Genomic DNA, 903,599 nt, shown 5'->3' with positions numbered 1-903,599 from the left:
CGTCGACGATCAGCACGCCGGTGGTGGTCGTCGCGGTGTCGGTCATCGGGTCCCCTCGAACGGCAGCCGTACCTGGATCCGCCAGCGGTCGCCGTCGGGCCCGACGGTCAGCCGGCCGCCGAGCAGCAGCACCCGCTCCCGCATCCCGTCCAGGCCCCGGCCGCCCCGGCCCGGGTCGGCGCGGCGCCGGCGGCCCACCGCGTTGTCCAGCTCCAGCTCCAGCGCGTCGGCGTGGACGCCCAGGCGCAGCGTGACCGGCCCCCGACCGTACCGGGCGGCGTTGGTCAACCCTTCCTGGACTATCCGGTAGCCCTCCCGGGAGACGGCCGCGGGCAGGTCGGCGAGGTCGCCGGCGCACCGCGTGTCGACGGGCAGGCCGGCCGTGCGGGTGTCGGCCACCAGCCGGTCCAGGTCGGCGAGCGTACGCTGCGGGGCGGGCGCGGCCCGCCCGCCCGCGGGCTCGCGCAGCAGCCCGAGCACGTGGTCCAGGTCGTCCATGGCGGTGCGCCCGGCCTCCTCGATCGCGGTCAGCGCGCGCCGGGCGAACTCCGGGTCCCGGTCGAGCAGCTCGCGGGCCGCCCCCGCCTGGAGGGTGGCGACGGTCAGGGCGTGCCCCACCGAGTCGTGCAGCTCCCGGGCCAGCCGGTTGCGTTCGGCGAGCCGGGCGGCGCGGGCCTCCAGGGCCGCGATCCGTTCCGCCTGGGCCGGGCCGAGCAGCACCGGGGCCATCGACACGGCCAGCGCGCCCAGCCCGGCGACGGTGTAGCCGAGCGCCACCAGCACCACGATGCCCGTGAGGGTCAGCCAGCCGGTGTCCCGCCCGTCGAACGGCCCGAACCGGTCTCCGCCGGTCATCCCGGTGTCGAGGCCGAACTGCTGGCCGATGAAGGCCAGCGCCATCGGCACCGCGCTGAACAGGGCGGCCACCACCAGCCCGCCGCTGACCAGGTGCAGCCCGATCCAGAGCGCCGAACGCAGCCGGGTCTCGCGGTCGGCGGCGTGCCCGGGCGCCGGGTCGGGCAGGTCGACGCCGAGCAGGGCCCGCGCGGCTGCGATCTCCAGCGCCCGGGGGCCGTCGAGGAAAACCGGGACCGCCGCGATGGTCGCCGCGACGACGAGCAGCCCCAGCACCAGCGGCCGGGGCACGTCGGGCTGCGTCAGCAGCTGCGCGAAGGCCACCGCCAGCAGCACGTACGGCAGCACGAGCACCCCGCCGAGCAGCAGGAACACTCCGCGCCGCCAGGTGCTGCCGGCCACCAGCGGGGCGAGGACGGTGCGGGGCTTCACCCGCCCATTCTGTCCCGGGGCCGCCCCGCGCCGACTCCCCCGCGTCGGGGAGATCGGTGGCCCGGCCGCCGGTCGGACGAGGGGCGCGTCAGCGGTGCTCGTCGACGTAGCGCTGCGGGTCCTTGTCGGTGAAGGGCAGGTCGCGGCCGTTCTTGTGCTCGCCGTAGAAGGTCAGCCAGCGGCGGCCCAGCTCGGCGCGCAGCTCGGCGCTCGCGTGCCGGCGGAAGTCGGGCAGCGCCTCGTCCTCCTCCTCGGCGAGGTGCTCGCTGTTCTCCCGGCGGGCGGTACCCACTGCCGCCCACCACTGGTCGGAGCCCACCGGGTGCAGCTTGGACTCGGCGACCGCGTCGCGGATCTTGTTGTGGTCGCCGATGGCGTCGACGGTTTCGGCCTCGCCGTCGTCGCCGTGGCGCACCAGGTGCGGGTAGAGGATCGTCTCCTCCGCCTCGGCGTGGATGTCGAGGTGCAGGGCGAGCGCGTCCCAGATCGCCAGCAGCTCGTGCTCGTCGCGGGCGTCGTCGAGGCGGGCGAAGCCCCGCCGGAAGGCGGCGTGGTCGTCGAGGATCAGCGCGGTGATGTCGTCCATCGGGCTCACTTTCCGGTTCGGTGCAGCAGGCGGGGCATCGCCCGGGACCCGAACTGCCAGGTGCCGAGGCCGATCTTGGACAGGGGCTTCGGGGTGTCGAGCTGGACGAAGCGCATGGCACCGAACCTACCCGGACAAGAGGGACGGTACGCCCGTTCGGGCTCGCGCAGAGAGCGGCAGCGCCAGGTGCCGCTCGCCGCACCTCCGGCACAATGGTCGGGTGCGATTCCTCATCCGGCCCGCCCGGCCCGACGAGGCGACCGAGTTGACCGAGCTGGCGCTGCGCTCCAAGGGCCACTGGGGATACGACACCGAGTTCCTGGCCCGCTGCCGGACGGAGCTGACGCTGACGCCGGCGGACGTGACTGCCCGACACGTGGCGGTGGCCGAGCGGGACGGCCGGGTGGTGGGCCTGGTGGTGCTCGCCGGCGCGCCGCCCGACCTGGAGCTGGACATGCTCTTCGTGGACCCGCCGGCGATCGGCACCGGCGCCGGCCGGGTGCTGTTCGACCACGCCGTGGCCACCTCCCGCACCGCTGGCGCCCGTACGCTGTGGATCGAGGCGGACCCGGGCGCCGAGGCCTTCTACCGGCACGTCGGCGCGGTACCCGCCGGCACCCGCGTCTCCCCCTCCACCGGCCGCACCCTGCCCCGCCTCCGCTACGACCTCTGACCTCCGCGTCGGATCGGGCGGGGGTCTAGGGTCGGGGCGTGACGTACCTGGCAGCGGACGACCGCTACGAGACGATGGCCTACCGGCGCAGCGGGCGCAGCGGGTTGCGGCTGCCCGCGATCTCGCTCGGGCTGTGGCACAACTTCGGCCCGGACCGCCCGTACGAGCGGCAGCGGGACATCGTCCGCCGTGCCTTCGACCTCGGCGTGACCCACTTCGACCTGGCCAACAACTACGGCCCGCCGCCGGTGACCTATTTCCGTCTCGCGCGTGTCGCCCGTTGCGTGTGTCGAGCTGCTACCTTACGCGTGTGACTAACTCACGCATCCGTAACCGCTGGGTACTCTACCTCCGCCTCTCCGAGCAGGACGACGCATCGACCGGCATCGCCCGGCAGGAGGCCGACCTTCGCGACCGCGCCGCTCGCGAAGGCGCTGAGGTCGTTGCGATCCTTGTCGACGACGGACTCTCCGGCCGGCGACGCAGAGCAAAGGGCGACGAGGCCCTCGCGATGCTCGTCCGAGGCGAGGCCGACACCCTCGCCGTCTGGAAATTCGACCGATGGAGCCGGCAGGGCCTCTCCGCGCTCGCCGACCTGCTCGAGGTGCTCGACGACCGGCGCGACGCCCGCTTCATCGCCGACCGTGACGGCCTCTCCTCCGATCAGCCCGCGTGGCGCATCATCGCCGCAGTGCTGGCCGAGGTCGCCCGGATGGAGTCGGAGAACACGAGTGCCCGAGTCCGGTCGTCGATCGCCGCTCTCCGAGCTGCTCGCCGCTTCAGCGGAGGCGCGGTGCCCTACGGCTACGTACCGGCGCAGCGCCCCGACGGCCCCGGTCGCGTCCTCGTCGTCGACCGGGCTGAGGCCGCCATCATTCGCGAGCTCGCCGAGCGCGTGCTCGACGGCGAAAGCGTGTGGCGTCTCGCGCGTGAGCTGAACGAGCGAAAGGTACCGACCGCCCGCTCGGAGCGCCGACGCCGCGCCCGTCAGGGCCAGAAGGGCGGCAACCTCGGCAACTGGAACATGACGAGCCTCCGCAAGCTGCTTACCGGCGACGCAGTGCTTGGCTACTACCGGCATGGCGGCGACCTGCTGCGCAACGATGACGGTCTGCCGATGCGTGCGTTCGCGCCGATCCTCGACGACGCCCAGGTCGCCCGGATGCGCGACCTCTTCGCGCCCGAAGCTGACGGCACCCCGAAGCCGCAGCGTCGCCGGGCCGCTCGCCTGCTCTCCGGCCTCGTTTACTGCGCCGAGTGTGGGCACAAGATGTACGTACGCGACGACAAGCTGAGCAAGGGCGGCGCGCAGTATCGCTGCCCGGCGAAGGGCCGCGGACTGCTCTGTCCTGAGGTGCGCATTGCCGCCGGCAGCCTCGAGGAGCACGTCGTAGCTAACCGCCTCCGGTACGTCGGTCACTGGCCGGTGACGCGCGAGGAGGTGCAGGTTAATTCGGCCGGCGAGGCGTCGCTCGCAGAGATCGAGCAGGCGATCAGGGACACGACCGCCGCTCTCGGCCGCGACGACGCAGACGTGCCGGCACTCCTCGGGCGCCTTGAGGCATTGAAGGTGCGACGCGCCGAGGTGCGCGACGCAGGGCCGTCAAGGCAGGTCGTCATCGTCGAGACCGGGCAAACCTACGCCGAGGCCCTCGCCGACGCGCAGCAGGCCGGCGATGTCGAGCAGCAACGCGCCCTAGTCGTAAATCTGCTCGAGCGTGTAACCGTGCGGCGTGCAACCGTGCAGAGCGGGCGCTTCGACCCGAGCCGCGTCGACATCGTCGAGCCCATGGGCGACCCGGCGCACACGCAAGACTGACCGTCTACACGCCTACGACTCGAGCTCCGGCTCGCCCAGGTGGGGCCGGTGCTCCCGTATCCATGCCTCGACGTCGGCTATCTGCCACACGGCGCCCATGCCGAGCACGTCATACGGCGCAGGGAAGTCGGGGCGGTCGATGATCTCGGCCGCCCTCTGCCTGCTAACGCCGAGCCGACGGGCGATTTCGCCCCTCCCATAGAGATACCTCGGCACCTGCGCAGGCTAGTCACGTCGATCCCCTGTCAAACAGCAGGCCCGGCACACCGCACCCTGCACCTTGACAAGGGCTGGCCCTCGGATGAGCATCGAGTAATGCGCATCTCACGCAAGGCGACACCCGTACCCTTCGCTCCCTGGCACCGACGCACCCTCCGACGCGTCGGTCTCCTCCGATGGGCGCTCGCGTGCTCCTGCGGCGCTCCGTCGTGGCGTCGATGCTTCGACCGGCGTTACCCGACCCCGCCCGGCCCGCTCACGCGCCCCGACCCGCCCGCGTGGCTGGCCCGGACCAACGCCCTGCCCATCCTCGACCCGCCGACCGTCTCGACACCCGCCCAGATCGTCAGGGCGAACGGAGGTCACTGGTCGTGATCGCCCTCGTGCCCGGACAGACCATCCGCGTACCTACGCAGCACTACGCCTTCGGCGAGGGCGAGCTTCACATGAGGGTGACCGAGCACCTCGGCGAGTACACCCTCGGCGGCGAACGATGGGCCGAGCTGAAGGGGTACAACATCCGCCCCGACGGCACGCTCGCAAAGCAGGAGCGCTACGCGAGCGTGCGCATCAAGCATGTGCGCGTCGTCGCCGAGCCGGACGCGAGGCGCGGAGCGAGCGCCGGAGGAGGTTCGAGCGTGACGAAGTGACGGTTCTTACGTCACTTCATATTCTGCTTCTATGTCTTCTCCTCCTCCTTAAAGCATCTATATAGAGTGACGCTCTTTCCGTCACTTCGTCACTTCCGACCCGCACGCGCCGCCCGCCCACACAGCTCGGGGCCTTCTCGCGACCGCCGGCACCCCGCCGCCGGCACCGCCGAGGAGGCCCCGTCTCGCGTCTGCGACTCGCTCCGAAACCGCCGTGCACACCTCGCGCACCTCTGGCGCATGAGTCCTTCGACCGAGCACCACCGCCGCTCACGAAGGAGCCCGCGCAGTGACGCACATCTTCGACCACACCGACCGCGACGGCGACCGGCTCGTTGCCCGCACCTTCGGCGACAGCATCATGGTCGACAACTTCAACCGGGGTGGGCTCGGCGCGACCGTCCGCCTCGGCTCGAAGCAGGTCGCCGACCTCCGCGCCGCCCTCGAGCCGCACGACCCGACGGCGAAGAAGCCCGAGCCGACGCCGCCGGTCATCGTGCCGGGTCTCGAGTACCGGCTCCTGCCCGACGCTCGGATCTCCGAGATCACCGGCGATGCCCGGTCGGAGGCCGTCGACGACGAGGTGACCCGCGTCCGCGTCGAGGAGCTCAACCCGTACGACTCGACCGGCACCGCCCGCGTGACGGGCCTCGACGGTCGCAACGCGCACGCTAAGGGCCGATACATCGTCGGACGGCGCTTCCTCGCCCGTCTCGAGGCCCCGGCCGCCGAGCCCGCCCCGCTGAAGGTCGGCGACGTCGTCGCCCTGAAGCCGGGCGCGAAGACCTCCTTCGGGGGCGGTGTCTACTTCGCCGATGACGTGACCCGCGTCCAGGTCGTCAGCACCGACGGCGACGAGGTCTACGTCGAGAACGTCAACGGCTCCGGCGTCGACGGTCACAGCCCCGGGCGGCAGTTCGTCGGCCGCGCCCACCTCGGCGACCCGGAGCAGGCTCCGGCGTTGAAGGTCGGCGACCGGGCGCGCGTGACCGGCGACTCGGCAGAGTGGCTCCACGAGTTCGAGCCGGGCACCGCCGTGACGCTGCTCGAGGAGAGCGACAACTACAGCGGCGGGCGGGGCGGTCGCGGCGGGTGGGCCTGCAAGGGTGACGACGATGTCATGTGGAACGTCGCGACCGCCGACCTCGTTCCGCTCGGCTCGTCCCTGGCGAGCGACGAGGCCCTCGAGACGCTGCGGCAGAAGCTCGCGACGATGACCGGCGCCCCGGCGCTGACCCCGCGCAAGGGCGCGACGCCGACCTACTCGATCGTCGACGAGACGCACGTCTTCCGCGACGCCGCGGAGCCTGAGCAGCTCGACGACCTCCGCGTGCGGGCAGTCGAGAAGACGCTCGAGCTGTTCGGCGCGAGCGACTTCGAGGAGGTCGCAGCAAGCGAGATCATCGCCGTCGCCGCGTACATCGCGGGCGAGATCGACGCCGACGACGAGGCCGCCGCCTGATGAAGCGCCTCGCCCCGTACGCCCTCGGCGGTGCCCTGATCGGCACCGTCGGGGGCGTCGCCCTCGCCCTCGGCCTCTGGTGGCTCGTCTGGGCAGCCTGGGCGCTCTACTTCGCCGTCGCGGAGGGGATCGCCCTGAAGCGCTCGCGCTCCGGCGACACGCTCTCCGAGCACGTTTGGGCGCTGTTCGCCATCAACCTGCCCGGTCGCCCGCCCCACGAGGTGACCGGCTCCGTCCGACTGCGCCGCTTCCTTCTGCTCGCGGGCCTCGCGTGGCTCGTCGCGCACTTCCTGACCGGAGGTCTCTTCTGATGGACGAAAGCACTCCGCTCATGCTCGCGCACTTCGAGGTGAGCGACCGTTTCGACGGCGACGACGAGCTGCACTTCTACGTCGTCGGCTCCGGTCCGAGGTACCTCGGCCGTTCGGATGTCGAGCGCCTGCGCGACCACCTGACCGCGCTCCTCGGCGACGGCGCGGAGCCGTCCGGACCGACGGCCGCGGCGCCGGTCGAGGTCGGCAAGGAGTACCGGCTTCTGCCGGACTCGCGCTACGTCACGGGCGCGTCGAGCGTCTTCGTGGACGACCGCACCACCTGTGTTCGCGTCGTGCGGGGGCGGGACGGCGACGGAGACGTGCTCGTGAGCGCCATGGACGGCGACGACCCAGGCTTCACGGCACACGTCGACCCAAAGTACCTCGCCCCGCTCGACGATCCGATCGGCGACGTCGCCGACGTGATCGCCGGCAAGGCGTCGGTCGCCGACATCGCCCAGGCGGCGCGCGAGGTCGCCTCGCGGCTGGGATGCGCTGGTCTGCCCGTAAGCGACGACATCGCGAACGCCTTCACGCACTTCGCCGACCTGCTCTCGAAGGAGCCCTCGTGACCAACCGTGTAAACGCCCTCTCCCTCGCGATGGAGGTCGTCGACGACGCGACTCGGGGCCTGCCCTTCTGGCGCCGCGGGTCAGCCGTCGACCGGGCCGGTGCCGCCCTCGAGGTCGCTCGCTTCCTCGTCGGCGAGGAGGAGCTCGACGAGGGCTACGACGAAGAGGAGCCGGAGCAGGGCGAGACGTCGATCGACGGCCCGCTCGACCTGGCGGAGGCGACGCCCGTCGGTCCCGCTCGTCGCGTCGAGTGCATCGCCTCTCCCGGCGACTACGCCTACGTGCGCCCCGGCAAGGTGAGCGGGAAGCCGTTCGTGCACATCGAGGTGCACGCGGACGGCGAGACCGAGTCGGTCTTCCTCGCCATCTCTGAAGCGCGCCGCTTCGCCGCGGGCATCCTCGACGCCGCCGACGAGGCTGAGGGCGGGTCGCCGCTGCTGCACTTCGTGAAGACGGATGCGTGATGGCTGAATTCCTGCTGAAGCTCGCCGCCTCTGGGATCGTCGCGATCCTGATCAAGGCGATCTCCGTGGCGGTCGGCTTCGCTCTCGCATGGTGGCTCGCCGCCCTGATCGCCCTCGCGATCGTCTTCGGCGGCGTGCTGATTCTGACTGACGGCGACTTCTAGCCCGTCCAGACCCTCTGTAAGGCGCCACACGCGTTAGGGGTATACCGACCTACCTCGGACGCCTGAAAGCCCGCGAGAGAGCCTCTCGCACACCCTGCACGGCTACGCCTCGTCGAGGGGGCGGGGCGTAGCCGTGCCTGCGGAAGGAGTTAAGAAGTGAAGCACCGAGTAACCCTGACGAGCACCGGCCGTATCAGCTCGGCTCGTCTTGTCGGCACCGCCGACGCTCTGACCGGCCTCGCCCGGCAGGCGGAGGTGTGGCACCGCTTCCGCCGTCAGCACGGCCGGCTCGGCTCGGCCTTCCTGCTGTGCGTCGCCCTGCGGCGCGGCGTGTCCCTGTCCGGCCCCGTCGTGGGGTGCAGCCGATGATCCGACGCATCCGTCGCCGGCTGCGCGCGGTGTGTACCTCGGTCGTGCTCGTCTTCGCCGGCCTGGGCCTCGCCGCGTGCGCCGTCACCTCCGGCACCGTCACCGGGAAGCAGCACGAGCCGGCCCGCGAGTGGGCGACCTACGAGACCGACTACGACACGCGCTGCACCGGCACCGGCTCGTCGCGGCGCTGCACGCAGGTTCCCGACGGCGTCGACGCGGTCGAGCACGCGACGCCCGAGTGCTACCGGCTCGACCTGAAGCACGAGGACGCGACCGGCTCGGTCTGCGTCGACCGGGAGACCTTCGAGCGCGTGCAGGTCGGCGACCACTACGAGGAGGGCTGAGGCATGGCGCGGTACATGGGAAAGGACGACGCCGAGGTCTTCCGCGCCGTCATCGTCACGACCTACCCTGCCGAGCCGGAGTCGGACTACCCGCCGCACCGCGTCGAGCGCAAGAGCACGACGCACGCGGGGCCGTACCGAACGAAGGGCGCAGCGAGAGCCGCGGTCGAGCGCGAGTCGAGGCCCGCTCGCTTCTGGGCCGAGCAGGGCGTGACGTCCGAGGGCTACGTCGAGAAGGCGTCGATCACCTGGGAGCGCGTCGAATGACCGATGAGCTCGAGGAGACCGAGGAGCAGATCGACCCCGACGAGCTCATCGCCCAGGCTGCCCGCGACGCTGCTCCACGCTACGGCCTCGACCCGGACGACTTCGCACGGCGCGTACTGGCGCAGCGCGACCGCCGGAAGGAGCGAGCGTCTCGGCCGGCGAAGGAGTGCTCCGACTGCCGCGAGCACCTGCCCGCGCGCATGTTCGCAGAGGACGCCGCGCGACCGGATGGGTTGCAGCGCTACTGCAAGAGGTGTGCCTCCGACCGTGTAAACCGATCTAGGCGCATGAGTTAGGTAGCGGGGCCGTACGCGTATCGGCCCTGCCCCGCGACGCGTCCTGCCGTGTGCGATCCGTGAGCCCTTTGGGACGGACCGACGGCAGGGCCGCGCCTGCGAGGGGCGGGTAGGTCTCGACGTCGACGAAAGCCGCACGCGGAACGTCGGCGGACTCGGGTTCGACTCCCGACCGCTCCACGAACGCCCCTCCGGTCCGATGCGCCCTCTCGGCGTATGACGTTGCTCGAGCTCGACTCGAGGCGCTGACGAGCGCGGGCTACGCCGTCGCAGGGAAGATGACAGACCCGAGGGAAGGCTCGGGCTTACACGAAAGCGCCGTGCGAGTCGGCCAACCTGCGCACTAACCACCACCCCGCACGCCCCGGCTGTGCGCTCCCCTGCTGCTGACTAAGCGCGGGTCGAGCGCCGCCGGGGCGTCTTCGTATCCGAGGTCGCTCATGCCTACGCCGCCCGCACTGCTGCGCCTGCGCGTGATCCGCTCCTCGGGCTACCGCTGCCAGGTACGCCGAGGCGGTCGCCCGTGCGGCGCGCCTGCCTGCCGTACCGCCCCCGACCCTGCCCACCCCGACGACCTCCTCGCCGCATGTCTCGTCCACGCAGGCTGAGGCCCTGCTCTCGCCCAGGCTGCCCGACGCTCGTCGACGCCGCACTGACGGACCGACGGTGCGACGAGTGCAAGCGTGAGGCAGAGCGCGCACGAGGTACCGCGGCCGAGCGTGGCTACGGCGCAGCGTGGCAGGTGCGACGCGATGACTTCCTCGGTTCGCATCTCTTCTGCGTGCTGTGTGCTGCGCCCTCCCGTGTGGCAGACCACTACCCACACAGCAGGCGTGAGCTCGAAGCCATGGGCGTGCCTGACCCTGACGCAGACGAGCACCTGCGCGCTCTGTGCGTCTCGTGTCACTCGAGCGAGACCGCACGGCTTCAGCCTGGCGGTTGGCACGCTGCGTGACTGCTTACCCTGCGTGACGCTTGCCCTCCCTACCCCCGGGGGGTACCTCCCATCGAGGCAGGTCACAGGACCGCTGGGGAGGCGTCTCGGAGGTCCGTCAGGTTCAAAGACTCTGCGTGACCCGCCAAACACCCCGTTTCCGCTACGCAACGTAGCGGCCGATCAGTCTGCGCAACGCAGCCCGAGAGGACGACCCAATGCTGCGCGACTACCTCTTCCCTGCTTTTCGCCTCGGCCGATACGAGGTCCGGGCCTATTTCGAGCCTCGATCTTTCGGCGTCCTGATCCGCTGGGGCCGCCTCTCGAGCGGCGTGTGCGTGATCGCGCATCTCGGCCCGTTCGGCGCCTACGCCGAGCCCTACGACGACTGACTGACGCCGCGCAACGCAGCTCGAGAGGATGATCGACGATGCCGAAGGGCGGCGCACGCGCCCGCTCCGGCCCTGCGCCCGACCCCGACGCCCTTCGCCGCGACCGGGACGCGGGCGAATGGACGGTGCTTCCCGCTGAAGGCCGAGACGGCGACCCGCCGGCCTTCCCTCTGATCGACCCCTCCGGCCGCGAGGTCGAGCTCTGGCGCGGCGAATGGCTACGCCCGCAGGCCCTCGCCTGGGAGCGCCTCGGCCTCGAGCACGAGGTCGCCCTCTACGTCCGTAACCTCGCCCTCGCCGAGCAGCCCGGCGCGCCCGTCACGCTCTCGACGCTCGTGAAGCAGCTCCGCGACTCGCTCGGCCTGAGCGTCGCTGGCCTGCGCGCGAACCGTTGGCGTATCGCTCGCGACGAAGTCGCCGAGAAGCGCGAAGGCACCGGCCGACCGGCTGCTTCCCGCAGCTCCTCGGCCCGCGCTCGCCTCGAGGTGATCGACGGTGGCGCCTAACCCCGAGTACCGCGTCGACTTCCCTACCCTCTGGGTCGCCGCCGATTGGATCGAGTCGCACTGCGTCGTGCCGGACGGCTTCCGCAAGGGCGACCCGTTCACCATGTACGACTGGCAGCTCTGGGCGACGGTCAACTTCTACCGCGTCAAGAAGGCCGCTCGTGCCGGTCAGCTCGCGACCGCTTTCCACTACCGCCGCGGGCAGGTCGTCGCCCCGCAGAAGACCGGCAAGGGACCATGGACGGCCGCTCTCTGCGCCTGCGAGGGCGTGGGGCCGACGGTTTTCGCCGGCTTCGCCGAGGGCGGCGAGCTCTACGACTGCCGCGACTTCGGCTGTGGCTGCGGCTGGGCCTACGAGTACGCGCCCGGCGAACCGATGGCGATCCCTCGGCCGACGCCCCTTATTCAGATCACGGCCTTCTCCGAGGAGCAGACCGACAACGTCTACCGGCCGTTGCAGAACATGATCCGCTACGGCCCGCTCGGCGAGACGATGCGCGTTGGTGAGGCGTTCATCCGCCTGCCGAACGACGGCCGGATCGACGTCGTGACGAGCTCGGCTCAGAGCCGCCTCGGTAACCCGGTGACGTTCGTCCTTCAGGACGAGACCGGCATCTGGACGGTCGCGAACAAGATGGACAAGGTCGCCACCACGCAGCGCCGAGGCGCGGCCGGCATGGGCGGTCGCACCTTCGAGACCACGAACGCATGGGATCCGAGCGAAGACTCCGTCGCGCAGCGCACCGCCGAGTCGCGCGTGACCGACATCTTCCGCCTTCACCGCGTGCCGCCTGCACACCTGAGCTACCGCAACAAGGTCGACCGCCGGAAGATTCACCGCTACGTCTACGCAGGCTCGACTCACGTCGACCTCGACGGCATCGAGGCCGAGGCCGCCGAGCTGCTCGAGAAGGACCCGGCGCAGGCCGAGCGCTTCTTCGGTAACCGCATCGTCTACGGCGCCGACGCCTTCATCGAGGGCGACGCCTGGGACGGTCGGAAGCAGCCGCGCGAGGTGCTCGCGGGCACGGCGGTCGTGCTCGGCTTCGACGGCTCCGACGTCGATGACTGGACGGTCATCCGCGCCGAGACCGAGGACGGCTATCAGTTCACGCCGACCTACGGGCCGGACAGGCGGCCTACCGTTTGGAACCCCGCCGAGTGGAGCGGGCAGGTGCCGCGCCTCGAGGTCGAGTCGGCGGTCGACGAGCTGTTTACACGCTTCCGCGTCGTGCGTTGGTACGGCGACCCGCCCGGCTGGGAAACCGAACACGATCAATGGGCCGCGCGGTACGGCGAGAAGCGAGTCTTGCGCTTCGAGACCTACCGGCCGGTGCAGATGCACGCCGCGTGCGAGCGGCTCCGTACCGACGTCCTGAAGGCCGACTCGTCCTTCACGCATGACGGCTGCTCGACGACCGCGACGCACGTCCGCAACGCCCGCAAGCTCGCCCGGCCGAACCAACGGTACGTGCTCGGCAAGCCGGCGCAGCACCAAAAGATCGACGCCTGCGTGACCTCGATCGTCTGCCACGAAGCGGCCGGCGACGTGACCGCCGCGCGCCTCTGGCCGTCGACGACTTCCTACGTCTATAGCGCCTGACCTCACCGAGGAGGTCCTACCGCCCGAGGAGCACGTATGCCGCCCCGCACCCGCTCGCGTAGCGCCTCCGACCTCGACCCGACTGTCGCCGCACAGGTCGACGCGCTTCACGCGGTCATCGCCGCGCGCCGCGCCGAGGTGAAGCGGGCCGAGGACTACTTCCGCGGGAAGCAGCGCCTACGGTTCGCCTCCGACAAGTGGCGCGAGTACAACGCCGATCGGTACGCCGACTTCGCTGACAACTGGTGCGCCCCGGTCGGCAACTCGCCGAACGAACGCCTCCGCGTCGACGGCTTCCGCCTCGACGACGACCCCGGTACGACCGGGGCCGAGAAGGAGCTTTGGAAGCACTGGCAGGCGAACGACCTCGAGGCGCAGAGTTCGCAAGGCTTCTTGCACGGCATCATCTCGAAGCGCTCCTACGTGCTCGTCTGGGGCGACGAGGACGATCGGCCGGTCGTCACCTGGGAGCGGGCCGATCAGGTCGCCGTCGGCTACGACCCGGAGCGCCCTCGGCGTCGCGTCGCCGCCCTGAAGACCTGGGAGCACGACGAGCGCGAGCTCGCGACCCTCTACCGGGCCGATCTTGTATGGAAGCTCGAGCGCTCGAAGTCGGGTGGTCCGTGGCGGCTCCGCGAAGGCGTCAGCCCGAACCCGATGCGTAACCCGCTCGGCGAGGTGCCGGTCGTCGAGGTGCCTAACCGCCCGATGCTGGGCGGCGAGCCGATCTCCGACATCGCCGGCACCATGGCGATGCAAGACGCGATCAATCTCCTCTGGGCCTACCTCTTCAACGCCGCCGACTTCGCCTCGATGCCGGCCCGCGTCGTCATGGGGCAGGAGCCGCCGAAGATTCCGATCCTCGACGAGAACGGGCAGAAGATCGGCGAGCAGCCGGTCGACCTGAAGAAGCTCGCTCAGGACCGAATCCTCTGGCTGACCGGCGACAACTCCAAGATCGGGCAATGGGACGCGGCGAAGCTCGAAGTCTTCACCGGCACCATCGAGGTAGCGGTGACGCACATCGCCGCTCAGACCCGGACGCCTCCGCACTACCTTGTCCTCGGCAAGGGCATGGTCAACGTCAACGCCGACGGCATGAAGGCAGCAGAGGCCGGCCTCGTCAAGAAGGTCGAGGAGATGCATCTCTTCCTCGGGCCGGCCGTCCGCGAGGTGCTCCGACTGATCGCCCTCGTGCTCAACCGTAAGGAGCTCGCCGAGAAGGTGCGCTTCGGCGTCGTGCAGTGGCGCGACGCGGAGAATCACTCGGAGGCGCAGCTCGTCGACGCCCTGACGAAGTTGCAGACGATCGGCTTCCCGTTCGCGTGGCTCGCCGAGCGCTACGGCCTCTCGCCGGCCGAGCTCGGCCGCGTCCTGAAGATGAAGGAGCGCGAGGCCGAGCTCGACCCGGTCGGCGCGCTCTCGCGCCTCGAGGGTCAGCGCCTCGCCCAGGGCGACGCCGAGACCGCGCAGCCCGAGGCCGAGTGATGGGAGCCGCCGAGGTTGCCTTCGCGCACTACCGGCGGCAGAAGACGATCGCCGGCCGAGCGGCGCAGGGCCTCGCCCGGCTCTGGGCGCAGGTCGACCGGACGAACATCGCGCGATCCTGGGCCGAGCTGCTTCCTCGCGCTACCGCGACCGTGGCCGGGGCGCAGCTTCTCGCAGCGCAGTCGAGCGACGACTACGTCGCCCGCGTGCTCGGCGAGCAGGACGTCGACGGCGACGCCGCGGGCGAGCTCCTCGCCGAAGCCTTCGCCGGCACTGCCTCAGACGGACGGCCGCTCTCGACACTCCTCTTCGTCCCTGCCCTGACGAGTCTCTCGGCCGTCAGGCAGGGCGAGAGGGCGCCGCGGGCGATGGCTGCCGGGCGCCTGCACCTCGACCTACTCGCCCGGACGCAGGTCGCCGACGCCGGCCGCGTGGCCGACGGCGTCGCGATCGTCGCCCGGCCGAAGGTGACCGGCTACGTCCGGCTCCTCTCGCCGCCGAGCTGCTCGCGCTGCGTCGTGCTCGCCGGCCGGCGCTACCGCTGGAACGCAGGTTTCCTGCGCCATCCGCGCTGCGACTGCCGGCACATCCCCGCGGCCGAGGACACTGCCGACGACCTGCGCACCGATCCGGCGGCGTACTTCGAGAGCCTCTCGCCCGAGGAGCAGGACCGAGCGTTTACACGCGCAGGGGCCGAGGCGATCCGCGACGGTGCCGACGTCGCCCAGGTCGTGAACGCCCGGCGAGGCGCACACGGCCTCGCCCCTGCCGGTGCACGGCTGACGGCCGAGGAGCTTCGCACGCTACGCGGAGGCCGCACCCGGGGCCGGCTCGAGACGACGAACGTCTTCGGCCGCGACGTGTTCCTGACGACGGAAAACGCCCGCCGCTACCGGGCGGGCCGACTCATGCCCGAGTCGATCTATCAGATCGCCGACGGCGACCGCGACGAGGCGATACGCCTCCTCCGGCGCTACGGCTACATCCGCTGACCTCCTCGCGCGCAAGGCGTGAGGCCGACTCCGCAACGGAGGCGACATGTCCACCGAGGACACCAGCAAGACTGAGGCCTACGACGTCGACACCGATCGGGTCGACGACGAGACCGCGGAGAGCGACAAGCCGGAGGGTGCCGATCAGCTCGGCGACGCCGGTAAGAAGGCGCTCGACTCCATGAAGACCAATTGGAAGACCGAGCGCGACAAGCGAAAGGCCCTCGAGAAGGAGCTCGCCGAGCTCAAGAGCAAGAGCACCGAGAAGCCTGACGAGACCCCCGACGCCGACACCATCCGCGCTCAGGCGAAGGCCGAGGCACAGGCCGAGGCGATCCGCGAGCGCGCCCTCGACAAGATCGAGGCGAAGGCGGCGAAGCTGTTCGCCGACCCCGAGGACGCTCGCGCGCTCCTCGCCGGCAACGTCGACGACTTCGTCGACAACGGGAAGGTCGACGTCGAGGCGATCACCGAGGCGCTCGACGAGCTGCTCGCGAAGAAGCCGCACCTCGCCGCGACGCCGCCGAGGCGCTTCGAGGGCGGGGCCGACGGAGGCGCCCGCAAGAGCGGCGGCGAGAAGCTGACCCGCTCCGACGTCGAGCAACTCGCCCGCGAGGGCAAGCACGCCGAGATCGCGAAGGCGAACCGGGAAGGCCGGATCGACTTCACCAAGTAGGCGCAGACGCGTGAGACGCACCCTGCGCGCATCGACTCACGAGAGGCACAACCGTGGCCGTTGACACCTTCATCCCCGAGGTCTGGAACGCCGAGCTCCTGACCGACCTCGAGACCCGCTACGTCTTCGCGCAGGGCGGCGTCATCAACCGCGACTACGAGGGCGACATCGCCGAGGCCGGCGACACCGTGCACATCAACTCCCTCGGCGACGTCACGATCTCGAACTACGTCAAGAACGTGACGAAGATCGACCCGCAGACCCTCACCACGACCGATCAGACGATGGTCATCGATCAGTCGAAGTACTTCGCCTTCGAGGTCGACGACGTCGACGCCCGGCAGGTGAAGGACTCCGGTCAGCTCATGACCAAGTCGGCGCGGAACGCCGCGCGGGGCCTCGCCCGGACTGCCGACGGCTTCCTGTCGGCCCTGATGGTCGCGAGCGCGGGCACTGTGCTGACCCCCGCGGCTGTCTCGACCCCGGACGCCGCGTACCTGCTCGTGCGGAAGATGTGGGTCGCGCTCGAGAAGAACGACGTGCCCGACGACGGTCGCTTCCTGATCGTCTCGCCCGACTTCTACGCGCTGATCCTGGGCGACGACCGCTTCATCGACGCGTCGAAGTACGGCTCGACCGAGCCGATCCGCAACGGCGAGGTCGGCCGCGTCCTCAACTTCACCGTCATGCGGTCGAACACGATCCCCGCGGGCACCTCGGCCACCTCTCCGGCCGTCTCCAACTTCGTGATCGCCGGTCACGAGATGGCGACCACCTTCGCCGAGCAGATCGCGAAGACCGAGGCGTACCGCCCGCAGGATTCCTTCTCGGACGCGATCAAGGGCCTGCACCTCTACGGCGGCAAGGTCGTCCGGCCCGAGGCGCTCGTCGTGCAGGACACCGACGTCACCGTCGGCTGATCGACCGGGGTCGGAGAGGGCGACTTCTCCGACCCCGTCTCTCTTCCCTGATACCTACTTCGTAGAGGAGCCGCACCCGTGGCAAGCGTGACTGTGACCGTGAAGAACAACTCCGGGCAGACCGTCTCCCTGTCGATGGACGAGAACGACGAGCGGATCGCTCACTTCCGCAAGCTCGTCCGGCGCGAGGAGCTCGCGGCCGTCGACGTCAAGCCGGCGAAGACCCCGGCGAAGACCCCGGCCGCGAAGTAAGGGAGCGGCGAGGTCATGGCCGACAAGCTCGCGACCCCGCAAGACCTCGCCGCCCTGCTTCAGCTCGACTACGCGAGCCTCTCCGACGCCCAGAAGGCGGCGATGACGCTCCTCGTCGAGATGGCAACGGCGAGGGTGCAGAGCGCCGCAGGCGGTCAGCGCATCGTCGAGGCGACCTCGACGGCGCTCGTCGACGTCGCGCCCGGCAACTACTCGCGGCACCTCGTGCTGCCGCAGCAGCCCGCCCGATCCGTAGAGGCGGTGAAGGTCGACGGCGTGCCGGTGACCGACTACAAGCTGACCGCTGGCTGCCTCTTCAGGCGCTCCGGCTGGGGCCGGCCGGCAGACCCGGTGCAGGTCGCCGTCACCTTCACGCACGGCTACCCGCCGGGCGCCCAGGCGCTCGAGCTCGCCCGCGACTGTGTGCTCTCGCTCGCCCGGCTCGGCTACGGCAATCCGCAGGGTGCGAAGTCGGAGGCGATCGACGACTACCGGATCGACTACGCCGAGGCCGATGCGCGGATGGAGCTGACCGAGCACATGCGGCGCGCCATCGCCGCCGCGTACGGCTCCGGCGCCTACGTGACCGGATCGAGGTGATCCGGTGAGCGTCGAAGCACTGCTCGCCCGAGGGCGAGCCGCGTCCGAGCGCCTGATGGTCGACGCCTGCGTAATCCGGCGCAAGACCGGCGAGACGACCGACGAACAGACGGGCGTCATCACGCCTGTGTACGCGACCCTCTACACCGGGAAGTGCCGCGTGCAGCAGGCCGGAGGGGCGACCCCCGCCGAGGCCGGCGAGGCGTACCGCCTGATGCTCCGGCTCGAGGTGCAGGTACCGATGTCGATCGTCGGCCTCGAGGTCGGCGACGAGGTCGAGCTCACCTCCTCGCCCCTCGACCCCGACCTCGTCGGCCGGACGTTCTTCGTCCGCGACCTCGCTCACAAGACGCACGCGACGGCGCGCCGCGTCGGCGTTGAGGAGGCGACCTCATGATCGAGCACCGCGAGATCGACGCCTGGGCCGAGCAGCTCGGCGAGGCCGGCGATGACGCTTACGACGAGGCGAAGAAGGTCGTCGCGAAGGGCGCGCTCAACATCAAGAAGGGCGCGCGTGACCGAGTCGACGGCATCGCCTACGCCCCGCACTACCCGGCGGCGATCACCTACGACCCGCTCGACGAGGCCGACGGCCCCGCGGCCGAGATCGGCCCGGACAAGGAGCTCCGGCAAGGAGCGCTCGGCAACATCTTCGAGTACGGCGCCCCGGCGCAGAACACGCCGCCCCGCCCGCACATCGCGCCCGCGGCCGATGAGGAGATGCCCCGCTTCGAGAAGGAGCTCGGCGACCTGGGCGTGAGCCTCTTGGAGGAGGGCCGATGATCATCGCGCACGCGAAGGCGATCCTCGCCCTCGCCGACGCCGACAACGATCCGCCCGCGCTCGTCGTGCTCGACGGCAAGGTGCCCGACGGCGTCGTGCCTCCGTACGTCCTCTTCTACTTCGCCGACTCCGACCCGTCGCAGGCCGACGGGAGCTCGCTCGCGAACGAGTCCGCCCGCTACGTCGTCCGGGCGATCGCGCACTGCGTCGGAGGCAACGCGACGGCCGCGCGAGCGGTCGCGCAGCGCGTACGGGCGCGGCTGCTCGATGCCGTGCCGACGGTCGCCGGCCGGCAGTGCTTTCCGATCCGGCGCGAGGAGGGGCGCGAGGCCGAGCGCGACGAGGCGCCCGGCTCTCTCGTCGTCGACAAGGTCGACGTCTACCGGCTCGAGACCCTCCCGGCCTGAGCCGCCCTCTCCCACCTGACAGGAGCACCGCATGACCGACGTCATCTCCGATGGCCGGACGAAGGTCGCCTTCGTCGACACCATCGCCAACCTCGCCGCGCCGACCGTGGCCGAGCTCGACGCGGGCCTCGAGCTTCAGCACGTCATCACGCCCGACGGCCTGATCGGCTTCGAGGCGACGACCGCGGAGGTCGCGAACGACTCGCTCGCGTCGACCTTCGACACGAAGACCATCGGCCGCGACTCCTTCTCCGGTACGGCGCTCCGGCTGAAGAAGCAGAGCGGCGCGTCTGACGAGGCGTACACGAAGCTCGTCAAGGGCGCCTCCGGCTACGTCGTGATCCGGCGCGACGAGCCCGAGGGCGACGCCTGGGCGGCGTCCGACGCGGTCGAGGTCTACCCGGTCACCTGCGGTCAGACCCGGTTCCTACCGCCGGAGGCGAACACCGTCCGGCGCTACGAGGTGCCGACGATGATCACCGACGCGCCCGAGCTGCGTGCGGTCGTCGCCGCCGGAGCCTGATCCTGACGCGTGAGGCGCCCCCCTCGTAAGACGTCATACGGGGGCGAGGTCTTCAGCCCGCCTCGCCCCCGTTTACACACCTGCTCGGGCTGACCTGACATGAAGGGCTGACCCATGGCAAAGGACGTGAAGGCGCTCATCCGCGGCGCGAAGCTCCCCGAGACGACCGTCTCCGTCTGCCTCGCGGCCGACCTCGTCGCGCAGTTCGAGCAGCGCGAGCGCGAGCTCGTCAACGCCCGTCGCGCGGCCGGCTCCTCGCTCGCCGGAAGTAGCAAGGCCCGCGAGCTCGCCGAGCAGATCGAGGCCCTCCGGCAGGAGATGGCCGAGTCGACGGTCGACTTCCGCCTGCGCGCGATGCCGCGCCCCGAGTGGCGGGCGTTCGTCGCGGCGCACCCTCCGCGCAAGGTCGAGGGCGGCAAGGTGCACGAGGACGACGCGCACCTCGGAGTCAACGCCGAGACCTTCTTCGACGCGCTCGTGCAGAAGTCGACCGTCTCGCCCGAGCTCGACGCCGAAGACTGGCGCCTGCTCCTCGACGAGAAGCTGACCGACCGGCAGTTCGACGAGCTGAGTAACGCCGCCTGGGCGCTCAACCGTCGGGAGGTTGACGTCCCTTTCTCGCACGCCGCCTCGCGGATTCTCCGGAGCTCCGGCACCGAGTAGAGGCGGCCGAACGCCTGGGCATCTCGCCGCGGAGGCTCGACGGCTGGGAGCCGACCGAGCGCACGCGGCATTTCCGCGACAAGCAGGGCCGGATCGTCCGCAGCGTGACGACTCGCGACCCCGAATGGTCCGAGGAAGACGTCGCATGGCTGCTCGCCCTCGCCGCGTACCGCGACGCCCGGTGCCCGGCCTGCGGAGGTGACGTCGAGGAGTGCACCTCGCCCGCCTCCGACGGTGCCTTCGAGGTGCCGGCTCCGACCCGCTGCCACGCGAAGACCGCGCTCGAGATCGCTCAGAAGACCTACGCCGAAACGCCGCAGGCCGGCGCGCTGCTCTGGCGCGTGAAGCACAGGAGGTAACCCGTGTCCCTACGCACCGTCGGCGTACGCCTGAAGGCGCAGGTCGCCGAGTACAAGTCGGCGATGCGCGACGCGAAGACGTCGACTAAGAGCTTCTCCGACGAGCTCGTCGACGCCGCGAAGAAGGGCGACGCGAGCGCGGCGGCGATCTCGAAGGGCGCTGCGAAGGCGGCCGACGCTCTCGACGACCTCGGCGACGCGGCCGACGAAGCCGGCGACGAGCTCGACGAGCTGCGTCGGCACGCCTCGAAGCTCGACGGTCAGATCGCCGAAACCGCGACGTCGATCCGCGCCCTCGCCCGCGAGATCGTCGCGACCTCCGACAAGGCGGGCAGGGCGAAGCTCCTCGGCGACCTGACCGCTCAGCGCCGCGAGCTGCGCGAGCTCGTCGACCTGCGGAAGACGATGGACGTCGACACGGGCGGCTCTGGCGCGAAGATCGGCGAGCAACTCGCGGCCGGCGCCTCGGTCTCCTTCGTGCAGCGTCTCGGCCCGATGATCGCCCGCGCCCCGGTGGGTGCGATGAACCCCGCGGTAGCAGCCATCGGCGCGCCGCTCGTCGCCGGCCTCGTGACCCTCGTCGGTACGGCCGTCGGCGGCGCAATCATCGGCGCCGTCGGCACAGGCGGCGTGGTCGGCGGTATCGCCCTCGCCGGCCGGAGCCCGCTCGTCAAGGCGAAGGCGACTGAGCTCGGCGAAGACCTGGGCCTAATGTTTGGTAGCTCGGCCTCGGCCTTCGTACCGGAGACCCTCGACGCCCTCGACACCGTCCGCGACCGCGTGCTCGCGATGGAGCCGTCTTTCCGTCGCGTCTTCACCTCCGCGTCTCGCTACGTCGATCCGCTCGTCGACGGCCTGCTCGACGCGGCCGAGAACGCGATGCCGGGCATCATCGACGCGGTCGACGAGGCAGGGCCGGTTATCGAAGCGGTCGCAGAGGGCCTGCGCGACATGGGCGACGCCCTCGGCGACGGCCTCTCGGACCTCGCCCCGTACGCAGACGAAGGTGCGCGTGCGCTGAGCGTCCTCTTCCTCGTAGTCGAGTCGGGCACTCGCGGCGTCTTTCTCTTCGTCGAAGGTCTGTCGCGGCTCTACAAGGTCGCCGAGCTCGTCGGCGCTCTGGCATCGGGCGACGTTGCCCGCTTCTACACCCTCGCGTCGACCTGGGATGAGACGTCAAACTCCGCGACCGGCTTGACGGATGCGCTTCCTCCGCTCAGTCGAGGCATTACCGACGTCGCGGCTGCGGCCGAGGCTACCGCCGTAAAGGTCGTCGATATGAAGGCTGCCTTCGACGACCTCTACAACGCGCAGATGACCTACGACGAAGCAAACCTCGCCTATAAGCAGGGCCTCGCCGATCTGCGCAAGGAGCTCGGCGACGGCGCACGCACGCTCGACGAGAACACGCAGGCCGGCCGCGACAACCGCGACGCGGTGCTCGAGCAGATCGGGAAGATTAAGGAGCTCCGCGACGCGCGCATCGCCCACAATGGCAAGGTCGACGAGGCGAACGCGAAGTACTCCGCGGAGATCGCCGCCCTCAAGGCGACGATGCGGCAAATGGGCTTCACGCAGACTGAAATTGACGAGCTCGTCGCCGCCTACGAGGAGATTCCCGGCCGCGTCTCCACTGAGGTGTGGGTCGAGACCGCGACGGGTGAGCGTCAGCTCGCTGGCTTCATGAAGAAGGTTCAGAGGGCCGACGGAACGACGATCACCGTCCGTACGCGGATCACGAGCGCAGGCGAGTACATCCCAGGGGTCGGCACGCTCACCCGCCGATGGGGCGGTGTCACCGAATACGCCCAGGCCGGAAAGCTCCGCGACGCCCAGATCGCCTCGCCGATGGGCCCTGCCCGCTACGGATGGGCCGAGCAGGCGACCGGCGGCGAACTGTTCGCGCCGAAGTACGGCGACATGAACCGCACGCGGGCGCTCGTAAGCTACGCCGTCGAGAACTGGTGGGGCGGCTGGCAGAACTTCGCCCCGCCGCAGGTCGTACCAGTGCCGACCGGCGGTTCGTCGGCCCCGCCTGAGGTGCGCGTCTACCTCGGCGACCGCGAGCTGACCGACATCGTCCGCGTCGAGGTGTCCGAACACTCGCGCGACCTGAAGCGTCGCGCCTCTGCTGGCATGAGGTGACCCCTTGGCAACCATGACCGCCGCCTACGACGAGCGGCTCTCCCGCGTGCAGCTCTACGGCTTCGGGCTTCCGGCGACGGCCACGAGCGCCACGATCGAGCGTTCGACAAACGGCGTGCGATGGACAACGGTACGGGGCGCGAGCCGCCTCGTACCGTCGCCGGAGCTGCTCGTGACGGTCGACGACTTCGAGTTCTCGGCCGACGTGCTCAACCTCTACCGAGTCCGGGCATTCAACGGCTCCGGTACGCAGGTCGCGACGGCCTCCGTAGAGATCACCCCGACGATCGGCGGCGTCTGGCTGAAGTCAATCGCGCGCCCCTTCCTCAACCGCCGGGTCGACGTGCGGGACTTCTCCGACGTGCAGCGTCCGTCGCGGTCGGGCGTCTTCGACGTCATCGGCCGGAGCTTCCCGGTCGCGGTGACGGACGTCCGCGCGTCGAAGAGATGGACGCTTGACGTCTACGTGCGTACCGCCGAGGAGACCTCAGACCTCGCCCTGCTGCTCGCCTCCGGCGACATCCTCTTCGTGCAGGTGCCGGCGACCGGCCGGCTCTCCGTCGTGCCGTCCGGCTACGTCGCAGCAGGTGACACGGTCGAGCGGCTCCTACCGACGCACGACCTCTCCCTGCGCGTCGTCTCGATGCCGTTGACTGAGGTCGCCGCGCCCGCCGCGGACGTCGTCGGCGCTACGTCCAATTGGCAGACGGTGCTCAACTCCTACTCGACGTGGGAGGAGCTCCTCTCGGCTCACTTCTCATGGGAGAACCTCCTCGAGCTCGTCGGCGACCCAACGGACGTGATCGTCCCATGAGGCCCGTATCCGACGACTTCCTGCGTACGGTTCGAGGCTCGCACCGCGTGACGGTCGAGGCTCGGGCCGTTGCGCCCGGCCTCACCGGGACTAACCCGCCAGGCACGCCGCTGACCGTCCTCGGCGGAAACGTGATGGTCGACGGAGGGGCCGACGTCCGTTCGACCCTCGACCTCACTGTCAGCGGCGTCGGCGTGTGGCCGGAGAAGACAACCGACGCGCTCGCGCCATACGGGCAGGAGGTCTTCGTCCGGCGGGGCGTCGCCTTCGGCAACGGAACGGTCGAATGGGTCAGCCTCGGCTACTTCCGCATCATCTCGCCGGAGCAGAGCGACGCACCCGACGGTCCCATCCGCATCGCCGGCCGAGACCGCATGTCCGGCCTGATCGAGGCCCGACTGACCGCGCCGCAGTCCTTTTCTAGCGCTGCGACGTTCGGCTCCGTCGTCTCGACCCTCGTGCAGGAGGTTTACCCCGGCGCGGTGATCACCTGGGACGACGGAAGCGCAAGCCTCGCAATCGGCCGTCAGGTCGTCTGCGAGGAAGACCGCTTCCGCTTCCTAAACGAGCTGCTCGCCTCACTCGGGAAGGTCTGGTACTGGAACCACCGAGGAGAGCTCGCGATCCGCACGCCCCCGTCGCCGACCGACCCTGTCTTCGACGTCAACTACGGAGAGGGCGGCGTGCTCGTCCGGCTCGGTCGCCGACTGACCCGCGAGGGCGTCTACAACGCCGTTGTCGTTACCGGCGATTCGACCGGCATGTCAGCGCCTCCACGGGCGGTCGCCATCGACAACGACCCTGCCTCGCCTACCTACTGGCACGGAAGCTTCGGCAAGGTACCGCGCTTCTTCTCCTCGCCCCTGATCACCTCGACGCCGCGAGCCGAAGCCGCCGCCGCGACGATGCTCCGGCGAGAGCTCGGCGTACCCGCGGCGGTCGATTTCTCGGCGGTACCAAACCCTGCCCTCGAGCCCTACGACCCGGTTCGGATCGTCTACGGCTCGGCTAACCGTCCGGGCGTCGCACGGTCCGAGGTGCACATCCTCGACCGCCTCACGATCCCTCTCATCGCGCGAGACGCGATGTCCGCGTCGACGCGCGTGCAGGCCGACGGTCAGATCGACTTCATCTAGGAGTACCCCTTGTCGACCTACGCAGGCGATGACCTGACCCCGATTCTCACCCCGCGACCGCCCTCCGGCATCGGCTACCGGCAGGGCGTCGTCGTCACATGGGACAACGTCACCGGAGCGAACGTGATCGACATCGGCGGCACGCAGCACACCAACGTGCCGTACCTCAACACCTCGGAGGTCGGCCTGATCTCGGCCGGCGACGTCGTCGGCATCCTCACCGCGTCGCCTTCGTGGTTCGTCCTCGGTCGCATCATTACGCCCGGTAGCTAGGAGCTGCTCACATGGCAACTACGTCCGTCTACGCCCTGCCGTATCAGACGATGGCCGACCCGCCGCACGGTCCCGACCTGGGCCGGCTGCTCGCGGAGAAGGTCGAGACCGAGCTCGTCCGCATCGACGCCGACGTCGACCGTCTCGAGGCTCCCGTGATCGCTCGTCTCCGGCAGACGACGCCGCAGACCTTGACGACCGGCACCTTCGCTCCGATCAACTTTCAGACGGAAGACCTCGACTCCGCTGATGGTCACTCGACGACGACCAACATCAGCAGGTACACGGCGAAGGTAGCCGGTAAGTATGAGCTCTCGGGCGCGATCGCCTTCGCCGCGAACGGCACAGGGCAGCGCTACGCGAAGTGGCAGAAGAACGGCGTCGACGTACCGGCAAGCGGCACCAACATGCAAGCGCTCACGTCCGGTCAGAGTCTCCTCGGCGCGGCGACCGTCTTCGTAACGCTTGCGGTCAACGACTACGTGCAGCTCCTCGGCAACCAACTGTCCGGCGCCAACCTCGACACCTACACGGGCGTCGACTACGCGCAGTCGGCAATGAACGTTCGCTACCTCGGCAAGTGATCGCGTGAGGCGCCACCCGCGCAAGGAAGGAGCTCTCCCGTGACCATCGCCCCGTCCAACCTCCTCGCCGTGCGGGCGCTGCTGCTCGAGCACCTCAAGCCGTACGGTCTGAGCTCGGCCGAGGTCGGCATCGTCGGCGACTCCGCGCACCGGGGCGGGTATCACTGCGGCCGGAGCCGTGTCGACCTCGCCGACTACTCCGTCGACGAGTCGAAGCGCGATCGCGACGGCCTGAGCGACTACGCCTCGGGTCTCGACATCGGCACCTTCAGCTACCGCGACGCCGCAGGTCGAACGCACAACCTGCGCACCTTCAGCGTGTGGCTCGTCGCGCAGTGCAAGGCCGGCACCGCCGACACTCGCGACATCCGCGAGGTCATCTATTCGCCCGACGGCAAGACCGTCCGGCGCTGGGACGACCTCGGCGTGCGCAGCTCCGGCGACGACTCGCACCTCTGGCACACGCACATCAGCTTCTACCGCGACGCGACGAAGGCCGGCCGCAGCCTGACCGCCGTCTTCCGCAGGTACCTCGAAGAGATTGGATTGATCGACATGCCGATGACCGCTGCTGACCGCGTCGCCTTCTGGACGCACGACCTGCGCGACGGCGACGGCTCCGACCCGGCCTACAAGGTGCTCAACCGCGCCGCCACGATGGCAGCGCAGGCTGCCGCCGACGCCTCCGTCGCGAAGGCGGGCGTCGCCCGGCTCGAGGCGAAGGTCGCCGCCCCGGCGCCGGTCACCGTCGACGCCTCGGCCGTCGCCAACGCCCTCGCCGGTAACGCCGCCTTCGTCGAGGCCCTCGCGAAGGCAGTCGCCGACGAGCAGGCCCGGAGGATGGCAGAGTGACCGTGCCCGGACCGCTGGGGCCGGACACCCCGCCCCCGGCGGTCGATGGGACGGCGTCGCTCCTGATCATGATGGCGCGACTCGAGGGCAAGGTCGACGCCGCCCTCGCTCAGCAAGGGGCGAAGGTCGACGAGCATGGGCGTCGCCTCGACGCCCTCGAGGGCGATCACGACGCCATCGACGAACGCCTTCGGGCGGTCGAGCAGAGGGCGACCGTAACGCCTCGGGCGATGCTCGCCGCCCTCGCCGCCCTCGCCGCCATCCTCGCCGCCCTGACGCCATTCCTCGACCGCCTCTACACCTGAGAGGTCACCGCCCATGACGCCACGCGCCGCCATCACACGCGCCACCATCGCCGCAGCCGTCGCCCTGCTCGTCGCCATGCTGAAGGCGTTTGGCATCGACGTTCCCGACGCCATCGCCGACAACCTTGTCGAGGTCGGGGCCTTCGCCCTGCCGCTCGCCCTGGGCGTCTGGTACACCCGGCGGGCGAGGCAGGCTGCCAACGCCCGCCCTACCGAGGGCGACGCCCCGGACGCCATCGCCACGAGCGAGGCGACGCCCTCCGACCCGGTCGCCATCGCCGAGGGCGACGCCGCCCTTGCCTCGCCCGGCACCGCCCGACCGTCGCCCTTGACGCCATCGGATGAGTAGGGCGACGCCATCGCCTGACGCCACACCGCCCATCGCCCCGCCATCGGTCGCCGTGCCGAGGGCGGGGCGTTTTGGCGTTTCCGGGGCGGTCAGTCGAAGCCGACCGGGCGCCCGTGGCGACGGACATCCCATCGCCCCTCGGCGTCGCCCTGGGCGTACACCTTCGCCATTGCCGCGCGGGCGTCGTCCTCGGCGTCGAGGTGCGCCGCCTGCCGCAGCTCGTCGTGGCCGAGCGGGTCAACGAGGACGACATCCCATCCGCCCGCCTCGCGCCGCTCCCATAGACGCAGGAGGGCACTCGGGTCGGCGTCGTTGCCGCGGTATAGCCACGCCGCTTCGCGAAGCAGAGGGAAGCCCTTCACCCCTCGAAAGTACGCCGCACACCTCGGCCGGCTCTGGCGCATGAGACCTGCGACCGATCACCGACCCGAGGAGGCACAGTGCCGCCCCGTTCCCCGTATGACGTCCTGACCAGCTTCGGCACCGCCCGCGCAGTCACCCCACGCTTCCGCCCCGGTCAGAAGGTAAAGCTCCCGGCCGAGCTGGGCGGCAAGGTCGGCGAGATCGTCGCCCACCACGGCGCACCGTACGCGCTCGCATGGCTGGTGAAGGTTGACGGGGTGCACCTCATCATCGACGAGCCGCACCTCACGAAGGCGGCGCCGCAGTGGCGACCGGGCGACGTCGTGATCGTGCGTTGGCACGGCGCAACGTCGACGCCCTACACCTACGTCCGCGGCATGTACTCATGGCCGGGCGAGCGGTCGCCGAAGACCGACGCGCAGATCGACGAGCTCTACCTCGCCGGCAAGGCGAAGCCTGTCTTGCAGTCGGGCGGCGAGCCCTTCGACGAGGGGCGGCTCTGATGCTGACCGTCCGCGAGCACTTCACCGTCGACGCCCAGGGCACGGCCGAGGAGGTGCGCACGACCTTCTACCCGCGCCCGCTCGTCGGCATCATCGGCCGCAAGCGCGCCGGTAAGGACACCTTCGCCGGCCGGCTCGTCGAGGCGTACGGCTACCGTCGTTTCGCCTTCGCCGATGCACTGAAGGAGGCGGCGCTCGAGCTCGACCCGATCGTGACGCCGCTCGACACCGTACAGAGCTCGCACCGACTCTCCGAGGTCGTCGAGCTCATCGGCTGGGAAGGCGCGAAGGAGTACGCCGAGGTACGCCGCACGTTGCAGCGCTACGGCGCCGCAATCCGCCGGATCGACCCTGACTTCTGGCTTCGGCGCGTCCTCGCCCAGGCCGAGGCCAACCCGGCTCCGGTCGTCATCACCGATGTTCGCTACCCGAACGAGGCGAAGGCGATCCGCGACCGCGGCGGGTACCTCGTCCGCGTCTTCCGCCCTGGGCAGGACGACTCCGACATGCACGAGAGCGAGACTGCGCTCGACGGCTACCCGGCCGACCGGCTCGTGCTCAACAACGGGACGGTCGACGAGCTGCTCGCGAAGGCCGACGCCGTCGCAAGTCGCCTCCGCGGATAGCTACCCCTGACACCTGACAAGGCCCCGGTGCCGTATGACTCGGTCATGCGACATCGGGGCCTTGCTGTGTTTTACAGGAAAGGCAACCCTAAGTAAGATTTAAGACAGGCCCCGCGCGAAAGACGACTCACGCTTCGTATGATGGCTCGGCACCGCCCACCGACGGATGAGAGGCCCCGAAAGATGGAGCGAACCCGCTCACGTCAGGACTTAGCGCGTGACCTCGTCAAGGCGCTGCGCAAGCTGAAGACTCTCTCCCCCGGTGACGCAGCTCGGACCGAGGCGCTTCGCGAGGTCGCCCGCCTCTCCGTCGACCTCCGCGAGCATTTCCTCACGCCGAGCGGCGAGCCGGATTGGGCGGCGCGCACCTGGGAGTACAGGCATTTCATCGTCGACCGCTACTCCGACGCGGACTACTCGCAGGAGGAGTCACGCGCCACGCAGGCAGCAGTGCGCTATCACGTCTCGAAGTACGTCCGCGAGCGACTGTCGCCGCAGGAGGTTGCAGACCTGGGCCTACGTAGCGAGTCATCCGTCGACCGATCACGCGAGCAGCGCGACGCGCGCCGCGCCCTGCTCAACGCCGCAAGGCATCAGGTCGCGCCCGGCTCCGAGGGCGGACCGGGTAGCGCCGACGTACTCCGCGCCATCGCAGGCGCGCTGCTCGTGTTGCAACACATCGACCCGGCGGCGCTCGCCGAGATGACCGAGACGGACCGCGTACAGGCACAAGCAGTGCTAAGCCGGCTCGTGTCGCGGGCCGAGCAGCTCGGCGACGCGGCGGCGGTCGCAGGGGCGGACGCGGGCGAGTGACGAAGTGACGAAACTAGCGTCACTCTATATAGATGCTTTAAGGAGGAGGAGAAGAAGACATAGAGAGAGAATATGAAGTGACGTAAGAACCGTCACTTCGTCACTCGGGAGCCGCCTCCGGCCGCCCCGCGCAGCGCCCCGCCTACCCGGCGAGGGCGCTTTTCGCATTTCTGCACACCTTGACCCCGATTGGCGCATGAGACAGACGTCCCCTTCACTACCTTCCGCGAGGAGGTCTGGACGTCTTGACGACGCCGAAGATCAGCACTATCAAGCGGGGCGGCTCCCGCTTCTACGTGCACCCTGAGAAGAAGACCAAAGTGCCGGGCGTGACGAGCATCCTCGACATGCTCCCGAAGCCCTTCCTCAAGCCCTGGGCCTCGCGCGTCGTTGCCGAGTACGCGATCGGCAACCTCGGCGAGATGGTCGGCCTCGCCCTCAACGGCGACAAGCAGGGCGCGATCGACTACCTCAAGCGCGCCCCCGACCGTGACACCCGGCGCGCTGCCGACGTCGGCACCGAGGCGCACGACTACTTCGAGACGATGGCGAAGGGCGAGAGCGTCGGCCGCGTCCACCCCGAGATGAAGCCCTTCGTCGAGCACTTCGCCGACTTCCTTGACAAGGTGCAGCCGCGCTTCGTCTTCATGGAGGAGACCGTCTGGTCGGAGAAGCACGACTACGCCGGTAGCTTCGACGCCCTCGCCGAGATCGAGGGCGAGCTCGCGTGGCTCGACTGGAAAACGACCCGGAGCGGTGTGCACGAGGAGGTCGCCCTTCAGCTCAAGGCGTACGGGAAGGCCGACTACATCGTGCGCCCCGACGGCTCCCGCGTGCCGCTGCCGCAGGCCCAGGCCGCGGGCGTCCTGCACGTCCGGCCGGAGGGTTGGGCGCTCTACCCGGTGCGACACGACGACGTCGTCTTCGAGCACTTCTTACACCTGCGCGAGACGTTCAGGTGGGAGCGCGAGCTGAAGGAGACCGTCTTCGGCGAAGCGATGGCCGGCTCGTCGGTCATGCCTCCGTCGCGGCACACGACCTACGCCGGTCAGGTGACGCGATGAACGCCGAGACCGTCGCCGAGATCATCCGCGACTTCATCGACGGCGAGTACGCCGACTTTCACGAGGCGAACATCAGCGCCCGCGCCGAGGGCGACTCCGTCGTGATCTCCGTCGGCGTCGTCGAGCAGCCGACCCGGCGCTTCCGCGCAGTGCTCGTCGAGACGGACGAGAACGGCGACCCGATCGCCAACGAGCACCTCGGGGCAGCCTTCTACGCCGGTCGTGCCGACATGCTGCGCCGCGTGCTCGACGAGGCCGAGACCTTCCGAGGCCTGATGAAGCGGCGGCGCTACTTCAACAACGCGAACGGCGTCCGCCGCTTCGTCGACTACCTGCGGAAGCAGCTCGGAGAGGAGGCGCCGTGACCGACGTTCGCTTCAGAAGCGACATGACCGTCGAGCTCGTCGACGCGATGGCCTCCGACGCCTCCGTCGTCCGCGCCGCGCGCGTCTCGACGAAGGGCGCCGAGTCCCGCGACGCCCAGGCCGACGCGGGCCTGATCCGGTACCTGATGAAGAACCGGCACGGCTCGCCCTTCGAGCACGCCGTCTTCACCTTCTACGTCGAGGCGCCGATCTTCGTCTTCCGCGAGTTGATGCGGCACCGCATCGCCTCGTACAACGAGGAGAGCGCTCGCTACCGCGAGCTCGAGCCGGTCTTTTACGTGCCGGCCGGCGACCGGCCGCTCGTGCAGGTCGGCAAGGCGGGCGAGTACCGCTTCGAGCCGGGCACGCGGGCGCAGCACTTCGACACTGTCGAGACCCTCAAGATGACGAGCCGAGCTGCGTACAACCTCTATCAGGTCATGCTCGCCGACGGCATCGCCCGCGAGGTCGCCCGCATGTCGCTGCCGGTCTCGATCTATTCCTCGGCGTACGTCACGATCAACGCCCGCTCGCTGATGAACCTGCTCAGCCTGCGGACGAAGCGCGAGGGGAGCTCCTTCCCGAGCTACCCGCAGCGCGAGATCGAGCTCGTCGCCGAGGGCTTCGAGCGGCACTTTGCCCGGCTCATGCTGGCGACGTACGCCGCCTTCGACGAGGCTGGGAGGGTGGCGCCGTGACGCCGGAGGAGCGCCGAGAGGCGGACGAATTGGCGGCGCGCGTGGCGCGTCCGTACGCACTGACTGTGCTCGGAGGCGCCCTCGTGTTGCTGCTGCTCATGTGCGTCGCGGCGGTGTTCGCATGATCGACGAAGCCTCCCCGCTTGACGTCGCATGGCTCGCCGGCCTGCTCGAGGGCGAAGCCGCCTTCGACCTGCACCGGCAGCGCTACCCGCGGGTCCGCCTCGCCATGACGGACCGCGACACCGTCGAGCACGCCGCACGGCTGATGGGGGCCTCGGTCCGCTGCTCGCTCAACGCCGCACCGGCCTCGGCAACCTGGCACGCGGAGATCAGCGGGCCGAAGGCCGAGCAGGTCATGCGGGCGATCCTGCCGCACATGCACGCCCGGCGGTCGCAGCGCATCGCGAGTGTGCTCGGCCACGCCCCGGCGACCGACAAGTCGGCTCCGAAGGTCGCGTGCACACCTGCGCCCTGATTGGCGCATGAGCCCTACGACCCGGTCATAGCGCGGTCGCCCGCGCACACCTTGCAAGGAGAATCGCTTTGGGACTCCGCATCTTCGAGACCGACCCGGAGGCAGCGCCGCAGGATCGGCAGCGCTTCTCGGAGGACATCGTCGGGCGCTTCCGCTCCGGCTATCAGATCAACGGTCGCCCCTCCTCGCTCGAGAAGTGGCGCGTCACCTCGGGCGACCCGGAGGTCGCCGACCGGATCGTCGAGCTGTTCGGCAGCGAGAACGATCAGGCGCCGCAGTCGTGGGAGACGAAGGGCGAGGACAACCTCGAGGTCTTCACGACCTCCGAGGCGGTGAAGGTCATCCTCGACGGCCCCGACGCCCTGAAGCAGGAGATGATCCTCTGGGGCCGGAACAACAACGCGATCCGGCGCTGCGACGGCATCGAGCAGAAGGGCGTCGACAAGGACGACCCGGCGAAGGGCAAGGGCTGCGAATGCCCGCAGCTCCTCGCCGACCGCAAGGACGCGGCGAAGAAGGGCACCGGCTGCCAGCCCTCGATCACGGCGTACTTCCGGCTCGCCGACGACCCGGAGCTCGGCCGCTTCCGGTTCACCTCCGGTTCGTGGTCGCTCGTGAAGGACATCGTCGACTTCGAGAAGAAGCTCGCGAAGGTCAACGGTCCGGCGCTCGTGTCGCTCGGCCTCGAGGTCGTCGAGTACGGCGAGGGCCGCGACAAGAAGCGCTTCATCAAGCCGGTCTTCGAGCTGCTCGGCGCCTACAAGCCGAAGGCGCGCCCCGGCGACGAGGAGCCTCCGTACTGAGCGCTCATCGCGTGAGTCGCCTTACCCGCTAGAAGCAGGCCCCGGGGCCGGTGCTGACATCCGTCCGCCGGCCTCGGGGCCTTTCGCCGTTTCAGGAGGAATCCGTGAGCACCGAAGCTCCGCGCGACTGGCGCGGTACGCCCATCACGCCCGGCGCGCTCGTCGTGTACGCCTACACGTCGGGGTCGTCGGCCCTGACCGCCGAGGCGACCGTCGCCCCGGCACCGTTCGTAACGCCGTCCGGGGCGATCCGCCTCGACCTCGTCCGGCGGTCGTCCGGTCACGGGAGCTACCGCGACCGCGTCGCCGTAAGCCCGGCCGGCCTGACCGTTGTCGAAACGCTGCCGCCGACCGATCTGCCTACGGCCGCGGAGGTGCGCGAGCAGCTCGAGAAGGGTCGCCTCGAGCGCGAGGCAATCAAGGCAACGCACGACCTGCCCTCGGGCTACTGGACAGGGCGCGAGAAGTGCGCTCGCTGCGGAATGGACTGGCGCGAAACGCTCTCGAGGCGGTGCGGCGAATGAGCAACCCGAACGGCGCGAAGGGCAGCCGATGGGAGCGAGCCCTCCGCGTCTTCTTCCGCGCTGCCTCGATCAAGGCGTTCAAGCCGTACGCCGAGGGCCGGCACGACGTCGGCGACCTGCACGGTCTCTCACCCTTCATCGGTCAGGCAAAGGACTGGCGCTCCTGGGAAGACGCCATGCGCGAGGGCCTCGACGGCGCCGAGAAGCAGCGCGTGCACGCGGGCGAGCACTACGGCGTCGCCTTCGTCAAGCGCGCTCGCCGCTCGACCGGCGACGGCTACGCGGTGATGCGGGTTGTGACGTTCGCTCGGCTGCTGCGCCGCCTACGGAGGGCCGAGGAGCTCCTCGCCGAGCTCACCGGCCCCTCCGATCGGTACGCCGAGCACCTCGCCCAGGTCGAGGCCGATCTCGAGACCGACTTCGACGCCCTTGCTCGGGAGGCGAAGTGACCCCGTACACCGTCGGCGATTGGGTCGAGATCCTCCCCGACCCGGACTCGCCGTATAGCCCGTTCAACGGAGCGGCGGTCGGTCAGGTCGTGTCAGTGCACGAGTACCCGCCCGAGGTCGGCCCGACCTTGTTTGAAGTCAAGCCGCTAGGCCGAGCCTCGCACCCCTTCAGCGCTGACCGCCTGCGGCCGGCGAACACCTCGCCGGACTCCGGCGCATGAGACCCGCGACCGATCACCCGACGGAAGGGATAGTCAGTGACCCTCGATGAATTCCTCGGCCGCTTCGCCGAGGTCGTCGACGAGCGCGACGGCTACGTCGTCCCGTGCCCGGCGCACGAGGACTCGCGCCCGTCGCTCCGCGTCGCCGTCGGCGAGGCCGGCTCGCTCCTGCTGAAGTGCCGGGCGGGGTGCAAGACCGAGCAGGTGCTCGAGGCGCTCTCGATGTCCTTCGACGACCTCCGGCGCGTCGAGGCCGGCGAGGTGAAGACCCGCGCCCGGTCGACCGACAAGCCGGCCGGCCCCGCGGAGGTCGCGAAGCTCGCGGCGCAGCTCGACCGCTGGGCGATTGACCTTCAGGCCGGGGCCTGCGAAGACGCTGACGCGTACTTGCGCGACCGCTTCGGTATCACCGCTCAGGATGCCGACCGCCTCGGCCTGGGCGTCGCCGACGATCTCGGTGGGGGCCGCCGCGTCGTCGTCCCGTTCCGTGACCGCGACGGCGTTCCCCGCGGCTTCCAAGCCCGCGCGCTCGACCCGAAGGCGCGCGTCCGTTGGCTCGGGCCGAAGTCGCCCGACGGCGCCTCCTGGGCGAAGGTCGGCTACCTGCCGGGCGAGTCCGGCTGGGCAGAGCTTATTGTGACCGAAGGCCCCGGCGACGGCCTGACCTCCGTCGCGACCGGCTATGACGTCGCCTTCGTCCGCGGTGCTGGCCTCGCCGCCTCGGTCGCCGACGAGGTCGCCGCCATCGCCGACGGTCGCCCGGTCGTGATCTGCGGCGATGCCGACCCGGCCGGCGATGCCTTCTCGCGCACGCTCGGCGCCGAGCTCGCGAAGAAGGGACTTTCCGTCCGAAAGGTTCGCCCGCCGGTCGACGGCGACGACCTGACCGACTGGCGCAAGCGCGACGCCGACGGCTTCGCGACCGCCTTCATCCGCGCTGTCACCTCGGCGCAGGACCCCGGCGGGCTGCGTACCCGCATGGCGGCATGGACCGACGCCGACCTGACCGACGTCGCCGCCGCTCGCAGGCTGAAGGCGCACCTCGAGCAGGCCGGCTCGGGTGTGCGCTTCAGCCCGGAGGCCGGCTTCTTCCTGCTGCGTGACGGCGTGTGGCGCCCCGACAAGCTCGACGAGGTGCGCACGCACGCGCAGGAAGTCGCCCGGATGCTCTGGGACGAAGCCGCCGCGATCGGCACGGCGATCGACGCCCACGAGAAGGCCGGCGACGACGACGAGGCGACGGAGCTTCGTAAGAAGTACGGGCGCCTGAAGCAGTTCGCGAAGCACGCGAACAGCACGAAGGGCATCGACTCGATGACGAAGGAGCTCCGTGCCCTTCAGGGCGTCGCGGCCGACGTGAACGACTTCGACCGGCATCATCACCTGCTCGCGTGCCGTAACGGCGTCGTCGACCTGCGCACGGGCGAGCTCCTCGAGCACGATCCGGGCCTGCTCCTAACCCGCCGCGTCGAGCTCGACTACGACCCGGAGGCGTCGGCCCCGCGGTGGGAGCAGTTCCTTCGCGAGGTCTTCCCTCACCCGGCAAAGCACGCGGGCCTGCCTGACTTCATGCAGCGCCTCGTCGGCTACGGCATCACCGGGCACACCGACGAGCAGTGCTTCGCTGTGCTCTGGGGCAAGGGCGCGAACGGCAAGAGCATCTTCACCGACACGCTTACGGAGGTCTTCCGTGAGCTCTCGGTCACGACGCCCTTCTCGACCTTCGAGGAGCGCCCATCAGGCGGCATCCCCAACGACCTCGCAAGCCTGAAGGCCGCCCGGCTCGTCTTCGCCGCCGAGGGCGAGCAGGGCCGGCCGATGGCTGAAGCGGTGCTGAAGCGGGTCACCGGCCGCGACCTGATCTCGGCCCGGTTCATGCGGCGCGAGTTCTTCGAGTTCCGCCCCAACTTCCTCCTGATGCTGGCGACCAACTTCCGCCCGCAGTTCAGAGGCCAAGACGAAGGATTGTGGAGAAGGGTCAAGCTGATCCCCTTCGAGCGCTACTTCGCCCCGCACGAACGTGATCACAGGCTCGGCGAGAAGCTCAAGGCCGAGGCTCAGGGCATCCTCGCGTGGGCCGTCCGCGGGGCGGTCGAGTGGTTCCGCGACGGCCTCGGCGACCCGAAGCCGATCGTTGACGCGACCCGCGAATACCGGCAGACGAGCGACGCCCTCGCCGGCCTGCTGCCGGGCGTGCTCGTCTACGACGACGAGGGCCGGATCACCGGGAAGCTCGCCTACGACGCCTATCTCGCCTGGGCGGACGAGGAGAACCTTCCGATGAAGGAGCGCTGGACGAGGCGCACCTTCTTCGCCGCCCTCGAGGAGCGCGGGGCCTCGAAGCGGAAGTCGAATTCGGGCGTCTACTTCTCCGGCGTCCGGCGGGCGAAGCAGGCCGACGCCCAGGGCGACGACGCCGTCGAGCCGGTCGAAGAGGAGCGCACACCTCCGTCACCTCTGGCGCATGAGAAGACCGAGACCCCGACGAGCGGCCCGTCGCTCGGAAGCATCTTCGAGGAGGCCCCATGAGGAAGCCCTACCGCGTCACCCTGCACGGCTTCGAGGACGACACGAGCGTTTGCGAGGTCGCGCTGACCGAGGCCGACTCCTTCCGCTTCGTCGCCGAGCAGCTCAACGAAGGCGCGGGCGCGACGACCCCGACGATGTCCATTGAGGAGGCGTGATGAAGACCCGTACCGACTTCGTATGGAACCGCGCGTGACCGCCCCGGCTGACGACTGCGGCGTCTCCGGAGGCTGCGGCGCCTGCCCGCTCGCCGGCCTCTGCGGCGACCCGGTACCGGGCGGCGAGCAGCTCACGATCGAGCAGGCGCTCGCCGACATGCCCGACGTCGACCCGGACGAGCCGCGCCCTGGGGGCGTCGGCTGCTGCGGCGGTGGGTGCGGTGGCTGACCGTCGGCTCTGCGGCTGCCCGCTCGAGACCGGGCGGTCGGCGCTGCACTACTGGCGTCCCGGCTGCCTGCCCGGCTTCGAGCCCCGCTAACCCGCCCGACCCGCTGAAGGGCCGGCTCTCCCACGCGGAGGGTCGGCCCTTCGTCTGCACGAAGGAGCTCCTACGTGAAGACCCGATTCTTCTACTTCAGCGCCGAGTGGTGCCAGCCCTGCAAGCGCTTCGGCCCTCTCCTGACGACGGAGCTCGCCGACCGCGGCCTCGAGCTCGTGAAGTGCGACATCGACACCGACGGCGGGGCGGTCGCCGCCCGGACCTTCGGCGTCATGTCCGTGCCGAAGGTGCTCGCCGTCCGCGCCGGGCAGGTCGTCGACGACTTCGGCTACATGCCCGCGACCGCCCTTCGCGAGCGCCTCGACGCCCTGACCGCCTGACCTGAGAGAGGAGCGCCTCGAGGTGCTTACCCTGACTCACGCCGTCGCCGGCACGCCCTGCTCAATTCACTACCTCGAGCGCCGCGAGGAGCTCGCGCACTTCGAGGCGTTCCTCGCCCAGGGCGACAAGGTGCTCGCCTTCGACACCGAGACGACCGGCCTCGACGTTTACACGCCTGGGCACCGGCTGCGCCTTGCGCAGTTCGGCAACGCTTCGGAAGCCTGGGTACTGCGTACCGATCTCTTCGGCGACGCGGTCACTCGCGCTCTCCGGCAGCCGCGGGCCTTCGTCGTGCACAACGCCGCCTACGACCTGCTCGTCGTCGACCGGCACCTCGGCGTGAAGGTCGAGGAGCTCGGCTCGCGCACCTTCGACACGCGGATCTTGGCTCACCTGCTCGACCCGCGGGCCGAGAGCGAGGGCGGCATCGGGCTCGGGCTGAAGCCGCTCTCCGCGGTCTACGTCGACCCGGACGCGCCCGACACTCAGGCTGGCTTGACGTCGGTCTTCCGCTCGCTCGGCTTCACCAAAGAGACCGGCTGGGCCGGCATCCCCATCGACAACGAGACTTACCTCCGCTATGCCGGCCTCGACGTGCTCCTGACACGGCGCCTCTTCGATGAGATCGGCGCGATCGTGCACGAGGTCGGCCTCGACCGGCTGAGCAAATTCGAGCACCACTTGCAGGTCTTGCTCTGCCTGCTTCAGCGCAAGGGCATGCTGCTCGATGTCCCCTACGTCGAGAAGCTCCGCGACGAGCTGCTCGCCGACGCGGAGCGCTTCGCCCAGGTCGCCGCCCGGTACGGCGTGGCGAACACGAATTCGACGGCGCAGATCGCCGAGGCGCTGCTCGCGATGGGCGAGGAGCTTCACGAACGCACGCCGAGCGGGAAGTACAAGGTCGATAAGAACGTGCTCCTTCCGCTCGCCGACCTCAACCTTCAGTGGGAGCGGATCGAAGCTCGCCGGCCGAATCCCCTCGCCGACGCGATCATGCGAGGTAACCGGGCGGCGAAGTGGTCGACGGCCTACGCGCAAGCCTTCCTCGATCTGAAGGACTCGAGCGACCGCCTGCATCCGTTCATCGGAGGTCTTCAGGCCCGAACGGCGCGTATGTCGGTCTCGCGCCCGCCGCTTCAGCAGCTCCCCTCGTCGGACTGGACGATTCGCCGGTCGTTCGTCGCCGACCCTGGGCAGGTCATCATCGCCGCCGACTATCAGGCGGTCGAGATGCGCGTGCTCGCGGCGCTCTCCGGCGACGAGACGATGAAGAAGGCGATCACCGACGGCGTCGACCTGCACTCCTTTACGGCCGAGCGGGTCTTCGGCGAGGGCTTCACGAAGCAGCACCGGAAGATCGCGAAGGCGGTCGGCTTCGGCAAGGTCTACGGGGGTGGCGCCGCCACGATCACCCGGCAGACCGGCGCCGACCTCGAGAGCGTGAAGCGAGCGCTCGCGGCCTACGACGCGACCTTCCCGGGTATCAAGCGCTACTCGCGCCGCCTCATGAACCGGGCCGAGTACGGCAAGAAGGAGGTCATTACCGCCTCGGGCCGGCACCTGCCGCTCGACCGCGACCGGCTCTACGCCGCGACCAACTACATCGTGCAGAGCACCTCGCGCGATCTGCTAGCTCAAGCGATTGTCGATATCTTCGATGCAGGTCTCGGCGATCACCTGCTGCTGCCGGTGCACGACGAGCTCATCGGGCAGGCCCCTGCCGAGGATGCCGAGGAGGTGATCCGAGAGATCGGCCGGCTGATGGAGAGCACCTTCTACGGCGTGCGCATCGAGAGCGACCCCGAGGTGTACGGGTCGAGCTGGGGACATGGCTACGGAGCCGCCGCATGACCTGCCGATACCCGCTATCATCGAACACTTGTACGAAGGAGGCACAGTGACCCCGGCCGACCTCGACGCCGACGCCGACGAGCTCCGACTCGCCGATTTAGTCGCCCAGGTGCGCCGCGAGGCCGACGAGCTCGCGACGCTCCTCCCCGTAGCCGTCGGCGCACAGTGGACGGCCGCGCCGGTCGCTCGCCCGCGGGAGGACACGGCCGAACGGTCGAAGCACGAGCGATCCGATCCGACATCAGATGTGGCTCTTGATACCGATCGGTTGCAGTTGCGTAACCATCTGCTCCACACTGAGCGCGTGATCAGGGCCGTCGCCGCAGCCCTTCAAGACGCGCGGCAGGAGCTCAAACGGGGACTTGCGGCATGGACGGGAGCTGATAGGTGAAGGACGAAGCCCTACGCGAGGCGCGCCGGGCGCGTATCTACCTCGTGACTCCGTCGTCTCAGAGCGATGACACTGAGCGCCGAGCCGAGGCGTACGCCTGCTCCTACGACGCGCTCCGGGCGCTCGGCTACGACGTCGTCGTGCCGGGCGTTGCGCACATGCCGTCCCGGTGCCCTAACGAGCTCCTCGCTCAGGTCGACTATGACCTGATGGCGCTCGAGCACTGCGACTACGTTGTCGTGACGCCCGGATGCGAGACGTTCTTCGAGCCCCTCCTCGCCCCGGCGCTGGGTAAGCCCGTGATCGCCCTCGCCGACCTCGTCGACCTGCTGCTGCCCGTCGCCTAGATCGACCCTCCTCGCTACGGCCCTCGGATCACTCCGGGGGCCGTATGCGTCTGTCGGGTGTCCGACCGGATGACCCTAGTTGACCTTACGGTCGCGATCTCGCGCGAACGGTCCATCCAAGTTGCGTGAGGCGTCTTACGCGTAGATAGTTGATCGCACGCAGGTCGTCTGACCTGCGATTTGAAACACCCGTTCGACGGGTCGGTCGCTCCGGCCGGACTCCTCTATGCCCTAGGAGGCATCGCTATGTCCGCTTTTGACACTATGTGGTCCGTTTCGCAGCAGCACATCGCCTCGCCGGCCGAGGAGGTCGAGCTCATCGCTCAGGCGAAGCAGGGCGTCGAGGCTGCGACGATGCGCCTCTTCGAGTCCTACGTGACCAACCTCCGCGGCGCCGTGCGGAAGTACGCCGTCGCCCTCTCGGTCGAGGACGCGCAGCAGGTCGCCTTCGTCGGCTTCCTCAAGGCGATTCATGACTTCGACCCGGCGAAGTCGAACCGGCTCCTGTCCAACCTGCACCACGTCTCCTCGGCACTGTCGCGTGAGGCGTCTCTCGCGACGGGCGGCTTCTCCATCGCGCCCCGCATGGTCGACCGCTTCTACTCGATCCTCCGTGAGGCCGAGGGCGACCCGGAGACGGCGGCGAAGCTCGCGCCGACCCGCGAGCGCGACTCGATGCCGGAGGCAACCTTCTGGACGATCTACGAGGCCCTCGCCGCCGCGGGCCGCTCGCTCGAGGTCGTCATCGAGGTGCACGGCGAGGAGGCCCTGAGCGACGTCGCCGCGCCCCGCGAGATGACCGACGCCGAAGACCGCATCCTCGTCGAGGTCGCCTTCGGCGCCGTGAGCGACGTCGAGGCGACGGTCTGCCGCATGGCGTACGGCTTCACCGACTACGACCCGGTGCCGGACGCCGAGATCGGTCACCGTCTCGGCTTCTCCCGTACGAAGACCCTCCGCACGCGTCAGGGCGCGCTCGGCAAGATGCGTGAGGCGATCGGCGCGATCGACGCCTGACGCGACCGGATCCGGGGCCGGTGCACAGGCCGGCCCCGCCCGGCGCATGAGACCGGCGAGACCAACCAACCCCGACGCCCACAACCGAGGAGACACCGACCGTGAGCACCTACGACGCCGACCTGATCTCACGCGACGACTACGACTTCGTCGACTTCGACGAGCGCGACGCCCGCGACGACGCCCGCGACGAGTGCGTGCGTGAGCTCGTCTTCGACCTGCCGGCCCGACCGGGTACCCGGCGGTGAGCGCGACCATGACGAAAACCATCAACGAGCAGCTCGCCGCCATGCGCCCCTGGTGCGCCCGCAAGGCCGAGGCGATGCTTCCGCAGGCCGAGGTACCCGACGCCGTACAAGAGGCGCTCATCGCCATATGGAAGGCGTCGCCCCGCGTGCGCCCCGGCCGCGACCCGTGGCCGCTCCTGACCGTCGTAGCTCGGCAGGAGATCGCCCGCCACGCCCGCCGCTTCTACGACGCAAACGTGCTCGACCGGATCGACGAGAAGAAGGATGCCGACCTCCCGACGGCCGAGCTCATGCCGGCGAGCGGTGACGGCGAGCTGAGCTTCTCGCCTCGCATCGCTGCGGCGCTCGCGACCCTGCCGGAGCGGCAGCGCGAGATCCTGCTCGAGACCGTCGCCGAGGGCCGGACCAACCTCGCGGCGGCGTCGCTCCTGGGCGTCTCCGAGGCCCGCGTACGGGCGAGCGTCGCTCGGTCGCTCGAGCTGCTACGCGCCGCTCTCGCCGAGGAGGTGCCCGCGTGACGACCTACGGACCCGAGCAGCCCTGCGCCCGCACGGACTGCGTCGACGAGCCCCCGCACAAGGGCGGCGAGCACATCGATCCGCGCTCGCCCCGGTATGACGGTCCCGGCGCCACCTTCGGCGCTCTGCCTCACAACTGCCGGCGAGCGGCGTACGCCCTGAAGGCTTCCGGCGCCCCGGTGCCGGAGGTCGTCGAGATGGCGCGCGAGATCCTGCGCCTCCGCGATCAGGTCGCCGCCGTGCAGGTCGACCGCGACCGGCAGGTGCTCGCCGCGTCGAAGCGGGCGCTCTCCTGCGAGGCACACGGCGAGCAGATCGCCGAGCTCGAGAAGCAGGTCGACCACTTCGATCGGCTCGCCGCGCGGAACGACCGCGGGCGAATCGCCCTGCTCGCCCTGCCACGCTCCATCGAGGAGCTACGAGCCGACGAGAAGCCGCCCACCATCGCAGCGCTCAAGAAGGCAGCACGGAAGGTGCTCGACGCGCACGGCCGAGCTTGGAAGTGATGAAGGCCCCGTCACCTGGGATGACTCAGGGGCGGGGCCTTCGTCGTGAGTCGCTTACGTGACATCACAAGGTAGCCCGCCTCCGCTATCGTGAGGCGCTCTGCTCGTGTGTCGACCCTCGCAGGAGACCTACCGTGGCTCACCCCTACCCCCCGCCCGCTCATCCGCCCTACGGCCCTCCTACGGCCCCTAAACGGCAGTCCTTCTGGGCGTCGCCCGGCGGCATCTTCCTTATCATCTTCGGCTCGCTCGCCCTCGTCGGCCTCATCTGCGGCGGCGTGCTCGCCCTCGGCAAGCTGAGCTCCGACCGGGCCTCGGGCAATCTCGACGCCCAGGTGACCTCGTGCAACGCGTCGAGCTCGGTCGCGGAGGTCGGCGTGAGCGTGAAGAACAACGGGCGCGAGACCGTCGACGCGAGGGTGCGTTTCGAGTACCGCGACGCGACCGGCGCCCGGCTCGACACCGACTCGACGACTATCCGCAACATCACCCCCGGCGACACGGCGCGAGCGAACGAGTCGACCTTCCTCGACGCGCCGCCCGGCTCGACGATCGAGTGCCGCATCGTCGGCGTCTCGGCCTCCTGACCCGCACGAACAGGCCCCGCCCTCCGAGCTCGACTCGCCGGTCGGGGCCTCTTCGTTACTGACTTGCGTGAGGCGCCTCACGCGTGGTCTACTTGACGTGTTCAGCCCCGACGACGAAGGAGCCGAGATGATCCGCATGACCCGCACCTCGAAGAACGGTCAGGTTGTCGAGACGCAGGACTTTCCGACCACCGAGAAGGCCCGCGCCGAGCTCTACGTGACCGACGGCATCTCGGCGGGCGCGTGGACGCGCGGCCGAGACGGTGAGCTGTTCCACTGCATCGGCGGCGAGCGTTACGAGCTGACCGAGATCGCCGAGGTGGCCCCGGCCGAGGCCGTCGAGGACGCCGCCCGGGCGCTCGCCGCCGATGCCCGCCCCTTCGCGATCCGCGACCGCGTCGCACACGTCGTGGGCGGCGCGACCGGGACGGTTGTCGGCCTCGGCACGGGGCGCCCTGACGGCATCCTTGACGTTCGGTGGGACAAGCCGAAGTACGGCGAGATCGAGGTTTCGGGCGATTGGCGCCGCAACTTTCGTCACGTCTGACCATCCCGACCGGGGCCGGTCTCTCGCCAACCGGCCCCGTGAGTCGCCTCTCGCGTAAGGAGACACGCCCGATGACCCCGACCTCGCCCCGCCTGATCGCTGCCTACGTCGGCCCGATCGCCGGCCTCGCCGCGTACCTCCGCGCGCTCCTCGGCGGTGCCCGGTGACCGCCCGCGAGCTCGCCGCCCTGATCCGTCACGCCGTCGCCCGGCTCGAGCGCCGCGACCCGCCGCGCGCCGACCGAGTCACCGCCGAGCACGCCCTGAGCCTGTACCTCGCTGAGGCCCTGACGCGGGGCCTCGTGCGCGAGCTCTCCGTCGCCGGTCGCGCCGCCCTCGACTTCACCTACCGCGAGCTCGAGCGCGAGCTCGCCGACGCCGCCCTCTTCGCCCGACTGACCGAGCTCGAGAAGGAAACCCCGAAGTGAAGACGCCTGAGAGCCTCTACGTCTACCCTCCGAACGCCCTAGCCCGCCTCACCGCCTACGTCTCGACCGGGCGCTTCTGGGCGTACGTCGGCCTCGTGCTCGGCGCCGTCGGCTCGCTCGCCGCGAACGTCCGGCACACCTACCTTCCGCCGGAGGGCGCGCCTGTCGACTGGACGCCCGGCGCCGACGCCCTCGCGGCTGCTGTCTTCTGGCCGATCGCCCTCTTCGTCGGCCTCGAGGTCATGGCGCGGAGCAACTTTGCCGCCGGGTGGCGTGGCGTTGCCCTGCGCGCGCTCGGCGTCGGTCCGGTAACCCTCGTTGCTGGCATCGCGAGCTACCTGCACCTCTCCGGCCTGCTGCGGCACCTGGGCGAGGTCGACGCGATCGTCTACCTCGGCCCGCTCGGCGTCGACGGCCTGATGCTCATGTGCTCGGCCATGCTGACCGCGACGGCGAAGCGTCAGGCCGTAGCCCGGGTCGCAGCGGGCCGCCTGGGCGCTCATCGGCCGTATACCTGGGCGGTGCCGGCCGGTGCCCGGATGCTGCCGATCGTGCCGAACGTCGCTCCGGCTCCGGCTCCGGTCGCCCGCCCGCGTGTCGCCGCCTGGGTCACGGCTCCGCGTAGTGCTCGCCGGCTCCCGATCATCGCAAAGACGGCCCCGACACCCGCCCCGGTGCGCCCCGTCGGATGGCTCGCCGCTCCGCGCGGTGCCCGGCGCCTGCCGATCATCGCGAAGGCGGCTCCGGTTCCGGCCCCGGTTCGCGTCTCCGGCTTCGTCACCGTGCCGGCGACCGCTCGCCCGCTCCCGGTCGTACCGCGGGTACCGGCCCCTGTGCTGGCTCCCGCTCCGGCCCCGCGTCCGTCCGGCTGGGTCCGGCCCGCGGTTGGCGCGAAGGTGCTCGCGATCGTGCCGAAGTCGGCTCCGGCGCCGACCCGGCCGCACGACCGCAAGCCGGCGAACGGGAAGCGCCCGCTCGCGGAGACGAAGCGCCTCGCCGAGGAGATCATGCGCGAGGCGCGCGAGAAGGGCGAGAAGATCACTCAGCAGGAGCTCGCCGCGAAGCTCAGCATCTCCCGGTGGACGCTGCGCGACGCGCTCGCGCTCACGCCTGCCGCCTGACCTGCTCGTCCGGCTACGGCCCCGCTTCCAACCTGGGAGCGGGGCCTTTTCGTAATTAGGTCTACTACGGCCCGCCGCCGGGCGCCGCCGAGGAGAACTTCGGCCGGATGCTCGCCACGGACCTCAGGGCGTACCGGGACGAGCTGGTGGTCTCCAGCAAGGCCGGCTACCTGATGTGGCCGGGCCCGTACGGCGAATGGGGTTCCCGCAAGTACCTGGTCTCCTCGTTGGACCAGTCGCTGCGCCGCCTCGGGCTGGACTACGTCGACATCTTCTACTCGCACCGCTTCGACCCGGACACGCCGCTGGAGGAGACGATGGGCGCGCTCGACGCCGTCGTCCGCTCCGGCAAGGCGCTCTATGTCGGCATCTCCAACTACGACTCGGAGCAGACCGAGCGGGCCGCCACGATCCTGCGCGAGCTGGGCACGCCGCTGCTGATCAACCAGCCGTCCTACTCGATGCTCAACCGCTGGACGGAGGACGACGGCCTGCTCGACACGCTGGAGCGGGTCGGTGCGGGCTGCGTCGCCTACAGCCCGCTCGCCCAGGGCCTGCTCACCGACCGCTACCTCGGTGGGATCCCCGCGGGCTCCCGGGTACGCACCAGCGTCTTCCTCAGCGAGCGCGACCTCGGCGAGGAGAAGATGGCCACCGTCCGGGCGCTCGGCGCGATCGCCGAGCGGCGCGGCCAGTCCCTGGCGCAGCTCGCGCTCGCCTGGGCGCTGCGCGATCCGCGGATGACGAGCCTGATTATCGGGGCGAGCAGCGTGCCCCAGCTGGAGGCGAACATCGCCGCGCTGGGCAACCTCGACTTCACCGCCGAGGAGCTGACCGAGATCGACCGCCACCTCGGCTGAGCCGCGCCGGTTCCCGGGAAGTCCGGAAATGGTGTCGACGTGATTGCCGGACGGGCCGGTGGAATCGCACCACCGGCCCGTCCACACACTTGGCAGTTCATTTACTGCGGGTGCGAGACGTCCCCGCAGGTGACGATTCCACCGATGGCCGGGTTGGCCCGAGCGTGGTACCAGACGGTGCCGGACGAGTCCGCCATCGAGCCGCTCCAGAGAACGCAGCCACCCAGGCCCACGTACGTCTTGGCCGGGCCGGCGTAGTAGAACTTCAGCCCCTCGTCCTGGACCGGCGACGCGTAGTCCGTGTCGGCGTAGACCCCGGTGCGGGTCGCCACCCCGACGTACGCCGACTTGAGCGTCACCACGCACGCGTAGCCGGTCAGGTTGTTGCGCAGCAGGTGGAGCGTACCCAGCAGCTCGCCGGTGTCCTTGCGGATCGGGTCCTGGTCGATCCGCGTGTAGCCGACACCGCACACCGCCTCCGGCGTGTACGGGTTGACTGCCGCCTGCGCCGGGGCACCCGCCACGCCGACCAGCGCCGCCACCGCCGTCACCGCGACCGCAATTCTCCGCATCATTCGGAACACCCGTTCTCCCCCTTCACCGAGCGATCTGGTTGCCGGGACAGCGTGGCAATTCCGGCACGCAACGATGTATGTCCGGGCCCGACACCACGACGGAACCGATGTGTGCCCGAGGGCCACCCCGACCATTTCACCAGCGACGGCACGGCGCCTCCATTGACGTTCTTAGATTATGACCAATCCCACGATCAATTTCCGCCGCCGTCACGAGATCACTCGTGCGGGGGAGGCGGCGGTCCGAGCGGGCTTGTGATGCTGCGAGTCGAGAACACAATCCGCTCACCCGAGGAGAAGGCATGACCAGAGCAGGCTTGCGTACGTTGGTGGCCCTCAGCGTGGCGACGGTGACCGCGTCCGCCATCCCGGCCGCCACGCCGGGGGTGGCCTCCATCCGGACGCAGTCGACCGCGAGCGTGACCGGGTCCGCACGGGTCTTCTACCCCCAGGCGCCCGACGACGACGTCCGTTTCACTTTCGACGCCCGCGCCGTCTCCCCCGCCGCGGGCCAGGTCCCTTACCCGGCCGATGCCGAGGGAACGGTCCGCGTCTACCACCGGGTGGCCGCCCTGGATCTCACCCTCTGGGCCGAAGGGGAGGTGAACTGCGTGATGACCAGCGGCCGGGCCTCGACACTGACCGCGATCGTCACAAAGACCTCGCCCGAGCTGAATCAGAGCTGGCTGGGCAAGCACCTCGGCTTCACCGTCTTCGACGGTGGTGACGACGACTCCGGGCGCAGCCTCGACCAGATGGGGTCGACAGGACCACTGGAGAACCTGGCAAAGTGCATGGCCGGGAGCCCGAACGCACCCGTCATGGCGCCCGCGCCGTTCTTCACGGTGCGAAGCGGCGGCTACCAGGTCACATCCGCCTGAAGCGCCACACCGCTGCCAGCCGACACCTGCCGGCGCCAACCGGCTGGGGCACGTAGCGGGCCAAGCGCAGCAGGAACGCCAAACGCCCTGGTGGAGGATGTCCCTCACCAGGGCGTTTCGCAAAGGTGGAGCCGAGGGGACTCGAACCCCTGACCCCCACACTGCCAGTGTGGTGCGCTACCAGCTGCGCCACGGCCCCTTGCGGTTGTCCCGGTCTCCCGGGCACGAGAGAACTATACACACGCCCCGCCGCATGGTCATCTCGCGGGGTCCCCACCCGCCGGCGGCTCAGTTGAGCGCCACGTCCGGCGGGAAGTGGGCCACCGCCGCCATCATGCCGCCCTGCCGGCGCAGCACCATCGGCCACAGGTCGTCGGGCCGGTCGACGAAGGCGTCGCCGGGAAGCGCGTCCAGCACGAACCAGGAGCCGTCCTCGATCTCCTGCTCCAACTGGCCCGAGCCCCAGCCCGAGTAGCCGGCGAAGACACGGATGCCGCCGATGCCCTCCCGCAGCCGCTCCGGGTCGACCGACAGGTCGAGCGTGCCGACCGCGCCGGAGATCGGGTGGAAGCCCTTGAGCCGCTGCACCGGGTGGCGCATCCGGGCCAGGCAGATCGCCGAGTCGGGCTGCACGGGGCCGCCCTCGAAGAGCACCGCCGGATCGCGGGCCAGGTCGCTCCAGTCGCCCAGCACGTCGGCGACCGGCACCTCGGTCGCCCGGTTGAGCACCACGCCGAGGGCGCCGCCGGGCTCGTGGGCGACCAGCAGCACGACGGTACGGTCGAAGTTCGGGTCCTTCAGCGCCGGCGTCGCGACCAGCAGCCGCCCGGCCATCGACCCCGTAGCCCGCCCGCCGATCGCCTGCCCCTCTCCCTGCATGCCGGACCCCCGTCAGACCGACCGCACCGGGACGCCCGGGGGCACCGGTGCCGTCCGCGCCGTCAACGCCATGCCTGGCACCATAGCCTGCCCCCGGGGCGGTGGTTAAGGTCTGACGGTCGGGTGATCGACAGACCTGAGGGAGGACCGATGGGCGTCACGGCGGAACTCGCGGTGATCGGGGGCTCTGGGCTCTACGCGCTGCTCGACGGCGCGACCGAGCACAAGGTGGACACGCCGTACGGGCCGCCGTCCGACGCCGTCACCATCGCCGACGTGGGCGGCCGGCGGGTGGCCTTCCTGCCCCGCCACGGCCGGGACCACCGCCACCCGCCGCACCTGATCCCGTACCGGGCCAACCTCTGGGCGCTGCGCTCCCTCGGGGTACGCCAGGTGCTCGCCCCGTGCGCGGTGGGCGGGCTGCGGCCGGAACTGGGGCCGGGCACGTTCGTGGTGCCGGACCAGCTCATCGACCGCACCAGTGGGCGCGCGCAGAGCTACTACGACCAGAGCGCGGTGCACGTCTCCTTCGCCGACCCGTACTGCCCGGCCGGCCGTCGCACGCTGCTCGCCGCGGCGGCACGGCGGGACGTCCCGGCGGTGGACGGCGGCACGGTGGTGGTGGTCGAGGGCCCCCGCTTCTCCACCCGCGCCGAGTCGCGCTGGTTCGCCTCGATGGGCGGCGCGGTGGTCAACATGACCGGGCACCCGGAGGCGGTCCTCGCCCGCGAGCTGGCCCTCTGCTACTCCTCGATCGCCCTGGTCACCGATCACGACGCGGGCGTGGAGGGTGGCGGCGCGGTGACCCAGGAGGAGGTGTTCCGGGTCTTCGGCGAGAACACCGACCGGCTGCGGGGCCTGCTGTTGGACGCGGTCGCCGCGCTGCCCGCCGAACGGGACTGCGACTGCAGGCGGGCGCTGGACGGCATCACCCTTCCCATCACGCTCCCCTGACGGGCGGGGGAGGCGGCGAAAAGCCCGAGCTGCCCGGGGCGCCCCGATAGATTGGGGGGCGATGGCAACGGTCCGCGACACCACGTACGACCTGCTCCGTGCCCTCGGCCTGACCACCGTCTTCGGCAACCCGGGCTCCACCGAGGAACCGTTCCTGCGGGACTTCCCGGACGACTTCCACTACGTGCTCGCCCTGCACGAGGCGTCGGCGGTCGGTATGGCGGACGGCTACGCGCAGGCCACCGGCCGGCCGGCGCACGTCAACCTGCACACCGCGCCCGGCACGGGCAACGGCATGGGCAACCTCGTCACGGCCTGGCACAACCGGACCCCGCTGATCGTCACCGCCGGCCAGCAGACCCGGGAGATGCTGCTGCTCGAGCCCCGGCTGACCAGCAGGCGGGCCACCGAGCTGCCCCAGCCGTACGTGAAGTGGAGCCACGAGCCGGTCCGTGCGCAGGACGTTCCGGCGGCGCTGATGCGGGCGTACGCGACCGCGGTGCAGCCGCCCGCCGGGCCGGTCTTCCTCTCCCTGCCCCTCGACGACTGGGCGCAGCCCGCCGACCCGCCCCCGCAGGTGCGGACGGTGGCCACCCGGTTCGCGCCCGACCCGCAGCGGCTGCGGGAGTTCGCCGCCGTGCTGGCCGGCAGCCGCGCGCCCGCGCTGGTGCTCGGCGCGGCCGTGGACCGGGCCGGCGGGTGGCCGGCCGCGGTGGCGCTGGCGGAGCGGCTCACCGCGCCCGTCTGGTCGGCCCCCGCGCCGGAGCGGGCCGCGTTCCCGGAGGACCACCCGCACTTCCGCGGGGTGCTGCCCTTCGCGACGGGGCCGCTGGCGGAGGCGCTGGACGGGCGCGACATTGTGCTGGTCGTCGGCGCGCCGGTGTTCCGCTACTACCCGCACGTGCCGGGCGACCATCTGCCCGACGGCGCCCGCCTGCTGCACGTCACCGACGACCCCGAGGAGGCGGCCCGCGCCCCGGTGGGCGACAGCCTGCTCGGCGACGCGGGGCTGGCCCTGGCCGCCCTCGTCGACCTGCTGCCGGCGGCCGACCGGCCGGCGCCGCCGCCGCGCCCCGACCCGCCCCCGCCGCCGGACGGGCTGCCGCCGGCACCGGACGCGCTCTTCGCGGCCCTGGCCCGGCACTGGCCCGCCGACGGGATCCTGGTGCAGGAGTCGCCGTCCAACCTGCCGGCGCTGCGCCGCCGGCTGCGCAGCACCCGACCCGGGTCGTACTTCACCATGGCCAGCGGCGGCCTCGGGTACGGCCTGCCGGCGGCCGTCGGCATCGCGCTGGCGCAACGCGACACCGGCCGGGGCCGGCCGGTGGTCGCGGTCATCGGGGACGGCTCGTTCCACTACTCCGTGCAGGCCCTCTGGACCGCGGCGCGGCTGCGCCTGCCGCTGGTCGTCGTCGTGCCGGTCAACCAGCAGTACGCCATCCTGAAGTCGTTCGCCGACTTCAAGGACACCCCGGGGGTGCCCGGGCTGGACCTGCCGGGGCTGGACATCACCGCCATCGCCCGCGGCTACGGCTGCACGGCCACCGTGGTGACACACCCGGACCAGCTCGGCGACGCCCTGGCCGCCGGACTGCGGGCGGACGGCCCGACGGTGCTGCCGGTGCCGGTCAGCACCGAGGTGCCCCGGCTCCTGTGACCCGCCACCCGGGCACAGCGACGACCTGGGCCGTGCGTCGCCACCCTGGCAGCACCGGCCCGCCTCCCGCGAGCCGGCGCCCCGTCAGCTCGTGGTGAGTCGCAGCGGCGCGCCGGTGAGCACGTCGAGCACCGGCCGGTCGCCGAGCGGCGCCTTCAGCGTGGCGGTGACCGGCTCGAGCTTCAGCATCATGGTGCACTGGCCGGTGGCGGTGGTGACGCCGCCGCCGACCACCACCACGTCGTCGCGCTCCTGCACCAGCGGGGTGATCCCGGTGTCGCAGCTGCCCACGCCGAGCCGCCAGGTCAGCGTGGCGCCGTCGACGGACCGCAGGTCCTGGGCGCCGACCACGCCCTGCGGGGCCGGGCTCGCCGGCGCGACCGGCTCGGGCAGGGCGGTGACGGCCGAAGGTGCCACGGCGACCCGGGCCACCGGCACGGAGAGCTCCTCCACGGTGAACAGCCACGCCGGCACCTGCGCCTCGCCGCGGCTGGTGCGCATGGGCGCCGTGCCCAGCTTCACGGCGGTGACCGTCAGCGGGACGCAGGCGGTGTGCGGGGTGCTGCTGACCGGCCCGTCGGGGCCCGGCTCGATGGTAGGGCCACCGGGGCCGGGCCGGCCGGGGCCGTTCGGCCCGGCAGGGCCCTTCGGCCGGCCCCCGCACGGCGGCGGGTCGCCCTGGTCGAGCTGCCCGTAGGCGGTGGCCGCGCTGATCAGCGGCACGGTGAGCGTGCCGTCCGGGAACCGGATGGTGCCGTCGGCGGGCCGGTCGGCGGGCAGGTCAATCTGGTCGCGGTACCAGCCGCTCTGGAAGGCCGTCCTGGTCGCCTCGGTGAAGCCCGGATCGCCGAGCAGCACCGTCGGGTCCTGCACCGGCACGTATCCGGTCGTCCACGCCGGGGCCGGTCGCCACGCCTCGGCCACCTCGGTGGCCCGTTGGGTGAACGCGTCCCGGCGGGAGTCGGAGTCGGCGGGAGCGACCGGCTCGGAGCCGGCCGGGGCGCACCCGGCGACGATCATCAACAGTGGCAGGCCCAGCAGGGCGGCGGTACGGCGCATGTCGGTTGGACGCCGGGGCACCGCCGCCGGTTCCCGCGCTCAGGTCTCCCCACCGAGATCCGTCTCGTACGCCTGCCAGATGAGGTCCGCGCCGCGCTGCCGGTGCCGGGCGAGGGCGCGCGCCAGGTGCCCGGCCCGGCCGAGGAGGTCGTCGGCCGATGCGTCCGGCAGTTCCGCCGCCCGGTGCAGGGCGGCCAGCGCGGCGGCGATGGCGGCGTGCTCCCGGGCCAGCAGCCGCACCCCGTGTTCCAGCCGGGGCGCCTGGCCGAGCAGCTCGGCGTAGAGTCCGGCGGGCCCCTCGGTGACCCGGACGTGCTCCGCGAAGCCCTGCCGCACGGGCCCCAGCCGGAGCAGGACCCGCTCCCGCCAGCGCGGCTCGGCCGGCGGGGCCGCCAGGGCCCGGGTGAGCGCGTGCAGGTCCCCGAGCAGGGTGGCGGGGGGCCGGCGGGCGGCGGGCGGCCGGAGCGCCCCGGAAACGGTGGACGGCTGCTGGATCGGACCGGTGACCATGGGCACCTCCCGCGTCGCGTCTGACCGCGTACTGCGATGGTGGACCCGGCGCGTTTGCCCTGTCCAGAGGCGGGGGCACCTCATCCGCCCCGTCGGCCGCAGCAGCCCCTCGCGCCCCACCGGTCCCACGTCCGGGCCCTCCCGTCCCCGCGTCCGGGGCCGGAGACGACGATGCGCCCCGGTCCGGTGGACCGGGGCGCATCGACTGGTGGTGGAGGTGCCGGGAATCGAACCCGGGTCCTTCGCCGGTTTGTCAGGGCTTCTCCGAGCGCAGCTCGCTGTGCCTCTACTCGGCCCCACCGCTCACGCGAGCAAGTTGGTGTGACGGGCCCAGTCGCTGATTGATCTCGCCGCACGGACCCCGCGACCGGGTCCGGTTGGCCAGCCTTCTAGCTGATGCCGGCTAACTGGGTCGAAGGCGCTCCCAGGCCGACAGACTTGCTACTCGCCTCAGGCGGCGAGAGCGAAGTCAGCGCGATTGTTCTTGGCGCTTATTGGTTTCCGACGACCGATTCTCGAGACGACGTCGGCTTCCTCGGCTCGCTTCCCCTGTCGCTGCGTACGAAGTCGAAACCAGTCACCCCCTCGACAGGCCGCCGGTTGTGGCGGCACTGACAAGCGTAACGCCTGCCGCAACGGGTTTCATCCCGAGCCCCGGCTCGGCGCGCCGACCCGGACAGAGGCGGACAGATCAGTCATCCATTCCCTTGCCGCGCCGGCCGGCGACCCGGGCGATCTCCCGGTCCGCGTCCCGCTTGGCGAGGTCCTGCCGCTTGTCGTACGACTTCTTGCCCTTGGCCAGGGCGATCTCGACCTTGGCCCAGCCGTCGGAGAAGTAGACCTGCAACGGCACCATGGTCAGGCCGCCCTCGCGGGTCTTGCCGATCAGCCGGTCGATCTCCAGCCGCTTGAGCAGCAGCTTGCGGGTCCGCCTCGGCTCGTGGTTGGTCCAGGTGCCCTGCGTGTACTCCGGGATGTGCATCCCGTGCAGGTAGAGCTCGCCGTTGCGCTCCTGGGCGAACGCGTCGACCAGCGACGCGCGCCCGGCCCGCAGCGACTTGACCTCGGTGCCGGTCAGCGCCATGCCCGCCTCGTACGTGTCGAGGATCGAGTAGTCGTGCCGGGCCTTCTTGTTGGAGGCGACGACCTTGCGCCCCTTTTCCCGTGGCATCGGCGCCACCCCCTTTCCGTGTGACCGCGCCCGGAGTGACCGGCCGCGGGGCGGAGATCATGCTACCCGAACGACAAGGACCCTCCCGCGCCGTTTATTCCTGGCGCGGAAGGGCCCGTCGAGCCGTGCGGAGGCTAGACCCGCAGGTAGAAGCGGAGGGTGACCCAGGCGGTGACCGCGCTGACCAGGCCGCCGACGCCGGCCATCAGCGGGAACATCACCAGGATGTCGCCCCAGCCCACCGGGGAGAGCAGGCCCTGTAGCGCCTGCAGCGATCCGTCGAAGAGGAGGTACTTCGCCGCGATCAGCGCCACCAGGCCGAGCAGCGAGCCGATCAGGCCCGCGACCACGGCCTCCAGCACGAACGGCGCCTGGATGAACCAGTTCGACGCGCCGACCAGCTTCATGACCGCGACCTCACGCCGCTTGCTGTACGCCGCGACCTGGATCGTGTTGGCGACCAGGAGCAGCGCGGCGATGGCCATCACGATCGCGGCGGCCAGGGCGATGTTCTGGATCGAGGTGAGGATGTCGAAGATCTTGTCCAGCAACCGGCTCTGGTCGACGATCTCGTCGACGCCCTCGGCGTCCTTGTACTGGTCGTAGATGCTCTTGTACTGCTCCGGGTTGTTCAGCGTGAGCCGGAACGACTCGGGCAGGCTGTCCGCCTTGACGGCGCTGAGCAGGTCCGGAGCGTCCTGGAACATCTCCTGGAAGCGCTTGTACGCCTCGTCCTTGTTGACGTAGATGACCTCCTTGACCAGCGGGTCACCCTTCAGCTGGCCGTCCAGGGCGTCACGCTGCTCGGGGGTCACCTCCTGGTCCAGGAAGATCGAGACCTGGATGTTCTTGTAGTAGAGGTCCTTCATGTCGTCGACCTGGCGGTACATGAGACCGCTGGCGCCGAGCATGGTCAGCGAGACAGCCATCGTGATGATCATCGCGATGGTCATGGTCACGTTGCGCCACAGTCCGACCAGTACCTCGGACAGGACGTATTTCACGCGCATCGGGATTTCCTCCGGGTCTCCGGCATGAGGTGTTCGTCGTCAGGCTGCGCAGGGGTTGGCGTCGGCTCAGCCGTAGACGCCGCGGGCCTGGTCGCGCACGATGCGGCCGCTCTCGATCTCGATGACCCGGCGGCGCATCTGGTTCACGATGTTGGAGTCGTGCGTGACCATCACGACGGTCGTGCCGGTGCGGTTGATCCGGTCCAGCAGGCGCATGATCTCGATCGAGGTGTCCGGGTCGAGGTTTCCGGTCGGCTCGTCCGCGAGCAGGATCAGCGGGCGGTTCACGAACGCCCGGGCGACGGCCACCCGCTGCTGCTCGCCACCGGAGAGCTCGTGCGGGTAGCGGTGCTCCTTGCCACCGAGCCCGACCAGCTCCAGCACCTCCGGCACGACCCGGCGGGCGACCGCCTTGGTCTTGCCGATCACCTCGAGGGCGAACGCCACGTTCTCGTACGCGGTGCGGTTCGGCAGCAGCCGGAAGTCCTGGAAGACGCAGCCGATCGAGCGCCGGAAGTGGGGTCGCTTCCACGAACGCATCGAGGTGACGTCCTTGCTGTTGACGATGACCCGGCCCTTGTTGGGCGAGACCTCGTGCAGCAGCAGCTTGATGATGGTGGACTTGCCGGAGCCGGATGGACCGATGAAGAAGACGAACTCGCCCTTCTCGATCGAGACGGACACGTTGTCGAGCGAAGGCCGGGACGCCTTCGGGTACGTCTTCGTCACTTGCTCAAGCTGAATCACGGGTGGTGAGTCTACGCGGTGTAACCGTGGAGCCAAGCCCCACGCCCCGCCGTTGCGAGTCGCGTCATCTATTTGTGGGGTTACGCGGAGATCGAAGACGCGCTCCGCCCGCAGATGATCACGCAGCGTCGCCGGCCATCTCCTGCTGCTTGCGCCACCGGATCCCGGCCTCGATGAAGCTGTCCAGATCACCGTCGAAGACCGAGGACGGGTTGCCGGTTTCCTGCTCCGTCCGCAGATCCTTCACCATCTGATAGGGGTGCAGGACGTACGAGCGCATCTGGTCGCCCCACGCGCCGGTGGTCTCCTTCTTCAGGCCCTGGAGCTTGGCCTGCTCCTCCTGGCGCTTGACCTCCAGCAGCCGCGCCTGGAGCACCCGCAGCGCGGACGCCTTGTTCTGCAGCTGGGACTTCTCGTTCTGGCAGGTGACCACGATCCCGGTCGGGATGTGCGTGATCCGGACGGCGGAGTCGGTGGTGTTGACGCTCTGCCCGCCCGGGCCGGAGGAGCGGTAGACGTCGATCCGCATCTCGTTCTCGGGAATGTCGATGTGGTCGGTCTGCTCCACCACCGGCAGCACCTCGACCCCGGCGAAGCTCGTCTGCCGGCGGCCCTGGTTGTCGAACGGGCTGATCCGCACCAGCCGGTGGGTGCCCGACTCGACGCTGAGCGTGCCGTAGGCGTAGGGCACCTTCACGGTGAAGGTGGCCGACTTGAGGCCCGCCTCCTCGGCGTAGGAGGTCTCGTAGACCTCCGTCGGGTAGCCGTGCCGCTCGGCCCAGCGCAGGTACATCCGCAGCAGCATCTCGGCGAAGTCCGCCGCGTCCACGCCGCCGGCGCCGGCCCGGATGGCGACCAGCGCCTCCCGGGAGTCGTACTCGCCGGAGAGCAGGGTGCGGACCTCCATCTCCTGGATGGCCTTGGTCAGCCCGGCGATCTCCGACTCGACCTCGGTGAGCACCCCGGGGTCGGACTCGGCCTCGGCCAGCTCCAGCAGCACCCCGGCGTCGTCGAGGCGGGAACGGAGGCTGGAGAGCTTGTTGATCTCGCCGTTGACGTACGACAGCTGGGAGGTCACCTGCTGCGCCTTGGCCTGGTCGTCCCACAGGTCGGGCGCGGAGGCCTCCTGCTCCAGGCGCGCCTTGTCCTCCTGCAGGCGGTCGACGTCGAGCACCGACTCGATGTTGCGCAGGGTGGCGTCGAGGTCCTTGAGCTGTTCGGCGTAATCGGCAGCGGTCACGACAGACAAGGGTACTGCTCGTGCGAGGAGTGAGCTTGCGAGCCCCGCAGTCACGAGCAAAAAGATGACCCAGCTCGTGCGAGGAGTGAGCTTGCGAGCCCCGCAGTCACGAGCAAAAAGATGACCCAGCTCGTGCGAGGAGTGAGCTTGCGAGCCCGATCAGCCGACCGGGGCGCTCTTCAGCCAGGACAGGGCCGCCTTGTGGTAGGCGACGGCGAACTCCAGCGCGCTGGCGTCGTACGTCTCGCCTTCCTTCTTGGCGTTCTTGACCTGCTCGCGGACCTTGGCGAGCGCCTCGGTGTGGTATTCGTTGGCCGCGGCCTGGAGGTTCTTGAGCTGGCTGGCGGAGTGCAGGTCGCCGAAGGCGATCCGCAGGGCGATCGGGTTGCGGATCGTGTCCCGCCCCGGATCCTCCGTCAACCAGCGGGAGAATGTCCGTTTCCCGGCTGCGGTGATCGCGTACGGCTGGCTGGAGCGCGGCCCGGGCTTGCCCATCCGGACGAGACCCCGCTCGGCCAGCACCGGCAGCTCCCGGTAGACCTGACTACGGGTCATCGACCAGTACGGCGCCAGCCGGCGCTCGGCGGCGGCCATCAACTGGCCACCTGTCATGGGGCCCTCGTGGAGCAGCCCGAGCAGGGCCGCCGCCGTGGGGTTGACTCCGGAATCCGCCATGCCCATTACGCTGCCACTTTGCTGACGTGGCGTCCAGGATTTCACGGTTTCGCCACCCGGTAGGGCTTCCTATGTGCACTGTCGGCGCGAGACAGTCCGCGCCGGAGCGCCGATGTCTCAGAGCCGGCTGCGCAGCTCCCACAGCTCGGGGTAGAACCGGCTCTCGACCCGGGAGCGCAGGTACGCTCCGCCGGCCGAGCCCCCGGTGCCCGGTTTGGTGCCGATCTGCCGCTCGGCCATGAGCACGTGCCGGGCCCGCCACAGCGAGAACGCCTGGTCGTGCGCGACCAGCGCCTCCGCGAGGTCCCACAGCGGCCCGAACCGCTCCCGGTCGGCGGCGATCGTCGCGTACGCCGCGAAGCGCGCCTCCGCCTCGGAGACGTCGAAGCCGGCCCGGCCGAGCACGGCCAGGAAGCCGTCCCAGAGGCTCGGCTCGGCCAGCCGCCGCTCCAGCCGTTCCCGCTCGACGGCGGGCAGCCCCCGGAACCGGCGCAGGTAGTCCGGGTCCTTCAGGCCGGAGAGGAACTCGATCTCCCGGAACTGGGCGGACTGGAAACCCGACGCCGGGGCCAGCTTGGTGCGGAAGGCCAGGAAGTCCTGCGGGGTCATCGTGTCGATGACGTCGACCTGGCCGATCAGCACCCGCTCCACCGCGTGGCAGCGCTCCAGCCGCACCCGGGGCAGGTAGGTCTCGCCGGCCAGCATCCGGTCCCGGGCGTCGGTCAGCTCCGCGAGCAGCAGCTTGAACCACAGCTCGTAGACCTGGTGGATGGTGATGAAGAGCAGTTCGTCGTGGGAGGCCGGGTCGGACTCCGGCACCTGTGCCGCGAGCAGGTCGGCCAACCGCAGGTAGTCGCTGTAGGTGAGCAGGCCACCCTGCTCGCCGAAGCGGGGGTCGTGCGCGGGGGTGGGGTGGGTCACAGCGGCCACGGTACCGCCGCCCGGCCGCCCCCGCCTCTCCCGCTACGGGTGTAAGGAAGGGGCCCTTCCTATCCAAAAAACGATAGGAAGGGCCCCTTCCTTACACCTCAGCCCATGTGCGGGTACGTGTGGTCGGTCGGCGCGACGAAGGTCTCCTTGATCGTCCGGGGCGACATCCACCGGACGAGGTTGTGCCAGGAGCCGGCCTTGTCGTTGGTGCCGCTGGCCCGGGCGCCGCCGAAGGGCTGCTGCCCGACCACCGCGCCGGTCGGCTTGTCGTTGATGTAGAAGTTGCCGGCGGCGTACCGCATCTTCTCGGCCACCGCGTCGACCACCCGGCGGTCGGTCGCGAAGATCGACCCGGTCAGCGCGTACGGCGCGATCGACTCGGCCTGGGCGACCACGTCGTCGAAGCGGGCGTCGTCGAAGACGTGCACGCCGAGGATCGGCCCGAAGTACTCGGTGGTGAACGTCTCGTGTGCCGCGTCGGTGCACTCGAACAGCGTCGGCCGGACGAAGTATCCGACGGAGTCGTCGGCGGTGCCGCCGGCGAGCACGCGGCAGGCGTCGTCGTCGGAGATCAGCTCCAGCGCGGCGGTGTGCCGGTCGAACGCCTTGGCGTCGATCACCGCGCCGCCGAAGTTGCCGAAGTCGGTGACGTCGCCGTAGGTGAGGGACTCCGTGGTGGCGGCCAGCCGGTCGCGCAGCCCGCCCTCCCAGAGCGACCGCGGGACGTACGCCCGGGAGGCCGCCGAGCACTTCTGGCCCTGGTACTCGAAGGCGCCCCGAATCAGCGCGGTGTGCAGGGCGTCGACGTCCGCGCTGGTGTGCGCGACGACGAAGTCCTTGCCGCCGGTCTCGCCGACCAGGCGCGGGTAGCCCCGGTAGCGGGAGATGTTCTCCCCGACGGTCTTCCACAGGTGCTGGAAGACCTTGGTGGAGCCGGTGAAGTGGATGCCGGCCAGGTCCGGGTCGGCGAGCACGACGTCGGAGACCTCCTCGCCACGCCCGGTGACCATGTTGATCACACCGGGAGGCAGGCCGGCCGCCTCGAACAGCCGCATGGTGAAGTGCGCGGCGAACTGCTGGGTCGGGCCCGGCTTCCAGACCACCGTGTTGCCCAGCAGGGCCGGCGCCGAGGGCAGGTTGCCGGCGATCGCGGTGAAGTTGAACGGGGTGATCGCGTAGACGAAGCCCTCCAGCGGGCGGTGGTCGAAGCGGTTCCACACCCCGGGCGACGACATCGGCTGCTCCTCCAGCAGCTTCCGGGCGAAGTGCACGTTGAACCGGAGGAAGTCGACGAACTCGCAGGCCGAGTCGATCTCGGCCTGGATGGCGGTCTTCGACTGGCCGAGCATGGTGGCCGCGTTCAGGGTGTCCCGCCAAGGGCCGGCGAGCAGCTCGGCGGCGCGCAGGAAGATCGCGGCGCGCTCCTCGAACGGCAGGGCCCGCCACATCGGGGCGGCGTCCTTGGCGGCCTTGACCGCCGCGCGGGCGTCTTCGTGGTCGGCGTGCCCGGTGACGCCCAGCACGTGCGCGTGCTTGTGCGGCTGCACCACGTCGATCGACTCGCCGCCGGCCATCCGCTGCTCACCGGCGATGGTCATCGGCAGGTCGATCCGCTCGGCGGCCAGCTCGGCCAGCCGCTGCTGGAGCCGTTCCCGGTCGACACTGCCCGGCTCGTAGTTGCGCACCGGCTCGTTGCGCGGCTCGGGTACGGAGAACACGGCGTCCATCAGGGCTCCTGGCGATCTCGACAGCGGTGGCGAAATCGGACCCGCTGGCACCGGCCGGACGACCGGCGCCGGGCGCCGCGGGGGGTGGACCGGTCGCGGCGGCGGGACCTCGCCCGATTGTTTCACGGCGCGGCCCTCGCCCCACCCCCACCACCGACCGACCAGGGCAGGCCCGGCGGGCGCGTACGCTGGGTGGCCGGTGAACTGCCGGCCCCGCCGAGGGCCGGGCGCCCGTCGGAGGGGAAGAGGATGACCAAGCAGCCCGGCAGCTCCGCCGCCGCGGAGTCGGACCAGCCGATTCCGGCCGCCGACGCCACCGCTGCCGAACCGGAGCGGGAGCCGGGCCCGGCCGACGCCGACGAGTCGGACCTGCCGGCCGCCGATGGTGACAGGTTCGCTCCGGCGCTCGCGCCCGGCACACCGGTGCTCGCGCTCCTGGCGCTCGGCTGGCTGACCGCGATGCTCTGGTCGACCCGCGAGGCGATCAACTCGGCGGCCGCCGGGATCACCGCGATCAGCCTCTCCGCCTTCGCCCTGCCGGGGGTGATCTCGGCCGCGCTGGTCGCCGGCGCCGCCTTCGCCCTCTTCGGCGTCGACCTGCTCGCCCGCCGGGGCAGCGACCGGGTGACCCTGCGCTTCGTGGCCGCGATCGGCACCGGCCTGCTGGTGGCGCTGGCCGCCGCGTTCGCGATCAACCTGACGTACGCCGACAACGCGACCACCAACGTGATCGCCGGCACCACCGCCGCCGCGGCGACGATCGGCGGGGCCATCGCCGGCGCCCGCAGCGCGCCCGTGGTCGGGGCCGTGGTCGCCGCCGCCCTCGGCACGCTCGTCTTCGTGGTGGCCTTCAGCCGGGCCCGCGATCCCCTGTTCGACCTCTTCGGCGCCGGCGACACCCAGGAGTCGCTGCTCACCGCCGCCAAGTGGGTGTCGCGCACTGAGTCGCTGCTCGCCGGCCTGTTGGCGGGGCTGCTCGCCTTCGGCTACCTGACCTGGGCCCGGCGCCGGGCCGCCCGGCGGGAGGCGGCGACGCCCGCGCCGCGCTGGCCGGCGTACCTGCTGGCCGGGGCCGGCCCGGGCCTGCTCCTGCTCCTCGCCGAAGTGATCATCCGGGTCGGCGGGCGCTCCCTGCTCGACCTGGCCGGCGCCCTGAGCGAGGCGGACGCGGTGGCGCAGACCTCGCTGGGCACCTCCCGGGTCGACAACGGCATCTGGGTGCTCTTCGTCGGCGCCCTGACCGCCATGATCGCCTTCGGCCGCACCCTGGGCCCGGCCCACGCCGACGACGACGAGCCGGCCGAGGCCGCCCCCACCCGCTGACGCCCGGCACCGCCGGCGACGGCGGGGTCAGGAGGCGGCGCGGAGCAGCAGGTCCAGCTCGGAGACGTCGTACCACTCCAGCTCGTGGTCCTCGGCCCCGTCGACCGTGAACTGGGCGTCCGGGTCGCCGGCGAGGGCCTCGACGACCACCTCCGCCGCGGCGGCCACGGCCTCGGCCGCGTCGGCGCCGTCCACGTGGATCGCGGCGACGGCGGCGACGGGCACGGGCGCGCTCAGCTCGACCGCGCTGGAGCCCAGCTCCCCGTCGCCCCGGCCCACTGCCGAGGCGGGCAGGTCCACCGAGACGACCACCCGGCGGCGGGGCGCGTCGGGATCGGCCCGGAGCAGTTGCAGCGCGTCCTGGGCGGCGCGGGTGAAGGCGACGTACTCCAACTCCTCCTCGTCGCCCTCGGCGTACCACTCGCGCAGGGCGGGGGTCACCGCGTGCGCGGCGGCCACGGGCAGCCCAGGCCCGCACAGGAGGGTCAGCATCGGGACGGTCGCCGGCACGTACACCCGGACAAGCTCCTCGGTCACCGGTCGTCTCCCCCGCTCAGGTCCTCCGCCGGCCTCCGCCGGTCCGGCGCCGATCATGCCGTACGCCGTGACCGTCATACACCTCGGACCTGCGCGACGGAAGCTCCCGGCCGGTGTGTCCCGCCGGACGCGTCGCCGCAGGTCCCGTCCGCCGGCTGGGCGACGTCGGCGGTCGGTGGCAAACTGAGCCAAACGACGCCGACCCCGGGAGTTTCCGTGGAACCGAGGTTCCTGCTGCTCTCCGACGTGGCCACCGAGCTGAACGTGTCGGACTCGCAGGTCTACCACATGGTGCGCAGCGGTGAACTGCCGGCGATCAAGATCGGCGGGCGTGGCCAGTGGCGCGTGGAGCGCGCCCGGCTGGAGGAGTACATCGAGCGCAAGTACGCCGAGACCGCCGAGTGGGTGCGGAGCAACCCGCTGGCCGAACGCGACCCGGAGTAACCACCCGAACGCCCACAGGCATTGACCGCCGGCTCTGCCGTGTCCGAGAATGGGGTCAGTCGAAGGCAAACGAAAGCAAACGCAAGATCATGGGAGGTCCGGATGACCGACTCGCGCCGCCCCGGCCCGCCGCGCCCTCCCGTCCGGCTGCGCCCCGCGCCCTCGTTCGAGCCGCCGTTCGCCGACGACGACGCCGCGCACTGGCCCGCCCCGGCGCACGCCCAACTCGTCCTCGACCTGTTCGAGCCGGCCCGCCGCGACGCCGACCGGCCGCCCGCCCGCCGGGCGCGGGTGTCGCCCGCCCCGGCGGGACCCGGCCGCGGGCCCGCCGCGCCGCTGCCCCCGGGCGCGCTGGTGACCGCCACCCCCGAGGCCACCCGGGCCGCCCACCGCTTCGTCAGCACCTGCCTGGAGGTGCTCAACGGCTACCGCCCGCCCGGGCAGCTCCGCCCGCTGCTCGACCCGGCCAGGGCGGCCGGGCTGCTGCCCGAGCTCGCCCGCGCCACCGCCCGGTCCGGCCCGGCGCGTCGCCGGTCCACCCGGCCCGTCGTGCGGCTGCGTCGGCTGCGGGTCTGCGAGCCGCGCGCCGCGGCCGTGGAGGCGGCCGCGGTGCTCGCCGGCGCGGGCGGACGCACCTGGGCGATGGCGCTGCGCCTGGAGCACCGCCGCGGCACCTGGCTCTGCACCGCCCTCCAGGTGCTGTGAAACGCGCATCGAGCCGCGGTCGGCGAGGACCGCGGCTCGATGCGCTTCGGCGGGGCGCAGCCCCGCTCACCTGCCGGTCAGGCGCCGCCGTTGGGGGCGCCGTGGCAGCGCTTGTACTTGCGGCCGGAACCGCACGGGCACGGCGCGTTGCGGGACGGGCCGTTGCCGGCCTCCGCCTGCCCCGGCGCCGGGCGCCGGGCGGCGCTCGCCGCGACGGCCGGGCCGCGCAGGCCCGTCGCCGGGCGCTGCGGCGCGGCCGGGGCCGTCGTCCCCGGTGCGGCCGGGGCGGCCGGTTCCGGCCGGCCGACGCCGAGCGCCGGCGCCTGCTCGTCGGCGCGCTCGACGGCCACCGCACCCGCGCCGGCCTCGCCGTCGATGGTCGGCGCCGAGTACTGGAGGCCCTGCTGCTGCGGCGACCGGCCCAGGCCCTTGGCCCGGATCTCGACCGGCTTGTCGAGCAGCTGCACCTCCTCGGCCGCGGGCTCCGGCTCGTTGACCTGGACCTCGACGTTGTAGAGGAAGCCGACCGTCTCCTCCTTGATGCCGTCCATCATGGTGGCGAACATGTCGAAGCCCTCGCGCTGGTATTCCACCACCGGGTCGCGCTGGGCGTACGCCCGCAGGCTGATGCCCTCCTGGAGGTAGTCCATCTCGTAGAGGTGCTCGCGCCACTTGCGGTCGATCACCTGGAGCAGGACCATCCGCTCCAGCTCGCGGGTGCCCTCCGCCCCGAGCTGCTCCTCGCGCCGGTCGTACGCGGCGTGCGCGTCCTCCTTGAGGCGGGCGAGCAGGAAGTCCCCGTCGATGCCCGCCCGGGACCCGCCGGCCTCCTCCTCCAGCTCCTCGATCGTCACGCCGACCGGGTAGAGCTGCTTGAGGCTGGACCAGAGCTGCTCCAGGTCCCAGTCCTCGCCGTAGCCCTCGGAGGTGGCCCCCCGCACGTACGCCTCGACGACGTCGTCGATCATGTTGCGGACCTGGTCGGAAAGGTCCTCGCCGTTGAGCACCCGCAGGCGCTCGGCGTAGATCACCTGGCGCTGCTTGTTGAGCACCTCGTCGTACTTGAGGACGTTCTTGCGGATCTCGGCGTTCTGGCCCTCGATCTGGGCCTGCGCGCTCTTGATCTGGCGGGTGACCATCTTCGACTCGATGGGCACGTCCTCCGGGATGTTGAAGCGCTCCATGACCGCCTCGACCGCCCCGGAGCGGAAGCGCTTCATCAGCTCGTCCTGGAGCGACAGGTAGAACCGGGACTCGCCCGGGTCACCCTGCCGGCCGGACCGACCGCGCAGCTGGTTGTCGATCCGGCGGGACTCGTGCCGCTCGGTGCCCAGCACGTAGAGGCCGCCGGCGTCGGCGACCTCCTCCGCCTCGGCGTCGCAGGCCTGCTTCCACTTGGGCAGGACCTCCTCCATCGCCTTGGCGTACTCCTCCTCGTGCTCGATCGGGTCGAGGCCACGCTGGCGGAGCTCGTTGGCGGCGAGGAACTCGGCGTTGCCGCCGAGCAGGATGTCGGTGCCGCGACCGGCCATGTTGGTCGCGACGGTGACGGCGCCCTTGCGGCCGGCCTGGGCGACGATCTCGGCCTCACGCGCGTGGAACTTGGCGTTCAGCACGGAGTGCGGGATGCCGCGGCGGCGCAGGAGCTGGGAGAGGATCTCGGAATTCTCCACCGAGACGGTGCCGACGAGCACCGGCTGGCCGATCGCGTGCCGCTCGGCGATGTCCTCCACCACGGCGTTGAACTTGGCCTTCTCGGTCTTGTAGATCACGTCCGGCCGGTCCTGCCGGACCATCGGCCGGTGGGTCGGGATGGTCACGACACCGACCTTGTAGACCTTGTTGAACTCGCCCGCCTCGGTCTGCGCCGTACCGGTCATGCCGGAGAGCTTCTCGTAGAGGCGGAAGTAGTTCTGGAGGGTGATGGTGGCCAGGGTCTGGTTCTCCTGCTTGATCTCCACCCCCTCCTTGGCCTCGATCGCCTGGTGCATGCCCTCGTTGTAGCGGCGCCCGTGCAGGATGCGGCCGGTGAACTCGTCGACGATCAGGACCTCGCCGTCGCTGACGATGTAGTCCTTGTCGCGCTTGAAGAGCTCCTTGGCCTTGATGGCGTTGTTGAGGTAGCCGACCAGCGGGGTGTTCACCGACTCGTAGAGGTTGTCGATGCCCAGCCGGTCCTCGACCTTGGCCACGCCGCGCTCGGTGACGGCGATGGTCCGCTTGGCGTGGTCGACCTCGTAGTCGCCCTCGCCGTCCTTGCCGGCCTGGAGCCGGGCCACCACGCCCGCGAACTCCGTGTACCAGCGGGCGGAGTGCTCGGCCGGGCCGGAGATGATCAGCGGGGTACGGGCCTCGTCGATCAGGATCGAGTCGACCTCGTCGACCACCGCGAAGTTGTGGCCGCGCTGGACCAGCTCGTCCCGCGACCAGGCCATGTTGTCGCGCAGGTAGTCGAAGCCGAACTCGTTGTTCGTGCCGTAGGTGACGTCGCACTCGTACGCGGCGCGGTGCTCGGCGGCCGGCCGGTTGGGCAGGACCACGCCGACGGTGAGGCCGAGGAACTCGTGCACCCGGCCCATCCAGGCGGCGTCGCGCTGGGCCAGGTAGTCGTTGACCGTGATGACGTGCACGCCCTTGCCGGAGAGCGCGTTGAGGTAGACCGGCATGACCGAGGTCAGCGTCTTGCCCTCACCGGTCTTCATCTCGGCGATGTTGCCGAAGTGCAGCGCCGCGCCGCCCATCACCTGGACGTCGTACGGGCGCTGGCCGAGCACCCGGGCAGCCGCCTCCCGGCACACCGCGAAGGCCTCCGGCAGCAGGTCGTCGAGGGTCTCGCCGTCCGCGAGCCGTTCCTTGAACTGGTCGGTCATGCCGCGCAGCTCGTCGTCGCTGAGGTTGACGTAGTCGTCCTCGATCGAGTTGACGGCGGCGGCGATGGCCTTCAGCCGGCGCACCATACGGCCCTCGCCCGCGCGGAGGACCCTTTCCAGAATCGACACGGATCAACGCTCCCCTAGACAGTCTCGAACCATCGTAGGCGCTCCATCGGCGCGATGGTCACTGGTGGCGGCCCTCCGACCCGGCGAAACCGACATAACTCGCTCGACGCGCGCCGCCTCCGCCGTAATCCGGTTACGCCGTCCGCGAACGATCCGGCACGATGGCTCGGGTGGAACCCGTGGAGATCACCGAGGACGGCCTGCTGCTGCGACCCTGGCGGGCGACCGACGCCGACGCGGTGCACCGGGCGTGCCAGGACCCGGACATCCAGCGCTGGACCACCGTACCTCGCCCGTACCTGCCCGAACACGCGCACAGGTTCGTCACCGAGGTGGCCCCGGGGGACTGGGCGGCCGGCACCGGGGCGCCGTTCGCGGTCTGCGACGCCGCCACCGGCGAGGTGCTCGGCTCCTGCGGGCTGGTCTCGATCGACCCCGGCCACGGCACGGGCGAGATCGGGTACTGGACCGCGCCCTGGGCCCGGGGCCGGGGCGTCACCGTACGGGCCGCCCGGGCCGTCGCGCGCTGGGCCCTCGACACGCGGAAACTGCGCCGACTGATCTGGCAGGCCGAGGTCGGCAACCACGCCTCCCGCCTGGTCGCGCTCCGGACGGGCTTCCGCGTCGAGGGGCAACTGCGGCTGGCCGACCCCGCGCCGGAGGGCGGGCCGGACGGTTGGATCGGCTCGCTGTTCCCCGGCGAGGTGCCCGCCCCCGGCGAGACCGGGCCCGCCGGGCCCGGCACCCTGGAGGCCCGGCGGGCCGCCGTCTTCGGCCGCCCCCAGCCCGTCCTCTTCGCCACCGCCGGCGGCGATGAGCTGCGGCTGCGCCCGATGGAGGAGCGCGACCTCGACGCGGTCGTCGAGACCTGCCGGGACCCGGGGACCATCCGGTGGACCACCGTGCCCGACCCGTACGACCCCGCCGAGGCCGAGTCCTACCTCGTCTACTCGCGCGGCACCTGGGCGGCCGGCACCTGCGCCTGCTTCGTGGTCGCCGGCGCCGACGACCGGTACGCCGGCTCGATTGACCTGCGGCTCTCCCCCGCCGACCCGCTGCTGGCCGACGTCGGCTTCATGACCGCGCCGGCGAGCCGGGGCCGGGGCTTCATGCCGGCCGCGCTGACCGCCCTCGCCACCTGGGGCTTCACCACGCTGGGCCTGGCCCGGATCGAGTGGCGGGCCAACGTCGGCAACACCGCCTCGCGCCGGGTCGCCGAGAAGGCCGGCTTCACGGTCGAGGGCACCGCCCGGGGCGGGCTCACGCACCGGGGCGAACGGGTGGACGCCTGGGTCGGCGCGCTGCTCGCCGGGGACCTGACGTGACGCCCGAGGTGATCGACGCCCACGGGGTGCGGCTGCGGCCGTTCCGCCCCGGGGACGCCGCCGACCTGGCCGCCGGCTGCGCCGACCCGGTCAACCTGCGGTTCAACCCGGGCCTGCCGGAGCCGTACACCGATGCCGACGCCCGCTGGTGGATCACCGAGGGCGCCCCGGCGGCCTGGACCGCCGGCGGGGCCGCGTACGCCATCGCCGACCGCGCCACCGACCGGCTGGTCGGCGGGGCGGGCCTCGGCCAGGTCGTGACGCAGCGCCGGCAGGCCGAGGTGGGCTACTGGGTCGCGCCCTGGGCGCGGCGTCGCGGCGTCGCGACCGCCGCGACGCGGGCCCTGGCCGACTCGGCGTTCCGGTGCGGGTTCGACCGGCTGGAGCTGCTGACCCACGCGGAGAACCCGGCCAGCCAGCGGGTGGCGCTCGCCGCCGGCTTCCGCCACGAGGGGGTACGCCGGGCGGCCGGCCAGCTCCGCGGCGGCGGCCGGTCGGACCTGATGGCCTGGGTACGCCTCGCCGACGACCCGCCCGGGCCCACCCCCCGGCTGCTGCCCGACCTGCCCGACGGCCGGCTCACCGACGGCGTGGTGACCCTGCGCCCGCTCGGCCCGGACGACGTCGACCTGATGTACCACCTGCACACACTGCCGGACGTGGTGGCGAACCAGGCCCCGCCGGTGCCGCCCACCCGGGCGGCGATCGCGCGACGCTGCCGGCTGTCGGAGAGCGGGTGGCTGACCGGCAGCATCGCCCGGCTGCTGATCCTCGACGCGACCACCGGCGAACCGGTCGGCAGCTGCGGGATGTCCTACCTCGACGCCGCCGCCGGGGAGGCGAGCATCGGCTACGCGCTGCTGCCCACCGCGCGGGGGCGCGGGCTGGCCACCCGGGCGGTGCGGCTCCTCGCCGGCTGGGCGTTCGGGCCGGTGGGGGCCGCCCGGCTGACGGCCGCCACCCTGCCCGGCAACGTCGCGTCGCAGCGGGTGCTGGAGAAGGTCGGCTTCCGCCGGGAGGGGCTGCTGCGCGGCCGGCTGCCGGGGCTGGCGGGCACCCGGATCGACGACCTGGTCTTCGGGCTGCTCCCCGACGAACTCCGCTGACCCGCGCCTGGTCGCACCTCAGGCGTGCGGTGGGCCGGAGGCCCGACGTCCGGTCGGCCGTGGCGGCGGCGCGGGCCGCCACCACGGCGCCGGAGGATCAGAGGGCGAGGGAGATGATGCCGTAGTCGTAGGCGTGCCGCCGGTAGACGACGCTCGGCCGGCCGGACTCCTTGTCCTGGAACAGGTAGAAGTCATGGCCGACGAGTTCCATCTGGAACAGGGCGTCGTCGACGGTCATCGGCTCGGCGGGGTGCACCTTCTCCCGCGCGATGTGCCAGGGCTGGTCGTCGTGCTCCTCCTCGACCCGTTCCGCCACGGCCGTGGCCGTGCCGGCGCGGGCGCCGTCGACGGACGCCCCCAGGGGCGCGTCGAGGTCGGCGACCGGCAGGCCGGCGGTGGCGGCGGCGACGGAGAGCGGGGCGTGCCGACCCCGGTGGACGCGGCGGCGGTCGGCCGCCCGACGCAACCGGGTGTCGAGCTTGGCGATGGCCGCGTCGAGCGCGCTGTAGAAGTCGTTCGTGCACGCCTCCGCCCGGATCACCGGGCCCCGGGAGACGCAGGTGATCTCGACGCGCTGGCAGTGGTCCGCCTGGCGGGGATTCCGCTCGTGAAAAAGCTCGACATCGACACGAATAAGTTTGTGGTCGTAGCGTTCGATCTTTGCGAGTTTCTCCGCTACGTGCACCCGGTAATGGTCCGGCACTTCGACGTTACGGCCCTTGACCACGATGTCCACGTGACCTCCCTAGTTCGGACGGTCGTTCGATCCGGCATCCGGTCGCGCGCATCTGGGGGAGGTCCCACTCGGCGTCGACCGGTCAGTGCGGCTACGCCTCCTTTCACCGCCGGGAGCGGGTGGGAAGACCTCCTACCCCCGACAGGAAAACGCTAACGCGTGTTCGCCCGGCAGTCACCCCCGGTCGCGGAGACGGCCAGAGATTTTTCACACCTCATACACCAACGGGTGAAACGGAAACACTATCGGTTACGACCGGTGCCGTTTCTCGGTCGCGGCGAGCACGGCGGCGACCGTCGGCGACAGCCCGCTCACGGTCAGCGCGCGTGCCACCGCGGCGAGGGTCGACCCGGTGGTGAGGATGTCGTCGAGCACCACGACCGCGGCCCCGTCCGGGGCGGGCGCGACCCGGGGGCGGACCCGGAAGGCGGACTCGGCCGCCGCCGCCCGCCCGGCGCTGTCCAGCGTCACCGAGTCGGGGCGGGGCAGGGCGCGCAGGGGCCGCCGCACCCGCACCGGCCAGCCCGCCCGGCGCAGCCGGTCCGCGCAGTGCCGGGTCAGCCGGCCGAGGTGGTCGCCGTACCGGGCGCGGGCCGCCGCCGCGGTGTCCGGCACCGGCACCAGCGTCACCGGCCGTGCCTCGCCGACCGCCGCCGCCACGACCTCGGCGAGCAGCGCGCCCAGCGGCCGGGCCAGCCCGTGCCGGCCGTGGTCCTTGTACGCGAGCAGCGTCTCCCGCAGCGGGCCCGCGTACGGGCCGAGGGCGAGGCAGGGCGGCAGGTCGGGCGGGGCCGGGGTGGGGCGTACCGCCCGGGGCCGCAGCGCGTCCAGCGCCGCCGCACACTCCGGGCAGACGCCGTGCCGCAGCCCCTGCCGGCGTTCCCGGCAACCGGCGCACTCCACGGGCAGCACCAGGTCGGTGAGGTCCGACCAGAGCCCGCCGAGGCCCGGCATCAGTAGAGGAAGAAGGGGGCGGTCGGGTTGCCGGCGCGCGTCCCGGTCGAGGGCGGCGACACCTGCACCTGCTCGGGCTGGATCCGCTCGAACGGAGCGCTCCCGTACGCCACCTCGTTCGCCTCGTACATCGCCGCGCCGCGTGGCACCTCCGTGTTGGCCGGGTACGCGGCGAGGTGGGTCACCCTGGCGCCGATCTTGTCCTCCACCCGGCTGTCCCGGGTGCCGTCCACGCTGACCTCGTAGACCGCGGGGCGGCCGACCTCCCCCGCGAGGAGCAGCTTGTCCTCGCCGTACCAGTCGACGGCCGACAGGCCGGTCAGCCGGGTGGGCAGCCGACGGGCCGGGCCGAGGGTGACCCCGCCCTCGGTGGGGGTCAGGGCGGCGACGTAGAGCGCGCCGCCGGCGATGACGGCGATCCGGTGCCCGTCCAGCGAGGCGGCCACCGCGGTCACCGTGCCGGGGACGCCCAGCGACACGGGGGTGAGCTGCGCCTGGGCGTCGAACCGGTAGAGAGCGCCGTCGGCGACCACCAACCCGGCCGGCTCGCCCCGGTCCGTCGAGCGCAGCCAGACCGGCCGGCCGATCGCGCCGTAGCCCCTGGCGCTGCGGTGGAAGACGGCGACGGGGTCGAGCCCGGCGCCGACGGACAGCCACTGGCGGCCGGCTTCCGTGACCACCAGCGCCGCCCGGATCTGGTCCTCCGCGCGGCTGAGCCCCGCCGACACGACGTTCCTGTTCGCCTCGGCCGCCACCGGCACCGTGGCGACCGTTCCGGCGGCGTCGGACAGCGGGTGGACGGCGCCCTCGTAGACGCAGAACCGCTGGTAGCCGTCGCCGACCCGGTACACCGGGTTCGCCTGCCGGTGCGCCTCCAGGTCGGGGATGTCCTTCCGGGGCTGGGTACGGATCTTGATCTCGAGCTGCCCGTCGACGTCGTGCAGCGACCAGGCGAGCTGCGTGGCGAGTTGCTCCAGGCGGACCTTCTCGTCCGGCATCTCCAGGTCGACCTCCCAGCGGCCCTCCGTCCGGGTGGCGTTGTTGATCAGGCGGGTGCCGTCCGGCAGCCCGGTGACCCCGGAGCGCAACCAGAGGGAGGGGCCGGCGGTCAGCCACTTCACCACCTCGCTGACCAGCCGCTCGTCGGGCACGGCGAGGGGCAGGTAGCGCTGGTCGGGCACCAGCCGGGTACGGCTGGAGTTCCAGAAGTAGATGGTCCGGCTCTGGTAGTACGCCTCGAGCGCGTCGACGCTGAGCAGCAGCACGTTCGGCGGGTTGGCCACGAACAGGCCCGGCTCCCCCTTGCCCTCCTGCCGGGGCGGGTTGCGCAGCTCGAACGTGTACGACGTGGTGCTCGTCTCCGGCGGGGCCAGCGTGCCGTCGGCGCGCAGCTGGCCGACCTGCTGCACCTTGAGGGTGACCTCGATCTTGCTCGGGGCGGTGACGATCACCGGCTCCTCCGTGAGCCGGACGACGGTCAGCGCGACCTCGCTGCCCTCCTTCACCTGGAGGCGGTCCTGGTCCTCCGGGGTGATGAAGTTCCGGACCCGCTGGTAGGCGCGGTCCGGCTCGCCCGCCGCGGCGGAGAGGAAGTTCTTGACGAACTGCCCCGGGACGCTGCCGCTCGCGCTGCGGTTCGGGGGCTCGCCCCGGATGCCGCTGGTGGAGCCGGCCTCGGCCGCCGGCCCGGCGCCCTCCACCCGGACCTCGGTGTTGGCCGGGATGCCGCAGCCGGCCGTGCCGCCCAGCAGCAGCGTGCCGCCGAGCACAGTGGCGAGCAGGCGCCGCCTCACGATCCCACCTCCGCGCGCCCCCCGGTCCCCTGCCGCCCCGGCCCGGCGGCCACCACGCCGTCGGCCGGGCCGATCGCGAGCACGCCGCCGCTGCCCGGGCCGATGGCCAGCAGGCCGCCCTCGCGGGGGCCGCCGAAGGGCAGGGCGGCGTCGGCCGGGACCAGCCGCAGCGGCGAGGTGGTCAACCGGTCGCCGGCCCGGGCCGGCAGGGTGAGCCGGAACTGGGCGCCCTGCCCGGGCGCACCCCACGCCTCCAGCCAGCCGCCGTGCAGCCGGGCGTCCTCCAGGCTGATCGACAGCCCCAGCCCGGTGCCGCCGGTCTGCCGGGCCCGGGAGGGGTCGGCCCGCCAGAAGCGGTTGAACACCAACTTCTCCTCGCCCGGCTTGAGGCCCACCCCGTGGTCGCGGACGGTGATCGCGACGGCCGTGTCGTCCATCCCCAGGGTGATGCGCACCGGCTTGCCCTCGCCGTGCTCCACGGCGTTGCCGACCAGGTTGCGCAGCACCCGCTCGACCCGCCGCGGGTCGACCTCGGCGATCACCGGCGTGGTGGGCACGTCCAGCTCGATGGGCACCCCGACCCGCTCGGCCAGGCCGGCCAGCCGGTCGGCCACCCGGTGCACGACCGGCACCAGATCGGTCGGCTCGGCGTCCAGCATCGCGAAGCCGGCGTCGAAGCGGCTGATCTCCAGCAGGTCCGTGAGCAGTTCCTCGAAGCGGTCCAGCTCGGCCTGGAGCAGCTCGGCGCTGCGCGCCACCGCCGGGTCGAACTCGTCCCGCTCGGCGAAGATCAGGTCGGCGGCCATCCGGACCGTGGTGAGCGGAGTGCGCAACTCGTGCGACACGTCGGAGGTGAAGCGGCGTTGCAGCCGGGACATCTCCTCCAGCCGCAGGATCTGCCGCTGGAGGTTGGTCGCCATCTGGTTGAACGACGCGGCGAGCAGGGCGAGATCGTCCTCGCCGTTGACCGCCATCCGCTGGTCGAGCAGGCCGGCGGAGAGCCGCTGGGCCGTCCGGGCGGCCACCCGCACCGGGGTCACCACCAGCCGGGTGACCAGGCCGGCGAGCAGGCCGAGCAGGATCACCAGGGCCGCGCCGGTGGCGACCACCGTCGCGCGGGCGTCGCCGGCCGTGTCGTCCTGCCGCGTCAGTGGCACGAGGTAGTAGAGCTCCACCTGGCCGAACTTGGTGGGCACGGGCGAGCCGTAGACCAGGTATTTCGTGCGCTCCCCGCCCAGCCGGCCGGTGCGGATCTGGCTGGCGACCTTGCCTCCGGCGACAGTGGCGCGCAACTCACGGCTGATCAGCGGCCGGACGTTGACCGCGGGCGAGGAACGCGGCTGGATGAGGCCGGCGTGGTTGTCGGCGGTGAGCGCCACGATCACGCCGGTGGTCTGCTGCGGGTCACCGCCGGCGAGGTAGTTGACCGTGCCGTCGACGGTCTCCTGGAACTGCGCGTCCTGGGGCTGGTTGTAGAGGCCGAACTGCCGCACCGCGTACGTCGCGCCGCTCTCCAGCCGCACCCGCACGTCGGTCTCGGCGTTCTCCACCAGGATGTTGGTGATCTTGTCGGCGATCAGGTAGGCGAAACCGCCCACCAGCAGGCTGGACGCGACCAGGGTGATGGTCACCACCCGCAGCTGCAGCGACCGTCGCCAGGTCTGGTGCAACCCGGCCAGCAGGCGCGCGGACCGGCCGCTCACGCCGCGCCACAGCTTCCGCGCGGCGGCGACACGCCGGTGGGGAGCTGTCGGCTGGGGGTCCGGGATCGGGGAGGTGGCCACAGTGTGACCAGGCTATCCGGTGCCCGCCTTGTAGCCCACGCCCCGCACGGTGAGGATGATTTCCGGTCGCTCCGGATCCGGCTCGATCTTGGCGCGCAGCCGCTGCACGTGCACGTTGACCAACCGGGTGTCCGCGGCGTGCCGGTAGCCCCAGACCTGCTCCAGCAGCACCTCGCGGGTGAACACCTGGCGCGGCTTGCGGGCGAGCGCGACCAGCAGGTCGAACTCCAGCGGCGTCAGCTTCACCTCCTCGCCGTTGCGGCTGACGGTGTGCGCCGGCACGTCGATGGTGATCTGGTTGCCGGGCGGCCCGATGGTCAGCATCTCGGGGGCCACGTCCTCGCCGCGCCGCAGCCGCGCCCGCATCCGGGCGACCAGTTCCTTGGGCTTGAACGGCTTGACCACGTAGTCGTCGGCCCCGGACTCCAGGCCGAGGACCACGTCGACGGTGTCGCTCTTGGCGGTCAGCATAACGATCGGCACGCCCGACTCGGCCCGGATCGACCGCGCCACGTCGATGCCGCTCATGCCGGGGAGCATGAGGTCGAGCAGGACGATGTCCGGCCGGTTCTCGCGGAACGCGGCCAGGGCCCGCTCCCCGTCGGCGACGAAGGAGGGCAGGAACCCCTCGCTGCGCAGGACGATGCCGAGCATCTCGGCGAGCGCGGGGTCGTCGTCGACCACCAGTACCCGGGCTCTCATGGGGTTAATGTTTCCATCCCGTTCAGTTTCGGTGGGATCCGCGTCACCCGGCACGGTACTGCCGTGGGACGCCGCCGCCCAGCAACCGACGCCGGCGTCGCCGCCCCGGCGTGCGGGTCCACCCGATCGGACCGCGCGTGTCACCATGATCCCCGCGTGCGCCGTCACGCGCCACCGCCGCCCGTCCCCAGGAGTACGCGTGCCCGACGCCGGCCCGACCGCCGTGCTCCCGCGCCGCCCGCTCACGGTCGGCGAGCTGCTCGACTCCGCGGTCCTGCTGCTGCGCGGCCAGGCCCGGGTGCTGGTCCCACTCGCCCTCGCCCTGGCCGTCGGCGAGCAACTCCTGCTCTACCCGCTGCGGCTCGCCGCCGACGTCGAGCCCCCCGTCTGGTTCGTGGAGTTCGATCACTTCGGCATGTACTGGCTGCTGCTGGCCGTCGGCGCGGCGACCGAGGCGATGATCATCACGCTGCTGGGCAACCCGGCCGCCCGGTCCGCCGGCGGCGCGCTGTTCGGCCGTACGGTCGGGCCGCGCGAGGTGCTCCGTCCCGCCGGCGCCCGCTGGGGCGCCACGGTGCTGCTCACCGCTTTGGTCGGGCTGGTGATGTGGGTGGCCGCGCTGTTCGGGCCGGCCTGGTTCATCGGTTTCGCCCTGCTCGGCGCCGTGGCGCCGGCGCTGGTCGTCGACCGGGTGCACCCGCTGCGGGCCCCGCTGCGCGCCGCCACCCTGGCCGTACGCGGCGGCGGCCGGGCCGGCGGAATCCGGCTGCTCGGCTACCTGTCCTGGTGGATCGTCCGCCTCGGCCTCGGCATCGGCGTCTACTACGGGCTGAACGCGCTCGACCTGGTCGACCGGGCCTGGGCCCCCTGGCTGTCGCTGGCCGTGTGGGCGGGCGTCAACAGCGTCGCGTACCCGGCGCTGGCCTGCCTCGACGCGGTGCTGCACCTGGAGACCCGGATGCGCACCGAGGGGCTGGACATCCGGCTCTCCCGGGCCCGGACGGGCACGCCGGAAACCGTTCTGCTGGCGGCCGACCGATGAGCTTCAGCCGGTGGTGGACCGAGACCACGGCCGCGCTCGGCGACCGGGTGCCGCTGCCCCTGGCCGCGCTGCTGCTGGTGCTCGCCGCGGTGCTGGTGGCGGTCGGCTGGTACACGTACCCCGCCTGGGTGCCCCGCCGGCTGCCCCGACTGCCCCGGCTGCGTCGACGCCGCCGGCAGCCCGGGCCGGTGGACGTCCCCGCGCCGGTCGTACCCGCGCCGCGCGAGCCGGAGCCGGAGTTGCCGGCCGCCGCGTACGTCTCCCTCGCCGACCGGCTGGCCGCCGAGGGCCGGTACGCCGAGGCCGTCCGGGAACGGCTGCGCGCGATGATCCGCGAGCTGGTCGCCCGGGGGGTGCTCCAGCCGCAGCCCGGCATGACCGTCGTCGAGGTGGTGCGGGCCGCGACGGCCAGCCGTCCGCAGGTCGGCCCGCCGCTGGGCGCCGCCGGGGCGATCTTCTCCGAACTCTGGTACGGCCAGCGCCCCGCCTCGGCCGAGCACGACCGGCGGATGCGGGAGCACGCCGCCGACCTGGACCGGCTGCTGACCGGCCGACCCGAGGACGGGCCACGACCATGAGCGCACAGGTCACCGCCGCCCAGCCGGCCCCGAAGGCCGGCGACGCCTCCCGGCGACGTCGCCGCCGGCACCGGCTGCTGATCCCGTTGGGCCTGGCCGCGCTGCTGCTGACCACCACCCTGGTCACCCACGCGCTCGACCAGCCCGATCCCACCGACCGGGGGTTCCTCTCCCCCGTCGCGACCGGGGACGACGGCGGCAGCCGGCTCGCCGCCGCGCTGCGCGAGCGGGGCGTCACGGTGCAGCGCGAGACGGACACGCTGCGCGCGCTGCTGGCCGCCCGCAGCGGGCCGGCCACGCTCTTCGTGCCCGCGCCGGCGCTGCTGCACCCGGACACGGTCGGTGCGCTGAGTTCGCTTCCCTCGGCCACCCGGCTGGTGCTGGTGGATCCGCCACGGCGGGTGCTGGACGCCGTCCCGCTGCCGGTGGAGCCGACCGGCCGGCGGTGGGCCGCGCAGGCGGTGGAGCCCGACGCGCGGGGCCTGCCCTGCCCGATGCCCGAGCTGCGCCAGCTCGGGCGGTCGGCGGTCGGGCTGCAACGCTACGCGGTCACCCCGGGCCGGTCGGCGCCCGTGCAGTTCTGCTTCGACGGCGGGCTCGCCCGGCTGCTCCGGGTCCCCGAGAGCGTGGTGGTGGTCGGCGCCAGCGACCCGTTCCGCAACGACCGGATCGACGAGTGGGACAACCGGGCGTTCGCCACCGCCCTGCTCGGCGGGACCGGCCGGGTGGTGTGGCTCGACCTGGACGGCCAGGCGCCCCCGCCGACCTTCGGCTCCGGCAGCAGCGGCAGCCCGGCCTGGTCGCCCACCCCGGGCGGCTCCACCGAGTACGGCGGGCCGGGCGGCGGTCGCCCCGGCGGCCCGGGCGACGGCGACGGGCGGCCCGGCGGCCCGGGCGGCGGCTCCGACAACGACGGTGACGACTCCCGCGCCGACGGCTCCGACCCGCCGAACCCGCTCTGGTCCGCCTTCCCCGGCTGGTTCTGGGCGCTGTTGGTGCAGCTCGCCGTCGCCGCCCTGCTGGCCGCGCTCTGGCGGGCCCGCCGCCTCGGCCCGCCGACGCCGGAGCCGCTGCCGGTGACGGTCCGCTCGGCGGAGACGGTGCTCGGCCGGGCCCGGCTCTACGAGAAGGCCGGCGCCCGGGACGCGGCCGCGCGGACGCTGCGCACCGCCGCCCGGGACCGCCTGCTGCCCCGGCTGAACCTGCCGCCGACCGCCCCGCCCGCCGAGGTGGCCGCCGCGGTCGCCGCCCGCACCGGCGACGGCCCCGGGCGGACCGAGAAACTGCTCTACGGCGGCGCGCCCGACACCGACCAGGACCTGTTGGAGCTGGCCCGCGCGCTGGACCGGCTGACCCGCACGGTCGCCCCGCACCCGGCCGACGGGCCGCCGACCGAGGCGCACGCCACGCCGCACCCCGCGCGCCCGACCGAGGCGCACACCGCGCACCAGGCCGACGCGCACGCCGTGTCCTACCCCGCCGACGGGCCGCCCCCGGCAGCCGCACCGCACCCGCACCGACCCGAAGGAGATCCTCGGTGACCCGACCCGCCGGAACCGCCGATCCGCTGACCGCCGGCCCCGCCGATCCCCGGGCCGCCCTGCACCGGCTGCGCGCCGAGGTCGCCAAGGCGGTCGTGGGGCAGGACGCGGTCGTCACCGGCCTGGTGATCGCCCTCCTCTGCCGTGGACACGTGCTGCTGGAGGGCGTGCCGGGCGTGGCCAAGACCCTGCTGATCCGCACCGTGGCCACCGCGCTCGACCTGCGGTCCAAGCGGGTGCAGTTCACCCCGGACCTGATGCCGGGAGACGTGACCGGCTCGCTGATCTTCGACCCGCGCACCGCCGCCTTCACCTTCCGCGAGGGGCCGGTGTTCACCAACCTGCTGCTCGCCGACGAGATCAACCGGACGCCCCCGAAGACCCAGTCGGCGCTGCTGGAGGTCATGGAGGAGCGGCAGGTCTCGGTCGAGGGCGACCGGCGTCCGCTGCCCGACCCGTTCATCGTCGCCGCCACCCAGAACCCCATCGAGTACGAGGGCACCTACCCGCTGCCGGAGGCGCAGCTCGACCGGTTCCTGCTCAAGCTCACCGTGCCGCTGCCCAGCCGGGAGGAGGAGCTGGGGGTGCTCCGCGCGCACCACGCCGGCTTCGACCCGCGCGACCTGACGGCCGCCGGCGTACGGCCGGTGGCCAGCGCGGCCGACCTGGCTGCCGCCCGGGCGGCGGTCGGCCGGGTGCACATGGCCGAGCCGCTGTTCGCCTACATCGTCGACCTGTGCCGGGCCACCCGCAGCACGCCGGCGCTGGAGCTGGGCGCCTCGCCCCGGGGCGCGACCGCGCTGCTCACCACCGCCAAGGCGTGGGCCTGGCTGGCCGGCCGCGACCACGTCGTCCCGGACGACGTGAAGGCGGTCGCCCGGCCGACGCTGCGGCACCGGCTGCGGCTGCGCCCCGAGGTCGAGCTGGAGGGCGTCGGCGTGGACGCGGTGCTGGACACGGTGCTGGCCACCGTGCCGACGCCGCGATGACCTGGCGGGCGGCGCTCCTGCTGGCGGCGGGCGCGCTGACCCTGCCGGCCTGGCCGGCGCCGTTCGTCGGCCTGCTGGTGATGACCGGCGCGGTGCTGCTGCTCGTGCTGGTCGACCGGGCACTGGCCGCGTCGCCGGGGGCGCTCGCGGCGACCCGGGAGGGCGACCGCGCGGTGCGGCTCGGCGGCACCGCCACCGTCGCGCTGCTGCTGCACAACCCCACCGGCCGTACGCTGCGTGCCCGGGTTCGCGACGCCTGGGTGCCCTCGGCCGGCGCCCGCCCCGACGTGCCCCCGGCGCAGCTCGTGCGCGTCGGGCCGGGCGGGACGGTGGCGCTGCCCAGCCGGCTCACCCCGCTCCGGCGGGGCGACCGGCCGGCGGTGGCGCTGACCGTGCGCTCGTTCGGGCCGATGGGGCTGGGCTTCCGCCAGCGCTCCGGCCGCCCGGCCACCCCGCCCTGGACGCTGCGCGTGCTGCCCCGCTTCGACTCCCGCCGGCACCTGCCGGAGAAGCTGGCCCGGCTGCGCGTGATCGACGGCACCCAGGTCAGCCGGGGGCGCGGCCAGGGCACCGAGTTCGACACCCTCCGCGAGTACGTGGTGGGCGACGACGTGCGGTCGATCGACTGGCGGGCGAGCGCGCGCCGGGCCGACGTGCTGGTGCGGACGTGGCGGCCGGAGCGGGACCGCCGGCTGGTGTGCGTGCTGGACACGGGCCGCACGTCGGCGGTGCGCGTCGGCGACGAGCCCCGGCTGGACACCGCGATCGACGCCGCGCTGCTGCTCGCCGCCCTCGCCGCCCGCGCCGGTGACCGGGTCGACCTGCTCGCCGCCGACACGGCGGTCCGGGCCACGGTGACGGGCACCGGCCGGCCGGCCCTGCTCTCCCGGCTGGTGCACGCCCTCGCCCCGCTCCAACCGGCGCTGGCGGAGACGGACTTCGACCTGATCGCCGGTGAGCTGCTGCGCCGGCAGCGCCAGCGCAGCCTGGTGGTGCTCTTCACCGCGCTGGAGGCGGGCGCCCTCGGCGAGGGGCTGCTGCCGGTGCTGCCCCGGCTCGCCGCCCGGCACAAGGTGGTGATCGCCGCGACGCACGACCCGGTGCTGACCGCGCTCACCACGGCCGTCCCGCAGCGCCCCGGCGACGCCTACGCGGCTGCGGCGGCCTGGCGGGCGCTGGCCGAACGCGACCGGGTCCGCGCCGCGCTGGGCCGGCACGGGGTGACGGTCGTCGACGCCGCGGCGGGCCGTCTGGCCCCCACCCTGGCCGACACCTACCTGCGCCTCAAGTCCCTCGGCCAGCTCTGATCCCCGGGCCGGTCTGGGCCGGTCCGGGCGAGGCGGTCAGCGGCGGGCGTGCGGGTCGAGGACGTCGTCGCCCTCGGGCGCGGCGGTCGCCCGGCGGCCGAGCAGCACGACGTACGCCAGGAAGGCGAGCCAGACGGCGGCGCCCGCGAGGACGCGGAGCGGGACCGGCACGGGCGCGGGCGTCACGAACGCCTCGATGACGGCGGAGACCGCGAAGAGCCCCACCAGGCCGACGGCGACCAGGACGCCCTCGCGGCCCGCCCGGGCGACCGCCTGCCCCCGGGTGAGCTGGGCGGGCGGCGCGATCCACGCCCACCCGACGCGCAGGCCCACCCCGGCGGCCACGAAGACGCCGGTCAGCTCCAGCAGCCCGTGCGGGGTGATCAGTCCGAAGAAGACGTCCGCCCGGCCGTAGGCGACCATCACCCCGCCGACCACGCCGATGTTGAGCGCGTTCTGCCAGAGCAGGTAGAGCACGGGGACGATGAGCACCCCGGCGGCGAGGCACTGGGCGGCGAGCCAGGCGTTGTGCGTCCACAGGTGGAAGGCGAAGGTCGGCGCGGCGAACTCGGTGTAGTAGCCGGCGAAGCCGGACTCGACGAGGTCGGCGGCCGCCTCCTCGCCGATGAACGCGCCCGCCGTCTCCGGGTTGCCCGCCACGTACCAGATGAGGAAGAAGCTGAGCAGGGTGAAGCCGGTCGCCACCCCGCACCACCAGGGCCAGGCGCGGTAGACCGCGCCGGGGAAGCCGACCAGCAGGAACCTGCCGACCGCCGCCCAGGACGGCCGCGGGCGGCCGGTGAGCCGGGCCCGGGCCCGCAGCACCACCTGGGAGAGCTGGCTGACCAGCGCCGGGTCGGGTGAGCGGCTGCGCAGCACCGAGAGCTGGGTGGTCGCCCGCTGGTAGAGGGCGACGAGTTCGTCGACCTCGGCGGCGTCGAGCCGGCCGCGCCGGGAGAGTTCCTCCAGCCGCCGCCACTCCCCGCCGTGTTCCGCGACGTACGCGTCGAGATCCACCGTCACCCCCGTCCGGCGATCATAGTGTTCACTGTCGGGGTGAGAGCGCAACCACGACCGCCGGCCCGACCCGCCCCGTGGGGCGACGCCGGGCTGGTCAGCGGGGAGGCCGTGGAGCTGGACGTCCGGGCCGCCCGGATCGGCTCCCGGGTGCTCGCGCTGATGCTCGACATCCTGGCCCAGATGGTCCTCGTGCTGGTGCTGTCGATCGCCGCCGGCATGGTGCTCGCCAACCTGCCGACCGGGCTGGTCGACGAGGCGCTGACCGGTGCCCTCGCGACGGTGGGGCTGGTCCTGGTGCTGGTCGGCTACCCGGTGCTCTGCGAGCGGTTCAACCACGGCCGGACGCTGGGCAAGCTGGCGGTCGGGCTGCGGGTGGTCAGCGCCGACGGCGCCCCGGTGGGGCTGCGGCAGTCGCTGACCCGGGCGCTGGTGGGCGTGGCGGTGGAGTGGCCGGGCCTGGTGCTGCCGCTGCTGAGCTGGGTCGCCGGCGTGACCGTGATGCTGACCGACCGGCGGGGGCGCCGGCTGGGCGACCTGGTGGCGGGCACCCTCGTCGTGCACACCCGGGCGGCGACCGCCTGGCGACCGGTCCCGACGGCGGTGCCCGTGCTGGTCGGCTGGGCGTACACGCTGGACCTGAGCCGGCTGGACGACGGCCTGGCGCTGGCCGCCCGGCAGTACCTGGCCCGGGTGCGCCACCTGGCGGAGCCGGCCCGCGGGCGGCTGGGCCGCGGCCTGTGGGCCGAGATCTCGGCGGTGATCACGCCGCCCCCGCCGCCGGGCATGCCGGAGTCGGTCTACCTGGCCGCGGTCCTCGGCGAGCGGCACCGGCGGGCCTGGCACCGGCTGGGCCGCGGTCGCGCGGTCGCCGCGACGCTCTGGCCGGAGCTGATGCCCGGCCCGCCCGCGCCGCCCCGCGCGGTCCCGGCCGCCGCCCCGCCCGAGGTCGCCGCGCCACCCGGCACGATCCGTCCGGCGGCGCCCGGCGGCGCGCCGGTCGCCGTGCCGGCGCAGCCCCTCGCGGCGGTACGACCGGCGGTCGCCCCGTCGGCGCCGGCGGGTGCCATGTCCACGCCCGACGCCGGCACCTGACCGACGGGCGCGGGCACCCAAGCGGCGGGCGCGGGAGCGCCGGCCGTCGCCCGGCTGTGGCAGGATCCGGCTCGCTCGCCCCTACCGAGACGGGAACACCGTGGCCGACGACCTGTTCACCCCCACCATCGCGCCGGCGGCGTACGAGGCGCGTCGCCCGCCGTGGCGACCGCAGTCGCTGCTCTTCCCCGCCGTGTTCGGCGGCCCGACGGCGGCCACCGTGCTGGCCCTGGTCAACGGGCACCGGCTGGGCCTGCCCCGCCGGACGCACCTGGCGGTGCTCGGCGTCGGGCTGGCCGGGCTGGTGGCCCGGCTGGTGGTCACGCTCGTGGTCTTCGACGACGGGGCCGACCGGCCCGTCCGGCTGATCGGGGCGCTGGCCGGCGCGCTGGTCTGGCTTGCTGCCTCCGCCACGCAGAAGCGCCGGTTCCGGGCGTACGAGCTGCGCGGCGGCGAGCCGGCGTCGCTGTGGCTGCCCGGCGTCGGGGCGGTGCTCCTGTTCGGCTTCGCCGAGGCCGCGCTGATCATGCTGGTGGCCGCCGCGTGACCGCCCCGGAGACCCAGCTCGCCCGGGTGGCCCAACTCCTGGAGCTGAACCGGCTGGAACAGGCCCTGGACGAGGTGAACCGGCTCCCCGCCGCGCTGGCCGCCAGCCCCGCCGCGTTCCGGCTGCGGGCGGCGACACTGACCGGGCTGGACCGCTGGGACGAGGTGGTCGCCGTCGCCCGTCAGGGCCTGGCCGAGACCGGCCCGGACGCGGAGCTGCTCGGCCGGCTGGGTCTCGCGCTGCGCCACCGCCGCGAGTTCGCCCCCGCCGAGCGGGCGCTGCTCGACGCGCTGGCCATCGAGCCCGAGAACCCGTGGCTGCTCTGCCAGTACGCCGACCTCTGCTCGTCCGTGGGCCAGACCGACAAGGCGGAACGCCTGGTCGCCCGCGCCGCCGCGATCGTCCCGGACGCGCCGGCCGTCTTCGCCTCCCGCTTCCAGCTCGCGTACGCCCGGGGCGACGACCGGGCCGCCGAGCGCATCTCCCGCGAGTTCCTCGGGGCGTGGCCGGCCAACCCCGCGGCGCTCGCCCTGCACGGCGTCGCCGCGGCCCGGCGCGGCCGGGTGGGCACCGCGCACCGCGCCTTCGGTCAGGCGGTGGCGCACGACCCGACCGACGCCGACTACGCCGAGGCCGCCTGGGAGACCCGGGTGTACGCCCACCCGCTGCTGCTGCCGCTGCGGCCGCTCTACCGGCTGGGGATCCTCCGCACCTGGCTGCTCGCGATCGGCGTGGTGGTGCTGCTCAACCTCGCCGGGCTGGACCTGCTCGCGGGCCTGTTCGGCCTGGCGTGGGCGCTCTTCTGCGTCTGGTCGTGGATCGCCCCGCCGCTGGTCCGCCGCATGGTCCTCGGCCGGTGGCGGTCGTGAGGGCGTTCGGGCCGTGGCTGGCCGTCCTGGCGGTGGTGCTGCTGCTCAGCGCGCTGCGCCTGCGCGCCCTGGCCGCGGTGGTCTCGCTGGCCTGGCTCGCCTGGTGCGTGTGGACCTGGGTCCGCCCCGCCCGCCGCCGCTCCCGCCCGGACTGACCCCGCTCCCGCCCCGGCTGGCCCCGGCCCCGAGGGCTCCCCGGCCCCGACTGACCCGCGCCGACTGATCCGCCCCGACTGGCCCGCGCCCGCCGCGGCACGCCGACGGGGGCCGGCGGCCCGCGGTCGCCGGAGACGCCGACGGGCCGGCCCGCTGGCGCGGGCCGGCCCGGTCGGTGCGGGGCGGCTCAGTACCGGTAGTGCTCCGGCTTGAACGGGCCCTCGACGGAGACGCCGAGGTAGGCGGCCTGCTCCTTGGTCAGGGTGCTCAGCTTGGCGCCGAGCGCCTCCAGGTGCAGCCGGGCGACCTTCTCGTCCAGGTGCTTCGGCAGCACGTAGACGCCGACCGGGTATTCCTCGGTCTTCGTGAACAGCTCGATCTGGGCGATCGTCTGGTTGGCGAACGAGTTCGACATCACGAAGCTCGGGTGGCCGGTGGCGTTGCCCAGGTTCAGCAGGCGGCCCTCCGACAGCACGATGATCGCGTGCCCGTCGGCGAACTTCCAGAGGTCGACCTGCGGCTTGATGTTGACCCGCTCCACGTCGGACCGCTTCGCCAGACCGGCCATGTCGATCTCGTTGTCGAAGTGGCCGATGTTGCCGACGATGGCCTGGTGCTTCATCCGGGCCATGTGCTCGTTGGTGATGACGTCGAAGCAGCCGGTGGCGGTGATGAAGATGTCCGCCTGCTCGACCACGTCGTCCAGGGTGGCGACCTGGTAGCCGTCCATCGCCGCCTGGAGGGCGCAGATCGGGTCGACCTCGGTGACCACGACCCGGGCACCCTGGCCGCGCAGCGACTCGGCGCAGCCCTTGCCGACGTCGCCGTAGCCGAGCACGACCGCCATCTTGCCGCCGATCAGCACGTCGGTGGCGCGGTTGATGCCGTCGATGAGCGAGTGGCGGCAGCCGTACTTGTTGTCGAACTTGCTCTTCGTCACCGAGTCGTTGACGTTGATGGCGGGGAAGAGCAGGGTGCCGGCGCGGTGCATCTCGTAGAGCCGGTGCACGCCGGTGGTGGTCTCCTCGGTCACGCCCTTGATGCCGGCGGCGATCCGGGTCCACCGCTGGCCGTCCTCGGCGAGCGAGCGGTGCAGCACGCCGAGGATGACCGCGTACTCCTCGGAGTCGGCGGACTCGACCGGCGGGACGGCCCCGGCCTTCTCGAACTCGACGCCCTTGTGCACCAGCAGGGTGGCGTCGCCGCCGTCGTCGAGGATCATGTTCGGGCCCTGCCCGTCGGGCCAGGCGAGCACCTGCTCGGTGCACCACCAGTACTCCTCGAGGCTCTCGCCCTTCCAGGCGTAGACCGGGACGCCGGCCGGGGCCTCCGGGGTGCCCTCCGGACCGACCACCATCGCGGCGGCGGCGTGGTCCTGGGTGGAGAAGATGTTGCAGGACGCCCAGCGGACCTGCGCGCCGAGCGCGACCAGGGTCTCGATCAGGACGGCGGTCTGGATGGTCATGTGCAGCGACCCGGTGATCCGGGCGCCAGCGAGCGGCTGGGCGTCGGCGAACTCACGACGGATCGCCATCAGGCCGGGCATCTCGTGCTCGGCGAGCTGGATCTCCTTGCGCCCGAACTCGGCGAGCGACAGATCCGCCACCTTGTAGTCGCCCTCGGCGAGGGTGCTCGGCCGGGCCTCGGACGGCGTTCCACTTGCGGACGCCGGGAGGGTGCTGGTCATGGAAGCTCCTGTCGGACGATGTGCTGCGCGACCCTCCACCTTACGCGCGCGGGCCGCCGCGGAAGGGACCGGCCGGTGAAGAGAGCAGGAAGACAGAAGCGGGCAGCGCACGGGGCGGTCGGTCGTGGACGGACTCTCCGTCCACCAGCCGCCCGCCCCGTGCATCCCCCCGGTTTGGATCCCTCGCGCGCGTTCTCGGACCGTCGTCGCGATAACGCTGCGTACCCATAGAGTCACACTGCGCAGTGGTCGCGTCAAGCTATTCCGGGAAAGTCGGACTTGCCCTGCCCGACGACCGCTGGGCGGACGACGGCTCAGCGCAGGCCGCAGCTCGCCACGTACGCCTCGCCCGCGCCCGCCACGCGCAGCGGCCCGGCGGCGGCCGTACCGACCGCGGCCTGTCCCCGTCCGAGCGTCACCGCGCCCGTCCCGTCGTCGACCGAGAGCTCCCCCGCGCCGCAGAGCACCACGCGCGGCCCGGGCACCGACAGCGTCACCGCCGGCAGCGCCGCGCCCACCGTCACCCGGTGCAGCGCGAAGTCGTCCACCGGCACCGGCCAGGTGACCACCCCCGGGTCGACCTCCAGCGGCGGCACCACCGGGTCCCGGAGCACCTCGAAGCGCAGCACCCGGAGCAGCTCGTCGACGTCCACCCGCTTCGGCGTCAGACCGCCGCGCAGCACGTTGTCGCTGGCCGCCATGATCTCCACGCCGGTGCCCCGCAGGTAGGCGTGCAGGTTGCCGGCCGGCATCCAGATCGCCTCCCCGGGCGCCAGCCGCACCCGGTTGAGCAGCATCGCCACGAGCACCCCCGGGTCGCCCGGGTAGGCGGCGGCCAGCTCCCGGGCCAGCTCCGCGTCGGGCCCCGCGACCGCCGCCGACGACGCGGCCCGCACCAGCGCGTCGCGCTCGTCGGCGGGCCAGGTCAGCAGCAGCCGTACGGCGTCGCGCAGCCCCGACGGGCCGGTGCGCAGCGCCGCCAGCACGGGCTCCAGCGCGGGTACGCCGAACCCGGCGAGCGCCTCCGCCGAGGCGACCGGGTCACGGAACCCGCAGAGCGCCTCCATCGGCGAGAGCGCGACCAGCAACTCCGGCTTGTGGTACGGGTCGACGTAGTTGCGCTGCCCGTCGGGGCGGCCGGCGTCGGCGGCGTGCCCGGCACGGGCCTGCTCCGCGTCCGGGTGCGCCTGCAGACTCAGCGGGGCGTCCGCGGCGAGCACCTTGAGCAGGAACGGCAGCCGGGTGCCGAACCGGCCGACGACCCGCTCGCCGAGCCAGTGGTCCGGCTCGGCGAGCAGCAGGTCGGTCAGGTCGACCCGGCCGCCGTCGCGGTCGACCGTGGCCGGGCCGCCCGGGTGGGCGCCCAGCCACAGCTCGGCCTCCGGGCCGTCGCTCGGCACCGGCCTGCCCTGCAACTGGGCGATCGCCGAGCGGGACCCCCACGCGTAGTCCCTGATCGGTCCGTACAGCAGTTCCACCGGTCAGCTCCCGGGCCGCCCGGTGGCCTCACCCGGCTCGGATCCCGGCACGGCGGTGTGCGCCGCGCTTCCGCTGCCCGCCCGCTCGGCGGCGGCGCTGTAGATGTCCGGCTCCAGGTAGATCACCCGGGCGGCCGGCACGGCGGCCCGGATCCGGGCCTCGACGACGTTGATGCCACGGGCCAGCTCCTCGGCGTTGTCACAGGCCGGCACGCCGATCTTCGCGGCGACCAGCAGCTCCTCGGGGCCCAGGTAGAGCGTCTTCATGTGGATGATCCGCTCCACCTCCGGGCCGTCCGTGACCGCCTTCTCGATGGCGGCGACGTCGTGCGCCTCGGCGCCCTCACCGAGCAGCAGGCTCTTGGTCTCGACGGCCAGGATGATGGCGATGGCCACCAGCAGCACGCCGATCGCCGCCGTACCTGCGGCGTCCCACTCGCCGTTGCCGGTGGCCAGAGTCATGCCGACGCCAAGGAGCGCGAGGACCAGACCGACCAGGGCGCCCAGGTCCTCCAGCAGCACCACCGGCAGCTCCGGGGCCTTGGCCCGGCGCACGAACTTCACCCAGGACTGGTTGCCCCGGACGAGGTTGGACTCCTTGATGGCGGTGCGGAAGGAGAACGACTCCATGACGATCGCGACGACCAGCACGGTGACCGGCACCCACTGCCACTTGTCGATCGGGTGCGGGTCGGACCACTTGTGGTACGCCTCGTACAGGGCGAACAGACCACCGACGCTGAACAGCACGATGGACACGATGAACGCGTAGATGTAGCGCTCGCGGCCGTAGCCGAAGGGGTGCTGCGGGGTGGCCGCCCGCTTGGCCCGCCGGCCACCGAGCAGCAGCAGCCCCTGGTTGCCGGAGTCGGCGACCGAGTGGATCGACTCGGCCAACATCGACGACGACCCGGTCAGCACGAACGCGACGAACTTGGTGACGGCGATGCCGACGTTGGCCAGCAGCGCGGCGACGATCGCCTTCGTCCCACCGTTGGCGCTCACGCCACCGCCCCGTTCCGTCGCGCGGCGCCGCCGGGCACCGGCGCGCCACGCCGCTCGACCCGCACCCTGCTATCACTCACTGGTTCGCCAGCTCCTTCATCTCGGTGATGGCCGGAACGGCCATCGGATCCAGTCCGTGTGCCAGGGCGAGGTAGACCGAGGCGAAGTCCGGCACGGCGACCAGCGAGGCGAGCCGCTCCAGCGCGGAGCCGCCCTCGGCGGTCACCACGTCACAGCGCACACCGCGCCGCTCGGCGAGGGTCTGCACCGCGTCCGCGCGGCGCTCCTCGACGTCGAGCGGCTCGTCGGCGTCGTCCTCGGGGTTCAGCCCGCCGTCGCGCAGCAGCACCAGCCGCAGCCGGGTGCCGGCCGGCGCCTCGTCGTCGGGGTCGGCGAAGATGTCCCGCTCCCCCTCCGCCAGGCCGCCGAAGACGCCGTCGAGCAGCCCGACCCGCCCCCGCCCGGCCTCGCCGAGCGCCCCGCTGACCACCGGGTAGCGGGCGTTGGCGGACAGGGTGTCGCCGAACCGGCGGGCCGCCACGGTGGCGAGCGGCGACGAGCCCCAGACGATCGGCACCGAGCCGGCCAGGCCCAGGGCGAGCGACTTCGCCGGGTTGACGAAGGACTCGGCCGTCGGGCGGCACCGGTCGGCGTCCGCGTCGAGCCGGGCCGCGGTCTCCGCCAGGTCCGCCTCGTTGACCTTCACCAGGCCGAGCGTACGGGCGGCGAGCAGGACCGGCACGGTGAGCGCCCAGAGGCTGGCCCGGGCCGGGGCGCGCCGGGGCACCGGGATGAACGGCGCCCGGGCCCGCTCGGCCACCGACTGCAACTGCGAGTCGGGCGCGCCGACGGCGACCAGCCGGGCGCCCCGCCGGTGCGCGGCCTCGGCGGCGCCCAGCGCCTCGGGGCTGCGGCCGGAGGCGCTCACGGCGATGACCACGTCGGCGGCCCCCACCCAGCCGGGCACGCCGGCGCTGCGGTGCGGGATGACCGGCACCGGGCAGCGCGGCCCGGCGACGGTGGCCAGTACGTCACCCGTACGGCCGGCGGTGCCGATGCCGGCGATGACGACCGCGCGGGGCCGACCCTCGTCGGCGAGCACCTGGAGGTTCGCCTCGGCGGCCAGGGCAGCCGACTCGCGGACCTGCGCCCCTGCGGAGGCGGTGTGCCGCAGCATGCCGCCCGGGTCGTGCTCGGCGAGCGCGTCCTGGTCGTCGAGCAGGGCCTCGTCGGGATCGCGGCGGCCGCTGACCCCGGCCGTACCCTCGATCACGACCGCTCCGCGGGGCCGCCGCGCGCCTCGTCCAGCAGCAGCACGGGCACGTCGTCGCGGACCTCGAAGATCCGACCGCACTCGGTGCAGGTCAGCGTCTGCGCCTCCGCGTCGTAGTCGAGCGGGGCGTGATGCGTGTCCGGACAGGCGAGGATTTCCAGCAACTGCGGGTCCAGGGCCACGGCGCGGCTCCTTCCACGTATGCGGTTTCACCGATCGGCGGTGCCGACCGGCGCAGGCGATCTTATCGGCGAACCCGGTCGAGCACCTCGTCGCGGAGCGAGGTCATCCGCTCCCGGCTCGGGGCCTCGACGTTGAGCCGCAGCAACGGCTCGGTGTTGGAGGCGCGGAGGTTGAACCACGCGCCGTCCGGGAAGCGCAGCGTGAGCCCGTCCAGCTCGTCGGCCTCGGCCTGCGGGTACGCGGCCCGCACCTCGGCCACCTTGGCGGCCTGGTCGGCCACGGTCGAGTTGATCTCGCCGGAGGCGACGTACCGCTCGTACTCGCCGGCCAGCACGGACATCGGCAGCGACTGCTCGCCCAGGGCGGCCAGGGTGTGCAACGCGGCGAGCATGCCGGTGTCGGCGAACCAGAAGTCCCGGAAGTAGTAGTGGGCGGAGTGCTCGCCGCCGAAGATCGCGTTGGTGCGGGCCATCTCCGCCTTGATGAAGGAGTGCCCGACCCGGGCGACGACCGGCTCGCCGCCGTGCTCGCGGATGATCTCCGGCACGGCGCTGGAGGTGATCAGGTTGTGGATCACCGTCGAGCCGGGGTGCTTGGCCAGCTCCCGGGCCGCCACCAGGGCGGTGATCGCCGACGGGGAGACCGGCTCGCCGCGCTCGTCGACCACGAAGCAGCGGTCGGCGTCGCCGTCGAACGCCAGGCCGATCTCGGCGCCGTGCTCGAGCACCGCGCGCTGGAGGTCGACCAGGTTGGCCGGGTCCAGCGGATTGGCCTCGTGGTTGGGGAACGTGCCGTCCAGCTCGAAGTAGAGCGGCACGATCTCCAGCGGCAGCGCCGGCAGGACGGCGTCGCCGAGCACGGCCGGGACGGTGTAGCCGCCCATGCCGTTGCCGGCGTCGACGACGACCTTCAGCGGGCGGATGGTGGAGAGGTCCACCAGCTCGCGCAGGTACGCCGCGTAGCCGGCCAGCAGGTCGCGGCGCTCGGCCGGCGCGGTCGGCTCGCCGGCCGGGCGGGGCTCGTCCTTGTCCAGCAGGGCCTGCGCCCGCTGGCGGATCTCGGCCAGCCCGCTGTCCTGCCCGATCGGCCGGGCGCCGGAGCGGCACATCTTGATGCCGTTGTACTGCGCCGGGTTGTGGCTGGCGGTGAACATCGCGCCGGGCAGCCCCAACGCGCCGGAGGCGTAGTAGAGCATGTCCGTCGAGCCGAGCCCCAGCTCGATCACCGAGCGCCCCTCGGCACGCACCCCGGCGGCGAAGGCGGCGGCCAGACCGGGGCCGGTGGCACGCATGTCGTGCGCGATGAGCACCGCGTCGCCGCCCTCGCCGTAGGCGTCCAGCACCTGCGCGAAGGCCGCGCCGAGGGCCTCGGCGGCCCGCTCGTCCCACTGGTCCGGCACCGTCCCACGGACGTCGTAGGCCTTCACGATCTGGGACAGATCAGACACCGGTATCGCTCCTCGCGCCGCAGGTCGTCAACGGCCTGAGCGTATCGGAGGGGCGCGGGGCGCCCCGGCTCAGCCAGGGAGCCGGGGCATGAACCTGGTGTGGTCGCCACCGTCGGCCTCCGGGGGCGGGTCACCGGGTCGCCCGGTGACGGGCGGAGCCGACGTCGGCCGGCCGTACTGCCCCGGGGCGGGCGGCGTCGACGGCGGGTTCCCGGGTGGGGCGGACACCGGCGGCGGGGTGGACCCGCCGGGCACCACCTGGGTGGCCTCCGGGGCCGGGCGGCTGCCGTACACGCCGCCGGCCGGACGCGGAGCGGGGGTGCCCCCGTACACGCCGGGGACGGGCGGCTGCTGGCCGTACACCTGGCCGGGCGGCACGGGGGCGGCGGCCGGGCCCTGCGCGGAGCGGTAGGTGGTGCCGCCGGGGTTGCTGCGGGGCAGCGGGACGGGCGGCAGGTCGTCGGCGGGCTCCTTGTCCGCCCGGGAGCGGCGGAAGATCAGGAGAATGAGCAGGACCCCGACGGCCACCATGGCGATGCCGAAGAACATGACCACCGAGCCGCCGCCGGACTCCTCCTCGGCGGCGTTGACGGTGGCGCCGGCGCCCTGCCCGGCGACGGCCGCCAGGGCCGGCGACTCCTCGGCGGTCGCCGCCTGCGAGGCGACCGCGCTCGGGGTGGGCGACGGCTTCTTCGAGGGCGTCGGCGACGCGGAGGCCCGGCCACCGACCACCCGGGACGCCTCGGCGCCCCGGCCCAGCAGCTGCCCGAGCGCGTTGCTGGCCGCGCCGGTGACCGTCAGCCGGCCGCCCGGCGCACCCTGGACGAACGCCACCCGGTAGCGCACCGTGATGCTCTTGCCCTTGCACAGCCGCGGGTTCGCCGGCGAGGTGGCCGGCGTGGCCACGCTGCCCCCGCCCCCGGAGAGCGACACCGGGAACCAGTGGCCGCCCACGTTGACCTGCGCCCTGACCTGGTCGGCGCGCAGGCCGCCCAAGCGCAGCCCCAAAGTGGTACGCAGCAGCACGCAGCCGTCGCTGCGCTTGCGCACCTCGATCGAGACGCCCTCGGCGGAACCGCCGGCCGTGAAGCTGCCGGCCGACCGCACCCGGACCGAGTCGCCGTCGGCGAGCGCCGGCGTCGCGCCGAGCGCCACCAGGCCACCCAGCAACGCACAGACCGTCGCAAGCCGCGCCGCGTGCCGACGTACCGCCATGATCACCTCGCCGTTCCTCCCCCGACGGGGGTCCGCCGGTAGGCTACTACCGCCGCCGGGTGGGGCCGGGTCATAGAGCGCGCCGGATGTGCGCCGTATTACCCCGGTGGTCGCGTCGCTGCACCTGCCATCCGGTCCCTGCACCTGACCTCCATCAGCGGGGCGGGCCGGCCTCTCGGCGTCGACACTCCCGGTGGCGCCCTCCGCGCGTTGTCCTGGCGGGCCGGGCGACTGGGGGTCTCGGGCGGGGTGCCTGCGGACGTCCCCGGGCCGGCGGGTGCCTGTGGACGTCTCGGGCGGGTGCTTGCGGGCGTCTCGGGCGGGCGGGTGCGGGCGTCAGCCCGCTTCGGCCGCCGCCAGCGCGTCGCGACAGAGCCGGTCGGCGGTGCGGGTGGTTTCGGGCAGCCGGTAGCGCGGCGTCAACGCGAGCACCCGGGCCGTCGCGTTGTCGAGGCTCATCCGGTGGCCGACGCTGACGAAGACCGGCTTCACGCCGTCCCGGGTACGCAGCACCCGGCCCACGACCTCGTCCCCGTCGCGCAGCGGCGCCCACGCGCCGCGCTCGCCGGCCGGCGGGGCCCACTCGCCGAGCAGCGGCGTCTTTCCCACCCCGATCGCCGGCAGGCCGGTCACCACGCCCAGGTGGCAGGCCAGCCCGAACCGGCGCGGGTGGGCCAGCCCGTGCCCGTCGCAGACCAGCACCTCCGGCCGCACGGTCAGCCGGTCGAGCGCGTCGAGCAACGCGGGCAGCTCGCGGAACGCGAACAGCCCCGGGACGTAGTCGAAGGCGGGCCGGCCCACGCTGACCGCCGAGTCGACCACCGCGAGCGTCCGGGCGTCCAGCACCGTCACGGCCGCCGCGAGACGGTCGCCGCTCTCCGCGTACGCGACGTCCAGGCCGGCAACCGTCGCCGGCTCGACCGGCCCCGGCCCGACCAGGTCCACCAGCGGCCGCAACCGCTCCTGCACGGCCAACGCCTCCGCCACGCTGCCCGGCACCACAATGGGCGCACCGGACACCTCAGACATGCCGACCTGCGCGATTCCCGATCCGTCCGTCGTCACGACGACCGGCCGGTGGCCTGCTCGCCGGCGCTCTGCTGCCCAGCGGACCGCTGGTCGGTGTCTGATTCAGCCATTTCGCCATGCTATTCCGGCCGTCACAAGCCACCCCGTCCACGGTGAACGGCGACGCTCCTACTGGCCGACGCGGCCGTCGATCAGCTCGCGGAGCAGGTCGGCGTGGCCGTTGTGCCGGGCGTACTCCTCGATCATGTGCACCAGCAGCTCCCGCAGCGAAACCTCCCCGCCGCCGTGCCCGCCCGTGACCCCCAGGTCGTCGGACTCGGCGACGAAGCGCTCGGCGAACTCCACCTCCGCCCGCCAGGTGCGCCACGCCTCGGCCACCACCTCCGGGTCGCCGACCGCGCCGTCGAAGTCGCCGTCCGGGTCGGCCTCCGAGCAGTAGAGCTTCGGCGCCTCCTGACCGGCCATCGTCCGCCGGAACCAGCCCCGCTCCACCTCGGCCAGGTGGCGGACCAGGCCGAGCAGCGACAACTTCGATGGCGGTACGGCCCGCCGGGCCAGCGCCTCGGCGTCCAGGTCGGCGCACTTGAGTTCCAGGGTGAGCCGCTGGTCGCGCAGGTACTCGACGAGGATCGTCCGCTCCTCGTAGTGGTTGCCGTCGGAGCGGGGGTCGTCGTCCGGGTGGACGAACATGTTCGACCAGGCGAAGTTCTGCGTGGGGCGGTCGGCGGCGGGGGCAGCGAGGTCAGCAGGGGATTCAGCCATACGAGTGAAACTGACCGACACCGGGCAGGGCCGCAAGCGACTTCGGCTGCCACTGGAGGGTCCACATCGTGCACAAGAGACGGGCTCCCGCGATAAAACAACCTCACCCGAGTCCACTGGATCCTTGGGCCCTTAGCCCTTCGTCAAACATCAACGCGATCGTGGCCTCGTCGGGCAGGACGCGTCCTCCCGTGATCGCCCCCGCTACGCCTTCGACTGCCGCTCTCTCAACGTTCTCATATCGGTCGAGGTTCCTGTAGTCGTCCAAGAACCGCACGACCAGGCCCGGATCATAAGTCCATTCGCTCAGGCGATGGTCCCAGAGGATGGCAGACCCGGTGGCTGTGTCCATACAAAGATTCCCCTCGCATCCACTCGGCTCTCATCCCGATACACGAGGTAGTACGTGAGGTTCGACATGAGTCTCTACTGCTGCTCTTCGGATCCAATGCTGGGGTCTGCGGCCGGATCACCCGACCGTTGGAGCTGCTCCTCGAACATGACGAAGGTCCTGCGTTGGATGCCGGCAATCAGGGCTGTTTCCGTCGGCGTCGGATATCGCCTCTCGCTAGCCAGCACATCTTGGATGGCCCGCACCGTCTCGTATAGCGCAAAGACAGCGCCTTCGCCACGAAGGTAGTACCCGCGGTCATGCTCAGTCAGTTGAACGAACTCCTCGCGCGTCAATTCCTCGATCTCATCGCCACCAACAAGGAGGATCTTCCGTATGAGGTGGTCCGCCGGGACCCAGCCCCCATTATCTTTCGACAACCGCCAGGCAGCAACACCACCATCGGGCGTTCGCACGAATTTGACAGGTGATTCGTAATAGCTGTAGAAGGAAGGGAGCATAAGACCCGCGGGTATGTCCATCATGGTGATGCCTCGTTCCTGTCATCGCTGAGCGCCCGCCAATAGGCTGCCTGTCCCCTGCGGCTCAGCTCGTGATGCATGGCCTGCTCCATAGGGGTGAACGGTCGGCCCTGCGCTTGGGCGAGCGTCTCGAGATTTCGTCGCACCTCGTACAGAGGATGTTCCCATTCGGCAACCTCATCGATCGAGGCGAGGTGGAGACGCAGTTCGGCGACGTGTCCGCTAGACAAACGGAGGTTCACAAGGATGTCCCGGTATCCACTCCGCATGGGCTTCAGGAAGCGGTCCTTGATGCCGACTATTACCACATCAGGATTTCGATCCAGAGCGTCCAACGCGTTGTAGACGTCGTCGCGCCGCCGGAATTCGACCTTCGCCGCTGCCAGGTCCTTCAACTGGGAGGCGTCGTTGTCGTACTCGACAAGCTTGTCATCCACTCGTTCCCGACCTTTCGGCTTTGTACGCCAGCCTGGCTGACCGTGGCCGCTGGCAAGGTCGATGGCGATTCGGTTCAACTCCCGTTGAGCATCCATCGACTCAACGAGCAGCCGCTGCACGAAAGCCTCTCGGTACTCGTCGTCGTGACGCCTGGATGCATCGAAGCCCGGCTGCACGGGCGACTGTCCCCGACGTGCCACACGCGCGCTCACTAACCGCTGTTCACTGGTGAGGTCTGCGGGTCTTGGTGACGGCACACTGCCATCCCCGATGACCGCTTCCACCCCGCGCTGGTCGATCTCTGTCAAAACATCACCGAGGACATCGACAGCCTGCTGCTGGCTAGTCAGATTAAGCAATGTCAGCGGCCGAGCTACCAGCAAATTCAGTAGGTCGGGCGTGCCGAGGATCATCCGTGCCAGGTCAGGCCGTTCCGCCAACTGCCGGACAAGGGTCTCGGCGAACATCGGCTCGTCCTTCGGCGGCGTCCGCCACGTGTCGTCCAGCATTCGCTGCACGCGTGGCTCCACGAACAGCCGCGCCACGTCCCGCGCCGCCGGCTCGTCCAGGTGCGGTACGAGTCGCCGGAGGTTCGGCGCATCGAGCCCGGCGGCCACCTCGACCGGGGTCACACCGGCGGCGAACGCCCGCTCCAGGTCCGGCTCGTCGGCCAGGACGGCGCTCACGGGTTTGCCGTTCACCACCCGTTCCGCCTGTGCGCGTTCCCGTCCGGCCCGCAGCTCTTCCGGCGGGGCGTCGCCTCGATCGAGTGCCGGTCCCGGCTGTTCGGGCCGGGCTGATGGCAGCCCATCAGACGGGGCGGCCGACCCGGGGTCGTCGAGCAGGTGCATGCGGTTGAGGTACGGCTCGCCGTACCCCTGGTCGGTCTCGGCGGGCGGGTGGTCCGGCAGGTCCGGACGCTCGCTGAACCGTCCGCGCCGCAGCCCGCCGAGCGGCATCGGTCGGGCGTCCGGGCCCAGCACCAGCACCTCGGTGTCGACAGCGTTGTACGGGTGCGGGGTGCCCTGGTGCCGGTACAGCGGCGCGTCCGACACGGCTCCGGTCTGCGGGTCGAGGTAGAGCACCGTGCCGTGCTGGTTGAGGGCGACCCAGATGTGGGAGCCGCCCTGCTCCCAGCTGTTGACGACGAAGGCGAAGCTGCCGTGGCCGCCGATGCGGAGCTGGTAATGGAGGTTGTCGTAGCCGGTGTCGACGGCCCTCCGCCGCTCGGCACCCTGAACGTCCTCCGTCGGCTGGCAGAGGCGCTGGAAACGCCCCCCGGTCACGTCCTCGATCCGCCCCATGCCGCCCAATTCACCGTCGATGGGGCGCGTGACGTCACCGGCCAGGTAGGCGTCGAAGGTGCGGGGCGCGGCCACCCGGGGCCGGCCGTGCATCCAGGTTTCGAACAGCGAGAGTGTGCAGTCGATGCAGTTGATGGCGCGGGTCGGGTCGGCTCGCGGCCCGCCGTCGTTCACCAAGCCGAACCAGCCGCCGTGTCGGGGATCGGCGGTCCGCTTGACGCTCCCGTCGGGCTCGCGGGGCACCTGCCGCTCGATGTCGGTCTGGTGCAGCGCCAGCGGCGGACGCAGACCGCCGGGCTGGCCGTAGTTCCGCGACCGGTCGATCGGCGGCGGGTGGTCGTCCCTCGTCAGCGCCGAGCGGTCCGTGGTCTCCACGGCACCGAGTGCCAGGTCGCCGACATCGTCGTTGATCCCGCGGAAGTCCGTGTCGGTGACGGCGACGACGACCGGGGCGACCGTCCCGGCGAGGACCGCTTCGGCCAGATCCCGCTGCTGGTGACACCAGCGCTCCCGTTCCCGGCTCTCCTGGAAGAAGCGCTCGGAGGTGGCACGGTGCCCGGCCTGCGCCAGCCGACGGCCCTCGCTGACGAGCCACCGGGCTTCGTCATAGCTGCGGTCCGCGGCCTGACGTAGCCGGGCCGCGCTGTCCCGGCGGCGATTCTCCTCGTGGTTCGTCCGCTGGAACTGGAAGTGCCCCCGGTAGCGGCGTCGTTCGAAAGCATCCCGATCCGCGGCCCACCTGGCGGCGTACCACTCGGCGGTACGTGGACGCGGGGCTTGTTCTGCGGCTCCTGGCGGATGCGCCACCCCGTCATGCGCCCGGGTCGCAGGTCCGTCCTCTGGGGCCTGGGGCGGCGACGGCGGGACAAGGATGGGCGCGGTCTGCGCTGCCTGACCGCTCCTAGCCGTGACCTCACCGACCGCCGTCTGCGTGGTGGCAGCGACCGGGTAGCTCTGCGCCGGGATGCCGCCAAGAGGGGAGGCGACCCCGGGATTGTTCGGCGTGGTCCCTCCGACCACCGACGGAGCGGTTGTCGTGGCACTCGGATGCTGCGCGGTCACCCCGGCGCCCGCTGCCTGTTCGGCGACGTTGCCGGGTCCCGCCGACAGCGGCACCGCGGGCGCCGGCGGTGCTTCGGGCATGACCGAGGAGAGCGTCAGATCGAGTGGGGCAGCCGACGCGTCGACACGTGACGTCGGGGACAGCGCGGGCCCGGTGGCCTCGGTCCCCGGCGTGAGCTGGGGACCGTTCCGCGCTTCCGCGAGCGTCGCCTCGGCTGCCGGCGCGACCACGGGAGTGGCGGAAACGGTCTCCGCAGGCGCAGCCGGCAGCCCGGAGGAAGCCGCGCCCTGCTCGGGAAGCCGCACTCCGGGCTCGAACGAACCCGGCCCGGGTGTCGCGCGCGTTTCGGGTGCCGACGTGAGTTCCGCGGCCGGCGGGGCGACGTCGACGGGTGGGCCGGGTCGGGTTGCCGCCGCCTCCGGCGTCGCCAGCGGGTGCCGGGGCACATCCAGGTTTGCCGCCGGGCCTGCCGTGGCGCTTGAGGTCTGTGCCGCAGTCCCGCTGTCCATCGCGGTCAGCGACATGCCGGCCAGGGCGCTCATCTGGCCGTCGAGCCGGGCCTGCAGCGCGGCGTCGGCCTGGGCGGTGGCGGAGCCACGGGCACCGGACACGGCCGCCCGGGCCGCATCCTCCACGGAAGTAAGTCCCTGGCCGGTGGCGAGGCTCGCGGCCTGCTCGGCCATCACCTCGCCGGTCATCTCGCGGCCCAGGTGCTCCCCGATGCGGGCGCCCCGCCCGGTGGCGTGGCGGCCGAGGCCGGCCAGGGGCGCCACCGTTCCGCCGGCCAGGCCGCCGACCGCCGTCGTGCCCAGCTCCGTCATGTCCAGCCCGTGCCGTCGGCCGGTCGAGTTCTGGTACGCCTGCGTGGCGAGGTTGATGCCGCTCTCCTCGGCCGCCTCGGACACCCCACCCAGCGCCGCACGCCGAGCGAGGCCCCGCACGCCGCCCTTGGTGACCTCCTTCGCCGCCCGCTCGCCGGCTTCCTTGAGCCCCTGCTTGAGGGACTTGCGGGCCAGTTGCGCCATCAGCCGCTTGAAGATCTGCTGCACGATCAGCCGGGTGGCGGTGATCGCCGCCCCGGCGGCGGGCGAGGCCGCGCCGGCGGTGAGCACGGTGGCGACCGCCAGCGACAGCAGCTCGATCACCAGGATGCCCAGCTCGATCCAGACCTCGAGCTTGGCGCCCTCGATGTCGCAGCCGCACTCCTCCACCAGCCGGCCCAGCTCGGTGCTGACGGCGAGCAGCACGGGCAGCGGTGCCTCGTCGCCCTCGGCGACCCGGCGCCAGGCGGTGTCGAAGGCGGCGGCGACCGCCCCGACGCCGCCGTACCCGCCGCGCACCTCAGCGGCGGCCGCGACGGCGTCGGCGTGCGGCCCGGCCAGCGCCGCGGCCACCGCGTACCACTGGTCGGCCAGCTCCCAGACCGCCCGCTCGTTCCCCTCCGGCCACTCGACGCCGATCACCCAGTCGAGAGCCTCGTAGACCCAGCCCGGCAGGTCCCAGGGCGAGTAGTCGAGCGGGTGCGGGATGGGGCTCGGCAACAGACTCATCCGGGTCTCCTCCGCGGATCAGCGCTGCTGGTGCCGGTCGCTGGCGCGGTCGAGCCGGCCGGCGCTCGACGCGTCCGTGCGGAGGTTGGCGTCGACGGACCGGACCACGTCGGCGCCGAGGCCCTCCAGGTGCCGCCCCACGCCCTCCCACACGCGCAGCACCAGCTCTTCGAAGCCCCGGTACTTCTGCTCGAAGGCCGCGCCGATGTCGTCCCTGCCCCACGGCCGGGATGCGCTCGCCGCCGCGACGGCCCCGCCGACCTCGCGGCGCCGTGCGCCGACGGCCTCGCCGGCGAGCGAGAGGTCCGTGCCGCCGCGCCGGGCACGCTGCGGGTCGAGCCAGAGCTGCCCGTCCATCACTCGCCCCGGCGCAGGGCCGAGTCCGCCCGGCCCAGCAACGACCCGAAGTCACCCGTACGCAGGAAGTCGACCGCTCCGGAGCTGGCGGGCAGGTAGCCGGCCACCAGTTCCTGGGTGGCGGAGGCGGCGGTCGTGCCGGCCCGGTGGATCGTGGTGGTGATCTTCCGGCTCAACGCCTTCGCGTCCCGGTCGTTGTATACGGAGGGGTGCAGCTCCACCGAGATCAGGTCGCCCCGGGCCCCGACGGTGGCGGTCACCTGCCCGTCGTCGGAGCGCTCCGTCACCCGCAGCCCGGCGAGCCGGGCCTGCAGCTCGTCCAAACCGGACCGAAGTCGCCGGTAGTCCCCGTACACCTCGTCGAACCGCGCCCGCAGCGCGCGATTGGCGTCCCGGTCCACGCTCTCGCCCAACGCCACCCTCCCCGGTCACCGTCGGTAGGGCGAACCATACCGGCCGCCACGATTCCGTGGGGTCCGGTAGTTTCGAGCCCGTGATCGATCGCCAGCAGGCCGAGCAACTCGCCGCCGTGTGGGCCCGCCGCGAGTCGCAGCGCCTGGGACACGAGTGCCGCCCGACAGTCGACGAGTTCGACCTCGGTTACGTGATCACGTCCACTGTGTCCATCGACGCGAGGACGGTGCCGGGCGAGCTGCCGACCACCGTGGTGGACAAGCAGACCGGCGAGGTGACCACCTGGCCGCGCGTGCCGGTGGAGATCGTCGAGCAGATGTACCGCACCAGCCGGGCGGAGGGCCCGGGCGCGCCGCGCACGGTCGATCCGGCGAGCCAACTGCTCCGCGAGATCCGCCGGCTACCCACCCCCGGCGCGGCGGCGCACCTGACCGTGGAGGGCCGGCTGTTCCGCGCGCAGGGGGCCAAGGGCGATGTCGAGCTGCGCCACCACCCGCTGGTCCGGGCCTACCTGGACGAGCTGCCCGCCGGCCACCTGGCGCGCGGCGGCGACCGGCACGCCGAGCTGATCGTCGTCTCGGACGCCCTGCACGACTACGACCACCGCCGCGCCGCCGAGGGCATCGCCCCACTGGGCATGGCCGACGCGGAGACGCTGCTGGGCGGCGCCCGCTTCGAGGTCTTCCGGGTGCGCGAGCCGGGCGACCCGTACGGCGGCAGGGCCGAGCGCGCCTGCGACTCGTGTCTCAACTTCCTGGTGCACTTCAACGTGTTGCCCTGGTCCGAGCTGGCCTTCACCGCCGAATGGCATCCGGAGCCACAGCGCCCGCATCATCCGGACCGCTTTCCATCCGCGGTCGCGGACGCGCTGATGGAGGCCGGCTGGGAGGACAGCGAGTTCAATCCGGCCCTGGCCGCCGGGGCTATCCGCGAGACGTGCGAGGTCACCGGCCAGCGACACCGCCACGAGCCGTTCCCGGCGGCGGAGCGGGCGCTGACCTCCTTCCCCGCCGTCGTGAGCAGTCGCCGGGGCCCCGGCGAGGCGGTGTGGATCAGTCGGTTCACGACCAATCCACTCCGGAGCGCGCACTCGGCCGACACGCTGGCCGATTTCGCCGCTATCCTCGGGGTGCGACTCTTCCCCATGGGGTCCGAGCACGGTGACAGCATCCTCGCTGTCGACGAGCGGGGTCGGGTGTTCGCGTTGGACCAGGCCGGCGAGTGGTTCCTCGGCGCGGATGTCGACGCCGCGCTGACCACCCTGCTGCTCGGCCGCGCCCCGGCCCGCGTCCGCGACGACGGCACCTGGGACGACGGCACCTGGTGAGCTACAACGCCATCCCGGTCAGCACCATGACGCGCGGGTCGGTGTAGTCCTCCATCGCGCTGCGCAGTCCCTCGCGCCCGACGCCGCTGCCCTTGACCCCGCCGTACGGCATCTGGTCGGCCCGGTACGACGGCACGTCGCCGACGATGACCCCGCCGACCTCCAGGGCGCGATGCGCGGCGAAGGCGACATCCAGGCGATGGGTGAAGACGCCCGCCTGCAACCCGTACGCCGAGTCGTTGACGGCGGCGAACGCAGCCTGGTCGTGCTCGACGGGGGCGACCACCAGCACCGGCCCGAAGACCTCCTCGGCGCAGACCTTGGCGTCCGCTGGCACCCCGGTGAGCACGGTCGGCGGGTAGGTGGCGCCCTCGCGCCGGCCGCCCACCTCGATGGTGGCGCCGGCTGTGGCCGCCTCGTCCACCCACGCCTCGACGCGGCGGGCGGCCTCCTCGGACACCAGCGGGCCCACGTCGGTCAGTTCGTCGGACGGGTCGCCGGTGCGCAGCTCCTGCACGGCCGCGACCAGCCGGGGCAGGAACGCGTCGTAGAGCCATTCGTGCACGTAGACCCGCTGCACGGCGATGCACGACTGCCCGGCCTGGTAGTTGGAGAACGTCGCTATGCGGTGCGCGGCGAAGGTCAGGTCCTCGTCGGTGTTCCAGTCCTCGCAGATCACGGCGGCGGCGTTGCCGCCCAGCTCCAGGGTGACGTGCTTGTCGGGCACGGACTGGCGGATCGCCGCGCCGACCGGCCCGGAGCCGGTGAACGACACCACCGGCAGCCGGGGGTCGGCGACCAGCTCGGCGGCGCGTTCGTTGGGCAACGGCAGCACCGAGAACATGCCCTCCGGCAGGTCGGTCTCGGCGAGCAGCTCGCCCAGCAGCAGCGCGGACAGCGGGGTGGCGGGGGCGGGCTTGACGACGATCGGGGCACCGACCGCGATGGCCGGGGCGACCTTGTGCGCGACGAGGTTGAGCGGGAAGTTGAACGGCGCGATGCCGAGCACCGGCCCCTTCGGCACCCGCCGGACCAGGGCGATCCGCCCGGTGGCGGCGGGGTCGGTGTCGAGGCGTTGCAGCTCGCCGGAGAACCGTCGGGCCTCTTCGGCCGCCCAGCGGAAGGTGGAGACGGCCCGGCCCACCTCGGCCCGCGCCCACTTGAGCGGCTTGCCGTTCTCGGCGGTGATGAGCCGCGCGATCTCGTCGGCCCGCTCGGCGAGCCGCCGGGACACGTGGTCCAGGGCCGCCGCGCGGGCGTGCGCGGGCAGGGCCGCGGCCGTCGCGGCCACCCCGGCGGCTGCCGCGACGGCCGCTTCGACCTGGGCGGCGGTGGCGAGGGTGGTACGACCGACGGCGCGCCCGTCGTAAGGGTGGTGGACGGTCAGCTCGCCCTCGCCGTGGGCGGGGCGGGAGGCGACATAGAAGGCTGCGGACTCCACGTGGAGCAGCGTAGACGACCAACCCTTCCACGGAAACAGTCGCGTCAACCCTTGTCTGCCGCGAATTCAGTGGCCAAGATGGCAGTCAGATTGCGATAACCGCCGCAGACCGCCCCCCTCTGGGAGTGAGCCCGTCATGAGTGACCAGCAGCAGCTGCGCAACTTCGTCAACGGCGACTACGTCGAGCCGACCGACGGCGGCTACGCCGACCTGGTCGACCCGTGCACCGGAGAGGTCTTCGCGCAGGCCCCGGTGTCCGGGCCCGGCGACGTGAACGCGGCGATGCGGGCCGCCGCCGACGCCTTCGAGACCTGGCGGGACACGACCCCGGCCGAGCGGCAGAGGGCGCTGCTCCGGCTCGCCGACGCGGTCGAGGCCCGCGCCGCCGAACTGGTCGACGCCGAGGTACGCAACACCGGCAAGCCGCGTCAGCTCACCGCCGAGGAGGAGCTGCCGCCGGCGGTCGACCAGTTCCGCTTCTTCGCCGGGGCGGCCCGGATGCTGGAGGGGCGCTCGGCCGGCGAGTACATGGCGGGGCACACGTCGTACGTGCGGCGCGAGCCGATCGGCGTCTGCGCGCAGGTCACCCCGTGGAACTACCCGCTGATGATGGCGGTCTGGAAGATCGCCCCGGCCCTGGCCGCCGGCAACACGGTGGTGCTCAAGCCGTCGGACACCACGCCGGTGTCGACGCTGCTGCTGGCCGAGATCGCGTCGGAGTTCTTCCCGCCGGGGGTGTTCAACGTGGTCTGCGGCGACCGGGACACCGGTCGTACGCTCGTGTCGCACCCGACCCCGCAGCTCGTGTCGATCACCGGCTCGACCCGCGCGGGCATGGAGGTCGCCTCCGCCGCGGCCCCCGACCTCAAGCGGACCCACCTGGAGCTGGGCGGCAAGGCCCCGGTGGTGGTCTTCGACGACGCGGACGTGGCGGCGGCGGCCGAGGCGATCGCGGTCGGCGGCTACTTCAACGCCGGGCAGGACTGCACGGCGGCGACGCGGGTGCTCGCCGGCCCCGGCGTCCACGACGACTTCGTGGCGGCGCTGGCCGAGCAGGCCCGCAACACGAAGACCGGCGCGCCGGACGACGCGGACGTGCTCTACGGCCCGCTCAACAACGCCAACCAGCTCTCCCGGGTCAGCGGCTTCGTCGACCGGCTCCCCGACCACGCCGACCTCCGGACCGGCGGCTCGCGCCTCGGCGAGCGCGGCTACTTCTACGCGCCGACCGTCGTCAGCGGGCTGCGCCAGTCCGACGAGATCATCCAGGACGAGGTGTTCGGGCCGGTCATCACGGTGCAGCGGTTCTCCGACGAGGACGAGGCGGTGCGCTGGGCCAACGGCGTCGACTACGGCCTGTCGGCCTCGGTCTGGACGAAGGACCACGGCCGGGCGATGCGGATGACCCGCCGGCTCGACTTCGGCTGCGTCTGGGTGAACACGCACATCCCGTTCGTCTCGGAGATGCCGCACGGCGGCTTCAAGCACTCCGGCCACGGCAAGGACCTCTCGGTCTACAGCCTGGAGGACTACACCCGGATCAAGCACGTCATGCACAACATCGAGGGCTGAGCGCGATGGCCTCCTCGGACGAGTTGCACAAGCGGCGCGGCGCGGCCGTGGCCCGCGGTGTCGGCAGCACCGTCGCGTCCTACGTGGACCACGCGTCGGGCGGCACCATCGTCGACGTCGACGGCCGGGAGTGGATCGACTTCGCGGCCGGCATCGCCGTCACCAACGTCGGCAACTCCGCGCCGCGCGTGGTCGAGGCGGTACGGGCGCAGGTCGAGCGCTTCACGCACACCTGCTTCATGGTCGCCCCCTACGAGTCGTACGTGGCGGTCTGCGAGCAGCTCAACGCGCTCACCCCGGGCACGTTCGACAAGCGGTCCGCGCTGTTCAACTCGGGCGCCGAGGCGGTGGAGAACGCCGTGAAGATCGCCCGGCACGCCACCGGGCGGCCGGCGGTGGTGGTGTTCGACCACGCGTACCACGGCCGGACCAACCTGACCATGGCGCTGACCGCGAAGAACATGCCGTACAAGCACCGGTTCGGGCCGTTCGCCGGGGAGGTCTACCGGGTGCCGATGTCGTACCCGCTGCGCGACGGCGGGCTGGACGGGTCGACCGCCGCGGCCCGCGCGATCGAGACGGTCGAGAAGCAGGTCGGCGCGGAGAACGTCGCCGCGCTGCTGATCGAGCCGATCCAGGGCGAGGGCGGGTTCGTCGTACCGGCGCCGGGATTCCTGCCGGCGCTGCGGGAGTGGGCGACGGCGGCCGGGGTGGTGTTCGTGGCCGACGAGATCCAGACCGGGTTCTGCCGCACCGGCGACTGGTTCGCCTGCCAGCACGAGGGCGTGGAGCCGGACCTGGTCACCCTCGCCAAGGGCATCGCCGGCGGCCTGCCGCTGGCCGCGGTCACCGGCCGGGCCGACCTGATGGACGCGGTGCACGTCGGCGGGCTCGGCGGCACGTACGGCGGGAATCCGATCGCCTGCGCGGCGGCGCTCGCGGCGATCGCGACCATGCACGAGCTGGACCTGGCGGGAGCGGCCCGCCGGATCGGCGCGGCGATGACGGCGCGCCTGCGCGCCGTGGCGGACCGTGATCCCCGCGTCGCCGAGGTACGTGGCCGGGGCGCGATGCTCGCCGTGGAGATCGTCCGGCCCGGCACCCTGACGCCCGACCCGGTCGCCACGGCGGCGGTCTCGGCGGCCTGTCACGCCGCCGGCCTGCTCACCCTGACCTGCGGCACGTACGGCAACGTGCTGCGCTTCCTGCCACCGCTGGTGATCTCCGACACCGAGCTGCGTCGAGGGCTGGACATCCTGGACGAGGCTTTCGGCGCGTAGCGGCGCGGGCGCGGGGCGGCACCGCACCCACCCCTATCTTTGTTTCCCCCGAGTAACCAAACATCGATCGATCTACACATCGCGCCGCGGACGTTCTACGCTCTTGCTCAATTTGATCAATTGCGATCGATGGCGGGACCCGCCGTCGTGGAGCGAGAGGAACACCCGAGGGATGACACCTCCCCACCTTGCCGCGCGCCGCTGGCGTCTCGGCGTGCTGACCACCGCCGTCGCCACCGCCGTGGCGTTCGGCGCACCCGCGACGGCAGCCCCCGTCGAGGGGCAGATCCTCCTGGCAGGCGGCCCCACCGCCGTCGACGGGTCGTACATCGTCGTCTTCAAGGACGCGACCGTGGGGCGGGCCGACGTCACGAAGCGGGCGCGCGACCTCGCCGGCCGGCACGGCGGCGCGGTCAACCGGACGTACCAGAACGCGCTGCGCGGGTTCGAGGCCCGGATGTCCGAGGCCGAGGCCAAGCGGCTCGCCGCCGACCCGTCGATCAGCTACGTCCAGCAGAACCACACCGTACGGATCAGCGGTACGCAGAGCCCCACGCCGTCCTGGGGCCTGGACCGGCTCGACCAGCGCGCGCTGCCGCTGAACAACTCGTTCACCTACCCGAACACCGGCTCGGGCGTGAAGGCGTACATCATCGACACCGGCATCCGGTTCGGCCACGGCGACTTCGGCGGCCGGGCCGTCACCGGGTTCGACTCGATCGACGGCGGCAGCGCCGACGACTGCAACGGGCACGGGACCCACGTCGCCGGCACGGTCGGCGGCAGCGCCCACGGCGTGGCCAAGGGCGTCACCCTCGTCGGCGTCCGGGTGCTCGACTGCCAGGGCAGCGGCACCGACGCCGGCGTCATCCAGGGCGTCGACTGGGTGACCGGCGACCACGCCGCCGGCCAGCTCGCGGTGGCCAACATGAGCCTCGGCGGCGGCTTCAGCCAGGCCCTCAACGACGCGGTGGCCCGCTCCATCGCCGACGGCGTCAGCTACGGCCTCGCGGCCGGGAACGACTACGGGGCCGACGCCTGTGACAGCTCGCCGGCCAGCACCCCCGCCGGGATCACCGTCGGCTCGACCACCAACACCGACGCCCGCTCGTCGTTCTCCAACATCGGCACCTGCCTGGACATCTTCGCCCCCGGCAGCTCGATCACCTCGGCCTGGCACACCAGCAACACCGCCACGAACACCATCAGCGGCACCTCGATGGCGACCCCGCACGTGGTCGGCGCCGCCGCGCTCGTGCTCGCCGCCAACCCGTCGTTCACGCCGCAGCAGGTGCGCGACAAGCTCGTCGCCGACGCCACCAGCAACGTGGTGACCAGCCCCGGCACCGGCTCGCCCAACAAGCTGCTCAACCTCGGCGACGGCGGCACCACGCCCCCGCCGACCACCGGCTGCACCCAGACCAACGGCACCGACGTGACGATCCGGGACAACGTCACGGTGGAGAGCACCATCACCATCGCGGGCTGCACGGGCAACGCCAGCGCCACCAGCACGGTCGCGGTGAACCTGGTGCACACCTACATCGGGGACCTCGTCGTCAGCCTCGTCGCCCCGGACGGCAGCGCCTACACCCTGCACAACCGCAGCGGCGGTTCCACCGACAACATCAACCAGACCTACCCGGTCAACCTGTCGTCGGAGGTCGCCAACGGCACCTGGAAGCTGCGCGTCCAGGACGCCGGCGCCGGCGACACCGGCTACCTGAACAGCTGGACGCTCAACCTGGGCGGCTCAGGCACGCAGGAGTGCACCGGCACCAACGGCACCAACGTGACCGTCGGTGACAACGCGACGGTCACCAGCACCGTCGCGATCAGCGGCTGCACCGGCACCGCCTCGTCCAGCAGCAAGGTCGCGGTGCAGATCGTGCACACCTACATCGGGGACCTGGTCGTCAGCCTCGTCGCCCCCGACGGCAGCGCCTACACCCTGCACAACCGCAGCGGCAGCTCCGCCGACAACATCAACCAGACCTACACGGTCAACCTCTCCGCGGAGACCCGTAACGGCAACTGGACCCTGCGCGTCCAGGACGCCGCGTCCGGCGACACCGGCTACATCGACACCTGGACCCTGACCCTGTAGGTCTCCGGAACGGACGGCCCCGACGGGCCGCCACCGTCGCAGGGCCCCTCGCCGTCGCGGCGAGGGGCCGTGCACCGGACGACCACCTGGGCCCACAACCAGGCCGCCGCCATCCGCTGACCCTCCCGCCCCAGGTCGACCCACAGCACCAGGGCCCCGCCCGCCTCGCCTACCCGGGTCGGATCGGGAGACGGGCGGTCAGGCGATCTGCCGCAGGTCGTTGCCGTAGTCGAAGATGATGCGTAGCCGAGCGCCCAGGGCTGCGGCGTAGCGGCTCAACGTGGTGACCTCGTTGACATCGAGGTCACCGTTCTCGATCTGACTGACCCGTCCCGGGGTGACGCCCATCAGTTCGGCCACCTGGCGCTGGGTCAGCCCCAGCCGCTTACGCTCCTCGGCCAGGTGGAACGCGCTCACCCACGCTTCGGTACGCGCCCGCTCCCTCTCGTGCTCCGTCTCGTCGTCACGAAGCTCGTCACGGACGTCTTCCCAGTCGTAAAACTCGGTCACGACTCCCCCCTTCGCCTGCTCTCATGGTCGAGCCAAGCCTTGTAAGCGACCTCCGCCAGTGGAATGTTGTCGTGGTACCAGCGCGTCCAGTTGTGCGCCTTGTTGCCTGCCACGAGCAGGACGGCCTGGGACCAGGGATCGAAGACGAACAGCACCCGAACCGCGACGTCCCGCCCTGACCTGGGACGCAACTCCTTGAGATTACTGATGGCGCTGCCCCGCAGCGTGCCGACCAGCGGACGCCCCAGCCCGGGCCCGACCTCCGCGAGCATGTCGACGGCCACGCTCACGCTCCGGTACGTGTCCGGATCGGTATGCCGCAGCTCCCGGAGCCACTGCCGGACCTCGCCGGTGACCCGCACGGACCAACGTCCCCCGGTCGCACCGCTCATGACGCAACTATAGCTCGAACTAAACAGTCTCCCTGGCGCCCGAGCGAGGTGATCTCCGATCAGCGGGAGTCGAGGAGGGGTTGGGTCGGGGTCCAGGGCGGGTGGCCGGCGGCGTCGCGGCGGCGGCGGGCGATGGCCGACAGCGCCTCGAGCACCACGCGGTTACCCAGGTACGCGGTGATGTCGGCGTGGTCGTACGGCGGGGCGACCTCGACCACGTCGACGCCGACGACCGGCAGCTCGTAGCAGCAGCGCCGCACCGCGTCGAGCAGTTGCCGGGAGGTCAGCCCGCCGGGCTCCGGGGTGCCCGTGCCGGGTGCCATGCCCGGGTCGACCACGTCCACGTCGACGGAGAGGAAGACCCCCTCGCACTCGTCGGTGGCGATGGTGAACGCCTCGGTCAGGCAGTCGTCCAGGCCCCGGGCGACCAGCTCGGTCATCTCGTACGACCGCATCCGCTGCTCCGCCATCCAGGACAGCACGGCAGGGCCGGGCCAGTAGCCGCGCAGGCCGATCTGGAGGAACCGGTCGCCGCGTACGGCGCCGGACTCGATGAGCCGGCGCATCGGCTGGCCGTGCCCGTGCAGGCTGCCGAACTCGATGTCCCCGGTGTCGGCGTGCGCGTCGAAGTGCACCAGCGACACCCGGCCCAGCCCGTGGTGGCGGGCGACGCCGGTCGCGTCGGGCAGCGCGATGGAGTGGTCGCCGCCGAGCACGACGGGGATCGCGCCGGCCGAGGCGACCGCGTGCACGGCGGACTCCAGGGCGGCCAGGGACCGCTCGATGTCGCCGGAGAACATCTCGACGTCGCCGGCGTCGTACACCCGCAGGTCGCGCAGCGCGTCGACGCGCAGCGCAAGGGACGGGCGGGAGCCGTCGTGCGGCAGGTAGCAGGCCTGCCGGATGGCGGACGGGCCGAACCGGGTGCCCGGCCGGTGCGAGGTGCCGCCGTCGAAGGGCGCGCCGACGATCACGACGTCGGCGTCGGCGAAGGACGACGGGTCGTCGAGGGCGCAGCGGTCGACGCCGAGGAAGGTGACGTCGGGGCCGAACATCGGGCCGTAGCGGGTCATCGCTCCTGCATCCCCCAGGGTGAGCCGTAGCCGGTGAGCAGATCGAGGAAGGGGCGCGGGGGCAGCGCCTCCGGGCCGATCACCCCCGACCCGGACCACGCGCCGGTGGCGAGCAGTTCCAGGGCGACGACGGGGTTCACGGCGGTCTGCCAGACGACGGCCTGGTGGCCGTACTCCGTCATGGACCACTCGTTGTCGACCACGTGGTAGAGGTAGACCTCGCGCGGCCGGCCGCCGCGCGCCGTGCCCCGCACCCAGGTGCCGGCGCAGGTCTTGCCGCGCATCCGGTCGCCCAGGGTCGCCGGGTCGGGCAGGCAGGCCGCCACGACGTCGCGGGGCGCGACGGTCACGCCGCTCACCCGCACCGGGGACGCCGCGTCGAGGCCGAGCTTGTGCAGGGTCCTGAGGACCTCGATGAACTCGTTGCCGAGGCCGTACTTGAAGGTAACCCGCTTCGCCGCGACCCAGCGCGGGATCAGCAGCACCTCCTCGTGCTCGACGTTGACGCACTCGACCGGGCCGATGCCCTCGGGGAAGTCGAACACCTCCGGCTCCGAGAACGGTGGGGTGGTGTACCAGCCGCGGCCGGCCTCCCAGATCACCGGCGGGTTGAGGCACTCCTCGATGGTGGTCCAGATGGAGAACGACGGCGCGAAGTCGTAGCCGTCGACGGTGAGGTTGCCGCCGTCGCGTACCCCGATCTCGTCGATCTCGGCGAACAGCTCGTCGGCGGCGTAGCGGGCGAAGACGTCCGACAGGCCCGGCTCGACGCCGATGCCGCACAGCGCCAGCCGGCCGGCGGCCGACCATCGCTCGGCGGCGGCGAACTGGTCGTCGCCGAGCTTGACCCCGGTCTCGGCGTACGGCCGGTCGGGATGCGGCCGGGACAGCGACATGGCCATGTCGAGGTAGTCCGCGCCGGCCGCGAACGCCCCGTCGAAGATCGGCAGGACGAAGCGCGGGTCGACCGCGTTGAGCACGTGGGTGATCCGGTGCTCGCGGCACAGCGCGGCGACCGCGTCCGCCGAGGAGGCGTCGACGGTGGCGGGGACGAACCGGTCGCCGTGGCCGGCCACGGCCCGCGCCGCGCGGGCGGGGTCGCGGTCGGCGACGATCATGGTCTCGAAGAAGGAGCGGCGGGCAGCGATGGCGACGGCGGCGGAGCCGACCCCACCGGCGCCGACGAGCAGGATCCGCATCAGGAATCAAACCCCAAACCAAGACGATCGAGCGTACGGAGCCAGAGGTTGCGCCGTCCCGCTCGCGCGTCGGCCCGGGCCAGGGACCAGCGGGTGAGGTGGATGCCGGTGGCCCGCAACGGCTCCGGCGGGAACGGCAGCGGCTTGCTGCGCACCAGGTCGAGCCGGGTCAGCGGGGTCTGCCCGCCGCCCAGCAGGTCGAGCACCACGCGGGCGCCGAACCGGGTGGCGCCGACGCCGAGGCCGGTGTAGCCGGCCGCGTACGCCAACCGGCCGTCGTACGCGGTGCCGAAGAACGGGCAGAACCGGGTGCAGGTGTCGATGACGCCGCCCCAGCGGTGACTGAAGCGCACGTCGGCGAGCTGCGGGAACGTGGCGAAGAAGTGCTGGGCGAGGGCGGTGAAGGTGGCCGGCCGTTGGGCCAGTTCGGGGGCCATCCGGTTGCCGTAGTGGTAGACGGCGTCGTAGCCGCCGAAGAGGATCCGCCCGTCGCCGGTGATCCGGTAGTAGTGGAACTGGTTGCCGGTGTCGGCGAGCCCCTGCCGGTTGCGCCAGCCGATCGATTCGCGTTGCGCGGCGGTCAACGGCTCGGTCGTGAGCGCGTAGTCGTAGACCGGCACCAGCCAGGCCCGCAGCCGGCGCAGCAGCGGCGGGAACGCGTTGGTGGCGAGGACGACCCGCCGCGCGCGCACCGAGCCGGGGGCGCCGTGGCCGCCCGGTCCCGGGTCGTCGGCCCCGGGCGCGTCGGACGGTCCACCGCGGGTGGTGGCGCGCAGCGCGGCCCCGTCGCGGCGCAGCCCGGTGACCCGGGTGTGCTCGTGGATCCGCACGCCGAGGTCGAGGCAGGCGCGGCGCAGGCCCCAGGCCAGCTTCGCCGGGTCGAGCATCGCCACCCGGTCGCGGTCCCACAGCCCGCCGAGGTACGTCGGCGAGTCCACCTCGGCGCGTACCTCGTCGCGGTCGAGCAGCCGCACGTCGTGGCCGAACCGGCGGGCCAGGTCGACGTCGGCGGCCAGCCCGTCGAGCTGGTGGGGCTCGACCGCCACGGACAGCTCGCCGGTGCGCTCGAACTCGCAGTCGATGCCGTACGCGGCCACGGTGTCGGCGATGGCGTCCAGGTTGTCCCGGCCGAGCCGGTCCAGCACGTCGATCTCGTCGGGGAAGCGTTCGACGCCGTTGCCCAGGCCGTGGGTCAGCGAGGCGGCGCAGAACCCGCCGTTGCGCCCGGACGCCGCCCAGCCGCAGGTGCCCGCCTCCACCAGCAGCACGTCCCGGCCGGGGTCGTCCTGCTTGGCGAGCAGCGCCGCCCAGAGGCCGCTGTAGCCGCCGCCGACGACCAGCAGGTCGGTGTCGGTGCCGCCGTGCAGCGGCGGCAGCGGGTCGGGGCGTTCCGGGCGGTCCAGCCAGTACGGCACGGGCGCCGCGTCGGCGAGCGCCCGGCCGGTGGGCGGGGGCGTCATGGCAGCCGCTTCGCCCGCCGGCCGCGCAGGGTGCTGGCGAGCACCAGCAGCAGCGCGACCACGAACATCGCCGTGCCGATGACGTTGACCTGCGGCGGGATGCCCCGCTGGGCGGCGCCCCAGACGTACATCGGGAACGTGACGGTGGTGCCGGCGTTGAAGTTCGTGACGATGAAGTCGTCGAACGACAGCGAGAACGCCAGCAGCGCGGCGGCCACGATGCCGGGCAGCACCAGCGGCAGGGTGATCCGCCGGAAGGTCTGCCACTCGCTGGCGTAGAGGTCCATCGCGGCCTCCTCCAGTCGGGAGTCCATCCCGGCCAGCCGCGCCTTGACGGTGACCACCACGAACGACACGCAGAACATGACGTGCGCGATGACGATGGTCCAGAAGCCCTGGGGCACCCCGGCGGAGACGAAGAGGGCGAGCAGCGAGGTGCCCATCACCAGTTCGGGGGTGGCCATCGGCAGGAAGATCAGCACGTTGATCCCGGACCGGCCGCGGAACCGGTGTCGCACCAGCGCGAACGCCATCAGGGTGCCGAGCACCGTGGCGACCACGGTGGCGATGAAGCCGATCTGGACGCTGCGCACCACCGCGTCGCACATGTCCGAGGTGGCACACGGGTTGCGCCAGTTGTCGAGGGTGAACTCGTGGAAGTCGTACGACAGGCGGCTGGACGGGCGGTTGAAGGACAGGGCGGCGACCACGGCGATCGGCAGGAAGAGGTAGCCGAGCACCAGCAGCGCCACGCCCATCACCCAGCGCTCGGCGAGCCAGCGACCGATGCGGTGTCCCACGGTCAGAGCACCTCCTCGGTGCCGGCTCGGCGCAGGTAGACGAAGACGACCGCGAGGATCGCCGCCATCAGCAGGAAGGACAGCGCCGCGCCCTGCGGGTAGTCCAGCCGGACCAGGAACGCCGAGTCGATGACGTTGCCGATCATGTACTCGTTGGGGGTGCCGAGCAGCTCGGCGTTGATGTAGTCGCCGCTGGCCGGGATGAAGAACAGCAGCGTGCCGGCGACCAGGCCCGGCATGGACAGCGGCAGCGTGACCCGGCGGAACACCCGCAGCGGGCTGGCGTAGAGGTCGCTCGCCGCCTCCAGCAGCCGGTGGTCCAGCCGCTCCAGGCTCGCGTACAGCGGCAGCACCAGGAAGGGCAGGAAGTTGTACGTGAGGCCGAGCACCACCGCGACCGGGGTGGCCAGCAGCCGACCGTCGGGGGCGAGCAGGTGCACGTCGCGCAGCAGCCCGACGACCCAGCCGTTGTCGGACAGGATGGTCTTCCAGGCCAGCGTGCGCACCAGGAAGCTGGTGAACATCGGCGCGACCACGCAGACCAGCAGCAGGTTCTTCCACCGGCCGGCCTTCTGCGCGATCGCGTATGCCAGCGGGTAACCCATCAGCAGCGCCAGCACCAGCGCGATGCCGGCGTAGACGAAGGACCGGGTGAACTGCGGCCAGTACGCCGCGAGCGCGTCCGGGTAGTTGCCGACCGCCCAGGTCAGCGCGTACCCGGTGGCAAGCGAGCCGGCGGGGTCGTAGAGGCTGGCGGCGGCGAGCTGGAACAGCGGCACGGCGAAGAAGAGGAACAGCCACGCCGCGCCGGGCAGCAGGAGGAGGTACGGCAGGAACCGGTGCCGACCGGACCGGCGGGTCGGCGGGGGCCCCGTCGACCGCCCCGAACCGGGCATGTGCGCGAGGGCTGTCACGAGGACGCACCCACCGGCTCGTCCAGGACCGGCGTGGTCCGGTCGTGCTCGCCGGGCGCCCGGGGCAGCAGGAAGGCGTGCCGCGGGTCCCAGTGCGCCACCGCCTCGCTGCCCACCGCCAGCGGGCCGGTCACGCCGCTGTTGGCCACGAAGACCGACAACTCACTGCCCCAGCCGGTGCGCAGCAGGTACTGGGTGCTGACCCCGACGTAGGAGGCGTCGGTGACCACCCCGGTGACGTGCTGGTGCCCGGCGGGGACCTGGTCGACTCCGTCGACCAGGTGCAGCTTCTCCGGGCGTACGCCCAGGTGGACCGGCCCCCGGTCGACCCGGGCCCGGCCGGCGGGCACCGAGAAGCGGTTGCCGTGCGCCGAGACCGCCACCTCGCCGCCGCCCGGGCCGGCGGCCTCGCCGGCGAGCAGGTTGGACTGGCCGAGGAAGTTCGCCACGAACGCGGTGGCCGGGAACTCGTAGATGTCGGCGGGTGAGCCGAGCTGCTCGATCCTCCCGGCGTTCATCACCGCGACCGTGTCGGCCATCGTCATGGCCTCCTCCTGGTCGTGGGTGACGTGCACGAACGTGATGCCGACCTCGGTCTGGATCCGCTTCAGCTCGATCTGCATCTGCCGGCGCAACTTCAGGTCGAGCGCGCCCAGCGGCTCGTCCAGCAGCAGCACCTGCGGGCGGTTGACCAGGGCGCGGGCCAGGGCGACCCGCTGCTGCTGCCCGCCGGAGAGCTGGGCGGGACGACGGTGGCCGTAGTCGTCGAGCTGCACCAGCGCGAGCATGCCCATGACCTGGTCGTCGACCGAGCGGATGCCGCGCCGGCGCAGCCCGAAGGCCACGTTCTCGAAGACGTTCAGGTGCGGGAAGAGCGCGTAGCTCTGGAAGACGGTGTTCACCGGCCGCTTGTACGGGCGCAGCCGGGCGATGTCCCGGTCGCCGAGCAGCACCTGCCCGCTGGTCGGCTCCTCCAGCCCGGCGATCATCCGCAGGGTGGTGGTCTTGCCGCAGCCGGACGCCCCGAGCAGGGCGAAGAACGAGCCCTGCGGGATGGTGAGGCTGAGGTCGTCCACGGCGGTGAAGATGCCGAACCGCTTGGTGAGGCTGGCCAGCCGCAGGTCGCCGGCCGGTGTCTCGCGCCCCACAGTCGCCCCGCCCATGCCGCCCATGCCGCTCACGCCCCGATGACCTGCTGGAACTTGCTCTCGTACTCGCGTTCCTGCTTCTCGTCCAGCGCCATGAAGACCTTGGACTTCGACAGCATGGTGTCGTCGGGGAAGATCAGCGGGTTGGCGGCCAGCTCGGGGTCGATCTTCTCCATCTCGGCCTTGGCGCCCTGGACCGGGCAGATGTAGTTCACGAACGCGGCGAGCTTCGCGGCGACCGCCGGGTCGTAGTAGTAGTTGATGATCTGCTCGGCGTTGCCCTTGTGGGTGGCCTTGTTCGGCACGACGGCGTTGTCCGACCAGAGCATCACGCCCGACTCGGGCACCACGAACTTGACCTTGTCGTCCTCGAAGCCGAGCTGGATGACGTCGCCGGACCAGCCGATGCACGCGGCGATGTCGCCCTTGGCGAGGTCCGGCGCGTAGTCGTTGCCGGTGAACCGGCGGATCTGGCCGGAGTCGACGGCCTTCTTGAGCTTGTTGAGCGCGTCGTCGAACTGCGGGCCGGTGAAGTTCGCCGGGTCGTGGCCGTTCGACTGGAGCAGCAGGCCCATGGTGTCGCGCATCTCGGACAGCGCCGTCACCTTGCCCTTGAGGTCGGGGCGGGTGAGCAGCTCGTCGACCGTCCGGATCTCCTTGGTCACCTTGCCGTTGTAGGCCAGCCCGGCCAGGCCGGACTGCCACGGGATGGCGAGCTGGTTCTCGGTGTCGAAGGACCGGTTGCGCAGCGACGGCAGCAGGTTGGCCTCGACGTTGGGCAGCTTCGACTTGTCGAGCTTCTGGATCCAGCCGAGGCGGATCATCCGCGCCGCCATCCAGTCGGTGAGGACCATGACGTCCCGGCCGGTGCCCTGGCAGCCCGCGAGCTGGTTCTGCACCTTGCCGAAGAACTCGTTGTTGTCGTTGACGTCCTCGGTGTAGGCGACCTGGATGCCGCTCTGGGCGACGAACGCGTCGAGGGTCGGCCGCTTGGACTCGTCCTTCTCGTCCACGTCCATGTACTGCGGCCAGTTGGAGAAGGCCAGTTTCTTCTCGGTGACGGACAGGTCCTCGCTGACGCAGCCGGCCTCCGTCTGGGTGGCGGCCTTGGTGCCGCAGCCGGCCAGCGAGCCGCCGGCGGCGAGCAGCGCGGCCGAGCCGAGGGTGCCGGTCAGGAGTCCACGCCGGGTGAGGGGCCGAAAGGGAGTACGCATGTGACGACTCCTAGGGGTCGTCGTCGGCGGCGGGACGGGGGCGGCGCGCCGACGGGAGGGTCAGGTGCGGTGGACGACTGATCCTGACATGAGGTGACCTTCCTTACAAGGGATTCCGTTGCCGGAATAGCTCTGCACGACGAAATACGCCAGACTGCCCGGGGGCACTAGGCTCAGCCCGGGTACGGACATGGGGAGCGGTCGATGACGAACCGGCAGCACGACAACGGCAACGGCGGACGCAGGGTCACCGTCCGCGAGGGTGCCAGCCACGCACTGCTCGACGACGTGGCGAAGCAGATCATCGAGCAGCTCCAGGAGGACGGTCGCCGGCCGTACGCGACCATCGGCAAGGCGGTCGGGCTGTCGGAGGCGGCGGTGCGCCAGCGGGTGCAGCGGCTGCTCGACGCCGGGGTGATGCAGATCGTCGCGGTGACCGACCCGCTCCAGCTCGGCTTCCCCCGCCAGGCCATGATCGGCCTGCGTACGAACGGCGACCTGGAGGCCGTGGCCGACCGCCTCGCCGAGCTGGACGAGGTCGACTACGTGGTGATCACGGCGGGCTCGTTCGACCTGCTGACCGAGGTGGTCTGCCGCAACGACGACCACCTGCTGGAGATCCTCCAGCGGCTGCGGGCGGTCGAGGGCGTGCTCGCCACCGAGGCGTTCGTCTATCTCAAGCTGCGCAAGCAGACGTACACCTGGGGCACCGCCTGATCAAGCCGCTCGCCGCCGACCAGCTTCAGGCGCCGGTCGGCCTCAGCCGACACCCCCGCCGCGCCCGACCGAGGCGACGAACGCCCGCCAGGCGTCGGGCGCGAAGCTGAGGGTGCCGCCGACGCGGTCCTTGCTGTCCCGCACCAGCACCCGGCCAGGCAGGTTGTCGGCCACCTCGACACAGTTGCCGCCGTTGTTGCTGCTGCGGGTGGCGGTGCGCCAGCGGGCGTCGGCCATCTCAGCCCTGCCGCAGCCGATTGACAAAGGTGCGCCACGCCCCGGGCGAGAAGGCAAGGACGCCACCCGCACGGTCCTTGCTGTCCCGCACCAGCACCCGGCCCGGAAGGTTGTCGGCCACCTCGACACAGTCGCCGCCGTTGTTGCTGCTGCGGGTGGCGGTGCGCCAGCGGGCTTCCGTCAGATCCATGTCTGCGCCACCTCTCGGATCAGTGCGATCGACCGGCGGCAGGGAAGCGCCTCACCGGTGACGCTCTCCCACCTCCGACCCAGGCTAGCAACATCGATGCCGTCGGTCACCATCTGACCACGGAGCTGATTGTCCAGATAGGCCACTTCGACCCCGTCCCGGAGTCGGGCCAGCACGAACGGACCGGCCAACCCCGTGTGCCACGGGCCCTCGGCCTGGATCACCCGGATCTGCACGTGCTCCCGCTGCGCCATCGCAGCGAGATGGGCCAGTTGCTCGGCCATCACCGCCCGGCCCGCGACCGGCCGGCGAAGCACCACCTCGTCGATCACGACGACGAGCTGCGGAGGTTCCTCACGACAGAGGATTTCTTGGCGCTCCAACCGGCCGGCCACGATCTGGTCCACCTCGGCCGCCGACAGCAGGCCGCCGGTCGCCAGCACCGCGCGGGCGTACCCCTCGGTCTGAAGCAGGCCCGGCACCAGCAGCGGCTGGTAGGACCGGATCGAGATGGCGTCCTGTTCCAGCTCGGCCCAGGGGCGGAACCAGGGCAGGTCACGGCGGCGGAACGGCTCGGGCCACAGCTCGGCGGCGTCGCGGTCGAGCACCTCGGCCACCGCCAGCCGGGTCCTGGGGTGCGGGATCCGACCCGACGTGAGCCACCGGCCCGCCGTCTTCGGGTCGACGCGCACCTTCTCCGCCAGCGACTCGACGGTCTCCCCCTTGGCGGCCATCGCCACCCGCAGCGCCTCGTTGGCCATCGGATCCTCCCTCCACGCGGGTTCACGCTCCGGCGCACGATAGCCACGCTCGGTGCCGGCGTCCGCCGCCTACCGGCGTGTCGCGGTGGGATGTGTTTCGCGCACCTCAGGTGCGCCGCGAGCGCAACCGAAGTGCCCCGAAGGTGTCCCGAACGCGACGCCTCGACGCGGTCTCACCGCATCCCCCTCGACGCGGTCTCACCGCGACCCGCCCCGACGCGGTCTCACCGCGGCCCGCCCCGACGCGGTCTCACCGACGGGGCAGCTCGACAGCGCCCGTCCGACGCGATCCCACCCACCGTTCACCTCACGACCTCGCAATACGGATTCCGTCGTTCATGCTATGGCTACTCGCTGATTCCGTTGCCATACCGACCACACGCCACCGATACCACTTGCTTTCGGCCGCCGGGCTGTGGGATAACCGTGGGCAGAGCGGCCGGTGTCACCCCTGACCGGCCCGAGACCCGATGGGGCTGACATGGCCGACGCCACCGACCACCTCTGGATGCACTTCACCCGGATGGCGAGCTACTCCGCCGGCGAGGTGCCGACCATCGTGCGCGGCGAGGGCGCGTACGTCTGGGATGCCCAGGGCCGCCGCTACCTGGACGGCCTCGCGGGGCTCTTCGTCGTCAACGCCGGCCACGGGCGCACCGAGCTGGCCGAGGCCGCCGCCAAGCAGGCCGGCGAGCTGGCCTACTTCCCACTCTGGTCGTACGCCCACCCGAAGGCCGTCGAGCTGGCCGAGCGGATCGCCACGCTCACCCCCGGAGACCTGAACCGGGTCTTCTTCACCACCGGCGGCTCCGAGGCGGTCGAGGCGGCGTGGAAGCTCGCCCGCGCCTACTTCAAGCGCACCGGCAGGCCGAACAAGCACAAGGTGGTCAGCCGCTACATCGCCTACCACGGCACCTCGATGGGCGCGCTGTCGATCACCGGCCTGCCCGGCATCAAGAGCGACTTCGAGCCGCTGGTCCCCGGCGGCATCAAGGTGCCGAACACCAACTTCTACCGCGCCCCCGAGCACGGCGACTCCCCCGAGGCGTTCGGCCGCTGGGCCGCCGAGGAGATCGGCCGGGCCATCGAGCGGGAGGGGCCGGACACGGTCGCCGCCGTGTTCCTGGAGCCGGTGCAGAACTCCGGCGGCTGCTTCCCGCCGCCGCCCGGCTACTTCGAGCGGGTCCGGGAGATCTGCGACGCGTACGACGTGCTGCTCGTCTCCGACGAGGTGATCTGCTCCTGGGGCCGGCTCGGCGAATACTTCGGCGCCGTCCGGTACGGCTACCAGCCCGACATCATCACCACCGCCAAGGGCATCACGTCCGGCTACGCCCCGCTCGGCGCGATGATCGCCAGTGACCGGCTGATGGAGCCGTTCCTGACCGAGACCGGCATGTTCGCCCACGGCGTGACCTTCGGCGGCCACCCCGTCTCCTGCGCGGTGGCCCTGGCCAACCTGGAGGTCTTCGCCCGCGAGGACCTGGTCGGGCACGTCCGGGCCAACGAGGCGGCCTTCCGCGCCACCCTGGAAAAGCTGTACGACCTGCCGATCGTCGGCGACGTACGCGGCGACGGCTACTTCTACGGCATCGAGCTGGTCAAGGACAAGACCACCCGGGCGACCTTCGACGAGGCCGAGTCCGAGCGGCTGCTGCGCGGCTTCCTCTCCACCGCGCTCTTCTCCGCCGGGCTCTACTGTCGCGCCGACGACCGGGGCGACCCCGTCGTACAGCTCGCGCCGCCGCTGATCGCCGAGCAGCAGCAGTTCGACGAGATCGAGCAGATCCTGCGCGCCGTGCTCACCGAGGCGTGGGCGCGCCTGTAACCCTCGTCCACCCGGCCGGGCCGGCCGCGCGCCCCGCGGCGTGTGGCCGACCCGGCCGTTTCCGCACCCGGAGCGGCCGATGCGCTACCAGGACCTGTCGTACTGGCTGTCCACCGTGGACGAGCCGCTGACCCCGCGCCCGCCGCTGACCGGCGACGCCGACGCGGACGTGGTGATCGTCGGGGCCGGCTACACCGGGCTCTGGACGGCGTACTACCTCGCGGTCGCCGACCCGACGCTGCGGATCACCGTGCTGGAGGCACAGGTCGCCGGCTACGGCGCATCCGGCCGCAACGGGGGCTGGTGCTCGGCACTGTTCCCCACCTCGCTGCCCGCGCTGGCCCGCCGGCACGGGCGGGACGCCGCGATCGCCATGCAGCGCGCCCTGCACGCCACCGTCGCCGAGGTCGGCCGGGTCGTCGCGGCCGAGGGCATCGACTGCGACTGGGCGTACGGCGGGACGGTGATGCTCGCCCGCACCGCCCCCCAGCTCGACCGGGCGCGCGCAGCTGTCGCGGAGGCACGGGCGTACGGGCTCGGGCCGGAGGACCTGGCGCTGCTCGACGCCGACGAGGCCACCGCCCGCTGCGCCGCCGAGGGGGTACGCGGCGGCACGTACACCCCGCACTGCGCGGCGGTGCACCCGGCCCGGCTGGTGCGGGGCCTGGCCCTGGCGGTGGAGCGCCGAGGGGTGACGATCCACGAGGGCACGCGGGTGACCCGGATCCGGCCCGGTGCGGCGGTGACCCCGGCCGGCACGGTGCGCGCGCCGGTGGTGGTGCGGGCCACCGAGGGCTACACGCCCGGCCTGCCGGGGCAGCGCCGCGCCGTCGCGCCGGTCTACTCGCTGATGGTCGCGACCGCGCCGCTGCCCGCCGCGACCTGGGCGCGGATCGGCCTCGCCGAGCGGGAGACCTTCTCCGACCACCGGCACGTCATCGTCTACGGCCAGCGCACCGCCGACGGCCGACTCGCCTTCGGCGGCCGGGGCGCGCCCTACCACTTCGGTTCCCGGGTCTCCCCCGCCCACGACCGGGAGCCGGCGGTCTTCGCGGCACTGCGCCGTACGCTCGGCGAGCTGTTCCCGGTGCTCGGCCCGGACGTGCCGGTGACCCACACCTGGGGCGGCCCGCTCGGGGTGGCCCGGGACTGGGCGGCCTCGGTCGGTTTCGACCGGGCCGACGGGCTGGCCTGGGCCGGCGGCTACGTCGGCGACGGCGTGGGCACCAGCAACCTCGCCGGTCGGACCCTGGCCGACCTGATCCGGGGCGAGCGGACGGACCTGACCGCCCTGCCCTGGGTGAACCACCGCTCCCCGAAATGGGAGCCGGAGCCACTGCGCTGGCTGGCCGTGAACGCGGGCCTACGGCTGATGTTCTCCGCCGACGCGGCGGAGAACCGCACGAACCGCCCCTCCCGCCGCGCCACCCTCTTCACCCGCCTCCTAACCCACTAACCCACCACCCCACTCGCCCCCACCCCCCCCACCCACCCACGAGCCCGTTGATCATGAAGTTGTTGCGGCGACACGCCGAAGCGCATGCCAACAACTTCATGATCAACGCGCGGAGGCGGGGGCGCGCGGAGGCGGGGTGGGTGGGGTTAGTGGGTGGGGGGGATTACGCGGAGGTGGCCTCGGCGGCCCGTCTGGGGGGCCGTGTTGAGGCTGTCGTCGTCCTCTGGTGGGCGGGGGGCCACCGGGCGGGCGGCCTCGCGGACGGCCTCGGCGAGCGCGACCAGGTCGTCGGTGGTGGGCGGCGGGGGCTCGAACTCGCCCTCGTGCCGGACCACGTCCCAACCGCGGGGCGCGGTCAGGCTGCGGGCGTGCGGCTCGCAGAGGTCGTAGGTGTGCGGCTCGGCGAAGGCGGCCAGCGGCCCCACCACGGCTGTCGACTCGTTGTAGACATAGGTCAGCGTGGCGACCGCTTGCCGGGGGCAGCCGTTACGGGAGCAGCGCCGTGGTGACCTCACGGCGGCAGGGTATCTCCATTACCGGGTCCGGCGCACCGCTTCGCGTTGCGACACGCCCGTCACGGTGATCACAATTCGGCCCGGCGCGACCCGCGCCGCGCCACACCCGCCGCGCTGCCGCAGGCCAGGTCGGTGCGGGAGCTAACCTGTCCCTCATGACAAGCCCGGAACACCGCCGCCCCGGCCCCGGCCGGCGCGCCCACCGTGACCGGCACGGGCGCGGCCTGCGCGGGCGGCTGGTGCCGGCGACGGTGCCGCTGGCGCGGACGAAGGCGGAGATCTTCGACGACCTCGTGCTGGACACCGTCGAGACCCTGGAACGGCGGTTCGCCAAGGAGTTGGCCGGGGTCGAGTTCGCGGTGGAGGACGTCCCGCCGGACCTGAACGTCTACGACTCCGACGTGCTGGAGGACGGCGAGGTGCCGCTCGCCCGGCTGCTGCCCGGCCGGCCCGGCCGGCAGGAGGTGCCCCCACGGATCGTGCTCTACCGCCGGCCGCTGGAGTTCCGCGCCATGGACCGCGAGGATCTCGCCGATCTCGTGCACGACGTGATCATCGAGCAGGTGGCCAACCTGCTCGGGGTCGACCCGGACGAGTTGGCCTGAGCCGCCCCGCCGGATGCCGCCACGAACGGCGAGGGGTTCGACTGCGCCTGAGCCGCCCCGCGGGATGCCGCCACGAACGGCGACCGGTTCGACTGCGCCTGAGCCGGGCGGCCCCCACCGCCCCGGCCCGGCAACGCTCAGGCGGCCCGCCGCTTGAGCTTGCGCCGCTCCCGCTCCGAGAGCCCACCCCAGATCCCGAACCGCTCGTCGTGCCCGAGAGCGTATTCGAGGCATTCCGTCTTGACCTCGCAGCGCGAGCAGATCCGCTTCGCCTCGCGGGTCGAGCCGCCCTTCTCGGGGAAGAACGCCTCCGGATCGGTCTGCGAGCAGAGCGCCCGCTCCTGCCACTCCGGCGCGTTTCCGAGCAGGTCGGCCACCTCAAGCTGGCCGTCCATCAAAGCCTCCTTGTCGCGCACCGGCGTCATCGCCGCTGCAACCCCCCACGCGAAAGGCGCGCGTGTCCGTCCGGTCCCGATTTGTTGCGTACCGTGCGAACAACCCCATTCAAATTACACGCGTGTAATGCGTGCGCCGTCAAGCCGAACTTGATAATGGAGTCGCCCTCCCGACAACACTCCGGACGACCACCCGGCCGCCCGGCCTCGCAACCTGCCCTATCGATTCAGACCCCGGCCGAGTAACGCCCTCTCCGGCGAGTTGCCCGAGTTTTCTCCCGTGGCGCTTCCCCGCCGGCCCGACCGGACAGGCCGATGGAGACCCCCGAGAGACCACCCACCACATCGTTGATCTTGGTGGGGGACAAGGTTAACCCGAGTTCGCGTCGACCGCCCGCCGAGCCGGAAACGACCGACCGCATCTCGTCCACAATGTGGACGGGGCGCTGCTGCGGGCGGCGCCGGCCGGCTCAGTCGGAGGCCGGAGGCACGCTGGTCGGCCATGTGAAATCGGCGACCAGGCCGACAGTGCCGCCGACCCGGCCGGCTGGCGGCCGATCGTCCCACCAGACGGTATGGACGCCGGCGGGCAGCTCCGGGTGGACGGTGGAACGCCCCGCCCGGACCCTTCGGGTGCGTACGCGGCTCGTCGTCCCGACCGACCTCGATCTCCCGGCCGTGCGGGCTCCGTCCCGGGTAGATGATCAGGGTGCCGATGCCGCCGCCGGGACCGAGGAGGACGCCGGCGGGTTGGTGAACCCGTACCCAGCTACGGGAAGTCGGGGAGGAACGGTGCCGTCACGTCGGCGGCGCTCAGCCCCGGCGACAGAGAAAGCCGTTCGGATTCGTGATCCCGGTGGTGAATTCGAACCGGTAGGTGACGTCGCCCGCCCGTCGCCGTCGTTGTCGATATGGATCTCGTATCGCACGTCGTCGCCGAACCCGAAGAAGCCACCGTGCGAAATGGATCGAGGCTCGGCCGGGCACCCGGCCGGCAACAGGGAAAGACCCTACGGCCGGGGGCGGCCGTACGCGGTCGTGCGCTTGCGGGCCGGGCGTCCGGCAGCCGCCGCGATGGCGATCAACTGCTCCTCGGTACGCGCCGAACCGTTGCCGGAACCGGCCATCCGGGAGATCGTCTCCTCCATCAGCGTGCCGCCGAGGTCGTTGCAGCCGCCCCGCAGCATTGCCGCCGTGCCCTCGTCGCCGAGCTTCACCCAGGAGCACTGGATGTTGTCGATCCGGCCGTGCAGCAACAGCCGGGCCATCGCGTGCACCACCCGGTTCTCCCGCCAGGTCGGCCCGGGACGGGCGATGCCGGCCAGATAGATCGGGGCGTTGGTGTGCACGAACGGCAGCGCCACGAACTCGGTGAAGCCGCCGGTGCGGTCCTGCAACCCGGCCAGCACCCGGAAGTGCGCGAGCCACTGCGCGGGGTGGTCCACGTGGCCGTACATCATCGTGGAGCTGGACCGGATGCCCAGCTCGTGGGCCGTGCCGACCACCTCGACCCAGGCGGCGGCCGGCAGCTTGCCCTTCGTGAGCACCCAGCGCACGTCGTCGTCGAGGATCTCCGCGGCGGTGCCCGGGATGGTGTCCAGCCCGGCGTCGCGCAGCCCGGTCAGCCACTCCCGCACGGACACGCCGGCCTTCGCGGCGGCGGTGACGATCTCCATCGGGGAGAACGCGTGCACGTGCATCCCCGGCACCCGCGCCTTGATCGCCCGGACCAGGTCGGCGTAGACGGTCACCGGCAGCTTCGGGTCGATGCCGCCCTGGAGGCAGACCTCGCTGGCGCCGGCCGCCCACGCCTCCTCGGCCCGGTCGGCGACCTGCTCCACCGAGAGCCGGTACGCGTCGGCGTCCCGCTCCCGCTGGGCGAAGGCGCAGAACCGGCAGCCCACGTAGCAGACGTTGCTGAAGTTGATGTTGCGGTTGACCACGTACGTCACGTCGTCGCCGACCGCCGCCCGGCGGGCGGCGTCGGCGAGCCGGCACAGCTCGTCGAGCGCCGGCCCGTCGGCGGCGAACAGCGCCAGCGCGGCGTCGGCGTGCCGCGGGTCGAGCAGCGCCGCCGGGTCGTCGGCGGCCAGCCGCAGCCCGGCCCGCAGGTCGCGGTCGGTTCCGCCCCCGCCCCCGGCGGTGACCTTGCCGGCCACCTCCGACCAGTCGCCGTAGACGTGGTCGAAGTCGCCGCGCCGGTCGCCGGTGCGCCCGGTGGTGTCGATGGTGGCGTGCAGGTCGGTCCGGCCGCCGTACGTCTCGTCGGGCTCCTGCCAGGGGCGGCCCACCGGCCGCGCCGCCTCGACGGCCAGTCCGGTCGCCGGGTCGGCCAGCGCGCCGACGTGCGGCAGCAGGCGCGGGTCGAGCCACGGGTCGCCGGCCCGCACGTACTCGGGGTAGATCGTCAGCCGCTCGCGCAGGGTGAACCCGGACTTCTCCGTCTGCCGGGCCAGCTCGTCCAGCTGGGGCCAGGGGCGCTCGGGGTTGACGTGGTCCGGGGTCAGCGGGGAGACCCCGCCCCAGTCGTCGATGCCGGCGCGCAGCAGCAGGTCGTACTCGCCCTCGATGAGGTTCGGCGGGGCCTGGATGCGGGCCTTCGGCCCGAGCAGCACCCGGGCCACCGCCACCGTGGCGGCCAGGTCGTGCAGCTCCGCGTCGGGCATCCCGCGCATCGCCGTGTCCGGCTTGGCGCGGAAGTTCTGCACGATCACCTCCTGGAGGTGGCCGTACTCCCGGTGGGCACGCCGGATGGCAAAGATCGCGTCGACCCGCTCGGCGGGGGTCTCGCCGATGCCGATCAGGATGCCGGTGGTGAACGGCACCCCGACCCGGCCCGCGTCGTCGAGCACCCGGAGCCGGACCGCCGGCTCCTTGTCCGGCGAGCCGAAGTGCGGGCCGCCCGGCTCCGACCAGAGCCGCGTCGCCGTGGTCTCCAGCATCATCCCCATGCTGGGCGCGACGGGCTTCAGCCGCTGCAACTCCGACCAGGACAGCACGCCCGGGTTCAGGTGCGGCAGCAGCCCGGTCTCCTCCAGCACCGCCACCGCGCAGGCGCGCAGGTAGTCCAGGGTGGAGTCGTAGCCGCGCTCGTCCAGCCACTGCCGGGCCGCCGGCCAGCGCTCCTCCGGCCGGTCGCCGAGCGTGAACAGGGCCTCCTTGCAGCCCTGGGCCGCGCCCGCCCGCGCGATGGCGAGAACCTCGTCGCGGTCGAGGAACGCCGCCGGCAACCGGTGCGGCACGGTGGCGAACGTGCAGTAGTGGCAGCGGTCCCGGCACAGCCGGGTAAGGGGGATGAAGACCTTCTTCGAGTACGTCACCACGCCCGGCCGCCCGGCCTCGCGCAGCCCGGCGTCGCGGACGGCGCCGGCGACGTCGAGCAGCTCGTCCAGCGCGTCGCCCCGGGCGCTCAGCAGCGCGGTGGCCTCGTCGACGTCGAGCGCCCGCCCGGTCGCCGCCCGACGCAGCGCCCGCCGCACGCTCGCGTCACTCGGGCCGGGCTCGGTGCGATCAACCATCCGCCCAGCCTAAGCGCTCGCCGGCCGCACCCCGCCCGCCCGGCCCACACCGTGAACAAGGGCACGCACCCTCGCCCCACCGCCGGACCGGCCGCCCAGCGGGACGCCGGACACGACCGCCCGGCCGGGTGTCGGGCACCGGACGCCGGGTGCCGAGTGCCGGACGCCGGGTGCCGAGTGCCGGACGCCGGGTGCCGGGGGCCGGGCGTCGGGAAACGCGAGCGCCCCGCACGTGGTCGTGCGGGGCGCTCGGGTGGTGCCGTCCGGTCAGCGCGGGGCGTCGGGAGTGTCGCCCGGGTTGATGCGCTGGGTGAGGTCCGGCTCCCCGTCGGTGGGGCGCGGAATCGACTGGGTGGGCTCGACGGACTGGCGCGGGATCGCCTGGGTCGGTTCGGCCGAGGGCGGCGGCCCGAACGGCGGGGCGGTCGGCGACGGCCCGAACGGGGGCGCCGATTGCGGCGCGGTGGCGGCCGGCGGGCCCGGCTGCGGCGCCGGGTGGAACGGCTGGGTCGCCTGCGGGCCGCCGAACGGCGCCGGCTGCTGGCCGTACGGGGCGCCGTACGGGCCGGGGGCCGGCCAGGCGCCCGGCTGACCGGGGATCGGCTGGCCAGGCTGACCCGGCTGACCGGGGACCGGCTGGCCCGGGGCCGGGTAGCCGCCCTGCTGCTGCGGCCAACCGGGCTGCGGCTGGCCGTACACGCCGGGCTGGGCCTTCGGCTTCGGGACGTAGTACAGGGTGCGCCAGATCTTGAAGACGACGAACGCGGCGAGCGCGAGAAGCCCCAGCCAGGCCACCCGGGAGAGCAGGCCGAGGAAGGCGTCGAGGACCTGGCCCTCGGAGAGCAGGTCGAGCGTCCAGACCAGGAAGGTCAGCACGCCGAACAGCGCGCTGACCGCGTACTCGCCGAGGGCGACCTGGGTGATCAGTTTCGCCTTCGGCGCCGGAGGGCGCACGTGCGTGGCGAGCAGCACGGCCAGCAGCGGCAGGGCCACCGTCTCGATGCCGACGAAGGCGGGGAAGGCGTTGCCCGCCCGGCCCGCGAAGGGTACGTACTCGGCCGGCGTCAGCAACCGGATCAGGCCGACGAAGAGGAACACGGCGTTCGCACCGAGGAGCACGAACGCGGCGAGTTCCCGCAGCGGCTTGGTCAGTTGGCTGGCCTGCGTCGCGTCGGTGGACGCGGGCTCGGCGGGGCTGGTCACGGGATCCCCCTTGGGGCGAAAGCGGACAGTTGCCGACGTGAGCCTAGTCTCCCGGGCCAGCGGCGGATCCGAGGCGGCTCGTGCGCGAGGATGTTCGGCATGCGCATCGTGGTTCTGACGGGCGGCATCGGGGGCGCCCGCTTCCTGCTCGGCGTCCGGGCGTACGCCCGCGAGGTCGGCGCCGAGGTGACCGCCGTGGTCAACGTCGGCGACGACCTGTTCCTGCACGGGCTCAAGGTCTGCCCCGACCTGGACAGCGTCATGTACACGCTGGGTGGCGGCGCCGACCCCGAGCGGGGCTGGGGCCGCGTCGACGAGAGCTGGACGGTCAAGCAGGAACTGGCCGCGTACGGCGCCGAGCCGACCTGGTTCGGGCTCGGCGACCGGGACGTCGCCACCCACCTGGTGCGCACGACCATGCTCAACGCCGGCTACCCGCTCCACGCGGTCACCGAGGCGCTCGCCACCCGCTGGCAGCCGGGCGTACGCCTGCTGCCGGCGACCGACGACCGTCTGGAGACGCACGTGGTGGTGAGCGGGCCGGCGGTCGCGGGCGAGTCCGGCGCGGACGGGCCCGACGGCGGCCAACGGGCGATCCACTTCCAGGAGTGGTGGGTGCGCCACCGCGGGAACGTCCCCACCCACCGGTTCGTCTTCGTCGGCGCGGAGACGGCGAAGCCGGCGCCCGGCGTCGTGGCGGCGATCGCCGGGGCCGACGTGGTGCTGATCGCGCCGAGCAACCCCGTGGTGAGCATCGCCCCGATCCTGGCCGTGCCCGGGCTGCGCGAGGCGGTCGCCGACGGCCCCGCCCCGGTCGTCGGCGTCTCGCCGATCATCGGCGGCGCGCCGGTGCGCGGCATGGCGGACCGCTGCCTGGAGGTGCTCGGGGTCGAGTGCAGCGCGGCCGGGGTGGGCCGGCTCTACGGCGGCCGGGCGGCCGGCGGGCTGCTCGACGGCTGGCTGGTCGCCGAGGAGGACGCCGACGTCGTGGTGCCGGAGGTGACGGTGCGCGCGGTGCCGCTGCTGATGACCGACGAGACGGCGACGGCGGCCATGGTCCGCGCCGCACTGGAGCTGACATGAGGCTGGAGATCCTGCCGGTGCCGGGCATCGGTCACGTGTCCGAGGGCGACGACCTGGCCGCCCTGATCGCGAACGCCGCGCCGTGGCTGCGCGACGGCGACGTGCTGGTGGTGACCAGCAAGATCGTCTCGAAGTCGGAGGGGCGGCTGGTGGACGTTCCGGCGGACGGGCCGGAGCGGCTCGCCGCGCGGGACGAGGTGCTGGCCGCCGAGACGGCGCGGGTGGTGGCGACCCGGGGCGCGACCCGGATCGTGCAGACCCACCACGGCTTCGTGATGGCCTCGGCCGGGATCGACGCCTCGAACGTCGACAAGACCCGGCTGGTGCTGCTCCCGGCGGACCCGGACGCCTCGGCCCGGGCGCTGCGCGCCGCCCTGCGCGACCGCTACCACGTCGACGTCGCGGTGATCATCACCGACACGATGGGCCGGCCCTGGCGCAACGGGCTCACCGACGTGGCGCTCGGCGTCGCCGGCATGGAAGCGATCCGCGACCACCGGGGCGAGGTCGACCCGTACGGCAACGAACTCCAGCTCACCCAGATGGCGGTCGTGGACGAGCTGGCCGGCGCGGGCGAGCTGATCAAGGGCAAGTGCGACCAGGTCCCGGTCGCCGTGGTGCGCGGCTACCTCACCGCGCCCCGGCCGGACGACGGCGCCGGTGCGGCGACGCTGGTCCGGGACGCCACGATGGACCTCTTCTCGCTGGGCACCGCCGAGGCGAGGGCGGCCGGGCTGGCCGCCGCCGCCACCCTGCCGGACGCCCCCAACCCGACTCCGCCCGACCGGGACGCGGTGCGGCGGGCGATCGCCGCGGTCGCCGGCGTGGTCGCGCCCGGCACGGAGTTCACCCTGGTCACCGACGAGGCCGTACGCGCCGGGATGGTCACCGCCGTGCCCGGCTGGCCGGCGGAGGCGACGGCGCTGGTGCTCGGCTCCCCGGCCGCCCCGGCCGGCCCGGCCGAGCTGGTCCGCTTCGGCGCCGACCTGCACCGCCTGCGCTCCGCCCTGGCGGCGGAGGGCGTCGCCTCGCTCCCGCTCCCCCCGCCCGCCGGCGCCCCCGCCGCCGCCTGCCTGGCCCTCTGACGGGCCTCCCGCCCCCGGTTCCCCGCCCCGCCTGTGCGGCGCGGGTGCAAGGTGGACGGCGCGGGGCGCGGAAGTGGGCTCGGCGCTCAGGAGTTGAGCATCGCCCGCCCCAGCGGGGTGAGGGTGTGCAGGACGCTGTTGCGGTCGCGGTGGCTGACCAGCAGGCCGGCATTGCGCAGCACGGTGGTGTGCTGGCTGGCGGCGGCCGGTGAGATGTTCAGCCGGCGGGCCACCTCCCCGGTGGTGCAGCCGTCGTCGCTGACCGCCAGCACGGCGGCCCGGGTGCGGCCGAGCAGCGCGGCCAGCGCCTCCCGTCCGGTGTCCGGCGTGCCCGGGCCGGCGCCCTCGGCGGGTGCCGGCAGCAGCCCGCCCAGCCGGTCCACCGGGTAGACCAGGACCGGGGGCAGCGCCGGGTCGAGCAGGGCCACCGGGGTGGGCGCGCAGAAGAACGAGGGCACCAGCAGCAGGCCGCGCCCGTCCAGGTGCAGCTCGCGACTGTGCGGGTAGCCGCGGACCTGGAGCACCCCGGACTCCCAGTGCATGGCGGGCCGCAGGCTGGCCAGCAGCCCCTCCACCCCGCCGTCGAGCAGCGCCCGGGCCCGCCGGGACCGGTCGGCCTCCACGGCCGCCTGGATCCGGGCCCAGTACGGGTCGATCGCCAGGTCGCGGTACTGCGCCATCGCGCCCGTCAGGTCGCGCAGCATGTCCGGCTCGCCCCGGGCCACCGCGGCGGCGCCGGCCGGCAGGGTGTGGCCGGTGGCGAGCAGCGACAGGTCGCGTTGCAGTAGCGACACGGGAGTGCTCCGGACCGCCTCCATGCCGGCCTCGAACCCGGACACGCTCTGGTAGGGGGTGAGGAAGTCGGGGAAGTAGCCGCGGGGCGGATTGAGCGACAGGAGGAGCCTCAGGCCGGGGGACCCGATGCCCTGGCGCAGTGCCCGGGTCACGCTGCGTCGCCAGCCCGCCAGCAGTGGGTCCCGGCCGCGACCCGGCAGCAGGTGCAGACTGAGGATCAGTTCCCACACCGGGTCCGCCGCCGGAGCCACCCGGGTCCGGAGGATGTCCTCGGCGGAGAAATAGATCTTCAGCATGGAGTGCTCCCGTGTCGCCCGGCCGAGGGGATGCCGGGTGACCGTTGCAGCCTACCCGGGCGGCACTTATCTCCGTCTTTAAGCCTGAGCTGAAAAACCTCGACGTCCATGGTGGGGGTTGGGCATGCTTCCACTGCCCGCACACGGGGACGAGCGCGTCGGCGACGCGTTCGCGGACCGGGGCGCCCTGGGGGACGGGGAGGACCGGGGGCCGGGCGGCACCACGAGGGTCTGCGGGCCTGCTCCGCAGAGGTGCTGTCCGGCCGCCGGCCCGCCGTGGCTCCCCGCGTCGGCCGGCGCCCGCCCGTTCACCCCACCCAGAGCGCCACGCGGTGGTCCTCGTCGGTGACGTAGAAGCTGCTCCCGTCCAGCTCGGCCAGCCCCTCCACGTGGTGGAACGGCGCCAGGTCGGCCACCAGCTCACCGGGGACCAGATGCCCGTCGCCGGGCGGCGGGAACCGGACGTGCCGGGAGGTGACGTCCCCGCCGGTCGGGTGGTCGTCGAGCAGCACCGAGCCCTTGCCGAGCGCGTCGATGGACCCGACGACCGCCGCGTAGCCGCCGTCGTCGGTGGGGGCGATCGCCCGGAAGCCGGCGAGCGCGCCGGGCGGGGTCACCCCGGTCAACACGTACGCGCCCACCGCCTCCGGCCAGGTCGGCACGGGGTCGAACATGCCCGGCACACCGGTCAGCTCGACCAGGATCGGGTCGCCGTCAGCCGTGACCGGGAAGCGGAGTCCGATCAGGACGCTGCCGGCCGGCGTGAAGGCGGCAGCCTCGACGTTCAGCGGCAGGTCGTCGGGGACGAGACGGCTGACCCAGCCCTTCGACCGGGCGGTGCCGCGCGCGACGGTCTCCCCGATGAACCGGGCCCGCACCCGCGCGCCCGGCGGCAGCGGGGTGAACGGCGCCTTGAGCAGCGCGTCGTTGACCGCCCGGTGCAGCCGGAACCGGTTGCGCACCACCTGCACCGGCAGCGCGCCACCCGCCGCGTCGTCCTCCCGGAACCGGGCCACGAAGGCGCGTCGCGGGCGCAGCGGGCCGCCCTTCGAGCCGAAGTGCGAGCCGAAGACGTAGACCCAGCCGTCGTGGTGGGCCAGGGCCTCGCCGTCCTCCGTCCGGCCGTTCTCGGCCCCGGCGTCGGCGGTCACGTGCCGGGCGACCCACTCGCCGTCGTCGCGCTCCAGCAGCAGGGCCAGGCAGCGCTCCACCGGCCCCTCGTCGAGCACCGTCCAGAAGCCGCGCCGGGCGCCGTGTGCGCGCAGCAACGCCACGGAGCGCACCGGCAGCAGGTCGCTGGCCTCGTTGCCGGCCACGACGAATTCCAGCAGTCGCAGGGTCACCCGGCCAGGGTACGAAGCGCCGGCTCGTACAGTGTCGGCATGCCCGAATCCCCCGCCGCCGCCACCGACCCCCGGACGTCGCCGCTGACGGACGCCGAGGTGTACGCGACGCTGCACGCCGACGCCGTCGCCACGCTGGAGCGCTGGGCCCCGACCGGCCCGGCCGCCGCCGAGGCCCGGGACCGCACCGTGCGGCTACTGGCCGCCGGGCCGGTGGCGATGAGCCGGGCGCACCGGGCCGGTCACGTCACGGCGAGCGCGCTGGTGCTCGACGCCACCGGCTCGCGGGTGCTGCTCTGCCTGCACGGCAAGTTCCGGAAGTGGGTGCAGCTCGGCGGGCACTGCGAGCCGGCCGACCGGACCCTCGCCGGCGCCGCCCTGCGCGAGGCCGGCGAGGAGTCCGGGATCGCGGGCCTGCGGATCGACCCGGTCCCGATCGACGTGGACATCCACCCGGTGAACTGCCAGGGCGGCTCCCTGCACTACGACGTCCGGTTCGCCGTCCTCGCCCCGCCCGCCGCGACGGAACGGGTCAGCGACGAGTCCGAGGCGCTGGCCTGGTTCCCGCCGGACCACCTGCCGGAGCCGCTGGCCGGGGGGACGGCGAAGCTGGTCGCCCCGGCCCTGGCGACGCTCAGACGAGCCCCTCTTCGCCCCGCTCCTTGAGCTCGTCGACGATCTTCTTGACGTCCTGCGCCCGGTCGCGCGGGCAGACCAGCAGCGCGTCCGGGGTGTCGACGACGATCAGGTCGTGCACTCCGACGGTGGCCACCAGCCGCCCGGAGTGCGGCACCACCACCAGCCCGGAGCTGTCCCGCAGCAGCACCCCCGGCTTGGCGTCGCCGCCGAGCACCACGTTGCCGTCCGGGTCGGCCGGCAGCACCTCGCCCAGCGTGTGGAAGTCGCCGACGTCGTTCCAGCCGAAGTCGCCCGGCACCGTGGCCACCCGCCCGGCGGTCGCCGCGCCCTCCATCACCGCGTAGTCGACGGAGATCTTCGGCAGCGTCGGCCAGACCGTGCCGAGCACGTCGTCCTGCCCCTCGGTGCCCCACGCCTCGGCGATCGCGACGATCCCGGCGTGCAGGGCGGGCTGCTGGCGGGCCAGCTCGGCGAGGAACACGTCGACCCGCCAGACGAACATGCTGGCGTTCCAGAGGTGCCGCCCGGAGCGCAGGTACGCCTCCGCCACCTCGGCGCTCGGCTTCTCCTTGAACTCGGCGACCGGGCGCAGCGGGCCGCCGTCGACCGGGTCGCCGGTCTGGAGGTAGCCGTAGCCGGTCTCGGCCCGCGTCGGGGTGATGCCCACCGTCATCAGCAGGCCCTGCTCGGCGCCGCGTACCGCCTCCCGGACGACCTCCCGCCACCGCTCCGGGTCGCCGATCAGGTGGTCGGCCGCGAAGGAGCCCATCACCGCCTCCGGGTCGCGCCGCGCGATGACGGCGGCGGCCAGGGCGATCGCCGCGCAGGAGTCCCGGGGCGACGGCTCGACCAGGATGTTCTCCTCCGGCAGCCCGGCCAGCTGGCGCGCCACCGCCGCGACGTGCGCGGTCCCGGTGACCACCAGGGTGCGCTCGGCGGTGGTCAGCGGGCCCAGCCGCTCGACCGTGGCCTGGAGCAGCGAGGCGGCGGAACCGGTCAGCGGGTGGAGGAACTTGGGGTGGCCGGCGCGGGACAGCGGCCACAACCTCGTGCCGCTGCCACCCGCCGGGATGACGGCGTAGAGCATCAGCACATCATGCCCGAACCGGGCCCGCCCGGACGCCGGGTTGCCACCCCGCCGCTCCGGGATCAGGCGCGCGCCCGGCTCCAGGCGGCGATGTGCACCTCGGCGCTGGACTCCCAGGTGAACTCCTTGGCCCGGTCGAAACCGGCCTTGGCCAGGGACAACCGCCGCTGCTCGTCGTCGAGCAACGCGGCCAGGTCGGCGGCGATCTGGTCGGGGGCCTCGCTGGTGTACGCCACCGCGTCGCCGCCCACCTCCGGCAGCGACAGCCGGGGCGTGGTGAGCACCGGCGCGGCGCACGCCATCGCCTCCAGGATCGGCAGGCCGAAACCCTCCCCGTAGGACGGGTAGGCGGCCACCAGCGCCCCGCCGAGGAAGCCGGGCAGGTCCGCGTAGCGGAGGTAGCCCGGGCGCAGCAGCCGCAGGTGCGACGGCACCTCCGCCACCGCGCGGTCGATGTCGTCGTCGTGCCCCTGGCCGCCGGCGACCACCAGGGCCGGCGGGTCCTCCCGGTCGGCCACCGCCCGGGCCCAGCCGCGGATCAGGTTGGGCACGTTCTTGCGCGGCTCCTTGGCCCCGAGGAAGGCGACGTAGCTGCTGCCGCCGAGCCCCAGCCGGGCGCGGACCCGGGCCTTCTCCTCCTCGCTGGGCGCGTGGAAGGCGGCGTGGTCGACCCCGTGGTAGGCGACGTCGATCCGGGTCGGGTCGGCGTCGAGCAGCCGGATCAGCTCGTCGCGGGTGGCCTTGCTCGGCACGATCACCCGGTCGGCGCGGCGCAGGGAGGTCTTGATGGCGCTGCGGAAGAACGTGCGCCGGGACTTGTCGTAGTGCTCCGGCTCGGTGAAGAACGTCGCGTCGTGCACGGTCACCGTGACCGGGCAGCCGGCGCGCAGCGGGCAGGTGTAGAAGGGCGAGTGCAGCACCTGCGCGCCCACCTGCTGGGCGAGCAGCGGCAGGCCGGTCTGCTCCCAGGCGAGCCGGGCGGGGCGGTGCGCGACGGCGGCCGGGGCGGGGATGATCTCCGCGCCGGGCAGCATCCGGGTGTAGCGCTCAAGGTCGGTGCGGAGGCTGACCACGGCCAGCTCCACCCCCGACCCGCACACCTTGCCGAGGGCGCCGAGCAGGCCGTCGACGTATCGACCGACACCGCCACGGTCGGCGGGGACACTCGTGGCGTCGATGAGCACACGGGGCGGGCGACCGGCGGTCACGGGGCGACTCCTTGCACTGCGATCTGTGGGAAACAACACTCCGGGCAAGCCTACGCCGGAGCCCGGGTCGGACGCTGACTGCGACCCGACGGTACGCCGACTTGTCGTTGTCTTCGAGTACGGCCGACGGGGGCGTATCGTTCGCGCCGATGGCCGACAACATTGCCCGGGTATTCGCCGACGCGATCGCGCCCGACCCGACCCGACCGCTGCTGACCTGGTACGACGACGCCACCGGCGAGCGGACCGAACTCTCCGGCGCGACGCTGGCGAACTGGGTGGCCAAGACGGCCAACCTGCTCGTGGACGAGGTGGCCGTGGGCCCCGGCGACACGGCCGGGGTGCTGCTCCCGCCGCACTGGCAGACCGCGGCGGTGCTGCTCGGATGCTGGTCGGCCGGGCTACGGGTGGCCGACACGCCGGGCGACGTGGAGGTGCTCTTCGCCGCCGTCACGCGGCTCGCCGAGGCGGACGCCTGGTCGGCCGGCGAGCGGTACGTCCTCGCCCTCGACCCGTTCGCCCTGCCGATGCGGCAGGTGCCGCCCGGCTTCGCCGACTACGTCTCGGAGGTGCGCGCGCACGGGGACCACTTCACCCCGTACGCCGCCGGCGGCGAGGAGCTGGTGGAGTGCGCGCGGCGGCGCGCGGGCGAGCTGGGCATCGCCCGCGACGACCGCGTCCTGGTCGACACGGGGGCGCACCCCGACCCGGTCGACTGGCTGCTCGCCCCGCTGGCGGCCGGCGCCAGCTCGGTCCTCTGCGCCAACCTCGACCGCTCCCGCGCCGCCTCCCGCGCCGCAACGGAAAAGGTCACCCAGACCCTGACCTGACCCCCGCCCCCGCACCGCGCCCGCGCCCGCGCCGCCCCCGCGCCCGCACCGCCCCTGCCCCCGCGCCCGCGCCCGCGCCCGCGCCCGCGCCCGCGCCCGCGCCCGCGCCCGCGCCCGCGCCGATCTTGCAGTTGCTGCCCTCGATATGGGCGATTCACCCCATGGGTCGGGGCAGAAAGTGCAAGATCGGCGCGCGAAGGAGGGCGGGGTGGGTCAGGCGGGGGTGGTCTCCGGGTGGGTGGTGGCGCGGCGCTGGGCGAGGGTGGCGAACGCCGACAGGGACTCCGGGTTGGCCAGGGCGCCCTTGGCCGCCGCCGAGTCGACCGGGGTGCCGGTGAGGATCTTCTTCACCGGGACCTCCAGCTTCTTCGCCGAGAGGGTGCGCGGCACGGCGCGAACCTGGTGGATCTCGTCCGGGACGTGCCGCGGCGACAGGGCGGTACGCAGCTCCCGGCAGATCTTCTTCCGCAGCGCGTCGTCCAGCTCCAGGCCCTCGGCGAGCACCACGAACAGCAGCAGCTCGCCGGCGCCGCCCTCGTCGTCCTCCAGGTGCACCACCACCGAGTCGACGACCTCGTCCAGCCCCTCGACGACCGAGTAGAACTCGGCGGTGCCCAGCCGCACGCCGCCCCGGTTGAGGGTGGCGTCGGAGCGGCCCGTGATCACGCAGCCGCCCCGGTCGTTGATCGTGATCCAGTCGCCGTGCCGCCAGACGCCCGGGTACAGGTCGAAGTACGCCTCCCGGTAGCGGGCGCCGTCCGGGTCGTTCCAGAAGCCCACCGGCATGCTCGGCATCGGCTCGGTGATCACCAGCTCGCCCAGCTCGCCGATCACCGGGGTGCCGTCGGCCGAGCGGGCCTCCACCTTGGCGCCCAGCGCCCGACAGGTGATCTCCCCGGCGTGCACCGCCAGCAGCGGCACCCCACCCACGAAGCCGGTGCAGACGTCCGTGCCGCCGGAGAGCGACTGGAGCTGGAGGTCGTCGCCGACCGTCTCGTACACCCAGGTGAAGCCCTCGGCGGGCAGCGGCGCGCCGGTCGAGCCGACCCCGCGCAGCGCGGTCAGGTCGGCGATCTCCCTCGGCACCAGCCCCGCCTTGCGACAGGCCAGCAGGAACGGCGCGGACGTGCCGAAGTACGTGGTGCCAGTCTCCTCCGCCAGCCGCCACAGCGCGCCCAGGTCGGGGTGGCCCGGGTTGCCGTCGAACAGCACGATCGCCGCGCCCACCGCCGGCCCGGAGACCAGGAAGTTCCACATCATCCAGCCGGTGGTGGTAAACCAGAAGAACCGGTCCGCCGGGCCCAGGTCGTGGTGCAGGGCCAGCATCTTCAGGTGCTCCAGCAGGATGCCGCCGTGGCCGTGCACGATCGGCTTGGGCAGCCCCGTCGTGCCGGAGGAGTAGAGCACGTAGAGCGGGTGGTCGAAGGCGACCGGGGTGAAGGTCAGCGGCTCGTCGGTCTCGGCGGCCAGGTCGGACCAGGCGAGCGCGCCCTCGGGCGGCGGGCCGGCCGGGTCGAGGTAGGCGATGCCGACGGTGTGCGCCAGCGACGGCAGGGCGGCCCGGATCGCGGCCACCTCGCCGCGCCGGTCCACCGGCTTCTCGCCGTACCGGTAGCCGTCCACGGCGACGAGGACCTTCGGCTCGATCTGCTGCCAGCGGTCGGTGACACTGCGGGTGCCGAACTCGGGCGCGCAGGAGGAGAAGATCGCGCCCAGGCTGCTGGTGGCCAGCAGCAGCACGTACGTCTCGGGGATGTTCGGCGCGTACGCGGCCACCCGGTCGCCGGCGGTGACGCCGAGTCGGCGCAGCCCGGCCGCCACCCGGCGGACCTGCTCGCGCAGCCCGGCGGCGGTGAGGGTGACCGGCGCCCGGGTCTGGCCGTGCGCGATCACCACCGGGTCGTCGTCGGCCCGGCCGGGCATCCGCAGCACGTTCTCGGCGTAGTTGAGGGTGGCGCCGGGGAACCAGCGGGCGCCGGGCATCCCCCGGTCGGTCAGCGTGGCGGTCGGCGGGGTGTGGGCGACCACCTCGAAGTGGTCCCAGACCGACTGCCAGAACGCCTCCAGGTCGGTGACCGACCAGCGCCACAGCTCGTCGTAGTCGGCGAAGTCCACGCCCCGGTGCTCCCGCAGCCAGCGCAGGTAGTTCCCGATCTGGGACCGCTCGCGTACGTCCGCCGGCGGCGTCCACAGCACGTCACCCACTGCTCCACCCTCCCCTGGCCCCGCACGACACTGTGAAATGGGCCGTGGCGCCATCTTGCCCTACCTCGAAGCGCCATTCTCCGCACCCGGCCCCCGTCGGCGCACGTGCCGAACCCACATGCCCCACCACCACCCTGTGTGGGCCGGGTGTAAGGAAGGGCACCTTCCTAACGTCTGCGGTAGAGGAAGGGACCCTTCCTTACACCTCAGCCTTCGTGATGGGTCAGCCGGCGCGGTGGGCCTGGATGGCGCGGCGGCGGGCGAGGCGGTGGGCCCGGCGGATCTCCGCCTCCCGGAACCGCCGCTCGTCCTCCGTGGTCTCCGGCAGCACCGGCCGGACCGCCCGTGGCGCGCCGCCGACGTCGACGCCCACGAAGACGAGGTACGCGGTGGCCACCCCGACCGGCTCGTCCTCGGCCGAGTCCCACCGCTCGGCCACCACCCGGACGCCCACCTCCATCGAGGTCTGCCCGGTCCAGTTCACCTGGGCGTGCGCGTGCACCAGGTCGCCGACCCGGACCGCCTCGGCGAAGACGATCTCGTCGATGGCCGCGGTGACCGCCGTGCCGCCGCTGTGCCGGGCGGCCGCCGCCCCCGCCACGTCGTCGATGAACTTCATCAGCACCCCGCCGTGCACGGTGCCGTAGAGGTTGACGTCGACAGCGGTCATGATCCGGCTCAGGGTGACCCGGGAGTACGAGGTCGGCTTGCCGGCCGGCGCGGTGGAGGGGTGCTCGGTCATGTCGGAAACGGTACGGTGCGCGGATGCGACATCTCTGGAGCTTCCTCGCCGGGTTGGTGGTGGCACCCGTCACGTGGGTGCTGGTCACGCTCGGGCAGGACGGGTCGGCGGGCACCGTCGACCGTTGGGTCGAGATCGGCACGTCCAACTCGGCCAATCTCATCGAGCCTGCCGTCTACCTCGCCGTCGGCGGGATCCTGCTCGGCCTGCTCGGCACGCTGCGCATCTCACCGCTCGGCCCGCTGGTGGCCGGGCTGCTGCTCGCCGCCCCGTACGTGGGGACGTTCGCCGCGCCGTTCGAGGTGCGGGACCGCATTCCGGACGGCTGGAAGGTCTTCGGTGACCCCCTGCCGCTGCACGTGCCGGTGGAGAACGGCACCCTCTTCCTGATCGGGCTGCTGCTGATCATGGCGACGTTCAGCGGGCAGCGCTGGCGCCGGTGGCCGCGCCCGGCCGCCGAGGTGGCGCCGGAGCCCGCGACCGGCCCGGAACGGGACGACTTCACCCTGACCGACTGGCCCCCGGCCGGCTCGACCGACCGGGACACCGCCCCGCTGACCCTGGGCTACCCGGACGACTCGACGCCGACCGAGCCGCTGCCCCGCCGCACCGGCGGCGAGTCGCCGTGGTCGGCGCCGCCGCGCACCGGCAACCAGCCGGAGGACACGACCGAGATCCGGTGACAGATCGGGCGGGCCGGGAGACCGGCCCGCCCGACGACCGGTCAGCCCTTGAGGAGCTGGCGGGCCATCACGATGCGCTGCACCTGGTTGGTGCCCTCGTAGATCTGGGTGATCTTGGCGTCGCGCATCATCCGCTCGACTGGGTAGTCCCGGGTGTAGCCGTAGCCGCCGAGCAGCTGCACCGCGTCGGTGGTGATCTCCATCGCCGCGTCCGAGGCGAAGCACTTGGCCGCCGCGCCGAAGTAGGTCAGGTCGGCGTCGCCGCGCTCCGACTTGCCGGCGGCGGCGTACGTCAACTGCCGGGCCGCCTCCAGCTTCATGCCCATGTCGGCGAGCATGAACTGGACGCCCTGGAACTCGGCGACCGCCTTGCCGAACTGCTTGCGCTCCTGCACGTACCCCTTGGCGTAGTCGAGCGCGCCCTGGGCGATGCCGAGGGCCTGCGCGGCGATGGTGACCCGGGTGTGATCCAGGGTCCTCATCGCGGTGGCGAAGCCGGTGCCCTCGGCGCCGATCATGCGGTCCGCCGGGATCCGGACGTTGTCCAGGTAGACCTCGCGGGTCGGCGAGCCCTTGATGCCGAGCTTCTTCTCCGGGGCGCCGAAGCTGATCCCGGCGTCGGACTTCTCCACCACGAACGCGGAGATGCCCCGGGACCGGGCCGTCGGGTCGGTCACCGCGAAGACCGTGTAGAACTCCGAGACCCCGGCGTTGGTGATCCAGCGCTTGACGCCGTTGAGCACCCAGTGATCGCCGTCACGTACGGCGCGGGTGGTCATCGAGGCCGCGTCGCTGCCCGCCTCCGGCTCGGAGAGGCAGTACGAGAACATCGCGTCGCCCGACGCGACACGGCTCAGGTAGCGGCGCTTGAGCTCCTCCGAGCCCGCCAGCAGCAGCGGCATGGTGCCCAGCTTGTTGACCGCGGGGATCAGCGAGGAGGACGCGCAGGCCCGCGCCACCTCCTCGATCACGATGGCCGTGGCCAGGGCGTCCGCGCCCGCGCCGCCGTACTCGACGGGGATGTGCGGTGCGTGGAAGTCCGCGGCGCGCAGCGCGTCGTAGGACGCCTTCGGGAACTCACCGGTCTCGTCCGCCTCGGCCGCGTGCGGGGCCACCTTGGCCGCACAGACCTCACGGACCGCCTCCCGGATCGCCTCGTGCTCCTCCGGCAACCGGTAGACGTCGAACGACTGCTCTGCGGCCATGTCGGCCCCTCCCCTTCACCGCTATCATGCGCAGTCTGTAGCGTCTCCTGACCGTCGACGGCGCAGACTGAAGGATAGCGACCAACCTCAGGCGATGTTACCGCCGCGTAGGCTATGGCACGACGAGCGTCGACGCCGCCCGGCGATGATGGAAGTGACAGGCATAGAGTCCCTCCGGTGCCCGCCCAGGCGCCGCAGCAGAACGCGACGCGACGACGCGACGCCAGCGCGAGCGGAGAAGACAGGCGTGACGATCCCGTACCCGAACAGCCAGCCGATGCCCGCCATCGCCGCGGTGACGCCCCCCTCGGGCGCGCAGCGGCCGCGGGTGACCTTCCTGGGCACCGGCTACCTCGGTGCGACGTACGCCATCTGCTACGCGGAGCTGGGCTACGAGGTCCTCGGCTTCGACGTCGACGCCGACAAGATCGCCATGCTGAACGCCGGCGAAGTGCCGATCCACGAGCCGGGCCTGGACGAGCTGCTCAAGCGCAACCTGGCGGCCGGGCGGCTGCGATTCAGCACGGACATCGCCGAGGTCGCCGAGTTCGGCGACGTGCACTTCATCTGCGTCGGCACGCCGCAGATCGCCGACGGCATGGGCGCCGACCTGTCGTACGTCGAGGCGTCGGTGACCAGCCTGGCCCAGCACCTGACCCGCAAGGCGCTGATCGTCGGCAAGTCCACCGTGCCGGTCGGCACCGCCGAGTGGGTCGAGCAACTGGTGAGCAAGCACACCCCCGCCGACCTCGGCGTCGAGGTGGCGTGGAGCCCCGAGTTCCTCCAGGAGGGCTTCGCCGTCGACGACGTGCTGCGGCCCAACCGGATCGTGGTCGGCGTCAAGAGCGAGTGGGCCAACGGCATGCTCTACGCCGCCCACAAGGGCGTCTTCGACCTGGCCGCCACGGAGGACCGCGAGGTGCCCCTGGTGGTCACCGACTTCGCGACCGCAGAGCTGGTCAAGGTCGCCGCGAACGCCTTCCTCGCCACCAAGATCTCCTTCATCAACGCAATGGCCGAGGTCTGCGAGGCCGCTGGCGGCGACGTCACCCACCTCGCCCGGGCCATCGGCTTCGACCCCCGCATCGGCAACCGCTTCCTCCAGGCCGGGCTCGGCTTCGGCGGCGCCTGCCTGCCCAAGGACATCCGGGCCTTCCAGGCCCGCGCCCAGGAGCTCGGCGCCGGGGAGGCGCTGCGCTTCCTGCACGAGGTCGACCTGATCAACATGCGCCGCCGGACCCGGGTCGTCCAGCTCGCCGCCGAGCTGCTCGGCCGCCGGTCCGGGCCGGCCGGGCCGGACCTGTCCGGCACCCGGATCGCCGTGCTCGGCGCGACCTTCAAGCCCAACACCGACGACGTACGCGACGCCCCGGCGCTCGCCGTCGCGTCGCTGCTGCGCAAGGCTGGCGCCGACGTGCACGTCTACGACCCGCAGGGCATGGAGCGGGCCCGCGCGGTGGCCCCCGAGCTGGTCTACGAGCCCGGCATCAACGAGGCCGTGACCGGCGCCGACCTCGTCTGCGTGCTCACCGAGTGGGCCGACTTCCGCAACGCCGACCCCGTCGCCCTCGGCGAGCTGGCCGCCGGCCGCCGGGTGGTCGACGGGCGCAACTGCCTGGACTCGGCACTGTGGACGCAGGCCGGCTGGGAGTACCGCGGCATGGGCCGCCCCTGACCATCGACCGCTGAACCGGCCGGCCGTGGAGCACGCTCCGCGACCGGCCGTTTGCCGTCCGCGTGGACGATCTTTGCCCCGGACCCGCCGACAACTGTCGAAATCCGCGCCCGCATTCGGCATGCTGCCAAGGTGGGAGTCCACAGTGCGGGTGGAGGGGTGTCGTGGCGAGCTTTCAGTGCTCCTCGTGCGGCCGGGAGATCAAACCGGCCGTCAGCTGCCCGCACTGCGGCGCGCACCAGCCACAGTGGGTCGAGCACCTGGCGGAGATCGAGCGGTCCATCGCGGAGATGAAGGCCCGCGAGGCCGCCATCGCCAGCGAGCAGCGACAGATCGCCGCCAAGATGCAGGCCGCGCTCTTCCAGCGGGACATCCTCGCGCACGCCGGTGAGGAACGTCTCAAGCAGGCCACCCGCCCCCGCCGGGTGCTGCGCCGCCGGCCCGGCCGCCGCCCGCCCACCGCCGCCACCGGCGCACCGCCCCGGGTGCCCCGGCAGGGCACCCCGGCCGGCCCGGAGGACCCGCCCCCGCCGCCGAGCGCCACCTGGCTCGACGCCGACGACCCGGAGCACCCGCCGGAGGCGTCCTCCCGCGAGGTGCAGAACATCCCCCTCGGGCTCGGCGCGCTGCTGCTCGGCGTCGCCGCGGTGGTCTTCGCCGCGGTGGCCACCAGCTCGATGGACGCGCTGGCCCGGCTGGGCATCCTGCTGCTCGCGACCGTGCTGATGCTGCTCGCCCCGCCCGTGCTGGCACGGCGCGGGCTCACCTCGACCGCCGAGACAATCTCCGCCGTCGGCCTGCTGCTGGTGCCGCTCGCCGGCTACGCGCTGTGGGCGGTGGACCGGATCGGCAACGGCGGCGCCTCGGGTGCGGTCTTCGCCGGGGTGATCTTCGCCGTCACCGCCGGCGTCTCCTTCGGCTACGCGGGCTGGACGGGGCTGCGCGCGCCCCGGTTCGCCACCGTGCTGGCCGCCCAGCCGGTGCTGCCGCTGTTCGCGTACGACCGGGTCACCGGCCCCGGCGGCTGGGCGCTGGTGCTGACCGCGGTGGCCGTGCTCGACCTCTGGCTGGCCCGGTCACCGGTCACCGTGGAGCGGCCGGTCCGCCGGGACCTGCCCGAGCCGCCGGCCGCCCCCGCCGCGTCGGCGGCACCGGCCACGCCCCGGCAGCGTCGCGCCGAGGGCCGGCCGGAGGGGGCCCCGGAGGAGGCCGGCGAGGTGCTCGACGGTGTCCCGCCGGAGCAGGCGACGCCGGCCCCGGCCGCCCGGGCGGTGCCGTGGCTGCGCGAGCTGACCTGGACGCTGCACGGGGTGGCGGTCGCCGTCGCCCTCGCGTACGCCGTCTCCGCCCTGCTGCGCGCGACGACCGTGCCGGCCGCGACCGGAGCGGGGCTGGCGCTGTTGCTGGCCGCCGCCGTGGGCCTGGCCGGAACGCTGGTGCTGCGCCGGCCGCCGTTGCCCGACCTCGGCGCCGGGATCTTCACCCTGGCCGTGATCGGCGCGCTGAGCCGGATCGCCTCGGTGGCGCTACCCGGCCGGGCGCTGCTGCTGATCGCGGTGGTCATCACCGTCACCGGGCTCGCCGTGCGGGCGGTGCCGGAAGCCGCCCGGCGCGGCCCGCAGCTCGCCTCGGCGGTGGCGCTCACGGTCAGCGGGGTGGTCGTCGCCGGCGGGGCCCTGCGCGCCGGGGTCGCCCCCGTCCGAGCCGCGCTGCCGGCCTGGGCGGCCGACCTCGACCGCCACCCGGCCGAGCTGGCCGCCGCGGTCGGCCCGGCCGCCTGGCAGCTCGCCGCGAGCGCCTTCCTGCTGACCGTGGCCGCGGTGCTGGCCCTGCCGCCGGAGATCCGCCGGGAGTTCGCGGTGGTCGGCGCGGCGCTGACCGCGCTCGCCGTACCGGCGTCGTTCGGTCTCGGGTGGGCGGTGGCGCCCTGGCCGATGGTCCTGACCGCGATCGGCATCGGGGTCGTCGGGCTCTCCGCCCGGACCGGACGGGCGGCCGTGGCGCACGCGGTCGCCGCGGCCGGCGTCGGGCTGTTCGGGGCGGGCGCCGCCCTGGCCCGGCCGGCGCTGACGACCGCGGCCCTGCTCGCGCTCTTCGCCGCCGGGGTGCTGGTCGCCGTGGCACCCCGGATGCGGCTCGCCCCGGCCGCGGCCGACACCGTCTCGGCCTGGGCCGCCGGCGGCGCGGCGTTCGCGCTGCCGGGCGCGGTGGCCGCCTTCGTCGCCGCCACCGTGCCGACCGACCCGACGCCCACCCCGGCGAGCCTGCGCGAGGCCACCGTCCCGGTGCTGGCGGCCAGCTTCCTGGCGGTCTGTGTCACCCTCGGCTACGCCGCCATCGTGCAGGTGTCCCAGCGACACGTCCCGGCGCCGCTGGCGGTGGGCACCGCCCTGGGCACGGTCGTGGTCACCGCCGCCGCGTTCGGGGCCCCCGGCGCCACCGCCGCCGACGCCTGGGTCGGCGGGCTGCTGCTCGTCGCCGCCGCGATGGTGGTGTTCGCCGGCCCCATCGACGCGGGCCGACGCTCCGATCTCGCCCTGGACGGCTCCGACCTCGCCGCCGCGGCGGTGACCGCCGCCCTGATCGCCACCCTCGCCCGGATCGCGGCGGTGCTCGCCCCCGGCGGCCAGCTCGCCGTCGCCGCCGGGCTGGTGCTGGTGGTCGCGGTGGCCGCCCGCGCGATGCCCGAGGAGTGGCGGCGCGGGCCCATCCTCGGCCTTACCGTCGGCGGCGTGCTCATCGGCGTGCTGGCCGGCTGGAGCGCGCTGCGCGGCGGGCTGGGGGTGCTCGCCACCCCCGGCCCGATCTGGGCCGGCGACCTGACCGGCTGGCCGGCCACGTCGACCGGCGGGTCGGCGTGGCAGGCGCCGGTCGCGCTGGCCCTGCTCGGCGTCGCCGCCGCGGTCCTGCTGCCGCCGCCCTGGAAGTACGACGTGTCGGGGGCGGCGGCAGTGCTCGCCACGATCGGCGCGCCGGCCGCGTTCGACCTGCCGTGGTGGTCGCCGGTCCTGGTCGGTGCCATGGTCGCCACGGTCTTCGGGATGGCCGCCGTGGCGGCGACCGACCCGCGCGCCGGGCTGTCCCGGGCGGTCGTGGCGGGCGTGGTGGCCCTGCACGCCGCCGGGGCCGGCCTGGTCCGGCCGTGGACCACCGCGCTGGCGCTGGGCAGCATCGCGCTGATCGGCGTGGTGGTGGCGGCGCTGGCCCGGACGCTGGCCGTGCCGCTGGTCGACGACATCGAGGCCGAGGGGATGCCGCCGCACCTGACGCAGATCGGGGGCGCCGCCGCCGGCGCCGCGCTGCTCGCGTCCCCGGGCGCGGTCGCGGCGCTGGCGGCCGAGTTCGGCCGCTCGCCGGAGGTGGTGCTCACCGCCGCGCTGGCCGCGTCCAGCCTGGGCCTGGCGGCGGTGGCCGCCGCCCGGCGGCGGGTTCCGCAGTACCTGCCCTGGGCGAGCGCGGCGGTGGCCGGCGGCGCCACCGTGACCGCGCTGGCCGCCGTCCCCGCCGGGCTGCCCGTCGGGGTCTACGCCGCCGCCGCGGCCCTGCTCGGGGTGCTCGCCGAGCTGGTCCGCGGCGCGACCGAACCGCCGGCCGGCTCGGCCCAGCCGGTACGGCGCTGGTCGGTGCTGCTCGACGGGGCGCTGCGGCGGCTGCCGGACGACGGCACGCGGCGCTGGCGGGTCAGCCCGGCCGCCGGCGCGCTCACCGTCGCCGCGCTGCCCACCGTCCTGGCGCTGGTGTCGATCGCGCCGTCCCTGGTCGTCGCCCTGGTGGAGCCGCACCGCAGCCTCGCCCGGATCTGGCAGGGGCCACCGCCGGAGCTGCTCACCCCGCCGCCCGGCGCGGTCGACGCCACCCACGTGCTGACCGCGCTGCTGCTCACCGCGACCGCCGCGCTGGCCGCCACCGGGTTCAGCGGCGGCCGGCGCTCCCGGGCGGTGCCCGTGGTGCTGCCCGGCGCGGCCGTGACCCTGCTGATCACTCCGGTGGCGCTGGGCAACGGCTGGCCGGCGAGCACCCTCGCGGCGCTGGCCGTGTTCACCATCTCGATGCTGGGCCTGGCGCTGACCCCGCCCCCGCCGCTGGTCGAGCCGGCCCGTTCCCTGCGGCTGACCCGGGTGCTGGTCTTCGCCATCGGGCTGGCCGCCGGGGGCGCGGGGCTGGCCGGCAGCCTCGCCACCCGGGAGCTGACGCTCTTCACGCTCGGCGGCGCGGTCGGCGTCGGCACGGTGGCGGCGCTGTTCGGCACCACCCAGCGGGCACGCATCCTCGGCTGGCTCTTCGCCTCGCTGATGGCGCAGCTGTTCGTGCTCACCGTCGGCCTGGTGGCCGGGCTCGCGGCCGTCTGGTCCGCCTTCGGCGTGCTGGCGGTCGGCGCGGCCCTACAGGTGTTCGCCGCGACCCTGCCCCGGCTCCGCCGTCCCGAGGCCCAGCGCGAGGCGGCCACCGTGGAGTGGAGCGGGCACGCCGCCGCCCTGATCGCCCTGGCCCTGGCCTTCGACTCGCCCCGGCACATCGCGGCGCTGCTGGCCGCCTGGGGCGCGGTCCTCGGCGTCGCGGCCACCCGGCCGGGCCGCCGGCCGGTGGAGCGGCGCATCCTGTTCTGGGCGGTGGTGGTCTGCGAGATCACCGCCTGGTGGATCCTGATGCGGGTGGCCGACGTGGCGCTGCCGGAGGCGTACACGCTGCCCTTCGCGGCGCTCGCCCTGCTCGTCGGGGTGCTGGAGCTGCGGCACCGGCCCGACCTGAGCAGCTGGGTCGCGTACGGGCCGGCGCTGGTCACCGCGTTCGTGCCGACCCTGGCGATCGTGCTGGCCACCGACTCCAGCACGCTGCGCCAGGTGCTGCTGCTGCTCGGCGCGGTCGCCGTGCTCATCTTCGGCTCGACGAGCCAGCAGCAGGCGCCGGTGATCGTCGGCGCCGCCGTCACCGCGATCGCGGCGGTGCACGCGCTGTTCAGCCTCGGGCCGTGGCTGGCGCTGATCCCGGTCGGGCTCCTGCTGCTGGTGCTCGGCGCGAGCAACGAGCGCCGCCGCCGCGCCCAGGAACGCCTCCAGACGGCCCTACGCGGCATGCGGTGAGCCGCAGGGCCCGACGGGCGGCGCCGGGGTCGGACGGGACGCCGAGGCCGGGCCGAACGCACCAGAAGCCGGGCGGGCGGCGCCTGGACGGGCCGGCACGCCGAGGTCGGGCTGAACCCCGGGCGCGCGCTCGGGCAGCGGCGCGACGACCCGCCGGCGCTCGGCGTCGAGATGGCGCGGGACATCGTCCGGAGGAGCCGGACCTCGCCGGCTGACAGAGCGCCGCCGACGAGCGGCCCTGCTGCTCGTCGGCGGCGTCCGTGCGAGTCGGGGGCCCACGACGGGACCATCGCCCCTGCCCCGGCCCCCGGATGGTCGCGGTCGGCTACTGGAACCGGGCGACGTAGCGGCGCTGCCAGGGGGTCTCGATGGCCTGGGGCGAGTAGTGCTGCCGGACGTAGGCGACCGCCCGGTCGTTCGGCATCCCGTCGATCACCGCGAGGCAGGCGAGGGCGGTGCCGGTGCGTCCCTTGCCGCCGCCGCAGGCGACCTCGACGCGGCCGTCCTCGGCGCGGGCCCACGCCTCGCGTAACGCGGCGGCGGCCGCGACGCGGTCGGACGGAGCCAGAAGTCGGGCCAGCGCACCCAGCGGTGCTCCCAGGCCACCGGAGCCGGCGGCTTACCGAGGAGATAGAGCGCGAAGGTGGGTTCCGCTCCCTCCGGGAGCGGGCGTCGAAGTCCCCGGCCGCGGACGAGTCGGCCGGACGGCAGCCGGAGCACGCCCGGCGCGGTGGGGTCCCATGAAGTGGTCATCTGTCGTCAGGGCCGCCGTGCCCTCGCGGGCCGGTGTGCCCGTCCTCCTTCCGGTTCGGTGTGTGTGTCGGGCAAGGATCATCGGGGTCGGCGGCCCGTCACGCGCGGCGCGCCGTCCCGCCGACCCGGCTACCGGTCGACGGCCGCCACGAGGACCTGCGTGTCGGCGTCACGGTCGGCGTCCGCGACCGCGGTCCGACGGCGGCCGGCGAGGAATCGCGGCGCCCACCAGTTGGCCTCGCCGAGCAGTCGCATGAGCGACGGCAGGACGACCGCGCGGATGACGGTGGCGTCGATCAGGATCGCGGCGGCCAGCCCCACGCCGAGTTGCTTGAACTCGACGACCGACAGGGTGGCGAAGATGCAGAACACGGCGACCATGATGATCGCGGCGCTGCTCACCGTGGACGCCGACGAGACGATGCCCCGCTCGATCGCCTCCCGGGTCGGTACGCCCCGCAGGACCGCCTCGCGGATGCGGCTCACGACGAACACGTGGTAGTCCATCGAGAGCCCGAAGAGGATGACGAACAGCATCAGCGGCAGCCAGGACACGATCGCGCCGTTGGAGGTGAACCCGAGCAGGTCTTCCGCCCAGGTGTGCTGGAAGACCAGCACCAGCAGCCCGTACGAGGCGGCCACGGAGATCGCGTTGAGCAGGATCGAGGTCATCGCCACCACGACCGAGCGGAACGTGACGAGCATGACCAGGAAGGTCATGGCGAGCACGAACGCGACGACCGCCGGCAGCGCGTCGGCCATGCGGTCGCGGAAGTCGGCGTCGTTGGCGGTACGGCCGGCCACCGCCCACTCCGTGCCCGGGACCGTGCCGACCGTCTGCGGCAACAACTCGGCGCGCAGCCGGTGCAGCGACTCGGCCGCCGCGCGGCTGTCGGTGGTGCCCGCGACCCGGACGGTCGCCAGGAAGACGGTGCCGTCGGCGGACCTGCGTACGGTCGGGGTGCGGTCCTGTGCGAACCGGCCGTCCCCCTTGATGAGCGCGGCGAGATCGGTGATCTCGCGCTCCACCGCCGGCCCGCCCGTGCCGCCGGTGCGGATCGCGACGAGGTGGCTGGTGCCGAGGTCGTTGCCGGGGAACGCCTGGGCCAGGCGGTCGTAGGTGTGCAGGATCGGGATCGAGCGGGGCAGGTCGGTGAGGGTGGGCCGCTTGAGGTTCATCCCCAGCGCCGGGACGGCCACGACGACCAGCACTCCGACGGAGATCACGAACGTCGCCAGCGGCGCGCGCAGCGCCGGCCGCAGGACCGCCGCCCAGAAGCGGCTGCGCTCCGCCCGCTGGATCCGCCGGCCGAGGAAGGGCACCCGGGGCCGGTCCACCCAGCGTCCGAGCACGACCAGGATCGCGGGCAGGACGGTGAGGGATCCGATCATGGCCACCCCGACGACCAGGATGGAGCCGGTCGCCATCGAGCTGAACGTGTTGTCGCCGACCAGGAACAGGCTGGCCATGGCGACCATGACGGCCACGCCGGAGACCAGCACGGCGTGCCCCGAGGTGCGGGCCGCGATCTCGACCGCGCTGCGGTGGTCGCGCCCGCGGGCCCGTTCCTCGCGCTCGCGGCGCAGGTAGAACAGCGAGTAGTCGACGCCGACCGCCATGCCGATCAGCAGGATGATGCTGTTGACCATCTCCCCCGCCGGGAAGATGTGCGAGGCGAACTGGGCCAGGCCCATCGCGCCGGCCACGGCCGACAACGCCAGCACGACGGGCACGCCGGCGGCGATCAGGGCGCCGAAGCTGAACAGCAGGATCACCAGCGCCACGGGCACGCTGATCAGTTCCGCCTTGACGAAGTCGGCCGCCAGCGTCTCGGTCAGCGCCTTCGACAGCGAACCCGATCCCACCTGTTCCACCCGGAGGTCGGGATGCCGCTGCTGCGCCTGCGACGTGACGTCCAGCAGCGGCGCGACCCGCGCGTCGGCGTCGTCCGCCGAACCGGCCATCTCCACCTCGACCAGCAGCGCCTGACGGCTGGGGGAGGTGACCGGGTCCGCCACCTTCGCCACGTCGGGCAGGGCGCGCATGCGCGTCGACAGGTCGGTGGCCACGGCCCGCGCCCAGTCGAGATCGAGTTCGCCGGCCCGCGCCGTGATCAGGACGCTCTCCGCCGCCGGGGCCTTGGGGAAGGCCCCGGCCTGCTCGATGCGGTCCGCACGGGCCAGTTCCCCGTGCAGGCTGTCCTGCGTGGTCGCCTCGACCGTGCCGGCGAGGCTGCCGCCGACCACGCTGGCCAGCACGAAGCACAGCCAGGCCGTGATGGCGAGCCAGGGATGGTTGGCGCTCCACCGGCCAATCCGCGTGGTGAAGGGTTCCGGGGCCGACAGGCCGGCGTGCTTCGGCGCACGCGACAAACGGATCATGCCGACGACGCTACGAATCCGGCGTGGCCCGGACCATGAGGTCGACCGCCGACTCCGCGGGGCCGCCCCCAGCCGTCGGGGTGCGGAAAACCGCACCCGGGCTCGGTCCTCGCACCCTGTCGCCGGGACCCGACCCGGGCGACGGAGGCGCGGAGGGCGGGGGCCGTCAGGCGACGGAGGCGCGGAGGGCGGGGGCCGTCAGGCGAGGGAGGCGCGGAGGGCGGCGTCCTTCTCGGCGACCAACTGCTCCAGGTCCGCCTGGTAGGCCGCCATCCGGTCGAGCAGGGCGGGGTCGCCGGCCGCCAGGATCCGGACGGCGAGCAGCCCGGCGTTGCGGGCGTTGCCGATGGACACCGTGGCCACCGGCACGCCGGCCGGCATCTGCACGATGGAGAGGAGCGAGTCCATCCCGTCGAGGTGCTTCAGCGGCACCGGCACGCCGATCACCGGCAACGGCGTCACCGAGGCGACCATGCCGGGCAGGTGCGCGGCGCCACCGGCCCCGGCGATGATGACCTTGAGGCCCCGGTCGACGGCGGCGCGGCCGTACTCGATCATCTTGGTCGGCGTGCGGTGCGCGGAGACCACGCCGACCTCGTACGACACCTCGAACTCGGCCAGCACCTCGGCGGCGGCCTTCATGGTCGGCCAGTCCGAGTCGCTGCCCATGATCAGCCCGATGGTGCCCACAGCGGCATCCGCACGTTCACCGGTCACGCTCACTGGTGCCCCTCCCGCAGCCAGCGGGCGGCCCGCGCGGCCCGCGTCCGTACGTCGTCCAGGTCGTCGCCGAGCACCGTGACGTGCCCGATCTTGCGGCCGGGTCGCACCTGCTTGCCGTAGAGGTGCACCTTGGCGCCCGGCTCCGCCGCGAAGAGGTGGTGCAGCCGCTCGTCGATCGACATCCCGCCCGGCTCGCCGCCGAGCACGTTCGCCATCACCACGACGGGCGCGGTCAGCGAGGTGTCTCCCATCGGGTAGTCGAGCACCGCCCGCAGGTGCTGCTCGAACTGCGACGTGCGCGCGCCCTCGATGGTCCAGTGCCCGGAGTTGTGCGGTCGCATCGCCAGCTCGTTCACCACGATCCGGCTGCCGGCGGGCGCGGTCGGGTCGGCGACCTCGAACAGCTCCACCGCGAGCAGGCCGACCACGCCGAGCGCGGTGGCCAGGTCGATGGCGAGCTGCTGGGCGGCGACCGCCAGCTCCTCCGGCAGACCCGGCGCGGGGGCGAGCACCTCGACGCAGATGCCGTCCCGCTGCACCGTCTCGACCACCGGGTACGCGGCGACCTGCCCGAACGGCGAGCGGGCCACCTGCACGGCGAGTTCCCGGCGCAGCGGCACCCGCTCCTCGACGATCAGCCGGGTGCCGCCGGCGAGCAGCGTCGCGGCCAGCTCGGTGGCCTGCGCCGCGTCGCCGACCAGCCAGACGCCCCGGCCGTCGTAGCCGCCGCGGGCCGCCTTGAGCACGACCGGCCAGCCGGTCTCGTCGCCGAAGGCCACCAGGTCGGCCGGTTCGGCGACCGGTCGCCACGCCGGGTTCGGCGCGCCCAGCTCGCCGAGCCGCTCCCGCATCACCCGCTTGTCCTGGGCGTGCAGCAGCGCGTCGGCCGGCGGGAAGAGCTTCACGCCCTCGGCGGCCAGCGCCCGGATGTGCTCGGTGGGGACGTGCTCGTGGTCGAAGGTGACCACGTCACAGCCCTTGGCGAAGGTGCGCAGCGCGGCGAGGTCGGTGTGGTCGCCGTACTGGACGTCGGCGGCGACCAGCGCGGCGCCGTCGTCGGGGGCCAGCGCGAGCACACGCAGCGACTGGCCGAGGGCGATCGCGGCCTGGTGGGTCATCCGGGCCAGCTGGCCACCACCCACCATGCCGACAACGGGCAGACCGGTACGGGAATCCATAGCGGCGCCAGCCTATCCGGGCGACCCGTCCGCCGCCCCGCCGGATGGCCGATCGCACACCGCCGCGGCCGTGGGCCTCAGCGCCGGCCGAGCTGGCCGACCAGGTCCTCCACCATCGTCACCGGGCGCTCGCAGACGAAACCCCGACAGGCGTACGCGGTGGGCCGCCCGTCGACCATCGGCCGGTCGGCGAGCAGCGGCACCCCGGCCTGTCCCGGGCGGCCCGCCACGATCACCGCGCCGGGCGGGGCGTGCCGGTGCGCCGCCGCCACCAGGGGGTCGCCGGTCGGCTCGTCGGTGACCACCGCGATCTCGTACGGCCCGGAGAGCAGCGCCTCGCCGACGGTGGCCGCGTAGCCGGTGAACCGGGCGTGCCGGCCGACGATCGGCGCCACGGTCGACAGCGCGGCCTCGGCGGCCTCCCGGTAGCGGGTCTCACCGGTCAGGGCCGCGTACGCGACCAGCGCCGCGACGATCGCCGAGCGCCCGGACGGTGTGGCGTTGTCGGTGGGGTCGGCGGGGCGGGTGACCAGCCGCTCGGCGTCGTCGGCGGTGTCGTAGAACCCGCCGCCGGGGGCGGCGAACCGCTCCAGCGCGACGTCGAGCAGCCGGCCGGCCAGCGTCAGCCAGCGCCCCTCCCCGGTGAGCTGGTGCAGCGCGCAGAACGCCTCGGCCACGCAGCCGTGGTCCTCCAGCACGCCGGCGGGCTCGCCGACCACGCCGGCCCGGGAGACCCGGCGCAGCCGCCCGTCCACGATGTGCCGCTCGGCGAGCACCTCGCCGATGCGGACCGCGGCGGCGGCGGTGACCGGGTCGCCGGTGAGCGCGCTGTGCTCGACCAGCGCGGTGACCGCGAGCCCGTTCCAGGAGGCGACCACCTTGTCGTCCCGGGCCGGCTGGGGCCGGGTGTCGCGGACCTCGCGCAGCCGGGCCCGGATCCGCTCCCACCGGGCGGCCACCTCCGGGGCGGCGGCGTCCACGTCCCGGGCCAGCCGCAGCACGCTCGTGCCGTGCTCGAACGAGCCTTCCTCGGTGACCGCGAACAGGTCGGCGGCGAAGCGGCCGTCGTCCTCCCCCAGCGCCTCCACGAGCTGGGCCGGGGTCCAGGAGTAGGTGAGCCCCTCGACGCCCTCGGTGTCCGCGTCCAGCGCGGAGGCCAGGCCGCCCTCGGGCGTGCCCAGGTCATCGATCATGAAGGCGGCGGTCTCGGCCGCGACCCGGGCGGCAAGCGGGTCGCCGGTCAGCCGCCAGAGCTGGGTGTACGTCCGCAGCAGCAGCGCGTTGTCGTAGAGCATCTTCTCGAAGTGCGGCACGGTCCAGTGCGCGTCGACCGAGTAGCGGGCGAAGCCGCCGGCGAGCTGGTCGTAGATGCCGCCGCGGGCCATCGCCTCGCAGGTGTGCCGGGCTACCTCCAGGCTCCGCGCCGAGCCGGTGCGCTGGTGGTGCCGGAGCAGGAAGAGCAGGTTCATGTGCGGCGGGAACTTCGGCGCGCCGCCGAAGCCGCCGTTCACCTCGTCGTACTCGCCGCCGAGCTGGTCGGCCGCGGCGTCGAGCAGCGCGGCGTCCAGGGGCGCGGTGGGGCCGCCGACGGCCTGGGCTCCGCCGATGGCCTCGACCACGGCGGCGCCCTGCGTGATCACGGCGTCCCGCTGGTCCCGCCAGGCGGCGGCGACCGACTGGAGCAGCCGGACGAAGTTCGGCCGGGGGAAGTAGGTGCCGCAGAAGAACGGGGTGCCGTCCGGGGTGGCGAAGACGGTCATCGGCCAGCCGCCCTGCCCGGTCATCGCCTGGGTGGCGGTCATGTAGACGGCGTCGACGTCGGGTCGCTCCTCGCGGTCCACCTTGATCGCGACGAAGTCGTCGTTCATCAGGGCGCCGACCTGCTCGTTCTCGAACGACTCGTGGGCCATCACGTGGCACCAGTGGCAGGCGGCGTAGCCAACCGAGATGATCACCGGCACGTCCCGGCGCTTCGCCTCGGCGAACGCCTCGTCGCACCACGGCCACCAGTCGACCGGGTTGTCGGCGTGCTGGAGGAGGTACGGGCTCGTGGCGTCAGCGAGTCGGTTCACCCGACGACCATAACCAGCCGGTGCCCCGCCCGCCCGCGCTCCGCGTGGGCGCCCGCCCGAGCGGTGCGGTGCGGTGCGGCCGGGTCAGGAGGCGCCGTCGGCGCGCAGCGGGAAGACGTTCGGCCGGGCCTCGTCGAGCAGGGTGCCCAGCACCGCGCCGATCTTGTCGGCCGGCATCGGCTTGAAGAAGTGGTAACCCTGCGCGGCCGTGCAGCCCAGCTCGGCCAGGGCGGACCGTTGCTCGGCCGTCTCCACGCCCTCGGCGACCACCCGCAGCCCCAGCTCGTGGGCCAGGCCGACGGTCGTCCGTACGATCGCCGCCGCCTCCGGCGAGTCGGCCATCCGGATCACGAAGGAACGGTCCACCTTGAGCTCGTCCACGGCGATCCGGGTGAGGAACGTCAGCGAGGAGAAGCCGGTGCCGAAGTCGTCCACCGCGAGCTGCACGCCCATCGACCGCAGCGTGGTGAGCACCTCGTCGATGACCTCCAGCTCGCTCATCACCACCGTCTCGGTGATCTCCAGGACCAGCCGGTCCGGCGGCACCTCGTGCCGCCGCAGCGCCTCGGCGATCTCGGCGGGCAGGCGGGGGTCGAGCAGGCTGCGCGCCGACAGGTTGACCGAGATCGGCACGTCGACCCCGTCCCGGGCCCAGCCGGCGGCGACGGCGAGCGCCTTGTCCAGCACGTAGCGGGTGAAGCTGCCGAGCTGCTCGCTGTTCTCCACCGGCCGGATGAAGTCGTGCGGGCCGAGCCAGCCCCGGCGCGGGTGCCGCCAGCGGATCAGCGCCTCCACCCCGGTCGGCGCGCCGGTGGCCAGGTCGACCGCGGGCTGCAACGCCAGCACCAGCTGGTCGTCGGCCTTCAGCGCCTCGCGCAGCTCGGCCAGCAGGGCCAGCTGGTCGGTGCTGGCGGCGTCCCTGGTGGAGTCGTACGCGGCGACGCTGCCGCCGCCCTCCTTGGCCTGGTACATCGCGATGTCGGCCCGGCGCAGCAGCTCGGTCAGGTCGGCGGTGCCGGCGTCGGCGACCACCACCCCGACGGAGACCTCGACGGACATCCGGACCCCCGCCACCTCGGTCGGCGCGGCGAGCCGCTCGGCGATCTCGCGGGCCTGCCGCAGCGCGTACGCCATCGCGGCGGCCCGGTCGCCGACCACCGGGACCGACGTCAGCAGCAGGGCGAACTCGTCGCCGCCGAGCCGCGCGAGCAGGTCCCCGGGGCGGGCGAGGGTGCCCAGCCGGTTGGCGGTCAAGCGCAGCAACTGGTCGCCGGCGGCGTGCCCGAGGGTGTCGTTGACCTCCTTGAACTGGTTGATGTCGAGCAGCAGCAGCGCCACCGGATGGTCGTGGGCGAGCTGCCGCAGCGCCTGGTCGCCCTTGCTGAGCATGGCCGACCGGTTCACCAGCCCGGTGAGCTGGTCGTGCACCGCCTCGTACGACGAGCGGGCGGTCACCAGCCGCAGCTCCCGGTGGGTGGCGGCGTCGTGCAGGGCGGCGGCGAGGGCGTCGCCGAACGCGGCCACGGCGTCGCGCTCCCGGGCACTGGGCGGGGCCGAGCGCGGGAAGCGGACCCGCAGCTCGCCCACCTGGGCGGCGCCCACGGTGAGGGTGCGGACCAGCTCGTGCTCCGCCGGGTCGGTCCGGCCCGGCGGCGCGACCTCCCGGTCGACCAGGTGACCACCCGGGTCGCCCCGGTAGCGCCGCCACCGGCCGTCGCCCCGGGCGACGTCGACGTCGACGAGTTCGGCGTTGAACAGCGCCAGCGCCCCGGTCACCGCGGCGGTGGCGACCCCCCGCTCGTCGAGCTGGTTGAGCGCGGCGGTGGCCTCGGCGAAGGCGCGCCAGGTGCGGCGCTCCTGGTCGGCGCGGAGCCGGTGCCGGTAGGTCTGCTGGAGCAGCCAGAGCGGCGGCGGGAGCAGCAGCAGCCAGCGCGCGTCGAGTTCCAGCAGCGCCACCACGACCAGCCCGACGGCGACGTTGCCGACGAACATCAGCAGCTTGCCGCGGAGCGCGGCGAGCAGCGGCGGGGCGACGGGGATGCCGTGCCGGAGCGCCAGGGTGGCCCCGCCCAGCCAGGCGGTCGCGAGCAGGTAGGTGACCGACCCGGCGACCACGGCCAGGGCGAGCCCCGGCGTCGGCGCGGCCAGCAGCGGCCGGCCGAGCGCGGTGGTGACCGAGACGGCCAGCGCGGTGGCGGCGGTCAGCGAGGCCGTGATCCGGACGACCTCAAGCACCGGCCGGCGGTCGCCGAGCAGCGACATCGCCGACCAGGCGAGCCCGGCGCCGAGGAGCGTGGCGGAGGGCAGCCAGCCGGCGGGCGCGAGGTAGAGGCAGATGATCAGCGCGGCCTCGCCCCAGGTGATGCTGACCATTCCGGCGGCGGTGCGGAACCGCAGCCGGGCCAGTTGGGCGACGGCGAACACGACGACGGCAATGCCGAACCGGGCCGGCCCGCCGAGCGCGGCGTCGGCGGGGATGCGCGTCGGCAGGGTCCACCCCACCGCGGCGGCGACCAGGGCGGTCAGCGCGACGGCGGCGGTGAGCAGGAGCAGCCGCGGCGGGGTGCCGCGGTCTTCGAGCCGGTTGGGCGGCTCGCCGGCCATGCCGGAGGTCACCGATCCCCTCCGCCCACGGGCCGATCGCCGGTACGCCGGGCGGCCGCTGCTGTGGTGGTCATCGGCGCCCCCTTCCGCGCACGGCTCGGGAACTCTTGGTCCCCCGGCGGAAGGCTAAGGCAAACCCGGTGGCCGCAACAGGGGGCGACGACCCGGTTCGACGTGAATCATGCGTGGATTACCCGTTGCGGCGCTGCTGACGCCCCTTGGGGGCGTCCGAGGATGAATCCTGCGCCGGCGTCCCGTCTGTCGGATCGACGACCGCCGCGTCCGCCCGGTGCGCGTCGACGGATGGCCCCTGCTGGGGGAACCGGTCGGGCAGCCGGCGCAGCCGGGCGTTCATGTTGCGGATCAGCAGGATGGTCGCCGTCGCCAGGACCAGGATGAGGAAGAGGCCCATCGGCCCCGCCAGGCCACCCGAACGGGTGTCCCCGAAGTTGTTCTGGGCGAGCACCTGTGCAGCGGTCAGCATGGCGTTCCTCCGGTGTGCGGTTGGTGACCAGCGTAGCCGCCCACCGGATCAGCGGGCATGGACCGTCTCGCGCACCCCGGCGAAGAGGTCGGACTCGGGCAGCGGGCTGTCGACCAGCGAGCGGACCAGCTCGAAGTCCTCCGTCGGCCAGGCGCGCCGCTGCACCTCCATCGGCACGTGGAACCAGAAGCCGTCCGGGTCGATCTGGGTGGCGTGGGCCCGCAGCGCGTCGTCGCGGACCGGGAAGTAGTCGGCGCACTCCACGCGGGTGGTGATCCGGGGGCCCTTGTCGGGCCGGTCCTCCCAGCGGGTGAGCCACTCCTCGTAGGGCGACTCCCGGCCGGTGGCGAGGATCGCCTCGTGCAGGGCCATGATCTTGCCCTTCGAGAAGCCGATGTCGTAGTAGAGCTTGAGCGGCTGCCACGGCTCGCCCAGCTCCGGGTAGCGCTCCGGATCACCGGCGGCGTCGAAGGCCGCCACGCTGATCTTGTGCGTCATGATGTGGTCGGGGTGCGGGTAGCCGCCCTCCTCGTCGTACGTGGTGACGACGTGTGGGCGGAACTGGCGCATCAGCCGCACCAGCGGGCCGGCCGCCACCTCGACGTCCTGGAGGGCGAAGCAGCCCTCCGGCAGCGGCGGCAGCGGGTCGCCCTCGGGCAGACCGGAGTCGACGAAGCCGAGCCACGCCTGCTCGACGCCGAGGATGGCCCGCGCGGCGTCCATCTCGCTCCGGCGGATCTCGGCGATGTTGGCCCAGACGTCGGGCCGGTCCATCTTCGGGTTGAGCACGCTGCCGCGCTCGCCGCCGGTGCACGTGACAACCAGGACGTCGACCCCCTCGGCCACGTACTTCGCGGTGGTCGCGGCGCCCTTGCTCGACTCGTCGTCAGGGTGTGCGTGGACGGCCATCAGTCGCAGTCGCTCTGCCAACGTCGGCGCTCCTCGTCTCTGGCGGCCGGCGGACCCCCCGCGGGACCGCCCGGCTGATCTGCCGGCATCCTCCCCCCGCACCGGGACCTGACGGTGCCGACGTGTCATTCTTGACGACGGGACGGGCTGGGAAGATGGAACTCTGCCATTCTTGCCGATGCCGCCGACAACAACGCCAGGAGATACCCGCCGGTGACCGAGACGCACGCCACACTTCCGCCGGGCGCGCCGGCCTTCCCGCCCGGCCGGTACGGCCGCCGCCGGGAACCCGGCCGCCGCCGGCCGCTGTTGGCGGCGCTGCTCGTAATCGCCCTCGTCGCGGTCCTGAGCCTGGTCACGGTCCGGCTCTACCGGCAGTACGGCGACCCGAACTACGACGCCCAGGTGATCACCTACACCGGCATCACCGACAGCCAGGTGCTGGTCGACTTCCGGGTCACCGTGCCCGAGGGCGGATCGGCGGTGTGCCTGCTGCGCGCCCGGGACCGTGCCGGCGCCGAGGTGGCCAAGGAAAAGGTCACGGTGACCGCCCGGCCGGGCCAGCGGCAGGTGACGACGCAGCACCGGCTGGTCACCAGTGCCCGCCCCTTCATCGGCGAGGTGGTGCGCTGCCGGCCCCCGGCCTGAGCAGCAACGACGCGGGCCGGACGCGCCGGCACAGGCGACACGGCGGCGCCGGACGGGGTGCCGCCGGTGATCGTCGACACCCCCGTGTCGTACCGCACTGGTAACTTGGAGGTTCACCTGTCAGCCAGCACGCACATCTGAGGAGACCGCCTGTGTCCACTGGCAACGAGGCGCCCGCCACCTGGCTGTCCCAGGACGCATACGACCGGCTCCAGGCCGAGCTCGACGAGCTGATCGCCAACCGGCCGGTCATCGCTGCCGAGATCAACGCCCGGCGCGAGGAGGGCGACCTGCGGGAGAACGGCGGCTACCACGCGGCCCGCGAGGAGCAGGGCAAGGCCGAGGGGCGCATCCTCTACCTGAAGGAGCTGCTCCGCACCGCGCAGGTCGGCGAGGCGCCGACCGCCGACGTGGTGTCCCCCGGCATGGTCGTCACGATCTACTTCGACGACGACAAGGACGACACCGAGACGTTCCTGCTCGGCTCCCGGGAGATCGCGTCGACCACCGACCTGACGGTCTACAGCCCGGAGTCGGCGCTGGGCAAGGCGATCCTCGGCGGCCGGGCCGGTCAGACCTGCACCTACACGGCCCCCAGCGGCGCCGACATCAAGGTGACCGTGGTCGGTTTCGAGCCGTTCTCCGGCTGATCCGCACCGCCCGGCACTCGCACGCCGCCACACACGGCGGTGAGCGCCAGGCGACGCTCCGCACACCCCGCTGAGGCGTGGCACCGACCGGTGTCACGCCTCAGCCGCGAAGACCACCTGGTAGCCGCTGGCCCGCAACGCGCTGATCAGCGTGTCGGAGTGCTCGACGCCCCGGGTCTCCACCGACAGCGCCACCTCCACCTCGCCCAGGCGCAGGTGCGGGTTGGCCCGCTGGTGCTCCACGTCCACCACGTTCGCCCGGTGCTCGGCGATCTCGCTGAGCAGCGAGGCGAGCTGCCCCGGGCGGTCCGTGCAGCGCACGGTCACCCGCAGGTAGCGGCCGGCCGCGGCGAGGCCGTGCTCGATCACCCGGAGCATCAGCAGCGGGTCGATGTTGCCGCCGGAGAGCACCGCCACGACCGGCGGCTCCACCTCGACCGCGCCCGCCAGCAACGCCGCCACGCCCACCGCGCCGGCCGGCTCCACCACCTGCTTGCCGCGCTCCAGCAGCATCAGCAGCGCCCGGGAGATGTCCTCCTCGGAGACCGTGACGATCTCGTCGACCAGCCTGCGGACGTGGGTGAAGGTGATCTCCCCCGGCCGCCCGACGGCGATGCCGTCCGCGATCGTGCTGAACGACGGAAGGCGTACCGGCTCGCCGGCCACCAGGGAGGGCGGGAAGGCTGCCGCGCTGGCCGCCTGCACGCCGATGACGCGCACGTCGGGCCGCAACGCCTTGGCGGCCACCGCCATGCCGGAGACCAGCCCACCGCCGCCCACCCCGGTGACGATCGTCCTGACCTCGGGGCACTGTTCGAGGATCTCCAGGGCCACCGTGCCCTGGCCGGCGATCACGTCCCGGTGGTCGAACGGGTGGATGAGCGTCGCCCCGGTCCGCTCGGCGAAGGTCTGCGCCGCGACCAGGGACTCGTCGACGGTGTTGCCGACGAGTTCGACCTGGGCGCCGTAACCCTTGGTGGCGGCGACCTTCGGCAGCGGCGCGTTCACCGGCATGAAGACCGTGGCGTGGGTGCCGACGAGGCCGGCGGCGAGCGCCACCCCCTGGGCGTGGTTGCCGGCACTCGCCGCGACCACGCCGTTGGCCCGCTCCGCCTCGGACAGTCGGGAGATCCGCACGTACGCGCCGCGCACCTTGTACGAGCCGGCGCGCTGCAGGTTCTCGCACTTGAGCCACGTCGGCCCGCCCAGCGCCGCGCTGAGCGGCCGGGAGGGCTCCAGCGGGGTCGTCCGGGTGACGCCCGCGAGCAGTTCCCGCGCGGCGCGTACGTCGGCGAGACCGACCAGTTCCGTCATGCCCTGATCGTGCCACCCGCCGCCCCCGCCGCCTGCACCGACGCCCGCACCGGAACCATCCGCGATCTTGCACCTTGGGCCCGCGAAGCGCGCCGTTCATCCCCATTTGCCGGGGCGGAAACCGCAAGATCGCGGAGACCGGGCGGGGTGGGGGTGGGGTGAGGGTGGGGTTAGACGGTGGCGGGGGTGCGGGGGTAGGTGGGGGCGTGGCGGGACCAGGGGGCCTGCATCTCGAACTGGCCGGCGACGCCGAGCAGCAGCAACTCGGAGCCGGGCGGGCCGATCAGCTGCACGCCGACCGGCAGCCCGTCGGGACGGCGGCCGACCGGCACCACGAGGGCGGGCAGGCCGGCGATGTTCCACGGCGCGGCGAACGGGGCGTACCGGATGTTGGCCAGCATGTTGGCCCGCCAGGAGCGGCCGGACCAGCCGGCGGCCTCCGGCGGCACGGTGGCCAGGGCCGGGGTGAGCAGCAGGTCGATCGAGTGGTCGGCGAAGAAGCCGATCGAGCGCTCGCGCCAGGCGGCCCGGTCGGCCTCCCGGACGTACCCCCGCCGCTGCGCCCACTCGCCGAGGGCGACGTGCCGGCGGCTGCGCCGCTGGAGGCCGCGCCGGTCCAGCCCGGCGGCGCGCACGTCGGCGGCCGCCGCGGCGAACCAGGTCGCGATCCCCTGCAGGCCCAGCGCGGTCGGGTAGACCGGATCGGCCGGCACCGTGTCGTGACCGGCGGCGGCGAGCAGCCGGCCGGCGGCGGCGACCGCGTCCCGGTTGGGCTGGTCGGGGTGCACGCCCCGCACCGGCGAACGGAGCGAGACGCCCACCCGCAGCCGCTGCGGCGGGACCAGCGTCTCCGGGCGGCGGCCGGCCAGCACGGAGAAGCCGACGGCCGCGTCGGCGACCGTGCTGGTGAGCATGCCGTGCTCCGTGAGGCCGAACCAGTCCTCCGCGCCGAGCTGGCACGGGACCACGCCCCGCCCCGGCTTGAGCCCGACCAGGCCGCAGCAGGCCGCCGGGATGCGGATCGAGCCGAGGCCGTCGTTGCCGTGGGCGATCGGCACCAGCCCGGCGGCGACCGCGGCGGCCGCGCCGCCCGAGGAGCCGCCGGGGGTACGCCCGGCGTCCCAGGGGTTGCGGGTGACCGCGGTCTCGTCGTCGGTGATCCCCCAGAGGCCCAGCTCCGGCATCCGGGTCACCCCGAGGATCACCGCTCCGGCGCCGCGCAGCCGACGGACCACCTCGTGGTCGGCCTCGGCGACGGGCGTACGGACCGCGGCCGACCCGTTCCAGGTGGGCAGGCCGGCGACCGGGGTGTTCTCCTTGACCGCCACCGGCACCCCGGCCAGCGGCAGGTTGGCCAGGTCCTCCTGCTCGTCGACCTTCTCCGCCTCGGTGATCGCCTCCCCGCCGCGTACCGTGCGGAACGCGGCGAGGTCGGCGTCGACCCGGGCGATGTGGTCGAGGTGGTCCGCGACGACCTGGGTGGCCGTGACGTCGCCCCGGCGTACGCCCCGGGCGATCTGCTTGGCGGTCGCCCCCACCCAGGTCGGCATGATGTCCTGCACGGCCACCCTCCCAGCCAGCGGTCAGCCCAGCGCCTGCTCCAGATCGGCGAGCAGGTCGTCGACCGTCTCGATGCCGACAGACAGTCGCACGAGATCGCCGGGAACTTCAAGCGGCGAGCCGGCAGCACTTGCGTGTGTCATCCGGCCCGGGTGCTCGATCAGGGATTCCACGCCGCCCAGCGACTCGGCGAGCACGAACAGCTTCGCCCGGTTGCAGATCTCCACGGCGTGCTCCTCGCCGCCGGCGGCCCGGAACGAGATCATGCCGCCGAACCGGCGCATCTGCTTGGCGGCGACCTCGTGGCCGGGGTGCGAGGGCAGTCCCGGGTAGATGACCTGACCGACCTTGGCGTGCCCGTCCAGGTAGGCCGCGATCCGCTCGGCGTTGTCACAGTGCCGGTCCATGCGTACGCCGAGCGTCTTGATGCCGCGCAGGGTGAGCCACGCGTCGAAGGGGCCGTTGATCGCGCCCATCGCGTTCTGGTGGTAGCGCAGTTCCTCGCCGAGCCCGGCGTCGGCCGCGACCAGCGCGCCACCGACCACGTCGGAGTGACCGCCGACGTACTTGGTGGTGGAGTGCACCACCACGTCCGCGCCGTGCGCGATCGGCTGCTGGAGGTACGGCGAGGCGAAGGTGTTGTCGACCACCAGCAGGGCGCCCGCGTCGTGCGCGACCCCGGCCAGCGCGGCGATGTCGGCGATGCCGAGCAGCGGGTTGGTGGGCGTCTCCACCCAGACGATCCTCGTCCGGCCCGGCTCGACGGCGGCCCGGATCGCGTCCGGGTCGGAGACCCGCGCCGGGGTGTAGTCCAGCCCCCAGCGCTCGGCGACCCGGGCGAAGAGCCGGTACGTGCCGCCGTACGCGTCGTCGGGGATCACCACGTGGTCGCCCGGCTTGCAGACGGTGCGCAGCAGGGTGTCCTCGGCGGCCAGTCCGCTGGCGAAGGCGAGGCCGACCGACCCGCCCTCCAGCGCGGCGAGGCACTCCTGGAGCGCGTCGCGGGTCGGGTTGCCGGAGCGGCTGTACTCGTAGCCCAGCCGGGGCGCGCCGACGGCGTCCTGGGCGTACGTGCTGGTCTGGTAGATCGGAGGGATCACCGCGCCGGTGCGGGCTTCCGGGTCCTGACCGGCGTGGATGGCGAGCGTCTCGAAGCCGTGACTCATTCCCGTGAGGCTAGTCGCCGGGGCCGCGGGAGGCGTCACAACCCGCACCCGATGGATCACCCGGCTCTGCCACCGCACGGCCGCCCTTCCCGGCGGCGGTTACCCTGCCCGGGTGAGCGGGTGCGTGTTCTGCGGGATCGTGGCGGGCGAGGTGCCGGCGTTCCGGGTCGCCGACGAGCCGGACGGGGTGGCGTTCCTGGACACCCGGCCGGTCTTCAAGGGGCACGTGCTGGTGGTGCCGCGCACCCACCTGGTCACCCTGGCCGACCTGCCCGCCGAGGGGCTGGCCGGCTACTTCGGCCTGGTCCGGCGGCTCGCGTTGGCGGTGGAGACCGGTCTGGGGGCCGGCGGCACGTTCGTGGCGATGAACAACAAGGTGTCCCAGTCGGTCCCGCACCTGCACACCCACGTGGTGCCCCGGACGAAGGGCGACGGGCTGCGCGGCTTCTTCTGGCCCCGCACCCGCTACGCCGACGACGCCGAGGCCCAGGCGTACGCCACCCGGATCTCCGCCGCCCGCTGAGGCTGGCGACTGAGGACAACGTGGGCAGGGCCCACCGCCCCTACTGAGGGACCCGGGGCGCCTTTTGTTCGTTCGGATTTCTCCGGCCAGGGCGAACAAAGTCAGGTCAATCTGTTCGGTAGAATAATTTTTCCTCAGCCGAACAACCGTGGAGCGGCGAGCATGGCGGGACCCGGTCGACCATCTCGGGCAACGGTGCACCGGCGTTTGGAAGAGGCGGTCCTCGAGTTGCGAGAGCGCCTGGGTGGCCTGCCGTCGCCGGACGAGGCGGAAGACATCTGGTCGGACATCTGGCATCAGGAAGCCCACAACAGCACGGCCATCGAAGGCAACACGCTCGTGCTGCAGGAGGTCGAGAAGCTCCTCGACGAGGGCCGCGCGGTCGGCGCCAAGCCACTTCGGGACTACATGGAGGTCCGGGGCTACGCCGACGCCGCGAGGTGGGTCTACGGTCAGGCACTGGCACCGGGCGATTGGCAGGACGGCCAACTCCTGTCCGTACAGGAGGTCCGGCACGTCCATTACCTTGCGATGACACCGGTCTGGACGGTAGCGCCACACCCGCATGCGCTCGACTCAGAGGCTCCGGGCAACTTCCGGCGGCACGAGATCGCTCGCTTCCCCGGCGGCATGAAGCCCCCGCCGTGGCCGGAGGTGGATTCGCGGATGCGCACGTGGACCGACGATGTCAACAGGTTGCGCGAGGACAGCGACACGCCCCTCGCGGAACGCCTCGCCGTCCTCCACAACACCTTCGAGGTGGTTCACCCCTTCCTGGACGGGAATGGGCGTGCGGGACGGCTCCTGCTCAGCCTCCTGCTGGGCAGGCTCGGCTATCCGCCGGCGATCATCTACAAACGCGACCGGGACAGCTATCTCAGGGCAATGCGCAAGGCCGACGCCGGGGAACCGGGGCCTCTCGGCGAACTCATCGCGCGCAGCGTCACGACCAATCTGTACCGCTTCGTCATGCCCGCCGTCGCCGGCCCCGTGAAGCTGCTGCCGCTGCCAGCGCTCGCCACCGCGGACCTCACGCAGGACGCCCTGCGGGTCGCCGCCGCCCGCGGGCGCCTCAGGGCGGTGAAGGGAGACGACGGCGTCTGGCGGAGCAGCCGGAAGTGGGTCACCGAATACGCCAGGACGAGGTACCGCCGGGCCTGAGTGGCGGCGGGGCGGGTAAGGAAGGCGGGTCCGGCGGTGTTGCACGCTGGGAGAGGTACGAGAGGAGTCCCACCGTGTTCCTGCGCCGTATGAAGGCCGAGCTGCCCACCCCCGACCAGGCCCTGCCGGGTCGTCTGATCGCGATGCCCGTCGCGGACCGGCACGAGGTGCTGGGCACCCCCCTCAAGGGTCCGTTCCCGGAGGGCTCGCAGGTGGCCGTGTTCGGCATGGGCTGTTTCTGGGGCGCCGAGCGGCTGTTCTGGACCCTGCCCGGCGTGCTCACCACGTCGGCCGGCTACGCGGGCGGCATCACGCCGAACCCGACGTACGAGGAGGTGTGCTCGGGCATGACAGGGCACGCCGAGGTGGTCCAGGTGGTCTACGACCCCAGCACGATCAGCTACGAGGACCTGCTCAAGGTCTTCTGGGAGAACCACGACCCGACCCAGGGCATGCGCCAGGGCAACGACGTGGGCACCCAGTACCGGTCGACGATCTACGCCACCACCGACGAGCAGCTCGCCACCGCGCAGGCGTCGCGGGACGCGTTCGCGCCGATCGTGGCGCGCGCCGGCAAGGGCGAGATCACCACGGAGATCGACCGGCTCGGCGCCTACTACCTCGCCGAGGATCATCACCAGCAGTACCTCGCACCCACGAAGAACCCGAACGGGTACTGCAACCACGGCCCGAACGGGCTGAGCTGCCCGGTGGGCATCGCCCGCACCGCCGGCTGAGCCCGCGCGACGCCCGCGAACGGGTCTGCGGTGTTTGTCACACCGCAGGCCCGTTTCCAATCAGGCACCGGGCGATGCCGGGCGGGAAAACTCCGGCCGGCCCGGGGGCTTGACACGCGAAGGCGCGCATCCTAGCAACCGCCCACTCCCCCGACATCAGCTCAACGGGCGAACCGCACCGGCCTCTGGCAGCATTGCCTCGCATGTGCGGACTTGCGGGAGAGTTCCGCCGTGACGGCTCGCGCGCCGACGTGTCGGCGGTGGAGCGCATGGCGGCCACGATGAGCGACCGGGGGCCCGACGACAGCGGCGTCTGGGCCCAGGGCCCGACGGCCCTCGGACACCGACGACTGAAGATCATCGACCTCTCCGCCGCGAGCGGGCAGCCGCTGGTCGACCCGGACGCGGGGCTGACCGGAGTCTTCAACGGGTGCGTCTACAACTACCGCGAGCTGCGCGAGGAACTCCAGGCCAAGGGCCACCGCTTCTTCTCCTCGGGTGACAGCGAGGTCGTGCTCAAGGCGTACGCGGAGTGGGGGCTCGACTTCGTCGACCACCTGGTCGGCATGTTCGCCGTGGCGATCAGCGAGCGGGACACCGGCCGGCTGGTGCTGGCCCGGGACCGGCTCGGCATCAAGCCGCTCTACGTGGCCGAGACACCGGGCGTGGTGCGCTTCGCCAGCACCCTGCCCGCGCTGCTGGCCGGCGGCGGGATCGACACGACCATCGACCCGGTCGCGCTCGCGCACTACCTGAGCTTCCACAGCATCGTGCCGCCGCCACGCACCATCCTGCGCGGCGTCGCCAAGCTGCCCCCGGCGACCGTACGGGTCTACGAGGCCGACGGCCGCACCTCCGAGCGGGTCTACTGGGATCCGGCCTTCACCCGCGCCCCCGAGCGGGCCGGCTGGTCCGAGAAGGACTGGCAGGACGCCCTGCTCGAGTCGCTGACCACCGCCGTGCGCCGGCGGATGGTCGCCGACGTGCCGGTCGGCGTGCTGCTCTCCGGTGGCCTGGACTCCAGCCTGGTGGTCGCCCTGCTCGCCGGCGAGGGCCAGCGCGGGCTCTCCACCTTCTCCATCGGCTTCGACTCCGTCGGCGGCCGGGAGGGCGACGAGTTCCGCTACTCGGACCTCGTCGCGAAGACGTTCGACACCGACCACCACCAGATCCGGGTGGCCGCCGCCGACCTGGTGCCGCCGCTGGAGGCGGCCGTCGCCGCGATGTCCGAGCCGATGGTCAGCCACGACTGCGTGGCGTTCTACCTGCTCAGCGAGGTGGTGTCGCAGCACGTCAAGGTGGTCCAGTCCGGCCAGGGCGCGGACGAGATCCTCGGCGGCTACCACTGGTATCCGCCGCTCGCCCGCGTCGGCCGGGACCAGGCGCTCGACACGTACGCCCGGGCGTTCTTCGACCGGGACGCGGCCGGGCTGGCCCAGGTGCTGAACCCGGCCTGGCTGGCCGACGGCGACCCGGCCCGGGAGTTCGTGGCCGCGCACCTCGGCCGGGCCGGCGCCCAGACCGCGGTCGACGCCGGGCTGCGGATCGACACCCAGGTCATGCTGACCGACGACCCGGTCAAGCGGGTGGACAACATGACCATGGCGCACGGACTGGAGGCCCGGGTGCCGTTCCTCGACCACGAGTTCGTCGAACTGGCCGCGAGCTGCCCGCCGGAACTCAAGCTGGCGCAGGGCGGCAAGGGGGTGCTCAAGGAGATCGGCCGCCGGGTGCTGCCGCACGAGGTCATCGACCGGCCGAAGGGCTACTTCCCGGTCCCCGGCCTCACCCACCTGGAGGGCAAGCTCCTCGACCGGGTACGCGACGCGCTCTCCGCGCCCGAGGCCCGCCGCCGCGACCTGTTCCGCGCCGACTACGTCGACGCGCTGCTCGCCGACCCGAACGCCGAACTGACCCCGCTGAACGGAAACAAGCTGTGGCAACTCGGACTCCTGGAAATGTGGCTCCAGAGCCACGGAATCGACTGACCGTGACCGACACCCTGGCGACCGGCACGGCCCGGTCCGACCGGTTCCGTGGCGGCCGGCGACGGGAGCGGGTCGGGCCCGGCGGCGACCCGATGGCCCCGGGCACACCGGAGACGCCCGCCCGCGAGGGCGACACCGACGTGGTGCTGGACTGCGGCTGGGGCCGGCTCGTCTTCGGGCAGACCTTCGCCGACCAGGCCGCCGTCGCCGCCGTGCTGCGTTCCGAGGCCGCCGGCTCCCGGGACATCTGCATCTACCTGCGCGACCCGCACGTGCTGGTGTCCCGGCTGCCCGACGAGCTGTTCATCGACCCGTCGCTGACCTACCGGCTGCCGCTGGACGGCGACCGGCCGGCCGACGACGACGTCCCGGGGCTGGCGATCCGCCCGCTGGCCGACGCCGCCGACGCGGACGCGGTGAACCGGATCTACGCCCGCAACGGCATGGTCACCGCCCCGGTCGACGTGCTCGTCGCCAACGCCCGCACCGACCGCTTCCTGCACCTGGTCGCCGAGGACGCCACCGGCGAGGTCGTCGGCACCATCACCGGCGTCGACCACGTCGCGGTCTTCGACGACCCGGACAACGGGGCCAGCCTGTGGTGCCTCACCGTCGACTTCAACACGGCGCCGCCCGGCACCGGCCAGGCCCTGATCACCGCGCTGGCCGCCCGGCTGGTCGCGCGCGGCCGGGCGTACGTGGACCTGTCCGTGCTCGCGGAGAACGCCGGGGCGATCCGGCTCTACGAGCGACTCGGCTTCTACCGGACGTCGACGCTCTGCGTGAAGCGGAAGAACCCGATCAACGAGCGGCTCTTCCTGCCCGCCACGCCCGAGGGGTACGACCAGCTCAACCCGTACGCGACGATCGTCGCCGACGAGGCGATGCGCCGCGGCATCCGGGTGGAGGTGACCGACCCGGCCTGGGGCGAGCTGCGGCTGACCAGCGGCGGGCGCACCGTCCGGACCCGCGAGTCGCTGTCGGAGCTGACCTCGGCGGTGGCGATGAGCCGCTGCGACGACAAGCGGGTGACCCGCCGGATCCTCGCCGAGGCGGGCCTGTCGGTGCCGCGCGGGCGGACCGCCACGGGCGACGACGGCGACGCGGCCTTCCTCGCCGAGGCCGGCCGGGTGGTGGTCAAGCCGGCGCGGGGCGAGCAGGGCAACGGCATCACGGTGGGCGTACGCACCCCCGAGGCGCTGGCCGCCGCCGTCGAACTGGCCGCCCGGTTCTGCCCGGACGTGCTGATCGAGGAGATGCGTGCCGGCGAGGACCTGCGGGTGGTCGTCATCGACCACGAGGTGGTGGCCGCCGCGGTCCGTCGGCCCGCCTCGATCACCGGTGACGGGGTGCACGACATCGCCGAGCTGATCGAGCGACAGAGCCGCCGCCGGGCCGCCGCCACGGGCGGCGAGTCCACGATCCCGATCGACGACATGACCCGGGACGTGCTGGCCGAGGCCGGCCACGAGCTGCACGACGTGCTGCCCGAGGGGCAGGTGCTGGCCGTACGCAAGACCGCCAACCTGCACACCGGCGGCACCATCCACGACGTCACCGCCGAGCTGCACCCGGCGATCGCCGAGGCGTGCGTGACGGCCAGCCGCGCGCTGGACATCCCGGTCACCGGGCTGGACCTGCTGGTCCCCGCGCCGGACGGGCCCGAGCACGTCTTCATCGAGGCCAACGAGCGGCCCGGCCTGGCCAACCACGAGCCGCAGCCGACCGCCGAGCGCTTCGTCGACCTGCTCTTCCCGGGCACCCGCGCGCCGCAGCGGCTCTGGTCCCCGGTCGGCCCGGGAGGCGCCGCGTGAGCCCGAGACCTCTGGAGATCGACCTGGACTACCTGCGCCAGGTGCTGGTGGAGCTGCTGGAGATCCCGAGCCCGTCCGGGCGTACGGACCACGTGCAGCAGTACGTGGGCGAGCGGCTCTCCGCGCTCGGCATCGGCTCCACGCTGACCCGGCGCGGCGCGCTGAGCGCCTTCCTGCCCGGCCCCCGCTCCACCGGCGCCGACCGGGCGATCGTGGTGCACACCGACACCATCGGCGGCATGGTCAAGCGGCTGAAGGAGAACGGCCGGCTGGAGCTGAAGCCGATCGGCACGCACAGCGCCCGGTTCGCCGAGGGCGCGCACGTGCGGATCTTCACCGACGACCTGGACCGGGTGATCACCGGGCAGGTGCTCCCCCTGAAGGCCAGCGGGCACCGCTACAACGAGGCCGTCGACTCCCAGGGCATCGGCTGGGAGCAGGTCGAGGTGCGGGTCGACGAGCCGGTCGCCGACATCGCCGGCCTGCGCGCGCTGGGCATCGACGCCGGGGACTTCGTCGCGTTCCTGCCGAACCCGACGGTCACCCCCTCCGGGTACGTCAAGTCCCGACACCTGGACGACAAGGCGGGCGTGGCGGCGGTACTGACCGCGTTCAAGGCGATGGTCGACGCCGGCGTACGCCCGGCGGTCACCGCGCACCTGCTGGTCACCGTGACGGAGGAGATCGGGCACGGGGCCAGCCACGGGCTGGACCCGGACGTCGCGGAGATCGTCTCCGTGGACGCGGCGGTGGTCGCCCCCGGCCAGCAGTCCCGGGAGGACGCGGCCACCCTGGCGATGGGCGACGGCGTCGGGCCGTTCGACTACCACCTGACCCGCAACCTGGCCTCGATCGCCGCCGAGCACGGGGTGCGCCTGGTCCGGGACGTCTTCGACTACTACCGCTCGGACGTGGCGGCGGCGGTGGAGGCCGGGGCGCACGCCCGGGTGGCCCTGCTCGGCTTCGGCGTGGACGCCACCCACGGGCACGAGCGCACCCACCTCGACGGGCTGCGCCAGCTCACCCAGCTGCTCTGCCTCTACCTCCAGAGCGACCTGGTCTTCCCCGAGTGGGACGCCGAGCCGGAGGGCGACCTGGCCGACTTCCCGTCGCTGGCCGTGCAGCCGGCCAGCGAGGAGGGCCCCCGCGAGGGACCCATCGGCATCACGGAAACCCCCTGAACGTATTCCCCGGGGGCCTGTGATCGAAATCCGTTGCCGCCGGCCCGGCCGCTGGATAGCGTGGCCGTACACGGGAAAGGAGGTGGTCCAGACTTGTATAGCAATCGGACTCGTGAGGTGGCTGTCCGCTAGCCGCTGTCCTCGACAGTAAACTCGTCCGCCGCGAGGCGGGCACAGGCACCATCGTCGAGACCGTGTGGCAGCGGTGCGGCGAATCCACGACAGCCACCCGACCCCCGGGGTGCCGGCCCAGTCCAGCCGGCCCGCGCGCGAGCGCGGAAGCCCCGGGGGTCGACCCTTTTCCGGGCCGGGTGGTCGACGCAGCCGGAGGTCAACCGTGTCGATGCGCGAGCTGGTGGTGCTCGGAACGGCCAGCCAGGCCCCGACCCGGCAGCGCAACCACAACGGGTACGTGCTGCGCTGGGACGACGAGGTGATCCTCTTCGACCCGGGCGAGGGCAGCCAGCGGCAGCTCCTGCACTCCACGGTCACCGCCACCGACCTGACCCGGATCTGCGTCACCCACTTCCACGGCGACCACTGCCTCGGCCTGCCCGGCACCATCCAGCGGCTCTCGCTGGACCGGGTGCCGCACCCGGTGGCGGTGCACTTCCCGGCCGGCGGCGCGGAATACTTCGCCCGGCTGCGGCACGCCAGCTCCTTCCACGAGACCGCCGAGCTGCGCGTCGAGCCGATCGAGGCCGACGGGCAGCGGATCACCCTGGGCGTCGGCACGCTGGAGGCCCGCCGGCTGCGGCACCCGATCGAGACGTACGGCTACCGGCTCGTCGAGCCGGACGGCTGCCGGATGCTGCCGGAGAAGCTGGCCGCGTACGGCATCGCCGGGCCGGCCGTCGGCGAGCTGAACCGGGTCGGCCACCTCGACCTCGACGGGCGCCGCGTCACCCGGGAGGAGGTGAGCGTGCCCCGGCCCGGGCAGCGGTTCGCGTTCGTGATGGACACCGGGCTCTGCGACGGGGTCTACGCCCTCGCCGAGCACGCCGACCTGCTGGTCATCGAGTCGACCTTCCTCGACTCGGAGGCCGCGCTCGCCGCCGAGGTCGGCCACCTCACGGCGGGCCAGGCCGCGCGGGTGGCGGCCGAGTCGGGCGTACGCCGGCTCGTGCTCACCCACTTCTCCCAGCGGTACGCGGACGCGACCCGCTTCGCCGACGAGGCCCGCGCGCACTTCGACGGCGACCTGGTGATCGCCGAGGACCTGACCACCGTGCAGGTCCCGCCCCGGCGGGTAGCCTCGGCCGGGTGACGGTCACCCTCCGCCCCGCCACCGACGCCGACCTGATGCCGGTCGGCGCCCTGCACCAGCGGTCCCGGGTCGCGGCGTACGCGTCGTTCGTCCCGCCCGAGGCGCTGGCCGAGCCGGGGCCGGAGGCGATGGGGCGGTACTGGGCCGAGCGGTGGGGGTGGGAGCGCGACGACCACCGGATGACCGTCGCCGAACGCGACGGCCGGCTGGTCGGCTTCAGCTACCTCGGCCCCGACGACGAGGGCGACCCGGCGACGGGCCTGCTCAACGCCCTCCACCTCGACCCGGCCGAGCGCGGCCGGGGCACCGGGCGGGCCCTCATGGTCGACGCGCTGGACGCCATGCGCTCACGTGGCTGGTCGCGGGCGGTGCTGTGGGTGCTGGCGCCGAACGCGCACGCCCGGCGCTTCTACGAGCGCGGCGGCTGGGTCCGCACCGGCACCGCACGGGACGAGCACCTCGGCCCGGTGGTCGTGCCCCAGCTCCGGTACGACCGACCGCTCTGACCGCCGTCTGCGTGTAAGGAAGGGCCCCTTGTTAACGCATAGCGTTAACAAGGGGCCCTTCCTTACACCGTCAGCGGGCGCCGAGGTGGGCGAGCAGGTCCTGCCGGGTGAGGACACCCTTCGGCTTGCCGTCGACCAGCACCAGGGCGGCGTCGGACTTCTCCAGCAGGCCGACCGCCTCGCTCACCGGCTGCCCGCCGCCGATCATCGGCAGCGGCTCGGCCATGTGCCGCTCGATCGTGTCGTGCAGGTGCGCCTGGCCGGTGAACAGCGCGTCGAGCAGGTCCTTCTCGGCGATCGAGCCGGCCACCTCGCCGGTCACCACCGGGGGCTCGGCCTTGAGCACCGGTAGCTGCGAGACGCCGTACTCGCGCATGTAGTCGATCGCGTCGCGGACCGTCTCGGTCGGGTGCACGTGCACCAGCTCGGGCAGGCCGCCCGGCTTGTTGGCCAGCGCGTCGGCGACCGTCGGCTCCGTGCCGGAGTTGTCCAGGAAGCCGTACCGGGCCATCCAGGTGTCGTTGAAGATCTTCGACAGGTAGCCCTTGCCGCTGTCCGGCAGCAGCACCACGACCACGTCGTCCGGGCCGGCCTTGCGGGCCACCTCCAGGGCGGCCACCACGGCCATGCCGCAGGAGCCGCCGACCAGCAGGCCCTCCTCGCGGGCCAGCCGCCGGGTCATCTCGAACGACGCCTTGTCGGAGACCTCGATGATCTCGTCGGCGAGGCCCCGGTCGTACGTCTCCGGCCAGAAGTCCTCGCCGACGCCCTCGACCAGGTACGGCCGGCCGGTGCCGCCCGAGTAGACCGAGCCCTCCGGGTCGGCGCCGATGACCTTGACCCGGCCCTCCGACGCCTCCTTCAGGTAGCGGCCGATGCCGGAGATGGTGCCGCCGGTGCCGACGCCCGCCACGAAGTGGGTGAGCCCGCCCCCGGTCTGCTCCCACAGCTCCGGGCCGGTGGTCTCGTAGTGCGAGCGCGGGTTGGCCGGGTTGCTGTACTGGTTGGGCTTCCAGGCGCCGGGGATCTCCCGAGCCAGCCGGTCGGAGACGTTGTAGTAGGAGCGCGGGTCCTCCGGCGCCACGGCGGTCGGGCAGACCACCACCTCCGCGCCGTACGCCCGCAGCACGTCCTGCTTGTCCTGGCTGACCTTGTCGGGGCAGACGAAGACGCACTTGTAGCCCTTGAGCTGGGCCACCAGGGCCAGGCCGACGCCCGTGTTGCCGCTGGTCGGCTCGACGATCGTGCCGCCGGGCTGGAGGATGCCCGCCTTCTCCGCGTCCTCCACCATCCGCAGCGCGATCCGGTCCTTCACCGACCCGCCCGGGTTGAGGTACTCCACCTTCGCCAGCACGGTGGCCTGGATGCCGGCCGTGACGTTGCGCAGCCGTACCAGCGGGGTGTTGCCGATCAGCTCGACGACGTTGTCGTAGTACCGCACCTCGTTGTTGCCCTTCTCCTCCGGCGCCGCCGGCGGCGGCCGGGCAGACGTTTTCTCGACGCCTCAGGGTACGTCGGCTCAGGACACCACGTGCCCGGGGATCACGGAGCTGCGGCGGGCCTCCCACTCCAGGAACCGCTCGGTCTCGGCGAGCACGCTGCCGGCCAGCCAGGTCACCATGACCGCGTCGTCGGCCAGCCCGAAGATCGCCAGCGGGATCTCCGGCAGCAGGTCGATCGGCGAGACGATGTACGCCGTCGCGGCGGTCATCAGGGCCAGCCGCAGGCCACCGTCGTACTCCCCCCGGGTGGTCGCCCGGATCATCCGGGGCAGCGCCGCGAGCCGCCCCCCGAGTGACGGCCCGCCCCGCGACCCCGCCGCGAGCGCCCTCGCCAGCGCGCTGAACGCGGCGCTCCGCTTCAATGTCTTCCCCATGTTCGGCCCCTCTCCGCGTGCCAGGGTGACGTGCCGGCGCAACTGTCGCCCGGTCACCGGAACAGGTACCCAGGACGGTCGTCTTCCAGCCATCCGCGAGCCGACACGACGACGGCGGCGTGTCGTTCCGGCGCGATAATGTCGCTGCATGGGGGTCGTTGGTTCCGCTGTCCCGGTTGGTTCGCGCTGGCAACGCGCTCGGCAGATCGCCCGCCTGGCGGCGATCGGCACGGGTGCCACGGCAGCCGCCGCGGTGGCGACCGGCGGCGTGCTCCTCGGGCAGGCCCGGCAGGCCCGCCGCACGATCCCGATGGCCGAGGCGCCGCCGCCCCGCTGCGACGGGGTCTACGGCGCGAAGCTGCCCGGCCCACCGGTCACCATGGTCGTGCTGGGCGACTCGTCGGCCGCCGGCTACGGCGTGCACCGCCGCCGGGAGACGCCGGGCGCCCTGCTCGCCACCGGCCTGTCCCGCCGCCTCCAGCGGCCCGTCCGGCTGCACCGGTTCGCGGTGGTCGGCGCCATCTCGGCCGTGCTGAAGCACCAGGTGGAGGCGGCGCTGGAGTGCCGGCCCGACGTCGCCGTGATCCTGATCGGCGGCAACGACGTGACCAACCGCACGCCGCCCGGCCTGGCGGTGCGCTATCTGGTCGAGGCCGTCCGCACGCTGCGCGCCGCCGGCTGCGAGGTGGTCGTCGGCACCTGCCCCGACCTGGGCGCGATCCGCCCGATCCAGCCGCCGCTGCGCTGGCTGGCCCGGCGCTGGAGCCGGCAGCTCGCCGCCGCCCAGACGGTGGCCGTGGTCGAGGCCGGCGGCTGGACGGTCTCCCTCGGTGACCTGCTCGGCCCCCGGTTCACCGCCGAGCCGACCCGGATGTTCGCCTGGGACCGGTTCCACCCCTCGGCGGAGGGCTACGCCGTGGCCGCCGCCGCGCTGTTGCCGACCGTGCTGTCCGCGCTGGGCGCCGGGCAGGAGCGGCGCACCACCCCGGCCCGGGGCGAGGGCGTACGCTCGCTCCCCGCGGCCGCCCAGGAGGCCGCTCGACACGCGGGCACCGAGGTCAGCGGCACCCAGGTGCGGGGGCGCGACCGCGGCCCCGCCGGTCGGTGGGCGCAGCTGCGCCGACGGGCCTTCTTCGGTGTCGGCGCGGTGCCGCAACCCGGCCCCGCCGCCGACTCACCCACTCTGGAGGGACTGGCATGAGCGAACGCTTCATCCCCTCGGGGCTCGCCGGTCGACTGGGTCGGGCCGCGGCACTCTCCCTGGTCGCCGGCACGGTCGGCGGCGCCGCCGTCCTCGCCGGTCAGGCCTTCGTCGCCCGGCACCGCCACTACGCCCAGCCGGAGCTCGGGCTGGCGCTGCGCGCCACGGTCGGGCGGGCCAGCGCCCCGCCGGTGCGGCTGGTGCTGCTCGGCGACTCGTCCGCCCTCGGCGTCGGGGTCGAACGCCTCGACGACACCATCGGCGGCCAGCTGGCCAACCTGCTCGCCGAGGGCCCGAACGGCCGGCAGGTGCACCTGTCCAGCGTCGGCGTCTCCGGCTCCCGCTCGACCGACCTCGCCACCCAGGTGGCCCGGGCGCTGCTCGGCGAGCGCCCCGACGTGGCGGTGATCCTGATCGGTGCCAACGACGCCACCACCCTGCGTCGGCCGGCGGAGGCCGCCGCCTACCTCGCGGCGGCCGTGCACCGGCTCCGCGAGGCCCGGGTGGAGGTGGTCGTCGGCACCTGCCCCGACCTCGGCGCCGTACGCGCGATCGCGCCGCCGCTGCGGCACCTGGTCGGCTGGTCCGGGCGGCGGGTCGCCCGCGCGCAGACGGCGGCGGTGCTCGACGCCGGGGGCACGGTGGTCGACCTGGCCACCGAGACGGGTCCGGTGTTCCGTGCCGACGCGGGCACCCTGTGCCACGACGGCTACCACCCCTCCGCCGACGGCTACCGGGTCTGGGCGCACGCCCTGCTGCCCGCCGTCGCGGCGGCCGCCGCGGTCGCGTCCCGCCGCTGACCCGCCGGCCGCCGCGGTCGCGTCCCGCCGCTGGCCCGCCGGGCGTCGCGCCCCCGCCGGACGTGACATTTCCCGGTCGGCCGCCAGCTTCCGCGCGAAGTTACCGACGGGTTAACGTTGGCTCCATGCCGACTGAGTCGTCCCGCGACGCCGTCATCGTCGCCACCGCCCGCTCCCCCATCGGCCGGGCGCACAAGGGGTCCCTGCGCGACGTCCGCCCGGACGACCTCGCCGCGACCATCGTGCGGGCCGCCCTGGACAAGGTCCCCCAGCTCGACCCGACCGAGATCGACGACCTCTACCTGGGCTGCGGCCTGCCCGGCGGCGAGCAGGGCTTCAACATGGCCCGGGTCGTCGCCACCCTGATGGGCCTGGACACCCTGCCCGGCGCGACCCTCACCCGCTACTGCGCGTCCTCGCTGCAGACCACCCGGATGGCGATGCACGCGATCCGGGCCGGCGAGGGCGACGTCTTCATCTCCGCCGGCGTGGAGACCGTCTCCCGGTACGCCCGCGGCAACTCCGACGGCCTCCCGCCCGAGGCGCAGGCGCTGGTCGGCGGCGGCTGGGAGAACCCGCGCTTCGCGGCGGCGGCCGAGCGCTCGAAGGCCCGCGCCCAGGGCGGCGCGCCGGTCTGGACCGACCCGCGCGAGGCGGGCGAGCTGCCGGACATCTACCTGACCATGGGGCAGACCGCCGAGAACCTGGCCCAGGTCCACAACGTGACCCGCGCCGACATGGACGAGTTCGGCGTACGCAGCCAGAACCTCGCCGAGAAGGCCATCGCCGACGGCTTCTGGGCCCGGGAGATCACCCCGGTCACCACGCCGGACGGCACGGTGGTCGGCACCGACGACGGCCCCCGGCCCGGGGTCACCCTGGAGGCGGTCTCCGGCCTGAAGCCGGTGTTCCGCCCGGACGGCCGGATCACCGCCGGCAACTGCTGCCCGCTCAACGACGGCGCGGCCGCCGTGGTGGTCATGAGCGCCCAGAAGGCGAAGGACCTCGGGATCACCCCGCTGGCCCGGATCGTCTCCACCGGCGTGACCGCCCTGTCGCCGGAGATCATGGGCCTCGGCCCGGTCGAGGCCACCCGGCAGGCACTCGAGCGGGCCGGCATGACCATCGACGACGTCGACCTGGTGGAGATCAACGAGGCGTTCGCCGCCCAGGTGATCCCCTCGTACCGCCAGCTCGACATCCCGCTGGAGAAGCTGAACGTGATGGGCGGCGCCATCGCCGTCGGTCACCCGTTCGGCATGACCGGCGCGCGGATCACCGGCACCCTGCTCAACGCCCTGGACTGGCACGACAGGACCATCGGCCTGGAGACCATGTGCGTCGGCGGCGGCCAGGGCATGGCCATGGTGATCGAGCGCCTGAGCTGACCCCGGAGCCCGGCCCGTCCCGGCGGGGCCGGGACCGGGAGGAGAGCGCCTAGAGCGCTTCGCGGGTCGCCGTCACCTCGGCGGCGGCCCGCGCCAGCGCCTCGGGCGGCGGGGCCGCGGCGACCAGGTCGGCGGCCACCACCCGGAGCTGGTCGGGCAGCGCGAGGTCGTTGTCGAGCCGGGGCACCACCCGCCGGGGCTCGCCCGCGGCGTCGGCGGCCAGGTTGGCGACCTCCTGCACCAGCCGGTGCACCAGGTCGGCACGCGACACGTTGCCGCCGGCGGCCGTGGCCGACCAGCGCGGCTGCTGCCAGTGCCCGACCTGACGGACCAGCAGGTCCACCGCCCGGCTCAGCTCCCCTGCGCTCACCGCCCGAGTCTACGGACCCACCCCGCCGGGCGCGGGCGGGCGGGCGGGTGGAGGCCGGGTCAGCGGCGCAGGTAGCCGAGCAGGCGCAGGAACTGCCAGTAGAGGAAGACCAGGCCGGTCAGCAGGCCGAACGCGCAGAGCCAGGCGTAGCGGCGGGGCAGGCCGTCGCGTACCGAGCGCTCGACCAGGTCGAAGTCGAGGACGAAGCTGAACGCGCCGGCGACGATCGCCACCACCGAGAAGGCGTACGGCAACCAGCCGACCTCGCCGGTCAGTCCGTAGACCGCCAGCCCCTGCCGGCCGGAGACCAGGTACGCCAGCAGGTTGACCACGCTGAGCACGACGATCCCGAACAGCGTGCCGACGACCAGCCGGGCCAGCCGAGGCGTGGCCCGGACGAGGCGGGCCCGGTAGAGCAGCGCCATGCCGAGGAAGACCCCGAAGGTGCCCGTGACCGCCTGGACGACGACGCCCGGGTGGACCAACTCGAAGGCCCGGCTGGCCACCCCGAGCAGCAGCCCCTGGAGCAGGGCGTAGCCGACCATCGGCACCGGGTTGGTGATGCCGCGCCAGGAGATGACCACGACCAGCGCGATCCCGGCCAGCGCGGTGCCGGCCAGCGCGGCGGGGAGCCACGCCGCCGGCGGCACGAGCACCCAGGCCGCGGCGCCGGTGGCCCCGGTGAGCAGCAGCAGCCCGACCGTACGGGCCACCACGTCGTCGACGGTCATCGCCTCCGGGTCGCCGGTGCCCAGCACCCGGCTCTGCACCCGGACGGTCTCGTCGAACCGGGTGAGCACCGGGTTGCTGCTGCGCACGTCGCCTCCCTGCTCGGCGTACCCCCACGCAGTCACTCTGCCCCCGGCGGCCGGGCGGCGGCGCGAAACGCCGGGACCGGCGCGGATGCGGAAACGACGGCGCCCGCCCCCGCGGCAGCGGGGACGGGCTCCGGTCGGTCGCGGACGACGGTCAGTCGTCGCCCTGGAAGTAGCTCAGCAGGCGCAGGATCTCGATGTAGAGCCAGACCAGGCTCACCAGGATGCCGAAGGCGGCGACCCAGGAGTAGCGCTGCGGCAGGCCCATCCGGACGCCGTCCTCGATCTCCTTGAAGCTGAGCACGAAGCTCAGCGAGGCGACCACGATGCAGACCAGGCTGAAGCCGATCGCCAGCGGGCTGCCGTCACGCAGGCCGGTGTTGATGTCGAAGAGCGCGAGCACGAGGTTGATCATCATGACGGCGAAGAGGCCCGCCATCACGGCGATCATGCCCTTGACGAACTTCGGGGTCGCCCGGATGACCTTCGCCTTGTAGAGCATCGCCATCACGAAGAAGACGCCGAAGGTGGCGGTCACCGCCTGGAGCACGATGCCGTCGTAGAGCGAGTCGAAGAACTTGCTCACCATGCCGACGAAGACGCCCTCGACGACGGCGTACGCGACCACCAGCGCCGGGTTCGCCATCCGGGAGAACGAGATGATCAGGCCGAGCACCAGGCCGACCACCGCCGCGCCGATCCAGGCGGCACCGAGCAGGGCGTCCGGCACCAGCACCCAGGCGGCCGCGGCGGAGACGCCGAGGATGCCGAGGAGGGTGACGGTCTTGACCACCACGTCGTCGACCGACATGGTGTTGACGGCCGGCGGAGCCGCCGGGTAGCCGGCCTCCGTCGGGTACTGCTGGGGGTAGCCGGGCTGTCCATAGGGCCCGGTCGGGGCGTACCCGGCGGAACGCTCCCGCTCGGCCGCCTGGCCGAGCCGGGCGAGCACCGGGTTCGAAGTCTTCACTGTCAGGCCTCCCTCAGGGGGTCGTTGCACGTGAACGTGCCCCTCAAGAGTAAACGCCCAGGGCAGCCGCGTGGTGATCGCCAAGCTGAGCGGATGCTGAGAGTGGTGGGGTGCCCGGGGCGGGGGTCGAACCCGCACGCCTTGCGGCAGCCGCTTTTAAGGCGGCCGTGTCTGCCGTTCCACCACCCGGGCGGGTGACACCGGGCGCGTCGACACGCCTAGTGCAGTGTCACGGTAGCCGGTCGGCGGCGACCCGGCGTACCCCGACGCCCGGGTCGCACTAGGGTCGAGGCCGTGAGCAGCGCAGCCCCCACGGCCCCCGACGCCGCCCCTGACCAGGCCGTCCTCGCCGCCGACCGGCTGCCGCGCCGGCTCTCGCCGGCCCGCCTGCTGACCACGGTCTTCCGGCACCGGGCGGGCGTCACGGTCGGGCTCCTCTTCGTCGCGCTGGCCGGCTGGCTCACCCACGGGCTCTGGCCCGACCCGACGACCCGGGTCCTCGCGCTGAACCCGGCGGACCAGGCCCTCTACGAGTGGTTCCTCGCCGTCGACGCGCGGGCGCTGCTCGGCGACTTCGACCTGCTCACCGACCGGCTCAACGCGCCGGACGGGGTGAACCTGATGACCAACACCACGGTCATCGCGCTGGGGATCCTCCTCGCCCCGGTCACCCTGCTGCTCGGGGCACCGGTCACCTTCGCGCTGCTGGCGCTGGCGAACCTGGCCGGCACCGCCGTCGCCTGGTATCTGCTCTTCACCCGGACGCTGGGCGCCCACCGGGTCGCCGCCGCGCTGGGCGCCGCCCTCTGCGGCTTCGGCCCGGGCATGGTCTCGCAGACCAACAGCCACCTGCACATGACCGCCCAGTGGCTGGTCCCGGTGATCGTCTGGCTGGTGGTCCGGCTGCTGCGCGCCGCCGACCCCGCCGGCCGGGTCACCACCGACGGGCCGGACCGCCGGCGGGTCGTCAGCTCGGCCGTCGGCCTGGCGGCGGCGGTCACGGCGCAGGTCTTCATCGGCGAGGAGGTGCTCTTCCTCTGCGCGCTGACGCTGCTGGTGATGGCGGTCACGTACGCCGTGACGGACCGTGGCCTGGCCCGCCGCGCCCTGCCCGGCTTCGCCGGCGGGATGATGCTCGCCGCCGGGCTGGCCCTGCTCGTGCTGGCCTGGCCGCTGTGGTTCCAGTTCGCCGGGCCGCAGGGCGTCGCGGACGGCATGTTCAGCCCGCACTACTTCTCGGCTGACCTGCGCAGCTGGTGGACGGTGTCGCCGCTGTCGGTGGTCGGCAGCGACGGAGCCGCCCGGCTGACCACCGGCCCGGCCGAGTACAACACCTTCCTCGGGTGGCCCCTGCTGCTGGTCACCACCGCCTGCGCGGTCTGGCTGGGTCGTCGCCCGCTGGCCGTCGCGTGCGTGGTCGGGGCGCTGGCGATGGGGGCGCTGTCGCTCGGCCCCCGGGTGGTGCTCGACGGTGAGCGCACCGCCGTGCCGGGGCCGTACACACTGCTCTCCGGGCTGCCCGTGGTGGACGGCGCGCTGCCGATGCGGTTCGCCCTCGCGACGCTCCCGCTGATCGCCACGCTGCTGGTGCTCGCGGCCGACCGGGCGCTGCGCGGCGCGGGCCGGGCCCGGCGGCTGGTCCCGGCGGCGGTCGGCGTGGCGCTGCTGCCGCTGCTGCCCGCCCCGCTGCCCACCGCCGAGCGCCCGCCGGTGCCGGAGTTCGTCACGGCCGGCCACTGGCGGCAGTGCGTCGAGCCGGGCGGGGTGCTGGTGCCGGTGCCGCTCGCCACGCCGCAGGAGCCGTGGCCGATGCGCTGGGCCACCGCCGCCGACGCCGCGTTCGGCATGCCGGAGGGCTTCTTCATCGGCCCGTACGGCCGGGGCGGCACGGCGGCGATGGGCACCTACAAGCTGCCCACGTCGGCCCTGCTGACGGAGGTCGCCAGACGCGGCGGGCAGCCGGTGATCGGGGACCAGCAGCGGCGGCAGGCCGCGAAGGACGCCGACTTCTGGGGTGCCTCCTGCGTCGCGCTGGCCGTCGACACCCCGCACGCCGACAGCCTGCGCGGCACGCTGGAGCAGCTCTACGGGCCGTCGACCCGGATCGCCGACGCCTGGATCTGGCGGGTCTGACCGGCGCCCGCCCGCCCGCCGCGGCGGCGTGAACCCGCCACGCAGACAGCAGGCCCCTCCGCGCGAGCGGAGGGGCCTGCTGTCCTGCTCGGTCAGGCCCGGCCGGCGCCGGCGGGCTGGGACGCCTCGGCGAACTCCTCGCGCGGGTCGTGCAGCTGGCCCAGGGCGACCACCTCGCGCTTGAGGAAGAACGCCAGGGACCAGTCGACCACCACCCGGACCTTCCGGTTGAACGACGGGATCCGGCTCATGTGGTACGTCCGGTGCATGAACCAGGCCGGCCAGCCGGTCATCTTGATCCCGTACACCTGGGCGACGCCCTTGTGCAGGCCGAGGCTGGCCACGCTGCCGGCGTGCTTGTGCTTGTACTCCACCGGCTCCCGGCCGCGCACCACGTTGGCGATGTTGTCGGCCATCCGGGCGGCCTGGCGGACCGCGTGCTGGGCGCTCGGCGAGCAGTAGTTGCCCGGCTCCTTGGTCAGGTCCGGCACCGCCGCGCAGTCACCGGCGCTCCAGGCGCCCTCGACCGCCCGGTCGCCGTCGACGATCTGGAGGGTCGGCAGGCAGGTGACCCGGCGCCGCTCGTCGCGGGGGAAGTCCGTCGCGTCCAGCATCGGCGACGGCTTGACGCCGGCCGTCCAGACGATGGTGTCGGAGCGGAAGCTGTCGCCGTCGGAGAGCTTCACCACCCCGTCGACGCAGGACTCCAGGCGGGTGTCCAGCCGGATGTCCATGTTCCGCTTGAGCAGCTGCTGGACCGTGTAGGCGCCCATGTCCCGGTCGACCTCCGGCAGCACCCGCTGGGTCGCCTCGACCAGCACCCAGCGCATGTCCTCCGGCTTGAGCTCCGGGTAGTACCTCAGCGCGTCCCGGGCCATGTCCTCCATCTCGGCGAGCGCCTCGATGCCGGCATAGCCGCCGCCGACGAAGGTGAAGGTCAGCGCGGACCGGCGGACCTCCGGGTCCGGCGTGACGGCGGCCACGTCGAGCCGGTCCAGCACGTGGTTGCGCAGGTAGATGGCCTCACCGATGGTCTTGAAGCCGATGCCGTGCTCGTGCAGGCCGGGGATCGGCAGCGTCCGCGAGACCGAGCCGGGGGCGACGACGACGTGGTCGTACGGAATCTCCCGGGTCGGGCCGCTGATCGGCTGCACGACGGCGGTCTTGCGGTCGTGGTCGATCCGCGTCACGGCGCCCGCCACCACCTTGCACCGCCGCAACTCGCGTCGCAGCGGCACCACGGAGTGCCGGGGCGAGATGTTGCCGGCCGCGGCCTCGGGCAGGAAGGGCTGGTAGGTCATGTGGGGCTGAGGGTCCACCACGATGACCTCAGCCTCACGGGAGCTGAGCTTCTTCGACAGGCGCAGGGCCGCGTAGAGACCGACGTGCCCGGCACCCACCACAAGGATCCGCTTCGGATTCACGTCATCTATCTTTCCCGGCGCGGCCCGGCTAATCCCGATCGCGCCCCTCTTCTGTGACGGAGCACAACCCCTGTGACCTGCGCAACTGCTGTTACCGGCAGGTTAACGGCGGCGCAGCAGCCACCCCAGCAACGCTGTCAACGCTATCGCCGTCAGTAGTCCGGCCGCGGTCGCGAGTTGGGATCCGGCGCCGTCGCCGAGGCCGCCGATCTCCACGAGGAGCACGCCGAGCACGAAGGTGCCCAGCAGCACCGCGCCGGCCCGCGCGAGCCAACGCACGATCACGTCCGGGTCGACCACCGCGTCGTACGGCAGGACGGCGGCCAGCGCGCAGAGGGTGTGCGTGAGGTAGAGCACGGCCGCCACGGCGAGCAGCCGCCAGAGCGCGATGGGCCGGCCGTACCCGTCGGTGGCGACCAGCCAGCCGCCGACCGTGACCAGCGCGGCGAAGGTCGGCCAGACCCGGCGCGGCCCGAGCGCCGGCAGCAGCGCCACCACGACCAGGGCGAGCAGCGGCCGGCCGAGGAGCACCTGCGACGGGTACGCCACCACCAGCCCGACCAGCGTGGTGAGGAAGATGCCGGCGCGGACCAGCAGCGGCGTCAGGCTGACCCGGGCGGCGGCGTACCGCACCGCCCGGACGCGCTCGACCGGATTCATCGGGCCCCCACCCTCGGGGCGGTGGCCAGCCGCGCCACGTCCCGCAGCACCTGGTCGAGGCTGCCCGCGCCGGCCCAGCGCACCACCGGCACGCCGTGCTCCCGCAACTGCCCGATCATGGTGTCCCGGTCCAGCCGCCACAGCCGGTACGCCACCTCGGCCCAGCCCCGGTCCTTGGGCGGGGCGAGGTCGGCCGGCAGGGTGTCCACCGCGACGACGAACCGCCCCGAGCGGGCCAGCCGGGCCAGCATCTGCGCCGACCGCTCGTCCAGCAGCGGGGTGAGGACCACCACCAGCGCGTCCGCGGAGAGCAACTGCGGCCCGAAGACCTGGTCGTACGGCTCGTGCGGGGAGGACTCGGCGCGCACGTCGAGCAGCCACTCCAGGACGGTCAGGTACTGCCGGCGGCCGGTGGCCGGGCGCAGCCGGCGGGCGGCCGGGCCGTACTCCAGCATCGACACCCGGTCGCCGCGGTGCAGGTAGTGCTCGGCGATCGCGGCGGCGGCCCGGACCGTGGTGTCCAGCACGGAGGCGGCGCCGGACACGCCGCCGGAGCGGCCCGCCTCGGCGAGCACGTCGAGCAGCACCACCACCTCGGCGTCCCGGTCGGAGAGGGTGGCCGCGACGTGCAGTTGCCGGGCGCGAAGCGACACGCGCCAGTCGATCCGGCGCAGCCGGTCGCCCGGGGCGAAGACCCGCACGCCGGCCAGTTCCCCGCCCTCGCCGGGCCGGCGCGAGTGGTGCGCCCCGACCAGGCCGGCGGCCCGGGGCATCGCCTCGACCGCGTCGAACGGCTCGGTCCTCGGGTAGACCCGGACCCGGGCCGGCTCGGTGACCACCGCGCGGGAGACCAGCAGGCCCTGCGCGGCGGCGACCCGGGCGCCGGCCGGGCCGACCGGGTGCCGGCCCCAGCGCAGCGCCGTGCCGGCCAGCTCCAGGTCGACGGCCGCGTCGGTCGGGACGGCGGTCACGAAGGGCCGGTCGGCGACGGACGGGACGACGGCCGAGGGGGCGCCGGGCGCGGCCACCGCCCCGGCGATCGTGGCCCGCTCCACCCGCAGCCACGGCGAGACCCGGCTGCGGACCACCGCCACGTCGTAGTCGAGCACGTCCGGGTTGCCGACACTGACCGTGCCGGTCAGCTCGCCGCCCTCGACCAGGTGCCCCTCGTCGGCGGAGATCCAGACCTGCGGCAGGGCGGCCGGCCGGCGGCGCAGCGCGTACGCGGTGCCGATCGCGAACGGGGCGGCCAGCACGATCAGGTCGACCCGGCCGAGCAGCACCCCCGCGATCAGCAGCAGGCCGGTGAGCAGCACCGCCCGGCCGAGCGCCCAGGTGGGCACCCAGCCGGTCGCGGGCTGCGGCCCCTGCTCCGGCGACTCGGTGCGGGGCGGCACGGCGGGCGCGACCATCAGTGCCCGGGCCGGCCGGCGGCGTAGCTGGGCAGCGCCCCACTGGCCGGCGCCGGGGTCGCCTCCAGCACCTCACCGACCACGAAGGACGGGTCGACGCGGCGCAGCCACATCTCCGGACGCAGCGTGATCCGGTGCGCCAGCGCGGGCGCCGCGACCTCCTTGACGTCCTCCGGCACCACGTAGTCGCGGCCGGCCATCACGGCCCGCACCCGGGCCAGCAGCAGCAGCGCCAGCGAGCCGCGCGGCGAGGCGCCCACCAGCACCGACGGGTGCTCCCGGGTGGCGGCGGTCAGCGCGACGATGTAGCGACCGACGGAGTCCTCGACCACCACGTCCTCCAGCGCGGCCTGCATGGCGCGCAGGGTGGCGGCGTCGACCACGGGCTTGATGTCCGCCTCCTCGCGGCGGCGGGCCATCCGCCGGCGCAGCACCTCCCACTCCTCCTCGTGCTCGGGGTAGCCGAAGGAGACCCGGAGGAGGAACCGGTCGAGCTGCGCCTCGGGCAGCGGGTAGGTGCCCTCGTACTCGATGGGGTTGGCGGTGGCCAGCACGTGGAACGGCTCGTCCAGCCGGTAGGTGACGCCCTCGACCGAGACCTGCTTCTCCTGCATCGCCTCCAGCAGGGCCGACTGGGTCTTCGGCGGGGTCCGGTTGATCTCGTCGGCGAGGAGCAGGTTGGTGAAGACCGGGCCGGCCCGGAACGCGAAGTCGCCGCTGCGCTGGTCGTAGAGGAACGAGCCGGTGACGTCGGCCGGCAGCAGGTCGGGGGTGAACTGGAGCCGGCGGAAGTCCAGCCCGAGCGCCTGCGCGAAGGAGCGCGCCGTCAGCGTCTTGCCCAGGCCCGGCAGGTCCTCCAGCAGCACGTGCCCGCCGGCCAGGATGCCGGCGAGGACCAGCTCCAGCGCGTCCCGCTTGCCGACCACGACCTGACCGACCGCATCCAGCACCGACCGGGCGAGGTGGCCGACCTCCGCGGCGGGCATGCTGCGGTCCACGTCGTTCATATCTTCTCCAGTTCGGCGACGATCGCCGCGAGGTCGCGCGGCGACGGGGGGCGGCGGGAGGGCGTGCTGAGGAAGGTCCAGAGCCGGTCGCCCAGCAGGGCGCGGGCGCGGGCCGGGTCCGACTCGCGGGTCAGGCCGTGACGCTGGCGCAGCCGCTCGTCGGCCAGTTCGCCGAGCCGCGGCAGGACCCGCTCGGCGAACCGTTCCCGGCTGCTCCCGCACCAGTCCAGCGGACGCTCCCAGCCGTTGATCGCGGTGCGCAGCGCGTCCCGGGCGCCCCAGTTCCACGTGCCGTCGTCGTCGCCGGCCGGGACCTGGGCACCGGCCCGGGACGGGGGCGGGGGCGCGAGGGCGGCGACGACCCGGCGCACCACGAACAGCGCGACCACCCCGGCGACCAGGACCAGCAGGGAGACCCGGAGCCCCACCACGCGCAGGCCGGCGACCAGCACCACCACGACCGCCGCGATGCCGGCCAGGGCGCGGAACACCCGGCCGACCCGCCCGCCCCGGGACCGGCCGGCAGGCCCCGGCCGCTCCTCCTCGAAGCTCAGCAGGTCGTCGATGCTGGTGCTGCTCACCGCGCCACCTCATCACGCCGGGCGCGCGCCCGCCACGCCCCGGTCACGTCGGCACCCCGGGGTCGCCGGCGACCACGGCGGTCAGCTCGGCGCGGAGCCGGCGCAGCGCCGCACGGGCCTGGTCGCGGGTGCGCTCGTCGACGGGCCGGGTGGCGTACCGCGCCTCGCGGTAGACGTGCGCGAACTCGGCCAGCACGTCGGCGCTGACGATCGCCGGCACCCCCGCCGACGGGTCGCCCCGCAGCAGGCGGGTGACCAGGTCGGTGGGGGTGTCCCCGGCCAGCCGGGGCACACCGGCGCCGGCCGCGGCCTCTTCGAGGCGTACCCAGCAGGCGATGACCGCGGCGCGCGGGTCGGCGTCCGCGTCGTCCAGCTCCACCAGGCCGGCGTCGAGGGCGGCGGCCACCTCGCGGGCGGTGCCCTCGGCCGTACGCCGGTTCCGCTGCCGCGGCAGCGCCCGGGTGGTGCGGCGCATCGCGCCCCGGACCAGCGTCCAGGCGAGGTAGCCGAACGCGGCGAGCAGGGCCGACCCCAGCAGCACGAGGGCGACCGTGCCGAGCCACGGCGGGATGCTCGCCTGGGTGTCCTCGCCGGCACCCCGGGGATCGACGGGGATCGACGCGGCCGGCTCGGCGGTCGGGTATTCCGGCACGTAGGGGAGGTTGTCGGCGGCGGGCGGGATCCGGCTGGCGCCGATCGACGAGTGGGCGGACGCCAACGCGGCGACGGCGAGCAGGACGCCGACCGCGGCGACCGGCCACCACCTGCGCAGCACGCTCAGATCCATCCGGGGTTACCTCCGGGCCGCCGGGGGGTGCGTCGCGGGCCGACGCGTTCCGTCCGTCATCGCCACCGCCCCCGCGTGCCTCAGTCCACCCCGGCCAACTGCTTCGCCCGGGCGAACACGTCGTCCAGCATCCCTGGTGTCAGCCGTCCGGTGAAGGTGTTCTGCTGGCTGACGTGGTAGCAGCCCAGCAGCTCCGGTGCGGCCGTGCCGGACCAGTGTGCCCCATGACCGAACGCCGGTCGCGGGGCGGGCGGGCGCTGGCCGTACACCTGACGCAGCACCGGCCACCACGCGGACCAGGCGAAGGCGCCCAGCGCGACCACGACGCGCAGGGTGGGCCGGATCAGCGCGACCTCGCGGTGCAGCCACGGTGCGCAGGTGTCCCGCTCGCCCGGGGTGGGCTTGTTGTCCGGCGGCGCGCAGCGCACGGCGGCGAAGATGCGGGTGTCCCGCAGGGACAAACCGTCGTCGGCGGCGACGCTCGTCGGCTGGTTGGCCAGCCCGGCGCGGTGCAGCGCGGCGAAGAGCACGTCGCCGGAGCGGTCGCCGGTGAAGATCCGGCCGGTGCGGTTCCCGCCGTGCGCGGCGGGCGCCAGGCCGAGGATGGCGATGCGCGCGTCGGGGGCGCCGAAGCCGGGCACCGGCCGGCCCCAGTACTCCTGGTCGCGGAAGGCCGCCCGCCGCGTGCGGGCCACCTCCTCGCGCCACTCGACCAGGCGGGGGCAGGCGAAGCAGTCGCTGACGGCGGCGTCGAGGTCGGCGAGGTCGGTCGCCCGCGCGGCGCGGGCGACCACCTCGTCGGGCGTACGCGGCTCAGCCAAGCTTGGCCCGGAAGAGTTCGAGGGTGCGCGCCCAGGCGGTGGCGGCGGCGCGCTGGTCGAAGTTCTCCGGCCGGTCCTCGTTGAAGAAGGCGTGCGCGGTGCCGGGGTAGTCGTAGGTCTGGCACGTGCCGCCGGCGGTCTCGACGGCGCGGCGGACGGTCTGCACGCCGTCGGCGGTGGAGGTGCCGTCGGCTTCGGAGCAGTGGATGAGGGCGGCCTTGCCCGCGTAGTCGGCCCACTCGGAGCGCATCCCGTCCCAGGGCAGCCGGGGGTAGAAGGCGGCGGTGGCGACGATCCGCTCGGTGCGGCTGGCCGCCCACAGGGCCAGGCTCGCGCCGGCGCAGAAGCCCGCGCAGCCGACCTTGCCGGTGACCTCGGAACGCCCGGCGAGGTAGTCCGCCGCGGCGGCGATGTCCGCCGCCGCCTCGTCCATCTGCGGGCTGTTCAGCATCTGGCGCGGCTCGTCGGGCTTGCTGGCCGGGCCGCCGTGGCGGAAGTCCGGGGCGAGGGCGACGAACCCGGCCTCGGCGAACCGGTCCGCGACGGAGGTGATGTGGGGCACGAGCCCCCACCAGTCCTGGATGACGATGACCGCTGGGCTGGCCGCACCGCCGGACGGTATCGCGAGATACCCCTCGCGCGTACCCCCGTTGCTGGTGAAGCTCACCATTTCACCCATCGGCCCGTCCTCCTAGCGGTCAGTCATCGTTGGCTGGTCGCCCAGTGGTCCTACGTGCCGGTAGCCTGCCACGCCGTGCGCGCCCCGGGGAAGACGCCGGAACAGTGGCATTCACCTCCCGTTCGCCGGCCGTACGCGGAGACGCCGACGGCGGCGCGGACCGTCGTCCGCGCCGCCGTCGGCGGTGCCGTGGTGCCGTGGGGCCGGTCAGGCCTTCTTGGTCAGGCAGAGCAGGTAGCCCGTCTTGCCCGGCTCGATGCTGTAGAAGACGTAACCGTCCTGGTCTTCCTTGATGTACTGCTCGCACGCCTCGCCGGAGCGGGCCTGCGCCTCGGTCTGCCCGTCGACCCGACCGACCACGTTGTACACGGCGTCGGTGGAGGTGCACTCGACGACCTTCGCGCCGTCGACCTCCTCCTCCTTGGTGCCGGTCACCTCGGGCAGCTCGGCGATGCAGTCGCCGACCTTGGCGTCGGCGGTCTCGTCCTTGTTGAGGAAGTTGCCGATCGCCGAGCCGACGCCGAACTTGAGCCCCGCGACGACCAGGAACGCGACGATCGCGCCCACGATGCCGAGCACCTTCTTGGAGCCGGACTTCTTCGTCTCCGGCCCTGCCGGTGGCGGCGCCTGGACGGCCGACGGGGGCTGCGCGGCGTCCGGCGCGGGGGGCGGTGCGACCTGCTCTGACACGGGTTGTCCTTCCGAGGGGTGGATGAGCAGACGACACCGTAGCGATCGGGTACGACGGCCGCCGCCCCGTCGACCTCATCCGTTCAGCTATTTCCCAGCTTTCCCGGACGCGATCCGGCTCACGTCCGGCTCGGCGCCGGGGTGGCCGGGGCCGCCTCCGTCGCGGGCGGGGCCTCCGTCGCGGTCGGGACCGCGGTAGGTCCGGCCGTCGGGCTGCCCGTAGGGACCGGGCCGGACGGGTCGGCCGACGCGGTGGGCGCCAACGGGGGCAGGCCGGGCGCGGGCCGGGTGGCCGCCGGTGGGCGCGGCGCGAACGGCGCCTCGTCGGGGCAGTACGGGTACGGGCGCAGCAGCGGGTTGCCGACCCCGTTCGGGTCCCGCCCGTCCGGGCAGTGCGGGTAGCCGAGGCGGATCGGGTCGCCGTTCTGGTCGAAGAGCCGGGCGTTCTCCACCAGCCGGCCCTCGCTGTCGTAGACGTAGACGTCCCGGACGTGGGAGTACCGGTCGTCGACCGAGATGTGCTCGTAGCCGAAGTCCCCGGAGCCGACGCGGCCGTTCACGTCGGTCAGGCCGATCAGCCCGAAGACCACCAGCACCGCCGTGCCGGCGTGCAGCAGCCGCCGCTTGGGCCGGGTCAGGCTCGGCGTGTGGTGGCCGAGCCAGATCGAGGCGAGCACGCTGCCGGCGAGCAGCACCAGGCCGGCCAGCGCGCTGCCGTTCAGCTCGGGCAGCACGCCGAACGAGTCACCGGTGGTGGCCACCGTGACGAGCATGGCGGCCAGGTAGCCGCGCAGCACCCACCAGGCCGGCCGGAGCAGCCGGAGGAACTCGCTCGCCGAGGCGTACCCCAGGGGCGGTCCGAGTTGGACGTCCCAGCGCTGCGCCCGCGCGCGGAGCCGGTCCACGGCGGCACCCAGGCGGCGGTCGAGGCGACGGCCGCGGGCGACGGCGCCGACCCCGGCGGCGGCGCGCAGCTCGGCCGCGTACGCCTCGGGCGCGCCGAGCCGCTCGACCAGCGTGCCGTCGGCCTCGACGGCGACCTCGGCGAGGTGTTCCGGCAGGTCCTCGGTCAACTCGTCGCGGTGCGCCGGCGGCAGGTCGGCCAGTGCGGCCCGCACCCGTGCGACGTAGTCCGCGATCTCCTGCTCCGTGACGGTCATGCCGCCATCCCCCGATCGTCGAGCAGTGCGTCCATGGTGGTGGCGAACGAGCGCCAGAGCTTGCCGTAGCGGGTGAGCTGGTCCCGGCCGGCGGCGTTGAGGGAGTAGTACTTGCGGTGCGGGCCGGACTCGCTCGGCACGACGTAGGTGGTCAGCAGGCCGGCGGCGTAGAGCCGGCGCAGCGTGCCGTAGACCGAGGCGTCGCCGACCTCCTCCAGCCCGGCCTCGCGGAGCCTGCGCAGGATGTCGTAACCGTAGCCGTCCTCCTCGCGCAGGACGGCGAGAACCGCGAGGTCCAGCACGCCCTTCAGGAGCTGTGTGGTGTCCACGCTTTGCACACTACTGCGCATTGCGAAATAGTGTCAAAGGAACGCGCCGCGCGGCGGGTCAGGCCGCGCGGCGCGCCGCCTCGTCCGCGATCCGCAGCAGATCCCGGAGTACGTGCACCAGCGCGCGAGCCTGCGCCAGGTCGATCGGCCAGCGCTCCGGATCGTCGCCGGCCGACAACTCCAGCAGGACGCCGGCCGGAGCCAGCCGCCCGACGTCCATCTGCCAGAGCGCGGCACGCACCTGGATCACCTCGTCGCCGCGCGGCGCGGCCGGCCGCAGGCGGGACAGGTGCAGCGCGCTGGTCCCGCAGCCGCTCTCGGGCACGCACCACGTCGGGTGGAGGCGTCGGATCGTCACGTCATCGCCCCTCGTCGGGTTGTGAGGGCACTGTGGGCCCCGGGTCGCCCCCATCATCGTGACCATCCGACTACGGTCGGAAGTCACGCGGCGGGCACCGGCCGGCGGTGGCCCGCCCGGCCCGACGTGTGAAGCCCGGTGAGCGAGGTGTGATGACCAGACCCCAACTGTCGACGCTGGATCTCCTGGCCGGCGAGCTGCGGCGGCTGCGCACCGAGCGCGGGCTGAGCCAGGAGGAACTGGCCCGGCGGATCAACTACTCCGGCTCGCTCGTCGGGATGGTGGAGATCGGCCGGCGTACGCCCTCGCTCGACTTCGTCCGGCGCGCGGACGAGGCGCTGGACAGCGGCGGCCTGCTCGGACGGATCCTGCCGCTGGTCAGCGTGGAGACCGCGCCGGCCTGGTTCCGGCCGTGAGTGGCCGTCGAGCAGGAGGCGGCCACGCTCTGGTGGTTCGAGATCTCCGTCCTGCCCGGCCTCCTCCAGACCGAGAGCTACGCCCGCGCGGTCCTGGCCGGCGGCGGGCTTCACTGCCCGGAGCAGATCGAGCAGCGGGTGACCGCCCGACTCCAGCGGCAGCAGATCCTCGACCGGGCCCAGCCACCGCAACTGGTCGCGGTCATCGACGAGGGCATCCTGCGCCGGCCGGTGGTCGACCAGTTCGGGGTGATGCGCGAACAGCTTGAGCATCTGATCACGTTGGCGGCGCGTCCGCACGTCCACCTGCATGTGGTTCCGACCGAGGTGGGCGTCTACCCGGGCCTTGCCGGGCCGTTCATCCTGGCCGGGTACGCCGACGGTGGTTGGGTGGCGCATCTCGACAGTCCGCTGCGCGCCCAGGTGCTGGACCGCGCCGAGGAGATTGCCAGCCTGCACCGCAGGTGGGAAAGTGTCCGCTCAGAGGCGCTGTCCCGGCGGCAGTCGCTGGCCCTGATGCAGGAAGTGGCGAAGACATGGAGCTGACCGGCGCCCGGTGGCGCAAGTCCACGCGCAGCGACAACGGCGGTGCCTCGTGCGTGGAGGTCGCCGACAACCTGCCCGGCGTGGTGCTGGTCCGCGACAGCAAGGACCGCTCGGGCCCCGTGCTCTCCTTCGGGCCGACCGCCTGGTCCCGCTTCGTCACCGGCGTCGTGGACGGCACGGGTCTCCGGAGCTGACGGCACCGTTTCGCCGAAGGGCCCCGCTAGCCCGTCAGCAGGTTGACCACGACACCGGCCGGGATGGACGCCGCGACCCCGGCGAGAAAGAACCACCACTGGGCCCGCTGCCCGCGCTCGTTCGTCGTGCGCACCAGGGTCTCCAGGTCCACCAGCCTCTGAGGCACGTCGGGCGCTGGCCCGGGCGGAGCGGGAGGCGGGGGCACCGGGTTCGGCGCCGAGGTGAGGAAGGTGTTCGGCCGCGTCTTGGGCCAGCGGCGTACCCGACTGGTGGAAGACGCGATCTCCCTAACCGTGGAACTGAGCCACCGCAGTCGCCGCCTGGGCCGGGGCGTGGCCGGAGCCATGGGTGGCGAATCCGACTGGGGCGGGGCATACGATTCGGCACGCGGTACCCAGCGCCGCCAGGGCATTCCCGCGTGTCCGCCGGGATGCCCTTGCTGCGGGTATCCCTGGAACTCGGGCGGTTCGATCCGATGGCGGAGCAACACCTCCCGACTGCGACCCGCCCGGAGCCAGAGCCCGCCGGCTAGCCCGACCAGCAGCAGGTCCGCCACGGCCGCCACCAGCGACCACGGCTGCGGAAGCCCGTACGCCACGACGCCCGTCACGCCGGCCGCCGCGATCAGCACCCTGGGCAGTCTGCTCATGCCGCTATTCAAGTCCTTCATTCCCGGGTTGTCGTGACGCAAAGGCGACACCGGGCACGCATCGGTTTCCGACCTCGCGTAGCCGGCGTCGCTGCCCGGCCGGCTACGCGAGGCTCCAGGCGATGCCGTCGAGGATGTCGTGCTCGGAGGCGACCACCGAGGCCATCCCGGCCCGCTCCATGATCACGCGCAGCACCAGGGCGCCGGCGCCGATCACGTCCGCCCGGCCCGGGTGCATCACCGGGATCGCGAGCCGCTGCTCCCGGCTCTTGCCGAGCAGGTCGGCCGTCACGTCGGCCACCGCCTCGTACGACACCCGGGCGTGGTGGATGCGGCCCGGGTCGTACTCCTGGAGGCCCTGGGCGATGGCGACCACGGTGGTGACCGACCCGGCGAGCCCGACCAGGGTGGCGGCCTGCCGGCCCGGCACGGCCGCCAGCGCCCGGTCGACCGCGACGGCGATGTCGGCCTGCGCGGCGGCGACCTCGGCCATGCCCGGTGGGTCGCCGTGCAGGTGCCGCTCGGTCATCCGGACGCAGCCGATGTCCATCGAGATGGCCGCCTCGACGCCGCCGGCGCGGCTGCCCACGACGAACTCGGTCGAGCCGCCGCCGATGTCGATGACCAGGAACGGCTCCTCGGTGCCGGCGGGCAGCCCGCGCACCGCGCCGGTGAAGGAGAGCCGCGCCTCCTCGTCGCCCGTCACCACCTCGGGCGCGACCCCGAGGGTCCGCTCGACCATCTCCCGGAAGTCGGCGGCGTTGGAGGCGTCCCGGGACGCCGACGTGGCGCACATCCGGACCCGCTCCGCGCCGAGCTTCTCGATCTCGGCCGCGTAGGAGGCCAGCGCGACGCGGGTGCGCTCGATGGCCTCCGGGGCCAGCCGGCCCGTCTTGTCGACGCCCTGGCCGAGGCGGACGATCTCCATCCGCCGGCTCAGGTCGACCAGCGGCGCGTCCGGGCCCGCCGAGGGATCGGGCAGGTCGGCGACCAGCAGTCGGATCGAGTTGGTCCCGCAGTCGATGGCGGCCACGCGCGTCGTCACGGCAGCAACCCTACGGCAGGATCCGGGGCTTGTTCGCCGCCCACCCGCACCGGGCTGGGGCCACGGGCGGATGCTCCCATGGAGGTCAAGGGGTGAGGGCGGCGAAGTCGGCGCGTAGGGTGTCGGCGGCCGGACCTCGCCTACCGGCCGGTGGCTACCCCCAGTTCCGGGCAGCGAGGGCGTAGGGGCCGAACCTGCCCCAGGCGACCAACACCGCCAACGCGAGCACCACCAGGTTGCCGATGCTGTGGGGGTATTCTCCCCGGCCGATGTGCACGATCCCGCCGCCGAGCATGACAACGGCGAGACCGGTGGCGGCGATCGGAGTGAGCACAGGCGCGATCAAGGTGAGGGCGGGAAGGACCAGCCCGGCCGCGCCGAGCACCTCCAGGACGCCGATCACCTTCACCATTCCGGAAGAGAAGTCGACCACCCACGGCATCAACGGGACGAGCGAGTCCTTGGCCATGACGACCTTCATGCCGCCCGCCCCGGCGAACAGGACGGCGAGGAGGCCCTGGGCGACCCAGAGAACGATCTTCAACGTAACTCTCCATAAAACGAAGGGAACCCTGCGGTTAATCGGTGCGCCAACCGTACCAGAAACGCAGGGCACCCTTCACTTCGTAGGATTGGGTCATGAGATCTGGTAAGGGGCTGCGGAGGGACGCCGAACTCAACCGGGTACGCGTCGTGGCGGCAGCCCGTGCGGTGTTCGGCGAGCGCGGGCTGGAGGCACCACTCGAGGACGTGGCCCGGCGGGCCGAGGTCAACATCGCCACCCTCTACCGGCACTTCCCGAAGCGGGAGTCACTGATCGAGGCGGTACTGACCGATCGGCTGAACGAGCTGGCCGACCTCGCCGAGCAGGCCGTTCGGGCACCCGACCCCGGGGCCGCCTTCCGCGACTTCGTCGAGCGGGTGTGTGCGATGCAGGCCGCCGACCGAGCGGTGACCGAAGGCTTCACCGCCTGTTTCCCCAACTCGCCCGGCATGGAGGAACCCCGGTCCCGGGCGCTGGGCGCACTGGATGCCCTGATCCGGCGCGCCCAACAGGAGGGCCAGCTGCGCTCCGACGTGACGGGCGCCGACGTCATGCTGTTCCTGATGGCCAACGCCGGCGTGCTGCGCTCCACCCGGCAGGCGGCGCCGGGGGCGTGGCGGCGCCTGGTGGCGCTACTGCTCGACGCCTGCCATCCGGAGGGCTTCGCATCCGCACTGCCCCCCGTCCCCACTTCCGAGGAGCTGCACGACGCCATGGTCGCCACCCGCCCCGGCCGCTGACCAGCGAACGGTCGGTCAGAGGCGCAGCAGCATCCGGGTGTTGCCGAGGGTGTTCGGCTTGACCCGTTCCAGGTCCAGGAACTCGGCGACACCCTCGTCGTAGGAGCGCAGCAACTGCTCGTAGACGGGCTGCGGCACCGGCGCGCCGTCGATCTCGGTGAACCCGAACGACCCGAAGAACCGGGTCTCGAAGGTGAGCACGAAGATCCGGGCCACGCCCAGCTCGCGGGCGGCGTCGATCAGCTCCGCGACGATCCGGTGGCCGAGCTTCCGGCCCCGGCAGGACGGGTCGACCGCCACCGTCCGGATCTCGGCCAGGTCCTCCCACATCACGTGCAGCGCGCCGCAGCCGACCACCGCGCCGTCGTCCGCCCGGACCGCGACCCGGAACTCCTGCACGTCCTCGTAGAGGGTCACGGTGGCCTTGCTCAGCAGGCGGCGGTCGTCGGTGTAGGTGTCGACCAGCCGCCGGATGCCGCGCACGTCGGAGGTGCGCGCCCGCCGCACCACGATCTCGTCGGCCCCCGCCACGCCCCCGCCCCCGTTCGCCATGGTCAGTCGGCCGCCGGCACGTCCACGCAGGGGCCGGCGGCCCACCACTTCTCCACCAGCGCCAGCGTCTCGTCGCCGAACGGGTTGACCCCCGGCCCGGCACCCAGCGCGTGCCCGAGGTGCACGTGCAGGCACTTCACCCGGCCGGGCATGCCGCCGGCGGAGATGCCGGCGATCTCCGGGACCTCGCCGATCGCCTCCCGGCGGGCCAGGTAGTCCTCGTGCGCGGCGCGGTAGCGCGCGGCCAGCTCCGGGTCGGTGGCCAGCCGGTCGGCCATCTCCTTCATCAGCCCGGCCGACTCCAGCCGGCTGCACGCCGCCGTGGCGCGGGGGCAGGTCAGGTAGAACAACGTCGGGAAGGGCGTGCCGTCGGCCAGGCGCGGCGTGGTCTCCACCACGTCGGGCAGGCCGCAGGGGCAGCGGTGGGCGACCGCCCGGGTGCCCCGGGGCGGGCGGCCGAGCTGCGCGGCCACCGCGGCCAGGTCGGCCTCCGTGGCCGGCTCGCGCTTCGGCGGGGGTACGGAGTCCGCCGCCGGCTCCTGCGGTGGTACGACTGTCACGGTGCCCATCTCTCGTTCGGTGCTCGGGTGCTGCTCACTTGTCGGGCTGGTCGCCGTTGGCGGCCCGCACGCTGGACCAGAGGGTGTCATACCAGGGGTCGGGCGTGGCCGGCTTCGCCGACTGGGCGGCCCCGCCGGCGGCGTCCCGCGCGGCGCCCTCGGGGTCGGAGAGCACGACCAGCAGCGTCTCGTCGGGGCGGACCATGAAGAACCGCTCCCGGGCCTTCGTCTCGATGTACGCCGGGTCCTGCCACTTGGCCGCCTCGGCGGAGAGGTCCTCGATCACCTTGCGCTGGGCCGCCTGGGCGGCCTCCATCCGCTCGATGTCGGCCTGCTGGTCGAGGTAGACCCGCACCGGGTAGGTGTAGGCCAGGGCGAGCGCGATCAGCACCGCGAACAGCACGGTGGCCCGCCCGGTGAGGCCCCGGGAGCGGGGTGCGGTGAGCCGCTTGACCGTGCCGCCGGCCGCCGTACGACGGGCCCCGGCGGGCCGGTTCGCGGAGCGTACGCCCTCGGCGCCCCGGGCCGTCCCCGGTGCGCGACCGGCGGTGGCACGCGGCTCGGCGCGGACGCCGCCGTCGCGGACCGAGGCCCGGGCGCCCCGGGCCCCGCCCGGCCGGCCGGAGTGACCCGGCCGGCGGGCGGGACGCTGACCACCCGGTGTGCGGCGCTGCTGCATCGTCACACCCCTCCCCCGAGGCTTCGCGGTCTCAGGCCGAACGGTAGCGCGGGAACGCGCCCGCCCCGGCGTACCGCGCCGCGTCGGCCAGCTCCTCCTCGATCCGCAGGAGCTGGTTGTACTTCGCGACCCGGTCCGAGCGGGCCGGGGCACCAGTCTTGATCTGGCCGCAGCCGGTGGCCACCGCCAGGTCGGCGATGGTGGTGTCCTCGGTCTCGCCGGAGCGGTGGCTCATCATGCACTTGAAGCCGGCCCGGTGGGCGAGGTCCACCGCGTCCAGGGTCTCGGTCAGCGAACCGATCTGGTTGACCTTGACCAGGACCGCGTTGGCGGCGTTCTCGGCGATGCCGCGGGCGATCCGCTGCGGGTTGGTGACGAACAGGTCGTCGCCCACGATCTGGATGCGGTCGCCGACGGAGGCGGTGAGGGTCTGCCACCCGGTCCAGTCGTCCTCGGACAGCGGGTCCTCGATCGACACGATCGGGTAGTCGCCGATGAGCTTGGTGTAGTAGTTGCTCATCTCCTCGGCGGTCTTCGCGGCGCCCTCGAAGGTGTAGGTGCCGTTGTCGAAGAACTCGGTGGCGGCCACGTCGAGCGCGAAGACGATGTCGGTGCCGAGCCGGTAGCCGGCCTTCTCGACCGCCTCGGCGATCAGATCCAGCGCGGCGGAGTTGGTGGGCAGGTTCGGCGCGAAGCCGCCCTCGTCGCCGAGGCCGGTGGAGAGGTCCTTCTTCTTCAGCACCGACTTCAGCGCGTGGTAGACCTCCGCGCCGGAGCGCAGCGCCTCGCGGAAGCTGGGCGCGCCGATCGGCGCGATCATGAACTCCTGGATGTCGACGTTGGAGTCCGCGTGCGCGCCGCCGTTGAGGATGTTCATCATCGGCACCGGCAGCAGGTGCGCGTTCGGGCCGCCCAGGTAGCGGAAGAGGCTCAGCTCCGCGCTGCCGGCCGCCGCCTTGGCCACGGCCAGGGAGACGCCGAGGATGGCGTTCGCGCCCAGCTCGGACTTGCTGTCGGTGCCGTCGATGTCGAGCATCTTCTGGTCGATCAGCCGCTGCTCGCTGGCCTCGTAGCCGATGAGCTCGTCGACGATCTTGTCCTCGATGTTCGAGACCGCCTTCTCGACACCCTTGCCCTGGTAGCGGTCGGCGTCACCGTCGCGCAGCTCGATCGCTTCGAAGGCGCCGGTGGAGGCGCCGGAGGGCACCGCCGCACGGGCGATCGTGCCGTCGTCGAGCCCGACCTCGACCTCGACGGTCGGGTTGCCCCGCGAGTCCAGAATCTCCCGCGCGACGATTCCCTCGATGGTTGCCACTGAGTCGCTCCTCGTTTGTGTGGTTCCGGTCCGGTTCGGGCCGCGACGGTGCGGCTGAGGCAGGTGTTGAACGCAGCGTATCGGGCGGCCGTCGGACGCGGGCGGTCCGGGCGCACGGGGACCGGATCCGGAACCCGCCCTCCGGCGGCGCTTTACACAGACATTCCCGAATTCTCGGGCCTCAACCGGCAACGGGTTTGCGCGCGGTTGACCCGATCGGCCACGCTGTTCGCCATGCCCGCCGCCTCGACCACCCTCCGCATGCTCGCCGTGTCGGTCATCGCGTCGCTCACGGTGACCGGCTGTCAGACCCTGGACGACGCCGGCCGGGCGATCGGGCGGGCCGACCTGGTCAACGACGTGGCCGCCCGGCTGGACGGGGCGCTGGAGCTGACGTACTCGGCCGACTACCAACTTCCCGGCGGGCAGACCGCCACCATCGTCCAGGCCCAGGAGCCGGCCCGCTCCGCCTACACCTGGCCGGGCGGCAAGCTCACCGTCACCCCGGAGGCGACCACCCGCTGCGAGACCGCCGCCGGCCGGGCGACCTGCACCCTGGAGGCCCCGCCCGCACCCAACGCGAAGCCCTCGGTGGCCCTGTTCACCGAGGCCAAGCAGCAGGGCCTGGTCACGCCGCCGATCGTGGTGGGGCTGCTGACCGCCGCCGCGCTCGATCCGGACGCGGTGATCACGCAGAGCGACACCACCCTCGCCGGTCGCCATGCCACCTGCGTCGACGTGGAGCGGTCGAGCGGCGACTTCATCGCCTGCGTGACCACCGAGGGGGCGCTGGGCAGCTTCACCGGCCAGGTCGACGGCAAGCCGGTCGAGCTGGCCCTGCACCGCTACCGCGAGACGGTCGACGCCACCGCGTTCGCCCTGCCGTCCGGCGCCGGCGTGGTGGACCGCCGGACGACCACCTCGTGACCGGCCCGGCCGCCGCCCCGAACCCGGCCGGCACGGCCGCCACCCCGTCCGGTGCGGCTGGTGGGCACGCGGCGTCGGGTCGCGGACGACCGGGCGGGTTCGTCCCCGGGGCCGACCGCGCCGTCGCGCCCGCGCCGACCGACCTGGCCCTGCCGGTGGCCGGTCGCAAGCTGCTGACCGCCGCCGACGGCGCCGTCCTGCGGGTCGCCGACCTGCCGGCCGACACCGCGTGGGTGCCGCTGGGCACGCTGGACGGCGTCCCCGCGTGGGCGGCCGAGGCGACCGGGCAGGAGGAGCTATCCGGGGCGACGGGGCTGCCGGCCCGCTGGCGCGGCTGGGCGTCGCTGGCCGCCGAGGTACCCGAGCCACTCGCCACGCTGGCCGGCCGGGCGCTGACGGTGGTCGACTGGCGGCGTACGCACCGGTGGTGCGGGGCCTGCCGGGCCGAACTGGCCGACGTGCCCGGGGAGTCGGCCCGGCGCTGCCCCGACTGCGACCTGTACGTGCCGATGCGGCTCTCCGCCGCCGTGCTGGTGGCGATCACCCGCCCCGGGCCGGCCGGCCGCCCCGACGAGCTGCTGCTGGTGCGGCACGCGTACGGGCCGACCGCGCTGTGGGCGCTGGTCGCCGGGTTCGTCGAGGCCGGCGAGACGCTGGAGGCGGCCGCCCACCGCGAGGTCGGCGAGGAGGTCGGGCTGACGCTGGCCGGGCTGGCCTACTTCGGCAGCCAGCCGTGGGCGCTCTCCGGCCCGAACGTGCTGCTCACCGGCTTCACCGCCACCGCCGCCGACCCGGGCGCCGAGCCGGTCGTGGACGGGCGGGAGCTGACCGAGGCACGCTGGTTCCCGCTCGACCGGCTGCCGGCGGAACTGCCGCCCGCGTACTCCATCTCGCGCTGGCTGATCGACGCGACGGCGACCGCCGCGCGGCGGTGAGCGTGCCCTGCGCGTGCTCTACCGCGCGGGCGCTGCGCGTGCTCTACCGCGCGGGGCGCTGCGCGTGCGCTGTTAGGAGGGGGCCCTTCCTCTACCGAAAACGTTAACTAGTTGCCCTTCCTTACACGCCGAGCAGGGTGCGCAGGTGGCGCGGGGGCGGGCAGTCGTGGGCGAGCATCGCGTCGTGCCAGTCGCGCACCGACACGCCGGCCGGGCGGGCCGCGGCGATCTCGGCCACCTCGCTGTAGCCGACGAAGTACGTCGAGAGCTGCGTCGAGGTGAGCAGGGCGCGCCGCCACTTGCCGGCCGCCTCGCCCTCCTCCTGGAAGCCCCGCCCGGTCAGCAGGGCCATCGCCTCGGCCTCCGGCAGCCCCTCGCAGTGCACGAGCTGGTCCAGCAGCGCGTTGATGGTCATCCGGAGCTGCATCTTGAGCTGTTGCAACCGGACCGGCAGGCCGCCGAAGCCGAGGCCGACCATCAGCTCCTCCGCGTAGACCGCCCAGCCCTCGATGAACGGCCCCGACTCGGTCAGCGCCCGGACCCGGGTGGGGCCGACGTGCCGGCGGGCGTGGGCAAGCTGGAGGAAGTGCCCCGGCATCGCCTCGTGCACGGTCAGGTTGCGGATCATGTGGTCGTTGTATTCCCGGTAGAACGACTCGACCCGCTGCGCGGGCCAGTCCGCCGGGGTGGGCGCGATGCAGTAGAAGGTCGGCACGGCCGCCGTCTCCAGCGGGCCCGGCGAGTCGCAGTAGGCGACCGCGACGCCCCGGGCGAACTCGGGCATCTCCTGGATCACGCAGGGGTCGTCGACCAGCGTGACCAGGTCGTGGGCGCGGACGAAGTCGGTCGCCTCGTCCAGGGTCACCGAGGCGAGCGCCACGATGGTGTGGTCGTCGGGGTGCTCGGCGGCCAGCAGGTCCAGCGCACGACGCACGGTCTCGTCGTCGGCCGGGCCGCCGACCAGCTCGACGGCCGCCGCGCGGATCTCCTCGGTGACCCGGTCCAGGTTGGCCCAGGCCCGGCGCTGGATCTCGGCGGCGCCCAGCTCAGTGTCGAGGGTGTGCCAGAGCCGCGCCTCCCAGCGGCGGCGGCCCAGGCGCGGGTCACGCCCGGGGCCGGCGTCGGCCGCCAGGCCCACGCGCAGCCACGCGACGAACTCCTCCAGCGCGGCGATCGCCGCGATGGCGGCCGGCTCGACCCGGTCGTGCAGGGCAGGCGCCTGCGCGAGCAGGGCCGGCACCTCGTCGCGGATCAGCGCCGCCGTGCCGGTGAACTGCCCGACCGCCGTCTCGGCGTGGATGCGCGGCATGTCGCGCAGCGTGGCGCGGGCGGTCGCCAGCGCGTCCGGCACCGCCGCGAGCCGGCCGGCCAGGCTGGTCAGCCGCTCCTCGACCGGGGCGTACGGGCGGGCGGCCAGCGCGTGCAGCAGCGGCCCCGGATTGTGTACCAGCGGGTCCCACTCGTGCGCGCGGATCTCGGCCCACTCGAACAGCGCCTGGTCCACGAACGAGGTGAGCAGGGCGTGGTCGACCCGCTCCTCGACCTCCAGCGCGTCCGGGTCCAGCTCGGAGAGCGCGTCGGCGGCCTCCCTCAGCATCGCCTGATCGGCCGCGGCGGCGGTCGCGGAGAGATCCGGCAACCGGTCGTCGTACCGGTGGTCCCCGGTGGAGGTCGCGAGCCCCGGCCGGCTCTCCAGCAACGCGTCGACGATCCGCTCGGCGAGCGGCACAAAGGATTCCACCCACCGACCCTACCGGCCGGCCCCGACTTCCCTCGCCCCTCGCGTCGGGTCCCCGGGCCGGCGGTCCCCGGGCCGATCATGGTGGGTTGGTGGGTGGGATTCCGGGGCGGTTGGCGCGCCCGGGGGGTCAGGGGCGTTCGGCGGCGCGGATCGCGTCCGCGTAGGCGAGGGCGGCCCGGCGCAGGGCCGCCTCCGCGTCCAGGCCGGCCTCGCGGGCCGCTGCCACCGTGGCGAGCAGGCCCGCGCCGAGCCGCGCCTCCGGGTCCACCTGGAACTCCGCCAGCGGGGGCGGCACGGCGAGCCCGACCCGGCCGGCGCGGTCGAGGATCTTGGCGGCCAGGGCGAGCGCGGGCTGGCTCAGCGCGATGCCGTCCAGCACCGAGTCACGCGCCTTCTCGGCCCGCTTGATCCGCTCCCAACTCGCCTCGATCTCCTCCAGCGTGCCCGCCTCGCCCTCCGCGAAGACGTGCGGGTTGCGCCGGACCATCTTGTCGACCAGGCCCCCGGCCACGTCGTCGACGGTCCACCGCCGCCCCTCGGGCAGCTCCTCGGCGAGCCGGGCGTGCAGCACCACCTGGAGCAGCACGTCGCCCAACTCCTCGCGCAGCGCGTCGGTGTCCTCGGCGCTGATCGCGTCGTACGCCTCGTAGCACTCCTCCAGCAGGAAGCCCGCGAGGCTGCGGTGGGTCTGCGCCCGCTTCCACGGGTCGCCGCCCGGCGAGGCCAGCCGGTCCATCACCGCCACCGCGTCGAGCAGCCGGGCGCCCGGCGGGTCCCACGAGCCGTACATCAGCTCCAGCTCGGCCAGCCCCGGCTCGCGGGCCAGCCGCAGGCCCAGCTCCCGGGCCAGCGACTCGTCGCCGGCCGGGCCGGCCAGCCACACCACGGTCCCGTGCGCCGCCGCCGCGTCCAGCAGCGCCTGCGTCGCCGGGCCGTCGACCACGGTCACCTCGGCGCCCGCCGCGCGGACCGCCGTGGTCAGCTCGCTCTCCGCCCCCACCAGCACCGGATGCCGGCGTACGACGTCCCAGGCGGCGGCGGTCAGCAGCCCGGCCGGCAGCCGGGGCGAGGTGACGAGCAGGACGATCCGCGCCGGCATGCTCAGCTGTCGGCCGGGCCGGCCGCCTCCGCCCCGGCGGGCGGCAGCGGATCCGGGGTGGAGACGTCGGTGACCGCGTCCGAGCCGGGCTCGCCCAGCGGCACGCTCACCGCCGGGGCGTTGCCGGCGAAGCTCAGCACCGGGAACTCCAGCGGGCGGTAGCGGGGGTTGACCGTCACGTCGTGCGCGGCGACCGCCTCGGCCAGCGCCTTCCGGGTGGCCAGCGCGGTGCGGAACTGCTCGCCGTCGAGCTGGCCGGCGGCCGCCTCGTCGGTCACGTCGGCCGGGATGGCGCCCGCCTCGCGGCCCGCCGCCACCACGTCCCGCAGCTCCTGCTCGGTCGGCGCGGCCGGCGCCCCGGTCGGCACGCCGGACAGGCAGGTGTAGAGGTCGGCCACCCGCCGCACGTAGTCGGTGTCGGGCGACAGGCCGAACTGCTGGGCGAGCTGCGCCGCCGGCACCGCCCCCCGGGGCTGGTAGTTCTTCTCCGCCGAGACCTGTGCGCAGACCTCGCTCAGCACCAGCACACTGACGACCTCGCCGCGCCCGGGCAGCTGCGGCGCGGGCGCCGAGGGCCGGGCGTCGGGGGCGGCGGACTCCCCGCCCGGGGTCGGGTTCTTCGTCCGCAGGTCAGTCATGACCCCGGCGACGGCATCCTCGGTGATGCGCTGGTCGCCCACGTAGGCGGCGACACCGGGCTCGGCACGGCAACCGGAGAGGGCGACGAGGCCGATCGCCACGCTGGCGACGGCGACAAGACGGCGAGCACGCATGACGGCCACTCTCTCATGCCGCCCGCGGCCCGTGTGACGCCGCCCACCCGTCGCCCCGCTCACCGGGCCGGCACCCCGACCGCCGCCGGCTCGCCCAGCACGTCGGAGAGGAGCTGGGCGCACCACTCCAGGAGGGCCTGGTCGCGCAGCGGCTCGCCGCCGATCCGCCGGGTGCTCGGCCGGGGCACGCTGACCTGGTCGAGCGCCGACTTGTAGACCGAGTCGGGGTGGTAGCGCTTGAGCCGCAGCTGCTTCGAGTCGGGCAGCGGCAACGGGCCGAACCGGATGTGCTTGCCCTGCATGGAGACGTCGGTGAGGCCGTAGCGGCGGGCCAGCAGCCGGAACCGCGCCACCGCGACCAGGTTCTGCACCGGGGCGGGCGGCTCGCCGTACCGGTCGGTCATCTCGGCGACCACCTCGCGCAGCCGCTCCTCGTCGCGCGCCTCGGCGAGCTTGCGGTACATCTCCAGGCGCAGCCGCTCCACGCCGACGTAGTCGTGCGGCAGGTGCGCGTCGACCGGCAGGTCGACCTTGACCTCGGTCTCCTCCTCCGGGCGCTCCCCCTTGAACGCCTGCACCGCCTCGCCGACCATCCGCACGTACAGGTCGAAGCCGACGCCCTCGATGTGCCCGGACTGCTCGCCGCCGAGCAGGTTGCCGGCGCCCCGGATCTCCAGGTCCTTCATCGCCACGTACATGCCGGCGCCCAGCTCGGTGTGCTGGGCGATGGTGGCCAGCCGCTCGTGGGCGTGCTCGGTCAGCGGCTTCTCCGGCGGGTAGAGGAAGTACGCGTACGCCCGCTCCCGGCCCCGGCCGACCCGGCCCCGGATCTGGTGCAGCTGGGCCAGGCCGAGCAGGTCGGCGCGCTCCACGATCAGGGTGTTGGCGTTGGGGATGTCGATGCCGGACTCCACGATCGTGGTGCAGACCAGGACGTCGAACTCCTTCTCCCAGAAGCCGACCATCACCTTCTCGAGCGCCTCCTCGCCCATCTGGCCGTGCGCCACCGCCACCCGGGCCTCGGGCACCAGCTCGCGGAGCTTCCGGGCCGCCTTCTCGATCGACTCGACCCGGTTGTGCAGGTAGAAGACCTGCCCGTCGCGGAGCAGCTCGCGGTGGATGGAGGCGGCCACCTGCCGCTCGTCGTACGCCCCGACGAAGGTCAGCACCGGGTGCCGCTCCTCGGGCGGGGTAGCGATGGTGGACATCTCCCGGATGCCGGTGATCGCCATCTCCAGGGTGCGCGGGATCGGGGTGGCCGACATGCTCAACACGTCGACCGAGGCGCGCATCGTCTTCAGGTGCTCCTTGTGCTCGACGCCGAAGCGCTGCTCCTCGTCAACGATGACCAGGCCGAGCGACTTGAACCGGGTGGCCGCCTGGAGCAGCCGGTGGGTGCCGATGACGATGTCGGCGGTGCCCTCGGCGGCCATCGCCAGGGCCTGCTCGGCCTCCTTGGGCGTCTGGAAGCGGGAGAGCTGTCTGATCGTCACCGGGAACTGGCTCATCCGCTCGGCGAACGTGTTGTAGTGCTGCTGCACGAGCAGGGTGGTGGGCACCAGCACCGCCACCTGCTTGCCGTCCTGCACCGCCTTGAACGCCGCCCGGACGGCGATCTCCGTCTTGCCGTAGCCGACGTCGCCGCAGATCAGCCGGTCCATCGGGACGGTCTGCTCCATGTCCCGCTTGACCTCTTCGATCGCCGCGAGCTGGTCCGGCGTCTCCTGCCACGGGAAGGCGTCCTCCAGCTCCCGCTGCCACGGCGTGTCGGGGCCGAAGTTGTGCCCCTTGGACGCCTTCCGGGCGGCGTAGAGCTGGATGAGCTGCGCGGCGATCTCCTTGACCGCCTTGCGGGCCCGGGCCTTGGACTTCTGCCAGTCCGAGCCGCCCATCTTGTGCAGGGTCGGCTGCTCGCCGCCCACGTAGCGGGAGAGCTGGTCGAGCTGGTCGGTGGGGACGAAGAGCCGGTCGCCGGGCTGGCCGCGCTTGCTCGGGGCGTACTCGATGACCAGGTATTCCCGGGACGCGCCGTTGACGGTGCGCTGCACCAGCTCGACGTAGCGGCCGATGCCGTGCTGCTCGTGCACGACGTGGTCGCCGGCCTTCAGCTCCAGCGGGTCGATGGTGTTGCGCCGCCGGCTCGGCATCCTGCGCATGTCTCGCGTGGAGGTGCCCCGCCCGCCGGTGACGTCGTTGCCGGTGAGCAGCACGAACCGGGACGCCTCGTCGACGAAGCCGCTGGCCAGGTTGCCGCAGCTGACCAGCAGCTCGCCGGGGGCGGGGGCGGCCGGGATCTCCTCGGTCAGCCGCGCGCCGAGACCGGCGTCGCGGAGCACCTCGACCGCCCGCTGGGCGGGGCCGTGCCCCTCGAAGACCAGCGCGATCGACCAGCCCTCGCCGGCCCAGCGCTTCAGGTCGTCGACGACCCGGGCGGTCTCGCCGTGGTAGAGCGGGGCCGGCTGCGCGGCCAGGGTCACCGCGATCGCGTCGTCGGGGGTGACGTCCACCTCGCCCGGCTCGTCCTCCCAGGGCTCCCGCGCCGGGGCGCCCTCCGCCTCGGCCAGGCCGAACGGCGACAGCGTCCACCAGGGCCGGCGCAGCCGCGCGGCGGCGGCGCGGACGTCCGCCAGGGTCCGGAAGGCGGCGGCGCCGAGGTCGACCGGGGCCTGCCCGCCGACGGCGGCCGCCGCCCAGCTCGCCTGGAGGAACTCCTCGGAGGTACGCACCAGGTCGTGCGCCCGGGTGCGGATCCGCTCCGGGTCGCACAGCAGCACGTGGGTGCCGGCCGGCATGCAGTCCAGCAGCAACTCCATCGAGTCGGCGCCGATCAGCGCCGGGGCGAGGGACTCCATCCCCTCGACGGGGATGCCCTCGGCCAGCTTGTCGAGGATCTCGGCCAGCTCCGGGTGCTCCTCGGCGAGAGCGGCGGCCCGCTTCCGCACCGACGGCGTGAGCAGCAGCTCCCGGCAGGGCGGCGCCCACAGCTGCGGCACCTGCTCGATGGTCCGCTGGTCGGCGACGGCGAAGGTGCGGATCTCCTCCACCTCGTCGCCCCAGAACTCGACCCGGGACGGGTGCTCGTCGGTGGGCGGGAAGATGTCGAGGATGCCACCGCGTACGGCGAACTCGCCCCGCTTGGTGACCAGGTCGACCCGCGCGTACGCCATGTCGGTCAGCCGGCGGGCGACCTCCTCCAGGTCGGCCTCCTGGCCGGCGGCGAGCTGCACGGGTTCCAGGTCGCCGAGCCCCTTGAGCTGCGGCTGGAGCAGCGACCGGACGGGCGCCACGACCACCCGCAGCGGACCGGTGCGGCCGTGCGCGTCGGCCGCCCCCGGGTGCGCGAGCCGGCGCAGCACGGCCAGCCGCCGGCCGACCGTGTCGGATCGGGGTGACAGGCGCTCGTGCGGCAGCGTCTCCCAGGACGGGAAGACCGCCACCTGCTCGGGCGGGAGCAGGGCGCCCAGCGCCGAGGCCAGGTCGTCGGCCTCCCGCGTGGTCGCGGTCACGGCGAGCACGGGGCGGCCCGCGCCGCCACCCGACCCTTCGCCTCGGGCACCGCCAGCCGCCCCGCCGCCTCGGGCACCGCCGCCGACCGGGTCCGCCGCGACCGCGGCGACCGCGAACGGGCGCAGCGCGGGCGGCGCGGTGATGTCGAGGCCGTCGACCTGCGCGGCACCGGAGCGCGCCAGGTCACGTGCCCGGGCCAGCCCGGGGTCGGCCAGGGCGGCGGAGAACAGACCGGTGAGCATGTCAATCACTTCCCGTGGGATCGCCGGCTCGGCACGCGGCAGGGCCGCAGCACGACAGAAGCCCCGCGTCCGTCGGGACGGGGGGTGCACGCCCGCCAGCCTATCTCGCGGCGGGGACAATCTCGCCCAGAGCCGACGGCGGCGCCTGGCGTGGAACCCGGATCCCGACCCGGGCCGGCCCCGGGCAGGACCGGATCTTGACCAGGGCAGCGCCGATCGGGACCGGATCTTGACCAGGGCAGCGCCGATCGGGAGCGGATCTTGACCGGGGCGGCGCCGGCGTGGTCGGCTTCGATCATGAGCAGTCAGTGGCGGGCACAGTTCGACGCGGAGGTCACCTTCGCCAACGGCGGCGGGCTGCGGACCGACGGGTTCCGGCTCGACATCCCCGGCCGGGAGATCGGCGACGACGAGCTGGCGGCGCTGTTCGTCCGGCACCTCGGGCTGCTGATGGTGGCCGAGGTGCGGATCAGCGACAAGACGATCATCGAGGAGCCGCACAAGGGCGGCCGGGGCCTGACCGGCCCGGACGGCGCGGCCGATCCGGACAGTGCGGCCGGCCCGGGCGGCGCGGACGGGCGGCGGCTGGTCGAGCTGAGCCACGTGGTCACCGACGGGATGACCACCCTGCCGGGCTGGCCGGCCCCGCGGATCAGCGAGTGGCTGACCCGCGACGCGTCCCGGGCGAACTACGCCCCGGGCACCGAGTTCCAGGTGGGGCGGATCGACATGATCGCCAACACCGGCACGTACCTGGACACCCCCGCGCACCGCTACGCCGAGGGCGCCGACCTCGCCGGCACGCCGCTGGACCGCCTCGCCGACCTGCCCGGCACCGTGGTCCGGGTGCCGGCCGGCACCCGCGCGATCGACCGGCTGATGCTGGCCCCGTACGACGTCGCCGGGCGGGCGGTGCTGCTGCACACCGGCTGGGACGCGCACTTCGGCACCGACCGGTACAGCGCGCCGGAGGCGCCCCACCTCACCGGGGAGGGCGCCCGGGCCCTGGTCGAGGCGGGCGCCGCCCTGGTCGGCATCGACTCGATCAACATCGACGACATGAGCCCGGCCGCCGCCGGCGAACGCCCGGCGCACAGCACGCTGCTGGCGGCCGGTGTCCCGATCGTGGAGCACCTGACCGGCCTCGACGCCCTGCCCCCGAGCGGTTTCCGGTTCACCGCCGCTCCGCCGATGGTCGCCGGGATGGGCACCTTCCCCGTCCGCGCCTTCGCCGTCGTCCCGGCCTGACCTCGCCCGGCCCGGCCCGGCCCGCACACGGGCGGGCGGGCTGCTTCGGTGGAACGCCATGGGTGTCAGGACGGTTCGTTGACACCCGTGACGTTCCACCGAGCGAGCGCCGACAGCGGCGGGTGGTCAGTAGCGCACCGAGATCCGGCGCTCGACCGCGTCCACCCGGATCTCGCCGCCGTACGGGACGATCAGCTGCGGGTCGGTGTGGCCGAGGTCGACGTCGAACACCACCACCGCGTCCGGGTGGTAGGCGGCGAGCGCCCGGGCGACCGCCTCCCGCTGGGCGTCGGCCCACGCCCGCCGCTCGTCGACGGTGTGCGGCCGCTCGAAGTCCCACGCCTTCGCCCGCCCGACCAGCACCGCCGGGAACGCGGCGAGCAGGCCCCGCTCGCCCATGTCGCGCAGGATCCGGAACACCTCGGTCGCCGAGGGCATCTCCTCCGACGTCTCGACGATCAACACCGACCCGGCCAGTTCGCCGGCCGGCGGCACCCGGTCGGTCGCCATCAGCGAGTGCAGGATCTCCAGGTTGCCGCCCCAGGTGCGCCCCTCGACGACCCTCGACGGCCCCTGCCAGCGCCAGCCCTCCCCCGGCAGCATCTCCGGCTCGTGGGCCAGCGACGCCGGGTCCCGCCAGTCGTTCGGCCGGTCGCCCCACTCCGGCGCGGGCGTCAGGTCGTACCAGCCGGAGGTGAAGAGGGCGGCGCGCAGCGAGTCGAACGTCAGCGGGTGCGGCCTGCCGGCTCGGCCGAGGTGCACCAGCACCGACCCGCCGTGGTAGGCCACGATCCCCAGCCGGTGCAGGTGGTTGAGCACGTTCGTGTTGTCGGAGTACCCGAAGTACGGCTTCGGGTTGGCCCGCAGCACCGCGTCGTCCAGGTGCGGGGTGACCGTGATCAGGTCGTCCCCGCCGATCGTGGCGAGCACGGCGGTGATCGTCGGGTCGGCGAAGGCGGCGGTCAGGTCCCGCGCCCGGTCGCGCGGGTCGGCGTCCATCACCCGGGTCGTCGGGTACTCCACCGGCTCCAGGCCGAACTCCTCGCGCAGCCGGCGCAGCCCCAGCTCGTACACGTGGGGGAAGATCGCGGGCAGGCCGGCGGAGGGCGAGACGACCGCGACCCGGTCGCCGGGGCGGGGTTTCGGGGGATAGTTCGGCGACGTCATGATCGGACGCTATCGGGTCAGTCGAACGGTTTCCGCCCGGATAACCGCGACGAAAGCCCCGAAAGCCGCCCTAGGCTGGCGGCGTGGACGAGGGGGCGCGCAACCGGCTGCGGACCGTGGGGCTGCTGCTCGGCACCCTCGCGCTCGCCACCGCGTTCATCGCCGCCTACGTCGGCGCGCTGCACCAGCCGACCCCGCGCGACGTGCCCGTCGGGGTGGTGCGCGGCGACCAGAAGGCGCAGGCCCTCCTCGACGCCGTACGCAACCAGACCGACAAGATCAAACCCGTCGAGTACGACGACCCGGGCGCCGCCGACGACGGCCTGACCACCCGCGAGGTGTACGGCGTGCTCGCCGCCACGGCCGAGGGCGGGCTGGCCCTGACCACCGCCAGCGCCGCCTCGCCCGCCGCGGCCGACGTCGTCGCGCAGGTGCTCTCCACCGCCGCGCGGCAGGCCGAACTCCCGCTGCGGGTGACCGACGAGGTGCCGGTGGCCGGGACCGACCCCCGCGGGCTGGTCCCGTTCTACCTGGCCGTCGGGTACGTCCTCGGCGGCTACCTCGCCTCCACCGTCCTCGGCCTCGGCAACGGCACCGCGCCGCGCGGACCACGCCGCGCCGGGCTGCGGATCGCCGCGCTGGCGGCGTACAGCCTGGTGCTCGGGGCCCTCGGCGCGGTCGTGGTCGGCCCGGTCCTCGGCGTCTGGGACCACGACCTGGTGGGCGTCGCCGCCACCGGGACGCTGGCGGTGTTCGCGGCGGCGATGGTCGCCTCCGCCGTGCAGGGCTGGCTGGGGCTGCTCGGCACCGGGCTGGTGATCCTGCTGCTGGTGGTGCTCGGCAACCCGGGCTCCGGCGGCATCTACGCCCCCGAGTTCCTCCCCACCTGGCTGCGCGGAATGCACCGGTGGAACGTGCCGGGGCTGGCCACCGACCTGCTGAAGTCCGTCGTCTACTTCGACCGCCGGTCGACCGGCTGGGCCGTGACCGGGCTGGCCCTGTGGTGCGTCCTCGGCGCGGCCGGGCTGCTCACCGCCAGCCTGGTCCGGGGCCGGCGGGCGGCGCCCCGCCATGCCGGGCGCCCCGCGTCTCCAACGGACTGAGGAATGGGACGAAATCGGGACCCCCTCCTGACGGCGGGGTCGTCGTGGATACGATCCAGGGGATCGGACAGCGCTGTCCTTCGTACTCACGTAAGGAGCGCCCCGTGAGCGACCAGCACGACCACGACGGCCCCGACGCCGCGTTGCGAGCCGACATCCGCCGCCTCGGCACCCTGCTCGGGCAGACCCTCGCCCGCCAGGAGGGTCGACCGCTGCTCGACCTGGTCGAGGAGATCCGCGCGCTGGTCCGCTCCGACGCCCCGAGCGCCGCCCAGCGTCTCGCCGGCCTCGACGTCACCACCGGCACCAAGCTGGCCCGCGCCTTCTCCACCTACTTCCACCTGGCCAACATCACCGAGCAGGTGCACCGGGCCCGGGACCTGCGCCGCCGCCGGGCCGTCCAGGGCGGCTGGCTGGACCAGGCGGCCAAGATGATCGCCGAGCGCGGGGTGCCGGCCGAGGAGATCGCCGCGGCGGCGCGGCGGCTGGCGGTACGCCCGGTCTTCACCGCCCACCCGACCGAGGCGGCCCGCCGGTCGATCCTGTCCAAGCTGCGCGCGATCGCCGACGAACTGGACACCGAGACCGCCAACGCGATCCTCTACGGCGCCAGCGACGAGGGCCCGGCCAACCGCCGCCTCGCCGAGCTGCTCGACCTGATGTGGCAGACCGACGAGCTGCGGCTGGACCGGCCCGACCCGACCGACGAGGCCCGCAACGCCATCTACTACCTGCGCGACCTCTACGCCGAGGCGGCGCCGCAGGTGCTCGACGACCTCGCCGACACGCTGCGCACCCTCGGCGTGGAGACCTCCCCGACCGCCCGGCCGCTGACCTTCGGCACCTGGATCGGCGGCGACCGCGACGGCAATCCGTTCGTCACCCCGACCGTGACCCGCGAGGTGCTGACCATCCAGCACGAGCACGGCATCGAGGCCACCGAGAAGGCGATGGACCACCTGATCAACGAGGTGTCGGTGTCCCGGCGGCTGCGCGGGGTGTCGCTGGACCTCTCCGCCAGCCTCGCCGCCGACCTGGACGCGCTGCCCGAGGTGGCGCCCCGGTTCCGCCGGGTCAACGCCGAGGAGCCCTACCGGCTCAAGGCCCGCTGCGTGAAGGCGAAGCTGGCCAACACCCGGCAGCGGCTGCGGCAGGGCACCGCGCACGTGCCCGGCCGGGACTACCGCGGCTCGGCCGAGCTGATCGCCGACCTGGAGCTGCTGCGCGCCTCGCTGGCCCGCAACTCCGGCCAGCTCACCGCCGTGGGCCGGCTCGCCTCCACCATCCGCACGGTCTCCGCGTTCGGGCTGCACCTGGCGACCATGGACGTGCGGGAGCACGCCGAGGCCCACCACGCGGTGCTGGCCCAGCTCTACGCGGCCGTCGGCGAGGTCTCCGACTACCCCTCGCTGAGCCGCCTCGAGCGGACCAAGCTGCTCGCCGACGAGCTGGCCGGCCGCCGACCCCTGTCCACGCTGGACACGCCGCTGACCGAGGCGACACGCAAGACGTTCGACGTCTTCGGCACCATCCGTGAGGCGCAGGACCGGTTCGGCGCGGAGGTCATCGAGTCGTACATCATCTCGATGACCCTCGGGGTGGACGACGTGCTCGCCGCAGTGGTGCTGGCCCGCGAGGCCGGCCTGGTCGACGTGCACAGCGGCCGGTCCCGGATCGGGTTCGTGCCGCTGCTGGAGACCCCGAGCGAGCTGAACTCGGGCGGCGAGCTGCTCGACGAACTGCTGTCCCTGCCGGCCTACCGGGCGCTGGTCGCCGCGCGGGGCGACGTGCAGGAGGTGATGCTGGGCTACTCCGACTCCAACAAGGAGGCCGGCATCACCACCAGCCAGTGGTCCATCCACCGGGCCCAGCGCGCGCTGCGCGACGTGGCCGCCCGGCACGGCGTGCACCTGCGCCTCTTCCACGGCCGCGGCGGCACGGTCGGGCGCGGCGGCGGGCCGACGCACGAGGCGATCCTGGCCCAGCCGTACGGCACGCTGGACGGCGCGATCAAGGTGACCGAGCAGGGCGAGGTCATCTCCGACAAGTACTCGCTGCCGTCGCTGGCCCGGGAGAACCTGGAGCTGACCCTGGCCGCGGTGCTCCAGGCCACGCTGCTGCACACCGCACCCCGGCAGCCCGCCGAGATGCTGGAACGCTGGGACGCGACGATGGAGTTGGTCTCCGACTCGGCCTTCCGGTCGTACCGGTCACTGGTCGAGGACCCGGACCTGCCCGCGTACTTCTGGGCGTCCACGCCGACCGAGCTGCTCGGGGCGCTGAACATCGGCTCCCGTCCGGCGAAGCGACCCAACACCGGGGCCGGGCTCGGCGGCCTGCGCGCCATCCCGTGGGTGTTCGGCTGGACCCAGACCCGGCAGATCGTGCCCGGCTGGTTCGGGGTCGGCTCCGGGCTGGCCGCGGCGCGGGCGGCGGGGCTGGAGGACGTGCTGGCCGAGATGCACCGCAACTGGCACTTCTTCCGCACGTTCCTGTCCAACGTGGAGATGATGCTCACCAAGACCGACCTGAGCATCGCCCGCCGGTACGTCGAGACGCTGGTGCCAAAGAAGCTGCACCCGATCTTCCACAAGATCGAGCAGGAGTACGAGCTGACCAAGCAGGAGGTGCTGGCGGTGACCGCCTCGCCCGCCCTGCTGGAGGGCTCCCCGGTGCTCCAGCGCACCCTGGCCGTCCGCGACACCTACCTGGAGCCGCTGCACCACCTCCAGGTCGCCCTGCTGCGCCAGTACCGGGAGTCCGGGGCGGCGGGCCGGGCGTTGGCGACCGCGCCGGGCGGCCGACGGGCCCCGAGCGACGGCACCGCGCTGGAGCGTGCCCTGCTGACCACGGTCAACGGCATCGCCGCCGGCATGCGCAACACCGGCTGAGGTGTAAGGAAGGGCACCTTGTTAACGGATTTTGTATAGCAAGGTGCCCTTCCTAACACGGCGACCGGCGGGAGCTCACTAGTCGCCGCCGCCGAAATCGCCGCCGCCGAAATCGCCGCCACCGAAGTCCCCGCCACCGAAATCGCCGGGCTGGTCGCCGTAGTCGGCGCCGTCACCGAAGCCCTCCTCGTAGCCGGCCGCGTAGCCGTAGCCCGGGTCGGCGAAGGCCGGCGAGAAGAGCGCGTCGGCGATCAACAGGCCGCCGACCACGCCCGCCCCCGCGCCCAGCGCGGTCTTCCACCACGGCGTGGAGTACCAGCCCGCCGGCACCGGCCGGCCCTGGTAGCGCCCGCCCGGGTAGTAGTAGGGCGTGTCCCGGCCCGGCTGCGGGCCCGCCTTGAACGTCTGCCCCCGCACGTCGACCTGCCGCTCCCGGGTCAGCTCGCCGGCGCCCTGCGCGGCGGCCAGCGGGGGCAGCTCGGGGCCGGGGTCGATGCCGAGCGCCACCCGGGCGGCGCGGGCGTACGTCAGCCCCTCCAGCGCGGTCTCCCGGGCCAGGCGGTACTGCTGGACGGTCCGGGCCTGTTCGAGCTGGCCGCCGGCCGCGTTGTAGCGCTCGCCCGCGTCGACCAGCGCCTGGCGGACCGCCGGGTGGTCGCCGTGCAGGTTCATCACCTGTCCGCCCAGGCGCTCGTACCAACGCTGGGCGTCGGCCCGCACGTCGGCCAGGCTCCGCGCCTCCCGGGCGGCACGCTCCCGCCGCCACCAGACGAACGCGGCCACCAGCAGCGCCGCCAGGATCACCACCAGCAGAATTTCCATGGCACGAACGTACCCGGGCCGGTCCGGCCGTACGCGTCTGGCAAGCTCCGGTGGTGGACTTCTCGACGCTGGCCGTGGTGGTCGTCTGCCTCGCCGCCGGAGGCGCGGTGGGCTGGTACGCCGCCCGGGCCCGCTCGGCCACCGACATCGCCCGGCTGGACGCCACGCTGCGGGCCACCCGGGAGGGCGAGGGCCGGCTGGAGCAGTCCATGCGGGCGCTCAGCTACGAGGCGACCGCGCAGTCCCAGGAGGCCGTCGCCCGAGCGGTGGCCCCGCTGCACGAGACGCTGCGCCGATACGAGCAACGGGTGGCCGAGCTGGAGCGGGACCGGGTCGACGCCTACGCCGAGCTGCGCGAACAGGTCCGCACGATGAGCACCGTCTCCGGCGAGCTGCGCACCGAGACCAAGCAGTTGGTGGCGGCGCTGCGGGCGCCGCAGGTGCGGGGCCGCTGGGGCGAGCACCAGCTGCGCCGGATCGTGGAGGCGGCCGGCATGCTGGAGCACTGCGACTTCTCCGAGCAGGTCACCGCCGCCACCGACCACCAGGGGGTCCGCCCCGACCTGGTGGTCCGGCTGCACGGGGGCCGGTCGGTGGTGGTAGACGCCAAGGCGCCCTTCGACGCCTACCTGACCGCGATGGAGGCCCGCGACGAGCGGGGGCGTGACACCCACCTCGACGCGCACGCGCGGCACCTGCGGGCACACGTCGACGCGCTGGCCGCCAAGTCCTACTGGGCCGCGTTCGACAGTACGCCGGAGTTCGTGGTGCTCTTCGTACCGGCCGACCCGTTCCTCGACGTCGCGTTGCAGCGCGACCCGACGCTGCTGGAGCACGCGTTCGCCCGCAACGTGGTGCTGGCGACGCCGGCCACCCTGGTGGCGCTGCTGCGCACCGTCGCCTACTCGTGGCGGCAGGAGGCGCTGGCCCGCAACGCGGTGGCGGTGCACTCGCTGGCCCGCGAGCTGTACGGCCGGCTGTCCACACTGGGCGACCACGTCGGCAAGCTGGGCGCGTCGCTGGGCGGGGCGGTGACCGCGTACAACCGGGCGGTGGGGTCGCTGGAGGCCCGGGTGCTGGTCAGCGCCCGCAAGCTCGCCGAGCTGGGGGTCTCCGACGAGGAGCTGGCCGCCCCGACGCAGGTCGAGCTGGCCCCCCGCCAGCCGCAGGCACCGGAGCTGCTGGGCACGGCCGACGCGCCGACCGGCGGGTCGACACTGGACTGACGGCCGATTCGTACCACCTCCGATGTGACAATGCGCATTTACGCACGTCACGAAGTGGTCACAACGAACTCGCCGGTAGTGACACCACCTGCGCCACCACGAAGGATTTGGTCACGTGTGCCCTGCATCTGAGGGCCCTGTTCTCTGGAGGAAAGAGAACGTGAGCAAACCCCGAAACCTGAGCCGGCGTACCTCCGCCGCGCTCTTTGCGTCGGTCGTGGCGGCCAGCGCCGTGACCGGCGCGGGCGGAGCCGCGAACGCGAGCACCGCATCCACCGCCGCCCCCGACACCTCGCAGGTCACCCCCGTCGAGGCCCTGGGCTCGCACGACGCCAAGCTGCTCGCCGAGGCGGAAGCGAAGAAGGCCCCGACCGTCACGCTGATCGTCGCCACCGAAAAGGGCGAGGCGAAGGACGTCGCCGCCGACCTCAAGGCGCTCGGCGCCGCGGTCACCGAGCGGTACGACAGCATCGGCTACATCCTGGCCAAGGTCCCCACCTCGAAGGTGGTGAAGGCGGCCACGCTGCCCGGCGTCTCCGCCGTGGACCTGGACGAGACCATCCAGCTCCCCGACCCGGCGCCCGAGGTGGCCCCCGCCGGCAAGAAGGCGGCGAAGCAGGCTGCGACCCTGCCCGGCCCCGGCGCCGACACCCCGGCCGCCAACCCGTACATGCCGACGCACGAGACCGGCGCCGTCTCGTTCGTGAAGCAGCACCCGGAGTGGGACGGCCGCGGCGTCACGATCGGCATCATGGACTCCGGTGTGGACCTCGGTCACCCGGCGCTGCAGCAGACCACCACCGGCGAGCGGAAGATCGTCGACTGGGTCACCGCGACGGACCCGTTCGAGGACGCCACCTGGCGCGCCATGATCACCGAGGTGACCGGCCCGTCGTTCACCGCGGCCGGCGCGACCTGGAAGGCCCCGGCGGGCACCTACCGGTTCAACCGGTTCGCCGAGTCGGTGACCACGAACAGCGACCCGGCCGGTGACGTCAACCGCGACGGGGACCGGACCGACGCCTTCGGCATCCTCTACGACCCGGCCACCCACAACATCTGGGTCGACACCAACCAGAACAACGACTTCACCGACGACGCCCTGATGCGGCCGTACAAGGAGAAGTTCGACGTCGGCCACTTCGGCACCGACAACCCGGCGACCCCCGTCGCCGAGCGGATGCCGTTCGTCGTGGAGTACCGCGAGGACGTGGACACCGCTCCCGTCGGCGGCCCCGGCCTGGTCGACTACGTCAACATCGGCATCGTCGAGAGCACCCACGGCACCCACGTCGCCGGCATCACCGCCGCCAACGACATGCTCGGCAACGGCGCCTTCGACGGTGCCGCGCCCGGTGCCAAGCTCGTCTCCGCCCGCGCCTGCTCGTGGGGCGGCGGCTGCACGTACGCCGCCCTCACCACCGGCATGGCCGACCTGGTGATCAATCGCAAGGTCGACGTGATCAACATGTCGATCGGCGGCCTGCCGGCGCTGAACGACGGCAACAACGCCCGCGCCGAGCTCTACAACAACCTGATCACCACCTACGGCGTGCAGATGTTCATCTCGGCCGGCAACTCCGGCCCGGGCCTGAACACCATCGGCGACCCGTCGGTGGCCGCCAACGTGGTCAGCGTCGCCGCGAGCATCAGCAAGGACACCTGGCTGGCCAACTACGGCTCGGTGGTGGAGCAGAAGAACGCGCTGTTCAACTTCTCCTCCCGTGGCCCGCGCGAGGACGGCGGCGTCAAGCCGAGCATCACCGCGCCCGGCTCCGCCATCTCCACCGCGCCGACCTGGCAGCTCGGCAACCCGGTCCCCGAGGCCGGCTACCCGCTGCCCCCGGGCTACGCGATGCTGAACGGCACCTCGATGGCCTCCCCGCAGGCCGCCGGCGCCGCCGCCCTGCTGCTGTCGGCCGCCAAGGCGACCGACAAGGGCGTCACCCCGGCCGCGCTGCGCCGGGCCGTCTACTCGTCGGCGAAGCCGATCAAGAACGTCCCGACGTACGGCCAGGGCTACGGCATGTTCGACGTGGCGGGCGCGTGGAAGCTGCTGCGCAAGGGCGTGGAGACCCGCTCCTACACCTCCGACGCCCCGGTCTGCACCGTGCTCTCCGGGCAGCTCGGCACCCCGAACCGGGGCACCGGCGTCTACAACCGTTGCGGCTCGGCTGACGGCGGGCACCGGGTCGGCCAGGCGAAGACCTACCAGGTCGGAATCACCCGTACCAGCGGGCCGGCCGGCACCGTGAAGCACGTGGTGGGCCTGCGCGGCAACGACGGCACCTTCAAGGCACCGAAGACCGTCTCGCTCCCGCTGAACAAGACCGTCACCGTCACGGTCACCGCCAAGCCCGCCACCTCCGGCGCGCACGGCGCGATCATGACGATCGACGACCCGCACACCTCCGTCATCGACTTCGAGGTCTCCGCCGTCGTCGTGGCCTCGAACGACGTGCAGAAGCCTGACTATTCCTTCTCGGCCGAGGGCTCGGTCGACCGGAACGGCTTCACCTCGTACTTCGTGACGGTGCCGCCGGGCACCGGTGCCCTCCAGGTGAACCTGTCCGGCATCGCCACCGGCTCGCAGACGCGGTTCATCGCGTTCAACCCGTACGGCGTCCCGGTGGAGAGCACCTCCAGCCTCGCCTGCTACACCAACTTCTCCGACGCCAACGCCTGCAAGCCGCAGGAGCGCGACTACCAGAACCCGATCGCCGGGGTCTGGGAGATCGAGGTGGAGTCCCGCCGGACCTCGCCGTCGCTGAACAACCCGTACCAGCTCACGGCGCGGGTGCAGGGTGTCGCGGTCGAGCCGGCCGTGATCGAGCTGCCGTCGGTTGCCGCCGGTGCGGCGACCCCGGTGACCTGGTCGCTGGCCAACACCTTCGGCCCGGTCGCGGTGGCCGGCCAGGGCGGCCCGCTCTCCAGCGTCCACGCCGAGCGGCCGACCATCGCCGAGGGCACGACGCAGGAGTTCATCGTGGAGGTGCCGGCGGGGGCGACCCGCTTCACCGCCCGGATCGGCAACCCGGCCAGCGCCGCCGCCGACCTCGACCTCTTCGTCTTCCGTGGCGCCACGGAGGTCGGTCGGGCCGCCGACGGTGACTCGGAGGAGGCCGTGACCATCAACAACCCCGTGGCGGGCACCTACCGGGTGGTCGTCGACGGCTACGCGGTCGACGGGGCCGGTGGCAGCACCGCCTACGACTACCGTGACTCGTTCTCCGCCGCGGCGCTGGGCAACCTCTCGGCGCCAGCCACCCCGCTCACCCTCGCCAACGGCGCCACCGCCACCCTGACCGGTACGGTGACCGCCCAGGCGACCCCGGCCGCCGGCCGGGCGCTCTTCGGTGAGCTGTCCGTGGTGACCACCGAGGGCGCGGTCGTCGGCCGCGGCGCCGTCTCCATCGGCACCGTGAGCTGACCCGTCCCGCACCGGAACACCGGAGCCCGCCCCCACCCGGGGGGCGGGCTCCGCCCGTTCGTGCCTCCGACCACGGCCAATCGGCCTCGGGCCTCGGGCCTCGGGCCTCGGGCCTCGGGCCTCGGGCCTCGGGCCTCGGGCCTCGGGCCTCGGGCCTCGGGGCATTGTCCACGCCACGCTGTCGAGCTGCCCCGTCCATGAGACCGGTTCGAGGCGGCGGCCCGGCGGGCCGGACACCGCCGGCCCTGCCCCTATCCGTGGGGCAGCTCGACAGGGCACACGGCGGGACGGGTCTGCGCAGTTGGCCGACCACCGGCGCCCCGCGCCGAACCCGCCGACCACCGGCGCCCCGCGCCGAACCCGCCGGCAACCGGCCCACGCCGAACCCGCCGGCAACCGGCCCACGCCGAACCCGCCGGCAACCGGCCCACGCCGAACCCGCCGGCAACCGGCCCGCGCCGAGCCCGCCGGCGACCGGCCCGCGCTGAAGTCCCGCCGGCAACCCCGGCGGCACCGCTGCCCGCCCGCAACGACGCCCGCCGCGATGAGGACCCGGCGCGATGAGGACCCGGCGCGCCGCCTGCGCGCGGATGGTGGCTCAGCCGCGGCGGGCGGTGTCGACCTGGAAGGGCGTGCCCTGCTGGCAGGTGGTGAGCAGGTCGGGCTGCACCCGACCGGTGACGGTCACCTTCGCGCCGGGCTTCAACACGTCGCGCGGGCCGCCGATCAGCAGGTAGTTGCCGAGCAGCAGGCAGTTGGGCTCGACCCCGGGGGTGACCGTCCCGGTCAGCGTGGTGCCGCCCGCCGGCGGCGGCGACGAGGTCGGCCGGCCCGGGCGCTTCGTGGGTGGGGGCAGGACGGGACCGCTCGCGTCGTCGCTGGTCGGCGGCGCGCCGGGGGTGGTCGGATCCGGGCTGGGCGGCGTGGTCACTGGGGCTCCCGTCGGGCTGGGGGTGTGGATGCCGCCGGCACCGTCCTGACCGCCGCAGGCGCTCAGCGCCACGCAGACGGCCAGCGCGGAGGCGGCGAGCCGAAAGGTCCTCATACCCGTATCGGACGCAGCGAAGCCCGGCGCCGTTCCCTGCCGGGTCAGCCGCGGGCCGCGGCGGCCTTCATGTCCCGCTTGAGCTCCTGCGGCAGCGAGAAGGTCAGCCGCTCGTTGGCCGTCACCACCTCGTCCACGTCGGTGAACCCGTGCGCGGCGAGGTGGGCGAGCACCTCCTGCACCAGCTCGTCCGGGACGCTGGCGCCCGAGGTCAGCCCGACCGTGCGCGCCCCCTCCAGCCAGGCGTCGTCGATCTCGTGTGCGAAGTCGACGAGGTGACCGGCCCGCGCCCCGGCGTCCAGGGCGACCTCGACGAGGCGTACGGAGTTGGAGGAGTTGCGCGAGCCGACGACGATCACCACGTCGCACTCGGGCGCGATCTCCTTGACCACGTGCTGCCGGTTGGAGGTGGCGTAGCAGATGTCGTCGCTGGGGGGCGACTGGAGCATCGGCAGCCGCTTCTTGAGCCGGGCCACCGTCTCCAGCGTCTCGTCGACCGAGAGGGTGGTCTGGGAGAGCCAGACGACCTTGTTCGGGTCGCGGACGGTGATCTTGTCGGCATCCTCGGGGCCGTCCACGAGCTGGATGTGCTCCGGGGCCTCGCCGGAGGTGCCGATGACCTCCTCGTGCCCCTCGTGGCCGATGAGCAGGATGTCGTAGTCCTCGGCGGCGAACCGCTTCGCCTCCTGGTGCACCTTGGTGACCAGCGGGCAGGTCGCGTCGATCGCCTTGAGCGAGCGCGTGCGGGCCTGCTCGTAGACCTCCGGCGCCACCCCGTGCGCGGAGAAGATGACGGTGGCGCCCTCCGGCACCTCCTCGTTCTCCTCCACGAAGATCGCGCCCTTGGCCTCCAGGGTCTGCACGACGTGCTTGTTGTGCACGATCTGCTTGCGTACGTAGATCGGGGCGCCGTAGAGCTTGAGCGCCTCCTCCACGGTCTGCACCGCGCGGTCCACGCCCGCGCAGTAGCCGCGGGGCTTGGCCAGGAGCACGCGCTTGCCGGTCCGGGACGTCGCTTCAGCCTGAGTCACCCGCCCATCGTACGTGCCGCCCGGACGGCAACCCCGACTGCGACCGCCACCCCGCACCCCACCCCCGACCCCCGACCCACCTCGTTGATCATGAGGTTGTCGCCCGCGACACGCCGTCAGCAGGGCAACAACCTCATGATCAACGGGGCCCGGACGGCGGGCCGTAGGGTGGGCGGGTGAGCACAGGCGAGGTGGGGCGGAGCACGTCCGAGGAGCCGTGGCCGGTCCGGGTGGTCAGCCAGAAGGTCGGCGCCTGGATCGCCCGGCTGGGCTGGGTATGGGTCGACGGGCAGGTGGCGCAGATCAGCCGCCGGCCGGGCGCCACCACCGTCTTCCTCACCCTGCGGGACCCGTCGGCCGACCTGAGCCTGACCGTCACCACCAACCGGGACGTCCTCGACGCCGGCGCGCCGGAGCTGCGCGAGGGTGCCCGGGTGGTGCTGCACGCCAAGCCGGAGTTCTACGCGGCCCGGGGCACGCTCAGCCTGCGCGCCGACGAGATCCGGCAGGTCGGCCTCGGCGAGCTGCTGGCCCGGCTGGAGAAGCTCAAGAAGCTGCTCGCCACCGAGGGGCTCTTCGACCGGGCCCGCAAGCGCCGGCCGCCGTTCCTGCCCAACCGGATCGGGCTGATCACCGGCCGCGCGTCGGCCGCCGAGCGGGACGTGCTGACCAACGCCCGCCGGCGCTGGCCGGCCGTGGAGTTCCGCACGGTCAACGTGGCCGTCCAGGGGCCGAGCGCGGTCCCGCAGATCGTCGACGCACTCAAGGTGCTGGACGCCGACCCGACCATCGACGTGATCATCATCGCCCGGGGCGGGGGCGGCATCGAGGATCTGCTCCCCTTCTCCGACGAGGCGCTCTGCCGGGCGGTGTTCGCCTGCCGCACGCCGGTGGTCAGCGCGATCGGCCACGAGACGGACGCGCCACTGGTCGACTACGTCGCCGACCTGCGCGCCTCCACGCCGACCGACGCGGCCAAGCGGGTGGTCCCCGACCTCACCGAGGAGGTACGCCTCATCCGGCAGGCCCGGCACCGCCTGGAACGCGCGGTGCGCAACCTCGTCGACCGCGAGTCGCACCGGCTCGACGGGCTGCGCTCCCGGCCCGTGCTGGCCCGCCCGCAGGTGATGGTCGACCAGCGGGCCGCCGACCTGACCGGGCTCCGCCAACGGGCCGGGCGCTGCCTGGAGCACCGGCTCGCGGCCGCCGACGACGACCTGCGGCACACCCTGGCCCGGCTGCGTGCCCTCTCGCCGGCGGCCACCCTCGACCGGGGTTACGCAATCGTCCAGCGGGCCGACGGGCACGTCGTTCGGGCCGCGTCCGAGGTGGGCAAGGGCGACGCGCTGCGGGTCCGGCTCGCCGACGGCGAACTGGCCGCCACGGTCGACGGCTGAACGGGTAGGGCAGGCACGATGTGGTGGGATGGCAGCGATGACTGACGAGAAGAAGGACGAGCGCCTCAGCTACGAGCAGGCCCGCGCCGAGCTGGCGTCGGTGGTCGAGCGGCTGGAGGCCGGCGGCACGACGCTGGAGGAGTCGCTGGCGCTCTGGGAGCGCGGCGAGAAGCTGGCCGAGGTCTGCCAGCGCTGGCTCGACGGCGCCCGCGCCCGGATCGACGCCGCCCGGCAGGAGCCCGCCTCCTGACGTCCCCGCGCGTCGATCATGGGTGTGGTGGGGACAAACGTCACCCACCACGAACCCCCATGATCGACGCGGCGCGCGTCAGTTGAACAGGTTGTAGAGCTCCGCCGGTGCCTCGACCACCTGGTCCGCCGGCGGCTTCCGCGCCGCGGCGGCGTTGCCGTAGTCCGAGTAGGTGATCCGGATGTCCTGCGCCTTCGTCTGGCCGGCGGCCGGAATCTGGATGACCATCTCGCTGAGTCGCCCCTGCGGGTCGAGCTTCGCGGTGAACGGCACCGACTTCGCCTGCGCCCCGAGGGCCGTGACCACCGCCGGGTCCACCGAACCCGCCTGCGCCGCCTTCGACACGTCGATGGTGCCGGCGTACGCGCCCTCGCCCGTCTGCCGCACCTCGGTGATGCCCTGGGTCAGCACCTCGCTGCCCGCCGGGTCGACCTTGTCGAAGTCGAAGCCGAGGTTCCGGTTGCCCTTGATCCGGGTCTGGTCGAGGTGCTGGTACTTGCCGAGGTTCAGCTTCTGCACGCCCGGCAGGCTGCCCGCGGTCGTGCCGCCGAGTTCCAGCTTCACCCAGCTGTCCGGCTTGGCGTGGACGAGGTCGAGCTTCATGAACAGGTCGTCAGTCGGCTGGCCGATCGTCACCCGCATCTCGGCGCTCTGGCTGGGCTCGTGCACCTGCCCCTCGGCGGTGGAGCCGGCGCCGGACATGGTGAACCGGAAGTTGCCGTTGCTGATCTCGCGGGTGGAGGCCAGCAGCGCCTGCTTGGCGTCGCCGGGGACCGGGGTCGCGGCGCCGGAGGCCGCCACCGTGCCGGACGCCGACACGGACGGGGAGGCGGACGAGCCCGCCTCCGGTGTCCCGCTGGCATTGCAGGCGGCCAGACCGGGAGTGAACAGCGCGGCGGCCACCAGGCCGGCGCTCAGGCGTCGAAGAGTCATGCGTGTCTCCCACGTGGGTCACCCGACGCACCTGACGGCGCCGGAAACCGGGCGACGCACCGCGTCGGCTACGTCGCGCGAGCCCGGGGGCGGCTGCCGGAGCGGCCGGGCGGGCCCGCTCCCCTGTTGTTCCCTGCCACCGCGTCGCACAATCACCGGTCTGTCCGGTTGTCCCCGGTCGGGTGACCGTCGAAACGCGGAAACGGGCGGCCGGGGCCGCCCGTTTCCGTCGTGCCGGTGTTAACTGAACATCTCGTACGTCGAGGCCGGGGCCTCGACGACCTTGTCCGCCGCCGGCTTCTGCGGCGTGGTGGCGTTGCCGTAGTCGGCGTAGGTGACCGTCATGTCGTGGGCCTTGGTTTCACCGGCCGCCGGGACCGAGATGACCAGCTCGGTGAGCCGACCCTGGTCGTCCAGCTTGGCGGTGAAGGACAGCGACTTGGCCTGCGCGCCGAGCGCCTTGACCATGTCGGAGTCCAGGGCGGCCGAGCCGTCGCCCACGGCGGACGCGTCGAGCTTGCCGGCGTAGCTTCCCTCGCCGGTCTTCTGCACCTCCGTGATGCCCTTGGCGAGCACGGCAGCGCCGGCCGGGTCCACGTCCTTCATGTTGAGGCCGAGCTCGCCGGCGTCCTTGACCTTGGACTGGTCGAGGTGCTGGTACTTGTCCTTCACCTTGTCGGCGCCGGGGATCATCGCCCCCAGCTCGCCGAGGTCGATCTTCACCCAGCTCTCCGGCTCGATGTAGATCATCTCCATGCCGAAGGTGGTGCCGGAGCCGTCGTCGGCCTTCATCGTGAACTGGGCGCTGTTGCTGGGCTTGTGCACCGAGCCCTTGCCGCTGATGCCGTCACCGGCGATCGTGAAGTTGAAGTTCCCCTTCTCGATCTCCTTGGTGGAGGCGAGCAGCGCCTCCTTCGGGTCGGCGGGGACGGCCGGGGCCGACGACGCGGACGAGCCGGCGGCGCCGGGCTCGGCGGCGTCCGACTTGCAGGCGGCCAGACCGGGAACGAGCAGGGTGGCGGCGAGCACGCCGACGCTCCACCGTCGAATGTTCACTGTTGTCTCTCTTCGCAGAACGGTAAGCACCCGGCCGACCGCGGTCGCCGGGGGTGAGCCGGGGCAGCGTAGCCGATGGGACCGACGTCCGGGGGCCCTCGACAGCCGGCCGCTACCGGATCGTCCCGGCCAGGTGTCGCAGCTCGTTGTCCCGGGCGTCGCCGACCACGATCACCGTCCGGTTCGGTTCGAGCAGCACCAGCGCCTGCTCGTTGGCCCGGGCGGTGTACCGCTGCCAGGTGCGCCCGCCCAGGTCGGTCTGCCCCTGGGGTTGCCCCTCGGCGGTCAGCTCGGCCGGCAGCAGCTGCTCCGGCGGCACGTTGCTCTGCACCAGCTGGGCGCCCCGCCCCTCGGGGGTGAGGTAGCCGAGGCGCAGGCTCGCCCCGCCCTCGACGTTCTGGAAGGTCGCGTTGACCGTCCGCCACCCGTCTCCCAGCTCCACCGGCTCGCTGACCGGGAACGCGTTGGCGGCCCGGGCCGACTCGACGGCGGGCGCGGGGTCGACCGTGACCGGCTGGTCGCCGCCGAGGAACCCCCGGTAGAAGGCGAGCAGCAGGGCGATCGGGATCAGCAGCACGAGCAGCGAGAGCGCCATGTCCTTCGGCGACCGCTCCGACTTGCGGGCGTCGACCGAGGGCGGCGGCGCGGGCAGCTCGCCCGTCTCCGCCGCGCCGGCCGGCGCGGCGCCCGGCGCGGCGGGAGGCTCCACCAGCGCCGGCTCGCCCTCCGGCACGGCGGCGGCCGGGGTCGGGGCGACCGGCGGCTGACCGTCCGGCGGCGTCTGGTCGGCGGGTACGCGATCGGCAGGCTGTGCGGGTTCCACCCCGCCATCTTCCCGCACCGCCCGACCGGCCGTATCCGGGCCATCACCGCCCCGGCACGGCGCCCGGTCCGCCATCGTGTGAGGATCAGCGACACAGCCGGCAGCGGCGACGCCGCACCCTGCCGCCCCGCAACGTCGCGAGGAGGAGCCGTCATGACCAACACCACCAGGACGCGGATCCCACAGGATCTCGACCGCAACCTCGCCCTCGACCTGGTCCGGGTCACCGAGGCCGCGGCGATGGCCGCCGGCCGCTGGGTCGGCCGGGGCGACAAGGAGGGCGGCGACGGGGCCGCCGTCGACGCGATGCGCAAGCTGATCAACTCGATCCCCATGCGGGGCGTCGTGGTGATCGGCGAGGGCGAGAAGGACAACGCGCCGATGCTCTTCAACGGCGAGGAGGTCGGCGACGGCACGGGGCCGGAGGTGGACGTCGCGGTCGACCCGATCGACGGCACCACGCTGATGAGCAAGGGCATGCCGAACGCCCTGGCCGTGCTCGCGGTCGCCGAGCGCGGGGCCATGTTCGACCCGAGCGCCGTGTTCTACATGGAGAAGCTCGCGGTCGGCCCGGTCTACGCCGACGTCGTGGACATCAACGCCGGGGTGGCCGACAACCTGCGCCGGATCGCCAAGGTCAAGGGCGCCGACATCTCCGAGGTGACGGTCTGCGTCCTGGACCGGCCCCGACACGACGACCTGGTGGCGCAGATCCGGCGCGCCGGGGCGGGCATCCGCTTCATCTCCGACGGCGACATCGCGGGCGCCATCGCCGCCGCCCGCGGCGAGTCGGACGTCGACGTGCTGATGGGCATCGGCGGCACCCCGGAGGGGATCACCGCGGCCTGCGCCCTCAAGTGCATGGGCGGGGTGATGCAGGCCAAGCTCTGGCCGCGCGACGCCGAGGAGCGGGAGAAGGCGCTCGCCGCCGGGCACGACCTGGACCGGGTGCTCACCACCGACGACCTCGTCACCGGCGACAACTGCTTCTTCGTGGCGACCGGGGTCACCTCCGGCGACCTGCTGCGCGGGGTCCGCTACCGGGCCGGTGGGGCGTACACCCAGTCGATCGTGATGCGCTCGAAGAGCGGCACGATCCGGGTGATCGACTCGTACCACCGGCTGGAGAAGCTGGCCCTCTACTCGGCGGTGGACTTCGACGGTCGCCCCCTGGCCGAGCAGGAGTGACAGCCACCGGGACGATGGCCCCGCCGGCCCCCTCGGCGACCCGCCGGATCGCCGGCGTGGGCCTCGCGACCGCCTCCGGGGTCGCCGTGGCCGTACAGTCCCGGATCAACGGTGAGTTGGGCGTACGGCTGTCCGACGGGATCGCCGCCGCGGTGGTCTCGTTCGGCGTGGGCCTGCTGGTGCTGTTGGTGCTGGTTCCCGCCACCCCCGGTGGGCGGCGGGGACTGGTGGCCCTGCGTGGCGCGCTCGCCGACGGCACGCTGCGGCCGTGGCAGTGCCTCGGCGGGGTGTGCGGCGCCCTGCTGGTGGCCGCGCAGGGGCTGACCATCGGCGCCCTGGGCGTGGCCGTGTTCAGCGTGGCGGTGGTCGCCGGCCAGTCCGGCAGCAGCCTGGCCGTCGACCGGGCGGGGGTCGGCCCGAACGGGCGCCAGCCTGTCACCGCCCAGCGGCTGGCCGGCGCGGCGCTGACCGTGGTCGCCGTCCTGCTGGCCGTCGGCGACCGGCTCGGCGACCCGGGCACCCTCGGGCTGGCGCTGCTGCCGCTGCTCGCGGGAGTGGCCATCGCCTGGCAGCAGGCGGTCAACGGCCGGGTGCGGATGGCCTCCGGCAGCGCCCTGACGGCCACGCTGGTCAACTTCACCGCCGGTACGACGGCCCTGCTGGCGACCTTCGCCGTCGACGTCGCGGTCCGGGGCTGGCCCGCGGGCGACCTGCCCACCGAGCCCTGGTTCTACCTGGGTGGGCCGATCGGGATCGTGTTCATCGCGATCGCCGCCGCGATCGTCCGGTTCACCGGCGTGCTGCTGCTCGGCCTGGCCACCATCGCCGGTCAGATCGTCGGCGCCGTGCTGCTGGACGTGCTGCGGCCCACGACGGCCTCCCACCCGAGCCTCACCACCCTGCTCGGCGCGGCGCTGACCATGGTCGCGGTCCTCGTCACCGCGCTCGCCCCGGCTGCGCCCCGCCGGCCGGACGGCCCGGCCCGCTGACGTCGTCAGGGCAGCGGAACGGACCTGGCGGGTGTGCCGGCCCGCGCGGAACAACGGACCGCCGGTGCTCAGGAGGCGCGCGCCGGAGCCGGCTGGGCGCGGAGGGCGGCGACGGTGTCGGCGAGGGCGTCGTCGAGCGGGGTCGGGTCGATGCCGAAGGTCGCGACGGCCGCGGTGGAGTCCAGCACAAACGGCCGGTCGAACTGGTAGGCGATCTCCCGCATCTCCTTCGCGGTCGCGTCGAACAACCCGCCCAGCCACAGCATCTGCCCGGGCATCCGGGTGAGCTTCGGCGCGGGCGCCCCGGCGAGCGTGGCCGCGCGGGCGGCCAGGCCACGGATCGAGACCGCCGGCGCGGTCGGCACGTGCCAGACCCGGCCCCAGCCCCGCTCGTCGGTGGCCGCGGCCACCAGGGTGCGGGCCACGTCCGGCACGTACGTCCAGCTGTGCGGCGCGTCGAGATCCGCCGGCACCAGCGCGCGCCGGCCGGCCAGGACCTGCGGCAGCACCAGCATGCTCGGCAGTGACTGGGCGCCGGCGCCCAGGTAGTCCGAGCCCCGCACCTCGGTGGCCCGGACCCGGCCCGCCTCGTGGGCGGCGAGCGCGTCGGCCCACATCTGCGCCCGGACCCGCCCCTTCACGCTGCTCGGCCGCAGCGGCGTCGCCTCGGTCATCGGGGCGTCGACGGGGCCGTAGCCGTAGAGGTTGCCGACGGTGGCGAGCACCGCCCCGCTCCGCTCGGCAGCGGTGAGCAGTGCGGCGGCCAGTGGCGGCCAGTCGGTGGCCCACCGGTGGTAGGCCGGGTTGGCGCAGTTGTAGAGCGCCGCCGCGCCGGTGGCCGCCGCGGTGAGGCGGTCGGCGTCGGTGGCGTCCGCGGCGATCCGCTCGACCGCCGGGTGCTCCGGCCCGCCGCCCCGGCGGGTCACCAGCCGCACCCGCTCGCCCCGGTCGGCGAGGAGACGGGCGGTGGCGGTGCCGACGGGGCCGGCGCCGACGATCACGTGCAGTGCCATCAGGGGTCACCTTTCAGAACGGCAATTCTCTCCGAGAGCGGCGCTCTCGTTCGACGCCAAGCATGACCCACGACCGCGCCTCACGTCAAGAGCGCTGCTCTCGGTTTTGATCTGCGCTCTCAATCGTGGCAGGGTGGAGGCATGACTGCACCCTCCATCCGCGCCCGGGTCCGCGCCGAGATGATCGACGAGATCAAGGCCGTGGCCCGGCGACACCTCGCCAGCGACGGCGCCAACCTGTCACTCCGTGCGGTCGCCCGGGACATGGGCATGGTCTCGTCGGCGATCTACCGCTACTTCCCCAGCCGCGACGAGCTGCTGACCGCGCTGATCATCGAGGCGTACGACGCGCTCGGCGAGGCCGTGGAGGCGGCCGACGCCGGATGCGACCGCCTCGACCTGCGCGGACGCTGGCACGCCGCCTGCCGGGCGGCCCGCGGCTGGGCACTCGCCCACCCCGCCGAGTACGCCCTGCTCTACGGCAGCCCCGTGCCCGGCTACGCCGCCCCGGACGACACCATCGGCCCCGCCCAGCGACCGCCGCTGACCCTGATCGGCATCCTCCGCGACGGATTCGGCGCCGGTCGGCTCGACCCGCCACCGGCCGCCGAGGTGGCCGGTCCGCTCCGCGCCGACCTGGCGGACCTGGCCGGGATGCTGGGCGGCGAGCTGCCCGAGGCACTGCTCGCCCGGGGCATGGCCGGCTGGACCCAGCTCTTCGGGCTGATCAGCTTCGAGCTGTTCGGCCGGATCAACCGCACGCTGCCGCACCGGGACGCGTACTTCGACCACCAGACGGCACTGATGGCCGACCTGATCGGTCTCCCCCGAACGGACTGAACCCGTCCCGCACGACGGTCAGCGGGGCGGAACGGCGGAACGCGGCGTCGGCCACGGCGGATCGACCGGCTCGGCGGAGCCGAGCCGCTCCCAGGTCCCGTCCGGCCGGCGGAGGGCGAAGCCGGCGTGCCGTCGCGGTGCGGAGCCGGGACGCTCATCCGCCCACCGTCGCAGCCATTGATCTCGATCCGGACACGGCCGGGGCGGCATCCGGTACCGGTGCGTCAGGTGCCGTCGGAGGAGTGCCCGGGGAAGAGGTGCGCGCTCGGGTCGATGGCGACGGCCGCGTTGTTCACCGCCGTGGCGGCCTCGCCGAAGCCGGTGGCGATCAGCCGCACCTTGCCCGGGTACTCGGTGATGTCGCCGGCCGCGAAGACCCGGGGCAGGTTCGTCGCCATCGCGCTGTCGACCACGATGTGCCGGCGGTCGAGCCGCAGCCCCCACTCGGCCAGCGGGCCGAGGTCGGCGGTGAAGCCGAGGGCGGCAACCACCGTGTCCACCGGCAGCAGCTCGGCGGCGGCGCCGCCGCGTACGGTGATCTCGGCGCCGGTCACCGCCCCGTCGCCGTGCAACCCGGTCACCTCCGCGTTGACGATCACGCGCACCGGCAGCTCCAGCACCCGGGCGACGGTGGCGGCGTGGGCGCGGAACTTCTCCCGCCGGTGCGCCAGCGTCACCGAGCGGGCCAGCGGCTGGAGCGTCAGCGCCCAGTCGAAGGCGGAGTCGCCGCCGCCGACGATCAGCACGTCCCGGCCGGCCAGCTCGGTCGGCTGCGGTACGAAGTAGACGATCCCCGTACCGGCGAAGTGCTCCGCCACCGGCAGCGGGCGGGGCGTGAAGCTGCCCAGCCCGCCGGTCACGATCACCGCTCCGCAGCCGAGCTGCTCGCCCCCGGCGAGGCCGAGCACCGGCCGCCCGTCGGCGTACGAGAGCTTCTCGGCGCGGGTGCCGAGCAGGTAGCGCGGGTCGAAGGGCGCCGCCTGGGCGACGAGGTTGGCGATCAGGTCCCGCCCCTTGACCGCCGGGAAGCCGGCCACGTCGTGGATCAGCTTCTCCGGGTACATGGCGGTGATCTGGCCGCCGGGCTCGGGCAGCGCGTCGACGACCGCGACGGAGAGCCCGCGGAAGCCGGCGTAGTACGCCGCGAACAAGCCGGCCGGACCGGCCCCGATCACCGCGACATCGACCTCGCGCATGGGCGTACCGTCGCTTTCCGCTCACGGATCAACGCGTGCTGATCCCGACGGTAGGGCCGGCGGTGTGCCCGGGCAAGCATGTCCCACCGGCCGCACGGCACCGGCGCGTCGGCGCTCAGGGCAGGGTGAGCGTGGACTCCGAGCGGTACGGGCCACCGAGGTCGTCCCGGCGGCGCCGGAAGATGATCGCGGCGACCGCCCCGCCGAGCAGCCCGAACAGGTGCCCCTGCCAGGAGATCCGCTCGTCGGTGGGGAGGATGCCGACCAGCTGCCAGCCGTAGAGCAGGCCGACCAGCAGGAAGACCGCGAAGTTCCACCAGCTCCGCTCGACGATCCCCCGCATGAGCAGGATGCCCAGGTAGCCGAAGATGACGCCGCTCGCGCCGACCACGACGGAGTTGGACGAGCCGGTGAACCACACCCCCAGCCCGCTGACCAGGACGATGACGAGCGTCGACCAGAGGAACCGGCGGGCGCCGGCGGCGAGCACGAAGGTGCCGAGCAGGATCAGCGGAATGCTGTTGCTGTAGAGGTGGTCGAAGCCGTGGTGCAGGAACGGCGAGAAGAACACCCCGTCGAGCCCGTCGATGCGCTTGGGGATGATCCCGGCGGTGGTGTCGAAGCCGGCCGCCAGCCCCTGGTCGAGGGCCTCGATGAGAAAGAGGAACGGCACCACCGCGCACATGGCGACGAAGGCCCGGCCGAGCGCGGCGTAGAACGCCTCGGTGCCGAACCGGTGCGGATCGCCGCTTCGCGGGTGCAGGGTCACCCGTCAAGAGCTATCAGGTGACGGCCCGTGCCGCCACTCCTGCGGCGATCCGTGCGCCCCGACGACGGAGGCGGGGTGTGTGGACGCCCACACACCCCGCCTCCGGTCGGTCCGTCAGTACCAGCCCACGTCCTGGGAGTGCGCCCAGGCCTTGCAGGGCGAGCCGTAGCGGCCCTCGATGTAGCCGAGGCCCCACTTGATCTGGGTCGCCGGGTTGGTCTGCCAGTCGTCGGCGACCGAGCCCATCTTGCTGCCCGGCAGCGCCTGCGGGATGCCGTACGCCCCGGACGAGGAGTTGCGGGCCTTGTGGTTCCAGCCGCTCTCCTTGGTCCAGAGCTTGTCCAGACAGGGGAACTGGTCCATCCCGAAGCCGGCCTTCACCATGAGCGCGCAGCCGACCTCGCGGTTGCCGCTGAACTCCGCGCAGGACGCCGGGATCGGCCCGTCGTACGGCTTGCTCTCGGCGGCCTTCTCGGCCGCGGCCTTGGCGGCGGCCTCCCGCGCCTTCTTCCGGGACGCCGCGGCGGCCTCGGCCTCGCGGGCCCGCTTGGCGGCCTCCTTGGCCGCCGCGGCGGCGCGCAGCTTCGCCTGGTATTCGGCGGCCCGCTGCTTCGCCGACTGCACCTGGTGGGCGGCCTGGCGTTCGCGCTGGTAGTCGAGCTCGGCCTCCTCCACGGCGGCGCCGACCTGCGCGGTGAGGCCTTGTTGCTGGGTCTGACGGTCTTCGCCCAGGTAGACACCGCCGGCAACGCCCACGGAGAGCAGTGCGACAGCGGCCGTGCGGGCGCCGAACCGGCTCCACAGCCGACTCACGAAGTGGTCCCTTCGTCGGGGGCAAGGACACGGCGCGGGCACCCTTCATGGGGCGGGTCCGCGCCGCGAGCGCCCCGACCCTGTGCCGGTCGCAGCCGACGCACCGGGGGTGGAAGATGTCGGTGTGACGAACGATCACCAACGATCTTGTCGGTACGTGGGCGCTCGTTGGACACCATCGCGCACGGTGAGGCCGATGGGAAACCAAGAGGCTTAATTGTGACTTGCGTCACTCAAATTATAGGCACAAACAGCCATATAACGGTCATCAGTGCGGGATGTCCTCCAGCAGGTCCGTCACCATCGCGGCGATCGGCGAACGCTCCGAACGGCTGAGGGTGACGTGGGCGAAGAGCGGATGGCCCTTGAGCGCCTCGATCACCGCGGTCACCCCGTCGTGCCGACCGACGCGGAGATTGTCCCGCTGGGCCACGTCGTGGGTGAGCACCACCCGCGAGCCCTGGCCGATCCGGGAGAGCACGGTCAACAGCACCCCGCGCTCCAGCGACTGCGCCTCGTCCACGATCACGAAGGCGTCGTGCAGGCTCCGGCCCCGGATGTGGGTCAGCGGCAGCACCTCCAGCAGGCCGCGCGACGTGACCTCCTCCAGCACGTTCTCGTGCATTACCGCGCCGAGGGTGTCGAAGACCGCCTGCGCCCAGGGCGACATCTTCTCCGACTCCGAACCGGGGAGGTAGCCCAGCTCCTGCCCGCCGACGGCGTAGAGCGGGCGGAAGACCACCACCTTCCTGTGCCGCCGGCGCTCCATCACCGCTTCCAGCCCGGCACAGAGGGCCAGCGCGGACTTGCCCGTCCCGGCCCGCCCGCCCAGCGAGACGATGCCGACCGACTCGTCGAGCAGCAGGTCGAGGGCGATCCGCTGCTCGGCCGAGCGGCCGTGCAGCCCGAACGCCTCCCGGTCGCCGCGGACCAGCCGCACCGTCTTGTCGGGCAGCACCCGGCCGAGCGCCGAGCCGCGGGCGGAGTGCAGCACCAGGCCGGTGTGGCAGGGCAGCCCGGCGGCCGCGTCCAGGTCGAGCGTCTCGCCGGCGTAGAGCCGGCCGATCTGCTCCTCGGCCAGCTCCAGCTCGGACATCCCCGTCCAGGTGGGGTCGCTGGCCTGGCCGTGCCGGTATTCGTCGGCCCGCAGGCCCACCGAGGCCGCCTTGACGCGCAGCGGCATGTCCTTGCTGACCAGGGTCACCTCCCGCCCCTCGGCGGCGAGGTTCAACGCGACGGAGAGGATCCGCGCGTCGTTGGAGTCGGTGCGGAAGCCCGGCGGCAGGACGCCGTCGTCGGCGTGGTTGAGCTCCACCCGCAGCGTGCCGCCGGAGTCGTTGGCCGGCACCGGGCGGTCGAGCCGCCCGTGCCTGACCCGCAGCTCGTCCAGCATGCGCAGGGACTGCCGGGCGAACCAGCCCAGCTCCGGGTGGTGCCGCTTGCCCTCCAGCTCGGAGATGACCACGAGGGGCAGGACCACCTCGTGCTCGGCGAAGCGGTGGAAGGCCGCCGGGTCGGAGAGGAGCACCGAGGTGTCCAGGACGAACGCCTGGCCGGCTGGTCGGGGCTCCTCGGCGTCGGCCGGAGCGGCGGAAACCCCGCGGCGGCTCCGGGTGGTGCGGCGGGTCGTGGCAGTCGCGGCCGTGGTCCGGTCGGCCCCGGCGGTCGTACGGCGAGTCGTCACAGGCCTGCTCCGACGGATGGGCATCCGCCACCCGCGTTCCGCCTCCTCCGGTGCCCGGGGACACGGGGTCGGATGCGGAACCCCGTGCGCGAGGTCGCAGATCCGGGCGGACCGGCTGGCTCGGGAGAACCCCGTGCCATGCCTAGACGCTAGCGGCGTCGGACCCTCCGGGCTAGAGGGCGATCGTGGATCTCCGGGGACCGGCACGTTAACAGGCGTCGGCGGCGGAACCGGCCGGGATGCATGCCCCCTGCGCGCATCCCGGCCGGTGGGACCACCGTCACCGGTCTGACGTGGTCCCGACGGTGCGTGTCCGCCGCGGACGACGCACCGTGCCCTGGGTACCGGTCGACGGGGCCTCGGGATCCCCGTCGACCGGGCTCAACCGGTCCGCCGCACGAGGGTGCCGGTCGGGTGCCGCCCGGTGACCGGGGCGGCCGGCGCCGCGAACGACGAGCCGGTGTACGTGGTGCCCGGCCGGACCACCGTGCCGGTGACGCGGGTGGTGGTGGGCGACGGGCCGGCCAGCGCCGACGCGATGGCCGCCTGGGCGTCGCGGCGGCGTCGGTTCCAGGCGCCCCGGTCGCCGTCGAAATAGCCCTGGCGGTAGCCGAACCGGTAGCCGATCCGGTAGCTGAGCTGCCCGTGCAGCCGACCGGCGGCGTAGCTGGTGGCACCGAGGACGAGGACGAGGAAGACCGCGAGGAAGGGGCTCATCCGGCGGCTCCGGTGCGCCGCGGGTGCCCGGTCATCGCTCCTCCGGCTCGACCGAGGTGGGATCGGCGACCAGGAGCCGGTCCAGGTCGTCCGTGCTGACCTCCTCGACCAGCTCGACGCTGATCCGGCAGCCGTCCAGGACGACCTCGGCCACCGAGGACCGGCGGATCTCGCCGCCGGCGTCGTACACCCGGACGCTGAGCTCCGGACAGCCGAGGTGGGTACGCCAGGTGTCCCACTCGGTGCGGTCGCCGACGCTGAGCGAGAGGTAGCGGCAGCCCCGGGCGACGTAGAGGCGCCAGGGGGCGCTCAGGCCGGCGGCCACTCCCTCCGCGATCAGGCCGAAGGCCTGGGCTCGGGTGGCGAGTTCGGTCACCACACCCCCCTCGCGCCGGGGGCGTGACGCATGTGAGCACTGATCGTCTCATGCACGTGACACACCGTAGGTTGTCTCATGGGCGTGACAGTATCAGCTTTTCGTCTGTTTACTCCGCCTCTACGGGCACCTACTCTGCCCAGGTGACACCCCTCAGAAGCGGCGCCGGATCGTTTACCGGCAGGCCGACATTCGCGTCTCGTCCGCGTGACACCAGCGTGCCGGGGCGGGCACGGCTGGCCGGCGGGTCGTACCGTCACGACGTGACCGAGACGGCCAACGCACGGAAGATCGCCTTCGCCACCTTCGTCCGTCGGGCGCTCGACGAGGCCCGGGCCACCCGGGCCTGGAGCGGCACCGAGGTCTCCCGTCGCACCGGGGTTTCCCGGCAGACCATCAACCGCTGGGTCCGGGGCGACTGGGCCAGCGACCCGGAGGCCGAGCGCGTGGTGGCGTTCTGCGAGGGCCTGGGGCTCAACCCGGCGACCGCCTTCGCCGCGCTGGGCTGGGACCGCACGGCGACGCCCCGCAGCACCTCCACCCCACCACCGATGGACCCCGACGTCGAGGCGCTGCTGCGCCGCCTCGTCGACCCCGACGTCTCAGACGCGGAGAAGTTCCACATCCGGGAGACCATCCGTTACCTCGCTTATCGCCCGACTCTGCCGGCCGATGTCCGAAAACGAGGTAAACAGGCCGGCTAGTTCCTCAGATGGCGAAAGAACGGCAGGTCAGACCCATTCGTTTCGCTCCGGGGCCGGAACGGGCACGCTAGCGTCCCTATTCGTACTGCTTGGGCTCGTCGTCGGCGGGGGGACGGGACAAGGCCGAACCCAGCCCTGCGGGACAGAAGGAGGGGTCTGTCCATGACCCTGAAGTGGATGGCAGTCGTCATCGCCACCGTGTCGATGACACTGGGCGTGACCGGAAACGTGGTGACGCTGGCGGTCAACGGCGGGCAGCTTCCCCTGCTCGTCAACCTCCTCGCGCTCGCCACCGCCGGCACCGCGGTCGTCCTGGCCGTGGTCGCCGAGCTGCACGACCGGCTGAACGACCGGATCAGCGCGCTCACCGACTTCCTGGTGAGCCGGCTCAAGGAGATCGAGGAACGCAGCGGCGACCGGAACACCGGGTTCGTGGAGGGCTACCTGCTCAGCCACGGCCAGGAGGCGGCCGTCGTGCCGTTCGGTCGACGGGGACGGGGAGCCGCCGAACGCTGACCCGCCAGGCCCGCCTTCATGCCGACCGCGCCTCCGGACGCCGGCCGGACCGCATCGTTCGACCGGGATTGAGCCGACCCGGCCGGGGTACGCTGACGCGCGTGCCGCCGTTGAACCTGGGCAACCAGCAGCCGAAGACCCCGTTGGACGCCGACCGTGCCTGGCGGACGACCGCCGGGCGGGCCGACGCGACGGTGCTCTTCTTCGACTTCGACGGCACCCTGGCACCGGTCGACGACGACCCCACCGCGGTGCGGCCCGCGCCGAACGTGCTCGCCGCGATCGAGGCGCTCGCCCCCGTCGTACGGCGGGTCGCGATCGTCTCCGCGCGACCGGTCGAGTTCCTCCGCGACCACCTCGGCGGGCTGGCCGGGATCGACCTGTACGGCCTCTACGGCCTGGAGCACAGCCACTCGGGCGGCGAGACCGTGACCGAGCCGGCGGCCCTGCCGTGGGTGCCCACCATGGCCGAGCTGGCCGAGCTGGCCCGGGCCGAGCTGCCCGAGGGCGCGCTGGTGGAGTACAAGCGGCTCTCCGTGGCGCTGCACTGGCGCACGGTGCCGCAGCTCGGCGACACCGTGGAGCGGTGGGGCCGGGCCCAGGCCGAACGGCTGGGGCTCAAGGTCCAGGCCGGTCGGATGGTGCTGGAGCTCAAGCCGCCGGTCGACCGGGACAAGGGCATGGTGATCGACGAGGTGGTCCGGGACGCCCAGGGCGCCTGGTACTTCGGCGACGACGTCTCCGACATCAAGGCGTTCGCCGCGCTGCGGGCCCGGGCCGCCGCCGATCCGCACTTCTTCGGCGTCTGCGTCGCCGTCGCCAACCCCGAGACCGGCCACGAGGTCGCGGCGGCCGCCGACCTGACCCTCGACTCCCCCGCCGCGCTCGGCGACTTCCTCGCCGCCGCCGCCCACCGCCTCACCTGACGCGCCGCGGCGGCCGGGGCCGGGAGGTCAGGCGCCGTAGCGGCGCTGCCGGTTGGCGTAGGAGCGCAGGGCGCGGAGGAAGTCGATGTGGCGGAAGTCCGGCCAGTTGAGTTCACAGAAGTAGAACTCCGAGTGCGCGGACTGCCAGAGCATGAAGCCGGACAGCCGCTGCTCGCCGCTGGTGCGGATGACCAGGTCCGGGTCGGGCTGGCCCCGCGTGTAGAGGTGCTCGGCGATGTGCTCGACGTCCAGCACCTCGGCCAGCTCCTCGATGGTGCCGCCGGAGGCGGCGTGCTCCAGCAGCAGCGAGCGCACCGCGTCGGTTATCTCCCGCCGGCCGCCGTAGCCGACCGCGATGTTGACCTCGGCCCCGCCGCTGCGCTCGCGGGTGCGCTCCTCGGCGGCCTTCAGCGCCGCGGCGGTCGACGCCGGGAGCAGGTCGAGCGCGCCGACCATGCGCAGCCGCCAGGGGTTGCCCTCCTCGGCCAGCTCGACCACGAGGTCCTCGATGATCTGCAGCAGCGGGTCCAGCTCGCTGGCCGGCCGGCGCAGGTTGTCGGTGGCCAGGAGGTAGAGCGTGACGTGCGCGATGCCGGCCTGGTCGCACCAGCCCAGCACGTGTTTGATCTTCGCTGCGCCGACCCGGTGCCCGTCGTTCGGGTCGACGTAGCCCATCTCCCGGGCCCACCTGCGGTTGCCGTCGCACATCACGCCGACGTGCCGGGGCACCGGCTTGCCCGCGAGCTTGGCCGTGAGGCGACGCTCGTACACCGAATAGATCAGGTCCCGCAGAGTCATCACCTTGCAGCGTAGCGACCTGTCCCGCCGATCACCCCCTCGGATGGCGTTCCCACGCCGGCAGACCGATGCCGATCATGCCCAGCGTGCGGGCGTCGAGCCGCCCGTCGCCCAGCCCCAACTCGACCACCGTCCGGTAGACCCGGTCGTCCCGGCGGGCCGCCCGGACCGCCGCGTCGACGACCCGCCGGTGCCGGGCCAGCCACGCCGCGAACGAGCTGTGCCGCAGGTGGGCGCCGAGCCGGCGGCGCAGCGCCGCCGCGTACCGCCGGGCAGCCTGCTCGGGCGAGCCGGTGGCCGCCGCGCCGGCGAGCGCGCCGGAGAGCAGGGCGTAGAAGATCCCTTCGCCCGTGAACGGATTGATCAGCGAGAGCGCGTCGCCGGCGAGCAGCACCCGGCCGCGCCCGGGCGACGGGCGGTGCGTCGACAGCGGCAGGTGGTGCGCCCGCAGGTCGGTCACCGTGGCCAGGTCCGTGCCGGGCAGCAGCGCGCCGAGCCGGTCGACCAGGTGCGCCCGGCTCAGCGCCTCCCCCCGCAGCACCTCCCCGTACCCGACGTTCGCCCGGCCGTCGCCGATCGGGAACGACCAGGCGTACGCCGGCCAGCGCGGCGCCGAGGTGACGATGAGCTGTTCGGGCGGGCCGGGCAGCTCCGGGGCGTACCCTCGGATGGCGAGCGCCAGGTGGCGGTCGGGGTTCACCGGGTGCCCGAGCGCCCGCCGGACCACCGACCCGGCGCCGTCCGCGCCGACCACCGCCCGCGCGGCCAGCTCCCCGTCGAGCACCACCCGGTCGGCGCGGACCTCCACCCGCCGCACCGCGTGCCGGCGCAACCGCGCGCCGGCCGCGACCGCCGCCGCCACCAGCCGGGCGTCGAAGACCGTCCGGGGCACCGTGTACGCCGGCCGGGGCAGCGCCCGGGCCACCGTGCCGCCACCCGGCCCGACCAGGCGCAACGCCGGCAGCGGCGCGTGCCCGGCCACCGCATCGGGCACACCCAGCTCGGCGAGCACGTCCAGCGCGTGCGCCGCGATGCCGTCCCCGCACGCCTTGTCCCGGGGAAAGTCGGAGCGGTCCAGCAGCAGGACGCTGGCCCCCGCCCGCCGGGCCGCAAGCGCGGCGGCCGACCCGGCCGGACCGGCCCCGACCACCACCACGTCGAACTCATCGCTCACCGCATCGCCTCCCTCCGGCCTGACCTTCCGGCCTTTCGGCCATCCTGCCGTCGCACACGCGCGGCGCGCCGATGCCGCACCGGCATGTCCGTCAGCACGTCGTCGACCCGGCACCGACCAACGGCTCGAGCCCTGTCGAGCTGCCCGCACAGACGGGGCACCATCCGGGCGGCCGGCCTCGTCATTCCGGCGGTCCCATGGACGGGGCAGCTCGACAGCGCTCGACAGGGGCCCGTGATCTGTCCCGGACTCGTCGCTCCGTCAGGCCGGTGCGGCGCGCTCGGTTGACCCGGCCCGGCTCGGTTCGCCCGGTGCGCTCGGGTTCACCTGGCACGCTCGGAAAGCCCGGCGCGCCCGATTCGCTCGGCGCGGGTCGCGCGCCACAGGCCGTAGAGCGTCAGGGCGGCGGCCAGCAGCGGGCCGCCGTCGCGGACCAGCCCGTCCAGCCCGAGCAGCCACCAGCACAGCGGCAGGTCGACGGCGAGCACGACGACGGTCACCGCCACCAGCAGGACGCGCGCCCAGGCCTTGCCGCGCATCAGGAAGGCGGTGCAGAACAGTACCGCGTAGCTGGTCACGATGCCGGCGGCGAACCAGAACAGCACCGCCGGCACGGCGGTCAGCCGGTCGTCCAGCACGGCGCCGCCGGCGACCAGGGCCGGGACCAGCATCAGCGGGCTGTAGGTGAACGCGGCAACCCGGCTGGTGAGCAGCCAGCCGTTGACCTCGGGCCGGCGGGGTGGGGTCTCCCGCCAGGAGATGCCACTACGGTCGATGACCAGCCGGGGCCGGTGGCGGACCAGGTGCCCGGACACCGCGGGCGAGCGGTAGAGCAGCCAGACCACGGCCGCGCAGAGGGCGGTGAGCAGGGCGAACCCGAGCAGCCCGGGCAACGGCGGCACGCCCTGCCGGGGCACGATCAGCCGCCCGACGGCGAACACCGTGGTCACCGCGAGGATCAGCCCGAACGGCCGGGCCACCGTCCGGCCGCGACGGACGTGCCCGATCAGCAGCAGGAAGCCGAGCGAGCGGAGCATGGCCCAGCCGGTGCGTACGGCCAGCCCGAAGCCCTGCTCCGGGGCGTACCACCAGTTGAGCAGCTCGACCGCGACGGTGGCCGCCGCGGTCAGTGCGAGCAGCGTGGTCAGCGCCCGGACGGCGGACGGCCGCCGGACCTCGGTCTCGGCGGCCGTCCTCATGGGAACCGATGATGCCCGGTACGGGCGTCGATCACACCTGTCGTCAGCGCTGCGGCTCCGCGTCGAGCCGGGCGCGCAGCGCGTCCAGCTCGGCCCAGAGCACGCCCGGCAGCTTGTCGCCGAACTTCTCGAACCACTCGGTGACCAGCGGAAGCTCGTTGCGCCACTCCTCCGGGTCGACCTTCAGCGCGATCCGGACGTCCTCCGGGGTCATGTCCAGGCCCTCGATGTCGAGCGCGTCCTGGGCCGGGACCATGCCGATCGGGGTCTCCACCGCCTCGGCGCGCCCCTCGATCCGCTCGACGATCCACTTCAGGACGCGGGAGTTCTCGCCGAAACCGGGCCAGAGGAAGCTGCCCTCCGGGTCCTTGCGGAACCAGTTGACGTAGTAGATCTTCGGCAGCTTGGACTCGTCGCCGTCGGCGCCCTTGCCCATCTCGATCCAGTGCCGGAAGTAGTCGCCGGCGTGGTAGCCGATGAACGGCAGCATCGCCATCGGGTCGCGCCGGACGACGCCGACCGCGCCGGAGGCGGCGGCGGTGGTCTCCGAGGAGAGCGTCGCGCCCATGTAGACGCCGTGCACCCAGTCGCGGGCCTCGGTCACCAGCGGGATGGTGTCCCGGCGACGGCCACCGAAGAGAATCGCGTCGATCGGCACGCCGTTCGGGTCGTAGTAGTCCTCGGCCAGGATCGGGCACTGGGTGATCGGGGTGCAGAACCGGCTGTTCGCGTGCGAGGAGAGGTTGTCGCTCTCCGGCGTCCAGTCGTTGCCCTTCCAGTCGATCAGGTGCGCCGGCGGCTCACCCATGCCCTCCCACCAGATGTCCCCGTCGTCGGTCAGGGCCACGTTGGTGAAGATGGAGTTGCCGCGGTCCAGCGTCCGCATCGCGTTGGCGTTGGTCTTCCAGTCCGTGCCAGGCGCGACGCCGAAGAGGCCGTACTCGGGGTTGACGGCGTAGAGGCGGCCGTCGGGGCCGAAGCGCATCCAGGCGATGTCGTCGCCGATGGTCTCGACCTTCCACCCGGGGACGGTCGGCTCCAGCATGGCGAGGTTGGTCTTGCCGCAGGCGGACGGGAACGCGCCGGCGATGTGGTAGACCTTGCCCTCCGGCGAGGTGATCTTGAGGATGAGCATGTGCTCGGCGAGCCAGCCCTCGTCGCGGCCCATCACGCTGGCGATCCGCAGCGAGTAGCACTTCTTGCCCAGCAGCGAGTTGCCGCCGTACCCGGAGCCGAAGGACCAGATCTCCCGGGTCTCCGGGAAGTGCGAGATGTACTTCGTCTCGTTGCACGGCCACGCCACGTCCTGCTGGCCGGGGGCGAGCGGGGCGCCGATCGAGTGCAGCGCGTGGACGAAGTCCACGTCGTCGCCCATGGCCTCGAGGACCTTGGCGCCCATCCGGGTCATGATGCGCATGGAGGCGACCACGTACGGGCTGTCGGTGATCTCGACGCCGAACATGGGGCTCTCGGCCTCGACCGGGCCCATGCAGAACGGGATGACGTACATGGTGCGCCCGCGCATGCAACCGCGGTAGAGCTCCGTCATCGTCCGCTTCATCTCGGCCGGCGCCATCCAGTTGTTGGTGGGGCCGGCGTCCGCCTCGTCGACGGAGCAGATGAAGGTGCGCTCCTCGACCCGGGCGACGTCCGTCGGGTCCGTCCGCGCGTAGAAGGAGTTGGGCTTCTTCTCCGGGTTGAGGCGGATCAGGGTGCCCGCCTCGACGAGCTCATCGGTGAGGCGCCGCCACTCCTCGTCGGACCCGTCCACCCAGACGACACGGTCGGGGGTGGTCAGTTCAGCGACCTCACGGACCCAGGCGAGCAGTTTGGGGTGGGACGTCGGGGCCTGATCGATACCCCGAACGGTAGCCGGAGCAACCATGACACATCTCCTTGGTGGTCGACGCTGACCGGTCTATGGGATGCACGAGTCTTGACGGCGCTGCGCGTCCTTACGGCGCGGTGCGTCGCCCTTCGTGGAAACCTGGGATTGGCCTCAGCGTAAACCGGGTGACGTCGCCAGTCAGTGGGACTGGTTGTGAAGAACTGCACAAGGTGCGGTCACGCTGCGGCATCACGAGCTAATACCCGCTTTCGCGCGCAGTTTCACGCAAATCCTCTGGGAAACCCCCGGCGGCCGACCTGCCGCGTCCCGGCGACGGACTCGCGAACCGCCCCGCTCGACCATCCCGACTCGTTACGCTCTGTCCACAGGCGCACACCCGTGCGGGCCGCTCGTCGTTGCTACCCGTGTGGGATGCAACCAGCCGGTAGGCTCGGCGTCGTGGCCGCGACGATGACCGGGGAGCCAGGCTCCCGGCAGACCCGCCCGGGTCTGGCCCACGCACTGGTCGAGCGTTTCGGCCACCTCGTCCGCGAGATGAGCAAGTTCGCCACCGTGGGCGGGATCGCCTTTCTGATCGACTTCGCGCTCTTCAACTACCTCACCAGCGTGCGGGGCGTCGAGCAGGTGACCGCGAAGACCGTCTCGACGGTGATCGCGGCGACCGTCGCGTTCGTCGGCAACCGGTTCTGGACGTGGCGGCACCGCAAGCGCTCCAACCCGGCCCGCGAGTACGCGCTGTTCTTCTTCTTCAACGGTGTCGGCCTGGGGATCGCGGTGGCCTGCCTGGCCATCAGCCGCTACGGCCTGGGCAGCATCTGGCCGGAGGTCTTCCAGACCCCGTTGGCCGACAACATCGCCAGCTTCATCGTCGGCACCGGGCTCGGGACGCTGTTCCGATTCTGGTCCTACCGACGGTTCGTCTTCGTGGAAGCGGGAACCCCAGCCGTTCCGGAAGTGAAGCACGACCGAGACCACCGGGCGTGACCTGCCGCCCACCTCGTCCCGGCCGGAGCCTCCCGGCCCCGCCCACTGCCCTAAGGTGTTCCGCATGCGTCTTGTCCGTCTGCTGCCCGAGCGCTGGCAGAAGTTCATCCACGAGGCGCTCAAATTCGGCATCGTCGGCGGCGTCAACACCGTCATCAATTACGCGGTGTTCAACGCCCTGGCACTCACCGTTTTTGTCGACGGCCAGTTGAAGGCGACGGTCATCGCCACCATCGTGGCGACCATCACGTCGTACCTGATGAATCGTCACTGGACGTACCGTGACCGCCCGAAGTCGGCAATGCGGCGCGAATACGCCCTGTTCTTCCTCTTCAACGGAGCCGGCCTGCTCATCGAGCTGGGCGTCCTCGCCGCCGCCAAGTACGGCCTGGGCGTGACCAGCCTGCTGGCCCTGAACGTGGCGAAGACCGGCGGCGTGCTGCTCGCGACGCTGTTCCGGTTCTGGTCCTACCGGACGTTCGTCTTCCAACCGGCACCGGCCCACGCCGCGGAGACGTGGCACAGCATCCCGCGCGACGAGTGGGACACGATGGCCGAAATGGACCCGGTGGCGGAGCTGGCCGAATCCATCTCCGAGCTGGAGGAGGCGCAGCCACCACCGGGCGCCGGACGGCGCGGCCCGGCCCCCGTGCCGGCGACCGGCCAGAGCGCCCCGATCCAGGGCCGCCCCGTGCCGCTCGACGCCGGCATCGGCGGCTCCCTCGACCGGGAACTGGAAGCCGAGCTGGCCGCCGAACTCCAGGCCAGCACCCGCCGCACCCCGCGCCGCTGACCCGCCGCACCACCCCGCGCCCGCCGCGCCGTTACCGTTCGGCGGGCGGGCGGGCGTGGGGCCGGGCTCAGGCGGTGGGGTCGCGCAGCGGCTTCCCCTCGTTCATGTCCGCCAGGATGTCGCGCATCTCGGCGTCGCCGAGGGAGTGCTTGTCGTGGTGGGCCTCGACCAGCTCGTAGAGCTTGGTCTGGACCTGGCCGACCCCAGGCACGTCGTGCAGGACGGACTGCCCGCGCTCGCCGGCGGACTCGATGGTCAGGGTGCCGCAACCGAGCAGACGCTCGACGAACCGCTGGTTCATCGCGTGGTCGTTGACCCGGGTGAGCGGGATGTCCCGCCGGTCGCGGGAGAGCACGCCGTGTTGGAGCAGCACCCGCTCGTTCGTGAAGAGGTAGTGGGTGGTCCGCCAGACCAGGAACGGCCAGAGCGCCAGCCAGAGCACCGCCGCCAGGGCCAGCACCCCGATCACGGCGAGCGCGATCGAGCCGCCCCCGCCGGACGGCAGCAGGACCATGCCGGCCACCACCGCCGCGACGGCGAGCACGAGCACCGCGACCGGCCGGATCAGCGCCTTCCAGTGCGGGTGCAGGTGCAGCACGACATGCTCGTCCTCGGTGAGCACGTCATCGGGGAACGCCACGGGAACCTCCTCGCAGAAACGGACGCGCTGACCGTAACCGCTCACCCTCCCGCCGCGACATCAGCCGCGCGGCGATCCCGCCCCCGCGATCTTGCAGTTTCGGCCCCCGTCTCGCGGCTTCGCCCCGTTCGCCAGGGCAAAAGTGCAAGATCGCGGGGAAGGGAGGGCGGGGGTCAGGTCAGCGGAGGTGGAGGACGTCGCCGGCGGCCAGGGCGCGCACGCCCGTGGGGGTGGTGACCAGCAGTCGGCCGTCGGCGTCCACGCCGGTCGCGGCGCCGGTGAGCTCCTCGCCGCCGGGCAGCAGCACGCGTACCTGGCGGCCGATCGTCGCGCAGGCGGCCAGGTAGGCGTCGCGCAGCCCGCTGGCGACCGCGTCCCCGCCGGCCGAACGCCAGCGGCCGTACCAGTCGGCGACCGAGCGAAGCAGGGCCCGCAGCAGCGGATCGCGGTCGGTGGCCGCCGCGCCGGCCAGTTGCAGCGAGGTGGCCGGCAGGCCGGTCGGGTTCTCCGGCAGCTCGTCGGCGCGGAGCGTGACGTTCAGGCCGATGCCGAGCACGATCGCGGGCGGCTGCGCCGGCGAGTCCCCCGGCACCGCCTCGGCGAGGATCCCGGCGCACTTCGCGTCGCCGATCAGCAGGTCGTTGGGCCACTTCAGGCCGGCGTCCAGCTCGGCCAGCCGGGCCACCGCCTCGACCAGGGCCACGCCGGCGAGCAGCGGCAGCCAGCCGTACCCCGCCTGGGGCACCGGCGGCCAGCCACGGTCGGCGACGGCCTCCCCCGGCCGGAGCAGCACGCTGGTGGCGATGCCCGCCCGCGCCGGTGACTGCCACGCCCGGTCGCGCCGTCCGCGCCCGGCGGTCTGCCGCTCCGCGACCACCACCAGCCCCTCCGGCTCCCCGGCCCGGGCCGCCTCGGCGACGTCCGCGTTGGTCGAGCCGGTCTCGACGCGCAGCTCCAGCCGCGCCCACGGCCCGTGCGGGGCGACCAGCGCCCGCCGCAACCGGGCCGCCGACAGCGGCGGACGGTCCAGATCGGTGTACGGCGAGCCCGGCATCCCGTCAGCCTACGGCCCCGCCCGAGAGCCACCCGCCGGCCGCCGGGCGGGCGTCGGGCGGGCGTCCGTGGGCGTCGTCGGCGAGCGGTCGCCGGGCTGAGGCGAACTGCACAGGGGCGACGACCTGAACCATCGTTATATTCCCAGGGTGACTACCGAGACCGGGATCAACATCCACAGCACCGCGGGCAAGCTGGCTGACCTGGAGCGACGGGTCGACGAGGCGGTGCACGCCGGGTCGGCGCGCGCGGTCGAGAAGCAGCACGCGAGGGGCAAGAAGACCGCCCGCGAGCGGATCGAGATGCTGCTCGACGAGGGCTCCTTCGTCGAGTTGGACGAGCTGGCCCGGCACCGGTCCACCAACTTCGGGCTGGAGAAGACCCGCCCGTACGGCGACGGCGTGATCACCGGCTACGGCACCATCGACGGCCGCCAGGTCTGCGTGTTCGCCCAGGACTTCACGGTCTTCGGCGGCTCCCTCGGCGAGGTCTTCGGCGAGAAGATCGTCAAGGTGATGGACCTGGCCATGAAGATCGGCTGCCCGGTCGTCGGCATCAACGACTCCGGCGGCGCCCGCATCCAGGAGGGCGTGGCCTCGCTCGGGCTCTACGGCGAGATCTTCTTCCGCAACGTCCGGGCCAGCGGCGTCATCCCGCAGATCTCCCTGATCATGGGCCCGTGCGCGGGGGGCGCCGTCTACTCCCCGGCGGTCACCGACTTCACCGTGATGGTCGACCAGACCTCGCACATGTTCATCACCGGCCCCGACGTCATCAAGACCGTCACCGGCGAGGACGTGGCGATGGAGGAGCTGGGCGGGGCCCGTACGCACAACTCCCGCAGCGGCAACGCGCACTACCTCGCCAGCGACGAGGAGGACGCGATCGAGTACGTGAAGGCGCTGCTGTCGTACCTGCCGTCGAACAACCTGGACGAGCCGGTGGTCTACGAGGCCCCCGCGGACCTCTCCGTGAGCGACGAGGACCGGGAACTGGACACGCTGATCCCCGACTCGGCGAACCAGCCGTACGACATGCACCGGGTCATCGAGCACGTCCTGGACGACGGCGAGTTCCTGGAGGTCCAGCCGCTCTACGCGCAGAACCTGATCATCGGCTACGGCCGGGTCGAGGGGCGCCCGGTCGGCGTGGTCGCCAACCAGCCGATGCACTTCGCCGGCACCCTGGACATCGCCGCGTCGGAGAAGGCCGCCCGGTTCGTGCGCACCTGCGACGCCTTCAACATCCCGGTGCTGACCTTCGTGGACGTTCCCGGCTTCCTGCCCGGCACCGGCCAGGAGTGGGACGGCATCATCCGCCGCGGCGCGAAGCTCATCTACGCGTACGCCGAGGCCACCGTCCCGAAGGTCACCGTCATCACCCGCAAGGCCTACGGCGGGGCGTACGACGTGATGGGCTCCAAGCACCTCGGCGCGGACCTGAACTTCGCCTGGCCGACCGCGCAGATCGCGGTGATGGGCGCGCAGGGCGCGGTGAACATCCTCTACCGGCAGGAACTGGCCGCCGCCGAGGACCCGGCCGCCGTGCGGGCCGAGAAGATCACCGAGTACGAGGACACTCTCGCCAACCCGTACATCGCGGCCGAGCGCGGCTACGTCGACAGCGTCATCCCGCCGCACGAGACCCGCACGCAGATCGTCCGCGCCCTGCGGGTGCTGCGCACCAAGCGCGAGACCCTGCCCCCGAAGAAGCACGGCAACATCCCGCTCTGACCCCGCCCCGCCCCGCGTCGCGTGCGGGCGTGGCGGGTCAGCAGGGCGGGTTGGCGGCGCCGCACATGCGGGTGGCGGCGACAGCGGCGAGCCGACGAAGTTCGGCCTCGCTGCTGTCGCGCGAGATGCTGACCACCGTGACCAGGTCGCCGACCCGGACGAACGCGGTGCTGAGCGGCTTCGGAGCGTCGCCAACCACTGTCGACGTCTTCGCCTGCCGGGGCTCGGACATGACCTGCCGCAGCAACGCCGACTCGTCGCCGGCGAACCCCCGGGCCACCACCTGCCAGCGGTGTGTCGTGACGATCTCGACGTCCCGCCCGTCGCGCCACACGACGCCGTCGGTCTCCCATTCCGGGCAGGAGTTCACCTGCCGGTCGATGTCAGGAATGATCTTGCCGGCCTCCTCGGTACGGACCCGGTAGAGATCCTGTCGCAGCAGGGGCTCACCCAGCCGTACCCCCATCACCGTCTGACTGCGCGAGTAGCGGGAGGGTTCAGCGGCGGCCGGAAGTCCCCGGTTCCGCAGGCACTTCGTCAACTCACCGTCGATCCGGATCGGCTCGTGGATGCCCGTCACGGTGAGTCGCGGGGTCTCCTTCTCCGGCAGGTCCTCCGGCTGGAGCAGCGCCTCCATCGGAATCGCGGCCCGTACGGGCGCATCCGGCCCGGCCGCCCCGGCCACGGTCACCCCGGCCGCGGTCGCCCCTTCCGCGGTCGCCAGCGGCCGGTTACCGCCGATGTGGTCGACCACCCCGAAGGCGGCCACGGTAAGCACGGTGACCGTCGTGACGGCCGCCGCCCCCAGCGCCGTACGCCGGCTGCGCCGGCGGGCCCGGGCGCGGATCTCGGCGGGCTCCGGCCAGCGGACGTCGCGCAGGTCCCTGTGCAACTGGTCGACGAACGTCGTCTCGTCACGCATCGGCGGCCTCCTTCAGCTCAGAGACGGCGAGCAGCCCGGCCAACGCGGCGCGCCCCCGGGAGAGTCGGGCCTTGACCGTGCCCACGGGGGCGTCGGTCTGCCGGGCCACCTCGGCCACCGGCATGCCGACCAGGTAGTACAGGGCGATCGCGGTGCGCTGCTCCTCGGGCAGCCGGCGCAGCGCGGCGACCACGTCGACGGTGTCGGGATCCGGGCCGGGCACCGTCTCCGTGGCACCGTGCCGCAGGTAGGCGCGGGCCCGGCTGCGCAGGCTGCGCCAGCGGCTGACCGCGATCCGGCTGGCCACCACCCGCACCCACGCCTCCGGCTCCTCGTACGCGCTCACAGTCGACCAGCGCTGCCAGGCGCGCACGTACGCCTCCTGCACGGCGTCCTGCGCCTCGGCGAGGTCACCGGTGAGCACGTAGACGAAGCCCAGCAACCGTTGCCGGCTGCCCCGGTAGAACTCGTCGAAGCCGTCGACGTCCGGCACCCTGCTACCTCCCCCGTGACGGTCGCAGGGGACACGCGCCAGCCGGGGCCGTCGGTTGCCCGGTCCACCGATCATTTTCGCCAGCTCCGCCGGCCGAAACCCGCCGGCCGGAACCCCGCTCAGATGATCACGTATCGCACGGGACCATTCTGCCCGCCCACGCTTCCGCGCCCTCCCCGGCGACGGCGGACGGCCGGTCGGGCGTGGTGTCTCCCCGGTACTTCCCGTGTCGGGTCGGCGCCGCTCAGAGCGTGATGCCGGCGTCGGCGAGGATCGGGCCGGCGAGCAGCAGCGCGCCTACGCCGAGGACGACCAGGTTGACCAGGGCGAACACGGTGACCCAGAAGAACGCGGGCAGCGGGGTGATCCCGGCGAGCTGGTCGGCGTCGGACGCCGGCATCCGGCCCCGGGAACGCAGGCGTTGCAGCTCCACCACCGGCCGTACGCCGCCGAGCAGCAGGAACCACACCCCGGTGTACGCGAACGCCGCCTGCACCTGCGGCGTGGCGTACCAGGAGACGGCGAGCACCACCCCGCCGGTGACCAGCAGCGAGAGCACGCCGAAGACGTTGCGGATCATGACCAGCATGGCGAGCAGCAGCGCCACGGCGACCCAGAGCAGCAGGGTGATCCGGTTGCCGCCGAGCAGCCACGCGCCGGCCAGCCCGACCAGCGGCGGGGCGACGTAGCCCGCGAGCAGGGTGAGGATCATCCCGGGGCCGGTGGGCCTGCCGGCGGACAGGGTCAGCCCCGAGGTGTCCGAGTGCAGCCGGATGCCGTGCAGCCGGCGGCCGGTGAGCAGCGCGACGAGGGCGTGCCCGCCCTCGTGGGCGATGGTGACGGCGTTTCTGGCGACCCGCCAGGGCAGGCGGGTGGACACGACCAGCAGCGCGACGGCGGCGGTCAGCAACACCAGCAGGGGCGGTGGGTCCGGCTGCGCCGCGAACAGCTTGTCCCAGAGACCGCCGAGCCCGTCGATCGACACCATGGGGCGCGAGCCTACCGGCCCCGACCTGTGTCGTTACGCCCTCGTGGGTCCGTATCGTGTGAAGCTGACCGGGTGGCGATCGGAGCGGGAGGTGGACGCCGGTGAGCGCGGCACCCCTGGAACCCCACATCGGCCTGTGGACAGAGGCCGAGTACCTCGCCATGGGCGAGACTTCGAACCGGGTCGAACTGCTCGACGGGAGCCTGATCGTGAGCCCTGCCCCGAGCAAGCGACACCAGCGGGTGTCGAGACTGCTGGCCAACAGCCTCGACGGCGCGGCCGGCGCCCTCGCGGTATTCGAGGCGGTGAACGTCCGGCTCGGGGTCGACCGGATCGTCATCCCGGACGTTGTCGTCGCCGACACCGACGACGAGGGCACGGTGGTCGAGGCGGGCGAGGTCGTCCTCGTCTGCGAGATCGTCTCTCCGGGGAACGCGGCGGCCGACCGACTGGTCAAGATGCAGCTCTACGCCATCGCCCGGATTCCCTGGTATCTGCTGGTCGAGCAGGACGGCCAGACCCACTCGTTGCGGCTGTTCCGGCTGGACGGTGCGCACTACGTCGAGGACCAGGTCGCCAAGGCGGGCGAGCGCCTCAACCTGACCGAGCCGTTCCGCTGGCGTGTCGACCCGGCTTCGCTCCGCTGAACCCAACGTCAGTCGTCAATGTAAATTTGTTTAGCGCCCCTTGTGATCGAGGACGCTTACCTCCAAAGATGGTCGTCAATTCCATCGGCGTCCTTGGAGGCATCCATGACCCGTACCAGACCATCGCTGCGCAGAATGCTCGCCACCGGCCTCACCGTGCTCGCCACCGTGGCGGCGGGGCTCGTCGCCACCAGCACCCCGGCGGCCGCGGCCACCACGCCCGGCATCGACGTCTCGCGCTACCAGGGCAGCATCAACTGGACGAGCGTGCGCAACGCCGGGATCCAGTTCGCCTTCATCAAGGCAACCGAGGGCACGAGCTACAAGGACCCGAACTTCAACAGCAACTACACCAACTCGTACTACGCGGGGGTGATCCGGGGGGCGTACCACTTCGCCCGGCCGAACATCTCCTCCGGGGCGATCCAGGCGAACTACCTGGCCTCCAACGGCGGCGCCTGGTCGGCCGACAGCCGCACCCTCCCGGCGGCGCTGGACCTGGAGGCCAACCCGTACAGCGGAGGGTACTGCTACGGCCTGAGCACGTCCGGGATGCGCAGCTGGGTCCAGGACTTCCTCAACACCTACCGCTCGCGCACCGGCCGCTACGCGGTCATCTACACGACCACCAGTTGGTGGAACCAGTGCACCGGCAGTTGGACCGGCCCCTGGGCGAACCACCCGCTCTGGATCGCCCGCTGGTCCACCTCCCCCGGCACCCTGCCGGCCGGCGCGCCGTTCTGGAGCTTCTGGCAGTACACCGACAGCGGTAGCGTCGCCGGGATCAGCGGCCCCGTCGACCGCAACTACTGGAACGGTGACCGTACCCGGCTGATCGCGCTGGCCAACAACACCGCCTGAGCCTGACTCGCCTGGGGAGGCAGTTGGCGGCAGCGGGATCGGCTGTCACCGTACGGTCGACAACTGGTCCGGCTGCCGCCACGCCACCGGCGCGCGTCAGGCCCGCCGTCGGGCCTGCGGGTGTCAGGCCCGCCATCGGGCCTGCGGGTGTCAGGCCCGCCATCGGGCCTGCGGGTGTCAGGCCCGCCATCGGGCCTGCGGGTGTCAGGTCCTCCTTCGGGCCGCCACCGGAACGGTCACCGCGTTGTCACGGGCGAGCCCGCCACGCCGCGTGATCCGCCAGGCCACCACTGCGGCAAGGGTGACGGTGACGACGCTGAGCAGCGCGAACAGTGCCGGCAGGCCGGCGCCGACGAGCAGCAGGACGACGTCGCCGAGGGCCACGAGCATCCACAGTGCCACCCGGGGCCGGGCGTCCTTCCGTCGGTAACCCATGTCGTGCCTCCCTTCCGTCGTGCGGGTCAGATACCCCGTACGACGGAAGGTCATGCGAACGAACCTCGCGGCGGCACGAATCCCGCGGATCAGTCCTTGCGGTCGGGCACGAACCCGCTCGCGATCCGGTCGAAGTTGGGCAGGTTGGCCTGCCAGTCCTTCTCGGCGACCTCCCACCGGAGGGCGTAACCGCGATTCTTGGCCGTCACGAAGCCCCGGTTGCGGACGTGGATCCGCGTGCCGTCGCGGGTCTCCAACCACTCCCAGTCCGCGCAGGTCTTCCAGTAGTCACAGCTCTCGATGCTCAGGTACTTGTAGTTGTTGACGATGCCCTTGCGGTCCCGCTCGATCCGCCTCCATTCGGCGGCCGCGTCCGACTTCGGCGTGCTCGTCCACTGGACGAGCAGCTCACCCACCCCGTTGGACTGGTCAAAGACGACCGTGCTGCCGTCCACCTGCCGGCGCACCCAGCCCTCCGGCAGCGGCAACTCGAACCCGGCCGGGTCCTTGTGCAGCTTCCAGCCGGCCGGCAGTTCCGCCGCCGAGGGGGTGACGGACGGCGTCGGGCTGGGGGCGGCGCTGGTCGGTGGCGGCGCGGCGGGCCCCGACGTCTGCGGCGCCTGCGAGGCGGCAGTGGTCGGGTCGGCCTGCGGGGTGTCGCCGTCGCCGTCGCCGCTGGTCAGCATCGGCACGACCAGCACCAGGCCGACCAGCAGCAGCGCCACCAGCACCCCGATCAGCACGTTACGCCGGGTGTTGTTGAGCTTCGTACCGCCGGACGGCACCACCGTGGCGCGGCCGGACGGCGGGCTCACCGGCGCGGGCATCACCGACGTGGGGTTCACCGGCCTGTGCGGCGCGGGGCTCACCGGCTCGGCCGGCGAGGCGCCGGCCGCCGGCTTCGGTGCCTCGACCTTCGCCGTCGGCGCGGTGTCGGACGTGGACGACTCGACCTTGGCGGTAGGCGCGGCATCCGAGGCGGCGGACGCACTCTCGGCCGCCACGGTGACACCGGCGGGGGCGACCGCCTCCTGCGGCGCGCGGGGCGTCGGCGGGCTGACCGGCCTGGCCGCCGGGTCCTCGGCCGGTCGCGGCGCCGGCACCAGCGGCGGGCGCGGCTCGCGCGGGCCGTTCGGCCCCGGCCGACGTACGCCGTCGAGCAGCGGGATGGCGCGGGTGCGCTTGCCGCCGGCACGGCGCAGCAGCTTCTCCGCCACCTCGGCGGTGATCCGCTCGTTCGGGTCCTTGCGCAGCAGGCCGTTGAGCACCGGCTTGAGCGGGCCGGCGTTCTTCGGCGGCGGGGGTGCCTCGGTGGCGAGCGCCGCCAGGGTGGCGATCGCCGACGGCCGGGCGTACGGCGACTTGCCCTCGACCGCGGCGTAGAGGGTGGCGCCCAGCGACCAGAGGTCGGCCTCCGGCCCGGCGGTGCCGTCGCGGGCCCGCTCCGGCGCAATGTACGCGGGCGAACCGAGCACCATGCCCGTGCGGGTCACATTCGGGTCGCCGGGGATCGTGGCGAGACCGAAATCGGTCAGCACCACCCGGCCGTCGTTGCCGAGCAGCACGTTGCCCGGCTTGACGTCGCGGTGCATCACGCCGGCCTTGTGCGCCGCCTTCAGCGCGCCCAGCACGCCGAGCCCGATCTCGACCGCGCGCGCCGGCGGCACCGGGCCGTCCTCGGCGAGCGTGTCCTGCAACGACTTCGACGCCACGTACTCCATGACGATCCACGGGTCGCCGTCGGTGCGCAGCACGTCGAAGATGCGGACCACGTTGATGTGGTTGAGCCGGGCGATGGCCCGGGCCTCGCGCAGCGACCGCTCCCGCATCTCGCGGCGCTCGTCGTCGGTGAGGCTGGGCGGCGGGACGAGCTCCTTGATCGCCACGTCCCGGTGCAGCACCTCGTCGCGCGCCTTCCACACCCGACCCATGCCGCCCTGACCGAGCGGCGAGAGGAGCCGGTATCGGTCAGCGACGAGTTGGGGCAGCGCGTTAGACATCGCCCAGACGGTACCCGGCGGGCACGACGCTCACACCGCCGGCACGCCACTGTGCGGTTCAGGTCAAGCTTGCCGCCGCGTACGCTGACGCCATGTCTGCCGAAGAGCCGCTCTTGCGGGTCGTCCGCGGGGTCCCCACCGCCGAGGAGCTGGCCGCGTTGGTGGGCGCGATCGTCGTCCGGTCCCGTCCGGCCGCCGTACCCTCGCCGGCCACCGCGTCCGCCTGGGCGCGCAGCGGGCGACCGGCCACCACGACGCCCGTCGCCGGTCCCGGCGGGTGGCGCGCCTCCGGCCTGCCCCGCTGACCTTTTCCCGTACGGATCACCCCAGCTCGGTGCCCCTGCCCACCTGCCGAACGGCTCGGGTGTGCGGGGTTGGGGCTGCCGACATCGCCGGACACCCATTAACCTCACTCAGGGAAACGGCGCAGTGACGGGTAGGGAGGGCCGATGATCCCCGAGGAGGACCGTCCAGCGTCCTGGCTCCGCGGTTACGGCGGCATCGAGGCCGACATCCGCCGGTTGCGCGAGTTCGCCGACAAGCTCCAGGCCGAGGTGGAACGCAACTACGCCCCCCACCTGTCGTACATCGCCGAGGACATGAAGGCGCCGGTGCCCAACCCGGCCGACGCCTTCATCGAGCTGGTCAACTTCCTGCGCGCCCACCACGAGACCCAGCAGGCCACTGCCGACATGGTCTGGGGCGTCCGCGACACCACCGGCCACCTGGCCGTCGCCGCCGGCACGGTCGCCAACAGCTACACCCAGTCCGACGCCTTCTCCTCCGCCCGGGTGGCCGACGTCGAGCGGGCGCTCGCCAACCCGGCCGCCGCCACGACGCGCGGCCCGACGCCGGTGTTGCGCGACCCCACCGGTCCGGAGACGGGACCGGGGCCGGTGGTGCTGCCGTGATCGAGCGGGGCAGCGGCCGCACGTCCGGCCTGACCGACTGGCGACTGATGGACGTGGCCAGCATGTGGGCCTGCCTGCAGGACCACGACACCACCAACCACTGGAAGCAGGTCGCCGGCTGGCGCAAGGTCTGCGACCTCGCCCGGACCCACCTGAGCCGGCTCCAGGAATACCGGCGCGGGCTGGCGGAGGCATGGCCCCCGGAGACCAACGAGGCAGCCCGGGCGTACGTCCGCGAGCTCGACGAGCTGATCGACAAGGTGCAGCGCACCCACGACGCGGCCAGCGCCAACTACACCGCGCTCTCCGCCGCGACACAGGCCATCGGGAGCACCCGCGCCGAGCTCAAGAAGATCTACGACGAGTACGCCGTCAAGCTCCAGGAGAAGCGGACGTACGAGGCGACGCTCGCGGACCCGAAGGCGGCCATGGGCAGTCGGGTCCCCGACCGCCCGGTGACGGACGCCGACCTGGAACGGCTCAACGTCCAGGCACGGGGCATCATGTACGGCCTCAGCGGCGAACTCCAACACGCCCAAGTAATGCTCCAAAAGCCACCCCCAGCAGTACGCCCGCCACGGCCTGGCATCGATCCTGGGACTTCAGACATTTACGGAGGCGGGGTAGCGCCGGTTATCCCGCCGATCACGCCGGTCCCAGTCCCGGCACCAACTGGCGCTTTATCGGTCAACCGACCGTCGCTTCCCGTCCGGCCCGTCCAAACCCCCACCGCACCGAACGCTGGTCCCGTGCTGGGCGGCGCTGGCCCCGGATTGGCACCGTCACCAGCCAATCCAGGCCCGCCGATCGCTACGCCGCCCGCACCACCCAATCCGCACCAGAGTGTGGGAGGGTTACCGCCGTTGTCGACAGGAACGAGCCGACCCATCGCTAGCGGGCCGCTGCGCGGCTCCTTGGGCAGGCCCGTCGCAGGAGGTACCGGCAACCAAGCCAACCCAACAACACCCTCTCCAGGTCGACCGATGCCTCCTAGCGGGCTGATAGGAGGAACTCCCGGGATGGGGCTTGGCCAGCCCAGCGCGACCAACAACCAGCCACGGCGAGTGAATCCGATCGGCGGTGTAATCGGCGGCGGTGGTGCGGGCACCGCGCCGACGGGCGGCGCCGGATCCCGCCCGGGTGGCGGTCGTGGCATCGGGCCGGCGCACGGAATGTCACCAATCGGGGGCGCTCCGTTCGGCAGCACGTCGGGGCGACCCGGACGGCGGGAGACCGAGGAGACGCGCCGTTGGGACCCGGACCATCCGTGGGAGACAGACAAGGGAGTGCCTCCAGTCGTCCGCCCACCCAATGAGGAGGGACCAATCGACCCGGGGCCAGCTATCGGCTTCAACAGGTGATGCTCCGCGCAATCCTCAGCACGCTCGCAATAAGTGCGTCTTTGTTGACGGTGCCTGTCACACAAGTTGCCGCCTCAGAGCGCGCAGCGCAGCCACGCGGCGTCGACCGGATTCGAAGTGACCAGTGGCATCTGCGCTACCTGAAGGTAGACCAAGCGCACCGAATTTCCCGCGGGGATGGCGTCACTGTCGCGGTGCCAGACACTGGCGTGGAGCCCCATCCCGACCTCCGCAACAACTTGCTCTCGGGAACCGACACCATCTCTGGAGGAAGCGGCAATGGCTGGCAGGACCGCAACGGGCACGGAACCGGGATGGCCGGACTGATCGCTGCGCACGGCCAGTCCCGACAATTGGGCGCGCTGGGCATCGCCCCTGACGCCAAGATCCTCCCGATCGTCTCGTCCTCGGCTAGCAACCTCGGGGACGCGGACGATCTGGCACTAGGAATAGAGTTCGCCGTTTCTAACGGCGCCGATGTAATCAGCGTCTCTAGCGGAGGCGGTGCCAGCCCTCGCCTCATACAGGCGGTCCGAACGGCGCTCGCATCAGACGTAGTAATAGTTGCGGGTTCCGGCAATATCCCGTTCGACAGAACGGTTGCTTACCCAGCCAGGGAGTCCGGCGTCCTCGCCGTTGGCGGGATAGATCAGGCCGGTCGACATGCAGCAATATCGGCCACAGGCCCCGAAATTGACGTGGTTGCTCCAGCTGTTGATATCTACAGCACGAGCATTGACGGCAAATACCGCAAGGGCACCGGCACGTCGGGAGCTACAGCGATCGTCGCCGGGGCTGCTGCACTGATTCGGTCGAAGTACCCGTACCTCCCGGCCTCCGAGGTAGTGCATCGGCTCACGGCCACCGCCGTCGACAAGGGACCACCGGGGCGTGACGACGAGTACGGCTACGGGGTCATCGACCTCGTAGCGGCGCTGACGGCAGACGTACCCCCGTTGGGCTTCGGGTCGGCGACGGCGAGCGACCCGGCGCCCACCGCCTCGACCACGACGGCGGTCGCGGAGCCCGCCGACGACGGAGACGGCGGAGCGACCGCCCGTGGCCTGGTCACCCTCGGTGTGATCGTGGCTGCCGGTGGCGTGTGGGTCCTGGTTGCGCGTCGCCAGCGCCACGGCGACGACCCACCTCCCCGGATCAGCCGGTAACGTCGGCGACGTGCCAGAAACGATGCCGCTCCGCCTCGTGCTCGCCTCGGCGAGCCCCGCCCGCCGCAAGATTCTCCAGGCCGCCGGGATCGAACCGGACGTGCTGGTCAGCGGCGTCGACGAGTCCCTGGTGGTCACCGAGCAGGCCGAGGATCTCTGCCTGGAACTGGCCCGGTTGAAGGCGGAGGCGGTGCTGACCCGGCTCCGGCCGGCCGACGACCAGCGGACGCTGGTGATCGGGTGCGATTCGGTGCTGGCCTTTGACGGGGAGATTCTCGGCAAGCCGGCCGACGCGGCGGACGCCACCCGGCGCTGGCAGCGCATGCGCGGGCGCAGCGGCGTGCTGCACAGTGGGCACTGCCTCATCGACATCGTGACGGGGCGTCGGGCCGAGGCGGTCGCCTCCACCGTCGTGCACTTCGCCGACGTCAGCGACGACGAGATCGCCACGTACGTGGGCACCGGCGAGCCGCTCGCGGTGGCTGGTGCCTTCACGATCGACGGGCTGGGCGGGCCGTTCGTGGAGCGGATCGAGGGCGACCCGAGCACCGTCATCGGGCTCTCGCTGCCGATGCTGCGCCGCCTCCTGGCCGAGCTGGATCTGCGAATCACCGATCTGTGGACAAAGGTCGCGCCCGGCAACCAGTCGGTCGAACCGCTCGGATAGCGTCCGTTCATGACCACGAAGTCGATCCCGCTCACGTCGGAACTGCACGCGTACCTGGTGACGCACGGGTCGCCGCCGGACGAGATCATGCGGGACCTGGCCGAGGAGACCCGCGCCGCCCTGCCGGACGACGCACAGATGCAGGTAGCGCCGGAGCAGGCCGCGTTCCTGACCTTCCTCACCCGGCTGCTCGGCGTGCGGCAGGCCGTGGAGGTGGGCACCTTCACCGGCCTCTCCTCGCTGGCGATCGCCCGGGGGCTGCCCGAGGGCGGGCGGCTGACCTGCTTCGACATCTCCGAGGAGTTCACGGGCATCGCCCGGCGGTACTGGGCCCGCGCCGGCGTGGAGGATCGCATCGAGCTGCGCATCGGCCCGGCCGGCGACACGCTGCGCGAGCTGCCCCACGAACGTCATCTTGACTTCGCGTTCATCGACGCGGACAAGACCGGGTATCCGGTCTACTGGGCGGAGCTGGTGCCTCGGATGCGTCCCGGCGGGGTGATCGCGGTCGACAACGTGCTGCGCGGCGGCCGGGTGATCGCCCCGCAGAACGCCGACGACCGGGCCATCGCCGCGTTCAACGACGAGGTGCTCGCCGACGTCCGGGTGGACGCGGTGATGCTCCCGGTCGCCGACGGCCTGACGCTGGCCCGGGTGCACTGACCGCCACAGTGTGGGCCCCGCCCTGCGCGATCTTGGTGCGAAACGGCCCCTCCAGGGGCCCTTCCGCACCAAGATCCGACGGAGCCGCCGCCCGGCTTGGCGTCAGACGGGGGTCGGGGTCCGGATTTCGGCGGGGGCCGGGCGTAGGGCACGGCCCAGGCGGGCGGCGAGCAGCGCGGCCGCCGCGATGAAGCCCGGCAGCAGCAGGAACGCCAGGTGCGGGCCCACTCCGTCGGCCACCCAGCCGAGCGCGACCGGCGCGATCCCGAAGCCGACCCCCATCGAGTACGACGCCCAGCCGGCCGCCCGGTCCGCGGCCGGCCCGGCGACGGCGAGCGCGATCGAGATGGCCAGCGGGTAGTGCAGCGCGTTGCCGACGCCGAGCACGACGAGGCCGGCGACCGCCAGCCAGCCGACCGGTGCGACCCAGAACAGCGCGAACCCGGCCAGCGACACGCCCAGCGCGGCCAGCAGCAGCGGCACCGGCCGGTACCGCAGCGCGAACCGGCCGCCGACGAGCCGGCCGACGAACATGCCGCAGACGATCGCGGCGACAGCGGCCGAGGCGGCGCCGGCCGCCATTCCGGCGTGCGAGCGGAGCACGTCGGCGGTCCAGAGGGACAGGCAGACCTCGATCGAGCCGGTGACCGCCATCAGCACCCAGGCGATCCAGTACGTCGGGGGCAGCCGCCGCGCGGCGCCGGCGACGGGAGCAGCCCGACGCGCGCCGGCGGGCGGGTCGGTGTCGGCCGGGGGATCCCCGGCAGCCGCAGCGGGGGCGGCGTCCGGCAGGCGTACGCGGAAGGTCACGGCGGCGAGCGCGACCAGCGCGATCAGGCCGGCCTCGACGGCCATCACGGGCCGCCAGCCCCAGCCGGCGTCGACGCTGACGCCGATGACCAGCGGGGCGAGGATGCCCATGCCGGCGCAGGCGGCGTTGGCCTCGGTCAGCGCGGCCGGCGCGCCGGTGCCGTGACGGTCGGTGAGCACCACCGACACGCCGCTGATCACCAGCATGCCGAAGGTGGCGATCACCGCGACGGCGGTGATCGTGGCAGGCAGTGCCCGCAGGGTGCCGAGTGCGGTGACGCCGAGCGCCACCCCGGCCAGCCCGGTCCAGATGGCGCGGCCACGGCCGACCCGGCGGGCCAGCGGCGCGAAGAGCGCCCCGCCGGCCAGCGCGCCGACGGCGATGCCGGTGCTGTGCAGGCCGGCGACGGCGGCCGAGGTGCCCTGCTCGTCGCGGAGCAGCGGCACGACCGGCCCGAATCCGTAGAGGAAGAAGCCCCACAGCCCCAGCTGGGCGTAGGTCAGCCAGGTGGTCCGGTCACGGGTGAGGCGGGGCACCGGCCTTACGGTACAAGCGTCCGGCCGGTGCCCCGCCCCGGTGAGAGGCAGCTCTCCCCGGCGTTAGGAGGGGGCCCTTCCTCTACCGTAGGCGTTAATAAGGTGCCCTTCCTTTCACCGGACGGTGCGGGCGAACTGCCGGGCCGCCCAGACGACGCCGGCTGCGGCGAGCACCGCGATGATGCCGAGCCCCTGCCAGACCTTGTCGTCGCCGAGGTCGCCGTTGAAGAGGGCACGGGTGCCGTCGACGGCCCAGGAGAACGGGTTCCACTCGGCGATGCCCTGGAGCCAGCCGGGGGCGAACGTGAGCGGCAGCAGGATGCCGGAGAGCAGCAGCACCGGCTGCGCCACGGTGTTCATCAGCGGGGCCAGCGCGTCCTCGCTCTTGACCTTGAGCGCGACGCCGTAGGAGACGGCCGAGGTCATCAGCGCGATCAGGGCGAGCATGAGGTACGCCAGGAGCAGGTCGACGATGAAGACGCGCAGGTCGAACAGGAGCGCGAGCAGGGTGATGATGACCGCCTGCACGATCAGGGACACCACGTCGCGCAGCGAGCGGCCGAGCAGCAGGGCGAGCCGGCTGACCGGGGTGACCCGGGAGCGTTCGATGACGCCGGCGCGCAGCTCGGCGATCAGGCCGAAGCCCTGGAACAGGCCGCCGAAGATGGCCAGCAGCACCAGCAGGCCGGGCACGAAGATCTTGTAGGCCTCCGCCTGGGTGGGGGCGTTCAGGGCCGGCTTGAGCAGCGGGGCGAAGAGCAGCAGGTACATCACCGGCTGGAAGATGCCGACGAAGACCCAGACGGGGTTGCGCAGCAGCAGCTGGAGCTGGCGCTGGAAGATCAGCCAGGTGTCACGGGCGAGTTTCATGTGATCTCTCCGGTCTGGGTTCAGGACTCGCGCAGCGAGCGGCCGGTCTTGGTGAGGAAGACGTCGTCGAGGCTGGGCCGGTGCAGCTCGATGGAGTCGAGCGTGAGGCCCGCCGTGTCGACGCGGCGCAGGATCTGCGGGATGGCGGTCGCGCCCTCGTCGACGTAGAGCCGCAGGCCGCCCTCCTCGACGGTCTCCAGCTTGTTGACGTAGGGCTCGCCGTCGAGCAGCTTCGCGGCCTGCGGGGTGGCCGCCGCGTCCAGCCCGACCAGCACCACGTCACCGGAGATCTCGCGCTTGAGGCCCGCCGGGGTGCCCTCCGCGACCACCTCGCCGTGATCCATGATCGCGATCCGGTCGCAGAGCGCGTCGGCCTCGTCGAGGTAGTGCGTGGTGATGAAGACGGTCATGCCGTCGGCGCGCAGGCGGCGGATCTCGTCCCACATGTGGGCGCGGCTCTGCGGGTCGAGGCCGCTGGTCGGCTCGTCCAGGAAGACGATCTTCGGCTCGTGGATGATGCCGAGCGCGATCTCCACCCGTCGCCGCTGGCCGCCCGAGTAGGTCTTGCACTTGCGGTCCGCGTACTCGGTGAGCTGGAAGGCGTCGAGGGCGCGGACGGCGCGCCGCTGCGCCTCGGCTTTGCCGATGCCGTACATCCGGGCCTGGAGGACCAGCTCCTCGCGGGCGGTCGACTCGTCCCAGGTGCTGCCGCCCTGGGCGACGTAGCCGATGCGGCGGCGCACCTCGGCCGGGTCTTTCCGCAGGTCGGCCCCGGCGATGGTGGCCTCGCCGCCGTCCGGCTCGATCAGCGTCGCCAGCATCCGCAGGGTGGTGGTCTTGCCGGCGCCGTTGGGGCCGAGGAAGCCGAAGATCTCCCCCGCGGCGACCTCCAGGTCGACCCCGCGCACCGCGTCGACGGTCCTCGTCTGGCGACCCTCTCGGGAGCGGAACGACTTCCGCAGCCCTCTGGTCTCGATCATCTCTGCTCCTGGTCGTCCGGGCCGGTGCGACCGGCCACCTGGTCTGTCCCTCGGGGACGACGCCGGACGGCGTGCTCCCCCCGTCGCGCCGCGAGCAGGCTAACGCGATATAGCTCCAGTGGTCAATCTTGATTATTCGTTTGTGTCGTGAGGTGTGGTTCCGCCGTCGGACCACCCGTTCCAACCCTCCGCCCCGACCAGCCCATCAGGCAGGTACGACACACCGGAGTCGATGCGTTCGGCGATCCGTTCGCACCAGCCGACCTCGGCCTCCGCCCGTGCGGCCCAGAGTTCGAACATCCACCCGACGTGCACCGGCTTGGAGTTGCGCATCCAGTCCGAGGCCAGCGCCGCGCGCATCGACTCGACGCCGGCGCGCAGCAGGTTCGCCCGGTTGCGCAGGGCCGCCGACGCCTCCTCGCGGGGCAGCGCGGGCAGGAACGAGAACGCCGCCGCGAACGGGTCCGGCGGCTCGTGCAACTGCCACCAGTGCCCGCGCAGCAGCGACTCGAACTCGTCCTCGCCCTTGGCGGTGACCTCGTACGTGGTGCGCGCCGGCCGGGCGCCCACCTGCTCGGTGGCCACCTCGCGCAGCAGGCCCTCCGCGGTCAGCTTGCGCAGGGCGTGGTAGATCGAGCCGGGCTGCACGTTGGCCCACCTGTCAGCGTTCCAACTGAGCAGTTCCCGGCGCACGTCGTAGCCGTGCACGGGCTGCATCCACCGCACCAGCCCGAGGATCATCATTCGCGTGGCAGACATCGGACAAGCGTAATAAGCAAGTTTGACTAGGGCGCGACGCGGCAGTGCGGCATCCCACACTGAGCGATCGTTAGGGCCCTCTCAGGGTGGCCGATACACTCCCGGTCAGTAACCTCCCGGGAGGAGACCCCAAGGTGCGCAAGGTACTCATCGCCAACCGCGGCGAGATCGCCGTCCGCGTCATCCGCGCCTGCCGCGACGCCGGTCTGGGCAGCGTCGCCGTCTACGCCGACTCCGACCGGGACGCCCTGCACGCCACCCTCGCCGACGAGGCGTACGCGCTCGGCGGGGACTCCGCGACCGAGACGTACCTGCGCATCGACAAGCTGCTGGAGGTCGCCGCCAAGGCCGACGCCGACGCCGTCCACCCCGGCTACGGATTCCTCGCCGAGAACGCCGACTTCGCCCAGGCCGTCATCGACGCCGGGCTGACCTGGATCGGCCCCACCCCGCAGGCGATCCGCGACCTCGGCGACAAGGTGACCGCCCGGCACATCGCCCAGCGCGCCGGCGCCCCCCTGGTGCCCGGCACCCCCGACCCGGTGGCCAACCCGGACGAGGTGATGGCGTTCGCCGTCGACCACGGCCTGCCGGTCGCCATCAAGGCCGCCTTCGGCGGCGGCGGGCGCGGGCTCAAGGTGGCCCGCACGATGGAGGAGATCCCGCACCTGTTCGAGTCGGCCACCCGCGAGGCGGTCGCCGCGTTCGGCCGGGGCGAGTGCTTTGTCGAGCGCTACCTCGACAAGCCCCGCCACGTCGAGGCGCAGGTGCTGGCCGACCAGCACGGCAACGTGATCGTGGTCGGCACCCGCGACTGCTCGCTCCAGCGCCGGCACCAGAAGCTCGTCGAGGAGGCCCCGGCGCCGTTCCTCACCGACGCGCAGCGCGCCCAGATCCACGACAGCGCCAAGGCGATCTGCCGGGAGGCCGGCTACCACGGCGCCGGCACGGTGGAATACCTGGTCGGCGCCGACGGCACCATCTCCTTCCTGGAGGTCAACACCCGTCTCCAGGTCGAGCACCCGGTCACCGAGGAGACCGCCGGCATCGACCTGGTCCGCGAGCAGTTCCGGATCGCCGACGGCGAGAAGCTGCGGTTCACCGAGGACCCGACGCCGCGCGGGCACTCCATCGAGTTCCGGATCAACGGCGAGGACCCGGGCCGCAACTTCCTGCCCGCCCCCGGCACGGTCACCGCGCTGCGGCTGCCCACCGGCCCCGGCGTCCGGGTCGACACCGGCATCTCGGCCGGCGACGTGATCGGCGGCAACTTCGACTCGCTGCTGGCCAAGGTGATCATCACCGGCGAGACGCGCACCGAGGCGCTGGAGCGGGCCCGCCGGGCGCTGGACGAGATGGTCGTCGAGGGCATGGCCACCGCGCTGCCGTTCCACCGGCTGGTCATCCGCGACGAGGCGTTCACCGCCGAGCCGTTCACCGTGCACACCCGGTGGATCGAGACCGAGTTCGACAACACCGTCCCGCCGTTCACCGCCGCCGCCGGCACCGCCGAGGGGCCGGCCGAGCGCGAGACCGTCGTGGTCGAGGTCGGCGGCAAGCGGCTGGAGGTCACCCTCCCCGCCGGCCTCGGCGGGGGTACGGCCGCCGCCGCGCCCGCCGCCCGCAAGCCGGCCCGCCGGGGCGGCGCGGCCAAGGCCGGCACCACCGTCAGCGGCGACGCGCTCACCTCGCCCATGCAGGGCACCATCGTCAAGATCGCGGTCGCCGACGGGGACACCGTCGCCGAGGGCGACCTGGTCGTGGTGCTGGAGGCGATGAAGATGGAGCAGCCGCTGCACGCGCACAAGGCGGGCACGGTCAGCGGCCTCGCCGCCGAGGTCGGCGCCGTCATCTCCGCCGGCGCGGCGATCTGCACGATCGCCTGAGGTGTAAGGAAGGGCACCTTCCTAACGTCTTCGGTAGAGGAAGGGCCCCTTCCTAACGCAACGCTGGGCGGCACCGGCCAGCCTGACAGTCAGCGCAGCTCGGTGCCGGCGACCGCCCGGACGGCGGCGGTCAGCGCGTCCAGCGTGGTGGATTCCACCCGCCAGTGCTGCCAGTACAGCGGGCGGTCCAGGTGCCGCCCGGCACCGATGTCGACGCAGCGCCCGGCCGCGATGTCGGCACGGGCGATCCGCTCCGGCACCATCCCCCACCCCAGGCCCAGCCGCACCGCCTCGTTGAAGCCGTCGAAGGACGGGACGTAGTGGACCGGCGGGGCGATCCGACGCCGGGTCACGGTGCGGGCGAACCGGTGCTGGAGCTGGTCCTTGCGATCGAACGCCATCATCGGCGCCGTCGCGAGGGCGGCCTCGGTGGGGCCGTCGGGGAAGTGGCGGGCCGCGAACCCGGTCCGGGCCAGCGCGACGTACCGCATCGCGCCCAGCCGCTCCACCCGGCAGCCCTGCACGGCCTCGCGCTGCGCGGTCACCGCGGCCATCGCCGTACCGTCGCGGATCAGCTCCGCCGTGTGGTCCTCGTCGTCCCGGCGGACGTCGAACAGGAGCGCCAGCTCGGCGGGCAGCCGCGCCAGGGCGCCGACGAACCAGGTGCCGAGCGAGTCGCCGTTCGCCACGATGGTTACCCGGCTGGGGGCGGGCCCGCCGACCGTCGGCGGGCGGGCGGCGTCCAACGCCTCCCGTTCCAGCAGGGCCACCTGGCCGGCGAGCCGCAGCAGCGGCCGGCCCGCGTCGGTGGCCTGGCACGGCTTCGTGCGGCGGACCAGCACCTGCCCGACGGTCTGCTCCAACGCCTTCATCCGCTGGCTGACGGCCGACGGGGTGACGTGCAGCGCGTGCGCGGCCGCCTCGAAGCTGCCCTCGCGGACCACCGCGGCGAACGTCCGGAGCTGCGTGGAGTCAAGCATGATGAAGCTGAGCTTATCTGCCGTGAGAATCTTTAGCTGGGCTGCATCGGCTGCGGCTCGTAGCCTCGGCTCGTGCCCGACATCCTCAGCAACTCCGTGACAGGTTCCGCCGCCGCCGGCTTCTCCCTCTCGATCGCGCTCATCGCCGCCATCGGCGCGCAGAACGCCTTCGTCCTACGGCAGGGCCTGCGCCGGGAGCACGTCCTGCCCGTGGTCGCCGTGTGCGCCGCCTCCGACGCGCTGCTGATCTCGGTCGGCATCGCCGGGATGGGCACCGCCACGGCGGAGCACCCCGACGTGCTGACCGCCGTCCGCTGGCTGGGGGCCGCGTTCCTGCTCGGGTACGCCGTGCTGGCCGCCCGCCGCGCGCTGCGCCCCGGCGCGCTCTCCCCCGCCGACCGGCCGCCGGCCACGCTCGGGGCGACGCTGCTGGCCTGCCTCGCCTTCACCTACCTCAACCCGCACGTGTACCTCGACACCGTCCTCCTGCTCGGCGGGGTGGCCCGCCAGCACCCGCACCACTGGGTCTTCGGCGCGGGCGCAGCGCTCGCCAGCGTGGTCTGGTTCACCACCATCGGCGCCGCCGCCCACCGGCTCGCGCCCGTGCTGGCCCGCCCGACGGCCTGGCGGGTCGTCGACGGTGCGATCGCCCTCGTGATGACCGCGCTCGCGGCCGGGCTGCTGCTCGGCTGACCGGCGACGCCGGGCCGCGCTACCTCTTCCTGGCCGCGCTGGTGGCCTTCGGCGACGCCCGACCGGGGGTGTTTTCGGCGACCACCGGGGGCACGGGCGGCGGCCGGCGGGAATGATGGCGGGGTGCGGTTCCTACACGGCGCGGTTCCCGCGCACGACCTGACCTACAACGACGTCTTCATGGCGCCGGCCCGCTCCGAGGTGGGCTCGCGGCTCGACGTCGACCTGGCCGCCAGCGACGGCACGGGCACCACCATCCCGCTGGTCGTGTCGAACATGACCGCGGTGTCCGGCCGCCGGATGGCCGAGACGGTCGCCCGGCGCGGCGCGATCGCGGTCATCCCACAGGACATCCCGATCGAGGTGGTGGCGAACGTCGTCGCCTGGGTCAAGCGGCGGCACCTGGTGCACGACACCGCGATCACGCTCGGCCCGACCGACACCGTCGGGGACGCGATCCACCTGCTGCCGAAGCGGTCGCACGGCGCCGTGGTGGTGATCGACGACGAGGGCCGGCCGCTGGGCGTGGTGACCGATGCGGACACCGTGGGCGTGGACCGTTTCGCCCAGCTCCGGCACGTGATGTCCACCGAGCTGCACACCGTGCCGGCGGACGCGGACCCGCGTACGGGCTTCGACCGGCTCTCGGCCGGCCGGCGCCGGCTCGCCCCGGTGGTCGACGCCGAGGGCCGCCTCGTCGGGGTGCTGACCCGGCAGGGCGCGCTGCGGGCGACGCTCTACAAGCCGGCGGTGGACGACCGGGGCCGGCTGCGCATCGCCGCCGCCGTCGGCATCAACGGCGACGTGACCGGCAAGGCGGCGGCGCTGCTGGAGGCCGGGGTGGACACGCTGGTCGTGGACACCGCGCACGGCCACCAGGAGCGGATGATCTCCGCGCTGCGGGCCGTCCGCGCGCTGGACCCGGCGGTCCCGGTCGCCGCCGGCAACGTGGTGACCGCCGAGGGCGTACGCGACCTGGTGGAGGCGGGCGCCGACATCGTCAAGGTGGGCGTCGGCCCGGGTGCGATGTGCACCACCCGGATGATGACCGGGGTGGGCCGGCCGCAGTTCTCCGCCGTGCTCGACTGCGCCGCGGCGGCCCGCCAGCTCGGCCGGCACGTCTGGGCCGACGGCGGCGTACGGCACCCGCGGGACGTGGCGCTGGCCCTGGCCGCCGGCGCGTCGAACGTGATGATCGGCTCCTGGTTTGCCGGCACCTACGAGTCCCCCGGCGACCTCTACACCGACGCCGACGGCCGGCGCTACAAGGAGAGCTTCGGGATGGCGTCGGCGCGGGCGGTCAGCGCGCGGACGGCCGACGACAGCGCGTACGACCGGGCCCGCAAGGCGGTCTTCGAGGAGGGCATCTCCTCGGCCCGGATGTACCTGGACCCGGCCCGCCCCGGCGTGGAGGACCTGATCGACGAGATCATCGCCGGGGTACGCAGCGCCTTCACCTACGCCGGCGCCCGGGACCTGGCGGAGTTCCACGAGCGGGCCCTCGTCGGCGTGCAGAGCGCGGCCGGCTACACCGAGGGGATGCCGCTACCCACGAGTTGGTGAGACGGCGCCCGCCGGCCATCACTCCGTCGGGAAGAGGCGTCGGATGACGTCGCGGGCGGCGGCCCGGGGGTCGTCACCGACCCGCTCCGGCAGCACGCCGGCGAGCCAGAGCGTGGCGAAGCCGTGCACGATCGACCAGGCGGCGAGCGCGTCGCCCTGCGGGTCCTCCGCCGTCGGGCGCCCCTGGGGCAGCCCGGCGACCCCGGCGTACAGCGCGTCGCCGGCGCGCCGGCGGGCCGCCGCCACCTCGTCGGCGTCGGCCCGGTAGAGGTCCGGGTGGAACATCACCTCGAAGTGCGCGCGGTGCCGGACGGCGAAGTCGACGTACGCGACGCCGCTCTCCAGCAGGTCCGCCGCGCCGCCCAACGCCTCGGCGAGCAGGTCGAAGCCCTCGGCGGCGAGGGCGGTGAGCAGGCCGGCCTTGTCGCCGAAGTGGTGCGCCGGTGCGGCGTGCGAGACGCCGGCCCGGCGGGCCAGGTCGCGCAGGCTCAGCGTCCCGGGGCCGGACTCCTCGATCACCCGCACCGCCGCGGCGAGCAGGGCGCGACGCAAGTCGCCGTGGTGGTAGCCGCGTGTTCCGGTCATGCCGCGATCCTATCTTGCCATTGACAAGATGCCACCTCGGGGCGCAATCTTGTCGCCGACAAGTTCGCCTTCCTGGGAGGTATCGATGGCTCCACTGATCGCGCTCGTGGCCGGCACCGCGCTCGCCCGGCTGGCCGGCCTGGCCGGCGTGGCCGCGCTCGACGGCTGGCACCCCGCGCTGCGGGTGGGGCTGGCGCTGATGTTCGTGGTGACCGGCCTCGCGCACTTCGCCGCCACCTACCGGTCGGACATGATCGCGATGGTGCCGCCCGCTCTCCCCCGACCCGACGTCCTGGTCACGGTCACCGGGGTGCTGGAACTGGTGGGCGCGGCCGGGCTGCTCGTGCCGGCGACCGCCCGCTGGGCCGCGGCCGGGCTGGCCCTGTTGATGCTGGCCATGTTCCCGGCGAACGTCTCGGCGGTGCGGCGCGGGCTGACCCTCGGGGGCCGGCCGGCGACCCCCCTGGGACCACGGACGGCGGAACAGGTCCTCTTCGTCGGCGCGGCCGTCGCTATTTCGTTTGGGGCCTGACGTTCAGGAGGCTAATCTGGCCACCATGAAACTGATCGAGCTGCGGGACGTGCCCCTCGGGCGACTGCTCGTGGTCGCCGGGCACGTCACCGGGCAGCGGTGGAACCGCTACCTCGCCGAGGAACACGGGCTCACCCAGGCCGGGATGGCCACCCTGATGACCCTCGCCGAACACGGCGAGCTGCCGCACCGCACGGTGGCCGAGCACTGCTTCGTCCGGCCGGCCACCCTCACCGGCATCGTCGACACGCTGGAACGCGACGGCCTGGTCGAGCGGCAGCGCGACGAGGCCGACCGGCGCAGCATCCGGATCGCGATCACCCGGGCCGGGCAGGCCCGGATCGACGCGCTGACCGCCGTGATCCGGTCCGGCGCTCCGCTCACCTCGGTCGACGCCGACCCGGCGAAGGCGGCGGTGATCCGCCAGTTCCTCCTGGAGGTCATCGGCAGCGGCGACGCCGGCACGCCGGAAGGGGCACCGACATGTTGATCCGGCTGCTGCGCACACACCTGCGCCCCTACCACCGGGCACTGGCGGCGGTGCTGCTGCTCCAGTTCGTCGGCACGATGGCCTCGCTCTACCTGCCCAGTCTCAACGCCGACATCATCGACCTCGGCGTGGCGCGGGGCGACACCGACTACATCATGCGCACCGGCGGGTGGATGCTCGCGGTCAGCCTGGTGCAGATTGTCTGCTCCGTCGCCGCCGTCTACCTCGGCGCGCGCACCGCGATGGGCTTCGGCCGGGACGTGCGGTCGGCGGTGTTCGGGCACGTGAACCGCTTCTCCGCCCGCGAGGTGGCCCGGTTCGGCGCGCCCTCGCTGATCACCCGCAACACCAACGACGTGCAGCAGGTGCAGATGCTCGTGCTGATGAGCTGCACCATGCTGGTCGCCGCGCCGATCATGAGCGTCGGCGGCGTGGTGATGGCGCTGCGCGAGGATCTCGGGCTCTCCTGGCTGATGCTGGTCAGCGTGCCCGTGCTGGCCGTCGCCCTGGGGCTGATCATCCGGCGGATGGTGCCGGGCTTCCGGCTCATGCAGACCCGGATCGACACGGTCAACCGGGTGCTGCGGGAGCAGATCACCGGCATCCGGGTGGTCCGGGCGTTCGTCCGGGAGCCGTACGAGACGCGGCGCTTCGCCACCGCGAACGCCGACCTCACCGCGACCGCCCTGCGCACCGGCCGCCTGATGGCGTTGATCTTCCCCGTGGTGATGCTGGTGCTCAACGTCTCCAGCGTCGCGGTGCTCTGGTTCGGCGCCCAGCGCGTCGACGCCGGGGCGATCCAGGTCGGCGCCCTCACCGCCTTCCTGCAATACCTGATGCAGATCCTGATGGCCGTCATGATGGCCACCTTCATGCTGATGATGGTGCCCCGCGCGGCGGTCTGCGCGGAGCGGATCGTCGAGGTGCTGGACACCGACTCCTCGGTGGTGCCGGCGCCCCGCCCGGTCACCGAGGTGTCCACGCGCGGCGAGCTGGAGCTGCGCGACGTGTCGTTCCGGTATCCGGGGGCGGCCGCACCGGTGCTGCGGGACGTGTCCTTCCGGGTGACGCCGGGGACCACCACGGCGGTGATCGGCAGCACCGGCGCGGGCAAGACCACGCTGCTGTCGCTCGTCCCCCGGCTGGTCGACGTGACCGCCGGCACCGTGCTGGTCGACGGCGTCGACGTCCGCGACCTGGCGCCGGACGAGCTGTGGCGCCGGATCGGGCTGGTGCCGCAGAAGCCCTACCTGTTCACCGGGACGGTGGCGAGCAACCTGCGCTACGGCAACCCGGACGCGACCGACGCGGAACTCTGGGACGCGCTGGAGATCGCCCAGGCACGGGACTTCGTCGAGGCGATGCCCGAGGGGCTGGCGTCGCCGATCGCGCAGGGCGGCACGAACGTCTCCGGCGGGCAGCGGCAGCGGCTCGCGATCGCCCGGGCCCTGGTGCGCCGGCCGGAGATCTACCTCTTCGACGACTCCTTCTCCGCGCTCGACCTCGGCACCGACGCGCGGCTGCGGGCGGCGCTGCGGCCGGTCACCGCGGACGCCGCCGTGGTGATCGTGGCGCAGCGGGTCTCCACGATCGTCGGGGCCGACCAGATCATCGTGTTGGAGGACGGGGGCGTGGTCGGGATGGGCCGACACGACGAGTTGCTGGAAACCTGCCCGACGTACGCCGAGATCGTGGCGTCGCAGAACACGACGGGGGTGGCGGCGTGAGCGAGCGAACCGCCGTACCGCAGCAGAAGCCGGCCGCCGACGCGCAGACGCCGAAGCGGCTGCCGGGCGGCGGGCAGCGTGGCGGCCCGCCGTGGGCGGGGGCCGGGATGCCCGCCGAGCGGTCGATGAACTTCGGGCCGTCGGCCCGGCGGCTGCTGCGCCGGCTGCGCCCGGACCGCCTCGCGCTCGTCGCGGTGATCGCGCTGGCGGTGGTCAGCGTCGGGCTGAGCGTGGTCGGGCCGAAGGTGCTCGGGCACGCCACCGACCTGATCTTCACCGGGGTGATCGGCCGGCAACTGCCGGCGGGCACCACCGCCGACCAGGCGGTGGCCGCGGCCCGGGCGGCCGGCAACGACAGCTTCGCCGACATGCTCGCGCGGATGGACGTGGTGCCCGGCGTGGGCATCGACTTCGCCGCGCTGGCGCGGGTGCTGCTGCTGGCGCTCGGCCTCTACCTGGCGGCCAGCGCGCTGATGTGGTGGCAGGGCTGGCTGCTCAACGGCGTGGTGCAGCGGACCGTGCTGCGGCTGCGCGCCGACGTGGAGGACAAGCTCAACCGGCTGCCGCTGCCCTACTTCGACCGACAGCCCCGCGGCGAGCTGCTCAGCCGGGTCACCAACGACATCGACAACATCTCGACCAGCCTCCAGCAGACGCTGAGCCAGTTGCTCACCTCGCTGCTCACCGTGGTCGGCGTGCTGGCCATGATGTTCTGGATCTCGCCGTTGCTGGCCCTGGTGGCGCTGGTCGCGGTGCCGGTGTCGGTCGTCGTCACCGGCGCGATCGCCAAGCGGTCGCAGGCGCAGTTCATCGCCCAGTGGACGCACACCGGCGAGCTGAACGGCCAGATCGAGGAGGCGTTCACCGGCCACGAGCTGGTCAAGGTCTTCGGCCGGCAGCGCGAGGTGGAGGCCGCCTTCACCGCCAAGAACGAGGAGCTGTTCCGGGCCAGCTTCGGCGCCCAGTTCATCTCCGGGATCATCATGCCGGCGATGATGTTCGTCGGGAACCTCAGCTACGTGGCGATCGCCGTGGTCGGCGGACTGCGGGTGGCGTCGGGGTCGATGAGCCTCGGCGACGTGCAGGCGTTCATCCAGTACTCCCGGCAGTTCACCCAGCCGCTCACCCAGGTCGCCTCGATGGCGAACCTGCTCCAGTCCGGGGTGGCCTCCGCCGAGCGGGTCTTCGCGGTGCTCGACGCCGAGGAGCAGAGCCCCGACCCGGCCGAGCCGGCCCGGGTGCGCGACCCGCACGGCCGGGTCGAGTTCGCGCACGTCTCCTTCCGGTACGCCCCGGACAAGCCGCTGATCGAGGACCTGTCGCTGGTGGCCGAGCCCGGGCACACCGTCGCCATCGTCGGGCCGACCGGGGCCGGCAAGACCACCCTGGTCAACCTGGTCATGCGCTTCTACGAGCTGGACGCCGGCCGGATCACCCTGGACGGCGTGGACATCACCACGATGCGCCGCGACGACCTGCGCGGCCGGATCGGGATGGTGCTCCAGGACACCTGGCTCTTCGGCGGCACCATCCGCGACAACATCGCCTACGGCCGGCCGGGCGCATCCGAGGAGGAGATCCTGGCCGCGGCCCGGGCGACGTTCGTGGACCGGTTCGTGCGCAGCCTCCCCGACGGCTACGACACGGTCATCGACGAGGAGGGCAGCAACGTCAGCGCGGGCGAGAAGCAGCTCATCACGATCGCCCGGGCGTTCCTCGCCGAGCCGTCGCTGCTGATCCTGGACGAGGCGACCAGCTCCGTGGACACCCGCACCGAGGTGCTGCTCCAGCGGGCGATGGCCGCCCTGCGCTCGGACCGCACCAGCTTCGTCATCGCGCACCGGCTTTCCACCATCCGCGACGCCGACCTGATCCTGATGATGGAGGACGGCCGGATCGTGGAGCAGGGCACGCACGACGAGTTGCTGGCCGCGCGGGGCGCGTACCACCGGCTGTACCGGTCGCAGTTCACCGCCGCCGCCCGGCCCGACCCCGAGCCCGCGTCGCTGTGACGGTGGTCGCCGTGACGACAGACCGCCCGGCCGCGACGGGCGGCCGGGCGGCGGGGCCGGGGCCGGGCGGAGGCTCAGTGCGCCGGAAGGAGGGCCGCGCCGCGCCCGGCCACCACCGCGCCGATCAGCCGGAGGGCGTCGGCGGCGGGCATCGGGTCCAGGGCGCGGCCGCCGCGCAGGCGCAGCGAGACGTCGCCCTCGGCCGCCTCGCGGGGGCCGATCACGGCGGCGTACGGGACCCGGGCGCGGGCGGCGTCGCGGATGCGGGCACCCAGCGAGCCGGCCGACTCCACCTCGACCCGCAGCCCCGCCGCGAGCGCGTCCCGGGCGAGCCGGGCCGCCGCCCCGGCCTGGTCGTCCCCGACCGGCAGCACGACCAGCTGCACCGGGGCGTACCAGGCGGGGAAGGCGCCCTCGTGCACCTCGATCAGGTACGCGAACAGCCGCTCCATGCTGCCGACGAGGCTGCGGTGCACCATCACCGGTCGACGCCGCCCCCCGGTCGGGTCGGTGTACGACAGGTCGAACCGCTCCGGCTTGTCGAAGTCGAGCTGGACGGTGGAGAGGGTGGACTCCCGCCCGGCGGCGTCCAGCACCTGGATGTCGATCTTCGGCCCGTAGAACGCCGCCTCCCCCGGGGCCTCGGTGAACTCCACCCCGTCGAGCGCGGCGCGGAGCAGCTCCTCGGCCCGCGCCCACTGGTCGTCGTCCCCGACGTACTTCTCCCCCGGCCCGCGCAGCGACAGCCGGAACCCCGCCGGCCGTACGCCGAGCGCGGCGTGCGCCTCGCGGATCAGCCGGAGGATCTCCGCCACCTCCTCGCCCACCTGCTCCAGGGCGCAGAAGTTGTGCGCGTCGTTGAGCGAGATGGCCCGCACCCGGGACAGCCCCCCGAGCACCCCCGAGCGCTCGGCCCGGTACATGCCGCCCAGCTCGGCGATCCGCAGCGGCAGTTCCCGGTAGGAGCGGCCCCGGGCCCGGTAGACGAGGGCGTGGTGCGGGCAGAGCGCCGGGCGCAACACGAACTCGTCGTCGGCGGAGAGCTTCATCGGGGGGAACATGTCGTCGGCGAAGTAGCCGAGGTGGCCGGAGAGCTCGAACAGCTCCCGCTTGCCCAGCGGCGGGGTGTGCACGTGCCGGTAGCCGGCCCGGCGCTCCAGGTCGCGGACGTACTCCTCGACGGCGTGCCGGGCAGCGGCGCCGGCCGGCAGCCAGAGCGGCAGCCCGGCGCCGGCCAGCGGGTCGGAGACGAACAGGTCCAGCTCCCGGCCGAGCCTGCGGTGGTCGATCATGTCGCGCTCCTTGATCGGGTACGACCCGGAGGCGACCCGGTCACCGGACGCCACGAGGCCCCGGGGCGGATCGCCCCGGGGCCTCGTCGACGGTCAGGTCAGTGCGGCGCGCCGGGGTCTCCCGGCGTCGTCGTCAGCACCGCACTGCTCATGCGGCGACGGTACGCCCGCCCGCACGGGGGCCGCAGCCGGTTTTACGCGGGCGGCGCGGCACCTCACGCCCTGCCCGGGGTCGCGGGAGCGGACGGCCCACGGAACGGGGGCGGGCCGCCGGCACGGGACCTGCCGGCGGCCCGCGGCGGCCCCGTCGTCGAGAACGGGGGACCCGACGGCGGTGGGGCCGCGCGCCGACAACGGTACGCCGACCGACGCCGATCCGCCGACCCCCGGCGGCGGTACGCCGTCGCGTCACCTTCGCCGACACCCGCTCGTTGGTCCCGGGTAGCCCTGCCGTGTCGGCGGTCACCACGCGCCAGGGCTGTGCCCGGTGACGCCGGACACGCCGTCAGGCTCGGTACCCCGATCGGCCCCATCCGGCGAGGTGGCAGTGGTGCCCGAACTACTCACTGAGGTCGCGTCGCCGACCTGGGCGTACCTCGCGCTGCTCGCGCTGCTGGTCGCCGACGCCTTCGTCCCGGTGATCCCCACCCAGGTCGTCATGATCACCAGCGGCGCCCTGACCGTGTACGGCGGGCTGAACCTGCCGGTGACCATCGCCGTCGGCGCGCTCGGCGTCTTCGCCGGGGACCTCGCCTGCTACCTGATCGGGCGGGGCGCACCCGACCGCCGGTCGCCGCGCGGCGTCGCGCCGGGCCGGGCCCGACGGGTCGCCAGCCGGGTCACCCAGGGGCTGCGCCGGCCCGGCCCGCTCGTCATCCTGCTCTGCCGCTTCGTGCCGGGCGGCCGGATGGCGGCCTGCTTCTCCGCCGGCCGCAGCCGGTACCCGTACCGGCTGTTCCTGCTCTACGAGGGCCTGGCGGCGCTGGGCTGGGCGACGTACGGCGGGCTGGTCGGGCACCTGGGCGGGACGGCGCTGACCGAGTCGGCGTGGCGGCTGGCGGTGATCGCGGCGGTGGCGGCGGCCGGGTTCGCGGCGGCGGGCTGGGCCATGACCGTCGTCGGCGCCCGGCGGGCAACCGGGCCGGATCCGGCGGTGCCGGTCGTCGTCGGGGCGCGGGCGGACGTTCCCGGGGCGGACTGACCCACCCCGGCCGCCTAGGGGTGGTCCCCGGGACCGATCTCGGTGGCCCGCCCGGATCCGTCTGGGGTCCCCCGCGGGACAGGCTGAGACATGCCTGGTACCCGGAACAGTGGACTGCTGGCCCTCGGCGGGATCGCCGTGGCGGCGCTGCTCGCCGTGATCGGCCACGTCGAGGTGAACGACGACCTGAACCCCTGGGCACTGACCGTCAGCGACTTCGCGGTCTCCGACCGCGGCGGCGTGATCGACGCGGCCATGGTCGTGCTCGCCGCGGCCACCGCCGTCCTCCTGCCCGCCCTGCGGCGCGCGCACCGCTTCCCCGCCGCCCGCCCGGGGCGGACCGCCGAGCTGCTCCTGGCCGCCTGGATCGGCGGGCTGCTGCTGGCCGCGGTCGTGCCGACGAACGAGCCCGGCCTGCCCATGGACACCGCCGCCTACGTCCACCGGTACGCCTCGGTGGTCGCCTTCCTGGCGCTGCCGCTCGCCGGCTGGCTGCTCGCGGCCCGGCTGCCGGCCGTCGCCCGCGCGGTCCGCGGGCTCACCCTGGTCAGCCTGGCCCTCGCCGCGACGATGGTCTGGTCGGCCTACCCGGGCGACCGGCTGCTGCTCGGGCTCGTCGAGCGGCTGCTCATCCTCGCCGAGGTCGCCGTGCTCGCCGTCGTCGCGGTCACCCTGCTCCGCCGGTCGCCCACGGCCGACCTCCCGGGCGGCCGGGTCACTCCAGCTCGTGGAGCATGAGCTGGCGGGCGGCCTCGGTGACGGAGCCGGACAGGCTCGGGTAGATCGTGATGGTCTGGGCCAGCTCGTTGACGGTGAGGTTGTTCTCCACCGCCATGGTGATCGGCAGGATCAGCTCGCTCGCCTTCGGCGCCACCACCACGCCGCCGATCACCTGGCCGCTCGCCGGCCGACAGAAGAGCTTGACGAAGCCGTCGGCGAGGCCGTCCATCTTCGCGCGGGCGTTGCCGTCCAGCGGCAGCATGACCTGCCGGGCCGGCACCTTGCCCGCGTCGACCTCGTCCTGCGAGACGCCGACGGTGGCCAGCTCCGGGTCGGTGAACACGTTCGCCGCGACGGTACGCAGCCGCAGCGGCCGGACGGCCTCGCCGAGCGCGTGCCACATCGCGATCCGGCCCTGCATGGCGGCGACGCTGGCCAGCGGCAGCACCCCGGTGCAGTCGCCGGCGGCGTAGATGCCGGGCACGTTGGTGCGGGAGACCCGGTCGACGGTGACGTACCCGCCCCGGGCCAGCTCGACGCCGTACTCGGCCAGGCCAAGGTCGGCGGTGTTGGGGATCGAGCCGACCGCGATCAGCGCGTGCGATCCGGACACCTTCCGGCCGTCGGAGAGCTCGACCTCCACCCCGTCGGCGGTGCGGCGCACGGCGTCGGCCCGGGAGTTGTTCAGGATGCTCATGCCCCGGTTGCGGAAGACCCGCTCGATGGCCATCGCCGCGTCGGCGTCCTCGTGCGGCATCACCCGGTCGCGGCTGGAGACCAGGGTCACCTGCACGCCCATCGCGAGGTAGGCGCTGGCGAACTCGGCGCCCGTGACGCCGGAACCGACCACGACCAGGTGCTCGGGCAGCTCCGGCAGGTCGTACACCTGACGCCAGGTCAGGATGCGCTCGCCGTCCGGTACGGCGGTGGGCAGTTGGCGCGGGGTGGCGCCGGTGGCGATCAGCACGGTCGACGCGTCGATCGTGTGCTCCTCGCCGCCGTCGGCCGGGGTGACGACCACGCGGTGGGTGTGGCCGAGCATGTCCTCGCCGAGCCGGGCGGTGCCCGCGACGAAGGTCACCCCCGCCTTGACCAGCTTGGCGTGGATGTCGGCGGACTGGGCCAGCGCGAGGCGCTTGACCCGCTCGTGCACCGCCCGGGCGTCGACGGTGACGGCCTCCAGCCCGTCGGAGTGCACCCCGAACTCCTCGGTGTCCCGGTAGCCGGTCACCACCTCCGAGCTGGCGATGAAGGTCTTCGACGGGACGCAGTCGGAGAGCACGCAGGCACCGCCGGCACCTTCGGCCTCCACGACGGTGACGTCGGCGTCAAGCTGCGCGGCGACCAGGGCGGCCTCGTAGCCCGCCGGTCCGCCGCCGATGATCACGATCCGGCTCACAGCGCTCGCCCTTCGTCAGTGCTCACAGTGACTTTCTTCTCCCGAACGCGTCCGACACGCACCGTCGTATTCTCCCCCACCCGGCGGGCGGGCTATCGTCATCGCCGTGCGTCATTACGCCGCCTACGGCTCAAACCTCGACCCCGCCCGCATGCGCGCCTACTGCCCACACTCGCCGATGGTGGGCACCGGCTGGCTGGAAGGCTGGCGGCTCACCTTCGCGGGCGAGGACGTGATCGGCTGGGAGGGCGCGGTCAGCACCATCGTCGAGTCCCCCGGCGACCGGGTGTTCGTGGCGCTCTACGACATCCACCCCTACGACGCCGCCCAACTCGACGAGATCGAGGGGGTGACCGCCGGCACGTACCGCAAGCTGCACGTGCGTGTCTCCACCCTCGACGGGGACGTGACCGCGTGGGTCTACGTCTTCGACGGCTACGAGGGCGGCCTGCCCACCTCGTGGTACCTGTCGGAGATCGCGAACGCCGCCGAGAAGGCGGGCGCGCCGGACGACTACGTCACCGAGCTGCGGTCCCGCCCCACCGGCACCGCGTCGGCCTGACGCGGCTCGTCGGCCCAGCGCGTTTCCCACGGCCCCAGTCTGCTACCGGGCGGGCCGCCGCCTCGATCCGGCCCCGGCCGGGGTCGTCAATCACACACCCGTGGCCGGGACGACCAACTCGTACATGTCGGTCCAGCGCACCTCGCGCAGCCCCACGGACCGGTAGAGCGTGACCGGGGCGGTCGGGTTGGTCAGGTCGACGCCCAGCCCGGCGGCCTCCCGGCCCTTGGCGGCATAGACGGTGAAGGCCCGCCACAGCAGCGCCGCCCCCACCCCCCGCCGCCGGTACGCCGGCAGCACCGACAGGCTGCGTACGAAGCCCTCGTTCTGCTCCAGCGCCTGGTCGGAGGACTGGAGCGCCCCGGCCGGCACCCCGTCGACCTCGGCGACGAACCACTCGTCCCAGGTGGTGCCGAACGGGATGATCCGCTCCCGCCACCGGTCGAAGCCGACGGGCTCGTAGTCCGGGGTGTCGCGAAACGCGATGTCGTAGATGCGGTGGAACTCGCGCAGGTCGGTCTCGTCGTCGCCGCGCAGCGGGCGGACGGTCACCCCGGGCGGGGGCGGCGGCTCGGCGGGCAGCCCGGCCAGCGGTCGGCGCATCCGCACGTACCGCTTGGCCCGGCTGAACCCGGCCTCGGCCAGCTCCGCCGCCCAACGCGTCTCGGGGGCGAAGACGGCCGTACGCACGGTCAGCTCCGGCAGGCCCCGCTCGGCGGCGCGTTCGGCGACGCGGTCGAGTTGCCGGGCGAGCAGCGGCGCGCGCACGTCGGCGCCGCGCTCCGGGTCCACGTACACCTCGACGAACTCGCGCCCCACGCCGGTCGGATTGTCCAGCGTCGCCCAGGCCACGACCACGCCCTCCGGGTCGGTGACCAGCCACGAGTCGCGCGCCGGGTCGAAGAACGGCGCGGTCAGCGCGGCCGTGACGTCCTCGGCGTCGAAGTCGGGGTGACCGACGGCGAAGGTGTCGGCGACGTGCACCACGGCCAGGATCGCCGGCACGTCGTCGAGGGTGGGGCGGCGGGCGTGCCAGCCGGCGGGGAGAGTCACGGGGGCGATCCTGACAGGCGGGCCGGCGGAATGCCGCCGAATTTTCCGCGGCCCCCACGTCACGCCGGTCCCGGCGCCGGGGCGTCGGGCCGTACCGGCCCGGGATGCCGGCACGGGTGCCGACGGAAGCGCGCTCAGCCCCGGCCCGCCAGGCGGGCCCGGGTCGCGAGGAGCAGATCCACCAGCTCGGCGCCGTCCGCCGGGCCGAGCGCCGCGAACGCCGGCGAGGTCAGCCGGTCGGTCACCGCCTCGGCCCAGAGCCGCCGCCGGACCAGCGGCCCGACCGGCGGGTACGGCGGCGGCCAGCCGCAGGCCACCGCGCCCGCCTCCCCCTCCGGCCCGGCGAGCACGGCCTCCAGCGGGGTCATCCCGCCGGCCCGGACAGCGAGCAGGTACGCCCCGGCGAAGTGCTCCCGGAGCAGGCGCAGGCCGACGGCGGCCCGGGCGCCGGCGGTGCGCTCCGGCACCGGCATCGCCCGCCACGCGGCGAAGAGCGGCATGCCGCTGGCGTCCGCCGCCTCGACGGCCCGGCCGAGCAGCGCCGCGAGCCGACCCGCCCCGGGGAGGGCGTCGAGGTGCTCGTCACCCCAGCGGCAGCACTCGGCGAGGGTGGCGGCGGCCACCTCGACCGGCCGGACGGTGCGCAGGGCAGCGTCCCAACCGTCGGCGACCGCGTCGGGGGCGAGGAAGCCGAGGGCGGCGGCGACCGTCTCGGCGCGGACGTCGCCGAGGGCGCCGGCCCGGCCGGTGACGTAGAACGCCCAGCCGGAGATCCCGAGCAGCCGCGCCCGGCGCAGGGTGGTCGGGCAGCGGGTGAAGGCGTCACCGAGCTCGAGCACGACGGGCTTGCTGGCCGCGGCGACCTGTTCCGGCGTCATCCGCCCGCTCCCGGGTCGACCCGTCCGTCCACAGGGGTCAGTCTGCCGCGTCGTCGCCCGGCTCGGCATCCCCCTCTTCGGCGTCGAGGGCCTCCACCGCCGCCTCGACCTCGCCGGCGCGACGGCGGGCGGCGGTGGCGGTCCGTTCCGCCCCGCGGCGGGCGAGCTTCGCCCGGCTCAGGTCCTGCTCGGCGACGGCCCGTCGCCGCTCCAGCTCGGCCAGCTCCGCCTCGATCGCGTCCAGGGCGGCGGCGCCGTCGCGCTCGGCCGCCGTCGCGTCGGCCAGCTCCGCCTCGGCCCGTTCCTGGTCGGTACGCGCCTTCGCCAGCTCCTTCTCCAGCGCCCGCCGCCGCCGGGCCCGTTCCGCCCGGGCCGCTCGTTCCGCCTGCTCGGCGCGGAGGGCGGCCCGGTCGGCACCCGCCCGCCGCTTTCCGGCCGGCTCGGGCCGGGGCTCCGGTTCCGGCTCCTCGCCGCCGGTCACCAGGCGCAGCTGCGGGCGGGGCACCTCCCCGAACCCGGCGTAGTTGGCGGCCCGCAGCAGCCGGCCGGAGCGGACCTGCTCGGCGACCTCGGTGTCGGAGAGCGCGGCGTTGAGGGTGCCCTCCACCTCGGCCAGCGGCAGCTTCCCGGCCGACGGCGCCCCCTCGGCCTCGGCCGCCAGCTTGCGCACCTCGGCGACGAGCGCGCCGACCACCGCCCGCCGCTGGGCGGACAGCTCCCGGAGCCGGGGCCCGCGCAGTTCGCGTTGGGCGGACCGCAGCGCCTCGGCGAGCTGGGCCAGGTCGGCGACCAGCTCGGGGCGGCGGATGGCGAGCAGGTTGACGAGCCAGGCGGCCACGGTGGGGCGACGCAGCCGGGCGATCTCCCGGGCGGTCTTCGGGTCGCCGGCCCGGCGCGCCTCGGCGGCGGCCTCGTCGCGGATCGTGACGAACCGCTCCGGCGGGGTGGTGTAGAGCCGGTGCACCAGCTCTCGGGGCGGGCCGGGCATCGCCGTCAGGCGTCGATTCGCGTGCCCGGTTCGAGCCGGCGGTAGTCGACCTCGGAGAGCCGGGTGAAGTTGCTGTTCAGGACGCCGAGCCCGTGGTCGTTGAGCAGCCCGTCGTGCAGCGCGTACGCCCGGCGCGGGGCGACGGCGCGGAGGAAGTCCAACGACTCGGAGAACTTCGTCCACGGGGCGTGGATCGGCAGGAAGAGCGTGTCGACCTGCACGTCCTCCGGGACGACCAGGGAGTCCCCGGGGTGGTAGACCACGTCGCCGATCAGGTAGGCCAGGTTGTCCACCACCGGGATGTCGGGGTGGATCACGGCGTGCCGGCCGCCGTAGGCGCGCACCGGCACCCCGGCGGCCGTGAACGACTGTCCGGGCTGGACCGGGTCGAGCGCCTCGGCCGCGTCGCCCAGGGTGCCGGCGAGGGTGGCCGGGCCGTGGATGCGGAACGGACGCCGGTCGAGCTGCCGGGTGACCGCCTCGACGTGCACGTGGTCGGGATGCTCGTGGGTGATCAGCACCGCGTCCGCCCCGTCGAGTGCCGCGGGCTCGCTGAACATGCCCGGGTCGACGACGAGCACTCCCCCGTCGTGCTCCACGCGGAGGCAGGAGTGGGCGTACTTGGTGACGTGCATCGTGACTCCAAGATTATCGAATCGTGATGTCCTGAGCGCAGTCTGCCGGAACCGGCGTGTTGGCGCGCCACGTCTGACGTATCGCCCCACACGGGGGCGAGGACGAGGGGAACCGGGATGGACGGACGGGAACGACGGCGTCGGGGCGCAGGGCTGACGGCCGCCGCGCTGGTCGCGCTGCTGGGGTTGGTGGCCTGTGGCAGCGGCGACTCCGGCGGGAGCAGGGACTCGGCCGTCAGCGCGCCGGAGGCCGCGCCGGCGGACAAGAACCGGGCCGGCAGCGGGGCGGAGCGGGGTGGCGGGCAGGCCGAGCAGGGCGGTGCCGGCGCGCCGGACCTGCGGGTGGACCAGCGGTCCATCATCTACACCGGCACGATGCGGGTGCAGGTGGACGATGTGGATGCCGCCGCGCGGAGCGCGGTCGCCACCGTGACGGCGGTCGGCGGCTTCGTCGGCGGCGACCAGCGGCGCAGCGCCGACGCCGACGCGACGGCGCAGCTGGAGCTGCGGGTGCCGGCGGCGAAGTTCCACGAGGTCGTCGACGAGCTGGCGAAGCTGGGCCGGCAGCAGCGCCGGGAGATCCACACCGAGGACGTCACCGAACAGGTGGTCGACCTGGACGCCCGGATCACCACCCAGCGCGCCCGGGTGGAGAGCGCCCGCCGGCTGCTGGCCCGGGCCACCACGATCACCGACCTGGTGTCGCTGGAGAACGAGCTGTCCCGCCGGGAGGCCGACCTCGCCTCGTTGGAGGCGAAGAAGAAGCGGCTGGCGGACCTGACCAGCCTGTCCACGATCACCGTGTCGCTGGTCGGGCCGGACGTCAGCACCGCCGACGAGGAGACCGAGATCGGCTTCCTGGTCGGGCTCGAGGGCGGCTGGCAGGTCTTCCTCACCTCGATGACGGTCCTGCTGACCGTGCTGGGCGCGGTGCTGCCCTGGCTGCTGGTGTTCGGCGTACCGCTGGCGGTGCTGCTGGTGGTGCTGCGCCGGCGGCGGCGCAGGGGCCCGCCGCCGGTGACGCCGGCCGGCCCGGCGGAGCCGCTGCCTACCGCGCCGCCGACAGTGCCCGCAGCGCGGTCTGGACCATGAGCCGCACGCCGACCGGGATGGCCCGCTCGTCGACGTCGAACGAGGCGCGGTGCAGATCCACGTTCGGGCCGGAGCGGCCCACGCCGAGCCGGGCGAGCGCGCCGGGGACGTACTCCAGGTACCAGGAGAAGTCCTCGCCGCCCATGCTCTGCGGGGTCTCGGCGATGCCCTCCGGCCCGAGCGCGGCGGCGGTGGCGGCGGTCAGGATCTGGATGGCCCGCGAGTCGTTGCTGACCGGGGGGCGACCGCGCAGGTATTCCAGGTCTACGGTGGCCCCGGTCGGCGCGATGACGTCGCGGACGACCTGACCCACGATCTTGGGGGCCAGCTCCCAGGTGTCGCGGTCCATCACCCGCAGGGTGCCGGAGGCGCACGCCTCGGAGGGGATGACGTTGTAACGGGTGCCGGCCGAGGCGTGGCCGAACACCAGCAGCAGCCCGCTGTTGGCCGGCACCCGGCGGCTGACCAGGGCCGGCACCTCGGTGATCAGGCGGCCCAGCGCGTCGACCAGGTCGACGGTCAGGTGCGGTCGGGCGGTGTGCCCGCCGGGGCCGGTGAGCCGGACGGTGACGTTGTCGGCGGCGGCGGTGATCGGGCCGACCCGCAGGCCGACCTTGCCGACCGGCTGGTTCGGGTCGCAGTGCAGCGCGAAGATCTGCACCACGTCGTCGAGGCCGCCGGCCTCGATGACCTCCAGCGAGCCGCAGGGCAGGATCTCCTCGGCCGGCTGGAAGATCAGCCGGACCCGGCCGGGCAGCTCGCCGAGGTCGGCGAGCTGCGCCAGCAGCATGCCGACGCCGAGCATGACGGTGGTGTGCACGTCGTGGCCGCAGGCGTGGCAGACGCCGTCCACGGTGGAGCGGTACGGCACGTCCTTCGAGTCGGTCAGCGGCAGCGCGTCGATGTCGGCGCGCAGCGCGACCACCGGGCCGTCGGGCCGGCCGTCGATGTCGCAGATGACCCCGTTGCCCTTGGGGAGCAGTCGCGGGCTCAGCCCCGCCAGGGAGAGCTCCCGGGCGATCAGGGCGGCCGTCTCGAACTCCTCGCCGGAGAGCTCCGGATGCGAGTGGAGGTGACGACGGGTGGCGATCAGCCCGGGCACCCGGAGGGCGAGCAGGTGGTCCAGCTCGAACGGCAGGGGCTGGGACCCGGACGGCGTCTCCGGCCAGGACGACGCCAGCTGGTTGCCGGTCGGCAGCGTCAACGCACTCGTCACGTCGAATTCTCGTTCGCTAGAGATGGATGGATCATCAGGAACAGCAGACAGCCTAGACCTCCGGCGGTGACGCTGCGCAACCTCGTTCCGGTGATGATCAGAGCGCACAGCGTCACGAATGCCCTGCTGGGAGCGTTCGTAGATCTGCGGGACAGCAGGTAGATCGCGATCGAACGCCGTCATCTGCCCCACACCTCCTACACCGCGTAACCGACCCGGCCGTCACCAAATCGACGCCGATCTCGGGGCCGTCGTTCCGAATTGTCGCATTAGTCGGTCCGGTGAACTGACACTCCGACAATTACGCGACCGCTGTCGGCGACGAGGCTCCGAAGACGGTCACACGACCGAGCACGGAACGACCGCACACCGTGTGCGTCCGGGCCCACCCCGTCGGATACCCCCGAACCCCTCCGGCAACCGCCACGACCGGTGGGCCGCGCCGCCCCGCCGCACGCGGAAGCCCTCCGGCGGCGTCGCCGGGCCCGCTCCCGCGGTCTGCGTCGCCGATCGGCGACGGGAACTGACTCCGACTGTAGCGCTCGCCCGGCATGCGGCGCGACCTGCGCAAACGTCCCGACCGACCGGCCTGCGGGGTCCACCGGAACGGCCGACGGGCCGGTCAGGTCGGGGCGGTCAGAAGCGGTCGGCCGGGCGGTGCAGCCCCCATACCTGGCGCAGGGTGCCGCAGACCTCGCCGACGGTGGCGCGGGCCCGCAGCGCCTCCTTCATCGGGTAGAGCACGTTCTCCGTGCCCTCGGCGGCGGCGCGCAACTCCGCCAGCGCCCGCTCGACCGCGCCCGCGTCCCGCTCGGCGCGCAGCCGGGCCAGCCGCTCGGCCTGCGCCGCCTCGATCGCCGGGTCGACCCGCAGCGGCTCGTACGGCTCCTCCTCCTCGATGGCGAACCGGTTGAGGCCCACCACCACCCGCTCGCCGGAGTCGATCTCCTGCGCGATCCGGTACGCGGACTGCTCGATCTCCCGCTTCTGGAAGCCCGCCTCGATGGCGTCGACCGCCGAACCGTGGTCGAAGACCCGGTCCATCAGCTCGGTCGCCGCCACCTCGATCTCGGCGGTCATCGCCTCCACCACGTACGAGCCGGCGAACGGGTCGACGGTGGCGGTCAGGTCGGTCTCGTACGCCAGCACCTGCTGGGTGCGCAGCGCCAGCCGGGCCGCCTTCTCGGTGGGCAGCGCGATGGCCTCGTCGAAGCTGTTGGTGTGCAGCGACTGCGTGCCGCCGAGCACCGCGCCGAGCCCCTGCACCGCCACCCGGACCAGGTTCACCTCGGGCTGCTGGGCGGTGAGCTGCACGCCCGCCGTCTGGGTGTGGAAGCGCAGCATCATCGACTTCGGGTCCTTGGCGCCGAAGTCGTCGCGCATCAGCCGGGCCCAGATCCGCCGGGCGGCCCGGAACTTCGCCACCTCCTCCAGCAGCGTCGTACGGGCGACGAAGAAGAACGACAACCGGGGCGCGAAGTCGTCCACGGCCAGCCCCGCCGCGAGCGCGGCCCGGACGTACTCGACGCCGTTGGCCAGGGTGAACGCGATCTCCTGCGCGGGCGTCGCGCCGGCCTCGGCCATGTGGTAGCCGGAGATGGAAATGGTGTTCCACTTCGGCACCTCCTTGCGGCAGTAGCCGAAGGTGTCGGCGACCAGCCGCAGCGACGGCTTCGGCGGGAAGATGTACGTCCCCCGGGCGATGTACTCCTTGAGGATGTCGTTCTGGATCGTGCCGTTCAGCGCCGTGCCGGGGACGCCGTTCTCCTCGGCCACGAGCTGGTAGAGCAGGAGCAGCACCGAGCCGGGCGCGTTGATGGTCATCGAGGTGGAGACCTTGTCCAGCGGGATGCCGTCGAAGAGCAGCCGCATGTCCTCGATCGAGTCGATGGCCACCCCGACCTTGCCCACCTCGCCGTGCGCGATCGGGTCGTCGGAGTCGTAGCCCATCTGCGTCGGCAGGTCGAAGGCGACCGAGAGGCCCATCGTGCCGGCCCGCAACAACTGGTGGTACCGCGCGTTGGACTCGGTGGCGGTGCCGAAGCCGGCGTACTGGCGCATCGTCCAGGGACGGGAGGTGTACATGGTGGGGTAGACGCCCCGCGTGTACGGGAACTCGCCCGGGCCGCCCAGCCGGGAGTCCAGGTCCTCCGGAAGGTCGGCGGCCGTGTAGACGCCCTTGATCGGGAAACCGGACTCGCTTGACCGCCGTTCGCTCATTAGCGGATGGTAGGACGCGCGACGGCGACGGCGGGTGAGGGATAGCGCACACCCGACCCGTGGACATCGACGAGAGGTGAACGTCAGGGCACGTATGGTCCAGTTCGGTAAACGTCCGTCGCGTCGGGTTTCGCATCGGGCGTCGGAACCAGCAAGATAGGGGGGTTGTGTCCCAGCCCCCCTCGATTTCCCCCGGTGGCTTTTCTGTGACTCAGATCCCGACGTGGAGCGGCGGACCAGTCAGTCCCCCCAACGGACGCGCGACCCCCGGCACGACCATCGGTGGTCGTTACTCGCTGCGTTCCGCGGTGGGCAACGGCGGCATGGGCACGGTCTGGCGTGCCACAGACACGCTCCTGCGGCGGGACGTCGCCGTCAAGGAGGTCGTCCTGCCCCCGGGTCTGGCCCCCAGCGATCGCGACGCCATGTACGAGCGCACCCTGCGCGAGGCCCGCGCGGCGGCCGCGATCCAGCACCCGGCCGTCGTGCAGGTCTACGACGTGGTCACCGAGGGCGGCCGGCCCTGGATCGTGATGGAGCTGCTGGACGCCCGCAGCCTCGCCGACATGGTGATCGAGGACGGGCCGGTCGCGCAGCGGGTGGTCGCCAAGATCGGCATAGCGCTGCTCGGCGCGCTGGAGGTGGCGCACGCGATCGGCGTGCTGCACCGCGACGTCAAGCCGGCCAACGTGCTGATCTGCGCCGACGGCCGCTGCGTGCTGACCGACTTCGGCGTGGCCCGGATGCCCACCGACGTGCAGCTCACCACCCCCGGGATGGTGCTCGGCTCGCCGCACTTCATCTCCCCGGAGCGGGCGATGGGCCAGGAGTTCGGGCCGCCGAGCGACCTGTTCTCGCTGGGCGTCACGCTCTACACGGCGGTGGAGGGGCGGCCCCCGTTCGACAAGGGCGACCCGATCGAGACCATGCACGCGGTGGTCGAGGACCCGCCCGCCCCGCCGCAGCGCAGCGGGCCGCTGACCCGGGTGCTGATGGGCCTGCTGGAGAAGGACCCGGCCCGCCGCCTCGACGTGCACACCGCCCGGGCGATGCTGCGCGAGCTGCTCGCCGGCCCGCTGACCAGCAACGCCGCCGCGGTGAACTCGATGACCGACCCGTACTCGGTCGTGCCGGTGCAGCAGCGGCCGCTGCCCGCCCCGCCGGCCGCCCAGCCCGAGCAGCCGAAGCCGACCGGGCAGATCGGCGGGCGGGCGATGCTCAACCCCGGCGAGTCGCTCACCGACCGGCTGGCCGCGCTGCGCCGGGGCGAGCGCCCCGCGCAGGCCGCCCTCCCCGCCAGCCCCGCCGCGATGGAGGACACCAGCGCCGACGCGCTGGCCGGGCCGCTGCACACCCCCACCGGCGCGATGCCGGCCCCGGGCGCCCCCGCGCCGGCCGGCCGCCCCTACGGCGGCCCCGAGGCCACGCCGCAGGTCGCCGGCTCCGACGCCACCCAGCAGCTGCGCACCAACGCGGCCGGCCTCGTCGGGTTCGGCGGCCAGCCGGACGCCACCCAGCGGATGGGGGCCGGCGCGCCCGCCTTCGGGCAGCCGGACGCCACCCAGCGGGTGGGCGGGGGCGCGCCCGCCTTCGGGCAGCCGGACGCCACCCAGCGGATGGGCGCGGGCGCCCCCGTCTTCGGCGGCCAGCCGGAGGCCACCCAGCACCTCGGCGGCACGTACGGCGGCGGCCAGTGGTCGGTGCCGGGCACCGGGCAGCCCTGGGCGACCCCCGCCACCGCGCCGGCCGCCGCCGGCGGCGGGCTCGGCGGTCGGGTGGGCGCGATCGGCAACCAGGTCGTCGGCACCGTCAAGGGCTGGCCCCGCAAGGTGCAGCTCGCCGCCGCCGGCGGCCTGGCCGTGGTGCTGCTGATCGGGGTGGTCGTCCTGTTCACCGGCGGCGACGACGCGCCGACCATCCCGCAGGCCGCCCCGACCTCGGCGGCCCCGGCCGGCGCGCCCGAGATGAAGGAGCACTCCGGCAAGGGCGTGCGGGTCATGGTGCCGCAGGGCTGGGAGCGCAAGAGCGCCGGCAACTGGGTCGACTACGTCGACCCGCAGGACGAGGGCCGCAAGGTGCGGATCCTCGTGGAGGACTTCCGCACCACCTCGATCCGCTGGGCCGAGGTCGCCGAGGACGGCCTGAAGACCCGCTCCAAGTCCTGCGTCAAGCCGTACGCCCAGCTCGCCATGAACGAGATGGAGTGGGTCGGCAAGCAGGCGGCCGAGTTCGAGTACACCTGCGGCGAGGGCGAGACCAAGCGGCACGGCGTGTGGCGCGGCGTGGTCCACGACGGCAAGGCGTACTCGTTCTACCTCACCTCCACCGACGCCAAGTTCGCCGAGAGCAAGCCGATCTTCGACGAGATGGTGAAGACGTTCCAGCTCACCGACGCCGGCTGAGCGCAGGGGAAGAGAAGCGGTGATCCGCCGGCGTGCTATCAAGAGGCATGCCGGCGGAAACCACTGACATCGACGACATTCGCGAGCAAGCACGGCGCTGGCTCGACGACGACCCCGACCCGGCCAGCCGGGACGAGCTGCGGGCGGTGCTCGACCGCCTGCCGGCGAGCGCCCCGGAGCTGGCCGACCGGTTCGCCGGCCCGTTGACCTTCGGCACCGCCGGGCTGCGCGGCCCGCTGCGCGCCGGTCCGAACGGGATGAACCTCGCGGTGGTCACCCAGGCCGCCGCCGGGCTGGTCGCCTGGCTCGCGGCCCAGGGCGGCACCGGCCCGCTGGTGATCGGGTACGACGCGCGGCACGGCTCCCGGCAGTTCGCCGAGCGGACGGCCCAGGTCGCCACCGGCGCGGGACGCCCGGCGCTGCTGCTCCCCCGCCCGCTGCCCACCCCGGTGCTCGCGTACGCGGTGCGGCACCTCGGGGCGGTCGCCGGGGTGATGGTGACCGCCAGCCACAACCCGCCGCAGGACAACGGCTACAAGGTCTACCTCGGCGCGGAGCTGGGCGGGGCGCTCGGGGCGGGCGCGCAGATCGTGCCGCCGGCCGACGCCGGCATCGAGGCCGCGATCCGGTCGATCGGCCCGCTGGCCGAGGTGCCACTCGGCCCGGCCGGGCAGGTGCTCGGCGACGACCTGGTGGCCTCCTACGTGGAGCGGGCCACCGGAGTGATCGACCCGGACGGGCCGCGCGACCTGGCCGTGGCGTACACGCCGCTGCACGGGGTGGGGGCAGCGGTGCTCACCGCGGCCTTCGCCCGGGCCGGCTTCCCGGTGCCCGGGGTGGTACCCGAGCAGGCGGAGCCGGACCCGGCGTTCCCGACCGTCTCCTTCCCCAACCCGGAGGAGCCGGGGGCGGTGGACCGGCTGGTCGCCCTCGCCGAGTCGACCGGCGCGGACATCGCCATCGCCAACGACCCGGACGCGGACCGCTGCGCGGTGGTCGTCCGGGACACCGGCCCGGCGGCGAGCGCCCGCGGGGAGGTCGCCGGTCCCCCGGCGCCGGACGCCGACCGGCCCGGCTGGCGGATGTTGCGCGGTGACGAGGTGGGCGTGCTGCTGGCCGACCACCTGATGCGGCGCGGCGTCACCGGCCTGTACGCCACCACGATCGTGTCGTCTTCCCTGCTGCGGGCCATGTGCGCCGCCCGGGGCCTGCCCTACGACGAGACGCTGACCGGGTTCAAGTGGATCGTGCGGGCCGGCGGCGGGGCCGAGCCGCTGGTCTACGGCTACGAGGAGGCGCTCGGCTACTGCGTCGCCCCGGAGCACGTCCGCGACAAGGACGGCATCACCGCCGCGCTGACGGTGGCCGAGCTGGCCGCCGGGCTGAAGACGCAGGGGCGCTCCCTGACCGACCGGCTGGACGAGCTGGCCGCCGAGTTCGGCGTGCACCACACCGACCAGCTCTCGGTGCGGGTGGACGACCTGCGGGTGATCGCCGACGCCATGGCCCGGATCCGCGCCGCGACACCGGCCGCGCTGCTCGGCCACCCGGTCACGGAGGCGCAGGACCTGCTCCCCGAGGCGGACGTGGTGATCCTGCGCACCGGGGCCGCGCGGGTGGTGATCCGGCCGTCCGGCACCGAGCCGAAGCTGAAGGCGTACCTGGAGGTGGTGGAGCCGGTGGCGGACGGCGACGTCGCCGCGGCCCGCGCCCGGGCCGCGGAGGCCGTCGCGGCCCTGCGCGCGGAGATCGCGGCCGCTCTCGGTCTCTGACCGGGCTTCCGGGCACCCGCCCCCCTGCGCCCTTTGCTCTGCTTCACCCGACGCAACGGAAACGCCGTGTCGCGTGGGTTGGAGCAGAGCAAAGGGCCGGGGGTGGGTGTCGGTTCGGGGCGTGCGCGTGGCGTCAGCGGCGCGGGGCAGCGCCGGATCGCTGGCGTGCGCGTCGGGTCAGCGGCGCGGGCCGAGGGCGGCGTCCACCGCGCTGCCCAGGGCGGCCACGACCAGGCCCACCGAGGGGCGGACGACCGAGTCGTCGAGGCTGACGTTGCCGGAGAAGCCGGCGCCGCCGGCGATCTCCTCCAGGCGGCGGCGGGCGTCCCGGGCCGCGTCGCCGGTCAGACCCAGGGCCGGCTCCATCCGCAGCACCGCGACCAGGGTGGCCAGGGCGGCCGTCCGCTCGTCGGGGAGCTGCCCGTCGGCCAGCGCCTCGGCGAGCCGGCGCCGGGTGTCCGCCTCCACGGCGGGATCCACCGTCGGGTAGCGGTGCACGTGGATGAAGCCCAGCTCGGTCTCGTCGACGTCACGCACCACGCCCTGGGTGCACAGGGCGTCGAGGATCTTGTCGCGCAGGCCGTGCCGCAGCCGCTGCACCCAGGACGACGGGCTGTGCGGGGTGTCGGCGGCAATGCGGGCGAGGACCCCGTCGACGAGCGGCTCGCCGGTGGGCGTCGGGTCGGCCACCGCCAGGGCCCCCTCGGAGTAGACGATCCGCCCGGCCAGGGCCAGTTCGATCAGTACCGCGGCGGCCATCCCCAGGTCGAGGCTGATCCGCGGCATGGTCGCCTTGCCGGTCTCGTCGTCGTACGCGAGGAGAAGCAGCTCTTCGGCGAGAGCAACACCAGTCATGGCCGGAGACGCTAGCGGGTGCGCGCATTCCGCGCACCCACTCGACGTCGATGGCGCGCCGCCGCTCCCGTACGCCTCGCCGTCGCCGCAGGCCGGGGCGGTCGGGGCGCGCCCCGACCGCCCCGGCGGGCCGGACGGTCAGTTCACCGTGTCGGTGCGACGGGCCTTCAGCAGGAGCGCGTAGTGCAGCACGCGGCGCTTCGGGGCCGTCTCCAGGTACTCGTGGGCGAGCAGTTCGCCGGTCGACGGGTCGAAGACCAGCAACATCTGCGCGCGCTCCACAATCAATCCCTGGCCCGCCGGCGGGACGAGGTCGGCGGTGACGGCCACGCCTTGGCGGCCCGCCCGGTCGACGACCCGGCCGCGCCACACGAATCCGGGATTCTCGGCCAGGATGGTGAGGAGGTCGGCCCGGGTCCGCCGCGGCACCAGGTAGCTGCTGTAGAGGTGGTACGTGCGCATGGCCACGTCGCCCGCCGACTGGTCGATCCGGAGCCAGCGCGCGAGTTCCGCCCGGTCGGCCGGCAGCCGCCGGGCCACCGGGTCGGGCGGAATCTCGGCGATCCCTGGCGGCCGCCTGGTGGCCGAGGGGTTGGCACTGGGCGACTGTGGCCGCGTGGACCAGTATTCCCGGGACGCCGCGTCGGGGAACTCGACGCCCAGGGACTTGGTGTCCTGCCAGCGGCGGCCGTCGTCCGCCACCCATTCACGACGTTCCTGCACGTAGCTCATCCTGTGGCCCTCGGGCGAAAACACGGTCGGGCTGCCCCAGGACTTGGTGTGGTGGTAGGAGTAGGGGCCGGCGGCGCCTTCGTGTGGTGCGTCCACGATGCGCGCGGCGAGCGCCCGCAGGTGCCGCCCGGCCGGTTCGGTGGCGGTGACCTCGTAGGACACCGGTTGGAGCACGACCCCGTCGACCGGCTGCGGCGACGTCGGTAGGGCGGGCACCGGCCCGTCCCGCAGCGCCTGCGCCAACCCGGCGGAGCCGAGCGCGGCCACCGCGGCGGCTGCGCCGACCAGCACGGTGCGCCGCGGTGCGGCCCGCCGCACCGGCCCGGCCGGGGTCGCGGTCGCGTCCTCCGCGCGGAGGATCAGGTCGTGGGCGGTGAGGGGTGACGGGGGCACGACGGCGTCACGCGCCGGGTCGGCCGGGTGAAGAAGCTCCCGGACCTGCTGCTTGGTGTGCATGCTGCTGCTCCTCTCAGACGTGGGCGGACGCCGGCCGGGCGGCGCGGGCGGGAGTGGAGGTGGCCAGGGCGGAGCGCAGTCGGCGCCGGGCCCGGTAGAGCCGCACGGCGGCGGCGGAGCGGGTGCAGCCCAGGACGACGGCGGCATCCGCGACGCTCAGGTCCTCCCAGCCGACAAGCCGGAGGATCTCCTGGTCGGCTTCGGACAGCGTGCGCAGCGCCCGGTGCAGGTCGAGCACCGGCGCCACGGCGTCGGGCTCGACGATTCGTGCCGGTACGTGGTCGGCCTCGGCGAGCGGGAGCAGGCTCGGACCGTCGCGCCGGGAACGCCACCGGTTCGCCACGACGTGGCGCGCGACGGCGTAGAGCCACGGGAGGGCGCGTTCGGGCACCTCGCCGCGCCGCCGCCAGACGACGACGAACACGTCCTGGGCGAGTTCGGCTGCCGCGTCGGCATCGGGAAGCCGGCGCAGGCCGTACCTGACGATGTCCGGGTAGTGCGTGGCGTAGAGGCCGGTGAACCAGTCCTCGCCCCGCTCACCCACGGGTTTCACTATCGATCTCCCGACCGCAGTTCCTGACAGGGACACCACGTATGTGTCGCGGGCGGGGTGGATCGTTACCGGCGGCCGGGGTAGAAAGTCACCGGCCGGGGCGGGACGGCCTGTCGGCCGGGGGCACCCGCCCCGACGGCGCCGGGGCGGGTGGCGTGGCGTGGGGCTCCGCCTAGAAGCGGGGCATGCCGCCGAACTGGCGGTCGCCGGCGTCGCCGAGACCCGGCACGATGAACATCCGGTCGTTGAGGCCCTCGTCGATCGAGGCGGTGACCAGGCGCAGCGGCAGGCCGGTGCGCTCCAGCCGCTCGATGCCGACGGGCGCGGCGAGCACGCAGAGCACCGTGATGTCGGTGCAGCCCCGGTCGGCCAGCAGCCGGCAGCAGTGCTCCAGCGAGCCGCCGGTGGCGAGCATCGGGTCGAGCACCAGCACCGGCAGGCCGCTCAGGTCCCGGGGCAGCGACTCCATGTAGGCGCGCGGCTCGTACGTCTCCTCGTCGCGGGCCAGGCCGACGAAGCCCATCGACGACTCCGGCAGCAGGCCGAGCGCGGCGTCGGCCATCCCCAGGCCGGCCCGCAGCACCGGCACCAGCAGCGGCGGATTGGCCAGCCGGGTGCCCTCGGTGCCGGTGACGGGGGTCTGCACCGGGTACTTCTCGATCGGGAAGGAGCGCGCGGCCTCGTACACCAGCATGGTGGTGAGTTCGTGCAGCGCCGCCCGGAACGAGGAGGAGTCGGTGCGCGCGTCCCGCATGGCGGTCAGCCGCGACTGGGCGAGCGGATGGTCAATGACGTGTACGTCCACGATCGCTCAACCTACCGGTCCGCCCGCGTCCGCACTGCGGGTGCGGGCGGAGCAGCGACGTCGCTCACCACCCGGATCGACCGACGGCACCGTGACCAAGATCACGCATCGGTCGGATGCGTAGACTTCGGAGCATGACGGCGACAGCGACGTCGGCCCGGTCGGAACTCTCCGAGCTGGGACGATCCGAGACCGCTCTGCGGACCTTCCTGCACGGCCTGCCCGGCGTGGACCAGGTCGGCGCGGAGCAGCGAGCGGCACAGCTCGGCACCCGCTCCATCAAGACCACCGCCAAGGCGCAGGCCATCGACCTGGCGATCCGGATGGTCGACCTGACCACCCTGGAAGGGGCGGACACCCCCGGCAAGGTGCGGGCCCTCGCGGCCAAGGCGCTGCGCCCCGATCCGGCCGACCCGTCCTGCCCGCACGTCGGCGCGGTCTGCGTCTATCCCTCGATGGTCCCGCACGTCGCCGAGGTGCTGCGCGGCAGTGGGGTGCACCTGGCCAGCGTGGCGACCGCCTTCCCGTCGGGTCAGGCGCCGCTGGAGGTCAAGCTCGCCGACACCCGGGCCGCCGTCGCGGCCGGCGCCGACGAGATCGACATGGTGATCAACCGGGGCGCGTTCCTGGCCGGCCGCTACAAGGAGGTCTACGACGAGATCGTGGCCACCAAGGAGGCCTGCCGGGACGCCCACCTCAAGGTGATCCTGGAGACCGGCGAGCTGGCCACGTACGACAACGTGCGCCGCGCCTCCTGGCTGGCGATGCTGGCCGGCGGCGACTTCATCAAGACCTCCACCGGCAAGGTCCCGGTGGCCGCCACCCCGCCGGTGACCCTGGTGATGCTGGAGGCGGTCCGCGACTTCCGCGCCGCCACCGGCCGGCAGGTCGGCGTGAAGCCGGCCGGCGGCATCAAGACCACCAAGGACGCGATCAAGTACCTGGTGATGGTCAACGAGACCGTCGGCGCGGACTGGCTGGACCCGGACTGGTTCCGGTTCGGCGCCTCCAGCCTGCTCAACGACCTGCTCATGCAGCGCACCAAGCTGACGACCGGCACCTACTCCGGTCCCGACTACTTCACCCTGGACTGAGAGCCGATGTTCGAATACGCACCCGCCCCCGAGTCCCGCTCGGTGGTGGACATCAAGCCCTCGTACGGGCTCTTCGTCGACGGGACGTTCGTCGACCCGACCGACGGCGGCAGCTTCAAGTCGATCAACCCGGCCTCGGAGGAGGTGCTCGCCGAGGTCGCCGAGGCCGGCGCGCAGGACGTGGACCGTGCCGTCCGCGCCGCCCGGCAGGCGTACGAGAAGGTCTGGGGTCCGATGCCGGGCCGGGACCGGGCCAAGTACCTGTTCCGGATCGCCCGGATCATTCAGGAGCGCTCCCGCGAGCTGGCGGTGCTGGAGTCGCTGGACAACGGCAAGCCGATCAAGGAGTCCCGCGACGTCGACCTGCCCCTGGTCGCCGCGCACTTCTTCTACTACGCCGGCTGGGCCGACAAGCTCCCGTACGCCGGCTTCGGCGCGAACCCGCAGCCGCTCGGCGTGGCCGCGCAGGTCATCCCGTGGAACTTCCCGCTGCTGATGCTGGCCTGGAAGATCGCCCCGGCCCTCGCCGCCGGCAACACGGTCGTGCTGAAGCCGGCCGAGACCACCCCGCTGACCGCCCTGCTCTTCGCCGAGATCTGCCAGCAGGCCGACCTGCCCGCCGGCGTGGTCAACATCGTCACGGGCGCCGGCGACACCGGCCGAGCCCTGGTCGAGCACCCGGGCGTGGACAAGGTCGCCTTCACCGGCTCGACGGAGGTGGGCCGGGCCATCGCCCGCGCGGTGGCCGGCACCCGCAAGAAGCTCACCCTGGAACTGGGCGGCAAGGCGGCCAACATCGTCTTCGACGACGCCCCGGTCGACCAGGCGGTCGAGGGGATCGTCAACGGCATCTTCTTCAACCAGGGGCACGTCTGCTGCGCCGGCTCCCGACTGCTGGTCCAGGAGTCGGTCGCCGACCGGGTGCTGGAGTCGCTGAAGCGGCGGATGGCCCAGCTCCGCGTCGGCGACCCGCTGGACAAGAACACCGACATCGGCGCGATCAACTCCGCCGCCCAGCTCGCGCGGATCCGGGAGCTGTCCGAGGCCGGGTCCGCCGAGGGCGCCGAGCGCTGGTCGCCGCCGTGCGAGCTGCCCGAGCGCGGCTTCTGGTTCGCGCCGACGATCTTCACCGGGGTCACCCAGGCGCACCGGATCGCCCGGGAGGAGATCTTCGGCCCGGTGCTGTCCGTGCTGACGTTCCGCACCCCGGCCGAGGCCGTCGAGAAGGCCAACAACACGCCGTACGGGCTGTCGGCCGGGATCTGGACCGACAAGGGCTCCCGGATCCTGTGGATGGCCGACCGGCTGCGCGCCGGCGTGGTCTGGGCCAACACGTTCAACAAGTTCGACCCCACCTCGCCGTTCGGGGGCTACAAGGAGTCGGGCTACGGTCGCGAGGGCGGCCGGCACGGGCTGGAGGGCTACCTCAATGTCTGAGCGGGTCGCGGTACGCAAGACGTACAAGCTCTTCATCGGCGGGAAGTTCCCGCGCAGCGAGTCGGGACGGTCGTATCTCGTGCAGGACTCGAATGTCTCCCTGGCCTCCCGCAAGGACGCGCGGGACGCCGTCGTCGCCGCCCGCGCCGCCGTGAAGGGCTGGGCCGGGGCGACCGCGTACAACCGGGGTCAGATCCTCTACCGGGTGGCCGAGATGCTGGAGGGCCGGCGCGAGCAGTTCGTCGCCCTCGGCGTGCCCGGCGACGAGGTGGACGCGGCGGTCGACCGCTGGGTCTGGTACGCGGGCTGGTCCGACAAGCTCCCCCAGGTGTACGGCGGCGCCAACCCGGTCGCCGGGCCGTACTTCAACCTCTCCTCGCCGGAGCCCACCGGCGTGGTGGCGGTGGCCGCCCCGGAGCAGCCGGCGCTGCTCGGCCTGGTCAGCGTGATCGCCCCGGCGATCGTCACCGGCAACACCGTCGTGGTGGCGGCCTCGCCGGCGGCGCCACTGGCCGCGGTGACCCTGGCCGAGGTGCTGGCCACCTCCGATCTGCCGGGCGGGGTGGTCAACATCCTGACCGGCCGCCTGTCGGAGACCGTGCCGACGCTGGCGAGCCACATGGACGTCAACGCGATCGACCTGACCGGGGTGACCGACGCCGAGCTGGCGGCGGAGCTGGAGGTCAAGGCGGCGGAGAACCTGAAGCGGGTGCTCCGGCCGGCCCCGGCCGACCACGACTGGTTCGCCGACCCGGGCATCACCCGGATGACCAGCCTCCTGGAGACGAAGACGGTCTGGCACCCCAAGGGGGTGTGAGGTCGCGGTCTGCCCGCGTGGGGTTTCGGGGGGAGCCCACCCGCTCCGGGCGGTCAGGCTTGATCCCTCCGCGGGCGGGCTCCCCCCGAAACCCTCTTCGGCCAGGTCCGCGGAAGGGGGTCGGACTCAGGTGTACCGCCCGGGGAGGGTCGGGCTCAGGTGTGCTGCCCCGGGGAGGGGCGGCTCGGGTGTGCTGGCCTGAGACGGGTCTACTACCAGGGGTAGGATTGCGGCGTGACTCGGCTTGGTGATCTCGAACGTGCGGTGATGGACGTGCTGTGGGACTCGGTCCCCGCCACGTCGGACGGGATCACCGTGCGCGAGGTGGCCGACGCGCTGGACGGCCGCGAGCTGGCGTACACCACGGTGATGACCGTGCTGGACCGGCTGGCCGGCAAGGGCATGGTGCAGCGTGAGCGGGAGGGGCGGGCCTGGCGCTACCGGGCCGCCGCCAGCCGCGAGGCGCACATCGCCCAGCTCATGCTCGACGCCCTCGACCTCGGCGGCAGCCGGGACGCCGCGCTGGTGCGCTTCGCCCACTCGGTGACCGGCACCGAGGCCGAGGTGCTGCGCGCCGCGCTGGCCGCCGAGGCCGCCGGCGGCATGCCGGCTGCTCCGGGTGAGCTGACCGACCGGGTCGAGGCGCCGACCGACCGGGTCGTCCGCCCGCCCGTCGCCGACGAGGTCACGGACCGGTAGGGCGACGGCCGTGGCGTACGCTCTGCACTTCGCCGCGTCGATGCTGGCCTGCCTGCTGACCGCGCAGGTGCTGGCCCGCTCCACCTGGCCGTGGCGCAGCCCCCGGGTCGCGATCCTCTGCTGGCAGGCGATCGGGCTGGCGCTCGGCCTCTCCGAGGTGGGCCTGCCGATCGCGGTGGGTCTGGCTCCGTACGAGCGGCCGACCGGGAGCGCGTTGCTGGCCCTGGCCGGCGATCTGGCGCACGGCACCCTGCCGCCCGGGCTCGGGCCCGTCCAGCTGAGCCTGGTCGCCTTCGGCTTCGGCATCGGCGCCGTGCTGCTGACCGCGACCGTACGCACCCTGCTCCACACGGTGCGCGCCCAGCGCCGGCACCGGGACCTGCTCGCCCTGGTGGCCCGGAACGATCCGGCGGCACCCGGCGCGCTCGTGCTCGACCACCCGAGCGCGGCGGCGTACTGCCTGCCGGGGGTGAAGCCGCAGGTGGTGGTCAGCGCCGGGACGCTCAGCCTGCTGGACCGCGCCGAGCTGGCGGCGGTGCTCAGCCACGAGCGGGCCCACGCCCAGGAACGGCACGATCTGGTGCTGCTCCCGTTCACCGCGCTCTGCCGGGCGCTGCCCTGGTTCGGCTGGGTGCGCGGGATCCACGAGCGGGTCGCGCTGCTGGTCGAGATGCGCGCCGACGACAAGGCCCGGGAGGCGCACCCCGAGGCGCTGGGCCGCGCGCTGCGCCGGTTCGCCGCAGCCGGAAGTCGGATCACTCCGGCCGGCGCCCTCGGTCTCGGCGACCGTGACCTGGACGTCCGGGTGCAGCGCCTGCTGGTCGCCGACCGGCCGCCCCGGGTGCTCGGCGCCGTCGCCCTGTCGGTGGCGACCACGCTGGCCGTCCTGCCGATCTCGCTCTTCCTCAGCTGACCGGCGCGTCGGATGCGCCCCCAAACCACTACGCCTCGCCGCACCCAGTTCTACTACGACACGTAGTAATGATACGTAGGGAATCTACGTGTAGGCTCACTACGACAAGTGAGCCGACAGTACGGAGAGCCGGCCATGGACACCCTGCTCCTCGCCCGCCTGCAGTTCGCCACGACCACCTCGATCCACTTCCTGTTCGTGGTGGTCACCCTCGGCCTGGTCACCCTGCTCGTGGGGTTGCAGACCACCGCCGTGCTGACCGGCAAGCCGGTCTACGAGCGGCTGACCCGCTTCTGGGGCCAGCTCTACGTGATCAACTACGTGCTCGGTATCGCCACCGGCATCGTGATGGAGTTCCAGTTCGGGCTGAACTGGAGCGGCCTGTCGCGCTACGTCGGCAACGTCTTCGGGGCGCCGCTGGCCATCGAGACGCTGGTCGCGTTCTTCCTGGAGTCGACGTTCCTCGGCATGTGGATCTTCGGCTGGCACCGGCTGCGCAAGGGCGTCCACCTCGCCCTGCTCTGGGGCGTCGCGCTCACCGCGTACGCCTCGGCATTCTGGATCATGGTGGCCAACTCCTGGCTCCAGAACCCGGTCGGCTACGAGGTGCGCGACGGCGTCGCCCACCTCACCGACTTCACCGCGCTGCTGACCAACCCCAGCCTCGGCATGGCCTTCGGCCACGTGGTCTTCGCCGCGCTGCTGGTCGGCGGGATGCTGATGGCCGCGGTCAGCGCCTGGCACCTGATCCGGCGCACCCCGGACTACGCGCTGTTCCGCACCTCGCTGCGGATCGGCCTGGTCACCGCGGCGCTGTCGATCACCATGGTGCAGGGCTTCGGCTTCGCCCAGTTCGGCCCGGTCGGGCAGGTGCAGCCCACCAAGTTCGGCGGAAGCCCCGCGGCGGACGCGCTGGTCGCCGACTGGACCGCGCGGTTCGGCCCCGGCGACTACACCCCGCCCGTGCTGGCCAGCGTCGGCCTCGGCTTCATGATCCTGATCGGCTTCGGTCTCGGCCTGCTCTGGCTGCTGCTCCCCCTGCTCTGGCGGGACTGGGCCGTGCGGCTGCGCTTCCCGCTCTGGATCATCCTGCTCGCCCTGCCGCTGCCGTTCGGCGCGGTGATCCTCGGCTGGATCGCCCGCGAGGTCGGCCGCCAGCCCTGGGTCGCGTACGGGCTGCTGCCGGTGGACCGGGCGGTGTCGCCGGTCGACCCGTGGCTGATGCTCGCCTCGCTGATCGGATTCAGCCTGCTGCTCGGCACGCTCGCCGTCACCAACTGGGTCCTGCTGGCCCGGCACGCCGCCCGGGGCGCGCACGACCCCGCCCTGGGCCGCCCGCCGCAGCAGCCGCCCGCCGACCCCCGCCCCGAGCCCGCCTTCGCCTGAGGAGACGACGTGGAACTCGCCTGGTACGCCCTGCTCGGCCTCTTCTTCGCCACCTATCTGGTGCTCGGCGGCTACGACTACGGCGTGGGCCTGCTGCTCGCCCGGGGCGCCGACCCCACCCGCCGCCGCGCCGCCCTGAACGCCGTCGGCCCGTTCTTCCTCGGCAACGAGGTCTGGCTGGTGGCCGCCGTCGGCATCCTGTTCGGCGCGTTCCCCGTGCTGGAAGGGGAACTGCTCTCCGGCTTCTACCCGGCCGTGGTGGGCGCGCTGGTCGGGGTGATCCTGGTTACCGTCGGCGTGCAACTGCGCAGCCGCCCGGCCGGCCCACGGGCCCGCGCCGGCTGGGACCGGATCGTGGTCGTCGGCAGCCTGCTCGCCGCGCTCGGCTGGGGCGCCCTGCTGGCCGGGCTGCTCCAGGGCGTGCCGCTGCACGCCGACGGGCACGTCGCCGGCGTGACCCACCTGTTCACCCCGTTCGTGGCCGCCACCGGCCTCGCCGTCGTCGCGCTGGTCGCCCTGCACGGTGCGACCTTCCTCACCCTCCGGCTGCCGGCCGCCGAGGCCGCGCCGGTCGGGCGGCTGGCCCGCCGGCTCGTCCCGGTGGCGCTCGTCGCCGTCGGCGCGGCCACCGCGCTCGGCCTGCTCTCCGCCGACGTACGCGCCGCCGCGCGGCAGCCCGCGGTGGGCGTACTGCTGCCGTTGCTGCTGGTGGCGGCGGTGCTGGCGGCCCGGGTGGCGCTCGGCCGGCGGCGGCCCGGGCTCGCCTTCGCCGCCACCGGGGCGGCCCTGGCGTTGCCCGTGGCGCTGGTCGGCGCGACCCTCTGGCCCTACGCGCTGGTCTCCACGGTCGACCCCGGCGCGTCCCTGACGGTGGCCGACGCGGCCGCGAGCGCGCCCACGCTGCGGCTGCTGGGCTGGCTGACGGTGCCGCTCCTGCCGGCCCTACTAGGCTTTCAGGCGATGTGCTGGTGGGTTTTCCGGGGACGGACCGACGGCAGGGCACCGGTGTACTGGTGAACCGCCGCCCGTTCGACCCGCGTCTGCTGCGCCGGGTCCCCGCGGCCCGGCGCGACCTTGCCGTGCTCGCGCTGCTCGGCGTGCTGGCCGCGGGGCTGGTCGTCGCGCAGGCCACCGCGCTGGCCGCGCTGCTGGCGACCGGGTTCGACGGGCGGCTGGACCGGCCCGCCCTGGCCGGCTTCGTCGCCGCGGTGGCCGCCCGCTCGCTGCTGGTCTGGGCGCAGGGCATGGTGTCGGCGCGGGTCGCGGCGACGGTCAAGGCGGCACTGCGCGAGGAACTGCTGGGGGCGGTCGGGCGGCAGGGCCCCGGCTGGGTCGCCGGCCAGCGCGCCGGGCAGCTCGCCACGCTGGCCGGGCGCGGGCTGGACGCGCTGGACGCCTACTTCACCGGCTACCTGCCGCAGCTCGTGCTGAGCGTCACCGTGCCGGTCGCCGTGCTGGCGCGGGTCTTCGTCGCCGACTGGAGTTCGGCGCTGATCATCGCGGCCACCCTGCCGCTGATCCCGATCTTCGGCGCGCTGCTCGGCTGGCAGGCGCAGGCCGCCACCGAGCGGCAGTGGCGGCGGCTCTCCCTGCTCGGCGGGCACTTCCTCGACATGGTCGCCGGGCTGCCCACGCTGCGCGCGTTCGGCCGGGCCCGGGCCCAGACCGACGCCGTCCGCCGGATGGCCGACGGGCACCGGGTGGCGACCATGAAGACGCTGCGGATCGCGTTCCTCTCCGCCCTGGTGCTGGAACTGGTCGCCACCCTCTCGGTGGCACTGGTCGCCGTGCCGGTGGGCGTACGGCTGCTCGGTGGCGGCCTGACCCTCCAGACCGCGCTGCTGGTGCTGCTGCTCACGCCGGAGGCGTACCTGCCGCTGCGGGCGGCCGGCAGCCGGTTCCACGCCAGCATGGAGGGCCTGACCGCGCTGGACGAGGCACTGACCCTCTCGGCCGCCGCCCCCGCGCCGGTCGCACCCGGCGGGGGCGCGGCGACGCCGGACGGCCGGGGCGAGATCCGGTTCGAGTCGGTGACCGTCGCGTACGAGCGGACCACCGCGCTGCGCGACGTCACGCTCACCATCCGGCCGGGCGAACGCGTCGCGGTCGTCGGCCCGAGCGGCGCCGGCAAGAGCACGCTGCTCGGCCTGTTGCTCGGCTTCGTGGCCCCGACCGCCGGCCGGGTCACCGTCGGCGGGATGGACCTGGCCGGCACGGACCCGGACGCCTGGCGCCGCCAGGTCGCCTGGGTGCCGCAGCGGGCCCACCTCTTCGCCGCCTCGCTGGCCGACAACATCCGGCTCGGCGCCCCCGACACCCCGGACGCGGCCCTCGCCACCGCCGTCCGCGACGCCGCCCTGGACGACGTGGTCGCCGGCCTGCCCGACGGGCTCGCCACCGTGCTCGGCGAGCGCGGCCACGGCCTGTCCAGCGGGCAGCGGCAGCGGGTCGCGCTGGCCCGCGCGTTCCTGCGGGACGCCCCGGTGGTGCTGCTCGACGAGCCGACCGCCCGGCTGGACACCGCGAGCGAGGCCGTCGTCCTCGACGCCACCCGTCGGCTGGTGGCCGGGCGGACGGCCCTGCTGGTGGCGCACCGGCCGGCGCTGCTCGCCGACGCGGACCGGATCCTGCGGATCGAAGACGGCCGGGTCACGGAGCTGACCCCGGCGGCGGCCGGGGAGGCGACCCGATGACCGACGAGCCGACGCCGACCGGCGACTCCGCCGAGACCCGCGCCCGCTCCCCCGAGCGGACCGTGCTGCGACTGGCCCGGCCGTACCTGAACCGGCTGCTCGGCGCGGGGCTGCTCGCCGCCGCCACCGAGTTCGCCGGCCTCGCCCTGATGGCCACCGCGACCTGGCTGCTGATGAGCGCCGCCGGCCGGCCCCCGCTGGACCGCCTCACCGTGGCGATCGTCGCGGTCCGGGCGCTGGCGGTCGGCCGGGGGGTGCTCCGCTACACCGAGCGGCTCGCCGGGCACGACGCCGTGCTGCGGCTGATCACCGACGTCCGCGCTCGGGTGTTCGCCAGCCTCGCCGCCCGGCCGACGCCCCGGCAGCGCTCGGGCGACGCCCTGAGCCGGCTCGTCTCGGACGTGGAGGCGGTTCAGGACCTGCTGCTGCGGGTGCTGGTGCCGGCCTCGGCGGCGGCCCTGGTCAGCCTGGTCGCGGTCGGCGGGGCGGCGCTGGTCTCGCCGGCCGCCGCCGGGGCGCTCGCCGTCGGGCTGCTGGTCGCCGGGGTCGCGCTGCCCGCCCTGGCCACCGCGCTGACCCGGCGCGCCGCCGCCGAACTGGCGCCGCTGCGCGGCGCGCTCGCCACCGACGCGGTCGACCTCACCCACGGCGCCGCCGACCTGGCCGCGTTCGGCGCCACCGGGCACGCGCTGGGCGCGGCCGGGGAACGCGCGCGGCGCCTGGCCCGGCTGGAGCGGCGGCTCGCCGCCACCGGGTTCGCCGTCGACGCGGCCGGGGTGCTGGTGGCCGGGCTGACCGCCGGCGCGGTGGTGCTCGCCGCCCTGGCGGCGGACGTGGACGGGGTGCTGGTCGGCGTACTGGCGGTCGGCACGCTCGCCGCCGTCGAGATCGCGCTGGCGCTGGTCGGGGCCGCCCGGCAGTGGACCCAGCTCCGCACCGGCCTGACCCGGGTGGCCGCCCTGTTGGAGAAGGCGGACGAGGTTCCCGCGTCCGGCGGGGCGCCGGTCGGCCCCGGGCCGTACGACGTGCGGTTCGAGGAGCTGACCGTGCGCTACCGGGAGGGCGCCGCGCCCGCCCTGGACGGGCTCGACCTGGAGCTGCCGCCCGGCCGCCGGGTGGCCGTGGTCGGGCCGAGCGGCGCCGGCAAGAGCACCCTCGCCGCCGTCCTCACCGGCTCCGTACGCCCCGAACGCGGGCGGGTCACCCTGGACGGGCGGGACCTGTCGACGTACCGGGCCGGGGAGCTGCCCCGCGCGGTCGGCGGGCTGCTCGCCGAGGCGTACGTCTTCCACGCCACCGTGCGGGAGAATCTGCTGCTCGGGCGGCCCGACGCCGACGAGGATGAGCTGGCGGCGGCGACCGCGGCGGCCGGGCTGCTGGACTGGGTCCGCGCGCAGCCGGACGGCTGGGACACCGTGGTCGGCGAGGAGGGCGGTCAGCTCTCCGGCGGCCAGCGGCAGCGGCTCGCGCTGGCCCGGGCGCTGCTCGCCGCGCCGGGCGTGCTGGTGCTCGACGAGCCGACCGAGGGGCTCGACCCCGCCGCCGCCGACGCGGTGCTCGCCTCCACGCTGGCGGCCACCCCGGCCGGGCACTCCGTGCTGCTGATCAGCCACCGGCTCAGCGGGCTGGCCGACCTCGACGAGATCGTGGTGCTGGACGCCGGCCGGGTGGCCCAGCGCGGCCGGCACGCCGACCTCGTCGCGGCCCCCGGCTGGTACCGGGACCAGTGGCTGCTCCAGGAGGCCGCCGAACGCGGGTACCTGGCGCTGCGCCCCTGAGCCCGACCCGTTCCTCCCCGGCCCCCACCTCCGGGTCGGGCCAGGGTTGCCCCGGAGGCCGCCCGGCGGCCATCCGTGACAGGGTGGTGCCATGCGGTGCGACGACGCGACCATGGTGGAGGAGCGGCTGCGGGAGCTGGACGGGTGCCTGCGCGGGCCACGCCGGTTGAAGTCCGACCTGCTGACCGAGGCGCGGCACGGCCTGCTGGACGCCGTCGACGCGTACCGGGAGGACGGGCTGCCGGCGGCGGAGGCCCAGCGCCGGGCGGTGGCCGAGTTCGGCTCCGCGGCGCTGCTGGCCCCGGCCTACCAGGCGGAGCTGGCGGTGGGCGCGCTGCGCGGGCTGTCGCTGCGGGTGCTCGGGCTGGCCGCGGTCGCGTTCGTCGCCGGCGACCTCACCTGGCGGGGGGCGAGCTGGAGCGACGGGCCCCGCCCACCGGCCGGCTACCAGATCCTGTCGGCCTCGGTGAACTGGATCTGGGTCGCCGCGTTCGTGCTGGCGGCGGTCGGGCTGCTGCTGGCCGGGGCCGGCCGGTGGGCGTTGCGCGGCAACGGCGCGGTCGGCCGGGCGGTGGGCGCGGCGCTGACCGGGGTCCTCGCCCTCGGCGTGCTGGCCGGCGCGGCCCTCTTCGCGTGGTCGATCGGGCTGTGGGAGGGCGCGCTCACCTGGCCGCCGATGCTCGTCGGGGCCGTGGCGGCCGCCGCCGGCTACGTGTGGCTCGGCCGGGCCGCCCGCACCTGGCTGCTCGCCACCCGCTGACCCCGCGGGCCGACCGCCCCGCCGAGCTACCCGCGATCGCGGTGCCGGCCGTCGGCGGGCCGGGCCGGGCGTCGTCAGGCGGGCGCGGTGGGTGGGGCGTCGGTGTCGAGGAACCGACCGACGGTGCTGCTGAACTCGCGCCACCCGGACCGCTCCCCGGCCAGCGCCCGCCGCCCCGCGTCGGTGAGCTGGTAGGTCCGCCGCTCGCGCCCGTTGACGGTGCTCCAGGTGCTGGCGACGTGGCCGGCCCGCTCCAGACGGCGCAGCGCCGGGTAGATGGTGCCGGTGGGCAGGTCGAGCTGGCCGTCGCTGCGGTTCCGCAGCGCCTCGATGATCGCGTAGCCGTGCATCGAGCCCTGCTCCAGCACGGCGAGCAGCAGCGCGTCGAGGTGTCCGTGCAGCGCCTGGGCCTTCATACGTAGAGAGGCTACTTGTTGGCGGGCCGCTCCGCCACCGGGGTGCGGCCACGGTCACCCGGAGTCGCCCACTAGGGTATGTGCCCAGAGTCACTCGTCGGCGGCGCACGCCGGCGGGTGGGCAACCCGAAGCACACGGAGGTCAGCGTGGCCCGCCAGTCGCCCCAACGGCCCGACGCCGACGAGCCCGAGCTCGACGACGTGGACGACACGGCCGAGTCCGACACCGCAACCGTCTCGGCCGAGGCCGCCCGCGCCCTCTGGGACGAGCTGCGGATCGACCCGGTGGAGATCGCGCTGCCCGCCGGCACCGGCTACACGCTCCGGGCGTACCGGCCGGCTCGGGAGCTGACCCCCACCGACGTCGCCGAGCGCGACCAGGACGACCCGTTCCTCGCCCGCCGCCAGGTCGTCGAGGAGCACGAGGACGACGAGACGGTCGTCATCCTCGACGAGGAGGTCGCCCAGGAGTTCGCCGAGAGCGACGAGGAGGACGGCAAGGCCCGCCGAGGCAAGGCCGACGACGAGGACGCCGAGGCGTCCGCCGAGGCCGAGGACGAGACGGGCGACGAGGAGGTCCCGGTCTTCCTCAGCCATCGCGGCAAGCTGCTGCTGTTCAAGACGCCCGAGTCGCTGGTCAGTTTCATCCGTTCCGGCGCGCCCAACGACCTGTCCCAACTGGACAGTTGGAGCGAGCTGTCCGAACGGGTGGAGCCGGCCGACATCGCGCCGCTGGACGAGGACATCTACGAGCTCGACCTGGTGGTGGAGAACCTCCGCGGCGGGCACGACACCTGGGACCCGACGCTGCTCATCGAGGCCGGCGAGGTGGCCCGTGACCTGGCGTACGCGCTGCGCCTGCCCGCGGTGCTGGACATGCTCTCCGCCGGCTCCAGCCTGGACGACCTGGACGAGGCGCTGCGCGCCACGGTCGACGGCGGCGTCGGTGGGTTCTTCGGCCGTCGGCGGCTGAAGAAAATCGGGGCACAAACCGCAAGTCTGGGTTGGCGCACCATTGTCGGCAAGATCTCTGCGGTCGTGGACTGGCGCGACTGACCCTTTACGGGGAGCATCAGTCTCTGGCAGAGAAAGCCTTGTGTCCCGGGAGGAGGACGACGCCGTGGCGCTCGTGCGCGTGTACTGCGGTCTGGCCTCGGCGGATCCGGCCGACCGACCGGCTTCGGCCGGTTCGACGCTGACGTCCGCTGTGGTCGACGACGCAGGCCGTCTGCTGCATGTCTGCGAGATCGGCGACGACCCGGCTGGCTACGCCCAGCTGGTCGCGCTGCTCGTGGAGCGGTCGGGCGGGCCGAGCGGTGCGGCGATCGCCGCCGACAGCGACGACCACACGGTCACCTCGCTGCTCAGCGCCGCGGGTCGCCCCCTGGCGATCGCCGACGACGACTCCGTCGACGACTTCGCCGAGCGGTTCGCCGACGACGACTCCCTGGAGGAGATGCAGTCGCCCCCGGCCGAGCGGCGCGCCGTCGGCCTGGCCCGCGCCCTGCAGGCCGGCGCGCTCTCCGCCGTCACCCTCCCGGCCCCCCGGGACCTCGCCGGATACAAGCAGGTGCTCGCCGCGCACGCCGCGCTGGCCAGCGGGCGACACTCCGCCGCCGTCGCGCTGCGCGAGGTGCTCCGCGAGCTCTACCCGGCCGCGTTACGCGCGTACCCGGACCCGGCCGAGCCGGTCTCGCTGGCCGTCCTGGACGCGCTGCCCGAGCCGGGCATGCTGAGCGGCCGCGAGGTCCCGGTCGCCGCCGACGCGATCGCGGCGCAGCTCGCGGCCGACGGAGTCGCGGGCGCCGAGGAGCTCACCGACGCCGTGACGGCCCTGCGGGTCGCCATCAGCGAGACGCCGCGGCGCGCCACGGTCAACCGCGTCCTCACCTCCGCCGTGGCGGAGACCGTGCGGCAGGCCGTCGCCTCCGTCCGGGCGTGCGACGCCGGCTGCGAGGCCCTGGTCGGCGCGCTCAACGCCCGCGCCGGCACGCCCGCCGCGGCGGCCCCCGGACGCCGGGCCGCGGCCCGACGCGGCGAGCCGGTCGGCGACCTGCCCGGCCTCGCCCCCACCGGAGCGGGCGTGCGTCCCGTCCGGGCCACGGAGTCCGAGCCGGCCCCGTCCGGCGGTCGCAGGAGCCGGCCGGAACCCGTCTCCGGCGCGACGCCGCCCCCGGCGCCCCGGCCACTCGGCCCGCCACCGGTCGCCCCGGCGCCCGTCGCGCCGCCGCCGGTCGCCCCGGCGCCGGTGACCCCGGCCGCGGTGGCCGGTCCGCCCGTCTCCGCGCCGCCCTCGCGGCCGGCCTCGGCGCCGAGCCGGATCGACGGCCCGACCAACCGCCCGGTCTCCGCGCCGCCGCCCCCGCCGCCCGGCATCACCCCGATCGCCCCGGCACAGCGTGGCACCGTGCCCCCGGCCGAGGCCGGGGAGCCGTTCCGGCCCACGCTGACCACCGCGGCGATCCAGAGCGCCCGCGCCGAGCGGCAGCGCACAGTGATCCCACCCCGGCCCAAGACCACCGGCGAGCCCCCCGCGCCCACGGGTGGCTTCAGCGCCACCGACCACAGCGTGCCCGTGCCCACGCCGCGGCCCGACCAGGAGTCCGCTCCCCCCGGGTCCCGGGCCAACTGGCCACTGGTCAACAACCCGGAGGACCCGTCCGACAGCCCGGCCAAGAACCCGGTCGCCGGCTCCTACGGCGACCGGGGCGGGAGCGGCATCGACGCGCCGACCGACCCGGGCGCCGAGCGTCGGGTCACCCCGCCCTGGCTCGCCGACGACCTGCCCCAGGAACCGCCGATGCTGCGCCTGGTCGAGCCGCCGCCGCTGGCCGACCGCGCGCTGCGCGGCGGGCCGGCCCAGGCCGCGGACCCGGAGACGCCGCCGCTGCGGCTGGTCGACCGCGAGGAGCCCGGACGCAACGGCCGGCCGGCCCCCCGCGCCGAGCGCCCGGTGGCCGAGCACCGACCGGCGCCGCCGGTGGAGCGGCGGCCCCCGCCGGTCTCCGACGAGGGCGACGGCGACCTGCTGATCTTCGCCCAGGCGAAGTCCGCCTGGTTCGTCGGGCACGCCGAGGAGTCCGACCTGGACTGGTCCACCACGGCCGACACCGGCTGGCAGGCCGCCGAGCAGGCCGCCCGCCCGGCGGTCGGCGCGGAGACCCCGGCCGGGCTGCCCAAGCGGGTACCGCAGGCCAACCTCGTCCCCGGGTCGCCGTTGCGGGACGAGCGTCCGCTACGGATCGTCCGGGATGCGGCGAGCCTCGCCGAGAACACCACCGGCTACTTCCGCGGCTGGCGCCGCGGGCAGGAGATCGGCGGGTTCGCAGTCGGCGGCCGACCCGGCCGGGAGGCCGCCGGGGGCTGGGACTTCAGCCGCGACAACGGCGACCGCGACGACGACCGGGAATACGAGTACCGCTCCGCCGGCTACCGCTCCTGACCGGGAAACCGCCTTCCACCTGCGTGTTCCTGCCCACACCCGGGTAATTTGACGCCGGGTCGCGGCGGCCGGGAGCATACCCGGCGGAACAGCCGGCGGCAGGGGTCGCCGGGGCGGGAAGGCGACTCGTGGCGACATCGGCAACCAACCCCTCCGTGCTCACCCGTCGCGGCCTGCTGGCCGCGACGGCGGGCAGTCTGCTGCTCAGCGCCTGCGGGCGCGGCGATGCGGCCGAGGGGGATCCCGTCAGGACGGCCGCGCCGGGCGGTCAGGAGCTGCTGATCGGGGCCAGCCTGGAGCTGACCGGGCCCGGTGCCGCGCTCGGCGTACTCCAGCAGCGGGCGCTGGACATCACCGTCGAGGCGCTCAACGACAAGGGTGTGCCGGTCGGCAACCTGCGCCGCACCGTACGGCTGGAGGTGCGGGACAACGCCGGCGATCCCCGGCTGGCGGCCCGGCAGGCCACCGAGCTGGCCCGCGAAACCGGCGTGCACGCCCTGCTCGGCGGCACCATGGCCGAGACCTCGATCGCCCTCGCCGAGGTGGCGCAGCAGCAGCGGGTGCCGTTCCTCTCGCTCGGCTTCGGCGACGGCATCGTGCTGCCGCTGCCGCAGCGGACGTACGTCTACAAGCTGACCCCGGACGCCGGTGACATGGCCCGGCGGCTGGCCCGGCTGATCGCCTCGCAGCGGCTGCGCCGGGTGGCGGTGCTGGCCGCGCACGGGCTGCACGGCGACTCCGGCGTACGGGCCATGACAGGGGCCCTGCGGACTGCCGGGGTGGAACCGGCGGCCAGCATCCGGCTGCCCCGCACCGGCGAGGAATTCCGTCGCGCCGCCCGCTCGACGGCCGCCGCCCGCCCGGACGGCGTGGTGGTCTGGGCGACCGCCCCGGACTCCGCCGCCGCCGTCGGGGCGCTGCGCAGGGCCGGTTACGACGGGCCGGTGTTCCTCGACGCGGGCGCGGTCGCCGAGGAGACCCTGGAGGGCACGAACGCCTCCCTGATGGAGGGTGCGTACGCGGTCCACCCCGTCTCGCTGGGCGGGGCCATGCTCGCCAACACCACCATGTCGGCGCTGCAGCGCAAGGACTTCGTCTACCGCTACGTGCAGCTGCACGGCGGGTTCAGCGGCTTCGCCCCGTACGCGTCCGACGCCGTGCAGCTGATCGCCGACGCGGCCCGGCTGTCCACCAGTGTCGACCGTGGACGGCTGCGGGCGTTCCTGCAGAACCAGGTCACCGAGGGGATGGTGGGGATGTACTCCTTCACCCCCATCCGGCACGGCGGCATGGACCAGGGGTCGCTGGGCCTCTACACCGTCAGCTCGGGCGCCTGGACGCGGGTGTCCTGACACCCGCGTCCAGGACGGCGGCATAGCGCAGGACGACATCCGGCGCCCGCATCCCGAAGAGCTGCAGCCGGTCACAGACCTCGACCAAACTGAGCTCCAGTTCCTGCGACAACTCCATGACGTGCCGCAGCGGAACGGCCTTCTCGATCGTCCATCCGTCCCGACCGAAGTCGAGGGCCAGGATGCGGGCGTCGATCGAGGAGATCCGTTCCGGCAGGGCCGAGGCGTCGTCCGGGCGGAGCCCGAAACGGTCGATGTGCTCCACCACCGTGGGTACCGGAAGACCACAGCGGTCCGCGGCGACGGCGATCGCGGTCACCGAGGTGGGCGGGCAGTACTGGCGTATGCCGTCGAGCGCCACGACGATGGCGACGTCGTCACGATCCGGCACGTGTGCCGAGAACTCGTCCCCAGGAAGGGTGAAGCCGAAGAGCCTCAGGCGCCGGGCGACCTCGTCCAGTCCCAGGTTCGCGCGCTGTGCGGCGCGGAAGATCCGCAGCAGCGGGGGGCGTCGCGCGACGACCGGCCTCGTCCTCGCGGTCGACCCGCCGATCCGTTGGCGGACCGTGACCGGCTGGGCGGCCGAGACCTCAAGCGCGCTCTCCACGATCGCCCTGTCCTCCGCGGAGAGCGCCTCGGGGATGGACGCCTCCGCGGCGGTGAGGCCCAGCGCTTCCAACGCCGACCGGACGTACGCGAGGTCGACGTTCAGCTCCGTCATGGCCGCGAGCTGCCGTGCCGCGGTCACCTCCCGGTCCACGCGGAGCCACGTCGTGCCGCCCGGCCGCAGGACCTCGACCAGTTCCCGCTCCGTGAAGCGGGCCAGGCCGTCGACGTCGGACACGCGGAAACCGAGGCCGACCAGCTCGGCAGCCACCCGCCGCAACGACATGCCCAGGGTGTACGCCGCGCGCACGACGCAGGCGGAGGGAATCGGACGGGCCGGGTCGACCTGATCGGCGTAGTCGGCCCCGCCCAGCAGCGTGATCGTGGACTCGCTCCCGATCGCGTGCAGGGACGACAGGTCGGGCGTGTGGAACCCGAGGAGGCGGAACCGCTCCGCCACGTGGGCCAGACCTGTCCCGGTGACGGCACTCGTGCGAATCAGGTGGGTGAGGGGGATGAAACTCCCTTCCTCGAGCCAGGGCCCCACTCCGTCGCGGTCCTTGCTGAGGATCACGAGACCGTCGTCCTCGAAGCCGACGGGAAGCCCCCGCAGGTGGTCGACCGAGAAACCGTACCGTTCGAGCCGGTCCACCACCTGGTCGATCGGCAGACCCAGCTTTCGCCTGAGGAGCAACACGTGCCGGTAGGGCACCGGCTGGGTGAGTTGCAACCACCCCGTCCGGTCCGACTCGTGGAGGCCCAGGATCCCCAGGTCCTGCTCCCCGACCTCCTCGGGCCAGCGGCTGACGTCGGGCACCGTGAACCCGTACGCGGCGAGCATCGCTGCCACCTCGGCGACGGGTATCTCGTTCGTCACGGCATGCCGCACGATGTGGCCGGGAGGCACCATCTCACCGTGACGGAGCCAGCCGGAGCGGCCCCTGGCCGCCAGCAGCGCGACGTCGGTCGGCGTCGGCAGCTCGGGCAGCGCCGCGGCGTCAGGCACCTCGTAGCCGAGCACGGTCAGCCGGCTCGCCAACTCCCGGGGGCTCCGGCCGGTGAGCGACGAGACCAGCGCGAGGTGACCGAGCGGAACGGCGGTGGCGTCGCTGAGCCAGTCCCGCGAAGGATTGTCGATGTAGTCGTCGTCGACGCCGAACTCGTCCTCCTCGCCCATCAGATGCTCCGGACGCGACACGGAGGGGTTCGTCGACAGCAGGTGCACGTCGCTCGGCAGAGCCAGCGGCACCTCCTCCTCGGCCGGCACGTGGACACCCGCGACGTTGCCACATTTCGCCCACGCCGCGAGGCGCCATGCGAGCAGGGGCTCCGGCAACGCGGGCAGCGCCGGCCGGTACGAAAGGCCGTCGACGCTCGCGGCTTCCTGATCGGTGAAGAAGACCCGACGGTCGACGGGGAAACAGCCGACGATCCGGATGTCGTTCGGCATCCCCCCGATGCTCCAGGCCTCGACGGGGGTCGCCAGTGCCTTGGCGAAGGCCAGATCCGCCAGGCGGGGGTTGGTCAGGGCGAGTACGTTCAACCACTCGTACGAGAAGACGGACGGGTAGGAGGAGACGAGCGCCTCCAATTCCTGTTCGAGGAGTCGACCGACCTCTTCCGTGTCGTACGAGAGCATCCGTTTACGGTCGATGGTGAGCTGTGGAGCAGCCGGGCCGGTCAGATTGACGACGGCGCCGTAGATGGGCTCGTCGACCCACAGCCCGTCCGCGACCACGCCGCCCATGCCGTCGCACCACCAGACGGACGCTGTCGACGTCTCCGCGACATCGATGTCGTTTTCGCGCTCCCTGGCGTTCGATTCGATCGCATCGCCCGAAAGCTGGCCCGCCGTCCAGGCGAGGGCAGCGTGCGGCTCCGTGACGGTGACATCGAAGTCGGAGATCCAGAGGTTGCGCCGAAGGAGTTCGACGGGGGACGGCTTGGCCGCGCCGGGGCGCAGGTAGAGCCGTACCGTGGTCCCGGTTTCGTACCCACGGCCCAGGTCGGTCACCCGGAACAGCGATCCCGGCCCGGCGATCTGCACCTCCAGCCGGTCACCGGGTATCCCGGAGCGACGCAACCGACAGGTCGAGATGCTGATGTCGTCGGCCAGCATGAAGTAGCTGAGTACACCGATCCCGAACCTGCTGTTCGGGTGCAGCTCGATGCCGTGCCGCTTCCACTCCGCCTGTTCCTCGATGTACTCCGGCAGGTCGGCGAACCTGACTCCGGCGTGGGAGAACACGTCCCGGAGTTCCCGGACACCCATCCCGATGCCGTTGTCGGCGCATTCGAGGTACGCCCGGCCGTCCGCGTCCTCTCCCAGCCGGATCGAGATCCTGCCCTGCCACTGCGGGACAGCTCGGCCTTCTCGACGGAGGAACTCCAGCCGTGCGGTCTTGTAGCGGCAGGCGTCGAGTGCGTTCTGATACAGCTCGCGAATGGCCAGCGCGGGGTCGCCGTAGAGCTGCTCGCCCATGAGCAGTTCCTGGATGCGGTCGTCCGCGAGATGGAAGCGCAGCCCCGTCGAGTCGTAGAGTCGGCGACCGTCGGGGCCGCTGACCGCCCTGACCCGATCGCTGGCGGCGTGTGTGGGCATGTCCATGAGCGGAGCGAGCAGCGTCGCACCGTCCGTCTGGGTGTCGATGGCCGCCAGCAGCTCATCCACCGCGCCGACATGCTCTCTGAGGGCGACATCGACTGCCGGGTGGGTGCACTCCGCAGCGAGGGTGCGGGTGCGTCCCCGCGCCTCCCAGGTTGCCGCACGGAGGGTGGCGATCACGTCCTGCGGCGTCACGCCCTGCGTGACACCCAGGTGGTCGGCTATCACCTCGGGTAGGGAGGTCGCCTCCACGGCGAACCGGTGCGCCGCGACGAGCAGGTAGCCCAGCAACTGCTCTCGGACCGGTTGCTCACACTCCGTCGCGCTGGCCACGTAACGGCACGCCGGCAGGTCCTTCTCCTCGTCGGGAGAGCTGATCGACCACACGTTGGACCGGAGCGCCCGGAGCATCCGTACCAGGCTGGCCGAGGAGAGGACCTCCTCGAGCACCGCGCCCTCGGGCTTGCCCGTGGGGACAGCCACCCCGGCGAGCGCCGTGACCAGCTGCGCGTCGTAGCAGTGGGGCTGCCGGGTCAGCCACCGGTGGAAGACCCACCACCTGATGCCACGAGCGGCCTCGACGTCCCCTGACGCGGCCAACCGGGCGGCTCTTCGGACCAGTCGTCCATGCGTGTGGAAGAAACGCCGGAAACGCTCGCGCACGGGATCGTCGTCAGGCACGTCGAGCTGGCCGGGAACGGTGGTGGCCGCAAGCACCGCCGCGTTCCGTGTCCAGAAGGCCTCCTGGAGGAAGGGGAAGGCGACGAGATAGGCGGCCTCGGCCGCCGAGAGCGCCAGCTTGTCCGCGTTGAGCACCGTAGCCAGAAGCCAACGCACCCGTGCCGTCATGCGAAGGCTGAAGTCCGGATCGATCCAGGGGTCGTCAGCCAGCGCCGAGACGTCGGGGGCGTGCACCTCGGCCAGGTGGCGGATCAGCTGCGTGGTGGCCTCCCGCAGATCGACGGTGTCGTACCGTTCGGCCACCCTGTCCCACGCGATGTGTTCGCGAACGGCCACGACCCAGGGATGCTCCCCGCCCGGCCCCTTCTCGACCCGAGCCGGCCGCAGTGCGATGCGTATGTCGTCGGCAGGCTCGCCGATCACCCTGATCCGCTGCCGTGGGCACTCGAAGTCGGCGGTGAGCTTGTCCAGCGCCTCCTGGATCGCTCCCACGATGCCGTCGAGCGTCGCCGGCGCCTGCGGGTCTCCGAGCACATGGCTGAAGGCCCGCGAAAAGAGACTGAAGGCGGTCGGGCCGTCGCTGACGTACCGAGCACGCTCACCGGGCGAGCACGCGTACAGGTAGGAGATGCGGCGCTCCGCCGCCATGAGCGTCTTCCGGCGCGACCACTGCGCGGCGCTCGCAACCCCCTTCTCGCGTACATGGATGCCCTCACGGCAGGCGTCGACCACGACGACGACGTCGCCGGCCCGGCTGCGCTCGACGTACCGATCGAAGTTGATCGGCACGCAGCGTTCGGCGAAGTTGTACGAGCGGGTCGGCGCGCCGGACGGAACGAGGAAATCCATTCCGTCGTTGTGGACACCGTGGCCGCTCAGAAAGATCAGGATCGTGGCTCCAGGCGCGGCGTCGGCGAGGAAGAGTTCCACCGCCGAGTCGATGCTCTGCGCGTCCGTCGCGGAGCTGTCGTGCAGCTCCGTCTGGTAACCCGCGTCCTCGAGCGCCCGGCGCACCTCGATCAGGTCGTCCTCGACGAACGGAAGGTCGACGATGTTCTCATCGCGGTAGCGTGACACCCCGATGAGGAGCGCCTGACGCTCGGGCACCACGGTCACCTGCCGAAGGTGAGGGTGATGGCACCTTTCCCGCCCGATTGCAGAGAGGTGCCGAGCAGGGCGAACTTCCCGGCGGCGGTAACCTCGAAGCCGACCTGCACCTCCTTGAGCGAAATTCCGTCGGTGTGGGCGGCAAGCTCCTGGAACAGCTCGCGCAGGTTCCCAACCGTCTCCTGAAGCTGCGCCTTGAGTGCCGCCACCGGGATCTGGCAGAGGGCCGGCTCGTCGCCTCGGCCGAAGATCGCCTTGTCGCCGACGGTGGTCGCCGTGTCATCGAGACTCACCAGAAAGGTCAGGGTGGGCGCGGTCGCGCCTGCCTCTGCGTGCATCAGGACTCCGATCAGGACAGTGGGCCGTGCCACCTCGTCGCGGGAGTCCTAAGCCTAGTCAGACCCAACAGGTTTGGGGCGCTCCAATGAGGACAGCCGTCCCCCGTCGCACCCGACGACCACGACGCCGCCAAGTCGTCTACCGACAGGCGGGCAGCGACGAGCGCCCGGCGACGGCCGAAGCCGACGCCGGGCGCTCGTCGAGCCGATCAGGCCGGGGCAACGGCGCGCGAGCGCCGCATGGTGAGCACGTACTCGACCAGCGAGATCAGCACGTGCTTCGTCGACTCCCGGTTCCGGGCGTCACAGGCCACCACCGGCACGTCGCTCGAGATCGCGAGCGCGTCCCGGACGTCCTGCGGGTCGTGGTACTGCATCCCGTCGAAGCAGTTGATGGCCACCAGGTACGGCAGCCGCCGGTGCTCGAAGAAGTCGATCGCCGCGAAGCAGTCGGCCAGTCGGCGGGTGTCCACCAGCACGACCGCGCCGATCGCGCCGCGCACCAGCTCGTCCCACATGAACCAGAACCGGGTCTGACCCGGCGTACCGAACAGGTACAGGATCAAATCGCGGTCGATCGAGATACGGCCGAAGTCCATCGCCACCGTGGTCGTCGTCTTGCCCGGCACCTGCCGGGTGTCGTCGACGCCCACGCCGGCGGAGGTCATGATCGCCTCGGTCGTCAGCGGCGTGATCTCCGAGACCGAGCCGACCAGCGTCGTCTTGCCGACGCCGAATCCACCGGCGATAACGATCTTCGCCGACGTCACGCGCCCGCTCGGGGCCGGCGGCCGGTGCGACATGTCAGAGCCTGCGAAGTCCACTCAGCACCCTCTCCAGCAGTTCAGTGCCCACCGCGTCGTCCGAGTCGTCCAGAATGGTCGGCTCGTGGACCGCGACCAGGCCGTCCGTCGCCATGTCGGCGATGAGCACCCGGGCCACACCGAGCGGGAGCTGCATCCGCGCCGCGATCTCGGCGAGCGACTGCACACGTCCGTCACACAGCGCGGCGATGTACTGGTGCTCGCGGCCCTGGCCGCCGTTGCCATTGGCAGCGGCCCGGCCGCGCACCGTCGTCTCGACGAGCGCCTCCAGCGCGATGTCGAGACGGGGGCGGGTACGACCGCGGGTCACGGCGTATGGACGGACCAACGCTCCGGTCGGTTCGTCACGATCGGCCATGTCGCCGCTCACCTCCTTCGTACCCGGCACCGGCTCCGGATGGAGCCCGTCGTTGTCGTTGCCGCCCCGCCGACCTCACCGGTCAGCAGGTCGTCAACCCAGCATGCCCGCGGCCGCACGCGGCTGCGGGGTCAACGCGTCGCCCACCCGGTCGACCAGCAGGGCCATCTCGTAGCCGACCTGCCCGACGTCGCAGCTACGGGCGGCGAGCACCGCGAACGACGAGCCGTCCGAGATGGACATCAGGAACAGGAAGCCGTTGTCCATCTCGACCACCGTCTGCAGCACCGCGCCTCCCTCGAAGCAGCGGGCCGCGCCCTGGGTGAGGCTGACCAGGCCGGACGCGATCGCGGCCAACTGGTCGGCCCGGTCACGCGGGAGGTCCCGAGACGACGCGAGGAGCAGGCCGTCCGCGGAGACGGCGACCGCGTGCGCGACACCGGGCACCCGGTCCGCGAAGTTGGCCAGCAGCCAACCGAGATCCTGCGTAGTTGTCATCCTTCTTGCTCCTTCTGCCTGCTCCCGGCCACCGGGCCTGAGCCAGACTGCGAGGATTGCTGCCCTCCCGGAGTCGCCTCCGGGTTGGTCGGGTTGCTGTCCGACGGGGACGTACGCCCCCGCTGCACGCCCCGGTGGTATGCCGAGAGCAGGCCACGGACACCCTCCGGCGTGCGCCGCTGCACGGAGGTGGTGGGCTTCTCCACCGCGCCCGGCACCAACTGTGCCATGGGGGTGCGCTTGGGCAGCCCCGTCGAGGTGGTCGCCGCCACGGGTACCTCGGTCGCCGCCGAAGCCGCGCGCCACCCGTCGTCGGCGGCGGTCTGCCAACCAATGCCCTGCTGCGGCGAGGGCCGGCGATGACCGAAGCTGTCGGCGACACCGGGGCGGGCAGCCCCGTTGACCGTCGATCCGTTCTCGCTCGGCGCTCCTCCGGCCGTCGGCTTCTCTGCCATCGGTGCGTTACCTGTCCCGGGTGGTGTCTGCTGCGGGCCCCGGCCGCCGGCGTCGACCCGGGCGAACTGCTGGGTCGCGGCGCCGTTGGCCGCCGTCTTCGCGGCGGGCGCTGCCGCCTCCTCCGGGCCCGGCCGACGGGTCCGGAACCAGGCCGACTCGAGCTCCCGGAAGATCGGCAGCTCCATCGTCTCGTCCGCGTACCGCTGCCGGTTCTGGGCCTGCTGCGGGGCGGCCGGCCGGGCCGGCGCGGCGGCCGGCTCCGGCTCCGGCGCCGGGGCGGCCGGGTGCTCCGCGCCGGGGCGAGGCACCCGCGGCAGCTCGGTGGTCATGTCCAGCGCGGCGGCGAGGCGCTCGGGCACCGGCGGGGTCACGGCGTCACGCTCCGCCCCGGCGACCGGCGGCCAGGCCGGCGGTGCCGGCGTGGCCGGGCCCTGCGCGCCGGGGACCGGGCGCTGCGGCAGCGGGCCGCTCGGCGGTGCCGAGACCGGCGGGCCGGAGAACGGCGCGGCCGAAACCGGGTGGCCGGAGAACGGCGGGCCGGAGAACGGCGCGGCCGAGACCGGGTGGCCGGAGACCGGCGACGCCGAGACCGGCATGCCGGAGACCGGCGGGCTGGACACCGGGGGCGCGGAGTAGGGAATCGGCGGGGTCGACACCGGCGGGCCCGCGTAGGGCGCCGGCGGCGCGGAGATCGGCGGGACCGGCGGGGCCGAGTACGGCCGGGCCTCGGGGCTGCTGGGCAGCTGCCGCGGGACGGCGGACTGCTGGCCGGTCGCGTCCGGGTCGTCGCTGGACCGCCGCTGCGGCAGCGGGTCGATCGGCTGGCCGTTGGAGGTGCGCGGCCGGAATGCCTCGCCGTTGGTGGTGCCGCTGGCGCCGGTCAGGTCGGACCAGGCCGGCATGGACCGCGTCCCACCCGTCGAGGCCGACGTGCCGGCCCCGTTGCGCGGCGCCGGGTCGAACGGCCGGCCGCCCAGGGTGACCTGGTTGCCGGACTCGCCGGGGCGCTGGGCCGGCGTCGGGTTGGCCGGGCGGCTGCCGAGCGCCGGCAGCGCCCCGAAGGCCGGGGCGGGGCCGGACGACGGCCCGCCGAACGCCGACGCGGGGCCGGACGACGGCCCGCCGAACGCCGACGACGGGGCGCCGGAGACGGGCAGGGCGGGCGACGACTGCGCGCGGCCGGAGAGGGCCCGGGGTACGAGCACCGACGTGGGCATGACCACCTCGGCGACGGTGCCCCGGTCGGTGCCGGGACGCAGCTCGACCTTGACGCCGTGGCGGGATGCCAGCCGGGCGACCACGACCAGGCCCATCATCCGCGAGACCGCCACGTCCACCTGCGGCGGCGTCGCGAGACGCTCGTTGAGCTCGTTGAGCTGCTCGGAGCTGATGCCGATGCCCCGGTCCTCGACGTAGAGCGACGCGCGGTCGCCGACCCGGCGGGCCTCGACCATGACGTGCGAGTCCGGCGGCGAGAACGCGGTGGCGTTGTCGAACAGCTCGGCGACCAGGTGCACCAGGTCGTTGACGGCGTGCGCGGCCACCTCGATGTCCCGGTCGATCACCCCGAACTCGATCCGGGTGTAGTGCTCGACCTCGGACTGGGCGGCCCGGAGCACGTCGATCAGCGCGGCCGGCTCGCGCTGCACGCGGGTGGAGTCGGCGCCGGCCAGCACCAGCAGGTTCTCGTCGTTGCGGCGCATCCGGGTGGCCAGGTGGTCGAGCTGGAACAGCTCGGCCAGCCGGTCCGGGTCCTCCTCGCCGCGCTCCAGCCGGTCCAGGTGACCGATCAGGCGGTCGACCAGGATCTGCGACCGGCGGGCCAGGTTGACGAACATCGTGGCGACGGACGCGCGCAGCGCGGCCTGCTCGGCGGCGGTGCGGACCGCCTCCAGGTGCACCGCGTTGAACGCCTCCGTCACCTGGCCGAACTCGTCCTTGCTGCGCACCGGCAGCGGCTCGGCGATCTGGTTGGCGAGCTGCACCGGGGAGAGCTGGCCGGTGACCTGGGGATCACGCAGCCGGGCCACCGCCTGGGGCAGGCCGTACTGGGCGATCGAGAGGGCGCCCTGCCGCAGGTCGCGCAGCGAGCGGGCCATCGAGCGGGCGACCAGGTAGGCGAAGAGGATGGCCAGCAGCAGCATGCTGAGCAGCAGGCCGGTCTCCAGGAACACCTGGCGCTGCACGTCCGAGCGCAGGTCGTCGGCGACCGCCACGACATCGCCGTCGATCTTCGACTCGACCGTGCGGATGAGCTTGGCGTTGGCCACCATGGCCGCGTCCCACTCGTCCGCGTCGAACGGCGCGCCGGTCAGGGTGTCGGCGGTGGTGATGCCGTTGAGCCAGCTGTTGTAGGTGTTCGCCTCGCGCAGGTCGGGGCCGGCGACCACCTGCGCGTAGTACTCCTGCTCGGACTGGGAGGCCACCACCCGGAAGCTCTGCAGCCACTGGCTGGAGCCGGTGCTGGCGGCGATGTACTCGTTGCGCAGGTTCGGCGTGAGCCGCTGCTGGATGAACGCGCGGTGCACCACGTCCCGGCGGCGGGACAGGAACTCCTTGTTCCGGGCGGTGGCGGTCGCGGCACGCATCTGGTCGCTCAGCTCGTTGTCGCCGGCGAGTTGGGTGGCCGAGTCGCGGACGCTCAGCAGGTTGTCGATCAGGCCGTCGTACGCCTGCATCGCCGGGACGAGCCCGAGCTTGCCGTTGAAGACCTGGCTGCGGGTGCCGGGAAGGTCGGTCAGGGTCTGGTCGATCTCGCCCAGCAGGGTCTCGAGGTTGGCCGGGAGGTCCTCGACCTTGCCCCGCTGCTGGGAGTACGGCCCCCATGCCTTGTCGACCCGGCCGTTGGCCTCCTCGTACGCCTTCTTGAAGCGGGCCGCGTCCTGGCCCTTCGGCACGCCCAGCAGGCGCAGCGCGTTGGTCCGCTCGTCCTGGAGCGTGTCGACCAGGTCACCCGAGTAGCCGACGAGATTGGCCAGGTCACCGGCCCGGTTGGCATTGTTGAGGGTCTCCAGGTGGTCCACCAGACCGCTGGTGCCCACGACGACCGTGGCGATGGTCGGCACGATCATGATGAGACCGAGCTTGGACCAGATCGGCATGTCACGGAGCCGGCCGGCCGGCCGGCGCAGCCGCGACAGGAAGGAGCCCGCCGCCTTTGGCCGTTTGCTCACGTCACCGCCCTCGCGATTAAGCATCCGCGTCGCCCTCGGGCAACGCCCAGCGGCCGACCCGGCGGGTCGGACCATCCGAGATTCCATCACGCTACCCCTGAAAGAGAAAGCCCAGGTTGGCCGTCACTCGAGGTGTGATGAGATGTTGATGCAATTTGATCGCAGTCCGTCTGGCCGGAGTCACTGAAGGTAATGGATCACCCCCACCGCGTTGTCCTGCTCGCCGGCCCCTCCGGCTCGGGAAAGTCGTACATAGCGCAGCGAACCGGCCTCCCCGTGCTCTGCCTGGACGACTTCTACAAGGACGGCGACGACCCTACGTTGCCGCGACGCGACGGCCTGGTCGACTGGGAATCACCCCGGTCCTGGGACGCCGAAGCGGCCGTGGAAACGATTGCCCGCCTGGCCAGGGAAGGCAAGGCCGATGTGCCGGTCTATGCGATCGGTGAGGACCGCCGCGTGTCCACCCGGCCATTCGACATCGCTGGTTCGCCACTTTTCGTTGCCGAAGGGATCTTCGCTGCCGACATCGTCGAGGAGTGCCGCCGGCGGGGGCTGCTCGCCGGGGCGTACGCCCTGCGCCGGCCGCGCGGCGCGACCTTCGTCCGCCGGCTGGCCCGCGACCTCGCCGAGCAGCGCAAGGCGCCCCGGGTGCTGGTGCGCCGGGGGCTGACGCTGCTGCGCAGCGAGCCGGCCGTGCTGCGCCGGCAGACCGGCCTCGGCGCGGAGGCCGCCCGGGCGGGCGAGGTGTTGCGCCGGGTGGCCGGCCTGCTCGCCGGCCACCCGCACCGCCCCTGACGCCGGCCGCGCGGCCCGCGCTCAGCCCAGCAGCTTGGCGTACGCCGGCTTGATCACCTCGTCGATGATCTTCAGCCGCTCGTCGAACGGGATGAAGGCGCTCTTCATCGCGTTGATGGTGAACCACTGGAACTCCTTCCAGCCGTAGCCGAAGGCGTCCGCCAGCAGGGCCATCTCCCGCGACATCGAGGTGCCGCTCATCAGCCGGTTGTCGGTGTTCACCGTCACCCGGAAGCGCAGGTCCCGCAGCAGCCCGATCGGGTGGTCGGCGATCGAGGCGGCGGCACCGGTCTGCACGTTCGACGACGGGCACAGCTCCAGCGGGATGCGCTTGTCCCGCACGTACGCGGCCAGCCGGCCGAGCACCGGCTCCGGGCCGGGTGTGATGTCGTCGACGATCCGCACCCCGTGGCCGAGCCGGTCCGCCCCGCACCACTGGATCGCCTGCCAGATCGACGGCAGGCCGAACGCCTCGCCGGCGTGGATGGTGAAGTGGAAGTTCTCCCGCTGGAGGTACTCGAAGGCGTCCAGGTGCCGGGTGGGCGGGAAGCCGGCCTCGGCGCCGGCGATGTCGAAGCCGACCACCCCGGCGTCCCGGTGCCGGACGGCCAGCTCGGCGATCTCCTGCGACCGGGCGGCGTGCCGCATGGCGGTGAGCAGGGTACCGACCCGGATGGGGGTGCCCGCCTCGGCGGCCAGCGCGCTGCCCTCGACGAAGCCGGCCAGCACCGCCTCCACCACCTCGTCCAGGGTCAGGTCCCGCTCCAGGTGCTGCTCGGGGGCGAACCGCACCTCGGCGTAGACCACCCCGTCGGCGGCCAGGTCCTGCGCGCACTCCCGGGCCACCCGGCGCAGCGCCGGCGCGGTCTGCATGACGGCGACGGTATGCGCGAACGTCTCCAGGTAGCGCTCCAGGGAGCCGGAGTTGGCCGCCTCGACGAACCACCGGCCGAGCGCCTCGGGGTCGGTGGTGGGCAGCTCGTGGCCCGCCTCGGCGGCCAGCTCGACGATTGTCGCCGGCCGCAGGCCGCCGTCGAGGTGATCGTGCAGCAGCGCCTTCGGGACCTTGACGATGTCCTCGTAACGGATTGTCGCGACCATGCCCAGACCCTAGTCGGCCCCGCCCTCCCGGCCCACGCTGCCGTACTCGCAGAGCCAGACCGAGAGGCCCCAGACCGCGCCGGCGACCGGCGGGGGCCGGGGTCACGCGTCCCGGGAGGGCGCCCGTGCCACGCCGGCCCGACCGGGCGACGCCGCGTCGGTCAGGGGCGCCAGCCGTAGAGCCGGTCGACGGTGAGCCGGAGCACCAGCCGGCCGTCGGCGACCATCGCCGCCCGGTAGTCGGCCCAGTCGGGGTGCTCGCCGCGGATCCGCCGGTAGACCTCGACCAGTTCCTCGACCGTGGCGTCGTCGGGTGCCGCCGCCGGCGGGGTGAGCGCGGCCGTCCCCTCCGCCACGGCGTACGCCCCGCCGTCGGCCGTGGTGACGTGGAAGCTGACCCGGGGGTCGCGGCGCAGGTTGCGCACCTTGGCCCGGCCGGCGGTGGTGGAGCACCGGATCAGGCCGGGCTCGGCCAGGTAGTCGACGTTGGAGAGTTGCGGTCGGCCGTCTCGGCGCAGGGTGACCAGCACGCCCCGGCCGCGTTCGCCGAACAGCTCCCACAGCCAGGCGGTCACGCCGACACCCCCAGCGGGGCGCGGGCGGCGGTGAGCCGGGCGGCCTCGTCGAGGGGCAGCCCGGTCCGCTCGGCGGGCCCCTGGTGCAGCACGTCCCGGGACGCGAGGCCCAGGTCGGCGCGGACCATGAGGGCCACGCTGACGCCGGACAGCACGAGGCCGGTCAGCAGCCGGACCAGCCGGCCGGGCAATCTGGTTGACATGTCACGCACACTAGGAGCGGTTTGATGACATGTCAACCAGATGGCTACGATGACCGGCATGGAGCAACCACGCTGGCTCGACGACCGGGAGCAGCGCGCCTGGCGGGGCTACCGGCGGATGCGCCGCCTGCTCGACCTGGAGCTGGCCCGCGAGCTCGCGCGGGACGCAGGCCTGTCCGAGCCGGACTACGACGTCCTGTCCGACCTCTCGGAGACCCCCGACCAGCGGCTGCGGCTCAGCGAGCTGGCCGACCGGATGCTCTGGTCCCGCAGCCGGCTCTCCCACCACCTCACCCGGATGCAGCAGCGCGGCCTGGTCACCCGCGAGGAGTGCGCGACGGACGGCCGGGGCGCGGTCGTCGCGCTCACCCCCGAGGGCCGGCGCGCGATCGAGGCCGCCGCCCCGGGCCACGTGGCGGCCGTCCGCCGGCACCTCATCGACCTGCTGACCCCCGACGAGGTCGCCGCGCTGGACGCGCTGACCCACCGCGTGGTCGACCACCTGACCGGGATGGACCGGGCCCGACGGTGAACCGATGGTGGTGCAGGCACCACCATCCGACCGGCGTGCGCGCACCATCGAAGTGACCCGTCCGGCTGCCTAGCGTCAGCGGCATCACCAGAAGCCGACGTGGGGAGAGTTGCACGTGTTCACAACATTGGCCACGGCGGTGGTCCGGCGTCCGGGGCGGGTGATCGCCGGCTGGCTGCTCGCCATCGCCGCGCTGACCGCCGCCACCTTCGTCGTCTACGGGCCGGAGGGACCTCGGCCCGCCGACAGCCAGGCCGAGTTCCTGCCCGACCGGTACGAGTCCGCGCGGGCCGCCGGGATCGGATCCCGGATCTTCCCCGAACCACCGGGCAGCAGCGCCGTGCTGGTCGTCCGACGGGCCGACGGGGCGGCGCTGACCGCCGACGACAGCGCCCGGATCGACCGGCTGCCGCAGCAACTGCGAGTCGTCGGCGTCACCGGGGTGACCGCCGGCGCGACCGCCCCGGACGGGCGGCTACGCCTGGCCGAGGCGCGCCTGCCCGACGCCGCGCACGCGGAGCCGACCGTCCAGACGGTCAAGCGGCTGCGGACGGCCACCGACGACGCGCTGGCGGGAACCGGCCTGGTCGGCGGCTGGACCGGGGAGGCCGCCGGCGCGGCCGACAGCTTCCTGCTCGACCTGATCGTCCACGGCGCCATGATGCTGGTGATCCTGGTCCTGCTGCTGGTCGTCTTCCGCAGCCCGGCGATCGCGCTGCTCAACCTGTTCCTCGTGCTGCTGGTCGCGCAGGCCGCCACCGGCCTGCTCGCCCTGGGCGGGAAGGTCTTCGGATACGCCCTGGACGCCTCCACCACGGGCCTGCTTCCGGTCGTGCTGCTCGGCATCGGCACCGACTACGCCGTCTTCCTGCTCTTCCGCTACCGGGAACGTCTCCGGGCCGGCGACGACCGCCGTACCGCGATGGTCCACGCGGCCAGCCGGATCGGCGGGGTGGTCACCGTGTCCGCGCTGGTCGTGGCGGTGGCGTTCGGCGCGCTGGTGCTCTCCCAGCTCGCCTCCTTCCAGGTGCTCGGCCCGGCGCTGGCCGTCGCCGTCCTGCTCATGGTGGCCGCCGCGCTGACCCTGTTCCCCGCGGTCTACTCACTGCTCGGCCGCCGGGGCTGGTGGCCGGCGAAGCTGGTCACGCCGGGTGGCGGGTCGACGCCCGGCCACGACGGCGACGAGCCGACCGGGCGGTCGGCCCGGACCGCCCGCCTGGTCGCCCGCCGGCCGGCCCGGGTCGCGCTGGCCACGGTCGCCGCCCTCCTGCTGCTCGGTCTCGGCGCGCTGGCGCACAAGCCCAGCTACGAACTCGACACGCTGCCGTCCGGCTCCGAGTCGGCCCGGGCCCTGGAGTGGCTCCGCTCGGGCCTGCCCGCCGGGACGCTCTCCCCGACGGTCGTGTACCTCACCGGCGCCGGGGTGGACGCGGCCACCGCCGAACGGTTCGCCGCACGGCTCGCCGAGGTGCCGATCGTGGCGGCCCCGGGCGGGGTCGAGATCGAGGGGGACGTGGCCCAGGTGCGGCTGCTGCTCACCGAGCCGCCGTACTCGCAGCGGGCGATGGACGCGGTGGAGGACCAACTACGCCCGGCCGCGCACGCCGCCGCACCGGCCGGCACCCGGGCGTACGTCGGTGGGGAGACCGCCACCTTCGCCGACATCCGGACCGTGCTCGACGAGGACCTACGGCTGATCTTCCCGGTGGCCGCCGGGCTGATCGGGCTGCTCCTGCTGCTGATGCTGCGCGGCCTGCTCGCCTCGCTGGGCCTGCTCGCGGCGGTCGCGCTCGGCTTCGCCGCCACCCTCGGCACCAGCGTGCTGGTGTTCCAGGTCATCGGCGGCCAGTCGGGGCTCAACTTCCAACTGCCGCTGGTCGTGTTCCTCTTCGTCACCGCGATCGGGACCGACTACAACATCCTGATGATCGCCCGGTTCCGGGAGGAACTGCGTGCGGGACGGCCGCCCCGTCAGGCCGCCGCGGAGGCGGTACGCCGGGCCGGCCCGGCGGTCGCCGCCGCCGGGGTCATCCTGGCCGGCAGCTTCGGGGTGCTCGTGGCGTCGCCGATGCTGGCCCAGATCGGGCTCGCCGTCGCGGTCGGCGTGCTGATCACGACGTTCGGGCTCTCCTGGCTCCTGGTGCCGGCGCTGGCCGCGCTCACCGGTCGGGCCGCCTTCTGGCCGGCCCGTACCCGCCCCGGGCCCGGCCCCGCCTCCCTGCCGGGTGTCACGCCGGAGGCCCGACCGGTCCCCGCGCCGACGGGGGATGCGGTGCGAGCTGGGACAATGGCCCGATGAGCGGGGTGCGGCGGGCATGGCGGGAGATACACCAGTTGGCCGTCGCGGCGGGGCTGGCCGGGGCGGGCATCGGGTTCGCGCTGGCCACGCTCCTCACCGCCGGGCTCAGTCTGCTCGGCGTCGGCCTGCCCCTGCTCGACCGCACCCTCGCCGGCACCCGGACGCTGCTGGACCGGCAGCGCCGCCGGGTGCCGGGCCCACCGGTCCGGTCCCCGTACCGGCCGGTGACCGGCGGGCTGGCGGCCCGGTTGCGGACGGCGGCCGGGGATCCGGCCACCTATCGGGACCTGGCGTTCCTCTTCGCCCACTTCGCGTACGCCCCGGCGGCCGCGTGCCTCGCCGCGGGGCTCTGGCTCGGCGCCGCGCAGGGCCTGGTCATGCCGCTGATCCACGCGGTGTGGCCGGGCGCCGTCGACAACTACCTCGGCATCCCGGTCGACTCCCCCCGCAACGCCGGGCTGGCCGTCGTGGCCGGGCTGCTGGTGGGGGTCGGGGCGTACTGGCTGCCCCGGGGGCTGCTCCACCTGGAGCACCGGCTGACCCGGGCACTGCTCGCGCCGACCGCCCGGGCGGCCCTCGCCGAGCGGGTGGAGGAGCTGGCCGACACCCGCGCCCAGACCGTCGACGCCCAGGCGGCCGAGCTGCGCCGGATCGAGCGCGACCTGCACGACGGCGCGCAGGCGCGGCTGGTCGCGATGGCGATGAACCTCGGCCTCGCCGAGGAACTGCTGGCCCGGGACCCGGAGGCGGCCCGTGGGCTGGTCACCGAGGCCCGCTCCGCCGCCGGCACCGCCCTGTCCGAGCTGCGCGACGTCGTACGCGGCATCCACCCGCCGGTGCTGGCGGACCGGGGGCTCGCCGGCGGCGTCGCCGCCCTCGCCCTCGGCGCGCCCCTCCCGGTCGACCTGGACGTCGACCTGCCCGAGCGGCTGGCGCCCCCGCTGGAGTCGGCGCTCTACTTCACCGTCGCCGAGCTGATCACCAACGCCGCCCGGCACAGCGGCGCGGCCCGGGTGGCGGTGCGGCTGCACCGGGTCGACGGCACGGTCCGGCTGACCGTCTCCGACGACGGTCGGGGCGGCGCCGACCCGGCGCGGGGCACGGGCCTGGCCGGCATCCGGCGGCGGCTCGCGGTCTTCGACGGGCGGGTGCGGATCAGCTCCCCGGACGGTGGGCCTACCGTGGTCGACGTGGAGCTGCCGTGCGCATCGTGATCGCCGAGGACCTGGTGCTGCTGCGCGACGGGCTGATCCGGCTCTTCACCGCGTACGGCGACGAGGTGGTGGCCGCCGTGGAGACCGGCGACGACCTGCTCGCCGCCCTGCTGGAGCACCGCCCCGACGTAGCCGTGGTGGACGTCCGGCTGCCGCCCGGGCACACCGACGAGGGGCTGCGGGCGGCGCTGGCCGCCCGCGCCCGGGTGCCCGGCCTGCCGGTGCTGGTCCTCTCCCAGTACGTCGAGCAGCTCTACGCCCGGGAGCTGCTCTCCGACGGCGCGGGCGCGGTGGGCTACCTGCTCAAGGACCGGGTGGCCGACGTGGCGCAGTTCGTCGCCGCGGTGCACCGGGTGGCCGGGGGCGGCATGGCGATGGACCCGGAGGTGGTCTCGCAGCTGCTCGCCCGGCCGGCCCACGCCGCGCCGCTGGGCCGGCTCACCCCGCGCGAGCACGAGGTGCTGGCGCTGATGGCCGAGGGCCGCTCCAACGGCGCGATCGCGCAGCGCCTGGTGGTCACCGAGAAGGCGGTCAGCAAACACATCAACTCGATCTTCACGAAGCTCGACCTGCGCGACTGCGACGACGACCACCGGCGGGTCCGCGCGGTGCTGACCTACCTGGACGCCTGACGTGGACACCCGCATCGTCGACCGGCTCCGCTGCCCGGTCTGCGGCGAGCCGCTGGCGGAGGCCGCCGCCGGCACCGCCACCGCGCTGCGCTGCCCGCGCCGGCACAGCTTCGACGTCGCCCGGCAGGGCTACGTCAACCTCCTCGCCGGCCGCGCCCCGCACGCCGGGGACACCGCCGAGATGGTGGCCGCCCGCGCCGACTTCCTGGCCGCCGGCCACTACGACCTGATCTCGACCGCCCTCGCCACCGCCGCGACGGAGGCCGCGGACCGGGTCCGCGCGGCGCGGCCCGAGGCGTACCCCCTGGTGGTGGACGCCGGTGCGGGGACCGGCCGGCACCTCGCGGCGGCGCTGGCGGCGCTGCCGGACGCGGTGGGCCTGGCCCTGGACGTGTCGAAGCCGGCACTGCGCCGGGCGGCGCGGGCGCATCCCCGCGCGGCGGCGGCGCTGGCCGACACCTGGCAGCGGCTGCCGCTGGCCGACGCCGGCACCGCCGTGCTGCTGAACGTCTTCGCCCCGCGCAACGGCGCGGAGTTCCACCGGGTCCTCGACCCGGCCGGGTCCCTGCTGGTGGTGACGCCGGCCGCCGACCACCTCGCCGAGCTGGTCGGCGCGCTCGGCCTGCTCCGGGTGGACCCGGCCAAGGCGGACCGGGTCGCCGAGAGCCTGGGCGGGCGCTTCGCGCAGGTGGCGTCGACCCGGCACCAGCGGGAGTTGGCGCTGACCGGGCCGGAGGTCGCGACGCTGGTCGGGATGGGCCCGAGCGCGTGGCACACCGACCCGGCCGGGCTCGCCGCCCGGGTCGCCGCGCTGCCCGAGCCGGTCCGGGTGACCGTCGCGGTGGACCTCACCGTCTGGCGCCCGGCCCCGCGCTGAGGTGTAAGGAAGGGACCCTTCCTCTACCTCAGGCGTTAGTAAGGTGCCCTTCCTTACACCTCAGTCCGCCGGGTCAGGTGGAGAGGTCGACCTCTTCCCAGCCCGGGGGCTCGTCGTGGTAGGGCCCCCGCAGGATCACCGCCCACTCCAGCGCCCACCGGCGCTGACCGATGGCGTTGGCGTCGACCACACCGGGCGGCCTGCGGCCGGCCCGTTCCGTCTCCAGGTACGCCCAGTCGAGGCAGTAGTGCAGGTCGAGCAGCGCGGCCGCGTCGGCGGGGTGCTGCGGGGCCGCGAGGATCCGGGCACGCCACTGGCCGAAGGTCTCCCCGCCGGGAATGTGCGGCATCCGCTCCACCAGCCGCTCGTCCACCGGCAGGGTCGGGTCGAGCTGCTTGGTCAGGCCGAGCACCCAGGCCAGCGCGAAGAGCGCGTCGTGGTGCAGCACGAACGACCGGTGGTCGCCCTTGCCGCCGGTGACGAACTGGAACTCCGGCGGCGTGACCATCTCGACCAGGTGCGAGGCGAGCAGCCAGCTCATCGCGGCCTGCGGCGGCATCCCGAAGCAGCGCGCGAGGATCAGGTGCAGCACGGCGATCCGGGCCTCGATCTCCGCGGTGGGTCGCAGTTCGATCTGGTCGCCGGGCTCCCACACGAGCGGGAACTGGGGTGGCGGCAGCGGAAGACGCAGCCGGGACAATTCGTCCAGGCTCGCCTCACGCACCTCCCGTGGATCGGGGGCAGGTACGGTCACGGCGGAAATGTCCTGTCTGCTCGCGACGACTCGGCGCCGGTTGTCCCCCTGGCCAGGGAGGATAGCGCTCCGAGCCGGCCGACACCATGCCGCCCCGGCGACCGCCCCGCTCAGCCGATGCGCTCGATGACCAACGGCGTCGCGGCGGGCGCGGTCGGCGAGATCCGCACCGCCCGCGCGGCGTCGTCCCGCGCCGCCGGGATCCGGGCGGCGTGCTCCGCGCGCAGCTCGTAGAGGGGGTCGCCGGCCCGCACCGGGTCGCCGGGCCGCTTGTGCAGCACCACCCCCGCCGGCACGCTGACCGGGTCCTCCTTGCGCGCCCGTCCGGCGCCGAGCCGCCAGGCGGCCACCCCCATGGCGTACGCGTCGACCGAGGCGACGAAGCCGTCCGCGTCCGCGCGGACCACCTCGACCTCGTTCGCGGTCGGCATCGGGGCGTCCGGGTCGCCACCCTGGGCGCGGATCATCGCGCGCCAGGAGTCCATGGCCCGGCCGTCGCGCAGCGCGGCCTCCGGGTCGGCGTCCGGCAGCCCGGCCGCGTCGAGCATCTCGCGGGCCAGCGCCAGGGTCAGCTCGACCACGTCGGCGGGGCCGCCCCCGGCCAGCACCTCGACCGACTCGGTCACCTCGACGGCGTTGCCGATGGTCAGGCCGAGCGGGGTCGACATGTCGGTGAGCAGGGCGACGGTCCGCACGCCGTGCGCGCCGCCCAGCTCCACCATCGTCCGGGCCAGCTCGCGGGCCTGCTCGACGGACTTCATGAACGCGCCGGAGCCGACCTTCACGTCGAGCACCAGCGCCCCGGTGCCCTCGGCGATCTTCTTGCTCATGATCGAGCTGGCGATCAGCGGGATGGCCTCGACGGTGCCGGTCACGTCGCGCAGCGCGTACAGCTTGCGGTCGGCCGGGGCGAGCCCCGCGCCGGCCGCGCAGATCACCGCGCCCACGTCCCGGAGCTGGGCGATGAACTCGTCGTTGCGCAGCGCCGCCCGCCAGCCGGGGATCGACTCCAGCTTGTCGAGCGTGCCGCCCGTGTGGCCGAGGCCACGGCCGCTGAGCTGCGGCACGGCCGCGCCACACGCCGCCACCAACGGGGTCAGCGGGAGGGTGATCTTGTCGCCGACGCCGCCGGTGGAGTGCTTGTCGACGGTCGGCCGGTCGACGGCGGAGAGGTCGAGCCGCTCCCCGCTGGCGATCATCGCGGCGGTCCACCGGGCGATCTCCGGCGCGGTCATGCCACGGAGCAGAATCGCCATGGCCAACGCCGACATCTGCTCGTCGGCGACCAGCCCCCGGGTGTACGCGTCCACCACCCAGTCGATCTGCGCGTCGGAGAGCACACCCCCGTCCCGCTTGACCCGGATGACGTCAACCGCCGCAAAACCACTCATCACAAAAGATCTTCCCTAGTCGTGTGCAGATACCGATCCGCGAACCGTGACCACCGACGGCTGGGGCCTGCCGTGCCCGGCGGAGGGACCAAGCCTGACCGCCCGGAGCCGGGCACGGCAGGCCCCAGCCGGCTCTGAGCTCAACCACCCCAGCGGATAGGGATCTCCATCGGCGGCTCGCCCTCGCCCGCCCAGAAGATCGTGCCCGAGGCGTCCACGACCACGACCCGGGGCGTGCGGGCGTGCCCCCAGGCGATCGCCTCCGCCGGGTCGTCCCAGCTCGGGCCCTCCTCCAGCACGCCGGTCTCGGCGCCCTCGCTGTCCCCCGCGGACCGCTCCCAGTAGGCCGTCCAGACCTGCTGGCCGGCGGAGAGGTCGGGGTGCACGAAGACCGTGCCCCGGCCGCGCCAGGCCGCCAGCCGCTCCGGCACCACCGGCACCGGCGCCTCCCCGGTGACCGCCTCGAGGTCGGCCACGTCGAAGGCGTGCGGCAGCAGCTCGGCCATCCGCAGCGGGCCGCCCTTGGCCTCGATCAGGCACTCCGGGCCGCCCTGCTCCCACAGCAGCTGGCGGCACCGGCCGCACGGCATCAGCGGCTCGCCGGTGGCGTCGACGCAGGACAGGGCGACGATCCGGCCACCGCCGGTGGCGTGCAGCGAGGAGACCACGCCGCACTCGGCGCAGAGCACCACGCCGTACGCGGCGTTCTCCACGTTGCAGCCGACCACCACGCGGCCGTCGTCGACCAGGGCGGCCGCCCCGACGGGGAACTTCGAGTACGGCACGTACGCGTGCCGCATCACGTCCGTGGCGGCGGCCCGCAGCCGCTCCCAGTCGATCTCCATGTCGTGCTCCCCCGTCAGCCCTTGATGTACGGCTTGCCGTCGGCGGCCGGCGCCCGGACCCGGCCGACCAGACCAGCCACCGCCAGGATCGTCGCCAGGTAGGGCAGCATGGCCAGGAACTGGCTCGGGATGGCGCTGTTGATCGCGCCCAGGTAGGTGGCGAGCTGGTCGGCGAAGCCGAAGAAGAGCGCCGCGAGCAGCGCCCCCGTCGGGCTCCACCGCCCGAAGATCAGTGCGGCCAGGGCGATGAAGCCCTTGCCGCCGATCATGTTCTTGGTGAACGAGTAGAGCGCGAGCGTGTACGAGGCGCCGCCGATGCCGGCGACCACCCCGGCGAGCAGCACGTTGCGGTAGCGCAGCCCGAGCACCCGGACGCCCAGCGTGTCGGCGGCAGTCGGGTGCTCGCCGACCGAGCGGGTCCGCAGGCCCCACCGGGTGCGGAACAGTGCGATGTGGATGACCAGCACCAGCAGCAGGCCGAGGTAGAGGAAGATGTTGCCCCGGAACAGCGCCGGCCCGATCAGCGGGATGTCCGACAACAGCGGGATCTCCCAGTTGCTGAACCGGGGCGCGCTGTTGTACTCCTGCGCGTTGGGCTGCATCAGCCGCTCGTAGAGGAAGCCGGTGACGCCGACCGCCAGCAGGTTGAGCACGATGCCCATGACCACCTGGTCGACCAGGTAGCGGATCGAGAAGACGGCCAGCAGCAGCGAGATGAACGCGCCGCCGAGCGCCGCCGCGACCAGGCCCACCCAGACGTTGCCGGAGAGGCTGCCGAAGAGCGCGCCGCTGAAGGCGCCCATCAGCAACTGCCCCTCGATGGCCACGTTGACCACGCCGGAGCGTTCGCAGAGCACGCCGGCCAGCGCGCCGAAGATCAGCGGCAGGGCCAGGATGAACGTGCCCCGGACGATGTTGACCAGCGGCATGAAGTTCTGCCCGTTCGGCGCGGCCGAGACCTGCCAGCAGAGGAACGACAGCACGAAGCCGACCAGGCCGACGCCGAGCACGAGGGTGAACCAGCGCTTCGGCAGCCCGGCGAGCATCGCGACGCCGGCGGCCACGGTGACGACTCCGAAGAGAATCGCGCCGAGCGTGCCGTCGATCTTCAGGGCGGCGCCGGCGGCGTCCTCGCTGAGGGTGAACCGGGCCTGCTCGCCGGTGGCGAGCGCCCCGAACAGCACCGTCGCCAGCAGGCCGAGCCCGAGCAGCACGGCGCCGACCTTGCGGGTGCGGGTCCAGAAACCCAGGTCGACGGGGGCGACGGCGACGTCTTCGACAGCCATGGTGGACATGAGTTACCAGCCCTTCGCCAGGCTCGTCTGCAACCGGGCGGCGCGGGCGGCCCGGAGCTGGAAGATCGCCTTCACCAGGGCCGGCGCGGCGATGAAGATGACGATCAGCGCCTGGAGCACGGTGACCAGCTCCAGCGAGATCCCCGAGTACGACTGCATCCGGTTGCCGCCGGCCTGGAGCGCGCCGAAGAGCAGCGCGGCCAGCGCCACGCCCCACGGCTTCACCCGGCCGAGCAGCGCCACCAGGATGCCGTCGAAGCCGATCTGCGCGACCACCAGCGGGGTCAGCGCGCTGGCGGTGGTGCCGAGCACCATGTTCGAGCCGCCGAGACCGGCCAGGATTCCGGCGAAGACCATGATCAGGACGTACGTCCGGGTGACGCTGATGCCGGCGGTCCGCGCGGCGTCCGGGTTGGCGCCCACCGCGCGCAGCTCGAAGCCGAGCGTGGAGCGGTTCAGCAGCCACCAGACGGCCCAGGTGGCCAGCACCGCCAGGATGATGCCGGCGTGCACCCGCAGGTTGTCGCCGAGCAGCCGGGGCAGCTGGGCCGACGGGTCGACCGGCTTGCTGATCGCGTCCGTGCGGTTCGGGTCCTGGATGCCGTTCTGCACGATGATCCAGGTCAGGAAGTACGTGGCGATGTAGTTGAGCATGATCGTGTTGATCACCTCGTGGGCGCCGGCGCGCGCCTTGAGGATGCCCGGGATAAAGCCCCAGATCGCCCCGCCGAGCGCGCCGGCGAGCACCGCGACGAGCAGGTGCAGGCCGGGCGGCAGCGGCAGCAGGAAGCCGGCCAGCGCGGCCAGGATCACGCCCATCGTGGCCTGGCCCTGGGCGCCGATGTTGAACAGGCCGCCCCGGAACGCCAGCGCCACCGACAGGCCGGTGAAGACCAGCGGCGCGGTGTAGGTGAGCGTCTCGGAGATCGGGCTCAGCACGGCCTGGAAGCCGACCGCCTCGGGGTCGAAGACGGCGCCCTTGAACAGGTTGCCGTACGCCTCGCTGACCAGCGTCCAGCTCGCGTTGAGCGCGTCGGACGGCCGGGCGGTGATGTAGCTGTAGGTGGCCAGCACGTCGGGGTCGGAGACGATCATCAGCACGGCGCCGACGACCATCGCCAGGAGCAGCGACAGCAGGGTCACCGTGAAGGTGTTGGCGGCCCAGAGGTTGTCCAGGAACAGCCGCCCCAGCGAGGGCTTCGCCTCCGGGGCCGGCTGCTTCGGGGAGGTGGCCGCCTCGGCGCGCCCGGTGTTGCCGAGCGCGGTCTGCGCGGCCTGCGCCTCGGTCGCCGGCTCCTTGTCCGGAGAGCCCGACGGGGGGTTCGGGTTGCTCATGCCGGCACTCCGCTTCGCTCCGTGCCGCCATGAGGCACCACCGCGCAGAGCCTGATGATTCGCTCGCTTCGCTCGCTCATGCCTCGTCCTCGCTACCAGGGCCCTCGGCGGTCGGGGTCGCCGCGCCGCCGTCGGCCGTCGGCGCGGCCGGGGTCGTACCGGACGCGGCGGCGGGAGCCGTGTCGGGGGTGATGCCGGCCATCAGCAGGCCGATCTCCTCGCGCGGGGTGTCCGGGCCGACGATGCCGATGATCCGGCCGCGGTACATCACGGCGATCCGGTCGGCCAGGCCGATCACCTCGTCGAGTTCGCTGGAGACCACCATGACGGCGGTGCCGACGTCCCGCTCGCGGATGACCCGGCTGTGGATGAACTCGATGGACCCGACGTCGACGCCCCGGGTCGGCTGGGCGGCGATGAAGAGCTTCAGCGGCCGGGACAGCTCCCGGGCCACGATCACCTTCTGCTGGTTGCCGCCGGAGAGGGTGCCGACCGGCGCGTCGGCCGAGGAGGTGCGGACGTCGAACTGCGCGATCCGCTCCTTCGCCGACTTCGCGATGGCGTCCGGCTTGAGCGCCAGGCCCTTGCCGAAGGGCGGCCGGTCGTAGATGTCGAGCACCAGGTTCTCCGCGACGGAGAACTCCTTGACCACGCCGTCGACGCTGCGGTCCTCCGGCACGTAGCCGACGCCGGCGCGGAGCACCTTCTTGGTCGACCAGCCGTTGACCTGCTGCCCGTCGAGCGTGATCGTGCCGGCGAGCGTCGGGCGCAGCCCCATGATCGCCTCGATCAGCTCGGTCTGGCCGTTGCCCTGCACGCCCGCCACGCCGAGCACCTCGCCCGCGCGTACGGTCAGGTCGATCCCGTCGACCGCCCGGATCTGCCGGTCGTCGTCGACGACCAGGCCGGCGACCTCCAGGATCGGCTTGCCGGGGGTGGCCGGCTCCTTCTCCACGGTGAGCCGGACGCTGCGGCCGACCATGAGCGCGGCCAGCTCGTCCCGGCTGGCCTCGGGCGAGGCGGTGCCGACGGTCTTCCCGCGCCGGATGACGGTGATCCGGTCGGCGATCGCCTTGACCTCGCCCAGCTTGTGCGTGATGAAGACGATCGACTTGCCGGCGGCCTTGAGCGACCGCATGACGGTGAGCAGTTCCTCGGTCTCCTGAGGGGTGAGCACCGCCGTCGGCTCGTCGAGGATGAGCAGGTTGACGTCGCGGGTGAGCGCCTTGACGATCTCCACCCGCTGCTGGATGCCGACCGGCAGGTCCTCGATCACCGCGTCCGGGTCGACCCGCAGGTTGTAGCGCTCGGAGACCTCGGCGACCTCGCGCCGGGCCCGCCGCCGGTCCAGGAATCCGGCGATGCTGCCCCGGACCTGCTCGGCGCCGAGCATGATGTTCTCGGCGACGGTGAAGACCGGCACCAGCATGAAGTGCTGGTGGACCATGCCGATCCCGGCCGCGATCGCGTCGGACGGCCCCCGCAGCTTCAACGGCTCGCCGTCGACCAGGATCTCGCCCTCGTCGGGCTGGTAGAGCCCGTAGAGCACGTTCATCAGGGTCGACTTGCCCGCGCCGTTCTCGCCGAGCAGGGCGTGGATCTCTCCAGGCTCCACCGTCAGGTCGATGTGGTCGTTGGCGACCAGATCACCGAACCGCTTGGTGATGCCGCGCAGTTCGAGTCTCAGCGCAACCTCCTGGAGTGCGAAGCGATGGTGCAGCGTAGCTGCCGGGGGACCGCTCGCGGCGCGGGGCCGTCGTCGGGGGTGGAGCGGATCGGCCGCCCCTGCGTCGTGGGGGTTCCCCGCGACGCCGGGACGGCCGGAACGTCGTGCTGTACCGCTCGCCGGCCCTACCCCCGTGATCGTCTCACCGGGGTGGGCCGGCGGCGCCTCACTTCGGCTGGGCTGCGGAGGTGACGGTGACGGTGCCGGCGGCGATGTCCGCCTTCAGCTTGTCGATCTCCGCCTTCAGCTCGGCCGGGACCTTGCTGTCGAACTCGTGGTAGGCGGCGAGCCCGACGCCGTTGTTGGCGAGGTTGCCCAGGTAGCCCGGGTCGTGCGAGAGCTTCTCGCCGTTGGCGGCCTTGACGACGGCCTCCTTGACGGCGTCCGGAATGTTCTTCTCGACCGTGGTGATGATGGCCGCGCAGTCCGGGGTGCTCTCGCAGCCGTCGACGTCCACCCAGATGGTGTTGTACTTGCCGCCCGACGCCTTGGCCGCGCCGGTGGTGCCGAGGCCCGAGCCGCCGGCGACCGGCATGATGATGTCGGCCTGCTGGGCGACCAGCGCGTCGCTGACCTTCTTGCCCTCGTCCTGCTTGACGAAGTCGTTGGTGAAGGAGCCGTTCTGGGTGGCCTTGTCCCAGCCGATGACCTTGACGGTCTTGCTCTTCGTCTTGTTGTAGTGGGCGACGCCGTCGACGTAGCCATCCATGAAGATAGTGACCGGCGGGATCTTCATGCCGCCGTAGGTGCCCACCGTGCCGGTCTTGGTCATGCCGGCGGCCAGGTAACCGGCGAGGAAGCCGGCCTGGGCGGTGTCGAACTGCATCGGGTAGACGTTGCTCTCCGGCAGCTTCGCGTCGACGATGCCGAACTGCTGGTTCGGGTTCGCCTTGGCGATCTTGGAGGTGGCGTCACCCATCAGGCCGCCGACGGCCAGGATGAAGTCGCACTTCTGGTTGACGTACTGGGTCAGGTTGACCTCGTAGTCCGCCTCGGCCTTCGACGCGACGTACTTGATGTCGATGTTGTCGTTGGCCTTCTTGGCCTCCTGCAGGCCCTGCCAGGCCGAGGTGTTGAACGACTTGTCGTCGATGCCGCCGACGTCGGTCACCATGCAGGCGCTGTACTTCTTGTCGCCGCTGCCGGCGTTGTTGCTGTCCTCGGGAGCCTCACCGCAAGCGGCGGCGCTCAGCACGAGCCCACCCACCGCGAAGACCGAGGCAATCCGCATCCCACGCACCGAGCGCAAGACGTCTCCTTCCCCATTGCACACCGCGTCCTGCACGGTGGCAGCCCTATGAGCCGGCTGCGCTGCGCCGCCGGCGTCCCACGTTACGGACGGGAGCGTACGCCCGCGCCCACCCACCGGCCGACAATCGTGCACGAACGTTGAGCGCTTGTTACCCCTACGTAACCCTTAGGTGGGGCAGATCACTCTGGGTGCTGGTAGGTGGGCGCCGGGACGTCGCGGAAACGCCCGTTTTTCCCGGGCGGCCCTTGCCGGAGACGTTACCGCCAGAAGACCGCCACCGCCGCGTTGACCAGGGTCAACCCGACGATCGCAAGGAAGTGGCCGCGGCTGACCACGTCGCGCTTCCGGGAAAAGAAGACCATGACGAAGATCAGCAGGGCGAGCACCAACTTGGTAACAAGTTTGGCCGGGTCCGGCTCGTTGCCGTCACGCAGTGGCGCGGAGAGACCGATGCCGGTCAGCAGCATGATCACGGACCCCCAGAGCATGGCCGGGTTGATCCGCAACTTCCCGCTGATGTACTGGACGATCGCGCCGCCGAGCAGCAGGGCGAAACCGATCAGATGGACGTAGCGCAGTATCAGTCTGAGAGCTTCCACGCGCACATCCTCCCCCACCAACGACGGATCGTAGTAGCGGGGCGGTTCAGGGCGTGTCAGCCACCGCCCGGGGGCCGACCGGGCGCGGCGACCCGGCGGCGGCGGCGCCGGAGGGCCGGCGACCCACCAGGACCAGCACCAGCCCGACCAGCGCGTACCCGGCGAGGACGGTGAGCGACCGGGCGGACCCGGCGCCGTCGAAGAAGGTCACCGAGCGCAGCAGGGTGCCGCCGGCGCCCACCGGCAGGAACTGACCGACCGCGCCCCACGGCTGCGGCAGCAGCTCGGGTGCCGCGCTGACCGCCGAGAGCGGGTTGCCGACCAGGAAGACCAGCAGTGCGCCCAGGCCGAGGCCCGGCCGGCCGAGCAGCGCCCCGAGACCCGCCACCGTGGCCGCGGCGGCCAGCGCGAAGAGCCCGACCGCCGCCGCCTCGGCGAGCGGGTCGCCGTCGAGCACGCCGAGCCAGCCGTGCAGCACGGCCACGCCGGCGCCCCCGGCGAGGACGCCGAAGACCACCAGGCCGAGCAGTCGGGCACCCCGGCCGGCGACCAGGAGGGTCAGCAGCGCGCCGGCCAGCATGCTCGCCATCGCGAACGGCAGGAAACCGGCGGCGAACCCGGCGCCCCGGGGGTCGTCCGGGGCGGCGGGGACCACCTCGACCACCGGCACCGGGCGGCCGGCGGCGAACTGGGCGGCCGCCTCGGTGAGCAGCGCGGCGACCGTCGGGCTGGCGGCCGGCGCGGTGTGCAGGGCGACGCCCTCGGGGCCGGCGACGAACGCCGCGTACACCTGTCGGTCGCGCAGGGCCCGGTCGGCTGCCGCAGCGTCCGGGAGGGTGGTCACGTCGAAGGCTCCCGGCCGCGCGGCGGCGAGCCGGGCGGCGAGGTCGCCGGTGGCGGGCGCCGGGCCCGCGACTGCCACGGGCAGGTCGCGCGGCGCCAGGTTGGTGGCCGGAGCCGCGAAGAGGGGTACGAGCAGCGCCAGCAGGACCGCCGCCAAGGCGGCGACACCGAGGGCGGCCGGCAGGGGCGGCGGGGTGCGGGTCGACATGGAGCCTCCTAAAACGAACGCTCATTCTTTTATGACTCCAGGCTGCCCCCGTGGTGCGCGACTGTCAAGAACGAACGTTCGATTTACGATGTGTCCCGTGCCCCGCGTCTCCCCGGAACACCTCGCCGCCCGCCGCCGCCAGATCGTCGACGCGGCCCGCCGGTGCTTCCTGCGGGAGGGCTTCCACCGCACGACAATGCAGGACGTGATCGCCGAGGCCGGTCTCAGCGTGGGCGCCGTCTACCGCTACTTCCCGAGCAAGGCGGATCTGATCAACGCGATCGCCGAGGAGGCGGTCGGCGGCGCCGAAGTCGTCCTCGACGACCTGCTCCAGCGGGAGCCACCGCTCCCCCTGGTCGAGGCGCTCGACCGCACGCTGGCGTACGTGGAGACGCAGACCGGCGACGACGGCACCCTGCGGATCGCGATCCAGGTCTGGGGCGAGGCACAGCGGGACCCGGTGCTGGCCGAGTTCGTGGCCGACAAGTACGACGGCATCCGCCGCCACTTCGAGGCGCTCGTCCGGCGCGCCCAGGGCACCGGCGAGGTGGCCGCCGACGCCGACCCGAAGGCGGTCGCCGCCGGCCTCTTCGCCCTGGTCATCGGCTGGTTCCTCCAGCGGCTCCTCACCGGCCGCCCGGACCGCGCCACCTACCTCGCCGGCGTCCGCGCCCTCCTCGCCCCCTGACCGACCCCTACCCCACCCCACCCCGCCCCGGCGGCGCGCACGGGGCAGGGCGGCGCGGGCGGCCCCGGGTCAGGGGAGACGCCAGGCCTGGAAGGTGGGGCCGTCGGCGGGCAGGGTGACCGTGCCGTCCGGGTCGGGGCGGAGGGCGGGGGCGCCGCCGTAGACGTTCTCCGCCGCCCGCAGCCCGCCCAGCCGGACCGGAGCGCCGGCGGCCCGGCGGGCCAGCACCAGCACGGTGCCGGTCGCCGCCTCCCGCAGGAAGACCAGGGTGTCCGCGTCGTGGTGCAGCCAGCGCAGGCCGCCGTGGCGCAGCGCGGGCTCGGCGCGGCGCAACGCGACCAGCGCCCGATAGCCGGCGAACGTCGACTCGTCCCAGGTCTCGGGCCGGTGCCACGGCATCGGGGTCCGGGAGCCCTCCCCGTTGGTGCCGGTCAGGCCCAGCTCGTCGCCGGCGAAGATCACCGGGGTGCCCGGCATCGTGGCGAGCAGACCGGCGGCGACCTCCTGCCGCGCGGCGTCGCCGACCACGGTGCGGATCCGGGCCGAGTCGTGCGAGCCGAGCAGCTGCCACGAGTGCGCGTACGACCGCCACGAGACCAGCGACCGGTAGGCGTTCATGGTGGCCAGCACGGCCTCGGCGTCCCGCCGCAGCACGCCGCCCGGGGTGCCGAGGAAGTTCGGCAGCGGGTCGTCGCCGTGCCGCAGCCAGGACCAGACGGGGTCGGTGAAGCCGACGTAGTTCATCGTCCCGTGCCAGCCGTCACGGTCCAGGTCGCCGGTGTGGTCGTGGCCGTGCTCGGCCAGCAGCAGGCCGTCGGCGCGGGTCTCGGCGACCACCCGGCGCAGCAGCGCCGCCACCTCGTGGGTGTACGCGTCGGCGCCCCGCCGCCCGGTCATGTTCGCCACGTCCACCCGCCAGCCGTCCAGCCCGTACGGCGGGCGCAGCCAGCGGCGCAGCAGCGAGTCCTCGGCGGTCGCGAAGCGCCGGCGCAGCTCGGCGCTGCCCCAGTTCAGCTTCGGCAGCGACTTGACCCCGTTCCAGGACTCGTAGTCTCCGGTGACCTCGTCGAAGTAGTACAGCTCCCGCTCCGGCGCGGACACGTCCGAGGCAGCCCGGGTGAACCACTCGTGCGCGTCGCCGGTGTGGTTGCTGGTGATGTCGCCGAGCAGCCGCCAGCCGCGGGCGCGTACGGCGTCGGCGAGCCGGGCCAGCGCGGCGTTCCCGCCGAGCAGCGGATCGACGGTGTCGAAGCTGGACGCGTCGTAGCGGTGGTTGGAGCGGGCCGGGAAGATCGGCGTCAGGTAGACGGTGTTCACGCCGAGCCGGTCCAGGTGGTCCAGCCGCCCGGTGACGCCGTCCAGGTCGCCGCCGTAGAACTGGTAGGGGGTCTCCGGGCCGCGCCCGATCACCGGGGTGTCCCAGTCGCACGGGATCGCCCAGTCCGGCAGGTCGCGCCCGTCGGCGGCGGCGGAGCGGGCGAACCGGTCCGGGAAGATCTGGTAGATCACCGCGTCCCGGGCCCAGGCCGGCGGCGGGGCGTGGGTGACCAGCTTGAAGTCACCGTTGTCCGGCACGTCGTGGTGCGCCACGCCGGCGGCGTTCAGCCAGCGGTAGCCGCGGCGGCCGGTGAGCATGAACCGGTAGTTGCTGACCGGGTTGCGGGCCTCGACCGGGACCCGCCACCAGACGTCGTCGCCGTCGGTGCGGTCGACGACCGCCTCGGTGAACCGGGGTTCACCGTCGCCGGTGGTGCGCACGTGCACCTGACGGACGTCGGCGCCGGCCGGCACCCGGACGAAGACGTCGACGGTGTCGCCGAGCGAGGGCTCCTGCTCGGGGACGTACAGGGCGGATCCGTCGTGGTGCGGCAACAGGGACATGGGGGTGCCTTTCGCGTCGATCGGACGGGGAGAGAAAGGGGCCACCCGCCGCGGCCGGTTTCCCGACCGCGGCGGTCGACCCGCGACTGCTCCGGTGTACGTCGGACGCCGACGCCCTTGCCGCAGCGGTGAGCCGAGGAGGCTCAGCCTTTGACAGCTCCGGCGGTGAGGCCGGAGACGATGTAGCGCTGGACCAGTTGGAAGACCAGCACCGTGGGAATGGCGGTGAGCAGGGTGCCCGCCGCGAAGATGCCGAAGTTGTTGTTCCGCTCCCCGGCCACCAGACCGAACATGCCGACCGCGAGGGTCTTGGACTCGCTGTTGGTCAGGAAGACGTTCGCCATCAGGAACTCGTTGATGGTGCCGATGAAGGCGAGCAGGCCGGTCACCGCCAGGATCGGCGCCACCAGCGGCAGCATGATCCGGAAGAAGACCTGGGCGTGCGTGGCGCCGTCCATCGTGGCCGACTCGTCCAGTTCCCGGGGGAGCGTGTCGAAGAAGCCCTTCATCAGCCAGGTGTTCACGCCGAGCGCGCCGCCCAGGTAGAGCAGCAGCAGCCCCCACGGCGTGTTGAAGCCGATCGCCGGCCACAGGTCGGTGATCGTGGTGAAGATCAGGAAGATCGCCACGATCGCCAGGAACTGCGGGAACATCTGGATCAGCAGGAGCGACAGCAGCCCGACGCGCCGCCCGGAGAACCGCATCCGCGAGAAGGCGTACGCCGCCAGCGCCGACAGGAAGACCGACGCGAACGAGGCCACCCCGGCGATCAGCAGCGAGTTGAGGAACCACCACCCGAACGCCGTGCGGTCGAACAGGTCCACGAAGTTGTCGAAGGACGCGCCGGTCGGCACCAGTTCGGTCGAGGAGAGCGTGCCGAGCGGGTTGAGCGCGGCCGAGAGCACGAACAGGATCGGGAAGAGGCTGAACGCGACCGCCAGCACGCCGACGAGATGGCGCCAGCCGACCCGGGCGAACCACCGGTTGCGGCCCCGGCCCGCGTTGCGGTTGGCGGCCGGGGCGGCGCCGGTGCCGCCGCCCGCGACCGAAGTGCCGTGCAGCGAGGTCACGAGTACACCTCCTCCTGCTTGCGGGTGCGCCGGAAGCTCACCGCCGAGACCACCGCGACGATGGTGAAGATGAAGATCGACACCGCGGCCGCCAGGCCGAACTGGGCTCCCTGGGCGCCGAAGGCCAGCCGGTAGGTGTACGTGATGAGCAGGTCGGTCGCCCCCGCGGTCGGGTTGTCCGCCGGGAAGGGGCCACCCTCGGTGGTCAGGTAGATCGCGTTGAAGTTGTTGAAGTTGTACGCGAACGACGCGATCAGCAGCGGGGAGAGCGCGACCAGCAGCAGCGGCAGGGTGACCGACCGGAACGACTGCCAGGGCGACGCGCCGTCGACCGACGTCGCCTCGGTCAGCTCCTTCGGAATGGCCTGCAACGCGCCCGTGGCGACCAGGAACATGTACGGGTAGCCCAGCCAGAGCTGCACCAGGATCACCGCGATCCGGGCCGACCACTCCTGGCCGAACCAGTCCACCCCGATCCCGAACAGGTTGTTGATCAGGCCGAAGTCCGTGTTGAACATGTCCCGCCAGACCAGCAGCATCGCGAAGGACGGCATGGCGTACGGCAGGATCAGCAGGACCCGGTAGAGGTTGGTGCCCCGCATCCGGGGCGAGTGCAGCGCCAGGGCGATGAACATGCCCAGCAGGAACGTGCCGCCGGTCGAGGCGATGGCGAAGGCGAAGTTCCACAGCAGGGTGCCGAAGAACGGCCCGGAGATGGCCGGGTCGGTGAGCACCCGGGAGAAGTTCTCCAGCCCGACGGTGACCTTCCAGCCCTGGGCCAGCCGCTCGCCGTCGGCGGCGACGAAGGCGCCGGTCTCCTCGTCCGCCGTCCAGGTCCGGCCGGTCTCGGTGTCCCGGATGCAGTCGCAGCCGGCGTCGTACGCCCGGACCGCCTTGCCCTCGTAGGCGCGGGACAGGCCGGCGGAGCGCACCGCGCCCCCGGCGGTCGGCACCACCAGGTCGGTGATCTCCTGGCTGCGCGCGCTGGCCTGACCGAAGTTGAGCACGGTGTAGCCCTCGGCGGCGGTGACCTTGCCGCCGGGCGCGACGGTGACCTGGCCGGCGTCGAGCTGGCGCAGCCCCCCGCTGTCGCCGGCCGAGACCACGCCGGTGGCCGGGTCGGAGACCAGGAAGACGAGCGGCCCGGTCGCCGGGTCGCCCTTGGTGGCGATCGACAGGGCGTACTCGGTGGAGCCGGGCACCTGCTTGACCGAGGCGGTCTGGATGGCGACGACGGCCTCGTCCTTGGTGCCGCGGTGACCGTCGCCGAAGTTCGTGAAGGCGGTGCTCGCCGTGTAGAGCACCGGGACCACCTGGAACGCGATCAGGAAGAGCGTGCCGGGGACCAGGTACTTCGCCGGGATGTGCCGCCGGGTCAGGTAGAGGTAGAACAGCCCGGCGGTGGTGGCGGCCAGGACTGCCAGCCCGATCCACTTCTCCGCCTCGACGAGCGGGAAGGCCGCCCAGATCGCGATCCCGGCGGTCAGGCCGAGCAGGATCACCTTGACGAGCAGACCGGTCGCGGTGATCGGCGCGTGGTGCCGCGCGGTGCGAGACGGGCGCGGGAGCCCGGAGCCGACGGGCTCCCGGCCCGGGTCCTGTGTGGCAGGTCCCGGGCCGGACAGCGACGTGCTCATTACTTGATCTGGCCGGAGATGGTCTTGCCGGCCGCGGTGATCGTCTTGGTCGGGTCGGCGCCGCCGATGATGGCGGCCTCGGCCTTACCGAACGGGTCCCAGATGGTGGCCATGGCGGGGATCGCCGGGAGCACCTGACCGTTCTTGCCGGCCTCCTGGAACTTGGCCAGGTCCGGGTCGGTGCCCTTGACCTGGTCCAGCGCGGCGGTCAGCGCCGGCGGACGGGGCTCGGCGTTGTAGAGCGCCACGGCCAGGTCGGGGGTGGTGACGTGGTTGGCCACGAACTCCTGGGCCAGGGCCTTGTTCTTGCCCTTCGACGCCACGTAGAACGCCTGGACGCCCACGAACGGCTGAGCCTCCTTGCCACCGGCGAAGCCGGGGACCGGGGAGATGTCGTACTTGATGTTGGCCTTCTTGGCGTCCGCGACGGCCCACGGGCCGGAGACCAGGAAGGCGCACTTCTTGCCGGTGAAGGTGGCGATCGAGTTCTCGGGGGTGATGGAACGCTTGAGCGCGCCCTCGCCCTTCTCACCGAGCGCGGCGATCTTCTTGAACGCCTCGATCGACTCCGGCTTGCCGACGCCCAGGTCCTTCGGGTCGTAGTCGCCGTTGGCGGCGGTGCCGAAGAGGTACCCGCCACCGGAGGTGTAGAGCGGGTAGATGTGGTACGCGTCGCCGTTCTGGCCGGACTGGAGGCAGAGGATCTCGCTGGCCTTCTTCTCGGCCTTGAGCTTCTTGCCGGCGGCGACCAGGTCCTCGATCGTCTTCGGCGCCTCGGGGGCCAGCTCGGTGTTGCGGATCAGCGCCAGGTTCTCCATGGCGTAGGGCACGCCGTAGAGCTGGCCGTTGAAGGTCACGGCCTTGACGGCGGTCTCGTTGAAGCCGCTCTTCTGCTCGGCGGCGAGCTGCACCGGGTCGATGGCGCCGTTCTGGACGAGGTTGCCGATCCAGTCGTGCGCGCCGACCACGACGTCCGGGCCGCTGCCCTGCTGCGAGGCGGTGACGAAGTTGGTCTGGAGGTCCTTGGAGACGGCCTGGACCTCGACCGTGACGCCGTTCTCCTGGCCGAACTTCTCGGCGAACGGCTTGAGGGCGGCGGTGCGCTTGTCGTCGGCCCAGATCACCAGCTTGCCGCCGGCGGCGGCCTTGGTGGATTCCTTCGCGGCCGGCTCGTCGCTGCTGTCGCTGCCGCAGCCGGAGGCGGCGAGCGCCAGGCCGAGGACGGCGACCACACCCGCGGTACGGATGCGCATCGGTACTCCTGTCGTCATGGCGGCCCGCCGGGGGAAGGGCGACCCGCCTGGAAACCTCTGTAAATTTCTTGCCAAACCGGCGCCCGATGTGCTGCGCCGCTGCTCTCGCGTGTTGCGGGGACGTTAGCAAGGGGTTTCAGAGAATGGAAGGGCTTGCAGGAGTGTACGCAAGATCTTGCTCGTGAGCTAAAGTGCGGGCCATGCGCGCTCGACTGTCCGACATCGCCCAGCAGGCCGAAGTCAGCGAGGCCACGGTGTCGCGGGTGCTCAACGACCGCCCGGGCGTGGCCCCCGAGACCCGGCAGGCCGTCCTGACCGCCCTCGACGTGCTCGGCTACGAGCGCCCCGCCCGGCTGCGCAAGCGCAGCGCCGGCCTGGTGGGCCTGGTGGTGCCCGAACTGGACAACCCGATCTTCCCCGCCTTCGCCCAGGTGATCGAGTCGACGCTGGCGCAGAGCGGGTTCACCCCGGTGCTGTGCACGCAGACGCCGGGCGGAGTCACCGAGGACGAGTACGTCGAGATGCTGCTGGACCGGCAGGTCTCCGGGATCGTCTTCGTCTCCGGCCTGCACGCCGACACCGCCGCCAACCACGACAGGTACCGCGCCCTGATCGCCCGTCCGCTGCCCATCGTCATGATCAACGGGTACGCGCCGGGCATCCCCGCCCCCTTCGTCTCCTGCGACGACGGCGAGGCCACCGAACTGGCCGTGGCCCACCTGGTGGCGTTCGGGCACCGCCGCATCGGCCTGATCACCGGCCCGGACCGGTTCGTGCCGGTGCAGCGGCGGGTGGCCGGCTTCCGGGCCGCGATGGGCCGGCTGGCCGGCGCGGCCGAGGCGGACCTCGGCGAGCTGGCCGAGCTCTCCCTGTTCGGTGTGGAGGGTGGCGAGGCGGCCGCCGCACGACTGCTGGACCGGGGCGTCACCGGCATCGTCTGCGGCTCGGACCTGATGGCGCTCGGCGCGATCCGGGCCGCCCGGCAGCGCGGCCTGTCCGTGCCGACCGACCTCTCGGTGGTCGGCTACGACGACTCCCCGCTGATGGCCTTCACGGACCCGCCGCTGACCACCATGCGCCAGCCGGTGGCCGCGATGGCGGTCGCCGCCGTCCGGGCCCTGGTCGACGAGATCAACGGGCACGCCGCCCCGCACTCGGAGTACGTGTTCCGGCCCGAGCTGGTGGTGCGCGGCTCCACCGCGGTCGCCCCGGCCGGCGGCACCCGTCCGGCCAGCGGCGGCGCCCCGGGCCGCCAGCGCCCCGCACCGCCCGCGCTCGCCGTCCCCGCCTGACCGCCCGCCGCGGCTGCCGCCCCGCCCGGGGCCCGGCGGACCGGCCGTGGGCGCTCGCGCGGGGCGTGACCGGGGCCATCCCTTGCGCAAGAAATGCTTGACTCTTGCAGCACCCGGGCGGCATCCTGCTCAGACCGCGCCTTCCACCCGCACCGCGCCGGGTGTGCTGTCCCGCGCGTCACAGAACGGGGAAACCGCCTCCGATGACCGTCAGCAACCCCACGCCGCTGACCGCCGACGACGACTGGTGGCGTTCCGCGGTCGTCTACCAGGTCTACGTCCGCAGCTTCGCCGACTCCAACGGCGACGGGATCGGCGACCTGCAGGGCATCCGCGAGCGCCTGCCGTACCTGCGCGAACTCGGCGTGGACGCGCTCTGGCTGACCCCCTTCTACACCTCCCCGATGGTCGACGGCGGCTACGACGTCGCCGACTACCGCGACGTCGACCCGATGTTCGGCACCCTCGCCGACTTCGACGCGATGATCACCGACGCGCACGCGCTCGGCCTGCGAATCATCGTCGACCTGGTGCCCAACCACACCTCCGACCGGCACCCGTGGTTCCAGGCCGCCCTGGCCTCCGGCCCGGGCTCCGCCGAGCGCGAACGCTACCTCTTCGCCGACGGCGGGGGCGCGGACGGCGAGCTGCCCCCGAACGACTGGGAGAGCATCTTCGGCGGCCCCGCCTGGACGCGGGTGGACGACGGCCAGTGGTACCTGCACCTGTTCGACCCGGCCCAGCCGGACCTGAACTGGCGCCACCCCGAGGTCCGCGCCGAGTTCGAGGACATCCTGCGCTTCTGGCTGGACCGGGGCGTGGACGGCTTCCGGATCGACGTGGCGCACGGCATGATCAAGGCCGAGGGCCTGCCCGACGTCGGCTTCAGCACGATGACCACGGGGCAGCGCCAGGTGGAGCTGCTCGGCAAGGGCCGGCTCCCCTACTTCGACCAGGACGAGGTGCACGAGATCTACCGCGCCTGGCGGCCGATCCTGGACAGCTACCCCGGCGGCCGGATGGCCGTCGCCGAGGCGTGGGCCGAGACCCCGCAGCGGCTGGCCCGCTACATCGGCCCGGACGAGCTGCACCAGGCGTTCAGCTTCGACTTCCTCGACGCGACGTGGTCGGCCGAATCGTTCCGCAAGGTGATCGACACCGCGCTCGCCGAGTCGGCCATCGTCGGCGCGCCGACGACCTGGGTGCTCTCGAACCACGACAAGCAGCGGCACGTCACCCGCTACGGCGACGGCGCCGAGGGGCTGCGCCGGGCGCGGGCCGCCACCCTGCTGATGCTCGCCCTGCCCGGCTGTGCCTACGTCTACCAGGGCGAGGAGCTGGGCCTGCCGGAGGTGCTCGACCTGCCGGACGAGCTGCGCCAGGACCCGGCGTTCCTGCGCACCGGCGAGAGCCGGGACGGCTGCCGGGTGCCGATCCCGTGGAGCGGCGAGCTGGCCCCGTACGGCTTCGGGCCGGAGGGCAGCGAGCTGAGCTGGCTGCCGGCCCCGGCGACCTGGCGCGCCCTCTCGGTCGCCGCCCAGGCCGGCGTGCCCGGCTCGACGCTGGAGCTCTACCGCACCGCCCTGCGGATCCGTCACGCGCACCCGGCGCTGGCCGCCGACGCGGGCGGGGTCACCTGGCTGGAGACCGGGCCGGGCGTGCTCGCCTTCAGCCGCGCCGCCGGCGACACCGTGCTGACCTGCGTGGTCAACATCAGCGGTGCCCCGGCCCTGATCGACGGGTACGGCGAGCCGATCGCCGCCAGCGAGGCGCTCACCGGCCAGGGCACGGGTCACCTGCTCCCGGTCGACGCGGCCGCCTGGTTCGAACGGCGCTGAGCGGGTAACCCGTCATCGACCTGGTCGTCCGTTGTGCCCCGCGCCGACGGGCGGCTGGGCCACCGACCCCTTGTGGTGGGGGGTGAGGTGGCGCCGGCGCCTCGTGGAGTCCGCTCCCCGGGGCGCCGGCGTCCATCCCGGACAGGTGTCGCCCCCGGCCCGCCCGGGTCCCTGCCGATCGGCTCAGGCGGCGCCGCCGGTGAGCTTCGCGGCGATACGGCTGAAGCCGGCCCGCAGCTCGGCCTCGCTGGGCGGGGCGAGCGGCTCGGTGCGGTGCTCCTCCGCAGCCGTCGCCTCGAGTTCCTCGTCGATGGTGTCCTCGAAGTCGCCGTAGAGGTCGGCCTCCTCGATCCGGGCCGACTCGTCCTCGGCGGCGACCTGCGCGGCGGCGATCTCGCCCCGTATCTCCTCCGCCGACACCGCCGGCAGCAGCGGCTCGACCACCGCCATCAGCTGCTCCTCGGCGACCACCGCCTCGGCCAGCGCGAGGGCGTGCGGTCGCTCGTAGGGGCCGCAGACCACCGGCTCCCACTCGTCGGCGTCGCCGAGCGGGCCGAAGGTGATGATCCACGGCAGGCCGAGCATCGGGGAGTCTTCCGGCAGGTCCAGTGTCACGAGTGCGCCCACGCGCCCATCATCGTCCGTCCCACCGGAAACGCGGGTGGCATTCGGCTCAATCGCCGTCACCGTGACGGTCCGATCCTCGTCCGCGCGGCCACCCGCCCCCGCCGTCGCGCCGTCAGCCCGGCCGCGCCGCGTCCAGGGCCGCGCGGACCAGGGCGAGCGCCGCCGGCGGCGGCACCCCCAACCGGGCGGCCTCGGCGGCGTAGTCGGCCGCCACCCGCTGCAACCGGTCCAGCGCGTCATCGCGGCCGGGTGCGACGAAGGTGCCGTGCCGGCCCCGGGTCTCCAGCAGGCCGGCCGCCTCCAGCTCCCGGTAGGCCCGGGCCACCGTGTTGACCGCCAGCCCGAGGTCCGCCGCGAACTGCCGCACCGTCGGCAGCCGGGTGCCGACCGCCAGCCGGCCCGTCCCGATCAGCTCCGCGAGCTGCCCGCGCACCTGCTCGTACGGCGGCACCGCCGAGCCCGCGTCGACCGAGATCCGCACGCCCGCTCCCCCGTTCATCCGGCCCCGCCGGGGGCGCCGGGATCCATGTCCGCGTCGAGGTCGGCCGGCGGTGGGCCCTCCGCCAGGTCCACCACCCGGCCGCGCCGGCTCGTCGCGGCGAGCGCCGCGCCGAAGAGCACCAGTTGGTTGAGCAGGTAGAGGTAGAGCAGCAGCCCCACCGCGCCCGCCACCACCGTGTACGCCGGATTGCGCTCGGTGCGCACGACGTAGTAGCGCCCGACGGTGTTCAGCAGCGTGATGCCGACCGCGACGAGCAGCACCACCGGGCGCAGCCGGACCCGGCTCATCCGCAGCCTCGGCACCGCCACCAGCAGCAGGGTGGCCAGCACCGCGTTGACCAGCACGCTGAGCACCGCGCTGACCGTGGTCAGGCCGACCGAGCCGGTGCTGCGCAGCAGGAAGCGCAGCAGCGACTCCAGCGCGTCCACCGCCGCCACCGAGACGCCGAGCAGCACGAAGACGACGAGCAGCACGCCCAGGTCGACCAGGCGGCGCACCACCAGGTTGCCGGGCTGCTGGTTGAGCCCGTACATCAGCCGCTGCGAGGAGCGGATGGCCTCCACCCAGCCGATGCCGGTCAGGACGAGGATGACCAGGCCGACCACCCCGACCGTGCCGCTGCTGTCGGCGATCTGCACCGGGTCGAGGAACGGCAGGTTCTCCCGCAGGAATTCGGCGGCGGCGGCGCTGACCTCGTCGTTGTCCTCGAGGATGGCCCCGAAGATCGAGTACGCGACCAGCGCGAGCGCGAACACCGCGAAGAAGCCGTAGTAGGCGATCGCCGCGGCCAGCCGCCCGCCCAGCACCTCGGCGTAGAGCACGCCGGCCCGCCACAGGTGGTCGACGGCACCGGACCGGCGGCGCGCGGCGCTGATCCGGCGGTCCACGCCCGCCTCGATGCGGCCCCACACGTTCACGCCGTCATCCTCGCCGATCCATCGCCGTCACGGGGGCAACCTGCCGCCGGCCCTCGCCGGCCCGGCGCGTCGCCCGGTCGGCGTCGTCGCCCCGGCCGCCCGACGCGCCGGCCGGACGGGGTCAGCCGCCCAGCCGGAAGTCCCGGCGCGGCTGCCACCGGGTCTGCCCGCTGTGCGAGAAGAGGGTGAACGCCTCCACCTCGAACATCGCGGAGAAGTCGGCCAGGTCCTCGTACGCCTTGTCCAGCGCCTCCGGCGCGACGTCCTGCGCCACGGTGACGTGCGGGTGGTACGGGAAGCGCGCCTCGCGGCGCAGCTCCGGGGCGGCGCTGATCGCGGCGGCGAGCAGCTCGCACTCGCTGATCCCGGCGGCCACCGCCACGAAGACCACCTGGGTCACCGGCCGGAACGTGCCGGTGCCCCGCAGGTGCAGCGTGAACGGCAGGTGGGCGGCGGCGACCGCGGTGAGGTGCCGCTCCACCGCCGGCAGCGCCGCCACCGGGATCTCGGTCGGCCCGAGCAGGGTCACGTGCGCGGGCACGACCTGGGGGTCGCCGGCCTCGACCCGGCGTCGGGTGAGTGTGCCGCCCCACGGCTCCGGGATGTCCACCGCGATGCCGATCTGGATGGTGTCACCGGCGTCCGGCGCCCCGTCCCTGCGATCCACGCTCCGCGCCATCCCTCCGGCCACCGACCTGTCCACCCTCACCCGTCGCGCCGCGGCGCTACTCGCCGCGCACCGGCGGGAAGAAACCCACCCGCTCGTACGCGGCCCGCAGCGTCGCCGCGGCGACCACGCGGGCCTTCTCCGCGCCGGCGGCGAGCAGCTTGTCCAGCTGCGCCGGGTCGTCGAGGTAGGTCCGGGTGCGCTCCTGGATCGGCGTGACGAACTCCCGCACCACCTCGGCGAGGTCCTTCTTCAGGTCGCCGTAGCCCTTGCCGGCGTACGCGGCCACCAGGTCGTCGATGCTCCGCCCGGTCAGGGCGGAGTAGATGGTGAGCAGGTTGGAGACGCCCGGCTTGGTCTCGGCGTCGAAGACGATCTCCCGGCCGGTGTCGGTGACCGCCGAGCGGATCTTCTTGGCCGAGCGGGCCGGGTCCTCCAGCAGGTCGATGATGCCGGCGGGCGAGGACGACGACTTCGACATCTTCGCCGTCGGGTCCTGCAGGTCGGTGATCTTCGCGGTGTCCTTGACGATGTGCGGCGCGGGCACGGTGAAGGTCTGCCCGAACAGCGAGTTGAACCGCTGGGCCAGGTCGCGGGAGAGCTCCAGGTGCTGGCGCTGGTCCTCGCCCACCGGCACGGCGTGGGCCTGGTAGAGCAGGATGTCGGCGGCCTGGAGGATCGGGTAGGTGAACAGGCCGACGCTGGCCCGCTCGCCGCCCTGCTTCTGCGACTTGTCCTTGAACTGGGTCATCCGGCTCGCCTCGCCGAACCCGGTGATGCAGCCCAGGACCCAGGCGAGCATCGGGTGCTCGGGCACCTGCGACTGCACGAACAGCGTGCTGCGCTCCGGGTCGAGGCCCACGGCGAACAACTGCGCGGCGGCCAGCCGGGAACGCTGCGTGAGCACCTTCGGGTCGTGGCCGGCGGTGATCGCGTGCAGGTCGACCACGCAGTAGTAGGCGTCGTGGGTGTCCTGCAGGGCCACCCAGTGCCGCACCGCGCCCAGGTAGTTGCCGAGGTGGAACGAGTCGGCCGTCGGCTGGATGCCGGAGAAGACGCGGGGGCGGGCGGGAACGTCGGACATGCCGGCAATTCTGTCAGCAACGCCTGGCGTACGTCATGACGGGCCGGCGGGTCGGCTCGGACCCACCGGCGCCGGAGCGGTGACCTCGCGCCGGGGTTCCGGCACGCGCACGGCGGAGACGGTGAGCCGGGCCACGCGGCGACCCTCCAGCGTGTGTACCCGCAGCAGCCAGCCGCCGGGCGGGTCGTCGGCTGCCGGGCCGCCGGCGCCGGCCGGGCCGCCGGCCACCGGCACCTCGTCGCCGGCGACCGGGAGCCGGCCGAGCGCCGCCATCACGAAGCCGCCCACCGTCTCGTACGGCCCCGGGGGCAGGGTCACCCCGGTGCGCTCGGCGAAGTCGGCGAGGTTGAGCCGGCCGTCCACCACGGCGGGCAGGCCGGCGTGCACCGGGTCGGGGGCGGTGTCGTACTCGTCGTGGATCTCCCCGATCAGCTCCTCGATCAGGTCCTCGAGGGTGACGATGCCGGCGGTGCCGCCGTACTCGTCGACCACCACGGCGAGGTGGTGGCGCTCCCGGCGCATCTCGCTGAGCGCGGCGAGCACCCGCTTGCTGCCGGGCAGCCGCTTCACCTCCCGGGTCAGCTCGCCGACGGTGGTGCAGGGGTCGAGGTCGGGGCGCAGCAGCACGTCGCGCAGGTGCACGAAGCCGACCACGTCGTCGTGGGTGCCGTCGACGACCGGGTAGCGGGTGTGCGTCTCGGCCCGGACCAGCCGCTCCGCCTCGGCGATGGTCAGCCGGGCGGAGAGGAAGACCACCTCGGTGCGGGGCATCATCACCTCGCGGACCAGGCTCGCGCCGGCGACCAGCACCTCGTCGATGATCCGGCGCTCGACCGGGTCGAGCAGGGTGTTGGCGGCGACCAGGTCACGCAGTTCCGCCTCGCTGATCCGCTCCCGACCGGCCGCGGGGCTGGCGCCGAGCAGGGCCGTCACCGCGCGGGTGGCGCCGTCGGCGGCGCGGACCACGATCCGGGCGACGGCCCGGGCCAGCGGGCCCGGCTCGCGGCGCGGTCGCGTCCGGGCGCGTCGACGCGGCCCGGGACCATCCGCTTCCCGCATGACAGTGATGGTAGACAGCGGTGGGCCGCCGGGGGCTTCATGTTCACCTCTGTTCGAACATGGGAGGTTGTGGTGGAATGGCGGGGCGTCGACGGAGCGCGGAAGCACGGCGACCGGCCGTAGGGTGATCACGACATGGCCGCGACGCGGACGGCCGGGCGGGAGGAGACCGACGTGAAACTGCTCGTCACCGGCGGCGCCGGCTTCATCGGCAGCGTGGTGACCCGGATGCTGCTCGACGCCGGCCACCAGGTGGTCGTCCTCGACGACCTGCGCACCGGCCACCGGGAGGCGCTCGCCCCCGACGCCACCCACGTCGACGCCGGCCTCCACGACGCCGCCCGGGTGCTCACCCCGGAGGCGGGCTTCGACGGGGTGCTGCACTTCGCCGCCCTCATCGCCGCCGGCGAGTCGATGGTGAAGCCGGAGCTCTACTGGCACACCAACACCGTCGGCTCGCTCGCTTTGATCGACGCCGTCCGGGCCGCACGCGTGCCCCGGCTGGTCTTCTCCTCCACCGCCGCCGTCTATGGCAACCCCACCGAGCTGCCGATCCCGGAGAGCGCGGTCAAGGCACCCACCAACACCTACGGAGCCACCAAGCTCGCCGTCGACATGGCGCTCACCTCCGAGGCGGTCGCGCACGGCCTGGCCGCCGTGTCGCTGCGCTACTTCAACGTGGCCGGGGCGCACCTCGACGGCGACGTAGCGCTCGGCGAGCGGCACGACCCGGAGACCCACCTGATCCCGATCGCGCTGGAGGTGGCCGCCGGGCGCCGGGAGAAGCTCCAGCTCTTCGGCGACGACTACCCCACCGTCGACGGCACCTGCGTGCGCGACTACATCCACGTCGCCGACCTGGCCCGCGCCCACCTGCTCGCGCTCGACGCGGCGACCGCCGGCCAGCACCGGATCTACAACCTGGGCAACGGCAACGGCTTCACCAACCGCCAAGTCGTCGACGTGGTCCGCGAGGTCACCGGGCACCCGGTGCCCGTCGAGGTGGCCCCGCGCCGCGAGGGCGACCCCGCCGAGCTGGTCGCCTCGTCCGCGCTGGCCCGCGAGGAGCTGGGTTGGGTGCCGCAGAAGCCGACCCTGCACGACATGGTGGGCGACGCCTGGGCCTTCTACCGCACCCACCTCGTGGCGCCGCGGTGACCGACGACGTCGCGGCGCGCGCCGCCGCCGGCTTCCGTTCGGCGTACGCCGAGCCGCCCGCCGGCCGCTGGGCGGCGCCCGGCCGGGCCAACCTGATCGGCGAGCACACCGACTACAACGACGGCTTCGTGCTGCCCTTCGCCCTGCCGCTGCGCACGGTCGTCGCCGCTGCGCCGCAGCCCGGCGAGTGCTGGACGGTCTGGTCCGAGCTGTCCGGCGAGACGATCGCCTTCGACGCCGACGAGGTCGCCGGGCCGGGCCGGGTCACCGGCTGGGGCGCGTACGTGGCCGGGGTGGTCTGGGCGCTGCGGGAGGCGGGGCACGCCGTGCCCGGCGCCCGGCTGGCGATCGCCTCCGACGTGCCGCTGGGCTCGGGGCTCTCCTCCTCGGCGGCGCTGGAGGCCGCCGTGCTGGCCGCCCTGGTCGACCTGGGCGGGCTGGACCTGCCCGCCGACCGGCAGCCCCGGCTGGCCCAGCGCGCCGAGAACGGCTACGTCGGCGCGCCGACCGGGATCATGGACCAGTCGGCGGTGATCCGCTGCCGCGCCGGGCACGCGCTCTTCCTGGACTGCCGCGACGAGTCCGTCGAGCACATCCCGTTCGACCTGGACGCGGCCGGCCTAGCCGTGCTGGTGGTCGACAGCCGGGCCCCGCACCGGCACGCCGACGGCGAGTACGCCGCCCGCCGCAGGTCCTGCGAGGCGGCGGCCGGGCTGCTCGGCGTCGCGGCGCTGCGGGACGTACCCACCGACGGGCTGGCCGACGCGCTGGCCCGGCTCGACGACGCCGAGACCCGCCGCCGGGTGCGGCACGTGGTGACCGAGGACCAGCGGGTGCTCGACACCGTCGCCCTGCTGCGCGCCGGCAAGGTACGCGAGATCGGCCCGCTGCTGACCGCCTCGCACGCCTCGATGCGCGACGACTTCGAGATCACGGTGCCGGAGGTCGACACGGCGGTCGAGGCGGCCCTGTCGGCCGGTGCCCTGGGGGCACGGATGACCGGCGGCGGCTTCGGCGGCTGCGTCCTCGCCCTGGTCGACGCGGAGCGCGCCGACGCGGTCGCCGCCGCCGTCACGGCCGCGTACGCCGAACGCGGCTTCGCCGCGCCCGGCCACGTCACCGTCCTGCCCGGGGCGGGAGCGACCCGGCTGGACTGACTGCGCGGCTCGACCATCCGGTCAGGACGGTCGGTAGGGTGTGGCGTCGACCGGATCGTGCCGGAGCGGGAGGCGACGTGAGCGATGCCGGAACGGTCGCGCAGGAGCGCGCCCAGGCGCTGAGCCGCGTCGGACGGCACGCCGAGGCGGCTCAGGTGCTGCGCGGCGCGCTGGCCGAGCAACCCCAGCACGCCGGGTTGCTGCTCCACCTGGCCCGCTGTCACCGGTCGACGGGCCAGCTGGCGGAGGCCATGCGCCTGGTGGACCAGGCCCTCGGCGTCGCCCGCGCCCAGGAGCACCTGCTCGCGGAGAAGGCCCGGATCCTGCTGGCGGCCGGGCACCCCGGCCACGCGGCGGCCGTCGCCCGACGCGCCCTGGAGTTGGCGCCGCGGTCCTGGGAGGCCCACGCGCTGTTCGCGGAGGCACTGCTGACCCTCGGCAACCCCACCCGCGTCGTGGTCGCCCGCCGGCACGCCGACACCGCGCGGGAGATCCGCCACGACATCCCCGACATCCACCTGCTGGACGCCCGGATCCACCTGCGGATGGGCCGGCTCCGGGCGGCCCGGGAGGCCTGCCGGCAGGCCCTCGTCCTGGACCCGGCGTACGAGCCGGCCCTGGCCCTGCTGGCGCGGATGGACGCGTCGCGGGACCGGGTCGGCCGGGCCGCCCGGGGGTTCACCGACGCCCTGGCCGCCAACCCGCACGCGCGGGGGGCCGCCGCGGCGCACGAGGCCGTCGCGGTGGCCCTGTGCTGGCGCCTGTTCGACGCGGCGGCGCTGGCCGGCATCGGCCACTGGGCGCTCTTCGCGCTGGTCGACGGCGGGCGGGCCGGGCGGCTCGCCGCCGCCCTGGCGCTCCTGGCGGTCGTCGCCGGGTCGGCCCTGCCGGTGTGGCGGCGGCAGCCGCCGGCGCTCCGCCTCCAACTGCGCCGCCAGCTCGGCTCGACGTCCGTCCTGCTCTGCCTGGCGCTCACCGCGACGGCACTCGGCGGGCTGGTGGTCAGCGGCCTCGCCCCGGCGAGGGACACCCCTGCCGGCGGGCTGGCCGCGCTGCTGATGATGCCGGCCGGCGCTGTCTTCGCCTTCCGCGCCTGGCGGCAGCTCACGCGCCGGGCCGTCCCGGTGGTCCGCTGGATCGGCTATCGGATCTGGACGCGCCTCGTGGCCCGCGCGGGCCACGGTCGCCGGCACGGCCAGCCCGACGGGGGGCACGGCCGACCCGGCGGCCGGCGTGGTCAGCGCGGCGGACGACGGGCGGGCGTCGGCGCCCGCCCGCCGATGAGGCTCACTGCGCCTCGACGATCATCCCCGCGCCGACCGTACGGTTGGTGGTCTCGTCGATGATGACGAACCCGCCGGTGGTGCGGTTGCGCCGGTACTCGTCCGCGAGCAGCGGCACGGTGGTGCGCAGCCGCACCCGGCCGATCTCGTTGAGCCTCAGCTCGCCGGCCGAGTCGTCCCGGTGCAGCGAGTTGATGTCCAGCCGGTAGTGCAGGCCGCGCACGATGGCCCGCGCCGAGCGGGTCGTGTGCTTGACGGCGTACCTGCCGCCGACCTGGAGCGGGCGGGTCTCGTCCAGCCAGCAGACCATCGCCTCGATGTCCTGGGCCACCGCCGGGGCGTTGTTCGGCCGGCAGATCATGTCGCCCCGCGAGATGTCGATCTCGTCCTCGAGGCGTACGGTCACCGACATCGGCGGGAACGCCTCCGCGACCGGCCCGTCGGCGGTCTCCACGGCGGAGATCCGGCTGGTGAAGCCGGACGGCAGCACCATCACCTCGTCACCCGGCTTGAGCACGCCGGAGGCGACCTGACCGGCGTAGCCCCGGTAGTCGGTGACGGTGGTGGACTGCGGCCGGATCACGTACTGCACGGGGAACCGGACGTCGACCAGGTTGCGGTCGCTGGCGATGTGCACCCGCTCCAGGTGGTGCAGCAGCGACGGCCCCTCGTACCAGGGCATGTTCTCCGACCGGCTGACGATGTTGTCGCCCTTGAGCGCGGAGATCGGTACCACGGTCAGGTCGGGGGCGTCGAGCTTCGCGGCGAACGCCGTGAACTCGTCCGCGATCCGCTCGAAGACCTCCTGCGAGTAGTCGACCAGGTCCATCTTGTTGACGCAGAGGACCAGGTGCGGCACCCGCAGCAGCGAGCAGAGGAACGCGTGCCGGCGGGACTGCTCGACCAGGCCCTTGCGGGCGTCCACCAGGATCAGCGCCAGGTCGGCCGTCGACGCCCCGGTGACCATGTTGCGGGTGTACTGGATGTGCCCGGGGGTGTCGGCGATGATGAACTTCCGCCGCGGCGTGGCGAAGTAGCGGTACGCCACGTCGATGGTGATGCCCTGCTCCCGCTCGGCCCGCAGTCCGTCGGTGAGCAGCGCCAGGTTGGTGTACTCGTCGCCCCGCGCCGCGCTGACCGCCTCCACGGCGGCGAGCTGGTCGGTGAAGAGCGACTTGGTGTCGTACAGCAGCCGCCCGATCAGGGTCGACTTGCCGTCGTCCACGCTGCCGGCGGTCGCGAAGCGCAGCAGGTCCATGGGGCGACCGGCCGTCTCGGTGGTCGCCTGCGCGACGGTCTCGGTGGTCATCAGAAGTAGCCCTCCCGCTTGCGGTCCTCCATGGCGGCCTCGCTGACCCGGTCGTCGCCGCGGGTCGCGCCACGCTCGGTGATCCGGGTGGCGGCGACCTCCTCGATGACCTTCTCCACGGTGTCGGCGTCGGAGCGGACGGCCGCGGTGCAGGACGCGTCGCCCACCGTCCGGTAGCGCACCCGCGCCTTGAACCGCTCCTCGCCCGCCCGGGGGCGGAAGAACTCGTTGACCGCGTAGAGCATCCCGTCCCGCTCGATCACCTCGCGCTCGTGCGCGTAGTAGATCGACGGCAGGGCGATCCGCTCGCGGGCGATGTAGTGCCACACGTCCAGCTCGGTCCAGTTGGACAGCGGGAAGACCCGGATCGACTCGCCCGGGTGGTGGCGGCCGTTGTAGAGCGCCCACAGCTCGGGACGCTGGTTCTTCGGGTCCCACTGGCCGAACTCGTCGCGGAAGCTGAACACCCGCTCCTTGGCGCGGGCCTTCTCCTCGTCGCGGCGGGCGCCGCCGAAGAGCGCGTCGAAGCGGTGCTTCTCCACCGCCTCCAGCAGCACCGGGGTCTGGATCCGGTTGCGCATCCCGTCGGCCGACTCGCGGACCAGGCCGCTGGCCAGGGCCTCCGGCACGCTCGCCACCACCAGTTGCAGCCCCAGCTCCGCGACCCGCTGGTCCCGGTATTCGAGGACCTCCGGGAAGTTGTGGCCTGTGTCCACGTGCATCACCGGGAACGGGATGTTGGCCGGGGCGAACGCCTTCTGGGCCAGCCGGAGCATGACGATCGAGTCCTTGCCGCCGGAGAAGAGCAGCACCGGCCGCTCCATCTCGGCGACCACCTCGCGCATCACGAAGATGCTCTCGGCCTCCAGCGCGTCGAGGTGGGACACCTGGTAGGCGGCGGGGGCGGTCATGACACGGGCTCGCTTCGGTCGAATCCGCTCATCTGATTCCAGACCTTTCCGGTCGGGTATGCCAAGAAGTGCCGCTCAGGCTACCCGGAATGACGCTGCAGCGCTGCAAGCAACCGACTGGCGAGATCCTTGCGACAGACCAGCAGGTCCGGCAGACGCGGATCCGCCTCGTTGTATTTCAGCGCAGAACCGTCGATCCGGGAAGCGTGCAGTCCGGTGGCCGTCGCCACAGCCACCGGCGCCGCCGAATCCCACTCGTACTGCCCGCCCGCGTGGATGTAGGCGTCCACCTCACCGGTCACCACCGCGGCGATCTTCGCCCCGGCCGAGCCCATCGGCACCAGGTGCGCCCCGACGTCCTCCGCCAGGTCGGTCAGGAACACCGGCGGCCGGCTCCGGCTCGCCGCCAGGCGGATCGTCCGCCCGCCGGGCGCGGTCGCCGCCTCCACCATCATCGGCGGGTACGCCGGCGGATAGTCGGTGCCCAGCAACCGCTGCTGCGCCGGCAGCGCGACCGCGCCCGCGACCAGGCCGTGCGGCGTCGGCGCGGCCCGCGACCAGAGCGCCACATGCACCGCCCAGTCCGAACGCCCCTCCTCGGCGAACTCCCGGGTGCCGTCCAGCGGGTCGACGATCCACACCCGGTCGGCGGTCAGCCGGGACACCGCCCCGGCGTTCACCTCCGCCGCCCAGGCCAGCCGCGACCCCTCGTCCTCCTCGGAGAGGACCGCGTCGCCCGGCCGCCACTTCGCCAACTCGGTGCGGATCAGGTCGTGCGAGACCTTGTCGCCCGCGGCCTTCAACGCCCCCGCGTCGGCGAAACCCATCTCGGACCGCAGGCGGACCAGCGCCACACTGGCCCGCGCCGCCAGCCACCGGGCGAACGCGCCGTCGATCATCGGAGGACTGCCCATGATTCCCGCTCCCGTCGCCTCGCCACGCTCCGCGCCGGCACGCCGAGCCGCGTCGCCGGTGCGCCACGCCGAAAGGCGAAGACTACCGGCTCACCGCGGGCGATCCGGCGCTCACACCCCGTGGTAGAGATTCTGCGTCGGCTCCACGCCCCTGGTGATCACCGACTCCACCACGTCCGCCGCCCGGTCCACCAGGAACTCCAGTTCCTTACGCTCGGCCGCACTGAAATCCGACAGTACGTAGTCCGCCGGATCCTGCCGTCCCGGCGGCCGGCCGATGCCGAACCGCACCCGGACGTACTCCTTCGTGCCCAGCGACTTCGACATCGACCGCAGGCCGTTGTGCCCGCCCTCGCCGCCGCCGCACTTCACCCGCACCTGGCCGTAGCCGATGTCCAGCTCGTCGTGCACGGCGATCACCTGGCCAGGCGGCACCTTGTGGAACTGGGCCAGGCCGGCCACCGGCCCGCCGGAGAGGTTCATGTAGGTCAGCGGCTTGACCAGCACCAGCTTCGGCCCACCGAGCCCGAGCCGCCCCTCGGCGACCTCCGCCACCGCCCGCTTGTGCCGGCCGAACCTCGCGCCGAGCCGACCCGCCAGCAGGTCGGCCACCATGAAGCCGACGTTGTGCCGGTTGCCGGCGTACTCCCGACCGGGGTTGCCCAGGCCGACCACCAGCCACGGCCCCGCCTCGTCCGTCACGCCCCGCCCCTCCCGCTGCTCACCCTCACCCACCTGCCCGGGCACCGATACGCCGACAGGCGCCCCCGACCGCGCGGGGACGCCTGTGGCAACGATGCGGACCGATCAGGCCTCGGTCTTCGCCTCGGCGGTCTCCTCGCCCTCGGCGGCCGGAGCCTCGGCGCCCTCGGCGGTCTCCTCGCCGACCTCGGCCTCGGCCTCCTCGGCGGCCTCCTCGACCTCGGGGAGGGTGGCCTCGAGCTGCTCGGCGGTCGGCGCGGCGGTCACCGCGGCGACCGGCAGCTCCGGGTCGGCGACCAGCTCGACGCCGGCCGGCAGCTCCACGTCGCCGGCGGTGACCTGGGTGCCCGCCTCCAAGCCCTCGATCGACGCCTCCAGGTGGTCCGGCACCTTGGTGGCGTCGGCGGTCACCGAGAGGGTGTCGTGGTCGTGCACGATCAGCGTGTCCTTCGCGGCCTCACCGGTCAGCTGGACCGGGACCTCGACGGTGACCTTCTCGCCCCGGCGGACCAGCAGCAGGTCCACGTGCTCGAAGGTGTCCTTGATCGGGTCACGCTGGATCGCCTTCGGCAGCGCCAGCACCTGGGTGCCGTCGCTGACCTCGATCGCGAAGAGCTGGTTGGCGCCGCCCTTGCGGATCGCGGCCGCGAACTCACGGGCCGGCAGCGCGATGTGCTTGGGCTTCTCGCCGTGGCCGTACAGCACGGCGGGCACCTTGCCGGCCCGGCGGGTACGACGGGCACCACCCTTGCCGAACTCGGTACGGGGCTCGGCGCTGATCTTTACCTCGGACACGGGGAAACTCCTGATGCTTCGCTGCGGCGGCTTGTCGACTGGCGGTGCTGGGGCGAGGGGCTCGCTGGGGCTCATGCGTCGAGAACGACTGCCCGGAGCACCGCGTCGATGACGGTGCCTCCGTGCGGCGCTTGTCAGCGGCCCGCCGGGCACCCTCGCCGTGGCAACCGCACCAGTCTACCCGAGCTGATTCCGCGCTTTCCGGCAGTCCCCATATCACCGTTCCCGCCGGCCCGCAGGGCGACGCGGACGCCGGGCCGGGGCACCGCCCCCGCCCGGCTCACGCGCGTCGGGTGGTCAGCTCAGGCCACCGAAGAGGGTGGTCACCGAGCCGTCGTCGAACACCTCGCGGATCGCCCGCGCCAGCAGCGGCGCGATCGACAGCACCGTGAGCTTGTCGAGCTGCTTCTCCGGCGGCAGCGGCAGCGTGTTGGTCACCACGACCTCGCTGATCGGGCTGTTCTTCAGCCGCTCGGTCGCCGGGTCGGAGAGCAGGGCGTGGGTGGAGGCGACGATCACGTCGGCGGCGCCGGACTCCCGGAGGATGTCCGCCGCCTTGCAGATCGTGCCGCCCGTGTCGATCATGTCGTCGACGATCAGGCAGACCCGCCCCTCGACCTCGCCGACCACGCGGTTCGCCACCACCTGGTTCGGCTTCAACGGGTCCCGGGTCTTGTGGATGAAGGCCAGCGGGCAGCCGCCCAACCGGTCGGTCCACCGCTCCGCCACCCGCACCCGGCCCGAGTCCGGCGCGACCACCGTCATCGGGCGGCCCGCGTACTTGTGCTGGACGTACTCGGCCAGGATGTCCATCGCGAACAGGTGGTCGACCGGGCCGTCGAAGAAGCCCTGGATCTGCGCGGTGTGCAGGTCGACGGTGAGGATGCGGTTGGCCCCGGCCGTCTTCAACAGGTCGGCGATCAGGCGCGCCGAGATCGGCTCCCGGCCGCGGTGCTTCTTGTCCTGCCGGGCGTACGGGTAGAACGGCAGGACCACGGTGATCCGCTTGGCCGAACCGCGCTTCAGCGCGTCGATCATGATCAGGGTCTCCATGACCCAGGTGTTGACCCCGTGCGTCACGGACTGCACCACGAAGGCGTCCGAACCACGCACCGAGTCCTTGAACCGTACGAAGATCTCGCCGTTGGCGAACTCGTACGCGTCGGCCGGCGTCGGCGCGACGCCGAGCACCTCGCCGATCTCCTTGGCCAACTCCGGAAAGCCACGTCCGGAAAAAAGCATCAGGCTCTTGCGGTTTTCGGCGACGATGCTGCCCATGGGCCCGTCTGCTCCCGTTGGTCGGTGGTACCCGGCACGGTGGTGGTGGGCCGGGGACTATTCGGTTGCAGTATCCCCCGCGCCGGACGCCGGGCTGACCGCCTCGGCATCCCCGTGGATTGCCTCACCTTCACTTGCCCCGAAAGCGCGCGCCGACGCATCCTCGTCGGCCCGACCAGCACCGCCGGCCCGCTGTGCCGCCTCGGCGGAGACCGTGCCGGCCCGCTTGCGGGCCACCCAACCGTCGATGCTGCGCTGCGGCGCCCGGGTCACCCCGAGCGCGCCGGGCGGCACGTCCTGGGTGATCGCGCTGCCCGCCGCCACGTACGCCCCCGCGCCCACCTCGACCGGCGCGATCAGGCTGGTGTCGCAGCCGATGAAGGCGGCCTCGCCGACCGTCGTGCGGTGCTTGTTCACCCCGTCGTAGTTCACGAAGATCGTCGCCGCGCCGATGTTGGCCTTCGCGCCGATCGTCGCGTCCCCCACGTACGACAGGTGCGGCACCTTCGCGCCCGCGCCCACCTCGGAGTTCTTCACCTCGACGAACGTGCCCACCTTGGCCTTCTCCGCCAGCCGGGCGTCCGGCCGCAGGTACGCGTACGGCCCGACGGTGGCGCCCGGACCGACCTCGGCGCCCACCGCGTGGCTGCGCAGCACGGTGGCGCCCGGGCCGACCACGGTGTCGATCAGCGTCACGTCCGGCCCCACGACCGCGCCGGTGCCGACCACCGTGCCGCCGCGCAGCTGGGTGTTCTGGTCGACCACCGCGTCTCGGTCCAGGGCGACCGTCACGTCGATCCACGTGGTGTCCGGGTCGAGCAGGCTGACCCCGGTCCGCATCCAGGCCTCGTTGACCCGGTCGCGCAGCAGGCGGCGCAGCGCGGCCAACTCGACCCGGTCGTTGCAGCCCAGCGTCTCGACATGGTCGGCAGCGACGTGCACCGCCACCGGCTCGCCGGCCGAGACCAGCAGGCCGAAGACGTCCGTCAGGTACTCCTCGCCCTGGTCGTTGTCGGTCGACAGCTTGCCGAGCGCGTCGCGCAGCCGGGCCGCGTCGAACGCGTAGATGCCGGCGTTGATCTCCCGGATCGCGCGCTGCGCCGGGGTGGCGTCCCGCTCCTCGACGATCTGCTCCAGCCGCCCGTCGGCGTCGCGCACGATCCGGCCCAGGCCGGTCGGGTCGGGCACCTCCGCGGCGAGCACGGTCGCCGCCGCGCCCACACCCTCGTGCGCCTCGACGAGCGCGGCCACCGTCTCCGGGCGGAGCAGCGGCACGTCGCCGTTGATCACGACCACGGTGCCCGTCGCGTCCGGCGCGGCGTCCAGGGCGATCCGGACGGCGTGCCCGGTGCCGAGCTGCTCGGCCTGGAGCACCGGCGTGGCCTGGGGGGCGATCTCCGCCAGGTGCGCGCGGACCTGGTCGGCGCCGTGACCCACCACGACCACCGTGCGGTCGGCGGCCAGTGGCGCGGCCGCGGCGAGCACGTGGCCGACGAGGGTACGACCGAGCAGCGGGTGCAGCACCTTGGGCAGCGCCGACTTCATCCGCTTGCCCTCCCCGGCGGCGAGCACGACAACGGTGCGGAGGTGGGGCTGGGACACGACGCGGGCTCCCGTCGGGACGGCGGACACTCTCGCGGCCATGCTAACCAGACAGTGGGCCGGCGTCTGGCACGGCCGCACGAATGCCGGTAGATGCGGTTTGAGCTGGGGTGCCTGGATTCGAACCAGGAGCTCAAGGCTCCAAAGGCCTGCGGGTTGCCGTTACCCCACACCCCATTGAATGTCAAGCTGCACGAGCCGTCAATTTCTGTTGCTACCGCCCGCGATCCGGAACAGCTCGGCGATCATACCTTCGATCCGCCAGTAGAGCTCGCGACTGCGCGGCACCGTGATCACCAGACAGCCACGATAGTCATCACCGACGTTGCGGCGCACCGTCGCCGCCTTGTGTTTCTTGAGACTGGCGGGCTGGAAGCGCTCGACCGGCAGATCGAGTTCCCGCGCCCACCAGGTCACGGCAGCCTCGGCGTCGGCCGTCTCGTGGATGCTGACGCGATAGCCGGGGGCGTCTCGGCCGACCCCGCACACCTCAAGGAAGCGCAGGAAGAGCACGAGCAGGCCCGGATCGCTGTTGACGAACTGAAGGCGGTCGTCCCGCCGCCACGGCTTCGACTTGGTCCCCTCGCACCAGTAGATCGCCGCGCCGAGGAGGAGGAGATCCCGTTCGCCGAGGGACCCCACCACGCCCGCCGCCCGCCCCCGCTCCGCGGCCTGGGCGGCGTCCCGGGCCTCGCGGTGCGCCGCCCATCGCGCCTCGGTCATCAGCGCCGAATGCGCCCGCCGCCGCTCGGCGACCGCCTCGTCCGCGTCCAGCGGCAGGTGCCTGACCCACTGGTACGCGGTGGACTTGGCCACGCCGAGCTGCCGGGCGATGTCATTGACCGACCGCCCCTCGGCGCGCAGCTCCGCGGCCACGGACCTGAGGTCGTCCTTGGCGCGCGGCCGGCGTGTCCGCTCCGGCGGCGGGACGCCCCGAAGCAACTCGTGCACCCGGTTGCGGCCAAGGCCGGTGCGCGCCCGGATCTCGCGGACGGAGAGCTGCTCGACGGTGCGCAGCCGACGCACCTCGGCGGCGAGCGAATCTGTCACGAGCAGCACGTTAGAACGTGCGTACGACACTGCTGGGCATTCATGCACGACGCTGTCCGCTGCGCTCCCCGGGAACCTAAGTTACGGTGACGTAGGCGTAACTTCGTGATCTCCCGTCCCTCTGCGAGGTGCCATGTCCACCACCCTCCTCGATCCCGCCGCCGGCGGCGGCCCCAAACCCCTCACCCAGGGCAGCCAGTCCCGAGGCATCCTCGTTGCCCTCTGGGCGTTCGTGGTGGTCCCCTTCCTGGCCCTCGTCGCCGCCGTACCGGTCGCCTGGGGCGGCTGGCTGAGCTGGACCGACGTGGCCGTGGCCGCGGTCTGGTACGTGATCTCGGGGCTGGGCATCACCGTCGGCTACCACCGGTACTTCACGCACGGCTCGTTCAAGGCGAGGCGGTGGCTGCGGGTGGCGCTGGCGGTCTCGGGCTCGCTGGCGGTGCAGGGCGAGATCATCCAGTGGGTGGCCGACCACCGGCGCCATCACGCCTTCTCCGACCTCGACGGCGACCCGCACTCGCCGTGGCGGTTCGGGGAGAGCGTCCGTGGCCTGGTCAAGGGCCTGTTCCACGCGCACGTCGGCTGGCTCTTCGGCCGGGAGTTGTCCAACCGGAAGCGGTTCGCCCCGGACCTGCTCGCCGACCGCGACATCAACCGGGTGGACCGGCTCTTCCCGCTGCTGGTGACCGTCTCGGTGCTGGGGCCCGCGCTGATGGGCGGCCTGCTCACCTGGTCGTGGCAGGGCGCGCTGACCGCCCTCTTCTGGGGCGGCCTCGTCCGCATCGCGTTGCTGCACCACGTGACCTGGTCGATCAACTCGGTGTGCCACGTCTACGGGGAGCGGCCGTTCGCGATGCGCCAGGGCGACCGGGCGTCGAACTTCTGGCCGCTGGCGATCCTGTCGCTCGGCGAGAGCTGGCACAACCTGCACCACGCCGACCCGACCAGCGCCCGACACGGCGTGCTGCGGGGTCAGGTGGACATCTCGGCGCGGGTGATCTGGTTGTTCGAGAAGGTCGGCGCGGCCTGGGACGTGCGGTGGCCGAAGCCCGAACGCATCGCGGCGAAGCTCGTCAAGCCGGTCACCGAGCGGTAAACCGGGCGGTGCCGACGAAGGCTACCTGGCAGTATGGCCGGGTGACCGAGCACAGCGGGGGCAACGACGGACGGCCCGGCACCATGGGAGCCGGGCCCGGCGGGGATACGGTCGGACGACGCAGCGCCACCCGACCGGCCGCCGGTGGGGCGACCAGATGAGCCAGCACACCGGCGGCACCATCCCACGACAGGGCGTCACCGAGCGCCAGCGGAGTGACGACATGGCGGATGCCCCTGGCAGCGACGGCAGCACCGGCCGGCGGCGAGCGGGTCCCGCCGGCAAGCCCTCCTCACGGGTACGCATGTCGGCCGCCCAGCGCCGCGAGCAGTTGATCTCGATCGCCCGGCAGATCTTCGCCGAGCGCGGTTTCGACGCCACCTCGATAGAAGAGGTGGCGGCCCGCGCGAAGGTCTCCAAGCCGGTGGTCTACGAGCACTTCGGCGGCAAGGAGGGGCTCTACGCGGTGGTGGTGGACCGGGAGGTCCGGGCCCTGCTGGACCGGATCACCACGGCCCTGACCGCCGGCCACCCGCGGGAGCTGCTGGAGCAGGCGGCGATGGCCCTGCTGACGTACATCGAGGAGGAGACCAGCGGCTTCCGGGTGCTGGTGCGCGAGTCGCCGGTGCTGTCGGCGACGGGCAACTTCAGCAGCGTGATGAACGACGTGGCGCACCAGGTGGAGCACATCCTGGGCGCGGAGTTCTCCGGCCGCGGGTACGACCCGAAGCTGGCCGAGCTCTACTCGCAGGCGCTGGTGGGCATGGTGGCGCTGACGGGCCGCTGGTGGCTGGAGGTGCGCAAGCCGCGGAAGGAGACGGTGGCGGCGCACCTGGTCAACCTGGCCTGGAACGGGCTGTCGCACCTGGAGGCCAAGCCGGGCCTGATCACGGTGCGGGGGCGCTGAGTCCGCCGCGGTCAGCGGGTGTGCGCCTCGGAGACGGGGTGGTGGCGGTGACGCCGCTCCTCCGCGGCGTGCTCGTCGGTGCCGACCTTGTCGTACAGGCCGGTGCCGAGCAGGAGGAGGCCGAAGAACATCGACACGATGACGGTGGACATCGAGAAGTTGAGGAAGTTGGCCTCGGTCTGGAGCACGGCCATCATGAGGATGCTGGTCACCAGGAAGACGACTCCGGCGGTCAGGTTCATGTAGTGGCCGAGGTTGCCGCGCCGTGAGGCGCCGATGATCAGCACGATTCCGAAGATCACCGAGACCAGCGAGAACGCCAGGTTGGTGCGGAGCCCGAGGACCCAGGTGTCGCCCCGGTCGAAGAGTGGTTCGCCCAGCGTCTGGACGGTGCCCCAGACCCCGAAGACCAGGATGTAGAGCCCGACCAGCCCGGCGAGGACCCGGTAGATCGGCCGCGCCGGGTGGTTTACCGGAAAGTGGACCATGACCCCTCCGCCCGAGTAGTGACAATCACCCGATTGTCACCCGGACAGAAGGCCGATGTCCGTCAAAACGCCCGAAGGCCTCGCCCGGCGGAGGCAAAACCAAAAGGTCCCACCCCACCGGGCCGCAGGGCCGGGCTGGAGCGGGACCCTGACAGGTTTCGCCGGAGCCCGACCCGCGGAGGGATCAGGCCTGACCGCCCGGAGCGGGTCGGGCTCCGGCGACAACCCGGAGAGCAACCAGCGACGACTCAGAGCACGAGGCGGGCCTTCTGCCAGGCCTCCTGCTCCTCGTCGGTGCCGACCTTGCCGTACATGCCGGCCGTCAGCAGGACCAGGCTGACCACCATCAGCACGATGACGGTGATGATGCTGAAGTTGAAGATGTTGGCCTCGGTCTGGATGAAGGCGAGACCGGCGAGGCTGATCACCATGATGGTGTACGCCAGCCACTGGTTGATCATGACGTCGATGTTGCGACCGATCACGGTGCCGGCCAGCACCGCCGCCCCGAGCAGGGCGGTGAGCAGCGAGAAGCCGAGGTTCGTGCCCTGGGCGAGGACCTGGGTGTCATCCTGGGCGAGGACCTCGTTGCCGGCGCTCGCGATGATGCCGAGCACGCCGAAGGCCACCAGGTACAGACCGGTCAGCCCGCCGATCGCCCGGTAGACCGGCCGCGCGGGGTGGTTGACGGGGGTGTGGGCCATGTCTGTGTCTCCAACGCCGTTCGGGTGAGGGGTCGCGGACGATTGTCCCGCACGTGGCGGTGTGACGCCGCACACGGGGGGCCTCCCGCGTGCGGCGCCACGCCGAGGGCCGCTCAGATCGCCGGGATCTCGTCCGCCAGGGCCAGCCAGGTCTCCTCGGTCCGCTCCCGCTCGGCCCGCAGCTCCTTGAGTTGCGCGTCGAGTTCCGCGACCTTGGCGTAGTCGGTGGCGTGCGCGGCGAGCTGGTCGAGCAGGGTGGCCTCCTTCTGCTCCAGCTTGGCGATCTGCCGTTCCAGCCGGGCCAGTTCCTTGCGGGCCTGGCGTGCCTCGGCGGCGGACATGCCGACCTCGGCCGGCGCGTCGGTGCTGACCGCGGCGGCCGGCTCGGTCGGGGCCGGTCCGGGTCGGCCGGCGGCCCGGGCGAGGTACTCGTCGACGCCACCGGGCAGGTGCACCAGCCGCCCGTCGCCGAACATCCCGTACGCGACGTCCGTGACCCGCTCGATGAGGTAGCGGTCGTGGCTGGCCACGACGATGGTGCCGGGCCAGGAGTCGAGCAGGTCCTCCAGCGCGGCGAGGGTGTCGGTGTCGAGGTCGTTGGTGGGCTCGTCGAACAGGAGCACGTTGGGCTCCCCGGCGAGCAGCCGGAGCATCTGCAACCGGCGGCGCTCGCCGCCGGAGAGGTCGCTGACCGGGGTCCAGAGCCGCCGGTCGTCGAAGCCGAACACCTCGGCGAGCTGGGCGGCGGAGACCTCCCGGTCGCCGAGCTGCACCCGGCGGGCGACCTCCTCGACGGCTTCGAGGACCCGCAGGTGACCGGGCAGCTCGGCCAGCTCCTGGGAGAGGAAGGCCGGCCGGACGGTCGAGCCCGTGGCGAGGCGCCCGCCGTCGGGGCGGGTGACACCGGCCAGCATCCGCAGCAGGGTGGTCTTGCCGGCGCCGTTGCGGCCGAGGATCGCGATGCGGTCGCCGGGCCCGACCTGCCAGGTGACGTCGCGCAGGATCTCCTTCGGGCCGGCGTGCAGGGTCACCTGCTCCAGGTCGTACACCTGCTTGCCGAGCCGGGCGGTGGCGAGCCGTTGCAGCGACATGGTGTCGCGCGGCGGCGGGACGTCGGCGATGAGCGCGTTGGCCGCGTCGATGCGGAACCGCGGCTTGGAGGTGCGGGCGGGCGGGCCGCGGCGCAGCCAGGCGATCTCCTTGCGGAGCAGGTTCTGCCGGCGGGCCTCGGTGGCCGCGGCGACCCGCTCGCGCTCCGCGCGGGCGAGGGTCCAGGCGGCGAAGCCGCCCTCGTACGCCCGGACGGTCTGGTCGGCGACCTCCCAGGTGGTGGTGCAGACGGCGTCGAGGAACCACCGGTCGTGGGTGACCACGACGAGCGCGCCCTTGCGGCCGACGAGGTGGCGGGCCAGCCAGTCGACGCCGCCGACGTCGAGGTGGTTGGTGGGCTCGTCGAGGATGAGCAGGTCGGACTCGCGGACCAGCAGCGCGGCCAGCGCCACGCGCCGCCGCTCGCCGCCGGACATCGGGCCGACCGGCTGGTCGAGCCCGAGATGGGGCATGCCGAGGCCGTCGAGGATGGCGCGGACGCCGGCGTCGCCGGCCCACTCGTGCTCGGCGCCCATGCTCTCGCCGAGCCAGGCCGTGCCGAGCACCACGTCCCGGACGGTGGCGTCGGGGGCGAGCGTCAGGCTCTGCGGCAGCCAGGCGACCCGCAGGTCACGGCGGTGGGTGACCCGCCCGTCGTCCGGTTCCTCCTGCTTGGTGAGCAGCCGCAGCAGGGTGGACTTGCCGGCGCCGTTGAGGCCGACCACGCCGATCCGGTCGGCGTCGTCGAGGCCGAGCGAGACGTCGGTGAGCAGTGGCCCGGCGGCGCCGTAGCCCTTGGACACCCGGTCCAGGTTGACGATGTTGGCCACGACCTCACCTCCCATGATCAAGGCGTCCCCGTGCCGGTCGGCACCTGGGACGCCTGAGCCTCCCAGCGTACGCGGGCGCCGGGGCCCGCCCCGGCCGGAGCCGGGCCCGCCGCGGGTCAACCAACGGGGCGGCCGGCTTGTTCCTGGTCAGCGGGCGCCGGAGCGCCGGCGGTCAGACGATGCGGGCGCCGGCGACCGGGCCGTGGGCGGTCCGTGCCTCGCGGCACACCCCGGCCGACGCCAGCTCGGCGGCGATCCGCTCGGCGTCGGCGGCGTCCAGCGCGAGGAAGACGCAGGTCGGCCCCGAGCCGGAGACGATGCCGGCGAGCGCGCCGGCCGCCTCGCCGGCCTTCAGCGTCGCCGCCAGCGACGGGCGCATGGCCAGGGCGGCGTCCTGGAGGTCGTTGCCGAGGGTCGCGGCGAGCACCCGCGGGTCCCGCTGGCGCAGCGCCGCGAGCAGCCCGTCGGTGCTGCCCAGCGGCGCCCCGGCGGTGCCGGCGTCGCGGAGCCGGTCCAGTTCGCGGTAGGCGGCCGGGGTGGAGAGACCGCCGTCGGCGACGGCGACCACCCAGTGCCAGGACGTGGGGCGGGCCAGCACGGGGCTGACCGCCTCTCCCCGGCCGGTGCCGAGCGCCGTGCCGCCGTGGATCAGGAACGGCACGTCGGAGCCCAGGTCGGCGGCGATCCCGGCCAGCTCGTCGCGGGACAGCCCGGTGCCCCAGAGCGCGTCGCAGGCGACCAGTGCGGCGGCGGCGTCGGCGCTGCCCCCGGCCAGCCCGCCGGCCAGCGGGATCTGCTTGCGCAGGTGCAGCCGGGCGTGCGGCGTCACCCCGGCGTACCCGGCGAGGGCGTGGGCCGCCCGGATGACCAGGTTGGAGTCGTCCAGGGCCAGCTCGCCGGCGCCCTCGCCCTCCATGGTGAGGGTGAGCGTGTCGCCCCGGCGGGCGGTCAGCTCGTCGTGGATGGAGATGGCGTGGTAGACGGTGTTCAGCTCGTGGTAGCCGTCGCGGCGCAGCGGCCCCACCCCGAGGTGCAGGTTGACCTTGGCGGGTACCCGGACCCGCACCGGTCCGCTGGCGCCGCGCCGCCGCTGCTCGTCCTCGTCGTCCGGTCCCCAGGCCTCGGTCACGGGGCGGTGTCCCGCGGGCGCAGGCGGATGTCGAACGGCTTCTCCACGATCAGCTCCTCGGCGGCGTCGGCGGCCGGCACGCACCGGCCGTCGACCAGGTCGTACGCGTACACGTGCGGATGGCCCGGGGCGGGCACGGCGTCAGCCTACTGTGCGGCGGACGGGGCGGCCGGGGCCGACGCGGCGATGGCGGCGAACTGCTCGACGGAGAGTGACTCGCCGCGCGCGCCGGGGTCGACGCCGGCGGCGGTGAGCGCGGCGGCGGCCCGGTCCGCGCCGCCGGCCCAGCCGGCCAGCGCGGCGCGCAGGGTCTTGCGGCGCTGCGCGAACGCCGCGTCCACCACGGCGAAGACCCGTTCCCGGGGTACGTCGTCGCGGGGCGGCTCGCGGCGGGTGAAGGCGACCAGTCCGGAGTCGACGTTCGGCACCGGCCAGAACACGTTCGGCGGGACCTTCCCGGCGGCGCGGGCGCGGGAGTACCAGGCGAGCTTGACCGACGGGACGCCGTACACCTTGGAGCCGGGACCGGCGACGAGCCGGTCGGCGACCTCCTTCTGCACCATCACCAGGCCGTGCCGGAGGCTGGGCAGCTCGGCGAGCAGGTGCAGCACCACCGGCACGGCCACGTTGTAGGGCAGGTTCGCCACCAGCGCGGTCGGCGCCGGGTCGGCCAGGTCGGCGGCGCGTACGCGCAGCGCGTCGGCGTGGTGCACGGTGAGCCGGGCGGCGTCCGGGCCGGCGTGCCGGGCGGCGGTCTCCGGCAGCGCGCCGGCCAGCGTCGAATCGATCTCCACGGCGTGCACGTGGGCGGCGGCGGGGAGCAGGGCCAGGGTGAGCGAGCCGAGCCCGGGGCCGACCTCCAGTGCCACGTCGTCCGGGGTCAGCCCGGCGGCGGTGACGATGCGCCGCACCGTGTTGGGGTCGTGCACGAAGTTCTGGCCGAGCCTCTTGGTGGGGGCGACGCCCAGCCGGGCGGCCAGTTCCCGGATCTCCGCCGGGCCGAGGAGACCGGTCACGCCCCGTAGCCTATGCGGGCCGGCACGGGCGTGCGGAGGGGGCCCGTGGCGGGGGACCTGCCGGTCACCACGGGCCGAAGACGCGGTCGCCGGTGGCGGAGATGGCGGCGCAGAGATCGTCCAGGTCCGCGCCGGTCGTCTCGGCCAGCGCCCGGACGGTCAGCGGGATCAGGTACGACGCGTTGGGCCGGCCGCGGTGCGGCATCGGGGTCAGGTACGGCGCGTCGGTCTCCACCAGGATCTGGTCGAGCGGGGTCAGCGCGGCGGCCTCGCGCAGCGCCCCGGCGCTGCCGAAGGTGACGGTGCCGGCGAAGCTGAGCAGGTAGCCGCGGCGGACGCACTCGGCGGCGAAGTCGGCGTCGCCGGAGAAGCAGTGCAGCACCACGGTGTCGGGCGCACCCTCGTCGTCGAGGATCCGCAGCACGTCGGCGTGCGCGTCCCGGTCGTGGATGACCAGCGCCTTGCCGTACCGCTTGGCGATGGCGATGTGCGCGCGGAAGCTCTCCTCCTGCACGGCCCGCCCCTCCTCGCCGGTGCGGAAGAAGTCCATCCCGGTCTCGCCGATGCCGCGTACCCGGTCGCGGGCGGCGAGCGCCTCGATCTCGCGCAGCGCCTCGTCGAGGTCGGCCAGGCGGGGCGCCTCGTTCGGGTGCAGCGCCACGGTGGCCAGCACGGCCGGATGGGCGTCGGCGACGTCGGCGCCCCAACGGGACGACGCCACGTCCACCCCGACCTGCACCAGCCGGTCGACGCCCACGGAGGCGGCGACGGCGACGACCGCGGCGACGGGGTCCGCGGCGGGGCCGCCGCTCGAGTCGGCAGCTGCCCGCGCCCCCGGCTCGCCCGTCGCGCCGTGCGGGGGCACACCGGCCTCGCTGACGGTGATGTCGAGGTGGGTGTGGCTGTCCAGCACGGGGCGGGGCAGCGGCTCGGGGGCGGGCGGGAACTCCCCGGCCCGGCGGGCGGCGCGCTGCTTGCGGGTTTCGGTGGGCTCGCTCATCGCAGGCCAGCATCACACACCGTCGGCGGCCCGCGTCGCGGGGACGCCACCGGCCGTTCACCGACTCGGCACATGTCGGGCCTAGCGTCAGCGGGGTGACCGTCACCCCTCAGACCAGCGGAAACGGCCTTTTCGTCACGTACGGGGGCGCGGTGTACCCGGCGGAGGAGATCGCCCGGGGCGCGGCGTACGAGTTGTCCAGCGCGGCCGAGGCGCCCGGCTTCGAGTGGTCCCGTCCCGGCACGACCCGGCCGTGGCGCAGGTTCGTGCACGCCACCGAGGTCAGCGACGTGCATCCGGCGACGGAGCCGGTCGAGGAGCCGGAGGCGCCGCTGCTGGTGCCGCTGCACCGGGAGCGGGGCTGGTCGTACGTGCAGCAGCTCAGCCAGCAGCCGACGGCGGCCGGCGACCCGACGCTGGCGGCGGTGCGCGCCTCGGCGGTGGTCCGGCGCGGCACCCGGATGGTGAAGGTGCTCTCCGCCCGGCAGCTCGCCGGTTACGTGCGCGGGTGGCTGCCGCACGGCTTCTGCTACCGGGAGCACGACGTGGCGCACCTGCGTACCCCGGCGGCGACGACGGTGCTGCGCACCGACGGCGCGGACGCCCGGGACGGCGCGGACGTGACGTACGCGCTGCGCTGGCGGGCCGCCGACCCGGGCGACTACGACGTGCCGGTCGGCGCGGCGCACCGCGGCCTGACGGCGCTGGCGCCCCGCGACCGGCTCGGCGCGGCGGTCCTCGGCACGGGGTTCGTGCCGAGCAACGGTCAGCTCGTCCCGGAGTTCGTCACGCGGGACTTCGCGGACCTGCCGATGCCGGCGAACGCCACCCTGCTCGCCTACCCGGCCGACGGCGTGGAGGTGGTGCTCTACAGCTACCAGGCCGAGCAGCGCGGCTGGCTGCGGATGGTCGGCCCGCAGTGGCGGCACCTGCTCGCGGCGGTGCCGGGGCTCTCCCCCGACCAGGAGTACGTGCCGACGGGCGAGGCGCCCCACTCCACCCGGCTGGTCGGCGGCTACGCCGGCGGTGACTACGAGGCGGTGGCCGACCTGCCCGGCGGGTTCCGGGTGCTGGCGATGACCCGCGCCGCCCGGTACCCGGTCGAGTGGGCGGCCCGCCGGCTGCGGCTGGCCGACTGGCGGGGCGTGCCCTGCCTGGTGCTGCGGGAGGAAACCGGCTGGCTCCGCCTGCGGCTGCGCCGACCGGATCCGGACGCGGTGGCGGAGACCGGGGCGCAGTGCCAGGAGCGGGGCGTCTACGAGGCGTGGGCGCCGGCCGCCGAGGTCACCGAGGACCGGGTGGTGGACCTGCCGTACCGGCTCTGACCCGACGCGTGCCGGATCTCGCCGGCATAACCGGGGACGGGGCGGGAACCCGCACGCGTCCAGCCGTCATGTGACCAGGAGACGCGCATGCCTTTCATCACCGTGGGGACGGAGAACTCGGCCCCCATCGACCTGTACTACGAGGACCACGGCTCCGGTCAGCCGATCGTGCTGATCCACGGCTTCCCGTTCAACGGGGCGACCTGGGAGAAGCAGACCGGGCCGCTGCTGGCCGCCGGATACCGGACGATCACGTACGACCGGCGGGGTTTCGGCGCTTCCGCCCAACCGGCGTTCGGGTACGACTACGACACGTTCGCCGCCGACCTGGACGTGCTGATGACCGAGCTGGACCTGCGCGACGCGATCCTGGTCGGCCACTCGATGGGCACCGGCGAGGTGACCCGCTACCTGGGCGTGTACGGCTCGCAGCGGGTCGACCGGGCGGTGCTGCTGGCCCCGCTCGCGCCGTTCCTGCTGAAGACCTCGGACAACCCGGAGGGGGTCGAGAAGAGCCTCTTCCAGGGCTTCCAGCAGGCCATCCTCGACGACCGTTTCGCGTACCTCACCACCTTCTGCGAGGCGTTCTTCAACTATCAGGAGAACAGGGGCAGGCTGGTCAGCGAGGAGGCGTTCCGGGCGCACTGGGAGATCGGCGCCCGGGCCTCGGCGAAGGGCACCCACGACAGCGTGGACGCCTGGCAGACCGACTTCCGGGGCGACGTGTCCCGCATCGACGTGCCGGTACTGATCGTGCAGGGTGACTCCGACGCGGTGCTGCCGTACCCGAAGACCGGTCAGCGGCTGCAACCGATGCTGGCCGGCAGCCAGTTGGTCACCCTGAAGGGCGCGCCGCACGGCATCCCCTGGACGAACGCGCCCGAGGTGAACCGCAGCATCATGGACTTCATCGGCGCGCCGGCGATGGCGCGGGCCTGACCGCCCCGCCCGGGAAGCACAGCCGCACGGCCTGGCACGGACGACGACGGGCGCGACCCCCTCGGGTCGCGCCCGTCGGCACGCTCGGGGATCAGCCGGCCAGGCGGGCCAGCTCCTCGTCGACGATCGACGGGTCGAGCTTGCGGAAGACCGGCTTCGGTGCGGCCAACGCCCGGCCCACCTCCAGCGGCACGGGCTCCCAGCGCGCGCCGACCGAGTAGTCACCGGTCAGCACCGGGTACGCGGGCCCGCCGTCGAGGTCGTCGACCTCCTCGATGACCGGCATCGGGGCGTGCACGCCGGAGCCGCCGAGCAGCTCGTGCACCTTCTGCGCGGAGTGCGGCAGGAACGGGGTGAGCAGCGTGTTGGCGTCGCTGACCACCTGGAGGGCGACGTGCAGGATGGTGCCCATCCGGGGCTTGTCGGCCTCGCCCTTGAGCTTCCACGGGGCCTGCTCGGAGAGGTACTTGTTGGCCTCGGCGACCACCCGCATCGCCTCGCCGATGGCCTGCTTCTGCCGGTGCCGGGCGATCAGGTCGCCGACCGTCGCGAAGCCGGCCCGGGCGACCGCGAGCAGCGCCTCGTCGGCCTCGGTGAGCCCGGCCGGGTCGACGGGCGGGATCGCGCCGAAGTTCTTCGCCGCCATCGAGATGGAGCGGTTGACCAGGTTGCCCCAGCCGGCGACCAGCTCGTCGTTGTTGCGGCGGAGGAATTCGGCCCAGGTGAAGTCGGTGTCGTTGCTCTCCGGGCCGGCGGCGGCGATGAAGTAGCGCAGCGCGTCGGCGTCGTACCGCTCCAGGAAGTCCCGGACGTAGATGACGACCCGCCGGGAGGAGGAGAACTTGCGCCCCTCCATGGTCAGGTACTCGCTGGAGACCACCTCGGTGGGCAGGTTGAGCCGGCCCAGCTCGCCCGGCTGGCCGTCGCGGTCACCCTCGCCGGAGTAGCCGGAGAGCAGCGCCGGCCAGATCACCGAGTGGAAGACGATGTTGTCCTTGCCCATGAAGTAGTAGGCGCGGGCGTCCTTGCCTTCGGCGTCGGCGGACCACCACCTGCGCCACGCCTCGGGGTCGCCGGAGCGGCGGGCCCACTCGATCGAGGCGGAGAGGTAGCCAATCACCGCGTCGAACCAGACGTAGATGCGCTTGTCGGGGCGGTCCCGCCAGCCGTCGAGCGGGATCGGCACGCCCCACTCCAGGTCCCGGGTGATGGCCCGGGGCTGGAGGTCGTCGAGCAGGTTCCGCGAGAAGCGCAGCACGTTGGGCCGCCAGCCCTCGCGGGTGTCCAGCCACCGCCGCAGCACGTCGGCCAGGGCGGGCAGGTCCAGGAAGAAGTGCTCGGTCTCGACGAACTTCGGGGTCTCCCCGTTGATCCGCGACTTCGGGTCGATCAGGTCGATCGGGTCGAGCTGGTTGCCGCAGTTGTCACACTGGTCGCCGCGGGCGCTGTCGTAGCCGCAGATCGGGCAGGTGCCCTCGATGTAGCGGTCGGGCAGGGTCCGGCCGGTGGACGGGGAGATCGCGCCCATGGTGGTCTTCGGGACGATGTACCCGTTGCGGTACATCCCCTCGAACAGCTCCTGCACCACCGCGTAGTGGTTGCGGGTGGTGGTGCGGGTGAACAGGTCGTAGGAGAGCCCGAGGCCGTGCAGGTCCTCGACGATCACCCGGTTGTAGCGGTCGGCCAGCTCGCGCGGGGTGACGCCGTCGGCGTCCGCCTGCACCTGGATGGGGGTGCCGTGCTCGTCGGTGCCCGACACCATGAGCACGTCGTGGCCGGCCATCCGCATGTACCGGCTGAAGACGTCGGAGGGAACGCCGAAACCGGAGACGTGGCCGATGTGGCGCGGGCCGTTGGCATACGGCCAGGCAACCGCCGCGAGAACGTGACTCATGGCCAGCAAGCCTAGTGACCCGCTTCGGGTGATCGCGAATCAATAGGGCTCGCGGGTCGGCGGACCGGCCGGATCGGGTCCGCTATTTGTCCGATTTGTCGCCGACACGCGGCCTGAGCTGCCCGTTCGCGTGCGGGTTGCGGGGTGCAATGAACGCCGTGACTAGCAGACGAGCGGCCCGGGATCGTGACGACCGTCCCTCCGGCCCGGCGGACGGCGGCGGGACAAGGGCGGCGCGCGGCACCCTCGCGCCGCACCCGCGGGTGGTTCCGGCCGCCGCGCCGCCGGAGCCGCCGCCGGAGCCGCCGCCGCAACCGCCCGCCGGCGCGGTCGCGGCCTCGCCGCCTCCCGCGCCCGCCGTCGAGGTGGAGCCCACGACCGGGGCGCCGGTTGACGCCCTGCCCCGCCGGGCCCCGGTCCGGCAGCCGAACCGCTGGCCCCGCCGGGGCCGATCCCTGGCCGACGGTACGCCTGACCGGGACGACGGCGGGCGTACGCCGGACGGCGAGGGCGGGGCCGGGGAAGGGACCGACGGCGGCGACGCGGCGTACTGGCCGCCGATCGAGTTGGTGCACTGGGACGGCACGCCGATCCGGGAGGAGTCGCCGCACGAGCGGCAGCGGTCCACCCGGGAGGATGCCGCGCGGCGACGGTTCCGGCGCACCCCGCGTCCGCCCGATCCGCTGCCGGGGTTGGCCGCGCTGCTGGCGTTGAGCCTGGTGGCGGCGTTCTTCGCCTGGGTCAGCGCCGGCCCGTTCTGGCTGGCGGTGGGGCACGCCACCCGGGGCACGGTGGTGATCGCCGACTGCACCGGCGGTGGGCTCACGCAGCGCTGCCGGGGCAACTTCGTCTCCGCCGACGAGACGTGGACCGCGCACGGCGTGCGGGTGAGCGGGGTGACCGCGGAGCGCACCGCGACCGGCACGACGCTGCCGGCCCGGATGACGGGCCCGCAGGGCGGCACCGCGTACGCGGACACCGGCCGGGCCGCGCACCTGCGCTGGCTGCTCGGCCTGCTGGTGGTGCTGGGCTGCGCCGCCGGGATCGCCCGGTGGACGGGTTCGACCCGGTTCGCCGATCCTCGCGCCCGCCGCTGGGCGGTGGCCGGCGCGCTGGCCGGCCCGCTGGTGATCACCGCCGGTTTCCTCGTCGCCGCCTGGTGAACCCCGATGGTGCCCCGAGCGCCCCGGGACGGCCCGGCGAGGCCCACGGTGCGCCGAGCAGCCAAGCGCCGGGCCGGAGTGCACAGCCGGGGCGGGCCGAGCGCCGGGCCCGAGGACACACCCGAGCAGCCGGCGTGGTGCCGGCCGGGGCTCAGGCGTGCACGACGCCGTAGACGTCGCGCCGGCGCAGGCCGTACTCCGTGGCGACCTCGGTGATCGCGTCCCGCCGGGACAGGCCAGCGGCCTCCCGGGCGGCGACGGCGGCCCGCAGGGTGTCGTCGTCGGGGCGTTCCGGGGCCGTCTCGGGCGCGCCCGCCACCACGAGGGTGATCTCGCCGCGGGGCTCCCCCGCGGCGGCCCAGTCGGCCAGCTCGCCGAGCGGGCGGCGGACGATCTCCTCGTACGTCTTGGTCAGCTCGCGGCACAGCGCGGCGGGCCGGTCGGCGCCGAACGCGGCGGCCAGGTCGGCGAGCGCGCCCGCGATCCGGTGCGGCGCCTCGAAGAAGACCAACGTCCGTTCCTCGGCGGCGAGCGCCCGCAGCCGGGACCGGCGGGCGCCGGGGGTGCGCGGCAGGAAGCCCTCGAAGCAGAACCGGTCGCAGGGCAGCCCGGACAGCGCCAGCGCGGTGGTGACGGCGCTCGGGCCGGGCGCGGCGGTGACCGGCACGCCGGCGTCCAGGGCGGCCCGCACCAGCCGGTAGCCGGGGTCGGAGACGCTCGGCATGCCGCCGTCGGTGACCAGGGCGACCACGTAGCCGGCGGTCAACACCTCGGCCAGCTCGGGGGTGCGCCGCTCCTCGTTGCCCTCGAAGTAGGAGACGATCCGCCCCGCCACGGTGACGTCCAGGTCGCGGGCCAGGCGGGTGAGCCGGCGGGTGTCCTCGGCGGCCACCACGTCGGCGGCGGCGAGCACCTCACGGAAGCGGGCCGAGGCGTCGGCCGGGTTGCCGAGCGGCGCGCCGAGGAGGATCAGGCGCCCGGTGTCGGACATTTCACCCACGGGAACGGCTCCTTCATCGACAGGGGTGCCGGTATCGGAGACGACGGGCGCCACCGGGCACCTTGGCAGCCTACGATCGCCGGGTGACGAGTGCGTCGACAGCACAGAGCGCGGACCAGGCGGGACCCGATCCCACGACGGGATCGCCACCGGAAGGATCGTCCCCGGCTCCCGGCGGCGGCGTTCCCGGCATCGTCCGGCGCCGGCTGGCGACCGTGGAGGCCCGGCTGGACGGGCGCTCCTGGCTGGCCACCGGCGTGATCGTCGCGATCGCGGCGATCCTGCGGTTCGTCGGCCTGAGCCATCCGCCCGGGAAGATCTTCGACGAGATCTACTACGCCCGCGAGGGCTGGGCCCTGGTCGACAAGGGCGTCGAGTGGAACTACCAGGACAACGGCCCCTCGTACGTGGTCCACCCGCCGCTCGGCAAGTGGCTGATCGGGCTCGGCGAGTGGGCCTTCGGCTACTCGGACGCCGAGCACGGCATCTCCGTGCCGGGGCACCTGATGACCACCGCCCCGGAGTTCGGCTGGCGGTTCTCGGCGGCGGTCGTCGGCACCCTGTCGGTGCTGATGTTGGTCCGCATCGGCCGGCGGATGTTCCGCTCGACCGCGCTCGGCTGCGCGGCCGGCCTGCTGCTCGCGCTGGACGGCTTCCATCTGGTGCTGTCCCGCACGGCGCTGCTCGACATCTTCCTGCTGTTCTTCGTGCTGGCCACGTTCGGCGCCCTGGTGCTGGACCGGGACGCCCGGCGCCGCCGGTGGGCCCGGGCGCTGGAGGCGGGCCTCGACCCGGGCCGGCCGGGGCGGGCCGGGCGGCCGGCGGGCGGCTGGCGGAACTGGCCGTGGTGGCGGCTGGCCGCCGGGGTGCTGTTCGGCGGTGCCTGCGCGGTGAAGTGGAGCGCGCTCTACTTCCTGCCCGTGTTCGCGCTGCTGGTGATCCTCTGGGAGGTCGGGGTCCGCCGCTCCGCGGGTGCCCGTCGGCCGTGGCGGGACACCCTCCTCGACGAGCTGCCCTGGCTGGTGCTGGCCGGGGTACTGATGGTGGTCACCTACCTCGCCACCTGGTCCGGCTGGCTGCTCGGCGACGACGGCTACTACCGGCTCGCGGAGCGGTACCCGAACGCGCCGCTGAGCGACACCCCGGTCATCGGCGCGCTGCACAACCTCGTCGAGTACCACAAGGCGGCGTACGGCTTCCACCGGACTCTGGACGAGGGGCACAAGTACCAGTCGTGGCCGTGGCAGTGGCTGCTGCTGGGCCGACCGGTCGCCTTCTACTGGTCGGGCAACGGGGCCTGCGGCGCGCCGAGCTGCGCCTCGGAGGTCCTGCTGCTCGGCACGCCCCTGCTCTGGTGGTCGTTCCTGCCCGCCCTGGTGGCGCTGGCGTGGCTGGGCCTGGCCCGGCGGGACTGGCGGGCCGGCGCGATCCTGCTCGTCGTGGCGGCCGGCCTGCTGCCCTGGTTCTGGTTCGCGCTGGACGGCCGGACGATGTTCTCCTTCTACACCGCGCCGGTGCTGCCGTTCCTGGTGCTGGCGGTGGTCTACGTGCTCGGTGCGATCGTCACACCCGCCGGCCCGCCCGGAGGCGGCACCGTCGCGCCGCTCGACGCCGGCCAGGACCGCCGGCTCGTGGGCGGGGTGATCGCCGGGGCGTACGTGCTGCTGGTCGCGCTCTGCTTCGCGTACTTCCATCCGATCTTCGTCGGCAAGCTGCTCCCGTACGCCGAGTGGTCGGCGCGGATGTGGCTGGACGGCCGCTGGATCTGACCGAAGACGCGCGTCCCGCCGCGGCTCCGGGGCCCCCGGGGGCGCGGCGGGCGCGCGAGAACGGGCCCGCACGCGTGGCGTGCGGGCCCGTCGACGTAGAAGCGCGCCCCGATCGCCTGCCACGGGGGAAGCGGGCGATTGGGGCGCGCATGAAGAGCTTAACCACCCCACACCACTGGCACAACGGGTCGACTTCGGTCAGATTTCCGACCTACGCGACACCGAACGGATGGTTTACATCCGACATCTTACGGTCCGTCATCCTGCGCAAACGGTGCGGATCGACCGCCGCCGCGAACCGGCGGCCGGCCGAACTTCCCGGTCGGCCACCCCCTAACCGGCGCGCGGTTCATGCCTCGTCATTCCATATTCGACGGCCTGCGCCGATCGTCATCGGCGTCGCCGGACAGCCCGTTCATCCGGATGTTCACCTTCTGGAGACCGCGAGTCACGCAACACCGCATAACCCGACATAAAGCTCTAATTGCCTCCCTACTCTCGTCCGAGTGGTCGTTTACATTCACGACGGTGGGTCACCCGCCGTCCTCAAGGGACTTTCCGGCGCCGCCCGCTCCGGCGCCGACCCGGACCTCGTCGACGCCACCCGGCGGCGACATCGACCGGCCCGGCGCAGCGGCGTCCGCGCCACGGCAGGCCCCCTGACGCACCTCTCGGTCGTCGCGACCACTGTCCGGTCGGGACCGGCGCTCCCGACCCGCGGCCCTCGGTGTGTCGACGCCCAGCCACACCTGCACGCGACCGATCAGCCCCGGCCGGTAGCAGGCGCAAACGCCGACTGATCCCGGCGGCGGTCGGCGGTTCAGCCGACACCCGTCACGACGATTTGGCACTTCCGTGACGCCTCGCGGGCTTCACGGCGATATCGCTGTCCATCGCACCTGCCCTGCGGAGGGGCTTCTGTCGGACATCCCTGCCACCGGTCCGGTGATGACGGGGGTCCGCACAGGCGTCCACCGCACGGCACCGGTTGCTTGCTCGTAATCGACGCAGGAGGTTCGCGGTTCCGTGGAACAGGTAGGTCTCACCGGTACGCCCACGTCTCCCCCGGCGCCGGAGCGTCTTCCGGACGCGGAGGCGCGCGTCGCGATCGGCTCGCTGGTCGTCGATGCCGTGCGGAAGCCGTGGGACGAGGGCGGCGTCAGGCGTACGCGGCGCCTGCACCACGTGTTCGAGTCCGCGTGCGACCGGAACCCGTCGGCCATCGCGCTCGAGTGCGGCGATGCGCGGTTGACCTACCGCGAGCTGGACGAGCGCGCCAACCGGCTGGCCCACCACCTGCGCGCGCTCGGTGTCGGCGACGGCTCGCGGGTGGCCATCCTGCTGCGGCGCTCCGTCGAGACGTACGTGGCGTTGCTGGGCGTGGGGAAGGCCGGCGCGGCGTTCGTGCCGATCGACCCCGAGTCCCCGGCCGACCGGGTCGCCTACATCGCCGAGGATTCCGCCGTCGACCTGGTGTTGACGTCCACGGCGCTCGCCGACCGGGTGGGCGACCGGCCGGCCCTCGTCGTCGACGAGTGCGCTGCCGAACTCGCCGCCGCGCCCGGCGACCGGCCGGAAATCGGCGGCGACGGGAGCCAGGACCCGGGCGCCTACGTGATCTACACCTCCGGGTCGAGCGGTCGGCCCAAGGGCGTCGACGTCGCGCAGTCGAGCATCTGCAACTTCCTCGACGTGGTGCCCGGCGTGTACGACGTGCGCCCGACGGACCGGGTCTACCAGGGCATGACGATCGCGTTCGACTTCGCGATCGAGGAGATCTGGCCGACGTGGTCGGTCGGCGCCACCCTGGTGGCCGGTCCGAACGACTCACGCCGCCTCGGCGCGGAGCTGGCGGACTTCCTGGACGAGGCACGCGTCACCGTCCTCTACTGCGTGCCCACCCTGCTGGCCACCGTTCCGCGCGACCTGCCCCGGATCCGCAACCTGCTCGTCGGCGGGGAGGCCTGCCCGGGGCAGCTGGTCGAGCGGTGGAGCCGGCCCGGCCGGCGAATCCTCAACACCTACGGGCCGACCGAGGCCACGGTCACCGCGACCTGGGGCGAGCTGCTCCCCGGGCGACCGGTCACCATCGGGCGGCCCCTGCCGACCTACTCCGTGGTGCTGCTGGACGAGCAGCGGCAGCCGGTCGCCGACGGCGAGGTGGGTGAGATCTGCATCGGCGGCCCGGGGGTGGCGCGCGGGTACGTGGGGCGGCCGGACCTGACCGCCGACCGGTTCATCGCGCACGCCCTGGCGCCGCCCGGCGGTCGGCTGTACCGCACCGGGGACCTCGGGCGGATCACCGAGGACGGCGAGATCGAATACCTGGGCCGGGCGGACTCCGAGGTCAAGATCCGTGGCCATCGGGTGGACCTCGGTGAGATCGAGAGCGTGCTGCTGGAGGACCCGGGGGTGGCCGAGGCCGTGGCGGCGCTGGTCCCGGTCGCCGACGCCCCGGACGCCCCCCACGAGCTGGCCGCCTACCTCGTCGCACACGAGGGTGACGAGGGCGGGCACGCGGAGCTGATCGCCCGGCTGTGCCGGACCCTGCAGACCCGGCTGCCCAATTACATGGTGCCGTCCTTCCTGGACGTCGTCACCGCGCTGCCGACCATGCCCAGCGGAAAGGTCGACCGGAAGCGGCTGCCCCCGCCGAACCGCCGGCTCGCCCTCGCCACCGGCCCCGTCGTGGCCGCCGAGGGCGAGCTGGAGGAGCAGGTACGCGCGGCGTGGGCGGAGGCGTTCGGCATCGAGTCCGAGGCGCTGTCGGTCGAGGCGGACTTCTTCGCCGACCTCGGAGGGCATTCGCTGCTGGCGGCGCGGGTGGTGTCGCTGCTGCGCGCCCGCAAGGTCGGCGTGAGCCCGGCGGTCCGCGACCTGTACGCCCACCCGACCGTACGAGGCATGGCGGCTCATCTCGGCGCCGCCGATCGGACCGTCGCGCCCAGCGCTCCGCCCCGCCCCGCCCCGCTGCGGCACAGCAGCCGGCGGATCGCGCTGGCCGGGTCCGGCCAGGCGGCGGTGATCTACCTGCTGCTGCTGGCGGTCACGCTCCCCGTCTCCTACGTCTACACCCGCAACGACGGTTTCGTGTCGGTCCGCGTTCTCGTGGAGCTGATGGTCGCGATCCTGCTCAGCTACCTCGGCGTGCGGTGGGTGCTGCCGGTGCTGCTGGCCCGGCCGTTGGCCGCGGGCATCCGGCCCGGCCGGTACCGCCTGTGGGGCCCCACCTACGTCCGGCTCTGGGCGCTGAACACGCTGCTGGCGGTCGGGCCGCTGCCCGTGCTCAGCGGTTCTCCGCTGATGGCGACCTACCTGCGGCTGCTCGGTGCCCGGATCGGCCGCCGGACCATGATCGCGACCAGCGCGATCAGCCTGCCGACCCTGATCTCCGTCGGGCGGGACGCCTCGGTCGGGTACGGCGTCTCGCTGCGGCCGTGGCGGGCGGAGGACGGCTGGGTCGTCGTCGGGCCGGTCACGATCGGGGCGGACGCCTTCGTCGGCGCGAACGCGGTCCTCGAGCCCGGCGCCTCGGTCGGGGTGGACGCCGGCCTCGGCGAACAGTCCGTCCTCGTCCACGGCGAGACGGTGCCACCCGGGGAGCGTTGGGCGGGCTCGCCGCCGGCACCGACCCCCCGGCTCGCTCCCACCGTGGAATCGCTGCTCAGCTACCGCCGCCTGCGGCGTGGCTGGCGCGTGCACCACATCGCCGCCGCGCTGGTCGGCCTGGTCGGGCTGGAACTCGGGGCGATCGCGATGGTCCTGCCCAGCGTGGCGCTGGTGTGGTGGGTGCTGCTGACCCGTGGTCTGCTCGCCGGCCTGGTCGCGACCCTACCGGCCGGGATCGTCTACGTGCTCACCGTCTGCGTGTTGGTCGCCGCCGGCAAGCGTCTCGTGCTGCCGCGGGTGCCGGTCGGCATTCACCACCGCATCCACTCGATGCTCGGCGTGCGCAAGTGGATCGCCGACAAGCTGCTCGAGTCGAGCCTCATGTTCACCAACTCGCTCTACGCGACCCTCTACACCGGGCCCTGGCTGCGACTGCTCGGTGCCCGGGTCGGCCGCGGCGCCGAGGTCTCCACCGCCGCGCACCTGGACCCGGACCTGCTCACCCTGGGATCGGAGAGCTTCGTCGCCGACATGGCCAGCCTCGGCGCCGCGACGTTCGCCAACGGCCGCATGGCGTTCCTGCCCACCACGGTCGGCAGCCGAGCCTTCGTCGGCAACGCCGCGTTCGTACCGGCCGGCACGGTGCTGGGCGAGGGGTCCCTGATCGGCGTCGGCACGCTGCCGCCCGACGACGGCGTCCCGGAGGGCTCGTCCTGGTTGGGTTCACCTGCGATGCACCTGCCGGCGCGCCAGAGCAGCGGCTCCTTCTCCGAGGAGGTGACGTACCGCCCGCCGCGCCCCGTGGTGGCCCGCCGGCTGTTCGTCGAGTTCTTCCGCGCGACCCTGCCCGCATCGGTGCTCGGCGCCAGCTTCTACCTCTACCTCCTGGCGCTGTCCCAACTCGCCAACGGTCGGGACCTGCTCGTGCCGGCGCTGGTGTCGCCGTTCGTCGCGATGACGTCGAGCGTCGCGGTGATCGCGTTCTGCGCGGCGACCAAGCGCAACGTCGTCGGCACCTACCGGCCCCGGGTGGAACCGCTGTGGAGCGGCTTCGTCCGGCGCACCGAGTTCGTCACCGGCCTCTACGAGGCCGCGGCGGTTCCCGCCGGCATCGGGCTCCTGGTCGGCACGCCGTTCCTGCCGCCGCTGCTGCGCTGGTTCGGGGTCCGCGTCGGCAGACGCACCTGGATCGGCACGACGTACCTCACCGAGTTCGACCTCGTCGAGATCGGCGACGACGCGACCGTGGGCACCGAGGTGTCGCTGCAGACCCACCTGTTCGAGGACCGGGTGATGAAGATGTCCGTCGTCACGGTCGGCGCCGGCGCCACGATCGGCACCCGCGCCATCGTGCTCTACGACGCGGTCGTCGGCGACGACGTCATGTTGGGCTCGCTCTCGCTGCTGATGAAGGGCGAACACCTGGTCGCCGGGACCCGATGGCGCGGGATCCCCGCCCAGGGCGTGCTCACCCACGACACCACCAGCCAACGGGCGGCCTGATGCCGCGCCGTACGGCTGCGGCTCGCACCGCGCCGCAGCCCGTCCACCATCCGCTCACCGAAAGGGAAGAACGCTCGATGAACAAGGCACTGCTGGTTTCCGACGCGGCCCACTTCCGCGTCGACTACGAGATCAACCCGTACATGCACACCGAGATCCAGCCCGATCACGCGGTGGCGATCCTCGAACACGAGCGCATCGTCGCCGCGCACCGGGCGGCGGGGCGCCGCATCGAGTACGTGACGTCGGCGCCGGAGTGCCCGGACATGGTCTTCACCGCGAACGCCGCCCTGGTGCGGGGCCGTCGGGCCGTGCTGGGAGCACCACCACCCGAGCGCAAGGCGGAGCTGCCGTACTTCCAGGGGTGGCTGATCGACCACGACTTCGAGGTCCTGGAGGCGCCGTACCCGTTCAGCGGGCAGGGCGACGCCCTGGCCTGCGGCGACCTGTTGCTCGCCGGCTACGGCCAGCGGACCGACCGGCGGATGCATGCCGTGCTCGCGGGGGAGCTGGGCTACGAGATCGTGCCGCTGCGGACGGTGAGCCACCAGTGGTACGACCTCGACCTGGCGGTCGGAGTCGTCGAGCCGGGGCGAACGCTCGCCTACTGCCCGGAGGCCCTCGACGAGCCGAGCCGCCAGCGGCTGCGCGACCTCGGCATGGACCTGATCGAGGTCTGCGTCGAGGAGGCGGCGCGCTTCGCGCTCAACCTGATCAGTGACGGCACCACCGTGACCATGACCAGGGGGGCGCCGCGGCTGGCAACCGCGCTGCGCGAGCGCGGCCTGCGGGTCGTCGAACTCGACACGACCGAGCTCGCCAAGGGCGGAGGCGGGGTCCGCTGCACCGCGCTGACCCTCGACGCCCCGCTGCCGACGAGGCCGTGATGGCGATGGGAAACGTCGGTCGGCTGCTCGCCGCCGGCGGGCGGGCACTCGCCGGCCGTGGCCTGACGGTCCGCGCGCCACTGCCCGGGTCGCCGGAGCCGCCGGTGGCGCTGGTCTACCGGGGGCCGGCGACGCTGCCCGGCTGCCCGGAGGCGGTGGCGGCGCTGCTCAAGTCCAGCCGTTGGGGCTTCGACGTCCGCTACGTCGGCCCGGACGCGGACGACCTGCCGCTGACCCGGCGGGCCCTGGCCGGGGCGACGCTCTACGCCCAGCCCGGGGGCGGCACCCTCAACCGCGGCTACCGCCACCTGAAGCGCCACCGCGACGAGATCAGGCAGTTCGTCCACTCCGGCGGCAGGTACCTCGGCATCTGCCTCGGCGGCTACCTCGCGGGGGCCACCCCCGGCTTCGGCCTCCTGCCCGGGGACACCGACCAGTACATCGCCTCGTCCGCCGCCACGGTCGACTCGGAGCGGAACACCGTCGTCCAGGTCTCCTGGCGCGGCCGGCGGCGGACGCTCTTCTTCCAGGACGGCCCGTACTTCTGGCTGCGCCCGAAGGCCGAGGCCGACGTCCTCGCGACCTACCCGAACGGCACCGTGGCCGCGATGGTCGCCCCCTTCGGCGCGGGCCGGGTCGGGGTCGTCGGCCCCCACCCCGAAGCCACCGACGACTGGTACGTCGACGCCGGGTTGCCGATCGCCGACCGGCTCGGCACGGATCTCGGCTGCGACCTGATCGACACCGTGATGAGGCCATGACACAGACCGTTTACCTCAGCCGCGCCGCCCTGGACCGGGCCGGCGACGCTCCGCCCGCGACGGCCGGGCGCTCCCGGCTGCTCGGCGTGGACGCCGCGCGTGGCGTCGCGCTGTTCGGGATGATCGCCGTGCACTCGTTGTACCAGTCCGACGCCCTGGGCCGACCGACCTGGTCGTTCACCATCTTCGGCGGCCGGGCGGCCGCCCTGTTCGCGGTGCTGGCCGGGGTCGGCATCGCGTTCATGACCGGTCGACGGCGGGTCCGCCTGGCCGACGGCGCGGGCCCGGTGGCGGCGCTCGTCGTCCGGGCCCTGGTCATCGGCGCGATCGGCTTGGCACTGGGCTACGCCGACGCGTCCCTGGCGTCGGTGATCCTGCCGTACTACGCGGTGATGTTCGTGCTGGCCATCCCGCTGGTGTTCCTGCCGACCTGGTTGGTGGCGGTCACCGGCCTGGCCGTGGCCGCCGGCAGTCCCGTGCTCCGCCAGCTCCTGCTGCCGCAGCTGCCGGGACCGACCTACGACAACCCGGCGTTCGCGCAGCTCGTCGACGCTCCCGGCGCGCTGCTCACCGAGCTGTCGATGACGGGGGAGTTCCCCGCGGTCACGTGGCTGGCGTACCTCTGCGCCGGGCTGGTGGTCGGGCGGTTGACCCTCACCCGGATGCCGGTGCTCCTCGGCCTGCTCTACACCGGGGTCGCGCTGGCCGCGGCGGCGCCGGTGGCGTCGTGGGTCCTGCTGAACCGATACGAGGGTCTGCAGCAGATCTGGTTCACGCAGCCGAAGAGCGGGTTGACCGTGGCCGAGACGAGCGGACTCCTCGCGCTCGGCGGGGACGGCAGCACGCCCACCTCGACGTGGTGGTGGCTCGCGGTCGACGCGCCGCACACCAGCACCCCGCTCGACCTGCTCGGCACGATCGGAAGCGCGATCGCCGTGCTCGCCGCCCTGCTGCTCCTCGGCCAGCTCGCACGGCGGGCGACCTCCGTGCTGCTGGTGCCCCTCGCGGCGGCCGGCAGCATGACGCTGACGCTCTACACCGCGCACATCGTGTTCATCAATTCCGAACTCGACACTCTCGAGCCCACGGCCGGATACCTCGCGCAGGTCCTGGTCGTCGTGCTGGTCGCGACCGCCTGGTGGGCCACTGCGGGCCGTGGCCCGCTGGAAGGGCTCGTGACGCTGCTCTCGCGCGGCGCCGGTCGACTGGTCACCCGGCCAGGCCGAGCATCACGAGGTCGGGCCGGCATGTCGATGTACGCACGACCGGCGCCGCCCTCCGCCGACCGGCACGCGACCGCCTGGCGGCGCGGCTGAACGGCAGGGGTGCGACATGGGACGGACCAGCTCGGGCCTGCTGCGTAGAGAGCGGCGGATCAGCCGGCGACGCCTCGTCGTCGGTGCCGGCGCCGCCGGCACCCTGGCCGCCCTCGGGTGGGCCGGCGTGTCGGCGGTCACCGGGGACGGCAACCGGCCGCTGGCACTGGTCTACCGGGGGCCGGCCGCCTGTTCCGGCTGCGCCGAGGCCGTGGCCGCCCTCCTGCGCAGCGCACCCGGCGGGTTCCGCACCGAATACTGCGGCCCCGGCGAGCAGCGGCAGATCTCGCGGAGCACGCTGGCCGAAGCGACGGTCTACGCCCAACCCGGCGGCGGCAACGTCGGCCCGGCCTGGCGCAGGCTGCGGGACCACGCCGAGGACATCCGTGGCTTCGTCCGCGACGGCGGCCACTACCTCGGTTTCTGCCTGGGGGCGTACCTCGCCGCCACCCGCCCCGGCTTCGGGCTGCTCGACGGGAAGGTCGACCAGTACATCAGGACGGCCGGGGCGAGCGTCGACAGCGCCGACGACGCGGTGGTCCCCGTCCGGTGGCGCGGCAGGTCCCGGCACATGTTCTTCCAGGACGGGCCGACGCTCGAGCTGCGACCCGGGGCGCCGGGCATCGTGCTCGCCACCTACAACACCGGCGCGCCCGCCGCCGTCGTCACCGCCTTCGGCGCCGGGCGGGTCGGACTCGTGGGACCGCATCCCGAAGCCGACCGGTCGTGGTACGCCGACGCCGAGCTGACCAACCCGGACGGCATCCGCCTCGACCTGGGCCATGACCTGGTGCGGAGCACGGTGGACGGGTGGGCCCCGGCGTCCGGTGGGAGCTGATCGGCCGCGCCGTCACTCGCGCCGGTGCTGCCGGGGCAGCCAGCCCATGAACCGGTCCTGGAGGGTGGTCCCGGACGCCGGCGTCAGGTCCTGGGCGGCGGCCGCGAGGCAGGAGCCCAGGTAGACGCTGAGCATGGCGCGGTCGACCCGGTACTCCTCCAGCAACCGGGCGCGCTTGGTGGTGCACGGCCAGTCGGCGCCGCAGGTGCCGCAGGTCCAGCCCGGCGTCACCGGCGCGTGATCGTCCCTCGGGGACGGTGAGCCCTCCACACCACCGGTCATCGCACTCCCTCTCCGGTTCACGTGGCGGCCCGCCCCCGGCGGACCAGAGTCGACAATGGATGAGAGCCGTCCCCCCTGCGACGCCCCATCAGCGCCACCGAACGCTACGGCGTTACGCGGTTGCGGTACGTTCACCAACCATGGCCATCGCGACGCTGACCGTGGACCAGGTGCTGGCCTGGCGGGCCGGCCGGCACCTGCTGCACCGGCCGGCGGGCGTGGACCCGGTCGACGTGGTCGGCCGCCTCGTCGGCGTGCAGGCGCAGGTCGCCTCCGCCGCCGAGCAGGCCGTCGCCGCCCGGCAGGCCGATCCCCGGCCCGGGGCGGTCGCGGCCGCGCTCGCGGGGCGTCGGCTGCTGCGCACCTGGGCGATGCGCGGCACCCTGCACGTGCTGCGCGTCGAGGACGCGCCCGCCTGCCTGTCCCTGCTGGCCGCCGGCCGGTTCTGGGAGAAGGGCTCGTGGCAGCGCACCTTCGTGACCGTGGACCAGCTCGCGGCGATCGCCGAGTCGGCCGCCGCCGCGCTCGACGGCCGGACGCTGACCCGGGAGCAGCTCACCGCCGAGATCGTGGAACGCACCGGCGACGGGACGGTCGCCGCGCACCTCGAATCCGGGTGGGGGGCCGTGCTCAAGCCGCTGGCCTGGCAGGGCCTGCTGGTGCAGGGGCCGACCGAGGGCAACCGGGTCACCTTCACCCGGCCGGAGACACTGCTGCCCGACTGGCCCGGCCTGCCCGACCCCGAGGAGGCCGCGTCCCGGGTGGTGCCGGCCTGGCTGGGCGCGTACGGGCCGTCGAGCGCGGAGACCTTCGACCAGTGGCTGAGCCGGGGCGGCTCGAAGCGGGCCGCGCTGCGCGGCTGGTTCGCCCGGCTCGTCGACGCGGGCGAGCTGGTGCCGGTGACCGTCGACGAGCGGCCCGCGTACGCCCGGGCAGTCGACGTGGACGAGATCGCCGCCGCCCGCCCCGACGACGCCGTACGCCTGCTGCCCGCCTTCGACCAGTGGGTGCTCGGGCCGGGCACGAAGGACACCACGATCGTCCCGGCCGACCGGCGCGCCTCCGTCAGTCGGGCCGCCGGCTGGATCTCGCCGGTGGTGGTGCACCGGGGGCGGGTGGTGGGCACCTGGGAGGCCCGCGACGGCGAGCCGGTGATGGACCTGTGGCCGGAGTCGCCGCCGGTGCCGGCCGGCGGGCTCGACGCCGAGCGGGCGCGCGTGCGGGCGTACCTCTCGGGGGGCGGCGATGCGTGACCTGCTGCCGCCGTCGGTGGCGGTGGCGGTGGCCGGGCCGGCGGACTGGACGGGCGAGCTGCTGCCGGCCGAGCGGGCCTGCCTCAGCGAGCGGGCGGTGGAGAGCCGCCGCCGCGACTTCACCGCCGGGCGGGTGTGCGCCCGCCGCGCAATGGCGACGCTCGGCGTGTCCCCGGTCCCGGTGCCGGCGGCGGCCGACCGGTCGCCGGTCTGGCCGGCGGGCGTGGTCGGCGCCATCACCCACACCCGGGACTACTGCGCGGCCGTCGCGGCCCGCGGCGCCGAGGTCCGGTCGGTCGGCATCGACGCCGAGCGGCACAAGGAGCTCAACTCTGGCGTACGCCGGTTGATCTGCCTGCCCGAGGAGGAGGACCGGTTCGCCCGCCTGCCGGCGGGAACCTCCTGGCCGGCGGTGGTGTTCAGCGCCAAGGAGACGATCTACAAGGTGTGGCATCCGATCGTCGGCACCTGGCTGGACTTCCACGACGCCCTGGTGGAACTCGACCCCGACGCCGGCACGTTCACCGCCCGCATCACGCCGGCCCGGATCGACGCCGCCCCGGTGGCCGACCCGCCGGCCCTGGTCACCGGCCGGTTCAGCGTCGACGACGCCCTGGTGCGCACCGCCGCCGTGCTGCTGCCCCGCTGACCCGCCACCGGCCTCCTGGCCCCTTCGATCCGGCACGTGACCCGTTCAGGGGACGACGCCGGGCCGCCGGACACGCGAAGATGTTCCGTTGTCCGCGCACGGTAGCGTCAGCCGCGTTTGCCGTCGTCGTCAGGTGCCTAGGAGTACGGTGAGTCACCCCCAGCCCCCATACGGGCCGCAGGATCCCTACCAGCCGAGCCCGGAGCAGCAGCCGTACCCGCCGGCACCGCAGTTCCCCGCCAACCAGGGCGGTTACCCGCCCCAGCCGCCGGTCTCCGGCGGCCCCCAGCCCGCGGGCGACCCGTGGTCCCCGCTCCCGCCCGTGCCGCAGCAGCCGGCCAACGACCCGTGGGCCGCGCCCCAGCCGCCGGTCTCCGGCGCCCCGCAGCCCCCGGTGTCGGGCGTGCCCGGCGAGCCGTGGGCGCAGCCGCCGGTCTCCGGCGCGCCGCAGCCGCCGGTGTCCGGGACGCCGGGCGAGCCGTGGGCCCCACCGCACCAGCCGACGTCCGGGATGCCGCAGCCGCCGATCTCCGGCACGCCGTACCCACAGGTGACGTCCGGCGCGCCCGGCTACCCGCTCGGCCCGCCGCAGCCCGTCGCCCCGCCGAACAACAAGAAGAAGACCGTCCTGATCATCGCGATCGTGGCGGTCGTGCTGACCCTGCTCTGCTGCGTCGGCGGCATCGCGGCGGTCGTCGCCGGCGCCGACAAGGCGAAGGACGACCTGGAGAAGGCCCTGCCCACCCCGGCGACCACCAACGCCGCGCCGAGTGGCTCGCCCGCCACCAGCGCCACGCCGGGCAAGGACGACGAGACCTACAACATGAAGCCCGGTGACACGCTGGTCCTCTCCGACGACGAGGGGACCCTCGAGGTCACGGTCACCCGGTTCACCACCGCCACCAAGGGCTGCCGGGAGTACGCTCCGGACCCGGACAAGGGCATGTACCTGATCGCCCACGTCACCGCCACGGTGACCAAGGGCAAGGGCTCGATCAACCCGTTCTACTTCGAGTGGGTGGCCTCGGACGGCACCACGACCAACGGCCTGGCCAGCGCGCTCTCCGGCTGCGGCGACACGCTGAGCTCCGGCAACAACCTGCGCGAGGGCAGCAAGCGCACGGGCACCGTGGTGTTCGACGTCCGCGACAAGAACGGCGCGCTGGAGTACAAGCACAGGTTCGAGAGCGCCGGCTCCTGGAAGCCGTAGTCCGCACCTGCTGACGGGAGGCCGGTCCCCTCGGGGGCCGGCCTCCCGCGCTGTCCCGGACCGTTCCCCGCCGGCATGCCGGTGCGCGGTCAGCGGCCCTGCTCCAGCAGGTCGGCGACCGTGATCAGCGGAGTCACCAGGGACGGCACCAGGGCCGGGTCGGCCAGCCGGCCGCGCCGGTAGGTGATCAGCTCCGCGCCGCGCACGCTCCAGGCCGGCACCGCCCCCGCCAGGTGCGCGCCGATCAGGGTCGGCCCGACCAGGGCCTGCTGACCCGGGGCCGCCGCGCCCACCCGCCACTGCCGGTCGAACTCCTCGTGCCCGGTGGCGTAGCTGTCGCTGCCGAACAGCGCGCGGCCCAGCTTCGAGAACACGTGGCGCGGCGCGACCGCCAGCGGCGGGAACTGCCGCCGCAGCCACACCGAACAGACGACGTACGTGTGGGTCTGCGAGGTGGTCGTCTGGTTGCCGTCCGCGCCGGTCGAGGTCTGCGTCTCCGTGTACGCGTACTCGGCCACCCCCACCGGGCGACCGTGCAGCATCCCGGCCAGCGCGAACCGCACGCCCCGGCGGCTGCGGCCCGGCACCCGGTCGGTCCAGGCGACCTGCGGTCTCTCGGCGTACGTCCAGCCGTACCGGGCGGCCCACTGCCGCCACCGGTCCCGCCGTTCCCGCTCCTGACGGTGGGTCGTCACGACCAGCGCGGTGAGCCCGACCCCGAGGAGGACGGCGAACGCCCCGCAGCCGGCGAACAGGAAAACGCTCATCAATCGATCCACGGGCGGCAGCGTAGTGACCGCCCGCACGAGCGCCGGCCGTCGGGACGCCGGGCGGGGTTCATCTCGACGCGATGCCTCGTCTTCGTCACCCGCAGTCGCGGCGACCCCTGATCCCACCCCTGTCGTCCACCCGGTTCGTTGAACCGCCCCCCGGCGTGCTGTTCAGTTCCCACCGGTGCGGTCGACGATGACGGTGCTGAATCTCTGCTGGCACACCGAAGAGGGATCCACAGTGAACAGAGGGAAGACGGTCCTGCGCCGGATCGGCGCGACCGTGAGCGCGATGCTGCTGGTCGCCGGGGCCGTGGTCGTCGGGGCCACCCCGGCCTCGGCCGCGAACTACTACTACGAGCTGCCGTACCCGGCCGGCGAGTCCTACCTGGTCACGCAGGGGCCGGAGGGCACGTACTCGCACGTCGGCGCGTACAACGAGTACGCCTGGGACTTCGGGCTGCCGGCGAACTACGAGGTCTCCGCCTCCCAGGCGGGCACCATCATCATGTCGAACTGGTCGCCGTACTGGCAGAACGGCATCGAGGTGATCATCCGGCACTCGAACGGCCAGTGCACCCACTACGCGCACCTGAACCGGGCGATCTACAACGCCGGCACCTGGGTCCCGCAGGGCCGGGTCATCGGCTGGTCGGGCAGCACCGGCGCGTCCACCGCGCCGCACCTGCACTTCCAGGTCATCAACTGCAGCACCCGCGTGGGCATCCCCGCCACGCTCCAGGGCTGGACGCCGTGGACCGGCACCTGGCCGGTCAGCGTCAACTACTACGCCTGACCGACGGCCCCCTCCCACGTGTCCTGCTCGCCCGATGACAGCGAGCGGGACACGTGGGATTCGGTGGGTTCACCGGACGACATGGACCATCACCCGGCGCGCCGGCCGGCCGCCGTCCCGGGTGACCGGTCCACCGGCGCGGCATCGTTCCCGGCGTCGCCCGGGTCGTCGCCCCCGGCGAGGATCGTGGTCACCGCCGCACCGCGGTTCAGCATGGCCTTGCGGCTCACCGCGGCCACCAGAACGGCCGCCACGACGAACAGCCACATGTCCCACGGCTGGGCGTCGGGCCAGACCGGGTTGTTCATCTGCGCGTGGAACAGGAACGGCACAAGCAGGCTCCCTCGTGCGGCGTTGAACATCGGCGTGAGGATGACGCTGATCGCCACGACCCCGAAGAAGAACGGCCAGAACGCCCACGCCGACTGTTTCGTCCCGCTCACCAGGAACGACGGCGTGTGCCAGACCGCCACCACCAGGCCGAGCAGGAGCCCGGCCCACAGCGGCGAGAAGCGCCGCTGGAGCAGCGGCAGCGCCACGCCCCGCCAGCCGAGCTCCTCGATGGGGCCGATGAAGAACATCGCCAGCAGGGCCGGCAGCACGGCGTGCCACGGCGAGAAGGGGAACGGGTCGGCGAGGTTGCCCTCGATCGCGGCTCCGGCATAGAACACCGCAGGCATGCCGACGATCAGCACCAGCCACCACGACCGCGACATCCGCCACGACGCGAAGCGACGGAAGAAGGCGCCCAGGCCCGACACGCCGTAATGGCGCCACACCATGAACACGCCCACGATGCCGGGTGCGTAGACCATGAAAACGAAGACCGGGTTGGTGTAGCCCATGGGCCCGAAAATGGCCTCGACCTTCGCCTGAAACAGCACGTACAGCATGCCCGCACCCCAGGACAGGCCGAATGTGGCGAGGAAGAAGGTACGCAGCGACCGGAAGGTCAGGCCGGCCGCCCTCCGCTCGGTGGTGTTGCGACTGCTTGTGGGTCTTCGGGCGGTCACGGTAGCCCCTCTGTGACGAAATGGACGCAGACGACCTGCCAGCCGTCTGTATCCAGCTTTCCGACGCGGGCGGCGCGGGGACATCGGGACCAACCCCGGTCGGTCCCTGACCGGCCCCTGGTTCCGGCCGGGCAAGGATTCGCGCGCCGGCCTGCACGAACGCGGACCCCGCCCGCAGCGGCGCCGGCGTCGGAAAAGGCCCGTTCCAGCCGAAGACACTCAGCCGGCACTCAACCGCCTCGGTGACCGGCCCGAGCCGCTGATCAGGGTTTTCACCGGGGGACGGGCGGGGACGCAGGGTCGGGAGGCGCGGACAGCACCCTGGTCCGCCGAAGCGACAGGGAGGCGACATGAGCTTGGAGAGGGCGAAGGACAAGGTCGAGCGGGTCGCCGGCGCCGCCAGGGCGCGGATGGGCGACATGGCACAGGGCGAGCGGGCACAGGCGGAGCAGGTGGCGAAGCGGGACGAGATACGGGGCAACCAGCCCGGCGAGCACGTTCAGGAGGACGCTCGGGACGCGCGGGACAACTTCACCACCTGACCCGGCACGTCGCCACGCCCCCGGCCGCGCGCCGGGGGCGGTGCTCCGTGTCGGGGGCTATCCGGAGAAGTCGCGTCGCGGATCGAAGAGCCCGATGGGGTGTGCGGTCGCGCCGCTCGTCGCCAGATCGGCGAGGATCTCCCCGACGACCGGGACGAACTTGAAGCCGTGCCCGGAGAACCCGCACGCGACGGTGACCTGCGGGTGCCGCGGGTGCGTCGCGATCACGAAGTGCTGGTCCGGCGTGTTGGTGTACATGCAGGTCGCGGCCCGCAGGAACCGGCCGGGAAGGGTCGGCAGGACTCCGGCGAGATGTTGCCGCATGTCCTGCACCTCCTCCGGGTGCACCTGCCGGTCGATGGTGTCCGGCGTGCAGACCGCACCGCCACGGAAGAAGGCCACCTTGGCGCCGCCGTCGGGCCCGTCGATGGCCGGGAAGCCGTACACCTGCGTGCCGGCGGCGTCCTCGTGGATGTAGATGGGATGCCGCCCGGGCTCGAAGGGGCCGACCCCGGTCTCCGGCTGGAACCAGTACATGATCTGCCGCTCGACCGTCAACGGCACACCGAGGTCGGCGAGGAGTTCGGGCGCCCAGGCACCCGGGCAGACGACGAGCCGGCCGGCGGTGTAGGAACCCTTCTCGGTCGTCACGCGTACGCCGCCCTCGGGCAGCACCTGCCAGCGCGCCACCGGCTCGCCGTAGCGCAGGTCGGCGCCGTGCCGGGCAGCGAGGTCGAGGTGAGCGGTGACGGTCGCCTCGGGGCGCACGAAGCCCGCCTTGGCCTCGAAGAGCGCCAGCTCGTCGTCCCGGGGGCTGAACGTCGGGAAGCGGCGGCGCAGCTCACCCGCGTCGAGGATCTCGTGCGGCAGGTTCCACTCGCGCGACGCACGCAGGCTGCCGGCGAACGCGAGGCTCTCCGGTTGGCCGACGAACACCCCGCCGGTGAGCGAGATGATCTCCCGCCCGGCGTCGTGTTCCAGCTTCTCCCACAGTTCGTACGCCCGGAGCAGGAGCGGTACGTAGGCCGGGTCCTCGAAGTACGACTGCCGGATGATGCGCGAGCCGCCGTGGCTCGACCCGCGGTCGTGCGCCCGCCCGAACCTCTCCAGACCGAGCACGCGCTGCCCCCGCGCGGCCAGATGGTAGGCGGCGCTGCTGCCCATCCCACCGAGCCCCACGACGATGACGTCGTAGACCGACATACCTACTTCCTCCACCCTTCGGGCGTCAGCGGCAACGGAGCGTGCCTGGCCCGCCGCTACCGTACCGAACCCAGAGGCCGCTTCCCGCGTAGTGAGAACGGCGCTGAGCTGGGTAAAGTCGCCGCCCCGCATACCCGCCCGCCATGACTCGGCGTTCACGCTGCGGCTCGTCGACAGCACGGCTAGAGCAGGATGATCCCTACGTGCCAGTCGCAGTCCGGCCCAGACGTCGAAGCGGAACACGGACTGCCTGACCAGCTCGCGATCAGTTTCGGCAAGCCGCTCTACAGGATCTAAAAGGCCGTCCCCGCCTGGCATCGTGTTCAGGCACGGGCCCCAGTCTCTCCTTCCCGTCCCTCGCCGTCGTATGGCGGCCTGTTGCTGGCTCGCTGCTGACTCCGCCTACAGGTGGCAAATCCCTTGCCGGCCGGCCTGCGAACTGCAACGCTCCGTCGGTGATCGACAAGCCTGGCGTTGACGACCGGCTTCTGGCGGCCGAGGTGGCCGCCGCCTGGGCCGTGGACGTCGCCGATCTCGTGTTCATGCCGGTCGGGCTCGACGGGGATGCATGGGCGTACCGGGTTGACACGTCCGACGGTGGGCGCTATTTCCTGAAGCTGCGCCGCGGCGAGTTCACCCGAGCCGCCGTCCTGCTGCCCGGGTTCCTCAGAGCCCAAGGCGTCAGGCAGGTCGTAGCACCGATCGACCCTCCAGACGGCGGAGCCAGTCACGGGTTCGGGGAATACCAGCTGCTGCTCTACCCGTTCCACGAGGGCGGCAGCCTGTGGGGCCGCGGCCTCACCGACCGCCAGTGGATCGAGTACGGCGAGTTCCTGGGTCGCCTGCATGCGGTTACGCCGAGCGCCGACATCGCAGCCGTCCTGCCGGTCGAGACCTACCGATCAAGCGCCGGCGAGCGGCTGCAAATCCTTGGCGAGCAGGCTGCGGCGAGCAAGGCCCTCGGCGCTTTCTGGGACCGGTACGGTGGCGCGCTGCATCGGTTGTCGGAGGCGGTCGACGACCTGGCCTCCCGCGTGACGCAAGCCCAACACGTGATCTGCCACGCCGACATCCACCCCGGCAACCTGATCGCTGACGGCGACGGTCCATTGCACGTCGTGGACTGGGATGCGCCGATCCTCGCGCCGCGCGAGCGGGACCTGATGTTCATCCACAGCCAAGACTTCGGCGACCACCCGATCAACGCGCGCCGCGCCGAACTCTTCCGCCGAGGCTATGGGCCGCTAGAACCGGACCAGACGATGCTGAGCTACTACCGCAGCGAGCGGCACCTCGACGACGTCGCCGTATTTCTACGTAGCATCCTCAACCCCGAGGCCAGTCCAGAATCTCGAGCCAACGACCTGCACTGGCTCACCCGCATCGCCGCGACCGTCGCCGACCCCAGCTACGCGCCCTGATCGGCTGCCACCAGTTCACCAACTACAGGTAAGCCCTAGCCGCATCGACTGGTCGGTATCTGCATCACGGCCGGTGAGCTGGGCAAACGTGGTTGTCTCCGGTCGTTATTGGTCGTCGCCGTCCGGCCGCTGACGGCCTGGAGCAGGCCACCGGCCCGGCCGACAAGGACCGGAGTGAGCCCTGCCCCGCTCGATCACGAACGACGGATGTGCGCGCCTGACAGCCAGTCGCCGCCAGGCGCGCACATGCCATCGGTCAGCAGCAACTCGGCGCGGCCCCGGCGACAGCCGGCTCCTTCTCGGCATTCGGGGTGCAACAGGCGCTCTCGGTGGCCTTCTCCAGTTGGTCGGAGTCGGCTTTGACGGTGTAGACCTCCCAGGGCTCGTTGCCGGGGCCGCGTACCCAGACCTTGTCCTGGAGGGCGTAGCAGCATTCCGTGCTGTTCTCTTCGAGGGTGATCAGGCCCGCGTCGGTGAGGCGGTTGGTGGCGGCGTTGACCTCGTCGGTGCTGAACACCTCGACGCCCAGGTGGTCCATCACGGTCGGCTGGTCGGGCTCGCCTTCGAGCAGCACGAGCTTCAAGGGAGGGTTCTCGATGGCGAAGTTGGCGTAGCCGGGGCGACGCTTGGCCGGCTCGCTGTCGAACAGCTTCGAGTAGAAGGCGACGGAGCCTTCGAGGTCGGACACGCGCAGGGCGAGCTGGATACGGGACATGGTTTCCCCTCCTGAGGGTTAGCGGATGTGGTGGCTGGTGAGAGCGGTGGTGCGGGTGCGCTCGTAGCAGGCGTCGGCATGGCAGTCCGCAGTGCAGACCTGCCCGCACGACTCGCAGAGCGTCACCCCCTGGGCGTGGGTGGTGCGGCGACGGGAGAACAGCTTGGGCATCGCTTCGTCCTTGCCTAGATGATTTTCGAAGCAGGACCTACGTTGCACCCTGTTTCGAGATATGTCAACCTAGAGGCATGTCGAAACAAGCGCTGCCGGTGGTGGACCTCCAAGCCGTGGCCTGCTGCTCCCCGATCGCCGTCCGCCCCCTGGATGCCGACCAAGCGGCGGTGGTCGCGCCGATGTTCAAGGCCCTGGGCGACCCGATCCGGCTGCGGCTGATGTCGATGATCGCCTCGGTGCCGGAGATCTGCGTCTGCGACCTGACCCCGGCGTTCGACCTGTCCGGGCCGACCATCTCCCACCACCTCAAGGTGCTGCGCGAGGCCGGCCTGGTCGACTCCGACCGACGCGGCACCTGGGTCTGGTACCGGGTCCGCCCGGAAGCGTTTCGGCAACTCGGCGCGCTGTTGGACATCTCCACCACATCCGCGCAGGCCACCGCGTGACCCTCACCCTGACTCGTCGGGCATCGGCTGAGTTCACCGGTACGGCACTGCTGGTCACCGCGGTCGTCGGCTCCGGGATCGCCGCCGCCCGGCTCTCTCCCACCGACATCGGGCTCCAGCTCCTGGAAAACGCGATTGCCACCGCCCTCGCCCTGGGCGCGCTGATCCTCATGTTCGGGCCGGTGTCCGGGGCGCACTTCAACCCGGTTGTCTCTGCCGTCGACTGGTGGCTCGGCCGCCGCGCCGGCACCGGCCTGACCGCCCGCGCCCTCGCCGCCTACACCACCGCTCAGACCGGCGGAGCCATCACCGGGGCGGTGCTGGCCGGCCTGATGTTCGACCTGCCGGCCGTGGCCTGGTCCCGCACCGAGCGGACCGGGGGGCACTTGTGGCTGGCCGAGGTGGTCGCCACCGCCGGCCTGGTCGTCCTGGTCTTCGCCCTCGCCCGCTCGGCCCGCACCTCCGCCGCCCCTGCCGCTGTGGGCGCCTACATCGGCGCGGCCTACTGGTTCACCTCGTCGACTTCGTTCGCCAACCCCGCTGTCACCATCGGCCGGGCCTTTACCGACACCTTCGCCGGAATCGCCCCGGCCTCGGTGCCCGGCTTCGTCGCCGCCCAGCTCGTTGGCGGCCTGGTCGCCGTCGCCGCCCTCGCCGCCTGGTACCCCCACGCCGCCGACTCCGCCGACGCCGTCGTCGTGCCGCACCTCGTCCAGGAGAACCGATGACCTCCCCCGCCAGCACCACCGGCATCACCATCGCCGCCATGGGCAACCAGCACGCCGACGCCGTGCTGGATATCTACCGGCTCGGCATCGCCACCGGCAATGCCACCTTCGAAACCGAACCGCCCACCTGGGAACAGTTCACCGCCAGCCGGCTACCCGGTCACCGCTGGGTGGCCGTCGACCCCACCGGCCGGGTCCTCGGCTGGGTCGCCTGCTCCGCCGTGTCCGACCGGTGCGTCTACGCCGGGGTGGTCGAGCACTCCGTCTACGTCCACCCCGACGCCCGCAGCCATGGAGTCGGCCGTCGCCTGCTCGACGCCCTGATCGCCTCCACCGAGCAGGCCGGCATCTGGACCATCCAATCCGGCGTCTTCCCCGAGAACACCGCCAGCCTCGCCCTACATACCGCCTGCGGCTTCCGCACCGTCGGCACCCGCGAACGCGTCGGCCGCCACCACGGAACCTGGCGCGACGTCACCCTCATCGAACGCCGCAGCCCGATCTTCATCTGACAGGAAGAACATCACCGATGAGCGACAAGCCCAGCGTCCTGTTCGTCTGCGTCCACAACGCCGGCCGCTCCCAGATGGCCGCCGCCTGGCTGCGCCACCTCGCCGGAGACACCATCGAGGTCCGCTCCGCTGGCAGCGCACCCGCCGACCAGATCAACCCCGTCGCCGTCGACGCCATGCGGGAGGTCGGCATCGACATCATCGACCAGACCCCGGCCCAACTCACCTGGGACACGGCCGAAGCCAGCGACGTCATCATCACCATGGGCTGCGGCGACGCCTGCCCCGTATTCCCCGGCAAGCGCTACGAGGACTGGAAGCTCACCGACCCCGCCGGCCAACCCCTCGACGTCGTCCGCCAGATCCGCGACGACATCAAGACCCGAGTCACCGACCTGCTCGCCAGCATCGAGCCACAAGGCTGAGCAACCCGGCTCGCTAGCTGTACTGCCCAGGGAGTCCGGCCGATTGCCTCCGTTGACGACCTCGCCCGGCATGACCTGTTCGAGTCCCACGACGAGCACGCAGCCTTCCTGGTCGACCTCTACGCCCTTTCGGCAACGTCCGGAAATTACCTGAGCGGAGAAATTCAATGGCCATTCCGAAGAAGGGCAGCCGCCTCATCTCGGTCGACGACATCACCTATCGCTGGCGGATCCGCCCGAAGCCCACGTACAGCCAGGGACTGGCCGAGACGGCGTTGACCTATGCCGTTGAGCTGGAGCAGGATCCGGGCTCGGTACTTGTCGTCACGACCGACTTCCCGCGACCGGACAACTGGATCGTGTCCTCTGGGAGGGCGGTTCGTCCGACCGAGGTTGCGGACACCATCCGGGAAGCGCTCCGGCAAGGCTGGCGGCCCGACCGACCGAGCCCGGTGATGCAGATGAGCGCTACCGCCAGCAGGAGACTGGCCTCGGCCGAGACGTCAGGAGCCTGAGCAGCAGATCTCAGGCCCCCGACGTCACCAGCTCGATCCGCCTGCGGCGGTCCGGCGTCGTATGCCTCACCGCCACCGCTCGCTCGGGTCGGGGGCGGATCCGCGTAGCGTCGGCTCACCGCGCGCCTGGACCACGTACTCCGGTGGCACGCCGCACAGCGGAGCGGCAGCGATCGCCCAGCCCACGGCGGCGGGTGACCACCCACGCGATCGTCACGGCCTGGCGGACGTTGGGTGGGAGGTGGACTACGTGGGCGGGTTGTCTAGACATGAGGATGCCGCGTCCTCGTGGGGGTGCTGTAGTACCTGGCCGCGGCTCGCATGGACTCAATGAGTGTGGATCCGGGATAGTAGCGGCAGTCGGCTCCCGAGGTAACGCGTTCGGTGGCGATCGACCTCGTCGCCCTGCCGGAGTCAACGGTCCAGAACATGATCGACGCGCTGAGGCTCCCCCTGCGGGCAGGGCAGCACCGACAGGAGATCACCGGCGTGTTTGGGGAGCCCACCGGCACACAGAGTTTCGTGCGGATCGGGTCACCCTCATCTTCCGCATCGGCGCTGCGGAGCCCTACGAACTGAGCTGCACCATTCACGAGGAGCAGGGGCTGATCTACCTGACGATGCATCCCACGCCGCTGCCGGATTAGCTCGCGGCCAGCCCCATCGACCCTGCGGTCGACGACTGCTGTACTTCACTGCTGCACAAGATCGAAAAAGGCCGTCTCCCACGACGGGAAACGGCCTTTGAACTGGGTGGAGCTGAGGGGATTTGAACCCCTGACCCCCTCGATGCGAACGAGGTGCGCTACCGGTCTGCGCCACAGCCCCTCCGCCGGCGAACCGGCGTCGGTCCCACCCGGCTTTCACCGGGCGGGCCGGCGCCAAGGCTAACAGGTCGACCGCCCCCGCCGCGAATCCACCCCCGGCGCGGCGGGATCTTGGCGAGAACCGACCCTCGGAGGATCGGATCGGCGACGCCGGAAGCGGACATCCGGGCCGCGTCGGAAACCGACACTCAAGCCGAGTGGGTGCCGCGACCGGACTGGTACGGGCGGCCCCGCAGGCCGCCCGTACGCCGGTAGGACACGGAGCCGCCGTTGGCCGCCGCGGGCAGGTCGGCCGGCCGGTCCAGGCCCATCGCGGCGCGGCGTACCACCTCGCGCTGGGCCGCCAGGCGGCGCTGCGCCTCCCGGCGGGCCGCCGCCCGACGGGCCTGCTCCCGCCGCACCTCAGCCTGCCGGGCGGCCAGCCACGCCGCCTCCCGGGCCTGCGCCCGCCGCCGCCGGCGATCCGCCACCGCCCGCGCCCGCAGGTGTACGACGTACGCGACCAGCAGGGTGGCGGTGACCCCGAAGCTGATCCAGAAGCCGGGGCCGACCACGATCACGCCGATCAGCTCGACGAAGTTGAGCAGGAGCAGCGCGGCGAGCACCCGGCGTCGGCGGTAGACGGCGGGGGTGTGCTGCCGGCGGGACGGCGGCCGGCGGCGGTTCTTCTTCCCGGCGGGCGGCACGGCGCGCAGCCGGCTCGACCGGCGGGCGGCGGGTGGCGCGGAGACCGGGGCCGCGAGACCCCCCGCGTCCTTGCTCTCGCTCAGGGTGACGACGAGGGATCGGGGCGGGTGGACCGGCTTCCGCCCCGGGACAGTACGACGCCGCCGGCGGCGCTGGAGCACCCGCGCCGTCGACTGCGCCCGCTCCGCCACCAGCCGCTCGGTGGCGTCGTACCGGCGGACCAGCGCCGGCGCGAGGGCGAGCAGGCCGGCGGCGGCGAGGACGGCGAGGAGCACCGAGGTCGGCACCCTCACCCCTCCCGTCACCGAATTCGGAGCAACCGCCGCCCGACCGCAGGATCTTCCACCGAGCGTGGTCGGGTGCGTGGATCGTACGGGTGGAGCAGCGCTTGCCACAGCTTGCAGTCACTTGAGGTTACGGGCCGCCGACGCGGATGGTGACGCGCCGCGCCGATCCCGTCCGTGGGACGGCTCACCCCGCGACGGCGCGGATCCGGTGCCAGCGGCCCAGCAGGCCGCCCTCGGCGGCGACCTCCTCACTGGTCATCGCGTATCCGATGTGGTCCCGCCACGCACCGTCGATGTGCATGTAGCGCACGTGGTACGACTCCTCGCGGAAGCCCAGCTTCTCCACCACCCGGCGGGACGGCCGGTTCTCGGGGCGGATGTTCACCTCGACCCGGTGCAGCCCGCCCGCGCCGAAGGCGTGGTCGACGGCGAGCGCCAACGCGGTCGGGATGATGCCGCGACCGGCCACCCGGGAGTCGACCCAGTAGCCGACGTACCCGGAGCAGAACGCCCGCCGGACGATGCTGCCCACGTTGAGGTGGCCGACCAGCCGCTCCCGGCCGTCCTCGCGCAGGCAGACCGCGAACGGCATCCCCTCGCCGCTGCGCGCCGACCGGCGCTGGTCGCGGTGCACCCAGCGGAACGCGGCCGGCGAGTTCAGCTCGTGCCAGCTTCCCGGCAGGGACGACTCCCACGGCGCGAGCCACTCTTGGTTGGCGCGGCGCACCTCCGACCAGGCGGCGGCGTCCGCCCGCCGGTAGGGCCGCAGCACCACCGGGCCATCGTTCAGCACCGCCGGCCACCCCGGCGCCCGCCCACCCCCGAACAGATTCACCGCGTCAGCTTCCGCTCACGACCGCGTCATCGCAAGCGCACTCCTGCCCGCACCGCACCGTCCGTCCAGCCGCGCCCGGGAGGCCACGCTCACCGGCGACGGTCCAGCAGGAGGACGTCCACGGTGGACCCGGCCGCCGCGGTGGTCACCCGCTCGCCGAGCACCAACAGGCCGTTCGCCTCGGCCAACCCGGAGAGGGTGTACGGCCCGCCGTTGAGCGGCTGGACCGTGTAGCCACCGCCGCGCCGCTCGGCGACGTGCGCGGGGCGGAACTCGCGCAGCCCGACCGGGGACGAGATCGTCTCCAGCAGGTGCGCGCGGACGCTGGGCCGGAACACCGGTTCCGCCCCGGCGAGCAGGTTTATCGCCGGGCGGGCCAGCACCTCGAAGCCGATCAGGGCGGCGCCCGTGTCGCCGGGCAGGCACACCACCGGCACCTCCTCGGCGCCGACCGTGCCGAAGCCGAGGGAGGTGCCGGGATAGAGCGCCACCTCGGTGAACATGACCGGCCCGGCCCGGCCGCCCTCGCGGCGGGAGAGGATCCGCCGCACCATGTCGCCCGGCCCGGTGCCGGTGCCCCCCGTGGTGATGATCAGGTCGGCGCGCAGCGTCTGGTCCTCCAGCAGCCCGCGCAGCCCCTCCGGGTCGTCGTCGCAGATGCCCACCCGGTACGCCAAGGCGCCCACCTCGGCCGCCGCCGCGGTGAGCGCGTGCGAGTTGGCGTCGACCGTCTGGCCGGGCTGGCTGCCCCGGCCCACGTCGACCAGCTCGTCGCCGGTGGCCACGATGACCACCCGGGGGCTGGGCCGGACCACCACGTGCCCGATGCCGGTGGCGGCGAACACCGCGACCAGCGCCGGGGAGACGTAGGTGCCGGCCCGGGCCAGCAGGGTCCCGGCGGGCAGCTCCTCGCCGGCCCGGCGTACCCCGTACCCGCGTTTGGGGACGCGGAAGATCTCCACCGCGGCCATGCCCTGGTCGGTCCACTCGACGGGGACCACCACGTCCGCGGCGAGCGGCAGCGGCGCCCCGGCGGCGACGGAGAAGCACGCGCCGGGGGTGAGCCGCACCGGGCGCCAGCTCGCCGCGCCGAGGTCGCCGACGACGTTGAGCCGGACGTTGCGCCCGCCCGGCCCGCCGGACTGGGTCGGGACGTAGCCCACGCCCCGACCGCCTCCGGAGATGTCCTCCCAGCGGGCCGCGTACCCGTCCACGGCCGCCTGGTCGAAGGCAGGGAAGGAGTGCGGCGCGACGACGTCCTCGGCGAGGACGTTGCCGTGCGCCTGGGTGAGGTCGAGGTCGAGCGGAGGCAGCGCGCGTAACCTGCGCAGCACGCTGCCCAGGTAGTCGGCGAGCGGCATCAACTCGTTCGCGGCCGCCTCGGCGTCGGCCGACGCTGTCATGTACCAGTCACGCCCGACACGTCGGAGTTGACGAACTCGGCCAGCCACTTGCGGAACTCGCCGCCGAGGTCGTCGCGCTCGGCGGCGATCTGCACCACGGTCTGGAGGTAGCCCAGCGGCATGCCGGTGTCGTAGCGGGTGCCCCGGTAGACGATCGCGTGCACCGGCGTGCCCTCGTTGCGCAGCAGCTCCATCGCGTCGGTCAGCTGGATCTCCCCACCGCTGCCCGGCTTCGTACGCCGGATCGCGTCGAAGATGCTGGCGGGCAGCACGTAGCGGCCCAGCACCGCGAGGTTGCTCGGCGCGTCCTCCGGCTTGGGCTTCTCCACCATGCCGGTGACCCGGACGACCTCGCCGATGTCGGTCAGCTCCGCCTCCGCCGGCTCGACCGAGGCGATGCCGTAGCGCTTGGTCTCGGAGGGGTCGACCTCGAAGAAGGCCAGCACGACGCCGCCGGTGCGGGCCTGGAGCTCCAACATGGCCGGCAGCAGCGGCTCGGACTGCTTCACGAACTCGTCACCGAGCAGCACCGCGAAGGGCTGGTCGCCGACGTGCGACTCGGCGTAACCGACGGCGTGGCCGAGGCCGAGCTGCTCGGGCTGCCGGCAGGTGTAGATCTCGGCCAGCTCGCTGGGGCGGCGCACGGCGGCCAGCCGCTCGGCGTCGCCCTTCTCCTCCAGCCGGGCCTCCAGGTCGGGGCGGCGGTCGAAGTGGTCCACCATCGACGTCTTGCCCCGCCCGGTGATCAGCAGGACGTCGCCGATGCCGGCCTGGGTGGCCTCCTCGACGATGTACTGCAGCACCGGCCGGTCGACCACCGGGAGCAGCTCCTTGGGCACCGCCTTCGTGGCCGGCAGGAACCGGGTGGCCAGTCCGGCGGCCGGGATGACTGCTTTGACCGCGCGGGAGCGACCGGTTGCGGCGGTCGCCGTTGAGGGGTTCGCTGAGTGCTCCGACATGTCGCGAGACTATCGGCCACGGCTCTGCCGTGGAGGGTGAGGACCGGAAGACGCGCCGCCGCTCGTGCCGGGCCGCGCGGGACCGGGTCCGGCCGGCGCGGTCCGGGGCTCGGCCCCGGGTCCGGCCGGCGCGCCGCGCGGCTCGGCGTCGACCGGATCGGCCGGTTCGGGGCGGGTCCGGGCCGGCTGGCGCGGGGCGCCGGCGCGCGGCAGCCCGTCCTCGGGGCTGACCGCGCCCGCCGGGACGGGGATCTCCCGGGCCGGCGGGTCGGCCCGGCCGTGGGCGACCGGCTCCTCGCCGGCCCGGCCGCCGCCCGGCCGCTCCTCGCCGCCCCGGCCGCCGCCCGCCCGCTCGTCGTCCGCCCGGCCGCCGTCCGCCCGCTCGTCGTGCGCCGGGCCCGGGTCAGCCGGTTCGTCGTCGGCCCGGTCGTCGGCGATCCGCCAGGTGTCCCGGCCGCCCGCCTTGGCGGCGTAGAGCGCGTCGTCGGCGGCGTCCAACACCTCCTGGCCCGTGCTGGCGTGGCCGGGATAGACGGCGATGCCGATGGAGACGGTCACCGCGATGGCCACGGGCGCGGCCCCGCCGTGCCCGTCGGCCGTGATCGGGGCCTCCCGGATCGCCGCGCCGAGCCGCTCCGCGACGATCGCCGCCCCCCGGGCGTCGGTCTCCGGCAGCAGCACCACGAACTCCTCGCCGCCCTGCCGGAAGGCCAGGTCGACCTCGCGGATCTCGCCCCGCACCCGGCGGGCGAACTCCGCCAGCACGGCGTCGCCGGCCGCGTGTCCGTGCGTGTCGTTGACGTCCTTGAACCGGTCCAGGTCGAGGGCGAGAACGCTGAGCATCCGGCCGAACCGGTTCGCCCGCTCGACCTCCCGGCGGATCGACTCCCGCAGGTAGCGGTAGTTCCATAGCCCGGTCAGCGGGTCGGTCAGCGAGAGCCGCTGCGCCTCCTCGTGCACCCGCACGTTGTCCACCGCCACGGCGGCGTGGCCGGCGAAGGTCCGCAGGGTCACCAGGTCGTCGTCGTCGAACTCGTCCGCGCCGAGCCGGTCGTAGAGGGCCAGTACACCGAGCGCCCCGGCCGGGGAGGCCGGCTCCGACGACCCGGGCCGGGCGGGCGGGGCGTCCGCGCGGGCGGCGGCGTCGACCGCGCCCGGGGCGCCCGGGGCGGCGAACGGCACCGCGACGTACGTCCGGCAGCGCGGCTCGCCCGGCGGCACGGCGGAGGGTTCCGCCCGGCCGCGCTGCGGCTCGCCGGTCGCCGCGACGGCCCCGAGCACGCCGCTGCCCAGCGGCACCCGCAGCGGCCCGGCCCGCTCCTCGGGCGGGCAGCGCCCGTCCAGCCCCTCCGCGCACTGCGCCACGAGCACCCCGCCGTCGTCGACCAGCAGCACCGCGCCGGCCCGGGCGCCCGTCGCCGCGATCGCGCTGTGCAGGATCACCCGCAGGATGCGTTGCAGGTCGTGCGTGCTGGCCAGGGTGTCCCCCAGCACCGCGAGGTGCCCGCGCAACTGGTCGCGGCTGCTGGTCAGCGCCGCCACGTAGGTGCCGGTCTCCCGGGTCATCCGGTTGAACGCGCCGGCCAGCCGGCCGATCTCGTCGCGGCTGCGCACCGGCACCCGGGCGGTCAGGTCGCCGCGGGCCACCCGGTCGACCGCGCCCGCCAGCTCCACCAGCGGCCGGGTGGTCACCCGGGCCAGCCGCCCGGCGGCCACCACGGCCAGCAGGGCCGCCACGAGCACCGCCGCGACCAGGGCGGCGTACAGGCCGGGCGGCTGGTCGCTGGGGACCGAGAGCACGAGCGGCAGGGGCTGCCCGGCGGACGGGCCGACCCGGCGGACGTACCGGCCGTCGGCGGTCTCGGTGACCCGCTCGCCGTCGACCGTGCCGGCGGCGGCGAGCACGGCGTCGCGTACCCCGGTCGACTCGGTGGTGTGGGCGAGCCGGACGGGCGCCTCGGCGTCGTCGAGCAGGGTGACCGCCACGCCGGTCACGGCCGCGAGCCGCGCCACGAAGGCCGGGTCGACCGGATGCGCCGCGGCGACCGTGCCCAGCGGCCCGCCGGACCGGTCGCGCAGGTCGACCCGGGCGGCGAGCGCCCGCACCGGGCCGGCGGCCGGCGCGGCGGTGGAGCAGTCCCGCCAGGGCTCCGGCGGCCCGCCCGGCGAGGCGTAGGTGACCCGGCCGGCCACGTCGGTGACCCGCACGGCGGCCGCCAGGCCGCGGCTGACCACCTGGCCCGCGGCGCCGGGCCGGTCGCCGGTCAGGGCCACCGCGTCGGCGGCGGCCCGCAGCTGCTGACAGAGGGCGTCGACCGAGGTGCGCACGGTCGCGGCGGCCACCGCCAGCCGCTCGGTGGAACGGCTCCGGTCGACGGCCACCACGGTCGAACCGACGAAGAACGCCCCGAGCAGGACCGGGCCGAGCACCACCGCCAGGAAGGCTGTGGTCAACCGCCCGCGTAGCGTCACTCGGTCCCCCCGGAAGTTCCGCCGCCGTCGCTTGCGATGCTGACACAGAGCAACCAGGTGACAAACGTTGCGTCAGGAGTGTTGCGTGCCCGATTTTTCTCATGAAGCGGAAGCGGCGAAGCGGGACGTGCGCGCCGCCGTGCTCGCCGCCCGCCGGGCGCTGACCGCGCCGACGCGGGCCGAGGCCGCCGGGCGCGTCCAGGCCGAGCTGGTGGCCCTCGTCCGCCGGCTGCGCCCGCGCCGGATGACGGCGTACGTGCCGGTCGGCTCCGAGCCGGGCGGGCCCGACCTGCCGGCGGTGCTGCACGCGGCGCTGCCGCCGGGGGCCGAGCTGCTGCTGCCGGTGCTCTGTGCCGACCTCGACCTGGACTGGGCGGCCTGGGCCGGCATGGACGCGCTGGTGGCCGCCGGCCGGGGCATGCGCGAGCCGGCGGGGCCGCGACTGGGCCGGGACGCGGTGGCGGCGGCCGAGCTGGTGGTGGTGCCGGCGCTGGCGGTGGACCGCCGGGGGCTGCGGCTGGGCCGGGGCGGCGGCTCGTACGACCGGGCGCTGGCCCGGGTGCCCGCGACCGCGCTGACCGTGGTGCCGCTGCACGACGGGGAGCTGGTCGGGTCGCTGCCCGCCGAGCCGCACGACCGCCCGGTGCGCGCGGTGGTCACTCCCGCCGACGGCCTGCGTACGCTTGACGCCGCCCCCGGGGACGCGGCGGGTCGCGCCTGAGGGCGGCGGTGTCGCGCCCCACACTTCCGCTGGACGAATCCGGGGGCGATGACGCACCATTGGCACTCGAAGACGTCGAGTGCCAACCGGCCGTGCCAGATCCGGAGGAGAACGTGCCCACGTACCAGTACGCCTGCACCGCGTGCGGCCACCAGCTCGAGGCGGTGCAGTCCTTCTCTGACGAGCCGCTGACGGAGTGCCCCGCGTGTGAGGGGCAGCTGCGCAAGCTCTTCAACTCGGTCGGCATCGTGTTCAAGGGCTCGGGCTTCTACCGCACGGACTCCCGCACCTCGGGCAGCGACACCGGCAGCGGCGGCGCCGCCAAGCCGGCGAAGTCCGACTCGTCCTCCTCCGGCGGCGACTCCGGCTCGTCGAGCGGCTCGACCGCCGCCTCGTCCTCGTCGTCGTCCAGCTCGAACGGCTCCGGCGGCGGAGCGAGCAAGACCCCGGCCGCCAGCACCGCCAGCGCCTCCTGACGCACGCCACATCCTGTCCCGGGGCCGGCCCCGCCCGCCCCGGGCACGTCCCGCTGTGCGGGCCACCGGTTTAGGGACACGGCCCCCGCCTCCTGGCTCGCCGTCCCGGGTCCCTGGTCGACCGCGGCGGCGTCTCGGATCGCCTGGTGACGCCCGTGGGCGCGACGGGGTGGTCGCGCGGTCGCCGGCAGGCGGTTGTCCACAGGGTGCCCGCGTCATCCACAGGCCCGGGGGCGTTGTCCACAGGCCGCCGGGGTTTCTCCACAGGCGCGGAAGCAGCCTCGGATGTCGGTGGGTCGCCTGGCAGGCGGTTCAGTCCCAGTGCGGCGGGCGCTCCGCGAGCAGCCAGTCGTCGTTGCCGCCGGAACGCTCGCCCCAGCCCCGATCGGTGTCGTCGGCGGTCTGCTCGGGCAGCACCACGAAGTCGTCGCTCAGGTCGACCGTACGGTCGTCGTCGCCGCGTACCGCCGGCGTCGGAGGGAACTCGGTGCTCACGAGCGGCAAGACTAGCGCAGCCGCGACCGGGTCACCGCGTCGAACCAGGTCCGCCACGGTGCCCCGGTGGCTCCGCCGACACGGCTGGCCGGGGGCGTCCGGTCACGGCTCGCCAGGCTGCCCGGCCATGGCTGACCGGGGCTCTCCAGGCTGCCCGGCCACGGCTGACCGGGGCTGTCCGCGCCGACCCGCCGGTGGGCCGGCCGCGTCCGGCCGGTCACCGGGCCGGAGCGTTGGTAGCGTCGGACGGCGTGACGACCCCCACCTCCGGCAGCGCCCCGGACGAGTACTGGCGGCGGCCCGACGCCGCGCCGGAGCAGTCCGGGACCCGGGCCGCACCGACGCCGGCGCCCGGGGGCGGCTACGCGGGCCCGCCGGCCACCACCCCGCCCCCGGCCGGGTGGCGACCGCCGGTGCACCTGCGACCACCACCGCCCCGGCGGCTGCCGCCGCAGGACATGGCCGGGCTCGACACGGCGGAACAGCGGGCGCAGCGACTCACGTACGGCGTCGGCGCGCTGGCCGGCGCGGTGCTGGTGATCCTGGTCTGCCTGCTCTGCTCACGCCTGATCTTCTGACCCACCCCACTCCCCCAGCGCGATCTTGCAGTTACCGCCCTGGCAAAGCGCGCGAACGGGGACAGAACGCGGGCCGAAAGCGCAAGATCGCGGAGGCCAGGGGCGGGTGTCAGAGGGTGTTGCCCCAGACGGCCTCGGCGCCGGAGTGGCCGGTGAGGTAGGCGTAGACCAGGCTCACGACGCCGAGCGCGACCACCACGACCGACAGCACCGGCGTGATCCAGGACGGCAGCCTCGGCACGCGCGGGTGCCCGCTCGTCACCACGAGCAGCAGCAGCGACGCCACAGCCAGCGGCAGGGCGTACCAGAACAGGAGGTCGCCGTAGCGCGAGTGCTCCAGGATCTGGTCCACGATCGGGCCCTGCATGCCCCGGGCCAGGAACGCGTCGTTCAGCTCCTCGCCGGACTCGACCGCGACGAAGGCCGTCACCGGCGCCGCCACGGCGAGGATCGCCACCGCCCAGTCCAGCCGGGGCCGGAACCGGGGCAGCGCCACGTACGCGGCGGAGAGCAGGGCCAGCAGCGGCACGAGCACGACGACCGCGTGCACCACCAGCACGTGGGCCGGCAGGCCCAGGATCTCCTTGAACATCCACACCTCCGGCGTACGCGGTCGCGGGTTGCCAGCGTACGGTGCGCCGGCCGCCCCGCCCAGAACTCTCGATCCGCTACACGCACCCCGGACAGGTCCGGTTCACCGCCCGGACGGGCAGGCTGGCTGTGGCCGGGGCCACCCTCTGCCGGAGGCCGGTTGTCGACCCGGTCACCTCGTGCTGTCATTGACAGATGTCCGGCGGGGAGGAGCTGCTCCGGTCGAGGGGCCTGCGGGTCACCCGGCCGCGCCTCGCCGTGCTCGACGTACTGGCCGCCGGCGGCCATCTCGAGGTGGACGAGATCACCCGGCGGGTCCGCGAGCGCCTCGACTCCGTCTCCACCCAGGCCGTCTACGACGTGCTCGGCGCGCTGTCCCGGGCCGGGCTGTCCCGCCGGATCGAGCCGGCCGGCAGCCCCGCCCGCTACGAGGCGCGGGCCGGGGACAACCACCACCACGTGGTCTGCCGGGGCTGCGGCGAGATCGCCGACATCGACTGCGCGGTCGGCAGGGCCCCCTGCCTGGACCCGGACATCGCTCACGGGTTCGAGGTCGACGAGGCGGAAGTGACCTTCTGGGGCCTCTGCCCCACCTGCCAGGCCCGCCGCTCCGCCGACGACTGACCCAGCCGCGCCGGATCCGCCGCGCCGCCGACGCCGGACCGCTCCGTGGGGCCCTGGCTCTGCCGCTCCGCCGACAACCGACCGTCCCCGCCGACGACGGTACGGCCGACGGGCTGACGTCCGTTGCCCGGGGCGGAGGGTCGCGGGGCATGGCACGCTTGGTCGGTGGACTCCGATGACCTCGGTCTGTTCGGTCCGGGTTCGGTCACGTGGAAGGTGCACGAGGAGCCGATCCTGATCGTCGCCGGCCTGCGTTCGCTCTACCTCCAGGCGCTGCATCCCCGCGCGATGGCCGGGGTCGCCCAGAACAGCGACTACCGCTCCGACGCCTGGGGTCGCCTGGTGCGCACCGCCACCTACGTGGCGACCACCATCTACGGCACCACGGCGGAGGCGGAGGCCGCCGGGCGGCGGGTACGCCGGCGGCACGCCCGCCTGCGGGCGACCGACCCGTCCACCGGGGAGGAGTTCCGCGTCGACGACCCCGACCTGCTGCGCTGGGTGCACGTCACCGAGGTCGAGTCGTTCCTCGACACGGCCCGCCGGGCGGGGCTGCCGCTGACCGCCGACGAGATCGACGGCTACTACACCGAGCAGCGGCGCGCCGCCGCGCTGGTGGGCCTCGACCCGCAGACGGTCCCCGGCACCGCCGCCGAGGTGGCCGACTACTACCGGCGGATCCGCCCGGAGCTGCGGATCACCCGCGAGGCGGCCGAGACGGCGCTCTTCCTGACCGCCCCGCCGATCCCGTGGAAGCTCAGCCTGCCTGCCCGGATCGGGCTCAACCTGGGGCCGGCCCGCTGGGCGTACTTCGGCATCGCCGGCACCGCGTTCGCGCTGCTGCCCGCCTGGGCCCGGCGGCTGTACGGCGGCCTGGGCCTGCCGACCACCGCGCTCTCGGCCGACCTGACGGTGCGGGCGCTCCGGCTGACCCTCGCCGCGGTGCCCCGCCGCTGGCGGGAGGGGCCGTTGCAGCAGGCCGCGAAGGAACGCGCCGCCCGCCTCGCCCGCACCCCCGCCTGAACCGTTCAGTCCCGGCCGGGCAGCCGGTCGGCGGGCTGCTCGACGGCCGCCCACGGCTCCTTGCCGGGCGCCTGCGCCCCCGCCGGGCAGGTGCGCCGGTAGTCGCACCAGCCGCAGCGGGGACCCGGCGTGGTGGGGAAGGCGTCGTCGGGGTCGTCCCCGTCGGCGACCGCCCGCTCGGCGGCCATGATGTCGCGCGCGGTCTCCTCGGCCCGGGTGAGCTGCCGGGCCAGCGACTCGACGGTGTGCTCGTGCGCCGCGACCGTGCCGGTGGGCAGGTGGTGCAGCTCCACCCGGCGGCACGGCCGGCGGAACACCCGCTCGGCGGCGTACGCGTAGAGCGCCAGGGCCTGGGAGCCGCGTGCGTCGTCGGCGTCCAGCCCGGTGCGGCCCGTCTTGTAGTCCACGATGACCAGCTCGGGGCCCTCGGGCCCGGGGCGGGAGTCGATCCGGTCGGCCCGGCCGTTGAACGCCAGCACCCCGGTCTTGACCGCCACCACCCGCTCCACGCCGAGCGGGTCGACCCCCGGCTCCAGGGTCTCGACGTAGGACTCCAGCCAGCCCAGCGCCCGCCGGTAGGCCGCCCGCTCCTGCTCCTCGTCGCGGTAGCCCTCGCGCACCCAGGTGCCTTTGAGCAGCGCGGCGAGCGCCTCGGGCCGGCGCCGCTCGGGGCTGAGGGCATACCAGTTCTTCAGGGCCGTGTGCACACTCGCGCCGAGGGAGTTGTGCGCCCACGGCGGGCCCTTGGGCGGCGCCGGACGGTCGACGTAGGAGTAGCGGTAGCGCCGGGGGCAGTCCGCGTAGGCGCCGAGCTTGCTGGGGGTGCAGACGAAGAGCCGTTCCGGCATGCCCTCGAAGCCGAGCTGCTCGGGCTGGTCGCCCCGGGGGCGGGGCGCCCGGCCCGTGGCGGAGGACCGTCCGGCTGAAGAGGCTCGTCGCACACCTGGATCCTGCCATCCGGCCCCGACAAACCCGGGCGGCGGTCAGGCCATGTTGGCGTACTGGGTCACGAAGGCGGCCACCGCGTCCGCGATGAGCTGCACCGCGATCGCCGCGAGCAGCAGGCCGGCGATCCGGGTCAGCACCTCGATCCCGCCCGGGCGCAGGATCTTGACGATCCCTCCGGAGAACCGGAGCACCACCCAGACCGCGACCATCACCGCGACGATCGCGGCGGCGATGGCGGTGTAGTCCGACCCGCCGTCGGCCTCCTTGACGAAGAGCATGGTGGCGACGATGGCGCCGGGACCCGCCAGCAGCGGCGTACCCAGCGGCACCAGCGCGATGTTCGAGGTGACCTGCTGGCTCGGGTCGTCGGCCTTGCCGGTCAGCAGCTCCAACGCCACCAGGATGAGCAGCAGCCCGCCGGCGGCCTGCAACGCCGGCAGGTCGACGTGCAGGTAGTCGAGCAGCGTCTGGCCGGCCACCGCGAAGATGACGATCACGCCGAGCGCCAGGGCGACGGCCTGCCAGGCCGCCCGGTTGCGGTCCCGGGCCGTGAGCGGGCCGGTCAGCGCCAGGAAGATGGGCATCATGCCCGGCGGGTCGACGATCACCAGCAGGGTCACGAAGACCTCACCGAACAGCTTGGCATCCACGTGATCAACGTAGCCGCGCCGCTGGAGACTGAAACGCGGATCAGCCGGAAGCGATCCCGGTCACCCCGCTCGCCTCGGCGATGATCCGTTCGTACGCCTCCGGGTCGGTGGTGAACGCGCCGAGCCGGACCGTCTTGTGCGTGCCGTGGAAGTCCGACGAGCCGGTCACCAGCAGGCCCAGCTCTCCGGCGAGGGCGCGGACGTGCGCCCGCTCGGCCGGGGAGTGGTCCTCGTGGTCGGCTTCCAGGCCCGCCAGGCCCACCGCGGCCAGGTCGGCGATCAGCGCGTCCGGCACGATCCGCCCCCGCCGCGTCGCCCGGGGGTGGGCGAAGACCGGCACGCCGCCCGCCGCGCGGACGAGCCGGACCGCGTGGAAGACGTCGATGTCCTCCTTCGGTAGCCGGTAGCGCTCGCCCAGCCAGTCCGGCCCGAACGCCTCCGTGGTGGTGGCCACCAGGCCGGCCCGGATCAGCGCCTGGGCGATGTGCGGCCGGCCCACCGAGCCGCCCGCCGCGCCGGCCAGGATCTCCGGCCAGTTCACGTCGATCCCGTCGGCCCGCAGCAGCGCCACGATCCGCTCGCCCCGCTCCTCCCGCGCGGCTCGTACCCGGGCCAGCTCGGCGACCAGCTCCGGGGCGTCCGGATCGAAGAGGTACGCCAGCAGGTGCAGCGGCACCGCCGGCTCCTCGCCGTACCAGCGGCAGGAGATCTCCGCCCCACGGACGAGGCTGAGCCCGGCCGGCAGCGCCCGCAGCGCGGGCTCCCAGCCGGCGGTGGTGTCGTGGTCGGTGATCGCCACGACGTCCAGCCCCGACTCCGCCGCCGCCCGCACCAGCTCGGCGGGGCCGAGCGTGCCGTCGCTGGCGGTGGAGTGGGTGTGCAGGTCGATCCGGGGGCGCGCGCTCACCGCCCCGACGCTACCGGCCACCGCCGACGCCCGGCGCGCGGGCGCGGTCAGGAACCGTCGCGGCCGACCGGGATCGGGCGCTGCCCGTCGCCCATGCCGCCGACCGGGGCGCCCGACGACTCCTCGCCCGCGAGCACCCGGCTCACGTCGACGCGCACCAGGCCGGCACGGGCGTCGGAGTAGTACGCCCTCCCCTCGGGCGTCCACGCCACCGGCCCGTGCACGGGCGGCCCGGCCGGGCGGACCGCCCGGGTGGCGCCCAGCCGGTCCAGGTCGACCAGCAGCGCCCGGTCCTCGCCGCCCACCCGCCCGTTGACCAGCAGCCACCGGCCGTCGGCCGAGACGCCGCCGCGCCCGTCGTCGCCGAGGGTAGGCCCGCAGCCGGTCCGGGCGGACGCGAGGTTTCGGGTCGGGTCGAGCAGGGCGAGACAGGGCCGGCGCGGCGTGCCCGCGGACACCTGCGCGACCACCACGCCGTCGGGGCGCGTGCCGTAGACCCGCAGGGTCGCGCGGTCGCCCCCGCTCTTCAGCGGGCCCTGCGCCGGACGCCACAGGGTGTGGCCGGGCTGGTCCGCGTCGAGGCGCACCAGGACGGCGTCGCCGGCGAAGCCGACCGGCACCGCCCCGGCCGGCGCCGGCGTACGGGCGGCGGCGACGACCTGGGTGCCGACGATCCCCGCGGCGACCAGCTCGGCGCCCTCCCGCCAGGCGACCTGGCGCCCGTCGCGGCTGAGGGCGATGTCCCGCGCCCCGGCCAGGAGCAGGTGCACCGCGCCGTGGGGCTGCACCACCCACAGCGCCTGGCCAGCCGCCGTCGGGGCGCCGACCACGGCCCAGCCGGTGCCGTCCGGCAGCCGCTGGGCGCGCTCGGCCGGGCCCACGTCGGGCAGCGTCAGCCGCTGCCCGCTCGTGGTGGCGAGCACCGCGCCGAGGATAAGGTCCACCTCGCCCCGGCCCGCGCCCTGCGCCGGGTCGGTCGGTGGGGCGACCGGCAGCGACGGGGTCAGGTTCGGCAGGGGCGAGGCGTACGGGTCGCCGAGCACGACGGTCGGATGGGTGGGCTGGCCGGGCTGCTGCCCCAGCTGGGCGATCCCGGTGCTGATCCCCACGGTGGTGACCGCGGCCAGCGCCAGCCCGACCACGGTGCGCCGGCGCCGGGCCCGGTCGGCCCGGCGGATCGCCAGGCCCGCCGGGTCGGCGGCGAGCGGGTGGGCGACGGCGACCCGGCGGGCGAACGTCTCCCGCACCGCCTGCTCCAGCTCGTCCTCGGTCACGCCGTATGGACGCCTCGGGCCGCCGGTCCGGTTGTCAGCAGGGCCCGCCGGGCGGCTCACCGACGCTCTCCGGCGCCGGTGCCGGCCGGTACGACCGGCAGTCCTCGCGCCTCGTCGCGGTCGGCCCCCGCCCGGCCGGCCGGGGTTCCCGGGGCAGATCCTTCCCCACGGCCCGCCCGCGCCGCCCCCGACGACACGGGAACGGGCTCCGCCGCCGGCTCGCCGACGGGCGGCGTGCGCCCGGCGTCCGGCCCGGGCAGCCCGGCGGCGGAGGCGGGCAACGCGGGCGCGGGCCCGACGTCCGGTGCGTCGACGCGCGGCGGGGCGTTGGTCGCCGCGACCACGGCCGCCGCGTCCGCGCCCACCACCATCCTCGGTGCGCCGTACGCCGGCGGCCGTCCGGCGCCGGCGGGTGCGGGTGCCGGCCGGTCGGCGGGAGCGCGCCGGGGCCGGGGCGGGGTCGGCGCGGCCCCGCTCGGCAGGTCGAGGGCGGCCTCGGCGCCCATCCGGCGGCGCAGCGTGCCCAGGGCACGCGAGGTCTGGCTCTTGACGGTGCCCGGGGAGATGCCGAGCAGGGCGGCGGTCTGCGCCTCGGACATGTCCTCGTAGTAGCGCAGCACGAGCACCGCCCGCTGCCGGGTGGGCAGCGCGCTCAGGTGGCGCCAGAGCAGGTCGCGGTCGAGCTGATGCTCGATCTCGTCGACCGCGGCGCGCTCCGGCAGCACCTCGGTGGGGCGTTCACCGTGCCAGCGCCGGCGCCACCAGCTCGTCGAGGTGTTGACCATGACCCGGCGGGCGTACGGCTCGATCGCCTCGATCCCGCCGAGCCGCTTCCAGGCCAGGTAGGTCTTGGTCAACGCGGTCTGTAGCAGGTCCTCCGCGGTCGCCCAGTCCCCGCTGAGCAGGTACGCGGTGCGCAGCAGGGCGCCGGAGCGGGCCGCGACGAAGTCGCGGAACTCCTCCTCCAAGGGATCCCTGCTCGCCATCAGCCACCTCCGCGCCCCGTCTCCCTGGCAGGTTGCCACGGCCGGGCAGGTCGGGTCGACGGCGAATGGTGCGCAGTTCCTCCGATGTTCGGACGAAAAGTTTCACGCCCCGTCGTCGGCCTTGGCCTCGTCGGCCTCCTTGCCCAGCCGCGCCTCGACCGCCTGCGGCTCGTACATCTCCTCGACGACGCGCAGGTAGAGCTCGTTCGGGTTGGGCAGATTCTTGATCTCGCGGAGCGCCTGCTCCTGACCGGCGGACTCCAGCACGAACGTGCCGTAGTTGAGCGCCCGGCCGGTCGGGGTCTGCTCGTACTTCATGTCGGTGACCCGGACCAGCGGCATCATCGCGACCCGCCGGGTGATGATGCCGTTGACCACCATCACCCGCTTGTTGGTCAGGATGAAGCGGTCGTACCACCAGTCGGCGACCTTCCACGCCACCCAGCCCATCACCGCGAACCAGAGCAGCACGGCGATCGTGGTGAGCGCGCCGACGTCCTGCCCGGCGAGGAAGCCGGAGAGGTAGCCGAGCACGAACGTCGCGGCGATGCCGACCAGCAGCGGGGTGGAGAGGTGGATCCAGTGCCGCTTCCACTCGCCCCGGTAGCGCTCGGTCGGGAAGAGGTAACGCGCGACCAGCGAGCTGGGCTCGTCCTCCAGCGGCAGCACCCGGCGCGGGGCCATGCCGGCGGCGTCGGCCCGCAGGCCGGCCAGCTCGTCCTCGGAGATCTGCGGCGGCTGGTAGCCGGCCTCGGGATCACGGATCCAGGCTCGACCGGACCGCCCCTCCCCGGCGTACGCCGGGCCGTCGCCGAAGCCGGCGTCGTCCGAAAGGGAGGGGCCGTCGCCGAGACCCGGGCCGGTGCCGTAGCCCGGCCCGTCGTCGGGCCCGAGCCGGGGGATCGGCTCCGTGTCTCGCTCCCGGCGCTCCCGGTCGGGGTCGTCGGGGTCGAACGGTGGACCGGAGGGGTTACCCATCGGCGGCTAGGCGACGAGGCTGGTGAAGAAGTCGCCGAAGCCCTGTGCGATGTCCATGATGCCGCCGCCCAGGGACTTGAACACGTCCGCGGCGGAATTTGGCCGGTAGGCGACGAAGAAGATCAAGAATGCGATTCCGGCCCAGGTGAGGACCTTCTTGACCATGGCGGGCCATCCTCTCGCGCGGCGCCGGGTCCCATTACCGCAGCGGCACCCAGAGTATCAGTGTGATGTCGTACAGTGAATATCTGCGTCCGTTCTCCGTCATTCCGGGAGACCTGTCAAGCCTGGAGCTTGTCAAGCCTTCCCGTGCAGATACGGAGACGGTGCGCCGTACACGAGCTCGGGCGGTGTCCACTCGGTCAGGTCGTGCAGCACGACGTCTTCCGCGAGCAGGTGACCCGCACTCGCCGGCCAGGCTATCGCATGGAGCCACAATCCCCGAGCCTCGCCGGCGTACGCGCTTCGATCCGTAGGCGAGTTCACAAGCCACAGTGGAGTCGGGTGACCGGCCACCTTGATCCTGGCCTGCCCGACGTGCTCCGGGTGACCAGGCCCGGGGTCGGTCAACGCCTCGGCCAGTTCCGGCCCCGGGTCCGGGCCGGCCATCCCGGCGAACCGGGTGCCCAGGCCGACGCCCGGCTCCTCGGCCACGAAGACCAGATCGGCGGGGCCCTCGCCGAGCGGCGCGGGCCCGGCGCAGGCGACCGCCGTGGCGCGCACGCCGGTCCGGTCGTCCCCGGCGTACGCCACCCCGGTCATGGTCCAGCCCGGCGGCAGCGGCCACGGGCACCAGAGCGGCGTCGCCGGCCGGCGCGGCAGGTCGGCGGCGGCGGTGATGCGGTCCACCACGCTGGCGACGATCTCCGCGCCGATGTGCTCGGGCACGTGCAGCGGGGGGACCGGCCCGCAGTCCAGGCAACGCGATTCGGTGTGCATCAGGTCCGGCGCCCGCACGGGCCCGCCACATCTCGGACAACTCACCGCGACACTCACCTTCCCACCGTCGCCCCGCGCCGCCGCCCCGTCAAGCGGAGCGCCGGTTTCGGTGCCGCCGGCCGGTGCCGGGAACGACCCGCTCAGGCGGGCGGCGGGCCGGCGTGCGCGCGGATCCAGGCGTGCATCGCGATGCCGCTGGCCACGCCGGCGTTGATCGACCGGGTGGAGCCGTACTGCGCGATGGAGAAGAGCTGGTCGCAGGCGGTACGGGCCGGGTCGGACAGGCCCGGTCCCTCCTGCCCGAAGAGCAGCACGCAGCGTCGCGGCAGGGTGGTGGTCTCCAGCGGGCGCGACCCGGGCAGGTTGTCGATGCCGACCACCGGCAACTCCCGCGCGACCGCCCAGGCCACGAACTCCTCGATGGTCTCGTGATGCCGCACGTGCTGGTAGCGGTCGGTCACCATCGCGCCGCGCCGGTTCCACCGGCGGCGGCCGACGATGTGCACCTCGGCGGCGAGGAAGGCGTTGGCGTTGCGGACGACCGTGCCGATGTTGAAGTCGTGCTGCCAGTTCTCGATCGCCACGTGGAAGTCGTGCCGGCGCCGGTCCAGGTCGGCCACCACGGCCTCGCGCCGCCAGTAGCGGTACCGGTCGACCACGTTGCGCCGGTCGCCCTCGGCGAGCAGCTCGGGGTCGTACCGCGGGTCGTCCGGCGGGTCCCCCGGCCACGGTCCCACGCCGACGTCGAGCTGGTCTCCGGTCACGGTCACGCAGGGTACGGCCCACGTGCCCGGCCCCGGGCCGCGCCCCCGGCGGCGGCCCGGTCCGGCAGCGGCCGGATCGGCGGGCCACCGGGCCCGGGGCGCCGACGGGTCGACCGGCGGCGGCTCAGCCCAGCCCCAGTGCGCCGCCGAGCCGGTCGAGGAAGCGGCGGTCGGCGGGTGCCGGCGGCAGCGCCTCGGCCCCGGGCGTCGCCGCCCGGCAGACCCGGGCCGCCACGGACTGCACCCACTGCCGGTACGCCGCCGAGTCGGCGGGATCGGCCCGCCGCAGCACCCGGGTCGCCGCGCGGCAGACGGCCAGCAGGTCCACCAGGTCGGCGGGCCGGTCGACCGACGGGGAGGCCCCGTCGTGGCGGGCGTAGATGGCGGCGACCACCGCGCGGACGAGATCGCTGTCGAAGGCCCGACCCGCCGCGACCGCGTCCAGGCCGGCGAGCCCGGCGGAGACCCCCCGGCGGGGCCGGCCGGGGCCGGGCGCGGCGGCGGCCACGATCACCCGACCGGGCAGGCTGGTCAGCAGATCCCACTCGGCGGCGGAGTAGACGGCGGTGGTCAGCGGTGCGGCGCGGCGGCCGGCAGAGGGCGGCTCTCCGGCGACGGAGTGGCTCATGGGGACCTCCGGCGCCAGCATATGCCCCGGAAGGGGAAAAGGGCCCCTTCCACACGAACCCGGCGGGAAGGGGCCGTCGACGTCAGCGCGGCTCGGGGAAGCTCGGCCGCTCCGGGTCCACGCCCTCGGGCACGGTCGTGGCCGCGTACTCCTTCTTGGGAACCATCACCCGGCGGCGGAAGACGCAGACCATGGTGCCGTCCTGGTTGTAACCCCGGGTCTCCACCGAGACCACGCCCCGGTCGGGCTTGGAGGACGACTCGCGCTTGTCCAGCACCGTGGTCTCGCCGTAGATCGTGTCGCCGTGGAAGGTCGGCGCCACGTGCCGCAGCGACTCGACCTCGAGGTTCGCGATGGCCTTGCCGCTGACGTCTGGCACCGACATGCCCAGCAGCAGGGAGTAGATGTAGTTGCCGACCACCACGTTGCGCTTGAACTGGCTCGCGGACTCGGCGTAGTGCGCGTCCAGGTGCAGCGGGTGGTGGTTCATGGTGAGCAGGCAGAAGAGGTGGTCGTCGTACTCGGTGACCGTCTTGCCGGGCCAGTGCCGGTAGACCGCGCCGACCTCGAACTCCTCGTAGTAGCGGCCGAACTGCATCCTTGTCCCCTTCGACGGGCGGCGATGGAGTTCGGCACAGCATGCCTTATGGAGTGTTAAGGCGATGGGTGGGGCGCGGGCCGTGCGGAAATGTCACACCGGCACCACCGAGGGGAGACGCAATGAGCGGCGGGGCCCTCCCCGGCACCCGCCGCCCACGCTCTGATGCGGAAGATTCTGCCGTACGACAACGAGGACCGAACAGAGACAGAGGTCACATTTATCTTTTCGTAACACTACCCTGCGTCATCACATCGGGAGCCGTCGGCGATCTCCGCACATCGGATAGCCGCTTGTCAACCGCCAGATTGCTGAATTACGACGATCCGTTGAGTCGATCTTCATGGAAGCGTTCCCATCACCGCTGGTCACGCAAATGCGTCGTGCACTTGCGATCAGCACCTCAGGCAAAGCCACCTCCGTCGATGGGAGCGGGACCACCCTCACGGGCCGTGGGCGCGCGTTTCGGCGCGCAACTGTCGGGAATTCCACGCGGTACGCCCTGGTTCCACCAGACGTAGCTATTCCGCGCCGATCGGAGACTTTCATGGCAACCGTAGAGCTGACCACGGCAAACTTCGACGAGGTGGCCGGCAGCGACGGCATCGTGCTCGTCGACTTCTGGGCCGAGTGGTGCGGCCCGTGCAAGCGGTTCGCCCCGGTCTACGAGCGCTCCTCGGAGAAGCACCCCGACATCGTCTTCGGCAAGGTCGACACCGAGGCGCAGCAGGAGCTGGGTGCCAAGTTCGACATCCGCTCCATCCCGACCATCATGGCGATCCGCGACGGCGTCATCGTCTTCGCCCAGCCGGGCGCCCTCCCCGAGTCCGCCCTGGAGAACCTGATCGAGCAGGTCCAGGCGCTCGACATGGACGACGTCCGGCAGAAGCTGGCCGGTCACCAGCACTGAGCCGACCCACTCCACGACGGCCGGGCCCCACGGGCCCGGCCGTCGTCGCGTCCGCGACCCCGTCCGCCCGGCGGCGACAAGTGGCCGTCGGAGGGACCCGGAGCGGGCGGTACATCCCGTATCGTCACGACCCGATGGAGACCTTGACCAGCCGTGGACGCGCGATCCGGCTCGCCGCCACCGCCCTCGGCCTGGCCGTCCTGCTCGCCGGCACCGTCTGGGGCACCGACGACCACTTCCCGTTCGGCCCGTTCCGGATGTACTCGACCTCCAACCCGCCGAACTCCCCCGCCCCGGACACCCGGGTCGAGGGCGTCGACAGCACCGGCGCGGTCGTCGACCTGGGCGAGCGCGCGACCGGCATCCGCCGGGCCGAGATCGAGGGCCAGCAGGACCGCTACGCCGCCGACCCCGAACTGCTCACCGAGGTCGCCGACGCGTACGCCGAACGCCACCCCGACGCGGCCGAGCTGGTGGAGGTCCGCATCGTGATCCGCTGGCACGGCATCCGCGACGGCCGGCCCACCGGCCGCTGGACCGACGAGACGGTGGTCTCCTGGCAGGCGGACCGATGAGCCGCTGGTTGACCGAGCCGGTGCCCCGCGGGCGGGTGGCCGCCTTCCGGACGCTGATCTACCTCTTCGTCGCCGCCGACCTGGTCGTGTTCACCCCGTGGATCCGCACCCGGGTCGCCGTGCCCGGGGAGCTCTACCAGCCGCTGCTCATCGGGCGGGTGGTGCCGCTGCCCACGCCCACCCCGGCGCTGGTCGCCGTGATCTTCTGGGTCCTGCTGCTGCTCGCCCTGCTCGCCGCGACCGGCCGGGCGCCCCGACTGCTCGGCTGGGCCGTCTTCGCGCTCTACTTCGAGTGGATGATCGTCGCGATGAGCTACGGCAAGGTCGACCACGACCGGTTCGGCCTGCTCGTCGCGCTGGCCGTGCTGCCCACCGCCGGCCGGGCCCGGCACGGCGACGCCACCCGCTCCGAGGCCGGCGGCTGGGCCCTGCGGGTCACCCAGATCGCCGTCATCTGCACATACTTCCTGGCCGCCTGGGCCAAGCTGCGCTTCGGCGGGCTGGACTGGCTGACCGGCTCGGTGCTGGCCCGGGCGATCCTCCGGCGCGGCACCGAACTGGCCGACCTGATCGCCTCGGTGCCGTACCTGCTGATCGTGGCGCAGTTCGGCATCGTCGCGTTCGAACTGCTCAGCCCGGTGGTCTTCCTACTGCGGGAACGCTGGCGGCTGGCGACGGTGGGCTTCTTCTACTCGTTCCACCTGGTCACCGTCGCGACCATCACCATCTCGTTCGCCCCGCACCTGGCCGCGATGACCAGCTTCCTGCCGCTGGAACGGGTCCGGCCGGTCGTCTGGGCGCGCCGGCTGCTCACCCGCCGCGCGGGGGACGGTGGACGGCCCGCCGACGCGGGCGGCCCCGCGCCGTCACTCGCCGGTCAGGCGTCCGCCGCCGGCCGACCGGACGGGCCGTAGAGGCGCTCCCGCGCCTCCTGCGGCAGCGCACAGGCGGCCGTCCCGCCGGGGAGCCGGTGCCGGTTGCGGGCGACCCAGCGGTACGCGGGCCAGGCGGCGGCGCGTACCGGCGGGAACCGGAGGCCGGTGCCGGCCACCCGCCAGAGCGGGCCGCTGTCGCCGAGCAGCTTCGCGATCGCGTCGGGGCCGGCCGCGCGGGAGCCGTCCGCCCCGACCCACTGCACCGCCTCCTCGCACTCCGCCTCGGTCAGCCCGAGCGCGTCGAGGTCGGCGAACTGCCACGGCACCACGTGCACGCCCGTGGGGATCCGCCGGTCGATGAACTCGGCGCACCGGGTGCAGAACGCGCAGTCCCCGTCGTAGACGAACGTCGACCTCTCCATGCCTCCATCCTCCACCCGCCGGCCACTGACCGAACGCCGAGGTGGGCGGGAACACGGCGAGTCGCTTGCACTCCGCTCGTACGCGTGTTCGAATGAAGGTCATGCGCTGGGACAACCTCTCCGCTCCCCCGGACGAGGGGGTCCCCGATCGGGCAGCGCCAGCGACGCCACCCCTGCCGCTGGCGCTGCCCGGCGCGATCGCCCGCACCTTCGACACCCCGGGCTTCGCCGGCATGACGTTCTACGAGATCCGGGCCAAGTCGATCATCAACAAGGTGCCCGGCGCCTCCCGTGTCCCCTTCGAGTGGACGATCAACCCGTACCGGGGATGCAGTCATGCATGCGTCTACTGTTTCGCGAGAAATTCTCACACCTACCTCGACCTCGATGCCGGTACGGACTTCGACCGGAAGGTGATCGTCAAGGTCAACGCGGGTGAGCTGGTCCGGCGGGAGCTGGCCGCGCCGCGCTGGCGGGGCGCGCACGTCGCGATGGGCACCAACGTGGACTGCTACCAGCGGGCCGAGGGGCGCTACCAGCTCATGCCGCAGATCATCGCGGCGCTGCGCGACTTCGCCAACCCGTTCTCGATCCTCACCAAGGGCACGCTGATCCTGCGGGACCTGCCGCTGCTGCGCCAGGCCGCCGAGGTGACCCGGGTCGGCGTCTCCTTCTCGGTGGGCTTCGTCGACGAGCGGCTCTGGCGCGCGGTCGAGCCGGGCACGCCCAGCCCGCGGCGGCGGCTGGACGCGGTGCGGGCGCTGACCGACGCCGGCTTCGACGTCGGGGTGCTGATGGCGCCGATCCTGCCCGGGCTCAGCGACGACGACGCCTCGATCGACGCCACGGTGGCGGCAATCGCGGCGGCCGGGGCGACCAGCGTGACCCCGTTGGCGCTGCACCTGCGCCCCGGAGCCCGGGAGTGGTACGCGCACTGGCTCGGCCGCGAGTTCCCCCATCTGGTCCCCCGCTACCGCGAGCTCTACCGCTCCGGCGCGTACGCCCCGCAGTCCTACCAGCGGGAGTTGACGGCGCGGGTGCGGATCGCGTCGCGCCGGCACGGGCTGCACCGGGGCGAGCGCGGGGACAACCGTCGCCTGCCCGACCCGACACCCGCGCCGCCGGCCGCCGAGCAGCTCAGTCTGCTGTAGACGCCGGCCGATACCCTGCCGCCGTGCGGGAGACGATCGACCGGGCACTGCGCCGGCAACGGATCGCGGTGACGGCCGCACTGGCGGTCGGGCTGCTGTGGGGCGTGGCGACCGGGTGGGCGCTGCGCACGGGCGATACCGGCGCCCTGCTCACGCTGCCGCCGTTGCTCGCGCTCTGCTGGAGCCTGCTGCGGCTGTTCGGACGGCCGAGCACCGCCGAGCTGCGGGTCGCGGAGCAGGAACGCGTTTTCTTCGGGCCGCCCAAGCACGGGATCGGCTACCGCTGCTTCCTCCTCGGCTTCCTCGCCTTCCAGGCGACGTACCAGGCGAGCCACCCGGCTGCCTCGACACCGGACGGGTGGCGGTGGCTCCTGGGGCTCCTGTCCGGGCTGTTCGCCGTAACGCTGACGGTCGCCCTCTGGCGACGCGTACCCACCGTCGCGTTGACGCCGGACGGGATCACCGCGGGCGACCCGCTGCGGCACTTCCACGTGCCGTGGGAGGCCCTGGACCCGGCGGTACGGGTCCGCTCGCCGCGGCAGTCCGGCTTCCTCCGGTTGCCGGTGCGGCGACCGGAGCTGATCCGGCACCGCGGCCTCGGCGTGCGCCGCGCGGTGGCCATGGAGACCGGGGAGCTGGACGTCGCGCCGGAGCTGCTGGTCGGGGCGATCCGGCACTACCTCGCCCACCCGGAGCACCGCGCGGCCATCGGCACGTCCGAGGAGTACGCCCGGCTGCGCCGCGCGCTCGGGGGCGGCGGCTGAGCGGCGGGGTTAGAGTCGGCGGGTGCGTTCCGCTCAGCAGATCCTCGCCGACTCCGCCGTGATCGCCGTCGTGGGCGCGTCCCGCGACCCGCGCAAGGCCGCGCACAGCGTGCCGTTGCAGATGCAGCGGTACGGCTGGCGGATCATCCCGGTCAACCCGACCGCCGACGAGCTGTTCGGCGAGCGGGTCTACCGGTCGCTGGCCGACATCCCGCACCCGGTCGACCTGGTCGACGTGTTCCGCCCGTCGCAGGACGCGGTGGAGGTGGTGCGCGAGGCGGTGGCGATCGGCGCCCCGGCGGTCTGGTTGCAGCTCGGCATCGTCTCGGCCGAGGCGCGGCGGATCGCCACCGAGGCGGGCATCGACTACGTCGAGGACCGCTGCCTGATCGTGGAGCGTGCCGCTGGTGGCCTCACCCGACTGAGCTGACCCGGCTCGGGAAGGGTCTCGCCACAACGGCAACGGCCGCCCGCCGTGTCGTACGGCTGGCGCTCCTGGTCGCGGCGGCCGCGCCTGGCGGCCGCGATCGAGGCGTACCGGGAACGACCGCAGGCGCTGGCGGTGGGGCCGGTCACCGCACCGGAACCGGCCGTCGAGCCGGCCGGTGGGTGACCGGCGCGCCCGTCAGAGCTTGTACTCCTTGAGCAGGCCGCGGGAGATGATGGTCTTCTGGATCTCCGAGGTGCCCTCGCCGATGAGCAGGAACGGGGCCTCCCGCATCAGCCGCTCGATCTCGTACTCCTTGGAGTAGCCGTAGCCGCCGTGGATGCGGAACGCCTCCTGGACGACCTCGGCGCAGTATTCCGAGGCGAGCAGCTTGGCCATGCCGGCCTCGACGTCGTTGCGCTGGCCGGCGTCCTTGAGGCGGGCGGCGTTGACCATGAGGGCGTGCGCGGCTTCGATCTTGGTGCCCATCTCGGCGAGCTTGAAGGCGACCGCCTGGTGCTTCGCGAGCGGCTGGCCGAAGGTGCGGCGCTGCTGGGCGTACGCGACGGCGAGTTCGAAGGCGCGGATGGAGATGCCGCAGGCGCGGGCGGCGACGTTGACCCGGCCGACCTCGATGCCGTCCATCATCTGGTAGAAGCCGCGGCCGACCTTCTCCGCGCCGCCGAGGACGGCGGTCTCGGGGACGGTGACCCCGTCGAGCACCATCTCGGTGGTCTCGACGCCCTTGTAGCCCATCTTGTCGATCTTGCCGGGGATGGTCAGGCCGGGCGCGGTCTCGCCGAAGCCGGGCTCCTTCTCCAGCAGGAACGTGCTCATGTTCCCGTAGACCGAGTCCGCGCCGGTGTCGGTCCTGACCAGGGTGGCCACCACCGAGGAGTACGCGCCGTTGGTCAGCCACATCTTTTGGCCGTTGATGACGAACCGGTCGCCCTCACGTACGGCCTTCGACTTGATCGCCGAGACGTCGGAGCCGCACTCCGGCTCCGACATCGAGAAGGCGCCGCGCACCTCGCCGGTGGCCATCCTCGGCAGCAGCCGGGCCTTCTGCTCGGCCGAGCCGTGCTGGGAGATCAGGTACGCGACGATGAAGTGGGTGTTGACGATGCCGGAGATAGACATCCAGCCCCGCGACAGCTCCTCGACCACCAGGGCGTAGGTGAGCAGAGACTCGCCGAGCCCGCCGTGCTCCTCGTCGATGGTGAGGCCGAAGAGGCCCATCTCGCGCATCCCGTCGAGGATGTCGGTCGGGTACTCGTCAGCGTGCTCCAGCCGCTGCGCGTGCGGGATGATCTCCTTGTCGGCGAACTCCCGGACCGTTTCCAGGATCGACCGCTGCACATCGGTCAGGCCGGGCGTCTGGGCGAGTCGGGCCATCTCAGCCTCCGGGGGTCGGCGCCTTACTCATGGGTAACTGAACGCTCGGTCAGTATCAGCCGCCTGGCGGGCGAGGCCAAGGTGACCAGTCCACACAACCGCTGTGAAAAGGTTCACCGCTGCGGGTAGCGTCCGGCAAGAGGGGACGTGATCCGCCACCGGCAGGAGGAGACCGTGAGCCAGCCACCGCCGCCGGGCCCGCCCGATCCGGACCGGCAGCCGTCGCCCTGGGAGCCCCCGCCGGGCCACGACCCGTCGCGGTCCGAGCCGCCACCGTCGTGGTCCGAGCCGCCGGCGCCGTACGGGCAGCCGTCCGCCCACGAGCAGCCGTCCTACGGGCAGCCGTCCCACGGGCAGCCGGCGTACGGGCAGCCCTCCTACGAGCAGCCCGGCGAGCCGCCGCACGGCCAGCAGTGGGCGCACCAGCCGCCGTACGCCCCGCAGGTGCCCTACGGGCAGTACGGCCCGCCGTCCGGCCCCCGCCCTGGCGGCGGCACCAACGTGCTGGCCATCCTGTCGCTGGTGCTCGCGTTCGTGTTCGCCCCGGCCGGCATCGTGCTCGGGCACCTGGCCAAGCGGCAGATCCGCACCACGGGCGAGGAGGGCGACCAGCTCGCCACCTGGGGCCTCGTCCTCAGCTACGTCTTCACCGGGCTGGGCCTGGTCGCCTGCTGCGGCTGGATCGCCCTGGTCGTCGTCGCCGGCGACCACGGCACCACCTACTGACGCCCGCCGTCGGCCCGGGTCAGCGGAACTGTGCCTCGCGGACGCTGTTGCCGCCGTCCACCACCAGCATCTGCCCGGTGATGTACGACGCGGCCGGCGAACAGAGGAAGGTGATCGCCGCGGCCACCTCGTCCGGCGTGCCGGGGCGGCCGACCGGGGTGCCGAGGCCCTGCTTGATCTCGGCGACGGTCGAGGCCGCGGTGTGGATGGTGCCCGGGGCGACCGAGTTGACGGTCACCCCGTCGGCGATCATCTCCATCGCCAGTGCCCGGGTCAGCCCGACCACGCCCGCCTTGGCCGCCGCGTACGCCGCCTCGGTCGGCAGGGCGTTGACCGGCCCGGCGGTGGCCGCGAGGTTGACGATCCGGCCCCAGCCCCGCTCGGCCATGCCGCCGATGAAGGCCCGGCTGCACAGGAACGCGGTGGTGAGGTTCCGGTCGATCTCGCCGCGCCACTCGTCGTAGCTGAGCTGGGCGACCGGGCGCAGCACCTCGGGGCTCGCCCGGCTGGCCAGCCCGGCGTTGTTGACCAGCACCTCCACGTCGCCGAGCTGCTCGGTGACCGCGTCGGCGAGCGCCCCGACCTCCGACTCGTCGGTGAGGTCGGCGACGAAACCGGTGACGCCCAGCTCGCTGGCCCGCTCGTGGATGCGTCGGGTGGTGGAGACGATGGCCACCCGGGCGCCGAGATCGGTCAGCCGGCGCGCCGTCGCGTACCCGATGCCGTCCGGGCTGCCCGCCCCGGTGACCAGGGCGACCTTCCCGTCGAGTCGCATCGTCACCGGGTCCGGCAGCGGCGCCGGCTCGTCGGTGCCGGCGGGGCTCGCCGCGGCGGCGGCCCGGGTGCGCCGGGCCAGGCCGGGGCGGCTCACGTCCCGTCTCGGTCGGCTTCCGGAGCGGTCCGCGGCTCGCGCGTCAATCACCATGCCAGGATCCTGCCCGCTTCCCGGGGCCCGGGCAACGCGGCACACCCGGTGGCGACCCCCCAGGGTTTGCGCCGGCGTGACTACCCTGACGGGCGCACCCGCACCCAACGGAGTAGACGAATGACATATCCCCCGCCGTCCGGCGGCTGGAACGACCCGGCGTGGTCGGGCCAGCAGTCGAGCCCGCCCGCCGACCCGGCGAGCGGCCAGCCCATCCCCACCCAACCCACCGCCGACCCGTACGCCCCGGCGGACCCGTACGCGGGCGGCGACCCGTACGCCGGCATGAAGCAGGCGGACCTGTCCGCGCCCGCCGGATACCCGCCGCCGCCGGCCTACCCGGCGTACGGCTACGGCGCCCCGCAGAGGACCAACGGCATGGCGATCGCCGCCCTGGTGCTCTCCCTGGTCGGCTTCGCATCCTGCATCACCGCGCCGGTCGGCGCGATCCTCGGTCACGTCGCGGCCAAGCAGATCCAGCAGACCGGCGAGGGCGGCGAGGGCATGGCGAAGGCCGCCATCATCATCGGCTGGATCCTCACCGGCCTGATCGTGCTGGGCATCCTCTTCTACGTGGGGATCATCATCTTCGCGATCAGCCAGGCAGACACCAGCAGCAGCTACTGAACGACGGTGCCGCCCCGGTGTGGACCGGGGCGGCACGGATCGTCGGTCCCGGCGGGACTACTCCGCCGGCGGGGTGAAGGACGAGGTCCGGGTCATGCCCGCGGCCCGGCCCTTCGCCGCGACCACGAGGGCCATCTTGCGCGACGCCTCGTCGATCATCTCGTCACCGAGCATCACGGCGCCGAGCCGACCGCCCGCCTCCGAGGTGTAGTGCTCGTACGCGTCGAGGATCAGCTCGGCGTGGTCGTAGTCGGCCTGGGCCGGCGAGTAGACCTCGTTCGCGGCGTCGATCTGGCCCGGGTGCAGCACCCACTTGCCGTCGAAGCCGAGCGCCGCCGAGCGCTTCGCCACCTCGCGGAACGCGTCCACGTCGCGGATCTGCAGGAACGGGCCGTCGATGGCCTGCTTGTCGTGCATCCGCGCGGCCATCAGGATGCGCATGAGGATGTAGTGGTAGGGGTCGCCCGGGTAGTCCGGGATGAGGGCGCCGACCACCAGGGACTTCATGTTGATGGAGGCCATGAAGTCGGCCGGGCCGAAGATGATCGTCTCGACGCGGGGCGAGGCGGCGGCGATGGCGTCCACGTTGACCAGGCCGGCGGCGTTCTCGATCTGCGCCTCGATGCCGATCCGACCGACCTCCAGGCCGAGCGTCTTCTCCAGCTGGGTCAGCGTCATGTCGAGCCACTGCACCTGGGCCGCGTTCTGCACCTTCGGCAGCATGACGCAGTCGAGGTTCGCGCCGGCCCCCTCGACCACGTCGATGACGTCCCGGTAGGTCCACGGGGTGGTCAGGTCGTTGACGCGCACGACCCGGGTCTTGCCCGACCAGTCGCCCTCGTTGAGCGCCGCGACGATGTTCTTCCGGGCGTCGGGCTTGGCCAGCGGGGCGACCGCGTCCTCCAGGTCCAGGAAGACCTGGTCGGCGGGGAGGCCCTGGGCCTTGCCGAGCATCTTGACGCTGGAGCCGGGTACCGCGAGGCAGGACCGGCGGGGGCGACCGACTGCGGCCATGGATGCGCTCCTTCCAGCGTGCGGCGGGCACGCCGACGCCACCTGACGAGAAAGGCGAGAACTTAACGATCCCAAAGGGCTTTGTGACGCCACGGTAACCTCGTGCCGTGACCGGGGTGAATGGACCTGTGGAAGATTTCACTGGGCGTCGGCTGGTGGTGGTGACCGGGGCCAGCTCGGGCATCGGGCTGGCGGCCGCCGTCGACCTGGCGCGCCGCGGTGACCAGGTGGTACTGGTCGGCCGGGACCCGGCCCGGCTCCAGGCCGCGGCGGAGCAGGTGCGCGAGGCGTCCGGCGAGCGGCCCGAGCTGTTCCGGGCCGACTTCGCGGTGCTGGACGACGTCCGCCGGCTGGCGGAGAAGCTGCGGGCCGCGTACGACCGGATCGACGTGCTGGCCAACAACGCCGGCGCGATCGTCCTCCAGCCGCTCACCACCGTCGACGGTTTCGAGCTGACGGTCCAGGCCAACCACCTGGCCCCGTTCCTGCTCACCAACCTCCTGCGGGACCGGATCGGCCGGATGGTGGTGACCGCCTCCGCCGCGCACCGCAGCGGCGCGCTCGACCCGGACGACCTGAACGCCCCGCTGCGCCGCTACCGGCCGATGCAGGCGTACGGGACCAGCAAGCAGGCGAACATCCTCTTCACGGCCGAGGCGGCCCGGCGCTGGCCCGAGATCCCGGCGTACTGCCTCCACCCCGGGGTGGTGCGCACCCGGTTCGCCAACGACAGCCGGCTGGTCGCCCTGGGCATGCGGCTGCTGCCGTTCCGCAGCCCCGAGAAGGGGGCCGAGACGCTGGTCTGGCTCGCCAACCAGGATCCGTCCCGGCTGCGTACCGGCGGCTACTACGCCGACCGGCAGCCGCGCCGGCCGCTGCGCAAGGCGGCCGACCCGCAGCTCGCCGCCCGGCTCTGGGCGACCAGCGCCGAGGCGGTCGGCGTCGCGGGATAGCGGTGTCGCCCGTGGCCGCCCCGCTGCCATACTCCGCCGCATGACGACGGGGAACGACACCGCCGCGCGCGACGCCACGGCCGGCGGCGGCAACGGCGACACGCTACGGGTGCTCGGCGCGGACGAGGAGTTGGCGGCCCGGCTCGACGCCGAGCTGACCGCCTTCAACAACCGGGCGACCGGCGCGGCCGACGAGGCCGACCTCTCCGTCCGGGTCACCGACGCCGCCGGCGAACTCGTCGCCGGGCTGACCGGCTGGACCTGGGGCGACTGCGCCGGCATCAACATGGTGTGGGTGCGCGAGGACCGGCGGGCCGAGGGCTGGGGCGGCCGGCTGTTGCGCGCCGCCGAGGAGGAGGCTCGCCGGCGCGGCTGCACCCAGATGTCGGTCGCCTCGTTCTCGTTCCAGGCGCCGGAGTTCTACCGTCGCAACGGCTATCTCGACACCGGGCGTCGGGAGGGCATCCCGGGCGGCCACGTCGACCACCACTTCTGGAAGTCGCTGGTCACCGATCCGGCTGCGGCGTTGCGCCTGGTCGCCCTGGTGGAGTTGCCCGAGGTGGAGGGCGGCCGGCGGTACGAGGACACGGTGCTGGGCCTGCTCGGGCGGCACGGCGGGCGGTTGGAGCGCCGGCTGCGGACCGGCGACGGGCACACCGAGGTGCACCTGATCCGGTTCGACACCCGCGACGGCTACGACGCCTTCCTGGCCGATTCGGAGCGGGTGGCCCTGCGGGCCGCGCTGGGCGACGCCGCCCCGGCCGCCCGGGTGCTGGAGGTCCACGAGGTCTGACGGCCGCCGCCACCGGCCGGCGAGGAACCTACTCGTCCGGGTGCACCGGCAGGCTGGTGACCACCACCCCGGGCAGCCGGCGCAGCGCCGCGCGGAGCCGCTGCTCGGTGCGGCTGTGCAGCAGCCGGTGCCAGCGGCTGCGCACCACCACCTCCGGCACGACGACGGTCAGCACCAGGTCGGCGCGGGAGGCGTGCAGCGCCTCCAGGTAGTGCGCGAGCGGCCCGATCACCGCCCGGTACGGGGACACGATCGTCTCCAGCCGCAGGTGGTCGCCCCATGCCTGCCACTGCTCCCGGAACCGGTCCGCCTCCGGCTCCTCGGGGGCGATGTGCACGGCCAGCGTCGGCTGCCCGAGCGAGGCCGCGTACGCCAGGGCCCGCAGCGAGGACCGGTTGAGCCGGGCGACCGGCACCACCACGAGGTGGCGTACCTGCTCGGGTAGTTCCTCGTCCTCGGGCGCGGCGGGCCCGGCGGTGGGCGGCCGCGCCGGCACCACCGGCGGCCCGGGCACCGGGCCGGCCGGCGGCGGGTGCAGCGCGAGGGAGCGGTGCAGCGTCCGGTAGTGCCGCTGGATGGCCCGGAACAGCAGGATCAGCAGCGGCACGGCGACGACCACCACCCACGCGCCCTCGGTGAACTTGGCGACCGCCGCGGTGACCAGGACCAGCCCCGAGAAGACGGCGCCCACCGCGTTGATCGTCGCGCGGCGTCGCCAGCCGGACCCGCGCCGGCGGCGCCAGTGCACCACCATCCCCGTCTGGGACAGGGTGAAGGCCAGGAACACCCCGACCGCGTAGAGCGGGATCAGCGCCTCGGTGCGCCCCCGGAAGGCCACCAGGATCACCGCTGCCGCGGCGGTCAGCGCGACCAGCCCGTTGCTGAAGGCGAGCCGATCCCCCATGTGCAGGAACCGGCGCGGCGCGTGGCCGTCCCGGGCCATGAAGAACAGCAGGCGGGGAAAGTCGTTGAAGGCGGTGTTCGCGGCCAACAGCAGGATCATCGCCGTCGCGGCCTGGAGCAGCCCGTACCAGGGACCGCTGGGGAACGTGACCCGGGCCAACTGGGAGAGCATCGACTGCTCGGCGGTGGGCACCAGCCCGGACAGGTGGATCAGCCCGATGAGTCCGAGGAAGAACAGCACCAGCATCGCGACCATCCAGGTGAGCGTGGTGCGCGCGTTGCGCCACTCCGGCGGCCGGAACGCGGGCACCGCGTTCGAGACCGCCTCGATGCCCGTCATCGACACCGCGCCGGAGGAGAACGCGCGGAGCACCAGCAGCAGCCCCAGCCCCTCGACGGCCGGCACCGGCGGCGGGTCGACCGGGACGAACCCCCGCTCGGCCACCCGGAACCAGCCGACCGCGAGCAGCGCCAGCAGCGCGACCACGAAGGCGTACGTGGGCAGCACGAAGAGGTTGCCGGCGGTGCGGACGCCGCGCAGGTTGCCCGCGAGCAGCACGCCGACCACGGCCAGCCCGAGGGGCACCGTCCAGCCGGTCAGCCCCGGGACCGCCGAGGTGACCGCCTTGACGCCGGCGGAGACGGACACCGCCACGGTCAGCACGTAGTCCATCATCAGACCCGCCGCCGCGGCCAGGCCCGCCCCCGCGCCCAGGTTGTCGCCGGCCACGATGTACGAGCCGGCCCCGTGCGGGTAGGCGGCCACGGTCTGCCGGTAGGAGACGCCGACCGCGACCATGAGCAGCGCCAGCCCGGCGGCCAGCGGCAGGGACAGCCCGAGCGCGCCGCTGCCGGCGAGCAGCAGCACGGCCAGCATCGCCTCCGGCCCGTACGCCACCGAGCTGAGCAGGTCGGAGGAGAGCACCGGCAGGGCGACCAGCTTGCGCATCCGCTCGTAGAGCACGGCGGCGCTGCTCAGCGGCGGCCCGAACAGCACCCGCCGCAACCGGGTGCCCGCCCGGCCGAAACGGGTGCCGGGCAGGTTTGCCGGCTCGGCGGCGACCAGTTCGTCCGGCTCCCCGACCCGGAACATCGCGATCGGGGCGAGCCGGCCGAACCGGGTCGGGGCCGGCTGGCCGGGATGACGGCGCAGCGTCGGATCGACGGGCAGGATGTCCCCGCCGGGCGGTCGGCCCGGCCGGGCGGCCCGCCAGCGGTCGCCGATCCGGCGCAGCGCCCGCAGCTCGTCCGGGTCGAGTGGCGGGAACTCGGCCGACGGCGTGACGACCGTGCCACGATCGCCCTCGCCGCCGTCCCGCTTCGCCATCCGCCGTCCCGTCCCGTGTCTTCCCTCCCCCGCACTCTCACGGACGCGGCCGTCTCCGGCGGGCGGAACGGCGGTTCTCGCGGCAAAGAGTGTTGGCGGCCGGCCGACCGTGCCCGGGGCCACGGTGTGGCGGGGGGTCAGTCGCGCAGCGGGCCCACGTCGGCCGGGACGGCGGTGGACGCCGGGACCCGGCGGGCGGCGCGGGCGCCCCCGAGCACCACCACCGCGACGCCGGCCAGCAGCAGCGCCAGCCCGGACAGGGCGGTGGCCCGGGGCAGCTGCCCCAGCCAGGCCCAGCCGATCAGGGCCGCGCCCGGGGCCTCCAGCAGGACCAGCACGCTGATCGTGGTCGCCGAGACCCGGCGCAGCGCGTAGTTGAACATCGAGTGCCCGAGCAGTTGGGCGCCGGCCACCAGGGCCAGCACGGCGGCCCAGGTGCCGGTGTCGAAGCCGGTCAGCGGCACCCCGCCGACCAGGCAGACCACCAGCAGGAGCAGCGCGCAGACCCCGTAGCAGATGGTGGTGTACGTGGTCGTGCTGATCGTCGTGCGGGCCCGCTCGCCGAACGCGGTGTAGACCGCCGCGAACATCCCGCCGACCACCGCCAGCAGGTCGCCCGCGAAGGCCCGACCCGAGACGCCGAAGTCGGCCCCGGTGGCGAGGGCCGCCCCGGCGACCGCCACCCCGATGCCGACCCACACCGCGACCGGCAGGCGGCGGCCCTGGCCGCGGGCGATCAGGCCCTGCCAGACCGGCTGGGTGGCGCCCAGTGCGGTCGCCGCGGCGACCGAGGTGAGCTGGGCGCTCGGCATCCAGGTGGCGAAGTGGGCGGCGAGGGCGACCCCGGACAGGACGCAGTAGAGGCCCTCGCGCCGCCCGGCGCCGACCGTCAGCGACCGGAACTCGGCGCGCCGCCGGCACAGCGCGTACGGGCCGAGCACGGCGACCGAGAGCGTGTTGCGCCAGAACGCGACGGCCAGGGCCGGTGCCGCCGCGAAGGCCACCAGCGGCGCGGACGACGAGACGGCGACGACGGCCAGGACGAGCGCCCCGGTGGTCACCGGGTCGAGCGTCGGGCGGAGCGGTGCGGTGGACACGGGGAGCAATCCTCACACGGCACGGGCCACCACGGACCGTCAACGCTCGGTTACGATCATGCCTGTCCGCGCCGGCGACCCCCTCGACCGCCCGGAGGCGCTCCCATGCCCACCTACCAGGCGGTGCTGTTCGACTTCTTCGGCACGCTGACCCGTTCCGTGCAGCGGGGCGCGGCGCACCGGTCGACCGCCGAGCTGCTCGGCTGCCCGCCCCGCACGCTCGTCGACGTGCTCGACCGCACCTTCTACGAGCGGGCCTGCGGCCGGTACGGCAACGCCGAGGCGACTCTGCGCTGGGTCTGCGAGCAGGCCGGCGTGCACCCCTCGGACGACGCGGTCCGGTCGGCGGTGGCCTCCCGCCACCGGGCCGTACGCGCCGACACGCGGCTGCGCGACGAGGCGGTGCCCACGCTGGCCGCGCTGCGCCGGCGCGGCCTGCGAACCGGGGTGATCAGCGACTGCACCCACGAGCTGCCGGCGTTCCTGCCGCAGTTGCCGGTCGCCCCGCTGCTCGACGTGCGGGTCTTCTCGGTGCAGGTCGGGCGTTGCAAGCCGGACCTGGCGCTCTACCAGGCGGCGTGCGGGCGGCTCGGCGTGGCCGCGGCGGACTGCCTCTACGTGGGCGACGGCGGCAGCCAGGAGCTGACCGGGGCGGAGCGGGCCGGCATGACCGCGGTGCGGCTGGCCGCGCCGGACCTGGCCGAGCACATGGTGTTCAACGCCGACGCGGCCTGGCGCGGGCCGGTGCTGCGCTCGCTCGACGAGGTGGTCGACCTGGTCGACCGGTCGCCGACGCCGGCGGGCACGCCGACCCCGGCGGCGGCACCCGTGCCGGCGGGGGCATCCGTGTCGACGGGGCCACCCGTGCCGGCGGGCTGCCTCTCCTGACCCGGCCGTGCCCGCGGCCCACGACGTGACCGGCCCGGTTTCAGCGGCGGCGGACCCGGTGCAGGCGGAACGGCTTGCGGATCGCCCGGACCACCGGCGCCTCCCGGGGCACCTCGGCCAGCGAGCCCGCGGGCAGCGCGGCGCCGGCGAGCGGCTCCCCGGCCGGGGCCAACCGATTCACCGCGCAGCCGTCGGCCGCCCAGCGGTCAACCAGCTCGGTGGTCGGCCCGGGCGCGTTGAGCCGCTTCGCGGCCACCAGCGGGGCCGTGCTCTCCCAGTGCTCGGTGCCCGGCACGAGGCGGCTCACCCGGGCCGGCCAGGTGACGATCCGCCCGCCGTGGTCGCCGCGCAGGGTGACCTGGGCGTCGGTGGCGTCGGCCAGCCCCGGCGCGGACTGCTCCCCCGGGCCGCTGACCACGAAGAGCGCCCCCTCCAGGGGGACGCACCAGAGAGCGAGCGCCGGCCCACCGGGCACGCTCACCCACGCCACGGCGGCCTTCTTCATCGCCTCGTCGACCAGCGGCGTGCTGGTCCGGTCCGCGTCGGTCACACCGGCATCCTCCCGCACCCGCCCCCGTCCCGTCAGCGCCGCCCGGCGTCCGGCCGCGTGGCCGGTGGCCGTGGCGGCACGGATCGCGCAGGTCAGCCGACGAACGGGGGGACCATGATCTCGCCCCGGGCCACCGGCATGACGTGGCCGGCCACGGTGGCGCCCACCGCCTGGCCGCCGGCGGCGGTCACCGTGCAGGCCAGCACGGACGGCCGGTTGATCTCGATGCCCTGGTGGACGGTGTACTCCGCGCGCCCGTCGGCGGGGAGCAGGCCGCTGGCGACCAGCCACACCCCGAGGCCCAGGGCGGCCGAGCCGGTGGCCGGGTCCTCCGGCACGCCCAGCCCGGGAACGAAGACCCGGGCGTGCGCGGTTTGCGCGGCGGCGTCCCAGGAGAAGACGCTGACGTGCTCCACTCCGTACCGCTGTGCCGCCGCCGCGTTCACCGTGGCGCGGGCCACCGCGTCCGGGCGGACCGGGAGGTACGGGAACTCCAGCCCGCAGCCGGCCACCCGGGGCGCCGGGCCGACGTGGTCGTCCGCCGTCAGGCCGGCCATCTCCAGCAGCGGCTCCGGGTCCAGCTCGGGGCCGAGGGTGGGGACGCCGCCGGTCAGCGTGGCCCCGGTCGCGGTCACCTCGATCGGAAGCACGCCCGCGCCGCACTCCTGGGTGACCTGCCCCGCCGGGAACAGTCCCCGGCGGCTGGCGGTCACCGCCGCGCCGACGCTGGGATGCCCGGCGAAGGGCAGTTCCTCGGCCGGGGTGAAGATGCGGGCCCGGTAGGTGGCGCCGACCTGAGTGGGCGGGAGCACGAACACCGTCTCGGAGAGGTTGAACTCACACGCGAGCGCCTGCATCTGCTCGGTGGCCAGCGCTTCGGCGCCGAACACCACGGCCAGCGGGTTGCCGGCGAACGGGCGGTCGGTGAAGACGTCCACGATCTCGTAGGCCAAGGTCGACATGTTGATAAACACTAGGCGCTTAGGCTGGTGCCCGTGAGCACGCCGACCCGGATCTACATCGCCCGGCTCGCCGGGGTCGCCGTCTTCGACCCCAACGGTGACCAGGTGGGCCGGGTCCGCGACGCGGTGGCCCGGCTGCGGCCGACGCAGCGCCCACCGGAGGTGGTCGGGCTGGTCGCCGAGATGCCGATGCGGCGGCGCATCTTCCTCTCCATCAACCGGATCACCTCCATCGACGCCGACGCGGTCGTGCTCGGCAGCGGCACGCTCAACCTGCGGCGCTTCGAGAAGCGCCCGAACGAGCTGCTCGTGCTCCAGGAGCTGCTCGACCGGCGGGTGCAGGTCGAGCCGGGCGGGCAGCCGGGCTCGGTGGTCGACGTGGCGATGGAGTGCAGCCGGGGCGGCGAGTGGTCGCTGACCCGGGTGGCCGTACGCGAGCAGACGGGCCGGCTGAGCCGCCGGGGTCACCTGCACCAGGTCGAGTGGGAGCGGGTACGCGGGCTCAGCGGCATCGCCGACAGCCGGGGCACCGCCAACCTGCTCGCGGTGCTGGAGGACATGCGCCCGGCCGACCTCGCCAACGCCCTCCAGGACCTGCCCGACGCCCGGCGCAACGAGGTCGCCGCCGCACTCGACGACGAGCGCCTGGCGGACGTGCTGAGCGAGCTGCCGGAGCACGACCAGGTGGAGATCCTGGCCGCGCTGGACCGGGAGCGGGCCGCGGACGTCCTGGAGGAGATGGACCCCGACGACGCGGCCGACCTGCTCAGCGAGCTGCCGCCCCCGGAGCAGGACGTGCTGCTCGACCTGATGCAGCCGGACGAGGCCGACCCGGTGCGTCAGCTGCTCAAGTACACGCCCGGCACGGCGGGCAGCGTGATGACCTCCGAGCCGGTGATCCTGCCGCCCGACGCCACGGTCGCCGAGGCCCTGGCCCGGATCCGGGAGCCGCAGCTGTCGCCCGCGATCGCCGCGCAGGTCTTCGTGTCCCGGGCGCCGATGACCACCCCGACCGGCCGCTACCTCGGCATGGTGCACTTCCAGCGGCTGCTCCGCGAACCGCCGGCCGACCTGCTCGGCGGGGTGGTGGTCAACGACATCGACCCGCTGCGGGCCACCACCCCGCTGCCGGAGATCACCCGCCGGATGGCCACGTACGACCTGGTGGCCATGCCGGTGGTCGACCGCAACAACCGGCTGGTGGGCGCGGTCACGGTCGACGACGTGCTGGACCACCTGCTCCCCCGGGACTGGCGGGACCGGGACGCCGCCGCGAGCCCGGCCGCCACCGAGCCGGTGGGCGGCGCGGATGGCTGACCAGCGACGGGCGCCGCGGCTCGACCAGCCACGCGAGCCCCGGGGCGTCAAGCTGCCCCGGTTCGACCCGGAGGCGTTCGGGCGGTGGTCGGAGGGCATCGCCCGGGGCATGGGGACGGCGAACTTCATCGTCTACATGACGGTCGTGATCGCGCTCTGGTTCGGCTGGAACACCCTGGCCCCGGCGCACCTGCGTTTCGACCCGTACACCTTCACGTTCCTGACCCTGGTGCTGTCCCTCCAGGCCAGCTACGCGGCCCCGCTGATCCTGCTGGCGCAGAACCGCCAGGCGGACCGGGACCGGGTGGCGCTGGAGGAGGACCGCCGGCGGGCGACCATGCAGAAGGCCGACACGGAGTACCTGGCGCGGGAGATCGCCGCGCTGCGCAACGCGATGGGCGAGGTGGCGACCCGGGACTTCCTCCGCTCGGAGCTGGCCCGGCTGGCCGAGGAGCTGGACGAGGCGAGCCAGCGCCGGCAGCGGTTGGAGCGCCGCCACCAGGAGCGGTCCACGCAGCTCGAGCAGGGCGGGGGCGGGCTCGACGAGCCCCGCGACGACCTGGACGGCGACTGGGCCCGGGACGGCCGGCCGGAGGCCCGGGACGCGTGAGACGCCGCCCGCCCCGGGGGGCCGGGCGGGCGGCGTTCGCGTTGATCGTCCCTTTTCGCGCCGTGGGCGGTCCACCCCCAACCGCCGTCATCGATTCGCTCACACCGGGCCCCGCTGGCGGCGGCGCGGGGTCACCCCCGACGTAGCATTGCGGGCATGTCAGCACCCGTCAGCACCGTCTCCGACGCGATCCAGGCCGCGCTGGCCACCGTCAACGACCCGGAGATCCGCCGGCCCATCACCGAGCTGGGCATGGTCCGCTCCGCCGAGGTCGGCGACGACGGCGTCGTACGGGTCGAGCTGCTGCTCACCGTCGCCGGCTGCCCGCTGAAGGACAAGCTGCGCGCGGACATCACGGCGGCGGTCGGCGCGGTGCCCGGGGTGACCGGCGTGGAGATCGAGTTCGGTGTGATGAGCCCCGAGCAGCGCCAGGAGCTCCAGGCGAAGCTGCGTGGCGGCGGCGCCTCCCAGGAACCGGTCATCCCGTTCGCCCAGCCGGGCTCCCGCACCCGGGTGTACGCGGTCGCCAGCGGCAAGGGCGGCGTCGGCAAGTCCAGCGTGACGGTCAACCTGGCCGCGGCGCTGGCCGCCCGCGGGCTCTCCGTCGGCGTGGTCGACGCGGACATCTACGGCCACTCGGTGCCCCGGATGCTCGGCGCGGACGGCCGCCCGACCCGCGTCGAGGACATGATCATGCCGCCGCAGTCGCACGGCGTGAAGGTCATCTCGATCGGCATGTTCACCGCCGGCAACGCCGCCGTGGTGTGGCGCGGCCCGATGCTGCACCGGGCGTTGCAGCAGTTCCTCGCCGACGTCTACTGGGGCGACCTGGACGTGCTCCTGCTCGACCTGCCCCCGGGCACCGGCGACGTGGCCATCTCGCTGGCCCAGCTGCTGCCCAACTCCGAGATCCTGGTCGTCACGACGCCGCAGACCGCCGCCGCCGAGGTGGCGGAGCGGGCCGGCGCGATCGCCCTGCAGACGCACCAGCGCGTCGTCGGCGTCATCGAGAACATGTCCTGGCTGGAGCTGCCGGACGGCTCGCGGATGGAGGTCTTCGGCGCGGGCGGCGGCCAGACGGTCGCCGAGTCGCTGACGAAGACCATCGGCGCGCAGGTGCCGCTGCTCGGGCAGGTGCCGCTCGACACCCGGGTCCGCGAGGCCGGTGACGAGGGCACGCCGATCGTGCTGGCCGAGCCGGAGTCGCCGGCCGCGAAGGCGCTGGGCCAGGTCGCCGACCGGCTCGCCCTGCGGCGGGAGTCGCTGCTCGGCAAGCCGCTGGGTCTCAAGCCCGCCGGCCGCTGATCCGCCCGCCGGCCCCGCCGGCGCTGTCGCCACCCGACCGGGGCGGCGTTCCCCCGGAGCGCCGCCCCGTCGCCGTTCCCACGAGGCGTACGGCGTGGCACCGGCCCGGCGACCCGCGGGCGTCGGGCCGGTCCGCCGGGCCCGGCACCCCGTCGCAACGATGCCCGGGCAGGTCGGGGGCGCTGGTCAGGCCGAAGCGGTGGGCGCGGGGTCTCAGGTGGCGTCGTCGTAGCTGACGCGGGGGGCGGGGGCCGGCGCGCCGCCGGTGGTGGTGCTCGGGCGGGTGCCCTTCGACCGCAGGTCCGCTGCGGAGGCGACGTCCTTCAGCTCGTTGTGCACGCCGGTGACGTCCGCGCGCAGGTTGTCGTAGACGCCCTGCAGCGGCTTCCGGATCGCCTGCTCGTCCTCCTCGCTGAGCAGGTGCTTGCGGATGAACGCCTTGGGGTGCAGATCCTCCAGCTGGATGTCGGTGCCCAACTCCCGGCTGAGGTCCGTGGTGGCACTGTGGGCCATTTTGCGCAGGTTGCGCACCATCCGCAGGCCGTCACTGATCACGGCGGGCAGCCGGTCGCCGAAGATCAGCAGCGCCAGGAGCAGCAGCCCACCGATCTCCCACCAGTTCAGGTTGTCGAACACTGCACGGGCCTCCTCTCCGCGTCAGCAGCAAGACTACGCACGTCGGACGCCGCGCGGGGAGGGGGTGACCGGCTGCTACTTGGCGTCTGCGGCCAGCGTCACTGAGGCGTTCTGCCGGTCGGAGCCCCGGCGGTACTCCACCGTCACCACCGAACCCGGCGCGAACTTCCGCACCAGGGCGATCAGGTCGGTCGGCTCGGTCATCGGCCGCCCGGCGAGCTTGAGGATCACGTCGCCGGCCCTCAGCCCCGCGCCGGCCGCCGGCCCGGACGGCTCGACGGCCGCGAGGCGTACGCCAGCCCCGCCGGCGCCCGCGCCCTGCCCGCCCACCTGGGCGCCGATGACCGTCCGCCGGGCCTTGCCGGTGCCGATGATGTCCTGGGTGACCCGCTTGGCCTGGTTGATCGGGATGGCGAAGGCGAGGCCGATGTTGCCCGCCTCCTGCCCGTCCGAGACCAGCGACTTGATCGTCGAGTTGACGCCGATCACCCGGCCGGCCCCGTCGACCAACGGGCCGCCGGAGTTGCCGTGGTTGACCGCCGCGTCGGTCTGGATCGCCGCGTAGTAACGCGTGGGGCCGCCCGGCTCGCCGGCCTGCATCGTCCGGTCCAGCGCGCTGACGATGCCGGCGGTGACCGTGTTGGCCAGCGAGAGCGGCGACCCGATGGCCAGCACCGGGTCGCCCACGGCCAGCGCGTCCGAGTCGCCGAACTCGACCGGGCGCAGGCCCGCCCGGGAGACCTTGATCACCGCGATGTCGGACTCCGGGTCCTGCCCGACCACGGTGGCCGGGGCCGAGCTGCCGTCGTTGAAGATCACCGACGCCTTGCCGCCGGTCGCTCCCGCCACCACGTGATCGTTGGTGATCACGTGCCCGTCGGCGCTGGCGACGAAGCCGGAGCCCTCGCTGGTGCCGCCGAGGCTGGCCACCCGGACGGTCACCACGCTGGGCAGCACCCGCTCGGCGACCCCGGCGAGCGACTCGGGCCGGCGCTGGGCCAGGCCGGGGGCCTGGGGGTCGGCGCCGAGCACCGGCCCGCCCCCGGCGCCGCCGCGCACCGCGAAGGCGTACCCGAGGGCGCCGCCGAGGCTGCCCGCGAGCAGCGCGGTGATCAGCGGGATGAGCAGGAGCTGGCGCAGCGTCGGCCGGCCCGGTGCGTCCGGGTCGCTGACCGGCTCGGGCTCGGTGCCGGGGCTCGGGGCGGCCGGCAGCACCACGGCGGCCGGCGCGGCCGGGTCGCGCCACGGGTCGGCGAGCGCGTCGGACCACCACGGCGATGTCGTGCCGCCCGCGGCGCCCTGGAGCGCCGGTGGCGGCCCCGCCGGCGGGTACCCGGGCCCCGGCGGTCGCGCCGGTGCCGGAGTCCCCCCGGGCTGGCGCCAGTCCCAGCCGTCGGTCACGTCGGTGCCTCCCAGTCCTTCCCCGGATCCCGCGCGCCACGGAACCGGCGAGGGGGCCGCCCGGTCGCGATCGACGGAATACCGCTTCCAGGATTACACGGATGCCACGGACTCAGTCACCGGTTGCCGGCCGTGATCGTCGGGTGGCGGACGCGCGGCTGCGTCCGTTCGACGTCGCCTCTAGGCTCACAGTGCCCACCCGCCCCGCACCACTCGCGCCGCCCGGAGGTGTCCCATCGCCACGGTCGCCGGTTCCGGCAGTTCGACGACCCAGGCCCTGCAGTTCGCCGAGTCCTACGTGACCGAGGACCTCGTACTGCGCACCGCCCGCAGCCTGGCCCGGGAGGTCGGCCTCGACGCGGTCACCCCCGGCGCCGGCGCGGCGCTGCGGCTGCTCGCCGCCGCCGGCAGCGCCCGCGCCGTGGTGGAGATCGGCACCGGCACCGGGGTCAGCGGGGTCTGGCTGCTGCGCGGCATGCGCGCCGACGGCGTACTCACCACCATCGACGTGGAGGTGGAGCACCAGCGCATCGCCCGCCGGATCTTCGCCGAGGCGGGCTTCGCCGCCGGCCGGACCAGGATCATCACCGGCCGGGCGCTGGACGTGCTCCCCCGCCTCGCCGACGGCGCGTACGACCTGGTCTTCGTGGACGCCGAGTCGACCGGGTTCGCCGCCTGCGTGGACGCGGCGCTGCGGCTGCTGCGGCCCGGCGGCGTGCTGGCGCTCAACGGCATGCTGGCCGACGGCCGGATCGCCGACCCCGCCGCCCGGGACGTCGAGACGGTCACCATCCGCGAGACGATCAAGGCGGTCCGGGAGTCGGAACACTGGACCCCGGCGCTGCTGCCGGTCGGCCACGGGCTGCTCGCCGCCGTCAAGTGCTGACGCCGGCGCCGGCCCGCCGGGGCCGGCGCCGCCCGGCGGTCAGCCCAGCGTCCCCAGCCAGCGCAGCAGCGAGCGTACGCCCCAGCCGGTCGCGCCCTTGGTCAGCTCGGCGTCGTCGCCCTCGGCCCACGACGGCGCGGACATGTCCACGTGCAGCCACCGGTCGCGCAGCTCGCCGGTGAACTCCCGCAGGTAGAGGGCGGCCATCACCGAGCCCGCGCCCCGGTCCGGCGAACTGTGCAGGTCGGCCAGATCGCTGCCGAGGTGCTCGGTGTAGTCGGCGGGCAGCGGCATCCGCCAGGCCGCCTCGCCGGCGGCCCCGATCGCGGCCAGCACGTCGGCGGCGAGCCCGTCGTTCTCGCTGTAGAGCGCGCCCATCCGCTTGCCCAGCGCGACCGCGTTCGCCCCGGTCAGCGTGGCGAGGTCCACCAGCAGGTCGGGCTTGAGCTCGGCGACGGCGTAGGCGAGCGCGTCGGCGAGGACCAGCCGCCCCTCGGCGTCGGAGTTGGTGGTCTCGCTGGTCGTGCCGCCGTAGTGGCGGACGATGTCGCCGGGGCGGAACGCCGAGCCGCTGAGCATGTTCTCCGCCAGCGGCGCGAGCGTGGTGACCCGGACGGGCAGGCGCAACGCCGCCGCGCCGAGGGTGGCCGCGACCACCGCCGCCGCACCGGCCATGTCCTTGCGCATCAGCTTCATCGCCGGCACCGGCTTGATCGAGATGCCGCCGGTGTCGAAGGTGATCCCCTTGCCCACCAGCACCACGTGCGTACGCGCGCCGGCCGGTCGCCAGTCCAGCTCGACCAGGCGCGGGGCGCTGGCCGAGCCGCCGCCGACCGCGAGGATCCCGCCGAAGCCCTCCGCCGACAGCTCCTCCGGGCCGCGTACCCGCAGGTGCAGGTCCGGCACGTCGACCTCGGCCGCGGCGAGCGCGACCTGGCCGGCGAACCACTCCGGGTTCTTGACCGACGACGGGGTGTTGGTGAGGTCGCGGGCGAACCTGGTCATCCGGGCGGTCGTGCCGGCAGCCGCCACGGCCCGCGCGTGCGCGTCCGGGTCGGCCACCACGACGTCGACCCCGGCCAGCGCCGCGGCGGCGCCCGCCTCGGTCAGCCGGAACCGGTACGACGCCAGCAGCAGCCCCTCGACGAGCCCGCGTACGGCCGCCGGGGTGGCCCCGGCCGGCATGACCAGAGTGACGCGCGTCTCATCCCTGGCGGCCCGGGCGAGCGCCGCGCCGGCCGTCCGCCATTCCGCCTCGTCGCCCTCGCCGATCCCGAGCAGCAGCAGGCGGCCGGGGTCGCGCCCGGGCCGGAGGTGCGCCTGGACCTCGCCGGGCCGCCCGGTCGCGCGCGCGGCCGGGACCAGGGCGGCGGTCTCCTCGGCCACGCCGTCGGGCAGCGCCACGTCGGTCGGGACCGGCCGGGCCGGGGCGTCGTCGGCCGCGGCGGGCCGCACGGGCAGCACGAGGACGTCGGGCCGTTGCGGCTCGACGAGCAGACGAATGGCGAGCACGCGGAGCCGTACCTCCAGGAAAGCTCGCGGAGCCGGGCTCCGCGGGGAATGAAGACCCTGAGCCACCGGCAGGGCCGGTGGCTCAGGGGTTGACGAAACGCCCGCGCGGGCGCGCGGACCGCTCCTCGGTCAGCCGGCAGCCGCCTTGAGCGCGTCACCGAGCGCGTTGGCCTCGTCGGGAGTCATCTCGACGACGAGCCGGCCACCGCCCTCCAGCGGGACCCGCATGACGATGCCCCGGCCCTCCTTGGTGACTTCCAGCGGACCGTCGCCCGTCCGCGGCTTCATCGCCGCCATGTTGTCTCCCCTCAGACCTACACCAGGGTCGGTGGGTTGCCCCACAGCCACTTCGTCTTGACCACCCGCAACGTACGCGGGGGTGTCGACCAACGATTTTCCCTGATGAACACCGCCGGACCCAAACCGAAGCAGCATTGATGTAACAGCATCTAGCTTATCCTGAGAAGGCCTGTCACAATGTGCGGTCATGCAGGCACGGTCGGCACTCTTCGACCTGTACGGCGACCACCTCCGGGCGAGGGGCGGCCGGGCACCCGTCGCCGCCCTGGTCAAGCTGCTGGCGCCGCTCGGGATCGCCCCGCCCGCCGTGCGTACGGCGGTCTCCCGGATGGTCCGCCAGGGGTGGCTGGACCCGTGCCGGCTCACCTCCGGCCCGGGATATTCGATCACACCGAAAGCCGCCCGCCGACTGGACGAGGCAGCCGCCCGGATCTACCGGACCGGCCGGATCACCTGGGACGGCCGGTTCGACCTGCTGGTGCTGGAGGCACCCGCCGCGCGGCGGGAACGCCAACGCCTCGCCGCCAACCTGACCTTCCTCGGCTACGGGGCCCTGGACGACTGCACCTGGGTGGCCACCCGCCCCGGCGAGGACGTGGACGTGCTGCTCGACGAGGCGGGCGTGCGCTACGAACGGTTCACCGCCGCGCACACCTCCGGCACCCCCGGCGCGATGGGCGTCGTGCGCCGCGCCTGGAACCTGACCGAGATCGGCCAGGCGTACGAGCAGTTCGTCGCCGAGCAGCGGCCGCTGTTGGCCGGCGTCACCGTACGCAGCCAGGACGAGGAGGCGTACGCCGCCCGGTTCCGGCTCGTGCACGCGTGGCGTACCTTCCTCTTCCGGGACCCGCAGCTGCCGCCGGCGCTGCTGCCCGAACGCTGGCCCGGCACCGCCGCGGCCAGTTTCTTCGACCGGCACGCGGCCCGGCTGCGGCCGGCCGCCGACCGGTACGTCGAGCAGTGCCTCGACGCCGGCAACCGCCTCGCCCGACAGAAGGGTCGTGAGACGTGACCGAGCCCCTGCTCGTCGACCGCACCGACGCCGTCGTCACCCTGACGCTGAACCGCCCGACGGCGATGAACGCGCTCGACGTGGCGCTCAAGGAAGCGCTGCGGGACACCCTGGCGGAGCTGGAGACCGACCGCTCCTGCCGGGCCGTGGTGCTCGCCGGTGCGGGCCAGTCGTTCAGCGCCGGCCAGGACCTGCGCGAGCACGTGCAGACGCTGGAGTCCAACGACGGCGACCCGCTGCACACCGTCCGGGCGCACTACAACCCGATCGCCGCCCGGCTGGCCAACCTGCCGAAGCCGGTGGTCGCGGCGGTGCGGGGGATGGCCGCCGGGGCGGGCGCCTCGCTCGCCTTCCTGGCCGACATCCGCATCGGCGGGCCGTCGACCAGCTTCCTGATGGCCTTCGCCAGGGTCGGACTCGCCGCCGACACCGGCGCCTCCTGGACGCTGCCCAGGCTGGTCGGCCACGCCAAGGCGGTCGAGCTGCTGATGCTGGCCGAGCCGGTGCACGCGGCGGAGGCCTGTCAGCTCGGGCTGCTCAACCGCCTGGTGGTGGACGACGAGCAGGTGCTGCCGACCGCACAGGAGCTGGCCGCCCGGCTGGCCGCCGGCCCGACCGTCGCGTACGGGGCGATCAAGCGGCAGCTCTCCATCGCCGACGCGGGCACCCTCGCCGACGCCCTCGCCGCCGAGGCGCAGGCGCAGGCGATCTGCGGGGGCACCGTCGACCACCAGGCCGCCACCGTCGCCTTCGTCAACAAGCAGAAGCCGGTCTTCGAGGGCCGCTGACGCCTCCGGCTCCGCCCGGGCGTCGCGTCGCGACCGCCCGGGTGGCCCGGCATCGGCGCAACCGCCCCGGCCCGGCGCCGTCGCGGTGACGTCGCCCGGTCAGGTCAGTCGTCCTCCTCCGGATCCTGGTTGGCCTCCGCGCCGAGCACGAACGCCTGCATGGCCAGCTCGTCGCCGGAGGGAGAGACGAAGGCGGGCAGCTCACGCGGCCCCAGCTCCTGCACGTACGCCCAGAACAGCCGGACCGCCTCGGCGGGCGAGGCGGCCTCGATCGGCAGGTCGAGGCTGACCAGCCAGGAACGCCGCTGCGGCGGCGGGCCGAGCTTGTCGGCCAACTCCCGGAACACCGTCGGGTCGAGCGCGGTCAGGGGCCCGTCGAGCGCCACCGCCTCGGCCGGCACCGGCTCGTCGAAGGCCCGCCGGGTGTACGCCACCACCAGCGGCGCCTCGCCCCGGTCGGAGAGCGGATCCTCCGGGTCCTCCCGCTCCTGGCCGCTGGCCGCGGCGACCCGACCCAGCGCCACCAGCCGGGGCGGCTCGTCGGCCAGCACCGCCACCCGGTCGCCGGGGCGGGGCCGGTCGGCGTCGGCCAGGCCGGTCAGTTCGAGCGTGTCGTGGTGGACGAGCCGCTCGGCCTCGTAGCGCCCGCCGGGCAGCAGCACGGCCCAGGCTCCCGTGCCGTCGGCGTGGGCCGCCCCGTCCACCCGGTGCGCGGTGTCGGTCGTCATGGCCTCCATCCCATCACGCCGCCCGCGCCGCCACGACGTGGCAGCCCGCAAGGTGGTCGTCGACCATCCCGGTGGCCTGCATCAGCGCGTAGGCCGTGGTGGGGCCGACGAACCGGAAGCCGCGCTTTTTGAGCGCCTTGGCCATCGCGGTGGACTCGGTGGTCAGCGCGGGCACCTGCGCGAAGGACGTGGGCCGGGCCGGTCGGGGCGGTGGGGCGAAGGACCAGAGCAGCGCGGAGAGCCCCTCGGGCAACTCCAGCGCCGCCCGGGCGTTGGCGATCGCCGCCTCGATCTTGGCCCGGTTGCGGACGATGCCGGCGTCGGCGAGCAGCCGGGCCACGTCGGCCTCGCCGTAGCCGGCCACCGTCTCGATCCGGAACTCGTCGAAGGCCAGCCGGAACGCCGGGCGCTTGCGGAGGATGGTCAGCCAGGACAGCCCCGACTGGAACGCCTCCAGCGTGATCCGTTCGTAGAGCTCGTCGTCGCCGTGCAGGGGACGGCCCCACTCTGTGTCGTGGTAGGCGGCGTAGTCCGGGGTGCTGGTCCCCCAGCCGCAGCGCGGCAGCCCGTCGGCGCCGATCACCAGGTCAGTCACGCGTCCACGCTAGGGCACGGGCCCGACGGCCCCGTCGCCTGCGGCCCCCTTCCGGCGTCCGTCGCGCACCGCGGGGACGGCTCGGTCAGGCCGAGGTCAATGAGATCGGGGCGTCCCGGCCAGGTCGACGCCCCGACTGTCAGGGATGTCGAGTCGATCACGCAAACGCCGACGGTCAGGGCAGCCGGCCCTGCTCGACCAGCCGGCCGAACTTCTTCAGCGCCTGGGTCAGGCCGAACTTCGAGCCGGGCCACAGCACCGGCCAGGTCACCCGGCCGGCCGGGCCGCCGGGCAGGTGGAACCACTCGTGCCAGACCACCTGGGTGCGGTCCCGCGCCAGCGGTGTGCAGCGCAGCACGCCGGGGCCGCGCAGCAGCTTTCCGCAGTGCACCACGCGGACCTCGTAGGGCGCGTCCACCTGGACCACCCGCATCTCGTCGCGCAGCACGGCCGGGCCGAGCGCGGTGACCGCCTCGACGAGGCTGCCCTCGCCGCCGTCCCCCTCGACCACGCGGACGGTGGTGAACGGGATCCAGTCCGATTGCCGCTCCCAGGCCGTCAGCGCCGCGAAGACCCGCTCCGCCGGCGCGTCGACGATCACCGTGGCGGTGACCTCGCCCGCGCCGGGCTGTGCCGCCTCGCGCAGGTTGTCGCCGCCCACGGGCCCGGTCACGCCGACTCCGACCGGACCACCGGCCCCTGCCGCCCGGCGTCGCCTGCCGGCGCCGTCGACTCGTCGTCGCCCGAAGGTGCCGTCACCCGGTCGTCGCCCGACGGTGACATCGCCCGGTCGTCGCCGCCGGTCAGGTCCTCGCGCCGGGACTCACGTGGTTCTTCCCCGGCGGCGACGCGGCCGGTCCGGTCCCCGGTGCCGTCGCCGCCCGCCGGGGCGGCGGGTGCGTCGTCGGGGCGCCCGGTGGAGTCGGCGCCCGGAGCCGACGCCGCCCACCCGGTCGACCCGGCCGGCGGCGCGTCACCCGTCGCCGGGGCGGTGCCCGGGTCTACGAACGCGGGGATCGGCTCGACGACCAGGTCCCGGTTCCCGGCGGCGTCCGGCCGGTCGGCCCCGACCGGCACCGCCCCCCGTGCCTGCGGCGACGCCTCGGCGGCGGTCGTCCCGGCCGCCTGCTCCCGGGCGCGGCGCAGGGCGTCGGCGTCCGCGGTCCGCCCCTCGCGCAGCGCGGCGACCTCCGCCTCCAGCACGCCGACGAGCTCGGACTTGTAGCCGATGTCGTAGGCCGCCCGGCGCATCGCCTGGTCGACCTGGTCCATCCGGTAGCCGCGCAGCGCCGTGTCGAACCGGACCTCACCCACGTCGGCCTCGCGGAGCGGGCGGGTGGCCGGCAGCGGCACGGCGCGCCCGTCCGGCTCGGCCGGCGTCAGGCCGGGATCCCGGCCGGTGACCAGCACGGTCACACCGAACACCACGGCCGCGACGGTCAGCGCGACGACAAGCAGGAGCAGAACCTGATCCATGCACAGATCGTGGCATGTCGAAGGGGCCGGAGCGACCCCACCACCCCACCGGCGCACCGGAACCGGGGCGCCGGCCCGGCGGGCGGCGGCGACGGGCGGAGCGAGCGCGACGACACGGCGACGACCGACCGGGCCCGGCGGCGGCGGACCGGATAGCGTCGTGATCGGCCGGCGACGGGGACGGGACGACGGCGCGGACCTTTCAGGAGGCGGTATGGCCGGGGCGCTTCGGCTCGGTGGGCGGACGTTCGGCCCGGGCGAGCTGGTGGTGATGGCGATCGTCAACCGGACGCCGGACTCGTTCTTCGACCGGGGCGCGACCTTCGCCCAGGACAGCGCGCTGCGCGCCGTGGAGCGGGCGGTCGAGGAGGGCGCCGAGATCATCGACATCGGCGGGGTCAAGGCCGGCCCGGGCGCCGAGGTCGACGTCGCCGAGGAGATCCGGCGCACGGTGGCGACCATAGCCGCCGTCCGGGCCGCCTTCCCCGACGTGGTGATCTCGATCGACACCTGGCGGGCCGAGGTCGCGGCGGAGGCGGTGGCCGCGGGCGCCGACCTGCTCAACGACACCTGGTCCGGCGCCGACCCGGTCCTGGCCCGGGTGGCGGCGGAGACCGGCGCCGGGCTGGTCTGCTCGCACGCCGGTGGTCTGGCGCCCCGGACCCGGCCGCACCGGGCGGCCTTCCCCGACGTGGTCGCCGACGTGGTCGCGACGGTGACCGGGCTCGCCGAGCGCGCGGTCGGGCTGGGCGTACGGGCCGACGGGATCCTGATCGACCCGGCGCACGACTTCGGCAAGAACACCCGTCACTCGCTGGAGATCACCCGCCGGCTCGACGAGCTCACCGACACCGGCTGGCCGCTGCTGGTCGCCCTGTCGAACAAGGACTTCGTCGGCGAGACGCTGGACCTCCCGGTGGCCGAGCGGCTGGAGGGGACGCTGGCGGCCACCGCCGTCTCCGCCTGGCTGGGCGCCCGGGTGTTCCGGGCGCACCAGGTCCGCCCCACCCGCCGGGTGCTCGACATGGTCGCGTCGATCCGCGGTGACCGCCCGCCCGCGGCGACCCGGCGCGGCCTGGCCTGACCACGACGACCTCGCGCGGCCCGACCCGACCACGGCGGCCGGCGCGGGCGGTGGGAGCCGGACGATCGCCGGCGCCCGGGGGGGTCGGGTCAGGTCCAGCGCAGGATGTTCTTCCGCCAGGCGTAGAGGATGCCCAGCGCCAGCACCGCGACGAAGACCGCCATCTCCACGACCGTCACCATCCCGAACCCCGGCCGGTCGAAGACCACCGCCCAGGGGAAGAGGAACACGGACTCCACGGCGAACAACACGTAGAGATACGCGTACACGTAGTAACGGATCTGCATCTGCGCCCAGTCGGCACCGACCGGGTCGAGGCCGCACTCGTAGCTGGCCCGCTTGCCGTAGGGATCGGCTGGACGGGCAGGACGTAACACCCGATTGGCCGAGAACGCCGTAACGAAGAAGAGGACGCTGGCGAGCAGCAGGAGCCCGAGCGTCGCGTACGAGCCCAGGTAACCGGTCACGGTCGATCAGCCTACCGCCCCGCGCGGCCGGCCGAGCGTTACGGACTTGTTTCCGGGCGGGACTAGTGCCAGTGGACAACAGTTGCCGAACATTGGAACCCTCACTCATCGTCACGGAGGACAGATGGCCCGCGTGGACGTACGGCCCGGCCGACGGGCGGGTGACCGGCGTACCGTTCCCCTGCTGGCGATCTCCCTCGCGGTCGGGCTCACGGTCGCCGCGGTGCCGGGCTGGGCGGCTGCGGCCCCCACCGCCGCCCGGGTCGCCACCGCCGCCACGGACCCGGTCGGCGAGCCCGGCGCGGAGCCGTCGACGGCGGACCCGACGGAGACCGGACCGGTGCCCAGCGAGGCGCCGCCGACCACCTCTCCGCCGCCGGCGTCCACGCCGCCGGCCGGGACGAGCGAGCCGACCCCGACGACCACGGCCCCGGAGGGACCGGCGCCGACCACCGCCGCACCGACCCTCAGCGCGCCGCCGACGGCGCCGCCGGTGCCGCCGGTGCGCCCGAGCGCGCCCGGCCCGGGCAGCCCGGCGGCTCCCCCGGCCGCGGTCCGCGTCACCACCGGCGACATCACCCTGACCGCCGCCTACTGGAACGCGCCGAGCACCGTGACCACGCTGCGGGTGACCGTCACCAACACCGGGGCGGCGCCCGCCCGGATCCGGCTCGCCTACACGCTCCCGGCCGGGCTGACCGACGCCGGCACCCGGGGCTGCGCCCACGTCGGCGACGGGGCACACCGCTGCGGCGAGTGGACGAGCGCGCCGGGTGCCCGGTTCAGCACCCTGCTCCGCGTGCGCGTGGCCGGCGACGCCTGGCGGCAGATGCCCCTCAGCGGCTCCGTCCAGGTCACCGCGACCGCCCCCGGCGCGGAGCCGGCGCGCGACGACGAAGGCTTCGCCGTGCTCTTCCCGCCCGGCCCGCCGGTGCCCGGGATCAGGCTGGAGGCCGGCGAGGTCGCCTTCGACATCAGCGGCGGGGCGAGCAGGCTCGACGTACGCCTGGGCAACACCGGCCGGGTGGACGCCGACGGCCGGGTCGAGGTGGTCCTGCCGGCCGGGGTGACCGTGCCGGCGCCCCCGGCGGGCTGCACCGCCGCCGGCCCGACGCGGACCCGCTGCGACCTGGGCACCGTCCCCGCCGGCCGCGCCGCCCACCTGCGGCTGCCGGTGTCCGCGACGCCCGAGGCCCAGCGGACGGCCCCGCTGGCCGGCGCGGTGCGCGGCAAGCTCGACCCGCGCAGCGGCCGGGCCCGGCAGGTGCAGATGAGCTTCCGGATCACCGCTGCCGCCGCCCTGGCCACCCCGGTGGCCTCGCCGCCCGCCCCGACCGGGTCGCAGGGCGTGCTGGCCGCCGATTCCCCCGCCCTGCGCGCCGGCGGGGGCGGCTCGGTGCGGCAGACCGCGATCATCCTGATCGCCGTCTCCACGCTGCTGGTGGTGCTGGCCCTCACGCTGGCCACCACCTCCCTGCGGCGGCGGCTGGACGCCCCGGTGCCGGAGCCGACGACGGCGCCCGCGCCGACGGACTGACCCGGGGAAGCCGGCCGCCCGGCCCGGATCGACGGGTGCCCCGGTGATCTGGATTACGGCGGGCGGGCGGAAACACCGCAAACCGGTGTGGAACCCCGCCCGATCGCATCCCAGAGGGCGGCCTACGAGAAAGTTGGGAGGGCGATCCGACGTAGGCTCTCAGGTGAGGAACTACGGCGGACCGGGCCTGCCCCACGCGGGTCCGGTGCAGCGGTGCGTCAAGGAGGTCACGTGGCCGGGCTAGGCGAGGTCACCATCATGTTCAGCCGCCCGCGCGACCGCGCACAGCGAAGCGAGGTGCAGGCGTGACCAAGCAGATCCGTCAACTGGACCGGGTGGTGATCCGGTTCGCCGGCGACTCCGGCGACGGCATGCAGCTCACCGGCGACCGGTTCACCTCGGAGACCGCGCAGCTGGGCAACGACATCTCCACGTTGCCGAACTTCCCGGCGGAGATCCGGGCCCCCGCCGGCACCCTGCCGGGCGTGTCGAGCTTCCAGGTGCACTTCGCCGACTACGACATCCTGACCCCCGGCGACGCGCCGAACGTGCTGGTGGCGATGAACCCGGCGGCGCTCAAGGCCAACCTCGTCGACCTGCCGCGCGGGGCGGACATCATCGTCAACACCGACGAGTTCACCAAGCGCAACCTGGCCAAGGTCGGCTACCAGGCGAACCCGCTCGAGGACGACACGCTCGCCGGCTACGTGGTGCACCCGGTGGCGCTGACGTCGATGACGGTCGGCGCGCTCGCCGAGCACGACGTGTCCAAGAAGGACGCCGAGCGGGCGAAGAACATGTTCGCCCTCGGCCTGCTCTCCTGGATGTACAACCGGCCCTACGAGTCGACGCTGCGCTTCCTGGAGCGCAAGTTCGCCGCCCGCCCCGAGCTGGTCGCGGCGAACGTCGCGGCGTTCCGCGCCGGCTGGAACTTCGGCGAGACGACCGAGGACTTCGCGGTCCGCTACGAGGTCAAGCCGGCGAAGATGCAACCGGGCACCTACCGCAACATCACCGGCAACGCGGCCCTGTCACTCGGCCTGGTGGCCGCCGGCGTGCGCTCCGGGCTGCCGGTCTTCCTGGGCGCCTACCCGATCACCCCGGCCTCGGACATCCTGCACGAGCTGAGCAAGCACAAGCGTTTCGGCGTGCTCACCATGCAGGCCGAGGACGAGATCGCGGCGGTCGGCGCGGCGCTGGGCGCGTCCTACGGCGGCTCGCTCGGCGTCACCACGACCAGCGGCCCGGGCGTGGCGCTCAAGAGCGAGACGATCTCCCTCGCCGTGGCGCTGGAGCTGCCGCTGGTCATCGTCGACGTGCAGCGGGCCGGCCCCTCCACGGGCATGCCCACGAAGACCGAGCAGGCCGACCTCAACATGGCGCTCTACGGCCGCCACGGCGAGGCCCCGGTGGCGGTCATCGCGCCGCGGTCGCCGGCGGACTGCTTCCACGCGGCCATCGAGGCGGCCCGGATCGCGCTGACCTACCGCACCCCGGTCATCCTGCTGTCCGACAACTACGTCGCCAACGGCTCCGAGCCGTGGCTGCTGCCCGACGTCGAGTCGCTGCCCGACCTGCGGGTCGAGTTCGCCACGAAGCCCAACGGCGAGGACGGCACCACCTTCCTGCCGTACCTGCGCGACCCGGAGACCCTGGCCCGGCCGTGGGCCGTCCCGGGCACCCCCGGGCTGGAGCACCGCATCGGCGGCCTGGAGAAGGCCGACAAGACCGGCGACATCTCGTACGACCCGGCGAACCACGACTTCATGGTGCGCACCCGGGCGGCCCGGATCGAGACGATCCCGGTGCCCGACGTCGAGGTCGAGGACCCGAACGGCGACGCCCGGGTGCTGGTGCTCGGCTGGGGCTCGACGTACGGGCCGATCGGCGCGGCGTGCCGGGGCCTGCGCCAGCGCGGCCACTCCATCGCCCAGGCGCACCTGCGGCACCTCGCCCCGATGCCGGCCAACCTCGGCACGGTGCTGAGCTCCTACGACCGCGTGGTCGTCCCCGAGATGAACCTCGGCCAGCTCGCCCACGTGATCCGGGCCAAGTACCTGGTCGACGCGATCGGCTACAACCAGGTCCGCGGCCTGCCGTTCACGGCCAACGAGCTGGAGACGATGCTGGAAGAGGTCCTGAAGAATGTCTGAGCCCGTCGCCCTCAAGCTCACCGCCAAGGACTTCAAGTCCGACCAGGAGGTGCGCTGGTGCCCCGGCTGCGGCGACTACGCGATCCTCGCCGCCATCCAGCAGTTCATGCCGGAGCTGAACATCCCGCGCGAGCGGATCGTCTTCGTCTCCGGCATCGGCTGCTCGTCCCGCTTCCCGTACTACATGAACACCTACGGGATGCACTCGATCCACGGCCGCGCCCCGGCGATCGCCACCGGCCTGTCGGCCAGCCGCCCCGACCTGTCGGTCTGGGTGGTCACCGGCGACGGTGACGCCCTCTCCATCGGCGGCAACCACCTGATCCACGCGCTGCGCCGCAACGTCAACCTGAAGATCCTGCTGTTCAACAACCGGATCTACGGCCTGACCAAGGGGCAGTACTCGCCGACCTCCGAGGTCGGCAAGGTCACGAAGTCGACGCCGGCCGGCTCCGCCGACGCCCCGTTCAACCCGCTCTCGCTCGCCCTCGGTGCCGAGGCCACCTTCGTGGGCCGCACCATCGACTCCGACCGCAAGCACCTCCAGTCCGTGCTGCGGGCCGCGGCGGAGCACCAGGGCTCGGCGTTCGTGGAGATCTACCAGAACTGCAACATCTTCAACGACGGGGCGTTCGACCAGCTCAAGGAGCCGGCCACCCGGGACGACTACCTGATCCGGCTGGAGCACGGGCAGCCCATCACGTTCGGCAAGGACGGGCAGTTCTGCGTCGTGCACCCGCCTGGCGGGTTCGGCCTGGAGGTCCGGGAGACCGCCTCGGTCAGCCCCGGGGAGATCGTCGTGCACGATGCGACGGTCACCGACCCGGCGTACGCCTTCGCGCTGTCCCGGCTGCCCGGCCTCGATCTGCGCAACACCCCGATCGGGGTGTTCCGCTCGGTCGACCGCCCGTCCTACGACAGCGTGGTGCAGGGGCAGCTTTCCGCGGCGAGGGCGACGGTGACCGAGACCCCGGAGCAGCAGCTCGCCGGTCTCCTCGCCAGCGGGGACACCTGGACCATCCTCTGACCGGCGCGGCCGGTCGCCGCCCCGCGAGGGGGAGCGACCGGCCGCCGCAACACCAGGACGAAAAGGGGCCCGCAACCGGTCGGTTGCGGGCCCCTTCGTTACTGCGCGGGAGTGGCTTCCCTGATCAGAAGATCAGGTTGTAGCTGCCCCAGCCGCTGGAGATCACCTTGCCGCTCGCGTCGATCCACTGGCCCTTGCCGTTGGTCGTGTAGAGCCGCATCTGGTTGCTGCTGTTGACGCCCAGCATGTCCATCATGTTGTCGCCGTTCCAGTCGCCCAGCGTCATGATGCTCTTGAAGCCACCCCAGCCGCTGCCGATCTGGGTGCCGGCCGGGTTGGTCCAGCCGCCCTTGCCGTCGGACTGGTACATCTTGAGGTAACCGGTCGAGGTGCGACCGATGATCACCTCAAGCCCGTCGCCCTTCCAGGCGCCCGGCGTGAGGAACAGGTTGAACCCGTTCCAGCCGGTGCCGATCCGGGTGCCCGACGGGTTCTCCCAGCCGCCCGCACCGTTGCTGGTGTAGCGGATGAGGTCACCGTTGGACTTGCGGACCAGCAGGCTCGGGCGGTTGTTGCCCATCCAGTTGTTCGTCACCATGAGCGCGGTGAAGTTCGCCCAGCCGGTGCCGATCAGCTTGCCGCCACCGACGAGGTTGCCGCCCCCGTCGGTGTTGTAGATGTACAGCTCACCGGTGGTCTTCATCGCCATGATGGACGGCCGCTTGTCGCCGTTCCAGTTGTAGACGCGGAAGACCCGCTTGAAGCTGCCCCAGCCCGAGTTGAGCTGCTTCGGCGCGTAGTAGAAGCCGCCGTACCCGTTGTTGGCGAACCCGGCGCCCTCGAAGAGCTTCAGGTTGCCGGCGGTGTCCCGGGCGATGAGGTCGGTGTGACCGTCACCGGCCCAGTCGGCGTTGATCAGCGGCGGACGGGTCAGGTCCTCCTTGACCGTGTTCACGTAGTTGTTCAGCCGGACGTAGTAGCCCGGGCTCTCGCCGCACGGCTCGAAGCCCCAGCTCGTGATGCCGACCTGCTTGCCGCCGACCATCAGCGGACCACCGGAGTCGCCGCCGCACGTGTCGGTGCTCGGCACGCTGGGCGTGCCCGCCCCGGCGCAGGTCATCGCGTTCGGGTCGTACCCGTAGGTGCTGCAGACCGAGTCGGACCGCATGGGAACGGTCCCCTTGCGCAGCCGGCTGTCCGGGTTCGTCTCGTCCGAGTCGGTCACGCCGTAGCCGGCGATGACCGCGCTCGTGCCCTCCTGGTACGGCGTCGAGTCGCCCTGCGTGCTCAGCGTCACCGGCGTGTACTCGGCGGGCAGGTTCTGCTTGAGCGTCAGCACCGAGACGTCGTGCTTGATCGGGATCGTCGGGTCGTTGTAGACCGCGCTGATGTTCCAGCTCTGGTGGGTCCAGGTGGAACCGACCTCGGCGACGAACCCGCTGCCGTCGAGGATGTTGCCGTTGCTGTCTACCAGCTGGTCGTTACCGGCGATGACACGGGTGGTGCCCGGGCCGTCGGCGGTGCAGTGCGCGGCCGTCAGCACCTTGTTGGGGGCGATGATCGTGCCGGTGCACCAGTACCAGTAGAAATCTCCGGCGTACTTGAAGCTGGTCACGACGCCGACGATGTAGGGGAACTCCGACGCGCTGGCGAACTCCCCCTTCACGATGCGCGGCGACGGACCCGTGCCGGTCTGGAACCGAGGTCCCTTGGCGCCCGGCGAGGGCAGCTCCAGCTTGCCCTTGTGCAGGTTCGGCAGCCTGTCCAGGTTCCTGGTCCCGGACTCGCTGGCCGCGTCGTACACGCCGTCCCCGGCGGGGGCGGCCTGAGCGACGGTAGCGGGTGCGACGAACGCCGCACCGGCGAGGGCGAGGCCGACGACGCCGGCCGACCAACGCCGCCTGGCTCCTGCGGATGTTGCCACTTCAGCCACTGATTGATTTCCCGTCGTTCGATTAACGAGGTGCTCGGAACGGCTCGGCGAAGATGCGCCCGACCGGACGGGAAGACGACGATCGACGCGCGGGCGTCAGCCCACGTGCGAAAGATGAAGCCCCCGTCGTGCCTGTGCCATTGACGGCGCGTCGACTGCGGTCGATAACGCTCCCCGGCAATTCCAAGCCGCCAAACGGTAGCAAACAAGCCAGCGCGGAAAAAGATCCGCGAAGACGATTCTTGGTCAGCCCAAAGGGCCGGACCGGGGCGGCCGTCCAGCGATGACCGCCGGCCATGCCGGCACAGTCAGCCGCTCCGGCGTCGGCCCGCGCGGGGCCGGTCAGGGCGCGGTGGTCGCCTGAGGGCGGTCGTCGCGGACGTGGACGAGCATGTCACCGGTCTCGATGACCGCGCCGGCCTTGTCGGCCAGCGTCACCACCTTGCCGCGCCGGACCAGGGCGATGACCAGCGAGTCCAGCTCCCGGGGGGAGCGGCCCACCTCGGCCCGCTCGGCGGAGCGCATCGCCAGCGCCATGCCCTGGCCGGGAGTGAGCAGGTCCTCCACCACGTCGATCAGCGGCGGGGCCGAGGTGGACAGGCCCAGCAGCCGGCCGGCGGTGGCCGAGGAGACGATCACGTGGTGCGCGCCGCTCTGCTTGAGCAGCGGGGCGTTCTCCGCCTCACGGGCGGCGGCGATGATCCGCACCTGGCCGGCGGTGAGCTGCCGTACGGTCAGCGCCACCAGGACCGATGCGTCGTCGCTGTCGGTCGCGATGATCACCGCCTTGGCGGTGCGGACGTGCGCCTCGTTCAGCACCGACGAGCGGGTCGCCGATCCCTCGATCGCCACCAGGCCGGCCGAGGTGGCCTGCCGCAGGGCCGGGCCGCTGCGTTCCACCACCACGATCCGGGACTTGTCCAGCCCGTTCTCCAGCAGGGCGGAGACCGCGCTGCGGCCCTTCGTGCCGTAGCCGCAGATGATGACGTGGTCCTTCACGGCTCTCCTCCACCGCGACAGGCGGCGCCCGGTGCGGTACTGCTCGGTCAGCACTTCCAGGGTGGTGCCGACCAGGATGATCAGGAAGATCACCCGGGCCGGCGTGATGTAGACGACGTTGACCAGCCGGGCCGTCTGGCTGACCGGGGTGACGTCGCCGTAGCCGGTGGTCGAGAGGGTGACCACCGTGTAGTAGAAGCAGTCGAGGAGGGTCATGCCGTCCTCGTTGACGTCGCGGTAGCCGTCGCGGTCGAGGTAGACCACGGCGACGGTGGCGAAGACCAGGCCGATGGCGGCGGCAAGGCGGAGGCTCAGCGCGCTCAGTGGGCCCCGTCGCTGCGCGGGAAAGTGGATCACCTGATGACCTGCCCCGACTCCATCGTCGCCTGCACGCCCACAACATAGCGGCCCGACGGGAATCCGCACGGCGGGGTCGGCGACGGGGCAACCGGTCGGGCCGGATGCGGCGGTGGCGGCGGACGGGCAACCTGGACGCGCTCCGCCGCCGCGGCTCCCGTACACGGGCGGCGCGCCGACGGGCCGGTCCGCAGGGCCGGGACAGGGCATGATGGGGGTGTCCCCGACGGCGACCACGAGAGTGAGGCCCGCATGTCGTTGCTGCGACGAGTGATCGGCGGGGTGCTGCGCCGGCTCCGCCTGCGGCAGGGTCGCACGCTGCGCGAGGTGGCCGAGGCCGCCGGGGTGTCGGTGCCCTACCTGTCCGAGGTCGAGCGCGGTCGGAAGGAAGCTTCTTCGGAGGTGCTCGCGGCGATCTGCCGGGCGCTCGGCATCCACCTGTCGGACCTGCTCGAGGAGGCGCGCGACGACCTGCGCCGTGTCGAGCCGCGCATCCCGGCGGCGCCCCGGGCGGAACTGGCCTCCGCCGCGGCCGCTCCGGCCGGCCCCGACCCGGTCGAGCCGGAGCGGGCGGACGCCCCCGATTCCACGCCGGTCGCGCGAGCCGGTCTCCGGACCGGCGGGCCGTTGCTCCACCTGGCTCCCCGGGCCGGTGGGCCGACCGTCCGGGTCGGACGCTCCGCCTCCGCGCGCGGCGGTCGCCCCGGGCCGCGTACCAGTGCCGTGCTCGGCTGCGGACGGTGCCGGTCGGGCCGACGGCGGCTGGCGGTCGTCTAGGCCCGGCCGCTTCCGCCCTCAGCGGATCTGCCGCGGGCAGAATTGTTACGGCGACGCGCCGTCCGGCGGGCAGTCTGAAGGGGCCGGTCCCCCGGGCGCCTCCGGTCGCCCGCCGGCACTGTGGGAGGGCGCGCGATGATCGCTACGGGCGTAAGCATGTTGGACGGTGGGCATCCGTCCTTCGACGACCAGGTGTTCAACCGGCTGCTGAGGGAGCGGATCATCTTCCTCGGCACCGAGGTGACCGACGAGTCGGCGAACCGGATCTGCGCCCAGATCCTGCTGCTCGCCGCCGAGGACGCGGAACGGGACATCTTCCTCTACATCAACTCGCCGGGCGGCTCGGTGAGCGCGGGGATGGCCGTCTACGACACCATGCGCTACGTCAAGAACGACGTGGCCACCCTGGCGCTCGGCCTGGCCGGCTCGATGGGGCAGTTCCTGCTCTGCGCCGGGGCGGCCGGGAAGCGTTACGCGCTGCCCCACTCGCGGATCATGATGCACCAGCCGTCCGGCGGGATGGGCGGCACGGCTGCGGACATCACCATCCAGGCCGAGAACATGCTGCACGTGAAGCGGACCATGCAGGAGCTGATCGCCCGGCACAGCGGGCGCACCCTCGACGAGATCCAGCAGGACTGGGACCGGGACCGGTGGTTCACCGCCGAGCAGGCCCGCGAGTACGGCCTGATCGACAAGGTGCTCACCAAGGTCGCCCAGCTGCCCGAAAGCTGACCGGCCGGCCGGGTCGGGCGGCGGCCGGGCGAGCGGGGCCGAGCCGGCACGGCAGCCGGATCGGCCGGCCCCCGGCGGCCGGCACCGCGGCGACGGGGGGCGGCCGGGCGGTGACGCGCGGCGGCAGTCGGCGATGGTCCCGCCGGCCGCCGCCGCGTTCCGCCGTCAGGGCAGGTCGACGAAGTCGTCCAGGAAGTCGCGGGCGCTGTCGCTGTCCAGCCGGTAGGTGACGTTGGTGGCGTAGCAGGGGCCGTCGCCGGTGATCGTCGTGGCGGCGAGGAGCCGCTGCCCGCCGGTGGTGACGAAGTTCGGGCCGCCCGAGTCGCCGTAGCAGGCCCCGCCGTAGTCGCGGCTCTCGTTCATGGCGAGCCGCACCCAGGTGTTGTTGAGCGCGCTGAAGCCGACCTCCGCCTTCATCCGCACCCCGCCGCCCGGGTGGACGTGCCCGCCGGGCTCGCGCTGGGCCTCCGCCGTGCCGTACCCCATGACCTCCCAGCGGGCCGCGTCGAGCGCCCGGGAGCCGAGCGCGCCGAGCTGGCCGGCCGTCGGCAGGGTGGCCGGGGTGAAGTCCCAGCGCCGGTCCAGCTCGGCGGCCTGCGCGGTGTCGAGGGTGACCACGGAGATGTCGTGCGAGTCGGCGGAGTTGCCCGGGTAGTCGGGGTGGACGTGCTCGGTGCCCTCGACGCCGACGGCGGCGGCCACCTGCGCCGGGCTGAGCCCGGCGGCCTTCGCGGCGGCCAGCTCCGCCTCCACGTCCTGGGCGAGCGAGACGTAGAAGCGGGCGCCCGGCGACCAGTCGGTGGTGCAGTGCGACGCGGTCAGGAAGACGTCGCGGTCGATCATGGTGCCGGAGCAGTACCAGTCCACGACGTCCGGCGTGCCGGGATCGCCGTCGCGGTCCCACTGCACGATCAGGGCGCCGACCTCGGTGCGCTCCGGGGCCGGCAGGGCGTTGTAGGTGTTGATCGCGGATGCCGGTGTGGCGGCGACGACGGCCGCGGCGAGCGCCGCGGTGGTCAGCGTGGCGAAGAGTGCGGTACGACGCACAGGGTCCTCCGGTGTCAAAACGAGAAGCGGCACCGGCGCCGGACGCGCCCCCTCGATCCGCGTCCGACCCGCGGTACGCGATGGCCGCAGGTGGCGGCCGTCGATACGCGGAGCCTATTCCCGGAGGTGGGAATATTCGCGGGCTGCAAGCGCAGCGTCTTGTCAGCGAATCTCGTTACATCCGGAGGCCGGCCTTCCCGACGGGCTGGCCTTTCTCGCGGCGCCGACGAAACACCGGCTCCGGCTGTCGCCCGGGCCGTCGGCTGCCCTCCCCGACACACGCCCGCGCCCCCGTCCTCCGGTCTAGCGAGGCTCGGCGTCGTATCGGGCGCGGGCGGCCTCCACCTCGTCGAGGTGGGTGGTGGCCCAGGACTCGAGCCCGGCGACCAGGTCGAGCAGGCTGCGGCCGAGGTCGGTCAGCGCGTAGTCGACCCGCGGCGGGACGCTCGCGTGCACCGTCCGGGTCACCAGGCCGTCGCGTTCCAGCGCCCGCAGGGTCTGGGTGAGCATCTTCTGGCTCACCCCCTCGATCCGCTGGGCCAGCTCGCCGTAGCGCTTCGTGCCGTCGGCGAGGGTGAGCACGACCAGGACGCTCCACCGGTCGCCGATCCGGTCCAGCACCTGCCGGCTGCCGCAGTTGCGGGCGTAGACGTTCGGGTGCACGGCCACTCTCCATCGGTAAGTCACGCACTTCAAGGTGCCTACTCTCCAACGGGAAGTATCGCGGTGGCATTCCCGTTGCCGATGACGTCAGACACCATCCCGCACGCACGCAAGGAGTGCCCATGTCCATCGTCGTCACCGGCGCCACCGGCCACCTCGGCCGACTGATCGTCGACTCGCTGCTGCGCCGGGGCGTACCCGCCGGGCAGGTCGTCGCGCTCGGCCGGGACACCGACCGGCTGGCCGACCTCGCCGCGCGCGGCGTGACGGTGCGGCAGGCCGACTACAGCGACCCCGACTCGCTGCGCGCCGCCCTCGCCGGGGCCGAGAAGCTGATGTTCGTCTCCGGCAGCGAGGTCGGGCAGCGGGTGCAGCAGCACCGCAACGTCGTCGACGCCGCCAAGGAGGCCGGCGTCGGGCTGGTCGTCTACACCAGCATCACCAAGGCCGACACCTCCAGCCTCATTCTCGCCACCGAGCACCGCGCGACGGAGCAGGAGATCCGCTCCTCCGGTCTGCCGTACGTCCTCCTGCGCAACAACTGGTACTTCGAGAACTACCTCCCGCAGCTCCCGACCTACCTGGAGCACGGCGTCGTGGGCGCGTCCGGCGACGGCCGGATCGGCGCCGCCACCCGCGCCGACTACGCGGAGGCCGCGGCGGCGGTGCTCACCACCGAGGGCCACGCCAACCGGGTGTACGAGTTGGCCGGCGCGCCGATCACCATGACCGAGCTGGCCGAGGAGCTGTCCCGGCAAACCGGTCGCCAGGTCGGCTACACCGACCTCACCGTCGAGAAGTACGCCGAGGTGCTCACTGGCGCCGGCGTGCCGCAGGCGTACGCGGAGGTGCTCGCCGACGGCGACCGGGGCGTCGCCCAGGGCGACCTGCACGTCGAGAGCGACGACCTCGCGAAGCTGATCGGCCGGCAGCCGACCACGCTGGCCGAGGCGATCCGCGCCGCGCTCTGACGACCGCCCACCCGGCCGCCCCGCCGACGACGCGCGGGGCGGCCGGGTGCCCGGTCAACGCTCCACGGTCAGCACCACCTTGCCCAGCGCCCGGCGCCCCTCCAGGTCGGCGTGCGCCGCGGCGGCGTCGGCCAGCGGATAGGTCGTGACCAACGGGCGCCACCAGCCCTTCCCGGCCAGTTCCAGCGACCGGGCGGCCAGCGCCGGAATGCCGCCGGGCAGGGCGCGCATCCGCTGCCCCAGCCAGCCCACGGTCAGGCCGCGCCCGATGACGTCGTCCGTCCCGATCCGGGTCGCCTCGCCGGCCGACCAGCCGAACATCATGAACCGGCCGCCCGGCCGCAACAACTCCAGGGCCGCCCGACCCACCGCGCCGCCCACCCCGTCGTAGACCAGGCTCAGGCCGCCGACCTGCTCCCGCACCCGATCGGTCCAGTCCGGCAGCCCGTAGTCCACCACCATGTCCGCGCCGAGGTCGCGCAGCGCCGCCGTCCGGTCGGCGCCACGCGCCGCCGCCACCACGGTGGCACCGGTCGTCCGCGCGGCCTGCACCAGCAGCCAGCCCACCCCACCGGCCGCGGACGGGACGAAGACGACGTCGTCCGCCGTCGGCGTCTCCAGGTCGAAGATCCCGAGCGCCGTCCGGCCCGTCCCGACCGCCGCCACCGCCTCTGCGCAGGTCAGATTCCGCGGTACGGCGTAGAGCGACTCGACCGTGGTGACCGCCTGCTCGGCGTACCCGCCCGGCACCATGCCCAGGTGCGCGACAACCCGCTTGCCGCGCCACGACCCGTCGACGCCCTCGCCCAGGTCGTCGACGACGCCGGCGACCTCTCGCCCGGGGATGGTGGGCAGGTCGGGCAGCGGCATCGGGCCGCCGGCCTCGCCCCGGCGCAGGCTCGTGTCGAGCAGGTGCACACCGCTCGCCGACACCGCGATCCGGACCTGGCCGGGGCCGGGCGACACGTCGGGCACGTCGTCGAGCACCAGGTTTCCGGGGGGACCGAACTCGTGAAGCTGAATCGCACGCATGCCCCCATCCGACTACCTCAACCGCGCTTGAGGTCAACCCGACCCGTGGCCCGGAGACCACCAGTCTCTGTGCGCACAGGGGTCAAGGGTTCCCGCAGGCCGTCGCGTAGCGACGCGCCCTTGATGGTTCCGCAGCGGCCGCGGCAACGTGGTGTCATCCTCGACATACTCCCGCGCCTGGGAGGAAGGCGCGGACGCTGAGCCTGACCCCGGATCGGCTGGCCTCTCCCCTGGCCGGGCGGCCTACGATCTGCGGCACGCCGGGGTGTCGCTCTGGCTGAACGCCGGACTCCCGGCGCCGGAGGTCGCGCAGCGGGCCGTACACACTCGGTCGGCCTGCTGCTCAAGGTGTACGCGAGATGCATCGACGGAGAGCGCAGCCGGATGAACGAGCGCATTGACGCACCGGCATGGGACCATCGAGGCATGGGTATTCGCTTGACCGGGCTATCGATCCCTGGAGGGTTCGGCGCTCAGTGGCAGAAGGCCGAAGGCGACAAGGACGTCGCTCGACGGGTCCTGCTCTTCCTTGAAGACCGTCGGCTTCTTTTCGGCCAGCGACATCGAGAAGACAAGAGCCACTGCATTTCCTCGGCGCTCCAGATCAGAGCCTTCCTCACCGAGCAACTCGTTCTAGTCAAGCCCAAGAGCGATCTTTTCGAGAACCTCCGGGCCATGCGCGCCGCCTGCAGGCGGTTCATCGAAGCAGCAGGGCCAAACGGCAGCTACCTCAGCTACGGAGAGCGTTACGGACAGGCGGACCCATTCTCGCTTGCTCTCGGTGGCCTTCGCAGCATGATGGGCATCCACATCGCCATCCTGGCCCAAGCCTATGACTTAGAAGTCGATGAAGAGCTCGCATCGATCCTGCCGCCGCAACCTCAAGATGACGACGGCGATCTTGGTTGGCTTCCCGGGTTCGGCTGAGCTTGGCCCAATCACCGGAAGCACTACTGCCATACCGTCTACCGGCAACCCGCCTCCTGGGGAGCGGGCCTCCGCCCGGCCCACCACGTCAAGACGGCCTCGACGGCTCGTACGGACGCTGGGGGGGGGTGGTCTGCTCGGCTCGCCTGGGCCGACGGTGGGCGGGATGGCTCCCCCACCGCAACCACTCACGGACCGCGAGCCGCCAGCGGTGCCCCGGCCATCCTGAGGCGGAGCGCCCCGCCGGAGTTCTGTTGACATCCTGCTCAAGGTCTACGCCAAGTGCATGTCCGTTCACGATCACGGTGATCGGTGATCCGGCGATCGACGGGGAAGAGGCCCCGTCAACGGCCGGATCGATGAGGCCCTGACCGGCGTGGCCTGGCCCGCATGACGGTCGCCATTCCGGATCTTGCCTCGGACACCTCGGCCACCTGGTCAGATGCCTCCAAGATCATTCCGTGCATGTTCCGTGACCTGCGGCAAACGGCGGCTTCCAGTGGCCCACGACTGCCCAGCCGGCCAACCGAGCGCTGTGCGTATTGCCAGCTCAGGTAGCGTTCTTCGCTGATCTTCTAGGTGCCCCCGGCAGGATTCGAACCTGCGACACACGGTTTAGGAAACCGATGCTCTATCCCCTGAGCTACGAGGGCGCGAGGGCCTAGTCTAGCGACCTGGGGGTTCACCTGGGGTGGCAGGGAGTGGCCCATGTTCACCCACGTCACCCGGGCCCCCGTTCTCCCAGCCCAGGACCACACCCCGAGCATTCGAACCCCGGTTTGCGACCGGCGGTCGCCGCGGTGACCCGCGTTGGCACCGGTTGCCCCGGGTTGGCATCCGTTGGAGAGCACACACCGCGCACATCATGGCGTGCGCTCCCCCGGCCCTGCACGCGGCCGGCAGTAGCGCGGCGCGGCGGCAACTCTCCGCGAGCTTCGTTCGCTGGCTCAGGTCAAGACGCCGACGCAGGGTCAGCGTTCGGGATAAGTCCCGCACGACGCTCAGCGCCCGGATCAGTCACGGGCTGCGCTGGACCCGCTCTCGCAGCTTGCCCTCCCGCGAGTCCCCTGAGTCGGGATCTCTCCGCTCAGGAGGTGCGCCACCACTGTCACAGGCCTCGGCGCGATCGCCGTCCGCTCGCCGTTCGACGGCTACGCCACCACCCAGGTGCCGTCCTACGCCCTGCACCTGACCCACCTCGACCTCACCATGGGGCGAGGCGAAGGTGAGCTGACCGTCGCCCACTCCGGCACCGCCCCACTCACGGCATACCCAGTCACCATCACCGACAGTGCGCCGACGCTGGCCGCCGACGTGGAGGCCGAACACCGGACGGCGGTGGCCGGCGCGCTGTCAGCCCTCGGCTTCACCCACGCCGAAAACTGGAGACCACCCTCGTAGGGCCCGTCAACAACGAGTTCGTTGTTTTTCCGGCACTGCACCAGCGACCGAACAACAGAGGTCACATGCTTCTCGTTCCGGCAGGTCACTTCGGCGGCATCGCCGACGTGCCGCCCGAGAAGGCGACACCCATGCTGGCCGCGCTTCAGGTAACGACGCAGGCGGTGAAGGCTGCGTTCGGTGCCAGCGGGACGACGGTGCGCCTCAACCTGGGACCTCCCGCTCAAGACATCTTCCATCTCCACTGGGCGAGGTCGCCATCGGTGTGCCGCTCCGTTGGCAGGCGTCGGAGCAGCGCCAGCCACCGGCGGGCCGACCGCCACTCGGAGCGGACCGCATTGGTGGCGACGACCAGCAACCACGGCAACGCCGAGCCGTCCACCAGTCGGACGTCGCGGCGGCGCCAAGCCACGAGGAACGTCGCCTGGGTGACGTCCTCGGCCGTTGACCACGACCCGGTCAGCCGGAACGCGTGGTTGTAGACCGGGCGGGAGTACCGGTCAGAATGGCCGGATCGACGTGGCCCACGTCTCCACGGGGACGCCGGTGCGGCGGGAGCGGCGGCGTGAGACGACGCACACGTAGCCGACGGCTGGCAGCCGCGCCAGCCGCGCGCCGACCAGCACCGCCGCGCTGGGGAGACAGCAAAACATCCACCCGCCTGCCGTCATGTCTCGCCCGGTTCCGCCCAGGAATCGCGTTGGGTGACGGGGACGACTTCGCGCAGCATGATGCGGATGATGCCGGCCGCCGGTATGGCCAGCAGCGCGCCGACCAGCCCGCCGAGTTCCGCGGCGATCAGCACACTGATCAGCACGGCCAGGGGGTTGAGCTGCACCGTGTGGGACATGATGACCGGCTGCAGCAGGTGGTTTTCCACCTGCTGGTAGGCGACGAAGAAGACCAGGACGACCATCCCGGCGGTGGGCGAGTGCAGGAATGCTGCACCGCCGGCGGCGATCGCCCCCAGGGTCGCCCCTACGAGAGGAATCAGGTCGGCCACCGCGACGACGAGGGCGATGACGCCGGCGAACGGCACCCCGGTCAGAACCAGCACCACGAATGTCGCGAGCCCGCAGATCACGCTGATCACTAGGTTGCCGCTCACGTAGCCGGTGATCGTGCGCGATGACTCCCGCCCGATACGGCGTAGCCGCTCCCGCCGGCCCTCGCCGGCCACCGCCAGCGCCCCGGCGACCAGCCGCGGCCCCTGCACGACCATCAGGAATGCGAGCACCATCACTGTCAACGCTCCCGCAACACCTTGCACCGTCGCGCGTAGCGCACCGACCGTCGACCGTCCGACTCGGCCGCCGTATTGCTGCAGCTGGTCGATGTGCGCTCCGGCGGACCGCCGCAGGTGCAACCGCTGCAGCAGCGTACCGACGGGGCCCTGACCGGCCCGGGTCTCCCGCAGCAGCTCCGGCGCCCGCTCAGCGAAGCGGCCCACCTGCTCTACCAGGGGGACCAGGACCAACGCGGCGAGCGCGCCGAGCACGACGAGGAAGGCGAGGAACACCACAAGCGTGGCCACCGCCCGCCGTCGCACCCATCGCCGCTGCACGCGCTCCACCAGCGGATTCAGCGCCACCGCCAGGAACACCGCCACCACTGTCCAGCCCAGCACCCTACGCGTCTGCCATACCAGCGCCAGTCCGGCGGCGGTGGCGAGGACCAGGCCGATGGCGATCAACACCTGTCGGGCCGTGGTTCGGTCGTCGACCTCGCTCATCGCGCGCGGCTTCCCGGGCGCGAGGCTGATGAAACGCCAGCCTCCGTGGCGGGCTCTTCGCGCGTCGTGCGCCCGGTCGCAATGTCACCCGTTCCGGGTGAGACGGACTCATCCGGGCCACGTCACGCTGTGCGTGAGACCTACACCCGCCGAACCGGTTGTGGAGGTGAGGTGAAACCATGGACTTCGTCCAACGGCTGGAGACGCTCGAGCAGCGTCTGGCCTTCACCAGGGCAGAGGTGCTCGCCGCGCAGACCGAGTCGCGTGAGCAGCTCAGGCAGCGGATCGAGACGACCCAGAGCGAGATCGAGCGGTCGGCGATCGAGTCGCAGCAACACGCCGACGAGGTACGCGCCGGCGGAGGCAGCGTCTGGGCCCAGATGAAGGCCGACGCCGCCGCCATGCGCGCCGACGTTCGGGCCACGTTCGAGGAGCGGACCCAGAATATGGACGCTCAGGCGGCCACCGCCGAGGCAGACTGGGCGGAAACCGGCGCGCAGGATGCCCTCGACTACGCCGAATGGGCGGCCTACAACGCCGAGCTGGCCATGCTGGACGCGATCGACGCCCGCTCGTACGCCCAGGAGCTGGGCGGAGGGCAGGAACTGACCAGAACGACGCGGTGACCTGGGGACCACCGTCAGGGTGAGCGTCCCGGGAGTTTCCTGTGCATGGACGCTGGTGACCGGGCTCTTGACGTAGGTGAGGGCCGCCGGGTGAGGTGAGCTTGTCCAGCGCACCGCATCGCCCGGTGGTCCTCGTGCCCACTCCCGGTGCAGGATGGTCACTGGGGTCGCGAATCGGCTGGCAGCCCCTCGCGTGGGTGATCGATCGCCGCTTCTGCGGGCAATGCGCTGAAGGAGTACGGGGGGCCACGGGCCCAGAAACCGGATCCGGGCGGCCGGCTGCTCGTCCTGAATGCGGGACAGCTCAGCCCCGAGTTGCTCTACCCGGTCGCGGTGCACGAGAACAGCGGCGCCCAGCACGCGAACCTGACCCTCGCCCCATGAGTGCATCCCATCGCGGTCACCAAGACTGGTCCCGCCGGTTACAGGGATATGACAGAAAGCCAAGCGTGCTGGGCCTAGCGTAGTAGGCTGACGGTATGGATCGGTTCTCCGAGGATGAGCTGCATGCGGTTGTCTCCAGGTACGAGGCGACGCGTGCGGCCGCATTGACCGAGCGGGACGAGCAGCTGCGAGCGTTTCATGCGGCCGGCTGGCGGCCGGTGGATCTGCAGCGGGTCACCGGGTACAGCCGAGAGACGATCCGTCAGGCGCTCCGACCGGAAGTCCGGCGGGCGACCAACCTCAGCCGGCGCCGGACATCCCCCCGGCCGCCGGCGGACTACCGGCCCTACGGTGACCGGAAGCCCTACGTGGTCGCCGAAACCCTCGCCGAACTGCACGGTCCCACCGGAGGCACGGTGACGCTTCCGCGTCATCTCGACTGGTCCGGCCACGCCGAGTACGACCTGAACCGGGCCGCACGCCTGGCCAGCATGTACAAGGTGGTACTCACCGAAGCCAGTACCGTCGAGGACCTGAACACCTGGCTCGATGCCGACCTCCTCCGGCGGCTCTGGCCCACCCTGTGGCTGCCGCCCCAGCTCCGCCAACGCTGGGAGGACGCCTTCCCCGAACTCACCGCAACCCGCAGCAACGCGGGATAAGAGGTGGACCCCTTCCACGAACGCCTTGCCCGCACCGGGCTCGCGGCCGCCGATCGATACGGCTTCGCGCTGGCCGGCGGCTACGCCGTGCAGGCCGCTGGACTTGTCGAGCGGCCCAGTGAGGACGTCGACCTGTTCACCGCCTGGGACCGCCGCGACGAGTTCACCGCTGCGGTCGCCGCCGTCGTACAGGCCTACCGGGACGACGGCCTGACCATCGAGACCGAGCGGCAGTACGACACGTTCGCCCGGCTGGCTGTCACCGACGGCATGCGGGTTTCCAAGGTCGAACTCGGTGTGGACTGGCGTGCCAACGAACCGATCCTCATGGCGATCGGGCCGGTACTGCACCCGGACGACGCGGTCGCGAACAAGATGAGTGCCCTCTACGGGCGAGCGTTCGCTCGCGACTTCATCGACATTGACGCCGCGCTCCGATCCGGCCGCTACACGCGCCAGGCCCTCCTCGGCCTCGCGCAGCGCGCCGACCGTGGTTTCGACCGGCGCATCTTCGCCGACGCTCTCGGACAAGCCACCCAGCTCGATCCCGACGACTTCGCCCAGTACGGCGTCACCGGCCGAGCGCTGGACAAACTCCGAAGCCGATTCGCCGAATGGCGCCGCGAACTGCTCGACGACGAGGAAGGATAACTCGGCTCCCGACTCGCGGCAGCCGAACCGGTAATAGCCCGCGCCATCGAGCGCGGCGAACTTCCCCGGGACACCGACGCGGCCGAACTGCTCAAGACCCTTGCCGCGCCGATCTACCTGCGCCTGCTCATCACCGCCGAGCCAGTCGACGAGGCGACCGCTGACCAGGCGGTGCGGATCACGCTGGCCGCCGCGCGCGCCAGCGCACTGCGGCCGGCATGCGCCAGCAAGCCGACTGCCGAGTAGGAGTTCTCGGAAACAGCCGTCCAGCCCGAGGTGATCGACCTGGTGCGCGCCCGCTCACCGGTGCGGCGTCCGCATCGTCGCGTTTTTCTCCGGCGCCGTACCCGGGGGTTCGGCGATGCGTGTTGATTCCTCGTTCCCGACTGAACACGCCGGATTTTCGGGCGCGCAGAACTGGCGCGTGCGGTGCGGACCTGAGCGGTCCGCACCGCACGCCGATGAGCGTCTTCAGCGGTGGCGGGTGTGCGATCTCTGTCGTGCGGCTCGCGGCCGCCGGAGCTGCTCGACGAGGGGGTACGGCGGCCAGGATGATCACATGTTGCTGCAGGTCATCCGGTTCTTCCAGGCCAGGCCGAACGCGACCGGGCCGTGGGAGTCCTTGTACCCGATGCTCACCACCGCGCCCTTCGGAATGGCCGACGGGTTGATCACCAGGAGAGTGTTCGCGTCCGCCTCGCTATGCGAGGGGAAGATCCTTTCATTAAGTCGGGGCGCGGGCACGGAGGAGCAGATCGAGCCGACCCTGACTTCCGCCGGCACGCCGGCTTCGGACAGCGCCTTTCGAACCGCGTCCGGGTCGGCGACCTGCTTCTTCGACAGGGTGAGTAGCACCGTCCCGTTGGGCTTGCTGGCCACGGAGAAGGCGACCAGCTGCGTCGGAGCCATGCTGGCCGGCCGCTCCGCGGACGGCGGCGAGGCGGGTCCCGGGCCGGTGAGCGCCGGCACGGCCAAGGCCAGCCCGGCGAGCATCACCCCGGCCGCGGTCACTGCGGCCAGCCGCCGTCGGCGCCGCGTATTGCCCGCGGCGATGATGTCCTCCGCCGGCCGATCCATGTCCAGGCCGGACAGGCCGTCCGCCACCGCACGCAGTACGTCTTGGTCTCTCACTGCTTGATCTCCTGAGTCTCGGCGGGTACCAACTGGCCGCGCAGCGTCGCGACGGCCCGGGACAGGTGAGCGGTGACAGTTCCCGCAGCGATGCCGAGCACCTGAGCGGTGGTCTCGGTGTCCAGGTCCAGGAACACCCGCAGCGCGATCACCTCTCGCTGGCGGGCGGGCAGCCGTCGCAGCGCCGCCATCAGCGCCGCGTCCACGCCCCCGGCGTCCTCGCCGACCGCCACGTCGTGCCCGTCAGCCAGGGCGACCTCGCGGCGGCGGCGCCGCCAGGCCGACACCCGCACGTTCAGGGCGGTACGCACCACCCAAGCCTGGGGCGCCGGGTGCCGGCTGACCTTCCGCCAGGACATCCAAGCCCTGGTGAACGCCTCTGCCACCAGGTCCTCAGCGCCCTCGCGGTCGCCCGTGCTGGCCACCACCGCCCGCGCGCAGGCGGCCCGGTGGACCCGATAGAACTCTGCGAACTGTGCTTGCTCGTGTCCCACGTCCCGTACACGCCTGAGCCCCTCGGCCCACTTACCCCCGGCCCGAACTCGCATGAAGAAAATTGTCTGCACCGCCGTCACGGTTGCCTGGCACGCCGAGCAACCACGGCAGTGGCGCCGTCGGTACCGTAACCAGCCTGCGCCACGCCACGAGAAGGGTGTCCCTGGCGTGGTCGTCGAGATCCTGCGCCAGCGCGAGCACATCGTCGAACTCCTCGGCAAAATCCGCGACCTGAATACCGGCTGGGCCGAAGACGACCGAATTCGTATGACCAGTGAGAACCTCGCCCTCAAACGCACCGTGCGCGATCAGGAAACCGGGGTCCGAAGCCTCGCCGACAAACTGGCCGCCGCCCGCGAGGACAACCGCTTCGCCGACCGCCCCATCGCCGAACCACAACTGGGACAGGGAAACGAGGTTGGTCAGCACAGCGCCAACGGCAAGCCATAAAGACCGAGTGAGGGGCTGATAGTCTCCGGATATGTCGATCATCGTTCGCCGCGCCGCCGCGTCCGACAGACCATGACGCCGAACCTGCGTCGGTCCGTCCGTGCGATCGTGCTCGACGAGGACGACCGCATACTGTTGTGCCAGTTCGTCTCCCCTCACCCGGCAGTGCCGGGCCAGGCGAAGGCCGTGTGGGCAGCACCGGGCGGCGGCATCGAACCCGGCGAGGAGCCGCTGACGGCCTTGCGTCGCGAACTCCGCGAGGAGACCGGTCTGACGATCACCGTGGACCCGCCGCACGTCTGGCACCAGGAAGTCGTCGCCGCCGACCACGCGTCCGGTTTCGACGGCATCATCAATGACTACTTCCTCATCCGCGCGAGCCACTTCCAGCCCCGGGGCGAGCTGACCGACGACCAACTCGCCGCCGAGAACCTGGCCGCGTTCCGCTGGTGGCAGCTCTCGGAGATCGTCAGCTACGCCGGCCATGATCTGTTTTCGCCCCGTGACCTCGCCACACCGTTGACGGCGCTTCTCACCACCGGCACGCCGACGCATCCGGTCCAACTCGGCCTCTAGCAAGCTTCGGCAGCGACCACCCACGCCTGTGTCGAAGCTGAATTCGAGCTGACGAGGCACCACGCGCCCGCCGATGGAACCGAGCGATTTCATCGACGCGACACGCCGAACCGGCATCAGCTCGGTACCCGTCGCAGTTCCGGCGTCAGGCCGCGGCGTTGGTGCTGGATTCCGGCCGCACGATCCGTGACGTGGGCCGGGAATTGGGCGTCAACCACGAGACCCCCGCGCAATTGGGTCGCGCAGTTGCGGCATGACACAGAGATGGATCTGCCTAGCGCACATGCCGCGATCAGGGTGAGGAGCGTGGAGTCAGTGTGCCGTCAGTGCCGGCCTGCGGCGAACCCGCCACCACACCTCGACGAGGATCGGTGGCAGCGCGACCGCGGCGCCGGCGAACGCAAGTGCCCGGGTGCGCCGTTGCTGGATCTCTTCACGTAGTTCTTCGTAGGTGGCCTGGTGTTCGATGACGTCGCCGCGGGACCGTACGCATTCGTCGCCGGGCCCGACCAGGACATCGTGGTTGGCCGGGTTGGCCTCGAAGCAGGCGATCCTGGTCGGCTTCAGTTCCCAGTTGACGCGGTCCCAGTCGACGTCGACCCACGACTGCGACGTGCATACGTCGCCTGAGCAGGAGGTTCGCACCGGCAGCTCCCAGCCGGAACGCAGCATGAGAGCGCCGACGAACAGGCCCAGCAGGACAGAGCTGAGGGAGACGACCGCGCGCATGTCAGGTTGGACCGCCGGCAGTCGTGCCTGGTTCCACCAGAGGCCCTCCAGAATGATCCTTCCCGCGCTCGCCTCGGCGTACTCCACCGAGACGAGCGCGGACGGCCGGCTGTTCGCCGACGGTAGTGGTTCCGGGCGGCCGACGACGATTCCGCGCGGCCTGCCGCGTGCGTCGATGCGATGACCACGGCGCAGATCCGTGACACGTCGACGAGGTAGCGTCTCGCGTCGTGATGGCAGGGCTTGATCAACAGGGTGAGGATGGCCACCGTCTCGATCAGGAAGCGATGCGGCTGCTACGCGATTGCCTTGGTGGTGATCTCCGCCGGCGTGAGGGTGGCGTCGATGGAGGTCAGCTTGCCTGATGCGCGGTAGTGACTGAGTGTGGCTGCCACGGCTGGTCGGTAGGACTGCAGGCCCGCGGTGATGCGGTCTGGGTTGTCGTCGTGGCGCTGGAACGGTTCACCTCCACAGCGGTCGCAGACGTTGGGCGCCCACGGCGCACTGTTGGCGCCGCAGAAACTCAGAATCGCTTTCGGTGCCTCGTCCGTTATGTCTCCAGCGCCTTGACGACAGGCCCCCATGATCACATTTACCCTGGTAACCTCGTGCGTCACGGGTAAAGCCCACCTTGGACGCTCATATCATGGGGACAACGGGGAGTCACATGAGCTGGCACCAAATGGCCTTGTCACCTGCACCAATACGCGATTCCTGGAACGCTCGGGCGACCAAACCGGCGATAGGGGAAAGTTACTCATCGGTATTACGGTTCGGAATTCTCGGGCCCACCGTGGCGTGGAGCGCCGACCCCGGCCGTGACAAGGAAGTCGAGCAGGCGCTCTCCGAGAACAAGGCCCGCAGCGCGCTCGCCGTGCTGCTCTTACGGGCCAACCAGTTCGTCACCCAGGCGCAGCTGATTCATTCGCTGTGGGACAACCCGCCGGACTCGGCGCGGTCCAACGTCCGGTCCTACGTGGCACAGGTGCGCAAGGCGCTCACGATTGCCGAAGAAAGTCCGCCAAGGCTGTCGTCGGTCAAACGGGGCGGGCAGTCCGACGGCAATTCCTACCGGTTACGTGTGGAACCCATGGAATTGGACGCCGACGTCTTCGTACGCCTGGTCCGGCACGCCGACGAAGAGGCCCGCGCCGGCGCGGTGGCCGCCGCCGCGTCCACCCTGCGGGTGGCCCTGGGACTGTGGCGGGGCGACGCCGGCCACACCGACCTGGCGGTGGCCGAGGCCCTCCGGGCGCAGATCGAGTCCCTCAATCAACTGCGGCTGGTGGCGTACGAGGATCTGCTGTCGCTCCAGTTCCGCCTCGGGGAGCACCGGCTCATGATCCCGGAGATCCGCGCCCTGCTGGCCGAGCACCCGATGCGGGAAGGACTTTGGGCTCACCTCATGCGCGCCTACTACCGCTCCGGCGACATCGGCGGGGCCCTCGGCGCCTACCAGGAATTCTGGCGCATTCTGGACCGCGATCTCGGGGTGCAGCCGGGCGCCATGCTCCAGCAACTGCATCGGTCAATTCTGCGCCGCGACGACGATTCGGTGTGACGCGCCCACAAGACCTTATCAGGACATTGCGGTGCGACGGCGACGATCGCCTTCGGCCGGCTTGTTTCGGCTGCACCAGATGACCGGAGAAGCAATAGTGATCTCCGGCCAACATTCGCTCGACGCGTTCGCCATGCGGCGCCGTGCGAGGCTCCTCCTGCCGGCTCACCGCGAGCCGAAATCTCTATCCTGGGAGGAAATATGACTGCTCCAGCCGAGAGCATCGAGGATCTGATCAGCCAGATCCAGGCCGACGAGTCCAACGCGGCCACGGCTGTCGACTCAATCGACGCCTCGTTCAGCGAACTGGCCGGCGTCTCCTCCGAGGAACTGCAGAAGTTCCTCGAGGAGCAGGTCGGAATGAACCCGGACGAGGGCGTTCAGGGCACTTTCGTTTCGGTCGTCGTGACGCCTGCGACCCACTGCTGAACCAAGCAGACATGACGGAAAGCACAGGGGCACTCGAGCTTCTGCGCGCCCGGGCGCTGGGGTTTTTCACCCCGCGCCCGGGTCGGCGCCTGGCTCCCCGCCAGATTGGAAACGATCTGGCGGACTTCCGGCCCGATTACGCGGTGCTCGCGATGCTGGGCCTCGAGCAGGAGCGGATCGTGCGGGTGGAACGGTGCTCCTCCCGGCGCGTCGTCCTGATGGTCGAGCTCGACGACGGGACGGCACGCCTGGTGAAGTTCCCGGACACCGACACCGAGCTTGACAACGACTACGAGCGGGTCGTGCTCGGCATGCTCCGGGAGCTCGACCTGTCGCCGCGGGCCCGGCAGGCGGTGCCGCACATCACCGCGTGCGGCGACGGCACCCGCGCCATCGCGCTGGACGTGGTGAAGGACTGCGACAGCCTGCGGGAGCTGACCCAGCGCGATCCGGCTGTCGACGTGACCCATCTGGTCAACCTGGCCGCCGCCCTGGCCGACCTGCACAAGGCGCCCATCGCGGAGGCCTACCGGAAGTACCCGGAATGGCTGCTCCACCCGCCGGTGCCGACCAACACGCTGCTTACGCCGTACGAGTACGCCTGTGGCGCCGGCCTCGACTTCGACGTCTACCTGCGTGTCATGCAGCAGCTCGAGCCCGAGTTCCAGGAGCTCCACGCGCAGTGGCGGCCGGACACGATCGTCCACTACGACTTGCGGGACGACAACATCCTCTTCCCGCGCGACCCGGGCAGTGACTGCCCGGTCCGGCTCATCGACTGGGAGCTCGCCGGCTTCGGCGACCCGTGTTACGACGTCGGCTATCTGGTCGGGCAGTTCCTCGTGGAGTCGGTCCGCCGGCACGGCGACGTCGAGGCACTGCGGACGGCACGGCGCAACGCCCGCACGTTCCTGTCCGCCTATCGCGCGCTGACCGGCATCCCGGACGACACCGAGCTGCGCATCCTGCGGTATGCCGGCGTCGCTCTGCTGCTCCAGGCCGCGATGCGGCTCCAGCAGCTCGGCATGCTCACCCAGGTCGGCCACCTGTGCCTGCTCTACGGCAAGCGACTCATCGCCGATCCGACCCCAAAGGTGATCATGAAATGACGATGTACCGCGACGTCATCCGCCGCATCGCCGACGAGGTGGTGATCCTCGACGAGAGAACCTTCTCGCACCCCCGGTTCGGGCGTCTCACCCCGCCACGGGACATGGAGGCGCGGTCCGACTATCCCGTGGTGTCCTATCTGTCCCGCGTCATCTACCTCACCTACTACGCCGGTGACGACGCCGCCGCCCGCCTGCTGATCGGCGGCGGGAAGGTGGCCGCCGCGTTGGTGGATCACGAGGACTACGCGTTCACAGAGCAGATCCACGCGGCGAACACGGGCACCGGATACCGGGTTCCGGGCTGGCGCGTCCGGTCCCCCCGGGACGATGCCTGGCTGATCGAGAAGGACGGCATCACGGTGCTGGCCGCCGCCGATGACCTGGTGCACGACGGCCCGCTGGCGCCTGACGACGAGGTCGCGGTCGTGCTGCCGCCCTGGCGGCGCTACGCGGTGCTCGGCTGGTACATGGCGGTGGGCGACGAGGGCCCCCCGCACAAGTCCGACGAGTCCACCATGGTCCGGGTCTACTTCACCCTGGCCGGCCCGGACGCGGCGCCGGACGTGATGCGCGTGGTGACGGGCGAGCTGAACCGCCGGAAGGTCCCCTTCAGCTTCAAGCTGGCCAACCATCCGAGCGCCTACGTCCGGCGCGACGCTGGCGTGCTCTACCTGCGCGAGGCCGACTGGCTCGATCACGAGTCCATGGTGCCGGAGATACACGGGCAGCTCACCGGCCGGCTCCGGGACGACCGGCCGTGCTTCGTCAAGCCGCTGCTGCCCGGCATCTCGTTTGCGGTGGAGCCGCAACTGAGCGGGCGCACGGTCAGCTTCGGCGAGAACCGGTGCACGCTGGTGGCGGAGGGCCTGGTCGCCGCGCACGCCGGCGGTGTGACGGATCTGGAGGGCCGAATCGAGGCCGTTGCCGAGCGCTTCCGTCAGGAGGGCCTGTCCATCGAGCGCCCGTACGAGGCGCCCCAGCCGCTCCTCGGAGCCGCGCCGTGACGGCCGGCGCCACGACGGTGACGACGGTGCGATCGATGGAGGGCCCGTTCGTGGCGCGTCGCTGTGTGCGCTCGGGGACCGGGTACCGGTGGTTCGAGCAGGCGCACGCCCCCGGCGACTATCTGGACGCCGCCCAGCTGCAGCGCCTCTCCGGCTCGCTGCCCGCCGGCGACGTGCCGGCTGCGCCGGCCGAGCTGGTCCGGCCCGACCTGGCGACCTGGCCGGTTCTCCCCACTCCGATGCTGCTCTGCGACCCCCTGTTCGGGGCTCCGCCGGACGCGGACGCCGGAGCGTGGGAGGGCGCGTGCACCGCACTCGGCGCGTTCCTCGGTCGGCTGCACGCCGTACCCGCCGCCGAGGTGTCGTTCCTCCCGGGCCGGCGCCGGGCGGCCTGGCTGCCCGCGGCGTCCGCCGTCACCCACCGAGTCGCCGCAGCGCGCACCGACCTGATCCGGCGCAGCGACGGGGTCCTCGCGTTGGCCGCCTCCGCCGCCGGACCCCCGGCACGGCCGGACTGCCTGGTGCACGGCCGGTTCTCGTCCGGACTGGTCGTACCGCTGGATCGCCCGGTGGTCATGGGCTGGCGCGAGGCCGGCGTCGGCGACCCGGACCGCGACCTGGCCTACTTCCTCGCCGAGCTGATCGAGGCCGCCGCCGTGGGGACCGGCGCCGCGCGGTTCCCGGCGCTCGTGCGCTGCTTCCTCGCCGGCTACCGCACCGTGGCCGGGCAGCCGTGCCTCGACCGGCTCCCGGCGCTGGTCGCGGACCGGCTGCTCGAGCACTACGCGCAGGGCGTCGTCGCGGTCGGCTCGGCGGACCACGTCGAGCAGGTGGCGGCCGCCGCCACAGGGCGGTGGCGGGAACTCGCCGATCTTCTCCCGAAGGGTGACCGGTGACCGGGACGCGTCACGACTTCAGCGAGATCCGCCTTCTGGTCTTCGGAGCCGGATCCGTCGCGGTGCTCGGACTGCCGCACATCCTGCTGTGGCTCAAGAACCGGCTGCGGCTGAGCCGGATCCGGGTCGTGCTGACGCCCATGGCCACCCGGCTCGTCACCGTCGAATCGATCCGCCGCGTCGCCGGGTGCGAGGTGTACGTCGAATGGGACGACCTGCCCGCCGACGCGCGCTCGCACGTGTCGCTGGCCGAGTGGGCCGACGTGGCGATTGTGCTGCCGGCCACCGCGGACTTCGTCGGCAAGCTGGCCCACGGCATCGCCGACAACCTCGCCACCTCGACGATCATGGCGGTCGCCGCCCCGGTGATCGTGGTGCCTTCGACCAACGCCACCACGTGGGCGAAGCCGGCCGTACGCCGCAACGTCCAGCAACTCAGGGACGACGGGTTCACCGTGGTCGAGCCCGTGGACGGCCTGGCGGTCGCTGGCGACACGTCGGAGACCGGCTCCATGGGCGACTACCGGACCGCGTTGCTGCACGCCTTGATCCGGGCCGCCGGTGGCGCACCGGACGACCATCACCGCTCCGAAGCAAACACATTGGGGGACTGACATGTCCGTAGGCTCCACCACCGTTCTCCGTCGGGTTCCCGAACTCCTGGTCGAGGTCGACAGCGCCCATCAGGTGCGGATCCACCACGACCGGCGGATCTTCGAGTTCGGGCAGCACGCGATGTCGCTGCTCGACGTGTTCTACGAGCCGCGGTCGGTGGCCGAGGGGATCCAGCGGCTGCGTCCACGACTCACCGGTCACCGCGCTGTGGAGGAGCTCATCGGCACGCTGACCGCGATGGTGAACTCCGGCATCCTCACCACGGACGCGCCGGACGGCTACACCGATCTGATGTTCCCCATCGGCGGTTACGGGCTGGCGTACCTGAACATCGCCATCCTCGAGGACCCGCTGCGCAAGAACCTGTTCATCAAGGCGATCGAGGAGACGGTCACCCCCGACGACGTCGTGCTGGACCTCGGCACCGGCTCCGGGATCCTGGCGATCGCTGCGGCCCGCGCCGGCGCCCGGCACGTCTACGCCCTGGAACCGGCCCGCTCCGGTGACCTGGCTGCCAAGGTCATCGCCCACAACGGCTACGCCGACCGGGTGACCATGATCCGTGGCTGGTCCACCACGACCGAACTGCCGGAGCGGGCGACCGTACTGACCACGGACATCGTCGGCAACGACTGCCTCGACATGGTGATCTGGGAGAACCTGCAGGACGCCCGTCGGCGGCTACTCACCCCGGACGCCCGGCTGATCCCGGAGTCCTTTGAGTCGTACGTCTATCTCGCCTGCATGCCCGAGGACATGCGGGCCCGGCACCGCGTGCTGCCTGAGCACATCAGCCGCTGGCAGGACCGGTTCGGGGTCGACTTCTCGCCGATGCTTGACGAGGACATGAAGCGGGTCGCCGGCTTCTACGAACGTCCGGAACGGGTGCAGGAGTGGGAGCCGCTGTCCGAGCCGGTGCCGCTGTACAACCTGAGCCTGCACAACGACGTACGGAAGTTCTCGAACACGGTGACGGTGCCGGTGTCCCGTCCCGGTGTGGTGAACGCCGCGATCGTGTTCTTCAAGGGGAAGATCGGGCCCACCACCTATCTCTCCACCGCACCGTGGGACGGCGGCGACCGCAGCCACTGGTTCACCGCGGGCTGGGCCTTCGCCGAGGGGCACCATGTGAAGCCCGGTGACGAACTGACGCTGACCTATCACTACGAGGGCGACGGTCGCGCCCGCATCGCACTGGACGGGGAGGGGACGCTGTGAAACTACGCACCAGCGCACCGAAGGTGAACGGTGTCGGCACCCATCGGGAGATCACCAGCGCACAGACGTACGCCAGGATACAGCCGCACCTGCTACGCGCCGGCATCACCCGGGTCGCCGACATCACCGGCCTGGACCGGATCGGCATCCCGGTCTACAACGCCATCTCGCCGCGCTCGAACGACATCATTTCTGTCTACAACGGCAAGGGCCTGACCGCGATGGACGCCAAGACCTCCGCGGTGATGGAGGGCATCGAGCGCTTCTCCGCCTGGCTTCCCCGCCGCCCCGACGCGATCGCCACCTACAACGAGCTGGTCGCGCAGGGTCGGTCGGTGATGCACCCCAGCGAATATGTCTTCGAGCTGGCCCCGTACTACACCGACGACCTGCCGATCTCCTGGACCCTCGGGTACGACCTGCTGAACGAGGAGGAGGTGCTCGTCCCGCAGGACGGCGCCTGCTACTCCCCGAAGTTCCACGAGGCGCCCTGCTACAAGATCACCACGACGAACGGCCTGGCCTCGGGCAACACCATCGAGGAGGCCATCTGCCACGCGCTGTGTGAGGTGATCGAACGGGACGCCATCACGATCAGCGAGGTCCTCAGCAGCCAACTCAGCCAGGTCCTGGAGAAGGGCCTGTCGTCGGTGCCCGCCCAGTCCCGGGAGGTGACGGGCTTTCTGCGCGAACTCAACCCGCACGTGGCCGTGAGCTCGCTGCCGGAGCGCGCCCAGTCGCTGATCGCGAAGATCCACGCCGCCGGCCTGGAGATGCGTGTCATCCAGCTGAACAGCGACCTCGGCATCCCAAGCTTCATGGCGGCCACCGCCGAGGACATGGGCCCGACGGTGTCACAGGGGCACGGCGGGTTCGGCACGCACCCGGATGCCGAGGTGGCGATCATCCGGGCCATCACCGAGTGCGCGCAGGGCCGGGTGGTGGACATCCAGGCGATGCGCGAGGACATCAGCCTTCCGGGCAGCGACGTGCCGAAGCACATGTACCACGTACGCCGGTCGTCCACCTTCGACAAGGGCGCCTGGATCTGGAAGCCGATGGGCCGGGTGCTGGACGCCGCCGACCTCCCCACGTACCAGCACGACGACGTGATGGACGATGTCCGGCTGATGCTCGGCCGGCTGCGCAGCAGCGGCATCCGGCGGGCCGTGGTGGTCGACTTCTCGCCGCCGCACATCCCCGTCAACGTCGTCCGGATGATCGTGCCCGGCCTCGAGTCGTGGGCGGTCGACCACTGCAAGCTGGGTGACCGAGCGACGGCCGCCTGGAAACGCGCGGTGCAGGAGATCTCGGCACGGCACCGCACCCTCGCCACCGCGAACGCACGCTGAGGAGCGCACCGATGAGCGCTGTTGTCTATCTGGGCCCGAGTCTTCCCGTCCCGGCCGCAGCTGAGGAACTGGAAGCCGAATATCTGCCGCCGATCGCCCGTGGCGACCTGGCGGAGATCCTGCGTCGGCCGGTGCTGCCCCGCGCGATCGGCATCATCGACGGCAAGTTCCTGTCCACCCTGTGCGTGTCGCCGAAGGAGGTGCTGGAAGTCGTCGACCGCGGCATCAAGGTCTTCGGCTCCTCGAGCATGGGCGCGCTGCGGGCGGCCGAGTGCCACCACTGGGGCATGGTCGGCGTCGGCAAGATCTTCGAGGCCTACCGTACGGGTGAGGTGGACGCCGACGACGAGGTCGCCATCGCCTTCGACGAGGAGACCGGGGCGCCCGTCTCCGAACCGATGGTGAACCTGCGTGTCGCCGTCCGCGCGGCGCTGGAGTCCGGCGTCGTTCGTCCGGCCACGGCCGAGGCGTTCCTGCAGGCAGCCAAGGACATCTACTTCCCGCAGCGGACCGCCCGCGCGACGCTGCTCGCCATCCGCGGCAGGGTGCCCGAGGACGAGCACGCTGCCCTGTCGCGGTACTTCGCCACGGACGCGCCGGACGCCAAGGCGGACGACGCCCGGCTGCTGCTGCGCACCATGCGCGACTACCTCGCCGGCAACCAGGGACAGAAGGTCGAGCGTGCATTGGGGGTGCACCGTGGCGGAGTCCCCCTCGCGGCTCAGGCCGGCTGAGATCGAGCACTTCTGGCAGCAGGGCTACCTGTTCCCGGTCGAGGTGCTGACACCGGCCGAGGTGGACCAGGCCCTTGCCGCCTACCGCGCCTATCGCACGGTGACCGGTCGGGTCGGCGGCCTGCTGCGCCGCCGCTGGAACTATCCCAAGATCCACCTGGTGGCCCGGTGGGCGGACGCGCTGGTCCACCACCCACGACTGCTCGAAATCGCGGCCAGCCTCGTTGGGCCGGACCTGCTGGTCTGGTCGACGAACCTGTTCGTCCGGGCCGGGCACAGCAACAGCCGGCTGGCGTGGCACCAGGACGCGCCGTACTTCGGGTGGGAGGGCGCCGACGGCAAGGTGGTGCGCATCTGGCTGGCGCTGACCCCGACGAGCCGCCGCAACGGTACGATGCTGTACTGCCGGCGCTCGCACGAGGCCGGTCTCGTCCGGCACGAGTTCGTCGACCGGACGATCGCCGGCCTGATGCAGGGCGAACAGGCCGACTACGACGTCCAGGAGAAGGACGTCGTGGCCGTGGAGATCGGGCCCGGTCAGGCCTCGCTCCACCAGCCGACCACGGTGCACAGCAGCGGGCCGAGTTCCACCGACGAGGAGCGGATCTGCTTCGCGGTGGACTATCTGTCGCCGTCGATCCGCCCGCTGCACGGGCCGGACAGTGCCCTGCTCGTGCAGGGCAAGGACCGTTACCACCACTTCCTGCCCGAGCAGCGGCCGGCCGCCGACTTCACACCCGAGGCCCTGCGTGGCTTCCGCGACGCGGTCCTCATGCGTGACCAGCGGTTGGCCAAGGTCATGCAGGTCGTCCACGCCGAGCGGGTCACCGAGCGTGTCGGCGGCGCCTGAGCCGCCGGGTCGCGCCGGCCGCGACCCGGCGCCGTTCCACTGGGACGGCGCTGCCATCACGCCACCGTGGCCGGCGGAACCGGAGGGCCGGGTGACGCTGGACGGCTGGTTCCCTCCGGTGATCGACCAGGGCACGGTGCCGCTGTGCACCGCGGCGGTGGTGACGGCGCTCGCCGCCTACTTCGCCAGGCGCGCCCGGCACACCATGGTCCAGCCGTCGGTACTGTTCAACTACCGGATGGCGCGCCGCCTGATGGGCACGCCCGACCGACGCGGCGCGCACATCGAGTCGAGCATCGCCGCTTGGCAGCGGTTCGGCCTGCCGGACGAGGCCTCCTGGCCGTGGGACGCCTCGACGGTGAACGCGGATCCGCCGACGGACCTCGCGCCGTCGCCGGACTGCCCGGCGGAGGTCACCTCCTGGCGCATCCGGCGGGACTCGATCGACGCGTCCCGCTACCTCGCAGTGCTGCGGGACGCGCTGCGCGTCGGGCTCCCGGTGGCGTGCGAGTTCCCGCTGTACGTCTCGCAGTTCGCCGCGATCGGCACTGGCGTCATCCCGATGCCGCGGGAGAACGAACGGTCGCTGGGCCGGCACATCGCCCTGCTGACCGGCTTCGACGACGCCGGCCGGCACTTCCGCGTCCGTAACAGCTGGGGACCGGAATGGGGCGAGCGGGGCTACGGCGTGCTGCCCTACGCCTACATCGAACAGGGACTGGTGGGCGACAGCTGGCTGGTCGCCGAGAACAGCTGGACCGTCCCGGCCAGCGTGCCGGTCGGGGAGCCCCTCACCGGAAGGCAGCGCCTTGGTTGACCAGCAGACCCCGGTCCGGTCGCGCCCTCTGCTGCCCCCGGCGCCGCCGCGGGTTCGGGCGACCGCCGCGGGGAGCGAGCCGGTGTTCGAATCGATCGGCCGGATGGCGTGCGACGACCTGCGGCGAAGCGCACGGGCCGCCGGCCGGCCGCTCACCGGCCCGGACCTGTCGGTCCTCGACTTCGGGTGCGGCTGCGGGCGGGCCCTGCGGCACTTCGACCCGGAGATGGTGAGCGACAATTGGCGAACAGAATGATCGGGGAAGGTGAGACCGTTCGCCGTGGCCGGTCAGGCGGCGGAGACGAGGACCAAGTTGTTCCGGCCGAGCTTTCCTGTCTCAAGGAGGTGGACCGGTGAACGAGCCGAAACGCGCCGGTCGTTCCCCTGCGCACGATCCCCCGCGTCTGATGCCGAAGCTGTTGAAATGGACGGCCGTCTCGGTGATCGCCGTCGAGTTGCTGCTGGTGGCCACCGGCCTGCTCGATCTCGGCGACGCGGTGGTGATCGCAATCGGGCTCGAACTGCTCTGCGGCGTGCTGGCGCTCGCTCTCGCCGTCACCGCGCGGGTGGTCTACCGCCAGTTGCGCCGCGAGGGTGAGAGCCGGTGGGAGGCGTTGTTCCAGGCGGCCGCAACCGTGCTGCCCCGGCCCATAGTCATGCTGCTGCACCAGGAACTCGCTTCACTCGTGTCGATCGCTCTGCTCGTCCGCGGGCGCAAGGACGTACCGGCCGGCGCCAGCGTCATCAAATACGGTTCGACCCACAAGGTGTTCATCATCGTGATGATGGTGATCATTCCGGTGGAGGTCATGCTGGTGGAGTTCCTCGTACCGTGGGCCTGGTTGCGGACGGTGCTCCTCGTTTTCGCCATATACAGCGCGATCTGGTTGTTCGGTTTCTACGCCGGCCTGCACACGCGGCCCCATTACATCGACTCGAGTCGTCTGGTAATCCGCATGGGGCACCTGGCGGCGGTTTCTGTCGACGTCGGTTCCATCCGCTCCGTGCGGCGCGATTACCACCCCAAATACAAAGGGCTGGTGGCCGTCGCGGACGACTACGTGGCGGTGCCGGGCATGAGCGGCACCGTGCTCACGGTGACCCTGGCCCCGGAGACGCCGGTGCGGATCCGGGGCCGGGAAACGGTGCACGCCGGCGAGGTCCGGTTCGACACGGACGACGTCGAGGGCGCCAGCCGGTCCATCCGGGAGCGCGCCGGCTCGCCCCAGGGCTGAACCGCCGAGGCCGCTCCGCACTGCCATGACGAGGAGGACACATGCGTCCGGCCCTGATCTATCCGCCCCTGACCGATCCGACCTGCGGGTACCACTCGCTGTGTTACCTCGACTCGTACGCCCGGGCACAGGGGCAGGCGGCCGCGACGATCATCGACGCCAACATCGAGGCGTTCCACCACTCTTACACCGACGTCCCGTACGACTGGCTGATGCGCCAGGCGTCGGTGCCGTCGGTGTTCGACGGGCGGATGCCGGCCGCCGCGGCCGCCGCCATTCGGCTGCGGGCCGGCGAGGTGTCGCCCGAGCAGACGGCCGAGGCGGTGCGAGTGTTGCAGGACCCGGTGCGGTTCTACGACTATCCGCGGTACCAGCACGCCGTCGAGACCGTCACCGGCTGGATGAACACGCTGGGTGCCGCCGGGCTGCCCGGGCAGTTCCACAACGGCTTCGATTTCCAGCCGTACGACCACTTCAACCCCTCGTCGGTCCGGGACCTCACGGACGAGGCGACGCTGGCCCGGCTGAGCAACGCGTTCACCCCCTACTACCAGGAGCGGCTGCTGCCCCGGCTGGTCGCTGGCGGGCACGACGTCGTCGGCATCAACATCACCTTCGTCTCGCAACTGCCGTTCGCGCTGTGGATGGCACGGCTGATCCGCCGGGCGCTGCCGGGCGTGTTCCTAATGGCCGGCGGCACCGAGGTCTCCGACGTCTGGAAGTACGCCCTCGACAAGAACATGGTCTTCCAGATCTTCGACGTGTTCGACGCGCTGGTGGTGGGCGAGGGTGAGACTGCGTACCTGGAGATCCTCGACGCCCTCGACGCCGGCCGGCTGCCCAGCGGCCACCCCAACGTGCGGCTGCACCCGAGGCACGGGATCGGCCGGGCCCTGCCGATGTTCAAGTACGAGCAGCTGGCCACTCTGCCGACGCCGGACTACTCGACGCTGCCGTGGGAGCAGTACCTCAGCCCGGAGCCGTTCGTCTACTATTCGCCGACCCGAGGCTGCTACTGGAACAAGTGCACGTTCTGCGACTACGGCCTGAACGGCGACAGCCCGACCAGCCCGTGGCGGCAGGATCCGGTGGACAAGATGGTCACCGATGTCGGTGCCATCTCCCAGTTCGCCAAGTTCATCTACTTCTCGGTCGACGTCCTGGCGCCGGCGACGATCCTGCGGTTCGCCGAGCGGGTGGTCGAGATCGGCCTGGACTTCCGTTGGGGTGCCGAGATCCGCCTGGAGAAGTACTGGACGGAAGAGCGGTGCCGCACCTTGAAGGACAGTGGCTGCGTCTCCGTCTCGGTGGGGTTCGAGTCCGCGAACCAGCGCGTCCTCGACCTGATCGACAAGGGCACCACGCCGGCCCGCGTGTCGCAGACGATCGACGCCATGACGAGGGCCGGGATCGGTGTGCAGATGATGGGATTCACCGGCTTCCCCTCCGAGACGGTGGAGGAGGCGATGGAGTCCGTCGACTTCCTGCGTGAGCACCGTGACAAGTGGACGTTCGGCGGGCTGGGCACGTTCATGCTCACCTCGGGGTCGATCGTCGCCAAACAGCCCGAACGGTTCGGGCTGCGCAACGTCGTGCCCTATCCCGGCCACGACATCGCCCGGGCACTGAGCTTCGAGCAGGTCGGCGGCGCGCCGGGCGACCGCGCGCTGGCCGAGTTGGAGAAGGCCAAGGCGGCGCTGACCGGCAACGACCTCGGGCGGCCCTGGGTGGGCGGCACGGACTGCGCGCACACGTACTTCTATCAGGACCGGTACGGCATGGACATCATGACCGTGGTGGGCCTCGCCCAGCCGGACCGCGAGGTCAGCTACGTCCTCAACGGCACGGTGATCCCCCGGCCGGAGCCGGAGGTCGCGCAGGCCTACCGGTACTACTTCCAGTGGTCTGCATCCGCCGGCGCGACCCCGCCCGGCCGGTTCGCCTTCCGCCGCGTCGACGGCCAGTTGCACTTCATCCCGGACGGTCTGGTGCCGCTGCTCCAGCTCTTCACCGTGCCGCGCACCCTGCCGGAGGCGGAGTCGGCCCTGGCCGCCGTGCCCGCGTCGGTCGCCCAGCGGGCCTGGGAGCACCTGGTCAGCCGCCGGCTCGTGCGTGCCGAGTCACGCCGCGACACTGTCCTCGCCGGAGGTCATCCACCGGTCGAACAAGATAGGGACGGCCAGCCCGCCCGGCCGCCTGACTGGGTCCCGCAGACTGTGTAGAGATCATCATCTGAGCCGACTTCTCTCGTCGGCTGCCGTCGCAGCGGGGGCGAGGCGCTACCCGGCGCTGCGTTCGGACGGCCGGCGGTGGACCCGTGCCGGCAGTGACGTTCCCATATGCGTCAGCGCTGTTGCGTACGACGGAATCCCCGGGATCTGGAGAGTGCATGTTGTCGCAGAAGCGAAGGCCAGGCCGTGTCGTGATGGCCCTGCTGACGGCCCTGCTCGCGGTGATGGCGTCCACCACACCGGCGTTCGCGGCGGCCCTGACGCCACCGGCCTCGGTCAGCGCGGCGGCGGTTTCCGCGTCCCGGGTCGAGGTGAGCTGGCAGGCCGCGGCCGGTGCCAGCAGCTACGAGGTACGGCGCGGAACCGTGTCGGGTGGCCCGTACGCGCCGGTGGGAACGGCCACGGGGACGTCCTACGTCGACGACACCGTCGCGCCGGAGACGACGTACTACTACGTCGTGCGGTCCCGTTCCGACAAGCGGGCGTCGGGCGACTCGACCGAGGCGTCGGTGCTGACCTCGCTTCCGAAGCCCGTCGGCGTGCGGGCGACCGGGGCGGAGACGAGCATGACCCTGCGTTGGCAGGGCGTGTCCGGCGCCGCGCGGTACGAGATCGTCCGGCTGAGCAGCGCGGCACCGGTAGAGACGGTGGTCGGCACCACGACATCGACGGAGTACGTGGACACCGGCCTCACGGTCGCCACCCGCTACGTCTACTGGATCCGGGCGGTCGCGGCGGGCGGCGCCACGGCCACGTCCGACGCCGTACGGGTCTACACCGGCCCTGCCACGACGACGACGGTCACCGTGTCCCCGGGCTCGGTGGAGCAGGGGCAGCGGATCCTGCTCATCGCGAGCGTGCGCTACGCGGACGGTCGGATTCCCAGCGGTGAGGTGGCGTTCATGTCCGCGGCCGGCGCGGTCGCGTTCGCCAGCGTCCACGGCACCGACGGCACGGCGATCGCCATGGTCGACGGCAGCGGATGGACCCCGAAGCCGGTCTACGCGCAGTTCCAGGGGTACGACTGGCAACCGGCCGGGGCGAGCGCGTCCGCCGACGCCGCGCCCGTGGTCACCCAGCCGTACGGCTCGGTGGTCTTCGACGGCCCCTCGTGGCTGAAGCTCGGCTCCCGGGAGGAAGCCGTCGCCGCCGGCGACCTGACCGGCGACGGGCTCTCCGACGTGGTGGTCACGACGACCGAGTACTCCGACGACGCCCACGACCACTCCGCGTTCCTGTTCGTGCAGGAAGCGGAGAACCAGCTCGTGCTGAGGCAGCAGGTGGCGATGTCGACGCCCACCGGCGGCAGCATGTACCCGGTCATCGGTGACGTGGACGGTGACGGCGCCAACGAACTGGTCGTCGCGACGGGCGACGGGGTCGACGTGTTCCGCCGTACCGGGACCGGGCTTTCCGCCGCCGAGCACCTGTCGTTCGCCGACGACCTGATCGACCTCAAGCTCCGCGACCTGGACGGTGACGGCCGGACGGACATCGTCGCGGTGAGCGACAACGGCGTCCTCGTGCGGTACGGCGACGACACCGGTGGCTTCGCCCCCGCGGCTCTCGTCTCGCCGCACCGCGGCTTCGTGCTGGACGTGGTCGACATGACCGGGGACGGCCGGCCGGACCTGGTGGTGCAGCTCGGACAACTGATCCGGATCAGCACCCAGACGGCGCCTCGATCGTTCGCCGACCCGGTGGGATACCAGGCTCCCGCCGGGTACCTGCGCGTGGTCGGTTCCATGGCCGTCGGCGACGTGACCGGGGACGGCAGGAAGGACGTCGTCGTCACCGTGTCCGGCAACGCGCCGGACGCCCAGGTGCAGGTGCTCACCCACGACGGCGCAGGCGTGCTCGGACAGTGGATCCGCTACCCGGTCTACGAGGTGCCGGACGCGATCGCCATCGCCGACGTGAACAACGACGGTCGTGACGACGTCGCCGTCACCCACGGCGGCTGGAGCTCGGCGGGCGTCCTGCTGCAACGGCCGGACGGCTGGCTGGGCAACGAGTTCCGCGTCTCCCAGCTGCCGCCCGCCAGCTCCTTCACCCCGCGCGGTCTCGCGGTGGCCGACATCAACGACGACGGCCTGAAGGATCTGCTGATGGCCAACTACAACTACGGGCTCGTGGTGGTGCCGCAACGCCCCGTGGCGACGTCGGCGGCGACGTCGACGAAGGTCCAGGTGGGTCGGCCCTGAGCGACGACGGACAACGCCGCTCCCGCCTGGCAGGCGCTGGGGCGTAGGGGCCGAGGACGCCGCCGGCCCGCCTTGTCGGGCCGGCGGCGTCCTCGACGGTTGGTCAGCGGACGAAGGTCACGTCGGGGTGCCTCGGCGACGGGCGGTCGAGCAGCGCCCGGGGTCGCTGGCGGAGGTGCTGGTCGAAGAAGGCGGTGAGGTAGGCGCGTTGGGCGGCGACGATCCGGCCCGGGTCGACGGTGCCGATCAGGCCGGTGACGAGTCCCTCCGGCAGCGGGAACGCCGCGTCGAGTTGCGGCAGCAGCACCTGGTGGTCGGTGAAGGTGAAGTGCTGGCCCTCGGGGACGTACAGGTCGAGTTTCCAGCCGGTCGAGTTCGCCCAGAACGACCGCCAGTCCGGGGCGTCCAGGTGGGTGTACGGCCTGCCGCCGACGAGACCGGCGCCCATCAGCAGGAACGGGCGGTCCAGCCCGTGCTCGGCCACGTCGCCTAGGTCGTCCCTGCCGTACGCCATGCTGCCGTCCAGGTCCGCTCCGGCGTCCAACCGCCGGTCGGCGAGCATCGCCTCGGCGGTGGTGAAGCCACCGGCCGAGTGGCCGAACATGCCCGCGCGGGACAGGTCCAGCGCGGCGCCGAGGCCACGTGGAAGTGGGCGCTTGCCGGCGTCGGGGTTGCCGCCGCGGGCGAGGACGGCGAGCTGGTCGAGGACGAACCGGGTGTCCTGGATCCGGGTGCGGATCTGTGCGCGCATGAGGTCGGCGGGTTCCAGGTCGGGTAGGCGCTGCGTCTCCACGCGTCCGCCGGGAAACTCGACGACCGGAGCCTCGTACGTGTGGTCGACCGTCACCACGACGTAGCCCCGGCTGGCCAGTTCCTCGACGAGGACAGTGCCCTCCGCGCGGGGCCGCTCGCCGCCGGGCGAGTAGACGACCACCGGGAATCCTCCGCGCTTGGCACGGGCGGGCGCGCCGGCACGGGCATGGGTGGTGATCCCCGCCCAGTCGACCTGCCCGGCGTCGATGCCGAGCATGCCGGCGAGATTCTCGCCGTACCGCTGCGCGGCCAGCGGCGGCAGGTACGGCGCGAGTGGTTCGCCGCCCGCCGGGCGAGCCGGGTACCAGACGGTGACCATGAGTTCCCGCGGCTTGGCGGCCACCCACGGATCGGGCCGGCCGTGGTCGACCAGATGCAGTTCGGTGGCGGCGACGGGGTACGGGCCGGTCGGTGCGGGAAGACGCAACCGCAGCGGCGCGCTCATGGCCGGCGGGGCCGAGCCTGATTTCGGGTCCGGTGAGGCCTGGGCGAGAGCCGCCGGCGCGGTCGACACCATCGCCGCCGACACCGCGACCGCGGCGCCGCCCAACAGCCATCGTCGAGAAATCGTTCGCATGCGGCAAGGCTCGCCCGGGGCGCTCGCCGACGGCATCTGCCGGAAGTAACCATGTCGCCCCTGAGAAATCTCAGGGGCGGCGGGCCTCGGGCCGGGAGACACCACAGTGGACGGCAGGTCGGGCCGGCCACGGGCCACCGTCCCGGCCCCGCGCTTCTCGACGGCGGGCGCACCCGGGTCCTGACTTTCGTCAGGGCCGACCGATGCCGATCGGCGGCTGTGCCCCGCCCCGCCGATTCCTAGCGTCGACGTCGAGATGGCACCTTCACCGGGAGAACAATGATCACATTAAGCGGGTTGACGAAACGCTTCGGCGCGACGACAGCCGTCGACAACCTGACCCTGGACCTCGCCCCGGGCCGGGTCACCGGTTTCCTCGGCCCGAACGGGGCCGGGAAGTCCACCACGATGCGCATGATCGTCGGTCTGGACCGGCCCACCGCCGGCGAGGCGCTCATCGACGGCCGGCGGTACGCGACCCTGCGGCACCCGCTGCGCGAGGTCGGTGCGCTGCTCGACGCCAAGGCGGTGCACCCGGGGCGGAGCGCCCGCAACCACCTGCTGGCGATGGCCCGCAGCAACGGCATCCCCACCCGGCGCGTGGACGAGGTGCTCGCCACGGTGGGCCTGACCACCGTCGCCGGCAAGCGGGCCGGCACCTACTCCCTTGGCATGGGCCAGCGCCTCGGCGTCGCCGGCGCCCTGCTCGGCGACCCCGGGGTGCTGATGTTCGACGAGCCGGTCAACGGACTCGACCCGGACGGGGTGCGCTGGGTCCGCCAGCTCATGCGGTCCCTGGCCGCCGAGGGACGGACCGTCTTCGTCTCCAGCCACCTGATGAGCGAGATGCAGCTCACCGCCGACCAACTCGTGGTGGTCGGCAAGGGCCGGCTCCTCGCCGACGCCCCGATAGCCGAGGTCATCGGGGGCAGTTCGTCGACGGCGGTGCTGGTCCGCAGCCCACAACCGGCCGGCCTGGCCGAGCTGCGGCGCCGGCTCGTCGCGGCGGGCGTCGCGGTCCAGCAGGAGGCGGACGGCGCGCTCGTCGTCACCGGCGCCGGCGTCGAGCGGGTCGGCGACCTGGCGCACGAGATCGGCGTACGCCTGCACGAGTTGAGCGTGCGCGAGGCGTCACTGGAGGAGGCGTACATGGAACTGACCGCCGACGACGTCGAGTACGGCGCGCTGGCGACCACCCGATCGGGGGCGCGGAGATGACGACGGCCACGACGACCCTGCCCGCCGCCGACCGGTCGACCCGGCGCGGCGACCCGACCGGCGGCGGCCTGACCGGTGCTGTCGCCAGCGAGTGGACCAAACTCTGGTCGGTGCGCTCGGTCTGGTGGAACCTGCTCGCCAGTGCCCTGCTGATGGCGGCGGCGGCCGGGCAGGAGGCCATCTACGTGGTCAACGAGAACACCAACGCCGACCCCGCCGACGACCCGGGGGTGGTCGGTGTCGGTACCGTCGCGATCAGCTCCGTGCTCCTGGCGCAGTTCACGGTGGTCGCGCTGGCGATGCTGGTGATCACGGCCGAGTACGCGACCGGCACGATCCGGAGCACGCTGCAGTGGACCCCGTCACGGGGCCGACTGCTGCTGGCCAAGACCGCCGTGGTCGCCGTGGTCACGTTCGTGGTGGGCGCGCTGCTCGGGGCGCTGGGCTCCGCCGTCGCCGACCCGGTGCTCGGTGGGTGGGGCCGGTTCCGGGCGGGGGAAACCGTCGGCGACGTGCTGGCGGTGGCCGCGTACCTCTCCTTGATCAGCGTCTTCACCCTCGGGCTCGGGACGGTGCTGCGTAGCGCGGTCGGCACGCTGACCACCGTGTTCATGATCCTCATGGTGGTGCCGATCTCGCTCGGCGCCCTCGACATCGAGTTCGTCAACCGGCTCGTCGACGGGCTGCCGGGGGTGGCCGGATCCCACTTCATGAGTGGCGACACCGACCCGTACCCGCCGGCGGCCGGCCTCGCCCTGCTCGCCGCGTGGGCCCTCGCGGCGATGCTCGCCGGTTACGCGGTGCTGCGGTCCCGGGACGCCTGATCCGGAGCCGGGTGGCGGCGGTCCGACACGACCGCCGTCACCCGGCGTCGTCCACCAGGCCGGCGTCGTACGCGACGATCGCGGCCTGCACCCGGTTCCGCACGCCGAGCCGGGCGAAGATCGTGCTCAGGTAGCTCTTCACCGTGCCCTCCACCAGGAACAGCCGCCGGGCGATCTCCGCGTTGGACAGCCCCGCCCCGACCAGCGCCAGCACCTCACGTTCCCGGTCGGTGAGCGTCCCGATGCGGCCCCGGGCGGCCGGGCCGCGGGCCATCCGCGCGCCGCCCAGCTCGATCACCCGCCGGGCGATCCCCGGCGACAGGTAGGCGCCGCCGTCGGCCGCCGCGCGCACCCCGGCCAGCAGTTCACGCGGATCTCCGGCCTTGAGCAGAAAACCGCTGGCCCCGTCACCGAGCGCCCGCGCGACGTAGTCGTCCTCACCGAAGGTGGTGAGCATGAGCACCGCGGTGGCGGGCACGAGCCGACGGATCTCCACGGCGGCCGCGAGCCCGTCCAGCTTCGGCATCCGGATGTCCAGCAACGCCACCCGCGGCCGGTGCGCCCGGGCCAGGTCGACGGCGGCCCGCCCGTCCGCGGCCTCCGCCACCACCTCGATCTCGGGATCCGCCGCCAGGATCACGCGCACCCCGGCCCGGATCATCGCCTCGTCGTCGGCCAGCAGGACCGGGATCACCGCATCTCCTCGGGGTCGGGCGCGGACGGCATTCGGCCCGCGCGGGAACGCATCGCGTGAATGACGAGCCCGGCAGCCGAGCCAGGTCGTCGCCGGCCGCCGACCGCCGTCAGTCGGACATCCGGTCCTTGGTCAGCAGCCGGCCCTCGGCGAAGCAGAGCCGGTAGGCGGCCTGGCCGAGGGGGAAGTTGCCGTCGGTGTAGAACTCACAGGAGGCGCCCGGGGGTAGCGACCAGTCCGTCGAGTCCGGCCGTTCGACGACCTGGCGCTCCGGCAGCAGGCCCCGCAGTTCGGTGCGGTGCTGGCCGATCCGCATCCGGTCGAAGTCCGCCGGTTCGAGGACCGCGTCGAAGGTGGCGAACGGGTAGTAGGCCAGTGACAGCACGCCGGCGGCCACCACCGGGGCGGCCACGGCCACCACGAGGCTGCGCCGCACCCGCCGCCGCGCCTCACGCAACCGGGTCGCCGACGCCGGCCGGACCGGGCGTACGCCCTCGTCGGCGTCGACCGACACGGCGCCGGCGGCGTGGGGCAGGCGGGCGGTGACCTCGAAACCGCCGCCTCGTGGCCCGGCGCTCAGCGCGCCGCCGGCCAGCCGTACCCGCTCCCGCAGGCCCAGCAGGCCGGAACCCGTCGAGGCCACATCGGGCGGCAGACCGCCCGGCGGGGGCTCGTTCGCCACGCTCACCACCGTCTGCTCGGCCGAGCGGGTCAGCAGGACGGTCACGGCGGCGCCCGGCGCGTGCCGGGTGGCGTTGGTCAGCGCCTCCTGGACCACCCGGTGCACCGCCCGCTCGACCATCGGCGGTGCCGGCGCCTCGGACCCCTCCCACCTGAGCCGGACCGTCATCCCGGCGTCGCGGGCCCGCCCCACCAGGTCGGCGACGCCCTCGGCGGCCGGCCGGGTCGGAGCCGGCGCACCGTCCTCCCGGAGCACGCCGATGATCTGGGCGAGCTGCTCGGTCGCGGCGGTGACGCTGGCACGCAGCTCCCCCGCCGCCCGCCGGTGCCGCTCGTCGAGGTCGGTGGCCACCTCCAGCCCGCCGGCCTTCAACGCGATCAGGGCCAGGTCGTGGCCCAGGGAGTCGTGCATGTCCTGGGCGATACGGGCCCGCTCCCGCATCCGGGCCCGCTCGGCGGCGGCGCGCTGCTGCCGTTCGAGCAGATCGGCGTGTTCCCAGCCGGCGTGGACGAGCGCCCGCTGCTGGCGGCGGTGGCGGCCGACCAGCCAGGGGAACACCCCGACGAAAAGCAGGGTGGTGGTGAGGAAGAACCAGGTGGTCACGCCCGAGCCGAGGACGCCGACCGTCAGCGCGGTGCCTCCCGCCGCGATCACGGCGAACGTGTACGCGGCCGGGCGGGCCCGGGGCATCCGCAGGCCCACCAGGTAGCTCATCACAGGGACGGCGAACACGAAGTTGCCCTCGAACGCGGTCGGCACCACGACGATCAGCAGGGAGACCGTCGGGTGGTGCCGGCTGACCACCACCGCGAGGGCCATCAGCAGGAGGCAGCCCACCAGCCGCCAGCCGGCGTACGGGCCGGTCGGGGCGACGACCAGGTCCCAGGCGATCGGCGCCGACAGGACCGCCCAGAGCGACACGTCGGACAGGACCTTCACCCACGATCCGGCCTGCCCACCGGAAGGCGGCCCTCCGGAGCGGGGAAAAGGCATCCACCGCTGCCGTCCGCCGCGCCACCAACCTGCCACGGGGCCAGGTTACAAAGCCACCACCTGCGTCGTTACTGCCGAAAGTCAGGTCGTCGGCACGACGGCCCGGGCAGCCCCGGCCGTCTCACCCGCCGGTGGGGAGCGTCGGGGTGACCACCGACAGCTCCAGGGTGGCGGGCAGCGGCGCGACGCCTGGCCCCCCGGCGCGCACCCAGTCGGTGATGTCGTCGACCACGGAGTCGTGCAGGACGAGACCGAACCAGACCGGCCGCGCGCCGGCCCGTCGCGCCGACGGCGCGGGGTGGACGACGACCAGGTTGGACTGCGCGCAGAGGTCGAGGCAGGCGCTGACGCGTACCCGGTGCGGCGCCGGCAGCGCGGCCCGCAGTCGCCGCAGCTGCGCGTCGTGGTCGACGGCGGGGTGTTTGCGGGTGCTGCCACAGCAGCAGTCGCGGCACACGGTGACCAGACAGCCCGGTGTGGCGGTCATGTCCGACTCCTTGGTCCCGGTCGAGCCCGGCGGCACGTGCCGGGTCACGACGCGGGCGGGTGGTAGGTGATGGTGGGCCGACCGGTGCCCGGGTGCGTCGCCACGTCGGCCTGGACGCCGTAGACGTCGGCGAGCAGCCCGGGAGTGAGGACCTCGGCGGGCGGGCCGGCGGTGACGACCCGGCCGGCGGCCAGGACGACCACCGTGTCGCAGAACATGGCGGCCAGGTTGAGGTCGTGCAGCGCGGCGAGGGTGGTGACCCCGGCGCGGCGGACCAGGTGCAGCAGTTGCAACTGGTGGCCGATGTCGAGGTGGTTGGTGGGCTCGTCGAGCAGCAGCAGGTGCGGTTGCTGGGCGAGCGCGCGGGCCAGCTGGACCCGCTGCCGTTCGCCGCCGGAGAGGGTGTGCCAGCGGCGGCCGGCGTACCCGTCGAGGTCGACCCGTGCCAGCGCGTCGGCCGCGGCGGCACGGTCGGCGTCGCTGTCCGACCATCGCGAGCGGCGGTGCGGGGTACGGCCGAGCAGCACCACCTCCTCGACGGTGAGGTCCAGGTCGGTGTCGGCGTGCTGGGCGAGCAGCGCGGCGCGGCGGGCCAGCGCCGCGCGGGGCAGGGTGGCGACGTCGTCGCCGCCGATGGTGACCCGCCCGTTGTCGGGCGCGACGAGCCGGGCGACGATCCGCAGCAGGGTGGTCTTGCCGCAGCCGTTGGGGCCGAGCAGCCCGACGAGGCTGCCCGCCGGCACGGCGCAGGTGACGTCGTCGAGGATCCGCCGGGCCGCGACGGCCCAGGACACGTCGGTGACGGCGAGCATCAGTCGCCCGCCTTCCGGCACCCGGCCCACCGTCCCCGGGGTCGCCGCGACTCTGCCGGCCGGGCCCGGTGCAGCAGGACCACGAAGGCGGGCACCCCGAGCAGCGCCGTCAGCACGCCCACCGGCAGTTCGCGGGGCGCGAACAGGGTCCGCGCGGCGGTGTCCACCCAGACCATGAAGATCGCGCCGGCGAGGACGACGACGGGCAGCAGGCGCCGGTGGTCCGCGCCGGTGAGGAACCGGGCGGCGTGCGGCAGGATCAGCCCGACGAAACCCACCGCGCCGCTGACGGCGACCAGCGCCGCGGTGAGCAGCGCGGTGGCGACCAGCAGCAGCCACCGGACCCGGGTGACGGGCACGCCGAGGGTCTCGGCGGCGTCCTCGCCGAAGGCGAAGGCGTTGAGCGTGCGGGCGTACGCCGCCACGAGGGCGAGCACGGCGGCCAGCACCGGTACCACCCAGGCCAGGGCGGGCCAGTCGACGCGCGCCAGCGAGCCGGAGAGCCAGAAGGTGATGCTCTGCGTGGCGTGCGGGTCGGCGACCCAGACGATGACGAACGACGTCGCCGCCCCGCACAGCTGCGCGACGGCGACCCCGGCCAGCACCACCCGGGTGGGCGCCAGCGCGGCCCGCCGGCCGGCCACCGCCGCCACGACGGCGAACGCGGCCAGCGCGCCGGTGAAGGCGCCCCCGGTGAGCGCCGCGACCCCGCCGCCGACGCCGAGGACGAGCACCGCGACCGCGCCGAGCGACGCCCCGGAGGAGACCCCGAGCAGGTACGGGTCGGCCAGCGGGTTGCGGGTGACGGTCTGTGTCACCGCCCCGACGGCCGCCAGCCCGGCGCCCAGCACTGCGGCGCCGAGCACCCGGGGCAGGCGCAGCCGCCAGACGATGTGCTCGCGCAGCAGCGGCACGTCGGCGTGGGCCAGGCCCAGGCGGTCGGCCACGACGGCCCAGACCGTCGACACGGGGATGTCGGCCGGCCCGACGGTGACGGCCGCCCCGATCGACACGACCAGCACCGCCAGCAACGTGACCAGCAGCGCGACGGTGCCGACGGGACGGACGGGCCGGCCGCGCCGGACCCCGGAGGCAGTGGCGCCGGGATCCGCGCCGGCCCGACCGCGCACGGCGAGACGGCGGGCCACGGCGAGACGGCGAGCCACGGCGGTACGGCGAGCCACGGCGGTACGGCGCGCCACGGCGGTCAGCGGCCCGCTCGGGCGGGAAGCTGCGCCATCCCCGCGGCGAGCGCCTCGACGCCGAGCACCGCCCGCACCCCGGCGGTGGTGGACGAGAACGGAATGACGACGAACCGCTGCCCGGCCACCGCGGGCAGGTCCTTGAGGGTGGGGTGCCGGGCCAGGAACGCCTGCTTCGCGGCGGCCGGGTCCCAGGTCGCGTCGACCAGCACGACCGCGTCGGGGTCGCGCGCGACGGCGCTCTCCCAACTGGTGTCGGCCCAGCCGCCGGCGAGGTCGCCGAAGGCGTTGCCGATCCCGACCGCCGACATGATCATGTTGGGGCTGCCGCAGCAGGCGCCCACGCTCGGGGCGTCGGTGCCGGCGTCCCACCAGAGCACGGAGACGTCCCGCGTGCCGTCGAGCCTGGCGGCAGCGGCGGCGATCCGGGCGCGGTGGTCGGCGATGAGCGTCTCGGCCCGCTCCGGCACCCCGAAGACGGCCGCGACGTCCCGGATCTCGGCGAACACGTCCTCGACGGTGAGCTTTCCCGGCCGGTGCGACTTCGGGCACCCGGCGGGTGAGAGGTAGGTGCCGATGCCGAGCCCCGCCAGGGCGGCCCGGTCGCCGACGCCCTCGTCGCCGAAGGCGCTGTGGAACGAGGCGTAGACGAAGTCTGGCGCCGTCTCCAGGAGTTTCTCCTTGGCCGGGTACTTTCCGGACAGCACCGGCACCGATGCGTACGCGGCGGCGTGCTCCGGCAGGATCGCGTCGTCCAGGTACGCCGTGCCGGCCATACGGTCGGCCAGGCCGAGCGCCAGCATGATCTCGGTGGCGGGCTGGTTCAGGGTCACCGCCCGCTGGGGCGGGGCGGCGACGGTGACCGGCGTGCCGCAGTTGGTCAGGGTGGCCGGCGCGCCGGATGCCGGGGCGGGGTCGTCGTCCGTGGCGCAGGCGCCGAGCAGGACGAGGAGGACGGACAGGGGCGCGGCTACGCGCCGGGACAGGGTGGACCGCACAGCGCGCACGCGCATCGGGACCGCCTTCCAGCACCTCGTGGACGGGTCATCGCAGTGCCGTGGCCGGTCTCCTGGCTGACGGGAGGTGCGTCCGTGGCCGGCCTTCCCAGGCGTGCGACACGCCCAGTGACCTCTGACGACGAGGGCCGCGGACTTCCCGATCACAGTGGCGAGGGCCGCACCGGTCTTCCACCGGCTTCCCGAACACCACGGCAGCGTCACCCTAGCCTGCGCCCGGCCCCGAATGCCACGGTGACGAATGCCTCGGAGCGGCCTTCTTCACCACTGTGGACGGTGCGGCGCGCGGCGGTTCACGCTCCCGGCGGGGGCGGAAGGTCGACGACCCGGGTCGCCCAGCGGGCCATCAGGGCCGGGTCGTGGGTGATCAGCAGGACCCCGGCGCCGCGCTGCCGCTGGTAGTCGGTGATGACGGCGGCGAGGTGGGCCTGGGTGGAGGCGTCGAGCATGGCGGTGGCCTCGTCGCAGAGCAGGTAGGCCGGCCGGTGCACGAGCGCCCGGGCGAGGCAGGCCCGTTGCAGCTGCCCGTCGCTGACCGCGTGCGGGCGGCGGGCGAGCAGGTCCGCGGTGAGGCCGACGAGGTCGGCCAGCTCGGCCGCGCGGGCCCTGGCCTGCTCGGCCGGTACGCCGGTGGCGCGGAGCGGTTCGGCGACGATGTCCGCGAGGCTGAGCCGCGGGTCGGTGGCGGCGCGTGGGCTCTGGAACAGGATCGCGACGCGGGTGCGGACGGCCGCCGGCAGCCGGTGGCGGACTCCGGCGACCCGGTGGCCGTCGAGGGTGACGTGCCCGGCGTCGGGGGCGTGCAGCAGGGCGAGTACCCGGGCCAGGGTGGACTTGCCGCTGCCCGAGGGCCCGTGCAGCCCGACCGTCTCGCCGGGGGCGACGTGCAGGTCGACGCGGTCGAGGACGCGCTGCCGACCGTAGGCGACGGTGACCTGGTGGGCGGCGAGCGCGGTGGCGGTCGCCTCCGGTCCGAGGTGTCGACGGGTGGCCGTGGTCGTGGTCATGCCGGCGCTCCGAAGGGCAGCGGGTGGTGGCAGGCGACCTGGCCGGAGCCGTCCACGACCGGGGTGGGCGGCGTGCGGCAGGTGTCGGTGGCGCGGTCGCAGCGCGGGGCGAAGGCACAGCCGGCGGGCAGGTCGGTGAGCATCGGCGGGTGGCCGGGCACGGGGCGGAACGCCCGCTCGGGCAGGGCGTCGAGCAGGCCCACGGTGTAGGGGTGGGCGGGCGCGGCGAACAGCGCCTCGGTGGGCCGGCGCTCGACGACCCGGCTGGCGTACATGACGGCGACGGTGTCGGCGACGCGGCGGGCGGCGGCCAGGTCGTGGGTGATGAGCAGGACGGCGTTGCCGGCGTCGCAGCGGCGGCGCAGCAGGTCGAGGGTGTGGTCGACCAGGGGCCGGTCGAGGCCCGTGGTCGGTTCGTCGGCGAGCAGCAGCGGCGGGTCGGGGGCGAGCGCGAGGGCGGTGGCCAGGCGTTGCGCCATGCCGCCGGAGAGCTCGTGGGGGTAGCGGTCGAGGTCGGCGGGGTCTAGCCCGACGTCGGCGGCGACCCGCTCGGCCGCCGAGGGCGCGTCGCGGCGGGCGTGCCCGTGGGCGCGCAGGGTCTCTGCCAGCAGCCGCCGGCCGGTGCGTACGGGGGTCAGCGCGGTGGCGGGGCTCTGCGGCACCAGCCCGACCGCGCGGCCGCGTACGGCGCGGGCGAGGTGGCGCTCGGTGCAGCCGATCAGGTCGACCTGGTCCCCGCCGGGCGGGCGCAGCCGGGCGTGGCCGGAGACGGTGGCGTTGCCGGGGAGCAGGCCGAGCAGGGCGTGGGCGAGCACCGACTTGCCGCAGCCGGACTCCCCCACCACGGCCACCAGTTCGCCGGGGTGGACGGTGAGGCGCAGGTCGGTGACGGCCCGCACCACGGCGTCACGGAGCTGGAAGCGGACGGTCAGCCCGTCGACCTCCAGCAGGGCGGGACGAGGACCGGCCGCGCTGCCGACCGTGGAGGCGGCGCTGCCGACCGTGACGGGCGTGGCGTCGCCGGTGGCGGCGGTGCCGGCCGTGGCGGCGTGGGGCTCGCGGGTGGTGGTCAAAGGTTCAGCTCCGCTCGTACGCGCGGGTCGAGGCGGTCGCGCCACCGGCCGGTGAGGGTGGCCAGGGCCAGCGTGACGACGACGAGGAGCAGGCCGGGGACGAGGCTGGCCCACCAGGCGCCGGTGAGCAGGGAGCGCTGCCCGTCGTTGATCATGTTGCCGATGGAGGCCAGGTGCGGGGGCAGGCCGAGACCGAGGAAGGACAGCGCGGTCTCGTGCCAGACGGCGTGCGGCACCATCAGCGTGGTGGCCAGGGCCAGCCGGGGCAGCACGTGCGGGAGCAGGTGCCGGGTGATCACCCGCGCGCGGCTGGCGCCGCCGGCGATCGCGGCGTCGACGAACGGCCGGGTGCGCAGGCTGAGCAGCTCGGAGCGGACGATGCGGGCGGTGGACAGCCAGTGCGTCAGCCCGATCGACACGATCACCGCGCCGAGGCTGGGGCGCAGCATCGCGACGATGAAGATGCCCAGCAGCAGGTGCGGCAGCGCCGCGATGGTGTCGACCACCCGCATCAGCGCCCGGTCGACCCAGCCGCCGAGGGTGCCGGCGACCGCCCCGACGAAACCACCGATCACGGTCGCCACGAGCGCGGCGACCGCGCCGACGAGCAGGGAGACACGCAGGCCGTAGAGGCCGCGGTGGGCCACGTCGCGGCCCAGGTCGTCGGTGCCGGCCGGGTGCGCGGCCGAGGGCGCGAGCCGGGTACGCGCCAGGTCGACGGCGCTCTCGTCGAGCGGCCACAGGACGGGGGCGAGCAGGCAGGCGGCGACCGCGCCGACGAGCACGGCCCAGGCGACGGCGGTACCGGCGCGGCCGGCCCGCGGCTTCGGCCGCCGGACGCGGGCGGGGCGGGCGAGGTCAGTCATCGAGGCGTACCCGGGGATCGGCGGCGGAGTAGGCGAGGTCGGTGGCCAGGTTCGCGGCCAGTACCACGACGGTGGTGGCGAGGGTGGTCGCGGCCAGCAGCGGGAAGTCGCTGCCCAGCGCGGCCTGCACCGTCACCGCGCCGAGGCCGGGCAGGGAGAACACGGTCTCGACCAGGACGGCGCCCCCGATCAGCTCCGGCAGGTGGGTGCCGACGAGGGTGAGGAACGGCAGCAGCGCGGTGCGCAGGGCGTGGCCGAACAGGACGGTGCGGCCGGGCAGGCCCCGGGCCCGGGCGGCGAGGACGTGGTCGTCGCGGAGGCTCTCGGCGACGGCGTCGCGGATGAACAGGACGAACCACGGCGCCTGGGCGACCGCCAGCACCGTTACCGGCAGGACCAGGTGCCGGGCCACGTCGGCGGGGTCGGTGGTGGTGGCGGTGACGTCGGTGAGCCCGCCCGCCGGCAGCCAGCCGAGGGTCAGGGCGAACAGGGCGATCGCGGCCAACCCGATCCAGAAGACCGGCATGGACTGCACCGCGTACGCGCCGGCGCGCAGCACCCGGTCGAACCAGCCGCCGCGCTGGTACGCGGCCAGGGTGCCCAGCAGCAGGCTCGCCACGAGGACGAGGGCGAGGGCGGCGCCGACGAGCAGCAGGGTCCAGCCGGCGCGGGCGGCCAGCACGGAGGTGACGGGTTCGTGCCGGCTGGTCGACCAGCCCAGGTCACCCTGGAGCAGGTTGCCCACCCAGCGGAGGTACTGCACCGGCAGCGGGTCGTCGACCCCCCAGTTGGCGCGGATCTGCGCCAGGTTCTCCTCGCTGGTGGTGAACGCCGCCGCGCCCGCGTACTGGTGGGCGGGGTCGATCGGCGAGGCCGCGCCGAGGGCGAACATGCCGACGCTGGTGGCGGCGAGGATCGGCACGGCCACCAGCAGGCGCCGGCGGACCACGGCACCGGCTCCCGCCAGCCGTCGGCGGCGGGCGGGGGTGGCCGGTGCGGTCACTTCCTCGTCCAGGTGTGGATGTTCCACCAGAGGCTGTTGGCCACGTCGTGCTCGTGCGGCTCCACCCGCGGCGTCACCCCGGCGAGGCCGTCCTTCACGACGTAGGTGTGCTGGAGGTAGGTGAGGAACACCCACGGCAGGTCGGTGGCGAGCTGCTTCTGGAAGGTGGCGTACGCGGCCTTGCGGGTGGCCGGGTCGGCGTTGTCGCGGGCGTCCTGCAACGCCTTGTCCACAACGGCGGACCGGTAGGAGCCGGGGTTGAAGAAGCCCTGGCCGGCGAAGTCGGAGCGGAACAGCTTGTAGGAGAGGAAGTCCGGGTCGTACGGGGTGCCGAAGCCCATGACCACCGCGTCACTCTTCATCCGCGGGGTGATCGCGTCCCAGGTCAGGCCCTCCGGGGTGATCTCGATGCCGACCTTCTTCGCGTCGGCGGTCACCGCGAGGGCGAGTTCCTTGCGCAGGCTGTCGGTGGCCGGGTACATCAGCGCGAAGGCCGCGCGCCGGCCGTCCTTCGCGCGGATGCCGTCCGGGCCCGGCTTCCAGCCGGCGGCGTCGAGGGCGGCGGTCGCGGCGGCCGGGTCGGCGGCGGGCTTGCCGACGATCGACGGCTCGGCGAACTCCGACGACGGCGGGACCGGCCCGAACGCCGGCTCACCCGCTCCGCCGAGCAGGCCGGTGACCATCGCCGCACGGTCCACCGCCGCGTTCAGCGCCCGCCGCACCGCCGGGTCGCCGGTGACCGGGTTGCCCATCGGCAGCACCACGCCCCGGTAGTCGGCGGTGGGCACCCGCTCCACCCGGTGGCCGGCCAGCCCGTCGAAACCGGCGGCGAGCTTCGGCGCCAGCTCCGCCGCGTCGAACTCGCCCGCCCGCATCCGCTGCGCGCGGACGTTGTCGTCGGGGACGAACGCGACCACGACGCCGGAGTTGGCGGGCCTGCCGCCCCAGTACTTCTCGTTGGCCGCGAGGACGAGCCGGTCGCCCGGGGTCCACGACGTCACCCGGTACGGTCCGGTGCCCACCGGCCTGCGGTTGAACTCTGCCTTGTTGACGTCCTGCCCGGCCAGCGCCTTGGCCGGCACGATGCCCAACGCCAGCCGCTGCGGGAACGGCGCGTAGGCGTACTTCAGGGAGAACACCACGGTCGACGGGTCCGGCGCGGTGACCGAGGCGAGCATGTCGAGGTCGGAGCGGAGCGTGGAGTCGACCTTCGGGTCCAGCACCGCCTGGTAGGTGAAGACCACGTCCTGGGCGGTCAGGGGGCTGCCGTCGTGGAACAGCACCCCGTCGCGCAGCTTCACGGTGACGGTCCTGCCGTCCGCGGAGACGGCCGGCAGCTCCCGCGCCAACGCCGGCACCAACTGGTTGCGCGCGTCGCGTTCGACCAGCCCGTCGAAGATCAGCGAGCCGCCGTCGACCCCGTAGTTGAGCACGGGGTTCAACGCCTCCGGCTCCCCCGCCGTCGCCACGACGAGGGTGCCGGCCGCGCCCGGGCCCGTCGACGTGCTCGTCGGGGACGAGCAGCCCGCCACGGCCAGGACAGCGCCGACGGCCATCGCCGCCACCCGCACGGACACCGGCGTACCCATCACATGCTCCCGGTCTGTTCGTCGCACGACCCCGGCGTTCGCCGCGCCGGGGCCCTGAGGTGGGCCGGCCGTGACCGCGGCCGATGGCGTGCGGCGTGGCCGGCGGCGGGCCGGATCGGTGCCGCGCGACGGGAACGGCCCGTCGCGCGGTCAGATGATCTCCAGCGCCGCTGCCGCCAGCATTCCGCAATTGCCAAAGATGTGCAAGAAGTGGCCCGGGGCCGCCCGCAAGTGATCCTCTGTAGGTGGAGGGCGCTCCCGGGCATCCGCCGGGTCGCCGGGTGGCGCCGCCGGTGGTTCAGCCGGTCGGCGGGGCCGTCACCCAGCGCTGCCGGGCGTGCTCGGCGCGGGCCGGGTCCTGGCCGGCCGCGAGGATGTGGTGGCCGAAGACCGGGGCGTCGCCGCGCTCGGCACCGGGAAGCCGCAGCCAGCCGGCCAGGGTGGGCGGCCGCGCGTCAGGGACCGGTCGGCGGGCAGAGGAGCCGGTCCAGCAGGGGCAGCCGGAGGACGTCCAGACAGAGGTCGACCGCGGCGGGCTCCGACGCCGGCGGCACGGTGGTCGGGGCCGGCGCCGGGGCGACCGGCGCCGTGGCCGTCGGCACCGGGGCGGGAGGGGGCGGGGCCGCAGGCGGGGCCGGGACGGGAGCCGGCCCCGGTGCCGGGGCGGCCGGCGGAACGGAGCCGCCCGTGCTCACCACGTCCTGCCGCACGACCGGCACCCGCGCTCCCGCGGCGACGCGGGCCCGGGGAACCGCCGTCCCGCCGGTGCCCGGCCCGACCTCCTCCGGCACCACCGGCTCCTCGGCAGCGGTCGTGGTGACGGTCGGCACCACCGGCACGGCGGGAACGCTCCCGGCGCCGCCGTCCGCCCGGTACGGCGGGCCGGGCCGCTCCGGCCCGAACGCGCCGGCGGTCAGCATCGCGTACGCCAGCGTGGCGACGGCGGCGGCGAGCGCCGTCCGGCGATCGGGGCGCAGCGCGGTCAGCGGGGCCCGGCCCGGCGTGGCCGGCGCCGGCGGGACCGGCCGCGCGTGCTGGTGGGCGGCCACCAGGGCGTCGAGCTGCGCGGCGACGGCGGCGCGTTTCCCGGTGGCGGCAGCGAGGGCGAGCGTGAGGTAGAAGCGGAAGTTCACCGTGGCGGTGGCCGGCACCCGCAGCCCGGCGAGCCGACTGCCGTCGGTGGTGTGCAGCAGGGTGAGCGGGACGTCGGGGTGGTGCGCGGCCCCGAGCATGTCCGCGTACGCCCACTCGCGCCGCCCCGCGCGGCCGGCGAAGGCCACCCGGCGGTTGGTCACGACGGCCGGGCCCGCGTCGACGACCCGGAGCCCCTTCGGCAGCGCGCGGCCCGTCGCCGCGACCTCGGCCGTGGCGACCGTCAGCCCCGGCGCGGGCAGCCCCGGCACGTGCCGGGCCTCCGCCTCGACCAGCTCCGCGGCCGGCAGCACCCGGAACACGACCTCGTCGGCGCCGAGGTCCACCGGCAGGCCGGCACGCGGCTGCGCGTACCCGAGGAAACCGGCGGCCTCGATCCGCAGCCGGATCAGGTGGTCGTTGCGCCGGCGCCAGCCCTCGACCTCGACGTCGTACGCGCGCGACCGCCGCCCGCTCTCACGCTCCGCCCACCTGACCCGCCAGGCCGGCCAGGCTGCCGTCGCCGGGATCACGATGCTGGTGCGTGGTTCCACCGTCACGCCCGGTACAACCGCCCGCCTTCCGTCCAGGACACGCGCGGCGATCGATACTTCCCATTGTTCCGATAGATGGCGGTGTGCGAACCGTAGGGATCTGCCGCCTGCTGAGATCGGCCCGCCTCGGGCTCTTCTCCACGCTGCTGATGTTCGGGTCGGCGACGGCCGCCGCGACCCGGGTGCCGGTGCTGGACCGGGCCGGGGTCGCCGCGATCCGGGGCTACCGCCGGTGGCTGTCGCCGCACTGGCCGGGGCGGTGCCGGTTCTCCCCGACCTGCGGAGCGTACGGACTGACGGCGGTGGAGCGGTACGGTCTGGCGGTGGGCGGCCGGATGGCGGCCGAGCGGGTGCGCCGCTGCCGTCCCGGTGTGCCGCGCGGCACACCCGACCCGGTGCGCTGACCGACCTGTCCCGGGCTTGGGCCGGGCGGGGACGGGGTACCACTCCTCCATGGGTCAGCTCAGCACTTCGCCACCCCCGCCGCAGGCCGTCGAGCTGCGGCGGTGGACGTTGTCCGAGGGGGCGGACCTGCGCGGCCTGCGGGCGTCCCTGCACGAGGAGTTGACCGGCGACGTGCTCGGCGAGGGCGAGGCCCTGGAGGAGGTCCCCGAGCTGGTCGTGCTGATCGCCACGGAACTCGCCACGAACGCCCTGCGCCACGGGAGGCCGCCGACCATCGTCCGGCTGCTCGCCACCGACGACCACCTCGTCCTCGACGTCGCCGACCACGACCCCGGTTCCCTGCCGGAGCTCGCCGACACGCAGCCCGAGGGTGCCGGCGGGCGCGGTCTGCAACTCGCCCGCGCCCTGTCCCTCGACGTCGGCTGGTACGCCACCGGCACCACCAAGAACATCTGGGCGTCCTTCCCCCGCACCGCCCGGCTGGGCGGCGCGCGGCACGCCTGACCGGCGGGCCCGCCCGCACCGGCCAGGCAGTTCGGGCTCCCTGGCCCCGTCTCCCGACGACCTACACTGGTTGCCGTGGGGCAATCAGCGTGATCAGCGAAGCGCGGCGGGCCGCGCCGCAGGAGCACCTCTGCTGGGCGTACGAGGACCTGGGGTCGCTCGCCGCCAGGGCGGAGCGCTACCTGCTCGCGGGCCTCGCCGCCGGCGAACGCGTCTGGTACGTCACGCCGCACCCCGCGGACGCGGTGGCCGACCGGCTGCACCGCCTGCCCGGCTTCGCCGCGCGATGAGGACGGGCGCGGCCGCCCAGCACCACGGCTACTACCACGAGGCCGTCCGGTACGACTCCGACGACGAGCTGCTCGCCGTGGTGGTCCCGTTCCTGCTCGGCGGCGTCGAGGCGGGCGAGCCCACCTACGTGGCCCTGGGCGAGCGCACCGGCGCGCTGGTCCGCTCGGCGCTGCCCGCCGGCTGCGGGGTCGAGTTCCTGCCCGGCGGCGACGTCTACGCCCGGCCCGCCTCCGCCATCCGGTTATACCGTGAACTCCTCGCGGCACAGGTGGCCGCCGGCGCCCGGCAGATCCGGATCCTCGGCGAGGTGCCCCCGGCCGCGTTCGACGCGACGTGGGACTGGTGGGCCCGGTACGAGTCGGCGATCAACCACGCCTACGACGACTTCCCGCTGTGGAGCATGTGCGCGTACGACACCCGGTGCACGCCGCCGGAGGTGCTGGCGGACGTGGCCCGCACGCATCCCCGGTTCGCGACCGCCGACGGCCGGCACGTGCCGAGCACGACCTGGACGTCGCCGACGGATTACCTGCGGGAGACCCGGCCGGTCGTGCCCGACCCCCTCCAGATGGAGCCGCCGGTCGTCGAGCTGACCGACCCGACGGCGGCCGAGGCGCGCGCCGCCGTGCACAAGGCCGACCGGGGCCAAATGTCGGCCGACGACGTGGACGATCTCGTCGTCGCGGTCAGCGAGATCGTCACCAACGCGCTGCGCCACGGCCGGCCGCCGGTCCTGCTGCGCGTCTGGTCCGGCGACGACCGCATCGTGGCGACGGTCCGCGACGGCGGCGACGGGCCGGGGGACCCGTACTGCGGGCTGCTCCCCGCGTCCGGCGGCGCCCCGGGCGGGCTGGGCCTGTGGATCACCTACCAGTCGTGCAGCCACGTGACCTGGCACCGCGACGGCGACGGCTTCACGCTCCGGCTGACGGCCGGGAACCCGCACGCCGCCCACTGACCCACCGGCGCCCTGCCGGCCGCGGCGTCACCGCCCCCAGGGCTCGGCCGGTCGGCAGTCACCGCCGGGCCGGCCGTACACCACCGTGCCGGCGGGGTCGACGTAGCAGTGGTCGAACTCGTCCGAGGGCTGGAACAACCGGCGGCGGTCGATCTCGGTGCCGGCGGCGTCGTAGCTGACCAGTTGCGCCCCGTCCTCGTCGAGGTCGGCCCCGACCGTCATGACCGCGAAGATGCCACCGGAGATCCGGGCGGCGGTGGTCTTCCCGTCGCCGTGTTCCAGCACCAGGCGGGCGACCCGGGAGCTGACCCGGCCGCTGACCGTCACGTCGCCACCGGACCGCTTCGTGGAGGTGAGCAGGAGTCGTTGCACCGGTCCGGGGAGCAGGTCGTGCGCGGGCCAGCGGTCGATCGAGAGCCCGCCCGACACCTCCGCGCCCGCCGGCCGGTGCACGTCGCAGGTCACGTAGCCCGTCTCGGCCAGAAAGAACACCACAGCGCGGTCGCCCCGCTCGGCCGCCACGGCCAGATCGGTCATTGTCGGTGCCACGTCCGGGTCCCGCGGGCTCCACGCCAGGCACTGCCGGGCAGCCGCCCGGAGGGAGGGGGACAACTCGCCGTACCCCATCGCCAGCACCTCCACCGTCTCGGCGTCGGAGGGCGCCCGTACGGCGAACCCGGCCGCGACCACCGCCAGCGCGGTCGCACCCACCGCGAGCCGCAGGCGGACCCGTCCGGTCGCCGGGCGGCGGACCGCACGGAGGACGTCCGCCCGCATCCGGTCCGCCACCCGGGGCGGCAGGTCCCGCTCGCCGGGCGGCTCGAGGGTCTTCGTCATCACTGTTCCTCCTCGTTCTCGTCGGTGACCAGCCGCGCCAGCCGTTTCCGGGCGCGGCTGACCCGGGACCGGACGGCGACCTCGCTGACGCCGAGGGCCGCCGCCGCGTTCGCGTACGACACCCCCGACCAGAGGCAGAGCGCGACGGCCTCCCGCTCCGCCCGCGGCAGCCGCCGAGCGGCGGCCAGGATCGCCCTCATCCGCCGCTCGTCGTCCAGCCGCTGCGCGATCTCCTCCGCCGGGTCGTCCGCCGCCTGCCGGTCGACCGGCAGGCGGCGCAACAGCGCCGCCCACCGTCGCGCCGACCGCCACTCGGTGCGTACGGCGTTGCTCGCCACCACCAGCAGCCAGGGCAGCACCGACCCGTCCACCAGGCGTGCCGCGTCCCTCCTCCGCCAGGCGACCAGGAAGGTGGCCTGGGTGATGTCCTCCGCCGTGCACCAGGAGCCGGTCAGCCGGAAGGCGTGGTTGTAGACCGCACGCGAGTGGCGGTCGAAGAGCTGCCCGAACGCGCCCTCGTCGCCTGCGGCGACGGCCGGCCAGAGTTCCTCGTCGCAGGGCCGTGTCTCGGTCTTCACACCCCACTATGGCCGGGTCGCCCGGTGTTGTTGCGGCAGCCGCCACCCGAGCCGCCCGCTGGCGGACGGGACCGGCCGGACGGGACCGGCCGGACGGGACCGGCCGGACGGGACCGTCGCGCGTCCACGCGCCGCAGCCGGCTCCGGTGGCACCCGTCACGACCGGCGGACGGCGGGCAGGCCCGGGGGTACGTTCGGCGGGCAGGCGACGATCGTTCCCGGACGCGCCGGAGCAGACCCCAGGAGGACGCGGCCGTGCCGGACGCCGAGGAACTGATCAGCGACGCCCTCGCGGCGGTACGCGGCACCGACGTACGCCTCGCGGAGCGGCAGTTGGACCGGCTGATGATCGGCACGGGCGCGACGGACGGCGCGACGGCCGTCGACGCCGCGCTCCTGCGCCGCCTGGTCCGCGGGGTCGGCCGGCTGGTGCCGCGCGGCTGGCAGCCGGTGGACCTGGCCCGGCTCGCCACCCGCCGGCTCGGTGCCCGGTCGGCCGGGCTGGTGACCGACGCGCTCGCGGCGCACCGCCGCGAGCTGACCGGGCCGGTGCCTCCCTGGTGGGACGACCAGCTCCGCGACCTGGGCGCGCGGGTGTGGTGGGACGCCGACGAGGGCCACCTGGCCGCGTGGTCGGCCCGCGCCGGGTGGGACCGGTTCACCGCGCTGCGCGCGGCGGTCGACGCGTTGGCCCTGGTCGACGGGCTCCCGCCGGTCGCCGTGCTGCGCCCGCCGCCCGGCGCCACCGGGGCGGTCGCCGCGCGCGGCGGGTCCGGCGGCGGGTCGCGGATGCTCGACCGGGTGCGGGCGCTGCTGGCCAAGGCGGAGTCGACGACCTACCCGGCCGAGGCGGAGGCGCTGACCGGCAAGGCCCAGGAGCTGATCGCCCGGCACAGCATCGACCAGGCGCTGCTGGCCGGCGTCGCCGAGCGCGCCGACCAGCCCGGCGGGGTGCGTCTCGGCACCGACCCCCCGTACGCGGGCGCCAAGGCGCTGCTGGTGCAGGAGGTGGCGGCGGCGAACCGCTGCGAGGCGGTGTGGTCCGACGACCTGGGCTTCACCACCGTGCTGGGCTGGCCGGCCGACCTGGAGGCGGTCGAGCTGCTCTACACCTCGCTGCTGGTGCAGGCCACCGCCGCGATGCTGCGCGGCCGGGGCGAGCGACGGGCCAGGGGCGCCGGCCGCCGCACCCGGGACTACGACGAGTCCTTCCTCAACGCGTTCGCGCTGCGGATCGGCGAGCGGCTGCGGGCGGCCACCGAGGACGCGGACCGGCAGGCGGCCACCGAGGCCGGGCCGGAGCGGCTGCTGCCGGTGCTCGCCAACCGCGCCGAGGCGGTGCGCGAACGCCTCGACACGCTCTTTCCCGGCGTCACCCGGGCCCGGCTCACCGTCCGCGACGCCGACGGCTGGTCGTCCGGCACCTCCGCCGCCGACCGCGCCTCGCTCGGCGGCGGCCCCAGCCCGAAGCGCCAGGTGCGCGGCCGGCGCTGAGAATCTTCCCGCGCCGCTGTCGGATCCGGCGGGTCGGCTCCGACCCTTCACCGGAGACGCGTCACCATGGGCGCGGCCGAGCCGACGAGGAGCACCCGATGAAGTACATGCTGCTGATCTGGAACCGCCCCGGGTTCGCCGAGGAGCTGTCGGAGCAGGAACGCACCGCGCTCTTCGGCGAGGTCGACGAGATCATGCGCGAGCTGACGGAGTCCGGCGAGCTGGTCGGCGGCCAGGCGCTGGCCGACCCGTCGCAGGCGCGTACGGTCCGGCTGGCCGGTGACCGGCCGGAGGTGACCGACGGGCCGTTCATGGAGAGCAAGGAGCAGTTCGCCGGCTACCTGATGGTCGACTGCGACGGCCCCGAGCGGGCCGCCGAGATCGCCAGCCGCTGGCCGGACGTACGGCTGGGCTTCGGCGCGCTGGAGGTGCGGGCGGTCATGAACGAGGCCGGGACGGACATGTGAGCGGACGGCGCGTCGAGGACCTGCTGCGCGACCTGGCGCCGCAGGTTCTCGGCCTGCTCGTCCGCCGACACGGCCAGTTCGACGCGGCCGAGGACGCCGTGCAGGAGGCGCTGCTCGCCGCCGCCATGCAGTGGCCGGAACAGGGCTTGCCGGACAACCCCCGGGCCTGGCTGCTCACCGTCGCCGGCCGCCGGTTGACCGACGAGTGGCGCAGCGAGCGGGCCCGCCGGGACCGGGAGGTCGCGGTGGCCGTCCGCGAGCCGGCGTACGCGACGGTCGCGCCCCCGGCCGACGAGGAGCCGCCGGCCGGGGACGACACCCTGACCCTGCTGTTCCTCTGCTGCCACCCGGCGCTGGCCCGGTCCGCGCAGGTCGCGCTGACGCTGCGCGCGGTCGGCGGCCTGACCACCGCGCAGATCGCCAGGGCACACCTGGTGCCCGAGGCGACCATGAGCCAGCGCATCCGCCGGGCCAAGCAGCGGATCGAGGCCGCCGGGGCCCGGTTCCGCATGCCCTCGCCCGGGGAGCGGGAGGAGCGGCTGCGGACCGTGCTCCAGGTGCTCTATCTGATCTTCAACGAGGGCTACACCGCCTCCGGCGGGCCGGACCTGCACCGGGCCGACCTGACCGCCGAGGCGATCCGGTTGGCCCGCACGCTGCACCGGCTGCTCCCCGACGACGGCGAGGTGAGCGGGCTGCTGGCGCTGATGCTGCTCACCGACTCGCACCGGGCGGCCCGGACCGGGCCGGCCGGCGAGCTGGTCCCGCTCGCCGAGCAGGACCGCGACCGCTGGGACGCCGCCGCCATCGCGGAGGGGATCGCCCTGGTCACCGAGGCGCTGACGTGGTCGCCGCCCGGCCCGTACCAGCTCCAGGCGGCGATCGCCGCGGTGCACGCCGAGGCGTCGTCGGCGGAGCTGACGGACTGGCCGCAGATCCTGGCGCTCTACCGGCTGCTCGCCCGGATCGCCCCGAACCCGATGATCACCCTCAACCAGGCGGTCGCGGTGGCCATGGTGGACGGCCCCCGCGCCGGTCTGGCCCTGCTCGCCCCGCTCGACGCCGACGACCGCACCGCCGGACACCACCGACTGGCCGCCGTCCGCGCCCACCTGCTCGAGCTGGCCGGCGAGCCGCGGGCGGCGCGGGCGGCGTACCTGGCGGCGGCCCGGGGCACGACGAGCCTGCCGGAGCAGCGCTACCTGGAGCTGCGCGCCACCCGGCTGGCGACACCGACGGGTCCCGGCGTGCCCCGCCGAGAGCCGCGCTGACCGGCACGCCGGCAGACGTGCGGCACGGGGCGCACGCCGGCCGGCGCTCCGTCAGGCGACCGGAACGGCCGGGCAGCGGGTGTCGCGGGCGGGCACGTCGACCGAGATCAGATAGCGGTCGACCGTGTCCTGCACGCAGGCGCTGCGGGTGTAGTTGCCGTGCCCCCAACCCTCGTAGGTCAGCAGCACCCCCGAGCGGCCGAGCTGCCGCGCCACGTTCGTCGCCCAGTTGTGGCCGCTCGCCGGGTCGTGCCGGGTGTTCGCGAGCAGCAGCGGCACGTCGGTGCGGACCCGCAGCCGGTGCTGCGGGTTGGCGACCGGGGCCGGCGTGCCGAGGCACGTCGCGATCGCCGGCAGCGCCTGCGGGTAGCGCACGTCGGGCGCGATCCGGGCCATCCGGCGCAGGTGCGCGGCGTACTCCCGGTGGTCGCGGACCGGCAGGTGCCAGTCGGCGCAGAAGACCGCGAAGGGGTGCGGTCGCACCGCGTCCTCGCTTGCGGCAACGGCGGTGGCCGGGAGCCCGGTGGGAGCGGGCGGGGTCGCCCGCAGGGCCACGATGTCCCGGGCCAGTCCGGCCCAGTCCGGGCCGTACAGCGCGCGCTGGGCGAGCCGGCTGAGGTCGTACGGGGTCAGCGTCGCCCCGGGCCGGTCCGGGCCCGCCAGTTCGCCCCGCTCCGCGCGGGGGAACAGGCCCGCCCAGGCGGCCCGGACGTCCTCGCCGTGCAACGGGCAGCTCGGCGTACGGGCGCACCAGGCGACGAACTCGTCGAAGGAGTCCTGGGCGGCGGCGCCCTGGGTGTCGAGGAACGCCCGGGTGCCGAGGCTGTGGTCGACCACGCTCTCCAGCACCATGGCCCGGACCCGGTGCGGGAACTCCTCGGCGTACTGCTCGCCGAGCAGGGTGCCGTACGAGCTGCCGTGGAAGGTGAGCCGGGGCTCGCCGAGCGCCGCCCGGACGGCGTCCAGGTCCCGGGCGGCGCTGCGGGTGTCGACGTGGTCGAACAGCGGCCCGGTCCGCTGCCGGCAGTCCGCCCGGAGCAGCGCGTTGTCGGCCAGGGTGGCGTCGAACCGGGCCTGGTCGGTGATGACCTGGGGCTGCCGGTCGAGCAGCGCCGCCGAGCAGAGCACGGGGTTGCTCCGGCCGATGCCGCGCGGGTCGAAGCTGACGATGTCGAACCGGCGGCGCAGGTCGTCGCTGAACCGGTCGTTCACGATGATCCGCCGGACGCCGGAGTCCCCCGGCCCACCCGGGCCGAACACCAGCGAACCGATCCTGGCGGCCGGGTCGGTGGCGGCGCGGCGGGCCAGGTGGAGCGTGAACCGGTCGCCGTCCGGCCGGTCCCAGTCGACGGGGAGCGACAGGGTGCCGCACTCGGCGGTGCGGTCCTCCGCGCAGGGCTGCCAGGCGATGCCCGGCGCGGCGGCCGGCGCCGGTGGGGCGGCCAGGGCGGGCGCGGGCGCCGACAGGCCCGCCGCCAGCAGCGCGGTGGTCGCGCCGAGCGCCAGCGCCCGGAGCCGGAGCGGACGCCGGGGTCCGCCCTCCGCGTCCTGTCGGGCCGGGTCGTCCACGATGTCGGGCACCCGGGGTCGGTCGCCGCCACGAGGGGCGGATTTGCGTACGCGCAGCACGAGATGTTGTCCTCTCCGTCGAAGGAGCGTTGCGATGAGAACTCGCCCACGGGCGAGGTGGTGCTGCTTCCACCCGGGCTGTCGAGTTGGCGCTCGACGGCCCGGGGCCTTTCCGCTGCGCTAGTCGACGTCCTTCAGGACGCGTTCCAGCGACACCAGCCGGGACTCCATCCCGCCGAGCCGGCCGTCGAGGGCCGCCAGCACCCGGGCGGAGGCCGCCTGGGCCTCGACGGCGGTCTGGGCGAGCCGCCGGTACTCCTCCTCGCGGGCCCCCGCCGCCCGGGCCCGCCGGGTCTTGGCGACCTGCACGATCGTCACCGTGATCACGCTGACGAGCAGGGCGAAGATCCCGATCGCCCCGACCACCTCGGTCCAGTCGTGCTCGCTCATGCCCGCCGTCCCTCGTCCTCGTCCGGCCCCGCGCCGGATCCGGCGGTGAGCGTGTCGGCCGCCACCGCGATGGCGGCAGGCGTGAGCGTGTACGCGAACGGACTCACCTCGTAGTACTTCATGGCCTTCCCGTCCTCCGACAACTCCAGGTGCGCGGACACGAGGCCGGCCGCCGTGAGCCGGCGCAGGTGCACCTGCACCAGCGCCCGGCTGATGCCGAGCTCGCGGGCGAGTTCGCTGACGTACGCGCGGCGTCGCGCCAGCACGGCGACCACCCGCATCCGGTGCGGGTTGGCCAACGTGGCCAGTACGCGCACCAGTTCGTCGCCGGTGGCCGTCGGACCAGCGCTCATGACCAGCCCTTGCACATGCAAACGGACGCTAGCGGGTCAATCGCCGGCACGTCACCAGTGGACGGTCGATCTCAGGGACGGGTGGGGGATGCCCCCTGGTCCTCCCCCGGAGCCACCGGAGATCGGCGCAGGGGTCGGCTCAGGCGTGGCACTCGCGGGTCAACCGCGTCGGGATGCCGGTGAAGGTGGAGTTCATCCAGGCGGCCGGGCGGGACGCCCGGGAGCCGGCGTCGATCCGGTCGGCGGTGTCCTCGACCAGGGCGCGGATCCGCGGGTCGGCGGCCCGGCGGGCCTGGGCGCGTACGTCGTCGGCCAGGTCGGCCAGGTTGCGCCGGAGCTGGTCGGTGACCTGCTCGCCGGTGAGGTCACGGCGGACCGAGGCCGTCGAGTCGGTGGCGATCTTCTGGCTGCCGGTGAGGATGACCCGGTCCACCTGCCGGCAGACTTCGGCGGTGTTGGCGGCGGTCGTGGCCACCGGGGACGGGCTCACGGTGGCACTCGCCGGAGCGGTCGGGCCCGCCGACGACGCGCCGGTCGGTGCGTCGGCCTCCCGGGGCGCGTCCTGGCAGCCCACGGCCAGCACCCCGAGCGCCACGGTGGCGGCGGCGCGCCGCGCGTACACGACGGATCGGGACATCGGACCTCCCGTTCACGGGTCTCGGCCGTCCGGCGGACGGCAGGGGGTCGACCGACGCCGGGCGGCGAGACGTCGTCCTGCCAACGAGCGGGGTCACCCCCGGGACACGTCGGCCGTCGCGGCCCGACACGCGGTCCGCCGGGCCGGCGAGGGCCGGCCCGGCGGTTTCCGCGTACGCGGGTCAGCTCTTGAAGGCGTCCTTGACCTTCTCGCCGGCCTGCTTCAGCTTGGCGCTGGTCTGGTCGTTGCGCCCCTCGGCCTCGAGCCGCTCGTTGTCGGTGGCCCGGCCGGCACCCTCCTTCAGCTTGCCGGCGGCGTCCTCGGTCGCGTTGTTGATCTTGTCGTCGAAGCCCATGTCAACCTCCGATCGGCAGTGCCGGTACGTGGTCGGGGTACCCCGCCCGGCCACCGCCCAACCGCCCCGGCCACCCACCGTCGACGTGGCGCCCCGCCTCGGGCCCGTGTCGGCCATGGCGGTCAGGAAACAGGGTCCGGCGAGAACCGCCCCGACGACCGCGCCGCCGGCCCCCTTCGGGGAGGACCGGCGGCGCGGTGGGCAGGGTCAGGCGACCGGGCGGAAGCCGCGCAGCCGCAGGCTGTTGGCGACGACGAAGACCGAGGAGAAGGCCATCGCGGCGCCGGCGATCATCGGGTTGAGCAGGCCCGTGGCCGCCAGCGGCAGGGCCGCCACGTTGTAGGCGAAGGCCCAGAACAGGTTGCCCTTGATGATGCCGAGGGTGCGCCGGGAGAGCCGGATCGCGTCCACGGCGGCCATCAGGTCGCCCCGCACCAGGGTCAGGTCGGACGCCTCGATCGCCACGTCGGTGCCGGTGCCCATGGCGAGGCCCAGGTCGGCCTGGGCCAGCGCGGCGGCGTCGTTGACGCCGTCGCCGACCATCGCCACGGTCCGCCCCTCGCCCTGGAGCCGCCGCACCACGTCGACCTTGTCGGCGGGCAGCACCTCGGCGATCACCTCGTCGATGCCCACCTCGGCGGCCACCGCGCGGGCGACCGTGGTGTTGTCGCCGGTCAGCAGCACCGGGGTCAGACCCAGTTCCCGGAGCCGCGCGACCGCCGCCCCGCTCGTCGGCTTGACGACGTCGGCCACCGCGAGCACGCCCCGGGCCCGCCCGTCCCAGCCGGCCAGCACGGCCGTCCGTCCCTCGGCCTCCGCCGTGGTCGCCGCCCGCGCCACCTCCTCCGGTACGTCGAGGCCGCGCTCGCGCAGCAGCCGGAGCCGGCCGACCAGCACCTCGCGGCCGTCCACCGTGCCGGTCACGCCGAGCCCCTCGACGTTGGCGAAGCCGGTCACCGGCGGCAGCACGCCCGCCTCGGCCGCTCCGGCGGCGACCGCCTGGGCGATCGGGTGCTCGGACGCGGCCTCCAGCGCCCCGGCCAGCCGGAGCAGCTCCGCCCGGTCCTCGCCGGCCGCCGGGAGCACGTCCACCAGGGTCATCTTCCCGGTGGTGACGGTGCCGGTCTTGTCCAGCACGACGGTGTCCACCTGCTTCGTGGACTCCAGCACCTCCGGGCCCTTGATCAGGATGCCGAGTTGGGCGCCCCGGCCGGTGCCGACGAGCAGGGCGGTCGGCGTGGCCAGGCCGAGGGCGCACGGGCAGGCGATGATCAGCACCGCCACGGCTGCCGTGAACGCGGCCGTCGCGCCCGCCCCGGTGCCGAGCCACCAGCCGAGGGTGCCCGCCGCGAGAGCGATCACGATCGGCACGAAGACGCCCGAGATCCGGTCGGCGAGGCGCTGCACGGCGGCCTTGCCGGTCTGCGCCTGCTCGACCAGCCGGGCCATCTGCGCCAGCTGGGTGTCGCCGCCGATCCGGGTGGCGGTGACGACGAGGCGGCCGCCGGCGTTGACGGTGGCGCCGACGACGGTGTCGCCGGGGCCGACCTCGACCGGGACGGACTCGCCGGTGAGCATGCTCGCGTCGACCGCGGAGGTGCCCTCGTCGACCACCCCGTCCGTGGCGACCTTCTCGCCGGGCCGGACCACGAACCGGTCCCCCACCGCGAGCTGGTCCACCGGGATCCGGGTCTCCACGCCGTCACGCAGCACCGCGACGTCCTTGGCGCCCAGCTCGAGCAGGGCGCGCAGGGCCGCCCCGGCGGTCCGCTTCGCGCGGGCCTCGAAGTAGCGGCCGGCGAGGATGAAGGCCGTCACCCCGGCTGCCGCCTCCAGGTAGATGTTGCCGGCGCCGTCGGTGCGGCTGATGTCGAGGGTGAACGGGTGGGTCATCCCCGGCTCCCCGGCGGTGCCGAGGAAGAGCGCCCAGACCGACCAGCCGAACGCGGCCAGGGTGCCGAGCGAGACCAGGGTGTCCATGGTCGCCGCGCCGTGCCGCAGGTTGACCCAGGCCGCCCGGTGGAACGGCAGGCCGCCGTAGACGACGACCGGGGCGGCCAGGGTCAGCGACAGCCACTGCCAGTAGTCGAACTGCCAGGCCGGCACCATCGCCAGCACGATCACCGGCACGGTGAGCACGAGCGATACCCACAGCCGGGTACGCAGGCCGCGCAGCTCGTCCACGGGCTCGGCGGCCGGCTCCGCGCCGGCGGGTGCGGGCGGGGGCGGCAGGGCGGCGGTGTAGCCGGTCTTCTCCACCGTGGCGATCAGGTCGTCCGGAGTGACGTCGTCGGCGTACTGAACGCTGGCCTTCTCGGTGGCGTAGTTGACCGTGGCGGTCACGCCGTCCATCCGGTTCAGCTTCTTCTCGATCCGGGAGGCGCAGGAGGCGCAGGTCATCCCGCCGATCGCCAACTCGATCTGGTTGGGTGCCATCTGCAGTGGCTTGGTGGTGGTCATCACGGTCCCGTCAGTTGTGCCCGTGACCGGGGGCGCCGTGGCCGGCGTCGGCGGTCGGGGAGCTCGTGGCGGCGGGCGAAGGCGTCGCCGGGGTGCCCGTCGCGGTCGGCGTGGCCGACCCCGTGGGGGTGCCGGCGACGACGGTGAACTCGGCGGTACGCACCACGCCGCCGTGCTTGAAGTCCAGGTAGAGCCGGTAGGCGCCGGCCGACGGCACCTCGGCGAAGAACCTCACCTCGGGGCCGGGCTTCGTCCGCCCGTCGCCCGGCTCGCCGTCGGGGTGCACGTGCAGGTACGCCAGGTCGCCCTGGCGCAGCGCCACCAGGTGGCCGTACGCGCCCAGGTAGGGCTCCAGGTCGGTGACCGGCGCGCCGTCGCGGTTGACGGTCAGGGTCAGCTCGGCGGTGCGGCCGGGCTGCGGGACACCGGTGAGGGTGACGGTGTAGCCGTCGACCGTCGTGCTGGCCGCCGGGGCGGGCAGCGGCCGCTCGGTCAGGGCGCCGGGAACGGTCACGTCGACGCCGAGGGTCAGCGCCTCGCCCCCGGTGGGGGTGAAGTCCGCGAACGCCCGCCAGACGCCGGGCCCGCCCAGCGGCGAGTCGACCTGCCAGGTGCCGTCCGCCGCCATCTCGGGGTGCACGTGCCGGAAGCCGGACAGGTCGCGGCGGGCCACGATCAGGTGCATGCGCTTGTCGTGCGCCACGTCGTACGCGGTGACCGGCCGGCCGTCCGGGCCGGTGACCTGGAAGGCGAACTGCCCGGCCGGGGCGTCGACCGGTCGGAGGGTGTAGCCGCGGTCGGAGACGAGCAGTCCGCCGGGCAGGTGGGCCGCCGCGCCGCCCTCGTCGCCCCCGTGTCCGGCCCCGTCGGTGTCCCCGTGGCCGTCCGCGGCGTCGTGGCCGGTCTCGGCGGCCGGGGCCACGGGGCCGGCCGCCTGGCCGACCCCGTACGCCGCGCCGAAGACCGCCGCGAGACCGAGGACGAAACCGCTCAGTTTCGTCGCCGTGTTCATGGTGTGCCTCGGTTTCCCCGTGCCCGCCGTCAGGCGCCGACGAGGTCGTAGCCGGCCTCGTCGACGGCGGCGCGCACGGTGTCGATGTTCAGTGGGCTCTCGCTGGTGACGGTGACCCGCCCGGCGGCGAGGTCGACCTGGACGTCGCTGACGCCCGGGATGGCGCCGACCTCGGCGCTGACCGAGCTGACGCAGTGCCCGCAGGTCATGCCCTGCACCTGGTACGTCGTGGTGACCATCGAACGCTCCTCTCGACGCCTCCAGCATATACCCCCCAGGGGTAATGAGGAGGCGGACGGATGACTGCTCCGCGTACCGATACCCGGTGGGGGTATCGGACACGGACGACGGTACCATACCCCCGAGGGGTACGCTATCCTGGATCGCATGACCACACCGACGCCCGCCCCGACCAGGGGCTACACCGCCAGCAAGGACCAGTTGCTCGCGCGGCTGCGCCGCGTCGAGGGGCAGGTCCGCGGCATCGAGAAGATGGTCGACGACGACCGCTACTGCATCGACGTGCTCACGCAGATCTCCGCGATCCAGGCCGCCCTCGACAAGGTCGCCCTCGGCCTGCTCGACGGGCACGCCCGGCACTGCATGCACGAAGGAGCGGCCGAGGGCCGGGCCGACGAGATGGCCACCGAGATGATGGCCGCCGTCGGCCGCCTCATGAAGCGCGGCTGACCCGGCCGGCGGTGCCCCGGCGCCCCCAGGGTGCGAGCGCCGGGGCGGCCCGGGTCAGAGCCGGCCGAGGATCTTCTCCATCGTGTCGATCTCGGCCTGCTGGGTGGTGACGATCTGCTGGGCCAGGGCCTTCGCCTCCGCGTTCACGCCCCGGGCCAGCTCGTCCCGGGCCATGGTGACGGCGCCCTCGTGGTGAGCGATCATCATGGTCAGGAACTGCCGGTCGAACTCCCGCCCGGAGGCCGCCGTCAGCTTCTCCATGTCGGCGTCGGACATCATGCCGGGCATGCCGTGGTCCATGTGCGGCGTCTCGGCGCCGGGCGACGGCACCGGCCGTCCCCAGGCCGACAACCAGCCGCTCATGGTGGCGATCTCGGGCGCCTGGGCGGCCTTGATCTCCCCGGCGAGCCGCTTGACCTCCGGGTCCGCCGCCCGCGTGGCGGCCAACTCCGCCATCTCCACCGCCTGCCGGTGGTGCGGAATCATCATCTGGGCGAACATCGCGTCGGCGTCGCCGAAGGTGGCCGCGCCGGACGCGGAGGCCGTCGGCCCGCTGGTGGCGGGCGTGCCGTGCCCCGCACCCGGGGACGAATGCCCGTCGCCGCCGCAGGCGGTCAGGACGAGGGCGGCGGTGACGGTGGCGCCGGCCAGGGCGGCACGGCGCGCGATGGTACGAGTGGTCACATCTGGGCCTTTCGGTATCGGAACGTACGCAGCAGGACGGGGACGCGGGCCGGCTGACCGGGCCGCGCCGGGGCGTCCTATCTGCGCAGCACCGAGACCGTGGCGAGTCGCAGGCCGACCGGCCGGGACGGCGGGGCACGGGGCGACCGGGCCGGCCCGCCCGACCCCTGGCCCGCCGGGCCGACGGCCTGTGCGCCGGCCAGCAGCAGCACGGCGAGCAGCAGCGCAGCGGCGAGCGCGCCCAGCACCGCCAGGCACACGCCCCACCAAGGCAGCTCGCCGCCCGCCCCGCCGGACGGGAGGAACCGCTCGTGCGGGCAGTCGCCCGGGCAGCCCACCACGCCGGACGGCGCCGCCGGGACGACGTACGCGATGGCGGGGTCCTGACCGAGCGGCGCGGCGGTGTCGTGGCGGGGCAGCGCGGCGGTGACCTGACGGAGCGGCGCGGCGGTGTCGTGGCGGGGCAGCGCCTGCGCCGCGCCGCCGTGCCCACCGGCCGCGGCGACGGCCTGCGCGGAAACCTCGGCGGGATGGCCCACGGAGTGCGAGCCGTGGCCGAGGGTGTGCATCGCGGCCAGGCCGAACAGTGTGCCGACGAGCAGCAGCAGCCGGGCCCATCGCCCCGCCGTCACTGTCGCCGCCGCCCGCACACCGACCACGGTAGTCCCCGGGGCCGGTGCGTCCGGGGGCGACCGGCGCACCCGACGGCGAATCCGCCCCGAACGAGACCGCCATCAGGCCACCACGGGAGGGCCGCCCGGCCGCCACCCGACAGTGACATGGTGGTGACCGGCGGCTGCCGGACGGGACGGACCGCGGCCGACACCAGCCCTCACGACCTGCGGCCGGATGTCGGGATGGCTACCATTCGGCCGGTGGCCCTCCGCACTCCGCGCCGCCCGCACCGTCGCCCCGACCGGGCGGCGGTTTCGAGCGACCGCGACCGGCCGGGCCGGGCCGTCGCGGTGCGTGACCGGACCGACACCCCAGGGCGATCCGCCGCGGCGGTCACCCGGGCACGCCGAACCGACCGGCCCGCCGGCACGCACCCCGCCCTGGACTCGTTGGGAGACACTCGATGGGCGCCGACCACACCCGTCCCGCACCGTCCGCCCCGCCGAGGGTGCGACGGATCCTCGTCGCGACGGTGGTGCCCCTGTTCGTCGCCACCCTGATCGCGGCCCTGCTGCTCTGGCCGTGGGACGCCCCGGACGCCGCGCCCGGCACCGATCCGCCCCGCCACCACGGCACGGTGACCCGGGTGGTGACGGAGCCGTGCCCGCCCACCCCGGAGGCGCCGGAGGGTGCCCCGGAGGGCCCCTGCGGCACCGTGACCGTACGCGTCGACGACGGCCCCGACGCCGGCCAGCAGGTGGAGACGCCCGTACCGGCAGGGCCGGGGGCGCCGACGGTCGCGGTCGGCGACGAGATCATCCTGGTCCAGCTCACCGATCCCGCCGACCCCTCGGCGAGCGCCTACAACATCGCCGAGCACCAGCGCGGCAAGCCGCTGCTCTGGCTGGTGGTGCTGTTCGCCGCCGCGATCGTCGCGTTCGGGCGGTGGCGGGGGCTCGCGGCGCTGGCCGGCCTGGCGGCCAGCTTCGCCATCCTGCTGACCTTCGTGCTGCCCGGCATCAGCGCCGGCAGCCCACCGCTGCTGGTCGCGGTCGTCGGCGCGGCACTGATCATGTTCGTGGTGCTCTACCTGACGCACGGGGTGACCGCGCAGACCTCGGTCGCCGTGCTCGGCACGCTGGGCAGCCTGGTGCTGACGGGCGTGCTCGGCACGATCGCCACCGCGGCGACCCACCTGACCGGGTTCGGCACCGAGGACGCCACCACGCTGTCGATGTTCCAGGCCGACGTCGACCTGCACGGCCTGCTGCTCGCCGGGATCATCATCGGCTCGCTCGGCGTGCTCGACGACGTCACCGTGACACAGGCCGCGACGGTCACCGAGCTGGCGCACGCCAACCCGGGGCTGTCCCGGATGCAGCTGTACCGCGCGGCCACCCGGGTCGGCCGCGCGCACATCGCCTCGACGGTGAACACCATCGTGCTGGCGTACGCCGGGGCCTCGCTGCCGGTGCTGCTCCTGCTGACCGCCGACTCCCGGGCGGTGAGCCAGATCCTGACCAGCGAGTTCCTGGCCCAGGAGATCGTCCGCAGCGCGGTCGCCACCCTGGGCCTGATCGCCGCCGTGCCGCTGACCACCGGGCTCGCGGCCGTGGTGACCACGGCCGGCCGGCGCGGCGGGGAGTCCGCCGACCGCGGCGCACCCCCGACCCCGCCGGCCCCCCGGCCGGCGGCCGACCGGTCCGAGGCGCTGGAGGCCCTCAGCGGGCCGCGCGCCGGAAACACCCCCTCCGCCGCCCCCGCCGGGTGGCCCGACCGAAACGGGAGCACGGACACCGCATGGTGAAACTCCTCAGCGTGACCGATCAGGACGTCCCGCCTGATAAACGCGTCACTGGTCACCCTCCGCCGTTACGAAATAACGCATTTAGTCGGCTTAGGGACGTAGATCCCCGGGAGGGCTCTCGGGTAACCTCGCTGCCGGTCACCGCCGAAGGCGCGCAGCGGCGCCTGCGGTGCCGCCGCCCAATCGCCGCCAGGCGAGCCGGGGACCCAGGCACGTGGGGTGAATCCGCGACAGCGGTAGGGGCCACTTCCGCCCCGAACCCGTCAGCTAACCCGGTCGGCGGTCGACGGAAGGGAAAACTGTGACGGCACCCCTACGCCGCTGGTTGACACCTGTGGTGGCCGTGATCGCCGCCCTGGCCGTCTTCGCCGGGCCTCTCCCGGCGGCGGCCGCACCCACCCCACCGGCCCAACCCTCCGGCCACGGGGACGACGAGCCCAAGCTGCTCAACGACCTGATCGAGACGCGGAACCGCAGCTACGTCCAGGCCAAGGCGAAGCTCGCGAAGTCGAAGAAGCGCCAACTGGAACTGGCCCTGGAGGTCGACCGGGCGCAGGCCGACCTGGCAGCACTGGCCCCGCAGGTGAGCCAGATCGCCGCCCAGTCCTACCGGACCGGGCGGATCGGCGCGGTGTCGATGCTGCTGGACACCGCCAGCCCCGACTCGTTCGTCAAGCGCGCCGCCGCCCTCGACGAGCTGAACCTGGTCAATGCCAAGAAGCTCGCCGAGGTGAACGCGGTCAAGACCCGCGCCGAGCAGGCCAAGCTGGCGCTCGACGCCGAGGTCCGCGAGCAGCAGAAGCTGACCAACGAGATGGCCCGCGGCAAGCGCGACGCGGAGAAGGCGCTCGCACTGGTCGGCGGCAGAGGGCTGACCGGCGGCAAGGTGGTCGCCACCTCGCCGGTGGCCCGGATGGCACCGGGTCGTACCGCCGACGGCGACTGGAAGCCCCTGTCCTGCACCGAGAACGACCCCACCACCTCCGGCTGCATCACCGCGCGCACCCTGCACATGTACAAGGAGGTCAAGCGGGCCGGCTTCAACCGCTTCGTCGGCTGTTACCGCTCCGGCGGGCCGTACGAGCATCCGAAGGGCCGGGCCTGCGACTGGTCGCTGCAGAGAAGCGGCTTCTCCCCCTGGCACAACGACGACACCTACATGTACGGCAACAACCTGACCGCGTTCCTGGTCCGCAACGCCGACCGGCTCGGCATCTACTACGTGATCTGGAACCGGCAGATCTGGTTCCCGGCGACCGGCTGGAAGTCCTACAGCGGCCCGTCGAACCATACGGACCACGTGCACGTATCCCTGCTCTGACGCAGCCAACGACAGGGCCGCCCCGCGCCTGCGGGGCGGCCCTGTCGGCGTCTCTGGGCCCTGCCGGCATCTGTAAGCCCTCTCGGGCGCTGTCGGCGTCTCTGCGACCCGCTCCGGCGTCGCGCGGCCCGGTCCGGACAGCTGTGGGCCCTGTCGGCGCTCTCGGCGCTTCTGGGACCCGTGGGCGGTTGAGGCCCACTCGGCGTCCGTTGGCCCCCGTCGACGGGCGTCGGCGTCCCGGGCCGGGCCGAGCGAAGGAACGGGTCAGGCGAGGGCTGCACTGACGGCAGGCTGCGCCCCGTCGACCGCGCCCGACCCGTTGGCCACCTCGGCGCCCCCCCGCGCCTCGCCGGCGGACACGGCGGTCACCGCCCGAGCCTCGCCGGCCGCCAGCCGGTACGACATGCCCACGACGGCGCAGCGCCCGGCGGCCACCTCGGCGGCGAGCACGGCCGACCTGTCCAGCATCGCCTCGACGGTCTGCGCGATGTGGATGTCGACGATGCGGTCGATGTCGTCCACGCCCTCGGCGGCGGCGCGGCGCAGGCTGGGCACCACGGCGTCCACCACGGCGCCCAGGTGCCCGGCCGGGGACGTGCCGGTGGCGTCCGCCGTACGGGCCGCCTGGACCGCCCCGCAGGAGTCGTGCCCGAGCACCACCACCAGCGGTGTGCGCAGGACCGTCACGGCGTACTCGACGCTGCCCAGCACCTCGGGGCCGACCGTGTGCCCGGCGGTGCGTACCACGAAGAGGTCGCCGAGGCCGCGGTCAAAGATGATCTCCGCGGCGAGCCGGGAGTCGGAGCAACCGACGATCACCGCGAACGGGTGCTGCCCGTCCGCGACCGCGGCACGGTGCCCGGCGTCCTGGTTGGGGTGGCGGGGGGTGCCGGTGACGAACCGGCGGTTGCCGGCCTGCAACTCGGCGAGCGCCTGCTCCGGACCGCCCGGCGTGGGGAACGCGTCCCGCACGGCGGTCGGGTCTTCTGGTGCCGGCTCCGACGACTTCCGCTCCGGGCCCGGCTGAGCGCCGGGGGATCCGGGACGACTCATCTCCCTCACCTCGTCCCTCACGAACGACCTGGTCACCCCGGCCGACGCTGGGCGCGGGCTGCCCCCACGGTCACACGCACCCGAAGATACGTCAAGGGATGCGTGATATGCGTTTCATATGTTCGCGCCCGCCCGCAGACGTCGGGCGGGGCCTCCCGCGCGAGGGCGCGGCGGAAAACCCGAAAGGCGCGCCATACGATGACGACATGGCGACGACAGGGGAGAACGGGAGCACCCGCAACTGGACGTTCCTGACGAACCACGGGCACGTGCTGCTCGCCATCGCCCGCAACCCCACCGCCCGGCTACGCGACGTCGCGGACGAGGTGGGCGTCACCGAGCGGGCCGCCCAGGCGATCGTCGCCGACCTGGAGGCGGGCGGCTACCTGCACCGCACCCGGGTGGGCCGGCGCAACGAGTACACGCTCAACCCGGCCGGGCGGTTCCGGCACCCCGCCGAGGCCGACCGGCAGGTCGGCGACCTGCTCGCCCTCTTCACCGACGACGATCCCGAGAGCGCCGGCCGCACCTGAGGCCCGGGGGCAGGCCCCGCCGTCGGCGCGCGACGGTGATCTCACCGCCTGCGCGACATCGGCGGCGCCGCGTCCGTCGCCAGGCTGTCAGGGCTCTCGCCGGCGACACGGCCGAGACGGCCGACGGAGGACGATCAGCCGCCGCGGGCGACGGGGCCGATCAGCTGACGTTCGATGGGGGTCATGCTGAGCATCACCCACTGCACCTTGCCCTTGGTGATCAGGCCGACCATCTCGGGGTGCAGCTGGGTGAACCAGCTCTGCACGCTCATCAGGCCCAGCGCGCTCGCCGCCGTCGCGGCCTCCGTCTCTGCCAACCGCTGGAGCAGCACGATGTCGCTGCGTACCAGCGCGTCGACGTCCCAGCCGGCCAGGTCGTCGCGGACCACCAGGGTGGCCCGCCAGGGCGCGCTGAGGCCCGAGTCAGGGCCGGTTACCGGGCCGGTGTCGATCACGACGAGCTGCGGCTCGGTCGGGGTGGCCGCGGTCGGCGGCGCAACGCCCGGCGGTAGAAACGAGGCGACCTCCCGGCCGATGACGCAGCGCCGCAGGAAGCTGTCCCACTCCTGCTCGCGGGCGGTCTGGATGAACAGCCGGGCACCGAGCGCGAGGGCGCGGAACGCGAGCAGCTCGGCGCAGCGTACGCCGCCGGTCAGGAGCAGCCGCGTCGGTTCGGCCCGGAACAGGCGCAGTCCCACCGGCTCCTGCTGCCGGCTGCGCCCGACGACCAGGCCGCCGCCCCCGGCAACCAGGTGCAGACTGCCGACCGTGGCGGTGTCGGCGACGTGCAACCCCATCCGGCTGCCGGGGAAGGCGACGCTCTTCACCGCAGGAAACCTCCGAGCGGAAGCGTGGCGGCCACGCCGTGCGCGTGCTCGCCGTCGAGTCGTTGCAGCCGACCGCCGTGGCCCCGGATAGCCTCGTGCAGGGCCTGGTCGGCGGCGGCGAGGGCGGTCGGGTCGGTGCCCATCAGGCGGAACGCCACCTCCACGGCGACGTCGTCGCCGACGGTGCGGCTGGCCGCGATCGACACCACGCTGGCGGCGGCGGGCAGCCCCCGCAGCAACGGGTCGACCTCCCACGGCCGGCGGGGCCAGGCCAGCATCCGGTGGCAGCTCTGCGGGGCGCCCTGGGTCGACCAGCCCCGCCAGGTCTCCCAGGCCAGCGACCGCTCCCCCGCTGCGCCGGGCGACCCGCCGGTCAGGTGGGTGAGGGCGGTGACGGCAGCGAGCACCTCGTCCCGGTTGAGCATCCGGGCGGTCACCCGCTCCTGCCGCAGCTGCCGCCGCATCCGCCGAATCGCCGCGGTGAGCGTCGGGCGCAGGTCACGGTCGGCGTGGAAGTCGGGGGTCCGCGCGACCTGGAGCACCACCCAGGCCTGCCGGCTGGCCGGCACGTCCCCGTTGGTCAGCTCCCGGTATGCCCGGTCCACCGCCGCCGCGCTGGAGCGGGCGCGCGGTGCCGGCGTCACCTGGATCAGCAACTGCACCACCACCGGGGGCGCTTTCTCGTCGGCCGCCGGCAACAGCGAGGCCGGGGACGGCAGGGCCTGGGGCGCACTCATCAGCAGGGCGCCCTCGGTCGGGTCGACCTCGAAGACGGCGCTCAGCCCGCCCCGATGGGTCAGCAGCGCGGCCGGCTGGTCGTCGACCTCGACGGTCTCCAGCTCGACGCCGCGCTCCAGGTGGGCCAGCAGATGCGCGGCCGCGTCCCCACCGGCGGCGGTGAGCTGCCGGCGGCGGCCCCGGAAACCCCACCAGACCGAAATCCACTGGTACAGCCACCGGCTGCGGAACCGGATCATCGTCGGGGTGAGCAGCAGCACCGCCCCGGTGGCCACCGTGGCGGTGAGCGGCACGCCGTGCGGGGAGGCGGCGAGCACCGCCGCTGCGCCAGCCTGCCATGCCACCAGTTGGGCGACGTTGATGCCGCCGATCCCCTGGGCGGCCTGGTGTGGTCGTACCGCTTGATTGGCTGCGGCCGTGGCCGCGACCGCCACATCGGCGGCGGCAGCGGCAGCGGCGGGCTGGGGGGCGGGAGTGGCGGCGGCCTGCGGGGGCGGCGCGGCCTGCGCCGTGGCGGCGGCCTGTGCGGCCGTCGCGGCCCGTGCCGCACTGGCCGCCTGGCTGATGTACGCGGTGCCGACGGCTGCCCGGCCCTGCCCGCGCTGTGCCGCCCCGTCCTGCCGCGGGCCGCTGCCGGCCCGGCTCACCGTCGGCGCGGGCGCCGCTACGCCGGCCTGCTGCGGTGGTGCCACCCGTGGCGCGGGCGGCACCTGCCGAGCCGGTTGGGCGGCCACACCCGGATGGTGCTGCCAACCCGGTTCACCCGGCCGTGCCGCACCCGGATGCGTCACCTCGCGTCCCTCCTCACCTGGGCCGGCCCGCTCAGCGACCGATCGCGGCGCGGATGTCGGCCACCGTCACGGTACGCAGCTCGTCGAGGCTGGGCCGCTGACCGGACTGACGCAGCCGTTGCGCCTGGGCCTTGCGAACGCCCTCGAAGAGCTTGCGGGCCTCGCGGGCGTTGCCGAAGTTCTGGTCCCGCTCGATGGTGGCGAAGTGCGCCTGGAGCAGATCGGAGACCCCGTCGGCGAGCAGATACTCGTCGCCGACGGCCATCCGCTCCACGATGACGACCAGTTGCTCGGGGCTGTAGTTGCCGAACTCGATGGTCTTTGCGAAGCGGGACGCCAGACCCGGGTTGGCGTCGAGGAACTGGAGCATCTCCCCGGTGTAGCCGGCGGCGATGACGGCCACCTCGTCGCGATGGTCCTCCATCAGCTTGACGAGCGTGTCGATGGCCTCCTGCCCGAAGTCGCCACCACTGCCGAAGGAGCGGGAGAGGGTGTACGCCTCGTCGATGAAGAGCACCCCGCCCCGGGCCAGGTCGAAGGCCGCGGCCGTCTTCTCGGCCGTGTGGCCGAGGTACTGGCCGACGAGGTCCCGCCGGGACACCTCCCGGAACGCGCCGCCGGGCAGCGCGCCGAGTGCCGCCAGCAGCTCGCCGTAGATGCGGGCCACGGTGGTCTTGCCGGTGCCGGGTGCGCCCGCGAAGATCAGGTGGTGGCTGACCGTGCCGACCGGCAGGCCGGCACTGCGCCGCCACTCGTTCACCTGGATCTCGTCGATGAGCGCGCGGACCTCCTCCTTCACCGACTCCAGGCCGACCATCGCCTCGAGCTCGGCGAGCAGCTTGTCGGTGCGTGCGGTGTCCTGCTGCTTCGCGGCCTGCGCCGCCTCGGCCCCGAAAGTGGCCCGCCGGCTGGCCGTGCCCTCCACGACGGTCGGTGCGGCGCCCTCGGCGACCTCGATCGCCGGCAGTGCGGTGTTCTCGGTGGTGCACTCCTCGACCGTGCCCTGACACCCGCGGGCGAAGGAGACGGCCGGGCCGCGGGTGTCGCGGATCCGGCAGCGGCGCAGTACGGGCGCGCTCTGGTGCACCACGGCGACTCCGGCGTGACCGGTCTGGGAGATGTCGCAGGCCTCGATGGTCGGGCGGCCGTACTGGTAGACGTAGATGCCACGGTTGCCGCAGCGGGTGACCGTGCTGGTCCGGATCGTCGGGGCGGCGCCGATCCGGACGATGATGCCGTCCTCGCTCAGGTCGCTGAACTCGCAGCCCTCCACGGTGCCGTCGGAGTCCTCGACCACCAGCCCGTAGCGGGCGCCGGTGACGCGGCAGCGGGTCAACGTGAACTCCGACCGGCTGGCCACCGAGACGGCCGGGCCGAAACCGGCGCTCAGCTCACACCCGGTCATGGTGAGCGCCGCCCGGTCGGCCGCCACGACCGGCGCGTCCCCGGCCTTGAGGACCAGATCGCGCAGCTCCAGCCGGCCCGAGTTGCACGACACCGTGGGATATGCCCCGGACGAGGCGTCGATGGTGACCGTGCCGGCGCCCTGCGCGGCGACGATGGTGACCCCACGGTCGTTGACGAACAACGCCTCGTAGTAGGTGCCGGGGCTGACCGAGACGACGGCGTCGTCGTCCGCCACCGCGAGCGCGTCACCGATGGACGGATAGGCGCCGGGCTGGTCCGGGGAGACGAGAAGGGTGCGCGTCATGGCTCCGGTCTTCGTACGGCGAAGGGGCACGCCGACGATATCCCAGGCGGTCGACACGGCGGGAGCCCCGTCGCCGCGAGCCGAACCGTGCCACCCGGGACCCGTCCGGTGCGGGGCAGCGGGACCGGGTGCGTCGGCTGCTGGCGGCGCCGATCGGCGGTGCCGGCGAAGGTTTGGCGCGGCCGGGCCAGGTCGACGACGGGTCGGGCAGCCCGGTGCCGGCCCGAGCGGCACGGTGACGGGCCGCTAGGCTCGAACCCGGACCGATGGCCGGTACGCAAGAGCGGGAGGACGGATGGCGGAACTCCGGATGTTGCCGCTCGCCGCGGGCGCGCTGCTGGTCGACGGGACCGTCCACACGCACACCTCGATCCGCGGCGACCTCGCGCCCGACCTGCACCCGGTCATCCGGCGCTTCCTGCACGAGCTGCCGAGCGGCCAGCGGGAGCGCTTCGCCGGCTGGTGCGCCGAGTCGGTCCTGCTCTCCGACCGGCTGTACGCGGCCGAGGCCGAGGGGGGGCCGCTCAGCCCGGCCCGGGCCCGGTCGCTGCTGTGGGGCGCGAAGGTGCGGGTGACCCGGGTCCGGGAGGAGGGCGACCCCCGCCACGGTGAGGTGCAGCCGCCCTGCCGCTCGTGCGCGGCCCTGCTCGACTGGTTCGGCGTGGAGGCGCTGGCATGACCGCACGCTTCCCACCCCTGGTGGCCGAGACGCTCCAGGTCGCCGGCTGGGTTCCCGGCCGCCGCGACGACGAGCGGGCCCGGCGGTGGGCGCTGAGACTGGCCGCCGTCGCCGCGCCGGACGGCCGGCAGCACACCGTCGTCCGCGCCGCCGTCGAGGCATTCGCCGAATTCGGCGGCCTGCTGGTGCGCCCGCAGGGCGACGGAGAAGAGATCGCACCGAGCACGTTCCACCTGGACCCGTTCCTGGTGAACCACTCGGCGGCCACCCTCGCCGCGTTGGCCGGGGCCATCGGCACGCCGCTCACGCCGCTGGGCGAGGAGGGCGACGGCACCGGCATCCTCGCGGTCGACGAGTCGGGGCGCGTGTTCGTGCTGGACCACGGCGGCGACTGGTGTCTCGGCGAGCACCTCGACGAGGCGATCACCGCGTTGGTGCTCGGCCGGCAGCCCCGTCGGGTACGCCAGGACGGCACTTGGTGACCGACTGGGGGCCCGCGACCCCGACGGAGGAGGCACTGCTGGCCGCCGCCGAGGCCGGGGACCGGGACACGCTCCTGGCGACGCTGGCCACCGGACCGCTGCTGCTGCCGGTGTCCCCCGAGGCGGCAGCCGGCCGCGCGCCGGTGGCGTGGCCGACGGCCGGGCACGACGGGCGGACCCACGTCATCGCGTTCACCTCACCCGGGGCGATAGCCGCCTGCCTGCCTGGGCAGTCGGTCAGCTACCGCGTGCTCGCCCTTGCGGACCTGGCCACCGACTGGCCGGACGACGACTGGCTGCTCGCGATCGACGCCGGGCTGCCGATCGGCGTCCGGCTCACCGCCGGGGAGGTGCGTGCGATCGCCGCGCCCGCCCTCGATGCTGAGCGGGAGCTACGCGAAGCGATCGGCCGGCAGGAGCCGGACGCCCTGATGGCGGCCCTGCTCCGGGCGGAGCTGCTGCTGCCGCTGCGGCCGGGCGGGTCCGAGTCGCGGGACCTGTCCGATCCGGACTTCCCGTGGTGGTGCCTCCCGGATGAGCAGGGGCAGCCCTGCCTGCCGGTCTTCACCGCCGAGGCCCGCCTGCGACAGTCCCTCGGCGACCACGATCTGGTCGCGGTCAGCAGCCTCCAGTTGGCCGAGCAGTGGCCGGACCCGTCGTGGCAGCTCCTGCTGAACCCCGGCACTCCGCTGGCGGCGGCGCTGCCCGGCGAGGCCGTGCGGACCCTGCGCGACTGGCTCGGTCAGCTACGGCAGGCGGTCAGCGATGCCACCGAGGAGGAGCGTCAGCGCCTGGAGACGGCCGCGTACGCCGAGCCGGCCACGGTGGGCGTACCGGCACAACGGACAGCGCCGGACGAGGACGACGCCGAGTACGAGCCGGACCCGGACCTGCCGGTGCGGCTGCAGCTGGTCATCCCGCACCGGTACCTGCCGTCGTATCTGGAGGACGGCTATCAGCGGGCCGCCGGGCTGGTGCACGCCTGGGCCGGGCCGGGCCGGGACACGCCCACCCGGCTCTACCGGCGCCTCGGCCTGCTCGGCGAGGGCTCGCCGTTCGCGGAGTCCGACGAATGGGTGGCCGTGCTGCGTTGGGAACCCGACGAGGGCACGCCCGAAGACTGGGGGCGCGGCCAGCCGCGGATGGAGTCGTTGGTGGTACCCGACGGGACGGGCCTGCACTGCCTGCACCACGACGGCCGCGACGAGCTGCTGGCCCGCTTCGACGCGGCCAGCGGGCGCTGGCTGCCGGCCTGACCGTCGGCCGGCTCGTGGCCCTGGCGCAGCCGCAGCCCGGGACGGCCGGGGCTGCGCCGGCAGCGCGCGTCAGCGTCGGTCGCCGCCGAACCAGTCCCTGGCCGACCGGCTCTTGAGCAGGGCGAGTGCCACCCCGGCGAGCCCGCCCACGACCAGCGGCGTGACCATCGTCGGTTGGAAGCTGAGCTTGCCCTGCACGAGCAGGCCGACCAGGGCGACGACGAAGAGCCCGAAGGTGAACGTGGCCGGCGTCCGCAGCCCCGCGGCGCCCGCCCGGCGCCAGGCGAGGACCATCCCACCCACCGTCATGGCCACCAGCAGCAGGCAGAGCGCGAGGATCAGCACGGCGATGACGATCAGGAAGATCTTGCCGTCTCCGTCGCTCCTCGCCATCGCCACGAAGAAGGCGACGCCCGCGACGAGCCAGGTGAGGGCCGTGGGCACCATCAGGAGGATCGCCGCGACCACCGTGATCGGCCGCCGGGTGGCCGTGGGCGGCACCGGCGCACCGGACGGTCCGGCATGCGGGGGTACGGCGCCGGGCGGTGGCGGGGGTACGGCACCGGGGAACCGGGCCGACATCTCGCCTCCTGCCCGTCAGGCGCCCGGCCGGCGCCAGCCGGCGTCGCCCGTCGGGTCGGTGGGGTGGGCCGGCTGCCCACCCGCCGGGCCCGACGGCGGCACGCCCGGCCCGGCCGGATGCGTTCCCGCCACCGGCGGGTACGGCTCGCGCGGTGCCGGCGGGTACGGGGTTCCGCTCTCCGCGGGACCGGCGACCGCGGGGCGGGCCTCCTCCGAGGAGGCCGCGGTCTTCCGACGGAGGCGCCGCCACACGAGCAGCACCACCGTCACCACGAGGCCGAGAAAGAGGAGCACGACCGCCAACGAGACCACGAATTCGACGGTCTTGTTCGATGTCCCTGAGTTCTCCGCGCGCGCACGGGCCAGCGTCGGGTCGAGCGTGGGCTCCTGAGCCGCCTGGCTTTGGCCGCCTCGGCCGTCCGGCTCGCCGGTCAACGCCCGGCGCAGGTCGAGCTGGCCGTAGCCGTAGTCGAGGTCCTTACCCGGTTTGCCGGCGTCGCGCGTGGTCTCCAGTATCCGCTTGAACAGGTCGTACGAGTTGAGGTTCGGGTACTTCGACTTCACCAGGGCGACCGCGCCGGAGACGAGCGCGGCAGAGCCGCTGCTCCCGGTGCTCATCGTGTACTGCCCGTCGGGCAGCGCGGCGAACAGGTCGTCGCCGGGTGCGGCGAGGTCGGTCTCCTCGGCGGGGATGGCGGCGATTCGGCTGGGGCGACCGTTGCGGTCGGTGCCGGTCACCGCGAGCGCGCCGGGGTGCCGGGCCGGGCTACCGATGATCGCGTCCTGCTTGTTGCCGACAGCGGCGACGACGATCACGTTCTTCTGGTACGCCCGTTTCACCGCCCGGTCCAGATCGGCGTCGGTCGAGCTGCCCAGGGAGACGTTGACGACGTCAGCGCCGTGGTCCACCGCCCAGTCGATCCCGGCCGCGAGCGCGTCCGGCGCGATGATCGCCTTGCCCTCGGCGCCCTGCACGGTCACCGGCAGGATCTTGGCCTTCGGGGCGACGCCGAGCACGCCCTCGCGGCCGCCCGGGCCGTGCCCGTGCCCGGCGATCAGGGACGCCATCGCGGTGCCGTGCCCCTGCCGGTCCTGGTGCCCCTTGCTCCGGTCGTCGTAGAGATCCACGCCGGGGAGCACGTTGTTCTTCAGGTCCGGGTGCCGGGCATCCACTCCGGTGTCGACGACCGCGACCGTGATGCCCTCACCCTGGCTGACCTTGTGCAGCTCGGTCAGTTCGAGGGCGTCGAGGTGCCAGGCGTCCTTGCGGCTGTCGGCGGCCTGGGCCGGCGTGCCCGCCAGGGCCAGGGCCGCCAGGACGCTCAGCGCAGCCGTGGCCAGCGTGGCCGCCGGGCGGGGGGCGAGGAGCATCTGTGCGTACCTTCCTCTGTGGGCCGTCGATCGGCCGATGCACGGTCACCGCATGGTACGGGCCGGCCACCCATGGTGTGGTGACCGGCCCGCCCGTGTGTCAGCCCTGACCGAGCGCCTTGCCCTGCTGCCGCGGTCGGTGCTCCACCGGCGCCTCGATGGTGCCGGCCGCGGCCGACTCGGTGGCCCAGAGCTCGTCGTCGCCCTCGCCGTACTCCCAGGTCTCCGGCTCGTCCTCAGCCCGGTGTGCGGCGCTGCGGGAGCCTGGGACGGCCGGGCCTCCCCGGCGTCCACCCAGCGACGGCGCCGGCCCGGTGGTGGGGGCCGGACGCGCCGCGCCACGGCCCGTGAGATCCGGACGTGCACCCGTGCCAGGGGTGAGCGGACCACCGGCACGGGTGCCGCCGGTGCTCGGGCGAGCGGCACTCGGCGGTGTGCCGGGACGGCCAGTGGTCGGGGACCCGGCGCGCGGGCCGGACGTGGCGGGCGTGGCCGGGCCGGTGCCGCGCTGGCCGCCGAGGCTCGGCGGCGGCGACGCCGGCCGGGCCGGAGTGCCCCCCGCGCGCTTGGGGCCGGCGGTGCTGCCCGGCAGACGCGGGCTGGACGGCGGGGCCGCCGGACCGGTCGGCCGAGTGCCGAGGCCCGGCGCGCCGGAGCGGGGGCCACCCGGCCGGCCGGTGCCGGTGTTGCCGGGCAGGGTGGGTCGGTTCGGCGCGGCGCCGCGATTCGCCGGGTTCCCGCCGGGGCCGGGGTTGCCGGCGCCCGGCAGGGTGGGCCGGTTCGGCGCCGAACTGCGGGTGCCCGGGTTGGGTGCCCCGGCACCCGGCAGGGTGGTGCGCGGGGTGCCCGGCCGGCTGGTGGTGTTCGGCGCGTTCGGACGCGGGTTGCCCTGGCCGCCGGCAACCGGCAGCACCGGAGTGGGCGGGGGCGGGGTTGCCGGCGTGCCGGTGACCGGCGGCGCGGCGGGCGGGGGCCCGGGCGGCGCGGGAGGTGCGGTCACGGTGCCGGCGAGCGTGACCTCGTCGGGCAGGCCCGGCGGCGGCGGGGGGGTGGGCGTGGTGGGCGTGTCGGGGCGGTTGGGCATGTCCGGCCGGGTCGGCCGGTCGCCGGACATGGTCGGGGCGACCGGCTTCGGCCCGGCCGGTGCGCCGGGGCGAGTGGGCCGCGGGGCCAGCGAGGGGGTGTGCACGACCGCGTTCGTCGGCCCCTTGTACATGCCGCCGCGCGTGATGTTCGAGATGTAGACGTCGATGTAGAGGTCCGCGAGCGGCTTGACGATGTTCTTCGCCCGCTCGTGGAATTCCTTCTGCACGTCCTCGTACGACTTGGCGTTGTTCATCCCGAACAGGTCGCCGAACTGCACGCCCTCGTCGTCCTTGGCCTTCTGGGCCTGGTGCTCCTGCTCGGCCTTGTACTCCAGCCAGAGCTCGCGCATCTCGGTCTGCGTCGTCTGGATCTTGCCGGCGAGCTGCTCCAGGCCGCTGGCCGTCTTGTCGGCGACATCCTTCCACTCGTCCAGCGAGTAGAGGGCCGCGCCCACCTTGCTCATGAAGACCCGGCCCGCCGGCGACCGCCACTTGGCGTCCAGCGCGTCGGCGTGCCGCTTGAGGTTCTCCCGCGTGGTCTGCAGCAGGCTGCTGGTCCGCCGCCAGGTTTCGGCGAGGGCGACGGTACGCTCGTCGCTCTCCTTGCGGGCGTACTCCCACATCTGCTCGACGGTGACCCCGTCCCACTGGGTGGGCTCGTAGGGTGCGGCCTGGGCAGACCGCTCGGCGGCGTAGTCGTCAACGTTGCCGGAGTAACCCGGATCGTACGGCTTCGTCCATCCGTAGTAGTTGTCGCTCATCCCCGCTCCTCAGGTTCCCGTCCCCTGCCGACCGTCAGGACCGCACGTCCGGGCGTGCCACCTCGTCGCCGTACATCTGCTCGTTGTCACCCTGGACCCGGTAGGAGCCGGAGCCCTCGCCGATGGTCTCCGGCTTGTCCACCTCCGGCGTCTCCTCCGAGTCGTCGTCCACACTGCAGACGTCCGGGCCGTAGTAGGTCGCCGGGTCCATGGCCTCCTGCGGGACCGTGCTGGCCGGGTCCTTGTTCTCGTCCCCGCCCTGCTGCCAGTAGTCGTTGAGCGTCTTCTGCCCGTCGACACCCATGAAGGCGTTGTAGACGTCGTCGTTGGTGGCCTGGGCCAGCGCGTCCCCGGTGAGGTACTCGGCGGAGATCGACGCCGCGGCCGTGCTGAGCGAGACCAGGCCCTTCATCGCGTCGCCGAGCATTTGCGCCACCGCCGAGCGGCTCTCGTCGTGCCGGCCCCGGAAGAACTTGCCCTCCTTGAGCCCACCTCCGCCGAACGGCGCCTGCACGGTGAGCATGGGGCGTACGCCGTTCTCGAAGCTGGGCCGGAAATTGGTTTCCAGCTCGTCCTGGATGGCCTTCGCGAAGTCCTTCAGCTGCTGGATGTCGACGTCGATGTTCTCGTCGACGAGCCACTCGTCGCCCATCTGCCTCCCCGTTCGCTCACACGCCAGCGGCGCGGCTGTGCCCCCAGCCGCGACGCCATACTTCCACTCTGGTGGACGATAGCCTCATCGGGCAACCCCGCGTGGTGCTCACGTCCGTGGCGGCAGATTCACCAGCTGCACGAGGCGGGTGCCCTCCCGCCGCGTGACCAGCCAGCCCCGGCCCGGCGGCAGCGGCCCGGGGCGGACGGTGCCGAGCAGCACACCCTCGTCCCGGTTGCCGGACATCACGATGCCCGGCGTGCTGATCTCCCGCAGCCGCATCAGCACCGGCTCGTACAGCGCCCGGCTCGCGCCGCCGGTGCGGCGGGCGATGACCAGGTGCAGACCGATGTCCCGGGCCTGCGGCAGGAACTCCAGCAGCGGGGTCAGCGGGTTGCTGCCCGCGCCCGCCACCAGGTCGTAGTCGTCGACCAGGACGTACAGGTCCGGGCCCTTCCACCAGCTGCGGGCGCGCAGTTGGTCCGGCGTCACGTCGTTGGGTGGCAGCCGGTCCCGCATCACCCCTGCGACCTCGGCGATGATGCCCTCGGTGAGCTGGGCCGACGAGCCGTACCCGATCAGGTGCGGGGTGTTGATGTCGCCGAGCATGCTGCGGCGGTAGTCGACGATGACCAGCCGGGCCTCGGTCAGCTCGTTGCGGTCGACGATGGTCTGCGCCAGCGCCCGCAGGAACGTGCTCTTGCCGGACTCACCGTCGCCGAAGAGCAGGAAGTGCGGGTCGGCGGAGAAGTCCAGGTGCACCGGCTGGAGGTCCACCTCGGCGATGCCGATCGGCACCCCGGGCCGTCCGGTGGCCGGCAGGCTGTTGTACGGGACCACCGGCGGAAGCAGCCGGATCGGCGGAGCGCCCGGCCCCTGCCAGGCGCCGGCCAGGTCGTTGACCAGCTTGCGGGCCCCCTCGGGCAGGGTGTCCGTTTCCTGCGCGCCGTCGGTGCGGGGCAGGGCGGCGAGGAACTGCTGCCCGTCGGCGGTGATGCCCCGGCCGGGTGACTTCTCCGGCACGTTCATCGCGGCCCGACGGTCCAGGAGGGAGTCCCCCGCGTCGGCCAGCCAGAGCTCCAGCCGGGTACCGAAGACGTCCCGCACGGCAGGGCGCAGGTCCATCCAGCGGCCGGCGGTGACGACCAGGTGGATGCCGAAGGAGAGACCCCGGTTGGCGATGTCGTTGATGGTCGGCTCGAGGTCCTCGAACTCGGCGCGGATGGTGGACCAGCCGTCGATGACCAGGAAGACGTCGCCGAACGGATCGTCGGTGTGCTGGCCGTGCCGACGGGCCCGCCGGTACTCGGTCATCGAGTCGATCCCGCGCTCGGCGAACCGCCGCTCCCGCTCGCCCATCAGCAGTTGCATCTCGGCGACGGTTCGGCGGACCAGACCGCCGTCGAGCCGGGTGGCGACCGCGCCGACGTGCGGCAGGTCGCGCAGCGAGGAGAGCGCGCTGCTACCCAGGTCGAGGCAGTAGACCTGAGCCTCCCGGGGAGTGTGGGTCAGCGCCAGCGAGGCGACGATCGTACGCAGCAGCGTGCTCTTGCCGCTCTGCGGGCCGCCGACGACCACCGTGTGGCCGGCCGCGCCGGCCAGGTCGAACCAGAGCACGTCCCGGCGCTGGTCGAACGGCTTGTCGACGACGCCGACGGCCACCTGCAGCTCGCCCACCAGGCCGGCGTGCGCGACCGTCACGCCCCGGGCCGGGTCCGCGGTCAGCGGCGGCAGCAGCTGGTCCAGCGTCGGCGGCTCCGCCAGCGGGGGCAGCCATACCTGGTGGGCCGGCGCACCCCGGCCGGCGAGCCGGCCGACCAGGATGTCCAGCACGCTGTCGCCGCCCGTGTCGGCCGGCTCCGGTGTCGTCTCCTGGACCGTACGGGTCACCGGCGGCGCGACGTAGACGGTGCTGTACTCCCGCACGCGCTCCTCGCCGTCACCGGCGGCGACCGCCTCGGCCGTCTTGCTGCGGTAGGTGCCGGAGACGTACGCGGCCTTGAAGCGGACCAGTGGCTCGGTGCCGAAGCGCAGGTAGCCGTGGCCCGGCGAACGGGGCAGCTCGTACGCGTCGGTGGCGCCGAGCACCACCCGGCTCTCCATCGCCGAGAACGTCCGCAGACCGATCCGGTACGACAGGTGGGTGTCCAGGCCGCGCAGCCGGCCCTCCTCCAGCCGCTGCGAGGCGAGCAGCAGATGCACGCCGAGCGACCGGCCGACCCGGCCGATCTGCACGAACATGTCGATGAAGTCCGGCTTGGCGGTGAGCAGCTCGGAGAACTCGTCGCAGATGATGAGCAGGCTCGGCAGCGGCGCCAACGGGGCGCCCGCCGCCCGGGCCTTCTCGTAGTCGCGTTGCGAGGCGTAGTTGCCGGCCGCGCGCAGCAGCTCCTGCCGGCGCACCAGCTCACCGTTGATCGCGTCGGTCATCCGGTCGACCAGTGGCAGCTCGTCGGACAGGTTGGTGATCACCGCGCTGGTGTGCGGCAGGGCGTCCAGCCGGGTGAAGGTCGCGCCACCCTTGAAGTCGACCAGGACGAAGTTCAGGCTCTCCGAGCTGTGCGTGGCGGCGAGCGCCAGCACCAGCGTGCGCAGCAGCTCGGACTTGCCGGAGCCGGTGGCGCCGATCAGCAGGCCGTGCGGGCCCATGCCGTCCTGCGCGGACTCCTTGAGGTCCAGCTCGACCGGAGCGCCGTCGGTGCCCACACCGATCGGCACCCGCAGCCGGTCCCGGTTCGGCCGGGGCTGCCAGGCCCGATCGACCTCGAAATCGTACGGGTCGCCGAGGTTGAGCAGTTCGGCCAGACCCAGCTCGGCGGTGAGCGGGGCATCGCCCCCTCGGGACGCGGCCGAGAGGCGCAGCGGGGCCAGCTGCATGGCGAGCGCCTCGATCTCTGCGATCCGGCAGTCGTCGGCCCGCCCGATCTCCGCCGAACCGTCCACCGTGGTGCTGTGCAGCCGCCGGTCGGCGGTCACGTCGAGCACCAACCGGGCCCGGTCCAGCACCCGTGGCGCCGGGTGGGAGAGGTCGAGCAGGGTGACCCCCTCCACGCCACCCTCGGTCATCAGGTGGTCCGATCCGGCGGTGTCGCCGCCGTCGATGATGACCAGGACGTGCGGCCCGCCCACCTGAGGCGCACCGCCGGAGGAGTTGAACCGCGGTCGGCTCGCCAGCACGTCGTCGAGCATCGCCTCGAGCCCGGTGACCGAGGGTGCGACCAGCCGGAGCTGACCGAGCGCGTCGGTGCGGGTCGGGTGCAGCGCGTGCGGCAGCCACTTCGTCCACTCCCACGCGGCCCGCCGGTCGGCGGCCACGCAGACCGCGACGAGCATGTCGTCCGGCGCGTGGAACGCGGTGGCCTGGGCCAGCACCGACGTGACCAGCCCCCGCACCGCATCGTCGTCGCCATGCAGGTGAACCCGGGCGAAGCCGTTGAGCGCCATCGTCACCGGCAGGTCCGGCACCTCGCCGTAGGTGGTCAGGAAACGGCGCAGCGCCAGCGCGCACATCGGCTCCAGCTTCTCGAGCGACGTCGCGGGCGGCGGGACCAACGGCGTGGCCAGCTCCTGCGGACCGAGACCGATGCGTACGGTGGCGAAGTCCACGTCGCCGCGCCGGCGCTCCCACAGCCGCGGCCCGAGCGGGACGGACCAGAGCGCGTCCGGATCCGGGTGCCGGTAGAACGCCGCTTCCTGCTGCTTGCGGATCGTCTTGAGCACCCGGCGGCGCTGCCGCGACAGGTGCGTCATGTACTCGCGCCGCTTCTGCAGCATCTCCTGCTTGCTCGGGCCGCCGGAGTTGTTGGTGAGCTGGGAGGCGAGCATGCCGATCGCGGAAAGGCCGAAGAGTCCGCCGGTGACGTAACCGAGGGTGCTGCCGCCCCGGCCGGCGAACATCAGCGCCATGGCGAACGAGCCGGCGAGCATCGGCAGCAGCATCAGCATCTGGCCCCAGGCGCGTCCACTGGGCGCGGGCACCTCAGGTGGCGCCTCCAGCAGGACCTCGCCGGACGGGTACTCCGGCTCCGGCTGCCGGGCCGGACGTTTCACGACGACCGTGCTCACCTATCAGACCTCCCCGCTGGCGCGCCCGGACCCGATCGGACCGAACCGGCGCCCACGCCACCGGCACATGGTAGGTAGCCTCTTCTCGTCATGACAGCCGCGGGCCCTATCCGGTCCGCTCCTCGTCCCGAGGGGTCATCAGTGGTCACCCAGGCCGGAACCGGACTTGTGCGCATCGCCGTCGTCGCCCCGAACCGACGGCTCGATCTCGCCCTGCCCGAGCATCTGCCGCTCGTCGGGCTCCTCCCCGCGGTGCTGCGGCAGGCGGAAGAGCACCCGTCGGACGGGACGGCACACGGTGGCTGGATGCTGCGCCGCACCGACGGCACCGCCGTCGACCTGAACCGTACGCTCGCCGCGCAGAACGTCCGGGACGGCGAGACGCTGCACCTGGTGCCGCGCCGCACCGAGTGGCCCGAGCTGGCGTACGACGATCTGATGGAGGCTGTCGCGGACGGTGCCCGCCGGCGTGGTGTGGCCTGGAACCCGCTCGCGACCCGGCTGACCGGTCTGATCGTCGCCGGTGCGCTGCTGCTGCTCGGCCTGGCCGTCATCGTCGCATCCGACGAGCCCGGCTGGCTCGGTGGCGTGATCGCCCTCGGCACCGCCGGGGTGCTGCTGCTGGTCGGGATCGTGCTGTCCCGGGCGATGGCCGACTCCCTCGCCGGGGCCGTGGTCGCCGCCGCCGGTCTGCCGTACGCCTTCGTCGGCGGCACCCTGGTGATCGGCACCGGAGAGTCGGTCTGGGCGCTCGGCGCGCCACACGTGCTGCTCGGTTCCGCCGTCCTGCTCCTCACCGGCCTGCTCGGCTTCCTCGGTGTGGGCGACGCGACCCGGGTCTTCGTGGCGGCGGTCTTCGCCGGGTTCTGGGGCATGCTCGGCGGCCTCTTCGCCCTCGGCTCGATGGACGCGGCGCAGGGCGCGGCGATCGTGGTCAGCGCGGTGACCCTGCTGCTGCCGGCGATGCCGCTGCTCGCCGTGCGGCTCGGCAAGATGCCGATGCCGGCGCTGCCCCGCACCGCCGAGGACCTGCTGCGCGACGAGCCGCAACCCCGGCGCGAGTTGGTCTATCAGGCCACCGCCCGGGCCGACGAGGTGCTCACCGGCATGATCTTCGGCTCGTTCGTGGTCACCGTCGGCTGCCTGACCGTGCTCACCGCACACGGCTCGGTCGCCGCCCTGCTGCTGGCCGGAGTGGTCGCACTCGGTCACCTGCTGCGGGCCCGGCTGGTGCCGACCGTCCGGCACCGCGTGCCGCTGCTCGCCGTGGGCCTGGTCGGGCTGGCCCTGCTGCCCCTGGTCGGCGCGGCAGACGCCGGAACGGTGCTGCGGGTGCTGGCCGTGCTGCCGGTGGCGGTGGTCGCGGCCGGGTTCTCGGTCAGCGCCGGGCTCGCCTACAGCCGGCGTGCCCCGTCGCCCCGACTGGCCCGCCTCGGGGACCTTCTCGACATCCTGCTGCAACTGGCCGTGGTGCCGGTGGCGTGCAGCGTCCTGGGCCTGTACGCGTTCATGCGCGCGCTGAACGGCTGACGCCGGGCGCTAGCCACCGGTCCGTCGAGGGTGTCCGGGGAGCCGAAGGCTCACAGGGTGACGTCGCTGACCGCCGGTGCCTTGCCGCCGCGGACGAGCGCGACGATCGCGGTGTCGATGTCCGGGCCGAGGAAGAAGTCGTCGGCCCAGTGCAGCTGGAAGACCCGCCCCTGAGCGTCGATGACGAGTTCGGAGGGCCCGTCGGCGTTGTTGCCGAGCGGGAAGACCGGGTTGCCGTACTCCTCGGCGAAGGTCTCGGAGCCCTCCGCCAACACACCGCCGCGGGTGGGATGGAGGGCGCTCCCGAAGCCGCCTCCCGGCTCGCCGTGCCCGCCGAACTGGGGCAGGCGCAGGCCGCCGAATTCGACCAGGGCGGCCCGTGCCGCCGGGAAGAACTCCAGCCCGGCCAGTTCGTCGGCGAAACGGGCCAGCCACAGGTCGACGGCGGCGGTCATGTCGCGGCCGGGAAACCAGCCGGCTTTCTCCAGCACCTCGCGGACGTCCGGCGGGAAGCGACCCTCGGCGGCGCGGTGCTTCGCGTACCGTTCCGCGATCGCCGGGGCGGGCAGCGACGGCCACTGGGACAGCTCCCCGGTCTCCCGGTCGATGACCGCGGTGGGTTGTCCGGTTGCCGCCGGTGGCCGGGGTGGCCCGTTCGCTGCCTCCGGCTCGGGTTCACGGCGAGAGGCGATGAAGCCCAGATCGAACTCGTACAGGTCGACCTCCGGTGCCGGTCCGGGGTGGCCGGCGGCAGCCCATTGCCGGGCGCGGGCCAGCGCCTCCTCACGACTGATCATCGGAACTCCCTCGGGCCGTGGTCGTCCTGGTCGCCGGCTGCGACCGGGTGCCGGCACCACCGTGTTCGGCGCGGTGCCTATCGTAGGCACCGCGGTCCGGCGCTTCCGTCCGTGCCGACCGTACGCCAGGGGAGGATGCCATGCCGTCGCGGCGGGACCAGGTCCAGTCGTACCAGTTCTTCGTCCAGCGGATGACGTCCGCGCTCGTGGCGCGCGAACCTGATCCGGAGGCCGCGCCGTTCCGGCGGCTCGGTGGCGCCGGCTTCGCGGGCATCATGGTCGCGGTGCTCTGCCTCGCCGCGGTGGGCGTCTACGGCCTACTGCGTCCCGGTGGCGCCACCAAGTGGAAGGCGGGCGGGGCGGTCGTCCTCGAGAAGGAGACCGGCACCCGATACGTCTACCGGGAGGGCCGGCTGCACCCGGTGGTCAATTACTCGTCCGCGCTGTTGGCGATGGGGTCGGCGGTGCCCACCGTCTCCGTCTCCCGGAACTCGCTGGTCGGCACGCCGCGCGGCCCCCGGATCGGCATTCCGGACGCACCGGACGCCCTGCCCGACCCGAAGCGGATCCTCTCCGGGCCGTGGACGCTCTGCACCCAACCGGCCCGGAACCAGGCCGGTGGGACCGTGGCCACCACCGTCCTCACCGTCGGCAAGGCGCCCAGCGGCGGACGTGAGATGGGCGATACCGCGCTGTTGGTCCGGGACACCAAGACGAGCCGGTTACACCTGATCTGGCACGACCACCGGTACGAGATCCGCAACCAGAAGATCGTCCTCGAAGGGCTCATCATGACCGCGGAGCCGGTGGTCGAGGTGGGCGGGGCGTGGCTCAACGCGCTGCCCGCCGGCGAACCGATCGGCACCCGGACGGTGGCCGGCCGGGGTGAGCCGTCGGACGCGCTGCGGGATGCCCGGGTCGGCCAGATCTTCGTCGTGGAGAGTCAGAACGGCAGCCGCCAGTACTACCTCGCCGACCGGGAGCGGCTGGCTCCGCTGACTCCGCTGCAGGCCGACGTGTTGCTGGCCGACCCGGAGACGCGGGGGTCGTATCCGGACGGGTCGACGCCCCGGGCGGTACCGCTCGCGGCCGGCACCGCCGCAGCCGCTCCCAAGGCGTCGGTCCCTGCGGCGGGGCCTCACCGCGCGCCCGACCAACGCCCCGAGGTCGCCCGGCTGACCGGCGACCAGCCGGCCGTCTGCGCCGGCTACCAACCGGGGCAGGACGAGCCGACCCTGCTGTTGGACGCCCAGGTGCAGCCGGTGAAGGAGCCGGTACGCACCGGCGAGCAGACCGGCGACGGCATCCCGCTCGCCGACCGGGTGGTCATCGAACCCGGGTACGGCGTGCTGGTCGCCGCCATGCCGTCGCCGGACGCCCCGACCGGCACCCTGAATCTGGTCACCGACCTGGGTTACCGGTATCCGTTGGCCTCCGAAGATGTGCCGGGGATGCTCGGCTACCAGGGTGTGCGGCCCGTCGAACTGCCGGCGAGTCTGGTCGTCCGGCTACCGGCCGGCCCCGCGCTCGACCCGGCGAGTGCGAAACGGGCGCTGGACCCGGAGTGACCGCACCCGCCACAGTGGCGCACGTTGCGGGTTCGAATGCAGACCGGCCTAGCGTCGGCTGGACGCGACCCGTTACGGTTCGTACGAGAAATGGTGCACGAGCGCCGTAACAATGGCTGCCCCCAGCGACGCGGGGCGATCGACGAGGACGGGGGTGACTCCACCATGACGATGCGTACCGACACCGGCTTGATGGTGAAGACCGAGGGTGACGTAGATGCCGTCGCCGACCGGCTCACCAGCAACCTGAACGGGCTGATGGACCAGCTCACGCCGCTGTACGACCAGTGGAAGGGTGCTGGTGCGGGCTCGTTCCAGCAGGTTCGCGAGCGGTTCGACCAGGACATGGCCCGGTTGAACGTGGCACTGCGTGCCATCGCCGAGGCCGTCGGGTCCGCCGGTAAGGACTACGACGTCAGCGACGAGGAGATCCGGTCCGAGATGGACTCTGCCGGCGCCACCGCCGGCCAGATCACCGCGGCGCTCAAGCTCTGACGGGGAGGGGTTCCGAGATGGAGATCCGTTACAACTTCGGTGCGTTGAACGCCGCGGCGGACAGCTGCGGTGGTGCCATGCGAAACCTGACCGGCGAGCTCGACGGGCTCAAGTCCGGCATCGCGCCGCTGCTCGCGACCTGGGACGGTGACGCCCGCGAGGCGTACTTCCGTCGGCAGAACGACTGGGAGTCGGCCGCCAACGACCTGCGTGACCTGCTCGGCCGGATCGAGAAGGCGCTGCGCGAGTCGGCGGTCAAGATGCAGGCCCGCGAGGCCGCGAACCGGGCGAAGTTCGGCGACTGAGCCCAACCGTTGAGTGTCGATGGCCCGGCCCCGTGCCGGGCCATCGTCGTTCCCGCCATCGTCTGACGACGCAGGCCCGGCTTCGGACGCGCATTGACGACGCAGGCCCGGCCTCGGGCGTGCCCTGACGACGCAGGCTCGGCTTCGGGGTTGTCTTCAGCCGCGGGGCAGCGAGGTGGGCACCCGGAAGAGCGCCTCCTCGGGCTCGTCGACCTCCCGGACCGGGGGTGGCGGCGCCGCCGGCCGGGTCGGCCGCCACCGCAGGCGACGTCCGCGCGGCAGCAACGAGGCCGCCGCGCCGATGGCGAGCGCGATGGCCGCCACCACCAGCCCGCCCCAGAGCGCCACCCGGCCGAAGACGCTCCACCGCTGCGCGCGCTCCTGCGCCGCCGGGTCGTACGACGGGTCGGGCAGCGGGGGCTGGGCCACCGGAGCCCCCTTGGTCAGCCGCTCGGTGACCGCCCGGTACGGGTTCAGCACGCCCTGTCCGTAGCCCTGCTCCGGATTCCCGCGCGCCGGGTCCACCGTCGCGACCAGCCGACGGGTGACCTCCGCCGCCGACAGGCCCGGCTCGGCGGAGCGGATCAGGGCGGCCGTCGCGCTCACCAGCGGGGCCGCGAAGCTGGTGCCGCTCCAGACCGCGTGGCCGGAGAGACGGGTCGCCGCCACCACCGCGCCGCCGGGCGCCACGAGATCGACGTACGGCCCGACCTGCGACTGCTTCACCCGCGCGCCCTGCTGGTCGATCGCGCCGACCCCGATCACACCCTCGTAGGCGGCGGGATAGGGCACCGGGTCGGGACGCTCGCCGTCCTGGTGCAGGTTGCCGGCGGCGGCGATCAGCACCACGTCCTTCTCCCGCGCGTAGCGGATCGCGCTCTCGACGGCGGGGTCGGGGCGGTAGAGCGTCACGGACATGTTCACCACGTCCGCGCCATCGTCGACCGCCCGGCGGATGGCCTGCGCGAAGACCGCTGTGGAGACGCTTCCGCCCTGGTCCTCCCCGCCCTCGTTGCCGGCCCGTTCGCTGACCCGGATCGGGACGATCGTGGCGTCCGGGGCCAGGCCGTGGAAGCCGACGCCGTCCTGCGGACGGGCGGCGATGAGGCTGGCGACCGCCGTGCCGTGCGAGACGCAGTCGACGTCGCCGCCGGCGGTGCCGCGCAGCGCGTCGAAGCCCTTGGCCACCCGGCCGCTCAACTGGGCGTGGTTGCCGTCGGAGCCGGAGTCGATGACCGCCACCCGCACCCTCGCGCCCGTGCTGAACGGCCACACCCGTTGCGGCGCGAGCCACTGCTGGTGCCACGGGGTCGCGCTGATGACCTGCCCCGGATCGCTCGGGTTGTCACAGACCGCCGGGGCCGCCACGGCCCGCGTCGGCGCGCCGAGGATGGTCGTGCCCGTCAGCGCCACCACCAGGGCAGCAGCGGACGTACGACGGCCGAGGGCCATTCCGCGCTCACCTCCAGTCTGCACGGCGTCGGTGCATCGTAGCGATCCTCGGAACTGGACCGGATACCCCGATGTCGCGCCGGTTCAGTATGGTCGACCTGTCACGCCGTCGGTCGGATCGCGGCGGCACGTGGACGTGCAGGGGGAGGACGCCATGGACACGCAGGCGATGCGCGCCCGGGCCGACGAGCTGATGGCCCAGTTCGAGCGGATGCGTTCGGGCGTGGGTGACCTCCAGCAACGACTCAAGGCCGTGAACGCCACCGTCACCTCCGACGACGGGTTCGTCACCGTCACCGTGGGCCCCCGAGGCCAGGTGGTCAAGGTGGAGTTCGACCCACGCATCTACCGGCGGCCGAACTCGAAGGAACTCTCCGCCACGGTCACCGACACGATCCGGCGGGCAACCGAGAAGGCGATGGCCGACGTCGAGGAGCTGTTGCGGCCCTTCGTGCCGGACAGCCAGTTCCAGGCGTACATGGACCACGACCTGGACGGCATCTTCCGTCAGCTGGACAGCGAACTTCCACGGGAGGACGACCGATGAGTGACCCGAACGAGACCTTCGTCAACCCCGACGGCGCGCGGGACGGCGGCCGTCGGCTCGGTGTCGCCGGCTCGACGCTGGCCAGCCGCTGGGCGCAGCACGCGGCCACCATCTCCTCGCTCAACGCCTCGGCCCCCTGGGGCACCGACGAGCCGGGCAAGGAGTTCAACAAGCACTACCTGGAGGGTAAGGACGCCCCCGCCACCAGCGTCCTCACCGGCGGCAAGACGATCGTCGACCTGGTCAAGGTGCTGGGTCCCGACGTGACCAGCGCCGTCGACGGCACCGTCGAGGTCGACGACATGGTCGACAAGTGGTTCGGCGGCGAGGACAAGTAACCTCCCACTCTCGGGCGGTCAGGTCAGGGCAGAGAGGCACAACAGGTGGCGGTACCGAATCCCAAGGCCTCGCTCGGCGAGTACGCGTGGGTCTGGGACGCCATCTGCTGGGTCAGCGCCGGTGAGGCGTGGCCCACCGGCGACGAGGACCGGATGCGCGACCTCGCCGACGCGTGGAACGGCCTCGCCGAGACGATCAACGACGCTCTCGCCGACGCCGACCCGGCCGCCATGAAGATCCTCCAGAACTGGGGCGGCGGTGCCGGCGAGGCGTTCGGCCAGCTCTGGAACCAGCTCGGCGTCGATCCGGGCACCGGCCTGCCGTTGATCCAGGAGGCAGCGTCCGCCTTCGCCAGCGGCTGCGACAACGCGGCCATGGAAATCGAGTACGCGAAGCTGACGGTCCTCATCGCCGTGATGATCACCGTAATCGCGGTTTTCGTGGCGCTGCTGATGGCCTGGCTGGGTGGGGTGTCGGCCGGAGCGATCCCGGGCATCCTCGCCGCCGGCCGGCAGGCCGTGACGGTCGCGTTCCGGCGGCTGATCGCGCAGATGGGCCGGCAACTCCTCACCCGCGCCGGGATGCAGGCGGCCCTGCGCACCGTCGGCACCCAGATCACTCGGCGGGTCACCAGCGAGGCGCTACGCAACGCCGGGCGGCGGTTCGCCCTCGAACTCGCCGAGGAGGTCGGCGAGGAACTCATCATCGACATCGGCGCCCAGGCGTACCAGATGAACGCCGGCACGCGGACGGAGTGGGACGTCAAGCGTACCGCCACCGCGGGCATCGGCGGCGCCTACGGCGCGATCCTCGGCACCGGCCTGAACGCCGGCACCCGCTTCGCCCGCAACAACGTGGCGCCCCGGATGCCGGTCTCGTTCAGTCCCCCCGCGATGAACTTCCGGGGCGCCGGGGTCGTCCGCTGGGGTGGCAACTCGCTCGCCGCCGGCCTGCAGAACGCGGTCATCTCGCCAGCCGCCAGCGTTCTGGCCAACGCCACCATGACCGGGCAGTGGAACATGCCCGGGGCTGACGCGTTCCTCGGCGGCTTCGCCAGCGGTGCCGGTCGCGGCGGGGCCACGATGGCGGCCAGCAACCTCGGTAGCGGCATGGCGAACCTGCACAACCGGCTCGCCGGCTTCGACCCCGGCACCACGACGGGCATCGGTACCGGCACCACGACGGGCACCGGCACCGGGAACCCGACGGTCGGCGGGGCGAACCTCGGCAACCTCGGCAACGGCACGGGGACCGGCGCCGGCACGGGAACGGGCAGCGGTGCCGGCAGCGGCGGCGCGGGCTCGACCTCGGGTTCCGGTTCGGGCAGCGGGTCGGGTTCGGGGTCGGGTAGTGGCTCGGGTTCGGGCTCCGGTTCAGGGTCGGGCAGTGGGTCCGGCTCGGGTTCGGGTTCCGGTAGCAGCTCAGGCTCGGGGTCGGGCAGTGGGTCCGGCTCGGGCAGTGGGTCCGGCTCGGGCAGTGGGTCCGGCTCGGGCAGTGGGTCCGGCTCGGGCAGTGGGTCCGGCTCGGGCTCCGGTTCAGGGTCGGGCAGTGGGTCCGGCTCGGGTTCGGGCAGCGGTTCGAGCGGCAGCAGCCAGGGCGACGGGAGCGCCGACGCCGGCCCGAGCAACGCGCCGACCTCCGGGTCCGGATCGATCTCGCTCGCCCCACCGACGGCCGACGCCGGCGCCCCGCCGGCTGCGGACACGTCCGACACGTCGGCCACGGGCACGTCCGACACGGGCACCAGCCAGGGCACCGATCCGGGCACGAGCGACGGTACGCCGGCCGCCGGTACCCCGGTCACCGCCGATGCGCCGGGCACTGGCCTGGTCACCGACCAGGGCTCCGCCGACGCCGGTACGGGCACGGGCTCCGACTCGATTTCCTCGACCACCGGCGGCATCCAGGACGGGTCGTCCACGACCAACGTCGGCAATTCCGTGGGGCCGTCCTCCGAGTCCACCGTGGATCTTCCGCCGTCGCAGACCACCGACCACTCGGGGACGAGCGACACCACGTCGGACTCCGCGGCTGATCCGCTCGCCGGCGACCAGGCACCCGCGGTCGTACCTGGCACGACGGTGGGCACCTCCGTAGCCGGTGGACCTCCCGGCACCGTGCCGACGGCGCCGAGCAGCGGCGGCACCACCACGAACCCGGCCGTGGTCGGGTCGACGGCAGCGACGACCGCACAGCCCACTGCCACCACGAACGCTCCCGCCACGAACGCGTCGACCGCAAACGCCCCCACCACGAACACGTCGGCCACGAACACGTCGGCCACGAACGCGCCCACCACGAACGCGCCAGGCACGAACACGAGCAGCCAGACCGGGACGGGCACCCAGGCCGCGCCGGCGACCAACACCGGTACGAACACACAGCCGACCACCGGCCGCCCGACACCCACCGTCAACCCGACCACGGCGAACTCGGCGGGTTCCATTTCGCTGGGGCCCGCCACCACGCCGTCGACCAGCGCCCCGACGACGAGCACCGCGCCGGCCAGCGGCACCAACCAGGGCACCCCGAACCAGCCGGGCACCCCGGCGCAGCAGGGCACGACCAGCCAGCCCGGCACCGGCCAGGCCAGCCCGTCCGGACGGCCGGAGGGTACCCCGCTGGTCGGTGTCGGGCCCACGGACGTCGCCGCGGCGCCGGACGGCTCGACCCGCCCGGACGCCACGCCGGCCGTCCCCGACGCGACCGGGACCAACCCGTCGAGCACGCCGGACCCGTCGGCAGGCCCGGACGCCAACACCGACGCGACGACGGACCCGGCGGATGCAGTTCCGGCCCAGCGGACCTCCGCCGACGGCGTGGTGGTCGTCCCGGTGTCGACCGGCAACGGTCCGAACAGCGGCACTCCGACCGCGCCGAACGCCAACAACGGGACAGTCGACCCGACCACGCTGACCCGCTCCACCAGCCCGACCGGTCGTGGCACCTACAGCTGGCACCTCGACCCGATCACCGTCCCCGGCGACCCGAGCGGCCCGGACGCCGAGCGGATGCTCATCGAGGCGTCCCGGACGCTGGCCGAGACCGTCCGGACTGCGGTCAAGGCCAAGACGATCTCCAAGGGCAAGATGCCGGGCATGGCGGGCGCGCTGATGATGCCGAACGGCGACATCACCACCCACACCAGCATGAGGCCCGACAAGGGCACCACGCCGCCGACCCAGCCGGCGGTGCACCCGCTCGCTCAGGCTGCCCTCGGCCGGACCGCAGTCGCCTTGGGCAACAGGACTGGCGCCGGCCACGGCCAGTGCGCTGAGGTCGCGCTGGTATCGGATCAGCTCTACCGGCTTGAACAGCAGTGGCGAACGGTTGGCGAGCCAGGGACCTTCGAGCAGTACGCCCTGGACGCCTTCCAAGGGTCGAAGATCGTCACGCACCAGGTCGCCACCGGATTCGATGACACTGGGGTTCGGTACGACCTGGGCCACTACCGGGCCCCGTGCCGTTCCTGCACGCACTTCCTGCCGCAGTTCAACGTCGATCCGATCACGGATCCGGACAGGTCGCCGTCGGTCTACCAGCCGCCGGTGCCCGGGGTGGTCGGCAACGGGCGACCGCTGAGCGACTCCCGTCCGTACGGGGATCCGCAGGGCCTGGTGCCACCGGACCAGGCCGACCAGCAGGCACTGGACGATGCCGTGCCCCGCAACCCGGACACCGGCCGGCCGGAGGTGCACCCTGACCCCCGCGTGGGCAACTGGGCGGGTCTGGTCAACGACGGGGGCCCGACGGTCCCCGGCCGGGACCGGAACTGCGCCGACGCCGGTCTATCGTTCCTGTCCACCTGGTTCGGTCGGCCGGAGGTGGCAGCGGCCACGGCGGACGCGACGACCGTCGAGCGCAACAGCACTGCCCGGCAGGAACAGGCGTTGCGCACCACCTTCAGCCACCGCGGCACCGGCACGTCCGGACTGGCCGAGATCGCCGCCGCTCTTCAGGACGCCGGCCACGGCTCGGCTGCCCTGATCATCACCACCTCCACGGACTCCAGCGGCCGGGCGCACACCTGGAACGCGGTGAACCACCACGGGACGATCGTGTGGGTCGACGTTCAGGCGCGGACGGTCTCCGACACCGACCCGATCTACAGCGCCGGTGTCGACAACGTCTGGTCCATCACGCTCGATGCCCAAGGTGACCCGATCACGCCGGGCGTCACCCGGACCGACACGGACGCCCCGACCGCCGGACCGGACCCGGTGCCGCCGCACTCCACCGCACCGGCGGATCAGAACTCCGAGATGAGCGCCGGCGACCCCACGGCCGCCCAGGACCAGTCGGGCGCCGCAGAGAGCGACTACCTGGGCGAGCTGTCGGGCACCGAACGGGCAACGCTGCTCGACGCCGTCGCCGCGGCCCAGCAGGACGCCGACCAGATCCTCGCCGAACTGCAGGGCGTCGCCGCCGACGTCAACGCGCAGCTCGGGCTGACCGGCGAGGACGCGCTGCGGACGCTGGGCGAGGAACACCGGGTCAAGGGCGCGGAATCGCTGGCCCGCAAGTTCCGCACCGAGCTGGCGCCGATGGGCTATGACCTGGACAGCGCGCTGCAAACCGTCAACGACGTCGTGCGTTTCTCGGTTCGCGGCCCGGAGTCCGAGGCGTACGGGCCGGCCGTCGACCAACTGCTCAGCACGCTGGAAGCCAGCGGCTACCAGGTCACCGACCTGAAGAACTTCTGGCATTCCGGTAACCGGTTCTTCGGGCTGAACTGCACGCTGGTGTCCCCGAACGGCCGTACCTTGGAACTGCAGTTCCCGACAGCGACCAGCTACGCCATCGGTAAGCAGACCCACGTCCCGTACGAGGTGATGCGGGATCCCGCCTCGCCCGTCGTCGCGCAGGTCCACGCGTACCTCGACATCTTGGCGATCAACAAGGCGAACGGTGCGGCGGCGGCCATGCCCGGGGGCATGGACAGTCGGCCGGAGCGATTCGGTACGCCGAAGGACACCAGCTTCGCGGCCTGGGCTGCCAAGCCGGCCCAGGCGGATCTCTTGCAGGAGTACGCCGCCGAGTTGGCCGCGCAGGGCCGTACGTTCCAGGAAGCCCTCGCCGAGCGAGGGTTGGACGCCTCCGACCTGCCCGGCTTCGATCCCGCCTCTCTGGGGAGCACAGATGGCCGAACCCAACTTCCGATACCACCTGTTGTTCCGCCCGGACAATCCGGAAGTGCCGGTCAACGTGATCGCGCTGCTCCGGAGCAGCGGACCGACCCAGGCCGTCATCTGGGATCGGCCGACCAAAACGTGGAACTTCCGACCGGACGTGGCGACGGCGATCCTGTACGCGAATCCGGAGCGTCATCTGACCCGAGCGGTCGACCGGGCCACGGCGGAACGGGAGACGGCCCACTTCACGACGGTTCCGCTGCCGACGGAAGCGGAGTTGACGGAGATCTGCCGCCAGGCGACCTGACCGTCAACGACCCGGCGGCCGAGGAGACGGCCGACACGTCGACCGAGGAGACGGCCGGCGAGCAGACCGTCGAGGAGCCGCCCGGGGACGACGACCAGGCCCAGGGCTACCCGGACATGCAGGGCTGGCCGATGCCGGACACCCGGCGTTTCGGGCCGGACGAGCTGGCGCCGCTGGAGGATCCCCAGTTCCAGGACGATGTCGCCGACAGCCTCTGGACCCCCGACGGGTACGCCGTCTTCGCGGATCCGTCCACCCACCCGTACGGCCAGCTGATCAACGACGGTGGGTCGGGCCAGCCCGGCCGGAGCAACAACTGCATCGACTGCTCCCTGGCGGCGCTGGCCAGCTTCTTCGGCGATCCGCAGGTGGCCCTGCCGCGCTGGCCGGACCAGCTCGAGGACGGCTCTGTCGACACCGCGACCGGCGAACTGGACGGCTTCGGCCGGGTGCAGAGCTGGATCGGCGGCGAGTGGACCGGCGACAGCGACGCGCTGCCGTCCACTCCCACCGAACGCGCTGCGGCGGTGACCGAGCGGTACCAGCAGCTCTACCAGCGAATCCACGACGCCGGTCCGGGGTCGGCCGCGGTCGTCGTCGTCGAGTGGCTCGCCTTCGACGAGAACACCGGCGAGCCCCAGCTCGACGAGGACGGCAACGTGCGCGGGGCCGCGCAACACGCCTTCCTGATCGTCTACCCCGAGGGCGCGGACGGGCCGGTCTGGTGGGACCCGCAGCAGGGCGACACCATCTCGGACGTGCTGCCCGGCGACTATGTTGATGGGACGTACGACCTGTGGTCGATGGAGGTGCAGCCGAGCGATGCCGATGACCAGGGAGGAAGCCCGGCAACTGATGACCCGCCTGCTGGGGACCAGCAACCCGGTGGCGGTGTTCCCGTTCGAGTTCGGCTGGGCGGCCCAGGAGACGCTCTCTCCGCAGGAGCGGGCGCAGGGCAGGCATCTGGGCCAGGGGGTCTTCATCATCGACGAGACGGGAGTGGTGACGGCCCATCCCAGCCTGCCGCCACCCCTGGTGATCAAGCGGTACGCGGCGGCACGCCGGCAGGGCCGGGTGACCGGGCGGCAGGTGTGGCCGAAGGTGGACCAACCGGACTGACCTCAACCGACGTCGACCTCGACGCCGACACGACCGCACCGGGCGTCGACACCGACACGACCGCACCGGGCGTCGACACCGACACCGACCACACCGCGCAGCCGGCGACCCCGGGCAACAGCGACACGTCCACCGACGGCAGCGTGCCGACGAGCGAACCGATCACCGCGAGCGCACTGCCCGGCACGGCCTTCCACGGCGAGGGACGGGCGCAGGCCGATCCGGACGCCGTCCTCGACCAGGCGCGGGCCGCGCTGCCCGGTGTGGCCGCCCACGCCGGCGTGCAGGCCGTGACCGCCCTGACCGACGGGACGTACCAGGTCACCCGCGCCGACGGCAGTCAGTTCAACCTCCGGGTGACCAGCGGGCCGGTCGCCGACCGTGCGGCCGCCAGCAGCGTGTTCGACACCGACGGTACGGCCGTGGTGACGGTCTCCGACCGGGCTGCCGACGCGGTGATCGGGCGTGCGCTGGCGCACGAGGTTGCCGAGCTGTCCGCCCTCGGGCAGCCGTTGGCGGAAGGCGCGTCGGTCGTCACGCCGCTCACCCGCGCCGACGTGGCCGAGCTGGTGACGGCCGCGCACCAGGTCCGGACCGCGGACAAGTGGTCCCGGTCGGCTGCGCGACGCGAGCTGGCCGCCATCGTGGACCGGCTGGGCCTGCGTGACGGCATGCTCGGCGCCGAGCAGCGAGTCGCGGCCCTGCCCGCCGAGGCGCGGGCCGCGCTAGCCGACGCGACCAGCCAGCGTTCGGCCCGGACGAGCGAGCGCTCCCGGCTGCGCGCCGACCGCCGCGCCGCCGAGGCGGAATCGAATGCCCGCCCCCTCGGTCTGCCCCGGATGCGGACGTACCTGGTCACGCATCTCACCGTGAACTCTCTCCTGGCCGCGCTGGCGGCGAAGCTCACCCTGGACGCCGGCGGCCGGCCGGAGGTCGCCCTGATGCTGGGCGCCGGCGCGCTCGTCGGGGCGATCGCCACCGGACCGGCGAAGTGGCTGGCCAAGCGGGCCGGCCTGGTTGCCGAGGACCGGCGGGCGCGGTACGACGCCCGTCAGGACGCCCGCAGCGCCGCGGAGACGGACACCACCACCGGGGAGGCGCTCGCCGCCCGCACCGGCGACGCGACCTCGGCGCTTCAGGAGTTGGGCGAGGCGGTGACCGGGCTCGGCGAGCAGGCCGCGGCCGTCCAGGAGCAGCTGCGCCAGAACGAGCGCCGGCACCGGCTGATGGGCCGGCCCCGCCGGTTCGGGCCGGTCGGCGGGGACCCTTCGGCGGCGACCGGCCGCGGCCCCGGCAGCGGTACGCCGACGTCGACCGACGGCCAGAGTGGTCCGCCCGTCGTCGGGTTGACCCCGCACGAACATGGGCGGCTCGCCGAGTTGCGCAGTCTCGTCGCCCGTCACGACGGGGCGCGGCCGTGGTCCCGGCTCAGCACGGGCCGGGAGATCCGGGCGCTGCTCGACAACCTCGGGCTGCGGCAGGGAACGCCGGGTGCGAACCAGCGCCGGGACCTGCTGCCGGCCGACGTGCGGCCGCTCGTCGACCGGTTCGGCGACTCGCGGACGACCGCGGTCCGGGAGCGGGCCCGGGTCGTCATCGGCCGCCAACCGGCCGACGGGCAGCGGCCGGGCAAGGTCGCGCCCTGGTGGATCTCGGTGGCGGAGACCGCGCCGAACCTGCTGACGGCCGCCACGATCGCGGGGGTCGGTGACCTCCTCGGCCAGCTGAAGTTCGGCTGGTTCGGCATCGCGGGCGCGCTGGCCGCAGCGGCGACCGGCGCGGCGGTCGACCCGGTGATCTCCCGCAAGGAGGCCGCCGCCAAGGACGCCCGGGACACCTGGGACGCGGAACACCCGGCGCTGCCGGCGGAGGCGCTGCTGTCCCAGGCGGCCGAGGCGCTCGCCGACCCGATCGGCGCAGTGGCCGACCGCGCCGCGACCGCCGCCCGACGGACGGCCGACCTGGAGCAGCGCCTGGCCGACCTGGAGCGCCGACTCGCCGAGTCGCAGCGCCGCAACGGCCTCGCCGACTCGTTCCGCCGCCTGCTCTTCGGCGACCCGGCCTGGGCGGGGCTGGCCGCGCCGGACGTCACGACGACCCCCGGGCCCCGCGCGTCGACCGACCCGGCGACGTCAACCGACCCGGCGACGTCAACCGATCCGGCGACGTCAACCGACCCGGCGACGTCGACCGACCCGGCGACGTCAACCGATCCGGCGACGTCGACCGACCCGGCCGCAGCCGGGTCCCGCGACCCGCGCGACACGGCCTCGCTGCGACGGCTTGCCGAGCTTGCCGCGCGGCACGAGTCCGCGGGCCTGCTGGCCCGCCCGTCGGTGGCCCGGCAGCTGCGGGTCCTGGTCGACCAGCTCGGTCTGCGGGAGGGCACGCCGGGCGCGGATCAGCGCCGTGAGCTGCTGCCGGCGGAGCTGCGGCCGGTGGTCGAGCGGCACGGGCGTCCGGGCCTGGCCGACCGGGCGGCACGGCTGCTCACCCGCCCGCCGGCACAGGCGACGGACAGCGCCCAACGGCCGAGCAACGTGCCGAGCATCGGGGTCTACGCGGTCGAGCAGACGCCCGGCCCGTTGGTTCAGGCCGGGACGACGGTCGGGGTGGCCAAGGTCCTCCAGGTCGCCGCCGGGGCCGGGCCGGTCGGCATGCTGGCCGGTGGGCTCGTCGGTCCGCTCCGCGACCTGCTGCTCAAGCGCGTCGAGGCCCGGATCAAGGACGCCCGCCGGACCTGGGACCTGGCCAACCCCAACCCGGCGACGGACCCGACGTCACGGGTGGAGGGCCTCGCCGGCCCGTCGGCGACGGCCGTGACCGACGCCGCCCGGCAGCTCGACGCGGCTTCGCGGCGCCTCGACGACATCAACGCGACCATGGACCGACTGGCGCAGAGGCACACCGCCTCGGCCGGGTCGACCGAGACCTCGACCACGCCCGGTAGCACGACCACGCCCGACCCGGCCGCCGGCGCGCCGAATCCGGCAGCCACACCGGACCCGGCAACCGCACCGGACCCGGCAGCCGCACCGGACCCGGCAGCCACACCGGACCCGGGCGGGACGCCCGATGCGACCGGTCCGGAACGGTTGAGCAGGGCCGACGCCTGGGAGTTGCAGACGGCCGCGCACCAGGTGCGTACCGCTGATCCCGTCTCCCTGAAGCCGGCCCTGCGCGAACTGCACGCGGTGATCGACCGGCTGGGTCTGCGGGATGGCATGCTCGGGGCGCCGGACCGGATCGCGCAGCTGCCCCCCGAGGCCCGGCAGGTGGTCGCGGAGTTCGGCGGCGACCGCGCCGGCCGGACGCGGCAGCTCCGCACGCTCCGGGCCGAACGGCGGGCCGCCGAGGACGCCCGTCCACCGGGCATTCCCCGCCTGCGCACCTACCTCGTGTCGAGTGTGCTGACCACCGGGGCGACCGCCGCCGCGGCGACCGCGGTCGCCGTCGCGGTGGCCAGTCCGCTGGCGCCGGTGATCCCCATCGCCGCGGTGGCCGCCGCGCCGGTGATCGGGGTGGCGAAGTGGCACGCCAAGCGGCAGGGCCTCGCCGCCGACGACGTGCGCAGCCGGTTCGACGCGCGCAGCGACGCCCGGGCCGCCGCCGACCGGGTGGACCAGGTCGTCGACCGGCTGAACGAGCCGATCGCCGAGCTGGAGCGGGCCGCCGACCGGCTCGAGGGCCGCCTGAGCGCCGCCGAGTCGACCACCGGCCGGCTGGCCGAGCGGCTGGCGGAGACGCACCGCCGCACCGGTCTGCTCTCCCGCCTCTTCGGCACCGTCGGCAGCGGCCGGACGGACCCGGCCGCGACCGGTCCGGAGAACGGCACCGACCCGGCGGCCGGCCCGAACCCGGAGGGCAGCGGCGACCCGGACAACGGCGCCGACCCTGGGCGGATCACGGCGGCGGCGGTACCGAACTCGGGTTTCCACGGTCTGGGGCGGCCGGCGGCCGACCCGGCCGCGGTGCTGGACCTCGCCCGGGCCGCGTTGCCGCAGGTGGCCCCGTACGCCGGGGTGGACGAGGTCGCGGCGGTCGCGCCGGACCGCTTCGAGGTGCGCGCAGCCGGCCTGTTCCCGCTGCGGGTGGAGCTGACCGTCGGCCCGCTGACCGACGGGGTGGTGGCCCAGTCGACGCGCAATCCGGACGGGTCGTTCACGGTGACCGTCTCGGACCGGGCCGTGGACGGCGTCATCGCCCGGGCGCTCGCGCACGAGGTCGCGGAGCTGGTGGCGTTGCACGAGTCCGGGCAGGCCCTGGTCGGACCGCTCGACCCGGGCAACGTCGACGGGCTGATCGACCCGGCCGGCCTCACCGCGCACGACCGGGGCCGGATGGCCGAGATCCGCCTGCTCGCCGCCGAGTACGAGGCCGGCGACCCGGCCACCCGGCTCGCCGTACGCGCCGAGATCGACGCCCTCGTCGACCACCTCGGCCTGCGGGTGGGCGATTTCGCCGCACCCGCGCGGTGGGCCGCCATCCCGCGGGACGTGTTCACGCACCTGGTGCGCCTGAGCGTGCCGTCGGTGACGCCCGAGTCGGTCACCCAGGTGCTGCAGGGCGGCCCGGCGCTCACCGACGTCGAGCGGTTCCGGATGATCGACTATCGGGCCCGACTCGCCCCGGACTTCCAGGTGCCGTCGACCACCGAACTCGACGCGCGGCTGCGCGAGCTGGCGATGCAGGGCGAGCAGGCCCAGAGCAGCCTGCCGCGGATGCCCGCGTACGCCGGGCAGATCATCGCCATGCCGCCGGCTCACCTGGACCTCATCCGACAGGTGGATCCGCAGCTCGCCGACCGGATCGCCGCCGAGGGCGTGTACGTCGACCTGACCGGCCAGTTCGACCTGCGACCGTACGCGGTGGACAGCCAGCCCGAGATCGACCTGGGTGACGCGCGGCCGGCGTTCGACCTGGGTACGCCGGCCGGCAGGCAGGCCCTGCTGGTCGAGGACCGGGTCCGGGCACGCGCCGCGCTACGTGGTCTCGCCGGTGGCCAGCCGGTCCCCCTGCTCGCCACCCACGACTTCCACTACCTGGGCGCGGGCCGGGTGATGGGCCTGGTGCCGGACGCGCTGACCCAGGTGCTGCGCGGGTTCAGCCCGATCGCCGAGGCGACGACCGGGGAGACCACCGCCACCGCCTCCGGCCCCGCGGAGACCGCCGCGGTCGCCGACCGGGTCACCCTGCCGGCCGCCGAGGCGGGCACCCCGGCCGTGGCGTACGGGCAGGCGCTCGACAGCCAGAACGGCCAGCCGCCGCCGCTGTTCGACGGGCCGCCCAAGCGCGAGGACGTGCAGCAGGGCATGCTCGGCGACTGCGGCATGATCGCGGTGATCGGCGCGGTGGCCGGCCACCTGCCCGCCGCACTCGCCGACCTGTTCCACGTCAATTCGGACGGCACGGTGGACGTACTGCTGCACGAGAGCAGCCTGCCCGGCCGGTCGGTGACGCCGACCGGGCGGCGGCTGCGGATCACCGTGCAGCCGAACGTACCGCTGCGACCCGGCCCGGACGGCCGGACGGCCTACGCGGACCAGTCGTCGGTGGGCGTGGCCTGGGCCTCGCTGCTGGAGAAGGCGATCGCCGCGATCGACCGGACCTGGACGCAGGAACGCCACGACCAGTGGCAGCAGCAGTGGACCAACCGACCCGGCGTGGCCGACACCCAGGCTGCCCCGCTCGGCTACGCGCGGCTGAACAACGGCAGCTCGCGACTGGTGCAGGCGGAGCTGCTCACCCAGCTGACCGGCCTGCCGACGTCGGTGGACCAGCTGGACACCGCGCCCGGTCAGGAGGCGGTCGCCGAGGCCCGGCTGGCGGAACTGCTGGCCGCCGGCAGTCCGGTGATCACCGGCACCCGGCCGGCGTCGGCGTACCAGACCGCGACGCTTCCGCACGGCCTGTACGCCGGGCACGCCTACGAGGTGGTCGGCGTCGCCAACGGTCAGGTGCAGTTGCGTAATCCGTGGAACAGCAGCCACCCCACGCCGATGTCGGTGCGCGCCTTCCTCGACCTGATGAGCCCCTGGTACGCGCACGTCGAGCTGGCCCGTACCACTACCACCGCGGTGCCGAACTCGTCTTTCGACGGGCTCGGTCGGCCGACGGCTGACGCCGCGGCGGTGGTGGACGCGGCCCGGGCCGCGCTGCCCACGGTGGCTGGCGCTGCGCGGGCGGACCAGATCGTCGCGGTCACCCCGGACCGTTTCGAGGTGCGGGTGGCCGGCCTGGACCCGCTGTCGCTGAACGTGGCGGCCGGCCCGCTCGCCGACGGCGTGGTGGCCCAGACGGTGCGGAACCTGGACGGCTCGTTCACGCTCACCGTGTCGGACCGGGCGACTGACGCCGCGGTCACCCGGGCGCTGGCGCACGAGGTGGCGGAGCTGGTGGCGCTGCACGAGTCCGGCCAGGCTCTGGTCGGTCAGCTGGACGCCGACCACCGCGACGGGCCGATCGACCCGGCCGGTCTGACCGCGCAGGACCACGGCCGGCTGGCGGAGCTGCGGATCCTGGCCGCGTCGTACGCGGGCGCGGATCCGGCGACCCGGCTCACCCTCCGGGCCGAGATCGACGCCCTGGTCGACCATCTCGGGCTGCGCCTGGGCACCCCGGACGCGCCCGCCCGCTGGGGCGTCCTCCCCGGCGACGTGGCCACCCACCTGATGCAGTTGAGCGTGCCGCTGGTGACTCCGGAGTCGATCACCGATGTGCTCGGCGGCATCCCGGCGAGCACCGTCGAGCGCTTCCGCGCGATCGACTACGGGGCCCGGCTGGCTACGGGCTCCCAGGTGCCCTCGGCCGCCGAGGTGGATGCCCGGCTACGTGAGCTGGCCGTCCAGGGTGAGCAGGCGCAGTCCAGCCTGCCCCGGATGCCGGCCTGCGCCGGGCAGATCATCGCCATGCCGCCGGCTCAGCTGGACCTGATCCGGCAGGTGGATCCGCAGCTCGCCGACCGGATCGCCGCCGAGGGCGTGTACGTCGACCTGACCGGCCGGTTCGACCTGCGCCCGTACGTGCTCGACCGCGCGCCGGAGTTCTGGCTGGCGGAGTCGCGGTCGGCCTTCGACCTGGGCACGGAGGCGGGGCGCCAGTCGCTGCTGGCCGAGGACCGGGTTCGCGCCCGGGTCGCGTTCCGGGCCGAGTACGGCGCGAACCCCGCCGCCATGGCGGTGCTGAACACGCACGACTTCCACTACCTGACCAACGCCCGGGTGCTGGCCCTGGTGCCGGACGTACTCACCCGCGCGCTGCGCGCGTCGGTGCCCGGCGCACCGCCAGTGGACGTGGAGGTCGACGCGACCGTCACGGCCGGCGAGACCGTGGTGGTCGCCGACCGGGTCACGCTGCCGGCCGCGGAGCCGGGCCAGCCCGTCCCCGAGTACGGCCGGGCACACCACGCGCAGACCGGCCAGACCGTTCCGACCTTCGACGGGCCGCCCCGCCGGGAGCAGGTGCGGCAGGGCATGCTCGGCGACTGCGGGATGCTGGCCAGCATGGCCGCCGTCGCCGCCCACCGTCCGGACGCCATCGCCGGGCTGTTCCAGCCCAATCCGGACGGCACGGTCGACGTGCTGCTGCACGAAAGTGCCCTGCTCGGGGACTCGATCAACCCGACGGGCCGGCGACTGCGGATCACTGTGCACCCGGACGTGCCGCTTCGCCCTGGCTACAACGGTGCGACCGCCTACGCTGATCAGTCGGTGAACGGCAGCTCCTGGGCGTCGCTGTTGGAGAAGGCGCTCGCGGCGGTCGACCGCACCTGGAGCACCGAACGGCACGAGCAGTGGCAGCGCGACTGGCGGTCGTGGCACAGCCCGAAGGATCCGCACGTGGCCGCGCCGACCGGCTACGCCCGGCTGGACGTCGGCAGCACCCCGCGGATGCAGGCCGAGCTGCTCACCCAGCTCACCGGAGTGCCGAGTCGCGCCGAACAGTTCGACACGACGCCGGGGCGGGAGGCAGCCGTCGAAGCCCGGCTGGCCGCACTGCTGGCCGCCGGCAGCCCGGTGATCACCGGCACCAAGTCGGAAACGGAATACCCCGCATCGATCCGTAAGAAGCTTCCGCACGGGCTCTACGCCGGTCACGCCTACGAGGTGGTCGCGGTCGGCAACGGTCAGGTGCAGCTGCGCAATCCGTGGAACAGGGACCACCCGACGCCGATGACCGTGCGGGAATTCCTCGATCTGATGAGCAGGGGCTTTGCCCACCTGGAGCCGCAGCCGACTCCGCCGCCACCGATGGCAGGTCCGCCAGCGGCGCCGCCGGCCGTCCCCACGCCGCCGATCGCCACGTCGGACCCGCACACCTTGGGCCGCACCGATCTGGAGGACGAGCGCTACACCCTCGTCTACTACGCCCTGCTGGCCACCAACGGTACGGTGAGTGGCCTGGGAGTGGTCGAGTCGTCTGAGCGGGGGCAGCGCTCGGCCCACTGGACGGCGGGCGGGGCACCGCCCGGTCCGGGGGGCTCGCTGCCGGTCGGCCGGGCGGAGGCCGAGCGGATCGCCCGGGAGGTGCTCGGCTTCTCGCTGCCCGACGAGGCGACGCTGCACGACATGCTGAACGGGTGACCGTGCCGAGAAGAGAGCTGGGAGGAGAGCCGTTGCGCTCCTACACGGACGTCATGTCCATCCGCAACAACGTGCCGTCGGACATCGGGCCGGCCCGGCTCGGCGTTCGGTGGATCAACGAGGGCCCTCCGGTCCGGTGCGAAATCGCCGTCATGCCCCACTGGAGCGAGGAGTCCCCCCACTACGAGGTCGCTCTCGGCGAGACCTTCCCGGTGGGCGACGAGACCTGGCGCTTCGCGGACGTCGACATGAAGAGCGCGGACGAGTGGCGGGTGATCGTCCGTCGGGTCGACGAGAACGAGGTGATGACGCCACCAACCGGCCACGTCTGGAAGTCCGCCCGGCTGCGGCCCTACGGTCAGCTCGACGAAGCGCAGCTACAAGCAGTGGAGGTCGAACTCGGCATCTCGTTGCCGCCGAGCTACCGCGACTGGCTGCGTGACAACAACGGGGCACAGCCCGAGGTCGAGCACCACGTCCCCGGCCTGCCCTTCAGCATGTTGCCGGAACGTCCCCTGCTCGGCGTTCATCCCCAGTACCCGCCGTTCGATCTGGTGCACGCTCAGCGCGTACACCGGGATCCCTGGCTGTCACCGACCTGGCTGGTCATCGCGAACCTCTCCGGCGGTCTGCTGGTGCTCTCGCTGCGGCCGCGCGACATGGCGGAGGAGGGCGTGTACTTCCTGCCGGAGTCCGGCCTGGGCGGGGCGATCGGTCCTGAGGGTGCCGCCGGGCGCGAGCGGCACCTGGTTCCGGTGGCCCGCTCGTTCGGGCACTTCCTTGGCAAGCTGACTCCGATCGACCTGTCCGACCTGCCGCCGGCGCAGATCATCCGGCCCGGCGAGCCCGGCCACTCCCAGCATGACGACCAGCCGTGGTGGGCCACGCGACCTGAGGATCAGCAGCGATGACGACGACACACACCGCGCAGGCCCTGCTGCTGCCGGTCGGGCAGTTCTTCGGCACCTTCCACCCGGTGGCCGGTTCGACCGAGCGCTACCACCGGGTCCGCCTCGGCGACGAGGTGTGGGAGCTGGACGACCAGCGCTTCACCCTGTGGGCGCTGGCGCACGGCGCCGGCGACCAACCGGCCGAGCAGCCCTGGACCCTGCCTGCGGTACGCGACGCGGCCGCCGCGCAACTGCCCGGTGTCGACAGCGCCCCGCTGCTGCACGGGCTGCTGGCTGAAGGGCTCGCCGTCGAGGTCGCCCCTGATGCCGGCGAGGCGGTGGAGTTCGCTCGTCGGCACCGGGTCGGCGCCCGGATGCTCGGGCTGGGCAACAGCGCCGAAAAGCCCTGGCTCTGGTCGATCGGCTTCTACGAGCACCCGGTGGTGAGCGTCACCCGCACCGTCTACGACCTCTGGGAACGGTGCCCGTCGGGGGAGAGCCTCTGGACGATGTGCCGGGCCCTCGCCGACGAGGAGCGGGAGGCCGGCGGCACCGACCCGGACCTGGTCGACCCGGAACGGCTGCTCACCGCGTTCCTCCGTACCGCCCACCTGCTGCTCGCGGCCAGCGTCGTCTACCTGGAGCCGCTGCCGTGACCGATACGACGAGGGACCCCGCGATGGCCGATCCGCTGATCCTGCCGGTAGGGCGCTACACCGGGGAGTTCCACCCGGCCGTGGGCGCTCCGGTGAAGTACTACTCGCTGGGCATCGGCCGTCTCTCGGTGACCCTGGAGGACCCGCAGGCCTTCGCGGTCTGGGCCGCGGCGCACCGCCCGGTGGACCGGCCCGACGCCACCTGGGACCGGGCCGCCGTGACCGATGCCGCCAGGCAGCTCGGCGTGGCCGACCCGGACCGCATCGTCGCGGAGTTCCTGGAGGACGGCCTGCTGGTGGAGATCACGCCGGACGCGCCGGACGTGGAGGACTTCGCCCGCGCGCACCGGGTGCTCCCACTCATGGTGTCGCTGGGCAACACCCCCGACGACCCGCTGCGCTACGGCATCGGCCTCTTCGGCACCGCGCCGGTCTTGCGGCTGCCGGCGTTGGCGCACGACGTGTGGCAGTGGAGCAGCGTGGGCGCCAGCCTCTGGGACGTCTGTCAGGTCTTCGCCGACGCCGGCGCGCGGGCCGAGGTAGTGGACACCCGCGAGCACGACCCCCGGCACGTGCTGCGCGAGTTCCTGGCCGCCCTCCCCCTGCTGGTCGGCGCGAACGCCGCCTGTCTCGACGAGGCCCGCCGGTGAGGATCGCCGCACCCGGGACCTGGCGGGCCTGAGAACCGACCGCACTGGACGGCATCGCTGCCGGAAGGGCTCGGCGTGACGCGGCCGGCATCCCGGCCGCGGGTCGCGCCGGTGCCGTGGGGGTTGTCGAGGACGACGCGGCGTTCGCTCAGACGGCCTGCGGCAGCATCCCGGCGTACGTGTCGCGGACCGTGGCCAGCCGGCCGCGCCGGAAGCGGCCCGGCTCCCGCCGGCGCAGGTCGCGTCCCCACTCGCTGGTGCAGGCTGCGGCGGGCACCACGTCCTCGCCGGGCGGGATGAACTTGAGCACCTCGTCCAGCGCCGCGACGGCCCGGATCAGCGTGGCCCGGGCCCGCTGCCCCGCGTCCCCGTCCGCCGGCACCGACCTGGCGTACGTGTCGGCCACCCGGAGCCACTCGCCGGGATCGAGCAGCTGCGACGGCTCGTCCCCGCCGTAGCGGAAGCCACCGGCGGGGGCCACGGCGGGCTCGGCCGGCAGCCGGAAGGTGAATTCGCGCGGCTGGCCGCAGGTGGGGCAGGCACCGGTGTAGCGGGCGGCCAGGTCGCCGTCCTCGAGCGCCACGACCGCGCTCTGCCGGGCGAACCGCGTCTCCCCGCAGGAGCAGGGCCGCAGGTCCATGTAGAGGTGCGCCTCCGCGCTCGTACGGCTGGGGGGCAGGATCATGCGCTCCACCGTACCGATCCTCCGCCCTCCCCGGCGCTCCGGTGCCGCCGACGCGAGCCGACGCGGCGGATCGGCCGTACCGTCGCTCAGGCTGGCGCGGCCACGGCCCGGCGGCACCGCTCCGCTCTCCGTCGCACCGGGCTGTACGCGCTGGTCAGGCGGCAGCAGGCCACCACCGCGACCGGGCCGCGACACCAGGACCGCCAGTGAGCCCGTGACCGTACGCCCCGAGGCCGGGACGCACGGGCGCCCACAGCACCGGGCGGGTCACGCCGGCTGAGCACTCGCCCCCGCTGACGAGCGGCGTCGCCACCCGGCTGCCGGACGAAGACCGCTGCGCCCTCAGACCACAGTTTCTGAGCGGGCGGGACAGAGCCGGCCCGCCGTCCCGGGCGCGGTACCCGCGCCGTCCGCTCTGGAGTAGCCGCGGTCCTGCCCGGCACCACCGTCGTCGGACCGGAGCCGCGTCGGCGATTGCGTCAGTTCCACGCCTTGGCGTTGCTCATCTCGGTGCTGACGTGGTTCTCGCGCGCAGCACTGGTCCGGCGTCGGTCGCCCCACGCGGTCGGATCAGGACCGTGACCGGGACTTGTCCCGCAACATCCACGGTGTCAGGGCAAGCATCCCGGCCAGCAGCGCGGCCGGGATCCAGTTCACCGGCTCGTCCAACCCGGCGACGACGAAAACCGGCAGCATCAGCCCGGCCCCGGCCAGGACGAGCACGTGGAACGCCCGCTTCAGCGCGACCGAGGGGCGGAGCCGCTCGTACATGCCGAGCAGGAGGCCCACCGTCACCGCCAGGAGTGACGCCACGAAGAGCCACGACATCCACATCATCAGCGCAACCTAACGTCACTTGTTTCCGGTGGCTTCCGGTAGAACTGCAAGCCCGCACCCAGTCAATCATGATGTCGGTGATCTGCGGGTCGGCCCCGGCCGCGGCCCGGCCCGGCCGCGAGTCCGAGAGGAAGGCGAACGTGCTGTTGCCGCGGGCCGGGACAGCGGGAAAGACAGCCGCCGCCGCTCCCGCCGGACGGGACAGCGTCCACTCCGGACAACGTGGTGGCGGTCACCCGGTCCGATGCCGCCGCCGCGCTGCGCCGGCCGCGCACGGGCGATAGGTTGGACGGGTGCCGTCCGTAGCGTCCACCGACCCGTTCTGGTCGGCCACGCTGCGTTTACTGCGCGAGCTGACCCGACTGGCCGTCGCCGCGCTGGTGCTCGCCGTCGGCCTCGGCGGCGTGACCACCGCACCGGCACCGTCTGTCCCCACCCTCGGCCCGGCCGCGAGCGCACCCGTCGCCGCGGGCGCACCCGTCGCCGCGAACGCACCGGTCGCCGCGAACGCGCCGGTCGACCGGCCGCTGCCGCGCCGGGAGCCTGCTGCCGAGCGGACGGTCGACGCGGCCACCCCGCCGGCCGTCCGCCGGGCCGAGAACCCGGTCGCGTCGATCGTCCGCCTGGACGTGCCGACCCGCGACCCCGGTCGGGGCGTCCCCACCCGGCGCGGTCCGCCGACCGCCTGACCCGTCGGCCACGTCCCGAGGCGATCGGCCGCTGCGGCGGACCTCCTCCCGCCGCACGAGGCCATCCGACCGGGCCGCCTTTCGGCACTCCGGCCGCCACGGCTCCGGCCCGCCTACCGCGTGGGGCGGCACGCCGCCCCGGCCGTACCCGCCTCGGCACCGGTCCCGCCCGTTCCCGGCCCGCCCGAGACGACCACCTGCCGCGGTACGCCGCAAGCGTCCACGATGCCCACCCGCCCGTCCGCCGGGCACGACCAACGTCGATTTCCGCCGATCGACCGCGAGGTGCTGACCATGCAAACTGTGCTCTCCTCCGTCCTGCTCGATGTGCCGCGGGCCGCCGTGATCTGGCTGAGCCTGCTCGGCGTCGTCGCCGTCACCGTCGCCGGCCTGTTGCTGCGGCCGGGCCGGCTCCGCTTCGACGCGGGGGTCCTGATCCGCCGCGCGGCGATGCCTAGCGAGCTGGAACGGGCCGAGGAGCAGCGCGAACGGTCCCGGTACGCGGAGGAGGTCGCGGTGGCCGCGGAGCGGGCCGCCGCCACCGCCGCCCGCCTGCGGGCAGAGTGGCTGACCGCGCAGGAGGCGGTCGAGACGGCCTGGCAGGCGTACGAGGCCGCCGAGGCGGACGTCCGACGGCTGGCGAACGCCGAGGCGATGCCCCTGCCGCGTACCGGCCGGACCCCCGCCGAGTACGCCGAGCGCGAGCGCTTCCTGCACCGGGCCGCGCTGGACGCGTACTGGCGCAAGGAGCTGTCGGTGGAGCAGCTCAGCGACGTCTTCGCGCACCGCAACGGATGGGACCCGCGGCTGCACCCGGTCGAGCAGGAGCTGGTGCTGCGCCGGGCGGTACGGGACAACCTGTTCGCCCGGCAGCAGGCCGCCCGGGAGCGGGAGCAGGCCGCCTGGCGCGCCGCCGAACTCGCCGCCGAGTCGGCGCGCAGCCTGCGGGACGAGGCGTTCGCCGCGGTCAACCACCAGCCCGAGGAGCCGCCGTCCCTGCTGCCGCTGATCGAGGGGCCGGTGGAGCAGACCCGGGAACTTCCAGCGGTGTCCGGCCGGGAGGTTCCGCCGGTGGCCCGGGGTCGGGCGGCCGTCGCCGCGTACTGACCGGCACGACCGGGTGGCCGTCGCCGCGTACCGACCGGCCGGCCGACGGATTCGGGCGGAGCTGGCCCGGCTGGGCTAGCGTGGCCGTATGTCCAGGGAGGCGTGGGTCCTCGTCGGTGTCGTGGCGGTCGTCACGCTGGTCGGCGCGGTGCTGCTGGCCGTTCGCGTGATCCGCACCCGCCGGCTGCTCGGCACGCTCGGGGTGAAGGGCAAGGTCGCTTTCTACGGGGCGCTGCTCTACACCGTGCTCCCGATCGACGTGCTGCCCGACCCGATCTACCTCGACGACATGGCCGTGCTGACCGGCGCGCTGATCTACCTCGGTCGGCTGGTCCGGCACCGTCGCGCCGGCAGTCCCCCGCTGCCCGGCCGACCGGTCACCCCGCCGGAACCGGACCGGAACCGCCGCCGCGTTCCCTGACCGGCACGCTGACCGCGAGACAGAGGACGGACATGCCCGACCACCGGTTGGCACCGCAGGACGAGCGGGTCGCCGCGTTCTGCCGGGAACGGCACCTGGCCACGTTCACCACTTTGCGGGCCGACGGCACCCCGCACGTCGTGCCGGTGGGCGTCACCGTCGACGCCGCGGCGGGCCTGGCCCGGGTGATCACCAGCGGCACGTCCCGCAAGGCCCGACACGTCGCCGCAGCCGGCCCCGTGGGCGCCCCGGTGGCCGTCTGCCACGTCGACGGGCGGCGGTGGCTCACCATCGAGGGGCGGGCGGTCGTCCGCTCCGACCGGGCCGCCGTGGCCGAGGCCGAGCGCCGGTACGCCGAGCGGTACCGGACACCGCGCCCCAATCCCGACCGGGTCGTCATCGAGATCACCGTGACGCGCCTGCTGGGAAGTCTGTGACGGTCTGACCGGTTCGCCGCCGGCTCGCCCGGCCTGCCGACGTCGGCTGCGGTAGACGGCCGAACACCGCCGTCCGGGCACCGCCGGCACGAGCACGAGGAGCCCGTCGCACGTCGTGTGACGAGCCGCATCCGTACGCCGGAATCCTGCTGCCCCTGGCGCCGTTGCATCCCATCGTGCCGCCGGACCCCCGGCCCCTGCCCCGGAATGCCCCGTGGAGCAGGGCCGTTGGATCCCTGGTACGCCCGGCCACGGACGCGCTCCGGGCCGTCGAATCCCTCCAGGCGAGCGCCTGTCCCGGTGCTTGCGCCTCCGGCTCCCGGAGGCGTCAACCCCCGATTGGAGCCCGACCATGAAGCCGATCATCCACAAGAGCGGTCTCTCCGTCGCCGGCCTGCTGGTGGCGGGCGGTTGCATCGCCGGACCCGCGATGGCCGCCCAGGCCGCGCCGGTGACCACCGCCCCGGTCGCCTCGGTGCACACCGACAAGGGCGGGCGGGCCGACAAGGCCGACAAGAACGGCCGCCCCGACAAGCGGGCCGAGCGCACCGTGGGCATCGAGTACCAGGCGCAGCCCAACTTCTACTACTGCGGCCCGGCCGCGACGCGGATGGCCCTGTCCGCGCAGGGCAAGATCCTCTCGCAGGACGAGGTCGCGAAGCTGCTGGGCACCACGGAGGCCGGGACCGACTCGGCCCTGGACACCACGCGGGTGCTCAACGAGCTGACCGGCGGCCGGTACCGGACCACGGAGATTTCGGGCCCGGTGGCCAAGCCGGAGCAGGTCGACAAGCTGCGGGCCGACGTGGTCGCCGCCCTGGACGAGGGCCGGCCGGTGGTGGCCAACGTCAAGGGCACCGCGGTCGACACCGACGGCCACCCGCAGTCGTACGAGGGCGGGCACTACCTGACCCTGGTGGGCTACCGGGACGGCGGTGACCTGATCCGGATCGCCGACCCGGCCTCTCCCGAGGGCGAGTACTGGATGACCCTGGAGAAGGTCGCCAACTGGATCGCCGAGCGCGGCTACTCGTCCTGATCCGACGCACCGGCGAGGGCCGGTCTCCCCGCCCCGGGGGGACCGGCCCTCGGCATGCCCGGTGAAAACCGATCGCCCTGGCCCCGGGCCGGCGGCAGGATCGGCCCGGTGAGGATGCATGCCGACCAGGTCGACGTCACCGCGGACGTCGTCACCGCCCTCGTCGCCGACCAGTTCCCCCGCTGGCGTGGGCTCCCGGTGCGCCCGGTCACCTCGTACGGCACCGTGAACGCGCTGTTCCGCCTCGGCGAGGACATCGTGCTGCGCTTCCCGCTGCAACCCGGCGTCGACCCGGAACTCCGCGAGGACCTGCGGCGCGAGCAGGAGGACGCGCGTCGCCTCGCCCCGCACGTACCGCTGCCGGTTCCCGAACCGGTGGCCCTCGGCGAGCCGGGCGAGGGCTACCCGGGGCCGTGGACGGCGTACCGCTGGATCCCCGGAGAGACCGCCGGCGACCGGAGCATCGGCGATCCGGTCGAGTTCGCCCGTGACCTCGCCGGGTTCGTCCGCGCGCTGCACGAGGTGGAGACCGGCGGCCGGGCGTGGAACGGGCGCACCCGGGGCGGCCCGCTGCCCGCCCGGGACGAGTACGTCCGTAGCTGCCTGGCCGAGAGCACCCACCTGACCGACACCGCCCGGGTCGCCCGGGTCTGGGCGGAGTGCCGCGACGCGCCCGCGCACGACGGGCCGGACGTGTGGATCCACGCCGACCTGATGCCGGGCAACCTGCTGGTCCGCGACGGCCGGCTCGCCGCGGTCATCGACCTCGGGGCGGTCTGCGTCGGCGACCCGGCGGTCGACCTCATGCCGGCGTGGAACCTGTTGCCGCCCGGCGCCCGGGAGACCTACCGCCGGGCGCTGGGGACCGATGACGCTACCTGGGCGCGCGGGCGGGGCTGGGCGATCGTCCAGGCCGTCGGTGCCCTCCCCTACTACGTCGACACCAACCCGGTGATGGCCGACACCGCCCGCCGCACCCTGGACGCGGTCCTCGGCTGAAGCCTGGGAGCGGCCCGGACGCGGGCTTGGTGGACCGGCTGCGGGACGCGCTCAGCGGCCGGCCCACGTCGATGGCGGAGCTGCGCGAGAAGCAGCTGACCCCACCCCGCCGATGGTGGCCGCGCCCCGCTCGGGGGGCGCGGCCACCGGCGTCTCAGCGGCCGAGCGGATCCGGCGGGCGATCGAAGAACGTCTCCAGCACCACGATGGTCTGCGTGCCGGTGACGCCCTCGACCTGGAACAGTCGCCGCAGGCTGGCCTGGAGCTGCTCCGGTGACCCCGCCCTGATCTTTACCAGCAGCGAGGCCGGGCCGGCCACCACGTGGGCCTCCTCGACCTCCGGCAGCGCAGCGAGCGCCTCGTGGGTGGGTGGGTCCCCCATCCAGGCGTTTGCCTCGATCATCACGAAGGCGAGCACGCCGCGGCCCACGGAGACGGGGTCGACGTCCACTGTGGTGCGTCGGATCACCCCCTGCTCGCGCAACTTCCGCACCCGCTCGTGGACGGCCCCGGTCGACAGCCCGACGGCGGCGGCGAGGGCCGTGTAGGGCTGGGCCGCATCCCGTTGCAGCTCCGCCAGCAGCCTCCGGTCGATGTCGTCCACGCGCTCCTCCGATGCTTGTTCGGCAATTCACATTATTGCCTGACTGTCGTTCAGTGGTGTTAGCGTACAGCCGAACAGAAGTCAGGAGGGCGTCTCATGGTCGACCGGGTGAAAGCTCACTTCGAGGTCCTCGACGAACGGTTCCGCCGGGTCAACGGCGACGAGTGGGTCGAGCGGCTCCACACCGGGGGCCGCTGGCTGGAGGGGCCGGCGTACTTCCCCGCCGGGCGTTACCTCGTGTTCAGCGACATCCCCAACGACCGGCTGCTGCGCTGGGACGAGACCACCGGAGCGGTCGGCGTGTTCCGGCAGCCGGCGGGCTACGCCAACGGACACACCGTCGACCGGCACGGGCGGCTGGTGAGCTGCGAGCAGGGCAACCGGCGCGTCACCCGCACGGAGGCGGACGGCACCGACACCGTCATCGCGGAACGATACCGGGGGCAGCGGCTGAACAGCCCCAACGACGTGGTCGAGCACTCCGACGGCTCGATCTGGTTCACGGACCCGAGCTTCGGCATCGACAGCGACTACGAGGGCCACCGGGCCGAGAGCGAGATCGGCGGCAACCACGTCTACCGGGTCGACCCGCACGACGGCGAGGTGCGCCTGGTCGCCGACGACTTCGGCCAGCCGAACGGGCTCGCGTTCGACGCCGACGAGTCGACGCTCTACGTGGCGGACACCCGGCACCGGCACCTGCGACGCTTCGGCGTCGGCGCGAACGGCAGCCTGCACGGGGGTGAGGTCTTCGCCGAGTGTGACGCGGGCACCTTCGACGGGGTACGCCTCGACGCGGCCGGCCGGATCTGGGCTGCCGCGTACGACGGGCTGCACTGCTTCGACCCGGACGGCACGCTGCTGGGCAAGCTGCGCCTGCCCGAGGTGGTCGCCAACTTCACGTTCGGCGGGCCGAAACGCAACCACCTCTTCGTCTGCGCGTCCAGCTCGCTCTACGCGCTCCGCGTCAACATCAACGGGGTTCGCCACCCCGGATACTGACCACGGGCGTGCCGGCGGCTCGTCCCGCCGGCACGCCCGCCGGACGCACGGCTCCGGCACGTGCACGCGGCTCGCGGCTCCGGCACGCGCACGCGGCTCACGGATCCGGCGCGATCCGGCGCAGGCTGTCCACCTCGGACACGATGACCGCCTCCATGGGGCACGAATCCGCGGCGTCCACCAGCGCGTCGTCGGGCGCCACCCGCTCGGTCAGTGGGCGGGACAGCCCGTCCACCAGCACGAAGTGCCCGGGCGCGGTGCCCGCGCAGATCCCCGACCCGATGCACCGGGCCCGGTCCACGTGCACGCGCCACTGCTCGTCCGACCCGCTCACCGCGTCACCAGCTCACCGGCATGGCCACCAGGCCCCGCACCAGTAGGCCGCTCTTCCAGGTCAGCTCCGACTCGGGCACCGCCAGGCGCAGGCCGGGGGTGCGGGCGATCAGGGTCTCCAGGACGACCTGGAGCTCCATCCGGGCGAGCTGGGCGCCGACGCAGTGGTGCACCCCGTGCCCGAAGCCGAGGTGGGGGTTGGCCTGCCGGGCCAGGTCGAGCCGGTCGGGCTCGGCGAAGACCGTCTCGTCCCGGTTGGCCGACGGAATCGACACCACGACCGGCTCGCCGGCACGCACCAGCACGCCGCCGAGCTCGACGTCCTCGAGGGCGTAGCGGGCGAAGGCCGACGACGCGCCGAGCGGGACGAAGCGCATCAGCTCCTCCACGGCGCCCGGCACCAGCGCCGGCTCTGCCCGCAGCCGTGCCCACTCGGCCGGGTGGGTGAGCAGCACGTACACGAAGTTGGGAATCTGGGTCACGGTCGTCTCGTGCCCGGCGGCGAGCAGCCCGGCGGCCAGCCGCACGACCTCGTCCGCCGCGAGCCGGTCGTCGGCGTCCCGGGCCCGGACCATCGCGCCGAGCAGGTCGTCGGTGGGTTCGCGGTGCCGCCGCGCGATCAGCTCCCCCATGTACGCGAACAGGTTGTCGATGTACTGCTGGGCCTGTTCCGGGCTCAGCGAGGTGGTCGACACGATCGCCTCGGACCAGGTGTGGAAGCGGTCCTGGTCGGCCACGGGCACGCCGAGCAGGTCGCAGATGACCCGGATCGGCAGCGGGGTGGCCAGGTGCTCCACCAGGTCGGCCGGGGGGCCGGCGGCGAGCATGCCGTCGACCAGTTCGTCGGCGACCCTCCTGGTGCGTGGGCGCAGCTCCTCCACCCGCCGGGCGGTGAAGGCCTTCGCCACCAACCGGCGCAGCCGGGTGTGCTCCGGCGGGTCCATGGACAGGATCCCGGAGTCCTGCCGCCGTGGCGAGTTGCGGGGCTCGTCCCGGCCCACCGAGGCGGCCCGGCTGAACCGGGGGTCGCCGAGCACCGTACGCACGTCGGCGTGCCGGGTGGCCAGCCAGGCCGGCTCCCCGAAGGGCATCCGGATCCGGGTGAGCGGTTCGTCCCGGCGCAGCCGGGCGTAGCGCGGGTCGAGGTTGAGCCGGTCGGGGTCGCCGAACGGATAGCGCTGGGGGACGGTCGTCTCGGGTGCCTCGGTCACCGGCTGACTTCCTCTCGTCGCGGCGTCCGCGGGGACGCCGGTCCGGCCGGGGGGTGACTCTACGGTGAGTCATGTTCCGACTGCGGATAGTAGCGAGAATGGTCGATGCTTGGCTAGCGGTGACCGTCGATCCGCCGGAAACGACGATCCCGGGCCGCCGACCGCGCGGCGACCCGGGAGCGGACCGAGGAGGTCAGCGGACCTGGTCACCCTCGCCCGTACGGGCCTGGGCCTGGTCGACACCCTTGTCGATCTGGTCGTCGTACTTCCCGCCGGTGCGCTTGTCGGCCATGTCGCCGCCCTTCTCCATGCCCTGGTCGACCTGCTTGTCGTGCTTGTCGGCGAAGTCCTTGGCCTTGTCCATGAAGTCGCTCATCGGGTCCTCCTCGGGTCGGGATTCGATCTCTGCCTTCCCTGGGGCCCCGGGGACAAACGCGACCGGGCAGGCCCTCGCCGACCCGACGGGCCACCGTGGAGCGCCACAGAAGGCCGTGGAGCGGACAGGCCGGCGGGAACGCCACGGGACGCCGACTCGCCCTCCCGGTACCGGGCGCGGCATCCAGGTTGAAAGGGGGCACGGGTGTCGGCAGGACGCTCGCCGGGTACCGACTCGCGGGAGATCGAGGAGGACCGACGTGGTCGCAGACGGTGCCGGGCGGACGCCCGAGGGGACGACGGACCGGGCCGCGGGGCCCCGACAGGCCTGGGCGGCGCTGCCCTGGCCGGTCCGCTCGGCCGTGGTGTGGAGCGCCTGCCTGGTGGTGGTCGTCGCCGGGCTGTACCTGCTGGGAAAGATCGCGGTGCTGCTCGCGCCGCTGGCCATCGCACTGGCGGCCACCGTCTTCCTCACCGCGCTGCTCGACCCGGTGCAGCTCACGCTGCGCCGCCTCCGGCTGCCCGCGTCGCTGGCCGCCCTGCTCACCGTGCTGCTGCTGCTCGGCGTGCTGTTCGGGGTCGGCGCGCTGGTGTGGAACCTGACCGCCAGCCAGTTCAGCGAGCTGAGCCAGGAGCTGAGCCAGGGCCTGCAACGGAGCCGTGAGTTCGTGACCTCCACTCTGCCGGTCAGTGACCAGCAGCTCGACCGGCTGCTCGACCAGGCCCGGCAGGGCCTCGGGCAGGGCTCGGTCGACCCGGTTTCGGGGGCTCGGACGGCCGCCGAGGTGCTCGGCTCGGCGCTGCTCGCGCTCGTGCTGCTGTTCTTCCTGCTCAAGGACGGCCGGTCGATGTGGCACTGGGTGCTGGCCCGGATGACCGGCCCGAACCGGTCGGTGACCGCCGAGGCGGGCCGGGTGGGCTGGCGGACGCTGGGCGCGTACAGCCGGGGCACGATGATGATCGCCGCGATCGACGCGATCGGTATCGGCCTGGCCCTGGTGCTGCTCCGGGTGCCGCTGGCCTTTCCGCTGGCGCTGATCACGTTCTTCGGCGGCTTCATCCCGATCATCGGCGCCACCGTGGCCGGCGCGGTCGCGGTGCTCGTCGCGCTCGCGGCGAAGGGGCCGGTCACCGCGCTGCTGGCCCTGGCCGCCGTGATCGCCGTGCAGCAGATCGAGGGCAACCTGCTGGAGCCGCTCATCATGAAGCGCCAGGTGCGGCTGCACCCGGCGGTGATCCTGGTGGCGGTCACCGCCGGCACCCTGATCGCCGGCATCGCCGGCGCCTTCGTCTCGGTGCCGATCACCGCCGTCGTCTGGCGCGTCATCGACACCGTCCAGCAGCACCGCGAGCGCCCCACCCCGGACGCCAGGGCCACGCCCCCCGCCCCCGCCTGAGCCGGGCCTGCCACGCCGCCGGCCCCGCACGAGCAGGCCTGCCACGCCGCCGGCCCCCGCCTGAGCGGGGCCTGGCAGGAGGGCGGTGCCCGCCGGCCGGGCCGTCCACGGCCGGCGCCCGCATGAACCGGCCGTCCACCGGGCCGGTGCTCAGGCCGGGCGGGGCACGGCGAGGTGGGCGGTGAACCAGTCGGCGGCGCAGTGGGCGACCTGCTCCAGCTTGCCGGGCTCCTCGAAGAGGTGCGTGGCGCCGGGGATCACCGTCAGCTCGGCGCTCTCCGGCAGCGCCTCCTGCGCCTGCTCGTTGAGGGCGATCACCTGCTCGTCCAGGCCGCCCACCAGCAGCAGCGTGGGCGCGCGCACCTGCCCGAGGGCCGGGCCGGCCAGGTCGGGCCGGCCGCCCCGCGAGACGACCGCGCCGACGAGGTCCGGTCTGGCGGCCGCCGCCACCAGCGCGGCGGCCGCCCCGGTGCTGGCCCCGAAGAGGCCGATCGGCACCCGGCCGAAGGGCCGCTCCGCCGCCAGCCAGTCCACGACCGCCGCGAGCCGGCCGGCGAGCAGTGGGATGTCGAAGCGCAGCTCGGCGGTCCGGGCGTCCACCCGGTCCTCGGCCGGGGTCAGCAGGTCGACCTGCACGGTGCCGAAGGCGTCGCGGTTGAGCACGTGCGCCACAGCGGTGTTGCGCGGGCTGTGCCGGGAACTGCCGCTGCCGTGGGCGAAGAGCACCACGCCGGCCGGCTCGGCCGGGACCAGCAGGTCGGCCGGGAGTTCCGCGTCCCCCGCCGGGATCGTCACCTCGCTGCTGCGCACGTCCATCTCCGCCTCCGTCCCGTACGTCGTCGACCAGGACCGGTCGTCCGACTCACCGGACCACGGCCCCTCCTCCCCGGCGGCTCGCATACCCGCCCGCACGGCCGGCAAGCGGGCCGGCCGCCCCGGTGTTTGCCACCGGGGGCGTCGGGTAGGCGGCGGGTGACCGCAGACCGTACCGGCGCAGGACCGCGCCCCCGACGGATCGCGAGGATCGCCATGGCGCAGCAGCGAGAGTCCCGCCAGCAGACCGCCGACCGGGAACGGCGCGAACAGGACGCCGAACGCGGCCGGGACTGGGCGGACGACGCGGCCCAGGCACGCACGGCCGACGACCCGCGGGCGATGACGCCCCGCGACGCGGCCGGCCGCCCCTCACAGGGCAGGCCGATCTGACCGACGCCGCCGGCCCGCCGAGCGCGGGCCGGCGGCGGGTCACGGCTCGTTCTCGGGCAGGCGGAGCAGCGGGGCCCGGCCCGGCGCCTGCTCCGGAGCCGGTCCGGAGACCTCCAGCGGCGGGATCGGCACGGTGACGGGCTCGTCGCAGGTGACCCGGACCGTCTCGCCGTGGTGCCGCAGCTCCAGCAGGTCCTCCGGGTCACCGTGGCGCAACGCGTACGTGGTCTCGTGCGGCCGGACGTCCACCCGCAGCCGCATCCCGCGCCACTGGAGCGAGAACTCCAGCCGCCCGAGCCGGCTGGACAGGCGCGGCGCGAACGACAGCGTGCCGTCGTGGTCGCGGAGCCCGCCGAACCCGGCCACCAACGCGATCCACGCCCCCGCGAGCGACGCCATGTGCACGCCGTCGCGGGTGTTCTCGTTGAGGTCGTGCAGGTCCATCAGCGCGGCCTCGCGCAGGTAGAGGTGCGCCAGCTCCGGGTGGCCCACCTCGGCCGCCAGCACCGCCTGGGTGCACGCCGACAGCGACGAGTCCCGCACCGTCCGGCGCTCGTAGTAGAGGAAGTTCCGCAGTTTTTCCTCCGGGGTGAACGCGTCGCCCCGCCAGTGCATGGCGAGGACCAGGTCCGCCTGCTTGACCACCTGCTTGCGGTAGAGGTCGAAGTACGGGTAGTGCAGCAGCAGCGGGTACTTCTCCGGCGGCGTGTGCGCGAAGTCCCACTCCTGGAGCCGGGTGAAGCCCTCCACCTGCTCGTGGACGTCGACCTCCTCGTCGTACGGGATGTGCATGGAGGCCGCCGCGTCCCGCCAGGCGGCCGCCTCCTCGTCGGTCACACCGAGGTGGAACGCCTCGTCCCGGTAGCGCATCACCGCGTCGGCGGCGGTGATCAGGTTCCGCTGCGCCATCAGGTTGGTGTAGATGTTGTCGTTCTTCACCGCCGTGTACTCGTCGGGGCCGGTCACCCCGTCGATGTGGAACTGGCCGTGCCGGTCGTGGTGGCCCAGCGACCGCCACAGCCGGGCGGTCTCCACCAGCAGCTCCAGCCCGATCTCGCGCTCCAGCTCCGTGTCCTCGGTGACCTGCACGTAGCGCCGCAGCGCGTCGGCGACGTCGGCCGCGATGTGGAAGGCAGCGGTGCCCGCCGGCCAGTACGCCGACGACTCCGGTCCCTCGATGGTGCGCCAGGGGAACGCCGCGCCCTCCAGGTTGAGCATCCGGGCCCGCTCGTGCGCGGCGGCCAGCGTGCGGTGCCGCCAGTGCAGCGCGTCCCGCACGGCGGCCGGGTGGGTGTAGGTGAGCACCGGCAGGACGAACATCTCGGTGTCCCAGAACGCGTGCCCGTCGTACCCCGGGCCGGTCAGGCCCTTCGCGGCGATCGGCCGCTGCTCCGCCCGGGTGCCCGCCTGGAGGACGTGGAACAGGCCGAACCGGACGGCCTGCTGGACCTCCGGATCTCCCTCCACCACCACGTCGGCGGCGTCCCAGAACTCGTCGAGGTATTCCCGCTGCTCCCGGTGGAGCCCGTCCCAGCCGTCCAGCCGCGCCCCGGCCAGGGCCGCGCCGACCTGGTCCCGCAGGGCCGGCAGCGAGCGGCGGCTCGACCAGCCGTAGGTGAGGTACTTGACCACCCGCAGCGTCTCGCCCGGCTTGAGCACGCACCCGATCGTGGTACGCACCCAGTCCTCGTACCCCTCGGACTCGATGGTCTTGCGCGCCGGGGCGTACACCTCGTGCTCCATCGCGGCGGCGACCCGCAGCCCGGAGAGCTTGGTCCGGTGGATCAGCAGCCCGCCGTCGTCGGTGGTGAGTTCCTCCTCGGCCTGCAACGGCGACTCCAGCACGGCCGCGACCCGGGGGTCCCGGCTCTGCGCGGGCAGCGTCTCGTTCGCGACGAGTTCCGACTGGATGATCAGCCGCAGTGGGCCGTCGACCGCCTCCACCTCGTAGTTGATCGCCGCGACGGAGCGCTGGGTGAAGGAGACCAGCCGGGTGCTGCGGACCTTGACCTCGCGGCCGGCCGGCGACCGCCAGTGCAGCTCGCGGTGCAGGGTGCCGGCGCGCAGGTCGAGGACCCGCTCGTGGGAGAGGAGTTCGCCGTACCGGACGTCGAGCGGCTCGTCGTCGACCAGCAGCCGGATCAGCTTGCCGTTGGTGACGTTGACGATGGTCTGGCCGGATTCCGGGAAGCCGAACCCGGCCTCCGCGTACGGCAGCGGGCGCAGCTCGTAGAAGGAGTTGAGGTACGTGCCGGGCAGGCCGTGCGGCTCGCCCTCGTCCAGGTTGCCGCGCAGCCCGACGTGCCCGTTGGAGAGCGCGAACACCGACTCGGACTGGGCCAGGACGTCCATGTCCAGCCGGATCTCCCGGACGTGCCACGGCTCGACGGGATAGGCCCGTTCCCTGATCACGCGGGCCGCCCGGTGTCGAGCAGGTCGGCGAGGTCGGTGACCACGACGTCGGCGCCGTGGGCACGCAGCTCGGCCGCCTGGCCGACCCGGTCGACCCCGACCACGTAGCCGAACCCGCCGGCCCGGCCGGCGGCCACCCCGGCCAGCGCGTCCTCGAAGACGGCGGCGTGGGCCGGGTCGACCCCGAGCAGCCCGGCCCCGGCCAGGAAGGTGTCCGGGTGCGGCTTGCCGCGCAGCCCCTCGGCGCGGGCGAGCAGCCCGTCGACCCGCGCCTCCAACAGCGGTTCCAGGCCGGCGGCGGCGACCACCTCCCGGCCGTTCGCGCTGGCCGTGACGACCGCGCGGCGCAGGCCGGCGGCGGCTGCGGCCTTCAGGTAGGCGACCGAGCCGGGATAGACGTCCACGCCGCGGGTGCGCAGCCGCTCCAGCAGCAGCACGTTCTTCCGGTTGCCGACCCCGTTGACCGTGTCGGCGTCCGGGGGGTCGTCGGGCGCGCCCTCGGGCAGCACGATCCCCCGCGAGGCGAGGAAGGTGCGCACCCCGTCGGCGCGGGGCCGGCCGTCGACGTACCGGTTGTAGTCCGGCCCCGGGTCGAAGGGGCGGAACGGCTCGCCGGTGGCGGCGGCACGCTGGCGCAGGAAGCCGTCGAACGTCTCGGTCCACGCGGCGTTGTGCACCCGGGCGGTCTGCGTCAGCACCCCGTCCAGATCGAAGAGACAGGCGGTCACGTGAGCAGGCAGGCCCAGCACGGTACGAATCTATCCAGACCTCCGCGCCGGCAAACAGGTTTCGGCCCGGTTGCCCGGAACGGCTCAGTGTGGACGCAGCGTCCAGACGACCGTCATCGCGCCGGTGGCCTTGCCCTCCTCGGTGGCGATCTCCACCTGCACCGGGAACTCCGGTCGCCGGCCGGCCTCCAGCTCGGCGACCACCTCGGCGGGGGGCCGGCCGAGTCGCGCCGTCGCCAGCACCGGGCCCATGGCGAGCTTCTGGTACGCGATCTCGGCCCGCACGGCCAGCGGCGTGGCCCGGTCGAGCAGCCGGGCGAACGCGGCCAGCACGACCGCGCCGGAGGCGGTCTCGCCGAGGGTGAACATGGCGCCGGCGTGCGGCCCGCCGACGTGGTTGTGGGTGGCCGGCGAGTCGGGCAGGCGGACGACCGCCCGCACCCCGCCCTCCGCCTCGGGAGCCACCTCGACGAATTCGAAGCCGAGCGTACGCGCGAACGGCACGGCCTCGAGCATGCCGGCCGCCACCTGGCGCGAGTCGATGGTCATGCCCCGACGTTACTAGTCGGTAACTTTCGCCACAAGCCCGCCCCCCGGGTGCAAGGAAGGGACCCTTCCTATACACCAGGCGTTAATAAGGTGCCCTTCCTTGCGCCGTCAGCGCCAGCCGACGTCGATGCGGTCACCCCGCTCGTCGAAGAAGTGCAGCGCGTCCATGCGTACGGAGACGGCCAGAGGGTGACCGGCGGAGACCGCGGGGTACGGCGCGAGCCGGACCGCCAGCTCGGCCGGGCGGCGGTGGTGCCGGCCCGGGTCGTTCAGCACGCTGGTCCGGGCGCCGGGGTCCGGGGCGCGCTCGTCCTCCGCCGCGCGCCCGGTCAGCCGCTGCATCACCTGGCCGAAGCGGCGCAGACCGCGCTGGTCGACCGGGGCGTCGACGGGGGTGCCCATCTCGTCCACCACGATCGCGGTGGCCCCGATGTCGACGAACGCGAGCGACTCGTGACCGTGGTGCTCCAGGTAGCGGATCCGGCCGTGGAGCACGTCGCCCGGCGTGTCCGGGGCCACCGGGGTGAGCGCCTCGGCCCGCATCCCGACCACGATCCGCTCGCCGTGGTAGTGCGCGACCGCCCGGCTGCGGATGTCGTCCCAGGGCAGGTGCAGCGCCTGCTCGCCGAGGGTGAGGGTGACGTAGCGGTCCAGGTGGACGTAGACCGACGCCTCCAGCAGGTTCATCCGCGGGCTGCCGAGGAACGCGGCCACGTAGAGCGTGGCGGGGCGGCCGTAGACCTGGGTCGGCGTCCCCACGTCCTGGAGCACGCCCCTGCGCATGATGGCGACCCGGTCGGCCATGGTCAGCGCCTCGGCCTGGTCGTGGGTGACGTAGATGGTGGTGACGCCCAGCTCGCGGGTGAGCCCGGAGATCTCGGCGCGCAGCTCGGCCCGGAGCCCGCTGTCGAGGTTGGACAGCGGCTCGTCCATCAGGAACAGGCCGGGGCGGCGGACGATCGCCCGACCCATCGCGACCCGCTGGCGCTGCCCACCGGAGAGCTGGTTGGGCCTGCGGCCGAGCACGTCGCCGATGCCGAGCGCGCTGGCCACGTCGGTGACCCGCTCGCCGCACGGCTCCGGATCCATGCCGGCCAGCCGGAGCGGGAAGGCGATGTTGTCCCCGACCGTCATGTGTGGGTAGAGCGCGAAGTCCTGGAAGACCATGGCGATCTTCCGCTCCTGCGGCAGGAGGTCGTTGGCCAACTCGCCGTCGAGCAGCACCGCGCCCGACGTCGGGTCCTCCAGCCCGGCGACCATCCGCAACACCGTGGACTTCCCGCAGCCCGACGGGCCGAGCAGCACCATGAACTCGCCGTCGTTGACGTCCAGGTTGACGCTGTCGACGGCGAGGGTGCCGTCCCTGAACACCTTCGTGACATCCTTGAGCGCGACGGTGGTCACCCGTCCCCTCCCCAGCTCGTCGACCGAACCCCGATTGACTGTGACGAGGATCATTCAATCCGGATATCGGGTAAACGTGCCATGTTCGACCCGTGACATTCCTGTTGCGCCCCACCGGGTGGGACGGGCGGGCGCCCCCGGGCGCGGGCGATCGCGGTCAGCAGCAGCGGGGCTGCGGCTGCTCGCCGAGGAAGACCCGGCGGACCACCCGTTCGGCGGCGTGGCCGTCCTCGAGCGCGCAGAACCGGGCCCGGAACCGCTGCCGGACCCTCGTCGCCTCCGCCGAGTCGACCCCGCCGGCGCGGAACAGGTCGAGCAGGTCGGCGAAGCTGGTGGCCACCGCGCCGGGCGGCTCCGCGAGCAGGTCGAAGTAGACGCCGCGGGCCAGCCGGTACGCCTCCCAGTCCGGGGCGTAGACCACGATCGGCCGGTCCAGCACGGCGTAGTCGAACATCGCCGACGAGTAGTCCGTGACCAGCACGTCCGCCACGAGGTAGAGGTCCTCGACGCGTGGGTGGCCGCTGACGTCGCGCACCCGGTCCCGGTCCACCGGGCGCCGGGCCGGCCGCTCCCGGTCGTGGAAGTAGTGGCTGCGCATCAGCAGCCGGCCGGCCGGGCCGAGCACGTCGAGCAGCCGCCCCGGGTCGAACGGTGGCCGGTAGCCGGGCAGGTGTTCCCGGTGCGTCGGGGCGTACAGGACGACCCGCTCGCCGAGGCCGAGGCCGAACTCCGCGCGCAGCCGGAGCACCTCCTCGGCGGTGGCGTTGACCAGCCGGTCGTTGCGCGGGTAGCCCACCTCCAGGGTGGTGTACGCCGCCGGATAGGCCCGCTCCCACATCTGGGTGGAGAAGCTGTTCGCGCTGATGCTGAAGTCCCACCGGTCCACCCGGCGCAGCAGCCCGGCGAAGTCCATCCCCACCGCGCCGATCGGGTACCGCTGCTGGTCGAGCCCCATCACCTTCACCGGCGTGCCGTGGTGGGTCTGCACGTGCACCGACCCGGGCCGCTTGCGGACGTAGTCCGGGAAGTTCACGTTGTTGACCAGCCAGCGCGCCCGCGCCAGCGCCCGGTAGTACGCGGGGGTGCCGGCCACCACGTACTCGACGCCCTCGGGCATGGTGTGCACCCGGTCCCGCCGGACGATCCACACCCCCCGGACCTGCGGCGCCAGCCGCCGCGCCGCCTCGTGGACCGCGGCCGGGTTGTCCGCGTAGCCGCGGTACCAGTAGGCCGCGTACACGGCCAGCGTCGGGTCGACGGGTCGGCGCAGCTCGGCCCGGTAGTACTCGCGCAGCAGCGTGTCCCGGGCCAGCCGGGCGGCCCGCCGGGCCCGGGGCGCGACCCGCCGCCTCGTCGTCCGGGCGGTACGCCGGGCGGTGTCCCGCGCCCGGTAGACGGTGCGCAGGGCGCTGAACGTGCGCCAGCGCCCGGCGGCCACCAGCCGGTGCTTGAGCCCCTCCGCGCCCCCCGGGGCCGGGTAGCCGCCGGGCGGCAGCCAGCGCGCGTAGTCGGCGGTGATCTGGGCGAAGAAGGCGGGCCGCAGCTCCGGCGCGATCCGCTGCCCGTTGCCGAGCACGGTCAGGTAGTGCCAGATCATCCGCTCGAAGACCGCCGGGCGCAGGTCGTCGACCGCCGGCCCCCAGGAGTCCATCAGCCGGAACACCCGGTGCCACTGGTGGAAGACCTCGAAGTGCCGGTCGCCCCGCGTCCTGGTGATCGCGCCGGACCGTCGCTGGCGGTAGTTGACGCAGACCCGGTCCAGCACGCCGATCCGCTCGGCGGCCATCAGCACCGGGTAGCTGAACGAGACGTCCTCGTACCAGCCGGGGGCGAAGCGCAGCCCCTCCTCGCGCAGGAACTGCCGGCGGACCAGCCGGTTCCAGGCGGTGTGCAGCACCCGCAGCGTCTCGGGCCGGTCCCGCAGCCGGAAGGTGCCCTCGCCGGGCGGCTCGGGGAACACCTCCGCCATGGCGCTGCGGGTCACGGCGTTGCTCCAGTGCGTCCGGACGTGGTCGACCAGGAGCACGTCGGGGCGGGTGGCGCGGAGGCGCTCGGCCACCTCCACCAGGCACTCCGGGGCGAGCCAGTCGTCGCCGTCGACGAACCAGACGTACTCGCCGACGGCCCGGTCCAGCCCGGCGTTGCGGGCCGGACCGAGCCCGACGTTCTTCGTCAGCCGGACGGCGTGCATCCGCCGGTCGCGGGCGGCGTACTCGGCGAGGATCTCGCCGCTGTCGTCCGGCGAGCAGTCGTCGACGCCGATCACCTCGATGTCGGCGACGGGCTGGTCGAGGATGGAGTCCAGGCACTCGCGCAGGTAGCCCTGCACCCGGAAGGCCGGCACGACGAAACTGATCAGTGTCATCCGGCCGGCCCCTCCGTCAGCCCGGCGAGCGGCCTCCCGCACCGGCCAGGCCCACCGACGCCCGCGCGGCGCGGGCGGGCAGGACGACCCAGGCGAGGACGACACTCCCCACGAAAACCACGAGAAGGTACGTACCGAGTGTAGCCATCCCGATACCCGCAATTCCGACGATCGCCGCCAGGGCCAGCAGCAGGGACCGCCCCTCCCAGCCGAGCGTGAGACCGTGCAGCGGCGGCGCGGACTGCCGCTTCTCCAGCCGGGCGGTCAGGTCGTAGTGGTGCAGGGTCAGCACGAAGACGTAGCCGAAGACCAGCCACGGCGGCACGTCGCCGACCACCCCGACCGCGATGGCGAAGAGATACTCTCCCGCCCGCAGCGCGGCCGGCACCAGCCAGTCCAGCGGCCCGTTGTGCGCCGCGCCCGCCCCCAGGCCGCCGACCAGGAGCACCAGCAGCGCGACCGGCACCGCCCAGCCCAGGCCCGGCGCCTTGGTGCCGTCCCGGGTGAGCAGGGCCGCCACCAGTAGCGCCGCCGGCCCCAGCGCCGCGACGACCGCCAGCGTCAGCGGGCCCATCGGGCGGACCACCGGCAGCCGGCGGGCCAGCGGGCCGTCGTCGCGGTGCAGGGTGGCGTCGACCGTGTCCAGCACCGGCACCCACATCCAGCGCGCGCGCAGGGTGCGCAGCGCCCCGGTGTACGCGAACGCCAGCACCCCCCACGCCAGCACCGTGTACAGGCTGACCAGCGGGCCGAACAGCGCCACGGTCAGCGCGATCAGCGCCCACCGCTCCCCGATCGGGAAGACCACCGTCCGCTTGAGCCAGTACGACACCGACCCCGTGTCGGCCTGCACCCGGTTCGACGCGGCGTTCAGCTTGTCGCCGATCCCGCCGCCGGAGGTGCCGACGGCCTTCGGTCGGCGCGCCGCCTCGTCGTGCAGCACGCCGTACCACGTGTCCGTCATGTGCCGGACGGTCTGCAGCGTCATCGCGGCGATCGCCAGCGCCCAGCCGTACCGGAACCCGGCCTGGGTGGCCCCGTAGCCGAGGCCGGCGTAGACCACGTACTCCTTCGCGCGGTCGGCCATCGTGTCCAGCCAGCCGCCCCAGGCGCTGAAGTGGCGCGTGTAGCGGGCGAGCTGGCCGTCCACGCAGTCGAGCACGAAGCCGAGGTAGAGCAGCACCGCCCCGGCGACCAGCGCCGGCCGGCCGCCGACGCCGAACAGCACGGCGGCGGCCACCGCGAAGGCCACCGAGATCATCGTGACGGCCGTCGGGCCGAGCCCGAGCCGGGCGGACGCCTTCGTGACGTACGGGGACCAGGTGCTGACGAAGAAGGTGGTGAAGAAGTCGTCCCGCTCCTTCACCGACAGCCGCAGCTCCGCCCGGTCCTCGTCGACGGCGGCCACGGCCGCCTCCGCGGCGGCCAGCCCCGCCGGGTCGCTCACCCGGTGCGCGACGAGCAGGCGTACGCGGTGGGCGAAGGTCAGCGTGCCGAGCCCGGCGAGGCCGGCGAAGAGCCGGTCCACGGCGGGCCCGGCCGGCGGCGGCGCGGCGGCCGACGGCGCGCCGGCGGGCAGCACCCCGGCGGCGGCCGCGCGCGCGGCGGCGGCGAGCGACGGCAGGTCGGCGACGCCGACCCGCAGCGCGCCGCCGAAGATCCCGGTGGCGTCGCCGTTCAGCGTCTCCGGCGGCCCGGCCTCGACGACCTGGCCGCGCTCCTCGCGCACGGCGGTGCGCCCGTCGCCGGGCGGGTCGGTGAGCACCAGCGCCACCGTCGGCCCGACCGGGCTGGTCGCCAGGTGCCGCAGGACGGCGGTGTGCGCGACCAGGTCGGCGCCGGTTACCAGCACCGGGCCGGTGGCCGCGTCCACGAGGGCGGCCAGCTCGTCCAGGTCGACGGCGCGGCGCACCTCGTCCGCCCCGGCGGCGCGGAGCTGGGCGGCGAGCCGGTCGGCGAGGGGTTCGCCCGCGCGGGTGGGGAGGCTCGCGGCCGGGGCGTCGGCGGCGAGCACGATCGCGAGGGTCACCGCGGGACCGCGGCGTGGTACGCGTCGAGCGCCTCGGCGATCGTGCCGTCGACGCTCAGCCGGCCCCCGTCGAGGTAGAGCCCCCGACGGCAGAACCGGGTCAGGTCCTTTTCGTTGTGTGACACCAGCACCAGAGTGCGCCCCTCCCCGAGCAGACGGTCGATCGTCGCATAACACTTCTTCCGGAACTCCGCGTCCCCGACGGCGGTCACCTCGTCCATGAGCAGGATCGGGTGCGGCAGGTGCGAGATGATCGCGAAGCCGAGCCGAACCTTCATACCGGACGAGTAGTGCCGCACCGAGGTGTCGATGGCCCGCTCCACCTGCTCGCCGGCGAACGAGACGATGTCGTCGAAGTGCCGCCGCAGGTAGCCCGACGACAGCCCGTGCAGGCCGCCGACCAGGTAGAGGTTCTCCCGCCCGGTCAGGTCGTTGGAGAAGCCGGCGGAGAGCTCCAGCAGCGGCGCCACGTCCCCGCGCACCCGGATCCGCCCCTCGTCGGGGATCAGCACCCCGGCGATAAGCCGCAGCAGCGTGCTCTTGCCGGTGCCGTTGCGGCCGATCACGCCGACGGTCTCGCCGGCCGCCACCGAGAACGACACGTCCCGCAGCGGCCAGAACTGGCCGGCGGAGGCGCCGCGCGTGCCCCGGTGGATGAACAGCTCCCGCAGCCGCAGCTGCCGCCGCCGGTTGCGGACGAACCGGATGCCGAGCCCCTCCGCCTCGATGATCGGGTCGGCCATCGTCACAGTTCCTTGAGCACGGCGGGTTCGAGCCGGCGGAACGACCACCAGCCGGCGGCCAGCACCAGCAGGCTGACGCCGACGGTGGTGGCGAGCAGCCGGGCGTCCGGGAACTCGTCCGGGTACCAGACCGCGTGGTGCAGCTGGAAGATGCCGACCAGCGGGTTCAGCTCGTACGCGAACTTCAGCCAGCCCGGCAGGTCGGCGCCCCGCACGATGCTCAGCGGGTAGATGATCGGCGTCGCGTAGAAGAGCACCCGGATGACCAGCCGCATGAACCGCTCGACGTCGCGCATCAGCACGTTGACCGCCGAGAGCAGCAGCGCCAGCCCGACCAGCAGGACGGCCTGCACCACCACCGCCAGCGGCAGCGCGAGCAGCGACCAGCCCAGGTCGATCCGGCCGGACGCGGCGTACCCGACGGCGACGGCGACCAGGATCGGCAGGCCGGCGGCGTACTCGGCGAAGCGGCCGGTGACCCGGCCGATCGGGAAGACCTGCCGGGGCACGTTCATCGTCGTGATCAGCCGGGACTGGCCGGTCAGCGCGTTGGTCGCCTCGCTCAGCGCCGAGCTGGTCCACATCCAGGCGAAGATCCCGGTGATCAGGAACAGCGGGTACGAGTCGGCCGCGTCACCGAGGTGGCGGGTGGTGTCCCGGGAGTAGAGGACGCCGAAGACGAACCAGTAGATCGCCCCCATGCCGAGGGGCTCGATCAGCGACCAGAGGTAGCCGAGCACGGACTGCTGGTACTTCACCGCAAGGTCGCGCCGGACGAGGATGCGCAGGGAGTTGCGGTGCGACCACAACGCCGCGACGCCAGAGGTCACCGCCGCCTCCCGCCTCACCGGACGGACGACAGGTTAGCAGTCGGTGAACGAACGCCCCCTCAGCACTCGATCACGTTGACGGCCAGGCCGCCGCGCGCCGTCTCCTTGTACTTCACCTTCATGTCCGCGCCGGTCTCGCGCATGGTCTTGATGACCTTGTCGAGCGATACGTGGTGCACCCCGTCGCCGCGCAGCGCCAGCCGGGCGGCCGTGATCGCCTTGATGCTAGCCACCGCGTTCCGCTCGATGCAGGGGATCTGCACCAGGCCACCGACCGGGTCGCAGGTCAGCCCGAGGTTGTGCTCCATGCCGATCTCGGCGGCGTTCTCCACCTGCTCCGGGGTGCCGCCGAGCGCCTCGGCCAGCCCGGCGGCGGCCATCGAGCAGGCCGAGCCCACCTCGCCCTGGCAGCCCACCTCCGCGCCGGAGATCGACGCGTTCTCCTTGAACAGCACGCCGATCGCGCCCGCCGCCAGCAGGAACCGGACCACCCCCTCGTCGGAGGCGCCCGGCACGAACCGGGTGTAGTAGTGCAGCACCGCCGGGATGATCCCGGCCGCCCCGTTGGTCGGCGCGGTGACGACCCGGCCGCCGGCCGCGTTCTCCTCATTGACGGCGAGGGCGAAGAGGGTCACCCAGTCCATCGCCCGCAGCGGGTCGGTGGGGTCGGACTCCGTCGCCAGGCTGCGACGCAGCTCGGCGGCGCGGCGGCGGACCTTCAGCCCACCGGGCAGCACCCCGTCCCGTGAGCAGCCCCGCTCGACGCACTCCCGCATCACCCGCCAGATCTCCAGCAGGCCGGTGCGCACCTCGCCCTCGCTGCGCCAGGACAGCTCGTTGGCGAGCATCACCTCGCTGATCGACAGCCCCGTCGACGCGGTCACGTCGAGCAGTTGCGCGCCGGTGAGGAACGGGTGCCGCACGCGCGTCGCGTCCGGCTTGATCCGGTCCGCCCCGGCCGCCGCCTCGTCGACCACGAACCCGCCGCCGACCGAGTAGTACGTCCGCACGCGCAGCTCCGCGCCCCGGTCGTCGTACGCGACGAAGGTCATCCCGTTCGGGTGGTACGGCAGCGACCGGCGCCGGTGCAGCACCAGGTCCCGGTCCGGGTCGAAGCCGATCTCGTGCGCGTCGAGCAGGCTCAGCCGGCGCTCCGCCCTGATCCGGCTGATCCGCGCGTCGACGGTGTCGGTGTCGACCGTCTCCGGCGCCTCGCCGGCCAGCCCGAGCAGCACCGCGCGGTCGCTGCCGTGGCCGTGACCGGTGGCGCCGAGCGAGCCGAAGAGTTCCGCCTGCACCCGGACGGTGCCGGTCAGCAGCCCGTCGGCCTTCAGCCCGGCGACGAACGTGCGGGCGGCCCGCATCGGCCCCACCGTGTGCGAGCTGGACGGCCCGATGCCGACGCTGAAGAGGTCGAAAACGCTGATCATGCTGCACTTCCTCGCCGTCGTACCCCTCGTGGGGTCCGGCCCGGTCGTGGCCGGCCCGGACCCGGGCGGCCGTCGGCACCCGGAGGTGCGGGTGCCCGACGGGCGAGCCTACCCGCCCAGCTCACCGGCTGCCCGGCGCGTCGCCCCGATCGTCGGCATCCGAAAAGCCGGCGCCGCGCGGGGACTGCCCCGAGGCCCCCGTGGGCCGTCGATCCGGGCGGGTGCCCGTGGCACCCGTCCGCGCGGCGCGTCGGGCGGACGGCTCCCGGGTAACCACCTACGGGGACGCGGGCGGCCGATCCTCCCCGGGGCCGAGGGCGTGGTGGGCGCACGTTCCTACCGTTGAGGCAGACGCGGCGAACGCCGCAGAGTGGGAGTACGACGATGAGTCGCAAACTGGTCCGCCCCCGTCAGGGACGCATGATCGCCGGTGTCTGCGCCGGTCTGGCCCAACGTTTCGGCAGGTCGGCGGGGTTCGTCCGGCTGTTGTTCCTGCTGTCGCTGCTGCTGCCCGGCACCCAGGTGATCTTCTACCTGGTGCTCTGGATCCTGATGCCGAACGAGGACCGCCACGCCGCCACCCGCTACTGACTGCTCCTGATGGCCGGTTCCATCCGACTGAGGGACGTCTTTTCACGTTGACGGGAGGTCCTGCCGCACCCGGCGACGTGAGATTGCCCGGTCGAGGAGGATGGCCGGCACCGTGACGGCTGCCAGGGCGGCGCCGATCCAGGTGACGGAGGTGATGCTTGCCCCAGCGTTGAACGCGACTCCGGCGAGTGCGGGGACGAGGCTGATGCCGAGTTGGAACGCGGACACGGTGGTGGCCCCGGCGAGGGTCGGTGCCTGCGACGCGATGGTGAACACGCGACCGTAGATGGCAGGGTTGAGCACGAATCCAGTGACTCCGAGAAGCAGGACGAGGGGGACGACGGCCAGCGCATGCCGGGCGAGGCCCGCGAGCAGGACGGAACTGGTCAGAATTCCGATCGCCCCGATCAGGAGCGAATGTGACGGCCTCCTGTCGGCGATCCTGCCGCCGATGGACAGACCGATGAAGGCGCCGGCGCCGAACAACGTGAGGATCGCGGGAATCCAGACCCGCGGGATGCCGGTGATGTCGGTCAAGAATGCCGCGAGGTAGTTGAACGAGATCATGTAGGCGGCGGTGCTCAGGATGGTGACGGCGTAGACGACCCACAGTTGTGGTTGCCGCATGGTGCGAAGCTCACGCCTCACACTGGGCTGCACGTTCGCGCTCGTCGCGGGCAACGCGAGGAGAGTCAAGATCGCCCCGGCCACGGTGAGGGCGGCCACGCCCCAGAATCCGCCCCGCCATCCCGTGAAGTAGCTCAGCATGGCCCCGGCCGGGCCGCCGGCGACCATCGCGAGGCTGAGCCCGCTGACGACTACTCCGGAGGCGCGTGCGGTGCGGTCGGGTGCGACGAGGCTGATCGCGGTGACCGCTGCGACCGCCCAGAACCCCGCGTAGGCGAGGCCGCAGACGAAGCGGGTGGCCAGCAGTACGGTGTAACTCTGGGTGAGAAGGCCGACCGCGACGGAGGCGGCGAAGAGGGCCTGGGTGGTCACCAGCGTGGCCCGCCGCGGCCAGCGAAGGGTAATGATCGCCAAGGGAGGGCCGCCGATGACGACACCGATGGCGAACGCTGAGATCAATGCGCCGGCCGAGGACAACGTAATCGAAAGGTCGTCCGCGATCGCTGGCAGGACTCCAGCAAGCAGGAACTCAGCGCTGCCCATCGCGAACATGCTGATCGCGAGCAGGTAGACGCCAAGCGGCAGCCTCCCGCGAGAGACCGGCACCTGTCGTGCGGTTTCGACGCTCACCGTCATCACCGCCGTCCCGCAACGGTGGTGACTTCGCCGGGCTGTTCGGCACGGCGCCGGCGCTGTTCGACAGCACGGTCGACGTCCTCGTCCAGCAGGTCCGTGTTGATGGCGAACGCAGCGGTCGAACCCATGCCCGCGGCGGCGATGACCTGCGCGCGCGGGTCGATGACGTTGCCGGCGGCCCAGACGCCGGGGACGCTGGTACGGCCGGTACGGTCGGTGGCGACCCGGCCGTTGTCGTCCATGGCGCAGCCCAGTCCGGTCAGTAGCTCGTCGCGTGGGACCATGCGGGGAAAGACGAAGGCGGCGGCGCGGGGGACGACGAGGCCGTCGGTGGTTTCTATGCCGTGCAGCCGGTCCCCGTCGACGACGAGCTGCTTGATCTCGCCCTCGACCATGCGCAGGCCGCGCACCTCCAGCCGTTCCCGGTCCTGCGGCGTCACGTCCAGCGTGTGCGGGAAGAAGACGACATCGTCGCTCCACTGCCGTACCAGCAGGGCCTGGTGCACTGCCCCCGGGTGGGTGCCAAGGACGGCGAGGGGCTGATCGCGCACTTCATAGGCGTGGCAGTACGGGCAGTGCAGCAGGTCCTTGCCCCACCGCTCGCGCAGGCCGGGAATGTCGGGCAGCTCGTCCCGCAGCCCCGTTGCGACCAAGACGCGGCGGGCTTTGAGCACCGGCCCGCCCACCATGCGGACGTAGTAGCCGTGGTCGATCTGATCCACCCGTCCCGGGATGAGCCGGACGCCGTACCGGGCGATCTCGGCGCGGCCGAGTTCCAGCAGGGCCGCGGGGGGCAGGCCGTCGCGGGACAGGAAGCCGTGCATGTGCGAGGCGGGGGCGTTGCGCGGCTCGCCGGCGTCGATCACCGCGACCTCGCGGCGGGCGCGCCCGAGAAGCAGGGCTGCGTTCAGGCCGGCCGCTGCGCCGCCGACAACCACCACGTCATAGACCCCGTCGCCGGCGGCATGCTCCTCGTTGAGCTGCTCGTTCCTTGCCTTGATCATGATGATCACCTCCGGGCTCGATGGTGCGCACCCGGCCCGGAACTGACAACTTCTGTTGCCATTTCTGGAACGCGCGAGGTGGAATGGGGCATGGACAAGCACTCCCCGATCGCCGCGGCGCTGGCCCAGGTCGGCTCTCGCCTCAAACGCATCCGCACCCACCGCAACGTGACCCTGTCCGCGTTGGCCGAGGCCACCGGCATCTCCAAGAGCACTCTGTCGCGGCTGGAGTCGGGCCAGCGCCGCCCGAGCCTGGAGCTGCTACTGCCCATCTCGCAGGCCCATCAGGTGCCACTGGACGAGTTGGTCGGGGCGCCGGAGGTCGGCGACCCACGGATCCGTCACACGCCCCGCGTCCGCAACGGCCGCACGGTGGTCCCCCTGACCACCCAGCCGGGGCCCCTGCAAGCCTGGAAGTCGGTCATTCCGGCTGAGCAGAACCGGCCCGAGCTGTGCACGCACGACGGCTACGAGTGGCTGTACGTCCTGTCCGGGCGCCTGCGGCTCATCGTCGCCAACCACGACCTGGTCATGGAGCCGGGTGAGGCGGCCGAATTCGACACCCGCCTGCCGCACTGGTTCGGCGCCACGGGCGAATCACCAGTGGAGGTCCTCAACCTGTTCGGCCGCCAGGGGGAACGCATGCACGTGCGCGCCAAGCCTCGCTCCCGTAACTCGGACGGGAAAGACCTCACTGACGGTCACGGGGCGGTGTAGGTGACCGTCACCTTCGCATAGCCGAGGGAGCGGAGCAGGCCCTCCAGCATCTTGCGGGTGTTCTCCTCGGCCCGCTGGGTGAGGCCGCTGTCCCGGGCGGCGGTGGTGATCCGCTCCTCGGCGAGCTGGTAGACCTGCTGCTGGCGGTTGGGATCGCCGTCCACCAGCTCGCCGATCCGGTTGAGCAGCCCGCGCTCCTCGGCGAAGACGTAGCTCTTCTCCAGGTCGAGGTTGGTCTTGCCGAGCTGCGGCGCCGGCAGCCTGATCTCCACCGACTTGCCGTCGGCCGACTCGACCACCGCGCCCTCGGAGATCTTGGCGAAGTCCACATACGCCTCGACGCTGCCCGCCCCGACGAAGAGGGTGCGCTGGTTGAGCAGCCAGTCGGGCACGTTGCGCCGGTCGTTCTGGAGGTCCACGACCACCTGGAAGTTGCCCTCGGCGGCGACGTAGCGGCTGAGGTCCTGGATCGACTTGAGCAGCGGCGGCTGACTGCGGTCGGTCTGCTCCTTGGCGAACGGGTTGCGGAAGTCCGGCAGGATGCCCGTGGCCTGCACGCCGAGCAGCACCACCACCGCCAGGGCCGCCGCGCCGAGCACCCAGAGCAGGCCGCGGGCCGGCCCGCCGGCCGGCGTCGGCGCGCCCGGCGCGGGCTCGGGTGCGACGTCCGTCCGGGCCTTGAGCTCGTCGCCGGTCGGGTAGCCCGGGAACTCCCTGGTGGGCTCGTTGCTGTCACCGTCGCGGGCCATGGCCCTCACCGTCCTCGTCAGACACGTCGTCTGTCATGACGGTAAGGCCCCGGTACGACAGGCGCTCGCCGAGCGGCGCGACCGGGTGCCCGCGCCTCGCGGGAGCCGGCGTGGACACCGGTCGGGCGGGGCGGAAACCGCAGGTCAGGCGAAGGCCGACAGCCCGGTCAGCCGCTGCCCGATGACCAGTTGGTGGATCTCCGACGTGCCCTCGTAGGTGAGCACGCTCTCCAGGTTGTTGGCGTGCCGCATGACCGGGTACTCCCCCGAGACGCCGTTCGCGCCGAGGATGGTGCGGCACTGCCGGGCGATGGCCAGCGCCTCCCGGACGTTGTTGAGCTTGCCCACGCTCACCTGGTCGGGGCGCAGCCGCCCGGCGTCGGCGAGCCGACCCAGGTGCAGCGCCAGCAGCGCGCCCTTGTTCAGCTCGACGGCCATGTCGGCGAGCTTGGCCTGGGTGAGCTGGAAGCCGGCCAGCGGCCGACCGAACTGGGTGCGCGTGGTGGCGTACTCCAGGGCGGTCTCCAGGCAGTCGCGGGCCGCGCCGAGGGCGCCCCAGACGATGCCGTGCCGGGCCTCGGTCAGGCAGCTCAGCGGCGCCTTGAGCCCGACCGCCTCGGGCAGCCGGGCGTCCGCCGGGAGCCGCACGTCGTCGAGCACGACCTCCCCGGTGACGGAGGCGCGCAGCGACATCTTGTGCCGGATCTCCCGCGCCGTCACCCCGGGCGTGTCCATCGGTACGGCGAAGCCGCGCACGCCGTCGTCGGTGCGCGCCCAGATCACCGCGACGTCGGCGACCGGCGCGTTGGTGATCCACATCTTGGCGCCGGTCAGCACCCAGTCGTCGCCGTCGCGGCGGGCCCGGGTGGTCATCGACGCCGGGTCGGAGCCGTGGTCGGGCTCCGTCAGGCCGAAGCAGCCGATCGCCTCGCCGGTCGCCATCGACGGCAGCCAGCGCTGCTTCTGCTCCTCGCTGCCGTAGCGCCAGATGGCGTACATGGCCAGTGAGCCCTGCACCGAGACCAGGGAGCGGACGCCGGAGTCACCGGCCTCCAGCTCCAGGCAGGCCAGCCCGTACGCGACGGCCGACGCGCCGGCGCAGCCGTAGCCCGTCAGGTGCATGCCGAGCAGGCCGAGCTTGCCGAACTCGACGGCCAGCTCCCGGGCGGGCACCCGGCCCTCCTCGTACCAGCCGGCGACGTACGGGCGGACGCGGTCGTCGACGAGCTGGCGCACGACGGCGCGGATCTGCCGCTCCTCCTCGGTGAGCGAGGAGTCCAGGTCGAGCAGGTCGGTACGGCTCATGGCAGCCACCTTAACGAAGCCTCAGGCGCGGGCGTCGGACGAGGCGCGGACGCCACGAGGCGTGGGCGTCGGACGCGGCGCCCGCGACGCGAGCCCTCGTCACTCGATCGGCTCGGAGAGGACGAGCACCCGGGCGTGGATCTGGTTGCGCTGCTGGAGCGCCGCCCGCAGCGCGCGGTGCAGCCCGTCCTCCAGGTAGAGCCCGCCGTTCCACTGCACCACGTGCGGGAAGAGGTCGCCGTAGAAGGTCGAGTCCTCGGCGAGGAGCTTGTCCAGCGCCAGCTCGCGCTTGGTGGTGATCAACTGGTCCAGGCGCAGGGGCCGCGGCGGGATCTCCGCCCACTGCTTGAGCGTCAGGTTGTGCTCCGGGTAGGGACGCCCGTCCCGGACCGCTCTGAAGATCACGACGGCACGCTCCCCTCCCCCTAGGCCCGGCCGACCCACGACGCGGGGCCGGGTCGCGGCGTGGCACCGCGACCCGCGGTGCTGATGACCGTGCCAGCGTAGCGGGCTGCGGCACCTCGCGTTCTGCTCCCTGATGTCAGTTTCACTACCCACCGTCCGGTTCTCAACCGGGCGAAACGCCCGGAGCCGGTCAGCTCCACCGCCCGCGCCGGATCACCTCGTCCACCGGGCGCCGTCCCCGGCGCAGCGACGGTGACCGGTGGTCCGGCGCCCGATAACCCACGGTGACCGCCCCGATCGGCTCGTACTCGTCCGGCACGCCGAACGCCTCCCGGTAGGCGTCGAGGCGCTGCGGCGGGATGCCGAAGAAGCAGGCCCCCAGCCCCTCGTCCACGGCGGTCAGCAGCATCAGCAGGGCGGCGAAGCCGGTGTCGACGTACCAGTAGGGCACCGGCCAGCGCTCCGCCGAGCGGTCCGCCCAACCCTTGTCCGGCTCCGCGTACCGCTCCAGGTAGGCCGAGCGGTTCGCGTGCGGCACGACGATCAGCGGGGCTCGGCGCATGCCCGCCAGCCAGCGCTCCCGGCCGCCCCCGCCGGGGGTGGCCGCCGCCCAGAACCGGTCCCGGTCCGCCGGCTCCTCCAGCACCAGGAACCCCCACCCCTGGGCGAAGCCGGCCGACGGCGCGTGGACCGCGTGGTCGAGCAGCCGCTCCACCACGTCGGGCGGCACAGGACGGTCCGGGTCGTAGTTGCGGACCATCCGGCGCCGCCGGACCACCTCGCTGAACTCCATGCGCTCCCCCGCTCAGACCCCGGGCCGTACGCCCCAGACACCCCGCCACGTCGCGCCCGACTTCAGGGTGATCACGTCCCGGCCGGAGCGGAACGCGTCCGGCGGGCAGGTCATCGGCTCCACCGCGACGGAACGGCGGCACCGCTGCCCGGGAAGCGCGTCGCCGGTGAACACCTGCCACCAGCCGAACTCCCGGTCCGCCCAGATCCGCACGCCCGCCGAGCCGTCCGGGGCGGACAGGGTGACCGCCGAGCCGCCGTCGTCGTCGCGGATCACGTCGCCGAAGGTGACGTCCAGCCGGGCGCGGCCGATCCGTCGGGGGCTGGTCCAGTCGTACTCGGTGCCGGCGACCTCGCTGGCACCGATCGGCAGCAGCCGGGAGTCCACCTGCAACCGCCTCCGGGCCGGCAGCCGCATCGACAGGTCGTCCACCGCCACCCCGGGCACGCGCAGGTACGGGTGCACGGCGAAGCCGAACGGCGCGGGCTCGGCACCGAGGTTGGTCGCCTCGTGCTCCGCGCGCAGCCCGTCCGGGCCGACGCTCCACCGGGTGCGCAGCCGCAACGGCCACGGGTAGCCGGGCTGCGGCGGCAGGTCGTAGCCGACGGTCACCGCGTCGGGCGACCGGTCCAGCAGCCGCCACGGCACCCAACTGACCAGCCCGTGGATGGCCACACCCCGGTCCGGCTCGCTGAGCGTGAGCTGCAACAACCGGTCGCCGAAGGTGTAGCGGCCGTCGCGGATCCGGTTCGGCCACGGGGCCAGCACCTGCCCGGCGCAACCGGGGCACATCTCGTCGGCGTCGTACCCGTCGAGGTGGTCGACCCCGTCGTGCCGGTATGTCCGCACCCCGCCGCCCACCTCCACGATGACGGCCTCGTGGCCGGCGCCGGAAATGGCCCACTGTGCGCCCGAAGGCGACCGCTGGTCGGGGATGTCCATGCGGGCGACCCTAGCGGTTCGCGCCGTGCGGTCGCTCGCCCCGACCCGGCCGGTCAGCCCCGACCGCCGCCGGAGGCGGACGCCGCCCGGTAGCGCAGCAACACCGGGAACGCCACCGCGAGCAGCACCGCCAGCGCCGCCGAGATCAGCCCGCCGCTGACCCAGGCGACCCCGCCGCCGAACCCGGCCGCGACCGCCCCGGCCCGCAGGTCACCCAGGCGCGGACCGCCCGCGATGACCACCGTGTTGACGCCCATGAGCCGGCCGCGCATCCGGTCCGGCGCGTAGACCAGCAGCATCGACTGCCGCAGCACCGCGCTGACCAGGTCGGCCGCCCCGGCCACCGCGAGCAGCAGCACCATCAGCCAGAGCTGGCCGGCGAGCCCGGCCACCGCCACGGCCAGGCCCCAGGCGACCACGGCCGCCACCAGCGCCAGGCCCTGCCGGCGCAGCCGGCCGATCCAGCCGGAGCTGAGCCCGCCGAGCATCGCGCCGAGCGCGATCGCGCTGTAGAGCCAGCCGACGGCCGCCCCGCCGCCGAACCGCTCCTCGGCGATCTCGGGAAAGAGCGCACGGGGCATGGCCAGCACCATCGCGATCAGGTCGATGGCGAAGGAGAGCAGCAGCACCGGCGTGGTGGACAGGTAGCGCAGCCCGTCGACGATGCTGGCCAGCCCGGCCCGCCGGGGAGCGTCGCCCCCGTCCGGGTCCGGCTCGGGCGGCATCGCCGGCAGCCGGAAGGTGGCCCAGACGGCGACGGTGAACAGCACGGCGTCGAGCGCGTACGCGATCGGCAGGCCGACCTCGGTGTCCCAGCGGGCGAAGATCAGGCCCGCGGCCAGCGGCCCGAAGACAGCCGCCGCGGTGTAGGTGGTGAAGTTCAGCGTGCTCGCCGCCGGCACCAGGTCCAGCGGCACCAGCCGGGGCAGGATCGCGTTGCGGGTGGGCGAGCTGATCGCGAAGGCGATCGACTGCACCGCCACCAGCACCAGCAGCAGCAGCGGGCTGCCGACCCCGAGCAGCGCCTGCGCCAGCAGGCCGAGCGTCGACGCCCACAACACCGCCGAGGTGGCCAGCAGCACCATGCGCCGGTCGCGCGCGTCGGCCACCGCGCCGCCCCAGAGCCCGAAGACCAGCAGCGGTACGAACGCCGCGATGCCGATCAGCCCGACCCAGAGCGAGTCCTCGGTCAGCGCGTACATCTCCACCGGCACGGCCACCGCGGTGAACTGCATGCCGAACATCGCGATGCCGTTGCCGAGCCACATCCGCCGGTACGCCGGCTCGGCCAGCGGGCGCAGGTCGATCGCGAACCGGCGCAGCCCGCGCGGCCGGGGTTCCTGGAGCTGGGTCACGGAGCCAGCCGCTCGACGGTCCACTCCCCGTCCCCGGCACGCCGGAACCGCAGCCGGTCGTGCAGCCGGCTGGCCCGGCCCTGCCAGAACTCCACGGAATCCGGCCGCACCCGCAGCCCGCCCCAGTGCGGCGGCGCCGGGATCGGCTCGACCTCGGCGAACCGCTCCGCCGCCGCCCGGTACGCCACGTCCAGCGCCGCCCGGTCGGGGACCACCCGGGACTGCGGGCTGGCCCAGGCGCCGAGCTGGGAGCCGCGCGGCCGGCTGGCGAAGTATTCCTCGGTCTCCGCCCGGTCGACCCGCTCCACCCGACCGGCGACCACCACCTGCCGCTGCATCGGGAACCACGGGAACACCAGACTCGCGTACGGGTTGGCGGCCGCCTCGGCGCCCTTGCGGGAGCCGTAGTTGGTGAAGAAGACGAAGCCCTCCGGGTCGTACCCCTTGAGCAGCACCGTCCGCGCGCTCGGCCGGCCGGCGGCGTCGGCGGTGCCGACCACCATCGCGTTCGGTTCGGGCAGCCCGGCGGCGACCGCGTCGGCGAACCAGCGGTCGAACTGGGTGTGCCAGTCGGCGGCCAGGTCCGCCTCGGAAAGGCCCAGGTCCGCGGCGTACTCGTTACGCATCGCGGACGGGGGCACTGTGTCGCCCGTCACTTTCTCTCCCCTCCCCGTCGACCCGGCCCACGCCCTCCGAGCAGGCCAGCCCGCACCGCCCAGTGTCGCCGACGAGTCCGGGCCGCCCCGGGCGGGGGATGTCGCGTGCAGCACAGTCGCAGCGGGTCGCGGATCCGGTACCCAGCAGGCAAGATGTCACGAACACATCCCTGATGAGGGTCGCCTGGGGCGCTCGGCCGACTGGCCGGTGAGGGCTGGCCGGGCGCACCGAGCAGACCCAGGAGAGATGACATGGCCGATTTCAAACCCGGACTGGAGGGCGTCGTAGCCTTCGAGACCGAGATCGCCGAACCCGACCGCGAAGGCGGCGCGCTGCGCTATCGCGGGGTCGACATCGAGGATCTGATCGGCCAGGTCTCCTTCGGCAACGTGTGGGCGCTGCTGGTCGACGGGCGGTTCGGCCCGGGCCTGCCGCCGGCGGAGCCGTTCCCGGTGCCGGTGCACTCCGGCGACATCCGGGTGGACGTGCAGTCCGCGGTCGCGATGCTCGCGCCCTACTGGGGCCTCGACCAGCTCCTCGACATCTCCGACGAGCAGGCCCGCGAGGACCTCGCCCGGGTGTCGGTCACCGCACTGTCCTTCGTCGCCCAGTCCGCCCGCGGCCTCGGCCTGCCGGCGGTGCCGCAGAAGGAGATCGACAAGGCGTCCACCATCGTCGAGCGGTTCATGAAGCGCTGGCGCGGCGAGCCGGACCCGCGGCACGTCAAGGCCGTCGACGCCTACTTCATCTCGGCCGCCGAGCACGGCCTGAACGCCTCCACCTTCACCGCCCGGATCGTCGCCTCCACCGGCGCCGACGCCGCGGCCTGCATCTCCTCCGGCATCGGCGCCCTCTCCGGCCCGCTGCACGGCGGCGCCCCCTCCCGCGTGCTCAGCATGCTGGAGGCGGTCGAGCGCAGCGGCGACGCCGAGGGCTACGTGAAGGGCGTCCTCGACCGGGGCGAGCGGCTGATGGGCTTCGGCCACCGGGTCTACCGGGCCGAGGACCCGCGCGCCCGGGTGCTCCGCCGCACCGCCAAGGAACTGGGCGCGCCGCGCTTCGAGATCGCCGAGGCGCTGGAGAAGGCCGCGCTGGCCGAGCTGCAGGCCCGCCGCCCGGACCGGGTGCTCGCCACCAACGTCGAGTTCTGGTCGGCCGTGGTGCTCGACTTCGCCGAGGTGCCGGCGCACATGTTCACCTCGATGTTCACCTGCGCCCGGATGGGCGGCTGGAGCGCGCACATCCTGGAGCAGAAGAAGCTCCAGCGGCTGGTCCGCCCGTCGGCCCGCTACGTCGGCCCGGGCAGCCGCAAGCCCAGCGACGTCGAGGGCTGGGACGCCATCCCGCACGGCGTCTGAGATGTAAGGAAGGGCACCTTCTTATCGCCTCGTGCATAGGAAGGGGCCCTTCCTTGCACCTGGGCGGCGCGTGTTGTGGCGGATGACTCACGACCGGGTGTGGGACCAGCCGCCGAGCAGGCCGGCCCGGGTGGGAGGATGAAGGCCGGCAGAGTCGCCGGACCGGGCCCGGATCCCGGCCGCCCCGCGCGCCCGCGCGCGTCCGCCGTCGATCCGCGCCCGCCTGCAGACCGGGCCCGCCCTCGCCCATGCGGAAGGATCTCGACAACCGTGGCTGACGCACCGACCATCCGGATTCCCGACGACCTCAAGCCCGCCGACGGAAGGTTCGGCTGCGGGCCGTCCAAGGTCCGTCCGGCGGCGGTCTCCGCCCTCGCCGACGTGGCGACCAGCTACCTGGGCACCTCCCACCGGCAGAAGACCGTCCGGGACCAGGTCGCCCGGCTGCGCCGTGGCATCGCCGAGTTCTTCTCCCTGCCCGAGGGCTACGAGGTGGTGCTCGGCAACGGCGGCACCACCGCGTTCTGGGAGGTCGCGACGTTCGGCCTGGTCCGGGACCGGGCGCAGTTCGCCAGCTTCGGCGAGTTCGGCGCGAAGTTCGCCAAGTCCGTCAAGGACGCCCCCTTCCTCGGCGAGCCCACCATCCGCAAGTCGGAGGCCGGCACCGCCCCGAGCCTGGTGGCCGAGGCGGGGGTCGACGTCTACGCCACCCCGCACAACGAGACCTCGACCGGCGTCGCGGTGCCGATCAGCCGGGTGGCCGGCGCCGACCCGGGCGCGCTGCTGCTGGTCGACGCCACCTCCGGCGCCGGCGGGCTCGACGTCAACGTCGGCGAGACCGACGTCTACTACTTCGCCCCGCAGAAGTGCTTCGGCTCCGACGGGGGTCTCTGGCTGGCCCTGATGTCCCCGGCCGCCCTGGAGCGGGCCGGCGAGATCAAGGCGTCGGGCCGCTACGTCCCGGCCTTCCTCGACCTGGTCACCGCGATCGACAACTCGCGGCTGGAGCAGACCTACAACACCCCTGCCCTGGCCACCATCTTCCTGGCCGCCGAGCAGACCGACTGGATGAACGCACAGGGCGGGCTGGCCTGGGCGGCCAAGCGCACCGCCGAGAGCGCCGCGATCGTCTACGGCTGGGCGGAGCGCTCCGACGTGGCGACGCCGTTCGTCGCCGACCCGGCGCTGCGGTCCAACGTGGTCGCCACCATCGACTTCGCCGACGGGGTCGACGCCACCGCGATCGCCAAGGCGCTGCGCGCCAACGGCATCGTGGACACCGAGCCCTACCGGAAGCTGGGCCGCAACCAGCTGCGGGTCGCGCTCTTCCCGGCCGTCGAGCCGGCCGACGTCGAGGCGCTGACCGCGTCCATCGACTACGTGGTCGAGCGGCTCTAGGTCGCCGTCACGTTCGGTGGCCGCCGGCCCGTACGGCGGCCACCGAACGTGATCATCGCCGCAGCTCAGTCACGACATGCGGGTGTCGCATCCCCCACCTCAGGGAAGATGCGCGTACGGTGGTGCGAGACGCCCGGGTGGCCGGCTCGTGGCGTGACGGCCAGCGAAGCGGGACGGAGGCAACGCTATGCGCCCAGTACGCTTCGTCGCCCTCTCCGAGGACGGCCAGGCCCTGGTGCTCGCCGACGAGGTCGGGCGCCTGCTCGCCCTGCCCATCGACGAGCGGATCGCCGGCGCGTTGCACGCCGAGCCCGGCGCCCCGCCGCTCGCCGTGGCCCCGGCGGCTTCCGCCGACCCGGTGCCCTCGCTCTCCCCACGGGACATCCAGGCGAAGATCCGCTCCGGCGAGTCCGCCGAGGACGTCGCCCGGATCGCCGGCGTGCCCGTCGACCGGGTGCTGCGCTACGCCGGCCCGGTGCTCCAGGAGCGGGCCATGCTCGCCCAGCACGCCCGGCGCACCCGGCTCAAGGGCGCGGAGAAGCCGACCCCGCTCGCCGAGGTCGTCAACGGCCGGCTGGCCCAGCACGGGATCGACACCGAGAAGATCTCCTGGGACGCGTGGCGCCGCGACGACGGCACCTGGCGGATCGTCGCGACCTGGCCGTCGGGCAAGGCGACCGCGCAGGCGGTCTGGGATCTCGACAAGACCCGGCAGGCGGTCACCCCGCACGACGACATGGCGCAATACCTGTGCGCCGAGCGGCCCACCCCGATCCTCGGGCAGGAGCCGGCGCCGGAGCGGGGCGGTCACGCGCTGCCCGGCCCGTCGCGGGGCGAGCCGAGCCGGGGCGGGCACGGCCTGCCGGCGCCGGCCGAGCACAGCCGGCCTGGCCGCGACCCGATCCGGGCCGGGCGGGACGCCCTGCTCGCCTCCCTCGACCGTCCGCTCGGCTCGACCTCGGGCCGCGGGCTCGACTCGCGCTCCCCGGCCGCCCTGGCGGGGCAGGATGCGCCCCGGCAGCGGCCGGTCGGCGGCGGCGCGGCAGCGCTGCTCGGCGGCGGGCAGGGTTCCGCGTTCGACGACGACTCGGACGCGCCCAAGGAGGTGCCGGCCGTGCCGTCCCTGGCGGTGCTCCGGCCCCGCCGCACGGGCGCGCCGGCGGCCTCGGCCGCCGAGTCTGCCGAGGCCGGGGGCAAGCCCCGCAAGCGCCTGCCGAGCTGGGACGACGTCCTCTTCGGCAGCGGGCCGGCGGCCCGCGAGTCCTCCTGACGCGTCGACTCCGGCGGCGAGCGTTCGCCGGAGTCGACGCGAGGCACTCGAAGTGCCGCCGTGGCAGGGTGGCCGTATGGAGTACACGAACCTGGGCCGCACCGGCCTGTCGGTCAGCCGTCTCTGCCTCGGCACCATGAACTTCGGGCCGCAGACGACCGAGCCGGACAGCTTCGCGATCATGGATCGGGCCCTCGATCAGGGCATCAACTTCTTCGACACCGCCAACGTCTACGGCTGGCAGACCGGCGAGGGGATCACCGAGCAGATCATCGGCCGCTGGTTCGCCCAGGGCGGCGGCCGGCGGGACAAGGTCGTCCTGGCCACCAAGGTCTACGGCAAGATGGGCGAGTGGCCCAACGAGCAGGGCCTGTCCGCCCGGCACATCATCCGGGCGTGCGAGGACTCGCTGCGCCGGTTGCAGACCGACACCATCGACCTCTACCAGATGCACCACGTCTCCCGGGCCACGCCGTGGGAGGAGATCTGGCAGGCCATGGAGACCCTGGTCGCCCAGGGCAAGGTGCTCTACGTCGGGTCGTCCAACTTCGCCGGCTGGCACATCTCGGTGGCGCAGGAGGCGGCGGCGAAGCGCCACTTCCTCGGCCTCGTCTCGGAGCAGTGCATCTACAACCTGCTCACCCGGCACGTCGAGCTGGAGGTGGTGCCCGCCGCGCAGCACCACGGGCTCGGCATCATCCCGTGGTCGCCGCTGCACGGCGGGCTGCTCGCGGGGGTGCTGCGGAAGATGGCCGAGGGCGGGGCCGCGCGCGGCACCAGCGGCCGCTCCGCCGACGCGCTCGCCGAGCACCGGCCGACCATCGAGGCGTACGAGAAGCTCTGCGGCGAGCTGGGGCACGACCCGGCGGACGTGGCGCTCGGCTGGCTGCTGTCCCGGCCGGGGGTGACCGCCCCGATCATCGGGCCGCGCACCGCCGACCAGCTCGACCGCTCCCTGGGCGCCCTGGCGGTCACCCTCGACGAGGACGCCTTCGCCCGGCTCGACCAGCTCTTCCCGCCCGTCGGCAACGGCGGCCCCGGCCCGGAGGCCTGGGCCTGGTAGCCACGCGTTACGGCGGAGCCGGCGGCAGGCGACCGCCGGCTTCACGGGTGGGCGCCGCCGGGGCCGGCGGTGCCCACCCGGGCTGACGTGGCCGGGTGGTCACCTGGGCACCGGCGGCCAATGGCTGGCGTGGTCGGGTCAGACGGGGCAGGCCGGCCATCGGCTGGCGCGGCCGGGCGGTCAGATGGGCCAGGCGGCCAGGCGGTCGTAGGTGGGGCGGGGGCCGGGGTGGCTGCGCATCAGCACCATCTCGGCGGCCGGCCACGCCGGGCCCTCGTAGCCGTCCAGGGTCGCCAGGTCCGCCGCCACGTCGACGTCGGGCACCCGGTCACCGGGTCGGGCGACCGTCAGGTGCGGGCGGAACGGCTTCTCGTCGTGCGGCAGGCGGGCGTGCCGCAGGCGGGAGCGGATCAGCCGGGCCAGCATCTGGAGCTGCTCCACCTCGCCCCGCAGGTCGGCCCAGAGCACCGTGAACCGGCCCCGCCCGAAACGCCCGCCGCCGGCGAACCGGAGCCGGGGCGCGGCGGAACGGCCCTCCCGGGACCACTCGGCGGCCAGCCCCAGCGCGCTCGCCACGTCGACCAGCCGGTCCGCCTCGACGTCGCCGAGGAAGGCGAGGGTGACGTGAGCGGTGGCCGGGTCGGCGAGCCGGACGTTGATCCCGGAGGCGGCCGCCGCGCCGACCCGCAACCGGGCGACCTGCGCGCCGAGGTGCGCGAGCGCCTCCGGCGGCGGGTAGACCGCGACGAAGAGCCTCACGCCGGCCCGCCGCTCAGTGGTGGCGCTGCCGGTGACCGGCCCGGGCGGCGGGCAGGGTCAGCCCGGCGGCGTGCAGGAGGCCCTCCACCCGGACCCGCTCCAGCTCCAGGTCGACGCCCTCCAGCTCGGTCAGGTGCTCGGTGATGCCGAGCGCCCGGCAGGCCAGCCGGAGCCGGTCGTCGTACGCCCGGAGCACCGTGCCGTGCCAGACCGGCTGTCGGCCGTCGGTGCTGGCGCCCTGGCCGCGCAGGCGGCGCAGGTCGGCGGCGAGTTGTTCCAGCGGGCGCCGGTCGGGCCGGTCGAAGTCGGTGAGGTCGATGTCGCGGGTCAGCGCGTCGGCCTCGACGGCCCGGTCCAGCCGGGCGATGGTGCGCCGCTCCCGCTGGCGCTCACGCCACTCGGCCCACCCGCAGGCGACCCGGTCGATGATCTCGTCGGCGCAGAAGACCGCGGCGATCACCGCCGGCAGGCTGGCCACGCCCACGAAGGCCAGGACCAGCAGCACCCCGCGTCCGACCTCCACGCATCGACGCTAAGCCCGATCCCCCCGGGCCGCCACCGGATTGGCCGCATCCACGCCATCCGTAGGATGGGACGGATCGTCCCACCCCGGGCGGCGAGGGCGGTCAGCAGTCGGTGGAGGTGACGTAGAAGCGCGGCATCGGCAGGATGCGGAAGCGCAGCCGGGCGCCGGCGCGGCGGAGCTGCCAGGTGAGCGCGATCAGGGCGGTGGCCAGCGAGATGAGCCCGCCGATCCAGATGCTGGCGCCCGCGCCGTAGGTCTCCGCCGCCCAGCCGATCAGCGGCGCGCCGACCGGATTGGTGCCGAGGAACACCAGCACCCACAGGGCCATCACCCGGCCCCGGAAGGCGGCGTCCGTGCCGAGCTGGACCCGCTGGTTGGCGGCCTGGGCGAAGAACACCATGAAGAACCCGGTGGGCAGCAGGAGCGCCACCACCATCCAGTACGCCGACGCGAGCCCGACCAGCGTGCCGAAGCTGGCGCAGCCGACCGCGGCGCCGAGCACCACCCAGACCGACGGGCGGCTGCGCCGCCCGGTGCCGGCCAGCGCCCCGACCAGCGCGCCGACCGCCAGCGCGGTGCTGAACAGCCCGAACGAGGCCGCCCCGGTCTGGAACACGGTCTTGGCGAGCGCGGCCAGGGTGAGCTGGAAGTTGAACAGCGACATGCCGATCACCGACATCACCGCCATCGGCAGCAGCAGGTCGGGGCGGCGCCAGACGTAGCGCAGGCCGTCGACGACCTTGGCCGAGGCTCGCTCGTCGCGCGGCGGCAGCGCCTCCCGGTGCAGCTCGGCCGGGCGCATCCGGACGACGTTGACCAGCGGGGCGATCGAGCTGAGCGCGGTGAACAGGAAGACCGGCCCCACGTCGAACGCGGCGATGGCCAGGCCGGCGACGGCCGGCCCGACGATCCGGGCGGAGTTGAACACGGCCGCGTTCAGCGAGAGCGCGTTCGGCAGCAGCGACGTGCCGACCAGTTCCGAGACGAACGCCTGCCGAACGGGGGTCTCCACGGCGTTGGCGACGCCGAGCAGGGCCGCGAACGCGAAGACGTGCCAGAGCTGAACGAGGCCGGTGATCACCAGCAGGCTCATCGCGAGCGCCAGCACGGTCCAGAACGCGTTGGCGACGAAGAGCAGCATCCGCTTGTCGTAGCGGTCGGCGAGCCGCCCGGAGAGCAGGGTGAGCAGCAGGACGGGAGCGAACTGGAGGGCGGTGACCACGCCGAGTGCGGTGGCGGAGTTGTCGGAGAGCTCGAGGACGAGCCAGTCCTGGGCGATGAACATCATCCAGACACCGATCAGCTTGATCAGTTGCCCGGATGCGAAGAGCCGGTAGTTGCGGACCTGTAGGGACTGGAACATCGTGCTCAGCTTCGCCTGCACTCTTTGTGCGCCTCCTCGCGGTCGTACGCGTCATCGACAGCGGACGGCGCGGTGGTGCGAGGCGCGCGGGTCAGGCGCGGGCGAGCTGCTGAAGGATCTCGGCGGCCTGCCGCAGGGTGTCCCGTTCTGCTTCGGTCAGCTCGGCCAGCCGGTGGGCCAGCCACTCGTCGCGGACGCGCTCGAACTGGTCGAGCACCGCCCGTCCCCCCTCTGTCGCCGCGAGGATGACCTGCCGTCCGTCGGTCGGATGGGGGGTGCGCTGCACGAGGCCACGCTCCTCCAACTTCGCGACGATCTTGGTCATCGTCGGCGGCTGCACCCGTTCGACGTCGGCCAGTTCCCGGGGCGTCAACGCGCCCGCCAGCCGGAGGCTGGTGAGCGCGGAGAGCTGGGTGACCGTGAGGTCGCCGACCGGCCGGGCCTGGCGGACCCGTCGGTTGAGTCGGGTGATCGCATCACGCAGCTGTGGTGCGAGCTGCGCCGGTGGCACGCGTTTCGCCGTCACCGTCCGCTCCGTCACGATAGTTAGCTTAACTAATGAGCCTTGCTAATGAGCTGCGATATGACCATGCTCACGAGAAGTTTGCCCTGCTCCGGGCCGGCTACCCGATTCGGTCACCGGCCCGGAGCGGAGGGTGGTCAGAGCACCAGGGACTCGATCGGCCCGCGCAGGAAGTACAGCACGAAGAGGGCGGCCACCCCGTACAGCAGGGGGTGGATCTCCCGGGCCTTGCCCTTGGCGAGCTTCACCACCACGTACGTGATCAGGCCGGCGCCGATGCCATTGGAGATCGAGTACGTGAAGGGCATCAGGACGATCGTGAGGAACGCCGGGATGGCGATCTCGTAGTCGGACCAGTCGATCGTCCGCACCGCGGTCATCATCAGGAAGCCGACCACCACCAGCGCGGTGGAGGCCGCCTCGAACGGCACCACCACGACCAGCGGCGCCAGGAACATCGCCAGCAGGAACAGGCCGCCGGTGACCAGGTTGGCCGCGCCGGTACGGGCGCCCTCCGCCACACCGGCGGCGCTCTCGATGTACGACGTGTTGCTCGACGTGCTCGCCGCACCGCCGGCCGCCGCCGCGATCGAGTCGACCAGCAGGATCTCCTTGGCCCGCGGCGGGGTGCCCCGCTCGTCGAGCATGCTCCCCTCCTGCCCGACCGCGACCATCGTGCCCATGGTGTCGAAGAAGTCCGTGATCAGCAGGGTGAACACGAACATGAGGACGACGAGCCAGCCGGCCCGGCTCCACGAGTCGAACACGTTGAAGTTGCCGAGCAGCGACAGGTCCGGCACGTCCAGCCAGGTCTGCGGCAGCTCGGGGACGTTCAGCGCCCAACCCTTCGGGTTCGGCTTGCCGTCGACGAAGGACGGCCCGATGTTCGCCACCGCCTCGACGACGACCGCCAGCACGGTGGAGCCGAGGATGCCGATCAGGATCGCGCCCTTGACCCGGCGTACCAGCAGCACCACGGTCAACAGCAGGCCCACCACGAAGACCAGCATCGGCCAGCTGCCGAGGGTGCCGTCGAAGCCCAGGCCGACGGGGACGGTGGTGTTCGCCGAGTCCGGGACGCGGCGGACGAAGCCGGCGTCGACCAGCCCGATGATGGTCAGGAAGAGGCCGATGCCGACGCCGATCGCCGTCTTCATCTGCGTCGGCACCGAGCGGAACACCGCCGTACGCAGGCCGGTCAGCACCAGCACCGCGATGATCACACCCTCGATCACCACGAGGCCCATCGCGTCCGCCCAGGTCATCTCCGGGGCGATCTCGTACGCGACCAGCGCGTTGACGCCGAGACCGGCGGCGAGCGCGATCGGGAACCGGCCGACGACGCCCATCAGGATCGTCATCAGGCCGGCGACCAGGGCGGTGGCCGCCGCGAGGGCGGGGATGGGGAGCTTCTGGCCGTCGCCGTCGACGGCACCACCGATGATGAGCGGGTTGAGCACCACGATGTACGCCATCGTGAAGAAGGTCGCCAGGCCACCGCGCACCTCGCGGCTCATCGTCGAGCCACGGGCGGAGATCTCGAAGAACCGGTCGAAACCGTTACGCGGGTGAGCCGGATCGGGTGGTGTGCCGTTGTCGGGTGGAGCTACTGCCATCAGGTCCTCGCAGGTGATCTTCCGTTGTCGCGCCGCATCGTCGCAGATCACGGGCCAGCAGCGAAAGTTGATCGCGTACGCTTGCCGCGTGCCGAAGGAGCAGCCGCCGCGACCCGAGCCGCTCGACCCGCCGATGGTTCCGTTCGCCCTCGCCGGGATGGCGGCCTGGGCGCTCGCCGGGTTGGCGTTACTCGTCTTCTTCCGCGACTGGCTGACCGCGCACGGTCACCAGGACTGGTTGTGGATCTGCCTGGCCGGTTTCCTGTGGGGTTTCCCCGGTCTCGCCGTGATGATGCGGCACGACGCCAACCGACGCCGCCGCCGCGCCGGCCGCTGACCTGCGCCGACGCCGATCCGCCGGCCCGGCGCCGCGGCCGGTCCCGTCAGGGGTGGCCGTACGGTTCCGCCGGCTCCGCGGCCTCCACCGAGCCCGGAGCCCGGCTGACCGACACGGGCTCCACCGCGCTGTCGTCGTAGACCGTCGGCATCTCGTCGACCGGGGTGTCGGCGGCCTCGATCAGGGTCTCCGAGTGCGCGCCGCAGCCGTGGTCGGCGCTGACCACCCGGCCGTCGTCGGGGGCGTAGAAGTTGCCGCAGGCGCCGAAGGACTGCCGCAGGGCGCCGGCGAGCGGCAGGTAGAAGCCGCAGGTCCCGCAGCGGGCGGCGGCGGGAGCGGCGACCGAGATCGCGGCGGAGGGGCCGTGGTCGCCGTCGTACCAGCGCTGGGCGGCCTCGCTGCGCCCCTCCCGGGAGAGCACCCGGGCCCGGCCGAGCCCCAGCTCCCAGGCGGTCTCCTCGACCGCCGGGTCGTCGGAGAGCACGTAGCCGGGCTGGAGCCGCTCGTCGTCCGCCGGCGTGGGCAGCAGGTCGCCGGGACCGAGGTCACCCGGCTTGAGCCGCTCCTGCCACGGCAGCCAGCCGGGCGCGAGCATCGCGTCCGCGCCGGGAAGCAGCACCGTCTCGCAGACGGTGACGTGTCGGCTGCGGGGCACCCGGGTGACGGTGACGGCCCACCGCCAGCCGCGGTAGCCGGCGAGCCGGCACTCGAAGTAGTGGGTGACGAGCCGGTCGCCCTCCGCGACAGCCTGCAGGTGGTCGCCGATGTCCGAGGCGTCGACCTCGGTGATGGCGTCGCGCGCCACCTCGACGGCGGCGGCGCAGACCTGGTCGAGACGAGCGGCGCGGGCGGAGGCGGGCCTGGTCACCCGACCATTGTTCCCCATGCGTACGGCCGACCGACAGGCACCCGCCGAGGACGTTCTGGCGCAGTGGTGCGGCGTACGCGGACCGGATGGGCAAGGATGGTGGGCATGCCGCTGTTCTCCCGCTCCGGGCGGTCCGTGCTCGGGCAGACCGTCGGCACCGGCATCAAGGCCGTCCGCCTGCTGTTCCGGGGCTCGGTCAGCGGTGGGCGCTGGATGACCCGCCGGGCCGGCCGGGCCCGCGCCCGGGGCGCCGGGGACGAGGTCGGCATGGTCCGCCTCTTCGACCTGCACGCGGTCTCCTGCGCCGGGGACACGCTGATCGCCATCGGCCTCGCCGGGACGATCTTCTTCAACGTCCCGCTCGGCGAGGCGCGCAGCAAGGTCGCCCTCTACCTGCTGGTGACCATGGTGCCGTTCGCCATGCTCGCCCCGGTGGTGGGCCCGCTGCTCGACCACTTCCGGCACGGCCGGCGGTACGCGCTGGCCGCCACCATGCTCGGCCGGGCCTTCCTGGCCTGGCTGATCTCCGACTACATCCACGGCTTCGGCCTCTACCCGGCGGCCTTCGGCGTGCTGGCGCTCTCCCGCGCGTACGGGGTGGCCCGCTCGGCGGCCGTACCCCGGCTGCTCCCCGAGGGGCTCGGGCTGTCCCAGGTGGGCGCCCGGGCCAGCGTCTACGGCACGGTGGCCGGCGCGCTGGTCGCCCCGATCGGGCTGGCCGCCTTCTGGTTCGGGCCGCAGTGGCCGCTCCGGGTGGCCTCGGTCATCTTCCTGGTCGGCATGGTGATCTCCCTCCGGCTGCCCCCGAAGGCCGACTCGGAGCCGCCGGAGCGGGTGCCCCGGCCGCTGCGGGCGCTGGGTCGCCGCACCGGGGACCGCCCGCTGGGCCGGGGGCGGCCGGCGGGCCGACTCGTGATCGCCACCCTGATCGGCGCCGCGACGCTGCGCGCGGTCTACGGCTTCCTGCTGCTCTTCCTGGCCTTCGCGATCAAGGCGGGCGACCTGACCACCGTGGCCTTCGGTCGGGACCTCGGCGACGAGGCGGCGCTGGGCCTGGTCGGCGCGGCGCTCGCCGTGGGCACCTTCCTGGCCACCGCGGTCGGCACCCGGCTGCGCATCCACCGGCCCGCCGCGATCCAGTCCAGCGGCATGGTCGTCGTCGCCGGGGTGGCGATCCTCGCCGCGTTGAAGTTCTCGCTGCCCATGGTCGCCCTGCTCTGCCTAGTCGCCGCGCTGAACAGCGGCATCGCCAAGCTCGCCGTGGACGCCTCGATCCAGGAACGCATCCCGGAGCGGCTGCGGGCCAGCTCCTTCGCCCACTCGGAGACGGTGCTGATGCTCGCCTTCGTCGCCGGGGGCGGCCTGGGGCTCGTACCCTTCGACGGCCGGATCGGGATCGCCGTCGTCGCCGCCGTCGGCACCGTGGCCGCCGCCCGGGGCCTGGTGGTGGCCGGCCGGCTGCGCGCGGAGCGCCTGCTCGGCCGGCCGCTCGGCGACGACGAGCTGACCGACGGAACCGACGGGACCGACGAAACCGACCCCGATGCCCCGGGCGCCCCGGGCACCGACGGTGCGGGTTCCCCCGACCCGGAGGCCGGGCGCCGGCACGACCCCACGCCCACCTCCCCCGCCCCGGCGCAGGGCGGCTCTCCGCTGGACGACCCCGGCCTGGCACCGCCGGGCTACCACATCTACCGGCCCTCGTCGGCCGTCGGCGGGCCGGGCGGGACGGACGACGAGACCCGCCGGGAGCCGCAGGGGCCGCTCTCGTGACCGGCCTGCTGGTGGTCACGGCGGTCCCCGCCGAGGCCGAGGCGATCCGCGCCGGCCTCGCCGACCAGACGACCACGGTGCTGCCGGTGGGGGTCGGGCCGGCCGTCGCCGCCGCCACCACGACCCGGCTGCTGGTGCTCGCCGAGGCCGCCGGCCGGCCCTACGGCGGCGTGGTCAGCGCGGGTGTGGCGGGGGGCTTCGCCGGCCGGGTGGAGGTGGGCGCCACGGTGTTGGGCACCCTGTCCGTGGCCGCCGACCTCGGCGCCGAGTCGCCGGCCGGCTTCATCCCCGTGGACGAGCTGGGCATGCCCCCGGACTGGCTGGGCGGCGCCACCGCGCTCGCCGCCGACCCGGGCCTGCTCGCCCGGCTGCGGGCCGCGCTTCCGACGGCCACCGCCGGCCCGGTGCTGACCGTCAGCACGGTCACCGGCACCGCCGCCAGCACCGACGCGCTACGCCGGCGGCACCCGGACGCGGTCGCCGAGGCCATGGAGGGGTACGGGGTGGGCGTCGCCGCCGCCCAGGCGGGCCTCCCGTTCGTCGAGCTGCGTACCGTCTCCAACCCGATCGGCCCCCGCGACCGCGACGCGTGGCGCATGCGCGAGGCGCTGACCGCCCTGACCACCGCCGCCGCGGCCCTGACCTGACCCGTCTGGCCTGCCCGGCCTGCCTTCCCGCTTGCCTGCCCGCACGGCCGGACCGTCAGCCCGCGACCGCCGGCCGACGGTCGAGCCGCAGCGACCACGGTCGGTACGCCTCCAGTTCGTAGCCGCAGGCGAGCAGGAAGTCGCTCCCGCCGGCCCCGGCGGTCGCCAGCACGGTGCGGATACCGATCCTGTCCATCGTCTCCGCGAGGAGCTGGAGCAGCCGGCGGCCGATGCCCAGGAAGCGCAGCTGCGGTGCCACCACCACGCCGTCCAGCACCATCTCCCGCCGGCCGCCGCCGTCCTCACCCAGCAACAGATCCTCGCTCCGCTCGTGCGCCCGCAACTCGCCGACCGGCCCGCCACCGGGCAGTTCGGCCACGAATCGCCAACACCCGTCCGGCACGTCCTCGGTCACCCGGCGAAACTCCACGGCGGCGCGAAGCCGCTCCCGTACCCGTCGCTCGTCGCGCCGCCCGCGGTCGAGGTCGTACGTCCGCTCGGGCACCCGCACCGGCCACTGCTCCGGCGGTACGTACCAGTGCCCCCACCACGCGCCCGGCCAGTCCTTCAGCGTGCGGACCTCCCGGACGTCGAGGTGCGCGGGATAGCGGCGACCGCCCTCGTCGCGTCGTCCGTCGTGCGGGATGGCCGGCGGCACCGCGAGAGCGCCCGGCCCGACCGAGGACGGCGTTCCACCGTTGCCGTTGCCGTTGCGATCGCCGACACCGACGCCAACACCGACGAAGTCCGAAATGCCATCCGGAGCACCATCCCGAGCGCCGGTCGGAGGACCGTTCGCGATGCCGTTTGTGCTGCCGTTCGCGATGCCGTTTGTGCTGGTTCTTGCGATGCCATCTGGGAAGGCGTCTGCCATGTCGAGCCCGGCGTCTCGGACACCGACCACCAGTTCCCCGCCGGCGGCCCGGACCAACCGCTCCACCGTCCGCAACCTCGGATCGGCTCCCGGATCGGATTCGATCCGCGCCACGGTGCTCTTGGGCACGCCCGACCGCCGTGCCAGTTCCCGCTGGCTCAGGTCCGCCTGGCGCCGCAGTGCGCGCAGCGCCGCCCCCACGTCGATCGGCCCGCTCCGCTCCGTCACACCTCGATCGTCGCCATGGAGTGGGCCGACTTTCAACAACAGCCGCCCACCTGTGGAAAAGCCTGTGGATTACCGACATGGTTGTGTGCAGCCGGATGCTCTTGGGCGGACCAGCGTGGCCCGAGCCGAGTTGCCGCCCGTCGACCCGCAGCGTGGCCCGAGCCGAACTGGCGCCGGTCTGCCCGCAGCGCGCCCGGCCCGGCGCAGCCACAACCACAGCCGCAGCCGATCCGGTGGCGCAGCCGGTCGCCGTTCACAGCCACAGCCAGAGCCACAACCCAGTCACCGCACAGTCGCTGTCGAGCTGCCCCGCCTATGAGACCACCGGTGCGCACCGGCCCAGCGCTCCTGGCCGGGGGCGTGCCCCATCTGTGAGGGCAGCTCGACAGGGCCGAACGGGCGTGGTGACGCCACCGACGGGGCCGGCTCGGCACCGTGCCTCGTGTGCCTGTGGCCCGTGGCTGACGCCAGCGGGATACAGCTCGGCACCGCGCACCGCGCACCGCGCACCGCGCACCGCGGGCCGCGCACCGCGCACCGCGCACCGCGCACCGCGGGCCGCGGGCCGCGGGCCGTGGGCCGTGGGCCGTGGGCCGTGGGCCGTGGGCCGTGGGCCGTGGGCCGTGGGCCGTGGGCCGTGGGCCGTGAGGCCAGCGGAACGCGGCTCGGCACCGTAGGTGTGTCCCGGTCCGGTCGCGGACGGCTCCACGTCGCGGGGCAGGTCACAGTCGCGGGGACCGGGCGGAGCCGGCCCGCTGCGGGCGGGGATACCGTGGGGGCGTGGCGCTCTCGCTGGCGATCTCGCCCTGCCCCAACGACACGTTCGTCTTCCACGCCCTGGTGCACGGCCTCGTGCCCGACGCGCCACCGGTGGAGGTGACGTACGCCGACGTCGACGTGACCAACACGGCTGCCGAGCGGGGCGCGTTCGACCTGGTGAAGGTGAGCTACGCCGCGCTGCCGTGGCTGTTGGAGGACTACCACCTGCTGCCCTGCGGCGGGGCGCTCGGCCGTGGCTGCGGCCCGCTGGTGCTGACCAGGGGCGACGGCGCCGGCCGACCCGACCGCCCGGGCAGCGCGGGGCACGCCGACCGCGCGGGGCACGCCGACCTCGCCGACCGAGCCGACCTGACCGGCGCGACCGTGGCGGTGCCCGGTGACCGGACGACGGCGTACCTGCTCTTCCGGCTCTGGGCGGCGGACCGGCCGCCGGCGCGGATCGAGGTGGTGCCGTTCCACGAGATCATGCCGGGCGTGGCCGCCGGCCGGTACGACGCCGGCCTGGTCATCCACGAGGCCCGGTTCACCTACCCGCGGCACGGCCTGACCGCCCTGGTGGACCTGGGCGAGTGGTGGGAGGCCGACACCGGCCTGCCCATCCCCCTCGGCGCCATCCTGGCCCGGCGCGGCGCGGTGGACCCGGAGGCCGCCGCCGGGTGGATCCGTGAGTCGGTCCGCCGGGCCTGGGCCGACCCGGCGGCGAGCCGCGACTACGTGCTGGCGCACGCGCAGGAGATGGAGCCCGACGTGGTGGACCGGCACATCGGCCTCTACGTCAACGAGTTCACCGCCGACCTGGGGGACGCCGGGTTCGCCGCCGTGGAGGCGCTGCTCGGTCGGGCCGCCGCCGCCGGGCTGATGCCTCAGACCTCCAGCTCGCGCGCGACGGCGTGGACCAGCTGAGCGATCTTCTGCGCGGCCTTGCGGTCGGGGAAGCGGCCCCGGCGCAGGTCCGGCTGCACCTTCGCCTCCAGCACCTTGATCATGTCCTCGACGAGGCCGTGCAGCTCCTCGGCCGGCCGGCGGCGCAGCTCCGCCACCGACGGCGGGGCGTCGAGCAACTTGACCCCCATCGCCTGCGCGCCCCGGCGGCTGTCCACCACGCTGAAGTCGACCCGCTGACCGCCCTTGAGGTCGGTGACACCCGCCGGCAGCGCGGTCTTGGGAAGGAACACGTCGCCACCCTCGTCGCTGGTGACAAACCCGTATCCCTTGGCCGCGTCAAACCACTTCACTCGACCCGTCGGCACCTGAGAACCCCTGCTTCGCTTGAGACGTCTACTGCCCCAAGGCTAGCCGGATCATCCCGTCCAGCGCCGCCGGGAATCCGGTGAGATCATCCAGCACCGCCTCCGCCCCGGCGGCGCGGAGTTCGTCGGCCGAACACGGGCCGGTCGCGACGGCGATGCCGGGCACGCCCGCCGCCCGCGCGGCCACCATGTCGGCCACGTGGTCGCCGACGTAGTGCGTGGCGCCGTGCTCGCGCAGCGCGGTCGCCTTCTCCTCGGCGAACAGGTCGCCGGCCAGCTCGTCGACCGTCAGCCCGAGGTGGTCGAGGTGCAGCCGGGCCAGGCGGCCCAGCTTGGAGGTGACCACCAGCACCCGGCCGCCGCGGGCGCGGATCGCGTCGACCGCCTCGCGGGCGCCGGGCAGCGGGACGGTGGGCGTGATCGCGTACGCCGGATAGAGCTCGCGGTACGTGCGGACGGCCGCGTCGACCTGCTCCGGCGGAAACCAGCGGGCGATCTCGGTACGCAGCGGCGGGCCGAGCCGGGACACGGCGGCCTCAGCGTCCACGTGCACGCCCGTCCGGGCGGTCAGCGCCCGGTAGGCGGCGGCGATGCCGGGGCGCGAGTCGACCAGGGTCATGTCGAGGTCGAAGCCGACCGTCAGTGCGGGCATGCGGAGAAACCTACCCGCCCGTCCGCACGGGTCAGCCGGACGTCCGAGGGGCGGGAAGACCCCCTGCCGGGCTAGCGTGGAACGACGATGACCACCTCACTCGCCGACCACCTGCGGTCGCTGCCCGACGAGTCGCTCGCCGCCCTCCTCCAACTGCGGCCGGACCTCGTGGTGCCCGTGCCCGCCGACGTCTCCGCGCTCGCCATCCGGGCCCAGTCCCGGGTCTCGGTGGCCCGCGCGCTCGACGGGCTCGACCAGTTCACCCTGCAGATCCTGGACGCCGCCCGGCTCACCCGGGACCCGGCCGAGGGCACCACCTCCACCGCCTCGGTGCTCGCCATGGCCACCGCCGGGCCGCACCCGCCCGCCCCCACCTCCGTCCGCGCCGCCGTGAACCGGCTGCGGGCGCTCTTCCTGCTGCACGGCCCCGAGAGCGCCCTGCGCGTGGTGGCGAGCGTCGACGAGGTCTCCCCGTACCCGGCGGGGCTGGGCCGGCCGGCGGCGGAGCTGGACCCGCGGTCGGCGGCGCTCTGCACGGACCCGGCGAAGCTGCGGCGGACGCTGCTGGCCGCGCCACCCTCGGCCCGGGCCATCCTGGAGCGGCTGGCCGTCGGCCCGCCGGTGGGCAGCGTGCCGGCGGGCGCGTTGCAGGCGCCGCCGGTCGGCGCGGAGGACGACCTGCCCCCGGACCCGACCAACGGCGGCGCGCCGACCGGCTCGCCGGTGCGCTGGCTGGTCGACCACCACCTGCTGGTGCTGGTCTCCGGCCCAAGCAAGGCCAGCGCCACCGGCACCGTCGAGCTGCCCCGGGAGGTCGGCCTGCTGCTGCGCCGGGACAGCGGCCCGCTCGGCCCGCTGCGGACCAGCCCGCCGCCGGTGGCCACGCCGCCGCGCGAGCCGAAGGCCGCCGACTCCGCCGGAGCCGGGCAGACCATGGAGGCGGTACGGCACACCGAGGCGCTGCTGGAGCAGCTCGCCGCCGAGCCGGCGCCCGTGCTGCGCTCCGGCGGCCTGGGCGTGCGCGACCTGCGCCGGCTGGCCCGCGCGGTCGGGGTGGACGAGCCGACGGCCGCCCTGCTGCTGGAGGCGGCGTACGCGGCGGGGCTGATCGGCGAGGTGGACCTGCCCGGGGCCACCACCACCCGCTACGGGGCCGACCAGCAGGTGCTGCCCACCGCCGGGTACGAGGTGTGGCGGGCCGGCACGCTGGCGCAGCGCTGGGAGCAGATCGGCCGGGCCTGGCTGACGATGACCCGGCAGGTCGGGCTGATCGGGCAGCGCGACGATCGGGACCGGCCGATCACCGTGCTCTCGGCCGAGGCGGAACGGGCCGGGGCGCCGGCCGCCCGACGCGCGGTCCTCGGGGTGCTCGCCAACCTGGAGCCCGCCACCGCGCCCACCCCCGAGGAGGTGCAGTCGCTGCTCGACTGGCGGGCGCCGCGGCGCAGCCGGGGGCGGGAGGCCGCGCACCGCGAGGTGCTGACCGAGGCGGCGACGCTGGGCGTGACCGGGCTGGGGGCGCTCACCTCGTACGGGCGGCTGCTGCTCGCCGACGTCACCGCCGTCGACGAGCGGGGCGGGGACGACCCGCTCGGGCTGCGCGCGGACGCCGAGGACGGCGACGGGACCGGCGCGGTGCGCGCGCTGGACGCGTTGCTGCCCGCCCCGGTCGACCACTTCCTGGTGCAGGCCGACCTGACCGTCGTGGTGCCCGGCCCGCCCGACCCGGCCCTCGCCGCCGAGCTGGAGGTGGTGGCCGAGCACGAGTCGGCCGGGGGCGCCAGCGTGCACCGGGTCACCCCGGCCAGCGTGCGCCGGGCCCTGGACGCCGGCTACTCGGCCGACGACCTGCACGCCCTGTTCCGGCGCCGGTCCCGCACCCCCGTACCGCAGGGGCTGACGTACCTGGTGGACGACGTGGCCCGCAAGCACGGCGGGCTGCGGGTCGGCTCCGCCGGGGCGTACGTGCGCAGCGACGACGAGGCGCTGCTGACCGAGGTGCTCGCCGACCGGCGGCTGGAGTCGCTGGCCCTGCGCCGGCTCGCGCCGACGGTGCTGTCGACCCCGTACCAGGTGGGCCGGATGCTCACGGCCCTGCGCGAGGCCGGGTACGCCCCGGTGCCGGAGGACGCGAGCGGGGCGGCGGTGCTGTCCCGCCCGAAGACCCGCCGGGCCCCGGCCCGGGTGTCGGTGGCGACCCGGACCCTCGACCCGCTGACCGCGCCGAAGCTGTCCATGCCCCGCCTGCTGGGCGTGGTGGAGCAGATCCGGCGCGGCGACGCGGCGGCCCGGGCGGCGCGGCGCGCGCCGGCGGTGGTCCGGGGCGGTGCGGCGCGTACCGGGCCGGTGCCGGCGCACACCCACAGCGACGCCCTCGCCGTGCTCCAGCAGGCGGTGCGGGACAAGGCGCTGGTCTGGGTCGGGTACGTCGACGCGCACGGGGCGAACGCGTCCCGGCTGGTCCGGCCGGTCTCGATCGGCGCGGGTTACCTGCGCGCCGAGGACGAGCGGACGGAGATGCTGCACACCTTCGCCCTGCACCGGATCACGGCGGCGGTGCTGGAGGACTGAGCGCCGCGCCCGTCCTCCACCGGTCGTTCCTCCGGCAGGGCCGGCGACCTCGGGCCGGGTCAGCGCCGGCTGCGGCGTACCGTCCCGACGACGGAGACGACCAGCAGCAGCGCGAATCCGGCGCCGGCCGACTCGCCGACCGAGTCGACGAAGCCCTGTTCGAGCACCAGCCAGCCGAAGAGGAACCAGCCGAGGAGCACCGCCGCGGCGGTCACGTACGCGACGACGGTGACGGTGGAGACCCCCTCGTCCGGCGACCGGTCGCGCTCGGCACTGTGCTCCGGTCTCGCTTCCCGGTCGACCGTCATCTCCAGCCTCCCCGTCGGTCCGACGCCTGGCATTCCAGCGTGTCACTCGGGTGACCGGAGTGACAGGGGATAAAACCCCGATCGGACGACATGTGCGCCGCGGACGGGCCGGGACCCCGGGGCGGCGGCTCAGGTGCCGGGGCGCCGCCCGACCAGCACCACCCGGCTGCCGACCTTGCCCAGCTCCCAGTACCGGACCGCGTCGGCGTGCAGCAGGTTGACGCAGCCGTGCGAGCCGATCGCCTTGTTGTGCAGGTAGGTCGTGGTCTCGTGGAAGCCCATTCCCTGGGTGAAGTGCTGCCAGTACGGGAGCCAGACCTCGTACGGGTCGGACCACTCCTTGATGTTGCGATAGTTGATCTTGAAGGTGCCGGCCGGGGTGCGGTAGCCGGGCATCCCCGTCCGGGTGACCGTCGGCTTCACGAGCACCTTGCCGTTGCGCATCACCCAGGTCGTCTGCCGGGTCAGGTCGATGCAGAAGGTGGTGCCCGAGCCGGCCTTGCAGCGCGCCGTGTCGGTGGTGGCGAGCCGCTTCGCCACGTCGTGGGTGGTGGGCCCCGCGCGGCCGTGGGCGGGGCGGATGTCGTACCGCTTCTGGAACTTCTTGATCGCGGCGCAGTCGGCGACGGACTGGCGGCCGTCCACGGTCAGCGTCCCGAAACCGCCCAGCCGGGCGAGGTACGCCTCCACCGCGCGCTGGTGCTCCCCCTGCGGGCAGCCGGCGGCCGACGGCGACGTGGTGGGCTTCGGCGCGGGCCGGGTCGGCCTCGGACGGTTCGGCGCGGGCTTCACCGCCGGCTTCGCCGTCGCCGTGCCGGCCCGCTGGTCCGGCCCGGGCGCACCGCTCGCCCCCGTTAGCTGCTCCGTGGCACCGACCGGGACGGGACCCCCGCCCCCACCTCCGTCGGCCCGCGGCTCGAACGCGCACGCACCGGCGCCGACCAGCGTGGCCACTGCCAGGGCGACGAGCCGGGTGGTGATCCGGACGTGTTTCATGGCGCCTCCCGTGACAGGTGTCCTATTGCTAGACGTTGCGAGTACCGCTCCGGTTGCGCCCCGTGTCCAGATTTTTCTGGCGTCACCCGGTTACGTGCAAGACTGGTGGGTCGGCCCGGGGCGGGTCAGTCACCTCCCGGACAGCCGGCGACCCGAGGCGGAGGAGAGGCACTGGCGTGAGCGGTGGACCCCTGATCGTGCAGTCGGACAAGACCCTGCTGCTGGAGATCGACCACCCTGACGCGCAGGCGTGCCGGATGGCCATCGCGCCCTTCGCGGAGCTGGAGCGCTCCCCGGAACACGTGCACACCTACCGGCTGACCCCGCTCGGGTTGTGGAACGCGCGCGCCGCCGGGCACGACGCCGAGGCCGTGGTGGACGCGCTGATCAAGTACTCGCGATACCCGGTGCCGCACGCGCTGCTGGTCGACGTGGCCGAGACGATGGACCGGTACGGCCGGCTCCAGCTCGCCAACGACCCGGCGCACGGGCTGGTGCTGCGGGCCCTGGACCGGGTGGTGCTGATCGAGGTCGCCAAGAGCAAGAAGCTCGCCGGGATGCTCGGCGCGAAGATCGACGACGACACGATCGCGGTGCACCCGTCCGAGCGGGGCCGGCTCAAGCAGGCGCTGCTCAAGCTGGGCTGGCCGGCAGAGGACCTGGCCGGCTACGTCGACGGCGAGGCGCACCCGATCGAGCTGGCCGAGGCCGGCAAGGACGGCGGCAAGCCGTGGACGCTGCGGTCGTACCAGCGGGAGGCCGTGGAGGCGTTCTGGGCCGGCGGGTCGGGCGTGGTGGTGCTCCCCTGCGGCGCGGGCAAGACGCTGGTCGGGGCGGCGGCGATGGCCGAGGCGAAGGCCACCACGCTGATCCTGGTCACCAACACGGTCGCCGGGCGGCAGTGGAAGCGCGAGCTGATCGCCCGCACCTCCCTGACGGAGGAGGAGATCGGGGAATACTCGGGCGAGCGCAAGGAGATCCGCCCGGTCACCATCGCCACGTACCAGGTGCTCACCTCGCGGCGCGGCGGCGCGTTCACCCACCTGGACCTGTTCGGGGCGCGCGACTGGGGCCTGGTCGTCTACGACGAGGTGCACCTGCTGCCCGCGCCGATCTTCCGCTTCACCGCGGACCTCCAGGCCCGCCGCCGGCTGGGGCTGACGGCGACGCTGGTCCGCGAGGACGGCCGGGAGGGCGACGTGTTCAGCCTGATCGGCCCGAAGCGGTACGACGCGCCGTGGAAGGACATCGAGTCGCAGGGCTGGATCGCCCCGGCCCAGTGCACCGAGGTACGCGTGACGCTCACCGACGCGGAACGCATGTCGTACGCGACGGCGGAGGCCGAGGAGCGCTACCGGATGGCGGCGACCGCCCGCACGAAGCTCCCCGTGGTCAAGGCTCTGGTCGACCGGCACCCGGGCGAGCAGACGCTGGTGATCGGCGGCTACATCGAGCAGCTGCACCAGCTCGGCGAATACCTCGACGCGCCGATCGTGCAGGGCTCGACCACCAACAAGGAACGGGAGCGGCTCTTCGACGCGTTCCGCTCCGGGGAGATCCGCACCCTCGTCATCTCGAAGGTCGGCAACTTCTCCATCGACCTGCCCGAGGCGGCGGTGGCGATCCAGGTCTCCGGCACGTTCGGCTCCCGCCAGGAGGAGGCGCAGCGGCTCGGGCGGGTGCTGCGGCCCAAGGCCGACGGCCGGCAGGCGCACTTCTACACGGTCGTCTCCCGGGACACCATCGACACCGAGTACGCCGCCCACCGCCAGCGCTTCCTGGCGGAGCAGGGGTACGCGTACACGATCGTCGACGCCGACGACGTCCTCGGCCCGAAACTCCCGACGATCGACTGACTCCCGTCACCTGTCGAGCCGTCGGGAGACCTCGCGGGGAGCACAGGTCCCTCCGGTCGACGTGGTGGACCTGGACCCCGGCTCAGCGGTGTGGCCCGACGCTGACGAATGACTGATGCCTCCCCGGGTACGCGGGCTGCGATACCGGCGACGGATTCGGGCCCGTGGCCCCGCACCGCCACCACGCTGGGCCACGACCCGGCGCGATTCGCGATGGCCGATCCGACATACGCGAGAAGAGGCATGCGATGAGGGACAGGATCCTCCAAGCTCTGAAGAGGCAGACAAAGTCAATCATGGTGCGCCGTAGGCGCAGGGATTCCATGATCAGCAAGCGGGGCCGCTCCAGAAGGCCCGGCAGGCTCTTCCAATAAGCGCGCATACGAAAGGGGTTGACGAGCCGCTACCGCGGCCCGTCAACCCACACGCGTCATCAAGGCCCGCCCGGGTGCTGGCCCGGCTCAGCGCCCGCGTCGAGCCGGGCGGCGTCACCGTCTCGGCCGAGGACCAGCAGGGCGTACGCCACCACTGGGTCTTCTGCGACCGCCCGCTGCCCGGCGGCCCGCGTTGCGCCCTGCCGACCAACCACACCGCGCCCTGCTCCCGCCGCCCCTGACGAACCCGAGCAGCTCCGGCCAAATCTTGGACAGTTTCCGTTCCCTGGGAACGACAACTGTCCAAGATTGCCAAGCCGGCGGGGGCAGGGGCGGCGCAGCGGCGCGATGTGGTCCCGACCGCTGAGCACGCGCGGGGCGGGCGGCGGGGCGTTGGGGGCCGGCGGGCGAGCCGGCGCGGACGGGCCCGTGCTCGGGGCTGCCGGGTGGCTACGGCCGGCGGACCCGGTAGTAGAGGTGGGTGACCTGGTCGCCCTCGATGACGGTCGGCCCGGTCAGCTCGACCGGCGGGTGCCCGAGCTGGTCGAAGAACGGCACCCCGCCGCCGAGCAGGACCGGCACGAGGTTGACCCGGATCTCGTCCAGCAGCCCGGCGTCGAGGCACTGGCGAGCGATGCTGCCGCCGTTGACCCCGACCCAGCGGTCGCCGGCCAGCTCCCGGGCCTGCGCGACGGCGGCCTCGATGCCCTCGGTGACGAAGGTGAACGGCGCGTCCGGCCGGGGCCAGCCGTCCGGCACGTGGTGGGTGACCACCACGACCGGCTTGTCCAGGGGGTGCCGGCCGTCCCAGCCGCCGACGAGGTCGAAGAGTCGCCGGCCGACGACCAGGGCACCGGTCTCGTCCATGGTGCGGCGCACGTGGCCGGCACTCGCCGGGGAGGTGCGGAACGTCAGGTCCGGCTTGGCGGTCGGCACGGGGACGTCGCCGTTCTCGTACCAGCGGAAGAGCAGGTCGAAGCCGCTCTCGCCCGGACCGGAGACGTAGCCGTCCAGCGACATGCTCGCCTCGGTGTAGACCCCGGCCATCAGAGCACCCGGGTGATCTGCTCGGCGGCGATCCGGGCTTCCAGGGTCGCCGGGTCGAGGTTGGCGCAGAGCACCACCGACGCGCCGACGGACAGCGGCGCCAGCAGCCAGTACACCGGCTGCTCGTGCTCGGCGACGTCGACCAGCAGCCGGTCGCCGGCCCGCAGGTCGAGCCGCTCGGCCACGGCCCGCGCGACGCTGCCCCACTGGCGGTAGCTCGTGCCGTCCGGGCTGGCCGCGTCGGCGCTGGTCAACGGGGCGGACGCGGGCAGCGCGTCGGTGTGCCGGGCCACCTCGGCGAGCCAGTCCAGGTAGCCCAGGGGCACCTCGGCCAACGGGGTGGACCCGAGCCCGAGGACGTAGCGGTGCCGGCCCTCGGGCACGTCCTCCAGCCAGTCGTCCAGCCGCTTCGCGCTGACGAAGACCGCGTCGAACGGCTCGTTGTCGCCCGGCCCGAGCTGCGGCAGCCCGGCGGTCGCCCGGGGGCGGAACGACACCGCCACCCCGGCCGACCAGGCGCCCAGCAGCACGGCGGCGGTCTGCCAGTGGGCCGGGAGCAGCACCGCGGCCCGGTCGCCGACGCCCAGCCCGCAGCCCTCGCGCAACAGCCCGGCGGCCCGCGCCGCCCAGCCGCCCAGCTCCGTGGCGGTCAGGTCGACCCGCTCACCGGTCGCGTCGTCGAGATACGTCAGCAGCGGCCGGTCCATCTCGGTGGGCCGGTCACCGGTCGGCGACTCCCGGACGAGGGCATCGGTCAGGATCATCACGCACTCCTCGGGCAGGCTCAGGCCACCCTACTCAACCAGCGTCGGACCGGCATTCCACTGACGCGCCGGCGAGGATCCACTGAGGATCCGTCACACCGGCAGCTCGGGGCCACCGTCGAGCAGCGGGGCGAGCAGGTCGCCGTCCTTCTCCACCCGCTTGAGCACTTCGCCCGCCACGTACGGCTTGGTGGCCGGCCGCTTCCCGGCCGCGCCCGCCTCGACCTCGTCCCAGGTCAGCGGGGTGGACACGGACGGCACCGACTGGGCCCGCAGCGAGTACGGCGACACGGTCGTCTTGGCCGCGTTGTTCTGGCTCCAGTCGATGAAGACCTTGCCGGGCCGCAGGTTCTTCGCCATCTTCGACACGACCAGTTTCGGGTGCGCCCGTTCCAGTTCCTGGGCGATCCGCTTGGCGTAGGCGGACACGTCCTCGGCGTCCTGCGTGCCGGCGATCGGGCAGCAGAGCTGCATGCCCTTCTTCCCGGACGTCTTCGGGTAGCTGTCGATGCCGTCCTCGGCGAGCCGGTCCCGCATCAGCAACGCCACCTGGCAGCACTGGCGCAGCGCCGCCGGCGGCCCCGGATCCAGGTCGACCACCATCATGTCCGGGTGCTCACCGATCTTCCACTGTGGGGTGTGCAGCTCCAGCGCGGCGAGGTTGGCCAGCCAGACCAGGGTGGGCAGGTCGTCGGCGACCACGTAGTCGATGGTCTCCCGGCCCTTGCTCGACCCGGGCGCGGGCAGCGTCTCGGTGCGTACCCAGCCGGGGGTTGCGGCCGGGGCGTTCTTCTCGAAGAACGAGCCGCCGGTGACCCCGTTGGGGAAGCGGATCCGGGTCAGCGCCCGGCCTTGCAGGTGCGGCAGGAGCACCGGGGCGATGCGGGTGTAGTAGTCGATCACCTCGCCCTTGGTGAACCCCGCGTCGGGATAGAGCATCTTGTCCAGGTTGGACACCTCCAGCGAGCGCCCCTCGACGTCCACCTTCAACCGCTCACCCGGCATCGTCGACCTCCTCGGCGGGCTTGTCCGGTCGCAGCCGGAGCACCCGGGGGAACCGCAACCGCCCGTCCGGGGTGCGCTGGCCGTACTTCACCTCCACCACGACCCTCGGTGTTACCCAGATCGCGCCCCGCGCATCCTCGCGCGGCAGGGCGTCGGCGAACGGCGACCCGCCGGCGCGCAGCGGCTCCAGCTCACGGAGCAGTTCCCGCTCGATGGCCGCGCCGATGCCGCCGCCGACCCGCCCCCGGTAGGTGAGCCGCCCGTCCGGGCGCGGCACCCCGACCAGCAGGCCGCCGATCTTCCGCGCCCCGGGCCGCCAGCCGCCGACCACGAAGTCGCCGGTCACCTCCAGCTTGACCTTCACCCAGTCCGGCGAGCGCACCCCCGGGCGGTAGACCGAGTCGACCCGCTTGGCCATCACCCCCTCCAGGCCGTGCTCGCCCGCCGCCTCGTAGGTGGCCAGGCCGTCGGGGAAGACCGGCGACACCGCCCACCGGGCGCCGCCGAGCGCCAGGCCGTCCAGGGCCTCCCGCCGGCGGGCGTACGACCAGCCGGTCAGGTCCTCGCCGTCGAGCCGGAGCAGGTCGAAGATCATGTACGTCACCGGGATGCTCGCCGCCAGCCGGGCGGCCTTGTTCCGGTCGCGGACGTGCATCCGCTCCGCCAGGGCGGTGAACGAGGGCTGGCCGTGCTCGCCGAGCAGCACCACCTCGCCGTCGAGCAGCGCGTCGCCCACCTGCTTCCGGAGGGTGGCCAGCTCGGGGTACGCGACGGTGATCTCGACGCCGGAGCGGGCGTACAGGTGCTGCCGGCCGCCGGAGATGTCGGCGAGCGCGCGGACGCCGTCCCACTTGAACTCGTACGCCCAGCCGGCACCCGCCGGGAGCTGCCCGGTCATCGCGAGCATCGGCTTGAGCGGCGCGCCGGGCACCCCATGACTGTACTTGCGCACGGAAGCGCTCGCGTGGCCTTCGATCTTTTGGCATCCTGCGCACTGCCGGCGACGTGGCGATCAGCCGGATCGTCGTGGCTCTGGTCAGCGGCGCGTGGTGGCGGCTGCGCGCTCGTCCGTCGCCGGATGCCGTGGCCGCCGGCTGAGGCGGCTGCGCCGATACAGCGTCACCAGGAAGATTCCCTGCAGCGTGCCCTCCACCAGCAGGAGCATCGCGCCGTCAGCGGCCCGGAGGAGATCGTCGCCGCCGAGGCCCGCCACCACTGCCGACCCAGCGCTCATCACGCCGTACCAGATGATCGGCAGGCCGTACAGGACGAAGCTGGCCAGTGCCAGGGTGCTGCCCACGACGACGGCCACCGCATAGCACCGCACCGCCCACCGCTCCCGATCCGACAGGGCGAGCACCGGGTCCTCTCCTGCCGGCGGCACCCACCTGGGCAGTACGGCGTGCCCGGCCCGGGCCGCCAGGTGGCGGGCGTGAGCCAACCCGTCCTGGAACAGGTTGCGGCAGCGCAGCAGGTCCAGCAACACGAAGTAGAGGTCGGTCCGCATGTAGACGTGGGCCTGCAGGACCATGGCTATGACGACGGTGACGACCAGCGCCCCGAGGAGTCGTCCGACGAGCGGGTGCGGCTCGGCGTAGGCGATCACGAGGAGCGCGACGCAGACCACCGCCAAGTCGCAGAACAAGCCACTGAGATACACCCGGTACCGCTTCTTCCGCGGCACCGACCAGACCGCGGTCACATCGGTCTGCATCACGAGATGGTGGAGGCGGGTGCTGAAGCTGATCCGGGCCGGCGCGCCCCATGAGCGGGCCGCAGCCAGGTGGCTCAGCTCGTGCAGGGTGGCGGCCGCCGAGAACAGCACCGTGTTGACGAGCACCGCCAGCCCGCTGTATTCGGTCCAGTAGAAGTCGCGGAAGGTCGGCAGCAGCTCGGGACGGCGGACGAGGGTGAAGGCGGTCACCGCGACCAGCGCCGCGTAGACCAGTTTCGCCGGTGTGCCGAAGAGCCAGCCGACGTGCCGGGCCGTCAACCACGGCAGATGGCTGGGCCGGAGCTGGTGCGGATCCGCGACGGCCTGACCGTCTATCACGCTGACGAAGCCGGCGTCAACGAGGTCGGTCACGAACTCCGCCAGATCCACCTCCGCCTCGAACTCGGTGGCGAGCCACGCCTCGACGTCGCCCAGCGGCTTGCCGTCATCGAGCCGCCGGACGGCCTCGACGCCGACGGCCGGTAGCTCGACGAACTCACCCACCTCCGCGCGACCGACGACGTACGTCTCCGGATCGTCGTCGGACACCCGCATGGTCAACGGGTGGAAGCGGACAGAACTGGCGGAGCCGAGCGTCCGCGTCGCCGTTCCGGTCATCGGTACCTCGATCCTGGCTGCGCGGAGGCGTCAGCCGCAGACCGCACACTCGGCGTCGCGGGGGGCCTCTATGACGTACTGGTGATCCCACTGCGCGATGTTCTGGTGATAGAGGCGCCCCGCGGTCTGCTGTGGCAGGCCGGCCAGGTAATAGATCACCTCGAGCGCGCACAGCTGTCCGCCGACGTTGGCCACCGCCGCGACGACCGCGTTCGGCCGTGGCCGGTCGGTCAGCGGCCTGCCCGCAGCATGGAACTCGCGTTGCTCCTCGCGCCGCGTGAGACAGGCGTAGCAGCCGGTCTGGCCTGGCAGGAAGGATCCCAGCACGATCGTGGGGCCCGCGTACAGCGACATGAACCACGGCGTGCCGGTGCGCACCGCGGCTTCGTTGACCCAGTGCTGGATCTCCGGCATCGGCTGGTCGGCGCAGAGCACGAAGCCGTCGCAGCCGGCCATCAGCCGCTGCACGTCGTCAGCCGAGCCCACCTGGCACTCCTCGCCGGTCACCACGACCTGCAAGTTCATGGCCCGCAGCCGGTCGACGGCCGCCTCCACCTTGGGCCGGCCGATGTCCTTCTCGTCGTAGAGCAACTGACGAGTCAGGTTGCTGCCCTCGATCACGTCGAAGTCGACACAGTGCAGGTTGCCGATCCCACTCGCCACGAGACCGGCCGCGACCGCAGTGCCGGTGCCGCCGAGGCCGAGCAGGACGATCCGGGCCTGGCTCAGGCGTTCCTGCACCGAGTACGGCGACTCCCGCGGGGTCAGGTCGATCCAGGCGTAGAAGTTTCGGGGCGACCGGTACCGCTCCGCGTCCTCCGGGGTCAGCCCGCCGGGCAGTGGGGCGCCGGCGTCCTCGACAAATCCCTGGTCGATGAGTTGTTGGATGACCTCACGGACGTTATCGGGGGTCAGGTCCGGATGCGTCCGGGCGAGATCCGCGCAGATGGTCTCCACGTCCCGCGTGCCGTCCATCAACGTCAACAGGGCAGCGATGCTGCCCTGTTCGTCGTCCTCGATCTCGGTGGCCACGCCGTACTGGAGCAGACCTATGACGATCCGACCGCCCGGAAGTTGGTACGGCTGGTGGACAGCCTTGATCATGGGGCGCAGCATTCGCATCAACACCTGTAACTGGTGGCACTGGGTGGGTCCCTGAGCGGGAGGCGTTCCGGTCGCCGTACTGCGGCTCGGCGACGACCGGAACGCGTGAGAGTGCGTCAGCCGCTCTGTCCGCCACGCAGGATGGTCGTCTCGAGCTTCTCGAGCTTGCGCACCTTGAGGGTCAGCTTCTTCGACGTGGTCTCCGCGACCGTCTTCGCCGGCTTCTCCATGTCTGATCCTCCCCGTACTGAAACTCGCTGTCCGGGTTCCCGAACAGTGAGATGACCTTGCAGCAGTTCTGACCCGAATTCAAGACCTTGACAGACCGGAGCACGTCCGGTTAGGACAGCGAACAGGACGCCCACCACGAGGACCAGCAGTCCGGCCAGGGGCACCAAGGCCGCCCGGTGGCGGGCGCGGCAAGCCACCTCGAACTCGCGTGGTCGTCCTCGCCGCGATCGGTGGCGCGCGGTGGCGGCTGCGGGTCAGCGGGCCGGCAACTCCGGACCATCGTGCAGCAGCGGCGCCAGCAGCTCCCCTGCTTCTCGACCCACTTGAGCACCTTGCTGCCGGTCGCCGGAGATGTCGGCGAGCGCGCCGGGCACCTCCCGACTGTACTTGCGCACGGAAGCCCTCGCGTGGCCTTCGATCTTTTGGGATCCTGGGCAGTACCGGCGAGAGGAGCACGGGGATGCGGGCCATCTGGAAGGGGGCGGTCTCGTTCGGGCTGGTCTCCATCGGCGTGCGGGTCTACTCGGCCACCGAGGAGAAGGACATCCGCTTCCACCAGGTGCACCGGGAGGACGGCGGCCGGATCCGCTACAAGCGCACCTGTCAGGTCTGCGGCGAGGAGGTCACCTACGACGACATCGCCAAGGGCTACGACATCGGCGGCGGCGAGATGGTGATCCTGACCGACGAGGACTTCGCCGACCTGCCGCTCTCCACCTCGCACGCGATCGACGTGCTGGAGTTCGTCCCCGCAGAGCAGGTCGACCCGATCCTCTACAACAAGGCCTATTTCCTGGAGCCCGAGGGCACCGCCACGAAGCCGTACGTGCTGCTGCGCGACGCGCTCGCCGACTCGGAGCGGGTGGCGATCGTCAAGGTGGCGCTGCGCCAGCGGGAGCAGCTCGCCACGCTCCGGGTCCGGGAGGGCGTGCTGCTGCTCAACACGATGCTCTGGCCGGACGAGATCCGTAGTCCCGACTTCGGCTTCCTGGACGAAGACCTGAAGGTCCGCCCGCCGGAGCTGGCCATGGCCAGCTCACTGATCGACTCGATGGCCGGCGAGTTCGAGCCGGACGCCTTCACCGACGACTACCGGGCGGCCCTCCAGGAGGTCATCGACGCGAAGGTGGAGGGTCGCGAGGTGGTCCAGCCGGAGGAGGTCGAGGAGGCCCCGGCCGCGGCGGTGGACCTGATGGCGGCGCTGAAGGCGTCCGTGGAACGGGCCAAGGCCGCCCGGGGCGAGGCACCGGCCGGCGGTGGCGGCGAGCCGACCCCGATCTCGGCGGCCCGCTCCGCCCAGAAGAAGGCCGCCGAGAAGAAGGCCGCCAAGGCGCCGGCCAAGAAGGCCGCCGAGAAGAAGGCGGCGCCCAAGAAGACGGCCGCGAAGAAGGCCGCCCCGAAGAAGGCCGCCGAGGGCGAGAAGAAGCCCGCGACGAAGAAGGCGGCCCCGAAGAAGGCGGCCCGCAAGACCGCCTGACCCGCGCCGGTTCGCACCCGTACCGCCCCGCGCGAGCTGATCTCGCGCTCGCCAATTCGTTAGCAGGGGGCCCTTCCTCTACCGGAAACGTTAATAAGGTGCCCTTCCTTACAGCCGAGGTTGCCTTGACGCCGGTGGCAAGGTCTAGCGTCGGTCGCGTCGGACGAGGGAGGTCGGATGCTGATCGGTGAGCTGGCGGAACGCGCCGGCACGAGCACCCGGGCCCTGCGCTACTACGAGACGCACGGCCTGGTCCGGGCGGCCCGCTCGGCCAACGGCTACCGCGTCTACGACGAGGCGGAGCTGCACGTCGTACGCGAGATCCGGGCCCTGCTCGCGGTGGGCTTCGGGCTCGACGACATCCGCCCGTTCGTCGCCTGCCTCCGGGCCGGCAACGCCTCCGGCCACGTCTGCCCGGACTCCGTCGCGGTGCTGCGGCGGAAGCTGGCCGAGGTGGACGCCGGCATCGACCGACTGCACGCGGTCCGGCAGGAGCTGCGGGACCAGCTCGCCCACGCCATCGCCCACCGGGAGGAAACATGCTCGAGACTGCGCCGGACGGCTCGCTGACCGCCGTCACCGACGACACCTTCGCCGCCGTGGTGCTCGCCGCCGACCGGCCGGTGGTGGTCGACTTCTGGGCCGACTGGTGCCCGCCGTGCCGGGCGATCTCCCGCAGCCTCGCCGAGCTGGCCGGGGAGTTCGCCGGGCGGATGGCCTTCGCCACGATCGACACCGACGCGAACCCGGACACCACGCGCACGTACGGCGTGCTGTCCCTGCCCACCCTCCTGGTCTTCCGCCGGGGCGAGGTGGTCGGCTCGATCGTCGGGGCGCGGCCGAAGCACCACCTGCGGCAGTCCCTGACCCGGCACCTGGCCGACTGAGCCCGCGCGCCTCGGCCGGCCGCCGCCCTGCCCCGGGCGTTCCTGCCGGTGCTGGTGGGGCGGGGGTGACCCGCGTGGTGGAAGCGGGACGGCCGAGGCGGCACGGTGGGCGTCGGGGCGGGTACCGTGTGCGTCGGCTTTCCCCCCGGCACTCCGATGCCGGCCACACCTTCGCAGCAGGGAGTCGACGCCGTGAGCGAGCGTACGCAGAACCGAGCCCAGAAGTCGGAGCGGCGGCTGGCCGCCCAGTTGGCGGCGCAGAAGGCGGCCGAGGCGAAGCGTCGCCGGCAGGCCTGGGCCGGCGGGCTCGCCGGCGTCGCCGTGGTCGCGGTGCTGATCACCGTCTTCGTGACGATCGGGCAGAACGACGACGACTCGAAGGAGCAGGCAGCGGGCACCCCGTCGGCGTCCGCCACCGCCCCGGCGGCCGACGCGCCCCCCGCCCCGCAGCTCCCGGCGGGTGCGGACCCGGCCCTGGGCAGCAAGCCGACGGTCGCCGCCGGCAAGGGCGAGCTGAAGAAGCTCACCGTGACCCCGCTGATCAAGGGCACCGGGCCGGCGGTGCAGAAGGGCCAGACGATCACCACGAACTACGTGGGCGTGTTCTACAAGGACGGCAAGGAGTTCGACTCGTCGTGGAGCGGCGGCCAGCCGGCCTCCTTCGCGATCGGCGTCGGCCAGGTCATCCCCGGCTGGGACCAGGGCCTGGTCGGGGTGACCGTCGGCAGCCGCGTGCAGCTCGACATCCCGGCCGAGCTGGCGTACGGCAACGACGCCTCCAGCGGGCGGCCGACCGGTCCGCTGCGCTTCGTCGTGGACGTGCTCGCGGCCCAGTGACCCGGGTGGCCGGCCCGGTTCGCCCGGGTTGTCGCCCCGGTGTGATGCAGTAGCCCACAAGGGGCTTCCGGCCCTTCACCCACCGGCAGTAGGTTCGGCGTCACCCCGGGCGGTCCGGCCGGCCGGGGTGACAACCGGACCGGACGCGGAGGTGCACGTGACGGCGCTGGACGACGCGGGGCGGACCGCCCGGGTGATGTGGACGCACTTCGAACCGGTCCACGCGGTCACCTACTTCCATCCCCGGGCCCGGGCCGCCTTCGAGGCGGTCGGGCTGCGCGGCTTCTGGCGCGGCTACTTCGCCGGCCGGGCGGCGCCGCTCGGGCCCGTCGACGCCGCGCCGGTGGTCGGGTCGTTCTTCAGCTTCGCCCCGCACACCGTGGCGCGGGCGCTGCCGGCCGTCTGGCGGCTCGCCACCCCGCAGGAGGCGCTGCGCGCCCGGCTCACCGGCGCGGTGCAGGCGCTGGCCGAGCTGACCTACGAGCTGCCCGAGTCGCACCTGGTCGAGGCGGCCGAGCTGCTGGAGGCGGCCGCCGCCGAGGTGGAGCCCGCCGGCCGGGTGCTCGGCGCGGCCAATGCCGCCCTGCCGCGCGGCGAATACCCGCTGGCCCGGCTGTGGCAGGCCGCCACGACGCTGCGGGAGCACCGGGGCGACGGGCACGTCGGGGCGCTGGTCGCGGCCGACCTCGACCCGGTGGAGACGCTCGCCTGGCGGGTCGCGGTCGGCATGTCCCCGCTGAACCTGACCGGGCGGGGGTGGGCCGAGGAGCAGTGGGCCGCCGCCCGTGCCCGGCTGACCGAACGGGGCTGGCTCACCGCCGAGGGCGAGGCGACCGCGCAGGGCCGGGCCCGGTTCCAGGCGATCGAGGACGCCACCGACGCCGCCGCCGCGCGGCCGTGGCGGGCGCTGGGCCGGGAGCGCACCGACCGGCTCCGGGAGCTGCTCGAACCGATCGCCCGCGCCGGCCACTCCGTCATCCCGGAGGGAAACCCGATCGGCCTGCCCACCCCGCAGAGCTGACCGCCGCCCGCCAGGGACGGCGGGGGTCCTGGCCCGCCCGGGGACGGCGCGGGTCGCCGCCCGGCGAGTCGGCCCGGTCGGCACCCGTCCGGGACGGCGCGGGTCGGTGCCCGATGGGGCAGGATGGGGCCGTGGCGGATGCGGTGATCTTCGACCTGGACGGCGTGATCGTGGACTCCGAGCCGGTCTGGGAGGAGGTGCGGCGGGCGTACGTGGCGGCGCACGGCGGGACCTGGCAGGCCGACACACAGCGCCGGCTGATGGGCATGAGCACCGGCGAGTGGGCCCGGTACCTCAGCGGGGAACTGGGCGTCGACCGGAGCGCCGAGCAGGTCGCCACCGAGGTGGTCGAGGAGATGACCCGGCGGTACGCGGCGCGCGTACCGCTGATCGACGGGGCCGACGAGGTGGTGCGCCGGCTGGCCGGGCGGTGGCCGCTGGGGCTGGCCAGCTCGTCGCCGACCCGGCTGATCGCGGCGGCGCTGGCCGCGACGGGCCTGTCCGACGTGTTCGGCGCGACGCTGTCGACCGAGGAGACCGAGCGGGGCAAGCCGGCGCCGGACGTCTACCTGGCGGTCGCCGGGCGGCTGGGCGTCGACCCGGCCCGCTGCGTAGCCGTGGAGGACTCGTCCAACGGCGTCCGGTCGGCAGCCGCCGCCGGGATGACGGTGGTGGCGGTGCCGCACGGGTCGTACCCGCTGGACCCGGACGCCGAGCGGCTCGCGGCGGTGGTGCTGGGCGCGGTGGACGAACTGACCCCCGCCACGGTGGACCGGCTCGGGTAGCGGCTCAGGCCGGGCGGGCGACCACGCCCAGCAGCGGCGTCGGCCGGTCGACCCGGGCGATCTCCGCGACGGTCCAGCCCGCGGCGCCCACGCGGTCGGTGAGCCGGTCGACGAGCGGGGCCAGCCGGGCGGGGTGCGGCGGCTCGTAGACCAGGTGCAGCACGCCGTCGGGGGCCAGCAGGCCGGCGAGGCGGCGGAACTCGGCCGTGGGCGGCCGGGTCCAGAACAGGTTGACGTTGACCGCGAGAATCCGGTCGTAGCGTTCACCGGACGAGTCCAGGGTGGACAGGTCGGCGTGCCGGAAGACGGCCCGGCCGGCGGCGACCTGCGCGGCGTTGCGCTGGGCGGCGGCCCGCAGCGCGGTGGCGGACCGGTCGACCGCGACGACCCGGGCGACCACCGGCACCGCGCAGATGAGCGCGACGGCCACGCCGTTGCCGCAGCCGATCTCCAGCACCCGGTGGCCGGCGCGCAGGTCGAGCCGGTCCACGGCCCAGCGCAGCCGCTCCGGCACCGGCCTGGTCGCCACCCGGTCAGCGTAGCCACGCCGGGCCCGTCAGACCCGCCCGACTCGGGCCCGACCTCGGCACGCGTCGCCGCGCGGTCCCGCAGCTCCCCGGTGCCGGCCGGTTCGGCGTCGGCCCCCAGCCCGTCCCGCATGACCACTCCCTCCCTCCGGTCACCCGGTTGCACGGTTTCCGGCCCCGCCGGGATCGGCATGAGCGCGGGTCCGCCGGGTACGGCAACCGACGGCGCCCCGCGCCGGGGCCGCCGGGTGAGGAGACGGGGATGAAGGCGATCGTGTACGAGCGCACCGGCGACGCCTCGGTGCTGCAACTGGTCGACCGGCCGGTGCCGGAGCCGGGTCCCGGCGAGGTCCTGGTGCGGGTGGCGGTCTCCGGGGTGAACCCGACGGACTGGAAGTCGCGCCGGCAGGGGCCGCTGCCGGACGGCTGGCAGACGCCGGGGCAGGACGGCGCGGGGGTGATCGAGTCGGTCGGCGAGGGTGTCGACCGGGAGCTGACCGGCGAGCGGGTCTGGCTGTGGGAGGCCGCCTGGCAGCGTCCGTGGGGCACCGCAGCCGAGTACACGGTGGTGCCGGTCCGGCAGGCGGTGCCCCTCGGCGACGCCTCCTTCGACGTGGGAGCCTGCCTGGGCATCCCCTTCCTCACCGCGCACCGGTGCCTGACGGCCGGGGAGTACACGCCGGACCGGCTGCACGCCGGGTCGCTCAGCGACCACACGGTGCTCGTGCAGGGCGGGGCGGGGGCGGTGGGCAACGCGGCCATCCAGCTCGCGCGGTGGGCGGACGCCTGCGTGGTCGCCACGGTCAGCAGCCCCGAGAAGGCGCAGCTCGCGGCGGCGGCCGGCGCGTCCTTCGTGGTCAACTACCGCGAGCAGGACGTGGTCGAGGAGGTCCGCAAGATCGCGCCCGACGGGGTGCACACGATCGTCGAGGTCTCCGCGGCGCGCAACGCCGCGACCGACGTGCAACTGCTCGGGCGCGGCGGCGCGGTGTGCGTCTACGCCGACGACGGCGGGGACGAGGTGACTCTGCCGATCCGGCCGTCGATGGTGCCGAACGCGCGCTGGCAGTTCGTGCTCGTCTACACGGAGCCGAAGGCGGCCAAGGCCCAGGCGGTGGTGGACGTGGCCGCCGCGGCGGCGCAGGGCGGCATCCGGGTGGGCGAGGACGCGGGCCTGCCGCTGCACCACCACCCGCTCTCGGCGACCGCCGCCGCGCACCGGGCGGTGGAGAACTCGGTGGTCGGGAAGGTGCTCATCAGCACCAGCGCCGCAGGGTGACGGCCCGCCGGCCAGGATGGGATCAGCCGCCCGAAACCCCTCTGAGCTGGGCGAATTTCCCCATCGCCGGGACAGAGGCGAACAACTTTCGCAACAATGGTGGTGCGGGTCGCCCCGCAAGGAGCGGGCGGCCCCGGCGCGGTGCGAACGCCGGGGCCGCCCCTGGGGAGGGATGTCTCAGGAGTGCGTCCCTTACCCCAACAGGCGACGGTGCGCGTGAAAACGTTACGGGGCCGTCAGCTCCCGCACACTCAGCTCACCCTCGGCGTACCGCGAGCGGACCACCTTCTTGTCGAACTTGCCGACGCTGGTCTTCGGCACCGCGTCGATGACCGCCCAGCGCTCCGGCAACTGCCAGCGGGCCACCGACCCGGCCAGGAACTCCCGCAGCTCCTCCGGGTCGGCCGACGCCCCCTCGCGGAGGACGACGGTGGCCAGGGGCCGCTCCCCCCAGCGCTCGTCGGGCACCCCGACCACGCAGGCCTCCAGCACGGCCGGGTGGGCCATCAGCGCGTTCTCCAGTTCGACCGAGGAGATCCACTCGCCGCCGGACTTGATCACGTCCTTCGACCGGTCGGTGAGGGTGATGTAGCCGTCCGGCGAGAGGGTGCCGACGTCACCGGTGCGCAGCCAGCCGTCGCGGAACTTCTCCTCGTCCGGGGTGTCGTCGCCGAGGTAGCGGGCGGTCACCCAGGGCCCCCGGACCTCCAGCTCGCCCACGGACGTGCCGTCGGCGGGCATCGGCTCGCCCAGCGGGCCGACGATCCGGGCCTCGACCCCGGCCGGCACCCGGCCCTGGGTGTAGCGGTAGCGCCAGGCGTCGTCGCCGGTCGCCCCGGCCGGCGGGCGGGCCACCGAACCGAGCGGCGACATCTCGGTCATCCCCCAGGCGTGCACGATGTCGATGCCGTGCCGATCGCCGAACGCGTGCATCAGCGCCGGTGGACAGGCCGACCCGCCGACGATCACCTCCTTCAGCGAGGAGGTGTCCACCTCGTGGCCGTCCAGGTGGGCCAGCAGGTCGTTCCAGATGGTCGGCACCGCCCCGGCCAGGGTGGGCCGCTCGGCGGCGATCATGTCGGCGATCGGCGCGGCCTGGAGGAACCGGTCCGGCATGATCACCGACGCACCGGAGATGAACGCCGCGTACGGCAGCCCCCAGGCCATGGCGTGGAACATCGGCACGATGACCAGCTCGCGGGTGGTCGGGCCGAGGCCGAACGACTCCGGCATGCAGACCTGCAGCGAGTGCAGGTATATCGACCGGTGCGAGTAGGCGACGCCCTTGGGGTTGCCGGTGGTCCCGGAGGTGTAGCAGAGGGCGGCGGCGGCGCGCTCGTCCACCTCCGGCCAGTCGTAGACGTCGGGCCGATCGGCCAGCAGCGCGTCCCAGTGGTGTACGGCGATCCGGTCGCCGGCCGCGGCCACCAGCGGGGCCGGGTCCCCGCCGCCGACCACGACCACGTGCCGCACCGTGGTCATCTCGCCGATCACCCGGGCGAGCAGCGGGATGAGCGTCGAGTCGACCAGCACCACCCGGTCCTCGGCGTGGTTGGCGATGTAGGCGACCTGCTCCGGGAAGAGCCGGATGTTGAGGGTGTGCAGCACGGCGCCCATGCTCGGCACCGCGAAGTAGGCCACGAGGTGCTCGTTGTTGTTCCACATGAAGGTGGCGACCCGCTCGTCGCCGGTGACCCCGCACTCGTCCCGCAGCGCGTGGGCCAGCCGGGCGGCCGTCCGCCCGACCTCGGCGTACGACATGCGGCGCGGTTCGCCGCCGGTCCACGTGACGACCTCGGCCGTGCCGTGCACGGTCGAACCGTGGGTGAGGATCCGCGCGACCTGGAGGGGGGCGTCCATCATCGTGCTACGCATGGGTAACAAATTAGTGTCGCCGGTCACACCTTGGGAACCCTGGAAAACCCGTCCGCCCCCGGCCGGCCCCGTAAATTGTCCGGGTGAGCATCTCCTGGGCCGATTCGTACGTGGGCCAGTTGCGCGCCCTGGCCGGTGACCGGACGCTGATGTTCGTCGGGGCCCGCGCCGTGGTCCGCGACAACGCCGGGCGCGTCCTGCTGATCCAGCGCTCCGACAACCACCAGTGGGCCCTGCCGGCCGGGGCGATGGAACTGGGCGAGTCGATCGCCGACTGCGCCGTCCGCGAGGTGCGCGAGGAGACCGGCCTGCGCGCCCTGCGGGTCAGCGCCTTCGCCCTCTACACCGGCCCGGACCGCACCCACACCAACATGTACGGCCACACGTACCAGATCTTCACGACCGCGTTCCGCGTCGAGGAGTGGGACGGCAACCTGGCCCGGGTCACCGACGAGACCGTCGACGCCGGCTTCTTCCACCGGGCGCAGTTCCCGGCCCCGCTCTCCACGAGCGTCCCCGAGACCCTCGCCGACCTCGACGTCTTCGAGCAGACCAACCGGCTGATCCTCAAGTGACCCGGGCCGGGGCGCACCCCGGACACCGATCGCGCCCGGGGTGACAGCCGAGGGTCACCGGATCACCGCCAGGATGCACCGTCCTTCAGGGCGGGGAGGAATGGCGAACGCGTCGTCAACCACGATCGTCCTTTGTGGTAAGACTGGTCCTGTGCGGACGGCGTACAGGTGTCGGGCGTACCCGAACCCGGAGCAGGCGGCGGTGCTGAACCGTACGTTCGGTTGCATCCGGGTGGTGTGGAACCGCACGCTTGCCGCCCGTCATGCTCGTTACCACGCTGAGGGCAGATCGACCTCGTACGCACAGACGGATCGGGCGTTGACGGAGATGAAGAAGCAGCCCGACCTGGCGTTTCTGGGTGAGGTGTCGTCGGTGCCGTTGCAGCAGACCCTGCGGCACCAGCACACCGCCATGACGGCGTTCTTTGCCAAGCGGGCCCGGTATCCGCGCTACAAGTCGCGGCATGGGCGCCAGCCGGCCAGTTTTACCCGGTCGGCGTTCCGGCTGCGTGGCGGGAACCTGTCGTTGGGGAAGACACCTGGTGTGTTGCGGTTCGTGTGGTCGTGGCCGGACATCGACCCGGCGGGGTTGGATCCGACGATGGTGACGGTGTCGCGTGACCCGGACGGCCGCTGGTTCGTGAGCTTCGCCGTCGACGCCGAGGCACCCGCCGCACCACCCGAACCGTCGGGCGGGGTCGTGGGGGTGGATCTCGGCCTGAGTGACTTCGCGGTGCTGTCCACCGGCGAGCGCATCCCGCATCCGAGGCACATGGAGCGGCGCGAACGCCGACTCAAGCGGTATCAGCGGATGATGGCCCGCCGGCAGAAGGGCTCCGCCAACCGCGCCAAAGCTAAACGGAAGGTGGCCCGGGCGCATTCGCGGGTGCGCGACGCCCGCCGGGACTTCCTCCACCAGCAGTCCACCGCCCTGGTGCGCCGGTTCGCCGCCATCGCCGTGGAGGACCTCGCGGTGGCGAACATGGTCCGCAACCGCTCCCTGGCCAAAGCGATCGCCCGTACCGGCTGGGCCGAGTTCCGCACCCTGCTTGCCTACAAGGCGCACCGCGACGGCCGCACCCTCGCCGTGGTGGACCGCTGGTACCCGTCGTCCAAGACGTGTTCGGCGTGCGGGCACCTGCTCGCTGTGCTTTCCCTCGGCACACGGCATTGGTCGTGTCCGGGTTGCGGCACCCGGCATGACCGGGACGTCAACGCCGCCCAGAACATCGCTGTCGCGGCCGGGCTGGTCGAGACGCAAAACGCCTGCGGAGCGGACGTCAGACACGAAGGACCTCCTTCCGTGCGGTCTGCGGTGAACCAGGAACCCCAACCCGCGAGGGTCGGAATCCCCCGCCGTTAGGCGGGGGAGGATGTCAAAGCATGGTCTGGCTCTTTGCCTCCATCTCGGCGGCGGCCTCCTCCTTCGATTCCCGGGACAGCGGCTTGCCGCCCGGCGCCGGGGCCTCGCCGCCGAGGCCGTCCGTACCGCCCGTGGTGCCGCCGGGGCCCGCCCCGCGCAGCTTCTCGTTCGGCAGCGCGAGGGTGACCAGCACCGCCACGATCGCGATCAGCCCGGTGGTCAGGAAGACCAGGTGCAGCGACTCGACGAACGACACCTGGACGGCCGCGCGGACGGGGGCGGGCAGGGCCAGGATGGTGGCCGGGTCGTTGACCGAGACGTTCGCTCCGCCGCTCGCCGCCACCGCGGCCTGCTGCTGCGGCGACAACTGGGCAATCGCCCCCGGCAGCCGGTCGGCCAGCTCGGACGTGAGCCGCGACGACAGCACCGCACCGAGGATGGCGACGCCGAACGACCCGCCCAGCGACCGGAAGAACGTCGCCGACGAGGTGCCGGCGCCCAGGTCCCGCATCGAGACGGCGTTCTGCACGGCCAGGATCAGCGACTGCATGCAGAGGCCCAGCCCGACACCGATCACCACCATGAAGCCGAAGGCCGCCCAGAGCGAGGTGCCCACCTCCAGCCGGGTGAACAGCAGCATGCCGACCACCAGCACCGCCGCACCGGCAACGGGGAACCACTTGTACCGCCCGATCCGACTCATCGCCCGGCCGATCAGCACCGAGGTGACGATGATGCCGGCCATCATCGGCAGCATCAGCAGGCCGCTGCGGGTCGGCGAGGCGCCCTTGACGATCTGGAGGTAGAGCGGGATGAAGATGATCGACCCGAACATCACCAGGCCGAGCACGAAGCCGGCGCTGTTGGCCAGGGCGAAGGTGGCGCTGCGGAACAGCCGCAGCGGCAGGATCGGCTCGGCCACCCGGGCCTCCTGGAGCACGAAGAGCACGCCGAGCACCACGCCCGCGACGAAGAGCCCGATGATCACGCCGGAGCCCCAGGCGTACTCGTTGCCGCCCCAGCTCAGCGCGAGCAGCAGGCAGCTCACCCCGGCGACCAGCAGCGCCGCGCCGAGCCAGTCGATCGCGTGGTCGCGCCGGGTGAACGGGATCAGCCGCATCACCCGGGAACAGACCACGATCGCCAGGATCGCCAGCGGCACGTTGACGTAGAAGATCCACCGCCAGTCGGTCTCGGCGAAGTAGCCGCCGACCAGCGGCCCGGCGACCGAGGAGAGACCGAAGACCGCCCCGAACAGCCCCTGGTAGCGACCGCGTTCCCGGGGCGTGACCACGTCCGAGATGATGGTGAACGCCAGCGTCATCAGGCCGCCGGCGCCGAGACCCTGGATCCCGCGGGTGACGATGAGCTGGGTCATGTCCTGCGACAGGCCGGCCAGCAGCGAGCCGAGCAGGAACGTGCCGATGGAGAAGAGGAACACCGGGCGACGCCCGTACAGGTCGGCCATCTTGCCGTAGAGCGGCGTCGAGGCGGTGGAGGCGAGCAGGTACGCGGTGACCACCCACGAGTAGTGGTTGATCCCGCCCAGCTCGCCGACGATCGTCGGCAGGGCGGTGCCGACGATCGTCTGGTCGAGCGCGGCCAGCAGCATGCCGGTCATCAGGCCGAACATGAGCAGCCGGATCTGCCGCCTGTTGAGCACCGGGGCTTCCGTGGTCATCCCAGGTCCTTTCCCCGCCCACCCGAAACATGCGTGCCGGCTGGTGGCCGGCCGGGTCGACCGTGCGGTGGGCCGGCGGTGCCGGCCGTCGGCCCGCCGACCGCCACACGGTCGACGAGGGGTCACCGGGACGGGTGCGGCCCCTCGGCGAACTCCTCGACGATCTTCGCGCAGAAGGCCGGCAGGTCGCCGGGCTTTCGGCTGCTGACCAGCCCGCCGTCCGTGACGACCTGCTCGTCGACCCAGGTCGCGCCCGCGTTGGTCAGGTCGGTGCGCAGGCTCGGCCAGGAGGTCATCCGGCGGCCCCGCACCACGTCCGCCTCGATCAGCGTCCACGGGCCGTGGCAGATCACCCCGACCGGTTTGCCGGCGTCGAAGAACCCCCTGACGAAGCGCACCGCGTCCGGGTCGGTCCGCAGGAAGTCCGGGTTCGCCACCCCGCCGGGCAACACCAGCGCGTCGTAGCCGCCCGCGTCCGCGTCGGCCACGGTCACGTCCACGTCGTACGCGGTGGACTGGTCCAGGTGGTCGAAGGACCGGATCGTGCCGGGCCTGAGCGAGACCAGCACCGCCGTGGCGCCGGCCCGCTCCACCGCCTCGCGGGGCTGGACGTACTCGACCTCCTCCACGCCGTCGGCGGCCAGGAACGCGATTCGCCTGCCCTGAAGTGTCGTCGCTGTCATGTCGGTGTCCTCTCCTCTCCGGGGTACCGTCCGTCCCTTCCCGGGGCCCGGTGCCCGAAACCCGCGCCCAGGGGGTGCGCAGGTTTGACGGGGGTGCCGAGGGGGACCCCGGGAGGCATGGCAGCAGCAGCGGAACAGCGCCGGCTCGCCACCGTGGTGGAGGGCTGGCTGGGGCGTCCGGTCCTGGTCATCGGCGACGCCATGCTCGACGACTGGCGGTTCGCCGAGTCCGACCGGCTCTGCCGGGAGGCGCCCGCCCCCGTCCTCACCCTGCGCCGGCGGATCTCGGCGGCCGGCGGGGCGGCGAACACCGCGGTGAACGTCGCCGCGCTCGGGGGCCGGGCGGTGCTGGTCGCACCGGTCGGCGCGGACGTCGCCGGGGACGAGTTGCACGACTGTCTGGACCGGGCCGGCGTCTGGGACCGTACGGTCAACCAGCCCGGCCGCCCGACGCCGGTGAAGCGGCGCATGCTGGCCGGCAACCAGATCCTGCTGCGCGAGGACTCCGGCGACCCGGACGACGCGCTCGACGACGACGGGGTGGCCCGGCTGCTCACGGCACTGGACTGCGCCACCGAGGAGCTGCGCGCCGCCGCCGGTGGCGAGGCGCCCACCCTGGTGGTCTGCGACTACGGCCTGGGGGCGCTGCCCGCTCCGGTGCGCGCCTGGCTGGTCGCCCACCGGGAGCGGTACGCGACGGTCGCCCTGGACGCCCACGACCTGGCCGACTGGCGGGGCCTCGCCCCGACCGTGGTGACCCCGAGCTTCGCCGAGGCGACCCGGCTGCTCGCCCGGGCCGCCGGCACGCGGCCGGCCCACGCGACCGAGCTGCACCTGGACCACCCCGACGGCGATCCGGCCGACGGCCCCTCCGAGCTCACGGTGGGCGCCGCGCCGGGCGGCCTCGGGCCGCTCCACGGCACCCGCCACCCCGACGCGACGGGCCTGACCGGGAACGCCGGTGGCCTGCCCGGGGCCCACCCGGCCGGAAACGCCGGCGGCGTGGCCGGGACCCGCCTGACCGGAAACGCCGGCGGGGTGGCCGGCCCGGCCGGCGGCGGAACGGGACCGACCGGGCACGGGGCGGGCCCCGTCCGCGCCGGTGTCGGGCCGACCGGCGAGCCGACGCCCGGCGAGGGCCGGGTGGCGATGACCGGGGACGGGCTCACCGTGACCGGGACCGGCGTCACCGTCAACGCCACGGCCGGCGAGGGCGTCGACCGGGCGGTGCTGGCCGAGTCCCGTCTCGCCGAGCTGCGCGCACACACCGGCGCCGACGTGGTGGCGGTGACCCTGGACACGGAGGGGGCGGTGGTCGGCGGGGCCGACGGCGAGCCCCGGCGCAGCCACAGCACCCCGGTGCCCGCCAGCCACGCGGTCGGGGCGGGGGACGCGTACCTGGCGGCGATGACGCTGGCGCTGGCCGCCGACGCGCCGCTGCCGACCGCCGCCCAACTGGCCCAGCTCGCCGCGACCATCACCGTCTCCGACACCGGCACCTGCGTGTGCCGCCGGGAGGACCTGCTCGCGGCCCTGGACGTGCCGGTCGACGGGGCGGGCCACCGGTCGCTGGTCGGGGCCGACGAACTGGCCGCGCTCGCCGCGGAGCACCGCCGGGCGGGTCGCTCGATCGTCTTCACCAACGGCTGCTTCGACGTGCTGCACCGCGGCCACGTGCGCTACCTGGAACAGGCCCGGGCGCTCGGTGACCTGCTGGTGGTAGCGGTCAACTCCGACGGCAGCGTACGCCGGCTCAAGGGCCCGGACCGGCCGGTGAACCCGGTCGAGGACCGGATCGCGCTGTTGGCCGCGCTGGCCTGCGTCGACCACGTGGTGGTCTTCGAGGAGGACTCCCCGGCAGGTCTCATCGAGACCGTCCGCCCCGACGTGTACGTCAAGGGCGGCGACTACCCGCCGGAGATGGTGCCGGAGGGCCCGCTGGTCCGCCGGCTCGGCGGGCAGGTCCGCACCCTCGGGTACGTGCCGGACCGGTCCACCTCGGCGATCATCGACCGGATCCGGTCGCACAGCCAGGAACCCCAGGGGGACTCCTCCCTGACGAGCAAGCCGTCGTGAGCCGCCCGCTCGACCTCGGCACGGCCGAGCGGTTCCGCGCCGAGCGGCTGCTCGACGTGCTGATCCCGACCCGCAACCGCCCGGCCGAGCTGGCGGTCACGCTCTCCGGGCTGGCCGCCCAGGAGGGCGTGCCCGGCTTCGGGGTGGTGGTCAGCGACCAGTCCGACGGCGACGCCGCGTACCGGCATCCGGCGTCGGCCACCATGGTCCGGGCGCTGCGCCACCGGGGGCACCCGGTGCTGCTGACCCGCCGGCTGCCCCGGCGCGGGCTGGCCGAGCACCGGGCCTACCTGCTGGCCGCCTCCGCCGCCCGGTACGTGCTCTGCCTCGACGACGACGTCTGGCTGGAACCGGGCACCCTGGGCCGGCTGGTCACCGCCATCGAGGAGCTGGGCTGCGGCTTCGTCGGCAACGCCGTGCACGGGCTGTCGTACGCCGACGACGTCCGGCCGGACACGCACCGGCACTACGAGGAGTGGACCGGGCGGCCCACGCCGGAACGGATCCGACCGGGCACCCCCGAGTGGGACCGGGCGTCGATCCACTCGGCGGCGAACCTGCTGCACGTCACGCGGACGCTCGACCTGCCGCCGGGAGCCTGGCGGGCGTACAAGGTGTCCTGGATCGGGGGCTGCGTGCTCTACGACCGCGCCAAGCTCCTCGATTCCGGCGGGTTCGACTTCTGGCGGCGGGTGCAGGAGAAGCACCAGGGCGAGGACGTCGCCGCCCAGCTCGCCGTGTTGGCGCGCCACGGCGGCGCCGGCGTCCTGCCCAGCGGCGCGTACCACCTGGAGTCGCCGACCACCGTCACCGACCGGGACGTGGAGGCGTGGGAGGTCGTGCTCGCCGAGGAGGACGCGGCCCAGCCGGCCTGAACCCGCGACCGGCGGCCGTGCTCAGGGCGCGCCGGGCTCGGGGTGCAGCAGCTCGCGGGCCGCCTCCACCACCTCCACCACCGGCACGTCGGTGACGAACGAATCCCGGTGCGGGCACTCGCCGTCGCCGGGGCGGTGCGGGTAGATGCCGGGGGTGCAGTCCACCCCGCAGACCGGGCAGAGCACCGTCCACGAGGCGATCGGCCGGTGCCGGCCGCGCAGCAGGTTCGCCACGTTGATCAGGTTGCCGACCCAGTAGATGCCGACGGTCGCGGTGCCCACGGCGGCGGCGAGGTGCAGCGGCCCGGTGTCGTTGGAGATCACCAGTTCGCAGCCGGCGTAACAGCCGGCCAGCCCGCCGAGGCTGAGCGTGCCCACCTGCGGGCGGACCGGCACCCCGGCCGCCGCGACCACCCGGTCGACCACCTCCTGCTCCGCGGGGGTGCCGGTGACCAGCACCTCGTACCCGTCGCCGACCAGGTCGCGGGCGACCCCGGCGAAGCGTTCGGCGGGCCAGCGTCGGCGGGTGTCCGTCGCGCCGGGGTGCAGCGCGACCCTGGGCCGCTGCGCTGGGCCGAGCACCTCGGCCGCTTCGGCCCGGTCGGCGTCGGTGACGGCCAGCGTCGGGACGACCGTGGTGGCCGGCGCGCCCACCAGCGCGGCCACCTCCAGGTAGCGGACCACCTCGTGCTGGTAGTAGACGTACCGGATCCAGCGGTCCAGCGGCGGCGCGTCCTCGGCGCGCAGCCCGGCGGTGACCCGGGCGCCGAGCGCGCCGACGAACGGGTTGGAGTTGGCGCCCCCGCCGTGCACCTGCAGCGCCAGGTCGAAGCGCTCCTTGCGCGCCGTGGCGAGGAAGCCGTCCGTCGACGACTCCGGCTCGTCCGGCTCGGGGTGGCGGATCCCGGGCGCGGGCGGCACCACCAGGACCCGGTCCACCGGGCCGGGCCGGTCGCGCCAGAGCTTCGCGTGCCACGGCGCGCCGAGCAGCACGATCTCCGCTTCCGGGTACGCGGCGCGCAGCGCGTCCAGCGCCGGCAGGACGAAGATGAAGTCGCCGAGCGCGTTGGCGCGCAGCACGGCGATCCGCTCGACGTCGGGCACGCGCCCGGCGACCGGGCCGAGCACGTCCGGGGTGACCACGGGCCCCGCTACGGCCGGTCGGTCTCGCCGACGGCGATGTCCGGGTGGTGCATCTCCCGGTCGGCGGCCGGGTCGACGACGGTCCGCGTGCCCACGGGGGCACCGGGGCGGCCGACGGTGATGGTGCGGGGTGCGGGGCGGGCGGCCCGGGGCAGCCGGACCCGGAGCAGGCCGTGGTCCATCACCGCGTCGATGGCGTCCGGGTCCACGCGGGCGGGCAGGTCGACCCGGTACTCGAAGCCCCGCGTCTCGAAGCCGCCGGGGATGCCCTGGTCGGCGTTGACCTCGGCCTCGGAGCGGGCCCGGACGCACAGCTCGCGGTCGTCCAGCTCGACCGCCACCTCCTCCGGCGCCACCCCGGGCAGCCGCACCACGACCTCCCAGCCGTCGGCGGTCTCGGCCAGCTCGACGTCCGGCGGCCCGGCCCGCCCGCCGACCAGCCGGCGCAGCTCGGAGCGCAGGGACTGCAACTCGCCCATCGGGTCCCAGCCCTGCTGCCGCCCGCGCCAGCCCCGGCCGGACCCGCCGCCCTGCTCGCTCATGCCGACCCTCCGCTGCTCGCTCATCGCACCTCTCCGATCCGGTGGGTGGCCGCCGAGGACCGCAGTGAGCTGGGCGCGTCCAGGCCGGCGTCCCGGTCCACACCGACGCCGAGCCGGTCGACCAGTTCCCCACCGAGCCAGGCGCTGATGCCGAGGATGGCCAGTGCGACCACCTCGATGGCGATCAGCGCGCCGCCGGCAGCCCGGGAGTCGGCGTTGAGCCGCACCACCCAGGTCGCCGCGAACAGCAGGATCACGGCGAGGTTGGCGGCGGCATGGCTCAGCCCCACCCGCTTGGCGCGGGTCCCCGACGGGATGGCCAGGAGGTCGAACGTCCCGGCCGCCGCGGCCAGCAGGCCGCCGACCAGGCCGACGGTGATGTTCCAGTACGCGACCTCGCCGAGGAAGTCCGGCCCGCCGACGGTGTCGACCACGTCGAACAGGACCGCGGTGACCAGCAGGGCCACCGGGAACATCACCAGCATCGGGTGGACGGGGTGGCCCAGCACCTTGAGTCGGCTCTCCATCCGGGCCTCCACTGCTCGGTCTGTCCGGGCGCCTCGGGTGAGGCGGTACCCCCGCCGCCGATGGGCAAACCTCGCGCCGGCCGCCGCCCCCTAGGCTGGCGGGCGGCGGCCACGCCGCCACCGGAATCAACGCACGGGGGAGGGTCACGTGACGGTGGAGATCACGTCGCACGAGGAACTGCGCGAGCTGCTGGGGGCGCCGATGCCGCGGGCGCTGGCCAAGGAACGGCCCGTCCTGCACGAACGGGACCGGCAGTGGCTCGCCGCGTCACCGTTCTGCCTGGTGGCGACGGCCGGCGCGGACGGCAGCTGCGACGTCTCGCCGAAGGGCGACCCGCCCGGCTTCGCGCTGGTGCTGGATGACCGGACCATCGCGATCCCCGAGCGACCGGGCAACCGGCGCGCCGACGGCTACCGCAACATCCTCGACAACCCGCACGTCGGGCTGCTCTTCCTGATCCCCGGGCGCACCGACACGCTGCGGATCAACGGCCGGGCGCGGCTGGTCCGGGACGCCCCGTGGTTCGACGACATGGTGGTGAAGGGTCACCGCCCGATCCTCGCCGTGGTCGTGGAGATCGAGCAGATCTTCTACCACTGCGCCAAGGCGTTCCTGCGCTCGCAGCTCTGGCAGCCGGAGAGCTGGCAGCCGGAAGCGCTGCCGTCCCGGGCCCGGCTGATCAAGGAGGTCGAGAACCCGGCCGAGAGTCTGGCCGACCTGGAGCGCCACTACGGCCCGAGCTACGCCGCCACGATCTATTCCTGACGGCCGTCCCGGTGCGGTTTCGGCCGCCTCGCCTCCGCCATTGCTAAAGACATCTTTATAAAGATAGCTTTAGGTATGTCCCTACCCGAGGTGAAGCTCTCCGACCCCAAGGCCCTGCGCGGCTACGCGCACCCGCTGCGGATGGCCCTGATCGGGCTGCTGCGGCAGCAGGGCCCGTTGACCGCCACCCAGGCCGCCGAGCGCCTCGGCGAGAGCGTGCCGAACTGCTCGTTCCACCTGCGACAGCTCGCCAAGTACGGGCTGGCCGAGCGGGCGCCGGGCACCGACGCCCGGGAACGGCCATGGCGGGCCACCGCCCTCAACACCTTTTGGGACGACGCCTCCGACGACCCCCAGACGCGCGCGGCCGTCGACGAGCTGAACGCCGTCCAGCTCGCCCTCTACACCCGCCGCGCCGAGGAGTTCCTGAGCCGACGGGCCGACGAGCCGACGGAATGGCGGGCGGTCACGGGGTTCAGCGACCGGCCTGTGCACGTCACCCCCGACGAGATGGCCGAGCTGACCGCGCGGATCGAAGCCCTGCTCGCGGAGTACGACGACCGGATCACCGACCCGACGAAACGTCCGGCCGGCAGCCGGAAGGTCAGCCTCATGCACCTGGCCGTCCTCACCGATCCGCCGCCAGCCGGAGCCTCCGCCGGCGAGCAGGGCGGTGCGCGATGAGCGCCGAGGCGACCGCCACCCCGGTCACCGCCCCGCCCGGCAGCCCGTCCCGACGCGGTCCGCTGCCCCGGCTGCTGCGCGACAGGGTGTTCCGCCGGTACTGGTCGGCGCAGACCGTGTCGTACTTCGGCGACGAGATCTCCGCTCTGGCCCTGCCGCTGCTGGCCGTGCTGGTGTTCCAGGCCACGCCCGCCGAGATGGGCTACCTGACCGCCGCCGCGCTCGTCCCGAACCTGCTCTTCTCGCTGCTCGCCGGCGCCTGGGTGGACCGGTACCCGCACAAGCGCCGACTCATGATCCTCACCGACCTCGGCCGGGCGCTGCTGCTCACCGCCGTGCCGGTCGCCTACCTGCTGGGCGTGCTCACCCTGACCCAGCTCTACGTGGTGGCCTTCGCGGTCGGCACGCTCGCCGTGCTCTTCGAGGTCGCCCGGGGGCCGCTCTTCGTCTCCATCGTGGCCCGACCCGACTACGTCGAGGCGAACACCCTGGTCAACGGCAGCCGGGCGATGTCCCACGTGGCCGGGCCAAGCATCGGCGGGGTCCTCGTGCAGGTGCTCACCGCGCCGATCGCCCTGATCGCCGACGCCCTGTCGTACGTCGTGTCCGCGTACTTCCTGATGCGGATCCAGCCGACGGAGCCGGCGCCCGCCCGCGGCGGCCTGGCCCTCGGCGGTGGGCTGGGCTTCATCGCGCGGACACCGATGATACGCGCGATCCTGCTCGGCACCACCACGCTCAACCTGTTCAACTTCATGCTGGCCGCGCTGTTCGTGCTCTACGCCACGCAGGAACTCGGCCTCTCGCCCGGCCTGCTGGGCGCGGTGCTGGGCGCGGGCGCGGTGGGTGGCCTGATCGGCGCGGCGCTGACCGGCCCGCTGGTCCGCCGCTTCGGCGTCGGGCTGACGCTGCTGGCCGGGTTCGTCCTCTTCCCTGCCCCCATGCTGCTCATTCCGCTCGCCGGCGGGCCGACACCGCTGGTCGTCGGGATGCTCTTCGCCGCGGAGTTCCTCGCCGCGGTCGGGGTGATGCTGCTCGACATCACGACCGGCTCGGTGCAGACGGCGCTGACCCCGCAGACGCTGCTGGCCCGGGTGGCCGGGGCTCGGCGCACCATCAACTACGGCATCCGGCCGATCGGCGCGCTGCTCGGCGGCGCGCTCGGCAGCACCCTCGGCGTACGGCCGGCACTGTGGATCGCGACGGCGGGCGCCCTCGCCGGGGTGCTCTGGGTGTTCTTCTCGCCGGTCCGCCACCTCCGTGACCTGCCGGAACAGGCCGACTGACGGGGCCGGACGTTTGAGGTGGCCGCCGAGGGTACTGCTATCGGGGACGGCCCGGCGCGTCACACGGCGCCATTCTCTGGACACGGGTCGAAGGAAGGACGGACCTCCCATGCCCACGCGAAGCAGCTCGGGGTCGACCGCGACCAAGAACCCCCCGGGCAACCAGACGCCGAACACCCCGGACATCAACGAGAGCGAGATCGCCCGGATGAAGGTCGACGACCTGCGCGACCGACTGCGTCGGCGCGGGGTCACCGACACCGCCGACATGAAGAAGGACGATCTGGTCGAGGCCCTGGTCACGAGCCTCCGGGACGCCTCGGACTCCTCCGGCTCCTCGTCCGGCGGCATCCGGACCGGCGCGCAGACCTCCACGTCGGTCAGGTACTCGCAGGTCATCGACTCGGTGGACGACGAGCCGGAGCGGCCGGGTCGCAGCCTGGTCACCACCGACCACGAGGTCATCCGGCAGTGGGCCGAGGCCCGCAAGGGCGTGCCGTGCACCGTCGACGGCACCGACCACGACGGCCACGCGGGCGTGCTGCGCTTCGACTTCCCCGCCAACGGCCGCGAGGACCGGCTGCGTGAGATCAGCTGGGAGGAGTGGTTCGAGGCCTTCGACAAGCGCCGGTTGAACTTCATCTACCAGGAGGAACGCGCCGACGGGCGGCAAAGCAACTTCTTCCGGCTGGACAGCCCGGACCGCGAGGACGGCTGAGCCCCTCGTACCGGACGGCAGGCCCGGGTCGGCATCCCGCCGGCCCGGCCGCCGCGTGTCGACGGCACGTCCTCGCCCGGCTCGCCGACATCGGGCGCGCTGTCCGATGTGGTGTTCCGCCAGGTCCGGCGATTGAGCGTCATCACCGGGGGTAGGAGTTCACACGGACGAGGGACGGCTCTCCCCTCCGACGAGAGCAGTTCGACCAACGAGGAGGATCACCCGTGACCACGAAGGTCGAGAAGTCCATCGAAGTGCAGGTTCCGGTCAGTACCGCGTACAACCAGTGGACGCAGTTCGAGGAGTTCCCCCAGTTCATGGGGGGCGTCCGCGAGGTGCGCCAGCTCGACGACCGACGGATGCACTGGGTCGCCGAGATCGCGGGCGTCAAGCGCGAGTGGGACGCGACGGTGCTGGAGCAGGTGCCCGACCAGAAGGTGGCGTGGGCGGCCACCGAGGGCGCGACCAACGCGGGGGCGGTCTACTTCCAGCCCGTCGGCCCCGACCGCACCATGGTCCGGCTGCACCTGGAGTACGAGCCCGAGGGCATGATCGAGAAGGCCGGCGACAAGCTGAACCTCGTCGAGCGGCAGGCCGAGTCCGACCTGCGGAAGTTCAAGTCGTACATCGAGGAGCGCGGCGTGGAGACCGGGGCCTGGCGCGGCACGGTCGACGGCGGTCTCGGGGTCGGCACGCCGGGCGTCGAGCACGCCGCGGGCACGCGCGGCGACAGCGGCAAGGCCGGGGTGTCCGGCAAGGCCGTGGCCGCGGGCGCCGCAGCGGCCGGGGCGGCGGCGGCCGGGGCCGCCGCGGCCGCGAAGCGCCGCTCCGACACCGACGAGGACGGCCGTCCGGCCACGGGGACCGACGCGGGGTACGTGGTGCCCGAGGTCGAGGTGGTGCCGGATGCCGGGGCCGCCGGCTACCCGCACCGCACGCTCTGAACCTTTCCCGTACGCCCAGGAGCGCCAGCGACCGGCCCAGGTCCCCGTGACCTGGGCCGTCGCTCGTGCCCATCCCGGCCCCCGCGGCCCGGCCGCCCGCCGCCCTGTCCGCGCCGGCCCTGCGGGGGATGCTGGGACGGCCGGGTGGCGCGCTGTCCCTTTCGCGGGCGGCGTCAGGCCGTCTCCGCGGACACCATCCACAGGTGGCCGTCCGGATCGGCGAAGGCACCCGCGTAGCCCCACGGCTGCTGGCCCGGCTCGACGACCACCTCCGCGCCGGCGGCCCGGGCCCGCTCGACGAGCTGGGCCGCTTCGGCCGACGTCGTCGCCGACAGGCTGAGGACGCACTCGCTCTGCCCGCGCCGGGCGACCTCGTGACGGCCGATGACCCAGCCGAAGCCGCCAGCCGGCACCAGCATGACCCGGAGACCGTCGTTGAGCGCGAACTGCAACGGCTCGGGGATGCCGTCCTCCGCGAGCTCCCCGATGGCGTCCAGGCCGAGCCCTTCGGAATAGAAGCGGTACGAGGTCGGGCGGTCAGCGATCGGCAGGCTGACGACGACCGGTGCGTACTGCATGAGCTGCCTCCAGAGGTTGACGGACGACGTGAGTCGTCAGGGTGGACGCCGACGGGCGCGGAAACTCACCGCCCCAGTTGCGCCCGGAGGCCGTACCGGTCGATCTGGATCCAGTACTCCACGATCAGCCCGTCGACCACCCGACAGACCGCGCTGGTCAACTGGCTCACCGACGCGCCCCGGTGGGCGCGAGACCGTCGACCTCCCCGACGCGGTGGGGACTGCGCTCGACCACGGCCGGGGCCTCGGCCTGCACCTGGCGGGCCGTCCCCGTCGGGGCCATGAAGCGCCCGGCCTGGGAAGGGTCGACGTCGGACCGGACCACTGTGCATCACGACAGTATTCCCGCAGGTCACCGGGATCGCGGCGCGACCGGCCCCCTCGGTCACTCGCGCCAGCCCGCCGCGTTCGTGCAAGACTCCCGCGAGATGCCGGAGCCGGTGTCCGGCCACCCGCCGAACCGCTTGTTGTGCAGGTGGGCGAAGAAGTAGCACATGCTCTCGCACGTGCCGTCCGGCACGGCCACGGCGGGGTCGGCGTTCACCGCCTCGTAGAACTCGCGCCCGAGCGCGACGATGTGACCCCGGGCGTAGAGGAAGCCGTCGTCGGACCCGTCGGTCACCTCGTGGACGTCCGCCCGGTCGATGTTGTGCAGCTTGCGCTCGACCACCCGGTCGAGATCGGTCAGCTCCTGGCTGGACAGATCCGCCGAGAGCTGGCGGAGGTTGTCGAGGAACGGGTTGAGCCACGCGTCGATGGCGTAGAGGCTGTCACCATCGTCGTCGGCTCCCGGGTCGCGGGTCAGGAGCGCCCGGCGGAGCGCGGCGGGCTCGGCACCCAGCCGCTCCCAGGCGGCCTCGACGAGAGCCCAGAACCGGGCCTCGTCGTCGGCGCTGGGCAGCTTGGCGATACCACTGGCAGGATCAGTCACGGCGGGAGCGTAGCGACCGCGACCGACAACCTCGCCCCGCCGAGACGACACCGCAGATCGAGGACGCCGGCGAAGCTCCGGCCGCCGGTCGATCGCTTCGGTGGGTACCGAAGTGTCACGCCCGTACCGTCGGCGACCATGACGACGACGACCAGCTCTCCCGCCGCCACCGAGCATCTGACGATCAGCCCGAAGGTCCTGTACTTCGGGACCCCGGTGGTGCTGCTGAGCACCGAGAACGACGACGCCAGCCCGAACCTCGCACCCATCTCCTCGGCGTGGGCTCTCGGCCACGTCGTGGTGCTCGGACTCGGTTGCGAGGGCCAGAGCGCCGCCAACCTCGCCTCGCGCCCCGAGATGGTGATCAACTTTCCCGCCGCGCACCAGTGGGAAGCCGTCGAACGCCTCGCCCCGCTGACCGGCCGGCACCCGGTACCGGTCCAGAAGCGTGACCGCTTCCGCCACGAACCGGCGAAGTTCGAGGCCGCCGGGCTGCGCCCGCAGCCATCGCAACACGTGCGACCACCCCGGGTGGCCGACTGCCCGCTGCAACTGGAGGCCCGCGCCGCGCACGTCCGCGCCGACGCGGGCGGCGACTTCCTGATCGTCGAGGCCCACGTCCTGGCCGTGCACGCCGACGCCCGCATCGTCGTGCCGGGAACCGACCACGTCGACCCGAAGTCCTGGAACCCGCTGATCTACAACTTCCGCCACTACTTCGGCCTCGGCGACCAACTCGGTCACAGCTTCCGCTCCGAGACGCCCGCGGTGTGACCGCCGACGGCGTTGACGATCCGCCCGCCCCGCGCTCGTGGCCGGGGCCGCCTCTCATTCAGGCGGAACCGGCGCGGGGTGACGGCCGCCGCCACTAGCGTCGGGACCATGCCCGCCCGTCCGTCCCGATGGTCGATGCCGCCGCGGGTGCTGGAGGCACCGTCGTACCTGCAGGCGTTCGTGCTCTCCGGGGTGATGACGGTGCTGGTGACGCGGGCCTTCCTCCAGGCGGCCGGCTTTCCGCGGCTCGGCGGCGGCGGGCTCCACATCGCGCACGTGCTCTGGGGCGGGCTGCTGATGACCGCCGCCCTGGGTGTCGCGCTGGTCTTCCTCGGCAGCGCCCCGCGCATCCTGGGCGCGATCCTGGGCGGGACAGGGTTCGGGCTCTTCATCGACGAGGTGGGCAAGTTCGTCACGGCCGGAACCGACTACTTCTACGCCCCGGCCGCCGGCATCATCTACGGCGCCTTCGCCCTGCTGGTCGTGATCACCCAGGCGATCCGCGGGCGGACCAGGCTTTCCGGCCCGGAGCGGACGGCCAACGCGCTGTACACGGTCGTCGGCGGGCTCCGCACGGGGCTCACCGATCGGCGTCGCACAGCGGTCATGCGTCAGGTCGACGGCTGCGGCCCGGACGTCGAGGAGGCGGTGGCGAAGCTGTTGGACGCCGTACCCCGGCGTGAGCCGCCCGGCACCCGGTTCTGGCAGCCCTGGCTCAGCCGGGCCCGCCGGGCGGTGATCTGGGTGACCACCCACCGGTGGGTGGTGTCGCTGGTGGTGCTCTACCTGGTGGGCGAGCCGTTCGTCGTCGTGCTCACGGTCGTGCAGGACGCGGTCACCGGCCTGTTGCCCGACCAGCGGGAGTGGCGGGCGGTGGTCGGGGTCTCGGTCTCCGCGCTGATCACCGCGGTGTTCGGCATCCGCGGGGCGTTGCTGCTACCGCACGACCGGGTTCGAGCCTTCCGACTGTTCAAACTCGCGCTGCTCGTGGACCTGCTGTTCGGGCAGATCTTCAGCTTCACCGTCGATCAGTTCGGGGCGCTCTCCGCGCTCTGCGTGGACCTCTTCCTGCTCGCGGTGGTGACGGCCGAGTACCGCCGGCTCTGCCGGCAGGCACCGACGTCACGCAAGTGAGGTGCGGCTGACCGGCTTCGGCTGGTCGCTCCGCCACCTGATCGGCGGCGGCCTGAAGAAGCGGCGAAGCCGCTCGTTGACGGGACTTCTGCACCGTCGCGCGGTGCCGCCCAGGACGTGTTTGCCCCCACCGCTCCTGCACACAGCGTGCGGCCTCCCGATTCTGGTCGGGAGGCCGCCGTCGACTGAAATTCAAGCGCGGGAAGTGTGGGAACCGGCGATCAACGGACGAGGCGGATCTCCACCGGACCGGTGAAAGCACCGCCGTCGAAATCCGAAGCTGTGGCCACGGCCAGGCCCGGGTGGTACGGCGAACCGCTTCGCGACTGCACGAGAATCTGCGATGTCTGCGTGAAAGAACTGCAGACGCTGAAGAGGAAGCCGAAGCCCTCCACGAGTTGAGTCCCTCTGGCCTGCGCGACGTAGACCTCGATGTTGGCGGGTTCGGAGGGGGTGCACTGATAGGTGACCGAGACGGTCACGAAGACCCCCTGGGAGCTGACTTGTGCTGTCGGAGCAAGCTCGATCTGCGAGACAGCGGCTGAGGCAGGAGTGGGGTAAACCAGGACCGCAACGAGGCATACGACACTTGCCAACAGCGCCGACACTCGTCTTTTCATGATCCAACTCACCTTCCTTACGACTACCCGCCCCGTACACAATTTCGGGGCATCGGTCGGCGTCGTTCAGACATCACGCTACTCGTGACACTCCGTGATCGGCCTGACCAAGCAGACGGCGGTGGCCGACTGATCGGCTCGGCTTGCTTTTGGATGATCGGCCGATGCCACGTGCTCATCCGAGCCTCGAACCGCGCATCACTCTCCCTCACCGGACCGCAACCGCTCGGAAACCTGCCCAGCATCGCCGGCCGGGCTGACCGATGCCGGCCGGGAGGTCGCCAGCAGGTCGGCCCGGCCCACTTTGCGGGCCGCCTTGACGTGTACGCGGGGCTGTCCGGTGACGACCTGGACGCGGTCACCAACCGGCTGGACGAGGCGACCGCGGCGCGGGATGCGGACCGTCCGCGGCTAACAGGCAGACTTCTGGACGAAGGTGCTCTTACCGCTTTCGGAGCCTGGTCTCAGCAACCCTGACCTTCACGTAGACGCCATCCTTGCCGGCGACGTCGGTTGGAATCTCCACCTGGGCGTCGATGCCGCCTCTCTGAAGCGTGATCGACCATCCTGAGTCCGACAGGGACCACTCTGCGACTCGCATGGTGGCAACGTCTGGAAAGTCGACCACCTCGGCTTGGGTGACTCGGTCTTGCAGAGCTTTTCGCGCGATCTCTACTGCTTGGGCTTGGCTGAGGGGCTTGGCTTCGCCGCCGGGGTCGCGGTGAAGTAGGCGTGAGATGGCGACCTTGAACGCGTCGTAGGCTGAGTTGCCCAGCATGCCGGCACCAACGGCACCGCTGATCCACACCATTGCCGTGGCGAGCATCTCGACGGTGACTACGTCGCCGCCACCCAATTGGGCGACTTCGGGATCGCGGTCGGCCGAGTCGCTTGCTGATCTGAACTCGGCGAGCAAGTCCATCAATTCGTCCATGCTCACCGGAGGTTGGGTATGAGGGCCGTCGTCGTGGGATTCGGGCAGCGAGGAAGGGTCGCTACTCATGCCTCAATGCTAGCGGGGCCAAGTACGGCGCTCCTCCGCCAGATGTGCTGCACGCCCTCGACCGCGCCGGGCATCTGGCGACCCAGCGCGAGGCGCTCGACCGGGCGGTGTCGGCGCTGATGGAGGGCAACCTCGCGGCGCTACTGCAACCCAACAGCGCAACCCAGGGGCCCTCGGCCTGACTTCCCCGGACCTGACGAAGGCCCCGCGACCTTGGCGTTTCGCCTGGTCACGGGGCCTTCGCCTCGCTGGAGCCGCCTGACGGAATCGAACCGTCGACCTACGCATTACGAGTTTGCCGCCTATCACTGAACTACACTGAACTACCCTGCATATGGCCGGTGTCGTCAGTGTCATTCAGTGTGGTTCAGAGTGGTTCAGTACACGGTTTGGTACACGGTTGATCATGCCGGCTGCCACTCGACGCGGTAGCCGGGTCGGTCGGCATACGGCAGGGCCAGAGCCGCCAAAATGGGCGAGAGTTCCCGGGTGTCCCATCCACCCATAGCGCGACGGCGTTCGGCTGCGTACCGCTCGTACTCGGCGATGATGCGCCGCTTGGCGTCCACCTCGGCCAGCACCCGCGCCGGGTCGTGGCGGGCGATGTGCTCGCCGTCCACGTCGTTGAGGGGCGACCCGTCAGCCTTGCGGGCGGCGATCGAATACGCGCTGCTGGAGATGGCGAACGTCTCCCGGTCGTAGGACCAGCTCGGGTGGTCTGCGCCGGCCCGCTTCGCCGCGTACTCGTCCTCGTCGAGCTGCTGCCGCAGCCAGGTCACCAGATCGGCATTCATGCCGCCCATCATGCACCCGCCGCCCCGCCAAACAGGTGCCCGCCCAGCTTCTTGACCGCCTCCGCCATCAACTCGTGCGCGCCCTGCGTGTACCCCTGCGTCGTGCGGATGTCCCGGTGCCCCAGCACCTCCTGCACCACCCGAATGTCGACACCCTGAGCGAGCAGCATCGTCGCCGCCGAGTGCCGCATGATGTGCAGTTTCTTGTGCGGCACCCCGGCCTCTTGCAGAATCGACACCCACTCGTCGTAATCGTCACGCGGGTCGATCAGGCTGCCGTCCTCGTTGGCGAACACCACGTCATTCTCATTCCATTTCCCGCCACTCTTTAGGCGTTCTTTCTGATGCGCTTTCCGATGCGCTTTGAACGCTGGCAGCAATTGCGGCGGAATGGGAATGGAACGGCGTGACTTGCCTTTCGTCTTCACGAACATCAGACCGCCGCCGGACCGTTTCGGGCATTCCGCGCCGCGTTTCCTGCCGCACGTTCCGCCGCACCCGTGTTCGTAGATCCGCCGGCGCAACTGCCACCACACGTGCACGACCCCGGCGTCCAGGTCGACGATGTCCTGCCCGTCGACGCGCCACCGCAGCCCCAGCGCCTCCCCCTGCCGCAGCCCCAGCGCGAACGCCACCGACCACCGCACCGTGTTCCGCCGGCGCTGCGCGACCGCCAGCACCTGCCGGGTGTACGTCTCGGCGAGCGCCTCCGTCTTCGCCGGGTCCACGCTCGGCGCGTCGACGAGCTTCGCGACGTTCCGCACGACGTGCCCGCGGCGCAGCGCGATGTCCAGGGCCCGCGACAGGATCCGGTGCACCTTCAGCTGGTGGCTCGGCGCCTTCCCCGCCTTGGCCATGGCGGTGTAGATCGCATCGAGGTGCTCCGGCGTGAACCGGTCCAGGCGCAGCTGCCCGTACTCCGGGTAGACCCAGTTGCGCATCTTCGACCGGTAGTCGTAGACGGTGCCGGGGTTGCAGCGGCGCGGCGCGATCGTGTCGAGGTAGGTGTCGAGCCAGTCCTGGACGGTCAGCTTCTTGCCGGCCTTGGTGACCGCGCCTGTCTTCTTCAGCGTGTCGAGCAGCTCGTCCGCCGCGTCCTCGGCTTCCCGCTGCGTGGGCCGGCTGATGTGCCGCTGGTCCGGGCGCCCGTTCGCCTTGGTGCCGACCGTGACGTAGGCGTGCCAGTAGCCGTCCTTGCCCTCCCGCGCGACGGGGCGGCGCCGGCGGGCCATCAGGGTTGCTCCGTGTCCGCGCGGGTGGCCCGGGCCAGCATCCGGATGGTGTGCCGGATCGCTTGCTTCTCGGACTCGGGCACGTTGGGGTCGCGCAGGATGCGGCCGAGCCGGCGCAGGTCGGGGTCCTCGGTGGGCTCCGGCTCGGGTTCGCGGGCGCGGTCGGAGATGCCGAGCGCGGCGGCCCCGGCGGACACGGGGATCTCCAGGCCGGTGCAGAACGCGGCGACCTTCTCCCACTTCGGCAGGCCGCCCTCGCCGCTCTGCCACTTGTGAAAGGTGCTCGGGGAGATGCCGGTGGCTGCCTTGATCTGGGTGTCGGTCATGCCGCGTTCGCGGGCGTCGCGGAGGGCCCGGGCGATGAAGCGTGCGAAGCGGGCGCGGGCTACGGCTGGAGGCACGGTCACGCGCTCAGTGTCGGTCCGATTCGTCGGACGACCGTCGCGTGGACGAGAGCACTCCGACTGACTGGAGCGCAGGGGCTGACCTCTACCCCTGGGGCCTCGGCTCCGCCAGAGGTGCCGACGATTCGCGTCGGTTGCCGCGGTTCGCGGTCCGTAGCAACGGTTGCTCATGCTCTGATGATAGGTCGCTGGGTTCAGTCGAATATCCCCCGAACGTATGAAGTGCTCCTATGAATCGGAGCGTGTAGCGTCACTCCTATGAATCGGAGTGAGATCGTTCAGACTCCGGCACGCCGGAGTGACAAGATCCCCGGACGGCTGGCCTACACGGTGCCGGAGGTCGCGGTCCTGCTCGGCGGCGTCTCGGAGCGTTTCGTGTGGAAGCTGCTCGCCAGCGGCGAGCTGGTCGGTTTCGACCTCGGCCGACGGAAGGTCGTCTACCACGAGGACCTCGACGACATGCTGCGCAAGCTGCGCGCCGACGAGCTGAAGGCCCGGGCGATGGCGGCGGAGGCGGCGGCATGAGGGCGCAGGCAGCACCGGACGGCTCGGGCAACAACAGCGGCGGCGGCGCGGGCACGCACCCGACCGGCGGTGGAGGCACTGGCCCGAAGGCCACCTGAGACTCCGGCCACCTGGCCGGAGCCCGCCCCGGCTGTGTCGACGTCGGCCGGGGCGGGCCACGAACGGCCACCGGGCGCGTCTGGACGCCCGGTGGATGGAGCGGACGTCGACGGCGCGGCCCGTTGGACCCGGCTTGCCGATGGTGGCCCCGTCGACCACGCCGCTCCAGCTCCGGCAGCGCCCGTCGGGAGGGCGGGCGCTGCCGGAGTAACCCCCAGACGCAAAGCGCGGGCCGCCTCTAGCCAGGCGACCCGCGACCACCGACCTACCAAACGAAGGAGACAGGTCGATGTCCCAGCAGACTACCGACAACCGTCCGGCCGTCGAGAACCTGGCCGCCGGCGACCACATCAGCGACAACACCGGCGTGCACCAGGTCGTGCACGTCCTGCGCTACAACAACGGCGACGGCACCCCGATGATCGCGCTGACCCAGCTGCCGCTCGGCAAGGGCGAGCCGTGGGTGGCCCGGCACGCGGAGGGCACGAAGCTGCACCTGGCGACCGACGCCGAGGTCCGCGACTACACGGACGCGGGTAGGCGGGCGGCGCTGGCCGAGGCGCTGCACAACCTCGCCGACGACATCGTCGAGCAGCGACTGCCGGTGTCCGCGAGTTTGTTCGATGTCGGGCCCGGGGTGCTCGGCTCGCGGGCAGACCTGGAGCGGTGGGCCGCGTACGTCGGCGTCGAGGTGACGCTGAGTGGGCGGATCCCTATCGCGAGCACGTCGCGTCCGATCGCGGACGGGTTGAGTCTCCACTTCCACACGCAGTGCTCGCCGGAGCCGGAGCCGGTCGTCGTGGATCCGACGGCGGGTGCCGAGCTGGCCGCGAAGGTCCAGGGCGAGGCCGACGCGCTGCCCGCCGAGGTCTGACCGATGGCCGCCATCGTGTTCCCCGCCGCCGCGCCCGGCGACGACGTGCACCCGGCGTGGTGCGCGTGCCGCGGCTGCACCGACCGGCAGGTGACCGCGTTGTCCCGGCCGCTCGTGCAGCCCGGCGCGCGCCGCGACCAGGCGCTGGACCGCCGCCGCCGGGGTGCCCGGTGAGCCGCATCGACCGCCTGGACGGCGGCATGGACACCGCCCGCGTCACCGCCAGCGAGCAGGACCGCATCCACCGAGAGCAGCGGCAGGCTGACGCCCTTGCGTACCTGACCCGCAAGGGCCTGGACGACGTCGCCGAGATCCTCGGCCTGACCCCGTCGCCGAAGCCGAAGCGGGAGCCCCGCAAGCACGCCCGCAAGACGCCCACCCAGGAGTCCTGATGCCGCGCACCGGCAGCACCACCGACGAGCCCGACGACATCGAGCAGTGGATTCACGGGCTTCGCGCGCCCAGCCCGGACGAGGCGCCCGTCGACGACCGCACCGAGCCCGACACCGCCGCCGGCCAGCCGGCGCCCAACCCTGGAGCACACCAGCAGTGAAGATCGTCAAGAAGAGCAACGGCCGCACCCACTGGTATGTCGACGCCGACACCGGCGAGCGCGTCCCCGGCGTCACCACCATCCTCGACCAGGGCCTCCCCAAGAAGGCCCTGATCAACTGGTCCGCGAACGCGACCGCGGAGTACGCCGTCGACAACTGGCAGGACCTGACCGCGCTGGCCCCGTCCGCCCGCCTCAAGAAGCTCCAGGGCGGCCGGTACGCCGCGAAGGACGAGGCCGCGAACCGCGGCACCCAGGTCCACAAGCTCGGCGAACGGCTGCTGCACGGAGAGCGGGTCGTCGTGCCGGACCTGCTCCGGCCGTACGTCGACTCGTACGTGCGGTTCATGGACGAATTCCAGCTGCGCGCCCGCTACGTCGAGGCGCTGGTCTACTCCGAGCGGCACCGGTACTGCGGCACCCTCGACATCTTCGGCGACATCCTGCTGCCGGACATGCCGGAGTACGACCACCTGCCCCGCGACGACGACGGCTACGTGTGCAACTGCCTGATCGACGCGAAGACCAACCGCAGCGGCATCTTCGGTGAGACGGCGTTGCAGCTGGCCGGGTACCGGTTCGCCGACTACATGCAGCCGGACCCGAACGACCCGGACAGCGCGTTCGGCATGCCGCCCGTCACCTTCACCGGGGCGGTGTGGATCCGCCCCAACGGGTACTCGCTGATCCCGGTGACGGCGGAGGACGAGCAGCACCGGGCGTTCCTGTACGCGCAGCAGGTGGGGATCTGGGACCAGGGGGCGCGGGAGCTGATCGGTGACCCGATCGAGCCGCCGACCGCGTCCCGGTACGTGCTGGCCGAGGCGGACGCACGGTGACCGCGCCGACGACGTCGGGCCTGGCCGCCGCACTGGCCAAGGTCCAGGCCGAGCTGCCCGAGATCGACCGGGACCGCACCGTCACCGTCGAGACGAAGAAGGGCGACCCGTACTCGTACAGCTACGTCACCCTCGCTCACCTGTCGAAGACGATCCTGCCGCTGCTGGCGAAGCACGGGCTGGCGTTCGCTGCGATGCCCGGTGCCGGGTCGGACGGGAAGATGTGCGTCCGCTACACGCTGATGCACGAGTCCGGCGAGTCGCTGTCCGGGGAGTTCCCGATCTCCGGTGAGGGCGGCATCCAGATGATCGGCGGCCGGATCACGTACGCCCGCCGGTACTGCCTGGCCGCGCTCGTGGGGGTGGCGGCGGACGAGGATGACGAGTCGCGGCTGTCCGAGGACGGCCGGCCGGCGACGGCGCAGCGGGCCGCGGCCCGGCCCCGCCAGCAGCAGCCGCCGGCGCCGGCCGAGGAAGGGCAGACCGCCCAGCGCGCCCAGCGTCCGGCCCGACCCGCTGCCCAGCCGCCCCTGCCCGGCGAGCAGCCCGCCAAGCTGTCCGACAGCCAGCGCGGCATGTTGATGGGCCAGTTCACCAAGCTCGGCATCGAGGACCGCACGGCGCGGCTGAGGACGATGACGACGCTGCTCGGCCGGCAGGTGGAGTCGGCGAACGACTTGACCCGGGCTGAGGCGTCGGACCTGATCAACGTGCTGGCGGCGGCGTTGGAGTCGGACGACCCGCGCACGGTGCTGCTGGAGGCGCTGGCGGCAGCCGCCGCGGCGGCCGGCGGTGAGGGCCAGTGACCGGGCCGCTGATCCTGAAGGTGTACGGGCTGCCCGGCCCGCAGGGGTCGAAGACGAGCTACGGCCCGGGTCGCATGGTCGAGTCGTCGAAGAAGGTCAAGCCGTGGCGCGCGGACGTGCGGTTCGCCGCCGAGGAAGCGATCAGCTGCGACTGTCCGGACCAGTGCGGCGGGCTGCTGCCGGGCTACCCGCTCGACGGGCCGCTGTTCGTGCGGATGGTGTTCACGTTCGTCCGACCGAAGAGCCACTACCGGACCGGCCGCAACGCGCACCTGCTCCGCGACAGCGCGCCGGCCCAGCCGCAGGGCGCCCCGGACCTGTCGAAGCTGCTCCGGTCGACGGAGGACGCGTTGACGTCGGCCGGGGCGTGGCGGGACGACGCCCGGGTCGTCGAGTACGAGCGCGCGGCGAAGGTGTGGGCCGGTGAGGACCCGGAGGCCCTCGACGCGCCGGGCGCGCTGATCGTCGTGCGCCCGCTGCTGCTGCCGGTAGAGGTGCCCGGTGCTGCGTAGGTGGCTGGCCCGGCTGGTGTCGGCCGAGGTGCGGCACCTCACCGAGCAGCGGAACACCGCGGCGCGGGCCGCCGTGCGCTGGCATCAGACCGCGCTGATCGAGCAGGCCCGGGCAGACGCCCTGGCCCAAACCAAGGAGCAGTGAGTGATCGCGATCAAGCTGGACTCGAAGCTGACCACCGCCGCCGGCGTCAGCCTGGAGCGGTACGCCAGCAAGCTGTACGGCCAGCCCGGGATGCGGCTGGTCGGGACGGTGGAGCTTCGCCACGTCGAGCGGACCCAGCCCGCGCCGGACGAGGACAAGAAGCCCAGCGTCACGCTGCGCGTCAGCGGGCTGGAGCTGGCGAACCCGGACCAGGAAGACACGATCCGGGAAGCGCATCGGGCCCTGTACCTGCACCGCAACGCGCAGGGCACCCTCGACGAGTCCGGCGACATCGAGCTGGCGGACCGGACGCTGAAGATGGCCGGGAACATGCTCCACGCGATCGAGGCGGCCCGGTACGAGGTCGCGGTACGCGGGTGGGCGGAGCACGCGCGGCGTGCCATCGCGGTGAACGGGTCGACGGCGAACGAGCTGCGGGCCGAGCTGCGCAAGGTGGCGGAGGGCCTGGAGCGGGTGCTGCGCGGCGAGCCGACCGAGGACGGCGCGTCGTGACCGCCGACAAGGACATCGAGCGCACCGACCACACCCTGCGCGTGCTGTACGAGGTCGCCCGCGAGCGCAGCCGCCAGGACGCGAAGTGGGGCGAGCAGAACCACCCCGACGGCACCGACGAAAGCCGCTGGGACAAGGAGGCCGCCGTCAGGGCTCGTGCCCTCTGCCAGCACCTCGCCGCCAGAGGTGAGCTGACCTGGGATGCGATCTTGTCCGAGGAGATCGCCGAGGCGTTCGCCGAGTCCGACCCGGCCAAGCTCCGCGCCGAGCTGATCCAGGTCGCCGCCGTCGCGGTCGCCTGGGTCGAGGCGATCGACCGGAGGCAGCCATGAGCCGTTTCCTTCGGTCCGCCGCCGCCCCGCCGCCTGCCGACCCGACCGCCGTCCGTCTCGCGCAGCTCACCGCCCGCCAAGACCAGGCCCTCGCATACGTCGATCGTGGCCTGGCGGCGAACCGCGGCAACACGGCAGTCACCGACGTGCTGCTGGACCTGCGGAACCTGCTGCGCCCGCCCGAGCGGCCCGCGCTGTGACGACTGATCGCCGCGACGCCGCCAGCCCCGCCCGGGCCGGCGGCGTCGCCCACACCGAGCCCCGGAAGGGAGCCACCGTGGAACACCCCACCGAGAAGTGCCGCAGCTGCCCGGCACAGGTCATCTGGGCGACGACGGAGCGCGGCAAGACGATGCCCGTCGACGTCGAGCCCGGCCCCGGCGGCAACGTGCAGCTCGTCGAGCAGTACGGCCAGCTGACCGCCGTGGTGGTGCCGGCGCACCGCGCGTTCGGCCGCAAGGACCTGCGGATGTCGCACTTCGTGACGTGCCCGCAGGCCGACCAGTGGAGGCGGCGGTGAGCTACGACATCTGGCTCAACATCGACACCGGCGGACCCGAGCCAGCCACCGTCTGGGACAGCTTCAACTACACCAGCAACTGCGGGCCGATGTGGCGCGCCGCCGGCGCCGACCTGGCCGCGTTCGATGGCGAGCCGGCCGGCGAGTGTCTGCCCATCCTCACCGCCGCCATCAAGCGGATGGAGGACGACCCTGCCACGTACCGGGCGATGGACCCGCCGAACGGCTGGGGGTCCTACGACTCGCTGCTGCCCGCGCTGCGGCGGCTCGCCGACGGCTTCCGCTCCCACCCGAAGGCCACCGTGCGGGTGTCCCGATGAACGGGCTGCTGATCGTCACCCAGGAACAGGCCATGGCCGCGATCCGCGACCACATCGGCCAGCCCGGCATCGACCCGGCGCTGACCGCCACGGTGAACGCCGTCCTGGCCGTGCACCGCATCGACCCGCCGGAGGACGGCGGCAAGCCGTGGGCGGACTGCCAGGAGTGCGGCGGGTCCGGCGTGGTCGTCCACATCTCCGACGAGGGCGTGGCCTCCCGTCACTGCCACTGCCAGTGCCCGTGGTGTGCCGGGTGTGACGAGGCGTTGTGCGCAGGCCCGTGCCCGACGGTGGCCGCCATCGCGCGGGCGCTGGGGCTGCTCGCCGCGCCGACCCCGTGACCGACCGGACCGCGCTCGCCGCGTTCGTCCGCCACATGGCGCTGCTGACGATCCGCAGCCGCCGCAACCGGGCGCTGCGCCTGGCCTTGACCGCTGACCTGATCCGAAGGAAGAACCGATGACCGACACCGACACCCAGATCGCCGACCTCGCCCAGTACCTGCGCGACGCCAACACCCGCGAGGCATGGGCCGCCGAACAGGGCATCCCGTTCGGACACTTCGCCCGCGTCGCTCGCGCCTCGCTGGTGGCCGCCGGCTGGCGCCCGCCCGCGGCCGACGCCACCACCTACACCCGGGACGCCGGCTACACCGGCCCCGCCCCGGCCGCCGCGCTGCCCGGCACCGTACGCGGTGTCGGAATCGCCATGCAGCGCCTGGAGATGCGCGTCGGCGAGCAGCTGCGCGAGCTGGAGCGGCGGATCGGCCGGGTGGAGGACCGCGTCGACGAGATGCAGACGCCGTCGGAATACGAACCGGCCGACGCCGACCCGGACGACGTACAGCGAATGCTCGACGACGCCACCTACGCGTTCGGCGAGGCCCGCACGTCATCCGAACGCCAGGATGCCATCCGTAGCCTGCTCGACGGCTGGTATGCCGCCTGGCCGAAGACGGCCGTCACCGACCCGCACGAGGGGATCGCGTGGCACCTGGTCAGCCTCGTCGACGCGGCCGAGGCCCGCGCATCCACGCCGGCCGCTGCCGGACAACACGGCGAGCAGCGAAAGCAGCCGCCGCGTGGGCAGTTCTGCCACGTGCACTTCTCGTGGCTGTGCCAGGCCGGTCAGGGGAACTGCAAGTTGCAGAAGGTTCAGGGGGAGCACCCGGCCGACGAGATGGTGTGGCTCGGCGACCTCCCCGGCTTCTACCTCACCGCCGAACACCGCGAAGTCGTCCTCAACCACCGCTGCGGCTGGGAATGGCGCTACGGCACCACCATGCCGCTCCTGGCGAACCTGATCGAGGGCGCCGTCGCCGACCACCGCCGCGACGGCTGCCGGACCGAGGGCTGACCGATGACCGACAAGCCCTACACCGACGCCGAACTCGAGTTCGCCCACGACGCCTTCGCCAAGGCGTGGACCAACCACCAGACCGTCCACCCCCTGCCCGAGCAGTGCGACCCGGCCGAGCCCGAAGAGGACTGCTGCGACCGGGAGGGCCTGCGGGCCGCCCTGGCCGCGCTGGCCGCCACCGGCCGACTCGCCGCGCCGGCCAGGTCCGGGCCGAGGATCAGCATCGAGCGGCCCGACGACGAGCGGATCCAGGTCCACATCAACGGGCAGGAGGTCGCCAGCGCCAACCACGACGAGCACGGCTGGTCCGGCATGGACGCCATCGAGCGGACCGCGCTCGCGGTGGCCCGTGCGTGCGGCGCCCGCGCCGACCAGGCGGAGGGCTGACCGGTGGCCGACCCGACCACCACCGAGTGCGGGGAACCCGCCGACCAGCGCGGATTCTTCCGCTGCGGGAAGCCCGCCGGCCATACCGGCGACCGGCACCACGTCGACTTCGGCGTCGGCTCCTACACCTGGGGCTACGCCCCGGCCAGCCCGACCTGCTGCCGCTGCGACCCCGAGCTGTGCGCCGACGACGACACCGGCGAGCACTGCGCCGAACAGTCCTGCGGGCTGTGCCTCCACGGCTGCCCGGCGCCCGACGGCGAACCGTGCTGCATGGAAGGCCCGAACATCATCACCATCGAGCTGCCCGGGATCAGCCGGTGAAGCCGCTCGACCCCACCCGCCACCACGCCGACGGCTGCCACTCCGAACACGCTGCCTGGGGCCCTGATGGGGAACTGATCGTCGCCATCGGCGTCGGGCCTATCCCCAAGCAGGGCAAGTATTCGCCCGGCGACTGGGTCGTCATGCATGGCGCCGCCGGCATGCCGCCCGGGAATCGGCGCTACGGGTTCCGCGGCATGGTCCTTGGCGGCTGCGGCGGCGGCTACTACTACGGCATCACCGACGACGGCCGGCAGTGGTTCGAGACCGCCGGGGCGCTGCACCGCGACGGCCAGCGTCCCCGCGACACGTGCACCTGCTGCCCGTGGCAGCCCCGCAAGCCTGCCCCGGCACCCGCCGGGAAGCAGCTCGACCTGTTCCCCGTCACCGACCTGTTCGGCCAGCCCGCAACGCCGGAGAACCTGTGAACAACCCCGCCGCCGGCTACCTCGCCGACACCCAAGCCGACTATGATCATGGGGACGTCGACGATGGAGCTCTGGTCCCAATGACCCGAGGCCGGCTCGACGACGCCGACTTCCGCGTAGAACGCGCCCGCAAGGCCCGCGCCGCGCAGAACACCCCCGGACACCACCTCCGGCAGGTCATCCGCGCCGGCAGCTGCCACACCGATGCCCGCTGGGCCGTCCGGCTCGTCGCCGACCAGCTACCGAAGACGCCCGCCGAGATCGCCGCCGCCCGGCACCTCGCCGCCGCCCTGGAGTGGGCCGCAGACCTCGCCGAGGTGCAGCCATGAGGCGGCGGCGGGTGTGGGGTGAGTACGGGTGCCGACGGTACGGCGGCTGCACGCCCGCCCTCCGCTGCGCCGAGCACACCGGCCACGCCACCCCCGTGCCGATCGGCGAGCTGATCGCCCGCGTCCTTGCCCACATCGGACAGCAGCGGGCCGCCCGGTGACCATGGCCATCGACGCCCCCAACCCCACCGCCGTCGACCCGGTCGTCGGCGCAGAGCGGTTCCTGCTCGGCACCGCCCTGACCGAAATCGACCACACCCCGGGCGCCGACGACCTGGAGCCGGGCGACTTCTACCTGCCGCGGCACGGCGCGATCTGGCGGGCCATCCAGGCAGCCCGGGACGCCGGGGAACCCGTCGACCCCGTGTCGGTCGCTGACCGGCTCGACAAAGCCGGCGACCTCGCCCGGGCCGGTGGGCTGCCGTACCTGACCGAGCTGTCCAGCGCCGCCATGGGGCCCGGCACCGTCGGCCACCACGCCGGCATCGTCCGCAAAGCGGCCCGCCGCCGCCTCCGGGAGCAGCTGCTCGCCCGCGCCGCCCGGCTGCTCGACCACGAAGACGAGTGGGACGAGCAGGCCCCGCAGCTGCTCGCGCAGCTCGCCAACCCGGGCGCCGGCCGCGGCCAGCCCGGCGACCGCGACTCGTGGCAGCCCCTCGACCTCGGCCCGTACCTGCGCGGTGAAGTCGTCCGCCCCGAACCCACCATCGGTGTGGCCCGACGCGACGGGCTGCGGTTCATCTACCCCGGCAAGGAACACAGCGTGATCGGCGAGATGGAGGCCGGGAAGTCGTGGTTTGCGCTCGCCTGCGTGGCCGCCGAACTCGACCAGGGGCACCACGTCGTGTACGTGCACTTCGAGGAAGCCGACCCCAGCGACACGGTGGAGCGGCTCCAGGCCCTCGGCGTCCCCGACCCGGCGATCGCCGAGCGGTTCCGGTTCGTGGCCCCGGCCCGCCCGGTGACGGAGGCGCAGATCGCCCGACTCGTCGCCGACAGCCCGTCGCTGGTCATCCTCGACGGCGTCAACGAAGGCATGGCCATGCACGGCGCCGCCATCCGCGAAGAGGACGGCGTCGCCGCGTTCCGCCGCCTGCTGATCCGGCCGTTCATCAACGCCGGCGCCGCCGTTCTCAGCGCGGACCACGTCGTGAAGGACCGCGAGAACCGCGGCCGGTACGCCCTCGGCTCCATCCACAAGGGCAACGCCCTGTCCGGGGCGCTGATCCTGCTGGAGAACGCCGACCCGTTCGGCCGCAACGCCCGAGGCCGCTCCCACATCTACGTGACGAAGGACCGTCCCGGGCACCTGCGCCGCCACGGACGTGGCACGAAGACGTCCGGGAAGACGTTCATGGGCGAGATGATCGTCGACGACACCCGCACCCACGTCAGCTACCTCGACCTGGCGATCCTGCCCCCCGCCGAACCCAAGCCGTCCGAGGCCGACGACGACAAGACCACCGAACTGGCCGACGCCGTCCACGACGTGATCGCCGCCCTACCCGGCAAGGCCGTCGGATCAGAACGGGCCCTGTTCGCCGAAATGCGCAAGGCCGGCTGGAAGGTCGACGACTACCGCATCCGGGACGCCGTCGACGACCTGATCGCCCACGGACGGGCCGAAGAGTACGACGGACCCCGACGGGCCAAGGGCTACCGGCTGACTGCTGTGGAGAGTTCCTCGATCGAGGAGAGTTCGTGAGGGCCCGTGCGACTGCTGTGTTCGGTGGGCGCGCCTCCGGCGCGACCCTACACCGCACAGCAGTCACACGCAAACGGCAGTGCTGTGGCACAGCAGTCCACAGCAGTCCACAGCAGTCATGTGGAAAAGAATCATGAGCAACGCGTGGAAGGGCGGAAGCACCAGGCGGTGGCGCCGCATCCGCGCCGACGTACTGGCCCGCGACGCAGGGAAGGGATGCCGCGCACACCAAGACGGATGGTGCGCGCGCGTACCCGGGCAGCACACCTGCACCGACACCCAGGACGTGGTGCACCACACCCACGGCAAGGCCGTGACCGGGGATGACCCTTGCTACCTCGTCGCCGCGTGCGAGGCCTGCAACCTCCACATCGGCGACCCCACCCAGCACGACGACCCACCCAACAAGGCGGTGACCCAATGGTGATGTACCGCATCGGCCGAGTGCTATGCCGCTGCTTCAAGCTGCACAACACCTCATGCCGGGGCAGGAGCGATCACAGCCCCGGCGTAGGTCGCTGGACGTCGCGATGGTGAGCGACCTGCGGGCCCTGATCCGCGAGGCGATCGCCACCGAGTGGCATCGACGGATCGCCGAGCAGATCGCAGACACTCCGGCCGGACACGTCGACGCGCTGACCGATGCAGTCGTCGAACGGCTGTCCGATTTTTCCCCACCAGGGGCCCAGCGGACACCCGCGCCCTGTCCTTTTTTTGTGTGCGCGATTGGAGGCCTCCGTGAGCCTGGCGCTCGCTGACCCGGACGTCGTCCTGGGCTCGACCACGCCCCGCCTGTGGACCCCGCCGCTCGTGACCGGTGAGCCCGGGCCGTGCGGCTGCGGGTGCGCGTTGACGCCGGAGAGCAGCTACGGCTTCCGGGAGGTGGAGTTCGCCGAGCGGCGGTTGGGCCGGCCGAAGTGGCCGTGGCAGCGCTGGCTCTCGATCCACGCCGGCGAGCTGCGGCCGGACGGCGTCCCGCGGTTCCGGCGGCTGATCGTGGTGGTGGGCCGGCAGTCGGGGAAGACGCGGGAGGTCGAGGACCTGACGCTGTTCTGGCTGTTCGACGAGAAGCAGCCGAGCATCCTCGGCACGTCGACGCTGGCGAAGTACGCGAAGAAGCCGTGGATGTCGGCGTTCAACATCGCGTTGAAGGTTCCGGAGCTGCGGGCCCGGATGGGTGACCGGCCGGAGAGGAAGGCGATCCGGAAGACGACCGGCGAAGAGGAGTGGTGGACCGCCGATGACTGCCACTACGCGATCGCGGCCAGCAACGCCGAGGGCGGCCGGTCGATGTCCAACACGCGGGTCATCGCCGACGAGTTCGCGAAGCAGTACAACTACGACGCGTACGGCGCCGCCTACTACTCGATGGACGCGTTCGAGAACGCCCAGTATTGGGCGCTGACCACGCCGGACGCGAAGGGTGTGCCGTTCAACGATCTGCGTTCCGCCGCGCTGAAGTTCGTGGAGACGGGCGAGGGGGATCCGTCGCTGGGGCTGTTCGAATGGAGCGCGCCGGAGGATGCGGACCCGACCGATGTGCGGGCGTTGGCGCAGGCGATGCCGACGCTGGGTCTGCCTGGCGGCAAGTCGGCGGCGCGGTTGCTGAACGATGCGCGTGCTGCTGTGGCGTCCGCGGAGGCTGGGGACGGTGATCTGCTGCGCACGTTTAAGACCGAGGTGATGTGTGTCCAGGCCGGGCAGCTGGACCCGGCGATCGACCCGGACGGGTGGCGGGGCTGCCTCGATGCGGCGCCGGTGGACGTGGAGCAGCGTCAGCGCCTGGCGGCGTGCGTGGACCTGTCGCTGGACGGGACGCACGCGACCCTCGCGGTGGCGGTGGTCCTGGACGACGAGCGGGATCGTGTGCGGGTGGAGACGGTGCACGAGTGGTCGGGGCCGGACGCGGCGACGCAGATGGAGCGGGAGCTGCCCGCGTGGGCGGAGCGGGTGCGGCCGAAGGTTCTCGGGTGGTTCCCGTCGGGGCCGGCGGCGGCGGTGGCGGCGAAGCTGGCGGACCGGCGCAAGGAGGGCGGCCGGGGTTGGCCGCCGCGCGGGGTTCGGGTGGAGGGCATCCGGGGCGAGCAGACAGCGGTGTGCATGGGCCTGGCCAAGGAGGCCAAGGCCCGGACGCTGGCGCACTCCGGTCAGGCGATGCTCGACGCTCAGGTGGGTCCGGCCGAGAAGCTGCGGCGGGGCGACGGGTGGGTGTTCACCCGGGCGGGCAACGGCAACGTCGATGCGGTGTACGCGGTGGCGGGGGCGGTGCATCTGGCCCGGACGTTGCCGAAGCCGAGGAAGGTGTCCCGCCGTACACGCGGTGGCTGATTCACGAAACAGAATGCGCGTATTACACTTCGCACGTGGGGTGGCTGGGGGCGGTGGGGCAGCAGTTCCGGGAGCTGCTGTCCCTGCCGCGTCCCTTGGCCCTGGAGCTGCCACCGGCGGCCGTGTTCGACTCGGCGCCGCGGCCGATCGACAAGCTGTTCGCCGAGATGAAGGCGGGCACGCCGGGCCGGGTGTCGCGGGCTGAGGCGCTGTCGGTGGCGGCCGTGCAGCGGGGCCGCAACAGCCTGTGCAGCATCGCCACGCTGCCGCTCACGCTGTACCGAGGCTTGGAGATCGTTCCGAGCCCGTTTCTGTCCCAAATCGATCCCGATGTGCCCAATGTCGTCACGCTGAGCCAGACGATCGAGGACCTGGCGTTCGACGGCATCAGCTGGTGGCTGATCACCGCGCAGGACTTCGCCGGCTACCCGCTCGCTGCCCGGCACCTCGACGTCGGCACGGTGTTGCTGGACCCGCCGCCCGGGCAGCCGAACCCGTTCCCGTCCGGCGTGGACGCCCGGGGCGTGAAGATCGTGTGGGTGGCGGGTGAGGCGACCCCCGCCGACAAGCTGATCCGCTTCGACAGCCCGAACCCGGGGCTGCTGACGGCGAACGCGCGGGCGATCCGGCGGGCGCTGCTGCTGGACAAGCTGGCGTCGACCTATGCGGACAACCCGCGGCCTCTCGATTACTTCACGGACAGCGAAGACACCTCCGTCGAGCCGATGGACGACGACGAGATCGACAGCTTCCTGGCCGAGTGGAACGCCCAGCGGAAGCAGTCCAGCACGGGCTGGATCCCGGGGAACGTGAAGCGCGTCGACGTGGCGACCCCGTCTCCGTCGGAGCTCCAGCTCGTCGAACTGCAACGCCAGGTCACGCTGGAGATCGCGAACGGTTTGGGCGCGGATCCCGAAGAGCTGGGCGTCAGCACCACGTCGCGGACGTACTTCAACGCCGCTGACCGGCGCGTGTCGAAGATCAACGAGCGTTACGCGCCGTTCATGTCGGCGATCACGCAGCGGCTGTCCATGGGTGACGTGACCCGCCGCGGCTACCGGGTCGCGTTCGACCTGACCGACTACCTGAAGCCGGACCCGGTCGCGCAAACCACCTACTGGAAGGCGCTGAAGGACATGGGCGTGATGGACGCTGACGAGATCCGCGCGGCGGCCGGCCTGTCCGGTCCGGCGCCGAAGCCGGCCGCCGCCCCGCCGCCGGCCGAGGGGGACGGCGGAGAGCAGGACCAGGCCGCCGACCAGACCGAGCAGTCCGGCGCTGAGGCGGCCCGGCCGGCTGGGATGACCTTCGCCTCCACCGACGACGGCCCGGCCATGACGTTCGCCGGCGGCGACTTCGCCGGCGGGACCGAGCCGGCGAAGGTCGACGTCGAGACGCGCACCATCACCGGCCTGGCCGTGCCGTACAACAAGATCGCCCGCAAGTACGGGCTGGCGTTCAGGTTCCTGCCCGGGTCGCTGGAGTACGACGACGCGAACCTGTCGCGGATCAAGCACCTGAAGGACCACTACACGCCGGTCGGCATCCACACGTCGGTGACGGAGACGCGGCGCGGCCCGGTCGTGAAGCTGAAGGTGCTCGACGGCCCCGAGGGCAGCCCGGCCAAGTTGGAGCGCGACCAGCTGCTCTACGACGCGCAGCACGGCCTGTACGACGGCCTCAGCGTCGGCGTCGACTTCAGCCTCGACCCCGAGGACGGGGACGTCGAGTGGAACGAGAAAGACCAGGTCTACGACGTCAAGCGCGCCACCTGGCGCGAGACGTCGTCGACGCCCATGCCCGCATTCGACGACGCTCGCGTGACCAAGGTGGCCGCGAGCAGGACTGCAACCCGAGCGAAGGAGTCCGGCATGCCGGAGAAGGACGAGTCGACCGAGACTCAGACCACGCTGCCGGCGGCCGGTGGCGTCAACCTCAACCAGGACCAGATCACCGCGCTGCTGAAGCGGCCCGGCGCGATCGAGGCCCTGGTGGCCGCGCAGCAGCAGCCGCGCGGTGGCGAGCAGAGCCAGCCGGCCATCCCCGACGGGGCGCTCGTCCTGTCGGCCGAGCAGGTCGACTCGCTGATCAAGGCCGGCCAGCTCGGCGCCCTGCTGGGTGTGCCGCAGCTGACCCCCGGCCCGCGGGCCGAGGCGGAGCCGGAGCGGCGCGCGACCGTCGACCCGACCCGCCGGACCGTGTCGGCCAGCGTGCGGGAGCCGGCGCCGTACGCGTTCGACCGGCAGGGCAACCTGACCAAGGGCGCGCACGACTTCTCCACCGACCTGATCGCCGGCAGCAAGGGCGACGCCGTGGCCCTGGAGCGGGCGCAGGCGTTCATGCTGGAGCAGTTCCAGGCGCAGCAGACCGCCGCGCAGTTCGACACGGACTCGGCCGACGTTGCTGGCCTGAACCCGGCGCGGCAGCGGCCGGACATGTTCGTCGACCAGCGCGAGTTCCGGTACCCGATGTGGGCGGCGATCAACAAGGGCACCATCGCCGACGCCACCCCGTTCGTCATCCCGAAGTTCAACAGCGCCAGCGGCCTGGTCGCGAACCACACCGAGGGCACCGAGCCGACGCCCGGCTCGTACACGGCGACGTCGCAGACGATCACCCCGACGCCGGTCGCCGGCAAGGTCGAGATCACCCGCGTGGCGTGGGACCAGGGCGGTAACCCGCAGCTGTCCGGGCTGATCTGGCGGCAGATGCAGCGCGCCTGGTACGAGTCGCTGGAGGCCGCCGCGGTGGCGGTGCTCGACGCCGCGACGCCGACCGCGATCACGCTGACCGCCGGCGGGGGCACGACCGGTCAGACCCTCGACAGCGAGATCACGGCCGCGCTCGCCGCTCTCCAGTTCATCCGGGGCGGGTTCTCGATGGACACCGGGTTCGCGCAGATCGACCTGTACAAGGCGCTGGTCGCGGCGAAGGACAACGACGGTCGCCGGCTGTTCCCGGCGCTGGGGCCGAGCAACGCGTCCGGCACGGCGTCGAGCCGGTACTCGGCGATCGACGTCAACGGCGTCGTGATGCTGCCGGCGTGGGCGCTGGCCGCGTCCGGCGACGTGGTCGCGTCGAGCTACCTGTTCGACCGGGAGGTCGTGCACGGGTGGGCGACGGCCCCGCAGCGGCTGGAGTTCCAGTACCGGGTTTCGCACGTCGACCTGGCGATCTGGGGCTACAAGGCGGCGGCGATCACCGACCTGTCCGGCGTCCGGGAGATCACCTACGACCCGACCGCCGGCGCCTGAGCCGCCCGCCCACCCGACCGACCCTGAGTAGGGAGCCCTCATGGCAAACGATCCGGCCGCTCCGGCGGCGAAGAAGCCGACCACCGCCCCCGCGAAGACGCCCGCCGCCTCGGCGGCGCCGTCCGCGCCCGCCGCGCCATCCGCTGCCGCGCCGGTCGACCCGGCCGCTGCGGCGATTCGGGACGTGGCCCGCGACGCGGAGATCCGCCGGCTGACCGACGAGCGTGACGAGCTGCGGAAGCGTGTCGGCGACACGTCGGAGCTGGAGACGCTGCGGGCCGAGGTCGCCGCCCTGCGCGAGGCCGCCGCCCGCACCGGCGGGGTCACGCCCCGGTGGACGATGTCGGCTGGGGTCGCTGCGGACCTGGAGAACACCGGGTACGCGACCGACCCGACCACCGGCGACGCCTACGTGCGTGACGGCGACAAGGTGACGGTCACCTCGCGTGGCGGCCGGACCCGCACCGTTGACATGCCGCGTCCGTCGGGCGCTGGCGACAGCGACAGCGCCCGGAAGAACTGAGCGGAGCGCGGCCGTGCCCTGGAAGCCTGACTACCTCACCGCCGTGCAGGCGGCGGAGTTCGTGCACGCCACGAGCGCGAGCGAGGCGGAGCTGGCGACTTGGTGCACGGCCGCGTCCCGGGCCATCGACAACCGGTGCAACCGGCAGTTCGGTAAGACGGACGGGCCGGTGGTGCGCACGTACCGGCGGCCGGCCGCCTACGACCGGGTGTCGGGGCTGTGGCTGCTGGAGGTCGACGACGTCCAGGACGTGACCGGGCTGACGATCGGCGGCGTGGCGTACGCGGACACGGGGGCGACACTGCTGCCGGACAACGCGGCCGCCGACGGCGTGCCGTACGAGCGTCTCGGCTTCACCGACGCGCCGGCCGGTCCGGTGCTGGTCGCGGCGATCTGGGGCTGGTCGGCGGTGCCGGCGCAGGTGGTCGCCGCCTCCAAGCTCCAGGTGTCGCGGTGGGCCAGCCGGCGGAACTCGCCGTACGGGATCGCCGGGTCGCCGTCGGACGGGTCGGAGATGCGGCTGCTGGCCCGCCTCGACCCCGACGTCCACACCACCCTCGCCGGTTTGGCCCGGCGCCGCAGGGTGGGCTGATCGGTGAACCTGGACGACGTCGCCGCCCAGCTCGGCGAGGCGCTCAAGACGATCGAGGGCCTGAACGTGCCGGAGTGGGGTGTGCGCCGGGTGTACCCGCCGTTCGCGCTGATCCCGCTGCCGGAGCAGGTCGAGTACGACGCGACGTACGGGCGGGGCAGTGACCGGATCGAGGACTGGCCGCTGCTGGTGCTGCTGTCCCGGCCGACCGAACCGGAGACGCGCAAGGCGATTGCTGCGTACGCGGACGGGTCGGGGCCGAAGAGCGTCAAGGCGGCGATCGAGGCGCACACCTACACGGCGTTCGACTCGGTGCGGGTCGGGCGCGCTGAGTTCGACGTCGTCAGCTACGACGGCGTCGACTACCTCGCCGCCATGTTCCACCTCGACATCACCGGAAAGGGCACGTGATGGGTTACCAGCACGGCAAGGACACACAGATCACCGTGGGCGGTGACGACATCTCGGCGTGGACGAACACGTCGGAGATGACCCGCGGCGCGGCCGGCCACAACGTGACCCACTACGGCAAGGGCGCCGAGGTGCACACGGGTGGGCTGAAGAACGGCCAGTTCACGTGCGGCGGCACCTACGACAACACCGCGACTACCGGCACGCACGCCGTGCTGAACCCGCTGGTCGGCACGGTCGTGGAGATCGTGCGTATGCCCGAGGGCACGGGCACGGGCAAGCCGACGCAGACGTTCGATGGGCTGCTGACGCAGTACGTGGAGACGAACCCGGTCGCGGACATGGTCACGTGGTCGGCGCAGTTCACGATCAGCGACGACGTCGCCGAGACGACGCAGGCGTAAGGGGGGCGACGGTGGCTGTTGACAAGGCTGCACTGTTCCGGGCCCGCTGCCCCGAGGCGGACGTGGAGCTGCCCGGTGTGGGCACCGTGCGGGTGCGGGGCCTGACCCGGGCCGAGGTCATCGAGATCGGCAAGGGCGCCAACGACGGCAAGGACATGGAGCCGTACTCCCTGTCGCTGGCGATGGTCGACCCGCGGCTGACCGAGGACGAGGTGCGGGAGTGGACCCGGGTCGCCACGTTCGGCGAGCTGGAGACGCTCAACCACGAGATCAACCGGCTGTCCGGGATCGCTGGCCGCGCCGACAAGGAGGCGTACAAAAGCCCTCCAGGCGGATCCGGGGCTTGAGTTCGACTTCTTCCTGGCCGAGAAGCTGGGGATGACGGTGGCCCGGATGCGGGCCGAGATGTCCAACGACGAGCACGTGTACTGGCAGGTCTACTACGCGCGGAAGGCGCAGCGGCAGCAGCTGGAGCAGCTGGTGGCGCAGGGACAGCGGGCGGGGAGGTGAGCGGGGCGTGATCGTCGAGCCGATCCGGATCGAGGGCCTGGCCGCGCTCAACCGCAGCCTGAAGCGCCTCGACGCGGAGGCGCCGAAAGGGCTGCGGCTGGCCCACAACGAGGCAGCGAACATCGTGGTCGACGAGGCGCGGCGCCGGATCCCGTCCGTGTCGGGGCGGGCGCGGGCATCGGTGAAGGCCAGGTCGACGCGGACGGCGTCAAGAGTGTCCGCCGGGTCGAAGCGGGCGCCGTACGTGCCGTGGCTCGACTACGGCGGCGAGGGCCGCGTCGCGGGCCGGCCGGGCAAGCGAGAGTTCCGCAAGGGCGGCCGGTACGTGTACCCGGCGTTCCACGACAAGCGCGACGAGTTCACCCGTGTGCTGGAGCGGTCCCTGTCCGGAGCGGTGGCTGCGGCCGGGCTGGAGATGAGCTGATGGCAGGCAACGCGGTCACCTTGACGTTCGCCGGCGACGCGTCGGCGCTGGAGAAGGCCGCCGCGCGGGCCAGCGCGGCGACGCAGTCCGTGGGGGACGCGGCGCAGCGGGCGTCCGCCGACACGGGGCAGGCCGCAGGCGCCGCCCGGGAGTACACCGACCGGATGACGCGGCTGGGTGCGGTCGCGGCCGGCTCGTCGGCGGCGATCGGTGACGCGGGTGGTGCGGTGTCGGCGCTGGCCGCCATCCAGTCCCGGGGCGCGGACAGGGCGCAGGCGCAGGCCCGCGCCCTGGCCGACGTCGAGCAGGCCGGCCTGGACGCCGAGCAGGCCCTCGGTGACCTGAAGCAGGCGCAGCTGGACCTCAACCAGGCGCAGATCGACGCGAAGCAAGCCGGCGTCGACGCGGAGCAGGCCATCCTCGACCAGAAGCAGGCCGGACTCGACGCCGCCGAGGCGCAGAAGGCGTACAACGCGGCCGTGAAGGAGCACGGCGTCGGGTCGGCGGAGGCGAAGCAGGCCGCGCAGGACCTGGCGCAGGCCCAGCTTGATCTGAAGCAGGCCGGGGTCGACGCCGAGCAGTCGCAGGCCGACCTGAAGCAGGCGCAGGAGGACGGTGCGCAAGCCGGCCGGGACATGGCGCAGGCGACCCGGGACGCGAAGGACGCCCAGCTGAACCTGGTCGACGCGCAGAAAGCGGCCGACCCGTCCACCCTGTCGAAGTGGGGGACGGAGATCGAGCTGGTGTCGACGGCCGCCATGGGCCTCGTCGGCACGGTCAACTTGCTGGCGATGGCCAACCAGGCCGTGTCGCTGTCGGCGATCCGGGCGGCCGCGGCAACCGCCGCGTCCAAGACGGCGCAGCTGGCCGGCGCGGCAGCCACCGGCATCGCCACCGCGGCGCAGTGGGCCTGGAACGTGGCCATGAGCGCGAACCCGATCGGGCTGGTCATCATCGCGGTCGGTGCGCTGGTCGCGGGGATCGTGTGGCTGGCCACGCAGACGACGTTCTTCCAGGACACGTGGAAGGCGATCTGGGGCAAGATCGGCGAGCCGGTGAAGGCCGCCTGGGACTGGATCAAGCGGATGGGCTCGGCCGCCCTCGACTGGTATCTGTCCCTGCCGGGCAAGATCTGGAACACCTTCAAGAAGATCGGCGGCTACGTCAGCGCCCCGTTCAAGGCCGGGTTCAACGCGGTCAGCAGGGCGTGGAACGCGACCGTCGGGCAGCTGCGGTGGACGGTGCCCGGCTGGGTGCCCGGCATCGGCGGCGCCACGGTCGGCGCGCCGCGGCTGCCTGAGTTCCACGTGGGTGGCACCGTGCCCGGCCGGCCCGGTGAGACGGTGCTGGCCGCGTTGAAGGCCGGCGAGCGGGTGTCGTCGCCGTCCGCGTCGATGGGTGGGGCGACGCTGCGGGTTGAGGCCCGCGACGGTGGTAGTCAGTTGGAGCGGCTGCTCGCCGAGTGGTTCCTCCACGCGATCCGCACGGGCGCACTCCAGCTGAACGTGCGCGACGGCCGCGTGGTGGTGGGTCGTGGCTGAGCAGAACGTCGTGGACATCGGCCTGTATCTCGGCGCGCAGCTGGGCTGGGTGGACGTCACGGAGCACGGCCGGCAGGGCGTCGCGGACTCCGGTGGCGGCATCACCATCACCCGCGGCGACGGAACGCCCGGCACGATGGACCTCGTTCTGGCGAACCCGGGCGGCCGGTACTCGCCCCGCAACCCGCGGTCCGACCTGTTCGGGCTGCTCGGCAGGAACACGCCGATCAGGGTCGGGCTCGTCGAGCTGGACGAGGCGTTCAACACCACCACCACCGGCACCTGGGCGCCGTCGGGCTGGTCGACGTGGGGTGCGGGCGGGTCGCTGACCGCCGCCGACTTCGGTGCTGACGGTGGGTCGGCGTGGCATCGGCTGCCGGTGGCGAACGCGTACCGCGGCACGCACTACACCGGCCGCCGGTGGCGCGACTGCGAGGTGCGGACGACGTTCACGATGGCGCCGGCCGACGTGGTTGGTGGGCCGTTGGAGCCGGCCAACCTGCTGCTGCGGTTGCAGGACGTGGGCACCTACTACATGGCGCGGGTGGAGGTGACCACCGCCGAGGCGGTGACCGTGTCGCTGCACCATTCGTCTGCCGGTCTCATCGCCGGGCCGGTCACCGTGGCGGGGCTGGTGTATGCCGGGCAGGCGCTCGCGGTGGCCGCGAGCGTGGTGGGTGACCGTCTGGCCGCGAAGGTGTGGAATCCGGCCGCTGGGGAGCCGCGTGACTGGCAGGTGACCGCTGTCGACACGCGGCTGACGGCCGCCGGGTATGTGGGTGTGCGGTCGGGGGTGGCGGGCAGCAACACCAACACGAAGCCGCTGGAGTTCCGCTACTACGACCTGCGGGTGGTCGACCGGCGGGCGTGCATGGAGGTGGCGTCCTGGCCGCCGCGGTGGAACGTGCCGGGCACCGACACGTGGGTGCCGGTCCAGGCTGCCGGGATCCTGCGCCGCCTTCAGCAGGGCGCTAAGCCGCTCGACTCCGCGTTGTACCGGTATCTGACCCGGACGGCGCCGTCGGCGTACTGGCCGCTGGAGGACCCGGCCGGGTCGTTGCAGGCCCGGTCGGCGGTCGCCGGTATCGCGCCGATGGTGCCGTTCGGGTATAGCCGGTTCACCACGCCGGGCACGGGTCGGCCGGAGCCGGCTGCCGGTCTGCCGGTGTTCGGCAGCGGGTCGGGTATTCCCGGGTCGCATCCGGTGGTGGACCTGGCGCAGGGCGGCACCCTCCAGGCGTCCCTGCCCTACTCGCCGTTCGCGAACTGGCGCATCGAGTGGGTGGCGATCTCACCCCGCGACAAGGGGAAGATCGTCATCCCGGTCCGCTGGTCGACGGACGGCACCTGGCCGCGGTGGGACATCCAGATCGAGCCCACCGGCATCTTCGCCACGTTCGGGTCGACGGACGGCACGAACGCCGGCACCGCCTCCAACTCGACGCTGAACCTGTACGACGGGCTGCCGCACCACTTCCGGATCGAGGCGACCGACATCGGTGGCGGCACCGTCAGCGCCCGCATCTGGGTCGACGCCGTCCAGGTCGCCACCTTCAGCATGTTCGGGTCGGCGCTGTCGGGCACGGCCGGCAGCATCACGCAGGTCACCGTGAACCCGCTGGAGATCCGGCAGGACAGCGCGGAGTCGCCGGCCATGCCGATCCTCGGCCACCTGGCGATCTGGAACCCGCCCGGCGCCGCCACGAACACCACGGCGGCGATGCGCGGGCACGCCGGTGAGACGGCCGCCGACCGGGTCGCCCGGCTGTGCGCCGAGCAGGGCGTGCCGGTGTTCGTCACCCGCGGCCCGGACCCGTCGCAGCCGATGGGTCCGCAGCGGCCCGACACGTTCCTGTCGCTGCTGCGCGAGTGCGAGGACGCCGACGGGGGGATCCTCGGTGAGGCCCGCGAGCAGTTGGCGCTCACGTACCGGTGTCTCGGCGCGCTCTACAACCAGACGCCCGTCGTGCTGCCGTACGACCACCTGGCGCCGCCGCTGGAGCCGACGGACGACGACGACCACGTCCGCAACGACGTGACCGTCAGCCGGCCGGACGGCGGCACCGCCCGGGCCGTGCTCGAGCTGGGGCCGCTGTCGGTGCTGTCGCCGCCGGCCGGGGTCGGCACCTACGACACCAGCGTCACCGTCAACGTGGCCGACGACGTCCAGCTGCCCGACCAGGCCGGGTGGCGGCGGCACCTCGGCACGTGGGATGAGGCCCGCTACCCGACGGCCCGGATCAACCTGGCCGACCCGGAGTGGGTCGGTGACGAGGACCTGGCCGCCGCGGTGACCGCGCTGGCCGCCGGGGACGTGCTGGCGCTCGACGAGCTGCCCGTCTGGCTGCCGCCCGGCCCGGCGCTGGAGATGGTCCGCGGGTCAGTGGAGCGCCTCGACGAGTTCACGAGGTCGCTCGACTGGACGTTGACGCCGGCCGGCCCGTACACCGTGGCGACCGCCGACGGTGAGCCGCGGGTGCCGGCTGACGGCACGGCGTTGTCGGCGGCGGTCCCGTCGGCGACGTGGGGGTCCTTCCAGATGACGTCGACGGCGGCGAACGGCCCGTGGATGACCAACGCGGCCGACTTTCCGCTGCTCGTCAGGGTCGGTGGCGAGGTGATGGAGGTGTCGACGATCGGCGGGACCGGCCTGACGCAGACCGCGATCGTGTCCGCCCGCGGCGTCAACGGCGTCTCGCGGGCGTGGCCGGTCGGCACTCCAGTCGACGTGTGGATCCCGGCGGTGGCCCCGCTGTGACGACGAAGGAGAGGTGACCCGTGGCAGTGCAGTCGGGGCAGAGGCTGACGCCGGCGAGGCTCAACCGGATATATCTCGCCCGGAAGACGGTCGACGAGAGCGTCGTGAACAACGCGACGGTCCAGGACGACGACCAACTACAGGTGTCCGTCCCGGCGAACTCGGCGTTCCGGCTGCGCCTGTTCGCCGTGCACACCACCCCAGCCACGCCGAACCTGCGGATCGGATTCGCTGGCCCGGCCGGGGTGTCGTTCGGTCGGTTGAAGTTCGAGGCCGGTCCGAACGCCAGCTTGCAGGTGGGTGTGCTGGCGGCCGGGTCTGCGCCGTCGACGGGTGGTGTCACCGGCACGGGCGCGGACAGTCCGCTTGAGGTGATCGGGGTGGTGACGACCGGTGCGACGGCGGGGCTGATCCGGTTTCAGTGGTCGCAGTCGGTGGCGAACGCGGCGGCGGCGGTTGTTCGTGCCGGGTCGTTCCTCGAACTCGTGCAGTTCGACTGAGTGGAGGATCCGTGAGCTACTACCTGGCGCCATCCCTGGACGTACTCAGGGGCGAGATCAACACCCGATGGCCGGGCCGGGACAAGGGGTCCGACGGGTGGATCGGCGACGCCGCCCACCAGGCCAGCAAGTCCGACCACAACCCCAACAGCCGGGGCAGCGTCAACGCGATCGACGTCGACAAGGACGGCGTCGACATGTGGGAGATCATCGCCGCGTTCGAGCGGCACCCGTCCGCCCACTACTGGATCTATCGGGGGCTGATCGCTGACGCCGACCAGAACTGGCGTCGCCGCCTCTACACCGGCTCCAACCGGCACGACAAGCACGGACACCTGAGCATCCGCCAGTCACGGGCGGCGGAGCAGGACCGACGACCCTGGGGACTCCTGGAGGATGAGATGAGCGAAGCCGAGATCATCGCGGCGCTGCGGAAGGCGATCACCACCGACCCCGTGATCAAGCGCGAGCTGTCCCGGCTGCCGTGGGCGTTCGCGCCTGCCGAGCACGCCGGCAAGAAGACGGCGCACGCCCTAGTGCTCCAGGACCTGCCGCGGCTTGTGGCGACGGTGCGCTCCGAGCTGGCCGAGCAGGCCGGCCGGGACGTGGTCGACGAGCAGCAGGTGGCCGCCGGCCTCGCGCCGGCGCTGCTGGCCGTGCTCACCCCGCAGGCGATCGCCGCCGCCATCCCGACCGACATCGCTGGCCAGGTGGCCGACGAGCTGGCCGGCCGCCTGGGGCAGGCACGTGAGTGACCGGCGAGCGCATCCGACAGGGCGTCAGGGACTGGTGCTCCGTCCTGCTTGGCCTGGGGATCATCGGCCATCAGGCGTTCATCGTCGCGCCGGGTCAGGCGTCGGAGATGCTCGTGCTGACCGGCATGGGTCTGCTGGCCACCCCGGCGTTGGGCGGCACGCTGGGGCTGCGGCGGGAGGCCAGTGGGGACGGATCTGGCTCTCCGTCGTCGCCTTCGTCGTCGCCGTCACCATCCTCGTCGTCTCCGGCGCCGTCCGGGGCGGGTGATTCGGCATGACCTACCAAGGGTGGCGGGCGCTGGTGGCGTGTCTGCTGGTGGCCGCCGCGTCGTCGCTGGTGTCGATCGTCTACGCCAACGCGGCCGCCCGGCAGTCGGAGCAGCGGTGGTGCGGGATCGTGACGACGCTCGACGACGCGTACCGGGCGACGCCGCCGCAGTCGGAGGCCGGCCGGAAGATCGCGGCGGACATCGCTCGGCTGCGGGGCGAGTTCCGGTGCGACCGGTGAGTTACTCGCGGCAGACGTGGTCCGGGTCGACGACGGCCTGGCCGCAGTCGTCGTCCCGGCAGCGCCACACCCGCACTCCCCACCCGCAGTCGGGGCAGCCGGTCCACGCCGGCGTCGGCGCGGGGTGCCCGGCGGGGCAGGTGTCGGGGGCGTCCTCGCGCCACTCCGCCGGTCCGCGGGCTGGGTCCGACCAGTAGCCACGCACCATCCGACGACCGTACAAGGAGAACGAGGATGCAGAACGACTACAACCCTGACGAGAGCTCGGCCGAACCGCTGGTGTCGGTCGGTGGGATCACCGCCGCCGCGACCGCGATCATCGGTCTGCTGGTCGCGTTCGGCCTGGACCTGACCGACGAGCAGCGGACCGCGATCCTCGGCGTGGTGGCCGTGGCCGCGCCGCTGGCCGTGGCTGCCATCGGCCGCAGGCGGGTGTACGCCCCGGCGACCGTTGCGAAGCTGCTCCGCCGGTAGCCACAGACGCAGCGCCCCCGCCCAGCTCCCCGGGTGGGGGCGCTGCTCCGTCTACGGCACCCGCCGCCGCTGCTTCCACCGGTTGGCCGTCGACTTACCGACGCCCGCCGCCCGGCCCAGCACCCGGCCCGACGGCTCCCGGCCCAGCTCCCGGGTGAGCCGCTTGTACGCCGCGGCGAGCCGGTCGCCCTCCGCGTCCTGCTCCACCGGCCCAGCTGGGTCGGGGCCCGGGTCGGGTGCTGGGTCGGCCCGACCCACCGTGAGGACGGCGTCGACCCGGGGGCGGGCCGGGCGGCGCAGGTGGGCCGGCTCGTCGGTCGCGTCGACCATGTCCCACAGCCCACCAGGGGAAACGTCGGCCCACCGTGGCAGGTCCCGGTCGGCGAGCATCGCGCGGGCAGCCCCGCTGGTGATCCGCTCCCGGGCCTGTGCCATCTGGACGCGAACCTCGGCGCAGCGCATGAGGTCCGGGTCGAGGCCGGTCGGCTCCGGCTGGGTCGCCTGGGTCGGGGCGGTGGGTCGACCACGAAGAGCGGCCCACGCGGCCCGGATCCGGCCGGTCGGCGCAGCGGCCCGCTGGGTCGCCCGGTGCTGCCGGTACCCCTCCCACGCGGCGCGCGGGTCGCGTACGTGGTGGTCGATGCTCCACCGCCGGGCCAGCAGGCTGCGGATCGGGAACGCGCGGCGGCGGGCCGGGTCGAAGGCCGCGCCGGTCTCGTCGACCAGGTCCTCGCGGAGCAGCTGGACGTGCTGCTGCCGGCGGGTGTGCAGCCCCCACAGCCACGGCGACAGGCTCGACAGCACACCGAGGATGACCGCGAGCGCGGTCGGCTCCAGCAAGCTCTCCGCGAAGTGGCTGTAGTTGACGGCCGCCATCACCAGGGCGATCGCGTAGGAAGCGCGCCGCAGCCGGGCGGCGGTCGTGCGGGCGCCGGCGAGCAGGGCGTCGTGGGCGTGCCATCCGACGTACAGCGCCACCGACTCGGCGGCCGCGGCGACTCCGACGGCGACGGCGACCCGGGCGACGGGGTGCCACTCGGCCGGGGTCTGGTCGTAGGCGTACGCGAGCTGCCCGCCGACCGCGGCCGCGTTGACGAGCAGCAGCGGCCCGACGGTCCGGGCGGTGCCGAGCAGGGCGCGGACCCGGGCGCGGCGACGGGCGCGGGCCTTGGCCTGCGCCTTGCGGCGGCGCTTCTCGGCGCGGGCGCGTTCGCGGGCGGCGCGGCGCTGCTCTTCGCGGTCGGCGGCGGCCTGGTCCCGGGCGAACTGGTCGGCGAGGCGGCGGCGCTGGTCCTCGGCGAGGGCGGCGGCGGCGATCTCTTCCGCGGTGGGCTGGCGGCGGCTGATCAGCTTCACCGGGCACCTCCGGCGGGAGCAGGGGCGTACGGGCTGGTGGCTGCCTCGTAGCGCTCCGACCGGCAGGGCCCGCAGTTGTGGGCGAGGGAGCCCCGGTGACGGGGGCACTGGTCGGCCCCCGGCGGCGGAGGCGGGGCGGCACCACGCCGGACCGGGTCGGCACCCGCCTTGTTCTTCGGGACGAAGCGACGCCAGTTCCGCGCGGCAGCGCGGCCCTTCAACTTCTGAGGATCTTCGACTTCGGGTGACGCGCCTTGGCTGTCACCCCCTGGGGCCTGATCTGTCGCCCCGGCCGCTCCGGATGTCACCCCCTTGATCGCGGATGACACCCCGTCGACCACGAGTCGGTAGACGCGGGTGACGATCCCGGCGACCTGCCGGACGACGAGCCGGCCGGCCTGGACGAGCCGGGCGAGGGACCGCTGCACGGTCCGCTCGGACACGCCCACGTAGTCGGCGATGGTGGCCACCGACGGCCAGGCGTCGCCGGAACGGTCGGCGTGGGCGGCGATGGCGAGCACGACCAGGCGGTCTGTGCCGCGCAGATCCTTGGTCGCCAGCAGGGCGGCCTTGACGGGCTGGCTCACCGGGCACCGCCGAACGCGCCGGTCGGGAAGACGTGGACGTGCCCGCAGGGCCGGGTGATGTCCGGCGCCATCGGCACGGGGCGCGGGGCGAGGCCGGCGGCCACGACGGTCAGCTCGACGTCGACGGTGTGCTTGGGGCAGGCGTAGATCGAGGCGTCGAGGGAGGCGTCGGCGCTGTCGGGGCCGCTGTAGACCTCGATGCGGTCGACGGCCGGCTGGTCGCAGGTGGGCAGGGTGAACGGTAGAGTGCTCACGGGTCAGGACTCGCTTCCTGATCAAGGGCCCGGCCGGAGTTGCAGTCTCCGCGTCCGGGCCCGACCTGTTGTCGGGCGTTGTGCGTCAGGGGGAGGGGATCAGCGTCGCCGGCTGCCGAGCTGCGCGAGCCGCGCCCGGTCCTCGTCGGTCATCTCCCGGGCGATGATGCGGCCGAGGTGGCGCGAGGAGTTGTTGAGCCACCAGCCTGCGTCCGTGTGCCGCAGCGCGACCTCGCGGTACATGGAGATGAGCTCGGCGACCAGCTCGGCCGGCTGGTCACCAGCGGTCGCCGTGATCTCGGTGGCGATCCGGTCGAGCATGACCGCGCGGTCGTTCTCGGCGAGCCGGATGACGTCGGGGTTGCGGTCGGTGAGCTGCGGCAGGCCGGTCATCTCAGTTCCTCTCTCGTTGACAAGCACATCTTGTCAAATGACCCACCATACGTCAAGCGTTACTTGTCAAACTCTCCGGCGGGGTGCATGCTGTCTGTGACAGGTACCACCCGCCAACAACGCGAGGGCACGCTATGGAACTCGACGACGAACTCGACCCCTATCGGCCCGACGCCACCGTGGAGGAGCGCACCGACCACGTCATCGGCGTGCTGCTGTCCGACGACGACCCGGTACGCCGCTACCGCACCGTCCAGGCACTCCAGGACGGCCGGCTCCGCGAGGCCGCCGCAATCAGCCTCCGGCAGTTGCGCGACCAGCACGGCACCACCGACGCCGCAGCCGCCGCCGTCGGGATCAGCCGCCAGGCCGCCAACGAGCTGCTCGCCAAGGCCGGCGCCCCCGGCGCCCGGGAGGACCGCGCCGTACGCGACGCGCCCACCTACGCCTACGGCACCTACCTGGCCGCTGCCCGCGCGTGCGCCGACAACATCCCGGCGGGCCCCCGCCGGGAGAAGGCGATCATGCGGTACCACGACCTGGAGGCCAAGGCGGTCCAGACCCTGACGGTGTTCCCGGCCCTCGCCGAGGCCGCGCAGAAGTGGCTCAGCCAGGTCCGGCCGCCGAGCGCCCGGGAGAACTGCGCCCGGAAGCTGGAGAACGCGGCCGCGCGGATCGCCGACTGGGTGGCTGGTCGCACCGACCCGTGGCTCAGCATTGGCGAGCAGTCGGAGGTGTACATCGGCTACCACTCCAGCCGCGTGCGGTGGCGTGAGGAGCGGCGTACGACGAGCGTGTGAGCTAGCGAGGCGGCCCCGCCCCACGGAAGGGGACGGGGCCGCTTGCCGTCGGGCTACAGCGCCACCTGGGCACGCCACCGGCAACCGTTCGACACCTTGAAGCCCTTGTCCGTCGACTGCACCCGCACCGTCGCGGACTCGCCCGGCTCCAGGTTGTCGTCCTCGATGATCGAGTCCGACCGGCCGAACGACCGCAGGCGCGCCCAATAGCACGGGTGGTCGCCGGCCGTCGTCACGTACGTGCCGGCCGCCACCTCGGTGCCGACCGTGTAGATGCCGTCGGTCAGCTCCGCCGGCCGGGTAGACGCCGGCGCCGACGTGGCCGGGGCGCTGGTGGGCTGCTCGCTGGCCGGGGCGGTGGTGGCCGCCGGACCGCCGGCCGGCTGCTGGTCCGGTGGTGAGTCGACGAGCAGGATGCCGACGATGACGGCCAGGACGACGGCCACGGCGACGGCCAGGCCGATCTGACGGGGATTCGCGCGCATCGGTGACCTCCGGTTGACGCTGCGTTGTCCAACGCTAGCGGGGGCGCGCAAGTTGCGAGGACCGCTCGACCTTCGGTCGGGGGCCGGCGGGCGGGCGGACCGGGGCGACCCTTGGCCGGACCCGCGCCGGGGCGGCGGCCGGCGGCGGCGCGGACAGGACGCGCAGTCCATCCAGCTGCACGTACACCTCCCGCTTGTCGGTCGCCTCACCGCCGGGGCCGAGGACGTAGCCGGTGAGCCACACCCACCCGTGGTAGGTGGGGCGGGGGTCGACGGACACCAGGCGCAGCCGTAGCGCGCGGTCGCCGCCGAACTGGACGGACGCCTCGCCGCCGATGTGCAGCACGGTGCCGGGGCGCAGGCTGGCCGGGGTCACCGGAGCAGGTGGCCGAGCAGCACGGCCAGGGCGACGACCGCGGCGCAGGCGAGGATCGGCCACCGCTCGGCGCGGGTGGTCGGGGGCGGCAGCTCCGGCGGCGGCGCCTTGACGCGGTCGCCGTCGACGATGGGCGGCGGACTGGCGTGCCGGTAGTCGGGCACCACAACGATCACCCCATATGACTCAAGATCACCAAACGGTCACTATCCGCACCGTACTTAGGGTGCTTAGGGAGGTCAACGACGCGGCTGATGTCCTCTGTCGCTCATGGTGTAATTCGCGGGCCCAACCCCTGGAGATCCCCATATGCCCGCGCGCTTCCTCACCTACGAGCAGATCGCTGCTGACCTCGCCGAACGAATCACTCGTGGCGAATACGCGCCCGGCACAAAGCTGCCGAGCACACGCGCGCTCGCCGAGCTGTACTCGGTTTCCACGGCGACGGTCGAGCGGGCGCACATCGTGTTACGGGAACGCGGGCTGACATACGGCGTGATCGGTAGGGGCGTATTTGTCGCAGAGCGCGAAGAAGGCAACTCGTAGCGCCATCAGAAAGTCTGATGTCCTACCTACGCTTGGTAGGACGTGAGGAACGGTGCCGATCTATTCGCGTTCCGTGATCAAACTTGCCGTTCAGGCGCTCCGTCCGCTCACGCTGGGTGGTCTATACCACGTGGAACTTCCACGTGCCACTCGGGGACTTGCTCCACTGGGGACAGCTACCTGAGTTCACCTGAGCAGGGCTTTCGCCGCCCGGTCGCACGGGTGTTTCATCAGTGCTCCGGTTAAGTCTCCGTTAAGACAAGGAGCCCGCGTGCGCCACAATCCCTCCCCGCTGCTCATCCTCGGCACCATCGTCGCCGCCACAGCCGCCGCCTGTTGGGTGGCGAGGCGCGAGTCCCTTCGATCCCGCCAGGCCGTCCAGGTACCGCAGGACCCCCTGCCGCCCGACACCCGGTCCGTGTACTGGCAGGTGTACTCCGACGTCCTGGAGGACCTCGGCGGCGTCGGTGGCGGAGGGCCGATGGTCTAGGTACACGGTTCCGTACACTGTTGATCTTGTGCGGGCATGACGAAGGCCCCCTGACTCTCGGAGTTTTCCGAGGTCAGGGGGCCTTCCCCTTACCGAGCCGCCTGACGGAATCGAACCGTCGACCTACGCATTACGAGTGCGTCGCTCTAGCCGACTGAGCTAAGGCGGCAACGATCGTCAAGTGTACGGCACGACCGGCCGCCCGGCCGAGCGGGATCCCCCACCCGCCCCGCCCGACCCGGACATCCGGGGCCGATCCGTCGTTCCCCGGACAGCGATGGCGGCGGGTCCGGACTACGCTGCGGCGGGTGACGGACGATCGTTCCCCCGACGACGACCCGCAGGACGGCGCGGCGGCGAGCCCGCATGCGAGCGAGGCGGCCGGCGGGCGGGCGGCGCGCCGGCCGCGCAGCACGGATCCGCACGAGCTGGGCTTCACCCCGCGCAAGCCGGTGCCGTGGCTCGCGCCCTTCCTGCTGATCAGCACCGGCATCCGTACGCTGCTGGCGATGCTCTTCGGGGCGTACCTGGACAAGCGGGAGCTGCAGAACGCGTTCGGTGACGGGATCTTCCGCCAGGTCGGGCCGGACGGCGGGCTCTGGCTGGACTACGTGGCCGACCTGGGCGACGGCTTCAACGCCACCTACTCGGTGGCCTACCTGATCGCCCAGCGCGAGCTGGAGGTGGACGGGCACCGGCTGCCCCGGGCGCAGACCCTGGTGATGGGCGGCGACCAGGTCTACCCGTCGGCGGCGTACGAGGCGTACGAGGACCGGTGCAAGGGGCCCTACCAGGCTGCCCTGCCTGTCAGCCCGCCGGAGCGGCCGACGCTCTTCGCGGTCCCCGGCAACCACGACTGGTACGACGGGCTGACCGCCTTCCTGCGGCTGTTCGTCCGCTCCCGGGACCGGCACTTCGGCGGCTGGGACACCGGCCAGTCCCGCTCGTACTTCGCCGTCGAGCTGCCCGCCGACTGGTGGCTGCTCGGCCTCGACGACCAGTCCGGCTCGTACCTGGACGACCCGCAGCTCACCTACTTCGACAAGGTCGCCGAGCGGCTGGGCCCGCAGAGCCGGGTGATCCTGACCGTGCCCGCGCCGACCTGGGTCAAGGCCGTCGACCACCCCACGGCGTACGACTCGATCGACTACTTCATCCGCACGATCATCGCGCCCACCGGGGCGCAGGTGCGGCTGCTGATCTCCGGCGACCTGCACCACTACGCCCGGTACGCCGGCCCGGACCGGCAGTTGATCACCTGCGGCGGCGGGGGCGCGTACCTCTACCCGACGCACAAGCTCCCGGAGCGGATCGAGGTGCCCCCGCGTGACACCCTCGCCCGGCGGGCCAGCACCTCCCGCCCGTACGACCTGGCCGGCCGCTTTCCGGACCCCGCCCGCTCCCGGCGGTACGGCTGGGGGATCTTTCCCCGGCTGCCGCTGCGCAATCCGGGCTTCACGACCCTGCTCGGCACCCTGCACACGCTGCTGATGCTGGCGATGGCCGGCGTCGTGAGCAACCGGACCGGCACCGAGCAGCGACTGTTCAGCGTGCCGCTGGTGGCGATGCTGGTCGTCACGGTGCTCGCCGCGGCGTTCTTCGCCAAGCCGCCCAGCTCGGGCGGGAAGCGGCACGCGCGGCACTGGATCCTCGGCGTGGGTCACGGCCTGGCCCACGTCGGGCTCGCCGCAGCCGGCACCTGGGCCTGGCTGGCCCTGCCTCTCTACGACTGGCCGTGGCCGCTGCCGGCCGTCGCCGCGGCGGTGGTCTACGGCCCGGTGATCGGGCTGGTGGCGAGCCAGCTCGTGGCCGCGTACCTGCTGGTGGCGGGCGCGTTCGGGGTGAACGTCAACGAGCTCTTCGCCGGCCAGGGCATCGAGGACGCGAAGGCGTTCCTGCGGCTGCGCATCGACCCCGACGGCACGCTGACGATCTATCCGATCGCGGTCGACCGCGTCGCCCGCCACTGGCAGGTCAACCCCGACCAGTCCCCCGAGTCCTCCTGGCTGGCGCCGAAGCACCCCCTCCGCCCCCGCCTGGCCGAACCCCCCACCACCCTCACCTGACCACCCCACCCGGGCGACCCACGCCGCCGGCCGCCGGCCTCGTTGATCATGAAGTTGTTGCCGCGACACGCCGCTGGGGCGGCAACAACTTCATGATCAACCGAGCGGGGCGCATGGGGAGAGGGGGCGGGGGCGGGGGGCGGGGCGGGGGTTAGGGGTTGTAGTGCTGGTCGTGGGCCTGGCGGGGGCCGCAGACCGAGGCGCGGGAGCAGGAGCAGCGGGAGCCGTCGGCGTCCAGGCGGACCGTGACGGAGTCGCGCGGGACGCTGTGGCCGACCACCCGGCCGTCGCCCTCCGGCGTCGACACCCGCGCGCCGATCGCCGGGGCGGATTCCTGGAACCGCTGGTAAAGAGGATGCTCGTACTTGAGGCAGCACATCAGCCGACCGCACGCGCCGGAGATGCGCAGCGGGTTGAGCGGCAGGTCCTGCTCCTTGGCCATCCGGATGGTCACCGGCTCGAAGTCGGTGAGGAAGGTGGCGCAGCAGAGGTCGCGGCCGCAGGAGCCGATGCCGCCCTGCACCCGCGCCGAGTCCCGGGCGGAGAGCTGGCGCAGCTCGACCCGGCAGTGCAGGGTGGCCCCCAGGTCGCGGACCAGCGAGCGGAAGTCCACCCGGTGCGGGGCGGTGAAGTAGATGGTGCTCCGCTCGCCGCTCCCCTCGCCGGAGCCGAGCACGTGGTCGACCGCCACCACCTTCATCGGCAGGCCGTGCTCCCGGATCAGCCGCTTCGCCGCGACCTTCGCCTCGGCCTTGCGCCGGCGCACCGCCTCGTCGCGGCGCAGGTCCTCGTCCTGCGCCAGCCCGGCCAGCCGGGGGAAGCCCGCCGTGTCCTCGGAGACCCACTGCGCGGCCCAGACACACTCGGCCACCTCGGGCCCGTCGTCGGTCGGCACCAGCACCTTGTCGCCGACCTGCGGGCGCAGCTCGCCCGGGTCGAGGTAGTAGAGGCGCCCGTACCGCTGGAAGCTGACCGCGCAGAGCATGCCCATGCCCTTCACCCTACGACGGCCGAGCGGCTGCGGCCGGGCCGGCCGTCGCCGCCCGACTACGCCGTGCAGCGATCCACAGTGGTCGAATCGACCGATCCGCAGGCCACCCCGTCGTGCCGTCCCCCCTCGCCCGGACGGTTGATTCCGCTGCCCCGTACGGGACAAACGAGCACCGGAGGCGTTGAGTGGAGGCAGACCTGCGGGGGGTGCAGGGGGAAAGGCCACGGCGTCGCCGCCGGAGCCCGGCGGACCGGGCCCTGGGCGCGACGCCGTGCGCCGTGCCGGGGTCCGTCACGGAAACGCCGGGCGCGCCACCCGGACGGGGGCGGTCGGGAACTACCAGCCGACCCGGGTGGGGGCGTCGTAGCGGGGACGGTCGGTCACCGGCTCCCACCAGCGGGACTCGGCCAGGCTCGGCCCCCACTGGCGCAGCAGCGTCTCCGCCCCGTCGTACGCGACGCAGAGCACCGCCAACACCCGCGCGGCGATCTCGGCGGCCTCGGTCCCGCCCGGCCCGGCCGGCCCCTGGTGCACCGGTCCGCCGCCCGGCACCGAGGTCGCCGCGACCACGGCCACCGCCTCGGCGGAGCGCAGCACGTCGGCCAGCGCCCGGGCCAGCGCCAGCCGGCTGCCCTCCACCCAGTCGGCGAGCGCGTCGGCGTAACCGGCGGTCGACTCCAGCCGCCCGACCAGGCTCTCCGGCCCCTCGTCGAGATGGCGCAGCAGGGCCGCCCGGGACTGCCCGTAGGCCGACGCTGCCGGACCGGACCAGAGCACCGGATCGGCCAGCGCGGCGGAGGCGGCGTCGTAGCCCCGGACGAGCCGGCGCGCCGCGTGGCCGGCGCCCGCCAGCGGCGCCGGGTGCAGGTCGAGGAAGTTCCGGACCGCCTCGCCGGGGAGCACCTGCATGCGGCGCAGCAGCGGCCAGACGCGGTGGCCCTCGGGCGCCCCGGCGGCGAGCAGCGTGTCGACCCGGCCCAGCAGGTCGAGCCCGGGCTCGGCGAGCCGGTCCAGCGTGTCCATCACGCCTCCCCGGTCAGCCGGTGGCGGGCGGCGCGGTCGGCGTCGGCGTAGTGGTCGGCGGCGGCCCGCACCGCCGCCGCCGCGGCCGCCAGCCGCTGCGCCACGGCGTGCGCCTCCCGGGCCCGGTCGCCGGTGGCCGCGATCCACTGCCGGTGCAGGGCCCGCCCGATCTCGCCGGGCCGGCCGGGGGCGTCGACGCCGAACGCGGCCTGCGGCGGGTCGCCGGCGGTGACCGTGCGGGACACGGCCGTCATGGTCTCGCTCGCCTGGTCGAGCCGGGCGGCGAGGGCGTGCAGGGTGTCCATGTCAGGCTCCCGCCAGCGGACGGTAGGCGGCGAAGGTCTCGTTGTGCAGCTTCTCCCGGGCCCACTGGGCGGCATCCGCCGCCGCGGTGACCGCGGCCTGCACCGAGCCGGCGACGTCCCGGGGGCTGCGGGTGTGCAGCGGGCCGAGGAACCGGACGTCGGTGATCCGCCCGCCGGCGGTGACCACCACCTCGACCAGCCCGTCGGGCGACCGGACGGTGACCTCGACGGTCGCCACCGCCCGTTCGAACTCGGCCTGGAGGGACTCGATCCGGCGGTAACGCCGCACCGCCTCCTCGATCCAGGCCTCGTCGATCTCCCCCCGCGACATCGGCGGACTCCTCCCGGACAGCCATCACTGAGCGTGCCGCCACCGTCACGGCACACCGGACCGTACCGCACAGCAATTGCGGCTGTCGATGCCTGTGGACAACCGACGCGGCCGGCGGAATCCGGCCCGCTCGGAACGGGGCGGGTCAGCCCTTCCAGAGCGCGAGCATCATCGCCTCGACGGCGATCCGGGGCTTGACGTTCGCCTCGATCGCCGCCCGGCACTCCAGCACCGCCTCCAGGCGGCGCAGCGCCCCCTCGGCGTCCCACTTCTGCGCGCCCGCCCCGGCCAGCGCGGCGGTGTCGGTGTGCACCGGCGCCACGGGGGCGCGCAGCGCCATGGTGAGCGCGTCCCGGTAGAAGCCGGCCAGGTCGACCAGGGCGCGGTCGAGCGCGTCCCGCTGCGCCCGGGTGGCCCGCGACTTCTGCCGCTTCTCCAGGTCCTTGAGCTGGCCGGCGGCGCCCCGGATCGCGCCGGCCGCGCCCCGCCCGGTGCCGCCGGCACCGAGTGCCGTCTCCAGCGCCGCCCGCTCGGTCGCGTCGGTCTCCGCCACCGACGCCGCCGCCTCCGCCTCCGCCGCCTCGATGAGCGCCGACGCCGCGTCGAACGCGGCCCCCACGCCGGTCAGCCGGCGCGGCACCGCGAGCACCGCCTCCCGGCGGGTGCGCGCCTCCGGGTCGCGGGCCAGGCGGCGGGCCCGGCCCACGTGCCCCTGCGCGGCCGCCGCCGCCCACTGCGCCACGTCGGGCGCCACGCCGTCCCGGCGGGCCAACACCTCGGCCACCGCCTCGGCCGCCGGCTGCCGCAGCGGTACGACCCGACAGCGCGACCGGATGGTCACCGAGATGTCGTCCGGGTGGGTGGACGGGGCACAGAGCAGGAAGACCGTACGCGGCGGTGGCTCCTCGATGGCCTTGAGCAGCGCGTTGCCGGCGGCCTCCGTGAGCCGGTCCGCGTCCTCGATGATCACCACCTGCCACCGCCCGCCCGACGGGGTGCTGGCGGCGCGCAGCACCAGCGCCCGCATCTCGTTGACGCCGATGGAGAGCCCCTCCGGCACCACCAGCCGGACGTCGGCGTGCGTGCCGGCCATGGTGGTGTGGCAGCCGGGGCACTGGCCGCAGCCGGTGCCGTACGCGCACTGCAGGGCGGCGGCGAAGGCCCGGGCCGCCACCGACCGGCCCGACCCGGGCGGCCCGGTGAAGATCCAGGCGTGCGTCATCCCCGCCCCGGGATCGACGGCGGCACCCGCCCCCGCGCCCCCGGCACCCGTGCCCTCGGCCTCCTCGGCGAGCGCGTCGAACTCGTCCCCGGCGGCGGCGGTCGTGGGCGGGACGACGGCGGCGCGCAGCACGGCCGCCGCCGAGGCGGCGGCGCGGCGCAGCGTGTCGACCGCCTCGTCCTGCCCGACCAGGTCGGCGAAGACGTCCGGCATCAGGTCCGATGCTCCATCGTCACCAGCTCCGATTCGGATAACTCCGGCTGCACCGAGGTGTCCGGCCCCTGGGCGGGGCGCGGGTGCACGATGCCGCCGGGGGCGCCCAGCATCTCCTCGACCCGCCGGGCCACCTGCTCGGCGATCTCCTCGACCGGGCGGGACGCGTCGAGCACCAGGTAGCGCTTCGGGTCGGCGGCGGCGAGGTCGAGGAAGGCGTACCGGACCCGCTCGTGGAAGGCGACCGACTCGGCCTCCACGTGGTCGGCCGCCTCGGCGCGGGACGCCACCCGGGACAGGCCGGTGTGCGGGTCGACGTCGAGCAGCACCACGAGGTCGGGCTTGAGCCCGCCGGTGGCCCAGGAGGACAGCCAGGAGACCTCGTCGACGGGGAGCGTCCGCCCCGCCCCCTGGTACGCCAGGGACGAGTCGACGTACCGGTCGCTGATCACCACCGCGCCGCGGACGAGCGCCGGCCGGACGACGGTGGCCACGTGGTGCGCCCGGTCGGCGGCGTAGAGCAGCGCCTCGGCGCGCGGCGACGGTACGTCGGACCCGGGCGCGCCGAGCAGCAGCGACCGGATCCGCTCGCCGACGGCGGTGGCGCCCGGCTCGCGGGTGACCACCACGTCGCGCCCCTGCCCGCCCAGCCGCTCGGCGAGCGCGGCGAGCTGGGTGGACTTGCCGGCGCCCTCGCCGCCCTCGAAGACCACGAAGAGGCCGGCGGAGACGAACGATTCGGCGGGCATCAGCGGGCGACCCCGGACGGAGCCCCAGAGGTCGGCCAGGACGGGGACGCCCTTCTTGTCGTCCATCTGCCCGAACGCGCTGATCCCGGCGAAGATGCCGGCGGCACCGGCGGCGAGCAGCAGCAGTCGGGTGGACGAGATCGAGACGCCCAGGTCGGCCAGTTCCAGCCGGCGCGAGCCGCCGACGCCGGCGAGCAGGCTGCTGAGGCCGATCGCGAGGATCAGCACCAGCCGGGTGCCGATCTGCACCACCGCGAAGACCCGGCCCCGCACCTCGTCGGCGATCTCCCCGCCGAGCAGGGTGGTGCCGGAGAGGAACGCCATCCCGGCGCCCGCGCCGACCAGGACCGCGCCGACCATCGCCATGGACAGGTGGATGGCGAAGGCCAGGGCCATCACCGACGCGCTGGCCAGCACGATGCTCATGCCGAACCAGCGCCGCCGGGACATGTCCTTGACGATCATCGGGCCGAGCCCGATGCCGAGCGCGAGGCCGATGAAGATGGCTCCGAAGAGCAGGTAGAAGGCGGCGTCGCCGGCGCCGAGCGAGGTGGCGAAGAACTTGGCGGTGCCGATCACGATGCCGCCGCCGGCGAACGCGCCGAAGATGCCGAGCACCAGGCCGCGGACCAGCGGGGTCTGGCCGATGTAGCGCCAGCCCTCCTTGAACTGGCGCAGCATGCCCTGCTCCGCGCCGCTCCGCTCCGCGGCCTGCCCCTGGCTGATCTCCTTGATGCCGTACGCCACCACCAGCGCGGTGGCCAGCCGGGAGAACGCGTTGAACCAGAGCGCCAGATCGGCCGGCTCCGCCCAGTTGGGCGTCGAGCCCCCGGTGGCCGCCCGCACGATGCCGTCGAGCGCGGCGAGGATCAGCGCGGCGAGGACCGGCGTGAGGCCGTACGTGGTGATCAGCGTGAGCTGGTTGGCGGCCTCCAACCGGGCGCGCGGGATCAGGTTGGGGACCGCGGCCTCCTTGGCCGGGATCCACAGCAGCGTGAGCGACTCGATCAGGAAGGTGGCGATCGCCGCCCAGGCGACCACCGCCCCGCCGGGGGCGCCGAGCAGCGCGGCCAGCGGGATCGAGGCGAAGAGCAGGAACCGCAGGATGTCGCAGATGACCATCGTCCAGCGCCGGTCGAAGCGGTCGGCCAGCACGCCGGCAACCGGGCCGAGCACCAGCGCCGGCAGCAGCCGGATGGCGATGACGCCACCGAACGCGGCGCCCTGGGCGGTGCTCCCCTCGACCTGGGAGGCGGCGAAGACCGACGTGGCGAGCAGGCCGAACCAGTCGCCGAACGACGCCGCGCCGAGCACGATCCAGAGCCGGCGGAACGGCGTGATCCGCAGCACCGACCGGATGCCGGCGTAGCCGGACAGGTCGGCAACGGGCTGGTCGGCGGTGCCGCCGGGCTTGTTCGATGACGGCGACACGCCGGGCGACTCGCCGTTGAACTGGCTTTCGATGGCCGTACCTCCACGTGCCGGCCCATCGCTGGGCAGTCCCGGTGGAACACTCTAGACCCGGTGGGGGACCTTCCCCGCCGCGACATTCTCCTGCTCGCCGAGCCTAGGCCGCCGCGGCCACCGCCGTCAGCCCGGACAGACGCGAGGGTATTTCATATTCACTCCCAGACAGTTAGCGTGCAGACGTGGCCACCGAAAGCGACAGACTCCGTGAGCGGCTCGACCGGGCGACCGCACACCTCGACCCGCCGTACGCCGTGGTCGACCTCGCCACCTTCGACGACAACGCCGACTCGCTGGCCGGCCGCGCCGGTGGCAAGCCGGTCCGTGTCGCCAGCAAGTCGGTCCGCGCCCGGGAGCTGATCGGCCGGGCGCTGGGACGGCCGGGCTGGCACGGCGTGATGGCCTTCACCCTGCCCGAGGCGATCTGGCTGGTCCGCGCCGGCGTGACCGACGACGCGCTGGTGGCGTACCCCACCGTCGACCGGCGAGCGCTCGCCGAGCTCGCCGCCGACCCGGCGCTCGCCGCCGCCGTCACGCTGATGGTCGACGGCACCGACCAACTCGACCTCGTCGACGCCGTGCGCGCCCCCGGCGGGCGTCCCGAGCTGCGGGTCTGCCTCGACCTGGACGCCTCCTGGCGACCGCTGGGCGGGCGGGTGCACATCGGGGTGCGCCGCTCGCCGGTGCACAGCGCCCGGGCGGCCGGCGCGCTCGCCGCCACCGTCGCGGGCCGCGCCGGCTTCCGGCTCGTCGGGCTGATGTCGTACGAGGCGCAGATCGCCGGCCTCGGGGACGCGCCGCCCGGGCGGGCGGTGCTCGGCTCCGCGATCCGGCTGGCCCAGCGCGGGTCGTACCGCGAGTTGCTGGCCCGCCGGGCCGCAGCGGTGGCCGCCGTACGCGAACACGCCGACCTGGAGTTCGTCAACGGCGGCGGCACCGGCAGCGTGGCCGCGACCAGCGCCGATCCCGCGGTCACCGAGGTCACCGCGGGATCGGGCCTGTACGGGCCGACGCTGTTCGACGCCTACCGCGCCTGGCGCCCCACCCCGGCGGCGTTCTTCGCCTGCGCGGTGGTCCGCCGCCCGGCGCCCGGCCTGGCCACCGTGCTCGGCGGCGGCTGGGTCGCCTCCGGCCCGGCGGAGAACAGCCGGCTGCCCCGCCCGTGGCTGCCCGGCGGGCTGAAGCTGGTCGGCACCGAGGGGGCCGGCGAGGTGCAGACCCCGCTGGCCGGCGCGGCGGCCGCCACCCTGCGGGTCGGCGACCGGGTCTGGTTCCGGCACGCGAAGGCCGGCGAGCTGTGCGAGCACGTCAACGAGCTGCACCTGGTCGAGGGGGATGCGGTCGTGGCCACCGTGCCCACCTACCGGGGCGAGGGCCACGCCTTCCTCTGAGACTCACCGACCCGGCGCACCCCGGGCCGTCCTGCCGCTTTCCGCCGCCCGGCGCACCCCGGCCGTCGTGCCCCGCCCACCGGCCGGCGCACCCCGGCCGTTCCGTCTTTCCGCACCTGTCGCCCGGCGCACCCCCGGGTACGTCCTACGCACCGTGTCGTCCCGCGCCCCGCTTCGCGCCCGGCGCACCCCGGGCCTTCGCGTCCGGAACCGCCACCCACGCACCCGGGCCGGCGATCCGGGTCAACCCGGCCGGCGATCCGGGTCAGCCGGGCTGACCGGCGTCGGCCGGGGCGTCGACCTGCCGGTGCAGGTAATCCCGGATCAGCGCCTTCGCCTCGGCCAGCACCCGCTCGTCACCCTCCGGCTGCCGACGGAACGCCAGCTTGATCAGCGCGTCGGCCGTCTCCACGGCGACCTCCAGGTGGAACCGGAGGTCGGGGACGTCGGTCAGGCCGAAGCGCTCGCCGAGCACGCGGGCCAACTGGTCCGCGATCACCCCGTTGTTGTCCCGCTGCTCATCGAGCAGGTGCAGGTCGACCACGTCGCCGAAGTGCAGGGTACGGAATCCCGGGACGGTGCGGTGCATCGTGATGTACTCGTCGATCCCCGCGTCGACCCCGTCCCACCAGTGGGTCAGGTCGTCGGAGGCGAAACGCTCGTCGAGCCGCTGGAGGTAGGACTCCATCGTGCGCAGGGTGAGCGCCTGCACGATCGCCCGCTTGTCCGGGAAGAACTGGTACACCGACCCGATCGCCACCTCGGCACGCTCGGCGAGCAGGGTCGTGGTGAGCCCCTCGTACCCCACCTCGTCGACGAGTTCGGCGCAGGCGTCCAGCATCCGCTGGACCCGAGCGACACTTCGACCCTGCACCGGTACGCGGCGCAGCGGCCCGGCTGTGGCGGCTGGTGTGGACACTCGGCGCCACCCCCCTTCGACGGATGAACATATCTGCACGTCACGAGTTCGTGACTACCGGTACAACGAGCAAGACTCGATTGCGGTATTTACCTGCGACAACGTTCCTGATATGAAGTCAGTTCACATTCATGTCGAGGAGTGTGCATGGCCGGCACCGCAGCGTCCACCGCCGCCTGGTCCAACTGGGCCGGCAACCAGCGCGCCACCGCCACCGCCATCCTGCGCCCCACCTCTCTCTCCGACGTCACCGATGCCATCCGCGCCGCCGCGACGGCCGGAGACCGGATCCGGGTGGTCGGCAGCGGCCACTCCTTCACCGGCGTCGCGGTCGCCGACGGACGGCGGATGGAACTGACCGCACTGGACACCGGCGTACGCGTCGACGTCGACCGTCGACTGGTCACCGTACCGGCCGGGATCACCCTGTGCGCGCTCAACGACCTGCTCGCCGCGCACGGTCTCGCGCTGCCCAACCTTGGCGACATCGACGCGCAGACCATCGCCGGAGCGATCTCCACCGGCACCCACGGCACCGGTGCCGCGTACGGCTGCCTGTCGACGTTCGTCGAGGCGCTCACCCTCGTCACCGGCACCGGCGAGGTGCTGCGCTGCTCCGCCGACGAGAACCCCGACGTCTTCGCCGCCGCCCGCGTCTCCCTGGGCGCCCTCGGCGTGCTGGTCGAGGTCACCCTGCGCTGCGTGGACGCCTTCGTGCTGCACGCGCACGAGCGGCCGGCGCCGCTGGACGCCGTGCTGGCCGACCTGCCGACGCTGGTCGAGGGGCACGACCACGCGGAGTTCTACTGGTTCCCGTACACCGACCGGGTGCAGGTCAAGACCAACGACCGGGTGCCCGTCGACGACCGGCCGCTGCCCCGGTGGCGCGGGTGGCTGGACGACGACTTCCTCTCCAACACCGTCTTCGAGGGCGCCTGCCGGCTCGGCCGCGCCGTGCCGGCGCTCGCGCCGAAGATCAGCGCGGTCTCCGCGCGGGCGCTCACCGAACGCCACTACACGGGCCGCTCCGACAGGGTGTTCTGCACCCCGCGCCGGGTCCGCTTCGTGGAGATGGAGTACGGGCTGCCGCGCGAGGCGCTCGGCGAGGCGCTCGGCGCGCTCCGGCGGATCGTGGACGGCCTGCCCTTCAAGGTGCTCTTCCCCGTGGAGGTGCGGTTCACCGCCGCCGACGACATCTGGCTCTCCCACGGGTACGGGCGCGAGTCGGCGTACGTGGCGATCCACCAGTACGTCGGCATGCCGTACGAGCCGTACTTCCGCGCGTTCGAGCAGGTCGCGGAGGGGTTGGGCGGTCGCCCGCACTGGGGCAAGCTGCACTGGCGGGACGCCGGCTCGCTGGCCCCCGCGTACCCCCGCTTCCCGGACTTCCTGGCAGTACGCGACCGCCTGGACCCCGACCGCCTCTTCACCAACCCACACCTCACCCGAATCCTCGGCTGAGCTGAGCTGAGTTGAGCGGCTGCGGGGAGGATCTTGGAAGGCGATGGCCCCTCCAGGGGCCGACGACTTCCAAGATCTCAAGGGGCGTTCTTCATCCCGGCCAGCCCGCCCTGCGGAGTGCTGCGCGGAGTTGGGCGATGACCTCGGCGGGGTGGGCACGAAGGGCCCAGGACGGGAAGCGGAGGACGCGGTCTCCCTCGACCCAAAGGTCGTTCTGTCGACGCATGTCAGCCCAGGCGGCACGCGGGTCGAGATGCTGACCACCGTCGATCTCGACGTGGACCCTCCACTCCTCGAAGTACGCGTCGAGGTAGCGGCGTCGCCCGCTGGCGTCACGCCGGATCATCTGCCGGATCGGTTCGGGCAGCCCTGCACGGCGCACCAGGCCGAGGAAGTCCAGCTCGGCCAGGGAATGCGCACCGCCGGCCGCGTCGGTGGCGACGCCCAGGATCAGCTTCCGGCGACGCAGTCGGGGCATCCGGTCGAGGACCTCGCGCAGGTCCTCGCCGCGCACGATCCGTTGCTGGAAGCCTGCCGCGACAATCGCCCGGGCCTCCGCGTCGGTGCCCGCCCACTGCGCCGCGTCCACGATCGAACGGGCCGGCATGGTCCGACGCGGCTGCCCGACCGCAAGCACGTCCCGCTCAGGCAGATGGGTCGTCCGGTGCACCGTTACACCCTGCGGAGGGTCCCGCCGTCGGGCGGCCGGTAGCAGGAGATGGATGGGCCGGCCGGGAAAGCCGTGCAGCCCTCCCGCCTGGGCGGCGGTCAGCCCCCCGAGCAGCGCGCCCGGCCCGGCGGCCAGTACTGCGATCCACCGGAGCTGTGCGGGGCCGATCGGCCCGTTGTGGGCGACGAAGACAGCGCGGTGAACCTGTCGCCACCGCCCGGTGCCTGAGCGCCTTTCGGGACAGGTGTCGTAGCGCCTGGTCGAGGCTGACTACCTCGTCCTGCCGGAAGAGCAAGCAGGTCAGGTCGTCGGCGTCGTTCCCCGGCACCGGCCGGGTCAACGCCGCGAGCGAGGCTCTTGAACTCACGCCCCCACCATGCCTGTCCGGCACCGGTGTCAGCTGCCCCTGTGGACAACGTCAAGATCTTGGAAAGCGGCGGCCCCTGGCGGGGCCGCCGCTTTCCAAGATCCTTACCGTCAGTGGCCCGACGGGGCAGGTCAGTCGGCGGTGGTGGTGGCCTTCCGGGGGGCCGCCTTCTTGGCCGGGGCCTTCTTCGCCGGAGTGGCCTTGGCCGTCGTCGTGCTCTTGGCGGCCGTGGACTTGGTCGCCGCGGCCGTCTTCTTCGTCGCCGTCGCCTTCGTCGCCGCGGCCTTCTTGGCGGGCGCCTTCTTCGCGGCGGCCTTCTTCTTCGGCGCCGGGCCCTTCGCGCGCTTCTCGGCGAGCATCTCGGAGGCCTCCTCGATGCTCAGCGCCTCCGGGGTCTGGCCCCGGCGCAGCGACGCGTTGGTCTCCCCGTCCGTGACGTACGGGCCGAACCGGCCGTCCTTGATGACCAGCGGCTTCTCGGTCAGCGGGTCGACGCCCATCTCCCGCAGGGGCGGCGCGGCGGCGCGGCGCTGGCGGGTCTTCGGGGCGGCCAGCAGGGCCAGCGCCTCGTCCAGCGTGACGCTGAACATCCTGTCCTCGGAGTCCAGCGAGCGGAACTCGTCGCCGCGCTTGACGTACGGGCCGTAGCGGCCGTTGTTCGCGAAGACCTCGACGCCGTCCGGGGCCACGCCGACCAGCCGGGGCAGGCTGAGCAGCTTCAGCGCCTCGTCGAGGGTGAGCGAGTCCGGCGACTGCGAGCGCAGCAGCGACGACTTGCGCTCGCCGCTGGCCACGTACGGGCCGAAGCGACCCGACTTGAGCAGGATCGGCTCGCCGGTGGCCGGGTCGTCGCCGAGCTTCCGCTCGCCCCCGCCCCCGAGGAACAGCTCGTGCACCTTCTCCGGGGTCAGCTCGTCCGGCGCCAGCCCCTCGGGGATCGGCGCCCGGTCGCCCTGGCCGCCGCCCTCCTCGCCCTCCGCGGCGGGCGCCGGCTGCTCGCCCGGCACCGCCCGCTGGAGGTACGGGCCGTAGCGGCCGACCCGGACGACGACCTCGCGGCCGTCGTCGTCGGTGAACAGCGGGATCGAGTTGACGCTGCGCGCGTCGATCTCGCTGAGGTTCTCGGTGACCAGCTTCTTCAGGCCGCCGGAGCGGGCGATGTCCCGGTCGCCGGCGCCGTTGGCGCTGCCGAAGTAGAACGCGGTGAGGAAGTCGACCGCCGCGTGGTCGCCGCCGGCGATCTCGTCCAGCTCGTTCTCCATGCTGGCCGTGAAGTCGTAGTCGACCAGGCGCGGGTAGTGCCGCTCCAGCAGGCCGATCACGGCGAACGCCAGGAACGACGGGATCATCGCCTGGCCGCGCTTGAAGACGTACCCGCGGTCCTGGATGGTCTGCATGATCGACGCGTACGTCGAGGGACGGCCGATGCCCAGCTCTTCGAGGGCCTTGACCAGCGACGCCTCCGTGTAGCGCGACGGTGGCTGGGTGTGGTGGCCCTGCGCGGCCAGCTCGTCGGCGGTGAGCGGCTGATCCTTGACGAGGGTGGGCAGCCGGCGCTCGGCGTCCTCGGCCTCGGCGTTCTCGTCGTCGCTCGACTCGACGTACGCGCGCAGGAAGCCCGGGTCCGTGATGGTCTTGCCGGTGGCGCCGAAGTCGGCCTCCTCCTGCGCCGAGGAGACGGCGCGGATGCGCACCGAGACGCTGGAGCCGACGGCGTCGGTCATCTGCGAGGCGATGGTGCGCCGCCAGATCAACTCGTAGAGCTTGAACTCCTCGGCCGACAACTCCTTGGCCACGTCGCCCGGGGTGCGGAAGTTGTCCCCCGCCGGGCGGATCGCCTCGTGCGCCTCCTGCGCGTTCTTCACCTTGCCGGTGTAGCGGCGCGGCTCCGGCGGCACGCTGCGCTCGCCGTACAGCTCGACGATCTGCCGGCGGGCCGCCGCGATGGCGGTCTCCGACAGGTTCACCGAGTCGGTACGCATGTAGGTGATGTAGCCGTTCTCGTAGAGGCGCTGCGCGGTGCGCATCGTCTGCTGCGACGAGAACCGCAGCTTGCGGGCCGCCTCCTGCTGGAGGGTGGAGGTGATGAACGGCGCGTACGGGCGACGCCGGTAGGGCTTCTCCTCGACGCGGGTGACGGTGAACGGCCGGCCCTCCAGGCGGGCCGCGAGCCCCCGGGCCCCGCCCTCGTCCAGGTGCACCACCCCGGCGCCGGGCTTCACGCGACCCGTGGTCGGCTCGAAGTCCTTGCCGGTGGCGATGCGGTCGCCGTTCAGCGCGACCAGGGTGGCGTTGAAGTTGCGCGGCCCCTCGCCGGCGTTCGCCACGGCGAGGGTGGCCAGGATGTCCCAGTATTCCGCCGTGCGGAAGGCCATCCGCTGCCGTTCCCGCTCCACCACGATCCGGGTCGCCACGGACTGCACCCGGCCCGCCGAGAGCTTCGGCATGACCTTCTTCCACAGCACCGGGGAGACCTCGTAGCCGTAGAGCCGGTCGAGGATGCGCCGGGCCTCCTGGGCGTCGACCAGGTCCCGGTCGATCTCGCGGGGGTTGGCCACCGCCGCCTGGATCGCCGGCTTGGTGATCTCGTGGAAGACCATCCGCTTGACCGGCACCTTGGGCTTGAGGGTCTCCACCAGGTGCCAGGCGATCGCCTCGCCCTCGCGGTCCTCGTCCGTCGCCAGGAAGATCTCGTCGACCTCCTTGGCCAGCTTCACCAGCTTGCTGATCTGCTGCTTGCGGTCGGCGGAGACCACGTAGAGGGCGTGGAAGCCGTTGTCGACGTCCACCCCGAGCCGCGCCCACGGCTCGCCCTTGTACTTCGCCGGCACGTCGGCGGCGTTGCGTGGAAGGTCCCGGACGTGGCCGAAGCTGGCCTCCACGACGTATCCCGGGCCGAGGTAGCCCGAGATCGTCTTGGCCTTCGCCGGTGACTCGACGATGACCAGACGGGTGGTTCCAGCGTTGCTCGGCACGTTTCTCCCCGACCTCACTCCTGCTCGCAGCCGCGCGGTGCCCGGTTCGGGCCCGCTTCCGACCCGCCGACCCCCGGCGGCCCGGACGTCCAACGTAACGCGCCGCCCGCGTTTCGGGTTTCGCGGGCGGCAAACCGCCCCCGGCGGGGCGGCACCTTCTCTCCGGCGGCGCTGGCGGTGCCGGACGGCGCCACCGTACACCGTGCGTGTGCCGGGAGGCGGGACACTGTGACGATGGCGGACCGTCGGTCGAGGCGCCACCCGGCCGTTTTCCTGCGAATTTCCGCGTCCGGCTGTCCCGGATCGGACACCGGCGGGGCGGGGGTGGGCCGGGTCAGGGGCAGCCGGGGACGGGTCAGGAGTGGCCGGGCCAGGCCGTCGGCGGGGCGGCGGGCGGCGGGTCCCCGACCAGTTCGGCCAGGCGGGCGAGCCGGCGGCGGCCGGTGATCCGGTACGCCGGGCCGCCGTCGGCCGGCCCCAGGAGGGCCCCGGACAGGCCGACCGCGGCGAGCGCCCCGCCGACCGGCTCCCAGCACTCCTCGTCGGCCACGCCGAGCCGGAGCAGGTAGCCGGGCGGCTCGGCCACCCCCGCCGCGGCGAGCCAGAGCCGCAGCCGCCGGCCGTTGAGGTGGAACCCGGCGGGCGGACGCTTGCCGGAGCCCCGCAGCCAGGCCACCGCGAGCGGCTTCAGGGTGCGGGCGTACGAGGTGCGCACCGCGTGCCGCCCGTCGGCGGTCGCCTCCCAGGTGGCCGCCACCCCGCGCAGCGCCAGCTCGGCGACGAGCACGTGCACGCGCCAGGCGGCGTCCACCACCACCGAGAGGCGGGCCGTCCCGCCCATCCGGACCACCTCGCCCGGACCGGCCAGCAGCCCGGCGAGGTCGGCGAGGGACGGGTCCGCCGCCTCGGCGGCGAAGAACGGCAGTTGCCGGGCGGAGTCGTCGACGTCGCCCGGCGGGGGCGGGGCGGCGGCCCGGCGGGACGTCGGCGCCACCCGGTCCGGCTCGGGCGCCGGGAACAGCGCGGGCGGCGTCAGGCCGTCCGACTCACCGGTCCCGCTCAGCGACACTCCGGCACCTCGTCGAAGGCCCGTTTCAACTCCTCAGAGTTGAGTCGGCTGGTGTCGAGCGCGCTGGCGTCGTACTCCTTGTTCAGGGTGTCCACGGCGGCCCGGACGCCGTCGTAGAAGGCGGCGGGCTGGCCGGTGCTCAGCCCGTCGATGGTGTCGCGGGCCCGGCCGTACGCGTCGCGCATCTTCTCCAGGGACGCGCGGAAGCCGGCGGAGACCTCCGCACCGTGCTCGGCCTCCGGGATGCCGGCCTGCTCGACCTTGCGCCGGGCGGTCTCGCTGGCCTGCTCCGCGCCACCGAAGAGCCGCACCAGGTTCTCCTTCGCCTGCGCCGGGGTGGTCTGGGCGGTCATCTGCTGGTCGGTGCTGCTGGTCAGCTTGCTAATCTCGGCCCGCCACGGGGTGAGCGCCGAGCAGACCGACGCCGCCCACGCCTGCGGGCTGGGGCCGCCACCGCAGCCGGCGGCCACGAGGACGAGCGTGGCCAGGACCACCGTGAGCTTTCCGGCGGTTGCCGCCCGGCACGTGCGCATGCGAAGCAGCGTACGGCCTGTGTCGAGCCGGGGCACCGGTCAGGTTTACCGCGGCGGCACGGACGGTCCCCGGCCGGCCACGCGGGCCGACCGGGGACCGGACGCCGGACGGATCAGGCGTTGACCGTCTCCGGTCGCTGGTCCGGGCTGCCCGTGCCGGTGCCGGCACCGGAGTCCGACATCGCCACGCCCTTGCGCTTGCTGAACACCACCGCCGCGACGACGATCAGCGTCGCCACCACGGCGATGCCGACCCGCAGGGCGGTGTTCTTCTCGTCGCCCACGCTCCAGGCCACCACGGCCGGCGCGATCAGCAGCGAGACCAGGTTCATCACCTTGATCAGCGGGTTGATCGCCGGGCCGGCGGTGTCCTTGAACGGGTCGCCGACGGTGTCGCCGATGACGGTCGCGGCGTGCGACTCGGAGCCCTTGCCGCCGTACGCGCCGTCCTCGACGAGCTTCTTCGCGTTGTCCCAGGCGCCGCCCGAGTTGGCCAGGAAGACCGCCATCAGCGTGCCGGCCCCGATCGCCCCGGCCAGGTACGCCGCGAGCGCACCCGGCCCGAGGCCGAAGCCGACCGCGATCGGGGCGAGGATGGCGAGCAGGCCGGGAGTCATCAGCTCCCGCTGCGCGTCTCGCGTGCAGATGTCGACGACCTTGCCGTACTCGGGACGCTGGGTGCGGTCCATGATCCCGGGCAGCTCGCGGAACTGCCGGCGGACCTCCATCACGACCGCGCCGGCCGAGCGGGAGACCGCGTTGATGGCCAGCCCGGAGAAGAGGAAGACCACCGCCGCGCCGATGATCAGGCCGACCAGGTTGCGCGGGTTCGCCACGTTCAGCGAGTTGAGGATCTCGGCGCCGACGTCGCCCACCCCCGCGTCGGAGTACGCGGTGCGCAGCGTGTCGGTGTAGGAGCCGAAGAGCGCCGTCGCGGCGAGCACGGCCGTGGCGATCGCGATGCCCTTGGTGATCGCCTTGGTGGTGTTGCCGACCGCGTCCAGCTCGGTCAGCGTCCGGGCGCCGTGCTCGTCGATGTCGCCGGACATCTCCGCCACGCCCTGGGCGTTGTCGGAGATCGGGCCGAACGTGTCCATCGCGACGATCACACCGACCGTGGTGAGCAGGCCGGTGCCGGCCAGCGCCACGGCGAACAGCGAGAGCGTGATGGAGCTGCCGCCGAGCAGGAACGCGCCGAACACGCCGGCGCCGATCAGCAGCGCCGAGTAGACCGCCGACTCCAGGCCGACGCTGATGCCGGCGAGGATGACGGTGGCGGGGCCGGTCTGGGAGCTCTTGCCGATGTCCTGCACCGGGCGCCGGTCGGTCTCGGTGAAGTAGCCGGTCAGCGCCTGGATCGCGGCGGCCAGCACGATGCCGATGACGACCGCGCCGATGGCGACGACCCGCGGGTTCTCGTCGACGTCGGTGAGCCCGCCCTCCAGTTCGGCGAAGGTGGCCGGCAGGTACGCGTACGTGGCGACCGCGACCAGCACCGCGGAGAGCAGCGCGGAGATGTAGAAGGCCCGGTTGATCGCGGTCAGGCCGCTGCGGTCCGAGGCGCGCAGCCGGGTGATGAAGACGCCAACGATCGCGATGAGCACGCCGATGGTGGAGATGATCAGCGGGAAGACCAGGCCCTGCTCGCCGAAGGCGGCCCGACCGAGGATCAGCGCGGCGACCAGGGTCACGGCGTACGACTCGAAGAGGTCGGCGGCCATGCCGGCGCAGTCGCCGACGTTGTCGCCCACGTTGTCGGCGATGGTGGCGGCGTTGCGCGGGTCGTCCTCGGGGATGCCCTGCTCGACCTTGCCGACCAGGTCGGCGCCCACGTCGGCGGCCTTGGTGAAGATGCCGCCACCGACCCGCATGAACATGGCGAGCAGCGCCGCGCCGAAGCCGAAGCCCTCCAGCACCGTCGGCGCGTCGCCCCGGAAGAAGAGCACGACCAGCGCGGCGCCGAAGAGGCCGAGCCCGACGGTGAGGAAGCCGACGACGCCGCCGGTGCGGAAGGCGATCTTCATGGCGCCCTCGCGGCCGCCCTGCCGTTCCCGGGCGGCGGCGGCGACGCGCAGGTTGGCCCGGGTGGCCAGCCACATGCCGGCACCGCCGATGAACGCGCTGAACAGCGCGCCGACGACGAAGAAGGCGGAGCGCCCGATCTTCACCGCCGTCTCGCTGCCGTCGGTGTCGTGCACCGGCAGCAGGAAGAGCAGCACCACGGCGATGACCACGAAGATCGCCAGGGTGCGGAACTGCCGGAGCAGGTAGGCCGAGGCGCCCTCCTGGACCGCGCCGGAGATCTCCTGCATGTTGGTGGTGCCCTTGCCGGCAGCCAGTACGGCCTTCGTCAGTGCGGCGGCGAAGGCGAGCGCCACCAGCGCGATCACCGCGGCGATGACGACGTACGTGACGTTGTTTCCGGTGAGGGAGATCCCGCCGCCCTCGGCGGCCAAGGTGTCGGACATCTGTGTCCTCCTGTACCGAACGCTCGCGCCGGCCGGTGGAGACGCACCGACCCGGCGCCTGGATGCGGATTCGCAAGCGCGCGCCAACCCACCCCGGCGGATCAGCGATGACACCGTTCCCGCTGGTTGCGGGATGCGATCACTTGCTGACAACCCGCGTACTGTAGCCCTCCGCAGTGTCGGAGGTCACACCGAGGGGGCACCCTGTCTCGATGATCTTCGTCGCTGTGTTATGAGGAAAAATCTGATATAGGAGTCCGTCCATGACAAGGAGGCCGCGTCCCTTCCCGGGACGCGGCCTGACGGCGTGCGACACCCTCTGCCGGAGGGCGGTGGAGGTGCGGCTCGACCCCTCGCCGGGGCCGGGCGGATCAGCTTCGGCGGCCCACGGGCCAGACCATCCGCACCTCGGTGCCGATGCCCTCGTCGACCGGGCGGACCTGCAGGTCCTCGACGAAGCCGGCGAGCAGCGCGAAGCCGACGCCGGTGGTGAGGTCGTCCTCGTTCAGCGACTCGTTGGCGAGCTGGTCGGCGTCCAGCGCGGCCAGGCCGAGGCCGGCCTCGATCGGCGCGCGGTCGACGACCCGCACCGCGTACGCCCCGCTGTCCGACATCTCGACGAGCACCGGGTCGGGCACGCCGTACTGCCGGTGCAGGGCGACCGCACGTGTGCACGCCTCGCCGATGGCGAGGCGCACCTCGTCGAGCAGGTCCTCGCGGACCCCGGCGCGCCGGGCGACCGCCACACCGACCAGGCGCGCGGTGCGCACGTGCACCGGGGCCGGCGAGAAGGAGAGCCGGACCGTGGCCATCACGCGCCAGCGCCGGCCGGGCCCGCGCCGATCGCCGCGTCGACCGTGGGATGCAACGGGAAGACCTGGTCGAGCGCGGTGATCCGGAAGATCTTGAGCAGCGGCTCCTTGTCGCAGACCAGCGCGAACGAACCGCCGGCCGAGCGCAGCCGCTTGAGCGCGCCCACCAGCACGCCCAGGCCGGTGGAGTCGAGGAAGTCCACCCGGCCGAGGTCGACCACGACGTGGCGGGCCCCGCCGTCGATCAGTTCGAGGAGCCGTTCCCGCAGCCGGGGGGCGGTGTAGACGTCCACCTCACCGCCGACCTCAAGCACTGTGTGCTCGCCCACGGTGCGGGTCGCCAGCGACAGCTCCATCGGTCCTCCCTCGCAAGAGCCGTAAACTCTCCTGGGCATCTAACCATCCCCGCCGGATACGGCTCTGCTCACCGGCGAAGGCATCCCCATACCCCGCTTTTCATCTCCGAACGCCAGTGCGAGAGTGCAGGACGTGACCTCCGACAGCTTCAGCTCGGCGCGTCTGACGCCGCGCGACGACCTGAAGCCGTCGTCCGACAGCTCCGGCTCGACGCCCCCGACGCCGCGCGACGACCTGAAGCCGTCGTCCGACAGCTCCGGCTCGACGCCCCCGACGCCGCGCGACGACCTGAAGCCGTCGTCCGCAGCCACCGTATCCGCGGGCACCGGTCCCAGGCGATCGCCGGCTGACCTGCTGGGCCGGCTGCGCGCCCGCAACGGCGTCGATCCGGTCACCCACGTCGAACGGGTCCCGGCCCGGGCCGGCGAGCCCGCCCCGTGGCCGGGCTGGGCGCCGGAGGAGTTGCGCGCGGCGTTCGCCCGGCGTGGCGTGGTCGCGCCCTGGCGGCATCAGGCCGAGGCCGCCACCCTGGCGTACGACGGCCAGCACGTGGTGGTCGCCACCGGCACCGCGTCCGGCAAGTCCCTGGCCTACCAGCTCCCCGCGCTGGCCACCCTGCTCGCCGACCCCCGGGCCACCGTGCTCTACCTGGCGCCGACGAAGGCGCTCGCCGCCGACCAGTTGCGCTCCGTCGCCGCGCTGGAGCTGGAGGGCGTACGCCCCGCCTGCTACGACGGCGACACCCCGCGCGCCGAGCGGGAGTGGATCCGGCGGCACTCGCGGTTCGTGCTGACCAACCCGGACATGCTGCACCACGGCATCCTGCCCGGCCACGCCCAGTGGTCCGGGTTCCTGCGCCGGCTCGCGTACGTGGTGATCGACGAGTGCCACACCTACCGGGGAGTCTTCGGCTCGCACGTCGCGCACGTGCTGCGCCGGCTACGGAGATTGAGCGGCGCTTCGGGCCGATCCACCTCCCCCGCGCTCGCAGGCTCGCGCAAGGCGCCCGTCTTCGTGCTGGCCTCGGCGACCTCCGGCGACCCGGCGGCGGCAGCCGGGCGGCTCACCGGGCTGCCCGTCGCCGCCGTCACGGAGGACACCTCGCCGCGCGGCGGGGTGACCTTCGCGCTCTGGGAGCCGCCGCTGCTGCCGCCGGACTCCCACGCGGACCAGCAGGCGGACCTCACCCAGGTCCGCCGGTCGGCGCTGCGGGAGACGGCCGACCTGCTCGCCGACACGGTCGCCGAGGGGGTACGCACACTGGCCTTCGTGCGCTCCCGGCGCGGCGCCGAGGTGGTCGCCGCGAACACCCGCCGCACCCTCGACGAGGCGGTGCCCGGCCTCGGCGACCGGGTGGCCGCCTACCGGGCCGGGTACCTGCGCGAGGAGCGACGCGAGCTGGAACGCGCGCTGCTGCACGGCGACCTGCTCGGGCTGGCCTCGACCAACGCGCTGGAGCTGGGCGTCGACCTGATCGGGCTCGACGCGGTGCTGATCTGCGGTTACCCGGGCACGCGGGCCTCGCTGTGGCAGCAGGCCGGCCGGGCCGGGCGCTCCGGGCAGGAGGCGCTCGCCGTGCTGGTCGCCCGGGACGACCCGCTCGACACCTATCTGGTGCACCATCCGGAGGCGCTGTTCGGGCGGCCGGTGGAGGCGACCGTGCTCGACCCCGCCAACCCGCACGTGCTGGCCCCGCAGCTCGCCTGCGCGGCGGTCGAGGCGCCGCTGACCCCGGCCGACCTGGAACTCTTCGGCGACGGGGCCAAGGAGGCGGTGGACCAGCTCGTGGCGGCGGGGGCGCTGCGACAGCGGCCGACCGGCTGGTACTGGCGGCACCGGGAACGGCCGGAGGTGGACCTGCGCGGCGAGGGCGGCGCGCCGGTCTGCGTGGTGGAGGCGGCGACCGGGCGGCTGCTCGGCACCGTCGACGGCGGCTCGTCGCACTTCCTGCTCCACCCCGGCGCGGTCTACCTGCACCAGGGCGTCTCGTACGTGGTCGACTCGCTCGACCTGGCCGACGGGTGCGCGCTGGTGCACCCCGAGGAGCCGGACTGGTCCACCCACGCCCGGGACGTCACGTCGCTGTCGGTGGTGTCGGTCCGCTCGTACGTGGACGCCGGGCCCGTCGGCCTCTTCCTCGGCGAGGTCGACGTGACCAGCCAGGTGGTGTCGTACCAGCGACGACGGATCGCCTCCGGCGAGGTCATCGACACCCGCCCGCTGGACCTACCGGCCCGGGAGCTGCGCACCGTGGCGGTCTGGTTCACCCTGTCGCCGCAGTCCCTGGTGGCCGCCGGCGTGGAGCCGGCCGACGTGCCGGGCGCGCTGCACGCCGCCGAGCACGCCGCGATCGGGCTGCTGCCGCTCACCGCCACCTGCGACCGCTGGGACATCGGCGGGCTCTCCACCGCCGTGCACCCGGACACCGAGGCGCCGACCGTCTTCGTCTACGACGGGCACCCCGGCGGGGCGGGATTCGCCGAGCGCGCGTACGGCACGGCCGCGGCCTGGCTGCGGGCCACCCGGGACGCGATCGCGGAGTGCGGCTGCGAGGCGGGCTGCCCGTCCTGCGTGCAGTCCCCGAAGTGCGGCAACGGCAACAACCCGCTCTCGAAGCCGGACGCGGTGAAGGTGCTGGACGTGGTGCTCGCCAACCTGCCCGACGGCGTACCGGCGCCCCGCCGGTCCGGGGATGCCGGCGGCACCCCGGATCCTCGCGCCGCTGCTCCGGGTGACGCTGCCGTCCGGGACTGACCAGCCGCCGTGCGCGCTGCCGTCCGAAGCGGGACGGATTCCGGCGGCGCAATCTCGCGGCACAATCTCGCGGCGGCTCGGGAGGTGGGTTCGGGCGACGAGTTCGGGCGGCGGGCTCCGGCGAGGGGTTCGGGGTGGCGGAGGCGCGGGTGACGACGGGGCCGCTCGCTACCAGAGGGCCGGCGGGACGGTTGAGCCTGTGCGACACTCCGGCCCACCCCTCGAAGGAGATTCCATGCAGCCCGACACCTTGCAGTCCCAGCAGCAGTTCCACATCCGGCAGCGGATCCGGATGATGGTCAACCAGTACGAGGTCCACGCCGTCGCACCGGACGGCTCCGAAGGCGGGATGCTGGCGTTCGCCCAGCAGAAGCGGCTCGCCTTCAAGGAGCAGGTGACGATCTACACCGACGACTCGAAGCAGCAGCCGCTGCTCGGCTTCAAGGCCCGCCAGCGCCTCGACATCGGCGCCACGTACGACGTGACCGACCACGCCGGCAACCCGATCGGCCAGTTCCGCAAGGACTTCGCCCAGTCGCTGCTCCGATCCACGTGGCACGTGGAGCAGGCCGGCCTGCCGCAGATCACCGGCCAGGAACGCAGCATGCCGGTGGCGCTGCTGCGGCGCTTCGTCGACTCACTGTCCTGGCTGCCGTACCACTTCGACTTCGTCGCCGACGGCCAGCCCGTCTTCTCGGTGATCAAGCAGTGGGGCCTGCGCGACCGGTACGTCGTCCAGGTGCAGCACCCGCAGATCGACCGCCGACTCGTGATCGCGATGGCCGTCGCCCTCGACGCCCTCCAGGCACGCTGACCCGCCGGTGCCGGGGTACGCCTGGCGGCGCTCGACGGCGACGTGAGGCGCCGGATCACGGCGACCTGAGGTGCCGAATCACGGCGGCGCGAGGTGCCGAATCACGGCGGCGCGAGGTGCCGAATCACGGCGGCGGCGAGGCGGCGTTACCGCTACCCGGCCCGGCTCCTTGCTGACCTGGTCGGGGCGACCTGGCGTCTGACCAACCCCTCTCCTGGTCAGCTCCCCTCCTGGTCAGCCCGGACCGGTCCGGCGCGGGCGGTCGCCGTGGCGGCCCGCGCCAGGCCGGGCAGCGGGGTGACGGCCACCTCCGCGGTCACCAGGAGGTCGAGGCCGTCGAGCCGGCAGTCCAGCAGTGAGCCGCCGTTGGCGGCGGCGATCTCCGCTGCCCGACCGCACGCCGCCGTTTCGCCACGGAGGGCCTGCCCGGCACCTGCGAGCGCGCCGAAGTCCGCCGCGACCCGGGCCTGCTGCCGGGCGGTCTGGGCGGCCCCGACGGCCGCCCCGAACAGGCCGACCACGACGAACACCAGCCCGACCGCGAGCAGGCAGACCGTCGCTCCGCCACGCTCCCCGCCGTTTCCTCTGCGGCGAGGCACTGACGGGCCGGTCACGGTCGGGCCGCCGGGACGCCGGGTTCCACGGCCGCGACCGCGGTCGCGGTCACGGTGATCCGGGGCAGCCGCGTGCCGAGTGCGCGTACGGGCCCTCGGACGGTGGCGGTGACCCGCTGGCCTTCGACCGTGACCGTGACCTCGGCGCCCGCCGGGGCCGCCCGGCCGGCGGCGGACGCCCCGTCCTCGCCCCGGGAGGCGGCGAGCGCCGCCTCCCGGGCCGCGTGCAGGCAGCCCGCCCTCGTGCCGACGGCGTTCACCGCGGTCAGCCCGGTGAGCAGGAGCAGCATGAGCGCCGGCAGGCCGGCCGCCAGTTCGGCGGTGAAGGAGCCCCGGTCGCGGCCGGCCGACCGGCGCCAGCTCACTTGAGCGCCCGGTCGATGACGGCGGTCAACGCGGACTGCACGTTGCCGGAGGTCAGCACCTTCAGCAGGATCCCGGCGAAGGCGACGGCGGCGAGCGTGCCGACGGCGTACTCGGCTGTGTTCATCCCGGCGTCCCCGCGCAAGCGGGCGAGAAGTTTGCGCACGTGATCGTCCTTTCTGGAGGGTGGGTCAGAGCACGTCGCCGAGAACGGCGACGATCACCGGCACCAGGCCGGCGAGAATGAAGGCCGGCAGGAAGCAGAGCCCCAGCGGCAGCACGATGAGGACGCCGGCGCGGCGGGCGGCCGCCTCGGCAGCCGTGGACCGGTCGGCGCGCAGGTCGTCGGCGAGCCGGGTCAGCGCGCCGGCCAGCGCCCCGCCGCTGTTAGAGGAGCGCAGGACGGCAGCCGTCAGCCGCTCGGCGCCCGGCACCGACGCGAGCGGCTCCCACGCCTCCTCGGGGCCGCCGCCGAGCCGCAGCAACCGGCCCACCCGGGCGAGCCGGTCGGCGAGGGGCCCGTCGAGCGCGTCCGCCACGGCCAGGACGGACCTGTCCACCGGCGCCCCCGCCCGCATCGCGGCGGCGAGAAGGTCGGCGGCGAGCGGGAGGTCGGCAGCCTCCCGCAGCCGCCGCCTGCGTACGGCCGACGGCTCGATCCGGCGCAGCATCCGGTCGAGCAGCAGCGCCGCAGGCACGGCTGTCAGCAACCCGGGCCAGCCGCCGACCACGACGGCCACGGCCAGACCACCCAGCCCGGCGGAGAGCCGGATCGCATCCGGCCGTCGTCGGGACCGCGCACCCTCCGGCGCCTCGTCACCGGTCCCGGGCACCACCGGTCGGTGAACCGAGCCGGCCGGACGTACGCCGGGCGGCGCCCCGCGCAGGGCGTGCAGGCGGCGCAGCGGCCGCCGGCCGGCGAGGAACGCGACGGCGAGCAGCGCCACCGCCGCCAGGCAGCCCGCGACCAGCACCGCCCGGAGCATCAGCTCGCCCGCCCCGGTGTCGCGCCGAGCCGCTCGGCCCAGAACAGGCCCGCGACCTGGAGACCGACGGCGGCGACCGCGCACGCACCGCCGACGGGGGTGTGCAGCAGCACCGCCACGGGGTCGACGCCGATGCCGTAGCCGAGCCCGATGCCGCCGAGCGGCAGAGCGGCGAGCAGCAACGCGGTGGCGCGCGCCCCGGCCGCCTGGGCGTCCGCTGCGGCCAGTCCCCGGTCGGTGGAGCGGGCGTCGGCCTCGATGCGCTCCAGCAGCTCGGCCAGCGGCGCGCCCGTCCGGTCGGCGAGGCGTACGGCCGCCCGTGCCAGCCGCTCCAGCCGGTCCGGGCCGTCGCCGGCGGGTCGCCGGAGCGGCTTGAGCAGCGTGTCCGCTCCGGCATTGGCGGCCCGCCCGTCGCCCGGCGCCGCGCCCTCCCGACCGATCCCGGCGGGGGTTCCGGGCCGTCCGAGGGTGAGTTGCTCGGCGGCGACCGGCACCGGCAGGCCGGCCCGCAGATCGGCGGCCAGCCCACAGAGTTCGTCCAGCCGACGTCGCCGGGCCCGGTCCGCCAGCTGGCCGGACTGCCGTCGGAGCAGCGCGCGGGCGGCCAGCGTGCCGTAGGCGCCGACGGCCACCGCCGCCACCGGCCCGGCCAGCAGCAGTCCGGCCGCGACGCCGGCCAGTCCCACCAGCAGCAGGGTGCGCCTCGGTGACGTGGTCAGCACACCCGACCAGTCTCGCCGTCCCGCACCGGCAGGACGGGCCGCCCGTACGTCGGGTCGACGGGTGGGTGCAGCGGTCGGGGCCGGCGCGCCGACGGGACGTCGCGCGTCCCGCCGGACGGGTGGTCGGACGGGTCCCGGCGGTCGGGACGGGCCGGGGTGACCACCGGCGGGCCACGGCCAGGACGTCCGGTCCGCGACGTCCCGCGGCGGCCACTGCGCCGCGCCGCCCGGTCCGCGCCCGCTCGGTGGCATCCGGCGGACCGAGGCGGCCTGGGCGGCGGCCGGCAGGCGCGCCGGCGCGGCCACCTCGGACATCTCACCCGGCTGCCGGCCGGTCGGCACCGCCGCAGCGGCCGGGCCGGGAAACGTCTCGGCGGGACGGTCCGGCGGGGTGGGGCGGAGGTCCGGCTCCGACGCCCGACGCAGCTCGGTGACCCAGTCGACGAGCGGATCGTCCGCCCCGGTCGACGCGTTCCCTTGTGCCTCGCTCACGAGGGCGCGCCGCCTGCTCCGAAGGCCGCCCACCAGGTTGGCCACGACGACCGCCGACGCGATCGACAGCAGCGCCACCAGCGCGTACGGGGCGCTCACTTCGGGCCCGCCGATCCGGGCCACGGCTCGCTGAGGACCGGCGGCACCGGCACGCCGCGCTCCCGCAGCAGCGCTCCGAGCGCGCGGGCGGCGGGACCGAGGCCGCGCCCGCGCACCCAGGCGGGAACCGCGGCGACCAGGCGGTCCGGGCCCTCGGGCAGGAGCAGGCACACCGACTCCAGCAGCCGCCCCTGCTCGCCCCGGCGCACCTGGAGCAGTACCTGGAGCGCGGCGGCCACCTGGGCGTGGAGCGCGGGGCGGGGCAGCCCACCGAGCATCCCGAGCGCCTCCAGCCGGGCCGGCACGTCGGAAGGGGCGTTGGCGTGCAGGGTGCCGGCACCGCCGTCGTGACCGGTGTTCAGGGCGGCGAGCAGGTCGACCACCTCCCCGCCCCGGCACTCGCCGACCACCAGCCGGTCGGGCCGCATCCGCAGTGCCTGCCGGACCAGGTCGGTCAGCCCGACCGCGCCGGAGCCCTCCACGTTGGCAGTCCTGGCCTGCAACCCGACCACGTGCGGGTGCCGGGGGTGCAGCTCGGCCGCGTCCTCCACCAGCACGATCCGCTCGGTCGACGGCACCAGCCCGAGCAGCGTGTTCAGCAGAGTCGTCTTGCCCGAGCCGGTGCCGCCGGTCACCAGGTACGCCAGCCGGGCCGCCACCACGGCGGAGAGCACCGGCGCCATCGGCCGGGGCACCGTCCCCTGGCGTACCAGCTCGTCGAGGGTGAACGGCCGCTGCCGGAACGTCCGCAGGGACAGGTAGGGACCGTCGGTCGCCACCGGCGGCAGCACGGCGTGCAGCCGGGTGCCGTCGGGGAGTCGGGCGTCCGCGTACGGCGAGCCGTCGTCGAGCCGCCGGCCGGCGCTGGCGGTGAGCCGCTGGGCGAGCCGGCGAACGTCGTCGACCGTGCCGATCGGCACCGCGACCTGGTGCAGGCCCTGCCCCCGGTCCACCCAGACCCGGACGCCGTTGACCAGCACGTCGGTGACCTCCGGGTCGGCCAGCAGCGGCGCGAGCGGACCGGCGCCCACCAGGTCGTCGTGCACCCGGTCGGCCATCCGCAGCAGGGCGGTGTCGCCCAGCACGGCGGCGGTGGGTTCCGCGCGTACGGCGGACACGATCGCGGCGGGGGTGACCGGGGTCGCCGTGGCCGCGATCCGCTGCCGCACCCGGGAGGCGAGGGTGTCGCCCTCGGACGGTCCGGTCATGCCGCACCCGCCGTGGACGTGCCGGTCAGGTCGGCGACGATGCGCTGGCAGAGGGCCGCCAGCGGCCCCCGGCCGTGGGCGGCCGGTGCCTCGCCCCGCTCCAGCCCACGGGCCAACGCCGGCTCCGGCCGCAGCGTGCCGGCGAGCGGCAGCCCGAGCGCGCGGGCCACCTCGGCGGCCCCGAGCCGGCCCGGTGCCGGACCGCGCACGATCACCGACATCGCGGCGCAGTGCGGTGCGGCGGCCGCCACCACCCGGGCGGCCGCCGCGGTGGCCCGCAGTTCGGCCGGTACGACGACGAACACCTGGTCGGCCGCCTGGAGTGCGGTGACGGCCGCGTCGTCCAGTTGCCGGGGCAGGTCCACCACCACGAAGTCCCGGCCCCGCCGGGCGGCGTCGACGGTGGCCGCCATCGCCTGGGCGGGCAGGGCGAGCAGGTCGCCCCGGTCCCAGGAGAGCACCACCAGGTCGCCCCGGCTCGGCAGGGCCCGTACGAGCGCCGGCGCATCCACCCGGCCGTCGGCGTCGGTCAGCGCCGGCCAGCGCAGCCCCTCCAACTGCTCCCAACCCAGCACCAGGTCGAGCCCGCCGCCGAGCGGGTCGGCGTCGACGAGCAGGGTGCGCAGCCGGGCACGGGCGGCCGTGACCGCGAGCCCGCCGGCCAGGATGCTCGCCCCGGCGCCGCCACGCCCGCCCAGCACGGCGGTGATCCGGGCTACGCCCCGATCGGCGCACTCCGGCCCGCACTCGGCGAACCGGTCCACCAGCCACGGCTCGGCGGCCGGCAGGACCGCCACGTGCTCGGCGCCGATCAGCTCGGCGACCTGGAAGCCGGGATCGGGCTCCCCGGACCGGCCGACCAGCACCATCCGTGGCCGCTGCGGCAGCCGCGCCCGCAGGCACGGCTGGGCCTGGTCGGCGCCGACCAGCACGAGCGGGGCGGGCAGCCAGCGGGTCCGGGCCGCCGCCGGGTCGGCGGCGAGCTCCACCTCGACGCCGCCCGCCGCGGCGAGCCGGAGCAGGTCGTCGAGCAGGTCGCCGTCCGAGGTGACGAGCAGCGGCAGTCGCCGGTGCGGCGGGACGGAGGTACGGGGTGGCATCGCGGCCTCCAGCGGTCGGGCTCCGGGGTTGCTGACCCGAGACCCTGCCCCCGATCCGCCGCCGGACGCCGCCCCACGGCACCAGCCTGTGGACAACTTCGGCGCCTGTGGACAACGCCCACTGCGCGAGTCGATCTGCTATGTCCGTCGGCCACGGCACGGCCCCTGTCGTACGCCGCCGCGTGATCCGCCACCGTGACCGACGACCTCGTGGAGCTTCTCGACCGGGCGGGCGACGCCGACCACCCGGACCGACCCGCGCCGCCGACCGACCCGCGCCGCCGACCGACGCGAGCCGCGGCAGGCGGTAGCCACGCTCGGCTTTCCCCCGCACCCGCGGCAGCCCTCCGCGACGACGGCGACGGGCCGCACGCATCGATAGCCTGCGCTGTATGCACCGCAGTCGTCTGCACGCCGTCCTGATCGACGCCCCTTGCGCACCACCCACGTACCTGACGGCCGGGACCACCACCCCTTCTCCCGGTAGTGCATCGCGGTGATTGCCAAGCATCAGTTCCTCGACGTCAAGCAACCACGGAGCAACCAGCAGAGTGAGCCCCGCCCACCTCGCACCGGCCGCCAACTACCCAGAGTTTTAGGTCTGCCTTGCCGCCCGGTGCTGGTTGGCCAGGTCAGTGGCGAGCCCGTCAAGCCAGGGTCGAGCGTCGGACTGGGTGATGTCGAACCGATTCCGAAGACGAAACGCCGCGACGAATGTCTCCGCGACAAGTTCGTCTGCGGCCGACACACCGAAGCGTCGCGCTAGGTGACGATGGATGCGCCGCGCGTGCCGGTCGATGATCGTCGAGAAGATCTCGGGATCCTCCTCGGACCAAGCGATGATTTCGGCATCTGTCAATGCACCGCCGCCGACATTCGTCGTCCGCCGTCGCAGGAATCGCATGGTAGGCCTCTCACAGAAGAGCGTCATCCGTTATCCGGATCCAGTGGCTGGACAGTTCATGCATGGGAGGCGGCTGGCCGCTGGGACGGATGTCAGGTCCTCTGGCCGACTCGGTCAACGATGGCGAGGGCCAACACCGCCGATCCGCCTGCCGGCCCGCCCACGCCGAGAAAGGTGTAGGTCTCGGGGTGGAAGACGAGCACGATTTCGCCCGAGCCGTGCGTCGATGGCCAGGTGATCCCGATGCCCGGCCGGCCCGCGGCGTCCTTGACGGGCTTCACGGCTTGCAGGTCCGGCATCGTCGCCGCAGCCTCATAGAGCGCCGCCAGGGTCCGGGGGCGTAGGTAGCTGTCGGTGAGGTAGTAGAGGATCTCCTTGCCGGCGGCATTGGCGTCGCCCGGTTCCCCCTTGGCATTCTCGGCCAGGAAGGCCCGCATCGCGGCGGCGTCGGTGGGCAGGTCGGCGCGGTAGGCGGGTGCTGGGGTGCACCGCTCGGTCTCGCCCGGAACCACCCGGCCCCCCTTCAACACCACCGCCCGCCCATTCCGGCAGCCGGGAACGACTATCTCCGTGCGGCCGGCGGCAGAGGTCTCGATAACCAGACCGTCCCGCGTTCCGTCCACCGACGTCCAGCTCTCCCGCAGATCACGCCCCTGCTGCAGGCGTGTGTAGACGAACTGGTTCGGCCGGGGATCGACATCGCGCACCCGCAGCGCGGCGGCCGCCGCGTTCTGCAGAATCTGGGTGGCATCGGCCCGTGCGGGTGGCGTGCTGCCACCGAGCTGGTCCGGTACGAGCACCAGTACGGAAGCGATCGCCCCCGCTAGACCCGCCGCCGCCACCCCGCTGAGCACCAGCCGCCAGGCCGGTCGCCTCCAGCGGGAAGGCGTCGGGCGCACGGTGGACACTGCGGGCAAAGGCTCAGCAGCCGTCGCCGCCATGGCGGCCTCCAGCCGGCTGCGGGCCGGCTCCAACCGCTCGGCTGCCGGCAGCCCGGTCTCACCGCCGAGCTGCTGGAGCAGTCGCATCTCATCCATTGCTCAGTACCTCCTCGATCGTGCTGGCCGGTGCGCCGCCCAACCGTTCACGGAGCAGCTTGCGGGCTCGGTTGAGTCGTGATCGCACGGTGCCGACCGGAATCGACAGTGCGGCGGCGACCTCGTCGTATCTGAGTCCCTCCCAGGCGATCAGCAACAACACGTCGCGATCTCCGTCGGAGAGCCTGGCCAGCGCCTCGAGGAGGGGCCGGCGTAGTGATTGCGCCGTCACCACGGTGGCGACCCGGTTGGCATGCGATGCCTCGCTCGTCGCGGGGACGTACGCCTGCCGCAGCCGGTACTCGCGCTCCTCATTTCGCCGGTGCTGGCCAACGATTTTGGTGGCGATCCCGTACAGCCACGGCCGCGCGTTCGGATAGGTGGTGTCGAAGCGGTCCCGGCGGCGGAACGCCGCGAGGAACGTCTCCGCAACCAGATCGTCCGCAGCCGGCACACCAAGGCGACGTGCCAGGTAACGGTGGATGTGCGGCGCGTGTCGGTCGAAGATCGTCGAGAAGGTCTCCGGGTCCCGCACGGAGCGCTCGATGATCACTACGTCCGTCACCGCACCGACATCGGCGTCCGACGTTGGTCTGAGTTCTTTCACGCAAGGCCTCTCGCGGAGCAGGGAAGCATCACCTGTTATCCGCAGCTCGCGGCAAAACGGTTCATGGGTGGCCACCAACGATCACCCTGACCGTCCTGGTACGGCACACGGCACGCGAACCTCCACATCCTCGCCCGGCGGACCGGACGGAGCGAGCCCGAGGTAGTGGCTGCATGCCCAGGGGTAGTTCGCCATCCTCACTACCTGCCGTTGACCCGCCGCCCGGGGAGCGGGCCGCCCGCCTGGCCCGCCATCGCGCTCTGCTGCGCGCGGTCCAGATCACCGCGGAGACCCACGGCGGCATCCTGTTCCATCCGTACCCGAAGAGTCGCGCTGGCGTGCGGACCGTGCCGCTTCCGGGTTTCCTGTTGGCCGCGCTGCGCCAGCTGCGCACCGAGGCCGGGGACCTAGACCCGCGCACGCTCGTCGTCCGTGACCGGGTCGGGTGCCCCCTGCGCCGGTCGATCTTCCGCCGCCGGGTCTGGCTGCCCTCGCTGGTCCCCGCCGCGAGCACGGCGGGCCACCCCTGCCAGATCCCGGTGTGCATCGGCCTGCTCGGCCAGGTCGTCAACACCGGCCCGATCAACCTGGTGCAGCGGGTCATCGGCCACAAGCAGGCGTCCACGACGCTGAATCGTTATACGCACACCCGGACGGACTACGCCGCCCGGATCTTGGCGGCCTTCGACAGCTCTGCTGCCTCTCTGCTGCCTCCGGCCGAGGATTCGCCCTCCGAGCGCGGCCTCGGCGAGGACAGAGACGGCCTGTGAGCTGCGGTGGAGCGCCCACTCCGGAAAGGGACGACCCCCGTCGGGGGGAGACGGGGGTCGTCGGGAGGTTCGGCTCCGGGGGGGTCGAGCCGAACCCACTCAGCGGTCACGGGGGGTGCAACCGCCGAGGGCCTGTGTGTTGTGCGAGATATGAACGCTCGTCGTGCCGACCAGTCTGCCTGAGCGGACCTGTATACGTCGAGTGGTGTCACCTCCACTCCCTGCAAATTAAACTTCGCAGAGTGTGACGAGCGTCACGATGAGCGAGGGTGATGGGGTCTGCCCGCAAGTCCGAGGGGTCATCGGACCCCGGGCACCCGCCGACCATAGACCATCCGGCTAGACTTGCGCGCCGTGGGCCGAAGTGCCGCTTTCTTCGATCTGGACAAGACCGTCATCGCCAAGTCGAGCGCCCTGGCGTTCGGTCGGCCGTTCTACCGGGACGGCCTGATCACCCGGCGTGACGTGGTCAAGTCGGCGTACGCGCAGCTGATGTTCCGGCTGGGCGGCACCGACGAGCAGACCATGGCCAAGACCCGGGACTATCTCGCCACGCTCTGCAAGGGCTGGCAGGTGGAGCAGGTCCGCCAGATCGTCGCGGAGACGCTGCACGAGCTGATCAATCCCTACGTGTACGCCGAGGCCGCCGCCCTGATCGAGGAGCACCAGGCGGCCGGCCGGGACGTCGTGCTGGTCTCCGCCTCCGGCGAGGAGATGGTCCGGCCGATCGGCGCGCTGCTGGGGGTCACCGACGTGATCGCCACCCGGATGGGCGTGGTGGACGGCCGCTACAGCGGCGAGGTGGAGTTCTACGCGGCCGGCCCGAGCAAGGTCGAGGCGGTCAGCGAGTTGGCCGCCCGGCGCGGGTACGACCTGGCCGACTCGTACGCCTACTCCGACTCGTACAGCGACCGGCCGCTGCTGGAGTGCGTCGGCCACCCCTCGGTGGTCAACCCGGACCGGCAGCTGCGCAGGCTCGCGGTCGAGAACTCCTGGCCGGTGCTGGAGTTCCGGCACCCGATCCCGCTGGGCCGGCGGCTGCGGGAGCGCCCGGCCGTCCCGGTCGCCGCGGCGGCGCTGGGCGTGGGCGTCGGCGTGGCCATCGGCATCGCCTGGTACGGCCGTCACCGCCGCACCCGCGCCACCCCCGCTCCCGCCTGACCGGATCCGGGCCGAAGCGACCGGACCGAAGCGACCCGAACCGAAACGACCCGGACCGAAGCGACCCGGACCGAAACGACCCAGGCCGAAGCGACCCGGACCGAAGCGATCCAGGCCGAAGCGATCCCGACAGGGCGGGTCAGGCGGCGGCGAGGATCTCGTCGCCGATCGTGGTGAGCTGGTCGGCGCCGACCTCCACGGCCGACATGTAGTGCCGCAGCCAGGAGCGCAGGCCGTCCGGGGTGCCGGTGGCGAACGCGCCGGCCGCGCCGACGTACTCGGGCTCGCGCTCGCGGTGGCCGACGTCGACGGCGAGCAGGCCGCGCGGGTCGAGCCCGCTGGACAGCAGCACCAGCCGGGCGGCGCCGCGGGCCACCACCCCGGACGGTCCGGCGAAGGGGCGCAGGTTCAGCAGCTCGCCGTGCACGACGGCGGCCAGCACCAGCGGGGAGACCTTCGTGCCGCCGGCGACGAGCCCGGCCAGCCCGTCCAGCCGCGCGGCGACCACCGGGTCGGCCACGGGCCGGCCCAGCTCGGCCTCGGTCACCACGTCCCGGGCGGCGAGCACGTGCAGCTTGGCCAGCGCCTGCCGGGGCGCCTTCGGCCAGAGTTCGCTCAGCCCGGGCAGCGCCCCGGCGACCCGCAGCGCGCCCTGGACCACCGGCTCGGTCACGGTTCCGGCGCGGACGGCCTCGCGCTCGTGGGCGTACCCCTCGAGGGCGGCGCTGGCGACCGCGGACCGGAGGCTGACCTCGGCCGCGACCTGGCCGCCGTGGCGGCGCAGCGCGCGGTGCCCGAGCGCCTGGTCGAACCGCTCGCGGGCCCGCTCGACGGCGGGAGCGATGTCGGCGAGCGCGAGCAGCGGGGCGAGCGGGTCAGCGGTCACCCCGTCACGCTATCGACTGCGCGACGCGATCCGCCGACGAGCCGCCGGGGAGCGACCGCCGCCACCCCCCGATTGTGGTGGCGAAGGGCCCTTCCTCGACGGAAGGCGCCGACAAGGTGCCCCTTTTGGCATCCGGGTGGCCGTCCGGCGCGCGGCGGGGGCCGCTCGGCGCGAGTTGGCCGGACCGGCAGTCGGACGACGGGGTGTCCCGACTAACCTCGTGCGGGAGACGCAGGTCACCCCGAACGACGAGGGAGCACGGCATGAGCGAGGCATTGGCCAATCTGCTGAACGAGACACGCCAGTTCCCGCCGCCGGCCGAACTCGCCGCGAACGCCAACGTCACCGCAGACGCGTACGCGGAGGCCGACGCCGACCGGCTGGCGTTCTGGGAGCGGCAGGCCGGGCGGCTGACGTGGGCGCGGCAGTGGGACCAGGTGCTCGACTGGTCGAACCCGCCGTTCGCGAAGTGGTTCGTCGGCGGGCAGCTCAACGTGGCGTACAACTGCCTGGACCGGCACGTCGAGGCCGGCCTGGGCGACAGGGTCGCCATCCACTGGGAGGGCGAGCCGGGCGACACCCGCACCATCACGTACGCGGAACTGCACAGGCTGACCTGCCAGGCGGCGAACGCGCTGACCGATCTGGGCGTCACCGCAGGCGACCGGGTGGCGATCTACCTGCCGATGATCCCGGAGGCGGCGGTCGCGATGCTGGCCTGCGCCCGCATCGGCGCGACGCACAGCGTGGTCTTCGGCGGGTTCTCCGCCGACGCGCTGACCAACCGGATCCAGGACGCCAGCGCCAAGGTGGTGATCACCGCCGACGGCGGCTTCCGCCGGGGCAAGCCGTCCGCGCTGAAGCCGACCGTGGACGAGGCGGTGGCCAACTGCCCGTCGATCGAGCACGTGCTGGTCGTGCGGCGCACCGGCGAGGAGGTCGCCTGGTCGGCCAAGGACCACTGGTGGCACGAGACGGTGGAGACCGCCCCGGCCGAGCACGCCGCGCAGCCGTTCGACGCCGAGCACCCGCTGTTCATTCTCTACACCAGCGGCACGACGGCCCGCCCGAAGGGCATCCTGCACACCACCGGCGGCTACCTCACCCAGACGGCGTACACGACGCACGCGGTCTTCGACCTCAAGCCGGAGACCGACGTCTACTGGTGCACCGCCGACATCGGCTGGGTCACCGGGCACTCCTACATCGTCTACGGCCCGCTCTCCAACGGCGCCACGCAGGTGATGTACGAGGGCACCCCGGACACCCCGCACAAGGGCCGGTTCTGGGAGATCGTCGACAAGTACAAGGTCAGCATCCTCTACACCGCCCCGACGCTGATCCGCACGATGATGAAGTGGGGCGAGGACATCCCCGCCGGCTACGACCTCTCCTCGCTGCGGCTGCTCGGCAGCGTGGGCGAGCCGATCAACCCCGAGGCGTGGATGTGGTACAGGCAGCACGTCGGCCGCGGTGAGCTGCCCATCGTGGACACCTGGTGGCAGACCGAGACCGGGTCCGTCATGATCTCGCCGCTGCCGGGCGTGACGGAGACCAAGCCCGGCTCCGCGATGACGCCGCTGCCGGGGATCAGCGCCGACGTGGTGGACGACCAGGGCCAGTCCGTGCCGAACGGCGGCGGTGGCTACCTGGTGCTGCGCGAGCCGTGGCCGTCGATGCTGCGCACGATCTGGGGCGACGACAACCGGTTCATCGAGACGTACTGGTCGCGGTTCGAGGGCATGTATTTCGCCGGGGACGGCGCGAAGCGGGACGACGACGGGCACATCTGGCTGCTCGGCCGGGTCGACGACGTGATGCTGGTGTCCGGGCACAACATCTCCACCACCGAGGTCGAGTCGGCGCTGGTCTCGCACCCGTCGGTGGCCGAGGCGGCGGTGGTCGGCGCGACCGACCCGACCACCGGTCAGGCCATCGTCGCGTTCGCCATCCCGCGCGGTGCCACGGAGACCTCCGGCGAGGCGGGCGAGAAGCTCATCGCCGACCTGCGCAACCACGTGGCGAAGACCCTCGGCCCGATCGCCAAGCCGCGGCAGATCATGCTGGTGCCCGAACTGCCGAAGACCCGCTCCGGCAAGATCATGCGCCGCCTGCTGCGGGACGTGGCCGAGAACCGGTCGCTCGGCGACGTCACCACGCTCCAGGACTCGTCCGTGATGGACCTGATCTCGTCCGGCATCGGCGGTGGCAAGTCCGACGAGGACTGACGGCAGGCGTACGACCCGATGGGTGGCGGTCCCGCGCGGACCGTCACCCATCGTCATTTCTTACGGGTACACGACGGACCGGAGGTGCCCTGTCACATCAGTCGGTCGGGGGAACCGGGAGAAGCTGAACGGACACAGGCGGGTGTGGACCCCTGTCCTTCGCCTGATTTCTGATTTAGGTTCACGCAGGCCGAGTCGGTTCGATGGACGTCACATCGATCAGAAACCGTCCGGCTCCCTCCCTCCCCATGCCCGAGAAATGGAGCGGCATGAACAGAAATCCGCAACCCGGGTCGCGTCGACGCCTACTCGTCGCGCTGCCCGCCATCGCCCTGGCGGCCACGTCACTGACCGTGACTGGCAGCTCGGCGGCGGCAGAGTCCGGCCCCGCCCGAGCCGTCATCGGGGCGGACGAGTACTACATCAACTACTCCGAGCCGGCCGTCCAGCCGGACAGCACCGGCCGCGAGGTCAAGGGCAAGGGTGGTGTCTACGCCCCGGCGGTCGAACAGGCGCGGGCCTACGACCGCAAGTTCGCCCGCGGCAACCCGGTCACGGCGCGGGAACTCGCCAGGACCGAGGCCGAGGCGATCAAGACGGGCAAGAGCCCGCGGCAGATCAAGCAGGCCGAGGGCACCCAGACGGCGAAGCTGCTCACCCTGCTGGTGGAGTTCAACGACCAGGCCAACGACGACTTCACCGACGTCATGGTCCCCAAGACGGTCTTCGAGGACCGGAGCTGTGTCCCCGGCACCGTCCAGAACGGACCCCTGCACAACAACATCCCCAACCCGGCGTCCCTGCCTCGCGAGGACAACAACTCGATGTGGGTGCCGGACTTCTCGCCCACGCACTACGACAAGATGCTCTACACCAAGGAGGGCATCACCGAGCGGGTCCGCCCGGACCTGACCGGGCCGGACGGCAAGCCGGGCATCAGCCTGGCCGGCCGGACCATGCACAACATGTACCTGGAGATGTCCAAGGGCGCGTACACGGTCGACGGGCAGGCCAGCCCGTGGATCAAGGTGCCGCACTCCGAGGGCTGGTACGCAGCCTCCCGCTGCTTCCAGGACGAGAACGGCAACTGGGTCGCCGGCCGCGAGCAGGCGATGAACGGGCACCCGGACAACCCGCAGGGCGCGGGCCGGCTGGCCACCGACGCGATCGCCACCCTCGCGCAGATGGACCCGAACTTCCCGTGGGCCGACTACGACATCGAGGACCAGGGCGACCGCGACGGTGACGGCAACGTCTTCGAGCCGGACGGCGTGATCGACCACCTGGTGCTGGTGCACGCCGGCCAGGGCAAGTCCCGCGGCGGCGGCGCCGAGGGCATCTACGCCGTCTGGGCGCACTCGTCGTCGATCGCCGGCGGCTACACCATCCCCGGCACCAACCTGCAGGTGTCGAACTACATCGTGCAGCCGGAGGACGCCGGCGTCGGTGTGTTCGCCCACGAGTTCGGTCACGACCTGGGCCTGCCGGACCTCTACGACACCTCGGGCAACGCCGACTCGGACGTCGACTTCTGGGACCTGATGGCCTCGGGCTCGCACTCGGGTGAGATCTTCCAGGCGCTGCCGACGCACATGGGCCTGTGGGACAAGTGGGTGCTCGGCTGGGCCGACCCGCTGACCCTCGCGCCCGGCGCCGACCCGCGCTCCGTGCAGCTGGGTCAGACCTCGCGGACCCCGGTCGGCACCAAGGACGGCATCAAGATCAACCTGCCGAACAAGGTGATCACCCTGGCCACGCCGCACAGCGGCGAGAAGATGTGGTACACCGGCGCCGACCAGGACTGGGCGGATGTCAAGATCGCCCGCCAGGTGGCCGTGCCCACGGCGGCCGACGCGAAGTTCTGGATGTGGAACAACTTCGTCATCGAGGCCGACTGGGACTACGGCTTCCTCGAGGTCTCGACCGACGGCGGCGCCACCTGGGCCGAGCAGAAGGTCTACGACTCGACCGGCAAGCTCGTCACCACCAACGACGGCTACGCCGACCCGAACGGCCGGATGGTGGACTTCGGCAACAAGAAGTACGGCCTCACCGGCAGCACCAACGGCTGGCGGCACGACTACGTCGACCTGTCGGCGTTCGCCGGGCAGACCGTGCAGGTCCGGCTCCGCTACGCCACCGACGAGGCGTTCGCGGAGCGCGGCTGGTTCGCCGACGACTTCTCGGTGACCGGCGGCGGCGCCACCACCTGGAGCGACGACGTCGAGAGCGGCACCAACGGCTGGACCGCGACCGGCGGCACCTTCGTCGACACCACCGGCCCGGGCTGGCGCATCGACAGCGGCACCTCGACCCAGGCGCACTACTACCTGGCGGAGTGGCGCAACTTCGACGGCTTCGACAACGGCCTGAAGTACACCTACGACACGGTGTACTCGCACGAGGCGTGGAAGGTCGACAAGGTCTCCTACAACGCCCCGGGCATGCTGGTCTGGTACCGGGACACCGCGCTCGGCGACGTCAACCACGTCACCGGACAGCTGACCTCGCTGCCGAGCTACGGCGCCAAGGGTGGTCTGCTGATCGTCGACTCGCACTTCGACCCGTTCCGCCGCAAGGGTGAGGCGGCCGTCAAGGACCCGTCGGTGCTGGACAACCTGCCCAGCCGGCCGCAGTCCGCCAACGCGGCCTTCTCGCTCAACCCCACGTACCCCTTCCGGGAGTGCCTGGAGGCGGAGGACGAGCCGTACAGCGAGTACTGCACGAACTTCCCCGCGCAGCCGGCGGTGCCGGCCTTCACGGACGCCAAGGGCTGGTACCCGGGCATCGAGATCCGCGACGGCTCGGCGTACGCCCGGGACAGCGACGCCTCGGTCGTCATCCCGTCGAGGGGCAACGCGCCGTACACGACCCGGGTCACCAACCCGGACGGTACGCCGGCGCCGGCCTACTACGGGGCCGTCCTGGGCGGCGGCGCCATCGTGCTGGGCACCGGCAACCCCGGTGACCAGGGCGTGTCCTACGGCGTCACCATCACCATCAAGCACACCGCGAAGGACAACTCGTACGCCACGGTGTACGTGACCCCGGCGACGAACTGACCCGAGGGTCGGTCGACGGGACACACGGCGGGGCCCGTCCGGAGCACACTGCTCCGGGCGGGCCCCGCTCGTCGTGTGGTCCACGATTTACGCCGACCGGCCTCTGTGACGATTTCCGGCCCCCGGGCGCTCCCCGAAGGGGACTTCATAACTCCGGTCACTCAAGGTGATCGTGGCCAAAACGTAACGTGAACCGATGTCGGTTCAACGCGCCATTTGGTCGGCATTTATGCGTATATGCAGGTCGGCGGCCGCATTCCCACCAGGTATTTGACCCGTGACAAGCGCACGCCCCCTCTGCCAGGGTGAGTGGCGCATCACATGACAGCCGTGGCTTCGGCCGCGCTCGTCATGTAACAGATCCACAAAGGAGGAGGACCTTTGAGGAGACGAGTCACAGCCGGCCTGGCCTCGGCCGCGGCCGCGCTGCTGGCGGCGGGAGTCGTGTCGGCGCCGGCCTCCGGCGCACCGGCCGCGGACCCGGCCCCCGGTTCCGACAAGGCGAAGCACGGCAGGGACAACCTCCCCGATCCGAAGTCGGATCAGCAGCGGGAGCTCCGGAAGAAGGCCATCGCCGACCTGCTCTCCGGCAAGGCCAAGCTTCAGACGCGCAACGGCTCGAAGGTCATCCAGGTCAAGGACGACCTGTTCGTCGAGTACCAGCAGGCGCCGAAGACCGACCCCATCTTCACGATGCTGGTCGAGTTCGGTGACCAGACCGACCCCCGGACCGGTGGGACCGCTGGTCCGCTGCGCAACCAGATCGCCGAGCCCGACCGCAACTGGGACGGCGGCTCGACCGACGACAACAGCACGCTGTGGCGGCCGGACTTCAACCGGGCGCACTACCAGGACATGATGTTCGGTCCGGGTGAGTCGATGCGGGACTTCTACCTGAAGCAGTCCGGCGGGCGCTACACCGTCAACGGCGACGTCACCGACTGGGTGCAGGTTCCGTACAACGAGGCCCGGTACGGCAGCAACGCCATCTCCGAGGCCGACGGGTACTGGAACTTCGTCAAGGACACCGCGACGGCCTGGTACGAGTCCCAGGTCGCGGCCGGCAAGACGCCGGAGCAGATCAAGCAGTACCTGGCCCAGTTCGACATCTGGGACCGGTACGACTTCGACGGCGACGGCGACTTCAACGAGCCCGACGGCTACATCGACCACTTCCAGGCGGTGCACGCGGGCGAGGGCGAGGAGGCCGGCGGCGGCGCCCAGGGCGAGGACGCCATCTGGTCGCACCGCTGGGCGGCGTTCCCGAACCTGGCCGGCAGCGCCGGCCCGGGCGAGAACAAGGCCGGTGGTGTCCAGATCGGCGACACCGGCATGTGGATCCGGGACTACACCACGGAGCCGGAGAACGGCGGTCTGGGCGTGTTCGCCCACGAGTACGGCCACGACCTCGGTCTGCCGGACCTCTACGACACCGCCGGCGGCGACAACGGCGTGGGCTTCTGGAGCCTGATGTCCTCCGGTTCGTGGCTGAGCCACGGCACGGACGACATCGGGTCGACCCCGGGCTACATGGACCCGTGGTCGAAGCTGTTCCTGGGCTGGCTGAACTACTCGGTGGTCGAGGAGAACAGCGGCACCACCCGGGTCACGCTCGGCCCGGCCGGCGACAGCGACGGGCCGAAGGCCCAGGCCGTCGTCGTCAACCTGCCGGCGCAGACCCAGACCACCAGCTACAACACGCCGTTCGGCGGGTCGTACGAGTGGTGGGGCGGCAGCGCGGACGACCTGAACACCACGCTGACCCGCCAACTCGACCTGACCGGTGCGACGTCCGCGTCGATCACCGCGAAGGCCTGGTACGACATCGAAGAGGACTACGACTACCTATACGCCGAGGTGTCGACCAACGGTGGCGCCACCTGGACCCCGCTGGGCAACTCGTCGATCGACGCCGGTGAGACCGGGGTCGACGGCTCGACCAGCGGCGCCTGGGTGGACCTGGCCTACGACCTGTCCGCGTACGCCGGGCAGACCGTGCAGTTCCGCTACCGCTACCAGACCGACGGCGGCGTGCACCTCGCCGGCGCGTTCCTGGACAACGTGTCGCTGGTCAAGGGCGGCGCCGTCGCCTGGACCGACGACGCCGAGACGCTGGCCGCCGAGTGGACCGCCAAGGGCTTCACCCGGATGGGCGGCTCGGTGACCGACACGTACCCCCGCTTCTACATCGCGGAGAACCGTTCCTACTTCGGTTACGACGACACCCTGCGGACCGGCGGGTACAACTACGGGTTCAACAACACCCGCCCGAACTGGGTGGAGCGGTTCTCGGTCCAGCCCGGCATGCTGGTCTGGTACGTGAACTACGCGTACGGCGACAACAACACCTCGGAGCACCCGGGCTACGGCCTGAACCTCCCGGTGGACGTCCGGCCGAACAAGATCAACGTCGGTGGTCAGGGCACCATCACCAACCGCCGCAACGGCTTCGACGCCACGTTCAGCCTGTACGCCAAGCCGGCGCAGACCTTCCACCTCAACGGTGTCCCGGTCACGCTCCCGGCGCTCGACCCGAACCCGGTGTTCTTCGACAGCGGGGCGAACAAGTACTGGACGTCCGGCAACCCGTGGAACTCGGTGAAGCTGGCCGGTTCCGGCACCCGGATCGAGATCCTGCAGCAGGGCACCAACCCGACCGACGACATGGTCGTGAAGGTCAGCAACTGACAATCGGGTTACCCGTGGGGCCGGTGGCGGTGACGCCACCGGCCCCACTTTTCGCGTACGTGACCCGGTCCGATCGAGAACGATCTCTTCCGCCCCATCGGGGACCCTATGCCCTGCTCATGACGGTTGATGAACGGCTGGGATGTGACGGTGAAAAGCATTCCCAACAAAACTTTGCAACAAATAGACGTGCGCATCTTCCCAGGGGTCACACGAGTGTCTATGTTCACCATTGGTCCCACTAGTGGGATCGATCTCCACCGGCCCGTACCCCCGTTGGGCCGGTTCCCTCACACCGGAGGTACCACGTGCGCAAAGTCGCAGTGGGTCTGCTCGGGCTTTCGCTGACGGCGACGGGACTGGCGGTCGGCACATCCGCCAGCGCCGCGCCGCAGCCGAAGTTGCCGACGGCCGCTCCGTCGGTCACCGAGCCCGCCCATGTCGACCACGACCTGCCGAACCCGCTCGAGGACAAGCGTCGCGCCCTGCGCCAGGAGGGCCTGAGCGACGTCCTCTCCGGCCGGGCCAAGGCGCAGAAGATCAACGGCAGCACGGTCGTCAAGGTCGGCAAGACCCAGGCCGAGGGGGCCACCGCCCGCTCGACCCGGGCCGGCGCCGCCAGCCAGATGGAGGACCAGTACGTCGAGCTCGCCCGCGAGCAGACCGACCGGATCTTCGTCATCCTCGCCGAGTTCGGCAACGAGCGGCACCCGAGCTACCCGGACCAGGACACCGACCCGACCACGGCGGGTCCGACCCGGTTCGACGGGCCGCTGCACAACGAGATCCCCGCCCCCAACCGGGCGGTGGACAACTCCACGGTGTGGCAGGCGGACTACAACGCCGACCACTACCGCAAGCTCTACTTCGGCACCAACCCCGGTGACGAGTCGCTGAAGCAGTACTACGAGGCGCAGTCCTCGGGCCGCTACAGCGTCGACGGCACGGTCACCGACTGGGTGAAGGTCAGGTACAACGAGGCCCGCTACGGCCGCTCCGGCGGCTACCCGTGCGACGACAACACCTGCACCAACACCTGGGAACTGGTCCGGGACGCCGCCAACCAGTGGGTCGCCGACCAGAAGGCCGCCGGCCGCACCGACGCCCAGATCGCCGCGGACGTCAAGGCGATGGACCAGTGGGACCGGTACGACCACGACTCGGACGGCAACTTCAACGAGTCGGACGGCTACATCGACCACTTCCAGATCGTCCACTCCGGCGGCGACGAGGCCGACGGCGACCCGTACCAGGGCGAGGACGCCATCTGGAGCCACCGCTGGTACGCCTTCGCGTCCGACCAGGGTTCGACCGGCCCGGTCAACTTCCCGGCCGGCGGCACCCAGATCGGCAACACCGGCATCTGGATCGGTGACTACACCATCCAGCCGGAGAACGGCGGCCGGAGCGTCTTCTACCACGAGTACGGCCACGACCTCGGTCTGCCGGACGACTACAACGTCGTCAACGGTGGGGACAACAACAACGAGCACTGGACCCTGATGGCCCAGAGCCGGCTCGGCGCCAAGACCGACCCCGGCATCGGCGACCGCGGCGGCGACCTGGGCGCGTGGAACAAGCTCCAGCTCGGCTGGCTCGACTACGAGGTGGTCGTCGCGGGGCAGCAGCGCACCCTGAAGCTCGGCCCGCAGGAATACAACACCGACGAGGCCCAGGGCGTCGTGGTGGTGCTCCCGAAGCGGGAGTACAGCTTCGACAACGGCAAGCCGTTCGAGGGCACCAAGCAGTTCTTCTCCGGCAACGAGGACGACCTCAACAGCACGATGACCCGGACCCTGGACTTCACCGGGAAGTCGTCGGCGTCGCTGTCGATGAAGGGCCGCTACGACATCGAGGCCGGGTACGACTACCTGTTCTTCGAGGCGTCGCTCGACGGCGGCCAGACCTGGACGGCGCTGCCGGGCACGATCAACGGCCAGCCCCTCCCGGAGATCTCGCCCGGACGTCCGGCCCTGGACGGCAGCAGCAACGGCGAGTGGGCCGACATCAATATCCCCATGGACGCGGCGGCGGGCAAGGTCGCGCAGTTCCGGCTGCGCTACCAGACCGACGGCGGTGTCTCCGAGGGCGGCTTCTACGGTGACGCCGTCACCGTGACCGCCGACGGCCAGACCGTCCTCTCCGACGGTGCCGAGTCCGGCGCCGCCGGTTGGACGCTCGCCGGTGGCTTCGAGGTCGCCGAGGAGACCTACACCCGGGAGTTCGACAACTACTACATCGCGGGCACCCGGCAGTACACCTCGTACGACAAGTACCTGAAGACCGGCCCGTACTTCTTCGGTTACTCGAACACCCGCCCGGACTACGTGGACCACTACGCGTACCAGGAGGGTCTGCTGATCTCCTACTGGAACACCCGGTGGGCGGACAACGACACGTTCGAGCACCCGGGTGAGGGGCGCAACCTGATCATCGACGCGCACCCGCGGCCGATCTACAACCTGACCGGGCAGCCCTGGCGGGCCCGCGTCCAGGTCTACGACGCGCCGTTCAGCCTGAAGAAGGCCGACTCGTTCACGCTGCACCTCAACAGCCAGCCGCAGTACATCCGTGGCCAGGCCGCGCAGCCGCTGTTCGACGACACCAAGCAGTACTGGTACCCGGAGCTGCCGAACCACGGCGTCAAGCTCCCGGCCACCGGCACCAAGATCAAGGTCCTGGAGAAGGACGGCCTCTACACCAAGATCCGCATCTCCTGATCGCCTGATCACGCACCACCCGCACCACGCGATGCCCGGGCAGGCCACCTGCCCGGGCATCGCCCGTTCCGCAGGCAGCGAGGTGCGATCGGCGGGGGAACCCGCGTGGCACGTCCGACCGGTCGTGCGGTCCGCCACCCGCGCGATCGCCAGCGACCCCGGCCACCCGGCCGGGGTCGGCGGCGGAGCCGGCCGGCACCGGGGTCATAGGCTGTCTGCCATGACCGAGCAGCGTGGCGGGCCCGTCGACGAGTCCTGCGTCCTCAGCGAGGGGCCGTGGACGCACCGGTTCGTCGGCGCGAACGGCAGCCGGTTCCACGTCGTCGAGTCGGGCACCGGCCCGATGGTGCTCTTCCTGCACGGCTTCCCCGAGCACTGGTGGGCCTGGCACGAGATGCTGCCGGCGGTCGCCGACGCCGGGTTCCGCGCCGTCGCGGTCGACCTGCGCGGCTACGGCGCCAGCGACAAGCCGCCCCGGGGGTACGACGGCTATACGCTGGCCGCCGACATCGCCGGGCTGATCCGGGCCCTCGGCGAGCGCTCCGCGACCGTGGTGGGCACCGGCATCGGCGGCATGATCGGGTGGACCGTGGCGTCGTTCCACCCGGCGCTGGTCCGCCGGCTGGTGGTGCTCGGCGCCCCGCACCCGCTGCGGCTCCGGGCGGCCATCTTCGCCGACCCGCGCGGGCAGTTCGCCGCCTCCACGCCCACCCTGAAGTTCCAGCTGCCCCGCTACGAACACGTGCTCACCCGGGACGGCGCGGCGGCGGTGGAGGAGATGCTGCGCCGCTGGGGCGGGCCGCGCTGGGTCCACGGGCCGGACTTCGAGGCGTACGCCCGGCGGTGCCGGGAGGCGATGCGGATCCCGCAGGCGGCGTTCTGCGCGCTGGAGGGCTACCGCTGGGCTTTCCGCTCGGTGCTCCGCCTGCACGGCTACCGCTTCGTCCGGCTGATGCAGAAGCCGCTGGTCACCCCGACGCTCCAACTCCACGGCGCGCTCGACCAGGCGTCCCTGCCGCGCACCGCCCAGGGCTCCGGCCGATACGTGGTGGCGCCCTACGAGTGGCGGCTCCTGGACGGCGTGGGGCACTTCCCGCACATGGAGGCCCGCGAGGTGGTGCTCGGCGAGATCCTGCGCTGGGCGAAGTCCTGACTCCGACCCGCTGCCCGCGCGGGCCTCAGACCCGCTGCTCGCGCAGGTCGGCGACCTCGGCGGCGGGCGCCCAGCCCTGGTAGACGCCGAAGTCGAAGACCTCCAGCCCCATCGCCCGGGCGACGGGCCAGCGCCCGCCGGTGTACTCCACCCGCAGCCAGCCGTCGTGCTCGCCGAGGACGATGAACGGCTGCCCCTGCCAGGTGCAGGTCGTCCGCACGTACGCCAGGTCGTCGACCTCGGTGGCCGGGACCACCCGCACGTACCGGCCGGGGCGTACCTCCTCGAAGCCCTCGCCCGACTCGGGCTGGTAGAGCCGGACGTCGTCGCCGTCCGGGCTCGCCTGGTACTCCCGGCCGCGCCAGCGGGCCACGTAGCCGTCCCGGGTCACTGCGCACCGACCTGTCGCCACAGCAGCGCGTCGGTGTCGAGGATGGCGACCACCCGCTCCGTGCCGTCCGCGCCGATCCGCCAGAGCTGCGCGCCGTGCGGCAGCCGGGCGCTGTCCACCTTGAACTCCGCCACCACGTCGCTGCTCTCGCCCGGGGCGAAGCCGTTGCCCCGGAACGGCGGGCGCTCGATGACCCAGCCCTCCATGGCCCGCATGGCAGCCTCGCTCTGCCCGCCGTACGGGATCCGGTAGAGGCTGGGTCGGTGCGCCGGCCAGCGCAGCACGTAGATCTCCTCGGCGTCCCGCGCGAACGGCGAGTCGGGGTGACCGAGGCCGAGCGCGTCGTGCAGCTGCGCCGGGGTGTTCAGGTGGGCCAGTTCGTTGGCCCGGTGCACGAAACCGGAGACCCGGTCGTAGCCCCGCTCCAGGTAGTACGCGAGCTGGCTGGGGGCGACCGCCTTCTGCATCACGATCGGCCGGGCCGGGTCGGGTGCCGCATAGCGGGGGCGGCTGGCCGGCTCCTCGACGGGGGCCGCCGCCTCGCCCTCGGTCCCGGCGTCGTCGCCGAGCCCCACCTCCGCCGCCCAGTTGGCCAGCGCCAGGATCTGCTCACCGGGCAGCTTCGCCCCGACCGGGCTGCCCGGGTTGACCGCGAACGACCAGGAGGCGTCCGGCCACCGCCGGATCAGCTGGACGAACTTGACCTCGATGGTCTCGGCCGCCGCGTCGGCGTGCTCCGCGAGCCGCTCCGGTGAGGTGTGCACCACCACGAACGTGTCGCCGTCCAGCTCCTCCGTACGCCAGACGAAGCCGGGCTCGCCGGGCCGGCTGCCCGGCGCGGAGTCGGCGGCCACCGGCAGCAACACGCGGGCCAGCAGCAGCGTGGACAGGAACGTGTCGGTGCTGCCGCTCCCGGCGGCGTCGAGCAGGTTCTCCTCGACCTCGTTGGCCGGCTGGAAGTCGACCGGCACGGGCTCGAAGCGGGCCGGCGCGTGGTCCTCCGCCCCGGCCACCACCGATCCGCCCGCCGGGGCATCGCCCCACCCGGACCCCGCCGGCACGGCGCCCTCCCCGACCGCCTCGCCGGGCGTCGGCGCGGCCGTACCCGCGACGCCGCCGGTCCCGGGCGGTGCGGGACGCCGCGACGCGGCAGCCGGCTCGGGCGCGGTGTCGGGCGGCTCGGGCGCGGTGTCGAACAGGCCGGGCGCGGCGGCGACCGGCCGGGACGGGGTGTCGAACAGGCCGGGCGCGGTCTCCACCGGTGCGGCTGCGGTCTCCACCGAACCGGGTGCGTCGACCCCGCCGGGTCCGGTGGCAACGCCGGGTCCGGTGGCAACGGGGTCGGCGGGGCCGACCGCACCGGCTGCCGTGACGGTCGGGCCGGTCGGGCCGGTCGGTGCCGTGACGGTCGGGCCGGCGGATGCCGGGCCGGCGGGGGCGGTCGGGGCGGGCCGGTCGGACCGCCGCACCGGCTCGAACAGCGAGACGGGCTCCGCAGGGGCAGCGTCGGGCGACCCGGTGAGGTCCCGCGACTCGATGATCGTGCCCTCGATGACGATCGGCGTGAACCCGCGCCGGGGCGCGGGCGGCCCGGAGACCAGCTCCGCGGCCGAGGCCGGCTCCTGCTCCGCGCCGGGCTCCGGCGTGGGCCGGGGGCGCGGCAGGGCCTGCGTCACGTCACCGTCGGGGTCCGGCCGGCGGGCGGCGAACGCCAGTGTGGGGTCGGGGGCGGAAACGCGAAGGTCGCGGGTGACGTCCTCGGCGGACGCGTCCGCCCGGCGCGGCGGCAGCACCTGGGTGCTCTCCCCGTCCGGCACCGCGAAGGCCCGGGTCGGCTCGCCGTCGGCCGGGGCGATCGGGATCGGGCGGGTCGGGCCCTCCGGCACCGGCTCGGCGAGCGGTCGACGCCGGGGGAACGGCTGGCCGCCGCGTGCGAGGCGGGACGGCGGTACGGCCCGTTCGCCGGAGCGCAGCGCCTCCTGCCGCTGAGCGGACGCGCGGCCGGACGCCGGCTCGAAGAAGGACCGGTGGTTGAGCCGCTCCGGAGCCTCGCCGGCGGGACGACCGTTCGTCGGCGAGGACGGCGCGGGGGGCGGGACCGGCCGGCCCTCCGCGCGGTCGCCGAGCGGCACGAACCGGGACGGCGCCGGCCGGTCGACAGCCGCCACGGCGTCGCCGGCCGTCGGGTCACCCTGCTGCGGGCCCGGCCGGTTCGACGGGTACCCGGGCGGGACGGCGGCGCGGGGCGGCTCCGGCGGGACGGCGGCGCGGGGCGGCTCCGGCGGGACGGGTCGGGCGGGCGCCGGCACCCGGCCGGCCATCGACGCCGCCGGGTGCTCGGGCCGGGCCGCCGGGGCGCCGTTGGCCGGGGCGGTCCGCCCCAGGTCACCGGTGGTCGGCCGGGTCTCCGGCCCGTCGGCCGTGTCGCGACCGGTGGTTTGGGCCCGCACCCGGGCGACCGTCTCCGCCCGTTCCAGGCGGGCCCGCGCACCGAGGGTGCGGCCGGGCAGCCGGACGTCGCCGCGGGAAAGCTGGGAGACGAACCAGGCCGGCAGGTAGCCCTCGACGGGCAGGCCGGGGTTCACCGCCAGCCACCACTCGTGGTTGGGCCAGCCGGCAGCCAGGTCGGCGTACGAGGTGCGGCGGCCGGAGCCCGCGTTCTCCCCGAGGCAGGCCCGCATGGCCGCGGCGGAGGTGAACGCCAGCACGTGGGTGCGACCGCCGGTCGTCCAGGTGCCCCAGCCCAGCGGCGCCTTCCCGGCGAGCGCCTCGGCCGAGACCGGCAGCAGCAGCTCGGTCTGGGCCAGGACGCGGAAGTAGAGCTGCTGGTCGTTGGCGCGCAACGCGTCCCGCATCGCCGCTTCGGCGTCGGTGGCCGGCTCCCAGTCGGTCACGGCCACCCCTCCTCCCGCGAACAGGCCATAGGCATCGCGTACAACCTACAAGGTAGAAACAAGATCACAATGGCTGGCCGGCGGCGGTCCGCGCCGTCGCGCCGGAGGCGCTAACATCCCGTCCCGGAGTCGACACGATACGGAGGCGGTCGATGTCCCGGTCCCCCGCGCGCCCGCTCCTGGCGGCCCTGACGACGGCGCTGCTGGCCGCCGTCCCGGCCGCCCCGGCGGCCGCCGCCCGGCCGGCCCGGGCCGCCACGGAACCGGTCACCGTCGGCCGTTCCGGGCCCGCCGCGCTCACCGCGCGGGCGGCCCCCGGCTGCCCGTCCCCGCTCGCCCCGGTCCGGCCGGTGTCCGCGCCGCCCTGGCCCCACCAGCGGTACGCCCCGGAGCGGCTCGCGCCGTTGGCCACCGGGGCCGGGGTGACGGTGGCGGTCGTCGACTCCGGGGTGGACCGCCGCCACCCGCAGCTGGCCGGGCGGGTCCTCGACGGCACCGACCTGCTCGACCCGGGCGGCGACGGCGGCCGGGACTGCGCCGGTCACGGCACCGGCGTGGCGAGCATCATCGCCGCCGGCCCCCGCGACGGGGTGGCGTTCCACGGGCTGGCCCCGGACGCCCGGATCCTGCCGGTACGGGTCAGCGAGCAGCAGGTCGTCGAGGGGCGGGAGTCGGGGCGCACGGTCAGCGCCGAGGACTTCGCCCGGGCCATCCGCTGGGCGGTCGACCACGACGCCGACGTGCTCAACCTCTCCGTCGTGCTGTACGCGGACAACCCGGCGGTGCGGGCCGCGGTCGGCTACGCGGTCGAGCGGGACGTGGTCGTGGTGGCCGCCGCCGGAAACCTGCACGACAGCGGCGACCCCCGGCCCTATCCGGCCGCGTACGACGGGGTGCTCGGGGTGGGCGCGATCGGGGCGGACGGGGCCCGCTCCCCGTTCTCCCAGACCGGCCCGTACGTCGACCTGGTCGCCCCGGGCAGCGACGTGCTGATGGCCGCCCCCGGCCAGGGGCACCACCGGGCCGAGGGGACCAGCTACGCGGCGCCCTTCGTGGCGGCCACGGCCGCGTTGCTGCGGCAGTACCGGCCGGAGCTGAGCGCGGCGCAGGTGGCGCAGCGGATCGTGGCGAGCGCCGATCCGGCGCCGGGTGGCGGCGGGGGCGGCGGGTACGGCGCGGGGGTGCTGAATCCGTACCGGGCGGTCACCGAGACCGGCGGCGGGGCGCCGGAACGGCCGCGCCCGGCCACCGCGCTCGCCGACGACCGCGACGATCCGGCGCTGGTGGCGCAGCAGGCCCGCCGGGCGACGGCCCGGGACCGGGCGCTGCTGGTGGCCGGGATCAGCGGAGCGGCGGTCGCGGTGGCGGCGCTGCTGGCGCTGGTCGTGCCGCGCGGCGCCCGCCGCCGCTGGCAGCCCGCCGGCCCGGCCTGACGGCGGGCTGCCGCGGAGCCAGCCCTCCGCCCGGTCGCCCAGCCACGAGCTGGAACGACGGTGGTGGCGTCGACCGGGTCAGGGTCGGCGCCACCACCGGGCGCGGCTCACTGGAACAGGCCGACGTTCTTCTTCTCCGTGTCGAGGTAGTCGGCCGCGGAGTCGTCGACCGCGAGCTTGATGTCGCGCAGCATGGCCTGCAGGTCCTGCGAGGCGGAGCGCCAACGGCCCTGCCGCTGCTCGTACGCCTGCCGGGCCTCGCCGGACCAGCTCGCCACGAGCGGGGCGGCGTCGCGTTCGAGCTGCCCGAGTTGCGAGTCGAGCGTGTTCAGCGCTCGCTGGATGTCCGCGCTGGCCTGCTGCAACGCGGCGAAGTTGACGACCAGCACACCGTGGTCCATCGGATGTCTCCTCCCCCGAAGTCCGGGTCAGAGCGGCAGCTGGATGCCGCCGCGGTTGGTGGTGGACACGCGGCTGGCGGCCTCGCTGTCCGAGACGTCGTACTGCTGACCGGCCGTGCGGATGGCGCCCGCGGTCTCCCGCAGCGCCCGCTGCAGCGTCGCCTGGTCCTGCGCCCACTGCTGTTTGACCTGCTCGAACGAGCGCCCGCCGGCGCCGCGCCAGGCCTGCTGCAACACCTCCAGCTGGGCCATCAGGCTGCTCAGCATGGAGTGCAGGGACTGGTCCACCTGCTCGAACTTCGCGGCAGTCTGCTGCATCACCGCTGCTTCTGCCTGGGTCTGGGACACCCCGGACGTCACCTCGTCTCATCGGTCGTGGCTGGCCGTCGGCGCGCCCGCTCACTCGGGCGCCCCGCTCGCGCCGCCCGGGCGTCGAGCGCGGCGGGCGCGGGGTCAGCGGAACTCGTCGCTGACGGTAGCCGTCCCCTCGCGGTTCTGCTACCCCATCGCCATCCCCTGTGGACAACCGCGCTCCCCGCTCCCTCGGGCCGGCCCTTACGATGGGCGGCGTCGATGTCGCGGCGAGTGACCGGTCGAGGAGGCACGGTGACGGTGACCACCAGCACGGGCCCGGCCCGGCCGGCCGCGCAGCCGGCCACCGCCGTCCCCGAGCCGGTCCCACCCACGCCGGCCGGTCCCGCGCCGGGCGCGTCGGGGCCCCGCGCCGTCCTGCCGCCACAGTGGATTCCGGCCGCCCGTCGGCGGACCATCGGCGTTCGGGCCGGTCAGGTCGTCGCCGCGCAGGTCGCGGTGGCCGCCCTGGTCGCGGCCGCCGGCCGGGGCGTGCTCGCGGCGCTGGCCGCCGTGGCGCTGGCCGCGACGCTGCTGCCCCTGGCGTGGGTGCGGCTGCGGGGGCGCTGGCTCTTCGAGTGGCTCGCCACCGGCCTGGGCTATGCGACCCGCCGCCGCGCCCTGCCGCCGGCCGCGGGCCCGGCGGCCCTGCTGGACCTGGTCGACCCGGGTGCGGTGGTCCGCCCCGTGGAGCTGGCCGGCACGCCGGCCGCCGTGCTCGACGACGCCGCCGGCATGGTGGCCCTGGTGGAGGTCGGCGACCCGGCCGACCTGCTCGGCGACGGTCCCCGCGCGCTGCCGCTCCCGGCGTCCCTGCTGTCGGCGGCCGCGCCGGACGGGCCGCCGGTCCGGCTCCAGCTCCTGCTGACGGGCGCGCCCGCGCCGACGGTCGGGGCGGGCCGCGGCACGGTCGCCACGTCCTACCGGCAGCTCACCGACGGGCGGCTCGCCGGCCTGGAACAGGCCGTCCTCGCCGTGCGGGTGCTCCGCGCCGAGGGCTGGACCGGCGAGGAGCTGCGGCAGGCGCTCTCCGGCACCGTACGCCGGATCGTGCGCCGGCTCGGGGCGGTCACCGCCCGCCCGCTGGGCGAGCACGCGACGCTGCGCGTGCTGGCGGAGTCGGCCCACCACGACGACCATCCGGCCCGGGAGTCCTGGCAGGCGGTGCGGGCGGGCGACCTGCTCCAGACCACGTTCCGGCTGCGCCGCTGGCCCGACGCGCGCACCGATGCCGGCCGGCGGCTGGTGCCCCGGCTGCTCGCGCTGCCCGCGACGGCGACCACGGTGTCGCTCTGCGCCGGGCCGCAGGCCGGCGCCGACCCCGCGTCGGCGCCGACCGAGGTGGCCGTACGGCTGGCCGCCGCCACCCCGGCGGAGCTCTCGGTCGCGGCCCAGGCGCTGCGCCGGCTGGTGACCGAGGCGGGCGGCGAGGCGCACCGGCTCGACGGCGCGCAGCTCGACGGGCTGGCCACCACGCTGCCGCTCGCGGCGGCGGGGGCGCCGGGGCCGGGGCCGGCCCCCGACGCGTTGGAGCTGACCGTCGGCGAGGCGGGGCTGATGGTCGGCACGAACCGGCACGGCGGCGCGGTGACCGTCCGGCTGTTCCGGCCCGAGAGCACCCGGGTGATGCTCGTCGGCGGGATAGGCGCGGCACAGCTCGTCGCGCTGCGGGCCATGGCGCTCGGCGCCCGGGTGGTGGTGCAGACGGCGCGCCCCCGCAGCTGGGAGCCGTTCGTGCGGGGCGTCGGCACGCCGGGCGCGATGATCCCGCTGGTTCCGCCGGGCCGCCCGGTGGGCGGCGGACCGGGCTCACCGCTGTGCCCGCTGCTGGTGGTCGTCGACGCCGGCCCAACTCCGGCAGACCCGGAACCGGGCCCCGCGTGGCGGGCCACGCTACTGGTCCGCGACGAGCTGACCCCGGCCGACGCCGACGCGCTGGGCCGGGCCGACCTGGCCGTGCTGCAACCCCTCGACCCGGCCGAGGCAGCCCTGGCCGGCGCCGCGTTGGGCCTCGGCGGGTCGGCGGAGTGGCTGACCCGGATCCGGGACGACATGGTCGCGGTGGTCAACCGGCGCGCGCTGCGCTGGGCGCTGCTCTCGCCCACCCCGATCGAGTCACAGCTCATCGGCCGCCCCTCCCGCCGCTGACCGGCGCGCCACTCGCCACTGGCCGGCATCCCTTCCGCCGCTGACCGGCGCACCGCTCGCCTGGCGGCCGGCCGCGGATCCGGCTTCCCGAGGCGGTCCGGCGATCTCGCGGGTTCCGCACGTGGCGCGTCCGTGGCACGATCCCCGCCATGGGATTCCTCAAGGGGCTGCTGATCCGGCTGGCCAGCACGGCACTGGCCTTCTGGCTGGCCACGCTGCTCATCCCGGGCATCACGCTGGAAACGGAGTCCGCCACCGACGCGGTCACCACGCTCGTCCTCGTCGCGGCGATCTTCGGCGTGGTCAACGCGGTGCTCCAGCCGGTCATCAAGACCGTCGGCTGCGGCTTCTACCTGCTGACCCTCGGGCTGATCGCGCTGGTGGTCAACGGGCTGCTGTTCCTGCTGACGAGCTGGATCGCCGACCAGGCCGGGTTGCCCTTCCACGTCGACAGCTTCTGGCCGGAGGCCGTGCTCGGCGCGCTCTTCGTCGGGATCGTCACCTGGATCCTCGGCGCCGTCCTCGATCGGGACTGAGCCGCACCGCCGACCAGATGCCGGGAACTGGCTGCTCAGCGGCCCGGGTCGCCGGGTTAGTGTCACCAGGGTGACCACCCTGACCCGCCACGACGGCTACCTGCTTAGCACCGACCCGGACCGGATCGACCTGGACCGCGTGCACCACTGGCTCTCCACCGACGCGTACTGGGCGATCGGTCGGGACCGGGAGACGGTGGCGCGGGCGTTCGCCGGGTCGGTGGTGTTCGGCGTCTACCGCCCCGGCGACGGGCGGCAGGTGGCGGTCGCCCGGGCGGTCACCGACGGGGCCACCTTCGCCTGGCTCTGCGACGTCTACGTCGACCCGGGTGAGCGCGGCCGGGGGCTGGGCACCTGGCTGGCCGGCGCGGTCCGCGACCACCTCGCCGGCCTGGGCGTACGCCGGATCCTGCTGGCCACCTTCGACGCCCACGAGGTGTACGCGAAGGTGGGCTTCGCAACGATCACCGATCCGCACCGCTGGATGCAGCTCGACCAGCGGGATCAGCCGGTGAGCCCGGTCACCGGCAAGGATCCCGGGGGTCGTCCGCCCCTTACTGTGGAGGCGTGACGCCACTCCGCCTCGGCTACCTCTACGGCTTCGGCGCGTACCTCCTCTGGGGATTCTTCCCGCTCTACTTCAAGCTGCTGCGTCCGGCCGGGCCGCTGGAGATCCTGGCCCACCGCGTCGTCTGGTCGGTGGCGTTCGTCGCCCTGCTGCTTGGCGCGATGCGCAACGTCGGGTTCCTGCGGGCGCTGGTGCGCCGGCCCCGCGCGCTGGCCGGCATCGGCGCGGCCGCCGCGCTGATCGCGGTGAACTGGGGCGCCTACATCTACGGCGTCAGCTCCGAGCGGGTGGTGGAGACCGCCCTCGGCTACTTCATCAACCCGCTGGTGGTGGTGCTGCTGGGCGTCACCGTGCTGCGCGAACGGCTGCGCCCCGCGCAGTGGGCGGCGCTCGGCATCGGCGGGCTGGCCGTGGCGGTGCTGACCGTCGACTACGGTCGGCTGCCCTACCTGGCGCTGGTCCTGGCGCTCAGCTTCGCCGGCTACGGCCTGGTCAAGAAGCGGCTCGGGCTGCCCGCCGCGGAGGGGCTCTTCGTCGAGTCGGCGGTGCTGGCGCTGCCCGCGCTGGCGTACCTGGGCTGGCTCACCGCCAGCGGCGACGCCACCTTCGGGCACGTCTCGGTCGGGCACACCGCGCTGCTGGTGTCGGCCGGCGCGGCGACCGCGATCCCGCTGCTGCTCTTCGCCGGGGCGGCGAACCGGCTCCCGTTCACCGGTCTCGGCATGCTCCAGTACCTCGCCCCGATCCTCCAGCTCGGCTGCGGGGTGCTGATCTTCCACGAGCCGATGCCGCCGGCCCGGCTGGCCGGCTTCGCCCTGGTGTGGGCCGCGCTGATCGTCTTCACCGTCGACGCCCTCCACCACTCCCGCCGCACCCGCGCCGCGACCCGCGCCGCGACCCGCGCCGCCCCCGCCCCGGCCACGATCCCCTGACCCTCGCGGGTCAGCGGACGTCGTAGGCGAGGACGGGGGTGCCGTCGGCGCGGAGCAGCTCCAGACGGACCAGTTCGGCGTCGGTGAAGCGGGTTGCGCCGGTGATCCGCAGGTCGTCGCCGGGGCCGGCGAGCCAGGATCCGACCTGCTCCGTCGCGCCGTCCGGGCCGTGCGCCACCAGCCGGAAGGTGTACGCCTTGGCGTAGCCCGTCCTGGCGACGTACCCGCAGCGCATCCGCACCTCGGTGCCCCAGCCGGTGCTGGTCAGGGCGACCTCGGCGTACACCGGCACGGTGCCGGCCACGGGCTGCATGGTGACCATCCGCACGTCGCCGGGCGGCGGGGTGGCCGCCTCGCGGGGCAGCACGGCGGCGGTGCCCACGCCGACGACCAGGGCCAGCGCGGCGGCGGCGAGAGCGGTGAGGGCGTACCGGCGGCGGGCGGCCGACCGCTCGCGGCGCCGGCGCTCGCGCGCGGCGGTGAGCAGCTCGGGCACCCGCGGCTTCTCCGGCGACGGCGGGAGCTGCTCCAGCCCGGCCGGATCGAGCCGGCCCAGCAGGCCGGGCAGGACGGCGATCTCGGCGACCGCCTGGCGGCACGCGGCACACCCGGCGAGGTGCCGCTCGTAGGCCGCCCGTTCGGCGGGGGCCAGCGCACCCAGCACGTACGCGCCGTCGTCGTGCGCGAAGTCGCACCGGGTCATGCGGTCACCCCCATCTCGGCCAGGACCAACCGTAGTGAGCGCAGGGCGTAGTGGGTCCGGGACTTCACGGTGCCCGGCGGCACGCCCAGCCGGGAGGCCGCCTCGGCCACCGACCGCCCCTGGTAGAAGCACTCCACCAGCACCTCCCGGTGGGTGGGGCTGAGCCGGTTCAGCGCCTCGGCGACGGTCCACGCCTCCACCGCGCGTTCCGATTCGTCCACCGTCTCCGGGGGCTCGGGCAGCTCGTCGGTGAAGACCTCGCCGACCCGGGTGGAGCGGCGCCGCCAGGCGTCGATGGCCAGGTTGCGGGCGGTGGTGAAGAGCCAGGCCCGGACCGAGCCGCGCTCCGGGTCGAGGGACTCCGGGTGCCGCCAGGCCCGCAGCAGCGTCTCCTGCACCAGGTCCTCGGCCCGCTGCCGGTCGCCGTTGACGAGGCGCAGGGCGTGCGCGTAGAGCGCCTCCGCGTGCTCGTCGTGCAGCGCGCGGAGCAGTTGGGCGTCGTGGTCGCTGATGGCGGTCTCCTCGCTCTCGGCGCGAGTCCGACAGTGGCGTTCGCACGGGAACACGCGCCGTCACCCGGATCGGTTCAGCCGCAGGTCATCGTGGCAGTCCCGGCGGAGGTGTTCACGCCCGGTTCACGCCGCCGCCGACGCCCGCTCACCGGGTCCTCCTACCGTCCGGCGGGTACGCACGCCAGCGGCTGTCCGGCGTGCACCGACCCCCTCCAGGAGGCTCCTTCCATGAGCGACCGTCCCCGGCTGCTCCCGTTGCTGGGCGCCACCCGCCACGGCAGCCGCGACGCCATGACCTGTCTGTACCGGTGCGGCAACGCCTGCGACCATCCGGTGCCGAACACCTCCGACAACGCGTACTTCGGTGACGTGGTGGGCGCGGAGGTCTCCCGGCGCGGCGTGGTCCGGGCCGGCGCGGTCGGCGCGCTGGTCCTCGGCTTCGGCGGCGCGGCGGCCGGCGCGCTGGCCGGCGCCGCCCCCGCCGCGGCGGCCCCCGCCACCCCCGTGGTGCCCGAGGCCGCCGGCTTCGGCCGCCCCTCCGGCGGCGTCGGCAGCGGCGCGCTGACCTTCAAGCCGGTCCCGCCGAACACCCTGGACACCTTCGTCGTCCCCAACGGGTACGACCACGCGGTCGTCATCCGCTGGGGCGACCCGGTCGTCCCGGGCGCGCCCGAGTTCGACCTGCACGGCCAGACCGCCGCCGCGCAGGCCAAGCAGTTCGGCTACAACAACGACTTCGTCGGGGTGCTGCCGCTGGACGGGCGCGGGCAGCGGGCGCTGCTCGTGGTCAACCACGAATACACCAACGAGGACCTGATGTTCCCCGGCTTCACCGGGCAGGACGCGCTGACCGTGGAGCAGCTCCGGGTCGCGATGGCCGCGCACGGCATGTCCGTGGTGGAGCTGGAGCGGGTCGAGGGCACCGGGCAGTGGCGGCCGGTCACCAAGGGCCGGCGGCCGTACAACCGGCGGATCACGGCGCTGGCCACGAAGTTCGAGCTGACCGGGCCGGCCGCCGGTTCGGCCCCCCTGAGGACCGCCGCCGACCCGAAGGGCCGCACGGTCGTCGGCACCCTCAACAACTGCGCCGGCGGGGTGACCCCGTGGGGCACGGTGCTCTCCGGCGAGGAGAACTTCAACCAGTACTTCGTCGGCGGCGACGGCGCGCCGGAGGCGGACAAGCCGAAGCTGGCCCGCTACGGCATCACCACCACCGCCCGTTACCCGAGCGGCAGCCGCAAGTGGGAGCGCGCCGACGAGCGGTTCGACCTGGCCAAGCACCCGAACGAGGCCAACCGGCACGGCTGGATCGTGGAGATCGACCCGTTCGACCCGGAGAGCCGCCCGCGTAAGCACACCGCGCTGGGCCGGTTCAAGCACGAGGGCGCGAACGTCATCGTCGCCGCCAGCGGGCACGTGGTCGCGTACATGGGTGACGACGAGCGGTTCGACTACCTCTACAAGTTCGTCTCCGACAAGAAGTTCATGAAGGGCAACTCCTGGGTCGCCCGCAGGCACAACCTGACCCTGCTGGAGTCCGGCACCCTCTACGTCGCCCAGCTGGAGCAGACCAGCGCTGGCGAGATCGACGGTTCCGGCAAGCTCCCCGCCGACGGCGCGTTCAACGGCCGGGGTCGCTGGATCAAGCTGGTCAGCGGCAACCGCTCGTACGTCGACGGGATGACCGCCGCCGACGTGCTGACCTTCACCCGGCTCGCCGGCGACAAGGTCGGGGCGACCAAGATGGACCGCCCGGAGGACGTCGAGCCGAGCCTGCTCACCGGCAAGGTGTACGTGGCGCTGACCAACAACACCGACCGGGGCAAGGCCGGCAAGCCGGCCGCCGACGAGGCCAACCCTCGCAACCTGAACAAGCACGGTCAGGTGCTGGAGCTGGTCGAGGACCGTGGCGACAACTCCGCCGAGACGTTCGCCTGGTCGCTGCCGATCGTCTGCGGTGACCCGGCCGACCCGTCGACGTACTTCGGCGGGTACGACAAGGCGGCGGTCTCCCCGATCTCCTGCCCGGACAACGTGGCGTTCGACGCCACCGGGAACCTCTGGATCTCCACCGACGGCAACGCGCTGGGCAGCAACGACGGCCTCTTCGCGACCGCCGTCGAGGGACCGGAGCGGGGCCACCTGAAGCAGTTCCTGACCGTGCCGGTGGGCGCGGAGGCCTGCGGCCCGTTCATCACCGGGGACAACCGCTCGGTCTTCGTGGCCGTGCAGCACCCGGGCGAGATCAGCGGCGCGTCGGTGGAGAAGCCGGCCTCGAACTGGCCGGACGGCGACTACGCCAAGCCCGGCGTGGTGGTGACCTGGCGTCTCGACGGCGGGCCGGTCGGCAGCTGACTCCTCTTCGGGCGGTCCGGCGCTGGACCGCCACCGTGGGCCCTCTCCCAGCCGGGGTGGGGGCCCACGGCCGTTTCCGGGCACGGCGCGCCCGTCGCGGCGGGGCCGGGTCGGGAACGGCCGCTGCGGCGGTGCCCGCCGGCCGGTCAGCTCTCCGACGCCAGGCCGTCGGCGATGGCCCGGGCGGCGGTGAGCAGCTTCGCCCGGACCACCCGGGCGGAGGTCATCATCTCGCTGGCCGGCAGGGCGCAGGCGAGCACCACCCGGCGTTCCATGTCCTTGTCGGGGCTGACCAGCACCGCGGCGCACGCCACCCCCTGCCGGAACTGCCCCAGCTCCAACTGCATGCCGCGCCGGTCGCCGGCGGCCAGGTCGGCCTCGAACGCCTCGGTGCTGGTCAGGGTGGCGGAGGTGAACGGGCGCATGCCGTACTCGCGCAGGTAACGGAAGCGCTGCTCGGCGGTCAGCGTGGCGAGCAGGGCCTTGCCCAGGGCGGTCGCGTGCGCCCCCTCGTCGAACCCGGGCACCAGGTCCTCCAGGTAGGGCGAGCGGGGGCCCTCGGCGACCGCCGTAACGGCCACCTGACCGCCCACGAACCGGCCCAGGTAGTGGCTGTAGCCCGTGTCCACGGCGGCCCGGCGCAGGCTCTCCCCGACCGCCGGCGGCCCCCGGAACGCCGTCACCAGCTCGCGGTAACGGTCGGCCACCTCCAGGCCCACGATGTACGTGCCGTCCTCGCGCCGGATCACGTAGCCCTCGTAGGCCAGGGTGCGGACCAGGTGGTAGGTCGTCGCCACGGTCAGCTCACACCGCCGGGCGATCTGCTTGACGGTCAGCCCCTTCGGGGCGCGACCGACCGACTCGAGCACTCGTAGCGCGCGGGACACGCTCCGGATGAGATCCGAAGGTTCCGCCAAGGGGTCGCGCACAACCACCTCCGCCGCCGGGGACTTACACCATATGAAATACAGGCCCGGTGCGAAATGCCTGTTCGGGTGGAGGATGCCAGATCGTCGCGAACAGCACGTACCCGCACCGGCACAGTGCGTGACCCGAGGCGACCTCGCGTAGGTTTGCCGCACCATGACCCGCCCCGCGCTCCACCCCGCCCCGGACGTCGCACCGCCCCGCCCCGCCAGGGCCGCCGCCGGTGCCGTCGCCGTCACCATCGCCTCCGTCCTGCCGGTCTTCCTGGTCGGCGGGCTCGCCGTGCAGTTGGGCGACGACCTCGGCTTCTCCCCCGCCGGGCTGGGCCTGGCCGTCTCCGTCTACTTCGGGGTCGGCGCGCTGGCGTCGGTGCCCTCCGGGAGGCTCGTCGACCGGTACGGGCCGGCCGTGGTGGCCCGCTGCGCCATCCTGCTCTCCGCCGGGGCGATGCTCGCCGTCGCCGCCCTCGCCCGGTCGTACGCCGTGCTGGTGGGGCTGCTGGCGCTCAGCGCCGCCGCCAACGCCCTCGGCCAGCTCGCCAGCAACGCCGCGCTGGCCCGGCACGTGCCGGCGCGGCGGCAGGGGCTGTCGTTCGGGGTAAAGCAGGCCGCCATCCCCGTCTCCACCCTGCTGGCCGGCGCGGCGGTGCCGACGGTCGCGCTGACCGCCGGCTGGCGGTGGGCGTTCGTGGTGGCCGCCGGGGCGGCCCTGGCGGCGCTGCCCGCCGTGCCCGCACGGGAGCCGCGTGCGGGCCGGACGGCCGCGCCCGCCCGCGCCGGCCGCGCCACGGCGGCCCTGCTGGTGGTCGGGGCCGCCGCGATGCTCGCCGCGGCGGCCGCGAACGCGCTGGGCACCTTTGTGGTGGACTCCGCCGTCGACCGGGGGCTCACCCCCGGCCTGGCCGGGCTGACGCTGACCCTCGGCAGCGCGGTCTGCGTCACCGCGCGGGTCTGCGCGGGCTGGCTGGCGGACCGCCGCCCCGCCGGGCACGTGGCCGTCATCGCCGGCATGCTCGTGGTCGGCGCGGCCGGGCTGGGCCTGCTCGCCGTCGCCGGCCCGGCGCCGCTGGTCCTCGGCGTGGTGCTCGGCTTCGGCCTGGGCTGGGCGTGGCCGGGGCTGATGACGTTCGCGGTGGTCCGGCTGCACCCGCAGGCCCCGGCCGCCGCCACCTCGATCACCCAGACCGGGGTGTACGCGGGCGGCTGCCTCGGCCCGCTGGGCCTCGGCGGGCTGGCCGCCCACGCCGGCTACCCCGCGATGTGGCTCACCGCCGGGGCGGCCATGCTGGCCGCCGCCGCCCTGATGCTCACCGGCAGCCGGCTGCTCACCCGCCACTGAGCGGGCCGGGCCGATCCTGTCGGTGCCGACGGCTAGTTTGTCGATCATGAATTCGTGGCACCACGCGCAGTCGGCGGCGCGCAAGTGGGGCGGCACCCCGGAGGACTACCTGCCGATCGAGGAGTTCATCGACTCCTCCAAACAGATCATCGGGGACGTCCGGCACCGCGCGATGTACCACCACACCGCCGGCATCTACCTCTGCCAGCGGATCTTCGGCGACACCCTGCAGGTCGGCCGCAAGCGCGTCCCGGTCCGCCTGATCGCCGAACGACACGTGCTGGAGGACCTGGGCTGGCTGCCCAGCCCCGCCGACTACCTCGACGGGATGCCGATCCGTCCCTGGATGTCCGGCGCCCAACGCAAGGACCTGCCCCTCTCCACCCTGCTCGGAGGCGACCAGTGAGTCACGTCAGTTTCCTCGGCATCCCGGTCGAGGGTGAGATCACCCAGGGCCACCGGGTCCCGCAGCGGCCCCTGGAGGAACTGCGACCGCTCCTGCGCGCCCTGCTCGACGACGAGGCCATCACGGAGTTCGGCTGGCGGCAGTACACGCCCTACTTCAACGACGGCGAGCCGTGCGTCTTCGGCGTACAGGACGTGTGGGTACGCACCACCGCCGACGGGCCGCAGGCCAACCCGGACGACCTCTGCGTGGGCGAGTACGCCGACCGGCACCCGACCCTGGGCGGTTGGGCCTCCTCGAGACGGGAAACGTACCGAGGGCACGACGAGGCCCGCTACCTGCGGGCGGACGCCTTCGCCGAGGCCCTCGAGGCGGGCGGCTTCGACGACGTGCTCCTGGAGACGTTCGGCGACCACGCCGACGTGACCGTCCGCCGGGAGGGGATCCAGGTCCAGTACTACGAGCACGACTGACCGGCCGCACCGGGCCGCCCCTGCTGCGGGGCGGCCGGGACGGGCGTCAGCTCGTGCGGTCGGCGATGTAGTCGCAGAGGGACTCCAGGGCGCGGCGGGCCGGGCCCTCCGGGAGCGGCGCGAGCTGCTCCCGGGCCTCCTCGGCGTAGCTGCGGACCGTCTCCCGGGCCCGCTTGAGCGCCGGGCTCTCGCGGAGCAGGCCGAGCGCCTCGGCGTGCAGGTCGTCGTCGGTCAGCGGGCCGGTGGCCAGGATCTCCCGCAGCCGCACCGAGGCGGCGTCGGCGTCGTCCGAGGCGAGCGCGTAGAGCACCGGCAGGGTCGGCACGCCCTCACGCAGGTCGGTGCCGGGCGTCTTGCCCGACTCCACCGACTCCGAGGCGATGTCGAGCAGGTCGTCGGAGAGCTGGAAGGCCACCCCGATGGTCTCGCCGTAGCCGGCCAGCGCCTCGGTGTGCTCCGGGGCGGCGCCGCCGAACATGCCGCCGAAGCGGGCCGAGGTGGCGATCAGCGAGCCGGTCTTCCCCGCGATCACGTCCAGGTAGTGGGCCACCGGGTCGTCGCCGGGGCGGGGGCCGACGGTCTCGGCGATCTGGCCGTGCACCAGCCGGGCGAAGGTGCGCGCCTGGAGGCGTACGGCCTCGATGCCCAGGTCGGCCGCGATGTCGGCGGCGCGGGCGAAGAGGTAGTCGCCGACGAGGATGGCGACCGAGTTGGTCCACCGGGAGTTGGCGCTGGGCGCGCCCCGGCGCACGGCGGCCTCGTCCATCACGTCGTCGTGGTAGAGCGTCGCCAGGTGGGTGAGCTCCATCACCACCGCGGCCGGCACGACCTGGGCGCTGGTCGGGTCGCCGAACTGCGCGCCCAACGCCACCAGCAGCGGGCGGAACCGCTTGCCGCCCGCCTCCACGAGGTGCCGGGCGGCCTCGGTGACGAACGGGTCGGCACTGGCCACACTGGCGCGCAACTCGACCTCGACGCCCTCCAGCAGGCCCAGCACGGACGCCTCGACGCGGGGATCGGCGAGATAGAGGCCGAGCGCGCCGAACTGACTCGTGCTCACCCTGGTCCGACGGCCGCCGGACCCGATGGCACTTGAACGCTCGCCAGCCGGATTCACCACGCCTTCAACCATGCCACACCCCTCCGACCTGCCCTGGACGGGGGATACGGCGCGGGGGCCGGCACGCCGTGGCGTACCGGCCCCCGCGGGCCCGAGCGTCGGTCATCTGACAAATTCGGCGGCGCCGGTGGCCAGGTCGAGCAGCGGCGCCGGGGCCACGCCGAGGACCAGGGTGGCGATCACGCCGATCATCAGCGCGGCCGAGGTCAGCCCGCCCGGCACGGCGACGGTCGGCGTCGACTCGCCCGGCTCGGAGAGCCACATCATCACCACGACCCGCAGGTACGGGAACGCCAGCACCATGCTGGTCAGCACGCCGGCGATCACCAGCCACGCCTGCCCGCCGTCGAGCGCCGGCCCGAAGACCGCGAACTTGCTCGTGAAGCCGCTGGTCAGCGGGATGCCGGCGAAGGCGAGCAGGATGAAGGTGAAGACGCCGGCGTAGAACGGCGAACGCCGCCCCAGCCCGGCCCAGCGGGACAGGTGGGTGGCCTCCCCGTCGGCGTCGCGCACCAGGGTCACCACGGCGAACGCGGCGAGCACCGAGAAGCCGTACGCGACCAGGTAGAACATCGTCCCGGAGACCCCGTCGGCGCTGGGCGCCAGCACGCCCACCAGCAGGTAGCCGGCGTTGGCGATCGAGGAGTATGCCAGCAGCCGCTTGATGTCGGTCTGGGTGACCGCAAGCACCGCGCCGATCAGCATCGTCAGCACCGCCACCGCGCCGAGGACCGGGGTGAAGTTCCACCGGGCGCCGTCGAAGGCGACGTGGAACACCCGCAGCAGGGCGCCGAACGCGGCGACCTTGGTGCAGGCGGCCATGAAGCCGGTGATCGGGGTCGGCGCGCCCTGGTAGACGTCCGGCGTCCAGACGTGGAACGGGGCGGCCGCGGCCTTGAAGAGCAGACCGATGGCGAGCAGCGCCATGCCGGCGAAGAGCAGCACCGGGCTGGCCGGGGAGTTCGCCACGGCCGCGTGGACGGTGGCGAAGTCGACGCCCGCCTGCCGGCCCGGGACGCCCGCGGTGAAGCCGTACACCAGGGCCACGCCGAACAGGAAGAAGGCCGAGGCGTACGCGCCGAGCATGAAGTACTTCAGCGCGGCCTCCTGGCTCAGCAGCCGCCGGCGGCGGGCCAGCGCGCAGAGCAGGTACAGCGGCAGCGAGAAGACCTCGAGCGCGATGAACATGGTCAGCAGGTCGTTCGCCGCCACGAAGATCAGCATGCCGCCGATCGCGAACGTGGTCAGCGGGTAGACCTCGGTGAGGCCGTTCTTGCCCTCGGCCTGCCGCCGGTCGTCGGCGGACTCGGCGGTGACCGCGGCCTGGGCGACGAACGCCCCGCCCCGCTCCACCGAGCGCTCGCCGATGAGCAGCAGCGCCATCGCGGCGAGGACGAGGATCGCGCCCTGGAGGAAGAGCGTCGGCCCGTCGACCGCGATCGCCCCGCCGATGGTGATCGACCGCTCGTCCGCCGCCAGCACCACCATGGTCAGCGCGGCGAGCACCGCCAGCAGGGCCAACGAGAGCTGCACCACGTGCCGGAGCCGGCGGGGTACGAACGCCTCGACCAGCACGCCGAGCAGCGCGGCACCCAGCATGATCAGGGTCGGCGCGAGCGCCGCGTAGTCGATCGACGGCAGTTTCAGCTCATTCACTTTGCCGCCTCCTGGACGGTGCCGCCCGAGGTCGGGGCGGGGTCGGTCCTGCCGATGTCCTGCATGGTCGCCTGCACGGCCGGGTTGATCACGTCGGTCACCGGCTTCGGGTAGAAGCCGAGCAGCACGATCAGCACGATCAGCGGGGCGACTACGAACTTCTCGCGCAGGTTGAGGTCCCGCCGCATGCCGTCGACCTCGGTCAGCGCCGGATTGAGCGTGCCCTGCGTGGTGCGCTGCACCATCCACAGCACGTACGCGGCGGCCAGGATGATGCCGAGCGTGGCGATCACCGCGACCGGCTTGTTCACCGTGAACGTGCCGATCAGCACCAGGAACTCGGAGACGAACGGCGCGGTGCCGGGCAGCGCGAGCGAGGCCAGACCGGCGAAGAAGAGCACCCCGGCCAGGATCGGCACCAGCTTGCCGGCGCCGCCGAAGTCGCTGATCAGCGCCGAGCCGCGCCGGGCGATGAGCATGCCCACCACCAGGAAGAGCAGGCCGGTGGCCAGCCCGTGGTTGACCATGTAGAGCACCGCGCCGGTGCCCGCCTGGGTGGTGAAGGCGAAGATGCCCACCCCGATGAAACCGAAGTGCGCGATCGACGTGTACGACACCAGCCGCTTGAGGTCGTTCTGGCCCACCGCCAGCAGCGCGGCGTAGATGATGCCGATCAGGCCCAGCGCCAGCGCCCACGGGGCGAACCACTTGGCCGCGTCCGGGAACAGCGGCAGGCAGTAGCGCAGGATGCCGAACGTGCCGACCTTGTCGAGCACGCCGACGAGCAGCGCCGCCGCGCCGGCCGGGGCCGCGCCACCGGCGTCCGGCAGCCAGGTGTGGAACGGGAAGAACGGCGCCTTGATCGCGAACGCGAGGAAGAAGCCGAGGAACAGCCAGCGCTCCGTGCCGGTGGAGATGTCCACCTGGGACAGCGCCTGCCAGTCGAAGGTCTTCCCGCCGACCACCCAGAGGCCGATCACCGCGGCGAGCATGAACAGACCGCCGACGAGCGAGTAGAGGAAGAACTTCACCGCCGCGTACTGCCGCTGGTGGCCGCCGTAGCTGCCGATGAGGAAGTACATCGGCACCAGCATGACCTCGAAGAACACGTAGAACAGGAAGACGTCGGCGGCGGCGAAGACGCCGATCATCGTGCACTCGAGGACGAGCAGCAGCGCGAAGTAGACCGGCACCGACCGCTTCGACGACTCGGCGTCGTGCCAGGACGCCAGGATCACCAGCGGCACCAGCACCGCGATCAGCATCAGCATCACCAGCGCGATGCCGTCGGCGGCGAAGGTGAAGCTGACGCCCCAGTTCGGGATCCACGGGTACGACTCGCGGAACTGGAAACGGTCACCACCGACCTGGAAGGTCACCCACATGACCACCGACAGCGCCAGCACCAGCAGCGACCAGCCGAGCGCCACCTGCTTGGCCAGTTCCGGCCGGCTGCGCGGCAGGAAGGCCACCACCAGGGCACCGACCAGCGGCGCCACGGTGAGCACCGAGAGGAACGGGAAGTCGGACATTATGCGGCCTTACCTCCGTCGTCACTGCGCGGTCCGCCGACGACGGCCGCCTGGAAGAGGTCGATCACGCCAGCCACCCCGCCTCGACGGCCAGGAACGCCGCCACCACCAGCAGCGCGCCGGCCAGGATCGAGGTGGCGTACGACCGGACGAAGCCCGTCTGGAGCCGCCGGAGCCGGCCCGAGCCGCCACCGATCCCCGCCGCGAGGCCGTTGACCAGCCCGTCGACGCCCCGGTTGTCCAGGTAGACCAGCGCCCGGGTGAGGAAGATGCCCGGCTTCTCGAAGACCGCCTCGTTGAACGCGTCGGTGTAGAGGTTGCGCCGGGCGGCGGTGACCAGCACCCCGGCCGGCTGCGGCGCGGTGGCCGTGCCGCCCCGGAAGAGGAACCAGGCGAGCCCGGCACCGAGCACGGTGACCAGGATCGACAGGATCGTGACCACGGCGTGCGAGAGCACCGGGTGGTGCTCGGCCTCCTGGCCGCCCAGCCCGGCGGTGGCGGTCAGCCAGTCCGGTACCGAGGTGGAGAGCAGGTAGCCGGCCCCGACGGAGCCGATCGCCAGCAGGACCAGCGGGACGGTCATCAGCTTCGGCGACTCGTGCGGGTGCTCGATGTCCTCCGTCCAGCGCTTCGGGCCGTGGAAGGTGAGCACGAAGAGCCGGGTCATGTAGAACGCGGTCAGCCCGGCGCCGAGCAGGGCCGCGCCGCCGAAGAGCCAGGCGGTCCAGTCCTCCCGCTCGAACGCGGCCACGATGATCGGCTCCTTCGAGAAGTAGCCGGACAGCGGCGGGATGCCGATGATGGCGAGCCAGCCCATCATGAACGTCAGCCAGGTGACCTTCATGTGCTTCGACAGCGCCCCGAACCGCCGGATGTCCACCTGGTCGTTCATGCCGTGCATGACCGAACCGGCGCCGAGGAACATGTTGGCCTTGAAGAAGCCGTGCGCCAGCAGGTGGATGATGGCCAGCGCGTAGGCGCCCCCACCGAGGCCGACACCGACGAACATGTAGCCGATCTGGCTCACCGTCGACCAGGCCAGCACCCGCTTGATGTCGTCCTTGGCCGCGCCGATGACGCAGCCGATCAGCAGGGTCAGCGCGCCGACGCTCACCACCACGAGCTGGAGGGTGGAGTTGGCCGAGAAGATCGGGTTGGAGCGGGCGATCAGGTAGACGCCGGCCGTGACCATGGTGGCGGCGTGGATGAGCGCCGACACCGGGGTCGGACCCTCCATCGCGTCCGGCAGCCATGCCTGGAGCGGGAACTGACCGGACTTGCCGGTCGCGCCGAGCAGCAGCAGCAGGCCGAGCACCAGCACCGTGGTCGCGGTCAGCGAGCCGACGCCGTTGAAGACCTCGTCGTACTGGGTGGTGCCGAGGGTGGCGAACATGATGAAGATGCCGATCGCCAGGCCGGCGTCGCCGACCCGGTTCATCAGGAACGCCTTCTTGCCGGCCGTGGCGGCGCTCGGCCGCTCGTACCAGAAGGAGATCAGCAGGTACGACGCCAGACCGACGCCCTCCCAGCCGAAGTAGAGCATCACGTAGTTGTTGCCGAGCACCAGCAGGAGCATGGCGGCGACGAACAGGTTGAAGTACCCGAAGAACCGCCGGCGCCCCGCGTCGTGCGCCATGTACTCGACCGCGTAGAGGTGGATCAGGAAACCCACCCCGGTGATCAGCAGCACGAAGACGGCGGCCAGCGGGTCGAAGAGCAGGCCGAAGTCCACCCGCAGGTCGCCGACGGTGATGAAGTCCCACAGGCTCAGCTCGACCGACTTGTTCTCCAGGCCACGCAGCTGGAAGAAGTAGGTCAGGCCCAGCACGAACGCGGCGCCGATGGCGGCCACCCCGAGCCAGTGCCCCCAGCGGTCCGCCCGCCGGCCGAGCAGCAGCAGGATCGCCGCGCTGACCAGCGGGATCGCCACCAGCAGCCAGACGCTGCCCAGCAGCCCGTCCGCCGTCGCGTACGCGACGGTGCCCGCCGGCTCAGCCGGGGCGTTCGTCAGAATCGTTCCCACCGCAGGACCCCTCAGTACTTCAGCAGGTTGGCGTCGTCGACGCTCGCGGAGCGCCGGGTCCGGAAGATCGCCATGATGATGGCGAGCCCGATCACGACCTCGGCCGCCGCCACCACCATCACGAAGAACGCCATGATCTGGCCGTTGAGGTCACCGTTGATCCGGCTGAAGGTGACCAGCGTCAGGTTGGCCGCGTTGAGCATCAGCTCGACGCACATGAACAGCACGATCGCGTTGCGCCGGATGAGCACACCGACCGCGCCGATGGTGAACAGCACCGCGGCCAGCACCAGGTAGTAGTCGGGTGTCATCGCTGCGTCAGCCTTTCGTTCGCGACTGCGGGGCTCGCAAGCTCACTCCTCGCGCTCACCGGTCCGTCCCCTTCAGCGAGGTCTCCCGGTCGGTGAGCTCGCGCACCGGCAGGATGTCGGGGGTGCTCACCTCGGTCAGCCGGCCGTCCGGCAGGCGGGCCGGGGTGGCCACCGAGGACGAGGTCGCGTAGACGCCCGGGCCGGGCTTCGGACCCGGGTAGTTGCCCGGCGCGAAGCGTGCCCGCATGGTCGTCGGCTGGTCGACCTTGTCCTGCTTGCGCCGCTCGATGTGCGCCAGCACCATCGCGCCGACCGCGGCGGTGATGAGCAGCGCCGAGGTGAGCTCGAAGGCGAAGACGTACTTGGTGAACAGCAGCCGGGCGATGCCCTGCACGTTGCCCTCGGCGTTGGCCTGCTCCAGTCCGACGGCCGTGGTGCCCTCCAGGGCGCGCCAGAGCCCGCCGCCGACGAGGCCGGCGAAGCCGAGCCCGAGCACCACCGCCGCGACCCGCTGGCCGCGGAGCGTCTCGATCAGCGAGTCCGAGGCGTCCCGGCCCACCAGCATCAGCACGAACAGGAAGAGCATCATGATCGCGCCGGTGTAGACGATGATCTGCACCATGCCGATGAAGGGCCCAGCCTGGAGCACGTAGAACACGCCCAGGCAGAGCATGGTCAGCACCAGCCAGAGCGCCGAGTGCACGGCGTTGCGCGCCGCGACCATGCCGATCGCGCCGATCAGCGCCAGCGGGGCCAGGATCCAGAACGTGACCTGTTCCCCGCCGGAGACCCCGCCCGCCGCGGCGAGCACCGTCTGCGTGGTCATGCTCCGTCCCCCTTGCCGGCCGCGGCCCGCTGGGCGTGCTGCTCGGCGCCGGGGAAGGTCACACCGGGGTGCTCCTCCACCTGGTACCGGCCCGGGTTGTTGGCCGAGTGCTCCGCGCCGGCCGAGGTGCCCGGGTTGGTCAGCGCGCCGACGTAGTAGTCCTTCTCGCTGTCGCCCAGCCGCATCGGGTGCGGCGGCTGCTCCATGCCCGGCAGCAGCGGCGCGAGCAACTGCTCCTTCGTGAAGATCAGGTCCTGCCGGCTGTCCCGGGCCAGCTCGTACTCGTTGCTCATCGTCAGCGAACGGGTCGGGCAGGCCTCGATGCAGAGCCCGCAGAAGATGCACCGGGCGTAGTTGATCTGGTAGACGCTGGCGTACCGCTCACCCGGCGAGAAGCGCTGCTCGTCGGTGTTGTCGCCACCCTCGACGTAGATCGCGTCCGCCGGGCAGGCCCAGGCGCACAGCTCGCACCCGATGCACTTCTCCAGCCCGTCCGGGTGCCGGTTCAGGATGTGCCGCCCGTGGTAGCGCGGCGCCGAGACCGGCGGCTTGAACGGGTAGTCGGTCGTGACGACCTTCTTGAACATGTGCGAGAAGGTGACACCGAAGCCCTTGAACGTTCCGGTGATCGCGCCCACGTCACACCTCCCTGGAGTCCGAGCCGGCGGCGATGTTGGCCGGCTCCCGCTCGGCGACCACGCGCCTGGTGCGCGGGCTCGGTGGTACCTGCAGGTCCATCGGGGGCAGCGGGAAGCTCCCGTGCGGCCGGTTGTCGACCTGTTCCTGGACGGTCGGCTTCGGCTGCGGCTTCCGGCTCGGCCACAGCAGCGTGGCGAGCAGCAGGATGCCGGCGGGGATGCCGACCGCGATCAGCTTGCTGCGCGAGTCCCAGTCCTCGATCGAGCGCAGGCCGGCCAGGACCAGGATCCAGACCAGGTTGATCGGGAGCAGCACCTTCCAGCCGAAGCGCATGAACTGGTCGTAGCGCAGCCGGGGCAGCGTGCCCCGCAGCCAGACGAAGACGAAGACCAGCAGGACGACCTTGGCGAAGAACCAGAGCATCGGCCACCAGCCGGAGTTGGCGCCGGCCCAGATGGTGGTGATCGGCGCCGGGGCCCGCCAGCCGCCCAGGAAGAGCGTCGTGGTGACCGCGGACATGGTGACCATCGAGACGTACTCGCTGAGCATGAAGAGCGCGAACTTCAGCGAGCTGTATTCCGTCATGAAGCCCGCGACCAGCTCGGACTCCGCCTCGGGCAGGTCGAACGGCGCGCGGTTGGTCTCGCCGACCGTGGCGATGAAGAAGATGATGAAGCTGGGCAGCAGCAGGATCGCGTACCAGCCGGGGGCCGGGACCTCGACGCCCGCGATGCTCAGCCGGGTGCCGTCCGCCTGGGCGGCGACGATCCCGCTGGTGGACATCGTGCCGGCGGTCATGAACACCGCCACGATGCTCAGGCCCATCGCGACCTCGTACGAGATCATCTGGGCGGTGGAGCGCAGGCCGCCCAGCAGCGGGTAGGTCGAGCCGGAGGCCCAGCCGCCGAGCACGATGCCGTAGATGCCCATCGACGAGCAGGCCAGCAGCACCAGCACCGCCACCGGCACGTCGGTGACCTGCAGCGGCGTCCAGTGGCCGAAGATGCTCACCATCGGGCCGAACGGCACCACCGACAGCGCGGTGACCGCGCAGATCACCGAGATGGTCGGGGCGAAGAAGTAGACGACCTTGTCGGCCGCCTTCGGCAGGATGTCCTCCTTGAAGGCCATCTTCAGGCCGTCGGCGAGGGTCTGCAGCAGGCCGAACGGGCCGACCTGGTTGGGGCCGGGCCGCACGGCCATGCGGCCCACGACCCGCCGCTCGAACCAGACGCCGAGCAGGGTGGCGAGCAGACCGAAGACGAAGGCGAAGACGACCTTGCCGAGGACCAGCCACCAGGGGTCCCGGCCGAAGTCGGCCAGCGTCGGATCCTGGGCCAGGTAGACCGCGTTCACTGGATTGCACCCCCTGCGTTGAGGAGCGGGCCCGGACGGCCGGCCGCGTCCGCGGCGACCTCTCCGGCCTCCGGCGCCGACCCGGTCGGGGCGGGAGCGGAGATCCGGACGACCGCGCCGGACGTCGCGCCGAGGCTGCGCCGCACGGTCGAGCCGGGCGAGTTGGTCGGCAGCCAGACGACGCCGTCCGGCATCTCGGTGATCGCCGCCGGCAGGGTCAGCGCCCCCCGGTCGGTGCCCACCGTCACCGGGTCACCGTCGGCGACGCCGAGCGCCTCCGCGGTGCCCTTGCCCAGCCGGACCACCGGCGGGCGGGCGGTGCCCGCGAGGTACTCGTCGCCGTCGGTGAGGCTGCCCAGGTCGACCAGCTGGTGCCAGGTGGCGAGCACGGCCTCGCCGGCGCCCGGCTGCGGCACCGCGGCCGGCTCCACCGCCGGGGCGGCGGGCCGGCCGGTGCGGGTGCGCGGCAGCGCGCCCAGCTCGCGGCGGACGCTGAGCACGTCGCCGGTGCCGAGCTGCACGTCGAGCTGCGCGGCGAGCGCGTCCAGCACCCGGCCGTCGGTCATCGCGGCGGTCCGCAGCACCGCCTCGAAGGTGCGCAGCCGGCCCTCCCAGTCCAGGAAGCTGCCGGCCTTCTCGGCCACCGGGGCCACCGGGAGGACCACGTCGGCCCGGCGGGCCACCGCGCTCATCCGCTGCTCCAGGCTGACCAGGAACGGCACCGCGTCGAGGGCCGCCTCGGCCAGCCGCGGGTCGGCCAGGTCGGCCGGGTCGACCCCGGCCACCACCAGCGCGCCGAGCTGGCCGCCGGCGGCGGCGGCGAGGATGCCGTCGGTGTCCCGGCCGGCCTGGCTCGGGATCACCCCGGCCGCGATGTCCCACGCCTCGCCCAGCTCGGCCCGGGCGGCGGGCTCGGTGACCAGGCGGCCGCCGGGGAGCAGGTTGGGCAGGCAGCCCGTGTCGACCGCGCCGCGGTCACCCGCGCGCCGCGGCACCCAGGCCAGCTTCGCGCCGGTACGCCGGGCGACGTCGGCCGCCGCGGAGAGGCCGCCCGGCACGCTCGCCAGCCGCTCGCCGACGATCAGGATCGCGCCCTCGGCGCTCAGCGCCTCGGCGACCGTGGCGTGCTCGGCGAGCACGGTCGCCTCCTCGCCCGGCACCACCCGGGCCAGCTTGGCGCCGAGCTTCTCCAGGCCGCGGGTGGCGAACGGCGCGATCGCGTACACCGTCAGCTTCTTCTTGAGGTACGCCTTGCGCAGCCGCAGGAAGAGGATCGGGCACTCCTCCTCCGGCTCCAGCCCGACCAGCACCACGGCCGGTGCGTTCTCCACGTCGGCGTACGTGACGTCCGTGACCCCGGCGACCGAGCTGGCCAGGAAGTCGGTCTCCTCGCGGGAGACCGGCCGGGCCCGGAAGTCGATGTCGTTGGTGTTCAGGGCGACCCGGGCGAACTTCGCGTACGCGTAGGCGTCCTCGACGGTCAGCCGGCCGCCGGTCAGCACCGCCGTGCCCTGGCCGTCCCGCGCCGCGCGCAGCCCCTCGGCGGCGACGGCCAGCGCCTCGCTCCACGACGCCTCGCGCAGCTCGCCGGTGCGCTCGTCGCGGACCAGCGGGGTGGTGAGCCGGTCGAAGGCGCGGGTGTACTGGAAGCCCCACCGCCCCTTGTCGCAGTTCCACTCCTCGTTGACCTGCGGGTCGTCGCCGGCCAGCCGGCGCAGCACCTTGCCCCGCCGCCAGTCGGTGCGCTGGGCGCAGCCGGCCGAGCAGTGCTCGCAGACGCTCGGGGTGGAGACCAGGTCGAACGGGCGGGCCCGGAACCGGTACTGCGTGCCGGTCAGCGCGCCGACCGGGCAGATCTGCACCGTGTTACCGGAGAAGTACGAGTTGAAGGGCACGTCACCGGCGTCGCCCTCCTCGCCGTACTCCTCGTCCCGGTAGATGTTGATCTCCTCGGCGGACGACCGGCCCATCAGGTCGATGAACTTGTCGCCGGCGATCTCCTCCGAGAACCGGGTGCAGCGCTGGCAGAGCACGCAGCGCTCGCGGTCGAGCAGCACCTGGGTGCTGATCGGCAGCGGCTTCGGGTACTCCCGCTTGTGCTCGTGGAACCGCGAGTCGGCGCGGCCGGTCGACATCGCCTGGTTCTGCAGCGGGCACTCGCCGCCCTTGTCGCACATTGGGCAGTCGAGCGGGTGGTTGAGCAGCAGCAGCTCCATGACCCCCTCCTGCGCCTTCTTGGCGACCGGGGAGGTGAGCTGCGTGCGTACGACCATGCCGTCGGCGACGGTCTGGGTGCAGGAGGCGACCGGCTTGCGCTGCCCCTCCACCTCGACCAGGCACTGCCGGCACGCGCCGGCCGGGGCCAGCAGCGGGTGGTCGCAGAACCGGGGGATCTCGGTGCCCAACTGCTCGGCGACCCGGATCAGCAGCGCCCCCTTCGGGGCGGTGACCTCGACGCCGTCGATGGTGAGGGTGACGGTCTCGGTCTGCTTGACGACGTCAGTCATTAGTGCGCTCCCACCAGCTGCTTGTCCGACAGCTTCGGCGCGGTACGTCCCTCGATGTAGTCGAGGTAGTCCTGCTTGAAGTACTTCAGCGACGAGGTCACCGAGCTGGTCGCACCGTCACCCAGGCCGCAGAACGAGCGGCCGAGGATGTTGTCGCAGGTGTCGAGCAGGGTGTCCAGGTCCTCGTGGGTGCCCTGGCCGGCGAGGATCCGCCGGTAGACCCGGACCATCCAGTAGTTGCCCTCGCGGCACGGGGTGCACTTGCCGCACGACTCGTGGTGGTAGAACTCCAGCCACCGGTAGGTCGCGTAGACCGGGCAGTCCTGGTCGGAGAAGATCTGGGTGGCCGTGGTGCCGAGGATCGAACCGGCCGCCGCCACCCCCTCGAAGTCCAGCGGCACGTCCAGGTGCTCGGCGGTGAGCAGCGGCGTCGACGAGCCGCCCGGCGTCCAGAACCTCAGGTTGTGGCCGGGCTGCATGCCGCCGGCCAGCTCGATCAGTTCCCGGAGGGTGACGCCCATGGTGCACTCGAACTGGCCGGGGTTGGCGATCCGGCCGGAGAGCGAGTAGATCATCGGGCCGGAGGACTTCTCCGTGCCCATGGTCTTCCACCAGTCCGCGCCGCCCAGCACGATGTACGGCACGCTCGCGATGGTGCCGACGTTGTTGACGACGGTCGGGCTCGCGTACAGGCCGTGGGTCGCCGGGAACGGCGGGCGCAGCCGGGGCTGGCCCCGGAAGCCCTCCAGCGAGTCCAGCAGCGCGGTCTCCTCGCCGCAGATGTACGCCCCGGCGCCCGAGTGCACCACCAGGTCCAGGTCGAAGCCGCTGCCCTGGATGTTCCGGCCGAGGTAGCCCCGGCCGTACGCCTCCTGCACGGCGTTGCGCAGCCGGCGCGCGGCGTGCACCGCCTCGCCGCGGATGTAGATGTAGGCGCGGTTGGCCCGGATCGCGTACGACGCGATGATCACGCCCTCGACGAGCGAGTGCGGGTCGTGCGTCATCAGCGGCAGGTCCTTGCAGGTGCCCGGCTCGCCCTCGTCGGCGTTGACCACGAGGTAGTGCGGCTTGCCGTCGCCCTGCGGGATGAACCCCCACTTGAGACCGGTCGGGAAGCCGGCGCCGCCGCGACCGCGCAGCCCGGAGTCCTTGACCAGCTGGATGAGGTCGTCCGGGTGGGCCTTGAGCGCCTTGCGCAGGGCCGCGTAGCCGTCGAGCTTCTCGTAGGTGCCGATCCGCCACGCGTCCGGCGACAGCCAGCGCTTGCTGAGCACCGGCGTCAGCTTGGCCAGGGTCTCCGGCCGGGGAGTGGTCACTTCTGGACCCCCGTCTCGCTCGCGCGGGCGGAGCCCGCGCCACCGGCGCCGGCCCCCGCCTCGGCTTCCTTGAGGTTGCGCTCCTGCGCCCCGGCCTCGTCGCCGGCGGGCTTGCGGTCGCCGGCCGGCGCGTTGGCCGCGGCCCCGGCGGCCTCCGCCGCCTGGGCGTCGCGGGGCGCCGGCGGCACGCTGTCGGCGGGGACCCTGGTGCCGGGGGCTGGCTCGCCGGCGGGCCCGGCGCCGTTGCCACTCGCGGCCTGGGCGGGAGCCGGCTTCGCGGTGGCCTCGCTCCTGGCCTTCGCCTCGGCGGCGGCCTTGTCGGCCTCGGCCTTGCTGCGGATCGGGGTGTTCGGGTCGAAGCCCGGCACCGAGATGCCGTGCTGCTGCGCCAGCCGCAGCCCGCGCAGGGTGGGCTCTCCCGGCCCGCCGTCGGCCACCGCGCCCTCGCGCTCGTCGGCGAAGCCGGCGAGCTGCACCGCCATCTCCTTGAGCGTGCAGAGCCGGGCGCCCCGGGTCGGCATCGGCCGGCCCCCGGCGCGCAGCTCGTCGACCACGCCGAGCGCGGTCTGCGGGTCCACTCCGTCGAAGAAGTCGTAGTTGACGGTCATCACCGGCCCGTAGTCGCAGGCCGCCAGGCACTCGGCGTGCTCCAGGGTGATCTTCCCGTCGGTGGTGGTCTCGTCGTGCCCCACGCCGAGGTGCTCGGCGAGGGTGTCGTAGACCTCCTGGCCGCCGAGCACGTTGCACATGGTGTTGGTGCAGACGCTCACCAGGTAGTCGCCGGTCGGCCGGCGCTTGTACATGGTGTAGAAGGTGGCCACCGCGCCGACCTGGGCCTTGTTCAGGCCCAGCACCTCGGCGCAGAACTCCACGCCGGCCGGCGAGACGTAACCCTCCTCGGCCTGCACCAGGTGCAGCAGCGGCAGCAGCGCCGACCGGGACCGGTCGGCCGGGTACCGGGCGATGATCTCTCGGGCCCGTTCGCGGGTCTCGTCACTGAAAGTCGTCATCAGAGTCGCCTTCCGTTCGCGACTGCGGGGCTCGCAAGCTCACTCCTCGCGCTCACCTGTCACACCCACCCATCACGGGGTCCAGCGAGGCGCCGCCGGCGATCACGTCGGCGATCAGGCCGCCCTCGGCCATCGCCGGGAGAGCCTGGAGGTTGACGAAGCTCGGTTCGCGGTAGTGCACCCGGTACGGCCGGGTGCCGCCGTCGGAGACGGCGTGTACGCCCAACTCGCCGCGCGGCGACTCGATGCCGACGTAGACCTGGCCCGGCGGCACCCGGAAACCCTCGGTGACGAGCTTGAAGTGGTGGATCAGCGACTCCATCGACTGACCCATGATCTTCGCGACGTGCTCCAGCGAGTTGCCCATGCCGTCGACGCCGATGGCGAGCTGTGCCGGCCAGGCGATCTTCTTGTCGGCCACCATCACCGGGCCCGGCCTGAGGCGGTCCAGTGCCTGCTCGACGAGCTTGAGCGACTCCCGGATCTCGGCGAGCCGGACCAGGTAGCGGCCCCACACGTCGCCGTCGGTGTGCGTCGGCACGTCGAACTCGTACGTCTCGTAGCCGCAGTACGGCATCGTCTTCCGCAGGTCCCAGGCGAGGCCGGCGGAGCGCAGCACCGGGCCGGTCACGCCGAGCGCGAGGCAGCCGGTCACGTCGAGCACCGCGACGTTCTTCGTCCGCTCGAGCCAGATCGGCTGCCCGGAGAGGAGGTCCTCGTACTCCTTGAGCCGCTTCGGCAGCAGCTTCAGGAACTCGCGGATCTTCACGATCGCCTCGTCCGGCACGTCCTGGGCCACGCCGCCCGGCCGGACGTACGCGTGGTTCATCCGCAGGCCGGTGATGATCTCGAAGATCTCCAGGATGTACTCACGCTCGCGGAAGCCGTAGAGCATCATGTTGATCGCGCCCAGTTCCATGGCGGTGGTGGCCACCCAGACCAGGTGCGAGGAGATCCGGTTCAGCTCCATCATGAGGACCCGGATGGTGGTCGCCCGCTCGGTGACCTGCTCCTCGATCCCGAGCAGCTTCTCCACCGCCAGCGCGTACGCCGTCTCGTTGAACAGCGGGGAGAGGTAGTCCATCCGGGTCACGAAGGTGCTGCCCTGGACCCAGTTGCGGTATTCGAGGTTCTTCTCGATGCCGGTGTGCAGGTAGCCGACGACCGAGCGGGCCTCGCGGACCGTCTCGCCCTCCAGCTCCAGGATCAGCCGGAGCACGCCGTGCGTCGACGGGTGCTGCGGGCCCATGTTGACGACGATCCGCTCGTCGTTGATGGGGTCGGTGCCCGACACGACGCTGTCCCAGTCGCCACCGGTGACGGTGAAGACCTTGCCCTCGGTGGTGTCGCGCTCGGTGGCGTAGTTCGACGTGGTCACTGGTACGACCTCCGCTGGTCCGGCGGTGGAATTTCAGCGCCCTTGTACTCGACGGGCACGCCGCCGAGCGGGTAGTCCTTGCGCTGCGGGAAGCCCTCCCAGTCGTCCGGCATGAGGATCCGGGTCAGGCTGGGGTGGCCGTCGAAGACGACGCCGAACATGTCGTACGTCTCGCGCTCCTGCCAGTCCGCCGTCGGGTAGACCGAGGTGACGCTCGGCAGGTGCGGGTCCTCGGCGGAGACCGCGGCCTCCAGCCGCACGCGGCGGCGGTAGGTCATCGAGGTGAGCTGGTAGACGACGTGCAGCCGGCGCGAGTCGGCGCCCAGGTAGTCCACACCGGACACCGAGGAGCACAGCTCGAAGCGGAGCGCCAGGTCGTCCCGCATCACCTGGCAGACCTCGGCGATCCGCTCGGGGCGTACGTGCAGGGTCAACTCGCCCCGGTCGACCACGACCTTCTCGATGGCGTCGCCGAAGGCCGGGTACGCCTCCTCCAGCGCGTCGCGGACCTCGTCGAAGTAGCTCCCGTACGGCCGGGGGGCGTCCTCGATGGTCCGGCGCTGCCGGACCAGGCCGCCGAAGCCGGAGACGTCGCCGGAGCCCTGGTTGCCGAACATGCCCCGGCCCGCCGGGCTGGCCGGCGGGTGCTCGGCCGGGGCCCCGCTGCTGGCGCCGGCCGGCGTCACCGGCACCGGCACGCCGCCGTCGTTCGCCTTGTGGTTAGGTGCGGTCACTTGACGCCCCCGTGCTGCAGGTGGTTCTGGGCCTTCATCCAGTTCTCGATCCGCAGCTGCTCCTCGCGGCCCTCGCGGACCGCCTTGGTCCACTCGGCCCGCCGGGCCTTGTCGCTGCGGTACGACGACGGCATCGAGCCGTACGGGACGACCGGGACGTCACCGCGCTCCTTGCGCGCCTCGAGCATCTTGCGGCCGTTCGGGCCGAGCGGCTCGTACATGATCTTCTCGCGCAGCTTGAGGACCGCGTCGATGAGCATCTCGGGCCGGGGCGGGCAGCCGGGGAGGTACATGTCCACCGGGACGACGTGGTCGACGCCCTGCACGATGGCGTAGTTGTTGAACATGCCGCCGCTGCTGGCGCAGACGCCCATCGAGATGACCCAGCGGGGCTCCGCCATCTGGTCGTAGATCTGGCGCAGCACCGGGGCCATCTTCTGGCTCACCCGGCCGGCCACGATCATCAGGTCGGCCTGGCGGGGCGAGGCCCGGAAGACCTCCATGCCCCAGCGACCCATGTCGTAGTGCGGGCCACCGGCGGCCATCATCTCGATCGCGCAGCAGGCCAGGCCGAAGGTGGCGCCCCAGACCGACGACTTCCGCGACCAGTTGACGAGCTTCTCCACCGAGGTGAGCAGGACACCTGCGGGGAGCTTCTCCTCGATACCCATCTGAGGTTCCTCCCTCAGTCCCAGTCCAGGCCGCCACGCCGCCAGACATAGGCGTACGCGACGAAGACCGCGACGATGAACAGGACCATCTCCACGAAGCCGAAGATCGGCAGGACGTCGAACGAGACCGCCCAGGGGTAGAGGAAGATGATCTCGATGTCGAAGACGATGAAGAGCATCGCCGTCAGGTAGAACTTGATCGGGAACCGGCCGCCACCGACCGGCTGCGGGCTGGGCTCGATGCCGCACTCGTACGCCTCGAGCTTGGCTTTGTTGTAACGCCGGGGACCGGCGAAGCGGGCGGCGCCCACGGAGAACAGCGCGAACCCCGCGGCGAGGGCGAACAGCCCGATGATCGGTGCGTAAGGCGAGAGCGACATCGTTTTCTCCTGCTCGTCCTTCCCTGCCCCTGGTCCTTGACGAAAATCACACTATTCACGTCCCCCGCGACGGCTGTCGCCGGGGGGTCGATCTCTGTCCGCGCCGCGGTCGTCGCCGGCCGCGGGCCCGGCCGTCACACGAGCCCGCCGTCGTTCGGCGGCTGCGGGGCTCGCAAGCTCACTCGTCGCGCTACACGGCTGGTGCCACCTTCGTCATCGCGTTGATGACCCGGTCCATCGCGTCCCCGCCACGGGGGTCGGTCAGGTTGGCCAGCAGCTTGAGCACGAAGCGCATCAACATCGGGTGCGGCATGCCGTGCTTCGTGGCCATCCGCATGATCTCGGGACGGCCGATGAGCTTCACGAAGACGCCGCCGAGCCGGTAGTAGCCGCCGAAACGGGCCTTCAGTTCCGCCGGGTAGGCCGTCAGGGCGCGCTCGCGCTCGGCGCCGGCCGGGCGCGCGAGGGCCTGCACGGCGATCTCCGCGGCCATCTCACCGGACTCCATCGCGTACGCGATGCCCTCGCCGTTGAACGGGTTGACCATGCCGCCGGAGTCGCCGACCAGCATCACGCCGCGGGTGTAGTGCGGCACCCGGTTGAAGCCCATGGGCAGCGCGGCGCCGAGGATCGGCCCCTCCGCGTTCGCCTCGTCGGTCATGCCCCAGTCCGCCGGGGTGTTGGCCAGCCAGTCGGTGAGCAGCCGGCGGTAGTTCGTCTTGCCGAACGCGGACGAGGAGTTGAGCACGCCGAGGCCGACGTTGACCCGGCCGTCGCCGAGCCCGAAGATCCAGCCGTACCCGGGCAGCAGGTTGTCGCCGCTGTCCTTGCTGCGCAGTTCCAGCCAGGACTCCAGGTAGTTGTCGTCGTGCTTGGCGGGCGAGCGGTAGTAGCGCCGGACGGCGACCCCGATCGGCCGGTCCTCCCGCTTGGCCAGCCCGAGGGCGAGCGGGAAACGGCCGGACACCCCGTCGGCCGCGACCACCAGCGGGGCGTGGAAGGTGGCCGGCTCCTTGTCCGGGCCGACCTCCGCCTCGACGCCGACGACCCGGCCGTCCGGGTCGAGCACCGGGCCGGTGACGTTCACGCTGGTGCGCAGCTTGGCGCCGGCGGCGACGGCCCGCTGGGCGAGCAGGTCGTCGAAGTCCAGCCGGGTGCGCACCAGGCCGTAGTTGGGGAAGCTCGCCAGGTCGGGCCAGTCCAGCTCCAGCCGGACGCCGCCGCCGATCACCCGCAGGCCCTTGTTCTGCAGCCAGCCCGCCTCGGGCGAGGTGTCCACGCCCATCCGGATCAGCTGTCGCACGGCACGCGGGGTCAACCCGTCGCCGCAGACCTTCTCGCGGGGGAACTCCGTCTTCTCCAGCAGCAGCACCCGTACGCCGTGCCGAGCCAGGTGGTACGCGGTAGCCGACCCACCGGGACCGGCGCCCACGACGATCACGTCGGCGTCATGCTCCACCGCGGTCATCTCGCGCCTCCTCCCGCATGCTCGTGAAATCCTTCACAAGCCAGACGGAGGGAGTCTATGACCGGTGTCATAACCACGCCTGATCAGGGGTACCTAACTTGCCGGAAACCCACCCGTCGGGGTCGGGACCGGGCGGCGGGCGGGTCAGGACCGGATGCCGGCGGCGGTCGGCGCCGGGCGTCAGTGCCGGGCGGGAGCGGCCGCGCCCAGGCCGGCGTCGAGCCGGATCGTCTCGGGCAGGTGCTCGCGCAGCGCGCCGCCGGCGGCGCGGTCCAGCGCGGCCAGCACCTCGGCCACCACCTGCCGGACGTCGGCGGGATCCGCGCCGGCCAGCTCCCTGAGCTGCGCGATGAGTTCCGCGGCGTCGTCGTCGGTGGCCTCCACACCGGTCGGCTGCTCTGGTCCCGTCATGGGGGCGAGCTTAACGGCGCAAAGTGGACTAAAAACGGATATTCACAAAACAGCCGCTTTCCCAGCGGGTACGGCGCGCCGATCGGCCTCCCGTCGACACCGGCCGCCGCCCCGGAAGCGGGCCGTCCGGCGCCGCGCCGCCGCTCATGGCGCGCGACCTGCCGGCGCCGCGCCGCCGCTCATGGCGCGCGACCTGCCGGCGCCGCGCCGCCGCTCATGGCGCGCGACCTGCCGGCGCCGTGCCCCGCCTAGTCGCGGACCGCCCGGTGCAGTGCCGCCAGGCCGCCGGTCAGGTTCCGCCAGGCCACCGAGCCCCAGCCCGCCGCCTGGATCCGCTGCGCCAGCGCGGCCTGGTCCGGCCACGCCCGGATCGACTCGATCAGGTAGACGTACGCGTCGGGGTTGCTGGAGACCACCCGCGCCGCCGTCGGCAGCCACCGCATCAGGTACGACAGGTAGGCGGTGCGGAAGACGGCGTTGGTGGGGTGGCTAAGCTCACAGATCACCAGCCGGCCGCCGGGCCGGGTGACCCGCGCGAACTCCCGCAGCGCGGCCTCGGTGTCGACGACGTTGCGCAGCGCGAACGAGATGGTCACCGCGTCGAAGACGCCGTCGGCGAAGGGCAGCCGCAGCGCGTCGCCGGCCAGCAGCGGCACCGCCGGACGGGTGCGCTTGCCGGCGTGCAGCATGCCCAGCGACAGGTCGGCGCCGACCGCGTACGCCCCGGAACGGGCCAGTTCCTCGGTGGAGACACCGGTGCCCGCGCCCACGTCGAGCACCCGCTCGCCCGGGCGCAACCCGAGCGCCTCCCGGGTGGCCCGGCGCCACGCCCGGTCCCGGCCGGCCGTCATCACCGTGTTGGTCAGGTCGTAACGAGCCGCCACGCCGTCGAACATCGCGGCGACCTCGTGCGGCTGCTTGTCCAGGCCGGCGCGCTGGCCCGGCGGGGTACGGCTCACCCCTCCACTCTGCCAGCCCGGCTCCGGCCGACGCCCGGCGGGTACGCGACAGGGGCGGGGAGGCCGCCCACCCTGCCCCTGCGCGGCGTACGTCAGTCGGTGGACTTCTCGTCGCCGGGGTTGACCAGGACGATGTCGCGCCGCCGGGAGATCAGCAGCAGCGCGCCGCCGGCCAGCAGCACGGCGGCGCCGATGCCGCCGATCAGGCCGGCCTGCACGCCGGTCACCGGCAGCCCGCCGCCGTCACCGTCACCGTCGCCGCCGCCCGTGCCGCCGCCCGGGGTCGTGGTCGTGGTCGGGGTCGGCTCGCCGCTCGGGGTCGGCGTCGGGGTCGGCGTCGGCTGCGCCGACAGGTCCACGAACGCCTCGAAGGTCGCGTGGTTGTCCATCGGCTCGGCCTCGGTGAAGCTCTTCCGCTGCGCCGGGCTGGCAACCTGCGCCTCCGCCTCCGGCTCGCCCTCGGCGGCGTCCAGCCCGTACGCGAAGAGGTCGCCCTCCCGGAGCACCGGCTCGGTGACGTCGTCGCCGACCTTCACCGTCACGTCGGCGGTGTAGTACTGCCCCCGGCGGATGATCGCGCCGGCGTCCTCGCACAGCGCCCGCGCCCTGCCGAGGAACTCGTCCTCGACGCAGCTCTCCGGCAGCGTCACGAAGCTCACACCCGACGGGAGCATGAGGCCGTAGAAGAGACCGGTCGCGGGGCGGCTGCCGTCGTTGTAGACCGCCCAGTCCAGCGGGACCGTCTCGCCCCGGCGTACGGGCTTCAGGTCGGGCTCGTCGGTCACCGCCCCGTCGACCACGACGTTGGCCTGGACGTCCTGCACCCAGGCGGTGAGGTCGTAGCCCGGCTTCGTCACGGTCACCGGCACTTCGATGTCCTTGTTGTTCTCCAGGTCCGGGTCGCCGGTGGCCGAGCGGACCGTCACCCTCAGCACGCCGCCGTCGCCCCTGCCGCCGGTGCTGAACAACGGGATGCCGAAGTCCTCGCTGGTGCCACCCCGCAGGTCGCCGAGGAGGCAGGTGAAGCTCCTGCCGGTCACCTCGCAGCCGTCCGGCACGACGTAGCCGACCCGCTTGGCCTTGAGGCCGCTGGGGTCGACCTCCACCGTGACGTCCTTGGCGTCGACGCCGTCGGTGAGGTTCTGGACGGTGAACTTGAACGGCTTGGCCTTCGCCGCCTTGACGCCCTTGGCCAACTGGTAGCTGGTCGGCGTCAGGGCGAGGTCCGCCTGGTCGGCGGCGTACGCCGGAACGGCGACGGTGGCCAGGCCGCCCGCCGCGAGGAGCGCCACGGCGCCGGCGCGGGCCAGGGCCGAGCGGTGGAACAGGGTCATCGGTCCCCCGGGGGTTAGGGAAGAAACGGATGGTTGCGGAACCGAGCGGACCGTATCGAAGCATGACGTGGTGCGCCAGCAGGGCGGATCATCTTTCATCCGTCCGTCCGGTTCGGTCGAACGGACGGACGGGGCGGGACGGTCGCCCGTCCCGCCCCGTCTCCAGGGTCGTGCGCCCGGCCGGTGCGGGCCGACGGGGCCGGCCGTCAGGCCGTCGGCTTCTCGTCGCCCGGGGTCACCAGGACGACCCGACGCCGCCGCGCCACCAGGAACATCGCCGCGCCGGCGACCAGCACCGCGCCGCCGACGCCGACGATGAGGCCGGTCTGCGCGCCGGTCACCGGCAGCGAACCCTCGTCGTCGTCGCCGCCACCCTCGCCGCCGCCACCGGTTCCGGCGGCGGTCACCACGACGGCGAAGTCGTCGCGGTTGTCGGTCGGGTCGACGTCGCCGGCCTGCGCGGCGCGGGAGCCGGCCGGCCGGTGCAGGAACGACGGCAGGGCCGAGCGCTTGCGGGCCAGGTTCGCCTCGGTCGCCGGAAGCTCACCGCGCGCGCTGACCGTGACCTCGCCGCCGGCCAGGCTGACCGGCGCCTCGACGCCGGCGGCGACCTTCACCGGGAAGGCACCGAGGACGCCCTCGCGCGGGGCCAGCTGGAGCAGCCCGGCCCGGCAGTCGGCGGACCGCAGGTCGGCGGCGTACTCGCACTCCTTGACCTGGATGCTGTCGTCGAAGGTCACGCCCTTGGGCAGGGCGATCTTGAGGTCGAGGCCGTCGGCGATCCGGTCGCCCTGGTTCTCGACGAACGCGAGGACCGTGGTCGCGTCGCCGGGGTTCAGCGGCCCGGTCGGCGGGTCCTCCTTCAGCACGTCGTCGAAGGCGAGTTGCTCCTTGACGTCGGGCACCACGACGCCGAGGTCGACGCCGCTCTCCTTGCTGATCTCGATCTGGACGGTCGCGGAGTTGTTGTCCGGGTTGGTGTCGTCCGGCGACTCGACGGTCAGCGTGACCGGGGCGGAGTACGGCTCGTCCACGTCGGGGACCCGCCTGATCATGACGATCGGCAGCTCGACGGTCTCCCCGGGCCCGGGGATCTGCTCCTCGGGCACGACGCAGGTCCACAGCACCGGCTTCTCCGCGCCCTCGCCCGAACAGCCCTTGGCGGCCGGGAAGAAGGCCACCTCGCCGTAGTGGTCCAGCTTGGAGGTGTCGGCCTTGACGACGAGCGAGGACGGCGTGCCGGGGCCGTTGTTCGTGACCTTGGCGTACGCCGTCTTGATCCGGGTCCCCTCGGCCACCTTGGTGCCGACGACGGCGGTGACGGAGAGGTCGGCGGCGCGCCCGGCGGCGTGGGCCGGCGTGCCGACGGCGGTGAACGCGCCGGAGGCGAGCAGCGCGGCGGCGCCGAGCCGCGCCAGCGGTCGGTTGGGCAGTTTCATCTCGAGTCCCCCGTGAGGTGTGGCTGCTGGTCCGGACCGCACACTAACGGCCGGTGATGCCGTGTGCCGCCCCGGACGCGCCCGAAAGCTGAGCGTCCCTCCAGGAATGTCCGGTCGGTGGCGGCCGGCGCACGGAACGGACAGCGGAGGCGGGATGGTCACCCATCCCGCCTCCACTGCCGTGCGTTATGTGAACGACCCTCGCGGGTCGATGGAGGACGACCGTCAGGCCGTCGGCTTCTCGTCGCCCGGGGTCACCAGGACGACCCGACGCCGCCGCGCGATCACGAACATCGCCGCGCCCGCGACCAGCACCGCGCCGCCGATCCCGCCGATCAGCCCGGTCTGCGGACCGGTCAGCGGCAGGCCCGGCTCCTCGCCGCCGCCACCCGCGCCGCCCTTGGCGGTCACGACGACAGCGTACGCGTCGGTGTTGTCGGTGGCGTCCACCTCGGTGGCCGCCACGGCCTCGGCGTTGGCCGGGAGGGCGCTCTTGCCCGCGGCGCGGACGGTGGTCGCCTGGCTGCCGAGCGCCTCGACGGTGACCTGGCCACCGGTCAGGCTGCCGGCCTTGACGTCCTTGCCGACCGAGAGCAGGTGGTAGAACCGGCCACCCGAGATCAGGTCGTCGCCGTCCTTGTCCTGCGACGCCGGGATCAGGTCGGCGTCGCGGTAGGTGCAGACGAGCGAGGTCTTGCCGGAGTTGTACTCGCAGCCGTCCTCGACCTCGGCGAAGGTCACGCCCTTGGGCAGCTTGACGCTGATCTTCAGCCCGGCGGCGGTGGCGTCGCCCTGGTTGAAGGCGGAGTAGATGAGCTGGGCGGTGTCGCCGGCACGCAGGTCGCCCGCGACCTTGATCTTGTCGCCCTCGACCGTGACGGCCTTGGTCACGTCGCCCGCGACCACGGTCAGGTCCGGGCCGGTGCCCTCGACCTTGACCTTGACGGTCACCTCGTTGTTGGACTCGTCGGGGTCGGTGCCCTCGTGCAGGATGATGGCGCTGATCTGACCGGCGTCACCCGTCGCCTCGCCCTTGCGGGTCAGCGGGAAGCCCCAGTCGATGTCGCGGCCGGCGGGCAGGACGCCGCCCTCGATCCCGCACAGGATCAGGCCGTCCTCGCGCGGGCTGCAGCCGCTCTCGTCGATGTCGACCTTGGTGGTGTCCAGCTTGCTGATGTCGAGGCCGACCAGGACGGCGGTCGCGTCCACCTTGCTCTTGTTGAGCAGGGAGACGGTCGAAATCTTGCCGGGCGCACCGACCGCGATGGTGGTGCCGGTGGCCTCGATGGCCAGGTCGGCCGAGGTGTCGGCCAGGGCCGGGGCGGCGAAGAGGCCCGCGGCCAGGATCCCGGCGGCGCCGGCGCCGGCAACAGCCAGCGCACGGTTACGGAAGATCATGGAGAGTTCCCCCCGTTGGGGTGCAGGAAAGGTACGGCCGGGGACGTTAGCGGTCCGCGGTCACCCTCGCCACCCCTCGCCGTCGGCCGGGTTGACCAGTGCCGCTAAGAATCGCTTAAGGATTGCCCGAATTGATATGTCTTACTGTTCACTGACCCCCGGCCGCTCGGCTGGAACGGCAACGAGATCGACATCAACGGCTGGCAACCACTCATCCGATCGGGCGGGCGGCGGAAGCACCGCCGGCCACGCTCGGTCAACTCCGTGTTCACCGACCGGTCGACGAACCGCAGACACCCCACCGTCCGTCGACGGTGGGGTGTCGGGTGGTGCGGCGGTAGCTCAGCGGGCGTCGACCAGCGGAAGGGCCTTCCCGGCGCCGCCGCCCGGCAGCGCGATCGAGGAGAAGTGCGACACGACCCGCTCGTCGGTCGGGTCGTCGGCCGGCGTCCGGTGCACGGCCAAGCGGTTGTAGAGGGTGTCCCGCTGGGCGGGGATCCGGTCCGCCGAGCGGATCATGCCGATCAGCTCGTGCAGGTTGGAGCGGTGCCGCGCGCCGGCGGAGGAGATGACGTTCTCCTCCAGCATGATCGAGCCGAGGTCGTCCACGCCCATGTGCAGGGCGAGCTGCCCGACGTCCTTGCCGGTGGTCAGCCAGGACGCCTGCAGGTGCGGCACCGTCTCGAAGAAGAGCCGGGCCACCGCGACCAGCCGCAGGTATTCCAGCGTGGTGGCCTGGGTGCGACCCTTGAGGTGGTTGTTCTCCGGCTGGTACGTCCACGGGATGAACGCCCGGAAGCCCCGGGTGCGGTCCTGCACGTCGCGGATCATCCGCAGGTGCTCGATCCGCTCGGCAGCGGTCTCGCCGGTGCCCATCATCATCGTGGCGGTCGACTCGACGCCCTGCCGGTGCGCCAGCTCCATGACCTCCAGCCAGCGCTCGCCCGACTCCTTCAGCGGCGCGATCGCCGTGCGGGGACGCGCGGGCAGCATCTCCGCACCGGCACCGGCGATGGAGTCCAGCCCGGCCGCCTTGATCCGCGCGATGGCCTCGTCCAGGCTGACGCCGGAGACCTTGGCCATGTGCAGGATCTCGCTCGGGCCGATGGAGTGGATGGCGAGCTGCGGGTACGCCTTCTTGACCGAGGAGAACAGCTCCTCGTAGTACTCCACGCCGTAGTCCGGGTGGTGCCCGCCCTGGAGCATGACCTGGGTCGCGCCCAGCTCGACCGCCTCGCCGCAACGGCGCAGGATCTCCTCGGTCGGGTGGGTCCAGCCCTCCTTGTGCTTGGGGGCCCGGAAGAACGCGCAGAACTTGCACGCCGTCACGCAGACGTTGGTGTAATTGATGTTGCGGTCGATCAGGTACGTGACGATGTTGTCCGGATAGCGCCGCCGGCGTACGGCGTCGGCCGCCTCGCCCAGGGCGTGGAAGGGCGCCTCGGTGTAGAGCAGCAGGGCCTCCTCGGGCGTGATCCGCCCGCCGTCCGCGCCGCGCTGCAGGATGTCGTCGATCTCCCGGCTCACCGTCACGCCTGTGAGCCTACGTCGCCCCGGCCGGCCCGACCGCCTCGGCCCGACAGGCTGCGGCTCACCCCACAGCCGCCGCGGTCAGCCCGATCCCGGGCTGGCGACCGGCAGGCCGACAGCCTTCGCCGCGTCGAGCAGCCGGCGGTCGTACGTGACGAAGGCGACGAAGTCGGTGCCCGCTTGACGGGCAAGGATCTCCGCCGTGGCCAGGTGGATGGCGTCCAGGCTGCGCAGAAGTGGTTCGGCATACGCGCCGGCAGCCGCCCGGACCGTCGCGTCGATTTCGACCCGGTAGAGACGGGACAGGACGGTAGGCACACCCACCAGCGCCTGCGGGGCGGCGCGACGGAGGGCTCGAGGCACCTCGACCTCGACCAGGGCCGACGCCACCAGCGACGTCCCGGACCGATCGTTGAGCCACCTGACGAGCTGCTCGGTCTCCGGCTCGCGGCGGAGGAGCTTGATGACCGCCGCCGAGTCGAGATAGATCACCAGCGCTCCTCCGCGCGCGACTCGGCGAGAGCGGCTGCGGCATCGATGGTGGGGTCACCGAGGACCGGTGGCATCGGCAGTGGCCCGGTCGAGGTCGGGGCGGTGGCACGCCCCTCGGCGACCAGCCGACCCAGGAGGGCGTCACCGGCCACGATGGGAACGAGTCGGGCGATCGGCTCGCCCCGGTCCGTCACCTCGACCGTCTCGCCCGCCCGCACCCGGGCCAGCACCTTGCTGGTGTGCTGGTTCAGTTCTCGAATGGCGATCTGCTCCACCGGACGAGTGTAGAACAAATTGTTCTACGGGTCACGCGTCGTAGTCGACCGTGAGCCTGTCGGTGGTCGGGCTGGACTGGCACGTGAGGACGTAGCCGGCGGCCACCTCGTCCGGCTCCAGGGCGTAGTTGCGGGCCATCGTGACCGCGCCGTCGACGACCTTGGCCTTGCAGGTCGAGCAGACCCCGCCCTTGCAGGCGTACGGCAGCTCGCCGCGGACCTTCAGCGCCGCGTCCAGCACCCGCTCGTCGCGGCCCATCGTGAAACTCGACGAGCGGCCGTCCAGCACGATGGTCACCTCGGCGCCGGCCCCCGGCTCGTCGGCCGGGCGTCGCGGCGGGGCCGGGGCCTCGTCGACGTGGAACAGCTCCGTGTGGACCGCCGACTCCGGCACCCCGCGCCCGGCGAGCACCTCCCGGGCGTCCACCACCATGCCGTACGGGCCGCAGAGGAACCACTCCTCGATGACGTCGCCGGGGACGATGGTGGCCAGCAGCCGGCCCAGCCGGTCGGCGTCGATCCGGCCGGAGAGCAGCGGAGACTCGCCCTGCTCGCGGGAGAGCACGTGCACCAGGTGCAGGCGGGTCGGATAGCGGTCCTTCAGGTCGGCGAGCTCCTCGGCGAACATCACCGTGTTGGCCGTGCGGTTGCCGTACACCAGGGTGAAGGTGCTGGCCGGCTCGACGGCGAGCGCCGTCGCGACCAGCGCGAGCACCGGGGTGATCCCCGAACCGGCGACCACCGCGCCGTAGTGGCGGGCCCGGTCCGGCGCGAAGGCCGTGGTGAAGTTCCCGAGCGGCGGCAGCACCTCGACCGTGTCGCCGCCCCGCAGGGCGCCACAGGCGAACGCCGAGAACGCGCCGCCCGGGATCTCCCGCACGCCGATCCGCAGCCGGCCGTGCCGCGCCAGGTCCTCCGGAGTGGAGCAGATGGAGTACGACCGCCGCACGTCCTCCCCCGCGTCGGTGCCGCGCCGGACGGTGAGGTGCTGACCGGCGGAGAACGCGAAGGCCTCCCGCAGCTCCGGCGGCACCGCGAAGGTGATCGCCACGGCGTCGTCGGTGAGCCGGTCGACGGCGGCGACGGAGAGCGGGTGGAAGACCGGCCGGCGGCGGACCGGGCGGGTGATGGTGACAGTCACAGCGCCTTCAGGTGGTCGAAGGGTTCACGGCAGGAACGGCAGCGCCAGAGCGCCTTGCACGCGGTGGAGCCGAAGCGGCTGACCTGCTCGGTCTCCGGCGAGCCGCAGCGCGGGCAGCGGACGGCGAGGGTCAGCGGCACCACGCCGCCGGCGCGGACGGGGGCCGGCGGGGCGATGCCGGCGGCGGCGAGCTTGGCCCGGCCGGCGGCGGAGATCCAGTCGGTGCTCCACGCCGGGCTGTAGACGGTGCGCACCTCGGCGTCGGGATGGCCGGCGGCGGCCAGGGCCCGGCGGATGTCCGCGCGGATCACGTCCATCGCCGGGCAGCCCGTGTAGGTGGGGGTGATGGTCACGACGACCCGGCCGGTCGCCGGGTCCTCGTCGACCGCCCGCAGGATGCCGAGGTCGGCGATGGTGACGACCCGGATCTCCGGGTCCACCACCGCCGCCACGGCCTCCCTCGGGTCGGTCACCGGTGCTCCCTCACCAGCGCGCCCCGGGGTGGGCGCGGTGCAGCACCTGCATCTCGGCGAGCAGGTAGGACAGGTGCTCGGTGTGCACCCCGTCCCGCCCGCCGGCCGGCGCCCAACCGCCCTCCGGCCGGGTCAGCGTGGCCTCGTCGAGCACGGCGGAGACGGTGGCGTCGAAGTCGGCCCGCAGGGTGGCCGGGTCGACCGGTGCCGCCGGGTCCGCCGCGAACAGCTCGTGCGCGTACGGCCAGACCTGCTCGACGGCCGCCTGCATGCGCCGGTGCGACTCCTCGGTGCCGTCACCCAGCCGCCTCACCCACAGCGAGGCGTGGTCGAGGTGGTAGGCCGACTCCTTGCGGGCCTTGGCCCCGATCGCGGCCAGCCGCTCGTCGGCGCAGCCGGCCAGCGCGGTGTAGAGCGGGAGCTGGTACGCCGAGAGGAAGAGCAGCTTCGCCATGGTGACCGCGAAGTCGCCGTTCGGCAGCTCCACGAGGAGGCAGTTGCGGAACTCCCGGTCGTCGCGGAGGAACGCCAGCGCGTCCTCGTCCCGGCCGGCGCCCTCCAGCTCGCCCGCGTACGACAGCAGGAGCCGGGCCGCGCCGAGCTGGTCGAGGGCGATGTTCGCCAGCGCGATGTCCTCCTCCATCTCCGGCGCGCGGGTGGTCCACTCGGCCAGCCGCTGCGCCGCGATCAGCGCGTCGTCGCCGAGGGCGAGGGTGAAGTCGAAGGGACCGGTCACGCCGCCACCTCGCTCCGCTCGGCGGCGGCGCGACGTGCCCCGGTGCTGAGCCGAATGGTTCGCTCGCTGCGCTCGCTCACAGGTGGGCCACCCCGTCCGGCACCTCGTAGAAGGTGGGGTGGCGGTAGACCTTGTCGGCCGCCGGGTCGAAGAAGGCGTCCTTCTCGTCGGGGCTGGACGCGGTGATCGCGCCCGCCGGCACCACCCAGATGGAGACGCCCTCCTGGCGGCGCGTGTAGAGGTCGCGGGCGTTGCGCAGGGCCAGCTCGGCGTCGGGGGCGTGCAGGCTGCCGACGTGGGTGTGCGACAACCCGCGCCGCGCCCGCACAAAGACCTCCCACAACGGCGAAGGATCGCTCACGCCGCGCTGATCCGTTCGCTCGCTACGCTCGCTCACGCCGCCACCTTCTCCTTCTTCTCCGCCCGCTTGGCGGCGTACGCCGCGGCGGCCTCACGCACCCAGGCTCCGTCGGTGTGGGCACGGCGACGGTGCTCCGCCCGCTGCCGGTTGCACGGCCCGTCCCCCTTGATCACCCGCATCAGCTCGTCGTAGTCCGGCTGGGTGAAGTCGTACGACTGCCGGGACTCGTTCCAGCGCAGGCCCGGGTCGGGGATGGCCAGGCCGAGGATCTCGGCCTGCTGCACGCACATGTCCACGAAGCGCTGGCGCAGCTCGTCGTTGGAGAACCGCTTGATCTTCCAGGCCATGGACTGCGCCGAGTGGGTGGAGTCGGTGTCCGGCGGGCCGAACATCGCCAGCGACGGGTACCACCAGCGGTCGACGGCGTCCTGCGCCATCGCCTTCTGGGCGGGCGTGCCGTGCGCCAGGGTGTGCAGGATCTCGTAGCCCTGCCGCTGGTGGAACGACTCCTCCTTGCAGACCCGGATCATCGCGCGGGCGTACGGCCCGTAGGAGCAGCGGCAGAGCGGCACCTGGTTGACGATCGCGGCGCCGTCCACCAGCCAGCCGATCGCGCCGACGTCCGCCCAGGTCAGCGTGGGGTAGTTGAAGATCGAGCTGTACTTCTGCCGGCCGCTGAGCAGCAGCTCGACCAGCTCGTCCCGGCTGATCCCGAGGGTCTCGGCGGCGGCGTAGAGGTAGAGGCCGTGGCCGGCCTCGTCCTGGACCTTGGCCAGCAGGATGGCCTTGCGCTTGAGCGAGGGGGCTCGGCTGATCCAGTTCCCCTCCGGCTGCATGCCGATGATCTCGGAGTGCGCGTGCTGGGCGATCTGCCGGATCAGCGTCCTGCGGTACGCCTCGGGCATCCAGTCGCGCGGCTCGATCTTCTGGTCGGCGTCGATGACCTCGGCGAAGTAAGCCGCGAGGTCCTCGTCGGGGCCGGGGGCACCGGCGCGCCGCCCCCGCTCGGCGGCCTCCCGCAGCGCCGCCTCCGCCGCCTCGACCTCGCCGAGCAGGCCACCGCCGGGTGCGTCCTCGGCGGAGAAGTCGTTGCCATACATGGGGCCAAGTGTTACAGCTCGCAACTCGCCGCACCAGAGGGGTGTAACAGGTTTCCGAGGACAGTTCGGGACGGACAACGAGCCCTGGCCGGGCGACCAAACTATGACTTGGGTCACGCGGCGAAGACGAATTCCCCCAATAGCCGCATAGCGGTCCGATATCCCGCCTTCATGGCAAGTTGCCAGGTGTCATGTTCTGGCGTGCCGCCGATCCGCACGTAGACTTCCCCCGGTCACACCGATCGGCTGCCGACGATCGCCCCCAGGAACACGGAGGCCGCCCCCGGCCTCGGCGAGCCGCCGATCCGTCCGGACAACAAGCCGGTCCCCCCGGCCCTGACATCTGGAGCTCACCCACTCATGCGATCCCGCGTGACCCTGGTGCTCGCCGTCGTGGCGGTCCTCCTCGGTGGCGGCCTGCTCGTGCCCGCCGCGTACGCCCGACTCGCCGGCGACGACGCCGCGAGCGGCGGAAGCGGCGGCGGCAGCGTCGCGGCACCGGCGCCCACCCCACCCGCGCCGCCGACCCTGGCCGCCGGCCCGGTGTCGGTGAGCTTCAAAGGCGAGTTCTTCTCGTGGGCCCTGATGGACCGGGAGACCGGCGAGATCTCCGGCGCCAAGAACATGGCCTCGACCAGCTCCACCGAGTCGATGATCAAGGCCTGGTTCGCGGCCGACTACCTCCGCCAGCTCGGCGACAAGCCCGTGCCGGCCGAGCGGAAGAAGCAGATCTCCGCCGCCATCCGCAACAGCGACGACGACGCCGCGAACGCCCTCTACAACGCGGTGGGCCGCGCCGCGACGATCAAGCGGATGACCAGCACCTGCGAGCTGACCGACACCAAGCCGGGCAACGTGCCGGGCTACGTGGGCTGGTGGAGCTTCACCCGGATGTCCCCCCGCGACGCCGTCCGGCTCGGCGACTGCATCGGCGACGGCACGGCCGCCGGCCCGAAGTGGACCGACTACCTGCTGGACGAGATGAGCAAGGTCAAGGGCACCACCGCCGCCAAGGACCAGAAGGCCCGTTCGGGCGGCGGCCGTTGGGGCATCATCGACGGGCTCCCCCAGTCGATCCTCAGCCAGGGCCCGGTCAGCATCAAGAACGGCTGGACCCCGCTGAACTACGACGGCAACTGGCACGTCAACTGCCTCGCGGTCACCGACAAGTGGAGCCTCGCGGTGATGCTGCGCTACCCGCAGAAGAGCGGGCTGGACTACGGCGCGCAGACCTGCGCCTCGGTCGCCAGCCAGCTGGTGACCCCGCAGCCGGGCGCCGCCCTCAAGGTGCCGCAGCAGCCGGTCGGGAAGCTCTGATGGCCGGGCAGCGCCGGGACGACCGGCGCGGCGACGCCTCCCCCGTCAAGCTGATCGCCGTCGCGGTGGTCCTGGTCTGCCTGGTGCTCGTGTCCCTGCGGCTGCTGCCGGGCTCGCCGTTCGAGTCCACCGCCGCCGCCCGCTGGGGTGACCCCGCCGTGCCGACCGACCGCGGCGCGAGCACGCCGGGCGACCGCAGCTCGCGGCAGTCGCCGTCGCCGTCACCGTCGCCCAGCGCGACGCCGGAGCCGCTGCCGTTCGAGGCGAGGGACCTCGACCTGGACATCGAGGGCTGGTACTCCTGGAGCGTCCTCGACCGCCGGACCGGCGAGATCATCGGTTCGGACAACATGGACGAGACCAGCACCACCGCCTCGCTGATCAAGGCCTGGATCGTGGCCGACTACCTGCGCCGCGCCGCCGATGCCGGCCAGACCCCGAGCGACGCCAAGCTCGCCGACGCCACGAAGATCATCCGGGACAGCGACAACACCCGGGCCGAGCAGTTCTACAACACCGTCGGCCGGTCCGCCTCGATCAAGCGGCTGATCTCGCTCTGCGAGCTGACCGACAGCAAGGTCGCCCCCGACGGCGGATGGAGCCGCACGGCGCTCTCCCCCCGCGACACCGCCCGGATGGGGGCCTGCATCGCCGACGGCCGGGCCGCCGGGCCGAAGTGGACGACGTGGCTGATCAAGGAAATGCGGCTGGTCCGGGGGGCGGGCGACTTCGGCATCCGTAAGGCGTTCCCGGCCGCGGAGCGCAAGACCATCGCCATCAAGAACGGTTGGATCGACCGGACCAGGGAGCAGGAGATGCACATCAACTGCCTGGCCATCGGCGACACCTGGACGATGGGCGTGATGGTCCGCTACCCGATCGGCAAGGGCTACGAGTACGGCATGAAGAACTGCCAGAAGATCACGGAAGCCCTCCTCCGCGACCCCGTCTGACCCCTCGCCGCCGATCGAGGCGGTCGCGGGCGGGCGGGGTCAGCCCGTGAAGAAGTCGGGGCCCGTGTCGGGAAGGGACGGGGCGGCGCCGAGGGCGGCGGCGCGGCGCGCGAACTCGCGCAGGCCGGCCACCTGGCGGTCGCCGAGCGAGAAGTCCAGCGCCCGGAAGTACGTCGCCAGGGTCTCCGCGTCGAACGGCTCCCAGCGCGCGCCGGCCTCGGCGACCTGGTCCAGCTCCGAGAGGCAGAGGTCTCGGGAACGCAGGAACGCGTCGTGCACCTCCTTGACCAGACCCGGGTGGGCGGCGGCGAAGTCCCGGCGTACGGCCCACACGGCGAAGACCATCGGCAGGCCGGTCCACCCCCGCCACGCCTGCCCGAGGTCGGTGACCTCCAGCCCGCGCTTCGGCGCCTCGTAGAGCGCGCGCAGCGCCACGTCGCCGATCAGCACCCCGGCGTCGGCCTCCAGCAGCATCTGGGTCAGGTCCGGCGGGCAGCGGAAGTACTCGGGGTTCACCCCGTACCGCTCGCCGAGCAGGAGCTGGGCCAGGAGGACCCCGGTCCGCGAGGTCGAGCCCAGCGCCACCTTTCCGTGGTCGAGCTCGGCCAGCGGGCGGGTGGAGACGATGTTGACCGACAGCACCGGGCCGTCGCTGCCGACCGCCAGGTCGGGCAGGAGCAGCAGTTCGTCGGCGTGGCGCAGGTACTCCACGTGCGAGATCGGGCCGATGTCCAGGTCACCGGCGACCAGCGCGGCGCTCAGCCGGTCCGGCGAGTCCTTGTGCAGGTCGACGTCGATCAGGGCGCCGGAGCGCATCAGCCCCCAGTAGATCGGCAGGCAGTTCAGGAACTGGATGTGCCCGACCCGGGGGCGTGCGACGTGCTCAGCCATGCCCCGACCGTATCCCCGCCACTCGCCCGGGGCTCACCGGGTCGGCGTCGGAGTGGCCAACCCCGCATCCACCGCGGCGTCGGAGGCCGGGGGCGTGCCGGCCGGGACGGCGTCCGCGACCGGCGGACCGGCGGGCGTCGGCGCGGGGGCAGCGGGGGCCGCGGGGGCCGCTTGGGCCGCGCGGCGGAGGGGGACCGAGACGGCGGCGACCGCCAGCAGGCCGGCCAGCCCGCACCCGGCGACCAGCGGCCGGGGATCGGCCGCCTCCAGCAGGAGGCCGCCGGCCAGGAAGCCGACCATCGCGGCGCCTTGGACCGCCGCGCCGAAGGAGGCGAAGGCGCGGCCCCGCGCCGCCTCCGGCACCCGGCGGGCCAGCAGCACGTTGTTGAAGACGTTGCTGCCGCCGTTGAAGATGCCGCCGGTCAACCAGATCGGCACCAGCAGCAGGGCCGTCGGCACGGCCGCCGAGGCCAGCACCATCGCGCAGCACCCGCCGAGCAGCGCCAGGCTGGCCCGGACCAGCCCGGCATCGCGGTCGAGCCGCCGGACCACCCGCGCGAAGAGCCACGCGCCGGCCAGGGCGCCGAGCGTCCAGGCGCCGGTCACCAGCCCGTACATCGTGGTCGAGCTGCCCAGCGTCTCCCGGATGAAGAACACCTCGATCACGTTGATCGCCCCGACGGCGCCGAACACCCCGGCGACGCTGGCGACCATCGCCACCAGCAGCGGGTCGTGTCGCAGCCGCCAGGCCGGGGGCACCGCCGCGTCGCCGGCCGCCGCCGACCCACGGCTTCCCCTGCGGGTGCGGATCAGCAGCCCGGCCGCCACCAGCGCCAGATAGCTGCCGGCGCCCACGAGCAGCGGCAGGCGCGTGCCGAACTCGCCCACCAGCAGCCCGGCCAGCGCCGGGCCGGCGAGCGAGCCCAGGGTGCCGGCCGACTGGTTGAGCGCGCTGGCCCGGGGCAGGTCCTCGGCCCGCACCATCGCCGGCACCAGCGCCGAGAGCACCGGCTGGGTGACGGCGAGGCCGGTGGCGAGCAGCGCCACCAGCGCGATGACCAGAACCGGGTGCCCGGCGTACGCGAGCGTGAGGCAGATGCCGGCCTGGGCCAGCCCCGCGGTCACCAGCAGGATTCGGCTGTCCACCCGGTCCGCGAGGCGGCCGGTCAGCGGCGCGAACGCCACCAGCGGCAGGGTCGCGGCGAGCAGCAGGCCGGACACGGCGAGCCCGCCCGCGCCGGCCGACTGCAACGCCAACGTGAGCGTGCTGGCGGCGAGGAAGTCACCGCAGGTGGCCACGCCCCGGGCGGTGGTGGCGAGCCAGACGTCCGGCCAGCGCGACGGACCAGATGTGAAGGACATACTTCGAAAATAATCCTTCACATCTGTCGGGTGCAATCCCCTTTCAGTCGACCGGCAACGCCTTGTAGTGCACCGAGACGGTGCGCGCCCCGGCCGGCGGGTCCACCCGCGACCGTTTGCGGTACGGCTCGAACAGGCGGTCCACCGCCTCGTTCAGCTCGCTCAGCTCCGCTGCGGTGAGCAGCAGTTGCGAGTCGGCGAGCCGGCTCGCCTCGTACCACTCGGCCGGCTCGTCGGGCGCGCGCCGCAACCAGTCGCGGCTGCGCTCCAGGTCGCGGGCCAGCCACGCCTCCACCAGCGCACGCTCGGCTGCCTGGGCCTCCGGCGCCGTCCCGCGCCCGGCGTCGACGGTCCAGCTCGGGCTGACCACCCGCCAGACGCGCTCCCGCGCGTCGCCGCGGTTCGGCGCCTGCTCCACCAGGCCCGCCTTCGCCAACTCCCGCAGGTGGTAGCTGGTGGCGCTCGGCGACAGGCCGACGATCTCCGCGCACTCCGTGGCGGTCGCGCCGGCCTCGATCGAGCTGAGGTGTTCCGTGATCGCGAGTCGGGCCGGGTGGGCCAGCGCCCGCATCACCTGCGGATCGCTGATGGTCACCCGGGGTCGCTCGGCAGGCGGCTCGGTCATCCCCCCATGATCCCGGCCGCCGGTCGTCGACCACCACCGGCAACGGCAGGACGGTGCGTCAGAGCCGGCGGCGCCGACCGGTCAGCACACCGGCGCATGGGCGCCGGGCCCGGAGGGCGGTGAATTCGGTGGAGCGGGAGCCGGTGTACGCGTAGGCTGGCAGGTCGCTTGACGGCCGGGGTGAGGTGAGCACCGCATCGGACGTCCCGCGCCGGGGGCCGGCCATCCGCCCGCCGGACACGCGAGCGATCAGCAGATGACCTCGATGGGATTCAGCGTGACCGCAGTCGACCTCCACCTCGACACCGACCTCGCCGCCGAGCGCGAGCACCTCGCCACCTCCCGGGCCGCCCTGGCCCGGATGCGGGAACGCGCCCAGGCCCTCTTCGCCACCGGCGACCAGGTGGCCGGCGACGCCTACGCCGCCGAGACGCTCGGGCGCACCCTGGCCCGCCGGGTCGCCGAACTCGCCGACGACCCGACCACGCCCCTCTTCTTCGGCCGCCTCGACTTCGGCCCGGCCACCGACGCGGCACCCGCCGCCGGCTCGGCCGCCGACGGCTGGACCGCCAACCCGTCCACCGCCGGCACACCCGCCGATGGCACGCCCGGTGGCAGCGACGACGGGGTGGATCCCGGGCACCCCGACCACGCCGGTCGGCGCTACCACGTGGGGCGACGGCACGTCACCGACGAGCGGGGCGAGCCGCTGGTGCTGGACTGGCGGGCACCCGTCTCCCGGTCGTTCTACCGGGCCAGCGCCCGCGACCCGCAGGGCGTGGCGGTACGACGCCGCTTCGGGTTCAGCAGCGGAACGCTCACCAGCTTCGAGGACGAGCACCTCGACCGGGGCGAGGAACTTGGCACGGCCAGCCGGATCCTGACCGCGGAGATCGAGCGGCCCCGCGTCGGGCCGATGCGCGACATCGTCGCCACCATCCAGCCGGAGCAGGACGAGTTGGTCCGGGCCGACCTGGCCGACTCGATCTGCGTGCAGGGCGCGCCGGGCACCGGAAAGACGGCGGTCGGCCTGCACCGGGCCGCTTACCTGCTCTACCTGCACCGGGAGCGGCTGCGCCGCGCGGGTGTGCTGATCGTCGGGCCGAACCGGGCCTTCCTGTCGTACATCGCGGCGGTGCTGCCGGCGCTCGGCGAGGTCGAGGTCGAGCAGGCCACGGTGGAGGACCTGGTCGCCCGGGTGCCGGTGCGGGCGGTCGACGACCCGGCGGCGGCGGCCGTCAAGCACGACGTGCGGATGGCCGAGGTGCTGCGCCGGGCGATCGACGCGCACATCGGCGAGCCGACCGAGCCGATCATGGTCTCGGACGGCTCCTACCGCTGGCGGATCGGGCTGGACCCGCTGCACCGGCTGGTCGAGGAGACCCGCCGGGAGCGGTTGCCGTACGCCACCGGGCGGGAACGCGTCCGGGCCCGGGTGGTGGCTCTGCTCCAGCGGCAGGCCGAGGCGCGGCGGGCCGAGTCGCCGAGCGACGCCTGGCTGCGCCGGATGGGCAGGTGCGCGCCGGTCGCCGCCTTCCTCGACGCGGTCTGGCCGGCGCTCACCCCGGAAGGGCTGGTCCACCGGCTGCTCACCGACGCCGAACTGCTGGCCGCCAGCGCCGACGGGTTGCTGACCGCCGACGAGCAGGCGCTGCTGCGCGGGACGCCCGACCTGGTGGCGGCAGGCGGCGCGGATGCCCCGCGTCCGGCGCGTCGCGCCGCGGCAGCGGGGACGAAGCTCGGGCGCACCCCGAAGGCCACGAAGTGGACGGCGGCGGACGCGGTGCTGATCGACGAGGCGGCCGGGCTGGTCGAGCGGCCGGCCGGCTTCGGCCACGTGGTGGTCGACGAGGCGCAGGACCTGTCGCCCATGCAGTGCCGGGTGATCGCCCGACGCAGCGAGCACGGGTCGATCACGCTCCTCGGCGACCTGGCCCAGGGCACCGCACCGTGGGCCGCCGCCGACTGGCGGGAGTCCCTGCGCCACCTGGGCAAGCCGGACGCGGTGGTGGTCCCGCTGACGGTCGGCTTCCGGGTGCCCGCCGCCGTGGTCGCGTTCGCCAACCGGCTGCTGCCGGCGCTCGCCGTCGACGTGCCGCCGGCGGAGTCGCTGCGCCGCGACGGCGCGCTCGACGTGCGTACCGTCGCCGACCTGACCGCCGCGACGGTGGCCGAGGTGCGCGCGGCGCTGGCGTTCGACGGCTCGGTCGCGGTGATCGCCGCCGACGACGCGGTCGACGGGCTGCGGGCCGCCCTCGCCGCCGCCGGGCTCGAGACCGCGACCGTCGACGACCCGGCCGCCGCGGCGCGCGTCACGGTGGTGCCCGCGACCCTGGTCAAGGGCCTGGAGTACGACCACGTCATCGTCGTCGAGCCGGCGGCGATCGTGGCGGCCGAGCCGCGCGGCCTGCACCGGCTCTACGTGGTGCTCACCCGGGCCGTCTCCCGCCTCGCCGTGCTGCACGCCGCGCCACTGCCCGCACCGCTCGGCTGACCGGCCCTCTGTCGACGTGGTCGACGGTGAGCGCGGCGGTCGCCCGGGCGGTGTGCGGGCGCGAGGGCACACCGCCCCGGATCTCGGTGAGTCGCCGCTCCGTGCTCGTCACGACAGGCCACGATGGTCGCGTCAGTGCACCGGCACCCGCATCAGCACCGCGTCGTCGGCGCCGAGCACGGTGATCTCCGTGAACTCGACCTCGCTGGTGGTCCAGCTGTCGGCCCGGACGATGTACGTCCCGTTGACCACCGGCGCCTCGACGCTGTACCCGCGGTCGGTCCGCACCCGGACGCGCGTCGCGCCCTCGGGCGCGAGCCCCTCCATCACGCTCGCGTAACCCAGGGGGAGATCGCTCAGGGTGAGCACGGTTACGCCGCCGGCAACAGCGCAGGTACGCGGCGGGCAGTACAGCGGGTCCTGCCCCGGGTCCATCCGGCTGCTGCTCGAAATCCTGAGGTCGCCCCCGGGACGGGCCAGGCAGTAGGCGCTTCCGGTGCCGTTGACGACGATGGCGGCTCGGCGTCCGTCGGGCCACTCGACGGCGTTGACCAGTCGGTCGCCCGGACCGTCCACCCGGCACTGGGTCAGCACATCGGCGCGTTCCGGCTCCGCCATCGCGGTCAGCGGCCGGCCCGGCCCGGCGTCGCCGAGCAGTCGCGGCCCGACCTGCCACAACCCGACCCCGACGACCAGCACGAACGCGGTGGCCAGCGCGGTGGCCAGGATGCCCGGCCAGCCGCGTCGGGCGGGGCCCTCGGCCCGCTGGACGATCTCGCCCAGCGGGGTGACCGGCAGCCGCTCGTCGGCGAGCAACCGGTCGAAAGCGTCACGGACCTGCTGCGTCGGGTCAGTCATCGAGGTGCTCCCTGAGGGCGGCGAGTCCACGGTGCAGGAGGGTCTTGACGGTGCCGGCGGGGCAGCCGAGCGTCTCGGCGATCTCCCGCTCCGGCAGGTCGAGGTAGTAGCGAAGGAACAACGCGGCGCGCTGCCGGGGCCGGATCCGGCGCAGCGCCGCCCGTACCGACGCGGACTCGTGCGGCGCCGTGACCGGGCGCGTCGGGTCGGCGAAGGCGTGCCGCCGTTCGAGGATGCGCCGTCGTACCCAGGAGGTGCAGCGGCTGGCCACCGCCCGCCGCAGCCAGCGCTCCGGTTCCCGCACCTGGGCGCGGCGGCGGTACAGGTCGATGAACGCCTCCTGCACTATGTCCTCCGCCGCGGCGGCGCTACCCGTGGTCAGGTACGCGAACGCCACCATCCCGCGGAAATGCCGCTCGTACGTCGTCCCGAAGACGTCGTCCGCGACGTCCGCGAGCGTTGTCCGGCCTGTCATGCCCACTCCGCTCCCGCCCGCCGTCGAAGCGGGCGACACCGTACAGGCGCACGACGGCCGGCGACGGTTTCAGCCATCGGCGGCCCCACGGGGGTGGATTGGTTCACAGGTAGCCGGGCCAGCGGCCGGCGACGCCCCGCTGTCCGCCGAACCGCTGTCGATGGGCATGCTCGTGGTCCGGGTGGCGCTGCTGACGGCGCTGGCGCGTGGGCGTGCCGGCGCGACGAGGGTCGACGGTTCAGCTGACGTTTCGTCCGATCCGCCCCGTGGCGCGGCGGGTCGGTGCCACGATGCCGGCAGGGGCGCGTCGTGGTCGCCCCCCGCCGAGAGGGGTCGACGTGAGCACCGTCCCGCCGGGCACGCCCTGCTGGGCCGACCTCGCCACCCCCGGTCTCGCCGACGCGCGACGGTTCTACCCGGAGCTGTTCGGGTGGACGGGCCGGATAGACCCGGAGCCCGAGGCGGGCGGCTACACGGTCTTCCTGCTCGGCGGACGGGCGGTGGCGGGCGCGGGACCGCCGGCCATCCCCGACCAGGTGCCAATCTGGTCGACGTACCTGGCGACGGACGACGCGGACCTCGTGGCCGGCCGGGTCGAGCGGGCCGGCGGGCAGGTGGTGGTGCCGCCGTTCGAGGTCTTCGACCGGGGGCGGATGGCGGTCTTCACCGACCCGGCCGGGGCCGCCTTCAGCGTCTGGCAGCCGATGGCGATGCCGGGGGCCGAGGTGTTCGACACCCCGGGCGCGCTGACCTGGACCGAACTGGTCACCCCCGACCCGGACGGCGCCAAGGTCTTCTATGAGCTGGTCTTCGGCTGGCACCCGGACGACCAGCCGGCAGGCCCGATCACCTACACCGGCTGGCGGCTCGGCACCCGGATCGTGGCCGGCATGGTGCCGCCGCTGGGCGACGGGTTCCCGGCGGACACGCCCGCGTACTGGTCGGTGTACTTCGCGGTGGCCGACGCCGACGCGGCCGCCGCCCGCGCCGCCGAGCTGGGCGGCACGATCCTGGTCCCGCCCCAGGACGCCCCGGCGGGCCGCTTCGCCGCCCTCCGAGACCCCCACGGCGCCCTCTTCAACATCCTCACCCGCCCCTAACCCACCCACCCCCACCCCGCCCACCCACGTTGATCATGAGGTTGTTGCGGCGACACGCCGGGCGGGGCGACAACAACTTCATGATCAACGGCAGGAGCGGGGGCGGGAAGGGCGGGAGGGGGTCAGGGGAGGGGGTCAGGGGCGTGGGTGGGGCCGGACGGGGACTACCAGGGGGCCGTGGTCGCCGTCGACGACGCGGACGGCGGCGCGGTACCAGGTGGCGAGGAGCTGCTCGGTCAGCACCTCGCGCGGGGTGCCGGCGGCCACCACCCTGCCGTCGGCGAGGAGCACCATGCGGTCGGCGTACTCGCCGGCTATCGAGAGGTCGTGCATGGTGGCGAGCACGGTCAGGCCGTGCTCGCGGCGGAGCCGGTCGACCAGCTCCAGCACCTCCTGCTGATGGCCGATGTCCAGGGCGCTGGTCGGCTCGTCCAGCAGCAGCAGGGTCGCGCCCTGGGCCAGCGCCCGGGCCAGGAAGACCCGCTGCCGCTCGCCGCCGGAGAGGGTGGCCAGCTCCCGGTCCTGGAACCCGGTCAGGTCCAGCCCGTCGAGCACGTCGTACGCGGCGGCCAGGTCGGCGGCCGACTCCCGGCCCAGCGGCGGGATGTACGGGGTGCGGCCCAGCAGCACGTAGTCGAGCACCGACATGCCGGCCGGCACGACCGGGGACTGCGCCACGGTCGCCACCACCCGGGCCCGGTCGCGGCGGCGCAGCGCCTCGCTCGGCGTACCGAAGAGGGAGATGGCGCCCGGCGCGGGCAGCAGGCCGCCGACGGCGCGCAGCAGGGTCGACTTCCCGGCACCGTTCGGGCCGATCACGGTGACCCACTCGCCCGGGGCGACGGTCAGGTCGACGCCGCCGAGGATCGGCGTGCCGTCGAGGCGGACGTGCAGGTCGCGGACCTCGACGGCGGGGACGGCGGGCCCGGTCGTCCGGTCACCGCCGTCCGCCGGCCGCGGCGCCGGCGCACGTCGCGCGCTCATCCGAGCACCCGCCGGGAGGTACGCAGGACCAGGACGAAGAACGGGCCGCCGAGCAGCGCGGTGACCACGCCGATCGGCACCTCCGCCGGGGCGGCGACGGTACGCGCGACCACGTCCGTCAGGGCCAGGAAGGCGCCGCCGAAGAGCAGCGAGAGCGGCAGGATCACCCGGTAGCTCGATCCGGCCAGCAGCCGTACGGTGTGCGGCACGATGATCCCGACGAAGCCGATCAGCCCGGAGGCGGAGACCGCGGCGGCGGTGCCGAGCGAGGCGGCGGCGATCAGCAGGTAGCGGGACCGCTGCGGGTGCAGCCCGAGGCCGGTGGCCTCGTCGTCGCCGACGGAGAGCACGTCCAGCTCCCGCCGGTGCAGCAGCACCACCAGGGCGGTGAGGAGGAAGTACGGCAGCACCAGCCGGACGTCGTGCCAGCCGGCGGTGGCGAGCCGCCCGAGCAGCCAGGAGTAGACCTGCTGGATGCTGTCGGAGTTGCGTTGCAGCAGGTAGGTCTGCCCGGCGGAGAGGAACGCGGAGACGGCCACCCCGGCCAGGATCAGCGTCGCCGTGGAGCGGGCGCGCCCGCCGGACGCCCCGAGCAGGTAGGTCATCGCCACCGCGCCGAGCGCGCCGACGAAGGCGGCCAGCGGGATGGTGAGCGGCAGCCCGGTGAGTGCGCCGCCCGCCCCCACCCCGAGGGTGATCACGGCGGTGACCGCCAGCCCGGCGCCGGCCGCCACCCCGAGCAGGTACGGGTCGGCCAGCGGGTTGCGGAACACGCCCTGGTAGCAGCCGCCGGCCAGGGCGAGCAGCCCGCCGACCAGCAGGCCGAGCACCACCCGGGGCAGCCGCAGCTCGGTGACGATGGCGATCTCCCGCTCGGTCAGCCCGCTGTCGATGCGTACCCCGGGGACGAGGTTGAGCAGCTCGGCCGCGACGCTGCCCGGCGGCAGGCTGACCGGGCCGAGCGACACCCCGGCGACCAGGGCGACCAGCACGGCGGCGACGCCGGCCACGAGCCAGCGCGGCCGCAGCCCGGCGGGCCGGGACGCGGGTAGCGTCCCGGCCCGCCGGGTGGGTCGTGCCGTGTCGAGGGCCTTGGTCATCGACGGGCGCGGCTCACGCGGGCACCTTGGCGACCGCGTCGATGATGGCCCGGAGCAGGTCCACGACGCGGGGGCCCCAGCGCGAGGCGACGTCGTCGTCGAGCGCGACGACCTGGTTGCCCTTGACCGCGGTGATGCCCGCCCAGCCGGCGCGCGCCTTGACCGTCTCCGCGCTCTGCTGGCAGCACTTGGTGTCGGCGAGGAAGACGAAGTCCGGGTCCGCCTTGACGATGACCTCCTGCGACAGCTGCGGGTAGCCGCCGTTCTTGCCGTCGGCGTCGGCCGGGTCGGCGATGTTCTCCAGGCCGGCCATGGCGTAGAGCGAGCCGATGAAGGTCTTGCTGGTGGCGGTGTACAGCTCCGGGCCGAGCTCGTGGTAGTAGGTCAGCTTCTCGGCGCGCTGCGGCAGGCCGGCGACCAGCTTGGTGATGTCGTCCTTCATCCGCTTGGTGACGTCGGCCGCCTCGCCCGCGTGGCCGGTGAGCGCGCCCAGCTCGGTGATCTGCCGGTACGAGTCGTCCAGCGTGGTCGCGGCCGGGGTGAGGTAGACCGGGATCTTCAGCGTCGTGAGCTGCTCGACGATCTTGTTGCGGTCGTCCGAGAGCACCACCAGGTCGGGGCTCTTGCCGGCGATCGCCTCGGCGTTCGGCGAGAAGCCGGAGAGGTCGGTCTTCGGCGCGTCCGGCGGGTAGTTCGAGTTGTCGTCGGCGGCCGTCACCTGCTTGCCGGCCCCGATGGCGAAGAGCATCTCGGTGGCCGAGGGCGACAGCGACACGATCTTCTCGGGCCGCTTGTCGAGGGTGAGCTTGCCGACGGTGACCGGGTAGGCGGCCGCCGCGGAGCTGCCGCCGGCGGCGGGCGTGTCGGTGGTCTTCTCGGCGCAGGCCCCGAGGGCCAGTGCGGCCACCGCGAGGGTCGCGGCGAAGAACCGGGGGGTACGTCTGAGCATCTGTCCTCCTGTCGGTCGAGGAGCGTGGTGCTTCGCCGACAGGGACCCGTGCGCCCGTCCGCGAGGCGCCCTTCCTCGAGAGCGCGAGTCGCGACCACTGACGCAGGCGACCTGGCTCGTCCCCGCCGCGCCCGGCCTCGGCCGGGAGTGGTGGGGCATCACAGTTGCGGGACAGCGCCGGTTTCGCACCGGCTTCGCTGCTAGTGGTCGGTAGAACCGTAGCGCACGCCCCGGACGTGCCTCGTCGATCCAGGTCGCATCGGCGCTTGTTGATCTACAACAGCAGCGATATGCCCTGGATCGACGCGTGCTGGGGGGTGGTGGGGCCCCGCCGGGGGCGGGGCGGGGCCCCACCGGGCTCAGGAACTCGTGATGGTGACGTTGTCCACAGCCGCCTCGACCAGGCTCGCACCCGAGGCGTCCGCCGCCTCGACCAGGATCCGCACCGACTGGCCGGCGTACGGGGTGAGGTTGACGTTCGCCACCGCCCAGGCGCCGTCGCGGTTGGTGGCCGCCCCGGACTGCGTGAACAGGGCCGTGGTGCCGCCGTTGTGCACCACGCTGACCCGGAAGTAGTCGGCCGACGAGGCGTTCGACCCGTGCGCCAGGTACCAGGCCAGCGAGAGCGTCAGCGTGCCAGAGGACGGCAGGGTCACCGCCGGCGACCGGGCGCTGGTCACGCCGCCGTCGACGTCGTAGTCGCCCGCCCCGGTGCCCGCCAGCCGGCCGGTGACCAGGTCGTTGCTCCCGCCGTACGGGGTGAGCTGCTTGGCGCCGCTGGAGGTGGTCGCCTGGGCGGCGCCCCGCTCCCACGCCCCGAGGGTCGCGGTGTCGGTGCCGTTCGGGTTGGTGGTCCACCCGGTGGCCGTCTCGAAGGTGTCCGACCAGACCGTGGTGCCGCCGCCACCGCCGCAGTACTGCGCCTCCTTGCCGATGACCCGGTACGGGCAGTCGGCGTACTCGCTGAGCAGCAGCACCGCCTCCCGGTTGCGCGAGGTCTGGGCGGGGATCACCTCGTCGGGCGGGTAGAAGCCGCCGCCGAGGGACGAGCCCGGGTACATCTCGAAGGTGTACGCCCAGATGCCGTGCTGCCCCCACATCCAGTCGATGCTGTCGCCGTCGGTGATGTAGAGGTCGCTGGACTGCTGCGGGGTGTAGCCGTTGGTGTTCGCCATCTGCTGACCGAGGGTGGCGAAGGTGCTGTACTGGTCGGCGCTCATGCCGGGAGCGGTGTTGTTGTACGTGTAGCCGAACGGCCAGAGCACCAGCTCCGAGTACGTGTGGAAGTCGATGTTGGCCTTGATCTGCTGCGTGCCGCCGACCACCCGGCTGTTGACGAAGTTGCGCAGCGCCTGGGTCTCCGGGGCGGAGAACGCCGACGGGCCCCGGTAGGTCTCCGACGAGGTCGAGCCGGACGAGCCGCCGCAGCAGCCCCACTGGTAGGACCAGTTGCGGTTCAGGTCGGTGCCCACGTACGACGAGCCGCTGTTCGGCTGCCGGTTCTTGCGCCAGGAGCGGTAGGAGCCGGTGGCGATGTCGTACTCGCTGCCGTCCGGGTTGACCGTCGGCACGATCCAGATCTCCCGGCCGTTGACGATGTCGGTGATCCGGGAGTCGGTGCCGTAGCTGTCGGTGAAGAGGTTGAGCAGGTAGATCGCCATCTCGACGGTCAGGTGCTCGCGGGCGTGCTGCTGCGAGTTGAACAGGATCTCCGGCTCGGCCTCGTCGGTGCCGACGTTGTCGGAGATCTTCACCGCCATCAGGTCGCGCCCCTCGTATGAGGAGCCGATGCTGATCTTCCGGGCGATCGAGGGATGGTCCGCGACCACCTGGTTGACCACGGCGGTCAGCTCCGCGTAGTCGTGGTAGTTGGAGTCGGCGGGCGGGAAGGCGGTCGTGCCGACGTCCCCCTCGGCGTGGCTGTGGCCGTCGGTCGACGGGGCCGGAACCGCCTCCAGCCGGAAGCCGAGCCGGGTGATCGCCGCCGCCTCGGCGGGGGTGGCCGAGACGTTCAGCACGCCGTGCTCGACGTAGTCGATGGCGGCGCCGGTGCCGGCGACCGCGGTGCGGTCGGCCACCGTACGCGGACCGAGCACCCGGTAGGACGCCGCCGGGGAGTCGGCGGCGGGCTCGGGTGCGGGCCGGGCGGTGGCCGGCGCGGCGGCGACGGTGAGCAGGCCGAACCCGGCGGCGACAGCGAGCGCCAGGCGGCGGAGGGCGGGCTTGCGGAAGGCCATGGACAACCTCCTCGGGGGGCGGGAGAAGATCCCGCTCGGTGGAGGACACTCCACCACCGCCCACATGGTCATATCAACATTCATCGCTGCCTTGTTGCATGCCATCCTGATCCTCACACCGGCAAGGATTTTCCAACCGTCGACCTCTGGCGAAAGTTCCTTCCAAGCGGGACACTGACCGGCAACGATCCGCCTGTCTCTGCGGAGGACCCATGTCCAGACCACGCCTGCGCGCGGCCACCCTCGCGGCCGCCACCGCGCTCACCCTTCTCGGCACCGCGGCACCCGCCGTCGCCGCGCCCGTCGCCGCCTCGGCGACCACCCGACCGGTGGTCCACGACGAGCAGATCACCTTCCAGGACTGGACCCGCTACCCCGACTGGCGTCAGGGCAGCCACGCCGGCACGCGGGCCGTCCCCGGCCTCCGGCCGGGCGTCACCCTGGCCACGCCGCTCGGCACCACCGACTACACCGACCCGCACACCGGCGTCACCAAGAGCTGGGAGTACGCGACCTGGACCTCCCCGGTCACCCAGGTCGGGTTCGACGCCACCGAGCTGATCGCCTCGTGGAACGCGGACACCCCGGCCGGCACCTGGATCCAGGTGGAGATGCAGGGCACCTACAACACCGGCGTCCAGACCAAGTGGTACGTGATGGGGCGGTGGGCCTCCGGCGACGCCGACATCAAGCGCACCAGCGTCAACCGGCAGGGCGACCCCTGGTCGACCATCTGGACCGACACCTTCAGCATCGACGACGCCTCCGTCGGGGTGCTGCTGCGGGCGTACCAGCTGCGGCTGACCCTCTACCGGGCGCCGGGACAGCACGCCGCCCCGGTGGTGCACACGCTGGGCGCGATGAGCTCGAACGTGCCCGACCGGTTCACCGTCGAGCCGAGCGCCGGCGGCATCGCCTGGGGCCGGGAACTCGACGTCCCCCGCTACTCGCAGAACATCCACACCGGCCACTACCCCGAGTACGACGGCGGCGGCCAGGCCTGGTGCTCCCCCACCTCCACCACGATGGTGATCGAGTACTGGGGCCGGAAGGCGTCCGAGGAGGACACCGCCTGGGTCGACCCGACCTACCCGGACCCGACGGTCAACCACGCCGCCCGGATGGTCTACGACTACCAGTACGACGGCGCCGGCAACTGGCCGTTCAACACCGCGTACGCGGCCAGCTTCCCCGGCCTGGAGGCGCGGGTCACCCGGCTGCACTCGCTGGACGAGGTGGAGCGCTTCATCGCCGCCGGCATCCCGGTGGTGACCAGCCAGTCCTTCCTGGCCAGCGAGCTGGACGGCGCGGGCTACGGCACCTCGGGGCACCTGTTCGTAATCGTCGGCTTCACCGCCGAGGGCGACGTGATCGTGAACGACCCCGCCTCGTCCAGCAACGAGGCGGTGCGCAACGTCTACCCGCGCGAGCAGTTCGAGCAGATCTGGCTGCGGACCAAGCGAATCAACGCCAGCGGCGGGGTCTCCGGCGGCTCCGGCGGCGTCGTCTACCTGATCAAGCCCGAGCGGATGCCGTGGCCGACGGTCGAAGGCTCCACCAACTGGTGATCTGACGGCCCGACGGCACGGTCGAGGGGTTCGCGTCACCCGGGTCCACCCCGGGGCGCGAGCCCCTCGTCACTTCTCGGCGGCGGGGCCGTCCGGGCCCTGGTCGTCGCCGGCGAGGGCGGAGCGGAGACGCTCCTTCTCGGTGCGGCGCCGCTCGGCGGCCTCGGCCATCTCCACCGCCATCTCGTCCCGCCAGCCCTTGAGCAGGAAGAACGAGGCGGCGGCCGAGAAGGCCAGCGCCAGCATCAGCTTGACGAAGAGGTTCATGTCGACCAGCCAGAGGGCCGCCAGCACGGCGACGAACAGCCCGATCCGGCCCAGCGTGTACTTGACCGCCGCGCTCACGTTGCGCACTCCGTTCTCCGCCGCCGGGGTGGCCCCGGCGGAAGGTTCAGCCCGTCCGGCGGGCCAGCCAGTGGACGCCGTGGAACCAGACGACCGCGTACCCGAGGGTGAACGCCGCCGCGCCCAGCCCGCCGGAGACCAGCGGGGCGAGCCCGGCGGCCAGGCCGGCCACCACCAGCCCGGCGACCAGCCCCACCGCGCCCGCCACGAGCGCCGCCACCACCCGGGCCGCCCCGAACTCCCAGGCCCGGAAGTCGTCCCAGAACAGCCAGGCCGGCAGGATGACCGCCAGCCAGCCGTTGGCCCGGCCGAAGTCACCGCTGCCGATCAGCGCGAACGCCCAGTCGAACAGCACCACCGCCAGCACGCCGATGACCAGCCCGGCCAGGCTCACCCCGAGCAGGTCGCCCAGGGTGAGGATGCGCCCCTCGGCGTCACGCCGGGGGAACCCGCTCCGCTGCTCGGTCATGGCCTACGAGATTACGTGCCGGCTCAGGCCCAGACCTGCTGCGGCTCGGCGCGGCGCTCGGCCAGGGACGGGGCGGCATCGTACTCGCGGACCACCTCGTAGCGGGTGTTCCGCTCGACGGGGCGGAAGCCGGCGTCCCAGATCAGGTGCAGCAGGTCGTCCCGGTGCATGGTGTTCGGCGTGCCGTACGAGTCGGCATCGTGGGTGATCTTGTATTCGACGACCGAGCCGTCCAGGTCGTCCACGCCGAAGTTGAGCGAGAGCTGGGCCACCGAGAGGCCGTGCATCACCCAGAAGCACTTCACGTGCGGGACGTTGTCGAAGAGCAGCCGGGAGACCGCGAAAGTCTTCAGCGACTCGGCCGGCGAGGCCATCGTCGTCCGCGCCTGGATCCGGTTACGGATCTTGCCGTCCGCCGAGTCGACGAAGTCGTGCTGGTAACGCAGCGGAATGAAGACCATGAAGCCGCCGGTCTCGTCCTGCAACTCGCGCAGCCGCAGCACGTGGTCCACCCGGTGCCGGGGCTCCTCGATGTGGCCGTAGAGCATGGTCGACGGCGTCTTCATGCCCTTGCCGTGCGCCAGGCGGTGGATCCGCGACCAGTCCTCCCAGTGGCAGGCGTGGTCGACGATGTGCTGGCGGACCTCCCAGTCGAAGATCTCCGCGCCGCCGCCGGTCAGCGACTCCAGGCCGGCGTCCATCAGCTCGTCGAGGATCTCGTCGGCGCTCAGGCCGCTGATCTTCTCGAACCACTGCACCTCGGTCGCGGTGAACGCCTTGAGCTTGACGTTCGGCAGCGCCGCCTTCAGCTCGCGCAAGACCTTCGGGTAGTAGCGCCAGGGCAGGGTCGGGTGCAGGCCGTTGACGATGTGCAGCTCGGTGAGCTGCTCGTCCTCCATCTCCTTGGCCTTGCGGACCGCCTCGTCGATACGCATCGTGTAGGCGTCCTTCTCGCCCGGCTTGCGCTGGAACGAGCAGTACGCGCACGAGGCGGAGCAGACGTTGGTGAGGTTGAGGTGCCGGTTGACGTTGAACATCACCCGGTCGCCGTTGAGCTCCGTACGCCTGTGGTGGGCCAGCCGCCCCAGCCACGTCAGGTCGTCGCTGTCGTAGAGGGCGATGCCGTCCTCGCGGGTCAGCCGCTCGCCGGCGTACACCTTCGCTTCGAGCTCACGCTTGAGTCCGGCGTCCATCGAAAGCCACGTCCCTTCCACCTGCGGTAGGAATCGAGCCTACGTCCACCTGCCGACGCCGCCGCAGCACGGTCGGCCCCCGTGGGCCGGTTCACCGAACTCTCAGCCTCCCGTTACCTCTCGACGCATCGACATGGCTGCGTGGGTGAGGTAAGACAGGATGGGACGTTCGCCACACACTGGTAGCGTCCTCACGGCCGCGTCCACCCTGACGCGGCGACACCACGCCGGACGGGGAGCGGAATGGTCGACAGCGGGCGCGGGCGACGGCAGCGACGACGGAGCCCGGTGGTCTCGCCGGTACTGCGTCCGGCGCTCTGGTCCGCCCTGCTCGGAGCCGTCGCCGCCACGGTCCTCGCCAACCCGGTCCACGCCGACCCGGCGCTGCCCACCAGCGTCCCCGACACCGGCCTCCGGCCGGCCGTCACCGGTCAGCTCCAGCTCCCCGGCGGCGCGCCCGTCACCGGGGCGCCGGGCCTCGGCGGGGTGCCGGGCGTGCCGGCCGGCAACCTGATCGACGGCCCGCTCGCCACCCAGATCTACGCCGCCGAGGCCCAGGTCGGGCAGCTCCGCGACCAACTGCTCGTGCTGCTGCAGAAGCGCACCGAGGCCGAGGGCCAGCGGGCCACCGCCGAACGCGACCTCGCACTCGCCCGGGACGCGCTGGCCCGCGCCCAGGAGGGCGCCGACGCCGCCGCCGCGGGCGCGTTCAAGGCCGCCGCCGCCCTCCCGCCCGGCGAGTTCGCCAACGACCTGCACGAGCTGAGCCGGCTCTCCCGGATCATCCGCGGCGAGAAGGCCGAGGGCGGCACCACCGCCGCCGAGGGCGAGCTGTCCCGGGCCCGCACCGGCGAGCAGGTGGCCGGCCAGGCACTGGTCTCGGCCGAGTCCCGACTCAAGGGCGCCCAGACGGAATACGCCGCCGGCGAGAAGGCCCTGCGCGACGCCGAAGCGAAGCTGGCCAAGCTGCGCCGGGACAACGCCGCGCAGCTCATCGAGCTGGAGCGCCAGCAGGAGGCCCTCGACCAGCAGCTCGGCGCCGGCTACGTCGGCAACGAGACCGCCAACGGCCTGGCCGCCCACCCCACGGCTCTGAAGGCCCTGGCGTACGCCAAGGCGCAGCTCGGCGACCCCTACCTGTGGGCCGCCGAGGGGCCGGACCGGTTCGACTGCTCCGGCCTGATCTACGCCGCCTACCGGTCGGCGGGCTACTACGGGCTGCCCCGGGTCTCCCGGGACCAGTACTACGCCACCCGGTCCCGCACCGTGTCCCGCAGCGCGCTGCTCCCCGGTGACCTGCTCTTCTTCGCCTCCGGCACGAGCTGGACGACGATCCACCACATGGGCATGTACGTCGGCGGCGGCAAGATGATCCACGCGCCGACCACCGGCGACGTCGTCAAGATCTCCACGGTGCGCTGGTCCCGGCTCTACGCCGCCACCCGGGTGATCGGGGCGGTGCCCGCGCCGACGAGCACCCCGTCGCCGTCGCCGACGCAGAGCAAGCCGCCCTCGCCGAAGCCGACGGAGAGCCCCAAGCCGACCCCGAAGCCCACCTCCCCGTCGCCGTCCCCGTCGACCTCGCCCTCGGCGACCCCCACCGGTTCGCCGTCGCCCACGACCTCGCCCAGTGCGTCGACCTCGCCGTCGCCGTCCTCGACCGGGTCGTCGCCGGCGGCGAGCCGCTCGGCCTCGTCGGAGCCGAGCGCCACGTCCGGCAGCGTGGCGCCGACCACGGCGGCGAGCAGCACCGACCCGGAGGGCAGCACGTCAGCCACCACCTCGGCCAGCACGGGTAGCTGACCGGGACGCGCCGGCTCCGCCCGGCGCGCCGACGCCGGTCGCCACGGGCCAGGGGCCCGGAACGCACTCCGGCTGTGCCGCCGGGCCGGAATATGGCACGGTGACAGTCAGGCACGCCCGGTCCGACGTCGCGGATCCGGGCGCGAGCGCGGCGCGGAGGGCGAGCATGGCCGAGCAAGAGGTTCCGGCGGAGCCGGTCGACCACGGATCCACGCCCGACCGGAGCCGCGCCGACGCCCCGGCGCCCACCGGCGGGTCCATCGCGACCTCGGCCGACGGCAGCCCGGCGTCGGGCACCGGCTCCGCGGGCACGTCGGGGCCGTCGACGGAGCCGCCCGCCGACGACGTACGCCGACAGCCCGCCCGGGGCCGGGTGAGCGTGGCCACCGCGGCCGCGCCCGGCAGGGGCGACGCGGCACCGCCGGCCCGCCCGACCGCCGGCACCACCTACCGGGCCACCGGTGCTGCCGCTCCGGCCGGCACGCCGGTCCCCGAGCAGCGGGCCGCGGCGGCCCGGGCCAGCGCCGCCGTGCCCGGGATGCGACGGGTCTCCGCCGACGAGGCCTCGGCCATCCGGTCGACCACGGGCGAGGCGAGGGTCTACCGGGCGGCGCCGGTCAACCCGGAGCCGCCGGAGCCCGCCCAGCCGCCGGAACCGGCACAGCCGCCCAAGCCGCCGGTGCCGGAGCCCGAGCCGGCGCCGGCCCCCGTGCCGCCGGTGCCCGGCCCGACCCCGCCGTCCCCGGCCCCGCCGGTCCCGACCCCGGCCCCGCCGGTCCCGACCCCGCCGATCCCCGTCCCGACGCCGCCCCGGCCGGGGCCCACCCCACCGGGCCCGGTGCCGCCCGTGCCGGGTCCGCCGACGCCGCCGCCCGGGCCGCCGGTGCCCGCCCCGCCGCCACCGCCCGGCCCGATGCCGGCGCCGCCGTTCCCGCCGCCGCCCGCCACGGCCACCGCGCCCGTCCCGGCCCCGCCGGCAGCGCCCGCGAGCCCGCCGGCGTCCCCGGTCCCGTCTGTCTCTGCCCCGCCAGCGTCCGCGCCGTCGTTGTCGTTCACCACGCCGTCGGCCTCCCCGCCGCTGCTCTCCACCCCGCCAGCGTCCGCGCCGCCGTTCGCCGCGCCGCAGGCCTCCGCCCCGCCGGCGTCCGCGCCGCCGGTCTCCGCGGGGCCCGTACCCGCTCCCGCGCTGCCGACCTGGCCGGCGCCGACCAGCCCCGGTGACCGCCGGCCGGGCGGCACCGAGCCGGCCACGGCCCCCGGGGAGGCACGCCGGCTGACCGATCGCCCCGCCGACGCGGGTCGTGGCGGAGGCCCGGCGGCGCCGGGCGGGCGGCCCGACGCCGCCCCCGCCGGGCGCTTCGACGGCGGGACCGACCTGGGCACGATCTACGGTGCCGGCTCGGAAGGCCCGGGCTTCGCCACCGTCTCCTTCCCGACCAACCCGCAGGAGAACTCCGGCTCGTTGACCGGGCACATCCTGGCCCAGGGCTGGACGGAGACCCCCACCGAGGAGCGGTCCAGCACGGCCAGGGTCATGATCGTCCTGGCCGCCTCGCTGGGTCTGCTCGTGGCGATCAGCGTGCTGGTCGTCCTGCTGGCCACCGACACCGTGGGCGGTCTGGTGGGCGGCGTCCTGACCAAGTGAGCCGCCCGGCGACGACCATGGTGAGCCCGCCCACTACCGATCCGTGGTGCGGTGGCGGGTTCGCCGCTCCGCCGTACACTGGTGGAGATCACTGACCCGGCGCGCGTCATGCGCGCCCATGGGCGATCTTGCGGGCGATTCGGCGGCGTTCAGCTGCGGCAGGCCGACGCGAAGATGCGCCCCGCTCGAAAGGCATTTCTTGACCGCGTTTGCTGAACCCAGCACGTTTCCGCCCGCCCTCGACACCGCCGACGCGCAGGCCCTCGTCGAGCGGGACGCCACCCCGCAGGACTCCGCCGCACCGGTGCCGGCCGAGGCCACCGACTTCGCCACGCTGGGGCTGCCCCAGCCGCTGGTCCGCGCGCTCGCCCGGCAGGGCATCACCGCCCCGTTCGAGATCCAGCGCGCCACCATGCCGGACGCGCTCGCCGGCCGGGACGTCCTCGGTCGGGGCCAGACCGGCTCCGGCAAGACCCTGGCCTTCGGCCTGCCGCTGCTGGCCCGGGTGGCCGACGGCGAGCGGGCCCGGCCGCTGCACCCGCGGGCCCTGGTCCTGGTGCCGACCCGCGAGCTCGCCATGCAGGTCAACGACGCGCTGCTGCCGCTCGGCAAGGCCGTCGGCGTGTTCCTGAAGACCGCCGTCGGCGGCGTGCCGTACGACCGGCAGATCGACGCCCTGCGGCGCGGCGTGGAGATCGTCGTGGCCACCCCGGGCCGGCTGGGCGACCTGATCGCCCGGGGCGTGTGCCACCTGGACGACGTGGAGATCACGGTCCTCGACGAGGCCGACCAGATGGCCGACATGGGCTTCCTGCCCGAGGTCACCGAGCTGCTGGCGAAGACGCCGGCGGGCACCCAGCGGCTGCTCTTCTCGGCCACTCTGGACGGTGACGTCGACGCGCTGGTCAAGCGGTTCATGACCGATCCGGTGACCCACTCGACCGCCCCGTCCACCGCATCGGTGTCCACCATGGACCACCACATGCTGCTGATCCCGCCGCACGACAAGTTCCCGGTAGCGGCGTCCATCGCGGCCCGGGACGGGCGGACCATGGTCTTCGCCCGCACCCAGCTCGGCGTCGACCGGCTGGTCGAGCAGCTCGCCGCCGTGGGCGTACGCGCGGGTGGCCTGCACGGCGGCAAGACGCAGCGGATGCGTACCCGCACGCTGGCCGAGTTCCGTGAGGGTCGAATGAACGTCCTGGTCGCCACGGACGTGGCGGCCCGGGGCATCCACGTGGACGGCGTCTCGCTGGTGCTGCACGTCGACCCGCCGAAGGACCCGAAGGACTACCTGCACCGCGCGGGGCGTACCGCTCGGGCCGGGGAGTCGGGCGCGGTCGCCACGCTGGTGCTGCCGAAGCAACGCCGGACGACCCTCGCCATGCTGGAGAAGGCCGGCGTGGCGCCGGCCGAGACCCGGGTGCGCGCCGGCGACCCGGCGCTCGCCGAGCTGACCGGCGCCCGCGAGCCGAGCGGCGTCCCGGTCCGCAACGAGCCCGAGGAGCCGCGCCGGCACGGCGACCGGCCGGGCGGCCCGCGCCGCTACGGCGACCGCCCCCAGGGCGAGCGCCGCTACGGCGATCGGCCCACCGAGGGACGCGGCTACGGCGAGCGGGGCTTCGCGGACCGGGGCGAGCGCCGCTACGGCGACCGGCCGCACGGCGAGCGCGGCTACGGCGACCGCCCCCAGGGCGAGCGCCGCTACGGCGACCGGCCCACCGAGGGACGCGGCTACAGCGACCGGGACGGGCGCGGCGAGCGCCGCTACGGCGACCGGCCGCAGGGCGACCGCCGCGGCTACGGCGACCGGCCCCAGGGCGAGCGCCGCTACGGCGACCGGCCCACGGAGGGGCGCGGCTACGGCGACCGGCCCACCGACAGCCGGGGCTACGGCGATCGACCGCAGGGCGAGCGCCGCTACGGCGACCGGCCCACCGAGGGACGCGGCTACGGCGAGCGCGGCGAGCGGCGCTTCGGCGACCGGAGCGGCTTCCGGCCCGAGGGCCGGGGTCGCGACGACCGGCCGCGCGACGAGCGGCGGGGCTTCGGCGGGCGACCGCCGTCGCGTACCCACTGATCACGAGCACCGACCGGAACGCCGTCGCGGAGCCCACGCTCCACGGCGGCGTTTTCGCATCCGCTGCCGGTGTCGGTCGCGTCGCGTAACGTCCGGCTCATGCCGACCATGCCGAAGTCGCTCTTCTGGACGCGGGCGGACACCGCCGGCACGGAGCACGCGCTGTTCGACGACGGCCGGGGGCTGACCGCTCGGGGCACGCTCACGGCTGTCGACCCGGTCCCCTACACCTGTCGCTACCAGCTCACCACCGACCCGCAGTGGGTGACCGCCCGGGCCGAGGTCGAGGTGGAGGGCTCCGGGTGGCGGCGGAGCGTACGCCTGGAACGGGCCGGCGACCGGTGGCGGGTGACCACCGGCGAGCAGGGCGACCTGGACGCGGCGCTGCGGGCCGCCGGCCATCCACCCGCCGGGCTGCCCGGCACGGACGACCCGGACCGGCTGGCCGAGGCGCTGGACGTCGACCTCGGCGGTTCGCCGCTGTTCAACGCCCTGCCGGTGCACCGTCTCGGGTTGCCCCGCGCGCCGGCCGACACGCCGCACCGGGTCGCCGTCGCCTGGGTGCTGGTGCCCAGCCTAATGGTGGTGCCCGCCGAGCAGGTCTACACGCCGCTCGGCCCCGGCCGGGTCCGCTTCACCAGCGACACGTTCACCGCCGACATCGACCTCGACGCCGACGGCTACGTGGTGCGCTACCCGGGGTTGGCCGAGCGCGTCGACCCGCGCTGACTACCTGGCCCCGTGCCGGAGTCGGCCGGCCGGACGTGCCGCCGCGGGTCAGGCCGGCCAGGCGCCGTCGGCGAGGAAGCGCTCGATCGTCGCCAGGTGCGGGCCCAGGTCGAGCCCCTGGGCGGCCACCCAGTCGTCGGCGTAGTAGGTGTCGGCGTAGCGGTCGCCGGCGTCGCAGATCAGGGTGACCACCGAGCCGGTGCGGCCCTCGGCGAGCATCTCCGCGATCAGCCCGAAGGCGCCCCACAGGTTCGTGCCGGTCGAGCCACCCACCCGGCGGCCGAGCACGGCCGAGCCGGCCCGCATGGCGGCCAGCGAGGCGGCGTCGGGCACCTGGACCATCCGGTCAACCACCGAGGGCAGGAACGACGCCTCGACGGTCGGCCGGCCGATCCCCTCGATCCGCGAGCCGCGCCCGGTGCGGACCGACCAGTCGGCCGCCTGCCAGGCGGGATAGAACGCGGAGTTCTCCGGGTCGACCACGCAGAGCTTGGTGGGCAGCCGCCGGTAGCGGGCGTACCGGCCGATGGTGGCGCTGGTGCCGCCGGTGCCGGCGCCCACCACGATCCACGCCGGCACGGGGTGCCGCTCCAGGGCGAGCTGCGCGTAGATCGACTCGGCGATGTTGTTGTTGCCCCGCCAGTCGGTGGCCCGCTCGGCGAAGGTGAACTGGTCCATGAAGCGCCCGCCGGAGTCCTCCGCCAGCCAGCGGGCCTCGACGACCACCTTGGCCGGGTCGTCGACGAGGTGGCAGCGGCCGCCCTGGAACTCGATCTGGGCGATCTTCTCCGGCGAGGTGGAGGCCGGCATCACGGCGATGAACGGCAGCCCCAGCATCCGCGCGAAGTACGCCTCCGAGACCGCCGTCGAGCCGGAGGACGCCTCGACGATCGTGGTGCCCGGACCGATCCAGCCGTTGCACAGCCCGTAGAGGAAGAGCGAGCGGGCCAGCCGGTGCTTGAGGGAGCCGGTGGGGTGCACCGACTCGTCCTTCAGGTAGAGGTCGATCCCCCACGCCCGGGGCAGCGGGAACGGCAGCAGGTGGGTGTCGGCGGACCGGTTGGCGTCCGCCTCGACGGTGGCGATCGCATCGGTCACCCAGCGCCGGCTGGCCTCGTCGCACCGGTCGAGATGAGTCACGTCCGAAACCTAGCAAGCCCGCTCAGCGCGGCTCGGCTCCGGCCCGGCGGCGCTGGCGGCGCTGACCCGCCCGGCCGGCCGCGAGGATCAGCGGGGCGAGCCGCACGGCCGGGCCGGGCAGCGCGTCGAGCAGCCGGACCTGCGCGCCGCGCCAGCGCGGCACGCTGACCACCGGGCGGGGCCGGCGGGCCAGGCGCGCGGCCCGGCGGGCCACCCGCTCGGGGTGCAGCAGCGTCCCGGTGAAGGAGGCCGCGGCGCCCGGGTCGTCGAGCCGGTCGTGCAGCATCGGCGTCCAGATCCCGTCCGGGCAGAGGCACGACACGTGTACGCCCCGGTGCCCGGCCAGCCGCAGGTCGGCGAGGGTGCCGATGCTGAAGGCCACCAGGGCGTGCTTGCTGGCCGCGTAGACGGTCTCGCCGGGGGCGGCCACCAGCCCGGCCAGCGAGACGACGTTGACCACGTGCCCGTGCCCCTGCGCCCGCATGACGGCCAGAGCGGCGAGGGTGCCGTTCATCGCGCCGAGTGTGTTCACCTCGACCACCCGGCGGCGGGTCGCCGCGTCGTGCTCCCAGGAGGGGCCGGTGACGAGGATGCCGGCGTTGTTCACCCAGAGGCCGAGCCCGCCCCGGCCGGCCGCCTCGGCGGCGACGGCGGCGCAGGCGGCCTCGTCGCGGACGTCCAGCGGGCGGGACCAGCCGCCGAGCGGCGCGGCGGCGTCGGCCACCGCCCCGGCGTCGAGGTCGGTGAGGAGCACCGGCCAGCCGTCGGCGTGCAGGGCGGCGGCGATGGCCCGGCCGAGGCCGCCGGCGGCGCCGGTGACCACGGCCGCCCCGGGGACGGGCTTCGTCATCGGCGCACGCTATCGCCGCCGGCTGCGGGACGCCAGGGCCGGCGGGACGACCCGGCGGGCCAGGCGGGCCCCGTGCCGCGGCGGTCAGGTGGTGGGCGCCACCGGGGGCTGCGGGCGGTTCTCCCACTTGGTGGAGAGGGCGATGCCGGTCCGGGTGGAGGCGACGCCGGGGGTCCGGTTCAGCCGCACGATCAGCCGCTCCAGCTCCGCGATGGTGCCGACCCTGGCCTTGAGCAGGAACGACTCGACGCCGGCCATGAAGTAGCAGGACTCGATCTCGGGCATCTGCCGGAACGCCTCGAGCACGTCGTCGGTGTCGGCGCCCGAGTCCTGGATGATCCCGATGAGCGCGGTGACGGCGAGGCCGATCGACTCGGGCTCCACCTCCGCCCGGTACGCCCGGATCACGCCGCCGGACTCCAGCTTGCCGACCCGTTCGTGCACGGCCGGCGCGGAGAGGCCCACCTGCCGGGCCAGCTCGGCGTAGGACAGGCGGGCGTTGCCGCGCAGCAGTTCCACGAGGCTCAGGTCGATGGCGTCCACGGACTGTAGACCCTAGCGGTCCGGGCGTAACGTCGGGCATTCGGAGCGCGTTGAACATGACAGGGTGTAGTCGTTCGCAAACTCACAGTCAAGGGAGTCGTCCGCAGGTAATATTTCCTAACTTCCCACTCAGTGCGTTTTTCGCGTTTGGCGGACAGGCCAGGTCGCTGGTGCTGTAATTGCCATACGTCCCTCATGACGGCTCTGGGCTCGCACCGGCCGGGGGCAGTGTGTTCAGCCGGGGGCTTCGTCGACGCGAGGAGGGGGCTGTGGACACTGGAGATCGCCTGCTGACACCGGGTGAAGTTGCCGCACTGTTTCGGGTTGACCCGAAGACTGTGACGCGATGGGCGGCGGCGGGCCGGATAGGCAGCATCCGGACTCCAGGCGGGCACCGCCGGTTTCGGGAATCCGAGGTGCGGGCCCTGCTTGAGGGTGAGGGCATGTTGGACGAGGCGGAGGACGTCGGCAAGCCGCGCAACGCGGGGCCGGCCGCCTCGACCGGCCCGGGCCCGGCCAACGCGGGAATGTACTGACCGGTGCGGATCGGCGCGCGGACCGGACACCGACTCCGGTCCGCGGCCCTGTGAACCCGGCCGGGCTCAGTCCCGCGCCGCGCCCAACTCACCAGACCAGCGGCGGAACAGGTCGTGCGGTACGCCGAGGGCGTCCAGCACCTTGCCGGCGACGAAGTCGACGAGCTGCTGGGCGGAGGCCGCCGCCCCCGCGCCGTAGAAGCCGGGGCTGGCCGGCAGCACCACCGCCCCGGCGTCGTGCAGGGCGATCAGGTGCTCCAGGTGGCTGCGGGTCACCGGCGTCTCCCGGGGCACCACCACCACCGGCCGGCGCTCCTTGAGGTTCACCTCGGCGGCGCGCTGGAGCAGGTCCTTGGAGAGCCCGATGGCGATGCCGGCGCAGGCCGCCGTACTCGCCGGGACCACCGCCATCCCGCGTACCCGGTAGGAGCCGCTGCTCGGGCCGGCCGCCAGGTCGCCGGCGGGCCAGTGTCGCACGTCGGCGCCCGCGAGATCCCGGCCCAGCCAGGTGGCCAGGTCCTCCGCCCAGTGCGCGTCCCGGAACGGGCGGCCGGTCTCGTCCAGAACCGTCAGCCGGGCGGCCCGGGAGACGATCAGGTCCACCGGCTCCCCGGCGTCGATCAGCGCCCGCACGACGGCCGCCGCGTACGGCGTCCCGGACGCCCCGGAGACCCCGACCACCCATGGTTCCCGCATGCCACCAGCCTGCCTGGTCGCTCGCCGGCGCCGTCGGGCACCCCCCGGACCGGCGCCCGCCCGGGATACCCGCCTCCGGGGTGGTTTGTCCCCGACGAGCGCGATGTCGGCCGGGATCGCGGGCATCCCGGCGACCTGACATGCTGCCGGGACGATTCGCACCGGACGCAGATCGCACGCGGGAGGAATCGGTGATGACCGACGAGATCCTCTGGTCGCTACGGTCGGAGTGCCCCATCCCGCCCCGGCTCTCGCCGCACGCCGACCGGGTGCAGGGCTGGCTGACCGACGACCTGCTGCCGGGCCTCGGCCTGCCGGCCGACGACGGGACGCCGCAACGGCTGGCCCGCGCCGGCGTCGCCCGGTACGCCGGCCGCCTCTACCCGGGCGCCACGGAGTCCGACCTGCGTGTGCTGGCCGCGCTGTTCACCTGGTTCTTCCTGGTCGACGACGCGTGCGACGGGCCGGGCCGGCTCGGCACGGACGAGATCCGGGCGCTGCGCGCCGGCGCGCTGACCCTGCTGCGTGAGGGCCCCCGGATCCGGCACGCCGGACTCACCGGGCCGCTGCGGCGGCTGCTGGTGCGCGCGTGGCGGGAGCCGCGCCGCCGGATGCCGGCCCGCTGGCGGCTGCGCTTCGCCGAGGCGGTCGCCGACCACCTCGACGGCACGTGGCGGGAGGCGGTCAACAAGTCGGCCGGACGCCACCCCGACGTCGCCGAGTACGTCGAGCTGCGGCGCGCCACCTCCGCCACGTACGTGTCGTACCCGCTGGTGGAGTTCGTCACCGGGCGTCCGCTGCCCGACGCGGTGCACCACCACCCGCTACTGCGCCGGGTCGCCACCACCGGGAACGACCTGGTCTCCTGGTACAACGACCTGGCCTCGCTGGAGCGCGACCGGGCCACCTCGGGTGGGCACAACCTGGTGCTGGCGACCGCCGCCGAGCACGGGGTGCCGGTGGAGACCGCGGTCGCGCTGACCGCCGAGCGCTGGCGGGCGTCGATGCGGCGCTTCGTCGAGCTGCGGGCGGCGGTGCCGTCGTTCGGGCCGGCGCTGGACGAGGCGGTCACCGACCACCTCGACGGGGTGGCGAACGCCGTCCGGGCGACCGTCGACTGGACGCTGGAGAGCGACCGCTACCCGGGCTCCCGCCCCGAGCCCGCCGCCCTCCGCTGACCCTCGCCGCCCACACCCCGGCCCTCCGGCGAGCCCGCCCACCGAGGGGGCGCTGCGGCCGGCGCGGTCAGGGGCGCAGGTCGAGGCGGATCACCAGGTCGAGCAGGGCGAAGACGAACAGCGCGATGCCGACGAAGCCGTTGGCGGTGAAGAAGGCCCGGTTGACCTTGCTCAGGTCGGTCGGGGTGACGACCACGTGCTGGTAGCCGAACGCGAGCGCGGTCAGCGCCAGCCCGATCCACCAGGGCCAGCCGAAGCCGACCAGCGCGCCGAACCAGATGAAGAGCGCGAAGGTCACCACGTGCGCCACGGTCGAGGCGTGCAGGGCGAAGCGTCGGCCGTACCGGGCGGGCACGCTGTGCACCCCGATCTCCCGGTCGATCTCCGAGTCCTGGCAGGCGTAGATGAGGTCGAAGCCGCCGATCCAGAGCCCGACGGCCGCGCCGAGCAACCAGGCGGGCCACGAGCCGTCGAGGGTGCCGGTGACTCCCAGCCACGCGCCGACCGGGCCCACCGCCTGGGCGACCCCCAGGATGGCGTGCGGCCAGTTGGTGAACCGCTTGCCGTACGGGTAGACGACCAGCGGCACCACGGCGAGCGGCGCGAGCACCAGGCAGAGCGGGTTGAGCAGGGCGGCGGCGGCGAGGAAGACCACGAGCGCGACCGCCGCGCCGGTCCAGGCCGTCCGCACGCTGACCGCCCCGGTGACCAGCTCCCGGCCGGCGGTACGCGGGTTCCGCGCGTCGATCCGCCGGTCCAGGATCCGGTTGGCCGCCATGGCGAACGTCCGCGCGCCCACCATCGCCACGGTGATCAGCAGCAGGTCCCCCCACCGCACCCGCCCCCCGTGAACCTGCATGGCGGTCAACGCCGACAGGTACGCGAACGGCAACGCGAACACGGAGTGCTCGATCGCCACGAGCTTGAGGAAGGACTTGACCCGGCCGGGACGCTCCACCGGCTCGGCGACGGCGGTGGCCATCAGATGCCGTACTCCTTCCAGCGCTTGTCCACCAGGGAGACGACCTCGGGGGCCATCCGCATCTCCTCCGGCCAGCCCCGGGTGTAGCCCTCCTCGGGCAGCTTGCGGGTCGCGTCGACGCCCGCCTTGCCGCCCCAGAACTGCTGGTAGGACGCGTGGTCCAGGTGGTCCACCGGGCCCTCGGTGAGCAGCAGGTCGCGGGCGTAGTCGACGTTGCCGAAGGCGCGGAAGGCGACCTCGTTGTAGTCGTGCACGTCGCAGTCCTCGTCGACGATCACGATCAGCTTGGTCAGCGACATCATGTGCGCGCCCCAGATCGCGTTCATGACCTTCTGGGCGTGCTTCGGGTAGCGCTTGCGGATCGACACGATCGCGCAGTTGTGGAAGACGCCCGCGGCCGGCAGGTCGTAGTCGACGATGTCCGGGATCAGGAAGCGCAGCAGCGGCGCGAAGATCCGCTCGGTGGCCTTGCCGAGGCCGTGGTCCTCCTGCGGCGGCTGCGACGTGACGATCGAGTGGTAGACCGGGTCGCGCTGCATGGTCATGCACTCGATGTGCATCACCGGGAACGGCTCGACCGGCGTGTAGAAGCCGGTGTGGTCGCCGAACGGGCCCTCCGGCAGCCGCTCGCCCGGCTCGAGGTAGCCCTCCAGGACGACCTGCGCGTGCGCCGGCACCTGGAGCGGGACCGTCAGGCAGTCCACCATCTCGACCCGCTCGCCGCGCAGGTACCCGGCGAACAGGTATTCGTCGATGTCGGCGGGGAGCGGCGCGCTGGCCGCGTAGGCGACCGCAGGATCGGCGCCGATGGCGATCGCCACCGGCAGGCGCTGCCCCAGCCGCTCGGCGACCGCGTGGTGCGCCGTGGAGTTCTTGTGGATCTGCCAGTGCATGCCGATGGTGTTCCGGGAGTGCTGCTGCAACCGGTACAGCCCCAGGTTGCGCTTGCCGGTCTCGGGGTGCTTGGTGTGGGTCAGCCCGAAGTTGTGGAAGATCCCGCCGTCACCCGGCCAGACCTGGAGGCCGGGCAGCCGGTTCAGGTCGACGTCGTCGCCCCGGTAGACCACCTGCTGGCAGGGAGCGGTCTTGACCTTCTTCGGCGGCATCGACTTGAGCTGCATGACCTTGCCGAGGCCGTCCATCATCCCGGAGAGGCCCATCGGCAGCTCCGGCTTGAGCATGTTGCCGATCCGCTCGCCGACCTCGTCCAGCGACTCGACGCCGAGCGCCATCGCCATCCGCTTCTCGGTGCCGAAGAGGTTGATCGCCACCGGCATCTCGCCCCGGGTCGGCCGCTCGAAGAGCAACGCGGGGCCGCCCGCGCGGACCGTCCGGGTGACGACCTCGCTGATCTCCAGGGTGGGATCGACGGGGACGCTCACCCGCCGCAGCTCGCCCGCGCGCTCCAGCGCAGCGAGGAAGTCCTTCAGATCGTTGTACGGGAAGCCACGAGCCGCCATGCCTGCCAGTCTCCCGCACCGGCACCCCGGCCACCCCAGCCGGGTCGGGTGATGTCGACTGCGCCATGTGCGTTCCGCCATACCGACCACCGGCGGCGAACGTGTCGGTGCCCGGCGACAGCATGCGTGGGCTGACCGGTGGTCGGTCCTGCCGTCACCCGGCGGGCTGCCAGGCGTACGCGGCCACGGGTGGGTCGAGCGGCGCGCCGGTGAGCCGGTTGGCGAAGGTGGAGATGGTGTACGTGCCGACGCCGAGCACCACGTCCAGGGCGTGTCGGGGCTGGTAGCCGGCCGCCAGGAAGGCGCGGGTCCCCTCCTCGGGCACCGCGCCCCGGTGGTCGAGCACCGCGAGGGTGAAGCGCCGCAGCGCCTCCAGCCGGTCGTCGGGCAGCGGCGTGCCGGCGCGCAGCGCCTCGATCAGCCCGGGCGCGGCGCCGTGCCGGGTCAGCGTGGCGGTGTGCATGGCCACGCAGAGGTGGCACTCGTTGCGGGTGGCGACGGTCAGCACGACGACCTCCCGCTCGACCGGGCCGAGCGCGCAACCCTCGAAGATGCCGTTGACGGTGAGGAACCCCTTGAGCAGCTCCGGGGACTCGGCCATGAGACCGACCGCGGCGGGCAGGTGGCCGAGCTTGTGGCGTACCGCCTCGATGGTCGGGCGCGCGGCGGCGGGGGCGGTCTCGGGGGTGTGGGGCGTGAAGACGGGCACGGGGTGACCTTTCGTCGGGAGCAACAGGCGGCGCCGGGCGCGGCAGGGCGGACGGCACCGGCGGTGACGTACGATCGTCAACGTGGTTGTCCAAATGGTAAACGTGGTTGTCGAACATGGCAACTGACCCCGATCGACCCGGCTTCCTGCTGCCCCTGCTGCTGCTCGCCGGCTTCCGTACGCTCATCGACGACCTGCACGCGGAGCTGGCCCGACAGGGGCACCCGGAGCTGCGCCCGCTGCACGGCTTCGTGCTCCAGGCCGTCGGCAGTGAGGGCACCACCGCCACCGAGCTGGGCCAGCGGCTCGGCATCTCCAAGCAGGCGGCCGGCAAGACGGTCGACCGACTCGTCGTGCTCGGCTACCTGGAACGCGCCGACGACCCGCGCGACGCCCGGCGCAAGCTGGTCCGGATGACCCCGCGCGGCCTGGACGGCCTGCGCCGCTCGGCGGTGGTCTTCGATCAGCTCCGGCAGCGGTGGGCCGACACCCTCGGCCCGGAACGGGTCGCCGCGATGGAGGACGACCTGCGGGCGGTCGCCCCGGCCAACCTGTTCCGCCTCGACGTGCCCGGCTGGTTCGGCGGCTGACCCGACCGGTCACCGGCGAGAAGGGGCCACCGGCGTTGGCCCGTCGTCGACCCGCCGGCCCCCTCGTCGAGCGACCGTCAGTCGCCGGAGTGGAGCCGGGCCGGATCGAGCGGTGGAGGACTCAGTCGAGGCCGCCGTACGAGTGCAGGCCCTCGAAGAAGATGTTCACCCCGAACAGGTTCATCAGCATGGTGAGGAAGCCGACCACGGCCAGCCAGGTGGCCACGTTCCGCTTCACGCTCGGGGTGGCCCGGGCATGCAGGTAGCCGGCGTAGATCACCCAGGAGATGAACGACCAGGTCTCCTTCGGGTCCCAGCCCCACGGCCGGCCCCAGGCCGCCTCGGCCCAGATCGCCCCGGCGATCACCGCGAAGGTGAAGATCGGAAACGCGAAGGCGTGCAGCACGAAGGTCAGCCGCTCCAGGGCGGCTGCCGCCGGCACCCGCTTCGCCAGGGTGTACGGGAAGCTCCGCCTGCCCTGCTCGTAGCCGGAGCGCATCAGGAACGCCACCGCGGGAACCGCGCCGAGCAGGAGGATGCCGGAGGCGAAGATGACCGTCGAGACGTGGATGAGGAACCAGTACGAGTTGAGCGCCGGCACGAGCGGCACGATCGGCACGTAGAGCACCAGCTCGGCGGTCGCCAACAGCAGCACCATCACCAGCGACAGGAACAGCCCCAGGCGACGCAGCATCGGCAGCTTCCAGAGCACCACCAGCCAGGCGGCGGCGCCGATCCACGTGACCGTGAGCACGAACTCGTACATGTTGCCCCAGGGCATCCGGTCGGCGGCGACACCGCGGGCGACCAGTGCCCCGAGGTGCAGCAGCACGCCGAGCGCGGTGAGGCCCACCGCGATCCGGCCGGCCAGCCGGGCCCGGTGCGCGGTGCGCTCGGCGGCGGTCGGGTCGCTCGCCACCGGCTCGGGCGGGACGCTGCCGCCGGCCGCGCCGACGCCGGCCCCGACCAGCTCGCGGGTGGGCGCCGCGACGCGGGCGCGGGCGTTGCCGAGCGCGTACTCGACGGCGTGGCTGATCATCGCGACCAGGTACGCCAGGATCGCGAACGACACCAGCTGGTCGGAGAGTGCGGACATCACTCGGCTCCTTCTCGCGATCCGGCCCGCCCGTCGCCGGCGCGACCACCCGGCCCCCCGTCGCCGCTGACCGCGGCGACGAGCTGCGCGAACTCGTCGGCGAACCCTGGATGGTCGGTGCGCGGCAGGCCACCGGCCTCGACCAACCTACTACCGCCCGTCGGAGATCCACCCGCGGGGTCTGTCGGCAACACCCGGAAGAAGACCCGGCGGCGCCGGCCGAACAGCGAGCCCATCAGCCCGACCAGCAGCACCCCGGAGCTGACCAGCAGCAGCGTGGAGCCCGGGTCGTACCGGACCGACAGGGTGATGTACGGCAGGCTGTCCAGGAACTCGACCTTGGTGCCGTCGTCCAGCGTCCAGGTCTCGCCCTTGCGGAGCAGCTTCGTGCCGACCTCCTTCACCTTGCCGGCCCGCACCTGCCGCTGGTCCAGCTCGTAGATCGAGCCGGGGATGCCCGCGTCCAGCCCCAGGTTGCCCCGGTAGGCGACGAGGTTCAGCGCCGGGTTGCGCTCGGTCGGGTACTCGGAGCGCGCGAACGGCGCCGAAGCCGGCGCGGTCGGCAGGTAGAGACCGGAGAAGGCCATCTGGAGGTCCGGGTCCCGGCTGCCGGTGGCCGGGTCGACGTTGGCGTCCGGGAAGGCCGCCAACCCCTCGCTGGTCAGCCCGATGTCGCCGGTGGTCAGGAACGGCACGGCGCTGGTCTGGCTGCGGCCGAACCGGTCGGTGTAGCGAATCACCGGGGCGTAGCCGTGGCCGAGCAGGTAGACGTTCGCGCCGTCGAGGCGCAGCGGGGAGTTGACCGAGAACTCCGCCTGCCGCTGCTCGCCGCCGTCCTCGTCGACGGTCACCTTGGCGTTGAAGAACTCCGGCTGGCCGGTCTCCAGGAACCGGGCCTCGAAGTCGTCGAGCTGGATGCAGAAGTCGGCCAGGTCCTCGCTGCCGACGCGGGGGCCGAGCTTGCTCTCGGCGTACTGCTGGCGGGTGTTGCAGAACGCGTTGTCCTTGCCGGCGACCAGCAGCTTGTTGCCGCTCCAGCCGTACCAGGAGCCGAGCGCGACCCCGACCAGCACGACCACCATCGAGGTGTGGAAGAGCAGGTTGCCGGTCTCCTTGAGGTAGCCCTTCTCGGCGGAGACCTCGTCGCCGCGGACCACCACGCGCCAGCGCCGTCGGCGCAGCGCCTCGGCGATCGCCGCCGTGCCGCCCTCGGGGGCGGGCAGCACCGCGTGCTGCGGCAGCCGGTCCAGCCGCTTCGGGGCGGCCGGCGGCTTCGACCGCAGCGCCCGGACGTGGTCACGCAGGCGGGGGGTGATGCAGCCGATCAGCGAGGTGAACAGCAGGAGGTAGATCGCGGAGAACCAGACCGAGCCGAACGCCTCGAAGGCGCCGATCCGGTCCAGCACCCGGGCCATGTCGGGGTGCTCGGTGAAGTAGTCCCGCACGTCCTCCGGGTTGACCCCGCGCTGCGGCAGCACCGAGCCGGGGATGGCGGCGATCGCGAGCAGGAACAGCAGCACCAGAGCCGTACGCATGCTGGTGAGCTGCCGCCACGAGTTGCGCAGCAGGGCCAGCAGCCGGTTGGGGCGACGCCGGGGCGCCTCGGCCGGCGTCGCCGGCCGCTCGTCCACGACAGTCATCAGATGCTCACCTCGCCCACCCCGACGGTGGTCTGCAACCAGATCACGAAATTCGTCCACCCGCCGGTGACCAGCGCGAGGCCGATCAGGATCAGCAGGGCGCCGCCGACCCGGGTGATCCAACGGCTGTTGCGCCGGACGGCGCGGAAGACCCCGAGCAGGCGCTGGAAGCCCAACCCGAAGACGACGAAGGGTATCCCCAGCCCCAGGCAGTACGCCACGGCCAACACCACGGCGCGGTCGGTCTGCCCCTCGACGGCGGCCATGCCGAGCACCGCGCCCAGCGTCGGGCCGACGCAGGGCACCCAGCTGAGCGCGAAGACCGCGCCGAACACCGGGGCGCCGAGCAGCCCGGCGGCGGGCAGCCGGTGGATCCGGAACTCCCGCTGCAGCCCGGGGACCACCCCGACGTAGCCCAGGCCGAGCACGACGATCAGCGCGCCGATGACGATCTCCAGCGTGCGCTCGTACTCGAAGAAGACCCGGCCGACGCCGGCGAAGAGGATCGCGGTGGCGGTGAAGACGACGGTGAAGCCGGCGATGAACAGCAGCGTGCCGGCCAGCACCCGGCCCTTCACGGCGGCGGCGGCCGGCGCGGTGCGCTCCCGCACCGCCACCCCGCCCCCGGTGTTAGGAAGGGCCCCTTCCTCTACCGAATCCGTTAACGGGGTGCCCTTCCTTACCCGAGGGCGCCGGCCCTCCAGGTCCGCCCCGGCGAGGCCGGTGACGTACGACAGGTAGCCCGGCACCAGCGGGAGCACGCACGGGGAGAGGAAGCTGACCAGGCCGGCGAGCGCGGCCGCGCCGATGGCGAGCAGCAGCGGACCGGACTGGGCGAGTTCCCGGAACGTCTCGCCCATCAGCGGGAACCGTTGGGGGCGGGCTGCTCGGCCGCGATCCGCTCGACGATGGGCTGGAGGCCCTCCTGCCTCACCGCCGCGCGGATGACGGCGGCGATCCGGCCGTCCCGGTCGAGCACGATGGTGGCCGGGATGGTGTTCGGCGGGATGTCCAGGGCGAGCGCGACCCGGCTGGGCGGATCGAACAGGCTCGGGTAGGTCACCCCGAACCGCTCCTCGAAGGCGATGGCCTTGTCCCGGCTGTCCTGGATGTTGACGCCCAGGAAGGTGACCCCGGAGCCCTTGGTGGCCTGGTAGGTGTTCTCCAGGTCGTCCGCCTCGGCCCGGCACGGGTTGCACCACGAGCCCCAGAAGTTGACCACGACGACCTGGCCGCGGTCCTTCGCCACGTCGTGGCTGCCGCCGGTGAGCAGCTCGCCGGAGATCTTCGGGGCCGCGGAACGCTCGTCGGGCGCGCACTCGATGACGCCCTCGGAGTTGGTGCCGCAGGCGTCCTCCCGACTCTGCGAGGAGCAGCCGGCCAACGCCACCGTCGTGACGGCGGCGAGCAGACCCGCGGTCCACCTCCGGGCGTTCATCAGGCCCCCTTGGCCGTCCGGGCGGTCGCCGACATCGCGATCAGGTGCGCGGCCGGCTCGGAGTAACCGATGCCGACCACCTTGGCGCCGTCGAAGTGGAAGGAGGTGAGGCTGGCCAGCCCGCACTGACGCCGACGCGGGTCGTGCCAGAGCCGCTTGCGCTCGACGTGGCGGCGCAGCGTCCAGATGGGGAGCTGGTGCGAGACGAGCACGGCCTCGCGCCCCTCGGCGGCCACGCGGGCGGCGTGCAGGGCGGCGAACATCCGCTCCGCGATCGCGCGGTAGGCCTCGCCCCAGGACGGGGTGACCGGGTCCCGCAGCACCCACCAGTTGCGCGGGTCGCGGAACGAGCCGTCGCCGGGCGAGACCTTCTTGCCCTCGAACCAGTTGGCGCTCTCGATGAGCCGCTCGTCCACGCCGACCGGCAGCCCGAACTGCCCGGCGATCGGCTCGGCCGTCTGCTGGGCGCGTTCCAGCGGGCTGGCCACCACGTGCACGACCTCCCGCTCGGCGAGCCCCTGCGCGGCGGCCTTGGCCATCTGCACACCGAGCTCGGAGAGCCGGAAGCCGGGCAGCCGGCCGTAGAGGATGCCCTCCGGGTTGTGCACCTCGCCGTGCCGCAGCACGTGGACCACCGTCTTGCTCACCGCTGCGCCCCCTTCGTTCGCGACTGCGGGGCTCGCAGACCCGGCTCACTCCTCGCGCTCACCGCAACGCCCTTCGTTCGCGACTGCGGGGCTCGCAGACCCGGCTCACTCCTCGCGCTCACCGCTACCCCCCGTGACCCGCCGCTGCCGCCGCGTTGGCCGCCGCCGGCAGGGCGGCGGCGATCTGCTCCAGAGCGGCGTCGTCCAGCGCCGCCGACACGAACCACGCCTCGAACGCGCTCGGCGGCAGGTAGACGCCGCCGGCGAGCATCGCGTGGAAGAACGCCTTGAAGGCCGGCACCTGCTGGGTGCGGGCGCTGTCGTAGTCGACCACGTCGGCATCGGTGAAGAAGATCGAGAACATGCTGCCCGCGTACGACAGCCGGTGCGGGACCCCGGCGGCGGCGAGCGCGTCGGCGGCGAGCTTGCTCACGACGGCGGCCGTCTCGTCGAGCCGGCGGTAGAGCGCGTCGTCGGCCAGCCGCAGGGTGGCCAGGCCGGCGGCGCAGGCGAGGGGGTTACCGGAGAGCGTGCCGGCCTGGTAGACGGGCCCGGCGGGGGCCAGTCGCTCCATGATCTCCGCGCGCCCGCCGAACGCCGCGGCCGGCAGCCCACCCCCCATGACCTTGCCGTACGTCCACAGGTCGGCGTCGGAGGCGTCGAGGCCGTGCCACCCGGCGCGGGAGACCCGGAACCCGGTCATCACCTCGTCGACGATGAGCAGCGCGCCGTGCGCGTGCGCGATCCGGGCGAGCTGCTGGTTGAACCCGTCGCGCGGGGCGACCACGCCCATGTTGCCGGCGGCGGCCTCGGTGATGATCGCGGCGATGTGCTGGCCCTCGGCGGCGAACGCCTGCTCCACGGCGGCGACGTCGTTGTACGGCAGCACGATCGTGTCGCCCGCCGCCGCTCCGGTCACGCCGGGCGAGTCGGGCAGGCCGAGGGTGGCCACGCCCGAACCGGCGGCGGCCAACAGCGCGTCGGAGTGCCCGTGGTAGCAGCCGGCGAACTTGACGATCCGGGGGCGGCCGGTGAAGCCCCGGGCCAGCCGGATCGCCGACATGGTGGCCTCGGTGCCGGAGTTGACCAGCCGGACCTGCTCGACCGGGGTGCGGTCGACGATCTCGGCAGCCAACTCGACCTCGCCCGGGGTGGGCGTGCCGAAGCTGGTGCCCCGGGCGGCGGCGGCCCGGATCGCGTCCACCACCTCGGGGTGCGCGTGGCCGAGGATCAGCGGGCCCCAGGAGGAGACCAGGTCGACGTAGCGCCGGTCGTCGGCGTCGTAGAGCCAGGGCCCCTCCCCCCGGACCATGAAGCGCGGGGTGCCGCCGACGGCACGGAAGGCGCGCACGGGGGAGTTCACCCCGCCGGGCACGATGGCCTTGGCGCGGTCGAACAGGGCCTCGGAGGCCGGCGCGTCGGCCGGGTAACGGCCGGATCCGGCGGGAAACATATCGGTCACGATGCCGCCATTGTGTCAGCGCCGGGCGGCGAATCGGCAGGCACCCCGCACCGGGGTTACCAGGCTCACCCGCCCCGACCTCCCGAGCGGTCTCGCCGCGCCCTTCCAGGGCTCCGGGTCGGCGATGCTCCCGCTCGATGGGTGCGGCACCCCGGCTCGACAGGCCGGGTCGCCGGGATCGCGCTAGGCTGACCCGGTGGATCGTGCCGAACTGTCCATCACGCTACACCGGACGGGCGACGAAGCTGTGCTGCGCCTGGCCGGTGAGATCGACATGCTCACGGCCACCCAGCTGTCGACCGTCGTCAACGAGGTGCTCGCCGATCCGCCGCCGCGGATCGTGCTCGATCTCGGCGGCGTCACCTTCTGCGACTCGCAGGGCCTGGGCACCCTCGTCGTGCTCAGCCGGAAGGCCAGCCACGCGCAGAGCCTCCTGATGCTGACGAACGTCGGCGACTTCCTGCTCCGCGTCCTGGACATCACCGGCCTCCGCAGCGCCCTGATGATCCGCAACGACCAGACCACCGCCTAACCCGCTCCCCCACCCCGCCGCCCCGCCCCGCCCCCGCCCCGGTGTCGGCCCCGGCGATCTTGCACTTTTGGCCCTTGAATTGTCCGCTTTTGCGCCCTTTACCCGGGCAGGAAGTGCAAGATCGGCGCGGGGCCGGGGGTGTGGGGGTGGCGAGATCGGCGCGGGGGCGGGGGGTCGGGGGGAGGGCGGAGTGGGTCAGGGGGTGTTGCCCCAGCGGGCCTGTTCGAGAAGGTCGACGGCGCGGTCGCGGGCGTCCGGGTCGTCCGTCCGCAGCATCGCGGTGGCCTCGTCGACCGCGTCGGTGAGCACCCGCCACTGCGCGTCGCGCTCCCGCACCAGATCCGACTGGGCCGCGAGCTGCCGGGTCTTCACCCACAGCTCCACGAAGACCGACACCTTGGCCCGCAACACCCACGGGTCGAACGGCTTCGTGAGGTAGTCGACCGCGCCGACCGCGTAGCCGCGCAGCGCGAGCTGGGCGTCCCGGTCCGCAGCGGTGAGGAAGATGATCGGCACGTGCCGCGTACGCTCGCGCCGCTTGATGTGGCTCGCCGTCTCGAAGCCGTCCATGTCCGGCATCTGGGCGTCGAGCAGGATCACCGCGAAGTCGTCGACCAGCAGCTGCTTCAGTGCCGCCTCGCCGCTCTCCACGGCGACGGACTGGACCGGCAGCCCCTGGAGGATCGCCTCCAGCGCCATCAGGTTCTCCCGGCGGTCGTCCACCAGGAGCGCTTTGGCCATCTGGGTCACGAACTCTCCTCGGTTCGGCTGCCGCTGATCCAGGACGCCATGAGTTCGATCAACTCGTCCAGGTCGACGGGCTTGGTGATGTAGTCGGTTCCCCCGGCCGCCAGCGCCGACTCGCGGTCGCCGGGCATGGCCTTGGCGGTCAGGAAGACGATCGGCAGGTCGGCGAACCGGTGGTTGCGCCGGATCTGCCGGGTCGTCTCGTAACCGTCCTGGTCGGGCATCATCGCGTCCATCAGGACGATGTCGACCTCCGGATGCTCGGCCAGGAGGCGGACGCCGTCCGCCCCGTTGTCCGAGTACAACACGGTGAGCCCGTGCAGTTCCAACGCGCTGGTCAGCGCGAAGACGTTCCGGACGTCGTCGTCGACGATCAGCACGGTGGCCCCCTCCAGCCGCCGGGTGGCCGGCGTGGAGGCCGGCTCGGGCAGCTCCGGCGGCGGCATCAGCAGCGACGACGGCAGCCCGGCCCGGGCCGGCGACGGCGGCAGCGGCGCCACCACCGCGTCCGGCGCGAGCACGTCCGGCACGAAGAGGGTGAACGTCGAGCCCTGCCCGGGCGCCGACGACACGGCGATGCTGCCGCCCAGCAGCCGGGCCAGGTCCCGGCTGATGGACAGCCCCAGCCCCGTGCCGCCGTAGCGGCGGCTGGTGGTGCCGTCGGCCTGCTGGAACGCCTCGAAGATCAGCGACAGCTTGTCGTCGGAGATGCCGATCCCGGTGTCGACCACCGTGAACGCGATGACCTGTTGCGCATTGGTCAACGCCGGCACGTCGAAGGCCGTGTTCTCGGGCGCCGGCGCGATCCGCAGCGTCACCGCGCCGTTGTCGGTGAACTTGACCGCGTTGGAGAGCAGGTTGCGCAGGATCTGCTGCAGCCGCTGGGCGTCGGTGACCAGGGCCGGCGGCAGGTCCTTGCTGATCCGCACCTGGAAGTCCAGGCCCTTCTCTTCGGCCTGTGGCGCGAACGCCTGCTCCACGTAGCCGCGGATCTCGTCGAACCGCACCTCGGTGGGCTCGACGTCCATCCGCCCCGCCTCGATCTTGGACAGGTCCAGGATGTCGTCGATCAGCGACAGCAGGTCGGAGCCGGCGCCGTGGATGGTCCGGGCGAACTCGATCTGCTTCGGGGTGAGGTTCTGTTCCGAGTTCTCGACCAGCAGCCGGGCCAGCAGCAGCAGGGAGTTCAGCGGCGTACGCAGCTCGTGGCTCATGTTGGCCAGGAACTCCGACTTGTACGCCGACGCCCGGGTGAGCTGCTGGGCCTTCTCCTCCAGGCCGAGCCGGGCCAGCTCGATCTCGCGGTTCTTGGTCTCGATGTTGCCCTTCTGCTCGGAGAGCAGCTGCGCCTTGTCCTCCAGCTCGGCGTTGGTGCGCTGGAGCTCGGCCGACTGCTCCTGCAACTCGTGGGCGAGCCGCTGGGACTGCGCGAGCAGTTCCTCCGTACGCCGGTTGGCCTGGATGGTGTTGACGGCGATGCCGGTGGTGAGCACCAGCCGCTCCAGGAAGGACAGGTGCAGCTCGGAGAAGGGCGTCACGCTGGCGAACTCGATCACCCCGAGCAGCTCGCCCTCGAAGAGCACGGGCAGCACGACCAGGTCGGCCGGCGGGGTCTCGGCGAGCCCGGAGCGGAGCATCAGCCTGCCGTCCGGCGTCCCGCCCATCCGGATCGTCCGGCGGGAGAGGGCGGTCTGGCCGACCAGCCCCTCGCCGGGCCCGAAGGTGACGTCGTGCCCCCGGGCGACGTAGCCGTACGAGGCGGTCAGCCGCAGCCGCATCACGCCCTCGGAGGTGTCCGCCAGGAAGAACGCGCCGAGCTGCGCGTCGACCAGCGGGGTCACCTCCATCATGATCATGCGGCAGACCTCGCCGAGGTCGCGCTGGCCCTGGAGCAGTCCGCCGATGCGGGCCAGGTTCGAGTCGAGCCAGCCCTGCTCGGCGTTCTTCTTGGTCGTCTCCCGGAGGGTGACGATCATCTGGTTGATGTTGTCCTTCAGCTCGGCGACCTCGCCCTGCGCCTTGACCGCGATCCGCTGGGTCAGGTCGCCCCGGGTCACCGAGGTGGAGACCTGCGCGATGGCGCGCAGCTGGGTGGTGAGGGTCGAGGCGAGCTGGTTGACGTTCTCGGTGAGGTCCCGCCAGGTGCCGGAGACGCCCTTCACCTGCGCCTGACCGCCCAGCTTGCCCTCGATGCCCACCTCGCGGGCCACCCGGGTCACCTCGTCGGCGAACGACGAGAGCTGGTCCACCATCGTGTTCACGGTGTTCTTCAGCTCCAGGATCTCGCCCTGCGCGTCGACCGTGATCTTCTGCGACAGGTCGCCGTTGGCGACGGCCGTGGTCACCGAGGCGATGTTGCGCACCTGCGACGTCAGGTTCGACGCCATCGAGTTCACGTTGTCCGTCAGGTCCCGCCACGTGCCGGAGACGCCCTTCACCTGGGCCTGACCGCCCAGCTTGCCCTCCGTACCCACCTCGCGGGCCACCCGGGTCACCTCGTCGGCGAACGACGAGAGCTGGTCCACCATCGTGTTCACGGTCGACTTCAGCTCCAGGATCTCGCCCTGCGCGTCGACCGTGATCTTCTGCGACAGGTCGCCCTTCGCGACGGCGGTGGAGACCTGGGCGATGTTGCGCACCTGGGCGGTCAGGTTGGACGCCATCGAGTTCACGTTGTCCGTCAGGTCGCGCCAGGTGCCGGCGACGCCACGCACCTGGGCCTGGCCGCCCAGCTTGCCCTCCGTACCCACCTCGCGGGCCACCCGGGTCACCTCGTCGGCGAACGACGAGAGCTGGTCCACCATCGTGTTGACCGTCGACTTCAGCGCCAGGATCTCGCCGCGGGCGTCCACGGTGATCTTCTGGGACAGGTCGCCCTTCGCCACCGCCGTGGTCACCGAGGCGATGTTGCGCACCTGCGACGTCAGGTTCGACGCCATCGAGTTCACGTTGTCCGTCAGGTCGCGCCACGTGCCGGAGACGCCCTTCACCTGGGCCTGACCGCCCAGCTTGCCCTCCGTACCCACCTCGCGGGCCACCCGGGTCACCTCGTCGGCGAACGACGAGAGCTGGTCCACCATCGTGTTGACGGTGTTCTTCAGCTCCAGGATCTCGCCCTGCGCGTCGACCGTGATCTTCTGCGACAGGTCGCCCTTGGCGACGGCGGTGGAGACCTGGGAGATGTTGCGGACCTGGCTGGTCAGGTTGCCCGCGAGCTGGTTGACGTTCTCCGTCAGGTCGCGCCAGGTGCCGGAGACGCCGCGCACCTGGGCCTGGCCGCCCAGCTTGCCCTCGATGCCCACCTCGCGGGCGACGCGGGTCACCTCGTCGGCGAACGACGAGAGCTGGTCCACCATCGTGTTGACGGTGTCCTTGAGCTCCAGGATCTCGCCCTGCGCCGCGACGGTGATCTTCTGCGACAGGTCGCCCCGCGCCACCGCCGTGGAGACCTGGGCGATGTTGCGCACCTGCGACGTCAGGTTCGACGCCATCGAGTTGACGCTGTCGGTGAGGTCCTTCCAGGTGCCCGCCACGTTCGGCACGTCGGCCTGGCCGCCCAGCTTGCCCTCGGTGCCCACCTCGCGAGCCACCCGCGTCACCTGCTCGGCGAAGAGCCGCAGGGTGTCGGTCAGGTAGTTCATCGTGTCGGCCAGCTCGGCGACCTCGCCGCGCGCCCCGACCGTGATCTTCTGCGACAGGTCGCCCTTGGCCACCGCCGTCGCCACCTGGGAGATCGACCGCACCTGGCCGGTCAGGTTCGACGCCATGGTGTTCACCGAGTCGGTGAGGTCCTTCCAGGTGCCGGCGACGCCGCGTACGTCGGCCTGGCCGCCCAGCTTGCCCTCGGTGCCCACCTCGCGGGCCACCCGGGTCACCTCGTCCGCGAACGACGAGAGCTGGTCCACCATCGTGTTCACGGTGCGCCCGATGCGCAGGTACTCCCCGCGCAGCGGCCGGCCGTCGATCTCCAGCGCCATGTGCTGGGACAGGTCGCCCTCGGCGACCGCCACGATGACCCGGGCGATCTCGGTGGTGGGCCGGCCGAGGTCGTCGATCAACGAGTTGACGGCCCGCTGGCCCTCCGCCCAGGAGCCGTCCAGCCCCTCGTCGTCCAGGCGCTCGGTGAGCCGGCCGTCCCGGCCGACGATCCGGCTGATCCGCCGCAGGTCGAGGTACTGCCGCTCCTGGAGCGAGACGACCTCGTTGAAGGCGTCCGCGACCTCGCCGGCCCGGCCCGCCCGTCGGGGCAGCCGGACCTTGAGGTCGCCGCGGCCGACCCGCCGCAGCGCCTCGGTCAGTTCGACGAGGAGCGCCTCGTGGTCGGGCGCGGACGGATCCGCGGTCGCCGACTGTTTCGCCGTGGTCATCATTCCTCGCTCAGCTCGGGGCCACCGACTCCTGCGACGCAGGCCATCCCATCATTGTGCCCGCGACGTCGCCCGCGCCACGTCTGCGCGACCGCTCGCCACGCGCGGCAACCGTCCCGCCCGTCCCGTTCCGCCCCGTCCGCGCGGCCGATCGCCGCGCGCGACGACCATCCCGCCCATCCGTTCCCGCCCCGTCCGCGCGGCCGGTCGCCACCCGCGGCAACCGTCCCGTTCCGCCGCCGGCCGCCACGCCGGCCCGGCGCCCTCCGCTCCGCTCGTCCGGCACCGGCTTGGCAGCCGAGCGGACGGCGGTGGAGGATACGGGGGTGTCAGCGGAGACGGGGCCCGCGGAGACCAGGGGCCGAGACGAGCACGTCCGGCGCGTCCGGCTCCCCGCCGACCGGCGTACGCCCGCGGCGGCGCGGGCGCTGGTGCGGTCGGTGCTCACCGAGGCACACCTGGACGAGCTGGTCAACGAGGCGCTGCTGCTGACCACGGAACTCTCCACCAACGCGGTGGAGCACGCCCGCACCGAACTGGACATCGAGGTCGTCGCCGACCCGGACGGGCTCACCGTCACCGTCTCCGACTTCGCGGCCGGCCCGGTGGACGAGCTGACCGTCGGGGTCCGCAACGACACCACGGACATCGACGAGGTCTCCGAGCGCGGCCGGGGCCTGCTGCTGGTCGACCACTTCGCCAGCCGCTGGGGCACCACCTATCTGCCGACCGGCAAGGGCGTCTGGTTCCGGCTGGACCGGCCCGACCCGGGCGGCGACTGGGAGACCCACGCCGGGCGGGGGACGGCGCCGAGCGCCGCGGCCGCCGGGGGTGGCGCCGCCGCGACGGCGGAGAGCTCCGCGCCGAGCGCGGGGGCGATGAGCGAGTTGATGCAGACCACCCCCGACCCGTACGCCGAGGACCCGCTGCCCGACTTCGCGACCGGCCTGCTCACCCGGGTCGCCGAGATGGTCGGCGCGGCCGGCGGGGTGGTCCGGCTGGACCGGGGGGACGGACAGGGCGCACAGGTACTGGCCCGGTACGGCCGCCAGCCCCGGCCCGGCAACGAGCTGCTCCGGGTGCCGCTGGCGGTGCACCGGCCGTACAGCGGGGAGCTGGAGCTGGACGCGGCGCCGTCGGCGTACGCCCGGCCGCTGGCGGTGCTGATGGCCGAGCGGCTCTCGCTGCACCTGGAGAACGACCGGCTGCGCCGGGCGGACGTCCGCCGCCAGGCCTGGCTGACCTTCCTCGCGGAGGCCAGCGAGCTGCTCGCGCAGTCCCTGGACGTCGAGCTGACGATGGCGCTCATCCCGCAGCTCGTGGTGCCCCGGCTCGGGCAGTGGTGCGCGGTGCACACCACCGACGAGTGGGGCCGGCTGCGCCTCGCGGCGGCCAGCCATGCCGACGAGTCGGTGCTGCCCCACCTGCACAAGGTGCTCCAGGAGACCGGCCCGGAGTCGGTCCAGGCCCGGCTGCGGGAGGCGTCCCGCAACGGCACGCAGATGCCGCTCGGCGCGCCGATGGAGGGTTTCGCGGTGCCGCTGATCGCCCGGGGGCAGCGCCTCGGCACCCTGGCCGTCGGCCGGCACCAGCGGCACCGGCACGACCCGGACGAGGTCGCCGTGCTGGAGGACGTGGCGCGGCGGGCGGCGCTGGCGATCGAGAACGCCCGGATCCACGCCGAGCGCCGCCGGGTCGCGCAGACCCTCCAGCAGTCGCTGCTGCCGCCGGTGCTGCCCGTGGTCGAGGGCATCGGCTTCGCCGCCGAGTATGTCCCCACCGGCGACGACGCCGACGTCGGCGGCGACTTCTACGACGTGGTGCCGCTGCCGGACGGGCGCTGGCTGGTGGTGGTCGGCGACGTCTCGGGCAAGGGGGTGCAGGCGGCCACGGTGACCGGTCTGGTCCGCGACGTCATCCGGGTGCTGGTCGGCGACGGCAAGCCGCTGCCGGAGGCCCTGGCCCGGGTCAACGAGACGCTGGTCGAGCGGGGTGGCGGGCGGTACTGCACGCTGGCCCTCGCGGCGGTCGGGCCGGGCGACGGCACGCAGCTCGACGTGTCGTTGCACCTCGCCGGCCACGACCGGCCGGTGCTGCTGCGCTCCGGTGGCGGGGCCGCCTTCGTCGGCGCCGGCGGCACGGCGCTCGGGCTGCTCGACTCGATCACCTCGCCGACGGCGGAGATCCCGCTCGAACCGGGCGACTCGCTGGTCTTCTACACCGACGGGGTCACGGAGCGGCGGCGCGGCCGGGAACTGTTCGGCAGCGACCGGCTGCGCGACGCCGCCGCCCCGCTCGCCGGCTACTCGGCCGACGTGGTGGCCGCCCGGCTGCGTTCGACCGCGCTCGGCTTCTCGGCCGAGGCGCCCCGCGACGACATCGCCATCCTGGTGCTCCGCAACGACGCCGCCTGACGACGCGCCGGGCGGGATCGACACGACGCAACCGGGTCGGTCCCACCGTCCCGGGCGGATCGGGGCGGCCCCGGTCGGCGGACTTCGCTAGTTTGACGGCATGTCGAGCGTCGTCCATGAAGCCGCCGAGCGCCCGCCGCTGCTGCGTACCGTCGTCGCCGCCCAGTCGGCGCTCACCGCCGCCTTCGTCGTCGTCCTCACGCTCTGGGTGGGCCGGATGGTCGCTGCCGGGGTCGGCCCCGACGAGATGCACACTGGGGCGTACGACCCGAAGGATCTGGTGCCGTTCGGACTGAGCGGGGCGAACCCGTTCACCTGGCTCTACGGCGCCGTGTCGCTGCTCTACCTCTGCGGCCTGGCGGCCGGACCGCTGCTGGCGGTCTACTCCGTGGCGCTGCTGACCGGGTCTCGGCCGTCCATCTCCCGGCGCACGTGGCGGGTGCTGCTCGCCCTGACCGTGACCGCGGTGATCGTGGCCGCGATCCGTTTCGCGCCGATCGGTACCGACATGCAGCGCTGGTGGTTGGACTGAGGCCGGCCGGACGGTCACAGGCCGCCGGGGAGGCGGCCCGGGGCGAGGCGGTGGTGGGGGTCGAGGTGCTCCTTGGCCGCGCGCAGCCGGGGCAGCCCGGCCAGCTCGCCCCACAGGTCGACGGCCCGCCGGACGGCCGGCGGCGCGGAGAGCACCACGCACCGCCCCTGCCGGGCGAGGAGCACCCCGCGGACGGCGGCCAGGATCGAGGCCACCCGGTCGGGAGCCATGGCGCCGGGCAGGGCCGCGTGCACCACGCCCAGGCCGGCGGAGCCGCGCACCGGGACGGGAGCGCCGGCGGCGTCGCGCAGCGCGTAGACGGCGGCGTGCAGGTCGGCGATCGGCACCTCGATCCGCAGCGCCGTGTCGCCCGGGCCGAACGGGTAGCGACGCCACCACTCCGGCGCCGAGTGGCTGACCCCGGACCTGCCGCCGAGGAGCGTGACCAGGCGGTCGGCCCGCTCGGCGACGTCGGCCGGGCCGCCCTCCAGCAGCACCGCGAGCCGACCGGCACCGGCCGGGCCGAGCGCGGCGCGCCCCGCCATGGACGGGTGTCGCGCCATCGACTCGGCCCGGCCGTCCTGGCGCGGCCGGGGTCCCGCGCCGGCCGGCAGGTCCAGCTCGACCGCGGCCGGGTCGAGGCGCGCGGCGAGCACCCTGCGGACGAGGTCGTGCACCTCGAGCGGGGTCCAGACCGGCCGGGTGACCCAGATCCGGCCGGCCGGCACGGCCTGCACCCGCAGGGTCGCGGAGACCAGCACGCCGAGTGCCCCCTGCGAGCCGCAGAGCAGCCGGGCCAGCTCCAGCCCGTCGACGCCGCCGCCGGCGTCGACCAGCTCGCCGTCGGCGTCCAGGTAGCGCACGCCGAGGAGTTGGTCGCACGGGCTGCCGTGGCGGTGCCGCAGGGGGCCCGCCTCGCCGGCGGCGAGCACGCCGCCGAGGGTCGCGCCGGGCGAGGGGGCGTCGACCGCGAGCCGCTGCCCGGTGCGTTCGAGCGCGGCCTGCACCGCGCGCAGCGGGGTGCCCGCGCCGACCTCGGCGGTGGGCGCGCCGGTCGGCTGGTGCCCGATCCCGGCGAGCCGGCCGGTGTCGAGCATGATGTCGACCCGGTCGGGGGCGGCACCCCAGTCGATCTTCGTGCCGGCGCCGCGCGGCACGACGGTCAGGTCGTGCCGGGCCGCCAGCCGCAGCACCTCGGCGGCGGCGTGCGGACCGCCGGGCACGGCCACCCAGCGGGCCGGGCGCCCGGCCACCTCGTCGGCCGGGCCGGCGAGGCGGGCGAACGGCGGGCCGCAGATCTCCGTCAACCGCCGGGTGATGTCGAGGGCTCCGGGTCGGTCGGTGGAACTCGCTGCTGCCGCCATGCCGGTCATCGTACACATGTTCGAAAGATGTGGCGGCGGGTCGACCGACGAGACCACCCGGAGGGTGACCCGCGCCGGTAACGTGACGCCGTGACCACCGAGACCCCCGTGCCCACGGCGAAGCGGGTGCCCAGCGAGCGCACCCACCACGGCGACACCGTCATCGACGAGTACGCGTGGCTGGCCACCAAGGACGATCCGGCGACGATCGCCTACCTGACCACCGAGAACGCGTACACGGAGGCCCGGACGGCGCATCTCGACGGGTTGCGCGCCGACCTGTTCGAGGAGACCCGCCGGCGCACCCAGGAGACCGACCTGTCGGTGCCCAGCCGCAAGGGCGGCTACTGGTACTACACCCGCACGGTCGAGGGGCAGCAGTACGGCGTGCAGTGCCGCCGGGCCGTCCGGGACGGCGAGACCGACCCGCCGGTCAGCGCGGACGGCGCGCCGCTGGAGGGCGAGGAGGTGCTGCTCGACGGCAACCTGCTCGCCGAGGGGCACGACTTCTTCGCGCTCGGCGCGTTCGACGTCAGCCCCGACGGGCGGTGGCTCGCATACTCGACGGACTTCTCCGGCGACGAGCGGTTCACGCTGCGGGTCAAGGACCTCTCCACCGGCGAGTTGCTGCCCGACGAGGTGCCCGACACCTTCTACGGCACCGCCTGGTCCGCCGACGCCTCCGTGCTGTTCTACGTGACCGTCGACGAGGCGTGGCGGCCCAACCGGGTCTGGCGGCACACCCTGGGCACCCCGTCGAGCGAGGACGTGGTGGTCCACCAGGAGGACGACGAGCGCTTCTGGGTCGGCGTCGAGCTGACCCGCTCCGAGAAGTTCGTCCTCGTCGACATCCACAGCAAGATCACCAGTGAGGTGCTGGTGATCCCGGCCGGCAACCCGACCGGCGCGCCCGCGTCCGTGGCGCCCCGGCGGCAGGGCGTGGAATACACCGTCGAGCACCACGGCCACCGCTTCCTGATCCTGCACAACGACGGCGCCGAGGACTTCGCGCTGGCGTACACCTCGGCGGACGCGCCCGGCGACTGGGTGCCGCTGATCGAGCACTCGCCCGGCACCCGACTGGAGGCGGTGGACGCCTTCGCCGACCACCTGGTCGTCTCGCTGCGCAGCAACGGGCTGACCGGGCTGCGGGTGCTGCCGATCGGCGGCGGCGACGCCTTCGACATCGACTTCCCGGAGCCGCTCTACAGCGTCGGCCTGGACAGCAACCCGGAATACCAGACCAGGCAGATCCGGCTGCGCTACACCTCGCTGGTCACCCCCGACTCGGTCTACGACTACGACCTGGTCACCCGGCAGATGGTGCTGCGCCGGCAGAAGCCTGTGAAGCCCGGGCCGGACGGGCGGGCGTACGACCCGGCCGACTACGAGCAGCACCGCGACTGGGCACTCGCCGACGACGGGACGCGGGTGCCGATCTCGCTGGTCTGCCGGGCCGGCACGCCGAAGGACGGCACCGCCCCCTGCGTCATCTACGGCTACGGCTCGTACGAGGCGAGCATGGACCCGTGGTTCTCCATCGCCCGACTGTCCCTGCTGGACCGGGGCGTCATCTTCGCCGTCGCGCACATCCGCGGCGGCGGCGAACTGGGCCGCCGCTGGTACGACCAGGGCAAGCTGCTGGCCAAGAAGAACACGTTCACCGACTTCGTCGCCTGCGCCCGGCACCTGGTCAAGGCCGGCTGGACGGCGGGCGACCGGCTCGTCGCCCGGGGCGCCTCGGCCGGCGGGCTGCTGATGGGCGCGGTGGCCAACCTCGCCCCGGACGCGTTCGCCGGGATCGTCGCGCAGGTGCCCTTCGTGGACGCGCTCACCTCGATCCTGGACCCGTCGCTGCCGCTGACCGTCACCGAGTGGGAGGAGTGGGGCAACCCCCTCGACGACCCGGAGGTCTACGCGTACATGAAGTCCTACACCCCGTACGAGAACGTACGGGCGGTGGACTACCCGGCGCTCCTGGCGGTGACCAGCCTCAACGACACCCGCGTGCTCTACCACGAGCCAGCGAAGTGGATCGCCCGGCTGCGGGCGGTCGCCCCGCAGGGCGACTACCTGCTCAAGACCGAGATGGGCGCCGGCCACGGCGGGCCGAGCGGTCGCTACGACTCGTGGCGCGAGGAGGCGTTCATCAACGCCTGGATCCTCGACCGCCTCGGCCGCGCCTGAGCCACGGCGGAGTGACCGGAACGCACGGGAGCCGGGCGGCGGACGATCCGCCCGGCTCCCCGGACGGAGACGGCGACCGGGGCGACGCGGCGGCGAAGCCGGGCGTGGCCCGGCGCGGGCCGACCTGGGTGATCCTCGCGGTGGTCGCCGCCGCGCTGCTGGTCTGCTGCTGCTCGGCGGTGCTCGGGCTGGCCCTCTCCTGGTCCGCCGGCCTGTTCGGTCCGCGCTGACGGTCCGGGCGGCCGGCACGCCGCCGGGTGCCCGCCGGTCCCGGTCGGCCGGGTCAGCGGGGAGTGGGGATCAGGGCGGCGGCCTCGCCGGTGCGTGCCATCCGCTGCCAGCGCAGCCGGTTGCCGATCAGCGCGGTGACCACCGACTGCACCACCACCAGGTACATCAGCTGCCGGTAGATCAACTGCTGGAACGGCAGGCTCCACAGCGGGCCAAAGCGTTCCCGGTCCAGCCGCAGCGCGTACGCGGCGGTGGCCCCTTGGAGCAGCAACAGCCCCGCCCAGGCCAGCACCAGCGTCGACCAGGGCAGGAACAGCAGGCCGTAGACGGCGTAGACGTCCACCGCCGGGGCGGCCAGCGGCAGCACGATCTGGAACACGGTCAGGTAGGGCAGGCCGCGCCGGCCGAGCTTGCCGCCGGCGCCCCGCTCGCGCAGCGCGTGCCGGTGCTTCCACATCGCCTGCATGGTGCCGTAGCACCAGCGGTAGCGCTGCCGCCAGAGCTGCCGCAGCGAGGAGGGCGCCTCGGTCCAGGCGATGGCGGCCTCCTCGTAGACCACCCGCCAGCCGGCCCGCAGCACCTTCATGGTGAGGTCGGTGTCCTCCGCCAGCGTGTCCGCGGGCACCCCGCCGACGGCGAACAGCACCTCGCGGCGGAACGCCCCGATCGCGCCGGGGATGGTCGGCATGCACTCCAGCACGTCGTACATCCGACGGTCGAGGTTGAAGCCGATCACGTACTCCAGGTGCTGCCAGCGGCCGAGCAGCCGGCGCCGGTTGGCGACCTTGGTGTTGCCGGAGATCGCGCCGACCGTCGGGTCGGCGAAGCCCTGCACCAGCCGGTGGACGGTGTCGGGCTGGAAGACGGTGTCGCCGTCGACCAGCACCAGCAGGTCGGCGCGGGCGGCCCGGATGCCGGTGTTCAGCGCCGCCGGCTTACCGGCGTTGGCCTGCCGGATGACGCGCACCCCGCGCAGGCGAAGCCGCTCGACGATCCCGGCGGTGTCGTCGCTGGACCCGTCGTCCACGACGATCACCTCCAGCGCCGGGTAGTCGCTGGCCACCAGCGACCGGACGGTCGCGGCGATGTTCGCGGCCTCGTTGTAGGCCGGCACGATCACCGAGACCGGGGCGGTGATCGTCGGCTGGGCGCGCCTCGGCCGGCGGACCCGCCGCACGTGCACCTGCGCGCAGACCACCTGCACGACCAGCCGGGCCACGCCCAGCACCAGCGCGACCGCGAGCAGCAGGTCCATCGCTCCGGCCAGCCAGCCGGCACCGGCCTGGGTCCACCGGAGGACGTGTCCGCCCAGCCGGCTGCCCCCGCTCGCCGGCACCATGGAGGCCGGCGCGTCGATCCCCTCGGAGACGGTGGTGAACCGGTAGCCCTGCCGGGTCAGCCCGGCCAGCAGTTGGTCGAGGGCGGCCACCGTCTGGGCCCGGTCGCCGCCGCCGTCGTGCATCAGCACCACCGCGCCGCTTCCCTGCTCCGGGGTGGCGGCCTCGACGATGGCCGGCACGCCCGGCCGCTGCCAGTCCTTGGTGTCCCGGTCGGCGAGCACGGTGACGTGCCCGGTGCCGGCGGCGGCGCGCAATGCCGCGTACTCGGCGCCGGTCAGCGCGGACGGCTGGGACGAGAACGGCGGCCGGAGCAGGGTGACCTCGCGGCCGGCCGCCCCGGCGATCGCCTTGCGGGTGAGCGAGAGTTCCAGGTCGCGCCGCCAGTCCGGGGCGGCGCCGAGGTCGGCGTGGGTGAAGCTGTGCGAACCCAGTTCGTGCCCCTCGGCGAGGATCCGGCGGACCAACTCGGGGTGCTCGTTGACCCGGGCGCCGACCACGAAGAAGGTGGCGCGCGCGCCGTGCCGGCGCAGCACGTCGAGCACCTGCGGCGTCCACCGCGGGTCCGGCCCGTCGTCGAAGGTCAGCGCGATCGTCCGGTCGGGCATGACCCGGCTGACCGGCCGATCCTGGTCGAGCCGCAGCACCGGCCCGCCGGTGGCGACCTCCTTCGGCACCGCCGGCCCGGCGGACGTGTCGGCCCGCGCCCCGCCGGAGCCGCCGGCGAGCCCGGTCACCAGGCCGTTGACGGTGAGCGCCGCGAGCAGCAGCGCCAGCCCGAGCAGGAGCAGGACCCAGTGTGCCCGCGGGTCACGCCGGGCGATGTGCCGCGCCACCGCTAGCTCGGCTTGCCAGGGGACCGGCTGGGCTTGGCGGTGCGCCGCTCGTCGCCCTGGCCGGGCTGCTCGGACCGGCTCGGCCGGGCGGTGGGAGCGCCGGTGGCCGGGGCGGTGTCGGCCGTGCGGGTGGGTGCCGGGGCCGAGGTGCTGGTCAGGGGTGACGGACGGGGGCCGGTCGGCGAAGCGCCGCCCAGCTCGCCGCGGCCGTCCACCTCGGCTTCGAGCGGTGCCGCCGGGCGGCTGTCCGACCAGCCGGGCAGCGACACCGACGAGTCCATGAAGAGGCCGGCGGCGATCAGGCCGAGGCTGGTGAGCAGGCCCAGACCCATCACGGTGCCGACGATCACCGTTAGCCGGCGGCGACGCCCGGTCCGGTCGACGAACACCGGCGGCGCTCCGCCTGGCTGGTTGTGCATCTGTTGAACTCCCGCTGCCACACGCGACGGGCCTTCCGGCCCAGGCCAGGGCCCGTCCGGCCGGGCCTCCAGAGCAAACAGCGCCCATGTCGCCGCCGGCGTTACACAGCTCAGGTTCCCCACAGTTTCTCCACCACTGCGCACCGCGGAACAGCAGGCCGGGCGGCAAGGAGGCCCGGGCGGCGGCGAGCCGCGCGGGGCGTTGAGGCTCAGGCGGTCGGGGGCCAACCGGGGTCGCGGCCGGTGTGGCAGAGCAGCCGGTCGAACTCCGGCAGGTCGGCGGCGCTCGACACCGGTTCCGCGAAGACGCCCATCTTCCGGGCCTGCGGCCCGAGCTGCCCCACCAGCTCGTGCAGCGCGGCCGTCGCCTCGGGGGCGGGCCGGTACGGCTGGCCGGTGGCGACGGCGAGGTCCCAGCCGTGCACCGTCAGGTCCAGCAGCACCATGCCGCCGACCGTGGTCTGCGGCATGCCCATCCCCGGCGAGACGCCTTCCAGCGCGGACGGGTCGGACCAGGCGTCGACCAGCCGCCGCGTCTCGGCCTCGAACCGGTCGCGCCAACCGTCCGTGAGATGGCCAGGCCTGTCCGCCCACTCGACGGGGCGCTTCGCCGCGAGGGCCTGGAAGTTCACCACCACCTGGAACAGGTGGTCGAGCAGGTCGCGCACCGCGTACTCGCGGCAGGGCGTCGGCAGGTCGAGCTGGTCGTCGGCGATGCCACGCACCACCGCCACGGTCGGCGGCGCGGCCGCCGCCAGCAGGTCACTAGTCTGGGTTGCCATACGGCCAGCGTATGAGGATGGTCTTGAAGAAATGCGACAGCAGCCGCGCGGGGACAGCCGGGGCATCCTGGACCCGGCCCGGCTGCTGCGCCAGGTCCGCTTCCGCCGGCACCTGCCCGCCGTGGCGCTCCGGCCGTACGTCGAGCACTACTGGCTCGTCGACTGGGAGCTGACCGAGCCGCTCACGCAGCAGGTCGTGCCGCACCCGGCGGTGAACGTGGTGTTCCGGCGCGACGGCGACGGCCCGGAGACCGCCGAGGTGGCCGGCGTGGGGCGGAAACTGTTCTCGATCACGCTGTCCGGCGTCGGCCGGGTCAGCGGGGTCCAGTTCCGGCCGGGCGGCTTCCGGCCGTTCTGGCGCGGGCGGTCGGTCGCCGAGCTGACCGGGCGGCGGTGGCCGGTCCCGTCGCTCGCCGACCGCTGGCCGCCGGCCGCCGCCCTGGTCGCCGCCGCGTCGGCCGCCGAGGGGCCGCCGCCCGCCGGCCGCTGCAACGGTACGGACGCCGAGCGCTGCCGAGCGCTGGACGACCTGCTGCTCGGCTGGGCGCCGGCGGCCGACCCGGTCACCGACGAGGTGATCGGCCTGGTCGAGGCGATCCGCGCCGACCGGACGGTGCTGCGGGTGGACGACTTCGCCCGGCGGCACGGGCTCTCCGTCCGCCGGTTGCAACGCCTGTTCCTCGCGCACGTCGGCGTCGGCCCGAAGTGGGTGATCCGTCGGTACCGGCTCCAGGAGGCCGTCGAGCAGGCCGCGGGCGGCCCGCCGGACTGGGCGGCGCTCGCGGCGGACCTCGGCTACAGCGACCAGGCCCACCTGATCCGCGAGTTCACCGCCGTCATCGGCGTGTCGCCTGCCGCGTACGCCCGCTCGGTCGGCTGACCCGGGCGCGGCTGCCGGAGTTAGGAAGGGCCCCTTCCACAGCGCCAGGCGTTAACAAGGTGCCCTTCCTTACACGTCAGCGGCGGCGGAGGGCGACCACGGCGACGTCGTCGTGGATCTCCGGCGGGGCCAGCTCGACCAGGAGCCGCTCGCAGAACCGGTCCAGATCGTCGTCGATCCGCCCGGCGGCCGCGGCCAGGGCGGCCAGCCCGTCGTCGATCGTGGTGTCCCGCCGCTCGATCAGGCCGTCGGTGTAGAACACCAGCGTCGCCCCGGCCGGCAGCACGAACTCCAGGTCGGGCGGTCGCTGGGCGCGCACCCCGAGCAGCGGCGCCGAGTGCTGCACGAACTCCACCTTGCCGTCCAGGCTGAGCACCGGCGGCAGGTGGCCGGCGCTGGCCAGCCGGACCCGGCCGGTGGGCGGGTGCAGCAGCAGCAGGCAGATCGTGGCCAGCTCCGTGGGGAGCAGGGTGCGCATCAGCTCGTTGACCCGCTCCAGGATCTCGCCCGGCTGGTGTCCCTCCACCGCGTACGCCCGCACCGCGTGCCGCAGCTCGGCCATCACGGTCGCGGCGTGCAGCGAGTGGCCGGCCACGTCGCCGATCGCCAGCAGCAGGTGGCCGTCGAGCATCACCAGCTCGTAGAAGTCGCCACCCACCTCGGTCTGCGCGCTCGCCGGCTCGTAGCGCACGGCCAGGTCGAGCCCGTTGATCTCGGGAATCCGGCGCGGCAGCAGGCTGCGCTGGAGGGTGACCGCGATGCGGTGCTCCTCGTCGAAGGAGCGCTGCGCCTCCACCGCCGACGCGACGGCCTGGGCGAGCTGCACCAGCACGGGCGTGCGGGCGGTCTGCGTCGCGGTGGGCACGACGACGTAGAGCGGCGGGCGGTCCTCGCGGAGCCGGGCGGCGGCCACCGTGACCGTGTCCCCCGCCGGCCAGTCGACCAGGCCCCAGCCGGCCGGGTCGTCCACCCGGACCATCGTCCCGATCGGCACGCCGCTGTCGTCCACGAGCCACGGGACGATCGTGGCCGTGCCGCCGGGGCCGCCCGCGACCCCGGCGACGCAGTCGCCGTCGAACGTCTCGGCGACCACCGCGGCGGGGCTCTTGAAGATCTGGGCCGCCCCGGCCGCCGCCGTCTCCAGCAGCCGCGCGAAGTTGGGCGCGGAGTGCATCGCCACCGTGGTGTCGGCCAGCCCGAGCAGCCGTTCGGCGAGCAGCTCCGCCCGCTGCCGCGCCCGGTAGTAGCGCAGCACCGCGTGCGCGGTGGCGACCAACTCCTCCGGCTCGATGGGCTCGGCCAGGTACGCGTCCGCGCCCCGGGTCAGCCCCTGCGCCCGGTCCACGACGTCGACCGCGTGCGCGGACACGTGGATCACCGGCATCGCCGGGTGCGCGGCCTTGATCCGTTCGCAGACCTCGAACCCGCTCAGGTCGGGCAGCCGCACGTCGAGCACCACGAGGTCGATCGGGTCCACGCCGACGCGGGCCAGGGCCTCGCCGCCCGTCTCCGCCTCCAGCACGGTGAAACCCGCGCGGGAGAGCCAGCTGACCAGCAGGTACCGCTTGGTGCGACTGTCGTCGACCACCAGCACGGTCGCCGGGCCGCCCTCCACCGTCACGCTCCGCCCACGGGCAGGCTGACGGTGAACGTGCTGCCCCGCCCGGGCTCGCTGGCCAGCTCCAGGGTGCCGCCGAGCAGGGTCACCAGCCGCCGCGCGTACGGCAGGCCGAGGCCCGTGCCGCCCACCCGGGTCGCGCCGGGCACCTGGTAGAACTCCTCGAAGATCCGGTCGTGCTGCTCGGGCGCGATGCCCGGGCCGGTGTCCGAGGCGGACAGCAGCCAACGGTCGCCCCGCCGCTCCGCCCGCAGCCGGACCTCCCCGCGCTCGGTGAACTTGAGCCCGTTGTGCAGGAGGTTGCGCAGCACCTGGGCGAGCAGCACCTCGTCGGTGCGCAGCGTGGCCGGGGCCGGCGGCTCCTCCACCACCAGTTCGACCTCCGGCCGGGTGGCCAGGGCCCGCAGCGTGCCGCGCAGCTGGCCGAAGATCGGCCGCAGGTCCACCTCGGCCCAGTCGGGCTCGATCCGGCCGGACTCGGCCTTGGCCAGGTCGAGCAGCTCGTTGACCAGCGTGAGCAGGTCGCTCGCCGAGGAGCGGATCAGCCCGACCTGGCGGGCCTGCTCGGCGGTGAGCGGGTCGGAGGCGGAGTCGCCCAGCAGCCGGCCGAGTCCCATGATCGCGGTGACGGGGGCGCGCAGCTCGTGGCTGACGTTCGCCAGGAACCGGCTCTTCGACTCGCTGGCCGCCCGCAACTGGGCGGACTTCTCGTCCAGCTCGGCGTAGAGCGCGACCACGCCGCGGTTGGTCTCCTCCAGCTCCTCGGTGAGCTGGTTGTAGAGCGCCATCACGCCGCGGTTGGTCTCGGCCAGTTCCTCGTTGAGCACGGCCAGCTCGTCGCGCTGGCTGCGTACCTCGTCGAGGGCGGCGATCAGTTGCGCGTTCTGCGCGGCCAACTCGTCGAGGGCGCTGCCCGGGGCGTTCCGGCCGAGTTCGGCGCGCAGCTCGGCGAGACGCTCCGGGGTCAGCACCTCGGCGGTGACCGGGACACGTCGGGACATCCTCACGACCGTATCCCCCTCCCCGGTCACGACGCCCAACATGTCCACCAACCGCGCCACCGCACCCGACTGCGGCTCGTACCGCCCGTCGGGCAGCGGGCGCACCGGGAGGAGGTCCACCCGCAGGTGCCGCCCACCACCAACGGCGTCGTGGACCAGGGTGAATGTCACGTCCGCCCCGCCGACCGCGCGCAGCAGGTCCCGGGCCACCTCGCTGAGCGCCGTGGCGATGCGTACCTGGTCCTGGTGCTCCAGCCCGACCGCGGCGGCGACCTCGCGGCCCCGCTGCCGGACCACGAAGATGTCGTGTTCGACCCGCAGCACCATCTGGAGCAGCGGCACCGCCCCGGTCGGCCCGGTCACGACCACGCCCGGGCGACCAGGACGCACGCGTCGTCGCGGCGGGTGCCGGCGTCCCGCAGCAGCGACGCGGCCACCACGACGGGCGACCGGTCGGCGAGACCGGGACAGTCGGCGAGCTGCCAGCGGTCGACCACGCCGTCACTGTGCATCACCAGCAGGGCGCCGGCCTCGAAGGGGTAGTCGTACTCCCGGACCGGGGGACGCTGGTGCCCGGCGATGCCGGGCAGCGAGACCAGGCCCCGGCGCTGGCCGGCCGCGCCGACGACCGCGGCGGAGATGTTGCCCAGCCCGGCGTAGCGCAGCACCCCGGCCGACGGGTCCGGCTCCGCGACGGCCAGCGCCGCGCCCCGGGTGTGGGTCATCGACCGGTGCAGGTGCTGGACCACTGCGGCCGGCGGCCCCGCCGGCGCCCGGCGGAACGCGTCGAGCGCGGCGTCGGTGGCGGCGGCGGCGAGCGGCCCGTGCCCCAGGCCGTCGCAGACCAGCACCTGCCGCCGGCCCTCCACGATCCGCCAGGCGTACCCGTCGCCGCTGACCGGTTCCCCGGTCAGCGGCCGGGTGAGCGCGCCGGCCCAGGGCCGCTCCCGCCCACCGGCGCGGTCCGGCCAGACCTGGACGGCGAGGACCGTGCCCCGCCCCGGCCGGGAGTAGCCGTCGAACCAGCTGGCCTGCCGGACGATCGCGCCGAGACCGATGCCGAGCGTGCCCGTGGTGGAGTGCCCGTCCTGCGAGGAGACGGTCAGGTCGGCCATCCCCGGCCCGGCGTCGATCGCGATCAGCTCCACGCCGGCCTCCCGCTCGTGCCGGGCGGGCCGCAGCAGCAGCATGCCGTCCTCGGCGTGCTTGACCAGGTTGCTGGTCAGCTCGGCGGCGACGATCGCGAGGTCGGCGGTGCGGGCCTCCCCCAGGTCGAGCTGGTCGCCGAGCCGCTCGGCGGCCCGGCGCACCGCGCTGGCGGCGCTGCCGGTCTCCACCCGGAACCAGATGCCACGGTCGGGGACCACGTCCTCGGTCATCTGGACCACTTGGTGACCGTGATGCGGGTGCCCTCACCCACCGCCGTCTGGATGTCGAACTCGTCGACCAGCCGGCGCGCGCCGCTGAGCCCGAGGCCGAGCCCGCCCCCGGTCGTGTAGCCGTCGGTCAGTGCCAGGTCGAGGTCGGCGATGCCCGGGCCGCGGTCGGCGAAGACGATGCGTACGCCCCGCCGCGTCCCGTTGTCCACCGTGCCCACCTCGACGGTGCCGCCGCCGCCGTACACCAGGGTGTTGCGGGCCAGCTCGCTCGCCGCGGTGACCACCTTGGTCTGGTCAACCAGCGAGAGCTTGACCGCCACCGCCACCGTACGCACCAACTGCCGGACGCGCACCACGTCCTCGTCGCCGCGGATCGCCTGCGCCTGCGGCTGGCCCAGGTCGACGCCCGCGGTCATGACGAGGCCGTCGTATCGGCGTCCGGTTCGTCGTCGAACGCGAACTCGTGCTCGTCCGCGCGCGCCGCCGCGATCAGCTCCATGCCCCGTTCGACGTTGAGCGCCGTCCGGATGCCGTTGAGGGACAGGCCCAGCTCGACGAGGGTGATGGCGACGGCGGGCCGCATTCCGACCACCACCGTCTCGGCGTCGAGCACCTTGGAGATCGAGGCGATGGTCGACAGCATCCGCCCGACGAAGGAGTCCACTATGTCCAGGGCGGTGATGTCGATGATCACGCCGTGGCAGCCGGTCGCGACGATCCGCTCCGCGAGGTCCTCCTGGAGCTGGACCGCCGTCTGGTCGGACATGTCGACCTGGATGGAGACCAGCAGGATCTCGCCGATCTTGAGGATCGGCACCCGCTCCATCACGCCTCCCGGCGCGGCAGCCGGCGGGCGGTCTCGACCCCGGTGAGCCGGAGCACGTGCCGCAGCGCGTCGGCGAGGCTGGCCTTGGTGGCGATGTCGCCGAACTCGATGCCCAGGGCCACGATGGTCTGCGCGATCTGTGGCCGGATGCCGGAGATGATGCAGTCCGCGCCCATCAGCCGGGCGGCCACCACGGTCTTCAGGATGTGCTGGGCGACCTGGGTGTCCACCGCCGGTACGCCGGTGATGTCGATGATCGCGTACGGCGAGCCGGTGTCGACCAGGGTCTGGAGCAGCCGCTCCATCACCACCTGGGCGCGGGCCGAGTCGAGGGTGCCGACCAGCGGCACGGCGACAACGCCCTCCCAGAGCTTCACCACCGGGGTGGAGAGTTCGAGCAGTTGTTCCGCCTGGTCGGCGATAAGGCTCTCGCGGGTGCGGACGAAGCTCTCGAAGGTGAACAGGCCCATCTGGTCGATCAGCCCGGAGAAGGCGACGTAGTCGCGGAGCGTCCCGGAGCCGCCCTCGGCCTCCATCAGCTCCAGCAGCGCCTCCTTGACCACGAACACGCTGATCGCGGTCTCGGAGGCGGAGAAGCCCTGTCGGGCCCGGCCCCGCGACAGCTCGGCGAGCACGGCGCGCAGCTCGGTGGCCTGCTCGGCGTCGAGGTCGACGGCCCCGTGCTCGGCGGCGGTCACCATGCTGCCGTGCAGCTCCTGCACCTGCCGGCGCAGTTCCCCCTGGCTGAGTCGCCCGCGCAGCGACCCGGCGACGATCTCTGTCCAACGCTGCGTGATCCGCTCGGCATGACCTGTCAGCAGACTCGCGAGCCGGCCGCTCTCCTCGGCGCTCAGCGCCATGGCAAACCCCCTTCGACCTGGACCGGCGGACTCTATCATCGGAGGCCGGGTCGCTAGTTGCCGCACGGCAAGCGAATGACGGTGACCACCGGATACCGGTTCCCGTTCTGCGTACCACCCCGATCGTGGGATACCGTTTCCCCGATAACGGGAGGTCTGGCGAATGTCCTTGACGGTGCACACGGAACAGCGCGGCGACGTGGTCGTCGTGTCGGTCGCGGGCGAGTTGGACATGGCGACCGCACCGCAGTTGCAGGACCAGATCACCGACCTGCTCGACAAGGGCCGCAGCCGGCTCGTCTTCGACCTGGCGAACGTCTCGTTCTGCGACTCCACCGGGTTGTCGGTGTTCGTCCGCGCCAAGAACAGCTGCGACGAGGCCGGGGGCGTGGTGCGGCTGGCCGCCCCGCAGCGGGGGGTGCTCCGCATCCTCGAGGTGAGCGGCCTCGTCGAGGTGCTGCACACCTACCCGACGGTCGACCAGGCCGTGGCGGGCGACCCCACGCCGGCCTCCTCCTGACAGTTCCTCCTCACGCCTCGTCCTCGATGTGCCGGGGGCGGGCGATCACCAGGCCCGCGGCGGTCTGCACGGCCAGCGCCGCCAGCAGGAACCCGATCGGAGCGGTCCATCCGCCGGTCGCCTCGTAGAGGATGCCCACCAGCAGCGGCCCCAGCGCGGCGATGACGTAGCCGGTGCTCTGCGCGAAGGCCGACAGCGCGACGGTTCCCTCGGCGGTCCGGGCCCGCAGGCCGATCACCGTCAGGATCAACGGGAACGCGCCCTGCCCGATCGCCAGCAGGGCCACCCAGAGCAGCGCCGCGCCGTGCGGGGCCAGGGCGAGCCCCAGGTAGGCCAGGGCCGACGCGACGGTCAGCGAGAGCACCAGTGGGCGCAGCGTCCGCAGCCGGCCGGCCAGCGTCGGCATCAGCAGGGCGATGGGCACGCCGAGGGCGGTCACCCCGGCGAGCAGCAGCCCGGCCGTCTCGGGGTGGTAGCCGGCGTCCCGGAACAGCTGGGCCAGCCAGCCCATGATCGCGTACCCGCTGAGCGACTGCGCTCCGAAGTAGACCGCCATCGCCCAGCCGAGCCGGGTGCGGCCGGGCCGGATCCGGGTGCGGGGGGCGACGGCCTCTGTCGGGGTGGCCCGCCGCGCGGCGGCCCGCGCCCGCAGCGCCAGCGGCACCCACGGGAGCACGGCCACTGCCGCCAGCCCGGCCCAGACCCCGAGCCCGACCCGCCAGGAGCCGAAGGCGTGCGCCACCGGCACCGCAGACGCGGCGGCCACCGACGTGCCCAGGGTCAGCGCCATCGTGTACGCCCCGGTGACGAGCCCGGTGCGGTGCGGGAAGTGCTGCTTGACCAGCATCGGCAGCAGGATGTTCGCCACCGCGATGCCGGCCAGCGCCAGCGCGCTGGTGAGCACGAAGACCAGGGCGGAGTCGGTGACCACCCGCAGCACCTGACCGGCGGCGAGCGCGAGCATCGCGACCACCAGCACCCGGGCCGGGGCGAACCGGCGGACCAGCCACGGGGTGAGCGCGCCGAGCCCCGCGAAGGCGATGGTGGGCAGGGTGGTGACGAGACCGGCCATCGCCCCGGAGAGCGCCAGGCCGTCCCGCACCTCGTCGAGCAGCGCCCCGAGGCTGGTCACGGCGGCCCGCAGGTTCACCGCGACCAGCAGCATCCCGACCAGCACCAGCACGCCCCCGGTGGCCGGGTGCGCGGGCCGGCCCGGCTTCGCCCGCTCCACGGCGGGGGCGACCGGCACGCCGTCCGGGGCCGGGATCGGGTCGGCGGCGGTGGCGGTGGGCGGTGGCGGGGTCATACCGTTGAACCTACAATCATGGGATGAATTCCGGGCAGGAGTTGTAACCAGTGCCACCGTCGGTTGATTCCGCCACCGCGCCGCCCCGTGGGCACCGCGTTCGACAGACCATCGCGCAGCTCAGGGAGCGGATCCTCGGCGGCGAGTGGCCGGTGGGCGGTCGGATCCCCACCGAGCCGCAGCTGGTCGCGGCGCTCGGCGTGGGGCGGAACACGGTCCGCGAGGCCGTGCGGGCGCTGGTGCACGCCGGGGTGCTGGAGTGCCGGCAGGGCTCCGGGACGTACGTGGTGTCGACCGACGAGCTGGCCCCGGTGGTGGCCCGCCGGCTCACCGTCGACCGGGCGGCCGAGGTCGTCGAGGTGCGGCGCGCCTTCGAGGTGGAGGCGGCCCGGCTCGCCGCGCTGCGGCGTACGCCCGAGGACCTGGCCGCGCTCGACGACGCGCTCGCCGTTCGCGAGGCGGCCTGGCTCGGCGGCCGGGTCGACGAGTTCGTGGAGGCCGACGCCGCGCTGCACACCGCCGTGGTGGCGGCCGCGCACAACGGCATGCTCGCCGAGCTGTACGCCTCGGTCGGCGCCGCGCTGCGCAGCACGATCACCCAGTCGATGGGCGGCGCGCTGGAGCCGGAGCGCTACGTCGACCACTCCCGGCTGGTCGAGGCGATCCGCGCCGGCGACCCGGGCCGGGCGGCGATCGAGGCCGGTGCTTTTCTGGAGCCGCCACCCGGGGCATAGGTTGTGCCGGACGGAAGACCGGACACCTCGGGAGTACGGATGCTCAAGGGCTTCAAAGACTTCATCATGCGCGGGAACGTCGTCGACCTGGCGGTCGGCGTCGTCATCGGCGCCGCGTTCACGGCGGTGGTCACGCAGCTCACCAACTCGTTCCTCAAGCCGCTGATCGCGTTGATCACGCTCGTGGCCACGGGCCGTGAGGGCGGCCTTCAGGGCGCGGCGTGGAAGGTCCGGGGTGTCGAGTTCGACTGGATCAGCTTCATCAACGCAATCATCACCTTCGCGCTCACCGCGGCGGCGCTCTACTTCCTGGTCGTCTACCCGATGAACAGGCTGGCCGAGCGGCGCAAGCGGGGCGAGGAGCCGCCGCCGAAGGCGCCGAGCGAGGAGGTCAAGCTGCTCACCGAGATCCGGGACGCCCTGGTCGCCGCCGGCCACACCACCCCCGGGCAGCAGCGCGGCGCGCTCGACGACGTGCTCGGCCGCCGGCCGGAACCGCCCACTCCGCGCTGAATCCGGCACAGGCACATCGGCCCCTGCGGGAATCCCGCGGGGGCCGCACTTTTTCGTACGCATGTTCGATAGAGTCCCCGCCATGGAGCAGCGGAAGCACTGGTGGAACGGGAAATGGGGCCGGCTGGCGCGGCGGGACGTCTTCCTCCGGGTGGACGCCGACCGGTGGCACGTCGAGCAGCGCGCCGGCGGCTCCGAGGGCGTCTCCCAGTTCTACGAGTACGACAGCGCCGAGGAGGCCGAGGAGACGGTCCGGGCGCTGCTCCAGGGCACCGACAGTTGGCGCGAACTCTCCCCCCGGCCACCGAGCGCCTGGTCCCCCGAGCTGTGAGGAAGGCCGGACGGGCGGGCACGGGGCACGGCGCGGGCGGTTTAGCCGGAGCGGGGGCCGGGAACCGCGCCAGAATGAATCAGGGCACCGAGCGGCAGGCGATGGTTTCCCGGGTCACCACGGGCATGCGGGTGGTCGACGTCGACGGCACCGAGGTCGGCACGGTCGACCTCGTGCAGCGGGGCGACCCGAACGCGGTGACCGTGCAGGCGCCGACCGCCGATCCGGGCAGCAGCCTGGACGAGCTGATCGAGTCGACGGCGGTCGAGGAGCCGGACGTGCCGGCCGACCTGGCGGCCCGGCTGCTGCACAGCGGCTACCTGAAGGTCTCCACCGACCTGGCGCGCACCGGCGCGGTCTACGTGCTCGCCGAGCAGATCGCCACCGTCGCCGACGGCCGGGTACGCCTCGACGTCCCCGCCGGCGCCCTGCCCCCGGAGGAGTGACGCCGGCGCCCGGTCAGCCCCGGGCCGGTACGCCCGCACGCCGTCGAGCTGATGTCGTGGACGATCCGGCCCGACAGGGCGCGGAGGGTCAGTCGCCGTCAACCCGGGCGCGGAGGGTCAGCCGCCGTCGACCCGGGCGCGGAGGGTCAGCCGCCGTCGACCCGGGCGCGGAGGGTCAGTCGCCGCCGACCCGGGCGCCGCGCGGCGACGCGGCGCCGGCGGGGAAGTCCGACCCGACCGGAGCCGGCCGGAGCGACGCGGCCACCGGCTCGGGCGCGGTAGCCGGCTCGGGCGCGGTAGCCGGCTCGGGCGGGGCGGGCTGCGACGCGGCCGGGTCGGCGGAGCGGCGGCGGAAGAGCAGGAGCATCAGCCCGCCGGCGACCAGGCCCCAGAACGCGCCGCCCACGCCGAGCAGGGTCACCCCGGAGGCGGTGACCACGAACGTGACCACCGCGGCCTCCCGGGCGGCCGGCTCGGCCAGCGCCGAGGTGAGCGCGGTGGCCAGCGCGCCGAGCAGCGCCAGCCCGGCGACCGCCTCGATCAGCACCGGCGGGGCGAGCGCGATCAACGCGGTGGCCGCCCCGGCGCCCAGGCCGAGCAGGGCCAGCCCCGTGCCGGCGGTGACCGAGGCGATCCAGCGCCGGTCCGGGTCGGGGTGGGCGTCCGGGCCGGCGGCCAGCGCGGCGGTGATGGCCGCGAGGTTGACCGCGTGCCCGCCGGCGGGCGCGGCGGCCAGGCTGGTCAGCCCGGTCGCCCGCAGCGCGGCCCCGAACGGCGGCCGGTAGCCGTAGCCGACCAGCACCGCCATCCCGGGCACGTTCTGCGCGGCCATGGTGACCAGGAAGAGCGGCAGCGCCAGGCCGACCAAAGCGGAGACGCTCCAGGCCGGCGCGGTCAGCTCGACGGCGGGCAGCAGCCGCGCGCCGCCGAGGCCGGCGACCGGGGCGGTCAGCGCGATCGCCGCCACCGCCACGACCAGCGCGCCCGGCACCGCCCAGCGGCGCGCGAACCGGTGCAGCAGCAGCCAGGCCAGCACCACGGGCGCGGCCAGCCGGGGCACCTCGACCAGCGCGCGGACCGGGGCGGTGCACAGCGGCAGCAGGACGCCGGCCAGCATGGCGCCCGCGATCGGCCGGGGGATCGCCGCGACGGCCCGACCGAGCGCCGGGAACAGCCCGGCGGCCACGATCAGCACGCCCGAGACGAGGAACGCCCCGACGGCGACGGGCCACCCGCCGGGCATCGGGCCGGTGGCGACCAGCAGCGCCGCGCCCGGGGTGGACCAGGCGACGCTCATCGGGATCCGGTGCCGCAGGCCCAGCCAGACGGCGGAGATCCCGGACGCGACGCAAACCGCGAGCAGCCCGGAGGCGGCCTGCGCGTCGGTGGCGCCGACGGCCCGCAGGCCGGCCAGCACCACGGTGAACGAGCTGGCGAACCCCACCAGCGCGGTCACCACGCCCGCCAGCAACGGTTGTGCCCGTCCCGCCATCCCACCCCCCGATCGTTCCGTTTACGGAACAAGAACCTGTAGCACGATAGCGGGGTGCCGCACCCGTCACCAGCCCGCCCACCGCACCCCGATCCGGGAGCCGACGCCGTCGGCCGCCGGGTACGCGCGCTGCGCGAGGAACGGGGGATGTCCCTGTCGACCCTCGCCCGGCTGGCCGGGGTGGGGAAGGCGACGCTCTCCGGGCTGGAGAACGGCACCCGCAACCCGACCCTGGAGACGCTCTACGCGATCACGGCACAGCTCGGCGTGCCGCTGACGGCCGTACTCTCGGGACCGGCCGCCGGACCGACCGTCCGCGGCGCGGCGGTCACCGCCGTCCTGCTGGAGGTCTTCGAGGACACCGACGCCACCTACGAGCTGTACCGGATGCTGGTCGCGCCCGGCCCGGAGCAGCTCTCCCCCGCGCACCAGCCGGGCGTCACCGAGCACATCACCGTCTTCGCGGGCGTGCTGCGCGCCGGCCCGGTGGACGCGCCGCTGACGGCCGCCGCCGGCGAGCACCTGCGCTGGACGTCGGACGTGCCGCACGTGTACGCCGCCGTCGGCGACGAGGAGGTCGCCGCCAGCCTCCTGCTCCGCTATCCCCGCCGCTGACCCCGCAGCACCGACGGCACCGGGGCGGCCGGCCGGCGGCGGGGTCGGGCGCGGCGGCTCAACGGCCCGGCCACGCACGATGGGGCCGGCCGGCCCGGCGGTCCGGTCGCGCGGGCGGCTCAGCCGTCGACCGGCGTCCGCGCCGGCAACCGCCGCCGCACCGCCCAGATCGCCGCCTCCGTACGCGACGCCGACCCGGTCTTGCGCAGCAGGTTGGACACGTGCACGGTGACCGTCCGCACCGAGATGCCGAGCGCCCGCGCGGCCTGCTTGTTGGACATCCCGGCGACCAGGCAGCCCAGCACCTCGATCTCCCGCCCGGTCAGCTCGGCGTCGACCGGGTCGGCCGGCCGGGGCGCCACCGCCGCCGACCACGCCGGTGCCGACCGGGCCGCCGTGGGCCGGGCCGCCGCCGTGGGCCGGGCCGCCGCCGTCGACCGGGCCGGTGGTGCCGGCGGCGGCGGGCGGAGCAACGCCTCGGGCCCCTGGCCGGCGTGCGCGGCGAGCAGTTCGGTCAGCGCGTACGGGTTGCCGCCGGTGCGCCGCCAGACCGCGCGCGCCAGGCGACCGGACGGGCGCGGGTCGGCGTACACCTGGGTCAGCACCTCGGCGACCTCGGCCGGGAGCAGCGGTCCGAGGTGTTGGCGGACGGCGCCCCGGACGCCGCAGAGCCGGGCCAGCGCGCGGACCGCGAGGTCCGGCGCGACCGCGTCGGCGGCGGGCCGGGTGGCCACGACCAGCAGCGCCGGCAGGTCGGCGGCGGTGGCCAGCTCGCCGACCAGGTTCAGGCTGGCCGGGTCGAGGGCGTGCAGGTCCTCCACCACCAGCACGGCCGGGCCGGTGCCGACCAGCAGCCGGACGACCCGCACCGCGAGCCGGAGCAGGGTGCCCGGCGCGTAGCGCTCGCGCGGCGCGGTGGGCTGCTGGGCCAGCCAGGCCAGCGCGTCCGGCGGCAGGTCGAGCCCGCTCGTGTCCCGACCCGTGAGAACGGCGGCCAGCCAGTCGTACGGGGCGGGGCTGTGCACCCGGGCCGCGCCGGAGAGCACCACCGCCGGGCGCGGGGCGAAGGCGTCCAGGGCGGCCGCGACCAGCAGTGACTTGCCCACCCCGGCCTCACCGGTGATCACCGCGACGGCCGGCGCGGAGCGCCGGGAATCGGCCACGGTGGACCACGCCCGGTCGAGCTCGGCCAGCTCACCGGCGCGCCCGACCATGGACACCGGCATCATTCCCACACCCTACGCAGTAGTGCGTAGAGACGGCGGCAGGGTGTTCTTGGCAAGCTTGACCCCATGACGCTGATCCTCCGCTCGGCCATCCTCAACGACATCGGCCTGGTCCGCACCAACAACGAGGACTCCGCCCTCGCCGGTGACCGCCTCGTCGCGGTCGCGGACGGCATGGGCGGCCTGCCCGCGGGCGAGGTGGCGAGCGAGATCGTCATCCGCATCCTCGACGAGCTGAGCCCGCCGACCACCCCCGACGAGGCCGCCGACGCGCTGCGGGCCGTGGTGAGCACCGCCAACCAGCGCATCCACGCCGCCATCACCGTCGACCCGGCCCGTGACGGCATGGGTACGACGCTCACCGCCGCCCTGCTCGCCGGGGACGCGCTGGTACTGGCCCAGGTCGGCGACTCCCGCTGCTACCTGCTGCGCGACGCCCGGCTCACCCAGCTCACCCGGGACGACACCTTCGTCCAGGCGCTGGTGGACCAGGGGGCGCTCTCGCCGGAGCAGGCACGCCACCACCCGCAGCGGTCGCTGGTGACCCGGGCGGTGCAGGGCGCGGACACGCCGCCCGCGATCGGGATGCTGACCGTGGCCGCCGGCGACCGGCTGATGCTGTGCAGCGACGGCCTGTCCGACTACGTCGAGGACGCCACGATCGCCGCGGCGCTGAGCACGTACGCCGACCGCCAGCAGTGCGGCGAGCAGCTCGTCAAGCTCGCCCACCAGGCCGGCGCGCCGGACAACGTCACCGTCGTAATCTCCGACGTCACCGCCGTCTGACGCGGCCCGGTTTCCCGTACGCGAGAATCCGGGCCGGCCGGGTGGTGTCAGGTGCCGATCGGCGGCCCCGCGGCGAGGCGCGGTCCCGGCCGTTCCCCGGATTACGGTTGCGCCGGCCGGGAAGCCGGGATGGGATTGGCGGATGACCATCCGCCGGGTGCACTCCGAAGAGCGCCTGACCACCAGCTTCCCGCTCCAGGCGTACGCGTTCGAGACGTCGCCGGCCCGCGCCGGCCGGACGGAGGAGTACCGCGACTACCTGCCGTACAACGAGGGCAACCGGACGCTGGTCGCGGAGGCCGACGGCACGACGGTGGCCGCCGCCTCGGCGGTGCCCATGCGGCAGAACCTGCGCGGCACGGTGCTGCCGATGGCCGGCGTCGCCGGGGTGGCCACCCACCCGCTGGCCCGCCGGCAGGGACACGTCCGGGCCCTGCTGCACCAGTTGCTCGACGAGATGCGCGACGAGGGGCACGCGCTGACCGCGCTCTGGCCGTTCCGGTCGTCGTTCTATGCCCGGTTCGGCTACGTCGGGCTGCCGAAGGCCCGCACGGCCACCTTCTCGCCGGCCGACCTCGGCGAACTGCTCCGCGCCGACCTGCCGGGCGAGGTGGGCTGGGAGCGGATCGGCGCGGGCTACCCGACCTGGCGCGAGTTCACCGAGCGCTGTCTGCGCGAGCGGCACGGCTTCGCGATCTTCCCCGACTACCGGGACGTCGGGCTGCGCGACCGCGACGAGCGGTGGCTGCTCACCGCCCGGGTCGGCGGGACGGTCACGGGCGCGGTGACCTACCGGATCGACGACCACGGCGGCACGCTGGTCGCCGATGACCTGCTCGTCACCGACCCGGTGGCCCGCGCGCTGCTGTTGCGGTTCTTCGCCCAGCACGTCGACCAGGTGGAGCGGGTGAGCGTCCTGCTCCCTGTCGACGAGGTGCCGGAGCTGTGGCTGACCGACCTGGCCGTGCACGTCGAGGCGCGGGTGGCCCGGCCGGGATCGTCGGCGCCGATGGCCCGGCTGCTGTCGGTGGACGCGCTGGCCGGGCTGCCCACGGGGCCGGGCCGTGTGCGCGTCGAGCTGACCGGTGACCGCTGGCTGGCCGGGTCGTACCTGCTGGACGGCACGACCGGCGCGCTGGAACTGGTCACCGGCGCCGCCGCCACCGCCGGGGAGCCGCCCACCGCCACGCTGACCGCCGCCGGGATCTCGGCCCTGGCGTACGGGGTGCTCGACCCGGTGGAGGTGGGCCTGCGGGGGCTGGGCGAGGTGCCGGCGGACGCGGCGGCGGAGCTGCGCCGCCTCTTCCCGCGTCACCTGCCGTACCTGTTCGCCGACTTCTGACCCCGGTTGGCGGGCGCACCGACGGGGTACGGTCCCGGGAATGCCGGAGTGGTTGCAGGCGGGTGGGTGGGGGCTGCTGGCCGGGTCCGCCCTGTTGCTCGGGGCGGCCGTGGGCTGGTTCGCCCGGGTGCCGCAGCGGGTCATCGCGTCGGTCATGGCGTTCGGGGCGGGGGTGCTGCTCTCCGCCGTCTCGTTCGAGCTGATCGCGGAGGCGCACGAGAAGGGCGGCCTGCTGCCCACGACACTCGGCGCGGCCGGTGGCGCGCTGGCCTACACCCTGGCGAACGTGCTGCTCGCCCGGTGGGGCGCGCGGCACCGCAAGCGCTCCGGCGACCGGCAGCCCTCCGAGGGCGAGCGGCCCGGCTCGGGTTCCGCGATCGCGGTCGGCGCGCTGCTGGACGGCGTACCCGAATCGGTGGTGATCGGGGCCAGCCTGCTGGCCGGCGGGCCGGTCAGCCTGGTCACCGTGGTCGCGGTCTTCCTCAGCAACGTGCCGGAGGGCCTGTCCAGCGCGGCCGGCATGCGCCAGGCCGGCCGCACCCGGCGGTACGTCTTCGCGCTCTGGTCGGCGATTGCCCTGGTCAGCGGCGTGGCGGCGGTGGCGGGCTTCACGCTGCTCGGCGACGCCCCGCCGGCGGCGCTCGCGGCGATCACCGCGCTGGCGGCCGGCGCCATCCTGGCGATGATCACCGACACCATGGTCCCGGAGGCGTTCGAGGACGCCCACCTGCTGGTCGGCCTCGTCACCGTGGCCGGATTCCTGACCGCCTTCGCCCTCTCCCGTCCGTGACCCGCCCCCGGCAGGGCGCCCGCCCCTGATTCCCGGGGCCGGTCGGGGCGGCGCGCGTCAGTAGGGGTTGCCGTGGCCGGCGGGGCGGCCCCGCAGCAGGGCGGCGGGGCGGCCACCTGCGGCGGACATCGCCGGGCTGGCGGTGCGCGCGCCGTCGGCCATCCCGGCGAAGAGTTCCTTCAGCGCGCTGACCGCGTCGTGCCGCGGCTGCCAGCCCAGCTCCGCCTCGGCACGCTCGCTCGACATCAGCGGCGCGTTCAGGGCCAGTTCCACCCAGCCGGCGTCGATCGGTTGCAGCCGCGCCCGCCAGGTGAGCGCGGCGGCGGCGCGCAGCACCGGGGCGGCCACGGGCACCGTCCAGCCGTGGAAGTGCCGGGCCACCAGCTCCGGGGTCAGCACCGGGTCGGCCGCGACGTTGAACGGGCCGCGCGCGTCGCCCAGGACCGCCCGGGCGTACGCGTCGGCGACGTCGTCGGTGTGCACCGCCTGCATCCGCAGCCGCCGGTGCGTCGGCACCAGCGGGATGCGGCCGAAGCGGAGCAGCCGGACCGGCGCGAACGGGCCGAGGAAGTAGCGGGTGATCTCGGTGGCCGCCGCCCGCTGGAAGTTCAGGCCGGGCCGCACCCGCACGACGCGCAGCCCCGGGTGCTCCCGCTCGGCCCGGTCCAGCAACGCCTCCACCTCGGCCTTGTCCCGGCTGTACGACGAGCCGGGCACCCCGGTCGCCGGCCAGCGCTCGGAGACCGGGTGGTCCTTCGGGCCGGGCGCGTACGCGCCGACCGACGAGGCGACCACCAGGGCCGGCACGTTCGCGCGGACCACCGCGTCGACCACCGCCGCACTGCCGCCGACGTTGGTCCGGCGCAGCACCCGCTGGTCGTGGCTGGGCTGGATCTGCCAGGCCAGGTGCACCACCGCGTCGGCCCCGGCGAGGACCTCCGCGAGCTGGTCGGCCGCGCCCGGCAGCCCGACGTCGCAGGAGTGCCACTCCACCTGGTCGTACGGCTCACCGGCGTCCGGCCCCGGCAGCCGGCGCGCCACCCCGACGAGATCCACTCCGCGTTCCCGGCGCAGCCGGCGCAACAGGGCGGTGCCGGCGTTGCCGGTCGCGCCCACCACCACGATCCGCATGCCCGACCCCGTACCCGGTCAGCCGCCCGCCAATCGCCGCGCCCGGCAGCCATCAGGGGCGGCGTCAGGGGCGGGACGGCCGTCAGGGGCGGGGCGACCGTCAGGGGCGGGGCGACCGTCAGGGGCGGGGCGACCGTCAGGGGCAGGGCGACCGTCAGGGGCGGGGCGACCGTCAGGGGCAGGGCGACCGTCAGGGGCAGGGCGACCGTCAGGGGCAGGGCGACCGTCAGGGGCAGGGCGACCGTCAGGGGCAGGGCGACCGTCAGGGGCGGGGCGACCGTCAGGGGCGGGGCGAGTGGCGCACCCAGCTCTTCTTCTCGTCCCGGCGCCGGCCGTCCGAGGCGGCCAGGCAGCGCGGGCAGATCCGGCCGACCGGGTCCGCCTCGGTGAGCACGTCCGTCGACCGGTACTCGAACCGCACGTGGGGGAAGCGGCGCAGCCGGGTCCGGCTGAGCGGGAGCCCGCAGACGGTCTGGTTCTGGCCCGGCAGCCAGGCGTGCACCTCGCCGGCCGGCTCCCGTACGCCGTCGGGGCCGGTCTCCTCGCCGGAGGCCGCGACGGCCGGGGTGCTGCTGATCCTCATGCGGGCACGGTTCCCCCGCGCCGGCCCGCCCATGCCTGCCGACCTCCCGGTCTCCCGACCTCCCGGCCTCCTGGTCTCCCGGCGGTGGCGGTAGTGGGTGACGGGCGGTGCCGGCGTGCCGGGCCGGCGGGGCGGTCAGCCGCGCCAGGGCCGGCAGGGGCGCTCAGCCGCGCCAGGGCCGGCAGGGGCGCTCAGCCGCGCCAGGAGCCGGCGAGGCGGGTCAACCGCGCCGGGTCAGCAGGGCGCCGATAAGGCAGGCGAACGCGGCCACCGAGGAGAGCGTGCGGATCAGGTTCCAGCGCACCCAGGCCACCTCGAACCAGGCCCGCACCTCGGCCAGGTCGCCGATCCGGTCCACCGGGCCGGCGGCCTCCAGCCGGTCGTTCAGCGGCACGTTGAGGCGTACGGTGACGACGAAGGCGACCAGGTAGCAGGCCAGCGCGGCGACGGTCCAGAGCAGGGCCGGGCCGCCCCGGGTCAGGTGCAGGGCGGCGGCCAGGGCGAGCAGCAGCAGCGCGCCGAGGAACGCGCCCAGGAACCAGCCGTTGAGGATCTTCCGGTTGATCGACTGCATGGTGCCGATCAGCGTCCGGTCGTCGGTCGCGCCGAGACCCGGCATGACCGCGCAGGTGAACGCGAAGAACAGCCCCGCCATCAGCCCGGTGGTCAGGGTCGCCCCGGCCAGGGCGGCCGTGCGGATCGTCTCGAACACAGGTGTCCCTCCCCCGTCGTCGTCCCCGCCAGTCAACCGGGGCGTGATCCTCCCGGCCATGGCCGGACCGCTCGACCCGATAAGCGAGCGTCCACCGCACGACGAGGGGACCGCCCGGACCGGCCCACGGGAAGACCGGCCCGGGCGGGATCAGGGGGCGGCCTACCCGCGCGGGCGGGCCCAGCCGGTGAAACGCTCGGCCAGGTCGGTGCACGACCGCTCGCCGTCCAGCTCCGCGAGCTGCCCGGCCGCCTCGGCCTGAAGGGTGCCGAGATAGACCAGCAGCGCGGTCCGGTCGGTGCGGTACTCGCCGAGCAGCCGCAGCTTCGCCGCGGAGCAGGGCCAGGCGGTCCCGCAGGCCGCGCAGCGCCAGGTGGGCCGGGACGGTAGGTGGTCGCGGCGGCGGGTCACCGCGCCGGCACCGTGACGACGGTCGCCCGGTCCACCCGGACGAAGGCGTACCGCTCGCGTGGCCGGAGCGTGCCGTCCGGGGTCAGCTCCCGACCGCGCAGCTCGACCCACTCCGCGCCCTCGAACGGCCCCCGGCTGAGGATCTCGGTGACGTACAGCGTGAGGATCCCGGTGCCGAACCGGTAGGAGTCCTCCGGCACGCGGATGACCTCGCCCGTCACGATCGCGCCCTCCCGGCGCGGCCTGTTGCCCGTCACGCCTGCCTCCCATCCGTCGCCTGTCCGTGGCCTGTCCGGTGCTCGACGGGGGCCGCCGACGGATGCTCAACTCCGGGGGGCGGCCCCCGCGAGGACCGCCCCCGGCCAGTGCTCCACGAGCGGCCCTCGCTGGTGACACTCTGCTGTGGAGGCGACTACGCTCGGAAGGCTCTGCGGGCGTACGGGTGGGGCTGGCCAAACCCGCGCCCGGCGAGTGGCGCCCTGGGTAGTCGATCTTCAAACTGGGAGGCCCTGAATGGCCGACGTGCCGAGTCCGCTCGCCGCCTTCGTCGTGGCCGAGATCCGCCGCGCCCGAGGCGGTGCCGGCATGACGCAGGAAACGTTCGGCCGGGGTGCCGGGTTCAGCGCGTCGCACGTCAGCGCCGTCGAGGGCGGCACCCGCGCCCTGACGATGGACTTCATCAAGGGCGCCGACCGGGCGCTCAAGACCGGCGGGCTCTTCGAACGGCTCGTCGCCAGCGTCGGCGCGCCGTCCTGGTTCCTCCCCTGGCTCGACGCCGAACGCGCGGCAACCCAACTCCGCTACTTCGAGCCGAACCTGATCCCCGGTCTGCTTCAAACGGAGGACTACGCCCGCACCGTGCTGCGGTCAGTCGACATCCTCACCACTGACGAGGTGGAGCAGCGCGTGTCGGCTCGGGTGGAGCGACAGAAGATCCTGACGAGCGATCGACCACCCCAGTTCGTCGCGGTACTCGACGAGTCAGCGCTGCGCCGCTACGGCGACGGCATCGGTGCCGTCATGGCGCAGCAGATCGCCCACCTGATCGCTCTCGCCGAGCTGCCACACATCCATGTCCACGTCATCCCTGCGTCGAGCGGGCTGCATGTGGGCCTGTCGGGACCGTTCGCCCTGGCACGCTCCAGGGAGGGCGTGTGGGTCGGGCACCTGGAGAACCAGCTTGCCGGTGTCGTCATCGACAAAGACGATGACGTAGCTACGCTTCAAGCTCGGTGGGAAAGTGTGCGTAACGAGGCTCTGCCCCGCCGGCAGTCCATCGACCTGCTCAAGGAAGTAGAGAGCCAACATGGACCTCAGTAACGCCCGCTGGCGCAAGGCAACCCGTAGCGGAGCGAGCGGCGGGAACTGCGTCGAGGTGGCCGACAACCTGCCCGGCGTGGTCGCCGTCCGCGATTCCAAGGACCCGACCGGCCCGGCCCTGACCTTCGCCCCCACGGCCTGGCGCGCGTTCGTCGCTCGGACCGCCGGACGGGCCTGACCGCCCATCCCGTACGCCTGGAAGCGCCCGTCTCCCGACCGAGGGCGGGCGCCTCCGTGGTCGCACCCAGCGCACCCTCGTTGAGCTGCGCGTATCGACGGCGGCGCGGAAGCCGAGAGCCGCCGCCGGCCAACGTCCGGTAACCTGAGCGCGCGGGCCGCTAGCTCAATGGCAGAGCTGTGGACTTTTAATCCACAGAATTTCTGTTTGGCGTATGAACGGTCAGGCACCTGAGCTGCGGGAATGCCACGCTTTGCCATCCACTGTGGATTTCGGATGCTCGTAGGGTGCTCGCTTGTGCATATGCAACCGGGGCAGCAGGGAGTGGCCCGCGTTGACCCGCATTGTCCCGTCCGGCGGGGGCGGGCGATGACTCCGACCAACGAACGCGAACCGAACTCGATTCGCCTACTGCCGTTGCAGTACAAAGGTTCGGGCACCGCGGCAGCCCCCGCCGCACCAGGTACGGCGCACACGCAGCGGCACGAGGCCACGGTTACTGCTGGTGATGATCGAGCCGACAAGATGTCAGACCACGTCAGCGTGCCATGTGCTTTTTTGAATGAGGTGCCGGTAGCCGACCCACTCCTGCGCGATCCGTCGGCCGTTGACCAGAAGTTGCGCTGCGGTTCGACGGAGCGATGGGGGTAGCCAGTCGACCAGGTCGGCCGCTTCAGTCGTAGAGACTTTACGTTCTCGGCTGGGGGTGCACCGCCCGACCTTCGCTAAATCTGCGTACAGGTGCATGGCGGGTCGCACGGGCGGCAGGTTATGGGTAATGGCGGTCCGTGCGGCTGCACGGGGGATGCGTACTCCGGTGAGGTCCAGGTCGCCGAAGTACCGGACCTCAGTGATTCCATGCTTGTCCGAGATTGATTCGATCGAGGCAGTGAAGGTGTTGCCTAGCCCCCATGCGAGATAGCCGAGGCTGTGATCTTGTGGCAACGCGTGTACCAGCGACCACCATGTTGCCGAATTCTCGACGACCATCAGCAGGTCTCCTTTGCCGACTCGCTGGTAGTAGCCATCGCCGACCTCGTTGAGGAATCGTTCGGTGAGCAGCGGAGGTGGAATGGTGAATGCGTGCAGCAAGGCCAGCAGCCGGTCGGTGTCAGAAAATAGCGGTCCTGACTTCAGGGTGCCGAATGTCTTTTCGGGGAAAGGAAAGTGATCCTCGATCCCGAACATGCCGAATATTTCGAGCGCGCGTTCGCGGATCGGTACAGGCGTTTGGTCGGGGTTGCTCATCAGCCAGGTGTTGATCGCTGTATAGGCGGCTCGCTGTTTGGGCGTCGCGGTTTGCCAATGGTGGGCCAAGTCGTAGATCGAGTGATGCCAGCGAGGCATTGGCGGCGGAGTGGCTGAGGAGGCGGTTGTGGTGGCCTCGAGCCAGACCAGGAGTGGAAGAGGGATCTTTTCGCGATCGTCGGCTCGGCCGGGGGTTACAAGGCGGTGCTCCTGTAGGTCCTTCAGGAGCTGGGAGAGTTGTGTGCTGCCATGGACGGCGTCGGGCTCGTGATACTTGAGGGCTTGAAAGGCGGCCCAGACCTGGGCGATGGGAACTTTCTTGCGGCTGGTGCCGCGCCAGCCTTGGCTGTTGGCCCATCCGACCAGTTGTACGTGCAGGTCATGGGCGTGGGGGTGCAGGCTGGTCATATCGATTTGTATCACGCAGTAGGACCCTGGTCGACGATAGGACGCCGGTGCCGTCGGGTGGGGCGAGTCCGTTTAGGTGGGGGCGGACGGTGTGTTCGACGGAGAGGTACTTCCGTCCGGCCCTCAGGTCGGCGTCGTTGCGTAGCCCGACGATCACGGGGAAGTTGCTTAATGCCTCGGCGTCGAATAGACCGGTCGTGTAGATCAACTGAACCCCGAGGGCGGCGGCGACGCCGCGCTGAAGGTCGAGCAGGTAGCCAGCAGAGGCCCGCCCGATGGGGTTGTCGAGGAAGAGCACGCCGGAGTGGCGAAGGCGTGGTCGTCCGCGGTCGTTGGCGCGCAGCCCTGCCATGGTGCAGTAGACGATGATCGCGGCGGTTAGCTGTTGACCGCCGGAGAAGACGTCCGTGATCTCCGAGACGCGTTCCCGTTCGTCCCGTAGAACGGCGTCGGGCTTGAGCAGGTCGACGTGGAAACCTTTTGGTACCGCGGCCATGACGCCTCGAAGCAGTAGAGTGATGCCGTCTCTTTTGGCGGCGCGGCCGGCTCCGGGCGCCGCCTCGTCGATGACTTCCCCGACTCGTTCTGCAAGGACAGCCCCCTCCAGCGGCGTGAAGGCGATGCGCAGGAACTCCTTTTCAGACCAGTCGCTGAGGCCACGGGGAAGCCGGGACAGCCGTTGTGCCTGGCGTAGGGTCCGCAGGGCGTCTTCGACGAGAGCCTGGAGGCGTACCACGATGGCTTTGCGGTGGCGGTCGATCTGGTCAAGGTCGTCAACGAGGGAACGCAGGCGCGGACGCAATGCCTCGATCCACGTGGTGGCGTGGTCGGGCAGCGTGTTGCGATGTATCGCGACGATCTGGGTTCGGACAGGGGCGTTCAACGTCTCAAATTTTCGATCGGCCGCACATTGTGCTACGTCGTCGGCTGCGGAGCGGAGATCGTCCTCGGCGTGCCGGGCCTCGATGTCCGCCTTCTGCCATGCGGCGTGTAGACGGGTATACCGCTCGCGAGCGGTGTCGACGTCGCCGTCGAAGGCGTCGGCGGTGTTCACCTCGCCGTCCTGGGCGTGTGGTGCGGTGGTCGCATTGAGGATTTGGAAGGCGTTGGCGATTTGGCGAATTTCCTCCATCGCTTGGACTGCCTCACCACGCTGTCTTGTGAGGTCCTCGTGGTCGGCGATGACCTTGTCGATGCTGGTTGCAGCCACATTGAGTAGGCGTTCGCCTTGCGCGACGTCTCGCGGCGTTTCTGGCAGGTGTACCGGTCGGGCAGGCTGTGGAAGCGCGTCCAGAAGGGTTTGTTCCGCAGTAACGGTGCCCACGGCGGCTGCCCGCTGGGTCTCAGCCTTCAGTGCGTTCGCCTCGGCACGCTCGCGCGCTGCAGCACGAGATGCGGGGTCCGAACCGGACGGCGACGACAGCAGTTCGCCTGCCCGGATAGCGACCCCTTCACCGAGTTCCCGCAAGGCGGCGTTGGCCTGAGCCTCGGCACGGTGGGCCTGATCCAGCGCGGAGCGTAAGTCGGCGCCAACCTCGGCTTGTGAATATGTGCGTTCAGCCTCTTGGAGCCTTTCCCGCAATACCGGTATCGCGGCTTCAGGAATCGGGTCATCCTCACTGACCTGCGCCGCGCCGCGAATGTCGGCGAGATCGGCGCGAGCCCGAACGGCGGTTGACTCGTGCTGGTCAGCCTCGCGCTGCAGGTCAGCGGCTTCGCGACGAAGCTCGGCGCAATGCCTCTGAAGGCCCTCGGCGCGTTTCGAGTCCTCGGCCTGAATATTCCGGGCATTGCTCGCCTCACGAGACCAAGTAGTGATCTGACGTTCGCGCTCAGCTAGGGTTGACAGTCGATTGCTGTCGCGCTCAAGGTCACTTAGCGCTGCGCGTAACTCGGGCAGGGCGTCACGGAGTTCAGCGCGGCTTTGCGTGAATTTCAGGACAACGGTGGCACGCTGATCTACGACTTCTGCGGCTTCCTCGACCTGACGCTCGCAGCCGTGTGCCTGCTGCTCCAGCGCGGCGATGCTGCCGGGGGGATAATCCTCGCGCCACGCCATCAGACGCGTGGCGAGCTCACGGTCGGTGGCCAGACGCGCATCCAGGCCCTCCAGTTCCATGAGTCGTCTGGTGTGCCTCGCAGTGATGGTAAGGCGCTCGGCCTCGGCGGCTTCTGGGTTGTACAGCGCAGAGTGTGGCGGGACAACGAACACCTCGCGCGTCGCTGGGTTACCCGCGTCGGGTTCGGGCTGGGCGAGTGCGTGTGTTGCTGCGACGGCAACGACCGCGGTCGGTCGTAGGCCTGCTTCAGCGACAAGTCTGCGAGCGAGGTCCAAGTCCTGCGGGTCGTTGAGCAGAACCCCGCCGGCCAGATGGGGAAGCCGTCGCACGACGGCCTCCCGCGCGTGCACGGTAGGGATCTCGGTGAGGTATTCCCAACCGGTCCAACAGGTGATTCCCGCGTTCCGCAGTGTCTCGTGGATCTGCATGACATCTGTCGGGGGTGGTAGCAGGTCGCCTGCGTCTAACGCTAGACGTGCTTGCTCGTCGGATGCTTCAGCCACGCGCAACCGCGTCCTAGCCTGATCGGTCCGGGATTGAGCCTCGGCGAGAAGCCTCAGGAGCGCGGGAGTGTCGACGTCGAGGCGCACGTCGTCGGTGTCGAGCAGGTCTACCAACCTCGGCACGGCCGCAAGCGCATCGGTCCGCTCCGTGGCCCGACGCACCGCGCCGGATGCCTCGTTGAGGCGCTGCTGGGCGCCGGTCAAAGCTTGCTTGGCGCTGTCGAGTTCAACCTGTGCCTCTTGCTGCTCTGCATCGAGGTCCCGCAGCCGCTGCTCCTGGCGGGCCAGAGCAGCACCCTCGCGTTTAGCCCGTTCCTTCAGGCTGGCGGCAGCCTCCGCTGCCGGCGTTCCCTCAAGTAGCAGCCCGTCTCGGGTGGCCGCAACGATTTCCTGCCGCACTTCGGCGATACGTTCGTCGAGTTGTTCAGCACGTGCGGCTGCCTGTGCGGCGGAGGTCGCAGCCTCGTCGCGCTGCCCCTGAATCTCGTCAGCTCTCGTCGTGCGGTCGGCTGCTTGCTCGCGTTTAAGCAGCGCCTCCTCGTCTGCCGATCGGGCGATGGACATCAGGCCGCGTGCTAGGGCTCGGGCGGCTGCGTTGCGCTGCTCCAGCGCCGGACGGGCGGCGTCCTCACGAGCATGAACGAGCTTCTCCAAGCCCTGGACCCGATCTTCGGCCTGCATCTGCTTGAGTACGGTCCCGGTCGCCGACCACGCTTGTGCCGTGAGGCTGGCTTCCGATGCGGCATCGGTAGCGGTCTTCTGCCTCGCAAGTGCATCCGCCAGCCGGAGCTGTGCTACACGTAGTTTGAGCTCGGCGTGGACGTCCTTCTGCGACGCGAGTGCCGCGGCTGTCGCCTTTTCCTGCGCCTCGATCTCAGCAACATGCTTCTGACGCTGAGCGAGGAGTTCCGTCTGCCGCCTCGTGCGGCTCGCCACCATGGCAGCCAGTTCCTGGAGTGCCTTAACCGCCGAGTCGGCGTGGTTGCGCGCTTTGATGGCGGCGTGCTGCCTTTCAGCGAGCGGCACAAGGAAGGCGAGGACAGATCCGACGAACTCCTTTTCGAGCATCAGGTCGCTTCGGCTCGACAGGGTGTCTGCATAGGTTGCCAGGACGTCGGCGACCTCGTTGGGACCGTCCTCGGGTAGCACGGCGCGGAGCAAGAACTCTACGAACGCTTCGTCGCTGGCGAAGGTGAACGCGTCGGCTGCCTCACCTTCGCCGGCGTTCATCGCGCGTTGATAGCGGAACAACTCAGTGTCGAGCCCGACAGCGTCCAGCTGTTCGGTCCAAAGGCCGTGCGTACGTGTCCAGTACAGGTCAACGGTCGGGTCGTCGGCGTTGACGGCAGCGAGCCGCGTCTTGAACTCCGCCACGCTTAGCTTTAGGCCGTCCTCGGCGAACGGGAGCGTATCCAAATCCACGCGATGCCCCGGACGCAGGCTGTACCAGGAGTCCAGAAGGTTATCCGCGTCGGTGGAGATCCGGCGGTCGCGCCATTCAGATACCTTGCCCGTGATGAGAAGGCGGCCGGTTTGGGTGTGCATCCACTCCAGGACCACATGGGCCACATCGCGGGCGAGGACGAACTTCTCCAGCACCTTCGTATTCGTCGTGCCGACGACTTGACGGCGGCCAGGCAGCATCACGGAGAATATGAGCTTGATGAGGACCGACTTGCCGCCGCCGTTCTCCAGGAACAGCACGCTGGCTGGAGAGGGACGACGAATGGGAGCCGACGGGCCCAGGAGCATCGGCTGGTGGTGCTGAATCGAGGCTCCCGCTCCGGACAGGTCAATAAGGACGTCTTCGTAGCGTGCACCAGGCGGGCCAACGGAGAACAGTCGGATACGCGAAAGCTCATACATACGGCGCCCCCTCCCACAGGCCGCCAGCTACGCCGGGTGCTAGCGCGCCTTCTCCGTCTAGTGGGGGTACCACGCCGAGGGAGAGCAGCTCACGGAAGGCTGACTCGGCGGCTAGTTCGCGTGCCTGAATCTGGTACCGGCTGGTCGTCCGATACACACCGTTGCCTTCCTCGCCGACCTGCACCAGCAGGCCGCGGTCGGCGAGCCAGCGCAGCGCCCTGCTGACCATCCCACGGGTGGTGCCGGCGTTGAGCCGACTGTCTCTGGTTGTGGCCGTCTCCGGCCGGCGGGAGTAGGCACGCCACACCTGCTCCAACTCGGGAGCCTCCGCGCTCGGGTCTTCCCTCTCTCCTGCCTGGGTTACGCGCTCCTCCAAGACCCGGCATGTCTCGCGCACCATCGCATCCACGTAGGCGACCGAAACTCGACCGACGTAGCTGTCATCGGCCAGGTCGGCTGGACGCGGGAAGCTCAGCGCCGCCACTGCGAGGTGCACAATGCCGTGCAGGACCTTCTCGGTATCTCGGCGCTCCCGGACGCGGGCTTGGCGAGCGTAGTCCTCCATCTTCGTCTCAAATACCGACTCTGTCGTGGGCACCACCACGATGCCGCCACGCCTGCTGACATCCAACACGACAAGCCCGAAGCCGCTCGCGATCGCACGCACCAGCTGCGCGAAGGCAGTGTCCTGCAGGTAGCGGCGAACAAGTTCGCCGTACGTACGATCTCGGTCAGGAACCTGCCTGGTGCGCAGACCGAAATCGACTAAGCGTGCAGCTGCCTCAGCGTCCATGTTGGCTGCGGAGTCGCTCATTCGCCGACCGCCCCGGCACCATCTGCCTCTGCTCGCACGGAATCCTTAGGGACCACATCCGCACGGGTCAGGAGCAAATCGTCGCCACCCGCTCCGGCCGACCTGGGGCCGATCCGCGTGCCGGCAGGAACGGCCACAAGAAGACGACGCTGCCCATGCCGCATGGCACTACCAACAGCAGGGCTGAACGCGTGCACGGCCCGCAACGCCACCAGCACGGGCAGATCCGGGCCGTGAACGGTAGCTTGCTCGAGTAGCGTCGACAGCGAGCGGGTAACACCGGAAAGATCCAACAGCTCATCCGACATCTGCCAGAGCTCATCGGTGAACCGGGCTCGATCGACGGCCGACACGTCCAACTCCGGATCCGCGACGGGACCAACAGTACGATCGCGCAGCGGCGCGGGCCGCAGCAACCTCGCCACAAGCGATGCCAGAGAGGGCACGTCGGGCACGCGTACACCGGTGGCAGCGCGGAAGAACGCCTCCACCGAAGGCACAGCCTCGGTAATAGAGGTCTGCAGCAGCGGCGTCAGCAACTGGCCGTAAAGGTTGAACGTGGAGCGCTGCGGACGGCCGGAGAACTGCTGGCGGTCCTGCTCGGCACGGAAGATCGCCCGGGCGGATAGCAGCCGATGTTGAAGCTGGGTGTGCCGCCGCACGCAATCTGAGACGATCTCCGCCAACTCGGCCGCACGCCGCTTATGTGACGGGTCCTCCGACTCGTCCCGGGCTACCGCGATGGTGGCAAGGATCTTGTGTTCTACCTCAAACCTTTCCTCAATATGCTTGAGCGCGGTATCCAGCAGGTCGGGGATCTCAGCTTCCCAATCGACCGTACGGACGTCGCGTCGGGTCGCATCGAGACGACGCCTGATCGCCTCGCCGTACTGCACCGTGCGATACCGGGCCTGCTCAGCCGCCACGCGGGCGTCTACGAGCTTGCCGCGACTGATCAGGTTCTCAAGCTTCACCTCCGCCGCGACCTGAGCGGACTGAACATCGGTGTCTAAGGCTCCCACGAGGACGTTAATCGCCTCATCGGTGGTCCGCAGGTAGACTCCGCCACCAGGTGCTGCCAGCTCTACAACGAGCTTGAAATCGAAAACCCGACGCTGATAGACGCCATCGGCATCAACCTCACCGTAGACCCGCCGGAAAGCGCGGTCCACAGTGCCGACATTGATTAAGTTCTCCAGGACCCACTGGATCACCCGGATATGCTCCTCGCTGTCGCGGTCAGGAGCCTGGGCCGCAACGAATGGCCGAACGCGGTCCAGAATAGTATCGTGGGTAGCCCCAGCGTCGAAGTCCATCGCAATCGTGACCTGATCGATCGTATGCAAAGCGATCTCAGCCATTTGGTAGACCGACGCGTCCACCCACTCGAGCTTGCCCCGACGCGCATCCAGCTCGTGCAAAGGCACGGTGCATGCCAACGCCTTCAACCTGCGGGTGAGACCCTCATCCGCAGGCATCTCCCTTTTACCTCGCTCCTGATCCGGCAGGTAGTGTCCACCTGCATGCGGTGCGATTCAATGCTCCTGAACCGCGAGCCGCGGGTCCCCAGGAATCGTCGATTGTTTCAGCCGCACCTGCCTGATCCAACCAGACCGTCAGATTCTTGACACCGTGTTGTCCGGCAGGTCCGAGCTATGGCGACTACCTCGCCTCTCACCTGCACCCTATGAGGGCTCGCCAGTAGCTCAAGCCCTGGCAGGCCGACCAGATCGGCGACCTGCTGCGTATGCCGAGCAGCGAATCGGAGAGGATCAAGCCGACGCTGGCGGCGTCCTCACCGACGCCGCCGACGCGATCGTCAGCATCGACGCGGAGATCAGGACCAACGAGGACGGCAAGCCGGTGATCATCAGCGGGAGAACAACAGGTCGTCGACCGGCGCCGCCAGGCCCGACACCCCGCCCGGGCACGCCCGGAGCCGACCGCCACCGGGCCGGGGCAGGTGTTCACCTGGGACATCACCAAACTGCCCGGCCCGACCAAGGGCGTCTACTACGACGCCTACGTCATGATCGACATCTACTCCAGGTATGTCGTTGGGCACCACGTCGCGGCCAGAGAGAGCGCCGACATCGCCCACGACTTCATTACCGAGGTCATCGCCGTGCACGGCGTCCCACAGGTCGTGCACGCCGACTGCGGCACCTCGATGACCGCCAAACGCGTCGCGACGCTGCTGGCCGACCTCCACGTCACCCGATCGCACTCCCGCCCGCGCCACGGGCAGCAACGCAGGCTCGTGCTCTCCTGAGGCCCGACCGGGTGCGGAACCGTTAGTCGTCGAGGTCGGCGAACCGTAGCTCGGCCGCCGGTTTCCGGCATCGCGTCGTCGTAGTCCGGCAGCGCCCGCTCCGGCATGTGCACATCGGCGCCCGGGTCGATGCCCTCAGAGCTGCCGGTCCAGCAACCTCGGTCGTCCAACTCCAAGCGAGTAGGTCGAGCTGCGGCGTCCTGGCAAAGCGGCACCACGCTGCCTGTTGGGACGATGCATAGGGCATCTCCAGCGCACCGAGGACCATGGCTCCCTGCGACATTCGGCTGCCGCGGGAAGTAGAGGGGTGGCTGACGCAACACATGCGGCAGCCACCCCATCACCTAGATTTACTCGGACCACTCCGCGTAATTCAACCCGCAGCCCAGGCACTGGGGCTCGTCCTCGTCCAGCGGCGGCCAGTTGTGCTCGCAGCAGTTGAGGTCGCCCTTGAAGAACCCATCCCAGCACTCGCTGTACTCGGCAGCGATCCGCCCCCAAAGGGATACGGGATCAGCAGCCGTGTTGAGATCGATTTCCAGGCGGTCAGGCGGTCGGGTCAGCAGGGCATCCTGCCACCCTTCGACTCGGTTGGTAGGCATTGACAGAGTCCTCTCTGCCCGCCCGACCGGGACACGACAGCGGTACGTACGATCCCTGGTCAGCCACCCGACGGTGGCACAGGATGCGCGTACTGTTGTACGGTGGTGCACGCATGCAACAGGGTGCGCTGCGGCGCACGGACGTGAGCCGCAGTCATCAGGTGCATGTGCGCCCGGTAGGGCGGGTTGTCTGGACCCGCAGGACCGCTCGTGGAAAAGTTGATCCTGTCGGGTTTAGATCTTGTTGGCGATGGCGCAGTGGTGAGCAAGCTTACTGCTGCGCCATCGCGTTTTTCTTGGGGGCCTAGCGTAAGCATCGCCCCGTTGATCACGCGTTGGTGACCGCCAGCGCGGGTTGACGCGCCGCCATAGCGGCCACGACCCGTCGCAACGGTCACCCATCCCGAGGCCCGGCGGCTCCAGGGCACTGCTGGCGGGATCGCCCGTCGTGTCGACCACCTCCTTGTTGAACTTGACATTCCGGCCCTACGTGGGCCAGATCGTCTGATCATCCCACCCGCAGCGCAGGCCCGGCAACTCCCCTTGGCGCGGCTGCGGAGCGAGGCCTGGCGAATCCTGCACGTTTCCTGCGTCGATCCCCTACATTCGGCCAGCTATTGTGTCAACGTGACACACCATCCCCAGGGGCCCACCGGATACGACACCGACAGCTTCGCCGAGATAGCTCCGCGTAGTCACGGCTCGCATGCAGGCCGCATTGACTCTTGGGGCGCAGAGACAAACCAGACTATCGCTACGCAGATCCGCAACTGGCGGAATGTACGTGGCCTTAGTGCCCAGCAACTATCTGAGCGTTGCGCGTCCCTTGGGTACCCGATCCCTCGAAACATTATTGCCAACATCGAGACTGGTCGGCGAGGAAGCGTTACAGTGCCGGAAGCGATCATCCTCGCCATGGCACTGAACGTGCCGCCTATTCTATTGATCTATCCGGTCGGCAAGGAACTTTCAGTACGAGCGTCACCGCGGCAAGACTGTGGCACTTTCTACGCCGCCAGATGGTTTACGGGAGACGCGCGGCCCGCACCCGACATGGCTGGTCTTGGCGGGTCCGATGACTACAAGATTGCCAGCCGGGAGTGGGAGTCCGCTCGGGACATCGTCCAGACGTATCAGCGGCATGACATCCTGGTGCGGCGATACAGGTATGTTCGGGAAGACGTCATGGCACAGTTGACGCGAATGTCAGACCCGGCAGCGGCCGATGAAGAGCCAGACGTGCGGAAGATGCATAAACGCCGCACGGACGTACTCGTTAGCAATCTATCACGAGCAGGTGAAGTTTTAAGGAATCACCGAGCGCTGATGCAAAAGCTAGATCTTGCCCTTCCGGTACTGCCCCCAGACATCGATCTCACAGACGATCCAGCGGCCTACGAGGAAGATCCTTCTTGACATTCAAGTTCGCCCGATAGCTCTTGGATAACCAGCTCCCAGTCGTTCATCTGCGACGCTGGAAGGCGCGTGCTGGATTTTCGGCCATGCAATAGGTCGCAGAGCTGCTTGTACACCGCTACGGCGCGCCAAACAATAAGCACACGTCGGTCTCGCCTGTCATCGCCGAGGCCGGGCTCCCCGATGGCGAGGAAGAGGCGACGAGAAACGCTGGTTATGCCGGGCGGTCCCGCGATGATCGTGGACGGCAGTGCAGCCACGACCTGCTCAATCTGCACTCGGAGCACAAGTGCTCGCAACAGGCACTTGTCATGGAGCGGGGCGGGCCAAGCCTCGTAGGCTGAGGTCAGGTCGCTCACTGCCGTCACGGGCCATCGCGAGTTCGTCACTGCTCATCCCTCAATGCCGGCGATGAGTTGCAGCATTCGCCTCGTCTGCCTGATCCACTGCTTACGCTTTTTGCCGTCGGCATCTTCAGGTGCCCGGCCATGGGCAGCCGAACTGAGCGCGTCGATCGTTGGATTGAACGATTGTAGATTCAATCGTGTCGCACCTAGCTCAGCGAGGATCGCGTTAAGGAGATCTAGTTGTTGGCGAGTATCATTAGCTTTGTCACGAGCAGCCGCGATCCGGTCTCCCGACCAGCCCGCGCGCCGCCCTAGGATTTCCACCCAGTCTCCGATTTCGGTGTCAAGTGCCTGTCGGCACATCGTCAGGGCGAGGATGGTTCGGGCAGCCTCCGAGCCCAATGGCTGGTTCGCCTCAGCTCCGAGCACCTTATCCAATTCTTCGATGAAGCCCATGCCCGGCGAGGTGACATCGGCGACTTGCACGGTCGACGCCCCATCGGGTAGACGGCTAAGTCGGAAATGCCGTGTGTGCTTTCCAAGTGCTCGCAGCTCACGCCACAAACGCTCATCATGTGTCAAGACCACGATCTGGAAGTTTTTTGCAAGCTCCACAAGCGTACGGGCAAGGTACTGTACGCGCTCGCTGTCGAATGCATGGATCGGGTCATCAAGGATCAAGAACCGGAAGGGACTTTTCATCTGAGTCGCTCGCGGCAGGTACGTCGCAAGCGTGAGCGCATTACGCTGACCGGTGCTCAGCACTTTCGGTGCATCAGGGCCAGGGGAAACGCTCGTGCCGCCGACTGCAATCGAGATACTTACCTTGCCGGCCTGGCGCGTACCGCCACCAAGCTTCAAACCGGTCACGTGGAGATCGCTATCCCTGTTCAACTCCCCCCAGTATTCAATGACCTGCTCAGCAATAGGGTCAAAGAGACTCGCACGGGTGTCCTTAATCCAAAATTCAACCGCCTTGCTCAGCTTCTCGGCAGAGACACCACGTGTGCAGGCGCGGCGCTCCCGTTCCACGGAATCAAGCCACTGCTCGATCTGCTGTCCCCCGACCGCCGTGCCACTGATCGAGTCCTCGTACTCCGCGATGATTTTGCTGCGCACATCCCCGTACCACTTGCCGACCTGCTCCGACTCCTCGAAGAGGTCGGTGATGAGTTCCTTCGAGGCTGTATGCACCTTCAGCCCGCTTATCCGGCCTGACAACCGCTCCCAACGCTCAATGAACTCACCGTCATCCGGGAACTTGCGTTGCAGGAGTTCGCGCGTCTCTGCTGGGAGCGGCCCCGGGAGGGCCGCCGGGACGAGCTGTCGCCACTGCTCGTCAGCTACCCGCTGCGCCGCGTTCAGCGTCTCAAGCTCGGTAGTGAGGCGATCCGCCGCCGTGCGGGCCGTCGCAAGCCACTCCACCCCGGTCGTACCGCAAACGGGGCAGACATCGTCAATCCGGAGATGCTCAAGATGCTCCCCCTTGCTTCGGACGAGACTCTCCAGCGCTGCCCGAACGGCGTCTGCCCCTGGCACCACCGCCACCCGCGCCTCATGCACCGCATTGACCGCATCCTTGAGCCGTTCGACAGCTTCTTTATCGAGGATCCAGTTGTGGGGCAGGTCCGGCCGACGTACGGCCCGGGGCAAGGCCCTGGTCAGCGTCCTTATCTCGGCTGCTTGCGCTGCGGTAGGTAGGGGCCCGCTGGACCGCACCAAGTCCGCGAGCGTTTCAGCACCCGCCAGTTTGGTAACGAGCGCAAGAACCGCGCTGTGCTCGCGCTCGATCTTCCCCTGAGCAGTGCGACCTTCAGTCCGGACGCCGTCAACGAGCTTCAGAAGCCTGGTCAGGACGTCGAGCGGCAGGCCCCCTTTGAGAAAGTCGTGCAGCAGCCCAGGCTTCTCGATGACCGGCGAGATCTCCGGGTACAGCAAGACTGGGCTGAACTGTGCATAGGCTGATTTCCAGGTTTCTGGGAGAGGTCCATCGGTGCCGTCCGGCTGCTGCCACCGCACCGCGTCGACCGCACTGCAACTGATCTTGACGTCGTCCTGGCCGTTCGTAACGACTGCCTGTATCGTCCTGTCCTCGTAGTGGAGGTTCGCCTCGGCAAGCTCGTACTTGCGGGCAACTCCGCCGCTCAAGACGTGACGGAGCGCATCCGCAGCACTGGTCTTGCCGGTGCCGTTCGGCGCCGAGATCACCACAATCCCGGGCGTCGGGGGGAGCTTCAGGACGAGAGGCGTCTCGCCAATTCCGACATGCCCCTGCACCTGCAGGCTGCGGAGGAACCACGGTCCAGTCAGTCCTACAGGGCTCTCGGCTCCGGCGTCGGAGGTGTAGGCCTCGGCTAACTCCCGCAGAAGAGCCTGCGGCCCTTCGTCAAGATCTTGCGCTGCCGCCTCAACATCACTCCACGACAGCACAACCCGAGGTTGCTTCTTTCTCGCCACGAAGCTCCTCCCGCCGGCCCTCTGTCCAAGGCCTTCGCTTGCCGATCAAGATCCGATGCGTCCATTGATCAAATCGGAGGCATAATGGATTGGATACGCTACCCGATCACCGGGTGGCCCTGGACCCAACGAAAATTCGGCGAGTCTCGCTCATCTTCCCCATTCAGGCCAGGGATCCGACGCTTCTCCCTCAGGCGCCACGGCTGAGAACAGCGCACTGCCGGGCATCCCGCCGCGAACTGCACGCGGCCGTCACCTTCGAGGGTGAAGGCCATCCTCGACCTGCAGTACCTCCCCCTTGCTCGGGTGAGCGATCATTCGGGCGTGAACGTCCAAGACATGAACCTTGCCGACTGGACAGCGGTGCTCCTCACGCCCGTCACCATCACAGGCGCGGTCGTCGCCGCCCTGGCGTGGCGAACCTCCGTTGGTGTGCGCCGCGACCAGGCCGACGCTGAGGAAAAGCGCCGGCACCGGGAGATGCGGCCCGAACTACACCTGGCGCTCGACATGAAATGGCCGCCAGAGGTTGGCCTGCTGGTGGTGAAGTTGATGGGCCCTCGGGACGTGGAGCGGTACGACCGGATCCGGGTTGAGATCCGCGACGACGGCAAGAACCGGCAACCACGCCACGATGTGACCGCAGAGCGCATTCGCCGGCAGGTATGGGGCCCGTTCCGGCTGCGGCCCGGTACCGACGGCGCAGACCAGGATGGGCGTGCCGCAGAGCAGAACGGCCAAGAGGTCACCGACTCGTGGCTGTTCACGGTCGAGCGCACCACCCCGCCGGCCTGGTACTCGGGTGGTGATTCGGCGTGGCGTAGAGACTACGCCGACGAGCCGCTCCGACTGCGGATAGAGGTCGGGCTGGGCGGCCAGTCGTGGGTGGAGATGCAGGAGGTTCCGCAGCCTCAGCGCAGCGCCTACGAGGACAGCGGCCTGACGGTGGTGTGAGAGGAATGCTCAGGACCTGTGGATTGGCCGGGAAGGGGCGTATTCAGGGACCAAAGTGTAGAAGCTATTGCATGCCCTGCCAGCTGCCGCCTCCTAGGTGGGTCATGCGCTTAAGCTGCCGCAGCGGTCTGGCCGTCAGCGCCTTGATCGTTGGGGCCACCATGCCTCCGTATGATCTTGCAGCCGTCACGCTCCAGCAGGCAGGCGATCCACTCCTCGAAAGCGCCTGCGGACAACGCGTCCATCGTGTCGAGCGTGACGTATCCGATGGTGCCTGCGAAGGAGTTCCGGGCCCGCGCTTCCTGCCCGAGCCAACCGGTGCAGACGCGGGACCGGCGTAGGCACATCGCGCCCCACGACGGCTATGGTCGATGAATCCCACGGCGCTGGGGCTGGCGCTCTCCGGTAGCGCCCTTGCCGGCTTGGCGCTGCCACACGCGTACATCTGGCTGGTGGCCAAGCCGCAGACCAGTCATTCTGGTGCTGCAGGCCGGGTTGCGGGCTCGGCGCCGCGCGTAGCTGCCATGCGCGCCCTCAAAGAGGACTGGACTCACGTCCGCCGAGTGGCTCTGGCCGGAGTTCTTGCACTGCCGTTGCAGCGGATTGTAGGGCTTGGGTCAGTTGGCGTAGCTGTGCTGCCAGGTCTGCGATTTCGTCCGGAGTTCCGGGTGCCGCCACTTCATCAAGCAGAGCGGCGAGGTATTGCTGGTGGAGGAGGTGTACTTGGTCAGCGGAGAGTCCCCATGTCCGGGCTACTTCGATGAGGGATGCCGCCTCGGCGTGGCTGAGGACATGGTCGGCAAGGGCGCGGTCGAGCATGTCGAGGTAGGCGTCGGTACGGGCGTCGCCGGTGGTTGCGGCGTGTACACGGGCGGCTACACCGGCGAGACTGATGCGGGGGTTGGGCTTGCGCGTAGCGTTGCCGGCGCCAGCCGGCGGGCGTACCAGCGTGGCGGCATTCCCGGTCGGCGCTGTCCAGGCGAGAGGGAGTTCGAGGGGATGGCAGCCGAGTGCGGCCAGGTCGGTGACGCCGGCTTGCCGGGCGCGGTTCAGGTACTTCTTGAGTAGCTGTGCGGTGGCCGTTGCGTCGCCGAGTGCGGAGTGCGCTGCTTGTAGGGGGATGCCTTCGGCTTGGCAGGAGTCTACGAGTCGGCGGGTTGAACCGCGGCCGAAGCGGTGGGACATGCTGAGGGTGCAGAGGGCGGGCCATGCCGGTGCGGGGTAGCCGAGGCGGTGGTACTCGGCGTCGAGGAAGCTGAGGTCGTAGCGTGCGTTGTGCGCAACGACGATGGCGCCGCGTAACAGGTTGGCGAGTTCGCCGGCGATGTCCCTGAAGCGCGGAGCGAGGGCAAGGTCGGCGGCGGTGAGGCCGTGTACGCGGGTGGGTCCTGGGTCTCGGTCGGGGTTGATGAGGGTGCCCCATCGGTGTTCGATCTGCCCTGCGGGAGACAGGCGTACGATCGCGACTTCGATGATCCGGTCGCCTCGGTGTGGGGTGAAGCCGGTGGTCTCCAGGTCGACGACAGCGAAGGGGGTCTGCCAGAGCTGAGCCAACGGCCGCATAACAGACTGGGTCGCTGATTGGCCAGGAGCGGGGCGGGGTGTGGGCGGTGCGTAGCTGCGATCGTGGTTCACGGTCCCGCTGGCGAGCACGGAGGCTTGACCGGGGCGAGGCATTGCGGCCATCGACCGCAGCGTTTGCCAGGTTTCTGGTACGTCGAGGGCCCGTGCTGCGTAGGCGACGGCGAGCAGATCGTCTGTGAGGTACTGGTCGTATTTGTCTGCCGCCTTGGTCGGCACCGCCGCTGCGAGTACCAGGGGGGCGGGTGGTGTCTCATCGGCGAGGCGCCGGATGGTCTCCCAGAGCCCGGCGGGGTCGGTGCCGCGGATGGTCAGTGCGACGCCGTCGTGGCCCACCTCCAGTCCTTCTCGTGTGAGGGCTACGGCGAGGGTGCTCATGATTTTGTCCCCTCGCCAGGGGAACAAGAGGGTGTCGTTGCCCCAGCCGAGGATCGCGTGGCCGTCCAGTGCGTACCTGTGGAAGGCTGCACGTCCTTCTTCGAGGAGTGATTGGGCCTGGCGGTCGAGGTAGCGGGGCGTCTCGGTTGTCGTGTATATCGTGCGCATGCGTTGTCGGACGGCGTCGCCGACTTCGCCGCCACTGCCTGAGAAGCTCGGGGGGCGGCCACCACCGGATCTGACCAGGTCGATGACTTTCTGTCGTGCGTCGATCGCGACGATCTTCCAACGTCGGCCGCTGAAGATCAGCAGCATTCCAGGGGTGATCAGGTTGTCGACAGGCAGCGATCCGATGGTGCGGCCGCCCGCGACGAGGCGGAACTCCTCCGGGGTCGTGAATGCGGTGTAGAAGCTGTAGTGGTTGACGAGACGGTCGCCGACGCCGCCGGGCAGCAGAAGTCCTTGCGAGTCCTGGGTGAGCAGGTCCTGCTCGCCCATGCAGCGCAGGAGAGCGATGAAGGTGCTCTTGTCGACGCGCGCGAACGGGCCGTGTCCACACAATGCGTCGTAGAGCTGCTGAGGGTGTGCGCCGCCGCGTTGGGCGATGACCGACAGGATCTGTTGGGTGAGGGTCGACAGGTGCATGCTCGCGGTGTCCGGTGGCTCGTACCACTTGGCGAGCAGCAGGTCGACCATCGCGACGCTCTGGACGAGCTGGCTGCGCAGAGTGTCGGCGGGGGGTGTGCGGTCAGTGAGTTCGGGTTCCGAGACGTACATCCGCAGCACGGCGGGCTGGTCGGCTCGGCGTCCGGAGCGGCCGAGCCGCTGTCGCATTCCAGCGACGCTGGCCGGCGCTCCGATCTGGGCCACCGAGTCCACGGAGCCGATGTCGATTCCCATTTCCAGGGTTGACGTGCAGATCGCGGTGACCGGCGTGGTGCGGTCTTTGAGTCGTGCTTCGACGTGCTCGCGGATTTCTTTCGAGAGGTTGCCGTGGTGCGGGAGGAACTCGCCAGGGACGTTGTTGTTCTTGCAGCGCCGGTCGAGCATGTCGGTGTAGAGCTCGACGGCGCTGCGCGAGTTGGCGAAGACGAGGTTGTCGCGTCCCCGCAGGGTACGGAAGAGGTGGTCGGCGATGCCGGCCTTGTCCCACGATTCTTCCTCATCGTCCGAGTCAGAGGTGGCGGTGCCGGATGGAGGTGCGGCGGGCGCCCTACCGGGGGGAGACGGGGCGGCGGCGACATAGCCCCGAAGCTGCAGTCGTATCTCTCGAGCGTCATCGTCGGACGCGATCACGGTGACGGCGTCGCCGCAGCCCGGGCGGAGGAACTCTGCCGCTGCGGTGAAGTCGCCGAGGGTGGCCGACAAGGCGATGCGCGGGATACTGCGCCGCAAGACAAGGTCCACCCGATGCAGCAGTGATTGCAGTTGGGCGCCGCGTTCGGTGCCGATGAACGCGTGCAGCTCGTCGATGACGACGTGGCTGATGTCGCCGAGGACGCGAGCGACCTTGTCGCCGTGGTTGATGAACAGTGACTCCAGCGATTCGGGCGTGATCAGCAGAATTCCGTCCGGCTCGCGCAGAACGCGCGACTTGCGCGATCCCGCCACGTCGCCATGCCACCGGTGGACCGGAACGTCGAGCCGTTCGCACAGGTGGGCGAGCCGCTCGTACTGGTCGTTGATCAGCGCCTTGAGTGGCCCGACGTAGAGCGCGCAGACTCCGGCAACGTCGTCGCTCGCGTCCCGCCGAGCTGCGATGGCTGAGCAGATTGGCAACCAGGCTGCTTCCGTCTTCCCGCTGGCGGTCGCGGCAGCGATGATGACGTCGATGTCGCCCGCGAGGAGCGGCCGAGCGGCGCGTTCCTGAGCGTCCCGCAGATGGTCCCAGCCCTGATCATGGATCCACCGCTGCACTTTCGGGTGCATTAGGTGGTACGCCGACGACGGGACGGCAGCGCGTGACGGTTCGGCGGTTGCCGTCGGCTGCCGCTGGGGGTCAGAGGCGGAAGGAAGCAAGTTCGTCGTCATCGGGAGGCAGTTGGCTGGCGGCCACCATTACGGCCGACGCGTGGGAAAAGCCGTGGCCTCCGGTGGAGGCGGACAGACTTTGGCGTTCGTCGGTAGGCCGGCCACTTGGTTGACTGGCTTCATCGAGGAGTTCCAGGTCCGGGTCCGTCTCGGCGGCGATGTGGATCGCGCCGATGAGGGACCGCCAGTCTTGCCCGGGGTTCTGTTCGAGGACCGCGAGCAGATCCAGGAAGCCCTTGATGGTGTTACGCGGTGTGCGAAAGTAGGCGTCCCCGATGCGAGACGCGCAGTGGTTCATGTAGGCGTGCAAGGCTTCGTCGGGCAGGAGGTAGGCCGTCGGGTCACCGGCGGCGTAGACGTGGCGAAGCTTGGCCAGCAGGACATAGAAGTCCTCAGGTGACAGGTTCGCCAGGCGCAGAACCGGACCCGAGTAGTCGACGAGCCCGGCGGTGGCGTAGGTGTTCTCGGCCAGGCGGGACTGCAGGGCGGCATAGGAGTAGAGGCCGCGACGAGTGTCGAGCAGGAAATCGGGTGTTCCGCCGAAGAGAAAACCGAGGCCCGACGCCGTTCCTTGCAGGCTGTCGTTCAGGATGCGCAGGATCTGCTCGTAGTTGGCGTTGCGGGCCTGGGAGTTCGCCAGCTTGTACAGGTTGACCATCTCGTCGAGGCAGACAAGCAGACCGTCGTAGCCGGCCAGGCGAACGAACCGGGACATCAACTTGAGGTGGTCGTAGAAGGACGCGTCGTCGACGACGGTGCGCACGCCGAGGGCGTTGCGGGCGTCGGTGCGGGTGGAGAACTCGCCGCGCAGCCACCTGACGGCGTCGATCTTGAGTTGCTCGTTGCCGGTGTCGTGGCCCTGCCAGTACTTCGCGATGACGTCGGCGAAGTCGTAGCCGCCCGTCAACTCGCTGAGCGCGTCGAGGCGAACGCGGATGACCACCTGCGGGTTCTGGCCGGTGTCGCGTGCCTCGGTCAGCGCTTGGGTCACGAACCGTTCGACGACGCTGGCCATCGCGCCGCCGTCGGCCTTGGCGCGGGTGGCCATATTGCGCATCAGTTCGGCGTACAGGCTGCGTGCTTGCCCGCCGGTGGCATGCAGCCGGCGGTCGGGGGACAGGTCCGCGTGGACGGTGACCAGACGCTTCTCCAGCGCGATGGAGCGGATCAGGTGCAGGAAGAACGTCTTGCCCGAGCCGTACTCACCGATGACGAAACGGCTGCCGGCTCCTCCGTCGGCGATGCGAGTGATGTCGGCGACAAGAGCCTGCACCTCCGCGGCCCTACCCACCTGGACATGCTGTTGCCCGGCGCGCGGCACCACTCCCGCCCGTAGCGACTGGATGATCGCGTCGCGCTCGCGGGGCCTGATGCGGGTGCCCTGGCCGGTGGGGGTCGTAACGCTCATCGCAGTAGCTCCTGAAGCGCGTAGTCGTTGATCACAATGTCGTCGTCGCCCTCGGCGACAGGTTCCCCCGCAGCGTCCATGGCGACCTCGTTAATCAGGTCCAACGCACCAGCCGGCATTACCCCGTGCCGCTCGGCGAGGTCCTCGTACGCCGCGCGGGTCCACGTCGGGTGAGCGGTCAGGGACCGCAGGAGTTCGCTGTGCACGGCGTCCAAGCCGGGAATGAGGGCCTGGGTGGTGGGCTCAGCTTTCAGTTCGTTGTGGCGGGTAGCCGGCATAGTGGCCGGCTGGGGCGCAGGGCCTTCCTCGTCAGTGAAGATGGTCGACAGCAGCGCCGAGACGGCCGCTGTCTCTGCCAACTTCGCGGCGATGACGTCTTCGTCGAGGACGACACCGGAAGCTCCTGGCGGAACTCGTTGGCCGTTGCCCTCAGTAGGTGACCCGTGGGCCGCCGGCGGCGCGGGCGGCAGCGTGTATCCCGCCGGTACGGGCCCTGCGGGGCGAACGACGACGGGCCCTGCGGCTGGGGGCGGAGTCGCCACGAGAGCGGCAGGGCCGGTGACCTGTTGGTGGAGGCGGCCGTAGATGAGGTTCGGATCAAGGCCGAGGAGCTTGTAGATCTTCGTGAGGCTCGTGACCTCCTCCGGCGAGATGACTCCGTCAGCGGCGGCTACCGTGATCAGAAAATCGCCGATGGTCTCACGTTGGTCGGCCCGGAGCAGATCGAGGCGCTTCTTCAATCCGGTGAGCTTCACGCCGGTGACGGCCAGCCACCGTAGGTGCGCCTGCAGGCGGGTTCTCTCGGAGGCTGTCAGATGCAGCGCGGCTTGGAGGTGGGCTGTCAGATGATGCTGTTCGTGGTCGCTGACGGTGCCGTCCGAAGCGCTGACCGCGACCGCGAGGTGCAGCAGGGTCGCTGCGGCGGTGTAGGCGGGTGTTGCGGTATGCGGGGCGTCGGCGGTAGTGCGAAAAAGGACCGCAGGACCGGCCGACAGTGGTGATCCGCCGAGTCGGACGTCCGGCTCCACACCGACGCCGATACGCCCGAGGAGTTGGGCGAGGGACACCGCCTCAGCCTTGGTCATCTTCGCAGGCTGAGCGGTTGGCCAGAAGGTGATGAGTTCCGCCGCGCCGACCACCACGTAGGCCTCATCTGCCAAGCGAGCGTCGCACCAGGCGCGCAGGGCGCCGACCTGTCCTGCCTGCTGGTCGAGCAGCTCGGGAGGCAGCACTGCGGCTGCGGCGAGGGATCCCCGGCCATCCGGGTGACGGCCTAGCCATCGGCTGTAGGCGTCCAGGTCGTCGGTGACGGACTCGACGAGTTCGGTCAACTTGCGCGACGGTCCACCGAGTTCGACGACGTCAGGCAGATCGAGCCGCACGCTGGCGCTGGCGATACCCGCACTGGCCGCCCGGTAGGTCACCTCGATTCGCGCCTTGCCCGGCCTTACACGGAAGCCGCCCTTGAACCGCTCCGCGTACCGCCTCACGAACAGATGGTCGAACTCTTCAGGACAACGGGTCTGCGGCGTGCGCGGGTACAGCGACGGCAGATACCACGCCCAGGCGCGGGCCCATGCAGCTGGTACGGGAGTGCCGCTGGCGGCGAATTCACCCAACGCGAGCCGTAGCTGCGTCGGGATGGGCCACCGGTCAGGGGCGAGCTCCGGCGGCTGTCCTTCACTAGCATCGGACTCAGCCGCGCCAATCAACTCGAGGACCTCGAGAAAGTTGCTGGCGTAGGAGCGGAACGAGTTGTTGGCGCCGTAGATGTCGAGGAGTCGACGAACCTCAGCGGCGATCGCCGGTATCTCCCGCCGCAACGCCCGGTCGTTCGAAATGTCGACCAGAACGCGTCGCTCAAGGCCATAGAAGAAGAGGAAGACGTAACCGATGGGCGCGGCGCCGTAGCGGCGGCCATCGGCCAGCCACGTCAGATATGCGGCCCTACTGCTCGCGGGGAGCGTGCCGTACGAAGGCCAGTAGTCCAGCCCGCTCCCGTCCCAGTCGGGTCGATTCCTGTCAATCCGAAGCATCGGGTCGATGAGCGCAGGCTCGGCTCGGCCGTTGGGAGCGGTTAGATGCCTACCGACATAGATGAGACCTCCCGGGATCGGGTACCCGGCGACGGTCGTCGGCTGCCCGGCTGGAATCCAGATGGTCTGCTGGCTCGCGGCCGGGACCTGCGGAGCCACCTGTCTGACTGTCGTCGAGTGGGTCCGTACGGGCGCAGGCTGAGCCGCTACCACGCCACCGGCTGGGCCTGGTCCCTGATGTTGCGGCGCGCTACGTCGGAACCTGTCGAAGAAACCCACAACCCCTACTCCCCCATGGCCAGCGACGCTTGTCGCCACCAGTCAGGTGCCCACCGCCCTGCTCCTGAACCCGGCAGACCTCACGCCTGTCCGGCATGTCTCGGTTGCGAGCGAATGGGGCGGACCAAAGCCTAGGTTGTGACCCATCACGGCGAGGACCGTACTTTCGGTCGGAAAGCGACACTGATGGATCAGGGATCGCGGTGCTGATGTCCGCCGAGGGACAGTCGTCCCAGACACCGCAACGCTGACCGTCGCCCGGTCGATGACCGGATGGGTGGTCGAGGGTCGGCAGGGGTGAACATCCCGATGAGGGTGAGCGCCGGGTGACCGGGACGGCCAACACGACGAGGAGGCACCGCCACCAACGGTCCGCTGGTCAGGTTCGAGCAGGCATCCGAACCAACCTCGCGTGCGACGGGACTTCAGCGCTCGAGTTGACACGCTCAGCGCCAGGCGGGCGGCGTCGCACATGCCGCGCTGGGGCCGGCGCACTGTAGGTTGCGGCAGTTGCCGCGATTGTCGGGCTGGTGCGCCGACAACATTCGAGGGCGAGCCGCCACAGGAGCGGATGGTCGCATCGTCGGGGCCACAGTGAGCAGGCAGAGGCCCTCACGAGGCACAGCAGGAACGGCCGGTTGAGGGTCTCCGCGGTGACGTACAGCCGGAACCGCGGGCAGCCTGGCCGTTCCAGGCCGATCATCCGGCCCTGCGCAGGCCTGCTCAGCCGATCCGGTATCGACTACCGCAGGATGTCGGTGGCTGCGGAGCCTGTTGTGGGAACACGCCGCAATCACTCCGCCCGTACGGTTTGTAGGTCGTTTCTTGCCGCCGCAGTCAGGGGAGGCCGTGGATGAGGCCGAGAAGAGTGACCTTGCTGGACATCGGGCTGGACTCATCGTTCGATGCTGCGATGACGTTCGTGCAGTCAACACTGCAGAACATCAACGCCGGATGCGAGGAGCCCGTCGTGGATATCGACTTCGTCCGGTCGCGCGATCCCGACACCGTGCTCTCCGCCTTCACCTCATCCTGCGATGTCCTGCATGTCATGGCCCATGGTGACCACAGCGTCACACCGTCGTTCACCAGCACGGACGGCAAGGTCACCATCTCCTTCGAACAGCTTGGGGAAGTCGCGGCGGGCCTTGGCAAGGGCATCTCGACCGGCGCGATCATCGCGGACGGCTGCAAGACCGGCACCGGCGCATGGCAAAAGGCGGTACGGGACTGCCTTCAAGGCGAGGTCACCTACATCGGCACCTCCTCCATCATCGGCTGGCACGAAAGCGGCGTGTTCAGTTCCGCTTTCTACGGCGCCCTGTTCCGCAACCGGGGCCGCGGCGTGAAGCCTGCCGACCAAGCTCAAGACGCCGCTACCCGAGCCATCGACGCGTACACCCTGCTGACGGACAAGAACTGTCCTTTCAAAGTCACGACGTTGAAGCCGAGCCAGCGCGCCCGCACGCTGCTCGGCTAGCAAGATGGTGCGGACGGAGCGCTCGGGCAGGGGCAGTCCCCCATCTGGGCTTCCGGAGGTCACATCCGTGCTGTCGCGTCCGTTCGGTGTCCGCAGGTTGGGCAGGTGCTGCCGACTGCTCGTTGGCGTACGGTGCGGTGACGTGCGGCTTGACCAGCGATAGCGGCTGCCAGCAGCGCCACGCCGGCGAGGACAACCGCGCCGGTCGTGGCGGCGAAGGCTGTCGGGGTGGGCGCGCCGCCGCGGCTGCCCGCGATCGCCTGGCTGAGTTGATCGGCCGCGAACAGGCCGGCGGGGGTGGCGAGGAGCAGGGTTGCCCAGAGGCCGGTGTCGTCGGCGCGCAGGGCGCGGCCGAGTCCGATGATCAGGCTCAGGGCAAGCATCAGCCCACCGGCCATGGCCAGGATCTCCGGGGTGGAGCGGTACGAGGTGAACCAGTTCCCACCGTGCTCCCCGGCGGCGAACGACACGGACACGAGTATGCCGAAGCCGGCTGCGAGCAGCGGCAGACTACGTCCGACCCCGCTGGGGTGGGTGGGTAGCGCGAGGGTGGCCAGGCCGAGCGCGATGGCGGGGAGCAGAACGAACAGCGGCGGCCGGGGCTGCCCGGTGAGGGCAGCCACGGGTGGCAGGGCGATGGTCAGTAGGAGACCGCCGGCCGCGGCGAGGCGGACCCAGGGCCCGGGCAGCGTCGTGGCGGTGACGCCGACGAGGAGCCAGCCGAGCCAGGCGACGGCGCCGAGGGTTTGGAACGGTCCGACCGGGTCGAGTCCGGTGATACGGGAGTCGTTGAGCTCGACCTGAAGGAGCAGGAATACCGCGAAGGCGATCAGGGTGTTCAGTGCGGCGGTCGCGGCGAGCGGAAACGAGTCGGCCAGCCCGAGGGCGCCGTACCCGCGCAGCCGCTCGCGGAAGCCTGCGCCGAGCAAGTCGAGGGCGTCGTGCGGGGAGGGCCAGCGCCGTGTCGGGTCGGCCAGGTCGAGGTACGTTGCGACGATCTCCTCTCCTCGCTCGGCCTGGTAGTGACGGGGGTAGGCGCGAAGTAGCCGCCGGTAGCGGCGTTCCAACGGCGATCCGGTTTCGGCCGGTCCCGGGATCGGGTTGGGCGGGGTCATGCCGGACCTCCGGTCGGGCGAGGCACGGGCCAAACCGCCGGCCCCGGACGGCCGGCCGGGCCGTGGGTCGTGCTGCCGGCGGCGGGGAGGGTGCCTGTCGGGCGGGCCTTCAGGCGTTGGGTGGCGGCCTCGACGTTGCGGCGTAACCGTTCGGTCTCGGCGGCGAGCACCGACCTGCCCGCGTCGGTGAGCCGGTAGTAGCGGCGTAGTCGTCCCTCGACGACCTCCTCCCGGTCCGGCTCGACCAGTTCCTCGTCGGTGAGCCGGTCGAGTGCGCCGTAGAGGGTGCCGGGCCGCAGCGCCAGCCGCCCGCCGGACAGCGCGGCGACGTCGCTGATGACGCCGTAGCCATGCAGGGGCTCCCGCGCGAGAGCGGTGAGGATCAGGAAGGTGGGCTCCTGTAGCGGCCTGGGTGTAGCCATAGCCTCAATGTATCGGCGGCCGAGCTATACCGGCGGCAAAGCGGTGAGAATGTCGTGTGCAGCGGCGCGTCGGCCCGCGCCACCGCGGATCGGCACTCGATCGTTGACCGTCTCGTCGCCTCGGTCTATGCGGCTGCGGCCGGCAGAGAGGCGGGCCAGGGAGAATGCCGCCGGAGTGGGGGCGCCGGTGGCCGCGCGGGTGAGGTGGTGAACCAGCCGCGGAACGCCGACGACGGGGGTGCGGCCACGGCGGCGTGTCCATGCGCTCGCGGGGTCGGGGCCGGGGTAGCGGCTGGCCGTACTGGGCGGGCCAGGCCCATGGCCCGGCGGGCGGCGCGGGCGGCGGCGCACATGCCGCGCTGGCCGGCGCACTGCAGGTTGCGGCAGTTGCCGTGGTTGTCGGGCTGGTGCGCGCCGATGACATCGAGGGCGAGCCGCCACAGCAGCGGATCGGTCACATCGTCGGGGGTCACGGCAAGCAGGCTGAGGCGTTCACGAGGCATGGCGGAAGTCCTTTCGTCGATGGGTCATGTCGTCCGCATGGAGAGGCGGATGGACAACGGACACGATCGACGCTCGCCTTTGACGGAAGGTCAAGTCGTCTCGCCTGAGCGGCTATCCCGGGCTGGCGGCGTAGAGGTACGCGTGGCAGAGAATCCGCCGGTCGTTGATGTGGGGAGGGAGCGTGGCTGCGGTTCGGGCAGTTCCTCGGTTGCCGGAGGCGAGGTTCGGTGGCGCTTGCCGCCGGAACGCCGCGCGGGCTGGTACGGCAAGGAGTTTGTCGGGCTGGCGACGCCCGCGAGGACGCCGTCGCTCCCACCGTCCCTGACCGGTCGCGCGCCCGCCAATCAACCAGGCCCGACCCCGGGGGAAACGGCCGCGGCCGAAGAAGTGCCGGTCGTTTCGTAGGGTTCAGGCGGTGGTGGTGACGGTTGTGGGTGGGAGGGTGAGCGGTGGCGCGTACCTGGCTGTCCGTGCGGGTCGAGTTGGTTTCCGGTCGCGGCGTCGACCTGTGGCCTCGGCCTGGCAGGGTCTTCGCGGCGAGCCGGTCGCACACCTTCGCCCAGCTCGCTGACGCGATCGACCTGGCGTTCGCCCGCTGGGACCTGGCCCACATGCACATGTTCACGCTGGCCGACCAGACCCAGATCACGCCACTTGAGCTGTGGGACGGCGAGGCCTCCAGGGGTAGCATCGACAGCGACCGGACCAAGCTGAGTCGCCTGGGTGGCGGCGAGCAGTTTGCGTACGTGTTCGACTTCGGTGACGACTGGGCGCACCTGTGCACGGTCGCCGAGTCCCGCATCGACCCGCTGGAGATGCTCGGCGTCGTGCCCAGCGAGCCGATGCCGTACTTCGGGTGGGTGACCTGCCCGATCAGTACGGACGGCGTTGGGACGGCGACGACGGCGAGACGCCGCAGCCGAAGCAGCCGCAGCGACCGCTTGCCGAGCTTCCGCCGCTGCTGCCGCGGCGGGGACCCCGCCAACGCGGACAGTAGCGGTCCCCGACGTCGCCGGACGGCGGGCGCTCTGGCGTGCTGACCTGCCTCTGCACCAGCGAGGTCGTGCTACGGGCTTGTGATCGGCGAGATAACCGGCCGGAAGAGGTAAAGGGCAGCCTGTTCGCCGGCCAGGCTCTGATCCTGTGCCCCGGCCTGGGGCGGTCGGCGACAAGCCACCTCTCGCTGGGCCGGGTGCGGACGGCGAGGCTGCCTTCCCGCGCCTCAGCTGGGCTCGCGCGCACGTGGCCGGCGGCAGGGCAGGACGGCCGATGGTGGGGGTGGGTCCGTTCGAGGTGCGCTGGTCAACCGCGGGGCCGACAGGGTGACGGGAACCCTCGCTCGGGGGCGTGCAGCGGTGCCACCGCGTGCCGGTAGGTCGAGGGTGACCCGCCGTTCCGGGCGTTGGCCCACTCGGCGCCCGCCTGCAAGCGTCTCTTCGCCCGTCGTGGTTCACCGCCCGACCACGGCGCCACTTCGTCCGGCGGTGCTGCCGCCGTCAGTGCTGAGCAGATGGCGGGTTCCAGTCGTGCTCCATGATGTTGCTGTCCACGCTAAGGACGGGCGGGTAGGTCGCTTTCCTGGGCATCGTCTACGTCGCGGGCACGGGGCCTGGACCGCATCCGGCGGCGGCGTTCGACATGCGGCGGGCCGTCGCCCCGGTAGAGGTTGATGTGCTCATCATTTCGTCGTGGCCGGCAGGGATCACCAAATCCACGTTCGGGCTCCGGGTCCGGCCGAGCAGCGTGGTGGCGGGGCGGCAACCGGCCGACCGGCCGCGAGGGCGGGTGGGCGAGATGACGCGGGCGACGCCGAGCTGCCGGCGGGCGGGGAGTTGTTGCTGATCATCTGAGAGTGGGTGGTCTTCGACGGTCGCTCTGGTGCGACGGAAAGTCAACGGCTTGCGCCGGCCACCTTCACGGCGGCGTCTGACGAACGTCGTCGTCCTGGCCGCCGCGCCCGTTGCCACTTACAAGATCCGGCCCGGTCCACGGGACGGCCGCCTGATCATTGGTCACCGCGTGGGACCTTCTCGACCCTGCCGTCCTGGGAGGTCGGCGCCTCCTGGGGGAGGAAACGGAAGGAAACTCCCTCCTATGGAGGGAGTCTGGAACTGTCACCGCCGGTAACGAGGGCCGGTCACCGGCGGTGTGCTGCGCTGACAGCCGAATCCGGCCGTTGCGCGGGGCGCGGTGGTCGTAAGCGGGTGGTGAAGGCACGGTGAAGCCCCAGACGAAGGGGCCACCGAAGCCCCAGAACGAGTCACGAAATGTCCGCTCGTTGGCGATCTCTCCGCATCCTCATTTGCCAGCCGTAGAGCGCCGCCCTTGTATAGACGTTCATCGACCAGCCCGACGCCGGCCTCCCGGGCCCAGTCGACCCGCGTGGGTCCGGGTCCGGCCTTGCGGGCGCCGCGGGGAACTATCACGTCCTCAAACCGGCTCCTGTCAGCTCTGGCGAACGCCCCGGGCGTCTAACAACGATCTGACGGCTCCGGCAAGGCAGCCGCCGGAGTCTGACAGAGCAGCTCAGCCGCCATACCCCGTCAAGCAGCTTGGGGGAGGCTGGCCGCCGGCGTTCAGGCGCTTCCGCCACGCTCGGTGTCCGGCGGTAGGTCAGGGACCGCCGCGGTGCTGACCTTCGGCGGCATCGCCCGTCAAAACCAGTGAGACCGGCGTTCCAGGCGGCAGGGCCTCCTACCAGGGCTGTCAGGTCAGCCCCTCCCCTGTTAGATGTCTGTCAATCAGGGGGGCGTTCGCCAGAGCTGACAGAGCCCGTTTTGAGGGTGTCAGCGGTGCTGCGGTGACAGCGGCGCCCGGGGTCCGTTCCAGGGTCAGGTTCAAGGGCGATCCAGCAACGGGGGCCGACACCGACGCCAACACGGACCCCGGGGGCACGGGTCACCGAGCCGCTCGACCACACTCCAGGCCAGCGAGGACCGCGTCGTGGGACGGCTTTGACGGCCAGGCGCAGGGAGGTACGCGGGCACCGGGCGTCCACCAACGCGCTGGCGCGACGCCGCTGCCAGGCAGCGACGGCGCCAAGGGCGATCCTCACGGGCGGTCAACGGCACCACGCACCCTACCGAGCTCCCATCTATGAACCGCCGTTTGTGTGCTCTGGCGAACGCCTGCCGAACTCACAGCCACTCACAGCGACCTGCCGCGCCGCGCGTCAACGGTCAGTGCGATCTCCCATCGGCGCCCTGAGCAGGGCGGTGAGAGCGAGCGGACGCGGAACCCATCACCCAACGAGGCACCCCGGGCCAAACAAGACGGCACTAACATCGGGGCCCTCGCAGCGCTCACAGCCGCCCACAGCGGCTCACAGGAACTCACAGCGGCTCACACGCCCACCAGCCTGATACGGCGGCAGCGACAACGACAGGGGCAGTGGCGCCGGTCGGGTGCTGGATGTCGCCACGCTCGCCAACGCACCCGCGGCACGAGCCGTGACGCCTACGGCTGCCTCCGGCTGCCGTGACACGGCGGCGGACGTGCCGTCGTCAGCGCCGTCCCACCGTGGAGCACCGAGCGCCACCGCCGCTTGCGTGACCGGACACGTGGTGTCGCCGTGACAATGTCAGAGGGGCCCGTCGATTGACACGGGCGTGATGACATGACAACGCCGGCCATGGCGCCGCCGTCCCAGCTCGCCGGCCGCATGTCCGGACACGCACCCAATGTCAACGAAGAACGCCGATTGACACCGTGGTCGTTGACACGGCAACGGCGGTCGCGCGGAGGTGTCCGCGGCACTGGTCGCCAGCGATCGTGACACGCGCCGGCGCGCCCTGAAATCGTGTCCGAAACACCACCCGCGTCATCGACGCCGGTCGTTGACATTTTGCCCGGCAGGGCCGTTGAGCAGGGCGGTGACATGCTCGCGGACACCTGCCACGAGCGCCGGACGCAGTACCGGTGGCCACGCTGGACACGTCCTTCGCCGACGTGGCCATCGCGGTCGTGACACTCGACCTGGACACGCGGCGCGGACACCACTGCGCCGTTGACACCGCGGCCACCGCTGGGCCATGTCATCGACGGACACCTCTGTCACTGCCTGCCGGCAGCGGTGCCCCATCGGCGGGAACGGTCGTGGGCTGGCGCGGGAGTGACCCAGCGACGCGAGACGCAAGAGGCAACTCCGCGAGCCAATGTGAGCCGCTGTGAGCCGCTGTGGGTGGGGGCAGGCGTTCGCCAGAGCACACAAACGCGGGTTTAAGAGCGTCAGCGCGTCGCAGGCGCGACGCGACCACCAGATAAGCGGGCGCAAGGCCGTATCAGCGAGAGCCTTTCACCTCGTCGGCCCACACCGGGTCTCGGGTCGGCCCTGACCGATCCGGTTACTGGCGATCCGCCGGTGCCGGGCCGCCGTGTGGCGCGCCGACGGGCGCCCTGGGCCGACGTCCGCTGCCGTGTCGGCACCGGGTCTGGCCTGCGGCCTCACCATCTGCGCCCACATCAAGCCGGGCGACCTCTCTCTCTTGATCACCGGAAGGGCCACTTCGCGATGACCACCCCTGAACACCACTCCAGTCACGTACCTCCTGCCGGCCCGTCCTCGGACGGCTCCGACGGCCTATGGACCGCGCAACGGATCCGCGCCCTGAGCCCAGTCACCGACCTGGCCACCGCGGCCCGGATCTTCGGGCTGTCCCGGTCTGTCGCCTACGACCTGGCCAAGCGCGGCCAGTTCCCGGTCGCGGTACTGCGTTTCGGCACCCGCTACCGGGTTCCGGTCGCGGCCATCCTCCACGCCCTGCACCTACCGCCCGGCGACGACCCCGGGCCCTCGACCGAACCACCCGACGGCGACTTGATTCCGGGCGGAAGGCACGCGTGGATCACCCCGTACCGAATCCACAGCCACCGGCTGCCGCACATCCCAACCGAAGGGAACACCTGATCATGGCGGAAGGATCCGTCTTCAAACGCTGCTCCTGCCGCGACAGCGACGGCCGTAAACTCGGCAACCGCTGCCCCCACCTCCGGCGGGCGGGCGGGGCGTGGAGTCCCACCCACGGCCGGTGGGCCTACCAACTCGAACTACCCACCCACCCCGGCCGACCGCGCCGGCAACTGCGTCGCAGCACCTTCGACACCCGCGACGCCGCCACCACCGACCGCGACCACGCCAAAGCCCTTCTCACCCTCGCCGGCGACGACGTCGCTGTCGCGGCAGAGATCGCCGACATGCTCCTCGCCGTCACCTCCGGTGCCCCGCTACCAGACCGCGACACCATCGCCCGCCGGGTCCGGGCCGGGCTGCCCGCCACCGTCACCACGACCGTCGGCGAGTACCTGCACTCGTGGCTGGCGTCCCGACGCAATCTGCGCAGCATCCAACCCAACACCCTGCTGGCCTACGAGTCGCACATCCGTACCCACCTGGTCCCGCACCTCGGAAACATCCCCCTGGTGAAACTGCGGGTGGAGCACATCGAGGCGATGTTCACCGCCATCGCCGACCGCAACACCGCCATCGAGATCGCCCGACAAAGCGACAAGCCCTGGATCCGCGCCACCGTCCGCGGCCAGCGCACCACCAGCCCGGCCAGCATGCACCGCATCCGCGCCACCCTCCGTAAGGCACTCAACGACGCCATCCGCCGCGGCAACAACCGACTCATCGACTTCAACCCCGCAGCCCACATCGAACTGCCCTCCGGAGCACGCCCCAAAGCCCGGGTGTGGACCGCCAACGCCGTCCAGCGCTGGCGCGAGACCGGTGAGCGGCCCAGCCCCGTCATGGTGTGGACCCCGCAGCAGGCCGGCGCGTTCCTTGACCACGCCGAGGATCACGACATCGCCCTCTACCCGCTGTTCACGCTGATCCTGCACCGGGGCCTGCGCCGCGGTGAGGCCGTCGGACTCACCGACACCGCCGTCGACCTTGACAACTCCCTGATCAGCGTCACCCAACAGATCGCCACCCACGGCTACACACCCGTGATCAAGAAGGTCAAGTCCGAGTCCGGGAACCGGATCATGGCCCTGGCCAGCGTCACCCATACCGTCCTTCGCGCCCACCACACCCGCCGCGCCCAGTGGAAACTCGCCTGCGGCGCCGCATGGCCCGACACCGGACTGTTCTTCGTCCAACCCGACGGGCGGCCCTGGCACCCCAACACCGTCACCGACCGGTTCGAAGCCCTCGTCCGCGACGCCGGACTACCCCCGATCCGGCTGCACGACCTCCGGCACTGCGCCGCCACCTACCTCAAAGCAGCCGGCGCCGACCTCAAAGACATCCAGGAACTCCTCGGCCACTCCTCCATCGCCATGACCGACGTCTACACCTCCGTCATCGCCGAACTCGACGTCGAACGCGCCAAAGCCGAAGCCGCTGCCAAACTCCTCCCCCGCCGACGCCGCCGAGCCGCGTAGGCGGACAACGCCCACCACGTCGCGGCTACCAACCGAAGAGCAGCCGCCCCCGACGTGCCACCACAAACCCAGGCCCGCTCCGCGGTGGGTGGGTCGGCGGCAGACAGGATGGCAGCAGCGGGGGAAGCGGCGTGGCCGCGGCGCGATAAGGGTCAGCGCCAGCGAGCGATCTGAGGAGTACGGCACCGCACTGAAACGACACGGCCGGTCTGGGGATCGATGACGAATTCGACGCTCCGCCTCATGGCTGTCGGAGTAGCCGCGTGATCTGGTTGAGCCGCAGGAGACCCGCAAACCGACACTGGGTCAACCCGCAAGGGGCCCGCCGGCTCGCCCGTTAGGCACGTTAGGCCCAGCGCCACGCCGACGGCAATGACAAACCGAGGTTGCACGTGTCGCTGAGGCGGCGAGCTGCGCGGCGGTGCATCCAGATCAATGACCGGCATACAGCACGTTAGCGTTCGGTGAGGTGTACCAAGGATCCTGGACATGTCCTCCGAGTTGAGAGGATGAGTCCATGCCCGAGCAGCGTCGTCGGTTCAGCCCGCAGTTCAAGGCCG

The 903,599-nt window shown here is 73.0% G+C and carries 870 protein-coding genes, 6 tRNA genes, 2 other RNA genes, 15 pseudogenes and 3 riboswitches (1 of these 896 running past the window's edge); of the genes and pseudogenes, 425 read left to right on the top strand and 468 right to left on the bottom strand.

Going from position 1 to position 903,599, the window contains the following annotated elements:
* The 3 genes from ACGF5G_RS04465 to ACGF5G_RS04455 form a co-directional block, all read right to left on the bottom strand.
* A protein-coding gene (locus ACGF5G_RS04465) for a response regulator transcription factor (RefSeq protein WP_350703124.1) crosses the window boundary here: on the bottom strand, positions 1-46 show its 5' portion. 623 nt of this gene lie to the left of the window's left edge; only the first 46 of its 669 coding nucleotides appear in the window; it begins with the start codon at positions 44-46; its stop codon lies beyond the left edge, outside the window.
* The gene (locus ACGF5G_RS04460; RefSeq protein WP_393258919.1) at positions 43-1,287 is read right to left on the bottom strand and encodes a sensor histidine kinase; all 1,245 of its coding nucleotides are present in this window, start codon (positions 1,285-1,287) and stop codon (positions 43-45) included. The genes ACGF5G_RS04465 and ACGF5G_RS04460 overlap by 4 nt, the downstream gene beginning before the upstream one ends.
* An 88-nt stretch (positions 1,288-1,375) precedes the next feature.
* Positions 1,376-1,873, bottom strand: coding sequence for a hemerythrin domain-containing protein (locus ACGF5G_RS04455; RefSeq protein WP_393258917.1), 498 nt, complete (start codon positions 1,871-1,873; stop codon positions 1,376-1,378).
* Between the two features lie 220 nt (positions 1,874-2,093).
* Between ACGF5G_RS04455 and ACGF5G_RS04450 the strand changes: the two genes are divergently transcribed.
* From ACGF5G_RS04450 to ACGF5G_RS04440, 3 genes and pseudogenes are all read left to right on the top strand, one after another.
* Positions 2,094-2,546, top strand: coding sequence for a GNAT family N-acetyltransferase (locus tag ACGF5G_RS04450; RefSeq protein WP_393258915.1), 453 nt, complete (start codon positions 2,094-2,096; stop codon positions 2,544-2,546).
* A gap of 74 nt (positions 2,547-2,620) precedes the next feature.
* Positions 2,621-2,794: pseudogene (locus ACGF5G_RS04445) on the top strand (aldo/keto reductase); the annotation flags it as partial.
* Between the two features lie 62 nt (positions 2,795-2,856).
* On the top strand, positions 2,857-4,365 hold the full coding sequence (locus ACGF5G_RS04440) for a recombinase family protein (protein ID WP_393258914.1): 1,509 nt from the start codon (positions 2,857-2,859) through the stop codon (positions 4,363-4,365).
* A gap of 12 nt (positions 4,366-4,377) precedes the next feature.
* Here the strand turns inward: ACGF5G_RS04440 and ACGF5G_RS04435 are convergent, their stop codons facing one another.
* Positions 4,378-4,581: a helix-turn-helix transcriptional regulator gene (locus ACGF5G_RS04435; RefSeq protein WP_393258912.1), complete on the bottom strand. Its 204-nt coding sequence runs from the start codon at positions 4,579-4,581 to the stop codon at positions 4,378-4,380.
* A 374-nt stretch (positions 4,582-4,955) separates the two neighbouring features.
* Between ACGF5G_RS04435 and ACGF5G_RS04430 the strand changes: the two genes are divergently transcribed.
* From ACGF5G_RS04430 to ACGF5G_RS04265, 34 genes are all read left to right on the top strand, one after another.
* Positions 4,956-5,234, top strand: coding sequence for a hypothetical protein (locus ACGF5G_RS04430; protein ID WP_393258910.1), 279 nt, complete (start codon positions 4,956-4,958; stop codon positions 5,232-5,234).
* A gap of 289 nt (positions 5,235-5,523) precedes the next feature.
* The gene (locus ACGF5G_RS04425) at positions 5,524-6,696 is read left to right on the top strand and encodes a hypothetical protein (protein WP_393258908.1); all 1,173 of its coding nucleotides are present in this window, start codon (positions 5,524-5,526) and stop codon (positions 6,694-6,696) included.
* Complete coding sequence (locus ACGF5G_RS04420; RefSeq protein WP_393258907.1) at positions 6,696-7,007, top strand: hypothetical protein; 312 nt, start codon at positions 6,696-6,698, stop codon at positions 7,005-7,007. The genes ACGF5G_RS04425 and ACGF5G_RS04420 overlap by 1 nt, the downstream gene beginning before the upstream one ends.
* Complete coding sequence (locus ACGF5G_RS04415; RefSeq protein WP_393258906.1) at positions 7,007-7,582, top strand: hypothetical protein; 576 nt, start codon at positions 7,007-7,009, stop codon at positions 7,580-7,582. The genes ACGF5G_RS04420 and ACGF5G_RS04415 overlap by 1 nt, the downstream gene beginning before the upstream one ends.
* Entirely contained in the window at positions 7,579-8,046 is a 468-nt protein-coding gene (locus ACGF5G_RS04410) for a hypothetical protein (protein ID WP_393258905.1), read from the top strand. The genes ACGF5G_RS04415 and ACGF5G_RS04410 overlap by 4 nt, the downstream gene beginning before the upstream one ends.
* The gene (locus ACGF5G_RS04405; RefSeq protein ID WP_393258904.1) at positions 8,046-8,210 is read left to right on the top strand and encodes a hypothetical protein; all 165 of its coding nucleotides are present in this window, start codon (positions 8,046-8,048) and stop codon (positions 8,208-8,210) included. Before ACGF5G_RS04410 ends, ACGF5G_RS04405 begins: the two co-directional genes overlap by 1 nt.
* Before the next feature lie 156 nt (positions 8,211-8,366).
* The gene (locus ACGF5G_RS04400; protein WP_393258903.1) at positions 8,367-8,579 is read left to right on the top strand and encodes a hypothetical protein; all 213 of its coding nucleotides are present in this window, start codon (positions 8,367-8,369) and stop codon (positions 8,577-8,579) included.
* A complete protein-coding gene (locus tag ACGF5G_RS04395; RefSeq protein WP_393258902.1) occupies positions 8,576-8,926 on the top strand; it encodes a hypothetical protein in 351 nt (116 codons plus the stop codon). The genes ACGF5G_RS04400 and ACGF5G_RS04395 overlap by 4 nt, the downstream gene beginning before the upstream one ends.
* Before the next feature lie 3 nt (positions 8,927-8,929).
* Positions 8,930-9,193 (top strand): hypothetical protein, encoded by a 264-nt coding sequence (locus ACGF5G_RS04390; RefSeq protein WP_393258901.1) that lies wholly within the window; start codon positions 8,930-8,932, stop codon positions 9,191-9,193.
* Positions 9,190-9,489: a hypothetical protein gene (locus tag ACGF5G_RS04385; protein WP_393258900.1), complete on the top strand. Its 300-nt coding sequence runs from the start codon at positions 9,190-9,192 to the stop codon at positions 9,487-9,489. Before ACGF5G_RS04390 ends, ACGF5G_RS04385 begins: the two co-directional genes overlap by 4 nt.
* Positions 9,490-9,591: 102 nt before the next feature.
* Positions 9,592-9,672: a transfer-messenger RNA gene (ssrA, locus tag ACGF5G_RS04380) on the top strand.
* Between the two features lie 969 nt (positions 9,673-10,641).
* Positions 10,642-10,815 (top strand): hypothetical protein, encoded by a 174-nt coding sequence (locus ACGF5G_RS04375; RefSeq protein WP_393258899.1) that lies wholly within the window; start codon positions 10,642-10,644, stop codon positions 10,813-10,815.
* Positions 10,816-10,853: 38 nt separating this feature from the next.
* Positions 10,854-11,321, top strand: coding sequence for a hypothetical protein (locus tag ACGF5G_RS04370; protein ID WP_393258898.1), 468 nt, complete (start codon positions 10,854-10,856; stop codon positions 11,319-11,321).
* The gene (locus tag ACGF5G_RS04365; RefSeq protein WP_393258897.1) at positions 11,311-12,924 is read left to right on the top strand and encodes a hypothetical protein; all 1,614 of its coding nucleotides are present in this window, start codon (positions 11,311-11,313) and stop codon (positions 12,922-12,924) included. The genes ACGF5G_RS04370 and ACGF5G_RS04365 overlap by 11 nt, the downstream gene beginning before the upstream one ends.
* 36 nt (positions 12,925-12,960) lie before the next feature.
* Positions 12,961-14,412: a phage portal protein gene (locus tag ACGF5G_RS04360; protein WP_393258896.1), complete on the top strand. Its 1,452-nt coding sequence runs from the start codon at positions 12,961-12,963 to the stop codon at positions 14,410-14,412.
* Positions 14,412-15,404 carry a hypothetical protein gene (locus ACGF5G_RS04355; protein WP_393258894.1) on the top strand — a complete coding sequence of 331 codons (993 nt, stop codon included), beginning with the start codon at positions 14,412-14,414 and terminating at the stop codon, positions 15,402-15,404. Before ACGF5G_RS04360 ends, ACGF5G_RS04355 begins: the two co-directional genes overlap by 1 nt.
* A gap of 46 nt (positions 15,405-15,450) precedes the next feature.
* On the top strand, positions 15,451-16,080 hold the full coding sequence (locus tag ACGF5G_RS04350; protein ID WP_393258893.1) for a hypothetical protein: 630 nt from the start codon (positions 15,451-15,453) through the stop codon (positions 16,078-16,080).
* A gap of 53 nt (positions 16,081-16,133) precedes the next feature.
* Positions 16,134-17,000 (top strand): P22 coat protein - protein 5 domain protein, encoded by an 867-nt coding sequence (locus ACGF5G_RS04345; RefSeq protein WP_393258892.1) that lies wholly within the window; start codon positions 16,134-16,136, stop codon positions 16,998-17,000.
* Between the two features lie 78 nt (positions 17,001-17,078).
* Positions 17,079-17,252, top strand: a complete 174-nt coding sequence (locus tag ACGF5G_RS04340; protein WP_393258891.1) for a hypothetical protein — start codon at positions 17,079-17,081, stop codon at positions 17,250-17,252.
* A 15-nt stretch (positions 17,253-17,267) separates the two neighbouring features.
* The gene (locus tag ACGF5G_RS04335) at positions 17,268-17,852 is read left to right on the top strand and encodes a hypothetical protein (protein WP_393258889.1); all 585 of its coding nucleotides are present in this window, start codon (positions 17,268-17,270) and stop codon (positions 17,850-17,852) included.
* Between the two features lie 4 nt (positions 17,853-17,856).
* Positions 17,857-18,249 (top strand): DUF6093 family protein, encoded by a 393-nt coding sequence (locus ACGF5G_RS04330; protein WP_393258887.1) that lies wholly within the window; start codon positions 17,857-17,859, stop codon positions 18,247-18,249.
* Complete coding sequence (locus ACGF5G_RS04325) at positions 18,246-18,635, top strand: hypothetical protein (protein WP_393258886.1); 390 nt, start codon at positions 18,246-18,248, stop codon at positions 18,633-18,635. The genes ACGF5G_RS04330 and ACGF5G_RS04325 overlap by 4 nt, the downstream gene beginning before the upstream one ends.
* Positions 18,632-19,042, top strand: coding sequence for a DUF3168 domain-containing protein (locus ACGF5G_RS04320; protein ID WP_393258884.1), 411 nt, complete (start codon positions 18,632-18,634; stop codon positions 19,040-19,042). Before ACGF5G_RS04325 ends, ACGF5G_RS04320 begins: the two co-directional genes overlap by 4 nt.
* A 31-nt stretch (positions 19,043-19,073) precedes the next feature.
* Positions 19,074-19,565, top strand: coding sequence for a hypothetical protein (locus ACGF5G_RS04315; RefSeq protein WP_393258883.1), 492 nt, complete (start codon positions 19,074-19,076; stop codon positions 19,563-19,565).
* 114 nt (positions 19,566-19,679) lie between these two features.
* On the top strand, positions 19,680-20,228 hold the full coding sequence (locus ACGF5G_RS04310; protein WP_393258882.1) for a hypothetical protein: 549 nt from the start codon (positions 19,680-19,682) through the stop codon (positions 20,226-20,228).
* Between the two features lie 104 nt (positions 20,229-20,332).
* Positions 20,333-20,587 carry a hypothetical protein gene (locus ACGF5G_RS04305; RefSeq protein WP_393258880.1) on the top strand — a complete coding sequence of 85 codons (255 nt, stop codon included), beginning with the start codon at positions 20,333-20,335 and terminating at the stop codon, positions 20,585-20,587.
* Positions 20,588-20,590: 3 nt separating this feature from the next.
* A complete protein-coding gene (locus tag ACGF5G_RS04300; protein WP_393258879.1) occupies positions 20,591-22,732 on the top strand; it encodes a hypothetical protein in 2,142 nt (713 codons plus the stop codon).
* A gap of 13 nt (positions 22,733-22,745) precedes the next feature.
* Complete coding sequence (locus ACGF5G_RS04295) at positions 22,746-23,546, top strand: hypothetical protein (RefSeq protein ID WP_393259221.1); 801 nt, start codon at positions 22,746-22,748, stop codon at positions 23,544-23,546.
* 47 nt (positions 23,547-23,593) lie between these two features.
* Positions 23,594-24,682 (top strand): DUF5047 domain-containing protein, encoded by a 1,089-nt coding sequence (locus ACGF5G_RS04290; RefSeq protein WP_393258878.1) that lies wholly within the window; start codon positions 23,594-23,596, stop codon positions 24,680-24,682.
* Positions 24,683-24,691: 9 nt separating this feature from the next.
* Entirely contained in the window at positions 24,692-24,955 is a 264-nt protein-coding gene (locus ACGF5G_RS04285; RefSeq protein ID WP_393258876.1) for a hypothetical protein, read from the top strand.
* An 11-nt stretch (positions 24,956-24,966) separates the two neighbouring features.
* Positions 24,967-25,539, top strand: a complete 573-nt coding sequence (locus ACGF5G_RS04280) for a hypothetical protein (RefSeq protein ID WP_393258875.1) — start codon at positions 24,967-24,969, stop codon at positions 25,537-25,539.
* Between the two features lie 39 nt (positions 25,540-25,578).
* Entirely contained in the window at positions 25,579-26,391 is an 813-nt protein-coding gene (locus tag ACGF5G_RS04275) for a hypothetical protein (RefSeq protein ID WP_393258873.1), read from the top strand.
* Positions 26,388-26,696, top strand: coding sequence for a hypothetical protein (locus ACGF5G_RS04270; RefSeq protein WP_393258872.1), 309 nt, complete (start codon positions 26,388-26,390; stop codon positions 26,694-26,696). The genes ACGF5G_RS04275 and ACGF5G_RS04270 overlap by 4 nt, the downstream gene beginning before the upstream one ends.
* A gap of 13 nt (positions 26,697-26,709) precedes the next feature.
* On the top strand, positions 26,710-27,045 hold the full coding sequence (locus ACGF5G_RS04265) for a hypothetical protein (protein WP_393258870.1): 336 nt from the start codon (positions 26,710-26,712) through the stop codon (positions 27,043-27,045).
* Between the two features lie 89 nt (positions 27,046-27,134).
* On the opposite strand, the gene ACGF5G_RS04260 is transcribed toward ACGF5G_RS04265, so the two are convergent.
* Positions 27,135-27,407 carry a hypothetical protein gene (locus ACGF5G_RS04260; RefSeq protein ID WP_393258868.1) on the bottom strand — a complete coding sequence of 91 codons (273 nt, stop codon included), beginning with the start codon at positions 27,405-27,407 and terminating at the stop codon, positions 27,135-27,137.
* Between the two features lie 78 nt (positions 27,408-27,485).
* Here ACGF5G_RS04260 and ACGF5G_RS04255 point away from each other — a divergent pair, with 78 nt between their 5' ends.
* The 28 genes and pseudogenes from ACGF5G_RS04255 to ACGF5G_RS04120 form a co-directional block, all read left to right on the top strand.
* Positions 27,486-27,911, top strand: coding sequence for a hypothetical protein (locus ACGF5G_RS04255; RefSeq protein ID WP_393258867.1), 426 nt, complete (start codon positions 27,486-27,488; stop codon positions 27,909-27,911).
* Entirely contained in the window at positions 27,911-28,537 is a 627-nt protein-coding gene (locus ACGF5G_RS04250; RefSeq protein WP_393258865.1) for a hypothetical protein, read from the top strand. Before ACGF5G_RS04255 ends, ACGF5G_RS04250 begins: the two co-directional genes overlap by 1 nt.
* A gap of 183 nt (positions 28,538-28,720) precedes the next feature.
* A complete protein-coding gene (locus ACGF5G_RS04245; RefSeq protein ID WP_393258863.1) occupies positions 28,721-29,350 on the top strand; it encodes a hypothetical protein in 630 nt (209 codons plus the stop codon).
* Between the two features lie 245 nt (positions 29,351-29,595).
* Positions 29,596-30,414, top strand: coding sequence for a hypothetical protein (locus tag ACGF5G_RS04240; RefSeq protein ID WP_393258861.1), 819 nt, complete (start codon positions 29,596-29,598; stop codon positions 30,412-30,414).
* Complete coding sequence (locus ACGF5G_RS04235) at positions 30,411-30,779, top strand: hypothetical protein (RefSeq protein ID WP_393258859.1); 369 nt, start codon at positions 30,411-30,413, stop codon at positions 30,777-30,779. Before ACGF5G_RS04240 ends, ACGF5G_RS04235 begins: the two co-directional genes overlap by 4 nt.
* The gene (gene thyX / locus ACGF5G_RS04230) at positions 30,776-31,477 is read left to right on the top strand and encodes an FAD-dependent thymidylate synthase (protein ID WP_393258857.1); all 702 of its coding nucleotides are present in this window, start codon (positions 30,776-30,778) and stop codon (positions 31,475-31,477) included. Before ACGF5G_RS04235 ends, thyX begins: the two co-directional genes overlap by 4 nt.
* Positions 31,474-31,602: a hypothetical protein gene (locus tag ACGF5G_RS04225; protein ID WP_393258855.1), complete on the top strand. Its 129-nt coding sequence runs from the start codon at positions 31,474-31,476 to the stop codon at positions 31,600-31,602. Before thyX ends, ACGF5G_RS04225 begins: the two co-directional genes overlap by 4 nt.
* Positions 31,599-31,955, top strand: a complete 357-nt coding sequence (locus ACGF5G_RS04220; RefSeq protein ID WP_393258853.1) for a hypothetical protein — start codon at positions 31,599-31,601, stop codon at positions 31,953-31,955. The genes ACGF5G_RS04225 and ACGF5G_RS04220 overlap by 4 nt, the downstream gene beginning before the upstream one ends.
* Positions 31,956-32,023: 68 nt before the next feature.
* Complete coding sequence (locus ACGF5G_RS04215) at positions 32,024-32,758, top strand: hypothetical protein (protein WP_393258852.1); 735 nt, start codon at positions 32,024-32,026, stop codon at positions 32,756-32,758.
* Positions 32,759-32,862: 104 nt separating this feature from the next.
* Positions 32,863-33,282: a hypothetical protein gene (locus ACGF5G_RS04210; RefSeq protein WP_393258851.1), complete on the top strand. Its 420-nt coding sequence runs from the start codon at positions 32,863-32,865 to the stop codon at positions 33,280-33,282.
* Positions 33,279-33,731, top strand: a complete 453-nt coding sequence (locus tag ACGF5G_RS04205; RefSeq protein ID WP_393258850.1) for a hypothetical protein — start codon at positions 33,279-33,281, stop codon at positions 33,729-33,731. The genes ACGF5G_RS04210 and ACGF5G_RS04205 overlap by 4 nt, the downstream gene beginning before the upstream one ends.
* Positions 33,728-33,952, top strand: coding sequence for a hypothetical protein (locus tag ACGF5G_RS04200; RefSeq protein ID WP_393258848.1), 225 nt, complete (start codon positions 33,728-33,730; stop codon positions 33,950-33,952). Before ACGF5G_RS04205 ends, ACGF5G_RS04200 begins: the two co-directional genes overlap by 4 nt.
* Positions 33,953-33,988: 36 nt before the next feature.
* Positions 33,989-36,481, top strand: a complete 2,493-nt coding sequence (locus ACGF5G_RS04195) for a phage/plasmid primase, P4 family (RefSeq protein ID WP_393258847.1) — start codon at positions 33,989-33,991, stop codon at positions 36,479-36,481.
* Positions 36,478-36,636 carry a hypothetical protein gene (locus tag ACGF5G_RS04190; RefSeq protein WP_393258846.1) on the top strand — a complete coding sequence of 53 codons (159 nt, stop codon included), beginning with the start codon at positions 36,478-36,480 and terminating at the stop codon, positions 36,634-36,636. The genes ACGF5G_RS04195 and ACGF5G_RS04190 overlap by 4 nt, the downstream gene beginning before the upstream one ends.
* A gap of 22 nt (positions 36,637-36,658) precedes the next feature.
* The gene (locus tag ACGF5G_RS04185) at positions 36,659-36,865 is read left to right on the top strand and encodes a hypothetical protein (protein ID WP_393258844.1); all 207 of its coding nucleotides are present in this window, start codon (positions 36,659-36,661) and stop codon (positions 36,863-36,865) included.
* Between the two features lie 165 nt (positions 36,866-37,030).
* Positions 37,031-37,297, top strand: coding sequence for a thioredoxin family protein (locus ACGF5G_RS04180; protein WP_393258843.1), 267 nt, complete (start codon positions 37,031-37,033; stop codon positions 37,295-37,297).
* A 22-nt stretch (positions 37,298-37,319) separates the two neighbouring features.
* Positions 37,320-39,149, top strand: coding sequence for a DNA polymerase (locus ACGF5G_RS04175; protein ID WP_393258841.1), 1,830 nt, complete (start codon positions 37,320-37,322; stop codon positions 39,147-39,149).
* A gap of 46 nt (positions 39,150-39,195) precedes the next feature.
* Complete coding sequence (locus ACGF5G_RS04170) at positions 39,196-39,540, top strand: hypothetical protein (protein ID WP_393258839.1); 345 nt, start codon at positions 39,196-39,198, stop codon at positions 39,538-39,540.
* A complete protein-coding gene (locus ACGF5G_RS04165) occupies positions 39,537-39,887 on the top strand; it encodes a hypothetical protein (protein WP_393258838.1) in 351 nt (116 codons plus the stop codon). Before ACGF5G_RS04170 ends, ACGF5G_RS04165 begins: the two co-directional genes overlap by 4 nt.
* 264 nt (positions 39,888-40,151) lie before the next feature.
* Positions 40,152-40,904: a sigma factor gene (locus ACGF5G_RS04160; protein ID WP_393258837.1), complete on the top strand. Its 753-nt coding sequence runs from the start codon at positions 40,152-40,154 to the stop codon at positions 40,902-40,904.
* A 101-nt stretch (positions 40,905-41,005) separates the two neighbouring features.
* On the top strand, positions 41,006-41,152 hold the full coding sequence (locus ACGF5G_RS04155; RefSeq protein WP_393258835.1) for a hypothetical protein: 147 nt from the start codon (positions 41,006-41,008) through the stop codon (positions 41,150-41,152).
* Positions 41,153-41,160: 8 nt separating this feature from the next.
* On the top strand, positions 41,161-41,670 hold the full coding sequence (locus ACGF5G_RS04150) for an RNA polymerase sigma factor (protein WP_393258834.1): 510 nt from the start codon (positions 41,161-41,163) through the stop codon (positions 41,668-41,670).
* Positions 41,667-42,176: a hypothetical protein gene (locus ACGF5G_RS04145; protein ID WP_393258833.1), complete on the top strand. Its 510-nt coding sequence runs from the start codon at positions 41,667-41,669 to the stop codon at positions 42,174-42,176. Before ACGF5G_RS04150 ends, ACGF5G_RS04145 begins: the two co-directional genes overlap by 4 nt.
* A 134-nt stretch (positions 42,177-42,310) precedes the next feature.
* On the top strand, positions 42,311-42,763 hold the full coding sequence (locus tag ACGF5G_RS04140) for an FxLYD domain-containing protein (protein WP_393258832.1): 453 nt from the start codon (positions 42,311-42,313) through the stop codon (positions 42,761-42,763).
* A 127-nt stretch (positions 42,764-42,890) separates the two neighbouring features.
* A complete protein-coding gene (locus ACGF5G_RS04135; RefSeq protein ID WP_393258831.1) occupies positions 42,891-43,310 on the top strand; it encodes a hypothetical protein in 420 nt (139 codons plus the stop codon).
* 163 nt (positions 43,311-43,473) lie between these two features.
* Positions 43,474-43,737 carry a hypothetical protein gene (locus tag ACGF5G_RS04130; RefSeq protein WP_393258829.1) on the top strand — a complete coding sequence of 88 codons (264 nt, stop codon included), beginning with the start codon at positions 43,474-43,476 and terminating at the stop codon, positions 43,735-43,737.
* Positions 43,734-44,858, top strand: coding sequence for a hypothetical protein (locus tag ACGF5G_RS04125; RefSeq protein WP_393258828.1), 1,125 nt, complete (start codon positions 43,734-43,736; stop codon positions 44,856-44,858). Before ACGF5G_RS04130 ends, ACGF5G_RS04125 begins: the two co-directional genes overlap by 4 nt.
* Before the next feature lie 65 nt (positions 44,859-44,923).
* Positions 44,924-45,718: pseudogene (locus tag ACGF5G_RS04120) on the top strand (aldo/keto reductase); the annotation flags it as partial.
* A gap of 101 nt (positions 45,719-45,819) precedes the next feature.
* Here ACGF5G_RS04120 and ACGF5G_RS04115 read toward each other — a convergent pair.
* Positions 45,820-46,293, bottom strand: a complete 474-nt coding sequence (locus ACGF5G_RS04115; protein WP_393258825.1) for a hypothetical protein — start codon at positions 46,291-46,293, stop codon at positions 45,820-45,822.
* A gap of 350 nt (positions 46,294-46,643) precedes the next feature.
* On the opposite strand from ACGF5G_RS04115, the gene ACGF5G_RS04110 reads away from it, so the two are divergent.
* A complete protein-coding gene (locus tag ACGF5G_RS04110; RefSeq protein ID WP_393258823.1) occupies positions 46,644-47,174 on the top strand; it encodes a hypothetical protein in 531 nt (176 codons plus the stop codon).
* Positions 47,175-47,300: 126 nt separating this feature from the next.
* On the opposite strand, the gene ACGF5G_RS04105 is transcribed toward ACGF5G_RS04110, so the two are convergent.
* Positions 47,301-47,373 (bottom strand) — tRNA-Ala (locus tag ACGF5G_RS04105).
* Positions 47,374-47,462: 89 nt separating this feature from the next.
* A complete protein-coding gene (locus ACGF5G_RS04100) occupies positions 47,463-48,053 on the bottom strand; it encodes a YqgE/AlgH family protein (RefSeq protein ID WP_393258821.1) in 591 nt (196 codons plus the stop codon).
* Positions 48,054-48,203: 150 nt separating this feature from the next.
* Here ACGF5G_RS04100 and ACGF5G_RS04095 point away from each other — a divergent pair, with 150 nt between their 5' ends.
* Both ACGF5G_RS04095 and mdlC read left to right on the top strand, forming a co-directional pair.
* Positions 48,204-49,007, top strand: coding sequence for an S-methyl-5'-thioadenosine phosphorylase (locus ACGF5G_RS04095; protein WP_393258820.1), 804 nt, complete (start codon positions 48,204-48,206; stop codon positions 49,005-49,007).
* Between the two features lie 61 nt (positions 49,008-49,068).
* Positions 49,069-50,664, top strand: coding sequence for a benzoylformate decarboxylase (mdlC, locus tag ACGF5G_RS04090; RefSeq protein WP_393258819.1), 1,596 nt, complete (start codon positions 49,069-49,071; stop codon positions 50,662-50,664).
* A gap of 84 nt (positions 50,665-50,748) precedes the next feature.
* On the opposite strand, the gene ACGF5G_RS04085 is transcribed toward mdlC, so the two are convergent.
* The 10 genes from ACGF5G_RS04085 to pruA form a co-directional block, all read right to left on the bottom strand.
* Entirely contained in the window at positions 50,749-51,723 is a 975-nt protein-coding gene (locus ACGF5G_RS04085; RefSeq protein ID WP_393259219.1) for a hypothetical protein, read from the bottom strand.
* A gap of 39 nt (positions 51,724-51,762) precedes the next feature.
* Positions 51,763-52,233 (bottom strand): hypothetical protein, encoded by a 471-nt coding sequence (locus tag ACGF5G_RS04080; protein ID WP_393258817.1) that lies wholly within the window; start codon positions 52,231-52,233, stop codon positions 51,763-51,765.
* 209 nt (positions 52,234-52,442) lie between these two features.
* Positions 52,443-52,818, bottom strand: a transfer-messenger RNA (tmRNA) gene (ssrA, locus tag ACGF5G_RS04075).
* 106 nt (positions 52,819-52,924) lie between these two features.
* Positions 52,925-53,404 (bottom strand): SsrA-binding protein SmpB, encoded by a 480-nt coding sequence (smpB, locus tag ACGF5G_RS04070; RefSeq protein ID WP_357867720.1) that lies wholly within the window; start codon positions 53,402-53,404, stop codon positions 52,925-52,927.
* 134 nt (positions 53,405-53,538) lie between these two features.
* Entirely contained in the window at positions 53,539-54,414 is an 876-nt protein-coding gene (gene ftsX, locus ACGF5G_RS04065; RefSeq protein WP_393258815.1) for a permease-like cell division protein FtsX, read from the bottom strand.
* Between the two features lie 66 nt (positions 54,415-54,480).
* The gene (gene ftsE / locus ACGF5G_RS04060; RefSeq protein WP_091097362.1) at positions 54,481-55,161 is read right to left on the bottom strand and encodes a cell division ATP-binding protein FtsE; all 681 of its coding nucleotides are present in this window, start codon (positions 55,159-55,161) and stop codon (positions 54,481-54,483) included.
* A 118-nt stretch (positions 55,162-55,279) separates the two neighbouring features.
* Positions 55,280-56,401 carry a peptide chain release factor 2 gene (gene prfB / locus ACGF5G_RS04055; protein WP_393258813.1) on the bottom strand — a complete coding sequence of 374 codons (1,122 nt, stop codon included), beginning with the start codon at positions 56,399-56,401 and terminating at the stop codon, positions 55,280-55,282.
* Between the two features lie 159 nt (positions 56,402-56,560).
* Positions 56,561-57,076 carry a PadR family transcriptional regulator gene (locus ACGF5G_RS04050; protein ID WP_350685626.1) on the bottom strand — a complete coding sequence of 172 codons (516 nt, stop codon included), beginning with the start codon at positions 57,074-57,076 and terminating at the stop codon, positions 56,561-56,563.
* Positions 57,077-57,193: 117 nt separating this feature from the next.
* Positions 57,194-57,997, bottom strand: coding sequence for a tryptophan 2,3-dioxygenase family protein (locus ACGF5G_RS04045; RefSeq protein ID WP_350703156.1), 804 nt, complete (start codon positions 57,995-57,997; stop codon positions 57,194-57,196).
* A 107-nt stretch (positions 57,998-58,104) separates the two neighbouring features.
* A complete protein-coding gene (gene pruA / locus ACGF5G_RS04040) occupies positions 58,105-59,733 on the bottom strand; it encodes an L-glutamate gamma-semialdehyde dehydrogenase (RefSeq protein WP_393258811.1) in 1,629 nt (542 codons plus the stop codon).
* Positions 59,734-59,982: 249 nt separating this feature from the next.
* Here pruA and ACGF5G_RS04035 point away from each other — a divergent pair, with 249 nt between their 5' ends.
* The gene (locus tag ACGF5G_RS04035) at positions 59,983-61,056 is read left to right on the top strand and encodes a hypothetical protein (protein ID WP_393258809.1); all 1,074 of its coding nucleotides are present in this window, start codon (positions 59,983-59,985) and stop codon (positions 61,054-61,056) included.
* Between the two features lie 27 nt (positions 61,057-61,083).
* On the opposite strand, the gene ACGF5G_RS04030 is transcribed toward ACGF5G_RS04035, so the two are convergent.
* Positions 61,084-61,593: a DUF6912 family protein gene (locus tag ACGF5G_RS04030; protein WP_393258807.1), complete on the bottom strand. Its 510-nt coding sequence runs from the start codon at positions 61,591-61,593 to the stop codon at positions 61,084-61,086.
* A gap of 216 nt (positions 61,594-61,809) precedes the next feature.
* Here ACGF5G_RS04030 and ACGF5G_RS04025 point away from each other — a divergent pair, with 216 nt between their 5' ends.
* Complete coding sequence (locus ACGF5G_RS04025; protein ID WP_350685633.1) at positions 61,810-62,037, top strand: helix-turn-helix domain-containing protein; 228 nt, start codon at positions 61,810-61,812, stop codon at positions 62,035-62,037.
* 102 nt (positions 62,038-62,139) lie between these two features.
* On the top strand, positions 62,140-62,742 hold the full coding sequence (locus ACGF5G_RS04020) for an Rv3235 family protein (RefSeq protein ID WP_393258805.1): 603 nt from the start codon (positions 62,140-62,142) through the stop codon (positions 62,740-62,742).
* Between the two features lie 77 nt (positions 62,743-62,819).
* Here ACGF5G_RS04020 and secA read toward each other — a convergent pair whose 3' ends face one another.
* Complete coding sequence (gene secA, locus ACGF5G_RS04015) at positions 62,820-65,741, bottom strand: preprotein translocase subunit SecA (protein ID WP_393258803.1); 2,922 nt, start codon at positions 65,739-65,741, stop codon at positions 62,820-62,822.
* A 161-nt stretch (positions 65,742-65,902) separates the two neighbouring features.
* Here secA and ACGF5G_RS04010 point away from each other — a divergent pair, with 161 nt between their 5' ends.
* A complete protein-coding gene (locus ACGF5G_RS04010; protein ID WP_393258801.1) occupies positions 65,903-67,066 on the top strand; it encodes a GNAT family N-acetyltransferase in 1,164 nt (387 codons plus the stop codon).
* Positions 67,063-68,172 (top strand): GNAT family N-acetyltransferase, encoded by a 1,110-nt coding sequence (locus ACGF5G_RS04005; RefSeq protein WP_393258799.1) that lies wholly within the window; start codon positions 67,063-67,065, stop codon positions 68,170-68,172. Before ACGF5G_RS04010 ends, ACGF5G_RS04005 begins: the two co-directional genes overlap by 4 nt.
* A 97-nt stretch (positions 68,173-68,269) precedes the next feature.
* Here ACGF5G_RS04005 and hpf read toward each other — a convergent pair whose 3' ends face one another.
* From hpf to mtrA, 5 genes are all read right to left on the bottom strand, one after another.
* Positions 68,270-68,908, bottom strand: a complete 639-nt coding sequence (gene hpf, locus ACGF5G_RS04000; RefSeq protein WP_393258797.1) for a ribosome hibernation-promoting factor, HPF/YfiA family — start codon at positions 68,906-68,908, stop codon at positions 68,270-68,272.
* Between the two features lie 249 nt (positions 68,909-69,157).
* Positions 69,158-69,862, bottom strand: a complete 705-nt coding sequence (locus ACGF5G_RS03995) for a ComF family protein (RefSeq protein ID WP_393258796.1) — start codon at positions 69,860-69,862, stop codon at positions 69,158-69,160.
* Positions 69,862-71,655, bottom strand: a complete 1,794-nt coding sequence (locus ACGF5G_RS03990; protein WP_393258794.1) for an LpqB family beta-propeller domain-containing protein — start codon at positions 71,653-71,655, stop codon at positions 69,862-69,864. The genes ACGF5G_RS03995 and ACGF5G_RS03990 overlap by 1 nt, the downstream gene beginning before the upstream one ends.
* Positions 71,652-73,439: an MtrAB system histidine kinase MtrB gene (mtrB, locus tag ACGF5G_RS03985; RefSeq protein WP_393258792.1), complete on the bottom strand. Its 1,788-nt coding sequence runs from the start codon at positions 73,437-73,439 to the stop codon at positions 71,652-71,654. The genes ACGF5G_RS03990 and mtrB overlap by 4 nt, the downstream gene beginning before the upstream one ends.
* Before the next feature lie 12 nt (positions 73,440-73,451).
* The gene (mtrA, locus tag ACGF5G_RS03980) at positions 73,452-74,141 is read right to left on the bottom strand and encodes an MtrAB system response regulator MtrA (RefSeq protein WP_089001893.1); all 690 of its coding nucleotides are present in this window, start codon (positions 74,139-74,141) and stop codon (positions 73,452-73,454) included.
* Positions 74,142-74,340: 199 nt separating this feature from the next.
* Here mtrA and ACGF5G_RS03975 point away from each other — a divergent pair, with 199 nt between their 5' ends.
* The 5 genes from ACGF5G_RS03975 to ACGF5G_RS03955 are packed head-to-tail and all read left to right on the top strand — an operon-like array spanning position 74,341 to position 79,598.
* Entirely contained in the window at positions 74,341-75,183 is an 843-nt protein-coding gene (locus tag ACGF5G_RS03975) for a hypothetical protein (protein ID WP_393258790.1), read from the top strand.
* Positions 75,180-75,761: a DUF4129 domain-containing protein gene (locus ACGF5G_RS03970; protein WP_393258788.1), complete on the top strand. Its 582-nt coding sequence runs from the start codon at positions 75,180-75,182 to the stop codon at positions 75,759-75,761. Before ACGF5G_RS03975 ends, ACGF5G_RS03970 begins: the two co-directional genes overlap by 4 nt.
* Entirely contained in the window at positions 75,758-77,302 is a 1,545-nt protein-coding gene (locus ACGF5G_RS03965; protein ID WP_393258787.1) for a DUF4350 domain-containing protein, read from the top strand. Before ACGF5G_RS03970 ends, ACGF5G_RS03965 begins: the two co-directional genes overlap by 4 nt.
* Positions 77,299-78,291, top strand: a complete 993-nt coding sequence (locus ACGF5G_RS03960; protein ID WP_393258785.1) for an AAA family ATPase — start codon at positions 77,299-77,301, stop codon at positions 78,289-78,291. Before ACGF5G_RS03965 ends, ACGF5G_RS03960 begins: the two co-directional genes overlap by 4 nt.
* A complete protein-coding gene (locus ACGF5G_RS03955; protein ID WP_393258783.1) occupies positions 78,288-79,598 on the top strand; it encodes a DUF58 domain-containing protein in 1,311 nt (436 codons plus the stop codon). Before ACGF5G_RS03960 ends, ACGF5G_RS03955 begins: the two co-directional genes overlap by 4 nt.
* Before the next feature lie 36 nt (positions 79,599-79,634).
* Here ACGF5G_RS03955 and ACGF5G_RS03950 read toward each other — a convergent pair whose 3' ends face one another.
* Positions 79,635-80,621 (bottom strand): stage II sporulation protein M, encoded by a 987-nt coding sequence (locus ACGF5G_RS03950; protein WP_393258782.1) that lies wholly within the window; start codon positions 80,619-80,621, stop codon positions 79,635-79,637.
* Between the two features lie 33 nt (positions 80,622-80,654).
* Here ACGF5G_RS03950 and ACGF5G_RS03945 point away from each other — a divergent pair, with 33 nt between their 5' ends.
* From ACGF5G_RS03945 to ACGF5G_RS03930, 4 genes are all read left to right on the top strand, one after another.
* Positions 80,655-81,710 carry an RDD family protein gene (locus ACGF5G_RS03945; protein ID WP_393258780.1) on the top strand — a complete coding sequence of 352 codons (1,056 nt, stop codon included), beginning with the start codon at positions 80,655-80,657 and terminating at the stop codon, positions 81,708-81,710.
* Between the two features lie 100 nt (positions 81,711-81,810).
* Positions 81,811-82,257 carry a hypothetical protein gene (locus ACGF5G_RS03940; protein ID WP_393258778.1) on the top strand — a complete coding sequence of 149 codons (447 nt, stop codon included), beginning with the start codon at positions 81,811-81,813 and terminating at the stop codon, positions 82,255-82,257.
* Entirely contained in the window at positions 82,254-83,126 is an 873-nt protein-coding gene (locus ACGF5G_RS03935) for a tetratricopeptide repeat protein (RefSeq protein ID WP_393258776.1), read from the top strand. Before ACGF5G_RS03940 ends, ACGF5G_RS03935 begins: the two co-directional genes overlap by 4 nt.
* Positions 83,114-83,281 carry a hypothetical protein gene (locus tag ACGF5G_RS03930; protein ID WP_393258774.1) on the top strand — a complete coding sequence of 56 codons (168 nt, stop codon included), beginning with the start codon at positions 83,114-83,116 and terminating at the stop codon, positions 83,279-83,281. Before ACGF5G_RS03935 ends, ACGF5G_RS03930 begins: the two co-directional genes overlap by 13 nt.
* Before the next feature lie 188 nt (positions 83,282-83,469).
* On the opposite strand, the gene ahcY is transcribed toward ACGF5G_RS03930, so the two are convergent.
* The 13 genes from ahcY to ACGF5G_RS03865 all read right to left on the bottom strand — a co-directional run bounded on the left by ahcY (position 83,470) and on the right by ACGF5G_RS03865 (position 99,365).
* Positions 83,470-84,969, bottom strand: coding sequence for an adenosylhomocysteinase (ahcY, locus tag ACGF5G_RS03925; RefSeq protein ID WP_357455177.1), 1,500 nt, complete (start codon positions 84,967-84,969; stop codon positions 83,470-83,472).
* A 314-nt stretch (positions 84,970-85,283) separates the two neighbouring features.
* On the bottom strand, positions 85,284-86,447 hold the full coding sequence (gene manA, locus ACGF5G_RS03920; protein WP_393258772.1) for a mannose-6-phosphate isomerase, class I: 1,164 nt from the start codon (positions 86,445-86,447) through the stop codon (positions 85,284-85,286).
* A gap of 3 nt (positions 86,448-86,450) precedes the next feature.
* Entirely contained in the window at positions 86,451-87,452 is a 1,002-nt protein-coding gene (locus ACGF5G_RS03915) for a cation diffusion facilitator family transporter (protein ID WP_393258770.1), read from the bottom strand.
* Positions 87,453-87,528: 76 nt separating this feature from the next.
* On the bottom strand, positions 87,529-88,725 hold the full coding sequence (locus tag ACGF5G_RS03910) for an SIS domain-containing protein (protein WP_350703202.1): 1,197 nt from the start codon (positions 88,723-88,725) through the stop codon (positions 87,529-87,531).
* Positions 88,722-88,907 (bottom strand): Trm112 family protein, encoded by a 186-nt coding sequence (locus ACGF5G_RS03905; RefSeq protein WP_350682673.1) that lies wholly within the window; start codon positions 88,905-88,907, stop codon positions 88,722-88,724. Before ACGF5G_RS03905 ends, ACGF5G_RS03910 begins: the two co-directional genes overlap by 4 nt.
* Before the next feature lie 62 nt (positions 88,908-88,969).
* The gene (locus ACGF5G_RS03900) at positions 88,970-90,355 is read right to left on the bottom strand and encodes a phosphomannomutase/phosphoglucomutase (protein WP_393258768.1); all 1,386 of its coding nucleotides are present in this window, start codon (positions 90,353-90,355) and stop codon (positions 88,970-88,972) included.
* A gap of 69 nt (positions 90,356-90,424) precedes the next feature.
* Positions 90,425-91,570: a hypothetical protein gene (locus tag ACGF5G_RS03895; protein ID WP_393259218.1), complete on the bottom strand. Its 1,146-nt coding sequence runs from the start codon at positions 91,568-91,570 to the stop codon at positions 90,425-90,427.
* A 336-nt stretch (positions 91,571-91,906) separates the two neighbouring features.
* Positions 91,907-92,599 carry an endonuclease V gene (locus tag ACGF5G_RS03890; RefSeq protein ID WP_393258766.1) on the bottom strand — a complete coding sequence of 231 codons (693 nt, stop codon included), beginning with the start codon at positions 92,597-92,599 and terminating at the stop codon, positions 91,907-91,909.
* Between the two features lie 168 nt (positions 92,600-92,767).
* Entirely contained in the window at positions 92,768-93,361 is a 594-nt protein-coding gene (locus ACGF5G_RS03885; RefSeq protein WP_393258764.1) for a DinB family protein, read from the bottom strand.
* Positions 93,362-93,787: 426 nt separating this feature from the next.
* Entirely contained in the window at positions 93,788-94,237 is a 450-nt protein-coding gene (locus ACGF5G_RS03880; RefSeq protein ID WP_393258762.1) for a hypothetical protein, read from the bottom strand.
* Positions 94,234-98,433, bottom strand: a complete 4,200-nt coding sequence (locus tag ACGF5G_RS03875) for a toxin glutamine deamidase domain-containing protein (protein WP_393258760.1) — start codon at positions 98,431-98,433, stop codon at positions 94,234-94,236. The genes ACGF5G_RS03880 and ACGF5G_RS03875 overlap by 4 nt, the downstream gene beginning before the upstream one ends.
* Positions 98,434-98,607: 174 nt before the next feature.
* Entirely contained in the window at positions 98,608-98,946 is a 339-nt protein-coding gene (locus ACGF5G_RS03870) for a hypothetical protein (protein ID WP_393258758.1), read from the bottom strand.
* A complete protein-coding gene (locus ACGF5G_RS03865) occupies positions 98,946-99,365 on the bottom strand; it encodes a YbaB/EbfC family nucleoid-associated protein (RefSeq protein ID WP_393258756.1) in 420 nt (139 codons plus the stop codon). The genes ACGF5G_RS03870 and ACGF5G_RS03865 overlap by 1 nt, the downstream gene beginning before the upstream one ends.
* Positions 99,366-99,439: 74 nt before the next feature.
* Here ACGF5G_RS03865 and ACGF5G_RS03860 point away from each other — a divergent pair, with 74 nt between their 5' ends.
* Complete coding sequence (locus ACGF5G_RS03860; protein WP_393258754.1) at positions 99,440-100,687, top strand: SUKH-3 domain-containing protein; 1,248 nt, start codon at positions 99,440-99,442, stop codon at positions 100,685-100,687.
* Position 100,688: 1 nt separating this feature from the next.
* Here the strand turns inward: ACGF5G_RS03860 and ACGF5G_RS03855 are convergent, their stop codons facing one another.
* Complete coding sequence (locus tag ACGF5G_RS03855) at positions 100,689-102,128, bottom strand: aldehyde dehydrogenase family protein (RefSeq protein ID WP_393258752.1); 1,440 nt, start codon at positions 102,126-102,128, stop codon at positions 100,689-100,691.
* A gap of 136 nt (positions 102,129-102,264) precedes the next feature.
* On the opposite strand from ACGF5G_RS03855, the gene ACGF5G_RS03850 reads away from it, so the two are divergent.
* The 3 genes from ACGF5G_RS03850 to ACGF5G_RS03840 all read left to right on the top strand — a co-directional run bounded on the left by ACGF5G_RS03850 (position 102,265) and on the right by ACGF5G_RS03840 (position 107,088).
* A complete protein-coding gene (locus ACGF5G_RS03850) occupies positions 102,265-103,701 on the top strand; it encodes a gamma-aminobutyraldehyde dehydrogenase (RefSeq protein ID WP_393258750.1) in 1,437 nt (478 codons plus the stop codon).
* Between the two features lie 5 nt (positions 103,702-103,706).
* Positions 103,707-104,981 (top strand): 4-aminobutyrate--2-oxoglutarate transaminase, encoded by a 1,275-nt coding sequence (gene gabT / locus ACGF5G_RS03845; protein WP_393258748.1) that lies wholly within the window; start codon positions 103,707-103,709, stop codon positions 104,979-104,981.
* Between the two features lie 172 nt (positions 104,982-105,153).
* Positions 105,154-107,088: a proprotein convertase P-domain-containing protein gene (locus ACGF5G_RS03840; protein ID WP_393258746.1), complete on the top strand. Its 1,935-nt coding sequence runs from the start codon at positions 105,154-105,156 to the stop codon at positions 107,086-107,088.
* Positions 107,089-107,286: 198 nt separating this feature from the next.
* Here the strand turns inward: ACGF5G_RS03840 and ACGF5G_RS03835 are convergent, their stop codons facing one another.
* Genes ACGF5G_RS03835 through ACGF5G_RS03795 form a run of 9 tightly spaced genes read right to left on the bottom strand, consistent with a single transcriptional unit; the run spans position 107,287 to position 115,798 of the window.
* Entirely contained in the window at positions 107,287-107,598 is a 312-nt protein-coding gene (locus ACGF5G_RS03835; protein WP_393258744.1) for a helix-turn-helix domain-containing protein, read from the bottom strand.
* The gene (locus ACGF5G_RS03830) at positions 107,595-107,990 is read right to left on the bottom strand and encodes a type II toxin-antitoxin system RelE/ParE family toxin (protein WP_393258743.1); all 396 of its coding nucleotides are present in this window, start codon (positions 107,988-107,990) and stop codon (positions 107,595-107,597) included. The genes ACGF5G_RS03835 and ACGF5G_RS03830 overlap by 4 nt, the downstream gene beginning before the upstream one ends.
* Before the next feature lie 59 nt (positions 107,991-108,049).
* Entirely contained in the window at positions 108,050-109,063 is a 1,014-nt protein-coding gene (speB, locus tag ACGF5G_RS03825; protein ID WP_393258741.1) for an agmatinase, read from the bottom strand.
* Positions 109,060-110,262, bottom strand: coding sequence for a saccharopine dehydrogenase C-terminal domain-containing protein (locus tag ACGF5G_RS03820; protein ID WP_393258739.1), 1,203 nt, complete (start codon positions 110,260-110,262; stop codon positions 109,060-109,062). The genes speB and ACGF5G_RS03820 overlap by 4 nt, the downstream gene beginning before the upstream one ends.
* Entirely contained in the window at positions 110,262-111,722 is a 1,461-nt protein-coding gene (locus ACGF5G_RS03815; RefSeq protein ID WP_393258737.1) for an NAD(P)/FAD-dependent oxidoreductase, read from the bottom strand. The genes ACGF5G_RS03820 and ACGF5G_RS03815 overlap by 1 nt, the downstream gene beginning before the upstream one ends.
* On the bottom strand, positions 111,719-112,522 hold the full coding sequence (locus ACGF5G_RS03810; RefSeq protein ID WP_393258735.1) for an ABC transporter permease: 804 nt from the start codon (positions 112,520-112,522) through the stop codon (positions 111,719-111,721). Before ACGF5G_RS03810 ends, ACGF5G_RS03815 begins: the two co-directional genes overlap by 4 nt.
* 2 nt (positions 112,523-112,524) lie before the next feature.
* Positions 112,525-113,436: an ABC transporter permease gene (locus ACGF5G_RS03805; protein WP_393258733.1), complete on the bottom strand. Its 912-nt coding sequence runs from the start codon at positions 113,434-113,436 to the stop codon at positions 112,525-112,527.
* On the bottom strand, positions 113,433-114,608 hold the full coding sequence (locus tag ACGF5G_RS03800; RefSeq protein WP_393259216.1) for an ABC transporter ATP-binding protein: 1,176 nt from the start codon (positions 114,606-114,608) through the stop codon (positions 113,433-113,435). Before ACGF5G_RS03800 ends, ACGF5G_RS03805 begins: the two co-directional genes overlap by 4 nt.
* Positions 114,609-114,613: 5 nt before the next feature.
* Complete coding sequence (locus ACGF5G_RS03795) at positions 114,614-115,798, bottom strand: extracellular solute-binding protein (RefSeq protein ID WP_393258731.1); 1,185 nt, start codon at positions 115,796-115,798, stop codon at positions 114,614-114,616.
* A 204-nt stretch (positions 115,799-116,002) separates the two neighbouring features.
* Here ACGF5G_RS03795 and ACGF5G_RS03790 point away from each other — a divergent pair, with 204 nt between their 5' ends.
* Positions 116,003-116,515, top strand: a complete 513-nt coding sequence (locus tag ACGF5G_RS03790; protein WP_393258729.1) for an Lrp/AsnC family transcriptional regulator — start codon at positions 116,003-116,005, stop codon at positions 116,513-116,515.
* Positions 116,516-116,557: 42 nt separating this feature from the next.
* Here the strand turns inward: ACGF5G_RS03790 and ACGF5G_RS03785 are convergent, their stop codons facing one another.
* The 3 genes from ACGF5G_RS03785 to ACGF5G_RS03775 are packed head-to-tail and all read right to left on the bottom strand — an operon-like array spanning position 116,558 to position 117,703.
* The gene (locus ACGF5G_RS03785) at positions 116,558-116,752 is read right to left on the bottom strand and encodes a DUF397 domain-containing protein (RefSeq protein ID WP_393258727.1); all 195 of its coding nucleotides are present in this window, start codon (positions 116,750-116,752) and stop codon (positions 116,558-116,560) included.
* A 1-nt stretch (position 116,753) separates the two neighbouring features.
* Entirely contained in the window at positions 116,754-116,942 is a 189-nt protein-coding gene (locus ACGF5G_RS03780; RefSeq protein WP_393258725.1) for a DUF397 domain-containing protein, read from the bottom strand.
* Positions 116,933-117,703, bottom strand: a complete 771-nt coding sequence (locus ACGF5G_RS03775; protein WP_393258723.1) for a Scr1 family TA system antitoxin-like transcriptional regulator — start codon at positions 117,701-117,703, stop codon at positions 116,933-116,935. The genes ACGF5G_RS03780 and ACGF5G_RS03775 overlap by 10 nt, the downstream gene beginning before the upstream one ends.
* Before the next feature lie 481 nt (positions 117,704-118,184).
* Here ACGF5G_RS03775 and ACGF5G_RS03770 point away from each other — a divergent pair, with 481 nt between their 5' ends.
* Both ACGF5G_RS03770 and ACGF5G_RS03765 read left to right on the top strand, forming a co-directional pair.
* A complete protein-coding gene (locus ACGF5G_RS03770; protein WP_393258721.1) occupies positions 118,185-119,531 on the top strand; it encodes an aspartate aminotransferase family protein in 1,347 nt (448 codons plus the stop codon).
* 79 nt (positions 119,532-119,610) lie between these two features.
* On the top strand, positions 119,611-120,987 hold the full coding sequence (locus tag ACGF5G_RS03765) for an NAD(P)/FAD-dependent oxidoreductase (RefSeq protein WP_393258719.1): 1,377 nt from the start codon (positions 119,611-119,613) through the stop codon (positions 120,985-120,987).
* A gap of 146 nt (positions 120,988-121,133) precedes the next feature.
* Here the strand turns inward: ACGF5G_RS03765 and ACGF5G_RS03760 are convergent, their stop codons facing one another.
* Entirely contained in the window at positions 121,134-121,502 is a 369-nt protein-coding gene (locus ACGF5G_RS03760) for a DUF3499 domain-containing protein (RefSeq protein WP_393258717.1), read from the bottom strand.
* Between the two features lie 155 nt (positions 121,503-121,657).
* On the opposite strand from ACGF5G_RS03760, the gene ACGF5G_RS03755 reads away from it, so the two are divergent.
* A complete protein-coding gene (locus tag ACGF5G_RS03755) occupies positions 121,658-122,107 on the top strand; it encodes a metallopeptidase family protein (RefSeq protein ID WP_089001916.1) in 450 nt (149 codons plus the stop codon).
* A 137-nt stretch (positions 122,108-122,244) separates the two neighbouring features.
* Here ACGF5G_RS03755 and ACGF5G_RS03750 read toward each other — a convergent pair whose 3' ends face one another.
* From ACGF5G_RS03750 to ACGF5G_RS03740, 3 genes are all read right to left on the bottom strand, one after another.
* A complete protein-coding gene (locus ACGF5G_RS03750) occupies positions 122,245-122,502 on the bottom strand; it encodes a WhiB family transcriptional regulator (protein ID WP_007455784.1) in 258 nt (85 codons plus the stop codon).
* 1,010 nt (positions 122,503-123,512) lie between these two features.
* Positions 123,513-126,020, bottom strand: a complete 2,508-nt coding sequence (locus tag ACGF5G_RS03745) for a bifunctional FO biosynthesis protein CofGH (RefSeq protein WP_393258715.1) — start codon at positions 126,018-126,020, stop codon at positions 123,513-123,515.
* Positions 126,021-126,287: 267 nt separating this feature from the next.
* A complete protein-coding gene (locus ACGF5G_RS03740) occupies positions 126,288-127,223 on the bottom strand; it encodes a hypothetical protein (RefSeq protein ID WP_393258713.1) in 936 nt (311 codons plus the stop codon).
* A 99-nt stretch (positions 127,224-127,322) separates the two neighbouring features.
* On the opposite strand from ACGF5G_RS03740, the gene cofD reads away from it, so the two are divergent.
* Positions 127,323-128,306 (top strand): 2-phospho-L-lactate transferase, encoded by a 984-nt coding sequence (cofD, locus tag ACGF5G_RS03735; protein WP_393258711.1) that lies wholly within the window; start codon positions 127,323-127,325, stop codon positions 128,304-128,306.
* A complete protein-coding gene (locus ACGF5G_RS03730) occupies positions 128,303-129,391 on the top strand; it encodes a coenzyme F420-0:L-glutamate ligase (protein WP_393258709.1) in 1,089 nt (362 codons plus the stop codon). Before cofD ends, ACGF5G_RS03730 begins: the two co-directional genes overlap by 4 nt.
* A gap of 86 nt (positions 129,392-129,477) precedes the next feature.
* On the opposite strand, the gene ACGF5G_RS03725 is transcribed toward ACGF5G_RS03730, so the two are convergent.
* A complete protein-coding gene (locus ACGF5G_RS03725) occupies positions 129,478-130,482 on the bottom strand; it encodes a transcriptional regulator (RefSeq protein ID WP_393258708.1) in 1,005 nt (334 codons plus the stop codon).
* A gap of 308 nt (positions 130,483-130,790) precedes the next feature.
* Positions 130,791-131,825 (bottom strand): hypothetical protein, encoded by a 1,035-nt coding sequence (locus ACGF5G_RS03720; RefSeq protein ID WP_393258706.1) that lies wholly within the window; start codon positions 131,823-131,825, stop codon positions 130,791-130,793.
* A gap of 39 nt (positions 131,826-131,864) precedes the next feature.
* On the opposite strand from ACGF5G_RS03720, the gene ACGF5G_RS03715 reads away from it, so the two are divergent.
* Positions 131,865-132,491, top strand: coding sequence for an NUDIX hydrolase (locus ACGF5G_RS03715; protein ID WP_393258705.1), 627 nt, complete (start codon positions 131,865-131,867; stop codon positions 132,489-132,491).
* Here ACGF5G_RS03715 and ACGF5G_RS03710 read toward each other — a convergent pair.
* On the bottom strand, positions 132,460-133,551 hold the full coding sequence (locus tag ACGF5G_RS03710) for a sugar phosphate nucleotidyltransferase (protein ID WP_357692357.1): 1,092 nt from the start codon (positions 133,549-133,551) through the stop codon (positions 132,460-132,462). The two genes, ACGF5G_RS03715 and ACGF5G_RS03710, sit on opposite strands and share 32 nt — an antisense overlap.
* Before the next feature lie 62 nt (positions 133,552-133,613).
* Entirely contained in the window at positions 133,614-134,759 is a 1,146-nt protein-coding gene (locus ACGF5G_RS03705; protein WP_357462467.1) for a glycosyltransferase family 1 protein, read from the bottom strand.
* Between the two features lie 149 nt (positions 134,760-134,908).
* Here ACGF5G_RS03705 and ACGF5G_RS03700 point away from each other — a divergent pair, with 149 nt between their 5' ends.
* Positions 134,909-135,589 carry a TIGR03089 family protein gene (locus ACGF5G_RS03700; RefSeq protein ID WP_393258703.1) on the top strand — a complete coding sequence of 227 codons (681 nt, stop codon included), beginning with the start codon at positions 134,909-134,911 and terminating at the stop codon, positions 135,587-135,589.
* 213 nt (positions 135,590-135,802) lie between these two features.
* Here the strand turns inward: ACGF5G_RS03700 and ACGF5G_RS03695 are convergent, their stop codons facing one another.
* Entirely contained in the window at positions 135,803-137,794 is a 1,992-nt protein-coding gene (locus ACGF5G_RS03695; RefSeq protein ID WP_393258702.1) for an acetoacetate--CoA ligase, read from the bottom strand.
* 223 nt (positions 137,795-138,017) lie between these two features.
* Positions 138,018-138,536: an acyl-CoA thioesterase gene (locus tag ACGF5G_RS03690; protein WP_393258700.1), complete on the bottom strand. Its 519-nt coding sequence runs from the start codon at positions 138,534-138,536 to the stop codon at positions 138,018-138,020.
* A 23-nt stretch (positions 138,537-138,559) separates the two neighbouring features.
* On the opposite strand from ACGF5G_RS03690, the gene ACGF5G_RS03685 reads away from it, so the two are divergent.
* Positions 138,560-139,219 (top strand): hypothetical protein, encoded by a 660-nt coding sequence (locus ACGF5G_RS03685; RefSeq protein ID WP_393258699.1) that lies wholly within the window; start codon positions 138,560-138,562, stop codon positions 139,217-139,219.
* A 41-nt stretch (positions 139,220-139,260) separates the two neighbouring features.
* On the opposite strand, the gene ACGF5G_RS03680 is transcribed toward ACGF5G_RS03685, so the two are convergent.
* Positions 139,261-140,424, bottom strand: a complete 1,164-nt coding sequence (locus ACGF5G_RS03680) for an acyl-CoA dehydrogenase family protein (RefSeq protein WP_393258697.1) — start codon at positions 140,422-140,424, stop codon at positions 139,261-139,263.
* A gap of 247 nt (positions 140,425-140,671) precedes the next feature.
* On the opposite strand from ACGF5G_RS03680, the gene ACGF5G_RS03675 reads away from it, so the two are divergent.
* A complete protein-coding gene (locus ACGF5G_RS03675; protein WP_393258695.1) occupies positions 140,672-142,099 on the top strand; it encodes a UDP-glucose dehydrogenase family protein in 1,428 nt (475 codons plus the stop codon).
* Positions 142,100-142,263: 164 nt separating this feature from the next.
* The gene (locus ACGF5G_RS03670) at positions 142,264-147,180 is read left to right on the top strand and encodes an SCO7613 C-terminal domain-containing membrane protein (RefSeq protein ID WP_393258693.1); all 4,917 of its coding nucleotides are present in this window, start codon (positions 142,264-142,266) and stop codon (positions 147,178-147,180) included.
* Positions 147,181-147,640: 460 nt separating this feature from the next.
* On the opposite strand, the pseudogene ACGF5G_RS03665 reads toward ACGF5G_RS03670, so the two are convergent.
* The 8 genes and pseudogenes from ACGF5G_RS03665 to mca form a co-directional block, all read right to left on the bottom strand.
* Positions 147,641-147,748 (bottom strand): annotated as a pseudogene (locus ACGF5G_RS03665) (hypothetical protein); the annotation flags it as partial.
* Positions 147,749-148,062: 314 nt separating this feature from the next.
* Positions 148,063-150,315 (bottom strand): MMPL family transporter, encoded by a 2,253-nt coding sequence (locus tag ACGF5G_RS03660; RefSeq protein ID WP_393258692.1) that lies wholly within the window; start codon positions 150,313-150,315, stop codon positions 148,063-148,065.
* Between the two features lie 198 nt (positions 150,316-150,513).
* Positions 150,514-151,005, bottom strand: a complete 492-nt coding sequence (gene purE / locus ACGF5G_RS03655; RefSeq protein WP_393258691.1) for a 5-(carboxyamino)imidazole ribonucleotide mutase — start codon at positions 151,003-151,005, stop codon at positions 150,514-150,516.
* Positions 151,006-151,034: 29 nt separating this feature from the next.
* Complete coding sequence (locus ACGF5G_RS03650; RefSeq protein ID WP_393258689.1) at positions 151,035-152,216, bottom strand: 5-(carboxyamino)imidazole ribonucleotide synthase; 1,182 nt, start codon at positions 152,214-152,216, stop codon at positions 151,035-151,037.
* Between the two features lie 77 nt (positions 152,217-152,293).
* On the bottom strand, positions 152,294-154,288 hold the full coding sequence (locus ACGF5G_RS03645) for a thioredoxin domain-containing protein (protein WP_393258687.1): 1,995 nt from the start codon (positions 154,286-154,288) through the stop codon (positions 152,294-152,296).
* Between the two features lie 84 nt (positions 154,289-154,372).
* Positions 154,373-156,892 (bottom strand): putative bifunctional diguanylate cyclase/phosphodiesterase, encoded by a 2,520-nt coding sequence (locus tag ACGF5G_RS03640; protein WP_393259215.1) that lies wholly within the window; start codon positions 156,890-156,892, stop codon positions 154,373-154,375.
* A gap of 190 nt (positions 156,893-157,082) precedes the next feature.
* Entirely contained in the window at positions 157,083-157,376 is a 294-nt protein-coding gene (locus ACGF5G_RS03635; RefSeq protein ID WP_393258686.1) for a hypothetical protein, read from the bottom strand.
* A gap of 48 nt (positions 157,377-157,424) precedes the next feature.
* Complete coding sequence (gene mca / locus ACGF5G_RS03630) at positions 157,425-158,306, bottom strand: mycothiol conjugate amidase Mca (RefSeq protein WP_393258684.1); 882 nt, start codon at positions 158,304-158,306, stop codon at positions 157,425-157,427.
* A gap of 192 nt (positions 158,307-158,498) precedes the next feature.
* On the opposite strand from mca, the gene ACGF5G_RS03625 reads away from it, so the two are divergent.
* A complete protein-coding gene (locus ACGF5G_RS03625; protein ID WP_393258683.1) occupies positions 158,499-158,933 on the top strand; it encodes a DUF4307 domain-containing protein in 435 nt (144 codons plus the stop codon).
* A 152-nt stretch (positions 158,934-159,085) separates the two neighbouring features.
* The gene (gene greA, locus ACGF5G_RS03620) at positions 159,086-159,583 is read left to right on the top strand and encodes a transcription elongation factor GreA (RefSeq protein WP_357462509.1); all 498 of its coding nucleotides are present in this window, start codon (positions 159,086-159,088) and stop codon (positions 159,581-159,583) included.
* Between the two features lie 93 nt (positions 159,584-159,676).
* Here the strand turns inward: greA and ilvA are convergent, their stop codons facing one another.
* The 3 genes from ilvA to ACGF5G_RS03605 all read right to left on the bottom strand — a co-directional run bounded on the left by ilvA (position 159,677) and on the right by ACGF5G_RS03605 (position 163,623).
* On the bottom strand, positions 159,677-160,897 hold the full coding sequence (gene ilvA / locus ACGF5G_RS03615; protein WP_393258682.1) for a threonine ammonia-lyase: 1,221 nt from the start codon (positions 160,895-160,897) through the stop codon (positions 159,677-159,679).
* A gap of 170 nt (positions 160,898-161,067) precedes the next feature.
* Positions 161,068-162,465: an amidase gene (locus ACGF5G_RS03610; RefSeq protein WP_393258680.1), complete on the bottom strand. Its 1,398-nt coding sequence runs from the start codon at positions 162,463-162,465 to the stop codon at positions 161,068-161,070.
* 15 nt (positions 162,466-162,480) lie between these two features.
* The gene (locus ACGF5G_RS03605) at positions 162,481-163,623 is read right to left on the bottom strand and encodes a cystathionine gamma-synthase (protein ID WP_363708544.1); all 1,143 of its coding nucleotides are present in this window, start codon (positions 163,621-163,623) and stop codon (positions 162,481-162,483) included.
* A gap of 112 nt (positions 163,624-163,735) precedes the next feature.
* On the opposite strand from ACGF5G_RS03605, the gene ACGF5G_RS03600 reads away from it, so the two are divergent.
* From ACGF5G_RS03600 to ACGF5G_RS03565, 8 genes are all read left to right on the top strand, one after another.
* Complete coding sequence (locus tag ACGF5G_RS03600; RefSeq protein ID WP_393258678.1) at positions 163,736-164,146, top strand: HIT family protein; 411 nt, start codon at positions 163,736-163,738, stop codon at positions 164,144-164,146.
* A gap of 207 nt (positions 164,147-164,353) precedes the next feature.
* Entirely contained in the window at positions 164,354-165,307 is a 954-nt protein-coding gene (locus ACGF5G_RS03595; RefSeq protein ID WP_393258676.1) for a Fic family protein, read from the top strand.
* Between the two features lie 74 nt (positions 165,308-165,381).
* Positions 165,382-166,044 carry a peptide-methionine (S)-S-oxide reductase MsrA gene (msrA, locus tag ACGF5G_RS03590; protein ID WP_393258674.1) on the top strand — a complete coding sequence of 221 codons (663 nt, stop codon included), beginning with the start codon at positions 165,382-165,384 and terminating at the stop codon, positions 166,042-166,044.
* Between the two features lie 203 nt (positions 166,045-166,247).
* Positions 166,248-168,032 (top strand): N-acetylglutaminylglutamine amidotransferase, encoded by a 1,785-nt coding sequence (locus tag ACGF5G_RS03585; RefSeq protein WP_393258672.1) that lies wholly within the window; start codon positions 166,248-166,250, stop codon positions 168,030-168,032.
* A gap of 2 nt (positions 168,033-168,034) precedes the next feature.
* Positions 168,035-169,846 carry an N-acetylglutaminylglutamine synthetase gene (gene ngg, locus ACGF5G_RS03580; protein ID WP_393258671.1) on the top strand — a complete coding sequence of 604 codons (1,812 nt, stop codon included), beginning with the start codon at positions 168,035-168,037 and terminating at the stop codon, positions 169,844-169,846.
* A complete protein-coding gene (locus ACGF5G_RS03575; protein ID WP_393258669.1) occupies positions 169,843-171,027 on the top strand; it encodes an osmoprotectant NAGGN system M42 family peptidase in 1,185 nt (394 codons plus the stop codon). Before ngg ends, ACGF5G_RS03575 begins: the two co-directional genes overlap by 4 nt.
* Positions 171,028-171,364: 337 nt before the next feature.
* Positions 171,365-172,294, top strand: a complete 930-nt coding sequence (locus tag ACGF5G_RS03570) for a ribonuclease Z (RefSeq protein ID WP_393258667.1) — start codon at positions 171,365-171,367, stop codon at positions 172,292-172,294.
* Entirely contained in the window at positions 172,291-172,800 is a 510-nt protein-coding gene (locus ACGF5G_RS03565) for a GNAT family N-acetyltransferase (protein ID WP_393258666.1), read from the top strand. The genes ACGF5G_RS03570 and ACGF5G_RS03565 overlap by 4 nt, the downstream gene beginning before the upstream one ends.
* Before the next feature lie 70 nt (positions 172,801-172,870).
* On the opposite strand, the gene ACGF5G_RS03560 is transcribed toward ACGF5G_RS03565, so the two are convergent.
* Entirely contained in the window at positions 172,871-174,241 is a 1,371-nt protein-coding gene (locus ACGF5G_RS03560; protein ID WP_350703322.1) for a cystathionine beta-synthase, read from the bottom strand.
* 78 nt (positions 174,242-174,319) lie between these two features.
* A complete protein-coding gene (locus tag ACGF5G_RS03555; protein ID WP_393258665.1) occupies positions 174,320-174,676 on the bottom strand; it encodes a YkvA family protein in 357 nt (118 codons plus the stop codon).
* Positions 174,677-174,824: 148 nt separating this feature from the next.
* On the opposite strand from ACGF5G_RS03555, the pseudogene ACGF5G_RS03550 reads away from it, so the two are divergent.
* The 3 genes and pseudogenes from ACGF5G_RS03550 to ACGF5G_RS03540 form a co-directional block, all read left to right on the top strand.
* Positions 174,825-175,885: pseudogene (locus ACGF5G_RS03550) on the top strand (SGNH/GDSL hydrolase family protein); the annotation flags it as partial.
* Positions 175,874-176,677: an SGNH/GDSL hydrolase family protein gene (locus ACGF5G_RS03545; RefSeq protein WP_393259213.1), complete on the top strand. Its 804-nt coding sequence runs from the start codon at positions 175,874-175,876 to the stop codon at positions 176,675-176,677. The pseudogene ACGF5G_RS03550 and the gene ACGF5G_RS03545, both read left to right, overlap by 12 nt.
* A gap of 125 nt (positions 176,678-176,802) precedes the next feature.
* Positions 176,803-178,065 carry an acetyl-CoA C-acetyltransferase gene (locus ACGF5G_RS03540; protein ID WP_393258664.1) on the top strand — a complete coding sequence of 421 codons (1,263 nt, stop codon included), beginning with the start codon at positions 176,803-176,805 and terminating at the stop codon, positions 178,063-178,065.
* Positions 178,066-178,114: 49 nt separating this feature from the next.
* Here ACGF5G_RS03540 and ACGF5G_RS03535 read toward each other — a convergent pair whose 3' ends face one another.
* The 4 genes from ACGF5G_RS03535 to ACGF5G_RS03520 form a co-directional block, all read right to left on the bottom strand.
* The gene (locus ACGF5G_RS03535; RefSeq protein WP_393258662.1) at positions 178,115-178,435 is read right to left on the bottom strand and encodes a hypothetical protein; all 321 of its coding nucleotides are present in this window, start codon (positions 178,433-178,435) and stop codon (positions 178,115-178,117) included.
* Between the two features lie 59 nt (positions 178,436-178,494).
* On the bottom strand, positions 178,495-179,253 hold the full coding sequence (locus ACGF5G_RS03530) for a Bax inhibitor-1/YccA family protein (RefSeq protein WP_393258661.1): 759 nt from the start codon (positions 179,251-179,253) through the stop codon (positions 178,495-178,497).
* Positions 179,254-179,404: 151 nt separating this feature from the next.
* Positions 179,405-180,220 (bottom strand): Bax inhibitor-1/YccA family protein, encoded by an 816-nt coding sequence (locus tag ACGF5G_RS03525; RefSeq protein WP_393258660.1) that lies wholly within the window; start codon positions 180,218-180,220, stop codon positions 179,405-179,407.
* A gap of 111 nt (positions 180,221-180,331) precedes the next feature.
* A tRNA-Leu gene (locus tag ACGF5G_RS03520) sits at positions 180,332-180,412 on the bottom strand.
* Between the two features lie 102 nt (positions 180,413-180,514).
* Between ACGF5G_RS03520 and ACGF5G_RS03515 the strand changes: the two genes are divergently transcribed.
* The gene (locus ACGF5G_RS03515; RefSeq protein WP_393258658.1) at positions 180,515-182,353 is read left to right on the top strand and encodes a hypothetical protein; all 1,839 of its coding nucleotides are present in this window, start codon (positions 180,515-180,517) and stop codon (positions 182,351-182,353) included.
* Positions 182,354-182,445: 92 nt separating this feature from the next.
* Here ACGF5G_RS03515 and ACGF5G_RS03510 read toward each other — a convergent pair whose 3' ends face one another.
* From ACGF5G_RS03510 to ACGF5G_RS03455, 12 genes are all read right to left on the bottom strand, one after another.
* Positions 182,446-183,777 (bottom strand): NAD(P)/FAD-dependent oxidoreductase, encoded by a 1,332-nt coding sequence (locus ACGF5G_RS03510; RefSeq protein ID WP_393258657.1) that lies wholly within the window; start codon positions 183,775-183,777, stop codon positions 182,446-182,448.
* A gap of 102 nt (positions 183,778-183,879) precedes the next feature.
* Positions 183,880-184,437: a hypothetical protein gene (locus ACGF5G_RS03505; RefSeq protein ID WP_357692290.1), complete on the bottom strand. Its 558-nt coding sequence runs from the start codon at positions 184,435-184,437 to the stop codon at positions 183,880-183,882.
* Positions 184,434-185,849: a DUF58 domain-containing protein gene (locus ACGF5G_RS03500; protein WP_393258655.1), complete on the bottom strand. Its 1,416-nt coding sequence runs from the start codon at positions 185,847-185,849 to the stop codon at positions 184,434-184,436. Before ACGF5G_RS03500 ends, ACGF5G_RS03505 begins: the two co-directional genes overlap by 4 nt.
* Entirely contained in the window at positions 185,849-186,856 is a 1,008-nt protein-coding gene (locus ACGF5G_RS03495) for an AAA family ATPase (protein ID WP_393258654.1), read from the bottom strand. The genes ACGF5G_RS03500 and ACGF5G_RS03495 overlap by 1 nt, the downstream gene beginning before the upstream one ends.
* Positions 186,853-187,437: a hypothetical protein gene (locus ACGF5G_RS03490; protein ID WP_393258652.1), complete on the bottom strand. Its 585-nt coding sequence runs from the start codon at positions 187,435-187,437 to the stop codon at positions 186,853-186,855. Before ACGF5G_RS03490 ends, ACGF5G_RS03495 begins: the two co-directional genes overlap by 4 nt.
* Before the next feature lie 43 nt (positions 187,438-187,480).
* Positions 187,481-188,224 (bottom strand): DUF4129 domain-containing protein, encoded by a 744-nt coding sequence (locus tag ACGF5G_RS03485; protein ID WP_393258651.1) that lies wholly within the window; start codon positions 188,222-188,224, stop codon positions 187,481-187,483.
* Positions 188,225-188,304: 80 nt separating this feature from the next.
* A complete protein-coding gene (locus ACGF5G_RS03480) occupies positions 188,305-189,018 on the bottom strand; it encodes a uracil-DNA glycosylase (RefSeq protein WP_393259211.1) in 714 nt (237 codons plus the stop codon).
* 19 nt (positions 189,019-189,037) lie between these two features.
* The gene (locus ACGF5G_RS03475; protein WP_393258649.1) at positions 189,038-189,724 is read right to left on the bottom strand and encodes a dienelactone hydrolase family protein; all 687 of its coding nucleotides are present in this window, start codon (positions 189,722-189,724) and stop codon (positions 189,038-189,040) included.
* A 207-nt stretch (positions 189,725-189,931) separates the two neighbouring features.
* A complete protein-coding gene (locus ACGF5G_RS03470; protein WP_393258648.1) occupies positions 189,932-190,414 on the bottom strand; it encodes a hypothetical protein in 483 nt (160 codons plus the stop codon).
* A gap of 119 nt (positions 190,415-190,533) precedes the next feature.
* Positions 190,534-191,574: an HAAS signaling domain-containing protein gene (locus ACGF5G_RS03465; RefSeq protein WP_393258647.1), complete on the bottom strand. Its 1,041-nt coding sequence runs from the start codon at positions 191,572-191,574 to the stop codon at positions 190,534-190,536.
* Complete coding sequence (locus ACGF5G_RS03460; protein WP_350686966.1) at positions 191,571-191,903, bottom strand: PadR family transcriptional regulator; 333 nt, start codon at positions 191,901-191,903, stop codon at positions 191,571-191,573. The genes ACGF5G_RS03465 and ACGF5G_RS03460 overlap by 4 nt, the downstream gene beginning before the upstream one ends.
* A gap of 58 nt (positions 191,904-191,961) precedes the next feature.
* Entirely contained in the window at positions 191,962-192,261 is a 300-nt protein-coding gene (locus ACGF5G_RS03455) for a hypothetical protein (protein WP_393258646.1), read from the bottom strand.
* A gap of 152 nt (positions 192,262-192,413) precedes the next feature.
* Here ACGF5G_RS03455 and ACGF5G_RS03450 point away from each other — a divergent pair, with 152 nt between their 5' ends.
* The 3 genes from ACGF5G_RS03450 to ACGF5G_RS03440 are packed head-to-tail and all read left to right on the top strand — an operon-like array spanning position 192,414 to position 193,417.
* Positions 192,414-192,677: a multiprotein-bridging factor 1 family protein gene (locus ACGF5G_RS03450; RefSeq protein ID WP_393258644.1), complete on the top strand. Its 264-nt coding sequence runs from the start codon at positions 192,414-192,416 to the stop codon at positions 192,675-192,677.
* Positions 192,678-193,223: a DUF5753 domain-containing protein gene (locus ACGF5G_RS03445; protein ID WP_393258642.1), complete on the top strand. Its 546-nt coding sequence runs from the start codon at positions 192,678-192,680 to the stop codon at positions 193,221-193,223.
* The gene (locus tag ACGF5G_RS03440; RefSeq protein ID WP_393258640.1) at positions 193,214-193,417 is read left to right on the top strand and encodes a DUF397 domain-containing protein; all 204 of its coding nucleotides are present in this window, start codon (positions 193,214-193,216) and stop codon (positions 193,415-193,417) included. The genes ACGF5G_RS03445 and ACGF5G_RS03440 overlap by 10 nt, the downstream gene beginning before the upstream one ends.
* A gap of 753 nt (positions 193,418-194,170) precedes the next feature.
* Here ACGF5G_RS03440 and ACGF5G_RS03435 read toward each other — a convergent pair.
* Positions 194,171-195,100 carry an exopolyphosphatase gene (locus ACGF5G_RS03435; protein WP_393259210.1) on the bottom strand — a complete coding sequence of 310 codons (930 nt, stop codon included), beginning with the start codon at positions 195,098-195,100 and terminating at the stop codon, positions 194,171-194,173.
* 166 nt (positions 195,101-195,266) lie between these two features.
* Positions 195,267-195,656: a DoxX family protein gene (locus ACGF5G_RS03430; protein WP_393258637.1), complete on the bottom strand. Its 390-nt coding sequence runs from the start codon at positions 195,654-195,656 to the stop codon at positions 195,267-195,269.
* 95 nt (positions 195,657-195,751) lie between these two features.
* On the opposite strand from ACGF5G_RS03430, the gene ACGF5G_RS03425 reads away from it, so the two are divergent.
* Complete coding sequence (locus tag ACGF5G_RS03425) at positions 195,752-196,396, top strand: TetR/AcrR family transcriptional regulator (protein ID WP_393258635.1); 645 nt, start codon at positions 195,752-195,754, stop codon at positions 196,394-196,396.
* 15 nt (positions 196,397-196,411) lie between these two features.
* On the opposite strand, the gene ACGF5G_RS03420 is transcribed toward ACGF5G_RS03425, so the two are convergent.
* From ACGF5G_RS03420 to eno, 4 genes are read right to left on the bottom strand one after another with little or no spacing between them, the layout of a single operon-like run.
* Positions 196,412-196,948, bottom strand: coding sequence for an amino-acid N-acetyltransferase (locus tag ACGF5G_RS03420; protein WP_393258633.1), 537 nt, complete (start codon positions 196,946-196,948; stop codon positions 196,412-196,414).
* A gap of 2 nt (positions 196,949-196,950) precedes the next feature.
* Complete coding sequence (locus tag ACGF5G_RS03415; RefSeq protein ID WP_393258631.1) at positions 196,951-197,508, bottom strand: DUF501 domain-containing protein; 558 nt, start codon at positions 197,506-197,508, stop codon at positions 196,951-196,953.
* A gap of 34 nt (positions 197,509-197,542) precedes the next feature.
* Positions 197,543-198,187, bottom strand: coding sequence for a septum formation initiator family protein (locus tag ACGF5G_RS03410; RefSeq protein WP_393259208.1), 645 nt, complete (start codon positions 198,185-198,187; stop codon positions 197,543-197,545).
* 31 nt (positions 198,188-198,218) lie between these two features.
* A complete protein-coding gene (gene eno, locus ACGF5G_RS03405; RefSeq protein ID WP_350703373.1) occupies positions 198,219-199,502 on the bottom strand; it encodes a phosphopyruvate hydratase in 1,284 nt (427 codons plus the stop codon).
* Positions 199,503-199,736: 234 nt separating this feature from the next.
* On the opposite strand from eno, the gene ACGF5G_RS03400 reads away from it, so the two are divergent.
* Positions 199,737-200,429 carry a hypothetical protein gene (locus tag ACGF5G_RS03400; RefSeq protein ID WP_393258629.1) on the top strand — a complete coding sequence of 231 codons (693 nt, stop codon included), beginning with the start codon at positions 199,737-199,739 and terminating at the stop codon, positions 200,427-200,429.
* Positions 200,426-201,364 carry an NAD(+) diphosphatase gene (locus ACGF5G_RS03395; protein WP_393258627.1) on the top strand — a complete coding sequence of 313 codons (939 nt, stop codon included), beginning with the start codon at positions 200,426-200,428 and terminating at the stop codon, positions 201,362-201,364. Before ACGF5G_RS03400 ends, ACGF5G_RS03395 begins: the two co-directional genes overlap by 4 nt.
* Before the next feature lie 121 nt (positions 201,365-201,485).
* Here ACGF5G_RS03395 and ACGF5G_RS03390 read toward each other — a convergent pair whose 3' ends face one another.
* The 4 genes from ACGF5G_RS03390 to mfd all read right to left on the bottom strand — a co-directional run bounded on the left by ACGF5G_RS03390 (position 201,486) and on the right by mfd (position 208,726).
* Positions 201,486-203,105 carry a DUF885 domain-containing protein gene (locus tag ACGF5G_RS03390; RefSeq protein ID WP_393258625.1) on the bottom strand — a complete coding sequence of 540 codons (1,620 nt, stop codon included), beginning with the start codon at positions 203,103-203,105 and terminating at the stop codon, positions 201,486-201,488.
* 127 nt (positions 203,106-203,232) lie between these two features.
* Positions 203,233-204,204, bottom strand: coding sequence for a nucleoside triphosphate pyrophosphohydrolase (locus ACGF5G_RS03385; protein WP_393258623.1), 972 nt, complete (start codon positions 204,202-204,204; stop codon positions 203,233-203,235).
* A 2-nt stretch (positions 204,205-204,206) separates the two neighbouring features.
* Entirely contained in the window at positions 204,207-204,977 is a 771-nt protein-coding gene (locus ACGF5G_RS03380; protein ID WP_393258621.1) for a hypothetical protein, read from the bottom strand.
* Between the two features lie 59 nt (positions 204,978-205,036).
* The gene (gene mfd / locus ACGF5G_RS03375; RefSeq protein WP_393258618.1) at positions 205,037-208,726 is read right to left on the bottom strand and encodes a transcription-repair coupling factor; all 3,690 of its coding nucleotides are present in this window, start codon (positions 208,724-208,726) and stop codon (positions 205,037-205,039) included.
* A 297-nt stretch (positions 208,727-209,023) separates the two neighbouring features.
* Here mfd and ACGF5G_RS03370 point away from each other — a divergent pair, with 297 nt between their 5' ends.
* The gene (locus ACGF5G_RS03370) at positions 209,024-209,974 is read left to right on the top strand and encodes a cyclase family protein (protein WP_393258616.1); all 951 of its coding nucleotides are present in this window, start codon (positions 209,024-209,026) and stop codon (positions 209,972-209,974) included.
* A gap of 126 nt (positions 209,975-210,100) precedes the next feature.
* On the opposite strand, the gene ACGF5G_RS03365 is transcribed toward ACGF5G_RS03370, so the two are convergent.
* Positions 210,101-211,141 (bottom strand): S66 peptidase family protein, encoded by a 1,041-nt coding sequence (locus ACGF5G_RS03365; protein WP_393258614.1) that lies wholly within the window; start codon positions 211,139-211,141, stop codon positions 210,101-210,103.
* 83 nt (positions 211,142-211,224) lie between these two features.
* On the opposite strand from ACGF5G_RS03365, the gene ACGF5G_RS03360 reads away from it, so the two are divergent.
* Together ACGF5G_RS03360 and ppc are read left to right on the top strand one after the other, a co-directional pair.
* Positions 211,225-212,244 carry a hypothetical protein gene (locus ACGF5G_RS03360; RefSeq protein WP_393258611.1) on the top strand — a complete coding sequence of 340 codons (1,020 nt, stop codon included), beginning with the start codon at positions 211,225-211,227 and terminating at the stop codon, positions 212,242-212,244.
* Positions 212,245-212,348: 104 nt separating this feature from the next.
* Positions 212,349-215,135, top strand: coding sequence for a phosphoenolpyruvate carboxylase (gene ppc, locus ACGF5G_RS03355; protein WP_393258609.1), 2,787 nt, complete (start codon positions 212,349-212,351; stop codon positions 215,133-215,135).
* Positions 215,136-215,213: 78 nt separating this feature from the next.
* Here ppc and ACGF5G_RS03350 read toward each other — a convergent pair whose 3' ends face one another.
* Positions 215,214-215,957 (bottom strand): hypothetical protein, encoded by a 744-nt coding sequence (locus ACGF5G_RS03350; RefSeq protein WP_393258606.1) that lies wholly within the window; start codon positions 215,955-215,957, stop codon positions 215,214-215,216.
* Between the two features lie 53 nt (positions 215,958-216,010).
* Between ACGF5G_RS03350 and ACGF5G_RS03345 the strand changes: the two genes are divergently transcribed.
* Both ACGF5G_RS03345 and ACGF5G_RS03340 read left to right on the top strand, forming a co-directional pair.
* Positions 216,011-217,183 carry a DNA recombination protein RmuC gene (locus ACGF5G_RS03345; RefSeq protein WP_393258604.1) on the top strand — a complete coding sequence of 391 codons (1,173 nt, stop codon included), beginning with the start codon at positions 216,011-216,013 and terminating at the stop codon, positions 217,181-217,183.
* Between the two features lie 160 nt (positions 217,184-217,343).
* Positions 217,344-220,613 (top strand): S8 family serine peptidase, encoded by a 3,270-nt coding sequence (locus ACGF5G_RS03340; RefSeq protein ID WP_393258601.1) that lies wholly within the window; start codon positions 217,344-217,346, stop codon positions 220,611-220,613.
* 598 nt (positions 220,614-221,211) lie between these two features.
* On the opposite strand, the gene ACGF5G_RS03335 is transcribed toward ACGF5G_RS03340, so the two are convergent.
* Together ACGF5G_RS03335 and ACGF5G_RS03330 are read right to left on the bottom strand one after the other, a co-directional pair.
* Positions 221,212-221,658 (bottom strand): hypothetical protein, encoded by a 447-nt coding sequence (locus tag ACGF5G_RS03335; RefSeq protein ID WP_393258598.1) that lies wholly within the window; start codon positions 221,656-221,658, stop codon positions 221,212-221,214.
* Between the two features lie 44 nt (positions 221,659-221,702).
* Complete coding sequence (locus ACGF5G_RS03330; protein WP_363705064.1) at positions 221,703-222,689, bottom strand: 4-hydroxy-3-methylbut-2-enyl diphosphate reductase; 987 nt, start codon at positions 222,687-222,689, stop codon at positions 221,703-221,705.
* A gap of 176 nt (positions 222,690-222,865) precedes the next feature.
* On the opposite strand from ACGF5G_RS03330, the gene xseA reads away from it, so the two are divergent.
* Positions 222,866-224,086, top strand: a complete 1,221-nt coding sequence (xseA, locus tag ACGF5G_RS03325; RefSeq protein WP_393258595.1) for an exodeoxyribonuclease VII large subunit — start codon at positions 222,866-222,868, stop codon at positions 224,084-224,086.
* A gap of 37 nt (positions 224,087-224,123) precedes the next feature.
* Complete coding sequence (locus ACGF5G_RS03320) at positions 224,124-224,336, top strand: exodeoxyribonuclease VII small subunit (RefSeq protein ID WP_350678613.1); 213 nt, start codon at positions 224,124-224,126, stop codon at positions 224,334-224,336.
* 78 nt (positions 224,337-224,414) lie between these two features.
* On the opposite strand, the gene ACGF5G_RS03315 is transcribed toward ACGF5G_RS03320, so the two are convergent.
* The 3 genes from ACGF5G_RS03315 to ACGF5G_RS03305 form a co-directional block, all read right to left on the bottom strand.
* A complete protein-coding gene (locus ACGF5G_RS03315) occupies positions 224,415-225,269 on the bottom strand; it encodes a hypothetical protein (protein ID WP_393258592.1) in 855 nt (284 codons plus the stop codon).
* Positions 225,270-225,509: 240 nt separating this feature from the next.
* Complete coding sequence (locus ACGF5G_RS03310) at positions 225,510-226,325, bottom strand: hypothetical protein (protein ID WP_393258589.1); 816 nt, start codon at positions 226,323-226,325, stop codon at positions 225,510-225,512.
* Between the two features lie 112 nt (positions 226,326-226,437).
* Positions 226,438-227,148, bottom strand: coding sequence for a DUF4245 domain-containing protein (locus ACGF5G_RS03305; RefSeq protein ID WP_393258586.1), 711 nt, complete (start codon positions 227,146-227,148; stop codon positions 226,438-226,440).
* Between the two features lie 153 nt (positions 227,149-227,301).
* On the opposite strand from ACGF5G_RS03305, the gene glpX reads away from it, so the two are divergent.
* Together glpX and ACGF5G_RS03295 are read left to right on the top strand one after the other, a co-directional pair.
* On the top strand, positions 227,302-228,336 hold the full coding sequence (glpX, locus tag ACGF5G_RS03300; RefSeq protein ID WP_357692224.1) for a class II fructose-bisphosphatase: 1,035 nt from the start codon (positions 227,302-227,304) through the stop codon (positions 228,334-228,336).
* Positions 228,337-228,350: 14 nt separating this feature from the next.
* On the top strand, positions 228,351-229,325 hold the full coding sequence (locus ACGF5G_RS03295) for a DMT family transporter (protein ID WP_393259206.1): 975 nt from the start codon (positions 228,351-228,353) through the stop codon (positions 229,323-229,325).
* Between the two features lie 68 nt (positions 229,326-229,393).
* On the opposite strand, the gene ACGF5G_RS03290 is transcribed toward ACGF5G_RS03295, so the two are convergent.
* Complete coding sequence (locus ACGF5G_RS03290) at positions 229,394-230,338, bottom strand: NAD-dependent epimerase/dehydratase family protein (RefSeq protein WP_393258583.1); 945 nt, start codon at positions 230,336-230,338, stop codon at positions 229,394-229,396.
* A gap of 141 nt (positions 230,339-230,479) precedes the next feature.
* Between ACGF5G_RS03290 and ACGF5G_RS03285 the strand changes: the two genes are divergently transcribed.
* Positions 230,480-231,178 (top strand): TetR/AcrR family transcriptional regulator, encoded by a 699-nt coding sequence (locus ACGF5G_RS03285; RefSeq protein WP_393258581.1) that lies wholly within the window; start codon positions 230,480-230,482, stop codon positions 231,176-231,178.
* 224 nt (positions 231,179-231,402) lie between these two features.
* On the opposite strand, the gene ACGF5G_RS03280 is transcribed toward ACGF5G_RS03285, so the two are convergent.
* The 6 genes from ACGF5G_RS03280 to ACGF5G_RS03255 all read right to left on the bottom strand — a co-directional run bounded on the left by ACGF5G_RS03280 (position 231,403) and on the right by ACGF5G_RS03255 (position 236,733).
* The gene (locus ACGF5G_RS03280; protein WP_350703416.1) at positions 231,403-232,374 is read right to left on the bottom strand and encodes an NAD(P)/FAD-dependent oxidoreductase; all 972 of its coding nucleotides are present in this window, start codon (positions 232,372-232,374) and stop codon (positions 231,403-231,405) included.
* Between the two features lie 115 nt (positions 232,375-232,489).
* Complete coding sequence (locus ACGF5G_RS03275; protein ID WP_393258577.1) at positions 232,490-233,143, bottom strand: rhomboid family intramembrane serine protease; 654 nt, start codon at positions 233,141-233,143, stop codon at positions 232,490-232,492.
* A gap of 114 nt (positions 233,144-233,257) precedes the next feature.
* Positions 233,258-233,956, bottom strand: a complete 699-nt coding sequence (locus tag ACGF5G_RS03270) for a lytic transglycosylase domain-containing protein (protein ID WP_357692212.1) — start codon at positions 233,954-233,956, stop codon at positions 233,258-233,260.
* Between the two features lie 268 nt (positions 233,957-234,224).
* Complete coding sequence (locus ACGF5G_RS03265) at positions 234,225-235,640, bottom strand: PhoH family protein (protein ID WP_393258575.1); 1,416 nt, start codon at positions 235,638-235,640, stop codon at positions 234,225-234,227.
* Between the two features lie 381 nt (positions 235,641-236,021).
* On the bottom strand, positions 236,022-236,357 hold the full coding sequence (locus ACGF5G_RS03260) for a hypothetical protein (RefSeq protein WP_350703423.1): 336 nt from the start codon (positions 236,355-236,357) through the stop codon (positions 236,022-236,024).
* Between the two features lie 31 nt (positions 236,358-236,388).
* Positions 236,389-236,733, bottom strand: a complete 345-nt coding sequence (locus ACGF5G_RS03255; RefSeq protein WP_393258573.1) for a hypothetical protein — start codon at positions 236,731-236,733, stop codon at positions 236,389-236,391.
* A 263-nt stretch (positions 236,734-236,996) separates the two neighbouring features.
* Between ACGF5G_RS03255 and ACGF5G_RS03250 the strand changes: the two genes are divergently transcribed.
* From ACGF5G_RS03250 to otsB, 3 genes are all read left to right on the top strand, one after another.
* Positions 236,997-237,437: an XRE family transcriptional regulator gene (locus tag ACGF5G_RS03250; protein WP_393258570.1), complete on the top strand. Its 441-nt coding sequence runs from the start codon at positions 236,997-236,999 to the stop codon at positions 237,435-237,437.
* Between the two features lie 162 nt (positions 237,438-237,599).
* The gene (locus tag ACGF5G_RS03245) at positions 237,600-237,953 is read left to right on the top strand and encodes a hypothetical protein (RefSeq protein WP_393258568.1); all 354 of its coding nucleotides are present in this window, start codon (positions 237,600-237,602) and stop codon (positions 237,951-237,953) included.
* A gap of 101 nt (positions 237,954-238,054) precedes the next feature.
* Entirely contained in the window at positions 238,055-238,879 is an 825-nt protein-coding gene (gene otsB, locus ACGF5G_RS03240; RefSeq protein ID WP_393258565.1) for a trehalose-phosphatase, read from the top strand.
* 27 nt (positions 238,880-238,906) lie between these two features.
* Here the strand turns inward: otsB and ACGF5G_RS03235 are convergent, their stop codons facing one another.
* The 4 genes from ACGF5G_RS03235 to ACGF5G_RS03220 all read right to left on the bottom strand — a co-directional run bounded on the left by ACGF5G_RS03235 (position 238,907) and on the right by ACGF5G_RS03220 (position 243,935).
* Positions 238,907-239,677: an isoprenyl transferase gene (locus tag ACGF5G_RS03235; RefSeq protein ID WP_350678538.1), complete on the bottom strand. Its 771-nt coding sequence runs from the start codon at positions 239,675-239,677 to the stop codon at positions 238,907-238,909.
* Positions 239,678-239,708: 31 nt separating this feature from the next.
* A complete protein-coding gene (locus tag ACGF5G_RS03230) occupies positions 239,709-240,851 on the bottom strand; it encodes a geranylgeranyl reductase family protein (RefSeq protein ID WP_393258561.1) in 1,143 nt (380 codons plus the stop codon).
* Between the two features lie 323 nt (positions 240,852-241,174).
* Positions 241,175-242,050, bottom strand: a complete 876-nt coding sequence (locus tag ACGF5G_RS03225) for a hypothetical protein (protein WP_393258559.1) — start codon at positions 242,048-242,050, stop codon at positions 241,175-241,177.
* A gap of 43 nt (positions 242,051-242,093) precedes the next feature.
* Positions 242,094-243,935 carry a phosphoenolpyruvate carboxykinase (GTP) gene (locus ACGF5G_RS03220; protein WP_393258556.1) on the bottom strand — a complete coding sequence of 614 codons (1,842 nt, stop codon included), beginning with the start codon at positions 243,933-243,935 and terminating at the stop codon, positions 242,094-242,096.
* Between the two features lie 156 nt (positions 243,936-244,091).
* Between ACGF5G_RS03220 and ACGF5G_RS03215 the strand changes: the two are divergent.
* From ACGF5G_RS03215 to ACGF5G_RS03205, 3 genes and pseudogenes are all read left to right on the top strand, one after another.
* Positions 244,092-244,182: pseudogene (locus tag ACGF5G_RS03215) on the top strand (GtrA family protein); the annotation flags it as partial.
* A gap of 167 nt (positions 244,183-244,349) precedes the next feature.
* Positions 244,350-244,883, top strand: a complete 534-nt coding sequence (locus tag ACGF5G_RS03210) for a GtrA family protein (RefSeq protein ID WP_393259205.1) — start codon at positions 244,350-244,352, stop codon at positions 244,881-244,883.
* Positions 244,884-244,947: 64 nt separating this feature from the next.
* Positions 244,948-245,676, top strand: a complete 729-nt coding sequence (locus ACGF5G_RS03205; protein WP_393258553.1) for a GtrA family protein — start codon at positions 244,948-244,950, stop codon at positions 245,674-245,676.
* Between the two features lie 67 nt (positions 245,677-245,743).
* On the opposite strand, the gene ACGF5G_RS03200 is transcribed toward ACGF5G_RS03205, so the two are convergent.
* Positions 245,744-246,316 (bottom strand): PH domain-containing protein, encoded by a 573-nt coding sequence (locus tag ACGF5G_RS03200; protein ID WP_393258550.1) that lies wholly within the window; start codon positions 246,314-246,316, stop codon positions 245,744-245,746.
* A 178-nt stretch (positions 246,317-246,494) separates the two neighbouring features.
* The gene (locus tag ACGF5G_RS03195; RefSeq protein WP_393258547.1) at positions 246,495-247,370 is read right to left on the bottom strand and encodes a biotin--[acetyl-CoA-carboxylase] ligase; all 876 of its coding nucleotides are present in this window, start codon (positions 247,368-247,370) and stop codon (positions 246,495-246,497) included.
* A 148-nt stretch (positions 247,371-247,518) separates the two neighbouring features.
* Here ACGF5G_RS03195 and ACGF5G_RS03190 point away from each other — a divergent pair, with 148 nt between their 5' ends.
* The gene (locus tag ACGF5G_RS03190) at positions 247,519-249,102 is read left to right on the top strand and encodes an acyl-CoA carboxylase subunit beta (RefSeq protein WP_393258545.1); all 1,584 of its coding nucleotides are present in this window, start codon (positions 247,519-247,521) and stop codon (positions 249,100-249,102) included.
* Between the two features lie 37 nt (positions 249,103-249,139).
* On the opposite strand, the gene ACGF5G_RS03185 is transcribed toward ACGF5G_RS03190, so the two are convergent.
* The 3 genes from ACGF5G_RS03185 to ACGF5G_RS03175 form a co-directional block, all read right to left on the bottom strand.
* Positions 249,140-250,024: a hypothetical protein gene (locus ACGF5G_RS03185; protein ID WP_393258542.1), complete on the bottom strand. Its 885-nt coding sequence runs from the start codon at positions 250,022-250,024 to the stop codon at positions 249,140-249,142.
* The gene (locus ACGF5G_RS03180) at positions 250,017-250,517 is read right to left on the bottom strand and encodes a SigE family RNA polymerase sigma factor (protein WP_350678559.1); all 501 of its coding nucleotides are present in this window, start codon (positions 250,515-250,517) and stop codon (positions 250,017-250,019) included. The genes ACGF5G_RS03185 and ACGF5G_RS03180 overlap by 8 nt, the downstream gene beginning before the upstream one ends.
* A gap of 244 nt (positions 250,518-250,761) precedes the next feature.
* On the bottom strand, positions 250,762-251,505 hold the full coding sequence (locus ACGF5G_RS03175) for a M50 family metallopeptidase (RefSeq protein WP_393258539.1): 744 nt from the start codon (positions 251,503-251,505) through the stop codon (positions 250,762-250,764).
* Between the two features lie 101 nt (positions 251,506-251,606).
* Here ACGF5G_RS03175 and ACGF5G_RS03170 point away from each other — a divergent pair, with 101 nt between their 5' ends.
* Positions 251,607-252,152 carry a Uma2 family endonuclease gene (locus ACGF5G_RS03170; RefSeq protein ID WP_393258536.1) on the top strand — a complete coding sequence of 182 codons (546 nt, stop codon included), beginning with the start codon at positions 251,607-251,609 and terminating at the stop codon, positions 252,150-252,152.
* A 105-nt stretch (positions 252,153-252,257) separates the two neighbouring features.
* Positions 252,258-253,013: a GH25 family lysozyme gene (locus ACGF5G_RS03165; RefSeq protein ID WP_363704336.1), complete on the top strand. Its 756-nt coding sequence runs from the start codon at positions 252,258-252,260 to the stop codon at positions 253,011-253,013.
* A 204-nt stretch (positions 253,014-253,217) separates the two neighbouring features.
* Here ACGF5G_RS03165 and ACGF5G_RS03160 read toward each other — a convergent pair whose 3' ends face one another.
* On the bottom strand, positions 253,218-253,448 hold the full coding sequence (locus ACGF5G_RS03160; RefSeq protein ID WP_393258533.1) for a hypothetical protein: 231 nt from the start codon (positions 253,446-253,448) through the stop codon (positions 253,218-253,220).
* 89 nt (positions 253,449-253,537) lie between these two features.
* The gene (locus ACGF5G_RS03155) at positions 253,538-255,448 is read right to left on the bottom strand and encodes a protein kinase (RefSeq protein WP_393258531.1); all 1,911 of its coding nucleotides are present in this window, start codon (positions 255,446-255,448) and stop codon (positions 253,538-253,540) included.
* Between the two features lie 92 nt (positions 255,449-255,540).
* Between ACGF5G_RS03155 and ACGF5G_RS03150 the strand changes: the two genes are divergently transcribed.
* The 5 genes from ACGF5G_RS03150 to ACGF5G_RS03130 all read left to right on the top strand — a co-directional run bounded on the left by ACGF5G_RS03150 (position 255,541) and on the right by ACGF5G_RS03130 (position 260,216).
* Positions 255,541-255,753 (top strand): acyl-CoA carboxylase subunit epsilon, encoded by a 213-nt coding sequence (locus ACGF5G_RS03150; protein WP_393258529.1) that lies wholly within the window; start codon positions 255,541-255,543, stop codon positions 255,751-255,753.
* 144 nt (positions 255,754-255,897) lie between these two features.
* Complete coding sequence (locus ACGF5G_RS03145) at positions 255,898-256,359, top strand: hypothetical protein (RefSeq protein ID WP_393258526.1); 462 nt, start codon at positions 255,898-255,900, stop codon at positions 256,357-256,359.
* A gap of 1,360 nt (positions 256,360-257,719) precedes the next feature.
* Positions 257,720-258,886 carry a type VII secretion-associated serine protease mycosin gene (mycP, locus tag ACGF5G_RS03140; protein ID WP_393259203.1) on the top strand — a complete coding sequence of 389 codons (1,167 nt, stop codon included), beginning with the start codon at positions 257,720-257,722 and terminating at the stop codon, positions 258,884-258,886.
* 22 nt (positions 258,887-258,908) lie between these two features.
* The gene (locus ACGF5G_RS03135; RefSeq protein WP_393259202.1) at positions 258,909-259,553 is read left to right on the top strand and encodes a Maf family protein; all 645 of its coding nucleotides are present in this window, start codon (positions 258,909-258,911) and stop codon (positions 259,551-259,553) included.
* Between the two features lie 9 nt (positions 259,554-259,562).
* Positions 259,563-260,216 (top strand): O-methyltransferase, encoded by a 654-nt coding sequence (locus ACGF5G_RS03130; RefSeq protein ID WP_393258524.1) that lies wholly within the window; start codon positions 259,563-259,565, stop codon positions 260,214-260,216.
* 102 nt (positions 260,217-260,318) lie between these two features.
* Here the strand turns inward: ACGF5G_RS03130 and ACGF5G_RS03125 are convergent, their stop codons facing one another.
* The 4 genes from ACGF5G_RS03125 to ACGF5G_RS03110 form a co-directional block, all read right to left on the bottom strand.
* A complete protein-coding gene (locus ACGF5G_RS03125; protein ID WP_393258522.1) occupies positions 260,319-261,563 on the bottom strand; it encodes an MFS transporter in 1,245 nt (414 codons plus the stop codon).
* Positions 261,564-261,677: 114 nt separating this feature from the next.
* On the bottom strand, positions 261,678-262,433 hold the full coding sequence (locus ACGF5G_RS03120; protein ID WP_350703478.1) for an ABC transporter permease: 756 nt from the start codon (positions 262,431-262,433) through the stop codon (positions 261,678-261,680).
* Positions 262,434-262,453: 20 nt separating this feature from the next.
* On the bottom strand, positions 262,454-263,413 hold the full coding sequence (locus ACGF5G_RS03115; protein ID WP_393258519.1) for an ATP-binding cassette domain-containing protein: 960 nt from the start codon (positions 263,411-263,413) through the stop codon (positions 262,454-262,456).
* A 132-nt stretch (positions 263,414-263,545) separates the two neighbouring features.
* Complete coding sequence (locus tag ACGF5G_RS03110) at positions 263,546-264,172, bottom strand: PadR family transcriptional regulator (RefSeq protein WP_393258517.1); 627 nt, start codon at positions 264,170-264,172, stop codon at positions 263,546-263,548.
* 134 nt (positions 264,173-264,306) lie between these two features.
* Here ACGF5G_RS03110 and ACGF5G_RS03105 point away from each other — a divergent pair, with 134 nt between their 5' ends.
* Entirely contained in the window at positions 264,307-266,058 is a 1,752-nt protein-coding gene (locus ACGF5G_RS03105) for an acetyl/propionyl/methylcrotonyl-CoA carboxylase subunit alpha (RefSeq protein ID WP_393258514.1), read from the top strand.
* An 89-nt stretch (positions 266,059-266,147) separates the two neighbouring features.
* Here ACGF5G_RS03105 and ACGF5G_RS03100 read toward each other — a convergent pair whose 3' ends face one another.
* The gene (locus ACGF5G_RS03100) at positions 266,148-267,038 is read right to left on the bottom strand and encodes a LysR family transcriptional regulator ArgP (protein WP_393258511.1); all 891 of its coding nucleotides are present in this window, start codon (positions 267,036-267,038) and stop codon (positions 266,148-266,150) included.
* Positions 267,039-267,134: 96 nt separating this feature from the next.
* Here ACGF5G_RS03100 and ACGF5G_RS03095 point away from each other — a divergent pair, with 96 nt between their 5' ends.
* A complete protein-coding gene (locus ACGF5G_RS03095) occupies positions 267,135-267,731 on the top strand; it encodes a LysE/ArgO family amino acid transporter (RefSeq protein WP_393259200.1) in 597 nt (198 codons plus the stop codon).
* Positions 267,732-267,854: 123 nt separating this feature from the next.
* Positions 267,855-269,294, top strand: a complete 1,440-nt coding sequence (locus ACGF5G_RS03090) for a GuaB1 family IMP dehydrogenase-related protein (RefSeq protein ID WP_393258508.1) — start codon at positions 267,855-267,857, stop codon at positions 269,292-269,294.
* An 18-nt stretch (positions 269,295-269,312) separates the two neighbouring features.
* On the opposite strand, the gene ACGF5G_RS03085 is transcribed toward ACGF5G_RS03090, so the two are convergent.
* Positions 269,313-269,879, bottom strand: a complete 567-nt coding sequence (locus ACGF5G_RS03085) for a TetR/AcrR family transcriptional regulator (protein WP_393258505.1) — start codon at positions 269,877-269,879, stop codon at positions 269,313-269,315.
* 85 nt (positions 269,880-269,964) lie between these two features.
* On the opposite strand from ACGF5G_RS03085, the gene ACGF5G_RS03080 reads away from it, so the two are divergent.
* The 4 genes from ACGF5G_RS03080 (at position 269,965) to ACGF5G_RS03065 (ending at position 274,640) form a co-directional block, all read left to right on the top strand.
* Positions 269,965-270,411, top strand: a complete 447-nt coding sequence (locus tag ACGF5G_RS03080; protein ID WP_393258503.1) for a DoxX family protein — start codon at positions 269,965-269,967, stop codon at positions 270,409-270,411.
* Between the two features lie 25 nt (positions 270,412-270,436).
* The gene (locus ACGF5G_RS03075) at positions 270,437-270,901 is read left to right on the top strand and encodes a MarR family winged helix-turn-helix transcriptional regulator (protein WP_393258501.1); all 465 of its coding nucleotides are present in this window, start codon (positions 270,437-270,439) and stop codon (positions 270,899-270,901) included.
* Positions 270,895-272,628 carry an ABC transporter ATP-binding protein gene (locus ACGF5G_RS03070; RefSeq protein ID WP_393258499.1) on the top strand — a complete coding sequence of 578 codons (1,734 nt, stop codon included), beginning with the start codon at positions 270,895-270,897 and terminating at the stop codon, positions 272,626-272,628. The genes ACGF5G_RS03075 and ACGF5G_RS03070 overlap by 7 nt, the downstream gene beginning before the upstream one ends.
* Positions 272,629-272,735: 107 nt before the next feature.
* Entirely contained in the window at positions 272,736-274,640 is a 1,905-nt protein-coding gene (locus ACGF5G_RS03065) for an ABC transporter ATP-binding protein (RefSeq protein WP_393259198.1), read from the top strand.
* A gap of 74 nt (positions 274,641-274,714) precedes the next feature.
* Here the strand turns inward: ACGF5G_RS03065 and thrS are convergent, their stop codons facing one another.
* A complete protein-coding gene (gene thrS, locus ACGF5G_RS03060; protein ID WP_393258497.1) occupies positions 274,715-275,932 on the bottom strand; it encodes a threonine--tRNA ligase in 1,218 nt (405 codons plus the stop codon).
* A gap of 550 nt (positions 275,933-276,482) precedes the next feature.
* On the opposite strand from thrS, the gene ACGF5G_RS03055 reads away from it, so the two are divergent.
* Both ACGF5G_RS03055 and ACGF5G_RS03050 read left to right on the top strand, forming a co-directional pair.
* Positions 276,483-277,133, top strand: coding sequence for a DedA family protein (locus ACGF5G_RS03055; protein WP_393258495.1), 651 nt, complete (start codon positions 276,483-276,485; stop codon positions 277,131-277,133).
* A gap of 90 nt (positions 277,134-277,223) precedes the next feature.
* On the top strand, positions 277,224-277,871 hold the full coding sequence (locus ACGF5G_RS03050) for a DUF998 domain-containing protein (protein WP_393258493.1): 648 nt from the start codon (positions 277,224-277,226) through the stop codon (positions 277,869-277,871).
* Here ACGF5G_RS03050 and ACGF5G_RS03045 read toward each other — a convergent pair.
* A complete protein-coding gene (locus tag ACGF5G_RS03045) occupies positions 277,849-279,252 on the bottom strand; it encodes an NAD(P)H-quinone dehydrogenase (protein ID WP_393258491.1) in 1,404 nt (467 codons plus the stop codon). The two genes, ACGF5G_RS03050 and ACGF5G_RS03045, sit on opposite strands and share 23 nt — an antisense overlap.
* A 106-nt stretch (positions 279,253-279,358) precedes the next feature.
* On the opposite strand from ACGF5G_RS03045, the gene ACGF5G_RS03040 reads away from it, so the two are divergent.
* Positions 279,359-279,814: a gamma-glutamylcyclotransferase gene (locus ACGF5G_RS03040; protein WP_393258489.1), complete on the top strand. Its 456-nt coding sequence runs from the start codon at positions 279,359-279,361 to the stop codon at positions 279,812-279,814.
* Between the two features lie 90 nt (positions 279,815-279,904).
* Here the strand turns inward: ACGF5G_RS03040 and ACGF5G_RS03035 are convergent, their stop codons facing one another.
* The 4 genes from ACGF5G_RS03035 to ACGF5G_RS03020 all read right to left on the bottom strand — a co-directional run bounded on the left by ACGF5G_RS03035 (position 279,905) and on the right by ACGF5G_RS03020 (position 283,368).
* Positions 279,905-280,867, bottom strand: coding sequence for a GNAT family N-acetyltransferase (locus ACGF5G_RS03035; protein WP_393258486.1), 963 nt, complete (start codon positions 280,865-280,867; stop codon positions 279,905-279,907).
* A gap of 134 nt (positions 280,868-281,001) precedes the next feature.
* A complete protein-coding gene (locus ACGF5G_RS03030; protein ID WP_393258484.1) occupies positions 281,002-281,745 on the bottom strand; it encodes a hypothetical protein in 744 nt (247 codons plus the stop codon).
* 37 nt (positions 281,746-281,782) lie between these two features.
* Positions 281,783-282,733, bottom strand: coding sequence for a hypothetical protein (locus ACGF5G_RS03025; RefSeq protein WP_393258481.1), 951 nt, complete (start codon positions 282,731-282,733; stop codon positions 281,783-281,785).
* Positions 282,734-282,738: 5 nt separating this feature from the next.
* Positions 282,739-283,368 carry an MBL fold metallo-hydrolase gene (locus ACGF5G_RS03020; protein WP_393258478.1) on the bottom strand — a complete coding sequence of 210 codons (630 nt, stop codon included), beginning with the start codon at positions 283,366-283,368 and terminating at the stop codon, positions 282,739-282,741.
* A gap of 117 nt (positions 283,369-283,485) precedes the next feature.
* Between ACGF5G_RS03020 and ACGF5G_RS03015 the strand changes: the two genes are divergently transcribed.
* Positions 283,486-284,460: a DUF4349 domain-containing protein gene (locus tag ACGF5G_RS03015; RefSeq protein WP_393258476.1), complete on the top strand. Its 975-nt coding sequence runs from the start codon at positions 283,486-283,488 to the stop codon at positions 284,458-284,460.
* Here the strand turns inward: ACGF5G_RS03015 and ACGF5G_RS03010 are convergent.
* Both ACGF5G_RS03010 and ACGF5G_RS03005 read right to left on the bottom strand, forming a co-directional pair.
* Positions 284,417-285,676, bottom strand: coding sequence for an amidohydrolase (locus ACGF5G_RS03010; protein ID WP_393258473.1), 1,260 nt, complete (start codon positions 285,674-285,676; stop codon positions 284,417-284,419). The two genes, ACGF5G_RS03015 and ACGF5G_RS03010, sit on opposite strands and share 44 nt — an antisense overlap.
* 636 nt (positions 285,677-286,312) lie before the next feature.
* Entirely contained in the window at positions 286,313-287,896 is a 1,584-nt protein-coding gene (locus ACGF5G_RS03005; protein WP_393258471.1) for a methylmalonyl-CoA mutase, read from the bottom strand.
* Between the two features lie 206 nt (positions 287,897-288,102).
* Here ACGF5G_RS03005 and ACGF5G_RS03000 point away from each other — a divergent pair, with 206 nt between their 5' ends.
* Both ACGF5G_RS03000 and ACGF5G_RS02995 read left to right on the top strand, forming a co-directional pair.
* The gene (locus ACGF5G_RS03000; RefSeq protein ID WP_393258469.1) at positions 288,103-290,298 is read left to right on the top strand and encodes a protein kinase; all 2,196 of its coding nucleotides are present in this window, start codon (positions 288,103-288,105) and stop codon (positions 290,296-290,298) included.
* A 47-nt stretch (positions 290,299-290,345) separates the two neighbouring features.
* Positions 290,346-292,070, top strand: a complete 1,725-nt coding sequence (locus ACGF5G_RS02995) for a phospho-sugar mutase (protein ID WP_393258467.1) — start codon at positions 290,346-290,348, stop codon at positions 292,068-292,070.
* 177 nt (positions 292,071-292,247) lie between these two features.
* On the opposite strand, the gene ACGF5G_RS02990 is transcribed toward ACGF5G_RS02995, so the two are convergent.
* From ACGF5G_RS02990 to upp, 4 genes are all read right to left on the bottom strand, one after another.
* Positions 292,248-292,925 (bottom strand): GPP34 family phosphoprotein, encoded by a 678-nt coding sequence (locus ACGF5G_RS02990; protein WP_393258465.1) that lies wholly within the window; start codon positions 292,923-292,925, stop codon positions 292,248-292,250.
* Between the two features lie 138 nt (positions 292,926-293,063).
* Positions 293,064-294,113: a CU044_5270 family protein gene (locus tag ACGF5G_RS02985; RefSeq protein ID WP_393258462.1), complete on the bottom strand. Its 1,050-nt coding sequence runs from the start codon at positions 294,111-294,113 to the stop codon at positions 293,064-293,066.
* 13 nt (positions 294,114-294,126) lie between these two features.
* Positions 294,127-294,657 (bottom strand): RNA polymerase sigma factor, encoded by a 531-nt coding sequence (locus tag ACGF5G_RS02980; protein WP_393258460.1) that lies wholly within the window; start codon positions 294,655-294,657, stop codon positions 294,127-294,129.
* A 181-nt stretch (positions 294,658-294,838) separates the two neighbouring features.
* Complete coding sequence (gene upp / locus ACGF5G_RS02975; RefSeq protein ID WP_393258457.1) at positions 294,839-295,471, bottom strand: uracil phosphoribosyltransferase; 633 nt, start codon at positions 295,469-295,471, stop codon at positions 294,839-294,841.
* Positions 295,472-295,605: 134 nt separating this feature from the next.
* Between upp and deoC the strand changes: the two genes are divergently transcribed.
* From deoC to ACGF5G_RS02925, 10 genes are all read left to right on the top strand, one after another.
* Complete coding sequence (deoC, locus tag ACGF5G_RS02970; protein ID WP_393258454.1) at positions 295,606-296,565, top strand: deoxyribose-phosphate aldolase; 960 nt, start codon at positions 295,606-295,608, stop codon at positions 296,563-296,565.
* A gap of 6 nt (positions 296,566-296,571) precedes the next feature.
* Entirely contained in the window at positions 296,572-298,002 is a 1,431-nt protein-coding gene (locus ACGF5G_RS02965; protein WP_393258452.1) for an aldehyde dehydrogenase family protein, read from the top strand.
* A complete protein-coding gene (locus tag ACGF5G_RS02960) occupies positions 297,995-298,819 on the top strand; it encodes an aldehyde dehydrogenase family protein (RefSeq protein ID WP_393258450.1) in 825 nt (274 codons plus the stop codon). Before ACGF5G_RS02965 ends, ACGF5G_RS02960 begins: the two co-directional genes overlap by 8 nt.
* 234 nt (positions 298,820-299,053) lie before the next feature.
* Positions 299,054-299,518: a BlaI/MecI/CopY family transcriptional regulator gene (locus ACGF5G_RS02955; protein ID WP_393258448.1), complete on the top strand. Its 465-nt coding sequence runs from the start codon at positions 299,054-299,056 to the stop codon at positions 299,516-299,518.
* Between the two features lie 10 nt (positions 299,519-299,528).
* Positions 299,529-300,431 (top strand): M56 family metallopeptidase, encoded by a 903-nt coding sequence (locus ACGF5G_RS02950; protein WP_393258445.1) that lies wholly within the window; start codon positions 299,529-299,531, stop codon positions 300,429-300,431.
* Positions 300,432-300,566: 135 nt separating this feature from the next.
* Positions 300,567-301,817, top strand: coding sequence for a cytochrome ubiquinol oxidase subunit I (locus tag ACGF5G_RS02945; RefSeq protein WP_393258441.1), 1,251 nt, complete (start codon positions 300,567-300,569; stop codon positions 301,815-301,817).
* Between the two features lie 9 nt (positions 301,818-301,826).
* Positions 301,827-302,834, top strand: a complete 1,008-nt coding sequence (gene cydB, locus ACGF5G_RS02940) for a cytochrome d ubiquinol oxidase subunit II (protein WP_393258439.1) — start codon at positions 301,827-301,829, stop codon at positions 302,832-302,834.
* A complete protein-coding gene (gene cydD / locus ACGF5G_RS02935; RefSeq protein WP_393258437.1) occupies positions 302,831-304,510 on the top strand; it encodes a thiol reductant ABC exporter subunit CydD in 1,680 nt (559 codons plus the stop codon). The genes cydB and cydD overlap by 4 nt, the downstream gene beginning before the upstream one ends.
* Positions 304,507-306,288 (top strand): thiol reductant ABC exporter subunit CydC, encoded by a 1,782-nt coding sequence (gene cydC, locus ACGF5G_RS02930; RefSeq protein ID WP_393258435.1) that lies wholly within the window; start codon positions 304,507-304,509, stop codon positions 306,286-306,288. Before cydD ends, cydC begins: the two co-directional genes overlap by 4 nt.
* A gap of 91 nt (positions 306,289-306,379) precedes the next feature.
* A complete protein-coding gene (locus ACGF5G_RS02925; protein ID WP_393258433.1) occupies positions 306,380-307,048 on the top strand; it encodes a permease prefix domain 1-containing protein in 669 nt (222 codons plus the stop codon).
* A 74-nt stretch (positions 307,049-307,122) separates the two neighbouring features.
* On the opposite strand, the gene ACGF5G_RS02920 is transcribed toward ACGF5G_RS02925, so the two are convergent.
* Positions 307,123-307,464, bottom strand: a complete 342-nt coding sequence (locus ACGF5G_RS02920) for a helix-turn-helix transcriptional regulator (RefSeq protein WP_350703543.1) — start codon at positions 307,462-307,464, stop codon at positions 307,123-307,125.
* A 117-nt stretch (positions 307,465-307,581) separates the two neighbouring features.
* On the opposite strand from ACGF5G_RS02920, the gene ACGF5G_RS02915 reads away from it, so the two are divergent.
* The 3 genes from ACGF5G_RS02915 to ACGF5G_RS02905 all read left to right on the top strand — a co-directional run bounded on the left by ACGF5G_RS02915 (position 307,582) and on the right by ACGF5G_RS02905 (position 312,258).
* Entirely contained in the window at positions 307,582-308,520 is a 939-nt protein-coding gene (locus tag ACGF5G_RS02915) for a DNA primase (protein WP_393258431.1), read from the top strand.
* A gap of 40 nt (positions 308,521-308,560) precedes the next feature.
* Positions 308,561-310,906 carry a transposase gene (locus tag ACGF5G_RS02910; RefSeq protein WP_393258429.1) on the top strand — a complete coding sequence of 782 codons (2,346 nt, stop codon included), beginning with the start codon at positions 308,561-308,563 and terminating at the stop codon, positions 310,904-310,906.
* 128 nt (positions 310,907-311,034) lie between these two features.
* Positions 311,035-312,258 (top strand): ABC transporter substrate-binding protein, encoded by a 1,224-nt coding sequence (locus tag ACGF5G_RS02905; protein WP_393258427.1) that lies wholly within the window; start codon positions 311,035-311,037, stop codon positions 312,256-312,258.
* On the opposite strand, the gene ACGF5G_RS02900 is transcribed toward ACGF5G_RS02905, so the two are convergent.
* The 6 genes from ACGF5G_RS02900 to ACGF5G_RS02875 all read right to left on the bottom strand — a co-directional run bounded on the left by ACGF5G_RS02900 (position 312,227) and on the right by ACGF5G_RS02875 (position 322,904).
* Positions 312,227-317,257, bottom strand: coding sequence for a hypothetical protein (locus tag ACGF5G_RS02900; protein ID WP_393258424.1), 5,031 nt, complete (start codon positions 317,255-317,257; stop codon positions 312,227-312,229). The genes ACGF5G_RS02905 and ACGF5G_RS02900 overlap by 32 nt on opposite strands.
* Before the next feature lie 5 nt (positions 317,258-317,262).
* On the bottom strand, positions 317,263-317,595 hold the full coding sequence (locus ACGF5G_RS02895; RefSeq protein WP_393258422.1) for a hypothetical protein: 333 nt from the start codon (positions 317,593-317,595) through the stop codon (positions 317,263-317,265).
* Positions 317,596-317,804: 209 nt separating this feature from the next.
* A complete protein-coding gene (locus tag ACGF5G_RS02890; RefSeq protein WP_091260490.1) occupies positions 317,805-318,398 on the bottom strand; it encodes an ATP/GTP-binding protein in 594 nt (197 codons plus the stop codon).
* A gap of 1 nt (position 318,399) precedes the next feature.
* Positions 318,400-318,777, bottom strand: coding sequence for a DUF742 domain-containing protein (locus tag ACGF5G_RS02885; protein WP_030329021.1), 378 nt, complete (start codon positions 318,775-318,777; stop codon positions 318,400-318,402).
* A 93-nt stretch (positions 318,778-318,870) separates the two neighbouring features.
* Positions 318,871-319,275 carry a roadblock/LC7 domain-containing protein gene (locus tag ACGF5G_RS02880; protein ID WP_067370442.1) on the bottom strand — a complete coding sequence of 135 codons (405 nt, stop codon included), beginning with the start codon at positions 319,273-319,275 and terminating at the stop codon, positions 318,871-318,873.
* Positions 319,272-322,904 (bottom strand): nitrate- and nitrite sensing domain-containing protein, encoded by a 3,633-nt coding sequence (locus tag ACGF5G_RS02875; protein WP_393258419.1) that lies wholly within the window; start codon positions 322,902-322,904, stop codon positions 319,272-319,274. Before ACGF5G_RS02875 ends, ACGF5G_RS02880 begins: the two co-directional genes overlap by 4 nt.
* 459 nt (positions 322,905-323,363) lie before the next feature.
* Here ACGF5G_RS02875 and ACGF5G_RS02870 point away from each other — a divergent pair, with 459 nt between their 5' ends.
* Positions 323,364-323,702 carry a hypothetical protein gene (locus tag ACGF5G_RS02870; protein ID WP_350712086.1) on the top strand — a complete coding sequence of 113 codons (339 nt, stop codon included), beginning with the start codon at positions 323,364-323,366 and terminating at the stop codon, positions 323,700-323,702.
* Between the two features lie 21 nt (positions 323,703-323,723).
* Here ACGF5G_RS02870 and ACGF5G_RS02865 read toward each other — a convergent pair whose 3' ends face one another.
* The 3 genes from ACGF5G_RS02865 to ACGF5G_RS02855 all read right to left on the bottom strand — a co-directional run bounded on the left by ACGF5G_RS02865 (position 323,724) and on the right by ACGF5G_RS02855 (position 325,581).
* Positions 323,724-324,803 (bottom strand): adenosine deaminase, encoded by a 1,080-nt coding sequence (locus ACGF5G_RS02865; protein ID WP_350685434.1) that lies wholly within the window; start codon positions 324,801-324,803, stop codon positions 323,724-323,726.
* 161 nt (positions 324,804-324,964) lie between these two features.
* Positions 324,965-325,378: a PPOX class F420-dependent oxidoreductase gene (locus tag ACGF5G_RS02860; protein WP_393258415.1), complete on the bottom strand. Its 414-nt coding sequence runs from the start codon at positions 325,376-325,378 to the stop codon at positions 324,965-324,967.
* The gene (locus tag ACGF5G_RS02855; RefSeq protein ID WP_393258412.1) at positions 325,375-325,581 is read right to left on the bottom strand and encodes a hypothetical protein; all 207 of its coding nucleotides are present in this window, start codon (positions 325,579-325,581) and stop codon (positions 325,375-325,377) included. Before ACGF5G_RS02855 ends, ACGF5G_RS02860 begins: the two co-directional genes overlap by 4 nt.
* A 58-nt stretch (positions 325,582-325,639) precedes the next feature.
* On the opposite strand from ACGF5G_RS02855, the gene ACGF5G_RS02850 reads away from it, so the two are divergent.
* The 5 genes from ACGF5G_RS02850 (at position 325,640) to ACGF5G_RS02830 (ending at position 331,135) form a co-directional block, all read left to right on the top strand.
* The gene (locus tag ACGF5G_RS02850; protein ID WP_357457330.1) at positions 325,640-326,113 is read left to right on the top strand and encodes a MarR family transcriptional regulator; all 474 of its coding nucleotides are present in this window, start codon (positions 325,640-325,642) and stop codon (positions 326,111-326,113) included.
* A gap of 115 nt (positions 326,114-326,228) precedes the next feature.
* A complete protein-coding gene (locus ACGF5G_RS02845; protein ID WP_393258410.1) occupies positions 326,229-328,412 on the top strand; it encodes an MMPL family transporter in 2,184 nt (727 codons plus the stop codon).
* A complete protein-coding gene (locus tag ACGF5G_RS02840) occupies positions 328,409-329,626 on the top strand; it encodes a sensor histidine kinase (RefSeq protein ID WP_393258407.1) in 1,218 nt (405 codons plus the stop codon). Before ACGF5G_RS02845 ends, ACGF5G_RS02840 begins: the two co-directional genes overlap by 4 nt.
* Entirely contained in the window at positions 329,614-330,258 is a 645-nt protein-coding gene (locus ACGF5G_RS02835; RefSeq protein WP_350712079.1) for a response regulator transcription factor, read from the top strand. The genes ACGF5G_RS02840 and ACGF5G_RS02835 overlap by 13 nt, the downstream gene beginning before the upstream one ends.
* A gap of 1 nt (position 330,259) precedes the next feature.
* The gene (locus ACGF5G_RS02830; RefSeq protein ID WP_393258404.1) at positions 330,260-331,135 is read left to right on the top strand and encodes a putative RNA methyltransferase; all 876 of its coding nucleotides are present in this window, start codon (positions 330,260-330,262) and stop codon (positions 331,133-331,135) included.
* Between the two features lie 73 nt (positions 331,136-331,208).
* Here ACGF5G_RS02830 and ACGF5G_RS02825 read toward each other — a convergent pair whose 3' ends face one another.
* The 9 genes from ACGF5G_RS02825 to ACGF5G_RS02785 all read right to left on the bottom strand — a co-directional run bounded on the left by ACGF5G_RS02825 (position 331,209) and on the right by ACGF5G_RS02785 (position 341,383).
* Positions 331,209-331,889: a DUF4272 domain-containing protein gene (locus tag ACGF5G_RS02825; RefSeq protein ID WP_393258402.1), complete on the bottom strand. Its 681-nt coding sequence runs from the start codon at positions 331,887-331,889 to the stop codon at positions 331,209-331,211.
* 110 nt (positions 331,890-331,999) lie between these two features.
* On the bottom strand, positions 332,000-333,280 hold the full coding sequence (locus tag ACGF5G_RS02820; RefSeq protein WP_393258399.1) for a thymidine phosphorylase: 1,281 nt from the start codon (positions 333,278-333,280) through the stop codon (positions 332,000-332,002).
* Between the two features lie 140 nt (positions 333,281-333,420).
* A complete protein-coding gene (locus tag ACGF5G_RS02815; RefSeq protein ID WP_393258397.1) occupies positions 333,421-334,125 on the bottom strand; it encodes a cytidine deaminase in 705 nt (234 codons plus the stop codon).
* A gap of 14 nt (positions 334,126-334,139) precedes the next feature.
* Complete coding sequence (locus ACGF5G_RS02810; protein WP_393258395.1) at positions 334,140-335,420, bottom strand: ABC transporter permease; 1,281 nt, start codon at positions 335,418-335,420, stop codon at positions 334,140-334,142.
* Between the two features lie 3 nt (positions 335,421-335,423).
* On the bottom strand, positions 335,424-336,755 hold the full coding sequence (locus ACGF5G_RS02805; RefSeq protein WP_393258393.1) for an ABC transporter permease: 1,332 nt from the start codon (positions 336,753-336,755) through the stop codon (positions 335,424-335,426).
* Between the two features lie 76 nt (positions 336,756-336,831).
* Positions 336,832-338,382 carry an ABC transporter ATP-binding protein gene (locus tag ACGF5G_RS02800; RefSeq protein ID WP_393259197.1) on the bottom strand — a complete coding sequence of 517 codons (1,551 nt, stop codon included), beginning with the start codon at positions 338,380-338,382 and terminating at the stop codon, positions 336,832-336,834.
* Positions 338,383-338,647: 265 nt separating this feature from the next.
* On the bottom strand, positions 338,648-339,712 hold the full coding sequence (locus ACGF5G_RS02795; protein ID WP_393258391.1) for a BMP family protein: 1,065 nt from the start codon (positions 339,710-339,712) through the stop codon (positions 338,648-338,650).
* Between the two features lie 278 nt (positions 339,713-339,990).
* Positions 339,991-340,332 carry a hypothetical protein gene (locus ACGF5G_RS02790; RefSeq protein ID WP_393258388.1) on the bottom strand — a complete coding sequence of 114 codons (342 nt, stop codon included), beginning with the start codon at positions 340,330-340,332 and terminating at the stop codon, positions 339,991-339,993.
* A 46-nt stretch (positions 340,333-340,378) separates the two neighbouring features.
* Positions 340,379-341,383, bottom strand: a complete 1,005-nt coding sequence (locus ACGF5G_RS02785; protein WP_393258386.1) for a hypothetical protein — start codon at positions 341,381-341,383, stop codon at positions 340,379-340,381.
* Positions 341,384-341,471: 88 nt separating this feature from the next.
* Between ACGF5G_RS02785 and ACGF5G_RS02780 the strand changes: the two genes are divergently transcribed.
* The gene (locus ACGF5G_RS02780; RefSeq protein ID WP_393258384.1) at positions 341,472-342,071 is read left to right on the top strand and encodes a TetR/AcrR family transcriptional regulator; all 600 of its coding nucleotides are present in this window, start codon (positions 341,472-341,474) and stop codon (positions 342,069-342,071) included.
* Between the two features lie 69 nt (positions 342,072-342,140).
* Here ACGF5G_RS02780 and ACGF5G_RS02775 read toward each other — a convergent pair whose 3' ends face one another.
* The 4 genes from ACGF5G_RS02775 to ACGF5G_RS02760 all read right to left on the bottom strand — a co-directional run bounded on the left by ACGF5G_RS02775 (position 342,141) and on the right by ACGF5G_RS02760 (position 347,912).
* A complete protein-coding gene (locus ACGF5G_RS02775) occupies positions 342,141-343,952 on the bottom strand; it encodes a glycoside hydrolase family 13 protein (RefSeq protein WP_393258382.1) in 1,812 nt (603 codons plus the stop codon).
* Between the two features lie 143 nt (positions 343,953-344,095).
* Positions 344,096-345,013, bottom strand: a complete 918-nt coding sequence (locus ACGF5G_RS02770; RefSeq protein ID WP_393259195.1) for a sugar ABC transporter permease — start codon at positions 345,011-345,013, stop codon at positions 344,096-344,098.
* A 5-nt stretch (positions 345,014-345,018) separates the two neighbouring features.
* Positions 345,019-346,659, bottom strand: a complete 1,641-nt coding sequence (locus tag ACGF5G_RS02765; RefSeq protein WP_393258379.1) for an ABC transporter permease subunit — start codon at positions 346,657-346,659, stop codon at positions 345,019-345,021.
* Positions 346,659-347,912 (bottom strand): extracellular solute-binding protein, encoded by a 1,254-nt coding sequence (locus ACGF5G_RS02760; protein ID WP_393258376.1) that lies wholly within the window; start codon positions 347,910-347,912, stop codon positions 346,659-346,661. Before ACGF5G_RS02760 ends, ACGF5G_RS02765 begins: the two co-directional genes overlap by 1 nt.
* Positions 347,913-348,112: 200 nt before the next feature.
* On the opposite strand from ACGF5G_RS02760, the gene ACGF5G_RS02755 reads away from it, so the two are divergent.
* Together ACGF5G_RS02755 and ACGF5G_RS02750 are read left to right on the top strand one after the other, a co-directional pair.
* On the top strand, positions 348,113-349,204 hold the full coding sequence (locus tag ACGF5G_RS02755) for a LacI family DNA-binding transcriptional regulator (RefSeq protein WP_393258374.1): 1,092 nt from the start codon (positions 348,113-348,115) through the stop codon (positions 349,202-349,204).
* A gap of 203 nt (positions 349,205-349,407) precedes the next feature.
* Complete coding sequence (locus tag ACGF5G_RS02750) at positions 349,408-351,042, top strand: glycoside hydrolase family 13 protein (protein WP_393258371.1); 1,635 nt, start codon at positions 349,408-349,410, stop codon at positions 351,040-351,042.
* Between the two features lie 183 nt (positions 351,043-351,225).
* Here ACGF5G_RS02750 and ACGF5G_RS02745 read toward each other — a convergent pair whose 3' ends face one another.
* The 6 genes from ACGF5G_RS02745 to ACGF5G_RS02720 all read right to left on the bottom strand — a co-directional run bounded on the left by ACGF5G_RS02745 (position 351,226) and on the right by ACGF5G_RS02720 (position 355,898).
* Entirely contained in the window at positions 351,226-351,669 is a 444-nt protein-coding gene (locus ACGF5G_RS02745; RefSeq protein WP_393258369.1) for a hypothetical protein, read from the bottom strand.
* A gap of 112 nt (positions 351,670-351,781) precedes the next feature.
* Positions 351,782-352,150: a GntR family transcriptional regulator gene (locus ACGF5G_RS02740; protein WP_393258367.1), complete on the bottom strand. Its 369-nt coding sequence runs from the start codon at positions 352,148-352,150 to the stop codon at positions 351,782-351,784.
* Between the two features lie 14 nt (positions 352,151-352,164).
* Positions 352,165-353,088, bottom strand: coding sequence for a YhjD/YihY/BrkB family envelope integrity protein (locus tag ACGF5G_RS02735; protein WP_393258365.1), 924 nt, complete (start codon positions 353,086-353,088; stop codon positions 352,165-352,167).
* Positions 353,089-353,209: 121 nt separating this feature from the next.
* Positions 353,210-353,767, bottom strand: coding sequence for a 2'-5' RNA ligase family protein (locus tag ACGF5G_RS02730; protein ID WP_357694248.1), 558 nt, complete (start codon positions 353,765-353,767; stop codon positions 353,210-353,212).
* A gap of 46 nt (positions 353,768-353,813) precedes the next feature.
* Entirely contained in the window at positions 353,814-354,839 is a 1,026-nt protein-coding gene (gene trpS / locus ACGF5G_RS02725; protein WP_350712060.1) for a tryptophan--tRNA ligase, read from the bottom strand.
* Between the two features lie 33 nt (positions 354,840-354,872).
* Positions 354,873-355,898 (bottom strand): hemolysin family protein, encoded by a 1,026-nt coding sequence (locus ACGF5G_RS02720; RefSeq protein ID WP_393258361.1) that lies wholly within the window; start codon positions 355,896-355,898, stop codon positions 354,873-354,875.
* Positions 355,899-356,033: 135 nt separating this feature from the next.
* Here ACGF5G_RS02720 and galE point away from each other — a divergent pair, with 135 nt between their 5' ends.
* From galE to ACGF5G_RS02705, 3 genes are all read left to right on the top strand, one after another.
* A complete protein-coding gene (gene galE, locus ACGF5G_RS02715; protein WP_393258358.1) occupies positions 356,034-357,056 on the top strand; it encodes a UDP-glucose 4-epimerase GalE in 1,023 nt (340 codons plus the stop codon).
* Positions 357,053-358,213 carry a galactokinase gene (galK, locus tag ACGF5G_RS02710; protein WP_393258356.1) on the top strand — a complete coding sequence of 387 codons (1,161 nt, stop codon included), beginning with the start codon at positions 357,053-357,055 and terminating at the stop codon, positions 358,211-358,213. The genes galE and galK overlap by 4 nt, the downstream gene beginning before the upstream one ends.
* A 77-nt stretch (positions 358,214-358,290) precedes the next feature.
* Positions 358,291-359,559 (top strand): tetratricopeptide repeat protein, encoded by a 1,269-nt coding sequence (locus ACGF5G_RS02705; protein WP_393258353.1) that lies wholly within the window; start codon positions 358,291-358,293, stop codon positions 359,557-359,559.
* On the opposite strand, the gene cysN is transcribed toward ACGF5G_RS02705, so the two are convergent.
* From cysN to ACGF5G_RS02660, 9 genes are all read right to left on the bottom strand, one after another.
* Positions 359,501-360,805: a sulfate adenylyltransferase subunit CysN gene (gene cysN / locus ACGF5G_RS02700; RefSeq protein WP_393258350.1), complete on the bottom strand. Its 1,305-nt coding sequence runs from the start codon at positions 360,803-360,805 to the stop codon at positions 359,501-359,503. The two genes, ACGF5G_RS02705 and cysN, sit on opposite strands and share 59 nt — an antisense overlap.
* Complete coding sequence (gene cysD, locus ACGF5G_RS02695) at positions 360,805-361,716, bottom strand: sulfate adenylyltransferase subunit CysD (RefSeq protein WP_357694153.1); 912 nt, start codon at positions 361,714-361,716, stop codon at positions 360,805-360,807. Before cysD ends, cysN begins: the two co-directional genes overlap by 1 nt.
* Positions 361,717-361,796: 80 nt before the next feature.
* Complete coding sequence (locus ACGF5G_RS02690) at positions 361,797-362,630, bottom strand: inositol monophosphatase family protein (RefSeq protein WP_393258348.1); 834 nt, start codon at positions 362,628-362,630, stop codon at positions 361,797-361,799.
* 111 nt (positions 362,631-362,741) lie between these two features.
* A complete protein-coding gene (pth, locus tag ACGF5G_RS02685; protein ID WP_393258346.1) occupies positions 362,742-363,332 on the bottom strand; it encodes an aminoacyl-tRNA hydrolase in 591 nt (196 codons plus the stop codon).
* A 105-nt stretch (positions 363,333-363,437) separates the two neighbouring features.
* The gene (locus ACGF5G_RS02680; protein WP_393258343.1) at positions 363,438-364,127 is read right to left on the bottom strand and encodes a 50S ribosomal protein L25/general stress protein Ctc; all 690 of its coding nucleotides are present in this window, start codon (positions 364,125-364,127) and stop codon (positions 363,438-363,440) included.
* Positions 364,128-364,424: 297 nt separating this feature from the next.
* Complete coding sequence (locus tag ACGF5G_RS02675; protein WP_357694146.1) at positions 364,425-365,405, bottom strand: ribose-phosphate diphosphokinase; 981 nt, start codon at positions 365,403-365,405, stop codon at positions 364,425-364,427.
* Positions 365,406-365,462: 57 nt separating this feature from the next.
* Positions 365,463-367,049: a bifunctional UDP-N-acetylglucosamine diphosphorylase/glucosamine-1-phosphate N-acetyltransferase GlmU gene (gene glmU, locus ACGF5G_RS02670; RefSeq protein WP_393258340.1), complete on the bottom strand. Its 1,587-nt coding sequence runs from the start codon at positions 367,047-367,049 to the stop codon at positions 365,463-365,465.
* A 63-nt stretch (positions 367,050-367,112) separates the two neighbouring features.
* Positions 367,113-367,184, bottom strand: a tRNA-Gln gene (locus ACGF5G_RS02665).
* A 24-nt stretch (positions 367,185-367,208) separates the two neighbouring features.
* Positions 367,209-368,057: a helix-turn-helix domain-containing protein gene (locus ACGF5G_RS02660; RefSeq protein ID WP_393258337.1), complete on the bottom strand. Its 849-nt coding sequence runs from the start codon at positions 368,055-368,057 to the stop codon at positions 367,209-367,211.
* 133 nt (positions 368,058-368,190) lie between these two features.
* Here ACGF5G_RS02660 and ACGF5G_RS02655 point away from each other — a divergent pair, with 133 nt between their 5' ends.
* Together ACGF5G_RS02655 and ACGF5G_RS02650 are read left to right on the top strand one after the other, a co-directional pair.
* Positions 368,191-369,153 (top strand): acyl-CoA desaturase, encoded by a 963-nt coding sequence (locus tag ACGF5G_RS02655; RefSeq protein ID WP_393258334.1) that lies wholly within the window; start codon positions 368,191-368,193, stop codon positions 369,151-369,153.
* Positions 369,154-369,376: 223 nt separating this feature from the next.
* Positions 369,377-370,060: a TetR family transcriptional regulator gene (locus ACGF5G_RS02650; RefSeq protein ID WP_393259194.1), complete on the top strand. Its 684-nt coding sequence runs from the start codon at positions 369,377-369,379 to the stop codon at positions 370,058-370,060.
* An 11-nt stretch (positions 370,061-370,071) separates the two neighbouring features.
* Here the strand turns inward: ACGF5G_RS02650 and ACGF5G_RS02645 are convergent, their stop codons facing one another.
* The 7 genes from ACGF5G_RS02645 to ACGF5G_RS02615 form a co-directional block, all read right to left on the bottom strand.
* Entirely contained in the window at positions 370,072-370,548 is a 477-nt protein-coding gene (locus tag ACGF5G_RS02645) for a DUF4383 domain-containing protein (RefSeq protein ID WP_357694138.1), read from the bottom strand.
* A gap of 248 nt (positions 370,549-370,796) precedes the next feature.
* Positions 370,797-371,252 (bottom strand): DUF4383 domain-containing protein, encoded by a 456-nt coding sequence (locus ACGF5G_RS02640; RefSeq protein WP_393258332.1) that lies wholly within the window; start codon positions 371,250-371,252, stop codon positions 370,797-370,799.
* A gap of 113 nt (positions 371,253-371,365) precedes the next feature.
* Entirely contained in the window at positions 371,366-373,171 is a 1,806-nt protein-coding gene (locus ACGF5G_RS02635; RefSeq protein WP_393258330.1) for an ABC-F family ATP-binding cassette domain-containing protein, read from the bottom strand.
* Positions 373,172-373,343: 172 nt separating this feature from the next.
* A complete protein-coding gene (locus tag ACGF5G_RS02630) occupies positions 373,344-374,300 on the bottom strand; it encodes a 4-(cytidine 5'-diphospho)-2-C-methyl-D-erythritol kinase (RefSeq protein WP_393258328.1) in 957 nt (318 codons plus the stop codon).
* Positions 374,297-374,437, bottom strand: coding sequence for a hypothetical protein (locus ACGF5G_RS02625; protein ID WP_357457253.1), 141 nt, complete (start codon positions 374,435-374,437; stop codon positions 374,297-374,299). Before ACGF5G_RS02625 ends, ACGF5G_RS02630 begins: the two co-directional genes overlap by 4 nt.
* 9 nt (positions 374,438-374,446) lie before the next feature.
* Positions 374,447-375,316 carry a 16S rRNA (adenine(1518)-N(6)/adenine(1519)-N(6))-dimethyltransferase RsmA gene (rsmA, locus tag ACGF5G_RS02620; RefSeq protein WP_393258325.1) on the bottom strand — a complete coding sequence of 290 codons (870 nt, stop codon included), beginning with the start codon at positions 375,314-375,316 and terminating at the stop codon, positions 374,447-374,449.
* A 64-nt stretch (positions 375,317-375,380) separates the two neighbouring features.
* Positions 375,381-376,316 (bottom strand): TatD family hydrolase, encoded by a 936-nt coding sequence (locus tag ACGF5G_RS02615; protein WP_393258322.1) that lies wholly within the window; start codon positions 376,314-376,316, stop codon positions 375,381-375,383.
* Positions 376,317-376,411: 95 nt separating this feature from the next.
* Between ACGF5G_RS02615 and ACGF5G_RS02610 the strand changes: the two genes are divergently transcribed.
* Positions 376,412-377,641 (top strand): hypothetical protein, encoded by a 1,230-nt coding sequence (locus ACGF5G_RS02610; RefSeq protein ID WP_393258319.1) that lies wholly within the window; start codon positions 376,412-376,414, stop codon positions 377,639-377,641.
* 87 nt (positions 377,642-377,728) lie between these two features.
* On the top strand, positions 377,729-378,580 hold the full coding sequence (locus tag ACGF5G_RS02605) for an alpha/beta fold hydrolase (protein ID WP_393258316.1): 852 nt from the start codon (positions 377,729-377,731) through the stop codon (positions 378,578-378,580).
* Between the two features lie 91 nt (positions 378,581-378,671).
* Here ACGF5G_RS02605 and metG read toward each other — a convergent pair whose 3' ends face one another.
* The gene (gene metG / locus ACGF5G_RS02600) at positions 378,672-380,474 is read right to left on the bottom strand and encodes a methionine--tRNA ligase (RefSeq protein ID WP_393258314.1); all 1,803 of its coding nucleotides are present in this window, start codon (positions 380,472-380,474) and stop codon (positions 378,672-378,674) included.
* Positions 380,475-380,623: 149 nt separating this feature from the next.
* Between metG and ACGF5G_RS02595 the strand changes: the two genes are divergently transcribed.
* On the top strand, positions 380,624-381,637 hold the full coding sequence (locus tag ACGF5G_RS02595) for a hypothetical protein (RefSeq protein ID WP_393258311.1): 1,014 nt from the start codon (positions 380,624-380,626) through the stop codon (positions 381,635-381,637).
* Between the two features lie 151 nt (positions 381,638-381,788).
* Here ACGF5G_RS02595 and rsmI read toward each other — a convergent pair whose 3' ends face one another.
* Entirely contained in the window at positions 381,789-382,628 is an 840-nt protein-coding gene (gene rsmI / locus ACGF5G_RS02590) for a 16S rRNA (cytidine(1402)-2'-O)-methyltransferase (RefSeq protein WP_393259192.1), read from the bottom strand.
* A gap of 92 nt (positions 382,629-382,720) precedes the next feature.
* On the opposite strand from rsmI, the gene ACGF5G_RS02585 reads away from it, so the two are divergent.
* The 6 genes from ACGF5G_RS02585 to ACGF5G_RS02560 all read left to right on the top strand — a co-directional run bounded on the left by ACGF5G_RS02585 (position 382,721) and on the right by ACGF5G_RS02560 (position 393,320).
* Positions 382,721-384,406 (top strand): dolichyl-phosphate-mannose--protein mannosyltransferase, encoded by a 1,686-nt coding sequence (locus ACGF5G_RS02585; RefSeq protein ID WP_393258308.1) that lies wholly within the window; start codon positions 382,721-382,723, stop codon positions 384,404-384,406.
* A gap of 1,026 nt (positions 384,407-385,432) precedes the next feature.
* On the top strand, positions 385,433-389,518 hold the full coding sequence (locus ACGF5G_RS02580; protein ID WP_393258305.1) for a Pls/PosA family non-ribosomal peptide synthetase: 4,086 nt from the start codon (positions 385,433-385,435) through the stop codon (positions 389,516-389,518).
* A 77-nt stretch (positions 389,519-389,595) separates the two neighbouring features.
* The gene (locus ACGF5G_RS02575) at positions 389,596-390,405 is read left to right on the top strand and encodes a dimethylarginine dimethylaminohydrolase family protein (protein WP_393258301.1); all 810 of its coding nucleotides are present in this window, start codon (positions 389,596-389,598) and stop codon (positions 390,403-390,405) included.
* The gene (locus ACGF5G_RS02570; protein WP_393258298.1) at positions 390,405-391,166 is read left to right on the top strand and encodes a BPL-N domain-containing protein; all 762 of its coding nucleotides are present in this window, start codon (positions 390,405-390,407) and stop codon (positions 391,164-391,166) included. The genes ACGF5G_RS02575 and ACGF5G_RS02570 overlap by 1 nt, the downstream gene beginning before the upstream one ends.
* Positions 391,163-392,482 carry a heparan-alpha-glucosaminide N-acetyltransferase domain-containing protein gene (locus tag ACGF5G_RS02565; RefSeq protein WP_393258296.1) on the top strand — a complete coding sequence of 440 codons (1,320 nt, stop codon included), beginning with the start codon at positions 391,163-391,165 and terminating at the stop codon, positions 392,480-392,482. The genes ACGF5G_RS02570 and ACGF5G_RS02565 overlap by 4 nt, the downstream gene beginning before the upstream one ends.
* A gap of 16 nt (positions 392,483-392,498) precedes the next feature.
* Entirely contained in the window at positions 392,499-393,320 is an 822-nt protein-coding gene (locus ACGF5G_RS02560; protein ID WP_393258293.1) for a BPL-N domain-containing protein, read from the top strand.
* A gap of 12 nt (positions 393,321-393,332) precedes the next feature.
* Here ACGF5G_RS02560 and ACGF5G_RS02555 read toward each other — a convergent pair whose 3' ends face one another.
* Positions 393,333-393,602, bottom strand: coding sequence for a hypothetical protein (locus ACGF5G_RS02555; RefSeq protein WP_393258291.1), 270 nt, complete (start codon positions 393,600-393,602; stop codon positions 393,333-393,335).
* Positions 393,603-393,742: 140 nt separating this feature from the next.
* Between ACGF5G_RS02555 and ACGF5G_RS02550 the strand changes: the two genes are divergently transcribed.
* The 3 genes from ACGF5G_RS02550 (at position 393,743) to ACGF5G_RS02540 (ending at position 396,714) form a co-directional block, all read left to right on the top strand.
* Complete coding sequence (locus ACGF5G_RS02550) at positions 393,743-394,855, top strand: DNA glycosylase AlkZ-like family protein (RefSeq protein WP_393258289.1); 1,113 nt, start codon at positions 393,743-393,745, stop codon at positions 394,853-394,855.
* Positions 394,848-395,504, top strand: coding sequence for a 4'-phosphopantetheinyl transferase (locus ACGF5G_RS02545; RefSeq protein ID WP_393258286.1), 657 nt, complete (start codon positions 394,848-394,850; stop codon positions 395,502-395,504). Before ACGF5G_RS02550 ends, ACGF5G_RS02545 begins: the two co-directional genes overlap by 8 nt.
* Before the next feature lie 148 nt (positions 395,505-395,652).
* A complete protein-coding gene (locus ACGF5G_RS02540) occupies positions 395,653-396,714 on the top strand; it encodes a DUF4352 domain-containing protein (RefSeq protein WP_393258283.1) in 1,062 nt (353 codons plus the stop codon).
* A gap of 89 nt (positions 396,715-396,803) precedes the next feature.
* On the opposite strand, the gene ACGF5G_RS02535 is transcribed toward ACGF5G_RS02540, so the two are convergent.
* Positions 396,804-397,481 (bottom strand): hypothetical protein, encoded by a 678-nt coding sequence (locus tag ACGF5G_RS02535; RefSeq protein WP_357457216.1) that lies wholly within the window; start codon positions 397,479-397,481, stop codon positions 396,804-396,806.
* Positions 397,482-397,725: 244 nt separating this feature from the next.
* Here ACGF5G_RS02535 and ACGF5G_RS02530 point away from each other — a divergent pair, with 244 nt between their 5' ends.
* A complete protein-coding gene (locus ACGF5G_RS02530; protein ID WP_393258280.1) occupies positions 397,726-398,280 on the top strand; it encodes a M23 family metallopeptidase in 555 nt (184 codons plus the stop codon).
* Between the two features lie 89 nt (positions 398,281-398,369).
* Here ACGF5G_RS02530 and ACGF5G_RS02525 read toward each other — a convergent pair whose 3' ends face one another.
* A complete protein-coding gene (locus ACGF5G_RS02525; protein ID WP_393258277.1) occupies positions 398,370-399,293 on the bottom strand; it encodes a CPBP family intramembrane glutamic endopeptidase in 924 nt (307 codons plus the stop codon).
* 350 nt (positions 399,294-399,643) lie between these two features.
* On the opposite strand from ACGF5G_RS02525, the gene ACGF5G_RS02520 reads away from it, so the two are divergent.
* Entirely contained in the window at positions 399,644-399,835 is a 192-nt protein-coding gene (locus tag ACGF5G_RS02520) for a general stress protein CsbD (RefSeq protein WP_357694091.1), read from the top strand.
* Between the two features lie 57 nt (positions 399,836-399,892).
* Here the strand turns inward: ACGF5G_RS02520 and solA are convergent, their stop codons facing one another.
* Entirely contained in the window at positions 399,893-401,038 is a 1,146-nt protein-coding gene (gene solA, locus ACGF5G_RS02515; protein ID WP_393258274.1) for an N-methyl-L-tryptophan oxidase, read from the bottom strand.
* Between the two features lie 455 nt (positions 401,039-401,493).
* On the opposite strand from solA, the gene ACGF5G_RS02510 reads away from it, so the two are divergent.
* Positions 401,494-402,459 (top strand): phosphotransferase enzyme family protein, encoded by a 966-nt coding sequence (locus tag ACGF5G_RS02510; protein WP_393258271.1) that lies wholly within the window; start codon positions 401,494-401,496, stop codon positions 402,457-402,459.
* Between the two features lie 256 nt (positions 402,460-402,715).
* On the opposite strand, the gene ACGF5G_RS02505 is transcribed toward ACGF5G_RS02510, so the two are convergent.
* Both ACGF5G_RS02505 and ACGF5G_RS02500 read right to left on the bottom strand, forming a co-directional pair.
* On the bottom strand, positions 402,716-403,174 hold the full coding sequence (locus tag ACGF5G_RS02505) for an ArsI/CadI family heavy metal resistance metalloenzyme (RefSeq protein ID WP_393258269.1): 459 nt from the start codon (positions 403,172-403,174) through the stop codon (positions 402,716-402,718).
* 18 nt (positions 403,175-403,192) lie between these two features.
* The gene (locus ACGF5G_RS02500; RefSeq protein ID WP_393258266.1) at positions 403,193-403,345 is read right to left on the bottom strand and encodes a hypothetical protein; all 153 of its coding nucleotides are present in this window, start codon (positions 403,343-403,345) and stop codon (positions 403,193-403,195) included.
* 77 nt (positions 403,346-403,422) lie between these two features.
* Between ACGF5G_RS02500 and ACGF5G_RS02495 the strand changes: the two genes are divergently transcribed.
* The 5 genes and pseudogenes from ACGF5G_RS02495 to ACGF5G_RS02475 all read left to right on the top strand — a co-directional run bounded on the left by ACGF5G_RS02495 (position 403,423) and on the right by ACGF5G_RS02475 (position 405,974).
* Positions 403,423-403,794, top strand: a complete 372-nt coding sequence (locus ACGF5G_RS02495) for an ArsR/SmtB family transcription factor (RefSeq protein WP_393258264.1) — start codon at positions 403,423-403,425, stop codon at positions 403,792-403,794.
* Positions 403,791-404,498: pseudogene (locus ACGF5G_RS02490) on the top strand (aquaporin); the annotation flags it as partial. The gene ACGF5G_RS02495 and the pseudogene ACGF5G_RS02490, both read left to right, overlap by 4 nt.
* Positions 404,499-404,518: 20 nt before the next feature.
* On the top strand, positions 404,519-405,034 hold the full coding sequence (locus ACGF5G_RS02485; protein WP_393258262.1) for a GNAT family N-acetyltransferase: 516 nt from the start codon (positions 404,519-404,521) through the stop codon (positions 405,032-405,034).
* A 17-nt stretch (positions 405,035-405,051) separates the two neighbouring features.
* Entirely contained in the window at positions 405,052-405,459 is a 408-nt protein-coding gene (locus ACGF5G_RS02480) for an arsenate reductase ArsC (protein WP_393258259.1), read from the top strand.
* A gap of 167 nt (positions 405,460-405,626) precedes the next feature.
* Positions 405,627-405,974: a hypothetical protein gene (locus ACGF5G_RS02475; protein WP_393258256.1), complete on the top strand. Its 348-nt coding sequence runs from the start codon at positions 405,627-405,629 to the stop codon at positions 405,972-405,974.
* A 754-nt stretch (positions 405,975-406,728) separates the two neighbouring features.
* Here ACGF5G_RS02475 and ACGF5G_RS02470 read toward each other — a convergent pair.
* From ACGF5G_RS02470 to ACGF5G_RS02445, 6 genes are all read right to left on the bottom strand, one after another.
* Positions 406,729-406,802: transfer RNA gene (locus ACGF5G_RS02470), tRNA-Ala, on the bottom strand.
* Between the two features lie 187 nt (positions 406,803-406,989).
* On the bottom strand, positions 406,990-407,781 hold the full coding sequence (locus ACGF5G_RS02465) for a hypothetical protein (protein ID WP_393258253.1): 792 nt from the start codon (positions 407,779-407,781) through the stop codon (positions 406,990-406,992).
* A 178-nt stretch (positions 407,782-407,959) separates the two neighbouring features.
* A complete protein-coding gene (locus ACGF5G_RS02460) occupies positions 407,960-408,568 on the bottom strand; it encodes a GNAT family N-acetyltransferase (RefSeq protein WP_393258250.1) in 609 nt (202 codons plus the stop codon).
* Positions 408,569-408,699: 131 nt separating this feature from the next.
* A complete protein-coding gene (gene glp / locus ACGF5G_RS02455) occupies positions 408,700-410,013 on the bottom strand; it encodes a gephyrin-like molybdotransferase Glp (protein WP_357694079.1) in 1,314 nt (437 codons plus the stop codon).
* Positions 410,010-410,972: a UTP--glucose-1-phosphate uridylyltransferase gene (locus ACGF5G_RS02450; RefSeq protein WP_350701440.1), complete on the bottom strand. Its 963-nt coding sequence runs from the start codon at positions 410,970-410,972 to the stop codon at positions 410,010-410,012. Before ACGF5G_RS02450 ends, glp begins: the two co-directional genes overlap by 4 nt.
* Positions 410,973-410,981: 9 nt before the next feature.
* A complete protein-coding gene (locus tag ACGF5G_RS02445) occupies positions 410,982-413,444 on the bottom strand; it encodes a diguanylate cyclase (protein WP_393258245.1) in 2,463 nt (820 codons plus the stop codon).
* Between the two features lie 85 nt (positions 413,445-413,529).
* Between ACGF5G_RS02445 and ACGF5G_RS02440 the strand changes: the two genes are divergently transcribed.
* Positions 413,530-414,165: a 5-formyltetrahydrofolate cyclo-ligase gene (locus tag ACGF5G_RS02440; protein ID WP_393258242.1), complete on the top strand. Its 636-nt coding sequence runs from the start codon at positions 413,530-413,532 to the stop codon at positions 414,163-414,165.
* 92 nt (positions 414,166-414,257) lie between these two features.
* The gene (locus tag ACGF5G_RS02435; protein WP_393258239.1) at positions 414,258-414,641 is read left to right on the top strand and encodes an FmdB family zinc ribbon protein; all 384 of its coding nucleotides are present in this window, start codon (positions 414,258-414,260) and stop codon (positions 414,639-414,641) included.
* A 312-nt stretch (positions 414,642-414,953) separates the two neighbouring features.
* Here ACGF5G_RS02435 and ACGF5G_RS02430 read toward each other — a convergent pair whose 3' ends face one another.
* Positions 414,954-415,136 (bottom strand): hypothetical protein, encoded by a 183-nt coding sequence (locus ACGF5G_RS02430; protein WP_350701446.1) that lies wholly within the window; start codon positions 415,134-415,136, stop codon positions 414,954-414,956.
* A gap of 251 nt (positions 415,137-415,387) precedes the next feature.
* Here ACGF5G_RS02430 and ACGF5G_RS02425 point away from each other — a divergent pair, with 251 nt between their 5' ends.
* On the top strand, positions 415,388-415,714 hold the full coding sequence (locus ACGF5G_RS02425; protein ID WP_393258237.1) for a hypothetical protein: 327 nt from the start codon (positions 415,388-415,390) through the stop codon (positions 415,712-415,714).
* A 109-nt stretch (positions 415,715-415,823) separates the two neighbouring features.
* Here ACGF5G_RS02425 and ACGF5G_RS02420 read toward each other — a convergent pair whose 3' ends face one another.
* A complete protein-coding gene (locus tag ACGF5G_RS02420; RefSeq protein WP_393258234.1) occupies positions 415,824-416,306 on the bottom strand; it encodes a DUF2231 domain-containing protein in 483 nt (160 codons plus the stop codon).
* A gap of 194 nt (positions 416,307-416,500) precedes the next feature.
* On the opposite strand from ACGF5G_RS02420, the gene ACGF5G_RS02415 reads away from it, so the two are divergent.
* Both ACGF5G_RS02415 and ACGF5G_RS02410 read left to right on the top strand, forming a co-directional pair.
* Positions 416,501-416,929, top strand: coding sequence for a Fur family transcriptional regulator (locus ACGF5G_RS02415; protein WP_350701451.1), 429 nt, complete (start codon positions 416,501-416,503; stop codon positions 416,927-416,929).
* Positions 416,930-417,094: 165 nt separating this feature from the next.
* Positions 417,095-417,952, top strand: a complete 858-nt coding sequence (locus tag ACGF5G_RS02410) for an oxygenase MpaB family protein (RefSeq protein WP_393258231.1) — start codon at positions 417,095-417,097, stop codon at positions 417,950-417,952.
* A 5-nt stretch (positions 417,953-417,957) separates the two neighbouring features.
* Here the strand turns inward: ACGF5G_RS02410 and ACGF5G_RS02405 are convergent, their stop codons facing one another.
* The 11 genes from ACGF5G_RS02405 to ACGF5G_RS02355 all read right to left on the bottom strand — a co-directional run bounded on the left by ACGF5G_RS02405 (position 417,958) and on the right by ACGF5G_RS02355 (position 426,624).
* Positions 417,958-418,800 (bottom strand): RecB family exonuclease, encoded by an 843-nt coding sequence (locus ACGF5G_RS02405; protein ID WP_393259190.1) that lies wholly within the window; start codon positions 418,798-418,800, stop codon positions 417,958-417,960.
* Positions 418,801-418,935: 135 nt separating this feature from the next.
* Positions 418,936-419,550, bottom strand: a complete 615-nt coding sequence (locus tag ACGF5G_RS02400) for a MarC family protein (RefSeq protein ID WP_357457187.1) — start codon at positions 419,548-419,550, stop codon at positions 418,936-418,938.
* Positions 419,551-419,590: 40 nt separating this feature from the next.
* Complete coding sequence (locus tag ACGF5G_RS02395; protein ID WP_393258229.1) at positions 419,591-420,457, bottom strand: PHP domain-containing protein; 867 nt, start codon at positions 420,455-420,457, stop codon at positions 419,591-419,593.
* Positions 420,458-420,504: 47 nt separating this feature from the next.
* Positions 420,505-421,731: a hypothetical protein gene (locus tag ACGF5G_RS02390; RefSeq protein WP_393258226.1), complete on the bottom strand. Its 1,227-nt coding sequence runs from the start codon at positions 421,729-421,731 to the stop codon at positions 420,505-420,507.
* 56 nt (positions 421,732-421,787) lie between these two features.
* The gene (locus tag ACGF5G_RS02385) at positions 421,788-422,717 is read right to left on the bottom strand and encodes a SigE family RNA polymerase sigma factor (RefSeq protein ID WP_393258224.1); all 930 of its coding nucleotides are present in this window, start codon (positions 422,715-422,717) and stop codon (positions 421,788-421,790) included.
* 102 nt (positions 422,718-422,819) lie between these two features.
* The gene (locus ACGF5G_RS02380) at positions 422,820-423,695 is read right to left on the bottom strand and encodes a PH domain-containing protein (protein ID WP_350678039.1); all 876 of its coding nucleotides are present in this window, start codon (positions 423,693-423,695) and stop codon (positions 422,820-422,822) included.
* Positions 423,696-423,701: 6 nt separating this feature from the next.
* A complete protein-coding gene (locus ACGF5G_RS02375; protein ID WP_007455302.1) occupies positions 423,702-423,860 on the bottom strand; it encodes a hypothetical protein in 159 nt (52 codons plus the stop codon).
* 132 nt (positions 423,861-423,992) lie between these two features.
* Positions 423,993-424,679 (bottom strand): DUF6758 family protein, encoded by a 687-nt coding sequence (locus ACGF5G_RS02370; protein WP_393258221.1) that lies wholly within the window; start codon positions 424,677-424,679, stop codon positions 423,993-423,995.
* A 95-nt stretch (positions 424,680-424,774) separates the two neighbouring features.
* On the bottom strand, positions 424,775-425,398 hold the full coding sequence (locus tag ACGF5G_RS02365) for an RNA methyltransferase (RefSeq protein ID WP_357694048.1): 624 nt from the start codon (positions 425,396-425,398) through the stop codon (positions 424,775-424,777).
* Between the two features lie 124 nt (positions 425,399-425,522).
* Complete coding sequence (locus tag ACGF5G_RS02360; protein ID WP_393258217.1) at positions 425,523-426,047, bottom strand: hypothetical protein; 525 nt, start codon at positions 426,045-426,047, stop codon at positions 425,523-425,525.
* A gap of 61 nt (positions 426,048-426,108) precedes the next feature.
* Complete coding sequence (locus ACGF5G_RS02355) at positions 426,109-426,624, bottom strand: MaoC family dehydratase (RefSeq protein WP_350678051.1); 516 nt, start codon at positions 426,622-426,624, stop codon at positions 426,109-426,111.
* 547 nt (positions 426,625-427,171) lie between these two features.
* On the opposite strand from ACGF5G_RS02355, the gene trxA (ACGF5G_RS02350) reads away from it, so the two are divergent.
* The 3 genes from trxA (ACGF5G_RS02350) to ACGF5G_RS02340 all read left to right on the top strand — a co-directional run bounded on the left by trxA (ACGF5G_RS02350) (position 427,172) and on the right by ACGF5G_RS02340 (position 429,023).
* Complete coding sequence (trxA, locus tag ACGF5G_RS02350; protein ID WP_091098340.1) at positions 427,172-427,534, top strand: thioredoxin; 363 nt, start codon at positions 427,172-427,174, stop codon at positions 427,532-427,534.
* 134 nt (positions 427,535-427,668) lie between these two features.
* A complete protein-coding gene (locus ACGF5G_RS02345; protein WP_393258212.1) occupies positions 427,669-428,109 on the top strand; it encodes a hypothetical protein in 441 nt (146 codons plus the stop codon).
* Entirely contained in the window at positions 428,106-429,023 is a 918-nt protein-coding gene (locus ACGF5G_RS02340) for an HTTM domain-containing protein (RefSeq protein ID WP_393258210.1), read from the top strand. The genes ACGF5G_RS02345 and ACGF5G_RS02340 overlap by 4 nt, the downstream gene beginning before the upstream one ends.
* Here ACGF5G_RS02340 and ACGF5G_RS02335 read toward each other — a convergent pair.
* Positions 428,987-429,406, bottom strand: coding sequence for a DUF393 domain-containing protein (locus ACGF5G_RS02335; RefSeq protein WP_350701473.1), 420 nt, complete (start codon positions 429,404-429,406; stop codon positions 428,987-428,989). The two genes, ACGF5G_RS02340 and ACGF5G_RS02335, sit on opposite strands and share 37 nt — an antisense overlap.
* A 101-nt stretch (positions 429,407-429,507) precedes the next feature.
* On the opposite strand from ACGF5G_RS02335, the gene ACGF5G_RS02330 reads away from it, so the two are divergent.
* From ACGF5G_RS02330 to ACGF5G_RS02315, 4 genes are read left to right on the top strand one after another with little or no spacing between them, the layout of a single operon-like run.
* The gene (locus ACGF5G_RS02330; protein ID WP_393259188.1) at positions 429,508-430,557 is read left to right on the top strand and encodes an Rv2578c family radical SAM protein; all 1,050 of its coding nucleotides are present in this window, start codon (positions 429,508-429,510) and stop codon (positions 430,555-430,557) included.
* A gap of 23 nt (positions 430,558-430,580) precedes the next feature.
* Positions 430,581-431,321 carry a hypothetical protein gene (locus ACGF5G_RS02325; protein ID WP_393258208.1) on the top strand — a complete coding sequence of 247 codons (741 nt, stop codon included), beginning with the start codon at positions 430,581-430,583 and terminating at the stop codon, positions 431,319-431,321.
* A 22-nt stretch (positions 431,322-431,343) separates the two neighbouring features.
* The gene (locus tag ACGF5G_RS02320; protein ID WP_393258205.1) at positions 431,344-431,751 is read left to right on the top strand and encodes a CoA-binding protein; all 408 of its coding nucleotides are present in this window, start codon (positions 431,344-431,346) and stop codon (positions 431,749-431,751) included.
* Positions 431,752-431,796: 45 nt separating this feature from the next.
* A complete protein-coding gene (locus ACGF5G_RS02315; RefSeq protein ID WP_393258203.1) occupies positions 431,797-431,934 on the top strand; it encodes a hypothetical protein in 138 nt (45 codons plus the stop codon).
* 12 nt (positions 431,935-431,946) lie between these two features.
* Here ACGF5G_RS02315 and ACGF5G_RS02310 read toward each other — a convergent pair whose 3' ends face one another.
* Entirely contained in the window at positions 431,947-433,143 is a 1,197-nt protein-coding gene (locus tag ACGF5G_RS02310) for an acyl-CoA dehydrogenase family protein (RefSeq protein WP_393258201.1), read from the bottom strand.
* 174 nt (positions 433,144-433,317) lie between these two features.
* Here ACGF5G_RS02310 and ACGF5G_RS02305 point away from each other — a divergent pair, with 174 nt between their 5' ends.
* Positions 433,318-433,869 carry a DUF4190 domain-containing protein gene (locus ACGF5G_RS02305; protein WP_393258198.1) on the top strand — a complete coding sequence of 184 codons (552 nt, stop codon included), beginning with the start codon at positions 433,318-433,320 and terminating at the stop codon, positions 433,867-433,869.
* 19 nt (positions 433,870-433,888) lie between these two features.
* Here the strand turns inward: ACGF5G_RS02305 and ACGF5G_RS02300 are convergent, their stop codons facing one another.
* Entirely contained in the window at positions 433,889-434,794 is a 906-nt protein-coding gene (locus tag ACGF5G_RS02300) for an SDR family NAD(P)-dependent oxidoreductase (protein WP_350701482.1), read from the bottom strand.
* Positions 434,795-434,914: 120 nt separating this feature from the next.
* Here ACGF5G_RS02300 and ACGF5G_RS02295 point away from each other — a divergent pair, with 120 nt between their 5' ends.
* Positions 434,915-435,421, top strand: coding sequence for a DUF4190 domain-containing protein (locus ACGF5G_RS02295; protein WP_393258195.1), 507 nt, complete (start codon positions 434,915-434,917; stop codon positions 435,419-435,421).
* A gap of 57 nt (positions 435,422-435,478) precedes the next feature.
* On the opposite strand, the gene ACGF5G_RS02290 is transcribed toward ACGF5G_RS02295, so the two are convergent.
* A complete protein-coding gene (locus ACGF5G_RS02290) occupies positions 435,479-436,435 on the bottom strand; it encodes an HpcH/HpaI aldolase/citrate lyase family protein (RefSeq protein WP_393258192.1) in 957 nt (318 codons plus the stop codon).
* 128 nt (positions 436,436-436,563) lie between these two features.
* On the opposite strand from ACGF5G_RS02290, the gene ACGF5G_RS02285 reads away from it, so the two are divergent.
* Together ACGF5G_RS02285 and ACGF5G_RS02280 are read left to right on the top strand one after the other, a co-directional pair.
* On the top strand, positions 436,564-437,388 hold the full coding sequence (locus ACGF5G_RS02285; RefSeq protein ID WP_393258189.1) for an SDR family NAD(P)-dependent oxidoreductase: 825 nt from the start codon (positions 436,564-436,566) through the stop codon (positions 437,386-437,388).
* A 40-nt stretch (positions 437,389-437,428) separates the two neighbouring features.
* A complete protein-coding gene (locus tag ACGF5G_RS02280; protein ID WP_393258186.1) occupies positions 437,429-438,181 on the top strand; it encodes a GNAT family N-acetyltransferase in 753 nt (250 codons plus the stop codon).
* 28 nt (positions 438,182-438,209) lie between these two features.
* Here the strand turns inward: ACGF5G_RS02280 and ACGF5G_RS02275 are convergent, their stop codons facing one another.
* Together ACGF5G_RS02275 and ACGF5G_RS02270 are read right to left on the bottom strand one after the other, a co-directional pair.
* Complete coding sequence (locus ACGF5G_RS02275) at positions 438,210-440,411, bottom strand: APC family permease (RefSeq protein ID WP_393258183.1); 2,202 nt, start codon at positions 440,409-440,411, stop codon at positions 438,210-438,212.
* A 137-nt stretch (positions 440,412-440,548) separates the two neighbouring features.
* Positions 440,549-441,508, bottom strand: coding sequence for a DMT family transporter (locus tag ACGF5G_RS02270; RefSeq protein ID WP_393258180.1), 960 nt, complete (start codon positions 441,506-441,508; stop codon positions 440,549-440,551).
* Between the two features lie 105 nt (positions 441,509-441,613).
* Between ACGF5G_RS02270 and ACGF5G_RS02265 the strand changes: the two genes are divergently transcribed.
* Positions 441,614-442,396 (top strand): HAD family hydrolase, encoded by a 783-nt coding sequence (locus ACGF5G_RS02265; RefSeq protein ID WP_393258177.1) that lies wholly within the window; start codon positions 441,614-441,616, stop codon positions 442,394-442,396.
* Positions 442,397-442,436: 40 nt separating this feature from the next.
* On the opposite strand, the gene ACGF5G_RS02260 is transcribed toward ACGF5G_RS02265, so the two are convergent.
* Together ACGF5G_RS02260 and ACGF5G_RS02255 are read right to left on the bottom strand one after the other, a co-directional pair.
* On the bottom strand, positions 442,437-442,946 hold the full coding sequence (locus tag ACGF5G_RS02260; RefSeq protein ID WP_393258174.1) for a hypothetical protein: 510 nt from the start codon (positions 442,944-442,946) through the stop codon (positions 442,437-442,439).
* 92 nt (positions 442,947-443,038) lie between these two features.
* Positions 443,039-443,908 (bottom strand): PhzF family phenazine biosynthesis protein, encoded by an 870-nt coding sequence (locus ACGF5G_RS02255; RefSeq protein ID WP_393258171.1) that lies wholly within the window; start codon positions 443,906-443,908, stop codon positions 443,039-443,041.
* A gap of 33 nt (positions 443,909-443,941) precedes the next feature.
* On the opposite strand from ACGF5G_RS02255, the gene ACGF5G_RS02250 reads away from it, so the two are divergent.
* The 3 genes from ACGF5G_RS02250 (at position 443,942) to ACGF5G_RS02240 (ending at position 447,140) form a co-directional block, all read left to right on the top strand.
* Positions 443,942-445,225, top strand: coding sequence for a magnesium transporter MgtE N-terminal domain-containing protein (locus ACGF5G_RS02250; RefSeq protein WP_350701507.1), 1,284 nt, complete (start codon positions 443,942-443,944; stop codon positions 445,223-445,225).
* A complete protein-coding gene (locus tag ACGF5G_RS02245) occupies positions 445,218-445,835 on the top strand; it encodes a DUF1003 domain-containing protein (protein ID WP_393258168.1) in 618 nt (205 codons plus the stop codon). Before ACGF5G_RS02250 ends, ACGF5G_RS02245 begins: the two co-directional genes overlap by 8 nt.
* Positions 445,836-445,991: 156 nt before the next feature.
* Positions 445,992-447,140: an Mrp/NBP35 family ATP-binding protein gene (locus ACGF5G_RS02240; RefSeq protein WP_393258165.1), complete on the top strand. Its 1,149-nt coding sequence runs from the start codon at positions 445,992-445,994 to the stop codon at positions 447,138-447,140.
* A 213-nt stretch (positions 447,141-447,353) separates the two neighbouring features.
* On the opposite strand, the gene ACGF5G_RS02235 is transcribed toward ACGF5G_RS02240, so the two are convergent.
* Positions 447,354-447,776, bottom strand: a complete 423-nt coding sequence (locus ACGF5G_RS02235) for a preprotein translocase subunit TatB (RefSeq protein ID WP_393258163.1) — start codon at positions 447,774-447,776, stop codon at positions 447,354-447,356.
* Between the two features lie 75 nt (positions 447,777-447,851).
* On the bottom strand, positions 447,852-449,177 hold the full coding sequence (locus ACGF5G_RS02230; protein WP_393258160.1) for a S1C family serine protease: 1,326 nt from the start codon (positions 449,175-449,177) through the stop codon (positions 447,852-447,854).
* A gap of 298 nt (positions 449,178-449,475) precedes the next feature.
* On the opposite strand from ACGF5G_RS02230, the gene ACGF5G_RS02225 reads away from it, so the two are divergent.
* On the top strand, positions 449,476-450,063 hold the full coding sequence (locus ACGF5G_RS02225) for an O-methyltransferase (protein ID WP_357693991.1): 588 nt from the start codon (positions 449,476-449,478) through the stop codon (positions 450,061-450,063).
* A gap of 39 nt (positions 450,064-450,102) precedes the next feature.
* On the opposite strand, the gene ACGF5G_RS02220 is transcribed toward ACGF5G_RS02225, so the two are convergent.
* On the bottom strand, positions 450,103-451,575 hold the full coding sequence (locus tag ACGF5G_RS02220) for a leucyl aminopeptidase family protein (protein WP_393258157.1): 1,473 nt from the start codon (positions 451,573-451,575) through the stop codon (positions 450,103-450,105).
* A gap of 129 nt (positions 451,576-451,704) precedes the next feature.
* Positions 451,705-451,872: a DUF3117 domain-containing protein gene (locus ACGF5G_RS02215; RefSeq protein WP_007455245.1), complete on the bottom strand. Its 168-nt coding sequence runs from the start codon at positions 451,870-451,872 to the stop codon at positions 451,705-451,707.
* A 190-nt stretch (positions 451,873-452,062) separates the two neighbouring features.
* On the opposite strand from ACGF5G_RS02215, the gene ACGF5G_RS02210 reads away from it, so the two are divergent.
* Together ACGF5G_RS02210 and ACGF5G_RS02205 are read left to right on the top strand one after the other, a co-directional pair.
* The gene (locus tag ACGF5G_RS02210) at positions 452,063-452,887 is read left to right on the top strand and encodes a PaaX family transcriptional regulator C-terminal domain-containing protein (RefSeq protein ID WP_393258155.1); all 825 of its coding nucleotides are present in this window, start codon (positions 452,063-452,065) and stop codon (positions 452,885-452,887) included.
* Positions 452,884-453,675, top strand: coding sequence for an enoyl-CoA hydratase-related protein (locus tag ACGF5G_RS02205; protein ID WP_357693983.1), 792 nt, complete (start codon positions 452,884-452,886; stop codon positions 453,673-453,675). Before ACGF5G_RS02210 ends, ACGF5G_RS02205 begins: the two co-directional genes overlap by 4 nt.
* A gap of 104 nt (positions 453,676-453,779) precedes the next feature.
* On the opposite strand, the gene ACGF5G_RS02200 is transcribed toward ACGF5G_RS02205, so the two are convergent.
* The 4 genes from ACGF5G_RS02200 to ACGF5G_RS02185 all read right to left on the bottom strand — a co-directional run bounded on the left by ACGF5G_RS02200 (position 453,780) and on the right by ACGF5G_RS02185 (position 456,474).
* On the bottom strand, positions 453,780-454,403 hold the full coding sequence (locus ACGF5G_RS02200; protein WP_393258152.1) for a hypothetical protein: 624 nt from the start codon (positions 454,401-454,403) through the stop codon (positions 453,780-453,782).
* Positions 454,404-454,416: 13 nt separating this feature from the next.
* Positions 454,417-454,998, bottom strand: a complete 582-nt coding sequence (locus ACGF5G_RS02195; protein WP_393258149.1) for a DNA-3-methyladenine glycosylase I — start codon at positions 454,996-454,998, stop codon at positions 454,417-454,419.
* Between the two features lie 175 nt (positions 454,999-455,173).
* Positions 455,174-455,671, bottom strand: a complete 498-nt coding sequence (locus ACGF5G_RS02190; RefSeq protein ID WP_357693976.1) for an SRPBCC family protein — start codon at positions 455,669-455,671, stop codon at positions 455,174-455,176.
* Positions 455,668-456,474: a DivIVA domain-containing protein gene (locus ACGF5G_RS02185; RefSeq protein ID WP_393258147.1), complete on the bottom strand. Its 807-nt coding sequence runs from the start codon at positions 456,472-456,474 to the stop codon at positions 455,668-455,670. Before ACGF5G_RS02185 ends, ACGF5G_RS02190 begins: the two co-directional genes overlap by 4 nt.
* A 214-nt stretch (positions 456,475-456,688) precedes the next feature.
* Between ACGF5G_RS02185 and folP the strand changes: the two genes are divergently transcribed.
* A complete protein-coding gene (folP, locus tag ACGF5G_RS02180) occupies positions 456,689-457,558 on the top strand; it encodes a dihydropteroate synthase (protein ID WP_393258144.1) in 870 nt (289 codons plus the stop codon).
* An 89-nt stretch (positions 457,559-457,647) separates the two neighbouring features.
* Here the strand turns inward: folP and ndhC are convergent, their stop codons facing one another.
* Entirely contained in the window at positions 457,648-458,025 is a 378-nt protein-coding gene (gene ndhC, locus ACGF5G_RS02175) for an NADH-quinone oxidoreductase subunit A (protein WP_350678128.1), read from the bottom strand.
* Between the two features lie 124 nt (positions 458,026-458,149).
* On the opposite strand from ndhC, the gene ACGF5G_RS02170 reads away from it, so the two are divergent.
* From ACGF5G_RS02170 to ACGF5G_RS02160, 3 genes are all read left to right on the top strand, one after another.
* The gene (locus ACGF5G_RS02170; RefSeq protein ID WP_393258141.1) at positions 458,150-459,562 is read left to right on the top strand and encodes a hypothetical protein; all 1,413 of its coding nucleotides are present in this window, start codon (positions 458,150-458,152) and stop codon (positions 459,560-459,562) included.
* A 305-nt stretch (positions 459,563-459,867) separates the two neighbouring features.
* The gene (locus ACGF5G_RS02165; protein ID WP_393258139.1) at positions 459,868-461,715 is read left to right on the top strand and encodes a 2-oxoacid:acceptor oxidoreductase subunit alpha; all 1,848 of its coding nucleotides are present in this window, start codon (positions 459,868-459,870) and stop codon (positions 461,713-461,715) included.
* Positions 461,708-462,742, top strand: coding sequence for a 2-oxoacid:ferredoxin oxidoreductase subunit beta (locus ACGF5G_RS02160; protein WP_393258137.1), 1,035 nt, complete (start codon positions 461,708-461,710; stop codon positions 462,740-462,742). The genes ACGF5G_RS02165 and ACGF5G_RS02160 overlap by 8 nt, the downstream gene beginning before the upstream one ends.
* A gap of 124 nt (positions 462,743-462,866) precedes the next feature.
* On the opposite strand, the gene ACGF5G_RS02155 is transcribed toward ACGF5G_RS02160, so the two are convergent.
* Together ACGF5G_RS02155 and ACGF5G_RS02150 are read right to left on the bottom strand one after the other, a co-directional pair.
* The gene (locus ACGF5G_RS02155; protein WP_393258134.1) at positions 462,867-464,666 is read right to left on the bottom strand and encodes a trypsin-like serine protease; all 1,800 of its coding nucleotides are present in this window, start codon (positions 464,664-464,666) and stop codon (positions 462,867-462,869) included.
* A 351-nt stretch (positions 464,667-465,017) separates the two neighbouring features.
* On the bottom strand, positions 465,018-466,031 hold the full coding sequence (locus ACGF5G_RS02150; protein WP_393258132.1) for a potassium channel family protein: 1,014 nt from the start codon (positions 466,029-466,031) through the stop codon (positions 465,018-465,020).
* A 252-nt stretch (positions 466,032-466,283) separates the two neighbouring features.
* On the opposite strand from ACGF5G_RS02150, the gene ACGF5G_RS02145 reads away from it, so the two are divergent.
* Positions 466,284-466,808 (top strand): helix-turn-helix domain-containing protein, encoded by a 525-nt coding sequence (locus tag ACGF5G_RS02145; protein WP_393258129.1) that lies wholly within the window; start codon positions 466,284-466,286, stop codon positions 466,806-466,808.
* A 135-nt stretch (positions 466,809-466,943) separates the two neighbouring features.
* Positions 466,944-467,543: a ClpP family protease gene (locus ACGF5G_RS02140; protein ID WP_393258126.1), complete on the top strand. Its 600-nt coding sequence runs from the start codon at positions 466,944-466,946 to the stop codon at positions 467,541-467,543.
* 165 nt (positions 467,544-467,708) lie between these two features.
* Here ACGF5G_RS02140 and ACGF5G_RS02135 read toward each other — a convergent pair whose 3' ends face one another.
* Both ACGF5G_RS02135 and ACGF5G_RS02130 read right to left on the bottom strand, forming a co-directional pair.
* Positions 467,709-468,590 (bottom strand): trypsin-like serine protease, encoded by an 882-nt coding sequence (locus ACGF5G_RS02135; protein ID WP_393258123.1) that lies wholly within the window; start codon positions 468,588-468,590, stop codon positions 467,709-467,711.
* A gap of 303 nt (positions 468,591-468,893) precedes the next feature.
* Complete coding sequence (locus ACGF5G_RS02130) at positions 468,894-469,277, bottom strand: winged helix-turn-helix transcriptional regulator (RefSeq protein ID WP_393258120.1); 384 nt, start codon at positions 469,275-469,277, stop codon at positions 468,894-468,896.
* Between the two features lie 98 nt (positions 469,278-469,375).
* On the opposite strand from ACGF5G_RS02130, the gene ACGF5G_RS02125 reads away from it, so the two are divergent.
* Entirely contained in the window at positions 469,376-470,224 is an 849-nt protein-coding gene (locus tag ACGF5G_RS02125; protein WP_393258117.1) for an SDR family oxidoreductase, read from the top strand.
* A 54-nt stretch (positions 470,225-470,278) separates the two neighbouring features.
* Here the strand turns inward: ACGF5G_RS02125 and ACGF5G_RS02120 are convergent, their stop codons facing one another.
* Positions 470,279-471,256: a zinc-binding dehydrogenase gene (locus tag ACGF5G_RS02120; protein ID WP_393258114.1), complete on the bottom strand. Its 978-nt coding sequence runs from the start codon at positions 471,254-471,256 to the stop codon at positions 470,279-470,281.
* 384 nt (positions 471,257-471,640) lie between these two features.
* On the opposite strand from ACGF5G_RS02120, the gene ACGF5G_RS02115 reads away from it, so the two are divergent.
* Entirely contained in the window at positions 471,641-472,183 is a 543-nt protein-coding gene (locus tag ACGF5G_RS02115; RefSeq protein WP_393258111.1) for a DUF6650 family protein, read from the top strand.
* Between the two features lie 580 nt (positions 472,184-472,763).
* On the opposite strand, the gene ACGF5G_RS02110 is transcribed toward ACGF5G_RS02115, so the two are convergent.
* Positions 472,764-472,836, bottom strand: a tRNA-Arg gene (locus ACGF5G_RS02110).
* Positions 472,837-473,350: 514 nt separating this feature from the next.
* On the opposite strand from ACGF5G_RS02110, the gene ACGF5G_RS02105 reads away from it, so the two are divergent.
* Both ACGF5G_RS02105 and ACGF5G_RS02100 read left to right on the top strand, forming a co-directional pair.
* Positions 473,351-473,584 (top strand): hypothetical protein, encoded by a 234-nt coding sequence (locus ACGF5G_RS02105; protein ID WP_393258108.1) that lies wholly within the window; start codon positions 473,351-473,353, stop codon positions 473,582-473,584.
* Between the two features lie 65 nt (positions 473,585-473,649).
* A pseudogene (locus ACGF5G_RS02100) lies at positions 473,650-473,772 on the top strand (hypothetical protein); the annotation flags it as partial.
* A gap of 35 nt (positions 473,773-473,807) precedes the next feature.
* On the opposite strand, the pseudogene ACGF5G_RS02095 reads toward ACGF5G_RS02100, so the two are convergent.
* Positions 473,808-474,071 (bottom strand): annotated as a pseudogene (locus ACGF5G_RS02095) (RNA polymerase sigma factor); the annotation flags it as partial.
* A 180-nt stretch (positions 474,072-474,251) separates the two neighbouring features.
* Positions 474,252-475,316: an AI-2E family transporter gene (locus tag ACGF5G_RS02090; protein ID WP_393258105.1), complete on the bottom strand. Its 1,065-nt coding sequence runs from the start codon at positions 475,314-475,316 to the stop codon at positions 474,252-474,254.
* A 179-nt stretch (positions 475,317-475,495) separates the two neighbouring features.
* On the opposite strand from ACGF5G_RS02090, the gene ACGF5G_RS02085 reads away from it, so the two are divergent.
* Positions 475,496-475,942 (top strand): hypothetical protein, encoded by a 447-nt coding sequence (locus ACGF5G_RS02085; protein WP_393259238.1) that lies wholly within the window; start codon positions 475,496-475,498, stop codon positions 475,940-475,942.
* A 252-nt stretch (positions 475,943-476,194) separates the two neighbouring features.
* On the opposite strand, the pseudogene ACGF5G_RS02080 reads toward ACGF5G_RS02085, so the two are convergent.
* A pseudogene (locus ACGF5G_RS02080) lies at positions 476,195-476,332 on the bottom strand (hypothetical protein); the annotation flags it as partial.
* Positions 476,333-476,421: 89 nt separating this feature from the next.
* On the opposite strand from ACGF5G_RS02080, the gene ACGF5G_RS02075 reads away from it, so the two are divergent.
* From ACGF5G_RS02075 to ACGF5G_RS02065, 3 genes and pseudogenes are all read left to right on the top strand, one after another.
* Positions 476,422-476,988 carry a hypothetical protein gene (locus ACGF5G_RS02075; protein WP_393258102.1) on the top strand — a complete coding sequence of 189 codons (567 nt, stop codon included), beginning with the start codon at positions 476,422-476,424 and terminating at the stop codon, positions 476,986-476,988.
* 3 nt (positions 476,989-476,991) lie between these two features.
* Positions 476,992-477,639: a nucleotidyl transferase AbiEii/AbiGii toxin family protein gene (locus ACGF5G_RS02070; protein WP_393258099.1), complete on the top strand. Its 648-nt coding sequence runs from the start codon at positions 476,992-476,994 to the stop codon at positions 477,637-477,639.
* Positions 477,640-477,654: 15 nt separating this feature from the next.
* A pseudogene (locus ACGF5G_RS02065) lies at positions 477,655-477,885 on the top strand (TetR-like C-terminal domain-containing protein); the annotation flags it as partial.
* Between the two features lie 309 nt (positions 477,886-478,194).
* Here the strand turns inward: ACGF5G_RS02065 and ACGF5G_RS02060 are convergent.
* Together ACGF5G_RS02060 and ACGF5G_RS02055 are read right to left on the bottom strand one after the other, a co-directional pair.
* Positions 478,195-478,770 (bottom strand): hypothetical protein, encoded by a 576-nt coding sequence (locus ACGF5G_RS02060; protein WP_393258097.1) that lies wholly within the window; start codon positions 478,768-478,770, stop codon positions 478,195-478,197.
* Positions 478,767-479,264, bottom strand: coding sequence for a sigma-70 family RNA polymerase sigma factor (locus ACGF5G_RS02055; protein WP_393258095.1), 498 nt, complete (start codon positions 479,262-479,264; stop codon positions 478,767-478,769). Before ACGF5G_RS02055 ends, ACGF5G_RS02060 begins: the two co-directional genes overlap by 4 nt.
* A 169-nt stretch (positions 479,265-479,433) precedes the next feature.
* On the opposite strand from ACGF5G_RS02055, the gene ACGF5G_RS02050 reads away from it, so the two are divergent.
* From ACGF5G_RS02050 to ACGF5G_RS02040, 3 genes are all read left to right on the top strand, one after another.
* Complete coding sequence (locus ACGF5G_RS02050) at positions 479,434-479,715, top strand: hypothetical protein (protein ID WP_393258092.1); 282 nt, start codon at positions 479,434-479,436, stop codon at positions 479,713-479,715.
* Positions 479,716-479,787: 72 nt separating this feature from the next.
* Positions 479,788-480,291, top strand: a complete 504-nt coding sequence (locus ACGF5G_RS02045; RefSeq protein ID WP_393258090.1) for an NUDIX hydrolase — start codon at positions 479,788-479,790, stop codon at positions 480,289-480,291.
* 41 nt (positions 480,292-480,332) lie between these two features.
* The gene (locus ACGF5G_RS02040) at positions 480,333-480,548 is read left to right on the top strand and encodes a transposase (RefSeq protein WP_393259186.1); all 216 of its coding nucleotides are present in this window, start codon (positions 480,333-480,335) and stop codon (positions 480,546-480,548) included.
* Between the two features lie 55 nt (positions 480,549-480,603).
* On the opposite strand, the gene ACGF5G_RS02035 is transcribed toward ACGF5G_RS02040, so the two are convergent.
* Together ACGF5G_RS02035 and ACGF5G_RS02030 are read right to left on the bottom strand one after the other, a co-directional pair.
* Complete coding sequence (locus ACGF5G_RS02035) at positions 480,604-481,107, bottom strand: hypothetical protein (RefSeq protein ID WP_393258087.1); 504 nt, start codon at positions 481,105-481,107, stop codon at positions 480,604-480,606.
* A 209-nt stretch (positions 481,108-481,316) separates the two neighbouring features.
* Complete coding sequence (locus ACGF5G_RS02030) at positions 481,317-481,637, bottom strand: hypothetical protein (RefSeq protein ID WP_393258085.1); 321 nt, start codon at positions 481,635-481,637, stop codon at positions 481,317-481,319.
* Positions 481,638-481,813: 176 nt separating this feature from the next.
* Between ACGF5G_RS02030 and ACGF5G_RS02025 the strand changes: the two genes are divergently transcribed.
* The 15 genes from ACGF5G_RS02025 (at position 481,814) to ACGF5G_RS01955 (ending at position 497,278) form a co-directional block, all read left to right on the top strand.
* Positions 481,814-482,581 carry a BTAD domain-containing putative transcriptional regulator gene (locus ACGF5G_RS02025; RefSeq protein WP_393258083.1) on the top strand — a complete coding sequence of 256 codons (768 nt, stop codon included), beginning with the start codon at positions 481,814-481,816 and terminating at the stop codon, positions 482,579-482,581.
* 201 nt (positions 482,582-482,782) lie between these two features.
* A complete protein-coding gene (gene tvaA / locus ACGF5G_RS02020) occupies positions 482,783-483,010 on the top strand; it encodes a thioviridamide family RiPP peptide (protein ID WP_393258081.1) in 228 nt (75 codons plus the stop codon).
* A 152-nt stretch (positions 483,011-483,162) separates the two neighbouring features.
* Entirely contained in the window at positions 483,163-484,119 is a 957-nt protein-coding gene (locus ACGF5G_RS02015; RefSeq protein ID WP_393258079.1) for a phosphotransferase family protein, read from the top strand.
* Positions 484,116-485,126 carry a T3SS effector HopA1 family protein gene (locus ACGF5G_RS02010; protein ID WP_393258076.1) on the top strand — a complete coding sequence of 337 codons (1,011 nt, stop codon included), beginning with the start codon at positions 484,116-484,118 and terminating at the stop codon, positions 485,124-485,126. The genes ACGF5G_RS02015 and ACGF5G_RS02010 overlap by 4 nt, the downstream gene beginning before the upstream one ends.
* A gap of 26 nt (positions 485,127-485,152) precedes the next feature.
* Complete coding sequence (locus ACGF5G_RS02005; protein WP_393258074.1) at positions 485,153-486,022, top strand: phosphotransferase family protein; 870 nt, start codon at positions 485,153-485,155, stop codon at positions 486,020-486,022.
* Positions 486,019-486,636 (top strand): flavoprotein, encoded by a 618-nt coding sequence (locus tag ACGF5G_RS02000; RefSeq protein WP_393258071.1) that lies wholly within the window; start codon positions 486,019-486,021, stop codon positions 486,634-486,636. Before ACGF5G_RS02005 ends, ACGF5G_RS02000 begins: the two co-directional genes overlap by 4 nt.
* Before the next feature lies 1 nt (position 486,637).
* Entirely contained in the window at positions 486,638-487,855 is a 1,218-nt protein-coding gene (locus ACGF5G_RS01995; protein ID WP_393258069.1) for a 50S ribosomal protein L11 methyltransferase, read from the top strand.
* Positions 487,852-489,207 carry a YcaO-like family protein gene (locus ACGF5G_RS01990; protein ID WP_393258067.1) on the top strand — a complete coding sequence of 452 codons (1,356 nt, stop codon included), beginning with the start codon at positions 487,852-487,854 and terminating at the stop codon, positions 489,205-489,207. Before ACGF5G_RS01995 ends, ACGF5G_RS01990 begins: the two co-directional genes overlap by 4 nt.
* Positions 489,208-489,218: 11 nt before the next feature.
* On the top strand, positions 489,219-489,941 hold the full coding sequence (locus tag ACGF5G_RS01985; RefSeq protein ID WP_393258065.1) for a TfuA-like protein: 723 nt from the start codon (positions 489,219-489,221) through the stop codon (positions 489,939-489,941).
* The gene (locus ACGF5G_RS01980) at positions 489,907-490,791 is read left to right on the top strand and encodes a phytanoyl-CoA dioxygenase family protein (RefSeq protein ID WP_393258063.1); all 885 of its coding nucleotides are present in this window, start codon (positions 489,907-489,909) and stop codon (positions 490,789-490,791) included. Before ACGF5G_RS01985 ends, ACGF5G_RS01980 begins: the two co-directional genes overlap by 35 nt.
* A gap of 91 nt (positions 490,792-490,882) precedes the next feature.
* Positions 490,883-491,608, top strand: a complete 726-nt coding sequence (locus ACGF5G_RS01975) for a C1 family peptidase (RefSeq protein ID WP_393258061.1) — start codon at positions 490,883-490,885, stop codon at positions 491,606-491,608.
* Positions 491,609-491,690: 82 nt separating this feature from the next.
* A complete protein-coding gene (locus tag ACGF5G_RS01970; protein WP_393258058.1) occupies positions 491,691-491,864 on the top strand; it encodes a hypothetical protein in 174 nt (57 codons plus the stop codon).
* Positions 491,865-491,961: 97 nt separating this feature from the next.
* Positions 491,962-492,843: a hypothetical protein gene (locus ACGF5G_RS01965; protein WP_393258056.1), complete on the top strand. Its 882-nt coding sequence runs from the start codon at positions 491,962-491,964 to the stop codon at positions 492,841-492,843.
* Positions 492,844-492,884: 41 nt separating this feature from the next.
* On the top strand, positions 492,885-495,065 hold the full coding sequence (locus ACGF5G_RS01960) for a B12-binding domain-containing radical SAM protein (RefSeq protein ID WP_393258053.1): 2,181 nt from the start codon (positions 492,885-492,887) through the stop codon (positions 495,063-495,065).
* Positions 495,066-495,268: 203 nt separating this feature from the next.
* Complete coding sequence (locus ACGF5G_RS01955) at positions 495,269-497,278, top strand: FG-GAP-like repeat-containing protein (RefSeq protein WP_393258051.1); 2,010 nt, start codon at positions 495,269-495,271, stop codon at positions 497,276-497,278.
* Positions 497,279-497,381: 103 nt separating this feature from the next.
* On the opposite strand, the gene ACGF5G_RS01950 is transcribed toward ACGF5G_RS01955, so the two are convergent.
* Positions 497,382-498,668, bottom strand: coding sequence for an alpha/beta hydrolase family protein (locus tag ACGF5G_RS01950; protein WP_393258049.1), 1,287 nt, complete (start codon positions 498,666-498,668; stop codon positions 497,382-497,384).
* 279 nt (positions 498,669-498,947) lie between these two features.
* On the opposite strand from ACGF5G_RS01950, the gene ACGF5G_RS01945 reads away from it, so the two are divergent.
* Both ACGF5G_RS01945 and ACGF5G_RS01940 read left to right on the top strand, forming a co-directional pair.
* The gene (locus ACGF5G_RS01945; protein ID WP_393258047.1) at positions 498,948-499,886 is read left to right on the top strand and encodes an ATP-binding cassette domain-containing protein; all 939 of its coding nucleotides are present in this window, start codon (positions 498,948-498,950) and stop codon (positions 499,884-499,886) included.
* Positions 499,883-500,710 (top strand): ABC transporter permease, encoded by an 828-nt coding sequence (locus tag ACGF5G_RS01940; protein ID WP_393258045.1) that lies wholly within the window; start codon positions 499,883-499,885, stop codon positions 500,708-500,710. Before ACGF5G_RS01945 ends, ACGF5G_RS01940 begins: the two co-directional genes overlap by 4 nt.
* Before the next feature lie 37 nt (positions 500,711-500,747).
* Here ACGF5G_RS01940 and ACGF5G_RS01935 read toward each other — a convergent pair whose 3' ends face one another.
* From ACGF5G_RS01935 to ACGF5G_RS01885, 11 genes are all read right to left on the bottom strand, one after another.
* Positions 500,748-501,404, bottom strand: a complete 657-nt coding sequence (locus ACGF5G_RS01935) for a response regulator (protein ID WP_393258043.1) — start codon at positions 501,402-501,404, stop codon at positions 500,748-500,750.
* 109 nt (positions 501,405-501,513) lie between these two features.
* The gene (locus ACGF5G_RS01930; protein WP_393258041.1) at positions 501,514-503,025 is read right to left on the bottom strand and encodes a sensor histidine kinase; all 1,512 of its coding nucleotides are present in this window, start codon (positions 503,023-503,025) and stop codon (positions 501,514-501,516) included.
* Positions 503,026-503,200: 175 nt separating this feature from the next.
* Positions 503,201-503,566, bottom strand: a complete 366-nt coding sequence (locus tag ACGF5G_RS01925) for a hypothetical protein (RefSeq protein WP_393258039.1) — start codon at positions 503,564-503,566, stop codon at positions 503,201-503,203.
* 44 nt (positions 503,567-503,610) lie between these two features.
* A complete protein-coding gene (locus tag ACGF5G_RS01920; protein WP_393258037.1) occupies positions 503,611-504,378 on the bottom strand; it encodes an ABC transporter ATP-binding protein in 768 nt (255 codons plus the stop codon).
* The gene (locus ACGF5G_RS01915; RefSeq protein WP_393258034.1) at positions 504,378-505,544 is read right to left on the bottom strand and encodes a FecCD family ABC transporter permease; all 1,167 of its coding nucleotides are present in this window, start codon (positions 505,542-505,544) and stop codon (positions 504,378-504,380) included. Before ACGF5G_RS01915 ends, ACGF5G_RS01920 begins: the two co-directional genes overlap by 1 nt.
* A 41-nt stretch (positions 505,545-505,585) precedes the next feature.
* Positions 505,586-506,593 (bottom strand): ABC transporter substrate-binding protein, encoded by a 1,008-nt coding sequence (locus ACGF5G_RS01910; protein WP_393258032.1) that lies wholly within the window; start codon positions 506,591-506,593, stop codon positions 505,586-505,588.
* Between the two features lie 28 nt (positions 506,594-506,621).
* Positions 506,622-506,805: riboswitch (cobalamin riboswitch) on the bottom strand.
* Positions 506,806-506,889: 84 nt separating this feature from the next.
* Positions 506,890-507,603, bottom strand: a complete 714-nt coding sequence (locus ACGF5G_RS01905) for an ABC transporter ATP-binding protein (RefSeq protein WP_393258030.1) — start codon at positions 507,601-507,603, stop codon at positions 506,890-506,892.
* Entirely contained in the window at positions 507,600-508,676 is a 1,077-nt protein-coding gene (locus ACGF5G_RS01900; protein WP_393258027.1) for an ABC transporter ATP-binding protein, read from the bottom strand. Before ACGF5G_RS01900 ends, ACGF5G_RS01905 begins: the two co-directional genes overlap by 4 nt.
* Positions 508,673-509,542 carry an ABC transporter permease gene (locus ACGF5G_RS01895; RefSeq protein WP_393258025.1) on the bottom strand — a complete coding sequence of 290 codons (870 nt, stop codon included), beginning with the start codon at positions 509,540-509,542 and terminating at the stop codon, positions 508,673-508,675. The genes ACGF5G_RS01900 and ACGF5G_RS01895 overlap by 4 nt, the downstream gene beginning before the upstream one ends.
* Positions 509,535-510,572 carry an ABC transporter permease gene (locus ACGF5G_RS01890; RefSeq protein ID WP_393258023.1) on the bottom strand — a complete coding sequence of 346 codons (1,038 nt, stop codon included), beginning with the start codon at positions 510,570-510,572 and terminating at the stop codon, positions 509,535-509,537. The genes ACGF5G_RS01895 and ACGF5G_RS01890 overlap by 8 nt, the downstream gene beginning before the upstream one ends.
* Positions 510,542-512,134 carry an ABC transporter substrate-binding protein gene (locus tag ACGF5G_RS01885; RefSeq protein WP_393258020.1) on the bottom strand — a complete coding sequence of 531 codons (1,593 nt, stop codon included), beginning with the start codon at positions 512,132-512,134 and terminating at the stop codon, positions 510,542-510,544. Before ACGF5G_RS01885 ends, ACGF5G_RS01890 begins: the two co-directional genes overlap by 31 nt.
* Before the next feature lie 70 nt (positions 512,135-512,204).
* Between ACGF5G_RS01885 and ACGF5G_RS01880 the strand changes: the two genes are divergently transcribed.
* A complete protein-coding gene (locus ACGF5G_RS01880) occupies positions 512,205-512,369 on the top strand; it encodes a hypothetical protein (protein WP_393258017.1) in 165 nt (54 codons plus the stop codon).
* A gap of 220 nt (positions 512,370-512,589) precedes the next feature.
* On the opposite strand, the gene ACGF5G_RS01875 is transcribed toward ACGF5G_RS01880, so the two are convergent.
* Positions 512,590-513,819, bottom strand: a complete 1,230-nt coding sequence (locus ACGF5G_RS01875) for a hypothetical protein (RefSeq protein ID WP_393258014.1) — start codon at positions 513,817-513,819, stop codon at positions 512,590-512,592.
* Positions 513,820-513,902: 83 nt separating this feature from the next.
* Here ACGF5G_RS01875 and yidD point away from each other — a divergent pair, with 83 nt between their 5' ends.
* From yidD to ACGF5G_RS01855, 4 genes are all read left to right on the top strand, one after another.
* Positions 513,903-514,223: a membrane protein insertion efficiency factor YidD gene (gene yidD / locus ACGF5G_RS01870; protein ID WP_393258012.1), complete on the top strand. Its 321-nt coding sequence runs from the start codon at positions 513,903-513,905 to the stop codon at positions 514,221-514,223.
* A 49-nt stretch (positions 514,224-514,272) separates the two neighbouring features.
* A complete protein-coding gene (locus ACGF5G_RS01865) occupies positions 514,273-514,728 on the top strand; it encodes an ATP-binding protein (RefSeq protein ID WP_393258009.1) in 456 nt (151 codons plus the stop codon).
* Between the two features lie 89 nt (positions 514,729-514,817).
* Positions 514,818-515,018, top strand: coding sequence for an MEDS domain-containing protein (locus ACGF5G_RS01860; protein WP_393258006.1), 201 nt, complete (start codon positions 514,818-514,820; stop codon positions 515,016-515,018).
* Positions 515,015-515,977: an anti-sigma factor RsbA family regulatory protein gene (locus ACGF5G_RS01855; protein ID WP_393258003.1), complete on the top strand. Its 963-nt coding sequence runs from the start codon at positions 515,015-515,017 to the stop codon at positions 515,975-515,977. Before ACGF5G_RS01860 ends, ACGF5G_RS01855 begins: the two co-directional genes overlap by 4 nt.
* A 27-nt stretch (positions 515,978-516,004) precedes the next feature.
* On the opposite strand, the gene ACGF5G_RS01850 is transcribed toward ACGF5G_RS01855, so the two are convergent.
* Complete coding sequence (locus ACGF5G_RS01850) at positions 516,005-516,814, bottom strand: hypothetical protein (protein WP_393258000.1); 810 nt, start codon at positions 516,812-516,814, stop codon at positions 516,005-516,007.
* Positions 516,814-517,392 carry an RNA polymerase sigma factor gene (locus tag ACGF5G_RS01845; protein ID WP_393257997.1) on the bottom strand — a complete coding sequence of 193 codons (579 nt, stop codon included), beginning with the start codon at positions 517,390-517,392 and terminating at the stop codon, positions 516,814-516,816. Before ACGF5G_RS01845 ends, ACGF5G_RS01850 begins: the two co-directional genes overlap by 1 nt.
* A 255-nt stretch (positions 517,393-517,647) precedes the next feature.
* Between ACGF5G_RS01845 and ACGF5G_RS01840 the strand changes: the two genes are divergently transcribed.
* The 3 genes from ACGF5G_RS01840 to ACGF5G_RS01830 all read left to right on the top strand — a co-directional run bounded on the left by ACGF5G_RS01840 (position 517,648) and on the right by ACGF5G_RS01830 (position 520,624).
* Positions 517,648-518,886, top strand: coding sequence for a DUF2786 domain-containing protein (locus ACGF5G_RS01840; RefSeq protein ID WP_393257995.1), 1,239 nt, complete (start codon positions 517,648-517,650; stop codon positions 518,884-518,886).
* Positions 518,887-518,984: 98 nt separating this feature from the next.
* The gene (locus ACGF5G_RS01835) at positions 518,985-519,353 is read left to right on the top strand and encodes a YciI family protein (RefSeq protein WP_393257992.1); all 369 of its coding nucleotides are present in this window, start codon (positions 518,985-518,987) and stop codon (positions 519,351-519,353) included.
* A complete protein-coding gene (locus ACGF5G_RS01830) occupies positions 519,350-520,624 on the top strand; it encodes an RNA polymerase sigma factor (protein WP_393257990.1) in 1,275 nt (424 codons plus the stop codon). The genes ACGF5G_RS01835 and ACGF5G_RS01830 overlap by 4 nt, the downstream gene beginning before the upstream one ends.
* A 51-nt stretch (positions 520,625-520,675) precedes the next feature.
* On the opposite strand, the gene ACGF5G_RS01825 is transcribed toward ACGF5G_RS01830, so the two are convergent.
* The 8 genes from ACGF5G_RS01825 to ACGF5G_RS01790 form a co-directional block, all read right to left on the bottom strand.
* Complete coding sequence (locus ACGF5G_RS01825; protein WP_393259185.1) at positions 520,676-522,196, bottom strand: alpha/beta hydrolase; 1,521 nt, start codon at positions 522,194-522,196, stop codon at positions 520,676-520,678.
* 177 nt (positions 522,197-522,373) lie between these two features.
* Entirely contained in the window at positions 522,374-522,643 is a 270-nt protein-coding gene (locus ACGF5G_RS01820; protein WP_350701618.1) for a hypothetical protein, read from the bottom strand.
* Positions 522,640-522,996, bottom strand: coding sequence for an ArsR/SmtB family transcription factor (locus ACGF5G_RS01815; RefSeq protein ID WP_393257986.1), 357 nt, complete (start codon positions 522,994-522,996; stop codon positions 522,640-522,642). Before ACGF5G_RS01815 ends, ACGF5G_RS01820 begins: the two co-directional genes overlap by 4 nt.
* Before the next feature lie 139 nt (positions 522,997-523,135).
* On the bottom strand, positions 523,136-523,633 hold the full coding sequence (locus ACGF5G_RS01810) for a hypothetical protein (protein ID WP_393257984.1): 498 nt from the start codon (positions 523,631-523,633) through the stop codon (positions 523,136-523,138).
* A gap of 181 nt (positions 523,634-523,814) precedes the next feature.
* On the bottom strand, positions 523,815-523,988 hold the full coding sequence (locus ACGF5G_RS01805; RefSeq protein WP_357453060.1) for a CsbD family protein: 174 nt from the start codon (positions 523,986-523,988) through the stop codon (positions 523,815-523,817).
* 207 nt (positions 523,989-524,195) lie between these two features.
* Positions 524,196-526,448, bottom strand: coding sequence for a heavy metal translocating P-type ATPase (locus ACGF5G_RS01800; RefSeq protein ID WP_393257981.1), 2,253 nt, complete (start codon positions 526,446-526,448; stop codon positions 524,196-524,198).
* A 10-nt stretch (positions 526,449-526,458) separates the two neighbouring features.
* Positions 526,459-527,460, bottom strand: a complete 1,002-nt coding sequence (locus tag ACGF5G_RS01795; RefSeq protein ID WP_393257978.1) for a hypothetical protein — start codon at positions 527,458-527,460, stop codon at positions 526,459-526,461.
* A gap of 29 nt (positions 527,461-527,489) precedes the next feature.
* The gene (locus ACGF5G_RS01790) at positions 527,490-527,699 is read right to left on the bottom strand and encodes a copper ion binding protein (RefSeq protein ID WP_357697820.1); all 210 of its coding nucleotides are present in this window, start codon (positions 527,697-527,699) and stop codon (positions 527,490-527,492) included.
* A gap of 148 nt (positions 527,700-527,847) precedes the next feature.
* On the opposite strand from ACGF5G_RS01790, the gene ACGF5G_RS01785 reads away from it, so the two are divergent.
* On the top strand, positions 527,848-528,150 hold the full coding sequence (locus tag ACGF5G_RS01785; RefSeq protein WP_350681148.1) for a metal-sensitive transcriptional regulator: 303 nt from the start codon (positions 527,848-527,850) through the stop codon (positions 528,148-528,150).
* Between the two features lie 54 nt (positions 528,151-528,204).
* On the opposite strand, the gene ACGF5G_RS01780 is transcribed toward ACGF5G_RS01785, so the two are convergent.
* Both ACGF5G_RS01780 and ACGF5G_RS01775 read right to left on the bottom strand, forming a co-directional pair.
* Positions 528,205-528,834 (bottom strand): DUF305 domain-containing protein, encoded by a 630-nt coding sequence (locus ACGF5G_RS01780; RefSeq protein ID WP_393257974.1) that lies wholly within the window; start codon positions 528,832-528,834, stop codon positions 528,205-528,207.
* Between the two features lie 77 nt (positions 528,835-528,911).
* On the bottom strand, positions 528,912-529,466 hold the full coding sequence (locus tag ACGF5G_RS01775; RefSeq protein WP_393257972.1) for a hypothetical protein: 555 nt from the start codon (positions 529,464-529,466) through the stop codon (positions 528,912-528,914).
* Positions 529,467-529,912: 446 nt separating this feature from the next.
* Between ACGF5G_RS01775 and ACGF5G_RS01770 the strand changes: the two genes are divergently transcribed.
* Together ACGF5G_RS01770 and ACGF5G_RS01765 are read left to right on the top strand one after the other, a co-directional pair.
* A complete protein-coding gene (locus ACGF5G_RS01770) occupies positions 529,913-531,256 on the top strand; it encodes a YibE/F family protein (protein ID WP_393257969.1) in 1,344 nt (447 codons plus the stop codon).
* A gap of 166 nt (positions 531,257-531,422) precedes the next feature.
* Positions 531,423-531,554, top strand: a riboswitch (cyclic di-AMP (ydaO/yuaA leader).
* A 3-nt stretch (positions 531,555-531,557) separates the two neighbouring features.
* Positions 531,558-532,577, top strand: coding sequence for a coiled-coil domain-containing protein (locus ACGF5G_RS01765; protein ID WP_393257967.1), 1,020 nt, complete (start codon positions 531,558-531,560; stop codon positions 532,575-532,577).
* A 264-nt stretch (positions 532,578-532,841) separates the two neighbouring features.
* Here ACGF5G_RS01765 and ACGF5G_RS01760 read toward each other — a convergent pair whose 3' ends face one another.
* On the bottom strand, positions 532,842-533,630 hold the full coding sequence (locus ACGF5G_RS01760; RefSeq protein WP_393257965.1) for a carbonic anhydrase: 789 nt from the start codon (positions 533,628-533,630) through the stop codon (positions 532,842-532,844).
* A gap of 206 nt (positions 533,631-533,836) precedes the next feature.
* Between ACGF5G_RS01760 and ACGF5G_RS01755 the strand changes: the two genes are divergently transcribed.
* On the top strand, positions 533,837-534,163 hold the full coding sequence (locus ACGF5G_RS01755) for a MarR family winged helix-turn-helix transcriptional regulator (RefSeq protein WP_357697807.1): 327 nt from the start codon (positions 533,837-533,839) through the stop codon (positions 534,161-534,163).
* A gap of 134 nt (positions 534,164-534,297) precedes the next feature.
* On the opposite strand, the gene ACGF5G_RS01750 is transcribed toward ACGF5G_RS01755, so the two are convergent.
* The 3 genes from ACGF5G_RS01750 to ACGF5G_RS01740 all read right to left on the bottom strand — a co-directional run bounded on the left by ACGF5G_RS01750 (position 534,298) and on the right by ACGF5G_RS01740 (position 538,230).
* On the bottom strand, positions 534,298-534,990 hold the full coding sequence (locus ACGF5G_RS01750) for a hypothetical protein (protein ID WP_357697805.1): 693 nt from the start codon (positions 534,988-534,990) through the stop codon (positions 534,298-534,300).
* Positions 534,987-536,462 (bottom strand): type VII secretion protein EccE, encoded by a 1,476-nt coding sequence (gene eccE, locus ACGF5G_RS01745; RefSeq protein ID WP_393257962.1) that lies wholly within the window; start codon positions 536,460-536,462, stop codon positions 534,987-534,989. Before eccE (ACGF5G_RS01745) ends, ACGF5G_RS01750 begins: the two co-directional genes overlap by 4 nt.
* 88 nt (positions 536,463-536,550) lie before the next feature.
* Positions 536,551-538,230, bottom strand: coding sequence for a right-handed parallel beta-helix repeat-containing protein (locus tag ACGF5G_RS01740; RefSeq protein WP_393257960.1), 1,680 nt, complete (start codon positions 538,228-538,230; stop codon positions 536,551-536,553).
* A gap of 310 nt (positions 538,231-538,540) precedes the next feature.
* Between ACGF5G_RS01740 and ACGF5G_RS01735 the strand changes: the two genes are divergently transcribed.
* From ACGF5G_RS01735 to ACGF5G_RS01725, 3 genes are read left to right on the top strand one after another with little or no spacing between them, the layout of a single operon-like run.
* Positions 538,541-538,909, top strand: a complete 369-nt coding sequence (locus ACGF5G_RS01735) for a YwqJ-related putative deaminase (protein WP_393259183.1) — start codon at positions 538,541-538,543, stop codon at positions 538,907-538,909.
* On the top strand, positions 538,906-539,391 hold the full coding sequence (locus ACGF5G_RS01730; RefSeq protein ID WP_393257958.1) for an SUKH-3 domain-containing protein: 486 nt from the start codon (positions 538,906-538,908) through the stop codon (positions 539,389-539,391). Before ACGF5G_RS01735 ends, ACGF5G_RS01730 begins: the two co-directional genes overlap by 4 nt.
* Positions 539,385-540,647, top strand: a complete 1,263-nt coding sequence (locus tag ACGF5G_RS01725; RefSeq protein ID WP_393257956.1) for an SseB family protein — start codon at positions 539,385-539,387, stop codon at positions 540,645-540,647. Before ACGF5G_RS01730 ends, ACGF5G_RS01725 begins: the two co-directional genes overlap by 7 nt.
* Before the next feature lie 69 nt (positions 540,648-540,716).
* Here ACGF5G_RS01725 and ACGF5G_RS01720 read toward each other — a convergent pair whose 3' ends face one another.
* The 5 genes from ACGF5G_RS01720 to eccCa form a co-directional block, all read right to left on the bottom strand.
* On the bottom strand, positions 540,717-541,229 hold the full coding sequence (locus ACGF5G_RS01720) for a hypothetical protein (RefSeq protein WP_393257954.1): 513 nt from the start codon (positions 541,227-541,229) through the stop codon (positions 540,717-540,719).
* A 15-nt stretch (positions 541,230-541,244) separates the two neighbouring features.
* Positions 541,245-542,600 (bottom strand): type VII secretion-associated serine protease mycosin, encoded by a 1,356-nt coding sequence (gene mycP / locus ACGF5G_RS01715; RefSeq protein WP_393257952.1) that lies wholly within the window; start codon positions 542,598-542,600, stop codon positions 541,245-541,247.
* Between the two features lie 100 nt (positions 542,601-542,700).
* Positions 542,701-544,446 (bottom strand): hypothetical protein, encoded by a 1,746-nt coding sequence (locus tag ACGF5G_RS01710; protein ID WP_393257950.1) that lies wholly within the window; start codon positions 544,444-544,446, stop codon positions 542,701-542,703.
* 34 nt (positions 544,447-544,480) lie between these two features.
* The gene (locus ACGF5G_RS01705; RefSeq protein ID WP_393257948.1) at positions 544,481-545,098 is read right to left on the bottom strand and encodes a hypothetical protein; all 618 of its coding nucleotides are present in this window, start codon (positions 545,096-545,098) and stop codon (positions 544,481-544,483) included.
* Between the two features lie 108 nt (positions 545,099-545,206).
* A complete protein-coding gene (gene eccCa, locus ACGF5G_RS01700) occupies positions 545,207-549,163 on the bottom strand; it encodes a type VII secretion protein EccCa (RefSeq protein ID WP_393257946.1) in 3,957 nt (1,318 codons plus the stop codon).
* A gap of 141 nt (positions 549,164-549,304) precedes the next feature.
* Here eccCa and eccD point away from each other — a divergent pair, with 141 nt between their 5' ends.
* Positions 549,305-550,693 carry a type VII secretion integral membrane protein EccD gene (eccD, locus tag ACGF5G_RS01695; RefSeq protein ID WP_393257944.1) on the top strand — a complete coding sequence of 463 codons (1,389 nt, stop codon included), beginning with the start codon at positions 549,305-549,307 and terminating at the stop codon, positions 550,691-550,693.
* Between the two features lie 50 nt (positions 550,694-550,743).
* Here the strand turns inward: eccD and ACGF5G_RS01690 are convergent, their stop codons facing one another.
* The gene (locus tag ACGF5G_RS01690) at positions 550,744-551,490 is read right to left on the bottom strand and encodes an SUKH-3 domain-containing protein (protein WP_393257942.1); all 747 of its coding nucleotides are present in this window, start codon (positions 551,488-551,490) and stop codon (positions 550,744-550,746) included.
* A gap of 140 nt (positions 551,491-551,630) precedes the next feature.
* On the opposite strand from ACGF5G_RS01690, the gene eccB reads away from it, so the two are divergent.
* From eccB to ACGF5G_RS01675, 3 genes are all read left to right on the top strand, one after another.
* Positions 551,631-553,058 carry a type VII secretion protein EccB gene (eccB, locus tag ACGF5G_RS01685; protein ID WP_393257940.1) on the top strand — a complete coding sequence of 476 codons (1,428 nt, stop codon included), beginning with the start codon at positions 551,631-551,633 and terminating at the stop codon, positions 553,056-553,058.
* Positions 553,059-553,223: 165 nt separating this feature from the next.
* The gene (locus ACGF5G_RS01680) at positions 553,224-553,553 is read left to right on the top strand and encodes a WXG100 family type VII secretion target (RefSeq protein WP_393257938.1); all 330 of its coding nucleotides are present in this window, start codon (positions 553,224-553,226) and stop codon (positions 553,551-553,553) included.
* A 17-nt stretch (positions 553,554-553,570) separates the two neighbouring features.
* Entirely contained in the window at positions 553,571-553,858 is a 288-nt protein-coding gene (locus ACGF5G_RS01675) for a WXG100 family type VII secretion target (protein WP_393257936.1), read from the top strand.
* A gap of 156 nt (positions 553,859-554,014) precedes the next feature.
* Here ACGF5G_RS01675 and mycP (ACGF5G_RS01670) read toward each other — a convergent pair whose 3' ends face one another.
* A complete protein-coding gene (gene mycP / locus ACGF5G_RS01670; protein ID WP_393257933.1) occupies positions 554,015-555,310 on the bottom strand; it encodes a type VII secretion-associated serine protease mycosin in 1,296 nt (431 codons plus the stop codon).
* A gap of 154 nt (positions 555,311-555,464) precedes the next feature.
* On the opposite strand from mycP (ACGF5G_RS01670), the gene ACGF5G_RS01665 reads away from it, so the two are divergent.
* The 5 genes and pseudogenes from ACGF5G_RS01665 (at position 555,465) to ACGF5G_RS01645 (ending at position 573,532) form a co-directional block, all read left to right on the top strand.
* The gene (locus tag ACGF5G_RS01665; protein WP_393257931.1) at positions 555,465-555,857 is read left to right on the top strand and encodes a YbaB/EbfC family nucleoid-associated protein; all 393 of its coding nucleotides are present in this window, start codon (positions 555,465-555,467) and stop codon (positions 555,855-555,857) included.
* The gene (locus tag ACGF5G_RS01660; RefSeq protein WP_393257929.1) at positions 555,854-556,195 is read left to right on the top strand and encodes a hypothetical protein; all 342 of its coding nucleotides are present in this window, start codon (positions 555,854-555,856) and stop codon (positions 556,193-556,195) included. Before ACGF5G_RS01665 ends, ACGF5G_RS01660 begins: the two co-directional genes overlap by 4 nt.
* A 45-nt stretch (positions 556,196-556,240) precedes the next feature.
* On the top strand, positions 556,241-571,336 hold the full coding sequence (locus ACGF5G_RS01655) for a toxin glutamine deamidase domain-containing protein (RefSeq protein ID WP_393257926.1): 15,096 nt from the start codon (positions 556,241-556,243) through the stop codon (positions 571,334-571,336).
* A gap of 53 nt (positions 571,337-571,389) precedes the next feature.
* Positions 571,390-572,882, top strand: a pseudogene (locus ACGF5G_RS01650) (DUF6406 domain-containing protein).
* Between the two features lie 23 nt (positions 572,883-572,905).
* Positions 572,906-573,532 carry a hypothetical protein gene (locus ACGF5G_RS01645; protein WP_393257923.1) on the top strand — a complete coding sequence of 209 codons (627 nt, stop codon included), beginning with the start codon at positions 572,906-572,908 and terminating at the stop codon, positions 573,530-573,532.
* A gap of 148 nt (positions 573,533-573,680) precedes the next feature.
* Here the strand turns inward: ACGF5G_RS01645 and ACGF5G_RS01640 are convergent, their stop codons facing one another.
* Together ACGF5G_RS01640 and ACGF5G_RS01635 are read right to left on the bottom strand one after the other, a co-directional pair.
* On the bottom strand, positions 573,681-574,217 hold the full coding sequence (locus ACGF5G_RS01640; RefSeq protein ID WP_393257921.1) for a hypothetical protein: 537 nt from the start codon (positions 574,215-574,217) through the stop codon (positions 573,681-573,683).
* Between the two features lie 570 nt (positions 574,218-574,787).
* Complete coding sequence (locus ACGF5G_RS01635; protein ID WP_393257918.1) at positions 574,788-575,054, bottom strand: hypothetical protein; 267 nt, start codon at positions 575,052-575,054, stop codon at positions 574,788-574,790.
* Positions 575,055-575,347: 293 nt separating this feature from the next.
* Between ACGF5G_RS01635 and ACGF5G_RS01630 the strand changes: the two genes are divergently transcribed.
* The 6 genes from ACGF5G_RS01630 (at position 575,348) to ACGF5G_RS01605 (ending at position 579,746) form a co-directional block, all read left to right on the top strand.
* Positions 575,348-575,743: a hypothetical protein gene (locus ACGF5G_RS01630; protein ID WP_393257915.1), complete on the top strand. Its 396-nt coding sequence runs from the start codon at positions 575,348-575,350 to the stop codon at positions 575,741-575,743.
* Between the two features lie 294 nt (positions 575,744-576,037).
* Positions 576,038-576,850, top strand: coding sequence for a hypothetical protein (locus ACGF5G_RS01625; protein ID WP_393257912.1), 813 nt, complete (start codon positions 576,038-576,040; stop codon positions 576,848-576,850).
* An 88-nt stretch (positions 576,851-576,938) separates the two neighbouring features.
* On the top strand, positions 576,939-577,271 hold the full coding sequence (locus ACGF5G_RS01620; RefSeq protein ID WP_393257909.1) for a DUF1232 domain-containing protein: 333 nt from the start codon (positions 576,939-576,941) through the stop codon (positions 577,269-577,271).
* 32 nt (positions 577,272-577,303) lie between these two features.
* Positions 577,304-577,708, top strand: a complete 405-nt coding sequence (locus ACGF5G_RS01615; RefSeq protein ID WP_393257906.1) for a pyridoxamine 5'-phosphate oxidase family protein — start codon at positions 577,304-577,306, stop codon at positions 577,706-577,708.
* A gap of 352 nt (positions 577,709-578,060) precedes the next feature.
* Positions 578,061-578,747, top strand: a complete 687-nt coding sequence (locus tag ACGF5G_RS01610) for a C39 family peptidase (RefSeq protein WP_393257903.1) — start codon at positions 578,061-578,063, stop codon at positions 578,745-578,747.
* 114 nt (positions 578,748-578,861) lie between these two features.
* Positions 578,862-579,746 (top strand): aminoglycoside phosphotransferase family protein, encoded by an 885-nt coding sequence (locus tag ACGF5G_RS01605; protein WP_393259181.1) that lies wholly within the window; start codon positions 578,862-578,864, stop codon positions 579,744-579,746.
* 154 nt (positions 579,747-579,900) lie between these two features.
* On the opposite strand, the gene ACGF5G_RS01600 is transcribed toward ACGF5G_RS01605, so the two are convergent.
* Complete coding sequence (locus ACGF5G_RS01600; RefSeq protein ID WP_393257900.1) at positions 579,901-580,350, bottom strand: Lrp/AsnC family transcriptional regulator; 450 nt, start codon at positions 580,348-580,350, stop codon at positions 579,901-579,903.
* A 96-nt stretch (positions 580,351-580,446) separates the two neighbouring features.
* Between ACGF5G_RS01600 and ACGF5G_RS01595 the strand changes: the two genes are divergently transcribed.
* Positions 580,447-581,352 carry an SMP-30/gluconolactonase/LRE family protein gene (locus ACGF5G_RS01595; protein ID WP_393257898.1) on the top strand — a complete coding sequence of 302 codons (906 nt, stop codon included), beginning with the start codon at positions 580,447-580,449 and terminating at the stop codon, positions 581,350-581,352.
* A gap of 97 nt (positions 581,353-581,449) precedes the next feature.
* Here ACGF5G_RS01595 and ACGF5G_RS01590 read toward each other — a convergent pair whose 3' ends face one another.
* The 3 genes from ACGF5G_RS01590 to ACGF5G_RS01580 all read right to left on the bottom strand — a co-directional run bounded on the left by ACGF5G_RS01590 (position 581,450) and on the right by ACGF5G_RS01580 (position 583,272).
* Positions 581,450-581,686, bottom strand: coding sequence for a ferredoxin (locus ACGF5G_RS01590; RefSeq protein WP_393257895.1), 237 nt, complete (start codon positions 581,684-581,686; stop codon positions 581,450-581,452).
* A gap of 4 nt (positions 581,687-581,690) precedes the next feature.
* Positions 581,691-582,896, bottom strand: a complete 1,206-nt coding sequence (locus tag ACGF5G_RS01585) for a cytochrome P450 (RefSeq protein ID WP_393257892.1) — start codon at positions 582,894-582,896, stop codon at positions 581,691-581,693.
* 193 nt (positions 582,897-583,089) lie between these two features.
* A complete protein-coding gene (locus ACGF5G_RS01580; protein WP_393257889.1) occupies positions 583,090-583,272 on the bottom strand; it encodes an antitoxin in 183 nt (60 codons plus the stop codon).
* A gap of 259 nt (positions 583,273-583,531) precedes the next feature.
* Between ACGF5G_RS01580 and ACGF5G_RS01575 the strand changes: the two genes are divergently transcribed.
* On the top strand, positions 583,532-584,668 hold the full coding sequence (locus tag ACGF5G_RS01575) for an AI-2E family transporter (RefSeq protein WP_393257887.1): 1,137 nt from the start codon (positions 583,532-583,534) through the stop codon (positions 584,666-584,668).
* Positions 584,669-584,818: 150 nt separating this feature from the next.
* On the opposite strand, the gene ACGF5G_RS01570 is transcribed toward ACGF5G_RS01575, so the two are convergent.
* Positions 584,819-585,484 carry a dienelactone hydrolase family protein gene (locus tag ACGF5G_RS01570; RefSeq protein ID WP_393257884.1) on the bottom strand — a complete coding sequence of 222 codons (666 nt, stop codon included), beginning with the start codon at positions 585,482-585,484 and terminating at the stop codon, positions 584,819-584,821.
* Between the two features lie 213 nt (positions 585,485-585,697).
* Between ACGF5G_RS01570 and ACGF5G_RS01565 the strand changes: the two genes are divergently transcribed.
* Positions 585,698-585,874: a hypothetical protein gene (locus tag ACGF5G_RS01565; RefSeq protein WP_393257881.1), complete on the top strand. Its 177-nt coding sequence runs from the start codon at positions 585,698-585,700 to the stop codon at positions 585,872-585,874.
* A 39-nt stretch (positions 585,875-585,913) separates the two neighbouring features.
* Here ACGF5G_RS01565 and ACGF5G_RS01560 read toward each other — a convergent pair whose 3' ends face one another.
* The 9 genes from ACGF5G_RS01560 to ACGF5G_RS01520 all read right to left on the bottom strand — a co-directional run bounded on the left by ACGF5G_RS01560 (position 585,914) and on the right by ACGF5G_RS01520 (position 598,364).
* Complete coding sequence (locus tag ACGF5G_RS01560; RefSeq protein WP_393257878.1) at positions 585,914-588,286, bottom strand: glycoside hydrolase family 65 protein; 2,373 nt, start codon at positions 588,284-588,286, stop codon at positions 585,914-585,916.
* On the bottom strand, positions 588,283-589,035 hold the full coding sequence (locus ACGF5G_RS01555; RefSeq protein WP_393257876.1) for an HAD-IA family hydrolase: 753 nt from the start codon (positions 589,033-589,035) through the stop codon (positions 588,283-588,285). The genes ACGF5G_RS01560 and ACGF5G_RS01555 overlap by 4 nt, the downstream gene beginning before the upstream one ends.
* Before the next feature lie 63 nt (positions 589,036-589,098).
* Entirely contained in the window at positions 589,099-589,563 is a 465-nt protein-coding gene (locus tag ACGF5G_RS01550; RefSeq protein ID WP_393257874.1) for a DUF4442 domain-containing protein, read from the bottom strand.
* Between the two features lie 108 nt (positions 589,564-589,671).
* Positions 589,672-590,967 (bottom strand): ABC transporter ATP-binding protein, encoded by a 1,296-nt coding sequence (locus ACGF5G_RS01545; RefSeq protein WP_393257872.1) that lies wholly within the window; start codon positions 590,965-590,967, stop codon positions 589,672-589,674.
* A gap of 157 nt (positions 590,968-591,124) precedes the next feature.
* Positions 591,125-593,332: a CDP-glycerol glycerophosphotransferase family protein gene (locus tag ACGF5G_RS01540; RefSeq protein WP_393257870.1), complete on the bottom strand. Its 2,208-nt coding sequence runs from the start codon at positions 593,330-593,332 to the stop codon at positions 591,125-591,127.
* A 16-nt stretch (positions 593,333-593,348) separates the two neighbouring features.
* Complete coding sequence (locus ACGF5G_RS01535) at positions 593,349-595,361, bottom strand: DUF5941 domain-containing protein (protein ID WP_393257868.1); 2,013 nt, start codon at positions 595,359-595,361, stop codon at positions 593,349-593,351.
* Positions 595,358-596,104, bottom strand: a complete 747-nt coding sequence (locus ACGF5G_RS01530; protein WP_393257866.1) for an ABC transporter ATP-binding protein — start codon at positions 596,102-596,104, stop codon at positions 595,358-595,360. The genes ACGF5G_RS01535 and ACGF5G_RS01530 overlap by 4 nt, the downstream gene beginning before the upstream one ends.
* 2 nt (positions 596,105-596,106) lie before the next feature.
* On the bottom strand, positions 596,107-596,934 hold the full coding sequence (locus ACGF5G_RS01525; RefSeq protein WP_393257864.1) for an ABC transporter permease: 828 nt from the start codon (positions 596,932-596,934) through the stop codon (positions 596,107-596,109).
* A gap of 59 nt (positions 596,935-596,993) precedes the next feature.
* Positions 596,994-598,364 carry an L-serine ammonia-lyase gene (locus ACGF5G_RS01520; protein WP_393257861.1) on the bottom strand — a complete coding sequence of 457 codons (1,371 nt, stop codon included), beginning with the start codon at positions 598,362-598,364 and terminating at the stop codon, positions 596,994-596,996.
* Positions 598,365-598,748: 384 nt separating this feature from the next.
* Between ACGF5G_RS01520 and ACGF5G_RS01515 the strand changes: the two genes are divergently transcribed.
* A complete protein-coding gene (locus ACGF5G_RS01515; protein WP_393257858.1) occupies positions 598,749-598,955 on the top strand; it encodes a PspC domain-containing protein in 207 nt (68 codons plus the stop codon).
* Between the two features lie 42 nt (positions 598,956-598,997).
* On the opposite strand, the gene ACGF5G_RS01510 is transcribed toward ACGF5G_RS01515, so the two are convergent.
* Together ACGF5G_RS01510 and ACGF5G_RS01505 are read right to left on the bottom strand one after the other, a co-directional pair.
* A complete protein-coding gene (locus ACGF5G_RS01510) occupies positions 598,998-600,212 on the bottom strand; it encodes a Cmx/CmrA family chloramphenicol efflux MFS transporter (RefSeq protein ID WP_393257856.1) in 1,215 nt (404 codons plus the stop codon).
* Positions 600,213-600,217: 5 nt separating this feature from the next.
* Complete coding sequence (locus tag ACGF5G_RS01505; RefSeq protein ID WP_393257854.1) at positions 600,218-601,222, bottom strand: NAD(P)/FAD-dependent oxidoreductase; 1,005 nt, start codon at positions 601,220-601,222, stop codon at positions 600,218-600,220.
* Between the two features lie 90 nt (positions 601,223-601,312).
* Here ACGF5G_RS01505 and ACGF5G_RS01500 point away from each other — a divergent pair, with 90 nt between their 5' ends.
* A complete protein-coding gene (locus tag ACGF5G_RS01500) occupies positions 601,313-601,939 on the top strand; it encodes a helix-turn-helix domain-containing protein (protein WP_393257852.1) in 627 nt (208 codons plus the stop codon).
* Here ACGF5G_RS01500 and ACGF5G_RS01495 read toward each other — a convergent pair.
* The 7 genes from ACGF5G_RS01495 to pdxH all read right to left on the bottom strand — a co-directional run bounded on the left by ACGF5G_RS01495 (position 601,924) and on the right by pdxH (position 608,114).
* Positions 601,924-602,688 (bottom strand): DUF4230 domain-containing protein, encoded by a 765-nt coding sequence (locus ACGF5G_RS01495; RefSeq protein WP_393257850.1) that lies wholly within the window; start codon positions 602,686-602,688, stop codon positions 601,924-601,926. The genes ACGF5G_RS01500 and ACGF5G_RS01495 overlap by 16 nt on opposite strands.
* A 144-nt stretch (positions 602,689-602,832) precedes the next feature.
* Positions 602,833-603,993 (bottom strand): acyl-CoA dehydrogenase family protein, encoded by a 1,161-nt coding sequence (locus tag ACGF5G_RS01490; RefSeq protein WP_393257848.1) that lies wholly within the window; start codon positions 603,991-603,993, stop codon positions 602,833-602,835.
* Between the two features lie 99 nt (positions 603,994-604,092).
* Entirely contained in the window at positions 604,093-604,398 is a 306-nt protein-coding gene (locus ACGF5G_RS01485) for a type II toxin-antitoxin system VapB family antitoxin (RefSeq protein ID WP_007454850.1), read from the bottom strand.
* Positions 604,399-604,588: 190 nt separating this feature from the next.
* On the bottom strand, positions 604,589-605,191 hold the full coding sequence (locus ACGF5G_RS01480) for a nitroreductase family protein (protein ID WP_357452916.1): 603 nt from the start codon (positions 605,189-605,191) through the stop codon (positions 604,589-604,591).
* Between the two features lie 12 nt (positions 605,192-605,203).
* On the bottom strand, positions 605,204-606,133 hold the full coding sequence (locus ACGF5G_RS01475; protein WP_393257844.1) for an aldose 1-epimerase family protein: 930 nt from the start codon (positions 606,131-606,133) through the stop codon (positions 605,204-605,206).
* Positions 606,134-606,186: 53 nt separating this feature from the next.
* Positions 606,187-607,488, bottom strand: coding sequence for an MFS transporter (locus tag ACGF5G_RS01470; RefSeq protein WP_393257842.1), 1,302 nt, complete (start codon positions 607,486-607,488; stop codon positions 606,187-606,189).
* Positions 607,485-608,114 carry a pyridoxamine 5'-phosphate oxidase gene (gene pdxH, locus ACGF5G_RS01465; protein WP_393259180.1) on the bottom strand — a complete coding sequence of 210 codons (630 nt, stop codon included), beginning with the start codon at positions 608,112-608,114 and terminating at the stop codon, positions 607,485-607,487. Before pdxH ends, ACGF5G_RS01470 begins: the two co-directional genes overlap by 4 nt.
* Positions 608,115-608,396: 282 nt before the next feature.
* On the opposite strand from pdxH, the gene ACGF5G_RS01460 reads away from it, so the two are divergent.
* From ACGF5G_RS01460 to ACGF5G_RS01445, 4 genes are all read left to right on the top strand, one after another.
* Entirely contained in the window at positions 608,397-609,503 is a 1,107-nt protein-coding gene (locus ACGF5G_RS01460; RefSeq protein WP_350685273.1) for a citrate synthase 2, read from the top strand.
* A gap of 270 nt (positions 609,504-609,773) precedes the next feature.
* Positions 609,774-610,901: a phosphoserine transaminase gene (gene serC / locus ACGF5G_RS01455; protein ID WP_393257839.1), complete on the top strand. Its 1,128-nt coding sequence runs from the start codon at positions 609,774-609,776 to the stop codon at positions 610,899-610,901.
* 187 nt (positions 610,902-611,088) lie between these two features.
* A complete protein-coding gene (sepH, locus tag ACGF5G_RS01450) occupies positions 611,089-612,171 on the top strand; it encodes a septation protein SepH (RefSeq protein WP_393257837.1) in 1,083 nt (360 codons plus the stop codon).
* Positions 612,172-612,247: 76 nt separating this feature from the next.
* On the top strand, positions 612,248-613,234 hold the full coding sequence (locus ACGF5G_RS01445; RefSeq protein WP_393257835.1) for an aldo/keto reductase: 987 nt from the start codon (positions 612,248-612,250) through the stop codon (positions 613,232-613,234).
* A gap of 180 nt (positions 613,235-613,414) precedes the next feature.
* On the opposite strand, the gene thpR is transcribed toward ACGF5G_RS01445, so the two are convergent.
* The 5 genes from thpR to ACGF5G_RS01420 all read right to left on the bottom strand — a co-directional run bounded on the left by thpR (position 613,415) and on the right by ACGF5G_RS01420 (position 618,021).
* On the bottom strand, positions 613,415-613,993 hold the full coding sequence (gene thpR / locus ACGF5G_RS01440) for an RNA 2',3'-cyclic phosphodiesterase (protein ID WP_393257833.1): 579 nt from the start codon (positions 613,991-613,993) through the stop codon (positions 613,415-613,417).
* A 13-nt stretch (positions 613,994-614,006) separates the two neighbouring features.
* Positions 614,007-614,516 (bottom strand): hypothetical protein, encoded by a 510-nt coding sequence (locus ACGF5G_RS01435; protein WP_393257830.1) that lies wholly within the window; start codon positions 614,514-614,516, stop codon positions 614,007-614,009.
* A 103-nt stretch (positions 614,517-614,619) separates the two neighbouring features.
* Positions 614,620-615,903: an MFS transporter gene (locus ACGF5G_RS01430; protein ID WP_393257827.1), complete on the bottom strand. Its 1,284-nt coding sequence runs from the start codon at positions 615,901-615,903 to the stop codon at positions 614,620-614,622.
* 70 nt (positions 615,904-615,973) lie between these two features.
* The gene (locus ACGF5G_RS01425; RefSeq protein WP_350686624.1) at positions 615,974-616,423 is read right to left on the bottom strand and encodes a MarR family transcriptional regulator; all 450 of its coding nucleotides are present in this window, start codon (positions 616,421-616,423) and stop codon (positions 615,974-615,976) included.
* Positions 616,424-616,542: 119 nt separating this feature from the next.
* Positions 616,543-618,021 (bottom strand): NCS2 family permease, encoded by a 1,479-nt coding sequence (locus ACGF5G_RS01420; protein WP_393257825.1) that lies wholly within the window; start codon positions 618,019-618,021, stop codon positions 616,543-616,545.
* 88 nt (positions 618,022-618,109) lie between these two features.
* Between ACGF5G_RS01420 and ACGF5G_RS01415 the strand changes: the two genes are divergently transcribed.
* On the top strand, positions 618,110-618,358 hold the full coding sequence (locus tag ACGF5G_RS01415; RefSeq protein ID WP_393257823.1) for a DUF2530 domain-containing protein: 249 nt from the start codon (positions 618,110-618,112) through the stop codon (positions 618,356-618,358).
* A 46-nt stretch (positions 618,359-618,404) separates the two neighbouring features.
* Here the strand turns inward: ACGF5G_RS01415 and ACGF5G_RS01410 are convergent, their stop codons facing one another.
* Positions 618,405-619,244, bottom strand: a complete 840-nt coding sequence (locus ACGF5G_RS01410) for a DUF3027 domain-containing protein (RefSeq protein ID WP_393257820.1) — start codon at positions 619,242-619,244, stop codon at positions 618,405-618,407.
* 87 nt (positions 619,245-619,331) lie between these two features.
* On the opposite strand from ACGF5G_RS01410, the gene ACGF5G_RS01405 reads away from it, so the two are divergent.
* A complete protein-coding gene (locus ACGF5G_RS01405) occupies positions 619,332-620,999 on the top strand; it encodes an MFS transporter (RefSeq protein ID WP_393257818.1) in 1,668 nt (555 codons plus the stop codon).
* A complete protein-coding gene (locus tag ACGF5G_RS01400; RefSeq protein ID WP_393257816.1) occupies positions 620,996-621,646 on the top strand; it encodes a futalosine hydrolase in 651 nt (216 codons plus the stop codon). Before ACGF5G_RS01405 ends, ACGF5G_RS01400 begins: the two co-directional genes overlap by 4 nt.
* A gap of 55 nt (positions 621,647-621,701) precedes the next feature.
* Here the strand turns inward: ACGF5G_RS01400 and ACGF5G_RS01395 are convergent, their stop codons facing one another.
* The gene (locus ACGF5G_RS01395; RefSeq protein ID WP_393257814.1) at positions 621,702-622,748 is read right to left on the bottom strand and encodes a GNAT family N-acetyltransferase; all 1,047 of its coding nucleotides are present in this window, start codon (positions 622,746-622,748) and stop codon (positions 621,702-621,704) included.
* A 780-nt stretch (positions 622,749-623,528) separates the two neighbouring features.
* Between ACGF5G_RS01395 and ACGF5G_RS01390 the strand changes: the two genes are divergently transcribed.
* Positions 623,529-624,431, top strand: coding sequence for a 1,4-dihydroxy-6-naphthoate synthase (locus ACGF5G_RS01390; RefSeq protein ID WP_393257812.1), 903 nt, complete (start codon positions 623,529-623,531; stop codon positions 624,429-624,431).
* Here the strand turns inward: ACGF5G_RS01390 and ACGF5G_RS01385 are convergent.
* Both ACGF5G_RS01385 and ACGF5G_RS01380 read right to left on the bottom strand, forming a co-directional pair.
* Entirely contained in the window at positions 624,392-624,778 is a 387-nt protein-coding gene (locus ACGF5G_RS01385) for a cold-shock protein (protein WP_393257809.1), read from the bottom strand. The two genes, ACGF5G_RS01390 and ACGF5G_RS01385, sit on opposite strands and share 40 nt — an antisense overlap.
* A 28-nt stretch (positions 624,779-624,806) precedes the next feature.
* On the bottom strand, positions 624,807-625,430 hold the full coding sequence (locus tag ACGF5G_RS01380; protein WP_393257807.1) for an HAD family hydrolase: 624 nt from the start codon (positions 625,428-625,430) through the stop codon (positions 624,807-624,809).
* A gap of 87 nt (positions 625,431-625,517) precedes the next feature.
* On the opposite strand from ACGF5G_RS01380, the gene ACGF5G_RS01375 reads away from it, so the two are divergent.
* Positions 625,518-628,001 carry a helicase-associated domain-containing protein gene (locus ACGF5G_RS01375; protein WP_393257804.1) on the top strand — a complete coding sequence of 828 codons (2,484 nt, stop codon included), beginning with the start codon at positions 625,518-625,520 and terminating at the stop codon, positions 627,999-628,001.
* Positions 628,002-628,060: 59 nt separating this feature from the next.
* Here the strand turns inward: ACGF5G_RS01375 and ACGF5G_RS01370 are convergent, their stop codons facing one another.
* On the bottom strand, positions 628,061-628,309 hold the full coding sequence (locus ACGF5G_RS01370) for a hypothetical protein (protein ID WP_393257802.1): 249 nt from the start codon (positions 628,307-628,309) through the stop codon (positions 628,061-628,063).
* Between the two features lie 129 nt (positions 628,310-628,438).
* A complete protein-coding gene (locus tag ACGF5G_RS01365) occupies positions 628,439-629,305 on the bottom strand; it encodes a L,D-transpeptidase family protein (protein ID WP_393257799.1) in 867 nt (288 codons plus the stop codon).
* A 176-nt stretch (positions 629,306-629,481) separates the two neighbouring features.
* Here ACGF5G_RS01365 and ACGF5G_RS01360 point away from each other — a divergent pair, with 176 nt between their 5' ends.
* Together ACGF5G_RS01360 and ACGF5G_RS01355 are read left to right on the top strand one after the other, a co-directional pair.
* A complete protein-coding gene (locus ACGF5G_RS01360; protein WP_393257796.1) occupies positions 629,482-631,161 on the top strand; it encodes a DNA repair helicase XPB in 1,680 nt (559 codons plus the stop codon).
* Positions 631,162-631,531: 370 nt separating this feature from the next.
* Positions 631,532-631,777, top strand: a complete 246-nt coding sequence (locus ACGF5G_RS01355) for a hypothetical protein (RefSeq protein ID WP_393259179.1) — start codon at positions 631,532-631,534, stop codon at positions 631,775-631,777.
* 208 nt (positions 631,778-631,985) lie between these two features.
* Here ACGF5G_RS01355 and ACGF5G_RS01350 read toward each other — a convergent pair whose 3' ends face one another.
* From ACGF5G_RS01350 to ACGF5G_RS01320, 7 genes are all read right to left on the bottom strand, one after another.
* Positions 631,986-632,582: a dihydrofolate reductase family protein gene (locus tag ACGF5G_RS01350; RefSeq protein WP_393257794.1), complete on the bottom strand. Its 597-nt coding sequence runs from the start codon at positions 632,580-632,582 to the stop codon at positions 631,986-631,988.
* A complete protein-coding gene (locus ACGF5G_RS01345; RefSeq protein WP_393257790.1) occupies positions 632,582-633,346 on the bottom strand; it encodes a TIGR03089 family protein in 765 nt (254 codons plus the stop codon). Before ACGF5G_RS01345 ends, ACGF5G_RS01350 begins: the two co-directional genes overlap by 1 nt.
* Positions 633,347-633,439: 93 nt before the next feature.
* Positions 633,440-634,351 (bottom strand): non-homologous end-joining DNA ligase, encoded by a 912-nt coding sequence (gene ligD / locus ACGF5G_RS01340; protein WP_393257788.1) that lies wholly within the window; start codon positions 634,349-634,351, stop codon positions 633,440-633,442.
* Entirely contained in the window at positions 634,341-635,282 is a 942-nt protein-coding gene (gene ligD, locus ACGF5G_RS01335; RefSeq protein WP_393257786.1) for a non-homologous end-joining DNA ligase, read from the bottom strand. The genes ligD (ACGF5G_RS01340) and ligD (ACGF5G_RS01335) overlap by 11 nt, the downstream gene beginning before the upstream one ends.
* Before the next feature lie 105 nt (positions 635,283-635,387).
* Positions 635,388-636,683, bottom strand: coding sequence for a PqqD family protein (locus ACGF5G_RS01330; protein ID WP_393257784.1), 1,296 nt, complete (start codon positions 636,681-636,683; stop codon positions 635,388-635,390).
* 30 nt (positions 636,684-636,713) lie between these two features.
* Positions 636,714-637,787 (bottom strand): ThiF family adenylyltransferase, encoded by a 1,074-nt coding sequence (locus ACGF5G_RS01325; protein ID WP_393257783.1) that lies wholly within the window; start codon positions 637,785-637,787, stop codon positions 636,714-636,716.
* Positions 637,788-638,272: 485 nt separating this feature from the next.
* Positions 638,273-638,413: a hypothetical protein gene (locus tag ACGF5G_RS01320; protein WP_393257782.1), complete on the bottom strand. Its 141-nt coding sequence runs from the start codon at positions 638,411-638,413 to the stop codon at positions 638,273-638,275.
* Positions 638,414-638,478: 65 nt separating this feature from the next.
* On the opposite strand from ACGF5G_RS01320, the gene ACGF5G_RS01315 reads away from it, so the two are divergent.
* The 6 genes from ACGF5G_RS01315 (at position 638,479) to ACGF5G_RS01290 (ending at position 643,025) form a co-directional block, all read left to right on the top strand.
* Complete coding sequence (locus ACGF5G_RS01315) at positions 638,479-639,495, top strand: Ku protein (protein WP_393257780.1); 1,017 nt, start codon at positions 638,479-638,481, stop codon at positions 639,493-639,495.
* Positions 639,496-639,672: 177 nt separating this feature from the next.
* Positions 639,673-640,065, top strand: a complete 393-nt coding sequence (locus ACGF5G_RS01310; protein ID WP_350701749.1) for a MerR family transcriptional regulator — start codon at positions 639,673-639,675, stop codon at positions 640,063-640,065.
* Entirely contained in the window at positions 640,035-640,382 is a 348-nt protein-coding gene (trxA, locus tag ACGF5G_RS01305; RefSeq protein WP_393257777.1) for a thioredoxin, read from the top strand. The genes ACGF5G_RS01310 and trxA (ACGF5G_RS01305) overlap by 31 nt, the downstream gene beginning before the upstream one ends.
* 156 nt (positions 640,383-640,538) lie before the next feature.
* Positions 640,539-641,219 carry an FKBP-type peptidyl-prolyl cis-trans isomerase gene (locus ACGF5G_RS01300; protein WP_393257775.1) on the top strand — a complete coding sequence of 227 codons (681 nt, stop codon included), beginning with the start codon at positions 640,539-640,541 and terminating at the stop codon, positions 641,217-641,219.
* A 196-nt stretch (positions 641,220-641,415) separates the two neighbouring features.
* Positions 641,416-642,240: a hypothetical protein gene (locus tag ACGF5G_RS01295; RefSeq protein ID WP_393259178.1), complete on the top strand. Its 825-nt coding sequence runs from the start codon at positions 641,416-641,418 to the stop codon at positions 642,238-642,240.
* Between the two features lie 113 nt (positions 642,241-642,353).
* A complete protein-coding gene (locus tag ACGF5G_RS01290; protein ID WP_393257773.1) occupies positions 642,354-643,025 on the top strand; it encodes an HAD family hydrolase in 672 nt (223 codons plus the stop codon).
* A gap of 4 nt (positions 643,026-643,029) precedes the next feature.
* On the opposite strand, the gene ACGF5G_RS01285 is transcribed toward ACGF5G_RS01290, so the two are convergent.
* A complete protein-coding gene (locus ACGF5G_RS01285; RefSeq protein WP_393257771.1) occupies positions 643,030-643,554 on the bottom strand; it encodes an SAM-dependent methyltransferase in 525 nt (174 codons plus the stop codon).
* Positions 643,555-643,814: 260 nt separating this feature from the next.
* Here ACGF5G_RS01285 and ACGF5G_RS01280 point away from each other — a divergent pair, with 260 nt between their 5' ends.
* Entirely contained in the window at positions 643,815-644,831 is a 1,017-nt protein-coding gene (locus ACGF5G_RS01280) for an NADPH:quinone reductase (protein ID WP_393257769.1), read from the top strand.
* A 225-nt stretch (positions 644,832-645,056) separates the two neighbouring features.
* Here the strand turns inward: ACGF5G_RS01280 and ACGF5G_RS01275 are convergent, their stop codons facing one another.
* Positions 645,057-646,691, bottom strand: coding sequence for a fatty acid--CoA ligase (locus ACGF5G_RS01275; protein WP_393259176.1), 1,635 nt, complete (start codon positions 646,689-646,691; stop codon positions 645,057-645,059).
* A 98-nt stretch (positions 646,692-646,789) separates the two neighbouring features.
* Here ACGF5G_RS01275 and ACGF5G_RS01270 point away from each other — a divergent pair, with 98 nt between their 5' ends.
* Both ACGF5G_RS01270 and ACGF5G_RS01265 read left to right on the top strand, forming a co-directional pair.
* A complete protein-coding gene (locus tag ACGF5G_RS01270) occupies positions 646,790-647,281 on the top strand; it encodes an NUDIX domain-containing protein (protein ID WP_357698942.1) in 492 nt (163 codons plus the stop codon).
* A 73-nt stretch (positions 647,282-647,354) separates the two neighbouring features.
* Positions 647,355-648,644, top strand: a complete 1,290-nt coding sequence (locus tag ACGF5G_RS01265) for an RNA-guided endonuclease InsQ/TnpB family protein (RefSeq protein ID WP_393257767.1) — start codon at positions 647,355-647,357, stop codon at positions 648,642-648,644.
* Between the two features lie 13 nt (positions 648,645-648,657).
* On the opposite strand, the gene ACGF5G_RS01260 is transcribed toward ACGF5G_RS01265, so the two are convergent.
* Complete coding sequence (locus ACGF5G_RS01260) at positions 648,658-650,325, bottom strand: MDR family MFS transporter (protein ID WP_393257764.1); 1,668 nt, start codon at positions 650,323-650,325, stop codon at positions 648,658-648,660.
* Between the two features lie 122 nt (positions 650,326-650,447).
* Complete coding sequence (locus ACGF5G_RS01255; protein ID WP_393257761.1) at positions 650,448-651,008, bottom strand: type 1 glutamine amidotransferase domain-containing protein; 561 nt, start codon at positions 651,006-651,008, stop codon at positions 650,448-650,450.
* A 117-nt stretch (positions 651,009-651,125) separates the two neighbouring features.
* On the opposite strand from ACGF5G_RS01255, the pseudogene ACGF5G_RS01250 reads away from it, so the two are divergent.
* From ACGF5G_RS01250 to ACGF5G_RS01240, 3 genes and pseudogenes are all read left to right on the top strand, one after another.
* Positions 651,126-651,954: pseudogene (locus tag ACGF5G_RS01250) on the top strand (PfkB family carbohydrate kinase); the annotation flags it as partial.
* Positions 651,955-652,226: 272 nt separating this feature from the next.
* Positions 652,227-653,084, top strand: a pseudogene (gene rfaE2 / locus ACGF5G_RS01245) (D-glycero-beta-D-manno-heptose 1-phosphate adenylyltransferase); the annotation flags it as partial.
* Positions 653,081-653,959 carry a glycosyltransferase family 2 protein gene (locus ACGF5G_RS01240; protein WP_393257758.1) on the top strand — a complete coding sequence of 293 codons (879 nt, stop codon included), beginning with the start codon at positions 653,081-653,083 and terminating at the stop codon, positions 653,957-653,959. The pseudogene rfaE2 and the gene ACGF5G_RS01240, both read left to right, overlap by 4 nt.
* 21 nt (positions 653,960-653,980) lie before the next feature.
* Here ACGF5G_RS01240 and ACGF5G_RS01235 read toward each other — a convergent pair whose 3' ends face one another.
* Genes ACGF5G_RS01235 through ACGF5G_RS01225 form a run of 3 tightly spaced genes read right to left on the bottom strand, consistent with a single transcriptional unit; the run spans position 653,981 to position 656,171 of the window.
* Positions 653,981-655,102, bottom strand: coding sequence for a glycosyltransferase family 9 protein (locus ACGF5G_RS01235; RefSeq protein ID WP_393257755.1), 1,122 nt, complete (start codon positions 655,100-655,102; stop codon positions 653,981-653,983).
* An 8-nt stretch (positions 655,103-655,110) separates the two neighbouring features.
* Complete coding sequence (locus ACGF5G_RS01230; protein ID WP_393259175.1) at positions 655,111-655,644, bottom strand: Hsp20/alpha crystallin family protein; 534 nt, start codon at positions 655,642-655,644, stop codon at positions 655,111-655,113.
* A gap of 20 nt (positions 655,645-655,664) precedes the next feature.
* Positions 655,665-656,171 carry a DUF2231 domain-containing protein gene (locus tag ACGF5G_RS01225; protein WP_393257752.1) on the bottom strand — a complete coding sequence of 169 codons (507 nt, stop codon included), beginning with the start codon at positions 656,169-656,171 and terminating at the stop codon, positions 655,665-655,667.
* Between the two features lie 148 nt (positions 656,172-656,319).
* Between ACGF5G_RS01225 and ACGF5G_RS01220 the strand changes: the two genes are divergently transcribed.
* From ACGF5G_RS01220 to ACGF5G_RS01200, 5 genes and pseudogenes are all read left to right on the top strand, one after another.
* Positions 656,320-656,937: a pyridoxamine 5'-phosphate oxidase family protein gene (locus tag ACGF5G_RS01220; RefSeq protein WP_393257749.1), complete on the top strand. Its 618-nt coding sequence runs from the start codon at positions 656,320-656,322 to the stop codon at positions 656,935-656,937.
* A gap of 75 nt (positions 656,938-657,012) precedes the next feature.
* Entirely contained in the window at positions 657,013-657,621 is a 609-nt protein-coding gene (locus ACGF5G_RS01215; protein ID WP_393257746.1) for a helix-turn-helix domain-containing protein, read from the top strand.
* A complete protein-coding gene (locus ACGF5G_RS01210) occupies positions 657,618-658,907 on the top strand; it encodes an MFS transporter (RefSeq protein WP_393257744.1) in 1,290 nt (429 codons plus the stop codon). The genes ACGF5G_RS01215 and ACGF5G_RS01210 overlap by 4 nt, the downstream gene beginning before the upstream one ends.
* A gap of 109 nt (positions 658,908-659,016) precedes the next feature.
* A complete protein-coding gene (locus ACGF5G_RS01205) occupies positions 659,017-659,625 on the top strand; it encodes a hypothetical protein (protein ID WP_393257741.1) in 609 nt (202 codons plus the stop codon).
* Positions 659,626-659,849: 224 nt separating this feature from the next.
* A pseudogene (locus tag ACGF5G_RS01200) lies at positions 659,850-660,299 on the top strand (SRPBCC family protein); the annotation flags it as partial.
* 443 nt (positions 660,300-660,742) lie between these two features.
* Here the strand turns inward: ACGF5G_RS01200 and ACGF5G_RS01195 are convergent.
* Positions 660,743-661,147, bottom strand: a complete 405-nt coding sequence (locus tag ACGF5G_RS01195; RefSeq protein ID WP_393257738.1) for a VOC family protein — start codon at positions 661,145-661,147, stop codon at positions 660,743-660,745.
* Between the two features lie 385 nt (positions 661,148-661,532).
* On the bottom strand, positions 661,533-662,078 hold the full coding sequence (locus tag ACGF5G_RS01190; RefSeq protein WP_393257736.1) for a DUF4240 domain-containing protein: 546 nt from the start codon (positions 662,076-662,078) through the stop codon (positions 661,533-661,535).
* Positions 662,079-662,216: 138 nt separating this feature from the next.
* Here ACGF5G_RS01190 and ACGF5G_RS01185 point away from each other — a divergent pair, with 138 nt between their 5' ends.
* Together ACGF5G_RS01185 and ACGF5G_RS01180 are read left to right on the top strand one after the other, a co-directional pair.
* A complete protein-coding gene (locus tag ACGF5G_RS01185; RefSeq protein ID WP_393257733.1) occupies positions 662,217-662,852 on the top strand; it encodes a flavin reductase family protein in 636 nt (211 codons plus the stop codon).
* Between the two features lie 135 nt (positions 662,853-662,987).
* Complete coding sequence (locus ACGF5G_RS01180) at positions 662,988-663,986, top strand: hypothetical protein (RefSeq protein WP_393259173.1); 999 nt, start codon at positions 662,988-662,990, stop codon at positions 663,984-663,986.
* A 221-nt stretch (positions 663,987-664,207) separates the two neighbouring features.
* Here ACGF5G_RS01180 and ACGF5G_RS01175 read toward each other — a convergent pair whose 3' ends face one another.
* Positions 664,208-664,468, bottom strand: a complete 261-nt coding sequence (locus ACGF5G_RS01175; RefSeq protein WP_393257731.1) for a hypothetical protein — start codon at positions 664,466-664,468, stop codon at positions 664,208-664,210.
* A gap of 580 nt (positions 664,469-665,048) precedes the next feature.
* Positions 665,049-665,609, bottom strand: a complete 561-nt coding sequence (locus ACGF5G_RS01170) for a hypothetical protein (RefSeq protein WP_393257728.1) — start codon at positions 665,607-665,609, stop codon at positions 665,049-665,051.
* Between the two features lie 44 nt (positions 665,610-665,653).
* On the opposite strand from ACGF5G_RS01170, the gene ACGF5G_RS01165 reads away from it, so the two are divergent.
* On the top strand, positions 665,654-665,791 hold the full coding sequence (locus ACGF5G_RS01165; protein WP_393257725.1) for a hypothetical protein: 138 nt from the start codon (positions 665,654-665,656) through the stop codon (positions 665,789-665,791).
* 222 nt (positions 665,792-666,013) lie between these two features.
* Here ACGF5G_RS01165 and ACGF5G_RS01160 read toward each other — a convergent pair whose 3' ends face one another.
* From ACGF5G_RS01160 to ACGF5G_RS01150, 3 genes are read right to left on the bottom strand one after another with little or no spacing between them, the layout of a single operon-like run.
* Positions 666,014-666,403 carry a DUF6221 family protein gene (locus ACGF5G_RS01160; protein ID WP_393257722.1) on the bottom strand — a complete coding sequence of 130 codons (390 nt, stop codon included), beginning with the start codon at positions 666,401-666,403 and terminating at the stop codon, positions 666,014-666,016.
* Between the two features lie 8 nt (positions 666,404-666,411).
* Positions 666,412-667,635, bottom strand: a complete 1,224-nt coding sequence (locus ACGF5G_RS01155) for a tyrosine-type recombinase/integrase (RefSeq protein WP_393257719.1) — start codon at positions 667,633-667,635, stop codon at positions 666,412-666,414.
* Positions 667,635-668,042 carry a helix-turn-helix domain-containing protein gene (locus ACGF5G_RS01150; protein WP_393257716.1) on the bottom strand — a complete coding sequence of 136 codons (408 nt, stop codon included), beginning with the start codon at positions 668,040-668,042 and terminating at the stop codon, positions 667,635-667,637. Before ACGF5G_RS01150 ends, ACGF5G_RS01155 begins: the two co-directional genes overlap by 1 nt.
* 255 nt (positions 668,043-668,297) lie before the next feature.
* Here ACGF5G_RS01150 and ACGF5G_RS01145 point away from each other — a divergent pair, with 255 nt between their 5' ends.
* The 40 genes from ACGF5G_RS01145 (at position 668,298) to ACGF5G_RS00950 (ending at position 693,117) form a co-directional block, all read left to right on the top strand.
* The gene (locus ACGF5G_RS01145; RefSeq protein WP_393257714.1) at positions 668,298-668,564 is read left to right on the top strand and encodes a helix-turn-helix domain-containing protein; all 267 of its coding nucleotides are present in this window, start codon (positions 668,298-668,300) and stop codon (positions 668,562-668,564) included.
* Positions 668,565-668,952: 388 nt separating this feature from the next.
* Positions 668,953-669,537 carry a hypothetical protein gene (locus ACGF5G_RS01140; RefSeq protein ID WP_393257712.1) on the top strand — a complete coding sequence of 195 codons (585 nt, stop codon included), beginning with the start codon at positions 668,953-668,955 and terminating at the stop codon, positions 669,535-669,537.
* Between the two features lie 3 nt (positions 669,538-669,540).
* On the top strand, positions 669,541-669,711 hold the full coding sequence (locus tag ACGF5G_RS01135) for a hypothetical protein (protein ID WP_393257709.1): 171 nt from the start codon (positions 669,541-669,543) through the stop codon (positions 669,709-669,711).
* Positions 669,708-669,929 carry a hypothetical protein gene (locus ACGF5G_RS01130; RefSeq protein WP_393257707.1) on the top strand — a complete coding sequence of 74 codons (222 nt, stop codon included), beginning with the start codon at positions 669,708-669,710 and terminating at the stop codon, positions 669,927-669,929. Before ACGF5G_RS01135 ends, ACGF5G_RS01130 begins: the two co-directional genes overlap by 4 nt.
* Positions 669,929-670,090, top strand: coding sequence for a hypothetical protein (locus ACGF5G_RS01125; RefSeq protein WP_393257704.1), 162 nt, complete (start codon positions 669,929-669,931; stop codon positions 670,088-670,090). Before ACGF5G_RS01130 ends, ACGF5G_RS01125 begins: the two co-directional genes overlap by 1 nt.
* Positions 670,087-670,929: a hypothetical protein gene (locus ACGF5G_RS01120; protein ID WP_393257701.1), complete on the top strand. Its 843-nt coding sequence runs from the start codon at positions 670,087-670,089 to the stop codon at positions 670,927-670,929. The genes ACGF5G_RS01125 and ACGF5G_RS01120 overlap by 4 nt, the downstream gene beginning before the upstream one ends.
* Entirely contained in the window at positions 670,926-671,735 is an 810-nt protein-coding gene (locus ACGF5G_RS01115) for an ERF family protein (RefSeq protein ID WP_393257698.1), read from the top strand. The genes ACGF5G_RS01120 and ACGF5G_RS01115 overlap by 4 nt, the downstream gene beginning before the upstream one ends.
* Positions 671,732-672,247, top strand: a complete 516-nt coding sequence (locus ACGF5G_RS01110) for a RusA family crossover junction endodeoxyribonuclease (protein ID WP_393257696.1) — start codon at positions 671,732-671,734, stop codon at positions 672,245-672,247. Before ACGF5G_RS01115 ends, ACGF5G_RS01110 begins: the two co-directional genes overlap by 4 nt.
* Positions 672,237-672,392 (top strand): hypothetical protein, encoded by a 156-nt coding sequence (locus ACGF5G_RS01105; RefSeq protein ID WP_393257693.1) that lies wholly within the window; start codon positions 672,237-672,239, stop codon positions 672,390-672,392. Before ACGF5G_RS01110 ends, ACGF5G_RS01105 begins: the two co-directional genes overlap by 11 nt.
* The gene (locus tag ACGF5G_RS01100; RefSeq protein WP_393257691.1) at positions 672,393-672,905 is read left to right on the top strand and encodes a hypothetical protein; all 513 of its coding nucleotides are present in this window, start codon (positions 672,393-672,395) and stop codon (positions 672,903-672,905) included. It abuts the gene before it with no gap.
* Positions 672,902-673,237, top strand: coding sequence for a hypothetical protein (locus ACGF5G_RS01095; protein ID WP_393257689.1), 336 nt, complete (start codon positions 672,902-672,904; stop codon positions 673,235-673,237). Before ACGF5G_RS01100 ends, ACGF5G_RS01095 begins: the two co-directional genes overlap by 4 nt.
* Positions 673,234-673,437, top strand: coding sequence for a hypothetical protein (locus ACGF5G_RS01090; protein ID WP_393257687.1), 204 nt, complete (start codon positions 673,234-673,236; stop codon positions 673,435-673,437). Before ACGF5G_RS01095 ends, ACGF5G_RS01090 begins: the two co-directional genes overlap by 4 nt.
* A 77-nt stretch (positions 673,438-673,514) precedes the next feature.
* Positions 673,515-673,757, top strand: coding sequence for a hypothetical protein (locus ACGF5G_RS01085; RefSeq protein WP_393257685.1), 243 nt, complete (start codon positions 673,515-673,517; stop codon positions 673,755-673,757).
* On the top strand, positions 673,754-674,077 hold the full coding sequence (locus ACGF5G_RS01080; protein ID WP_393257683.1) for a hypothetical protein: 324 nt from the start codon (positions 673,754-673,756) through the stop codon (positions 674,075-674,077). Before ACGF5G_RS01085 ends, ACGF5G_RS01080 begins: the two co-directional genes overlap by 4 nt.
* Positions 674,074-674,418, top strand: coding sequence for a hypothetical protein (locus ACGF5G_RS01075; RefSeq protein WP_393257680.1), 345 nt, complete (start codon positions 674,074-674,076; stop codon positions 674,416-674,418). The genes ACGF5G_RS01080 and ACGF5G_RS01075 overlap by 4 nt, the downstream gene beginning before the upstream one ends.
* Positions 674,415-674,540 (top strand): hypothetical protein, encoded by a 126-nt coding sequence (locus ACGF5G_RS01070; protein ID WP_393257678.1) that lies wholly within the window; start codon positions 674,415-674,417, stop codon positions 674,538-674,540. The genes ACGF5G_RS01075 and ACGF5G_RS01070 overlap by 4 nt, the downstream gene beginning before the upstream one ends.
* A complete protein-coding gene (locus ACGF5G_RS01065; RefSeq protein ID WP_393257675.1) occupies positions 674,537-675,433 on the top strand; it encodes a hypothetical protein in 897 nt (298 codons plus the stop codon). The genes ACGF5G_RS01070 and ACGF5G_RS01065 overlap by 4 nt, the downstream gene beginning before the upstream one ends.
* Positions 675,434-675,436: 3 nt before the next feature.
* Positions 675,437-675,823: a hypothetical protein gene (locus ACGF5G_RS01060; RefSeq protein WP_393257673.1), complete on the top strand. Its 387-nt coding sequence runs from the start codon at positions 675,437-675,439 to the stop codon at positions 675,821-675,823.
* A 3-nt stretch (positions 675,824-675,826) separates the two neighbouring features.
* Entirely contained in the window at positions 675,827-676,147 is a 321-nt protein-coding gene (locus tag ACGF5G_RS01055) for a hypothetical protein (protein ID WP_393257671.1), read from the top strand.
* Positions 676,144-676,575, top strand: a complete 432-nt coding sequence (locus ACGF5G_RS01050; protein ID WP_393257668.1) for a hypothetical protein — start codon at positions 676,144-676,146, stop codon at positions 676,573-676,575. Before ACGF5G_RS01055 ends, ACGF5G_RS01050 begins: the two co-directional genes overlap by 4 nt.
* Positions 676,576-676,655: 80 nt before the next feature.
* Complete coding sequence (locus tag ACGF5G_RS01045; protein WP_393257666.1) at positions 676,656-676,904, top strand: hypothetical protein; 249 nt, start codon at positions 676,656-676,658, stop codon at positions 676,902-676,904.
* Positions 676,901-677,065, top strand: coding sequence for a hypothetical protein (locus ACGF5G_RS01040; RefSeq protein WP_393257663.1), 165 nt, complete (start codon positions 676,901-676,903; stop codon positions 677,063-677,065). The genes ACGF5G_RS01045 and ACGF5G_RS01040 overlap by 4 nt, the downstream gene beginning before the upstream one ends.
* Before the next feature lie 2 nt (positions 677,066-677,067).
* Positions 677,068-678,609 (top strand): DnaB-like helicase N-terminal domain-containing protein, encoded by a 1,542-nt coding sequence (locus tag ACGF5G_RS01035; protein WP_393259172.1) that lies wholly within the window; start codon positions 677,068-677,070, stop codon positions 678,607-678,609.
* Between the two features lie 133 nt (positions 678,610-678,742).
* Positions 678,743-679,036: a hypothetical protein gene (locus ACGF5G_RS01030; protein WP_393257661.1), complete on the top strand. Its 294-nt coding sequence runs from the start codon at positions 678,743-678,745 to the stop codon at positions 679,034-679,036.
* Between the two features lie 103 nt (positions 679,037-679,139).
* Positions 679,140-679,367, top strand: coding sequence for a hypothetical protein (locus ACGF5G_RS01025; protein ID WP_393257658.1), 228 nt, complete (start codon positions 679,140-679,142; stop codon positions 679,365-679,367).
* Positions 679,348-680,937, top strand: coding sequence for a terminase (locus ACGF5G_RS01020; protein ID WP_393257655.1), 1,590 nt, complete (start codon positions 679,348-679,350; stop codon positions 680,935-680,937). The genes ACGF5G_RS01025 and ACGF5G_RS01020 overlap by 20 nt, the downstream gene beginning before the upstream one ends.
* A gap of 35 nt (positions 680,938-680,972) precedes the next feature.
* The gene (locus ACGF5G_RS01015; RefSeq protein ID WP_393257653.1) at positions 680,973-684,191 is read left to right on the top strand and encodes a phage portal protein; all 3,219 of its coding nucleotides are present in this window, start codon (positions 680,973-680,975) and stop codon (positions 684,189-684,191) included.
* A gap of 40 nt (positions 684,192-684,231) precedes the next feature.
* The gene (locus ACGF5G_RS01010; protein ID WP_393257650.1) at positions 684,232-684,714 is read left to right on the top strand and encodes a hypothetical protein; all 483 of its coding nucleotides are present in this window, start codon (positions 684,232-684,234) and stop codon (positions 684,712-684,714) included.
* 13 nt (positions 684,715-684,727) lie between these two features.
* Complete coding sequence (locus ACGF5G_RS01005; protein ID WP_393257647.1) at positions 684,728-685,306, top strand: hypothetical protein; 579 nt, start codon at positions 684,728-684,730, stop codon at positions 685,304-685,306.
* A 3-nt stretch (positions 685,307-685,309) separates the two neighbouring features.
* Positions 685,310-685,717, top strand: coding sequence for a hypothetical protein (locus ACGF5G_RS01000; RefSeq protein ID WP_393257645.1), 408 nt, complete (start codon positions 685,310-685,312; stop codon positions 685,715-685,717).
* Positions 685,717-686,121, top strand: a complete 405-nt coding sequence (locus ACGF5G_RS00995; protein WP_393257643.1) for a hypothetical protein — start codon at positions 685,717-685,719, stop codon at positions 686,119-686,121. The genes ACGF5G_RS01000 and ACGF5G_RS00995 overlap by 1 nt, the downstream gene beginning before the upstream one ends.
* Before the next feature lie 11 nt (positions 686,122-686,132).
* Positions 686,133-686,468, top strand: a complete 336-nt coding sequence (locus tag ACGF5G_RS00990) for a hypothetical protein (RefSeq protein ID WP_393257640.1) — start codon at positions 686,133-686,135, stop codon at positions 686,466-686,468.
* Positions 686,469-686,499: 31 nt separating this feature from the next.
* Positions 686,500-686,631 (top strand): hypothetical protein, encoded by a 132-nt coding sequence (locus tag ACGF5G_RS00985; RefSeq protein WP_393257638.1) that lies wholly within the window; start codon positions 686,500-686,502, stop codon positions 686,629-686,631.
* A 7-nt stretch (positions 686,632-686,638) separates the two neighbouring features.
* Positions 686,639-687,055 carry an HK97 gp10 family phage protein gene (locus tag ACGF5G_RS00980; RefSeq protein ID WP_393257636.1) on the top strand — a complete coding sequence of 139 codons (417 nt, stop codon included), beginning with the start codon at positions 686,639-686,641 and terminating at the stop codon, positions 687,053-687,055.
* Entirely contained in the window at positions 687,055-688,596 is a 1,542-nt protein-coding gene (locus tag ACGF5G_RS00975) for a hypothetical protein (RefSeq protein WP_393257633.1), read from the top strand. The genes ACGF5G_RS00980 and ACGF5G_RS00975 overlap by 1 nt, the downstream gene beginning before the upstream one ends.
* Positions 688,589-691,354, top strand: a complete 2,766-nt coding sequence (locus ACGF5G_RS00970) for a hypothetical protein (RefSeq protein WP_393257631.1) — start codon at positions 688,589-688,591, stop codon at positions 691,352-691,354. Before ACGF5G_RS00975 ends, ACGF5G_RS00970 begins: the two co-directional genes overlap by 8 nt.
* 20 nt (positions 691,355-691,374) lie before the next feature.
* Entirely contained in the window at positions 691,375-691,854 is a 480-nt protein-coding gene (locus tag ACGF5G_RS00965) for a hypothetical protein (protein ID WP_393257629.1), read from the top strand.
* A gap of 11 nt (positions 691,855-691,865) precedes the next feature.
* A complete protein-coding gene (locus ACGF5G_RS00960) occupies positions 691,866-692,609 on the top strand; it encodes a hypothetical protein (RefSeq protein WP_393257626.1) in 744 nt (247 codons plus the stop codon).
* Positions 692,606-692,887: a hypothetical protein gene (locus ACGF5G_RS00955; protein ID WP_393257623.1), complete on the top strand. Its 282-nt coding sequence runs from the start codon at positions 692,606-692,608 to the stop codon at positions 692,885-692,887. The genes ACGF5G_RS00960 and ACGF5G_RS00955 overlap by 4 nt, the downstream gene beginning before the upstream one ends.
* Positions 692,884-693,117, top strand: a complete 234-nt coding sequence (locus ACGF5G_RS00950; RefSeq protein WP_393257621.1) for a hypothetical protein — start codon at positions 692,884-692,886, stop codon at positions 693,115-693,117. The genes ACGF5G_RS00955 and ACGF5G_RS00950 overlap by 4 nt, the downstream gene beginning before the upstream one ends.
* A 1-nt stretch (position 693,118) precedes the next feature.
* Here ACGF5G_RS00950 and ACGF5G_RS00945 read toward each other — a convergent pair whose 3' ends face one another.
* A complete protein-coding gene (locus ACGF5G_RS00945) occupies positions 693,119-693,325 on the bottom strand; it encodes a hypothetical protein (RefSeq protein WP_393257619.1) in 207 nt (68 codons plus the stop codon).
* Between the two features lie 26 nt (positions 693,326-693,351).
* Here ACGF5G_RS00945 and ACGF5G_RS00940 point away from each other — a divergent pair, with 26 nt between their 5' ends.
* Positions 693,352-693,591, top strand: coding sequence for a hypothetical protein (locus tag ACGF5G_RS00940; protein WP_393257617.1), 240 nt, complete (start codon positions 693,352-693,354; stop codon positions 693,589-693,591).
* Between the two features lie 51 nt (positions 693,592-693,642).
* Here ACGF5G_RS00940 and ACGF5G_RS00935 read toward each other — a convergent pair whose 3' ends face one another.
* The 4 genes from ACGF5G_RS00935 to ACGF5G_RS00920 all read right to left on the bottom strand — a co-directional run bounded on the left by ACGF5G_RS00935 (position 693,643) and on the right by ACGF5G_RS00920 (position 696,181).
* The gene (locus tag ACGF5G_RS00935; RefSeq protein WP_393257614.1) at positions 693,643-694,947 is read right to left on the bottom strand and encodes a hypothetical protein; all 1,305 of its coding nucleotides are present in this window, start codon (positions 694,945-694,947) and stop codon (positions 693,643-693,645) included.
* Positions 694,944-695,534 (bottom strand): helix-turn-helix domain-containing protein, encoded by a 591-nt coding sequence (locus tag ACGF5G_RS00930; protein WP_393257612.1) that lies wholly within the window; start codon positions 695,532-695,534, stop codon positions 694,944-694,946. Before ACGF5G_RS00930 ends, ACGF5G_RS00935 begins: the two co-directional genes overlap by 4 nt.
* Complete coding sequence (locus ACGF5G_RS00925; RefSeq protein ID WP_393257610.1) at positions 695,531-695,788, bottom strand: hypothetical protein; 258 nt, start codon at positions 695,786-695,788, stop codon at positions 695,531-695,533. The genes ACGF5G_RS00930 and ACGF5G_RS00925 overlap by 4 nt, the downstream gene beginning before the upstream one ends.
* 99 nt (positions 695,789-695,887) lie before the next feature.
* Positions 695,888-696,181: a hypothetical protein gene (locus ACGF5G_RS00920; RefSeq protein ID WP_393257607.1), complete on the bottom strand. Its 294-nt coding sequence runs from the start codon at positions 696,179-696,181 to the stop codon at positions 695,888-695,890.
* Between the two features lie 134 nt (positions 696,182-696,315).
* On the opposite strand from ACGF5G_RS00920, the gene ACGF5G_RS00915 reads away from it, so the two are divergent.
* A complete protein-coding gene (locus ACGF5G_RS00915; RefSeq protein ID WP_393257605.1) occupies positions 696,316-696,981 on the top strand; it encodes a hypothetical protein in 666 nt (221 codons plus the stop codon).
* Positions 696,982-697,034: 53 nt separating this feature from the next.
* On the opposite strand, the gene ACGF5G_RS00910 is transcribed toward ACGF5G_RS00915, so the two are convergent.
* The 3 genes from ACGF5G_RS00910 to ACGF5G_RS00900 are packed head-to-tail and all read right to left on the bottom strand — an operon-like array spanning position 697,035 to position 698,018.
* On the bottom strand, positions 697,035-697,466 hold the full coding sequence (locus ACGF5G_RS00910) for a hypothetical protein (protein WP_393257602.1): 432 nt from the start codon (positions 697,464-697,466) through the stop codon (positions 697,035-697,037).
* A 34-nt stretch (positions 697,467-697,500) separates the two neighbouring features.
* Positions 697,501-697,842, bottom strand: coding sequence for a hypothetical protein (locus tag ACGF5G_RS00905; RefSeq protein WP_393257600.1), 342 nt, complete (start codon positions 697,840-697,842; stop codon positions 697,501-697,503).
* Positions 697,839-698,018 carry a hypothetical protein gene (locus ACGF5G_RS00900; protein ID WP_393257598.1) on the bottom strand — a complete coding sequence of 60 codons (180 nt, stop codon included), beginning with the start codon at positions 698,016-698,018 and terminating at the stop codon, positions 697,839-697,841. The genes ACGF5G_RS00905 and ACGF5G_RS00900 overlap by 4 nt, the downstream gene beginning before the upstream one ends.
* 133 nt (positions 698,019-698,151) lie before the next feature.
* Here ACGF5G_RS00900 and ACGF5G_RS00895 point away from each other — a divergent pair, with 133 nt between their 5' ends.
* Together ACGF5G_RS00895 and ACGF5G_RS00890 are read left to right on the top strand one after the other, a co-directional pair.
* Entirely contained in the window at positions 698,152-698,388 is a 237-nt protein-coding gene (locus ACGF5G_RS00895; protein ID WP_393257595.1) for a winged helix-turn-helix domain-containing protein, read from the top strand.
* Positions 698,389-698,659: 271 nt separating this feature from the next.
* The gene (locus ACGF5G_RS00890) at positions 698,660-698,878 is read left to right on the top strand and encodes a hypothetical protein (protein WP_393257593.1); all 219 of its coding nucleotides are present in this window, start codon (positions 698,660-698,662) and stop codon (positions 698,876-698,878) included.
* A 95-nt stretch (positions 698,879-698,973) separates the two neighbouring features.
* Here ACGF5G_RS00890 and ACGF5G_RS00885 read toward each other — a convergent pair.
* Positions 698,974-699,047: transfer RNA gene (locus tag ACGF5G_RS00885), tRNA-Thr, on the bottom strand.
* Between the two features lie 139 nt (positions 699,048-699,186).
* On the opposite strand from ACGF5G_RS00885, the gene ACGF5G_RS00880 reads away from it, so the two are divergent.
* Positions 699,187-700,944 (top strand): metallophosphoesterase family protein, encoded by a 1,758-nt coding sequence (locus tag ACGF5G_RS00880; protein ID WP_393257591.1) that lies wholly within the window; start codon positions 699,187-699,189, stop codon positions 700,942-700,944.
* 151 nt (positions 700,945-701,095) lie between these two features.
* Here the strand turns inward: ACGF5G_RS00880 and ACGF5G_RS00875 are convergent, their stop codons facing one another.
* The 6 genes from ACGF5G_RS00875 to tmk all read right to left on the bottom strand — a co-directional run bounded on the left by ACGF5G_RS00875 (position 701,096) and on the right by tmk (position 707,128).
* The gene (locus ACGF5G_RS00875) at positions 701,096-701,935 is read right to left on the bottom strand and encodes a stage 0 sporulation family protein (RefSeq protein WP_393257589.1); all 840 of its coding nucleotides are present in this window, start codon (positions 701,933-701,935) and stop codon (positions 701,096-701,098) included.
* Between the two features lie 336 nt (positions 701,936-702,271).
* Positions 702,272-702,958 carry a hypothetical protein gene (locus tag ACGF5G_RS00870; RefSeq protein WP_393257586.1) on the bottom strand — a complete coding sequence of 229 codons (687 nt, stop codon included), beginning with the start codon at positions 702,956-702,958 and terminating at the stop codon, positions 702,272-702,274.
* Positions 702,958-703,263: a hypothetical protein gene (locus ACGF5G_RS00865; protein WP_393257584.1), complete on the bottom strand. Its 306-nt coding sequence runs from the start codon at positions 703,261-703,263 to the stop codon at positions 702,958-702,960. Before ACGF5G_RS00865 ends, ACGF5G_RS00870 begins: the two co-directional genes overlap by 1 nt.
* Before the next feature lies 1 nt (position 703,264).
* Positions 703,265-703,594 (bottom strand): YbaB/EbfC family nucleoid-associated protein, encoded by a 330-nt coding sequence (locus ACGF5G_RS00860; protein ID WP_393257582.1) that lies wholly within the window; start codon positions 703,592-703,594, stop codon positions 703,265-703,267.
* A gap of 145 nt (positions 703,595-703,739) precedes the next feature.
* Entirely contained in the window at positions 703,740-705,029 is a 1,290-nt protein-coding gene (locus tag ACGF5G_RS00855; protein ID WP_393257579.1) for a DNA polymerase III subunit delta', read from the bottom strand.
* Positions 705,029-707,128, bottom strand: a complete 2,100-nt coding sequence (gene tmk / locus ACGF5G_RS00850; protein ID WP_393259170.1) for a dTMP kinase — start codon at positions 707,126-707,128, stop codon at positions 705,029-705,031. Before tmk ends, ACGF5G_RS00855 begins: the two co-directional genes overlap by 1 nt.
* Positions 707,129-707,427: 299 nt before the next feature.
* On the opposite strand from tmk, the gene ACGF5G_RS00845 reads away from it, so the two are divergent.
* On the top strand, positions 707,428-708,636 hold the full coding sequence (locus ACGF5G_RS00845) for an amino acid deaminase/aldolase (protein ID WP_393257577.1): 1,209 nt from the start codon (positions 707,428-707,430) through the stop codon (positions 708,634-708,636).
* Between the two features lie 265 nt (positions 708,637-708,901).
* On the opposite strand, the gene ACGF5G_RS00840 is transcribed toward ACGF5G_RS00845, so the two are convergent.
* Entirely contained in the window at positions 708,902-709,477 is a 576-nt protein-coding gene (locus ACGF5G_RS00840) for a TetR family transcriptional regulator (RefSeq protein WP_393259168.1), read from the bottom strand.
* A 225-nt stretch (positions 709,478-709,702) separates the two neighbouring features.
* On the opposite strand from ACGF5G_RS00840, the gene ACGF5G_RS00835 reads away from it, so the two are divergent.
* Positions 709,703-711,016: a D-arabinono-1,4-lactone oxidase gene (locus ACGF5G_RS00835; RefSeq protein ID WP_393257575.1), complete on the top strand. Its 1,314-nt coding sequence runs from the start codon at positions 709,703-709,705 to the stop codon at positions 711,014-711,016.
* 91 nt (positions 711,017-711,107) lie between these two features.
* Here the strand turns inward: ACGF5G_RS00835 and ACGF5G_RS00830 are convergent, their stop codons facing one another.
* The 7 genes from ACGF5G_RS00830 to ACGF5G_RS00800 all read right to left on the bottom strand — a co-directional run bounded on the left by ACGF5G_RS00830 (position 711,108) and on the right by ACGF5G_RS00800 (position 720,266).
* On the bottom strand, positions 711,108-711,623 hold the full coding sequence (locus tag ACGF5G_RS00830; RefSeq protein ID WP_393257573.1) for an endonuclease domain-containing protein: 516 nt from the start codon (positions 711,621-711,623) through the stop codon (positions 711,108-711,110).
* A gap of 561 nt (positions 711,624-712,184) precedes the next feature.
* Positions 712,185-715,028: a type I DNA topoisomerase gene (gene topA, locus ACGF5G_RS00825; protein WP_393257570.1), complete on the bottom strand. Its 2,844-nt coding sequence runs from the start codon at positions 715,026-715,028 to the stop codon at positions 712,185-712,187.
* 355 nt (positions 715,029-715,383) lie between these two features.
* On the bottom strand, positions 715,384-716,091 hold the full coding sequence (locus tag ACGF5G_RS00820; RefSeq protein ID WP_393259166.1) for a hypothetical protein: 708 nt from the start codon (positions 716,089-716,091) through the stop codon (positions 715,384-715,386).
* Positions 716,088-716,630: a hypothetical protein gene (locus tag ACGF5G_RS00815; protein WP_393257568.1), complete on the bottom strand. Its 543-nt coding sequence runs from the start codon at positions 716,628-716,630 to the stop codon at positions 716,088-716,090. Before ACGF5G_RS00815 ends, ACGF5G_RS00820 begins: the two co-directional genes overlap by 4 nt.
* A 113-nt stretch (positions 716,631-716,743) precedes the next feature.
* Positions 716,744-719,098: a sodium-translocating pyrophosphatase gene (locus ACGF5G_RS00810; protein ID WP_393257566.1), complete on the bottom strand. Its 2,355-nt coding sequence runs from the start codon at positions 719,096-719,098 to the stop codon at positions 716,744-716,746.
* Between the two features lie 371 nt (positions 719,099-719,469).
* Positions 719,470-719,910, bottom strand: coding sequence for an ATP-binding protein (locus ACGF5G_RS00805; RefSeq protein WP_393257563.1), 441 nt, complete (start codon positions 719,908-719,910; stop codon positions 719,470-719,472).
* On the bottom strand, positions 719,910-720,266 hold the full coding sequence (locus tag ACGF5G_RS00800) for an STAS domain-containing protein (protein ID WP_091099109.1): 357 nt from the start codon (positions 720,264-720,266) through the stop codon (positions 719,910-719,912). Before ACGF5G_RS00800 ends, ACGF5G_RS00805 begins: the two co-directional genes overlap by 1 nt.
* 235 nt (positions 720,267-720,501) lie before the next feature.
* Between ACGF5G_RS00800 and ACGF5G_RS00795 the strand changes: the two genes are divergently transcribed.
* Together ACGF5G_RS00795 and ACGF5G_RS00790 are read left to right on the top strand one after the other, a co-directional pair.
* Positions 720,502-723,021 (top strand): DEAD/DEAH box helicase, encoded by a 2,520-nt coding sequence (locus ACGF5G_RS00795; protein WP_393259165.1) that lies wholly within the window; start codon positions 720,502-720,504, stop codon positions 723,019-723,021.
* Between the two features lie 235 nt (positions 723,022-723,256).
* Entirely contained in the window at positions 723,257-723,835 is a 579-nt protein-coding gene (locus ACGF5G_RS00790; protein ID WP_393257561.1) for a hypothetical protein, read from the top strand.
* A gap of 218 nt (positions 723,836-724,053) precedes the next feature.
* Here ACGF5G_RS00790 and ACGF5G_RS00785 read toward each other — a convergent pair whose 3' ends face one another.
* From ACGF5G_RS00785 to ACGF5G_RS00740, 10 genes are all read right to left on the bottom strand, one after another.
* Positions 724,054-724,449 carry an Rv3654c family TadE-like protein gene (locus tag ACGF5G_RS00785; protein WP_393257559.1) on the bottom strand — a complete coding sequence of 132 codons (396 nt, stop codon included), beginning with the start codon at positions 724,447-724,449 and terminating at the stop codon, positions 724,054-724,056.
* The gene (locus ACGF5G_RS00780) at positions 724,446-724,814 is read right to left on the bottom strand and encodes a TadE family type IV pilus minor pilin (protein ID WP_393257556.1); all 369 of its coding nucleotides are present in this window, start codon (positions 724,812-724,814) and stop codon (positions 724,446-724,448) included. Before ACGF5G_RS00780 ends, ACGF5G_RS00785 begins: the two co-directional genes overlap by 4 nt.
* Positions 724,811-724,939, bottom strand: a complete 129-nt coding sequence (locus ACGF5G_RS00775) for a DUF4244 domain-containing protein (RefSeq protein ID WP_208418639.1) — start codon at positions 724,937-724,939, stop codon at positions 724,811-724,813. Before ACGF5G_RS00775 ends, ACGF5G_RS00780 begins: the two co-directional genes overlap by 4 nt.
* 64 nt (positions 724,940-725,003) lie before the next feature.
* Positions 725,004-725,798: a type II secretion system F family protein gene (locus ACGF5G_RS00770; protein WP_393257554.1), complete on the bottom strand. Its 795-nt coding sequence runs from the start codon at positions 725,796-725,798 to the stop codon at positions 725,004-725,006.
* The gene (locus ACGF5G_RS00765) at positions 725,798-727,111 is read right to left on the bottom strand and encodes a hypothetical protein (RefSeq protein WP_393257552.1); all 1,314 of its coding nucleotides are present in this window, start codon (positions 727,109-727,111) and stop codon (positions 725,798-725,800) included. The genes ACGF5G_RS00770 and ACGF5G_RS00765 overlap by 1 nt, the downstream gene beginning before the upstream one ends.
* A complete protein-coding gene (locus ACGF5G_RS00760) occupies positions 727,108-728,319 on the bottom strand; it encodes a TadA family conjugal transfer-associated ATPase (RefSeq protein WP_393257550.1) in 1,212 nt (403 codons plus the stop codon). Before ACGF5G_RS00760 ends, ACGF5G_RS00765 begins: the two co-directional genes overlap by 4 nt.
* Complete coding sequence (gene ssd, locus ACGF5G_RS00755) at positions 728,316-729,419, bottom strand: septum site-determining protein Ssd (RefSeq protein ID WP_393257548.1); 1,104 nt, start codon at positions 729,417-729,419, stop codon at positions 728,316-728,318. Before ssd ends, ACGF5G_RS00760 begins: the two co-directional genes overlap by 4 nt.
* A 595-nt stretch (positions 729,420-730,014) precedes the next feature.
* Positions 730,015-730,323, bottom strand: coding sequence for an RNA polymerase sigma factor (locus tag ACGF5G_RS00750; RefSeq protein ID WP_393257546.1), 309 nt, complete (start codon positions 730,321-730,323; stop codon positions 730,015-730,017).
* A 92-nt stretch (positions 730,324-730,415) separates the two neighbouring features.
* Positions 730,416-731,360, bottom strand: coding sequence for a CU044_5270 family protein (locus ACGF5G_RS00745; RefSeq protein ID WP_393257544.1), 945 nt, complete (start codon positions 731,358-731,360; stop codon positions 730,416-730,418).
* Positions 731,353-732,042, bottom strand: coding sequence for an RNA polymerase sigma factor (locus ACGF5G_RS00740; protein ID WP_393257542.1), 690 nt, complete (start codon positions 732,040-732,042; stop codon positions 731,353-731,355). The genes ACGF5G_RS00745 and ACGF5G_RS00740 overlap by 8 nt, the downstream gene beginning before the upstream one ends.
* 98 nt (positions 732,043-732,140) lie before the next feature.
* Between ACGF5G_RS00740 and ACGF5G_RS00735 the strand changes: the two genes are divergently transcribed.
* Positions 732,141-732,737 (top strand): hypothetical protein, encoded by a 597-nt coding sequence (locus ACGF5G_RS00735; RefSeq protein WP_393257540.1) that lies wholly within the window; start codon positions 732,141-732,143, stop codon positions 732,735-732,737.
* A gap of 345 nt (positions 732,738-733,082) precedes the next feature.
* Positions 733,083-733,898: an HAD-IB family hydrolase gene (locus tag ACGF5G_RS00730; RefSeq protein WP_357452503.1), complete on the top strand. Its 816-nt coding sequence runs from the start codon at positions 733,083-733,085 to the stop codon at positions 733,896-733,898.
* Positions 733,899-734,037: 139 nt separating this feature from the next.
* Here the strand turns inward: ACGF5G_RS00730 and ACGF5G_RS00725 are convergent, their stop codons facing one another.
* Complete coding sequence (locus ACGF5G_RS00725; RefSeq protein ID WP_393257537.1) at positions 734,038-734,784, bottom strand: oxidoreductase; 747 nt, start codon at positions 734,782-734,784, stop codon at positions 734,038-734,040.
* Positions 734,785-735,047: 263 nt separating this feature from the next.
* Between ACGF5G_RS00725 and acs the strand changes: the two genes are divergently transcribed.
* The 5 genes from acs to ACGF5G_RS00700 all read left to right on the top strand — a co-directional run bounded on the left by acs (position 735,048) and on the right by ACGF5G_RS00700 (position 746,635).
* Positions 735,048-737,012: an acetate--CoA ligase gene (gene acs, locus ACGF5G_RS00720; RefSeq protein WP_393257535.1), complete on the top strand. Its 1,965-nt coding sequence runs from the start codon at positions 735,048-735,050 to the stop codon at positions 737,010-737,012.
* Positions 737,013-737,281: 269 nt separating this feature from the next.
* Positions 737,282-740,074 (top strand): immune inhibitor A domain-containing protein, encoded by a 2,793-nt coding sequence (locus ACGF5G_RS00715; protein ID WP_393257533.1) that lies wholly within the window; start codon positions 737,282-737,284, stop codon positions 740,072-740,074.
* A 381-nt stretch (positions 740,075-740,455) separates the two neighbouring features.
* Complete coding sequence (locus tag ACGF5G_RS00710; protein WP_393257531.1) at positions 740,456-742,762, top strand: immune inhibitor A domain-containing protein; 2,307 nt, start codon at positions 740,456-740,458, stop codon at positions 742,760-742,762.
* Positions 742,763-743,085: 323 nt separating this feature from the next.
* Positions 743,086-745,482: an immune inhibitor A domain-containing protein gene (locus tag ACGF5G_RS00705; RefSeq protein ID WP_393259163.1), complete on the top strand. Its 2,397-nt coding sequence runs from the start codon at positions 743,086-743,088 to the stop codon at positions 745,480-745,482.
* Between the two features lie 220 nt (positions 745,483-745,702).
* Positions 745,703-746,635: an alpha/beta hydrolase gene (locus ACGF5G_RS00700; protein WP_357699030.1), complete on the top strand. Its 933-nt coding sequence runs from the start codon at positions 745,703-745,705 to the stop codon at positions 746,633-746,635.
* A gap of 25 nt (positions 746,636-746,660) precedes the next feature.
* Here the strand turns inward: ACGF5G_RS00700 and ACGF5G_RS00695 are convergent, their stop codons facing one another.
* Entirely contained in the window at positions 746,661-747,026 is a 366-nt protein-coding gene (locus ACGF5G_RS00695; protein WP_393257528.1) for a hypothetical protein, read from the bottom strand.
* A complete protein-coding gene (locus ACGF5G_RS00690; protein WP_393257526.1) occupies positions 747,023-749,920 on the bottom strand; it encodes an SseB family protein in 2,898 nt (965 codons plus the stop codon). Before ACGF5G_RS00690 ends, ACGF5G_RS00695 begins: the two co-directional genes overlap by 4 nt.
* Before the next feature lie 152 nt (positions 749,921-750,072).
* Between ACGF5G_RS00690 and mycP (ACGF5G_RS00685) the strand changes: the two genes are divergently transcribed.
* Positions 750,073-751,353: a type VII secretion-associated serine protease mycosin gene (gene mycP / locus ACGF5G_RS00685; protein WP_393257524.1), complete on the top strand. Its 1,281-nt coding sequence runs from the start codon at positions 750,073-750,075 to the stop codon at positions 751,351-751,353.
* A 107-nt stretch (positions 751,354-751,460) separates the two neighbouring features.
* Here mycP (ACGF5G_RS00685) and ACGF5G_RS00680 read toward each other — a convergent pair whose 3' ends face one another.
* Both ACGF5G_RS00680 and ACGF5G_RS00675 read right to left on the bottom strand, forming a co-directional pair.
* Positions 751,461-751,754: a WXG100 family type VII secretion target gene (locus ACGF5G_RS00680; protein ID WP_350701842.1), complete on the bottom strand. Its 294-nt coding sequence runs from the start codon at positions 751,752-751,754 to the stop codon at positions 751,461-751,463.
* Between the two features lie 27 nt (positions 751,755-751,781).
* The gene (locus ACGF5G_RS00675; protein ID WP_393257522.1) at positions 751,782-752,102 is read right to left on the bottom strand and encodes a WXG100 family type VII secretion target; all 321 of its coding nucleotides are present in this window, start codon (positions 752,100-752,102) and stop codon (positions 751,782-751,784) included.
* A 225-nt stretch (positions 752,103-752,327) separates the two neighbouring features.
* Here ACGF5G_RS00675 and eccE (ACGF5G_RS00670) point away from each other — a divergent pair, with 225 nt between their 5' ends.
* From eccE (ACGF5G_RS00670) to rarD, 4 genes are all read left to right on the top strand, one after another.
* On the top strand, positions 752,328-754,253 hold the full coding sequence (gene eccE, locus ACGF5G_RS00670; RefSeq protein ID WP_393257520.1) for a type VII secretion protein EccE: 1,926 nt from the start codon (positions 752,328-752,330) through the stop codon (positions 754,251-754,253).
* Positions 754,254-754,402: 149 nt separating this feature from the next.
* Entirely contained in the window at positions 754,403-754,789 is a 387-nt protein-coding gene (locus tag ACGF5G_RS00665; protein WP_393257518.1) for a phage holin family protein, read from the top strand.
* Between the two features lie 70 nt (positions 754,790-754,859).
* Positions 754,860-755,360, top strand: coding sequence for a GNAT family N-acetyltransferase (locus ACGF5G_RS00660; RefSeq protein ID WP_393257516.1), 501 nt, complete (start codon positions 754,860-754,862; stop codon positions 755,358-755,360).
* A complete protein-coding gene (rarD, locus tag ACGF5G_RS00655; protein ID WP_393257514.1) occupies positions 755,357-756,289 on the top strand; it encodes an EamA family transporter RarD in 933 nt (310 codons plus the stop codon). Before ACGF5G_RS00660 ends, rarD begins: the two co-directional genes overlap by 4 nt.
* Positions 756,290-756,299: 10 nt before the next feature.
* On the opposite strand, the gene ACGF5G_RS00650 is transcribed toward rarD, so the two are convergent.
* Both ACGF5G_RS00650 and ACGF5G_RS00645 read right to left on the bottom strand, forming a co-directional pair.
* A complete protein-coding gene (locus ACGF5G_RS00650) occupies positions 756,300-756,992 on the bottom strand; it encodes an anti-sigma factor family protein (RefSeq protein ID WP_393257512.1) in 693 nt (230 codons plus the stop codon).
* Positions 756,989-757,483, bottom strand: a complete 495-nt coding sequence (locus tag ACGF5G_RS00645; RefSeq protein ID WP_393259162.1) for a sigma-70 family RNA polymerase sigma factor — start codon at positions 757,481-757,483, stop codon at positions 756,989-756,991. The genes ACGF5G_RS00650 and ACGF5G_RS00645 overlap by 4 nt, the downstream gene beginning before the upstream one ends.
* Positions 757,484-757,732: 249 nt before the next feature.
* Between ACGF5G_RS00645 and ACGF5G_RS00640 the strand changes: the two genes are divergently transcribed.
* A complete protein-coding gene (locus ACGF5G_RS00640) occupies positions 757,733-759,859 on the top strand; it encodes a PhoX family protein (RefSeq protein ID WP_393257510.1) in 2,127 nt (708 codons plus the stop codon).
* A gap of 146 nt (positions 759,860-760,005) precedes the next feature.
* Here the strand turns inward: ACGF5G_RS00640 and ACGF5G_RS00635 are convergent, their stop codons facing one another.
* On the bottom strand, positions 760,006-760,788 hold the full coding sequence (locus ACGF5G_RS00635; RefSeq protein ID WP_350701854.1) for an IclR family transcriptional regulator C-terminal domain-containing protein: 783 nt from the start codon (positions 760,786-760,788) through the stop codon (positions 760,006-760,008).
* Between the two features lie 154 nt (positions 760,789-760,942).
* Here ACGF5G_RS00635 and ACGF5G_RS00630 point away from each other — a divergent pair, with 154 nt between their 5' ends.
* The 3 genes from ACGF5G_RS00630 to ACGF5G_RS00620 are packed head-to-tail and all read left to right on the top strand — an operon-like array spanning position 760,943 to position 763,003.
* Positions 760,943-762,124 carry an MFS transporter gene (locus ACGF5G_RS00630; protein WP_393257507.1) on the top strand — a complete coding sequence of 394 codons (1,182 nt, stop codon included), beginning with the start codon at positions 760,943-760,945 and terminating at the stop codon, positions 762,122-762,124.
* A gap of 46 nt (positions 762,125-762,170) precedes the next feature.
* The gene (locus ACGF5G_RS00625) at positions 762,171-762,530 is read left to right on the top strand and encodes a DUF6915 family protein (RefSeq protein WP_357452455.1); all 360 of its coding nucleotides are present in this window, start codon (positions 762,171-762,173) and stop codon (positions 762,528-762,530) included.
* The gene (locus ACGF5G_RS00620) at positions 762,527-763,003 is read left to right on the top strand and encodes a hypothetical protein (protein ID WP_393257504.1); all 477 of its coding nucleotides are present in this window, start codon (positions 762,527-762,529) and stop codon (positions 763,001-763,003) included. Before ACGF5G_RS00625 ends, ACGF5G_RS00620 begins: the two co-directional genes overlap by 4 nt.
* 46 nt (positions 763,004-763,049) lie before the next feature.
* On the opposite strand, the gene ACGF5G_RS00615 is transcribed toward ACGF5G_RS00620, so the two are convergent.
* From ACGF5G_RS00615 to paaA, 29 genes are all read right to left on the bottom strand, one after another.
* Positions 763,050-764,135 carry a polyprenyl synthetase family protein gene (locus ACGF5G_RS00615; RefSeq protein WP_393257502.1) on the bottom strand — a complete coding sequence of 362 codons (1,086 nt, stop codon included), beginning with the start codon at positions 764,133-764,135 and terminating at the stop codon, positions 763,050-763,052.
* 90 nt (positions 764,136-764,225) lie between these two features.
* Entirely contained in the window at positions 764,226-765,779 is a 1,554-nt protein-coding gene (gene nuoN / locus ACGF5G_RS00610) for an NADH-quinone oxidoreductase subunit NuoN (protein ID WP_393257500.1), read from the bottom strand.
* Positions 765,776-767,311, bottom strand: a complete 1,536-nt coding sequence (locus ACGF5G_RS00605) for an NADH-quinone oxidoreductase subunit M (RefSeq protein WP_357702044.1) — start codon at positions 767,309-767,311, stop codon at positions 765,776-765,778. The genes nuoN and ACGF5G_RS00605 overlap by 4 nt, the downstream gene beginning before the upstream one ends.
* A 64-nt stretch (positions 767,312-767,375) precedes the next feature.
* On the bottom strand, positions 767,376-769,334 hold the full coding sequence (nuoL, locus tag ACGF5G_RS00600; RefSeq protein ID WP_393257497.1) for an NADH-quinone oxidoreductase subunit L: 1,959 nt from the start codon (positions 769,332-769,334) through the stop codon (positions 767,376-767,378).
* A gap of 11 nt (positions 769,335-769,345) precedes the next feature.
* Entirely contained in the window at positions 769,346-769,645 is a 300-nt protein-coding gene (gene nuoK / locus ACGF5G_RS00595; RefSeq protein WP_393257495.1) for an NADH-quinone oxidoreductase subunit NuoK, read from the bottom strand.
* A gap of 55 nt (positions 769,646-769,700) precedes the next feature.
* Positions 769,701-770,471, bottom strand: a complete 771-nt coding sequence (locus tag ACGF5G_RS00590; RefSeq protein ID WP_393257493.1) for an NADH-quinone oxidoreductase subunit J — start codon at positions 770,469-770,471, stop codon at positions 769,701-769,703.
* Complete coding sequence (nuoI, locus tag ACGF5G_RS00585; protein ID WP_393257491.1) at positions 770,468-771,109, bottom strand: NADH-quinone oxidoreductase subunit NuoI; 642 nt, start codon at positions 771,107-771,109, stop codon at positions 770,468-770,470. The genes ACGF5G_RS00590 and nuoI overlap by 4 nt, the downstream gene beginning before the upstream one ends.
* A gap of 1 nt (position 771,110) precedes the next feature.
* On the bottom strand, positions 771,111-772,466 hold the full coding sequence (nuoH, locus tag ACGF5G_RS00580; RefSeq protein WP_393257489.1) for an NADH-quinone oxidoreductase subunit NuoH: 1,356 nt from the start codon (positions 772,464-772,466) through the stop codon (positions 771,111-771,113).
* Positions 772,463-774,973 carry an NADH-quinone oxidoreductase subunit G gene (locus tag ACGF5G_RS00575; RefSeq protein ID WP_393257486.1) on the bottom strand — a complete coding sequence of 837 codons (2,511 nt, stop codon included), beginning with the start codon at positions 774,971-774,973 and terminating at the stop codon, positions 772,463-772,465. The genes nuoH and ACGF5G_RS00575 overlap by 4 nt, the downstream gene beginning before the upstream one ends.
* Complete coding sequence (gene nuoF, locus ACGF5G_RS00570; protein WP_393257484.1) at positions 774,973-776,289, bottom strand: NADH-quinone oxidoreductase subunit NuoF; 1,317 nt, start codon at positions 776,287-776,289, stop codon at positions 774,973-774,975. Before nuoF ends, ACGF5G_RS00575 begins: the two co-directional genes overlap by 1 nt.
* The gene (nuoE, locus tag ACGF5G_RS00565; protein ID WP_393257482.1) at positions 776,286-777,299 is read right to left on the bottom strand and encodes an NADH-quinone oxidoreductase subunit NuoE; all 1,014 of its coding nucleotides are present in this window, start codon (positions 777,297-777,299) and stop codon (positions 776,286-776,288) included. Before nuoE ends, nuoF begins: the two co-directional genes overlap by 4 nt.
* 52 nt (positions 777,300-777,351) lie before the next feature.
* Positions 777,352-778,677 carry an NADH-quinone oxidoreductase subunit D gene (locus ACGF5G_RS00560; RefSeq protein WP_393257480.1) on the bottom strand — a complete coding sequence of 442 codons (1,326 nt, stop codon included), beginning with the start codon at positions 778,675-778,677 and terminating at the stop codon, positions 777,352-777,354.
* Positions 778,674-779,411 carry an NADH-quinone oxidoreductase subunit C gene (locus ACGF5G_RS00555; protein WP_393257478.1) on the bottom strand — a complete coding sequence of 246 codons (738 nt, stop codon included), beginning with the start codon at positions 779,409-779,411 and terminating at the stop codon, positions 778,674-778,676. Before ACGF5G_RS00555 ends, ACGF5G_RS00560 begins: the two co-directional genes overlap by 4 nt.
* Positions 779,408-780,082 (bottom strand): NuoB/complex I 20 kDa subunit family protein, encoded by a 675-nt coding sequence (locus ACGF5G_RS00550; protein ID WP_393257476.1) that lies wholly within the window; start codon positions 780,080-780,082, stop codon positions 779,408-779,410. Before ACGF5G_RS00550 ends, ACGF5G_RS00555 begins: the two co-directional genes overlap by 4 nt.
* A gap of 14 nt (positions 780,083-780,096) precedes the next feature.
* Positions 780,097-780,462, bottom strand: a complete 366-nt coding sequence (locus ACGF5G_RS00545) for an NADH-quinone oxidoreductase subunit A (protein ID WP_393257474.1) — start codon at positions 780,460-780,462, stop codon at positions 780,097-780,099.
* Between the two features lie 190 nt (positions 780,463-780,652).
* Positions 780,653-781,930, bottom strand: coding sequence for a geranylgeranyl reductase family protein (locus ACGF5G_RS00540; RefSeq protein WP_357452418.1), 1,278 nt, complete (start codon positions 781,928-781,930; stop codon positions 780,653-780,655).
* A gap of 180 nt (positions 781,931-782,110) precedes the next feature.
* Positions 782,111-782,341, bottom strand: coding sequence for a hypothetical protein (locus ACGF5G_RS00535; protein WP_393257472.1), 231 nt, complete (start codon positions 782,339-782,341; stop codon positions 782,111-782,113).
* Between the two features lie 248 nt (positions 782,342-782,589).
* Positions 782,590-783,300 (bottom strand): demethylmenaquinone methyltransferase, encoded by a 711-nt coding sequence (locus ACGF5G_RS00530; RefSeq protein WP_357702014.1) that lies wholly within the window; start codon positions 783,298-783,300, stop codon positions 782,590-782,592.
* Positions 783,301-783,392: 92 nt separating this feature from the next.
* On the bottom strand, positions 783,393-784,634 hold the full coding sequence (locus ACGF5G_RS00525) for a cell wall anchor protein (RefSeq protein ID WP_393257469.1): 1,242 nt from the start codon (positions 784,632-784,634) through the stop codon (positions 783,393-783,395).
* Positions 784,635-784,840: 206 nt separating this feature from the next.
* Positions 784,841-786,073 carry an LPXTG cell wall anchor domain-containing protein gene (locus ACGF5G_RS00520; RefSeq protein WP_393257467.1) on the bottom strand — a complete coding sequence of 411 codons (1,233 nt, stop codon included), beginning with the start codon at positions 786,071-786,073 and terminating at the stop codon, positions 784,841-784,843.
* Between the two features lie 225 nt (positions 786,074-786,298).
* The gene (locus tag ACGF5G_RS00515; RefSeq protein ID WP_393257465.1) at positions 786,299-787,471 is read right to left on the bottom strand and encodes an LPXTG cell wall anchor domain-containing protein; all 1,173 of its coding nucleotides are present in this window, start codon (positions 787,469-787,471) and stop codon (positions 786,299-786,301) included.
* A gap of 342 nt (positions 787,472-787,813) precedes the next feature.
* Entirely contained in the window at positions 787,814-789,004 is a 1,191-nt protein-coding gene (mqnC, locus tag ACGF5G_RS00510; RefSeq protein WP_350701893.1) for a cyclic dehypoxanthinyl futalosine synthase, read from the bottom strand.
* Positions 789,005-789,082: 78 nt separating this feature from the next.
* Entirely contained in the window at positions 789,083-789,493 is a 411-nt protein-coding gene (locus ACGF5G_RS00505) for a type II toxin-antitoxin system VapC family toxin (protein WP_393257462.1), read from the bottom strand.
* Positions 789,490-789,768: a type II toxin-antitoxin system Phd/YefM family antitoxin gene (locus tag ACGF5G_RS00500; protein WP_393257460.1), complete on the bottom strand. Its 279-nt coding sequence runs from the start codon at positions 789,766-789,768 to the stop codon at positions 789,490-789,492. Before ACGF5G_RS00500 ends, ACGF5G_RS00505 begins: the two co-directional genes overlap by 4 nt.
* A 31-nt stretch (positions 789,769-789,799) precedes the next feature.
* Positions 789,800-790,909, bottom strand: coding sequence for a 1,2-phenylacetyl-CoA epoxidase subunit PaaE (gene paaE / locus ACGF5G_RS00495; RefSeq protein WP_393257458.1), 1,110 nt, complete (start codon positions 790,907-790,909; stop codon positions 789,800-789,802).
* Positions 790,906-791,382 (bottom strand): 1,2-phenylacetyl-CoA epoxidase subunit PaaD, encoded by a 477-nt coding sequence (gene paaD / locus ACGF5G_RS00490; protein WP_393257456.1) that lies wholly within the window; start codon positions 791,380-791,382, stop codon positions 790,906-790,908. The genes paaE and paaD overlap by 4 nt, the downstream gene beginning before the upstream one ends.
* A gap of 10 nt (positions 791,383-791,392) precedes the next feature.
* Positions 791,393-792,118 carry a 1,2-phenylacetyl-CoA epoxidase subunit PaaC gene (paaC, locus tag ACGF5G_RS00485; RefSeq protein WP_393257454.1) on the bottom strand — a complete coding sequence of 242 codons (726 nt, stop codon included), beginning with the start codon at positions 792,116-792,118 and terminating at the stop codon, positions 791,393-791,395.
* 76 nt (positions 792,119-792,194) lie between these two features.
* Positions 792,195-792,515 (bottom strand): 1,2-phenylacetyl-CoA epoxidase subunit PaaB, encoded by a 321-nt coding sequence (paaB, locus tag ACGF5G_RS00480; protein WP_350701900.1) that lies wholly within the window; start codon positions 792,513-792,515, stop codon positions 792,195-792,197.
* A complete protein-coding gene (paaA, locus tag ACGF5G_RS00475) occupies positions 792,512-793,579 on the bottom strand; it encodes a 1,2-phenylacetyl-CoA epoxidase subunit PaaA (protein ID WP_393257451.1) in 1,068 nt (355 codons plus the stop codon). The genes paaB and paaA overlap by 4 nt, the downstream gene beginning before the upstream one ends.
* A 360-nt stretch (positions 793,580-793,939) precedes the next feature.
* Between paaA and ACGF5G_RS00470 the strand changes: the two genes are divergently transcribed.
* Both ACGF5G_RS00470 and ACGF5G_RS00465 read left to right on the top strand, forming a co-directional pair.
* Entirely contained in the window at positions 793,940-794,896 is a 957-nt protein-coding gene (locus tag ACGF5G_RS00470; protein WP_393257449.1) for a hypothetical protein, read from the top strand.
* Positions 794,896-795,849, top strand: coding sequence for a hypothetical protein (locus tag ACGF5G_RS00465; protein WP_393257447.1), 954 nt, complete (start codon positions 794,896-794,898; stop codon positions 795,847-795,849). Before ACGF5G_RS00470 ends, ACGF5G_RS00465 begins: the two co-directional genes overlap by 1 nt.
* A 39-nt stretch (positions 795,850-795,888) precedes the next feature.
* On the opposite strand, the gene ACGF5G_RS00460 is transcribed toward ACGF5G_RS00465, so the two are convergent.
* The 3 genes from ACGF5G_RS00460 to ACGF5G_RS00450 are packed head-to-tail and all read right to left on the bottom strand — an operon-like array spanning position 795,889 to position 798,727.
* Positions 795,889-796,740: a menaquinone biosynthetic enzyme MqnA/MqnD family protein gene (locus ACGF5G_RS00460; RefSeq protein ID WP_393257445.1), complete on the bottom strand. Its 852-nt coding sequence runs from the start codon at positions 796,738-796,740 to the stop codon at positions 795,889-795,891.
* Positions 796,741-796,773: 33 nt separating this feature from the next.
* Complete coding sequence (locus ACGF5G_RS00455) at positions 796,774-798,102, bottom strand: MFS transporter (protein WP_393257443.1); 1,329 nt, start codon at positions 798,100-798,102, stop codon at positions 796,774-796,776.
* A gap of 43 nt (positions 798,103-798,145) precedes the next feature.
* On the bottom strand, positions 798,146-798,727 hold the full coding sequence (locus tag ACGF5G_RS00450; protein ID WP_393257441.1) for an ArsR/SmtB family transcription factor: 582 nt from the start codon (positions 798,725-798,727) through the stop codon (positions 798,146-798,148).
* A 265-nt stretch (positions 798,728-798,992) separates the two neighbouring features.
* On the opposite strand from ACGF5G_RS00450, the gene ACGF5G_RS00445 reads away from it, so the two are divergent.
* On the top strand, positions 798,993-801,221 hold the full coding sequence (locus ACGF5G_RS00445) for a HelD family protein (RefSeq protein ID WP_393259161.1): 2,229 nt from the start codon (positions 798,993-798,995) through the stop codon (positions 801,219-801,221).
* A gap of 132 nt (positions 801,222-801,353) precedes the next feature.
* Here ACGF5G_RS00445 and ACGF5G_RS00440 read toward each other — a convergent pair whose 3' ends face one another.
* The gene (locus ACGF5G_RS00440) at positions 801,354-802,079 is read right to left on the bottom strand and encodes a hypothetical protein (RefSeq protein ID WP_393257439.1); all 726 of its coding nucleotides are present in this window, start codon (positions 802,077-802,079) and stop codon (positions 801,354-801,356) included.
* A complete protein-coding gene (locus tag ACGF5G_RS00435) occupies positions 802,072-802,554 on the bottom strand; it encodes a sigma-70 family RNA polymerase sigma factor (RefSeq protein WP_393257437.1) in 483 nt (160 codons plus the stop codon). Before ACGF5G_RS00435 ends, ACGF5G_RS00440 begins: the two co-directional genes overlap by 8 nt.
* A 338-nt stretch (positions 802,555-802,892) precedes the next feature.
* On the opposite strand from ACGF5G_RS00435, the gene ACGF5G_RS00430 reads away from it, so the two are divergent.
* The gene (locus ACGF5G_RS00430; protein ID WP_357699207.1) at positions 802,893-803,654 is read left to right on the top strand and encodes a VOC family protein; all 762 of its coding nucleotides are present in this window, start codon (positions 802,893-802,895) and stop codon (positions 803,652-803,654) included.
* Between the two features lie 135 nt (positions 803,655-803,789).
* Here the strand turns inward: ACGF5G_RS00430 and ACGF5G_RS00425 are convergent, their stop codons facing one another.
* From ACGF5G_RS00425 to ACGF5G_RS00410, 4 genes are all read right to left on the bottom strand, one after another.
* Positions 803,790-804,638 (bottom strand): ABC transporter ATP-binding protein, encoded by an 849-nt coding sequence (locus ACGF5G_RS00425; protein WP_393257434.1) that lies wholly within the window; start codon positions 804,636-804,638, stop codon positions 803,790-803,792.
* Entirely contained in the window at positions 804,635-805,738 is a 1,104-nt protein-coding gene (locus ACGF5G_RS00420; protein ID WP_393257432.1) for a FecCD family ABC transporter permease, read from the bottom strand. Before ACGF5G_RS00420 ends, ACGF5G_RS00425 begins: the two co-directional genes overlap by 4 nt.
* 13 nt (positions 805,739-805,751) lie before the next feature.
* Positions 805,752-806,687 (bottom strand): ABC transporter substrate-binding protein, encoded by a 936-nt coding sequence (locus ACGF5G_RS00415; RefSeq protein WP_393257430.1) that lies wholly within the window; start codon positions 806,685-806,687, stop codon positions 805,752-805,754.
* A 110-nt stretch (positions 806,688-806,797) separates the two neighbouring features.
* Positions 806,798-806,880, bottom strand: a riboswitch (cobalamin riboswitch).
* A 166-nt stretch (positions 806,881-807,046) separates the two neighbouring features.
* The gene (locus ACGF5G_RS00410) at positions 807,047-808,924 is read right to left on the bottom strand and encodes a M14 family metallopeptidase (RefSeq protein ID WP_393257428.1); all 1,878 of its coding nucleotides are present in this window, start codon (positions 808,922-808,924) and stop codon (positions 807,047-807,049) included.
* Between the two features lie 212 nt (positions 808,925-809,136).
* Here ACGF5G_RS00410 and ACGF5G_RS00405 point away from each other — a divergent pair, with 212 nt between their 5' ends.
* Complete coding sequence (locus ACGF5G_RS00405) at positions 809,137-810,492, top strand: C39 family peptidase (RefSeq protein ID WP_393257426.1); 1,356 nt, start codon at positions 809,137-809,139, stop codon at positions 810,490-810,492.
* 69 nt (positions 810,493-810,561) lie between these two features.
* Here the strand turns inward: ACGF5G_RS00405 and ACGF5G_RS00400 are convergent, their stop codons facing one another.
* From ACGF5G_RS00400 to mqnE, 3 genes are read right to left on the bottom strand one after another with little or no spacing between them, the layout of a single operon-like run.
* A complete protein-coding gene (locus ACGF5G_RS00400; protein ID WP_393259160.1) occupies positions 810,562-810,837 on the bottom strand; it encodes a DUF4229 domain-containing protein in 276 nt (91 codons plus the stop codon).
* 46 nt (positions 810,838-810,883) lie between these two features.
* Positions 810,884-811,306 carry a hypothetical protein gene (locus ACGF5G_RS00395; RefSeq protein WP_393257424.1) on the bottom strand — a complete coding sequence of 141 codons (423 nt, stop codon included), beginning with the start codon at positions 811,304-811,306 and terminating at the stop codon, positions 810,884-810,886.
* A 23-nt stretch (positions 811,307-811,329) separates the two neighbouring features.
* On the bottom strand, positions 811,330-812,499 hold the full coding sequence (mqnE, locus tag ACGF5G_RS00390; RefSeq protein WP_393257422.1) for an aminofutalosine synthase MqnE: 1,170 nt from the start codon (positions 812,497-812,499) through the stop codon (positions 811,330-811,332).
* Positions 812,500-812,742: 243 nt separating this feature from the next.
* On the opposite strand from mqnE, the gene ACGF5G_RS00385 reads away from it, so the two are divergent.
* From ACGF5G_RS00385 to ACGF5G_RS00370, 4 genes are all read left to right on the top strand, one after another.
* Positions 812,743-814,302, top strand: coding sequence for a C40 family peptidase (locus ACGF5G_RS00385; protein WP_393257420.1), 1,560 nt, complete (start codon positions 812,743-812,745; stop codon positions 814,300-814,302).
* A gap of 166 nt (positions 814,303-814,468) precedes the next feature.
* Positions 814,469-815,947, top strand: coding sequence for a hypothetical protein (locus ACGF5G_RS00380; RefSeq protein WP_393257418.1), 1,479 nt, complete (start codon positions 814,469-814,471; stop codon positions 815,945-815,947).
* 199 nt (positions 815,948-816,146) lie between these two features.
* Positions 816,147-818,027, top strand: a complete 1,881-nt coding sequence (locus ACGF5G_RS00375; RefSeq protein ID WP_393257416.1) for a DEAD/DEAH box helicase — start codon at positions 816,147-816,149, stop codon at positions 818,025-818,027.
* Between the two features lie 108 nt (positions 818,028-818,135).
* The gene (locus tag ACGF5G_RS00370; protein ID WP_393259158.1) at positions 818,136-818,756 is read left to right on the top strand and encodes a putative glycolipid-binding domain-containing protein; all 621 of its coding nucleotides are present in this window, start codon (positions 818,136-818,138) and stop codon (positions 818,754-818,756) included.
* A 48-nt stretch (positions 818,757-818,804) separates the two neighbouring features.
* Here the strand turns inward: ACGF5G_RS00370 and ACGF5G_RS00365 are convergent, their stop codons facing one another.
* The 3 genes from ACGF5G_RS00365 to ACGF5G_RS00355 form a co-directional block, all read right to left on the bottom strand.
* Positions 818,805-819,896: a PLP-dependent cysteine synthase family protein gene (locus ACGF5G_RS00365; RefSeq protein WP_393257414.1), complete on the bottom strand. Its 1,092-nt coding sequence runs from the start codon at positions 819,894-819,896 to the stop codon at positions 818,805-818,807.
* Between the two features lie 22 nt (positions 819,897-819,918).
* A complete protein-coding gene (locus tag ACGF5G_RS00360; RefSeq protein ID WP_393257412.1) occupies positions 819,919-820,746 on the bottom strand; it encodes an SDR family oxidoreductase in 828 nt (275 codons plus the stop codon).
* Positions 820,747-820,830: 84 nt separating this feature from the next.
* Complete coding sequence (locus ACGF5G_RS00355; RefSeq protein ID WP_393257410.1) at positions 820,831-821,289, bottom strand: Lrp/AsnC family transcriptional regulator; 459 nt, start codon at positions 821,287-821,289, stop codon at positions 820,831-820,833.
* Between the two features lie 269 nt (positions 821,290-821,558).
* On the opposite strand from ACGF5G_RS00355, the gene ACGF5G_RS00350 reads away from it, so the two are divergent.
* Positions 821,559-821,825: a BldC family transcriptional regulator gene (locus ACGF5G_RS00350; RefSeq protein ID WP_089002465.1), complete on the top strand. Its 267-nt coding sequence runs from the start codon at positions 821,559-821,561 to the stop codon at positions 821,823-821,825.
* Positions 821,826-821,891: 66 nt separating this feature from the next.
* Here ACGF5G_RS00350 and ACGF5G_RS00345 read toward each other — a convergent pair whose 3' ends face one another.
* Positions 821,892-822,521 carry a UbiX family flavin prenyltransferase gene (locus ACGF5G_RS00345; RefSeq protein ID WP_393257408.1) on the bottom strand — a complete coding sequence of 210 codons (630 nt, stop codon included), beginning with the start codon at positions 822,519-822,521 and terminating at the stop codon, positions 821,892-821,894.
* 194 nt (positions 822,522-822,715) lie between these two features.
* Between ACGF5G_RS00345 and ACGF5G_RS00340 the strand changes: the two genes are divergently transcribed.
* Positions 822,716-823,699 (top strand): terpene synthase, encoded by a 984-nt coding sequence (locus ACGF5G_RS00340; RefSeq protein ID WP_393257406.1) that lies wholly within the window; start codon positions 822,716-822,718, stop codon positions 823,697-823,699.
* Between the two features lie 67 nt (positions 823,700-823,766).
* On the opposite strand, the gene mqnP is transcribed toward ACGF5G_RS00340, so the two are convergent.
* From mqnP to ACGF5G_RS00325, 3 genes are all read right to left on the bottom strand, one after another.
* On the bottom strand, positions 823,767-824,681 hold the full coding sequence (gene mqnP / locus ACGF5G_RS00335; protein WP_393257404.1) for a menaquinone biosynthesis prenyltransferase MqnP: 915 nt from the start codon (positions 824,679-824,681) through the stop codon (positions 823,767-823,769).
* Positions 824,681-826,141, bottom strand: a complete 1,461-nt coding sequence (locus tag ACGF5G_RS00330; RefSeq protein ID WP_393257402.1) for a menaquinone biosynthesis decarboxylase — start codon at positions 826,139-826,141, stop codon at positions 824,681-824,683. Before ACGF5G_RS00330 ends, mqnP begins: the two co-directional genes overlap by 1 nt.
* Positions 826,142-826,295: 154 nt before the next feature.
* Positions 826,296-826,850 (bottom strand): carboxymuconolactone decarboxylase family protein, encoded by a 555-nt coding sequence (locus ACGF5G_RS00325; protein ID WP_393257400.1) that lies wholly within the window; start codon positions 826,848-826,850, stop codon positions 826,296-826,298.
* A 116-nt stretch (positions 826,851-826,966) separates the two neighbouring features.
* On the opposite strand from ACGF5G_RS00325, the gene ACGF5G_RS00320 reads away from it, so the two are divergent.
* Positions 826,967-827,440: a MarR family winged helix-turn-helix transcriptional regulator gene (locus ACGF5G_RS00320; protein WP_393257398.1), complete on the top strand. Its 474-nt coding sequence runs from the start codon at positions 826,967-826,969 to the stop codon at positions 827,438-827,440.
* 121 nt (positions 827,441-827,561) lie between these two features.
* On the opposite strand, the gene ccsB is transcribed toward ACGF5G_RS00320, so the two are convergent.
* The 6 genes from ccsB to hemL form a co-directional block, all read right to left on the bottom strand.
* Entirely contained in the window at positions 827,562-828,536 is a 975-nt protein-coding gene (ccsB, locus tag ACGF5G_RS00315; protein WP_393257396.1) for a c-type cytochrome biogenesis protein CcsB, read from the bottom strand.
* Positions 828,536-830,176, bottom strand: a complete 1,641-nt coding sequence (locus tag ACGF5G_RS00310; RefSeq protein WP_393257394.1) for a cytochrome c biogenesis protein ResB — start codon at positions 830,174-830,176, stop codon at positions 828,536-828,538. Before ACGF5G_RS00310 ends, ccsB begins: the two co-directional genes overlap by 1 nt.
* The gene (locus tag ACGF5G_RS00305) at positions 830,176-831,036 is read right to left on the bottom strand and encodes a cytochrome c biogenesis CcdA family protein (protein WP_393257392.1); all 861 of its coding nucleotides are present in this window, start codon (positions 831,034-831,036) and stop codon (positions 830,176-830,178) included. The genes ACGF5G_RS00310 and ACGF5G_RS00305 overlap by 1 nt, the downstream gene beginning before the upstream one ends.
* Entirely contained in the window at positions 831,036-831,614 is a 579-nt protein-coding gene (locus ACGF5G_RS00300; RefSeq protein WP_393257390.1) for a TlpA family protein disulfide reductase, read from the bottom strand. The genes ACGF5G_RS00305 and ACGF5G_RS00300 overlap by 1 nt, the downstream gene beginning before the upstream one ends.
* Positions 831,614-832,261 carry a histidine phosphatase family protein gene (locus tag ACGF5G_RS00295; protein ID WP_393257388.1) on the bottom strand — a complete coding sequence of 216 codons (648 nt, stop codon included), beginning with the start codon at positions 832,259-832,261 and terminating at the stop codon, positions 831,614-831,616. The genes ACGF5G_RS00300 and ACGF5G_RS00295 overlap by 1 nt, the downstream gene beginning before the upstream one ends.
* Before the next feature lie 124 nt (positions 832,262-832,385).
* Complete coding sequence (hemL, locus tag ACGF5G_RS00290) at positions 832,386-833,723, bottom strand: glutamate-1-semialdehyde 2,1-aminomutase (protein ID WP_393257386.1); 1,338 nt, start codon at positions 833,721-833,723, stop codon at positions 832,386-832,388.
* A gap of 196 nt (positions 833,724-833,919) precedes the next feature.
* On the opposite strand from hemL, the gene ACGF5G_RS00285 reads away from it, so the two are divergent.
* Positions 833,920-834,255 carry an STAS domain-containing protein gene (locus tag ACGF5G_RS00285; RefSeq protein WP_393257384.1) on the top strand — a complete coding sequence of 112 codons (336 nt, stop codon included), beginning with the start codon at positions 833,920-833,922 and terminating at the stop codon, positions 834,253-834,255.
* 195 nt (positions 834,256-834,450) lie between these two features.
* Here the strand turns inward: ACGF5G_RS00285 and ACGF5G_RS00280 are convergent, their stop codons facing one another.
* Together ACGF5G_RS00280 and ACGF5G_RS00275 are read right to left on the bottom strand one after the other, a co-directional pair.
* Positions 834,451-835,005: a response regulator gene (locus ACGF5G_RS00280; protein ID WP_357449459.1), complete on the bottom strand. Its 555-nt coding sequence runs from the start codon at positions 835,003-835,005 to the stop codon at positions 834,451-834,453.
* Positions 835,002-839,369, bottom strand: coding sequence for a HAMP domain-containing protein (locus tag ACGF5G_RS00275; protein WP_393257381.1), 4,368 nt, complete (start codon positions 839,367-839,369; stop codon positions 835,002-835,004). Before ACGF5G_RS00275 ends, ACGF5G_RS00280 begins: the two co-directional genes overlap by 4 nt.
* Before the next feature lie 326 nt (positions 839,370-839,695).
* Between ACGF5G_RS00275 and ACGF5G_RS00270 the strand changes: the two genes are divergently transcribed.
* Together ACGF5G_RS00270 and ACGF5G_RS00265 are read left to right on the top strand one after the other, a co-directional pair.
* A complete protein-coding gene (locus ACGF5G_RS00270) occupies positions 839,696-841,783 on the top strand; it encodes a SpoIIE family protein phosphatase (protein WP_393257379.1) in 2,088 nt (695 codons plus the stop codon).
* 100 nt (positions 841,784-841,883) lie between these two features.
* Positions 841,884-842,315, top strand: a complete 432-nt coding sequence (locus ACGF5G_RS00265) for a hypothetical protein (protein ID WP_393257377.1) — start codon at positions 841,884-841,886, stop codon at positions 842,313-842,315.
* Between the two features lie 14 nt (positions 842,316-842,329).
* On the opposite strand, the gene ACGF5G_RS00260 is transcribed toward ACGF5G_RS00265, so the two are convergent.
* A complete protein-coding gene (locus tag ACGF5G_RS00260; protein WP_393257375.1) occupies positions 842,330-843,679 on the bottom strand; it encodes an FAD-binding oxidoreductase in 1,350 nt (449 codons plus the stop codon).
* A gap of 90 nt (positions 843,680-843,769) precedes the next feature.
* Here ACGF5G_RS00260 and ACGF5G_RS00255 point away from each other — a divergent pair, with 90 nt between their 5' ends.
* Positions 843,770-845,866: a S9 family peptidase gene (locus ACGF5G_RS00255; protein ID WP_393257373.1), complete on the top strand. Its 2,097-nt coding sequence runs from the start codon at positions 843,770-843,772 to the stop codon at positions 845,864-845,866.
* An 11-nt stretch (positions 845,867-845,877) separates the two neighbouring features.
* Positions 845,878-846,096 carry a hypothetical protein gene (locus ACGF5G_RS00250; RefSeq protein ID WP_393257371.1) on the top strand — a complete coding sequence of 73 codons (219 nt, stop codon included), beginning with the start codon at positions 845,878-845,880 and terminating at the stop codon, positions 846,094-846,096.
* Positions 846,097-846,149: 53 nt separating this feature from the next.
* Here ACGF5G_RS00250 and ACGF5G_RS00245 read toward each other — a convergent pair whose 3' ends face one another.
* The 3 genes from ACGF5G_RS00245 to ACGF5G_RS00235 form a co-directional block, all read right to left on the bottom strand.
* A complete protein-coding gene (locus tag ACGF5G_RS00245) occupies positions 846,150-848,270 on the bottom strand; it encodes a bifunctional polysaccharide deacetylase/glycosyltransferase family 2 protein (protein WP_393257369.1) in 2,121 nt (706 codons plus the stop codon).
* Positions 848,271-848,272: 2 nt separating this feature from the next.
* Positions 848,273-848,689 carry a hypothetical protein gene (locus tag ACGF5G_RS00240; protein WP_393257367.1) on the bottom strand — a complete coding sequence of 139 codons (417 nt, stop codon included), beginning with the start codon at positions 848,687-848,689 and terminating at the stop codon, positions 848,273-848,275.
* Between the two features lie 209 nt (positions 848,690-848,898).
* Positions 848,899-849,471 (bottom strand): TIGR03086 family metal-binding protein, encoded by a 573-nt coding sequence (locus tag ACGF5G_RS00235; protein WP_393257365.1) that lies wholly within the window; start codon positions 849,469-849,471, stop codon positions 848,899-848,901.
* A 31-nt stretch (positions 849,472-849,502) separates the two neighbouring features.
* Here ACGF5G_RS00235 and ACGF5G_RS00230 point away from each other — a divergent pair, with 31 nt between their 5' ends.
* A complete protein-coding gene (locus ACGF5G_RS00230; protein ID WP_393257363.1) occupies positions 849,503-850,351 on the top strand; it encodes a DUF6597 domain-containing transcriptional factor in 849 nt (282 codons plus the stop codon).
* Positions 850,352-850,427: 76 nt separating this feature from the next.
* Here ACGF5G_RS00230 and ACGF5G_RS00225 read toward each other — a convergent pair whose 3' ends face one another.
* The 6 genes from ACGF5G_RS00225 to ACGF5G_RS00200 are packed head-to-tail and all read right to left on the bottom strand — an operon-like array spanning position 850,428 to position 856,035.
* Positions 850,428-851,966 carry a SpoIIE family protein phosphatase gene (locus tag ACGF5G_RS00225; RefSeq protein WP_393257361.1) on the bottom strand — a complete coding sequence of 513 codons (1,539 nt, stop codon included), beginning with the start codon at positions 851,964-851,966 and terminating at the stop codon, positions 850,428-850,430.
* Positions 851,967-851,968: 2 nt separating this feature from the next.
* Positions 851,969-853,297 carry a sensor histidine kinase gene (locus ACGF5G_RS00220; protein WP_393259157.1) on the bottom strand — a complete coding sequence of 443 codons (1,329 nt, stop codon included), beginning with the start codon at positions 853,295-853,297 and terminating at the stop codon, positions 851,969-851,971.
* 32 nt (positions 853,298-853,329) lie between these two features.
* Positions 853,330-854,349 (bottom strand): SpoIIE family protein phosphatase, encoded by a 1,020-nt coding sequence (locus ACGF5G_RS00215; RefSeq protein ID WP_393257359.1) that lies wholly within the window; start codon positions 854,347-854,349, stop codon positions 853,330-853,332.
* Positions 854,346-854,765 carry an ATP-binding protein gene (locus tag ACGF5G_RS00210; RefSeq protein ID WP_393257357.1) on the bottom strand — a complete coding sequence of 140 codons (420 nt, stop codon included), beginning with the start codon at positions 854,763-854,765 and terminating at the stop codon, positions 854,346-854,348. Before ACGF5G_RS00210 ends, ACGF5G_RS00215 begins: the two co-directional genes overlap by 4 nt.
* Positions 854,762-855,175 carry an STAS domain-containing protein gene (locus ACGF5G_RS00205; RefSeq protein WP_393257355.1) on the bottom strand — a complete coding sequence of 138 codons (414 nt, stop codon included), beginning with the start codon at positions 855,173-855,175 and terminating at the stop codon, positions 854,762-854,764. Before ACGF5G_RS00205 ends, ACGF5G_RS00210 begins: the two co-directional genes overlap by 4 nt.
* A complete protein-coding gene (locus ACGF5G_RS00200) occupies positions 855,175-856,035 on the bottom strand; it encodes an STAS domain-containing protein (protein ID WP_393257353.1) in 861 nt (286 codons plus the stop codon). Before ACGF5G_RS00200 ends, ACGF5G_RS00205 begins: the two co-directional genes overlap by 1 nt.
* Before the next feature lie 163 nt (positions 856,036-856,198).
* On the opposite strand from ACGF5G_RS00200, the gene ACGF5G_RS00195 reads away from it, so the two are divergent.
* Positions 856,199-856,555: an STAS domain-containing protein gene (locus tag ACGF5G_RS00195; protein ID WP_092381119.1), complete on the top strand. Its 357-nt coding sequence runs from the start codon at positions 856,199-856,201 to the stop codon at positions 856,553-856,555.
* A gap of 10 nt (positions 856,556-856,565) precedes the next feature.
* Here ACGF5G_RS00195 and ACGF5G_RS00190 read toward each other — a convergent pair whose 3' ends face one another.
* Entirely contained in the window at positions 856,566-857,861 is a 1,296-nt protein-coding gene (locus tag ACGF5G_RS00190; RefSeq protein WP_393257351.1) for an MFS transporter, read from the bottom strand.
* A 50-nt stretch (positions 857,862-857,911) separates the two neighbouring features.
* On the opposite strand from ACGF5G_RS00190, the gene ACGF5G_RS00185 reads away from it, so the two are divergent.
* From ACGF5G_RS00185 to ACGF5G_RS00170, 4 genes are all read left to right on the top strand, one after another.
* Positions 857,912-858,595 (top strand): FCD domain-containing protein, encoded by a 684-nt coding sequence (locus ACGF5G_RS00185; RefSeq protein WP_350701991.1) that lies wholly within the window; start codon positions 857,912-857,914, stop codon positions 858,593-858,595.
* Between the two features lie 39 nt (positions 858,596-858,634).
* Positions 858,635-859,108, top strand: a complete 474-nt coding sequence (mscL, locus tag ACGF5G_RS00180; protein WP_393257349.1) for a large conductance mechanosensitive channel protein MscL — start codon at positions 858,635-858,637, stop codon at positions 859,106-859,108.
* A gap of 82 nt (positions 859,109-859,190) precedes the next feature.
* Positions 859,191-859,439 carry a hypothetical protein gene (locus tag ACGF5G_RS00175; RefSeq protein ID WP_393257347.1) on the top strand — a complete coding sequence of 83 codons (249 nt, stop codon included), beginning with the start codon at positions 859,191-859,193 and terminating at the stop codon, positions 859,437-859,439.
* Between the two features lie 74 nt (positions 859,440-859,513).
* On the top strand, positions 859,514-859,885 hold the full coding sequence (locus tag ACGF5G_RS00170; protein ID WP_393257345.1) for a hypothetical protein: 372 nt from the start codon (positions 859,514-859,516) through the stop codon (positions 859,883-859,885).
* Positions 859,886-860,060: 175 nt separating this feature from the next.
* Here the strand turns inward: ACGF5G_RS00170 and ACGF5G_RS00165 are convergent, their stop codons facing one another.
* Positions 860,061-861,377, bottom strand: a complete 1,317-nt coding sequence (locus tag ACGF5G_RS00165; RefSeq protein ID WP_393257343.1) for a benzoate/H(+) symporter BenE family transporter — start codon at positions 861,375-861,377, stop codon at positions 860,061-860,063.
* Positions 861,378-861,524: 147 nt separating this feature from the next.
* Here ACGF5G_RS00165 and ACGF5G_RS00160 point away from each other — a divergent pair, with 147 nt between their 5' ends.
* Positions 861,525-861,992 carry a helix-turn-helix domain-containing protein gene (locus ACGF5G_RS00160; protein ID WP_393257341.1) on the top strand — a complete coding sequence of 156 codons (468 nt, stop codon included), beginning with the start codon at positions 861,525-861,527 and terminating at the stop codon, positions 861,990-861,992.
* A 119-nt stretch (positions 861,993-862,111) separates the two neighbouring features.
* On the opposite strand, the gene ACGF5G_RS00155 is transcribed toward ACGF5G_RS00160, so the two are convergent.
* A complete protein-coding gene (locus ACGF5G_RS00155) occupies positions 862,112-863,221 on the bottom strand; it encodes an AAA family ATPase (protein ID WP_393257339.1) in 1,110 nt (369 codons plus the stop codon).
* A 63-nt stretch (positions 863,222-863,284) separates the two neighbouring features.
* Between ACGF5G_RS00155 and ACGF5G_RS00150 the strand changes: the two genes are divergently transcribed.
* From ACGF5G_RS00150 to ACGF5G_RS00140, 3 genes are all read left to right on the top strand, one after another.
* Positions 863,285-864,004 carry a PP2C family protein-serine/threonine phosphatase gene (locus ACGF5G_RS00150; protein WP_393257337.1) on the top strand — a complete coding sequence of 240 codons (720 nt, stop codon included), beginning with the start codon at positions 863,285-863,287 and terminating at the stop codon, positions 864,002-864,004.
* A 142-nt stretch (positions 864,005-864,146) separates the two neighbouring features.
* A complete protein-coding gene (eis, locus tag ACGF5G_RS00145) occupies positions 864,147-865,346 on the top strand; it encodes an enhanced intracellular survival protein Eis (protein ID WP_393257335.1) in 1,200 nt (399 codons plus the stop codon).
* A 40-nt stretch (positions 865,347-865,386) separates the two neighbouring features.
* Positions 865,387-866,136, top strand: coding sequence for a ZIP family metal transporter (locus tag ACGF5G_RS00140; RefSeq protein ID WP_393257333.1), 750 nt, complete (start codon positions 865,387-865,389; stop codon positions 866,134-866,136).
* Positions 866,137-866,193: 57 nt separating this feature from the next.
* On the opposite strand, the gene ACGF5G_RS00135 is transcribed toward ACGF5G_RS00140, so the two are convergent.
* The 5 genes from ACGF5G_RS00135 to ACGF5G_RS00115 form a co-directional block, all read right to left on the bottom strand.
* Positions 866,194-867,267: an NAD-dependent epimerase/dehydratase family protein gene (locus ACGF5G_RS00135; protein ID WP_393257331.1), complete on the bottom strand. Its 1,074-nt coding sequence runs from the start codon at positions 867,265-867,267 to the stop codon at positions 866,194-866,196.
* A gap of 280 nt (positions 867,268-867,547) precedes the next feature.
* On the bottom strand, positions 867,548-867,850 hold the full coding sequence (locus ACGF5G_RS00130; RefSeq protein ID WP_357699096.1) for a hypothetical protein: 303 nt from the start codon (positions 867,848-867,850) through the stop codon (positions 867,548-867,550).
* A gap of 220 nt (positions 867,851-868,070) precedes the next feature.
* Complete coding sequence (locus ACGF5G_RS00125; protein WP_393257328.1) at positions 868,071-868,562, bottom strand: DUF1772 domain-containing protein; 492 nt, start codon at positions 868,560-868,562, stop codon at positions 868,071-868,073.
* 162 nt (positions 868,563-868,724) lie between these two features.
* Positions 868,725-868,973 carry a flavin reductase gene (locus ACGF5G_RS00120; protein WP_393257326.1) on the bottom strand — a complete coding sequence of 83 codons (249 nt, stop codon included), beginning with the start codon at positions 868,971-868,973 and terminating at the stop codon, positions 868,725-868,727.
* On the bottom strand, positions 868,970-869,230 hold the full coding sequence (locus ACGF5G_RS00115; protein ID WP_393257324.1) for a hypothetical protein: 261 nt from the start codon (positions 869,228-869,230) through the stop codon (positions 868,970-868,972). Before ACGF5G_RS00115 ends, ACGF5G_RS00120 begins: the two co-directional genes overlap by 4 nt.
* Positions 869,231-869,486: 256 nt before the next feature.
* On the opposite strand from ACGF5G_RS00115, the gene ACGF5G_RS00110 reads away from it, so the two are divergent.
* Both ACGF5G_RS00110 and ACGF5G_RS00105 read left to right on the top strand, forming a co-directional pair.
* Positions 869,487-870,293 carry a helix-turn-helix transcriptional regulator gene (locus tag ACGF5G_RS00110; RefSeq protein ID WP_393257322.1) on the top strand — a complete coding sequence of 269 codons (807 nt, stop codon included), beginning with the start codon at positions 869,487-869,489 and terminating at the stop codon, positions 870,291-870,293.
* On the top strand, positions 870,280-870,471 hold the full coding sequence (locus tag ACGF5G_RS00105) for a DUF397 domain-containing protein (protein ID WP_363702472.1): 192 nt from the start codon (positions 870,280-870,282) through the stop codon (positions 870,469-870,471). The genes ACGF5G_RS00110 and ACGF5G_RS00105 overlap by 14 nt, the downstream gene beginning before the upstream one ends.
* Before the next feature lie 528 nt (positions 870,472-870,999).
* On the opposite strand, the gene ACGF5G_RS00100 is transcribed toward ACGF5G_RS00105, so the two are convergent.
* The 4 genes from ACGF5G_RS00100 to ACGF5G_RS00085 form a co-directional block, all read right to left on the bottom strand.
* Complete coding sequence (locus tag ACGF5G_RS00100) at positions 871,000-872,127, bottom strand: hypothetical protein (RefSeq protein WP_393257320.1); 1,128 nt, start codon at positions 872,125-872,127, stop codon at positions 871,000-871,002.
* Positions 872,099-876,394, bottom strand: a complete 4,296-nt coding sequence (locus ACGF5G_RS00095) for a hypothetical protein (RefSeq protein WP_393257318.1) — start codon at positions 876,392-876,394, stop codon at positions 872,099-872,101. Before ACGF5G_RS00095 ends, ACGF5G_RS00100 begins: the two co-directional genes overlap by 29 nt.
* A 154-nt stretch (positions 876,395-876,548) precedes the next feature.
* Positions 876,549-877,370, bottom strand: coding sequence for a hypothetical protein (locus tag ACGF5G_RS00090; RefSeq protein WP_393257316.1), 822 nt, complete (start codon positions 877,368-877,370; stop codon positions 876,549-876,551).
* Positions 877,367-878,848, bottom strand: a complete 1,482-nt coding sequence (locus tag ACGF5G_RS00085; RefSeq protein ID WP_393257314.1) for a hypothetical protein — start codon at positions 878,846-878,848, stop codon at positions 877,367-877,369. The genes ACGF5G_RS00090 and ACGF5G_RS00085 overlap by 4 nt, the downstream gene beginning before the upstream one ends.
* Positions 878,849-879,252: 404 nt before the next feature.
* On the opposite strand from ACGF5G_RS00085, the pseudogene ACGF5G_RS00080 reads away from it, so the two are divergent.
* Positions 879,253-879,609 (top strand): annotated as a pseudogene (locus tag ACGF5G_RS00080) (DDE-type integrase/transposase/recombinase); the annotation flags it as partial.
* A gap of 383 nt (positions 879,610-879,992) precedes the next feature.
* Here the strand turns inward: ACGF5G_RS00080 and ACGF5G_RS00075 are convergent.
* Entirely contained in the window at positions 879,993-880,244 is a 252-nt protein-coding gene (locus ACGF5G_RS00075) for a hypothetical protein (RefSeq protein ID WP_393257312.1), read from the bottom strand.
* A 915-nt stretch (positions 880,245-881,159) separates the two neighbouring features.
* Here ACGF5G_RS00075 and ACGF5G_RS00070 point away from each other — a divergent pair.
* The gene (locus ACGF5G_RS00070; RefSeq protein WP_393257310.1) at positions 881,160-881,660 is read left to right on the top strand and encodes a hypothetical protein; all 501 of its coding nucleotides are present in this window, start codon (positions 881,160-881,162) and stop codon (positions 881,658-881,660) included.
* Positions 881,661-882,052: 392 nt separating this feature from the next.
* On the opposite strand, the gene ACGF5G_RS00065 is transcribed toward ACGF5G_RS00070, so the two are convergent.
* Positions 882,053-884,464 (bottom strand): hypothetical protein, encoded by a 2,412-nt coding sequence (locus tag ACGF5G_RS00065; RefSeq protein ID WP_393257308.1) that lies wholly within the window; start codon positions 884,462-884,464, stop codon positions 882,053-882,055.
* Between the two features lie 264 nt (positions 884,465-884,728).
* Between ACGF5G_RS00065 and ACGF5G_RS00060 the strand changes: the two genes are divergently transcribed.
* A complete protein-coding gene (locus tag ACGF5G_RS00060) occupies positions 884,729-885,418 on the top strand; it encodes a hypothetical protein (protein ID WP_393257306.1) in 690 nt (229 codons plus the stop codon).
* A 110-nt stretch (positions 885,419-885,528) separates the two neighbouring features.
* Here ACGF5G_RS00060 and ACGF5G_RS00055 read toward each other — a convergent pair whose 3' ends face one another.
* The 4 genes from ACGF5G_RS00055 to ACGF5G_RS00040 all read right to left on the bottom strand — a co-directional run bounded on the left by ACGF5G_RS00055 (position 885,529) and on the right by ACGF5G_RS00040 (position 893,011).
* Positions 885,529-885,663: a restriction endonuclease gene (locus ACGF5G_RS00055; protein WP_393257304.1), complete on the bottom strand. Its 135-nt coding sequence runs from the start codon at positions 885,661-885,663 to the stop codon at positions 885,529-885,531.
* Positions 885,664-885,952: 289 nt separating this feature from the next.
* Positions 885,953-889,294, bottom strand: a complete 3,342-nt coding sequence (locus ACGF5G_RS00050) for a DEAD/DEAH box helicase (protein ID WP_393257302.1) — start codon at positions 889,292-889,294, stop codon at positions 885,953-885,955.
* A gap of 82 nt (positions 889,295-889,376) precedes the next feature.
* Positions 889,377-890,816 carry an ATP-binding protein gene (locus ACGF5G_RS00045; RefSeq protein ID WP_393257300.1) on the bottom strand — a complete coding sequence of 480 codons (1,440 nt, stop codon included), beginning with the start codon at positions 890,814-890,816 and terminating at the stop codon, positions 889,377-889,379.
* The gene (locus ACGF5G_RS00040) at positions 890,813-893,011 is read right to left on the bottom strand and encodes a TerB N-terminal domain-containing protein (RefSeq protein WP_393257298.1); all 2,199 of its coding nucleotides are present in this window, start codon (positions 893,009-893,011) and stop codon (positions 890,813-890,815) included. Before ACGF5G_RS00040 ends, ACGF5G_RS00045 begins: the two co-directional genes overlap by 4 nt.
* 988 nt (positions 893,012-893,999) lie before the next feature.
* On the opposite strand from ACGF5G_RS00040, the gene ACGF5G_RS00035 reads away from it, so the two are divergent.
* Positions 894,000-894,611 carry a hypothetical protein gene (locus ACGF5G_RS00035; protein ID WP_393001241.1) on the top strand — a complete coding sequence of 204 codons (612 nt, stop codon included), beginning with the start codon at positions 894,000-894,002 and terminating at the stop codon, positions 894,609-894,611.
* A 59-nt stretch (positions 894,612-894,670) separates the two neighbouring features.
* Here the strand turns inward: ACGF5G_RS00035 and ACGF5G_RS00030 are convergent, their stop codons facing one another.
* The 3 genes from ACGF5G_RS00030 to ACGF5G_RS00020 form a co-directional block, all read right to left on the bottom strand.
* Entirely contained in the window at positions 894,671-895,726 is a 1,056-nt protein-coding gene (locus tag ACGF5G_RS00030; protein ID WP_393257296.1) for a GlsB/YeaQ/YmgE family stress response membrane protein, read from the bottom strand.
* Positions 895,723-896,148, bottom strand: a complete 426-nt coding sequence (locus ACGF5G_RS00025; RefSeq protein ID WP_393257294.1) for a PadR family transcriptional regulator — start codon at positions 896,146-896,148, stop codon at positions 895,723-895,725. The genes ACGF5G_RS00030 and ACGF5G_RS00025 overlap by 4 nt, the downstream gene beginning before the upstream one ends.
* Before the next feature lie 125 nt (positions 896,149-896,273).
* Positions 896,274-896,651, bottom strand: coding sequence for a hypothetical protein (locus ACGF5G_RS00020; protein WP_393257292.1), 378 nt, complete (start codon positions 896,649-896,651; stop codon positions 896,274-896,276).
* A 450-nt stretch (positions 896,652-897,101) separates the two neighbouring features.
* Between ACGF5G_RS00020 and ACGF5G_RS00015 the strand changes: the two genes are divergently transcribed.
* The 3 genes from ACGF5G_RS00015 to ACGF5G_RS00005 all read left to right on the top strand — a co-directional run bounded on the left by ACGF5G_RS00015 (position 897,102) and on the right by ACGF5G_RS00005 (position 903,039).
* Positions 897,102-897,692 carry a hypothetical protein gene (locus ACGF5G_RS00015; RefSeq protein ID WP_393257290.1) on the top strand — a complete coding sequence of 197 codons (591 nt, stop codon included), beginning with the start codon at positions 897,102-897,104 and terminating at the stop codon, positions 897,690-897,692.
* Between the two features lie 3,470 nt (positions 897,693-901,162).
* Complete coding sequence (locus ACGF5G_RS00010) at positions 901,163-901,558, top strand: helix-turn-helix domain-containing protein (protein WP_393257288.1); 396 nt, start codon at positions 901,163-901,165, stop codon at positions 901,556-901,558.
* Positions 901,559-901,560: 2 nt separating this feature from the next.
* Entirely contained in the window at positions 901,561-903,039 is a 1,479-nt protein-coding gene (locus tag ACGF5G_RS00005; RefSeq protein ID WP_393257286.1) for a tyrosine-type recombinase/integrase, read from the top strand.
* The last annotated feature ends 560 nt before the right edge of the window (positions 903,040-903,599 follow it).

The sequence above is a fragment of the Micromonospora sp. NPDC047730 genome (assembly GCF_043204765.1).
Taxonomy (GTDB): Bacteria; Actinomycetota; Actinomycetes; order Mycobacteriales; family Micromonosporaceae; genus Micromonospora.
This window is presented reverse-complemented; position numbering and strand designations above follow the sequence as displayed.

Coding starts and splice junctions, on each gene's coding strand:
- ACGF5G_RS04455 (WP_393258917.1), bottom strand. CDS start 1,873: ATGGACGACATCACCGCGCTGATCCTCGACGACCACGCCGCCTTCCGG.
- ACGF5G_RS04420 (WP_393258907.1), top strand. CDS start 6,696: ATGAAGCGCCTCGCCCCGTACGCCCTCGGCGGTGCCCTGATCGGCACC.
- ACGF5G_RS04415 (WP_393258906.1), top strand. CDS start 7,007: ATGGACGAAAGCACTCCGCTCATGCTCGCGCACTTCGAGGTGAGCGAC.
- ACGF5G_RS04405 (WP_393258904.1), top strand. CDS start 8,046: ATGGCTGAATTCCTGCTGAAGCTCGCCGCCTCTGGGATCGTCGCGATC.
- ACGF5G_RS04395 (WP_393258902.1), top strand. CDS start 8,576: ATGATCCGACGCATCCGTCGCCGGCTGCGCGCGGTGTGTACCTCGGTC.
- ACGF5G_RS04390 (WP_393258901.1), top strand. CDS start 8,930: ATGGCGCGGTACATGGGAAAGGACGACGCCGAGGTCTTCCGCGCCGTC.
- ACGF5G_RS04385 (WP_393258900.1), top strand. CDS start 9,190: ATGACCGATGAGCTCGAGGAGACCGAGGAGCAGATCGACCCCGACGAG.
- ACGF5G_RS04375 (WP_393258899.1), top strand. CDS start 10,642: ATGCTGCGCGACTACCTCTTCCCTGCTTTTCGCCTCGGCCGATACGAG.
- ACGF5G_RS04370 (WP_393258898.1), top strand. CDS start 10,854: ATGCCGAAGGGCGGCGCACGCGCCCGCTCCGGCCCTGCGCCCGACCCC.
- ACGF5G_RS04360 (WP_393258896.1), top strand. CDS start 12,961: ATGCCGCCCCGCACCCGCTCGCGTAGCGCCTCCGACCTCGACCCGACT.
- ACGF5G_RS04355 (WP_393258894.1), top strand. CDS start 14,412: ATGGGAGCCGCCGAGGTTGCCTTCGCGCACTACCGGCGGCAGAAGACG.
- ACGF5G_RS04350 (WP_393258893.1), top strand. CDS start 15,451: ATGTCCACCGAGGACACCAGCAAGACTGAGGCCTACGACGTCGACACC.
- ACGF5G_RS04335 (WP_393258889.1), top strand. CDS start 17,268: ATGGCCGACAAGCTCGCGACCCCGCAAGACCTCGCCGCCCTGCTTCAG.
- ACGF5G_RS04325 (WP_393258886.1), top strand. CDS start 18,246: ATGATCGAGCACCGCGAGATCGACGCCTGGGCCGAGCAGCTCGGCGAG.
- ACGF5G_RS04320 (WP_393258884.1), top strand. CDS start 18,632: ATGATCATCGCGCACGCGAAGGCGATCCTCGCCCTCGCCGACGCCGAC.
- ACGF5G_RS04315 (WP_393258883.1), top strand. CDS start 19,074: ATGACCGACGTCATCTCCGATGGCCGGACGAAGGTCGCCTTCGTCGAC.
- ACGF5G_RS04310 (WP_393258882.1), top strand. CDS start 19,680: ATGGCAAAGGACGTGAAGGCGCTCATCCGCGGCGCGAAGCTCCCCGAG.
- ACGF5G_RS04295 (WP_393259221.1), top strand. CDS start 22,746: ATGACCGCCGCCTACGACGAGCGGCTCTCCCGCGTGCAGCTCTACGGC.
- ACGF5G_RS04280 (WP_393258875.1), top strand. CDS start 24,967: ATGGCAACTACGTCCGTCTACGCCCTGCCGTATCAGACGATGGCCGAC.
- ACGF5G_RS04265 (WP_393258870.1), top strand. CDS start 26,710: ATGACGCCACGCGCCGCCATCACACGCGCCACCATCGCCGCAGCCGTC.
- ACGF5G_RS04250 (WP_393258865.1), top strand. CDS start 27,911: ATGCTGACCGTCCGCGAGCACTTCACCGTCGACGCCCAGGGCACGGCC.
- ACGF5G_RS04245 (WP_393258863.1), top strand. CDS start 28,721: ATGGAGCGAACCCGCTCACGTCAGGACTTAGCGCGTGACCTCGTCAAG.
- ACGF5G_RS04235 (WP_393258859.1), top strand. CDS start 30,411: ATGAACGCCGAGACCGTCGCCGAGATCATCCGCGACTTCATCGACGGC.
- ACGF5G_RS04220 (WP_393258853.1), top strand. CDS start 31,599: ATGATCGACGAAGCCTCCCCGCTTGACGTCGCATGGCTCGCCGGCCTG.
- ACGF5G_RS04205 (WP_393258850.1), top strand. CDS start 33,279: ATGAGCAACCCGAACGGCGCGAAGGGCAGCCGATGGGAGCGAGCCCTC.
- ACGF5G_RS04190 (WP_393258846.1), top strand. CDS start 36,478: ATGAGGAAGCCCTACCGCGTCACCCTGCACGGCTTCGAGGACGACACG.
- ACGF5G_RS04185 (WP_393258844.1), top strand. CDS start 36,659: ATGGAACCGCGCGTGACCGCCCCGGCTGACGACTGCGGCGTCTCCGGA.
- ACGF5G_RS04160 (WP_393258837.1), top strand. CDS start 40,152: ATGTGGTCCGTTTCGCAGCAGCACATCGCCTCGCCGGCCGAGGAGGTC.
- ACGF5G_RS04150 (WP_393258834.1), top strand. CDS start 41,161: ATGACGAAAACCATCAACGAGCAGCTCGCCGCCATGCGCCCCTGGTGC.
- ACGF5G_RS04135 (WP_393258831.1), top strand. CDS start 42,891: ATGATCCGCATGACCCGCACCTCGAAGAACGGTCAGGTTGTCGAGACG.
- ACGF5G_RS04115 (WP_393258825.1), bottom strand. CDS start 46,293: ATGATGCGGAGAATTGCGGTCGCGGTGACGGCGGTGGCGGCGCTGGTC.
- ACGF5G_RS04100 (WP_393258821.1), bottom strand. CDS start 48,053: ATGCAGGGAGAGGGGCAGGCGATCGGCGGGCGGGCTACGGGGTCGATG.
- ACGF5G_RS04095 (WP_393258820.1), top strand. CDS start 48,204: ATGGGCGTCACGGCGGAACTCGCGGTGATCGGGGGCTCTGGGCTCTAC.
- mdlC (WP_393258819.1), top strand. CDS start 49,069: ATGGCAACGGTCCGCGACACCACGTACGACCTGCTCCGTGCCCTCGGC.
- ACGF5G_RS04085 (WP_393259219.1), bottom strand. CDS start 51,723: ATGCGCCGTACCGCCGCCCTGCTGGGCCTGCCACTGTTGATGATCGTC.
- ACGF5G_RS04080 (WP_393258817.1), bottom strand. CDS start 52,233: ATGGTCACCGGTCCGATCCAGCAGCCGTCCACCGTTTCCGGGGCGCTC.
- smpB (WP_357867720.1), bottom strand. CDS start 53,404: ATGCCACGGGAAAAGGGGCGCAAGGTCGTCGCCTCCAACAAGAAGGCC.
- ftsX (WP_393258815.1), bottom strand. CDS start 54,414: ATGCGCGTGAAATACGTCCTGTCCGAGGTACTGGTCGGACTGTGGCGC.
- ACGF5G_RS04050 (WP_350685626.1), bottom strand. CDS start 57,076: ATGGCGGATTCCGGAGTCAACCCCACGGCGGCGGCCCTGCTCGGGCTG.
- pruA (WP_393258811.1), bottom strand. CDS start 59,733: ATGGACGCCGTGTTCTCCGTACCCGAGCCGCGCAACGAGCCGGTGCGC.
- ACGF5G_RS04035 (WP_393258809.1), top strand. CDS start 59,983: ATGACCAAGCAGCCCGGCAGCTCCGCCGCCGCGGAGTCGGACCAGCCG.
- ACGF5G_RS04020 (WP_393258805.1), top strand. CDS start 62,140: ATGACCGACTCGCGCCGCCCCGGCCCGCCGCGCCCTCCCGTCCGGCTG.
- ACGF5G_RS04010 (WP_393258801.1), top strand. CDS start 65,903: ATGGCTCGGGTGGAACCCGTGGAGATCACCGAGGACGGCCTGCTGCTG.
- ACGF5G_RS03995 (WP_393258796.1), bottom strand. CDS start 69,862: ATGCCGGGCCTCGGCGGGCTCTGGTCGGACCTCACCGACCTGGTGCTG.
- mtrA (WP_089001893.1), bottom strand. CDS start 74,141: ATGAGAGCCCGGGTACTGGTGGTCGACGACGACCCCGCGCTCGCCGAG.
- ACGF5G_RS03970 (WP_393258788.1), top strand. CDS start 75,180: ATGAGCTTCAGCCGGTGGTGGACCGAGACCACGGCCGCGCTCGGCGAC.
- ACGF5G_RS03965 (WP_393258787.1), top strand. CDS start 75,758: ATGAGCGCACAGGTCACCGCCGCCCAGCCGGCCCCGAAGGCCGGCGAC.
- ACGF5G_RS03955 (WP_393258783.1), top strand. CDS start 78,288: ATGACCTGGCGGGCGGCGCTCCTGCTGGCGGCGGGCGCGCTGACCCTG.
- ahcY (WP_357455177.1), bottom strand. CDS start 84,969: ATGACCAGCACCCTCCCGGCGTCCGCAAGTGGAACGCCGTCCGAGGCC.
- ACGF5G_RS03895 (WP_393259218.1), bottom strand. CDS start 91,570: ATGGCGGTACGTCGGCACGCGGCGCGGCTTGCGACGGTCTGTGCGTTG.
- ACGF5G_RS03890 (WP_393258766.1), bottom strand. CDS start 92,599: ATGTCTGAGGTGTCCGGTGCGCCCATTGTGGTGCCGGGCAGCGTGGCG.
- ACGF5G_RS03885 (WP_393258764.1), bottom strand. CDS start 93,361: ATGGCTGAATCCCCTGCTGACCTCGCTGCCCCCGCCGCCGACCGCCCC.
- ACGF5G_RS03880 (WP_393258762.1), bottom strand. CDS start 94,237: ATGATGGACATACCCGCGGGTCTTATGCTCCCTTCCTTCTACAGCTAT.
- ACGF5G_RS03870 (WP_393258758.1), bottom strand. CDS start 98,946: ATGGACGGGCAGCTCTGGCTCGACCCGCAGCGTGCCCGGCGCGGCGGC.
- ACGF5G_RS03850 (WP_393258750.1), top strand. CDS start 102,265: ATGAGTGACCAGCAGCAGCTGCGCAACTTCGTCAACGGCGACTACGTC.
- gabT (WP_393258748.1), top strand. CDS start 103,707: ATGGCCTCCTCGGACGAGTTGCACAAGCGGCGCGGCGCGGCCGTGGCC.
- ACGF5G_RS03840 (WP_393258746.1), top strand. CDS start 105,154: ATGACACCTCCCCACCTTGCCGCGCGCCGCTGGCGTCTCGGCGTGCTG.
- ACGF5G_RS03830 (WP_393258743.1), bottom strand. CDS start 107,990: ATGAGCGGTGCGACCGGGGGACGTTGGTCCGTGCGGGTCACCGGCGAG.
- speB (WP_393258741.1), bottom strand. CDS start 109,063: ATGACCCGCTACGGCCCGATGTTCGGCCCCGACGTCACCTTCCTCGGC.
- ACGF5G_RS03820 (WP_393258739.1), bottom strand. CDS start 110,262: ATGCGGATCCTGCTCGTCGGCGCCGGTGGGGTCGGCTCCGCCGCCGTC.
- ACGF5G_RS03815 (WP_393258737.1), bottom strand. CDS start 111,722: ATGACGCCCCCGCCCACCGGCCGGGCGCTCGCCGACGCGGCGCCCGTG.
- ACGF5G_RS03800 (WP_393259216.1), bottom strand. CDS start 114,608: ATGGGCGGCATGGGCGGGGCGACTGTGGGGCGCGAGACACCGGCCGGC.
- ACGF5G_RS03795 (WP_393258731.1), bottom strand. CDS start 115,798: ATGCGTACTCCCTTTCGGCCCCTCACCCGGCGTGGACTCCTGACCGGC.
- ACGF5G_RS03790 (WP_393258729.1), top strand. CDS start 116,003: ATGACGAACCGGCAGCACGACAACGGCAACGGCGGACGCAGGGTCACC.
- ACGF5G_RS03785 (WP_393258727.1), bottom strand. CDS start 116,752: ATGGCCGACGCCCGCTGGCGCACCGCCACCCGCAGCAGCAACAACGGC.
- ACGF5G_RS03780 (WP_393258725.1), bottom strand. CDS start 116,942: ATGGATCTGACGGAAGCCCGCTGGCGCACCGCCACCCGCAGCAGCAAC.
- ACGF5G_RS03775 (WP_393258723.1), bottom strand. CDS start 117,703: ATGGCCAACGAGGCGCTGCGGGTGGCGATGGCCGCCAAGGGGGAGACC.
- ACGF5G_RS03770 (WP_393258721.1), top strand. CDS start 118,185: ATGGCCGACGCCACCGACCACCTCTGGATGCACTTCACCCGGATGGCG.
- ACGF5G_RS03765 (WP_393258719.1), top strand. CDS start 119,611: ATGCGCTACCAGGACCTGTCGTACTGGCTGTCCACCGTGGACGAGCCG.
- ACGF5G_RS03755 (WP_089001916.1), top strand. CDS start 121,658: ATGACAAGCCCGGAACACCGCCGCCCCGGCCCCGGCCGGCGCGCCCAC.
- ACGF5G_RS03750 (WP_007455784.1), bottom strand. CDS start 122,502: ATGGACGGCCAGCTTGAGGTGGCCGACCTGCTCGGAAACGCGCCGGAG.
- ACGF5G_RS03745 (WP_393258715.1), bottom strand. CDS start 126,020: ATGGTTGATCGCACCGAGCCCGGCCCGAGTGACGCGAGCGTGCGGCGG.
- cofD (WP_393258711.1), top strand. CDS start 127,323: ATGCGCATCGTGGTTCTGACGGGCGGCATCGGGGGCGCCCGCTTCCTG.
- ACGF5G_RS03730 (WP_393258709.1), top strand. CDS start 128,303: ATGAGGCTGGAGATCCTGCCGGTGCCGGGCATCGGTCACGTGTCCGAG.
- ACGF5G_RS03725 (WP_393258708.1), bottom strand. CDS start 130,482: ATGCTGAAGATCTATTTCTCCGCCGAGGACATCCTCCGGACCCGGGTG.
- ACGF5G_RS03715 (WP_393258705.1), top strand. CDS start 131,865: ATGCCCGAATCCCCCGCCGCCGCCACCGACCCCCGGACGTCGCCGCTG.
- ACGF5G_RS03710 (WP_357692357.1), bottom strand. CDS start 133,551: ATGCTCTACGCCGTCATCCCGGCGGGTGGCAGCGGCACGAGGTTGTGG.
- ACGF5G_RS03700 (WP_393258703.1), top strand. CDS start 134,909: ATGGCCGACAACATTGCCCGGGTATTCGCCGACGCGATCGCGCCCGAC.
- ACGF5G_RS03690 (WP_393258700.1), bottom strand. CDS start 138,536: ATGACCGAGCACCCCTCCACCGCGCCGGCCGGCAAGCCGACCTCGTAC.
- ACGF5G_RS03685 (WP_393258699.1), top strand. CDS start 138,560: ATGCGACATCTCTGGAGCTTCCTCGCCGGGTTGGTGGTGGCACCCGTC.
- ACGF5G_RS03680 (WP_393258697.1), bottom strand. CDS start 140,424: ATGGCCGCAGAGCAGTCGTTCGACGTCTACCGGTTGCCGGAGGAGCAC.
- ACGF5G_RS03660 (WP_393258692.1), bottom strand. CDS start 150,315: ATGATCCGTTTGTCGCGTGCGCCGAAGCACGCCGGCCTGTCGGCCCCG.
- ACGF5G_RS03650 (WP_393258689.1), bottom strand. CDS start 152,216: ATGGATTCCCGTACCGGTCTGCCCGTTGTCGGCATGGTGGGTGGTGGC.
- ACGF5G_RS03640 (WP_393259215.1), bottom strand. CDS start 156,892: ATGGCCGGCGAGCCGCCCAACCGGCTCGAAGACCGCGGCACCCCGCCG.
- ACGF5G_RS03635 (WP_393258686.1), bottom strand. CDS start 157,376: ATGCTGACCGCTGCACAGGTGCTCGCCCAGAACAACTTCGGGGACACC.
- ilvA (WP_393258682.1), bottom strand. CDS start 160,897: ATGACGGAACTGGTCGGTCTCGCCGACGTACGCGCCGCGCGGGAACTG.
- ACGF5G_RS03605 (WP_363708544.1), bottom strand. CDS start 163,623: ATGAGTCACGGCTTCGAGACGCTCGCCATCCACGCCGGTCAGGACCCG.
- ACGF5G_RS03585 (WP_393258672.1), top strand. CDS start 166,248: ATGTGCGGACTTGCGGGAGAGTTCCGCCGTGACGGCTCGCGCGCCGAC.
- ACGF5G_RS03555 (WP_393258665.1), bottom strand. CDS start 174,676: ATGGGGAAGACATTGAAGCGGAGCGCCGCGTTCAGCGCGCTGGCGAGG.
- ACGF5G_RS03545 (WP_393259213.1), top strand. CDS start 175,874: ATGAGCGAACGCTTCATCCCCTCGGGGCTCGCCGGTCGACTGGGTCGG.
- ACGF5G_RS03540 (WP_393258664.1), top strand. CDS start 176,803: ATGCCGACTGAGTCGTCCCGCGACGCCGTCATCGTCGCCACCGCCCGC.
- ACGF5G_RS03505 (WP_357692290.1), bottom strand. CDS start 184,437: ATGAATCCGGTCGAGCGCGTCCGGGCGGTGCGGTACGCCGCCGCCCGG.
- ACGF5G_RS03500 (WP_393258655.1), bottom strand. CDS start 185,849: ATGGTCGCGCCCGCCGTGCCGCCCCGCACCGAGTCGCCGGAGCAGGGG.
- ACGF5G_RS03495 (WP_393258654.1), bottom strand. CDS start 186,856: ATGAACGACGTGGACCGCAGCATGCCCGCCGCGGAGGTCGGCCACCTC.
- ACGF5G_RS03485 (WP_393258651.1), bottom strand. CDS start 188,224: ATGGATCTGAGCGTGCTGCGCAGGTGGTGGCCGGTCGCCGCGGTCGGC.
- ACGF5G_RS03475 (WP_393258649.1), bottom strand. CDS start 189,724: ATGGGTGAAATGGTGAGCTTCACCAGCAACGGGGGTACGCGCGAGGGG.
- ACGF5G_RS03465 (WP_393258647.1), bottom strand. CDS start 191,574: ATGACCGTCACGGAGCAGGAGATCGCGGACTACGTCGCACGGGTGCGG.
- ACGF5G_RS03450 (WP_393258644.1), top strand. CDS start 192,414: ATGACCAGACCCCAACTGTCGACGCTGGATCTCCTGGCCGGCGAGCTG.
- ACGF5G_RS03440 (WP_393258640.1), top strand. CDS start 193,214: ATGGAGCTGACCGGCGCCCGGTGGCGCAAGTCCACGCGCAGCGACAAC.
- ACGF5G_RS03425 (WP_393258635.1), top strand. CDS start 195,752: ATGAGATCTGGTAAGGGGCTGCGGAGGGACGCCGAACTCAACCGGGTA.
- ACGF5G_RS03420 (WP_393258633.1), bottom strand. CDS start 196,948: ATGGCGAACGGGGGCGGGGGCGTGGCGGGGGCCGACGAGATCGTGGTG.
- ACGF5G_RS03410 (WP_393259208.1), bottom strand. CDS start 198,187: ATGCAGCAGCGCCGCACACCGGGTGGTCAGCGTCCCGCCCGCCGGCCG.
- ACGF5G_RS03400 (WP_393258629.1), top strand. CDS start 199,737: ATGCCCGCCGCCTCGACCACCCTCCGCATGCTCGCCGTGTCGGTCATC.
- ACGF5G_RS03385 (WP_393258623.1), bottom strand. CDS start 204,204: ATGCCGGCGCGGATCGTCCTGCTCGTCACCTCGCCCCGGCTGCCGGCC.
- ACGF5G_RS03380 (WP_393258621.1), bottom strand. CDS start 204,977: ATGCGTGCTCGCCGTCTTGTCGCCGTCGCCAGCGTGGCGATCGGCCTC.
- mfd (WP_393258618.1), bottom strand. CDS start 208,726: ATGCTCACCGGTCTGTTCTCCGCCGCCCTGGCCGACCCCGGGCTGGCC.
- ACGF5G_RS03370 (WP_393258616.1), top strand. CDS start 209,024: ATGAGCAGTCAGTGGCGGGCACAGTTCGACGCGGAGGTCACCTTCGCC.
- ACGF5G_RS03365 (WP_393258614.1), bottom strand. CDS start 211,141: ATGACGTCGCCGAACTATCCCCCGAAACCCCGCCCCGGCGACCGGGTC.
- ACGF5G_RS03350 (WP_393258606.1), bottom strand. CDS start 215,957: ATGGAAATTCTGCTGGTGGTGATCCTGGCGGCGCTGCTGGTGGCCGCG.
- ACGF5G_RS03335 (WP_393258598.1), bottom strand. CDS start 221,658: ATGAGGACCTTTCGGCTCGCCGCCTCCGCGCTGGCCGTCTGCGTGGCG.
- ACGF5G_RS03320 (WP_350678613.1), top strand. CDS start 224,124: ATGACTGACGAGAAGAAGGACGAGCGCCTCAGCTACGAGCAGGCCCGC.
- ACGF5G_RS03315 (WP_393258592.1), bottom strand. CDS start 225,269: ATGACTCTTCGACGCCTGAGCGCCGGCCTGGTGGCCGCCGCGCTGTTC.
- glpX (WP_357692224.1), top strand. CDS start 227,302: ATGACCAACACCACCAGGACGCGGATCCCACAGGATCTCGACCGCAAC.
- ACGF5G_RS03295 (WP_393259206.1), top strand. CDS start 228,351: ATGGCCCCGCCGGCCCCCTCGGCGACCCGCCGGATCGCCGGCGTGGGC.
- ACGF5G_RS03290 (WP_393258583.1), bottom strand. CDS start 230,338: ATGGCACTGCACGTGATCGTCGGCGCCGGCCCCGTCGGCACCGCCACC.
- ACGF5G_RS03285 (WP_393258581.1), top strand. CDS start 230,480: ATGACTGCACCCTCCATCCGCGCCCGGGTCCGCGCCGAGATGATCGAC.
- ACGF5G_RS03280 (WP_350703416.1), bottom strand. CDS start 232,374: ATGCGCGAGGTCGATGTCGCGGTGATCGGGGCCGGTCCGGCCGGCTTG.
- ACGF5G_RS03260 (WP_350703423.1), bottom strand. CDS start 236,357: ATGAGCCCCTTCCTCGCGGTCTTCCTCGTCCTCGTCCTCGGTGCCACC.
- ACGF5G_RS03245 (WP_393258568.1), top strand. CDS start 237,600: ATGACCCTGAAGTGGATGGCAGTCGTCATCGCCACCGTGTCGATGACA.
- ACGF5G_RS03235 (WP_350678538.1), bottom strand. CDS start 239,677: ATGACTCTGCGGGACCTGATCTATTCGGTGTACGAGCGTCGCCTCACG.
- ACGF5G_RS03225 (WP_393258559.1), bottom strand. CDS start 242,050: ATGAGGACGGCCGCCGAGACCGAGGTCCGGCGGCCGTCCGCCGTCCGG.
- ACGF5G_RS03220 (WP_393258556.1), bottom strand. CDS start 243,935: ATGGTTGCTCCGGCTACCGTTCGGGGTATCGATCAGGCCCCGACGTCC.
- ACGF5G_RS03210 (WP_393259205.1), top strand. CDS start 244,350: ATGACCGGGGAGCCAGGCTCCCGGCAGACCCGCCCGGGTCTGGCCCAC.
- ACGF5G_RS03205 (WP_393258553.1), top strand. CDS start 244,948: ATGCGTCTTGTCCGTCTGCTGCCCGAGCGCTGGCAGAAGTTCATCCAC.
- ACGF5G_RS03195 (WP_393258547.1), bottom strand. CDS start 247,370: ATGCCGGGCTCGCCGTACACCGATCTGGACCGTCCGCCGCTGTCGGCG.
- ACGF5G_RS03185 (WP_393258542.1), bottom strand. CDS start 250,024: ATGCGTGACGAGACGACGTTCGTCGACCAGTTGCACAGGGACCTGCGC.
- ACGF5G_RS03175 (WP_393258539.1), bottom strand. CDS start 251,505: ATGGTGTCGATCGACGGGCTCGGCGGTCTCTGGGACAAGCTGTTCGCG.
- ACGF5G_RS03165 (WP_363704336.1), top strand. CDS start 252,258: ATGACCCGTACCAGACCATCGCTGCGCAGAATGCTCGCCACCGGCCTC.
- ACGF5G_RS03160 (WP_393258533.1), bottom strand. CDS start 253,448: ATGGGTTACCGACGGAAGGACGCCCGGCCCCGGGTGGCACTGTGGATG.
- ACGF5G_RS03155 (WP_393258531.1), bottom strand. CDS start 255,448: ATGTCTAACGCGCTGCCCCAACTCGTCGCTGACCGATACCGGCTCCTC.
- ACGF5G_RS03150 (WP_393258529.1), top strand. CDS start 255,541: ATGTCTGCCGAAGAGCCGCTCTTGCGGGTCGTCCGCGGGGTCCCCACC.
- ACGF5G_RS03145 (WP_393258526.1), top strand. CDS start 255,898: ATGATCCCCGAGGAGGACCGTCCAGCGTCCTGGCTCCGCGGTTACGGC.
- mycP (WP_393259203.1), top strand. CDS start 257,720: ATGCTCCGCGCAATCCTCAGCACGCTCGCAATAAGTGCGTCTTTGTTG.
- ACGF5G_RS03135 (WP_393259202.1), top strand. CDS start 258,909: ATGCCGCTCCGCCTCGTGCTCGCCTCGGCGAGCCCCGCCCGCCGCAAG.
- ACGF5G_RS03130 (WP_393258524.1), top strand. CDS start 259,563: ATGACCACGAAGTCGATCCCGCTCACGTCGGAACTGCACGCGTACCTG.
- ACGF5G_RS03120 (WP_350703478.1), bottom strand. CDS start 262,433: ATGAAACTCGCCCGTGACACCTGGCTGATCTTCCAGCGCCAGCTCCAG.
- ACGF5G_RS03115 (WP_393258519.1), bottom strand. CDS start 263,413: ATGATCGAGACCAGAGGGCTGCGGAAGTCGTTCCGCTCCCGAGAGGGT.
- ACGF5G_RS03110 (WP_393258517.1), bottom strand. CDS start 264,172: ATGTCTGCCACGCGAATGATGATCCTCGGGCTGGTGCGGTGGATGCAG.
- ACGF5G_RS03100 (WP_393258511.1), bottom strand. CDS start 267,038: ATGCTTGACTCCACGCAGCTCCGGACGTTCGCCGCGGTGGTCCGCGAG.
- ACGF5G_RS03085 (WP_393258505.1), bottom strand. CDS start 269,879: ATGACCGGAACACGCGGCTACCACCACGGCGACTTGCGTCGCGCCCTG.
- ACGF5G_RS03080 (WP_393258503.1), top strand. CDS start 269,965: ATGGCTCCACTGATCGCGCTCGTGGCCGGCACCGCGCTCGCCCGGCTG.
- ACGF5G_RS03075 (WP_393258501.1), top strand. CDS start 270,437: ATGAAACTGATCGAGCTGCGGGACGTGCCCCTCGGGCGACTGCTCGTG.
- ACGF5G_RS03070 (WP_393258499.1), top strand. CDS start 270,895: ATGTTGATCCGGCTGCTGCGCACACACCTGCGCCCCTACCACCGGGCA.
- ACGF5G_RS03065 (WP_393259198.1), top strand. CDS start 272,736: ATGCCCGCCGAGCGGTCGATGAACTTCGGGCCGTCGGCCCGGCGGCTG.
- thrS (WP_393258497.1), bottom strand. CDS start 275,932: ATGATCGACCACCGCAGGCTCGGCCGGGAGCTGGACCTGTTCGTCTCC.
- ACGF5G_RS03050 (WP_393258493.1), top strand. CDS start 277,224: ATGCCTGGTACCCGGAACAGTGGACTGCTGGCCCTCGGCGGGATCGCC.
- ACGF5G_RS03030 (WP_393258484.1), bottom strand. CDS start 281,745: ATGACGCCGGAACAGGTCGCCGCGGCCAGCAAGCCCGTCGTGCTCGAG.
- ACGF5G_RS03025 (WP_393258481.1), bottom strand. CDS start 282,733: ATGCCCGGCCCGCCCCGAGAGCTGGTGCACCGGCTCTACACCACCCCG.
- ACGF5G_RS03020 (WP_393258478.1), bottom strand. CDS start 283,368: ATGCACGTCACCAAGTACGCCCACTCCTGCCTCCGCGTGGAGCACGAC.
- ACGF5G_RS03015 (WP_393258476.1), top strand. CDS start 283,486: ATGGACGGACGGGAACGACGGCGTCGGGGCGCAGGGCTGACGGCCGCC.
- ACGF5G_RS03005 (WP_393258471.1), bottom strand. CDS start 287,896: ATGAGCGAACGGCGGTCAAGCGAGTCCGGTTTCCCGATCAAGGGCGTC.
- ACGF5G_RS02995 (WP_393258467.1), top strand. CDS start 290,346: ATGCCGGCGGAAACCACTGACATCGACGACATTCGCGAGCAAGCACGG.
- ACGF5G_RS02990 (WP_393258465.1), bottom strand. CDS start 292,925: ATGACTGGTGTTGCTCTCGCCGAAGAGCTGCTTCTCCTCGCGTACGAC.
- ACGF5G_RS02985 (WP_393258462.1), bottom strand. CDS start 294,113: ATGCACACCAAGCAGCAGGTCCGGGAGCTTCTTCACCCGGCCGACCCG.
- deoC (WP_393258454.1), top strand. CDS start 295,606: ATGACGGCGACAGCGACGTCGGCCCGGTCGGAACTCTCCGAGCTGGGA.
- ACGF5G_RS02965 (WP_393258452.1), top strand. CDS start 296,572: ATGTTCGAATACGCACCCGCCCCCGAGTCCCGCTCGGTGGTGGACATC.
- ACGF5G_RS02960 (WP_393258450.1), top strand. CDS start 297,995: ATGTCTGAGCGGGTCGCGGTACGCAAGACGTACAAGCTCTTCATCGGC.
- ACGF5G_RS02945 (WP_393258441.1), top strand. CDS start 300,567: ATGGACACCCTGCTCCTCGCCCGCCTGCAGTTCGCCACGACCACCTCG.
- cydC (WP_393258435.1), top strand. CDS start 304,507: ATGACCGACGAGCCGACGCCGACCGGCGACTCCGCCGAGACCCGCGCC.
- ACGF5G_RS02925 (WP_393258433.1), top strand. CDS start 306,380: ATGCGGTGCGACGACGCGACCATGGTGGAGGAGCGGCTGCGGGAGCTG.
- ACGF5G_RS02920 (WP_350703543.1), bottom strand. CDS start 307,464: ATGAAGGCCCAGGCGCTGCACGGACACCTCGACGCGCTGCTGCTCGCC.
- ACGF5G_RS02895 (WP_393258422.1), bottom strand. CDS start 317,595: ATGCACGCAGAGGCAGGCGCGACCGCGCCCACCCTGACCTTTCTGGTG.
- ACGF5G_RS02890 (WP_091260490.1), bottom strand. CDS start 318,398: ATGTCGCACCGGCCGCCGGCCCCGAGCGGGCGCGTGACGTCGGCGAAG.
- ACGF5G_RS02885 (WP_030329021.1), bottom strand. CDS start 318,777: ATGGCCGATCGTGACGAACCGACCGGAGCGTTGGTCCGTCCATACGCC.
- ACGF5G_RS02880 (WP_067370442.1), bottom strand. CDS start 319,275: ATGACAACTACGCAGGATCTCGGTTGGCTGCTGGCCAACTTCGCGGAC.
- ACGF5G_RS02865 (WP_350685434.1), bottom strand. CDS start 324,803: ATGGTCGCGACAATCCGTTACGAGGACATCGTCAAGGTCCCGAAGGCG.
- ACGF5G_RS02855 (WP_393258412.1), bottom strand. CDS start 325,581: ATGTCAACCAGATTGCCCGGCCGGCTGGTCCGGCTGCTGACCGGCCTC.
- ACGF5G_RS02850 (WP_357457330.1), top strand. CDS start 325,640: ATGGAGCAACCACGCTGGCTCGACGACCGGGAGCAGCGCGCCTGGCGG.
- ACGF5G_RS02840 (WP_393258407.1), top strand. CDS start 328,409: ATGAGCGGGGTGCGGCGGGCATGGCGGGAGATACACCAGTTGGCCGTC.
- ACGF5G_RS02820 (WP_393258399.1), bottom strand. CDS start 333,280: ATGAGTGGTTTTGCGGCGGTTGACGTCATCCGGGTCAAGCGGGACGGG.
- ACGF5G_RS02815 (WP_393258397.1), bottom strand. CDS start 334,125: ATGGAGATCGACTGGGAGCGGCTGCGGGCCGCCGCCACGGACGTGATG.
- ACGF5G_RS02810 (WP_393258395.1), bottom strand. CDS start 335,420: ATGTCCACCATGGCTGTCGAAGACGTCGCCGTCGCCCCCGTCGACCTG.
- ACGF5G_RS02805 (WP_393258393.1), bottom strand. CDS start 336,755: ATGAGCAACCCGAACCCCCCGTCGGGCTCTCCGGACAAGGAGCCGGCG.
- ACGF5G_RS02795 (WP_393258391.1), bottom strand. CDS start 339,712: ATGCGGATTGCCTCGGTCTTCGCGGTGGGTGGGCTCGTGCTGAGCGCC.
- ACGF5G_RS02785 (WP_393258386.1), bottom strand. CDS start 341,383: ATGTCGACCCGCACCCCGCCGCCCCTGCCGGCCGCCCTCGGTGTCGCC.
- ACGF5G_RS02780 (WP_393258384.1), top strand. CDS start 341,472: ATGTGTCCCGTGCCCCGCGTCTCCCCGGAACACCTCGCCGCCCGCCGC.
- ACGF5G_RS02775 (WP_393258382.1), bottom strand. CDS start 343,952: ATGTCCCTGTTGCCGCACCACGACGGATCCGCCCTGTACGTCCCCGAG.
- ACGF5G_RS02765 (WP_393258379.1), bottom strand. CDS start 346,659: ATGAGCACGTCGCTGTCCGGCCCGGGACCTGCCACACAGGACCCGGGC.
- ACGF5G_RS02760 (WP_393258376.1), bottom strand. CDS start 347,912: ATGCGCATCCGTACCGCGGGTGTGGTCGCCGTCCTCGGCCTGGCGCTC.
- ACGF5G_RS02755 (WP_393258374.1), top strand. CDS start 348,113: ATGCGCGCTCGACTGTCCGACATCGCCCAGCAGGCCGAAGTCAGCGAG.
- ACGF5G_RS02750 (WP_393258371.1), top strand. CDS start 349,408: ATGACCGTCAGCAACCCCACGCCGCTGACCGCCGACGACGACTGGTGG.
- ACGF5G_RS02730 (WP_357694248.1), bottom strand. CDS start 353,767: ATGGCGCGGAGCGTGGATCGCAGGGACGGGGCGCCGGACGCCGGTGAC.
- trpS (WP_350712060.1), bottom strand. CDS start 354,839: ATGTCCGACGTTCCCGCCCGCCCCCGCGTCTTCTCCGGCATCCAGCCG.
- ACGF5G_RS02720 (WP_393258361.1), bottom strand. CDS start 355,898: ATGCGGGAAGCGGATGGTCCCGGGCCGCGTCGACGCGCCCGGACGCGA.
- galE (WP_393258358.1), top strand. CDS start 356,034: ATGGCCGCGACGCGGACGGCCGGGCGGGAGGAGACCGACGTGAAACTG.
- cysN (WP_393258350.1), bottom strand. CDS start 360,805: ATGACCACCGAGACCGTCGCGCAGGCGACCACCGAGACGGCCGGTCGC.
- cysD (WP_357694153.1), bottom strand. CDS start 361,716: ATGACCGCCCCCGCCGCCTACCAGGTGTCCCACCTCGACGCGCTGGAG.
- ACGF5G_RS02690 (WP_393258348.1), bottom strand. CDS start 362,630: ATGGGCAGTCCTCCGATGATCGACGGCGCGTTCGCCCGGTGGCTGGCG.
- ACGF5G_RS02675 (WP_357694146.1), bottom strand. CDS start 365,405: ATGGGCAGCATCGTCGCCGAAAACCGCAAGAGCCTGATGCTTTTTTCC.
- glmU (WP_393258340.1), bottom strand. CDS start 367,049: ATGGCCGCGAGAGTGTCCGCCGTCCCGACGGGAGCCCGCGTCGTGTCC.
- ACGF5G_RS02655 (WP_393258334.1), top strand. CDS start 368,191: ATGTCCACCACCCTCCTCGATCCCGCCGCCGGCGGCGGCCCCAAACCC.
- ACGF5G_RS02650 (WP_393259194.1), top strand. CDS start 369,377: ATGGCGGATGCCCCTGGCAGCGACGGCAGCACCGGCCGGCGGCGAGCG.
- ACGF5G_RS02645 (WP_357694138.1), bottom strand. CDS start 370,548: ATGGTCCACTTTCCGGTAAACCACCCGGCGCGGCCGATCTACCGGGTC.
- ACGF5G_RS02640 (WP_393258332.1), bottom strand. CDS start 371,252: ATGGCCCACACCCCCGTCAACCACCCCGCGCGGCCGGTCTACCGGGCG.
- ACGF5G_RS02615 (WP_393258322.1), bottom strand. CDS start 376,316: ATGAGCGAGCCCACCGAAACCCGCAAGCAGCGCGCCGCCCGCCGGGCC.
- ACGF5G_RS02605 (WP_393258316.1), top strand. CDS start 377,729: ATGCCTTTCATCACCGTGGGGACGGAGAACTCGGCCCCCATCGACCTG.
- metG (WP_393258314.1), bottom strand. CDS start 380,474: ATGAGTCACGTTCTCGCGGCGGTTGCCTGGCCGTATGCCAACGGCCCG.
- ACGF5G_RS02595 (WP_393258311.1), top strand. CDS start 380,624: ATGAACGCCGTGACTAGCAGACGAGCGGCCCGGGATCGTGACGACCGT.
- rsmI (WP_393259192.1), bottom strand. CDS start 382,628: ATGTCCGACACCGGGCGCCTGATCCTCCTCGGCGCGCCGCTCGGCAAC.
- ACGF5G_RS02575 (WP_393258301.1), top strand. CDS start 389,596: ATGAACAAGGCACTGCTGGTTTCCGACGCGGCCCACTTCCGCGTCGAC.
- ACGF5G_RS02570 (WP_393258298.1), top strand. CDS start 390,405: ATGGCGATGGGAAACGTCGGTCGGCTGCTCGCCGCCGGCGGGCGGGCA.
- ACGF5G_RS02565 (WP_393258296.1), top strand. CDS start 391,163: ATGACACAGACCGTTTACCTCAGCCGCGCCGCCCTGGACCGGGCCGGC.
- ACGF5G_RS02560 (WP_393258293.1), top strand. CDS start 392,499: ATGGGACGGACCAGCTCGGGCCTGCTGCGTAGAGAGCGGCGGATCAGC.
- ACGF5G_RS02555 (WP_393258291.1), bottom strand. CDS start 393,602: ATGACCGGTGGTGTGGAGGGCTCACCGTCCCCGAGGGACGATCACGCG.
- ACGF5G_RS02550 (WP_393258289.1), top strand. CDS start 393,743: ATGGCCATCGCGACGCTGACCGTGGACCAGGTGCTGGCCTGGCGGGCC.
- ACGF5G_RS02545 (WP_393258286.1), top strand. CDS start 394,848: ATGCGTGACCTGCTGCCGCCGTCGGTGGCGGTGGCGGTGGCCGGGCCG.
- ACGF5G_RS02535 (WP_357457216.1), bottom strand. CDS start 397,481: ATGAGCGTTTTCCTGTTCGCCGGCTGCGGGGCGTTCGCCGTCCTCCTC.
- ACGF5G_RS02520 (WP_357694091.1), top strand. CDS start 399,644: ATGAGCTTGGAGAGGGCGAAGGACAAGGTCGAGCGGGTCGCCGGCGCC.
- solA (WP_393258274.1), bottom strand. CDS start 401,038: ATGTCGGTCTACGACGTCATCGTCGTGGGGCTCGGTGGGATGGGCAGC.
- ACGF5G_RS02505 (WP_393258269.1), bottom strand. CDS start 403,174: ATGTCCCGTATCCAGCTCGCCCTGCGCGTGTCCGACCTCGAAGGCTCC.
- ACGF5G_RS02500 (WP_393258266.1), bottom strand. CDS start 403,345: ATGCCCAAGCTGTTCTCCCGTCGCCGCACCACCCACGCCCAGGGGGTG.
- ACGF5G_RS02495 (WP_393258264.1), top strand. CDS start 403,423: ATGTCGAAACAAGCGCTGCCGGTGGTGGACCTCCAAGCCGTGGCCTGC.
- ACGF5G_RS02485 (WP_393258262.1), top strand. CDS start 404,519: ATGACCTCCCCCGCCAGCACCACCGGCATCACCATCGCCGCCATGGGC.
- ACGF5G_RS02480 (WP_393258259.1), top strand. CDS start 405,052: ATGAGCGACAAGCCCAGCGTCCTGTTCGTCTGCGTCCACAACGCCGGC.
- ACGF5G_RS02475 (WP_393258256.1), top strand. CDS start 405,627: ATGGCCATTCCGAAGAAGGGCAGCCGCCTCATCTCGGTCGACGACATC.
- glp (WP_357694079.1), bottom strand. CDS start 410,013: ATGACAGCGTCGGCCGACGCCGAGGCGGCCGCGAACGAGTTGATGCCG.
- ACGF5G_RS02450 (WP_350701440.1), bottom strand. CDS start 410,972: ATGTCGGAGCACTCAGCGAACCCCTCAACGGCGACCGCCGCAACCGGT.
- ACGF5G_RS02420 (WP_393258234.1), bottom strand. CDS start 416,306: ATGTTCAAGGAGATCCTGGGCCTGCCGGCCCACGTGCTGGTGGTGCAC.
- ACGF5G_RS02415 (WP_350701451.1), top strand. CDS start 416,501: ATGTCCGGCGGGGAGGAGCTGCTCCGGTCGAGGGGCCTGCGGGTCACC.
- ACGF5G_RS02405 (WP_393259190.1), bottom strand. CDS start 418,800: ATGCCGGAACGGCTCTTCGTCTGCACCCCCAGCAAGCTCGGCGCCTAC.
- ACGF5G_RS02385 (WP_393258224.1), bottom strand. CDS start 422,717: ATGGCGAGCAGGGATCCCTTGGAGGAGGAGTTCCGCGACTTCGTCGCG.
- ACGF5G_RS02380 (WP_350678039.1), bottom strand. CDS start 423,695: ATGGGTAACCCCTCCGGTCCACCGTTCGACCCCGACGACCCCGACCGG.
- ACGF5G_RS02375 (WP_007455302.1), bottom strand. CDS start 423,860: ATGGTCAAGAAGGTCCTCACCTGGGCCGGAATCGCATTCTTGATCTTC.
- ACGF5G_RS02360 (WP_393258217.1), bottom strand. CDS start 426,047: ATGCTGGCGCCGGAGGTCCCCATGAGCCACTCCGTCGCCGGAGAGCCG.
- ACGF5G_RS02355 (WP_350678051.1), bottom strand. CDS start 426,624: ATGCAGTTCGGCCGCTACTACGAGGAGTTCGAGGTCGGCGCGGTCTAC.
- trxA (WP_091098340.1), top strand. CDS start 427,172: ATGGCAACCGTAGAGCTGACCACGGCAAACTTCGACGAGGTGGCCGGC.
- ACGF5G_RS02345 (WP_393258212.1), top strand. CDS start 427,669: ATGGAGACCTTGACCAGCCGTGGACGCGCGATCCGGCTCGCCGCCACC.
- ACGF5G_RS02340 (WP_393258210.1), top strand. CDS start 428,106: ATGAGCCGCTGGTTGACCGAGCCGGTGCCCCGCGGGCGGGTGGCCGCC.
- ACGF5G_RS02335 (WP_350701473.1), bottom strand. CDS start 429,406: ATGGAGAGGTCGACGTTCGTCTACGACGGGGACTGCGCGTTCTGCACC.
- ACGF5G_RS02330 (WP_393259188.1), top strand. CDS start 429,508: ATGCGCTGGGACAACCTCTCCGCTCCCCCGGACGAGGGGGTCCCCGAT.
- ACGF5G_RS02310 (WP_393258201.1), bottom strand. CDS start 433,143: ATGGCCCGACTCGCCCAGACGCCCGGCCTGACCGATGTGCAGCGGTCG.
- ACGF5G_RS02300 (WP_350701482.1), bottom strand. CDS start 434,794: ATGGTGATTGACGCGCGAGCCGCGGACCGCTCCGGAAGCCGACCGAGA.
- ACGF5G_RS02295 (WP_393258195.1), top strand. CDS start 434,915: ATGACATATCCCCCGCCGTCCGGCGGCTGGAACGACCCGGCGTGGTCG.
- ACGF5G_RS02290 (WP_393258192.1), bottom strand. CDS start 436,435: ATGGCCGCAGTCGGTCGCCCCCGCCGGTCCTGCCTCGCGGTACCCGGC.
- ACGF5G_RS02280 (WP_393258186.1), top strand. CDS start 437,429: ATGACGACGGGGAACGACACCGCCGCGCGCGACGCCACGGCCGGCGGC.
- ACGF5G_RS02275 (WP_393258183.1), bottom strand. CDS start 440,411: ATGGCGAAGCGGGACGGCGGCGAGGGCGATCGTGGCACGGTCGTCACG.
- ACGF5G_RS02265 (WP_393258177.1), top strand. CDS start 441,614: ATGCCCACCTACCAGGCGGTGCTGTTCGACTTCTTCGGCACGCTGACC.
- ACGF5G_RS02255 (WP_393258171.1), bottom strand. CDS start 443,908: ATGTCGACCTTGGCCTACGAGATCGTGGACGTCTTCACCGACCGCCCG.
- ACGF5G_RS02245 (WP_393258168.1), top strand. CDS start 445,218: ATGGCTGACCAGCGACGGGCGCCGCGGCTCGACCAGCCACGCGAGCCC.
- ACGF5G_RS02240 (WP_393258165.1), top strand. CDS start 445,992: ATGTCAGCACCCGTCAGCACCGTCTCCGACGCGATCCAGGCCGCGCTG.
- ACGF5G_RS02215 (WP_007455245.1), bottom strand. CDS start 451,872: ATGGCGGCGATGAAGCCGCGGACGGGCGACGGTCCGCTGGAAGTCACC.
- ACGF5G_RS02210 (WP_393258155.1), top strand. CDS start 452,063: ATGCAGGCACGGTCGGCACTCTTCGACCTGTACGGCGACCACCTCCGG.
- ACGF5G_RS02200 (WP_393258152.1), bottom strand. CDS start 454,403: ATGACGACCGACACCGCGCACCGGGTGGACGGGGCGGCCCACGCCGAC.
- ACGF5G_RS02185 (WP_393258147.1), bottom strand. CDS start 456,474: ATGGATCAGGTTCTGCTCCTGCTTGTCGTCGCGCTGACCGTCGCGGCC.
- folP (WP_393258144.1), top strand. CDS start 456,689: ATGGCCGGGGCGCTTCGGCTCGGTGGGCGGACGTTCGGCCCGGGCGAG.
- ACGF5G_RS02170 (WP_393258141.1), top strand. CDS start 458,150: ATGGCCCGCGTGGACGTACGGCCCGGCCGACGGGCGGGTGACCGGCGT.
- ACGF5G_RS02160 (WP_393258137.1), top strand. CDS start 461,708: ATGTCTGAGCCCGTCGCCCTCAAGCTCACCGCCAAGGACTTCAAGTCC.
- ACGF5G_RS02145 (WP_393258129.1), top strand. CDS start 466,284: ATGTCGTTGCTGCGACGAGTGATCGGCGGGGTGCTGCGCCGGCTCCGC.
- ACGF5G_RS02140 (WP_393258126.1), top strand. CDS start 466,944: ATGATCGCTACGGGCGTAAGCATGTTGGACGGTGGGCATCCGTCCTTC.
- ACGF5G_RS02125 (WP_393258117.1), top strand. CDS start 469,376: ATGTCCATCGTCGTCACCGGCGCCACCGGCCACCTCGGCCGACTGATC.
- ACGF5G_RS02120 (WP_393258114.1), bottom strand. CDS start 471,256: ATGCGTGCGATTCAGCTTCACGAGTTCGGTCCCCCCGGAAACCTGGTG.
- ACGF5G_RS02115 (WP_393258111.1), top strand. CDS start 471,641: ATGAACGAGCGCATTGACGCACCGGCATGGGACCATCGAGGCATGGGT.
- ACGF5G_RS02090 (WP_393258105.1), bottom strand. CDS start 475,316: ATGAGCGAGGTCGACGACCGAACCACGGCCCGACAGGTGTTGATCGCC.
- ACGF5G_RS02085 (WP_393259238.1), top strand. CDS start 475,496: ATGGACTTCGTCCAACGGCTGGAGACGCTCGAGCAGCGTCTGGCCTTC.
- ACGF5G_RS02075 (WP_393258102.1), top strand. CDS start 476,422: ATGGATCGGTTCTCCGAGGATGAGCTGCATGCGGTTGTCTCCAGGTAC.
- ACGF5G_RS02045 (WP_393258090.1), top strand. CDS start 479,788: ATGACGCCGAACCTGCGTCGGTCCGTCCGTGCGATCGTGCTCGACGAG.
- tvaA (WP_393258081.1), top strand. CDS start 482,783: ATGACTGCTCCAGCCGAGAGCATCGAGGATCTGATCAGCCAGATCCAG.
- ACGF5G_RS02015 (WP_393258079.1), top strand. CDS start 483,163: ATGCTGGGCCTCGAGCAGGAGCGGATCGTGCGGGTGGAACGGTGCTCC.
- ACGF5G_RS02010 (WP_393258076.1), top strand. CDS start 484,116: ATGACGATGTACCGCGACGTCATCCGCCGCATCGCCGACGAGGTGGTG.
- ACGF5G_RS01995 (WP_393258069.1), top strand. CDS start 486,638: ATGTCCGTAGGCTCCACCACCGTTCTCCGTCGGGTTCCCGAACTCCTG.
- ACGF5G_RS01985 (WP_393258065.1), top strand. CDS start 489,219: ATGAGCGCTGTTGTCTATCTGGGCCCGAGTCTTCCCGTCCCGGCCGCA.
- ACGF5G_RS01960 (WP_393258053.1), top strand. CDS start 492,885: ATGCGTCCGGCCCTGATCTATCCGCCCCTGACCGATCCGACCTGCGGG.
- ACGF5G_RS01955 (WP_393258051.1), top strand. CDS start 495,269: ATGGCCCTGCTGACGGCCCTGCTCGCGGTGATGGCGTCCACCACACCG.
- ACGF5G_RS01950 (WP_393258049.1), bottom strand. CDS start 498,668: ATGCGAACGATTTCTCGACGATGGCTGTTGGGCGGCGCCGCGGTCGCG.
- ACGF5G_RS01945 (WP_393258047.1), top strand. CDS start 498,948: ATGATCACATTAAGCGGGTTGACGAAACGCTTCGGCGCGACGACAGCC.
- ACGF5G_RS01940 (WP_393258045.1), top strand. CDS start 499,883: ATGACGACGGCCACGACGACCCTGCCCGCCGCCGACCGGTCGACCCGG.
- ACGF5G_RS01925 (WP_393258039.1), bottom strand. CDS start 503,566: ATGACCGCCACACCGGGCTGTCTGGTCACCGTGTGCCGCGACTGCTGC.
- ACGF5G_RS01920 (WP_393258037.1), bottom strand. CDS start 504,378: ATGCTCGCCGTCACCGACGTGTCCTGGGCCGTCGCGGCCCGGCGGATC.
- ACGF5G_RS01910 (WP_393258032.1), bottom strand. CDS start 506,593: ATGCGCGTGCGCGCTGTGCGGTCCACCCTGTCCCGGCGCGTAGCCGCG.
- ACGF5G_RS01905 (WP_393258030.1), bottom strand. CDS start 507,603: ATGACCACGACCACGGCCACCCGTCGACACCTCGGACCGGAGGCGACC.
- ACGF5G_RS01895 (WP_393258025.1), bottom strand. CDS start 509,542: ATGACTGACCTCGCCCGCCCCGCCCGCGTCCGGCGGCCGAAGCCGCGG.
- ACGF5G_RS01885 (WP_393258020.1), bottom strand. CDS start 512,134: ATGGGTACGCCGGTGTCCGTGCGGGTGGCGGCGATGGCCGTCGGCGCT.
- ACGF5G_RS01865 (WP_393258009.1), top strand. CDS start 514,273: ATGGGTCAGCTCAGCACTTCGCCACCCCCGCCGCAGGCCGTCGAGCTG.
- ACGF5G_RS01855 (WP_393258003.1), top strand. CDS start 515,015: ATGAGGACGGGCGCGGCCGCCCAGCACCACGGCTACTACCACGAGGCC.
- ACGF5G_RS01850 (WP_393258000.1), bottom strand. CDS start 516,814: ATGACGAAGACCCTCGAGCCGCCCGGCGAGCGGGACCTGCCGCCCCGG.
- ACGF5G_RS01835 (WP_393257992.1), top strand. CDS start 518,985: ATGAAGTACATGCTGCTGATCTGGAACCGCCCCGGGTTCGCCGAGGAG.
- ACGF5G_RS01820 (WP_350701618.1), bottom strand. CDS start 522,643: ATGAGCGAGCACGACTGGACCGAGGTGGTCGGGGCGATCGGGATCTTC.
- ACGF5G_RS01815 (WP_393257986.1), bottom strand. CDS start 522,996: ATGAGCGCTGGTCCGACGGCCACCGGCGACGAACTGGTGCGCGTACTG.
- ACGF5G_RS01810 (WP_393257984.1), bottom strand. CDS start 523,633: ATGTCCCGATCCGTCGTGTACGCGCGGCGCGCCGCCGCCACCGTGGCG.
- ACGF5G_RS01805 (WP_357453060.1), bottom strand. CDS start 523,988: ATGGGCTTCGACGACAAGATCAACAACGCGACCGAGGACGCCGCCGGC.
- ACGF5G_RS01800 (WP_393257981.1), bottom strand. CDS start 526,448: ATGACCACCACCAAGCCACTGCAGATGGCACCCAACCAGATCGAGTTG.
- ACGF5G_RS01795 (WP_393257978.1), bottom strand. CDS start 527,460: ATGAACACGGCGACGAAACTGAGCGGTTTCGTCCTCGGTCTCGCGGCG.
- ACGF5G_RS01790 (WP_357697820.1), bottom strand. CDS start 527,699: ATGGTCACCACGACGTACCAGGTGCAGGGCATGACCTGCGGGCACTGC.
- ACGF5G_RS01785 (WP_350681148.1), top strand. CDS start 527,848: ATGACCACACCGACGCCCGCCCCGACCAGGGGCTACACCGCCAGCAAG.
- ACGF5G_RS01770 (WP_393257969.1), top strand. CDS start 529,913: ATGGGCGCCGACCACACCCGTCCCGCACCGTCCGCCCCGCCGAGGGTG.
- ACGF5G_RS01760 (WP_393257965.1), bottom strand. CDS start 533,630: ATGAGTCGTCCCGGATCCCCCGGCGCTCAGCCGGGCCCGGAGCGGAAG.
- ACGF5G_RS01755 (WP_357697807.1), top strand. CDS start 533,837: ATGGCGACGACAGGGGAGAACGGGAGCACCCGCAACTGGACGTTCCTG.
- ACGF5G_RS01740 (WP_393257960.1), bottom strand. CDS start 538,230: ATGACGCGCACCCTTCTCGTCTCCCCGGACCAGCCCGGCGCCTATCCG.
- ACGF5G_RS01735 (WP_393259183.1), top strand. CDS start 538,541: ATGTTGCCGCTCGCCGCGGGCGCGCTGCTGGTCGACGGGACCGTCCAC.
- ACGF5G_RS01730 (WP_393257958.1), top strand. CDS start 538,906: ATGACCGCACGCTTCCCACCCCTGGTGGCCGAGACGCTCCAGGTCGCC.
- ACGF5G_RS01720 (WP_393257954.1), bottom strand. CDS start 541,229: ATGTCGGCCCGGTTCCCCGGTGCCGTACCCCCGCCACCGCCCGGCGCC.
- mycP (WP_393257952.1), bottom strand. CDS start 542,600: ATGCTCCTCGCCCCCCGCCCGGCGGCCACGCTGGCCACGGCTGCGCTG.
- ACGF5G_RS01710 (WP_393257950.1), bottom strand. CDS start 544,446: ATGAGCGACAACTACTACGGATGGACGAAGCCGTACGATCCGGGTTAC.
- ACGF5G_RS01705 (WP_393257948.1), bottom strand. CDS start 545,098: ATGGGCGACGAGTGGCTCGTCGACGAGAACATCGACGTCGACATCCAG.
- ACGF5G_RS01690 (WP_393257942.1), bottom strand. CDS start 551,490: ATGATCAGTCGTGAGGAGGCGCTGGCCCGCGCCCGGCAATGGGCTGCC.
- eccB (WP_393257940.1), top strand. CDS start 551,631: ATGCCGTCGCGGCGGGACCAGGTCCAGTCGTACCAGTTCTTCGTCCAG.
- ACGF5G_RS01680 (WP_393257938.1), top strand. CDS start 553,224: ATGACGATGCGTACCGACACCGGCTTGATGGTGAAGACCGAGGGTGAC.
- ACGF5G_RS01675 (WP_393257936.1), top strand. CDS start 553,571: ATGGAGATCCGTTACAACTTCGGTGCGTTGAACGCCGCGGCGGACAGC.
- mycP (WP_393257933.1), bottom strand. CDS start 555,310: ATGGCCCTCGGCCGTCGTACGTCCGCTGCTGCCCTGGTGGTGGCGCTG.
- ACGF5G_RS01665 (WP_393257931.1), top strand. CDS start 555,465: ATGGACACGCAGGCGATGCGCGCCCGGGCCGACGAGCTGATGGCCCAG.
- ACGF5G_RS01660 (WP_393257929.1), top strand. CDS start 555,854: ATGAGTGACCCGAACGAGACCTTCGTCAACCCCGACGGCGCGCGGGAC.
- ACGF5G_RS01645 (WP_393257923.1), top strand. CDS start 572,906: ATGGCCGATCCGCTGATCCTGCCGGTAGGGCGCTACACCGGGGAGTTC.
- ACGF5G_RS01640 (WP_393257921.1), bottom strand. CDS start 574,217: ATGATCCTGCCCCCCAGCCGTACGAGCGCGGAGGCGCACCTCTACATG.
- ACGF5G_RS01635 (WP_393257918.1), bottom strand. CDS start 575,054: ATGATGTGGATGTCGTGGCTCTTCGTGGCGTCACTCCTGGCGGTGACG.
- ACGF5G_RS01625 (WP_393257912.1), top strand. CDS start 576,038: ATGCAAACTGTGCTCTCCTCCGTCCTGCTCGATGTGCCGCGGGCCGCC.
- ACGF5G_RS01620 (WP_393257909.1), top strand. CDS start 576,939: ATGTCCAGGGAGGCGTGGGTCCTCGTCGGTGTCGTGGCGGTCGTCACG.
- ACGF5G_RS01615 (WP_393257906.1), top strand. CDS start 577,304: ATGCCCGACCACCGGTTGGCACCGCAGGACGAGCGGGTCGCCGCGTTC.
- ACGF5G_RS01610 (WP_393257903.1), top strand. CDS start 578,061: ATGAAGCCGATCATCCACAAGAGCGGTCTCTCCGTCGCCGGCCTGCTG.
- ACGF5G_RS01605 (WP_393259181.1), top strand. CDS start 578,862: ATGCATGCCGACCAGGTCGACGTCACCGCGGACGTCGTCACCGCCCTC.
- ACGF5G_RS01595 (WP_393257898.1), top strand. CDS start 580,447: ATGGTCGACCGGGTGAAAGCTCACTTCGAGGTCCTCGACGAACGGTTC.
- ACGF5G_RS01580 (WP_393257889.1), bottom strand. CDS start 583,272: ATGAGCGACTTCATGGACAAGGCCAAGGACTTCGCCGACAAGCACGAC.
- ACGF5G_RS01570 (WP_393257884.1), bottom strand. CDS start 585,484: ATGGACGTGCGCAGCAGCGAGGTGACGATCCCGGCGGGGGACGCGGAA.
- ACGF5G_RS01565 (WP_393257881.1), top strand. CDS start 585,698: ATGGCGCAGCAGCGAGAGTCCCGCCAGCAGACCGCCGACCGGGAACGG.
- ACGF5G_RS01550 (WP_393257874.1), bottom strand. CDS start 589,563: ATGACCATCGACTCGCGCCAGGTGGCGGCCGGCATGCTCGAGGCCGTG.
- ACGF5G_RS01540 (WP_393257870.1), bottom strand. CDS start 593,332: ATGACACTGATCAGTTTCGTCGTGCCGGCCTTCCGGGTGCAGGGCTAC.
- ACGF5G_RS01530 (WP_393257866.1), bottom strand. CDS start 596,104: ATGGCCGACCCGATCATCGAGGCGGAGGGGCTCGGCATCCGGTTCGTC.
- ACGF5G_RS01520 (WP_393257861.1), bottom strand. CDS start 598,364: ATGATCAGCGTTTTCGACCTCTTCAGCGTCGGCATCGGGCCGTCCAGC.
- ACGF5G_RS01515 (WP_393257858.1), top strand. CDS start 598,749: ATGAGTCGCAAACTGGTCCGCCCCCGTCAGGGACGCATGATCGCCGGT.
- ACGF5G_RS01505 (WP_393257854.1), bottom strand. CDS start 601,222: ATGATCAAGGCAAGGAACGAGCAGCTCAACGAGGAGCATGCCGCCGGC.
- ACGF5G_RS01500 (WP_393257852.1), top strand. CDS start 601,313: ATGGACAAGCACTCCCCGATCGCCGCGGCGCTGGCCCAGGTCGGCTCT.
- ACGF5G_RS01495 (WP_393257850.1), bottom strand. CDS start 602,688: ATGGCCCGCGACGGTGACAGCAACGAGCCCACCAGGGAGTTCCCGGGC.
- ACGF5G_RS01490 (WP_393257848.1), bottom strand. CDS start 603,993: ATGAGCCGTACCGACCTGCTCGACCTGGACTCCTCGCTCACCGAGGAG.
- ACGF5G_RS01480 (WP_357452916.1), bottom strand. CDS start 605,191: ATGGAGTTCAGCGAGGTGGTCCGGCGGCGCCGGATGGTCCGCAACTAC.
- ACGF5G_RS01475 (WP_393257844.1), bottom strand. CDS start 606,133: ATGGACATCCCCGACCAGCGGTCGCCTTCGGGCGCACAGTGGGCCATT.
- pdxH (WP_393259180.1), bottom strand. CDS start 608,114: ATGCGTAACGAGTACGCCGCGGACCTGGGCCTTTCCGAGGCGGACCTG.
- ACGF5G_RS01460 (WP_350685273.1), top strand. CDS start 608,397: ATGGCCGATTTCAAACCCGGACTGGAGGGCGTCGTAGCCTTCGAGACC.
- sepH (WP_393257837.1), top strand. CDS start 611,089: ATGCGCCCAGTACGCTTCGTCGCCCTCTCCGAGGACGGCCAGGCCCTG.
- ACGF5G_RS01445 (WP_393257835.1), top strand. CDS start 612,248: ATGGAGTACACGAACCTGGGCCGCACCGGCCTGTCGGTCAGCCGTCTC.
- ACGF5G_RS01420 (WP_393257825.1), bottom strand. CDS start 618,021: ATGGCAGTAGCTCCACCCGACAACGGCACACCACCCGATCCGGCTCAC.
- ACGF5G_RS01410 (WP_393257820.1), bottom strand. CDS start 619,244: ATGGGGAACAATGGTCGGGTGACCAGGCCCGCCTCCGCCCGCGCCGCT.
- ACGF5G_RS01405 (WP_393257818.1), top strand. CDS start 619,332: ATGCCGCTGTTCTCCCGCTCCGGGCGGTCCGTGCTCGGGCAGACCGTC.
- ACGF5G_RS01380 (WP_393257807.1), bottom strand. CDS start 625,430: ATGCCCGCACTGACGGTCGGCTTCGACCTCGACATGACCCTGGTCGAC.
- ACGF5G_RS01375 (WP_393257804.1), top strand. CDS start 625,518: ATGACCACCTCACTCGCCGACCACCTGCGGTCGCTGCCCGACGAGTCG.
- ACGF5G_RS01370 (WP_393257802.1), bottom strand. CDS start 628,309: ATGACGGTCGACCGGGAAGCGAGACCGGAGCACAGTGCCGAGCGCGAC.
- ACGF5G_RS01365 (WP_393257799.1), bottom strand. CDS start 629,305: ATGAAACACGTCCGGATCACCACCCGGCTCGTCGCCCTGGCAGTGGCC.
- ACGF5G_RS01350 (WP_393257794.1), bottom strand. CDS start 632,582: ATGGCCGGGGTCTACACCGAGGCGAGCATGTCGCTGGACGGCTACGTC.
- ACGF5G_RS01345 (WP_393257790.1), bottom strand. CDS start 633,346: ATGATCCTGACCGATGCCCTCGTCCGGGAGTCGCCGACCGGTGACCGG.
- ligD (WP_393257788.1), bottom strand. CDS start 634,351: ATGCCGGGTGAGCGGTTGAAGGTGGACGTCGAGGGGCGCTCGCTGGAG.
- ACGF5G_RS01330 (WP_393257784.1), bottom strand. CDS start 636,683: ATGACCGGAACGGCGACGCGGACGCTCGGCTCCGCCAGTTCTGTCCGC.
- ACGF5G_RS01325 (WP_393257783.1), bottom strand. CDS start 637,787: ATGATCAAGGCTGTCCACCAGCCGTACCAACTTCCGGGCGGTCGGATC.
- ACGF5G_RS01315 (WP_393257780.1), top strand. CDS start 638,479: ATGCGGGCCATCTGGAAGGGGGCGGTCTCGTTCGGGCTGGTCTCCATC.
- ACGF5G_RS01310 (WP_350701749.1), top strand. CDS start 639,673: ATGCTGATCGGTGAGCTGGCGGAACGCGCCGGCACGAGCACCCGGGCC.
- trxA (WP_393257777.1), top strand. CDS start 640,035: ATGCTCGAGACTGCGCCGGACGGCTCGCTGACCGCCGTCACCGACGAC.
- ACGF5G_RS01300 (WP_393257775.1), top strand. CDS start 640,539: ATGCCGGCCACACCTTCGCAGCAGGGAGTCGACGCCGTGAGCGAGCGT.
- ACGF5G_RS01295 (WP_393259178.1), top strand. CDS start 641,416: ATGTGGACGCACTTCGAACCGGTCCACGCGGTCACCTACTTCCATCCC.
- ACGF5G_RS01290 (WP_393257773.1), top strand. CDS start 642,354: ATGGGGCAGGATGGGGCCGTGGCGGATGCGGTGATCTTCGACCTGGAC.
- ACGF5G_RS01280 (WP_393257769.1), top strand. CDS start 643,815: ATGAAGGCGATCGTGTACGAGCGCACCGGCGACGCCTCGGTGCTGCAA.
- ACGF5G_RS01275 (WP_393259176.1), bottom strand. CDS start 646,691: ATGGACGCCCCCCTCCAGGTCGCGCGGATCCTCACCCACGGTTCGACC.
- ACGF5G_RS01265 (WP_393257767.1), top strand. CDS start 647,355: ATGCACCGTCCTTCAGGGCGGGGAGGAATGGCGAACGCGTCGTCAACC.
- ACGF5G_RS01260 (WP_393257764.1), bottom strand. CDS start 650,325: ATGACCACGGAAGCCCCGGTGCTCAACAGGCGGCAGATCCGGCTGCTC.
- ACGF5G_RS01255 (WP_393257761.1), bottom strand. CDS start 651,008: ATGACAGCGACGACACTTCAGGGCAGGCGAATCGCGTTCCTGGCCGCC.
- ACGF5G_RS01230 (WP_393259175.1), bottom strand. CDS start 655,644: ATGAGCGAGCAGGGCGGCGGGTCCGGCCGGGGCTGGCGCGGGCGGCAG.
- ACGF5G_RS01225 (WP_393257752.1), bottom strand. CDS start 656,171: ATGGAGAGCCGACTCAAGGTGCTGGGCCACCCCGTCCACCCGATGCTG.
- ACGF5G_RS01215 (WP_393257746.1), top strand. CDS start 657,013: ATGTCCCTACCCGAGGTGAAGCTCTCCGACCCCAAGGCCCTGCGCGGC.
- ACGF5G_RS01210 (WP_393257744.1), top strand. CDS start 657,618: ATGAGCGCCGAGGCGACCGCCACCCCGGTCACCGCCCCGCCCGGCAGC.
- ACGF5G_RS01205 (WP_393257741.1), top strand. CDS start 659,017: ATGCCCACGCGAAGCAGCTCGGGGTCGACCGCGACCAAGAACCCCCCG.
- ACGF5G_RS01195 (WP_393257738.1), bottom strand. CDS start 661,147: ATGCAGTACGCACCGGTCGTCGTCAGCCTGCCGATCGCTGACCGCCCG.
- ACGF5G_RS01185 (WP_393257733.1), top strand. CDS start 662,217: ATGACGACGACGACCAGCTCTCCCGCCGCCACCGAGCATCTGACGATC.
- ACGF5G_RS01180 (WP_393259173.1), top strand. CDS start 662,988: ATGCCGCCGCGGGTGCTGGAGGCACCGTCGTACCTGCAGGCGTTCGTG.
- ACGF5G_RS01170 (WP_393257728.1), bottom strand. CDS start 665,609: ATGAGTAGCGACCCTTCCTCGCTGCCCGAATCCCACGACGACGGCCCT.
- ACGF5G_RS01160 (WP_393257722.1), bottom strand. CDS start 666,403: ATGAATGCCGATCTGGTGACCTGGCTGCGGCAGCAGCTCGACGAGGAC.
- ACGF5G_RS01155 (WP_393257719.1), bottom strand. CDS start 667,635: ATGGCCCGCCGGCGCCGCCCCGTCGCGCGGGAGGGCAAGGACGGCTAC.
- ACGF5G_RS01145 (WP_393257714.1), top strand. CDS start 668,298: ATGAATCGGAGTGAGATCGTTCAGACTCCGGCACGCCGGAGTGACAAG.
- ACGF5G_RS01140 (WP_393257712.1), top strand. CDS start 668,953: ATGTCCCAGCAGACTACCGACAACCGTCCGGCCGTCGAGAACCTGGCC.
- ACGF5G_RS01135 (WP_393257709.1), top strand. CDS start 669,541: ATGGCCGCCATCGTGTTCCCCGCCGCCGCGCCCGGCGACGACGTGCAC.
- ACGF5G_RS01125 (WP_393257704.1), top strand. CDS start 669,929: ATGCCGCGCACCGGCAGCACCACCGACGAGCCCGACGACATCGAGCAG.
- ACGF5G_RS01090 (WP_393257687.1), top strand. CDS start 673,234: ATGAGCCGTTTCCTTCGGTCCGCCGCCGCCCCGCCGCCTGCCGACCCG.
- ACGF5G_RS01075 (WP_393257680.1), top strand. CDS start 674,074: ATGAACGGGCTGCTGATCGTCACCCAGGAACAGGCCATGGCCGCGATC.
- ACGF5G_RS01065 (WP_393257675.1), top strand. CDS start 674,537: ATGACCGACACCGACACCCAGATCGCCGACCTCGCCCAGTACCTGCGC.
- ACGF5G_RS01060 (WP_393257673.1), top strand. CDS start 675,437: ATGACCGACAAGCCCTACACCGACGCCGAACTCGAGTTCGCCCACGAC.
- ACGF5G_RS01045 (WP_393257666.1), top strand. CDS start 676,656: ATGACCCGAGGCCGGCTCGACGACGCCGACTTCCGCGTAGAACGCGCC.
- ACGF5G_RS01040 (WP_393257663.1), top strand. CDS start 676,901: ATGAGGCGGCGGCGGGTGTGGGGTGAGTACGGGTGCCGACGGTACGGC.
- ACGF5G_RS01035 (WP_393259172.1), top strand. CDS start 677,068: ATGGCCATCGACGCCCCCAACCCCACCGCCGTCGACCCGGTCGTCGGC.
- ACGF5G_RS01030 (WP_393257661.1), top strand. CDS start 678,743: ATGAGCAACGCGTGGAAGGGCGGAAGCACCAGGCGGTGGCGCCGCATC.
- ACGF5G_RS01025 (WP_393257658.1), top strand. CDS start 679,140: ATGGTGAGCGACCTGCGGGCCCTGATCCGCGAGGCGATCGCCACCGAG.
- ACGF5G_RS01010 (WP_393257650.1), top strand. CDS start 684,232: ATGGCAAACGATCCGGCCGCTCCGGCGGCGAAGAAGCCGACCACCGCC.
- ACGF5G_RS00995 (WP_393257643.1), top strand. CDS start 685,717: ATGGGTTACCAGCACGGCAAGGACACACAGATCACCGTGGGCGGTGAC.
- ACGF5G_RS00985 (WP_393257638.1), top strand. CDS start 686,500: ATGACGGTGGCCCGGATGCGGGCCGAGATGTCCAACGACGAGCACGTG.
- ACGF5G_RS00975 (WP_393257633.1), top strand. CDS start 687,055: ATGGCAGGCAACGCGGTCACCTTGACGTTCGCCGGCGACGCGTCGGCG.
- ACGF5G_RS00950 (WP_393257621.1), top strand. CDS start 692,884: ATGACCTACCAAGGGTGGCGGGCGCTGGTGGCGTGTCTGCTGGTGGCC.
- ACGF5G_RS00945 (WP_393257619.1), bottom strand. CDS start 693,325: ATGGTGCGTGGCTACTGGTCGGACCCAGCCCGCGGACCGGCGGAGTGG.
- ACGF5G_RS00940 (WP_393257617.1), top strand. CDS start 693,352: ATGCAGAACGACTACAACCCTGACGAGAGCTCGGCCGAACCGCTGGTG.
- ACGF5G_RS00920 (WP_393257607.1), bottom strand. CDS start 696,181: ATGACCGGCCTGCCGCAGCTCACCGACCGCAACCCCGACGTCATCCGG.
- ACGF5G_RS00915 (WP_393257605.1), top strand. CDS start 696,316: ATGGAACTCGACGACGAACTCGACCCCTATCGGCCCGACGCCACCGTG.
- ACGF5G_RS00910 (WP_393257602.1), bottom strand. CDS start 697,466: ATGCGCGCGAATCCCCGTCAGATCGGCCTGGCCGTCGCCGTGGCCGTC.
- ACGF5G_RS00895 (WP_393257595.1), top strand. CDS start 698,152: ATGCCCGCGCGCTTCCTCACCTACGAGCAGATCGCTGCTGACCTCGCC.
- ACGF5G_RS00875 (WP_393257589.1), bottom strand. CDS start 701,935: ATGGGCATGCTCTGCGCGGTCAGCTTCCAGCGGTACGGGCGCCTCTAC.
- ACGF5G_RS00870 (WP_393257586.1), bottom strand. CDS start 702,958: ATGGACACGCTGGACCGGCTCGCCGAGCCCGGGCTCGACCTGCTGGGC.
- ACGF5G_RS00865 (WP_393257584.1), bottom strand. CDS start 703,263: ATGGACACCCTGCACGCCCTCGCCGCCCGGCTCGACCAGGCGAGCGAG.
- ACGF5G_RS00860 (WP_393257582.1), bottom strand. CDS start 703,594: ATGTCGCGGGGGGAGATCGACGAGGCCTGGATCGAGGAGGCGGTGCGG.
- ACGF5G_RS00855 (WP_393257579.1), bottom strand. CDS start 705,029: ATGCCGGACGTCTTCGCCGACCTGGTCGGGCAGGACGAGGCGGTCGAC.
- ACGF5G_RS00840 (WP_393259168.1), bottom strand. CDS start 709,477: ATGCTGGACGCCTGCGCCGAACTCGTCGACGAGGTGGGGTACGAGGGG.
- ACGF5G_RS00835 (WP_393257575.1), top strand. CDS start 709,703: ATGGCCGGCACCGCAGCGTCCACCGCCGCCTGGTCCAACTGGGCCGGC.
- ACGF5G_RS00830 (WP_393257573.1), bottom strand. CDS start 711,623: ATGCCGGCCCGTTCGATCGTGGACGCGGCGCAGTGGGCGGGCACCGAC.
- ACGF5G_RS00815 (WP_393257568.1), bottom strand. CDS start 716,630: ATGCGCACGTGCCGGGCGGCAACCGCCGGAAAGCTCACGGTGGTCCTG.
- ACGF5G_RS00810 (WP_393257566.1), bottom strand. CDS start 719,098: ATGTCCGACACCTTGGCCGCCGAGGGCGGCGGGATCTCCCTCACCGGA.
- ACGF5G_RS00805 (WP_393257563.1), bottom strand. CDS start 719,910: ATGGCCACGGTCCGGCTCTCCTTCTCGCCGGCCCCGGTGCACGTGCGC.
- ACGF5G_RS00800 (WP_091099109.1), bottom strand. CDS start 720,266: ATGGAGCTGTCGCTGGCGACCCGCACCGTGGGCGAGCACACAGTGCTT.
- ACGF5G_RS00790 (WP_393257561.1), top strand. CDS start 723,257: ATGCAGCCCGACACCTTGCAGTCCCAGCAGCAGTTCCACATCCGGCAG.
- ACGF5G_RS00775 (WP_208418639.1), bottom strand. CDS start 724,939: ATGAACACAGCCGAGTACGCCGTCGGCACGCTCGCCGCCGTCGCCTTC.
- ACGF5G_RS00770 (WP_393257554.1), bottom strand. CDS start 725,798: ATGCTCCGGGCGGTGCTGGTCGCGGGCTGCCTGGCGGCGGTGGCGCTG.
- ACGF5G_RS00760 (WP_393257550.1), bottom strand. CDS start 728,319: ATGACCGGACCGTCCGAGGGCGACACCCTCGCCTCCCGGGTGCGGCAG.
- ssd (WP_393257548.1), bottom strand. CDS start 729,419: ATGCCACCCCGTACCTCCGTCCCGCCGCACCGGCGACTGCCGCTGCTC.
- ACGF5G_RS00750 (WP_393257546.1), bottom strand. CDS start 730,323: ATGCGATTCCTGCGACGGCGGACGACGAATGTCGGCGGCGGTGCATTG.
- ACGF5G_RS00745 (WP_393257544.1), bottom strand. CDS start 731,360: ATGGATGAGATGCGACTGCTCCAGCAGCTCGGCGGTGAGACCGGGCTG.
- ACGF5G_RS00735 (WP_393257540.1), top strand. CDS start 732,141: ATGCCCAGGGGTAGTTCGCCATCCTCACTACCTGCCGTTGACCCGCCG.
- acs (WP_393257535.1), top strand. CDS start 735,048: ATGAGCGAGGCATTGGCCAATCTGCTGAACGAGACACGCCAGTTCCCG.
- ACGF5G_RS00715 (WP_393257533.1), top strand. CDS start 737,282: ATGAACAGAAATCCGCAACCCGGGTCGCGTCGACGCCTACTCGTCGCG.
- ACGF5G_RS00700 (WP_357699030.1), top strand. CDS start 745,703: ATGACCGAGCAGCGTGGCGGGCCCGTCGACGAGTCCTGCGTCCTCAGC.
- mycP (WP_393257524.1), top strand. CDS start 750,073: ATGTCCCGGTCCCCCGCGCGCCCGCTCCTGGCGGCCCTGACGACGGCG.
- ACGF5G_RS00680 (WP_350701842.1), bottom strand. CDS start 751,754: ATGGACCACGGTGTGCTGGTCGTCAACTTCGCCGCGTTGCAGCAGGCC.
- eccE (WP_393257520.1), top strand. CDS start 752,328: ATGTCGCGGCGAGTGACCGGTCGAGGAGGCACGGTGACGGTGACCACC.
- ACGF5G_RS00665 (WP_393257518.1), top strand. CDS start 754,403: ATGGGATTCCTCAAGGGGCTGCTGATCCGGCTGGCCAGCACGGCACTG.
- ACGF5G_RS00650 (WP_393257512.1), bottom strand. CDS start 756,992: ATGACCCGGTGCGACTTCGCGCACGACGACGGCGCGTACGTGCTGGGT.
- ACGF5G_RS00640 (WP_393257510.1), top strand. CDS start 757,733: ATGAGCGACCGTCCCCGGCTGCTCCCGTTGCTGGGCGCCACCCGCCAC.
- ACGF5G_RS00630 (WP_393257507.1), top strand. CDS start 760,943: ATGACCCGCCCCGCGCTCCACCCCGCCCCGGACGTCGCACCGCCCCGC.
- ACGF5G_RS00625 (WP_357452455.1), top strand. CDS start 762,171: ATGAATTCGTGGCACCACGCGCAGTCGGCGGCGCGCAAGTGGGGCGGC.
- ACGF5G_RS00615 (WP_393257502.1), bottom strand. CDS start 764,135: ATGGTTGAAGGCGTGGTGAATCCGGCTGGCGAGCGTTCAAGTGCCATC.
- ACGF5G_RS00605 (WP_357702044.1), bottom strand. CDS start 767,311: ATGTCCGACTTCCCGTTCCTCTCGGTGCTCACCGTGGCGCCGCTGGTC.
- nuoK (WP_393257495.1), bottom strand. CDS start 769,645: ATGACACCCGACTACTACCTGGTGCTGGCCGCGGTGCTGTTCACCATC.
- ACGF5G_RS00590 (WP_393257493.1), bottom strand. CDS start 770,471: ATGACCACGCAGACGGTGCTCGCCGCGGCGGGCGGGGTCTCCGGCGGG.
- ACGF5G_RS00575 (WP_393257486.1), bottom strand. CDS start 774,973: ATGACTGACGTCGTCAAGCAGACCGAGACCGTCACCCTCACCATCGAC.
- nuoE (WP_393257482.1), bottom strand. CDS start 777,299: ATGACGACTTTCAGTGACGAGACCCGCGAACGGGCCCGAGAGATCATC.
- ACGF5G_RS00550 (WP_393257476.1), bottom strand. CDS start 780,082: ATGGGTATCGAGGAGAAGCTCCCCGCAGGTGTCCTGCTCACCTCGGTG.
- ACGF5G_RS00545 (WP_393257474.1), bottom strand. CDS start 780,462: ATGTCGCTCTCGCCTTACGCACCGATCATCGGGCTGTTCGCCCTCGCC.
- ACGF5G_RS00540 (WP_357452418.1), bottom strand. CDS start 781,930: ATGACCGCGGTGGAGCATGACGCCGACGTGATCGTCGTGGGCGCCGGT.
- ACGF5G_RS00535 (WP_393257472.1), bottom strand. CDS start 782,341: ATGACGGGACCAGAGCAGCCGACCGGTGTGGAGGCCACCGACGACGAC.
- ACGF5G_RS00525 (WP_393257469.1), bottom strand. CDS start 784,634: ATGACCCTGTTCCACCGCTCGGCCCTGGCCCGCGCCGGCGCCGTGGCG.
- ACGF5G_RS00520 (WP_393257467.1), bottom strand. CDS start 786,073: ATGAAACTGCCCAACCGACCGCTGGCGCGGCTCGGCGCCGCCGCGCTG.
- ACGF5G_RS00515 (WP_393257465.1), bottom strand. CDS start 787,471: ATGATCTTCCGTAACCGTGCGCTGGCTGTTGCCGGCGCCGGCGCCGCC.
- paaA (WP_393257451.1), bottom strand. CDS start 793,579: ATGTATGGCAACGACTTCTCCGCCGAGGACGCACCCGGCGGTGGCCTG.
- ACGF5G_RS00470 (WP_393257449.1), top strand. CDS start 793,940: ATGCGATCCCGCGTGACCCTGGTGCTCGCCGTCGTGGCGGTCCTCCTC.
- ACGF5G_RS00465 (WP_393257447.1), top strand. CDS start 794,896: ATGGCCGGGCAGCGCCGGGACGACCGGCGCGGCGACGCCTCCCCCGTC.
- ACGF5G_RS00460 (WP_393257445.1), bottom strand. CDS start 796,740: ATGGCTGAGCACGTCGCACGCCCCCGGGTCGGGCACATCCAGTTCCTG.
- ACGF5G_RS00455 (WP_393257443.1), bottom strand. CDS start 798,102: ATGTCCTTCACATCTGGTCCGTCGCGCTGGCCGGACGTCTGGCTCGCC.
- ACGF5G_RS00450 (WP_393257441.1), bottom strand. CDS start 798,727: ATGACCGAGCCGCCTGCCGAGCGACCCCGGGTGACCATCAGCGATCCG.
- ACGF5G_RS00445 (WP_393259161.1), top strand. CDS start 798,993: ATGGGATTCAGCGTGACCGCAGTCGACCTCCACCTCGACACCGACCTC.
- ACGF5G_RS00440 (WP_393257439.1), bottom strand. CDS start 802,079: ATGACTGACCCGACGCAGCAGGTCCGTGACGCTTTCGACCGGTTGCTC.
- ACGF5G_RS00435 (WP_393257437.1), bottom strand. CDS start 802,554: ATGACAGGCCGGACAACGCTCGCGGACGTCGCGGACGACGTCTTCGGG.
- ACGF5G_RS00425 (WP_393257434.1), bottom strand. CDS start 804,638: ATGAGCGCGCGACGTGCGCCGGCGCCGCGGCCGGCGGACGGCGGTGAC.
- ACGF5G_RS00420 (WP_393257432.1), bottom strand. CDS start 805,738: ATGACCAAGGCCCTCGACACGGCACGACCCACCCGGCGGGCCGGGACG.
- ACGF5G_RS00415 (WP_393257430.1), bottom strand. CDS start 806,687: ATGCTCAGACGTACCCCCCGGTTCTTCGCCGCGACCCTCGCGGTGGCC.
- ACGF5G_RS00410 (WP_393257428.1), bottom strand. CDS start 808,924: ATGGCCTTCCGCAAGCCCGCCCTCCGCCGCCTGGCGCTCGCTGTCGCC.
- ACGF5G_RS00405 (WP_393257426.1), top strand. CDS start 809,137: ATGTCCAGACCACGCCTGCGCGCGGCCACCCTCGCGGCCGCCACCGCG.
- ACGF5G_RS00395 (WP_393257424.1), bottom strand. CDS start 811,306: ATGACCGAGCAGCGGAGCGGGTTCCCCCGGCGTGACGCCGAGGGGCGC.
- mqnE (WP_393257422.1), bottom strand. CDS start 812,499: ATGGACGCCGGACTCAAGCGTGAGCTCGAAGCGAAGGTGTACGCCGGC.
- ACGF5G_RS00385 (WP_393257420.1), top strand. CDS start 812,743: ATGGTCGACAGCGGGCGCGGGCGACGGCAGCGACGACGGAGCCCGGTG.
- ACGF5G_RS00380 (WP_393257418.1), top strand. CDS start 814,469: ATGGCCGAGCAAGAGGTTCCGGCGGAGCCGGTCGACCACGGATCCACG.
- ACGF5G_RS00370 (WP_393259158.1), top strand. CDS start 818,136: ATGCCGAAGTCGCTCTTCTGGACGCGGGCGGACACCGCCGGCACGGAG.
- ACGF5G_RS00360 (WP_393257412.1), bottom strand. CDS start 820,746: ATGACGAAGCCCGTCCCCGGGGCGGCCGTGGTCACCGGCGCCGCCGGC.
- ACGF5G_RS00345 (WP_393257408.1), bottom strand. CDS start 822,521: ATGCGGGAACCATGGGTGGTCGGGGTCTCCGGGGCGTCCGGGACGCCG.
- ACGF5G_RS00340 (WP_393257406.1), top strand. CDS start 822,716: ATGACCGACGAGATCCTCTGGTCGCTACGGTCGGAGTGCCCCATCCCG.
- mqnP (WP_393257404.1), bottom strand. CDS start 824,681: ATGGCCACCGCCGTCGCCGAGCCGGTGGAGCGTCCCGGCCGGGTCAAG.
- ACGF5G_RS00330 (WP_393257402.1), bottom strand. CDS start 826,141: ATGGCGGCTCGTGGCTTCCCGTACAACGATCTGAAGGACTTCCTCGCT.
- ACGF5G_RS00320 (WP_393257398.1), top strand. CDS start 826,967: ATGGCAACTGACCCCGATCGACCCGGCTTCCTGCTGCCCCTGCTGCTG.
- ccsB (WP_393257396.1), bottom strand. CDS start 828,536: ATGTCCGCACTCTCCGACCAGCTGGTGTCGTTCGCGATCCTGGCGTAC.
- ACGF5G_RS00310 (WP_393257394.1), bottom strand. CDS start 830,176: ATGACTGTCGTGGACGAGCGGCCGGCGACGCCGGCCGAGGCGCCCCGG.
- ACGF5G_RS00305 (WP_393257392.1), bottom strand. CDS start 831,036: ATGGGCGAGACGTTCCGGGAACTCGCCCAGTCCGGTCCGCTGCTGCTC.
- ACGF5G_RS00300 (WP_393257390.1), bottom strand. CDS start 831,614: ATGAACGCCCGGAGGTGGACCGCGGGTCTGCTCGCCGCCGTCACGACG.
- ACGF5G_RS00275 (WP_393257381.1), bottom strand. CDS start 839,369: ATGACCACGGCGAAACAGTCGGCGACCGCGGATCCGTCCGCGCCCGAC.
- ACGF5G_RS00265 (WP_393257377.1), top strand. CDS start 841,884: ATGTCGAGCGTCGTCCATGAAGCCGCCGAGCGCCCGCCGCTGCTGCGT.
- ACGF5G_RS00260 (WP_393257375.1), bottom strand. CDS start 843,679: ATGGCGGCAGCAGCGAGTTCCACCGACCGACCCGGAGCCCTCGACATC.
- ACGF5G_RS00240 (WP_393257367.1), bottom strand. CDS start 848,689: ATGCACAACCAGCCAGGCGGAGCGCCGCCGGTGTTCGTCGACCGGACC.
- ACGF5G_RS00235 (WP_393257365.1), bottom strand. CDS start 849,471: ATGGCAACCCAGACTAGTGACCTGCTGGCGGCGGCCGCGCCGCCGACC.
- ACGF5G_RS00230 (WP_393257363.1), top strand. CDS start 849,503: ATGCGACAGCAGCCGCGCGGGGACAGCCGGGGCATCCTGGACCCGGCC.
- ACGF5G_RS00220 (WP_393259157.1), bottom strand. CDS start 853,297: ATGGTGCTGCGGGTCGAACACGACATCTTCGTGGTCCGGCAGCGGGGC.
- ACGF5G_RS00215 (WP_393257359.1), bottom strand. CDS start 854,349: ATGACCGAGGACGTGGTCCCCGACCGTGGCATCTGGTTCCGGGTGGAG.
- ACGF5G_RS00210 (WP_393257357.1), bottom strand. CDS start 854,765: ATGACCGCGGGCGTCGACCTGGGCCAGCCGCAGGCGCAGGCGATCCGC.
- ACGF5G_RS00205 (WP_393257355.1), bottom strand. CDS start 855,175: ATGGAGCGGGTGCCGATCCTCAAGATCGGCGAGATCCTGCTGGTCTCC.
- ACGF5G_RS00200 (WP_393257353.1), bottom strand. CDS start 856,035: ATGGCGCTGAGCGCCGAGGAGAGCGGCCGGCTCGCGAGTCTGCTGACA.
- ACGF5G_RS00195 (WP_092381119.1), top strand. CDS start 856,199: ATGTCCTTGACGGTGCACACGGAACAGCGCGGCGACGTGGTCGTCGTG.
- ACGF5G_RS00190 (WP_393257351.1), bottom strand. CDS start 857,861: ATGACCCCGCCACCGCCCACCGCCACCGCCGCCGACCCGATCCCGGCC.
- mscL (WP_393257349.1), top strand. CDS start 858,635: ATGCTCAAGGGCTTCAAAGACTTCATCATGCGCGGGAACGTCGTCGAC.
- ACGF5G_RS00175 (WP_393257347.1), top strand. CDS start 859,191: ATGGAGCAGCGGAAGCACTGGTGGAACGGGAAATGGGGCCGGCTGGCG.
- ACGF5G_RS00170 (WP_393257345.1), top strand. CDS start 859,514: ATGAATCAGGGCACCGAGCGGCAGGCGATGGTTTCCCGGGTCACCACG.
- ACGF5G_RS00165 (WP_393257343.1), bottom strand. CDS start 861,377: ATGGCGGGACGGGCACAACCGTTGCTGGCGGGCGTGGTGACCGCGCTG.
- ACGF5G_RS00160 (WP_393257341.1), top strand. CDS start 861,525: ATGTCCCTGTCGACCCTCGCCCGGCTGGCCGGGGTGGGGAAGGCGACG.
- ACGF5G_RS00155 (WP_393257339.1), bottom strand. CDS start 863,221: ATGATGCCGGTGTCCATGGTCGGGCGCGCCGGTGAGCTGGCCGAGCTC.
- ACGF5G_RS00150 (WP_393257337.1), top strand. CDS start 863,285: ATGACGCTGATCCTCCGCTCGGCCATCCTCAACGACATCGGCCTGGTC.
- eis (WP_393257335.1), top strand. CDS start 864,147: ATGACCATCCGCCGGGTGCACTCCGAAGAGCGCCTGACCACCAGCTTC.
- ACGF5G_RS00140 (WP_393257333.1), top strand. CDS start 865,387: ATGCCGGAGTGGTTGCAGGCGGGTGGGTGGGGGCTGCTGGCCGGGTCC.
- ACGF5G_RS00135 (WP_393257331.1), bottom strand. CDS start 867,267: ATGCGGATCGTGGTGGTGGGCGCGACCGGCAACGCCGGCACCGCCCTG.
- ACGF5G_RS00130 (WP_357699096.1), bottom strand. CDS start 867,850: ATGAGGATCAGCAGCACCCCGGCCGTCGCGGCCTCCGGCGAGGAGACC.
- ACGF5G_RS00110 (WP_393257322.1), top strand. CDS start 869,487: ATGGCCGACGTGCCGAGTCCGCTCGCCGCCTTCGTCGTGGCCGAGATC.
- ACGF5G_RS00105 (WP_363702472.1), top strand. CDS start 870,280: ATGGACCTCAGTAACGCCCGCTGGCGCAAGGCAACCCGTAGCGGAGCG.
- ACGF5G_RS00100 (WP_393257320.1), bottom strand. CDS start 872,127: ATGACCAGCCTGCACCCCCACGCCCATGACCTGCACGTACAACTGGTC.
- ACGF5G_RS00090 (WP_393257316.1), bottom strand. CDS start 877,370: ATGAGCGACTCCGCAGCCAACATGGACGCTGAGGCAGCTGCACGCTTA.
- ACGF5G_RS00085 (WP_393257314.1), bottom strand. CDS start 878,848: ATGCCTGCGGATGAGGGTCTCACCCGCAGGTTGAAGGCGTTGGCATGC.
- ACGF5G_RS00075 (WP_393257312.1), bottom strand. CDS start 880,244: ATGCCTACCAACCGAGTCGAAGGGTGGCAGGATGCCCTGCTGACCCGA.
- ACGF5G_RS00070 (WP_393257310.1), top strand. CDS start 881,160: ATGGCACTGAACGTGCCGCCTATTCTATTGATCTATCCGGTCGGCAAG.
- ACGF5G_RS00055 (WP_393257304.1), bottom strand. CDS start 885,663: ATGGACGCGTTGTCCGCAGGCGCTTTCGAGGAGTGGATCGCCTGCCTG.
- ACGF5G_RS00045 (WP_393257300.1), bottom strand. CDS start 890,816: ATGAGCGTTACGACCCCCACCGGCCAGGGCACCCGCATCAGGCCCCGC.
- ACGF5G_RS00030 (WP_393257296.1), bottom strand. CDS start 895,726: ATGACCCCGCCCAACCCGATCCCGGGACCGGCCGAAACCGGATCGCCG.
- ACGF5G_RS00025 (WP_393257294.1), bottom strand. CDS start 896,148: ATGGCTACACCCAGGCCGCTACAGGAGCCCACCTTCCTGATCCTCACC.
- ACGF5G_RS00020 (WP_393257292.1), bottom strand. CDS start 896,651: ATGCCTCGTGAACGCCTCAGCCTGCTTGCCGTGACCCCCGACGATGTG.
- ACGF5G_RS00010 (WP_393257288.1), top strand. CDS start 901,163: ATGACCACCCCTGAACACCACTCCAGTCACGTACCTCCTGCCGGCCCG.
- ACGF5G_RS00005 (WP_393257286.1), top strand. CDS start 901,561: ATGGCGGAAGGATCCGTCTTCAAACGCTGCTCCTGCCGCGACAGCGAC.